General features: G+C 38.2%; 569 protein-coding genes, 5 tRNA genes and 1 riboswitch (1 of these 575 cut by a window edge). Of the genes, 293 read left to right on the top strand and 281 right to left on the bottom strand.

Going from position 1 to position 681,714, the window contains the following annotated elements; genetic code table 11:
* Positions 1-84: 84 nt before the first annotated feature.
* The 3 genes from ACE1ET_RS03370 to ACE1ET_RS03360 all read right to left on the bottom strand — a co-directional run bounded on the left by ACE1ET_RS03370 (position 85) and on the right by ACE1ET_RS03360 (position 2,225).
* Entirely contained in the window at positions 85-1,023 is a 939-nt protein-coding gene (locus ACE1ET_RS03370) for an SPFH domain-containing protein (protein WP_375726951.1), read from the bottom strand.
* Positions 1,024-1,057: 34 nt separating this feature from the next.
* Complete coding sequence (locus tag ACE1ET_RS03365) at positions 1,058-1,507, bottom strand: NfeD family protein (protein ID WP_375726950.1); 450 nt, start codon at positions 1,505-1,507, stop codon at positions 1,058-1,060.
* Between the two features lie 145 nt (positions 1,508-1,652).
* On the bottom strand, positions 1,653-2,225 hold the full coding sequence (locus tag ACE1ET_RS03360) for a DNA-3-methyladenine glycosylase I (protein WP_375726949.1): 573 nt from the start codon (positions 2,223-2,225) through the stop codon (positions 1,653-1,655).
* 135 nt (positions 2,226-2,360) lie between these two features.
* On the opposite strand from ACE1ET_RS03360, the gene ACE1ET_RS03355 reads away from it, so the two are divergent.
* From ACE1ET_RS03355 to speA, 14 genes are all read left to right on the top strand, one after another.
* Complete coding sequence (locus ACE1ET_RS03355) at positions 2,361-2,828, top strand: superoxide dismutase [Ni] (RefSeq protein ID WP_375726948.1); 468 nt, start codon at positions 2,361-2,363, stop codon at positions 2,826-2,828.
* Between the two features lie 47 nt (positions 2,829-2,875).
* A complete protein-coding gene (locus ACE1ET_RS03350; protein WP_375726947.1) occupies positions 2,876-3,532 on the top strand; it encodes a peroxiredoxin in 657 nt (218 codons plus the stop codon).
* 124 nt (positions 3,533-3,656) lie between these two features.
* Positions 3,657-4,550, top strand: a complete 894-nt coding sequence (locus ACE1ET_RS03345; RefSeq protein ID WP_375726946.1) for a hypothetical protein — start codon at positions 3,657-3,659, stop codon at positions 4,548-4,550.
* Between the two features lie 153 nt (positions 4,551-4,703).
* Positions 4,704-5,456, top strand: coding sequence for a YebC/PmpR family DNA-binding transcriptional regulator (locus ACE1ET_RS03340; protein ID WP_375726945.1), 753 nt, complete (start codon positions 4,704-4,706; stop codon positions 5,454-5,456).
* Positions 5,457-5,499: 43 nt separating this feature from the next.
* Entirely contained in the window at positions 5,500-6,531 is a 1,032-nt protein-coding gene (locus tag ACE1ET_RS03335) for a DHH family phosphoesterase (RefSeq protein ID WP_375726944.1), read from the top strand.
* Between the two features lie 153 nt (positions 6,532-6,684).
* A complete protein-coding gene (locus tag ACE1ET_RS03330) occupies positions 6,685-7,179 on the top strand; it encodes a sigma-70 family RNA polymerase sigma factor (RefSeq protein WP_375726943.1) in 495 nt (164 codons plus the stop codon).
* Positions 7,169-8,056, top strand: a complete 888-nt coding sequence (locus ACE1ET_RS03325; protein ID WP_375726942.1) for a FecR family protein — start codon at positions 7,169-7,171, stop codon at positions 8,054-8,056. Before ACE1ET_RS03330 ends, ACE1ET_RS03325 begins: the two co-directional genes overlap by 11 nt.
* Positions 8,046-10,541: a TonB-dependent receptor plug domain-containing protein gene (locus tag ACE1ET_RS03320; protein ID WP_375726941.1), complete on the top strand. Its 2,496-nt coding sequence runs from the start codon at positions 8,046-8,048 to the stop codon at positions 10,539-10,541. The genes ACE1ET_RS03325 and ACE1ET_RS03320 overlap by 11 nt, the downstream gene beginning before the upstream one ends.
* A gap of 110 nt (positions 10,542-10,651) precedes the next feature.
* A complete protein-coding gene (locus tag ACE1ET_RS03315; RefSeq protein ID WP_375726940.1) occupies positions 10,652-11,119 on the top strand; it encodes a hypothetical protein in 468 nt (155 codons plus the stop codon).
* A gap of 94 nt (positions 11,120-11,213) precedes the next feature.
* Positions 11,214-12,122, top strand: coding sequence for a hypothetical protein (locus ACE1ET_RS03310; protein WP_375726939.1), 909 nt, complete (start codon positions 11,214-11,216; stop codon positions 12,120-12,122).
* 9 nt (positions 12,123-12,131) lie between these two features.
* Positions 12,132-13,568, top strand: coding sequence for a T9SS type A sorting domain-containing protein (locus ACE1ET_RS03305; RefSeq protein ID WP_375726938.1), 1,437 nt, complete (start codon positions 12,132-12,134; stop codon positions 13,566-13,568).
* 33 nt (positions 13,569-13,601) lie between these two features.
* Positions 13,602-14,129, top strand: coding sequence for an FKBP-type peptidyl-prolyl cis-trans isomerase (locus ACE1ET_RS03300; protein ID WP_375726937.1), 528 nt, complete (start codon positions 13,602-13,604; stop codon positions 14,127-14,129).
* Positions 14,130-14,226: 97 nt separating this feature from the next.
* Positions 14,227-14,745: an FKBP-type peptidyl-prolyl cis-trans isomerase gene (locus ACE1ET_RS03295; protein ID WP_375726936.1), complete on the top strand. Its 519-nt coding sequence runs from the start codon at positions 14,227-14,229 to the stop codon at positions 14,743-14,745.
* 158 nt (positions 14,746-14,903) lie between these two features.
* Positions 14,904-16,799 (top strand): biosynthetic arginine decarboxylase, encoded by a 1,896-nt coding sequence (gene speA / locus ACE1ET_RS03290; RefSeq protein WP_375726935.1) that lies wholly within the window; start codon positions 14,904-14,906, stop codon positions 16,797-16,799.
* A gap of 2 nt (positions 16,800-16,801) precedes the next feature.
* Here the strand turns inward: speA and ACE1ET_RS03285 are convergent, their stop codons facing one another.
* Positions 16,802-17,692 carry an EamA family transporter gene (locus ACE1ET_RS03285; protein ID WP_375726934.1) on the bottom strand — a complete coding sequence of 297 codons (891 nt, stop codon included), beginning with the start codon at positions 17,690-17,692 and terminating at the stop codon, positions 16,802-16,804.
* 343 nt (positions 17,693-18,035) lie between these two features.
* Between ACE1ET_RS03285 and mce the strand changes: the two genes are divergently transcribed.
* From mce to ACE1ET_RS03255, 6 genes are all read left to right on the top strand, one after another.
* Positions 18,036-18,446, top strand: a complete 411-nt coding sequence (gene mce / locus ACE1ET_RS03280) for a methylmalonyl-CoA epimerase (RefSeq protein WP_375726933.1) — start codon at positions 18,036-18,038, stop codon at positions 18,444-18,446.
* A gap of 18 nt (positions 18,447-18,464) precedes the next feature.
* Positions 18,465-20,024 carry an acyl-CoA carboxylase subunit beta gene (locus ACE1ET_RS03275; protein WP_375726932.1) on the top strand — a complete coding sequence of 520 codons (1,560 nt, stop codon included), beginning with the start codon at positions 18,465-18,467 and terminating at the stop codon, positions 20,022-20,024.
* Between the two features lie 11 nt (positions 20,025-20,035).
* Complete coding sequence (locus ACE1ET_RS03270) at positions 20,036-20,392, top strand: OadG family transporter subunit (protein WP_375726931.1); 357 nt, start codon at positions 20,036-20,038, stop codon at positions 20,390-20,392.
* Positions 20,393-20,401: 9 nt separating this feature from the next.
* Positions 20,402-20,821, top strand: a complete 420-nt coding sequence (locus ACE1ET_RS03265) for a biotin/lipoyl-containing protein (protein WP_375726930.1) — start codon at positions 20,402-20,404, stop codon at positions 20,819-20,821.
* 10 nt (positions 20,822-20,831) lie between these two features.
* A complete protein-coding gene (locus ACE1ET_RS03260) occupies positions 20,832-22,082 on the top strand; it encodes a sodium ion-translocating decarboxylase subunit beta (protein ID WP_473774468.1) in 1,251 nt (416 codons plus the stop codon).
* Between the two features lie 66 nt (positions 22,083-22,148).
* Complete coding sequence (locus tag ACE1ET_RS03255; RefSeq protein ID WP_375726929.1) at positions 22,149-23,930, top strand: MutS-related protein; 1,782 nt, start codon at positions 22,149-22,151, stop codon at positions 23,928-23,930.
* A gap of 58 nt (positions 23,931-23,988) precedes the next feature.
* Here the strand turns inward: ACE1ET_RS03255 and ACE1ET_RS03250 are convergent, their stop codons facing one another.
* The 3 genes from ACE1ET_RS03250 to ACE1ET_RS03240 are packed head-to-tail and all read right to left on the bottom strand — an operon-like array spanning position 23,989 to position 27,057.
* Complete coding sequence (locus ACE1ET_RS03250) at positions 23,989-25,473, bottom strand: outer membrane beta-barrel protein (RefSeq protein WP_375726928.1); 1,485 nt, start codon at positions 25,471-25,473, stop codon at positions 23,989-23,991.
* Between the two features lie 20 nt (positions 25,474-25,493).
* Positions 25,494-26,567: a hypothetical protein gene (locus ACE1ET_RS03245; RefSeq protein WP_375726927.1), complete on the bottom strand. Its 1,074-nt coding sequence runs from the start codon at positions 26,565-26,567 to the stop codon at positions 25,494-25,496.
* A gap of 10 nt (positions 26,568-26,577) precedes the next feature.
* Entirely contained in the window at positions 26,578-27,057 is a 480-nt protein-coding gene (locus ACE1ET_RS03240) for an RNA polymerase sigma factor (RefSeq protein ID WP_375726926.1), read from the bottom strand.
* Between the two features lie 550 nt (positions 27,058-27,607).
* Between ACE1ET_RS03240 and mnmA the strand changes: the two genes are divergently transcribed.
* The 4 genes from mnmA to ACE1ET_RS03220 all read left to right on the top strand — a co-directional run bounded on the left by mnmA (position 27,608) and on the right by ACE1ET_RS03220 (position 32,103).
* Entirely contained in the window at positions 27,608-28,783 is a 1,176-nt protein-coding gene (mnmA, locus tag ACE1ET_RS03235; protein ID WP_375726925.1) for a tRNA 2-thiouridine(34) synthase MnmA, read from the top strand.
* A 256-nt stretch (positions 28,784-29,039) separates the two neighbouring features.
* Positions 29,040-29,312: an HU family DNA-binding protein gene (locus tag ACE1ET_RS03230; RefSeq protein WP_375718977.1), complete on the top strand. Its 273-nt coding sequence runs from the start codon at positions 29,040-29,042 to the stop codon at positions 29,310-29,312.
* Between the two features lie 61 nt (positions 29,313-29,373).
* Positions 29,374-30,057 (top strand): TrmH family RNA methyltransferase, encoded by a 684-nt coding sequence (locus ACE1ET_RS03225; protein WP_375726924.1) that lies wholly within the window; start codon positions 29,374-29,376, stop codon positions 30,055-30,057.
* 36 nt (positions 30,058-30,093) lie between these two features.
* Positions 30,094-32,103 carry a ComEC/Rec2 family competence protein gene (locus ACE1ET_RS03220; RefSeq protein WP_375726923.1) on the top strand — a complete coding sequence of 670 codons (2,010 nt, stop codon included), beginning with the start codon at positions 30,094-30,096 and terminating at the stop codon, positions 32,101-32,103.
* Positions 32,104-32,107: 4 nt separating this feature from the next.
* Here the strand turns inward: ACE1ET_RS03220 and ACE1ET_RS03215 are convergent, their stop codons facing one another.
* The gene (locus tag ACE1ET_RS03215) at positions 32,108-33,022 is read right to left on the bottom strand and encodes an ABC transporter ATP-binding protein (protein WP_375726922.1); all 915 of its coding nucleotides are present in this window, start codon (positions 33,020-33,022) and stop codon (positions 32,108-32,110) included.
* A gap of 171 nt (positions 33,023-33,193) precedes the next feature.
* Here ACE1ET_RS03215 and ACE1ET_RS03210 point away from each other — a divergent pair, with 171 nt between their 5' ends.
* The 10 genes from ACE1ET_RS03210 to ACE1ET_RS03165 all read left to right on the top strand — a co-directional run bounded on the left by ACE1ET_RS03210 (position 33,194) and on the right by ACE1ET_RS03165 (position 43,731).
* Positions 33,194-34,363, top strand: coding sequence for an AIR synthase related protein (locus ACE1ET_RS03210; protein WP_375726921.1), 1,170 nt, complete (start codon positions 33,194-33,196; stop codon positions 34,361-34,363).
* Between the two features lie 6 nt (positions 34,364-34,369).
* Positions 34,370-35,458 (top strand): peptide chain release factor 1, encoded by a 1,089-nt coding sequence (gene prfA / locus ACE1ET_RS03205; protein ID WP_375726920.1) that lies wholly within the window; start codon positions 34,370-34,372, stop codon positions 35,456-35,458.
* A 244-nt stretch (positions 35,459-35,702) separates the two neighbouring features.
* Positions 35,703-36,536, top strand: coding sequence for an orotidine-5'-phosphate decarboxylase (gene pyrF, locus ACE1ET_RS03200; protein WP_375726919.1), 834 nt, complete (start codon positions 35,703-35,705; stop codon positions 36,534-36,536).
* Positions 36,537-36,629: 93 nt separating this feature from the next.
* A complete protein-coding gene (locus ACE1ET_RS03195; RefSeq protein ID WP_375726918.1) occupies positions 36,630-37,601 on the top strand; it encodes a polyprenyl synthetase family protein in 972 nt (323 codons plus the stop codon).
* Between the two features lie 63 nt (positions 37,602-37,664).
* Entirely contained in the window at positions 37,665-39,167 is a 1,503-nt protein-coding gene (gene atpD / locus ACE1ET_RS03190) for a F0F1 ATP synthase subunit beta (RefSeq protein ID WP_375726917.1), read from the top strand.
* A 2-nt stretch (positions 39,168-39,169) separates the two neighbouring features.
* Positions 39,170-39,415: an ATP synthase F1 subunit epsilon gene (gene atpC, locus ACE1ET_RS03185; RefSeq protein WP_375726916.1), complete on the top strand. Its 246-nt coding sequence runs from the start codon at positions 39,170-39,172 to the stop codon at positions 39,413-39,415.
* Positions 39,416-39,439: 24 nt separating this feature from the next.
* On the top strand, positions 39,440-40,468 hold the full coding sequence (locus tag ACE1ET_RS03180) for a glycosyltransferase family 9 protein (RefSeq protein ID WP_375726915.1): 1,029 nt from the start codon (positions 39,440-39,442) through the stop codon (positions 40,466-40,468).
* A 216-nt stretch (positions 40,469-40,684) separates the two neighbouring features.
* Entirely contained in the window at positions 40,685-41,827 is a 1,143-nt protein-coding gene (locus ACE1ET_RS03175) for a glycosyltransferase family 4 protein (RefSeq protein WP_375726914.1), read from the top strand.
* A 55-nt stretch (positions 41,828-41,882) separates the two neighbouring features.
* Positions 41,883-42,737, top strand: a complete 855-nt coding sequence (locus ACE1ET_RS03170) for a polysaccharide pyruvyl transferase family protein (protein ID WP_375726913.1) — start codon at positions 41,883-41,885, stop codon at positions 42,735-42,737.
* A gap of 58 nt (positions 42,738-42,795) precedes the next feature.
* Positions 42,796-43,731, top strand: coding sequence for a glycosyltransferase family protein (locus tag ACE1ET_RS03165; protein ID WP_375726912.1), 936 nt, complete (start codon positions 42,796-42,798; stop codon positions 43,729-43,731).
* Here the strand turns inward: ACE1ET_RS03165 and ACE1ET_RS03160 are convergent.
* Together ACE1ET_RS03160 and ACE1ET_RS03155 are read right to left on the bottom strand one after the other, a co-directional pair.
* Entirely contained in the window at positions 43,726-44,775 is a 1,050-nt protein-coding gene (locus ACE1ET_RS03160) for a glycosyltransferase (RefSeq protein WP_375726911.1), read from the bottom strand. The two genes, ACE1ET_RS03165 and ACE1ET_RS03160, sit on opposite strands and share 6 nt — an antisense overlap.
* The gene (locus tag ACE1ET_RS03155) at positions 44,772-45,866 is read right to left on the bottom strand and encodes a glycosyltransferase family 4 protein (protein ID WP_375726910.1); all 1,095 of its coding nucleotides are present in this window, start codon (positions 45,864-45,866) and stop codon (positions 44,772-44,774) included. Before ACE1ET_RS03155 ends, ACE1ET_RS03160 begins: the two co-directional genes overlap by 4 nt.
* 109 nt (positions 45,867-45,975) lie before the next feature.
* Between ACE1ET_RS03155 and ACE1ET_RS03150 the strand changes: the two genes are divergently transcribed.
* The 5 genes from ACE1ET_RS03150 to ACE1ET_RS03130 all read left to right on the top strand — a co-directional run bounded on the left by ACE1ET_RS03150 (position 45,976) and on the right by ACE1ET_RS03130 (position 50,929).
* Positions 45,976-47,229: a peptidase U32 family protein gene (locus ACE1ET_RS03150; RefSeq protein ID WP_375726909.1), complete on the top strand. Its 1,254-nt coding sequence runs from the start codon at positions 45,976-45,978 to the stop codon at positions 47,227-47,229.
* A 2-nt stretch (positions 47,230-47,231) separates the two neighbouring features.
* Positions 47,232-47,867 (top strand): ribonuclease H1 domain-containing protein, encoded by a 636-nt coding sequence (locus ACE1ET_RS03145; RefSeq protein WP_375726908.1) that lies wholly within the window; start codon positions 47,232-47,234, stop codon positions 47,865-47,867.
* Between the two features lie 82 nt (positions 47,868-47,949).
* Positions 47,950-48,402: a D-aminoacyl-tRNA deacylase gene (gene dtd / locus ACE1ET_RS03140; protein ID WP_375726907.1), complete on the top strand. Its 453-nt coding sequence runs from the start codon at positions 47,950-47,952 to the stop codon at positions 48,400-48,402.
* The gene (locus ACE1ET_RS03135; RefSeq protein WP_375726906.1) at positions 48,402-48,710 is read left to right on the top strand and encodes a PAS domain-containing protein; all 309 of its coding nucleotides are present in this window, start codon (positions 48,402-48,404) and stop codon (positions 48,708-48,710) included. The genes dtd and ACE1ET_RS03135 overlap by 1 nt, the downstream gene beginning before the upstream one ends.
* A gap of 143 nt (positions 48,711-48,853) precedes the next feature.
* On the top strand, positions 48,854-50,929 hold the full coding sequence (locus ACE1ET_RS03130) for an ATP-binding protein (RefSeq protein WP_375726905.1): 2,076 nt from the start codon (positions 48,854-48,856) through the stop codon (positions 50,927-50,929).
* Here the strand turns inward: ACE1ET_RS03130 and truA are convergent.
* Both truA and ACE1ET_RS03120 read right to left on the bottom strand, forming a co-directional pair.
* Positions 50,898-51,665, bottom strand: a complete 768-nt coding sequence (truA, locus tag ACE1ET_RS03125; protein WP_375726904.1) for a tRNA pseudouridine(38-40) synthase TruA — start codon at positions 51,663-51,665, stop codon at positions 50,898-50,900. The two genes, ACE1ET_RS03130 and truA, sit on opposite strands and share 32 nt — an antisense overlap.
* Before the next feature lie 88 nt (positions 51,666-51,753).
* Entirely contained in the window at positions 51,754-52,329 is a 576-nt protein-coding gene (locus ACE1ET_RS03120) for a superoxide dismutase (RefSeq protein ID WP_375726903.1), read from the bottom strand.
* A gap of 335 nt (positions 52,330-52,664) precedes the next feature.
* Here ACE1ET_RS03120 and ACE1ET_RS03115 point away from each other — a divergent pair, with 335 nt between their 5' ends.
* Positions 52,665-54,308, top strand: a complete 1,644-nt coding sequence (locus ACE1ET_RS03115; protein ID WP_375726902.1) for a response regulator — start codon at positions 52,665-52,667, stop codon at positions 54,306-54,308.
* Positions 54,309-54,310: 2 nt separating this feature from the next.
* Here the strand turns inward: ACE1ET_RS03115 and fmt are convergent, their stop codons facing one another.
* Positions 54,311-55,279, bottom strand: a complete 969-nt coding sequence (gene fmt, locus ACE1ET_RS03110) for a methionyl-tRNA formyltransferase (RefSeq protein WP_375726901.1) — start codon at positions 55,277-55,279, stop codon at positions 54,311-54,313.
* A gap of 16 nt (positions 55,280-55,295) precedes the next feature.
* Positions 55,296-56,180 carry an NAD kinase gene (locus tag ACE1ET_RS03105; protein ID WP_375726900.1) on the bottom strand — a complete coding sequence of 295 codons (885 nt, stop codon included), beginning with the start codon at positions 56,178-56,180 and terminating at the stop codon, positions 55,296-55,298.
* A 245-nt stretch (positions 56,181-56,425) separates the two neighbouring features.
* Here ACE1ET_RS03105 and ACE1ET_RS03100 point away from each other — a divergent pair, with 245 nt between their 5' ends.
* The 9 genes from ACE1ET_RS03100 to ACE1ET_RS03060 all read left to right on the top strand — a co-directional run bounded on the left by ACE1ET_RS03100 (position 56,426) and on the right by ACE1ET_RS03060 (position 79,738).
* Complete coding sequence (locus tag ACE1ET_RS03100) at positions 56,426-60,442, top strand: lectin-like domain-containing protein (protein ID WP_375726899.1); 4,017 nt, start codon at positions 56,426-56,428, stop codon at positions 60,440-60,442.
* A gap of 455 nt (positions 60,443-60,897) precedes the next feature.
* Entirely contained in the window at positions 60,898-66,315 is a 5,418-nt protein-coding gene (locus ACE1ET_RS03095) for a lectin-like domain-containing protein (RefSeq protein WP_375726898.1), read from the top strand.
* Between the two features lie 233 nt (positions 66,316-66,548).
* Positions 66,549-67,106 (top strand): DUF4347 domain-containing protein, encoded by a 558-nt coding sequence (locus ACE1ET_RS03090; RefSeq protein ID WP_375726897.1) that lies wholly within the window; start codon positions 66,549-66,551, stop codon positions 67,104-67,106.
* A 12-nt stretch (positions 67,107-67,118) separates the two neighbouring features.
* A complete protein-coding gene (locus tag ACE1ET_RS03085) occupies positions 67,119-73,049 on the top strand; it encodes an Ig-like domain-containing protein (RefSeq protein WP_375726896.1) in 5,931 nt (1,976 codons plus the stop codon).
* 246 nt (positions 73,050-73,295) lie between these two features.
* The gene (locus tag ACE1ET_RS03080; protein ID WP_375726895.1) at positions 73,296-73,853 is read left to right on the top strand and encodes a DUF4347 domain-containing protein; all 558 of its coding nucleotides are present in this window, start codon (positions 73,296-73,298) and stop codon (positions 73,851-73,853) included.
* A gap of 361 nt (positions 73,854-74,214) precedes the next feature.
* On the top strand, positions 74,215-77,523 hold the full coding sequence (gene secA, locus ACE1ET_RS03075) for a preprotein translocase subunit SecA (protein WP_375726894.1): 3,309 nt from the start codon (positions 74,215-74,217) through the stop codon (positions 77,521-77,523).
* Between the two features lie 3 nt (positions 77,524-77,526).
* Entirely contained in the window at positions 77,527-78,627 is a 1,101-nt protein-coding gene (lgt, locus tag ACE1ET_RS03070) for a prolipoprotein diacylglyceryl transferase (protein WP_375726893.1), read from the top strand.
* Positions 78,628-78,633: 6 nt separating this feature from the next.
* Positions 78,634-79,176, top strand: a complete 543-nt coding sequence (locus tag ACE1ET_RS03065) for an STM3941 family protein (RefSeq protein WP_375726892.1) — start codon at positions 78,634-78,636, stop codon at positions 79,174-79,176.
* Positions 79,177-79,456: 280 nt separating this feature from the next.
* Entirely contained in the window at positions 79,457-79,738 is a 282-nt protein-coding gene (locus ACE1ET_RS03060) for a hypothetical protein (protein WP_375726891.1), read from the top strand.
* Here ACE1ET_RS03060 and ACE1ET_RS03055 read toward each other — a convergent pair whose 3' ends face one another.
* The 3 genes from ACE1ET_RS03055 to ACE1ET_RS03045 all read right to left on the bottom strand — a co-directional run bounded on the left by ACE1ET_RS03055 (position 79,739) and on the right by ACE1ET_RS03045 (position 86,904).
* Entirely contained in the window at positions 79,739-80,962 is a 1,224-nt protein-coding gene (locus ACE1ET_RS03055) for a M16 family metallopeptidase (protein WP_375726890.1), read from the bottom strand.
* A 170-nt stretch (positions 80,963-81,132) separates the two neighbouring features.
* Entirely contained in the window at positions 81,133-85,656 is a 4,524-nt protein-coding gene (locus ACE1ET_RS03050) for a hypothetical protein (RefSeq protein WP_375726889.1), read from the bottom strand.
* A 204-nt stretch (positions 85,657-85,860) separates the two neighbouring features.
* A complete protein-coding gene (locus ACE1ET_RS03045) occupies positions 85,861-86,904 on the bottom strand; it encodes an o-succinylbenzoate synthase (protein WP_375726888.1) in 1,044 nt (347 codons plus the stop codon).
* 363 nt (positions 86,905-87,267) lie between these two features.
* Between ACE1ET_RS03045 and ACE1ET_RS03040 the strand changes: the two genes are divergently transcribed.
* The 36 genes from ACE1ET_RS03040 to ACE1ET_RS02865 all read left to right on the top strand — a co-directional run bounded on the left by ACE1ET_RS03040 (position 87,268) and on the right by ACE1ET_RS02865 (position 126,027).
* Positions 87,268-88,068 carry a polysaccharide biosynthesis/export family protein gene (locus ACE1ET_RS03040; RefSeq protein WP_375726887.1) on the top strand — a complete coding sequence of 267 codons (801 nt, stop codon included), beginning with the start codon at positions 87,268-87,270 and terminating at the stop codon, positions 88,066-88,068.
* Between the two features lies 1 nt (position 88,069).
* A complete protein-coding gene (locus ACE1ET_RS03035) occupies positions 88,070-90,538 on the top strand; it encodes a GumC family protein (protein ID WP_375726886.1) in 2,469 nt (822 codons plus the stop codon).
* A 98-nt stretch (positions 90,539-90,636) separates the two neighbouring features.
* Positions 90,637-91,185 (top strand): UpxY family transcription antiterminator, encoded by a 549-nt coding sequence (locus ACE1ET_RS03030; protein WP_375726885.1) that lies wholly within the window; start codon positions 90,637-90,639, stop codon positions 91,183-91,185.
* Positions 91,186-91,211: 26 nt separating this feature from the next.
* Positions 91,212-93,017, top strand: coding sequence for an SLC13 family permease (locus ACE1ET_RS03025; RefSeq protein ID WP_375726884.1), 1,806 nt, complete (start codon positions 91,212-91,214; stop codon positions 93,015-93,017).
* A gap of 36 nt (positions 93,018-93,053) precedes the next feature.
* Positions 93,054-94,343, top strand: coding sequence for a nucleotide sugar dehydrogenase (locus tag ACE1ET_RS03020; protein WP_375726883.1), 1,290 nt, complete (start codon positions 93,054-93,056; stop codon positions 94,341-94,343).
* A 160-nt stretch (positions 94,344-94,503) separates the two neighbouring features.
* Positions 94,504-95,097, top strand: a complete 594-nt coding sequence (gene cysC / locus ACE1ET_RS03015) for an adenylyl-sulfate kinase (protein ID WP_375726882.1) — start codon at positions 94,504-94,506, stop codon at positions 95,095-95,097.
* A 38-nt stretch (positions 95,098-95,135) separates the two neighbouring features.
* Positions 95,136-95,921, top strand: a complete 786-nt coding sequence (gene cysQ / locus ACE1ET_RS03010) for a 3'(2'),5'-bisphosphate nucleotidase CysQ (protein WP_375726881.1) — start codon at positions 95,136-95,138, stop codon at positions 95,919-95,921.
* A 56-nt stretch (positions 95,922-95,977) separates the two neighbouring features.
* The gene (locus tag ACE1ET_RS03005; RefSeq protein WP_375726880.1) at positions 95,978-96,346 is read left to right on the top strand and encodes an endonuclease domain-containing protein; all 369 of its coding nucleotides are present in this window, start codon (positions 95,978-95,980) and stop codon (positions 96,344-96,346) included.
* Between the two features lie 70 nt (positions 96,347-96,416).
* Positions 96,417-97,394 carry a GDP-mannose 4,6-dehydratase gene (locus ACE1ET_RS03000; protein WP_375726879.1) on the top strand — a complete coding sequence of 326 codons (978 nt, stop codon included), beginning with the start codon at positions 96,417-96,419 and terminating at the stop codon, positions 97,392-97,394.
* Positions 97,395-97,408: 14 nt separating this feature from the next.
* The gene (locus tag ACE1ET_RS02995) at positions 97,409-98,371 is read left to right on the top strand and encodes a glycosyltransferase (protein WP_375726878.1); all 963 of its coding nucleotides are present in this window, start codon (positions 97,409-97,411) and stop codon (positions 98,369-98,371) included.
* 136 nt (positions 98,372-98,507) lie between these two features.
* Positions 98,508-99,617, top strand: coding sequence for a DegT/DnrJ/EryC1/StrS family aminotransferase (locus tag ACE1ET_RS02990; protein WP_375726877.1), 1,110 nt, complete (start codon positions 98,508-98,510; stop codon positions 99,615-99,617).
* A gap of 362 nt (positions 99,618-99,979) precedes the next feature.
* A complete protein-coding gene (locus ACE1ET_RS02985; RefSeq protein WP_375726876.1) occupies positions 99,980-101,434 on the top strand; it encodes a lipopolysaccharide biosynthesis protein in 1,455 nt (484 codons plus the stop codon).
* A 233-nt stretch (positions 101,435-101,667) separates the two neighbouring features.
* Complete coding sequence (locus tag ACE1ET_RS02980; protein WP_375726875.1) at positions 101,668-101,829, top strand: DegT/DnrJ/EryC1/StrS family aminotransferase; 162 nt, start codon at positions 101,668-101,670, stop codon at positions 101,827-101,829.
* Positions 101,830-102,043: 214 nt separating this feature from the next.
* Positions 102,044-102,946, top strand: a complete 903-nt coding sequence (locus tag ACE1ET_RS02975; RefSeq protein ID WP_375726874.1) for a sulfotransferase family protein — start codon at positions 102,044-102,046, stop codon at positions 102,944-102,946.
* 80 nt (positions 102,947-103,026) lie between these two features.
* Positions 103,027-103,737, top strand: coding sequence for a WbqC family protein (locus tag ACE1ET_RS02970; protein WP_375726873.1), 711 nt, complete (start codon positions 103,027-103,029; stop codon positions 103,735-103,737).
* A 3-nt stretch (positions 103,738-103,740) separates the two neighbouring features.
* Positions 103,741-104,676 carry a DegT/DnrJ/EryC1/StrS family aminotransferase gene (locus tag ACE1ET_RS02965; RefSeq protein ID WP_375726872.1) on the top strand — a complete coding sequence of 312 codons (936 nt, stop codon included), beginning with the start codon at positions 103,741-103,743 and terminating at the stop codon, positions 104,674-104,676.
* Between the two features lie 11 nt (positions 104,677-104,687).
* Complete coding sequence (locus ACE1ET_RS02960) at positions 104,688-105,692, top strand: NAD-dependent epimerase/dehydratase family protein (RefSeq protein WP_375726871.1); 1,005 nt, start codon at positions 104,688-104,690, stop codon at positions 105,690-105,692.
* Positions 105,685-107,031 carry a DUF7033 domain-containing protein gene (locus ACE1ET_RS02955; RefSeq protein ID WP_375726870.1) on the top strand — a complete coding sequence of 449 codons (1,347 nt, stop codon included), beginning with the start codon at positions 105,685-105,687 and terminating at the stop codon, positions 107,029-107,031. The genes ACE1ET_RS02960 and ACE1ET_RS02955 overlap by 8 nt, the downstream gene beginning before the upstream one ends.
* Positions 107,028-107,963 carry a glycoside hydrolase family protein gene (locus ACE1ET_RS02950; protein WP_375726869.1) on the top strand — a complete coding sequence of 312 codons (936 nt, stop codon included), beginning with the start codon at positions 107,028-107,030 and terminating at the stop codon, positions 107,961-107,963. Before ACE1ET_RS02955 ends, ACE1ET_RS02950 begins: the two co-directional genes overlap by 4 nt.
* 11 nt (positions 107,964-107,974) lie before the next feature.
* Positions 107,975-108,955 (top strand): glycosyltransferase, encoded by a 981-nt coding sequence (locus ACE1ET_RS02945; protein ID WP_375726868.1) that lies wholly within the window; start codon positions 107,975-107,977, stop codon positions 108,953-108,955.
* A 4-nt stretch (positions 108,956-108,959) separates the two neighbouring features.
* A complete protein-coding gene (locus ACE1ET_RS02940) occupies positions 108,960-109,973 on the top strand; it encodes a polysaccharide biosynthesis protein (RefSeq protein WP_375726867.1) in 1,014 nt (337 codons plus the stop codon).
* Positions 109,974-109,976: 3 nt separating this feature from the next.
* A complete protein-coding gene (wecB, locus tag ACE1ET_RS02935) occupies positions 109,977-111,101 on the top strand; it encodes a non-hydrolyzing UDP-N-acetylglucosamine 2-epimerase (protein WP_375726866.1) in 1,125 nt (374 codons plus the stop codon).
* Positions 111,089-111,955 carry a dTDP-4-dehydrorhamnose reductase family protein gene (locus ACE1ET_RS02930; protein ID WP_375726865.1) on the top strand — a complete coding sequence of 289 codons (867 nt, stop codon included), beginning with the start codon at positions 111,089-111,091 and terminating at the stop codon, positions 111,953-111,955. Before wecB (ACE1ET_RS02935) ends, ACE1ET_RS02930 begins: the two co-directional genes overlap by 13 nt.
* Entirely contained in the window at positions 111,952-113,163 is a 1,212-nt protein-coding gene (locus tag ACE1ET_RS02925) for a glycosyltransferase family protein (RefSeq protein WP_375726864.1), read from the top strand. The genes ACE1ET_RS02930 and ACE1ET_RS02925 overlap by 4 nt, the downstream gene beginning before the upstream one ends.
* On the top strand, positions 113,160-114,449 hold the full coding sequence (locus ACE1ET_RS02920) for a hypothetical protein (protein WP_375726863.1): 1,290 nt from the start codon (positions 113,160-113,162) through the stop codon (positions 114,447-114,449). The genes ACE1ET_RS02925 and ACE1ET_RS02920 overlap by 4 nt, the downstream gene beginning before the upstream one ends.
* Positions 114,427-115,482, top strand: coding sequence for a CapA family protein (locus tag ACE1ET_RS02915; RefSeq protein WP_375726862.1), 1,056 nt, complete (start codon positions 114,427-114,429; stop codon positions 115,480-115,482). The genes ACE1ET_RS02920 and ACE1ET_RS02915 overlap by 23 nt, the downstream gene beginning before the upstream one ends.
* A gap of 15 nt (positions 115,483-115,497) precedes the next feature.
* Positions 115,498-117,267 carry an asparagine synthetase B family protein gene (locus tag ACE1ET_RS02910; RefSeq protein ID WP_375726861.1) on the top strand — a complete coding sequence of 590 codons (1,770 nt, stop codon included), beginning with the start codon at positions 115,498-115,500 and terminating at the stop codon, positions 117,265-117,267.
* 6 nt (positions 117,268-117,273) lie between these two features.
* The gene (locus ACE1ET_RS02905) at positions 117,274-118,338 is read left to right on the top strand and encodes an ATP-grasp domain-containing protein (protein WP_375726860.1); all 1,065 of its coding nucleotides are present in this window, start codon (positions 117,274-117,276) and stop codon (positions 118,336-118,338) included.
* Positions 118,338-119,279, top strand: coding sequence for a glycosyltransferase (locus tag ACE1ET_RS02900; RefSeq protein ID WP_375726859.1), 942 nt, complete (start codon positions 118,338-118,340; stop codon positions 119,277-119,279). The genes ACE1ET_RS02905 and ACE1ET_RS02900 overlap by 1 nt, the downstream gene beginning before the upstream one ends.
* Entirely contained in the window at positions 119,279-120,415 is a 1,137-nt protein-coding gene (locus ACE1ET_RS02895; protein ID WP_375726858.1) for a carboxylate--amine ligase, read from the top strand. The genes ACE1ET_RS02900 and ACE1ET_RS02895 overlap by 1 nt, the downstream gene beginning before the upstream one ends.
* A gap of 44 nt (positions 120,416-120,459) precedes the next feature.
* Positions 120,460-121,206, top strand: a complete 747-nt coding sequence (locus tag ACE1ET_RS02890) for a phosphatidylserine decarboxylase (protein ID WP_375726857.1) — start codon at positions 120,460-120,462, stop codon at positions 121,204-121,206.
* Positions 121,203-122,288: a DUF354 domain-containing protein gene (locus ACE1ET_RS02885; RefSeq protein WP_375726856.1), complete on the top strand. Its 1,086-nt coding sequence runs from the start codon at positions 121,203-121,205 to the stop codon at positions 122,286-122,288. Before ACE1ET_RS02890 ends, ACE1ET_RS02885 begins: the two co-directional genes overlap by 4 nt.
* 6 nt (positions 122,289-122,294) lie before the next feature.
* Positions 122,295-123,314 carry an SDR family oxidoreductase gene (locus tag ACE1ET_RS02880; RefSeq protein WP_375726855.1) on the top strand — a complete coding sequence of 340 codons (1,020 nt, stop codon included), beginning with the start codon at positions 122,295-122,297 and terminating at the stop codon, positions 123,312-123,314.
* A 109-nt stretch (positions 123,315-123,423) separates the two neighbouring features.
* Entirely contained in the window at positions 123,424-124,569 is a 1,146-nt protein-coding gene (gene wecB, locus ACE1ET_RS02875; RefSeq protein ID WP_375726854.1) for a non-hydrolyzing UDP-N-acetylglucosamine 2-epimerase, read from the top strand.
* A 119-nt stretch (positions 124,570-124,688) separates the two neighbouring features.
* Positions 124,689-125,501, top strand: a complete 813-nt coding sequence (locus ACE1ET_RS02870) for a hypothetical protein (protein WP_375726853.1) — start codon at positions 124,689-124,691, stop codon at positions 125,499-125,501.
* A gap of 166 nt (positions 125,502-125,667) precedes the next feature.
* The gene (locus ACE1ET_RS02865) at positions 125,668-126,027 is read left to right on the top strand and encodes a four helix bundle protein (protein WP_375726852.1); all 360 of its coding nucleotides are present in this window, start codon (positions 125,668-125,670) and stop codon (positions 126,025-126,027) included.
* 66 nt (positions 126,028-126,093) lie between these two features.
* Here ACE1ET_RS02865 and ACE1ET_RS02860 read toward each other — a convergent pair whose 3' ends face one another.
* The 7 genes from ACE1ET_RS02860 to ACE1ET_RS02830 form a co-directional block, all read right to left on the bottom strand.
* On the bottom strand, positions 126,094-126,849 hold the full coding sequence (locus ACE1ET_RS02860) for a LytR/AlgR family response regulator transcription factor (RefSeq protein WP_375726851.1): 756 nt from the start codon (positions 126,847-126,849) through the stop codon (positions 126,094-126,096).
* A complete protein-coding gene (locus ACE1ET_RS02855; RefSeq protein ID WP_375726850.1) occupies positions 126,846-127,922 on the bottom strand; it encodes a sensor histidine kinase in 1,077 nt (358 codons plus the stop codon). Before ACE1ET_RS02855 ends, ACE1ET_RS02860 begins: the two co-directional genes overlap by 4 nt.
* A gap of 2 nt (positions 127,923-127,924) precedes the next feature.
* Complete coding sequence (locus tag ACE1ET_RS02850; protein WP_375726849.1) at positions 127,925-128,902, bottom strand: NAD-dependent epimerase/dehydratase family protein; 978 nt, start codon at positions 128,900-128,902, stop codon at positions 127,925-127,927.
* Positions 128,903-128,969: 67 nt separating this feature from the next.
* A complete protein-coding gene (locus ACE1ET_RS02845; RefSeq protein WP_375726848.1) occupies positions 128,970-129,776 on the bottom strand; it encodes an SDR family NAD(P)-dependent oxidoreductase in 807 nt (268 codons plus the stop codon).
* Positions 129,760-130,200, bottom strand: a complete 441-nt coding sequence (locus tag ACE1ET_RS02840) for a DUF2062 domain-containing protein (RefSeq protein WP_375726847.1) — start codon at positions 130,198-130,200, stop codon at positions 129,760-129,762. Before ACE1ET_RS02840 ends, ACE1ET_RS02845 begins: the two co-directional genes overlap by 17 nt.
* Positions 130,197-130,820 (bottom strand): SRPBCC family protein, encoded by a 624-nt coding sequence (locus ACE1ET_RS02835; protein ID WP_375726846.1) that lies wholly within the window; start codon positions 130,818-130,820, stop codon positions 130,197-130,199. The genes ACE1ET_RS02840 and ACE1ET_RS02835 overlap by 4 nt, the downstream gene beginning before the upstream one ends.
* A gap of 376 nt (positions 130,821-131,196) precedes the next feature.
* Positions 131,197-132,795: a MutS-related protein gene (locus ACE1ET_RS02830; RefSeq protein WP_375726845.1), complete on the bottom strand. Its 1,599-nt coding sequence runs from the start codon at positions 132,793-132,795 to the stop codon at positions 131,197-131,199.
* 218 nt (positions 132,796-133,013) lie between these two features.
* On the opposite strand from ACE1ET_RS02830, the gene htpG reads away from it, so the two are divergent.
* Positions 133,014-135,065: a molecular chaperone HtpG gene (gene htpG / locus ACE1ET_RS02825; protein WP_375726844.1), complete on the top strand. Its 2,052-nt coding sequence runs from the start codon at positions 133,014-133,016 to the stop codon at positions 135,063-135,065.
* 418 nt (positions 135,066-135,483) lie between these two features.
* Here the strand turns inward: htpG and murA are convergent, their stop codons facing one another.
* Together murA and ACE1ET_RS02815 are read right to left on the bottom strand one after the other, a co-directional pair.
* A complete protein-coding gene (gene murA / locus ACE1ET_RS02820; protein WP_375726843.1) occupies positions 135,484-136,791 on the bottom strand; it encodes a UDP-N-acetylglucosamine 1-carboxyvinyltransferase in 1,308 nt (435 codons plus the stop codon).
* A gap of 17 nt (positions 136,792-136,808) precedes the next feature.
* The gene (locus tag ACE1ET_RS02815; protein WP_375726842.1) at positions 136,809-137,399 is read right to left on the bottom strand and encodes a DUF4290 domain-containing protein; all 591 of its coding nucleotides are present in this window, start codon (positions 137,397-137,399) and stop codon (positions 136,809-136,811) included.
* 221 nt (positions 137,400-137,620) lie between these two features.
* On the opposite strand from ACE1ET_RS02815, the gene ACE1ET_RS02810 reads away from it, so the two are divergent.
* Complete coding sequence (locus tag ACE1ET_RS02810) at positions 137,621-137,833, top strand: hypothetical protein (protein ID WP_375726841.1); 213 nt, start codon at positions 137,621-137,623, stop codon at positions 137,831-137,833.
* 45 nt (positions 137,834-137,878) lie between these two features.
* Here the strand turns inward: ACE1ET_RS02810 and ACE1ET_RS02805 are convergent, their stop codons facing one another.
* The 4 genes from ACE1ET_RS02805 to ACE1ET_RS02790 all read right to left on the bottom strand — a co-directional run bounded on the left by ACE1ET_RS02805 (position 137,879) and on the right by ACE1ET_RS02790 (position 142,757).
* Positions 137,879-138,952 (bottom strand): chorismate-binding protein, encoded by a 1,074-nt coding sequence (locus ACE1ET_RS02805; RefSeq protein ID WP_375726840.1) that lies wholly within the window; start codon positions 138,950-138,952, stop codon positions 137,879-137,881.
* A complete protein-coding gene (locus ACE1ET_RS02800) occupies positions 138,939-139,994 on the bottom strand; it encodes a threonine aldolase family protein (RefSeq protein ID WP_375726839.1) in 1,056 nt (351 codons plus the stop codon). Before ACE1ET_RS02800 ends, ACE1ET_RS02805 begins: the two co-directional genes overlap by 14 nt.
* The gene (locus tag ACE1ET_RS02795; protein WP_375726838.1) at positions 139,978-140,682 is read right to left on the bottom strand and encodes a rhomboid family intramembrane serine protease; all 705 of its coding nucleotides are present in this window, start codon (positions 140,680-140,682) and stop codon (positions 139,978-139,980) included. Before ACE1ET_RS02795 ends, ACE1ET_RS02800 begins: the two co-directional genes overlap by 17 nt.
* Positions 140,683-140,774: 92 nt before the next feature.
* Entirely contained in the window at positions 140,775-142,757 is a 1,983-nt protein-coding gene (locus tag ACE1ET_RS02790) for a LamG-like jellyroll fold domain-containing protein (RefSeq protein WP_375726837.1), read from the bottom strand.
* Positions 142,758-143,027: 270 nt separating this feature from the next.
* On the opposite strand from ACE1ET_RS02790, the gene ACE1ET_RS02785 reads away from it, so the two are divergent.
* The 9 genes from ACE1ET_RS02785 (at position 143,028) to ACE1ET_RS02745 (ending at position 159,157) form a co-directional block, all read left to right on the top strand.
* Positions 143,028-147,545 (top strand): rhamnogalacturonan lyase family protein, encoded by a 4,518-nt coding sequence (locus ACE1ET_RS02785; RefSeq protein WP_375726836.1) that lies wholly within the window; start codon positions 143,028-143,030, stop codon positions 147,543-147,545.
* Positions 147,546-147,676: 131 nt separating this feature from the next.
* The gene (locus ACE1ET_RS02780) at positions 147,677-149,776 is read left to right on the top strand and encodes a tetratricopeptide repeat protein (protein WP_375726835.1); all 2,100 of its coding nucleotides are present in this window, start codon (positions 147,677-147,679) and stop codon (positions 149,774-149,776) included.
* A 24-nt stretch (positions 149,777-149,800) separates the two neighbouring features.
* A complete protein-coding gene (locus ACE1ET_RS02775; protein WP_375726834.1) occupies positions 149,801-150,730 on the top strand; it encodes a DUF368 domain-containing protein in 930 nt (309 codons plus the stop codon).
* A 67-nt stretch (positions 150,731-150,797) separates the two neighbouring features.
* Positions 150,798-151,550, top strand: a complete 753-nt coding sequence (locus ACE1ET_RS02770) for a shikimate dehydrogenase family protein (protein ID WP_375726833.1) — start codon at positions 150,798-150,800, stop codon at positions 151,548-151,550.
* A gap of 63 nt (positions 151,551-151,613) precedes the next feature.
* Positions 151,614-152,288: an ABC transporter ATP-binding protein gene (locus ACE1ET_RS02765; protein ID WP_375726832.1), complete on the top strand. Its 675-nt coding sequence runs from the start codon at positions 151,614-151,616 to the stop codon at positions 152,286-152,288.
* A 1-nt stretch (position 152,289) separates the two neighbouring features.
* A complete protein-coding gene (locus ACE1ET_RS02760) occupies positions 152,290-155,484 on the top strand; it encodes an FtsX-like permease family protein (protein ID WP_375726831.1) in 3,195 nt (1,064 codons plus the stop codon).
* 209 nt (positions 155,485-155,693) lie between these two features.
* The gene (locus tag ACE1ET_RS02755) at positions 155,694-158,120 is read left to right on the top strand and encodes a LysM peptidoglycan-binding domain-containing protein (protein ID WP_375726830.1); all 2,427 of its coding nucleotides are present in this window, start codon (positions 155,694-155,696) and stop codon (positions 158,118-158,120) included.
* A gap of 3 nt (positions 158,121-158,123) precedes the next feature.
* The gene (locus ACE1ET_RS02750; protein WP_375726829.1) at positions 158,124-158,468 is read left to right on the top strand and encodes a phenylpyruvate tautomerase MIF-related protein; all 345 of its coding nucleotides are present in this window, start codon (positions 158,124-158,126) and stop codon (positions 158,466-158,468) included.
* Positions 158,468-159,157 (top strand): DUF5715 family protein, encoded by a 690-nt coding sequence (locus ACE1ET_RS02745; protein WP_375726828.1) that lies wholly within the window; start codon positions 158,468-158,470, stop codon positions 159,155-159,157. The genes ACE1ET_RS02750 and ACE1ET_RS02745 overlap by 1 nt, the downstream gene beginning before the upstream one ends.
* A 2-nt stretch (positions 159,158-159,159) precedes the next feature.
* Here ACE1ET_RS02745 and pdxH read toward each other — a convergent pair whose 3' ends face one another.
* Positions 159,160-159,801 carry a pyridoxamine 5'-phosphate oxidase gene (gene pdxH / locus ACE1ET_RS02740; RefSeq protein WP_375726827.1) on the bottom strand — a complete coding sequence of 214 codons (642 nt, stop codon included), beginning with the start codon at positions 159,799-159,801 and terminating at the stop codon, positions 159,160-159,162.
* 115 nt (positions 159,802-159,916) lie between these two features.
* Here pdxH and ACE1ET_RS02735 point away from each other — a divergent pair, with 115 nt between their 5' ends.
* Entirely contained in the window at positions 159,917-160,522 is a 606-nt protein-coding gene (locus ACE1ET_RS02735; RefSeq protein WP_375726826.1) for a thioredoxin family protein, read from the top strand.
* A gap of 99 nt (positions 160,523-160,621) precedes the next feature.
* Here ACE1ET_RS02735 and ACE1ET_RS02730 read toward each other — a convergent pair whose 3' ends face one another.
* Together ACE1ET_RS02730 and ACE1ET_RS02725 are read right to left on the bottom strand one after the other, a co-directional pair.
* Positions 160,622-161,071 carry a hypothetical protein gene (locus tag ACE1ET_RS02730; protein ID WP_375726825.1) on the bottom strand — a complete coding sequence of 150 codons (450 nt, stop codon included), beginning with the start codon at positions 161,069-161,071 and terminating at the stop codon, positions 160,622-160,624.
* Between the two features lie 21 nt (positions 161,072-161,092).
* Positions 161,093-161,515 carry a DUF2147 domain-containing protein gene (locus tag ACE1ET_RS02725; RefSeq protein WP_375726824.1) on the bottom strand — a complete coding sequence of 141 codons (423 nt, stop codon included), beginning with the start codon at positions 161,513-161,515 and terminating at the stop codon, positions 161,093-161,095.
* 100 nt (positions 161,516-161,615) lie between these two features.
* Here ACE1ET_RS02725 and ACE1ET_RS02720 point away from each other — a divergent pair, with 100 nt between their 5' ends.
* Both ACE1ET_RS02720 and ACE1ET_RS02715 read left to right on the top strand, forming a co-directional pair.
* Complete coding sequence (locus ACE1ET_RS02720) at positions 161,616-162,344, top strand: head GIN domain-containing protein (protein ID WP_375726823.1); 729 nt, start codon at positions 161,616-161,618, stop codon at positions 162,342-162,344.
* Between the two features lie 87 nt (positions 162,345-162,431).
* Complete coding sequence (locus ACE1ET_RS02715) at positions 162,432-162,890, top strand: hypothetical protein (RefSeq protein ID WP_375726822.1); 459 nt, start codon at positions 162,432-162,434, stop codon at positions 162,888-162,890.
* Between the two features lie 13 nt (positions 162,891-162,903).
* On the opposite strand, the gene ACE1ET_RS02710 is transcribed toward ACE1ET_RS02715, so the two are convergent.
* A complete protein-coding gene (locus tag ACE1ET_RS02710) occupies positions 162,904-163,941 on the bottom strand; it encodes an NADP(H)-dependent aldo-keto reductase (protein WP_375726821.1) in 1,038 nt (345 codons plus the stop codon).
* Between the two features lie 288 nt (positions 163,942-164,229).
* Between ACE1ET_RS02710 and rpsA the strand changes: the two genes are divergently transcribed.
* Complete coding sequence (rpsA, locus tag ACE1ET_RS02705; RefSeq protein ID WP_375726820.1) at positions 164,230-166,509, top strand: 30S ribosomal protein S1; 2,280 nt, start codon at positions 164,230-164,232, stop codon at positions 166,507-166,509.
* 72 nt (positions 166,510-166,581) lie between these two features.
* Here rpsA and rfbB read toward each other — a convergent pair whose 3' ends face one another.
* Entirely contained in the window at positions 166,582-167,634 is a 1,053-nt protein-coding gene (rfbB, locus tag ACE1ET_RS02700; protein ID WP_375726819.1) for a dTDP-glucose 4,6-dehydratase, read from the bottom strand.
* 61 nt (positions 167,635-167,695) lie between these two features.
* Positions 167,696-168,724 carry a UDP-glucose 4-epimerase GalE gene (gene galE / locus ACE1ET_RS02695; protein ID WP_375726818.1) on the bottom strand — a complete coding sequence of 343 codons (1,029 nt, stop codon included), beginning with the start codon at positions 168,722-168,724 and terminating at the stop codon, positions 167,696-167,698.
* A gap of 219 nt (positions 168,725-168,943) precedes the next feature.
* On the opposite strand from galE, the gene ACE1ET_RS02690 reads away from it, so the two are divergent.
* From ACE1ET_RS02690 to dprA, 4 genes are read left to right on the top strand one after another with little or no spacing between them, the layout of a single operon-like run.
* Positions 168,944-170,089, top strand: coding sequence for a glycosyltransferase family 4 protein (locus tag ACE1ET_RS02690; RefSeq protein WP_375726817.1), 1,146 nt, complete (start codon positions 168,944-168,946; stop codon positions 170,087-170,089).
* A 3-nt stretch (positions 170,090-170,092) separates the two neighbouring features.
* Positions 170,093-170,794, top strand: a complete 702-nt coding sequence (locus tag ACE1ET_RS02685) for a DNA alkylation repair protein (protein WP_375726816.1) — start codon at positions 170,093-170,095, stop codon at positions 170,792-170,794.
* The gene (locus ACE1ET_RS02680; protein ID WP_375726815.1) at positions 170,772-171,293 is read left to right on the top strand and encodes a hypothetical protein; all 522 of its coding nucleotides are present in this window, start codon (positions 170,772-170,774) and stop codon (positions 171,291-171,293) included. Before ACE1ET_RS02685 ends, ACE1ET_RS02680 begins: the two co-directional genes overlap by 23 nt.
* 12 nt (positions 171,294-171,305) lie before the next feature.
* Positions 171,306-172,412, top strand: a complete 1,107-nt coding sequence (gene dprA, locus ACE1ET_RS02675; RefSeq protein ID WP_375726814.1) for a DNA-processing protein DprA — start codon at positions 171,306-171,308, stop codon at positions 172,410-172,412.
* On the opposite strand, the gene ACE1ET_RS02670 is transcribed toward dprA, so the two are convergent.
* Positions 172,399-173,385 (bottom strand): carbamate kinase, encoded by a 987-nt coding sequence (locus ACE1ET_RS02670; RefSeq protein WP_375726813.1) that lies wholly within the window; start codon positions 173,383-173,385, stop codon positions 172,399-172,401. The two genes, dprA and ACE1ET_RS02670, sit on opposite strands and share 14 nt — an antisense overlap.
* Positions 173,386-173,536: 151 nt before the next feature.
* On the opposite strand from ACE1ET_RS02670, the gene ACE1ET_RS02665 reads away from it, so the two are divergent.
* Positions 173,537-174,034 carry a ferritin-like domain-containing protein gene (locus ACE1ET_RS02665; RefSeq protein WP_375726812.1) on the top strand — a complete coding sequence of 166 codons (498 nt, stop codon included), beginning with the start codon at positions 173,537-173,539 and terminating at the stop codon, positions 174,032-174,034.
* Here the strand turns inward: ACE1ET_RS02665 and cysN are convergent.
* A complete protein-coding gene (gene cysN, locus ACE1ET_RS02660; protein ID WP_375726811.1) occupies positions 174,031-175,305 on the bottom strand; it encodes a sulfate adenylyltransferase subunit CysN in 1,275 nt (424 codons plus the stop codon). The genes ACE1ET_RS02665 and cysN overlap by 4 nt on opposite strands.
* A 34-nt stretch (positions 175,306-175,339) precedes the next feature.
* Positions 175,340-176,245 carry a sulfate adenylyltransferase subunit CysD gene (cysD, locus tag ACE1ET_RS02655; RefSeq protein WP_375726810.1) on the bottom strand — a complete coding sequence of 302 codons (906 nt, stop codon included), beginning with the start codon at positions 176,243-176,245 and terminating at the stop codon, positions 175,340-175,342.
* Between the two features lie 274 nt (positions 176,246-176,519).
* On the opposite strand from cysD, the gene ACE1ET_RS02650 reads away from it, so the two are divergent.
* Both ACE1ET_RS02650 and ACE1ET_RS02645 read left to right on the top strand, forming a co-directional pair.
* Positions 176,520-177,515: a Gfo/Idh/MocA family protein gene (locus ACE1ET_RS02650; RefSeq protein WP_375726809.1), complete on the top strand. Its 996-nt coding sequence runs from the start codon at positions 176,520-176,522 to the stop codon at positions 177,513-177,515.
* A 39-nt stretch (positions 177,516-177,554) separates the two neighbouring features.
* Complete coding sequence (locus tag ACE1ET_RS02645; RefSeq protein WP_375726808.1) at positions 177,555-178,964, top strand: membrane-associated sensor domain-containing protein; 1,410 nt, start codon at positions 177,555-177,557, stop codon at positions 178,962-178,964.
* Between the two features lie 65 nt (positions 178,965-179,029).
* Here ACE1ET_RS02645 and ACE1ET_RS02640 read toward each other — a convergent pair whose 3' ends face one another.
* A complete protein-coding gene (locus ACE1ET_RS02640; RefSeq protein WP_375726807.1) occupies positions 179,030-181,231 on the bottom strand; it encodes a S9 family peptidase in 2,202 nt (733 codons plus the stop codon).
* Between the two features lie 169 nt (positions 181,232-181,400).
* On the opposite strand from ACE1ET_RS02640, the gene ACE1ET_RS02635 reads away from it, so the two are divergent.
* The 4 genes from ACE1ET_RS02635 to ACE1ET_RS02620 all read left to right on the top strand — a co-directional run bounded on the left by ACE1ET_RS02635 (position 181,401) and on the right by ACE1ET_RS02620 (position 186,089).
* Entirely contained in the window at positions 181,401-182,750 is a 1,350-nt protein-coding gene (locus ACE1ET_RS02635) for a glycoside hydrolase family 28 protein (RefSeq protein ID WP_375726806.1), read from the top strand.
* Between the two features lie 95 nt (positions 182,751-182,845).
* Positions 182,846-184,057, top strand: a complete 1,212-nt coding sequence (locus ACE1ET_RS02630) for an outer membrane protein assembly factor BamB family protein (RefSeq protein ID WP_375726805.1) — start codon at positions 182,846-182,848, stop codon at positions 184,055-184,057.
* A gap of 18 nt (positions 184,058-184,075) precedes the next feature.
* Positions 184,076-185,506, top strand: a complete 1,431-nt coding sequence (locus tag ACE1ET_RS02625) for an outer membrane protein assembly factor BamB family protein (RefSeq protein WP_375726804.1) — start codon at positions 184,076-184,078, stop codon at positions 185,504-185,506.
* A gap of 73 nt (positions 185,507-185,579) precedes the next feature.
* Positions 185,580-186,089: a DUF4251 domain-containing protein gene (locus ACE1ET_RS02620; RefSeq protein WP_375726803.1), complete on the top strand. Its 510-nt coding sequence runs from the start codon at positions 185,580-185,582 to the stop codon at positions 186,087-186,089.
* 4 nt (positions 186,090-186,093) lie between these two features.
* Here the strand turns inward: ACE1ET_RS02620 and ACE1ET_RS02615 are convergent, their stop codons facing one another.
* Entirely contained in the window at positions 186,094-188,484 is a 2,391-nt protein-coding gene (locus ACE1ET_RS02615; protein ID WP_375726802.1) for a glycosyl hydrolase family 28 protein, read from the bottom strand.
* A 260-nt stretch (positions 188,485-188,744) separates the two neighbouring features.
* Between ACE1ET_RS02615 and ACE1ET_RS02610 the strand changes: the two genes are divergently transcribed.
* The 14 genes from ACE1ET_RS02610 (at position 188,745) to ACE1ET_RS02545 (ending at position 203,949) form a co-directional block, all read left to right on the top strand.
* Positions 188,745-189,710, top strand: coding sequence for an NHL repeat-containing protein (locus ACE1ET_RS02610; protein ID WP_375726801.1), 966 nt, complete (start codon positions 188,745-188,747; stop codon positions 189,708-189,710).
* Positions 189,710-189,919 carry a hypothetical protein gene (locus ACE1ET_RS02605; protein WP_375726800.1) on the top strand — a complete coding sequence of 70 codons (210 nt, stop codon included), beginning with the start codon at positions 189,710-189,712 and terminating at the stop codon, positions 189,917-189,919. Before ACE1ET_RS02610 ends, ACE1ET_RS02605 begins: the two co-directional genes overlap by 1 nt.
* Positions 189,897-190,466: a 4Fe-4S dicluster domain-containing protein gene (locus ACE1ET_RS02600; RefSeq protein ID WP_375726799.1), complete on the top strand. Its 570-nt coding sequence runs from the start codon at positions 189,897-189,899 to the stop codon at positions 190,464-190,466. The genes ACE1ET_RS02605 and ACE1ET_RS02600 overlap by 23 nt, the downstream gene beginning before the upstream one ends.
* A 1-nt stretch (position 190,467) precedes the next feature.
* Positions 190,468-191,724, top strand: coding sequence for a 4Fe-4S binding protein (locus ACE1ET_RS02595; protein WP_375726798.1), 1,257 nt, complete (start codon positions 190,468-190,470; stop codon positions 191,722-191,724).
* A 3-nt stretch (positions 191,725-191,727) separates the two neighbouring features.
* On the top strand, positions 191,728-193,638 hold the full coding sequence (locus ACE1ET_RS02590; protein WP_375726797.1) for a PQQ-binding-like beta-propeller repeat protein: 1,911 nt from the start codon (positions 191,728-191,730) through the stop codon (positions 193,636-193,638).
* Entirely contained in the window at positions 193,638-195,980 is a 2,343-nt protein-coding gene (locus ACE1ET_RS02585; protein ID WP_375726796.1) for an NAD(P)H-dependent oxidoreductase subunit E, read from the top strand. Before ACE1ET_RS02590 ends, ACE1ET_RS02585 begins: the two co-directional genes overlap by 1 nt.
* A 261-nt stretch (positions 195,981-196,241) precedes the next feature.
* Positions 196,242-197,780: an FAD-dependent oxidoreductase gene (locus tag ACE1ET_RS02580; protein WP_375726795.1), complete on the top strand. Its 1,539-nt coding sequence runs from the start codon at positions 196,242-196,244 to the stop codon at positions 197,778-197,780.
* 280 nt (positions 197,781-198,060) lie between these two features.
* Positions 198,061-198,267 (top strand): hypothetical protein, encoded by a 207-nt coding sequence (locus tag ACE1ET_RS02575; RefSeq protein ID WP_375726794.1) that lies wholly within the window; start codon positions 198,061-198,063, stop codon positions 198,265-198,267.
* Positions 198,268-198,488: 221 nt separating this feature from the next.
* Entirely contained in the window at positions 198,489-200,291 is a 1,803-nt protein-coding gene (gene typA, locus ACE1ET_RS02570; RefSeq protein WP_375726793.1) for a translational GTPase TypA, read from the top strand.
* Positions 200,292-200,297: 6 nt separating this feature from the next.
* Positions 200,298-201,029: a tRNA threonylcarbamoyladenosine dehydratase gene (locus tag ACE1ET_RS02565; RefSeq protein WP_375726792.1), complete on the top strand. Its 732-nt coding sequence runs from the start codon at positions 200,298-200,300 to the stop codon at positions 201,027-201,029.
* 107 nt (positions 201,030-201,136) lie between these two features.
* On the top strand, positions 201,137-201,379 hold the full coding sequence (locus tag ACE1ET_RS02560) for a hypothetical protein (protein ID WP_375726791.1): 243 nt from the start codon (positions 201,137-201,139) through the stop codon (positions 201,377-201,379).
* Between the two features lie 91 nt (positions 201,380-201,470).
* Positions 201,471-202,082, top strand: coding sequence for an OmpH/Skp family outer membrane protein (locus tag ACE1ET_RS02555; protein WP_375726790.1), 612 nt, complete (start codon positions 201,471-201,473; stop codon positions 202,080-202,082).
* Between the two features lie 44 nt (positions 202,083-202,126).
* Entirely contained in the window at positions 202,127-203,377 is a 1,251-nt protein-coding gene (locus ACE1ET_RS02550; RefSeq protein ID WP_375726789.1) for a glycosyltransferase family 2 protein, read from the top strand.
* Between the two features lie 53 nt (positions 203,378-203,430).
* Positions 203,431-203,949, top strand: a complete 519-nt coding sequence (locus tag ACE1ET_RS02545; RefSeq protein ID WP_375726788.1) for a lipocalin family protein — start codon at positions 203,431-203,433, stop codon at positions 203,947-203,949.
* A 47-nt stretch (positions 203,950-203,996) separates the two neighbouring features.
* Here the strand turns inward: ACE1ET_RS02545 and ACE1ET_RS02540 are convergent, their stop codons facing one another.
* On the bottom strand, positions 203,997-204,731 hold the full coding sequence (locus tag ACE1ET_RS02540; RefSeq protein WP_375726787.1) for a hypothetical protein: 735 nt from the start codon (positions 204,729-204,731) through the stop codon (positions 203,997-203,999).
* Positions 204,732-205,018: 287 nt separating this feature from the next.
* Between ACE1ET_RS02540 and ACE1ET_RS02535 the strand changes: the two genes are divergently transcribed.
* Positions 205,019-205,864: an enoyl-ACP reductase FabI gene (locus ACE1ET_RS02535; protein WP_375726786.1), complete on the top strand. Its 846-nt coding sequence runs from the start codon at positions 205,019-205,021 to the stop codon at positions 205,862-205,864.
* A gap of 347 nt (positions 205,865-206,211) precedes the next feature.
* Here ACE1ET_RS02535 and ACE1ET_RS02530 read toward each other — a convergent pair whose 3' ends face one another.
* Positions 206,212-206,670 (bottom strand): Rieske (2Fe-2S) protein, encoded by a 459-nt coding sequence (locus ACE1ET_RS02530; protein WP_375726785.1) that lies wholly within the window; start codon positions 206,668-206,670, stop codon positions 206,212-206,214.
* Positions 206,671-206,714: 44 nt separating this feature from the next.
* On the opposite strand from ACE1ET_RS02530, the gene ACE1ET_RS02525 reads away from it, so the two are divergent.
* From ACE1ET_RS02525 to ACE1ET_RS02515, 3 genes are all read left to right on the top strand, one after another.
* Positions 206,715-207,224 (top strand): hypothetical protein, encoded by a 510-nt coding sequence (locus tag ACE1ET_RS02525; RefSeq protein WP_375726784.1) that lies wholly within the window; start codon positions 206,715-206,717, stop codon positions 207,222-207,224.
* Positions 207,225-207,380: 156 nt separating this feature from the next.
* The gene (gene greA, locus ACE1ET_RS02520; RefSeq protein ID WP_375726783.1) at positions 207,381-207,851 is read left to right on the top strand and encodes a transcription elongation factor GreA; all 471 of its coding nucleotides are present in this window, start codon (positions 207,381-207,383) and stop codon (positions 207,849-207,851) included.
* A gap of 5 nt (positions 207,852-207,856) precedes the next feature.
* Positions 207,857-208,249, top strand: coding sequence for an HIT family protein (locus ACE1ET_RS02515; RefSeq protein WP_375726782.1), 393 nt, complete (start codon positions 207,857-207,859; stop codon positions 208,247-208,249).
* A 285-nt stretch (positions 208,250-208,534) separates the two neighbouring features.
* On the opposite strand, the gene ACE1ET_RS02510 is transcribed toward ACE1ET_RS02515, so the two are convergent.
* The 3 genes from ACE1ET_RS02510 to ACE1ET_RS02500 form a co-directional block, all read right to left on the bottom strand.
* Positions 208,535-208,681 carry a hypothetical protein gene (locus ACE1ET_RS02510; RefSeq protein WP_375726781.1) on the bottom strand — a complete coding sequence of 49 codons (147 nt, stop codon included), beginning with the start codon at positions 208,679-208,681 and terminating at the stop codon, positions 208,535-208,537.
* 140 nt (positions 208,682-208,821) lie between these two features.
* On the bottom strand, positions 208,822-209,514 hold the full coding sequence (locus ACE1ET_RS02505) for a response regulator transcription factor (protein ID WP_375726780.1): 693 nt from the start codon (positions 209,512-209,514) through the stop codon (positions 208,822-208,824).
* Between the two features lie 2 nt (positions 209,515-209,516).
* Complete coding sequence (locus tag ACE1ET_RS02500) at positions 209,517-211,118, bottom strand: sensor histidine kinase (protein ID WP_375726779.1); 1,602 nt, start codon at positions 211,116-211,118, stop codon at positions 209,517-209,519.
* Between the two features lie 134 nt (positions 211,119-211,252).
* On the opposite strand from ACE1ET_RS02500, the gene ACE1ET_RS02495 reads away from it, so the two are divergent.
* Complete coding sequence (locus tag ACE1ET_RS02495) at positions 211,253-211,801, top strand: hypothetical protein (protein ID WP_375726778.1); 549 nt, start codon at positions 211,253-211,255, stop codon at positions 211,799-211,801.
* A gap of 74 nt (positions 211,802-211,875) precedes the next feature.
* Here the strand turns inward: ACE1ET_RS02495 and ACE1ET_RS02490 are convergent, their stop codons facing one another.
* Both ACE1ET_RS02490 and ACE1ET_RS02485 read right to left on the bottom strand, forming a co-directional pair.
* Positions 211,876-213,147 carry an MgtC/SapB family protein gene (locus ACE1ET_RS02490; protein ID WP_375726777.1) on the bottom strand — a complete coding sequence of 424 codons (1,272 nt, stop codon included), beginning with the start codon at positions 213,145-213,147 and terminating at the stop codon, positions 211,876-211,878.
* A 117-nt stretch (positions 213,148-213,264) separates the two neighbouring features.
* Positions 213,265-215,847, bottom strand: coding sequence for an ATP-dependent Clp protease ATP-binding subunit (locus ACE1ET_RS02485; protein WP_375726776.1), 2,583 nt, complete (start codon positions 215,845-215,847; stop codon positions 213,265-213,267).
* A gap of 333 nt (positions 215,848-216,180) precedes the next feature.
* Here ACE1ET_RS02485 and gyrA point away from each other — a divergent pair, with 333 nt between their 5' ends.
* Both gyrA and ACE1ET_RS02475 read left to right on the top strand, forming a co-directional pair.
* Complete coding sequence (gene gyrA, locus ACE1ET_RS02480; RefSeq protein WP_375726775.1) at positions 216,181-218,709, top strand: DNA gyrase subunit A; 2,529 nt, start codon at positions 216,181-216,183, stop codon at positions 218,707-218,709.
* 76 nt (positions 218,710-218,785) lie between these two features.
* Positions 218,786-220,000, top strand: a complete 1,215-nt coding sequence (locus ACE1ET_RS02475; protein WP_375726774.1) for a tetratricopeptide repeat protein — start codon at positions 218,786-218,788, stop codon at positions 219,998-220,000.
* Between the two features lie 403 nt (positions 220,001-220,403).
* On the opposite strand, the gene ACE1ET_RS02470 is transcribed toward ACE1ET_RS02475, so the two are convergent.
* The 6 genes from ACE1ET_RS02470 to ACE1ET_RS02445 form a co-directional block, all read right to left on the bottom strand.
* Positions 220,404-220,664, bottom strand: a complete 261-nt coding sequence (locus ACE1ET_RS02470; protein WP_375726773.1) for a transporter suffix domain-containing protein — start codon at positions 220,662-220,664, stop codon at positions 220,404-220,406.
* Positions 220,661-220,981, bottom strand: a complete 321-nt coding sequence (locus ACE1ET_RS02465; protein WP_375726772.1) for a Fic family protein — start codon at positions 220,979-220,981, stop codon at positions 220,661-220,663. Before ACE1ET_RS02465 ends, ACE1ET_RS02470 begins: the two co-directional genes overlap by 4 nt.
* A gap of 3 nt (positions 220,982-220,984) precedes the next feature.
* Positions 220,985-221,191 carry a hypothetical protein gene (locus tag ACE1ET_RS02460; RefSeq protein WP_375726771.1) on the bottom strand — a complete coding sequence of 69 codons (207 nt, stop codon included), beginning with the start codon at positions 221,189-221,191 and terminating at the stop codon, positions 220,985-220,987.
* A gap of 62 nt (positions 221,192-221,253) precedes the next feature.
* Positions 221,254-222,075: an ImmA/IrrE family metallo-endopeptidase gene (locus ACE1ET_RS02455; protein WP_375726770.1), complete on the bottom strand. Its 822-nt coding sequence runs from the start codon at positions 222,073-222,075 to the stop codon at positions 221,254-221,256.
* A complete protein-coding gene (locus ACE1ET_RS02450) occupies positions 222,056-222,460 on the bottom strand; it encodes a hypothetical protein (protein WP_375726769.1) in 405 nt (134 codons plus the stop codon). Before ACE1ET_RS02450 ends, ACE1ET_RS02455 begins: the two co-directional genes overlap by 20 nt.
* Positions 222,453-223,043: a hypothetical protein gene (locus tag ACE1ET_RS02445; protein ID WP_375726768.1), complete on the bottom strand. Its 591-nt coding sequence runs from the start codon at positions 223,041-223,043 to the stop codon at positions 222,453-222,455. The genes ACE1ET_RS02450 and ACE1ET_RS02445 overlap by 8 nt, the downstream gene beginning before the upstream one ends.
* A 159-nt stretch (positions 223,044-223,202) precedes the next feature.
* Between ACE1ET_RS02445 and ACE1ET_RS02440 the strand changes: the two genes are divergently transcribed.
* The 4 genes from ACE1ET_RS02440 (at position 223,203) to ACE1ET_RS02425 (ending at position 226,029) form a co-directional block, all read left to right on the top strand.
* The gene (locus ACE1ET_RS02440) at positions 223,203-223,490 is read left to right on the top strand and encodes a hypothetical protein (RefSeq protein ID WP_375726767.1); all 288 of its coding nucleotides are present in this window, start codon (positions 223,203-223,205) and stop codon (positions 223,488-223,490) included.
* The gene (locus ACE1ET_RS02435; RefSeq protein ID WP_375726766.1) at positions 223,471-223,851 is read left to right on the top strand and encodes a hypothetical protein; all 381 of its coding nucleotides are present in this window, start codon (positions 223,471-223,473) and stop codon (positions 223,849-223,851) included. Before ACE1ET_RS02440 ends, ACE1ET_RS02435 begins: the two co-directional genes overlap by 20 nt.
* Positions 223,848-225,293: a ThiF family adenylyltransferase gene (locus ACE1ET_RS02430; protein WP_375726765.1), complete on the top strand. Its 1,446-nt coding sequence runs from the start codon at positions 223,848-223,850 to the stop codon at positions 225,291-225,293. Before ACE1ET_RS02435 ends, ACE1ET_RS02430 begins: the two co-directional genes overlap by 4 nt.
* Positions 225,294-225,819: 526 nt before the next feature.
* On the top strand, positions 225,820-226,029 hold the full coding sequence (locus ACE1ET_RS02425; RefSeq protein ID WP_375726764.1) for a dodecin family protein: 210 nt from the start codon (positions 225,820-225,822) through the stop codon (positions 226,027-226,029).
* A gap of 149 nt (positions 226,030-226,178) precedes the next feature.
* On the opposite strand, the gene ACE1ET_RS02420 is transcribed toward ACE1ET_RS02425, so the two are convergent.
* A complete protein-coding gene (locus tag ACE1ET_RS02420; RefSeq protein WP_375726763.1) occupies positions 226,179-227,231 on the bottom strand; it encodes an HU domain-containing protein in 1,053 nt (350 codons plus the stop codon).
* A 1,430-nt stretch (positions 227,232-228,661) separates the two neighbouring features.
* Positions 228,662-229,300, bottom strand: coding sequence for a peroxiredoxin (locus ACE1ET_RS02415; protein ID WP_375726762.1), 639 nt, complete (start codon positions 229,298-229,300; stop codon positions 228,662-228,664).
* A gap of 263 nt (positions 229,301-229,563) precedes the next feature.
* Between ACE1ET_RS02415 and metH the strand changes: the two genes are divergently transcribed.
* Positions 229,564-233,283 carry a methionine synthase gene (metH, locus tag ACE1ET_RS02410; RefSeq protein WP_375726761.1) on the top strand — a complete coding sequence of 1,240 codons (3,720 nt, stop codon included), beginning with the start codon at positions 229,564-229,566 and terminating at the stop codon, positions 233,281-233,283.
* Positions 233,284-233,670: 387 nt separating this feature from the next.
* On the opposite strand, the gene ACE1ET_RS02405 is transcribed toward metH, so the two are convergent.
* Both ACE1ET_RS02405 and ACE1ET_RS02400 read right to left on the bottom strand, forming a co-directional pair.
* Positions 233,671-234,009, bottom strand: a complete 339-nt coding sequence (locus tag ACE1ET_RS02405) for a MerR family transcriptional regulator (protein WP_375726760.1) — start codon at positions 234,007-234,009, stop codon at positions 233,671-233,673.
* A gap of 10 nt (positions 234,010-234,019) precedes the next feature.
* Positions 234,020-234,991, bottom strand: a complete 972-nt coding sequence (locus ACE1ET_RS02400; RefSeq protein ID WP_375726759.1) for a M23 family metallopeptidase — start codon at positions 234,989-234,991, stop codon at positions 234,020-234,022.
* A gap of 149 nt (positions 234,992-235,140) precedes the next feature.
* On the opposite strand from ACE1ET_RS02400, the gene alaS reads away from it, so the two are divergent.
* Both alaS and ACE1ET_RS02390 read left to right on the top strand, forming a co-directional pair.
* Entirely contained in the window at positions 235,141-237,765 is a 2,625-nt protein-coding gene (gene alaS, locus ACE1ET_RS02395) for an alanine--tRNA ligase (protein WP_375726758.1), read from the top strand.
* Positions 237,766-237,813: 48 nt separating this feature from the next.
* A complete protein-coding gene (locus ACE1ET_RS02390) occupies positions 237,814-238,968 on the top strand; it encodes an MFS transporter (RefSeq protein WP_375726757.1) in 1,155 nt (384 codons plus the stop codon).
* Positions 238,969-239,120: 152 nt separating this feature from the next.
* Here ACE1ET_RS02390 and ACE1ET_RS02385 read toward each other — a convergent pair whose 3' ends face one another.
* Positions 239,121-241,115: a fructose-1,6-bisphosphatase gene (locus ACE1ET_RS02385; RefSeq protein WP_375726756.1), complete on the bottom strand. Its 1,995-nt coding sequence runs from the start codon at positions 241,113-241,115 to the stop codon at positions 239,121-239,123.
* Between the two features lie 388 nt (positions 241,116-241,503).
* A tRNA-Arg gene (locus ACE1ET_RS02380) sits at positions 241,504-241,576 on the bottom strand.
* A gap of 215 nt (positions 241,577-241,791) precedes the next feature.
* Here ACE1ET_RS02380 and ACE1ET_RS02375 point away from each other — a divergent pair.
* Positions 241,792-244,212: a DUF748 domain-containing protein gene (locus tag ACE1ET_RS02375; RefSeq protein WP_375726755.1), complete on the top strand. Its 2,421-nt coding sequence runs from the start codon at positions 241,792-241,794 to the stop codon at positions 244,210-244,212.
* Positions 244,213-244,638: 426 nt separating this feature from the next.
* On the opposite strand, the gene ACE1ET_RS02370 is transcribed toward ACE1ET_RS02375, so the two are convergent.
* The 6 genes from ACE1ET_RS02370 to guaA form a co-directional block, all read right to left on the bottom strand.
* Positions 244,639-245,073, bottom strand: a complete 435-nt coding sequence (locus tag ACE1ET_RS02370; RefSeq protein ID WP_375726754.1) for an energy transducer TonB — start codon at positions 245,071-245,073, stop codon at positions 244,639-244,641.
* 9 nt (positions 245,074-245,082) lie between these two features.
* Entirely contained in the window at positions 245,083-247,017 is a 1,935-nt protein-coding gene (locus tag ACE1ET_RS02365) for a YfbK domain-containing protein (RefSeq protein ID WP_375726753.1), read from the bottom strand.
* Positions 247,018-247,256: 239 nt separating this feature from the next.
* Positions 247,257-248,168 carry a dihydroorotate dehydrogenase gene (locus tag ACE1ET_RS02360; RefSeq protein WP_375726752.1) on the bottom strand — a complete coding sequence of 304 codons (912 nt, stop codon included), beginning with the start codon at positions 248,166-248,168 and terminating at the stop codon, positions 247,257-247,259.
* The gene (locus ACE1ET_RS02355) at positions 248,156-248,938 is read right to left on the bottom strand and encodes a dihydroorotate dehydrogenase electron transfer subunit (protein ID WP_375726751.1); all 783 of its coding nucleotides are present in this window, start codon (positions 248,936-248,938) and stop codon (positions 248,156-248,158) included. Before ACE1ET_RS02355 ends, ACE1ET_RS02360 begins: the two co-directional genes overlap by 13 nt.
* Before the next feature lie 53 nt (positions 248,939-248,991).
* Positions 248,992-249,411, bottom strand: a complete 420-nt coding sequence (locus tag ACE1ET_RS02350; RefSeq protein WP_375726750.1) for a helix-turn-helix transcriptional regulator — start codon at positions 249,409-249,411, stop codon at positions 248,992-248,994.
* Between the two features lie 1,134 nt (positions 249,412-250,545).
* Positions 250,546-252,078 (bottom strand): glutamine-hydrolyzing GMP synthase, encoded by a 1,533-nt coding sequence (guaA, locus tag ACE1ET_RS02345; protein WP_375726749.1) that lies wholly within the window; start codon positions 252,076-252,078, stop codon positions 250,546-250,548.
* 158 nt (positions 252,079-252,236) lie between these two features.
* Between guaA and amrB the strand changes: the two genes are divergently transcribed.
* The gene (gene amrB / locus ACE1ET_RS02340) at positions 252,237-253,676 is read left to right on the top strand and encodes an AmmeMemoRadiSam system protein B (RefSeq protein ID WP_375726748.1); all 1,440 of its coding nucleotides are present in this window, start codon (positions 252,237-252,239) and stop codon (positions 253,674-253,676) included.
* Here amrB and ACE1ET_RS02335 read toward each other — a convergent pair.
* The 4 genes from ACE1ET_RS02335 to ACE1ET_RS02320 all read right to left on the bottom strand — a co-directional run bounded on the left by ACE1ET_RS02335 (position 253,666) and on the right by ACE1ET_RS02320 (position 258,588).
* Positions 253,666-254,247: a hypothetical protein gene (locus ACE1ET_RS02335; RefSeq protein ID WP_375726747.1), complete on the bottom strand. Its 582-nt coding sequence runs from the start codon at positions 254,245-254,247 to the stop codon at positions 253,666-253,668. The genes amrB and ACE1ET_RS02335 overlap by 11 nt on opposite strands.
* A gap of 190 nt (positions 254,248-254,437) precedes the next feature.
* Positions 254,438-255,349 (bottom strand): tRNA (adenosine(37)-N6)-dimethylallyltransferase MiaA, encoded by a 912-nt coding sequence (miaA, locus tag ACE1ET_RS02330; protein WP_375726746.1) that lies wholly within the window; start codon positions 255,347-255,349, stop codon positions 254,438-254,440.
* A gap of 3 nt (positions 255,350-255,352) precedes the next feature.
* Positions 255,353-255,889: an IS1096 element passenger TnpR family protein gene (locus ACE1ET_RS02325; RefSeq protein ID WP_375726745.1), complete on the bottom strand. Its 537-nt coding sequence runs from the start codon at positions 255,887-255,889 to the stop codon at positions 255,353-255,355.
* 119 nt (positions 255,890-256,008) lie between these two features.
* Positions 256,009-258,588, bottom strand: a complete 2,580-nt coding sequence (locus ACE1ET_RS02320) for an adenosylcobalamin-dependent ribonucleoside-diphosphate reductase (protein ID WP_375726744.1) — start codon at positions 258,586-258,588, stop codon at positions 256,009-256,011.
* A gap of 398 nt (positions 258,589-258,986) precedes the next feature.
* Between ACE1ET_RS02320 and miaB the strand changes: the two genes are divergently transcribed.
* Genes miaB through metF form a run of 5 tightly spaced genes read left to right on the top strand, consistent with a single transcriptional unit; the run spans position 258,987 to position 264,332 of the window.
* Positions 258,987-260,339, top strand: coding sequence for a tRNA (N6-isopentenyl adenosine(37)-C2)-methylthiotransferase MiaB (gene miaB, locus ACE1ET_RS02315; protein WP_375726743.1), 1,353 nt, complete (start codon positions 258,987-258,989; stop codon positions 260,337-260,339).
* A 46-nt stretch (positions 260,340-260,385) separates the two neighbouring features.
* Positions 260,386-261,210, top strand: coding sequence for a peptidylprolyl isomerase (locus ACE1ET_RS02310; protein ID WP_375726742.1), 825 nt, complete (start codon positions 260,386-260,388; stop codon positions 261,208-261,210).
* A 2-nt stretch (positions 261,211-261,212) separates the two neighbouring features.
* Positions 261,213-262,016 (top strand): peptidylprolyl isomerase, encoded by an 804-nt coding sequence (locus tag ACE1ET_RS02305; RefSeq protein ID WP_375726741.1) that lies wholly within the window; start codon positions 261,213-261,215, stop codon positions 262,014-262,016.
* Positions 262,017-263,312 (top strand): peptidylprolyl isomerase, encoded by a 1,296-nt coding sequence (locus tag ACE1ET_RS02300; RefSeq protein ID WP_375726740.1) that lies wholly within the window; start codon positions 262,017-262,019, stop codon positions 263,310-263,312.
* 57 nt (positions 263,313-263,369) lie between these two features.
* On the top strand, positions 263,370-264,332 hold the full coding sequence (gene metF, locus ACE1ET_RS02295) for a methylenetetrahydrofolate reductase [NAD(P)H] (protein WP_375726739.1): 963 nt from the start codon (positions 263,370-263,372) through the stop codon (positions 264,330-264,332).
* A 60-nt stretch (positions 264,333-264,392) separates the two neighbouring features.
* Here metF and ACE1ET_RS02290 read toward each other — a convergent pair whose 3' ends face one another.
* The 3 genes from ACE1ET_RS02290 to ACE1ET_RS02280 are packed head-to-tail and all read right to left on the bottom strand — an operon-like array spanning position 264,393 to position 267,857.
* Positions 264,393-266,183, bottom strand: a complete 1,791-nt coding sequence (locus ACE1ET_RS02290) for an NADH-dependent [FeFe] hydrogenase, group A6 (protein ID WP_375726738.1) — start codon at positions 266,181-266,183, stop codon at positions 264,393-264,395.
* A gap of 17 nt (positions 266,184-266,200) precedes the next feature.
* Positions 266,201-267,379, bottom strand: a complete 1,179-nt coding sequence (locus ACE1ET_RS02285; RefSeq protein ID WP_375726737.1) for an NADH-ubiquinone oxidoreductase-F iron-sulfur binding region domain-containing protein — start codon at positions 267,377-267,379, stop codon at positions 266,201-266,203.
* Positions 267,380-267,389: 10 nt separating this feature from the next.
* A complete protein-coding gene (locus ACE1ET_RS02280; RefSeq protein WP_375726736.1) occupies positions 267,390-267,857 on the bottom strand; it encodes an NADH-quinone oxidoreductase subunit NuoE family protein in 468 nt (155 codons plus the stop codon).
* 729 nt (positions 267,858-268,586) lie between these two features.
* Between ACE1ET_RS02280 and ACE1ET_RS02275 the strand changes: the two genes are divergently transcribed.
* Positions 268,587-270,125, top strand: coding sequence for a glycine--tRNA ligase (locus tag ACE1ET_RS02275; protein ID WP_375726735.1), 1,539 nt, complete (start codon positions 268,587-268,589; stop codon positions 270,123-270,125).
* A 22-nt stretch (positions 270,126-270,147) separates the two neighbouring features.
* Here ACE1ET_RS02275 and ACE1ET_RS02270 read toward each other — a convergent pair whose 3' ends face one another.
* Positions 270,148-270,648, bottom strand: a complete 501-nt coding sequence (locus ACE1ET_RS02270) for a hypothetical protein (protein ID WP_375726734.1) — start codon at positions 270,646-270,648, stop codon at positions 270,148-270,150.
* 233 nt (positions 270,649-270,881) lie between these two features.
* Between ACE1ET_RS02270 and ACE1ET_RS02265 the strand changes: the two genes are divergently transcribed.
* The 8 genes from ACE1ET_RS02265 to ACE1ET_RS02230 are packed head-to-tail and all read left to right on the top strand — an operon-like array spanning position 270,882 to position 276,789.
* The gene (locus ACE1ET_RS02265; RefSeq protein ID WP_375726733.1) at positions 270,882-271,361 is read left to right on the top strand and encodes a SoxR reducing system RseC family protein; all 480 of its coding nucleotides are present in this window, start codon (positions 270,882-270,884) and stop codon (positions 271,359-271,361) included.
* 11 nt (positions 271,362-271,372) lie between these two features.
* Positions 271,373-272,275 (top strand): Fe-S cluster domain-containing protein, encoded by a 903-nt coding sequence (locus tag ACE1ET_RS02260; RefSeq protein WP_375726732.1) that lies wholly within the window; start codon positions 271,373-271,375, stop codon positions 272,273-272,275.
* 2 nt (positions 272,276-272,277) lie between these two features.
* On the top strand, positions 272,278-273,609 hold the full coding sequence (rsxC, locus tag ACE1ET_RS02255) for an electron transport complex subunit RsxC (protein WP_375726731.1): 1,332 nt from the start codon (positions 272,278-272,280) through the stop codon (positions 273,607-273,609).
* A gap of 10 nt (positions 273,610-273,619) precedes the next feature.
* Positions 273,620-274,615: an RnfABCDGE type electron transport complex subunit D gene (locus tag ACE1ET_RS02250; protein WP_375726730.1), complete on the top strand. Its 996-nt coding sequence runs from the start codon at positions 273,620-273,622 to the stop codon at positions 274,613-274,615.
* Between the two features lie 12 nt (positions 274,616-274,627).
* Positions 274,628-275,233, top strand: a complete 606-nt coding sequence (locus tag ACE1ET_RS02245) for an RnfABCDGE type electron transport complex subunit G (protein WP_375726729.1) — start codon at positions 274,628-274,630, stop codon at positions 275,231-275,233.
* Between the two features lie 11 nt (positions 275,234-275,244).
* Positions 275,245-275,832, top strand: a complete 588-nt coding sequence (locus tag ACE1ET_RS02240; RefSeq protein ID WP_375726728.1) for an RnfABCDGE type electron transport complex subunit E — start codon at positions 275,245-275,247, stop codon at positions 275,830-275,832.
* A 17-nt stretch (positions 275,833-275,849) separates the two neighbouring features.
* Positions 275,850-276,422 (top strand): electron transport complex subunit RsxA, encoded by a 573-nt coding sequence (gene rsxA / locus ACE1ET_RS02235; protein WP_375726727.1) that lies wholly within the window; start codon positions 275,850-275,852, stop codon positions 276,420-276,422.
* A 22-nt stretch (positions 276,423-276,444) separates the two neighbouring features.
* The gene (locus ACE1ET_RS02230; protein ID WP_375726726.1) at positions 276,445-276,789 is read left to right on the top strand and encodes a translation initiation factor; all 345 of its coding nucleotides are present in this window, start codon (positions 276,445-276,447) and stop codon (positions 276,787-276,789) included.
* Between the two features lie 40 nt (positions 276,790-276,829).
* Here the strand turns inward: ACE1ET_RS02230 and ACE1ET_RS02225 are convergent, their stop codons facing one another.
* The 3 genes from ACE1ET_RS02225 to ACE1ET_RS02215 all read right to left on the bottom strand — a co-directional run bounded on the left by ACE1ET_RS02225 (position 276,830) and on the right by ACE1ET_RS02215 (position 278,785).
* Entirely contained in the window at positions 276,830-278,059 is a 1,230-nt protein-coding gene (locus tag ACE1ET_RS02225; protein ID WP_375726725.1) for a M48 family metallopeptidase, read from the bottom strand.
* A 92-nt stretch (positions 278,060-278,151) separates the two neighbouring features.
* On the bottom strand, positions 278,152-278,583 hold the full coding sequence (locus ACE1ET_RS02220; protein ID WP_375726724.1) for an FKBP-type peptidyl-prolyl cis-trans isomerase: 432 nt from the start codon (positions 278,581-278,583) through the stop codon (positions 278,152-278,154).
* On the bottom strand, positions 278,576-278,785 hold the full coding sequence (locus ACE1ET_RS02215) for a (2Fe-2S)-binding protein (protein WP_375726723.1): 210 nt from the start codon (positions 278,783-278,785) through the stop codon (positions 278,576-278,578). The genes ACE1ET_RS02220 and ACE1ET_RS02215 overlap by 8 nt, the downstream gene beginning before the upstream one ends.
* A gap of 131 nt (positions 278,786-278,916) precedes the next feature.
* Here ACE1ET_RS02215 and ACE1ET_RS02210 point away from each other — a divergent pair, with 131 nt between their 5' ends.
* Positions 278,917-279,555 (top strand): hypothetical protein, encoded by a 639-nt coding sequence (locus tag ACE1ET_RS02210; RefSeq protein ID WP_375726722.1) that lies wholly within the window; start codon positions 278,917-278,919, stop codon positions 279,553-279,555.
* Between the two features lie 7 nt (positions 279,556-279,562).
* Here ACE1ET_RS02210 and ACE1ET_RS02205 read toward each other — a convergent pair whose 3' ends face one another.
* The gene (locus tag ACE1ET_RS02205; RefSeq protein ID WP_375726721.1) at positions 279,563-280,369 is read right to left on the bottom strand and encodes an SDR family oxidoreductase; all 807 of its coding nucleotides are present in this window, start codon (positions 280,367-280,369) and stop codon (positions 279,563-279,565) included.
* Positions 280,370-280,502: 133 nt separating this feature from the next.
* On the opposite strand from ACE1ET_RS02205, the gene ACE1ET_RS02200 reads away from it, so the two are divergent.
* Genes ACE1ET_RS02200 through ACE1ET_RS02185 form a run of 4 tightly spaced genes read left to right on the top strand, consistent with a single transcriptional unit; the run spans position 280,503 to position 282,767 of the window.
* Positions 280,503-280,955 (top strand): DUF4293 domain-containing protein, encoded by a 453-nt coding sequence (locus ACE1ET_RS02200; protein WP_375726720.1) that lies wholly within the window; start codon positions 280,503-280,505, stop codon positions 280,953-280,955.
* 37 nt (positions 280,956-280,992) lie between these two features.
* Positions 280,993-281,382 carry a bactofilin family protein gene (locus tag ACE1ET_RS02195; RefSeq protein ID WP_375726719.1) on the top strand — a complete coding sequence of 130 codons (390 nt, stop codon included), beginning with the start codon at positions 280,993-280,995 and terminating at the stop codon, positions 281,380-281,382.
* Between the two features lie 2 nt (positions 281,383-281,384).
* Positions 281,385-281,765: a hypothetical protein gene (locus ACE1ET_RS02190; RefSeq protein ID WP_375726718.1), complete on the top strand. Its 381-nt coding sequence runs from the start codon at positions 281,385-281,387 to the stop codon at positions 281,763-281,765.
* Between the two features lie 12 nt (positions 281,766-281,777).
* Positions 281,778-282,767: a bifunctional heptose 7-phosphate kinase/heptose 1-phosphate adenyltransferase gene (locus ACE1ET_RS02185; RefSeq protein ID WP_375726717.1), complete on the top strand. Its 990-nt coding sequence runs from the start codon at positions 281,778-281,780 to the stop codon at positions 282,765-282,767.
* Positions 282,768-282,798: 31 nt separating this feature from the next.
* Here ACE1ET_RS02185 and ACE1ET_RS02180 read toward each other — a convergent pair whose 3' ends face one another.
* The 8 genes from ACE1ET_RS02180 to ACE1ET_RS02145 all read right to left on the bottom strand — a co-directional run bounded on the left by ACE1ET_RS02180 (position 282,799) and on the right by ACE1ET_RS02145 (position 291,190).
* Positions 282,799-283,401: an IMPACT family protein gene (locus ACE1ET_RS02180; RefSeq protein ID WP_375726716.1), complete on the bottom strand. Its 603-nt coding sequence runs from the start codon at positions 283,399-283,401 to the stop codon at positions 282,799-282,801.
* Positions 283,402-283,833 (bottom strand): hypothetical protein, encoded by a 432-nt coding sequence (locus ACE1ET_RS02175; protein WP_375726715.1) that lies wholly within the window; start codon positions 283,831-283,833, stop codon positions 283,402-283,404.
* Positions 283,826-285,115, bottom strand: a complete 1,290-nt coding sequence (locus ACE1ET_RS02170) for a tetratricopeptide repeat protein (protein WP_375726714.1) — start codon at positions 285,113-285,115, stop codon at positions 283,826-283,828. Before ACE1ET_RS02170 ends, ACE1ET_RS02175 begins: the two co-directional genes overlap by 8 nt.
* A 203-nt stretch (positions 285,116-285,318) precedes the next feature.
* Positions 285,319-286,614: a hypothetical protein gene (locus ACE1ET_RS02165; RefSeq protein WP_375726713.1), complete on the bottom strand. Its 1,296-nt coding sequence runs from the start codon at positions 286,612-286,614 to the stop codon at positions 285,319-285,321.
* 150 nt (positions 286,615-286,764) lie between these two features.
* Positions 286,765-287,505 carry an NADPH-dependent oxidoreductase gene (locus ACE1ET_RS02160; protein ID WP_375726712.1) on the bottom strand — a complete coding sequence of 247 codons (741 nt, stop codon included), beginning with the start codon at positions 287,503-287,505 and terminating at the stop codon, positions 286,765-286,767.
* A gap of 16 nt (positions 287,506-287,521) precedes the next feature.
* Entirely contained in the window at positions 287,522-288,523 is a 1,002-nt protein-coding gene (locus ACE1ET_RS02155) for a GNAT family N-acetyltransferase (protein ID WP_375726711.1), read from the bottom strand.
* Positions 288,516-289,574 carry a DUF354 domain-containing protein gene (locus ACE1ET_RS02150; RefSeq protein ID WP_375726710.1) on the bottom strand — a complete coding sequence of 353 codons (1,059 nt, stop codon included), beginning with the start codon at positions 289,572-289,574 and terminating at the stop codon, positions 288,516-288,518. The genes ACE1ET_RS02155 and ACE1ET_RS02150 overlap by 8 nt, the downstream gene beginning before the upstream one ends.
* On the bottom strand, positions 289,574-291,190 hold the full coding sequence (locus tag ACE1ET_RS02145; RefSeq protein ID WP_375726709.1) for a DUF3078 domain-containing protein: 1,617 nt from the start codon (positions 291,188-291,190) through the stop codon (positions 289,574-289,576). The genes ACE1ET_RS02150 and ACE1ET_RS02145 overlap by 1 nt, the downstream gene beginning before the upstream one ends.
* A gap of 149 nt (positions 291,191-291,339) precedes the next feature.
* Here ACE1ET_RS02145 and ACE1ET_RS02140 point away from each other — a divergent pair, with 149 nt between their 5' ends.
* Both ACE1ET_RS02140 and ACE1ET_RS02135 read left to right on the top strand, forming a co-directional pair.
* Positions 291,340-292,125 (top strand): Rossmann-like and DUF2520 domain-containing protein, encoded by a 786-nt coding sequence (locus tag ACE1ET_RS02140; RefSeq protein WP_375726708.1) that lies wholly within the window; start codon positions 291,340-291,342, stop codon positions 292,123-292,125.
* A complete protein-coding gene (locus ACE1ET_RS02135) occupies positions 292,125-292,652 on the top strand; it encodes a KdsC family phosphatase (RefSeq protein WP_375726707.1) in 528 nt (175 codons plus the stop codon). Before ACE1ET_RS02140 ends, ACE1ET_RS02135 begins: the two co-directional genes overlap by 1 nt.
* A 3-nt stretch (positions 292,653-292,655) precedes the next feature.
* On the opposite strand, the gene ACE1ET_RS02130 is transcribed toward ACE1ET_RS02135, so the two are convergent.
* Positions 292,656-293,069: a gamma-glutamylcyclotransferase family protein gene (locus ACE1ET_RS02130; RefSeq protein WP_375726706.1), complete on the bottom strand. Its 414-nt coding sequence runs from the start codon at positions 293,067-293,069 to the stop codon at positions 292,656-292,658.
* A gap of 138 nt (positions 293,070-293,207) precedes the next feature.
* Between ACE1ET_RS02130 and ACE1ET_RS02125 the strand changes: the two genes are divergently transcribed.
* Positions 293,208-293,573, top strand: a complete 366-nt coding sequence (locus tag ACE1ET_RS02125; protein ID WP_375726705.1) for an iron chaperone — start codon at positions 293,208-293,210, stop codon at positions 293,571-293,573.
* 45 nt (positions 293,574-293,618) lie between these two features.
* Positions 293,619-294,077, top strand: a complete 459-nt coding sequence (locus ACE1ET_RS02120) for a PEGA domain-containing protein (RefSeq protein ID WP_375726704.1) — start codon at positions 293,619-293,621, stop codon at positions 294,075-294,077.
* Between the two features lie 3 nt (positions 294,078-294,080).
* On the opposite strand, the gene acs is transcribed toward ACE1ET_RS02120, so the two are convergent.
* The 19 genes from acs to ACE1ET_RS02025 all read right to left on the bottom strand — a co-directional run bounded on the left by acs (position 294,081) and on the right by ACE1ET_RS02025 (position 312,616).
* A complete protein-coding gene (acs, locus tag ACE1ET_RS02115) occupies positions 294,081-295,994 on the bottom strand; it encodes an acetate--CoA ligase (protein ID WP_375726703.1) in 1,914 nt (637 codons plus the stop codon).
* A gap of 163 nt (positions 295,995-296,157) precedes the next feature.
* The gene (locus ACE1ET_RS02110; RefSeq protein WP_375726702.1) at positions 296,158-298,092 is read right to left on the bottom strand and encodes a fasciclin domain-containing protein; all 1,935 of its coding nucleotides are present in this window, start codon (positions 298,090-298,092) and stop codon (positions 296,158-296,160) included.
* Between the two features lie 223 nt (positions 298,093-298,315).
* Positions 298,316-299,590, bottom strand: coding sequence for a sodium ion-translocating decarboxylase subunit beta (locus ACE1ET_RS02105; protein ID WP_375726701.1), 1,275 nt, complete (start codon positions 299,588-299,590; stop codon positions 298,316-298,318).
* 21 nt (positions 299,591-299,611) lie between these two features.
* Positions 299,612-301,498, bottom strand: a complete 1,887-nt coding sequence (locus ACE1ET_RS02100; RefSeq protein WP_375726700.1) for a biotin/lipoyl-containing protein — start codon at positions 301,496-301,498, stop codon at positions 299,612-299,614.
* 11 nt (positions 301,499-301,509) lie between these two features.
* Entirely contained in the window at positions 301,510-301,764 is a 255-nt protein-coding gene (locus tag ACE1ET_RS02095) for a hypothetical protein (RefSeq protein ID WP_375726699.1), read from the bottom strand.
* 311 nt (positions 301,765-302,075) lie between these two features.
* Positions 302,076-302,558, bottom strand: coding sequence for a hypothetical protein (locus ACE1ET_RS02090; protein ID WP_375726698.1), 483 nt, complete (start codon positions 302,556-302,558; stop codon positions 302,076-302,078).
* The gene (locus ACE1ET_RS02085; protein WP_375726697.1) at positions 302,555-302,836 is read right to left on the bottom strand and encodes a hypothetical protein; all 282 of its coding nucleotides are present in this window, start codon (positions 302,834-302,836) and stop codon (positions 302,555-302,557) included. Before ACE1ET_RS02085 ends, ACE1ET_RS02090 begins: the two co-directional genes overlap by 4 nt.
* A gap of 218 nt (positions 302,837-303,054) precedes the next feature.
* Positions 303,055-304,059: a TolB-like translocation protein gene (locus ACE1ET_RS02080; protein WP_375726696.1), complete on the bottom strand. Its 1,005-nt coding sequence runs from the start codon at positions 304,057-304,059 to the stop codon at positions 303,055-303,057.
* 244 nt (positions 304,060-304,303) lie between these two features.
* On the bottom strand, positions 304,304-305,158 hold the full coding sequence (locus ACE1ET_RS02075; RefSeq protein WP_375726695.1) for a TIGR01777 family oxidoreductase: 855 nt from the start codon (positions 305,156-305,158) through the stop codon (positions 304,304-304,306).
* A 79-nt stretch (positions 305,159-305,237) separates the two neighbouring features.
* The gene (rimO, locus tag ACE1ET_RS02070) at positions 305,238-306,536 is read right to left on the bottom strand and encodes a 30S ribosomal protein S12 methylthiotransferase RimO (protein WP_375726694.1); all 1,299 of its coding nucleotides are present in this window, start codon (positions 306,534-306,536) and stop codon (positions 305,238-305,240) included.
* A 29-nt stretch (positions 306,537-306,565) separates the two neighbouring features.
* The gene (gene ftsY, locus ACE1ET_RS02065; protein WP_375726693.1) at positions 306,566-307,516 is read right to left on the bottom strand and encodes a signal recognition particle-docking protein FtsY; all 951 of its coding nucleotides are present in this window, start codon (positions 307,514-307,516) and stop codon (positions 306,566-306,568) included.
* An 89-nt stretch (positions 307,517-307,605) separates the two neighbouring features.
* The gene (locus tag ACE1ET_RS02060) at positions 307,606-307,758 is read right to left on the bottom strand and encodes a DUF4295 domain-containing protein (RefSeq protein WP_375719208.1); all 153 of its coding nucleotides are present in this window, start codon (positions 307,756-307,758) and stop codon (positions 307,606-307,608) included.
* A gap of 7 nt (positions 307,759-307,765) precedes the next feature.
* The gene (gene rpmG / locus ACE1ET_RS02055) at positions 307,766-307,948 is read right to left on the bottom strand and encodes a 50S ribosomal protein L33 (protein ID WP_375726692.1); all 183 of its coding nucleotides are present in this window, start codon (positions 307,946-307,948) and stop codon (positions 307,766-307,768) included.
* 16 nt (positions 307,949-307,964) lie between these two features.
* Complete coding sequence (rpmB, locus tag ACE1ET_RS02050) at positions 307,965-308,210, bottom strand: 50S ribosomal protein L28 (protein ID WP_375719210.1); 246 nt, start codon at positions 308,208-308,210, stop codon at positions 307,965-307,967.
* A gap of 175 nt (positions 308,211-308,385) precedes the next feature.
* On the bottom strand, positions 308,386-309,120 hold the full coding sequence (locus ACE1ET_RS02045) for an MBL fold metallo-hydrolase (protein ID WP_375726691.1): 735 nt from the start codon (positions 309,118-309,120) through the stop codon (positions 308,386-308,388).
* Entirely contained in the window at positions 309,117-310,055 is a 939-nt protein-coding gene (hflC, locus tag ACE1ET_RS02040) for a protease modulator HflC (RefSeq protein WP_375726690.1), read from the bottom strand. Before hflC ends, ACE1ET_RS02045 begins: the two co-directional genes overlap by 4 nt.
* A 6-nt stretch (positions 310,056-310,061) precedes the next feature.
* Positions 310,062-311,051 carry an FtsH protease activity modulator HflK gene (gene hflK, locus ACE1ET_RS02035; RefSeq protein WP_375726689.1) on the bottom strand — a complete coding sequence of 330 codons (990 nt, stop codon included), beginning with the start codon at positions 311,049-311,051 and terminating at the stop codon, positions 310,062-310,064.
* 56 nt (positions 311,052-311,107) lie between these two features.
* On the bottom strand, positions 311,108-311,497 hold the full coding sequence (locus ACE1ET_RS02030) for a RidA family protein (RefSeq protein WP_375726688.1): 390 nt from the start codon (positions 311,495-311,497) through the stop codon (positions 311,108-311,110).
* Positions 311,498-311,584: 87 nt separating this feature from the next.
* Complete coding sequence (locus ACE1ET_RS02025) at positions 311,585-312,616, bottom strand: zinc-dependent alcohol dehydrogenase family protein (protein WP_375726687.1); 1,032 nt, start codon at positions 312,614-312,616, stop codon at positions 311,585-311,587.
* A 202-nt stretch (positions 312,617-312,818) separates the two neighbouring features.
* Here ACE1ET_RS02025 and ACE1ET_RS02020 point away from each other — a divergent pair, with 202 nt between their 5' ends.
* From ACE1ET_RS02020 to ACE1ET_RS02010, 3 genes are all read left to right on the top strand, one after another.
* Positions 312,819-313,301, top strand: a complete 483-nt coding sequence (locus ACE1ET_RS02020; RefSeq protein WP_375726686.1) for a glutathione peroxidase — start codon at positions 312,819-312,821, stop codon at positions 313,299-313,301.
* Between the two features lie 62 nt (positions 313,302-313,363).
* Complete coding sequence (locus ACE1ET_RS02015; protein WP_375726685.1) at positions 313,364-313,831, top strand: MarR family winged helix-turn-helix transcriptional regulator; 468 nt, start codon at positions 313,364-313,366, stop codon at positions 313,829-313,831.
* A complete protein-coding gene (locus ACE1ET_RS02010; RefSeq protein ID WP_375726684.1) occupies positions 313,818-314,090 on the top strand; it encodes a hypothetical protein in 273 nt (90 codons plus the stop codon). The genes ACE1ET_RS02015 and ACE1ET_RS02010 overlap by 14 nt, the downstream gene beginning before the upstream one ends.
* 13 nt (positions 314,091-314,103) lie before the next feature.
* On the opposite strand, the gene ACE1ET_RS02005 is transcribed toward ACE1ET_RS02010, so the two are convergent.
* Together ACE1ET_RS02005 and ACE1ET_RS02000 are read right to left on the bottom strand one after the other, a co-directional pair.
* Complete coding sequence (locus ACE1ET_RS02005; protein WP_375726683.1) at positions 314,104-314,721, bottom strand: MarC family protein; 618 nt, start codon at positions 314,719-314,721, stop codon at positions 314,104-314,106.
* Positions 314,722-314,848: 127 nt separating this feature from the next.
* Positions 314,849-315,226 (bottom strand): nuclear transport factor 2 family protein, encoded by a 378-nt coding sequence (locus ACE1ET_RS02000; RefSeq protein ID WP_375726682.1) that lies wholly within the window; start codon positions 315,224-315,226, stop codon positions 314,849-314,851.
* A 179-nt stretch (positions 315,227-315,405) separates the two neighbouring features.
* On the opposite strand from ACE1ET_RS02000, the gene ACE1ET_RS01995 reads away from it, so the two are divergent.
* Positions 315,406-316,992: a thiol-activated cytolysin family protein gene (locus tag ACE1ET_RS01995; RefSeq protein WP_375726681.1), complete on the top strand. Its 1,587-nt coding sequence runs from the start codon at positions 315,406-315,408 to the stop codon at positions 316,990-316,992.
* A 78-nt stretch (positions 316,993-317,070) separates the two neighbouring features.
* On the opposite strand, the gene ACE1ET_RS01990 is transcribed toward ACE1ET_RS01995, so the two are convergent.
* The 7 genes from ACE1ET_RS01990 to ACE1ET_RS01960 form a co-directional block, all read right to left on the bottom strand.
* Complete coding sequence (locus ACE1ET_RS01990) at positions 317,071-318,615, bottom strand: hypothetical protein (RefSeq protein WP_375726680.1); 1,545 nt, start codon at positions 318,613-318,615, stop codon at positions 317,071-317,073.
* A 246-nt stretch (positions 318,616-318,861) separates the two neighbouring features.
* Positions 318,862-320,640: a DUF885 domain-containing protein gene (locus ACE1ET_RS01985; protein WP_375726679.1), complete on the bottom strand. Its 1,779-nt coding sequence runs from the start codon at positions 320,638-320,640 to the stop codon at positions 318,862-318,864.
* Between the two features lie 77 nt (positions 320,641-320,717).
* Positions 320,718-321,794, bottom strand: coding sequence for a DUF4185 domain-containing protein (locus ACE1ET_RS01980; protein WP_375726678.1), 1,077 nt, complete (start codon positions 321,792-321,794; stop codon positions 320,718-320,720).
* Between the two features lie 49 nt (positions 321,795-321,843).
* Positions 321,844-322,968 carry an acyltransferase family protein gene (locus ACE1ET_RS01975; protein ID WP_375726677.1) on the bottom strand — a complete coding sequence of 375 codons (1,125 nt, stop codon included), beginning with the start codon at positions 322,966-322,968 and terminating at the stop codon, positions 321,844-321,846.
* A gap of 115 nt (positions 322,969-323,083) precedes the next feature.
* Positions 323,084-323,302, bottom strand: a complete 219-nt coding sequence (locus ACE1ET_RS01970) for a putative signal transducing protein (RefSeq protein ID WP_375726676.1) — start codon at positions 323,300-323,302, stop codon at positions 323,084-323,086.
* An 88-nt stretch (positions 323,303-323,390) separates the two neighbouring features.
* The gene (locus ACE1ET_RS01965; RefSeq protein ID WP_375726675.1) at positions 323,391-324,329 is read right to left on the bottom strand and encodes a PstS family phosphate ABC transporter substrate-binding protein; all 939 of its coding nucleotides are present in this window, start codon (positions 324,327-324,329) and stop codon (positions 323,391-323,393) included.
* A 653-nt stretch (positions 324,330-324,982) separates the two neighbouring features.
* Positions 324,983-326,134, bottom strand: coding sequence for a hypothetical protein (locus ACE1ET_RS01960; protein WP_375726674.1), 1,152 nt, complete (start codon positions 326,132-326,134; stop codon positions 324,983-324,985).
* 92 nt (positions 326,135-326,226) lie between these two features.
* Between ACE1ET_RS01960 and ACE1ET_RS01955 the strand changes: the two genes are divergently transcribed.
* The 5 genes from ACE1ET_RS01955 to ACE1ET_RS01935 all read left to right on the top strand — a co-directional run bounded on the left by ACE1ET_RS01955 (position 326,227) and on the right by ACE1ET_RS01935 (position 334,614).
* On the top strand, positions 326,227-326,814 hold the full coding sequence (locus ACE1ET_RS01955; protein ID WP_375726673.1) for a HupE/UreJ family protein: 588 nt from the start codon (positions 326,227-326,229) through the stop codon (positions 326,812-326,814).
* Positions 326,811-327,323: a DUF6702 family protein gene (locus ACE1ET_RS01950; protein WP_375726672.1), complete on the top strand. Its 513-nt coding sequence runs from the start codon at positions 326,811-326,813 to the stop codon at positions 327,321-327,323. The genes ACE1ET_RS01955 and ACE1ET_RS01950 overlap by 4 nt, the downstream gene beginning before the upstream one ends.
* A gap of 123 nt (positions 327,324-327,446) precedes the next feature.
* Positions 327,447-330,698, top strand: coding sequence for a tetratricopeptide repeat protein (locus ACE1ET_RS01945; RefSeq protein WP_375726671.1), 3,252 nt, complete (start codon positions 327,447-327,449; stop codon positions 330,696-330,698).
* A 78-nt stretch (positions 330,699-330,776) separates the two neighbouring features.
* Positions 330,777-332,654 (top strand): transglutaminase domain-containing protein, encoded by a 1,878-nt coding sequence (locus tag ACE1ET_RS01940; protein ID WP_375719230.1) that lies wholly within the window; start codon positions 330,777-330,779, stop codon positions 332,652-332,654.
* Positions 332,655-332,664: 10 nt separating this feature from the next.
* Positions 332,665-334,614 carry a DUF3857 domain-containing protein gene (locus ACE1ET_RS01935; RefSeq protein ID WP_375726670.1) on the top strand — a complete coding sequence of 650 codons (1,950 nt, stop codon included), beginning with the start codon at positions 332,665-332,667 and terminating at the stop codon, positions 334,612-334,614.
* On the opposite strand, the gene ACE1ET_RS01930 is transcribed toward ACE1ET_RS01935, so the two are convergent.
* Positions 334,611-337,472: a TolB family protein gene (locus tag ACE1ET_RS01930; protein ID WP_375726669.1), complete on the bottom strand. Its 2,862-nt coding sequence runs from the start codon at positions 337,470-337,472 to the stop codon at positions 334,611-334,613. The genes ACE1ET_RS01935 and ACE1ET_RS01930 overlap by 4 nt on opposite strands.
* Before the next feature lie 55 nt (positions 337,473-337,527).
* On the opposite strand from ACE1ET_RS01930, the gene ACE1ET_RS01925 reads away from it, so the two are divergent.
* The gene (locus tag ACE1ET_RS01925) at positions 337,528-339,225 is read left to right on the top strand and encodes an alpha-amylase family protein (protein ID WP_375726668.1); all 1,698 of its coding nucleotides are present in this window, start codon (positions 337,528-337,530) and stop codon (positions 339,223-339,225) included.
* On the opposite strand, the gene ACE1ET_RS01920 is transcribed toward ACE1ET_RS01925, so the two are convergent.
* Both ACE1ET_RS01920 and ACE1ET_RS01915 read right to left on the bottom strand, forming a co-directional pair.
* Positions 339,215-339,634 (bottom strand): RrF2 family transcriptional regulator, encoded by a 420-nt coding sequence (locus tag ACE1ET_RS01920; protein WP_375726667.1) that lies wholly within the window; start codon positions 339,632-339,634, stop codon positions 339,215-339,217. The genes ACE1ET_RS01925 and ACE1ET_RS01920 overlap by 11 nt on opposite strands.
* 131 nt (positions 339,635-339,765) lie before the next feature.
* Entirely contained in the window at positions 339,766-341,511 is a 1,746-nt protein-coding gene (locus tag ACE1ET_RS01915) for a lysophospholipid acyltransferase family protein (RefSeq protein WP_375726666.1), read from the bottom strand.
* A 274-nt stretch (positions 341,512-341,785) separates the two neighbouring features.
* On the opposite strand from ACE1ET_RS01915, the gene pckA reads away from it, so the two are divergent.
* Positions 341,786-343,393 carry a phosphoenolpyruvate carboxykinase (ATP) gene (gene pckA, locus ACE1ET_RS01910; protein WP_375726665.1) on the top strand — a complete coding sequence of 536 codons (1,608 nt, stop codon included), beginning with the start codon at positions 341,786-341,788 and terminating at the stop codon, positions 343,391-343,393.
* 86 nt (positions 343,394-343,479) lie between these two features.
* On the opposite strand, the gene ACE1ET_RS01905 is transcribed toward pckA, so the two are convergent.
* Positions 343,480-345,600 carry an FUSC family membrane protein gene (locus ACE1ET_RS01905; RefSeq protein WP_375726664.1) on the bottom strand — a complete coding sequence of 707 codons (2,121 nt, stop codon included), beginning with the start codon at positions 345,598-345,600 and terminating at the stop codon, positions 343,480-343,482.
* Positions 345,601-345,786: 186 nt separating this feature from the next.
* Between ACE1ET_RS01905 and ACE1ET_RS01900 the strand changes: the two genes are divergently transcribed.
* From ACE1ET_RS01900 to ACE1ET_RS01890, 3 genes are all read left to right on the top strand, one after another.
* Positions 345,787-346,308: a hypothetical protein gene (locus tag ACE1ET_RS01900; RefSeq protein WP_375726663.1), complete on the top strand. Its 522-nt coding sequence runs from the start codon at positions 345,787-345,789 to the stop codon at positions 346,306-346,308.
* A complete protein-coding gene (locus tag ACE1ET_RS01895) occupies positions 346,292-346,840 on the top strand; it encodes a peptidase (protein WP_375726662.1) in 549 nt (182 codons plus the stop codon). Before ACE1ET_RS01900 ends, ACE1ET_RS01895 begins: the two co-directional genes overlap by 17 nt.
* 234 nt (positions 346,841-347,074) lie before the next feature.
* Positions 347,075-347,869, top strand: a complete 795-nt coding sequence (locus tag ACE1ET_RS01890; protein WP_375726661.1) for a dienelactone hydrolase family protein — start codon at positions 347,075-347,077, stop codon at positions 347,867-347,869.
* Positions 347,870-347,878: 9 nt separating this feature from the next.
* On the opposite strand, the gene ACE1ET_RS01885 is transcribed toward ACE1ET_RS01890, so the two are convergent.
* Entirely contained in the window at positions 347,879-348,742 is an 864-nt protein-coding gene (locus ACE1ET_RS01885; RefSeq protein ID WP_375726660.1) for a TraB/GumN family protein, read from the bottom strand.
* Between the two features lie 498 nt (positions 348,743-349,240).
* Here ACE1ET_RS01885 and ACE1ET_RS01880 point away from each other — a divergent pair, with 498 nt between their 5' ends.
* On the top strand, positions 349,241-350,419 hold the full coding sequence (locus ACE1ET_RS01880) for an ATP-binding protein (RefSeq protein ID WP_375726659.1): 1,179 nt from the start codon (positions 349,241-349,243) through the stop codon (positions 350,417-350,419).
* A gap of 41 nt (positions 350,420-350,460) precedes the next feature.
* Positions 350,461-354,015, top strand: coding sequence for a pyruvate:ferredoxin (flavodoxin) oxidoreductase (gene nifJ, locus ACE1ET_RS01875; protein ID WP_375726658.1), 3,555 nt, complete (start codon positions 350,461-350,463; stop codon positions 354,013-354,015).
* Between the two features lie 78 nt (positions 354,016-354,093).
* Here nifJ and ACE1ET_RS01870 read toward each other — a convergent pair whose 3' ends face one another.
* The 17 genes from ACE1ET_RS01870 to porE form a co-directional block, all read right to left on the bottom strand.
* Positions 354,094-354,264 (bottom strand): DUF2059 domain-containing protein, encoded by a 171-nt coding sequence (locus ACE1ET_RS01870; RefSeq protein ID WP_375726657.1) that lies wholly within the window; start codon positions 354,262-354,264, stop codon positions 354,094-354,096.
* Positions 354,265-354,270: 6 nt separating this feature from the next.
* Positions 354,271-354,444 carry a hypothetical protein gene (locus ACE1ET_RS01865; protein ID WP_375726656.1) on the bottom strand — a complete coding sequence of 58 codons (174 nt, stop codon included), beginning with the start codon at positions 354,442-354,444 and terminating at the stop codon, positions 354,271-354,273.
* A 101-nt stretch (positions 354,445-354,545) separates the two neighbouring features.
* Positions 354,546-355,676, bottom strand: coding sequence for an aminotransferase class I/II-fold pyridoxal phosphate-dependent enzyme (locus ACE1ET_RS01860; protein WP_375726655.1), 1,131 nt, complete (start codon positions 355,674-355,676; stop codon positions 354,546-354,548).
* Complete coding sequence (locus tag ACE1ET_RS01855) at positions 355,677-356,258, bottom strand: sugar transferase (RefSeq protein ID WP_375726654.1); 582 nt, start codon at positions 356,256-356,258, stop codon at positions 355,677-355,679.
* Positions 356,258-356,755 (bottom strand): hypothetical protein, encoded by a 498-nt coding sequence (locus ACE1ET_RS01850; protein ID WP_375726653.1) that lies wholly within the window; start codon positions 356,753-356,755, stop codon positions 356,258-356,260. Before ACE1ET_RS01850 ends, ACE1ET_RS01855 begins: the two co-directional genes overlap by 1 nt.
* On the bottom strand, positions 356,748-357,566 hold the full coding sequence (locus tag ACE1ET_RS01845) for a hypothetical protein (protein ID WP_375726652.1): 819 nt from the start codon (positions 357,564-357,566) through the stop codon (positions 356,748-356,750). Before ACE1ET_RS01845 ends, ACE1ET_RS01850 begins: the two co-directional genes overlap by 8 nt.
* Positions 357,567-357,581: 15 nt before the next feature.
* Complete coding sequence (locus ACE1ET_RS01840; protein ID WP_375726651.1) at positions 357,582-358,337, bottom strand: glycosyltransferase family 2 protein; 756 nt, start codon at positions 358,335-358,337, stop codon at positions 357,582-357,584.
* Positions 358,334-360,082 (bottom strand): O-antigen ligase family protein, encoded by a 1,749-nt coding sequence (locus tag ACE1ET_RS01835; RefSeq protein ID WP_375726650.1) that lies wholly within the window; start codon positions 360,080-360,082, stop codon positions 358,334-358,336. Before ACE1ET_RS01835 ends, ACE1ET_RS01840 begins: the two co-directional genes overlap by 4 nt.
* A 36-nt stretch (positions 360,083-360,118) precedes the next feature.
* Complete coding sequence (locus ACE1ET_RS01830) at positions 360,119-361,297, bottom strand: glycosyltransferase family 4 protein (protein ID WP_375726649.1); 1,179 nt, start codon at positions 361,295-361,297, stop codon at positions 360,119-360,121.
* Between the two features lies 1 nt (position 361,298).
* The gene (locus ACE1ET_RS01825) at positions 361,299-362,528 is read right to left on the bottom strand and encodes a DUF6337 family protein (protein ID WP_375726648.1); all 1,230 of its coding nucleotides are present in this window, start codon (positions 362,526-362,528) and stop codon (positions 361,299-361,301) included.
* 1 nt (position 362,529) lies between these two features.
* Entirely contained in the window at positions 362,530-363,567 is a 1,038-nt protein-coding gene (locus ACE1ET_RS01820; RefSeq protein ID WP_375726647.1) for a glycosyltransferase, read from the bottom strand.
* Complete coding sequence (locus tag ACE1ET_RS01815; protein ID WP_375726646.1) at positions 363,564-364,841, bottom strand: flippase; 1,278 nt, start codon at positions 364,839-364,841, stop codon at positions 363,564-363,566. Before ACE1ET_RS01815 ends, ACE1ET_RS01820 begins: the two co-directional genes overlap by 4 nt.
* Positions 364,842-366,080 carry an O-antigen polymerase gene (locus ACE1ET_RS01810; protein WP_375726645.1) on the bottom strand — a complete coding sequence of 413 codons (1,239 nt, stop codon included), beginning with the start codon at positions 366,078-366,080 and terminating at the stop codon, positions 364,842-364,844.
* Between the two features lie 10 nt (positions 366,081-366,090).
* Positions 366,091-367,566 carry a proline--tRNA ligase gene (proS, locus tag ACE1ET_RS01805; protein ID WP_375726644.1) on the bottom strand — a complete coding sequence of 492 codons (1,476 nt, stop codon included), beginning with the start codon at positions 367,564-367,566 and terminating at the stop codon, positions 366,091-366,093.
* Between the two features lie 257 nt (positions 367,567-367,823).
* A complete protein-coding gene (locus tag ACE1ET_RS01800; RefSeq protein ID WP_375726643.1) occupies positions 367,824-368,327 on the bottom strand; it encodes a dihydrofolate reductase in 504 nt (167 codons plus the stop codon).
* Positions 368,328-368,338: 11 nt separating this feature from the next.
* Positions 368,339-369,133: a thymidylate synthase gene (locus ACE1ET_RS01795; RefSeq protein WP_375726642.1), complete on the bottom strand. Its 795-nt coding sequence runs from the start codon at positions 369,131-369,133 to the stop codon at positions 368,339-368,341.
* 6 nt (positions 369,134-369,139) lie between these two features.
* Positions 369,140-371,125 carry a PorE family type IX secretion system protein gene (gene porE, locus ACE1ET_RS01790; protein WP_375726641.1) on the bottom strand — a complete coding sequence of 662 codons (1,986 nt, stop codon included), beginning with the start codon at positions 371,123-371,125 and terminating at the stop codon, positions 369,140-369,142.
* A 112-nt stretch (positions 371,126-371,237) separates the two neighbouring features.
* Between porE and ACE1ET_RS01785 the strand changes: the two genes are divergently transcribed.
* Entirely contained in the window at positions 371,238-371,462 is a 225-nt protein-coding gene (locus tag ACE1ET_RS01785; protein WP_375726640.1) for a hypothetical protein, read from the top strand.
* Here the strand turns inward: ACE1ET_RS01785 and nadB are convergent.
* Positions 371,459-373,030 carry an L-aspartate oxidase gene (gene nadB, locus ACE1ET_RS01780; protein ID WP_375726639.1) on the bottom strand — a complete coding sequence of 524 codons (1,572 nt, stop codon included), beginning with the start codon at positions 373,028-373,030 and terminating at the stop codon, positions 371,459-371,461. The two genes, ACE1ET_RS01785 and nadB, sit on opposite strands and share 4 nt — an antisense overlap.
* Positions 373,031-373,110: 80 nt before the next feature.
* Between nadB and ACE1ET_RS01775 the strand changes: the two genes are divergently transcribed.
* The 3 genes from ACE1ET_RS01775 to ACE1ET_RS01765 all read left to right on the top strand — a co-directional run bounded on the left by ACE1ET_RS01775 (position 373,111) and on the right by ACE1ET_RS01765 (position 374,500).
* On the top strand, positions 373,111-373,635 hold the full coding sequence (locus tag ACE1ET_RS01775; protein WP_375726638.1) for a ribosome maturation factor RimM: 525 nt from the start codon (positions 373,111-373,113) through the stop codon (positions 373,633-373,635).
* Positions 373,636-373,638: 3 nt separating this feature from the next.
* Positions 373,639-374,016: a fluoride efflux transporter CrcB gene (gene crcB / locus ACE1ET_RS01770; RefSeq protein WP_375726637.1), complete on the top strand. Its 378-nt coding sequence runs from the start codon at positions 373,639-373,641 to the stop codon at positions 374,014-374,016.
* Between the two features lie 408 nt (positions 374,017-374,424).
* Positions 374,425-374,500 (top strand) — tRNA-His (locus ACE1ET_RS01765).
* Between the two features lie 469 nt (positions 374,501-374,969).
* On the opposite strand, the gene ACE1ET_RS01760 is transcribed toward ACE1ET_RS01765, so the two are convergent.
* The 3 genes from ACE1ET_RS01760 to ACE1ET_RS01750 form a co-directional block, all read right to left on the bottom strand.
* A complete protein-coding gene (locus tag ACE1ET_RS01760) occupies positions 374,970-375,338 on the bottom strand; it encodes a hypothetical protein (RefSeq protein WP_375726636.1) in 369 nt (122 codons plus the stop codon).
* Between the two features lie 216 nt (positions 375,339-375,554).
* The gene (locus tag ACE1ET_RS01755; protein ID WP_375726635.1) at positions 375,555-376,421 is read right to left on the bottom strand and encodes a DUF4249 domain-containing protein; all 867 of its coding nucleotides are present in this window, start codon (positions 376,419-376,421) and stop codon (positions 375,555-375,557) included.
* 3 nt (positions 376,422-376,424) lie between these two features.
* Entirely contained in the window at positions 376,425-378,773 is a 2,349-nt protein-coding gene (locus ACE1ET_RS01750) for a TonB-dependent receptor (RefSeq protein WP_375726634.1), read from the bottom strand.
* A gap of 517 nt (positions 378,774-379,290) precedes the next feature.
* Between ACE1ET_RS01750 and glyA the strand changes: the two genes are divergently transcribed.
* Entirely contained in the window at positions 379,291-380,571 is a 1,281-nt protein-coding gene (gene glyA, locus ACE1ET_RS01745) for a serine hydroxymethyltransferase (RefSeq protein WP_375726633.1), read from the top strand.
* A 73-nt stretch (positions 380,572-380,644) separates the two neighbouring features.
* On the opposite strand, the gene ACE1ET_RS01740 is transcribed toward glyA, so the two are convergent.
* The 7 genes from ACE1ET_RS01740 to ACE1ET_RS01710 all read right to left on the bottom strand — a co-directional run bounded on the left by ACE1ET_RS01740 (position 380,645) and on the right by ACE1ET_RS01710 (position 386,807).
* Positions 380,645-381,388 carry a lamin tail domain-containing protein gene (locus ACE1ET_RS01740; protein ID WP_375726632.1) on the bottom strand — a complete coding sequence of 248 codons (744 nt, stop codon included), beginning with the start codon at positions 381,386-381,388 and terminating at the stop codon, positions 380,645-380,647.
* A 177-nt stretch (positions 381,389-381,565) separates the two neighbouring features.
* The gene (aroC, locus tag ACE1ET_RS01735; RefSeq protein WP_375726631.1) at positions 381,566-382,642 is read right to left on the bottom strand and encodes a chorismate synthase; all 1,077 of its coding nucleotides are present in this window, start codon (positions 382,640-382,642) and stop codon (positions 381,566-381,568) included.
* Between the two features lie 18 nt (positions 382,643-382,660).
* Positions 382,661-383,266, bottom strand: coding sequence for an FKBP-type peptidyl-prolyl cis-trans isomerase (locus ACE1ET_RS01730; protein ID WP_375726630.1), 606 nt, complete (start codon positions 383,264-383,266; stop codon positions 382,661-382,663).
* 109 nt (positions 383,267-383,375) lie between these two features.
* A complete protein-coding gene (locus tag ACE1ET_RS01725; RefSeq protein ID WP_375726629.1) occupies positions 383,376-384,554 on the bottom strand; it encodes a MalY/PatB family protein in 1,179 nt (392 codons plus the stop codon).
* 237 nt (positions 384,555-384,791) lie between these two features.
* A complete protein-coding gene (locus ACE1ET_RS01720; RefSeq protein WP_375726628.1) occupies positions 384,792-384,977 on the bottom strand; it encodes a hypothetical protein in 186 nt (61 codons plus the stop codon).
* Between the two features lie 201 nt (positions 384,978-385,178).
* Complete coding sequence (locus ACE1ET_RS01715; RefSeq protein WP_375726627.1) at positions 385,179-385,769, bottom strand: RNA polymerase sigma factor; 591 nt, start codon at positions 385,767-385,769, stop codon at positions 385,179-385,181.
* 177 nt (positions 385,770-385,946) lie between these two features.
* Positions 385,947-386,807, bottom strand: coding sequence for a sigma-70 family RNA polymerase sigma factor (locus ACE1ET_RS01710; RefSeq protein WP_375719276.1), 861 nt, complete (start codon positions 386,805-386,807; stop codon positions 385,947-385,949).
* A gap of 470 nt (positions 386,808-387,277) precedes the next feature.
* Here ACE1ET_RS01710 and ACE1ET_RS01705 point away from each other — a divergent pair.
* The 11 genes from ACE1ET_RS01705 to ACE1ET_RS01655 all read left to right on the top strand — a co-directional run bounded on the left by ACE1ET_RS01705 (position 387,278) and on the right by ACE1ET_RS01655 (position 394,387).
* A tRNA-Cys gene (locus ACE1ET_RS01705) sits at positions 387,278-387,348 on the top strand.
* 217 nt (positions 387,349-387,565) lie between these two features.
* Positions 387,566-387,880, top strand: coding sequence for a YbjQ family protein (locus ACE1ET_RS01700; RefSeq protein WP_375726626.1), 315 nt, complete (start codon positions 387,566-387,568; stop codon positions 387,878-387,880).
* A 243-nt stretch (positions 387,881-388,123) separates the two neighbouring features.
* Positions 388,124-388,780: a 30S ribosomal protein S16 gene (locus ACE1ET_RS01695; RefSeq protein ID WP_375726625.1), complete on the top strand. Its 657-nt coding sequence runs from the start codon at positions 388,124-388,126 to the stop codon at positions 388,778-388,780.
* 68 nt (positions 388,781-388,848) lie between these two features.
* On the top strand, positions 388,849-389,856 hold the full coding sequence (gene amrS / locus ACE1ET_RS01690; protein ID WP_375726624.1) for an AmmeMemoRadiSam system radical SAM enzyme: 1,008 nt from the start codon (positions 388,849-388,851) through the stop codon (positions 389,854-389,856).
* 39 nt (positions 389,857-389,895) lie between these two features.
* A complete protein-coding gene (gene yihA / locus ACE1ET_RS01685) occupies positions 389,896-390,498 on the top strand; it encodes a ribosome biogenesis GTP-binding protein YihA/YsxC (RefSeq protein ID WP_375726623.1) in 603 nt (200 codons plus the stop codon).
* A 103-nt stretch (positions 390,499-390,601) separates the two neighbouring features.
* Positions 390,602-391,537, top strand: coding sequence for a ribose-phosphate pyrophosphokinase (locus tag ACE1ET_RS01680; protein WP_375726622.1), 936 nt, complete (start codon positions 390,602-390,604; stop codon positions 391,535-391,537).
* A gap of 168 nt (positions 391,538-391,705) precedes the next feature.
* Entirely contained in the window at positions 391,706-392,284 is a 579-nt protein-coding gene (locus tag ACE1ET_RS01675) for a 50S ribosomal protein L25/general stress protein Ctc (protein WP_375726621.1), read from the top strand.
* 20 nt (positions 392,285-392,304) lie between these two features.
* Positions 392,305-392,913 (top strand): aminoacyl-tRNA hydrolase, encoded by a 609-nt coding sequence (gene pth, locus ACE1ET_RS01670; RefSeq protein ID WP_375726620.1) that lies wholly within the window; start codon positions 392,305-392,307, stop codon positions 392,911-392,913.
* Positions 392,913-393,293: an RNA-binding S4 domain-containing protein gene (locus ACE1ET_RS01665; protein ID WP_375726619.1), complete on the top strand. Its 381-nt coding sequence runs from the start codon at positions 392,913-392,915 to the stop codon at positions 393,291-393,293. Before pth ends, ACE1ET_RS01665 begins: the two co-directional genes overlap by 1 nt.
* 20 nt (positions 393,294-393,313) lie before the next feature.
* Positions 393,314-393,856, top strand: a complete 543-nt coding sequence (locus tag ACE1ET_RS01660) for a DUF4924 family protein (protein WP_375726618.1) — start codon at positions 393,314-393,316, stop codon at positions 393,854-393,856.
* A gap of 69 nt (positions 393,857-393,925) precedes the next feature.
* Positions 393,926-394,387, top strand: coding sequence for a magnesium-dependent phosphatase-1 (locus ACE1ET_RS01655; RefSeq protein WP_375726617.1), 462 nt, complete (start codon positions 393,926-393,928; stop codon positions 394,385-394,387).
* Here ACE1ET_RS01655 and ACE1ET_RS01650 read toward each other — a convergent pair.
* Positions 394,384-395,697: a cysteate synthase gene (locus tag ACE1ET_RS01650; protein WP_375726616.1), complete on the bottom strand. Its 1,314-nt coding sequence runs from the start codon at positions 395,695-395,697 to the stop codon at positions 394,384-394,386. The genes ACE1ET_RS01655 and ACE1ET_RS01650 overlap by 4 nt on opposite strands.
* Positions 395,698-395,862: 165 nt before the next feature.
* On the opposite strand from ACE1ET_RS01650, the gene ACE1ET_RS01645 reads away from it, so the two are divergent.
* The 3 genes from ACE1ET_RS01645 to cydB are packed head-to-tail and all read left to right on the top strand — an operon-like array spanning position 395,863 to position 398,816.
* Positions 395,863-396,075 carry a DUF4492 domain-containing protein gene (locus ACE1ET_RS01645; RefSeq protein WP_375726615.1) on the top strand — a complete coding sequence of 71 codons (213 nt, stop codon included), beginning with the start codon at positions 395,863-395,865 and terminating at the stop codon, positions 396,073-396,075.
* A gap of 6 nt (positions 396,076-396,081) precedes the next feature.
* Entirely contained in the window at positions 396,082-397,668 is a 1,587-nt protein-coding gene (locus ACE1ET_RS01640) for a cytochrome ubiquinol oxidase subunit I (RefSeq protein ID WP_375726614.1), read from the top strand.
* A gap of 11 nt (positions 397,669-397,679) precedes the next feature.
* Positions 397,680-398,816, top strand: a complete 1,137-nt coding sequence (gene cydB / locus ACE1ET_RS01635; RefSeq protein WP_375726613.1) for a cytochrome d ubiquinol oxidase subunit II — start codon at positions 397,680-397,682, stop codon at positions 398,814-398,816.
* 177 nt (positions 398,817-398,993) lie between these two features.
* Here the strand turns inward: cydB and ACE1ET_RS01630 are convergent, their stop codons facing one another.
* From ACE1ET_RS01630 to ACE1ET_RS01620, 3 genes are read right to left on the bottom strand one after another with little or no spacing between them, the layout of a single operon-like run.
* Positions 398,994-401,207 carry a tetratricopeptide repeat protein gene (locus ACE1ET_RS01630; RefSeq protein WP_375726612.1) on the bottom strand — a complete coding sequence of 738 codons (2,214 nt, stop codon included), beginning with the start codon at positions 401,205-401,207 and terminating at the stop codon, positions 398,994-398,996.
* Positions 401,208-401,209: 2 nt separating this feature from the next.
* A complete protein-coding gene (locus tag ACE1ET_RS01625) occupies positions 401,210-401,626 on the bottom strand; it encodes a hypothetical protein (RefSeq protein WP_375726611.1) in 417 nt (138 codons plus the stop codon).
* A 29-nt stretch (positions 401,627-401,655) separates the two neighbouring features.
* On the bottom strand, positions 401,656-402,153 hold the full coding sequence (locus ACE1ET_RS01620; protein ID WP_375726610.1) for a metallophosphoesterase family protein: 498 nt from the start codon (positions 402,151-402,153) through the stop codon (positions 401,656-401,658).
* A gap of 181 nt (positions 402,154-402,334) precedes the next feature.
* Between ACE1ET_RS01620 and ACE1ET_RS01615 the strand changes: the two genes are divergently transcribed.
* The 4 genes from ACE1ET_RS01615 to ACE1ET_RS01600 all read left to right on the top strand — a co-directional run bounded on the left by ACE1ET_RS01615 (position 402,335) and on the right by ACE1ET_RS01600 (position 406,782).
* Complete coding sequence (locus tag ACE1ET_RS01615; protein WP_375726609.1) at positions 402,335-402,832, top strand: SixA phosphatase family protein; 498 nt, start codon at positions 402,335-402,337, stop codon at positions 402,830-402,832.
* Positions 402,833-402,908: 76 nt separating this feature from the next.
* Positions 402,909-403,472, top strand: coding sequence for an elongation factor P (gene efp / locus ACE1ET_RS01610; RefSeq protein ID WP_375726608.1), 564 nt, complete (start codon positions 402,909-402,911; stop codon positions 403,470-403,472).
* Positions 403,473-403,665: 193 nt separating this feature from the next.
* Positions 403,666-404,874 carry a hypothetical protein gene (locus ACE1ET_RS01605; protein ID WP_375726607.1) on the top strand — a complete coding sequence of 403 codons (1,209 nt, stop codon included), beginning with the start codon at positions 403,666-403,668 and terminating at the stop codon, positions 404,872-404,874.
* 84 nt (positions 404,875-404,958) lie between these two features.
* Positions 404,959-406,782 carry a bifunctional metallophosphatase/5'-nucleotidase gene (locus tag ACE1ET_RS01600; RefSeq protein WP_375726606.1) on the top strand — a complete coding sequence of 608 codons (1,824 nt, stop codon included), beginning with the start codon at positions 404,959-404,961 and terminating at the stop codon, positions 406,780-406,782.
* A 15-nt stretch (positions 406,783-406,797) separates the two neighbouring features.
* Here the strand turns inward: ACE1ET_RS01600 and ppk2 are convergent, their stop codons facing one another.
* The 5 genes from ppk2 to panC form a co-directional block, all read right to left on the bottom strand.
* A complete protein-coding gene (ppk2, locus tag ACE1ET_RS01595) occupies positions 406,798-407,634 on the bottom strand; it encodes a polyphosphate kinase 2 (RefSeq protein ID WP_375726605.1) in 837 nt (278 codons plus the stop codon).
* A 111-nt stretch (positions 407,635-407,745) separates the two neighbouring features.
* Entirely contained in the window at positions 407,746-409,110 is a 1,365-nt protein-coding gene (radA, locus tag ACE1ET_RS01590; RefSeq protein ID WP_375726604.1) for a DNA repair protein RadA, read from the bottom strand.
* A gap of 1 nt (position 409,111) precedes the next feature.
* Positions 409,112-409,606 carry a D-glycero-beta-D-manno-heptose 1-phosphate adenylyltransferase gene (gene rfaE2, locus ACE1ET_RS01585; protein ID WP_375726603.1) on the bottom strand — a complete coding sequence of 165 codons (495 nt, stop codon included), beginning with the start codon at positions 409,604-409,606 and terminating at the stop codon, positions 409,112-409,114.
* 99 nt (positions 409,607-409,705) lie between these two features.
* The gene (panD, locus tag ACE1ET_RS01580) at positions 409,706-410,065 is read right to left on the bottom strand and encodes an aspartate 1-decarboxylase (RefSeq protein ID WP_438826943.1); all 360 of its coding nucleotides are present in this window, start codon (positions 410,063-410,065) and stop codon (positions 409,706-409,708) included.
* Between the two features lie 9 nt (positions 410,066-410,074).
* Positions 410,075-410,914 carry a pantoate--beta-alanine ligase gene (gene panC / locus ACE1ET_RS01575; protein WP_375726602.1) on the bottom strand — a complete coding sequence of 280 codons (840 nt, stop codon included), beginning with the start codon at positions 410,912-410,914 and terminating at the stop codon, positions 410,075-410,077.
* 252 nt (positions 410,915-411,166) lie between these two features.
* Between panC and ACE1ET_RS01570 the strand changes: the two genes are divergently transcribed.
* On the top strand, positions 411,167-412,726 hold the full coding sequence (locus ACE1ET_RS01570; protein ID WP_375726601.1) for a sugar transferase: 1,560 nt from the start codon (positions 411,167-411,169) through the stop codon (positions 412,724-412,726).
* Positions 412,727-413,614: 888 nt separating this feature from the next.
* Here the strand turns inward: ACE1ET_RS01570 and ACE1ET_RS01565 are convergent.
* The 3 genes from ACE1ET_RS01565 to ACE1ET_RS01555 form a co-directional block, all read right to left on the bottom strand.
* Complete coding sequence (locus ACE1ET_RS01565) at positions 413,615-414,253, bottom strand: thiamine diphosphokinase (protein ID WP_375726600.1); 639 nt, start codon at positions 414,251-414,253, stop codon at positions 413,615-413,617.
* A complete protein-coding gene (gene pnuC / locus ACE1ET_RS01560; protein WP_375726599.1) occupies positions 414,240-414,872 on the bottom strand; it encodes a nicotinamide riboside transporter PnuC in 633 nt (210 codons plus the stop codon). Before pnuC ends, ACE1ET_RS01565 begins: the two co-directional genes overlap by 14 nt.
* 185 nt (positions 414,873-415,057) lie before the next feature.
* Complete coding sequence (locus ACE1ET_RS01555; protein ID WP_375726598.1) at positions 415,058-417,457, bottom strand: TonB-dependent receptor; 2,400 nt, start codon at positions 417,455-417,457, stop codon at positions 415,058-415,060.
* Positions 417,458-417,497: 40 nt separating this feature from the next.
* Positions 417,498-417,594, bottom strand: a riboswitch (TPP riboswitch).
* Between the two features lie 214 nt (positions 417,595-417,808).
* On the opposite strand from ACE1ET_RS01555, the gene ACE1ET_RS01550 reads away from it, so the two are divergent.
* From ACE1ET_RS01550 to ACE1ET_RS01530, 5 genes are all read left to right on the top strand, one after another.
* Positions 417,809-418,465 (top strand): hypothetical protein, encoded by a 657-nt coding sequence (locus ACE1ET_RS01550; protein WP_375726597.1) that lies wholly within the window; start codon positions 417,809-417,811, stop codon positions 418,463-418,465.
* A 661-nt stretch (positions 418,466-419,126) separates the two neighbouring features.
* Positions 419,127-420,353, top strand: coding sequence for a cellulase family glycosylhydrolase (locus ACE1ET_RS01545; RefSeq protein ID WP_375726596.1), 1,227 nt, complete (start codon positions 419,127-419,129; stop codon positions 420,351-420,353).
* Positions 420,354-420,364: 11 nt separating this feature from the next.
* Entirely contained in the window at positions 420,365-420,922 is a 558-nt protein-coding gene (locus tag ACE1ET_RS01540; RefSeq protein ID WP_375726595.1) for a GNAT family N-acetyltransferase, read from the top strand.
* 786 nt (positions 420,923-421,708) lie between these two features.
* A complete protein-coding gene (locus ACE1ET_RS01535; protein WP_375726594.1) occupies positions 421,709-422,440 on the top strand; it encodes a hypothetical protein in 732 nt (243 codons plus the stop codon).
* Between the two features lie 768 nt (positions 422,441-423,208).
* On the top strand, positions 423,209-423,676 hold the full coding sequence (locus ACE1ET_RS01530) for a toxin-antitoxin system YwqK family antitoxin (protein WP_375719310.1): 468 nt from the start codon (positions 423,209-423,211) through the stop codon (positions 423,674-423,676).
* 200 nt (positions 423,677-423,876) lie between these two features.
* Here the strand turns inward: ACE1ET_RS01530 and ACE1ET_RS01525 are convergent, their stop codons facing one another.
* Positions 423,877-425,814 (bottom strand): cation:proton antiporter domain-containing protein, encoded by a 1,938-nt coding sequence (locus tag ACE1ET_RS01525; RefSeq protein WP_375726593.1) that lies wholly within the window; start codon positions 425,812-425,814, stop codon positions 423,877-423,879.
* Between the two features lie 196 nt (positions 425,815-426,010).
* Here ACE1ET_RS01525 and mtnA point away from each other — a divergent pair, with 196 nt between their 5' ends.
* The 11 genes from mtnA to pelA all read left to right on the top strand — a co-directional run bounded on the left by mtnA (position 426,011) and on the right by pelA (position 438,159).
* Entirely contained in the window at positions 426,011-427,120 is a 1,110-nt protein-coding gene (gene mtnA, locus ACE1ET_RS01520) for an S-methyl-5-thioribose-1-phosphate isomerase (RefSeq protein WP_375726592.1), read from the top strand.
* Entirely contained in the window at positions 427,121-427,708 is a 588-nt protein-coding gene (locus ACE1ET_RS01515; protein ID WP_375726591.1) for a class II aldolase/adducin family protein, read from the top strand.
* 124 nt (positions 427,709-427,832) lie between these two features.
* The gene (locus ACE1ET_RS01510) at positions 427,833-429,224 is read left to right on the top strand and encodes a B12-binding domain-containing radical SAM protein (RefSeq protein WP_375726590.1); all 1,392 of its coding nucleotides are present in this window, start codon (positions 427,833-427,835) and stop codon (positions 429,222-429,224) included.
* 188 nt (positions 429,225-429,412) lie between these two features.
* Positions 429,413-429,928 (top strand): RNA polymerase sigma factor, encoded by a 516-nt coding sequence (locus tag ACE1ET_RS01505; RefSeq protein WP_375726589.1) that lies wholly within the window; start codon positions 429,413-429,415, stop codon positions 429,926-429,928.
* The gene (locus ACE1ET_RS01500; protein WP_375726588.1) at positions 429,912-430,340 is read left to right on the top strand and encodes a hypothetical protein; all 429 of its coding nucleotides are present in this window, start codon (positions 429,912-429,914) and stop codon (positions 430,338-430,340) included. Before ACE1ET_RS01505 ends, ACE1ET_RS01500 begins: the two co-directional genes overlap by 17 nt.
* Positions 430,341-430,444: 104 nt before the next feature.
* Complete coding sequence (locus tag ACE1ET_RS01495) at positions 430,445-430,972, top strand: TonB-dependent receptor plug domain-containing protein (RefSeq protein ID WP_375726587.1); 528 nt, start codon at positions 430,445-430,447, stop codon at positions 430,970-430,972.
* A 681-nt stretch (positions 430,973-431,653) separates the two neighbouring features.
* The gene (locus tag ACE1ET_RS01490) at positions 431,654-432,985 is read left to right on the top strand and encodes a C13 family peptidase (protein ID WP_375726586.1); all 1,332 of its coding nucleotides are present in this window, start codon (positions 431,654-431,656) and stop codon (positions 432,983-432,985) included.
* Positions 432,986-433,127: 142 nt separating this feature from the next.
* Positions 433,128-434,399 carry an oligogalacturonate lyase family protein gene (locus ACE1ET_RS01485; protein WP_375726585.1) on the top strand — a complete coding sequence of 424 codons (1,272 nt, stop codon included), beginning with the start codon at positions 433,128-433,130 and terminating at the stop codon, positions 434,397-434,399.
* 72 nt (positions 434,400-434,471) lie between these two features.
* Positions 434,472-434,750 (top strand): TfoX/Sxy family protein, encoded by a 279-nt coding sequence (locus tag ACE1ET_RS01480; protein WP_375726584.1) that lies wholly within the window; start codon positions 434,472-434,474, stop codon positions 434,748-434,750.
* A 234-nt stretch (positions 434,751-434,984) separates the two neighbouring features.
* Positions 434,985-435,581 carry a dihydrofolate reductase family protein gene (locus ACE1ET_RS01475; RefSeq protein ID WP_375726583.1) on the top strand — a complete coding sequence of 199 codons (597 nt, stop codon included), beginning with the start codon at positions 434,985-434,987 and terminating at the stop codon, positions 435,579-435,581.
* A gap of 244 nt (positions 435,582-435,825) precedes the next feature.
* Positions 435,826-438,159: a pectate lyase gene (pelA, locus tag ACE1ET_RS01470; protein WP_375726582.1), complete on the top strand. Its 2,334-nt coding sequence runs from the start codon at positions 435,826-435,828 to the stop codon at positions 438,157-438,159.
* Between the two features lie 4 nt (positions 438,160-438,163).
* Here pelA and ilvA read toward each other — a convergent pair whose 3' ends face one another.
* Positions 438,164-439,420 carry a threonine ammonia-lyase gene (gene ilvA, locus ACE1ET_RS01465; protein WP_375726581.1) on the bottom strand — a complete coding sequence of 419 codons (1,257 nt, stop codon included), beginning with the start codon at positions 439,418-439,420 and terminating at the stop codon, positions 438,164-438,166.
* A 607-nt stretch (positions 439,421-440,027) separates the two neighbouring features.
* Between ilvA and ACE1ET_RS01460 the strand changes: the two genes are divergently transcribed.
* Positions 440,028-441,764, top strand: a complete 1,737-nt coding sequence (locus tag ACE1ET_RS01460; RefSeq protein ID WP_375726580.1) for a carbon starvation CstA family protein — start codon at positions 440,028-440,030, stop codon at positions 441,762-441,764.
* On the opposite strand, the gene ACE1ET_RS01455 is transcribed toward ACE1ET_RS01460, so the two are convergent.
* From ACE1ET_RS01455 to ACE1ET_RS01425, 7 genes are all read right to left on the bottom strand, one after another.
* Entirely contained in the window at positions 441,761-443,038 is a 1,278-nt protein-coding gene (locus tag ACE1ET_RS01455; protein WP_375726579.1) for an O-antigen ligase family protein, read from the bottom strand. The two genes, ACE1ET_RS01460 and ACE1ET_RS01455, sit on opposite strands and share 4 nt — an antisense overlap.
* Before the next feature lie 49 nt (positions 443,039-443,087).
* On the bottom strand, positions 443,088-444,665 hold the full coding sequence (locus tag ACE1ET_RS01450) for a peptide chain release factor 3 (protein ID WP_375726578.1): 1,578 nt from the start codon (positions 444,663-444,665) through the stop codon (positions 443,088-443,090).
* Between the two features lie 115 nt (positions 444,666-444,780).
* The gene (locus ACE1ET_RS01445; RefSeq protein WP_375726577.1) at positions 444,781-445,374 is read right to left on the bottom strand and encodes a DUF2490 domain-containing protein; all 594 of its coding nucleotides are present in this window, start codon (positions 445,372-445,374) and stop codon (positions 444,781-444,783) included.
* 82 nt (positions 445,375-445,456) lie between these two features.
* Complete coding sequence (locus ACE1ET_RS01440) at positions 445,457-446,116, bottom strand: DUF4956 domain-containing protein (protein ID WP_375726576.1); 660 nt, start codon at positions 446,114-446,116, stop codon at positions 445,457-445,459.
* Positions 446,117-446,124: 8 nt separating this feature from the next.
* A complete protein-coding gene (locus tag ACE1ET_RS01435; RefSeq protein ID WP_375726575.1) occupies positions 446,125-446,895 on the bottom strand; it encodes a polyphosphate polymerase domain-containing protein in 771 nt (256 codons plus the stop codon).
* Complete coding sequence (locus ACE1ET_RS01430; protein ID WP_375726574.1) at positions 446,873-447,292, bottom strand: hypothetical protein; 420 nt, start codon at positions 447,290-447,292, stop codon at positions 446,873-446,875. Before ACE1ET_RS01430 ends, ACE1ET_RS01435 begins: the two co-directional genes overlap by 23 nt.
* Before the next feature lie 2 nt (positions 447,293-447,294).
* On the bottom strand, positions 447,295-448,377 hold the full coding sequence (locus ACE1ET_RS01425) for a hypothetical protein (RefSeq protein ID WP_375726573.1): 1,083 nt from the start codon (positions 448,375-448,377) through the stop codon (positions 447,295-447,297).
* A gap of 400 nt (positions 448,378-448,777) precedes the next feature.
* On the opposite strand from ACE1ET_RS01425, the gene ruvA reads away from it, so the two are divergent.
* Together ruvA and sov are read left to right on the top strand one after the other, a co-directional pair.
* Positions 448,778-449,359 (top strand): Holliday junction branch migration protein RuvA, encoded by a 582-nt coding sequence (gene ruvA / locus ACE1ET_RS01420; RefSeq protein ID WP_375726572.1) that lies wholly within the window; start codon positions 448,778-448,780, stop codon positions 449,357-449,359.
* A gap of 7 nt (positions 449,360-449,366) precedes the next feature.
* Complete coding sequence (gene sov, locus ACE1ET_RS01415; RefSeq protein WP_375726571.1) at positions 449,367-456,680, top strand: T9SS outer membrane translocon Sov/SprA; 7,314 nt, start codon at positions 449,367-449,369, stop codon at positions 456,678-456,680.
* Positions 456,681-456,715: 35 nt separating this feature from the next.
* On the opposite strand, the gene ACE1ET_RS01410 is transcribed toward sov, so the two are convergent.
* The 10 genes from ACE1ET_RS01410 to ACE1ET_RS01365 form a co-directional block, all read right to left on the bottom strand.
* A complete protein-coding gene (locus ACE1ET_RS01410) occupies positions 456,716-457,087 on the bottom strand; it encodes a hypothetical protein (RefSeq protein WP_375726570.1) in 372 nt (123 codons plus the stop codon).
* A gap of 164 nt (positions 457,088-457,251) precedes the next feature.
* Entirely contained in the window at positions 457,252-458,043 is a 792-nt protein-coding gene (locus tag ACE1ET_RS01405; RefSeq protein WP_375726569.1) for a tetratricopeptide repeat protein, read from the bottom strand.
* A gap of 90 nt (positions 458,044-458,133) precedes the next feature.
* Positions 458,134-459,258 (bottom strand): hypothetical protein, encoded by a 1,125-nt coding sequence (locus ACE1ET_RS01400; RefSeq protein ID WP_375726568.1) that lies wholly within the window; start codon positions 459,256-459,258, stop codon positions 458,134-458,136.
* A 240-nt stretch (positions 459,259-459,498) separates the two neighbouring features.
* Positions 459,499-460,443 carry a hypothetical protein gene (gene tolA / locus ACE1ET_RS01395; RefSeq protein ID WP_375726567.1) on the bottom strand — a complete coding sequence of 315 codons (945 nt, stop codon included), beginning with the start codon at positions 460,441-460,443 and terminating at the stop codon, positions 459,499-459,501.
* 6 nt (positions 460,444-460,449) lie between these two features.
* Complete coding sequence (locus ACE1ET_RS01390) at positions 460,450-460,845, bottom strand: ExbD/TolR family protein (RefSeq protein WP_375726566.1); 396 nt, start codon at positions 460,843-460,845, stop codon at positions 460,450-460,452.
* A complete protein-coding gene (locus ACE1ET_RS01385) occupies positions 460,846-461,238 on the bottom strand; it encodes an ExbD/TolR family protein (RefSeq protein WP_375726565.1) in 393 nt (130 codons plus the stop codon).
* Between the two features lie 10 nt (positions 461,239-461,248).
* Complete coding sequence (locus ACE1ET_RS01380) at positions 461,249-461,950, bottom strand: MotA/TolQ/ExbB proton channel family protein (protein WP_375726564.1); 702 nt, start codon at positions 461,948-461,950, stop codon at positions 461,249-461,251.
* 208 nt (positions 461,951-462,158) lie between these two features.
* Complete coding sequence (locus ACE1ET_RS01375; protein ID WP_375726563.1) at positions 462,159-463,451, bottom strand: glycosyltransferase family 4 protein; 1,293 nt, start codon at positions 463,449-463,451, stop codon at positions 462,159-462,161.
* Between the two features lie 40 nt (positions 463,452-463,491).
* A complete protein-coding gene (locus ACE1ET_RS01370) occupies positions 463,492-464,601 on the bottom strand; it encodes a beta-alanine-activating enzyme beta-propeller domain-containing protein (RefSeq protein ID WP_375726562.1) in 1,110 nt (369 codons plus the stop codon).
* Positions 464,602-464,662: 61 nt separating this feature from the next.
* Positions 464,663-465,508, bottom strand: a complete 846-nt coding sequence (locus tag ACE1ET_RS01365) for an MBL fold metallo-hydrolase (protein ID WP_375726561.1) — start codon at positions 465,506-465,508, stop codon at positions 464,663-464,665.
* Positions 465,509-465,729: 221 nt separating this feature from the next.
* Here ACE1ET_RS01365 and ACE1ET_RS01360 point away from each other — a divergent pair, with 221 nt between their 5' ends.
* Positions 465,730-466,002, top strand: coding sequence for a hypothetical protein (locus ACE1ET_RS01360; RefSeq protein ID WP_375726560.1), 273 nt, complete (start codon positions 465,730-465,732; stop codon positions 466,000-466,002).
* A 5-nt stretch (positions 466,003-466,007) separates the two neighbouring features.
* On the opposite strand, the gene namA is transcribed toward ACE1ET_RS01360, so the two are convergent.
* The gene (namA, locus tag ACE1ET_RS01355; RefSeq protein ID WP_375726559.1) at positions 466,008-467,072 is read right to left on the bottom strand and encodes an NADPH dehydrogenase NamA; all 1,065 of its coding nucleotides are present in this window, start codon (positions 467,070-467,072) and stop codon (positions 466,008-466,010) included.
* A 24-nt stretch (positions 467,073-467,096) separates the two neighbouring features.
* Positions 467,097-467,915 carry a hypothetical protein gene (locus tag ACE1ET_RS01350; protein WP_375726558.1) on the bottom strand — a complete coding sequence of 273 codons (819 nt, stop codon included), beginning with the start codon at positions 467,913-467,915 and terminating at the stop codon, positions 467,097-467,099.
* A 160-nt stretch (positions 467,916-468,075) separates the two neighbouring features.
* Here ACE1ET_RS01350 and ACE1ET_RS01345 point away from each other — a divergent pair, with 160 nt between their 5' ends.
* Positions 468,076-468,489 (top strand): DUF1761 domain-containing protein, encoded by a 414-nt coding sequence (locus ACE1ET_RS01345; RefSeq protein WP_375726557.1) that lies wholly within the window; start codon positions 468,076-468,078, stop codon positions 468,487-468,489.
* Here the strand turns inward: ACE1ET_RS01345 and ACE1ET_RS01340 are convergent, their stop codons facing one another.
* Entirely contained in the window at positions 468,490-469,005 is a 516-nt protein-coding gene (locus ACE1ET_RS01340; RefSeq protein WP_375726556.1) for a GNAT family N-acetyltransferase, read from the bottom strand. It lies immediately after the preceding gene.
* A gap of 314 nt (positions 469,006-469,319) precedes the next feature.
* On the opposite strand from ACE1ET_RS01340, the gene ACE1ET_RS01335 reads away from it, so the two are divergent.
* Positions 469,320-471,332 (top strand): transketolase family protein, encoded by a 2,013-nt coding sequence (locus ACE1ET_RS01335; RefSeq protein WP_375726555.1) that lies wholly within the window; start codon positions 469,320-469,322, stop codon positions 471,330-471,332.
* A gap of 67 nt (positions 471,333-471,399) precedes the next feature.
* Here the strand turns inward: ACE1ET_RS01335 and ACE1ET_RS01330 are convergent, their stop codons facing one another.
* From ACE1ET_RS01330 to ACE1ET_RS01305, 6 genes are all read right to left on the bottom strand, one after another.
* Complete coding sequence (locus ACE1ET_RS01330; protein WP_375726554.1) at positions 471,400-475,440, bottom strand: hybrid sensor histidine kinase/response regulator transcription factor; 4,041 nt, start codon at positions 475,438-475,440, stop codon at positions 471,400-471,402.
* Positions 475,441-475,661: 221 nt separating this feature from the next.
* Complete coding sequence (locus ACE1ET_RS01325) at positions 475,662-476,765, bottom strand: glycoside hydrolase 5 family protein (RefSeq protein WP_375726553.1); 1,104 nt, start codon at positions 476,763-476,765, stop codon at positions 475,662-475,664.
* Position 476,766: 1 nt separating this feature from the next.
* On the bottom strand, positions 476,767-478,572 hold the full coding sequence (locus ACE1ET_RS01320; protein WP_375726552.1) for an FG-GAP-like repeat-containing protein: 1,806 nt from the start codon (positions 478,570-478,572) through the stop codon (positions 476,767-476,769).
* 80 nt (positions 478,573-478,652) lie between these two features.
* Complete coding sequence (locus ACE1ET_RS01315) at positions 478,653-479,750, bottom strand: family 43 glycosylhydrolase (RefSeq protein ID WP_375726551.1); 1,098 nt, start codon at positions 479,748-479,750, stop codon at positions 478,653-478,655.
* A gap of 42 nt (positions 479,751-479,792) precedes the next feature.
* Positions 479,793-481,358: a RagB/SusD family nutrient uptake outer membrane protein gene (locus tag ACE1ET_RS01310; protein ID WP_375726550.1), complete on the bottom strand. Its 1,566-nt coding sequence runs from the start codon at positions 481,356-481,358 to the stop codon at positions 479,793-479,795.
* A 27-nt stretch (positions 481,359-481,385) separates the two neighbouring features.
* Positions 481,386-484,472, bottom strand: a complete 3,087-nt coding sequence (locus ACE1ET_RS01305; protein ID WP_375726549.1) for a SusC/RagA family TonB-linked outer membrane protein — start codon at positions 484,470-484,472, stop codon at positions 481,386-481,388.
* Between the two features lie 632 nt (positions 484,473-485,104).
* On the opposite strand from ACE1ET_RS01305, the gene ACE1ET_RS01300 reads away from it, so the two are divergent.
* Positions 485,105-485,494, top strand: coding sequence for a hypothetical protein (locus ACE1ET_RS01300; protein ID WP_375726548.1), 390 nt, complete (start codon positions 485,105-485,107; stop codon positions 485,492-485,494).
* Between the two features lie 140 nt (positions 485,495-485,634).
* Here ACE1ET_RS01300 and ACE1ET_RS01295 read toward each other — a convergent pair.
* A tRNA-Leu gene (locus tag ACE1ET_RS01295) sits at positions 485,635-485,720 on the bottom strand.
* Positions 485,721-485,817: 97 nt separating this feature from the next.
* On the bottom strand, positions 485,818-488,436 hold the full coding sequence (mutS, locus tag ACE1ET_RS01290) for a DNA mismatch repair protein MutS (RefSeq protein WP_375726547.1): 2,619 nt from the start codon (positions 488,434-488,436) through the stop codon (positions 485,818-485,820).
* A gap of 141 nt (positions 488,437-488,577) precedes the next feature.
* Here mutS and ACE1ET_RS01285 point away from each other — a divergent pair, with 141 nt between their 5' ends.
* The 9 genes from ACE1ET_RS01285 to mfd all read left to right on the top strand — a co-directional run bounded on the left by ACE1ET_RS01285 (position 488,578) and on the right by mfd (position 501,507).
* A complete protein-coding gene (locus ACE1ET_RS01285) occupies positions 488,578-489,027 on the top strand; it encodes a DMT family transporter (protein WP_375726546.1) in 450 nt (149 codons plus the stop codon).
* A 1-nt stretch (position 489,028) separates the two neighbouring features.
* A complete protein-coding gene (locus tag ACE1ET_RS01280; protein WP_375726545.1) occupies positions 489,029-490,048 on the top strand; it encodes an FAD:protein FMN transferase in 1,020 nt (339 codons plus the stop codon).
* On the top strand, positions 490,045-490,581 hold the full coding sequence (locus ACE1ET_RS01275; protein WP_375726544.1) for an HDIG domain-containing metalloprotein: 537 nt from the start codon (positions 490,045-490,047) through the stop codon (positions 490,579-490,581). The genes ACE1ET_RS01280 and ACE1ET_RS01275 overlap by 4 nt, the downstream gene beginning before the upstream one ends.
* A 275-nt stretch (positions 490,582-490,856) precedes the next feature.
* The gene (locus tag ACE1ET_RS01270; RefSeq protein WP_375726543.1) at positions 490,857-491,948 is read left to right on the top strand and encodes a DUF262 domain-containing protein; all 1,092 of its coding nucleotides are present in this window, start codon (positions 490,857-490,859) and stop codon (positions 491,946-491,948) included.
* Positions 491,948-492,412 (top strand): HEPN domain-containing protein, encoded by a 465-nt coding sequence (locus ACE1ET_RS01265; protein WP_375726542.1) that lies wholly within the window; start codon positions 491,948-491,950, stop codon positions 492,410-492,412. Before ACE1ET_RS01270 ends, ACE1ET_RS01265 begins: the two co-directional genes overlap by 1 nt.
* Before the next feature lie 433 nt (positions 492,413-492,845).
* Positions 492,846-495,056, top strand: coding sequence for an FISUMP domain-containing protein (locus ACE1ET_RS01260; protein WP_375726541.1), 2,211 nt, complete (start codon positions 492,846-492,848; stop codon positions 495,054-495,056).
* Between the two features lie 110 nt (positions 495,057-495,166).
* A complete protein-coding gene (locus ACE1ET_RS01255) occupies positions 495,167-496,150 on the top strand; it encodes a Gfo/Idh/MocA family protein (RefSeq protein ID WP_375726540.1) in 984 nt (327 codons plus the stop codon).
* Between the two features lie 315 nt (positions 496,151-496,465).
* Positions 496,466-498,184 carry a single-stranded-DNA-specific exonuclease RecJ gene (gene recJ, locus ACE1ET_RS01250; protein ID WP_375726539.1) on the top strand — a complete coding sequence of 573 codons (1,719 nt, stop codon included), beginning with the start codon at positions 496,466-496,468 and terminating at the stop codon, positions 498,182-498,184.
* Positions 498,185-498,189: 5 nt separating this feature from the next.
* On the top strand, positions 498,190-501,507 hold the full coding sequence (gene mfd / locus ACE1ET_RS01245) for a transcription-repair coupling factor (RefSeq protein WP_375726538.1): 3,318 nt from the start codon (positions 498,190-498,192) through the stop codon (positions 501,505-501,507).
* 840 nt (positions 501,508-502,347) lie between these two features.
* Here the strand turns inward: mfd and ACE1ET_RS01240 are convergent.
* Entirely contained in the window at positions 502,348-502,542 is a 195-nt protein-coding gene (locus ACE1ET_RS01240) for a hypothetical protein (RefSeq protein WP_375726537.1), read from the bottom strand.
* A 202-nt stretch (positions 502,543-502,744) separates the two neighbouring features.
* Between ACE1ET_RS01240 and ACE1ET_RS01235 the strand changes: the two genes are divergently transcribed.
* Positions 502,745-503,179, top strand: a complete 435-nt coding sequence (locus ACE1ET_RS01235; RefSeq protein WP_375726536.1) for a hypothetical protein — start codon at positions 502,745-502,747, stop codon at positions 503,177-503,179.
* A gap of 67 nt (positions 503,180-503,246) precedes the next feature.
* Here the strand turns inward: ACE1ET_RS01235 and ACE1ET_RS01230 are convergent, their stop codons facing one another.
* Complete coding sequence (locus tag ACE1ET_RS01230; RefSeq protein WP_375726535.1) at positions 503,247-503,726, bottom strand: hypothetical protein; 480 nt, start codon at positions 503,724-503,726, stop codon at positions 503,247-503,249.
* Positions 503,727-503,992: 266 nt separating this feature from the next.
* Between ACE1ET_RS01230 and ACE1ET_RS01225 the strand changes: the two genes are divergently transcribed.
* Complete coding sequence (locus ACE1ET_RS01225) at positions 503,993-507,181, top strand: UvrD-helicase domain-containing protein (protein WP_375726534.1); 3,189 nt, start codon at positions 503,993-503,995, stop codon at positions 507,179-507,181.
* A gap of 263 nt (positions 507,182-507,444) precedes the next feature.
* On the opposite strand, the gene ACE1ET_RS01220 is transcribed toward ACE1ET_RS01225, so the two are convergent.
* The 3 genes from ACE1ET_RS01220 to serC form a co-directional block, all read right to left on the bottom strand.
* On the bottom strand, positions 507,445-508,701 hold the full coding sequence (locus tag ACE1ET_RS01220) for a DUF1015 domain-containing protein (RefSeq protein WP_375726533.1): 1,257 nt from the start codon (positions 508,699-508,701) through the stop codon (positions 507,445-507,447).
* Between the two features lie 73 nt (positions 508,702-508,774).
* Positions 508,775-509,695 (bottom strand): 3-phosphoglycerate dehydrogenase, encoded by a 921-nt coding sequence (locus ACE1ET_RS01215; protein ID WP_375726532.1) that lies wholly within the window; start codon positions 509,693-509,695, stop codon positions 508,775-508,777.
* 67 nt (positions 509,696-509,762) lie between these two features.
* Entirely contained in the window at positions 509,763-510,833 is a 1,071-nt protein-coding gene (serC, locus tag ACE1ET_RS01210; RefSeq protein WP_375726531.1) for a 3-phosphoserine/phosphohydroxythreonine transaminase, read from the bottom strand.
* 258 nt (positions 510,834-511,091) lie between these two features.
* Here serC and ACE1ET_RS01205 point away from each other — a divergent pair, with 258 nt between their 5' ends.
* Both ACE1ET_RS01205 and ACE1ET_RS01200 read left to right on the top strand, forming a co-directional pair.
* Complete coding sequence (locus tag ACE1ET_RS01205; RefSeq protein ID WP_375726530.1) at positions 511,092-511,709, top strand: bifunctional nuclease domain-containing protein; 618 nt, start codon at positions 511,092-511,094, stop codon at positions 511,707-511,709.
* Between the two features lie 7 nt (positions 511,710-511,716).
* Complete coding sequence (locus tag ACE1ET_RS01200; RefSeq protein WP_375726529.1) at positions 511,717-513,033, top strand: NupC/NupG family nucleoside CNT transporter; 1,317 nt, start codon at positions 511,717-511,719, stop codon at positions 513,031-513,033.
* Between the two features lie 258 nt (positions 513,034-513,291).
* Here ACE1ET_RS01200 and ACE1ET_RS01195 read toward each other — a convergent pair whose 3' ends face one another.
* The 14 genes from ACE1ET_RS01195 to ACE1ET_RS01130 all read right to left on the bottom strand — a co-directional run bounded on the left by ACE1ET_RS01195 (position 513,292) and on the right by ACE1ET_RS01130 (position 527,199).
* Positions 513,292-514,413 (bottom strand): hypothetical protein, encoded by a 1,122-nt coding sequence (locus ACE1ET_RS01195; protein WP_375726528.1) that lies wholly within the window; start codon positions 514,411-514,413, stop codon positions 513,292-513,294.
* A gap of 292 nt (positions 514,414-514,705) precedes the next feature.
* Complete coding sequence (locus ACE1ET_RS01190; RefSeq protein ID WP_375726527.1) at positions 514,706-515,431, bottom strand: NAD(P)H-binding protein; 726 nt, start codon at positions 515,429-515,431, stop codon at positions 514,706-514,708.
* Positions 515,432-515,837: 406 nt separating this feature from the next.
* Positions 515,838-516,434: an NAD(P)H-dependent oxidoreductase gene (locus ACE1ET_RS01185; protein ID WP_375726526.1), complete on the bottom strand. Its 597-nt coding sequence runs from the start codon at positions 516,432-516,434 to the stop codon at positions 515,838-515,840.
* A gap of 121 nt (positions 516,435-516,555) precedes the next feature.
* Entirely contained in the window at positions 516,556-516,780 is a 225-nt protein-coding gene (locus ACE1ET_RS01180; RefSeq protein WP_375726525.1) for a class I SAM-dependent methyltransferase, read from the bottom strand.
* Positions 516,770-517,297, bottom strand: a complete 528-nt coding sequence (locus ACE1ET_RS01175) for a DinB family protein (protein ID WP_375726524.1) — start codon at positions 517,295-517,297, stop codon at positions 516,770-516,772. Before ACE1ET_RS01175 ends, ACE1ET_RS01180 begins: the two co-directional genes overlap by 11 nt.
* 284 nt (positions 517,298-517,581) lie before the next feature.
* Entirely contained in the window at positions 517,582-518,262 is a 681-nt protein-coding gene (locus tag ACE1ET_RS01170) for an RNA polymerase sigma factor (protein WP_375726523.1), read from the bottom strand.
* 188 nt (positions 518,263-518,450) lie between these two features.
* Complete coding sequence (locus tag ACE1ET_RS01165) at positions 518,451-520,013, bottom strand: pectate lyase family protein (RefSeq protein ID WP_375726522.1); 1,563 nt, start codon at positions 520,011-520,013, stop codon at positions 518,451-518,453.
* A 242-nt stretch (positions 520,014-520,255) separates the two neighbouring features.
* Positions 520,256-520,735, bottom strand: a complete 480-nt coding sequence (locus ACE1ET_RS01160) for a hypothetical protein (RefSeq protein WP_375726521.1) — start codon at positions 520,733-520,735, stop codon at positions 520,256-520,258.
* A gap of 154 nt (positions 520,736-520,889) precedes the next feature.
* Positions 520,890-521,363 (bottom strand): hypothetical protein, encoded by a 474-nt coding sequence (locus ACE1ET_RS01155; RefSeq protein WP_375726520.1) that lies wholly within the window; start codon positions 521,361-521,363, stop codon positions 520,890-520,892.
* 150 nt (positions 521,364-521,513) lie between these two features.
* Positions 521,514-522,236, bottom strand: coding sequence for a DUF4348 domain-containing protein (locus ACE1ET_RS01150; protein ID WP_375726519.1), 723 nt, complete (start codon positions 522,234-522,236; stop codon positions 521,514-521,516).
* Positions 522,187-524,145, bottom strand: a complete 1,959-nt coding sequence (locus ACE1ET_RS01145; protein ID WP_375726518.1) for a hypothetical protein — start codon at positions 524,143-524,145, stop codon at positions 522,187-522,189. Before ACE1ET_RS01145 ends, ACE1ET_RS01150 begins: the two co-directional genes overlap by 50 nt.
* 1,228 nt (positions 524,146-525,373) lie before the next feature.
* The gene (locus ACE1ET_RS01140; protein WP_375726517.1) at positions 525,374-525,634 is read right to left on the bottom strand and encodes a hypothetical protein; all 261 of its coding nucleotides are present in this window, start codon (positions 525,632-525,634) and stop codon (positions 525,374-525,376) included.
* A 1-nt stretch (position 525,635) separates the two neighbouring features.
* On the bottom strand, positions 525,636-526,421 hold the full coding sequence (gene mazG, locus ACE1ET_RS01135; protein ID WP_375726516.1) for a nucleoside triphosphate pyrophosphohydrolase: 786 nt from the start codon (positions 526,419-526,421) through the stop codon (positions 525,636-525,638).
* 1 nt (position 526,422) lies between these two features.
* Positions 526,423-527,199 (bottom strand): MBL fold metallo-hydrolase, encoded by a 777-nt coding sequence (locus ACE1ET_RS01130; protein WP_375726515.1) that lies wholly within the window; start codon positions 527,197-527,199, stop codon positions 526,423-526,425.
* 94 nt (positions 527,200-527,293) lie between these two features.
* Here ACE1ET_RS01130 and ACE1ET_RS01125 point away from each other — a divergent pair, with 94 nt between their 5' ends.
* Both ACE1ET_RS01125 and ACE1ET_RS01120 read left to right on the top strand, forming a co-directional pair.
* Positions 527,294-527,782: a DUF456 domain-containing protein gene (locus ACE1ET_RS01125; protein WP_375726514.1), complete on the top strand. Its 489-nt coding sequence runs from the start codon at positions 527,294-527,296 to the stop codon at positions 527,780-527,782.
* 74 nt (positions 527,783-527,856) lie between these two features.
* The gene (locus ACE1ET_RS01120) at positions 527,857-528,531 is read left to right on the top strand and encodes a hypothetical protein (RefSeq protein ID WP_375726513.1); all 675 of its coding nucleotides are present in this window, start codon (positions 527,857-527,859) and stop codon (positions 528,529-528,531) included.
* Positions 528,532-528,563: 32 nt separating this feature from the next.
* Here ACE1ET_RS01120 and ACE1ET_RS01115 read toward each other — a convergent pair whose 3' ends face one another.
* From ACE1ET_RS01115 to ACE1ET_RS01105, 3 genes are read right to left on the bottom strand one after another with little or no spacing between them, the layout of a single operon-like run.
* Positions 528,564-528,977 carry a DUF1801 domain-containing protein gene (locus ACE1ET_RS01115; protein ID WP_375726512.1) on the bottom strand — a complete coding sequence of 138 codons (414 nt, stop codon included), beginning with the start codon at positions 528,975-528,977 and terminating at the stop codon, positions 528,564-528,566.
* A 56-nt stretch (positions 528,978-529,033) separates the two neighbouring features.
* Positions 529,034-530,998, bottom strand: a complete 1,965-nt coding sequence (locus ACE1ET_RS01110) for a GNAT family N-acetyltransferase (RefSeq protein WP_375726511.1) — start codon at positions 530,996-530,998, stop codon at positions 529,034-529,036.
* Between the two features lie 2 nt (positions 530,999-531,000).
* Complete coding sequence (locus ACE1ET_RS01105) at positions 531,001-532,245, bottom strand: radical SAM protein (RefSeq protein ID WP_375726510.1); 1,245 nt, start codon at positions 532,243-532,245, stop codon at positions 531,001-531,003.
* 566 nt (positions 532,246-532,811) lie between these two features.
* On the opposite strand from ACE1ET_RS01105, the gene ACE1ET_RS01100 reads away from it, so the two are divergent.
* Entirely contained in the window at positions 532,812-533,276 is a 465-nt protein-coding gene (locus ACE1ET_RS01100) for a hypothetical protein (RefSeq protein WP_375726509.1), read from the top strand.
* A 328-nt stretch (positions 533,277-533,604) separates the two neighbouring features.
* Here the strand turns inward: ACE1ET_RS01100 and ACE1ET_RS01095 are convergent, their stop codons facing one another.
* Positions 533,605-534,204, bottom strand: a complete 600-nt coding sequence (locus ACE1ET_RS01095) for a short chain dehydrogenase (protein ID WP_375726508.1) — start codon at positions 534,202-534,204, stop codon at positions 533,605-533,607.
* A 293-nt stretch (positions 534,205-534,497) separates the two neighbouring features.
* Here ACE1ET_RS01095 and ACE1ET_RS01090 point away from each other — a divergent pair, with 293 nt between their 5' ends.
* Positions 534,498-534,962, top strand: coding sequence for a hypothetical protein (locus tag ACE1ET_RS01090; protein WP_375726507.1), 465 nt, complete (start codon positions 534,498-534,500; stop codon positions 534,960-534,962).
* Positions 534,963-535,238: 276 nt separating this feature from the next.
* Entirely contained in the window at positions 535,239-535,703 is a 465-nt protein-coding gene (locus ACE1ET_RS01085) for a hypothetical protein (protein ID WP_375726506.1), read from the top strand.
* An 86-nt stretch (positions 535,704-535,789) separates the two neighbouring features.
* Here ACE1ET_RS01085 and ACE1ET_RS01080 read toward each other — a convergent pair whose 3' ends face one another.
* The 6 genes from ACE1ET_RS01080 to ACE1ET_RS01055 all read right to left on the bottom strand — a co-directional run bounded on the left by ACE1ET_RS01080 (position 535,790) and on the right by ACE1ET_RS01055 (position 539,764).
* Positions 535,790-536,719 (bottom strand): 3-oxoacyl-ACP synthase III family protein, encoded by a 930-nt coding sequence (locus tag ACE1ET_RS01080; protein WP_375726505.1) that lies wholly within the window; start codon positions 536,717-536,719, stop codon positions 535,790-535,792.
* 8 nt (positions 536,720-536,727) lie between these two features.
* The gene (locus ACE1ET_RS01075; protein WP_375726504.1) at positions 536,728-537,306 is read right to left on the bottom strand and encodes a TetR/AcrR family transcriptional regulator; all 579 of its coding nucleotides are present in this window, start codon (positions 537,304-537,306) and stop codon (positions 536,728-536,730) included.
* 89 nt (positions 537,307-537,395) lie between these two features.
* The gene (locus ACE1ET_RS01070; RefSeq protein WP_375726952.1) at positions 537,396-538,025 is read right to left on the bottom strand and encodes a phosphopantothenoylcysteine decarboxylase domain-containing protein; all 630 of its coding nucleotides are present in this window, start codon (positions 538,023-538,025) and stop codon (positions 537,396-537,398) included.
* Between the two features lie 14 nt (positions 538,026-538,039).
* Complete coding sequence (locus ACE1ET_RS01065; RefSeq protein WP_375726503.1) at positions 538,040-538,597, bottom strand: flavoprotein; 558 nt, start codon at positions 538,595-538,597, stop codon at positions 538,040-538,042.
* An 11-nt stretch (positions 538,598-538,608) separates the two neighbouring features.
* Positions 538,609-538,941, bottom strand: coding sequence for a DNA-directed RNA polymerase subunit omega (locus ACE1ET_RS01060; protein ID WP_375726502.1), 333 nt, complete (start codon positions 538,939-538,941; stop codon positions 538,609-538,611).
* Positions 538,942-538,951: 10 nt separating this feature from the next.
* The gene (locus tag ACE1ET_RS01055; RefSeq protein WP_375726501.1) at positions 538,952-539,764 is read right to left on the bottom strand and encodes an outer membrane protein assembly factor BamD; all 813 of its coding nucleotides are present in this window, start codon (positions 539,762-539,764) and stop codon (positions 538,952-538,954) included.
* A gap of 322 nt (positions 539,765-540,086) precedes the next feature.
* On the opposite strand from ACE1ET_RS01055, the gene ACE1ET_RS01050 reads away from it, so the two are divergent.
* Both ACE1ET_RS01050 and ACE1ET_RS01045 read left to right on the top strand, forming a co-directional pair.
* Entirely contained in the window at positions 540,087-541,331 is a 1,245-nt protein-coding gene (locus ACE1ET_RS01050) for an aminotransferase class I/II-fold pyridoxal phosphate-dependent enzyme (RefSeq protein ID WP_375726500.1), read from the top strand.
* A 516-nt stretch (positions 541,332-541,847) separates the two neighbouring features.
* Positions 541,848-543,599 (top strand): phospho-sugar mutase, encoded by a 1,752-nt coding sequence (locus tag ACE1ET_RS01045; protein ID WP_375726499.1) that lies wholly within the window; start codon positions 541,848-541,850, stop codon positions 543,597-543,599.
* A 94-nt stretch (positions 543,600-543,693) separates the two neighbouring features.
* Here the strand turns inward: ACE1ET_RS01045 and ACE1ET_RS01040 are convergent, their stop codons facing one another.
* The 3 genes from ACE1ET_RS01040 to ACE1ET_RS01030 form a co-directional block, all read right to left on the bottom strand.
* Positions 543,694-544,449, bottom strand: a complete 756-nt coding sequence (locus ACE1ET_RS01040) for a PRC-barrel domain-containing protein (RefSeq protein ID WP_375726498.1) — start codon at positions 544,447-544,449, stop codon at positions 543,694-543,696.
* Between the two features lie 260 nt (positions 544,450-544,709).
* Positions 544,710-545,303: a DUF1287 domain-containing protein gene (locus tag ACE1ET_RS01035; protein ID WP_375726497.1), complete on the bottom strand. Its 594-nt coding sequence runs from the start codon at positions 545,301-545,303 to the stop codon at positions 544,710-544,712.
* Positions 545,300-546,130 (bottom strand): hypothetical protein, encoded by an 831-nt coding sequence (locus ACE1ET_RS01030; RefSeq protein ID WP_375726496.1) that lies wholly within the window; start codon positions 546,128-546,130, stop codon positions 545,300-545,302. Before ACE1ET_RS01030 ends, ACE1ET_RS01035 begins: the two co-directional genes overlap by 4 nt.
* A 267-nt stretch (positions 546,131-546,397) precedes the next feature.
* Between ACE1ET_RS01030 and carA the strand changes: the two genes are divergently transcribed.
* The 7 genes from carA (at position 546,398) to ACE1ET_RS00995 (ending at position 553,797) form a co-directional block, all read left to right on the top strand.
* On the top strand, positions 546,398-547,489 hold the full coding sequence (carA, locus tag ACE1ET_RS01025; RefSeq protein WP_375726495.1) for a glutamine-hydrolyzing carbamoyl-phosphate synthase small subunit: 1,092 nt from the start codon (positions 546,398-546,400) through the stop codon (positions 547,487-547,489).
* A gap of 108 nt (positions 547,490-547,597) precedes the next feature.
* Positions 547,598-549,010, top strand: coding sequence for a 23S rRNA (uracil(1939)-C(5))-methyltransferase RlmD (gene rlmD / locus ACE1ET_RS01020; RefSeq protein WP_375726494.1), 1,413 nt, complete (start codon positions 547,598-547,600; stop codon positions 549,008-549,010).
* A 30-nt stretch (positions 549,011-549,040) separates the two neighbouring features.
* Positions 549,041-550,498: an aminoacyl-histidine dipeptidase gene (locus ACE1ET_RS01015; protein ID WP_375726493.1), complete on the top strand. Its 1,458-nt coding sequence runs from the start codon at positions 549,041-549,043 to the stop codon at positions 550,496-550,498.
* A 384-nt stretch (positions 550,499-550,882) separates the two neighbouring features.
* Complete coding sequence (locus ACE1ET_RS01010) at positions 550,883-551,488, top strand: YceI family protein (protein ID WP_375726492.1); 606 nt, start codon at positions 550,883-550,885, stop codon at positions 551,486-551,488.
* A 38-nt stretch (positions 551,489-551,526) separates the two neighbouring features.
* Entirely contained in the window at positions 551,527-552,711 is a 1,185-nt protein-coding gene (locus ACE1ET_RS01005) for a hypothetical protein (RefSeq protein ID WP_375726491.1), read from the top strand.
* A 59-nt stretch (positions 552,712-552,770) separates the two neighbouring features.
* A complete protein-coding gene (locus ACE1ET_RS01000) occupies positions 552,771-553,373 on the top strand; it encodes a YceI family protein (RefSeq protein ID WP_375726490.1) in 603 nt (200 codons plus the stop codon).
* Complete coding sequence (locus ACE1ET_RS00995) at positions 553,357-553,797, top strand: RrF2 family transcriptional regulator (RefSeq protein WP_375726489.1); 441 nt, start codon at positions 553,357-553,359, stop codon at positions 553,795-553,797. Before ACE1ET_RS01000 ends, ACE1ET_RS00995 begins: the two co-directional genes overlap by 17 nt.
* Here the strand turns inward: ACE1ET_RS00995 and ACE1ET_RS00990 are convergent.
* Positions 553,781-555,787 carry a protein-disulfide reductase DsbD family protein gene (locus ACE1ET_RS00990; protein ID WP_375726488.1) on the bottom strand — a complete coding sequence of 669 codons (2,007 nt, stop codon included), beginning with the start codon at positions 555,785-555,787 and terminating at the stop codon, positions 553,781-553,783. The genes ACE1ET_RS00995 and ACE1ET_RS00990 overlap by 17 nt on opposite strands.
* Before the next feature lie 201 nt (positions 555,788-555,988).
* On the opposite strand from ACE1ET_RS00990, the gene ACE1ET_RS00985 reads away from it, so the two are divergent.
* The 3 genes from ACE1ET_RS00985 to menB are packed head-to-tail and all read left to right on the top strand — an operon-like array spanning position 555,989 to position 560,273.
* Positions 555,989-557,779, top strand: a complete 1,791-nt coding sequence (locus ACE1ET_RS00985) for a sensor histidine kinase (protein WP_375726487.1) — start codon at positions 555,989-555,991, stop codon at positions 557,777-557,779.
* Positions 557,780-557,787: 8 nt separating this feature from the next.
* Positions 557,788-559,452, top strand: coding sequence for a 2-succinyl-5-enolpyruvyl-6-hydroxy-3-cyclohexene-1-carboxylic-acid synthase (gene menD / locus ACE1ET_RS00980; RefSeq protein WP_375726486.1), 1,665 nt, complete (start codon positions 557,788-557,790; stop codon positions 559,450-559,452).
* Between the two features lie 2 nt (positions 559,453-559,454).
* Positions 559,455-560,273 carry a 1,4-dihydroxy-2-naphthoyl-CoA synthase gene (gene menB, locus ACE1ET_RS00975; RefSeq protein ID WP_375726485.1) on the top strand — a complete coding sequence of 273 codons (819 nt, stop codon included), beginning with the start codon at positions 559,455-559,457 and terminating at the stop codon, positions 560,271-560,273.
* Positions 560,274-560,381: 108 nt separating this feature from the next.
* On the opposite strand, the gene ACE1ET_RS00970 is transcribed toward menB, so the two are convergent.
* From ACE1ET_RS00970 to ACE1ET_RS00945, 6 genes are all read right to left on the bottom strand, one after another.
* Positions 560,382-560,999 (bottom strand): cytochrome b/b6 domain-containing protein, encoded by a 618-nt coding sequence (locus ACE1ET_RS00970; RefSeq protein ID WP_375726484.1) that lies wholly within the window; start codon positions 560,997-560,999, stop codon positions 560,382-560,384.
* Between the two features lies 1 nt (position 561,000).
* Positions 561,001-561,957, bottom strand: a complete 957-nt coding sequence (locus ACE1ET_RS00965) for a hypothetical protein (protein ID WP_375726483.1) — start codon at positions 561,955-561,957, stop codon at positions 561,001-561,003.
* 22 nt (positions 561,958-561,979) lie between these two features.
* Positions 561,980-562,408 (bottom strand): c-type cytochrome, encoded by a 429-nt coding sequence (locus ACE1ET_RS00960; protein ID WP_375726482.1) that lies wholly within the window; start codon positions 562,406-562,408, stop codon positions 561,980-561,982.
* 24 nt (positions 562,409-562,432) lie between these two features.
* Positions 562,433-563,302: a DUF5777 family beta-barrel protein gene (locus ACE1ET_RS00955; protein ID WP_375726481.1), complete on the bottom strand. Its 870-nt coding sequence runs from the start codon at positions 563,300-563,302 to the stop codon at positions 562,433-562,435.
* 13 nt (positions 563,303-563,315) lie between these two features.
* Entirely contained in the window at positions 563,316-563,684 is a 369-nt protein-coding gene (locus ACE1ET_RS00950; RefSeq protein ID WP_375726480.1) for a hypothetical protein, read from the bottom strand.
* A 100-nt stretch (positions 563,685-563,784) separates the two neighbouring features.
* A complete protein-coding gene (locus ACE1ET_RS00945) occupies positions 563,785-564,777 on the bottom strand; it encodes a hypothetical protein (RefSeq protein ID WP_375726479.1) in 993 nt (330 codons plus the stop codon).
* A gap of 214 nt (positions 564,778-564,991) precedes the next feature.
* Between ACE1ET_RS00945 and ACE1ET_RS00940 the strand changes: the two genes are divergently transcribed.
* The gene (locus tag ACE1ET_RS00940; RefSeq protein WP_375726478.1) at positions 564,992-565,684 is read left to right on the top strand and encodes a Crp/Fnr family transcriptional regulator; all 693 of its coding nucleotides are present in this window, start codon (positions 564,992-564,994) and stop codon (positions 565,682-565,684) included.
* Positions 565,685-565,781: 97 nt separating this feature from the next.
* The gene (locus tag ACE1ET_RS00935) at positions 565,782-568,847 is read left to right on the top strand and encodes a cytochrome c biogenesis protein (RefSeq protein WP_375726477.1); all 3,066 of its coding nucleotides are present in this window, start codon (positions 565,782-565,784) and stop codon (positions 568,845-568,847) included.
* Between the two features lie 21 nt (positions 568,848-568,868).
* Here the strand turns inward: ACE1ET_RS00935 and ACE1ET_RS00930 are convergent, their stop codons facing one another.
* The 10 genes from ACE1ET_RS00930 to ACE1ET_RS00885 form a co-directional block, all read right to left on the bottom strand.
* Positions 568,869-569,405, bottom strand: a complete 537-nt coding sequence (locus ACE1ET_RS00930; protein ID WP_375726476.1) for an archaemetzincin family Zn-dependent metalloprotease — start codon at positions 569,403-569,405, stop codon at positions 568,869-568,871.
* 9 nt (positions 569,406-569,414) lie between these two features.
* Positions 569,415-570,758 carry a sigma-54-dependent transcriptional regulator gene (locus ACE1ET_RS00925; RefSeq protein WP_375726475.1) on the bottom strand — a complete coding sequence of 448 codons (1,344 nt, stop codon included), beginning with the start codon at positions 570,756-570,758 and terminating at the stop codon, positions 569,415-569,417.
* Between the two features lie 9 nt (positions 570,759-570,767).
* On the bottom strand, positions 570,768-572,426 hold the full coding sequence (locus ACE1ET_RS00920) for a sensor histidine kinase (protein ID WP_375726474.1): 1,659 nt from the start codon (positions 572,424-572,426) through the stop codon (positions 570,768-570,770).
* Between the two features lie 77 nt (positions 572,427-572,503).
* Positions 572,504-573,223, bottom strand: a complete 720-nt coding sequence (locus ACE1ET_RS00915) for a glycine cleavage system protein H (RefSeq protein ID WP_375726473.1) — start codon at positions 573,221-573,223, stop codon at positions 572,504-572,506.
* Positions 573,224-573,242: 19 nt separating this feature from the next.
* On the bottom strand, positions 573,243-574,457 hold the full coding sequence (nrfD, locus tag ACE1ET_RS00910) for an NrfD/PsrC family molybdoenzyme membrane anchor subunit (RefSeq protein ID WP_375726472.1): 1,215 nt from the start codon (positions 574,455-574,457) through the stop codon (positions 573,243-573,245).
* Positions 574,458-574,469: 12 nt separating this feature from the next.
* On the bottom strand, positions 574,470-575,327 hold the full coding sequence (locus ACE1ET_RS00905) for a 4Fe-4S dicluster domain-containing protein (protein WP_375726471.1): 858 nt from the start codon (positions 575,325-575,327) through the stop codon (positions 574,470-574,472).
* A gap of 38 nt (positions 575,328-575,365) precedes the next feature.
* On the bottom strand, positions 575,366-577,039 hold the full coding sequence (locus tag ACE1ET_RS00900) for a hypothetical protein (protein WP_375726470.1): 1,674 nt from the start codon (positions 577,037-577,039) through the stop codon (positions 575,366-575,368).
* A gap of 458 nt (positions 577,040-577,497) precedes the next feature.
* Entirely contained in the window at positions 577,498-578,253 is a 756-nt protein-coding gene (gene tpiA / locus ACE1ET_RS00895; protein ID WP_375726469.1) for a triose-phosphate isomerase, read from the bottom strand.
* A 13-nt stretch (positions 578,254-578,266) separates the two neighbouring features.
* On the bottom strand, positions 578,267-579,502 hold the full coding sequence (locus tag ACE1ET_RS00890) for a BT_3928 family protein (protein ID WP_375726468.1): 1,236 nt from the start codon (positions 579,500-579,502) through the stop codon (positions 578,267-578,269).
* Positions 579,503-579,506: 4 nt separating this feature from the next.
* Positions 579,507-580,052, bottom strand: a complete 546-nt coding sequence (locus ACE1ET_RS00885) for a DUF1599 domain-containing protein (protein ID WP_375726467.1) — start codon at positions 580,050-580,052, stop codon at positions 579,507-579,509.
* Positions 580,053-580,187: 135 nt separating this feature from the next.
* Here ACE1ET_RS00885 and ACE1ET_RS00880 point away from each other — a divergent pair, with 135 nt between their 5' ends.
* The 5 genes from ACE1ET_RS00880 to ACE1ET_RS00860 all read left to right on the top strand — a co-directional run bounded on the left by ACE1ET_RS00880 (position 580,188) and on the right by ACE1ET_RS00860 (position 583,135).
* Positions 580,188-580,526: a PadR family transcriptional regulator gene (locus ACE1ET_RS00880; protein ID WP_375726466.1), complete on the top strand. Its 339-nt coding sequence runs from the start codon at positions 580,188-580,190 to the stop codon at positions 580,524-580,526.
* A 2-nt stretch (positions 580,527-580,528) separates the two neighbouring features.
* Positions 580,529-582,169, top strand: a complete 1,641-nt coding sequence (locus ACE1ET_RS00875) for a PspC domain-containing protein (protein ID WP_375726465.1) — start codon at positions 580,529-580,531, stop codon at positions 582,167-582,169.
* Positions 582,170-582,175: 6 nt separating this feature from the next.
* Positions 582,176-582,382, top strand: coding sequence for an LITAF-like zinc ribbon domain-containing protein (locus ACE1ET_RS00870; protein WP_375726464.1), 207 nt, complete (start codon positions 582,176-582,178; stop codon positions 582,380-582,382).
* On the top strand, positions 582,382-582,786 hold the full coding sequence (locus ACE1ET_RS00865; RefSeq protein WP_375726463.1) for a DUF2752 domain-containing protein: 405 nt from the start codon (positions 582,382-582,384) through the stop codon (positions 582,784-582,786). The genes ACE1ET_RS00870 and ACE1ET_RS00865 overlap by 1 nt, the downstream gene beginning before the upstream one ends.
* 127 nt (positions 582,787-582,913) lie before the next feature.
* Positions 582,914-583,135 (top strand): DUF6132 family protein, encoded by a 222-nt coding sequence (locus ACE1ET_RS00860; RefSeq protein ID WP_375726462.1) that lies wholly within the window; start codon positions 582,914-582,916, stop codon positions 583,133-583,135.
* Positions 583,136-583,217: 82 nt separating this feature from the next.
* On the opposite strand, the gene ACE1ET_RS00855 is transcribed toward ACE1ET_RS00860, so the two are convergent.
* Together ACE1ET_RS00855 and ACE1ET_RS00850 are read right to left on the bottom strand one after the other, a co-directional pair.
* Positions 583,218-585,596 (bottom strand): TonB-dependent receptor, encoded by a 2,379-nt coding sequence (locus tag ACE1ET_RS00855; protein WP_375726461.1) that lies wholly within the window; start codon positions 585,594-585,596, stop codon positions 583,218-583,220.
* An 8-nt stretch (positions 585,597-585,604) separates the two neighbouring features.
* Positions 585,605-586,342 carry a hypothetical protein gene (locus tag ACE1ET_RS00850; RefSeq protein ID WP_375726460.1) on the bottom strand — a complete coding sequence of 246 codons (738 nt, stop codon included), beginning with the start codon at positions 586,340-586,342 and terminating at the stop codon, positions 585,605-585,607.
* Positions 586,343-586,762: 420 nt separating this feature from the next.
* On the opposite strand from ACE1ET_RS00850, the gene ACE1ET_RS00845 reads away from it, so the two are divergent.
* From ACE1ET_RS00845 to ACE1ET_RS00805, 9 genes are all read left to right on the top strand, one after another.
* Positions 586,763-588,193: a TlpA family protein disulfide reductase gene (locus tag ACE1ET_RS00845; protein ID WP_375726459.1), complete on the top strand. Its 1,431-nt coding sequence runs from the start codon at positions 586,763-586,765 to the stop codon at positions 588,191-588,193.
* A gap of 6 nt (positions 588,194-588,199) precedes the next feature.
* Positions 588,200-588,868 carry an outer membrane beta-barrel protein gene (locus ACE1ET_RS00840; protein ID WP_375726458.1) on the top strand — a complete coding sequence of 223 codons (669 nt, stop codon included), beginning with the start codon at positions 588,200-588,202 and terminating at the stop codon, positions 588,866-588,868.
* 44 nt (positions 588,869-588,912) lie between these two features.
* Positions 588,913-590,562 (top strand): NAD+ synthase, encoded by a 1,650-nt coding sequence (locus ACE1ET_RS00835; RefSeq protein ID WP_375726457.1) that lies wholly within the window; start codon positions 588,913-588,915, stop codon positions 590,560-590,562.
* 150 nt (positions 590,563-590,712) lie between these two features.
* Positions 590,713-591,471, top strand: coding sequence for a glycerophosphodiester phosphodiesterase family protein (locus ACE1ET_RS00830; protein WP_375726456.1), 759 nt, complete (start codon positions 590,713-590,715; stop codon positions 591,469-591,471).
* Positions 591,472-591,839: 368 nt separating this feature from the next.
* Positions 591,840-592,154: a hypothetical protein gene (locus ACE1ET_RS00825; RefSeq protein ID WP_375726455.1), complete on the top strand. Its 315-nt coding sequence runs from the start codon at positions 591,840-591,842 to the stop codon at positions 592,152-592,154.
* A gap of 39 nt (positions 592,155-592,193) precedes the next feature.
* Positions 592,194-594,428, top strand: coding sequence for a TonB-dependent receptor (locus ACE1ET_RS00820; protein WP_375726454.1), 2,235 nt, complete (start codon positions 592,194-592,196; stop codon positions 594,426-594,428).
* 218 nt (positions 594,429-594,646) lie between these two features.
* Positions 594,647-597,955 (top strand): maltose alpha-D-glucosyltransferase, encoded by a 3,309-nt coding sequence (treS, locus tag ACE1ET_RS00815; protein WP_375726453.1) that lies wholly within the window; start codon positions 594,647-594,649, stop codon positions 597,953-597,955.
* Between the two features lie 62 nt (positions 597,956-598,017).
* Positions 598,018-598,530 carry a GNAT family N-acetyltransferase gene (locus tag ACE1ET_RS00810; protein WP_375726452.1) on the top strand — a complete coding sequence of 171 codons (513 nt, stop codon included), beginning with the start codon at positions 598,018-598,020 and terminating at the stop codon, positions 598,528-598,530.
* Between the two features lie 101 nt (positions 598,531-598,631).
* Positions 598,632-598,702 (top strand) — tRNA-Gln (locus tag ACE1ET_RS00805).
* Between the two features lie 315 nt (positions 598,703-599,017).
* Here the strand turns inward: ACE1ET_RS00805 and ACE1ET_RS00800 are convergent.
* From ACE1ET_RS00800 to ACE1ET_RS00780, 5 genes are all read right to left on the bottom strand, one after another.
* Positions 599,018-599,887: a phospholipase D-like domain-containing protein gene (locus tag ACE1ET_RS00800; protein WP_375726451.1), complete on the bottom strand. Its 870-nt coding sequence runs from the start codon at positions 599,885-599,887 to the stop codon at positions 599,018-599,020.
* A complete protein-coding gene (locus ACE1ET_RS00795) occupies positions 599,884-600,636 on the bottom strand; it encodes a hypothetical protein (RefSeq protein ID WP_375726450.1) in 753 nt (250 codons plus the stop codon). Before ACE1ET_RS00795 ends, ACE1ET_RS00800 begins: the two co-directional genes overlap by 4 nt.
* A gap of 201 nt (positions 600,637-600,837) precedes the next feature.
* A complete protein-coding gene (locus tag ACE1ET_RS00790) occupies positions 600,838-601,422 on the bottom strand; it encodes a hypothetical protein (protein WP_375726449.1) in 585 nt (194 codons plus the stop codon).
* 28 nt (positions 601,423-601,450) lie between these two features.
* Positions 601,451-602,008, bottom strand: coding sequence for a hypothetical protein (locus ACE1ET_RS00785; protein ID WP_375726448.1), 558 nt, complete (start codon positions 602,006-602,008; stop codon positions 601,451-601,453).
* A complete protein-coding gene (locus ACE1ET_RS00780; protein WP_375726447.1) occupies positions 602,005-602,871 on the bottom strand; it encodes an NYN domain-containing protein in 867 nt (288 codons plus the stop codon). The genes ACE1ET_RS00785 and ACE1ET_RS00780 overlap by 4 nt, the downstream gene beginning before the upstream one ends.
* 218 nt (positions 602,872-603,089) lie before the next feature.
* Here ACE1ET_RS00780 and ACE1ET_RS00775 point away from each other — a divergent pair, with 218 nt between their 5' ends.
* Positions 603,090-603,416: a TfoX/Sxy family protein gene (locus ACE1ET_RS00775; protein ID WP_375726446.1), complete on the top strand. Its 327-nt coding sequence runs from the start codon at positions 603,090-603,092 to the stop codon at positions 603,414-603,416.
* Between the two features lie 33 nt (positions 603,417-603,449).
* On the opposite strand, the gene ACE1ET_RS00770 is transcribed toward ACE1ET_RS00775, so the two are convergent.
* A complete protein-coding gene (locus tag ACE1ET_RS00770; protein ID WP_375726445.1) occupies positions 603,450-604,010 on the bottom strand; it encodes a transposase in 561 nt (186 codons plus the stop codon).
* A gap of 156 nt (positions 604,011-604,166) precedes the next feature.
* Positions 604,167-607,757, bottom strand: coding sequence for an autotransporter-associated beta strand repeat-containing protein (locus tag ACE1ET_RS00765; RefSeq protein WP_375726444.1), 3,591 nt, complete (start codon positions 607,755-607,757; stop codon positions 604,167-604,169).
* A 287-nt stretch (positions 607,758-608,044) separates the two neighbouring features.
* On the opposite strand from ACE1ET_RS00765, the gene ACE1ET_RS00760 reads away from it, so the two are divergent.
* Positions 608,045-608,542 (top strand): hypothetical protein, encoded by a 498-nt coding sequence (locus ACE1ET_RS00760; RefSeq protein ID WP_375726443.1) that lies wholly within the window; start codon positions 608,045-608,047, stop codon positions 608,540-608,542.
* A gap of 203 nt (positions 608,543-608,745) precedes the next feature.
* Positions 608,746-611,979, top strand: coding sequence for a S41 family peptidase (locus ACE1ET_RS00755; protein ID WP_375726442.1), 3,234 nt, complete (start codon positions 608,746-608,748; stop codon positions 611,977-611,979).
* Positions 611,980-612,200: 221 nt separating this feature from the next.
* Here ACE1ET_RS00755 and ACE1ET_RS00750 read toward each other — a convergent pair whose 3' ends face one another.
* The 6 genes from ACE1ET_RS00750 to ACE1ET_RS00725 all read right to left on the bottom strand — a co-directional run bounded on the left by ACE1ET_RS00750 (position 612,201) and on the right by ACE1ET_RS00725 (position 621,994).
* Complete coding sequence (locus tag ACE1ET_RS00750) at positions 612,201-613,784, bottom strand: PQQ-binding-like beta-propeller repeat protein (RefSeq protein WP_375726441.1); 1,584 nt, start codon at positions 613,782-613,784, stop codon at positions 612,201-612,203.
* Positions 613,785-613,901: 117 nt separating this feature from the next.
* Complete coding sequence (locus ACE1ET_RS00745; protein WP_375726440.1) at positions 613,902-615,278, bottom strand: sulfatase-like hydrolase/transferase; 1,377 nt, start codon at positions 615,276-615,278, stop codon at positions 613,902-613,904.
* Positions 615,279-615,306: 28 nt separating this feature from the next.
* Positions 615,307-617,004 (bottom strand): GH39 family glycosyl hydrolase, encoded by a 1,698-nt coding sequence (locus tag ACE1ET_RS00740; RefSeq protein ID WP_375726439.1) that lies wholly within the window; start codon positions 617,002-617,004, stop codon positions 615,307-615,309.
* Positions 617,005-617,116: 112 nt separating this feature from the next.
* Positions 617,117-618,712, bottom strand: coding sequence for a hypothetical protein (locus ACE1ET_RS00735; protein WP_375726438.1), 1,596 nt, complete (start codon positions 618,710-618,712; stop codon positions 617,117-617,119).
* A gap of 27 nt (positions 618,713-618,739) precedes the next feature.
* Positions 618,740-620,299 (bottom strand): hypothetical protein, encoded by a 1,560-nt coding sequence (locus tag ACE1ET_RS00730; protein ID WP_375726437.1) that lies wholly within the window; start codon positions 620,297-620,299, stop codon positions 618,740-618,742.
* A 207-nt stretch (positions 620,300-620,506) separates the two neighbouring features.
* Positions 620,507-621,994, bottom strand: a complete 1,488-nt coding sequence (locus ACE1ET_RS00725; RefSeq protein ID WP_375726436.1) for an IMP dehydrogenase — start codon at positions 621,992-621,994, stop codon at positions 620,507-620,509.
* 327 nt (positions 621,995-622,321) lie between these two features.
* Here ACE1ET_RS00725 and trpB point away from each other — a divergent pair, with 327 nt between their 5' ends.
* Both trpB and ACE1ET_RS00715 read left to right on the top strand, forming a co-directional pair.
* On the top strand, positions 622,322-623,536 hold the full coding sequence (trpB, locus tag ACE1ET_RS00720; RefSeq protein WP_375726435.1) for a tryptophan synthase subunit beta: 1,215 nt from the start codon (positions 622,322-622,324) through the stop codon (positions 623,534-623,536).
* Positions 623,537-623,640: 104 nt separating this feature from the next.
* Entirely contained in the window at positions 623,641-624,885 is a 1,245-nt protein-coding gene (locus ACE1ET_RS00715) for a hypothetical protein (RefSeq protein ID WP_375726434.1), read from the top strand.
* 41 nt (positions 624,886-624,926) lie between these two features.
* Here ACE1ET_RS00715 and ACE1ET_RS00710 read toward each other — a convergent pair whose 3' ends face one another.
* The gene (locus ACE1ET_RS00710; protein WP_375726433.1) at positions 624,927-625,640 is read right to left on the bottom strand and encodes a L,D-transpeptidase family protein; all 714 of its coding nucleotides are present in this window, start codon (positions 625,638-625,640) and stop codon (positions 624,927-624,929) included.
* Positions 625,641-625,676: 36 nt separating this feature from the next.
* Positions 625,677-626,426 (bottom strand): hypothetical protein, encoded by a 750-nt coding sequence (locus ACE1ET_RS00705; RefSeq protein WP_375726432.1) that lies wholly within the window; start codon positions 626,424-626,426, stop codon positions 625,677-625,679.
* Positions 626,427-626,683: 257 nt separating this feature from the next.
* On the opposite strand from ACE1ET_RS00705, the gene ACE1ET_RS00700 reads away from it, so the two are divergent.
* Positions 626,684-629,149, top strand: a complete 2,466-nt coding sequence (locus tag ACE1ET_RS00700) for a glycosyl hydrolase 115 family protein (protein WP_375726431.1) — start codon at positions 626,684-626,686, stop codon at positions 629,147-629,149.
* A 9-nt stretch (positions 629,150-629,158) separates the two neighbouring features.
* Here ACE1ET_RS00700 and ACE1ET_RS00695 read toward each other — a convergent pair whose 3' ends face one another.
* From ACE1ET_RS00695 to ACE1ET_RS00635, 13 genes are all read right to left on the bottom strand, one after another.
* Positions 629,159-630,217: a serine hydrolase domain-containing protein gene (locus ACE1ET_RS00695; protein WP_375726430.1), complete on the bottom strand. Its 1,059-nt coding sequence runs from the start codon at positions 630,215-630,217 to the stop codon at positions 629,159-629,161.
* Between the two features lie 89 nt (positions 630,218-630,306).
* Positions 630,307-630,675 carry a hypothetical protein gene (locus tag ACE1ET_RS00690; protein ID WP_375726429.1) on the bottom strand — a complete coding sequence of 123 codons (369 nt, stop codon included), beginning with the start codon at positions 630,673-630,675 and terminating at the stop codon, positions 630,307-630,309.
* An 11-nt stretch (positions 630,676-630,686) separates the two neighbouring features.
* Positions 630,687-631,187, bottom strand: coding sequence for a GNAT family N-acetyltransferase (locus ACE1ET_RS00685; RefSeq protein WP_375726428.1), 501 nt, complete (start codon positions 631,185-631,187; stop codon positions 630,687-630,689).
* Between the two features lie 30 nt (positions 631,188-631,217).
* The gene (locus tag ACE1ET_RS00680; RefSeq protein WP_375726427.1) at positions 631,218-633,071 is read right to left on the bottom strand and encodes a PDDEXK family nuclease; all 1,854 of its coding nucleotides are present in this window, start codon (positions 633,069-633,071) and stop codon (positions 631,218-631,220) included.
* The gene (locus ACE1ET_RS00675; RefSeq protein WP_375726426.1) at positions 633,049-633,852 is read right to left on the bottom strand and encodes an ion transporter; all 804 of its coding nucleotides are present in this window, start codon (positions 633,850-633,852) and stop codon (positions 633,049-633,051) included. Before ACE1ET_RS00675 ends, ACE1ET_RS00680 begins: the two co-directional genes overlap by 23 nt.
* A gap of 651 nt (positions 633,853-634,503) precedes the next feature.
* Complete coding sequence (locus ACE1ET_RS00670) at positions 634,504-635,073, bottom strand: hypothetical protein (RefSeq protein ID WP_375726425.1); 570 nt, start codon at positions 635,071-635,073, stop codon at positions 634,504-634,506.
* A complete protein-coding gene (locus ACE1ET_RS00665) occupies positions 635,070-636,170 on the bottom strand; it encodes a T9SS type A sorting domain-containing protein (protein WP_375726424.1) in 1,101 nt (366 codons plus the stop codon). Before ACE1ET_RS00665 ends, ACE1ET_RS00670 begins: the two co-directional genes overlap by 4 nt.
* 587 nt (positions 636,171-636,757) lie before the next feature.
* Positions 636,758-638,050, bottom strand: a complete 1,293-nt coding sequence (locus ACE1ET_RS00660) for a nucleotide disphospho-sugar-binding domain-containing protein (RefSeq protein WP_375726423.1) — start codon at positions 638,048-638,050, stop codon at positions 636,758-636,760.
* Complete coding sequence (locus ACE1ET_RS00655; protein WP_375726422.1) at positions 638,047-638,658, bottom strand: TetR/AcrR family transcriptional regulator; 612 nt, start codon at positions 638,656-638,658, stop codon at positions 638,047-638,049. Before ACE1ET_RS00655 ends, ACE1ET_RS00660 begins: the two co-directional genes overlap by 4 nt.
* 210 nt (positions 638,659-638,868) lie before the next feature.
* Positions 638,869-640,173, bottom strand: a complete 1,305-nt coding sequence (locus tag ACE1ET_RS00650; RefSeq protein ID WP_375726421.1) for a S28 family serine protease — start codon at positions 640,171-640,173, stop codon at positions 638,869-638,871.
* Between the two features lie 37 nt (positions 640,174-640,210).
* Positions 640,211-640,504, bottom strand: coding sequence for a 4Fe-4S dicluster domain-containing protein (locus ACE1ET_RS00645; RefSeq protein WP_375726420.1), 294 nt, complete (start codon positions 640,502-640,504; stop codon positions 640,211-640,213).
* Positions 640,501-642,444 carry an FAD-dependent oxidoreductase gene (locus ACE1ET_RS00640; protein WP_375726419.1) on the bottom strand — a complete coding sequence of 648 codons (1,944 nt, stop codon included), beginning with the start codon at positions 642,442-642,444 and terminating at the stop codon, positions 640,501-640,503. The genes ACE1ET_RS00645 and ACE1ET_RS00640 overlap by 4 nt, the downstream gene beginning before the upstream one ends.
* On the bottom strand, positions 642,431-643,867 hold the full coding sequence (locus ACE1ET_RS00635; protein ID WP_375726418.1) for a sodium:solute symporter family protein: 1,437 nt from the start codon (positions 643,865-643,867) through the stop codon (positions 642,431-642,433). Before ACE1ET_RS00635 ends, ACE1ET_RS00640 begins: the two co-directional genes overlap by 14 nt.
* Positions 643,868-644,105: 238 nt before the next feature.
* Between ACE1ET_RS00635 and ACE1ET_RS00630 the strand changes: the two genes are divergently transcribed.
* Positions 644,106-644,558 (top strand): NanQ anomerase/TabA/YiaL family protein, encoded by a 453-nt coding sequence (locus tag ACE1ET_RS00630; RefSeq protein ID WP_375726417.1) that lies wholly within the window; start codon positions 644,106-644,108, stop codon positions 644,556-644,558.
* Positions 644,559-644,722: 164 nt separating this feature from the next.
* Here ACE1ET_RS00630 and ACE1ET_RS00625 read toward each other — a convergent pair whose 3' ends face one another.
* Positions 644,723-645,817 carry a periplasmic heavy metal sensor gene (locus ACE1ET_RS00625; RefSeq protein ID WP_375726416.1) on the bottom strand — a complete coding sequence of 365 codons (1,095 nt, stop codon included), beginning with the start codon at positions 645,815-645,817 and terminating at the stop codon, positions 644,723-644,725.
* A 254-nt stretch (positions 645,818-646,071) separates the two neighbouring features.
* On the opposite strand from ACE1ET_RS00625, the gene ACE1ET_RS00620 reads away from it, so the two are divergent.
* The 4 genes from ACE1ET_RS00620 to ACE1ET_RS00605 all read left to right on the top strand — a co-directional run bounded on the left by ACE1ET_RS00620 (position 646,072) and on the right by ACE1ET_RS00605 (position 648,731).
* The gene (locus tag ACE1ET_RS00620; RefSeq protein ID WP_375726415.1) at positions 646,072-646,239 is read left to right on the top strand and encodes a DUF362 domain-containing protein; all 168 of its coding nucleotides are present in this window, start codon (positions 646,072-646,074) and stop codon (positions 646,237-646,239) included.
* A 116-nt stretch (positions 646,240-646,355) separates the two neighbouring features.
* Positions 646,356-647,366 (top strand): type IX secretion system protein PorQ, encoded by a 1,011-nt coding sequence (porQ, locus tag ACE1ET_RS00615; RefSeq protein ID WP_375726414.1) that lies wholly within the window; start codon positions 646,356-646,358, stop codon positions 647,364-647,366.
* Between the two features lie 228 nt (positions 647,367-647,594).
* On the top strand, positions 647,595-647,936 hold the full coding sequence (locus ACE1ET_RS00610; protein WP_375726413.1) for a potassium channel family protein: 342 nt from the start codon (positions 647,595-647,597) through the stop codon (positions 647,934-647,936).
* A gap of 57 nt (positions 647,937-647,993) precedes the next feature.
* Positions 647,994-648,731, top strand: a complete 738-nt coding sequence (locus ACE1ET_RS00605; protein ID WP_375726412.1) for an acyl-[acyl-carrier-protein] thioesterase — start codon at positions 647,994-647,996, stop codon at positions 648,729-648,731.
* On the opposite strand, the gene ACE1ET_RS00600 is transcribed toward ACE1ET_RS00605, so the two are convergent.
* From ACE1ET_RS00600 to gltB, 6 genes are all read right to left on the bottom strand, one after another.
* Positions 648,725-650,593, bottom strand: coding sequence for an ABC-F family ATP-binding cassette domain-containing protein (locus ACE1ET_RS00600; RefSeq protein WP_375726411.1), 1,869 nt, complete (start codon positions 650,591-650,593; stop codon positions 648,725-648,727). The genes ACE1ET_RS00605 and ACE1ET_RS00600 overlap by 7 nt on opposite strands.
* A 158-nt stretch (positions 650,594-650,751) precedes the next feature.
* Positions 650,752-652,458, bottom strand: a complete 1,707-nt coding sequence (locus ACE1ET_RS00595) for an acyl-CoA dehydrogenase family protein (protein ID WP_375726410.1) — start codon at positions 652,456-652,458, stop codon at positions 650,752-650,754.
* Between the two features lie 24 nt (positions 652,459-652,482).
* Complete coding sequence (locus ACE1ET_RS00590) at positions 652,483-653,502, bottom strand: electron transfer flavoprotein subunit alpha/FixB family protein (protein WP_375726409.1); 1,020 nt, start codon at positions 653,500-653,502, stop codon at positions 652,483-652,485.
* Between the two features lie 23 nt (positions 653,503-653,525).
* Complete coding sequence (locus ACE1ET_RS00585) at positions 653,526-654,398, bottom strand: electron transfer flavoprotein subunit beta/FixA family protein (protein WP_375726408.1); 873 nt, start codon at positions 654,396-654,398, stop codon at positions 653,526-653,528.
* Between the two features lie 332 nt (positions 654,399-654,730).
* Positions 654,731-656,155: a glutamate synthase subunit beta gene (locus ACE1ET_RS00580; RefSeq protein ID WP_375726407.1), complete on the bottom strand. Its 1,425-nt coding sequence runs from the start codon at positions 656,153-656,155 to the stop codon at positions 654,731-654,733.
* Between the two features lie 58 nt (positions 656,156-656,213).
* On the bottom strand, positions 656,214-660,722 hold the full coding sequence (gene gltB, locus ACE1ET_RS00575; protein WP_375726406.1) for a glutamate synthase large subunit: 4,509 nt from the start codon (positions 660,720-660,722) through the stop codon (positions 656,214-656,216).
* A gap of 347 nt (positions 660,723-661,069) precedes the next feature.
* Here gltB and araA point away from each other — a divergent pair, with 347 nt between their 5' ends.
* The 7 genes from araA to ACE1ET_RS00540 all read left to right on the top strand — a co-directional run bounded on the left by araA (position 661,070) and on the right by ACE1ET_RS00540 (position 673,533).
* Positions 661,070-662,557: an L-arabinose isomerase gene (gene araA / locus ACE1ET_RS00570; protein ID WP_375726405.1), complete on the top strand. Its 1,488-nt coding sequence runs from the start codon at positions 661,070-661,072 to the stop codon at positions 662,555-662,557.
* A gap of 205 nt (positions 662,558-662,762) precedes the next feature.
* Positions 662,763-665,234, top strand: coding sequence for a PAS domain-containing protein (locus ACE1ET_RS00565; RefSeq protein ID WP_375726404.1), 2,472 nt, complete (start codon positions 662,763-662,765; stop codon positions 665,232-665,234).
* On the top strand, positions 665,231-665,632 hold the full coding sequence (gene arfB / locus ACE1ET_RS00560; protein WP_375726403.1) for an alternative ribosome rescue aminoacyl-tRNA hydrolase ArfB: 402 nt from the start codon (positions 665,231-665,233) through the stop codon (positions 665,630-665,632). Before ACE1ET_RS00565 ends, arfB begins: the two co-directional genes overlap by 4 nt.
* A 52-nt stretch (positions 665,633-665,684) precedes the next feature.
* Positions 665,685-666,566, top strand: coding sequence for a tetratricopeptide repeat protein (locus ACE1ET_RS00555; RefSeq protein WP_375726402.1), 882 nt, complete (start codon positions 665,685-665,687; stop codon positions 666,564-666,566).
* A gap of 270 nt (positions 666,567-666,836) precedes the next feature.
* Positions 666,837-670,562: a PAS domain S-box protein gene (locus ACE1ET_RS00550; RefSeq protein WP_375726401.1), complete on the top strand. Its 3,726-nt coding sequence runs from the start codon at positions 666,837-666,839 to the stop codon at positions 670,560-670,562.
* 80 nt (positions 670,563-670,642) lie between these two features.
* Positions 670,643-671,593, top strand: coding sequence for an alpha/beta hydrolase (locus ACE1ET_RS00545; RefSeq protein WP_375726400.1), 951 nt, complete (start codon positions 670,643-670,645; stop codon positions 671,591-671,593).
* The gene (locus ACE1ET_RS00540; RefSeq protein ID WP_375726399.1) at positions 671,590-673,533 is read left to right on the top strand and encodes a peptidylprolyl isomerase; all 1,944 of its coding nucleotides are present in this window, start codon (positions 671,590-671,592) and stop codon (positions 673,531-673,533) included. Before ACE1ET_RS00545 ends, ACE1ET_RS00540 begins: the two co-directional genes overlap by 4 nt.
* Positions 673,534-673,535: 2 nt before the next feature.
* On the opposite strand, the gene ACE1ET_RS00535 is transcribed toward ACE1ET_RS00540, so the two are convergent.
* The 4 genes from ACE1ET_RS00535 to ACE1ET_RS00520 form a co-directional block, all read right to left on the bottom strand.
* The gene (locus ACE1ET_RS00535) at positions 673,536-674,048 is read right to left on the bottom strand and encodes an RDD family protein (RefSeq protein ID WP_375726398.1); all 513 of its coding nucleotides are present in this window, start codon (positions 674,046-674,048) and stop codon (positions 673,536-673,538) included.
* An 80-nt stretch (positions 674,049-674,128) separates the two neighbouring features.
* On the bottom strand, positions 674,129-675,073 hold the full coding sequence (locus tag ACE1ET_RS00530; protein ID WP_375726397.1) for a glycoside hydrolase family 43 protein: 945 nt from the start codon (positions 675,071-675,073) through the stop codon (positions 674,129-674,131).
* A gap of 93 nt (positions 675,074-675,166) precedes the next feature.
* Positions 675,167-676,831: a rhomboid family intramembrane serine protease gene (locus tag ACE1ET_RS00525; protein WP_375726396.1), complete on the bottom strand. Its 1,665-nt coding sequence runs from the start codon at positions 676,829-676,831 to the stop codon at positions 675,167-675,169.
* 104 nt (positions 676,832-676,935) lie between these two features.
* Positions 676,936-677,949, bottom strand: coding sequence for a pirin family protein (locus tag ACE1ET_RS00520; RefSeq protein ID WP_375726395.1), 1,014 nt, complete (start codon positions 677,947-677,949; stop codon positions 676,936-676,938).
* A 225-nt stretch (positions 677,950-678,174) separates the two neighbouring features.
* Between ACE1ET_RS00520 and ACE1ET_RS00515 the strand changes: the two genes are divergently transcribed.
* The gene (locus ACE1ET_RS00515; RefSeq protein WP_375726394.1) at positions 678,175-679,137 is read left to right on the top strand and encodes an endonuclease; all 963 of its coding nucleotides are present in this window, start codon (positions 678,175-678,177) and stop codon (positions 679,135-679,137) included.
* A gap of 18 nt (positions 679,138-679,155) precedes the next feature.
* On the opposite strand, the gene ACE1ET_RS00510 is transcribed toward ACE1ET_RS00515, so the two are convergent.
* Entirely contained in the window at positions 679,156-681,303 is a 2,148-nt protein-coding gene (locus tag ACE1ET_RS00510) for a family 43 glycosylhydrolase (RefSeq protein WP_375726393.1), read from the bottom strand.
* A gap of 213 nt (positions 681,304-681,516) precedes the next feature.
* On the opposite strand from ACE1ET_RS00510, the gene ACE1ET_RS00505 reads away from it, so the two are divergent.
* Positions 681,517-681,714 carry the 5' end (the start) of an aldo/keto reductase gene (locus ACE1ET_RS00505; RefSeq protein WP_375726392.1) on the top strand. Its footprint extends 816 nt past the window's final position, so the window shows 198 of its 1,014 coding nt (coding positions 1-198); the start codon lies at positions 681,517-681,519; its stop codon lies beyond the right edge, outside the window.

The following is a 681,714-nucleotide window of genomic DNA, read 5'->3' as shown; positions in this document are numbered from 1 at the left end:
TTGCAAGAAATACTCACAACTCAATTAATTATTTTAATTTAGTCAATAAACTGTAACGCTTATTTAGGACTAGTCACTTCAGTTTTATTTTTTAGTTACTTTTTCAAGCACCGATGTTGCCGTAGCAACAATTCCTGAAACATCAGTCAGGTTATTAGGAAGAATAATAGTATTACTTTCCTTAGCCAGCTTGCCGAATTCTCCCAGATACTGTTCGGCAATCCTCAGGTTTACAGCATCAATACCATTTTCTGATCCGATGGCATCTGCTATCTGACGAAGTCCCATTGCCGTTGCAACTGCCACTTTTTCAATTTCTGCAGCACGACCTTCAGCTTCGTTAATACGCTTCTGCTTTTCACCTTCAGAACGTTTGATAAGCTCCTGTTTGTCACCTTCTGCCACGTTAATCTTGGCCTGCTTCTGACCTTCGGACTCAGCGATTAATGCGCGTTTTTCACGTTCTGCACGCATTTGTTTTTCCATGGCATCTTTAATACTCTGAGGGGGAACAATATTTTTGAGTTCATATCGCGTAACTTTTACACCCCATGGATCAGATGCTTTATCTACTGCTTCAACAATATTGGTGTTAATGAGATCGCGTTCTTCAAATGTTTTATCCAGTTCCATTTTACCAATTATACTACGCATGGTGGTTTGTGCAATCTGGATTGAAGCAAATCTGTAGTCGTCTATACCATATGAGGCTTTTGAAGGATCGATAACCTGCAGATAGAGAATCCCGTCAACTTCCACAGCAATGTTATCCTTGGTAATACAAATCTGTGATGCCACATCAATGGCTTGTTCTTTTAACGTGTGTTTATAGGCAACTTTATCTATAAATGGAATAAGGACGTTAAAACCTGCCTGTAGGGTTATCCTGAATTTCCCCAGCCTTTCAATAATAAAAGCAGAACGTTGCGGAACAATTTTAATGGTGGAAAAGAAAATAATAATGGCAAGAATGACCAAAGCAATCAGTATGATTGTTGATCCGGAAATTTGAACTAAAAACATGATAAATTGAGTTTAAGGTTAATACTTATGCTGTTTAATTGTTTTTTACAATTAAGGTAATACTGTCCTTGTCTACGATGGTAAGGTTGTCATCTTTTTTTACATCACTGTCGCAGACTGCGGACCAGGATGTTCCTTTAAAAATAACTTTTCCTTTCTGCCCTTTTTTAAAGCTGGTTTCAGCAATTGCTTTTTTCCCTATAAACTCGTCTTCAAGTGTAACATCTTTATCTCCGGCTTTATCAAAGAATTTGCGTTTAAGCCAACGTCTTAATGCAAGCAGAAGAACGACAGAGGAGATGACAAAGACCAGTATCTGAACATTGATATCAATATCAAAAACATAGCTGGCAATTGCCGTAATGATGGCTCCGGCACCAAAAAAAATGACAAAGATTCCCGGAATCGCCAGTTCCAGAAGCAATAAAACAATCCCAATCAGAAACCAGATAATGTGTGGTTGCAATAGTGTTTGTAAATCCATTTTAGTTAAAGGGTTAAAAGATTCTGGATTAAAGATAATTCTTTTTTTAACATTTTGGTTTTTGAAAAGGAAATATTTTGTCTCTTATAGTGTGTTTCCTTACAAAATGTAAACTCAAAAAATAAATTCCGCATGAAAGAGGTAATTAATTAATCTGCTGGCACTCTTTATGCCGGTAACAATCAGTAACATGGTCATTCACCATTCCCGTGGCCTGCATGTGCGCATAAACAACGGTGGAACCTACAAATTTAAACCCACGCTTTTTTAAATCTTTACTTATTTGGTCAGAGAGCTCAGTTTTTGCAGGTATTTCGGATAACGTTTTAAATTGGTTTATAATTGGCTTCCCACCTGTAAATCCCCAGATATAAGTACTGAATGAGCCGAACTCTTCAATCACTTTCAGGTAAGCCTGTGCGTTGGTTACGGCCGCTTTTATTTTAAGTTTATTTCGGATTATTCCGGCATTGTTGATCAGTTCATCTAATTTAGGTTCATCGTACCCGGCAATTTTATAAAAATCAAAATTATCGAATGCTTTTCTAAAGTTATCACGTTTTCTGAGTATTGTTATCCAGCTTAGACCTGCCTGAAACGTTTCCAGTATCAGGAATTCAAATATCTTGTGATCGTCATATATGGGTACACCCCATTCATTATCGTGATATGTAACATATAATTCATCATTTCCGGGCCATGTACAGCGGTTTTTCATTTTGGATCAAATTTTAAATTTCAATGAAACAAAACTACGGAATTTATTGTGGATCAAATAGTATTAATAAATCTTAAATGGCATAAACAAGAATGAGTCTAAATTGTTTTAAAAGCGAACTTATTAATCAGAAATATGATGAAACTAAAACTCTTTTTAACCTCGTTAATTATTCTAGCAGGTTTATCACTTACACAAAAGACTTATGCACACTGTGAAATACCTTGTGGTATTTATGGAGACTCTTTGCGATTTAAAGAGGTTTATGAACACATAACAACGATAGAAAAATCGATGCGTGAAATTGATCGTCTGTCAAAAGAAGACGTCATAAATTATAATCAGATTGTTCGTTGGGTCAATAATAAGGATGACCATGCAAATAAAGTGCAGGATATTGTAGAACAATATTTTTTGCATCAGCGTATCAAAATTAAAGACCCTTCTGAAAGTGAAGCATATCATAAATATACAAATCAATTGGTGTTGCTTCATAAAATGCTGGTTTATGCCATGAAAGCCAAGCAAACCACAGATCTTGCTTATATTAAGCAATTGAATGATACCTGGCATACGTTTGAGCACGCATATTTTGATGAATAAACTATACTCATAAATATTAATAAACTCTCACATTAAATTTTAAAATTATGGAAGAACAATTTTTAAATTCAACAATGATGCCTAGAATCGGCGATGATGCGCCTGATTTTACTGCAGTAACTACTAAAGGTCAGATAAAACTCAGTGATTATGCGAAAGGCAAATGGATTGTGATGTTCTCACACCCGGCCGATTTTACCCCGGTTTGCACAACCGAAATGAGCGGTTTTGCTACGCGTAAAGCCGAGTTTGATGAATTAAATACAGAACTTATAGGTTTAAGTATTGATAGTATTCATGCTCACCTGGCATGGGTTGATAATGTCCGCAAAAATACCGGTGTATATTTCGATTTTCCGATAATTGCAGACCTGGATATGAAAGTATCCAAACTTTATGGCATGTTGCAGCCAAACGAAAGTCAGACAGCTGCCGTACGCGCCGTATTTTTTATTGACCCGAAGAAAAAAATTCGTTTGATCATGTATTATCCGTTGAATGTAGGCCGTAACATGGACGAAATTATCCGTGTATTGAAAGCCCTTCAGACAACAGATAAATTTGGTGTTGCCCTTCCTTTAAACTGGACTCCGGGTGAAAAGGTAATTGTTCCGCCACCAAAAACACTGGATGAAATGGATGCAAGGATTAAAGATGATTCTCTTGAAAAAGTGGATTTCTATCTTGCAAAAAAATCATTGTAAATTATTTCACAATTACATACTTAAAAGCAGTCAGTTTTCTGACTGCTTTTTTTGTCGTTGGTACTTACATGTTTTTTAGGTAACTTAGCAAATGTAATGTAAGACCCCAAAACACCCTGTATTTATGATGAGACGTTTGCCCTCGTTTTCTCTGTTAATAGCTATTTTTTTAACATTAGACGCCTATTGTCAGATTTTAGAGGTTAATTTTAATTCTGTCCCGGATATTATCGCGTCAACGGATTCATCACAAAAGATATTCATTTGCACTACTGAAGAAGATGATATGGCTTCACTTGATCCTGAAACAGGAAACTTTTCTGATTCCGTTGTCGTAAATTATTACAATAATCATTTCATCAATAAAATAGTATACAAAGATTCGGCTTATGCCAATGATACCTATATTGCTGAATTAATGGAAAAGACGAAGGTTTTTCCCGGGTATTATTTTTTAGACAATCTGGGGTACGTCATTTTTAAGGATTATGGAATAAAAAGTTCAGATGAACTTCTTAAAATGGGTGAGGCGGCCAATCAAAGGATTTCAATTGTGTCGCAGGTAAATGCTAAAAAACGTGATTATGAATCCCGTAAAAAAGACAAGATCTTTTTAACGGAACTGATTGAACAGGAAAATGAAATAGGACAAAAGGACAGCGTTGCACTCTATGACCTGCTTTCTTTGACAGGAACGGATGATTATCTGGATATAGAAATAATTAAAGCCATTTTAAATAACGAAGAGAGTATTTATGGCAGCGGTTACCGGTTTATTTCGGAAGCAGATAATAGATTAATGGCCGCAATTATTTGCTGCAGGGAAAAAAATATGAGTATGGATGAAATTATGTATGAAAAAACACTTGAGATCATCCGGATCAATATGGAAATGGCTTTAAATGAAAGAGATGAACAACTGTTTAATGATTGCAAAAATGAACTGAAACGCGTAATGAGCGATAAGGAGAAAGCCGAGAAAATATGTAACAAAGCACATAAAAAGTTCTATCGATAGTTATTTAATTACACATTTTAAAAAAAACGAAAATTTCAAATTATACATATTAAGTACTTTCTCAGTAAAATAAACTATGTTTGACTTTATATTATACGTATTTTTGAAAATTGAATCGATTTTTTATTTTTGCGGAGCTAAAAAAAATAATATATGTCAGGTCATAGTAAATGGTCAACAATTAAGAGGAAGAAAGGCGCATTAGATGCGAAACGTTCCAAAATATTTTCGAGAATATCAAAGGAAATAACCATTGCAGCACGTGAAGGTGGTGGTGCAGATCCTGAAATGAATCCGCGTTTGAGATTAGCAGTACAGAATGCTAAGGCTCAGAATATGCCGAAGGATGTTATTGAAAGGGCCATTAACAAAGCTTCTAAAGATGGAGACTCACTGGTTGAAATGAATTTTGAAGGATACGGACCGGGTGGCGTGGCAATTTTTGTGGAGTGCTTATCCGATAATAACAACCGGACCGTTGGAGCCATCAGGGCTATTTTTACAAAGAAGGGAGGAAGTCTTGGTACAAACGGATCACTCAGCTTTATCTTTGATCGTAAAGGTGTATTTGAATTTCCGAAGCCCGAATCCATAGAAATGGATGATCTGGAGCTGGAAGTAATTGACGCCGGAGCAGAAGATATAGAGAATGAAGGAGATACACTGATAATTACCTGTGCACTTGAAGATTTCGGTCAGTTGAACAAAAAACTGGAAGAACTGGGCATCACTCCTGAAAAGGCTGAACTGCAGAGGATCCCTAACAATACTAAAGAGTTGTCATTGGATGATGCTAAAAAGGTGTTGAGAATGATCGAGGATTTTGAAGACAACGATGATGTTCAAAACGTTTTCCATAATCTTGAGATGACTGATGAACTTGAAAAGGCGTTAAACGAAGAATAAACAAAACCGGGTTTTCCCGGTTTTTTCATATAATTTCAATTTTATGTTCGATAAGAATCAGGTTGGTTTATTAAAAGATCAATTCAGGGAAGGTGAAAAATGGGTTATTATACCGCATCTTAATCCTGATGGGGATGCTATAGGTGCTTCACTGGCCTTTGGTTTATTGCTGGATGATCTTGGAATTGAAAATACGGTCATTGTACCGGATTCTGCACCTGATTTTTTATCTTTTTTGCCCGGAATGGATCGGGTTCTGGTTGGGAAAAAACATCAGGAGCAAGCGGACAGGCTTATTTCGGAAGGAGATGTGGTGTTGTTGCTGGATCATAACGATATTAAACGGAGTGGAAATCTGAGCGAAGCTGTTGTGAAACACTCCGGTCAGAAAATCATGATTGACCATCATCCCGATCCGGTGATTACACCAAACGAAGCTCTCATGTTCTCCCGTGTGAGTGCATCATCTTCCTGTGAACTGTCATATGAAATTATTTGTCAGCTTGGATTTAAGGACAGGATAACCTCTGACATCGCAACAGTACTTATGGCTGGTATGATAACTGATACAGGAGCATTTAGTTACAACTGTTCCAACGACAACTTTTTTATCAATATTGCCGGATTGCTTGAACATGGTGCAGATAAGGATCTGATCATCGATAAAATTTATAACCAGTATTCAGAGGACAGAATGCGGTTGGTGGGTTACCTGATAAACCAAAAAATGGAAGTATTTCCTGAAATAAGAACGGCAATTGTTTCGCTTAACTGGAGCGAAATGCACAAATATAATTTTAAAAAGGGTGATAGTGAGGGTGTTGTAAATATGCCGCTTTCCATTAAAGGTATTGATCTCTCCGTTTTTATTTCGGTTCGCGATGATAAAACCAAATTATCATTCAGATCAAAAGGCAACTTCCCTGCTAATAAAATCGCTTCGACATATTTTTCAGGGGGAGGACATTTAAACGCTGCTGGTGGCAGTAGTGACCTTTCTGTGGAGGACACTGTAAAATACTTTAAATCTCTGTTCTCCGACATCAAAAAACTTATAGATTCAACAGAATTATAATCCGCTTCTACGTATTTCAACATTTGTCCTGAAAATTTTTTATTTTTAGGTAGGGTAAACTGTATGTGTTTCGGTATATAGGTGAAAGTGCCGGAAACAGAAGGGATTAATAGTGATTTCAGCCTTTCAGACGTGTTATAAAAGAAGCTGGTTTTGAGCAGAGAAGAGTTTAAATTAATTTTTGATAAATACTTTGATACGGTAAGGAATTATATTTATTACCGGAGTGGAGATGCGGAACTGGCTACAGATATTGCACAGGATACGTTCTTAAGAGTTTGGGAAAAACAGCTGGAATATATTCCGGGTAAAATTGTAGGGCTGTTGTATAAGATTGCAAGCGATCTGTTTATAAGTCGTTACAGACACGACTCCCTGCAAATCAAATTCAGGAATTCCATCACGATTGATTATGATGAGAATACACCGGAAAATGATATGGCTTACCGGGAATTACAGCAGAAATATGAAACTGCTCTGGCAAATTTATCTGAAAAACAGCGAACTGTTTTTTTGATGAGCCGCAATGAAGGGCTGAAATATCATGAAATAGCCGAAAGGCTTGATCTAAGCGTAAAAGCCGTTGAGAAACGCATGAAAATCGCGCTTGATTATTTAAAAGAAAATTTATTGACACATGCAGGATAATTCTACACATAAAGAAATGAATAACGGAAGTAAACATCCGGAGCTGGAACCGTTTTCCGGTTTAAAACCACCTTATACCAGATCCAAAGAGGATGTCTGGGCAGAACTTTCCAGGGTGACTGAGGAAAAGGATTCGAAAGTCAGAACACTGAACCCGGTTTTTGCACGGTCAATCTTTAAATATGCTGTTGCGGCGGCTGTCGCCATTCTGATCGGTCTGCCAATGTTTATGCGGTTTTATACCAATACTGTATATGTTGGTTATGGTGAGCATGCTGAAATAATACTTCCGGACGATTCAAAAGTTGATCTGAATGCAGATACAAAACTCTCATATCATCCATACTGGTGGAAGTTTAACCGGTTGGTAAATATGGAAGGAGAAGCTTATTTTGAGGTCACAAAAGGAAATTCGTTTACCGTTAAATCCGAAATGGGTGAAACTACAGTGCTGGGTACAAGTTTTAATATTTATACCAGAGATAACGCCTATACTGTTGCCTGTCTTACCGGATCGGTAAAAGTATCGGATTATACTTCCGATGTGATTATTAAACCAAACCAGGAAGCTGAACTTATTCGTAACAATGGCTTAGTGGTTCATAATAATGTGCCGGTTAAGGATGCAGTATCCTGGATCAACAATGAATTTATCTATACGGGAGAACAACTTTCAAAAGTTATTTCAGACATCGAACTCCAGTATAATATACATATTACGTTAAGCAAAGCAGTAAAGACAGATACACTTACCTACACAGGAAGCTTTGATCGCTCGTTATCTGCAGAAAATGTATTATATTTCGTATTCAAACCTTTTGGTCTTAAAACAGTGGAAAAAGGAAAAGGCGAATATGAAATAGCTTATGAAAATTAAACTAAAGGCACTCTTTATACTCCTTTTATTCAGTTGGCTGACTAATCTGAATGCACAGGAAAAAATAGCAGTTGATTATGTTAATATGCCCTTAAACCAGGTTTTTATTGGTTTAAGGGATTCTTTTCATATAAAATTTTCTTTCAATGATGCCAAACTTTCGCAACACACCATTACCCTGAAAAAAGAATTTGTCTCGCTGGATGACTTACTGGAAGGTATTTTGTATGGAACGCCCTGGATGCTTGAAAAGAGAGACAATATTTACATTGTTGTTGATAAGCCGGAAAATTTATTTGATGCAGATGAAAGAGCAATTTTAATTAACGGTCTGGTGGCAGATAAATTCAGTGGGGAAATATTGCCGTATAGTACAGTTTTGATTAACAATGAATTACGAGTGACAGATTTCAGGGGCAGATTTTCCTACATCGCATATTCCGGAGACTTATTGCATATTAAAGCTACACATTTAGGGTATTATGTTTTCGATACCATTATTCCACCACGTAGTCAGGTTGTGTGTGGATTGATTCCCTCTAATATGGAATTAGGTGAAGTTATGGTGGAAGGTAAACCTGTTGATTATGCGGCACAGGCCGGAAATGAGGTTGGTGAGGTAAGGCTGAACCAAAAAATTGCAGGATTTATTCCCGGCGGACTGAATAATTCTGTTTACAATATACTCAGGCTTCAACCTGGCATTAAAGGCAGTGTTGATCACAATCAAAGCTTGTCTATCTGGGGAAGTGCACACGGTCAAAACCAGACAAAGTTCGACGGTATGACCATATATAACCTGAATAGCTATAGTGACTATTTTAACAGCGTAAATCCTTTGCTTATTAAAGATATCAATATTTACAAAGGAGGTTATGGTTCCAATCAGGGGAACAGGGTTGGAGGTATTATTGAGATTAACGGAATAGATGGAAATTATAATAAACCGGGCTTTGAATTATATGCTGATAACTTATCGCTGAATGCAATGGTGAGCATTCCGATGTTGAAACGAAGTTCACTCGTTGTTGGCCATCGTCGGTCGTTGTTTCCTTATTTTAACATGGATATGAGCCGGAAATTCGGTGATTTCTATGCGGATGATTTTTCTGATGTTTATGTACTTCCAGAAAACACATTTCAGGATTTAAATGTAAAGTTCTCTTCATTTCTGAATAATGGTGACCAGTTTTTTGTGTCTGGGTTCAACAGCAGAGCCACTGATCTTTTTAGGTTCGACTATCATCAGGGTGAACCGGACAGGTTAATATATAATCATGACCAGACCATGCGGCAGACCGGTTTGGCCGCATTTTACGGAAAACTGTGGGGAAATGGTATCAACAGTAACTTTAAAATGACTTATTCAGGTTATAACAGTCATGGGCAGAAGGAACTTACCCTGAATCCTGGGGATTTTGTTTTAAATACGGCTGTAAAGGACGATGACAAAAACCGGATCGATGAATTTGGGTTAACCATTGATAACCGGTTCTCTCTGACAACCCAACAGTTTGTTGAAGCCGGGCTGGAATTGAATCATTATGAAACAACTTTGAGTTATACCAGGGGAGATTATCCATACTTTAATCAGGCAAACATTCTGGATAAAGTATCACTATATGCGAGGAATAATATTCAGGCCAGCGACAGGCTTAAAATGGATATAGGGCTCAGATTGGATTATGCTTTAAAACTGAATAAAATGCTTTTTCAGCCTAGGTTAAGAAGTTCTGTGAAACTATGGAATGATCTGAAGCTGAATCTGACGTGGGGCGTATATAATCAGTTTATCTCTGTAATTTCATTGGTTGATTCAGATGATAATTACCACTATTTCTGGAAAGTCCCGGGAGACAGTGATGCTCCGTTTTTACAATCCGATGTGCTGGGAGGAGGGCTTTCCTGGTCAGGGAATGGCTTTTTGTTGAATGCAGAAGGATATGTTCGGCGAACAGAAGGACTGGAAAGGTTTAAAATTTATCAGATGTATTCAGAAGAATCTACAGGATTAAGCAAATCACAGGGGCTTGATTTTTTTGTAAAAAAGGATTTCGGAAAACATACGCTATGGTTTTCATATTCATTCAACGATACCAGGGAACATTTCAGCGACATGCCCGAAGGTGAATATTTACCGGCAAGAAACAGCCTGAAACATGAATATAAGGCAGCATCGATACTTAATTTCAAGCCTTTGTATTTTAGTCTGAATTATGTGTATGGATCGGGATTTAATAAAGAACTACTCCAGAATATTGATAAGGAAATGCCATATTACAGATTAGATGCTTCAGTTTATTACCGGATGGAAGTATTAAAGTCTAAACTAAGGTTTGGAATAAATGCCCTAAATGTTACCAACCGAAAAAATTATCCATATTTATCTCAGACAAATTTATCCCGGGGTTCTGAGCCGAATTTAATTGTCAGTAATGCTCATCAGCCATTTTTTCTAATGTTTTTTGTGGATATATCTTATTGATAATCAATGCTTATATAAAACAGATAAAAATATTATTGTTTTTAGGTAGGGTAAAAAGAGGGGGAGTCGGTATATAAGTGAAAACAAATTAGAAACTAAAATTAATAGTCATGAAAACTTTAGTAAAAAGAATCTCAATTTTTGCATTTATGTTCTTAGCTGTATTTGCTGTATCTGCTCAGACAGAAGGGGAAGAACCGGTAACCGAGGAGCCAACAACTACAGTTGAAGAACCGGCACAGATAAGGGAAAGACTGCGCGAAAACCTTTCTGAAGAACAGAAAACAATGTTGCAGGAACGTAAGCAACTTGCTGTTCAAAATAAGGAAGCATTTAAAGCAACCTTAACAGAAGAACAGTGTGCAATTCTTGAAAATCAGGAAATGACACGTGAAGAAAAACAGGAAGCTTTGCAGGCAACTTTATCAGAAGAACAAAAAGAATTGCTTGCCAACAACCGGGCAGCAATGAAAGCACAGCGTGAAGCATTCAGGGAAACATTAAACGGAGACCAGAAAGCTGCCATGAAAAAACGTATGCTTAGAAAGGGAAACAGTTCACAAGGTGGAAGTGAATAGTGATTGTTCATTAGTTAATTGTTGATGAACTCCTCACAGCCCGTTCCAGGGCTGTGAGTTTCCTTTAATGTTTAATATCCACCACGTGAGCATCATGAAAAGACTATTTATCATATTATTACTTGTAATTTCCGTCCAGTTCATTAAAGCACAGGAAGTAACCCGAAACGACTCTCTCATTAATGCTGCTTTGGATGAATTGCTTTTTGAAGATGATATCGATCTTTACGAATTATTTGATGGAAATACCAACTTCCACTTCCTTTATTTTGGTTCAATGTACAATTCCCGTTCATTTTATGCAGGAAGAGAAATTATTGATCCTTTAACCGAGGGATCTATTCACAATACCAGTGCTCAGCTTTATTATTTTATTTCAAACGGCCTTTATTTTGGAACATCAGGTGCCTGGTACAGTCAGATGGATCCTTCATTCAGAACTGCCGTTTTTACATTGGGATACACCAAAGGACTAAAAAAACATGACTTTTTTCGATACAGAGCATCTTATAACAGGTTCATTTATCTGAACATGGGAACAGATTATAATCCGAACTTTTATAATAATCTAAATCTCGGATTTTCACTGAAACATAAAAATACAGGACTTCGATTTGATTATGCAATGATGACAGGTAGTGATACCATAAGCCATCAGTTTTCAATTGATTTGTATACCCGTATTAAACTAATTAGTCTCGGCAGATTGGACAGGATACAGTTTAAACCTGAAATTTCAACATATTTTGGATCAGAACTTGTTGAAACTCTCCTTAATCCTGAGCAACAACATTCAATCTTTTTTGAGCCGATATACGGTTACAATGAGAAATTCGGTTTGCTAAATACGCAGTTAATATTGCCCATTAATATTTCTTACAAGGACTTTGATTTTGAAATTGCTTATATCCACAATTTTCCCCGGACGTTAGATCCGTTATACTATTATGAAAGTGTGGGTTATGTGCAGTTTTCTTTAGGTTATATTCTTAAAATTAAGTAAAATAAGGCGATGAAAACCAGGCATTATATACTGAGCTGGTTTGCAGTTATTCCCTTGTTCAGTGCTTTAAACTCACAAATCCTTAGGGGAGCTGTAACTGCCGGAATGATCCAGTTGGACAGGACAGAATGGAAAGATTATAATCTATCCTCCGGATCATTTATTAATTCTGATTCAGAAGAATATACCTATTATGATAATGGAAAAGTTAAAACCATTATTAGTTCTGTTTGGGATCCAGTGAATGGCAACTGGACAGAAACTGAAAAAACGTTCAATGTGTATGATGATACCTTGCTTTCGGAAACCGTAAATTCGTATTTGAATTCTTACGGAATTTGGGTGGATACGCTAAAAAAGGTTTATACCTATACCAACGGACTGAAATCTGAAGTCATTATTTATGAACGTTCAGCAAATATATTTCCTTGGAATGAATCAGAACGTGAATTGCGGACGTATGATTCAAACGAAAATCTGATTGAAGGGCGCTACCAGCAGTGGAGTATTTTACTAAAGAACTGGTCAGATTATCTGATTGAAACCATGACCTACGATACGGAAAACAGAATTACAACTTATGTTAGTAGGGTGTGGGATTTTATTTTCGATGAATGGGTGAATTACGATAAAGAAGTATATGCATATTTTACGAATCCGGTCTCGGAAGAATATGTCTATTATGTATGGAATGAAAGTACAAACTTATGGGACAACTATTATAGGGATTATTCAGAATATACTGCTGATATGTTGAATTTAGGATTCTTATCATGGTATTGGGAAAGTGGTGCCTGGCATGAATTATCCAAAGAAGTTCATGAATTTGATGTGAATAAACACCTGGTATATTTTGCTGAATATGATTGGAATAATATGTCAAAACGATGGGATTATTATGATAAGGAAATCTACACGTATGATGGTAGCGGTAGCCTATTAACATTCGTGGATTACGACCGTCAGGCTTCTAAAAATGACTGGATAGAAAACAGCCGGGAACTTTATTCTTATAATACAGCTATTGTCAAAGATATGCTGGTGCTTCCATATTCGGATCAAAGTATAATAGATCTGTATTTTAACAGACAAATAACCACAACTCAAGTGTATTATTGGGATGCAAATTCGGGAACATGGAAAGATGATCAGATGGGGATATTTCAGTATTCTGATTTTTCAGTTACTGATAAATTGGACGGTATTATAAATTCTGGAATTCAGTGTTACCCAAATCCGGCAACAACAAGCTTTACCGTGGTCCCAATTGAAGGACAAAAAATTAATGGAATTGAATTGTATGATATGATCGGTAAAAAGCTTGAAAGCTGGAATTATAAGGAACAATCCTTTTATAATATAGCTCATCTTTCAACCGGCCCTTATGTTGTTGTAGTGCGAATGGAGAATGCGAAAACATTCATTTCAAAATTGGTGAAAAACTAATCTTTACTACCTTTACCTGCTTAACAGAAATTCATGAACAGATCACTGATTTATTTCGTGGTATTGCTTTTGATATTTTCAGGATGTAAAAACAAACCCCGACAGTCTTCCAGAGAGTTGCAACAAATTGAAACTTCCAGAGAACGGTATATGTTGGAATGGAACAAAAAAATGGCAGAGCAACAGGACTCTCTGTTTGTTGCAATTGCTGATACATCGGTTTTAGAGTGGGTAAAATCTGACAATGGATATTATTATTCAATATCAGGTTCTGAAAATGGAGCACAGATTATGACAGACGATGTGGTGAGTATGAACTATATTCTGAAAACAATTTTGAACATCCCCATTGATACTTATAAAGTAAGATATGTGGCTGGAAAAAGCCAGGACATACCTTCCGGAATACAAAACTGTGTGCTTAAAATGCGGGAAAATCAAAAGGCAACATTAATGTTACCCTTTAATCTGGCTTACGGAGTTAAAGGAATTCCGGGAAAAGTTGCCCCTTTTCAGCCTTTACGGGTAGAAATTACAATAGAAAAAGTTGAAAAACGTTAATGGTGTTACATATTGCACTTTTAATCGTTATATCTTGGTGATCAATTATTATATTTGCGGAAATTATTGAAAAACTCAATAATCTAATTTAGAACAAATGAAACTATTCTTAAAACTCTCACTTGTATTACTCGTTGTTACTTTAATTTCATGTGGAACTGATTATTCGGCAGAAAAGGCAGATTCAGAGATGCAATTCGATGAATATATTAAAGACGCAGGAATACCGGATTCAGACAGACTTGAATCAGGATTGTATTTTATATCAAAAGAAGAAGGTGATGGTAAAATGCCCGTGTCTGGTGATGAAGTTTTAATTGAGTACCGTGTTTATACTCTGGACAGTACTTACATACAGGATAATGAGGCTTCAGCAGATAAATATCAGTTTACGCTTTATGGAAGCAGTGAACTGTCAAGCTATGCTATTCCTTATGGTATGGTTGGATTGCATGAAGGACTGACCCATATGAGGGAAGGTGGAAAAGCAACTATGATCATCCCGAATGATTTAGCATTTGCTCATCGAGTAGTAGATAATCTTCCAAGGTTTATGAATTTCAGAATGGAAGTAAATTTAATTAATATTACTGAGGTCCCTTCTATACCTGAATAAATCGGAGCAATTTTGATAAATTCCCTTTAGTGTCTGATATTCAGATTATTAAATATGTATTTTATTTTTGAATTTTCTTAAATTTTTCATAAATTTTCAGTTTGTATTTTTTAATTTCGTAACCTTGTTTTTTAGGTTAAACAGAATATTAATAAAGCATGAGAAAATGGCGCATTGAAGACTCTGCTGAGCTGTATAATATTAATGGCTGGGGAGTTGATCTCTTTTCAATTAACGAAGAAGGTAATGTATATGTAAATCCTAAGAAGGGAATGGCACAGGTTGATCTGAAGGAGTTAATTGATGAATTATCCCTTCGTGATGTTACAACGCCAATCCTGGTTCGTTTTCCAGACATTCTTGATAACCAGATTGTAACAATATCTGAATGTTTTCAGAGGGCTGCTACAGAATACGAATATAAAGCACAAAACCATTTGATCTATCCTATTAAGGTCAATCAGATGCGTCCGGTAGTAGAGGAAATTGTAAGTCACGGAAAGAAATATAATATTGGCCTTGAAGCTGGTTCCAAACCAGAATTACATGCTGTTCTTGCAATTAATACAGACCCCGAGTCGCTTATAATATGTAATGGTTATAAAGATGAAGATTACATTGAGTTGGCATTACTGGCACAAAAAATGGGGAAAAGCATCTTTATTGTCATTGAAAAACTGAATGAGCTTAAGCTGGTTGCAAAAATCTCTAAACGACTGAAAATAAAACCGAATATTGGTATTCGTATAAAACTGGCCAGCACTGGCAGTGGAAAATGGGAAGATTCTGGCGGTGATGTAAGTAAGTTTGGTTTGACATCAAGTGAATTACTGGAAGCGACTGATTATCTGATAAAAAACAATCTGGAGGAATCATTTCGTTTTATTCATTTCCACATCGGAAGCCAGATAACAAAAATACGACGGATCAAAACTGCTCTGAGGGAGGCGTCACAGTTTTATGTGGAACTATGTAAACTGGGCTTCAATATTGAATTTGTGGATATTGGTGGTGGTCTGGGAGTGGATTACGATGGAACAAAATCATCCAACAGCGAAAGCAGCATAAATTACACCATTCAGGAGTATGTAAATGATTCAGTAAGCACATTTGTGGATGCGAGTGATAAAAATGATCTTCCGCATCCTAATATTATTACTGAATCGGGACGTTCATTAACCGCCCATCATTCGGTGCTGATTTTTGAAGTACTTGAAACAGCTACTTTACCATCATGGGATGAAGAAAAGGATAAGTTAGATGATGATGCACATGAATTGGTTGTAGAGCTATACAACCTTTGGGATACTTTAAATCAGACAAAAATACTGGAAACATGGCATGATGCGCAGCAGATAAGAGAGGAATCTTTGGATAGGTTCAGTCTGAGATTAATCGACCTGAAAACCCGCGCACAGATTGAACGCTTATTCTGGAGCATTGCACGAGATGTATATGAACTGGCAGTTGAATTAAAGCATACACCATATGAATTAAGGCAGTTGCCCAAAATGCTGGCGGATAAATATTTCTGCAATTTCTCATTATTTCAGTCGTTGCCTGATTCCTGGGCAATAGATCAGATTTTCCCAATTCTGCCGATACACCGGTTGCATGAAAAACCAACACGTGTAGCAACTATACAGGATATTACCTGCGATTCAGATGGTAAAATTGACAATTTTATTGCCACCAAAAATATTTCATATTACTTACCTGTTCACCGTTTAAGAAGCAACGAATCGTATTATATTGGTGTGTTTTTGGTTGGAGCCTACCAGGAAATCTTAGGTGATTTGCATAATTTGTTTGGTGATACCAATGCTGTACATGTTTCTGTGGATGAAAAGGGATATTACATTGATCAGGTTATTGACGGGGAAACTGTTGCAGAAGTATTGGATTATGTGCAATACAACGCCAAAAAGCTTGTGAGAACTGTTGAAACCTGGGTGGGAAGTTCCATTAAAGCCGGTAAGATAACAATGGAAGAAGGGAAGGAGTTTCTTTCTAATTACAGATCCGGACTTTACGGATACACGTACCTGGAATAATCTTAGCTAAGCATTAAAAGCATTACACCTACTAATATACCCGCCAGATAAATACTTTTCCGGCGGATATTTTTTTCTTTAAATATAAGTGCGCCAAACGTAAATGCTACTACCACACCACTTCTGCGTATGGCTGAAATTACTGATATTAATGAATCGGTATCGCTGAGTGCATAAAAATATGTAAAGTCCGAAATAACCAAAAATAGACCGATCATTGGAATGGTCCAGCGCCACTTAAAGGGTACAGCTTTACGTTTAGGATACCAAAATAAAAGAGTTGTCGGCAAAAGTAATACCACCTGATATACAGAAAACCATGCCTGAATTGCAATTCTGTTATAGTTTTGCATCAGATGTTTGTCATATAATGCGCTGGCTGAACCAAGCAGGGTGGCAAGTAGGACAAACCAGATCCATTTGTTGGTTCTGAACGAAATCCCTTCCGTTTTACCGGCAGTTGAAAACAGGAAAAAAAACGTAATCGTTACACCGAGTCCAGTCCACTGTATAGGAGTCAGTTTCTCCGAAAATATTAATAAGGCACCTATCAGTGTCCATACAGGTGACGTTGCTCTGATAGGAGAGACGATGGTTAAAGGGAGGTTTTTTAGTGCAAAAAATGCGAATGTCCAGGAAGAAACCACAATTATGGATTTGAGGATTACCAGGACGTGCTCGTGTATATTTAAAGTGGGAAGAAATAATCCGGCAGATTTCATAAATTCAGGTTGAGTGGCAGAAAGTATAAAAACAGGAACAAAAAGAAGGGCTGAGCTGGAACAGGAGAACAGTAATACAGGAAAAACAGCATTTTCGTTTACCGAATACTTTTTAAATACATCATAAACCCCTAACAAAACTGCTGAAATCAGCGCCAGTACTAACCACATCTCCTCGAATTTTGAGGCAAAGATAAAATAGCATTAGCAATTTTGGGATTTCTGAACATTAAAATTGATGCATTTTTTTATCTGTGTCATTGTTATGAACTGGTAGGATTATTAAATGTTTGACATTTAAATAAATACATATGTAGAAAATTGTCTATGAGGAATAATTATAAATTACTAATTTAAGTCTGAAAACATTTAAAATTGAGCTATTTTTAATATAATTTTGTGCCTTTAATTTTTCAATTGGATAAATTTTTCTTTAATTAAATTTTGTATAATATTTGGTGATTGAATATTATAGCTTTTCGTTTTAATTGATTATTACAATAAAACAAATTATATGAAACCTTCTTATATTGAACACATTGGGATTGCTGTTAAAAGTTTAGACGAAGCAATACCATTTTATGAAAATGTATTTGGTTTGGAATGTTATGCTGTTGAGGAAGTAGCGGATCAAAAAGTGAAAACGGCTTTCTTCAAAGTGGGTCAGACCAAAATAGAGTTACTTGAATCAACAGATCCGGAAGGACCTATAGGTAAGTTTTTAGAGAAAAAGGGTGAAGGAATTCACCATATGGCATTTGCAGTGGAAGGACTGGCCGGGAAACTTTTAGCTGCTGAAGAAAAAGGTGTAAGGTTAATTGATAAAACACCACGTAAAGGAGCCGAAGGTTTGAATATCGCTTTTTTACATCCTAAATCCACATTTGGTGTACTAACTGAATTGTGTGAACATCCTAACGAATAATACAAAATATTCATACTTATGTCTAATAAAGATAAACTGAAAAAGCTCATTGACCTAAGGGATCAGGCCAAAATGGGTGGTGGTGAAAAGAGAATTGAAAAGCAACATGAGCAGGGGAAAATGACTGCCCGTGAACGTATTGAGATGCTGCTTGATGATGGCAGCTTTGAAGAGCTCGATATGTTTGTAACACATCGATGTACCAACTTTGGAATGGAAAAGAAGAAATTCCTGGGAGATGGTGTGGTCACGGGGCATGGAACCATAGATGGACGCGTAGTTTATGTCTATGCTCAGGATTTTACTGTTTTTGGAGGTTCCTTATCTGAAACTTTGGCACAGAAAATCTGCAAGGTTATGGATATGGCCATGAAGGTAGGTGCTCCTGTAATTGGTATCAACGATTCAGGTGGCGCACGTATTCAGGAAGGTGTTACTTCGCTGGCAGGTTACGCAGAAATTTTTGAGCGTAATATTCTTGCTTCCGGCGTTGTACCTCAGATATCAGCAATCTTTGGTCCTTGTGCTGGAGGTGCTGTTTATTCACCGGCGTTAACCGACTTTATTATGATGACCGAGGAAAACAGCTATATGTTTGTAACTGGCCCTAAGGTTGTTAAAACAGTGACCGGTGAAGATATTTCGGTACAAAATCTTGGTGGTGCTGAGGTTCATTCATCAAAGTCCGGGGTGTCACATTTTATGGTTGAAAACGAAGAGGAAGGACTCTTATTGATACGAAAACTGATTTCTTATCTGCCACAAAACAACCTTGAAGAGCCACCATTAGTGGAGTGCACTGATCCGATAGATCGTCTGGAAGAAGCACTTAACGAAATTGTACCGGACAATCCAAATCAGCCGTATAATGTTAAGGACGTTATACATGCCATAGTTGATGATGGCGAATTTCTTGAAATACACAGAAATTATGCAAAAAACATCGTGACAGGATTTTGTCGCCTGGAAGGTATGAGTGTTGGTGTAATTGCAAATCAACCGAGCTATCTGGCTGGTGTTCTCGATGTGGATGCTTCACGTAAAGCAGCTCGTTTCGTTCGCTTTTGTGATGCATTTAATATTCCTATTCTTACATTGGTTGATGTGCCGGGATTTTTGCCCGGATCAGGCCAGGAATATAACGCCATTATTACGCACGGAGCAAAACTGATGTTTGCTTATGGAGAAGCTACTGTACCAAAAGTTACAGTAACACTACGCAAATCGTATGGTGGAGCGCATGATGTGATGAGCTGTAAACAATTGCGTGGCGATTTTAACTATGCCTGGCCAATGGCTGAAATTGCAGTAATGGGAGCCCAGGGAGCAATTGAAGTGCTTGAAGGCAAAAGTATTGCAGCTATTGAAAATGAAGAGGAAAGAGCAAAATATGTTCAGGATAAAACGGATGAATACAAGGAAAAATTTGCCAATCCTTATCAGGCTGCTTCAATGGGATACATTGATGATGTGATCGAGCCAAGAAATACAAGGTTCAGAATTATCAGGGCTTTCCAGAGTCTTCAGACCAAGAAACTCAGTAACCCGCCTAAAAAACACAGTAACATACCATTATAGGAGGAGAAGATATGATATTTCTATTTAGTTCACAGGTTTGGATTATTACCTTTTTGGGGTACGCGATTGTATTTGCTGCATTAGTAGCTTTGGTTTATGTGTTCTTACTCGTTCCTAAAATTCTCAATATTCAAACCCGCAGAAGGCTTAAGAAATCAGGAAAGCTTCATCCGGAAGAGGTTATTTCAGATAATGACCTTCAGTTAAGTGGTGAAGTAAGTGCAGCTATTGCGATGTCATTACAACTATTTTTTAACGACTTGCGCGAAGAAGAAAGTAATGTAATAACCATCAAAAAAATTGAAAGACGCTATTCCCCCTGGAGTTCTAAGATTTATGGTTTAAACAATGTAAATTTTCCAAAGTAAGAAGATAAAATGAAAAAGCTAGAATTCACGATAAAAGGCAATAAATACAGTGTTCATATCAAAGATGTGGAAGATAATATTGCTCATATTGAAGTCAATGGTACAGAATACGCTGTTGAGATCAATCAGGAAGTAAAAAGAACGAAAACTCCTAAACTGGTTCGTAAGGATGTGGTTAAAAAACCGGGAGAGGGGACCATTAAGAAAACAAGCGGTGGAAGTATTTTAAAAGCTCCGTTACCAGGAAGTATTTTCAAAATATTGGTTTCTGCAGGCGATGAAGTTAAAAAGGGACAGAACCTGCTCATTATGGAAGCTATGAAAATGGAGAATGAAATTCAGTCAGAAAAAGATGGTGTGATCAAAGCACTGAAAGTGAATGTTGGTGACGCTGTACTTCAGGGCGATGTTTTAATTGAATTTGAATAAGCACGGTACTATGAAATTTAACAATAAGAAAAGCATCGTGATGATCGGTATCGTCGGAGTGTTGCTGGCCATAAACTATGTTATTGGCTATGCGCAGAGCGGGGCTAATACCGAAACTACCACAGGTGTAATGAGAGGATTACTCAAACTATGGGATTTTACCGGTTTTGCAAATTTCGATTTGAGAAACCTTATTATGATTGGGGTTGGTATCTTTTTCATTACACTGGCTATCACGAAAAATTATGAACCGTTGTTGCTGATTCCAATCGGTACAGGTATTCTGTTAGGAAATATACCATTCTTAACAGGCTATAAGATTGGAATATATGAGCAGGGTTCTGTGATGAATTATCTATATTATGGTGTCCGTCAGGGGATATATCCACCTTTGATATTTTTGGGAATTGGTGCGATGACGGACTTTTCGTCTCTGATCTCAAATCCAAAACTATTCCTTCTTGGAGCTGCTGCTCAGGTTGGTATTTTTGGAACGTTTCTAGGTGCTGTGGCACTTGGTTTTACCTTGCCTGAGGCCGGTGCAATCGGTATTATCGGTGGTGCGGATGGTCCTACTGCGATCTTTCTTTCATCAAAGCTGGCTCCTCATCTGATAGGTCCAATTGCAATTGCGGCTTATTCCTACATGGCACTTGTCCCTGTAATACAGCCGCCTTTCATGCGTCTTTTGATCACAGAGAAAGAAACTAAAATCAGAATGAAACCTCCAAGAGCTGTATCAAAAACAGAAAAAGTGGTTTTCCCGATTCTCGGTTTGATCCTAACTCTGTTTATTGCCCCAAGTGCTCTGCCTCTTTTAGGTATGTTGTTTTTTGGAAACCTTCTGAAAGAATCCGGCGTTACCAACCGTTTGGCAGAAACTGCAAGAACTTCAATGATTGACATTGTAACAATTTTGTTAGGTGTAACCGTTGGAGCTTCTACTCAGGCGGATGTATTTTTAACCTGGGATTCCATCAAGATCTTTTTCCTTGGTGCTGTTTCTTTCTGTATTGCAACCTCAGGAGGTCTTATTTTTGCTAAAGTTATGAACCTGTTCCTGAAGGGTGACCGCAAAATTAATCCGCTGATTGGTGCAGCCGGTGTTTCTGCTGTTCCGGATAGCGCAAGGGTGGTTCAACATCAGGGTCTTAAGGCTGATCCTACCAACCACCTATTAATGCATGCCATGGCACCTAACGTATCCGGTGTAATTGGTTCTGCTGTTGGAGCCGGTATTTTATTAAGCTTTTTGATGTAATCAAATCATTTGTTCTATATTTAGGGGTGCTTTTCAGCACCCTTTTTTGTTTAATTATTTTGATCTATGAAACCGTTTGATGCGTATAGAAAAAGAATTGAATTACTGGAAGCGGAAATAGCTCAGTTATCCGGCAGACATAATATTTTTTCATTTGTCCGGTTAATCCTGTTTCTCTTATCAGGAGTGTCTGTTTATTTGTTTGCTGTGGGTTATTCATTTTTTATGCCATTAACAGCTATAGCTGCCTTTGTTGCCATATTATTAATCGACGGCAAATTAGTAGCCCGTTTAAAGCTGAAAAGAGCTCTGAAGGCATTAAGCGAAGACGAGATAGCGTCAGACAAGAATCACTCACATCGTATTTTTAGTAATGGTTCAGCCAATATTGATCCGAAACACCCGTATAGCTTTGATATTGATGTTTTTGGAGAAGGTTCGCTGTTTAAGCATATAAACAGAACCGTAACTCCGTTGGGAGAAGCCCGACTCTCTGAAACATTGAAGGTTGTGAATAAGAACACAAATGAAATAAAAGCACGGCAGGCTTCCGTAGGCGAACTGGCTGAAAATACAGAACTAAGACAAGGTTTTATCGTTGAAAAATACCTCAATCCACACGTTCCTGAAGATGATGTAAACAAACTGCTTGAATCAGATGAATTATTAACAATAAATTCTGAGAATATAATTTATCGTCTTTTGCTGATCCTTTTCCCGCTGGTTTTTATTTTAAGTGTTGTGTTAGCATCAGCAGAAAAAGTTTCCAATAATGTACCGTTTACTATGTTCATTCTTCAACTTGCGATTGTAGGGAACTATGTAAAACGTATTAACGGGTACCATCGAATTATCGACAGTATAAGTAAAAACCTGAAAAGGGATGCACGATTACTTAAAACCATTGAAAAATATACATTTCGATCAGAATTAATTGCCAATCTCAAAAGGGAACTTATTGAAAAGGATGGCTCTGCGCTGAGTGCCATTAAGCAATCCGAACTTTTGCTGAATGCATTTGAAAACCGGATGAATATGGTGGTTTCATTTTTATTGAATGGCGTTTACATGAGAGATTTGTGGTTGATTCTCAGGTTTAACCGCTGGCTGAAAAAATATAAAAATGAAGTTCCTCTTTGGATGGCCCATATTGCTGAGTTTGATGAACTGATTAGCATTGCAAATTTTAATTTTAACAATCCTGACTTTATTTTTCCTGATCCTGAAGGGACCTGGTTTTTGAAATCAGAAGAACTTGGTCACCCGTTAATTGATGCAGAAAAGCGGGTTTGTAATAATTTTACAATTACATCAACCGGAGAATTGCATATTGTGACCGGAGCTAATATGTCTGGTAAGAGTACCTTTTTGCGTACTGCTTTAATCAATTTGGTTCTTGCCTCGACAGGATCAGCCGTTTGCGCTAAGGAGTTTAGTTATAAACCAGCATCCATCTTCTCCAGTATTCGAACGTTTGATAATCTTATAGATGATGTGTCGTATTTTCAGGCAGAGCTGATCCGGTTAAAGCAGATGATGGAAGAAGCTGCCAAGGGTGAACCGGTAGTGATAGCCATTGATGAACCGCTGAAAGGCACAAACTCGGAAGATAAGAGAAAAGGATCGATACTCCTGCTTGGGAAAATGGTTGAGTTACCTGTTTGTGGTTTGGTTGCCACGCACGATTTGGAATTGAAAGTATTGGCTGAAAATGACAAACGTTTCCACCTTATATGTTTTGAATTGCGATTTGAAGGGGAGAAGGTAATTTATGATTATACGCTCAGAGAAGGTGTAACGACAACGATGAATGCCACTATTTTAATGAAAAATATGGGGCTGATATAAAAAAAAGACAGGTGCTGAATCCAACACCTGTCTAAAAATGATTAAAACGAATTTAGTATTACATGATACCGATACCTATTGAAAAAGGAGTGGTAACCGGTCCCTTGTTTTCCTGAAATAATTCTGAAACATAGTAAGTGCCGTAAAGGCTTATTCCTTTGTAACCAACTCTGGCTGTAAAACCATATCTGAACGGATTAAGATAGTAATCGCCACGGTCTTTTTGTTTTACGTTTTCAGTTTTGTACTTGGTTCTTGATCCAAGTTTTAAAGCACCAATAGCACCCGCAGAAATAAATGCGTCTCCTCCCGGAAGTGTAATCTCAAGCATAACCGGAACAGTCAGGTAGGAGGTTGTAAGTTTGGTTTTCTTGGCTTGAACCGGAATTGTTGCCAGATCAACCGGTTCTATGCGATTATTTAATTTCGCTATGGTTAGGTTGTTGTCAAAAGTATAATTGTTGAAGCTGAAACCTAAGCCTGTAACGATTCCCATTTTAGCTGAATGCGGGGTTCTGCCGTTAATTATTCCAAGGTTTACGTGGAAAGGATTAATATTAACCTCAATGGATTTATTGTAATTCAGTTCCATAAATTCATTGGTTGGTGAAAAACCGGGATTAGCTCCATACATGCTGTAATCGGGTGACGTAAAAGTATTCAGCCCAAGATCGAGTGTTGACCAGTGACCTTTGAATTTTCCCTTTTTTTCATGATGTTCTGCTACATCATTGTCATCATCATTTTGAATCCTGTCGAAAGTAACATCAGCTTTACCGTTAATGTCAGTTACACGCATCATTTTTTTACCTAACCTGACTTCAACAGTGTCCCCGCCTTTATCTGCAATATAGATGTTATCGTATCCGCCAATGGCAAGTTCCGATGCATCACTTCCGTCAACAACTTTTACAACAGACTTGCCCACAATTTTTACCTCAGTTGTATCGGCATTTGATTTTTTTGTAATTGATGTGGATTTTAATACTGGTTCTGCTATTTCTATGGTGACTTTACCGTTGATATTTTCCAGTTCATCACGGTTCTCTATAATGGCATCCTTAACCTTTTTGTACTGTTCCATTTGTGCCAGCTGTTTACGGTATTCAGCTTCGTTGGCTTTCATTTGTTTTTGCAGATCAGCCTGTTGTTCTTTCATGGCCTGCTTCTGGACTTCCAGATCTTTTTTAATGGTTTCAACCTCTTTTTTTGCCATTTTATTTTGTTCGTCAGCTACCAGTTGCTGTTCAATTAGATCAATGTCATTCTGTTCTTTTATCGCTTTGTCCAGTTCCTTTGACATTTCATCCATGCTTGCAGAAAGCTCTTTTAGCATCATGTTCATGCTTTCTACCAATTCGGATGCAACAGTCTCAATAACCTGGTTCAGACTATCTGCATCAATGGTTATTACCGTTGACGTGCCCTTATTTACAACAGTTACTTCTCCTTTTGCACCTACATCCAATTTTGTAGTGTCCTGTGCGCTTATTGACCAGATAAACACAAGTAATCCCCCTAGTAAAACTGTTAATCGTTTCATAATCTCTGTTTGTTTGTAGTTTATTGTTTATTGTTCTTTCTTATTGGTAACGTAAAAGCCAGTAAATCACTGTTTACGTTAATTTTACTCACTTTTCCATTATTATTTGTTTCGTAGTTTATTCTGTCTTTAGATGCCAGCTTGAGAACGTTCAACACACCTTTTTCAACTTGTTCCCTATCCAGTTTAACTCCCTGATTCAGTATTTTCTCACCGGTTTTGGCAAAACGTTGCATAGCTTTTTCATTATTGGAAGCAATGTAATTATCATTGGCCGCAATTGTAGGCCTGACAATCAAAATATATTTTGCTGGTTTTGCTTTCTTAGGTTTCAGTTCCTTGTATTCTTCTCTGTCTTCAGTTATTTCTTCTACCTGTTCTGAACGGTATGCGGTTTGAACCGGATTTCTATCTGTTACTTTTGGAGGCTGTTCAATTACAGCATTTGAATTCGATTCAGATTTTACATCCGTTTTTTCTTTAAAATTCTGTTTTTCATTATTAGCAGCTTTTAAGATATCTGAATTCTGGACGTAACTCTGGTTTGATATTTCTGCAATTTTTTGTTGTTGCTGTTGTTCAATAGCTTGCTGTGTTCTTATGTGCCATGGTTTGAAGTAAAACAAGGCAATCAGAAATATAGCCGCTACCGAAGCAATTCTGCCAAAACGTATAAATAAGGGAATAAACTTTGTTTTATGGTAAAGCAGATCTTTATCTGGAAATAACACAGAAAGATCGGGCTTCAATTTTGTTAACGAGAATAGACGGAATTCTCTTTTAGCCGAACTGTGTGTATTGATGTATGCTTCAAAATCTGCTTTTTCACCTTCTGTAATATCATTCTCCAGATAAGCTACTGCTGTTTTATTAAAAATTTCTTCGTCTTCGAAGACTGATTGTTTCAATGCTGCTTTTTTCGGATATGAAATATTTTCAGGTTTCAGAAATGTTGTTTCCAATCCCTGAACCTCTTTCCATATATCCGGATTTTCCATCAGGAAATGCTGTAATTCTTTTTTTACATCTTCTGAGATGGTTCCATCCAGCAAATCAACAATGAATAATTCGTAATTTTCTCTGTTAATGTTCATCTCAAACTTTTTAAATAACCACGTCTAATGCGCCTATGTACTCCTTTAAAGCGACTCTTCCACGATAAATGGTTATTTTTACCTGGCCTTCATTTAATTCCATTATTTCTCCAATCTCCTGGTAAGAATAACCTTCGTAATCCCTTAATATAATAGCGGTGCGTTGTCTTTCATTGATTTTCGAGAGCGCTTCATTCAGAATCTCTTTCAAATCGCTATAGTTACGTTCTTCACCTTGTTCCGGAAGTGTATCGGTATATACCTGCCTGTATCCTTTACGTTTGACGTCGATAACAGCGTTATATGATGTTTTAAAGAGCCAGGGGCCGGCTTTTTCAAATTCAACCTTTTCACGGTTTTTCCAAAGCTTTTCAAAACTTTCCTGAACGATATCCATCGATGCATCTGCATCCCTCATGATCTTTAAAACGTAACGGTAAAGTCTGTCGCTATAATCATCCACTATGATATTGTACTCTTTTGTCGTCACTTTCTCATCTTATTTCCATATGCAAGACGTAATGCTATTTAAAAAGTTACATCAGAATTAAAATTAATGATCCAGAAATAAATATGCTGTAAATTTATGATATTGTATGCAGCAAATAAGAACTTTTAACGAAATACCTGTCAGGTAATCCATTAAACTGAATCCTTAAAATGAACGGCCCCACCGCAGAACAGACGAGGTTTCAATAAGGAATTATTCGTTTTATCGCTCCAAGAGGCAGGGATTAAATACCATAAATCCCTCGACAAAAGCTCGTAATCAGTCCGACTTTGTAATTTCAGTTCACTTCATTTCTGAATTCACAGTCTCACTGATTCAATTTTCATTTGTTATCTTTGTGGCTTAATTAGTATCAAGTATCAAGAATCAAGACACAAGATAATTTTGGAGATAATTTATGGGTAGTTGAAGACTGCTGATGGGAAAGTAAATGAAAAGAACTAAAAGTCAACAAAAATTGTAATTCATTATTCCAAATTTGTAATTAAAATGTCCTGATACCTGATACCTGATACCTGATATTTAAAGGATGAAAATAATTGTTGGTTTATCGGGTGGGGTTGATTCCAGTGTGGCAGCATATTTGCTGAAAGCGCAGGGATATGATGTGCATGGATTATTTATGGTAAACTGGCACGACAGAACCGGAACTTTAACCAGTAGCTGTACCTGGGAGGATGATTGGGATCTGGCGCAAATGGTAGCTAAAAAACTTGACATACCCATTGAATTGGTCGACTTGTCTGAAAAATATAAACAGCGGGTTGTGGATTATATGTTTGATGAATATGGTAAAGGCCGCACTCCCAATCCGGATGTATTGTGTAACCGTGAAATAAAATTTGATGAATTTCTGAATGTTGCACTTGAAAAAGGTGCCGATCTTGTTGCTACAGGTCACTATTGCAGAAAGTCAGAACAAAACGGTGTATATTCACTTCTGGCTGGTCTGGATCAAAATAAAGATCAAAGTTATTTTTTATGCCAGCTGAACCAGGAGCAATTGTCCCGTGCGTTATTCCCAGTTGGTGAATTGACAAAACCGGATGTCCGGAAAATTGCAGAAGAGGTCAAATTACCAACGGCTACCAGGAAAGACAGCCAGGGGATCTGTTTTGTAGGAAAAGTTCATTTACCAGACTTTTTAAAGCAAAAACTGGAACCGGAGAAAGGAAATGTTATCGAAGTATTTTCCACACAACGGATCTTTAAGGATCAGCACGATAACAGGGTTTCATCAGATGAAGACTTGATCCGCTTGTCTGCACCTTACGATTTTGCATCCGTTCGGGGGAAAAAGGTGGGCGAACATAACGGGGCACATTATTACACGGTGGGTCAGCGCAAAGGGTTAAATATTGGAGGATTTAAAGAACCGCTGTTTGTACTGGGAACCAATACTGACACCAATATTATATATGTAGGAGAGGGCCAGGATCATCCTGGACTATTCAGAAAAGGATTGTTTATTAAAACCGATGAGGTTCACTGGATCAGAGAAGATTTGAAAATGGGAACCGGAGAGGAGCAAAGATTTGACGTAAGAATAAGATACCGGCAACCGCTTCAACGGGCAACATTATATTACAGAAAGGAGGGAATTTACATAATTTTCGATGAACCTCAACGCGCCATTACACCTGGACAGTTTGCAGCCTGGTATCATAACGATGAGTTGATCGGATCTGGTGTTATTAATGCCTGAATTCTGATTCTGTTCATGGGGTTGTTAATTTATTGTTAATCAAAAATGCTTGTTTTTTGAACAAATTTTCTAAAACGCCTTTCATACGCGATTTTTGGTGCTCTACAGCATATTTTTAGTTCTTAATATTAAATAAAGGTACAAATCATTAAATAAATGTGATTTTTCCCTGAAAACGTTTGGTTAATTGGTAATTTCCTATAAATTTGTGAATGTTTCAAGAAAAACTAATTGTTAACTCTAAAAAAAATTTATTATGAACAAAGCTCAATTAATTGATGCAATTGCTGATAAAGCTGGACTTAGCAAAGCCGATGCCAAAAAAGCCCTCGACGCTGTTGTTGCTTCCGTTACTGATGCACTTAAAGCTGGTGATCGTGTAGGTTTAGTAGGTTTTGGATCTTTCTCAGTATCTGAAAGAGGTGCCAGAACTGGTATCAACCCTCAAACTAAAGCTACTATTCAAATCCCTGCCAAAAAAGTTGTTAAATTTAAAGCAGGTGCTGAATTAGGTGATGCAGTAAATTAATCAGTTTTTCTGGTAAAGATATTTGGGAGTGCACTAGACGTACTCCCATTTTTATTTTATCATGTCTGATCTTAAACTAATACAATACCTTACGCAATTTCTCACGGAAGACCGAAATGCTGCAATCGACAGGGTTCTGACCGAACGAACAAGATATATTACAGTCGTTCTGGAAGATATTTTTCAGTCTCAAAATGCCAGCGCAGTACTCAGAACATGTGACTGTTTTGGTATTCAGGATGTGCATATTATTGAAAATTATAACGATTACGATGTGAATCCTGATGTGGCACTGGGCTCAGACAAGTGGTTGACCATGCACAAATACAATGATCAAACTGAAAATACGTCTGAAGCCCTGAAGCATTTAAAACAGAATGGTTATCGTGTTATAGCCACATCACCCCATACCGACGATATACTACTGAACGATTTTAATCTGGAAGACGGAAAATTTGCACTGGTTTTTGGAACGGAACAATCCGGTATTTCAGAAACTGTTGAAGAATATGCCGATGCCTTTTTGCGCATACCCATGTATGGTTTCACCGAAAGTTACAACATTTCCGTTTCTGCCGCCATTTGTTTGCATGATCTTGTTAAAAGGTTAAAAAACAGTTCTATAGCCTGGCAGCTTTCGAATGAAGAACATAATGCTTTGAGATACGAATGGTTGATGAAATCAATAAAGAAAAGCGAGCTTGTTGTTGAGCGGTATTATAAGGAAAGTATCTGTTTAAAATAAAATCCTTAAATTTGGTTGTTATCCAAATTTAAGACCTTGAACCCTAAGTCTTTCATATATTCTGTTTCTTTTATAAGAATATTGTTGGCATTTATTGCAGGTATTTTTGTATTCCACTTTTTAATTCGTCTTTGGGATTGTAGTAATAACTGGTTTCTGCTGGTCTGGACTATTCTTATCGCTCTGTTTTTGATTTATTATCACAGCCGCAAAGCATTAAGATCCATTGTTTTCGGCATAGCTTTAAACGCATTTCTGCTTATTTCAGGTTTTCTTATTTTTAGTACTCACGAGTCAAATACCATTATTTACCCGGAAACTGGAAAATACACTGTGGTTGCTAAGGTTGAACACAAACGCATTTTGTCCGAAGGCAGATCAATTATAGTAATTAAAACATTACAAGCTGAGAATTCCATTAAAAGCTATAAAGCCAGTTTGTTTTTGCATCATGATGATCCTGAAGTCATTCCCGGAGCAGTTGTTTTGATCCGTGCCACATTCAATGCGATTAAAAATAAAGGGAATCCCGGTGAATATGATTTTGCATCCTACCTGCGACGGCAGCATATTACTTCAAACGGTTTTGTGCAATCAGCAGAAATACTGAAAGTAAAAAAAGATTATTTTTATTTAGTCTGGAACCTGAAAGATAAACTTAAGAAGTTGTATCAGGATGCAGGATTTAAACCGGAAAATGCAGCGTTGCTGTATGCGTTGACTTCAGGTGATAAAAGCCTGATCTCGGACAAGCAAAAAGAGGCTTTCAAAAATTCTGGTGTTATCCACATTTTGGCCGTTAGCGGTCTCCATGTCGGAATATTGTATATGATGATCTTTGTACTTTTAAAGCCTTTGTCTAGAAGGAAATATGGAAGATACGTTTCTTTTTTGGTGATCTCAGTAATTCTTGTGATATATGCGTTATTTACAGGCTTAAGTCCTTCTGTGACAAGAGCAGTAATTATGTTTATACTTATTGATCTGACCCGCTTATTGCGAAAACCTCATCTTATTTATAATGTGATTGCTATCAGTGCTTTTATTATTGTTTTAGCAGATCCACATTACCTGTTTGAACCAGGATTCTGGTTGAGTTACGGTGCAGTTTTGTCGATCTTGTTAATTATGAATAAAGCTGCGCCTTATTTGAGAGAGAAACCTATGGTGTTAAAGCGATTCATTGAAGTTACACTGGTAACTACTGCTGCTCAACCCGGAACTTTACCACTTGTTTTATACTGGTTTAAACAGTTTCCAAAGTATTTCCTGGTCACAAACCTGTTCGTAATCCCTTTCATTGGCATTGCTTTGATTTACAACTTTGTTATTATTATTCTGGGAATAACAGGTGTGCCTTTGGAATTTATCTCCAAACCATTGGACTGGCTTATAACTTACATTAATCTTGTTCCTGAAATAGTATCCGAATGGGATGATGCTGTATTTTCGGGGATCAATATAAGTTTTGTAATGGTATTGTTGCTCTACGGCATATTTATAGTACTTATTACAATGATGTACCGTCAAAATCTGAAATTGTTGAAACATGTTTCTGTTTTGGGAATAGCCTTGATTTTGTTCAGTGGTATTACTGGTTATAAGTCAGAAAAGAGGAGAGAAGTGGTTGTATTTAATTCGAGTTCAACAATAATTGCAGAAAGAGCAGGTAAAACATGTATATTTTATACGTCAACCATGGATGAACCGGATCAATGTATAACCGATTATGTAAATGATGCTGGAATCCAAGGTTCATATGCAGAACGGTTGAAAAATTTTCAGTATGCGGGCGGTGAATTATTTCAGTTAGTTTCGGACCGAAAAGACAGATTGATGGAATTACCGGTTAAACGATATCTGTTGCTGGAAGCTTTTCCTTATAATTTAAGTGTTGCACAGCCTTACATAAAACAGTGTATTATTTTGCGATCATGCAATTATTACGACACGGAAAAGATTGTTGACTGGTGCGATAAAAACAATATTTCTTACTACGATATAAAACAAAAAGGGGCGTTCCTTAAGACACTTGCCAGTTATTGAAATTTCAACTTACCACCTTGATAAAAATATCATTCATGCTGGGGATCAGTTCCTCAAATCCAAGAATGGAATGATCTTTCATCAATACTTTTAGTACGTCATTCGGATTATGTCCTTCTTCAAGTTGGATGATCAATTGAAGGTCCCCCTTTACTTCCTTTTTATCCATCAACCCGGCCCATTTTGGCAGGTTTCCGTTAAGTATATAATTATTCCCTTCTATCAGGAATCTGAACGTATTGGACTTATACGTGTGTTTAATATCCGTTACGTTGCCTTCCAAAATTACCTTCGATTTGTTGATAAGTGCAATATCATCACAGATTTCCTCTACAGAACTCATGTTATGTGTTGAGAAAATAATAGTGGCTCCTTTCTTCTTTAATTCCAGAATTTCATCTTTTAACAACTGGGCATTTACCGGATCAAAGCCGCTGAATGGTTCATCAAAGATGAGCAGTTTGGGTTCGTGCAATACGGTGGTAATGAACTGCACTTTTTGTTGCATTCCCTTGGAGAGTTCTTCCACTTTCTTGTCCCACCAGGGTAAAATATCGAACTTGTCAAACCAGTATTTCAGCTTCTTCATAGCATCATTCCGGCTCAATCCCTTTAACTGTGACAAGTAAAGTGCTTGTTCCCCAACTTTCATTTTACGGTATAAACCTCTTTCTTCCGGTAGGTAGCCGATATGTTCCACATCCAGATTCGACATTCTTTTCCCATCCAGCAACAGTTCACCGCTATCAGGTGCAGTGATCTGATTAATGATCCGGATCAGCGTTGTTTTGCCGGCTCCGTTGGGTCCCAGTAAACCAAAAATATGATTCTCAGGAACAGAGACAGAGACTTTATCCAGCGCTAAATGATTGGAATATGCTTTGACTACGTCGCGGGCTTCGATAAGGGGCTTACTCATAATTTTATTGTTTTAAGCAAAAATACATTTTTTATTTTAGAACCAAGAACCATGATTTAAGACATAAGACGGATTTTTCTTGATTCTTGCGTCTTGTATCTTGTGTCTCAAATAAATTTGCTGCTTTGGTGTTAGTTCGGTATTTTTGCACAAATTTTTTCAACGCTTACAATGGAGAGTAATTCAAGATATGATAAACGTGGCGTTTCAGCCTCAAAAGATGATGTGCATAATGCCATAAAAAACGTAGATAAGGGAATTTTTCCGAAAGCATTTTGCAAGATTGTTCCCGATTATCTTGGAGGTGATCCGGACTACTGCAACATTATGCATGCAGATGGTGCAGGCACAAAATCTTCTCTGGCATACATGTACTGGAAAGAAACCGGCGATTTGTCAGTCTGGAAAGGAATTGCTCAGGATGCATTGATTATGAATGTTGATGATCTTCTGTGCGTTGGAGCTGTTGAAAATATTCTGGTATCATCTACCATAGGACGTAACAAAAACCTTATACCCGGAGAAGTTATTTCTGCTATTATTAATGGTTCGGAAGAATTGATGCAGGAAATGCGGGATATGGGTATTTCGGTATACAGTACTGGTGGTGAGACAGCTGATGTTGGTGACCTTGTAAGAACCATTATCGTGGATTCTACCGTAACTGCGCGATTGCATCGGTCTAAAGTGATATCCAATGATAACATAAAAGCTGGTGATGTGATTGTTGGTTTGTCTTCTTCGGGTAAAACCACTTATGAGAAAGAATATAATGGTGGAATGGGCAGCAACGGACTAACTTCGGCGCGTCACGATGTATTTGCACATTATCTGGCAGACAAATATCCTGAAAGTTATGATGATGCGATCGATAATGATCTGGTGTATTCCGGTTCATACCGATTGACGGATAAAATTGAAGGTTTAGGTCTGAATGCAGGAAAACTGGTGTTATCACCGACACGTACCTATGCACCCGTTATAAAGACTGTACTGGATGAGCTGGGATCCGAAATAAACGGGATGGTGCATTGTTCCGGTGGGGCACAAACCAAGGTGATGCATTTTGTGAATAATTTAAGAGTGATAAAAGATAATATGTTTCCGGTTCCACCGTTGTTTGATATTATTCAGAAGGAATCCGGTACGGATTGGAAAGAAATGTATAAAGTGTTTAACATGGGGCACAGGATGGAAATATATCTGCCTGAATCCCATGCACAAAAAGTGATGGATATTGCAAAATCCTTCAATCTGGAATCGAGGATTGTAGGACATTGTGAGGCGTCTGATGTCAATTCCCTGACCATCAGATCAGAATTTGGGGAGTTTACTTATTAAAACTATATGGCTGAAAAGAATAATCTTTTAAATCGGCTGGAAACCGTAAAAATTAGGTTCGAAGAGGTGTCGCAATTGATTACCGATCCGGAAGTGATTGCGGACATGAACCGTTATGTAAAACTGAATAAGGAATATAAAGATTTAGATAAACTCGTAAAGGTTGCCAGATCCTACGAGCAAACGCTGGATACCATTGCAACTGCTAAAGAAATTTTAGCAGAGGAGAGTGATCCGGAGTTGCGTGAAATGGCTAAAATGGAACTGGAAGAACTGGAACCACAGGTGGCGCCTAAGGAAGAGCAGATAAAACTGATGCTTGTTCCTGCTGATCCCGAGGATTTTAAAAATGCCGTAATGGAGATCAGGGCAGGAACCGGCGGAGATGAAGCGAGTATTTTTGCAGGTGACTTGTTCAGAATGTACACAAAGTATTGCGAAACAAAAGGCTGGAAAGTTGAGGTTACGCATTATAACGAGGGAACATCAGGCGGTTATAAGGAAATTGTGTTCAATGTAACCGGAGAAGGTGTTTACGGTATTCTGAAATACGAGTCGGGAGTACATCGTGTGCAGCGTATTCCGCAAACCGAAACCCAGGGAAGGGTACATACATCCGCATCAACTGTGGCTGTATTGCCCGAAGCCGAGGAATTTGATGTGGAACTGCGAAATGAGGATATCCGTCGTGATGAGTATTGCTCATCCGGACCTGGTGGTCAGTCGGTAAATACGACTTACTCGGCAATTCGTTTAACACATATTCCTTCCGGTATTGTGGTAACCTGTCAGGATCAGAAGTCGAAGCTAAAGAACCTTGATAAGGCTATGGCAGAGTTACGTACACGTTTGTATAACCTGGAATATCAGAAAAGGATGGAGGAACTGTCCGCCAAACGTAAAACAATGGTGTCAACGGGTGACCGTTCTGCTAAAATCCGTACATATAACTACCCTCAGGGACGTGTGACAGATCATAGGATCAACTATACACTATATAATCTATCAGCTATTATGGACGGTGATATTCAGGATATTATTGACAAACTGATGATTGCTGAAAACACAGAAAAGCTGAAAGAAGCAGGATACTGATTGCAGACATAAGATTCAAGACACAAGACTTATTTATATGCCCCTTATTTGCCGTAAGGGGCTTTTTGTTGGTGTTCATTCTTAAAGACAATTATACGTTTAAACATCAAATCCGATTCTTTTATCTTATGTCTTATATCTTGAGTCTTGATATCTGATACCTGACACTATTTTTAACTGTCTTTTAGAATAAAAGAGTTATAAAAAAGATATTGTTTATTACTTTTGCACAAAAACGTACAATATGGATTCTAACGCACTTTTTGGGCAGATAAAACAGAAGAAATCATTCTTGTGTGTCGGTCTTGACACGGATATCAATAAAATTCCTAAGCAACTAAAAGATACCACTGATCCAATTTTTGCTTTTAACAAGGAGATAATTGATACAACACATGAAGTGACCGTTGCATACAAACCTAATCTGGCTTTTTATGAATCCATGGGCGTTAAAGGATGGGAAAGTCTCGAGAAGACGGTGAGCTATATCCGGAGTGTCGACGAAAACATATTTATTATAGCGGATGCCAAGCGCGGGGATATTGGAAATACTTCGGCAATGTATGCACGGGCATTTTTCGATCATATGGATTTTGATGCGGTGACCGTCGCGCCATACATGGGTGAAGATTCCGTAAAACCTTTTATGACTTATTTCGAAAAGTGGGTGATTCTTCTGGCGTTGACTTCGAATAAAGGAGCTTATAATTTTCAGTTTATAGAAGACAAAACAACGGGCAATAAACTGTTTGAGGAGGTTATTAAAACTTCAAAAGATTGGGGAGATAGCAATAATATGATGTATGTGGTGGGAGCCACAAAAGCTGAAATGCTTTCGGATATCAGAAAATTAATTCCGGATCATTTCTTGTTGGTACCCGGTGTTGGTGCACAGGGAGGAAGTCTTCAGGAAGTGGTTAAATATGGCATTAACAGTCAGTGTGGATTGCTGGTAAATTCTTCCCGGGGAATCATTTATGCCGATTCAACTGATAAGTTTGCCGAAGTAGCCGGACAAAAAGCAAAAGAACTTGCCGCTGAAATGGCGGAGTCACTCAAAGCATATAGATTGATTTAAATATAGACGTAAGATAAAAGACACAAAAACTAAGACAAATTATCAATCTTATCTTAAATCTTTTATCTAATGTCTTAAATCTTAAAATAGCCAATGAATTTTACGGATGCGCTGAACCAGGTAGAGCAAAAACTGGAAGACATAAATTTTGACAGGCAACCCAGGGGATTATATGATCCAATTGCTTATGCGCTTGCAAATGGAGGAAAACGCATACGCCCTGCCATGGTTTTAATGGCACATTCTGTATTTGATTCTAAACCGGAAAAAGCACTTATGCCTGCTGTAGGCATTGAAGTGTTTCATAACTTTACCTTATTGCACGACGATATCATGGATAATGCTGATATTCGCCGTGGAAAACAATCGGTACATTTAAAGTGGGATGAAAATACGGCTATCCTGTCCGGTGATGCCATGTTGATTATGGCATATCAATACGTTGCAGGGTGTGACCCGGAATATCTGGCAGCAGTTCAAAACGAGTTTTCGAAAGTGGCGCTTGAAATCTGCGAAGGGCAGCAGTACGATATGGATTTTGAAAACCGGGATGATGTAACAATTGAGGAATACCTCAATATGATCCGGTTAAAGACAGCTGTATTGCTTGGATCAAGTTTAAAAATTGGTGCTATAACTGGTGGAGCATCGGTAGAAAATGCAAACCATCTGTATAATTTTGGTATCAATATAGGCCTGGCATTTCAGTTGATGGATGATATTCTGGATGTATATGCCGATAAGGAAGAATTTGGAAAAGAGCCGGGAGGTGATATCATTTCCAACAAAAAAACATATTTGCTGCTTACTGCATTGAAGGAAGCAAAAGGAAATATACAAGAGGAACTGAATAAGTGGATCAATGCCGTAACTTTTGACCGCGAAGAAAAATACCATGCCGTAAGAAGAATATACGATGAAACTGACGTAAAAAATATGGCTTCACAAAAGATGGAATCCTACTATAACACGGCAATGCATGAATTAGATAAAGTATCAGGTGATCCTGAAGCATTAGGTGAATTGAGAAATCTGGCTGATTCATTGATGAAGCGAACAAAATAAATTAATGAGGGTTCTTTTATTACAAACAATTAATTCATATTTTAGCACACAAAAACCAGAAATATGTCATTAGCAGAAGGTAAAATTTCCCAGGTCATTGGTCCTGTTGTTGATGTTAGTTTTGAAGGTGAGGGCATTGAACTGCCTGCCATTTACGAAGCACTCGAAATTCCAAGAGAATCAGGTTTCCCCCTAATTGTTGAAATTCAACAACATATTGGTGAAAATACGGTTCGTACTATTGCCATGGATTCTACAGACGGACTTAAAAGAGGAATGAAGGTTATCATTACCGGATCGCCAATTAAAGTACCTGTAGGTGATCAGGTTAAAGGTCGTTTGTTAAATGTGGTTGGAGAAACCATCGACGGATTGAGTGAAATATCAAAAGACAACAGTGAACCTATCCATAAAGAACCTCCTGCTTACGAAGACCTTTCTACAAAAACGGAAGTTCTTTATACCGGTATAAAAGTTATTGACCTGATTGAACCTTATGTGAAAGGAGGTAAAATCGGATTGTTTGGTGGAGCTGGTGTGGGAAAGACTGTACTGATTCAGGAAATGATCAACAACATCGCTAAGGGACACTCCGGATTATCGGTTTTTGCCGGTGTGGGCGAGCGTACACGTGAAGGCAATGACCTTTTGCGCGAAATGATTGAATCCAAAATCGTAAAATATGGCGATACATTCCTTAAAAGCATGGAAGAAGGCGGATGGGATTTGTCAAAAGTTGATGAAGAACAGATTAAGGATTCACAGGTGAGCATGATATTCGGACAGATGAACGAACCTCCGGGAGCAAGAGCCAGGGTTGTACTTTCAGCTTTGACTGTTGCTGAAAAATTCCGTGATGGTGATGGCACTGGTGCTGGTCGCGATATTCTACTGTTTATTGATAATATTTTCCGTTTTACACAAGCCGGATCTGAGGTATCTGCACTACTTGGACGTATGCCATCAGCTGTAGGTTATCAGCCTACACTGGCCACTGAAATGGGAAACATGCAGGAGCGAATTACTTCTACCAAAAACGGATCAATTACATCGGTTCAGGCTATATATGTACCGGCGGATGACTTGACAGACCCGGCTCCGGCAACAACATTCTCGCATCTGGATGCAACTACGGTACTGAGCCGTAAAATTTCATCTATGGGTATTTATCCGGCTGTTGACCCGTTAGATTCCACATCAAGGATTCTAACCCCTGACATAGTGGGAGAAGAGCATTATAATTGTGCGCAGCGTGTGAAAGAGATTTTGCAACGGTATAAAGAGTTGCAGGACATCATCGCTATTCTTGGTATGGACGAGTTGTCTGAAGAAGATAAAATGGTGGTACACCGTGCACGTCGTGTTCAACGTTTCCTTTCTCAACCTTTCCATGTGGCTGAACAGTTTACCGGAATTAAGGGTGTTATGGTTCCGATAGAAGATACCATCAAAGGTTTCAATATGATTATGGACGGAGAACTGGACAAGTATCCGGAGCAGGCATTTAACCTTGTTGGTTCCATTGAAGAAGCAATTGCGAACGGAGAAAGACTGTTAAAAGAATAGCTATGTATATAGAGGTGATTACACCAACTAAGGTCCTATATAAGGGCGATGCGGATATGGCCGAATTTCCTGGTGAAGATGGAAGTTTCCAGGTTCTGGAAAACCATGCTCCTTTAATGTCTGTTCTGGCTTTAGGGAAAGTATCTTTAAGTAAAGGGGGACATGTGTATGAAACCTATGACATTAGCAGTGGATATGTTGAAGTGAAAGAAAACAACGTTACGGTTCTTATCAACGAAGCTATATAATTTCTTTTCTGAAAGCATTTCAATTTGAAGATTTTAATTATCCGGTTTAGTTCAATTGGTGACGTCATACAATGTATGTCTGTTACCAGTGGTTTATTTCGAAAATTTGATGATCCACAAATACACTGGATTACCAGGACTGATATGTCATCAATTCTGAAGACAGATCCTCATATTCACCGCGTGTGGGAATTTGATCGGGAAGACGGGCTTTTCGGATTGATAAGAATGGCGAGATCATTGAAAAAGGAAAAGTTCGATTTGATTTATGATGCACATCTTAATATTCGTTCCTTTACTGTTCGTGGGGTGATTAACTCGTTTACTTTAAGGTTATTCAGGTCAAAACCAAAAGTAATTGTCCGTAAAAAATACAGGTTTAACAGGTTTTTGTTTTTCAGGCTGGGCAGGAAAGATGCTATTCCACAACCATTCAGAGGTATGATATCTTTTCAGAAGCCACTTCGTAAACTGGGTATAGATTTTTCCATACAAAAAGATAAGAAATGGTTGTTCCCTCAATCGGTCACTTCCAGTGTAGATCAGCTTTTAAAAATGGAAGATTTTATTATTGATAATAAAACGATAACAATCATTCCTTCGGCTGCATGGGAATTGAAACGCTGGCCATTGGAACATTGGAAGAAGTTGGTTGAGATTATGCCGGATTATAAATTTATTGTGGTTGCCGGACCTGATGATACATTTACTAAGGATATTGCGGATGTTGCTCCTGAACGTGTATTAAATCTGGCAGGCCGAACAAATCTGAATGAAAGTTTTTATCTGATTAAACAGTCTGGTTTTATTGTATCTGCTGATACGGGATTTCTACATGCTGCAGATCTTTTTGGCAAAGACGGAATAGCCTTTATGGGGCCGACCGCCTTTGGCCATACTACCGGGGAAAGCATTAGAGTGCTTGAAATTGATTTGCCGTGCCGCCCGTGTTCAAAAGAAGGGAATTCTGAATGTAAGATAGCAGAAACTAAAAAGTGTCTTTTTGACATTACTCCCGGATGGGTAAAAAGGGAGATCGAAAATACATTATAAGGATGTTCGGTCATTTCTTTTTGTTTAGCAGCCAGTATATTACAATTTTACTGGTAAGTATAATTCATTATCTTTGCGCCCGGTTTAACTATGACAATCCGATTTTTGGAAATTTGATTAATATGTCCCCGACTTTGTAAATGTACCGGATATTTTCTGATAGCTTTCGGGTTAAATATATCTTTTACTTCGTACAAGGGAATATTGTATTTTAAAATGAAGCAACTTAAAATAACTATATGTTCTGAAGATTTTCCACCTGTAGTTGGTGGAATTGCACAATGGGCCAAAGGAATTGCTGACGGGCTAAGTGAGCAGAATACAAAGGTTAATGTACATTGCAGGCATTTTGATAATTATCCTCCTGAATTTGAAAAAGACTTTGGTTATCGGGTTTCGTATCATAAAAGAAAGGATTGGAAGCGAAAAAGGACATTCTACTGGAAAAGTATTCTATCCGAACAGATAGCCAGTGGCGATGTTCCGGATTTTTGCATAGCAACAACCTGGAACGCATCTCGGGGATTGACAGGTATATGTAAAAAGAACAGGATAAAATTGATTACCATTGCGCATGGTCTGGAAGTAACCCGCAAAATGCCGTTTTTGAAAAAGATATGGCTCAGATATACATTTAATCAATGTTTTAAGGTTATTGCCGTTAGCGAGTTTACTCGAAAAAAGATTGTTGAAAACTTTGGTACACCATCATCTAAGCTTGCAGTGCTTCCTAATGGCGTGGATTACAATTATTTTAAACCTGACAACAATACTGATTATCTGCGGGAACGCTACGGGTTGGATGGTAAAAAGATAATTATGACACTGGCGAGGGTAAATCCGAGGAAGGGACATGATGTGGTGATCAAGGCTATAAGTAAGATTAAGGACAATCTGGGAGAGGTGGTTTATCTTGTTTCAGGACCATACAATGAGAATTACATGGCTGATTTAAAGCAACAGGTCGAAGAACTGGAGCTTGAGGATCATGTTTATTTTTCGGGATATGTGGAGAATTCAGAGATGGTTGATCATTATAATTTGTGTGATATTTATGTCATGCAGAGCAGATATTTGGACGGAGACAGTGAAGGATTCGGAATTACTTTTCTGGAGGCTAATGCTTGTGAAAAACCGGTTATTGGTGGTAATTCAGGAGGGGTGCCTGATGCCATTGAAGAAGGATATAGCGGATTTTTGGTTGAACCTGAGGATGCTGAAACTCTTTCACAAAAGCTTTTATATCTTCTGAATAACGAGGATAAAGCTGTTCAGATGGGTAAAAACGGAAGAAAAAGGGTGATAAAGACATATAACTGGTCAGCTATTTCAAAGCAGCTGTTGGATATTATTAAATAGGTGAGGAACATCCCTTCGTGGATGTTTGGAATTGGTATTAGATTGTTGAGGTAACATGTTAAGGAATTACTTGCAAAAAAGGAAATTCCGTCATATTGAGCACGCAGGTGCTGATTATGATGGTGTGATAAATATTCACCGTTTTAATACAAACAATGTGGGAGACAGAGCTTCTGCTCCCTATTTGTACTTTCCCGAATTAAGACGGAAAAGAATTGATATTCTTGGATTTAAAGAAGAATTGGATTACCATGACTGGACCAGTGAGATAGCTCAGAATAATGTAGTTGTGGGCGGTGGAGGCTTTCTGGAACGCAAAGGCTTCAAGCATTCCATTGATTTTTTCCTGCATCTGGCTGAAAAAGGCCGTAAAGTTGTGTTCTGGGGAATCGGGCATAATGATCCCAACATGGGTTCATACGATTATTATCAGCAAAAATACTCTCATGATATGTCCGGTATTAAACTGTTTGGTGCCCGTGATATCAACAAGCATGAATGGGTTCCGTGTGCCAGTTGTATGAGCAATAACCTGGATAGAAAGTACGAGACAAAGCAGGAGATCGGTATTGTAAAACATCACAGCTTTAATAACTTACCGGAATCCAGTTATCCTGTAATTTACAACGATAGTTCATTTGAGGATGTCATAAAGTTTATAGGAGAATCTGAATATGTAGTCACAGATAGTTATCACGCTATGTACTGGAGTATATTGATGCAGAAGAAAGTACTGGTTGTGCCTAATTCTACTAAGATGTTTAATTTAAGGTTTCCTGTTCCTCATACTGATTTTCAGTCATTTAAAGGTCATCTGAACAAGGCGATGATTTATAGCGAAGCTCTTGATGTTTGTCGGGACAGGAATATTGAATTTGCAGGAAAGGTATTTGATTATTTGGGATTATAAGTCATTCAGATCTTTTTACGGTTATTGTATATTTGTAGAAAATAAATTGAATTTATACATGAGATTAGGCCTGTTTTTCCCAAAAAAGACTACAAATTTCAATAAAGCTGCTGCATCACACTGGATCAGAGTGTTGCAGATGGAAAAGTATTATAAAGAACTGGGAATAGAAGTTTATATTAATAAACCATTTAAAACCTACGATTTTGCAATCTTTTTCAGAAAACCCAAACCTAAATACTACAGGTTCATGCAATACCTGCGATTTATCTCGCGCAATATTTATTTTGATACCTGCATTAACATTTTTGACGAACACGAGGAAATCAACAGTAAACGGCTTGAAGCTGCCCATAAGATTGCTGCTATTTGTGACGGTATAATCTGTGCTTCAGATAAGATTGCAGATAAAGCTGCACCGCATGCAAAATCGGTATTTGTGATGGATGATCCGGTCGATTTTGAACACTTTAATAAAGTAAAAGAGAAAATAAATTTTGATAATCCGATTTTTGGATGGTCAGGGGTACCGCATAAAGCCATATATCTGAACAAATATAAGGAAGTAATTGACGGTAGAACAAGATTAATTACAAAGGATTATGTCAAAGATGTTCCCCTGGAATTTAAATACGAATTTATTGACTGGGACTATAATTCATTTCCTGAAGCATTATTAAAATGCGACATTGGTTTTCTGCCACGTGATATTGATGAGGCCTATAATTCGGGTCACAGTTCACATAAAGCGCTCGTATTTGCCAGCCTGGGTATTCCGGTAATTGCGAATAAAATTCCATCCTATGTTAAACTGGCCGGGTATTACAATGGTATAGTCTTTCTTGAAGATTTTAACGACGATGTAGAGGCCTGCATTAACGAACTGAAAAAACGCGATCCGGATATCAGCAGGTTGAAAGACTATTATTCATGTGAGAACCAGGCATCGCGAATGCTGGATTACCTGACGAGCAGAATCAGGTGTTGTTCATGATTTGAATATTTCAAACAGGTTTTTACGAAAGACCTCTTCGGCGAACAATCCCGAAACCGTTTTCTGTCCTGATTTCCCAATATCCCGTAAAATATTATTTGGCATTTGTATCAATTCAATTAGTTTGTTTGCGACAGTTTCAGCATTACGCTCTACAATAAAACCATTTTGACCGGAGTCTAAAAACTCGGTAGAACCCCCTGAATCAGTTGTCAATACAGGAACGCCACATGCCATGGCTTCAAGCAGAGCATTGGAAATCCCTTCATTTTCTGACAACAGCACAAACAGTGAGGCTTTTCTAAGAAATGATGCAGGTTCTTTTTGGAAGCCTGCCAGTTTAATCATTTGGTTCAAACCTGATGAACTGATCTGGTTCTCCAGGTTCTCTTTTTCACGTCCCTGTCCGATATAAACAACTTTAATGTTTTGTTTCAGGTTATCAGGTAAGGCTGCAACGGCTTCTGTAAGAATATGAAATCCTTTTCTTCGGGTGAGCATACCAGTGCAGATAATTGTAAACTTATCAGGCACTTCTTTTTTTATGCTTAATAAACCCGAGAGGCCTGGAATTGCATTATAAAGGATATAAACCGGTTTGTTAGACATAAACGACGTCGATCTTAGGTTCTTTTCAATCCGGAGAGCATTGGCAATAATACCATCATTAAGTTTGTTATAAACAAGATTATGCCATAGCGGGCGATTCATATCCCTGACAATACCAAGCCTTATCAAATGCCTGATTTTCAGAATCCGGGAAATGATGCCAAAAATAAAATATTCCTTTTTTTTGGTACTGACTATGCAGTCAATTTGGTTTGATTTTACAAATCGCCATGCTCTATAGAATGAATATAGGTCCCAGTATGAGAACATAGGCGCAAAACCCTTTTTAAACTCTTTTCCGAAATCATTTCCCAATTTCTTCTTGCGGCCAAAGAAAAGCACATTGTGCTGTCCGGAAAGTGTTTTCATCGCCATGGATGTCCATTTTTCATTTCCTCCCCATGATTTTGCCGAACATACAAACAGGATATTCATGACGTTTTGTTAAGTTGGTTCAGAAACAGCGTTTCCAGCTTTCTACTCATAACTTCGGTTGTAAAATTTTTTTCAATGTGCAGTCTTGCCTGTTTTGCCATTGTCTCACGATCTACAGTGTCAGAAAAAAATATTTCAAGTCTTTCTGCAATTTGTTCCGCTGATTCGGGTTCAATAAGAAAACCGTTCTTTCTGTCTTCTATAAGTTCTTCAGCACCGTTTACACGGGTTGCTATCGCCACTGTACCGTGCGCCATGGATTCCATTACCACATTAGGCATGCCTTCGTGCAAAGAGGGAAGGACAAATACATCTGCAGTACTGTAGTACGCTGACAAATCTTCTATGAATCCGATAAAATGAACATAATTACCCAGGTTAAGTTCTTTTACACGGGATTTCAATTCTGCTTCCAGCTTTCCTGATCCGGCAATGAAAAACCGGTAGTTCAGCTTTTTATCTATACACATTTTTGCAGCATCAATCAGGAAACTGAATCCTTTCTGTTCTGACAATCGTCCGGCTGATAATATAATTTTTTCATCTTTTGTTGTGCCAAAAATCTTTTGCCTGTTTAACGTTTTATCTACTTTGGGCATGGACATTCCATTGTAAATAACATGGATAAAGTCTTTTGTAAACCAGCCAAACGATTCATAAATCTGTTTTATGGATTGTGTATTGGTGATGATTCCATCTATAAGTCGGGTAAACGGGTATTTATATTTTCGCTTTTTTGTAAACAGCTGCAGTCCCTGACGTGAAAATACAGCTTTAATTCCTGCCTGTCGGGCTGCCCGTCCTCCGATTTTGACATCCTTATTCTGACAGCATACAAGTACATCAATATGTTTACTGATGAGGATTCTTTTTAATTTGGGGATGGATAAAAAACTGATATCCGACGGAATTCCAAACTCAATGGTTTCAACACCTTTTTGAACGGCTTTATGTTCTATGAAGGAATTTTTTAAACATCCAACAATGGTATGATGCCCCAGAGCTGATAGCCCCGCAGCGGCTTCCACCATCCATTTTTCACCGCCACCCCAGCGGTTTTTTCTGAGTGAATTTATGAAAAGTATGTTCATAAAAGGTATTTTCACAGCAAATATAACAGCTTTACAGGTTATACCCAATATCTTTACAGGGTTGCAAAGAGCAAAAACAAGTCGTAATTTTGTGCCAGTTTAAAAGAATATGAAGCGGGAAGACATAGAAATAATGGCGCCGGTTGGTTCATTCGAGTCACTCATGGCGGCCATACAGGGAGGTGCAGATTCTGTTTATTTTGGAATTGGCAGTCTGAATATGCGGTCACGGTCGTCTTTGAATTTTACCGTTGACGATCTGCATAAAATTGTATCCATTGCGAAAAAGCATAATATAAAAACATACCTCACACTGAATACGGTCATGTATGATAATGACTTAAACCAGATGCGTGGTTATGTAAATGCGGCAAAAGATGCTGGTGTATCTGCAATTATTGCCTCGGATGTTGCGGTGATGCAATATGCCAACAGTGCAGGTGTTGAGGTTCATTTATCGACACAGCTTAATATTACGAATTATGAATCCTTACAGTTTTATGCGCATTTCGCCGATGTGGCAGTATTAGCACGGGAACTAAACCTTGATCAGGTGGCTCAAATGTACATACAGATTACGCAGAATAATTTATGCGGACCCGGAGGAAAACCAATCCGGCTTGAAATGTTTGTACATGGAGCACTATGTATGGCGGTTTCAGGAAAATGTTATTTGAGTCTGCATGAAATGAATGCCAGTGCGAACCGAGGAAACTGTATGCAGGTTTGCCGTAAAGGCTATAATGTGACAGACAAGGAAACCGGTATTGAACTGGATATTGATAATGAATACATCATGTCGCCCAAGGATCTGAAGACCATTCATTTTTTAAATAAAATTCTGGATTCAGGTGTCAGGGTACTTAAGATAGAGGGTAGGGCTCGTAGTGCTGAATATGTAAAAACTACAGTTTCGTGTTACCGTGAGGCCGTGGAAGCCTGGATCGATGATTCGTTTACAGAGGAGAAAATTGCTGATTGGGACAAACGGTTGAAAATGGTCTTTAATCGCGGCTTCTGGGACGGTTATTATCTTGGGCAACAGCTGGGGGAATGGAGTGCCAATTATGGCTCCGAGGCAACAAAGAGACGAATATACATCGGTAAAGGAACAAATTATTTTTCAAAATTGGGAGTAGCAGAGTTCCAGATGGACGCCATGGATCTTTCTGTCGGGGACGAAATATTAATTACCGGTCCAACAACCGGCGTAATAGAAATGACTGTTGATGAACTTCGCGTTGATCTGGAACCGGTTCAGATAACAAGAAAAGGGGAACGGTTTTCGATTTCGGTTCCGGAAAAAATAAGACGATCCGATAAATTGTATAAAATGGTTGATGCCAAAACCTTACCTCGTTGATTATGGGAAAAAGCAAAAACAACTATTACGTTGTCTGGGTTGGAAACAATCCCGGTATTTATGATTCGTGGGAGAAATGCAACGCTCAGGTTCATGGATTTGAAGGTGCCAGGTATAAAGGATATAAGACGAAGGAGTTAGCGGAAAAAGCTTATCAAAAAGGACCGGAAAATGCTGTTGGTAAAAAAGGGGTAAGCGAAATAAACATTGAGTTGTTTGAAAATCCGGATGGCCCACTAGCCAACAGTATTGCTGTGGATGCAGCATGCAGTGGAAATCCGGGGAAAATGGAATACAGGGGGGTATATACGTATTCCGGTACGGAAATATTCAGGCAGGGACCACACGAGGATGGAACCAATAACATTGGTGAATTTCTTGCACTGGTTCATGCTTTGGCATGGCTCAAACAACAAAAGCTTGACATGCCGGTGTATACAGATAGTAAAAATGCAATGGCCTGGATCAGAAAAAAACGGTGCAATACAAAACTGACTCAGACCAGTAAAAATGCCAGGATTTTTGAACTGATCAAAAGAGCTGAAATATGGCTCAGATCAAATTCGTATGACACAAAAATCCTTAAATGGGACACCAGGAACTGGGGAGAAATACCTGCAGATTTTGGTCGAAAGTAAGTATAAGACACAAGACGTAAGACATAAGAAAAAGACATAAGATAAAACTCATAATTCCTAATTTTTAATTCATAATTTATATATGAGGGCAGTAATCCAACGGGTAAGCAAGGCATCGGTAACAGTAGATGAAAATGTTGTTTCTTCCATAAAACAAGGTGTTCTTATTCTTATTGGAATTGAGAATGCAGATTCCACAGAGGACGTAGAATGGCTGTCGAAGAAGATAACTAACCTCAGAATTTTTCCCGATGATGAGGGTGTTATGAACCGGTCGTTGTTGGATATCGAAGGAGATGCAATTGTGGTAAGTCAGTTTACCCTTCATGCCATGACTAAGAAAGGAAACCGGCCTTCTTATATTAAAGCAGCCGGACCTGATGTTGCAATACCGCTGTATGAGTCTTTTTGTGAAGCAATGTCTGACTTAATGGGGAAGCGTGTAGGAACAGGAATATTTGGTGCAGATATGAAAGTTGAATTACTAAATGACGGACCTGTAACAATACTTATTGATACGAAAAATAAAGCCTGATGTTTGACTGGATAAAAGAGTTCGATGGTGCAGTAACGGTCTGTGATGAAAATTTTACCATCATATATATGAATGATACTTCAATCAGGGACTTTAATAAATACGGAGGGCAAAGCCTGATAGGTCAAAGTTTGCTTGATTGTCATAATGAACATTCTCAGAAAATGATAAGACAGCAGATGAAGACCGGAGAATCGCATACGTATATGAAAAACAAAAAAGACGGTCGCAAAAAGGTCATCCACCAATCCCCATGGCTGGAAAAAGGAAAAATAAAAGGATTGATTGAAATTTCTTTTTACATGTGAAATTCATCTAGTGTATTAGTAATTAATGTGTTTTGAATATTTTTTATATGTTAAGTTATTTAGCGTATAAGTAAATTTTAAATGAATATTTGTTAATTAAAGGTTAAATTAGTAGTTTTGTAAGCAAATCAATCCTACTACTAATGAAGAATTTTAAACTTCTGTCATTATACAGTTTTCTATATATTCTTACAGGAATAGTTTGTTATAATAATATTTTTATTCCAACGGATGGCTATTTCTCGTTATGGGTAGCCGGAGGTTTTGGATTTATTATGCTTGTACGCTATGGGAAAACTGCTTTGCCTTATTTAGTATTTTCAAATCTTATTCTTCAGTTTTTGTTGTTCCAGATTTTCAATCCTCAACCGGTAAATTATGTATTCAGTTCTGCGATACTATTGAGTTCAGTTATAAAAACCACTCAACCTTTAATGGCCTGGGTAATATGGGAAAAACTGGAGCAAAAAAAAGGGAGACCTCTGTTTCGGCAGGGGTTTGATGTATTTCAGTTTTTATTGTATATCGCTATTGTTCCATCTTTACTTACCAGTTGGGGGTTTGTTGTATTGAATGAATTATACCAGGGCAAAGTAATTGTAGAGAACATAGAAGTTTTATACAATATACTTCGCATTTCAGCTGCTGATGCTATGGGACTTTTTTTATTTGGCCCCCTGATTTATAGCATCAACTCCTTAAAATTGTATTCTCCAAAAGAAATACTGATACTGGTAGGTAGTTATCTTATTCCATTTGTTGCTGCAAAAGCCATTAATAATAATTATTTGTTTGTAATAGTAACGCCGGCGGCAATTATTTCAGCTTATTATATTGACATAAAGAAACTCATCCCGTTTCATCTGATTGTTCTGATTCTAGTTATGTGGCTTTCCACACATCAGATGACTGTCTTTTCAAATGAAATGGCAGATAAAGGATTTATGATTTTCATAGTATTTGCTTTTATTGCAACTATTACACTATTTTATACCAGTATTTCTTTTACCGAATTAAAAGAACATAAAAATAATCTGGAGAAAATAGTGTCTGACAGGACAATTGATCTTGAAAATGAAATACATATAAGAAAGAAGACGGAGAATGAGCTTAAAAATAAGGATCGTTTAGTAAATACTATTCTGTCATCGTCTCCAATAGGTATTACTCTCATAAAAGGCCGAAGGGTGGTTTGGGTAAATGAAGCTGCAACAGCTATTTTAGGATATGATGCTGTTGAGATAATTTATCAGGACACATTGAAATATTATTCCGATGAAAAAGAATACCAAAAGATTGGCTCTGAATTATATCCAAAATTACTTCAAAAAGGATTTGGTTCAATTGAAACAAAGCTGAAAAGCAAAGAAGGAAAAATTCTTGAGGTATTGTTACAGGCAGTACCTTTAAACAAGGATGATCTGGCTGATGGTTTGATTTTTGCTATTGTTGATATAACAACACTTAAATGTGCAGAAAGAGAGCTTAAGGAAAGATCTGTGAAACTGGAAGAAATTAACCGGGAGTTGGATGCATTTGCACATTCGGTTGCACATGACCTTAAAAATCCTCTCAACGCCATAATGGGTTTTTCGGAATTGCTGGTTAATGAGGATTATATTTTTGACGATGATGAAAAAACGGAATATCTCCGCAGGATAAATATGCAGTCGGAAAAAATGCTACAGATTATTGATACATTACTGTTGTTATCAGGGGTACGAAAAGAGAAGGTGAAAATGGAATACTGTAGGATGAAGGATGTTGTGAACCGCTCAGTTTCAGGACTGGATGAAATCATATCTACAGAAAAAGCGAAAATAAATATTCCTGAAGTAATGCCAGAGTTGAAGTCTCATTCGCCCTGGCTCGAAGTGGTCTGGGTGAACCTGATATCCAACGCAATAAAGTATGGTGGTAAACCTGCCGAAATTGAGATTGGTTACAGGGAGACAGAATCACATATGTATTTCTGGGTTGATGATAATGGATTTGGAATCCCCGAGGATAAAAAGGACACGCTTTTTAAAGAATATGTTAGAATAAAATACGATAAAAACGGGCATGGACTGGGGCTTTCAATCGTAAAACGTATCATTGAACGCCTGAATGGTGATGTTTTTGTGGAAAGTAAACCCGGATTTGGCAGCAGATTTGGATTCACTTTACCAAAAGTAAATGTTGAGGTTAGTCCGCTTTCCGTTGGAATAAATTCGTAGGAAATACAACATCTGTTAGAAAAAGGGCATTCCCTGGTACAGATGTTCCGGCTTTTCCACGATCTTTTTCTCTAATAACTGATTCAAATTCATCAACAGTTATTTTATGTTTTCCAACCTCCAGTAAGGTTCCGACTACTGCCCTCACCATATTCCGAAGAAAGCGGTCAGCACGAATATGAAAAAACCAGTAATATTCATTTTGCCTGGTCCATTCAGCCCTGATGATTTTGCAATTGTTCGTTTTAACATCTGTATGTAGTTTGCTGAATGACGTAAAATCGGTATGTTCCAGAAGTTTAAGTGCCGCTTCGTTCATATGCTCAAAATCCGGCGTAAATGGCAGAAAAAAGCTTGTATCTTTAAAGAAAGGATTTTTTCGTGTTACAAGATGATATTCATATTCCCGTTCAATAGCACTGAACCGGGCATGAGTTTCTGCATCAACACGTGTAACAGAGTAGATTACAATGTCGAAATTCAGATAACTGTTGAGCTTGTATATTAACTGATCGGCATCTGAAATTTGCTCTTCACAATCAAAATGAGCAACAAAATATTTCGCATGAACGCCTGTGTCAGTTCTGCCACAACCTGTAAGTTGTATATTTTGCCTCAAAATAAGTGAAAAAGCATTTTCAAGGGTTTCCTGAACTGAATTTGCATTTGGCTGTATCTGCCAGCCATGAAATCCTGATCCGTTATAAGCTAGTTCTGTGAAATACCTGAAGCCCATTTAAAATGTTTAATCTGCCAAATATACCAAAAACATGCAAAAAAGGCATCCCAAATAGGAATGCCCTGTTTACAAATCGTAAAACGTTTTAATAGCGCTCTTCAATAATCTTCCAGTCCAATATGTTCCAGAATGCCTGAATGTAGTCAGGTCTTTTGTTTTGATAGTCCAGATAATAAGCATGTTCCCATACGTCACATGTTAACAGAGGCTTCATGTCCTCTTTTAAAGGAATGCCTGCATTGCTGGTTTGAATAATGTCCAGTTTGCCGTCGTTGCCTTCAACCAGCCATGCCCAGCCTGACCCAAATAATGTTGCAGCTGCTTTACTGAACTTTTCTTTGAATTCAGCGAATGAACCGAAATCCTTGTTAATTGCTTCTGCAAGTTTTCCAATCGGTTCTTTGGTTCCGTCAGCTGAAAACTGTGCAAAATAAAATGTGTGATTCCATATTTGCGCTGCGTTGTTAAAAATTCCTCCTTCAGATGATTTAATAATCATTTCAAGATCCATATCTGCATAGCTGGTGCCTTCAATCAGGTTATTTAGATTATTAACATAAGCCTGATGGTGTTTCCCGTGGTGAAATTCCAGTGTTTTCTTGTCAAGATAAGGTGCTAATGCATCTAAAGCATAAGGAAGTGGGGGAAGTTCAAATTTCATGATCTTTTCTTTTTGAGTTTAAATATTTACTATGAATGAGAATAATATAAATACCTGAAAATCAGGTTTAACATTAAGCATGTTCTCAAATAAAAATATATGTACTAATTTAAGGCTTTTTTATGTTGTTTAAGCTTAAATAGTGTTAACATATAATATGTATGTGTTACATTTGAAATGTCTTTTAATGGCTGTTTAAAAGAGATTAAAAAACTTTAATTAGAAAAGATTTTTCTATCTTTAAAAGATATACTTATTTTTATATAGGATGGATGAAATAAGTGCAAAAGCATGCTTTTGTATTTTTATAATGACTAATAACGGACTTGGATATTATGAATATTGAGGATGAATATAATCGAATTTTAGGTTTAAAGACTAAGGTTGAACAGCGGGAATATATATCTAAGCTGGAAACATTGATTAAAAAAGTAATTAATGATGATCATATTGCAGATTCAGTAACATACACAAATTTGTTTTATGAAGCTCCCGTCAGTTTTCTTGTTTTAAATGCACAGTTTGAAATATCAGATATTAATCAAAAAGGAGCAGATACTTTAAATTCTGATAAGGATCAGTTGATGACCCAGCCTTTTTTAAGTTTTGTACTGCCCGAGTATCAGGAAATAATTAGCTATTATTTTGAACAGGTCAGATACCAAACCGATATTGGCTTTTGCGAGGTTAAAATAAAACCAAGGTCAGGTAAAACAGTTTTTGTTAAGATCTTTGCCAGATTTAAAGATAAAAAGGGAACGACGGATCACGAATTTTTGATGAGTATTGTTGATATCAGTTCCCAGAAGGATTACGAATCGAAAATACTCTCAGAACGTGATAAAGCGCGGCAAAATGATTTACATAAATCTAAATTTTTAGCCGATATGAGCCATGAAATCCGAACATCCATGAATTCTATAATAGGCTTTTCCAATTTGTTAGCTGATCGTGGAATATCGGATGAACAGAAAAAAACATATCTGGGGACGATTAAGGAGTCTGGAAATCATCTTCTAAAAATAATTAATGATATTATTGATTTGTCAAAATTAGATGCGGGACAGCTTAAAATAAACCGTTCAGCGTGTAATATGATTGAGATATGCTCTTTTTGTTATAATGTAGTTAGTAACGATCCTGTTAAATTGCAAAAAAAAGATGTTGAACTACGACTACGGTTCACAGATAAAAACAGGGATATCTATGTATTCAGTGATTCTGAGCGCATAAAGCAGATACTTATCTACCTCCTTTCAAATGCAGTAAAATTTACGGATAAGGGATTTGTTGAGTTTGGTTTTAATATTAAGCAATATGACAAGAGGCCTTTTGTTGAGTTTTATGTAAAAGATTCAGGATGCGGTATACCCACTGATAAACTGAAGGAAATATTTAATCGCTTTTATCATTCCGGAAGGACAGAAGAACAGCATGGGGCAGGATTGGGGCTGAGCATAAGTAAGGGACTGGTAGAATTACTTGGTGGTGAGATATATGTAAGTTCAAAATTGGGAGAGGGATCGATATTTTCGTTTACTATACCTTTTGAAACCGGAAATATTAAAAAGACAGAGATGTCTGCTACGTCCAGTACCGAATCTGATATGACAGGTCTCTCAATTATTATTGCTGAAGATGATGAAGCATCTTATTTATATTTGAGAGAATTATTATCTGGTTTCAATGCATCGATTGAGCGTGCGAAAAATGGCAAAGAATTGCTGAAACTTACAGATTCAGAAGAGCCGGACCTGATACTACTCGATATTAATATGCCCGAAATGGATGGATATGAAGCATTGCTGAAACTGAAAAGTAAAAAGATTGCCAGTAAGATTATTGTCCAGACAGCCTATACGTTAAGTGAAGAAAAGCAAAGATTTATCAATGCCGGTGCAGATGGTTATATTTCAAAACCTATCATCAGGAAAAATATTATTGAACTCATTTCCAAGACGATGAGCGGGATTAATTGATTCTACTCAGCTTTTGCATTATCAAACCGGAATCCCCGGAGCAGTTCTTCAATCGACATTCTTTTTTTTCCGGCAAGCTGCAGATCAAGGATGTTTATCCAACCCGTTTTGCATCCAACGTGTAAATAGGATTTATTATCGGTTCTTACATATCCGGGTTTTGCTTGCAGATCAGGAATATCCTCTGCTTTAAATATTTTTGCAGTAATATTTTTTCCGGGATCTGAAAAAACGAATGAAGTCCATGCCGCAGGATAGGGGCACAATCCTCTTATAAGATTATAGATAATATCACCCGACAAGGACCAATCAATTTTGCAATCATCCCTGAAAATTTTAGGCGCAGCATGCAGTTCAGTTATATTTGAAAAATATTTGTTTTGCGGAATTGTTTTTACCGTTCCGTCTATGATGTCCTGTACCGTTTCAACAACAAGTTCTGAACCTGTCTCCATTAAAAGATCATGCAGGTCTCCTGCATTCATATCTTCCGGTATATTAACTTCTTTTTGATGAATTATTTCACCGGTATCAATTTTATCATCTATAAAAAATGTCGTGACCCCTGATTTTTTTTCGCCGTTAATAATAGCCCAGTTTATGGGTGCCGCTCCGCGATATTGTGGTAAAAGTGAAGCGTGAAGGTTAAATGTGCCGTATTTGGGAAGCGACCAAACTACCTTAGGCAGCATCCTGAACGCAACTACTACCTGAAGATCAGGGCTTAGATCGGAAAGCTGTTTGATAAATTCTTCTGATTTGAGTCGATCAGGCTGAAGGACAGGAATGTGGTGTGCCGTAGCATATTTTTTGACAGAAGATTCCATTAATTTCTGACCTCTGCCTGCAGGTTTGTCCGGGGCGGTAACAACGCCAACAATATTATAACCTGAATTGACCAAAGTTTCCAGACTTCCTGTTGCAAAGTCCGGTGTTCCCATAAATATAATTCTAAAATCCTTTTTATCCATAGTAAAATTTACCGTTTTATGACTGATTCCTTTTATCCTGGCCCCAAAGCAATTTATTCCTCAGTGTTTCGTAGAAATCATTGTTATTACGCTTTAAAACATTGATTGTGAAATCAGCTTTAGTAATAATTAATTCTTTATTAATATCAAATGCCATGGAATGTGAATCAACCGATACAAGGTAATTGGTTGAACGCGATTCAATATTAATTTTAATTTTCTGTGCATCAGGAATAACCAATGGCCTCACTGTCAGACTATGGGGGGCCAACGGTGTTAGAACCAAACTGCTTGATTGTGGCAAAACTATAGGACCACCGGCACTCATACTGTAGGCGGTTGATCCGGTTGGCGTGGAGATAATTAAGCCATCTGCCCAGTATGAATTCAGAAACTGGTCATCAATAAAAACATGAATAACGATCAAAGATGACGTATCGCGTCGTAATACAGATATGTCATTTAATGCGTAATTGCAATTCTCAAACGAATTACAATCTGAATGCAGTTTGATCAGGCCTCTTTTTTCAAGTACATAATTCCCTTGTATTATGTCGTCAAGAATGTCATTTATTTCGTCAAGTGTTACATCTGCCAAAAAACCTAAACGCCCGGTATTAATACCTATAATGGGTACTTCAGAATCACCTACAAGCCGGGCAGAACGTAAAAAGGTTCCGTCTCCACCAATACTGAAGACGAAGTCAAAAGATTTCAGATTGGCATGCTGATCCAGTATTTCAACATCCGGTGGTAATTCAATGCCATGTCCTTTTACGTCTTCTATGAGTAGCTCAGAGATTTCATACTCTATATTTGCCTTTTGACACTGTTCAATAAATTTACCAAAGTGGGCTTTGTATTCTTCCGTTATTTCCCGGCCAAATAAAGCTATTCTCATGTTTAAAGTTTTTACAAATGTAGCAAGAATTCAGTTAATCATTAATAACAGGAGGATTCAGTACATAAAATCAATAATCCTGCATAATCTGTCTGAATTCAATACATTAATGTTAAAATAATGTTTTCACTTTAATCGGAATAGTATACTTTTTATCAAAATATTTGGAATATAAGTTAAAATTATGTTAATTTGTACTTATTTGCATTAAATAAAATGAAATATTTAACATAAGCTTTGGGAAAATGAAACGATCCTCACTACTTAGACAAAAAGTTGTTTTCCTGTTAATACTTTGTAATAGTATCATATTCAATGGTGTTTCACAGGTTGAAGATTTGAGGGTTGCCGGCGATGCATCTTTGACAGATACTGATATCGCAACCTTAACGGAAAATTTACAAAATAGTTCAGGTGCTGCCTGGGCTGCGTCACGTGTTAATCTTAATTATAATTTTAAGATAAATGCAAAGATGTACTTTGGTGACAATGACTCTGGTGGGGACGGAGCTGCATTTGTGCTTCAGAAAACCTCGAATCGTGTTTTTGTGCCACAGGCAGGAGGCCTGGGGTACAACGGGATTACGCCTTCACTTGCGGTTGAATTTGATACCGATTATAATTCATCCTATGATCCGGTTTCAGGAGATCACATAGCGATCATAAAACACGGTAACAGTAACATAGTTTCTGCACATGAAGAATTGGTTGCTGTATATGAGGTTGCACAGATGGAAGATGGGGTGTGGCACAACGTAGAATTTTCATGGAAGGCTACACAAAAGGAATTTCAGGTAAAATATGATGCGCAGACGATCAGTTCTGTTAATATTGATTTGATCAATGATGTTTTTGGTGGTGATAATTACGTGTATTTTGGGTTTACAGCATCAACAGGTGCCGTATCAAACCTGCAGCAAGTTGAACTGGTAAATGTTGCAACCTCTCATATAAATAATTCCTTACCCTATATGTCTGATATTGATGATATCAGTACATGTGAGTCAGTTCCGGAATTGGCATTTACATTTACTGCCAGCGATGATGAAACCCTGCCCTCAAAAATATATCTTGAGGCTACCTCATCAAACGATACGCTGGTACGATCAGATCAGATCACATTTTCCGGTGATGATACGGTAAAAACAATTCATATTGTACCTGAGCCGGGTCAGTCCGGAGTTGTGGATATTAATGTAACAGCTTATGATGCTGATGGTGCATCAGTGAGCCGGATTTTTACTTATACACTTATTGATTGTGATTATGACAACGACGGTGTGATCAATGAATTGGATGCTTTTCCTTATGATCCAACTGAAACGGTGGATACGGATGGAGATGGAGTGGGGAATAATGCCGATACTGACGATGATTGTGATGGATTCCTTGATAGTGATGAAGCGGATAATGAAACGGATCCTTTAAATGCCGGATCGGTTCCATCCGATAACGACGGAGATAAAATCAGCGATCTCAATGATCCGGATGATGACAATGATGGGGTTATTGACACGCTAGATGATTTCCCTATGGATGCATCAGAAAGTTTGGATACAGATAATGACGGTATAGGTAACAATGCCGATACAGACGATGATGGTGATGGTTACAGCGACGCAGATGAGATTGCCAATGACACCGATCCACTGGATGCAGAATCTGTACCTTCTGATAATGATGGCGATAAGGTTAGTGATATGAACGATACTGATGATGATAATGATGGCGTAATTGATTTAGAAGATGATTTCCCGATGGATGCATCAGAAAGTGTGGATACAGATAATGATGGTGTAGGGAATAATGCGGATATGGATGATGATGGTGATGGATACACTGATGCTGATGAGGTGGACAATAACACTGATCCATTGGATGCCGGTTCCGTACCTCCTGATAATGATGGAGACAAGGTTAGCGATCTGAATGATCCGGATGATGATAACGATGGAGTTATTGATGCAGAAGACAAATTCCCGATGGATGCGTCTGAATCGGTGGATACAGATAACGATGGTGTAGGAAATAATGCAGATACTGATGACGACGGTGACGGCTATTCTGATGCGGATGAGGTGGCTAATAATACCGATCCTTTGGATGCCGGTTCAATACCTCCTGATAATGATGGAGACAAGGTTAGTGATCTGAATGATCCGGATGATGATAACGATGGTGTAATTGATACAGAAGATAAATTCCCGATGGATGCGTCTGAATCGGTGGATACAGATAATGATGGTGTTGGAAATAATGCAGATACAGATGACGACGGTGACGGCTATTCTGATTTGGATGAGGCGGCCAATAACACCGATCCTTTGGACGCCGGTTCTGTACCTTCTGACAATGATGGAGACAAGGTTAGTGATCTGAATGATGCAGATGATGATAACGATGGTGTTATTGATACAGAAGATGAATTCCCGATGGATGCGTCTGAGTGGATCGATACGGATAATGACGGCACCGGAAACAATGCCGATACTGATGATGATAATGATGGTTATCCCGACGTGGTAGAACTGTCAAATGAAACTGATCCGCTGGATGCAGAATCGGTTCCTGATGATATGGATGGTGATGGAATAAGTGACAAAGATGATCAGGATGACGATAATGACGGTGTGCTGGATGTTGACGATGCATTTCCAAAGGATCCGACAGAAAGTATAGATACAGATAACGATGGTATTGGCAATAATGCTGATTTTGATGATGACGGGGACGGTTATACTGATGCTGATGAGCTGGCAAACGATACTGATCCCCTGGATGCAGGTTCTGTACCGCCGGATAATGATGGTGATAAGGTGAGCGATCTGAACGATCTGGACGATGATAACGACGGTGTTAGTGATGCGGAGGATAAATTTCCGATGGATGCTTCAGAATCAACAGATTTTGATAACGATGGTATTGGTGATAATGCTGATCCTGACGACGATAATGATGGTGTGATTGATGCTGAAGATGCATTCCCGTTAGATGCAGCGGAAAGTGTGGATACGGATAATGATGGTGTAGGAAATAATGCCGATCCGGATGATGACGGTGATGGATATGCCGATACAGATGAGCAGGATAATGGAACAGATCCATTAAATGCGAATTCAACACCGCCGGATAATGATGGGGACAAGGTAAGTGATCTGAATGATACGGATGATGATAACGACGGTGTTATTGATTCAGAAGATGATTTTGCCATGGACCCATCAGAATCAGTGGATACAGATAATGACGGAATCGGCAATAATGCAGATACGGATGATGATGGTGATGGTTACAGTGATGCAGATGAAATTGCCAATGAAACTGATCCGTTGGATGCCGGTTCGGTGCCACCTGATAATGACGGGGATAAAATCAGTGATCTGAATGACAACGATGATGACAACGATGGTATAATTGATTCTGAAGATAAATTCCCGGTGGATGCCACTGAATCGACGGATTTTGATAATGATGGAATTGGTGATAATGCTGATCCTGACGACGATAATGATGGTGTGATTGATACTGAAGATGCTTTCCCCTTAGATGCATCAGAAAGTGCAGATACAGATAATGACGGGGTAGGAAACAATGCGGATACGGATGATGATGGTGATGGTTACAGTGATGCAGATGAAATTGCCAATGAAACTGATACGTTGGATGCCGGTTCTGTGCCACCTGATAATGACGGGGATAAAATCAGTGATCTGAATGACAACGACGACGATAACGATGGTGTGAGTGATAATGAAGATGCATTCCCGCTAGATGCATCAGAAAGTGTGGATACAGATAATGATGGCGTAGGCAATAATGTTGATACAGATGATGACGGCGATGGGTATACCGATGCAGATGAGCTGGATAATGGAACAGATCCATTAGACGCGAATTCAATACCGCCGGATAATGATGGTGACAAGGTAAGTGACATGAATGATACCGATGATGATAATGATGGTATTCCTGATATAAGCGACAGTACACCGCTTGGGTCGGCAGTCAATATTAGACAAGTTAGCGGGACTCCTGCTATTGTTTATCCAACCGTCTGTAAAGGGATTGCAACCATAAAAATGGAGAATAAGATGCCATATGATGTAACAATATTTAATATGAACGGACTTATGGTGGGGCAGAAAATGAAAGTTGCGGGTTCTTGGAAATTGGATATAAGCGAGCAACCGGCAGGCATATTTATTGTTAGAATTGTTCAGGAAAACAAATTGGTTGAAAATGTAAGGTTAATAAAACAGTAATAGCAGAATTCTATCTGTTGGAAGGAGGCTGTCCCTGAAGGGCAGCCTCGTTTTTGTTTTATCCTGGGTAAGTTCATTCAAAACGTGTATTTACCCTGTATGCAATGTTATCAGATACTTTTACTTATTCCATAAAGTTTTGTGCTAATTCATGTAACAGTATTTTGACTTAAGTAGTTTAATGTTATTTGCTGAACCTGATTTTCTGTTAAATCAACAGTAATATGCTGTTGGCGTTTATGGAATTTATTTACAGAAAACATTATATGTTAACGTAATATTAATTTATAAATCAAAAGAATGCATCTATTTACCCATAAATGACCTTAGGTTAATTTAATATTAAATATAGCACGATAAATATTAATTTAATTTGCTTTTATGATTAAATGTATGTTAATTTACAATCATTGAAGTTAAGTTAAGACTAACAAATAATTAAAAATCTCAAGGTTATGAAAAAAGAATTACGTTTTAAAGCACGCATGTTATTAAATGTGTTTTTTATTTTAGTATTGTTTGCAACAAACCTGAAAGCACAGGTTGATATTGCTATTGTTGATCCGGATCTACCTGATGTAGAGGTTTTGGTAAGTAATATTAAGGATGGAGTTAAAATAGAATATTTGAATCCATCAAAAACTATTGTAGAGTCAATCAATGATATATTGATTAGAAATCAACCGATAAAATCATTGCATGTTGTAAGTCATGGCTCTGAATATGGCGTTTTTACTTCTTTTGGAGGTTTTACGTATGATGATTTGATTATTAATGAAAATCTTATCAGTGGGTGGCAGAATTATTTTACAGAAGATGCGTCAATACTAATTTATTCCTGTGATTTAGCAAAAAGCGAAAAAGGAAAACAATTTGTTGACAGATTATATCAGTTAACTGGTGCATCAGTATCAGCTTCGAATGATGCTACTGGTGCAGCTGGTTTGGAAGGGGACTGGGATTTGGAATATTTAGCTGGAACCAGCTTTGATGATATTTGTTTTAAAGAATCTGTTAAAGAGGAATATCAAAGAATACTTGCAAAAATACTTTTGTTTTCCGAAGGTGCTTCTTGGGGTAGTGTTCCGAGTTTAAAAGTTGAATATGAAAATATGGGTCATACTGTTACCCATATTACATCTGGTTCAATACCTGATTTATCTGCTTATGACTTAATTTGGATTATCCAGCCAGGAAGAGCAATAACGTCTGATGAAATTACCAAAATATCAGCATTGCTTGAAAGAGGAGGAAGGTTAGTCTGTATGGGAGAACATGGGAACTACACCCCCAGTCAGAATAACAATATTTCTGCAGCAGTTATTGCCTTAGGGGCGCATTTCTCCATAGTGAATACGACCGCTTGTAGCGGAACAGCATGTGGAGTAGACCAGAAAACAGCCGGAATCATTTCAGATCATCCTATAATGGAAGGTGTTAATACTTTTTATAACAATTATCTCGCTCCAATATCTATGGGGGGAGATGCCGAAGTTTTAATGAAAGCTCAATGTGATAACTCAAAAATATTTATGGCAAGAGAAGTTGTTAGTAATGGAGATATTGTAATGTGGGCTGATCAAAACTGGTTTGATCAAATTACTTCAACATCATGCAATGATAACAGAGTATTTATAAATAACTTGGCAACTAAAGCTGTAGAAAATATTCAAAATGTATCTACTGCCACCATGTCTACTGTTGCGCCTTATTCAATCACGGGATCTACGGCAATGTCAGGAGGTAATATTACAGACGATAAGGGAAATACTATAACTGAAAGAGGAATTTGTTGGAGTTCAACCAATCAAACTCCTACTTTAAGCGATAATGTTGCAACAAATGAATCAGGAGGTTCCGGTTTGTTCCAGGTTCAGGCGTCCGGGTTATCTTTAAATACAAAATATTATATCAGGGCGTATGCAACTACTTCAGAAGGACGTACTGCTTATGGTAATGTCTTAAACTTTACAACTCCCTCAGTGCAAAACACGTCACCAACGGCAGTTGCTGATAATTTTACCTGTGAAATAAGCAAATCAATTTCGGGAAATGTGATTGACAACGATTTTGACGATGATGGTGATGCTATCACGGCAATAATTGTTACGAAGCCAAGTTATCATAGTGGTACATTTACATTGAATTCTAATGGTTCGTTTACATATACGCATAACGGAACGAGTGCTCCTTCTGATTTCTTCTCTTATTATCTGACAGATGGTATTTCAAATTCATCAACCGTGAGTGTTGGTATAACTCTTTTTGTACCTCAAAATGCACCAATCGGTGGAAATGGCTCTGTTGATGCAGTTGCCGATGAAGCATATTCTTTCAAGGCTGCAGATTTTACCTTTAGCGATGCTGACGGGCATACCTTTAATGGAATCAAGGTTGTTTCGTTACCGGGTTCAGGCACGCTAAAATATAATGGATTACCTGTATCTGCCGGAGCAAACTGTAATGTGGTATCAAACCTGTCGTTTACAGGTTTGGCAACAACTACATTTACTTTCAAGGTTATTGACTCTTCGGGAGAAGAAAGTGATGCTACCTATACTATGGCCATTAATGTTGAAACACCTTTGGATTGTTCAGAATTCAATGTGAGCGATCTTACAATAAGTGGTGATGCATCCATTTCTGGCAATGTAGTAACATTGACTGAAGATGCTGGAGGTCAGACCGGTTCAGTATGGGGAATTTCAAGAATTGATTTAACCCAGAACTTCAGAATAACCTCAAAAGTTTTTCTTGGAAATAATGAGAATGGTGCTGATGGGATAGCTTTTGTGATTCAAAAATTATCGTCCAATGCCGGTTCTACAGGTGGTGGATTGGGATATGGTGGAATTGATCCTTCTTTGGCAGTAGAGTTTGATACCTACAATAATGGTAGTGCTGATCCAATATCAAATGATCATATTGCAATCGTTAAAAATGGTCAGGCTGGTATCTCCAGTGCACATAATGAGTATGCATCAGCTTATGATGCAGGTCAATTGGAAGATGGAGCGTGGCATGATTTAGTTGTTGAATGGAATGCATCTGCAAAAGCATTTAAAGTTACATATGAAAATAGTGTATTATTTGATGTTTCAATTGATCTTGTCAATGATATATTCTCAGGTGATACTTATGCTTACTGGGGTTTTACCGGTGCAACAGGTGGTTCTACAAATCTGCAGCAGGTAGAAATTGTTGAGTATTGTATTACCAAGATAGTAAATACCAATCCGGTAATTTCGGAATTGGCAGATGTGAGTGATTGTACATCAGAACCAGGTGTTTCAGTTGATTTTACGGTTACAGATAATGAATCTCTTCCTGAGAAAATGACAATTGAAGTGGGTTCTTCAAATCAGAGCCTGGTTAAGGATTCCAGGTTAATTGTATCAGGTTTAACTTCTTCTAAATCACTGGAAATAACCCCGGAAGAAAACCAGACCGGTGAATCTGTAATCACAATTACAGCAACAGATGGTGATGGAGCTTCAGTCCAAAAAACATTCAAATACATACTTGAGATATGTGATAGTGACAATGACGGCATCGCAGATAATGAAGACGCTTTCCCTAATGATCCTAATGAATGGATTGATTCAGACAATGATGGAACAGGAAATAACGCCGATACAGACGATGATAACGATGGTTACACCGATGCCGACGAAGCCGCTAATGAAACAGATCCGTTAAATGCAGAATCCGTACCGGCCGACAACGACGGAGACAAAGTCAGTGACCTGAATGACAGCGACGACGATAATGACGGTGTTGCAGATGCAGAGGATAAATTCCCGATGGATGCAGCAGAGTCAGCAGACAATGACAATGACGGAATAGGAGACAATTCCGATACCGACGATGATAACGATGGTTACACCGATGTTGATGAGGCAGCCAACGAAACGGATCCGCTTGATGCAGCATCTGTACCGGCCGATAACGACGGTGATAAGGTGAGTGACCTGAACGATAATGATGATGACAACGACGGTGTTGCAGATGCAGAGGATAAGTTTCCGATGGATGCAGCAGAATCAGCAGACAACGACAATGACGGAATTGGTGATAACGCCGATACCGACGATGATAACGATGGTTACACCGATGCTGATGAGGCAGCCAACGAAACAGATCCGCTTGATGCAGCATCTGTACCGGCCGATAACGATGGCGACAAGATCAGTGATCTGAATGACAACGATGATGATAATGATGGTGTTGCCGATGCAGAGGATAAGTTTCCGATGGATACAGCAGAATCAGCAGACAACGACAATGACGGAATAGGAGACAACGCCGATACCGACGATGATAACGATGGTTACACCGATGCCGATGAAGCAGCCAATGATACCGATCCGCTGGATGCAGAATCTGTACCTGCTGATAACGATGGTGACAACATCAGTGACCTGAATGATGACGATGATGATAATGATGGCGTTGCAGACTCAGATGATAAATTCCCGATGGATGCAGCAGAGTCAGCAGACAACGACAATGATGGAATAGGGGACAATGCGGATACAGACGATGATAACGATGGTTACACCGATGCCGACGAAGCCGCTAATGAAACAGATCCGTTAAATGCAGAATCCGTACCGGCCGACAACGACGGAGACAAAGTCAGTGACCTGAATGACAACGACGACGATAATGATGGCGTTGCAGATGCAGATGATAAATTCCCGATGGATGCAGCAGAATCAGCAGACAACGACAATGACGGAATAGGGGACAATGCCGATACCGACGACGACGGAGATGGTTACAGCGATGCAGATGAGATTGCCAACGATACCGATCCACTGGATGTAGTATCTGTACCTGCTGATAATGACGGGGATAAAGTCAGTGACCTGAATGACAACGACGACGATAATGATGGCGTTGCAGATGCAGAGGACAAATTCCCGATGGATGCAGCAGAGTCAGCAGACAACGACAATGACGGAATAGGGGACAATGCAGATAATGATGATGATAACGATGGTTATACTGACCAGGATGAGATAGATAACCGTTCGAATCCATATGATGCAACTGAAATACCACTTGATAATGATGGAGATAAAATCAGTGACTTACATGACGATGATGATGATAATGACGGTGTGAGTGATGCAAATGACAGGTTCCCTATGGATGCTGCAGAATCAGCAGACAACGACAATGACGGAATAGGGGACAATGCAGATAATGATGATGATAACGATGATTATACTGACCAGGATGAGATAGATAACCGTTCGAATCCATATGATGCAACTGAAATACCACTTGATAATGATGGAGATAAAATCAGTGACTTACATGACGATGATGATGACAATGACGGTGTGAGTGATGCAGATGACAAGTTCCCTATGGATGCCGCAGAATCAGCAGACAATGACAATGATGGAATTGGTGACAATGCCGATACCGACGATGATAACGATGGATACACCGATCAGGATGAAGCTGATAATGGAACCAATCCTTTCGATTTGAAATCGACACCTCTGGATAATGATGGTGATAAAATCAGTGATCTTAATGATCCGGACGATGATAATGATGGTATTTTGGATGGTGTAGATCCAACTCCATTTGGATCAGCCGATGCGATTCAATCAGCATCTTTGGTTAATGTAAATCTTTATCCATCAATAGGTCGCGGGACAGCTACAGTGAATGTAGATAATAATCAATCTTTCAGTCTGGTTGTCTATAGCCTGAATGGCAAAATGGTTCAGAGTACAGATGGATGTGTAGGAAAAGAAAGGATTGATATTAGCGATCAACCAACAGGAATATATCTGATCAGGATTATTCAGAATTCTGAAGCAATTGCAAATATGAAACTCATAAAGCAGTAAATATTTTTTACTTACAGTAAAAAGGGAGGTGTTTTGAACACCTCCCTTTTTTATGGAATAATTCAGACTAATTATTCACCTTGAAATTCACATTAGATGCTTTGAATTTAATTAAATGTTAAAAAAATAAGGTATTAAGTTAAATTAAATTAGGATATTAAATAAATGTATCGTAATTTTACATATTGTTTACATTGATATACGATAAATTTATTATATAAAGTCTCAAAGCCATGAAAAATTTTGTATCCTTTTTATTACTTTTTTTAGGAGTAAGTCTGAATGTAGTTTCTCAAACCAGGGATCTGGTTGTAATTGATGAGAGCATTCAGAACATTGATTTGCTTAAAAACTCAACATTGAGAGAGGCAAATATCCTGATTGTTAATCAACAATCTGAGGTCTGGTTTGAAATATATCAGATTTTATCAAAGGAACCCACAATTTCACAAGTACATTTTCTGCTGCCATCTTCTGAGGGAGAACTTGTTATTGGTGGAATTAGCTATGATGTGAATTCAATTGCTAATGTGTTTGATTTAGAACTTCTTAAGAATAAGGACGTTTCTTTGTTGTTTTATGGATCAAATCTTGCGGAAGTTGATGAGGGGAAAGCTCTGATAAATAATATAGCTGAAATTACCAATCTTGATGTCTCAGCTTCAACCACAACTACTGCAGGAAAAGAAGCAGGTGGAGACTGGCTTCTGGAATATCAAACCAATACAGAGGTTTCATACGAACCCATTTTCGATGAAGAAAAATTAAAAGACTATCCCTATAATTTCTAAAATAAATAACTCATGAAAAATATTTACACTTACCTGGTAATTGTATTGGCTCTTATTTATATCCAGTCAGTACAGGCACAAACCGTTAATATGACTGTCACGCAAGGACCGAATATTGACGTTATGATGACCATAGGATTTTCGGATCTTAATATTGATAATTTTGAAACGGATTTAAATACAGCACTGCAAAATAGAGGTATTCCATCCGATAAACTTCGCGTTGAAGCTTTTGAACGTTCAACTACTTCTTCAAATTCAGAAGATGCCAAGGCCATTTTTGATACATGGACAAGGTATGGTTACAATAGTGAAACCTGGGAATTTGTAGATGATTACAAGTATATAAGACGTTTGAATAATGATATGTTAGCAGGGTTTTATGATCCTGAATTTACCTCTTCAAAATATACGCTCGAAGTAGATATGCTAAGTACTGAAGGTAGCGATAACGATGATATGGGGATAACATTTGGAATGGAAAACGGTGCAGTAGGTGCCTATTTGTTTAACTTCTCAGGAGCAGTAAGAGCATTGAATACTTCGGAATTTATTCCAGGCCATGGTTTTGCCTCTGGTTTATATCAAATAACGAAAGATAACGGTGCCAGTGTGGATGAAAGATATTATGTGAAAGGTTTGGTAGATTGCAGAAATACCATCTTTTCGCCTTCCAATCACAGTACCTGGTATCATCTTAAATTGGAAGTTAACGGTAGTAACGCAAAAATATGGATGGATGATGTTCTTGTTGTCGATTACGATGCCCCATCTGATATTACAGGAAGTTATGGTTTCTTCTCCAATAGTCAGCCAGCCGCCACATTTAAAAATATGGAGGTTACAAAACTTACCTTACGTAAATTCAAGGATGTTTTACGTGAACCACAATGGCGCAACAGTGCTTTAAGGTTTAACGTTAACCTTGATGATCTTGAAGTTGAAGATTTCGACTATGATGACGATTTATCAGAAATTCTGATGCGTTGTATCAACGAAGATATTCACTACTTAGGATGGGGAATAGATGCCAATAAGAGTCAATATGAACGTTTTATTGCACAAAACAGTGCAAAAGGAACTTTTATCAACAGGAGTAGCGGATCCTGGAGTACCTGGATCGAGGCTATTGCTCAATATATCTACGATCAGTATGTGACAGAAACTGTAGAAGGGGAGTACTTTATAGCGGGTACATCTGTAGAGATAGAAGTTGATCCGTCCGAGATGAAATCGGGAACTGCCAATTCGGGCTATCCCAGTGGGCGCTGGAAGATCAGTCATGACAATACTTTCTTTTCCAACGATCTGGGTCTGGCCTCCTGGCAGAACATATACCTTGAGGATGTGCCGGAGTATTATGATAAGCCTGGTAAATATACATTTACATTTGAAGATTTACCAACAGATCCTACGACACTTTATTTTCACAGGAAACCGATTGCCAGTTTCAGTTATGTGTCATCAACAGGTGGTTTAACCAATAATTCTTACGATGTTGATGGTGGGTCCGATAATGGAATAGCCGTATCAGAGTGGAAATGGAAAGCGGTTGATGCTGCCTCGACAGATGACTGGACTGTAGGGCAATTTGATAAATCGTCAGTCACTGATGGCGAATACCTTATTATGTTAACTGTTCAGGATCATCAGGGCACCTGGAGTCGTCCATCCTGTAAATATATCGAAGTATCATCTTCAGTGGGAACTGCCGATGAGTTACCGATTTCACAGTTTAATATTCAGCCTGATGTTTTAACGACCTATAGTGGTTCTATGTCAATAGGCATTGATAATACATCGGTTGATCCTTATAGCCGGATCCTCGATGCAGAAGAGTGGATTGTCACACAAAGGACTTATGATTCAAATGGTGATCCGGTAGATACTGAGATTTACAATAGCGGAAGTGCTATGACAGATTTCAGTGCATACAATAATTTAAGTGCAGAATATATAATAAGTTTAAGGGTTCGTACAAATACAGGAGTATGGTCGTTGCCATATTACAGAACCCTTACCGTAATTGATGACGAGACAGCCCCGACTGCAAGCGCGTCAGTTACAGGCGGAAATATTACAACAGACAACAGCATTTTGCTGGCATTTGAAGATGAAGCAGCAGGCAGTGGCTTCGATGTTCAGCGTTATGTAATGGTTCAGTCTTCCACGTCTCCCTCAGACGAAGATGGTTCCTGGGGTTCGTGGAGTAACAGCCAGTCCAAGAGCGTAAGTTTTGCCAATGGAGGTGCTGGCTATTATATACATGCGCAGGTAAAAGATAATGCTGGAAATACCGGTACATATTCATTCGGGCCGTTTGATGTAACCCTTATTGTAAGTGCGGAAAATGATTTGGCATTGACCAATGAAGAAACAGCAACCTCTGCGATAGATGTACTTTATAATGATAAATACAGCGATGGCGGCACACCTGTTGTTACCATTACGGTTCAGGGTAAAAAAGGTACAGGGGTTGTAAATTCGGATAATAAGATTGTTTACACCCCGAATAAAGATGAATTTGGTACCGATAGTTTATTTTATCAGATAGATGATGGAGGCACTACCGATGAAGCCAAAATTACAATTTCTATCCGTAATGTTGATGATGCTCCGGTAGCCGTAGCAGATGAGTTTTCACTGGATGAAAATGCAACACTTGCCGATGATGTATCAGGCAATGATATCGAGGTTGATAATGATCCCCGTGTCTATCATCTTGTCAGTGGTCCTTTACATGCATCAGCATTTACCTTAAATGAAGACGGCACCTTTAGTTATACCAATGATGGAAGTGAGAATGAGAGTGATTCATTTACATATAAATTTGAAGATGCCCATTCCTTTAGTGAAGTAGTTACAGCCACACTAAGTATCGTTTTGCAAAACGATTTACCCATAGGGGAGAATGATACGATTGATGTGACAGAGGATGTTATATATACCTTTAAAGAAGGCGATTTTACCTTCTCCGATGATGATTCAGGAGATAGTTTTAATGGTATAGAGGTTATTACCCCTGCTTCCGCCGGTACATTATTATATGATGGCAGCGCTGTAACTTCAGGAATGGTTTGTTCCGACGTTACATTGTTAACATATAAGACTGCGGTTGATGGATCCGGAGATTCTTACGCTTCGTTTACATTCAAGGTAGCAGATAAACAGGATGCCTTAAGTTCTGAATCATATGTTATGGTGGTTAATGCTTTGGCGGATACAGATGCCGATGGTATTGCCAATATTATTGATACCGATGACGACGGTGATGGTTACAGCGATGCGGATGAAATCGATAATGGCACCGATCCACTGAATGCAGGATCCGTACCGGCTGATAACGATGGTGACAAGATCAGTGACCTGAATGACAATGATGATGATAACGATGGTGTTATTGATTCAGAGGATAAATTCCCGATGGATGCTACAGAAACTGTTGATACCGATAATGATGGAGTAGGCGACAATGCCGATACCGATGACGACGGTGATGGTTACAGTGATGCAGATGAGATTGCCAATGATACAGATCCGCTGGATGCAGAATCCGTACCGGCTGATAACGATGGAGACAAGGTCAGTGACCTTAACGACGATGATGATGATAACGATGGCATTATTGATTCAGAGGATAAATTCCCGACAGATGCAACAGAAACCGTTGATACCGATAATGATGGTATAGGTGATAATGCCGATACTGACGATGACGGTGATGGTTATAGCGACGCAGATGAGATTGCCAATGACACCGATCCGCTGGATGCTGAATCCGTACCGGCTGATAACGATGGTGACAAGGTAAGTGACCTGAATGACAATGATGATGATAACGACGGCATAATCGATACAGAGGATAAATTCCCGACGGATGCCGCAGAAACCGTTGATACCGATAATGATGGTATAGGTGATAATGCCGATACTGACGATGACGGCGATGGTTACAGCGATGCAGATGAGATTGCCAACGACACCGATCCGCTGGATGCAGGATCCGTACCAGCCGACAACGATGGTGACAAGGTCAGTGACCTGAATGACGATGATGATGATAACGATGGCATAATTGATTCAGAGGATAAATTCCCGATGGACGCCACAGAAACCGTTGATACCGATAATGATGGTATAGGCAACAATGCGGATACCGATGATGACGGAGATGGTTACAGCGATGCAGATGAGATTGCCAATGATACCGATCCACTGGATGCCGAATCCGTACCAGCCGACAACGATGGCGATAAGGTAAGTGACCTGAACGACGATGATGATGATAACGACGGTGTTATTGATTCAGAGGATAAATTCCCCATGGACGCCACGGAAACAGTTGATACCGATAATGATGGAATAGGTGATAATGCCGATACTGACGATGACGGTGATGGTTACAGCGATGCGGATGAGATTGCCAACGATACCGATCCGCTGGATGCAGAATCCGTACCGGCCGACAATGATGGTGATAAGGTAAGCGACCTGAATGACGATGATGATGATAACGACGGTGTTATTGATTCAGAGGATAAGTTCCCGATGGATGCTACAGAAACTGTTGATACCGATAATGACGGTATAGGTAACAATACCGATACCGATGACGATGGAGATGGTTACAGCGATGCAGATGAGATTGCCAATGACACCAATCCACTGGATGCCGAATCCGTACCAGCCGACAACGATGGAGATAAGGTCAGTGACCTTAACGACGATGATGATGACAACGATGGTGTTATTGATTCAGAGGATAAATTCCCTATGAACGCCACGGAAACAGTTGATACCGATAATGATGGAATAGGTGATAATGCCGATACTGACGATGACGGTGATGGTTACAGTGATGCGGATGAGATTGCCAATGATACCGATCCGCTGGATGCAGAATCTGTACCTGCTGATAACGATGGTGACAAGGTCAGTGACCTGAATGACGATGATGATGATAACGATGGCATAATCGATAAAGAGGATAAATTCCCGACAGATGCTACAGAAACCGTTGATACCGATAATGATGGTATAGGTGATAATGCCGATACTGACGACGACGGAGATGGTTACAGCGATGCAGATGAGATTGCCAATGATACCGATCCACTGGATGCAGGATCCGTACCAGCCGACAATGATGGTGACAAGGTCAGTGACCTGAATGACGATGATGATGATAACGATGGTATAATTGATATAGAGGATAAATTTCCTATGGATGCTACAGAAACCGTTGATACCGATAATGATGGAGTAGGCGACAATGCTGATACTGACGATGACGGTGATGGTTACAGCGATGCAGATGAGATTGCCAATGACACAGATCCGCTGGATGCTGGATCCGTGCCAGCTGACAATGATGGTGATAAGGTCAGTGACCTTAACGACGATGATGATGATAACGATGGTGTTATTGATTCAGAGGATAAGTTCCCGACAGATGCTACAGAAACCGTTGATACCGATAATGATGGATTAGGTGATAATGCCGATACCGACGATGATAACGATGGTTATTCAGATCAGGATGAAATCGATAATGGAACAGATCCGTTCGATATGAAATCAACACCACTGGATAATGATGGTGATAAAATAAGTGACCTGAACGATCCGGACGACGATAATGATGGTATTTTGGATGATGAAGATCCAACTCCATTTGGATCAGCCGATGCGATTCATTCTGCCTCTTTGGTTAATGTAAACCTTTATCCATCCATTGGTCATGGAACAGCTACAGTAAATGTGGATAATACTCAATCTTTCAGTCTGGCTGTCTATAGCCTGAATGGCAAAATGGTTCAGAGTACAGATGGATGTGTAGGAATAGAAAGGATTGATATCAGTGATCAGCCAGCAGGAATATATCTGATCAGGATTATCCAGAATTCTGAAGTAATTGCAGATATGAAACTCATAAAGCAGTAAATATTGTTGCTTAATTTTGAAGGAGGTGTTCAATGAATACCTCCTTTTTTTATCCCATACAAAGCACATCGTTCGTGTCAGAACATCTGTATTAAAAAAAAACAGAGGATCTCCAATTAGTATAAATTAATTTATTGTTAAATTAAATATAATTAAAGTTAAATAAAATTAGGTTTTTATATTGATATATTGTAAATTTACAGTTTATATAATTAATTAAAGATCAATTCATAAAATTAAGAAGTCATGAAGAATCTAATATCCCTATGGTTACTGCTTATAAGTGCAGGTTTGAGCATAACAGCCCAGACTAAAGATCTTGTGGTCATTGATGAGAGTATTCAGGATATAAATTTATTGAAGCATTCAATACTAAGAGAAGCAGAGGTTCTAATGGTCAATAGTGAAACTGAATTGTGGTTTGAGATATACAGGATTACCAGCACAAATCAGAATATCAAACAGGTTCATCTGTTACTGCCCGTAAAAGAAGGGAAATTAGTTCTTAACGGCACTACATATGATGAAAATTCTATATCTGATTTGTTCGATTTGAAGCTGTTAAAAAACAAAGAAATATCACTACTGTTTTACGGTTCAAATTTTGCCAGTTCTGAAAATGGAAAAGCTATATTAAATAAAATATCAGAACTCACAAATTTAAGTGTGGCTGCTTCTGAGACTGCAACTGCAGGTGAAAATAAAGGTGGAGACTGGGGATTGGAATATCAGACAAATTCTGATTTAGTCTTTGAACCAATTTTTAATGAAGATGCATTAAAGGACTATCCTCAAAACTTTTAGATAGAGGAATAAGATATTGCCTGTTTGAATTTAGAAAGGGGAGGGATTCTGTTGGATTCTTCCTTTTTTCATTTATGACACTCAAAGGTTAATTAATCTGACATTTTGTTAAATGTGACAGGTATGTATTTTATGAAGTGATCATCACATCTTAAGGCTTGAGTTTTGTAATGTTCTGATTCAGTGATATATATATTTATCTTCTTGTGCGGATTTAATTTCGGAGATATTACAGTGATAATTTGTGGAATGGTATTTGTTAAAACAGATGCAAGTATTAAAGGATTTATGAACATTCGGGCAGCGCTCATTCAAATAAAACCGTTAAATTTGCGTCTGTTCAAAAAAATCACAAAAACCAATGGCAATAAATACAGTGCTCTCAAAGTTTTTTGGTAACAAATCCGACAGGGATATTCGTCAGTTAATGCCTTTTGTTACAAAAATAAAAGAGGTATATCCGGAAATCGAAAAACTTAATGATGATGCGTTACGAAATAGAACAACTGAAATAAAACAGAAGCTTAAAGATGTTTCAGAGGAAGAGAGAACTCGAATTGAATCGTTACGGGAACAAATAGATGAAGATTCCGTTGCTTACGAGGAGAGAGAAAAGCTCTATGATGAAATAGACGATCTGGAGAAAAAGATTTGGGAAAAAGAAAAAGAACTGCTTGAAGACATGCTTCCTGAAGTCTTTTCAGTTGTCAAAGAGACCGCCAGGCGGTTTAAAGAAAATGAAACCATAAAAGTTAAAGCTACTCAATTTGATCGTGACTTAGCTGCTAAATTTGATTTTGTAGATATTGAAGGTGATTATGCTATCTGGCACAATTCATGGGTTGCTGGTGGTAATACGATTACCTGGGATATGGTTCACTATGAAGTTCAGTTAATCGGTGGTGTTGTTTTACATCAGGGAAAAATTGCTGAGATGGCAACTGGTGAAGGTAAAACTTTGGTCGCTACGTTACCAGTATTTTTAAATGCGCTTGTTGGCAGGGGTGTTCATGTGGTAACCGTAAACGATTATCTGGCAAAACGTGACTCGGAATGGATGGGACCGCTTTACCAGTTTCATGGTTTAAGCGTGGATTGTATTGACAAACATCAGCCAGGATCAGAAAGCCGAAGAAAAGCTTACCAGGCAGATATCACCTTCGGAACGAATAACGAATTTGGTTTTGATTACCTGCGTGACAATATGGCATTTAATCCGTCTGAACTTGTGCAGCGTAAACATCATTATGCCATAGTGGATGAGGTTGATTCAGTGCTTATTGATGATGCAAGAACACCGCTGATTATTTCAGGGCCTGTTCCTAAAAGTAATGATCAGCAATTCGAGGAACTGAAGCCCCGAGTTGAAAAACTCGTAGCTCAGCAGCGGCAAATGGTGACCCAACTTTTGACAGATGCAAAACAGAAACTTTTATCAGAAGATTCGAAAGTCCAGGATGAAGGATCGTTGCTTTTGTACAGGGCTTATAAAGGATATCCAAAATATAAACCTTTAATTAAGTTCCTGAGTGAACAGGGGATTAAGGCCCGAATGCTGAAGACAGAAAACCTGTATATGCAGGAAAACATGAAGAACATGCATGTTGTTACGGATCCTTTGTTCTTTGTAATAGATGAAAAATTAAATTCCGTTGAGCTTACAGATAAGGGGATAGATATTCTGACAGGTGATTCAGATGATCCTAACTTTTTTATCCTTCCCAATATTGGAGATACCATTGCTGAAATTGAGAAAAACAAGGATCTAAAGGAAGAAGCAAAGGTTGCTCAGAAAGATCAGCTTTTACAGGACTATGCGGTTAAGTCTGAACGTGTTCATACCGTTACCCAGCTCTTAAAGGCTTATTCAATGTTTGAAAGGGATGATCAGTACGTGGTTATCGACAACAAGGTAAAGATTGTTGATGAGCAGACTGGTCGTATTATGGAAGGACGCCGTTATTCTGACGGGCTGCATCAGGCCATAGAAGCAAAAGAACGCGTTAAAGTTGAAGCTGCGACGCAAACGATGGCCACAATCACCCTGCAGAATTATTTCAGAATGTATGAAAAACTGGCCGGTATGACAGGTACGGCTGAAACGGAAGCAGGTGAATTATGGGATATCTATAAACTGGATGTGGTTGTAATTCCAACCAACAAGCCCATTGTAAGGGATGACCGTGAAGATAAAGTTTATAAAACAAAACGTGAAAAATATAATGCAGTAGCCGAAGAAATCGTTGAGCTTACTAAGGCAGGACGTCCTGTTCTTGTAGGTACTACATCGGTAGAGATTTCTGAATTGCTCAGCAGAATGTTAAAGATTCGGGGCATAAATCACAACGTGCTTAATGCAAAACTGCATCAGAAAGAAGCAGATATTGTTGCACATGCCGGTAACGAAGGAATGGTGACGATTGCTACGAATATGGCCGGTCGTGGTACAGATATTAAGTTAAGCCCAAAAGTTAAAGAAGCTGGAGGTTTGGCTATTATTGGCACAGAGCGCCATGAGTCACGTCGTGTTGACAGACAGCTGCGTGGTCGTTCTGGTCGTCAGGGAGATCCGGGATCATCACAATTTTATGTGTCGCTGGAAGATGATTTGATGCGATTATTTTCAAGTGATCGTATCGTAAAGATCATGGACCGTCTGGGACTGGAAGATGGTGAAGTTATTCAGCATTCAATGATCTCGAAATCCATAGAACGTGCTCAGAGAAAAGTAGAAGAAAATAACTTTGGCATTCGTAAACGTCTGTTGGAATATGATGATGTGATGAATTCGCAACGTGAGGTGATTTATACCAAACGTAAACACGCTCTTTTAGGTGAACGTATGGGCGTTGAAATAGCAAATATGCTCTATGACACATCCGAAGGTTTGGTAAATGATTATCATGATGCCACAGACTACGAAGGACTGAGAATGGAACTATTCAGGATCTTTGCAGTTGATCTGCCTGTTAGTGAGGATGAGTTTGTGGGAATGTCAAAAGGTGATCTTTTCGATAAAACTTATGCACAGATCATTGACACCTATAAGCGTAAACAGGATAAAATTGCAACTACTGCCACACCTGTTATCCGGAATGTTTATGAATCAAGGGGAGAGCAGTATACCAACATTATGGTTCCTATTTCTGACGGAAAAAGGATGTTTCAGATAAGTGCAAACCTCGAACGTGCTTATAAAAACGACTGCAAGGAAATTATCAGGAGTCTGGAAAAGAATATTCTTCTGTTGTATATCGATGAAGAGTGGAAAGAACACCTGAGGGAGCTTGATGATTTAAGACAATCGGTTCAGAATGCAACTTACGAGCAGAAAGATCCTTTGCTTATTTATAAGTTTGAATCATTTAACCTCTTTAAAACAATGATTGGTGAAGTTAACAAAAATGCAGTCACCACATTGATGAGGGCACAAATACCTACAAGGGAGCCTGATCAGGTAAGAGAAGCTGTAGAACGCAGAAGTGATATGAGTAAATATAATACCAGAAAGGATGAGGTAGCTTCTGGTGGCCGCTCAGGTGGAAACGATTCAGACCAGCCCAAGCCTAAGGCTCAACCTGTACGGGTAGACAAGAAGGTTGGCAGAAATGATCCGTGTCCTTGTGGAAGTGGTAAAAAATACAAACAATGTCACGGTAAAGAAGCTTAAAATATGCTTGGTTTTATTTTATGGAACGTTGATCCCGAAATTTTTTCTATTGGTCCCTTACATGTCCGGTATTACGGATTAATGTTCGGGATCGGTTTTTATATTGGTTATAAAATTTTTTCAGACATTGTAAAACGTGAAAAATTACCTGAAGAATGGGTCGAAAAACTATTTATTTATACTATAGTCGGCACAGTTGTAGGAGCGCGTTTAGGACATTGTCTTTTTTATCAGCCACATTATTATTTAACTCATCCCATTGAAATCCTAAAAATATGGGAGGGAGGTCTTGCCAGTCACGGAGGTGCGCTCGGTGTATTACTTGCCCTGATCGTATTTTCAAAAAAAGTTTCAAAGCGAAGTGTTTTCTGGGTATTGGATCGAATAGTTTTGGGGGTGGCGCTGACTGCTGCACTCATTCGTTTCGGTAACTTAATGAATAGTGAAATATACGGATATCCAACCGATTCAAAATTTGGGGTTGTATATCTTAAGGATACACGTTTCGCACATATGCTTGAAGATGGAAGTGAATTGGCAAAATTTGTTGATGATTACAACGTTGAAAAAGTTGATGGTGATTCACCTGATGGTGGAGAATCGTGGCCTGTAATGTTTAACGTAACTCTTAAACAGGGCATCTCTGACGAGAAGCAGGCCGATGCTATAGCCAGGTATATCATTAAAAATGCACTGAATAAATATATAAAGGAAGATGGAGCGGAGACAAATGTTTATGTTCAACCTGATGTAATTCCGGAACTTAAAATAGTTAAGGGGCATTGGATGGCTTCTTTTCCGGCATTTGTGATTCCAAAACATCCTACGCAAATTTATGAGTCACTTTGTTATTTATTTGGTTTTGTCCTCTTAATGTTTCTTTATTATAAAACAAACCTCGCAGAAAAGAAAGGATTGCTGTTTGGTATATTCTTGATTATAACATTTTTATCTCGTTTTGTGATTGAATTTGTTAAAGAAAATCAGGTCAATTTTGAAAAAGGTATGTCATTAAATATGGGACAGTGGCTCAGTATACCATTTATCATTGCCGGAATAATACTTGTTATTCGTCCCTTTGTGTCAAAAACCAGAGAAAACTAAAAAAACATGGAACAAAATGCAACACAAAAAGCCATAGAATATACGCGTAACAGATCGTGGTTATTTGCCATCGGATCATTTGTGTTTATTATTGCAGGTGGTTATCTCATATATAATGCGGAGAACCTTGTTCACAATGGTGGCTCAGTTGGCGCTAATGTGGTTATTGGTGCATTTATGATTATGTTCTTCGGATATGGCCTTTTCATGAATCTAAAACGGCTGATCAATAAAACGCCGGCGTATATTTTCACTGATAAGGGGTTGGTTTATAATGTTAAAAATCAGGATTCAGGAACTGTATTATGGAAAGAAATTAAAACCTTTTCAAGGGTAAAGGTTAAAGGGAATTATTTTATCCTTCTTATGGTTAAAAATCCTGAGGAAATCATAGAACGTGAAATGGGGCGTATGAAAAAGAGACTGATGAAAATGAATATGCAGACTTATAAAACGCCACTCAGTATTGCAATGAATGAACTGCAAATATCTGTTGTAGACTTTGAAGAACTTTTGAAAAAACACCTTAAAAATAGCCCGAAAGGATAAAATACTGTATTTGATATTCGCGCTGGTATTAACATATACAGAATAAGTTTAGGGCTTGTATTAATTCTGTATTAAAATCTTGCATCAAAAAGGAAATAATTTATATATTTACACCTGTTATGTAAGTATGCCTTAAACTTGTTTTTTGAAAAAAATCCTACGAATCTTACAAGGAAGGTAACGTATAACTTAAATAAATCTGATTTATTGGCTCTTTAATATTTAAAAGCGCTGTTATGAATTAAACTTAATTTACCTCTAATTACTAATTTTAATGAAAATGTTACCGAATCCTCTACCTTCAAAATTTCTATGGACATTGACCCTTGGGATTATTTTGATATCATCCGTGGGAATATTTGCCAAAATACTGTTTTGGCCTTATGCCGATGTGTTGATTATTATTGGTGTCCTGTTGTTGATCGTCAATCTGATCCTGATAATTCGTGATATTGTTTTAAATGAAATCCCCAATAAATTATTCTGGATTATCACGATGCTGGTATTTCCTCCGGTGTCATCGATATTTTATCTTCTTCAGAGGGATGAACAGTTGAAATAATTATTTTATTATCAGACTGCTGAGATGTTTTTTGTCAAAAATCACATTTGCAGTTTCCTGCAATTTCAGCGAGGTAATGGATTGAATCTTTTCAACTAACTCTGTAAATGAATCGAATTTATTGTAATGCAGAATACTTTTACCAAACGTTAAAAAATGATTTTCCCTGTTTTCTGTTCCAATGGCCAGCTGTCCGGTAAGCTGACGTTTTGCAATATTTAACTGATTAACGGATAACGGGTTTTCCCTGAGCCTTTTTAATTCAGCCTGAATAATACGTTCAGATTTCTTCAGATTTCGTTTGTCTGATCCGAAATATATTGTAATTAATCCATTTGACGTAAATGGGGTATAATTAGATTCGATATTATAAGCAATTCCGTTTTTTTCCCTGAGATTAAGATTTAGTCTGGAATTTAATCCGGGTCCGCCTAAAATATTATTCAGAAGATAAACAGAATGTCTGTTTTCATCATAAATGCCTGGTGCAATATTACCTGTAATATAATGAACCTGATATGTTTCCTGGTTCATGGATGAATGAACCGGCCGGTACGTATAATGACCGTTTCTTAAAGGTTTTCCGCTGTTTGCAGGATATATATCAAAATATTTTGTTGCCGTACCGTATACACGTTTGAAACTATAGTTGCCCATCACAAAATAAACCATTTGATTGGTGTGGTAATTCGTCTTAATAAACCTGCTTAAATCCTGTGATGCAAATGCTTCGAGCGTTTCTTCTGTTCCAAGAATGTTATGTCCCAACGGATGATCCTTGAATATCAGGTCTTCAAAATCATCGTGGATGGATTCATATGGAGAATCCTTATAGGAATTAATCTCGTCCAGAACAACATCCTTTTCTTTATATATCTCAGTTTCAGGAAATGTGGAATTAAACGTGATATCTGCCATTAACTCTGTGGCGCGTGCAAGAAATTCTTTTGGGAATGCTGCATAAATAAACGTCTCTTCTTTTGTGGTATAGGCATTTATTTCACCCCCGATATTTTCCAGCCTGTTTAAAATCTGAAGGTTTTTACGTTTGGCCGTTCCTTTAAACAGCATGTGCTCAATAAAATGAACAATGCCGTATTCTTCCGTTCCTTCGTTTGATGAACCACAGTTGATAACGATGCCGCAGTATGCAACGTTGGACTGGTAGGGCAGATGTGCTACCCTGATTCCGTTAGATAATGTTTCTAAATGATATTCTGACATAAGTGGCGCAAATATACATGATTTTTATGTTTGAATTACTCTGTTGATTAAAACAACCTAATACCCACAATTCATATCTCCCCGTATTATATAAAATCAGAAACCCACCCACCTTTATTGCGGTGAATGGGCTTCAGAATTAATGCAACTAATTTTTAAAATCAATGTATTTATTGTGGTAAAAGAGAGCCGTTATAAACCTCACCATTTACTATCAGTCTATAGAAATATATGCGTGAAGTTTCTTTAAAGAACGGAATTTCTATGTTTCTGATATCATCTGTCTCGATGTATGAATCAAAAAGTACATCCAGCAGATTGCCAAGTGAATCATATACTTCAAGCCTTACGTGTGAACTTTCGGTCAGGTTAATATTGAAATATACTTCTCCTTCCGATGGATTTGGGTAAGTACAGAGATTTACACTCTGATCCGAAATTTCTTCAGCAGTTGAAGTGCTGTTGCGGTCAGTATCATCGCAGTGCCCCGGACCAATAATACCATTATTGTATTTGTCGAGTGTTGAGGCAACGGATAAAAATATTTCCCTTGCTTCTTCTGCAGTTTCTATGTTATAACCCGATAATAATTCCATAGCCTGCGAAATTTCATCTGTAACAGCGGAAGGATCTGAGCCTGCCAGTATATTTAAATATGCAGCGCCAAATGCACGACCCAGTATTATATAACAGCTGCTGACTGTAGGACTGGAGATGACTTCAAGGTAAGTCATGTCACTTGTGTAGAATATTTCTTTTTCATATTCATTGCTTCCATCCTGGTCCAGATCAGGTAAATTGGTCCATTTTATATCATATTTACCCGATTCTGATGAATGCGTTTTCCAGTATCCGGGTGTTAAGGTACAGCCTGCTCCGGTTGGTTTCGGATCAGGATCCGGTTCGGGATCAGTTCCATTATCCGGTTCAACCGTAATTAAAACTTCACAGGTAGAAGTTGTTATAATTGCATCATTATCACCAGATATGGTAACTGTATTTTGTATTGATTCAGTTTCACCTGAGAAGTCCGGTCCTTTTGAAATGACATAATTAAAATATACAGGGAGCTGATCGCTGTATGTCACGTCTCCAAGTGGCGATTCAAGCATGTTGTCAAAAATGGTAACTGTACCGTTTTTAATATCAGTTGGCGCATTAAATGTTACGTTTTGAAGAGAGGTAAAAGAAATTCCGTTCAACTGCGCTATAACACTGTTATATCCATTCTGTGCCTTGTTTAATAAAAGACTCAAACTGATGCTTTTTGTCGATCCCGGATCTATCTGAATGACTGATTGTTCGAGCGGGATCTGTTCATAATTAAATAAATCAGATAATTCCACTGACATCATTTCTGTAGGGTGAGGATTATAGATATTAATTGTTCCGTTCATGCTGTAATTATCATCATTGACTGTCGCGTCTACAGTAACTTCAAACGGAATATCAATGGTTTCACCCTCTATGACCGTGTAATTTGTGGAATCACTTGTCTTTCTCACATTCCAGTTACAGCTTCTTTCGAATGTTCCAAAGGTATTCTGTGAAACAACCGGTGCGTAGCAGTTAATTTTTACACTTGCGGAAGCCGACTTGTTGACTTCAATAATTTTTGCGGTATTAGGCAATGTATAATTGTAAATACCATTCATAAAATCGGACTGAATGAGATCATACGTGTAAACCGGTCTGCTGTATGTAAAAACTGCAGATGTATCCACATTATTCCAAACCATATTGCCATATGAATCTGTCACAGTTACGCTATCATTCTCTATAGCTGTGATGTTATTAATTGTATTAAAACTATATGCAACAGATTTTATCTGATCAGTATACGCATTTGCCATGAATGTAATGGCCATTCCATCAACCGGTTTTTCCTGGGAAGTTAATGTATAGGTGAATTCGTTTGTGCTGGCTGGTGGAATGGTAGCGTAACCATACATGTTAGCACCCTCGAGCATAACCTGGCTTCCATTAACCTGTTCCATCACGGTTACAAACAGATAATCATCAGGATTGGTATTGGTAATATATACGGTACCTTTTATGGCATAATAGGTCATTGATCCGGTTTTATCGACCTCAATCTTATAATCTATAGCTGATTCTTCACCTGCCATCAGGTTTAACTCATCTACCGAAGCTGATTTATTAATCGTCCAGTCATAAGAGAGTATTTTATCAGTCGCAACAGTTTTTGACATGGTAGGAATATAATAATTGACAGTGGTTGTTACTTCACTGGATATGTTATATTCATTCATGGTAAATGTATCTGTGACAGAACTGCTCTGTTTGCCATCAATATAATTTGATTCACTCAAAACAGGAGTGTCAAAGCTACGCGTAACTGTCATCAGAGTACTCTCACTTATAGGTTCTTCTGTTATTGCGCCAAATGTGTCACTGATAGTAACGGAACCGTTTGTCTCAGATATTATTGCATCCTCTTCATTAAGTGTTTGTTTTAAAACATCAGAAATCTTTTGGTCATTAATTTCTATAATTACACTGTTTTGCTGATCGATAGGCTTCTGATCAGATGTATATGTATATGTCAGATCAATGGTTTCTCCTGGTTGTAAAACAATTGTATCTCCAGGTGCAATTTCATTAAATTCAACTTCGGAACCATTAAAAATATCTGATACGATCATAGTCATTGGTTCTGTTTCTGAAGGATTTAAAATGGATACAGTGCCTGTTACCTGAAATTTACTATCCGTATAATTCTTATCAGCTTTAATTGTATATGTAACATCTGTCTGATCCGAAGGGAACTGATTCACCTCAGGATCTGAAGTTACCGTTAAATCCCATTCAGAATCCCTGTTGAACGAAGTTACTGTAGTTTGTTCAACTACAGGAGAATAATAGGTTACATTAACAGTCGCATCGTCGCTCTGTCCTGTTTCTGCAATGGTTGCTGTGTTGTCAACATCAAATGTAAGTATTCCTCTAGAAACCTGAGCATCACCCAGGAGCTCTTCGCTGATAGTACGGGTGTACGTCCATTCAGAATCTTCCGAAACATTGTACCAGGCCATGTTGGCATAACTGTCTGTGACATTTATAATGTCATTAACCTCTGATACCATCAACATGTTTTGCGGTAAGGTTATGGCATTTTCTTTACCATAAGTGATACCACCTGATATTAATCTTACAGATAATATAGGATTATCCGGCTCTTTGTCAAGCCTTAAAGTAAAAGGAAATACTTTCGTCTGATCAGGGTTAACTATAAATGAGTTATTATTGGATATGCCAACTATTTCAGCATCAGTGCCATCAATGGATGCCATAAGTTGTCCTGTCAGGTTACTTTCTTTAAGCGGATTAACAACCGTAATTAAGCCTTCAACAAGATAGCCTAGTGTGGCAGAATCTTTCTTAACAGAAACAGTATAGCTTACTTCTTCAGAGGCACCGGTAATCATTTCGAGTGTATCTTCAGACACTGTTTTTTGGATTGACCAATGATTTGTTCGTTCAAAGGATGTGCTGGTTACAACTTTAATCTCAGGTATGCTTACCAATATTAATACAGAATCAGTATCCGTATCTCCTGTCTCGGAAATAATTGCTGTTGAAGATTTGTAAACTGATGACTCCTGTTCATGATAGGTATAGTTGTCCGAATTTGTCCAGGAGAAACTATCTGAAATGCGTCCAAGAAATTGTCCATTTCTGTAGACCGTAACCGTATCGTTCAGAATCTCAGAATTTTCTGATGGAATAAGCGTGGTTTGTGTTTGCTCCTGATTTACAGGGGCCTGGCCAAAAACTTTGAACCCGATTTCTTCCGGTACGTTTTCTGATACCGATGCAGTATATGTACAATGAATACTTTCATCGGGTTTAAGAATACATGGTACAACCCTGTTATATGTGATACTCGTTATACTTATGCCTTCAGCAATGGGTAATAATGAATCAATTGTTAATGCCATCTGTAAGGTATTGTGCACCAATATCTCTCCTGAAATTTCGCATAATTTACTTGAAATACCTGTTTGAGTGGCAGTTGTAATAAACGCAGGTGCATATGATCCACCGGGAAATGTTAGTATTGTATCCTGTACAGCCTCTTCGTCAATCGTCCATGTCTTTTCACTTACACAACTATAAGTTGCAGTATGCGATACATCAACAGATTGAGACAGTACAAAGTCGATATGACTGATATCGTAATACTTACAATCCGCTTTCATGGGAGCGTGTAATCCGGTATCGGAAGAAATGGATAATCCTGAATAGTCATAAATGTTAGCCGCACTGTTGGCATCAGTTATTTCTGTGGATTTTAAGTTATTCAGAGAACCACCTTTAACAATTACTTTTTCAATAGAAAGTCCGGGTGAAGTCTCAAACGAGAAACTCTGATGTTCGTTATTGCCTGTCTTTTTTACTTTTATCCAGGTATTGTTGAACGAAAATTCATTTTCATCGCTGCAGCTATAGAAAGAAGTGGCAGAATCACTCTGCAGATAGAATATTCCTTCATAGTAACCGTCAATTTTAAAGCCCGGGTTATCTCCTAATGTACAGGCTGTAGGATTCCCTTCAACCACATAAGGTACAATTCCCGACAAAGTTGTTACTGAATCACAGTTCTGGGCATTAGTTGAAAATAATTTTATGAACAACAATATTGAAATTAAAAGAGGTAGTGATGTTTTCATATAATGCAAATTTAACGTTTAACCTGAATGGTTCCCTTAAGTTGGTTAAATATAGTTTAAACAAAATTAATACAAAAATTACAATAAAAGAAAATATTTTATCTAAATATGCATTATAAGTTAACGTTATATGTATTTTTGTTTGGTTTTTTTGTGTTTGTAAGATTAATATTAATCGCAGAGAAGAGAGTCAGAATGTATATGTCACTTAGGCAAATTTAAGGCAGAAACATGGTTAGGGTTAAACCAAAGTTTGTCATTCCGGATATAAAGTGGTGATTCAAAATTATTTTCGTAAAGACTACCAGTTCCAAGTCCCTGATGCATTCTGATACCAAGAGTTGATGTCCATTGGGCAATTGCATTCAAACCAATATTTGACTCAAGTGAGGAGGTAATCCAGTATTTTATTTTTAGAAGATCAGCAATATTCATCCATGTTTCGCAAATTTCAAAACCTCCCTGCAAACCCGGTTTTAATATAATGTATTGTGGTGAAATATATGAAAGCAGTTCCCGCTGTTGTTCAAAATCAAAAATTCCGATCAGTTCTTCATCCAATGCCACAGGCACAGGGGTGTTGGCGCAGATTTTTTGCATCAGTTCGGGTTGTCCGGATCTTACAGGTTGTTCAATGGAATGAATTTTTAAGCCGGCCAGTTTGTCAAGTATAAACATCACTTTTTCTTTCTGGAACGCTCCATTTGCATCTACCCTTAATTCAAGTTTATCAGCAGAATATCGTTTTCTTATATCTTTAAGAATATTCAGTTCTGTATTGATATCAATGGCACCAATTTTCATTTTTAAGCAATGGAAACCTTTTGAAAGTTTATCATCTATTTGCCTTGTCATCCAGGCTTTATCACCCATCCATATCAATCCATTAATTGGGATGCCGTCTGTCCCTTTAGTGAACCAATTGTCAACAAACGCATGATATTCTGATCGTAGATCTTTAAGACCGGTTTCAACAGCAAAATGGATCGAAGGCCAATATATGAGATTATTCAATATGCTCTTTAGGTCTTTGCCTGAGTTAATATCTTCAATAACCCGATAAAGCCTGTTTTCAAATTCAGAATTCTCATCAAAACTTAAGCCCGGCAACCGTGAAATTTCACCAATCCCTTTTTTATTTCCATCTTCAAACAATAAAAGCCAGGCAGGTTTAGTTTTTAGAACACCGCGGGACGTTCCTGCCGGAAAGCGGAAAACAAGTGTATGTTTATGAAGTCTGACTTTCATGGCTGAAATTTAGCTTACAAATAAACAAATAATACGACTCAATAGGAGATTATCTGCTTATAATTTAGTATCGGATTGGTTGATTGGCGGGATTGAAAACTTTGGTATCGGGAGTTTTGGAGTAAATGGATCAATGTATTTGATAAATGGCATAAAGCAGAAATCACATACTTATTAACATACTATGTTGAAAACTTGTTGGATAGATGTTAATCAATTGTTTATCTGTTGTTTAAAAGAGGTTTGCTGATGCTGGGTAAAACTATTGACACAAACCTTTTATTATTCCACAGTAAAACGTGAAATTTTGTTATTTTTGTTGCTTGTATAGCAAGATAAAGCTGTTAGAAAAATAAAGTATAAATGGGAAAGTTTATTTTCAGAAAAGGCCACAGTTTGGTTCTGCTCCTGTTTGCAATGATATCTATTTCCTCTTGCGTCACTAAAAAGCAGATTACCTATCTTCAGGCTCCCAACAAAAAAATTCCATCATATGAAGATTACAAACCGGAAAACTATACTGTTAAGCCCGGTGATGAATTATATATAAATGTTGAGCCATTGATGGAAGAGGAGCAGGGATTTCTTTCCACTTCACGACAAATCTCCGGTGGTTCAATGGTTGGTAGAACATTATCTTTATTGAGTTATCTGGTTTACGATGACGGCACCATTGATTTTCCTTATGTAGGAACAATAAAAGTTGAGGGTATGACAACCCGAGAGATTAGAAAGAAGATTATGGATGTGCTGGATGAATACCTGATGGAACAGCCAAAAGTTACCGTCAAATTGGTGAACAGGTACATCAGCATCATTGGCGATGTTAAATCTCCCGGAAGATACGAGATATATGAAGAACAGATGAATATCTTTCAGGCCATGGCTATGTCTGGAGATGTAGGGACCTATGGTGACAGAGCTCAAATAAAGATTATTCGGAATATTGGCGATGAAACGGTTGTAAGGGAATTTGATCTCAGATCTGAGGATATTATCGGTTCAGAATTTTATTATGTGCTGCCGAATGATGTTATATATGTGGAGAAAATGAGAGGTCAGTTCTTTCGGTTCGATAATTTTGGGAATCTCTTTTCAACGATCACTTCTTCGCTATCCTTTTTAATCTTAGTTTTAAGTTACGCAAACGTACCATTGAATTAGTATGAAGAACAAATCTACCGAAGATAGTTATAATAAGCCATATTATCCGCAGATAGAACAGGATGATGAAGGCATTAATATTAAAAAGTGGATTATTAAAATCCTTGCTAACTGGTATTTGTTTGTTTTAGGTGTGGTTATCGCGGGCGGTATAGCCTATTTTGTCAATAAAAAGATTGTCCCGTCTTATAAAGTGGGATCCACAGTGTTGATTGAAGAGTTTAAAAAATCAAACCTGATTGGTGCACAATCTGTGATGCAGGGATATGGTCTTGGAGGTTACACCAATGTGAATAACCAGGTGGTTATTCTGCAAACGTTCTCACTGATTGAAAAAGCCGTGGACTCACTGGATCTTTCGGTGGACTATTATGCCAAGGATGCATTCAGAGAAGTACCGTTGTATAAAAATTCTCCGGTAGTTATTCATTTTGATTCGGTTCCGGGAACTGCAATAAATCTGATTTACTATTTCAGAAATATTGACAATAACCGCTTTAAAATTGTCTCGGACGGGAATGACTTTTTTGAAGGTTTTTCTATAGAAGGCAGATACGGCATCCCTTTGGTTCATAAGGGGATAAAACTGATTGTTACGAGAGATCCGGTTTATTATTCAGATAAAAATCCTATTGATATTAAGTTTCATTACAGAACGAAACAAAGTATTGTTAAAGAGTTTAACAGCAGAATGTCTATCGACTATGTGATGGATGAATCGACAATTGTGGAGGTTTCACTTACCGGACCAAATCCAAGACGGGATCAGGATTTTCTGGACGGATTAACCGCAGAGTTTCTTGATGATAACCTGACCCGGAAAAATCAGGAAGCGATTCGAACCATTGCGTTTATAGATAAACAATTGCGTGACATTGCTGATTCATTGGCGAAAGCCGAAACCAAGCTTCAAAATTTCCGATCTGAAAATCTGGTAATGGATATTTCGGCTCAGGCTAAATTATTGATTGATCAGGCAAACAAACTAGAGGATCAAAGAGCAAACCTTTTGTTACAGAATAGTTATTATGATTACCTGATTAAATATCTGAGAAGTGAAGAAACAACCGGAAGTATTGTTTCGCCTTCTACAATGGGAATAACTGAACCTCTGCTGACGGAACAGGTAAAACAATTTGCAGAATTGCAAAATAAACGTTTGTTATTAACGGATAAGAACCCGCTTTCCGAGACTACAACAAGGCAGATTGAAACTGTGCGTGAAGCGTTGATTGAGACCACTGATAATGTGATAGAAAAAACAAATATTGCCATAGAAGATGTGGATGAACGTTTGGAAGAGGTTAAAAATAAGGCTAAGATTTTACCTGCTACAGAACGTGCCTTGTTGGGGATTGAACGTACATTTACAGTGAACGACAGTTATTACACTTTTCTGCTCCAGAAACGTTCCGAAGCACAGATACAAAAGGCTTCCAATACACCGGATAACCTGGTGCTGGATAAATCGATGGTACTGGCACGGGTTGATGCCAATAAATCGAGAATCAATTTTTTGATATCTCTCGTATTGGGACTTGGTTTACCCTTTTTGTACATCATTCTGAAGGATTATTTCAATACACGTATTCAAAGCAAGGATGATATTGAAAAGGTCTCAAGTGTTCCTGTGTTAGGAATGATCCCGCATACAAAGAAACAGGCCAGAGTTATTACCGTTAAATATCCTAAGCTGGCTGTTTCTGAGGCATTCAGAACGATCCGGACCAGACTGGAATTTATGGTCCAGGGCGAAGGTAAGATGATGATGCTGGTGACTTCATCCATGCCGGGTGAAGGAAAAACATTTACGTCGCTGAATATGGCCGGTATTTATGGTCTGTCAGGGAAGAAGACGGTTCTTTTAGGATATGACCTCAGAAAGCCCCGGATTGCAAAATATCTTGACATCAATGCTACTCCGGGGATCTCAAATTATCTTATAGGAAAAGTAACCCTTGATGAGATCATTCAGAAACCTGAAGGGTTACCATTTGATGTTATTGTATCAGGAACAGTACCTCCTAATCCGGGAGAATTAATCGGATCAGAAAAGAACAGGGAATTATTGGATGAACTTAAAAAGCATTATGATTATATTATTATTGACTCAAGTCCGGTAGGAATTGTATCAGATGGTTATCTTCTGGCTCATTTTACAGATATCAATTTATTCATTGTTAGACACAATTACACTATTAAGCAGTTGCTCAAAGATAATCTTGAAACTGCTACTGCAGACGGAATTCCAAATCTTGCAGTGATAGCGAATGATATTCTGGTGAAAAAGAGTACTTACCGCTATGGAAGATATGTATATGGCAGAAGATATGGTAGTGGTTATGGCTACGGCTATGGTTATGGCTACGGCTATGGTTACGGTTACGGCTATGGTTACGGTTACGGCTATGGTGAAGGGTATATTGAATCAGAAGAAGATAATAATTCAGGATCGGACGAAAAGGCTTAGCCTGTCAATATAAATTATCAAGGTAATTCATGTTGGGTTGAACCTGAATGAAATACCTTTTTTTTATAAATAGAAAGCCTGCTCAGAAACGGTAAACTGTGACTGAGGAGGCGAAGCTGCGTAAAGATATGAACGGAAAAAACAACAAATATGCATGGTATGCTATCTATACCCGTTCAAGAGCTGAAAAAAAAGCATTTGAATACCTGAATGAGGACGGGATTGAAGCTTATCTGCCTTTAAAGAAAACATTACGGCAATGGAGCGATCGTAAGAAGATGGTTGAAATGCCGTTGGTTCCTTCTTACATTTTTGTTTATGTATCAGAAAAGGAATATTACAAAGCATTGAATACACCTTATACTATACGATATGTTACATTTAACGGCAAGGCTGCACCAATTCCGGAACGGGAAATTAACCTGCTGAAATTGATGTTAAGGGAGCTCCCCAACGACGTAAACCTTATTGTGACAGATATTGAAAAAGGTGACATGGTGGAGATAACTGCAGGTCCTTTGAAAGGGGCAAAAGGAGAGGTAGTGTACAAAAAGGGAAAGCAACATTTTCAGGTGAGGCTCGAACCTTTAGGATATGCGGTTCAGGCAGAAGTAGCCGGGGCATTTTTACAGAAACTGAAAGCTTAAGACTTTTACCGGTTTAATACATCTATATGACAGTTGATGCTTATTTGGTAAGTGCAGTCATTATTCTGATGGTCATAGCTCTATTTAAAGAGTTGTTCAGACCAGGACTTATACTCTTTTCGGGTATATTTCTGTTCATGGCTCTTGGTATCATTGATGTTCAGGAGGCTCTGGCAGGATTTTCCAATAAAGGGATGATTACAATAGCCATTTTATTTTTGGTAAGCGAAGGAATTCGTCAGACCGGTGCACTTAATTATCTGGCTAAAGTGATGTTGCCCAAAAAAGCATTGCCTGTACCCATATTGTACCTTAAAACATTAATCCCTGTATCCGGGTTATCCGCGTTTTTAAATAATACACCGGTTGTCATTATTTTTGCACCAATATTTAAAAAATGGGCGGAAAAAGTAAATTTACCTGCATCAAAATTTTTAATCCCGTTATCATATGCCACAATTTTTGGAGGTGTGTGTACCCTGTTTGGAACGTCGACTAACCTGGTTGTTCATGGTTTAATGCTGGATGCCGGGTTTAAAGGATTTGGTATTTTTGAATTGGGGAAAGTCGGTGGTTTAATTGCCATTGCAGGCTTTATTTACCTGATAGTATTTGGTAACTGGTTGTTGCCCGGGAAAAAGGTACCTAAAACATATTCATTTACAAATTTCAGGGAATATTATTTTGATGTATTAGTTAAACCCGGAGGTCCTTTAATTGGAGAGATGATAGAGAAACGAAAGAATCTGAAACTGAAGGATTTTCTTGTTTCATCCATCCATAGAAATGGCCAGATTATTAAGACTACGCGGGGAAGGTATATCATTGAAGAAGGTGATCATTTGATTTTGGCAGGAAAATCGGAGACCATAGAAATATTGCTTGAAATAGACGGATTGGAACTGGCTTGTCTGAGTAAGGTAAGTGATTCATTCCGTAGGCAGCATCTAAAACAAATCGAAGCAGTAATATCACCACGGTTCCCCGGTATTGGAAGAAAGATCGGTGAATTTGACTTCCTGTCTCACTATGGTGGAATTGTTATGGCTGTGCACAGGAATGGAGAGAGAATATCATCTAACGTAGATGAACTGGTATTAAAAGAGGGGGATAATTTAATACTGCTGACAACTGAAAAGTTTCTTAATGACTGGGGTGATTCCCGTGTGTTTTATACTACATCTTATCTTGGCGATATAAGTAAGCCGGAGAAAAAGGATAAAATGTGGATGTCTCTTATAATTTTGATGGGAATGGTCATTGGGACGACTGCTTTTCAGAATTACAGGATATTCGGTAAAGCTCCTTTGGATATGTTTTTCTTTGCAGCAATGGCGACCGTACTCATGGTCTGGACTAAAATTATTCCTGCTCAGAAATACACCAAGGCAATAAGCTGGGACGTTATTATTACGATTGCCTGCGCATTTGGTATCAGCAAAGCGCTCAATAATTCAGGAGCTGCGGATGTGGTGGCCTCGTTTACAATTAATATTTTTAAACGCTATGGTCCTTATGGTGTGATTGCTGGGATATATCTAATTACAATGATATTTACAGAAGTGATCACTAATAATGCTGCAGCAGCTTTAAGTTTTCCAATTGCATATTCAGCTGCTCAGCAGTTAGGAGTTGATCCAAAGCCATTTTTTGTAGCGATAGCTATGGCTGCTTCTGCATCGTTCAGCACTCCAATAGGATATCAGACAAACCTTATTGTGCAAAGTATAGGGAATTACAGGTTTGCGGATTATTTACGCATTGGTTTACCTCTTAATTTTATCAGTATGGCAGTGTCAATAATTTTTATCCCTTATTTTTGGGAATTTTAATGAAAAATGAAATAAACAGATACAAGACTAATTAATATGAAAGAGATCAGTATTGCTGTAATCGGACTTGGATATGTAGGATTACCACTGGCTGTTGAATTTGGTAAAAAATATAAAACGGTTGGTTTTGATATTAATCCAAAGCGAATCAGTGAATTAAACCAGGGGAAAGACCGTACTTTAGAAGTAGAAGATGAAAACCTGAAAGCAGTTATTGATGCTTCGGATGATAAAAAGGGTATATCCTTTACCACGGATTTAAACAAAATTCGTACATGCAATTATTTTATTGTTACGGTTCCTACACCGATAGACGAAAATAAGGTACCGGATTTAACACCATTAAAAAAGGCTTCCGCTACAGTAGGGCAGGTGCTGAAAAAGGGAGACATAGTTATATATGAATCCACGGTTTATCCGGGCGCAACTGAAGAGGAATGTGTGCCTGTTCTGGAAGAAGTTTCAGGGTTAAAATTTAATGTGGATTTCTTCGCCGGATATTCTCCCGAGCGTATTAACCCGGGTGATAAATTGCATACAGTAACTAAAATTCTTAAAGTAACTTCCGGATCAACACATGAAGTAGCTGATAAAGTTGACAGCTTATATAAATCTGTTATTATTGCAGGTACACATAAAGCATCGTCTATTAAAGTTGCTGAGGCATCTAAAGTGATTGAAAATGCACAGAGGGACCTGAATATATCATTTGTGAATGAATTGGCATTAATTTTTGACAGGATCGGAATCGATACCAATGAAGTAATAGAAGCTGCAGGTACAAAATGGAATTTTCTGAAATTTAAACCAGGTTTGGTGGGCGGTCACTGCATTGGCGTTGATCCTTATTATCTGGCATTTAAAGCAGAGTCTCTTGGATATTATCCCGAAGTCATCAGGTCGGGAAGAAGGGTAAATGACAACATGGGCATTTTTGTTGCAAACAAGGTGCTTAAACTGATGATAAAAAAACAGAAGGCCATTGCTGATGCAAGGATTTTGGTCTTAGGTGTAACTTTCAAGGAAAACTGTCCTGATGTTAGAAATACCAAAGTAGTGGATGTAGTGCACGAATTCAAGGAGTTCAGTAATGAAGTTGTGGTATTGGATCCGTGGGCAGATAAAGAAGAGGTTAGAGAAGAATATGGCATTGATATTGTTAATGATCTGAATACGGTAAACGGTAAAACATTCGATGCCATAGTATTGGCGGTATCACATAATGAATTTTTAGAGATGGATTTTGATGCACTTAAAAACGGAAACGCTGTAATATTCGATATTAAAGGCGTTTTGCCAAAGGAAATCGTTGACGGACGATTATAAGATAGAATCAAGAACCAAGACACAAGAATCAAGAACCAGAATACAAGTATAGTCACGGTTCACGAATTACGGCTTACGATTCACGATTAACGAGTTTAGCATAAAACATCAATATGTCTTAAGAACTTACTACTTATTACCTATCACTTACAACTAAATTATGAACGAGATACATCCGATATTTGACAGAATACTGCAGCGTAAAGATAAAGAGACACTGCTAAACCAGCGTTCTGTATGTGTTTGGTTTACGGGTTTTTCAGGATCAGGAAAATCGACCCTGGCAATTAATCTCGAACAGGAATTACATAACCGCGGATTTTTGACACAAATTTTGGATGGTGACAATATTCGTTCCGGGATTAATAAAAACCTCTCATTTTCAAAAGAGGACAGGGCGGAAAACATCAGAAGAATCGCAGAGGTGACAAAGTTATTTGTAAATGCAGGCGTAATAACCCTGAATACATTCATTAGTCCACGCAACGAAATGAGGGAAACTGCCAAAAATATAATTGGTAAAGAAAACTTTGTCGAGGTTTTTGTGAATGCACCGATTGAGGTGTGTGAAAAAAGAGATACCAAAGGGCTTTATAAAAAAGCCAGAGCAGGAGAAATAAAGAATTTTACAGGCATAGATGCTCCGTTTGAAGCCCCTGTAAATCCTGATGTTGAAGTAAAAACTGATATGCTGTCACTATCAGAATCTACCGAAAAAATTCTTAAATTTGTTTTAGAAAAAATAGCTGTTTAATTATTTTATCCTCATATACCTAACCAAATTATTACACAATGAATTTATTAAACAATGCCATAACGGCCGCAATCCTGGCAGGAGAAGAAATAATTAAGGTTTACAATTCTAACGATTTTGAAGTAGTGACTAAATCAGATAATTCTCCTTTGACAAAAGCAGATAAAAAGGCGCACCTGAAAATTACCCAGGTATTACAAAAAACAGGCATTCCTGTTTTAAGCGAAGAAGGAAAAGATATTTCTTTTGAGGACAGAAATTACTGGGAATTCTTTTGGCTGGTTGATCCGTTAGATGGAACTAAGGAATTTATAAAGCGAAATGGTGAGTTTACAGTAAATATTGCTCTCATAAAAGAAGGTAATCCGGTAATGGGAGTGATCTATACGCCTGTAACATCGACCCTGTTTTATGGAGACCTGAATATTGGAGCCTTTAAGACCAAAGTTGAAGAAATACCTGTTGGTGAAGAAATAAAATTTAAAAGTGTTGACAGGCTGCCATGTCGCAAAACTGAAAAATATACGATTGTGGCAAGCCGTTCCCATTTAAGTATTGAAACGGAAGCCATAATAGAAGAAAAAAGAAAAGCTTTCGGTGACATAAATATCATTTCAAAAGGCAGTTCCTTAAAATTATGCCTGGTAGCAGAGGGAAGCGCCGATTTTTATCCGCGCCTGGGACCAACGATGGAGTGGGACACTGCTGCAGGTCATGCTATTGCAGTAGCTGCAGGATGTACCGTTATCAGACACGATAATAAAGAACCGCTGACATATAACAAGGAAAATCTGCTGAACCCATGGTTTGAAGTTTTTAGGTGATGTTTACAGGTTACAGGTTACGAGTGACGGGTTACAGGTGATAATTTATTGTAAAAATGGAAATAAAAAGGTCATTCTTAAAAAATCCGCAGTATACAAAACAAACAAGGCGTAATCTCAGAAATAATCCAACATCCGAAGAAAAGCTATTGTGGCAATATTTGAAAAGTCGTAATCTGAATGGAAAAAAATTTCGAAGACAATATGGTATTGGTCCATATGTGGTGGACTTTTATTGCCCGGAATATAATTTTATAATAGAATTAGATGGATTGATACATTTAAAAGAAGATAACAAAAAATATGATGAAGAACGATCTTGTTTTCTAAATGAAAATGGTTTTACCCTAATACGATTTACAGATGAAGAGATCAACAAAAATATTGTTGGCGCACTTCAAAAAATAGAATCTTACTTAAAATAAATACCACCCCCAGCCCCCTCCTTGACAAGGAGGGGGAATAAAAAGGGGGAGGTCATTAATTGAAATTGTCATGCAAAAAACTTTTCTTGTAACCGGCGCTGCCGGATTTATAGCTTCGCGAACGGCAGAGATGCTGTTGGAGCAGGGGCATACTGTTGTTGGTCTTGATAATTTGAACGACTACTACGATGTTCGTTTGAAAGAACACAGGCTGGAAAAATTGAAGCAGGATCCGAACTTTATATGGAAATATCTGGATATTGAGGATTTTAATGCGCTTAAAACATTATTCCAGGAATATAGTTTTAGTGTGGTGTTTAATCTTGCGGCAAGGGCCGGCGTAAGGTATAGCCTCGAGAATCCGTTTGTATATAACTCTACAAACTCAACAGGAACGTTGAATTTGCTGGAGCTGATGAAGCAGAATGGTGTAAAGAAAATGGTGCTGGCATCTACCTCTTCATTGTATGCTGGATTACCCATGCCGTTCACCGAAGATCTGGCTGTAAATACACCTCTGACTCCGTATGCTGCATCAAAAAAGGCCGCTGAAATGATGGCGTATTCTTACCACAAGATGCATGATCTGGATATTTCAGTAGTGCGTTACTTCACTGTATTTGGACCGGCAGGACGTCCGGATATGGCTCCACTGCGTTTTGTAAAATGGATTGCAGAGGGAACTCCGATCACTTTGTATGGTGATGGTGAACAGGCGCGCGATTTTACCTTTGTGGATGACATCGCCCGAGGAACCATCGCTGCCGGCAAAGAAGTGGGATATGAGGTGATCAATCTGGGCGGTGGTAATAATCCTGTTAGCATTAACAGTTTTATTGCCATGATTGAAGAGATGACAGGCAAAAAAGCCGTTATTGACCGCAAACCGATGCATAAGGCTGACATGAAGGAAACCTGGGCTGATATATCCAAGGCAGAACGCTTACTTAACTGGAAACCTCAGGTATCCGTTGAAGAGGGTGTAAAACAAACGGTGGACTGGTATTATGCCAACGAGGAGTTTGTGAAAGATCTTCAAGTTATTTAGGGTTACAAAAAACTATGGCAAAACCTTTGGTAACTATAGCATGTGCAACCTATAATCAGGAAAAATACATTGCGCAGGCTATTGAAGGATTTTTGATTCAAAGAACAACGTTTGACGTGGAAATCCTTATCCATGATGATGCATCAACAGATAACACGCCAAACATCATCAGGGAATACCAAAAGAGGGATGAACGGATTAAGGTCATTTTTCAAAACGAAAATCAGTATTCCCAGGGTATAAAACCCTTTGTGGACATATTGAGTCAACAGGCCAAAGGAAAATATATTGCCATTTGTGAGGGTGATGATTACTGGACCGATCCGTTGAAATTACAAAAGCAGGTTGACTTTTTGGAAACACATCCTGAATATGGCATGGTGCATACTGATCATGAAATTTATTCTGAACATCAGAACGAGTTTGTTAAAAGAAAATTTGATGCACCGGAATTCAACGATAATCCAACATTCGAAGAGATACTGTTGAAAAACCCTGTATCCACGTTAACAGTTTTAGTTGATCTCAGTCTGATGAATAATGTTATTAGCGATTTTCCCAAAAATAATACCTGGAAATTGGGAGATTTTCCCATGTGGCTTGGAATCGCTCACTATTCAAAAATCAAATATTTGACAGATAATACAGCCGTATATCGCGTATTGAATAACTCCCTGAGTAATCAGTTGGACTTTAGTAAAAAAATAGCCATGTTCAATTCCGTATTTGAGGTGAAAACATGGTTTATGGAAAATTACGGTTGTTCAGATGTGATCAGAAAAAAAGTTGAGGAGAATTACTTTAGGGAAAAACTAAGATTGGCCTTTGTATTTAGAGAACCCGTAACTGCATTTGAGGCAAAACAAGAACTTAGAACAACTAAAGCATTTAATTTTTTAGATGCTTTATTTGTTTTTGGATCGAGAAACAAAATAAACCAGTTCATTGTAAAAGTATATTTAAAACTCTTCGTTTAGAATATTTAATATGGATTCTGTAACCCATATCCTGGTTAAAATTAACTACAATATGTTAAACTCGTCCTCCTTATTAAATGGAGGTCCCCGATTTATCGGGGGGAGGATTTCCATTGGCTGAAATGAATAATAATTAATGAAAAAAATATTAGTTACACAACCCTTTTTGCCACCTTTAGATGAGGTACAACCATATCTTGAACAGATATGGAAAAATAAATGGCTGACCAATAAAGGGCCGTTTCATCAGGAACTGGAACAAAAACTGGCAGAATATCTTGGAGTAAAACATGTGGCTTTATTCAGTAACGGCACATTAGCGCTTTTAATTGCTTTAAAGGCTTTAGGAATTAAAGGAGAGGTTATTACAACACCTTATACATTTGTGGCAACAGCACATGCGTTGTTATGGAATAATCTGAAGCCCGTATTTGCCGACGTAGATCCGGTATACGGTAACCTCGATCCGAATTCTGTTGAAAAAGCGATAACAAAAAAAACAGAAGCCATTCTTCCGGTGCATGTATATGGTAATCCCTGTGATGTAAATGGATTGCAAGAGGTAGCAGATAAGTATAGTTTAAAAATTATTTACGATGCAGCCCATGCATTTGGAGTTAAAGTAAATGAGAACAGTATCATGCAGTATGGCGACCTCTCTGTAATGAGTTTTCATGCCACCAAGCTGTTTAATACGTTTGAAGGCGGTGCCATTGCCTGCCATACAGATGAGATGAAAAACAAAATCGATCACCTTAAGAATTTTGGCTTCGATGGAGAAACCACCATCATCGGCACAGGGATTAACGCCAAAATGAATGAGTTTTCTGCAGCGATGGGATTAATTCAATTAAAGCATTTTGAGGACATATTAGAAGAAAGGACCGTTTTGGCAAACACTTATCGTAGTTTGCTTAAAGATGTTAAAGGAATTCGTTGTTTGGATTCGATCGACGAGGTAAAGCACAACTATGCCTATTTCCCTATTTTTGTGAATGAACAGCAATATGGCATGAGCCGAGATGCCCTTTACGAAAAACTTAAGGAGCAAAACATCTTCGGTCGGCGTTATTTCTATCCCCTAATATCATGGTTAGCAACCTATAATCATCTTAATTCGGCAAAAGCAGAAAATCTGCCAAATTCAGAAAATTTAGCTGAGCAGGTTATTTGCCTTCCCATTTATCCGGGGCTTGGAACTAAAGTTGTTGAGGAGATTTTTAGCATCATAGAATCCGCTTCTTAATATTTATATACCTAGTAACGGGTAACAGAAAATCGGTCACGCTTAACGTATAACGAAAAACTCCCTACTAACTACTATTTTCTATTCATTGTGGCTTAATAGGTTGTAGAACAAGTGGAGGACAGGCCTTAAAAAAATTGTGGTGCTATATGGTACTTTCTGTGAAAACGAGCAGAGGTGTATGCAGGTTCTTTAACCAAGGTTTGAATATAGAAACTAATTAACAAAAGGTATGTGTAGTGTAAATGAACTCTTCATCCTAATCTATCTTAGTGAAAAAGGATCTCAAATAAATAAAGATTGTGAAGCTACTAACCAACCATACACGATTATTAATTAGAACATTATCGCACAGCAGATAAATGGGTAGTTTAAAAGCCAAAACAATTTCAGGTTTATTGTGGAGTTTCATTGATAATTTCTCCAGATTAGGATTAACCTTTGTTATCGGAATTATCCTTGCTCGTTTGCTAACGCCAAGAGAGTTCGGTTTAATTGGGATGATTACCATTTTTATTGCCCTTTCACAATCTTTGGTGGATAGTGGTTTTACACAGGCTTTGATACGCAAGAAAGATTGTACACAAGCCGACTATTCAACGGTATTTTATTTTAATCTCTTTGTAGGGATTGTTTTATATTTGATATTATTTTTATCAGCAGGGGCTATCAGCCGTTTTTTTGATGAGGCCCAATTGTATTCCATAGTGCAAGTTGTTGGTTTAAGTATTGTCATAAATGCTTTTACCATTGTTCAAAGGGCAAGATTAACCAAAGAAATCAATTTTAAACTTCAAACAAAGATTTCAATTATAGCTTCCATTGTTTCAGGTTTCATTGGAATAGGGATGGCATATGTAGGTTTTGGTGTTTGGAGCTTGGTTTTTAAAACTCTATTAGGCGTTGCAATTACTTCCTTATTGTTATGGTTGTGGAACAAATGGATACCCTCTCCTATATTTAGCAAAAAATCGTTTAAAGAGATGTATTCTTTTGGCTATAAGTTAATGATTAGCGGTTTAATTAATACGTTATATAAGAATATCTATTTGCTAATCATTGGTAAGTATTTTTCAGCTGCTGAATTGGGATTTTATACGCGGGCTGACCAGTTTAGAAATTTACCCTCACAAAACATTACAAGTGTAATTCAGCGCGTAAGTTATCCGGTACTTTCAGAGATCCAAAACGATGTTCCAAGATTAAAAGAGGCTTACCGAAAAATTATAAGAAGCACGATGCTGATTGCTTTTGTCTCAATGTTGATGATGGCAGCTGTTGCAAAACCGCTTGTTTTAACTTTGATTGGAGAGAAATGGTTGCAATCGGTTGTCTATCTTCAATTATTAAGTTTTGTAGGTATGTTATACCCACTATCTGCTATAAATTTAAATATGTTGAACGTACAGGGCAGATCTGATCTTTTTTTGCGACTTGAGATTATTAAAAAAACCATGGCCGTGCCAATAATTATTGTTGGAATATATTTTGGTATACGTGTGATGATTTTTGGAATGATTATCAATTCAATAATAGCTTATCTATTAAATAGTCATTATTCTGGAAAGCTTATTGCTTATTCAAATAAGCAGCAATTAAAAGATATTTTCCCTTCGTTTATTTTAGCATTGTTTATTGGAGGAATTGTGTATCTAATTGGTGTATTATTATTGTTACCAAATTATTTAATTTTAATCATTCAATTGTTAGCCGGTGGAGGATTATTTATTTTATTGGCTGAATTGGCTAAAATGCAAGATTATATATATATAAAAGAGATTTTTTTAGATAAAGTATTAAAACGGAAAAATAACTAAAAAGAGTAAACTCATCCTTGAACCCAAAGGCAATATCACCACTGGTTGAATTTGTAGAATTGTTAAAGTATAAATAGTTCAGAAAATAGCTTCTCAATAATTTTAAATTTCACCAGTAATTAGATGCTGCGTTGGCTAAATATAAAGGTGTAATGAGTGTTTCTCTTCTCAAAAAGGATGTTCTTACAAGTTTTGCAGATTAATGGCGAAGTGATTACGAAGCCCTATATTTTGTGGATGCCACCCATTCGCTCAATTGGAATGGCATCAAACCTGTTCTTGTTAATGTGTATCCTGTCTATAACAATCTTGACCCCGCAAAAATTGAAATGGCCATTACTCGTAAAACTAAGGCCATATATTTATGGATGGAGGGGAATATGACAAAAACATAGATGAGTTGTATGATTATTTAAAAGCTAACAATAATTATGGTCGCCGAAATTTTTACACTTTGGTGAATATATTCCAAATTACAAAGGTCTAGATTCAGAAAAACCAGTCAATTTACTAAATGCTCATAAGATAGCTGAACAATTGATTTGGAGCCTTTATACCTTACTATGGAATTAATGAGATAAATCTAATAATCAAAGTAATTCTTAATAAATGAATATTAATAGATACGCTAAAAAACTTAAGAAAAGAATTTTAAACATTATACTTATTCAGAAGTGGTATATTAAATTTACCAGAAAAAAAGCGCCTGATTTTATGATAATAGGCGCCATGAAGGCTGGAACAACAAGTTTATATCAATATCTGTCCGGGCACCCTGATTTAATTTGTTCTACTATAAAGGAGCCAAGTTTTTTTAGTTGGAAACATGGGAATGGAATAAATGAGTACTTAAGATACTTCCCAGGTAAAAAGAAGATTAAAGAAAAATTAGTATTTGAAGCATCGGCTACATATTTGCATCATCCAAAATCGGCTATAAGAATTAAACAATTAATACCAAATAGCAAATTGATCATCATCCTCAGAGATCCAATAGAAAGGGCAATTTCACATTTTAATTATTATTCAAGTAAGACTTCACTATTTGCGAAAAATAATCCTTTATCCATTGAAAATAGAGAGATTCGTCAAGCTTTTTTAGAAGATATAAATGGTGCTGAAAAAGAATGGAATAAGCAATATTGCAGGTTTAGCCGTTATGGAGAACAAATTCAACGTTTTTACAATTTATTTGAATCAAATAAAATTTTAGTTTTGGATTTTGAAGAGCTTCAAAATTACCCTAAAGAGATATTAAATAAAATTTCTAATTTTTTAGATATTGATCCAACATATTTTGAGACATATAGAAAAACAAGTAATAAAATGACAAGTGCAGAATCTTTTGATCCTAAAAAAAAGAAAGAGTTAAATATTTATAATTCGCAAGAATATTCAATAGAACTCCCATCTGATTTAAAAAAGGAGTTAATAAATTTTTATAAAGAGGACATTTCGTTGCTATTAACTTTGTCAAAAACTAACTTTTCTTGGAGTAAGCTATATAAGTAAAATTGTGCTATTTTGAGATAACTCAGAATGAATGTATAGCTTATAGGTTTTATATCAAAATGTTACAAAAATAATATATTATGAAGATAGCAATAATGCAACCATATTTTATGCCTTATATAGGCTATTTTTCCTTAATCAAAAATGTGGATAAGTTTGTTTTCTTCGACACAGTACAATATATCAATAAAGGTTGGATGAATAGAAACCGAATATTGTCACAGTCTAAAGAAGGAGTTGGCTATATTACTGTACCTGTAAAAAAAGCTTCAAGAGACATGCTTATTAAAGATACTTTTATTGATGCTGATAAAAATTGGAAAGAAAAAATACTTGGACAGCTGCAGTTTTACAAAAAAAAAGCACCTTATTATTTTAGAACATATAAACTGGTTGAGGAAATTTTAAACTATGATACCAATAAAATTTCGGAGTTGAATATTTATACTATAAAACGAATTTGTGCATATCTTGATATTAATACTGAATTTGAAATTTTTTCCACGGGCAAAATCCAAATCGATAAAGTTAATGCACCTGATGAATGGGCTTTAGAAATATCTAAAGCCTTAAAAGCAAAACAATATATTAACCAACCTGGAGGACAGTCATTTTTTGACAAGAAAAAGTATGATAATGCTGGTATTGATTTGAAATTTATTAATGTGAATTTAAAAGCTTATAAAACTTTTTCAGATGTTTTTATACCCGGATTATCTATTGTGGATGTATTGATGTTTAATACTTCTGACGAGATAAATAAACTTCTTGATGATTTCAAATTATTTTAAATTATGATAACAAAGTCACCAGTTAAGGTTTTGAATCACTATGAACAGCTAACATTCACCAATTCTGCTCGAATTGCTTTTAAATTATTATTAAAACACTTGAAATTTAAAAACGAGGAGAAAATTTTACTACCAGCATATATAGGTATAACTGATAGAGAAGGATCAGGAGTTATTGATCCAATCCAATCTTTGTCAATTAAATATGAATTCTATTCAATTAATAATAATTTTAAAATTGATTGTGAAGAGATAGAATCAAGGTTAAAGACAAAACAATATAAGGCTTTATTAATTATACATTATTTTGGTTTTGTACATTGTAATATGCAATTAGTGAAAACGATTTGTGAGAAACATAATGTTGTTTTAATTGAAGATTGTGCTCATAGTTTTAATTCTTACCATAGAGATAGGAAGCTTGGAGATTTCGGAGATTTTAGTTTTTTTTCAATTCATAAGTTTTTTGCTCTCGAAAATGGTGGCTATCTAAAAAATAATACAAATGATTGTATAAACGAAGAATTAGAAAATCATGATAAAATTAAGAGTGAAACATTAGAGTCAGTTTTCAAAGGAAAGCTCAATATGATTTCAGAAATTCGTGTAAAAAACTACAATTATTTAAATGAGAAACTATCTAGTATTTCTGAGGTTGAAGTGTTGTTTCCTAAAATTGAAGATGGTATTGTTCCGATGAATTTTCCAATTCTTTTACCTGAAAATATTCGTGAAAAACTATATTTTTATTTAATGGAAATCCAAATACCTACAATTGCATTATATTATCGGTTAATTGAGGATATTAAAATGGAAGAGTTTGCCTACTCACATTATTTATCACAAAATATTCTGAATCTTCCAATTCATCAAAGCATTAGTTTTGATGATATTGATTTTATTGTAGGGCAAATAGTGTTGTTCTTTAAAAGTAATTAAATTCATTATAAATGAAAAAGATATTAATATTTGGTGCTACAGGGCAGATTGGAGCATATACAGCTCTTGAATTGAAAGAAGCAGGATATAATGTTGTTGCATCAGGTCTCAGAGAAAGTGACAATGGTTTTTTCCAAGATTATAACATTCCATATTATTCGGTTAATATTTCTAATAAAGCGTCATTTGATAAAATAAAAAATAAGGATTTTGATGTTGTAGTTAATGTAGCAGGAAATGCTCCTTCAAAAGTAAAAGGTTATAATCCTGAATTATATATTGATATGTTTGTAACTGGTACTTTAAATATACTACACTTTTGCATTGAAGAAAAAGTACAGAAGATTGTTTCTACACATACTCGTGCAGATTCCAGTTATTTAATGAACTCTAGGGAATTAGTTGAAGCCGATATTGAGAAGAGGTTTCCCTTAACAGGAGATCATTCCATTTATACAATTTGTAAAAATGCTGCGGTTGATTTAATGGAACATTTTTATACGCAGCATGGATTGAAAAGATTTATATTTAGACTGCCAACGATTTATGATTATCATCCTGATAAATTTTATTTTGTTAATGGTAAAAAAAGAATAATGGCATATAGGTATATAATAGATCAAGCCATTCAAGGAAATGAAATTGAGATATGGGGAGATCCATCAAGGGCAAAAGAAATTTGTTATGTTAAAGATTTAACTCAGTGTATTGAAAAAGCAATTGAATCTAACTTAGAAGGAGGAATGTATAATTTTGGTAGGGGAGTTGGAGTAACAATTGAAGAACAAATAAAAGGTATTGTTAAGGTTTTTTCATCAAAGGAAAATCCCTCTAAAATTATCTACAGGCCTGATAAACCTGATTCAAGACAATTTATTCATGATATTTCTAAGACAAGGAATGATTTAGGCTATGAGCCTAAATATGATTATATTTCACTCTTAAATGAGTTTAAAAAAGAGATGGAACTAAACAGGTTTAAAAAACTTTGGGGAAATATTGATGATTATGAATAAAGTAATTGTAATCACAAATGAATTAAACTATGAAGAGAAATCTTATATATTTTCATTTTTATTTTCTGATTATTTCCAGATACCATATAAAATAAAAATTGAAAAGCATTGTGAAACTTATAATTTTATATTTTCGGATAAGAAATTAATCTTTAAGGATGAGTTTTTTAGGTATTTCGCTGAACCTTTATCCTATTTAAGTGAAAAGAATATTCCTACCAATCTTGAAAGAATTTCGTTTAATGATGTAGTCAAAGATATTCCTGTCATTTATGGCGATAATAAAATTTTAACATCTACAGATGAAATTTATTGCGGGCTTGATATTGTTGCTTCCTGTTTTTTTCTGTTAACTCGTTGGGAAGAATATGTAATAGCTAATAGATATAAGGATAATAGACCTGTTGAATCATCTCTACTTTCCATAAAAAACAGTTTTTATGATCAACCAGTTGTAAATGAATATTTAAAACTAGTTGAATCTTTTTTCCAGATACTTAAAATCCCTTATTTTATACCAGAAAGAAAGTTTTCTATTAAATTAAGTCATGATGTAGACTGGTTATATTTAAGTTCTCAAAATCAATTGTGGAAAAATATTTCTAAACGTATTTTTATTAAGAAGCAAACATTACATTCTTTAAAAATAATATATAGATACTATTATTATAGGTTGTCTAGAATTAATCCATTTGATCCATTTGATGAATTATTAGAAATAGGAAATAAATTCAATTTAAATCTGGCTTTTTATTTTAAAGCAGTAGAGGAAGGAGAGAAGGGATTTACATATAGCATTAAACATAATAGAGTTAGTAATATAATCCAAAAAATATCGAAGGCAGGTTTTGAGATTGGTTTTCATCCTTCAGAAAATACTGTTAACAATGATAATCAATTTGAAATTGAAGCTAATCGTTTAAAAGAAATTGCAGGAAGTAATATTAAGGGAGGGCGTAATCATGGGTTATATTATTTTAAAGATACGTTTAATCAATGGGAAAAAAATGACTTTTCTTATGATGCAGGACTTGGATTTCAATTCGTAAATGGTTTTAGGTGTGGAATCTGCCATGACTTCTATATTTTTGATATTTATAATAGAAAGAAATTAAATTTGAAAGAAATACCATTTGTTGCAATGGATACGACAGTATTAAGAAACAAGCTTCAACCGCATGAATTGTTTAGTGATGTAGTGAGAATAATCCAAACAGTAAAAAGGTTTAATGGTAATGTTACTTTTAATTGGCATAGTAATTTAATTAATACTATTGACTTGAAAAAATATAAGGAAGTATATATTAGGATTTTAAATTATATAGGTGGATTGAAATGAAATGGACTAAAAAAGGATTAATATACAAAGCTGAAGGGAAATTTGGATTTGATTTTTCCCATTGTCATAAACCTACACCTTTTCTTTTAGATGAGGAAACAATAAGATTGTATTTTGGTGTTAGAGATAGAAATAATAAAACCAGGACAACTTTTATTGATTTAAATAAGAATAATCTTAAAGACATAAAGTATATTCATAATCGTCCTGTACTGGATTTAGGTAAGATAGGGACTTTTGATGACAGTGGAGCCCAAGTATGTTCTGTTGTTAGAAATTCTAATGAAGTTTATTTGTACTATATTGGATGGAATACTAGTACAACAGTTCCTTCCAGAAATGCTTTAGGTTTAGCCAGAAGTGTTGATAATGGATTTAGTTTTGAAAGAGTATTTGAAGGACCAATTTTAGAAAGATATCAAAATGAACCCTATCATATTGGAGCATCCGATATAATAAAGTTGGGTAGTGAATGGAGAATGTGGTATAATTCTGGACAGGGATTTAAATTCGTAAACGGAAAACCTGAGTATACATTGTATATAAAATATGCTTCATCTCATAATGGAATAGATTGGATTAGGCACAATATTAATTGCATAGTTCCATTAGATGAACATGAAATTATTGGTCGGCCTTCTGTGATTCTTCATAAAGGGAAATATATGATGTGGTATAGTAGACGAAGTATTATGGATTTTAGAACGGATAAAAATGCAAGCTATAGAGCCGGTTATGCTGAATCATCTGATGGAATAGAATGGCAAAGAAAGGATAAAGAGGTCGGAATTAATATTGCTGATACAAATGGAGTATGGGATTCTGAAATGCTAGCATACCCATATGTTATAGAAATTAATGGGACTTTAACAATGTTCTATAATGGCAATGGTTTTGGGGAATCAGGTGTAGGATATGCAATTCTAACTTAAAATTAGACATTATGAATAATCATAATATCCTAGTAAGTATTTGTATTACCACCTATAATCATGGAGACTTTATACAACAAGCGTTAGAAGGTTGTATCATGCAAAAAACAAATTTTGATATTGAAATTTTAATAAATGATGATGCCTCGACTGATAAAACTGTTGAAATACTAAGGAAATATGAGGAAGAATATCCCGATATTATTAAACCAGTTTTTCAAACATCAAACCAATATTCAAAAGGTGTTCATCCTATGGCTGAATTGGTATATCCACGCGCAGGAGGGAAATATATTGCATTATGTGAGGGTGATGATTACTGGACAGACCCTTATAAATTACAAAAGCAGGTAGATTTTCTAGAGAAAAATTCTGATTTTGGTATGGTTTGTACCGACTATAAACGATTTTATCAAGAGAAGAAACGATTTAAAGATCATTGTTTTCGAAAGTCAAAATATAATTCAGAGGTTAAATATGAAGATTATTTATTAGATAGGTCTACAATCGGAACAGCAACTGTTTTATTTAAACAGGAATTACTTAATAAATACTACAAAGAGATACCAGAGAAGGTTCGGTATAGTTGGAATGTTGGTGATACGCCAATGTGGCTCTATTTTAGTATAAAATCAAAGATAGGTGTCCTTAATATCGAAACTGCTGTTTATAGGGTTTTAAAAATATCTGCTTGCCATTTTAAAAACCCTTTGGATCATTATAATTTCGTTTTAAAAGGTTTCGAAATTCCTGATTATTTTATAGCACATTATACAACTAGCGAAAGTATTAAGAAGGAAATTGCTGCGAGAAAGAAAAGAGCTAAATTACATTATGCTTATAAGATAAGGGACAGGAAATTATTTGAAAAAGAACTACGTTCTTATCGAATAGAAGGATATAAATTGAATAAATCTTTTATTTTGAGGAGGATTGGATTATTGAATAATTTTTTTTACCAAGTATCCGAAAAAATTCTAAAGAGAACTTAATAATATGGAAAATTATAATAATAAAACACTTTTAATAACAGGTGGAACCGGTTCTTTTGGAAACGCCGTTCTGAAATCTTATTTAAACAGGGATTTTAAGGAAATAAGAATCTTCAGCAGGGATGAAAAAAAGCAGGAGGATATGCGTATCGCACTGAAAAGTGATAAGGTTAAATTTTTTATTGGTGATGTGCGTGATGAAAAAAGTGTGGACGACGTCATGGTTAATGTGGACTATGTATTCCATGCCGCTGCATTGAAACAGGTACCTTCCTGTGAATTTTATCCCATGCAGGCTATTAAAACAAATGTAATTGGTGCTGAAAATGTATTGGATTCGGCTTACAGGCATAATGTAAATAAAGTTGTAGTTCTGAGTACGGATAAGGCTGTATATCCTATCAATGCCATGGGACTGACTAAGGCAATGATGGAAAAATTAATGATTGCCAAATCCAGAATATTAAAGGAGAACAATGTATTTTGTGCCACACGGTACGGAAATGTGATGGCATCGAGGGGTTCAGTAATCCCATTATTTGTGGATCAGATAAAATCAGGGAAACCGGTTACGATTACAGATCCGAATATGACCCGGTTTATGATGTCACTCACGGAATCGGTTAATTTGGTGGAATTCGCGTTTAATAATGCAATGCCGGGCGATATATTTGTACAGAAAGCACCTGCTACAACCATTGAACTTTTAGCGCTTGCATTAAAAGAGATTTTCAACGCATCAAACCCGGTTAAAATTCTGGGTACACGTCATGGAGAGAAACTTTATGAGACCCTCTTAACCCGGGAAGAAATGGTTAAGGCGGAGGATTTAGGAGATTTTTACAGAATCCCGGCCGATAGCAGGGACCTGAATTATGCCAAGTACTTTGTGGATGGGGAAATAAAAACATCAGAGTTTGATGATTATAATTCTCACAATACACAAAGACTGGATTTGAATGCGACTGTTGAACTTTTATTAAATCTGGATTATATACAGGAACAACTAAAACAATAAACAATGATCAAAGTTCTTACTGTAGTTGGAACACGACCCGAAATAATTAAATTAAGTCGTGTTATTAATGAGTTGGATAAATATACTAATCATGTACTGGTACATACGGGGCAAAATTTTGATTATGAATTAAATGAAATATTTTTCAAGGATTTAAACATCAGGAAACCGGATCATTTTCTGAGTGCTGCAGGAACGAATCCTTCAGAGACGATAGCCAATGTGATAAAAAATATTGATGAAATTCTGGAAAAGGAGAAACCTGATGCATTTTTAATTTATGGTGATACGAACAGTTGTTTGAGCGTTATACCGGCAAAAAGAAGAAAAATTCCGGTTTTCCACATGGAAGCTGGCAACAGATGCTTTGATCAAAGGGTGCCTGAAGAAATAAACAGAAAGATTGTGGATCATTTGAGCGATATTAATATGCCGCTTTCTGAACACGCCAGGAGATACCTGATTGCAGAGGGAATAGGCCAGGAAACTATTATTAAAATTGGTTCTCCCATGCGTGAAGTTTTTAATTTTAATAAAGAAAAGATAGAAAGATCAGATGTGTTGGTCAGAGAAAAATTAAAACCGAACGATTATTTCATATTAAGTATACACAGAGAAGAAAATGTAGATTATGCCGGGAATTTCAAATCGTTATTGGAGGCTATCACATTGCTTGAAAACACTTTTCATAAAAAAATTATTATTTCCACACATCCGCGTACCAGAAAAAAGATGGAGCAAATGAGTTTGGAAAACGATAATGATAATATTCTTTTCATGAAACCCTTTGGATTTAATGATTATGTTAAGTTACAACAAAATGCATTTTGTGTGCTATCTGACAGTGGTACCATAACAGAAGAAGCTTCGTTGTTAAAGATACCTGCTATAACAATCAGACAGGCACATGAGAGACCGGAGGGAATGGATGAAGGGGTTGTTGTTATGTCTGGTACAGAGCCTGACAGAATTATTGAATCGGTAAAATTAGTTACAGGGCAACATAAAGAATGGCGGGAGGCTATAGAAGATGTTGATGATTATAAGGCTGAAAATGTATCGTTAAAGGTTGTGCGTATTATTATATCCTATACCGATTATATTAACAGGACGGTATGGAGAAAATAAAAAGAATTGCCATTTTAGGCGCTTCAGGGATGTTAGGACATATGGTTTACCATGTTTTAAAAAGTGAGACTAACCATAATATAATTCCTGTGGTAAGACAGGGGAAAATATCAGATGAGGCTGTAATTCTGGACGTAATGCAAAAGGATGAACTCATCAATACGCTTAAACATATTAAGCCCGATGTTGTCATCAACTGCATAGGCATTTTAATTAAAGGCAGTAGTGATAACAGCGAAAATGCCATATATATAAATGCTTATTTCCCTCATCAGTTGTCAAATCTGGGCAAGCAATTTGGGTTCAATGTAATACATATCAGTACAGACTGTGTTTTTAATGGCAAAAAGGGGAATTATACTGTAAATGACGATCCGGACGCAAAAGATATGTATGGAAAGAGTAAAGCGTTAGGCGAATTGATTAACGACAGGGACCTCACCATAAGAACATCTATCATAGGACCGGAATTAAAATCGAACGGGGAAGGCTTGTTAAACTGGTTTATTTCTCAGAAAGGTGATGTTTCTGGTTATAGCAGAGCTATTTGGACCGGACTTACCACGCTTGAACTGGCAAGGACCATAAAATTCTTACTACAGGAATCAATTCATGGATTATATCAAATTGTTCCTGATTTACCCATTAATAAATATGAACTATTGAAATTATTCAAAAAGAATTTTTCAAAGGCAAAAGTGGATCATATCAGGATGAATGGTGAGGTGGTCATTGATAAATCGTTAATCAGTAACTATAGCATGTCAGCGATTAAAAGTTATGATCTGCAATTGAAAGATCTGGCTGAATTTATGATGCAACATAAGGAGCTGTATAAACAATATTTTTCATGAAGAAAGTTCTGGTTATTGTCAGATCATTTGGTCTTGAAGCACCGCAACCCATTCGTTTTAAGCACTTAATTTCAAATTGGAGAGAAGATATTGAAATTCATGTGCTGAGGTTCAGAATAAATTCAAAAGAAAATAATATTAGGGATAATATTAAAATTCATGAACTGAACTACGGAAAAATATATAGAAAATTATTTAATCCATATCGTTCCAAAAATAACGTTCCGGCTGCTAATAATAAATTAAAGAAGAAAAAAAATCTGTCTGGCAGAATTAAACGGGAAATAAAAAAACTCTTTTTCCCGGACCCCTTAATACTGGAATATCCCAAAATCAAAAAAAAAGTATCAGCATTAATCAATGAATATAAATATGATACAGTTTTAGTGAGTTGCTTCCCTTTCACACTTCTAATGTTAGGGAAAGTAATAAAGCAACACCATTCTGAAATAAAAATTATGGCTGATTTTGGTGATCCTTTTTATGGGAGTAGCACCATAAGGAATAACTCATTCAGAAATAGACTGGCGTACCTTTATGAAAAAAAATATTTGAAATATGTTGATGAACTCATTGTTGTTTCTGACTTAATGAGAGAGAGTTATATAAAATGCTTTAATAAATCATTACATCCGGATTCCGTTAAAGTAATACAGCAAGGCTTTAATATTAATATCCCAAAATCAAAAAAAAAGGTAACGGACAATGCCGAAAGGACTTCGCTGAAAATGATTTATGCAGGACGGTTTTACAATAAATTACGTGAACCGGGAGCCTTGATTGATGCGCTTTGCAGAAGTGAAAATATTACGCTTGATGTATTTGGACCGGATAGTCCCTTTAATTATCATAAGGGATGTAATAATATTATATATAAGGGAGAAATTTCAAATGACGAACTGAATGATTTGTATGCTGAATATGACATTGTTGTTTTTATAGATAATGCTTTTGGGAAACAGATACCGGGAAAGTTATTTGAACTGATTGCTACGAAATGTCCCATATTATACATCTATAATGAAGCTTCACCTTGTTTAAAAATAATGCATTCGTATAAGGGAGCTGTGTGCGTCCTCAACGAACAAGACATGGTTTATAAGGAAATCAGGGACCTTCTTCAAAAAATTAAAGGTTTAACATTCAGTTATCCGATTGATAAGCTTTCCTGGAAGAATCTGGCTGAAGTTTATAAAAAAAGCCTGTGAATAAATTTAAACGGAACTTTTACAAACTTGTAATTGCAATACCTGTAATTTTTGCAGTTGTTGTGAATACAACGGGATATTTTCCCGGAGGAACACTAAATCCGGGAACGATAAGGGGTTTCGTATTCGCAATTATTTTATTTTATTTTATTCTTAGGTATTATCCCAAACAAAAGCCCAATGGAGTGATTCTGGGATTTACCTTGTACATTGGCGTTTTAAGCCTGATTTCATCCGATACACAAACATCCATATATGCCTATCTGAAATTCTTTATTGGAAATTTGATGTTTCCGCTAGGATTTTATTTCATCAACAATTATCAGAAGTTCATAAGATTATCTTATTCTTTTATAATAAGTCTAGGTGTTTTTGTTGTTTCAATTATTATTTCCAATTTCTTTAAACTTGGAACATCTGATTATTTAAATGATACGGTATACTTTGGTGCCGGAAGGGTAAATATCACAAAAAATATGCTGGTTTTACTGTTCTCTGGTACCATATTGCTGGCACATTTGAAAGATAAACAGTTAAAATGGTATTTACTCTTTTTTATTATTGCAATCTTTTTCACCCTGGTAGGCATTAAGCGGTCGGTATTGCTTTCATTTGTTTTGGGGGCTTTTATTTATGTCATATTCAATAAAAAAAGGTTTATCCTAATGAGATATGTATTAATATCAGCGGTTATGATAATAGTGTTTTTTATTGCATTCCCAAAACCTCTGGAATTGTTTATTTTACGTTATCAGGCCAGAGAGGAAAGAATTCAACTGGAAGAAGAAACTATTGAAGGTGAAGCAAGATACAGCGAAGTAGAAGAGGTCTGGAACAATTTCATTAAAAGTCCTGTTAATGTAAAACTCATAGGTAGTGAAATGTTTAATGACAGATATAAGTATCATCATAAAAGAATGCTACATACGGATTATATGGTACTATTAAGCGGTTCCGGTCTAATTGGTTTGTTTTTATGGTTTTATATTCTTTGGGAAATAATTCGCGTAAAGGAAAAATACTGGAAGTTACTGAATAAGGATGAAAGGTTTATTTATTTTAATCCTACTTTCTATGCCGTTATAGGTGCTCAGCTAATAATGTCCATATCAGGATCTGTTCAAGCCATTGATTTAAGGGCTTACATTATGCTTTTGTTAGGTGCAATGATAGGCACATTAAGAGGTGAGTATTTAATGCAGAAGGAGGAAGGAAACGAAACTCGTATTCCTATGGCAAACGGGGTAAAAAGATATTTAATTAATGCTGTTAAATCTGATAGGTGATATTGCATTTACCGGTTTATTAAGTTTAGACTCAGAACGGAATTATGAACGAACTAAATCTGTTATCCCTGTGAATAAGGTTGCTGATCTGGTTCTTGCAAATCTGGAAGTGCCTTTGCTGTCTGATAAAAATGATAAAAATTCAAACAAAAATTTTATCCATTATTCACTGAAGGAGCCTTCCGAAGAACTTTTAAAATATTTATCCATATCCTGCGTATCTCTGGCGAACAATCACATCTTTGATTGTGGCATGTCCGGTTTAAAAGAAACAGTTAATATGCTTGATCAACTGGGTATTTCGCATACCGGCGCAGGATGGAAAAAAGAGCATCTGGAACCTGTTATTGTAGAGTCAGATGGGATTAAAATTGGCTTTATTGCCTACGTCGACAAATCAACGAATCCGAAAACAGAATCTTTCAGGGAGTTATATATTAATTATTTGGAAGAAGACCGAATAACAGAAACCTTAAAGGTACTAAAACAAAAGGTAGATATAATAATCTGCAGTCTCCACTGGGGGGTGGATTATTCATATTATCCAACCAACGAACAGGTAAAATTTGCGAGAAGAATAATTGATCAGGGTGCAACAATAATAATGGGTCATCACCCGCATACAATCCAACCTTATGAAAAATATGGGAATGGCATTATTTTTTATAGTCTTGGAGGATTAACTTTTGGAGATTTTTACAAGCATGACAAGCTCATTGCATTATATAAAAAGACTAAAAGATCAGTTATTGCTAAGCTTGATGTTTCAAAAAACAGATTAGAGTTTAATTCTGTAAAGGAATTAAAGGGGAATTATTTAAAGTTGGATCAAAGAGATTTTGAAAAATGGTCGAAAAGAAAATGGAAGTATTACAGGGTTAAGAATTCAAATGCATTTCTTAAGAGAATATTTATATTTAAAGAAAATGTATTGGATAGAATTAACGAGTATTTTTTTGGTTACTATCAAAACCCGGTTAAACGATTATTTCAGCTTGGTAACATTAAAAAACTAAAAAGGTTATTCACATAAACAGGCGCTTGCAGGATGAGAGAAGACTTCTTAGTTACATATAAAAGATCAGATTCTCCTGATATCGGTAGGTTAACATTGCAATATGACAGTAATGAAATCAAATTGTATTGTAATAGCGGATCACTTATACAAATTGGTGATATCCAAATTTTTATCGATGGCTATATTTTGCCACGGGACATCATATTTGATGAATACAGTAAGTACGATCCTCATTCACTTGTACACGTTTTATACAAAAAATTTGACGACGATTTCATTCTGAATATTAAAGGGTTCTTCTGTATCATAATTCTTGATTCATATCAGGTAAAAATATTCAATGATCAATTAGGATTGTATCCATGTTATTACACATCCGGACTAAAATCAATTGATAGAATTTCAAATTCAGTTGATTTACTTAAATCTGATGGATTCACTTTGAAACCGGATTATAGTTCCATAGTAATAAAATCGTTAATCCATCGGAATGTGCCCGGTAAAACAACTTTTGAAGGTTTAGAAAAGTTTTTGCCAGCCACCTGCTTAAGGATAAATGATCAATCTGTTTTAAAATCACAATATTGGAAATACACCTCGCTTCTTGAATTAAAGAAAAAGAAAAGAGCTTCATCATTTGAAAATGAAGCAAATTTTATGAATCGCTTATTTTCCCAGTTCCTTCAATATTTAAATCCTGATAAACAGTACATTTCGTTAACCGGGGGAAAGGACAGCAGAACTGGTTTGGCAGCGCTCAAAAGTCTGAGCAAAAATCCTGTTGGATTTACCTATGGGAATCCGATGTCGAGAGATGTTATTTATGCCGGTTTATTAGCTGATAGCGTGAAAATTGATCATTACATTATTGAACCTGAAAGTTCAGTAGATTACTTTGAAGATGCTGTTAGTGATATTGTAAAACTGGGAAATCCGGATATTAATCTGTTTAGGCTACACAGGTTTAACGCATTTAAAAAAGTTTCAGATAAGTCTGATTCCCAAAGTGCATACTTCGCAGGATATATGGCTGGTGAAATCTTAATGGGTATTTATTATGATAACCTTATTTTTACAAATTTTATAACTGATTTCTGGGAAAACGGTAGCTTAAATAGTATTGCTGATATAGCATATAATTACTTTATCAAAGATCAGTGTTTTGATGATAAAGCTGTACTTGATGACCTTCATAAATTAGAGTGCTTAAATCCGGATTTATCCAGGTCAATGAAGCAATTTCATGGATTATTTGAGATTGGAATACCGCACCATGCACAGGATATTTTTATTTCATCTAACTATTTTTCCTATACTTATCCGTTTTTCCTTGATATTGATTTATTGGAAGACCTCTTTTACGGTAATTTTAATCTTTTTCATACAGACAATACCACAAAAAATCCGTTTAAAAGGTATGCGTTGTACGCTTACAATTTAAATATTCAGCATTTATTATTTCCTCAAATGGATCAGGTACCTTTTGGCAAAAGAGGTTCATATAATACCCGGGAATATCTTCGTGGTTCATTTTATTGGTCCGTGATAAAAACGATCAGATTTTTTACAGAGCGCAAAACTTATCCTCCGTCTATTAATTATGACGAAACTTTCAGACAATTTCTCTTGCAGTGGTTGAATCAGATTAATAGTGATAGAAATTCAGAACTTCATATGTCATTTAATATTGAAGAGGCAATCTCGGAATTAAGTCTTATCTCAGGAACAACGCAGGAGGGAATACTACATAAATATTCTAATATTGTTATGCTTTATATGCAATTAAACTATTATAAATAGTTGGTTATGAAACATTCTGACACAGAAAAACATTTTTCGGTTGCCATATTAAAGAATGAAGATCCATATAATCATTTACTATGGATAGAAGCATGTAAAAAAAACAGAAAGATTTCTGATTTTGAGATTATAGATATTTTTTCTGATAACTGGTTAGAAAATGTATTACGGAAAAAATATGATTTATTTCTGTTAAGACCTCCTGGTCAAACAGAGCGGTATAAGCGCTTATACGACGAAAGAGCATATATTTTATCTAATGTTTTAAAACTTCCGGTTTATCCCTCTTTAACAGAGGTGTTGATTTATGAAAATAAGCGCTTCCTGAGAGACTGGATGGTATCAAATAAGATTCCACATCCCAAAACACACATATTTTATCGTAAAACTGATGCACACTCGTTTATAAAGGGTGACTCTAAGGTCCCTATAGTAGCTAAAACAAATATTGGTGCCTCAGGAAATGGAGTTGAAATACTGAATAATACTCAGGACGTTGAAGCATACATTGAAAAAGCTTTCAGTAAAGGTATAAACCGGAAAATAGGCCCTAAAGTCTTTAAAGGATCATTGATTGCAAAGCTTAAAAAGGTGTTCACAAAAAGAGGTTTTCTAAAGAAACGACTAAAGGATTATTCAGATGTAATGCAGGAATTGCAAAGAGGATATGTAATTTTTCAGGAATACATTCCACATGAATTTGAATGGCGTTGTGTAAGAATAGGTGGATCTTTTTTTGCTCATAAAAAGTTGGTAAAGAACAGTAAAGCCAGCGGAACCTTAAAAAAAAATTACGGTTCTATTCCGGAAACATTACTCAATTTTGTAAAAGAAGTTACCGAAAAAAACAAATTGTATTCAGTCGCTATAGATATATTTGAGACTAAAGATTCTTACCTTGTTAACGAGATTCAATGTTTTTTCGGGCAATCGGACCCATATCAAATGAGTGTTGACGGAAGGCCCGGAAGATACCTTTGGACAAAAGATAAATGGGAATTTGAAGAGGGAATGTTTAATACGAACGAGTCCTACGATTTACGTTTGCAACACGCAATAGAAAACCTGTAATGAAAATTCTTTTTGTAGGGAGGGGAATTCAGCCTGGCATTTTTAAAATTATAGTTCAAAATCAATCAGCCAGCTTAAAAAGTATCGGAATTGATGTAGAACATTTTACAATTTTAAAAAAGGGAGTATCCGGTTATTTACAGGCGGTATTTCAATTAAAAAAATATCTTAAGAAAAATAAATTTGATGTTGTTCATGCTCACTATTCATTGTCTGGAATAGTTGCATCTTTAGCTGGAGCCAAACCATTGATAGTTTCATTGATGGGAAGTGACATAAAATCATCAGGTCTCATAAAAAAAATTATTAAAGTTTTTGTTAATAAATTTTGGTCCAAAACAATTGTGAAGTCAGAAGATATGAAAATAAGCCTTGATCTGGATAATATAACTGTTATCCCAAATGGTGTTGACCATAATAGGTTTTTCCCTGAGGATAAAAGAAAGTCTCAGCAAGTACTCAATTGGGATACTTCTAAGATTCACATATTATTTGCAGCAAATCCTGATAGACCAGAAAAAAATTTTAAGTTATTTGATCAATCATTATATTTATTGAAGAGTAAATTTAACTTTAGTAATCTTGAAGTTCATACTTTAATAAATGTTCAACATGATAAAATACCTATAATGATGAATGCTGCAGATGTTGTTGCGTTATCAAGCTTATGGGAGGGAAGTCCAAATGTAATTAAAGAGGCAATGGCTTGTGGAAGACCTATAGTTAGCACAGTAGTTGGTGATGTTGAGGAACTTTTTTGTAATCAAGAGGGACTGTATTTATCAGAAAGCAATAAATCTTGTTATTCTGAAAAATTGAAAGAGGCTGTTGAATATAGTTTAAAAAATAAAATGTCAACTGGTTTGAAAAGAATAAAGGAGTTAGATCTTTCTGCAAATAAGGTAGCATCAAAATTAGTGAGTCTTTATCAATCGATATAATGTCAAATAAAATAGGCATAATAGTTTTAGGAGGTCATATTCAGGGCCTAACCATTATTCGTATACTTGGAAAACTCGGTATCCCATCTGTTTTAATAGACAATACATCGATAAATCTTGCACGCTATTCCCGTTACTGCAAAACATTCTACAAGTGCGAAAATGAAGAAATATTAAGTACACTGGAGGGCTTTAGGAAGGTTAATAAATATAAAGATTGGGCTGTATTTCCTACAAATGACTTCCACGTTGAATTATTAAGTAAAAACCGGGAGAATTTGAATAAATATTTCAAAGTTACTTCGGACGAGTGGAGTATTCTTAAAACTTGGTTTAACAAAAGGGAATCATACAAATTTGTGCAGAGTCTGGATATTACAATTCCTAAAACATGGTATTGTGATACATTAGATGAATTAAATTCAGTAGATATATTTCCCTGTATTATAAAACCAGCCGTTATGCATCGGTTCTATACTCAGGTGAAACAGAAAGTTTTTGTTTGTAAGGATAAATTTGATTTAATAGATTACTTTAATAAAGCCGTTGAAATAATACCAAATGATGAAATAATAATTCAGGAAATTATTCCCGGTTCAAGTGAAAACCAGTATTCTGCCTGTTTTTTAGCTCGTAAAGGTGAAATATTAGTTCAGCTTTCTGCCCGGAGGGCAAGACAACATCCTCCTGACTTTGGGAATGCAACAACTTTTGCTGAAACGACAGAATACCTACCTTTTTTGGATGATGCCAGAAAAATTATTGGAGAAAACGGGTATACCGGCTTATGCGAGGTTGAATTTAAATATGACAGCAGAGACAATACATATAAATTTCTTGAAGTAAATCCCCGAACATGGAAATGGCATGGTATCGCGGTCAAAGCCGAGACGCCATTTTTACCACAATTAATTAATTTCTTGTACGATGAAACAGTTAATAAAGTGTTGGAATGGAAGCCTGCAACATTTTATCATGTTGTAACTGATTTTACCGTAAAATTTAAAATGAAATTAAATCATACATATAGAAGAAAAAATAATATTAATGCATTCAATGCTGTATGGGACTGGAATGATTTAGGACCATCTGTAATGGAATACATTATTTTACCATATTTAATTTTAAAGAGATAATGATAACCATGGTAATATTAAGTTCTTTGATTATTAGCACGATAATGTATTATTATTTACATTATAAAACTAAAATCAGCCTGAAATATCTTTTTATTGATAATCCAATAGTAATTTTAATATCCGTTATTCTTTTTCTTTTATTGCATAAGCTATCAAATAATCTGATTGCATATTTCGTCTCTGCTGCATCTATACCTTTACTGGGCTTTATTATTACCATGATAAGATTTTGGCGAACTCCGGTAAGAAAAGTTGTCGCTAAAAATAATCAACTTGTTTCCCCTGCAGATGGCAATGTCATTTATATTAAGAAAGTCGAAAAAGGAGAGATTCCTGTATCTATTAAACAGGGATTGAAAGCAACGCTTTCTGAATTGTCACAAACAAATCTTTTGGACCATCCTTCATGGTTAATAGGAATTAATATGACGCCTTTTGATGTCCATAAGAATTGCGCACCTGTATCTGGAACCATTCTGTTAAACAAACATATAAGTGGTGAATTCCTGTCCTTAAAGAATCCCGAAGCAATTTTAAGAAATGAAAGGAACACATTGGTTTTGGTGAATGAGAATAAAGAAGTTTTTGGAATTATTCAAACGGCTTCAAAATTAGTCAAAAGAATTGATTCCTACGTTAAGGTTGGTGATGTTATTAAACAAGGTGAATGGTTTGGAATGATACGGTTTGGTTCACAGGTTGACATAATTATTCCCACTATATATTCACCTGAAATTCAACTAGGGCAACAGGTATACGCTGCAAAAACTATTATCGCTTCAAAATGAATATTTTAATTGAAATTGGACATCCTGGGCATGTTCATTTATTCAGAAACGCATATCATAATCTGAAGTCGAAGGGTCATAAAATAACCGTTTTGACACATGATTTGCCGATAGCAATTAAATTATTGGAATACTATAATGTTGGATTTAGAATTATTGGACAAAAAAGGAAGTCGATTACTGGAAAATTGCTGTTTGTTTTAATACACACATTAAAACTTATAGTGATGATAAAAAAGGAAAAAATTGATATATGTATCAGTTCGTCCCCGTCGTCAGTGATTGCTACGTTCATTTCAGGAAAGAGAACAATATTTATGGATGATGATGATGATCCAGTTGAACCTTTTGTGTATAAATATGTGCATCCATTTTGTTCTGTAATACTATCTCCGCAAAATACAGTAAGAAAATCAAAGAAGACAATATATTATCAAGGATATCATGAACTGGCATACCTGCATCCTAATGTATTTATACCGGAACAGGAGATTTTAACGGAACTTGGATTAAAACGAAGTGACACATTTTTTATATTAAGATTTGTAGCGCTTAAAGGTCATCATGATATTAATGCCAAAGGTTTAAGTCTTGAACAGAAACTTGAATTAATTAAAGTTTTAGAAAAAAAAGGGAAGGTTTATATTACTGGTGAACGAAATCTTGAAGAACCATTAAAAAGTTATGGATTAAATTTACCACCTGAAAAATTACACCACTTATTAGCTTTCGCACAAATTTTTATTGGAGATAGTCAAACTATGGCCAGCGAATCTGCAGTTCTTGGAGTCCCTTCATTAAGATGCAATACGTTTGTTGGTAAAATTACGTATCTGGAAGATGAAGAACATAATTATGGGTTAACTTATGGGTTTAGTCCTGACAGATTTGATGATCTTAATAAAAAGTTAATTGAAATTTTGAATAATCCCAGTTCAGTTAAAGACTGGCATCAGAAAAGGGAAAAGTTACTAAACGATAAAATTGATGTCACCGCTTTTATGATTTGGTTTATTGAAAATTATCCGGAAAGTTCCAAAATAATGAAGGAAAATCCGGAATATCAGAATCGATTCAAATAAATATTAATGAGCATTTATAAAATACTGGTTACCGGAGGTGCGGGTTTTATCGGATCCAATCTGTGTGAATATTTTCTGCTGAAAGGTCATAACGTAGTTTGCCTTGATAATCTGTCAACTGGAAAACAGGAAAATATTGATGAACTGAAACAATATAATAAGTTTACCTTTGTAAAGGGTGACATTTCTGATTTTGAGGATTGCAAAAAAGCTGTTAATGGTGTGGATTATGTGTTTCACCAGGCTGCACTGGGAAGTGTACCCCGGTCCATTGCTGATCCCGTAGCAACGAATAATGCCAATATTACCGGTTTTCTGAATATGTTGGTAGCTTCGAGGGACGAAGGCGTAAAGCGTTTCGTCTACGCTGCATCATCATCCACCTACGGTGATTCAGTAGAACTTCCCAAGGTAGAAGATCATATTGGTAAACCGCTGTCTCCATATGCCATTACAAAATATGTAAATGAATTGTATGCACGCAACTTTTCAGATCTGTACGGCATGGAAACCATTGGGTTAAGGTATTTCAATGTGTTTGGAAGAAGGCAGGACACAAAGAGTACATATGCGGCAGTGATACCTCTTTGGGTTAAGGCACTGCTGGAGCATCAGCAACCGGTCATAAACGGAGACGCATCCTATACACGCGATTTTACTTATATTGATAATGTCTTATTAGCCAATGAACTGGCTGCATTCACGCCAACAGAGACCATAGTGGAGCGGGCTAAGTCTTATAATATGAATTTATCCTATGATGTGCATCTGAATCTTGTGTTTAATGTGGCTTGTGGAAATAACACATCTTTAGGCGAACTTTTTTCTGTTTTAAGAAATACTTTAGCCAAACAGGATTCTGAAATCAGGAATATAAAACCATATATCGGTCAGAAGCGTGAAGGAGATATTCCCCATTCTTTAGCGTCAATTGAAAAAGCAAAACGAATTTTAAATTATAAACCACTCTTTACAGCTGAGGAAGGCTTTGTGAAAGCCTGTGAGTGGTATGTGAAAAATCTTTAATCGTTACACGTAACATTGGATATGTTACTAGTGACAAGTGACAGGTTACATTATAGTGCAGTAAAAAGTAAACCCGTCACCCGTAACGCGTAACCAGTAACCATCAAGAATGAAAATTATATCAGTAGTAGGGGCAAGACCCAATTTTATGAAGATAGCACCATTTATTAAAGCTATCGATGCGTATAATAACGAGAATGACGTGAAAGTTGAACATATTCTGGTGCATACCGGACAGCACTATGATGACCGGATGAGCCGGTCCTTTTTTGAAGCACTGGATATTCCGGATGCAGATATCAACCTTGGCATCGGATCGGGGACACATGCTGAACAGGTTGGAAATACCATGATCGCTTTTGAAAAGGTATTGCTGACGGAAAAACCGGATTGGGTAGTTGTGGTGGGAGATGTCAATGCAACGCTTGCCTGTTCGGTAACGGCAAAGAAGGAACACGTCAAGGTTTGCCATATTGAAGCCGGTCTGCGCAGTGGCGATATGCAGATGCCTGAAGAGATCAACCGTTTAGTGACGGACCGTCTATCCGATCTGCTGTTGACTCCTGATAAACTATCCATCGAAAATTTAAAGGCAGAAGGTGTTGAAGATAAAAAGATAGAGTTTGTAGGGAACATCATGATTGATACCCTTGAAGCACAGCGGGAAAAGGCACAGAAGCTGGAGATCCGGAATATTCTGAAAGAAAACCTTCTGGATGAAAACGAGTTGCCTGATCATGATTTTTCAAAGTTTGGCATTGTGACCCTGCATCGTCCTTCGAATGTGGATGATAAGACGGTAATTGGTGCGATCGTGAATTTTTTCATGAATGAAGTAGTTTCTGACTTACCATTGATCTGGCCCATTCACCCGAGGACACAAAAGCAGCTAAAGACTTTTGGCTTATGGGACGCTGTCTGTGAAGCGCCAAACCTGGTGCTGCTGCATCCGCTGGGCTATCATGATCTGTTGCGTCTGAATATGGATGCTGAGATTATGCTGACCGACAGTGGAGGCCTTCAGGAAGAATGCACGATTCTTGGAACACCGTGTCTGACCCTGCGCTGGAATACGGAACGTCCGATCACCCTGAGGGAATATGGCGGCGCCAGTGTACTGGTGGGTAATAACATTGAGCGCATCCGCTCGGAATATTTTGAAACCATTGCCAAAGACCGTAAACCACAGCGCCCTGAGCTTTGGGATGGCAAAACAGCAGAGCGGTGTTTGCGTGCAATTCTGGAATATAAATAGTTACGGGTTACGCGTGACATGTGACAGGTTGTAGTCTTCCAAATGATTTATTTTTCAGTAACGTATAACTTGTAACTCGTAACCTGTCACCAGTAACCTTTATCCCGTCACCTTCAAAAATGGATTTCACACTCAAAATATATCGACAGCTTCTGGAGGCACTACAACAAAAAGGTTATCAGTTCCAGACTTTTGCAGAATATATTAAATCTCCTGAAAATAAGGTTGTGATATTACGGCATGACGTGGATCTTCTGCCTGGTAATTCACAACAGTTAGCGCATATTCAGTCTGACAAGAACATTAAGGGTAGTTATTATTTCAGGGCTGTTCCTGAAAGCTGGAATGAAGACATTATAGAAGATATTAGCAACGCTGGTCACGAAATTGGTTATCATTACGAGACGATGGATACGTCTAAGGGTAATTTACAGCTTGCAGAGCAGCAGTTTGAAGAAAACCTTGAAAAGCTCAGAAAACTGGCTTCTGTTACTACAATTTGTATGCATGGAAGTCCCAGATCTAAATACGACAACCGCTCTTTATGGCAAACCACTACATCGGTCGCCGAAGGCTTGCCGAAGCTGCGACATTACCATGATTTCGGCATTACCGGAGAACCCTATTTTGATGTGGATTTCAGTAAAGTCTTATATCTAACCGATACCGGTCGCCGTTGGGATGGATATAAGGTAAGTGTACGCGATAAGATCCCGGAGCACCAGGAACGATGGGAGAGAGAAGGTCTGGTATTTCATTCCACAAAAGATATCATAAAAGCCATTCAGCAGGACAGACTGCCTGACCGGATTATGTTTACCTTTCATCCGCAGCGCTGGCATTCCTCATTTATTCCCTGGCTAAAAGAATTAATCCTTCAGCGGGCTAAAAATGTTGTAAAACGAGTTCTCGTTTTAGTGAAGAATGAATAAGGAAGAATGAATGATGAACAATGAACAATGAATGATGAACAATGAACAATGAATGATGAACAATGGATGATTAACAATGGATGATTGATTTACCCTATATCACGTTGTTAAAATTCGTTGTATTTTGTAAATTGTACATATTCTGTTGCCCTGAAATATGTATACCATGAAAAAGAATATTTTACGAGAAAGGACCTATGAATTTTCACTTTTGGTCATTTTTACATATCAGAAAATACTTAAAGATCATAAAGAATATAATCTGAGTAAACAGTTTTTAAGATCTGGTACTGCAATTGGGGCACTTTGCAGAGAATCTGAATATGCGCAGTCTTTACCGGATTTCATATCAAAACTCAGTATTTCACTTAAGGAAGCCAATGAAACAGATTACTGGATTTCACTATTATCAGATACAAACTATATTGAAATATCAGATAAAGAGATTTTAACAGATAAATGTAGAGTAATTATCAGATTACTAATTGCTTCAATAAATACATCAAAAAGAAAACTTACCAAATGAAAAGTCTACAATAAATGATAACTAAATATTCATTATTCATTATTCACTATTCATTATTCATTAAAATCATTGGTTCAGCCAGGCTTTAAACGAAGTAACCCGTTCTCTACTCACCAGGATATCCTCATCTAAATTAGCTGATAGTTGCAGTTTAAGCCGGTTATTAAACCACTGCGTTATTTTTTGTATGTGATCAATATTGACGATAAATTTCCGGCTTATCCTGAAGAATTGTGCTTCATCCAGCTGTTTTTCCAGTGTTGAAAGACTTTCATCCACAATAAGGCTTTTGTTATCAGCAGTCATAGCAAAAGAAAGACCATCCTCTGAATAAAAACAAACCAGGTCGCTGCACCTCACCGTTTTAAAATTATCTCCTGTTTTAACCAAAATCCGTTGTCTCGGAATTGGTTTTTTCCCTCTCACAATTTCCCTCAGTAATTTATTTTCAACAGGCGTATGATAGGCCTGTACGGCCTTAAATTTGTCAATCGCTTTTTTAAGATCGCTGTAATCATAAGGTTTCAACAGATAATCAATGTTGTTGACCTTAAACGACTGTATGGCATAGCTGCTGTAAGCCGTCGTGAAGATTACAGGCGTTGGCACCTGAACGGCCTCATAAATACTGAAACAATCACCATCAGAAAGCCTGATATCCTGAAAGATCAGATCGGGGAAGGGATGAGATTTAAACCATTGTATACTTTTCTCAACACTTCCGATAATATCCGCAATCCCGATTTCCGGATCATATTGTTCCAGTAATTTTATCAGCATGTTGGCTGAATGGACTTCATCTTCAAGGATCAGAACATTCATTGTTGTATAGGCTTTTTAAGGCTGGCTGTGCTGTAGTCACTTGTCAGCAAGGGAAGACGTACAATATAACTTACCCCATCGTCTGAGATCTGTATGTCCTTTCCTGCTACAAGTTTAAACCGTTTTGACAGGTTAAGCAGACCGAGGCCTGTTGTATCTTTTTTATCCTTCCGTTTGTTAATGTTATTGCTGACCACCAGGTTTCCATCATCTATCTTAATGGTAATATTCAGAGGATTATCTTCAGAAAATGAGTTGTGGTTTACCGCATTCTCTACCAGCAGCTGAACGGAAACAGGAGGCACTGAATAGATGCGGATCAGTTCCGGAGGGATCCCATAATTAAATACAATGCTTTCTCCGAATCTCACTTTCAGCAAAAAAATATAATCGCTCACAATTTGTAGTTCCTCCTGAAGTTTCACCAATGTATGCTCATTCTTTTCTATCACATACCGAAGCGTGCGCGATAATTTTATAATGAACTTGTTGGCCATATCTGCGTCCTTATAGACTACAGAAGAAAGAACACTCAGACTGTTGAATAAAAAATGAGGTTCAATTTGTGATTTTAACGCTCTGTATTGCGCCACAGCAGCTTCTTTTTCAAGCGATTCCAGACGTATCTGTTTTTCCCTGGCTGCGATATTCGATCTGAAATACTGATTAGTGACGTAGATGAGAAAATAGAAAAGCGTCAGGCTTACCGTTAACTCCGGATTCAGTAAACGGTTCCTTGCCCATTCGTCGCCATTCCCATAAAATGCTGTGTCCCAAATGCGGTATGACATATTAAATACGATACTTGCAAAATAGCCATAAGTCAGGTGCAATACAATCTGAATCAGTCCATTCATATTTCCCCGCTGTAAGGTATTTTCAATTCTGTCGGCTATATGCCAGACCAGATACCAGTACCCCAGAAAAAATGTTGTAAATGTAAGGCCCCGAAATGTAATATCGAAAAAACCGCCAAAAGTAAGATCAAAGGCTTTAATTAAAAGGCATACGGAGTAAATGATAAATAGCCGCAGCCAAACCTTATTAATATGTGTAAAATCGATATTGAGCATCCTCAAATGTAATTATTTTCTGTAAACCAGTCTATTGCATCCTGAACCGAACTGTTAATCTCTGTGTCTTTCAACCCAAGTTCTTTTTTTGCTTTATGGTTCGAAAAGTAATTTGAAAGCATCAATAACCTTATGTTTAATGAATTATAAGAGACATCATTTCCCATACTGATCAGCAAGTCGCCAATTAAGCCTGCAAGCTTTAGTATCAGTCCGGGTACTTTTATTAAAATCTGCTTCTTAGAACTGTTTTTGCCAACAATCCTGAAGAACTCTCCGTATGTCAGGTTGATACCGGCTAACAGATATGCTTCACCCGATTTACCTTTTTTTAATGCGTTAACTGTAGCGTTTGCTACATTCGTCACACTCACAAAACATTTTCCTCCGGGTGGATATAACGCTATACGCTTAAGTCCCTGTAACAGGAGTTTCCCACTGGAAGGTTTTACATCGTATGCCCCAATCATAAAGGTAGGAGCCACAATAACTGCATCAATATTTTTATCATTACAGGCTTTTTGTAACATGTTCTGAGCCATATGTTTACTCATGGCATAACCTGATTTTTGAAGCCACGGCATAAAACCCGAATCTTCTGTTCCCGGATTTATTTTTGTTCCGTTAGTAAAACTATTGGCGCTGCTGATATAAACCAAACGTTTAACATTAAAATGATGGCAGGCTTCAATGATGAGCTGGATGCTGGTTACATTAACCGGAATAAATTCATTTAATTTTCCTGTTTGCGATGTTTTCGCCGCACAATGAATAACATAATGGCATCCTTTTACAGCTTCCGTTACGTCTTGTTTTGAAGTAATATCACCGTAAATAATATGGCAATCCAGTTGAGATAAAAAGGATACATCACTGTGTTTGCGAACAATAGCTTTTACAGCATAACATTGACCTATAGCCTCATTCACAATGTGATATCCTAAAAAACCGGTTCCGCCTGTTACAAGAATCTGTTCCATTAGTTCTGCATTGGATCAGTTAACAATTATCGTCTTTTGTATATAACATAAGGAAAATTTATCAGTTTTATACTATTTGTGGCCTAAGTTCTTTCAACAATGACCGTCTGAAAATATGAAGCCGTAACCAGACCGGACTCATTTTGATAATCAGCCAGCTGACTTTATTCATAAAACCGGGTAAAATCAGTGCGTCTTTTTTTAACAGTTGTCTGATACATATTTGAGCCGTTTTTTCTGAAGATAGTACAGTTGTTCTGATCAACCTGTTGTGTTTCCGGATACGTGCTGCGATTTCAGGAGTGGTAGCCATTGGTCCCGGATGTGCTACACTGACAAAGATATTAGTGTGACGTAATTCGGCATACAATCCGCGCGAAAAAGAGTATATAAAGGCTTTGGATGCCGGATAAACGGTTTTGTAAGGCATGGGGCCAAATGAAGCCATACTGGCGATATTCAGAATGTAGGCCCGTTCATGTTGCTGCAGTAGGGGAATAAGTTTCCGGGTCAACATAACCGTTGCCGTCATATTCAGTTGCATTATAGTGTTAAGGTATTCTGTCTCACTGAGTGTAAAATCGCAACTACCACCGGTTCCTGCATTGTTGATCAGCATATCTATCTTAAAATTAGCCTTGATCCAGGAGCTGAGAACGTTGATGTTTTCAAGATTTGTCAGATCTGTTTCATAATATCTAACATCTATTTTAAAGGATTCCATTAATTCTTCGGCTCTTTCCCTGACGGATTCTCCCGGAAGGGACACGAGGATCAGATTCCTGTTCTGAGCAGCTACAGACTTTGCCAGCTCTAATCCCAGACCTTTGCTGGCTCCTGTTATCACAGCATATGGTTTATTTATTGGTTGCATATTGTTTGACTTTAAAATAATACATGGTGATATAATACACAGAAAATAATGCGATAAGTCCGGTAATAATTCCACCGGTTAGCATACATAGAAACACATCCTTGCCGGATTCCAGAACCGTAAAAATGAATGAGAACCCAATTTTTTCCGGCATGACAAAATGCGGTGAAAGGTTCAGAATGGATTTTCCCAGCCAGTAATTAAAGGCAAACACAAAAGCTCCCGTGGCTACATTGGTATTGAAAACACCGATGCAGGCAGCTTTTTTATTAACCTTGATTACTGCAGCAATTGCAAGGGAAACCAACATCTGAAATCCCGGTATTGGTAACATGCCAATGAACGATCCTAAAGCAAATCCTCTTGCGATGGTTTTGGGTTCACCATTTATAGATAATATTTTTCTGAGTGTTTTACGCATCATAACTCTCCTTCTGCCTGTTTTTTTAATTTTATCATAGAATCGATCATTATTTCCTGTAATATGGGATCCTGAATAAAACGGGGAAACACAGGTTTTGTAAAGGATGTTGTACAAAATTCAACCCTTGTGCTGCCATCCGGTTCAGGAATCAGATCCCAGTGCCCCCGGTAATGTTCCATCCGCTCGGTATCAGCCTTTTCAGGAATATAATCGGGTGTACTTTCAATAAAAATGCGTGTGATTTTATTATGAATCGTTTTACGATATAAAGTAACCAGATCGTTCGATGTGAACGGCCATGGCATATCATAAAGCGTATAGGTAATCCATTCGTCTTCTGAAGATTGCAATACCGAACAGTTTCTACTGCCGGCTGTCCATTTACTGAGCTTTTCATCCGATTTAAACTGCTTCAGAATCGCTTCCGGTGACGCATGTATGTGCAAAGCAGTCTTCATTTCGCGGGTTTTAAGTGTATCACCAACAGTAACCCATCGGTAACTGATACTTATGCCATCCGATGTTTTATCTGTTTTCCATTCCGAAAGAATGGCATAATCCTTTGGGAAAATATTTCCAGAAGAAATTGTGAAAATTGCCAGAATAAGAAAACGTATCATCCTTGTTTTTTATCAAAATTATATACAGCTTTTCATCTACTGAACCAGAAACTGATAAGCCGCATTTTTTTACTGTGAATTGTTAGTAAATGGAGGTGAACTGAGGTTGAAAAAGAACGTGTACATGAATTTGGGATTACTCCGTAATATTCTGCTTTATTGTAAAAGACAATTTTTTTTGTTTGGGGTTGTAAAAAACATGTAGCTATTTTGAGAAATTATAAATGAAGTCCGGATTAAAATCTGCGAAACTTCGCGATCTATTCTGCGATTATCAGCGAGAAATATGAATTAAAGCCAGAAGACGAAAAGGGTAAAATAAAATATTAAGATCGTCTCTAGTAGATAAATTCCAATAATACTTTCACATAAAATGTTAAGACTTTCTGAAAATCTCATCAAAATTCCGGGATAGTGTAACGGCTTCTTTTATAACCGACTCAGGATAACCATTAATTTCGAGAATTCGGATAGCGTTGCGCTGAGTTAGTTTTCCGCGTTTCAAAATATAGTCAAAATCTACATTGGATTGTTCCACACGTTCACTAAAGTGGTACAACTCGTAACTGTCCTGAAGCAAATCTGTCAATTCAATATCGTGTGTGGAGACAAATACCAGGTTACCATTCCGGCTCAGTTCTGATAACACGGCTTTACCTGCAGAAATGCGTTCTACCGTATTGGTTCCCTTAAAAATTTCATCCAGCAAAAAAAAGTTGGATTTTCCGGATACAGATGCATCAATCATGGATTTTATGGTAAGAACCTCTTCAAAATAGTAGCTTTTATCGTTCAGCAGATCATCGCTGATCCGGATGGCAGAGGAAACCGCAAAACGGGATGTGATAAAGGATTTTGCAAAACAGGTATTCAATGTAAGAGCCGTGATCACATTCAGACCAATTGTGCGTATAAAAGTGGTTTTACCTGACATGTTTGAGCCGGTCAGCAGAACGGATTTGTTGCGTGTGTCAATAGAATTTACCACACAATCTTCTATCAGGGGATGATATACCGACTCAGCAATTATTTGTGATTTGTCTGATATTTCAGGAATACAAACCTGATCCGGTTTGCTTCGGAGTGATGCAATGGAAATCAGTGCATCAATTTCACCGGTGAAAGTAAACAGTGTTTCTATTTCGTCGCGACGTGTGTCGAGTAATTTCAGAACATCAAAGAGCAACAGCGGTTCAATCAGAAACAATATTTTAAAAAGTTCCAGTATGCCCCATGTTATGGCCTGTATTTCGCTTTGCAGTCCGGATTCCAGTCTGAAAAACGACATGCGGTTTCTGATTTTATTCAGGACAGAAAGCGCTTGAGGGACTTTATCGTCAATAAATTTAAAATCATTATATTGATAAAGATCTCTGGCAACAGCATTCAGTTTAAGTAATTGTGGTATGGATCCCAGATACTGGTAAAGATTATTTTTATTCCAGTAATGGATTACCGTATTTACCGCAAACAGCGCCAGCAAAATAAACAGGAAATTGATATTAAAAGGCAACAGAATCAATGATGCTACGCTTGTAAATGAAAGAAATTTTATGGCACTAAACCAACGGGGTGGTTCAAGGTGTTCATCCTGAAACAGTGAGGGAATGTAATACCCGTTTTTATGATCTACCTTATTGAGTTTTAACTGAACCGACACCCTGAATTCCGGATCGTCCATAAATTTTTGGATCAGGGCTTCCTTTTTATCCTTATTTGCTGATGAAGAATGAATTGTACGTAACTTATTATACAAAACCTGTTTGCCAATGGGTGAAGTGGTTCTATCCAGATACTGAAACAAGGTATCCAGGCCAAGGTCCAGACAGGTTTTATCTGAAATGACATGATAAGCATCGCTTTTATCTTTTTTATTGAAAAACGCTGCTATTAAGTCAATATCAACTTCATCAGCAGATGGTTTTCCAAAAGATTGCAGAAGTTCTTCCTTGCGTTTTTTCTTTTGTTTGAACATTCAGGTTTGATTTGTCACCGAAGGTAATTATTTTTAGTAGTTAAGAAAACAGGCACTGCTATAAAACCTGTTCTCCTAAATGGAGAATTGTCACATTTGAGATGATCCCATGCAAAAATTGTCACGTTATAAATGTCTATTTGTCAGTTTTGAGCAATGGCACTTTCTTTGATAAAAGAAGCGCAAAATTGAATGTTTAATTTAAAAAATTACTCAATATGCAAAAAGGAAAAATAGGGGTTAGCTCGGACAACCTTTTCCCGATTATCAAAAAGTTTTTATACAGCGATCACGAGATTTTTTTGCGCGAAATCGTTTCTAATGCTGTGGATGCAACACAGAAGTTAAAAACACTTGCTTCTGTAGGTGAATTCAAAGGAGAACTTGGTGATTTGACGATTAGGGTCAGCATTGATAAAAAGAAAAAGACCCTTACTGTTTCTGATGCCGGTGTCGGAATGACTTCTGAAGAAATTGATAAGTATATTAATCAGATCGCATTCTCCGGTGCCAACGAATTTGTTGAAAAATATAAAAATGATGCACAGGCCATCATTGGTCATTTTGGATTGGGATTCTATTCCTCTTTTATGGTCTCTAAAAAAGTGGAAGTCCTTACAAGGTCATTTAAAGATGGTTCAGAGGGCGTAAGATGGGAATGTGACGGAAGTCCGGAATTTGAACTGACCGATGTTAAAAAGGAAAGACGTGGAACAGATATCGTCATGTATATTGATGATGATAATAAGGAATTTCTTGAAGAAAGCAGGGTAGAAGATCTGCTGAAAAAATACTGTAAATTTCTGCCGGTTGAAATTGCTTTTGGTAAGAAAAAAGAATGGAAAGAAGATAAACAGGTGGATACAGATGAGGATAATATCATCAACGATACGAAACCGGCCTGGACAAAAGCACCGGCTGATCTCAAGGATGAGGATTACCTGAAATTCTACAAACAGCTGTATCCGATGGCTGATGATCCGCTGTTCAACATTCACCTGAATGTGGATTATCCGTTTAATCTGACCGGTATTTTATATTTCCCGAAACTGAAAAAGAACATTGAAGTTCAGAAAAATAAAATTCAGCTATACAGCAACCAGGTATTTGTGACGGATTCTGTAGAAGGAGTTGTGCCTGAATTTCTGACGCTTTTGCATGGTGTGATCGATTCACCGGATATCCCGTTAAATGTATCCCGTTCGTATTTGCAGAGTGACAGCAATGTAAAAAAAATAAGCAGCCATATCACCAAAAAGGTAGCTGACCGTTTGAATGAGATCTATAAGAATGACCGTAAACAATTTGAAGAAAAATGGGATGATCTGAAGATCTTTATTGAATACGGCATGATCACGGAAGAGAAATTCTACGAAAGGGCTGAGAAATTTGTGCTCCTGAAAAATACAGAAGGCAAATATTTTACCCTTGAGGAATATCAGAATATTATTAAAGACAACCAGACCGATAAGGACAAACAACTGGTCTATTTGTATGCAACCGATGTGGATGCACAGTTTACGTTTATAGAAGCTGCTAAAAATAAAGGCTACGATGTGTTGCAAATGGACGGCCAACTGGATTCTCACTTTATCAATCATCTTGAAACCAAATTAAAGGACAGCCGTTTTGTGCGTGTAGACGGTGATGTAGTGGAAAAACTGATTCCAAAAGATGAACACCAGGAGATGAAACTCTCTGAAGGGGACCGTCTTGATTTGACACCTATTTTCCATGGACAGTTGCCACAACGTGGTAAGTCCAACTTTCTGGTAACCTTTGAGGCCATGGGAGAGAATGATTCACCGGTTTTGATCACTCAGAATGAATTTATGCGCCGTATGAAGGATATGGCAGAACTTCAGGGAGGAATGAGTTTTTATGGTGATATGCCGGATAATTACAACCTGGTAATAAATGCCAACCATCCGCTTGTATTGCGTATCAACGAGGATAAGGACAAGGATCTTGAAAAAGATCTGAAAGGAATGAAAAGTAAGATTTCTACGCTGGCGAAACGTCAGGAAGAATTGGAAAAAGCAAAAGAAGGGAAGAAAGACGAAGAAGTGCCAAGCGCAGAAAAAGAAGAGTTACACGATGTTGGCAACAAACTGGATGAGTTGAAAAAGAAAAAAGAAACCCTTCTGAATGAATACGGACAGAAGAACAAACTCGTAAAACAACTCATCGACCTTGCATTGTTATCCAATAATATGCTAAAAGGTGAGGACCTGAACAAATTTGTAAAACGAAGTATCGAACTGATATAGAGGAACTCAGTACAGCAAAACCAAAGAGGTCGCCCGCAAAGGTGACCTCTTTTTGTTTTTTATTTCGCTATAACAGAAGATTAATAATTAATAAAAAAGAATCATAGTTGTCCGGCTAAAAATCAATATTACTTAAAGATTCTTCGCTTCATTTTACTACGCTCAGAATGACAGTCTTTTTGGTTCAAATGAGGCTTGAGGATGGGTTGGTTTGGAAATCTGTCGCACGCAAACCAACCCATCCTCAAGCCCAACAGCCAGCAAATGCCTGTCATTCCGAGTGTAGTGAGGAATCTCTGAAGCTTTTACAGGACAACAGTAATAAATAATGAATAATATGTAGTTGGTTAATCATAGATCGCAAAAAAATACTACTATTACGTCTTGCGATTCACAATGGATTATTATACAAGACCAATTAGGGGAGCCGGGTGATATTGGCTCCGATGGCATTCAGGCGCTTGTCAATGTCCTGATATCCACGGTCAATCTGTTCCACGTTATGAATGGTTGACGTTCCTTCGGCTGATAGCGCAGCAATGAGCAATGCCACACCTGCACGTATATCCGGACTTGTCATTATTGATGATCTTAATCGTGCCCTTTTTTCCAGTCCTATAACTGTTGCCCTGTGTGGATCACATAATATAATCTGCGCCCCCATGTCAATCAGTTTATCCACGAAAAACAGGCGGCTTTCAAACATTTTCTGATGGATAAGCACACTCCCTTTAGCCTGGGTGGCAACAACCAGAAATATACTTAATAAGTCAGGAGTTAAGCCGGGCCATGGGGCATCGGCAATAGTCATGATGGAACCGTCGATAAAGGTTTCTATTTCATAGCCTGACTGAGATGGAATATAAATGTCGTCGTCTTTTTGTTCGAAAGTTATTCCCAACCTTTTAAACTGCTGAGGAATGATTCCGAGATTATCAAAAGACACATTTTTAAGTGTAATTTCGGATGCAGTCATCGCAGCAAGTCCAATAAAACTGCCAACTTCAATCATATCGGGTAACATAGTATGCGTACAGCCTCCCATGGAATCTACTCCTTCAATGGTGAGCAGATTGGATCCTACACCGGATATTTTTGCACCCATGTTGTTCAGCATTTTACACAATTGCTGAATGTAGGGTTCACAAGCCGCGTTGTAAATGGTTGTTATGCCCTCAGCCAGAACGGCTGCCATTAATAAATTGGCCGTACCGGTAACAGATGCTTCATCCAGCAGCATGTAAGCTCCTTTCAGGCGATCAGCGCTGACCCTGTAGAAATTATCTTTATACTCAAAATTAAATTTTGCACCCAGTTTCTGAATGCCGATAAAGTGCGTGTCAAGCCTGCGTCTTCCTATTTTATCACCACCGGGTTTCGGAATGTAGGCTTTGCCAAAACGGGCAAGGAGAGGACCTATAATCATAATAGAACCTCGCAGAGAAGCACTTTTCGATCTGAATGTTTCTGACTGAAGATATTGAAGGTCAATATTTTCTGCTTTAAATGAAAATGAACCTTCTCCGAGTTTTTTTACAGTCACTCCAAAATCCTTCAGCAACTGAATAAGATTGTTGACATCGAGAATATCAGGAATATTGTGTATAATGACTTCTTCGGGAGTCAGCAATACGGCACAAATAATTTGCAGGGCTTCATTTTTAGCTCCCTGAGGAATAATTTCGCCTTTCAACTGATTCCCGCCTTCAATTACGAATGTTGACATTCAGAGCAATTTAAGCGTTATTTTTTATTGGGATTCTTCTTTTTACGCTGTTTATTGACAACAATTTTGGGATCCACCAGTTTAAAATCCTTTTCGGAATAAGCCAGTTTACCTTCTGATAACAAATACAAATCATCGAAGATCTTGGCATCAGTAACCACATCCTTGTTCCATTGCAAAAACATTTTTTTCATATGGTTAGTAATCAGCAATACCAACTGATCTTTTTCCTTTGGATCTTCCATCTGTAAGGCATATTCCACCAGCATTTCGATGTTTTTGCCATAATGCCTTATGCGTATATCCTGTTCAAGATATGGAAGTTTTTCATGTTGTTTGTGTAACGTCTCTTCGGTTGGCAACGGGCAGGGACTGTCAATATCAAGATTGAAATCTGACATTATGGATAAATGATCCCATAATTTCTGGTCAAAATCAGATACATCCCTTAAATGCGGAAACATATTTCCCATTACTGATACTATAGCGTATGCACACCGGGTTCTTTCATCCCTGTCCTTTATTGTCATCATATGGTTCACCATATTCTGAACATTTCTTCCGTATTCCGGTAACTTCAATTTTTCTCGTGTTGAATTATAATCCATTTGTCCTGTAATCAATCAGTTGGCAAATTTAGCTGTTTTAAGTCACTATTGCAAAATATAAAAATAAAGAAATTAACATTCTTCCCAACAGTCTTGATACCTTTTTCTTATAAAAAGTGATTTGGATATAATAAAATGAACCTTTAAAAAACTTCACAGCATTGAAATGCCAAATGTTAAATAAAAATACTAAATTGCAAAACATTGTAAACTAAAACATTATGAACGATCACAACTCAAAAAGTCATTCCAGGAATGCGTCACGTAATGCGTCTTCGGGAGCAGTTTACGGACTCGGATTTATTGGTGCCGCTGTATTCTTTATTTCTCATGCAACCAGTTTTGGTATGGGAGTAGTTGGTTTTTTAAAGGCCATGGTATGGCCTGCATTTCTTGTATATGAAGCATTTAAGGCTCTGACTACAGTTGGATAAAACTGACTGGATAAATAAAGACAGCTATTAATATGTTTTGAATTTTTAACCGATGTAAGGCAAAATGGACTCCAGTTTGTTTTCCGTTTCGTCCCATTCAGGTTGCTCCATGGATTGTTTGGTTATTCCACCACCAATAAAAAATTCCATGCCCTGTTTGCAGATTTTAAAACATCTGAGAGTGACGTAAACATCGGTAATGTGTTCTCCATTATTGCTGACAGGACCCAAAAAACCGGCATAATATTCCCGGTCAAAACCTTCGATCTCAGAGATGATTTGTAAACTTTGTCGTTTGGGTAATCCGCATACTGCCGGTGTAGGGTGGAGCGCTTTTAACAAACTGATTGAATTAACCGGATCGATCTCAAAACTATAGTTTGTGCATAGATGTGCCAGGTTACCTGTAAAGACCGATTCCGGACCTGATTTTTTAATGTTTGCGGTAAGCTCATTCAGCTTTTTCTCAATAAATATCTCCACCAGATGCTGTTCCTCATATTCTTTATCAGTCCAGCTAAGGGGAGACATGTCTTCAATTTTTTGTGTTCCGGCTAAAGCAACTGTTTTGCCATTTTGATGCGAAATGGAGAGCAAATTCTCCGGAGTGGCCCCGCACCAGACACCCAGATTTGGATGGTTAACAAAAAACAAGAATGAATTTGGAAACGCTTTATTCAGATTATGCATGATAATGCCAGGATCCGCTATATTTGTGGTTCCCAGGAAAAATTTCCGAGCAAGCACAAGTTTGCGAATACCTGAATCAGAATTAAGGATATCCATAATTCGCTTAAATTTTTTGCCATATTTCTCCCGGGATGTAGAAAGGAAGTCTGAATCAATGGTAAACAGATTTTCAGGGTCAACAGAAAACGACAGATGCGCCGGGAATGTCTTTTCATATTCCGGTTCAAAAAAGCAAACCGGATGTTGGGGAGAGGCTTTAAAGGGAGCAAAAATAAAACCACTTCCGGTAAGACCCGAATACGTATGATCCAGTATCGTTGTTTTGGCAATTCGAAAGTATTGGATCGTTTTTGATTTTGGGAAACGGTACAATACATAAGGATGTTTTTCGGATAATAGGCTGTTAAGTTCCTGATTAATATCCTGCATTTTTACAAAGTTCTTTTAGTTTTAATACAAATCCGTCTATATCTTCTTCTTTGGTGTCAAAAGCTGTCATCCAACGCACTTCATTGGTATTTTCGTTCCAGTAATAAAAGAAGTAAGTATCCATGAGTGGTTGTGTAACTTCTTTTGGAATAATGGCAAAAATACCGTTTGATTCCACTTTTTGTGTTATTCTGACTCCCTTGATATCTTTCACCTTGTCAAACAGCCTTTGTGCCATTTTGTTGGCATGTTTAGCACTTTTTTGCCATAATTCATCTTCGAAATACGCCAGAAACTGTGCAGATACAAATCGCATTTTACTGTACAGTTGTGCGCCTTGCTTGCGGTAGTATTTCGTTAACTGTGCAATTTCCTTATTAAAAATAATAATGGCTTCTCCAATCATCATTCCGTTTTTAGTTCCTCCAAAACTCAGAATATCAATGCCACAATCCACTGTAAACTCATGAAAATCCATATTAAGGGAAACTGCCGCATTAGCCAGTCGGGCACCGTCCATGTGGACGACCATGTTATTATCGTGAGCCAGTTTAGTAATAGCACGGATTTCTTCTGGTTTATATACTGTTCCCATTTCGGTGGATTGTGTGATGGAGATCACCCTGGGCTGAGAATGGTGTTCGAAACCAAAACCGTGTAAATGAGGTTTAATAAGCTCAGGTGTAAGTTTACCGTCCGGCGTTTCAATAGCAACAACTTTGCTTCCTGTGAATTTTTCAGGCGCACCGCATTCATCTACATGAATATGTGCTGTAGCGGTACAAAACACGGCCTCAAACGAATGAGTGGCAGATTGTAATGAAACGATATTTGCTCCGGTTCCGTTAAATACAAAAAATACTTCGCAGTCCGTTTTAAAAATCTCTCTGATTTTTTCTGTTGCCGCTTTCGTGACAGGATCATCGCCATAGCCAACAACATGTCCCTGATTCACTATTTCTAATGCTTTTAATATCTGCGGATGTACGCCTGCATTGTTATCGCTGGCAAATCCACGTTTGAGTTCAACTGGGTTTATCATCTTTATCTTGTGTTATTATGTAGTTTATTGTCGTATTTTGTTCTTCATTTTCATTATCTGATACTTCCTGTTCATCCTCCCAGTTCCATTCTTCACGTTGTGGCCCTTCTTTTCTGAATATAACAGCCAAAGCAGCTCCTGTAAGTGTACCCATCAGGTGACCTTCCCATGAAACCGGATCATTTATTTTTAAAGGGAAAATATGCCAGAACATACTACCGTAAGCAAAAATAATGATAAATGCTACTGCCACCAGACCGATGTGTTTCCTGATTATACCACTAATGATTAAAAAGGCCCCCAGACCGTAAATAATACCACTGGCTCCAATGTGCCACGACGGACGACCTGAGATCCATAACAACGCATTGGCAATAAAAAAAAGATAAATAAACGTTTTGAGTGCAATTTGCCTGTAAAAGTAAAACAAACCTGTTGCCAAAAGCAGAAATGAAATAGAATTGGTCACAATATGCCCTATACTTCCATGAATAAAAGGCATAAAAAGAATTCCCCAAAGACCTTTAATTTCTCGTGGATATACACCAAGATGAGCCAGTGAGGATCCGGTTACCAGTTCCCAGGTTTTTGCCAACCAGCAAAAAAGTAAAAAAACAACCGGGATTATCAGGCTGTGAATAAATTTTCTGCGTTCATAGGGAATATGTTCTCCGAGACCTTTCAACACTTTTTCTGTTAAACAAGCAAAGTAAGTCAACTCTAGTTTATAAAACAAGTACAGATATGCTGATTCTTGTCAGAAATTACGCCAATAAAATCTTAGGGAATAACAACCTTTTGTGTTCTTTGTTGTGATCCGGTTTTTACAGAAACAATACAGACGCCGTGAAAACCATCCGGAATATCTAAAGAGCAATTATCTGCGTTGCCATATACATCTTTGTTAACAATAGTTTTGCCGGTAATATCAAGCAGCTTTACAACCGAATTCAATTCGGCGCTATTTTCAATAGCAATCAACATTTTATTTCCTTCAACACTGATTGCAATCGGATTTGTATTTTTGTTTTGTGGTTGATCCAAACCTGTAGATAAACCTGAGGATATTTCCTCAGCAGTAAACGCACGGTTATAGACACGAACATTATCAAAATAGCCTTTGAAATAAGGATCCGCATAAAATGATTTGCCAAGGTATCCAATCAAATTCGTTCCCAGATCACTGACTGACCTTACAAAGGCATTTGAATCCACCAGGGTATTATCCAGATAAAGAGACATTAAATGATCATCCATGACAATTTTAACGTTGACCCATTTCCCTTTAAAAGAGCCGTTTGTGAGCACCTGGCCTTCCTTAGAGTAACTTTGGGTAGTTATTGCGTTACGTATTTCATTGTCTCTAGTTCTTAGAAACATGTATTTTGATGTATTCAATCCAACAGTAAATGTAAAATGATAATTTGCATCCGATTCAGGTTTAATATCCATATTCACCGTCATTTTACTACGACCATCAAAAAATCCCTGAGGAAAAGCAAGGTAGGTATTGGATGATCCGTCAAGGTAAAGCACCTGACCCTTTTCCGTATCATTAGCGTAAGTCGCATTGCCATAAACTACTGCATTATGCAGATTTCCTGATTTATCCACAACCAGTACATTATTTAAAGTCTCGTTAAAATCATAATTTAAAACCGGATCATCAGCGATTGTCTCATCCGGCGCTTTAACGGCCCATTTGGCAATTAAGGCATCATATTCTTCCTGTGTTATAGGTATTACTGTTCCATGCTTGGCTCCTGTAGGCATCAGATATTCTCCATCGCTCATTAAAGAAAGGCTGTTAGGTGCAGATATATCATCGGAAATAAAAGGAATATAGCCCCTGCGACTGTTTACATATTCATCAACCAGCACACACCATTTATCCTCACCGTTAAACTGAAACATTGTTGGTCCTTCATAACCACCGGTGTAACTTTCCAGTTCGGTGTTTTGAATTTTCACAAATGCATTACCCGAAGCGTAGGTGCTGTTTGGATCCACTAACTCATTACTTGATGATAAACTAACATTGAGCACAACATCATCTTTAATAAGTCGATAAAATGTGTCTCCGATTTTATGAATAGACGCATCTATCGTACCGTTGGGAGTATCAACATATACGAAAGGATCAGAAAAAGTGACAAAATCCGGGGTGTAAGCAGCATAAATTCTGTGTTTGGCATAGTTGTCAGTTGCAACACGGCTTGACCAGAACACCATATATTTGGCTTCAGTTTCATCATAAATTGCCTCCGGGGCCCATGTATTTCCCGCCAGAACCGCACTTGAAACATCAACCATTCGCTGTTCAGACCAGTTTACAAGATCATCAGATTCCCAAACCATGATTGAATTGCTGCCTTCCGTTGCCATGAGTCCCCAATTTCCGTTATATTTACCTGCCCTGATATCCAGATCTGTTGCAATCAGGTAAAAATGATTCCCTTCCGGTGATCTTAAAATGAAAGGATCCCGAACTGACTGGTCACCCAGAACCGATGTCAGAACAGGGTTGTTTTCCTTCAGGTCATCCCAGGTGAGGCCGTCTTTACTGACCGCAAAATAAATCTGCTGGTCATCAAGTCTGGTCTCGTCGCCACTAAAATAAATGTATAAATAGGCCTTATATTCTGATTGTTGCGGCATAATATTTTTTGCTTCCGATAAGGAAACGTGAGTTATAAAACATGCTATCATGAGTAATCTGAATACTTCTTTGCCTAACGTTTTTATCTGAACAGTTTTATGCATAATAACGGTAAATTTAATTGCTTTTGTCCTTCACTTCAAAGAAAGTTTAATTATTGATAATAACCTAAAAAGCATCAAAGATTGTATTTTTAACACTTAATCTTTTCTGTAAACTATTAATTCATTATTTTTGAGGGCTTTTAATAAATGGTATAATGTTTGCTTCTGAAAAGGAATGTACTGATTCTATAGATCAGTTTAATCATTCGATATTTTGGACAAATACTTTTGGAATCAAACATAGAAATCTAACTAATATTATTCCACAACATGTTAAATTTTACAAGAAAGGTTAAGGTTGTTCTCCTTGTTGTTTTATCAATCGTTTTAACAGGTCCGGTCTTTTCTCAAAGACAAATGGAAAATCTGAAACACGGACTGGTAGCAGTGAAAACTAATTCAGGCGTATTTTTAAGCTGGAGAGTACTGGCAAATGAGATGAAAGATGTTGCTTATAATCTTTATAAAGATGGCTCATTATTGAATACTGAACCAATTTCAGACATAAGCAATTATCTTGATGCATCGGGAACAACAAGTAGCGTTTATCAGGTAAGACCTGTGATTAAAGGGGTTGAAAAGAATACGAATGAGTCGGCTTCGGTATGGGCAACAAATTATAAAGATATTCCCGTAAGGAAGATCAACGGAGGATATGGCACATACGAACTGAATGACGCATCTGTTGGAGATCTTGACGGTGATGGGGAATATGAGATCATCGTTAAGCGATTAGCTTTAAACATGGATATATCTTCCACCGATTACCATTATCTTGAAGCGTATAAAATGGACGGTACATTCATGTGGGCTGTCAACATGGGACCAAATATTTACAATGCTGTGGAATTTAATTTTCTTGTTTGGGATCTGGATGGTGACGGGAAAGCAGAAGTAGCCCTACGTACGTCGGAAGGTTTTATTGATGGTGTAGGAAATCAGATGGGTGATGTGGATGGTGACGGAAAAACGAATTACCGCTATTCTATTTCATCGGTGGGATACCGCATGGAAGGGCCTGATTATTTATCGGTATTGGATGGTATGACTGGTGAAGAACTGGCCAGAGCAGAATATATACACCGCGGCCCGATTACTGACTGGGGAAAGGATGACGGTGGTCACAGGTCAACAAAGTGTATGTTTACTGTAGCGTATCAGGACGGCAAAACTCCAAGTATTGTTATAAGCCGCGGTATTTATGAGCGTATTGCAATGGCTTCGTGGAAATACAGCAATGGTTCTCTGACACAAAACTGGTATTTTGATTCAAACAGTCATCCGGACTATGCAGGACAGGGCTATCATAACCTGACACAAGGTGATGTGGATGATGATGGACGTGATGAGGTTATGTACGGTTCGATGTGTATGAATGATAACGGACAGGGATTATATTCAACAAAACTGGGACATGGTGATGCTCAGCATTTAAGTGATATTAATCCGTACAGAAAAGGACTGGAGTTTTTTGGTTGTTTGGAGAATTATGCAGGGGGAGACTATCGTGATGCAGGTACAGGCGAGATTTTATTTTACAAAAACATTGGCAGGGACATGGGACGTGCCGGATGTGCTGATATTACACCAGATTATCCTGGTATGGAAATGTGGGGACCTTCAGGATTCCCATTCCTTAGTTCTACCGGAGATGCAATTACCAATCTTTCACCTCCCGGATCGATGAACTTCTTTATTTGGTGGGATGGTGATTTGTCCAGGGAAATGCTGGATCATGCCTGGTATGATAATTATGGAATCGGAACGATTACAAAATATAATAACGGTGCCAATACGCAGTTGTTAAGAGCTGAAGGAACAAGATCGGATAACTGGACGAAAGGAAATCCGGCATTAAGTGCTGATGTTTTAGGTGACTGGCGGGAAGAAGCAATTTGGAGAACAGCTGATAATTCTGCCTTGAGAATTTATACAACAACCTATCCTACATCAGTTAAGATCTATACCTTGATGAATGACCCGCAGTACCGAGCTGCTATTGGTTGGCAGCCCAACTCATATAACCAGCCACCACATCCGGGATTTTTTATAGGAAACGATATGGATTCGGTTCCACCCGCACCGATCATACTGCCGGGTCAAAAAGTATGGAAGAGTGGGAGCTGGGATGCCGGAACATCTGCATCATGGACATACAATTCTGCTGATGTGAATTTTGCAGATGGCGATAGTGTATTGTTTGACATTTCCGGTGATCATTCAACAGCCATTACCGTTGATGGTGATGTGGCTCCGTCTGATATAAGGGTGATATCTCCAGATGATTATATTTTTAGCGGAACCGGAAGTATTACTGGCAATACTGATTTTACCAAAGCGGGAAGATGTAAATTAACTATCAATACTAGTAATACCTACACAGGTATTACCAGAGTTTGGGATGGATCGTTAATCGTAAATGGTTTGTTGGAAAATAGCCAGGTACTTGTAAAAAGATTTGCAACTGCAGGCGGTAACGGCACATATAATAATGGTTTGAAGCTTGAGCCATATACCAATCTTGTTATTAGCGATGCCAAAGGAGCAACCGACACGCTATTCATTAATAAGGAACTTTCTGTTGCCAAAGAAACAACCTTGTTTTGGGATCTCTCCAACGATGTTGATGGCACAACCAAAACCAATGATATTCTGGTAATAGATGGTGATCTCAATTTTAGCACTACTACCATCAATATTAACCGTCTGGATGGCAAATTATCAGCTGGAGACTATGTGTTGGCAACAGTTTCAGGTTCTATGAATGGAAATCTGTCGGATATTACTGTTACTGGAATTCCGGGCATCCCTCATTCTTTGAGCTTTGATAATAACAAACTTGTACTTACGGTAGATGCTACCCGTGCTCCCGGAAAAGTGGAATGGACGGGGGCCGTAGATAGTGACTGGGATGTATTTAATAAACTGAACTGGTCCAATAATGGTGAAGCAGATTATTTTATTGGTGAAGATTCCGTTATTATTAATGACAATGCAAAAAGTCAGGTAGCCATTATTAATGGTAACTATGCCGTTAGTGACCTGACAATAGATATAAATAAAACTTTTCTTTTATCCGGCACCGGTTCAGTAGCCGGAAATGCAGGATTAACAAAGCGTGGGGCAGGAACTATTCTGATTAAGACAGAAAACAGTTATACAGGACCAACAAAAATTGAAGGTGGCAAAGTAAGTGTGGTGAATATTGCCAATGCCGGTTATGCAAGTTATATTGGTGCATCAAGCAGTGCTGCATCTAACCTACAATTAAACGGAGGAGCTTTAGAAATTACAGGTGGAGGAGAGATAACAACTGATAGAAATGTGACTGTAGGTGTAAACAATGGGGAAATTTCTGTAACAAACGGAACTGTTACTTTTGGAGGTTATTTCACAGGACCCGGAAATCTTATTAAAAACGGTAAAGGAACACTGATTCTGAAAACACGAAATTATCATAATGCTACCATAATAAGGCAAGGGACGATACGCCTCACCGAAGACATTGCAAACATAGATGGATTGGGAGATACGGTTATTTTCCGAAATGGCGGAACCCTGGCAATGAATGATAATTCCTACTCTTACACTGATGGATGTCGCTGGAATATCCTTGTGGAGGAAGGACAGACCGGTTCTCTATTACTTGACAGCCGTAGTTCGTTAACCGGTAAACTGCTTGGATCAGGAATATTAAATTTGTATTCTCCCTGGATAAGAAACGACCTTAACGGAGACTGGTCGGGGTTCACCGGTAAAATTAATATTACTACTGATGGAGACGGAGGAGATTTTCGTATTAACAATACCTATGGTTTTGGTAATGCAGATGTTAATCTTAACGGACAGCTGTATACCTATAATCTGAAAGGAGGAACAACAAGGTTCGGTACACTAAGTGGAACATCCGCTTCTACATTAAGTGGAAATATATGGAGTGTTGGGCATAATGATGGTAATGCTGTTTTTAATGGTTTAATCACAGGATCTGCAGTAATTTATAAATATGGAACTGGTAAATGGACCCTGACGAACGCGAACGACTATACCGGAAGCACTTATGTTAATGGCGGTTCATTGATTGTTTCGAATACTAGCGGAAGCGCGACGGGAACAGGTACCGTAACAGTTAACAATGGTGCTATCCTTTTGGGGACAGGTTCAGTAAAGGGATCAGTCACCGTTAATGCAGGTGGATATTTACAAGCTGGTTCAGGATCGTCAGGTTCATCCTTGACGGTAAACAACCTGGTCAGATTTCAACCCGGTTCATATTTTGCGGTTGCAGTGAATAATACTACAAATAATTCTGATAAACTGGTTTCTTCTTCAGTCGTATATTTAGGAGGTACCTTATACGTAAGCAATAAAGGTGGTGCCTATAAAGTAGGTGATAGTTTTAAGGTTATCGAATCAACCGCCAATACTGGTGATTTTGATGCAGTTTCCCCAGCTTCTCCGGGAACAGGACTTGCATGGGATTTATCAAAAATGCGCTCTGACGGAATCTTAATGGTAACTGTCAGCAACGCAATTGATGAAAACCAGACAGGTTTATTTGAAGTATATCCTAATCCGGGAAATGGATTATTCACGGTTGAATTAGCAAATAACGAAAAGATAAAACAAATTCAGGTAACTGATTTGAACGGTAAAACGGTGTACAATGAAGGTGCGGATGGAGGTATGAAGGAAACACTTAACCTTCAAAGTTTAGCTTCCGGAATTTACATGCTTAAAGTTGAAACCGGTGATAAGGTATATAACAGGAGAATCGCTATTAAATAAACTTTAATATACAGATATAAAAATACCCATCCTAGCCGGTGGGTATTTTTGTATTCCCCTGAAAGCCTTCAATTAACACATTTTAATTAGCAACTCATAAAAATTCTTTTATTTTTGCTCTGGTTTATAAGATGAATAGAATTAAGAAAATATTACTTGTTCTGTTGTTGGGTATTGTCCTCCCTGTCCAGGCTCAATTGAATACAGACAGAATTCTTACGATTGGACGGAATGCCTTGTATTTTGAAGACTATGTTCTTTCCATTCAGTACTTTAATCAGGTTGTAATGGCTAAGCCATATCTGGCTGAACCATATTTCTACAGGGCAGTGGCCAAATTTTATCTGGATGATTACCTTGGTGCAAAACAGGATTGTGATAAAGCACTGGAAAATAATCCTTTCCTAATTGATGCCTACAATGTACGGGGAATATGTTACCAAAGACTAGGTGAGTATGAAAAGGCAAATCAGGATTTTTCCTCAGGTTTAAAATATGATCCGTATAACACGTCCCTCATTATGAACAAGGGTGTAAGTAAAATGGCCCTAAAGGATTACCAGGGAGCGATTGAGGATTATTCGCAGGCTATTAAACTGAAATCCGGATTTGCACGGGCATATCTGAATAGGGGAGCTGCATATCTGGAAGTAAGTGATACGGCAAAAGCTATTCCTGATTTTGATAAAGCCATAGAATTGAATCCATATAATCCTGAAGGATATGTTTACCGGGGACATGTAGATTTTGAACAAAAGCGGTATAAAAAAGCTGAAGAAAATTTTGACATGGCTGTTCGCCTGAATCCTGACGAACCGTTTTTTTATATGAACAGGGGTATTGCACGATATTTTCAGAAAGACTATATGGATGCACTGGGCGATTTTGATAAGGCCATTTCACTTGATCCCAATAATTCAGTTGCATACTTTAACCGCGGTTTAATTCGTGCCGAGATAATGGATAATAACCGTGCCGTTGAAGATTTCTCTATGGTTATAAATATTGAGCCGGATAACTATATTGCCCTTTTTAATAGAGGTTTGATACATAATCAACTGGGTAATGCCTTTAATGCCATAGATGATTTTAACCGGGTCATTAATAAATATCCGGATTTTGCGCCTGCTTATTATGCCAGAGCCAAGGCTCGCCAGATGCTTGGAGACGAGAGTGGCATGCAGAAAGATATTAATATGGCTTACAACATTGAAGCTAAAGCTGATGAACGCAAGAAAAACAGCAAAAAGGAGCTTAAAGATGTTAGTCTGGCACAAAACGATGAATCGCCCGATAAAAGGGATGAAAAAGATACCGATATCAAAAACTTCAAGAAGATCGTCATCTTCAATGAAAACAGCGAAAACGAACAGAATAAATTTGCAAGCAATATTCGCGGTCAGATTCAAAACAGAAACATTGTTATAGACCTTGAAAAAGAATTTGTTTTATCCCTCTATCCGGATGATCCTAAGCTTAAAACCAGGCAAAATTATTATGCCTCACTGATCGAAAGCTTCAACAGAAATTCCGGTCTTAATAAAACTATTTACCTCACAAACGATAATCAGACACTTACCGAAAAACAGGTTGATGAGCATTTTCAGACTATAGAAACCATTTCACAACGCATTGATATGTATCCGAACAGTGCCATCAGTTATATGGAACGTGCATTGAATTATGATATGGTCAAAGATTTCAGTTCTGCCATTAAGGATTTGAATAAAGTCATTGAAATGAAGAGTGACTGGGCTATTGCTTATTTTTACCGGGCAGTGCTCAGATTTAAAACGGTGGAATTTGTCTTGTCCATAGAAAATGAAATAGCACCGGAAGCTAACGTCAATACGAATAAAAGCGGACGACAATTGTTAACAGGTGGTCAGGGAACTGCTGATTTTCAGACGGAAAAGAAAATTCTGGATTATGATCTTATTTTAAGCGATTATAACAAAGTCCTTGAACTGGAACCGAATTTTGCATTTGCATGGTACAACAGGGGTAATGTGCATACTATTTTAAAGGATTATAAAGTTGCATTAAACGATTACACTGAAGCCATACGTCTGGAACCGGAACTGGCCGAAGCGTATTTCAACAGAGGCCTTACAAATATCTATCTTGGAAATCTGGAACAGGGCAACAAGGACTTAAGTAAAGCCGGTGAGCTTGGATTATTTAAAGCTTACAACGTATTGAAACGTTACGGCCTTCAAAACCGTAATTAAAAAACCTAATTAGAGATTAACATTATGAAAACTTATATTTCTTTGTTTTTTAAAGGGCTTGGAATGGGAGCAGCCAATGTAATACCTGGAGTATCCGGAGGTACAATTGCACTCATAACAGGCATCTTTGAACGTTTAATCAATGCAATAAAATCGTTTAATCTTAAAGCACTAAAACTGCTTTTAAAAGGTGATATAAAAGAGCTTATTCGCCACACGGATCTGTATTTTCTAATTGCAGTATTGGCGGGAGTCGCAATCAGTATTTTATCCCTGGCTCATTTACTGGACTTTTTGTTCAAGAATTATCCAGTTTACATATGGTCATTCTTTTTCGGATTAATCCTGGCTTCGGTCTATTTTGTAGGTAGAACGATTGATAAGTGGAATATTCCGGTAATTACATCTTTTATGATAGGAACAGGTATTGCAATAGCCATATCAGTTCTTACTCCTGCTTCCGAAAACACGGGTATGCTATATCTATTTATTTGTGGTATTGTAGCAGCATGTAGTATGATCCTGCCGGGATTGTCTGGTTCTTTTGTCTTAATTCTGATGGGAAACTACCAGCTGGTGATGATAGATGCCGTTAATACTCTTAATTTAAAAGTTCTTCTGCCTGTTGTTGCAGGTGCCGGCGTAGGATTGCTAGGATTCTCATATATTTTATCCTGGGTGTTTGAACGGTTCAGAAATCAGACGATTGCCATACTTACAGGCTTTATTCTGGGATCATTGGGAATATTGTGGCCCTGGAAAAATGAGATATACAAAACCGGCTCAACAGGGGAATTAATATTAAAGAGCAGCGGTGAAAAGATTGTAGAAGGATATCACTGGTTTATTCCCGAAGCATTTAATCATGAAGTGATTCTTGCTATTGCATTTGCTTTAGTTGGCATCGTTATCATATGGCTGCTCGAAAAACTGGCAGCAAAAAGCAATGCGTAACTATTACAGAATTTAAAACTGTATCATGATTCTTGCGTCTTGATACATGATACTAAATAAATAAACAATGAAAACATTTGGCTTGCTTGGATATCCGTTAGGACATTCATTTTCAAAAAAATACTTTACGGAGAAATTTGAAAAGGAAGGGCTTGCGGATCATGAATATGTAAATTTTGAGTTGGATTCCATTGATCGTTTTCCTGAAATACTGGATTACAAACATGAAGTTTATGGCCTGAACTGCACCATTCCCTATAAACAACAGGTTATGCAGTATCTTGATGATATTGATGATGAGGCGTACGAAGTTGGCGCAGTAAATACCATAAAATTTATACGTGAGGAGAGTGGCAGAATTGAACTGGTTGGTTATAATACAGATATCATTGGTTTTGAGAATTCCCTGATACCGATGCTTTCAGAAAAGCATAAAAAAGCCCTGATACTGGGAACCGGCGGCGCTTCTAAAGCAGTGAAACATGTACTGACGAAAAATAATATTACGTTTGTTTCTGCATCAATTGAAGAACTGAAGGAAAATGAGATCAGATATAATGAGATAGACGAAACGGTGATCAAAGACCATCTGATCATCATAAATGCAACCCCGCTTGGCACTTTCCCCAAGGTAGATTCATGTCCGGATATTCCTTATAATGCACTGACTTCGGATCATGTTCTTTTCGATCTGGTATATAATCCTGAAATCACAAAATTCATGAGTAAGGGTATTGAAAGAGGTGCCAGTGTGAAAAACGGACTCGAAATGCTGCATGGTCAGGCAGAAGCTGCCTGGAAAATATGGAACGAGGATTAGAATATCTTCGGTTTGACATACGCCAAAATTTAATTACCTTAGGGGGTTTTAGAAAATAACACAATGTTAAAACTCAATAAGATTCAAAAAGGCTTTGGTACACCTGGTGCCCACGATTATCACCAGGTTTTAAATGAACTTTCACTAGACGTTGAGAAAGGTGAAGCTATAGCGATAACCGGTCCTTCAGGAAGTGGTAAATCAACCCTGCTGAACATTATTGGTTCTCTGGATAAACCGGATAAGGGATCTGTACTTTTCAATGAGCAGAATATTGAAAATTACTCGACCGAACAACTACAGAAATTCAGAAATTCAAACATAGGTTTTGTCTTTCAGTTGCATCATCTTTTTCCACAATGCACATTATTTGAAAATATTCTGATTCCAACTTTACCGGTTAAAGATAAATCAGAAAGTGTTAAAAGGGCAGAAAACCTGATCAAAGATATGGGCTTGTGGGACAGGCGAAATGACAAACCAGGAACCTTATCGGGAGGAGAATGCCAGAGAACAGCAGTTATCCGTGCATTAATTAATGAACCACTGTTGTTATTAGCCGATGAGCCAACCGGAGCCCTGGATGAAGAAAATGCCTCAGCACTGATTGATCTTTTGCTTGAAATCAATAAAAAAACAGGAACAACTCTGATTGTTGTTACTCATTCCATGGAACTGGCCGGCAGAATGCAGAAAGTTTACAGGCTTACCAAAGGCAAACTGGTTCAGGAGAAATAATATGAACTACTTAAAGCTTGCCATAAAAAGTTTCAGATATTACTTCAGGTCACACCTCTCCTTAATGGCCGGAGTGATAGTTAGTACCATGGTCATAACCGGTGCGCTCATCGTCGGTGATTCCGTAAAATACAGCCTGGAGCATATTGCAATGCTCAGATTAGGTAATACCACACAGACTTTAACTTCCGGTGACAGATATTTTACGCAGGAACTGGCTACCAGATTAAAAGGAGTTCCTTTATTAAAACAGGAAGGAACAGCAGTTGGAGAGGGTGGCAGATTCCGTTTAAACAAAGTTCAGGTTCTGGGTATTGACAGCAGCTTTAACCAAATTGCAGGTTTTGATATTCACAAGGTGATTTCCGGACGGAATGTTTCTATTGGTTTCAATACCGCTGAACGTTTAAACCTAAAAATAGGTGATCAGTTTTTACTACGGCTTGAAAAGGCTTCTCTGATACCGGCTAATGCTCCGTTTGTATCTGAAAAAGGTGAAATGACATCAATACGGGTAAAAGTTGCTGAAATTCTCTCAAAAGAAGAATTAGGAGCCTTTAATCTACGTAATTCTCAAACTGCACCGTACAATGTATTAATTGATTTGAGTGAACTGCAAAAGTACGTTGAAACCGAAAAAAGAATTAACGTAACATTATTTCCCGAAGAGAGTCTTACCCCTGATGAGTTGCAGAAGAATCTGACATTACTGGATGCAGGATTAAAAATCAAAAAATCGCAGGAACAAGGGATATATGAATTGTCATCAGATCGGGTATTCATCGACAAACAACTTGTTGATGTCTTTCCAAATGCCAATCCAGGTTTGACATACTTTGTAAATTCTATTCGTTATCATCATAAATCTTCGCCATATTCTTTTGTCAGTTCTATAAGTAATTTAACGCTTGATGATGATGAAATAATTGTAAATCAATGGCTGGCTGATGATCTCAGCCTAAGACCGGGAGATTCACTAACTCTAACGTACTTTGTAGTAGGTCCCTTACGGGAGTTGTCAACCGACTCCGCCAGGTTCGTGGTCAGGCAGATTAAGCCTATGCAGGGAATATTTGCTGATCCTTCATTTATGCCTGATATTCCAGGGCTGTCTGATGTTGGTAATTGCCGGGATTGGGAGACAGGCGTTCCCATTAAACTTGATGCCATCAGAGACAAAGACGAAAAATACTGGGATGATTATAAAGGATCACCAAAGGCCTTTATCAGTTATTCTACGGCTTCAAAACTCTGGGGCAACCGTTTTGGTGTTGCTACTTCCTTGTTTTTAAAAGAATCCCCCGAAGAAATATCACAACAGTTTTCTGTCGGTATTGATCCGGCTCAACTAGGATTTATCCTGACACCGGTTAAAGCCAATGCAGTTTATGCTGCCCGCAACGGTGTTGATTTTGGGCAGTTGTTTATTGGGTTGAGCTTTTTTATTTTGCTGGCCGGATTTATTTTGGTCATTCTTTTGGTATCCTTCCATTTGAACAAGCGGGAAGAGCAGATAGGCACTTTGTCTGCAGTAGGAATACCTGTTAAACAGATTAAGCGGTTGTTATTGCTTGAATCTGGTATCACACTTGTTCTGGGCGTTTTGCTTGGCCTTGTTTTTTCAGTGTTGTATAATCAGCTTATATTTATTGCCCTCAACCGGGTTTGGAACGATATTGTCAGAACCGAAATGCTGGAAGTTTACATAAAACCTCTCACATTGTTTTACGGTGCATTAATATCTGTTCTGACAATCCTGGTTACCATTTATTTCACTTTGACGCATACGTTTAAGAAGAACATTGCACAACAGCAACGGAAGCTTCAAAAATCAAATAAGCCACTAAATACAATATTAAAGTTGCTGGGGTGGATTATTTCTGTTGGTTCTGCTATTTTACTGGTATCGTCGCTAGTTGTAGGGAATACAACTGATACTGGTTTGTATTTTAGCATAGGCGGTGCCATAATGGCCGGTCTTATTCTGCTATTCAGAACGTGGCTGATAGCCCTTGAAAATAAACCCGTTATTCTGCAAAAATATACGCAACTGGGATTTAAAAACATAACACGAAACAGGGGACGAAGCATGTCAGTCATCATTTTGTTTGCCCTGGGAACATTTATTGTTGTTTCTACCGGTTTGAACCGGAAAGACATGTCAGCCAATTCCGATTCTAAATTGAGCGGGACAGGGGGAAGTTTGTTTTTCGCTGAAACAACCCTGCCGATCCTTCAAAATCTGAATTCTAATTCGGTTCAGCAGGAAGAAGGGTTTTCGACACCTGCATCATTTATTCAGTTCAGAAAAGCCGAGGGAGATGATGCGAGTTGTTTGAACCTGAACAGAATATCCAATCCGGCGATATTGGGTGTTGAGCCGGACAAAATGGAAGGAAGATTCAGTTTTATAACGAAAGATCCATTGCTTCAGACAAATAATCCATGGAGTACTTTGAACCGAGATATTGGCGGAGTAATTCCGGCCATTGCTGATCAGACCGTTATTTTGTGGGGACTAGGGATGGAAATTGGCGATACGCTGACCTATCAGACTGAATCCGGTGAAGTACTAAAGCTAAAACTTGTGGGAGGACTGGCTAATTCAGTATTTCAGGGTTATGTCATCATCAGTAATCTGAATTTTCTGAAGTATTTTCCTACCTCGTCCGGTTCAAACATTATGCTGGTGGATGGCAAAAAAGGTAAAGCACCTGCAATTAAAGATGAACTGGAATTAAATTTTCGGGATTATGGTATTGAATTAACATCATCAACAGATAAACTGAATGAGTTTTATTCGATTGAGAACACCTATCTTGCTATATTTCTTATCCTTGGAATTCTGGGTTTGATCCTGGGAATTATCGGACTAGGTATTATTCTTGCGCGAAGTGTCTATGAACGGAAAAAGGAGATTTCATTGTTACAAAGCCTCGGATTTAAATCATTCAGAATTGCCGGGATGCTGGCTTATGAATACTTGATTTTACTTTTTGCAGGTCTTATAACAGGAATGCTTTCAGCTGTAATTGCCACGTTACCGAGCTTGATTTCTTCGGGAACACAGGTCTCATTCTCAACAGTTTATGTTGTTTTAGTAATTCTGATCCTGAGCGGCCTTTCTATTATTTTGATAGCTGCCGGATTACAGGTCAGGAAAGAAGATGTATTGTCGGGATTAAGGTATGAATAATTACTTTATAAAGTATTGGATTAATATGGTAACACCTGAAATTATTGTCAGACAAAGAATACATACCAGTACCAGCTTTATAGCTTTATTTTTCATGATTTCTGTTTTACTTTGAAAACAAAATAGTTACCTGACAGGTTCAGATTTGTGGAGATTTGAATGGAAGTGATTGCACTAAATTTTATTACTTTTGCGTTAATTCAGAAAATATGAAGAAATTAATTATATCAATCATACTGGCATCTGTATATCTGGTATCGTCAGTTGCACAGGATAATTCTCCGAGCGAACGGATTACCAGCAATAAGATCATTGAAAACGGCAAGGAGTTCTATCTTTATAAGGTTAAGGAAAGGGAAGGCTTCTACACCCTTGAACGTAAATTTGGTGTCTCGCGGGTTGAAATAGTCGAGTATAACCCGGAAACAGCACAAGGCCTTAAGTTGGGGCAGATCATTAAAATTCCGGTTTTAAAAGGACGTAACAGTACCGATTCGGAGCTTAAGGAATCCTCTGATTTTATTTTTCATACGGTTGAAAAAGGGCAAACACTGTTTTTTATATCCCGCAAATATGGGGTGACTGAAGAGGAAATTTTTAAATATAATCCGGAAGCCAGAAATATTTTAATTACCGGTACGGAACTTAAAATTCCGGTTCATAAAGAAGACGTAATACCTAAAAAGGATGATGCGTATATTTATCATTCTGTAGAACCCGGTGAAACATTGTATTCTATTGCGCGGAACTACAATAAACCGGTAAAAAGTGTGCTGGATGCAAACCCGGGACTTGAATCAAGCGATATACCGGTGGGAACGGAAATTCGCGTACCCAAAATGGTTATTGAAATAAAGTCTCCTATAGTATTAAATGATGGAAAGGAGAAAAAAGATTCAACCGTTTATGTATTTGAGGATAGCACCTACTATTATCATAAGATTAAACCTAAGGAAACATTTTATTCCATTGTCAGTCAGTATAATGTAGATCGAGATGCAGTGCTGGCGACCAACAATATCAGAAATCCTGAAGACCTGAAAATTGGATATATCATAAAAATTCCTAAAGCTGCTATTCGTAAAATAAGTAATGAACAGCAGCAAATGCAGGATCAGGATCATTTGGTTTACAAAGTCAAGGAACGAAGGGAATCACTCGATGATATTGCATCGAAGTTTTCTGTTACGGTAGATGAACTGAAAGCAGCAAATGATAATATACCAATCTGGGGTAAATACAGAAGAGGCGATTTGGTGAGAATTCCGGTTAAGAATGAATTTGCGAAACCTCTATCTCCGCTCACGAAACCTAAAAAGCCAGGACGGAATCTTCAGTACGTGAGAGACAGTATCCTTCTGGCTGAGGCATTCATAGCAGGTTGTGACACCCAATATTATGACTCACCTGTTAATGTAGCTGTCATCTGGCCGTTTTTCCTTGAAGCCAATGATACATTTAATATTGTAAAAGAGATCACGGAAGAAGGGGATACATTAGTAAAAATAAAGGATCCGCTTGAAGTTTATCCGGCGACAGACAAAAATGGTTTCAGGGAATTTTATGAAGGAATTCTGATAGCTGTGGACTCCCTTAAAAGAAAAGGACAGGATATTAACCTCTACACTTACGATACCGGTAACGATACTAATCAGGTAAAACAGATTCTGGCTAAACCTGAACTCAGATATATGGACATGATAATTGGACCGGTATATACAAACAATGTAAAACTGGTTGCTGAATTTTGCAAAACGAATGAAATTAAGCTGGTTATTCCGTATAATCCTGCCGACGACCTGACCATCAATAATCCATATGTGTACCAGGTAAATCCGTTTTTGTCGGCTTTATTTGAACCCACGGTTAATTATATCGTCGATAATTATAAAGGCAGCAATATTATTGTTGCTTATACCGGAGATAAGACTGAGAGCAATACAATATTTACAAATATGCTGAAAAGGCATTTGTTCAGGGTTGGGCTTGATCATTATCAACCGGTTTCCTTTAAAGAGGTTGATGTCAAGAAATACGGATTTCAGGGGCTTGAAAAACTTATTGACCCGGAAAAACATAATCTGATTGTATTGCCTCCCGAAGCTACAAAAAGTGAAAGGATGGAGCCGTTGAGCAGCGTAGTACCAACGCTGGAGAATCTGGTTTATAAGCGTAAGATGAGTAATATTACGTTATTTGGGTATCCTGATTTTCAGAATTTAGGAGGCACAGATTTAAAAATGATATTCAAGGCAAATACAATATTATATGCTCCCTTTTACGTAGACTTTTCGGATCCGGGAACAGAAGCTGTTATCCAGTTGTTCAGAGATAAATTTTATACTGATCCCACATCATATTTTCCATATTATGGCTTACTAGGTTTTGATGTGGCCTATTATTTTCTGACTGCCGTACATGAATTCGGGCCGGAATTCGATCGTTGCCTGCCATATCTGAACCTTAAGCTTACAACATCCGGATTTAATTTTCAACGGGTGAATAACTGGAGCGGTATGGTAAATACCAAAATTAATTTCATGAACTATCAGAGAAACTTTGATATCGTTAAACTTAATTATAAGCCTGTTGTTAAACCATTGGATTTAATAGAATTTTCAAATTTCGAAAAATAAGCTATGCCATATTTCAAAGTCAATACAAATACCAAGGAATTACCGGACAGAAACACATTTTTGAAGGATTGTTCGGCATTTATCTCAGAGTTACTTCATAAATCCGAAAAATATGTGATGGTAGAATTGAATACAGATAGTTCAATGATTTTTGGTTCAGAGGCAGCGGGGTTGGCTTATATAGAATTGAAAAGTATCGGATTACCGGCAGACCAGACAAAGGTTTTTTCGGAGAAAATATGTGACTTCATAACTAAACATTTTAACATTGAAAAATCGCGTATTTATATTGAGTTTTCCGATGTAGAGCGAAATAAATGGGGGTGGAACGGAACAACTTTTGCGTAATGTCTTTTTCTTTCAGAAACTATTTCATTTTTATCTTTTTATCAACTGCATTTATATTTTTAGCTTGCAACCGCAAACCTAAAGGGAAATCCATAGATTATGTCAGTGTCTCAGTGTTGTCGAGAGATGAATTACGGGCATTAAAAAAACATCCGAATGCGGATCACCTGGAAGCGATAAAGCAAAGCCCAGTAAGGGAAGTTATAAAAAGCCATAAATTTTTTGAAGAACACAAAGATGAAATATGCGATCAGAATGATCTGCAGGAAGTAACGGATAATGATTTTTATATAGTGTCCGTTTTAACTCATTCTTTGCCATATTTAACGGAACATACGGTGGATTTTCTGAATACCCTTGGTGAAAGAATGGAGGCAAGCTTTGAAGAAAATGGTATCATACCTTACCGTTTTGTATTAACTTCTGTTTTAAGGACAGCTGAAGACCAGAAAAAGCTGCGATCATTCAATTACAACGCTACAAAAAACGAATCTGCACATTTTTATGGCATTACCTTCGATATATCGCAAACACGATTTGCATTGTGGGACTCAAGAGAATCCGTTTACACTTACAGGCTTCGCAATCTTTTGGCACGCGAATTAATTCGTTTGCAGGAAGAAGGTAAATGTTATGTACTGCTTGAAAACAGGGAAAAATGTTTTCATGTAACGGTTTTACCTGATTAGGATCAGGGTGCAAGTCTTGATATTTTCCATTTCTCACTCTTTAGTTTGTATAAAATTCTGTCATGCAGTCTGTTAGGTCTCCCCTGCCAGAATTCTACAGATACCGGTGAAACGATATAACCGCCCCAGAAATCAGGACGTTCCGGCTCGGTTGTTTTTAAATTTTCCCTGAGCTGCTCAACTTTATCATCCAGGTAATTTCTTGAAGGTACTTTTTGGCTTTGATCCGAAATAATTGCACTGATTCTACTATCAAAAGGCCTGCTGCTAAAATAATCATCACTTTCTTTTTCTGTTGTTTTTGAGGCCAGGCCTTCTATCCGAACCTGCCGTTCCAGTTCAGGCCAGTAGAATGTAAGTGATACCTTATTATTCTTCTTGATGCCTTTCCCTTTTTGACTGTTATAATTGGTGTAAAAGCTAAATCCTTTATCTGAGTATTCCTTTAGAAGAACGACTCTTGCCTGTGGAAATCCATTTTTCCCTTGTGTTGAAAGTATCATAGCATTAGGCTGTGAGTTATAGGTGGCACTAATCTGCTCGAACCAATTGTGAAAAAGCGTCAGAGGATTGTCAGGCAAATTTTCTTCCAGTAACGGATCACCGTTATAATCAATTTGTATGTCAGAAAGGTTATGTTGCATAATTTTTTATTCAATTTCTTTAACAATTTAGAGATAAACAATCCTACACCGGCTAAGGTTTATATTAATAAGCTAATTAAATACTTAGGCTGTATTAACAATTAAAAATTGAGTTATGAGAAAAAAAGGATTATTTATGTTAGCATTCATGGCTGTGGCTTTAGCGGCTTCAGCGCAGTACACTACGCTCGAAATAGGTGATAAGGCCCCATATACAACCTATAAAATGGAGAATACCAACGGTAAAATGTTATCATTTGATGACGTAAAAAAAGACAACGGTACACTGGTAATATTCTCCTGCAATACCTGTCCGTTCGTTCTGGCATGGGAAAACAGGTATCCTAAAGTAGCCCAGTTGGCCAGTGAGAATAATGTCGGATTAATGCTTGTGAACTCCAATCAGATGAAACGCGATGGAGATGACAGTATGGATGCAATGAAGAAACATGCTTCCGACCACAATTATAACTGGCCTTATCTGGTTGATGTTGACAGTAAACTGGCTAATGCTTACGGAGCAATGACAACTCCCCATGTTTTTCTGTTTGACAAAAACAACAAACTGGTTTACTTAGGTGCTATTGATGACAATTATAAAGATGCATCACAGGTAAAGGATTTTTATTTAAAAGATGCTCTTGAATCTTTAGCATCAGGTAAAGCGATAGCTGAAAACATTACCCGTGCTACAGGTTGTAGCATTAAAAGAATGAAATAAATCAAATTAGCATTTTCGTATTCAACATGATGGTTGAAATAAATTAGTGTTATAAAAAAAGGGCAGTGAACTGCCCTTTTTATTTTTGTGAAAATTTTGCTATTTAAAATTATAACGGACCGTTAGAGCTGTTCCTCCAAACCATCCGTAAAACCTGCCAACAATATCAAATGATGGTTTCCAGTCAACGGATATATCAACAGGAAAGTCCCTGAATGTATATTCCAGTCCGACAATGCCATCAAGACCCGCTACAAAACTACGGGTATAAGGATTGCCAAATCCTGCATGTGCACCACCGCCATAATACCACATCAGGCCTTCGATGTCAAAAGCTTCATTGTGTACTTCATACAATCCGGTTACAGCAATATTATTCCAACGGGTTGAAAAAATACCTTCCAGCGCGGTATGATCATTAACAAAATGTTTCAGTGTAATACCGCTCTCAAATCCCATGCGTAAACCGATGGATGTTTGATAAGGTTGAGCCTTGAGTGCAATGGTAGAAAATACCAACATAAGAGTGATTACTAATGATTTTTTCATGTTTTACTTATTTATATTTGTTTAATATTCTTCTGCCAGATACCAGGTTTGTGTCCTGAAAAAAGGTCCGATATAACCTCGGACATTCAGCTTGTTACCTTCTCTCCAGATTTTAACATCGTAAAGTTTTCCGTTATCCGGATCAAGAATACCGTCATCACCTTTCCAGTATCCTTCATCATTTTTCAAACCTGTAATAATGGTTAACCCAATAATGGGTTTCATGTGCCTGTTTCCAGGACATTTATCACATAACGGATTTTCTTCATCATTATCAAGTAATTTAATGATATCTCCATAAGCTTTGCCATCTTTGATGTATATTTTTACAATAGATTTTGCATTTCCTGTTTTGTCATCAATGGTTTTCCAGTGACCGGTGATATTTTGCGAGAATAACGATGTTGCTGTAAAAAGCAGGGATATAAGCATTAAGTGTTTCATACTAAAAAATTTAAGTTCATAATAAATTATTAACAGTTTTTGTAACTTTTAAACGTTTAGCACGTATTTGTAATAGTACAACAATAATACTTAAAAAATCATGAAAAATACAATCCTTTTAATTGTTGCGGTATTAACGCTTACGCTGGTAGCATTTGATGCACCAAAAGATGATATTGATATACGAGGTAATGGTGATGTAATAATAACTTCAAGAGCGGTATCATCATTCTCAGAATTAAAAATAGATGGAGTATTTAATATATATCTCCTTCAGGGGGACCAGGAAAAAGTAGAGGTGGAAACCGATGAAAACCTTCAGGATGTGGTGATTGTAAGAAATAAAGATAATGAATTAAGGATCAAGACAAAAGATGATATAAATATTAAGCATTCCACAAAAAGTAATATTTATATCACCCTTAGAAACATAAATAAGATGGAAATAAATTCCGTTGGAAAAACTGAATGTAAGGATATACTTAACCTGGACAGATTATCTCTCGAGGTTAACAGCGTTGGAAAAACAATTATGAAAATTGACTGTAATCAGTTAAATGCAGAAGTAAATGCTGTTGGTGCTGTTATTTTGGAAGGTAAAGCTAAAAGTGCAAATATTGAACATACCGGCGTTGGAAGCATGAGCGCTTATCATTTTAATGTGGCCTATCTTTCACTTGAACACTCAGGAATCGGAAGCGTGGAAGCCTATGCAACTAAAGAATTATCAATTTCATCAGACGGTATTGGCAGTGTAAGATACAAAGGACCGGCTGAGGTGACCAAACTGGAAACTTCAGGTATTGGATCTGTGAAAAAAGTAGATTGACCAGATATGTTATCATATCATCCCTAAAAGGAGGTGCATCAGGACGGTGTGCCTCTTTTTTTGTATGTTTGTATCAAAAGATTGAAAATGGAAAAATTTGTCCCCAAAGATCACATCAAAGTTACATTAATGATCTTTACTGCAATGCTTGGTGGTCTGTTCGTTTATGCCATGATCGCTCTGTTTGTTACCTACGGCAAAAAACAGCCTAACAATGATATTGATACGTATCTGTATATTGCTGTTGCAGCAGCTTTTATTGCGATTATAGCAGGTCAGTTAATTGCCGGTTCTATCATTAAAAATGCCTTGAGTAAAGATTTTGAAACAAAACTGAATGCATACAGATCTGCCGTACTTGCAAAGATCTCTCTCATGGAAATTGCAGCCATTTATTCCATAACAATGTACATTCTGACCGCCAATATTTTATTGCTTGTAGTTGCAGCTGTCCTTGTTTTTCTCTACAGGTACACACGTCCAACTCCGTTAAGGGCAGCAAAGCTTATGAAACTTTCACAAAAAGATGCTAAACAACTAATGTAAACTTTAATCGGTACTAAGGGGCCGGATTCGGTATTTCGCGTTGTATACCTTCAATTGCCTGAAGAATATCGTCTGACAAGGTAATATTGATACTTCCTATATCTTCTTTAAGCTGATCCATTGATGTTGCACCTATGATAGTACTGGTAACAAAATCACGGCTGTTTACAAATGCTAGAGCCATTTGTGCTGGTGTTAAACCGTTATCTTTAGCCAGCTTTACATATTTTTCCATCGCTTCCCATGCTTTAGGTTTACTGTAACGCGGTAGCCGGTCACTAAATAGGGTCAGTCTGGCTCCTGGAGGCATCATTCCGCCGGATTTATATTTACCGGATAGTAATCCAAAAGCGAGGGGGGAATATGCCAGTAATCCTGCTTTTTCACGTATTGCAACTTCAGCCAGTCCAACTTCAAATGTCCGGTTCAATAAGCTGTAAGGGTTTTGAATGCTCACAATTCGGGGCAGATTGTACTGTTCAGACAACTTTAAAAAGGACATCAGCCCCCATGGTGTTTCGTTGGATAATCCGACATACCTGATTTTCTTAGATTCTATGAGTTCCTGCAATGATTCCAGAACCACCTTAAAATCTGTTCCGGTATTATCAGTTTTATGATTGTATCCAAGGCGACCAAAAAAGTTAGTTGGACGCTCCGGCCAATGCAACTGATATAAATCGATGTAATCTGTTTGAAGACGTTCAAGACTTTTTTCAAGAGCTTCATTTAAATGAATTCTCGAAAAGGAAGGAGACTTTCTGATGTGTTCCATTCCTGGGCCTGCTATTTTGCTGGCAATAATCAGTTTATTTCTGTCATATCTGTTTTTAAGCCATGAACCAATATACCTTTCGGTTGAACCCTGAGTTTCTGGTCTGGAAGGTACTGAGTACATTTCTGCCGTATCAATAAAATTGATGTCATTATCAATTGCATAATCCAGCTGCTCATGAGCTTCTTGTTCTGTATTCTGTTCACCCCAGGTCATTGTTCCCAGACATATTTTACTGACTTTTAAGCCGGTTTTACCTAATTTATCGTAGATCATAATTTTTTTTTGTATTACATTATTTGAATTCAAATATGGCAAGTAAATTCAGCTGATCCAAAATTATTACCTCCATAATTTATAATAAACCTCATTCCTGTTAATTGGGTTCAGACAGATGAATAATTAACAATAAAAACAAGGCTTAAGTCGGGTGAGATATAACCACGTGAGATTCAATAAAAAAAGTGTGAAATCCTTTAGCATTACTGATAAATAGTGTATCTTTGCGCCGCGATAAGAAAATATAATGTCTAACTTATTAGTTTTTACAGAGTTAATTAATTTATGTCACAAAACGAAGAAAAAAAACTGGAAAACCAGGAACCTCAGGAAGAGGTAAAAGATCAGGTTGAACAGGTTGAAGAAACAAAACAGGAAGAAGCTCCTGTAGAAGAACCCAAAGAAGAAACTGAAGCAGCTCCCGCTGCTGAAGAAATCCCGGAAACAAAAGAGGAAGAAGTAGTTGAAGAGGCACCTGCAGCTGAGGTAAAAGAGGAAGTTGCTGAGCCTGTTGCTAAAAAAGAAGTTGTTAAAGAAGAGAAAACAGCAGCAAAAGCTACTGCTTCAGACGATTTTGACTGGGCCGCTTTTGAAAGGGGTGATGAAGTTCCTGACAAAGAAGCCAGCGAACTTGAAAAAATTTATGATGGAACACTTTCAACAATTGCTGAAAAAGAAGTTGTTGAGGGTACCGTTATTTCAATGAACAAGAGAGAAGTGGTGGTTAACATCGGCTTCAAATCGGATGGTATCGTAAGCTTAAATGAATTCAGGTATAATCCTGATCTTAAAGTTGGCGATACTGTTGAAGTTTACATTGAAAATCAGGAAGACAAAAAAGGTCAGCTGGTTCTTTCACATAAAAAGGCACGTGCAATGCGTTCCTGGGATCGTGTGAATGCTGCGCTTGACAACGATGAAGTTATTAAAGGTTACATCAAATGCCGCACAAAAGGTGGTATGATCGTGGATGTATTTGGAATTGAAGCTTTCCTTCCAGGATCTCAGATTGATGTTAAACCTATCCGTGATTACGATATCTATGTTGGTAAAACTATGGAATTCAAAGTGGTTAAAATCAACCAGGAATTCCGTAACGTAGTTGTATCTCACAAAGCGCTTATCGAAGCTGAACTTGAAGAACAGAAAAAACAGATCATTCAGAAACTTGAAAAAGGTCAGGTTCTTGAAGGTACGGTTAAAAACATTACATCATATGGTGTATTCATCGACCTTGGAGGTGTTGATGGTTTAATTCACATCACTGACCTTTCATGGGGACGTGTTACACATCCGGAAGAAATCGTTCAGCTGGATCAGAAACTGAATGTTGTTATTCTTGATTTTGATGATGACAAAAAACGTATCGCTTTAGGTCTGAAACAATTGACGCCACATCCATGGGATTCATTGGATGAAGAGCTGAAAGTAGGTGATAAAGTTAAAGGTAAGGTTGTTGTATTGGCCGACTACGGTGCATTTGTTGAGATTGCTCCGGGTGTTGAAGGTCTGATCCACGTTTCTGAAATGTCATGGAGCCAGCATTTACGCAGTGCACAGGACTTCCTGAAAGTAGGTGATGATGTGGAAGCTGTAATTCTTACCTTAGACCGTGATGAGCGCAAAATGTCACTTGGTATTAAGCAGCTTAAAGAAGATCCTTGGGCCAGCATTACTGAGAAATACAGCGTTGGAACCAAACATACTGCAACCGTTCGTAATTTCACCAACTTCGGTGTATTTGTAGAAATTGAAGAAGGTGTTGACGGATTAATTCATATTTCTGACCTTTCATGGACCAAGAAAATCAAACATCCTGCTGAATTCACTCAGATTGGTGCTGATATTGAAGTTGTGGTTCTTGAAATCGACATGGAAAACCGTCGTTTGAGTCTTGGACACAAACAACTGGAAGAAAATCCATGGGATGTATTTGAAACAATTTTCAGCGAGGGTTCAATTCACGAAGGTACCATCATCGAATTATTCGATAAAGGTGCTGTAGTATCTCTGCCTTATGGTGTGGAAGGTTTTGCAACTCCAAAACATCTTGTTAAGGAAGACGGCGTACAGGCAAAAATGGACGAGAAACTGGAATTCAAAGTCATTGAATTTAACAAAGATTCAAAACGAATTATTGTTTCCCACAGCCGTGTATTCGAAGATGAGAAACGTGCTGAAGATAAAGCAAAACGTAAATCTCAGGCTTCTTCAAACAAAAAAGGCATGAAGAAAGTTGTGGATAACCTGGAGAAAACAACTCTTGGTGACGTAACTGATCTGGCTGCTTTAAAAGATCAGCTTGAAGCTGCTGCCAAACCAAAGGCAAAGAAAGCGGCTGCTCCTAAAAAAGCTGAAACTGCAGAGCCAAAAGCTGAAGCGAAAACCGAAGTGAAGGAGGAAGCTAAAGAGGCTAAAGAAGAAAAAGCAACTCCTGCTGCTGAAGTGAAAGCTGAAAAGTCTGAAAAAGTGGAAGAGCCAAAGGCTGAAGAAGAAGCTCCAAAAGCTAAAACTAAGGCTAAAGCAAAAGAAGCTGATGAAGATGCAAAAGAAGATAAAGAATAATTGTTCGATATCACATAAAGAGAAAGGCGGCCAAACGGTCGCCTTTCTTATTTGAATATATTTTATATTTAACTATCTGTCAAGGTACTGCTTTTCATAATATTTCTCATACTCACCCGAAACCACGTTGATCAGCCAGTCCTCATTTTTGAGATACCATTCAACAGTTTTCTCAAGGCCTTCTTCAAACTGTAAAGATGGTTTCCAGTTTAATTCATTCTGAAGTTTCGTTGAGTCAATAGCATACCTTAAATCATGTCCGGCACGATCTTTAACATATGTAATTAATTCAGCAGATTCTCCGGCTTTACGTCCAAGTTTCTTGTCCATAATATCGCACAGGAGCTTGATCAGTGCAATGTTAGTCCATTCGTTATGCCCCCCAATGTTATAGGTCTCACCTGTCTTTCCTTCATGGAAGATGACATCAATAGCCCTGGCATGATCCTCAACCCATAACCAATCTCTTACATTTTCGCCTTTGCCATAAACAGGTAGTGGCTTCTTGTTTTTGATATTGTTTATAAACAATGGGATCAGCTTTTCAGGAAACTGATAGGACCCATAATTATTTGAACAGTTTGACACGACAGTTGGCAAGCCAAACGTATCGTTATATGCTCTGACAAAATGATCTGAGCTGGCTTTGGATGCAGAGTAGGGACTATGCGGATCATAAGCCGTAGTTTCGGTAAATAAACCACTTATGCCAAGAGAACCATATACTTCATCGGTTGAAATATGATAAAAGCGTTTATCCTCCATGTTATCTTTCCAGACGGCTTTTGCCGCATTTAAAAGATTTACCGTTCCAATAACATTCGTAAAAACAAATTCCGTAGGATTTGAAATAGATCGATCCACATGCGATTCCGCAGCTAAATGAATCACGCCGTCAAACTGATGTTCCAGGAAGAGTGAGGTGATGAAATTGTCATCCACAATATCACCCTTAATAAATTCATAATTGTCACGATTCTCTATATCACTCAGGTTAGCCAGGTTTCCGGCATAAGTCAGTTTATCCAGGTTAAATACCTTATAATTTGGATATTTGTTAACAAATAGCCTCACAACATGAGAACCAATAAATCCGGCTCCTCCTGTAATTAAAATTTTCTTCATTTGCTTTTATTAAACTGTTTATTGGCAATAATATAAAACCAGTGCTAAAACGCCAAATAGCTTATTTTATTCCCCGATAATTTTTTTCCCAGTTCCATGCAGAAGCCAAGGTTTCAGCCAGAGTTTTCTCAGCAGTCCATCCAAGCTCTTGATTTGCTTTCGTAGTATCAGCATATATTTTTTCAATATCACCGGCACGTCTGCCAACAATACTATATTTCAGGTCAATTTTATTAACGTCACTAAATGTTTTAACCAATTCAAGAACCGACGCTCCATTTCCGGTACCTACATTAAAATACTCATATGCACCATTGTTTTTACCCTCCAATAATCTGTTAATGGCAAATACGTGAGCTTTCGCGAGGTCAACCACATTGATAAAATCCCTGATGCAACTTCCGTCAGGTGTATCATAATCATCACCAAATACTTTTAGTTCGTCCCTCAATCCTGCTGCAGTCTGAGTAATATATGGCAACAGATTATTTGGAATCCCCTGTGGTAGTTCACCAATTAGGCCGCTTTCATGTGCCCCAATCGGATTAAAATACCTTAATGCAATAGCATTGATATTACCATAGGCTTTTGCAGAATCTCTTAAAATATCCTCACATATGGCTTTTGTATTACCATACGGACTCTCTGCTTCTTTTCGGGGAGTTTCTTCTGTAACCGGAAGTTGATCCGGTTGTCCGTAAACCGTACACGATGAACTGAAAACAATGTTTTGAACACCACTTGCTTTCATGCCTTCAATGAGATTTATCAACGATAATACATTGTTTTTATAATACAGTAGTGGTTGCTGAACAGATTCACCAACAGCTTTTGATGCAGCAAAATGAATAATAGCTTTTATATCTTTATTTTCGTCAAACAAAGCCTGAGTTTTTGCCATATCCTGTAGGTTGAACTGATAGAATGCAGGTTTAGTTCCTGTTATTGTTTCAATGCTGTCCAGAACCTCAACTGAAGAATTTGACAGGTCATCCACAATAACCACTTCAAAACCCGAGTTAATTAATTCAACCACAGTGTGTGAACCAATATAGCCGGTTCCTCCTGTTACTAAAATTTTTTGTTTCATTATGATATATTATTCGATTTTCAGGATTAATTGCAATTTTGTTTTCAGGCCTAAAAATACGTAAAAATTAGCGCCGATGAATTGTAATAATCCTTTTTTACCGTCACTTTTATTTTAAAAGTGTACTTATTTACATGTAACATTGATATATAATGGTAATATTTTAAAAATCTGTTTTTATTTGGCACTTTTGTATTTCCAAATTTTTTTGAAATTTACGTGAAGACATTCAACGGACACATATTGCACATTCCCCGATGGTATCCGGGACTAAACGGTCCACAGGGAGGAGTTTTTATTTCCAAACATATAGCATCTTCACAAAACTACAGGCATAGCGTAATAAATGTAAATGTATCAAAAGGAAAGGAGATACCCTTAAAAAGGGTACTTTTTACTTCATCAGAAAACGTTAATACCTATTCCTACTTTTATAGATCCGGAAACAAATTGTTCAGTAGCTTCAATTATTGTATTGGAATTTATAGATGTATACGACAATTACTAAAAGAAAAGGATAAACCAGATCTTATTCATGCACATGTATTGTTAAGAACCTATGTTGTTGCTTATGTTCTGCATATTTTATTTAAAAGACCCTATATAATTACAGAACACTGGTCAGGCTACCATTATGGATTATACCACCAAAAATCTAAAACATACAGGTTTCTGTTGAAACTTATGCTGAAAAAAGCTGAAAAGGTATTGGTTGTTTCAAACAGGTTAAGGAATGATATGCTAGCGTGTATTCCTCTGGATAAAACAAAACTTAAAATACTGCCCAATGTTGCAGAGAATACATCGGAAACAAAACCCCAAAAGCAAGGGAGCACAATTAAAATAGTAACCGTAGCCGATCTGAAAGATAATATTAAACGCGTTTCAGGAGTGATAGAGGCTATAAAAAAGTTTACAAACGAAAATATTGAATACCACATTATTGGGGATGGTCCCGACATAAATACATTAAAGCAGTTGGCCAATCAACTATTGAATGAAAAAATATATTTCTATGGCGAACTATCAAATGAAGATGTGCTAAAGAAGCTGCCTGAATTTGACTTTCTGATACAGAATAGCCAATATGAAACATTTGGTTTGGTACCTGTTGAAGCTCTTTTATCCGGTCTGCCTGTTATTTCAACCACAACCGGATGCCCCGAGGAAGTTCAGCTGCGTGAAGCAGGTATCTTTATTGAACCGGATCAGCAGGAAGAACTTATGAAAGCAATCGACAAAATGATTCATACATTTCGCGAGTATGAAGTGATACCGGTTCAGAAAATAATTAGCCAAAAGTTCTCTGCCGAAACAGTAGGAGCAATGCAGGAACAGATTTATAATGATATATTGAGCAGATAACCAATGGATTTTACTTTTATCAACGATACTACAGAAAAAGATCTTAAGCTGGTATTAAATCAGATTAACCTGCATAAAAATGGTACGGTTAGCCAGTCAATGAAGGATGCTGGTCTGAATTACAGGGTAAATTTTGGCGTTTCCGTTGTTGATCTCCGTAAGATAGCAAAACAATATGCTTATAATAATACACTGGCAAAACTGCTTTGGGAGAAAGGATGGCGGGAATCATATATTCTGGCGACTTTAATTGCAGATCCAGAAACTATTGATATTGAAACCTTGACCAAATGGATGAATGAAATTCTTACCACTGAATTGTCAGAACAGTTGGGTAATAATCTTATAGCTTCACTACCATATTCAAGTATCCTTAAAGACTTATTGAATTCCGGGAATAATCTTATGCGGATAGCGGCTTATAAAGCTTTATCTAAGCAGTTTCTGATGAAGAATTTTGATAATAAAGATGTTTTTGTGAAATCGCTTGAATTTAACCTTTATGATTCGGCTTTGTTCAGACGGGAATTAGCAGTTTCATTAGGTCAGGCTTCTGCATTTTTTATACGATATCATAACAATTTGATAAACTACTTACTCGAAAAAATTAGCTATTTTCAGGTGAAATCAAATGATTTCGAATTAACGCACCAAATCGTTATAACTGAAATAGATTTTTTCTGTGAAAAGGACAATTCTGAATAAAGGATTATTGTTGTTTGTTATATTTTTTATAGCAAATACTATTTCACTCTTCGCCTATATATCAGATCCTGCTTTCGAATCAATACCTGAAGAAAACGATTCTGCTTCGGTTTCAGTTTCAGAAACTGAAACGCTTGAAAATGAAAAGGAATCCTTTTATTTAAAGGCAGAAAAGGCAAATTCAAGTCAACAAAAATTTAAAGTTAAAAGTGGCGAAAGTGATTTTTGGGGTTTAATTGAAGAAGGTGAAATAACTGCTTCAAATAAAGCATACAAACCTGATAAACACCAAAAAGTTCCAATGTGGGGAGAGGCCGATCTTTCTTTTGAACTGGAGGAAATGATACGAAATTACCGGGAACTGTTAAAAGCCTATCAAAGTCATTTAAACTGGGCACAGAGGGTTAATAATCAACAGATTGTTGACTTAATGAATGTTAAAATAACGCAAACAAAAAAGCTGATAAAAGAATGTAAAAGAAATCTAAGGAAATATTAATATTACCCCTAAATGTCTGAAGAATACCTGCTAAACCAAATTGCCGCATCCATGATACCGGGTGCCGGGAGTGTTATGGTAAGAAAACTCATCGGTATAACCGGTTCACCTGAGGCCCTTTTCAGTGAATCAAAAAAGAACCTTTTTAAGATTCCTCAAATTCCACGCCATGTGGTAGATAACATATATAAAAAGGAATTTTGGAATAATGCGGAAAGTGAACTGGAATTTATTAAAGCGGAGGATATTAACACTACATTTTTCCAGGAAAAAGATTTTCCGGTTCGGCTTAACGAATGTTATGACTCACCGGTATTATTATACCATAAAGGAAATATTGATTTTAATAAGCGAAAAATTGTGAGTATTGTTGGAACCCGTAAAAGTTCGCATTACGGATCCGGCATGATTGAAAAGATTGTGAAAGGTCTGGCAGAATCTGATCCTGACACCTGCATTGTCAGTGGATTAGCTTATGGTATTGATATTATGGCACACAAGGCAGCTGTACGCCATAATCTTGATAGTTTAGCTGTTCTGGCTCATGGCCTTGACGATCTTTATCCTCCTAAACATAAAGATACAGCAGTTAAAATGATGGAGCATGGCGGACTGGTGACTGAATATACCAAATCCACTATTCCTGAATCTCATAATTTTGTAAAGCGAAACCGCATTGTTGCAGGCATTTCCGATGTAACTCTTGTGATTGAATCCGGTTTGAAAGGAGGAGCAATGATTACTGCCAATCTTGCATTTTCATATAATCGCGAAGTCATGGCGGTTCCCGGGAATGTAGGGAACTATTATTCGGCGGGATGCAATTATCTGATTAAAACACAAAAGGCATCGGTTATTGAGTCTGCAGACGACCTCTTAAAACTGATGAACTGGGATCTTAAAAATAAAAAGAAAACAGTTCAAAAAAGTCTCTTTGTTCAACTAAAACCTGACGAAGAGAAAATTTATAATCTGCTCAGAGAATACCAGACTATGTCTTTAAATGATATAAAGATACTGAGTGAATTAATGATCAGCCAGGTTTCAATGGCACTGCTAAACCTTGAAATGGAAGGATTAATCAAATCCTTGCCCGGAAATATGTTTACGATTGCCTGAGCTGATGATGAGGTTTATCATTCGGATCATATTCCAGTGTTATCTTAGTACCGTAAGTTTTATCTTCCAGTTTTGTCGCTTCTGTAATGACACTTTTTTGTCCACCATGTTCAATAAAACGTAAGGCTGCCCTTATTTTAGGAGCCATAGTTCCTTCGCCAAACACACCATCTCCCAGCATTTCATTGGCATCCGCATAATTCAGAAACTCAACAAGTTCCTGTCTTTCTGTTCCAAAATGTTTATACACAAATGGCACATCCGTTAAGATGTAAAGCTCATCGGCATGAATATGTGCCGCTAAAAGGGCAGAAGACAAATCCTTATCTACCACAGCTTCTACAGCTTGTAACATGCCCTTAGTGTCTTTATATACCGGTATGCCACCACCACCAGCGGCAATCACAATACGACCGGCTCTTGCAGTAGCCTCTATTACTTTTTCATTGGTTATACATACCGGTTCGGGAGAAGCAACTACGCGGCGTACATAACCGTTTTGCTTCGAATCTTTAAACTGCCATCCTTTGGCTTTTTTCAAAAGTTCAGCTTCTTCCTTAGTAAAAGACTTGCCTATGCGTTTTTGAGGATCCAAGAACGCGTTGTCCTTTGGATCAACAATTACCTGGGAAATAAAAGCAACAACTTCTTTGTTTATTCTGTGTTTCTTTAAAATATTCAGAATACAGCGCTCAATCATATATCCGATACCGCCCTGTGAATCAGCCACACAAATATCCAGTGGCATAGGAGTAATGCCGTAGATCTGTTCTCCTGCATCATTTCGCATCAGAATATTTCCAACCTGTGGCCCGTTTCCATGGGTAATCACAAGGTCGTAGCCATCTCTGAGCAAATAAATCAGATTTTCCAGTGTATCAAGTGTGTTTGCAATCTGCTCTTCAATACTTCCTTTCTGGTCTGCTCTTAACAGAGCGTTCCCGCCTAAAGCCACAACTGCCAGTTTATTCATAACATGATGTCTAATCAATTCAAACTAAAGTAAGGTTTAATTTGAATCGTAGTAATGATCAAAGTCAATCTTTTACTATGTGATTAATCATGATTTTTCAGTTTGCACAGCGAACACTTTTTATTACCTTTATTGGATAAAAATTAACACAATGAGCAAATCAGTTACAGATATTTTAAAAGAGGCTATTTTACTGGAGATGCGCGGACAGTCATTTTATAGCAATGTGTCAGAAAAGAGTGATAATGAAGCTGCAAAAGAGTTCTTTAATATGATGGCCAAAGAGGAAGGTGAACACATTCGTTTTTTGAAAGAGCAGTACGACAATTACGCAAAAAATGCAAAGTTTACCGCACCAAAAGAAATTGACACGGACGATGACACTGTAACTCAAATACTAACCGATAAGATTAAAAAAGAGATTAGTGCTGCCAGTTTTGAAGCTGCAGCTATTTCTGCTGCCATGGATTTCGAGACACGCGCTGTAAAGATTTATGCTGACCGTGCTAAAGAAGCTACCGATCCCGAAGAGCAAAAAACATATGATATGTTAGCTAAATGGGAGGTAGGACATCAAAAATTCCTGCATGAAATAAATAAGGAACTGAAAGAACGGGTATGGTATGACAACCAGTTCTGGGCTTTTTAGATGATCATTCCGGCGGCTACTGTCTCATTGGTCGCCTCATCAATAAAAATTAAGCTACCCGTGATCCTGTTCTTATTGTAAGAATCATAAAACAGTGGTTTTGCTGTTTTAATGGTTATGTTTGCTATATCATTTAATCCTACAGTCAAATCTGAATCATCCTGTTCCAGAGAATTAACATCCATTTTATAATTTACAGAATTTACGATAGCACGTACTTCATTGGTCGTGTGCTTAATGGCGTATTTCCCTCTTGGAACCAATTTTCGTTCGTTAAACCAGCAAACCATCAAATTAATTTCCTGACCAACACGTGGCATATTTTCCTGATCCGTAATCATATCACCACGACTTATATCAATATCATCCTCCAACTCAATTGTTACAGATTGGGGTGGGAATGCCTGACTTAATTCTTCGTTGTATTCAAAAATATTTTTAATTTTTGAATCTATTCCTGATGGCAATACTTTTACCTTGTCACCTTTTTTGAATATTCCACTGGCTATTTTTCCGGCATACCCCCTGAAGTCATGGTATTCATCTCGCATTGGACGAATAACATACTGTACCGGGAAACGTGCATCATCAAGATTTTCATCATGCTTAATTTCAATGGTTTCCATCAGGTGCAGGAAGGTGTCACCTTTATACCAATCCATATTTTTTGAAGGATCAACAACGTTATCACCATTTTTGGCACTTATCGGAACAAACCGCGCATCTTCAAGACCAAGCTTTTTGGTAATGTTATCCGTAAAATCTTTTTTGATAGCTTCAAACGCTTTCTGATCATAGTCAACCAGATCCATTTTATTAACGCAAACAATGATATGCGGAATCTGTAAAAGATTGGCAATATAAGAATGTCTTCGTGTCTGCTCAATCACACCATTACGGGCATCAATCAAAATAACGGCAACATTGGCGGTAGAGGCTCCGGTTACCATATTACGGGTATATTGAATATGACCCGGAGTATCGGCAATAATAAATTTACGTTTTGGTGTTGCAAAATAACGGTAAGCCACATCAATGGTGATTCCCTGTTCGCGCTCAGCACGCAAACCATCCGTCAATAATGCAAGGTTTACTTCTTCTTCTCCTTTACCTACACTGGCACGCTCAATAGCTTCCATCTGATCTTCGAAAATGGCTTTACTGTCATACAACAAACGTCCAATAAGCGTGCTTTTTCCGTCATCCACACTTCCGGCTGTAGTAAACCTCAGAAGTTGCATATCAAGATAACCTGAATCTTTTCCTGCCATGATATATTTATGTGCTGATTGCTAATTTAAGTGATTAAAAATACCCCTCTTTTTTTCGGTCTTCCATTGCTGCCTCTGAACGCTTGTCATCGGCACGACCACCTCGCTCTGTGACGCGTGTTGCGGCAATCTCCTGAATTATATCTTCAAGAGAATTCGCCTGTGACAAGGTTACGCCTGTACAGGTTATATCACCAATGGTCCGGCATCGTACTTTCATATGTTCCACCTTTTCTGATGGCTTAAGTTCCATAAAAGGGGCATAGGCGAGCCATACACCGTCTCTGTTAAAAACGTCTCTTTCGTGCGTATAATACAGCGAAGGTAACGGAATATTTTCCTGATAAATATACTGCCATACATCCATTTCAGTCCAGTTGGAAATAGGGAACACCCTGAAATGTTCTCCTACATTCTTCCTGCCATTGTAAATATGCCATAATTCTGGCCTTTGGTTTTTAGGATCCCATTGACCAAAATCATCTCTGTGCGAAAAGAAACGTTCTTTGGCCCTTGCTTTTTCTTCATCACGCCGTCCACCACCAAGTGCAGCATCGAATTTATACTTTTCTATGGTATCTAACAGTGTTACCGTCTGAAGTTTGTTACGGGAAGCATTAACTCCTTTTTCCTCGACTACACGACCTTCATCAATTGATTCCTGCACTGAACCAACAACCAGTTTTACGCCCAGCTCTTTAATCAGATTGTCTCTGAATTCTATGGTTTCATCAAAATTATGTCCTGTATCAATGTGTACAAATGGGAATGGAATTCTGGCAGGCCAGAATGCTTTTTTTGCCAAATGAGCCATTACAATGGAATCTTTTCCTCCAGAAAAAAGCAAAGCAGGATTTTCAAATTGTGCTGCTACTTCACGCATCACATATATCGCCTCTGATTCCAGTTCTTTTAAATGGTTCAGACTATACTCTTCCATGTTTATTATAAAATTTAAAGCAAATTCACCCCGAAGGAGAGATTTTCCCGTTTTATTAATAAGCTGCAAAATTAATTAATCTTACCACATAAGAAAAAATCGTTACATATTTTAATTCTAAATAATCAGGAGCGGTCTTATCGTTTGTTATCAGGATCCAATTAAATTAATCTGGCTATGAGAGTATTATAGAACTTCGATATCCATAAAAAGATTTTCTTGTGAACAGAGATTAAAGTATATTTAAGTCCTGTTAATTACAATCTTTAAAATTATGTACAAACATAGAACGTTGAAAGAGATAAAATGGGGAATAATTGGTGTCGGGGATGTGTGTGAAGTAAAAAGTGCGCCAGCCATGAACCTTATAAAGCATTCTTCTATCGCAGCTGTAATGCGCAGAAATAAAGCGAAGGCAGAAGATTATGCCAGACGGCATCATGTTCCGTATTACACAAACGATGTGGATGAACTCCTGAACCACCCGGAGGTGAATGCCGTCTATATAGCCACACCTCCTGGTTCTCATGCCGATTTGGCCATGAAGGTCGCAGAAGCAGGCCTGCCATGTTATGTGGAAAAACCCATGGCCAGAAATTTTGACGAGTGCATAACTATGATTGAAGCTTTTGAAAAAGCAGAATTACCGCTTTGGGTGGCTTATTACAGAAGAACCTTACCAAATTTTGTAAAAATAAAAGAACTGGTAGAAACAGGGCATATCGGTGATATCCGTTCTGTTTCCATTGAAATGTTCAAGGCTTTGGATAATGACTTGATAGCCAATTCAGAAGTCAACTGGCGGGTTGATCCCAAAATTGCAGGGGGCGGCTATTTCCATGATCTGGCCTCGCATCAGCTGGATTTTCTGGATTTTCTGTTTGGCCCGGTTAAAGCAGCAAACGGATACTCTTCCAATCAGGCCGGCGTTTATCCCGCTGATGACATTGTTACAGCATCATATGCATTTGAAAACGGGGTTATAGGTAACGGAATCTGGTGTTTTAATGCTGCTAAAAATGCCGAAAAGGAGGTAACAACTATAGTTGGTTCCAAAGGTAAAATTACGTACCAGTCGTTTGGATCGTCCGACGTAAAAATTGACATTGATAGCGGACCAACCCAAACACTTAAATTCGAATATCCAAAACACATACAGCAATATTTGATACAAACTGTTGTGGATGAACTGCGGGGAGTTGGAACATGTCCCAGTACGGCGGAATCGGCAGCCAGAACAAATATGGTTATGGATTGGATACTGAAATAATTTTATTAATTTCGGTATATGAACCTGTTTTGTTGAATTATGACGTTAAAAAAGCAATTTCTTCATCCGGATATTAAAGAAACCGGTCTAACCAAACCGAGGATAATTGCTGGCGTAGTTATTGGTTTCTTATTTGCGTTAAGTTTATACGGATTATTATATGGAAGCAGAGAAGCACTACGCTATTATTCTGTTGGGTGGGATAGCAATATTTGGATATTAAAAGACACTGAAGTATGGTTTTATAACCTGTTTTTTGCATTTTTATCTTTCATTTTCGGGCAATCAGTATGTTTTTTATTTTGGTTTTACAGACCTAAAAGGATTTATGAAAAGAACCGAAAAAGATTATCATTTATTAATGATCAGCTAAACCTGAATACTTTCTTTATGAGTTGGTTTGCAAAGCTGGGATTTGGTTTTGGTCTATATTATGCAACGGAATGCAACTATTTGACATTTAGCCTAATACCAAAATATGAATTTCTTTTTGTTCTTATAATAATTGTATTATTCCTTCATCCGTGGATGAGCATCAGACGATATTTTAAAAATAATTCTTTAAAATGGATGGGGATTTCTTTTCTAATTATTTCCGGTTTATCCTTAGGTCTCTCTTTTATTAATATTTTGAATTATAAGAGTTTAAATAAAACCGTCCTTAAACGAAACATTCCATATACTTACCATTTAGAATTGCCTGAAACATGGTATCATGTTACAGATGAAAAAAACCGCACCTATGTAGATAATATTTATCTTATTAAAGATAGTGTCCAATCTGATAGCCAATTATTTTATAATGAATTGGAAATTGATCTTTCGGAACTTTCTAAAATACTGAAAGAAAAAGCAGAAGCTGACAGGACATTTCAATTCCAATATTTACAACTAAGTATTGATAAGAAAATTTCGATGGGGTACATCACTCAACTAATTGATAATATTACAAAATCAGGTATTTACAGACTTGGATTCAGAATTCTACCCAAAGACAGAATATTCGATGATAAATATTATTTCAAAGAATTTTTCCCATTAAAAGCGATGCCAACGGACTCAATTTATTTACAACATCTACAGACTGAAAAACGCAGTATATCCAATACGATTAATGTTAAAATGATAGATAATGGCGATTATGAAATAAATAATGTTGGTATTCCAGCATCAGGATTGAAATCTTATTTATCAGAAGAGATTCTAAAGAATACTGACTATGTCGTGTCCATTTTAATTAATGACAGGAGTAGCTACAACTCTTTTATGAAAATATATGATTCCGTTTATCAGATCATTTATGAGAAAAGAAATGAAATGTCTAGCCTGAAATATGGTGAAGACTTTCAGTACTTAGACGAAGAGCAGATGGACAGCATCAGAACAGTGTATCCTATACGGATTGATTACCTGACCACTAAAATACAAAATCAGATGGTAGGTCAGTAAGTTATTCACAGGGTGAATATTAACAGTTAATTTATATTCGCCCGGTGAATAATTCAAACAAATTCTTATTTCAGCGTACGTTCCATGAAATTAAACATTCTGTGATACAGGTGATTGCGTGTATTACCACCATTTATGCTATGGTTCCGGTTATTATAAACCTGCATTTCAAATTGTTTGTTGGCCTCTACCAGGGCTTCTGCATATTCTATGGTATTCTGGTAGTGCACATTATCGTCAGCCGTTCCATGACAGATCAGCAGATCGCCCTCCAGCTTATCTGCCAACATTAAAGGAGAATTATTATCAAAACCATTTGGATTTTCACCATAGGTTCGCATAAAGCGTTCGGTATAGATTGAATCGTAAAATTTGTAATGAGTTACCGGTGCTACAGCAATCCCCATCCGGTAAACTCCCGATTCACGTGACATACATAAAGCCGACATAAAACCCCCGTAACTCCAGCCCCAGATACCTATTTTTGCAGGGTCGGTATACGGAAGGGAACCAACATACTTTGCTGCTTCAATCTGATCAATGCTTTCGAGTTTGCCAAGGTTCAGATAGGTACATTTTTTAAATTCCTCTCCTCGGGCGCCTGTACCACGACCATCTACACAGGCTACAAGATAACCCTGTGATGAGAGATACTGTTCCCATCCAAATTTCCACTGGTCCAGAACTTCCTGTGATCCGGGACCGCTGTACTGGATCATTAATACCGGGTATTTTACATTCGGATCAAAATTAACCGGTTTCATCATCCAGCCATTTAAGGAAACACCTTCTGGTGTTTTGAAACTGAAAAACTCTTTTGGCGATGTTTGATATTTTTTAAGTCTGCCAACCAGTACGTCATTATCTTCAAGTACTCTTAATTCACTACCTTTATAATCGCAAACTGAAACGATTCGTGGTGTTTGGGCAGAACTGAATTTTTTAATAAAATAACTGAAGTCTACGCTGAAATCTGCGCAGTTTGTTCCTTTCTGAACAGCAACCGGAATAACTTTTTTAGCTTTCATGTCAACCGCGTAAACTTCGCGTTGTAAAGGAGAAACAGCCGCTGCCTGGTAATAGAAAAGGTTGCGTTTTGAATCGAAACCATAGTATTTTGTCAGGTCCCATTTACCATTGGTAAGTTTTCTGACTTCAGTGCCGTCATTACGATAAAGGTACAAATGGTTCCAACCATCTTTTTCGCTAACAAACACAAAATGTTCGTTATCAGGCAAAAAGTTCAGATAATCCAGATTGATTTCATCAATGTATCTTTCGTTTGTATCTTTCATGATCATTCTGCAAACACCTGATTTGGGATTTGCCAGATACAACTCCAGTTCGTTCTGATGTCGGTTCAGCTTTAAAACCGCGAGATATTCAGAAGTTGCAGTCCAGCGAATGCGCGGGAAATAAATATCTTTTTCTTCTGTAACCTTCATTTCATGCGTTACCCGGTTGGACGTATTGTAAACATGTACGGAAACCACAGAGTTTTTTTCGCCTGTTTTGGGATACTTGTAAACGTATTGTCCCGGATACAGTTCGTACTCATCATGAGCCGGATGCGATCCTTTATAGACGGGGAAACTGTACTCCTTAACGTCTGATTCATCAAATTTAATGTATGCCAAAAACTGTCCGTCCGGGGACCATTCAAAAGCTTTGTTAAATTCGAATTCCTCTTCGTACACCCAATCCGGAATACCATTAATTATTTTATTCCGTTCACCATCATCCGTAATCTGAAGTATAGTTCCAAAACGCAGGTCTTTCATATACAGGTTATTATCCCTGGCAAAAGCAATCCGGTTCCCGTCAGGAGAAAAAGTAGCCATTTGCTGACGTTTTCCCGGCTCAACTGCTTCAATGCGTTTGCGCCGTATATTATATACCCAGTATTCAGCGGTATAGCTTCTTCGGTATATCTGTTTTTTATTGGTATAAACCAAAATCAACTTTTCATCGTGGCTGAATGCATAACCAGAAATTGACCTTAGCCTGGCATCCTGAAGCAATTCAGCATTTACATCAAACACAACTTCTATTTTTTCACCGGTCTTATAACTGTATTTTACAATCTGCTGTCCGTTTTCCAGAACTGTATAATACTGACCGTCATTTAAGCTGTGAATATCTTTAATATCCTTCTGATAGAAGGTATTACGCAAAGTAAAATCTTCGAGTTCGACATGTTGAAGATCAGTTTGAGAATATGTCTTCAAAGCCGTTAAAATGGCAAAAAACAGAATAATATGCTTCATGTGTGTTGTTTTAACGAATAAACGAATGTTTGTGCTTTTAATTATGAAAAACAAAAGTATTTAAAAGATGGCATTCCTCAAACTTAATATTTCAACAGTGCATTTACATGCATTTATGATCAAAGCTATTATCTTTGTTAGTATTCCAGTAAAATTAAATCCGTTAATAATGATGCGTAAAACATCTCTTTTTCTCCTTGTAATTCTTTTAGGCGCATGTGAATCGGGTAATATAACAAAATTCGATTTTGAGACTTATGTTACCAAAAATATTACAGAACCCGAAATACCGGATTTCTCACTAACCATTCTTGATTTTAGTCCCTCCAGGGATTCAGCTGCGGATTGGAAACCGGCATTTGATAGGGCAATTGCAGAAATCCAGCAAAAAGGAGGAGGAACACTAATAGTTCCTGCAGGAAATTACCTTTTAAACGGTCCGATACATCTCGTTAGTCACCTTGAAATAATGCTGAAAAAAGGCGCCAGGTTGTATTTTAGTTCTGATCCTAAATTTTATCTGCCCGTTGTAAAAACAAGCTGGGAGGGAACTTTTCTGTATAACTACAGTCCGTTTATTTATGCATACAATTGTACCAATATTGCCATAACCGGAGAGGGCACCATTGATGGTGAAGCATCAGGAACATGGGCTTCCTGGAAAACGAGACAAAAAGATGACCAGTTGTTGAGCCGGGAAATGAACCACAATAATGTGCCGGTAAAGGACCGGATATTCGGTGCAGGACATTATCTGCGTCCTCAGTTGATTCAGTTTTACGAATGTGAAAATATTAAAGTTGAGGGTGTTACCATCGAAGATAGTCCGTTTTGGTGCGTACATCTGCTAAAATGCGAAAATGCTATTGTACGAGGCGTACATTACAATGCATTTAATTACAACAACGACGGTATTGATCCGGAATATTCTAAAAATGTGCTGATTGAAGATGTTCATTTTAACAATTCTGATGATAATGTAGCTATTAAAGCGGGCCGGGATAATGAAGGAAGGGCAGCTAAATCAGGTTCCGAAAATATTATTATACGTAATTGTCATTTTCAGGGTTTGCATGCAGTTGTTATCGGAAGCGAAATGTCTGCCGGAGTAAAAAATGTGTTGGTGAAAAACTGTGATTTTGCAGGAAAACTAAAACGCGGGATTTATCTTAAATCCAATCCTGACAGGGGAGGATACATCAACAACATTTTTGTGGACCACGTAACATTCGGCGAAGTGGAGGATTGCATATATATCACATCTTTTTATCACAATGAGGGTGAAGGTCATGTAACCGATATTTCTAAAATTTATCTGAATGATATTTCCTGCCATAAAGCAACCGGAAACGGGATTGTTATTCAGGGATATCCTCAACAAAAGGTTAATGAGGTTTACATCAGTAAGCTTCAGATTGATACAGTAGCAAACGCTGTTAGCATGGTGGATGCTGAAAATATCGTAATGTCTGATGTCGTGCTTGGTGGCCTGGCAACTTCACCATCTTATGTTAAGTAAAATTGTTACAAAGAATTATTTTAAACTGATACTATCTATTGTAATCATAAACTTTGAAAACTATATTTGAAACAACAACTAAAAAATCCTTCAATATGAAGTCTATAAAACTGATTGTAATGTTATTTCTGTTGTGTTCGGTTACCGGGCTGGCACAAATAGAATCTGCATGGCGTGGTCCGGATCGTAATGGAATTTATCCTGATAAAGGTCTGCTAACTCAATGGCCGGAAGATGGCCCGGAAATTATCTGGCATTACGACAATCTTGGAGAAGGATATTCTTCAGCTTCATTTTATAATGATAAGATCTATATGTCAGGAAACGAAGATACAACAGGCTATATATATGTATTGGATATGAATGGTAGCCTGCTATGGAAAAAGCCTTACGGTAGAGCTTATACCGGATCATTTCCAAACACCAGAACGACACCGTTGGTAACCGATGGTAAAATATATATGTATACCGGCTATGGTGTTTTGACCTGTATGAATGCAGAAAACGGAGACAAAATCTGGGTTCTGGATACTCAAAAGGAACTTGACGGAAGAAATATTACATGGGGAGTTACAGAAAACCTGCTGATTGATGGTGATAAACTGTTTTGCTCTCCGGGTGGTGAAAAGTACAATGTAATCGCTGTGAATAAAAATACAGGAAAGCTTATCTGGTCATCACCGGGACTTGGAGATCTTTCCGCGTATTGTTCGCCGGTTGTTATACCCAGAAAAGGCAGAAAGATATTGGTAACAATGATGGCCAGTCACATACAGGGACATGACACAGAGACAGGAGAAATGTTATGGTCATACGAACAACCCAATCAGTGGTCGGTTCATGCCAATACGCCTGTTTATGCCGATAATGCCATTGCCTGTGTGAGCGGATATGGCAAGGGAACCGTAAAACTCAATCTGAATGAGGATGGATCTCAGGTTACAAAAGCATGGTTCAACGAGGAGCTGGATAACAGGATTGGTGCGTTTGTTAAATGGGGTGATTATCTTTATGGATCCGGTGATAAAAACCGTGGCTGGCATTGTGTGAACTGGAATACCGGAGAATCAAAGTACTATGACAAATCTTTGGCGAATGGTGTGGTAATTGCGGCTGACGGTATGCTGATCTGCTATTCCGACAGAGGTGAACTTGCATTGGTTAAAGCTGAACCGGATAAATTCAACATTCTCAGTCAAACAAAGGTTAATCTTGGAACCATGCAGCATTGGTCACATCCTGTAATAAAAGATGGGAAGCTGTATTTACGACATGGAAAGTCTTTGATTGTATATAAAATTAAATAATACATTGATTCAGAGCTGATGGGGAAATTGAAATCATCACATCTGTTAATTATTGCTTTAATAATTATTGGTGGTGGCGCAATTATTTGGTGGTTAACCAAAGATCCGGTTTCTGATTTAACCATTAGCATGCCCGGTACCGATAACCGCGGAAGTGATTCCTTGTTTGAAGAAGACATAAAAATCGGGAGCCTTTTTGAATCCTTTTCCAATGACGTCCCTGAATTATCTGAAGTCTGGGCTTGTTTCCGTGGTGTAAACAGGGACAATATCTCCAATACAAAAGCACATCTGAAATCACAACTCGACGAAAATAACCTTCCCATTGTATGGAAAACTGAATTGGGTGAGGGGCATGCTGGCGCTGCCATTTTCAAAGGTCAGGTTTTTGTACTGGACTATATGGAAGAGGAGCATGCCGATATGCTGCGGTGTTTTAATCTGAAAACAGGGAATGAACTCTGGAGAAGAGGATATAAGGTTAAGATCAAGCGGAATCACGGCATGTCAAGAACGGTTCCTGCTGTTAGGGAAGATTATGTTGTAACCATTGGTCCGCGCTGTCAGGTGATGTGCGTGGATCGCAAGTCAGGCGATTTTAAATGGGGCATAGATATTGAAAAAGAATACCAGACTGAGGAACCATTGTGGTATACCGGTCAGTGTCCGTATATTGATAATGGAAAAGTAATTATTGCCACAGGAGGTAAAGCTTTACTGATTGCCGTGGACTGTGAAACCGGCGAAAAACTATGGGAAGTTCCGAACGACAATAACTGGCAAATGTCGCATGCTTCGGTAATGCCTTTTACATTTAAGGGAAAAAGAATGTATGTGTACAGTGCCGTTGGGGGCGTGTGTGGCGTTTCTGCCCAGGGTGTGGATGAAGGAAAAATACTCTGGCAAACTTCAGAATGGAATCATTCCGTGGTAGCACCATCTGCATTATGTTTACCGGATGGGAAGATTTTTCTAACTGCAGGTTATGGAGCCGGAAGTATGGTTATTCAGCTCAATGAAAATGACGGAAAATTCAGTACAAAGGTTCTGGATGAGTTCAAGCCAAAAGACGGTCTTGCATGTGAACAACAAACTCCTGTAGTTTGGAACGGGCATGTGTTTGGGATCATGCCTAAAGAAGGTGGCATGAACCGCAACCAGTTTGTGTGCGTTGATCCGAAAGATTTCAGAACAATGGTATGGACAAGTGGAAAAGATAAACGCTATGGCCTCGGGCCTTATTTTATGGCTGACGATAAATTTTACCTGTTGAATGACGATGCCACACTGACTATTATTGAGCCGAGTGTGACAGGATTTAAAGAACTGGATGAAGTGAAACTGTTTGATGGACAGGATGCCTGGGCACCATTGGCAACAGCGGACGGGTACCTTGTGTTGCGCGATTCAAAAACCATGATTTGTCTGGATATGCACGTTGACCGTTAAAATTGTTTAAGTCTCTGGACTGCCGTAAGCTATTGGTACAGAAATTGATATTACCATAACAAATCAATAAGTCATGAAAAAGTTAATCGTAATCACAATTCTGATACTTGCAGTTGCAGGTATTAAGGCTCAGGACCAGCAAAAACTTAGTCGTAAAGACAGAATCGCACAACGGGAAGCAGAAGCAATTAAAGAAACCAGGGAAATGGTTGACAGCGCCAGTTTTGTTTTTGTCCCAACACAAGCACTACCGTTAAGTATGCGTACACAGAATCTTGACGGAACCTTCAGGGCTAAAATTCAAAATGATTCGATAGATTCTTATCTCCCTTTTTATGGCAGGGCATATAAGGCAGACTACAACAGTTTGGACGGACCATTTTCTTTTGATCTCCCAATTGAAAAATATTCAACTGAAAAGTTGAAAAAGCAATATCTGGTTCAGTTTCAGGTTCAAAACAACGATGATTTAGTGAAATTTATGTTTTACATTGGTGAAACCGGTTACACAACACTTACCATCACAAGTACCAACCGGCAATCCATTTCATTTTACGGAAATATTGAGAAACCTGAAAAATAAGTATTCATTTGATCACAAATAACTTTGATATTGTGTGGTTTGAATACTCTGCACTCATTATATACCAACCGGGTTTCATTGCTTCGGTTGCAATCAACTGAATCATGTTGCCTGGAATATCTGAATTAAAGGATTTGAAATACATTTCTTTTCCGGAGATGTCGCGGATTATTAATTTTTTAATGTCTCCAATATCTCCATTAATGAATATTCCATCCCCAACAGACAACGGATTAGGATAGAGATTCAGGTCACCAGATGAATTGTTTTTGTTTAACTTTTGAATTACTGATTCACCAAACGGCTCTTTAATTTTATGATATTCCGTACTATTAATCACAACGCTGTCAAGACAAAGATTCTGATAATTATTGATGATAAATGGTGTGGAAATTGATTTAAAAGTGCAGTTCGTCAATTTCACATTTCGAATAAGTGAGCGACTGTAACCATCAAACCGGAGTCCTACAGGTGCGTTGTTACATGTCGTATTCCGGATTTCTATGTCTCTGACAATTGGATCAAATGTTGAAATATCACCCTCTCCATAATAAAAATTTATGCGAACTATAGCATCAGAAACTTGTCCTATTTCAATATTTCTCATGTAAATTTTTTCTATTAATCCACCTCTGATTGAGTTCGTTTTAATTCTCAGGGCACGATCCAGATTCGGGCTGTCCATGATACAGTTTTCCGCAAAAATATGATTGGCTCCTCCAGATATTTCACTACCAATCACAACTCCACCATGACCATCTTTCATTGTGCACTCCTGAATAATGATGTTTGAAGATGGAACATTTACTCTTCTGCCATCTGCATTACGACCCGACTTTATTGCAATGCAGTCATCACCGGTGTCAAAATAGCAGTTTTTAATACGCACGTTCGTACAGGATTCCGGATTACAACCGTCATTATTGGGACCATGCCCGACAACGCGCACGTTCGATACCGTAACATTTTCTGATAGTACCGGATGAATGTGCCACATTGGACTGTTCTCTATGGTAACACTATCAATCAGAACATTTGTACACCGATAGGGCTGTATCATGTTAGGGCGGATATAATGACCGCTTCCGAATACTCTGTCTTCAACAGGTACATTATTATCTGCCATAGTACGCAAAGCAGAAACATCTGAACCTCCTGTACTCTTCCATGCCCACCAGTTATTATAACTTCCCATACCGTTAAGTGTTCCGGTACCTGTTACAGCGATATTCGTTTGCTCAAATGCATATATACAAGGTGAATAATTATAACATTCTGTCCCTTCAAAACGTGTATAAACAACCGGCAGATAATCATCCGGATTAGTACTGAATTTAACGACAGCATTAGCCGTGATATGTAAATTGACATTATTTAATAAGTGGATCGCACCTGTTCGGTAAGTACCTTCCGGCACAATCACGCGGCCACCACCTGCACCAGAGCATGCAGATATAGCTGATTTAAAAGCTTCGGTACAATCCGTAGCATCATCACCAGCCGCACCATAATCAAGAATGTTAAAGTCGTTGTCTGGAAACTCAGGAGGAGTTATGGATGCTAAAATTGCAGGGAGTCCGGCCCATCCAGAATCAGGATCATTAAGGGTCCGCACATTAAAATCATAAAACTCATTTCCAATTTTCAATTGTGCAGAACTAACGGAACTGTAATTTGAAGATGAGTTTACTTGTACCTCTACCTGATCATTGTTTTTAATAATCCCCGGGTCAGATGTAAAAGATCCGTTGTTAATAGCATATTTCCCTTTTTCAATACTTATACCAAGGTCAGAGCTTAGTCCTGTAATGACCTCCGGATCAGATTTAATCCGGGTGTTTATTTCAACGTCAAACTTATCATCAAACTCGAACGGATCAGGAGTATTCTGAATAAATTCAGGATTGTAAAGAATAATTGTAAAGTTACTCGCACCGCTTGACTGGTTAACTGAACCAAGCGTAACCCAACTGTTTTTGGCAAAGTTTTTCCTGTAAAGACTAAAACTTATGGGAGTTGATTCATCATTTACTATGTTTTCTCCTGTATCCTCCCAATCTGTCATCCAGGGTAATACGCTAAACCTGTCATCCAGGGCAATGATTACATCAACATTTTCAGTTGTGTAAAACTTCACCAGGGTGTCGTCGGAAAACGACTTGGATCCATTTGCAGTTCTTATCCATTCCGATCCTAAATATGTGGAAGGTATATCGGTCAGTTTAAACGTTCTGTCGCCAAACTGCATATCGCCCTCCTGAAGATTTTCCTGAACGGACCAGTAATCTTTATTGTCAGTATCGTACACCTGAAACTGCTCAATTAGAGAAGCATATGAATTTTCAGTTAAAACAAAAGTGCTTATAGTGAAGATTAATTTAACTAAGTTTTTCACGATGAGAATATGTTCAAAAGTTTTTAATTCAGGTAAAGGTATAAAAACATTAAACTTCACATATAAGGTGAGCTAACTAAAATCGTCTTAAACCTAAATAAGACAACATTATATTCATTTTAATTTTCATGGATAGTAATATTTTGGAATGAGTTCACAGGATTATGGCAAACAAATTCAGACTGATTCTAAATGATGTAAGGTTTTACCTGTGAATGCTTTTGTTTATTATTTTTACACGATTACAGCTTAATTGCGTTATGCAGAAAAAGGGAATTATAGTATTTATTGTTTTACTGGTTGTGGCTTTGATTGCTATAATTGTGGCGGATGTCATAAAGACACGTACTGATAACAGGCCGGACAATCCGTATGCTCTGGAATACGATGATTTAAAAAACGTTGATCCAAATCTGATCAGTCATAAAGAAACCAAAAATTTCAGGTTAACTGGTGATTCGTTGGGAGCTATGACGATTGATTCTGCATTCATTTACGTTTCAGTGGATCGTAATATTCTTGTTTTGGATCTTAACGGAGTTATAAAGCAAGCCATACCGGTTACCGAAACTGCCAAATCACTTGCGTTATGTCCGGATCAAAACCTTATAGTTGGCTATAAGGATTACATTGAAAAGATAGACTGCAAAGGCATTGTTCTGGCTAAAACAGAACCGGTAAACGATAAATCGGTAATCACCAATGTTGCCGTTTATAATAACAGGATTTTATATGCAGATGCCGGCAACCGGGAAATATTTGAAGTGGATAAGGATTTAAAACCAGTTAATTCATTTGAGGGGAAAAGGGAAGAAGGAGCATTGCACGGGTTTATTGTACCAAGTGCCAATTTCGATCTGGCATTTACAAATTCCGGCGAACTATGGGTGGTCAATCCGGGCTTGCATGCTATAGAAAATTACGATGCATCAGGTAAAATGCGTTCGTATTGGGAAGCTACTTCTTTTAAACTGGGTGGGTTTAGTGGATGTTGCAACCCGGCACGTATTGCTATCATGAATGATGATTCATTTGTGACCAGCGAAAAAGGCATTGTACGGATCAAAATTCACGGACCGTCAGGAAAATTTGTTTCAGTGGTTGCGCCTCCGTCAAAATTTAAAGTGGATGGCAAAGCACCCGATGTGGCAGTAAATAAAGAAGGTGTAGTATATGCACTGGATTACGATAAAAAGATGATACGAGTTTTTGAACCTGTAAAATAATGGACAGAAAAGCATTTTTACAACGGTTGGGGCGTTTATCGCTGTTGGGCGGATTAGCTGCAGTATCGGGTGTGATCCTGACAAAAAGGGAGATAAGCGCGGAGAAGTGTGCTATTAACGAGGTGTGTAAAAACTGTAATGAATACCGTTTTTGTTCTAAGGATCAGGCATTAAAACAGAGGGTAAATGAGCGAAAACAAAAAGATTGACCGCAGGAAATTCTTTAATACTACGGCCCGTGCATCGCTTTTAGTAGGACTTGGAGGTGTAGGAGCCCTGGCTTTTAAGAACGAAACAACAGATAAATGGGTGTGGCAAATCGATCCATTCCTATGTACGCAATGTGGCCGTTGTGCCACAGATTGTGTCATGACACCTTCTGCTGTAAAATGCGTGCATGCTTTCGATCTTTGCGGATATTGTGATTTATGCGGCGGATATTTTAAACCGGATTCCCATGCCTTGGAAACAGGAGGGGAGAACCAACTTTGTCCGACTTCAGCTATTCAACGAAAATACATAGAAGAGCCTTATTTTGAATATATTATAAATGAAGACCTTTGTTTTGCCTGCGGAAAATGCGTAAAGGGTTGTACGTCCTTTGGTAATGGTTCCCTTCATTTACAGATAAGGCATGACAGATGTGTGAATTGTAACGAATGTTCTATTGCACGTGTTTGTCCTTCAGATGCTATAAAAAGAGTTCCTGCCAGCAGTCCATATTTAATTAAAGGAGATTTCACCAAAGATAGTTAAGATGAAAAGACTTATTCTGACCATATTGCTTTCTCTGGTTCTCATGCAGACTGTCGTGTTCTCTCAGGCGCAACAACGTTTTCCAAAACCGGAATTTGAAAACGGTTATGAACAACCGGATACTACCACACCCGAACCACGTTCTGTTTCTCTGGAATTTTTTGATGTGGCGGTATTACTGGTTGTATTGGCCCTCGCATCATGGCTTGCCATTCGCAAACGTTCCAGAAGAGGTATTTTATGGCTTTCGGTATTTACCTTGCTGTATTTCGGGTTTTACCGTAATGGTTGTATCTGTGCCATTGGCTCCATACAGAATGTGGCTTTAACGCTGGCTGATCCGGGATATGCCATTTCGCTGACCGTTCTGCTGTTTTTTCTCCTGCCACTTTTGTTTGCTTTGTTTTTTGGGCGAACCTTTTGTGCGGGTGCCTGTCCGCTGGGAGCAATTCAGGATTTAATCATTGTAAAACCAATTTCACTGCCGCTGTGGCTTAGAAAAACGTTAGGATTAATACCTTATCTTTATCTGGGCTTAGCCGTTTTATATGCAGCTACGGGAACAGATTTCATCATTTGCCGGTATGATCCGTTTGTGAGTATTTTCAGAATGGACGGGCCGTTTCTGATGATTGCATTAGGAATTGTTATGCTGCTGATCGGGATGTTTGTGGCAAGGCCTTATTGCCGCTTTTTTTGTCCTTACAGTGTGCCGCTTAACTGGATGTCACGCTTCTCTAAATGGCATTTGAGCATCACACCAAAAGAATGTATTCAATGTAAACTATGTTCCGGTTCCTGTCCCTTTGATGCCATCAATGAACCGGAAGACCGCAAGGAGGATCAGGGTTCTCTGAGACAATTTCTGTTGTATGTTGTTTTGGTACCTTTGATCGCTTTAACATTTGGATTTGCTTTTTCAAAAGCGCACGGATTTCTGGCAAAAGCCCATTCCGATGTTTATCTGGCAGAACTGCTGATCAAACACCCTGAGATGAAGACAAATCCTGACAATTTGGATATTCAGACCTTTATGGCTTCCGGAAGGACCATGGATGATCTGGTTCAGTCGGCAAAAACTATTCAAAATAAATTTTACACCGGAAGCTGGATATTAGGAATTTTTATGGGACTGGTGGTTGCATTTACACTGGTTAATCAGGTAATGTTCAGAAGTCGAAAGGACTATGAACCGGATAAAGGCACCTGCTTCAGTTGCGGACGATGTATGGACTATTGTCCGGTAAAGAAAGATTAATGTATGGATGACAACAAAAAAATAAAACTAGCTTTTAATGTCGCTTTGGTGGCCGGAATTTTCACACTCGTAGTGGCGCTGTTGTTTCTCATTAATTATATCAATATCAAGCAGAATGATCCGGTCGATAATAAGGTTCTCGAAGCCATGGTTCAACGTTTATCAGATGATCCGGGAAACGATGCTTTGATTTCCGAAATCCGCAATCTGGATCTCCTGGCCCGAAAAGCTTATTTTACAGGGCAGTGGCAGATCAACATCGGATCGTGGCTGTTACTTCTTGGCGCAATAATTACCACACTTGCACTTCGCGTTTACTATTCTTTGACCAGTAAAATAGATAAACCTGAATCCGCGGATATTAAACCTTCCACAGCCCGCTTAATGAGCCAAAAATGGATTGCCGGACTGGCCGTGGTCGTTGTTATTCTGGCTCTGCTTTCATCGTTTGGATCACAAAATTACCTTGCCCGTTACGATCAGATGAAGACATCTGCAGCGCGGGATTCTGTGGAACAAAGTGAAATAGTTGTGGTGGATGTTAAACCAGCTCGGGCAACAGAAGAAACAACGGATACATTACAAAAGGCTGAAGAAAAAGTTGAAGAAATTGCAAAGGTAGAACCAGAAAAAAACACAACCAATAAAGAACTGGAGAAAAATGTTGAACCGGAGGCTAACGTAAAGGCAGCGAAGATGGAGACGGAGCAAGAGCCTCAGGAAGATCTAACAGCCGAAAAACCAAAACCTGTAGTACTGCCTACACTGGATGACATTAAAAAGCAAAGTCCTTATTTCAGAGGCTATCTGGGGCAAGGCATATCTTTCGCAAAAAACATTCCCGATAACTGGGATGTCAGCACAGGAGATCACATTAAATGGAAAACAGATATCCCGTTAAAAGGGTACAATTCACCCGTTATCTGGGATGATAAAATATATTTAACCGGTGCAGATCAAACCAAAAGGGTGGTTTATTGTATCAGCAGGGACGATGGCAAAATTCTGTGGCAACATGCGGCAGATAACATTCCTGGCTCACCGGCAAAACCACCTAAAACAACAGATGATACAGGCTTAGCTGCCCCAACAGTAGCTACCGACGGACAGCGTGTTTATGCCATTTTTGGAACCGGAGATATCGTTGCATTAAAGTCGGACGAAACCCGCCTGTGGGCTAAAAACCTTGGTGTACCTGATAATCATTATGGCCACTCGTCATCATTGATATGCTACCAGGATAAGGTATTTGTGCAATACGATACCAGCAAAGGTGGCCGGGTGATGGCTTTAAGTGTCTTTGATGGTTCTGTATTATGGGATACCAATCGTGAAAGCCATATTTCATGGGCATCGCCGGTATTAGCCCAATTAAACGGTAAAATGCAGTTAGTGTTATCGGCTGAACCGATTGTGGCCGGTTACGATATTAACGACGGGAAACAACTCTGGTCCGTAGAATGCATGATGGGAGAGGTTGGTCCTTCTGTTGGCATTGGTGATGGGTTGGTGTTTGCAGCCAATGAATATGCAACCCTGGCTGCTATTGATCCGGGGAAACAGGCAATTGCCTGGGAAGATAACGAATACCTTCCCGAAGTTTCCAGTCCGGTTTCAGCAGACGGTTTATTATTTATTGCCACAACCTACGGTGTATTTGTCTGCTACGATGCAAAAACAGGAGAGAAACAGTGGGAAACAGAGTTTGGCAGCGGGTTTTATTCATCGGCCATGCTTGCTGACGGGAAAATATACATTGCAGATATGCAAGGTACTGTGCACATCATGAAACTGAGCAGACAACACGAAACCATTGCCGATATTTCGATGGACACACCAGTGATGGCAACACCGGCATTTATGGACGGACAACTTTTTATCAGAACGGCAGGAAGTTTATATTGTATCGAATAATGACAGAAGATCAGGCATTCATAGAACGGATTCTGGAGGAGAAAGGGCGTGGGAAAAATGCCGTTATTCCTGTACTGCAAGCTATTCAGGCTCAGTACAAATACCTGCCACAACCTATCCTTGAATATGTGTGTGATCATTCCGAAATAACGCCTTCCCAAATTACAGGTGTGGCGAGTTTTTATTCCCAGTTCAGGATGCAACCTGTTGGGGAACACATGATAAAGGTTTGTGTGGGAACGGCCTGTCATGTAAAAGGTGCCGTTCAGGTGTACGATGCATTCCGGCGCGAGTTTAAGCTGGAAGGAGAAAATGATACCGATATTGATGGCAATTATACAGTTGAAAAAGTAAGTTGTCTTGGTTGTTGTACGCTTGCTCCTGTGGTTCAGATTGATGATGTGACCTATGGTCATGTGAATACGAACCAGATCAAATCGGTTATCAGCGACTTTGAAAAACATAAAAACGATAAAAAACGGAAGAAATTCCGAAAAGGAGACGGAACGGAAATTCAGGGTGAAATCAGGGTAGGTCTTGGTTCATGCTGCGTAGCCAGCGGGAGTGAAGAGGTAAGGGAAGCTGTGGAGAATGTGGTGGAAAACAGCGGAATGAACGTGAAGCTGAAACACGTGGGATGTGTGGGGATGTGTCACCAGGTTCCCTTGCTGGAAGTGGTTCCGGCTGACAAAGAACCTACCTTATATGCCAAAGTAAAGCCCGAAGATGTCAAACAAATCGTGGAATCGCATTTTCAATCCGCAGGATTGATGCAGCGCCTAAAAAGAAGTCTTACCAATTCTGTGGAGAATATTCGTACCGATGCGGCATGGAATGGAGTGGAACGCTATAAAATTGATGTACGCGAAAAACATGTATCCTCATTTTTGGGCAGACAAATTCCCATTGCGACAGAACACCGTGGTGTAATCAATCCTACCGATCTGGAAGAATATCTTTCAAACGGTGGTTTTAAAGCTTTAAAAAGGGCTTTAAACGAGATGAACCCAAATGAGATTATTTCCACCATCAAAGAAAGTGGTTTGCGTGGGCGTGGTGGTGCCGGTTTCATAACAGGTTTAAAATGGGACCTGGTAAGCAAAGAGAAATCTGACACTAAATATCTTATTTGTAACGGCGATGAAGGTGATCCGGGAGCGTTTATGGACCGGATGTTGCTGGAATCTTATCCATACCGTGTGATTGAAGGGATGCTGATTGCAGCTTATGCGGTTGGTGCCACTCATGGCTTTTTTTATATCAGGGCTGAATATCCATTGGCTTTAAAACGAATTCGTGAAGCACTTCATATTTGCAGGACAAACAACTATCTCGGATCAGACATTTTAGGATCGGGGTTTATATTTGATATTAACATTTATGAAGGAGCCGGAGCATTTGTCTGCGGCGAAGAATCGGCATTAATAGCCTCAATAGAAGGTGACCGCGGTTTCCCTCGCTTAAGGCCACCCTTTCCGGCACAGCAGGGATTATGGAACAAACCAACCCTGATCAACAATACAGAAACCTTTGCACAGATTTCGTATATCATCAGGAATCATTCGGTGTCATTCAGCAGAATTGGCACAGAAAAAAGCAAGGGAACCAAAGTATTTGCTTTAGCGGGCAAAGTGGCGAGAGGAGGATTAATAGAGGTGCCCATGGGAATTACCATTCGTCAGGTAATTGAGGAAATAGGTGGTGGAGTGGCCAATGGAAGAACGTTTAAAGCGGTTCAGATTGGTGGTCCGTCAGGAGGTTGTGTGCCGCACTGGTTGGCTGACACACCCATTGATTTTGAATCGCTTAAGGATGTTGGTGCCATGATGGGGTCCGGTGGTCTGGTGGTTCTGGATGATACCGATTGCATGGTGGATATTGCCAAATACTTCCTCACATTTACGCAACAGGAGTCGTGCGGAAAATGTACGTTTTGTCGCGTTGGAACACGTAGGATGCTGGATATTCTGGAACGGATTACAGAAGGCAAAGGGAAGCTGGAAGATCTGGATGAACTGGAAAAACTGGCCGAATGGACGGGGAAAGGGAGTCTGTGTGGTCTTGGCAAAACAGCCCCAAACCCGGTTTTATCCACGTTGAAGTATTTCAGAGAAGAATACGAAGCACATATTAACGGCATTTGCCCCACAGGCAAATGTCAGGATCTGATCACGTATTCCATTACGGATGAGTGTATTGGCTGCACCAAATGTGCACAGGATTGTCCGGTTGACGCCATAGCATTTAAACCGCATGAGGTTCATGTCATTGATACAGAATTGTGCATCAAATGTGATGCCTGCCGTCAGGTATGTCCGGTAGATGCGATTTTAGTGAAATAGTGATAAGTAATAAGTTGTAAATAAAAAGTAAAAAGTAAAAAGTGTAAAGGAACAATTAAAAGTATGATATAACTCATTAAGGTCAAGCTGCAATTCCCTTAAACATCTCTATCCCTTAAAGGAGAAATCCCTCTTAATTTGTGGATTGGTCTCTTTAGAGAATTAAAGGGTTAGCGATGGAATAAAATTTAAATCGATTAATATATAATCTTGATTTTTTAGTCTTATATCTTATGTCTTGGTTCTTATTTCTATAAAAAAATGAAGCTAAAACTAAATCATACAGAAATAGAATTTGAGGAAGGGAAAACCATTTATGAAGTGGCAAAAGCCAATGGTATAGACATTCCCGTAATGTGTTTCAACGACGATCTGGAACATTTTACGTCCTGTATGATTTGTCTGGTAAAAGATGCGAAAACTGGAAAACTGATGCCTTCATGTACCATGAAAGCTGAAAAAGGAATGGATATCATCACCAACGACGAAGAAGTGCAGGAATCCCGTAAAATGGCACTGGAGCTGTTGTTGAGTGAACATGTCGGTGATTGTGAAGCGCCTTGCCGGACAGCCTGTCCGGCATATATGGATATTCCATTGATGAACCGTTTGCTCGCTGCCGGAAAAGTGAAAGAAGCCTGGAAGGTAGTAACTAAAGATATCGCATTACCTTCGGTCCTTGGACGTATTTGTCCGGCGCCATGCGAAGGTGTTTGTCGCCGTAAACCCATTGATGGAGCTGTTTCTATCTGTCTGCTGAAACGTTATGCCGGTGATGTCGGATCAACGCAGGAAAAACCGGATATTAAACAAAGTGGGAAAAAAGTTGCCATTATCGGTTCAGGTATAGCCGGACTGGCAGCAGCCAAACACAGTGCGGAAAAAGGACATGCCGTTACCATATTTGAAAAAGAAGAACAACCCGGCGGAAAACTACGATATGATACAGCAGAGGAACTATTGCCTAAAACTGTTTTAAATAAAGAGATTAATCAGATTAAAAATCTGGGGGTTACCATTAAAACAGGTTCGCTTGTTGATGAGAAAACATTCAAAAAAATCCAAAAGGACTTTAATGCCATTGTCATAGCATCCGGTGGAATTACCGAAGAGCAAAAAAACTGGGAAATTCCCTTTAATGATAAAGGTTTTATTGCAGATCAGAACACATATGCCACCGAGGTTTTGGGAGTTTTTGTTGTGGGTACTGCTATAAAGCTTGGCAGACTTGCCATTAAAATGCTGGCACAGGGAAAAGAAGTGGCCTTTAGTGTGGATCAGTATGTAAACGATAAACCTGTTGTTGGGGAAACCAAACGATTCAATTCCAGGTTTGGAAAACTGAAAGAAATTGAATTTGACGAATACCTGAAAGAATCGCTTCCGGGTAACCGTATTGAACCTAAATCAGGAAAAACAGAGGGTTTTACGCTTCAGGAGATGAAAGTGGAAGCCGCACGCTGTTTACATTGCGACTGTAGAAAACCCGACACCTGTAAGTTGCGATTATATTCCGATGAATTTGACGTAAAACAAAAGGTAGATAATGACCGCAGGCATGTGACAAAAAAGAATGTTCAGCATGATTATGTGATATTTGAAACAGGTAAATGTATTAAATGTGGAATTTGTGTACGCATGACAGCTAAATACCAGGAAGATTTTGGTTTTACATTTATTGGCCGTGGTTTCGATGTGGAGATTGGTATTCCATTTAATAAAATGCTTCATGAGGGATTGAAAAAAGTAGCTGTGGAAGTTGCCGATGCCTGCCCAACAGGTGCAATTGCAAGAAAATAAGTATGCACCTTGGAGGGGTGCCATTATTTTAACCCGGGGTAAATTTGCGAAGCGAATGCCACCCTGGGTAATAGAAATAATGTCAATCAAGGCCGGTATTCTTATCTCATGTTGAAATACAAACGAACCACGGCCGCATTTTTGAACGAACTCATGAAGTACGTACAGAGTTAAAACATATAAACCATTGAAAACCATTTGATTTTCAATTAAATAATCCATTTTTAAATAAAAATCCTCCGTCCTTCGGCCACCTCCTTTTGAAAAAAGGAGGACAAAAATGCAAACATTAGAAAATAAGTATGCACCCTGGAGGGGTGCCATTATTTTAGCCCAGGGTAAATTTGCGAAGCAAATGCCACCCTTGGTAATAAAAGCATGTCAATCAAGGCCGGCAATCATTACACCTGTTGAAATAGAAGCGAAACCCGGCCGCATTTCAGAACGATCTCATGAAATAGGGGCAGAAATATACTATATATGCTAAATCCTTCGTTCCAATGTACATCCCCTCATGTCCTTTTGAGAAAAGGACAACAAAACAAATCTGCTTTCATTAAAAAGATTACCTTTGCAGCGATTTTTCAAAAGGGTACGGTGAACCAATTGTAATTCAAAACATTTTATGAATACAAGGGTTTGAAATCCAGGTTTTTTGAAAGATCATGGATTAGGAATCTTGGACAAACACTGAATAAATTAAAACAATTGAAATCAATACGAAATATCGCAATCATTGCGCATGTTGACCATGGCAAAACCACACTGGTAGATAAAATGTTGTTGGCAGGTCAGTTATTTAAGGATCACGAAAAACCAGGTGATCTTATCATGGACAGCAATGATCTGGAACGGGAGAGGGGCATCACAATTCTATCAAAAAACGTTTCCATCCTCTATAAGGACGTAAAAATCAATATCATAGACACGCCTGGTCACGCCGATTTTGGTGGGGAAGTTGAACGCGTTCTGAACATGGCCGATGGCGTGCTTTTGCTGGTAGATGCCTTTGAGGGACCAATGCCACAGACACGATTCGTGCTTCAAAAGGCACTCGGTTTAGGACTAAAACCAATTGTAGTCATTAACAAAGTGGACAAGCAAAACTGTCGTCCTGATGAGGTACATGAAGAGGTTTTTGACCTGATGTTCAACCTTGATGCAACAGAAGAACAGCTGGATTTTGTTACCATTTACGGTTCTGCCAAAAATGGCTGGATGAGCGAAGATCTGGCTAAACCATCCAGTAACATTGAACCGCTTTTGGACGCTATCATAAAGTATATTCCTGAACCTGAATACAAAAAAGGAACGTCCCAGATGCAGATCACATCTTTGGATTATTCATCGTATGTAGGACGTATTGCTATTGGCAGGGTTTACCGTGGGGAGCTGGAAGAAGGACAAACGGTGGCTTTGGCAAAACGTGATGGTTCGATAGTCCGGACCAAAATCAAGGAGTTGAATGTTTTCAGTGGGTTGGGGCGTACACCGGTAAGAAAAGTATCTTGTGGTGAGATTTGTGCACTTGTAGGCATAGAAAATTTTGAGATTGGCGATACAATTACGGATATCGATAATCCTGATCCATTGGATCCTATTTCTATTGACGAGCCAACCATGAGCATGACGTTCACGATCAATAATTCACCGTTTTTTGGCAAGGAAGGTAAGTATGTAACATCGCGCCATATTCATGACCGCTTGATTCTTGAACTGGATAAAAACCTGGCATTGCGTGTGGAAACATCCAACGAAGCTGATTCATGGACGGTTTACGGTCGTGGTGTGTTGCATTTATCTGTTTTAATAGAAACCATGCGTCGCGAGGGATATGAACTTCAGGTAGGACAACCCAAAGTAATTATCAAGACCATTGCAGGCGAAAAAAACGAGCCTGTTGAAGAACTGACCGTTGATGTACCGGAAGAATTTTCAGGGAAAGTAATAGAACTGGTTACCAGAAAGAAGGGTGAGATGCTGGTTATGGAACGTAAAGGAGACCGCCTGCATCTTGAATTTCATATTCCGTCAAGAGGTATCATAGGACTGCGAAACCAGATTCTGACAGCCACTACCGGTGAAGCCGTTATGACGCACCGGTTCATTGAATATCAGCCTTGGAAAGGTCCTATTGATAAACGTCTGGCAGGTTCATTAATAGCCATGGAAACCGGAACAGCCATTGCCTATGCCCTGGATAAATTGCAGGACAGAGGAAAATTCTTTGTCGCTCCTCAAACTGATGTTTATATGGGGCAGGTCGTTGGAGAGCATACCAAGGAAGGCGATGTAGTGGTTAACATTACAAAAACGAAAAAGCTGACAAACATGCGTGCTTCCGGTTCAGATGATAAAGTTAAGCTGGCTCCACCAATAGTCTTCAGTCTTGAAGAGGCTTTGGAATATATAAAGGATGATGAATACGTGGAAGTGACTCCAAAATCAATTCGACTGCGTAAAATATTACTGAACGAAAACGATCGTAAACGCGCCGGTAAAAAAGAATAAAGCATAATGAGCCATCCTGACTGGACATCACGCACTGAACTTTTATTGGGCAGAGAAAAGCTGGATAAGCTTAAAAAAGCCCACGTTCTTGTTGTGGGACTGGGTGGTGTTGGCGCATACGCTGCTGAATCCATATGCAGAGCCGGTATAGGCAAAATGACTATAGTCGATGGAGATGTGGTTAATCCCAGCAATTTAAATCGTCAGTTAATTGCTTTAAATTCTACCATAGGTGAGTCTAAGTCTGATGTTTTATCCGGAAGACTAAAGGACATTAATCCTGATCTCGAACTTAGCGTTCATAATATTTTTTTAAGAGATGAGGAAACCATAAAACTTTTGGAAGCAGCCCATTACGACTATGTAATAGATGCCATTGACACACTCAGCCCGAAGGTTTATCTTTTGTATCACGCATTGCAAAAAGGTTATAAGGTGGTTTCGTCTATGGGAGCCGGAGGTAAAATGGATCCGACGAAAATTCACATCTCAGATATATCCAAATCTTCGGTATGCAGACTGGCCAGAACGGTTAGAAAACGCCTGGGGAAGATAGGAATACGAAAAGGGATCACCGTAGTTTACTCCACCGAAGAAGCAGCTGAACATGCCATTATTGGAAATAGTGAGGAACAAAACAAAAACTCAACGGTTGGGACCATTGCGTATATGCCTGCTGTTTTCGGCTGTTTTGTAGCTTCAGTTGTAATCAGAGATCTTTCAGAGTGTGAATTGTAAGTCTTGCATCTTGGTTCTTTTGTCTATAATCGTTAAAAAACATCAACCACAGAACATACTTTGAAATTGATACGTTACTTTTGTGAATAGTTTAAGAAAAGAATAAAATGATACTACAAATATTATTAGTCACCATAAGTTTAGTTGCCATAGCATTTCTACTGCTTGGGATCAATGTATTATTTAAAAAGAAAGGAAAATTCCCAAATTTTCATATCGGAGGTAACAAAGAAATGGCAAAACGAGGTATTTACTGCGCCACAACAAACGATAAGCTGGAACGCAAATCGAAGAGCCGTTTTGATTTTACAAAGTTACAGCACGAAGTAGACGACTCCCTTAGTTGTTAATGTTTGTTAATAAGACACTATTTTCCATTCCCTTCATCTGTTGCGTGATGCAAAAAATTATTTTTGTATCTGGTCAATTAAAATGTAAATAATGAAGAAATTAATTCCTATCTCAATTGCAATTCTCTTTATTGCCGTAATTATCTTGTTTGTTATGCAATGTAACGTTTCAAAGGAATGCGCAGCACCTGCAGGTAAAGCTGACACTCCGGCTATACGAGCCGATGGAACGGATCTGACAATTGCATACATTAATACCGATACCTTATTATTAAATTATCAGCTGTCCCGTGATCTCAACGAAGAATTGTTGAAAAAACAGGAAGATGCACGTACAAACCTTAACCAGGAAGCGCGGGCATTCGAAAGTGAAATGCAGGAATTTCAGCGTAAACTTGAAAACAACGGTTTTTTATCCCGCGACAGGGCCGAAAGGGAACAACAGAGACTGATTAACCGTGAACAGGAACTGAAGGATCTGAATGCAAAACTATCCAACGAACTGATGGTTAGACAACAGGAAATCAGTTCACAACTTCTGGATTCAATTACGCTTTATCTTAAAGAAATGAATCTGGATAAAGATTATGATCTGATCCTGAGTACGACAGTTGGTGGAACAATTCTGCATGCAAAAGATGGTTTAAACATTACCGGCGAAGTTCTGGAAGCGTTAAATAACAGATATAAAAAGAAAAAATAACACATATAAAATATTATTTTTAAGGGCTGCAAAGCCCTTTTTTTATGCACATCTACGAACAATACCTTAAAAAGCACAATATTCCCGGACAGTTTGTTTCCGGTTGGCATAAAAGTGTTTCGATCATAATTGTTATTCCATGTTATAATGAACCGGAAATAAAGCACACGTTAGATTCATTACAAAAATGCACACTTCCTGAAACGCATATTGAGGTCATAATATTGATTAATTCGGGAGAGCTGACACCGAATCATATTATTTCTCAAAATCGTGAAACATACAGCATGATCCTGCAGGAATTCCCTTTTGATCCGGATAAAAATCTGAATTTTAAACCCTGGATTATTGAAGGCATCCGTAAAAAACATGCCGGAGCCGGATATGCACGTAAGCTGGCCATGGATATGGCAGTTTCAACGTTCAATGGTATGGGAAACGAAAACGGCCTGATTGTTTCACTCGATGCAGATACGTTGGTAGAACCAAATTATCTCACAGAGTTATTTAATGTTTATTCAGATCCCGAAATACAAGGTGGAACCATACATTTCGAACATCCGGTAACGGATTCTGATGAACCTGAAAACCAGGCCATACTTTTATATGAATTGCATTTACGCTACTATCACAATGCCTTAAAAGAAATCGGATTCCCTTATTTTTATTACACCATTGGTTCTGCATTTTTCATACGCGCCTTAGAATATGCCAGACATGGCGGTATGAACCGGAAACAGGGTGGGGAAGACTTTTATTTCCTGCACAAGGTGTTGCCTCATATTAACAAAAAAATCCTCACTTCAACTAAAGTCATTCCGTCATCCAGAATTTCCGACAGGGTGCCATTTGGTACAGGGCCCAAAATCAGGCAATACCTTGAAACCGGAGAAATGCTGACCTATTGCATGGAAGCCTTTACTTCGCTTCAAAACTTTTTCAGTTTGAAAGAGAAGCTTTTTGAAACCGGTATAAACCAGATACAAGGGTTTATTAACGCTGTTCCCGAACCACTTTATACGTTTTTAATTGAGTTTAATGCAGAGGAAAAACTAATGGAACTCAATCAAAACACTGCCAATATTCAAACATTTACAAAACGTTTTTTTGATCTTTTCAATGCCTTTTTTATTGTAAAATACCTGAATGAGTCCCATCTGCAATATTTTAATATGAAGAATGTCTGGCCTGAAGTTTCTGATTTTTTTAAAAAGCACTTCCATATTGTTTCAGGTTCACCGTATGATTTATTAAACCAAATCAGACAGAGTGATATAAAAACAACTGAAAAGTAAACTCATCCCTAATTCGTTTGTTTTTAAAGTAACAGACAGTCAAACTTTAAAGTATGCGATACCTGACGTTAATACTAATAACCATGCTATTCGGATGTAAAACACAGAAACTTCAGCTTGAAACAGTGGATCATCTTGATCTGAAACAATATACCGGAACCTGGTATGAAATTGCACGGTTACCAAATTCGTTTGAGAAAGGTCTGAAATGTACTACAGCTAATTACAGCCTTAATAAAGACGGATCGGTAAAGGTTGTCAACAGAGGACATAAAATATCTGATCCGGGTAAAATTAAAGAGGCAACAGGTAAGGCACTTGTTCCGGATACGTCTTCACCGGGTAAGTTAAAAGTAAGCTTTCAGTGGCCTTTTTACGGTAAATACTGGGTCATTAAACTTGATCCGGAATACCAACATGTACTGGTGGGCACTCCATCGGGGAAATATTTATGGATACTGAGCCGCGATCCTGATATGAATGACAGGGAAATGATGGAATACGTTGAATTCGCTAAAAAACAAGGTTTTGATATTCAGAAATTAATCTACGTCGATCAGGACTGTAAATAAAAAGCCGCTGAAAATATCAACGGCTTTTCCTTATAAGATTCACTACGTTATAATGTTGGCTTACATTCCGAATATGAGGCAAATCGCCTTAAGATAGTAACCAGTTTAGTTAATTCCTCTGGTTCATTCATATATTCAAATCTTATTTTCTTATAGTAATACTCATCCTCAATGGACACCCATTCTTCTCCGCCATCATTACAATCGGGGCAACCATAAACAGATTCCATGTAATAGAACAATGGTTTACTGACAAAATCAAGCACCATGTTGGTACTGTCAACCGGAAAATTCATCGAACAGTCAATGTCAGGAAGTGTATCTGTATTCAGACTTTCGTACAGAAAATCCAACTGACCACGACTGAGGGTCATTGTTTCAGAACAGTAACCGATACACTCTCCGAACGAAGTTCCATAGGTAACTTTCATGTCCTGTTGTGCACGCTTAGCTGTTTGCAAATGAACGACTTTAATAAGTGCGGTCTTTAATTCATCCGACGCCGTATCTGTATAGGTAAACTGCACAGATTCATCATAAGTTGTTCCGGTAAACAGAATCTGCATTCCATTAACTTTCAGACTATCAGGAAATACATCCGGTTTCAGGAAGACATTATAATTCAAACTATGAATGAGGTACTGAGACGAATCTCCTTTAGGGAAATCATACACTGCTCCGGGGCTTTCATTAAAATAAACCGTTGTATAATTATCACTTTCCTTAAGACATGACGTAAATGCTGTTGCTATAACAATCAACAAAATGATTATCCTTCTCATATTTTTTCTTTTAAAGATATTAAAATTTAAAATTTAGTTGCATCAGACACATGATAAGTGCCAATAAAACTTTTAAAAGTGCAAAAATACACTTTAAAAATATTTAATAAAGAACCCAACAGGTTTTAACTTACCCTACCTTTTTAAATATAAAAATCTGTTATATAATCAGTTTTAGAACTTTTTCACACCAAGCAGTGTTTATTGTTTGATAAAATATAAAGCATAAAAGCCACACTTTTTAACAAAGTAACTACTTTTGTGCCCGTAATCATTAAAACTTTAATATGGCTTATAATTTACTTAAAGGAAAAAGAGGAATTATTTTCGGTGCGCTTAATGATATGTCAATAGCGTGGAAAGTTGCTGAAAAAGCAGTTGAAGAGGGGGCAACCGTAACACTTTCCAATACACCCATGGCAGTAAGAATGGGTGAGGTAAACGAACTGGCTAAAAAGCTGAACACAGAAGTTATTCCCGCCAATGCAACAGATGTGGAAGATCTGGAAAAGGTTTTCGACCGCTCTATGGAAGTTTTAGGTGGTAAAATTGATTTTGTCTTACACTCCATTGGGATGTCACCTAACGTTCGTAAAAAGATACCGTACGATGATCTTAATTATAACTATCTGTCGCAGACCCTTGATGTATCTGCAATCTCTTTTCATAAAATGATACAGGTAGCCAAAAAGAAAAAAGCAATAAATACATGGGGTTCCATTGTAGCCTTGTCTTATGTAGCTGCCCAGAGAACCCTGTATGGATATAACGATATGGCTGATGCCAAATCCCTGCTGGAAAGTATTGCCCGTAGCTTTGGTTATATCTATGGACGTGAAAGTAATGTACGCATCAATACAATTTCCCAATCGCCGACTATTACCACTGCAGGACAGGGCGTAAAAGGAATTGACAAACTGCTTGATTTTTCAGAACGTATGTCTCCGTTGGGAAATGCAACTGCCGAAGAGTGCGCAAACTACTGTGTGGTTATGTTCAGTGACCTGACTAAAAAGGTGACCATGCAGAATCTTTATCATGACGGAGGATTTTCAAGCATGGGTATGAGCCTCAGAGCCATGACCCAATATGAAAAAAGTTTCGATCTTGATGAGACTATTTCTTACGGATAACAGATAAAGAAAATACAGAGAAAGGCTTTCCGGTTTCGGGAGGCCTTTTCTTTTAAGACACAAGAATCAAGACCTTATTACTTATTTCAGCTGTCCGGTTAAATCTTCAGAGATTCCTCCTTCACTCGGAATGACAGGCAGTTGCTGGTTGTTGGGCTGGAGGATAAGTTGGTTTGCTACAGATTCGAAAACCAACTTATCCTCCAGCCCAATATGAACCTAAGAGACTGTCATTCTGAGCGTAATAAGATGAAACGAATAATCTTTAAGTAATATTGATTTTTTAACCGGACAACAATGATCACTTATCACTTATTACTTATTACTTATTACTAATCACTAACCTTCTAATTCGCATACTGATAAACCGAAAGTTCGTTTCCTGATACACTTACATTATACCGGCGGAGAGGGAGAGTGGCAGGTCCCGTTGACGGAATGCCGGAACCATCGATCAGGACGAATACGGAACTATCTACCGGACATACGGCCAGGGCACCGTCAGCATTTACCTGATGTGCTTCGTTAGGGTTATGCGTACAGCATCGGTCAAAAGCATAAAAACCTGAATTTGAAAATGAACTTTTAATTATAACAAGCCCTGCATAACCGGCCCTGCGACCGTAATTATCATAAGTTGGAAGTGTTATCGACTGGCCATCACCAAGTAATGCCGCATATTCCGGCCTGGTAAGATTAATCGTTACATTAAATGATACAGTAGGTATATTAGAGTTTATTTCGTCTTTACAACTGCTTAAAAACATTAAAACAACCATAAATGATATGATCCTGATTTTGAACATCAAAGAATATAGTTTATTTTTGATGTAAAGTTAAAGCAAAAATCATGGATTCCGATAACATTGGCGATTTTCTATATCTTATCCTTCTCGTTGTTTTTGGGATAATCGGCGTTTTTGCAAAAAAGAAAAAGAAGCCTGTAGGAACGACAGGAGCACCACGTCCTTCATCACAAACAAGGGATATCTTTGAAACACTGTTTCCTTCAGACCAGGATGATGAACCTATAAGGGAAACTGTTTTTGAACAGGAAGATGAAACGGATTATGAACCCTTCCCATCTGTAAAATCAAAGCCGGAAGTGGTTACAACAAAACCGGTATCTTCTGATTATACTTCAAAACTCCCCAACGAAGGGACGAGCATTCATGAGGATACTTATTCTCAGAAAATAAGAGGAACAGAGATATCGGATCAGATTAAGGATATGAATCCAATCAAAGAAGGCGAAATAGGTTATGAAGATTCATCTCCGGAATATGATTTGTCTGATCCTGAAGAAATAAAGAAAGCAATTATTTATTCTGAAATATTAAAAGCAAAATACATCCACTGAACGTAATTGTTTTTAAGCATTCTAAATATTGTGGACGTACAATATTTTAAATTCGGAAAAATCTTATTATTTTTGTAGCTGAACTTGAGGATCCTGATGAGGTATCAGGGTTCTTATTTTTTTATGTACTATTGAAAATTATTGGAGGATACCCATATGGCAGTTTCGTATATTTCAAAAGAAGGGCTTGAAAAGCTTAAAAAAGAATTAGAATATCTTGAAAGTGTAGAAAGGCCGTCTATCTCTCATCAGATAGCTGAAGCTCGTGATAAAGGTGATCTCTCTGAAAATGCTGAATATGATGCAGCAAAAGAAGCTCAGGGATTACTGGAGATGCGTATTGCCAAATTACAGGATACAATTGTTAATGCACGAATCATTGATGCATCCATGATTAATACCGATACGGTTCAGTTGATGAATAAGGTTAAAATCAAAAATGTAAAAACCGGTGCGGTTATGAGCTATACCCTGGTTTCTGAATCGGAAGCCGACCTCAAGAATGGTAAATTATCTATAAGTACACCAATTGCTCAGGGTTTGCTGGGGAAAAAAGTTGGTGATGTTACCGATGTTAAAGTACCAACAGGTATTGTTCCGTTTGAGATTCTTGAAATTTCAATATAATTAAAATGGCTTCCATATTTTCAAAAATAGTTGCAGGAGAAATTCCATCTTATAAAATTGCAGAAGACGATAAGTTTTTCGCTTTTTTGGATATTAATCCGCTGGTTGAAGGACACACCCTGGTAATTCCTAAAAAAGAAATTGACTATATATTTGATTTGGATGATGTACTTCTGGCCGACATGATGGTGTTTGCAAAGAAAGTGTCCAAAGGCATTAAAGAGGCTATTCCGTGTAACAGGGTAGGTGTAGTGGTACTTGGTTTGGATGTGCCTCATGCACATATTCACCTTATTCCGCTGAATTCTGCGGACGATATTAATTTTAGCCGTGCAAAGCTGAAATTTACGCCGGAAGAATTTAATGCAACCGTTAAAAAGATTCAAAATAATCTGTAACACAAAGGTTTAAAAAGAGACTCCTAAAGAGTCGGGAATTCACAATATTTTGTTTGCCGTAGCATTTTTGTTACGGCTTTTTTGTGTCAGCAACGAGAATACGATAGTTCTGCATTTGTAATGTTATGGACTTTGATTTCCTGAATAGTTAGATATATATTGGCTTTGTGTAACTAAAGGGATTTAACACCCTCTCCTTCGGATTCACCCAGTTGTTTCTTTTGAAGCATCAAAAGAAACCAAAAATGCTAGCTGTAAAGAACCGCAATAACTTACACGAATGTATTAAACTGTAAGTCTTCCAACGCGCCAATCCGCACCCTTTACAGCGGCAAACGCACGGTCTAAATAAGCTCTGGCTTTTGACACAATAACGATGCCCCAGTTAAGGGTCACCCTAATACTTCGGGGTAGTCTCAGGTCAATGAGCATAGTGAATGTAATTTGGGGTTAGGAAAGTCATGTAAATCAAGGCCGAGGCAATATCCTCAGTTTAAATCAGGAGCAGATCAAGGCCTCATGAATAAACGGATTAATGAAATAAAAAGCAAACAATCTTTGTTGCGGCAATATTATTCCCTGATGGACAGGATATAACCGCTACGTGGAATGGAGTCTATTTTAATATCCGGATCGTGTTGCAGGCGTTTTCTGAGCTTGGTGATGAACACATCCATACTGCGGCCATTAAAATAATCGTCCTCTCCCCAAAGCTTGTTCAGCACTTCAGCACGCGGGATCAATTCATTCCTGCGGGATATAAGTAATTCAAGCAATTCGGCTTCACGGGGCGAAAGACGGATGATTTCTCCGGATAATACCAGGTTTCGTAGTTGCACATTAAACGTATATTTCCCTATCTGGTATTCTTTGGTTTCGGTCTGAACCGGAACTTTATTCCGTTTCAGAATAGCATCAATCTTATAGAGCAACACTTCCGTATCAAAAGGTTTGGTGATGTAATCATCGGCACCCGTCTTATAACCTTTTACAATATCTTCTTTCATTGACTTTGCCGTAAGAAACACGAAAGGAAGCTCCGCATCCTGTTCCCTTATATTTGTGGCAATGGTAAATCCGTCCACATATGGTAACATCACATCAATAATGGCCAGGTCGAATTTAGCTGGTTCAAAGCCTTCCAGGGCAGATTTTCCGTCAGAAAACCAATCCACCCTGTAATTATTCAACTCAAGAAAGGTTTTAAGCACATTCCCGAAGGGCAAATCGTCTTCTACAAAGAATATATGTTTGGTATCAGTCATATTTAAACAGAATAAGGTAAAAACATATTGAACGTACTGCCCTTTCCCGGTTCACTTTCTACGTTAATGGTTCCTTTATGAGCTTCACATACGGCTTTCACATAACTCAGTCCAATACCAAATCCTTTTACATTATGCACATTTCCTGTTGGAATCCGGTAAAATGTATCAAAAATTCGGTGCTGCATTTGTTTACTTAACCCTATGCCGTTATCTGACACGGAAATTATCACCCCATTTGTTGTTCCGCTGGTTTCTATTTTTATTACCGGTGAATGAGGCGTATATTTTTCGGCGTTATCAACCAGATTGGTTATACTGTTATAGATATGCTCATAATCAGCCAGTACCACGGGATTTGCGGCATTCAAACCACAGCTGATTGTTCCGTTCCGGCTTTCCAGTTTAAGCGCAAATTTTGTGCAGATATCTTCCAGTATTTCATGTAAATCCACCGGTTTGAACCGGAATTCCACTTCCTTCCTTTCCATGCGGGCCACGCTAAGAATCTTTTCCACATGCCCGTTCATGCGTTTATTTTCCTGCTTTATCAGATTGGCATACTCAGAAACGGCTTCGGGATTATCCACCACTTTTTTATTAACCAGAGAATCGGCTGCAACAGCAATTGTAGCTATTGGTGTTTTAAATTCATGGGTCATATTATTGATAAAATCCGATTTTACCTCTGATATTTTCTTTTGCAGTAAAATGGAATAAATACTCAGGATAAAGGCAGTGATAATCAGCAGCGTAAAAAGGAGGGAGGCAAACATGAGCCAGTTCACCGATTTCAAAAAATACCGGTTCTCTCCGTCAAATTTCACTGCCACAAACAAATCCTTTCTGATAATATCATTTGGAAAAAGCATGGCCTGATAGCTGTTTTCCCTGAATCCCAGCGTATCTGTAATTTCCTTACTGCTTTCAGTTATTATTCCCGAATCGATCACCGCCAGATTATACGGCAGCTCAATATGACTATTTTTCAGTTCATCATTCACAACCTCCTGCACAGCATCGAAATCAACCGGCAGCTTTTTCTCCATGATTGTCACCTCTGTCTGAAGCTTCTCTCCAATCCAGTTGATCCTTTTTTCCTTGTCTTTTATACGCTGAATAATCACATCCTTTTGATTGTCTCCATGAGTGATCACAATCGTCGTATCCGAATTTACAACTTTTATCGTATAGTCCTTATTATTAATACTGTCATGACCAGTGCTTACAACCACATTATTGTTTTTGAAAGTAAACTGTTTGTTTTTTACTTTTCCTGTGGTAATAAAGCTCATTTTTAACCTGTTCAGGTCTGCTGTATCAAGCTGAGGAATCGTAATATTCTTAGGCAGTTTAACTTCTATTTCCTGCGTTGGAGGAGGAGGAGGCGGAGGAACCGGAATTTCGTTCTTTACAAAATAATTGATGTACGATTTATTTTCAATCCGCTCAGAACTGCTCGTCAATGCATTGATAACTTTGGTTCTGTATTCTTCTTTACGCAGCTTGACAGCATTGTTGATCCAGATAATCTGAATGACAATAATTCCGGGCAATGCCAGAGACATAATGATAATAAGAATTATTAATGTACTGCGTTTCATACCTCAAAATTAGAAATTTAAATCATATACTTAAAAACGTTAACCAACCGTTAACCCGAATTAACCGGTCATTAACCATCTTTCAGAATGACAAGCCATAATTTTGGGATATCAAATTTCAAAATATGGATCAAATGAAAAGAAATCTATTATTCAACAGCCTGGTCGTAACATTCGGTGTAATTTTCGCAATATCGGCACAGGATAAGACCAAAAAGGTTGAGAAAAATGTTCAGGTCGTAGTGAAAGACGGAAAAGTTGTTATGGATACCGTAATATGGACGGATGTTGATAGCGATATGGACTATTCTTTCGCAACCGACAGTACAGTCAATGTTTTTGTGATCAAAAAGGGAGACGGGAAAGAGGAGAAGATCATTAAGATTAACGCGATGCACGGAACTCCCGGAAAGGAGATGAAAATCAAAACCATCGTAGACGGAGATGGAGACACGTCTGTTGTAAAAACCATAATTCTGTCAAATGGCTTTGATCATGATTTAAATTTTACGGTTCCGCCACCGCCGCCGCCACCACTTCCAAAAATCAAATTCAGAACCCAAAACTATGATCCTCTGGAAGCCGTTTTAAACGATCCTGATTACGAAATTCTGGATTACACAAAAAAGGAAAAAAACGGTGTTGAACGAATCGAGATCAAACGAAAAAAAATAGAAGAATAATTTAAATGTTTGATTAATTCCCCAATTAATCATTGTGTTTCCGAAAGAGAAGTTGTATCAGCTTCTCTTTTTTTTTAAACAATGATCACAAACAGAATATTTACGACAATGATAGCCAGAAATCCGACAATTAACCATCGGGTTTGCTTTTTGGCAAACAGGCTAATGGCATAAAACATTTTTAAAAAGTTGTTGCTGACAATTGCCAGTAACGACGAAGAAGCAATGGCACTGAGTGCAATCTCGTATTTTCCCTGAAACATATTCAGCAAAAACGGATCAATATCAGCTACACCAACAATAAGCGCCAGAATATGCAGTCCGTCGGTTCCCCAGGTCTTTATGGCAAAATGGTTCACAAAGGTAAACAGGATGTATAAACCAGTAAATAAGAGCGCTACGTTGAATTCCAGAGGGTTTTTATTTTCCTTCACTTCTGCAACATCACCTTGTTTATGCGATCCTTTTAAATAGTACAGCAATATGCCTGAGGCTGCTGCAATTACAGCAAGAATCAGCAAATACGGAACCATTAACTGCGCAAGTGTTTTGTTAAAAATATAGACCAGTATAATGATCCTAACATACATCATGGATTGAGCCAAAAGTATTCCGGCCGTAATTTCATTGGATTGTTCAGGCATAGACTTACTTTTCCGTGAAAGCACAACCGTCGTAGCAGTGCTTGAATATAAGCCACCTAAGATACCTACCAGTAACAACCCCGCATTTTTAAACACAAATTTTCGAAGCAGGTAGCTCACGTACGAAATGGATGAAATAACCACGACTGCCAGCCATATTTTATACGGCGTTATGGTGAGATACGACACAATGGGCTTGTCCGGCAAAAGAGGCAGAATAATGCCTGCTATCAGAATAAACTTTGCGACTGTAATAAATTCAGTCTTATCAAATTTTTGAGACACAGATGTCAGCTTTTCCTTTAATTCAGAAAAAATGAGGATAATAACAATATAGGTCAGGTACACATATATGGGCTGGGTGATCAGTACTGCTGCCTGAAAATAGGTGAGAAGAGCAACCATCACTGAAGTTAGTCCGGGTTTGTTGTGTTTTCCCCATTTATGATAATAGTGGATGCCAAGAAATAAGGACAGAATTATAGCTCCGGTCATAAAAAACAGCTTGCTGTCCCTGTCAAGAATAAATAACACGAATCCCATGATACCGATAAAGGTAAATGTACGGTCTGTTCCGAAAACATATTCATCTTTGTCGTTATCGCGAAGGTGTTTTTGAGAAAGGCCTATGATCAGTGAAAAAACTGTGATCATAACCAAATGGATCAACACATCGTTGAAGTAGGGAGGTATAGTATTCATCAGCAGGAAAATTTTAAAAATACAAGGTACACAAAAAAGAAATATGTTCCTTATGAGCTGCTAAATAAAAAAGGAGACCAAAATCTGATCTCCTTTCCCTATTTATTTTTATAGCTGTTATTCTTTTTCAGAATCATTTTTTTCAGGAATCTCCTTCGGAGAATCGGGAAGCGCCTTTCTTTTCCTGTTAGGTGGCAATTTCGCTTTTCCCTTTTCAATGCTGGTAACAATTTTGTGTTCTTCTTTATCAAAGTCAACAACAATAGCATCACCCTCGGTCACCGTAGCTTTGATAATAATCTCAGCCATTTCGTCCTCAAGATATTTCTGAATGGCCCTTTTCAGCGGTCGTGCACCAAACTGTACGTCATACCCTTTTGAAGCAATAAACCGCTTTGCCTCATCGGTAAGTTTCAGTTCATATCCAAGATTCTGTACACGGCTGTATAAACCTTTCAGTTCAATATCTATAATTTTGAAAATTGATTCTTCATTAAGCTGTTCAAAGGTAACCACATCATCGATACGGTTCAGAAACTCCGGCGCAAACGCTCTGTTTAAAGCTTTCTGAATGACACTTCGTGCATGTTCCTTGTCATTGCCTGAACCAGTCTGAAATCCGACACCACGACCAAAATCCTTTAACTGACGCGTACCTATGTTGGATGTCATAATGATGATGGTATTTTTAAAGTCGATCCGGCGTCCCAGACTGTCTGTCAAACGACCTTCATCCAGAACCTGAAGCATGATATTAAATACATCCGGATGTGCCTTTTCAATTTCATCAAGCAATACTACAGCATAAGGCTTTCTGCGCACTTTTTCAGTCAGCTGCCCACCTTCTTCATAACCTACATATCCGGGAGGTGCACCAACCAGGCGCGATACGGAGAATTTCTCCATATACTCACTCATATCAATCCTGATCAACGCATCTGTTGTGTCAAACAGGAACTGCGCCAGTATCTTCGCCAGATGGGTTTTACCAACACCGGTAGGTCCCAGGAAGATAAATGATCCAATTGGTTTATTCGGATCCTTTAAACCGACACGGTTACGTTGAATCGCTTTCACGATCTTATCAACCGCTTCATCCTGTCCGATAATCAGTTTTTTCAGTTCCTCTGCCATCAGCATCAGGCGTTTGCTTTCGGCTTGTGCAATGCGTTGAACCGGAATACCTGACATCATGGCAACAACTTCTGCCACTTTTTCTTCATCCACAATTTCGCGATGCTGCTGAATCTCTTCTTCCCACTTATCTTTTGCGGCATCGAGGTTCAGAATATATTCCTTTTCCTTATCCCTGAAACTCGCTGCCAGCTCAAAATTTTGTGATTTCACAGCTTTCAGCTTCTGTTCCTTGGTTTCTTCAATCAGTTCTTCCAGCTTTACAATATGTTCGGGAACCACAATATTTGTAATGTGAACCCTTGAACCGGTTTCGTCAAGCGCATCAATCGCTTTATCCGGCAAATGACGGTCGCTGATATAACGCTCTGTTAAAGAGACACAAGCCTCCAGTGCATCTTCGGTATACGTCACATTATGGTGATCTTCGTACCGGTCTTTAATATTTTTCAGGATCGCCAGTGTTTCTGCAGGTGTGGTCGGATCAACCATAACCTTCTGGAAACGGCGTTCCAAAGCACCATCCTTTTCAATGTTCTGGCGGTATTCATCAAGCGTTGTTGCACCAATACACTGAATCTCACCTCTGGCTAAGGCCGGTTTTAACATGTTGGCCGCATCCAGTGAACCCGCGGCGCTACCTGCACCTACAATGGTATGAATCTCGTCGATGAACAAAATGATATCCGAGTTTTTACTCAGCTCATTCAGAATGGCTTTCATCCTTTCCTCGAACTGCCCACGGTATTTGGTTCCCGCTACAATTGAAGCCATATCGAGAGCTATAACCCGTTTATCAAATAATACACGCGATACCTTACGGCTTACGATCCGCATGGCAAGCCCCTCAACAATGGCAGATTTACCAACACCAGGTTCACCTATAAGTACCGGATTATTTTTCTTACGCCTGCTTAAAATCTGTGCCAGACGTTCAATTTCTTTTTCCCGTCCAATAATCGGATCGAGCCTGTTCTCTTCAGCCGCGCGGGTCATATCCACGCCAAAGTTGTCAAGAACCGGTGTATCGGAATTAGAACGTGGATTTGCTTTACCCTGATCTCCGGAAGGAGAGGAGCCTGACACAGGTATATCCTGGTCATCATCGTCATCATGATATTCAGACCGAGTCTGAACATGCTCATTTTCAAATATTCTTCTCACTGAATCGTAGGTTATATTAAAATCCTGAAGCATACGTGCCACCAGATTATTTTTCTCTTTTAACAATGCTAATAATAAGTGCCCTGTTCCTACAACTTCACTACTTAAAGATCTGGCTTCAAGATAGATCAGCTTCAGAATTTTCTCACTGGTACTCGTGAGCGGAAGATTACCGGATAAACTTTGATGATAATCACCACGAATCTCGTTCTCAAGTGATGTCTTTATATCAATAATATCAATGTTCAGCATTTCCAGTACATCCATCGCTCTTCCTTCTCCTTCGCGTAGTATTCCCAAGAAAAGGTGCTCCGGTCCAATGGATTCATTTCCAAGCCTTTCCGCTTCCTCCTTGCTGTAGGTCAGCACATCTTTAATCCGTTTTGATAATTTGGAATCCATTTATTCGTTATTTAATATGGGTAAAAATAGAAAAGTTAATACATACCAACAAAATTTCTTCACCCATCTTTTCAATAATTTAACAACAAAAATCTCAATGCTGGATACATTTTTAACAATAACTATGCCGATTTTGTTTTCCCTGAATTCCGGGTGCATTTATAAATATTTAACATATTGATTATCAGATGCTTTATAATTTAATTAACTTTTTATCCAATCGTTCTGTTAATTGCCTTTTTTCTATTATTTTCGCTTAGTTGTAACGTTTGGAACATATTATTTTTATTACATCGAAATCAATAAAATTACGATACTAAAAACATATATTAAATGACTGAAGGAGAAAAGGTTATAAAGATTAATATTGAGGAGGAGATGAAATCGGCCTACATCGATTATTCGATGTCGGTAATTGTTTCCCGTGCTTTACCAGATGTCAGGGATGGTCTGAAACCTGTTCACAGGAGAGTTTTGTTTGGTATGAATGAGCTTGGTTTAGCTGCCAACAGATCTTATAAAAAATCCGCAAGAATTGTAGGAGAGGTGCTTGGTAAGTACCACCCGCATGGTGACAGTTCCGTTTATTTCGCAATGGTCAGAATGGCACAGCCATGGTCGTTGCGCTATCCCTTGGTAGATGGTCAGGGTAACTATGGTTCAATTGACGGTGACAGTCCGGCAGCTATGCGTTACACAGAGGCACGTTTGCAAAAGATCGCTGAAGAGACTTTGGCAGACCTGGATAAAAATACAGTAGACTTTAACAATAACTTTGATGATACTTTAAAAGAACCATCAGTTTTACCTACAAAAATTCCGAACCTGCTTGTTAACGGTACATCGGGAATTGCGGTAGGTATGGCCACCAATATGCCGCCTCATAATTTGAGTGAGGTATCGGATGCTGTTGTTGCTTATGTTCAAAATCCGGATATAGACATCGAAGGTCTGATGGAGCATGTAAAAGCGCCTGACTTTCCGACAGGTGGTACCATTTACGGTTACAGTGGAGTTAAAGAAGCCTATGAAACGGGCAGAGGCAGGGTCGTAGTCCGTGCAAAGGCCGAAATCGAGGTCAGTGACAATGGCCGCGAGAAAATTATTGTAACCGAAATACCTTACCTTGTAAATAAGGCAGAACTCATTATGAAGGTGGCTGACCTTGTTAATGACAAAAAGATTGAGGGTATTTCAAACCTGAATGATGAATCGGACCGAAATGGTATGCGCATCGTATTTGAGATTAAAAAAGATGCCATTGCCAATGTGGTTCTTAATAAATTATACAAATACACACAATTACAGAATGCGTTCAGTGTAAACAGCATTGCGCTGGTGAATGGAAGACCTAAAATACTGACGCTGAAAGATCTGATTTCCAACTTTGTGGATCACCGCCATGAGATTATTGTACGTCGTACGCAATATGAACTGGATCAGGCCGAAAAAAGAGCTCATATCCTTGAAGGACTCATTATTGCCAGCGATAACATTGACGAAGTGATCCGGATCATTCGTGGATCTTCAACACCGGATGAAGCAAGGGAATCCTTAATGACCACATTCAGTTTATCTGAGGTTCAGGCACGTGCCATCGTAGAGATGAGGCTTCGTCAGTTAACCGGACTGGAACAGGATAAGTTAAGAGCAGAATATAACGATTTAATAGCGGAAATTGCACGTTTAAAGGAAATTCTGGAAAAACAAGAATTGAGAATGCAGATCATCGTTGATGAAATGCTTGAAATAAAAGCAAAATACGGTGACGAAAGAAGAACAGATATTGTTTATGCCTCGGAAGAATTCAACCCGGAAGATTTCTATGCAGACGAAGAGATGATCATCACCATTTCGCATATGGGATACATCAAAAGAACACCGCTTGCAGAATTCCGTACACAAACCAGAGGTGGAGTTGGGTCTAAAGGAAGCAACACCCGCGATGAGGATTTCCTCGAAGATATTTATCCGGCGTCCATGCATAATACCATTATGTTCTTTACGCAGAAAGGACGTTGTTTCTGGAAGAAGGTATGGGAAGTCCCGGAAGGAAATAAAAACTCCAAAGGCCGGGCTATTCAGAACTTGCTGAATATTGATCCGGATGATAAAGTGAATGCATTCATTAAGGTGAAAAATCTGGATGACGCCGAATTTATCAACAGTCATTACCTGATGTTCTGTACCCAGCAGGGTGTAATCAAGAAAACATTACTCGAAGCATATTCAAGACCACGTGTGAACGGTGTAAACGCCATTTCACTGCGTGATGATGATCGTGTAATTCAGGTAAGACTAACGGATGGTGAAAATGAAATTCTAATCGCCAATAAAAACGGACGCGCCATCAGGTTCAACGAAAAAACCGTCCGCCCAATGGGTAGAACAGCCACCGGAGTCCGGGGAATGACGCTGGATGGAGGAAATGACGAAGTGGTTGGCATGATTTGTGTTAATAACCTGAATGAATCTATTCTTGTGGTAAGCGAAAAAGGATACGGAAAGCGTTCCGATATCGACGACTACCGCATCACCAACAGAGGTGGTAAAGGTGTAAAAACCATTAATATTACTGAAAAGACCGGAAATCTGGTTTCCATAAAGAATGTAACCGATGACCATGATCTGATGATCATTAATAAATCAGGGGTCACTATTCGACTGGCAGTAAGCGAAATGCGCATTATGGGTAGAAATACACAAGGCGTGCGGCTTATCAACCTGGATAAACGGAACGATGAAATTGCCAGCGTTACAAAGGTAATTCATGAAGAGGAAGAACTGATTGAGGACATTCTGGATGAAACATCAGATGTGGAAAATAGTTCAGAAAACGGTGAAAATGGGGATAATGAATAGATTTTGAATTAATTATTATTAAAAAAATTCATAGTTTTGCATTCTCAATTGAACTCAAATAAAAATGAAAAATAACATGAAAAAACTGATTTTAATATTCACAGTTGGTTTGATGAGCACAGGTTTATTCGCTCAGAAAGGTGCTGTTAGTTATGCCGATTACGAATTATCTGCTGACAAGCCCGATTACGATAAGGCTGTTGCCAAAATTGAAGAGGCTGTGAAGAATGAAAAAACAAAAGACTGGCCTAAAACTTACATTGTAAAAGAGCGCGTTTACCGTACTTATTACGAAAAAAAGGACAAAAAAGAAGCGTATATTGACAGTGCTTATAATGCATTGATGAAAGCTGATTATCTGGACAGAAAAGGTAATGAAAAAGGAAAAGGTATTGGTAAATATCAGAAAGATATCCTTTTGGAGATGGTTAACCTTCGTAACGTATTGATTAACGAAGGAGTGTACGCCAATAACGATCTTAAGGATTATGATCGTACACTTAACGCCTTTGAAAAGGTACTGGCCATTGACAAAAATGAAACATACTTACAGGATAAACCATACGTTATGGACACTGTGATTATGTACAATACACTGGCCACTGCTTATTCTGCAAAAAAGTATAATAAAGTAGTTGAACTGGCTCCCGATGTGATTAAAACAGGATATCAGGAAGATCAGCCATATCTGATTTTGTATGATAGCTATAAAAACCTGAATGATACAGTAAAAATGCTGGATGTATTGAAGGAGGCATTACTTAAATTCCCGGATAAAAAGGTATTCCTCGATCAGTTGGTATACCACTATGTTGAAATGGGAGATGCTCAGGAAGGGATTAATTATATTCAGCAGTCACTGGCAAAAGATCCTAACAATGCACAGTTGCTCTTTATTCTAGGTACATTCTACGATGAAGTGGGAGAGAGAGATAAAGCTATTGAAGCTTACAAAAAGGTTAACGAAGTTAAAGATGCACCGGAAAGTTCTATCACCAACGCCAATTATAACCTCGGCGTAATTTATTACAATGTTGCCGTTGAAGCCATGAATGAGGCGAACGAAATCAAAGACTATAAAAAATTCAAAGCAGCTGAAGAAAAGGCTATTAAAGAATTCGACGTTTGTATTCCTTATTTCGAAAAATGTCTGGAGGTTGATCCGAACAATGTTGATGCATTAGAGGCTTTAAAACCGGTTTATTATCGTTTGATAAAATTTGATAGTAAAAAATATCAGCAGAAGTACAACCAGACAATGGATAAACTGAAAGAATTAGGCAAACAATAAAGCATACAATGAACCGGTCAGAATAGGGCCGGTTTATTTTTTACATACTCTATTTAACATAATATTTATTATAAGACAATCAATTATAAAACCGTAACAGGACTGAAAGTCATGTTTAACATAAAATCTGTTATGGTTGACGGAGTCCCATAACTATCGATTTTATGTCAAGGTTTTATGTCTGGTCTTTTTGAACAACATATTATGAATGCCGGAGAAAATATATTTTCCCTACAGGACAATATCATAAATAGAAATATCCTTTTCCCGACTTATAGTTCCTTACGGGACAATTACTGTAATTTATTATGTTAAACTAATAATCCCTCAGATTTAAATATTCCTGTATAAATACCCGGATTATTTCAAATATTGAATTCTCAGAGCCTTTAGCCACAGATAATTATTTTGACTTGCGCTTAAACCAGTTTACGGGATTCAGTTTGTCCCTGTATTTTTTAAACAATTCTTTTCCCACTAAAAATCCTCCGGCATAAAATAAAACTTCCATGCTAATCAATGCAGTTGTTGATCCGATGACCTTGGTTTTATTTTCCAAATCCAAAAACGGAATCAGTAACATAATTGCAAAAGCGACACCTGACAGTAAGATCAGAATAATTCCAAATTTTATTTGCTGGCTCTTTTTCAACTGAAGTTTCATAATGAGGATTTAATAGTATAACTGGTACTGCGGCCACCACCTGGTTCTTTTTCCAGAATTCCTTTATCCATTAAATCCTGTATATCCCTGAGTGCCGTATCCGGTGAACATTTGGCTAGTTTAGCCCACTTGCCCGTTGTCAGCTTACCATAAAAATTATCCAATATCTTATTTAACATAATATATTGACGCTTATTAAAAGATGTGGCTGCATGTTTTTCCCAGAATCTGGCTTTAAACATCACATTTTCAAGCATTTCGTCTGTGTCGTTCAGGGCATCCTGCAGTATTCGCAAGTACCACTGTAACCATTTCATAATTCAATCTGTTTGCGGAATTTTTATACTTTTGTCTGTATTTTCAAGATTTAGTGTTTGTAACGAGATTTCGTAATAATTCCCTGTTTTTGATTTAATTATAAAATCCACTCCCCTTCTCCCACTTTCGTTTTTGAATACATCAAGGCGCGCTTTCATTAATTCTAATTTCAAGAAATGAGAAGCGTATTTAGAGAGTTTATCATTCATATAAAATTATTGTATATTGAACAAAAAATTAACTTCTAATTCTTCTTTACATATTTTTTTAATCATTTTAATTCTTCCCAAACAACACTAAGCGCGGTGTTATATTTTTGTGTGGCAATACAGTATTCATAAAAATTGTAATCTCTATCATCTTCATAATCTCTTAGTTCAAACCAAGTAGATTTCCAAACTTGTTGTTTGGATTCCCTCTTTTTGTATATTTTCCCTTCGTTAAAGAATTCAGCTGCAACTGAATCTTCTGGGGGAGCAAGTCGAGTTCTATCTATTATGTAATGCGGATATCCATCTGGCCATTTCCAATATTTGACAATATTATTATAACAATGAAATAAACAAACGGGATGAGCACCATATTCAAAGTATTTAAAGGTTGTGGCTGTTATACTGGATTTAAAATAATCAGCTAATTCTCTCAAAAGATCAGGTGAAAATTTTTTTCCTTTTTGTTTTTCAATAAAAAGTTCAGTTGGCATTAACAATTCTGAAGCAAACTGATTTGCTTCAAATTCAAGAATACCTTCTTTAGCTTGTTTCTCTATACTATTAAACCATGTCGTTGTTTTCTCAGTATCTTCATGTATTTTGGCCCCTTTATGCATCAATAAATGTCCTAATTCGTGTGCCAATGTAAAATTGATTTTTGATTCTAACTGTATTGAATTATTTATTTCAATTATGTGATTTCTTTTACCAAAAATTATTCTGCCATCACAATTTGATAGATCCTTATAAATTATTGTTCCACCTAGGCCATAAATAAGCATTTCAAGTGTAATATCATCACCGAGTCTCTTAATTCCATAATTGTTTAATAAATTAATTGCCTCTATTTGCCCTCTATTACTACTCAGTTTGTTCATCATCAAGTTCGTCCATTAAATCTACCAGATTTTTACCTTTAATAATTTCTTTTATTTCATCTTCACTTAATTTATCCAAATTTCTATGTTGAACTTCAAGTTCATTACTTTTTATCAATTCTATCAACGTGGCTATTGGCTTCTCAAGATTTTTGTGAATCGCTTGATAAAATCTGCTTGCAAGTTCATCTAGTATTTCCTCAGACTTCTGTTTTCTTACCTGACTTTTATACTTTAATTTGGTTCTATTAAGGAACTGTTGAATTCTCTTTTGACTTTCTGAAATGTCTTGCCCCTCCTCGCCTAGTCTTTTTGACAATTCTTCTTTATCCATTTCAAGATAATATGATTCGATGCCAAGGTCCATATTTTTCTTAATATTACTCATAACGTTTAATTGCTTTAACTTTCCTTGATTTTAGCCGTTTAATTGCATTATAGATTTCATCAATTTCTACTTCTAAAAAGTTTGATATTTCCGAAGGTTTGTACATTCCTTCGCACCAACAATCGAAGATTAATTGTTCTAATACAGTGCATCCCTCCTCTTTCAGCAAACTGATGAATTTGTCTTTTTGTTCATTAAATTCAAGATTTTTAAAGCTAGGATCTTCGCTAATCATTTCGTCGTAATAATCTTGTAACTCAAGAAAAACTGCGTTCGTAGAACCTTCGGTATCATTTAATTCTTTGTACCTTCTTTTGCGTTTTTCTCTAAAATCACTGATTTCACTTTTAAGAACACCAAAAGCAAACTGCTCAAAACTATAGATTGATTTATCCCAGTTCCTTATGCTTTGAATAGCTTTTTCAAATACCACAAAAACAAAATCAATTGGCTCTAATCCTTCATATTGTTTTGGATCACGCCCCAATCTATCTATAGTATAAAGTTCCATTCTCAATATCAAATTATCAAGATCAGAATACTCATTAAGAACCTTAATAATTTCTTCATTTAAATCGGACATGAATTCTTTAATTGATATGCTTACTAAATAATATTTTTCTCCATCAATGGCAAATTTTTCCTAAAAGTAAGCATATACAGGTAGAATTGAAAGTACAACAATTATGTTGTACAAAAACAATTAAAATATTTGATTAATAACAATTTAATAGTTAACAAGATGAACAATGTTAAAGAAGTAAAAAACGGAAAACCTGATATTCAGGTAAAAGTAAACGATGTTGATGTAATTTTTGATGTAACCAAGGCTTCTGGAAGCCAAATTAAGAGCGTCGCAATTAACCAAGGAGTACAGATCGAACAAGATTTTAACCTGTTTGAGAAGGTTGGAGGTAGTAGTAATCTTAAACCGATTAAAGATGAGCAAATAGTTACGCTTCATCCAAATCAAAAATTTAGAGCAGTTGCCCCTGATGATAATTCACAAAATGAAAAAAGAAGTTATTGACGCAATTCATGAATTGCAAGAGGCGTATGGTGAAGATAATATTGAAGTTAAACCAGATGGAAATGGAGGTGCTTTAATAGTTGTCAAAAATATTGATATTGGTGATAAGTTCATTCCATCGAAAATTTGGTGTGGTTTTCATATTAATCATATGTATCCCATGTCTGATGTGTATCCTCACTTTGTTAACTCTGATTTACAGTTTAATGGTGGTAGCGATTTAAAAGGGCCATATCAAAAAAGAGAATGGAATGCGAGAAATTCAATTCAGGTTTCAAGAAGATCTAAAAGATGGAATCCGGCCTTAGATACAGCATTATTAAAACTTGAAAAAGTAATTCAATTTATTAGAGAGTCATGAAAAATCCGATTATTGTTACTATAAGTGAGTTAAATTATAAAATGCTGTATGAGCATTTATTCCCTGGCGATTACGATGAACATGGCGCAATACTATCAGTTGGTATTTCAATATCAAAAAATGGTACACGACTTTTAGTGCGCGATGTATTTCTAGCAAAGGATGGTGTCGATTATGTAGATGGCGAAAGAGGTTATCGTGCTTTAAATGCTGAATTTGTAGCAAGAACTTCGGATTATTGTAAAGAAAATAATCTAGGTTATTTGGCGGTCCATTGTCATGGTGGAGAAAATGAAGTATCATTTTCTGAGGATGATTATTCATCTCATAAAAGAGGGTATCCATCACTACTTCAATTTGTTGGTGAACCTATTGGGGCATTGGTATTTGCCAAAAATGCTGTTGCAGGAGAAATATGGACAAATGACGGCATTTTCAAGTTGAAACAAATGGTTATTGTTGGTACTAAAATTAAAAAGCTCTATCCAGCTCCTTTAAAGAATATGTCAACAGAGCTGAGCCCAGTTTATGATCGCCATGCAAGACTTTTCGGAGATGCAGGACAATCTATTTTGGCCGATTTAAAAATTGGTATCATTGGATTAGGAGGCGGTGGTTCACTTTTAAATGAGTGGCTTTCACGACTTGGAGTTGGAGAAATAATTGCTGTCGATTTTGATAAGGTGGAACCTAGTAATTTACCACGAATTGTTGGATCATGTAAATGGGATTCGCAATATTGGTTAACAAAAAGAAAGTATAAATTTCTACAAAAAATTGGTAGTAGATTTAGTAAATACAAAGTACACGTAGCAAAAAGGGTTGCTAAAAAAGCTAATTCAAAAATAAAATACACAGCTATAGTTGGCAATATACTTAATGAAAAAGTTGCCAAACAGTTAAAAGACGTAGATTTTATTTTTCTAGCAACAGATAATATTGCTAGTCGAAATGTATTTAACTCCTTACTTCATCAATATTTAATACCAGGGGCACAAGTTGGTTCAAAAGTTATAGCGAATAAAAAGTCAAAGAAAATCAATGACATATTTGCAGTTGGCAGAATGGTATTGCCTTACAAATATGGAGGTTGCCTTTATTGTAACGGTTGGATACCGCCTTCGAGACTCCAATCAGAATTATTATCTGATGAAGAAAAGAAAAAGCAAAACTATATTGATAATGAAAATATTGAAGAACCGAGTGTTATTACTTTGAATGTATTATCTGCCGCTCAAATCATAAATGATTTTATGATGATGTTCACTGGATTATATCCATCTAATTTAAAATTGCAACACATATTTAATGATGTTCTTAAACGGGAGTCAAATTCCATGGAGTTAACATCCGAAACTGATTGTTTGCATTGCAGTACACATCCTAAAAGTAATTTAGCAAGAGGAGATAAAGGTGAGTTGTCATGTAGAAAGTCAGAATAATTTTTTTTAACGCCACACCTACTTGCTTCACTTCTCTCCGAAAAGTGTTACGCTGGAAAGTTGTATTTTCCAGAACTTTTTGCCCATGCGCTTTTAAAACGTTTTCCAAAAAATATTTGTAATAAATATTCATAACAAAAGCTATGTTTAATATTAAGCGACACTTTATTGAACAAAATATGAAATTTACAGGATCGCTTTAATGTAATACACGAAATAAATAAAGATTAATAATAAATATCCTCAAATTTTTAAACATAAAATTTAAATGCTAAAAACTAATCCTCTGTTTTTTGCGGAGTTTATAGTTCTTAGAGTATTTATTCTCCGCATTTTTGCGGTAATAAAAACATGTATTCTCCTAAAATAAATTAATTCCTGTAAAATTATACAGTATAGATCTGACGATATTATGTTAAATAAAGCAGTTCTAATATAACAGTATGTCTTTATTTTTTTTGACTTCCCAGCCAAACTGCCGTAACTTTAATAGTCATTTTAGTTCTAACCTCAAAAACATAGTATTATGGCAGAAAGTGTTTACAAAATCATTGAACTGGTCGGAACCAGTACAGAATCATGGGAAAAAGCAGCAGAAGCCGCCATCAACAAAGCTTCAAAGAGTCTGCATGACCTTCGTATTGCCGAAGTTTCCCAACTGGATATGCACATCAAGGACGGTAAAATTGAAAATTATCGTGCTAAAGTGAAAGTATCATTCAAGTATGAAGATTAATAAGGATGCGAGCCTACCCCCCTTTTACCCAATAACTGATTTATATAAAACAGGATTATATCAGCGGATATTTGCGTCATCTTTCTGCGTACATCTGCGAGAACTATTACGCTGTAAATTAAATGATTATATAAAGCCGGGATCTAATATCACACTGTTGCCTTAATGGTCAGCAACCAGGCATCTTTAAATTTAGGGTTCTTTTCCCTGAATGTTTCTAGCACAGGAACCGCATCTTCTTTACTGGTAAATTTTCCGATGCTTACCCTGTATCTTCCGTTACTTTCAATAATGCTGTAATCAGGGGAGTATTTTTTACAATTCTGCTTTACAAATTCCATGGCTTGTTCCTTTGTTGCCAGACTGGCTATAATAATGTGATAGGTCACAGAAGAAACCATCTTAATCTTTTCTTTCACAGGAACTTCAGTCTGCGTTGAAGTTGTATTTTGTACTTCTGATGGCTCAATATCTTCCGTAACAACATTTTCATTCTGGCTTAGCGCAGCCGTTGTTTCATTTGAAATGGTTTCAGATAAACCGGAAATATGCGCTTCATCAGCCATTGTTTCTTCAGATCCAATCTCAGGATTGCTCTTATTCAAAGAATCAAACATTGTCGTAAAATCCGCTCTTTCCACGTTCGGATCCTTCACCTTAGCCGGAAACAGAAAAAAGAAAATTATGAACAGTGCAGCCACTGCCGCAGCAAAATGAGAAACCGGACGTCCGGCAACAGGTTTACCCGATTTAACTACTTTCAGATGCGTGCCCCTCTCCTCTTGTGAAAGCTCATTCATACTGAACGATGCCAGACCATATGACGCTTTAAGCAGTTGATTCTCCTTTTCAGGCTCAAACAATAACAGGCCATCTTCTCTGCGTTCCAGTTTTCCCAGACCGGAAAGTAAAACCATTTCGTTATCAAGCTTTGATTCTGCATGTTGAACGGATGACTGAATGATATCCACAGATTCGGCAAAGCTTCGGTGCTCATGTTTCATGATTTGCTGACACAACAAACCATCGTTATGCGTCAGCTTTGAATTAAATGCAATCTCTTTAGAAGGCGGAAAGAACCGTTTTAAAGTCGGATCAAAATAAGCTGGTTTATAGCTAGATACAAAACCACCAAATTGCGGAATAATTACACAATCGTGCATGAGGAGCAGGTCCTTAATATATCCAGTGAGATTTTGCATCAAACAAAAATAGCAAATGCAAACATCCTCACCAAAGAACAATTATAATTTGGTTACACTTTTTATTAACAATTTTTAGGTTAGGTTCACAATTCGCTAACTATCAGATTGGTGGTTACATCGAAACAATCCCTCAACTTCGAAACAGTAACATAGGAATAAGGAGGTGTCGTGATGTGAATCGCGACGGAGGTTTTAAATTAAAATGGATTATTTAATTGAGCATCGTCTGGTTTTTAAAGGTTTATCTGTTTTAATTCTGTACGTATTTCATGAGTTCGTTCAAAAATGCGGCCCTATCTCTTTAGACATAAGAACCAAGATGTAAGACACAAGACTTCATAATTCTTCATTCTTCATTTTTAATTGATTTAGGGTGGCATTCGCTTCTCTCATTTACCCTGGGCTAAAATAATGGCACCCCTACAGCGTACATACTTAATTTCTAATGTTTGCATTTTTGTCCTCCTTTTTTCAAAAGGAGGTGTCGCGATGTAAATCGTGACGGAGGATTTTAGATTTAAAAATGGATTATTAAATTGAACATCGCCTGGTTTTTAAAGGTTTATCTGTTTTAATTCTGTACGTATTTCATGAGTTCGTTCTGAAATGCGGCCCTATCTTTTTAGACATAAGAACCAAGATGTAAGACACAAGACTTCATAATTCTTCATTCTTCATTTTTAATTGATTCAGGGTGGCATTCGCTTCTCTCATTTACCCTAGGCTAAAATAATGGCACCCCTACAGGGTGCATACTTATTTTCTAGTGTTTGCATTTTTGTCCTCCTTTTTTCAAAAGGAGGTGGCCGAAGGATGGAGGATTTGAATTTTATTAATTTATGCTTTGCATATTTGTTTGTTAAGATGATGTAATGATATGAACACTTGCAATGCTATGATTATTTTATGAAATAGTTTAGACACGCGGCCCTATTTTTTAGACATAAGAACCAAGATATAAGACACAAGACTTAATAATTCTTCATTCTTCATTCTTCATTTTTAATTGATTTAGGGTGGTATTTGCTTCGCAAATTTACCCTGGGCTAAAATAGTGAAACCCTTTCAGGGTATATTAATTCATTAACCTTTGTTTTTTTTTGTCCTCCGTCTTCAGACCTACCGTTCTGAATCCACCTCTTTTCAGTAAAGGAGGACGGTTTACACCATATTTGCGGGCCATGACGGGAGAGTTCCTGTGAAACAGATTACAATTCAAAAACATAAACCTCTCTTTTTCTTCGATTTACTACGAGATGAAGAGGGGAAGTTCATCCCAGCTTGTTGATTCACTTAAAAGTAGTCAACCTATATCAGGGACATATATACATCTTAAATCTTATGTCTTATATCTTGTGTCTTGTCTATATAAACAAAAAAGGTCACCCAAAGGTGACCCTAAAAATAACCAAAAAGAACTATTAACATTAATTTTTATGTTTTCCCAGGAATTCGGCAATGCCTTCCTGAGTCGCTTTCAAACCTTGTTCGCCCTTGTGCCAGTCAGCTGGACAAACTTCTCCGTTTTCTTCGAAAAACTGTAATGCATCAACCATACGCAGGGCTTCAGAAACACTTCGTCCCAATGGCATGTCGTTTACAAGCTGATGACGTACAACGCCTTCCTTATCGATTAAGAAAAGACCGCGGTATGCTCTTGGTTCACCTACAAACACGCTTTCGCCTTCCTCATTAACATCATAATCACCCGCCAGAACGTCATAATTTTCTGCAATTGTTTTAGCTGAATCTGCCACCAATGGAAATTTTACACCTTTGATTCCACCGTCATTTAATGAAGTCTGTAACCATTTCCAGTGCGAAAATTCAGAATCGGTAGAACATCCTACCACTGCCACATTACGGGCTTCAAATTCAGCCATAGCATCCTGAAACGCGATTATTTCTGTTGGACACACAAACGTAAAATCAGCAGGGTAAAAGAAAAATACAACGTATTTATCACCCACATACTGCTCCAGAGAAAAGTTTTCTACTATTTCACCGCCGTTTACGACAGCCGGCTCAGAGAATTTTGGAGCTTTTTTTCCTACTAATACAGCCATAATTGTTTTAAAAGTTAAATTGTTTGTAATAATGGTTTATTTAATTCACTCATTTAAATTCAATAAAAAAGGCCGGACTGATAAAAACCAAAAAATAAAAACACAACGAAATACCCCTAAACAGCAAAACCCATGCAGTCCGGCCTACATACATAACAAAAGGGTATATAAATTGTTTTTCAAATAAAATATTTTTTTGAATCATTCTAAATAAAGACAAGAATCGCTTGAATTTATTACTTTTGCAGCACAAAACTACAGTTATGATACAAAAGCCGGATATCAATAATACAGCCAAAAACAGAGTACTTATTTTAGACGGGGCAATGGGTTCAACCATTCAGCGCTACAAACTTCAGGAAGATGATTTCAGAGGCGAACGATTTAAAGATCACCCCTCTCCTGTTCAGGGAAATAATGATCTGCTCTGCATAACACGGCCTGATATAATTTCAGAAATTCACCGGAATTATTTGCTGGCCGGAGCTGATATTCTCTCGACCAACACCTTCAATGCCAATGCGATTTCGCTGGCAGATTATAACATGAGTGATCTGGCCTACGAGATGAACCGTGAAGCAGCCAGACTGGCACGTGAGGAAGCAGATAAGATGACCTCTGAAACTCCGGATCAGCCAAGATATGTGGCCGGATCTATCGGCCCTACCAACAAAACAGCTTCCATGTCGCCCGATGTAAATAATCCGGCTTACAGGGCTGTATCCTTTGACGATCTGGTCAGGATCTATAAGGAACAGGCATTAGGTCTGATCGATGGTGGTGCTGAACTGATCCTGATAGAAACCATATTCGATACGCTGAATGCCAAAGCCGCTATTTTTGCAGTAGAACAGGCTGAAAAAGAGCGTTCTGTTAAACTTCCGTTGATGATCTCAGTGACCATTACTGATCTGAGTGGAAGGACCTTATCGGGTCAGACGGTGAAGGCATTCTGGATTTCTGTATCACATGCGAAACCGTTTTCAGTTGGTGTAAATTGTTCGTTCGGAGCTAAAGCGCTCAAACCTTATATTGAAGAGCTGGGAGATATGGCGCCATGCCTGATCAGTGCGCATCCTAATGCAGGTCTGCCGAATCAGTTGGGCGATTATGACCAGACGCCGCGCATTATGGCAGAATTGGTACAGGAGTATTTTGATGATGAGCTGGTTAATATTATAGGTGGTTGTTGCGGAACACGTCCCGAGCACATTGCCGAGCTGGCTAAACGCGCTAAAAATGCAACCCCGCGTATTCCTTCTGTAGAGGACAGTTTGATGCGGTTAAGCGGTCTTGAACCCTTGGAGATCAGACCGGATTCCAATTTTGTAAACATCGGGGAACGTTGTAATGTGGCCGGATCCAAAAAATTTGTGCGGCTCATAAAAAACAAGCTGTACGATGAAGCCCTTGAAGTGGCTCGCGATCAGGTTGAAGGTGGCGCTCAAATCCTGGATATTAATATGGATGATGCCCTTCTGGAGGCGAAGGAAGAAATGGTGCAGTTCTTAAATCTGCTTATGTCTGAACCGGACATCTCGAAGCTTCCTGTCATGGTGGATTCATCCAAGTGGCCGGTTATTGAAGCAGGTTTAAAATGCTTGCAGGGAAAATCCATCGTCAATTCCATAAGCCTTAAGGAAGGTGAGGAACAGTTCATTAACCAGGCTTCGCTGATTAAAAGCTATGGTGCTGCGGTAGTGGTTATGGCGTTTGATGAAAAAGGCCAGGCCGACAGTTTTGAACGCCGAAAAGAAATTTGTACCAGGGCATATAATCTGTTGGTGGATAAGATCGGATTTCAACCTCAGGATATCATTTTTGATCCGAATGTGCTGGCGATTGCCACCGGAATTGAGGAACACAATAATTATGTGCTGGACTTTATAAAAACCGTAAAATGGATTAAGGCTAACCTGCCACACGCGAAAATCAGTGGCGGAATCAGTAACCTCTCCTTCTCGTTCAGGGGAAATAATGTGGTTCGTGAGGCTATCCACTCTGTTTTTCTGTACTATGCCATTAAGGAAGGTCTGGATATGGGAATTGTTAATCCGTCGATGTTACAGGTTTACGATGAGATTCCCAAAGATCTGCTTGTATTGGTAGAAGATGTGGTTTTGAACCGCAGACCAGATGCCACAGAGCGTTTGATTGAAGCTGCAGAGCAAATCAAAAACAATGATAGCGGTGAGGGTCCGGCAAAAGCAAAGGATGAATGGCGTAACGGTACGCTGGAAGAACGCCTGAGTCACTGCCTCGTAAAAGGAATTGACAGTTATCTGGATGTGGATATTAATGAAGCACTGGAAAAATATCCTGCTGCCCTCGACATTATCGAGCAACCGCTAATGGCCGGGATGAACGTGGTTGGTGACCTGTTCGGTGATGGTAAAATGTTTCTGCCTCAGGTGGTGAAAACAGCCCGCGTGATGAAAAAGGCCGTGGCCATCCTCCAACCCTACATAGAGATGGATAAAAAAGGTGGCTCTCACTCTGCAGGAAAAATACTGATGGCAACCGTAAAAGGTGATGTGCATGATATTGGAAAAAATATTGTAAATGTGATCCTGGCCTGTAATAACTTTGAAGTCGTCGATCTTGGCGTGATGGTTCCGGCAGAAAAAATTCTGGATACAGCTATCGAGGAAAATGTGGACGCGATTGGTTTAAGCGGTCTGATAACACCTTCGCTGGAAGAGATGGCCAAAATTGCCGAAGAAATGAAGAAACGTGGCATGACACTTCCGCTGATGGTTGGTGGTGCCACTACATCGAAAGTGCATACAGCGGTTAAAATTGCGCCTAAGTATTCACATATTGCGGTTCATGTAAAAGATGCATCGCAAAGTGTACAGGTAGCTGCGGCCATCATCAATCCTAAAACAAAGGACGAATTCAAGTCTAAACTAGACGTGGAATATGGCTTGCTGCGTGATAAGTTTTCAAAAGGCAACACAACCAGCTTTGAGCCAATAGAGTCTGCCAGAAGAAAGGGTGTAAAGCTTGAGTTCAATGAAAATACTATCTATAAGCCTGAATTTTTAGGTGTTAAAGAACCGGGAGAGCTTGATACCAGCAAACTCAGGGCTTTTATCGACTGGACCTTCTTTTTTAAAGCGTGGCGACTACCCGGATCGTACAAGGGTATCCGGCTTTTTGAAGATGAAAAAAGCGAAACAGCGTGGCTGAATACCTTTAAAGAAGGTCTGGAACGTGTCAAGGCCAAAGAAGCGCTTACACTTTACCGCGAAGCCAATGCCATGCTGGATGATGTGCTCGGAAATAAAAAAGTACGTGCAAAAGCTGTTCTGGGTTTCTTCCCTGTGAATTCTGAAAAGGATGATATTATATTCTGGAAAGATGAAAGCCGCAACGAAGTGCTTTTACGATTTCCGTTTCTGAGACAGCAGGCCACCAAGGATGCCGGTATTTATAACTGTCTGAGTGATTATATTGCACCTGTGACACATCCAACGTGTGACTATATTGGGGCATTTGCAGTAACAGCCGGACTGGATATTGAACCGTGGATAGAAAAATATGAGAAAGAAAATGATGATTACAGCGCCTTGTTGTTAAAGTCATTGTCTGACCGTCTGGCAGAAGCTTATGCTGAACTGTTGCATATGGAAGTTCGTCGTGATTACTGGGGATTTGCAAAAGATGAAGACCTGAGTATTAAAGATATGTTGCGGGTTAAATATCAGGGAATTCGTCCGGCCATCGGTTATCCTTCTATGCCGAACCAGGCTGATAACTTTCTTTTGGATAAGCTTATTCCATTGGAGAAAGCCGAAATACAACTCACAGAAAACGGAGCCATGTATCCAAACGCATCTGTAAGCTGTCTGGTATTTGCACATCCTGATTCTGCCTATTTTGCCATCACCAAAATCGATGATGATCAGGCCTCTGACTATGCCAACCGTCTTGGCATCGCACACGAGGAGATTGAAAAGTGGCTGTACGGAATGGTGTAGTTAATTAATAATGAATAATGAAGAATGAATAATGAAGAATGAAAAATTAAGAATTAGGAATTTCAGAAACACAGAATTAAAGTTTTCTTTTTTCATTTAGGTAAGTAATTACATATCTGTTTTATAAAACTTCCCGCAGATTACGCAAACCAGGGCAAATATATGTTGAACTCTCCAGAAGTGCATAGTTTTAGGTTGTTGCATCGCGCGTCGACCTTCCCCTTCAGGGGACTGAGGGGCAAGCGAATGGAAATTATGTCTGATCCATATTAATATTAAAGCGACACCGATCAGGTATTTACCTTTTCCGAGAGCGAAGTTCCCGGTTGCTGAGTAGAAACAAAGTTGCGTATCGAAATAAAGATTCAAGGTAAGGGTCTAACTTAATTAATCCAGATTTTCCAGAATTTGCTTCAGCTGATCCCTGACACTGGAAAGGCGGGTTGCAATTTCAAAGGTTTTAATGGTTTTTTCGGGATTTTCTTCCAGTTTCTTTTTGGCTCCTTTCAGGGTCATCCCCTGCTCTTTCAGCAAAAAATAGATCAGATGAAGGTTCTTTAAATCCTCAGGCCTGAAATACCGTGTGCCTTTTGTATTCTTATAGGGTTTCAGAATATCAAATTCATTTTCCCAAAAACGAATAGTGGATTGCGGGATATCAAACATTTCGGATGTTTCCCGCATGGAATAAAACATTTTTTCGATGACCGGCTTCTTGTATGGCATCTGCAGTCTGTTAATCGAATGTTTGACCTGTATTAGTTGAGATACTGATCATTTCATCGTACTGCTCAGGCGTCAGATCCTGATAATAGAAATCCTTGGGATTGACCGGCCTGTTTTTGTAATGCACTTCGTAATGCAAATGAGGCCCTGTTGAATCACCCGTATTTCCCACATAACCAATTACATGACCACGGGTAATCTTCTGTCCTACTTTTACATTAAAGCCGCTTAGATGTCCGTATAAGGTCTGGTATCCAAACCCATGATCAATGACGATATAATTTCCGTAGCCTCTTCTCGACTTAATCACCTTCACCACGCGACCGTCACCTGTTGCATAAATATCGGTTCCGATTGGTGATGTAAAATCCATGCCGTAATGAAACTTACGTATTTTTTCTATTGGATGAATTCTGTATCCCCAACCTGAAGCTGTCCGTTTTAAATCGCGGTTTGATATGGGCATGATGGCCGGAATGGAATGTAACATTTTTTCTTTGTTACGTGCCAGTTCAACAATCTCATCAAAGGATTTGGTTTGGATATAAAGTTCTTTCGTCAATACATCCAGTTTTTTCCTGGTTGATATCACCAGCTCGGCATTCTGCATGTTTTCAAGATGCTCATAGCGGTTTACCCCACCAAAACCTGCTTTACGAATAGACGAAGGTATCGGATCTGCTTCAAAAATTACACGGTAAATTCCCTCATCACGCTGCTGTACCTCATCAAGTATCTCAGAAAACTGATCCATTTGCTGATTCATCAGATCAATCTGCATGACCAAACGTGAATTTTCCTGCTTAGCTGACTTTAACTGTGGTGAATCTGCATAAGACCAGAGCAGATAGGCAATAACGGATCCAAAGACTAAACTGGGAACCAAATAGACTAAAATTTGTTTTAAACGATACTTGAAACCCTTTTTAACCTTCTTAAAACTAAGGGTCTCCGGATCGTAATGATAATGAGCTTTTGCCATATATCCTCTTTTAAAACAATTTAAGTGCAAAATTAATTATTTCGACTAACTTTGCAAAGCTGAAAAAAATAGGTGTTGTAACACGCTTTCAGCGCTTAAATATAGTAAAATTTTCATTAGTTTAACATTAAATTAGTTTTTTCGTTCATATGAAGACAGCCAAAGAGATACGCCAGGGCTTTAAAGATTTTTTTGAAGAGAAGGAACATCTTATCGTTTCATCTGCCCCGATGGTGGTAAAAGACGACCCTACACTGATGTTCACCAATGCGGGCATGAACCAGTTTAAAGAAATATTTCTGGGGCATGCCAAAGCGAAATCTCCAAGAGTGGCGAATTCACAAAAATGTTTGCGTGTATCCGGAAAACATAATGATCTGGAAGAAGTAGGTCATGATACCTACCACCATACCATGTTCGAAATGCTGGGAAACTGGTCGTTTGGTAACTACTTTAAAAAAGAAGCCATTCATTGGGCATGGGAATTTTTGGTGGAACGAATGAAAATTGATCCGGACAGATTATATGCCACAGTATTTGAAGGCGATGAAGAAGACGGACTTGAACGCGATAATGAAGCTGCAGGCTATTGGAATCAATTTCTGCCGGAAAACCGTATCATCAATGGAAACAAAAAAGATAATTTCTGGGAAATGGGCGATACAGGGCCATGCGGACCTTGTTCTGAAATCCATGTAGATATAAGAAACGACGATGAACGTCAAAAAATAAGTGGCCGTGAGCTGGTCAACAAGGATCATCCGCAGGTGATTGAAATATGGAACCTCGTATTTATTCAGTTCAACCGGATGGCAAGCGGCAAACTGGTTTCATTACCAGAAAAACACGTGGATACAGGAATGGGATTTGAACGCCTTTGCATGGTACTGCAGGGCAAACAGTCGAATTATGATACTGATGTGTTCCAGTCCATCATCAAAGCCATCGGTTCAATGTGTAATACCTCGTATGGCGATGATCCGAAAAAGGATATTGCTATGCGCGTGATTGCCGATCATGTGAGGACCATTGCGTTTTCAATCGCCGACGGACAGCTGCCATCCAATAATAAAGCCGGTTATGTTATCCGCCGGATACTGCGTCGTGCTGTTCGTTACGGGTATACTTTTCTTGGGTTCAGGGAACCGTTTATGTATAACCTTACAACCGTATTAAACCAGGCCATGGGTGAAGCTTATCCGGAACTGATTAAGAACAGCGACCTTATTTCGAATGTTATGCACGAAGAGGAAGAGTCGTTCCTTAGAACCCTTGATACCGGAATTCGTCTGCTGGACAGCGTTATAAAAGAAGTGAAAGCTAAGAACGAAACCGTTGTTTCGGGTAAAAATGCATTTGAATTATACGATACATTTGGATTTCCATTGGATCTGACCGAATTGATATTAAAGGAAAACGGGCTGGTGGTTGACCGCAAGGCTTTCGATGTGGAAATGCAGAAGCAGAAAGAACGGGCCCGTAACGCTGCTGCCATTGAAACAGATGACTGGGTGATCATTAAAGAAGATGACAGAGAGGAGTTTATCGGATATGATTACCTGGAGACTGATCTTTATATCACCCGTTATCGCCAGGTAAAATCAAAAAACAAAACATTTTATCAGTTGGTGTTCAATGTCACGCCGTTTTATGCTGAAAGCGGTGGACAGGTTGGTGATTCGGGATATATAGAAGCTGAAGGTAAAAAATACAGTATTATTGACACTAAAAAGGAAAATAACCTGATTGTACATATTGTAAAGGAGCTTCCCGAAAATATTGAAGCACGATTTAAAGCCACAGTAAATGGCAAAGACAGGCAATTGACTGCCAATAATCATTCGGCTACTCACCTGCTCCACCAGGCACTTCGGATGGTTTTGGGCGAACATGTTGAACAGAAAGGTTCACTGGTATGCCCGGATTATTTACGGTTTGACTTTTCGCATTTTCATAAGGTAAGCGATGATGAAATCAGGCAGGTTGAGCGCATTGTGAACCGGAATATCCGGAAAAATTTCAAACTGGAAGAATTCCGGGAAATTCCGATCAATAAGGCTAAAGAAATGGGTGCTATGGCACTGTTCGGCGAAAAATACGGTGATGTGGTCCGTGCCATTAAATTTGGTTCATCGGTTGAATTATGTGGAGGAACACATGTGTCTGCTACAGGCGAAATCGGCCTGCTTAAAATTACAAGCGAAAGTTCAATATCTGCCGGTGTTCGAAGGATTGAGGCTGTTACAGCCGATAAAGCTGATGAATTTGTGGATAACCTGGCTGATACGCTCAACAATGCAAAGGAAATACTGAACAATCCGCCAAATCTGGAAAAAACACTGGAGAATCTACTGGCAGAAAATAACGATCTTAAAAAACAGTTGGAAGCATTTAAAGGCGATGCGCTTAAATCTGTTAAAGGTGAGCTTAAGCATAAGATTGTGGAACAGAATGGCGTGAAAATCATCAAATCTGTTGTAGATAAGCTGGATGCCGGTGCATTGCGCGATTTATCCTTCCAGTTGAAAGGTGAATTTGCGGATCTGGTCTGTGTGCTTGGAACCGAAAACGATGGAAAAGCCAACCTGTCTGTGATGATATCAGACGACCTGGTAAAATCGAAAGGCTGGCATGCCGGAAACATCATAAGGGAAGCGGCGAAATCCATTCAGGGCGGAGGCGGCGGTCAGCCGTTTTTTGCCACAGCCGGAGGTAAAAATCCCAAAGGACTGGAACAGGCTTTGGACAAAGCCATCGAGTTATTAAACATCTAATATACCGATTGCCACCGTTTAGGTGGCAATTGTTTTTTGAATACTATCATGGTAACAATCAGTAAGGAAGTTCGAAAGGACCCGATGTATCTTTTTCTGTTGATGCTCGTCATCAGTGCTGCAGTATCTTTCCAGGGGTGGCGCACGCTTTACAGTAATTTTGCTGTGGACGTTATTGGTATCAACGGGTTTCAGAACGGTATTGTACAGGCCGTTCGGGAAATTCCCGGTTTTCTGTCGTTTGCAGTTGTATTTTTATTGCTGTTTTTAAAGGAAAACCAGATTGGCTATCTTTCGGTTTTGTTGCTTGCATTAGGGGTTATGATCACCGGATTCTTCCCCTCTTTTACCGGCCTTATAGTTACAACTTTTATTATGTCGGTTGGCTTTCATTACTACGAAACGGTGAATCAGTCCCTGACACTTCAAAGCTTTAACCTGAAGACTGCTCCATTGGTGCTGGCTAAATTGCGCAGCATTATGTCCATAGCCAATGTACTGATTGGCGCTGCAATAATTGGTCTGGCCTATATTCTGCCATTAAAATGGATCTACGTTGTTCTGGGGGGCTCTGTACTTATCCTGGTTGTTTATACCATCTTTAAGTTTCCGGCACGTGAACCGGAAATAAAACAGCATAAACGCATTATTCTCAAGAAACGCTACTGGTTATTTTACCTGCTTAACTTTTTAAGCGGAGCCAGAAGACAAATCTTCGTGGTTTTTGCACTGTTTATGCTGGTAGAAAAATACCATTTTTCTGTACAGCAGATTGCATTGCTTTATGCTGTAAATAACCTTATAACATGGCAGTTAAATCCGTATATCGGCAAATGGATCAATAAGTTTGGTGAACGCAAAGTACTCAGCATGGAATATATGAGCCTGATTTTTGTGTTCATTGGGTATGCGTTTATTGAGGAACCAATTATCGTTGCCCTGCTTTACATTGTGGATCATATCTTTTTCGGATTTTCCATAGGGATTAAAACATTTTTTCAGAAAACGGCTGATCCAAAGGATATTGCACCATCCATGGCAACCGGGTTTACCATTAACCATATCATGGCTGTATTTATGCCTGTGGTTGGTGGTGCTTTATGGATATGGAACTGGCGGTTACCGTTTCTGGTCGGTTCAGGAATTGCCATCACATCGCTGATCTTTGCACAGTATATAAGGGTTCCTGAAGAACAGGAATAGCATATTATTTGCATTTCAAATGCTTAAACCAGAACATCCTCGTTGCAAACGAGGATAAGATACACTTTCCCTAAATATTTGTCTTGCTTCTTATATCTTGTGTCTTACATCTTACATCTTACATCTTACATCTTACATCTTACGTCTTATATCTAAACCTGTTTCACCTTAACCACGCCTTTCCGGTAGGCATCCAGAAGCCGGTGTAAATCCCTTATCTGTTGTTTCAGGTGGACGCCATTGTCCGTGTCCCCTACCCGTATCCTTGTAATAGCATGTTCAATCATATTTCGGGTGGACACAATATCAATCTCATCTTTTATGGCTTTACGTCTGGATTCAAAGGGCCTGTGTTCTGCGAGTATGAGATTATAGGAGTCGAATATCAAAGTATAACCGGCAATCCCTGTCACTTTCTGATAAGGTTTGGACATACCTCCGTCAATCACAAACAGTTTTCCTCCGGCTTTTACAGGACTCTCTCCTTTGGTCACCTTAACCGGCACATGGCCGTTGACGATATGTGATACATCCGGATCAAGGCCAAACTCTTTTAAAATACGGTTACAGGTCTCTTCATCATCCCTGAGTTTATAATAGAGATTGCCTTCTTCATGGTGCGTTTCCTTGTCATCGATAAAATAGCGCTCAAAAGTTGCCATTTTCTTTTTACCGAATAACGGAGACGCAGCGCCGCTCCATAGTGACCACATGTAATCGCGGTCTTTGCTCACCAGTTCCTGATGTTCCCTGTTAAAGTAAGCCCGGCGGCAGATGCGGTCGTACTGATCGCATAAGGCTTTGCCGCTGTATTCCTTACCATGCAGGGCTACCATTTGAAAGTCAGCTTTGTCATCCAGAGGAATACAGCCATGGTACAGCAGGTTAGAATTGTAGATCATATAGGTACTGCCCTTGGTAAAAAGTGTTTTCACGTGCCGTTGAAGCTTTTCACTGTTGAGAAAAGAGAAGCGCAGTTTCTGTGTCAGCTCTTTTTCTTCATCACTCAACTCGTACGGATGCTCCGGATCGATGGTTGGAAAGAGTTTATCGTTCAATTCATATTCCTTCCCATCCAATTTAATGGTTCCTTTTTCATGATCTATTTTATGCAGTAACAGTCTATCTTCCATGCCCAGTTCGGGTGTCCGCTGAATAATCTGTCCGGATAGTTTCATTTCAATAATGGCAATGGCTTTATGCATCTTGCTGATAAGCTGAACATGGGTAGATCCTATATTTTCTTTGGGTGTATTAACGGGTATAAATTGTTGACATGGATCATTTCGGTAAACTTTCATTGCAAATGTGGCCAGCGGTACCAGGTTGATCCCATATGCATCCTCAAGTGTATCCAGATTACTGTAGCGTGCACTTATCCTGATTACCGCAGCAATGCTCGCCTGAATGCCGGTAGCTGCAGCCATCCATACAATATCATGGTTTCCCCACTGAATATCCACTGCGTGATGATTCTGGATCACATCCATCACCTTATCGGCATAAGGTCCCCGATCGAAAATATCACCAATTATATGCAGGTGATCAATCAACAGACGCTGAATGAACTTACTAAGAGCAATGATAAAGGAATCCGCCCTGTCCACATCAATGATGGACCGGATAATACTGTTGAAGTATTCTTCCTTTTTCACATTATGTTCCGTCAGTAATTCCTCTATGATATAGGCAAAATCAGCCGGCATAGCTTTACGAACCTTGGAACGGGTATATTTATCCGCAGAAACGCGGGCAACTTCTATTAACCGGCGTAATGTAATGGCGTACCAGTTGTCCAGATCTTCCTGGTGTTTCACAATCAGTTCCAGCCGCTCCTCAGGATAATAAATAAGCGTGGCTAACTGCCGCTTTTCCTTCTCACTAATGGTGTATTTATACACGTCATTTATCTTTTTACGCACCATTCCTGAAGCATTTCTCAATATGTGACTGAATGTTTCATACTCACCATGAATATCTGTTAAAAAGTGCTCCGTTCCTTTTGGCAGATTAAGGATTGCCTCAAGGTTAATGATTTCAGTACAGGCAGCCTGAACGGTAGGAAACTTTTCAGCCAATAAGTTCAGAAAATTCAACTCATCTTCCCCATAGTTGTTAAGGTATAAACTTTCATCAGTGTAATCCATTGTGGTAGATTTAAATTTTACAGATTATACTAAGATAACATAATTAGGTATCAAAATGCTCAATTAGTACCCATACTTTGGGGTATATTACCTATGAACAGGTGTTTAAATGCTATTACCAATGTGTAATAAATGCATCCTCGTTACAAACAAGGATGAGACCATAGCATCGTTAAGGAGATTTTAAAGTCACCTTCAGGGCCCCGAAATTTCGGGGTTGGGGTAAAAAAAAAACGGACCAACATTTCTGCTGATCCGTCTTAAGTGAACTTGGAGGGACTTCCCGATACGCTTCGCTATCGGGATTACCTTCCTTCGTCAGTCACTTCTCGTCCCTCTGTTTCAGAAATAAAAAAACGAACCAACATTTCTGCTGATTCGTCTTAAGTGAACTTGGAGGGACTCGAACCCCCAACCTTCTGGTCCGTAGCCAGATGCTCTATCCATTAAGCTACAAGTCCTTTTATATGGTGCCTTCCGTTTTGGAATTGCGAGTGCAAAAATACACAATTTTACTTAACTGCAAACCTATAAATCAGATTTTTTATACCAACAATTAATAAACTTATTTTTTACGATTTTCGTTAATAATGTGTAACAGATTTATGCAAATTTGCTAATCTTTATTATTTTAGGCTCTTAGATAGAAAATCTGAAATCAAGATAATTTAAACATATGAAGAAGGTTCTTGGGATCATTGCGATCATCATCACAATTTTAATCATTGCTATTGTTGCCACACCGTTTTTATTTAAAAACCAGATTTCATCTCTGGCTAAAAAAGAGATCAGTAAACAGATGGAAGCCGATGTGGACTACAGCTCTGTTAACATTTCCATATTTAAGCACTTCCCTGATCTGACGCTGTCTCTGAATGACCTTTCCATCGTTCAGGAGGAAACGGATACTTTGATCAGCATGAGACAGATGCTGCTGAACATGGAAACATGGAGTGCCATCACCGGCAATCAACTCAACATTAAAACCATCGTTTTAAATACACCACGAATTAATTATGTTACCGGTGTTGCGGACGCTTCTTCCGCAGAAATGGTGGAAGAAATGCCGGATAAATCAACTCAGGATACCATTACAGAGGAACCTTTTCTTGTAAAGCTACAAAACCTTTCCGTCATTAACGGACGGATAGCATATCTGGATACCACTGAACAGATGCATGCCGTTGTAGATGGCATCAACCTTAATTTAAGCGGTGATTTCTCAGAGGTTAAAACCTTACTGGATATTGATTTCAACGCAGATAACATCTTTTATGCACAGGAAGGCGAAACCTTAATCAAAGGCTTTCCGTCCAGTTTAAAGGCTCAGGTTGACGCCGATTTGCAACACATGGTTTTCACATTGAAAGATAATAATCTAAAGCTTGGCGTGTTAAACCTTGAACTGGATGGGAATGTAAAGGAAAGCGGACCTAATTATACTATTGATTTGCATTTGAATGCACCTGTAACGGATATGAGCGATCTGTTGGGCATGCTTCCGGAAAGCTATGCCAGCATGATGGAAGGCATGAAAACCGACGGAAAAATTACCATAAACGGTAACATCAAAGGCGATTATGTAGATATGGATCATCTACCCGAGTTTGATTTTAAATTCAGTGTGGCGGACGGTATGTTCCAGTATCCTGATCTTCCAAAATCCATAAACAGCATTAATATCAACGCAACGATCACCCACCCCGATCAAACCAGTACCGATGCAATGGTGATCAGGGTCGATAACTTTGCCTGCAACATTGGTGGTAACCCAATCGAATCAAAATGGAATTTTACAACACCGGTTTCGGATCTCAACATCAATGGATTTTTTAAGGGAAACGTGGATCTGGCTACCCTGAAGGACGTTATTCCGATGGAAGATTATGACATCAAAGGTAAAATCAATGCAGATATTCGTCTCAAGGGGCATATGAGTGCTATCGAAAAAGAGGAATATCAGAAATTTGATGCTTCAGGTTATATGAGCCTGAACGGTTTCTGGTTTAAAAGCAATGATGTACCGCAGGGCATATCCATTAATGAAAGCACTCTCTCCTTTTCTCCCAAAGAGATTGATCTGAAATCCTTCAGTGCCAGAATGGGCGAAAGTGATTTTACACTGGATGGTAAATTTTCAAACTACATCAACTATGTGTTCAGTGATGGCACCCTTAAAGGTAAATTCAATCACAAATCGAATTATATCAACGCTAATGAATTTCTGGACCAGGAAGATGATAACATAGCTGAAACCGATACGAGCGCCAGTGAGTTGTTCCTGGTTCCGGATAAACTGGATCTGGTATTCACCAGTAACATCCGGAAAATGTTATTTGATAACCTGAAAATATATAATACAACGGGAAAAATTACTGTGGTGAACCGCAAAGCCATTCTTGACAACCTGAACATGCAGATGCTGGATGGTTCTGTGACCTTAACCGGCGTATATAATACAGAAGATACAACGAAGGTTTTCTCTGATATGCAGATGGTTATAGATAATATTGATGTGGCTCAGACCACGGCTTCATTCAGCACAATCCGGAAACTTGCTCCCATTGCCACGTATGCCGAAGGGCGTATATCTCTAAACTTAAACTACTATTCGCCATTTATGGAGAATGGGGAGATTGACATTGACAAGCTGGCCAGCCAGGGTTACCTGTCCTCTCCCAGTCTGTTGGTAAAAAACAATGCAGCACTGGATGAACTGGCACGTGTCACTCAGAATCCAAAATATAAAGATTTAAAAACAGGACCTTTTAAAGCCAATTATATGATTGAAAACGGCAAGGTGGTCATTAAACCGTTTAAAGTTGTTGTGGATGATAAGCCCATGGAAATCTGGGGTGATCATGCGCTTAAGAATGATATGAATTATCATATTAAAACGACAGTTGCGGCGAACGAACTTGGTAAGGATGTGGCCAACCTGGTAAAAATGATCAGCGATCCGGATAAACAACTCCCGGTTACAGTAAATATAAAAGGCAGCATCAATAAACCGGTTGTATCACTGGATGCCAAAGCAGCAATCAAACAACTTCAGAAAGATGCCTCGAAAGGCATTTTAAACGGATTGTTTAAGTAATGAAAGAGTCCTCCTGTTGGTTGCTGAGTTGTGAAACGTATCGAAGCAAAAAGGAGGTGGTTCCGATGGCCATCGGAATCGGAGGATTTTACTGGATTTAATTCACTTACTATAGAAATCAAACCCTCTCCATAGTACGCTTTCAAAATGAGCCGTAGCTAAATAAGGGATTTATCACCCTACTTCGATAAACTCAGCAACCCTCTCCTTTCGCAAGCTCAGGCTTCACCCAGTTGATACTTTTTGACGCATCAAAAACTATCGAAAACCGCGTGCCGCCATAGCTATAGCGGTGGCGCAAATGCTTGCTGTAAAGAACCGCAATAACTTACCCGAAATCATTAACCAGTTCGTCTTCCAACGCGCCAATCGGCACACTTTACAGCGGCTAACGCACGATTTAAACAAACCAGAGTTTTTAAGGGACTATTGAAGTTGGTAGTTGATGGGCAAAAGATAGTAAACCTTAACCTTTTTGCCCTGGTGCTCCCCTGGTGTCCACTGAGGCATATTGTTAACCAGCCGCAATGCTTCCCGATCAAGTGCAGGATCAACACCCCTGACTATTTGGGGATCTGTAATATACCCGTTTTCATCAACGACAAAACGAATGTAAACCTTTCCCTCAATAGAATTGTCCATGGCAATTTGGGGATACCTTAAGTTTTTCACCAAATAATCAAACAATGCAGTATAACCACCGGGATATTCAGGCATTTTGTCGACCACTTTATTTACTTTGCCTATTGTATTTTTGTGTAAAACAACAGTTGTGTCTGTTTGTCCTAAAATATCATTCCCTATAAAAAAGGTATAGATCAGGATTATTATACTATTAAGGGCATACTTCGCTTTCTTCATTTTGATGTTCTAATTAAGATCTTTTACTGATTTTACAAGTCTTACAAATTCTCTTCTATAGCCGTTTTCATCTTCGCCAAGTCCTTTTTTTGCAAGTTCAATAACATTCTTGTAATCTGCATCTCCTTTATATTCTGAATCCTTTAACAATTGACCAAACATTGCCACAGCCATGATAAAATTCTGATCCTCTGAAGCTATGTTACTATATGATTTTACCAAAACCGGTATTTCCATCTTTTTACTCTTTTCTTCTGAAGGCAATTTATAGCGTAATTTAATGGTTAAAAGCTCATCATCCAGTTCTTTCTTTGTCTCAATTTTTTCTTTTTTCCCGGGTTGATACTTTAAATCATCAACCTTTCCAGATGGCAATTCTATTCCGACAGGTACAATTTCATATAACGCGGTAACGGTATGGCCCATACCAATCTCACCAGCATCCTTTTTATCATCATTAAAATCTTCTTTATTTAAGAGACGACTTTCATAACCAATCAATCTATAACCATTTACGTTCGCAGGATTAAATTCCAGCTGCAGTTTAACATCTTTGGCCACTGTATACATTGTTCCTCCAAATTCTTCTACAATTACTTTATTTGCTTCCAGGAGATTATCAATATAGGCATGATTTCCATTACCTTTTTGAGCCAACACCTGCAGCTTGTTATCCTTGTAGTTTCCCATTCCATAGCCCAGTATTGTCAGATAAACACCTGATTTCCTTTGTTCTTCAATCAGATTTTCGAGTTCTGATGGACTTGAAACACCAACATTAAAATCTCCATCTGTGCACAGGATTATTCGGTTATTTCCATTTTCAATGAAATTCTGTTCTGCCATTTCATATGCACGTTTAATTCCTGCGGCACCGGCAGTTGAGCCACCCGTTTCCAATGCTTCTATGGCATCTAATATCTTTTGTTTATCTTTTCCGTTTGTAGGTTCCAGAACAACGCCAGCAGCTCCTGCATAAACCACAATGGATACCTTGTCTTTTTCTCTCAAATTATTGGTTAAAAATTTCAGGGAGGACTTTACCAGCCCTATTTTATTCATGCTTTGCATAGATCCGGAAACGTCAATAAGAAAAACAAAATTTGAGGCAGGTAATTTTTCCTTTGGGATATCTTTTGCTTTTATTCCAATCCTGAATAACTTATGTTCCGTATTCCATGGACATTCAGTTGTTTCTGTGATGATATTTACCGGATCATCTCCAACCGGTTCAGGATACTGATACTTAAAATAATTTATAAGCTCTTCAATACGAACCGCATCCTTTATCGGCATCATACCCAGATTTATCATACGTCTCATGTTACTGTATGATGCAGCATCCACATCCAGAGAAAATGTTGACAGAGCTTCTTTTTTAACCAGAATAAAATCGTTCTCAACGTATTTCCCATATTCTTCAGCACTAGCACTTAAAACCGGAACTCCATTTCCGGATCCTGATGAAGTCAGATTTGAATTGAACAATGCCTGATTATTTACTCTTGAACCGCCTCTAACTCTTATGCCGCTTGTACGAGTTGCAACAGCCGAAGCAGCACCTATAGTAAAAGACCTGCGTATAGGTTGATCACGTACTATTATCACTTCATTTAATTCCACATAATCCGGCTTCATCGTTATATCCAACTGCTCCTGCTTTACAGGAACTTTGACTGTCACAAAACCCGGATAAGAAAGCACCAGACTGTCGTCCGGATTACATTCAACTTTAAAATATCCGGCCGAATCAGTTCTTGTTTTTGCTGTTTGATCATATGTCACTTTATTGTCCTTCTTTACCGGAACAAGTAAATCCACGTATACACCATGCATTGATTTATTCTGATGATCTTTAACCGTACCTGAAACAGTTAATGTCTGAGCATTGCCGATAGTATAAAAACAGATAATGAGACAGGCAATCAATCCAATTGTTTTCATATTAGTAATTTAAGGTTATAAATAAACCTTCTGAGATGTATTGTTTACATGACAGAATGGTGATCTTAAAATTAATATAATATCCTTAAATATTCCACTAATTCAGCATTTTTTGCCTCAGAGTTCTTACGAATATGTCTAGGATTTTATTGTATATATGCCAAAAAGTTTTAAATCAAACCCAAAAAAAGCCGTAGCGAAAGATACTACGGCTGACCTTTATGTTATAAAATCAATTTCTAAACTTCTAAGGCTCCAACCAACTCAGTCGCTGATTTAAAGCCGTTTTCATCAAGATAGGCATTGATACCTTCCTTGACTTTAATCGATACAGCCGGATCAATAAAATTGGCTGTACCAATCTGTATTGCTGTAGATCCGGCCAGCATAAATTCAATGGCATCGGTGGCATTCATGATACCTCCCATCCCTACCAATGGAATTTTTACAGCATTGTAAACCTGCCAGACCATTCTGAGTGCTACAGGTTTTACCGCCGGTCCCGATAAACCACCAGTAACCGTGGATAGCTTCGGTCGACGGGTTTTGGCATCGATTGCCATGGCTAAAAGCGTATTGATCAGTGACAATGAATCAGCACCTTCAGCTTCCAGCACCCGTGCAATTTCCGTCACATCTGTCACATTGGGCGACAGTTTCACCATCAGGTGCTTCGGATATACTGCCCTTACGGCCTTTGTAACAGCAGCTGCAGAAGGACAGGATGTTCCAAAAGTCATACCACCTTCTTTCACATTTGGACAACTTATATTCAGCTCAATGCCGGCCACATGTTCCAGATCAGCCAGTCTGCGTGAAGTTTCGGCATAATCTTCCACTTTTGATCCGGATACATTAACAAAGAGTTTAGACGAATATTTGGTCAGACGCGGATATATATGGTTTATAAAGTAATCCACTCCCTTATTCTGAAGACCTACCGCATTCAGCATGCCTGAGGCCGTTTCAGCCATTCTAGGATACTTATTACCTTCACGGTGTTCAAGGGTAGTACCTTTCACCACATAGCCTCCCAGAGCGTTTAAATCAATGAAATCCTCAAATTCTTCACCATATCCGAAGGTGCCGGATGCAGCCATTACCGGATTCTCCAGTTCCAGGTTGCCAATATTTACCTTTAAATCTGCCATTCTTTTATATCCTTAACATTGAATATGGGTCCTTCAACACATGTTGTTTTGTGTCCTTCACTGGTATCAACCACACAACATAAACACACACCAAAACCACAGGCCATAAGGTTTTCAAGTGATGCTTCACAATAAATATTATTTTTCTGTGCATACTTGGCCACAACTTTCATCATCGGATCAGGGCCACAGGTGTATATCCTGTCAAATTTCTGATTTTCATCCCATAATACATCATGATGCACAACATACCCTTTCTTACCCACAGATCCATCTTCAGTGGTTATGTGTACCTGGCCAAACGCTTCATATTTATCAATCAGAAAGATACCTTCCGATTTTCTGGCGCCCAGAAGAAACTGAGGCCTGATTCCATTTTTATTCATCTCACGTCCAAGGTACAATAAGGGAGCAATACCGCAACCACCGCCAATCAACAGTACGTTTTCACCCTTTTCCGGCATGCTGAACCAGTTACCCAGGGGAAATATGGCGTTCATGGTATCACCAGGCTTTAATTGAGCCATCTTGTGTGAACCATCACCAACCTCCTGAATCAGCAGACTCATACTATTGGTTTCAGGATCATAATCATGAATGGAAATGGGGCGTCTGAGAAAGGTATTGGGTGAATCTTCAACCAGAATCTGGACAAACTGTCCGGGCATCATTTCAGGTAGTGTATCCTTGTGTGTTACATCAATGACCACATATTCCTTGTTGAGCCTTATATTGCTTACGACCTCCAGGTCGAGTATATGCTTCTTCATTTCAAATCCCTGCATTTTTGAAGTGCAAATATAGAAAAAATGAAGACAAGAGACTATTCCAAATGCTTATCCAGCACAAATTCATCCATGCTGAAATCATCATAAATCACAACAATTTTTTTGATGCGTTTTGATGCATCCTTTTCCATTGCGATTCTATTTTCCCGTAAAGGCTTGTTCTGAGGAGCAGAGGTGTGTTCCTGTGTATTAAACAAGTTTACTCCATTATCTGCTTTATCGGTCTGAACCGAATGAATCGCTTCGTTTTTATACATCGGGCCTGATCCTGACAGCAACCAGTCTCCACTAATATCAGGAAAGGTATTTATAATCTTCTGGAGGAAATCCAGGCTGGGTTTGTTCCTGCCAGCCAAAATATGAGATATATTTGATCGCTGAACCTCAATCATATCAGCGAATTTAGAAGGCGTAAGTCCCTCTTTTTCTATTAATTCTGCTATTCTGTCCTTCATATTAACGTTAAATGCTGACGATATTCAGTTTAAACCGGGACCTTACACGTAAAAAAGACCGGTTTTTGATGTTTACATATTACACTTTTCAAAATTACAAAACTAGTTACATATCTAAAATTCTATTTACTAACATTCAATTCACAAAAGACAACAGGTAACATTTGTAATTCAATCATTGAATTTAAAGTTGTAAACACTATTTACATATTTATTATATTACAAATGTATACACGACTAAATGCCAAAGGTTGTATTACAGGAGGAAACTCCTACTCTTATTTGCAACAGCAAACAATGATTACGACTATTAACCTCAATAAAAGGGATTATATAATGATTTTGTGATATTAAATATCTTGAGTAGGGGCCTGTAAACAATATTTACAACTATAAAATTATGTTTATTTACAGTTATTTATTCAATTAATATCTAATATAACTTTATATAAATTATATAATAATTTGGTAATAAGTACTATAAGTAATGAATTATGTTGGAATAGAAATAGTTTAACTTTGATCTAATATAAATCAATTATAATCGGTATTATAACTTGAATTAAATATATTATATAACTGATTAATTGGTAATTATATTAAATAATGGGATGATTCCTGACAATGTTAAGTGTTTACATATTAGAATTTCATTGCAATTTACTTCTCTAAACGATATTAATTTATATCTGTAATCAAATAAATATAAATGCCATATGTAATAAATTTTATTTGATAATTCACATTAATAAATTCAAATTTACATTTTACATCTGTAATTTTGTCAGATTTGTAATTTTACACATGCTCTCCACTCCTATAAATGCAATAAGTTATAAACCGGCGTAAAATAATCTATCGTATTTGTTTATATCCAAGCTTATTTGATCCTGTTAATAAGAATTGACTAAAAAAATTAAAATCAGCAATCGGGCTTCCTACTCAAACAAACAATATTTTTAAAATTCAGCGCTTTACCCTATCCCTTATTCGGTCGAAAGGCAAATACTGAATTCTCAGAGGCTTAAAATCAGTATTATATGCATATAATAATCTTAATACCAGTGAATTATGCATAAAAAAATGCCTTAGCTATATATGAACAATTAAGGCGTCTTCTGTATTTTTATATGTTTATTCCCACTCAATTGTGGCAGGTGGTTTGGAACTGATATCGTAAACCACCCGGTTTATTCCACGCACTTTATTAATAATGTCATTCGATACTTTTGCAAGAAAATCATATGGAAGATGTACCCAGTCTGCCGTCATACCATCAGTGGAAGAAACAGCACGGAGCGCCACCACATTTTCGTAGGTACGCTCATCTCCCATTACGCCTACCGACTGTACCGGCAATAACATCACACCTGCCTGCCAAACCTCATCATATAAATTCCACTCCCTCAGTCCGTTGATAAAAATTGCATCAGCTTCCTGCAGTATCCTGACCTTCTCCGGTGTTACATCACTTAAAATTCTGATTCCAAGTCCCGGCCCCGGGAACGGATGGCGTCCCAGCAATTCCTGCTTGATGCCCAGTGCTTTACCTACCCGGCGTACTTCATCTTTAAACAGAAGATTCAACGGCTCCACTACTTTCAGCTTCATGAAATCCGGTAATCCACCTACATTATGATGCGACTTGATCGTAGCCGATGGGCCGTTGACAGACACAGACTCAATCACATCAGGATAAATTGTTCCTTGTCCCAGCCATTTTACATCCTTTATTTTATGCGCTTCATCATCGAATACTTCGATGAAATCACGACCGATTATCTTACGTTTTTGTTCCGGCTCAGTCACTCCTGCAAGATCGTCTATAAATTTCGCCGAAGCATCTACGCCAATCACGTTCAGTCCCATACCTTTATAGGTATCCAACACATCATGAAACTCATTTTTGCGCAATAATCCGTTATCCACAAAAATACAGGTCAGATTTTTGCCAATGGCTTTATGCAAAAGCGTTGCAGCAACAGAGGAATCCACACCACCCGATAAGCCCAAAACCACTTTATCATCTCCCAGTTTTTCTTTCAACTCATTTACTGTAGTTTCAATAAACGATGCCGGAGTCCAGTCCTGTTTACATCCACATATATCCACTACATAATTTTTAAGCAGCTTTATGCCTTCTGTTGTATGGTAAACCTCAGGATGAAACTGAATAGCATACGTTTCCTCTCCCTGAATATGGTATGCAGCATTAACCACATCATGCGTACTTGCAATGACCTCAAAGTTTTCAGGTAGCCTTTGAATGGTATCACCGTGAGACATCCAGACCTGTGTATCCGGTGTCATATCTCTCAGCAAATCAGAGTACTGACTAATAAATGACAATCTTGCCCTTCCGTATTCCCGCGAATCAGAGGCTTCAACACTACCACCGGAATTCTGGGCCAGATACTGTGCTCCATAACAAATACCGAGCAAAGGTAAATGTCCTTTAATGCTTGTTAAATCCGGGAAAGGAGCATTTTCATCCCTTACCGAATATGGACTGCCGGAAAGAACCACGCCCTTAACTGTTTCATCCATAAGCTCCTGAGCTTTATGATATGGATGAATCTCACAATACACATTGAGTTCACGAATTCTACGGCCGATCAGCTGCGTGTACTGTGAACCAAAATCCAAAATCAAAATTTTTTCCTGCATACCTCTTTGAAATACTGAAAATTATGGCGCAAAGATAATACAAAGCAACTCTCCTTCAAACCCATTTTTTTAACACCTTTTCATAAATGTTACTTTCTCTGTTTGAAGCATTTTGCGTAAATTTATCAGACTCAATACAATGACTTAAGTTTGAGCCCATGTATAATTTTAAAAAAAATAATCTGCAAATTCTGGAAAACGACAGGAGACCTGTAGTTGCCGGTAAATTTTATCCTTCTTCTGCCAGCGAGTTGAAAAGGGATTTGGAATCGATCTTTTCAGAAAGCCCCTCATATCACATAGAAGAGCCATTACGCGCACTAATTGTACCACATGCAGGCTATATCTTTTCGGGTCATGTGGCCGGATCAGCCTATAAAGCACTTAAAAAATTTGATGCTCCCGTTAATATCTTTCTTATTGGCAGCAGTCATAGCATGAATTTTGGCGGAGCAAGTATCTATAATAAAGGTGATTATGTAACTCCTTTGGGTAAGGTAAAAGTCAATAAGGAACTGGCAAACCAGCTCTTTAAAACGAACGAGAATATTACCTACTTCCCCGATGCGCATAAAAGCGAACATACACTGGAAGTTCAGTTGCCGTTTTTGCAAATGCTTTACGGTGATGACCTGCAAATTGTTCCAATTATTATTGGTACAAAAAATAAATCCATCATCAAATCAATTGCCAATACTTTAAAACATTATCTAAAAAGCGAAAATCTGTTTATTGTTAGCAGTGATTTCAGCCATTATCCATCCTATCACGATGCAACGCTGTCGGATGGATTAATAGCCAAATCAATTATCAGCAATGATCCCGAGGTATTTCTGAAAACAAAGGAAAAAGTTGAGGATATGCAATATGATAACCTGGTTACCACCATTTGCGGTTCAAGCGCAATTTTGACTTTGCTCTATATGACAGAAAAAAGCAATTTTCATTATAAATTATTTGAATATAAAAATTCCGGTGATCATGTATATTTCGGAGATAAAACAAGAGTTGTAGGCTACTGGAGCATTGGGATTACAAAGCCAAGAGAAGTTTTTCATATCAACTCCGATGAGCGGAGTTCTCTATTACGCATTGCACATCGCACACTGGAAAAATACATTGGAAATCATAATATTGATCCGCTTGAAGATATAGATCTTACATCTGCTATGATGGCACCTGTTGGTGCTTTTGTATCCGTTTATTCCAACGGCAAACTTCGCGGTTGCATAGGAAGGTTCAACCCGGATTATCCCTTGTACAAAATTGTTCAGAAAATGTCTGTAGCTGCAGCAACTGCTGATAACCGGTTTTCACCGGTTCACCGGGATGAATTATCAGATTTGGAAATCGAAATTTCTGTGTTGACACCACTGGACAAGGTTCATGATATAAAGGAAATAAAGCTTGGTAAACACGGTATTTATATCAGGCAGGATAATAAAGCCGGAACTTTACTGCCACAGGTTGCTACGAAAAATAACTGGACACTGGAAGAATTTTTAGGCCGTTGCTCCAGAGACAAAGCAGGCATAGGTTGGGACGGATGGAGAAGAGCCGAAATTTTTAAATACGAAGCGATAATTTTTAAGGGCTGATTTTAAACTGCTTCAGATAATTCTTTGCCGGTTCAGAGATCAGACTGAATCCGTATTCATCTGCACTGTAAGCCTTCTGAACCAGCCTGTTGGATTCAAATAATTTTTCTTCAAAATTGTATCCTTTGTATGAATTATGTATATACAGTGTATCCAGCAGTATTTTATCATCCACCAGATTTCCGGTTAAAAAACCTACAATTTCAAAATTATCATATATCAGACGAAGTTCGGAGTCAATATTTTTATAATTAAAATACGGATAATAATGTTCTATATCGGTTTTGAACCTATCCATAAATTTTTGAACTAAGGGATCATGCCAATCTTCCTTTTTAAGATGGAGATGAAGATTTTTGTTATTCAGTTTCACCAGGTACCAGATATTAACTACTACCAGAAAAGCGTTCATCAATAGTACCGGCCATGAATCAATCAATGCGCCATATACCGTAAAAACAAATGCACCGGACATATTAATCCAGCGAAGTTTTTTCACTGAAGACATTAAAAGACTAAGTGCTACCAAAGCAGATGCAAGGTAACCGATCCATTCCTGCCAATTGTTCATCAGGCTGCCTTAACTTTCATAGGTTTACAAACTTTGTCTTCCTTTTTAGCCTGTCGTCCACACTTTTTACACTCGTATTTTGGATTCTCAGGTATCTTTTTCGAATATTCCTTATCAGATAATTTACACCTTTTGTTTCCCATTTTTACTAATTATATTCACAACCAGAACAACTTAATAAACATTCTGTTTAATGCTTTAATATCTTTTGTTGGATATGTTCTGCTATTTCTTTGGTAGTTAGCGGCGAAAACCATGTTGTTTCGTCATCCTTCTTAAACCAGGTTAACTGTTTTTTTGCATATCGTCTGGAATTCCGCTGAATCAGTTCCACTGCCCGTTCAAGGGAAATTTTTTCATCGAGGAATTCAAATATCTCCTTGTATCCAACTGTATTCAGGGCATTCTCATTTCTGTATTTTTCAAGTGATCTTACCTCTTCCACCAGGCCATCATCTATCATTTTATACACTCTTTGATTGATCCGGTTATATAAATCACTGCGTGGTAAATCCAGTCCGATTTTTATCATATTGAACGGCCGGTCCTTGACTTGTTTTGTTCTGAACTCTGAAAATGGTTTTCCGGTAGTTAGACATATTTCAAGTGCATGTATGATCCGAACCGGATTTTTAAGATCTGCCTCTTTATAGTACACTGGATCCAATTTTTTTAGCTGCATACGTAAGCCTTCAATCTCGCCACGTTCGTGTGACGCATACAGTGCTTTACGTATTTCAGGATCAACATCCGGCATCAGGTCAATGCCTTTGGTTACTGCATCTACATATAACATGCTGCCGCCACATAAAATCGCCACGTCAGTTGTTTTGTACAGATCATCCAGTAAAGCCAGAACATCGTGTTCATATGTACTGGCATTGTAATACTGTTCCGGTTCAAGAAACTGTAAAAAATGATGCTTTGCCTGTTGAAGTTCTGCCGCAGTTGGTGCCGCAGTTCCGATGGTCATGTATTTGTAAAACTGCCTTGAATCGGCAGAAATTACATCACATCCAAAATGTTTGGCCAATTCAATACTTACACCTGTTTTTCCAACAGCAGTTGGGCCGGTAAGGATGATAAGGTTTTTATCGGGCATCAACTAAAAATATTCTTCATAGGAATCCGAGTCGAGATCTTCGAAACGAATATCGTTAAATTCATCGTCAAACTCATCGTCTTCCTCTGTCAGACCAAGTAAGGATGATACTTCATCCAAACCAATATCATCCAAAAGAATCTGCTCAGGAGGCTCACCCTCCGACTTTATCAGTGCAGGTTGGGCAATGGTTCTATTTTCACTTATTGAAAGTAATTCAATAAAGAAACCACGGTTTGAGAAAAAATCAAACTGGTAAATCAGTCTGTCTTTTTTGTTCATTAAAATATCCTGAAGTTTTACATCCTGCATAATCAGTTCCTCATCACCACTACGTCTGTCCATTTTAATGAGGGTAATCTCCTGTCCTTTGTCCCACTCATCATCTGACACAAAAAACGATGCAATCTGGCTGGTATCATAACCAACACTTTCCTGAATAGCTTCATGTAAATCAAGAAATGTAGCATCGCTATTGATGAGAATTTCACGAACAAAATCCTCTCTTTCTCCGGATAAAATTAAAAAGTGATATAGCATGTTGTCGTCCCCTGTTTTATAACTTCAAATTTAAAGAAAAACCTATGGACAATCCAAAAAGTTTATAAAAAAGGCACCTCAAAATTGAAGTGCCTTGTAAATATCTGTATCTCAGTTGATCAACCACATTTAGAATTTCCACAGGAAGTACAGATCAGACACCCCTCCTGATAGATCAAAGAATCACTGTTACAGTTCTGGCAATGTTTCCCGTGAGCTTTGGTCCCGTCAGGAATATATTTCTTAAGGGCACGTTCAACACCGTTTTTCCATGTATTGATGGATTCACTATCCAGATCCAGTCCCTGTATAAGTTTGGCGGCCAGATTAATTGGCATACCATAACGCAACACACCTGAAATTAATTTTGCATAGTTCCAGAATTCAGGGTCAAATTTGCAGCTCAGTCCCTCGATGGTTATTTTAAAACCACGACGATGAACATACTGAAAGTCGTAACGCTTATGACCTTCTTCATCCACATTCTTAATAATTTTACCTTTTGTAACCCATTTGGGTAGCAAAATTCCGTCTTCGTCATCTGCAAGACCGGTAAAAATTTCATAGGGTCTTCCGTCCAGTAAACCAACGAAAGCAATCCATTTTTCCTTGTTATTCTGAAAACGAACCACATCAGTTTCCAGTTCTTTCGGACGTTCTTCAATCACCCGTACTGAATCTTCGCCGGCGACAGTGGCATCTTTTTTATCTTTATCTGATACCAAAACACCTGAACGTGATCCGTCTCTGTAAACTGTCACACCCTTACAGCCTGACTTCCAGGCTTCAATGTACAATTCACCAACAAGTTCCTCTTTCACATCTTCTGGCAGATTGATGGTTACACTTATGGAATGATCCACCCACTTCTGTATTCTTCCCTGCATTTTCACTTTCTGAACCCAATCCACATCATTTGAAGTTGCCTTGTAATAAGGTGATTTAGCAACAATCTCATCCAATTCTTCGTTGCTGTACTTTTTTGAAGTGTCATACCCGTTCACCTTCATCCAGTCGAGGAATTTATGATGGTATACAGAAAATTCTTCCCATGAATCTCCCACCTCATCCACAAAGTCCACTTTAATACCGGGATCATTCGGATTAACCTTTCTGCGACGGGTATAATACGGCAGGAATACCGGTTCAATGCCTGATGTTGTCTGAGTCATGAGGCTGGTTGTTCCGGTTGGAGCAATGGTAAGACAAGCGATATTACGACGTCCGTATTGTTGCATCTCTTCCAGCAGAGTTGGATCAGCATCAGCCAATCTGTTTATGAACGGATTATTTTTTTCACGTTTGGCATCAAATATCGGGAACTGACCACGATCCTTTGCCAGATAAACTGATGAACGATAAGCTTCAACCGCAATGGTTCTATGAACTTTTACAGAAAAATCTGTAGCTTCCTCCGTTCCGTAGCGGTATCCTAAACCTGCCAGCATGTCGCCTTCTGCAGTTATGCCAACACCGGTTCTCCTGCCCTGTAATGTTTTATTGCGTATGTTTTCCCACAGATTGCGTTCAACGCGTTTAACCTCAGCTGATTCAGGATCCAGATCAATTTTTTCAATGATTTTATTAATCTTTTCAATCTCCAGATCAATAATATCATCCATCATACGCTGAGCATATGCAACATGTTTTTTGAACAAACCAAAATTAAATGTTGCATTTGGCGTGAATGGATTTTCCACATAAGAAAACAGGTTGATCGCCAACAGACGACAACTGTCATACGGACATAATGGTATCTCGCCACATGGATTCGTGGAAACAGTTCTGTAACCTAAATCAGCGTAACAATCCGGTACAGATTCATTAATCACATTATCCCAAAACAATATTCCCGGTTCTGCTGATTTCCATGCGTTATGAACAATCTTTTTCCACAGTTTCTGTGAATCTATTTCCTTGGTTACTGTTGGATTATTTGTAGCAATTGGATATTGTTGTTTATAGGGATTTCCATTTTCAACAGACTGCATAAAAGCATCATCAATTTTTACGGAAACATTTGCACCCGTTACTTTTCCCTGCTCCATTTTTGCATCAATAAAATCTTCAGCATCAGGATGTTGAATTGACACACTCAACATCAAAGCACCACGTCTGCCATCCTGGGCTACTTCTCTGGTTGAATTAGAAAAGCGTTCCATAAACGGAACCAAACCGGTAGAAGTTAAAGCAGAGTTTTTAACAGGCGAACCTTTTGGACGTATATGAGAAAGATCGTGACCTACACCACCACGTCTTTTCATAAGTTGCACCTGCTCCTGATCAATCTTCATAATACCACCGTATGAGTCAGCATTATCTTCATTTCCGATCACAAAACAGTTGGATAATGATGCAATCTGAAAAGGATTGCCGATGCCTGACATAGGGCTTCCCTGTGGAACAATGTATTTAAATTCTTTTATCAGATCAAACACATCCGTTTCGCTTAACGGATTCGGATATCTTTGTTCTATTCTGGCAATTTCAGATGCCAGCCTTCTATGCATGTCGTTGGGAGTTTTCTCATAGATCTTTCCATGTGAATCTTTTAATGCATATTTATTAACCCATACGCGTGCAGCAAGCTCGTCCCCTTTAAAATAGATTTTAGAAGCTTCAAAGGCTTCTTCAAATGTGTAAGTTTGAGTATCCTGCTGTTTAGCGTCATTTATTAGAACAACATTTTTTACGTCCATCAGTCCTTTTTTTTGCTAAAGATTTATTTTCAATTAGTTATTATACTTCAATTTTTAGAAGAGACAGTCTGCAAGTTAATAACGAATAAAACGCAACAGAAGAATATTGATCCGTAATTATTAACAAAGTTTTTACAGAAAGATTGTTAATTGCAAAACACTTAATACTAATTATTTAAATACCAAACACAGATAGAACTGATAATATTTGTTAATATAATTATGTTTTTTTTAGAAAAGTTTTTTCTGCCCTACAACAGAAAACTTTCCTTATTTAGAATCGTTCTATTGCAAGTACGGTTTATTTTCAAATAAATTTATGAAATATAATGCTTTTTTAAAGCCTTTAATTTTCTTAAACAAAGAGTCCTAGTAATTTTGCAAAAAAAATTGATTTAATGCAGGGACAAGGGAATAAAAAGCTTTTTATTGAAACCTATGGGTGTCAGATGAATCTTGCGGACAGTGAGGTTGTAGCAACCGTAATGAAAATGGATCATTACGATATTACTAAAAATATTAATGAAGCCGATGCTATTTTTATCAACACCTGTTCTATCAGGGATAATGCAGAACAAAAGGTTTTGAACAGGCTCGATTATTTTAATTCGCTCAGAAAATCAAAACCCAATCTTATTGTTGGGGTCTTGGGTTGTATGGCGGAACGAACTAAAGATGAACTTATAAAGGAGAAAGGTGTAAACCTTGTTGTGGGTCCCGATGCCTATCTTGACCTGCCTAATATGGTTGGTGCGGCAGAAACAGGAGAAAAAGCTATAAACGTTACACTTTCTACAAGTGAAACTTATAAAGAAATCATCCCGGAACGTATTGGGCCGTCAAGAATTTCAGGATTCGTTTCAATCATGCGGGGATGTAATAATTTTTGTACATATTGTATCGTACCCTATACAAGAGGACGGGAACGAAGCAGGGACACTCAAAGCATCATCCATGAAATTCAGGATCTGAAAGACAGAGGGTTTAAAGAAGTAACGCTTTTGGGTCAAAACGTAAATTCTTATAAGTTTTCTGACGATGATGAAAATGCAACTGATTTTACGGCACTTCTTGAGCTGATTGCCAATACATTTCCGGATATGAGGATACGTTTTACAACATCGCATCCTAAAGACATGAGTGATGAGACACTAATGGTTATTGCCCGCTACTCAAACATTTGCAACCATATTCATCTGCCAGTCCAGTCAGGAAGCTCAAAGGTTCTGAAGTTTATGAACCGTAAATACGACAGGGAATGGTATCTGCAAAGGATTTCTGCGATAAAAAAAATTATACCGGACTGCGGCATTAGTACCGATATTTTTTGTGGATTTCATAACGAAACGGATGAAGATCATAAAGATACACTTAGTTTAATGAAACAGGTAGAATTTGATGCTGCATTTATGTTCAAATATTCCGAAAGGCCCGGAACCTATGCAGCTAAAAATCTTGAAGACAACGTACCGGAAAAAATAAAAAAGCAGAGACTGGAGGAAATCATAGACCTTCAGACTCAATTATCTTTAAACAGTAATAAAAAAGATATAGGGAAAACTTTTGAAGTATTGGTTGAAGGTGTTTCCAAACGTTCCCGGGAGAAACTCTTTGGAAGAACGCAACAAAATAAAGTTGTGGTCTTTTCAAGGGAACAAAACAGGATTGGTGACCTGGTTCAGGTTACAATAAATGATGCAACTTCCGCAACATTACTGGGCGAACCTGTACATCAACATCATACCATATAATTTGATCAGCTAGGTAATTCTCTTATTTTTGTAAAAAACAAGCAAAATGAAAAAACTTTTAATTGCTTTGTTGACAGCTTTTGTTCTTTTTTATGCCTGTTCTGAAAAAGAAAAGGGTGACGAAAGAATTGCAGTTATAAAGACAGACCTGGGAAATATAAAAATCAAACTTTATAATGAAACGCCCCTCCACAGGGATAATTTTGTTAAACTGGTTAAAGACGGATTTTATAATGATCTTCTTTTTCACCGTGTTGCCAAAGGAATGATTATTCAGGGTGGTGATCCAAAGAGTAAAAATGCACCTGCAAATGTACAACTGGGGTCAGGTGGTCCGGGATATACCATTCCTGCAGAGATTATTTACACAAAATACTTTCATAAACGTGGCGCATTAGCAGCAGCCAGACAGAACGACAGAGTAAATCCTCTCAAGGAATCTTCCGGTTCACAGTTTTATATCGTGCAGGGTTCGGTTTACGATTCCACTCAACTGGTAAATATTGCGGTTAAAAAAAATGATCTTGAACGTAATAAATATTTTAATAAAATTGTTCCTAAATACAGGGATAGCATGAACACATTAATGTATTCTGACATGCCCGACAAACTTCTGGAATTACAGGATTCAATTATGGCAGAGACTAACCGGGCTTTTATAAAGAACAGCGGTATATTTTCATTTACACCGGAACAGGTAAAAACATATTCTACCGTCGGAGGAATTCCTTTTCTTGATAATGACTACACAGTGTTCGGAGAAGTCATTGATGGCATGGATGTTGTTGATTCCATTGCTGCCATGCAAACCAATCCGGCCACTCAGCGCCCTTTAGAAGACATTAAGTTTACCATTAAAATGCTGAATTAGACATGCAAAAAAAACTAATATTAATTCATGTTATATTTTTACTTTCCTTGACTGCCGCAAGTTCTCAGACGCATGAAGTTTTAATAAGTACGAATATGGGAAATATAAAAGTAATGCTGTACGATGGAACTCCCGAACATGCTAAAAACTTTATGCAGTTGGTAAATTCAGGGCACTTTGATGGCACATTGTTTTACAGGGTGATTAAAAATTTTATCATCCAGGGAGGTTCATTGGATTCAAGAAATGCCCCTCCCGGAAAGCACATCGGCTACGGCGTTTCAACGCGAATCATTAATTCAGAATTTAATCCTGAGTATTTTCATAAAAGAGGTGCACTTTGTGCCCCGAGGCAACCGGATGATATTAATGTATTTAAAAAATCGGATGTAAGTCAGTTTTACATTATTTCGGGAAGGAAATACACGAATGAAGAATTGGATATTCTTGAAAATAACCATAACAAACCCATCGAAATTGAATTAAAAAACAAATATTATGTTCCCCGTAAAGAGGAATTAGCCAGGCTTAAAACTACTGATCCAAAAGCTTTTAATGAATTGTTACGGGAAATAAAGAATAAGATCCAGGTAGAATATCTGTCATCAGATTTAAAACGATTTACCAAAGAACAGCGGGAAGTGTATACAACAATTGGTGGTGTTCCGGCTCTTGACGGAGAATACACTGTGTTTGGAGAAGTAATTGAAGGCATGGACGTAGTTGATAAAATTGCCAATTTGAAGACAGATAAAAATGATCGTCCTTTGCAGGATGTAAAAATGGACGTACGCGTATTAAAATAAATGAAGAACCTGCTATATATATTGGTTATAACTTTTCTGTTTTCGTGTGGCAACAGTAAGAAGAAACAGAATGAGCCAAAGAAAAGTAATTCTGCAGATGTTGAACAGTACAAGAAGAATTTTCTGGCTAACACCGAAATCATAACTTACGACCAGTATGCTTCAAAGGATCAGACCGGAAACGGAGTACAGGTAGGTGATAAGATCGTTGCCATCCCCTTTTCTTTATCAAGCAATGCCTATTCTGTCCGGATCATTTATAAAGGTTCAGATATAGAACCAATGGCCCGCGGTTACCTATGGTATGATATAACACAAAATATTTTACTTCTCAGGGTAAGTGGAAAACCGCATAAATTCCCTGAACTGTTATCTACCGATGTCCCAAAAGATCTGTACGGATTAAAGATAATTGACAGCAAACTGCGCAAATTCAACTGCCAGCGTGACTCTGCTGTAATAATTAAGAAGCTGAAAATGTATACGGTTAACAGCCCGTATGCCGATCCTGGAACAGCGCTTTTTACGGCTGATCACAAGCTTGCCGGTGTGATTACGACTGTCAGCAAAGATGGTACTGATCTGAAGGTAATTTATCCGGCTTATCGTCTGAAGGCCGTCACAGATACACTGAGTGACAGTTTTAAGGCCATATCCATACTAAGGTTTAAAACCGATAAAGTATATCCGAAACCGGAAGATGTAAAGAGTTTTATGGTGGAAACAACCATGGGAAATTTTGAAATTAAACTTTCAGATAAATTGCCCGAATATGAAAAGAACTTTATCCGTCTTTCCAGTGACGGTTACTACGACAGCCTTCTTATTCACAGGGTTCTGCATAATTTTCTTATTCAAACCGGAGCAGCCGATACCAGATATGCTAAAAAGGATGATCCGGTTGGATGGAAAGGTCCCGGATATACTTTACCCACGGAAATTATTCCGGGCCTGTATCACAAAAGAGGAGCTGTTGCAGCTTCAAAGTTGCCGGAATATAAAAACAAATACAACAGAACTGACGGATCACAGTTTTTTATTATTTCTGGCCGTGTGTTCACCAATGAGGAACTGAACGATATTGAACAGGCCAAACAGATAACATTTACTCCGGAACAGAGGAAAACCTATACAACTGTTGGAGGTGCACCTATATACGATGGAGATTTTACGGTATTTGGAGAAGTCATTAAAGGCATGAATGTGGTAGATTCCATTGCTGCTGTGGCCACAAATGACAAAGACAGGCCATTAAAAGATATCCGTATTAAAAAAATTCGGATCATTGAAAAATAGCCTGAGTTCCGTTTTTTTACTAATTTCGCGCTTCAAAACGGAACAAATCATTTATATATGAAGGTTATTGATCATATAAGAAAAGCTGAAGCTGAAAAACGAACCGCTTTTTCTTATGAAATTCTTCCTCCACTCAGGGGTAAAAATATTGACCGCTTATTCAAAAACATTGATGCACTGCAGGAATTTAATCCTATTTACATTAATATAACCACACACCGTAGTGAAACTGTATTTAAAGAGACTCCGGATGGTTTGTTTAAAAAGGTTACTGTACGTAGCAGACCCGGAACAATTGCCATTGCAGCGGCCATAAAAAGCCGTTATAATGTTAATGTGGTTCCTCATATGTTGTGTAGCGGTTTTACAAAAGAAGAAACAGAATATGCATTAATAGACCTGCAGTATCTTGGCATTTTCGATCTGCTGGTACTTAGAGGAGATAAAGCCAAACACGAGAAACAGTTTACACCATCTGTAGACGGACACTCACATGCGACAGAACTGCAACAGCAAATTAACGATTTCAATCATGGTATTCTGTGCGATGGATCAAAAACAGAAGCTTATGATCATAAATTTTCTTATGGAGTTGCAGGATATCCGGAAAAACACGAGGAAGCTCCCAATATGGATTCCGACATTCATTTTATGAAACAGAAAGTAGATAATGGTGCGGAATACATTGTGACTCAAATGTTTTTCGACAATACCAAGTATTTTGATTTTGTGGACAGATGCAGAAAAGAAGGAATTAACGTTCCAATTATTCCGGGATTAAAGCCAATTACGTTTAAGAGTCAGCTAACCGTACTACCTAAAATTTTTAAATCAGATATTCCACAGGAACTTGCCAGCGAACTTTTAAAATGTAAAACGGATGAAGAAGCTGCGGTGGTAGGTACAGAATGGACTATTAAGCAGTCCAGAGAACTTATTAAAGCCGGTGTTCCAAACATTCATTATTACACGTTAATGGCTACACAAAGCATAAAACAAATTGCGACCGAATTATTTTGAAATATCGGGATGAATCCATAAAAAAAAGGGAGGCCAAAGCCTCCCTTTTCACTTGTTACTCTAATAGCGCTCCCGCTCTACGTATTTAGTGTGGAGTAAATGATGAGACTTCTCGCCAAGAGGTTGTCCAAGAAAATCATTGTATAATTTTATGACTTCGGGATTATCATGCGATTTTCGCATATCCATTCCCATATCTTCTGCATAAATTGCTTCCATGCGTTTTTGACGTATTTCAGGGCTTGTTGGTATAGGTTGACCACCACCACCAAGACAACCGCCCGGACATGCCATGACCTCAAGAAAATGGAATTCGGCTTCGCCTTTTTTCATGGAATCCATAACCTTTTTAGCATTGATTAAACCATGCGCCACGGCACATTTCAGTTCAACGCCATCAAGAAAAGCCCATTCCTTTAACGGCTTTTCAATTTTTACACTGGCCTCGCGTACGCCTTGTATACCGCGAACCGGAGTAATATTCAAATCTTTAAAGGGCACTTCCCTTCCGGTTACGATTTCATAAGCTGTGCGCAGGGCAGCTTCCATAACTCCACCTGTTGCTCCAAATATCACTGCGGCTCCAGTCGAATCACCCATCAACCGGTCGTAGTGCATATCTTCAAGCTTCATGAATTCAATACCCGCCTGTTTGATCATAATCGCAAGCTCACGGGTTGTAAGAACGTAATCCACATCTTTATAACCACTGTCATGCATTTCCGGTCTGCTGGCTTCAAATTTCTTTGCCGTACACGGCATGATAGAAACGCTTATAATGTCTTCCGGTTCCAGATTTCTTGCTTTGGCATAATACGTTTTAACCAGAGCCCCAAACATCTGTTGAGGAGATTTACAGGTGGACAGGTTTCCAAGGTATTCTGGATACATATGTTCAATATATTTTATCCAGCCGGGAGAACAGGATGTAGCCATCGGAAGTTTTACTGTTTCATCCTTATCAACCAGTGCTCTTTTAAGTCGGGTTAATAACTCTGTACCTTCTTCCAGAATGGTAAGGTCTGCAGTAAAATCCGTATCTAAAACAGAATCGAATCCCAGACGTTTCAAGGCTGCAACAAGTTTACCGGTAACCCTTGTTCCGGGCTCATAGCCCAACTCTTCACCCAAACCAATTCTTACAGCCGGTGCTGTTTGAACCACCACATGTTTTGTAGGATCAGCAATGGCATTCCAAACATCTTCAATGTAATTGCGTTCAACCAAAGCACCTGTAGGACAGTGGTTAACACACTGACCACAGTTAGTACAAACCACATCTGTAATTGGCTTTTCAAAAAAGGTTGAAATTTTCATATTTTCACCTTTATATGCCACAGTTAACGCATTTACTCCCTGAAGCTCTGCACAGGTTCTTACACATCTTTGACACCTAATACAACGACTATTGTCCTTAATGATCGACGGAGAGTACATATCAATCGTACGCGGCTTATCGTGACTAATTTCGATAAAATCCTGTGTCATTATTTTATATTCGGAAGCCAGCGTTTGTAACTCACAGTTACCATTTCTGTAACACTGGGTACAATTGGCATTGTGTTCAGCCAATAGAAGCTCTATCACATGCTTACGTGCATTCCTGACTTTTAAAGTATTTGTTCTAACTTCCATTCCTTCTGCACAGGGTGTTGCACAAGAAGCTGCCAAACGCCTTTGGCCTTCCAACTCTACCACACAAACCCTGCAGTTGCCAGCAACACACAGATCCTTATGATAGCACAGTGTAGGAATCTTTATGTTCAACATTTTTGCAGCATCCAGAATTGTTGTTCCCTGATCTACAGCACATTTTGCACCATTTATAAAAAGATTTATTTTTTTTGCCATAACAGTCGTTTTTTAAATTAGTAAATCATCTCTTCCTTGAAATTCTCAACAATGGCAGCAAATGAATTTGCCACAGACTGACCCAAGCCGCATTTTGCCGTAACCTGCATGGTTTCTGACAATCTCAGAAGAGTATCAAGATACTGAGCATTGCGTTCTCCACGCTTAACGGCCTGAATTCCCTTATAAAGAACCTGACAACCTACCCGACATGGTGTACATTGTCCGCATGATTCTTCCTTGAAGAAATCGAGGTAACTGTTCAATACATTAAACATTGAACGCGTACTGTTATAAAGCATCATAGAGCCACCGGTAGGTAACGAAATTCCAACCAGCTTGCCCTGAAAACCGATAGCAGTTTCCTTAAACTTTTTTCGTGGAACCAAAAATCCGGATGCGCCACCAACCTGAACCGCTTTGGTGTCACCGTCTCCAAATTCCGTTACAAAATCATGCAACGACATACCCAGTTCCAATTCATAAATTCCGGGTATGGGAGTATCGCCTGATATTGAGAAGAGTTTCGTTCCCCTGGAATATTGTACACCCAAATCGTAGAATTTCTTATCACCATATTTAAAAATGGTGAAAGTGTGCGCCAGGGTTTCCACGTTATTTATGACTGTTGGTTTATTCAGATAACCACTATCAGTTGGAAAAGGAGGTTTATTTCTGGGTTCTCCTCTCCGTCCCTGCATGGATTCGAATAATGCAGTTTCTTCACCACATATGTAAGCACCGCTTCCCATAAAGATTTTGATACTAAAATCAAAATTCATCTCTTTACAGAAATACTGAAATTCAGCAATAGCCTCTTCCAATGGTTGTTTCAAAAATGTATATTCACCACGCAGATAAATAAATCCTTTTTGAGCACCTATAACCTTACCACAAATAGCCATTGCGGTGAGAACCTTATATGGAACCTTTGTTAATATTTCTCTGTCTTTAAAGGTACCCGGTTCACCTTCATCTGCATTGCAGATAACGTACTTTTCATCTGCTTTTGCTTCTGAGGCCAGCTTCCATTTGAGTCCGGTAGGAAAACCAGCTCCTCCCCGTCCTTTCAACTCTGAGCTGATAAGGCTGTTAACTATGTCCTGAGTATCTCTAGCCAGGGTATCTGTTAAAATTTTTTCCCAATCATTATCATTTTTAAAGATCAGGTCTACTCTTTTTAATTGATATGCCATAACAAACTGTTTAACCCATTTTTAAATAATCAGAAATAACATCTCTCACTTTTTCAGGTGTCAGTTCTGTATAAACCTCGTCATTAATTAAAATGGCAGGCGCTTTATGACACCATCCCAAACAGTTAGTTTGCAAAAGAGTAAACATACCATCGGGAGTCGTTTCTCCCAGCTTGATCTTTAACATATCCTGTATAGCCAGTAAAATCTGATTCGTTCCTTTCATTGAACAGGATATTGTTTTACACACCCGGATAATGTTTTTACCGGTTTTTTTATTCTCCATAAAAGAATAAAAGGTAGCAGTACCAAATACTTCAGCGGCAGGCAAATCAAGCTCTCGGGCAACTTCTTTCATCGAATATTCCGATAAAAAGCGCTCCTGCTTCACCACGCCCTGTAAGATTGGTAAGAGACTGGTTCTTTCACGACCATGAACTTCGGCCAGTTCGTGAATCAATTCCTTAATAGGATCCATAAGCGATTAGTTTAATTAGAGAATTACAAGTGTTTAGTTTAATAAGAGTACCATGTGGTTTGTTCCTTGCTAATGTGATCAACATCACGACTTTAAATATAGAAATATTTCTTTAATTAAAATGTTGGACAATAATGTTGTTCAACATAATTAGAGAATTTTTTCTTTAATTAAAATGAGATTGAATAAGACATGTAAATATTTCGCTTACAGATAATTAGAAATATCACCAGGAGGATTACGTTCGCATAAGAGCATAAAAAAGCCGCACCCTGGATCTGAATAAACTCCTGTATTACAGGATTTGAGTGCCAGAGCAGTCAAGTATCTGCCGTCCTAAAAAGGAACCCGAAGGTTTGCAGCCCGCTTTCCTACTCTTAAGCTTTCTCGGAAAATTTTGTAGTGTTGAGTTTATCAATCTATTCTGATGCGGCCAATATCTTATATTCAATGAACGTTTTCGTATTTCGAAAATAGGTAAAAAACCCTTTACCGGCAAGGATTTTAATACTTTTTTTCATTAAAAAGACTTAAAATAAACCAGTGTCTGAAGTACACTAAATTATAAATTACTCAGTTCCAGAAAGTCAATACCTCAACAGTTCAAATCAGTTAACTAAACAAATTTGCAGGATTAAAGTATCCTGAAAGCAACAATCGCTGTAATATGTTCCCATTTCACGATTTTTAGTTTATTTTTGTGCCCCGTAAAACAATAAAACTACAATTATGTCAGAGGATATTTTTAAAAAACTGATCTCACATTGTAAAGAATATGGATATGTATTTCCATCCAGTGAAATATATGACGGACTCGGTGCTGTTTATGATTATGGTCAAAATGGTGTTGAGTTAAAAAACAACATAAAAAAGTACTGGTGGGACAGTATGGTTTTATTAAATGAAAACGTAGTAGGAATTGACTCTGCGATATTCATGCATCCCACCATTTGGAAGGCATCAGGACATGTAGATGCTTTCAATGATCCTTTGATTGATAATAAAGATTCAAAAAAGAGATACCGGGCCGATGTCCTGATCGAAGATCTGATGGCAAAGTTCGAAGGGAAAATCGATAAAGAAGTTGAGAAAGCAAAAAAACGGTTTGGTGATACTTTTGACGAAGCACAATTCAGAGCTACCAATCCACGTGTTTTGGCCAATCAGGAAAAAATTGAAGCTGTTCATACTCGATTTGTAAAAGCATTAAACGATAACGATCTGGCTGAATTAAAAGCAATTATTGAAGACTATGATGTGGTATGCCCTGTTTCAGGAACAAAAAACTGGACAGATGTAAGACAGTTTAATCTGATGTTCAGCACTGAAATGGGATCAACTGCAGATGGTGCCATGAAGATATATTTACGACCTGAAACCGCACAGGGAATATTTGTGAATTACCTGAATGTTCAGAAAACAGGACGAATGAAACTACCTTTTGGTATTGCACAAATAGGTAAAGCCTTCAGAAATGAAATTGTGGCCCGTCAGTTTATATTCCGTATGCGCGAATTTGAGCAAATGGAAATGCAGTTTTTCGTGCGTCCGGGCGAAGAGATGGATTGGTTCAATAAGTGGAAGGAAACCCGTATGAAATGGCATAAATCACTTGGTATGGGCGATCAGAAATATCGCTTCCACGACCACGACAAACTGGCTCACTATGCTAATGCTGCCACAGATATTGAATTTGAAATGCCATTTGGATTCAAGGAAGTGGAAGGAATCCATAGTCGTACCGATTTTGACCTGTCTCAACACGAAAAGTATTCCGGTAAAAAAATTCAGTACTTTGATCCGGAACTGAATACATCGTATGTTCCTTACGTCATTGAAACATCTATTGGTGTAGACCGGATGTTTCTGAGTATTCTGGCTGGTTCTTACCACGAAGAGGAAGTTAAAGGAGATACACGTGTGGTTTTAAAATTGCCTCCGGTTCTGGCACCGTTTAAATTGGCAGTATTACCTCTTGTTAAAAAAGACGGTTTACCGGAAAAAGCACGGGAGATTATTGATGAACTGAAATTTGATTTTAACTGCCAGTACGACGAAAAAGATTCAATAGGGAAACGATACCGCAGGCAGGATGCAATAGGAACACCGTTTTGCATTACTCTGGATCATCAAACCCTGGAAGATAATACAGTTACTATACGACACAGAGATACTATGGAGCAGGAACGCGTAAATATTTCTGATCTGCAAAATATTATTTCTGATAAGGTAAGTATGAAGAGTTTGTTCAGGCAGATTGCACAATAATACATTTTTATACTGGTAATCCTTATTGAATTGCCAGTATAAAATTAACCCATATGGAAGCCATTATTACAATACCCATGGCTATTCTGGAATGCCAGAACACGTTAGCAACATATAATCCTGATAATATAAGATTTTCGTCGTGTTTTGAAGCCTCAATCACACCTTTTTCAGATGAACCGTTAAACTTTAGAAGGGTACCATTATAATCCGTCAGTTCCCACTTTGAATTCCAGAAGTTATAATTCCTCAAATCAAATGTCTTATCCACCATTTTAATTTTAGCTGTTGAATTAAAAAGGTTGTAATTGATTTGCCCTAAGACATTGCCATCCCTATCAGATATTTTTGTCTTAACCTGGAAGATTCCCCTGGTATTAAACTGAATCTGTTTACGTTTCAGTTCTGCTTTTGCTTGCCTGTTAAACGTGCTCTGAATCAGGTCCCCAACATGCGACCCCTGATTATAAAGATAATAGGTGTTTTTAAAATATTCCTTTTCCCAAGTATAATCCGAATTCATAACGCAAGTTTTTAGGTTGTTTTGGCATTTTCTCTATTCAAATTTAGTGAATATTAACACTATTACGGATTGTGTAAAAGTTAAGTTTACATCTTTTTAATGCTTTGGCAGTTTCCTGCTATATATGCTATACGACATTATTTTTAATCCGGATGGAGTTTGATGTCAAGATTCTCAGTAACATAACCCCCTTTTAAATCAGCTTTTTAAAACAATTCTAAATAAAATATCTCATGCTGATTTTAGCAAATATATATTACATTTGTTGCCATAAATTGCAAAGTGGAGATTGCAAAATGCACTCAGAAGCAATAACACATTCAGGGAAAGTACAAAAGATATCAGGTGATTGTATCGAGGTTGAAATCCAGACCGGTTCAGCCTGCGGGCATTGTAGTGCCAGCGATCAATGTGTGGCAGCCGATTCCAGCACACGCAGGATCACCGTGGAAAATTATCAGGGGCCTGCTTTGAATATCGGAGATTGGGTCACATTAACCGGAAAAAACCGTGATGGATTAACAGCAGTATTTTTTGCTTACTTTCTTCCGTTTATTTTAGTGATTGTAACGCTGTTTGTATCTAATTCCATAGTTGATAACGAGGCCATATCCGGTCTCATTTCTTTAGGGATACTTATTCCCTACTACACTGTACTCTGGTTATTTAAGAACCGTTTAAAAAGAAAGTTTTCATTTAAAATAAATATTTAGTTTTTACTAATATGAATCTTACGCTAATTGTAATGATAAGTCTTGGAGGCCTTGGAGGTATTTCTGCTGCCATTCTCTATTTTGCGGCACAAAAATTCAAGGTATACGAAGATCCAAGAATTGATCAGGTTGAAGAAGCACTACCTGCTGCCAACTGTGGTGGATGCGGATATCCCGGATGCCGTGGATTTGCAGAAGCATTGGTGAAGGCGGATGATTTGGCTGATTACAACTGCCCGGTTGGTGGTGCCGATGTCATGAAAACCGTTGCATCAATCCTGGGTAAAGAAGCCGCTATTGCCGATCCGTTGATTGCCGTTGTAAGATGTAGCGGGTCGTGTGAAAACCGACCTAAAACAAATACCTACGACGGTGCCACATCATGCGCTATCGCGTCATCTTTATATGGTGGAGAAACCGGCTGTTCATACGGATGTCATGGTTTGGGTGATTGTGTGATTTCATGTGATTTCGACGCTATTCATATGGATGAGGTTACAGGCTTACCCGTTGTTAACGATAATTGTGTGGCATGTGGAGCCTGTGTTAAAGCCTGTCCGAATAACATCATAGAGATGCGCAAAAAGGGTCCTAAAGACAGACGGATCTATGTCTCGTGTGTGAATCAGGATAAGGGAGCTGTTGCCAGAAAGGCATGTAATGTAGCATGTATCGGTTGTAACAAATGTTTTAAAATTTGTCCTTTTGATGCCATCATTATGGAAAACAACCTGGCTTACATTGATTATAATAAATGTAAGCTGTGCAGAAAATGTGTAGATGTTTGCCCGACAAATTCTATTCATGAACTCAACTTTCCACCTAAAAAGATAAAAGTGGATACTGAAGCGGTAAATGCAACCAAACCTGACAAAGATAACCAGAGTACGAACTCAACTAATAAGGAGGCATAATCGTGTTAAAGACGTTTTCATTAGGTGGTGTTCACCCTGCTGAGAATAAATTTTCAGCAGATAAAAAAATTGAAATTCTTCCCGTACCTGAAGAAGTGATAATTCCTCTTGGACAGCATATAGGTGCACCTGCTGCAGCCACGGTTAAAAAAGGAGATACTGTAAAAGTTGGTCAGTTGATTGCCCAGGCAGGAGGTTTTGTTTCGGCAGCGATCCACTCCCCTGTTTCAGGAACAGTTGTTAAAGTTGACGAAGCTATTGATGCAAGCGGTTACAGAAAGCCTGCCGTCTATATAAAAACAGAAGGTGATGAGTGGGATGAAAAAATTGACCGCTCTGAAAAACTGGTTAAGACCTGCAACCTTGACTCAAAGGCAATTATCGAAAAGATAAAGGATGCCGGTATTGTAGGTCTCGGTGGCGCTACTTTCCCTACTCATATCAAGCTCTCCCCGCCTCCGGGTATGAAAGCTGAGGTATTGATCATTAACGGAGTGGAATGTGAACCATATCTGACTTCGGATCATAGGGTAATGCTTGAAAAAAGCGATGAAATTCTGGTTGGAATCGAAATACTGAAAAAAGCGTTGAACGTTGAACGGGCAATAATCGGAATTGAGAATAATAAACAGGATGCAATAAAACTTCTGACTGAAAAAGCAATTGCATATCAGGATATTGAAGTTGTAGCATTAAAAGTTCAATATCCTCAGGGTGGTGAAAAACAGCTGATAAAAGCAACCATCAATAAAGAAGTTCCATCAGGACAATTACCGATTGCCGTTGGAGCTGTGGTTCAGAATGTAGGTACAGCACTGGCCGTTTATGAAGCTGTTCAGAAAAACAAACCATTATTTGAACGCGTAGTAACCGTTACCGGAAAATCTCTGAAGCAACCATCCAATTTTCTGGTGAGACTGGGAACACCAATAAAAACACTGATTGAGGCAGCAGGAGGATTGCCCGAGGATACAGGCAAAATTATTGGTGGTGGACCAATGATGGGAAAAGCACTCGTAAACACTGATATTCCTGTAACGAAAGGTAGTTCGGGAATTCTTATTATGCAGAATGAAGAGGCCGGCAGAAAACCGATGCAGAACTGCATCCGTTGTGGAAAATGCGTGAATGCCTGTCCAATGGGCTTATCACCCTACCTGCTAATGGTACTCGGAGAAAAAGATTTACACGAAAGATCAGAAAAAGAACGCATCATGGACTGTATAGAGTGCGGTTCATGCAGTTTTACCTGCCCTGCAAACCGTCCGTTGCTGGACTACATCAGATTAGAAAAAGGTAAAGTAGGTTCAATAATCAGAAACAGAAAAAATTAAATACTTAACTATGTCAAAGATAACAGTAGCCCCTTCTCCTCATGTGCATAGCGGCGACAGCATTTCAAAAAACATGTATTATGTTTTGCTGGCGTTGATCCCGGCATTTGCGGTCTCGATATTCAATTTTGGATTGGGCAGTATTGTGGTTATGGCTATTTCTGTAGCATCATGCCTGGTATTTGAGTACGTTATTGCAAAATACATCCTTAAAACAGAACCCACCATAACAGACGGTTCAGCTCTTATTACAGGTGTTTTACTTGCTTTTAATGTGCCTTCCAATCTTCCGTTCTGGATCATTATAATAGGTGCCCTGGTTGCAATAGGCGTAGCCAAAATGAGTTTTGGTGGCCTTGGAAACAACCTTTTCAATCCGGCATTGGTTGGACGTGTATTTTTGTTGATTTCCTTCCCTGTTCAGATGACTTCATGGCCGGTTCCTGGAGCTGACAGACTTGCCTATACAGACGTCACTACCGGTGCAACGCCCTTAGCCATTATAAAAGAAGGCCTTGCGAACGGAGACAGTTATACTTCATTACTTGGTAAACTTCCCTCCTACATTGATATGTTGTTTGGATACACCGGTGGCAGCGCCGGTGAGATGGCTGCAGCAGCACTTATACTGGGACTTATTTTTATGCTTTGGAAGAAAGTCATCACATGGCATATTCCGGTAAGCATCATCGGAACAGTAGCAATATTTACATCGCTTCTGTATTATCTGGGTGCTCCCTCCGCTGATCCCATTGTGCATCTGTTGTCCGGTGGTTTAATGCTGGGTGCTATATTTATGGCAACCGATTATGTAACCTCTCCTATGAGTAATAAAGGTATGATAATCTATGGTATTGGCATTGGTGTGATAACAGTAGTCATCAGGGTTTTTGGTGCATATCCGGAGGGAATTTCATTTGCTATTCTGATAATGAATGCATTTGTTCCGATTATCGATATGTATATTAAACCAAAGAGATTTGGCGTGGTAAATGTGAAAAAGTAAAAGCATCTCACAATGAAAAAATTAGAATCTTCATTTCTCAATATGTTCCTGGTTTTGCTGGCAATAGCTTTAATTTCCGGCGGAGCACTCGGAACTGTATATAATATAACAAAGGCACCTATTGCTGAAGCCAAAATGGCAAAACAGGTAAAAGCTATTGAACAGGTTGTTCCGGGATTTACAAACCAACCTTCCAAAGAGGCACTGAATGTAAATATAGATGGAGAAAAAGTTACAATCTATCCCGCTAAAAAGGATAATAAGTTTATTGGTGCAGCAGTTGAAACCTTTTCAAAAAATGGATTCAGCGGGTTAATTAAAGTTATGATCGGGTTTGACAAGGAAGGTAACATCATCAACTACTCGGTTCTTGAACATAAAGAAACACCAGGGCTTGGAAGCAAAATGAATGATTGGTTCCGGGCCGGAAAAGGAGACATCAACGGAAAGAATCCTGCCACCACAAACATGGAAGTATCCAAAGATGGTGGTGATATAGATGCCATAACTGCAGCAACCATTAGTTCAAGAGCATTCCTGGATGCTGTGAACAGAGGGTACAAGATTTATGAAGAAAAAATTGACTCCCTGAAGGGAGCAACTGATATGAATGAATAAACAAGGAGCTTATGAATCAGTGGAAAAATTTTAATAAGGGTTTCTTTAGAGAAAATGCAGTTTTTGTACTGCTTCTTGGTATGTGTCCCACCCTGGGTGTAACCTCATCAGCCATTAACGGTTTGGGAATGGGACTGGCAACCACTTTCGTGCTGACCATGAGTAACCTGGTGGTTTCATTAGTGAAGAACCTGATACCCGACAAGGTGCGAATACCTGCATTTATAGTCATTATAGCATCATTCGTAACCCTGGTAGAACTCTCTATGCAGGCCTATTTACCGTCATTGTTCGAAAGTCTGGGCATTTTTATTCCTTTAATCGTTGTTAACTGTATTGTTTTGGGGCGTGCCGAAGCTTTTGCCTCAAAAAACAGTCTGATGAGCTCAGTAATCGACGGACTGGGAATGGGACTTGGCTTTGCGATGGCCCTTTCAATTTTAGGTTCAGTACGTGAATTTTTAGGAAGCGGGAAAGTATTCGGTGTCACCATATATCCGAATCAGTATGGCATGCTGATTTTCGTTCTGGCTCCTGGTGCTTTTATTGCGCTTGGATACTTAATTGCGTTTATCAACCGAATGCGTAAAGTTGCATAACTCAGAAAATAAGAATCATGGAATATATATTAATATTTATATCGGCAATATTTGTAAACAACATCGTTTTAAGCCAGTTTTTAGGAATTTGTCCATTCCTGGGTGTTTCTAAAAAAATAGATACTGCCGTTGGTATGACCGGTGCTGTAACATTTGTTATGGTTATCGCAACCATTGTTACATATCTGATCCAGAAATATATACTTGATGCTTTTGGTATCGGATTCCTGCAGACGATTACTTTTATTCTGGTAATTGCTGCTTTAGTTCAGCTGGTGGAAATTATTCTTAAGAAAGTAAGCCCCCCTCTATACCAGGCTTTGGGTGTATTTCTTCCGTTAATCACCACAAACTGTGCAATTCTTGGTGTAGCCATTATGACCATTCAAAAGGAATATAATCTGCTGGAAGGTGTGGTGTTTTCCTTTTCTACGGCACTTGGTTTTGGATTAGCGCTTATTCTTTTTGCAGGTTTGCGTGAACAAATGGACCTTGTAAAGATTCCTAAAGGTATGAAAGGCACTCCCATTGCTTTAATTACAGCCGGCTTGCTGGCGATGGCATTTATGGGATTTGCCGGTATCGTATAATTCAAATCAAAAATATTCTGTTATGTCCGAAGACTGGAAAAAGAGATTAGGAATGGTTTATTCCTCTAATCCTGATTATAATTACGAAGCTGATGATGAAAATCTGGAAGAGACTCCCGATAATAATAAACAGGACTTAAGGGTTTTACGGGACAGCAAGAAAAGAAAAGGGAAAACTGTTACGCTGGTTACCGGATTTATTGGACACGATGATGATCTTAAAGAACTAGGGAAATTATTGAAAACCAAATGTGGTGTTGGTGGAACTGTTAAAGATGGCGAAATAATGATACAGGGAGACTTCAGGGACAAAATATATGACATCCTTAAATCTGAAGGATATAAAGTAAAAAAGGCCGGAGGTTGATTAAATGTCAACCTTTTTTGTTAAAATTCCACTAAAGTTGTTATGCTGCCAAAGCATGAATGCGCTGAAGTAATGTTGGATGAGAGTAATAAAAAAACACATACAATTTATGCGGTTTAAGATTACTTAGCGATTTAACAGACAGTTTTTTAAGTCCTTCAGTCAAGGCTAAACCCGAAAAATTTTCCTTTGCAAAACGGTCCGCTTGATATTCATTTTTACGAGAAAGCATATTCATAAAAATATCCAGTATAAAGGATACGGGACTATATAAAATTCCAAATGCCAGCACATTAATATGAAAGCCCGGAACCTTTGCCCCAAGCGCTTCACTTAAGGCGTTGCTTTGCAAAAACAGTGATAGTATAAATAACATAATTCCACTGTTCACTATCGTAATAATAATGCTCTGAAGCGTATGTTTCTTTTTATAATGCCCAATTTCATGTGCCAGTACGGCGGTGACTTCATCTTCTGTCAGATCATTTATTAAAGTATCGTACAACACGATCCTCTTTTTCGGTCCTAAGCCGGAAAAAAAGGCATTGGCCTTTGTACTTCTTTTTGACCCATCCATCACAAAAATATTGTCAAGTTTAAACCCCGTCTTAACACTCAATTTTTCAAGCTTATCGCGTAAAGAACCTTCTTCCAGCGGCTTTTGCTTATTGAATAACGGTAGAATAAGGGATGTATAAAACATAGCGGTAAACAAGGAAAAAACCACGATTATGGCCCAGGCTATCAGCCAGAAATAGTTTTGGGTCAGTGTGTAAACCCAAACAATAAGACTTAAAATGCCCCCACCTACGATAGCAGTGATTAACCAACCCTTCAACGTGTCCAGTACAAATGTTTTGGGAGTGGTTTTATTGAACCCAAATTTTTCTTCAATAACAAAAGTAGAATAAATAGAAAATGGCATGGTCAACAGATCAGATGCCAATCCGATAATTCCAAAGAAAAGTAAAGCTATCAATACTGCACTATCCGTTACTGAACGCACTAAAGTATCCAGCCATCCGAAGCCTCCCATAAATAGCATCAGCATAATTAATACGGTGCTGAATGTACCTGTTATCTGTGAAAATCGCTGTTTTACCTTGTAATAATCCTGAGATTTTTTGTATTCTTCATCACTGTATATACCTTTTAACTCATCCGGCAGAGTATTACTTAACTGTCTTGTATTAAGCCAATCAAGATATAGCTCGAAAAAGTAATCGAAAATAAGAATGAAAATAATGATCCAAAAAACTGTGTTTCCCATTTAAAGAATATAATGCCACGTTAAATCATGAAGCGTTTACAAAGATATTATTATTCTTTAACTCACAAACAGTTATTCGGATAACACTACTTTCATGAGGTAGATATTAAGCGGATATCAAATGAAATGACTGCAAAAGGAGGAATTTTACCCGATGTGCCTTTTCTTCCCCAACCTAATTCCGGGGGAACCCAAAACTTATAGCGACTTCCTTCTTTCATTAAAAGTACACCTTCCTTAAGTCCGTCAATTAATTCTTCGTATTTTACTTCATCCGGTTGATTTTTTCGATAGGTGTCTTCCAGAATTGTTCCGTTTAATAACAGAGCTCGCTGATGAATAACTAATTTACTGTATTCATCCGGGATATTGCCGTTTCCTTCCTCAATTACCTGGTATTGTAAACCTGAATCTGTTTCAATCACATCTTCTTTTTTCCTGTTCTTTTCCAGAAATTCCTCCCCGGTTTTCTTATGAAGTCCTGCACCTCCCCGGTTTTTTAATTTTTGTTCGCGTTTAGCCAAAATTCTCGTTTTTAAACAGATTATTCTGTACATATTTTACAGTCCGGTTCATTTCTATAAACTGAACCAGGCTCCTGTAACACTTTCCACAACTTATAGATGCACCCGTCATCAACCTGATATCTTCAACTGAGGCATCCGGATGCTTCTTAAGTGCTCTTTTTACATCAGCACCACTCACCCTGTTACACGTACAAATCATACCATAAAACTACTGCAAATCAGTATATTCATAAAAAGTCATACTACCTGATTACTAACATTTTTTCCAAATGAATTGTTTTTTCACGTTTGAGGTCATAAATTTGATTAAGCAACCAAAACAATACGAAAATGAAAAAGTCACTGTTTTTAGTTTCAATGAGTATATTATTTGCGGCCTGTGCTCCTGTTTATTTTCCAAATCAGCTACAAACTCCATTACTGCAGGATCAGGGAGAAGCAACAGTTTCAGCGTCCCTTGGCACATCAACTTTCGATATGCAGCTGGCCTATTCTCCCATTAAGCATATTGACTTAACGGGCGATTTCTCCGTCGCCAATGGGAATGATCATGAACATCTGCAGTTTGAAGGAGGCATGGGGGTTTATCAGACCATTAATAATGCATTACATCTGGAACTTCTTGGTGGTGGTGGTGCCGGTTATTCCACCACAACCACGCAGGGAACTTTTGGAGAACATAACGAAGGAGCCTTCTCTAGATTTTATATCCAGCCGAATGTTTTTGTGGTCAGCGATTATGTTGAAGCAGGCCTGGCAACCAGAGCATCCTTTATTTCATTCAGGGAGTTTGGAACAGGAGTTTATGTTGAACCAACTTTTGTCGGCCGCTTCGGCATTGAACATTTGAAATTTCAGTTGCAGGCCGGGTTATCCTTTAACGTTAATGACAATTCCGTTTTGGACTATAATCCTTTTATTTTTAATGTCGGACTGGTTTATACATTTCATCACAGAAGCAATCCCTGATTCAGCTCTATAATGGAGCATCAGGCTCTTTTGCCATGTGATTGTAAGTCAGCTTTATAAGTAGTCCGGGCATAAATTTACTCAGAAAGACGGTTAATTTACCTTCAACAAAGGTAAGAATCAGCGTGCGTTTGCGCTTTATCACAGCCTTGTAAATGTGCCGTGCTACTTCTTCCGCACTCATCATTTTATCTTCTTTTCTGGGCGTTTCACCCTGAGAAGATCCATCAGCTGTCAAGGCAGAAAACCTGACATTTGAAGCCGTAAAGCCTGGTGCAGCAATCAATACGTGAAGCCCCTTTTTAAGATTTTCGGTTCTTACCGTATTTAAAAAACCATGCATGGCAAATTTTGAAGCGGAATAACCGGTCCGCCCGGGCAAACCAACATAACCGGCTATGGATGAAACACCGACCAATGAACCTTTGCTTTTTAAAAGATAAGGTAACGCATACCTGGTACAATATACGGTTCCCCAAAAGTTTACATCCATTAAGCGTTTCAATACAGAAAGTTCCACATCCATGAAATTAGCACGCATGGAAATACCTGCATTATTTATCAAAACATCTACTCTTCCAAATTTTGAAACGGCCCTTTCCACAATATTTTTACAGTCACTTTCAATGCTCACGTCCGTTTTAACCGCTAGCACCTCAACACCGGATTTTTCAAGCTCAACACTCACTTCATTAAGCTTATCCAGCGAACGCGCCGCCAGTACCAAATGGGATCCTTTTGCGGCGTACTGACGAGCCAGTGCAAGACCGATTCCTGAAGATGCCCCAGTTATGATAACAACCTTATCTTTCATCCTTTTTATATTTTTGGATCAACAAAAGTAAGATTTGAAAATTAAATTACATATCGCACATTAAACTTTTATCTGAAACCCTGCAATGACACGATTTTTTTTAACTTTGCTTTAACTTAATAACATGTAAACTATGATACAACGCATACAAACACTTTATCTGTTTTTAGTAGTGGTACTGACCGGAGTAATTTTATCTACCAATATTCTGAGTTTTACCAACACGGGAATTATTTTTTTAAGCCCTTACAGACTTTATAACGAAACCGGAATAACCATAAAAGAGGCCATGCCGTTAGCGACGCTATTTCATCTGAGCTTCATATTAGTTGCAACAGCAATATTTTTTTATAAAAAAAGAGTTATACAAATTCGTATTTCCATATTCAGTCTTGTCTTATATTTAGGATCATATGCTTTGATCGCATATTATTATTTTACGTTCAAAAAAGATTTATCTTTAGAGTTCAATTCTTTCAAAATTGGTGCTGTTCTTCCACTAATAAATGCTATATTGCTTTATTTAGCGGTGAGGAGCATAGGAAAAGATGAAGCATTAGTAAGATCACTGGATAGAATAAGATAAACATTAAAAAGTAGCGGTACTTTTAAAAATTATAAAAATGGCAAAAACAAACTCAATTGAGGAAACAAAACACAATCTGATCACAACCGGAACCAAAATCAAGGGTGAATTATCAGCAGAAGGCGATTTAAGAATCGATGGAATTGTTGAGGGAACAATTAATTGCAAAGGGAAATTGGTTGTTGGTCCGGAAGGTTCACTAAAAGGCGAAATAACCTGCAAAACAGCAGAAGTTATGGGTGCAATTGAAGGAAAGCTTTTAGTCAATGAGCTGCTGTCTATTAAAGCTACTGCCAAAATAAACGGAGACATTAAAACGTCCCGTCTGGCTATAGAACCGAATGCGGTCTTTACCGGCACCTGCGACATGGGAAAACCGGTAGTTCCAAGCCCATCCACCAAAGATTTAACTGATAAGAAAAAATAGAAATGAGTCCCCACAAAATTCGCAGAGCCTACAAATTTATGGGTCTGTACGCGTTAGCCTTATTTGTATTACATAATGTAATCAATGCAATTGTTCCGCATCTTTCCATCCTGAAAGAGCTGGTGATTATACATGTTATCATTTATGCAATGTGCGTACTGGATTATGCTGTTTCTAAATTTCTTATTGATCATAACAGATCATATAAGCTGCTCATTGTTTTGGGAAGCATAACTGCGAAAATGTTTGTTGCCCTGACTGTTATTTTGCTATTTTATTTTTTGAAGGAAAACAATATGAATACCTATATCTTTTCTTTCCTGATTGTTTACTTACTTTACCTACCCGTTATTACTTACTTCTTTGTTAAGGATTTTAAATAAGCGTTTATAAGTATGTTCATTTCAAATTATACTGAATCTTTCAAAACAAAACATATTCTTATTATTGGCGATGTAATGGTGGATTCCTACTTATGGGGAAGCGTCAAACGTATTTCACCGGAAGCACCCGTTCCGATATTAAGTCGTTCCAGAAGAGAACACCGACTGGGTGGTGCTGCCAATGTTGCAAGAAATATTAAACATCTCGGAGCTACTCCATTGATCTGTAGTGTAATTGGAGACGATATAAACGGTTCAGAATTCAGATCATTGTTAGCAGAAAAGAATCAGATAACAGACCGTTATATCGTTAGCGATCCGGACCGTCCCACTACCATAAAAACAAGAATTATCAGTGGTGGACAACAGTTACTGCGACTTGATGATGAGGTTACCGATCCGCTTTCCAGTACAATTGAAGATGAACTGGAAAAGTCCATTGAGCGATGCCTTAACGAAAATAGTGTTGATGCAGTAATTATTGAAGATTATGATAAAGGTATTATTTCTGAACAATTGATTACTAAAATCAACGAACTGTTCGTTCCGCTATCCGTTCCGGTCTTTGTTGATCCGAAACGGAAAAATTTCTTTTCATACAAAAATGTTACGCTGTTCAAACCTAATTTCAATGAATTCTGTGCCGGTATTAACAAAGATCTGGAAAAAGATAATATCACAGAAATTGAAAAACAGGCACATATCTATAAGGAAAAATTCAATATTAAAAACATGCTGATCACGCTCTCTGAACATGGTATGTTGCTCAGTGGAGAAGAAAACCTACACATTCCTGCCCAGAAAAGGGACATCGCTGATGTATCAGGTGCCGGTGATACAGTGATCAGTGTTATTGCTTTGTGCTATGCTGCAGGAATGCCTATGGAAATGGCAGCAAAAGCTGCAAACATAGCGGGTGGACTGGTATGTACAAAATCAGGTGTCGTCCCGGTTGATCTGGATGAATTGCTTAAAGAATGTGACCGGATTTATAATATTTGACACAACTCACTTTTTACGAAGGAGGACTATTTCACAATTTTTCAATCTTTAAGCCATACAGTTGCTGCATTCTGGAGATAACTTTTACCTCTTCACTTAAACGAATGGCAATATCAATAGTACAGGCCAGTTCGAATACCTGGGTCTTAATTTCAGGATTTTCTTCTTTCAATAATCGCATAACATCGTTCATTAAAGGATATTCGAACATTAACCGGTACAAAACTGTAACAATACACTCTTTGATTTCAGCCTGAGCTAAAGCATCCTGCGCAGCAAGTTTGTAAGCATTTATCAAACCACTAACTCCAAGCTTGATACCGCCGAAATAACGAATTACAACGATCAAAACATCTGTTATATCAAAAGAGAGAAGCTGACCATAAATTGGTTTACCTGCGGTTCCCGATGGTTCACCGTCATCATTATGACGATACTGTTCGCCTTCGGGACCTAACCTGTAGGCATAACATACATGACGTGCATCATAAAATGTTTTCCGGTATTGTTCAATTAATTCCTTTATTTCATTCTCAGAATCAACAGGATGAGCATGAGCAATAAATTTGCTACCTTTTTCTTTATACAATCCTTCGGAATGTGTTGCGATCGTTCTGAATGTATCTTTTATCATCTAAAACCGTATTTCTTTAAGTTGCTGTCTACCCATATCCAGCAAATACAGACGATCCGGCTTCAGTACAAAATTGTATTCCAGCAATTGCCGGCGAGTTGATTCATTATAAACCGATGGTGCCGACTGACCTGTCTTAACTTCAATCACACAAAATTTTCCATGCCTGGTTGCCGTAAAATCTGGAATGATCTTAATTACTTTTTGACTACCATCCTCAATCAGTTTATAATTATATTGTTTCTGATACCGAATATTTTTAAACCCTTTACGTGAAAGAACTTTCTGAGCCTTAGCTTCAAGCTTCTTCCCGAGTTTCATCCGCTTTTTCTGCCTCTGGTTCAACCGATACTGATTGAACACAAGCCTGAACAAATAAAACGAAAGTACTACGAGTAATATAATTATTCCGTAAAGCCAGTATTCATTCATCCTCAATGCCTTCCTTAAAAAACAACTCCTCAGTTATTGCCGTGATACGACGTTCAGCTGCACCTTGATACGTTGCGTTATTCTCGGATACTTTCTTACCACTTCGATCCAGGAAATCAATAAACTGTTGATAATACAGCTTTGCCTGCTTTTTATTGTCCAAATCAAAGTCGTACATTGATCCAAGATAAAACAATGCAAGCACAGCCTGCGTTGAATCGGCTTCCAACGCTTTATCAAATTTCTGTTCTGCCAAATCATATAATTTCAATGCCCTGTTACTTATGCCCATTTGCAGATAAAGCTCTGCGATTACCTTATCCTCAGGTGTCAGCAAATCCATAGCCTTTTGCAGATAAGGCAAAGCCAAAACATTATCACCGGTATAACTCAATGCACACCCCAGAAAGAAAGCTACATCGGCTGAATTCTCATTATCACTTATATACCGTTTCAATAAACCGATGGATTTATCATACTGCTCTGTTTTAAAATATGCTATTCCGAGATACTTTTTAATGTTATCATCAGAAGTATTCCTTTTATAAGCTTTTTCAAGAAAATACGCCGCACTCTTAAAATCGCCTCCTTTGTAAAACGTCATTCCATCGAAGTAATAGAAGAAATAATCATAAGGATATTTATCCATACCTTTCTTACATATCTCCTGAACAAACGCCAGATTTCCCAAATTATAATTAATCTTAACCAGACCACGCTGCACTTTTAAATTTTCAGGATCAGCAGTATAAGCTTTTCGGAGTATCTCGTCTGCATTTCTTAAACGCTTGGAGGCGATATAAGCATCAGATAACCGTATCATATACTGCACATTTAAAGAATCCTGCTGATGTGCAAACCTTAAGAGCTTGATTGCATTGTAATTCTTATCGAATGTGAGGTAGAGGCTGGCAAGAGGTAAATATGTTCTGGTCATCGATGAATCTGACCGAATAACCATTTCATAATATTTCAATGACTGATCCAGATAGCCTGCTTCATAACATATATCTGCCAATTGTAAGCCCAGTTCAGTATTAAAACCATTATCGGTAATATATTCTGTCAGCTTCCCGGCAGCTTTTTGCGATGAACCGGTCTTATCAAGAGCATAAGCCAGATAAGAAATTTCTATTCTATTCAGATCAGGTTTCTGATCCAGAAGTTCAATAACGCTTCTGTATTCACCTTTTATCATATACAGGTTCAGCGAATCACGTGACTGAGCAAAACCTGAAAAAACAATAAATGCTAAAAAACTACTGACTACGAGATATTTCATGTGGGTTTGTTTCAAATAATAACGCAGGAAAACTGATTCATGTATGTGAACAGTTAAATTACTATCCTTTCAAAAGTAGCTACAATTAACGAAGTTCAAAAACATAAACTGTATAAAATAAAAAAGGCTACACCGCTGTGTAGCCTTTTTCTCTGTTTGTTGACCTACTGAGCTTAATAATCGCATTAAGCTATATTTTTATATTACTCGAATAATCTTTTTATAATTTTTAATCCGCCCTGTGTTCCTTTTGCCACAAAAATGTATTCATCCTGAACAGTAACATAGTTTGCAGATGCATCTTCAATATCTTCATCCCAAACGTAAAGCGGTTCAACAATAACGGGATCCTCACCATAGGTTATAGTCGGCTTTTTACATACAACCAGTCCGTCAGCACCGTTAGCAAGGTAAATATATTCATCATCCACGCTTATTCCATTGGTATTTCCGTGATTTAACAATTTAGGAGAAGACTGCAATACTACCATTTGTTCAAATATGTCAACAGCCACAAATCCGCTGGCCCCCATTGAAACATAACAATAGCGGGAATCATTTTCCATAAAACAAGTTGCTTTACCCGAATACATGTCAGCCTCGTTAGCAACATTATGGTATAATGAACCTAAAGAAATGACTGTTTCATTCTCAGTATCATTGACACCTATTCTATAAACATGAAGTTTTGCGTCTTTACCACCTTCAAGTGATACATGGAATTTTCCCATGGTATAACCGTTGGTAGCTGAAAATTTAGCGTTTGAGAAATAATCTGTTCCATCATCACGATAGCCTTTCTTAAAATTAAGGGCAAACGTTCCACCACCAGAATTTCCTGCTGTCACCATTAACCAGTCACCTGCTTCTTTAATACCATTTACAGATGCTACATTTTTAATAGTAATAATATCTAATGTAAGGGCACTACCTGAATCTGCAACTACATCACCCTTATTATCAAGTTCAACAGGTATTATCACAGCTCCCTTTTTAAATGAAGATCCACCCAACCACATAAGTTTACCGGCATGATAAACTTCACACACGTTGATATCAATATCATTAAACAAGATTTCATTCACAATTGATGGATTTTCTGAATCAGTCAGATCCAGTACTACTAAAGCACCACCGTGTGCAGATCCACTAAGGTTGTAAGTAACGTAAGCTTTCACTTCAGAGTTAACCTTGAACACCTTAACATAACTTGCACTTAACATTTCACCGTTAATAACCGGAGAGTTCACAGTTGATTCCAGTAAAAAGTTTTCAATTGAAACTTTTACACTTTTCAACTGCACCTGTGTATCGTCATAATACTGTGTAAAAGGAACCTCAACTCCCTGATAATTAATACTTGAAGAAAATTCACCTTCTCCATTTACCACTATATCAGAATATTCACCAAAAGAGACAACCGGATCCTCCTGCTTTTCACAGGATGCTACCAGCACGCCTCCAAAAATTAGTAACAGAAAGTAAATTAAGTTCTTCATCTCTAATGATTTTAACAATATTATAACATAATGTTATCACAAAGATAAACAAACTCTTTTAATTTACAAATTATTTACATTAATTTTTTACTTTGGAAACAATAATGAATAAAACTTTAAGTTAAGTATAATTTTTTCAATAGAAAAGGCTTACATAAACCCTTGTTTCTGAAGCACATCGAGCAGTAAACCAGAAAATAGCTCATTATCGGCTTTTTTGTAACGCACGTCTGTGAATACCTGCGCGAGGGTTTCTTTTTTATTTTCATCCACAAATCTTTTGTTTTCAGAAAGCGATTCTTTAAACACATAAAATTCGTGAATTTGTTCTTCAGAATAGTCATGATAAATTTCTTCATGCACAACTGCTTCCAGTGGCAAACGATCAGTTTGTTCAGGGTTTTCATCGGGCCATCCAATAGTTACAGTCGTAACAGGAACAACACCCTTGGGTAAGTTCAACACTTCAATAATCTGCTGAGCAGTATAAGTTGTTGTTCCCAGATAACAAATACCCAACCCTTTGTCTTCTGCAGCCACACAAACATTCTGTGCCACAAGTAATGCATCAATTGCCGCTGTCATAAACGACAGAAAATTATCATATCCCGGTTCAGCATTATTTATTTTACACCATTTATTGAAGCGGTTAAAATCTGCGCAAAAAGTCAGGACTACCGGTGCATTTTTTATCATCGGCTGATTAAAGTGACAGGGAGACAATTTTTCTTTTACCTCCTGAGATTTTGTTACAACAATGCTGTACACCTGCATATTACCCGTTGTTGATGCCCTGCAACCGGCTTCAAGAATGGTATTGAGTAACTCCTCTCCTATCTGCTTTTCGCTGTATTTCCTGATGGATCTGTGATTCAAAATAGTATTATTCATTTATTATATTTTTGACTCAGAACTTTAAAATCTTAAATATTCGTCTCGCGAGCTTAAGGGCAACCGGATATTTTGTCCATTTCCAGCGGTAGTTAATCTCCTCTTCGCTACCAAACCGCGCTTTGAAGTCCCTTACTCCATATGGAACATCTGGTATTCCACCTCCCATAAAATCAAACCTTTCAGCCTTCAATTCCCCGGCTTTCTGAATTCCTCCCCACGTTGCCATAACACTCGGAAACAAGTGTTTATACGTTTGGTGTAATCCTCCAATGTACCATTCATAATATGTTTTACCGGGGTTTCCGGCCAAAAGAATTCCACCGATCACCATTCTGTCGTATTTAATTGCCAGAGTCTGAATGCAATCATTATGTCTGCCAAGCCGATAAGCAGAAACAAAGAAACTTTTATCCGGTAATGGCTTTCTCACCTTATGCTTATACAATTCCCTGAGGATACCATAAAAGGTGTTTAATTCATAAATATCTGCAAAAGGTTCTACTGTTACACCTGCGTCCAGCCCCTTATTTATCTGTCGCTGCTTCGACTCACTCAGGTTTTGAAATGTATCGAAAGAACCAAAATCTATATATAGATTAATTCTTTCCTGAGGCACAAAATTGAATTCTGACAATGTTCTATCCAGCTTTTCATCCTTTTTACAGTTTCTGAATTCAGTATAAAATACTTTATCGCTATACGCAGATTTAAATTCAACCAGTAAATCCTGTAATACCTCTTCTCTCGCCGATTTTATGACAGGACTTTGCATTACCAATGCCCGTCTTCCAAACTGCCATAAAAAATATGATCTGATAATGACAACCAGCATCAATCCGTCAATTCTGTCATCGGTATAATGTACAAAATACACGGGATTGTATCCTTTTGTCAAAGAATATAAATTGAAGATCAGCGGGTAATGGAACACAGATTCCGGCGATTCGCTTTGCAAAAAAGACAGAATCTCTTTCTCTGCTTCATCAGGAATAATATTTTCGTATTGTTTAACCAATGCCTTTAAATTGTTTAAAGAATTCTTTTTTTAAAAGTACCTCTTTTAAATTTTCCAGATTTGAATTTTCAATAAGCCAGTAAATAAAGGCGCTTAAATTAATATAATCCCTTGAGAAATCTTTGTAATTATTCTGCTCATTTTTAGACTTCAGCAGTTCATCAGCTTTATTTATCACATTACCAAGGGCTGATTCACCGCACCTGAAGTTATAAACAAGTTGATAATCCATTTCCAATCTGTCTGTATAACTTCGTCCCACAGGATCACAATATATGGCAGGAACATTTAAACAGGCTGCTTCACTCGCCATAGTTGCACTTTCACCGATAAATAAATCTACTGTTTGCAATGTTTCATGAATCTTTTCCACCGGCCCATTATATCTATACTTTGTAAGCTCAGATGGCAAGGTCTGTTCGGATGAAATTATGATATCTGCATTATTTTTAAAATGTTCCACAAGTTTTATCTTTTGGTTTACGGACAAACCATTTCGGAAAAAATCGTGCGTGGCATTCCACGAAACAAACCTAAAGAACACAGTTGGTTTGTCTTTCGGTTTGGCATTCGTTATAATATTTCCAGGCAGATACGAAAGCTCATGTAACCCCGGATATTTAACATGTTTATTGCCAAGATGCAGTAGAAATGGTTCAGGCGTAAATATTAGGGTTGACCCCAGCCTGTAAAACATAACCTGCTCTCTGTTTTCCGTATCATCAAAAACAAAGTGTTTCTTACCGGTTATGCCGCATGCTAAAGATGCATACGGAGATGCTCCACTTAAAATAATATCAGGTTTAAACTTCCGGATCACACGGAACAAATGCCAGGAATTTATAAAAAGGCCTGTTAATTTACCCGCCTTTGATGTATAGTGTTTTCCCGTTTCTAAAGAAGGAAGATTAAACACAGCCAGTAATTCATCACACCGGTCTTTATTCCTGTATGAAAACAATACATCGTGTCCTGATGAAATAGCCTGTCGAGCCGGTTTCACAAACAGATGCACAAACGAAGGATGTCCTATATCAAATAATATCCGCATTAAAATCTGTATGAAAAGCCCACACTCGTCAACTGCTTAATCTGTATTCTTTTGGAATATATCTTGTTACCTGAACTATCATCTCCGATGTAAATTTTCTCTTCATCATCGTACTTTAAATTTACGTAGAATCTAAGAGAAAAAACATGGCTAAACTTATATTCATATTCACCTTCCCAGTCAACATCAATATTTTGCGGATTTTTGACATAATTAGAGAAGAGATAAAGGTTTGAATTCACATGCATTTCGCTGTTGATATTCCATTTTAGGTTGGCTTTTATATAGGCACCAGCCTCCGTCTTTGAGCGTTTTCCGGCTTCCACCCCGAATTTCTGTTCATTAATTTTTGCCGTATCACTAACCAGTGTATTTTTCATGGTAAGTGGCGATATCAGCACAGAAAGTAAATTCTTTTTATACTTATAATCCAAACCAATTGAAAGGTATGTTTTAGCCGGAGAAAGGAAACCCGATATCGGATCAGACCTTTCAGAGCCATTGTAATCGTATCCGTAAAGCAGCTGGGTTTGAAAATCAAAATCGAGCGTATAATACCAGCTCTTAAATGCTTTGTAACCAAGTTTAGAGCTTAGTTTTAACCGGTCATCAGTTTTCCTGAACAGTTCATCCTTGTCGAACTGTTTAATGGCTCCAAGTTTTAACTCAAATTCATTCTCCCATTTTACATTCTTTTTATTATAATCCGCTTCAAACCTGCCAATACCAAGGAGTGACACTGAACTCTCATCCCCTTTTGCCCAATATTTGGTAAACGTTTCATTGGCCTGTAAGGCCCCATATCCTTTAACGTTCCACGGATTCTTTATCTGGTCAAAACCAGTAATCTTTCTAACATAATCCCTTTCCTCACCTGAAAAGTTCTTATAGTCCAGTTCCACGTTACGGATAAAAGGCATGTACACCGTATCCGATATATTTGGTGGATCAGGCAGCTGATTCCAATGAAGATCTATATAGGAAGGATTATCATAACTTATGAAAGTTCTCGTCTCGTTCCATATTTTATTTTCAACCTGTACTGTTGTATCAATCATCACGGAATCAAGCTTATATGGAAAGGTATCCACATCAAGCATCAACTGTTTTTTCTTCCACAGATCAGGATATTCAAGATTATGATAGGTAACATAATCCAGTCCGTAATAATTTAATATAAGACCCGGAATGACAGGTTTGTAGCGATATACATTAAAATGTATGTGTTCATCAAATTTTTTCCACGACTTATATATTAATTTCAGCTGTTCATCGTACGTAAGATTACTATGAATATAATTGAAATTATACATATCAGGATACTCCACGAAATGAGGCAAATCCGGAACAATATAACCATCTTTACCCGGAATATATGGTTTAGCATTTTGAATGACCCGTTGAGCTGCAGAATCCTCCATAAGGCTGTCTATCTGACTCAGAATAACCTTTACTGAATCACTTAACAGAAAGGTATCCGGTTTTAATACCAGTGATGTGTCCTGCTGCAAATTATAATTCCGGTAATATTTAGTCATTTCATTACCATATCCGTTTAATGTAATAAACAGATTACAGATTATATAAAGTATCAGGTAGCGATTGTATCGATTCATACCTTAAACAAAGGCGTTTTGAATAAGCCGCAAGTTATAAAAATGTTTGTGCTTACACAATACGAAATATCAATATCTAAAGTCGTTCTTATATCCAAAGCTTACCACAGCATTAATCAATAAATCTTTTTAAATTTGCGGTTCTTAAAATGAAACGGGAAATTGTAAATATTGTTTTATTGGGAAGTGGAAATGTTGCCACTCACCTGGGTTTGCATCTGCAAAATATAGGTTATAATATTATTCAGGTTTACAGCAGAACAGAGAAAAATGCCATGATACTGGCGAACCGATTGAATACCGACTACACTTCTGATCCGGAACAACTTAATCAGCAGGCAGACTTGTATCTGATTGCAGCAAAGGATGATTCCATAGCCACAATTGCCTCATTTAACATCCTGAAAAATAAGTTCCTGGTTCATACTGCAGGGAGTGTAAGATCGGATATTTTTATACCATACACGGATAAGTATGGCGTACTATATCCTTTTCAGACATTCACAAAAACCAGAGAAGTTAATTTTAAAATCGTACCGGTTCTGGTTGAGGCCAACACTCCGGATCTTGAAAATGAATTAATAACTCTGGCGGAAAAACTTTCAGAAAAAGTCTTAAAAGCAAGCTCTGATCAACGGGCTATGTTACATATATCGGCTGTATTTGCCTGTAATTTCACAAATCATATGTATGCCATAGCTGCAGACCTGCTTAAAAATAATGATCTTTCGTTCGATCTTCTGCAACCTCTGATTATGGAAACTGCAGAAAAAGTTATGTCAATCCGTCCTGCTGACGCTCAAACCGGTCCTGCCGTACGATTCGACCGGAATATTATGGACCAGCAAATGACAAAACTGAATGAAGTCCCGGTTTATCAGGAGATTTACAGAATTATGAGTGAAAGTATTCAGAACCTTCAAAATAAGAAGTAATGGCAAAAAAGAATTTTAAAGAACTTTTACCGGATATTAAAGCATTTGTTTTTGATGTGGATGGCGTATTATCCGGTGGTCAGATTGTATTGCATCCCAACGGGGAACCTATGCGGACAGTTAACATCAAGGACGGATATGCCATGCAACTGGCTGTAAAAAAAGGATACCCTATTGCTATTATAACTGGAGGAAATACGCGAAGTGTAAGGATGCGTTACAAAAGACTCGGAGTTAAAGATGTGTATATGAAATCGGCTGAAAAGATTCACGATCTGAATCATTTTCTGGAAAAACATCAGCTGGATGCCAAAGATGTGATGTACATGGGAGATGACATTCCTGATTATCCGGTGATGCAGGCTTGTGGCTTTCCGGTTTGTCCCTCCGATGCAGCGCCTGAAATAAAAGCAATCTCACTGTATATTTCAGATAAAAAAGGCGGTGAAGGCTGTGCCCGTGATATTATCGAGCAGGTAATGAAAGCACAGAATAAATGGATGGATGAACATGCTTTCGGTTGGTAAAAATTATTTATGCGATAAATATGCCCGGTAGTTTCCGGAAGGGATGAACTCCAAATCCTCTGCATCGTAATTATATGCATAAACCCAACAACCATGTATAACAGTTCCGTTATTAAGCTGAACAGGCAGTTTTAATCTATGATATTCCCATGGTTTTGGAAATTCAGGAGAACATTCTTCATATTTGTCCAACTGATAAAACAATTGAATAGCCTCTTTCAGCAAATACACCTCACCACAAACTTTCTCATCCTGATTGTCTGTTGGTATGAAACCGGGATAACCATTAATTTCGTAAAGTCTGCCGGTCATGTAAGCTTCACCAAGAGGCATACCGTATTTTAATACCAGTGCATTCATTTCTTTATTGACGCTGGCAATAAGTGTTCCATATATAAATAAAAATTCTTCTTTCAAGCCTTTGTACTTAAATTTCTATATATTATTTCCACTCCAAAATAACAAAAAAGGATGGCATAATGTTATAAGATTATCTAATTTACATTTCTGATTAAGTATTGATTAAAACCATTAACACACTGATAATACCAGATTATGAAAACAAATATTCCCCAAACCGTAGACGAGTACATTATAAATGCCCCTTTAGACATACAGGAAAAATTACAGCAACTCAGAGAAATCATTAAAGATGTAGCTCCCAACGCTACAGAAAGAATCAGTTATCAAATGCCTGCATTTGCACAAAATGGTATACTGGTTTACTTTGCAGCCAATAAAAATCATATTGGCTTCTATCCTACTGCATCTGGCATAAAATTTGCTGAGCCTGAACTAAAATCCTTTAAATATTCAAAAGGAGCGATACAGTTTCCTCATGATCAGGATTTACCGGTTGATCTTATTCGTAATATTGTCCGATTCAGATTAGAGGAAAACACACATAAAATTAAAAAATGAAGGAATAAACTAAATCAATTATCTTAACGATCTAAATGTAAAAATATGAAAAAGCACACCCCACAATTCAGATTAACTGCATTTTTACTTGCAGTCACAGTTTTATTCTCAGGTTGTGTTAGTTCCACAGTCATCAGAACAATTCCTGAAGGCGCGAAACTTTACATGAATGACGAGATAGTTGGAACAACACCATACAAGCATTCTGACTCTAAAATTCTGATGTCTGAGACCCAAATCAGGATTGAAAAGGAAGGATACGAACCTTTTTTTACTACCCTTACAAAAGACGAAGAGATTGATCCCGGAGCAATTGTGGGGGGCATTTTCCTTACGTTCCCTTTTATTTGGGCATTAAGATACAAACCGGTACATACATATGAACTGATTCCTTTATGGCCTGAAGAAAGTATCATTGAAAATCTGGAACAAAAGGATATTCAACTTACTGAACCCAATGATTCTGTTCCCGTTCAGAACCCGGCTGTAAAGATTGTAAAATAAATTTTACTTCTTTACGTCCACGAGTGCACCTGAAATAATTTTATCCACTACCTCTTCATCCAGCAATGTGGTGGTATCGCCCAGATTTGTGGCATCTCCTTCGGCTATTTTCCTTAGTATCCTGCGCATAATCTTACCACTACGCGTTTTGGGAAGACCGGGAACGAGTTGCACTAAATCGGGGCGTGCGATGGGACCAATTATTTTTGAAACCCCCTGTTTTACACTTTTTCGTATACCTTCCTCGCCTCCTGTAGAAAGTTCTCCACAAACAATATATGCATAAATTCCCTGTCCTTTAATAGGATGGGGATAACCAACCACAGCTGATTCATTTACCAGAGGATGTTCATTAATGGCATTCTCAATTTCAGCAGTCCCTAACCGGTGACCCGAAACGTTGATAACATCATCCACGCGCCCAAGAATTCTGTAATAACCGTCTTCATCGCGCTTTACACCATCACCTGTAAAATACAGATTCTTAAACGTACTGAAGTATGTCTCCCTGAACCTTTCGTGGTCACCCCAAATTGTTCTTGCCATACCCGGCCATGGATATTTAATACAAAGGTTACCCTCTACAGAATTACCTTCAAGTTCATTCCCTTCTCCATCAACAATCATGGGCTGAATTCCCGGTAAAGGCAGAGTTGCAAACGAAGGTTTGGTTGGCGTAATACCGGCAATTGGAGAAATCATCACTCCACCGGTTTCAGTTTGCCACCAAGTATCCACAATGGGGCACTTATTTAATCCCACATGATCATGATACCAGTGCCATGCCAGTTCATTAATCGGCTCCCCTACGGAACCCAAAACCTTCAAAGTACTCAAATCCTTACTTTCCAGATATTCATTTCCTTTTGCCAGCAAGGAGCGAATAGCTGTAGGTGCTGTATAAAACTGATTAACCTTATGTTTTTTTACGATATCCCAGAACCTTCCTGCATCAGGCCATGTGGGAACACCTTCAAACATGAGTGTTTTGGCACCAGATAACAAAGGACCATAAACAATGTATGAATGTCCGGTGATCCAACCAATATCAGCTGTGCAGAAATAAACATCACCGCTGTTATATTGAAATACATTGGTAAAGGTATATGCAGAATAAACCATATAACCACCTGTAGTATGGACAATTCCCTTTGGTTTCCCTGTTGATCCTGACGTATATAAAATAAATAACGGATCTTCCGCATCCATCTCAACCGCTTTACATTCATCAGACTGCCCGTTAACGATATCGTGCCACCATATGTCACGGCCACCCTTCATAACAATGTCAGAACCGGTACGTTTCAGAACCACCACATTTTCAATGGAAGGGCATGTCTCGAGGGCTTCATCCGATATTTCTTTTAATGGCGTTATCTTATTCCCTCTGTAACCACCATCAGCGGTTAGAAGCAACTTAGCATCCGCATCATTAATTCGTTCCTGTAATGCATTGGCGGAAAAACCTGCAAATACGACAGAATGAATAGCTCCAATCCTTGCACAGGCGAGAAGGGCAATTGCAAGTTCAGGTACCATAGGCATATATATAGCAATCCTGTCTCCCTTTTCCACTCCTAGTTGCTGCAATGCATTGGCAAATTTGTTAACCTCAGAAAATAATTCATTATAGGTTAGTGTCTTTGATACTTCCGAAGGGTCGTTGGGTTCCCATATTATTGCAGGTTGATTTCCATACGTAAAAAGATTACGTTCAAAAATATTTTCCGTAATGTTAAGTTTACCGTTAACAAACCAGTTTACATCAGGCTTTTCAAAATTCCAGTCTATAACTTTATCCCAACGTTTTCGCCAGTAGAAACAATCGGCCTGCGCTGCCCAGAATTCATCCGGATTTGCAATACTCTTTTGATACTCATGAATGTATCCTCCCAAACTGTGGATTTTATTAATCATTTTAAATCAGAATAAGGTTAAACATCGATTTATCAATTTAAACTAATTTAAAATAACAATCTGCAAAGTGATACAGTTCAAACTTTTATCATATCGTAATGCTTCGAAAAAAAAGCCTGTGTAAAAAAATACACAGGCTTCACACTATTGTTGATAATTAATATTAATCAATTCCTTCACCTTCAATGGCTTCAACAGGCACAAACTCCAGATAGTCCATTTGAAACTGACCTGTTCTGGATGCTTTAATATGAAATTTATGTTCTTTAACTTCGTTAAAAGTATATATCCCAAGAATTCTTCTTAAAACATTTGAACTTAAACGCACGTTCACTGTAGCATTTGAATAAAAACCCCCATCTGACTTGTAACTGGAGGGCCCTTTCATGTATCCCCTGTTGCGCATGGTTTTGTCATTCTCGTATCCGTTCGGATCAGCCGAATTTGAACCGGGTAATTCATACCCTATTGAAGGATTGGTTGCCAAAATATTAAGATCCAAAGGAATACCCGTAGGCACTCCATCCCAGTACATCTGAACGGCTCCCCTATTACCGTTAGAATGATAGCACATCCGCACTTCGTATGTTCCTTTAGGAATAATAGGCGTTGTTATGGTAAATTCATACAATCCTTCCAGCAGGAATATCTCATCGCCCTGAAAATCGATAAGACGTGAGTCGTAGCAGTAATAAAAAAATACAGTCTGTTCAGAAAATTCTAACCGATCAACATATCCATGAGGAAGAATAAATCTGCTTCTGTTGTTCACTCCGTCTCCAATACCTCTCATGTTATTGTTTGTAAGTTCAGGAAAGAAGGAAGCCAGGTCCAGCCTCAGTCTTTTACTTGAAACTTCAGAAGCTACATTCAGGTCATACTGCAATATACCATCAATCTCATGGTAAACACCATTCAATGCATCATTGTCATAATCATCAGTCAGAGTAATAAATTCACCGGTTGTACTGTTGTAATTAAACACATTCGTTCTGTTACTGCTTCTTAATGTTCTGACTTCCATCAATGTCTTCGGACACATCATTTCCACATATTCATACATATCAAATGATTGAATAGTGTTAGATGTATTATAATAGTCAATAATAAACTTCGTACGACCAATTTGCTTGTTAATGAGATGGTAAGCAACAAATTTATTCAGGCTGTTTCTTGGATCTGTAATGTCTTCTACACCTGCATCTTCCGGGAAAACGGCATCATATACAGTTTTGGCATATGCTTTCATGTCTTCGAGGTTTTCAATTCCATGTGCTCGGTACGTGGAATCGCTTTCCATCAAGGCTGTATAGCCGTATTTTTTAAATTCAGGAACATAAATCGTCGTTCCCAAACGTTCCCTGGGTACATCATCATAATAATTATTCCAATAAGTATAACTATAAGATTCATCTTCAATTAAATTCAGCTTTTCATCAAGATGAGTAGCCTGTAGAACTTCTGAAAAAAGACTGAATTTTGGATCGTCATTTATAGCTTCTACCAGAGTTTTCTCCGTTGGCTTCAATACCTCTCCGATCACATGAATTATTCCATTATGCACTATTATATCAGGATTGAGAATTGGTGACGTCTTATTGACACGAATAGTATGATCCCCTGTTTGAAAACCGGAGAAAGTTACTGAAATATAACGTTTACTCATTGTAAGATATGGAAGTCTCCCTTCAAGAAAGCTTTCCGTTCCCAGTTCCTCATCTTTAATAATGTGATCATATGCAATTTTTTTCAGAGTATCAACTGAAAAATCCTCCAGCGAACTTCTTCCTTTTGATGCATAAAATTCATGCATGGCCTTATTTGTCGGCGCAAAACAAGTATATTGCCCATACGCGTTTAAAAGCCCCATAACCTCTGTCGTATCCAATAATTTTCTGAATTCAGAGAAGGAATCCGGACGGTTCATAAAATAACGTCCCATCATCTCTTCTTTAAACGTGTAATAACTGCTACGCGTTATATTGTCACTGTTGCAGGATACAAACAATACAGAGAAAAATAATGCTATGTATACCAGGGATTTAAACTGATAACCTGATTTCCTAAAATTTTTATTTACAATTTTACCAGTATTCATATTTTGTATTATCAGAAAGGTTTAATAAAAAGATTAATCCTACATATTTCTAAATAAAATACCACAAATTAAATTATAATTAAGCGCAATAATTGGTATAATTTCGAAATATCATGTCATATTTTCACAAAGATAATTCGAATTTCTCTTTATTAATTACATAAATATACAAAAAAAGAGCCGGACTAATATCCGGCTCTTAAAAGCATAGAATTTAAATATTTTAACCAAGGAAGGATATCAAAACTCCTGCTGCAACGGCAGACCCAATCACACCCGATATATTACTTGCCATACAATATTGCAATACATGATTACTGGAATCTTTTGTTAAGGCAATTTCATTGGCAACCCTTGAAGCCATTGGAACCGCACTTAAGCCTGTGGCTCCAACAAGTGGATTAATCTTTTTCTTGCTGAAAAGATTATAAATCTTCACCGCATAGATACCTCCGGCAACGGAGATTGAAAAGGCAATAAAGCCACCTCCTACAATCATCAGTGTCTTCCAGTCCAGAAATACATCAGATGTCATCGTTGCCCCTACCGTTAATCCCAAAAAGATAGTACTACTATTCATAATTGAATTACTGGCAGCATCAAACAAGCGGAACGTATTAGCTCCGATTTCCTTAACCAGGTTACCAAATAACAACATCCCCAGCAAAGGCACGGCAGAAGGGACAAAAATTGAAACCACGATACCCAGAACAATAGGGAAAGCAATCTTCGCTGCCTTCAGATTCTTGATCTGGTATTTGGGCGGAAATTTCTTATCCATCTGCTTCATATTGATTTTTAACTCCTTATCGCCACAGGTTAGTCTCACCACAAAGGGTATAATTACCGGAACCAAAGCCATATACGAATATGCTGCAATAGCGATTGGACCCAATAAATGAGGTGCCAGTTTCAGCGTTGTATATATAGCAGTCGGGCCATCTGCTCCCCCAATAATTCCCAATGAACCTGCTTCTTTGGGCGTAAAACCAACAGCTGTAGCACCAAACAGAACAGCAAAAATACCAATCTGGGCTGCAGCGCCAAAGAAAGCAAGTTTAAGGTTACGCAACATCGGACCAAAATCTGTTAAGGCTCCTACTCCCATAAAAATCAATGGAGGAAGTAGTCCGGTTTTAATCAGCGAGTAGTACAGGAAATTCATAATCCCGTATTCATGCGCTATCTCAAACAGATTCATATAAGATGATTGTTCGGCCATATGAGCTACAACTTTAGGGTCCAGTGCTTTTATCGCTTCAGGATCCATTCCTGAAAAAGCTGTATGAACCCAGTCAGCGGGTACTACTCCCATCGTTCCACCCGGCAGGTTGGCTAAAATAACCCCCATCCCAATAGGAACCAGTAGTAACGGCTCGTACTGCTTCTTTATACCAAGATACAAGAGAAATGCACCTACTGCCAGCATGAGGAGATATCCAGGATTCGCTGCCAGTTCAGACAGCGCCGTCATCTCAAATAAACGTCTTAATATCATAATATTACTATTCGTAAGTCATTAAGCCAGCTTGAAGAGCACATCGTCTTCTTCAACATCTGAACCATTATCAAAACATATTTCAACCACTGTACCTGATACATCAGCTTTAATGGCATTCATAGTTTTCATGGCTTCGATGTAACCAACCAAATCTCCTTCATTTACTTTATCTCCAACCTTTACAGCTTTATCGCCGGCATTTTTCACCAGATAAAATTTACCTTCAAGCGGAGCAATAATTTCCGCACTTCCCTGAGCTGGTTGTGCTGCTACTACAGGAGTTTCATCTTTTTTTGTTTCCTGAACCGGAGCAGAACCGGAACTCTTTCCGTAAGATACAGTGACATTAAATTTTTCACCATCCACAGATACAACCATCTGCTTAGGAGTGGTATCCATTGCCGGTGCAGCTGCCTGAATTGCAGGAGCAGACTCAGCAGTCAACGCTTCTTTTTTAGCTTTTAAATCAGCTTCAAAGTCTTCTTTAGCCTTACCGGACTTATACGCCCTGTATTGTTCCGGATGCATGGCCAGTTCGAACAATTCTTCATCATCCTGTCCGTAATCCCAACCTTTTTCATCCATCTCTTTTTTGAAGTCTTCCAAGGCATCAGGATATTCATTTTGTGGAATTCCTGTAAAAAATTCCTTGCCCTGTTCTTTGGCCAGTGCAATAATTTCCGGCGCAAGTTTACCCGGAACCTGCCCTGTTTTGCCGAGAATCATATCCCAAACCGAATCCGGAATCATGGACCAGCGTTCCTGACCTTTTTCCATTTGCATCACATTCATCAATGCGACATTTTTAACATACTGACTGTAAGGTGTTACTAATGGAGGATATCCTAATTTAGGCCATGCATAAGCAACCTCATCAAACAACTTAATCAGAAGATCATCCTGAGTCAGTTCGGCTTCGTTATGCTTAACTTTCCATTTATTCAAACTTTTCAGGTTATTCTCAAGGTCAGCCATTAAACTACCCATCATACCGCCAGGAAGCCCCGGACCAATAAGCAGTGAATTCATGAAGCGGTTTTTCGGATTGATGTACAGACCAAGAAAATCGTCAATAAATTCCTGCGTCAGTTCACGAACCTTCATATAAGCCTTCATATTAATATCGGGTACTTTGAATCCGGCATCACGCAACATTTCGTGAATGGTTAGAATATCCACATGTCCTGTTCCCCATGAAAGCGGTTCCATGGCTACATCAATGATATCGGCACCGGCCTTGGCAACTTCAAGAATGGAAGCAGGAGCAAAACCAGGTCCAGAATGTGAATGGTACTGAATGATAATATCAGGATGATTTTTCTTAATGCCTTTTACAATTTTACCCAGCCAAACCGGACGTCCGATACCGGCCATATCTTTTACACAGATCTCGTCGGCACCCATTTTAATGAGCTTTTCTGCCAGATCCACATAATATTCAACGGTGTGAACCGGTGAATATGTAATGCTTAATGCTGCCTGAGAGATCATTCCTGCCTCTTTGGCAAACTTAATGGAGTTCTCAAGGTTTCTCGGGTCATTTAAGCCGCAAAAAGAACGCGCAATATCTGTTCCCTGCGCCTTTTTAACCTTAAAAAATAAGCGACGTACATCAGCAGGCACCGGAGTCATTCGGATGCCGTTTAATGCGCGCTCAAGCATATGCGTCTTTATTCCGGCCTCGTGAAACGGTTTGGTCCACTCACGAACCGCTTTATTAGGGTTCTCACCAAATAAAAGATTAATCTGCTCAAAACCACCACCGTTGGTTTCCACCCTGTCAAAACATCCCATTTCAACAATGTGTGGTGCAACTTTGGTTAACTGATCTACCCTGGGTACATATTTACCCGACGACTGCCACATATCTCTGTATAGCAGTGAAAATTTTATTTCCCGGCTCATAGTATAATGTTTTATAATTTTTCGACTTTTTCCACCACACCTTTTCCGTTGGTAACTATGCTGACAGCAGCTGAAATAGCTGCCAGTTTTTTAGGATTAATAGTCTGCCTAACCTCAGCAATTTTTTCTTCTAACGGAAGTTTAATAAATCGGTTGGTGAATAATATGATGGCTTTACCTACGTAAACTACCAGCATAAGAATAATAAACACGGTTATCATTCCTATTGCAAGTAATGAAAATGCCATTTGATAATCTGAGTTCATCTGAAATTAGAATTTAAAAGAAATAGATTGGACATTTTTATAAAAAGATGCAATTTTAATCAAATAACTTATAATCTAAAAGTCAATTTGTCAATCCCGCTCATGAAAAGCTATAAGAATCTCTAGCATAAGTCATTCTATCTGCAATTTATACAGAATCTAAATCATATCTACTTTTCTAAATATTTGTTAAAATGGTATAACAGAGGAAATAAGATTCTGATGAAAAAGACAAACACGCAAATGTAAAAACCAACAAAGACTTATATTAACAGATGTATTTCTACTTCCACATTCTGCCAATATCAGGGTTAATTTCTTGTTGCTTCATTTACAGTAACCTGATCATAATTATCCCAGGGGAAAGCTAAAAGCCAGGCAGTACAAGGATCAGTTATAAACTTAGCCTTATTCTTTTCATCTGCAACTTGGTATTTGAATTTAATTTTATAAACGTACTTTAAACTATAGCGAAATAATACAGGTCCACAATCATTCCCGTTATAATTTGGCGAAAGTATCTCATCGGGAAAAGTAAACAAGCTATCAGGAAAATTAAACGTATAAAAATCCATGGATTTATTTTCGCTTCCTTCAAGCAATATACAATAGCCCCTTGCTGTTTTGTTTCCCGTTGTCTGTCCTTCCTCATTCACTTCATCGCCTACAAAAGAACCAACAATATAGCCTTCAACATAATCTGAACTCTCTTTTTTTTCGCAGCCAAATCCCAATAAGATCACCCCAAACAATAACAGAAAGAAATTCAACTGTTTTATATCTTGGGTTCTCATTTGTCATATTTTTTTAATGATGTTAAAATGTTATCCGTGAATGAGGTTAATCCTCCTATTGAGCTATATCCTTTACATGCTTCAAATACTTCGGCAGAATATGAAATATATATCCCGTTAGATGGTATCTCCCATTCTCTCGCAATTACAGGGAAATTACATATATACCCAATCCCATCTAATATTAATTCTTTATAAGAGTATAAAACTGCATTATTACTCTCCGGGTTATAACAAATGAAACGAGAAACATTTTCGTCTAAAGAAAGTCTCTTCATTTCGGAAACGGTAGTTTTAGTTGTATCGAATAATAATATTTTATTTATACTAAATTTCTTTGATAAAATTCAATTCCGATTCACAAGGACATTTAGTATATTTTAAAGGGACATCATCATAGTCGCTATTATCGCAACTTGACACTATTATCAACATACAAAGCAACAACAGAAAAGTGGCTGGCTGGTATGATTTTTTCATAAAATTATATTTAAGGTTAATTATAAATATTTTCATATACATTTTTGGTAATTTGACATTTATTGTCACCATATTTATCCATAATCCATAGTGCACCAAGTGTTTCATTTACTTCGTAATAACCATAATTTATATAAACAATTTTGCCATTTGGGGACCATGAATAATTATAGCAGTAATCAGTGGTTAATTGTTTAAAATCATGGGTATATAAGTTTACTGTATATAACTGATATCCGTTCCCGTCATTCTTAGTTGCCATGAAACTTAATAAGTTTTTAAATGCTGCAAGATGTTGGATGTCGTAAAATGCAGATGGAATTTTATACAACGTTTTTAAAGTATCATTGCAGTACAATTTAACAGACTCCCCTGTATCAGTATTTCTGCTCAAAAATATTAAAGAATCAGAATTAGAATACCAATATGGGGCATGACTATTATATTCTATTAATTTAGTTTGACATGACTCAATATCCACTATCCATACTCCACACTCAACCGTAGTATTGCAAACCCTTTGTGAATAAACGATCCTTTTCCCATCATGGCTCCAGGTGGGATTAAAATTCTCACCGCTTTCTGTTAATATTCTTACAGAAGTAGCATCAAATTCTTTTCCATTAAAAGGCATAATAGCAATTTGGGCATTTAAAGAAAATGCGATCCATTTCCCATCAGGACTCCAGGAAGGGGTAATGAGCATAAAAGACAATGCACGCCTCATATTGCTTCCATCAGGGTTGATTAACCAATACCCCTCCCGAGCCGTATCATATCTATATTGCTTTGTACCGGGACAATTCCCAATTCCCTGATAATGTATGACTTTAGTCAGGGGGTCATGATTAAATCCAATTAAAGTATCTGATGGATGCCATATAGGGCTGTCGTAGGGTGATTTCGGTATAATTGAATAATCAATACAATCGATATCATTTTTATTGTCACAGCTACAGAATACAATAGTGAAAAGTAAACTATATATAAAAAAAATCCATTTTTTTGGAAAACTATCCATTATTCACTCTTTTAAATCAAATTACCATGATTAACAGGTAAAAGCCAATAAAGCTTGGGCACATACTATTGGGGTTCCAACTTGTTATTAAGCAAATTATTCATTGAATTCGGTATTTACGGCGGGCTGCGTTTCATGTTTCAGGCTTTAATTTAGTTATGTATTAGGATGCTTAAAGCTACAAAAAAGTTGCATATAAATTAAATCCTAAAAACAGAATTTAAGATGATCTCAAACTTTCAGTTTAAAGCAAACCGTCAATAGTCGATTTAATATCGGGATAATTAAATTTAAACCCCAGTCCTTTAAGTTTTGCGGGTATAACTTTTTCGCCACCCACAACCACTTCTGCAGCGCCACCATAAAGTAATTTCAAAGCAAAAACAGGAACAGTAAAGAAAGCCGGTCTGTGCAAAGCCTTTGCCAGCGTTAGAGTGAATTCTTTATTGGTGCAAAATTGGGGAGCCACAAGATTATAAACACCATTGGCTTTTTTATTGGTGAGCAGTTCCTCCATCGCCCTGATAAGATCTTCGATATGAATAAAAGACATGGCCTGTTGCCCATCGCCTATCTTTCCACCTACAAACCACTTAAAGGGTTTCTTCATAACCGGAAATGCACTGCCGTCTTTCCCCAATACTACACCAAACCGGGTAATACAGCTACGTATTTCAAGGTCATTAACTTTTTTTGCTTCTGCTTCCCATTGTTTAACCACATCTGCCAGAAAATTATGGCCGAAATAAGGTGTGGTTTCATCGTTTTCATGTTCATAATCATAAATACCGATGGCAGATGCGTTGATATAAACGTCAGGCTTTCTTTTCGTGACGGTAAGGGCAGCAACAATTTTTCGTGTGGTTTCAACACGGCTTGAGAGGATTTCTTTTTTCCAGGATTCTGTCCAGCGTTTTATCACAGGTGCTCCGGATAAATTGATGATGGCATCACATCCATTGAGATATGCAGCAAAGTCGTCTTGTGATAGTTTAAAATGGTTTCTTTTGACGGGGACAATTTCATGCCCTTTAGACATCAGATACTTACTTAACTTTTTACCAATATACCCGGTAATACCTGCAATGGCTATTTTCATATTCTGTTTAATTCATACTTATATCAATTAAACAAAATAAAGCGGATTCTGTTTGAAAATATATTGAAAGAAAAAGAATTTACGAAATTACCTCACCAATCAGATCGTATGATTCTGCACCGGTAATTTTAATCGTATAAAAAGATCCAACATTCAGATTTTTACCACTAACAAGGACTTCAGGGTCAACTTCGGGGGAATCAAATTCTGTCCGGCCAATATAATAGTCTGCTTCTTTACGGTCTATCATTACCTTTAGCTCCTGTCCCTCTTTCTGAACACTGAGTTCATTGGCAATTTCTTCCTGAACCGCCATCAGTTTTTCAGCACGGTCCAGCTTAACTTCTTCGGAAATATCATCGGTCAAATGATCACCGGCGTAGGTTCCGTCCTCTTCTGAATACGGAAACACCCCTAAACGCTCAAAACGGATATCTTTTACAAACTGCACCAGCTCCTGGAAATCTTCCTCCGTTTCTCCCGGAAAACCGGTCATCAGTGTTGTTCTTAAATGAATGCCCGGCACTTCCGTTCTTATTTTTCGGATCAGGTCATATGTCTGCTGTTTAGATACCTGGCGTTTCATCTTTTTCAGCATGTTATCACTAATATGTTGAAACGCAATATCCAGATAAGTGCAAACTTTAGGATTGGTACGCATCACCTCCAGAATCTCAAAAGGGAAACCAGCGGGATATGCATAATGCAACCGAATCCATTCTATGCCCTGAATTTCAGACAAAGCTGTGACCAGTTCGGCAAGTTTGTGTTTTTTATAAAGATCCAGGCCATAATACGACAGATCCTGCGCAATCACCTGGAGTTCCTTCACACCTTTTGATGCTAGCTGTGTGGCCTCCTCAACAAGCTTGTCAATTGGCACTGATTTATGTTTTCCGGTAATCAGAGGGATAGCACAATAGGCACACGAACGGTTGCAACCTTCTGATATTTTAAGGTAAGCAAAATGCGAAGGCGTAGTTACATACCGGTTGCTACTGGTTGATTCTTTATATTTTTTATTTTCAACTAGTTCATCAATAACTTTATTCCAATTAAACTTGCCAAAATATTTATCTACCTCCGGAATTTCACGGTTCAGATCCTCCATATACCGCTCGGATAAACAGCCCATCACATAGAGCTTTTCTATGTCTCCATTAGTACGGGCATCGGCCAGTTGCAGGATCATGTTCACAGATTCTTCCTTGGCATCACCTATAAAACCACAGGTATTCACCACTACAATATCTCCAGTCACTGTTTCGGGATCATGTTCCACATCAAAACCGTTATCAGAAAATTTTTGCAGTAATACCTCTGAATCCACAAGGTTTTTAGAGCACCCCATTGTAATAACACTTACCTTCTTCCTCATACCGAATGGAGTCTGAAAATGAAATTTGATTAACTGAAAAGAGAATCCACAAACTCACGCTTGCGGAAAACCTGAAGATCATCTATGCCTTCACCGATACCAATATATTTGACAGGTATTTTAAACTGATCCGATACGCCGATCACAACGCCACCTTTTGCAGTACCATCCAGTTTTGTGATGGCCAGTGCATTAACTTCTGTTGCCAGGGTGAATTGTTTGGCCTGTTCAAAGGCATTTTGTCCGGTTGAACCGTCAAGAATGAGCAGAATTTCATGTGGCGCACCCGGAACAATGCGGTCCATCACCTTTTTCACCTTACTCAACTCATTCATCAGGTTTACTTTATTATGCAAACGGCCGGCTGTATCAATAATCACAACATCGGCATTCTGTTGCTTGGCAGACTGCAGGGTATCGAAAGCCACGGATGCCGGATCAGCACCCATATGTTGCTTAACCACAGGAACATCCACCCGCTCACCCCAAATCACCAACTGTTCGATGGCAGCAGCACGGAAGGTATCCGCAGCTCCAAGGATGACTTTCTTACCCTGCTTTTTAAACTGATACGCCAACTTCCCAATAGTGGTGGTTTTTCCGACGCCATTCACTCCAACAACCATTATCACATACGGATTGTCAGATACAGGCAACTCAAATGCTTCGCCATCACCGGTTTCATTTTCTGACAATAACTCAGAAATTTCCTCCCTCAGGATCAGGTTCAGCTCTTCAATACCCAGATATTTATCTTTCTGCACACGCTCCTCTATCCGTTCAATTATTTTCAGAGTAGTTTCAACGCCCACATCAGATGTAATCAATACTTCCTCCAGATTATCAAGTACTTCATCATCCACCTTAGACTTTCCGGCTACAGCACGCGAAAGTTTTTTGAACACACTTTCCTTGGTTTTCTCCAAACCTTTATCCAGTGTTTCTTTCTTTTCCTTAGAGAATAATCCGAATAGAGCCATCCTTAGTTTTTTACTGAATTATTGAAGCGTAAAAGTAAAAAAAAACTTCCCTTTTTGGGGGAAGTTCTTTGTATTATTAAGAATAATAATTATTTCTTAAAAAAATCCTTAACTAAGTCGTTAGGAACAATTTCTTCTTTGAAAGAATAAGCTCCGGTTTTATCGGATTTTACCATTTTAATTACTTTGGCATGACCTTTACCGGCTCCTTTCTGTAACGATGCTACTGCTTTCTTAGCCATAACTCAATTATTTTATTTCTTTATGAACAGTTACTTTTTTAAGGATAGGATTGTACTTTTTCAGTTCCATCCTGTCCGGAGTATTTTTGCGGTTTTTTGTTGTAATGTATCTTGAAGTTCCAGGCATACCGCTTTCTTTATGCTCAGTGCATTCAAGAATAACCTGTACTCTGTTTCCTTTCTTAGCCATTGTTCTATCTCCTCAATTAAATATTTTTAGCTACTAATCCTTTTTCCTTTGCTTCTTTCAGCGCTTTATTCAAACCAATTTTATTGATTGTGCGTAAACCTGAAGTTGAAACCCTTAAAGTGATCCAACGATCTTCTTCCGGGAGATAAAATCTTTTATTGATCAGGTTAATATCGAACCGTCTTTTAGTTCTTCTTTTAGAGTGTGAAACATTGTTCCCCACCTGTGCTTTCTTCCCTGTTATCTGACAAATCTTTGACATTTCGCTATGCTTTTATATACGTTTTTCAAACAGTGCGCAAAATAAGCAATTATTTTCCATATTAGCAAAAATTATTTTCCAGAAAATTTCATGCTTTTACGCTTCATTTCAAGCATGTTAACATTTTAAACCTGTTTTCTGAATACAAATCAGAAATACAAAGCCTCCAAAAAATCTATAATTCACTGACCTTTAAATCTTTAATCAACACATCACAATTACCGTCCAGCAAAGACTTAAACATCTGCGCATCGTCCACTTTTCCTTCATACAGGCCGTAATGAAAAGGAATTGCCACGATGGGACCGATATCATTAATGGCTTCAGCAGCTTCCTTCACGCTACTCATGGTATAAGTTTGACCCAAAGGCATAAAAGCAATATCACAATCAATATCTTGCATCTCCGGAATCCGTTCCGTGTCTCCCGGGTGATATATGGATACGCCATCGTATGAAAGAACATACCCTACCCAGTTATTTGCTTTTGGATGATACCTCACTTTAACCATATTATATGCAGGAACTACCTTAACGGCTATGCCATCCAGATCAAATTCATCACCTGGTTTTACCAGTACCATGTTGTCAAAGCCACCTTCACGGAGTTTACCCTCACACGTTTCCGGCGCTACAATCAGCACGTTATTGCCGTTCAGTTTAGCTATTTCATTTACATCCAGATGATCTCCGTGACTATGCGTGATAAACACTACATCAGGCGTATCATTTCCAGGTAGTTTATACGGATCAACATAAACCGTTTTGTCACTGAAAGGTATTTTGATGGATGCCTGTCCGAACCAATCTATTTTTTTTGCAAAGTCCATTACCTCTTTCGCAGATTTCTGACTAAATCCTGTGGTTGAAATCATTGAAATTAAGACAATCCAAACCGTTTTTTTGTTCATTTCATACCTTTTAAGTATTTGTACAATTCATTATCGGTAGATAATATTACCGAGGTTTCGCTATCAAACGTTTTTTCAAATGTCTCCATAGATTTCATAAAGGCATACAATTCGCGTGAACTACTGTTTTTATTGTAAGCATCAGCATAAATGGCAGCAGCTTTAGCATCGGCTTTACCTTTTATTTCCTCAGCCTCTTTAAAAGCACCTGACTGGATCGTCTGCAACTCTCGCTCTTTTTCTCCGTTGATCCTGGATGCTTCACCCTGTCCTTCTGATCTGAATTTATCCGCTATTCTGTAGCGTTCGCTTTTCATACGCTCATATACCTGAGTACGTACTTCTTCGTTATAATTGATCCGTTTAAACCTGAAATCAAGAATGGCAATCCCCAACTCGCTGGCCAGTTTATTAGCTTCTGCCAGGATCATCTTTTCAATTTTAACACGGCCAACAGATATATCCATCAAAGAATCACCTACCATTTCACCAATTAATCCTGAAGACATCGGTTTACGATTACTGTTCCGAACAGCTTCCTCAATATTGTTCTTAGCGATAAAGTCCCTGGTTTCACCATCCAGAATATCATCCAGACGGGATTGGGCACTACGTTCGTTGTTAAAACGTTTAAAGAACTGCAACGGATCGGTTATCTGCCACCGGGCATAGGTATCCACAAAAATATATTTCTTATCTTTTGTAGGAACAAGATCCGGATCTCCATCCCATTCCAGAAAACGTTTGTCAAAAAAGTTTGCAGTCTGAATAAAGGGTTTCTTGAACTTCAGTCCCGGCGTTAGCACAGCTTCTCCCACGGGTTTACCAAATTGGGTAATTACAACCTGTTCCGATTCATTGACGACGTAAACACTACCGGCAAGCAATATTACTGCGATTAATACAATTACGGATATAAATACTAATTTTTTCATGGCTACTTATTTTGAAGGTTGGGGATTAGACATTTGCATTTGTAACAACGGCAATACATTATTGCCATCATCATCTGTAATAATTTTTTTACCAAGCTTTGGAATTACATTCTGCATGGTTTCAAGATATATCCTTCGTTTTGTAACCTCAGGTGCTTTAATATATTCAGAGTATAAAGCATTAAAACGAGCCACATCACCCTGGGAATTATTCACCCTGGCTGTAGCATATCCTTCTGCCTTCTGAATAGTCTCTTCTGCCTGTCCCTTGGCCTTTGGAATTACTTTATTGTATTCGGATTTCGCCTGGTTAATCAGGGTTTCTTTTTCCTGCTGAGCCTCATTTACCTCATTGAACGCATCTTTTACAGGATCAGGCGGATTCACATCCTGCAGAACTACCTGATCAATTTCAAATCCGAGAGAATATTCCGTACATATTTTCTGAACCAGTTCTTCCACCTTGCTTGCAATTTCAGTCCTACCCACGGTCAGAACTTCATTAACCGTTCTGTCTCCTACAACCTGGCGCATAGCAGCTTCTGAGATATCCCTCAAAGTAGTCTCCGGATTTCGAACCTTAAACAGATAATTGTAAGGATCATTGATCCTGTACTGAACTACCCATTCCACATCGGCAAGGTTAAGGTCACCTGTGAGCATCAGTGCTTCATCCCGCACTCCGGATCGCGTATAGGTTGAGCGCACATCAGCCTTCACTGTTCTGAATCCAAATTCCTGTTTCAACTGACGCTCAACAGGTACTTTGTAAAGCTTATCTATAATCGGGAGCTTTACATTCAATCCCGGTTCCACCGTTCGTTGATATTTTCCAAACCGGACGATCACACCAACCTCCTCTGTGTTGATCTGAAAGAATGTACCTAAAAGCAATATGATTATAACAATCGCTGATATTCCATACTTTATAAGCCTGAGAACGTTTTTTACATCAGGCTTTTGAGAACCTAAATCATTAAAATTAATTTGTGCCATAATTAATAGTTTGTTGTAATAGCGTGAATATATTTTCTTTTGGGATCATTACACTTTTAATCCTTTAAAACAGCAACTGCATCCACTTCCACCAGAACACCCAAAGGAAGCGTTTTAACAGCAACCGTTGCTCTGGCCGGAGCAATTGCCGCATCAAAAAAAGATGCATATACCCCATTAAAAGCTTTAAAATTATCCATATCAGACAGATAACAGGTAGTTTTCACCACATCATTAAATCCGGTTCCTGCAGCTTCCAATACTTCACCAAGATTTGTCATAACCTGTTTTGTCTGGGACTCAATCCCACCTTCAACAACGGTCATTGTTTTTGGATCAAGGCCGATTTGTCCCGACGTAAAAATCATATTTCCGGCTTTAACGGCCTGTGAATAAGGCCCAATTGCCTCAGGGGCTTTTTCAGTTGCGATAATCTGTTTGTTCATAAACATCAATTTGGGTTCCCAAGGTAGTGAATTTTAAGCGATAATGTTTAAATAAATGGCTGAACTTTCAGCTATACATAACTTATATTAATCCGATACAACTAAAACTTTTGCACCTTTAATTTTTTGACGCTTAATATCCAGCAGAGCCTCATTGGCCTTTTCAAAACTGTAGCTTGTAACTTCCGCTTTTAGGGGAATTGTTGCCGCGATTTTAAGAATCTCTTCTATATCTGTTCCCGCCACATTAGCGACAGATTTTATCTCCTTTTCCATCCAGAGATGCTTTTCGTAACTGATTTTACGCATCAGATTAACATCATAATCCTCTTTTCTTATTGCATTGATAACCAACCTCCCTCCCGGCCTCAGTCTTTCCATTGCAGATAATACAGGTCTCCACACTGGTGTGGTATCAATAATTGCATGTAGTTTCTCTGGAGGATTATCATCCGTATCGCCAGCCCATTTACAGCCAAGTTCCATGGCAAATTTTCGTTCATTTGGGTTCCGCGCAAACACATATACATCTGACTCCGGATACTGATTCAGAATCATTTTTAATACAAGATGTGCCGAAGCACCAAACCCCGTAAGACCTATAAGATCACCATTCTTTAGATTACTCAACGCCATCGATCTGAAGCCAATTGCGCCGGCACATAACAAGGGTGCTGCCTCTACATTGGTCAAGTGATCCGGAATCTTATGAACACTCTGTTCCGGTATAGTCACATATTCTGCATAACCGCCATTCCGGTCACGCCCTGTTGCCAGAAATTCTGTACACAGGTTTTCATTTCCGGTTCTGCAAAATTCACAATGACCACAGGCGGAAAAGATCCATCCAACACCGACTCTGTCACCTGTTTTAATGTCCTTTCTTGATCCCAAATGTTTCTCAACAGTTCCAACAATCTGGTGCCCGGGAACAACAGGAAATTCAGGAGGTGCAGTACGCCCCTCAATTTCATCAATCTCTGTATGACAAATTCCACATACCTTTACTTTTAGCAAAACCTCGCCCGGTTTAGGCTCAGGAACCTGCATTTCAATTATTTTCAGTGGTTTATCATCTTTTGTCAGATCAGTAATTCTGTCAATAACCCATGCTTTCATATAATATATATCTTTAAATTCTGAGAATTATGTTGAAAACCAATTCTTTTAAATTTAAGTGTTTTCCTTTTAGGAATCAAATCGTTCAGGGATCCTATAACAACTCTTAAAAGTTTATAAAAAGATTTATTATATCGCACGCGATTTAAAATAACATCATATATTTGAATCGCAAACGACATAATTTAAAACAATCTCAAAAATGGACTCAAAATTTTATGATTTCAAAGCAAAAAGCCTTCAGGGGAAAGAGATTTCAATGGACAGTTACAAAGGCAAGACTGTTTTGGTGGTCAATACAGCCAGCAAATGTGGGTTCACACCTCAGTACGAAGGTCTGGAAAAAATGTATGAAAAATACCGGGAGCAGGGTCTTGTAATCCTTGGATTTCCCTGTAATCAGTTTGCCAACCAGGAACCAGGTGACGAAAAGTCTATTGCCGAAGGTTGTATGGTAAACTATGGGGTAACATTTCCAATGTTTTCAAAAATTGACGTTAATGGGGACAATGCACATCCGTTGTACAAATATCTGAAATCAGAACTGGGAAGCGTTTTGGGCAGTAAAATCAAATGGAACTTTACAAAATTTTTGATTGACAAGGATGGCAAACCTGTGAAACGTTTTGCACCGGTAACGAAGCCGGAAAAGATAGAGCCATACATTGAAAAGATGCTGAAATAGCATATTAAGCTGATTGATTTCAGATTAAACTGATATTTTTGCACGCACAGCGTTATAAATTCATGATGAAATACGAACAACTAAAATTAAGTAACCAGATATGCTTTCCTGTATATGCAGCCTCAAGGCTAATTATAAGGGAATATCAGCCTTATCTGGATAAACTTGGCATTACTTATCCACAATATCTTGTTTTGATGACATTATGGGAACAGGATGGATTAACGGTAAATGAAATCGGATCGAAGCTCATATTGAAAACAAACACTTTAACACCATTATTAAAGCGCATGGAAGTTATGGGTTTACTTACGAGACAAAAAGCAATTCAGGATGAACGGAAAGTCATTGTGAAGCTTACCTCGAAAGGAAAATTTATGATGGAAGAAGCAGCCGAAATTCCTGAAAAACTTGTAGCTGACACCGATATTTCTTTGATCAATATTGAAGAATTGATAGATTTGAAAAATAAACTTTACCAGGTCATTGAAGTACTTTCGAAAAAACAAACATTACATGCAAACAACTAACTATACCGTTCTCTTTTTACTGGCATTAGCCGTATTTATCCTTAATCTTCCATTCGGTTTCTGGCGTAGAAATACAAAAAAATATTCATTTAAATGGTTTCTGTTTATTCATCTGCCAATCCCGGCCATAGTATTGATGCGTATTTATAGCGGTGTGGGGTTTGCGTTTGTCACGTATCCGGTTCTGGTATCGGCATTTTTTATGGGACAGTTCGTGGGAAGGAAATACATTGTAAGCTTAAATCCATTCAGAAAATAAATTAGTACCGGTTTTAGACATTCAGCTGTTCAATAAAGACACCAACTCCGGTTAACACCATTTGTACACCAATCGTAGCGACAATCAGCCCAAAGATTCGAATCAATGAATTCATAAGGTTAAGCCGGTTTAATCCATTACCAATCTTACGTGCATAGTGCATAAAGAAGAAATTTATAACTAACGCTGCAACGATTGAAATTATGGTAACCATATATCCGTAGTGAGCAGGAAAGGTAACGGCAGCTGTTATGGTGGCTGGTCCTGCAATCATAGGTAATGCGATAGGAACCGCGGTAATATCCTTTATAGAAATATTCTTATCCAGTTTGATGAATTCACCACGTTGCAGGCCCTGAATTCCATTATAAAACAAAACAACACCACAGGTAATCTGAAAGGCATACAACTGAATATGAAAAACATAATTGAATACAAACTGCCCCAATGCCAGAAAAAATAACAAGATGATTAGTGCCGTAATTGTTGCCTTTATAGCAATATACTTAATAGATTGATGATCAAACTGGTTTTGCAGTGTATTGATCACAAAAACCTTATGAATAGGATTGACTAAGGCAAAAAATGCGACGAGGCAACTTAAAAAGAGATTAAGGTTAAATACTTCCATCGTAAAATAATTTTACTGGTCTTTAAATGACAATCCACATCCAGCATATGAAATGACATACAAATTTTGCGTTATTTTACCATAATTCCTAAAAAGCAGATGTTATAATTTTTTAAAACCGAAAGAATCAGCACATCCCGTTATTATTTGAAGATTCCTTAGGCATCAGCTGAATAGAGTCCCAATGTTCCACTATCTTTCCCTTTTCATCAAACCTAAAGAAATCCATTGTAATATATTCTTCATTGCCCGGCCACACCTGATGCGTGTGGAGTGCAACGAGGTTACCTTCAACCACACTTCGTAAAAAACTGACTGACTTTTCCGGATATTCCTTCTTCATTCGATTAAAATACCTGATAAAGCCTTCCGGTCCATCTTCCACTACAGGATTGTGCTGAATATACCTTTCACCCACATAGAGTTTAACTGCTGTTTCCGGATCACCATTAAATGCCATCCTGTAAAATGATATAGCATTTGCCTTGTTTTTGTTTTCAATCATACCAGTTTTGTTTAACGTCTTTTTATTAAACAAATCAAACCTGAATAGTTTCAAAGTGGACAGTGGGTACACTTATTTGATTCAAATGCAACATAAGTTTAATGAAATGCAACATGGCATTAATTCTTATTGAGTCTTAATAAGCTATATTTGTATTATCAATTTTTAAATCCAACATCATGAAAAGAGATTTTTCCCTTGGACAAGGCAAAAAGGATTACAACACTTCTAAACAAGTGTACTTACTAATGTATTTGTTGGTTATTCCGTGGCTGTTATTACTGAACGGATGCCAAAAGAATACCGATTTCAGTGCGGAGATCAACGATACCATGTTGAGTTTGCCACCGGTTGAATTTCCTGCAGAGAAGTCTGCAGAGATAGATAGTACTTCATCCGAACAGGATTTGGAATACGACTATACCATCGATTATTATTCGGCGGCAGAAGGATATGATGAGCAGATTGTACTAAACCCGCAGACCGACGTAATTTATCCGGGAGCCCTGATTAAAGGTGAAAGTATTATGGATGGCAGTTACGTACCTATTTCTGTAAAACGGAAACCTATCACTATTTCCACTTCATTGCAAGGTTCCGGTACAGTTTCGGTAAAAGTCGATGATCCGAAGTTAAGTACCGTACGTGAGGCAGTAAACAGTCTGATGAATCAGGAATACGATGTGCCACCGGCCAATCTCGGGTTCACCGTTGAAAATGTATATAACCGTGAACAAATGGATATGGCCCTCCATGCAAGTTATCAGTCAGGGTTAAATGATATTTACGGAAGTTTTGATTTTTCAAATACAAAGATTCGGTCCCGTGTGGTGGCTAAGTTCATCCAGAATTATTATACTCTGGATATGGATTTGCCCTCCTCTCCGTCTGATCTGATTGATGAGGCACCGAACTCCGGCGCATACGGATCTTTAATGCCCATGTACATTTCTACTGTAACCTTTGGTCGTATGGCCATTTACACCGTAGAATCAGAACTGTCAGAAACGGAAGTCCATACCTACCTTGAAGGATCTTACGGCGATGTGGAAGCAGATGCCTCGGCTGATTTTGAAAAACTAAGTTCAAAATCAACCATAAAAGTTTATATACTTGGAGGTTCAGGGGCAGATGCCAGTGCGGCAATCAACAGTTTTGCAGATTTTAAGAAATATATTGTTCAGGGTGGCAATTATTCCAAATCTTCTCCCGGCGCTCCTGTCTCGTATAAACTCCGGTATATCGACGACAACACCATTGCTAAAGTTGTGTTTGCAGCATCTTATCCGGTAAGAACAGCTATTCCAAGAACCGATAACCTTCGATATGATATTTCAGTGCGTTTGTATAAAATGAAACCCCAGTTCAGTGATGGTGCCTCAGACAATAATGAACTGTACGGTACTGTGAAAACATGGGCTAACAGCAATCCTTCCAATTATCATTTTAACTGGAATGTGTCATCCGGAGGAACTTATTTGAGCCTTGGCAAAGACCAAACACATACATTTACAAATAACTCAACCACAAACCGCACGTATTACAACCTAAAAAGCAGCGATAAAATTGTAATCCGGTTGAATGTTAAAGAAAGTGATCTGTGGCCAAATGCAGATGAAGACCTTGGTGTAAGCTATTATTATGTGCCATTGATCAATATTATTGGCCCAGGTTCATACACTTACTTCATAAATAATTACGGTTCCGGCTCAAGCTATATGGATGTGACGTTTATCCTTAGCGTGAAGGCAACAAAGCGAATATAAACATAATATTATCGTGATGTAGTAGAACTCAGGGGCTGAACATAATTAAAAGTGTCAGCCCCTGATATATCTTAGATTTTAGTTTGAATAAACTGCTGACTGTATTAGCCTGCTATGAGGGACAAAATCCAGGCCTCTGTCTATATACGACTCAGCTTTAAATTTATTCCCTTTATAAAAATAATAAACCGCGACTGTTCTGTATGTATTTTCAACAAGCGGAATAAGCATTTTACTCTTTACAGGTTTCTCGCTTTCCTTTTCAAATAATAGGAGGTATTTATTTCCTTCTGTAATTCTTCTTTGTCCAAATGCGTCATTTGCTTTTTGCAAATATGCCCGAAGCTTATGATCATGTAAAATTGGATTAAGTAATTCATTGTCATACCTTTTAATTAACTGGCCTAGAGTATCCAACAGTACATCCGAATTATTAATATTATAAAGTTTTCTGTTTATATAATTTTCCATCATTATTCTTGCGTCACGATGATTCCCTTTAATATCAAGTGCATTAGCTACATATTTTTCTATTTTATCAGAATTTTGAAAACGATAAGCCATTTGCAGATTATATGTGAAACTTAATTCATCTGCCAATTTTTTTTCTGAAATTTGGTTAACTAATCTAACATTTAAAGAATCACATAAAGGCTCTCTACCAGTATATTGCAAATGATTATATATGATATTATTAAAGATACCAACAATAGCATCCTGATCAGTATTTTCAAATCTGGAAAGTTGTGCCAAATAGTCTATATCAGATACTTTATCAAAATTGCATTTCTCGAGATAAAATAACAAACAAGTATTTAGCAATGTTTTCACCTGGTTATCAGGATAAAAGAAGTACGCTTTCTGACATAAATCCAAGGCTTCATTAGTTTCATTATTTTGAAGCTTCATCAAAGCTTTATTATAATACTGAAAACCTGGCAAATTTCTAAACTCAGCATCTCTTACTTCGTTAAATTTTTCCTCAAAGATCTCTTCCACAGATTTATTTTTATACTCTGACTCACTAATCATTTTTGACGTTCTCAAATAATTGACATACTGCTGCTTAAATTCCCCTGTAAATATTTGTTGTTCAAATCCGGGATTAGTAGTTTCTATGACTATTGATTTAGGTCCCGGATTCGCAACAAGATAGACATGATTGGAAGATGCTTTTACACTATATGGGATTCCCATCTGATCAAATATCATTGCATACAACATAGAAGCCGTTACACAATTGTAAACACCGGTATGAAAGATTACAGGGAAAAAGACATTGTCATTATACTTTTTCAGGAATTTATCATGAACATAAGAATATGTGAGTTTAATTTTTTTATTAATCTTTTTTGTATCTACCTTGCTATTGTATAAATCTTCAAAAACACTTGAATAAATATCCCTTCTCCAGGCGGCATCCTCCGGTGTCATTTTTTCATCTATTGCCATAAAAAGGTTAAATGTATCACTGTTAAGCTTTACAAATTCTCGTATTGCATCTTTCTCAAAGTCAGAGTAGTATTTTAGATCAGAGAAACGAATTAAAGAATCAGTTTGGGCATTAACATAACTTATATCTGCTACAACTAAATATAAAATAATCCGAATAATTTTTTTCATTCTTTCCATAATTAGTTCAGTTATCAATTTCAACATAACAATAATAACAACATTCAAGTATCAGGTAAAAGTACACTAAATATTTAAATCATTGACTTTACGTGTCTTTTAAAATAACTAAAATAAATATTTGAGAATAAAATGATGTATTTTAATAATAACACCAAAATAAAAAAATGGCTGAACATTATCCGAATTGTCAGTCCCTGATATATGCGTTATATTGATTCGATCCTTCAATAAACATTAAAAAGAAGCCACCCAGCCATTTATTTTTTGTTCCAGTATCTCAAGGGGGACGCAACCTGTTGACAATACCTGATCATGATACTTCCGGATATCGAACTTATCACCCAGATTCTCTTTTGCCATATCGCGCAATTCCCTGATTTTAATCTCTCCAATCTTATAAGAAAGCGCCTGCCCCGGGTTGGCCATATAACGTTCAACTTCAGCAATTATACTGGCTTCACTTTCCGCCTCGTGATCCAAAGAATAGTGAATAGCCTCATCTCTGGTCCATTTCTTGAAATGAATACCTGTGTCAATAACCAGTCTGATGGCACGGTGCATTTCCATACTGAGCCGTCCAAAGTACTGGTAAGGATCAGTATATAATCCAAGAATTTGCCCCAGTGATTCCGAATAAAGTGCCCATCCTTCTCCATAACCACTATACCAGATTGTCTTCCTGAATTTAGGTAAATTATCATTCTCCTGTGTTAAAGAGACCTGGTAATGATGCCCCGGAACTGCCTCATGTAAGAATAGTGCCTCATCCGAATAAATGTTATACGTGGATGCATCCGGAATGGGAACATAAAAAATTCCCGGTCGTGTACCATCCAGCGAAGCTGAACTGTACTGTGCACTGGCGGATTTTTCTCTGAATTTCTCCGTTTGCCTGATTTCAAATCCGGTTTTGGGTTTGTGATCAAACAATAGATCCAGATTAGGCTGAATGGTGCTGTAGATATTTTCAAAATGATCCAAAACCTGCTGAGGCTTTGTGTATGTCATTAAGGCCTTATCGTGTCTCACAAATTCAAAAAAGGCTTTCAAATCACCTTTGAATCCAACCACCTCCTTCACCTTTTCCATCTCCGCCGTAATTCTTTCAACCTCCTTTAATCCAATCTGATGTATCTCTTCTCCGGTCAGTTTTGTCGTTGTATATTTCTTTATCTGATATGCGTAATATGCTTCCCCGTTTGGAATGTCCCAGATACCACTGGTCTTACGGCCGGCTTTCAAATAGTCATTGACCAGAAAACTGTGCATTTTCGTAAACTCCGGTATCACTTCATTAGCGACCATATTTTTGTATGCTTCCGTCAATTCTTTTTTATCCTGATCCGAAAAAGATGAAGGCATTTGCTTCACCGGCTGATAGAACAGGTGATTTTCGACGTCTGTATTTGCCATTACTGCCATTTGCGGAATGATTTTTTTAATGAGGCTTTCCGGCAACACATATCCTTTTTGAATCCCCTGTTTCATCCGGTAAACAGCTGTATCCATCCAGACCATAAATCCATCTACCCGTTCCAGCCAATTCCTGTAATCCTGAACCGTTTTAAACGGCTGTGCATTTGTACCACTGGCAAACTGCCCCATAGTGAGGTTTACAGTCCACATCTGATCCACAGGAAAATAATCTTCCCTGAACTTCAGCCCCTCAAGGTTAATGTCACACTCCCATTTCAGCACTGCCTTACTCACCCGCTCTTCCGGTGTAAGATCTTTATCATTAAATGCCTGTAATTTATTGAGATATCTTGTGTAATACGCGTGTAAGGTATCTCTGTAAGCCATCGACAGAAAATTTGGAAAGCTGTTATTATACCTTGTATCTCCTTCGTAGGTAGCATCAATCGGGTGTAATCGCAATCCTTCCTCATAATAGTTGTTCAGCATTGTATCGAATGCCTTATTATTCTGAGCTACATTGCTTTGCGTTGATGAATTTTTACAGGAACCAAGGAATAAGATAAAAATGAGGGCAGGAAGAAAAAACTTATACATAACCTGAGCAGTTTAAATATATGTAACTAAAAACAATACGTTTTTCTAAAAGTTTAAGGAAACGATAATTCCATTAGCTAAAACGAAGGTACCTGTTTATCTTCCTCAAATTGTAGCTTTATTATTTTTGGGAAATAAATGTCCTCATTCGCAATAAGTCTGTCAGGATTTCCATTGTTGATATTATAGGTAATGATTACTCCGTCGGACTTAAATTCAGGATGTGCATTGGCAGTGTATACAAATTCTTTATCTTCTTTAAGTGCAGGCGTGTAAACCATTACCGGTTCGGACCACGGACCGTACATATGATCTGCCAAACGGTATCCGACTGATGCTTTCCCCATACCGTAAGTTTGTATCTGGATATATTGCTTTAAACTTTGATCATAATGGACAGAAAACTCTGTTTGTCCAATAAAAAGAGCTGACGATTTGGGTTCTTCATCAACCTTGTCTGTCCAGTCATTATTCACCCACCATTCAAGTTCCGACAAGTTTCCATTTGTTAAATCCTGTTTGTCAATCCTGAATAAATACGTTTCATGCGTGGCAGGTTCCTTTACACCATAAGCATACACATGGTTTACATCCTTAAGAACCGCCGATGAACCAACAATAACGCCAAAGGTATTTATTCCTTTGTGATAAGTTATATCCCATTTCTCAGGACTAACGTCTGGATTATCAATTACTGCAACATACCACCCAACCGCTTCAAATCCAATGCCTTCTTTGGTGGCCGTTTCTTCAAACAAAAAAACGACCAGCTTGTCGCCGACCATGATACCATGTCCTGTCCAGAACCAGTTTTTCCCGGGGAGCTTAAAAAAATCTTCAGGGTTTTGCGGATTACCTTTATAATAAAACGTCAGGTTAGCATTTAATGCGCAGGAGTCCTGTATTGCAATACTGTTTCTAATCATAGTATTGGACCAGGATCTTTTACCCGTTCCTTCTTTATCAATAAAAGTATCACTGAAAAGCCACAGAATTTTACCATTTCCCAATTTAACCGTGGCTGCGCCATCCGCACCACGCCAGTAGTTATCCTTTTTAAAGCATGTATTATCGATTTCTGTTACCGAGAATTTTAGTTCCTGTGCAAAAATAATATTGGGTAGAACAAAAAGTATGAATAATAGGCTTCTCATATTTTTAAATATTACAATCTGTATTTCTCTGGTATAAAATTAGCACATCTTATCCAAGCAACCTGGTTCTTAGCCGCAAAAATGGTTTCTCAATTATAACATGCATTATTACCCCCACCAATATTGCCATCATAACAGAAATCCAGAATGTCCAGGGTTCAACTTTCGGGTTTCCTGATTTATCAATCAGCATCTTAACCAGATAATAAACTTCCTTATGTATAAGATAAACAGCGTATGATAACGTTGCTATTATCAGAGTAAACCTCATTTTTATCTTATACAAAATGCAGGTCGGACTTATTGCTGCTATAACAATTACTCCATATGCCAATGAAATTAATGGAAACCCATAAATCATGGATTGATAGGAGATAAAGTTTTCACATATTTTGTATGCAAAAAGGAAAAGTAGAATACCACATACCAAAACAATATTCCCATGCTTCGTAAGGAATTCCTTAATTCTGGGTTTAAAGTTGAAGATTGCTGCAATGCTCACACCTATTAACAATCCATCCATTCTGTTATAACTTGGATAATAAATTTTTTCCTGCATATTATAAACCATTTGCCTGCGATTACCTGAATCAATGAACGGTTTTACATATTCATTCCAGTTGTACATTCTGATAATAAATCCCAAAATTATGAGTCCAGCAATTACATAAGGAGCGAATTTTTGACCCCGGCTCTTAAAAAACAACGTTATTGTTATTGGTAACAGTAAATAGAATTGTTCCTCTATACACAGGGACCATGCGTGAGAGAATGATTTTTGAGTCTGAACGTCTAATCCAAAATTTTGAGTAAACGTTAGAAATCTCCATAATGGCGGCAGGCCACCCCCTTCGCGCAGATTTGGGAGTAATGAATAATATAAAATTAAAACGGCTAAGTAAACAGGAATAATCCTGAAGAACCTTTTTATGTAAAAACGCTTGAAATTAATTCCGCTGGTATTTTTATATTCCTTTAAAAGCTGATAACCAATCAGGTAACCGCTGAGCACAAAAAACAAATCCACGCCTGTCCAACCAATCCGGTTTAACGGCTCCAGCCATGATGGTATGCCACGCCCATAGTGAAAAATCATGACCATTAGAATAGCTAATGCCCTCAAATGGTCTAATCCGTTTAACCTGTCAGATTTATAATTAAATATCGTGGTCATTTCGTCTTATTTGTAAACCAAACTATTTTTCGTTCTTCAATCAGGTAATTTTTAAACCCTGTAGGTCACTAAAAGTAAAAAATTAAATTTTCTTTTAAAGAAAAGCTGCATAATTTCATTGCTGCGACCAGACGTAATCCTCTTTTATCTTTAATGCTTTCGGCCAATCAGTATCAGCAACAATTACTTTCACCGTACCGCCGGGTTTCAGTCCTACACTCCGTGCACCTACAATTTCATCTTTAAGTACGGATTCTATATCTTCTTTTTCCAACAGGTTTTTAAGCATTTGGCAGTCAAACAGGGTACCATCGAATAATTCAAGGAGTTTCATTAAATATTGTATGAGATAATGTATGAAATTTCATTAAAACTTCGATGTTTCCCGGGTATTATCAGCAATAGCAAAAGTATGCGATCCTTTAATTTAATTTATCCAGGTAACGTTTTATTTTTCCCGGCTCAAGAGGAACATACCCTGTTGCTCTGATAAATTTCTGGCCATCGGTAAGCGACCAGTTAATGAAATCAATAACAACCGGCTTATCAGGTTTATCTCTTGCAACGATGAAGAGTTCCCGGGAAGGTGGTGATGGATAGTTGCCATTTTCAATGGCTTCTAAAATAGCATCAAACGTATCATAAAAATCTTCCTCAGGATCAATGATGCCATTTGCATTAAGATCCAGAGGAATTACTTCTATACCATTTCTTTTCAGTCCGGTATTTATATTGTATATATAAGACGTATTGTTAAAAGCGATTCCCTCCGGATCTTTGATAATCTGTGATAACAAAGCTGAATCACCCTGTATTTTTATTCCCTTCAGGTCTTTTTGTTGTCCACCAAGGTATTTAGCCCAGGTACTTGCAGCTCCGGAAGCATCATTGCGCGTATAAACCCGAATTGGCGCTTCGGCATTAAGATCTAATATTTCGTTCCAGTCAGAAATTGTACCATCAATAAAAATACCTTTAAACTCCTCTTTTTTTAAACCACGTTTTTTAAGTATCGTCAGGTAAGGATTATTCAGATAGACAGTTGGTACAACAGCATTTTTACAAAGACCAACCCACCAAACCCCCTTGTCAATAAATTCCTGTTCTATTACAGAAGAGTATAATCCTAAATCTACTTTCGATTCCAAAGCATCTGCCATACCCTGCCCGGCTCCTACTGCAGAAATATTAAACTGAACATTTTCATGATCCTTTTTATATTCCTCTGCCCATTTAACAACTAAGGGATACAGTGCGTATGCTCCGGAAATATTAATCGTATTTTCCTGCTTTTTTTTCGACGTACAAGCCGATAGTATAAAGGCTACCAGTATCAGGTAAATTAAAGATCTCTTTTTCATACTAAACAGATTTTAAACGTATTATTAAAGTTGTATTTTTCTGAATTTTATAAGGACCTTCTACTGGAGATCAGTAATTATAATGCCAATTATCCCTCTCTACCTAACTGCCATATCGCCAGTCAGTTCTATCATTCAAATTTACAACATTCCCCAAAATATTTCACGGTAATTTGTCATGTTTTAGTGTATATTTTCGTCCTTCGTTTATTCAGTATGTATCCGTTATCAATCTTTATACAGATATCCTGTTTGACCTGTTAATTTTAAGATTGAATTTATTGGCATAACCTTAAAATGTTTTTTATGTCCTCCTGTTTGACCCCGGTTTGACTAAATAGTATTTCTTTTCATGGATACAGGCTATAAAAGTTCAACAGATGCGGGAAAGACAGCTGCAAATATGGAGGATTAGCGGGTAGATTCAGCTTTTGAAATTAAACCGAATTAACAATCTTATCCTGCAGAATAAAAATGAAAGGCAGGTTATACCAGGGTTTTATTTGCAACGAGCATTTTGCGCCACCACTAAAGCTTTTGGCAACACGCGGTTGGTTTCTTTTGATGCATTAAAAGAAACTACTGGGTGAATCCTGAGCTTGTCGAAGGAGAGGGTGTTAAACCCCACGTAATAGAATGTAATTTCAGTGGTATTATTTATTTTTTACCAGCCCCATATCAGTTGAGACATACGGTTTAAGCCTTTTATACGGGATAACAGACCAGCCTGCATCGTCGCATTCTCGACTGGTTATAGGAGATTTGCTTCCGAGGTAGAGTCCCGTTTTAGTGAGGCCCCAGGTTGGAAACTGCCAGACTTTCACATCATCGTAGTTGCAGGCTTCGGCTGATTCCTGTGTCATATTATCCGGATATTGTGCTTTCATCAGTTCCAGTATTTCTGGACCAAAAACCTTATACCGGTACTGGAACCAGGCATATTCGCCATCCCTGAGTTCCGGTTGTGGCTTTTCGCCGAACCAGAAGAGATTCTCCAGCGAAACAGGTCCTGCATCTTTCATATATAAGGTCTTATATGCAATCAGATCCTGAGCAGGACTACCATAACACGCTGCATTCGAAATTACTTTATAGCTTATAAGATCTTTGTTTAAGTATTGTACTTCAAATTCATACCGGTAATCTCCCGGTTTTCCCATGTAAACACAACTATACTTATAATTCAACGCCATCAAAAATTCAGCCTGTAATTTTATATTTACAGAATCCACATCCGGTAAATATTTAGAATTCTGAATCAACCTGAACCATTTCATGCCGGTTTCCGCTTCCATCTCATTCATAATATATGCGCCTTTGCTTATCTTTTCTTTTTTCAGATCGACCAGTTTGATATTTTTAGTCCGGTAAGCCGCAAATGGTGAAACCTTATATTTTTGTATTGCTTTAATAAACGGATGATCCAATTCGTTGACCTCTATCCTGTTCAAATTGACTTCCTGTGCCGTTCCATCCAGCTTTGCCCATACACCCTGCCATATATCCAGCCTTATTTCTTTAAGGGTTAAACGGCCGCCCGGTGCCTTTTCCTTCGTCACCGGATCGTATACACTGGCGTGAAATTCAAAGGTTGTATCCGGTAAAATTTTGCCTTCCAAAACATGATCGTACAAATTATCTGCAGTAAAATAGCGGGCCATACAGTCGTTTCCATATTCATCTATCTGAATGGCAACCTCCTGATTCCCAAAAGTCCCATACAAATAATATGAGTTTTCACGATGCGCAAACAGTTTTGAAACATTCAGAAAAAACAGTAATAAGAAAATATATATGAATCGCATATCGTATTTTAGAGATTTAAACAGTGATTGTAAAACAATAAATATACAATCTTGTTTCAAAAGAAGTATTAATCCTGGATTTTCACAAAATAATGGATCAGTTCTTATTCTATCTCGAACAGGGAATTAACCACATTACGGACCTTAATGGTCTGGATCATATGGTATTCATTATTACTTTATGTGCTGTTTATACGCTTAGGCAGTGGAAACAGATTTTAATTCTCATTACAGCATTTACGCTTGGACATACTTCAACACTGGCATTAGCCGGGTTGAATATTATAACGGTTAACCAAAAACTGGTGGAAACATTGATCCCAGTGACTATTCTTTTAACCAGCATTTACAACATTGTTAAAAAAAGTGCCCCGGATAAAAAGTTTCAGATCAACTACTTTCTGGCCCTGTTTTTCGGATTGATCCATGGCATGGGCTTTTCGAATTTCTTCAGAGCCATGATGATGGGGATTTCGGATGATTCTATTGTATTCCCCTTATTCTCCTTTAACGTGGGTATTGAAGTAGGGCAATTAATTATTGTTAGTTTGTTCCTGATCGCAAATCTTATTTTGTCGACCCTCTTTACCATAAAACACCGCGACTGGAATCTGGTTATTTCAGGTGCTGGCGGTGGTATTGCTGCAACGATGATTATTAAAGCACTGTTTTTAGGGTGAAATCGTTAAAATCCATAGGACTTTTGTTGATCCTGCTGATTCCGGGAGGCTTACTTTATGCACATCCCATAAAAATGACCACAGGAAAATTACAGATTGATACCAAAGACAGAAACTGCACACTCACCCTGAATTTCTTTATTGATGATTTTGAAAGCGCCCTTCGGCAGATCTATCCGCAGCCGACATTTAATTATGATGAACCGGGTGAAACCATGAAGGCAACCATATATGAATACATTACCTCCAATTTTGAACTAAAACTGGATGATACCATAATTAGATTCGATTTGGGATCCATTAAAAAGATTGAAGATAATGTATGTCAGGTAAAGCTGAACGGAAATTTCACTAACCTGTCTGATTTTAATCTCATAACCGTGAAAGACATCCTGCTTTTTTCATCCTTCAGCAAACAGTCCAATATCTTACATGTGTTTATCGACAACGGATCACATAAGATTCTGCAGTTTTATCCCGGTGTTCCGGTAAGGATTGAAAAATTATAGTTAATAAACGTTTCGCTCTTTTTACTTATACTGAGTATGAATTATTAAGCTACTACGAATCCGTTTATTTTTTTCTTATTTTAGTAGCATTGTTGAGATACATTTAACCTAATATTACTTGCTATGTTACGAAGATTATTACTTGTTGTATTCATTTCAACTTGCTTTATGTATAATTTGCTGTCTCAAACCCAGGACAGTATTGTTGATAAGGGTATAAAATTATACGACGAACAAAAATACCCAGAAGCCATTGAAGTATTTAAAACTGTAGATGAAAATGATTCTGCTTACACCCGCATGTTATATGAGCTGGCTATTACTCACCTGGCTGAGGATGATTACAATCAGACCATAGAGACCTGTCAAAAGGGAATGACAGAACCTTCAACCTATGACGGTTTGTTTTTGGCGACTATGGCAACGGCATTTGATAATATGGGTAAAAAAGATTCAGCCATTTCATATTATAGCAAAGCAATTGCTAAAAAGCCATTTAATTATTTGAACCATTATAATCTTGGATATACTTATTATAATATTGGGGATATGGAGAAAGCTACAAAATGTTTCCAGGAAGCACTCAGATGCAATCCCTTTCATGCCACAAGTCACCTGTTCCTGGGAATAATAAGTGCCCGGCAGCATCAGTTAACAAAGGCAATGCTATCTCTGGAAACCTACCTTATGGTTGAACCTAATTCAAGCAGAAGTAACAAATACCTGGTTTATTTGGATAACATTGCGCAAAGCTATGTGGATACAGCACATGGTGAGTATATTGAACCTTTTCTGGATAATACACTGTTCGAAGAAACTGATCATCTTATTGCATCCAGAATAGTAATTACTGACGAATTTGAACCTGTCATAGATTTTAGTGCAGCTACAGTTAAACAGACACAACTTTTATTCGACAAATTACCGTTCGACACCACAGATAAATCATTTTGGGTTGAGATGTATTTCCCGTTTTTTAAAAGTATTAAAGAAAAAGGATATATGGCACCAATGCTTTACACAATACTAACATCAACCAAAAATAATAAAGTACAGGAGTGGAAAGCAAAAAATGAAAACCTACTTAAAGAGTTTTATAAACTGGGATCTGAACTTACCGCTGTGAAAAACTACAGAGATGTCATTACACCAAACGGTATTGTACATAATATAGTTGAATTCGACAATGACGAACCATACAGCATTGGTGCATATAATTCGGATCAAAAGGAAGAAGGTTACTGGCAGTATTTTAATAACAATGGAGGTTTGAAAGCCTGCGGAAATTACATTAATGGGGAAAAGAACGGAACATGGTTATATTATACATCGGAAGGAAACCTGGAATTTAAACAGGATTTGACGGGTGGTAAAGTAAACGGGATGGAATATAAATACTTTCCGAATGGAAAGATCAGATATGAAGTGGCCTACATAGACGATATTCCTGATGGCATAGTAAAATTCTATAACAAGACCGGGCAACTTGATGAAATAAATTATTTCAAGGACGGAACGCGAAACGGACCTGCAATAGGCTTTTACGATAACGGTGATACCTCTTTTATCTACAACTATCTTGATGGTGAAATAAATGGCCTGTATAAAACTTACCATTATGATCAAAAGATTTATTTAATCTCTAGGTATAAAAACGGAAAAGAAGAAGGAGAAGAAACAACCTATCATCCAAACGGAAATGTTAGTTCAAAAGGTAGTTACATAAACGGTAAAGAAACAGGACTCTGGCAATATTTTTCTGATAATAATATATTACTGAGCGAATACCTTTACAATGACACAATTTTAAAATCAATTACCCAGTACTATGAAAATGGGAAGATTCAACAAATTACGCCATATAATGATGCAGGAAACATTGACGGGGAATTAAAATCCTTTGACAGAGAAGGAAATCATTTCTCCACAGAAGTATATGAAGACGGAAGTATATTAAAACTGATTAATGATACAGGTGATAAAGAAAGAGACAGTTATAGTTCTGATGATATGTCATTTGAATTTGCAACCTACTACCCTGATGGTCCGGTCGCCAGAAAGGGAAACATCCGAAATGGAAAACTTGACGGTACCATAAAGGATTTCTGGCGAAATGGTAATCTGAAAACAATATCTTATTATAAGGACGGGACAAAACTTCCCAGGGAAGAAAATTACTACATAAACGGGACTTTAATAGCCAAAACATCAGAAGCAGGCACGTATGGAATAAGCAAATATGAAACCTATTACAACAACAGCAATATTAAAAGTTCAGGGTATTTAAAGGATGGCTCTTTTACCGGCCAATATCTGCAATATAATCCACTGGGCCAAAAATCATTTAAGAGCTATTACGTTAATAACGAACCAAACGGATGGTCAACCTACTTTTTAAATGACACCATAATAACTTCACGCTATCAAAACAAAAAAGGAGATTTGGTAAGGGTTGATTATTATGACGAAGCCGGAAACATATATTGTACTAACAATTATGATAAAAAGCCAATATTTGAATCCTATAGTCTGACTGGCGAATTAAGGGGCTCTGTAAATGTTTATAATTATTGCTTTTACGACACATTAAAATGGTTTTACCCAAATGGAAATATTGAGTCTGAAATGTATTTTTTCAACGATCAAAGACAGGGTGATTATAACAGATATTACTTATCGGGAAAACTGCTGCAAAAAGGGAAATACCGCTATGATAAAAAACACGGATTATGGGTTTCGTTTTACGAGAATGGCTTGCCCGAAGATTCATCATATTATATTGATGATAATAGATTTTACCGTAGGACTTCTTATTATGAGAATGGGAAAATACAAGCTATGTCCATGTATATTAATGATGAGATGGATGGTTATACCACATTATGGGATTACAATGGAAACTTGCAAATCAGGATTTTATACAAGGGAGACGAAATTATTTCATATCAAACACCCTTATCTTCTGGTTGGTCTGAACCTATACAGATAAAAACCGGTAATGAACTGATAAAATCATACTTCCCTAACGGGAAAATTGCATACGAAATGCAACTCAAAGATTTTTGTCCCAATGGCGAACAAATATTGTATGCCGCAAACGGCAAAATAATATCACAGGCAGAATATTCATGCGGTTCATTAAACGGTAAACATACATATTACTACGCCAATGGAAATGTAAAATCAGAGGGAAGTTATATTATGGGTGACAGGTATGGTTTATTTAGTGAATTTTACGAGAATGGAAAACTACGCAATACTACAGAATTCAATCAGGACGATATAAACGGAGAAGATGTTTTTTATGATAACACAGGAAAGCATAACAGAACTGAAATTTATTTCAACAACAGATTTATGAAAATGAAAGAATAATTAAGAAAGCAATTTGATTTGAAAAATATAAAAAAAATATATTGGGTTATTTCAGGAATTATTTTAACTCAGACATGTTTGGCAGCGAAAATAAAAATACCTGACATTAAAGATATGACTGCCAGATACAGCAATCAAAATGCAGTGTTCCTGTATAATAATAAAGATATCACATTTGATATTGTTAACGATTCACTAAAGATTTTTCAGCACAACGAGGAAGCAATAATGCTACTTAACGAACATTCCAAAAACGGTGCTAAGAATCATATCTATTTTGGAAAATTCAATTCAGTAAATAATGTAAATACATATACATATTACCTTTCAAAAGGAAAATACAAAAAAGCTGAGGCTACAAACAAAAAAACTACAAATAACATCGGCAACTCTGTATTTTATGATGATTCCAAGCAAATTGAAATCACCTATCCCATGGTAAATAAAGGTTCAGTTATGATTATGGCTTATGATGAGGTCATAAAAGACGCTCATTTTTCAGACTTGTTTTATTTTCAATCCTCTGTGCCTACGGAACGTACAGTCCTTACCGTTAAAGTACATGATAATATAAAAGTTGAGTTCAAAAAATTTAATTTTGACAGGGTGCACATTGCCTGCGATTCAACGCATAAAGGGAAATACACCATTTATACCTTTACAGGGGACAATATGCCTGCAGCAAAATATGGCAATAATTACACCAGCATTCGCCATCTCTGGCCACATATTCACATGCTCGTTAACGAAGTCAGGCTTTCTGATAGAACCGAACGGTATTTTGAAACGACAGATGATCTTTTTACCTATTACAATGGCTTTATCAAAACAATTGACACCACTTATTCTGAAGAGTTTAAAGTCAAAGTAAAGGAAATTACACAGAACTGCATTTCAGACAATGATAAAGCGAAAGCTATTCTTTATTGGGTTCAGGATAATATTAAATATGTTGCTTTTGAGGATGGATACAGAGGATTTATACCCCATAGTTCTCAAAAAGTTTTTGATCAGAGGTATGGTGACTGCAAGGATATGACCAGTATTATAGTCGGAATGATGAAAGTTGCCGGGTTGCCCTGTTATTACAGTTGGGTTGGTACAAGAGACATACCTTATACCTATGAAGAATTACCAACAATAGCAGCAGATAATCACATGGTAGCAGCCTATTTAACCAGGGATTCTTTAATTATTTTAGATGGCACAATGGATATGTATGAATTTGGATATGTTCCACATCACATTCAGGGAAAAGAAGTGCTTATCCGTTTATCCGACAAAGATTACACCATAAAATATTTACCTGTAACGCCTTTTACTGAAAGCCGGATTATTGATTCCTTAAGTATCCGCATTAAAGGATCTTCAGTTACCGGAGTTGCTCAAAAGCGCTGGGAAGGTTATAACCGTTACGAAATTTCCAGTACGTTGGATGGCGTAAAAAATGATAAACTCAACAAAACATTAAATAAGATTCTGGTTCTTGGGAATAATACGTTTATCGTTAATAATTTTAATATCCCGGATATTAAAGACAGAGACAATCCCATAATTATTGATTATTCATTTAATGTCACTGACTACGTGCAAAATCTGGGTAATGAAATATACATTAATTTAAATCTGGATAAAGAATTTGCTGAATATAAAATTGACACAACCTTCTCATGCAGGCCATTTGCAAACGACTTTAAATTCAATGAAACTACTATATCATCATTAGAGATACCTGACGGTTTTAAAGTCAGTTATGTTCCGGAAAACATTTCATATCAGAATCCGTATTTTAGTTTTAAAATTGAATATTCCCAAAATAATAACCGTATCACTCAACATAAAACAATTATTATGAATTTACTTGATCTTGAGCCGAAGGATTTTTCTGAGTGGGATAAAATGATTCTGGAATTGAATAAAGCATATAATCAGACTGTAGGATTAGAAAAAATTTAAACCAACGACTATGAAAAAATTATTTCTTTTACTGTTTTTGGCATCACAGATAATTGCTCAGGCAAAAGGATTTGAAACCACCGATTGGGAAACTTCACCGGATTACAAAACACTACCGGATTCTTTGATGAACGAAAATGTTATTTGTTTGAACCTGAATATAGCATATGACTTCAGACACGGAGATGATGGAAACCTTTATGCATACGAAACAGAACATAAAGTATATCGCATCCTGAATGAAGAATCCATTCAGAGTTTTAATAAATACTATATGTATGATGAGTCCGTACTTGAATATATAACCATAAAGGCACGGACAATTTCCTCCGATGGTACAATAAAGGAATTTGACAAGTCCAACATAAAAGAAATAACAGATGAGGAAACCGGGAAAAAATATAAGATCTTCGCTGTTGATGGTATAGAAGAAGGTAATACGGTAGAATATTTTACCGTGATGAAAAAAGAAGCAGAATCCTTTGGACGAAATTACTTTCAATTCGGCTTCCCTGTATTAGAGGCGAGCTACAGTCTTACATGCCCAGAAAAGTTGCGATACCTAATAAAACCTTATAATGGTCACATGACGCAAAGTGAACCAGAAATAAAAGATAGTACCGTTTATTATTCCTTAACCGGAGAAAATATTCCGGCAATAAATTCTGAACTCTTTTCGTATTTGAATCCCAATAAAGTTCGGGTAGAATATCGTCTCGACAGAAACCTGTTTAAAGGAAAATATCAGTTAAATACCTGGGATATTGCAGCAAAAATTATTAACAATCAGTTTTCAAACCTGAATAAAAAAGAAGAAGCAGCTCTGGAAAAATTTGTAAAAAAGCTTAAAGTACCCAATGGCGAAAATATAGATAAAATCATTGCCGTGGAAAACATCATAAAAAAGGATTTTCTCATCCAGGAGCAGAACAGCTATATTTATAACGATCTGACCTTTACTATTGGTGAAAAGGTCTCGTCGGATAAAGGTCTTGCCAAATTATATGCTAACATTTTTACAAAGCTCAACATACCTTATAATATTGTACTAACATGTGAAAGAGATAATGTAAAATTTGACAAATCCTTTCCCAGCTGGAATTACCTTACGACCTATCTCATTTATTTCCCGGAATATGATTTATATCTGACCCCATCCATGCCTTTTCTCAGAGTGGGAATGACCAAAGAAGAAGTTATGGCTCAAAATGCTCTATTCATTCGTAAAGTAAGTGTAGGTAATTTTCATTCTGCCGTTGCCGATATTAAATACATTGAAGAGAACTCTTATTTGGATAACCAAAATAATATCATATCTGATATTACACTTGATGTTGAAAATAATAAGGTTAATATTGATCTTACTAAAAATTTAAAAGGGTTATCAGGTGGATATTTTGAACTTATTCTGTCATCGATGGATGAAGACCAAAAGTTAAGCACATTTAAAAATCTCTCAGGTTTGGATGATTTAAATCCTGAATTTTCCGATTTTAAAATAATCGATCAGAATAATAACAAATACCAGAATGAATTCGGACTTAATTGTAAAGTCTCTACTCCCGGATTAATTGAAAATGCCGGAAATAAAATCTTATTTAAAATGGGGATGGTTATAGGGCCTCAGGCGGAATTATACCAGGAAGCAGAACGTACACTTCCCGTTGAAAACCAATTTAACCGCAGCTACGACAGAATCTTAACGTTTAATGTTCCAAAGGGTTATAAAATATCCAATCCTGAAGCAGGCATCATTAATGTGGTAAGTTCCAGAGAAGAAGATCCACCCTATGGATTTATATCTGAAGTGGAATATTCCGGCAATACATATACAATTAAAATCCATGAGTTTTATAAAGACCTGCTGGCTCCCATAGAACAATTTGAAGCTTTCAGAAGAGTTGTAAATGCCGCTGCGGACTTTAATAAAGTTGTTCTCGTTCTTGAAAAAACAGATTAAAATCCAAAGTTAAAAATCCCTTCTATTACATAGTCCTGATGGCTAAAAGAATAGCCGACTTTGGCTCCTACTTTCCATTCAATAGGATAACGGAACAGATTCATATCTATATACATCGTTCCACCCAGAGCATTATATTCATATTCACCACGACTGAATTTAAACTGTCCAAGGTCAGCCCAAACGCCAACATTTAATCGTTTAAGATATGCCAGCCAAAATATTTCTGCATCCGCATTTGCCAGGGTAAACAGGTACTCAAAACCTATGCGGTAATTATCCTTGCCATATCCGGAATTTGTTAGTGTACTCCATCCTATTGGCATGGATAAGGGTTGTGTAAATACCATTCCGTATGGTTGATCCTTACTCAGGTGCAGAAAAGTAAGATTCAGTTGAAGACTATGATTTACTTCAAAACCAGGCAGATAAAAACTGACTTCAGCCCCTGAATATATTTGAGAATCTTCAGAGCCTGACATTTTATAGTGCCTATCAAATTTTTGCAGGATTGCCGTAATTTCATATCCCCAGTTTGTTTTAAGGTTCCGGTAAGCGTTTTGTTTCAACCAGGAATGATACAATCCAATACCATAAAATGTTCTGGTTCCCTGGCCTCTGTCAAATTCTATTGAACCGGTATTCTGAAATGTATACCTGTCTGATGCATAGCTACCGTAGATAAAAGGAGATAATGTAATATACTCTGAAAGATGCCTGAAGACAAACGGGAATTCTACCTTGCCCTCGAACCGCAAGGCATTGATATCTGTACTCACATTATACCCGTATCCTGTTTCATCAATAACTAAAATGTTTTGGTTCCAGGCACCATAATAGGTATTAAAATGAATCACAGGAAGAAAACCGCGATAGATATAGTTAAAGAAATATTTCTCATCCTTATTGGTCGCTGCAAAATTAACTCCAACCGACATTGTTGCATCATTCAGCATGCTTTGAGACAGCAATGACACACCGGGTAAATATGCCTGCCCTCCAAGTTGATAGGCAGCACCAGGTATCCAGCTGTGAAAATTAAACTGATGTGCAAATTTATTGTACCGGCTAATGCTGTATTCTGTTGAATCTTTTTCTTTAAAGTCAACTTTACCTAACTCCATTTCAGTCAGATTTCGGTAAAGGTTAGGGGCATAATTGGGCACCTCTGTAAGGTTTTGATTAAGCATCTGATTGTCATTTTGTTTGACAACCTCGTTTCCTTTCCATGTATAATCAAGGTACACCAGATCACCATCAATAAAAGTAGGTGATATTGCCCCAAACCTTGAATTAGTAATACGTACAGGTTCTCCTCCGATAAGAGGTATCTGGTAGATATTTTCTATTCCGGACCAATCCCCTGAAAAAAATACATATTCGCCTGTCACATAAGGATGCTTGAAATCCATATTATCGGGCCCAAATAAAATCTTCTCCTCTTTAAAATCATTCCGGCACAGTATTTTGCCACCATCTGTGATTTTAATATAAACCAGTGACTTTCCGTCCGGAGTCCATTGAGGCGTAATAATATACCCGTTATTATCATTTTTAAGCCGCTTAATTATGCTGCCATTCTGCGGATTAAGGATTACCAGATTACAACCATTCAGATCATTCATTTCTACTGCAACAATCTGATCCTTTACAGGATTAAATACCGGACTGTAATAGCTGTTGTAATGCGTCAACCTTTTATTCTTGAACTTTTGCATATCATATACATAAACAGCCTGCTGACTTTCCTGCTCCCATCTTGCATTCGGCATTTCAAGAGTATACAACAACTTATGATCCTTAACATCAAAATACTTCCCATTGCTGTACCCCAGCGATAAAACAGGTACCACAAAACCGGATGTGTCAATTTTCACGATCTGAGGCACGCGGCTCAGATTACTTTGATATGCGTAAAGATCGGATCCCTCTTCTGTTATGTATTCCAATCCTGAATAATCCTTTGACGTGTAAATTATTTCCGGCTGATCAGCCTTTACGAGTTGATCCTGTGCTTTCCATAATTCCATAAGGGTATCTGCCGCAAATTTGTAATATTTAAACTTTCGTGTATCCTTTAAACCGTTACTACGCCTTGAAAAGGGCCAGATATACCATGGATACCGGGCAATTTTATCCAGCTTTGTTTTAAATATATCAGGATCACGAAAAACCCTGTTAGCAGCAACTATCTGGTAGCCGGTAGCATAATGGTCAGGTATAAAATCCCGGTACGATCCAAGAATCATCTTATCGTATCCCGGATTTCCTTTTTGCAGAAAATATGCGCGCATTTCCTTTTCAAAGGAAGCTTGTCTTCCCCGTCCGAAGTCTGAAAGCGCTGTTTCAGTAACAACCGCATCACCTTCCATAAACCAGTTTGGGATATATAAGCCAACCGGGAAAGAATATCCCATTTGTCCGGTCAACCAGATGGGAAGTTTCGATGCTCCCCTGTACATGCTGGTAAACTGAACCACATGTCTGCCTTCGTGCAAAATCAGTTGTTCATCCCAGGCCTGCCCGTAACTGTCCTGATAAGGCTTGGTCCACAATTCTACCTTATTAGGAGCCACAGCCGTCATACCATTGGCAACAGCAGAATGTGTACGTAGCACATAAGTAAATTTTTTAGGTTCAAAACCAAGTGAATAATTGACGTATTTATACGCCTTTTCAAGCTTCATTGCGTAGTCAATAGCCTGACTTTCATAATTCTCAGGATAAATTACAATGTAATGCAATGTTTCTATTTTGTTCCAGTCTATCGAGGATCGATCCGTGCCGGCATTCACAAATTGAGCATAAATATTGGGGGCTGAGACACAAAAAAATATCAAAAGCAATATTTTAGTCATGTTTTTAAAAGATTTTTGTAGGTTTATTACCATAACTTTGTATAAAAATTCAGGGATGGAAAAATTTATCATTTACCAGGCATTTACAAGACTATTCGGAAACAAAAATAATACAAATAAACCTTCCGGCACCATTAGGGAGAACGGATGTGGAAAATTTAACGATTTCACATCCGAAGCATTTAATGGAATTAAAGAACTGGGGACAACCCATATCTGGTATACCGGGATTATTGAGCATGCAAGCAAGACCGGATATCCGGAATTCGGGATTCAGGCCTCTCCTGCTGAAATTGTAAAGGGCCAGGCCGGTTCGCCCTATGCCATAAGGGATTACTATGATGTCTGTCCAGACTTAGCAGAAAATATTCCGGAAAGAATGAAAGAATTTGAAAACCTGGTTCAACGCACACATGAAGCGGGATTAAAAGTAATTATCGACTTTGTTCCGAATCATGTTTCGAGAGGTTATAAATCAGATTCAAAACCAGAAAGTGTATTTTGTTTTGGTGAACACGACAACCAGTCCGATGCCTTTAATCCTAACAATAATTTTTATTATATCCCGGGGCAGTTATTACGTCTACCAAATATTCCTGATGCATATCAACCAGATGTCTATTCTGAGTTTCCTGCTAAAGTTACTGGCAATGACTGTTTTTCTGCCAATCCGGGTGATCATGATTGGTACGAAACGGTAAAGCTGAATTACGGCGTGGATTACTTAAACGGACATACAAAACATTTCTCGCCCATTCCGAATACATGGTATAAAATGTTGGAAGTACTTACATTCTGGGCCAGTAAAGAAATTGACGGTTTCAGGTGTGACATGGCAGAAATGGTTCCTGTTGAATTCTGGGAATGGGTCATCCCTGAAATTAAGTCAAGATTCCCGTCGGTTATCTTTATTGCAGAAGTTTATAATCCACAGCTGTACAGGGAATATATCAACAAAGGTAAATTTGACTATTTATACGATAAAGTTGGCCTGTATGATACATTAAAAGGGGTACTGCAGGGAAGACAATCCGCTACCGATATCACAAAGTGTTGGCAGGACATTGATGACATTAAACAACATATGCTCAACTTTTTGGAGAATCATGACGAACAACGCATAGCTTCTGATTTCTTTATTAAAGATCCGTTTACAATCATTCCCGCCCTTGTAATTTCCACCTGTCTGAATCCCGGACCATATATGCATTATTTCGCACAGGAGCTTGGTGAAACTGCTGCAGATGCTGAAGGGTTCAGCGGATTTGACGGCCGGACAACCATATTTGACTATTGGGGTGTTAAATCGCAACAGAATTGGATGAATAACGGAAAATTTGACGGTGGACAGTTAACGGATGAGCAAAAAAGATTGCGCCAATTATATGTCGATATTTTGAATTTTGCCAGAACCGAAAAGTGCGTTTCTGAAGGGATGTTCTATGGTCTTCAATGGGCAAATAAGGACAATCCGGAATATGATAACGACAAAATCTATTCTTTTTTGAGATACACAACAGAAGAGGTTCTGATTTTTATCTGCAATTTCTCGGATGAAATAAAAGTAGTAAATCTTGAAATTCCGGAAGATGCAAAAGAAATGTCCGGCCTGAAAGGTTTATGCCATTGCAAGGGAGAAAAAATCAGTTTTAATTTTGGTTCAACCGATATTGAATTTGCCCAAAAACGATTTTTAAGAATAAATCATGAAGTTGAAGCAAAGGATGTTTTAATTTACAGAATCAGGAAATAGCACGATCATCAAGGATAAAATTATCCAGTGTTGTATTTCTTAAAATTGAAATAAACTGCTTCCGGGCACTGTCGAAAGAAGTATGCAGAACACAATGTGAGCCTTTCTCTACAGGACAGTTTTCAAACCCCATGATACAGCGGTGCACATTGGTGAATCCTTCAAAAGCTTCCACTATTTCCGAAACAAAAATCTCTGCACTTGGTCTCACAAGGACAAATCCTCCCTTACGACCATGGATGCTCCGTAATAAATCTTTATTGGTCAGATCGGTTAAAATACGTCGACAATACTGAAGGGGAATTTTCAGTTCTCTACTTAAAAGCGTTGCTGAGACATTCACATCAGGGTGTTTAGCCATGTGTGTAAGAATCATCAATGCATATGTAGTAGTCTTATTAAAGGTCATTGTTTAAACAATCTTGTACCGGGACTAAATTATCCGAAAGCGGTAACTGTATTTTTCTGATTCACAAAAATAACGATTTGCATGAAATATGCATTTTTTAAGTCCAATATATCTTGTGTCTTGTATATATCTCAAGAATTAAAGATCTCAAGTGATTCAGGAGGCAATTCATTGATATCCAAAATCATCAGACCATCCAGAGAATAATTAAAATCAGGATCAACATTAAAGCCCACCACCCTTGCATTCTGACTCAGATATTTCTTGATCAAAACAGGAATACGCATGCCCTGAATTTCGAGTGTTGAAATGTAATTATCCAGCTTTTTCAAATCATCTTTATGTTGATCCAGAATAGATTCAACCTCATGTTCACGAAAGCCACTGACTTTAAATTCCATTTTGGGATGAATATATGCTGCCAGTTCAGTATTGAAATAATACTTTCTGATAAAGGACATGATCAATTCCTTCGAGAATTGCGAAAAATCGTTACTGATGCTTACTGGTCCCATTAGATAACGGTGGGTATTATGTTTGAGTACAAATTTCAGGATTCCGTTCCATAGGAGAAACAGTGATAAGGGTTTTTTCTGATATTTTGAAACCACAAAAGATCGTCCCATTTCAATGGTTTGGGAAAAAACGGGAATCATCTCGTCATCCACATCAAACAGCGACGTAATGTAAAACCCCTTCTTACCATATTTTTCTATAATTATGTCACCCCTGCCCAATCTGTAACCACCAAGCAATTCCTTTTCTACACGGTTCCACACAAACAACTGATCGTAGTAAGTATCATAGTCATCCAGATCAAACGAACGATTTGTTCCTTCTCCAACTTCGCGAAAGGTAATCTCTCTTAAACGGCCAATCTCCCTTAAGATATTTGGGATAAGATCTTTAGATGCATAGTACACATCAAACTCATTCCGGGACATAAGCTTATGTTCTGCCGGTAGTGCAAATATTTCTTTTTCCAGCACTTCCGGATCAACCGGGAGAATAATTGGCTCCGGCTTTTTAACCCTGAATTTCAGGTTCAGTTTTAATATTCTTTTGTCTTCGGGAGATGAATATTTTAACGCATTGACCGTAGAATGAAGAAAATCGCGCGTTGCCGGTGTATCCGATTTGACATAATCATCGGGTTTTATGGGCATTCCAATTCTAAAAAAGACTTCCTCATCTTTTTTTCTTAGAAATTCCCTGGGAAGTGATATCGATCTGAGAATCGGATTTATCCGTTCTGTAATTTTGTACAGTCGGCTGTTCTTACCACTAAAGTAAACCGGTATTACCGGAACCCCGGCTTTTTCTATCAGTTTTATCGATGCCAGATTCCACTCCGTACTGCTTACAAATTTACGCTTCCGCGACCTTGTGGTAATGTCTCCGGAAGGAAAAATACCAATAGGATGACCATCTTCCAAATGTTGCAATGCACCTTTTACCCCTTTTTTATTGGTGTGCGTGCCCAGAGTAAACGGATCAACCTCAATAAAATAATCGGCAATGGGAGAAAACAATCTTAAAAAATAATTGGCAAGCACCTTAAATCCTTCAAAACGTTCTGCGAAAATTCTGATAAGGATCAATCCATCCAGAAAACCATAGGGGTGATTGGAAATAACAATAAAAGGGCCTGTTTTAGGAATATGTTTCAGATCATTTTCAGGACACACGTATTTAATATTCAGTGTTTCAAAAGAAGCATCTATAAAATTCAATCCGGTTTGGTTCACCATGTATTTTTTATAGATTCTGTTTATTTTAGAAAAACCTGAAGCCTGGTAAGCAATATTGAAAATGAGCGGATTTTTAAGTGGTCCACCCATGTACTTTTGCAAAGCATCCTTATCTATAAGGTTCATATTTATAAGTAATGTTAATTGAACAAATGTAATTATATTTCTATATTAACTATTAAATTAATAGGTTAAGAACTTAAAAATTATATTTTTGTGTGACCTTAAAAAAACTGTTCGAACCATAAGGTCCTCATTATTCATACGAATTTTAAATAAAGCAAAAAGATTAAAGAAATATTTCCATAATTAAAATATTTTCTATTTTTGTAACCGCTCAAACAGGGCGTATTTTATAACCGGATAGAACAATTATTAACATAAAAAACGATTAAGAGCTATGGCAAATTTAGATTTAAGCAAGTACGGCATCCTGGACGTCAAGGAGATCGTCCATAATCCATCGTACGAGCAGTTGTTTGAAGAAGAGATGAAACCGGGTCTGGAAGGATTTGAAAAAGGTCAGCTTACAGAACTGGATGCGGTGAATGTGATGACCGGTATCTTCACCGGACGTTCTCCTAAGGATAAATACATTGTAAAAGATGCAACAACAGAAGATACCATGTGGTGGACTACTCCCGGATCTCCTAACGATAACAAACCTGTTTCTACAGAGGTATGGAACGATCTTAAAAAAACAACTGTTGAGCAGCTCTCCGGTAAGAAATTATTCGTAATGGATACATTCTGTGGAGCAAACGCAGATTCAAGATTAAAAGTACGCTTTATAATGGAAGTTGCATGGCAGGCACACTTCGTAAAAAATATGTTCATTCGTCCTACAGAAGAAGAACTGGCCAACTATGGTGAACCTGATTTTGTATCGATGAATGCCTCTAAAACCACTAATACAAAGTGGAAAGAGCACGGATTAAATTCAGAAGTATATACTGTATTTAACCTTTCGGAAAAAATGCAGGTTATCGGCGGTTCATGGTATGGTGGTGAAATGAAGAAAGGTATGTTTGCCATGATGAACTATTACCTGCCGTTAAACGGTATGGCTTCGATGCACTGTTCTGCCAATAAAGGTAAAGATGGTGACGTAGCTATTTTCTTCGGTTTATCAGGAACCGGAAAAACAACACTTTCCACAGATCCAAAGCGTGAGCTTATCGGTGATGACGAGCATGGTTGGGACGATGACGGTATCTTCAACTTTGAAGGTGGATGTTATGCCAAAACAATTAATCTTGATCCTGAAGCTGAACCGGATATTTATGGTGCAATCAAAAGAAATGCACTGCTTGAGAATGTGACGGTAGATGAAGCTGGTAAGATCGATTTTAACGATGGATCTGTAACACAGAATACACGTGTTTCCTATCCGATTTACCATATCAACAATATTGTTAAGCCGGTATCAAAAGCAGGACACGCCAACAAGGTAATTTTCTTGTCTGCAGATGCATTCGGTGTATTACCTCCAGTTTCAAAACTGACCAAAGAACAGACAAAATACCATTTTCTTTCAGGATTTACAGCTAAACTGGCTGGTACTGAGCGCGGTGTTACATCTCCTCAGCCTACCTTCTCAGCTTGTTTCGGTGCTGCTTTCCTTTCACTTCACCCAACTAAATACGGTGAGGAACTCGTTAAAAAGATGGAAGAACACGGAGCAGAAGCTTACCTGGTAAACACAGGATGGAATGGAACAGGAAAACGTATCTCTATTAAAGATACACGTGGTATCATTGATGCTATTCTTGACGGTTCTATCGAAAAAGCAGAAACAAAAACAATTCCTATTTTCAATCTGGAAGTACCAACGGCATTACACGATGTTGATCCTAATATTCTGGATCCCCGCGATACATATGCTGATCCTAAAGAATGGGAAGAAAAAGCTAAAGATCTTGGCTCACGCTTTATCAAGAACTTTGTTAAATACACAGATAACGAAGAAGGTAAAGCATTGGTTGCTGCAGGTCCTCAACTTGACTAATTCCAAACAACACCATAAGAAAAAACCTTCCGGCTTTCGGGAGGTTTTTTTATGCTCTCAAGTTTAGCAATAAGTTTTTAACCCTACTACGCCTGAATTTCACGGACAATTTTATCGGTGGTGCCTGCAATGTTATACAGCAACCTCAATCGCTGTTTTTGCAGCCCAGACTCAGAAGCAGACAACTGCTCTTGCAAATCGTTTAACAGAACTGTAAGATCAGAAGCAAATCCCAGTTGTTCCGTTTCAGAATAATGGCCTGCCTCCTTTAAACCTTCCATCACCCGGTTACTTACTGTTCTTATTTCATTTAAATCGGGCGTACTGGTCTCTCTGTGTGCTCCGAGTGCTGAAATATGCGATAACAACGCATGATTAAGGTAAGTAAGGGTAAAAGCCTGCTGCATGGACATTTGTTTGCTTTTGGGTTCAAGACGCATGCTGTTCCAGGCCAGTGCCAGCTCATTGTCTGCCAGATGTGCCTCTCGTCGCGCTATTCGGTATTCCAGATCGTCCTCAGTATGTACATTATATTCATTTGTAATTGCCCGAAGGTAATCCATATTTTTCAGCAAGGCTTTGGAAATCAGGCCCGGCATGCGCCTGAATTGCCATCCCGGCCAAAGTAGCCGTATAACGATAAATGCTATAGATGCACCGATTACGGTGTCAATTAAACGTGGAACCATAATATGCAGTCCGGCATCTTTCGAAATCAGGTTAAATGCACTGATCACAAATGTGGTTATGAAAACAACTGCCACAGAATACCTGCTTCTGACCCAATAGAAGAATGCAAAAGCTGAACCAAGCATCATCAGCACCTGTGCGGCTGTATTGGTAAAAACCTGAAGCAATATCACACCCAATACAACACCACTGGCTGTTCCGAGTAAACGCTGAAATAAACGACGGCGCGTTTCACTATAGGTTATCTGGCTTACAAACAAACTGGTCAGCATGACCCAGGCTCCCTTATCCAGTTGAAAATATCGCTCAATAAAAAACCCAATCAGAAAACTCATGCTTAGTCGGATAGCATAACGCATGCGGGGATGTTCAAAAGTCAGAAGCGCTTTAAACCGTTGGAATGGATTCCTTTCATCTTTTCTCAACCGGGGAACCGCACTACCCTCTTCAGCGTTATCGAGGTATTTTAATGCCTGTTGGGAACGATCAAGGTTATGATGCAACAGGAGAAGTGCCTGAGCCTTCTCTGCATCCATTGTTTTTAGTTTTTCATCGATGGCTTTTGAGATCAGTTCCAAGGCAAGCGGATGTTGATAATTCGTGCCGGTGAGCATTTTTTCACCAACCTGCCTTGTAGCATACGACAACTGCCGCAGCATCTCTCCCATGGCACTCATCACCTCCGAACTTCCGGCTTCACCACTTAATTTGTCATGCTTTTCATGGCTTGAGGCAGCACGCTCATGCAGGCTCTGCAACACCATAAAACGCTGGAGATAAGGACGAAGTTGCTCCGGTCTTTTTAGTTCTCTGTCATAACTGTTCAGCACATCCTTGATTTTTTCAAGCGAATTAACCACGTTGATATTCAATAGTGCCAGTTCCTGGTTTATAGGCTGCTGGTCTTTTATATTACTCGGAAATAACCCTGATTTCTTTTCCAGGTAAGCCGAAAGATTAATAAATCCGTTGGACATCTGTTCATCGAGTAGTCGAAAAGGTTTTCGGTACATCAGGATGAGTGTTAACAGGCCATGGAATAATGCTCCTGCTGGAAGCAATACTGCCTGCCAGTACCAGGCGGGACTTATTTCAATTCCCAACATCGCATAAATACCGATAAGTATTGATCCGAATGTGATTGCCCGGTATCGTTCTCCGGTTCCTCCCAGAAGAATAAATAAAATGGTAGACAAAATAAATCCTGCACCTAACCAGAAAGGATGATTGTTCAAAAGACCAACGGCAAAACTTGAAACGAAAAAGCTTATAACGGTCAGAGATAGTGCTTTTATACGTCCCCTCGGATGATCATCCGTTTCTGAAAGACCTGCTGCCAATGCCCCTAAAGCCAGTGTAACACCATAAAATGGCTTCCCTGCAATGATAAAAGGAATTGACAGCAATGCCATGGAAACTGTCATCCTGAGTGCAAACAACCTGCCGGGTGAACTGTTGAAAGCCAGTGTCAGTTTCAAAAGTGCTGAAGATAGTTTGTTTGTTTTGCCTGCTATCATTTCATTATTTAATGTTAGTGCAAATGTAATCCAAACCAGCCTTAATTGTAAATCTCCGGTACAGAGATTAATACTTTCCGAATGTTCAGATTAATGATCTTTTAGTGTCAGGTTTTCAATTGCGGAATATGATGCTGCTATATCAAAAGGTTTTACTATTTTCGTCCCTGAATAAAATTTTACACCATGTACAAAAAGACCTTTATTTTAACCCTTTTGGCTGTTGCTTTGTTTGCGTGCAACACTAAAACCAAAGAATCCAAAGCTGAAGCTGAAGTTAAAACAGTAAATGTAAATGAACTGATTGGTTCACTGGATCAAAATGTCGATAAAGTCGTAATTGTTTCAGGTACTGTTGACCATGTATGCTCACATTCCGGCCGCAGAGCTTTTCTTATTGATTCCACAGGAGAACAATCAATCCGCATAGAAGCTGCAGGTGATATTGAAAGTTTCGGCAAGGAACTGGTGGGATCCAACCTTAAGGTTAAATGTATCATTAAAGAAGACCGCTTAACTGCAGACGATATTCAACAAAAAGAAGCTGCTGTACTGGAAAAACATCCGGAAGATGCAGAAGCTGATGGAGAAAACTGCAGCATTGAGATGCAGAATATCAACCAGATGCGTCAGTGGATGAAAGATAACGGCAAAGATTATTACGCCACCTATTATGCCGAAGGTATTTCGTATGAAGTGGCTGACTAATAAATGGATCAGAAAATGGCTCAGAATCCTTCACCGCGATCTGGGTTATTTTCTGGTCGGAATTACAATTGTTTACAGTGTATCGGGCATTATCCTGAACCATAAAAAGCAGGGCGTTGATCCGGCCTATAAGACCGTTTTAGTACAGGATAAGTTTGAAAACTCATTAACTGTTGACCGTTTTACCGCCAATTTTGGGAAAAGCTATCCTGAATACACAATTAATAAGGTATTACCGCAGGAAACAGGATATCAGTTATTTTTAAAAGGAGGTGTTGGGTTTTACAATTACCAAAGTGGAGAACTCTGGTTTGAATTTTACAAGAAAAAACCTGTTATTTTCTTTTTTAATAAACTGCATTACAATCAAAAAAAATTCTGGACTACACCGTCTGATATTTTTGCCGGCGCCCTTATTTTTCTGGCGCTATCAGGTCTGATTATGGTACGCGGCAAAAATGGATTTGCCAGACGAGGCGCCTGGTTTGCTCTGGCAGGTATTCTGTTTGTGGTCGTTTATATCTGGCTCTGATATGTGTTGAATTTCAATGATGCTTTGATTTTCTGATTATACCTTTTCAATCAACCATTCTGTCTAAATATTTGTTATAAAGTAAATTGAATTGGTATGAAACGAGCATGAACTTTTTTAATCAAAAATTCGACAAATAAGCATGATTAAAATAAGTTCATGTGAGAGCAGAGCGGTTATATCCGTTCTCAAATTTTAAAGTATTATTTTCCCAAACTTGAAAATTTTAAACGGATGAAACGAATATTTCTTCTATTATTGGCGTCATTTTCCTTGTTAACGATACAAGCCCAGGATTTTGCAGTGAAGGAACTGAATGCATCACCAAGGCATCAGGAATGGATAAAGGTCAAATCAGGTGACCGTGACGTGAACTGTTTTGTTGTTTATCCTGAAACATCAAAAAAAGCCACCGTCGTTATTGCCATTCATGAAAACCGTGGTTTAACGGACTGGGTACGTAGCTTTGCAGATCAGCTTGCCGGAAAGGGATTTATTGTGATAGCACCGGATCTGCTGTCTGATTTTGGTCCTTACCTCAGCAGAACGTCTGACTTCAAATCCTCTGATGAAGCCAGGAACGCTATTTATGCACTAACACCTGATCAGGTAATGAATGATCTGAATGCGGTACAAAATTATGCATCACAAATCCCAGCAGGAAACGGAAAGACTTCTGTTATTGGTTTTTGCTGGGGCGGAACTCAGAGCTTCAGAATGGCAACGTACAATCATGATATTAAAGCAGCCCTGGTATTTTACGGAAGTGCACCGGACAAAAAAGGTATTAAACAAATTGCTGCTCCGATTTATGGATTTTATGGTGGAAACGATCAACGCATCAATGCAGGGATTCCTGAAACTGAGAAATTAATGAAGGAAGCTGGAAAAAGCTATGACTATGTGATTTACGAAGGAGCCGGTCATGCCTATATGCGTCAGGGAGATGACCCGAAAGGATCTGCAGAAAACAAAACAGCCAGAGATAAATCGTGGGAACGTCTGCTTAAAATATTAAAAGCAACATAGAAACTCCGCTTACTGAGCTACAGGTTCAACAGTATAGCCCTGTTCTCTTAAAAGGTTTATCACCCCTTCCTTTCCGGGCAAATGAGCTGCACCAACAGCGATAAATGAACAATGCTGACTTATCTGGTAAACAATTTTTGGAATCCAGTCAGCATTACGGTCAACCAGAAACTTTTTCATGAAAGTCTGCATCTCCTTATCCTGTTCGGCTTCTTCTTCCGACTGATCATAAATGGCATCGAGATCCTGCTTCCTGTATAAGTTGATCAGTTCGTATAACTCTGACATTTCTGTAACATCCAGAAAATACTCAACCTGCGTTTCAAAAGGCATATCACTGACAAGGCTTAACTGGAAAGCCATTGTTTCCAGTTCAGTAATTTCCTTTTTATTCTTTTTAGCCAGCTTATAAAACTCCTGCTCATACATTTTATATTTACCAATATATTTTGCTGTAAATAGAGAATTTAAAGCAAAAGGAGTTAACCGGTTATATTTCTTCATAAATTTCCTTTCCTTAATTCTTAACGTGTCCCTGGCAAAATCAACCAATGCTGTAAACTCATCCCTGTTCATAAGTTGTTCCAGGGTAGATCCATTTTTAAGGTACATTTTAGAAGCTAAACTCAGTTTTTCTGAAAATGAAAGATCAAACATATTGACTTCAAATGTTATCACATCGCAGCTCTCAATCAGCTCTTTTGTTTTATTCGAAATATTAAACAGTTTTTTAGGCATTATATGCATAGTGCCAAACAAATAAGACGGTTGCTCCAAACCGTTTCCACTAATTTTCCATAAGGTGCTGTTGTATTCCTGTCCCGAAACACTTATACCTACAAAAACTAAAAGGAGTAAAACTAATTTTTTCATTTATTGGAATTTATAATTTAGCATCATTGTTGTCCTAGTAAAAAATCAATATACATATAAATTCTTCGCTTCATTTTATTACGCTCAGAATGACAGTCTATTAGGTTCAAAAGGGGCTGAAGGATGGGTTGATTTGCGACTGATTCGCAAATCAACCCATCCTTCAGCTCAAAAGCCCTCCAATACCTGTCTTTCCGAGTGAAGCGAGGAATCATAGAAGTGCTACCCGTACAACAGTAATTTAGAATCATGAACAAGGAGCCAAGACATAAGATTTTAATTTATGGACATAAAGATATCAAATATTACATTTCAGGAATACCTGAATACTTTCGATTATTCCTGAATTGTACAGTATAAAACACATTTTAACATATACACCTTCCATATTGTGTTTATTTTTATCAAATATAAATTACAGTTTTGCATAAAAATTGCAATCTCTACTTTACAATTATGCCATTTAAATCCATACTTTTGCAGTGCAATTTTTAAAACGTGGACGCATTTTACAGAACACACCGGTATTTGGTTGAAAATCTTGACTATCATGTCGAGAGGCTTCTCATGCAGGAAATAGATTGGTCGCAACCTTTAATCGGAATTAAAGGAAGTCGTGGCGTTGGAAAAACCTCTTTTTTGCTGGCACATGCCCGCCAATATCTGAACGACGAGCGTTCATGTCTTTATATTAATCTCAACAGTTTTTATTTCACTCAGCGCTCGCTTATTAATTTCGCCGATGAGTTTTACAAAAAAGGCGGACGAATATTATTAATAGATCAGGTTTACAAATATCCGGAATGGTCGCATGAACTTCGGTTCATTAATGAAAACTATCCGAAATTAAAAGTTGTGTTTACCGGTTCAAGTGTCATGCGCCTGAAAGAAGAAAATCCAGACCTGTATGGTAAAGTTGCTTCGTACAATTTACGTGGATTTTCGTTCAGAGAATATATAAATGAAAAAACAGGACTTGGATTTCCGGCATTCGATCTGCAAGCTATTTTAAAGGATCACAAACAGTTATCAAAAGAAATTACTTCAAAAGTAAGGCCTCTCGCCTACTTCCAGGATTATTTACATCATGGTTACTATCCGTTCTACCTTGAAAAAAGCAATTTTTCGGAGAACCTTCTGAAAACTATGAATATGATGCTGGAGATTGATATCACACTTTTGAAGCAGATTGAACTGAAATATCTGCCTAAATTACGGCAGTTACTCTATTTAATATCACAGGATGCACCTGCAACACCCAATGTAAGTAAGCTGAGCACACAGATTAAAACATCCCGAGCAACCGTAAGCAATTACATTAAGTATTTAAAGGATGCACGTATGGTAAACCTTCTCTATCCTATAAATGAGGATTATCCGAAAAAGCCGGATAAGGTTTACCTGCACAATACGAATCTGGCATTTGCAATTGACAGGGATTATTCGAACCCGCAAATCCTGAATGAAACTTTCCTGTACAACATGCTTCACAAGGATCATAAAATCAACAGCGGTACGTTAAAGAATCCATTTATTGTAGATCAGAAAATTAATTTTGATGTATCTCAGGATGCTAAAGGGTCTGGTAAAAACAGTGATATTATTTACGCGGTGGATATGATAGAAAAAGGAAATGAGAATATCGTTCCATTGTGGTTATTTGGATTTTTATACTAATAAAAATAAACAGAACATATAAACTTTTAAAATTTGTAGAAATGGCAAAGAACAAAAAATTCTTAACATGTGACGGTAACCATGCCGCTGCTCACATCGCTTACATGTTCAGCGAGGTAGCTGCTATTTACCCGATCACCCCATCTTCTAACATGGCCGAAAACGTTGACGAATGGGCCGCGAACGGAAGAAAAAACATTTTTGGGGAAACTGTACGTGTCGAAGAAATGCAGTCTGAAGCCGGTGCTGCAGGTGCAGTGCACGGATCTTTACAGGCAGGTGCTTTAACTTCAACTTTTACAGCTTCTCAGGGACTGTTGCTTATGGTTCCTAATATGTACAAAATTGCCGGTGAACTTTTACCGGGCGTATTCCATGTATCAGCCCGTTCATTGGCAGCTCAGGCATTGTCAATTTTTGGTGATCATCAGGATGTTATGGCAACACGCCAGACTGGTTTTGCCATGCTGGCAACCGGTTCGGTACAGGAAGTTATGGATCTGGCCGGTGTGGCTCACTTAGCTTCTATCAAAACCAGAATTCCTTTCCTTCACTTCTTTGATGGATTCCGTACTTCACACGAAATTCAGAAAATTGAAGCCCTGAGTAACGAAGATCTCGCCCCACTCCTTGATCAGAAAGCTCTCCAGGCATTCCGTGACGGTGCTTTAAATCCTGAGAATCCTGTAACAAGAGGTACAGCTGAAAACCCGGATATTTATTTCCAGGCACGTGAAGCTTGTAACCCATTTTACATTGCTGTTCCAGATATCGTTGAAGATTACATGGGAAAAATCAGCAAAATCACGGGACGCGAATACCATTTGTTTGATTATTACGGTGCCAAAGATGCAGAGAATGTAATCGTGGCTATGGGTTCAGTAACAGAAACCATTCGTGAAACAGTTGATTATCTTGTTGCTAAAGGTGAAAAAGTCGGATTGATTGCCGTTCATTTGTACCGTCCGTTCTCAGCCAAACATTTCATGAATGCGTTCCCTAAAAGCTGTAAGCGTATTGCAGTTCTGGATCGTACTAAAGAACCGGGATCAGAAGGTGAGCCATTATACCTTGACATTAAGAATCTGTTCTACGGAAAAGAAAATGCTCCGGTTGTTGTTGGTGGTCGTTACGGTCTTTCTTCAAAAGAAACAACGCCGGCATCTATCTTAGCCGTATACGAAAACCTTAAAATGACTGAACCTAAAAATCAGTTCACTGTAGGTATTGTTGACGACGTAACTTTTACTTCTCTTCCAATGGGAAAAGAAATTTCATTGGCGCCTAAAGGAACATTTGAAGGTAAATTCTACGGTTTAGGTTCAGACGGTACTGTTGGAGCCAACAAAAACTCTATTAAAATTATCGGTAACTCTACTGATAAATTCTGTCAGGCATATTTTGCATATGACTCAAAAAAATCAGGTGGTTTTACAACGTCTCACCTTCGTTTTGGTGATACACCGATCCGTTCAACTTACCTGGTTAATACGCCGGATTTTGTAGCTTGTCACGTTCCTGCCTATTTGGGTCAGTATGATATGCTGAAAGGATTGAAAGATGGAGGAACCTTCCTTTTGAATTCAATCTGGGATGAAGAAGAAACAAAAAAACATCTGCCAAACGACATTAAAAAATATATGGCAGATCATAACATCAGCTTTTATACCATTAATGCAACAGCTCTAGCTGAAGAAATTGGTTTGGGTAACCGTACCAACACTATCATGCAGAGTGCATTCTTTAAAATTGCCAATGTAATTCCTTACGATAAGGCAGTTGAAGAAATGAAGAAAATGATTGTAAAATCATTTGGTAAAAAAGGTGAGGATATTGTGAATATGAACTTTGCTGCAGTTGACGCAGGTGGAACGAACATCACAAAAATTGAGGTTCCTGCCGAATGGTCAAAACTGACTGTAACAAAAGAGAAAGATTCCCGCGATATACCGGATTTCATCAAAAACATTGTTGAGCCCATCAATGCTCAGAATGGTGACGATCTTCCTGTATCAGCGTTCAAAGGCTATGAAGACGGAACTTTCCCTGCCGGAACTGCTGCATATGAAAAACGCGGTATTGCGGTAAATGTTCCTGAATGGCAGATGGATAATTGTATTCAGTGTAACCAATGTGCTTATGTATGTCCTCACGCTGCTATCCGTCCGTTCTTACTGGATGAAAAAGAAATGGCTGATGCACCGGAAGGTCTGGGAGGTAAAAAAGCAAATGGAAAAGCACTGTTAGGATTACAGTACAGAATTCAGGTTACTGTACTTGACTGTACCGGTTGTGGTAACTGTGCTGATGTTTGTCCTTCAAAAGAGAAAGCTTTGATCATGAAGCCGCTTGAATCACAGCGCAAGGAACAGGACAACTGGGATTATCTGGTTAAAAACGTTACGATTAAGGATAACCTGCTTGATAAATATACCAACGTTAAAAACTCACAGTTTGCACAACCATTGTTTGAATTCTCAGGTGCATGTGCCGGTTGTGGTGAAACACCTTATATTAAACTGATCACACAGTTATACGGTGACCGCATGATGGTAGCAAATGCTACAGGTTGTTCTTCAATCTACGGTGGTTCTGCTCCTGCAACACCTTACTGTAAAAATGCTGAAGGTCAGGGACCAGCCTGGGCAAACTCATTGTTCGAAGATAATGCTGAGTATGGTTTAGGTATGGCAAAAGGTGTAAAACAATTGCGTAACCGCATTGAACGCCTGATGACAGAAAACCTTTACAATGTTAGCGAAACAACCAAAGAAGCTTTCAAAGCCTGGATTGAAGCCAAAGAAGACGGTGAAAAAACAAGGCTGGTTTCAAAAGCTGTAATTGATGCTCTGAAAAATGAAAAAGCTGATGTAGCCAAAGAAATTCTCGCTCTGGAGAAATACCTGGTAAAAAAATCAGTATGGATCTTCGGTGGTGACGGTTGGGCATACGATATCGGTTACGGAGGTTTGGATCACGTGATTGCAACCGGTGAAGATGTAAACATTCTTGTCATGGATACAGAAGTTTACTCAAATACAGGTGGTCAGTCATCCAAATCAACTCCTGTTGGTGCTGTAGCCAAATTCGCTGCTTCGGGTAAACGCATCCGTAAAAAAGACCTCGGTCTGATGGCAACAACTTATGGTTATGTTTACGTGGCCCAGGTTGCTATGGGTGCCAACCAGGCTCAGTATTTCAAAGCACTGAAAGAAGCTGAAGCATACCCGGGACCATCTTTGATCATTGCGTACTCACCATGTATCAACCACGGTCTGCGTAAAGGTATGGGTAAATCACAGGATGAAACCAAACTGGCTGTTGAAAGCGGTTACTGGCACTTGTGGCGGTTTAATCCACAGCTGGAAGAAGAAGGCAAGAATCCATTTGTTTTCGATAGCAAAGAACCACAATGGGATAAATTCCAGGACTTCCTGAAAGGTGAAGTTCGTTATACTGCACTACTTAAATCATTCCCTGAAGTTGCTCAGGAATTATTTAAAGCGGCAGAAGATAATGCAAAATGGCGTTACAATACGTATCAGCGTTTTGCAGCCATGGCTTATGCTCCTGAAGCTGAAGCAAAAGAAGAATAAGCTATCCATTTCTACAAATAAGAAAAGCCCTCCGTCAGCTGACGGAGGGCTTTTTATATCGTTAACTTTTTAAACCTGTTAGTAACCTTTTTCCTGTAGTATCGACTGTATCTTTACACCAAGTTTTGAACCCCAGTCAGCTCCAACCTCCATTGATTCCTTCATAATAGCCGGTGTATTTTGGGCATACTTTTTACCTACAGGTGATTTATAAAATCCAATGATACCTTCAAGATCAGAAAGTGTCATATACTTTTAATAAACAGGAACCAGCATTTCTACAAGATCATCCATAGAAGTTTTCAAAAATTCTGTTTCCATTGTCTCCCATACTTCAACAGGAAAAGTTGCACTTTGTTGACGATAAATCGCAATAATCTGATTAATAGCCACTTTAAACGTTTCCTCCGAACCGGAAAGAATCATCATTTCTTTTAAGGTTCCTTTATAACCTTAATTCTTTGCCTGAATAGCAGTAACCGAGAGCGAAATCAACAATAACAAGATAAGTTTTCTCATGATATAAATGTTTATTTAGTTAAGATTTGAATTGATTCTTTTATTCGTACTTTATCGTCACTATCCATATTACTACCTGACGGTAAACAAATTCCATGATTAAACAAATATTCTGAAACACCATTCAAATATGATGGATAATTACAAAATACCGGCTGAAGATGCATCGGCTTCCAGAGTGGTCTGGTTTCAATATTATGCTTATCCATTTCAGAGGCCAGATCATGATGAGAAAAACCTGTCTTTTCAGAATCAATAGTTAAGGTTGTCAGCCAAAAATTAGAAAAAAAACGGTTATCAGGTTCGTCAAGAAATTTGATACCGTTAGTATTCCTAAATAGCTCTTTATAAAAACTCTTATTCTGTCTTCTTTTCTTAACCCAACGATCCAGCACTTCCATCTGACCACGTCCAATGCCCGCCAGCACATTACTCATCCTGTAATTATAACCAATTTCTGAATGTTGGTAATGCGGAGCATTGTCTCTTGCCTGAGTAGCCAGAAACTTAGCCTTTTTAATCACATCAGCGTTGGAAGAGACCAATGCTCCACCTCCTGACGTTGTAATAATTTTATTACCATTGAATGAATATAATCCAACCTGACCAAATGTACCCAGTGCCTTTCCTTTGAATTTACTTCCCAAAGCTTCAGCAGCATCTTCAATCAATGGAATTTCATATAAATCACATATTCTTTTTATTTCATCAATTTTGGCAGGCATTCCATAAAGATGAACCAGTATCACTGCTTTAGGTTTATTCCCTTTTGATATTCTATCTTTAATAGCTGTTTCCAGTAATTCCGGATCCATGTTCCAGGTATCAGGTTCACTGTCAACAAAAACAGGAATGGCCTTAAGATAAATGATTGGATTAACAGACGCAGAAAAGGTAAAGGATGATACAATGACTTCATCATCCTGTTTTACTCCCAGAAGCATCAAGGCCAGATGAATGGCAGCAGTTCCACTGCTTAATACCACACAATTCCCGCATCCAGTGTAATCATTGATAGCCTTTTCAAAACCATCAACATTGGGCCCCAACGGTGCAATATAATTGATATCAAAAGCATCCTGGATATATTTTTGTTCGCTTCCCCCCATGTGAGGTGGAGATAAGAAAATTCGTTTAGTCATCTAATATAATCTGAAAATTGTTTGAAGCAATAATTTTATATCACCTATTACTGTATGATTATGATAGTAGTCCAGATTAATCCTGACCTTATCTGGATATATAACTTCATCATTATATTTAACCGGATCTTTCTGCATTGCTAAAATCTCCTCTTCATTTGAATACTTAATAGAAGCCGGACCTGTAATTCCTGGCCGAAGTTTCAATATCAGACGATCCTTACCTTTTAGTTTATCGGCATAACCAGGCACATCAGGTCTTGGGCCAACCAAACTCATGTCACCTTTTAAAACATTACAAAGTTCAGGTAATTCATCGATCTTATACTTCCTTAGTTTTGAACCTAACGGTGTAATCCGGGCTTCACCGGCAACAGAAATGCTACTATTATTATTATGGACAGACATTGTTCTGAATTTGTACATTACGAATAATTTAGCATTTTCACCTACCCTTTTCTGTTTAAAAATTGGTGATCCATCTGGCATTTTTACTTTAATCAAAATCCAAACACAAATTAAGACCGGCAAAAATATGAATAGTGCTAGAAACGATAGTACTATGTCAAAAAGGCGCTTCATTAAATGTTTGATTTAAAAAAATATCTACCTGTAATTTTTGTTTTAAACACATAACCTATTAAACTAAATCCCGCCTTTTCAATTCCTTTTTGTGACGCAATATTGTTAATCCCTGACATAATATATAATTTAGAGTAAATTCCTGAGAATTCCTTGATTATAAAAATAAGCGTTGCTGGATACAATGCCTTTCCTCTATGATTTGGAGATGTCCAACATGGTCCTATTTCTAAATCATGGGCATTCATAAATGGAAATTTAAAAAATTTTGGCAGGCATACAGAGGAATGTACGATTTCATTTTTATGTTGAACATATACAATAAAATATTTGCCAAATGTAAAGATATACCAAAACAAAAAAACATACTTATTACCTTCATGAAGCTTTAATTGAAATAACCTAGGCCTATAAACGAAATATTCATACCCATTGGGTAAATTAATATTAACTTGAGTATTTAAATCAGCCGCTTTATATAAATAATATTTATTCACAATAACTTCTTCTTATCTCTTCATGTTTTAATAATACTTTAATTTTTCTAGTCAACCTTTCCGGAAAAAGTCTTAAAAGTGTTCTTAATGGATATATTAGTTTTACCAATAAACCAATATCTTTCCTATAAACAATATTAAGCTTACAGTATGCTTTTCTGAATTTAAATTTATCAATCAAAAAATCCTGAATATTGGTATCATGGGAAAGAGAGCGTGCTCCATCACAAACATATTTAAGTTTACAATCATCAAGATAATATCTATTCATTTCATAAAACAATGCTTCACTTGGACGAAGCTTCAGAAATTCCGGATCAAATTTTGTTATCGATAAATTACAATAATCTTCATACAATTCGTTTTGACTATAAGCTATTATTTTCCCATTCAAATTATATACAGCGAAAAAATCATAATTATTCTTTTTTCTTAATGACATTTGAAAAATATCTTTACTCATTGGTTTTAAAAACGTATCGTACTTTTCAAAAGCCTTGATATATACCTGATAACCATTTTGTTCAATTTCTTCAATACTAACTTTTTTAACAATACAATTTTTAAGACCTTTCCGTACCTGATTTCTGGTTTTACTCGATAATTCTTCCAATCCTTTAAAACCATCTTTAATCACGAACCAAAACTCTCCTTTTCCATTATCCCACTCGGAGTAATATCTTAAAAAAAATGGTTTATATAATTTTAATAATCGTTTTTGTTCCCTCTTGTCAGGCAGGATACTGATATGAGGAGCAACTAAAGGAATTAATGTGCCCTGATATTTTATCCATTCCAATTTATCACTCATTTCTAATGAAAAAATTTATTCTTCCTTTAACCTAAATACTTTCAATATAATCCAACCTACCATTAAGTAAAGGCTTTTAATAATACTCAAATTTTCAATCTTACGAAATAAGATCCAGTGATACCTTAACATTGAATACTTGTTTCGGGAAATAGAATTATCCCTTATTCTATATTTAGTTAAAACTATATTAATCCCATAAATTAAGGGAGTTCTTTTTAAAATTTGTAGCCAGAGAGCGAAATCGTTATTCCTTTTGATATCTGGCACAGAAACTCCATTTAACAATTTGACATGGCATATAACTGTTGAATTTCCTATTGGACATGACTGCAATACTTGTTCATAATTTGACTTAGGTCTAACTTTAATAATAACACCTGTTTCCATTCCTAACTCATCAACCTCTTCATATTTAGTACAAGAAAAAGACAACTCATTCTCAATCATGAAGGATAGTTGTTTCTCAAGTTTCAGCGGAAACCAGATATCATCACTATCCAAAAATGCCACATATTCCCCTCTTACTTTTGATAAAGCCACATTCCTGGCGTTGGCTGCACCCTTATTTTGTTTCAACTCAAAAAATCGAATGCGAGAATCTACATCTGCATAACTTTGAATTACCTTAACAGAAGAATCACTAGAACAATCATCTACAATTATGAGTTCCCAATCAGTATAAGTTTGGACGAGCACAGATTTAATGGTTTCTCCAATAAACTTTTCACAGTTATATGATGGAGTAATAATTGAAACTAAATCATTCATTCGCTTTTCAAAAAAGTTATAGTTTGTGGATTAGAAAGATATAATGCATCTGAAATTTCTGATAATTCCTCTTTTTTAATTTCAAAATAATCGATTCGAAGGCCCAAAGTAGCGTTTTTTCTAAGTTCCATATCCTTTATTTCAAGCAATTCCCAATCACCATTATTATTATATTCATCCCAGCGCGTTTCTTCACCAAGTTCATCAACAAACAAACGTACAGAGGACACATTAGTCTTCTTAGGTAATCTTACCCAAACCTTACATGAATAAAGATATTCTTTATCTGGTTTTAATTTCTTGAAAGGTATAGAACCGAAGGCTCCATTACGAATTAAAATGTAATGTATATTTTTTAGTTCAACTTCCACAATACCATCAGGAACTATACATGAATCCTTCTCTTTTAAAACACTGTAGGGAATCTGCATGAATGTCTTTGGATTGTTAGATTCAAACTTTAATGTCTCTGTATAAGTAACAATAGCAATAAAACCAAATAATACAAAAAAGACAATTATAGGCTGAATTTTACAAATTACGGAAAACCGGTTACTTTCACTTTTATTAGATGCAAAAAACAACACTAATAACCAAAAGGCAAATGGAATAGTACCCATGTTTCGAACAAATAAACTTTCAAAAAATAAATTTATTCCAAAAACAATTAAAAGGGCCACTGCATAAGGGCGCTTAGCTCCTTTATAACTCAATAAGGAAAAAAGTATTATTACTAAAGCTATTACCGCAAATAAACCAGCTCCTAACCAGGTTTCCAGATATTGATTATGTGCATTATATTGATTCTCAAATCCCAATGAGAACCCTGAATGTTTAAACTGAAATAATAATTGATCTTTAGCGTCCCCTAAGCCATAACCAAATAACCATGCCCCTTTTAATTTTTCCATTGCAGCAGACCATATTGACAGTCTGGGATCTGCATGGACATCACCGCTCTGTAACGCTAATATTATGATTCGTTGAAAACGAGGTGTATAAACTACAGCCGTTAATGTAACCAACAATACTAAGACAATGATAGTATAAAAAACAGTTGGTTTTAGTCTTTTTTTTAGTAAAACTGATCCCAAAAAAAAATGTAAAACCAGAGTTGATAAAATAACCGCCCTAGCACCTGAAAATAAAATAAAGATACTTGCTAAAAACAGATAACAAATTGCTGTTATTTTTTGCAGTTTGTTCTGCTTACTATCCAAAACTGAATACCAGTATGGGAATGCCATCAAAACAGCAATTCCAATATAAGTACGATGCTCAATTACCTCAAAAAAATTAAGCGTAGAAATACCATAAATGGTTAGAGTACCTCTTAACTGACTAAAGACCAATTGGTAACTGATTCCAATTACAGCGACTAGCAAAAGGATACTTATGCCTAGTGCATAGAATTTACCAATAGCTTGTATGGAAATTTTCCTCTCACGTTTTAAAAATAATACTATAACAATTACAAAAACAAATGGAACAGATTTTTCAAATTGTTTAAAACCCCATGTTAAATTTGTGGAATAGGCAATAGAAAATAGTAATAATCCGATATAAATTAATAATCCCCAAAATGTCGAACCCTTACGAACTTTTATTTCATTTTTTGGAATAAAAAATACCAGAATTCCCAAAATAAAGAAAAGAAAATGGAATTGAGGAAAAGTAATAAATACTCCTATGATTAATAGTGGTATACTATAATTATTATTTAATAATTTAGAAACTAACAGCATTCTTCTATGGAACTAATCATTGAACATTTGTAAATCTTATATCAAATTTTCAATCAGTTTCTCCCCATACAATTTCCAATCGAATTTTGTTTCTATAAAATCATGTGCATTTATAGAAATAAAATTATAAAAATCTTTATTCGTATAAAGCTGAATCAGTTTATCAGCTATTTTCAACGTTAATTGACTCTCATTTTGATCAAAAATAAAACCTGTATACCCATCAAGTACTACAGAATTCACACCACCGGATTTACCAGCAATTACTGGCAATCCCATATATCCTGCCTCAGCATAAACGATACCAAATCCCTCTACTGCAGTTGGTTTATACATTGTTTTACTTAAAAGGGCAAATACATCAGCTGCCCTAAAATACTTCATCAAATCTTCTCCTGACTCAACAAAATCGATAAATTTTACTGAATTTGAAATTCCTAAATCTTTGGCCAATTTCATCAGGTATTGTCTTTCATCACCCCTACCTATAATGATGTGAAGAAATTCGATTTGCTTTTCTTTTATAATTTTTTCTGCCCTTAATATTTCATCTATACCTTTCCTTTTTTTAAGTTCACTAACTGATAAAACAATTTTAATATCTTCGGGAAGTGATAAATATGCTCTGGCTGCTTCTTTAGACAAATTTAATGCCTTATTGCATTTTTCTTTATCTACACCATTATAGTTTAGAACTATTTTATGGTATTCTTTAGGCGGGAGAATTGTCTCCACCAGAAATTTAGTATAATCGCTAACCGGAAAAACATTATCAACTCTTTTTAGCATACGTCTTTTTATAGTTGTTATAAATTTATTTTCCCATAAGCACATCGCATCCTGGCCGTGAACAATCCATCCAATCTTTTTTGAGTTTTTCCGAATTAAATCAAAGTAGAATATATATTCCCATCGGAGAAAAGAAAGAACAATAGCATCACTTTCTCTTTGTTTTAAAATCCGTTTTAATTCTTTCCTGTATTTCAATATTGACTTAAAATATGCGGATCTTGCTTTTCGTTTAAAGCGATAAATTTTTATGCCGTTATACTCATTCTCAGCAATATCACTTTGAATGTGTAAAGCACCCAGATCTACCACTTCCATGTCAATACCTGCATCCTTTAAGGCTTTTGCCATTTCAAAGGTAAATATTACTTTAGGATTATTGATTTCAGGAAAGGCTGTACAAACTATCGTAATCTTTTCCTTCATTTTATTTTTCTTTAATATTATAGTAATGCAATTTGCCTTTTTGATTGTTAAAAGCATCAACAACCATTACAAATACACCTAAAACATATATTTCATAAGCCGGCAACTGATTTAAATATGTTTCAAACCATCCATAAACCAAGGTTGCTGCAATAAATAAATATATAACACCAACTATTAAATTTCGTAAACGAATGGTTAAAACTAATGGTAGATAAACAAAAATACTCCAAATAATGATCGTCAGTATTCCTCCCCAAAGTCCACCATAAACGTATACAGTTCCAAAAAATGTTCTAACATTTGTGCTGGTACTTTCTCCTATCATAATTCTTATATCGCTAATAACATTTTTTGCACTACTTCCTGTTATTACATGAAAAATATTTACTATTGGCTGAAATAATAATTCCAGTGATAAACCTACATCTTGATGTGTTTTTATGTGCTCAGATAAACCAAGAATACCAGAATTAGTATATGTAATAAAATGCTTTTTAATAAACCACCATGGAGCCCAGTGTCCAAAAGATAACGAATAGGACAAATAAAATATTAGAATTCCACCTGCAATTATTATTACTAAATGAATTAGTCGAATTTTTTTATTATAGTACAAATAACGTCCTATTAATCCAGCCATGACAGGAATTAGAATCCACGATTTTGAGTTGTAAAAAAAAGCATATGATGCCCATAAGAAAATAAAAATAAAATTTGGTAAATGATGCCATCTTAATTTACTGATTATCATGAAATAAATTACACAAATTAGTAACAATAAGTTTGCATGTGCATTAATTCCGTGTCCAAGTGTTTCCATAAATTCTTCACTTCTATATTCCATCCCAAATGCTCTAAGACTAATCCAAAGTTTAAAGTACATTATTACTACACAAAACAGACTAATAATTTGAAGTAATTTCATTGTTGAGTCAATGTCTTTACTTATTAAAGTAAATGGTCCTTTTACTTTATCTGTATGTCCAATAAAAAATACTGCCATGAAAAATCCTATTAAACAAAAAATGAAATAGCCAATTACCCAAACCCAAATACTCTTCATGTAAACAGGGAAAAAGCCATAGTCATACCCCCATATAAGATTAACAGACATAACTATAACATATGGAACACCTAAAATACTTGCAGGAGTAAAAATTGTCCCATATATTTTTTTCTCCAATAAACTAAAAAAAACTACTTCAACTATGAATAAAACTAATATCATTTTAAAACTTCATATTCATTATTTCGTCAAAATCCTGCTTCAAAATTTCATTTTTTTCTTCACTATATTTCCATAAACCTATTAGATAGAAAAGATTCCTTTGGATAGAAATATTAATTGTTACTTGAATATAAATCAACAGTCTAACAATATTTATCAATTTGATAAATATTCTAAACAGATAAGGATAAAAATTTTTTTGATTGATAAATCTTGAAGAGTAAAATAAGAATATCCTATTTAATTTGTTACTTGCTTCTTTAAATTTTATACTTTTCCCTACTTTATGATAAACGATGGAGTCAGAAATACATGCCATTTTTTGTTTTTGTTTTTTCATCCGCATGGAAAATTCAAAATCTTCTTCTCCAAAGAAAAATTGTTCTGAAAGTATCCCTGTAATTTGAGGTTTGAACATTAAAGCACAACCAGTAATAAAAGTAATATCAAACGTTTTTTTTAATTTTATGAGATTAATATGTTTTCCGGCAAAATAATACCTTCTATTACCAAACCAGGTAATTCTACCACCGCAGTTCCAAATTTTTGTATTTGGTTCATACCATCTTATCTGAGGAGTAACGGCAACGTACTGTTTATTTTGGTGCATAAAACTAACCAGATTATTCAAAAAATCTGGTTTAACTTCCGTATCATTATTTAATAACAAAGTAAGGGAGTCCGATTTTTGTTTTGTAAGTATATATTTCAGCGCTACATTGTTTCCTACTGCAAATCCTAAATTATCCCCATTATTAATGATAATAAGGTTTTCTGATGAAATATTTGACAATTTTTCCTTTTCAGCTATCAAATCTCCTCCTGACTCTGCCTTAATACGATTATATTCAATTATGTTAAGAAAATTATTTATAGACCACTGAAATAACTTTAAAAAACTTTCCTTTTTCGATCCATTATCAACTAGAATAATTTGAAAATTATTATAGGTTATTTGTTTTAAAGAAGATAAACAGGCAATTGTATCTTCAGTTCCATTCCAGTTCAATACAACTATATATACTTTCTTATTACTCATTTTTGTAAAACGCGAAACCGCTTTTGATAAAGCATTATCTGAACAAATAAAATCAATTCTGCACTTACCATTGCCAACGCAGCTCCATTGGCAAACAATATATTTGAAAGAGAGACACACACAACAATACTTATAACTCCAGCCACCCATACACTACGTGTAAAATATTTCTCTTTTTTCATATTTACTAACCCAATAATGCCATAGTAATAGTTTAATCCTCCTAAAAACACAACAAAGCTTAAAATCTGGATGGTAAGTATAGAATGCTCATAATTACTACCCAAATAATGAACGACGCCCCAAGGGGAAAATAATAATACCAGTACAGTTAGGATTAAAAGTAAAGCTCCAAAATAAATTCCAACCTTATTATAAAGTTTAAATGATTTATCTTCACTGTTATTATCATTTAGTTTCCTACTAAAAAATGGATAGATCGCATTCACAAAAGGTGAGGTGATAGCTTGAACTGCTTTAATAATTTTTTCTGCTGCAGCGTAATATCCCACATACATTTCGTTGGTTAGCAACCCTAAAATAATTGTATTGGATTCGCGATAAAAATTCATACCTAAAGTTGAAATAAATAAATGCCACCCATCTTTAAGCTGAAACCATACTTCTTTTAAATGTGGGAATACAAAACTGAGCTTGAAGAGTTTGATAGCAAGAATAATACTTACCAAACCACCAAAAATGTAACCTACTGACTGAAATCCTAAAGCTACATGAATTTGGTCGGGTGATTTAACCCAAACAAAGATTAATACTGTAGATGAAAGCCGAACCAAAAAATTTATCAATGTCATAAATTTCATATTCTCCATCCCCTGAAAAAACCAAACCGGAATCAAAGCACTACCAACGAAAATTCCTGCGCCATAAAATAACTCCTCTTTAATGGTTGTAAATTTGGGAACCAATAAAATAAGAATATTTAAAATTATAAAAGCAACTCCAATTAAACCAATTCGAGCAAATAAAACCGAATAAAACAACTTATTGAGCTTGTGCTTATCCGAACGTACAATTGCTATTTGGCGGGTTGCAGAAAATTCAAATCCATAACGGGCCAGCAACATACAATAACTTAGTATAGAAAATGAAAAAGCATATACTCCATACCCATCAACACCTAACACCCGTGTCAAATAAGGGATAAGAATAAGAGGAAAAACAAAGTTTAGTCCATTCAGAATAGACAGTGAAAAGAAGTTTTCTGCCACTCGCTTAAAGTTTTTATTACTCCTCAGCTCTTTTAATCTATTCATTTAAAACCTTAATCTAGCTTTGGTAAATTTTTGTAAAATATTTGTAAAGAGAACAACAACGTATAATGTAAACATCGGAGTAGTCATTAGAAGAACATTGCCAAAGGGAGAAAAAAACATCATCGTATTCAACTGCGAAATCAAAGGAATTCCTATCCAAAACATGTTTTTCCTCTTTAAAATAAACAAAGCAAAGAACATAAAAAAACATAACACCAAAAATGTTATTATAACCCCGTTCCAATGAGCATAATAGTAAGCGTCCCTATAAACAGTTCCCACATAATATCCTGGATACTTATAAACAGACTCTCTACTTTCTACTTTAAACAAAGTACCTAATCTTGCGCCAAGAGATCCTGGTAATAGAGCATTTGTTACTAAGCCAATGTAATCATTTTCCTTTCTATTAATACTTTGATCTTCAACCGTATATTCAAACTTTCCTATAGGTGATGAAATATAAAAATAAACCCAAATAAAATCTTTTGGTAACCACTGCGGATAATTCTTCACATCTAATTTATAAAACAAATGTGTATCTTCTTTTTTTATTTTAGCCTGTTCCCGATAATTACCAATAATCCCAAATATAAAGCTAAGAATTATAAAAGAAACAGATAATAAAAATAAAACCTTTTTAAATTTGAAGTTAATATGAAATAAAAAAATAAAAAAAGAAGGAATAATAATATAAGCAGCATATAATCTATTAAATAGTAATAAAACCGGAATAAAACCTAAAAATATGATCCATAAATATCTTTTATCCCTAAAAGTCAGGTAAAAGTGAAAACTAAAAATAAATACAGCCGCATGTATAACTTTTACTATTCTGGTAAAGAATTTAATTCCATTGTAATTTTTGTAATTAATTGGAATATCAGAGAATAAAATTTTACCAAATAAAGTTCCACTATCAATAAATGTAATTATGAATCCTATTGAAGATATAATAAAAAATACCAGTGTTGTTTTGAATAGATAATTTTGATTTATTCCGAAGACAACGGATATATGATTTGGAATCTTAACATACAATCCAATAATAATTGAGATTATTACTGTTGAAATAATAAAAATGTAAACATCAGGCGAAAGTTTTGGGTAATTAATCCATTTTAGTTCATATAAAAATAACGCTCCTAAAAATGCGAAAGCATAAATAAAAAATGGATTTGCTAAAATCTGATTCCATTTTAAATTAAATGCACTTTTTAACATTTTAATTGGTACCATAAGGAAATCTCTAATACGCCTTAGCAAACAATACCCTACCTTTGGATGGCTTTCCTGAGTACACACATACACCTTCCTCATCTTTCATTTCAAGAGGGATGCAGCGCAGGGTTGCTTTAGTTTCTTCTTGTATTTTTTCTTCCGTTTCTGAGGTACCGTCCCAGTGCGCTGAGATAAAACCACCTTTGTTTTCCAGTACTTCTTTGAACTCTTCCCAACTATTGACCTCTGTTGTAGCGGTATCACGATAATCAGATGCTTTCTGGTAAATGCTGGCCTGAATATCGTCCAGTAGTTGTGTAATGTAGTTTTCAATTCCGTCAATATTCACGACTTCCTTAGTCAGGGTATCACGCCTTGCTACTTCTACCGTACCGTTTTCCAGATCGCGTGGTCCCATGGCCAGACGCACAGGCACGCCTTTCAGTTCGTATTCAGCAAATTTCCATCCCGGCTTTTTATTGTCGCTATCATCATAACGAACAGAAATACCTTTAGCCCGTAACGCTTTTACAATTTCATCCACTTTATCGGATATCTGTTCCAGCTGTTCTTCTTTCTTATAAATCGGCACAATCACAACCTGATAAGGAGCCAGTTTAGGTGGCAATACTAATCCGTTATCATCAGAATGAGCCATAATAAGAGCCCCCATCAGTCGGGTTGAAACGCCCCAGGAAGTGGCCCAGACAAAATCCTGTTTACCCTCTTTATTAGTAAATAACACATCAAAAGCTTTGGCAAAATTCTGTCCCAAAAAGTGAGATGTCCCCATCTGTAGTGCTTTACCATCCTGCATCAACCCTTCAATACAATAGGTATCAACAGCCCCGGCAAATTTTTCATTTTCAGATTTCAATCCTTTATGAACCGGAACAGCCATAAACTCTTCAGCAAACCTCGCATAAATATCAAGTATCAGTTTTGTTTCCTTTACCGCTTCATCTGCAGTCGCATGAGCCGTATGCCCTTCCTGCCAAAGAAATTCAGCCGTTCTTAAAAACAAGCGTGTACGCATTTCCCAGCGTACGACATTGGCCCACTGATTCACCAAAATAGGTAGATCGCGATACGACTGGATCCAGTTTTTATAAGTATTCCAGATGATGGTTTCCGAAGTTGGCCTTACAATCAACTCTTCTTCCAGTTTGGCTTCAGGATCAACCACTACTCCACTGCCATCATCTGCATTTTTAAGCCTGTAATGCGTAACTACAGCACATTCTTTGGCAAAACCTTCCACATGGTCCGCTTCCTTGCTGAGAAAAGATTTGGGAATAAATAAGGGGAAATAGGCATTTTCATGTCCGGTTTCCTTAAACATTTTATCCAGCTGAGCCTGCATCTTTTCCCAGATGGCATAACCATAAGGTTTGATTACCATACAGCCCCTAACTGCAGAATTCTCCGCCAAATCGGCCTCTTTAACCAAATCAATATACCATTGTGCAGCATTTTCCGCACGTGGAGTCAATACCTTTGCCATAATATTTTATTAGAATAAAACCTTTAATTTTCGAGGCACAAAGAAATAAAAAATTGGTGAGATTACCTTAAACATAAGAGTCCACCTTAACTCTCTTAATGTTTAATTTATATCTTGTGTCTTGTGTCTTATGTCTTAAAAAAACACAGCTTCGCCACCTCACCCACATTTTGCAGTAATTTTGAAACTCCCAAATACAAGTTATGCTATCCGAAGACAGCATAATCCTTTCCCAAAAAAGCCGGATATAAAGATACTTATTCTGAGGCTATTCTTTCCAATGTTACATACGAAAAACCGAATTCAGCAACTTCTCCCGGTTCAAAATCCTTCCTGTCTATTTCATTCCAGTCTTCCCAATGAATTTCAGGGAAATAAACATCCGCATCATAGCTTTTATTCACAATGGTAAGGTATAGTTTTCCGGCTATCGGATAAAACTGTCTGTAAATCATGCCTCCTCCTATAATAAAAGCCTCATCCTCTTCTCTTACTTTTTCCACGGCCTCATCAATGGAATAGACCATTTCACAACCCTCAAAAGACTCTTCATGATTATCTGTGATCACAATATTCCGCCTGTTTTTCAAAGGACCGTTAGGAAGACTGATTAGTGTATTACGTCCCATGATAACAGGATGACCGGTTGTAATTTCTTTGAACCTTTTCAGGTCACCTGGAATATGCACCAACAGATCATTATTTTTTCCAATAGCAAAATCCCTGGTTATAGCTACTATGATTGACAGGTTATTGTACATGTGCATTTACGTTAAACTGAAATTGGTGCTTTAATATGAGGATGTGGATCATAATCCACCAATTCAAAATCTTCGAACTTAAAGTCAAAAATGGATTTCACATCCGGATTTATCTTCATTTTTGGTAATGGTCTCGGCTCACGCGTAAGTTGCAACTTAGCCTGCTCTATATGATTCAGGTATAAATGTGTATCACCAAGCGTATGAACAAAATCTCCTGGTTTCAAACCTGTCACCTGGGCCATCATCATGGTCAGCAAGGCGTATGAAGCGATATTAAAAGGCACACCTAAGAATGTGTCTGCACTGCGTTGGTAAAGCTGGCAACTCAGCTTCCCGTCTGCCACATAAAACTGAAAGAATGCATGACATGGTGGAAGGTTCATATTTGGCAGGTCTCCTACATTCCAGGCACTCACAATTATTCTTCGCGAATCCGGGTTGCTTTTAATCATATTTACCGCATTCGTAATTTGATCAATATTACCACCCTGATAATCAGGCCATGAACGCCACTGATATCCGTAGATGTGTCCCAGATTTCCATCGTCATCTGCCCATTCATTCCATATTTTCACACCATTATCCTGCAGATATTTCACATTGGTGTCTCCATTCAGAAACCAAAGCAGCTCATATATAATGGACCTGAGGTGCAGTTTCTTTGTGGTCAGGGCCGGAAAACCTTCCTGCAGATTAAACCTCATCTGGTGCCCGAAAACACTGATGGTTCCGGTTCCTGTCCTATCCCCTTTTTCTACCCCTTCTTTTAAAATTCTGTCCAGTAAGTCAAGATATTGCTTCATCTTTTACTATTTCCCGGGTTTATAATTAGTTGAAATCACTTTAAATTCTGTTCTCCTGTTAATCTGGTTACATATGTCCTGTTGCTCCGGCGTCAGCTTTGAAATAAATTCGGGAGACAAAACATCATTCTCCTTAATGAAAGTATACTCTGAAGCCAGAACCTTATCTGCAACAACAGGCTGTGTTTTACCGTAGCCTTGTGCCTGAAGCCGGTCAGCAGCAACTCCCTTGGAAATAAGATAATTCATAACTGAGGATGCCCTTTCCTGCGATAACTTCATATTAAAGGCATCATCACCTATCATATCGGTATGAGCACTCAATTCAATTGCAATATTCGGATTATCATTTAAAACTTCAACCAGTGTATCCAGAGACAACTTGGATTGCTGATTTAATTCTGCACTGTTGAATGCGAAGAAAATGTTGTTCAGGCGGATAGGTTTCTTAATGGAAGAAAGCTGAAAATCAAAATCGAAACTTTTATTTTCTTCAAGCCCGATGGTTGACACATCGCCTTTTTTATTCAGATATCCACGACATGTTACAAGGAACACAAAATCCGCTCCTTTATTCAGTTCCTGCGTAAACGTGCCGTCCTTTTTAGTTCGGATTATTGTATTGGTGCCGTCATTTCCTACAATTTTGATCCTACTTTCAGATAGTGGTGTTCCATCCCGTTCATCCGTTACCTGTCCCTCAAGTAAAAACTGTAATTCCGGTAATTCAAATGAATAAATATGATCATTTCCCCTGTATTCATTTCTATTGGAAGTAAAGAGTCCTTTTTCCCTTTCGCCTTCAAAGGTGATCCCAAAATCATCTCCCTTGCTGTTTATGGGAGCCGGGAGCCTTGTTCTGATCCAGCCACTGTCTGTTTCAACTGCTTTAAAAATGTCGAGACCTCCTAAACCGGGCCATCCATTGGATGAAAAATATAATTCATCATTCACACGATAATAAGGAAATTCCTCGTCTCCCGGTGTATTAATCTCAGGCCCCAGATTCTCTGGCGTACTCCAGTTTTGTCCAATTTTTTTTGTGATCCAGATATCCTTTCCGCCATAACCTCCGTCAAGGTCCGATACGAAATATATGGCAGATCCGGTATTATTTATTGCCGGGTGAGCCAAAACCAACGTATCTGCTGTTGAATCCTGAAAGATGGTTACTACCGATGGAGTCCCCCATTGAGCTCCGGTTCGTGTAGCGCTGAAAATAGAAGCTCCATAGGCTTTTCCTTCTTCATAACGACACATTGTAAAATACAGCGTCTTACCGTCCGGTGTTGCAGATGCCACACCTTCATCTTCCTCTGTATTCAGACTTCCTTCCACCAATTCAGGCTTAATCCATTCGTCCTTACTGTCTTTCCTGGTCATATAAAAATCAGCGGGACGCATTCCGGTAATGTCGCTGTTTTTCATCGAAATTCCGCCTTCACGGGTGGAATTAAAATACACCACATCATAATCAGGTCCTACATATACCGGGCAAAAATCACTTCTTCTTGAATCAAAAGCCCGCTCCCGCTTTACGATATATCTTGAACTTTCCTTGTTCCAGATATCCGTACTATCCAAAGAAAGCAACAGGTTCTTTGCAACTATGTTGGTAGAATCGTATTTCAGATAGGTATTGACAGCATCTACAGCCTGTTTTTTCTGCCCCAGGCCGGCAAGGGTCTGACCGTAATGCAAAAACACGACAGAATCGGGATATTTAAAGTTTATTGCCAGTCTGTAAGAATTTGCTGCAAACTGATTGAAATTGAGTATTCTGTAACACTCACCCTGACGGTAAAATACTGTAGCACGCTGTTCGTTGTTTTTTACTTTTTTTATCGCCTTTCTGTAAAATGATGCGGCTTTCTCATACTCCCCGATTTCATATGTTTTATCCGCTCTTGTAAGAATTTTTTTAGCACTGCAACCACCTAACAGGGTCAGAATTATTGTAAAATATGTTAATGTTCTAAGCTTTCTTCGCATCTTTATGTTTTGCAATTGTTATTGCATTTATATTTGTAAAAAAACCATCTTTTTAGCAAACGCTTTTTAGATCAATTTATTTTTTTGTCAACTATGTTTTAACAAGTCCGGTATGTCTTTAATTAAAGCACTTTTATTAGCACTACTTATATACTTTTTTTATAAAGTACTGGTCTTTTCATTCAGGATCAGAAAAGCATATAAAACAGCACAGCATACAACTGGAAATGACAGCACAAATCACGAAGGAGAAGTAACCATTACCGACAGTCATTCCAAAAAGAAAAAACTTGACAATGATGTAGGAGAATATGTTAATTATGAGGAAGTTGACTAACCCTCATTTTTCTCCGGAAAATCAATTGTATAGTGTAAGCCCCTGCTCTCTTTTCGTTCCTGAGCCATTTTAATAACCAAATACCCAACATTTATTGAATTTCTCAGTTCACAAATATCTTTGAATACAATGGAGCGGTCAAAAAGGTCTTCGGTTTCGCGATAAAGTGTCTCAAGACGGTCAAGTGCTCTTTTCAGACGCAGATTCGAACGCACAATTCCTACATAATTACTCATTACCATTTCCAGTTCCCGTCTGCTTTGTGTAATCAGTACCATTTCTTCGGGCAATCGTGTACCCTCGTCATTCCAGTCTGGCACGCTTGTATTAAAATCGTATTTTTTAAACTGCTTCAATGCATGCAATGCTGCCGAATCAGCATATACAATAGCTTCAAGCAATGAATTTGACGCTAATCTGTTTGCACCATGTAATCCTGTTGAAGAACACTCTCCTACAGCGTAAAGACGGTTAATGGATGATCTTCCGTCCTTGTCCACAGAAATACCTCCACATAAATAATGAGCGGCAGGTACAACCGGAATCATGTCCTTTGTAATATCAATTCCAACTTCAAGGCACTTACGGGTAATATTGGGAAAATGTGTTTTGGTTTCCCCGGGATCCTTATGTGTCACATCCAGATATACAAAATCCTTACCGCTTATTTTTAATTCATTATCCATTGCGCGAGCCACAATATCTCTTGGTGCCAGGGATCCACGTTCATCGTATTTATACATGAACTTTTTTCCTGCATGATTGCGCAATTCAGCACCATACCCCCGCATAGCTTCGGTTATTAAAAAGCTGGGACGTTCTTTGGGATTATATAAAGCTGTTGGATGAAACTGAACAAACTCCATCCCACTGATAATGCCTTTAGCGCGATAAACCATGGCAATTCCGTCACCGGTAGCAATGCCCGGATTTGTGGTGGTTTGGTATATATTCCCGATACCTCCGGTTGCCACAAGAGTAACCCTGGATAAAAAGGTGTGAAGGGTACGCTTTTTAATATTCAGTACATATGCACCGTAGCATTCTATATCCTTATTCCAGCGATGAACCGTTTTTCCGAGATGATGCTGGGTAATCAGATCAACTGCAAAATGGTTTTCAAGCAAAGTAATGTTCTTATGTTCTTTAACCTTTCGAACCAGGCTGTTCTGAATTTCTTTTCCGGTTTTATCTTTTACATGAAGAATGCGATGTTCACTATGTCCGCCTTCCCTGTGCAGATCAAACTTTCCTTCATCGGTTTTGTCAAAATCCACACCCCAGTTCAGTAGTTGCTTTATCTCTGTTGGCGCATCTTCAACCACCTTTCGCACTACGTCCGGATTATTTATCCCATCTCCCGCAATCATGGTATCTTCGATGTGTTTCTCAAAATTATCAGGATCATACATCACCGAAGCAATTCCACCCTGAGCATAACTTGTATTGGTTTCATACAGGTTCGTTTTAGAAATAATACAAACCGATCCGTAATCTGCAACCTTAAGAGCAAAACTCAATCCTCCAATCCCTGAACCAATTACCAGAAAATCGTATGTGTGCTTCATTTTTTGAAAAATTTGGTCAAAGTTATAAAACAATCAACGTATTAAGGTATAAAACTATAACTTTACGAAAAATTCATTATATGATTCGAACCGGGGATTGCATAAGAATCGGGAAACTGGGTAAGGCACATGGCACCAAAGGTGCATTTAACCTCTCACTTTATGATGCTTTTTTTGATGATGAGGATACCCTTGAATATTTACTGGTGATGTTTGAAGGCTACCTGGTTCCGTTTTTTATAGAAGAGCTTATTTTGACAGATAGCAAGAGCGGAATTATAAAATTCGACCATATACATAAGCCGGAAGATACTCGCGAGTTTGTGAATTGTGAAGTTTATGCAGCACACGATCAGGTGGACTCTCACGATGACCGGAAACAGCAATATAATCTTGAGGGATTTTCAGTAACAGACAAACGTTTTGGGAACCTCGGAAAAGTTCAGGAAGTACAGCTCGATACACCTAATCCGTTATTGTTATCAGAATATAATGATAAAATTATCTATATCCCGTTTAACGACTCAATAATATTATCCATTGAGCCGGACACAAAAACCGTTATTACGGAAATACCTGACGGACTTTTAGATATAAACGATTAAAAGATGCTTAGAACATTACTGATTATTGGAACAGGAGGATTTTTAGGAAGTATTTCACGCTACGGTGTAACATTACTGACAACCAAATGGTGGGGAAATGCTTTTCCATGGGGAACACTGACGGTAAACATTATCGGCAGTTTCTTAATTGGCATTATATATGGTCTTGCCGTTCAGAATGACTGGCTTACCGCTGATTTAAGGCTCTTTCTGGCAATAGGTTTTTGCGGAAGTTTTACTACATTTTCCACCTTTTCGTACGATATTATACAAATGATTAATACCGGCCATTTTATCTATACATCACTCTATGTGGCAGGAAGTATACTTATGGGAATGCTGGCTGTTTTTGCCGGTATCGGATTATTTAAATACGCCTGATGTTAATATGAATATTAATTTATTTGGTTCGTATATTCCTTCATTTTGTCAAACAATATAAAAGCATCATATCCTTTTGTAATAAATAACAAACAAATTAAGACAATACGTTTAAAAATGCATATTTATGAAAGTGAAATGTTAAAATCTTCAAACATTCATTTGTGTTATACAACATAATGTTAAAATTTGTAGTTATTTAAAATTTATCCAATTTTGTCCATGTCCAAAGCAATCACCAAGATTCTTTTTACCTTAACATTCTAGTACCATTTTGAGAAAACTCAGAAAAAGAAACCAGCGATGGTTTCTTTTTTTTTGTGCCAATTTGTAAAAAATAGACGAAAATAATTTTGCAATATTAAGACGGAAACCTATATTTGCACCGCGTTTAAAAAATGCAAATATGGTGGATGTAGCTCAGTTGGTTAGAGCGCTGGATTGTGGTTCCAGAGGTCGCCGGTTCGAACCCGGTCTTCCACCCCTAAGAGCTTCCTGATGATTCAGGGAGCTTTTTTATGCAGAAAACTCAGACCGGGTGAGAAGTCTATACCGACCGAACAAAGTGAGCATCGGGAAACCCGGTCTTCCGCCCCTAAAGGAGGTTGTCCCAAAAGTGATAACAGAATTATCTTTACTTACGGATTGTAAGTAGTTTTTACAAAATTACCCCTAAATCCCCTGAAGGGGACTTAAAGCCTTCCGTCAGAGGACGGAGAGGTTTGGAGGGGTAAAAGAAAGATTGCTTACAATTTATAAGCTCAATATTTTTGTTTGTCTTTTTGGACAGCCTCCTATTTATGTTGAATACTCAGACCGGGTGAGAAGTCTATACCAACCGAATAAAGTGAGCGTGTGGAAATATAGCTTTCAGCCGGTAAAAGCTCCACAGAAAATTATTTAAACATTATAAACGGAATATGTATATGAGCTGAAAGAATCAGGAAGATCATTTATTCGTTACACCATTTTAAAGCCTCATTTCTTGTTGTAAACATTTTTACCTGCCAGTTTGTATCTGCCATTATTCTGACATAGTCATCAACAAGATCTTCTAATTGCTTATTTACGCTTACGATTGCCACCTTTACATGATTGTTCCAATGGCTGGCCTTCTTATCAAGAATACCAATTATTTTCATATCTGCAGCATGCATATTGATGTCACAGGTTTTTGAAAAGTCAAACAACTGGAAATGCATATTTTCCAACCTGCTGTCTCCGTAGATAATATCATCAATTTTAATGATCTCCTTACCTTCAACGCTGGCTCCAAAAGTAACGTACACATTAGAATCGCACCATTCCATAGTATAACTCATGCCGCTAATATAGTACTTTATAAGTTAAGCCAAAAGTCCAATAAGAGAAGTAGTATTTGTTCAGAAATTCTGAAAATTATTCATCCTAAAAGGACCAGTAAGAAAACACAAAGATTAAATAACAGATACGATACCTATGGTTCTCCTGATATTTCTTTAAAATAAAACATTCCATCTGGCCTCAGCGTGTTCAGTAATGCTACTGATTTGGCATATCTATTCCGTATCACCCCCTACAGCTGGCAAATTATATTTTGAGCTGGCACGAGAAACGGCCAGACATGAGAAGAAGCCGATTCCATCATTGCTAACATTGCCAACAATGTTTGCCGGAGGCCCGCTAAAAAGAGGTATATTACCAAAAGACTCAATGTTCACCGCCTGAAGAAAATCGTAATATGCCTCCGAAATCTGAATTTGCTGCAGTGTAAATACATCACCGGGCTTCAACATTTCTGTTGAGTCTTCCTGGTTCAGATATTTAACTACAATTCCATTTGTATAATTTCCGTTAAAGAACTCATCATTGTAAAGTCCCCAGTCCGTAACAGATTCGGGCAATGGTTTACCGTTTACTAAAGATTTAAACAGGTAGTTGTTTTTCTCAGGAGGATCAAGCATAAATAACATTACGCCCACAAAATAATGGTCCGGTCCTTCAATATATGTTCTCAACAGGTTAATTGAATCTATTGGCACAGGATAGGTCATTGTATCCATCGCTCTGTACTCCTCAGGTTCCCCGTCTTCGTTTATATCTACACCCTGTATGACCAGCTCATATTCAGTATTAAACTTTGCCGCAAAATCCTTTGGAGTGTAATACATACCGGCCTCCTTTTCGTTCAAATGTACCGTGTCGCTTCCTTCCAGAATAAAAACAGTTGCATCAGTTACATTAGGAGTTTCTGTTCCATCAAAAAAGTCGGCAGATTTGGTCAGGCGTACCAGGTGTTCCATCGGATCATTCGATATACTCCCATCCACGACAATTCTTGTATAGGACTTATCTATCTGTATATCAATACGCTCAGTACATGAGACCAAAACAGCCATAAACAATATGTAAAGTACTCTTTTCAACCTTTAAAATTTAAAATTATACGTTATGGCCGGTAAAACCGGAAACAAATACGTCATTTCAGCATACAGCAGATTCGGATTGTAATCCTCCTGATAAAAATTGATCGTCCATGCATTATGACGGTTATACACGTTATATACCGAAAGGTTCCATTCACTGTGCCAGCGTTTAGCGGAATTCGGTTTTGGTGTATACGTGATCCCAATATCCAGCCTGTGATAATCGGGCATGCGGTAAGAATTTCGATCTGAATAAACAGGCAGTATTTTTCCTTTATACACAAATCTTCCGGTTGGAAAAGTTACTGCGTTACCTGTGGCATAGACCCAATTAGACGAAACTGAAAAATTATCGCTCAGTTTGTAATTAAATACAACCGAAACATCGTGCGTTTTATCGTATGGTGCCAGATACGTCCTACCATCATTGATCTCAGGAATCTTACGTTCTGCACGGGACAGTGTATAGGCTATCCAACCATTCCATTTTTTTTGGTTGAACCTGACCAACAACTCCATCCCATATGCCTGTCCCTCTCCCACACGAACTTCTCCTTCAAGATACTGGTTCAGGAACAGGTTGGCATGGTCTCTGAAGTCAACCGTATTCTTATATTTTTTATAATAACCTTCAAGGCTAAGCTCTATGCTGTTATCCATAAGATTTTTAAAATACCCCAGTGCAAACTGATTCACCTCCTGCGGTTTAATATTTGGACTTGCAGGAAACCATATTTCAAAAGGTGAACCGGAAGTCGCATTGGATGCAATCTGCATGTACTGATAATTGCGATTATAACTACCCTTAAATGAGGTACTCTTATTAATGATATAGGTAAATCCAATTCTTGGCTCTATTCCCCAGTAGGTGTTGTAAATATCCCACTGACCATGAACAACAGAATCTGTTGGATTATAGTTGTCATCGTAATTATATACGATTGATTCACCCATGCTCTGAAAGGCAGAAATACGCAATCCAAGCTTCAGTTTGAGCCGGTTGCCAATATTGGGATTTACAGATGCATAAATTCCATGCTCAAGTGCCTGCGTTCCTTTGATCACAAAATCCTGAAAAAATGCCGAATCCGATTGTGCGTAAAATGCTCCGGGAGAAAACTGGTGCATGGTTGTACTGAATCCGGTCTGAAGATTTATATTTTCCCGTATATGCCAGTTCAGATCATATTTGACACCAAAATCCTTTACACCCGACACCCATTCAAACGAATTAGTCGCTTCTTCCGGATCATTGTTACCCAGAATATAGCGGTATTGTGTTCCCAGTAGTGTCAGGTCGCTCCAAAGGTTATCGTTAAAAATATGATTCCAGCGTAACGACATGATCTGATTCCCAAACCGCATAGCAAAGGTGCTTTGCCCAAATGTATCATCGCCAAGATAAGCACTTAAAAACACCCGGTCCCTTCTTGAAAAAGTCTGGTTAAGTTTCAGGTTCAGATCATAGAAAAAGAGTTTTGTATCTTTAAACCTTTCTTTATCATACAATTTTAATCCCAGATCAGCGTATGTTCTTCTGCCGGAGAGAGCAAATGTTGTGGTTCTTGAAAGTGATCCCTGCAACATTAAACGTGAGGAGATAGATCCTATTCCACCCTGACCACTAATCTTACCCGGTGTACCGTTTATGGATTTAATATCCAGAAAAGAAGACAATCGTCCGCCGACATTTGCCGGAATATCTCCTTTATAAAGCGTAACATCTTGCACAAAATCGTTATTGAAAACCGAGAAGAATCCCATTAAATGAGAGGCATTATAAACCGGAGCATTATCCAGAAGGATCAGGTTCTGATCGGGAGCACCTCCACGCACACTGAATCCACTGCTTCCTTCTGAGGTGGCCTGTACACCAGGCAAGAGCTGAATAGCCTTAATAATATCCACCTCTCCCATAAAAGCAGGAATACTTTTTATGGTATTTTTATCCAGCTTTTGAATCCCCATTTGAACTGAGCGTACATTCTCATCAGGCTGCTTTCCGGACACATTAACTTCAGAGAGTTGCTTATCAACTGGCTTTAACGGAATTACAACAGGTTTATCCAAAGGAACATTTATGGTCACAGTGGTTTTTTGATAGCCCACAAAGGTAACCATCAACACATATTCCCCCTCTGATAACATCAGCTCAAAATTACCATCAAGATCGGTTGCTGTTCCACGGGCTGTATTTTCAACAAATACAGCAGCACCCGGAAGATGGTCATTCGTTTGGGCATCAAGTACAGTCCCTGAAACCTTATAACTCTTATCCACAGGAAGGATATCCGGCTTCAGATTAAATACTGAGAATATGAATATACAAATCCCTAAAACGTATCTGTTCATAAAATGTGTGTTCAATATAGAAACACCATAAGGTTTAAATTGATCATTAAAAGCTGCAAATCTAAATAAAAAAAGCAACCCGGTGGAAATTATTATGAGAAAGCTATTACTAATATTCCGGGCTGCTAATTTCAGATTTTTACTTAACCAAAAAACATCTTTTATGATTACAACCTTATGACGAAACCTAAGTATTTAAGTTACATTCAGATGTTTTATATTAACATCTTTTATAACAGCAACAGTGTTAATCAGAATATATCTTCCTAAAAATACTTCATAATACATCGCATATATTGTTTCTCTATATTTAGGACTAACCGGACTATCTGTATGGTTCAACTTATTTATTTTGAAAACATTTGAGTTCTTCAGCTTTTTTATTGTTCCTCATCTCATTATACATCAGATTAACACCGGTTTATAAAAGTTTAATAAATGTGACAAAAAAAATTTTCAGCTTATTAATAATGGAGTATTTTTGTCGCATAAAACTCAACTCCTTAATAAACGTATAATGAAAAGGGATACAATAATTTTCAATCTTATCCAGAAAGAATATGAACGCCAGTTAAACGGCATCGAACTTATTGCTTCAGAAAACTTTGTGAGCAACCAGGTAATGGAAGCCATGGGTTCTTACCTTACCAATAAATATGCCGAAGGTCTTCCGGGCAAACGCTATTACGGTGGTTGCGAAGTTGTGGATCAAAGCGAGATTATTGCTATCGAAAGGTTAAAAGAACTTTTTGATGCGGAATGGGCAAACGTACAGCCTCACTCAGGTGCACAGGCCAATGCCGCTGTAATGCTGGCAGTATTAAATCCAGGCGACACCTTCCTTGGTCTTGATCTTGCTCATGGCGGCCACCTTTCTCATGGCTCACTGGTTAACAGTTCAGGAATTCTTTACCGTCCTGTGGCTTATTCTGTAAAAGAAGATACAGGATTAGTTGATTATGATCAGATGGAAGAACTTGCTATTAAGGAGAAACCAAAACTGATTATCGGTGGTGCATCGGCTTACAGCCGCGACTGGGACTACGAACGTATGCGTGCCATTGCCGATAAAGTAGGCGCTTTACTGATGATTGACATGGCTCATCCTGCCGGTCTGATTGCTGCCGGTTTGCTGAAGAATCCGGTTAAACATGCACACATTGTGACTTCAACTACGCATAAAACGTTAAGAGGCCCGAGAGGTGGTATCATCCTTATGGGTGAGGATTTTGATAATCCGTTCGGCAAAACAACTCCCAAAGGTGTGATCCGAAAAATGTCTTCACTGCTTGATTCAGCTGTATTTCCAGGAACACAGGGTGGTCCGCTGGAACACGTAATTGCTGCAAAGGCTGTTGCATTTGGCGAAGCGCTTTCTCCTGAATACAAAGCTTACCAGAAACAGGTTCAGGTGAACGCAAAAGCTATGGCTCAAGCCTTTACAGACAAAGGTTATAAAATTGTTTCAGGTGGAACCGATAACCATTCCATGCTAATTGATTTACGCACCAAATATCCTGAAATCACAGGAAAAATGGCAGAGAACATTCTGGTTCAGGCACACATAACACTGAATAAAAATATGGTTCCGTTTGATGATCGTTCTCCGTTCCAGACTTCAGGAATTCGTGTGGGTACACCCGCAATCACCACGCGTGGTTTAAAAGAAGATATGATGCCCAAAATTGTAGATCTGGTTGACGAAGTTCTGGCCAACATCGAAGACGAATCTATAATTGCTAAAGTTTCGGAAAAAGTAAACGCAATGATGAAACCGTATCCTTTATTTGCAGAATAATAGGTTAATCAATACATAAAGTAAAAGCCGGTAAAAATTTTACCGGCTTTTATCTATTCTCAAATTTATCACATCAAAAAACCAATATTTTAATTGTCTTAGAGTGCTTTTCTGTTTCTACATTTAAGAGGTAAATCCCACTTTCAAAACTGCTTAATTCAATTTCCCCGTAGTTGGCATTCAATCTCTCCCTAAATAAAACAACTCCGTTCAATGCATAGATTTTAACTCTGACAGGATCACTAACAAAATCATTAATCACAATATGAAGCAGATTACCCGATATGTTTGTCCTAAAAAATTCTTTATCCTTACCATTGCCATTTAATGCTGTAACGGAGCAATAGTTTTCCGCCGCGGGACTTGGGGTATCAAATATTATCCAGGCAGTATCGCATTTGCCATAACTTAAGTCGGCATTCAGGGGAGGTAGGGTTACAGAATCAATTACAGTGGTTCCATCGGATTTATACAAGCCAAGATATTCTCCGTTAGACGCAGACAATTTAAAATTTGTGTGAAACTTACCTTGTCCTTCTTCATCATCCGCCCACAACAAAAAATAAGTTCCCGGCTGCATAACGGTAAGAGGATCACCCGAAGGAATTTGCCAGGTATCCACATTATCCTTTAAGATAAGGCCTGCAATATCAACTTCAAAATCATTGGGATTGAAAAGCTCTATCCAATCATCATAATCACCGTAATTATCTTTGATTGTTGAATTGTTGGAGCTTTGAACTTCATTTATAATGATCTGTGCCTGACTATTCAAAATGAAGAATAGAAATAAGAGCGAAAGTGTAGTGGTTTTCATTAGAGGTGTATTTTCAGCAAAATAAGCTTTGCAGGCACAAGTTAGGAATAATAAATATATCATTGAAATAATATACTGAATATTAATAAGATGTACCAGAACGATTAAGCTATCCCGATAGTTGGAGACAAAAAAAACCGCCCTGAAAGAGCGGTTTCTCAATATGTTTAATATTTTTTACCGGTAAATCTTATTTATCAACATCATGTCCAGCATTACCATGGCAGCCATCGATTCTACAATTGGAACTGCACGGGGCAAAACACAAGGGTCATGACGACCTTTCGCTTTTAATACAGTTTCTTTACCTTCACTATCCACGGTATTCTGATCGCGTAAAACTGTAGCCACCGGCTTAAATGCCACCCTGAAATACACATCTTCGCCATTAGATATTCCACCCTGAATACCTCCTGAATGGTTTTTCGTTGTTCTTACCTTGCCATCACGAATTTCAAAGGGATCGTTATGCTGAGAACCTCTGAGTTGAGTTCCTGCAAAGCCGGATCCGTATTCAAACCCTTTTACTGCATTTATACTCAACATGGCTTTTCCAAGTTCAGCATGAAGCTTATCAAATACCGGTTCACCAAGACCAACAGGCAATCCCTGAACAACACCTGTAATCACACCACCAATGGTATCTCCTTCTTTCCTTACCTGGTCAACCAGATCAATCATCTTTTCAGCTATTTTCTGATCCGGACAACGGATAATATTATCCTCAATGGTTGAAAGATCAAGTTCAGTGTAAGGCTTTTCCATGTGCAGATCACCAACACTTGAGGTAAACGCTGTTACCTGGATGCCATGGGCTTTTAGTGCCTGTTTTGCTATTGCTCCCGCAACTACACGGGCAATGGTTTCCCGGGCTGAAGAACGCCCGCCACCTCTGTGATCTCGGACTCCGTATTTGGTTTCATACACATAATCAGAATGCGATGGTCTGTAAACACTCTTCATATTATCATAGTCCCCGCTTCGCTGATCTTTATTGTGTATCAAAAAACCGATGGGCGTTCCGGTTGCTATGCCGTTCAGCACACCTGAAAGTATTTCAACCTGATCTTCTTCTTTTCTTGGTGTGGTTATCCTGGACTGACCAGGTCGACGGCGGGATAATTCATTTTGAATGAATTCAATATCAACCGGTGTACCCGGAGGACAACCATCAATAACACCACCAACGCCTAATCCATGTGATTCACCAAAAGAAGATAATCTGTAGATTTTACCCCAGGTATTTCCAGCCATCGACTTATCTGCTATAAATTAGTTACACCCACAACTTCCACTACCACAGCCACAACTTTCTGCTCCGGCACCGGCTTCAGCGCCACAACTGTCATCGCCACAACCGCAACCACCGCTTCCACAGCTACAACCGCCACTCATTATACCGGCTGCCTCAGCTAATTCGTGCTCACTGGCTTCGCGAACTTCAAGAACCTCACCCTTGAAACACAGATCCTGACCCGCCAACGGATGATTGAAATCCATTTTTACATTGTCATCAGAAATTGTAACAACAGTACCATTTAACCTGTTACCCGAAGCGTCCATCATTGGCACAACATTACCTTCAAAAAGGATCTTGTCGTCAATTTTACCATCCACTTCGAAAATACTTTTAGGCAGATCCACAATGCGGTCTTCCATAATCGGACCGTAAGCATCCAAATGATCAATTACAAATTCATAATTGTCACCTTCTTCCAGACCAACTAAATTATCTTCAAATTTCTGGATCATCATACCTGCTCCAAAAACAAAGGTTAAAGGTGTTTCCTTTACTGCTTTTTCTTTAAGCTCACCCTCAACTCCCCCCGATCTTAACTCGTATGTAAGGGAAACAAATTTATTTCTGTCAATTTTCATCCTTTAAATTATTTTTTTGATGAATAAATTATATACTATTTAAATTCAGTCCTGATAAAAATCAGATAACCTGAAAAATTTTCTGCAAAGATATACTAATATTTATAAACTATAAACCCCTGTTATTAACAGCTTTTTCAATCCTTCGAAGTGCATCTTCAATTACTGTCCTTGGTGCTCCCACGTTTAGACGTTGAAATCCTTCTCCGCCCGGCCCGAAATCCGCACCATTATTCATACCTATCTTTCCTTCTTCAATCATTAACTTCCTCAAATCCTTACTATTAAGCCCCATATCAGTAAAATCGAGCCATAATAAAAATGAGGCTTTAGCATCGAAAGGTTTTACCAGAGGAATATTCCTGTTGATATAATCCAAAGCAAGAGCAAAATTTCCCCGCAGGTAAATTTTTAACTGTTTTAACCAATCATCACCATTTTTAAACGCCTCCATTAAACCAATATACGCAAACATATTACTATGAGCGATATGAAGTGCATTCAGTGCGTCGTAAAATTTCTTTCTCAATTTCAGATCAGGAACAACACAAAATGAAACTCCCAAACCTGCAATATTAAATGTTTTACTTGGCGCCATCAGCGTTATAGAGATCTCTCTGGCCTTTTTAGAAACAGTTGCAAAAGGAATATGTTCATGTCCCGGATGCACCAGGTCGCAGTGTATTTCATCAGAAATTACGAGGATATTATACGCATGACAAATCTCTGCAACTTCCTTTAAAGTCTCCCTTTCCCAAACAATTCCGGCAGGATTATGCGGATTGCTCATAATAAAGACTGATGCTCCTTTTTTTGCTTTCTTCCTGAAATCGTCAAGATCCATTTCGTAACTGTTGCCAACCCTTTTTAACTGGTTGAACACCACATTTCGTTTATTCGCTTTGGGAATACTGATAAACGGCGGATAAATTGGTGATTGTATGATAACATTATCACCTTCTGAAGAAAATGTCTGCAGAGCAACAGCAATGGAAGGCAGTACGCCTGACATAAATTTTATCCATGAAGTATGGATCTTCCAGTTATGATTGCGTTCAATCCACTCAGCAATGATATTGTTCATGGTCCTTGAAGGAACCGTATAGCCAAGCACTCTGTGATTTGCCCTTTTAATCACTTCATCCATTATAAAATCAGGTGTTTCAAAGTCCATATCTGCTACCCATAGCGGCAATATATCATCTGAACCAAAATAATACTGACTGAATTCGTGCTTGTAAGTGGATGTACCTCTGCGATCAATCAGCTTGTCAAAATCATATTTCATGTAATACTTTTTAGGGATGCTATATTTACAAACCCGGATGCCAAGTCATACCAATTAGCAATTGTCATCTCAATATATCGCTTAAAGCTGTATTTGAAAAACAATTAGTATTATAAACAATTCATCCGGCTTTTGTTTACAGGGAAACAAATATAACCGTCGTATCTTAAATACCCGAATAAAAATGAAAGAAATAATTAAAACTTTAAGGCATAAAAAAACCCGGTAAACCGGGTTTTAGTTTTTATGAATATCTTTTTCAGAACAGGATTTTAAATCCAGGTACTCATATGACCGTGCAAATCTTTTAATAAAATCTACCTTGTCCTGAGGCGCTTTACGAATAAATCCTTTTTTAATTCCCAAAGGTGATTCATTAAAATTTCTTGACGTCATTAATCGAAAAGTAAAATGTTTCTGCATAGGCAATTATTTTTTTGTTTTCTACCAAAACGCGAAACAGTATTTACTTATTGTATGGATCCAAAAATATTTTATGTGGTGATTTATGTATAAGCGTATACCACATCAAAACTTTATAAACGGGAGAGCGACTCAAAGCCGCATTCCCGCCCAATGAGGTATTAATGAATTATTTTAAAGAAATAATGTGAAAAAAAATTTTTACAGATTAAGGTCAATGTTTTTTTCTTCAACAATTTTACGCAGGTTAATGATCGCATAACGCATTCTGCCCAAAGCTGTGTTAATGCTCACATCTGTCTGATCTGCAATTTCTTTGAAACTTAACCCCTGGTAAAATCTGCGTTTTACCACATCCTTCTGTTCTTCCGGTAATAACTCAAGTAGACTTGTCACATCATCCAGAACTTGTTTAAATACCAGTTCATCTTCAATATGACCTTCACAATAGTTCAGTGAATTGAACTCATCCTTATCAGAGTCTTCATTGAAGTAGGTATTCTGACCTTTACCTTTACGGTAATAATCAATTACCAGATTATGTGCAATGCGGGTCACCCACGAATAGAAACGGCCGTTTTCAATATACTTCCCCTGTTTCAGTGATTTAATAACCTTAATAAAGGTATCCTGAAATAAATCCTCAGCAAGCTCCTGATTTTTAACGGTGAAAAAGATATATGAATACAACCTGTCCTTATACCTGTCAACAAGAATATCCATAGCTTCGAAATTGCCACGTATAAATTCCTGTACAAGCACGTTGTCATCAAGATTCTTTAGCTCAACCATCTTCTTTATGTATTAGTTAGTTAACGATGGTAGAGTTCACTTCGATAGGCAAATAATGTTTAGTTTGACAAATATTATATCTACAAATAAATGAAACAATTTTGAATTATCCAAATTTAACAAAAAAGAGGCTGCTTTTAACAAGCAGCCTCTCCAATTTAAACTTTGAAATATTTTTTAACCCAGATAAGCTTTCAGAAGTTTGCTTCTGGAATTATGACGTAAGCGTCTGATAGCTTTTTCTTTGATCTGACGAACACGTTCCCGGGTCAATCCAAAACGTTCTCCAATTTCTTCGAGGGTCATTTCCTGTGTATTGATTCCGAAGAACATTTTAATGATGTCTCCTTCCCTTTCAGTTAAAGTGGAAAGCGCCCTCTCAATTTCACGGCATAAAGATTCATTAATCAATGTACGGTCGGCAATCGGAGAATCATCATTCACCAGCACATCCAACAGACTATTGTCCTCTCCTTCCACAAAAGGCGCATCAACAGAAATGTGACGGCCTGATACTTTTAATGTATCGGAAACTTTTTCTGCAGGAAGATCCAATGACTCTGCCAGCTCTTCAGGAGAAGGCTTACGTTCGTTTTCCTGCTCGAATTTAGAAAATGCCTTATTTATTTTATTTAATGAACCAACCTGGTTCAATGGTAAACGCACAATACGTGACTGTTCTGCCAAAGCCTGCAATATAGACTGGCGAATCCACCATACAGCGTATGAAATAAATTTAAACCCTCTTGTTTCATCAAATTTTTCAGCAGCTTTGATTAAGCCGAGGTTTCCCTCGTTAATCAGGTCAGGGAGACTCAATCCCTGGTTCTGGTACTGTTTGGCTACGGAAACTACAAATCGGAGGTTTGCCCGTGTCAGTTTTTCCAACGCGATCCTGTCACCCTTCTTTATCCTCTGTGCCAACTCTACTTCTTCTTCCACAGTGATCAGATCTTCACGTCCAATTTCTTGTAAATACTTATCAAGTGAAGCACTCTCCCTGTTTGTAATCGATTTCGTAATCTTTAATTGTCTCATAACACCATATAAAAATTCAAGGCCGCAAAAGTACGTAAATTAAATATTAATGTCAATTATTTTTTCACGCTTACCCAACGCCGTCCTTAGGAAATATAACAATGCGAACAAATTTAAACCTTTTTAGTTTTAAGTGTCAAGTGTTTTTTTGTTAAAACCTGCTATACAAAACCCAAACGGTTAAAAAAACATATTATTATTGTACGATTTACACGTAACATTTTTTAACAAAAAAGTCATATAACACTCTTCATGTCATTGTGTTGCTCTCTTCATAAATTAGAACCCTGTTCTTTTTATTTAGTTTAAATATTTAATTCAATTTATCTTAAACTTTTTAAAAAAACCGGAATATTTACATTTTTTTAAAGAGCTTCCTTTATTGAATGCTTATTTCACTTGCTAAATGTATGCATTACAAAAAAACATTTTTTATATTTGCACCCGCAAATGCAAAAAACAAGCCACAGGGTACCGTGGCCGAGTGGCTAGGCAGCGGTCTGCAAAACCGTCTACGGCGGTTCGAATCCGCCCGGTACCTCAACTTAAGCTCCTCTTTATGAGGGGCTTTTATTTTTTATCACCTATCTTCGCACACAAAAATACTTACAGCTGCCTTCGGGTAATATCAAAAATCTAATATCACCTTTCAAGCTTCCGTCTGAGAAAGATATTTTATTCAGCTTTTACGATTTTTTCATATTTAAAATTCACATGCTTTTACTAACTTCGTACTACAAAACATAAACTAAAAAACCATGTTATACGTATCAACAGAAACAATTCCCGGAAAAGAGATTACAGAAGCTATAGGCATTGTAAGAGGCAGCACGGTTCGTGCCCGTAACATAGGCCGTGACATTTTTGCCGGATTAAAAAACATTGTAGGTGGTGAAGTATCGGAATACACACAACTTATGGCCGATTCACGCGAACAGGCAATTGCCCGCATGCTGAAAGACGCTGAACGGGTTGGCGCTGATGCTGTGGTAAATGTACGCTTTATGACATCGATGATCATGCAGGGAATGGCAGAGATACTGGCGTATGGCACAGCAGTAAAACTAAAATGATATGATCATCTTATGGATTTATGGTGCGTTGGCACTGGCTGCAATAGTTATTATCATCTATCTAATATTCAAACGAATAGAAGACAAGAAAAAAGAGGATTTCGAAAAACGAAGCAATTGAGTTTGTCTTTTTAGGATCATTGCCGGATAAAAAACTAAGTTCAAGGTCTTTAATACAAAAAAAGTTTCTATATTTGCAGCCCGTAAAAAGTAGGTTGTTAATTATTAAATTTTTAAACACACATGCCAACAAAAATTCGTTTAGCAAGACACGGACGTAAAGGTTATGCTTTCTATCACATTGTGATAGCAGATAGCAGGGCGCCACGCGATGGTAAATTTATCGAAAGGATTGGTTCTTACAATCCAAATACAAATCCTGCTACGATAGATTTAAATTTTGACAGAGCTCTTGATTGGGTTCTCAAAGGCGCTCAACCTACTGACACAGCAAGATCTATTTTGTCCAAGGAAGGTGTTATGTACATGAAACACCTGTTAGGCGGCGTTAGAAAAGGTGCATTTGACGAAGCAGAAGCTCAGAAACGTTTTGAAAGCTGGAAAGCAGACAAAACCAAACAACTGGCCAATCAGGCCGATGATCTTTCTGCCAAAGAAAAAGCAGCTGAAAACGCTCGTCTGGAACAAGAAAAGAAAATCAACGAAGAGCGTGCTGCTGCCATTGCTGCTCAACAGTCTGAATTAGCTGCTGAAGAAGCCGCAGAAGAGACTACAGAGGAAGCTGCAGAAGCAGAAGAAGTTGAAACCGCTGAAGCACCGGCTGAAGAGCCTGTAGCAGAAGAGGCCGCAACGGAAGAAGCTCCGGTTGAAGAACCTAAAGCATCAGAAGAAGCTGAAAAGCCTGAAGCATCTGATGAAGAAGAAAAGAAAGAAGCGTAATAACATATTACCTCTTTACACAAGCCATCCGTCGTTTGACAGATGGCTTTTTTTTTGTAAATTTAAATATGAATTTACAAGATGCTTTGTTCTGGACTACTGTAAATGATCATGTCAACTGCCACCTTTGCCCCAACAACTGCAAACTGAAAGACGGTCAGACCGGACCGTGTAATACCCGGATCAACAAAGGGAACAAACTCTATACGCTGGCTTATAATAATCCGTCAGCCATACAGGTTGATCCGATTGAAAAAAAGCCGCTGTACCATTTTATGCCCGGCCATTCCACTTTTTCGCTGGCCACAAACGGATGCGTGTTACACTGTGTGCAGTGCCAGAATAGCTCTATTTCGCAGTGTGAGCCCACACAGAAAAGCAGCGACGCATACAGTCCGGCAAAGATTGTAGAACTGGCAAAAAAGCACAAATGCGAATCCATATCCTTAACTTATACCGATCCGATTGCATACTTTGAGTACAGCTATGATATTTGTCGTGAAGCGCGCTTCAGTGATATTCCGGTCACTCTTATTTCATCGGGTTATATCAATGCTGAACCACTGGCCATGATCAGCCCTTATATTACCGCGGCAAACATCGATATCAAGTCGTTCAATGATAAAACATACAAACTCTTTTTTAAAGGGAAACTCCAACCCGTTCTGGATTCAGTACTTCATTTATACAGCAAACAAATCTGGTTAGAAATAACGATTTTACTAATTCCGGGAGTCAATGACAGTAGAGAAGAAATAAAGGCATTGTGTACCTGGATGGTTCAAAACAATCTGAATAACGTTCCGCTACACTTTTCCAGGTTTCATCCATCGCATAAATTACTTTCCAAATCACCTACACCACTTACGTCTCTTGAAACTGCGAAAAAAATAGCGCAAAAATCAGGTATTATCTACTGTTACATTGGAAATGCAGAGCATAAAGATTATCATACCACATTTTGTCCGAATTGCGGAAAAGCATTAATTGAAAGACACCGCTTAAGTCTTTCCTACATTTTTATGCAGGATGGCAAATGCCCGGAATGCCAGACCCGTATTGCAGGCATTTGGTAAGCAGGTTTCAATTTCTTTTATTTGTACAAAATTGATAAGATGGTCATCAGGGAAGCAAAATTTCTTGTAAGTAACAGCAATGTCAGCAAATGTCCCGAATCGGACATACCGGAATATGCCTTTATAGGCCGTTCAAATGTGGGGAAGTCGAGCCTGATCAATATGCTGACGAATAACAAAAAACTGGCCATGACCTCATCGAAACCGGGAAAAACAAGATTGATCAATCATTTCATCATCAATAAAGAGTGGCACCTGGTAGACCTTCCGGGCTATGGATATACCAGAACAGGAAAAGCCAGCAGGTTGCAATTTTCAAAGCTTATACAGGATTATGTTTTGAAACGTCTGCAGCTCACGTGTATGTTTGTACTGATTGACAGTCGGTTAGACCCCCAAAAAATAGATATAGATTTCATTAACTGGCTGGGAGAAAATGAAATTCCCTTTTCTGTAATTTTCACAAAAGCAGATAAAGTTTCAGGATTAAAAGTGAACAACAATATAGACATGTTCAATGACGAATTGATGAAAAACTGGGAAGAAATACCGCCATATTTTATCTCTTCATCAGTTGAAGGAACAGGCCGCGAAGAAATTTTAAACTATATCGACCAAATAAACAATGAATTAAAAAACTGAGTTACATAATTTTTTCATTTTTGTTTCGTGCGGCTGTGCCTTAACAATAATTGTATTAAATTTGCACACCAAATAAGTTTACTAAAATTCAAAAATCATCCCAATGAGGAAAGCCCCTATTAAGATTTTTTCAGGGACATCAACTGAATATTTAGGCGAGAGAATCTGCAATAGTTTAGGCGTGGAGATGGGAAAAATGAAAATTCAGCATTTTGCTGATGGTGAATTTTCTGTTTCTTACGAAGAATCCATCCGTGGTTCCCATGTTTTTCTGATCCAGTCCACTTTTCCAAATGCTGACAATTTAATGGAGTTATTATTAATGATTGATGCAGCGAAACGTGCATCAGCTAAAATGATTAACGCTATTATACCGTATTTCGGATGGGCACGTCAGGACCGCAAAGACAAACCAAGAGTATCGATCGGAGCCAAACTGGTTGCTGACCTGTTAGGCGTAGCCGGAATTAACAGAGTGGTAACGATGGACCTGCATGCAGATCAGATCCAGGGATTTTTCGATGTGCCGGTAGATCACCTTTATGCCTCCACTATTTTTATTCCGTATATTGAGCAATTAGCTTTAGAAGATCTTGTGATCGCATCGCCGGATGTAGGTGGATCCAAAAGGGCCAACTCGTACGCAAAATTCCTCGGTGTTCCAATGGTTATTTGTCACAAGTCAAGGGTTAAAGCTAACGAAATTCATGAAATGCGCGTTATTGGTGATGTAAAGGATAAAAATGTTATCATCATTGATGACCTTGTGGATACAGCGGGCTCCATTACCAGGGCTGCGGACCTGATGATGGAAGACGGAGCTAAAACAGTCAGAGCCTGTGCCTCACATGGTGTGCTTTCAAATCCGGCCATTCAAAGAATTGAAGATTCGTCGCTTACAGAGATCATCTTCTCTGATTCTATTCCTTTTACAGGCAGTTCGCCTAAAATAAAGGTGTTATCTGTAGCAGATATGTTTGCCGACACCATTCAGAGGGTTTATAATTATCAATCCATAAGCTCTCAGTTTTTACTCTGAAAATAAAGCATTTAAATAATTCTCACCCTGAAAAAATTTAATTTTTCAGGGTGTTTTTTTTCAATCAATAATTATTATCTTTGCAGCCGCATTACAGCATTGGTGTGATGGGGAATTAAGCCCAATACCATTGACTTAATTTTGAGTAGCACATTTAAAAAATTAAAAATGAAAACTTTTGAAATCAACGGTTCTTTAAGAACTGATTTAGGTAAAAAGGCAACTAAAGCCTTAAGAAAAGAAGGTTTAGTACCTTGTGTTCTTTACAATGGAGAAGAAAATGTTCATTTTACGCTTCTAGCGCAGGATTTACATCACTTAATTTATACCGATCAGGTATACATCGTTTCATTAACAATTGGTGACAAAAAATACGAAGCTGTTGTTAAAGAATTGCAGTTCCACCCGGTATCTGACGAAATTTTACACATTGACTTTCTTCCTGTTACTGATGATAAACCAATCAGCATTAACATTCCTGTTAAAGTTGCAGGTTCATCAGAAGGTGTTAAAGCCGGTGGTAAACTACAGTTGCAAATGAGATATCTTAAAGTAAGAGGTGTTAAAGCTAACTTACCTGAATTCCTGAAAGTGGATGTTACCACGCTTGGACTCGGTAAAAGTATTCAGGTTAGTGATCTTTCATTCGAAAACCTGGAATTACTGAATGCCAAAAACGCTGTAGTTGTAACAGTTAAACTGACAAGGGCCGCAAGAGGTGCAGCCGCTGCTACTGCAGAAAAATAAAAATGCTAATAGTTATGCTGATGAATTTTTTTAAAAGATTCAAACGCCATAACGAAATTGACCCTATGAAGTATTTAATTGTTGGCCTTGGAAACATTGGCCCGAAATACGAAAATACAAGACACAACATAGGTTTTGACATATTGGACGCCCTTGCAAAGGCGTCCAATGTTGTTTTTGAGAATAAGCGTTATGGCGATGTTGCCACCCTTAAATTTAAGGGTCGTACGCTTATTTTATTAAAACCTTCCACATACGTGAACCTGAGCGGAAAGGCTGTTAGGTACTGGATGCAGCAGGAAAATATTGACATAAAAAATGTATTAATTGCACTGGACGATATTGCCCTGCCTTTCGGAACCCTTAGAATAAGGTCAAAGGGAGGTGATGCAGGCCATAACGGACTAAAAAACATCCAGGAAATATTAGGGCACACCAATTATGCCCGGCTTAGGTTTGGCATCGGCGACGATTATTCAAAGGGCCAACAGATTGATTTTGTACTCGGAAAGTGGTCAGATGAAGAGCTTAAAACGGTTGAAGAAAAGAAAGAAGTGGCTGCTGAGGCCATTAAGTCCTTTGCTACCATTGGTGTTGAGCGAACCATGAACCTGTTCAATAAGAAATAATGGGTGACGATATCCGCATCGATAAATGGCTATGGGCAGTCCGGTTATTTAAAACCCGGTCAATGGCTTCTGAAGCCTGCAAAAAAGGCCGGATATTAATTAACGGACAGGAATGCAAAGCCTCGAGAACGGTAAATATTGGCGATCAGATAGAGGTAAAAGAACCACCGGTTACCTACCGTTACAAGGTGCTTGATCTGGCAGAAAAACGCATGGGAGCCAAACTGGTTCAGGGATATCTGGAAGATATTACCCCTGAAGATCAAAAGGAAATTCTTGAGATGCAAATTCTTGACCGCAAATACAACCGGAGAAAAGGCTTAGGACGCCCAACCAAAAAAGAACGCCGGGATATTGAAAAATTCAGGGACGAAAATTAAATCCTTTAATTTCATTTATCATGTTAATTGCGCAACAAAAACGCAAAGAAAATATCGCTGAATACCTGATTTACATGTGGCAGATTGAAGATCAGATCAGAGCATTCAATTTTAATATTGAAGCCATACAGCAGCATATTATCAGTAAATATGATCAGCCGGATGAGGTAAAAGCACAAATCAGGGAATGGTACGAAAACCTGATTCTGTTAATGCGGAATGAAGGCATTACAGCTTCTGGCCATTTACAGGTCACAAAAAACCTGATAACGGATTTGTATAACACACACCTTTACTTGCTGAAAACTCCGAATGAAGTCAGATATCAAACCACATTTGCAACAGCAAAACCGGATATTGAACTTCTGAAAGTAAAAACAAAGGAAGAAAATGACATTACGGCTGCTTTCCAGTTTTTATACGGCTCACTGCTTCTCCGCCTACAGGGCAAAGTATTGACCAAAGACACACAGTCCGGTCTGAAGCGGATATCTGCACTTATAAGCCTTCTGGCTTCCAGACATCATAAGTTTGAACGGGGCGACGAGGAGATAGTTCTTTAGTTTGGAGTGACTTGAGTTACAAGTGACTAGAGTTACAAGTGACTAAAATTGTGTTACTTATAAATAGATATGACGAAATCAGTTTTTGTATTTGATCTGGATTTTACGCTTTGGGATGCGGGTGGAACCTGGTGTGACTGCACTACACCACCGTACAAAAATGTAAATAATCATATCGTGGATTATTATGGTTCTGAAATTCATTTATACAAAGACGTACGAATAATACTGGAACAACTCAAAAACGACAACAAAATTATAGCTGCTGCATCGCGTACCTGTGCTCCTGAAATAGCAAGAGAATTACTCGAACGCTTTAATATCAGGCATTTTTTCGATATTGAGGAAATTTATCCCACGTCAAAAACACAACACCTGTCAGAAATTCTGGATCAAACCCAAAAGACTACCGATGACCTTGTATTTTTTGATGATGAGATAAGGAATATTTACGATGTGGGCAATATGGGCATTAAAAGCGTTCACATACAGAACGGTATTACCATGCAGCATATTAAGAAATATATTTAACCCACCAATGTTTCATCCGGCTTAAATAATCCCAATACCTTTTTGATAACCAGATCAGGATCAGGATCAATAGGGAAAATAATTTCCGGTTTCAGATTATATATTTTATGCTCTTTTCTGAAACGCACACCGCCGCCGCCGGTAATATTAAGCATGATAATTTTATCCTTCTCAATCTTACCGCTTTTAACTTCATTTATAAGGGTTGCCAAAGCAATAGCTGCTGCAGGTTCAATATCAGCACCTTCAAACTTTTTAAACAATTGAACAGCTGCTTCTGCTTCCTCATTATCAGCTACAAGAACCTCACCGTCCGTAGCTTTTAATGCATCGTACAAACCTCCGGTAAGACTGTAAGGTGGTTTTCTGTTGGATAAAACCTTGGCATTGATAATCTCAACCTGACGACGGGCTTCATCATCATCGAAAGGAAACAGATCACGGGAATCTGCCACATAGGCATCGGCTATCGGAACAAATGGGTGATTCTGCGAAACCATAAGCTTCATCAAACGATTGCCGTAATTACCGTCTTCAAGAAAACGCAGATTTGCTTCCCATGCCGCAATAGCACCAGTTCCACTTCCAACAGCCTGGAAATAATAATGCGGAATCTCTCCAATAGTGGTCACAGCGGATAAAACTGTTGTTCCCATTCCATCGCGACGTGCAATATTCTTAGCACCGCCCTCTGGCAAAAAATGTGAATGTTTACAAACTATATTAGACAAATGAATGGCATCGAAATAATCGGCACCTTTTTGTGATGCAACCAGTTTTACACACGGATCAATAGGATGATCGAACCACAGCGCATCCAGGTTATCTTCAGGAACACAAAGTAAAAGAGGAATCTTATTCCGGCTGCACACACTGGCAAAAGCCCTTGCAGTATTCCCTGCGGAAGCCACAACCAGAACTTTGTCTCTTATACCATGTAAACGCGCACATACCGAATATGCTTCACATTCCTTAAAAGAGCCGGTTCTCATTTCTGCCCCTTTTTCCGGCCAGTAACCGTTAAACGTAATGTATAAATTTTCGAGTCCCAGTTCTTTGGCTAATCCTGTACTTTTGTATGTAACAGGTGATCCGGAACCTTCAAGAACAGTTTTAATTGGAAGCCAGTCCGCAAACCTGTATAATCCGGGAAGGTCTTCTCTTACGGTTAATTGTTTATTTTCATAATCGGCCCGGATCAACGACGGTGTTTCATCATTAGAATAATCCAGTGTCCACCCTTCATCTTCAAACTCAACAGCACTGCTAACAGATACTAAACTATATTTTGTAGGGGCAAAATTCATCATCCTCCGTTTAATTTCGCGTAAAAATAGCAATATTTATTAGAGAATTCCTAATATGCTACATGGTGGTATTATTTTATTTTATAATTTAGTGCGAAAATTTTATATCTGATAAAATATTGATAATTTTATAATTCTTTAAAATTGATGCTTAACTGAGAACTGTGTATGAATCTACTAAAAAAAGTATTCAGGTTTTATTATGAGGGATTCAATGGCATGACAGTTGGAAAAACCTTGTGGGCACTTATTCTTATTAAATTATTCATCATGTTTGTAATTCTCAGGCTGTTTTTCTTTCCTGATTTTTTAAATACAAATTATAACACCGATAAAGAGCGTGCAGAGCACGTTAGAAATGAACTTATTAATTTAAATTAAACCACTATGCTAGAGAACTTTGACTTGAGCCTTGTTAATTGGTCCAGGGCACAATTTGCACTCACTGCTATCTACCATTGGCTATTTGTCCCGCTTACATTGGGGATTACCTTTATAATAGCCATCATGGAATCAATTTACGTTAAAACGGGGAATGAGCAGTGGAAAAAAATCACAAAATTCTGGATGACACTTTTCGGGATTAACTTTGCTATTGGTGTAGCAACCGGACTTATTATGGAATTCCAGTTTGGAACAAACTGGTCCAACTACTCATGGTTTGTAGGTGACATTTTTGGTGCACCGCTGGCAATTGAAGGTATCATGGCGTTTTTTATGGAGTCAACCTTTATTGCTGTAATGTTTTTCGGATGGAACAAGGTGAGCAAACGTTTTCACTTGTTATCAACATGGCTGACAGCCATCGGGGCCAACCTCTCCGCCTTGTGGATACTTGTAGCCAATGGCTGGATGCAAAATCCCACAGGAATGTGGTTTAATCCGGAAACGGTAAGGAATGAAATGGTCAATTTCTGGGAGGTCCTCTTCTCTCCCATGGCTATCAGTAAGTTTATACATACAACCTCATCAGGCTTTGTGCTTGCCAGCTTTTTTGTTATTGGAATCAGCTCATGGTTTCTCCTGAAGAAAAGACATATTGAAATGGCGAAAAAGAGTATATTGGTAGCCACTGTATTCGGATTATTATCGTCCATTTATCTTGCAAGCACCGGAGATTACAGCGCCAAATCGGTAAGTGAAAATCAACCGATGAAACTGGCTGCTGCCGAAGGACTTTACGAAGGTTCTGAAGAAGCACCACTTGTAGCTTTCGGGATACTGACAAATACGGGAACAGAGAATTTAGATGCTGAAGGAAAATTTCTGGTAAAAATGGATGTTCCTATTCCCGGCTTCCTTTCATTACTGGCATTTGGAGATTTTCAATCATTTGTACCGGGAATTAAAGACCTCGTTAAAGGAAATCCGGAACAGGGGATTTTATCATTCGAAGAAAAAATATCACGCGGTCATGTTGCCAAGGAAGCACTAAAGGAATTCAGTTCCATAAAGGATAAAACTGATCCACGATATCAGGAATTATATGCTCAGTTTAAAAATGAACAATGGCTGAACAACTACTTCAAATATTTCGGATATGGTGATTACTATCATCCGGATAAATCGGTTCGTGAGAAAAACGCGTATAAACTGATACCAAATGTGTCATTAACATTCTATTCATTCCATGTTATGGTAATCCTTGGGTTCATGTTTATCATAGTATTAGGAATATTTGGTTATATGTTATACCGAGGAACACTTGAAAAAAACAAGTGGTTATTATGGCTGGGGATAGTATTTGTTCCACTTACCTACTTAGCTTCCATTGCCGGCTGGAATGTCGCTGAAATTGGAAGACAACCCTGGGTAATTCAGGATTTAATGCCTACGTTAACTGCAGTAACTAAAATAGATAGCGCTTCGGTAATTACAACTTTCTGGATGTTTGCTGCTATTTTTACAGCACTTCTGATTGCCGAACTGCGTATCATGTTTACCCAAATTAAAAAAGGTCCTCAGGAACACTAAAAATGAATATCATGGAACAAAGTACATATAATATATTTCAACACTACTGGTTTTTTGTGGATGCCCTTTTAGGTGGATTACTCGTATTTCTGCTTTTCGTTCAGGGTGGCCAGACATTTATTCTGTCACTGGCCAAAAATAACCAGGAAAAAGCATTGATAGCCAATTCGCTTGGCCGTAAGTGGGAATTTACCTTTACCACGCTGGTAACGTTTGGAGGTGCATTTTTTGCCTCTTTCCCACTCTTTTATTCTACCAGCTTCGGTGGCGCATACTGGGTTTGGATTTTGATACTTTTTGCCTTCATTATTCAGGCCATTTCATATGAATTCCGTTCAAAGCCCAATAATTTTCTTGGTCAAAAGACTTTTGACGTATTCTTATTCCTGAATGGCGCTTTGGGAACCATATTACTGGGAACTGCTGTAGCTACCTTATTCACAGGTTCTGCATTCAGCATCACAGAAACCAAATCTGTGATATGGGAAGGTCCGCTAAGAGGCGTGGAAGCAGCATTTAACATTCATAATCTCTCGCTTGGCTTAGCTGTATTTTTTCTGGCCCGCGTGAATGGGTTACTGTATTTCATTAATTCCATCAGCGATGAAACTTTTATCGCAAGAGCACAAAAACGGATATTGCCTAATACAATTGGCTTTCTTGTAACCTTTCTCACGTTTGTAATCTGGTTATTCCTCAGAGATGGTTATGCGGTAAATCCTGACACGGGTGAAGTATTTATGCAGTCGTTCAAATACTTCAATAACATGATCCAGATGCCATTGGTCGGAATTTTCTTCCTGATCGGCGTTGTCCTGGTTCTGTTTGGATTATTCAGGGCATTATTTACAGATAAAAAGAATGGAGCAATCTGGTTCACAGGAATAGGCACGGTACTGGCTGTTGTAACACTTTTGCTTGATGCAGGATTTAACAATACAGCCTTTTATCCGTCTTTCAGTTCTTTACAGAGCTCACTGACCATTCATAATGCCTCTTCAAGTCCGTTTACATTAAAAGCCATGTCAATTGTTTCAATCCTCGTTCCATTTGTACTGGCTTATATCTGGTATGCGTGGAGAGCCATAAACAAAGAAAAAATCACCACCACAGAGCTTGAAAGCCACGATGGAGGTCATGTATATTAATAACCATAAAAATTAAACACTATGTTAACTGAAGTATTTTGGTTTCTGACCTGGCCCGTTCTGATTGTAGTCAGTTATTATCTGACGACATGGCTGGTTAAGAAATATGAAGAAAAAACTGAAAAATAGTCAATTCTTATAGCATACTCTACCCGTTATGCAGGACAGGTGTTCGATCTAAATCTGATCAAGATCGTAACGCAATCGGTCCAGCATAATGGGTATTTCATTTTGATCCACACCTTTCTCCACCAAAAGCGTTTTATCGACGTTAAACACCTTTATAAACTTTTCCATGTCTCCTCTGAACAGATTCACGCTTTGTTTATACATGTTCAAGGCCCCTTGTCTGTCCTTCGCAACCCACTTAACATGCCCAAGGTTCATGTAATCGTGCATATCGGGTTTGTTGTCAATAATTTTCTGGTAATATTTTGTAGCCTGATCCAGTTTCCCTGTCACAAAGGAGCACCAGGCAATGGGCTTCCAGACCTTTGTATTTTTTGTATCCAGGTATTCCACCCTGAAGTAGTATTTCAAAGCCTCATCAAATTTCTTCTGATCCAGCAAACAATGTCCTACAGACAGCTGCACGCTGAGGTTCTCATCGTCGATTACCTCTGCCTGACGGTAATATTCAAGCGCTTTATCAGGCATATTTAACTGCCGGTAGCAATATGCAATCTTTTTTATAGTCCACAGTTCCTGAGACCGGATAAGGTCCGCCTTGGTATAAAACTTAAGCGCTCCCTGATAATCGCCTGCCAGTTGCATGGAATAACCTGCTTTTTGCAGAATCTCAACATTTTCAGGATCATCCTCAAGCAAAATTTCAAATACTTCCAGCGCTTCCACAAAATAGTTTTTAGCAAAATAATATTCCCCTATATTGCGCCACCGTTTTTTATCTTCAATAATCTTTTCAAAAAACTTCTTGTTGTGAAAATCCAGACGCCAGTTAAAAAGGTCTCCAAAATCGCGCTTTTGTGGATGAAGTTTGACAAAACGGTACAGATCCTGAATATACTGGTTAGAGACTTTTTCTGCATTCAGATCAGGATTAATCACTGATTCGTCCTTATCATTTTCATCAAACTGTCCCAGTTCCGCATTCAGCGCTTTAGACATCATCTCCTTGTAAGACGATGGTACCTGCTGCACACTGAGCACAAACGAATATTTGTCCGAATTGCATAAAAAGCGCGTATCTTTTAAGGCGATAATAAAATCTGATTTAAGGTCATCACCTGCCGATCTGACCAGATCCGGGTGCTGTACTGAGAATGGAATAAACCAGTTGATCAGGCGTTTAAAAAAAGGAAAACTTTTCAGCATGGCAAATGTACTCATGAACACATCTGCGCCTTCCATCTGTAGTTCTGAAAATTCTTCCAGTTTGTTGGTCAGGCCCGGAACATCGTCGAACATATGTTGCCAATCCGGGTTTTTATCTTCCGTCATATCATCTTTCAGCAGGTTATCCAGATTCAGTTTATCCATGATATACGGATTCATTTTAACCATTTCCGGCAAAATCTCCTCCTGCATTTTCTTTGTCAGTTTTTCTGTTTCCTTACTCCGGATCAATTGAATAACGATTTTCTCCACACTTTTCACAAAGCGTTTATCTTCGCTTAACAGCTCCAGCCGGTGATTAATTTCAGGGAAAAACTGCAGTCTGCCATCGTAAAGATAAAGCACAATCAATGCACCGAAAATGGCCCTCTGTCTGATCTCATCATTCGTATGCACCGAATAATCGAACAGCAGTTTTAATTTTTCCGGATCAAAGCAGCGCATGGAGCTCAGTGTTAATGCAGAAATCATCAACGACTTTGAATAAACCGGTCCGTTACCCATTTCCACAAATTCTTTGAAATGCTGAGTTATGTGCTCGCTGTAAAAATCAGTTGTCCAGAAATAATTAAAAAAGAACTGAAGATCTTCCAGAAACCTGTCGCCTTCAACTGAATCATCAGAGGCAGTTTCAACCAGGGCAGACAGTTCCAGTTTATCACAATAGCGTTGCACGGATTCAATTCGGTCTCGTACCAGTTCTGCCTTTGGAGCTGGGAATGAGCGTTTAATAGTAAAAGGTAGTGCTGTAGAATTTTTGGTAAGCATTTGTTGTGTCACCTCATCCAGCAGATGAAAAGCGGATGTAATAAGATCGTGATAAATGGTGTCCCTTTCCGGATCCTTTACCCCGGCCACGGTATATTTCAACATAAACTTGTAGGTAGTCTGATATTGTTCCAGCCTATCCTTCAAATCCACCGTTTGCAATTCTTCCAGCATCTGACCTATAATATCAAAGGTATCCTTTAGCAGACGTTCTTTGAGAAAAGCTTCTGCCTTTTTATGTAACTCGTATATTTTTTTTTCTTCCATTGCTATTTCCTGATAAAATATGCTGTTGCCGTATAACTGCCATTATCCATGCTGTAACTGTAATCCAGACGAAACTGGTCTTTATCGCTGACAACACCACTACTGTTTTTAACTTCAATTACATCTACCTGTTGCGGATCCACAATAAGCCGGTTACCCTCCACCCGTACCTGAAGCATATAATTCTGAATTGTCGTTTCCGGATCATTTGCCGTATTCAGAAAGTTTGCGATCAGAATCCGGCTGGAATTATTGGGGTCAACCGTAACAGTAACCTCATACGCATAACCATCGTAATTTCCGCCAACCTCATTCACAATCCAGCTACCCTCAAGGTCTGTTATCAGGATCTCAGTGTTGTCACATGCTGTAAAAAGCATTGTTGTAAGCAGTAACAGATATAATGTAATTTTATTCATATTTCTTTTAATGTAAAGATACGATTTAATTATCCTCTTCTACACATTTCAATCACCTCCAGGTCTTTGATGTTTTTACCGTCAATTACAAAGCGAATCAGCGTACGAACCTGATGAAGTCCAACATTCCCGGCAGCACCCGGATTAATGTGCAGTAAGTTGAACTTGTCATCATACATGACTTTAAGTATATGTGAATGACCGCTAATAAAAAGATCTACGGGAGATTCGGCAAACATGGTTTTCATTCCGGAAGCATATCTTCCCGGATATCCACCAATGTGCGTCATTAATACATTGACGTCTTCGCATTTGAACCGAAGAATTTCCGGATATTTCTTCCTGTACTCCCAACCATCAATATTTCCATGAACCGCTTTGACAGGAGCTATTGTTTCAAGGTCGCTTATTACCTGCCATGAACCAATATCGCCTGCATGCCAAATCTCATCACAGCCTTTAAAATTTTCATACACATGATTATCGATTTCCCCATGAGTATCTGAAATTAAACCTATCTTCTTCATCTCTTGTCATTAACGGTTTCAGTTTGACAAATTACATGCCACCAATTTTTTTTGTCTAAAATTGCATATTATTTCAAAAAAAAGTGAATATTTGTCATATGAAAAGATACCACATATCCATTTGCTTCTCATGTATATTCTAATTATGTCTAATTAATAAATTCAAGTATTCTTATTAAAAATGAAACGATTGATTTTTGTGCGTCATGCTAAAGCAGAAACCTTTGATGGCCAAAAAAATGATTTCGAAAGGCAATTAGCCTCCAAAGGACAAAACGATGCAGGTATAATGTCCACAGTTTTATTAAAAGCCTACATACGACCTGATCTGATCTATTCAAGTTCCGCTGACAGAGCCTTTCAGACAGCACAAATCTTTGCTGAAAAGCTCAACATTAATCCGGGTAAGGTTAAAAAGAACGACGATCTGTATGAAGATGTGACAACATCTGATATCCTGGAAATTATTTCTACTACAATGGAATCGGTAAAATCACTGATGATCGTAGGTCACAACCCATGGATTTCGGATGTTACGGGTACCATGTCTGACAGTTATGATGACATTATGCCAACCTGTGGTATGGTAGTTCTTGACTTTAAAGTAGACTACTGGGACGAAGTTCTTCCTGGTAACGGCTCCGTAAAACTGGACGATTTTCCTAAAAATTACAGGTAGTTCAGGTATATAATGCTTTCATTTATAAACAAAATATTTATTTTTGCGGACGAAAAATTAAAAAAGAAAAATTAAAATGGCTACAACATCAGACATACGAAACGGACTTTGTATTGATTTTAAAGGAGGATTATACACGGTAGTCCAGTTTCAGCATGTTAAACCCGGTAAAGGACCGGCTTTTGTAAGAACAAAATTAAAGAATGTAATAACCGGAAAAGTAATTGACAATACGTTTTCTGCCGGTCATAACATCAATGACGTAAGAATTGAAAGACGTTCGTATCAGTATCTTTACAAAGATGATTTGGGATACAACTTTATGAACAACGAAACTTTTGACCAGATCAGCATTAATGAAAACCAGATAGAACATCCGGGCTTTCTGAAAGAAGGTGAAAGTGTGGAAATTGTTTTTCATGCTGAAAATGACACACCACTACTGGTTGACCTGCCTCAGCACATTATCTGTGAGATTACGTATACCGAACCGGGCGTAAAAGGAGATACGGCTACCAATACTCTTAAGCCGGCTACAATTGAAACGGGTGCAGAAGTAATGGTTCCGTTGTTTATTGAAATTGGCGAAAAAATTAAAATTGACACGTCAACCGGAGCTTACGTTGAAAGAGCAAAATAATAAGTTAACATAAACTTTTATATGTATCGAAAGCACGTTTAAAACGTGCTTTTTTTGTATCCTAAAATAACTAACAACTTCCCAAAAGCATCAAAATTTAACAATATATTAATATTTTATTTTAAATATTTGATTATTTTAACTTAATATGTTATATTTGTGTTATATATTAACTCAAAGGACATATTCAAGGATGAAATATTTTATTTTTTTGTTAATAATTTTGACTCACTCCGAGTTTACATCCACTTCAGGACAAAACAATTCGATATTAACATTACCTGACACATCAATCACATATGCCTATGATACGAATGGTGATTCATTGGCCTGGACAAAAACTTTGCGAAAAAAAGATAGTGATACAATCCGGATCATAACACAAAAGTTTGACGGAGAAAGATGGAATAATGAGACTCAGGTAAAATATACATCTGATTTTTTTTCAACAACAGAACTGGCATATACATGGTCCGGCTTAGCCTGGATCCCTGACACACGTACAATAAAAATATTTGAACAGGACTATATTGCAAAGGAAAGTCGAGATTTCTACTCTTCAAAAACCACTGATTGGGTTTGTTCAGAAAAGATTGAATATTTCAGGGATGTATATTTTGGCGTAGATTCAGTTTACACGTATAAAATCAATCCTGATTCTTCTGATCTGGAACTGGTAACAAAAGAATACCGGACTAATTGCTATGACAAACCGGTTCAGGCGTTGTTGTACTGTAAAAGTGAAGGTGCTACCTGGCTACTAACGGGAAAAACAGAATACATGTATAATGAAGAAAATCATGATGTGACGGAAACTTACTACAGCCACACTGATGTTTTTGAACCGGACAGAAAAATTTTCACTGATTATGATGAAAATGGGCGCATTGCATTACAACAGGAATTGAACTGGCAAAAGCATAGAATGGATTGGAGTGGCGTTAAAATGTATGTAAAAAAACAAAACGGCAGCAATTTTACGGAAGAGATCAATTATAGATTTAACGATCAAAACTGGGAAAAAGATTCAAAGACCGTCAGATATCCAGATACCGACCGGATCAGGCTAATTACAGAACAATCAACATGGATTGATTCTCTGAACAGATGGTCTTTACAAACAAAAACTTTCGACAAATCATTAACTACTAACACAATCACTATAAATAATACCACAATGGATGAACAAGTCTATCTAACTGACAGGAGCATTATCATTCAGAATGATAAGTACTCCCGATCCAGTTATTCGTTGTACTCATTGGGTGGTTCCCTTCTTCAAAAAGGAACCATAGCACAAAACCATATCGATATTGACCCAAAAATTCAGGAACAGACACTGGTATTGATCCTGATGAGTCATTCGGCTATTTTTTCAAAAAAACTACACTTCATGCAATAACTCAGAGATTTTAGGAAAAAGAAAGATGCTCCTTAAAACGGAGCATCTTTTTTATTATATTCGCATAACGTTTTAACCACTGTTTTGAATATTAGCAAGTTAATATTATTATACCTGTTGTTTGCCGCCCCCATAATGGCGCAGGATCTTGTCATACTGCACACCAACGATCTGCATTCTCGTTTGAATGGATTTTCTCCTGAGTCAGAATATACACCTCTTACCGTTAATGATGATCCTACTATTGGCGGTTTTTCCCGAATAGCTTCTGTTATTGAAAATGAACGCAGGATAAATGAAGACAAGGTTCTGACCGTAGATGCGGGAGATTTTCTCATGGGAACCCTGTTTCATAATCTGGAACCGACAACCGGTTTTCAGTTATCATTAATGAAAAAAATGGGTTACGATGTTGTTGCTTTGGGAAACCATGAATTTGATTTCGGACCTGAAACACTTTCAGAAATCATACATAAAAGCACACAAAACGGTCCCATTCCTTATCTGACTTTATCAAATATTCATTTCTGCAAAGCATTGGACAAGGATAATTCTTTGGAAAAATTATACAAAGAAGATGTAATATCAAAACATAGGATTATTGAAAAAAACGGAGTCAGAATAGGTATATTCTCTCTGCTTGGTAAAGAAGCAGAAAAAGCGTCCGGCGGCGCCTTCCCTGTTACTTTCAAAAATTATATTAGATGTGCAAAACAGGAAGTGAAGTTACTGAAAGCACAAAATGTTGACTACATTATTGCGCTCTCCCACTCAGGCGTTACTCAGGATAAAGCCGGTAACTGGACCGGAGAGGACGTGGAACTGGCTCAAAAGGTTCCTGAAATCAATCTGATAATAAGTGGTCACAGCCACACCAAATTAAGAGAACCTCTATATGTTAACGGAACATATATCGCGCAGGTCGGATCATTTGGTTCAACAGTGGGTAAGATTGAAGTTTTTAATATTAAATCGAACCCGGAATATGTTTTTACTCCGACTGAAATAAATGACAATATCAAAGGAGACAGTGCCATTCAAATGGCAATTAACAAGCAGCAGGAACTCATAAAAAACACCATTTTAAATCCGCTTGGACTAAACTATGACCAGAAAATATTTGAAACTGATTTTCCTTTGTTACTCAATAAGTCCAACAGTCTGGAAGGAGGTAACCTGGGACCATTTGTTGCAGATGCCATACTCAACGAAACAAACCGTCTGAAGGGAGGTAACACGCATATTGCTCTGATTCCTGCAGGTATGATAAGGGGGAATATCTTGCCAGGGAATAAAGGATTGCTCACAACAGCTGATCTATTCAGCACATTATCGCTTGGTAGCGGAAATGACTCTGTTCCGGGCTATCCATTGGCCAGGGTATTTTTAACCGGAAAGGAACTAAAAAGAATTATGGAAGTACTGCTGATAGCCTATCAGTCGGGAGCATCACGGTACATGTACTATTCCGGTTTAAGGGCGACATATAATCCTGAAAAGTTCTATTTAAAACAGATACAAACCCTGGAAGTCAGAAACGAAGAGGGTGTTTTCAAGACCGTTGATTTGAATGACGAAAGGAAATTATATGGCCTTGTCGGCAACTCATATTTGCTAAGCTTTGTAAATATGGTAAAGAAAATGAGCTTTGGAGTGGTACAGATCACACCAAAAAATATTGATGGCACCCCTATTGATCAGATGTATGAAGCAGTTATTGATTTTGATCCTGTAAAACCAGGCATACAGGAAGGTAAAGAGTGGATTTCAGTCATCCATTTTAGCGAAACTTTTTCGGATATTGACAATAACGGTGTTCCCAATGTTCCGATAACCTACAAAGAAAAAATAAATCCTGTTTATACCTTAGAATCATTACCAAACGAACAAACCATAGTTGAGAAATAAGTTTTCAGTCCTTTTTCATGACTTTTCAGCATGCTTTTCATGTGTCTCCCGTTCCAGCATTTCACCAATGTAATCCGGAATAATGGTTTGCTCCTCAATAGGAGGCCTGATATAGGATTTGTTTTGTTGTTTGGGAGGCAGAGTTAGCTCCTCATATTCTATTTTTTTATAAGGAACCATGGTCAGAAGGTGGTGAATGCAATTCAGTCGTGCACGTTTTTTGCTGTCTGAAGGAATCACATACCATGGTGCCTGTTTAATATCAGTATAATCCATCATTTTATCTTTGGCCATGGAATACTCTACCCAGTGCTTACGCGATTCAAAATCCATTTTACTCACCTTCCAGCGCTTGGTTGGATCCTTAATGCGTGCCTGAAACCTTTTTTCCTGCTCTTCATCACTCACAGAGAACCAGTATTTAATAAGAATAATACCTGAACGCACCAGCATTTTTTCAAATTCAGGGCAGCTGCGTAAAAACTCCTGGTATTCATCGTCTGTACAGAAACCCATCACATGCTCCACTCCTGCCCGGTTATACCAACTGCGGTCAAACAGAACCATCTCTCCTTTTGCGGGCAGATGTGGCACATAACGCTGGAAATACCATTGTGTTTTTTCCCGTTCTGTAGGGATACCAAGCGCAATCACACGGCAGACACGGGGATTCAGTTTTTCGGTAATGCGTTTTATGGCACCACCTTTACCGGCAGCATCACGACCTTCGAATATTACCACAATCTTCAGTCCCTCCTGCTTAACCCATTCCTGCAGTTTTACAAGTTCAACCTGCAACTTAGCCAGTTCTCGATCATAAATTTTATGGGTAAGTTTTAATCCGGATTTCATGATACAGCGATTTAAGAGATGTAAGTATTTGTGTTCTATACAAATATACACCAATTATATCAGCATGTAAAGCAGAAAGTTTTGCAGATAAAATTCAGAATTGGCGGTATTCTATTTCTTCAGAATGGTTTTTAAAGCTTCCTCCACCCTTCCGGCTTCATAAACTTCAATACCTGACTTTTTAACAGATACATTTTTCAGGTTGCCTTTAGGAATAATAATCTTAGTAAATCCCAGTTTTTCTGCTTCCAGAATACGTTGCTCTATTCTGCCTACAGGACGGATTTCGCCGGAAAGCCCAATTTCACCTGTCAAACATACATCCGGTTGAATGACCATATCAATATTGGAAGATACAATGGCAGCCAGAATTGCCAGATCAATGGCAGGATCAGCCACTTTAAGACCACCGGCGATGTTCAGAAAAACATCCTTCGCAGCCAGTTTAAAGCCCACCCGTTTCTCCATCACCGCCAGTAGCATATTCAGGCGTCGTGTATCAAAACCGGTGGCCGAACGTTGTGGTGTACCGTAAGCTGCCGTACTCACAAGCCCCTGAACCTCGATCAACAAAGGCCGAATCCCCTCAACTGCAGCGGCAATGGCCACACCACTCAACCCTTTGTGTTCATTCATCAACAAAAATTCTGACGGATTTTCCACCTCACGCAAACCGGTATGCTGCATTTCGTAAATCCCCAGTTCAGATGTGCTTCCAAACCTGTTCTTAACCGAACGTAAAATACGGTACATGTGATTCCTGTCGCCTTCAAACTGCAATACGGTATCCACAATATGCTCCAGAACCTTTGGTCCGGCCAGACTTCCCTCCTTATTAATATGTCCGATAAGGAACACCGGAAGATTCTGTTCCTTGCTGTATCTGAGCAACATGGAAGCACATTCCCTCACCTGGGTCACACTCCCCGGAGAAGATTCCACCCGCTCTGTTGAAATGGTTTGAATGGAATCGATAATAAGCACATCCGGCTGTACATTCTTTATATGTGTGATGGCTTTTTCAAGCGAAGTTTCGCTCACCACATAACAGTTCTCTGTTCCGCCCTTCAGACGCTGTGCCCTTAATTTCAGTTGCTGAGCCGACTCTTCGCCGGATACATACAATATTTTTTTATTCGGAATGTTCAACGCTACCTGCAATACCAGGGTTGACTTGCCTATTCCCGGTTCACCACCAATAAGTACCATAGATCCCGGAACGAGACCTCCTCCCAGCACCCGGTTCAGCTCGCTGCTTCCGGTATCAATACGTGGTGCATCTTCTGCTCTGATATCACTAATTAAAAGTGGTTTTGAGTTGGATTCAACCAACCCGGAATGAACACTACCGGACGTTTTTGTCACAATCTCTTCCACGTAGGTATTCCATTGTCCGCAGGACGGACATTTTCCGATCCATTTTGGCGAATCCACACCACAATTCTGGCAGACATATACGGTTTTGGTTTTGGCCATCTTAAAATGCTTTTTTTATGCGATCTATTAATGCAGTGGTGGAATAGCCCTCAACCAGTTCCACTGTAATCACCTCACCTCCTTTCGCCATCACTACATCGTATCCGGCAATATCTTCTGGTTTATAATCATTTCCTTTCACCAGTATATCCGGCTGTAACAACTTTACCAGTTCATACGGTGTATCTTCATCGAATATCACCACAAGATCGATAAACGAGAACCCTGCCAGTAAAAACGCCCGGCTATCCTGATCCACCACTGGTCTTGCATTACCTTTTAAAAGGCTCACCGAAGCATCACTATTCAGTCCGATCACCAGTTTATCGCCCAAATCACGGGCACGGGCCAGGTAATCCACATGTCCCTTATGTACCAGATCAAAACACCCGTTTGAAAAGACCACTTTCAAACCCTTTTCTTCCCATTCGGAAACGGTTTGCCTTGCCTGATCCCAGGTTTGAATTTTTGAAACGATCTGTTCAGTCTGGTTCATACGACATAAATTTTGGTGGTAAAATGTTTACAACGGGTAAAGATAAAAAAACCGTTCCTTTTGAGAACGGTTCACAATATAATTATGTACTAATAATTTCTAATCGACGAGTTTGTTGGTTGCCGTGTCAGGAAAAATAAAGATTGGCTCATGTGTTTTAGCCTCTTCGAACGGCATTGATGCATAGGTAATAATAATAATTACATCTCCTACAGCCACTTTACGGGCTGCAGCGCCATTCAGACATATTTCACCTGATCCGCGTTCTCCTTTAATCACATATGTTTCAAAACGTTCGCCATTGGTGTTATTCACCACCTGTACTTTCTCGTGTGTAAGGATGTTCGCAGCATCCATCAAATCTTCATCTATCGTAATGCTACCAATGTAGTTCAGGTTTGCACCTGTAACCGATACATTGTGCAATTTTGATTTTACTACTTCGACATTCATTCCCATACCGCAAAGTTAATAGATAATATTATCAATTAAACGAATTTTGCCTGCAAAAACTGCTATACAGCCGATCAGTTGCTCATGTCCGTGCCACGAAGCGACCGGTTGTAAGTTATTTACATCTGATATTTCAAAGTATTCCACTTCCAGTTCCGGATCATCGTTTACATAATCCTTAACCCATTTTTTAACGGAATCAATATCCGTTATACTGGCCATTTGACGGGATTTAAACAATGCCTGCGAAATACGGACAGCGCTTTTTCGTTGTTGCCCTGTCAGTCGCACATTTCTGGAACTCATGGCGAGTCCGTCCGCTTCTCTTACAATAGCACAAGGGACAATCTCCACCTTATAGTTGTACTCACGCACCATAGCCTTAATAACGGCAAGTTGCTGAAAATCCTTTTCACCAAAATAAGCTTTATCAGGTTGAACTACATCAAACAACTTGCTGACTATCTGTGCTACTCCATTAAAATGACCTGGCCGGTGAGCACCTTCCATTACGCTCTCCAAAGATCCGAAGTTGAATTTTCGTGTATCCGGTTCAGGATACATCTCCTCTGCTTCGGGATTAAAAACCAGATCAACCCCTAAAGGTTCCATTAACTTCAGATCGTTTTCCAAAGTGCGGGGATATTTCTTTAAATCTTCGGGATTGTTAAACTGGGTCGGGTTTACAAAGATGCTTACTACTGTAAAACCGCAATCGTTTAAGCTACATTCAACCAATGATAAATGTCCCTTGTGTAAAGCCCCCATGGTAGGCACAAAACCTACACTTTTACCGACGCGTACAGCGCCATCAATAACGGAACGCAGTTCCCTTACCGTTTTTACTAATTTCATGTTCCAAAATATCGCTGCAAAGTAACAAAATTATATAATTACTCTAAAGCAATAAATGTGATATTCTGTTAAACGTACACATATACCCCTATTGTTTAATTAGTTACGTTCAATTAACAACAATTAAAAATAATTAATTATTAATTAAATTTAAACTAAGTAATAACATAAACTTAAATGTCTTCAATAAGCATAAAGAATTTACGTTTGTTAAGGTATAATAATTAATTTTGTGTGATAATTTTCTAAAAAATGGCGAAAGCTAATAGAAAGCAAGTCAGAAGAGGGTGGGCACTTTGGATAATTGACCTTTTAATATTGGTTATTGCATTCCTCTTCATTGCCAAACTAAAACCTGCAACAGTCAGAATCTACCTTCCGCGGTATTCTGATCCGTTTTATGTCTTCCTGGTTATCTGGAGTATAATTTCATTCGTTACAGGTAAATACTTTCTGATCCGAAAACTACGCCGCAAGGACTACCTTGTCATGATCCTGCTATCCAATGCAGTGATAACAGGTATCGTTTCTTTCGCTATTTATTTCCTCGGGTACTATAATTTCAGCCGTTTAATCGTCTACGGAACCATTGGAATGGCTACACTCATGGAGCTGTTCTTTGCCGCCATATACACCTATTATTTAAAGTTGAACCGAAAAGGATTCTACTACGAAGGTGAACCGGAGGGAAGGCTGCTTGAACCATTAAAAAGCAGGAAGGAACGAAAAAGGTTAAAGGAAGAGGCTGAAGCTAAAGAGATTGATGAAGATTCGGAACTGGATCAGACGCTGATAGAGGCCTCATCGCAGGAAGTTCATGATTTTATCGTGAAATATGTGGATCTGAATTCGCCAAAAACAGTACTGTTTTCAACAACCACGCTATTTAACATTCAAAAGCTTAAACGAAACAATGCCGAAGCCATTATTAACCTTAAGCGCATTAATGATGTGCGGCACCTAAATACCTTTTTCAGAACGGTTAATGAACGCCTGATTGAGGGCGGAACTTACATATTGAATGCGGAAACAGCAGAAGAGCGCAGAAGGCGGCTCATAGCCAAATATCCGCCGGTTATTAATTACATTTATTTATCATTGGATTACCTTCTGAAACGCGTTGCTCCCAAAATAAAAGCAACCCGCTGGCTTTACTTCCTGATTACGCGAGGCAATAACCGCGTACTAACGCATGTAGAGATACTTGGCCGTCTTTATTACAGTGGGTTTGAACTGATACGTGAAAAGGAAATTGAGGGCCGTTCCTACCTGATCATGAATAAAAAAGGTGCTCCTAAAAATAATTCCAATCCTTCCTATGGTCCGCTGATCCGTCTTCGCAGGCAGGGGAAAGATGGTAAAACCATTGGGGTATATAAATTTAGAACCATGTATCCCTACTCTGAATTTTTGCAGGAATACATATTTAACCTGAACAACCTGCAGGAAGGTGGCAAGATAAAGGATGATTTCCGTGTGAGCCCGATGGGTAAATTTTTGCGTAAAGTATGGCTGGATGAATTTCCGATGATCCTGAACCTGCTTAGAGGGCAATTAAAAATTGTGGGTGTAAGGCCACTGAGTGCACACTATTTCAGTCTGTATTCCGATGAATTAAAGGAAAAACGCACTACCGTAAAACCAGGACTGATTCCGCCCTTTTACGCCGATATGCCAGAGACCCTGGAAGAAATCCAGCAGTCTGAATTACGCTACATTGAAGCCTACCAAAAGTCTCCTTTAAAAACCGACTGGAGCTATTTCTGGAAAGCCTTGGGAAATATTGTTCTGAACCGGGCAAGATCAGCATAGTCAATTACGAATTAGGAATGAGGAATTTCTGAACAAACGGTATTAAGATTCGGATCATATTGGAATTAGGAGTTTTGTCTGCGTAAATCTGCGAGAAACAATAACCTGACTCACCCCGGTTCTGACAGTCAGAGAGAACGCAATATCCGCCCCTCTCTATCCTAAAGGACAAAGAGGGGATTCCTGAACTACATCGATAGCATAAACAAATAATGAATTAAAGATTTATCAGCTATGGTACAGTGGCCGACAAGTGCCATAGCGGGATATTCAATAATATTGCGCGGCCATGATTTACATTTCATATACATTTTGCTACCATACTGACACTCCTTCGGAGTTTTGTCCGCGGAAATCAGCGTAAACATCAGCGTACATCTGCGAGAAACTTTTAGAATCGTTACTTCGATACATTCTGATTTAATACCGGAACACTCAGTAACCGGGATTCAATAATCTGTGCCATCTGTGGTAAAAATTAGCCTCGGAGAGGCGAAAGTATGTTCGACTAAGAAGACCATAATTAAAACAGAGGGCCGTAGGTCCCGAAACATATTTAATTTCCTTGCATTGATCCACCGTATCCAATAGCCGACAAGAACAACAACCGGAAATTGCTTTATTCTGCGCGGACATGAATTACATTTCATATACATTCTGCTACCATACTGACACTCCTTCGGAGTTGTGTCCGCTGTAATCAGCGTAAACATCAGCGTATATCTGCGAGAAACTTTTTCAAATCGTTAGCCGTGAATAGTTACTTCGATACTTTCCGGTTTGATACCGGAGCACTCAGTAACCGGAAACCCTTTGTCTTATCAACTTGCGGGAAATATTAATATGGTAATTTATCTGCGGTATTCTGCGCAATCAGCGGGAAAAAATTTAAAAAGCCCTGAATACTACTAAAGCACCGCCTGCAAATTCAATCCGAAAAGAGGTTCCAAGTGCTTCGTTTAAGGTGCCTTCCCACAAATTTTTCAGCACATAATCGTTTAATGAATATTTAAGATCGTGCAATGTGATGGCAGGATTACCCATGACAGAGAATAAGGAGACCTGTTGCGCTTTGAAAGAACCAAATATTGTCGTCTCATAAACCGGATTAAAAATGCCGTAATCCGACACCATCTGTAGTTGCAGTTTTTGTCCGTGTTCAGCCAGAAGTCCGATGTTCCCCATTGTATGATCTTCCCGTAAGCCGGTGGCACCCAGTATCACCACCTTGTCCAATCCCAGCTCCAGAGCTTTGTTAACGGCTTTTGTAAGATCGTTGGTCAGTTGATCGGCAGATGATGAGATGATGGATTCAAAGCGGCGTTTGAACTGTTCCGGCAGCGAATCCATGTCGCCCACAATATAATCGGGTTGTAACTCGTGTTCCAGCAACTTTACCGTAGCACCGTCACAACATATAATGGTTGATGCCTGATGTAAATATTCCAGTACCCGTTGTGATTCCGGAAACGATCCGTCCGCCAGAATCACCGGAACACCCGGTTTTAAATCCTCAATCTGCTGCATGTTCAAACTGTTTGTCATAATCCCTACGCCATCTATAATAGCCTACTATGGCGAGCACTGTATAAAAGAAAAAGAGCACCACCGTAGGATATAATCCTTTATAGATATAAAGCCCCAAAGATACAGCATTCACCAGGATCCACACCAGCCATTGCTCCAGAATTTTCCTCGCCAGCATCCAGGTGGCGGTAATGCTCAGCGCTGTGGTAAAGGCATCCCAGTAAGGCACCGGTGAGTCTGTCCAGGAAACCAAAACATAAGCAATCACAATAAAAACAGGAATCGTCACGCCAAGTAATGTTAATGCCAGCCGTGTTGTTATCCGGCTTACCGGCAACTCTTCACTCACTACCTCATTCTCACTCTGTTCCTCACTCTCTTTCCTCTTTCCTCCTTTCATCCAATAATACCACCCGTAAATGCTGATGACCACATAATACACATTCAATCCCATATCCGCATAAAACTTGGCACTGAAAAAGATGAAGATGTAAAAAGCAGACGTAAGAATTCCCAGTGGCCAGAGCAGCTTATTTTGTTTTATCTCAAACCAGAGATAGAGTATCCCAAGCAGTGCACCGGTTATTTCTACATAATTTTTTATGATCCAGTCTAACATAGAATCAATTACGAATTAGGAATTACGAAATATAAATGAACAACGAAAAGTGAAGAATGAACAATTGTTTTAGTGACGCGTGACAAGTTACTTGTAACAATTGTAACCTGTCACCCGTAACCTGTCACTTTAAATCCTCCGGCCTTCTTGCGAAGTCCACCTCCTTTTGAAAAAGGAGGACGTACCTAGAACCTGAGTACCAATTTTGCTGCATAATTCCTGCCTGCCTGTGGGAAATAGTATTTCCAGGTATATTCGGTTCCCTGCTCATACCAGTTTCCACCATAGGCATTATTGCTGTACATGGCATCGTACACATTATTGACCAGAAACTGTGCACTCAGTTTCATCTTCCATACATCAAAAGTACCAACATCCAAACGGACATTCATAAAATGATATGCATCAATAGCGCGGTCCTCGCTCATGGTATTGTCAAAATACTGTTTGCCCACGTATTTATTGATCAGATGCAATGCAATTTTTTGACCTGCATTGATCGTTAAATCACTACCGGCAATTACCGATGGAGAATAGGAAATATCGGTATTACCCAATTGTCTTGTCTGGATAAATTCATTCCAATCCGCATCGTAAGCCTCAGCATACTCCACATAATCAATAATCTTATTCCGGCTGAGCGTTGCATTGGCCTCCCACGACAACTGCTTAACCGGCTGTATCTTCCAGCCCAGTTCCACGCCCAGACGATAGCTCTTATCCACGTTGGTCATAATGGGATACCCCACACTGTTCAGCTCACCGGTATTGACCAGCTGATCCTTGTAATTCATGTAATACAGGTTGACGTTGGCCGCGGCCTTTTCCGACGACCATACCGCTCCAGCCTCTGTATCGTAAAGCCTTTCCGGCGTAGGAATATCGTTACCTCCGGCCTTGGTAGCATCTTTCAGATCGGCTCTTGCCGGTTCACGGTTCGCCGTAGCAAAAGATCCGTAAAACCGGATATCGTTGAGTTTATACGACAATCCGAACTTGGGATTAAAAAAGGTCCAGTTATGCGACTGATCCACCAAAACGAGGTCATCATCCGGTCCTTCCATGTCGTATTTTATGTTGCGCAACTGCAGATCTTCAAAGACCCAAAAATTCTCCAGAAGCTGATATTCAGCTTTGGCAAACACGTTAAAATCCTTTTTAAGACCGGTATTGCGGTACCATTCCATGTTCACATCCTGATCGCCGTCACGCAGCCATTTTATCAGTCCGTAATGGTCGCCATCGTAGTTGGTGTAGGCTGAACCAAAGGTCATGCGCGATTTTTTACCCTGGTAAATCAACGAAGCATTGGCGCCGTAGAAGCTGTTATCGAGCCACTTCTGACGGATCAGATCGGTAGAACTGCTCAGCTCAGAAAAACCGTAATCTGCCAGATCTTCACCAGCCTGATACTGCTGGTAGTATCCTTTGCCTGTCGTCAGATGAACCGCCGCATTCAGACTGAGTTTTTCACTGAAGGCATGGTTGCCCATCAGCTGGTAATGGTTCTGCCAGTAATTATCGGTCTGACCATCGTAATATTGTATGTTGCCGGCATCATCCACGTACTCTCCTGCAGGATTAAAGCGACGGTTGGTAGCCAGCGAATCGGAAGGCACGCCCCACCAGGTAATACCGGTATGCTCCTCTCCGATCAGTACGATGGCTTTTAGCAGCGTCTTGTCATTCCGCCATCCTGCCGATGCAAAAAAAGACTGATGATCTGTAAATCCACGTTCAATATAACCATCGGAATTTAATTTGCTGAAACGCACATCTACATTGAACCCGTTCTTGAGGAGTCCGGTTCCCGCCATAACCGTATTTTTAAATGTATTGAACGAACCGCCCATACCCTGATACTCAAAGTACGGTTTCGGTTCAACCCCTAAGGTGGTAAAGTTGACCGATGCACCAAAGGCAGCGGCACCGTTGGTTGAGGTTCCCACACCGCGTTGCACCTGAATGTTCTGCACAGACGACGCAAAATCCGGCATATTCACCCAGAACACACCCTGCGATTCACTGTCGTTCAGCGGCACACCGTTCACCGTAACGTTGATGCGGGAAATATCGGTTCCGCGAATCCTGAAACTGGAATACCCAAACCCGGTTCCATTTTCCGAAGTAGACACAACGGACGGCAGCATCTGAAGCAAGGTTGGCATATCGGCTGCCACATTCTTCTCCTCCAGTTCCTGCTGATCCACATTGCTGTGCGCAAACGGACTGGAATTACCAGCCTTAATGGCCGTCACCAGCAACTCATCCATGGTCACCAGCGAAGATGTCATGGTAATCATCACCCGGGGATTGTCTCCCTCTTTAAGTGTGACCGTGCCGGTCACTTTTTCGTATCCCACAAAAGATACCAGATAAGTGTAGGTTCCGGGCTCCGAAAGCTTCAGGGAAAACTCGCCCTTTTCGTCTGCTACCGTTCCAAGCCTGCTGTTTTCAATCTGAACAGCCGCACCCAAAACAGGTTCTCCGCTTTGGTCTACTACCTTACCGTTAAACACACTCGTCTGACCATAAACCACCACCGAAGTCAGAAGCAGGATGGCCATTGCCAATAAATTTTTCATGAAAAACACAATTTTTTAGTTAATAAAAAACTATGTGAAATGTGGGTTTACTCCGATTCCCTTCGCCGGCACTACCCGGATCAGGTTCAAAGGGTTTGATCTCAGCCCGTATTATTAAGGCACCCCCATCACACTATCGCCGCAAAAGTAGAAATTAATTAGGAATTACAAATGAGGAATTAGAAATTATTCTTTAATTTAGAATACAAGTATTAATTTAATCACTTGATAATATGAGCTATAAATATAAAAACAATCGATACCATGTACTACTTTTGTAAATTATAAATAATACGTATTTTCGTAAAGTTATTTGACCTAATCAACCATTAAAACCTTAAATATAAATAAATGAACGAATTAAAAATTACCGCACTTTACGTTATTCTGTTGTCTATTATCTCTTGTACTGGTAAGCAAAACTCGAAGAATGAAGTGCAACAAATAAATGATTCAACCACCATAATTAAAAATGATATTCCCGTAGCCTTTGAAGATGAAGGTTTTATTGCGGAAGCAAAATCATTTTCAAGATTTGGGAAATACAATAGTAATATTATAGACAAGTTGTTTGAAGATTACCTTAAGAATGATGAAGAACTTGATCAAATGATTCAAACATTTCAATCTTTACAAACTGAATATGAAAAGCCTGAAGCTCTCATTAATGCTTATATGAGCAATAATAACGACTATTATCAAGCCGTTTTAAATATGTTGGAGTTTGTAAGAGATGAGGACACTGTCATTTGTGATTTGGTGCTTAAAAAGGTCTATAACAGCAAGAAAAATTTTGAGAAACAACGGGATCGATTTAAAAATTTGCAGGATGAAAAAAAACAACTACTGGAATCCTGGGATACTTATCTTACGGTTGTCAAAGCATTAAAAACACTTGAAATGGTTGAGAAATATCAAAAAACTGAGAGCGTTGATCCAAAATCCTTCATTAAAATAATGAACGAACAAAAAGAACAAATAAAACAGATAAAAAGCCAGGTGAAATAGTAAGGTTTATACATTATGAACGACCTCCTCTCCAACAAGCAAGCCCAACGGCTTCAATTCCATCTGAAATGAGGAAGTAGGTTACTGAGTTTATCGAGGCAGGGTGTTAAACCGCTATAGGATGGTTTTAAAACGACTCCCCCCGGTTCATATTAAAACCGAACGTTACCTATACACTGTTCTCATTCACGACTGCATCGTGACAAAGAGGAATAGTCCAAATTAATAAATCTGTCAGTACCGGTTGGACTCCGAATGGAGTCCTATATTTGTAGCAATCAGTGACGTTACAAACGTGTGACTCCGGATGGAGTCAAACATTACGTGCCGGGTTATCACCGAATGAATTTGCCGGTATTGTAAATTTCATATGTCTATTGTACGCAGGATCACTAAGCGTTCAGTATCTGCTTTGATGTTAATAAAATTGATGGCCAAATTTAAAATGTAATTATATCAAGACCCTATAAATAGACGTCTCTAAACCTAGTACATTTTTTTAGTCACCGGGTGATTATTTAAAAACGTATAAGTATTCACCCGGTGACTAAAAACCGATCCTTCATTTTTGTTGTACTGATTAATAAAATTATTTTCTAATTTTATGTCTTATCGGCATACCATCTCTTGACGACTAATATTCATAATTAACCTCAAAAAAATGAAAAAGTATTTTGTTATTGCTTCCGCTTTTCTGCTCTTTATGAGCATCTTATCAGCCAAAGAACCTTTAAAAGATTACAGTTTTATTCGTGGTGTCTGTCACGGGATTTATGGTGATCAGGAAATTCTGGAAAGGGACTTAGGCTTCATGGACAGGCTGCAGTTAAACAGCACACGCGTCTGGTTGAATCAAAGGGGCTACGAAAGAGATCCTGAAGCTTATGTCAACAAACTTGTTAACTATGTGCGTACCTGCAATGAACACGGTGTAAGCGTCATGCCTATTTTATTTAACGGGAACGGATTAAACCCGGATATGTTGAAAAAAGAGGCACGAAAGGGCTGTGAGGAATATGCCACGGCTATTGTTAATGCCTTAAAGGACGAAGAAGGGCTCCTGATGTGGGACATCATGAATGAACCAAACTGTAACGATTACTACCTGAAAAGTACCGGAGAAACCCAAAAGCAGCATGAGGATGAAATAACGGACTTTGTACGCCATTTTATCAGATTTGTCAGGAAAACTGACCCAAAGAACGCAATAACTGTCGGACATATGTATCCGAGATTTTGTGAAAATACAAATGATCTGGTGGATGTCATTTCCTTTCACGATTATCTGGAAACCCGTTCGCGCATTGAAGCCAGCTATGTTCTGGCAGAAGAATATTCAAAAAAATACAACAAACCGCTAATCAACAGCGAAATGGGATGTCTTGGCCGTTCCAATCCCTATGATATGGCTATTGAGATCTGCGAAGAACATAATGTGGGCTGGTATGTCTTTAACCTGGTAATTAACGGGTACTGGGGAGCCATTCATGGCTTGGTATATTCCGACGGAACCATTCGTGATCCCGCCACCATTGCTGCATTATATGGGTTTTACAGAAAAAGAGATTTAAATACCAGCGTTAAGGTAAATCCGAATATGGAAGGACACGCCCAAAAGGCCATTAAACTGGTTCAGGAAATGCTTGGTGGCGAAACCGAAGTATTCCGGTTCTCACAACATTCGGTTGACGACATTCTGGAAGCCGCTGAATATTGCGCCAATATTCTGGAAAGTGCCGAAATGGTTCCGATGTGGGAGCCGCCAACAGCCAAAATTGAAACCTGGCGCGCCATGTCAAAAGAAGACAAGGAGAATGCAAGGGATGAAATTCGCGCTTTCACCTACGATCTTGCACTACAACTCAAAAAATGGTGTGAAATTTTCTAATTAAAATGTGAATGAAATATTTACTTGAAGGTCAGCAAACCGACCGAATAAAATTCAGACTACTGCAGCGCAGCGATTTTGATACCTGGCTTAGCTTTTTTGAGCATCCGGATGCAGCAACATATTTAGGTATGCAGGATATTGGTTCTCCAAAGGAACAATGCGAAGCGTGGTTTAACAAGGTAGAAGGCAGATACAAAAACAATACAGGTGGCTTAAATGTCCTGGTTGAGAAAAGCAGTGGCAGATTTGTTGGTCAGTGTGGCCTGCTGGTGCAGGAAGTTGATGGTAAAGATGAACTTGAGATCGGCTATTCCCTTTTACCAGAATTCTGGAATAAAGGTTATGCCACTGAAGCCGCCCGCTTGTGTAGGGATTATGCCTTTGAACATAACTTCAGGGATTCTCTTATTTCCATTATTCACGTGGATAACATCCGGTCAGAGAAGGTTGCCCTTAAAAATGATATGAGACTTACCAAACAAACCACCTATCGCGGATTACCGGTGAATATTTACCGGATTACACAGGAGGAATGGGAGAAAATGACTCTCCCCGGTTCAAAGTAAATTGAATATTTCATTCATACGGCCCCTCTCTTTCCCAACTGTGTTGTGACAAAAATTGGTTGTCCATATCAATAAATCTATTGAGATGACTGAGGCAATTCGCGTTGACACAATGTGCGCTGGCCGCTGGAAAGGGTGCGGAATTGCGTGTAGGAAATCACCATGCTAAAAGTATCGGTAAATTTATTGCGGTTCTTTTCAGCAAGCATTTTTGAATCCTTTTGATGCATCAAAAGGATTAACTGGGTGAATTTTGAGTGTAACGAGAAAGAGGGTGTTAAATCCCTAAAGACCTGTGCTAAAAATGACTCACCCCGGTTCATTTTAAATTGAACGTCTCATATATACTGCCCCTCTCTATCTACAACTTCGTTGTGACAAATAGGGGTGCCCCACATTAAAAATCTGTTGGTACAGTTGGACTCCGGAAGGAGTCCTATGTTTGTAGAAATCAATTCGATTACAATCGTATGACCCCGGATGGGGTCAAACAGTGCGGAAAGCTATGTCACCGGATGAATATAACCGGTATTGCAAATTTCATCCGGTGAATGTGTGCCAGGTGATCCACCATTAAACATTTGCCGGTTGATATTATTACAAATTGGTGCTTATAACATAACGTAATTTTTCCCAAGACGCTATAAATAGAAGTCTCTATCCAGTTCATGCTTGTTTAACGGTTCAGAATATTTTATATCTTTAGGCTCATGAAATGTGTGTAATTGTCTGTTGAAATTCTTGTAAACATTTTATAATCATAAGTAATAAAACTTAAATTCAACTATGAAAATTATAGTTACTATAATCATACTTATTAATTGTATTACGATTACTTATTCTCAGAATATAGACACTACTAAGCTTTGTGATAATTCGGACTATGAGCTTATTCCCTGTAAAAAGAATCATTATGAACCCACAAGATGCAGAATAACTCTTAATAGCGGCTTTGCATATATTTTTTCAAAAGCCAGTTCTGATATACCCACTGAATATAAAAATTATTACGATGCATTAAGGTCCGGTATTAACTATAGTGGTGATGCTACTTATTATTTGACTAAAAATATAGGGATAGGATTTAAATTATTACGATCTTATTCTCATAATAGAATGGACAATATAGTCTCTATCGATGAAGATGGAAACAGACACTACGGTAACAAAAGTGATAAATTGAGTATTAGTTTTATAGGACCTTCCATTTCTTCCAGATTCTACCACAATGAAAATATAATTTTAGCGAATGTATCAATAGGTTATATAGAGTACTCAAATGAGAGAGTGATAATTGAAAACTACCCTATTACAGGTTATACATTTGGATTAACCTATGATTTAGGGTATGATTTTCATATTTGTCAAAATATTTATTTAGGTTTTCAGCTATCACTTATTTCAGGTTTTTCATATCAGTTTGAATCAGGAAATAGTGAGTTGCTAAATATTATTAATACTGAATTTAAAAGTCCGCTCAGATTTGATATTTCTACTGGATTGAGGTATTATTTTTGAATATTTAATTTGACAACTGACTTTTTCATATAACATAAGAAAATTTTCAAGCAATTTCTTTATATCAACCAACAAACCCAGCGGTTTCAGTTCCATCTGATATAAGGAAGAACGTTCTGAGTTTATCGAAGCAGGGTGTTAAACCCCAATAGGCTGGTTTTAAACATGACGCACCCCGGTTCATATTAAAACCGAATGTTACCAATACACTGCTCTCTTTCACGACTGCATCGTGACAAAGATGATTGTCCAAATTAATAAATCTTTCTGTACCGGTTGGACTCCGGATGGAGTCCTATGTTTGTAGAAATCAATTCGATTACAAACGTGTGACCCCGGAAGGGGTCAAACATTACGCACCGGATTTTCACCGGATGAATATAACCGGTATTGCAAATTTCATCCGGCGAATGTGTGCGGTGTGAACCAGCTATTAAACATTTGCAGGTTGTTATTATTACAAATTGGTGTTTATAGCATAATGTAATTTTTCCCGAGACGCGATAAATCGACGTCTCTATCCAGATTCCTTCGTTACAAAGAGGAAAAAATCCATATTAAATAATCTGTTACTACAGTTGGACACCGAATGGAGTCCTATGTTTGTATAAATCAATTCGATTACAAACGTGTGACCCCGGAAGGGGTCAAACATTGCGACACGGATTGTCACCAAATAAATATAACCGACTTATAGATTTCATTAGGTGAATAATTTGATTCAGGCACATTAATTGCATATGCATTAAAACACAAATACCAGAAGCTATGAACCGAATAACTACACTACTAATGATTGCTCTGTTAGCTTTATCAGGAAGTATTACAGGTCAGATTTTTACGGATAAAGAGGGAAATCCTTTTTCAGGGATATTCAGAACCTATTACAGAAATGGTTCAATTAAAAGCCAGACAAACTATAAAGATGGAATGCCTGTAGGTTTAATGCAGGAATGGCATGAAAACGGTGTGGTCAAAAGTGAGAAACACTATCTTCATTTAATGGGAGAACCGGTTATTAATGGTCCTGTGTATGCCTGGAACTCCGACGGGAAACTTATTTTGGTGAAAAACTATATGTGGGGTAAACTTGACGGGGAATGGATAAGATATGATGCAGCAGGTAAAATTATATTCCATGCTGTTTTTAGAAACGGGAAACATATTTCAGGAGATAAAATAGATATGTATCCTCACCCTCCTCCAAAAATGATACCATATGCTTCCTGCAGATAATTGTTTGAGTAATTTCTTATTGCAATTCCTCCAACTTACTTTATCTCAACTATGTTGTTACAAAGAGGAAAAAATCCATATTAAATAATCTGTTACTACAGTTGGACTCCGGATGTAGTCCAATGTTTGTAGCATACCTGAATGCTACAAACGGGTGACCCCGGATGGGGTCAAACATTGCGCGACAAATAATCACCGGTTTATTCCGTGGAATCATCGGATTCAAATTGCAGGCTCACCTTATTCAGGCTTTCCAAAGATCCGACTACAGTAAGCACATCACCTTTACGTAAACGGGTGTAACCGTGTGTGATAATAATGTTCCCTTTTCGTTTAACAGAAAGGATCAGCACATCAAGCGGAAGTCGAAGGTTACGCAAGGCCATGCCAAACAAGCTTTTATCTGCAACTGTGACATCCAGGGTATCTTTATCAGGTTCCATTCCCATTAATAAGGATGTAGCCAATGGTGACCGTACAAAATGCTGAAGCAGGTTGACAAATGCCGTTGAGGGGTCAATGACCAATGCACCCAAATCATAGAATTTCTTCAGATTTTTTCGGTCCGACAAACGCACGATAACAACTTTCTTTCCGATATTTTCATAGATCCATTCCGTGATCTGATAATTTCCCTTATCGGAATGAAGCAATACCATGGTGTCAAACCTCTTCAAATTCAGTCGTTCCAGTTCTTCAGCCTGAATACCAGGAATATAATGCATATTTACGCCTGGAATTTCATCCACCACGTCTTTCGGTTTACGTGTAGCCACAGACACTTTCCAGTTATTTTTAATTAATTCATAGGATAAGGCAACCGATTGATTTTCATAGCCAAAGATTAAAACACGGTGTGAATTATCATAAGTATCTTTTGCCAGGTTTCGGTTTTCTCCAACCCTCTTTATAGCCCATTTGAATAAAGGCGGACCTATCAACTGATTTACAATAATGACGGCAACAATGATGGTAGCCAGCTCATTTCCCCATTCCGGAAAACTTTCTGCGACCACCATAACCAAAGCCAGACTAACGCCTGCCTGCGTCACATAAGGCATCCAGCCTATCCGTCTGAATAGTTTCGGATCACCAGCAATAATTCCACCCAATAACGACCCTCCTATCATGCCAATTAAACGGATGAAAAAAAACAGCAATGCAATTTTCCATGCATTGGCTAACACATCAATGGACATCATGGATCCTGCCAGCGTAAAAAATGCCGCGTAAATGGCGGGACCAATCTTTTCAACAATAGTCTGGAATTCTATGCGCTGTCTGGAATAATTAACAATAATAAAACTGACTAAAATACAAACCAGTAAAGGCTCTATCAATATCTCAAACGGTAAATAGAGCTGACTTAAATGATGAATATAGCGTGAAAGCGGAAACGTTAGATACCCGAATCCAAGCAGAATTGCAATTTTAATATACTGATGAAGCTTTAAGGAAAAAAGAAATCCCATAACTTTGGCTAGCAAAACACCCATTCCAAATGTGGCCAGAAGTTCAACAAACAGTTCAACCATGAGGAAATAACTAAAACCAACACCTTCTACAAGGGTATTGGCAACAGAAAAACAGATGGCAAAAATAAGAATGACCAGTACATCCTTTATCACTGTAACACTGATAGCCGTTTTTGTGAACCGTCCTTTTGCCCGCATCTCATTCATTATGGCTATTGCAGATGAAGGTGAACGGGCAATAAAAATGGTTGCCGTTAGGATGGCAACAGCCAGCACATTATTATGTGATAAGTCTGAAAGAAAAGGTATAACCGGGGCTAACAAGAGGATCAGAAAAACTGATACAGCAAACGTAACCACCAGCTGTCCAAAGGTATTCCATAAAATACTTTTAATGCTGCTTAGAATTTCTTTCATATACAGCTCAACACCTGCCGCGAAGGCAATATAAGCGAGAGAAAAATCATTAATAATCTGAAGATTTGGAATGGCTTTATTGGAAACAAGTTTTAAAAAAAACGGACCTACGATAACTCCTGAAATTAAAAACCCTGTAATCAAAGGCAATCTGATTTTTTGAAAGTATTTTGCTATTTGCGAGCTTCCGATCACAACCCAGAAGAAAGCCAAAAGAAAAAACAAAAAACTTTCAAACTTTAACATAAGGCACTTTTTCTGTAAGATAGCCTTTACTGGTTAGAAATGCAAAACTATGTGTTGCCATTTTATTAATTAGGAAACATACAGATAATTAAGTTATAAACATGATCATGTAATATTCTCCATAAATTTTAAAATTTACCTTTTAATAAATATCTTGTGGTGTCTGATACCAACAGAAAAATTTAAAAATTAATTAATGAATATTGACGGCAAACATTACCGTACCATTTGGATAAAAGAAGATAATGACAAGGTCATTCAAATCATAGATCAAAGGCAGCTGCCTCATGAATTTGTCATCGAAAATTTAAAGTCGGTGAATGATGTTGCCATAGCTATTAAAGACATGCACGTAAGAGGTGCCGGACTTATTGGAGCAGCAGCCGGGTTTGGTATATATTTAGCAACATTGGAGGCTCCGGACGATAACTCCTTTGAAGGATATATATTCGAGGCTGGTGAGAAATTAAAAGCCACAAGACCTACAGCCGTAAATCTTTCCTGGGCCGTGGAAAAACAATTAAAGGCAATAAAAATTGGAATTTCTATTCCTGAAAAAATTTCCATTGCGTATAAAACCGCCCTGAAAATTGCAGATATGGATTCTGATTATTGCAGAAGAATTGGCGAACATGGCCTTAAACTTATCGAAGAAATAAGCAATTCGAAGGGAGGAAAAACTGTAAATATACTTACCCATTGCAATGCTGGATGGCTGGCGTTTGTTGATTACGGTACGGCCACATCTCCGGTATATGCCGCATTTGATAAGGGAATTGATGTGCACGTGTGGGTAGATGAAACCCGTCCCAGAAATCAGGGTGCAAGTCTCACAGCTTGGGAACTGGGCAATCATGGTGTTCCTCACACCATAATAGCGGATAATGTTGGTGGTCATTTAATGCAGCATGCCCTGGTCGATCTCGTGATTGTAGGGTCAGACAGGACAACCTGTACCGGAGACGTAGCCAATAAAATAGGGACATACCTGAAAGCCTTAGCCGCAAACGACAACGATATACCTTTTTACGTGGCCCTTCCCTCATCAACAATTGACTGGAAAATAGAAGATGGCATCAAAGACATACCAATTGAAGAACGGGGAGCTGAAGAAGTAAAATATATGTCAGGGCTTTGTGAAGGAGAAATAAAAACGATTTTGTTAACTCCGGAAAACAGCAACGCCACAAATTTTGGTTTCGATGTGACCCCTGCACGTTTAATTTCAGGACTTATCACGGAAAGAGGAATATGTGAGCCAAACAAAGAAAGTATTCTTACATTATTTCCCGAAAAAAGACCTTGAATGGACGAAGGATATATTAAATTCAAATGCAACTGGATAAAAGGAGCACCTTGCCCTAAGCATCAGATCGAAAAAATTAATGCATGGAGAGACAGGTTGTATCAGCTTGGTTTAATAGGTGCATACCCAAACGGTATCGGGTTTGGCAATATAAGCATCCGGTCTGATGGGCAGACCTTTGTCATAACAGGTTCAGCAACCGGAAACTTTAAAAGGCTGGATGAATTTCATTATGTTTTGGTCACTGAATACGATTTGATGCAGAACAGCCTGACGTGTTCGGGCCCCATAAAGGCCTCTTCAGAATCCTTATCCCATGCTGTAATATACGAAAGTTCACCGGAAACAAAAGCTGTAATCCATATTCATAGTATGGAAAAGTGGAAGAAATACATCCATAAGTTTCCTACTACAAAAACGGACGTATTGTATGGAACGCCTGAGATGGCTAACGAAATAGAAAGACTTTTCAGGGAAACAGATGTTCCTGAGAAAAAAATTATAATTATGGGCGGTCATGAGGAAGGAATCATAACCTTCGGAAAAACTTTGGATGAAGCAGGGAAGCTCCTTTTGGATTTGCTGTAGAAGGATATCCGTCTCATTCTCATTATTCAGCCCTTATTCATTAAATTATCATAAAGCACTGTCAGCTGGTGTTGATATATCATCCTTTAGTTGTAACTTCTGAGCCTATTTAAAATATACGTTCATGAAAATTCTTCTCATCTCCCCTTGTCCTGAGAATAATCAACGCCGTAATTCGATGGCCATACCACAGCTAACACTTTCCTTAATTGCGGCCATGACTCCTGAAGAGCATGAAGTCGAAATAATTGAAGAGGTTAACAACGAAACAATTGATTTTGATGTTGACGTTGACATAGTTGGGATAACGCTTATGACCCAGACTGCTATCCGGGGTTATGAAATCGCCAATGAGTTTAAAAAACGTGATAAGGTTGTAATTTTCGGAGGAATTCACGCCACAGTTATGCCCCACGAGGCGATCAGATATGCAGATGCTGTTGTTATCGGAGAGGCTGAAAAAGGCCTGTGGAATCAAATTCTGAAGGACATTAAATCTCACAGCTTAAAGGAGTTTTACAAACTGGAAAAATTCCCGGATTTATGTGATTATATCATTCCGCGCAGGGATTTAATAAATACTAAAGCAGGTAAATTTGGTATTTCTCCGATAGAAACCGGACGTGGTTGTCCGTACGGGTGTGACTTTTGTACAGTACCTTCATCGTTTGGAAAGAAACAACGGTTTAAGTCAATTGATCTGATAATTAAAGATATAGAATCGATAACAGACAAAGTATTGTTCTTTCTGGATGATAACATTGCACTCAATAAGAAATATGCTAAAGAGTTATTTACCCGAATGATTCCATACAACAAATACTGGGTAGGTCAGGCATCAATTAATATTGTAAAGGATAAGGAACTGATGAAACTTGCCTATAAGAGTGGGTGCCGTGGTTTACTTATTGGTTTTGAATCGATGACGGAAAAAGGAATTGGCCAGTACAAAAAAACCTTTTCTTCTTTTAATGAAAATGTTGAAGCCATAAAAACCTTACAGCAAAATGGCATTATGACGATGGCTTCTTTTGTTTTTGGCCTGGATATAGATGATAAGCAGGTTTTTGAAAATACCTGGAATTTTATAAAAAGAGCTAAGCCTGCCTTTTTACAGGCGTGTGTATTAACACCATATCCCGGAACTGAAGTTTTTAATCGGATGAAGCAGGAAAACAGAATTCTGACGGATGACTGGCGGCAGTTTGATGCTAAAAAAGTTATTGTATCCCCCAAAAATATGAGTCCCGAAGAACTCCAATATGGTTATACTTCAATTAAAGATCAAACATATAGTTATCAATCGATTTTCAGCAGAGCAATACCTCATATTTTTTCAGGGTTGACTGAAGCAGCCCTTTACTTTTCATTAAATGGTGGAGCGCGGAAATGGCATAAAACAGGTTTAACCGCAGAAATATTCAGAAATAAACCGGAAAAAGCCGTTGATTTTGATGTAAGCAAATATGTTGAACCGATAAAACAGAAAATTACGTCCAAAACATACGTGCGGTAGTTCAAACAATATTTAGCCATTCTTAACATGACAGTCCTCTGATAGATTGCATAACTCATGTATCTTTTTTTCTATTAACCATGATATTTTAAGATTTAGTTTAATGCTACGATGCCTAAAATATTGAACTCAAAAAACAGTTCCGCTTTTTTGTTATGCATGCGTGTTTTTTTCGTTATTTAGATTAGATGAACGCAACAGAATTCAAACAACAGGTGATTTCACTGTCGGACAGGCTCTATCCCATGGTCGCTCGTATGCTGGGGAACACGGAAACTGCAGAAGATGCCATCCAGGAAATTATGATTCGCTTATGGGATAAACGCCGGCAATTGAAACACCATCCGAATGTTCCGGGATTTGTGTTCTTAACGGCACGGAATTATTGTCTGGATCTTTTAAAGAAGAGCAAACCAGTATTTGATGATGCCAGCGAACATCATATAACAAATGTTACTGAAAATAACGGACCGGCTGAGCTTGAGTGGAAAGAGCTGAATATTCTGGTTCAGGATATTATTAAAACCTTACCGGATCAGCAACTGGAAATCATTACACTTCGTGATCTGGACGGACTGGAATACAAAGAGATTGAGGGGATAACAAATCTGAACGTGGGACACATCAGGGTGTTGTTATCCCGTGCAAGAAAACAGGTTGCTTTGGAACTGAAAAAGATTTACAGCTATGAAGGAAAACATTGATAAACTGATTAAGAAATACGAAGCAGGCGAAAGCTCTTTAGCTGAAGAAATGTTTCTAAAGGATCACGCTGAAGAAATAAATCATTCTCATAAGCCCTGGTTTAAATATATTCAACGCAATAAACACACGGCACCCCAACAGTTCAATACATCCATTTGGGAAGCGATTCAGAGAAGGAGAAAAAACAAACAGAGGTTAAGCATTGGCATCCTGTCAGCGGCAGCTTCTGTTGCCATCTTATTGTCGGTTTTTATTATTAATCCGCGAAAAAACAGATTGAGCTACCAGAAAAAGGAAGCCATGCTGAATGAAGCCTTAAGCATGTTCAGTGACTATAATACAACACAGCAGCAGGCTCAAAATATTCTGTACGAAGACGATATGATTGTCATCTATTTGGAGCAGGAATAATGGGTGTCGAATGAAATGGGCGAAAACCCAAATTAAGCTTTGGCTAATAAAACCGGGCGTCAGTCCTATAAAACTAAAAATTAAACAATTAAAACATAACTCACATGAAAAATTTTATTTTAACAGCGTGCCTTATCATTCTTTCAGTGTCTACCCTTTCAGCACAGGATACAACAGTGGTCAGGAAAAGCTTCGGAGAGCAGGAAAAACTACAGATCAAATTAAAGACCGATGCAGATCCTGACTTTTATATCGATGGCGTTAAATACGATGCTAAAATATTTAATTTACTGGATCCCAACAAAATAGAATCTGTGTCTGTTTTAAAAGGTGACCAGGCGCTTGAAAAATACAATGCGCCCAACGGGGTTGTTTTGATTACAACTAAATCAGCAGCCAAAGCTGACTCCGTAAAAGCGGCTGATAAACTTGGCATCAGAGACTATGGCTACTCCAACAAAAAAGACCCCATGGTTATTATTGATGGTGAGGTTTCTTCGCATAAGGTACTTTCGGAGTTAGAACCCGCTACGATTAAATCCATTACGGTATTTAAGCAAAAAGCCGCCATTGAGATGTACAACGCCCCTGAAGGTGTCATAATCGTAGAAACAAAAAAAGGTAAAAAATGACGAACTCCACTGTCATACGCATTTATTGAACGTTTATGACTACACTCCTCTCTTTTTTGATAATATCGTTAAAATAGGGGTAATTCATTTTAAGAATCTCTTGGTACAGTTGGACTCCGGATGGAGTCCTATGTTTGTTGCGATCTGCAGTTCTACAAACGTGTGACCCCGGATGGGGTCATACATTGCTTGCAACTATGTCACCGGATGAATATAACCGATTTTGCAAATTTTATCCGGTGAGTGGATGCAGGGTAACCAGCCATTTATTTTTTGCCTTTGTTGTCTTAAAATTGGTGTCTATAATTTATACGTAATCTTTCGAAACACGATGAATCGACGTCTCTACCAAAACGAACCATGCGCCGGATTGTCACAATGAAAAAATAAGCTGCAATCCCATAAGCCTTTGCACAGCCCAAATTAACCTGATAAACGCCTGCTTTTGAACCTTACCATACATTGATTAACTGCCTCCCTACTTGACTTTCCTGTTTAAAACGTTTACATTTGGCATAAATTCTACCACTTATTTCTGAGAGAATCTTTCCTTATGGCTAATTGACACCTCTCAGATTCTCACTCCCTTTTTACTTACGCAATAAGATTAATACAGAGATTCAACTCAATTATTTGTTTCTCGTAGACTTTAGGAATTTGTCTAATTTAAATATACACCTTATGAAACCAGTACATAAATTTCCAGCAATTAGTATCATATTTTTCCTGCTTTTAACAGGATGTGATGAATTATTGAGTAACCTCGAAAACGTAAAAGACACTACGATTAAAAATGTTAAAACAGGAGATATTGAAACCGGAGATACTGTGAGACTTCAGGGAACCTATGTGGATGCCAATGCAGTATACCTCGTGGATGATGCATCAATACTGATGATAAATACACCCATGAAGGAAGAAAGTTACCTGCGTCTGGATCCAGGATCAGTCGAAAAGTATAGCAACGGGGTAGAAACCGGGCAGATTATTGAAGTAAAAGGTGTTGTTGTAGAATTCGATAGTGAAGAGGACCAGATCAATGCAGAACACCTTGGCAAAGCGTATGTCAGAGGTCTAAAGTTAATCGAATTCCCAAAAATCACAGGGAAAACGGACTATGATCTGACCTACATTACACCGGGTATCAGCATATGTGCATTGAATCCGGTACTGTGTGAAAAAATTGGGGATACCTTTAAAGCGGACGAATATGCCCTGCTGTATAGCGGCGGTGCCAATGCAGCCAATAATCATAGTCGCTATTGGAACGATCTTAAATTTATGTATTTAACACTTATTAATGTTTACGATTATGATCCCGACCACATACGGGTTGTTTATGCCAATGGAACAGCAGAAGACAGCGAAATGCCTGTTGACTTTGCTGCTGATATTGATGGCCTCGACGATGCCATAGATGAACTTAACGCAGACATTGATTTTAACGATAAACTGTTTGTATTTACCACAAATCATGGTGGCGGCTATCTAACTAGTGGTTCTTCAAACAGAGGAGGTGTGAGCGATGCCGATGGCGATGAGAATGATACGCAGTCCATTGATGAAACCTTTTCACGCTATAATGAATCCAGCATCACCGATGATGATTTTGCAGATTTAATCAATTCAGTAAATGCGGCACAAATGATCATCGTATTGGAACCTTGTTTTAGTGGTGGATTTTTGGCTGATCTTAGTGGCGAAAACCGGGTTATCATATCAGCCGCCACGGAAAATGAATTTTCATGGGCCATGAGTGGTGGTGCTTATGATGAATTTTCCTATCACTTTACTTCTGCTGTCAACGGAAATGATCCGGATGGAAATACAATTGATGCGGATACTGACAACGATGGCAGAGTGACCATGCTGGAAGCCTTTATTTATGCTAAAGATAATGATACTACATCAGAGACTCCTCAATATGAAGATGATGGAGATGGCGTATCCACCGCAAGTCCTTCTGAAACGGGAAGTGGAGACGGTCAGTTTGGCAGCACCATTACGCTTTAAAGTATAAACCTGTTTTATAGTCTCCGGGTGAATATTTGAATGCCGTTAATATTCACCCGGCGACTTATCCTTCCGTCCCCTTTTGTTTTCATTTACTTATTTGATACATTTACTGTTTCAAATAACAAAACTGAAAATCACTATGAAAACGGGATACACTTCACCAATACTTTTATTGTTACTGGTTTTAACAGGTTTATTGGTTTTTAACTGTAAACCGAAGGAAGATGTCCCAGTCATGGAAACCGGTTCTCAAAGTCCAATGCCCAATCAGTGGATTGATAAAGATACACATCACAAACTAACTAAACTCACCAGGAATGACGGTGATAACCGCAGTTTCTATTTCCACAATAGTCCCTTTCTGCCTACGGCTGACGGTAAAGGAACCCTGATGGTTTATTATGGCAGTCCTACTGAGGGCGTGTCCGATCACTGGTACCGGGGAAGAGAAGTTCGCCAGCTGCATGTTATGAACATGAAAACACTCGAGACTATACAGTTAACCCACAATACAACGCCGATACACGGAGAAATTGTCGCTAAAAAGCACAGGGAAGTCGTTTATCAAAGTCAGGATACTGTATTTGCTACCAACGTGGATGACAAAGCAACGCGTGTACTTTACATTTTTCCGGATTCGCTGAAGCGGACTGGAATTACAACCTTAAATGCAGACGAAACATTGCTGGCCGGGGTGTTTAGTACCAGTGAAAAGGATTCTATTTTACGCCATCATCCCAGCAAAGGTGAATTCTTCAATTTAATATATGAAGCCAAACTTCCACATACCATCTTTACGGTAAATATTGAAACCAAAGAACTCAAACCGGTAATTAGCGATACGGCCTGGCTGAACCATGTGCAGTTCTCCCCTGCTGAACCTGATGTTCTGATGTTTTGCCACGAAGGTCCATGGCATAAGGTGGACCGCATATGGACTATCCGGATGGGTGAAAGCACACCTAAACTCATGCACAAACGCACCATGTACAGGGAAATAGCAGGACATGAATTTTTTAGTCCCGATGGGCAAACTGTATGGTTCGACCTTCAGAAACCTCGCGGTGAAACGTTTTACCTTGCCGGAACCAATATTAAAACAGGGGAGGAAACAGATTATGAAATGACCCGCGATGAATGGTCTATTCACTTTAACATTTCGCCTGACCAAAAGTTGTTTGCAGGAGATGGCGGTGATGAAGGACAGGTGGCTCATGCTGAAAACGGCCGTTGGATCTACCTTTTCCGTCCTGATACAGATGATCATAAGCTTGTAAGTGAGAAACTGGTGAATATGCAGCACCACAACTACGATCTGGAACCGAATGTACATTTTACACCCGATGGGAAATCCATTATTTTCCGGGCAAATTTCGAAGGTAAAAGCCAGATCTATAAAGTTGATATCTGATCCTAACGAGTCACCCGGTGAATATAGCCATAACTTACAATATTCACGGGGTGACTTAATAATAGCAAATCTATGACTAAGGAAATTGACGTCTTAACGGAATTGCCCAATATTGGGAAGACACTTGCCAACATGTTACACAAGATTGGCATCGACACACCGGGTCAGTTGGTACAGGAAGGGGCTGAAAATACATTTATTAAAATTCTTGCCGTCGATAAAGATGCATGCCTTAGCATGCTGTGTGCCCTTGAAGGAGCAGTACAGGGTATTCGATGGCATAATATAAGTCAATCCCGCAAAGATGAACTTGGCGAATTTCTTCTAAAGGCAAAACAAGGTAAATTATAATAATTTAAAAACGTTAAGTATCTTTAATGATATAGTTTTAAAATTGACATTTTTTCCTGTTTGCAGTACATTTGAAAACAGAATCTTTTCCCATTTATTCTCAAAAATTTAACTTACAGATACTCAATTTACCTTGTTGAACTTTGGACAACAGTACGAGTGTTACTTATCTCTGTTCCGGAGCATTTTATCCGGCATACGAACAAGAATTTATAAAACCAAAATACGAACACGATGAGAAAACTTAAACTACAGGTTCAAATCTCGCTGGACGGTTTTATTGCAGGAAACAATGGAGAATTGGACTGGATGGAATTTAACTGGGATAATGAGCTCAAATTATACATTGAAAAACTGACAAAACCGGTTGATTGTATCATTCTTGGCCGGAAGCTGGCAGAAGGATTTATTCCGCACTGGGCCAACATAGCTGCTGAACATGAACATCCTGAACATGAAGCGGGTAAGAAATTTACAGACACCCATAAAGTTGTATTTTCCAAATCACTAAATCATACGGTTCCTGCTGCTTACGGTTGGGAAAACACCGTTATGGCCAACGGCTATCTAATCGATGAAATTAAAAAACTGAAAGAACAGGATGGTGGCGACATCATTGTTTATGGGGGTGCGGGTTTTGTATCGTCACTCATAAAAGCCGGTCTTATTGATGAATATCACTTATTAGTTAATCCCTCGGCTATTGGTAACGGACTTCCCATTTTCAGGGAAATCGAAAAGAGCTTAAAGCTAAAACTGGTAGAATCGAATGCATTCAGTTGTGGTATAATTGTTTTAAAATATGTGCCGGATGTATCACACACGGATTAAGTGAGTTTGTGATAAGGATAAACAGCCTCATTAGATTATATAATCTATTCTACTCCCCACTATTCAACATAAAACTGAAGGGACGAATTCAAATACGAAATCTGACGTTGCAATATAATTTGTATAAATGTTAGCCATTGAATCTTATTTTTTCATTATCTTGTAAACTAGTTTTCAAGTAATTAACTAAAATAATTACAGGATTAATATGTAATCTTTCAACTTACATCAAACACTTCATGCTATGAATTCCCATAAATCAACACATTACATTTTACAGGTAAAACGGATCTTAACATTTTCTTTGTTATGGATACTTTGCTGGACAGTCGGTAATGCTCAGGCAACAAAAAGCATTAATAATGATGCACTGAAACAAAAGCAGGAAAAACTGGCTGAATTTAAACGCACATTTTACTGGTGGCCGGAAATAAGTCAGAAATCCTACACATGGTACACATCAGACGAAGGGAAACAAATAACCGAAAATATACTATCGTGGCAGGATAACGGAACTGGCTGGCCTTTGATGAATACGGCCAGACGACCATTTACCGGAGATTCAACGCTTGCAGGTCCCTGGGGTATGAAAGCTGCCCTTGTAAAAGCAACATTAAACGAGATCCGGTTCATGGCACGGGCATATACAGCCACAAAAGACGAACGCTGTAAAACAGCATTGGAAGGTGGAATAAACTATATTTTGGATGCACAGCATAAATCAGGTGGCTGGCCACACTCTTATCCTTACCGTATGACGGATTATTCGCATTATGCCACTTACAATGATGATGTTATCCCCGATATCATGACGCTTCTATCGGAAATTATGAGTATGCCGGACTACAGAACAATTGGCGAGGATAAACTAAAACAGGTCAAAGAGGCCTATGGAAAAGGACTGGATTTTATCCTGAAAAGTCAGATAACAGACAATGGCAAACTAACAGCATGGGCGCAGCAATACGATGAAAATACGTATGAACCGAAACCTGCGCGTGCATTTGAGCCGGTCGCCATCAGTGGCGGCGAAGGCGCTTCAGTATTATTGTTTTTAATGGATATCCGAAAACCTTCTAAAGAAGTGAAACAGGCAATTGAGGCCGGTGTAAAGTTTTACAATGACGTTCAGATTAATGGATTTAAAGTGGTTAGGGAAAACGGAGATGTTGTCATTGCAGAGGATAAAAACGCAGGTCCGTTGTGGGCGAGGTACTATGAACTTAAGACGCATAAGCCCATATTTGCAGGAAGAGACGGCATTATAAAATATAATCTTTCCGAAATTGAAAAAGAACGACGAACTGGTTATGCCTGGTACAATCAAAACGGCATAAAAGTTTTGAACCGGTATGCCAAATGGAAAAATGAACGCAAATGGGACAGTCAGCCAGCCACCAACACGGACGAGTCAAAAGTGGTTGAATACTCACTTCCGGATCCGCTTTTATCAAACGGTAAAAAAGTGAAAACCGTTAAAGCATGGGAAAAGAAAAGACGCCCGGAAATAGTTAAGCTGTTTGAAGAATATCAACACGGTAAAACACCGGATCATCCTATCAGAATTAAAAATGAGGTTCTGGAGAAAGACGTTCCCGGCATGAACGGATTATCAAAACGCACCCAGGTTCGCATTACCTTTCCTGATTACCCGGAAGCACATCCGATCCGGGTACTTCTTAATGTACCGGCAAATGCCACAGGTCCTGTCCCCACTCTGCTGCATATCAGCTTTACACCAAATCCCGTCCTGTTTAATGAACCGGGCATAGATGAAGATATGGCCTGGAACACTAGGTTAAAGATCCCCGTTCCGGACAAAGAATCGTGGCGATTACAGGATACTGATCCAAAGCATTTTATCGATCATGGTTATGGTATTGCCACCGTTTTTTATGGCGATATAGAGCCCGATTTCGATTCTGAAGGGAAATATGGTGTACGTTCCTGGTATAAACGGGATAGTATTCAGCATCCTGATGACTGGGGAGCTATTGCCGCCTGGTCATGGGGACTGAGCCGCATTATGGATTATCTTCAGACTGATCCGGATGTGGATGGCTCAAAAATTGCTTTATCCGGCGTATCGCGCCTGGGAAAAACCGTAATATGGGCAGGAGCCAGTGATCAGCGTTTTGCTATGGTCATTCCGATGGTTTCGGGAGAAGGAGGAGCTGCGATAAGCCGCAGAAACTTTGGTGAAACCATTGCTGACCTTACCAATCCTCAGCGATATTATTACTGGTTTGCACCGCGCTACAGCGATTATGCATTTCAACCGGATCAGCTTCCTGTAGATGGCCATATGCTTATTGCCCTGATTGCACCACGCCCGGTATTACTGATTGTCGGACAAAAAGATACCTGGTCTGATCCCAAAGGTGAATGGGTTGCAGCAAAAGCAGCAGAACCGGTATATGAACTTTACGGCCGTAAAGGGCTGGAACAGGAAGAATACCCTGAACCTGAGAAACCGATATTAAATGATATGGGCTTTTACATGCACGAAGAAGGGCATGGTGTTTTTCCAAATGATTACCAGGTTATGACGGATTTTATGGACCTGCATTTCAAATAGACAATCAGATCAGGTAGTGAAAGAGATCCGGTTTTTCATTGATATATTCATATACGAAACCGTTGTCTGACATGCGTTTAATAAGTGCATTAAAGTCGTTTTTATCTGTCAGCTCAATGCCGACAAATGCAGGTCCTTTTTCGCGGTTATTCTTTTTTGAATATTCAAAATGAGTGATATCGTCCTTAGGTCCCAGCACTTTATCCACAAAATCACGCAACGCACCTGCACGCTGCGGAAAGCGGATGATAAAATAATGTTTCAGCCCTTCAAACATCAACGAACGTTCCTTGATCTCTTCTGTCCGGGTAATATCATTATTACTTCCCGAAACAATACAGGCTACATTTTTACCTTTTATCTTATCGGCATAGTAATCGAGAGCAGCGATGGATAGTGCACCAGCCGGTTCCACTACAATGGCTTCACGATTATACAGTTCCAGTATTTTTGTACAAATCTTACCCTCAGGAACAAGCACGATATCATCCACCACTTTTTTACTGATCTCAAAAGGTAAATCCCCTACCCGTTGTACCGCTGCACCATCCACAAACTTATCAATCTGATCAAGCGTTACCACGTTGTTCTGTTTCAGCGATTCATACATGGAAGGCGCGCCGGCAGGTTCCACACCGATGATTTTGGTATTTGGGCTCACCTGTTTAAAATAACTACCAACACCACTTACCAGTCCACCGCCTCCAATAGGCACAAACAGGTAATCCAGCTGGCAGGTCGATTCCTGGATAATCTCAAGTGCAACTGTTGCCTGACCTTCAATAATTAAAGGATCATCAAACGGATGGATAAACGCCATATGGTTTTCCACGCAGTCCTTCATGGCAGCAGTACTGGCCTGATCGTATGTATCACCTTCCAGTACAATATCCACAAACTGTTTTCCGAACATCTGAACCTGTTTTATCTTTTGCTTGGGAGTAGTGGTTGGCATATATATTTTAGCCTTTATACCCAGCTTAAAGCACGAATAGGCCACACCCTGCGCATGGTTACCGGCACTGGCGCAGACAACACCGTTTTGCAGTTGATCCTTACCCAGGCTTTTAATTTTGTTATAAGCACCACGTATCTTATAGGAACGGACAATCTGAAGATCTTCCCTTTTTAAAAATACGTTTGCACCAAACTGCTCCGATAAATTCAGATTTTCTGTAAGCGGTGTGGCACTGATTACTTCGTTTATAGTCAGTTTAGCTTTATTAACAGCCTGTAATGAAGGATAATAGGATTCAGCCATGTTCTGTTGATTAATATTCAGACAAAAGTACAGTAAAGTTTTTTGAAATTACACGTTAAAGGTTTCTAATAAACCAGCTTAAACAGGAACACTCTCTTACTAAGTTAAGTTCAGAAAGCCCTAGGTTTTAATTAAATATTTGCTGTAAACCGTCCTCCTTTTCTAAAATGAATAGGTTCTGATGACCATGGGAATCGAAGGATTTGTTTTTTAAATCAGATAAATTTATCAAATGTAATCCGTTTTTATATTTTTTTAGGTGGGGTTTAACACCCTGCTTTGACAAGTTCATTAACCAACACCCAGTTGGTATTCCAAATAACTATAAGTCTTTGATTTATTTGTTTATGAGAATCCTCGCGAATCAGGACTGAGCGACTTCAATTCTGGGATATCTAAAATATGAATTTCAGTAGAATAATGCAATAGTTATCAAAATCCTCCGTCACACCGACGGCGTGACACCTCCTTTTGAAAAAGGAGGACTTATCATACCTTACTCTGTCTTGTGTCTTGTGTCTTGATTCTTGTGTCTTATATCTATAAATTTCATCTTGCTTTTTTAGCAAATACCGCTAATTTTGAATATTAATTTGAAAAGCGGGTTATGGAAGTTTTATTATTAATGCTTCTCACATTTGGAGGTTACATTGCAGCTTATCATCTGTACGGTAAATTTTTATCGCGTAAAATCTTTAAAATAAATCCGGAATCTACAGTTCCATCGCACAATCTGAAAGACGGTGTGGATTTTGTGCCTTCGAAGAAGAAAGTCGTATTTGGCCACCATTTTACGTCCATTGCAGGAACCGGACCTATTGTAGGACCGGCTGTAGCCATCATCTGGGGTTGGCTTCCGGCTCTCATATGGGTATTTCTTGGCAGCATTTTTATGGGAGCAGTTCACGATTTCGGTTCACTTGTCATTTCTCTGCGAAACCAGGGGAAGTCTATTTCAGATTATACAGCCAAATACATGCACAAACACACCCGTTTTCTGTTTTTCCTGGTTGTGTTTCTGGAACTATGGATTGTGATAGCCATTTTCGGACTGGTAATAGCCATTATCTTTAATATTTTTCCGGCATCGGTATTTCCGGTTTTTATGCAGATCGCCATTGCAGTATGGCTTGGGCGTATGGTAAATATTAAAGGCCGAAACATCAATATTTATACAGCAATTGCTGTCGTTCTGATGTTTGCCACCATTATAGCCGGAGTATATATTCCGTTTAAAATGCCCGAAATCGCAGGAATTCCGGCAACAGGTATCTGGACCATCATATTGCTCATCTACGCATTTATAGCCTCAATCCTTCCTGTTGCAACCTTGTTACAACCACGGGATTATATTAATGCTTATCAGCTGATAGTAGTTATGTTGCTATTGGTTGGCGGTGTTATTGTGACTTCGTTCAGTACAGATTTACATCTGGTAGCACCGTCAGTAAATATTGATCCGAAAGGCGCACCTAATCTGTTTCCATTTCTGTTTATTACCATCGCATGCGGAGCTATTTCAGGATTCCACTCCGTTGTTTCATCCGGCACATCAGCCAAACAACTGGACAACGAAAAAGACGCCTTGTTTGTCGGATACGGGTCCATGTTAATGGAAGGAACACTGGCCCTGCTTGTGCTCATTGCTGTAGCTGCCGGAATAGGTTTGGGATATAAAACCGGCGATCAGACCCTGACCGGTATTTCTGCCTGGAATTCCCATTACGCATCGTGGCAGGCCGTATCAGGTTTGGGATCCAAACTTAATGCTTTTGTAGTTGGATCGTCAAATATGATAGAAACACTGGGAGTACCATACCAATGGGCACTGGCCATTATGGGTGTATTTATTGCTTCTTTTGCCGGAACCACTCTGGATACAGCAACACGATTGCAACGGTATGTAATCAGTGAAGTATTTACGGGCGTTAAACCCATGCAAAACAAATGGCTGGCCACGTTTATTGCGGTTTTTACTGCTGCTATCCTTGCATTTGCCAACGGGGCCAACGGTAATGGAGCCTTGAGTCTGTGGCCATTGTTTGGCGCTGTAAACCAGACGCTTGCCGCACTGGCACTTATTGTTATCACCCTTTATCTGAAGAAAAAAGGAAAGTTTTACTGGATGGTCTCAGGCCTCCCCGCTGTGTTCATGTCTGTTATGACCGTTTGGGCACTTGTGGCAAATGAAGGGGATTTCTGGGGTGATAAAAACTGGCTGTTGGTCGTAGTTAATTTTCTGGTTATTGCTATTGCTTCAATAATCACGCTCGAAGGGTTAGGCCTGTTTATAATGCCATCCCGAAAAATTAAAACGAAAAAGATTTCAGAGCCGTCGGTTTAATTTGTTTCGTTTTCCGGTTCAGGTTCTGAATGGAAATAAAAAACGGTATAAAAAATGGCCAGCATCATAATACCCCAATACCGGTTCATCATCGATTCAAAATACATACTGACACCAAATAACACAGCAAAAACAATCATCAGGAAATTCTTGCGTTTAATTCCAAACCAAATCAGAGTGCCCAATATCCACAACAGAGACAGTAAACCAGGAATACCTGTTTCAGCCCAGGTATGCAAATACTGGTTATGCGGATTGATCCTCAATTCCTTCATTTTCATTAGTCCCTGCTCTTCATACTTTTGCTCCATTGTGCTGTAAAGATCTCCATTACCAATGCCCAATACCTGATGTTCCTTAATGATCTCCAGTGTAACTTCCCGGGCTTTCAAACGCATACTATTTTCGTCTGAACCGGATGATCTGCCTGATAATATCTGAAATTGAGGGTTATAAGCGACGCCGCTCAGCAAAATCATTGCAACCAGGATGAGCCAGTATTTTTTCAAATCCAGGTAATGTCTGTATCTAATGGTCAATACAATAAGTGTAATTGCCAAAATAATTGCAGACATCAATGCACCGTTTGTTGAAAGAAGAATCAGTGTCATACTTTCCACTATGAAAACCGGTATGGCTATGCGTTGAATGAGTATGGATTTATGTTCATGGATCAATGTAAAAACGGCTATTGCAATACTCAATGCAAGAAGAACACCGGTATATGTCGGGTGCATCAGAAACGAAAAATTATCACCCATTAAATGGTTGTTATGTATAACAGTATCCAGCAACATAGTATTGTCACCTGAAAAACCCGGTACAATGCAGAGCATTCCATCTCCAATTTTTGTAGAATGATACAAACCGGAAATAATGTAAAGTAAGGAAACCAGAAGTGTTCCCAGCACAAAAAACCGCAGACCTTTTCGGGCTAGTTTTCTGCTGAATGACGTGAATAACATCAACAGAGGAATAACAAGGAATGAGCTTTTCTGAATGAGCAAATCAAATCCTCTTCCCGGATGTTTGCTGTAAATCAGGCTGATCAACATAATGAGAAAATATGCAAACACGGGAAGAAAGTAAACTATTTTTTCTTTTGAAGGACAGGTCCGTTCCTTTAAAGCTTTCCGGAACATTAATACGCCAAATAGTAATAATGGAATAATAGAAAACTGCCACCCGAACGGAAGGGTCATCATCAGAACAGAAAACACTAATTCATCAACAGTATCAAAGACATCAATAATCCGAACGGCTGTTTTATCCATGAGTTATCATTTAGCAGTAACAAAAATAAAAATAAATTTTTGTCTGCCGCTAAAACTCAGAAGTAAAGAAGAATTCGATGTCTTTAAAGTTATCCTGTGCCATTTGCAACATATACTGTGAATCGGCCAAAAACACATCACGATCATGTTTATCCTTGGCCATGTATTGTGCTTTACGTTTTTTAAAATCCTCAAGGGCTTCTTTGCTTTTACTTCTTATCCAGCATGCCTTGTACAAGTTAATCGGATCATACCGGCACTGTGCGTTGTACTCGTGTAATAAACGATACTGTATGACCTCAAACTGAAGCTGTCCGACCGTACCTATAATTTTGCGATTGTTAAACTGGTTTACGAATAGCTGTGCCACACCTTCATCCATAAGCTGATCAATCCCTTTTGCCAATTGTTTGGACTTCATTGGATCGGCATTTTCAATGTATTTAAACATTTCAGGTGAGAAACTGGGCAATCCTTTGTAGTGGAGATTCTCTCCTTCCGTAAGTGTATCTCCAATTTTAAAGTTACCGGAATCCGGCAAACCAACAATATCGCCCGGCCAGGCCTCTTCCACAATGCTTTTTTTCTGCGCCATAAAAGCGGTCGGACTTGAAAATTTCAGGTTTTTACCTAAACGAACGTGTGTATAATTGGTGTTGCGCTGGAACATACCGGAACAAACCTTAACAAATGCAATCCTGTTTCTGTGATTCGGATCCATATTGGCATGGATCTTAAAAATAAAACCGGTGAATTTTTCTTCGTCAGGCAGAACTTCACGTTCTTCTGCTTTCGATTTACGCGGTGTAGGTGCGATATCTATAAAACAGTCCAGCAATTCTTTTACGCCGAAATTATTGAGTGCACTACCAAAAAAGACCGGGGCCACATTTCCTGCCAGGTATTCATCCAGATCAAATTCAGGATAAACACCTTCCACCAGTTCAGCTTCTTCCCGCAACTTTTCGGCATCGGTTTCCCCCAGCATTTTATCCAGCCTTGGATCGGACAGATCGCTTATTTCATGCATTTCAGTTACGACCTGCTTGCTCGGCGCAAACAAACGTAAATCTCTGCCATATAAATTATATACACCTTTAAATGACGGCCCCATATTTATGGGCCACGAAAGCGGACGAACATTTATCTGTAATTCCTCTTCTATCTCATCCAACAACTCAAAGGCGTCCTTCCCGATACGGTCAAGCTTATTTACAAAAACGATAACAGGTGTTTTACGCATACGACAAACTTCCATAAGCTTACGTGTTTGCGTCTCCACCCCTTTAGCCACGTCAATTACTATGATTACGCTATCTACAGCAGTTAAGGTACGAAAGGTATCTTCGGCAAAATCCTGGTGGCCTGGAGTATCCAGAATATTGATCTTTTTTCCCTTGTATTCAAATCCCATCACCGATGTAGCAACAGAAATTCCACGTTGCTTCTCAATCTCCATCCAGTCGGATGTAGCTGTTTTTTTTATTTTGTTCGATTTTACGGCACCGGCCACATGTATGGCACCACCAAAAAGCAGTAACTTCTCAGTTAATGTTGTTTTTCCCGCATCCGGGTGACTCACAATAGCAAATGTTCTGCGCCGCTTTATCTCTTCGTGTAATCCCATAATTGTTCTAAAAGGCTGCAAAATTATAAATTAAGTTTTGCAATCCATACATTCATACAGATTTTAAGCTAATTATCTGAAAATAAGTTTACGGGAAAAGGTTTCGGTTGCGAAATCAGAATTTATAACCGTACTTAATGCCAATAATATGCGCATCAACAGGCTTTACTACGTTAAATTCATTTTCGAACATGTAATATACATCAATATTCGAATGCTTTGAAAGCAGGTATGATGCTCCGGCTTTCAGTCTCCACTGATTAAGAATGCTGCCGTTAGGGTGGTTCAGGTGGTGAAACAGCTCAAATTTAATACCCGGCTTGATTTTCTTTCCGAACCAGTCGTAATCAACCTGCACTGAATTTCGGTTTATCAGTTTCTGATCCACACTGAAACCGGCATTTGTGATATCATCAAAGCCATATTGTAAAATAGAGCGAAGTTTTAATTTGAAATCAAGGTACGAAACATCATATTTAACAAATGCAGAATAGCGCTGTTCCGAAAACATTTTGTAGCTGTTATTTTCCCTGATTTGAATGCGCCAGATAACACCAGTGCTGAAATGTTTTGATATATTATAGGAAAGGGACGGCTCAATGAAGGTTTTGTCATAACTGGAAATATTATGCATATAGCGCTGCTCCAGTTCAATGTGAGCGTCCAGATTATCAATAATCTCTTTTTCAACCTCCAGCCCTAACCGCATTTTAAAGTCGGTGTATTGTGCCTTCAGTGAAAAAGGGATTATTGAAATTAGTAATAATAAAAAGCTGAAAAGAAAGCGTGATCTAATCATCGTCGTCGTTCGCGAAACCATCTATATCGGCGTCATCGGCCTGATTCTCACTCTCAAAATAATAAATATCAACCCGGGCCGTATCACGCAGAAAGTCAATCTTACCAACTTCTACCCTGTTGATTTTAAGACCGGTGCGTTCTTCGAGATCTCTTTTTAGTTCGGATCTGGTTTCAGGCTTTATTAATTCTATTTTCTCGTAAACGATCGATTTTGTTGACTCATGACGCAGCAACATCATCCTTTCCAGAAAATATGCTGTAATCACAAGAATAATATTAGTCAACAACAACTCGGCATACGATATTTTTTTGTTAGCCAAAGCGTTAATTACTGAAATACCGATTACCAGAAAAAGATACGTCATTTCTTTTATCGGGATTTGCCTGGTTCGGTATCTGATAATACCGAAAATGGCGAACAAGCCAAGTGCAAAACCAATTTCCAGTTTTACGTTTTCCAAAAGGAAACACAATAAAAAGATAACTGTGGAAATAATGATGTATGTAAAAAAGTAATCTTTACGCTTTCTGACTCTGTAATATAAAAACCGTACAATTATGAATACAAAGAAAAAATTTACTAGGAATCTGATAAACAATTCAAGCGTACTGGGACCATCGATAAGATCGATATTAAAAATTTCTACCATTGGGTTTTTTACTTAAAATTTTGGATTTTATTTATTCTGCTTTTAAAGTTATTCTGTTTCAAATTATTTTGTAATAAACTGACGCCCACACAGTATTTACTGAAGCCCATCGGATAAACCCGGTTATTCTTTAATAGTGTGGCAAAAGCTGAATTCTTTTCGTACAGATTCCGTTTAATTTCAATAATACAAATAGATTCGTTTGTGAGCGATTTTTCAGTTTCAATATCAATGAAATTCAGTTTATAGTCAATGGTTACCCTTTCCTGAATTTGTTTATTTACCAGAGTAATCCTTATGAATCTATTCCCGAGTTTTGGTTCAAGTAATTCCGATTCGTAAGGCGTATGCTTTGCAACAAACCATCCGTCACCATTTATAGTCTGCTCGGTATGTTCACCCGAATTTTCAATACGTTTTTTTATGGTCTCACCTTTGTTATTCTTGCGCTTTATTTCAAGGAATTGCTTGTTGGTATATACATATCGTCTGACCCTGATTTTATGCCTGTTCAGTTTGCCATTATGATGCATTTTGTACATGCTGAAATCGTTGGTATCAAAATATGTTGTCTCGTATGCATGTTCACGTTCTTCTTCAATTTCCAGCACATAGTAATCCTTACGGAGCTGTTCCAGAAAGAACGGCAACTGAGACCTGCTGCATACATATTTTGTATCCTTCCGTCTCATCAGTTCAACATTCCCCATTTGATCCAGAGATATCGGATCGAATGAACTGATGACTTTTCTGATATCAGGATCGGAATTCGTACTCATACTTTTTCTTTTTATACAATCTGTCGCGGTCGTCATAATAATGACGTTCAATTTTCAAATCGTCTTTATATATTGTTACAATGCGTTCCTTCTGTTCCCCTTTTTCATTCAGTTCAATTTCCTCAATCAGGTTTGAATTGGTATCATATTTATATTTAATCCACTTCTTCAAATCATCCCCTTTATCTGAATATTCCTTATATTCGATTAAATTTCCCCTGTTGTCGTAATATTCAATTTCATCTATCCAGTATTCTTTGTCCCCGTCGTCAATGCGCATCTCGGAAGTTTTAACCACACTGATACCTTTCTGAACAATTTTCTTACTTGATTGCGCAAAACCTGCGGTCATACAAAATACAAAGATAATAAGACTAAAGACTCTTAATTGATTCATAATTATAGTTTTTCAATGGATATATTACTCAATTCTACATATTGTCCATCCTCTGTAATCGTTGCAAATACTTCCTTAACAATGTTTGCCGTTCCGCCGGTAACATCCTCTGAATATACAAATATCCGATAGGTCCCTTTTATAAGGTTCCGGAATTCAAAGGTACCGTCATCCTGCGTTCTTATCCTGTCATCATAAAAGGTATGATTACCGTATGTGATGTAGATTTCCTGTTCCTGGGCAGGTGTTATATCCTTAATAACCAGGTTGGGATAAGTACTGGAGTTTTTATAATTAGTTACCATTACTTTACCCCGGATGGTTGCAGACCCCTCGTTCCATTCCTTAATTTTATAGGTGTACATTGTATCAAGCTGTACCGTTGTGTTATTCGATAAGGAAAGGGTTTGTTTTATTTCTACATCAGGCTGAGAAATATCTGCTGTATCATCAGACATATAATATATGGTATAGTCACCTCCCCATATATTGTTAAATTCAAACTGACCGTTGTAACTTGTCTCCACTTTATCATTAAATGAAGTATTGTCACCTAACATTATAAATATGTCCTGGGCTTTTGCAGGGCTTTCCGACAGAAGAATGGAAAGATCATCATTATAGATCCTTTCAATCAGTACCCCATTTATAGCACTGCTTCCCTGATCCCAGTCTTTTATTTTATAGGTATACAATGACCCCAGATCCAGTGATTCATTTTTTCCCAATGTCACCTGTTTCATGATTTCCATCTTGGGTTTTGAATTATCTGATGTGTCATCCGATAAATAAAAAATGGTATATTCACCCGGCCACAAATAAGAAAACTTAAAATCACCGGTATAACTGGTTTCGACCTTATCATCTACTACAGTATTATTTCCAAACATAATATATATATCCTCTGCCTTTGCTGGCGTTTCTGACAAAAGCACAGAACGATCTTCATTGTAAACCCTTTCCATCAACTCACCTTTAATCTCGCTGTTTCCACCGAAACCTTCATCCTGAGAACAGGCAGTTAACAAAGTTATTCCCACAACAAGAACAATGTAGAGGAATTTAAACGGAACATTCTTTACCATTTTGTAAAATTAGTGTTAATTATTGAAACAATCACCCTTTAAGCGCGCTAAAATTAATAAAATAATTTTAACATTACAATACACTTGTATCAAATCTGTAATATTATTGTAATAACCAAAATTAAAGCTAAAAAAAATCTATTAACCAAAGGAATCAACAAAACAGGAACATTCTTCTCCGAACTATGATTATTCCAATATGTTTATATAATCGTACTTCAAAACCCTCCTGTTAATTTATAAAACAACACTTATTTTGACTTACCAATTTCAGTTCTTTCCATCCATAAATTTTATTATACATTTATTATCTGCACCGCCAGGTTTTGCAGATTGCGTTTTATTATACCACGGTTTTAATTATATTTGCTTGCCAATTTCTAAGCATAAAAATTGATGTATGATAAGCTATATTAAAGGGGAGATTGCTGATAAATTTCCAACCCATATTGTAATGGATGTACATGGCATTGGATATCATATCAATATTTCCCTTAATACCTTTTCTCAAATTGCGGAGCAAAAACAAATTTTATTGCATATCCATGAAATAATTCGTGAAGATACGCATGAATTATACGGATTTTGGTCGGTTCGTGAACGGGAAGTTTTTCGCCATCTTATTTCTGTTTCAGGTATTGGAGCCAATACGGCCCGAATGATCTTATCTTCCCTGCAGGTTGAAGAACTGGAACAGGTGATTATATCAGGAAATGTAAATGTGCTGAAAAGTATAAAAGGTATTGGATTAAAGACCGCCCAACGGGTAATTGTTGACCTGAAAGACAAAATCGGAAAATCTGCTTCAGCAGCCGAAATATTTACTCCGGCAGACAATACTATAAAGAATGAAGCGTTATCTGCTTTAGTTATGTTGGGCTTTACACGTAATGCTTCAGAAAAGGCCATTGATAAAGTGTTAAAAACTTCAGGAAATTATGCCGTTGAAGAAGTAATAAAACTTGCCCTAAAACAGTTGTAAGTATTTAATGAGGTTGATAAAAAAAGTGCATTGGAATCTGTTCAGGCTTAAATTAGTACTACCCGTTTTGTTCGGTACTTTTTTGTTGTTATCGTCGCATGGTCAAACCAGCGATACTACATTGCTTTATCCGGTTAAAAGTATACAGTCTGATCCTTACACACAGGATGATGCTTCAGGCATAGATTTGAAAAATCCTAAAAACTTCAAACAGGTTACAGAATACGACCCGGAAACGGGAAATTACATAATTCGGAATATGGTGGGTGATGTGGAAGTTGGCTCTCCTACCCTCATGTCGTACGAAGAGTATAAAAAATACGACATGAACCGCTCTCTGAATGACTTCTGGCGCAATAAACAACTGGAGGAAGCAGGAAGGAAACAAGGTGGTCCGCTAGACATCAACATTAACCTGGGGAAAGCCAGTGCCATATTCGGAGAAGGAGGTATAAAACTGAAACCTCAGGGATATGCTGAACTTCAGTTTGGGGTTAAAACCAATAATATAGATAATCCTGCGCTTTCTGAAGACCTCAGAAAAACAACCATTTTTGACTTTGACGAAAAAATTGTACTAAGTGTAGCCGGTTCTGTGGGTGACCGTATAAAAATGAACATGGACTATAACACCGAAGCTACTTTCGATTTTGACAACACCATAAACCTTAATTATGAAGGGAAAGAAGATGACATTGTTAAAAAGGTAGAGGCCGGAAACGTTAGTCTTCCCCTTGGTGGCTCACTGATACGAGGTAGTCAGAGCCTCTTTGGTGTAAAAACAGAACTGCAATTCGGTAAATTAAGTGTGGCTACTGTTTTTTCACAGCAGGAATCGGAAACAGAAACCATGACATTAAAAGGCGGAGCCACGTCCAGCGATTTTGATATCAGGGCGGATGAATATGATGCCAACCGAAACTTTTTTCTGACACACTTTTTCGAAAAGAACTACGATAACTGGATGAAAAATATTCCTGTTATCATGTCTGGTCTCGTCATTAATCGTATTGAAGTTTGGGTGACCAATAAACGTGGCGACTATAACGATTCAAGAAACATTGTAGCCTTTATGGACCTTGCTGAACCTCAAGCAGCAGATATCTATAATGATAGATGGACACCTAGTACTGAAGGGGTAAATCCGGCATATATTGCACCTGCCAATAAATTTAACACCCTTTACAGCCAGCTGAACTCAACCTATAACGGATTCCGTAATATAAGTGAAATTTCCAGTGAATTTAGCGGAGTAATGCAAGGAGGAGTAGATTATGAAAAAATTGAAAATGCCAGACTTTTATCTTCCAATGAATATACACTTAATAAGAATCTGGGGTACATTTCATTAAATACAGCACTTAATTCTGATGAGGTACTTGCTGTTGCCTTTGAATACCAGTACAGAGGTCAGGTGTACCAGGTTGGTGAATTTTCAACCGACAGTATTCGTTCACCTCAGGCGCTGGCGGTAAAATTATTAAAAGGAACAAACCTGAGTCCGAAACTGAAAACATGGGACCTGATGATGAAAAACATCTACTCCCTTGATGCACGTCAGGTTGATCGTGAAGATTTCAGATTTGAGGTAATGTACCGTTCAGACAGCCTGGGAACAAATATTAATTACCTTCCGGAACCAGGATTAAGAGATGAACGTCTGCTGAACCTGATGAAACTCGACCGTTTAAATTCTCAAAACGAACAGGGCTCTGATGGTTTTTTCGACTGGGTTCCGGGTCTGACGATTATTCCTGACAGAGGTAAGATTATCTTCCCGGTTACCAAGCCATTCAGCTCAAAATACCTCAGTACATTTATGAGTCCGACGCTGGCAGATAAGTATGCCTACGATTCACTTTATACACAGACGATCACTGTTGCCACTCAAAATGCTGAAAAAAATAAATTCATTCTGGAAGGTTCCTATAAAGCAGCTTCGGGTTCTGAAATCAAGCTGAATGCCTTTAACATTCCACGAGGCTCAGTGGTTGTTACTGCTGGTGGACGAACACTGACAGAAAATGTGGATTATACGGTGGACTATGCATCGGGATATTTAAAAATATTAAATCAGGCCATTCTTGATTCAGGAACACCGATCCAGGTTTCCATGGAAAACTCAGCGACTTTCAGTCTACAAAAGAAGACCATGATCGGTACGCACCTCGATTACCGGTTCAATGATGATTTTACTCTGGGTGGTACCATCATGCACCTTTATGAAAGGCCTCTAACCCAGAAAGTGTCTATTGGAGAAGATCCTATTTCTAATACAATTTGGGGACTGAATGGTGCATACAAAGCTGAAATGCCATTCCTGACTAAACTTATTGATAAACTGCCGCTCATTCAAACCAAAGCGCCATCATCTATTGCAGTGAACGGTGAATTTGCACAATTAATTCCGGGTCATGCCAAAGTTATTGGTGGTGGTGGCTCCGTATATCTGGATGATTTTGAAGCGACTAAAATAGGCATCGATATCAAACATTATTTCTCATGGAAACTGTCCTCTACGCCAACCGAAATAGTAAATGCCACAAACCCGATCACAAATCTTGATTATGGGAAACACCGGGCACGTATTGCATGGTATACCATTGACAGGCTTTTCCAGTATGACAACAGTAACCTGATGCCCAGCCATATTAAAAATGATCCTGAAATGCGTTCCAATAATTATTCCCGCGCGGTAAGTGAGAATAACCTTTTCCCTAACAAAGATAACGCATACGGAGAATCCACATTGATTCCAATTCTGAACGTCGCATATTATCCAACTGAAAAAGGACCATACAACTTTAGTCTTGACCTGAATCCTCAAACCGGAAAAATGAATAACCCTGATCAAAACTGGGGCGGTGTAATGCGCAGAATGGAGACCACTGATTTTGAACAGGCCAACATTGAATATATAGAATTCTGGGTGATGGACCCGTTTATTGAGGGCGACTCGCCAAATAAAAATAAAACGGGAGGTAAACTTGTTTTTAACCTGGGTGAAATTTCAGAAGATGTATTAAAGGATGGCCGGAAATCATTTGAATATGGTCTGCCGGCAACCAGTGATATAAACGGGCTGGTTGACACAACAAGTTGGGGACGTGTTCCGGTTAAGCAGTCCCTGACCCAGGCATTTGCCAACACCGAAAACAGCAGGATTTACCAGGACGTTGGACTGGATGGTTTGGATGATACGGATGAAAGTACATTTTTTAGTGGATATCTTGATTCGCTTACTCAAATACTTACCCGGGGTTCCAGTACATATGTTGACAGTTTATTCAATGATCCGGCCCAGGATGACTATCATTATTACAGGGGATCAGATTATGATGCTGCTAAAACAAGTATTCTGAATCGCTACAAACTGTATAATAATATGCAGGGCAACTCACCTACTGATGCGCAATCCAATGAAGCCTATTCAACCACCGGATCGAACCTGCCGGATGCCGAAGATATTAACCAGGATAACACATTAAGCGAGAATGATAACTACTACCGGTATGTTGTAGATCTTTATCCTGATCAAATGAAAATTGGCGGGCAAAAGTATATTACGGATGTCAAAACGGAACATGTAAAACTGGCTAACGGAAATGAAGATTCTGTAAAGTGGTACCAGTTCAGAATTCCTGTGTCTGACTATGACAATGTCGTAGGATCAATTTCCGGTTTTAAATCCATTCGTTTTATGAGAATGTTTCTGGAAGATTTCGAAGAACCGGTGATCCTTCGTTTTGCAACGTTGGAACTGGTTCGCGGAGAATGGCGCAAGTATACTGTTCCTTTGGATGAAATAGGAGAAAACAACTACAAAGATGGTGGTGTCATTGATATCGGTTCGGTAAATATTGAAGAAAACAGTGACAGGACTCCGGTCAACTATGTACTTCCTCCTGGTGTAGACCGGGTTATTGATCCGGGTCAGCCACAACTAAGACAACTGAATGAGCAGTCTATGACCTTAAAGGTTCTGAATCTGGCACCTCAGGATGCAAGAGCGGTATATAAAACCTTACAGATGGATATGCGTCAGTATAAACGCCTGCAAATGTGGGTACATGCAGAAGAACTGGTCAATGCTCCCGGTGTTAACACCAATCTTGAAGATGATGACCTCTCCATCTTTATCCGGTTGGGATCCGATTTCAAGAACAACTATTACGAATACGAAATTCCTTTAAAGCTAACGCCTCCGAGGGTTTATAACAATGATAATACGGCACATCGTGAAATGGTATGGCCGGATGAAAACAAGTTTGATATTCCATTCGATCTGCTCACAAGTTTCAAGTTAAAACGTAACCGTGAATCCAGGGCATCAGGTAGCGATGTAAAAATATCGCAGCGTAAAGGCGAACCGGTACCAGATGATCCTACACACTGGGTTTACATTAAAGGTAACCCTTCACTTAGCGATGTCAGAACCATTATGATTGGGGTACGTAATAAACGCCGTCAGACAACGGAATACCGCTCTGGTGAGGTTTGGGTAAATGAACTGCGTTTATCAGAATTTGATGAACAAGGCGGATGGGCAGGCATTGGAAGTATGTCTTTGAAACTGGCGGATCTGGGTACAGTAAACATGTCCGGAAGTATTAGTACTGCTGGTTTTGGCGGACTTGAACAGAATCTTATGGAGCGTCAGATTGATGACCTGAGTAGTTACGATGTCTCTACCAGCTTACAATTGGGTAAATTCTTCCCGCAAAAAGCCCAGATCAGTTTGCCTGTAAATTATTCCTATTCAAAAGATGTTGTCAGTCCTAAATATAACCCGCTTGATGAGGACGTAAAACTTCAGGATGCCATAAACAGCGCCGTAACTCAAACCGAAAAAGATTCTATCAAGAGTATGTCTTTGGATGTAACCACCAGAAAAAGTATAAGTCTGCCGAATGTACGCATTGGATATGGGGGCGAAAAGAAACAGTTCTTTGATCCGAACAATGTGACGATGAACTTTGCATATAACGAAACGGAGCGTACATCCCCCACTATTCAGCGGGATCTTTCCAAAAACTTCCGTGGAGGATTGCAGTACAGCTATGCCACATCTGCAAAGCCGGTTGAGCCGTTCAAAAAAGTGAAGTTTCTCGAATCGGATATACTGGCATTGATTCGTGATTTTAATTTTTACTATCTGCCAACAACGTTCAGTTTCAGAACGGATATGAACAGGGACTATAACGAAATGCTCTACAGGGACATCAGCAATACCGGTGTTGAGTTACCCCTTTCTGTAGGTAAGGACTGGTACTGGAACAGGCAATTCGATATTAAATATAAACTTGCCAACTCCCTGCAGTTAAGCCTTACATCGCAGTCAAACGCGCTTATTGGCGAACCTGATTACCTGAACAATGATTCTGTGACTGTTTCTTTAAATAAAAGGACACAGCGGGCCTATTATGCGGCATGGCAGGATTCAGTGATGCAAAGCATACGTGAATGGGGTCGCTCCGTCATGTACCATCAGGTATTTAGCGCAAGCTATACTGTTCCCTTTTCTAAAATTCCTTTACTGGATTGGATTTCAGCTGACGGTACGTATAATGCCACTTATGACTGGCAACGCGGTGCAAATTCTTTAAACCCAAAATACTCCAATCTGTTTTTGGGTCATACCGTAGAAAACTCACGAAATATCAACATCAATACCACATTAAGTTTTACAGGGCTCTATTCAAAATGGAAGTTTCTGGATGATGCCAATAAAAAGTATGGCAGAGCGGGTTCAAACCGGTCAAGCGGTGCAAAAAAAATGGTTACTGTAAGGTATGAGAATAAGTTTGATTTTCCCGAGGGCCAGAAAGTTGTGATCAATCATAAGTTGGGAAGTAAAACGCCGAATGTCAGGATTTACGATGCTGATAATAAACAGGTGATGGGTAAACGAAATATAGTGGATGAAAACACCATTGACTTTACCGCCAACCAAACCGTTGATGGTGCAAGAGTTGTCATCACCGCCAGAGTTCAGGAAAAGAGTAACCCGGTTATTGAGGTATTGCAACGGACTGCCCGCGTACTTATGGGTGTAAAAAATGTGTCTGCCAATTATACCAGGAATAACAGTCTGATCATTCCGGGATTTGACGGTGAACCCAACATCATTGGTCAGGATAATATTGGTGGTCTGCCTGCACCGGGTTATGCCTTTGCTTTTGGAAGTCAGAGCCTTGACATAATTGATCAGGCGAACCAAAACGGATGGCTGATTAACAATGCACTGATGACCGATCCTTATATCAGCCAGCAAATGGAACAGTTCAGAGGACAGGCGTCCATCGAACCGATTAATGGACTCAGGATTACTTTAAATACAACTTGGGCACAAAACCAGGTTATAGGAGCCAATTATTATTACGATACAGAAAACGGCAACCAGTTTATTCCTGAAGCTAATAAAACCATGACCGGTAATTTCTCCATGTCTTGGATATCCCTTCGTACAGCATTCGAAAAAGTTCATGAAGATGAAAGTTATTCTTATGCACCATATACTGAATTTGTAAAACACAACAGATCCATTATAGCACAAAGGACAGGAAATAATGACCTCAATTCACAGGAAGTGCTTATTCCTGCTTTCCTTGCTGGTTATTCAGGAATTGATGCACACAACATAAAACTTTATTCTAACGGCATGCCGGATATTTTCAGCCAGTTACCAAACTGGAACATCAGGTACGATGGTTTATCAAAAATTCCGTTGCTGCAGAAGTATTTCAGGAACGTAACATTGAACCACAGTTACACAGCCACATATAATATTGCAGGATTCAACACCAATCTTTCCTCGGGGCAACTTGAAATACCAACTGTAAATATTACAGAAGCACTTAATCCGTTGTTAAATGTTGATATGGCGTTCAAAAACAGCCTTACCGGTTCTTTGGAAATGAGCAAAATGAGGAATATCATGCTTAACATCAGCAACAACCAGGTTGTTGAAACCGTCTCAAACGATTTCTCTGTAGGCTTAGGGTACCGTTGGGATAATTTTGATCTGGTCATTAATAGTGGTGGCCGTTCAAAAAATGTAAGCAATGATCTTAACCTCAGGGCAGATTTCACGCTGCGGGATATGAAAACCATCATTCGTAAGATTGAAGAAAACTATAACCAGCCGTCTACGGGACAAAATGCACTGAATATAAAATTAACTGCGGACTATACATTAAGCAGAAGTGTAACCATCCGCTTGTTCTACGACAGACAGGCTATCAATCCTTTGGTATCAACATCATTCTCAACAGCCACATCCAATTTTGGTGTAAGCTTTAAGTTTCAGTTGATTCAGTAACTTTGTCCCGTTAAGCGGTATGAATAAAATAAGACTTATTGTTTCAAAATCCAGTCAATGGCTGCATCATAGGTAGTGAAAGGCTTAATTTGCAAATTCTCTATAAACTCACCCATAGAAGGAAAGATAATTTTTTTCGGATCTTCACAAATCACTGCCAACCTGATGCGTTTAAAAGCAGCCTCTGTCTTCAGATATGCTATCAGATATTGAAAACTGTTGATATCCATTTTAAGATTGCAGGCACAAATGTTATTAATAACACCGAGTACGTTTTCATCAAGCATATTATTAGTCAGTAGAAACTTCCATGATTCTATGATGTCCTGCACTTCTATATTTCCCTCAAAATCTCTTATCAGGACCGTTCCTGAAGGATAATTTTGTTGATCATAATGAATTGACATAATAATATTTTTCTGGTTCAGCTAACATTTACTTCTACGTATTACTTAACTGTATTAGTTTCCAGCGTACTTAATCAGGTGAAAAGATAAAATAACTTTATCATTTTCGGAAATTTTTGGAGTACTCAATTTACGTACTTTTTCGAAAGAAATCAATACAGCTTTTACCAATAACCCTTACACCTCTCTTTTTCGGCAACTTTAAGTACAGTGAATCCTTGTTCTATCGCCTTTTTAAAATCTGCACATCCCTCCTCTTCCTTTCCTGTAGTATATTTTGCCAGACCACGAAGAAAATAAGCATTTTTATTATCCGGCTCAAGTTTTATGGCTTTATTACAATCCACAATTGCCTCATTCAGTCTATCAGGAAACCACGTTCCGGCCCTGTTGATATAAACCCTTGCATTTGCTGAATCAATATCAAGGTAGGTTGAAAAATCGTTTCTGGCCATTTGAGAATTTGCCGTTGCCATATAAATTCTGGCTCTGTCCAGATATAAGTCAGGTTCAGGGGCTTCCTCTGCAAGTTGTTCATTCAAATGCTGCAGCTCTTCTGTAAAATCAGGATATACCCAAAATCCCATAGTTGCCTTTACCCTGCCTCCACAGGTATCGTCAATCAGATCAAAAGACACGTAATAATCATTCTTATACATCTTGTAAATTCCCGGACCCGGACAGGAAAGGCCTTCCTTATCAGTAAATATTATCGTATCTCCCTGAACCGAATACAGACTTGTCACCTCAACTGTACTATCGTTACCAAAATCGACATCCACCGTTCCATCTATATTAAAATTCAAACTTACAGGCCCCTGCATTGACATGCGCAGAACCTGCATATCAAGACCGGTTATAGTTTTGGGATCATGTTTTGTCTCTGACTTTTTGGAAGCATTCTTACATCCGAACATGCTTAATAAAAAGACAAAAAGCAACAGCGGGGTTTTCATGGCGATTTGATTGAAATTAAACGATGTATTGCTTCTACTAATATGTAAAGTTATAACATAAATTACTGAATATGTATATTTTTACTTATCTCAAGATACCACGAAAATTTTCATGGTTATCGGTGTCTTGTTTAGCAGTTGTAAGCTGACAATATAGATTCCCTTTTTTAACGAGGATATATCCACAGGCGAGCAACTTCTTCGCACACATAATTTTCCTGTAGGTTCATATACCGATATCTCAAAATTCTCAATATCCTGAATAATCAACTCCTTTAAAACAGGATCATACAACACATTTTTATTTTGATAATCCAGTCTGGTTTGCGTATTTATATCTGACAAACTTAATCTGAATAATGATGCTTTACCGGTTGGGCTTTCCTCTGAGGTCACCAGATAATTATTTGTTCCGGTTGCTGCAATACCTTCAATTTTTGCTGAATAACCATCAAATACCACCAGCTGGGTTCTGGAAACGGGTTTTAAACTTAAGGGCGTTTGTGTAAATTCATCAATTTCAACCATCAAAGGATATTCATCCGTATACCCGCACAGCAGGATTTTTTGACCTTTACTGTTATATGTTGCATCTGTAATTAAACCATAGGGATTGATGCTGTCGCGAAGGTATGCCGTCTGATCTCCCGGAGTTTTTGCAACTTTATAGATATTGCATTTTGCATCTTTCCAGTTTTTGGTAAAGATCCATAGCGAATCAGAAAAGGCTAAAAGGGTCTCTGCATCATAATTCGAAGCATAAGGCTTTGGTGAAAAATCAGTCTGATCCGAGTAACTGAACCGAATTGTATCAACCATTAACGTATCCGTATCACCCTTCATATAATCATCCAACGATAAACGATATATTCGCAAATCAGTACGCGCTCCGTAGTTATTTCCAAAATCGCCGATATACATGTAATGATCATCGGAACCTACTGCTTCCCAGTCTACATTGGACGCATTTTTCAGAAAAACAGTACGTAAAACTTCACCCGAAATACTGTCCAGCTCAAACAGTTCCGGTTTACCATCAGAATCGTTATGAGAAATTAACCTCCCGTGTACAAAGTTCAGTCCGGAAGACTCAGCAACTCTGGTATTTAAAAAAGTAACAGGATCAAATTGTTGCGCAGAAAGTTGAAGGAAAGAGATCAGAATAAAAAAAGCACATGCAAGCCTGTATTTTCCTGTTAAAGATTTAACAATCATTCCGGATCTCGTTTAATCAGACATATAATAAAAACTTCCGGTTTTAAGTTACCGGAAGTTTTTATTTGTACAACTCAGTAGGTTAATTTCATACTGTTCTGATAATGCAATCAGCCTTGTATGAAAGTCAAACAGAACCTAAATTTACAACTTAAATGCTAAGTCGCCAAGTCATTTTAAATGAAGAATTTAACAAATATGGAAATTACCTACTAATCAGGTTGGATAAAATGCAGTCTGTTAATCTAAACTGAAAGTATACTTTATTTTACCTATTTGCTTAATCGGAGCAGTAGGATCGTCATTAAATCTTGCTTTTAACGCTGCTTCTTTAGCTACCCGCCATAGTTCTGCATTTTGAGTGGTTGATCCTAATAAAATTGGTGTAGCACTTATTACACGTCCGGAACGATCAACCTCAATCTGAACAACAACAATTCCATCTTCCTGAATATTATAAACCGGTAAGGGTAGTGAACCAACATTACTTCTTCCTGTCAACTCAAATCCAACACCTTCTGTGCCAAGTCCTGTACCCGAATAAGTACCGGTATTCGCAGCCCCGTTTGGTGATCCCTGATTACCCGCATCTCCGGTTTGACCTTCGCCTGAAGTATTGGCATTACCGGCTCCACCCCCAAATGCATTCTGTGTCCGCTGACGTATTTCTGCTGCTTTACGTTCGCGTTCCAGGCGCTCGCGCTCAAGCCGTTCCGCTTCTTCCTTTTTCTTCCGTTCAATCTCTTCCAGACGTTTGCGTTCCGCCTCTTCTGCCGCTTTTCGGATGCGTTCCGCTTCTTCTGCTTCTTTTTGTTTTCTAAGTTCTTCCGCTTTACGGGCTATTTCTTCCTCAGTCTCCTGTTTGCGTTTTCCGCTTTCAATAACCGGCGCTTCATCAAAATCCTGAGTCTCTACATCTTCTTTCACATCTTCCGATGTCTGTGGCTGAGCCTTTACAGGTTCTGAAACAGTAGGAGATTTTGGTTTTGAAGCAGGCTTTTCAACTGATGGGGCCGGTTCCTGAAGACCTGTTCCCACGACGGAATTACCAAAATCCACCAATATACCCTCTTCGGAATCCGGCATAATGGCTTTGAATCCGAAAAAAATCAGCAATAATAACATCACCACAACCGATATGATGGTATAAATTGTTGCTTTGGTATTTTCCTTTCTGTGTTCCAAGTCTTTCTATTTTCCCCTTGTTGCCAGGATCAGTTTATACTTATTGCGTCGAGCTATATTCAGTATTTTTCCCACCTCTGAAAACGGCACGCTTTCATCTGTATGTAATGCAATATAAATATCCGGATCCAGTGATAATTTTTCCTGTAAACGTGGCTCTATTTCATTAAAATTCACCTGCTCTCCTTCAATGTAATATTTCATATCCGAAGTTATGGAAACCGTGGTATTCGGTTTTGCCGATGTTTGATGCGCACCAAACGGCAACTTCAGTTTTCTGATGGCTACTGGTGTTACCAGAGTGGAAGTTATCATGAAAAAGATAAGCAAAAGAAACACGATATCAGTCATGGAAGACATGCTGAACCCCGAATCTACCTTATTTCTTCTTCTGAACGCCATCTATTTAATATTTAATGCCACCTGATAATTATTATCCTTTGCAAGGTTCAAAACCGTAACAGCCTGTTTTGTGGTCACACCTTTATCGGTTGTCACGTTAATGTAAGTTTTTGACGGATCTTTAATTACCGTACTGATTTCCTGAAGCAGTCCAGCCTCATCCACCCGTTTACCATTTACAAAATACGAACCTGCATTGCTTACTCTTACCGTAATATAATTGCTGATCTGCTCTGTTTTATGCTCGGCTTTTCGCGGCATTAACAGTTTTAATGCATTCGGATGTACCAAAGTAGAAGTAACCATAAAAAATATAAGCAACAGGAATACAATGTCAGTCATTGACGACATACTAAATGATGCATTTACTTTGGTTCTCCGCTTATAAGCCATAAAACGATAATTACGCCGGTTCGTTTAACAAATCGAGAAACTCCATGGTTGATGATTCCATCTTATGAACCACCTTATCCACACGGGCCACCAGAAAGTTATACGCAAAATAGGCAATGATCCCTACAATAAGACCAGCAACGGTAGTTACCATAGCAGTATAAATACCATTTGAAAGCAATCCCACATCAATGTTATTGCCTGCATTGGCCATATCGTAAAATGCCCTGATCATCCCGATAACTGTTCCAAGGAAACCGATCATCGGCGCTCCACCTGAGATAGTTGCCAGGAATGCAAGACCCTTTTCCATTTTCGCAATCTCAAGGTTTCCTACATTTTCAATGGCAGCATTCACGTCTTCCAGGGGACGTCCTAACCGGGTAATCCCTTTTTCTATCATTCTTGCAACCGGTGTTTTTGTCTGTTCACAAAGATTAATAGCTGAATCAATCTTATTGTCCGAAATATAATCCTTGATGCGGTTCATAAATCCCGGATCAACCTTTGATTTTTGTTTAATTACCAGAAACCGTTCGAAAAAGATGTATAAGGCAAAAATGAATAAAAGCGCGATTGGGATCATGATCCATCCGCCTTTTAATGCCAGATCAAAAAAACTTATACCGGTCTGGGCTGTCTCTTCAGCACTTTCGGTCAGTACCGGCATGTCACCCTGAGCCTGTGCAAGCATTAACACGAGAAAATTCATATAATTTGCTTCTTTTATGGTTTACTTAATAACGCAGTGCTAAATTAATTATTTTCCGGCAAAGAGAAATGGGTTGTTGATTGTGTGTTGAAAGGTTCAAATAAATGAATAACTGACAATGAATAATGAACAATTTAAAATGAAACTTTAAACTGTTTAGATCCCTAAAAAAAGTTGATCGTTAAGGTTAATACTTCATTGTTAGTTATTAATTCTTCTTTCTTATTTTATCGTAAACAGTGATCATTTCACCGGCGTGCTTATCAATTTTAAAATGTTTTTCCACACCTTTTCGGGCACTGATACTTCTTTTAGCATGATGACCAGGATCATCGAGTAAGGTTTTAAGAGCTTTTTCCAGCTCTTCCGGCGTATTGTTTTGGTACACCACACCTCCTTTGGTTTTATTGATAATTTCGGGGAAAGCACCCAAAGCAGGCTGCACCATAGGAATTCCCGATGCCATGGATTCGATCATATACAACCCAAAAGCCTCACCGTTTCTTACCGGTACAGAAATCATAGATACCCTTTCGAAAAAGCTATGTCTTGCCTCTCCTTCAAACTCCTCCAAAACTTCAAAATGGTCTGCTAGTCCGGCCTTTCTAAGTTTGCCCAGGTTCTGCTTAATGAATTTGGTATCTGCCCCGGTTGAACCTCCGGTCAGGATCAGCTTTACATCTGCATAATTTGCATCTTTTTTCAGACGAATAAAGGCATCTACCAGAATATCCATGCCATTTTCATGACACATTCTGGATACATAGCCGATATGTCTGTCACCGGTTCCCCGCTCAAAAAAACGATAATCGTCCGGGTTTACGCCCAAATGTATGGTATGCAGTTTATGATCCGGAATATTCAGTACCGGTTTCATCCGTTCTGCAAAATAACTGCTTACCGAAATGTATGCATCAACCTCCTGTCCTTTGTCGGCCATTAGTTTCCATACGCCTTCCCTGACATCAGGCTCCATCACATCTACCCACACATCTTCATCCTGCAATGAGCATACAATGGGAACATTCAGTTTCTTTTTTATCTGGTGTGCGAGTCCTAGCAACAACGCGTTTGATATATGTATCACATCCGGCTTACAATTTTCGGCCATCCAGTCTGTCATTCGTTCCAGTTCCTCCTTCTGCTTGCCTTCTTCGCCCATTAACATCGAAATGGTCATATCTTCCAAACCGGTTGCATCGGTCGATCCGGACATTTTTGCTGCAAATTTCAGCATCGGACCTGAATTCAACAGGTTATCGAACCATTTGGGCGCTTTTCTGAAGATTGGCATCAATTGCTTCAGGTAAATACTTATCGCACCGTAAAACACCGGTGTATCGCCCAAATCGTGTTCATCGGAAAATAAAGGAAGGTACATCGGAATTTTAACCACGTTGTGCCCCTGTTCGCGTAATGCCTCCACGAACTTACTGTCGCGCAAACAGTTTCCGCAGTAAAACGAACCTCCTGAACCAGGTATGATTTGTATGATATTCATCGCATGTGTTTTTTAGTGTGGAAAGCAAAGATAATTATTTTCATTGTTCCCCAAGGCAATACAGATTTCCATCCTCTGCAGCAATTATAATTTTTCCGTCTACCACGGCTGGCGTGGCACTGATGGCAGATCCAAGCTCATAACTCAGTAACTTTTTCCCGGTGTTAAGATCCAGAATCAGTAAATCGCCCCGCATATTTGCGGCAAGTACTTTTGAACCACTTATTACAGGTGAAGCATCCACCCTGCTACCGGTGTTGTATTTCCAGATGACTGAACCGTCTGATTTATCAAAACAGTAAAGAAACTTGTCTCTACAACCAGCCACAACTTTGCCATCAGACAGAGCCGGAGAAGCAATGAAAGCAAGATTTTTATTGACATCTTCCCATCTCCATTTAATAGTTTTGTGTTCCAGATCAATGGCAGAGAAGCGTCCGTCATAGTCGCCGGTATAAGCCATTTTATTTTCAAGTGCGGATGAACCGGCCACATAGGTAGCCACCTCTACTTTCTCATTCAACTTCCCGTCTAATACACTGATAACGTGCAAAAAACCATCACAACCGCCAAATACCACCTCTCCGTTTAAACAGGCAGGTGCCCCGTTAATATAGTTATCCGACTCGTATTTCCACAACAGTTTTCCGGAATCCGGATCAAGTGCATATAAAAAGTAGTCATAACTGCCAAACATCAGAACATCCTTATTTTGCCAGGAATAAACAACCGGCGATCCCATAATCTGACCATCCGTTTTAAATTGCCATAGTTCTTCTCCGGTCTTCAGACTAAGACAAAAAATCGTTCCGTTCAGGTCACCAACAAATACATAAGCACCATGAATAGTTGCCGGTGCTTCAAAACCGCTTTCTGACTTAAATGACCAGAGTTTTTCTCCTATCATGCTGATGGCATACAATGTTCCATCCATTGCGGCAACCACGATGGTTTTCTTACATACAACAGGACTGCTCTTAAACTGATCTTCCGTTGAAAATGTCCAGAGAATCTCAATCTTATCCGGAAATGTTGATTGTGTGACACCAGTCAGCGCTGCATCACCCCTGAAATTGGGCCAGCATGTTTTAGTCTGCCCCGAAACTATAACGGATAAAAACAGAAATATAAATATTACAAATTGTTTCATGAATTATGGAGCTCTTTTAATAAATTGGGTGGTTAAGATACGAAAATTTAGCGCCTTTATTTTATTCCGTAAATTCTTTTAACAAACCTGTTTTACCTACCTTAAAACCATCCTCTGTTTGTTCAACCAAACAGCATTCGTTATACAAATCGTGTTCCAAAAAAAGGATATAACCGTTTTCTGCTGCTTCCTTTAAAAACGTTTCTTTCTCATGAATTGAGATCAACGGGAAGGTATCGTAAGCCGAGATCCAATCCGGTTGAACCGATGCCGCCATGGGAATTAAATCAGCAGTATAAACCAATGTTTTACCTTTAAAGGTAATAAAAGGCAGTATTTGTCCCGGCGTATGTCCGTTAAATATTCTGACAAAGAAACCGGGAGCAAACTCTTTGTTTTCATCAATGAATTTAAGCTTGTCTGCCTCAAAAACTGGCATCATATCTTCCTTAAAAAAAGCGTCCTGTTCCAGTCTGTTTGGATTCAGAAAGTTATCCCACTGTGCTTTTCCAACCCAGTGTACCGCATTGGGAAACGTAAGTTCCGGTTTAGTTCTGTCCGCATTATAGAAAACACTCCCGCCACAATGGTCAAAATGCAAATGAGTCAGTACCATATCGGTAATATCTTCCGGTTTGTAACCTGCGCTATTCAGTGACCGGATCAGTTCACCGCTCCCGTTCAGGTGATAATCTGCATAAAACGATTCGCTTTGCTTATTGCCCATGCCATTATCTACAAGGAATACCCTGTTTCCGGTATCAACAAGCAGGGAACGCATGGATAAATTACAGTAATTATCTTTGTTACAGGGATAAAGACTACTCCATTGCACTTTGGGTACCGTGCCAAACATGGTCCCTCCGTCTACCATAAAGTTTCCCGTATCAATTACATGAAATTCCATCGCTTTAATTCTATGATACAAATATAGAAGTAATGCGAATCAAGAGTTAAAAAATTACGACTATAAATCAGGATATTAACTTTTCCAAAGTTTAAAACTTTGGAAAAGCTTATCTACTAACCTCTATAATAATGAAAAGGCACTTTACAAATCTGTTTTTATATTGATTTTACTCTGAATAATGCCTAAATTTAGTCTGCAAAATCCTTAAAATTGAAATTATGGAAACCCGGCAATCAGAATCCGTTTCATACTTTGTAGTCTTCAGTGAACGGTTTGATAATCAGAAAGATTTTATTATTCAAAATCTTGAAAACAGGTTTGGAAAGACTGTTCCTAATTTTTCGGAAGACGTGGAAATCAACTTTTTAGATTCCAGTCATTTTGGAGAAGGTTACAGTGTAAAGATTACGGCTCCAGTCATGTTAGAAAATCTTCTTCACGAGCATTTCCTGACCAACAGCAAAGCAATGGCCATCATAAAAATTGAATGACGGGCTTATACTTTAGCTCTTTGATACTGAACCGGCCATTCAATATCTTCACCCATCTCAGAAGCAGCGATTAAGGGAAAGTAAGGATTCCTTAGCGACTCCCGTGCCATAAGAATAAGATCTGCCTTGTTCAGATCCAAAATCTTTTCTGCCTGAGCAGCTTCAGTAATTAATCCCACAGCACCCGTCATAATTCCGGTCTCGTTCTTTATACGATCTGCAAACTGAACCTGGTAACCAGGTTCAACCGGCACTTTTGCATGCGGAACTATACCGGCAGAGGAACAGTCAATCAGGTCCACGCCTTTACTTTTTAATACCGCAGCCAGTTTTACCGATTCATTAATATTCCAACCATCTTCTACCCAATCAGTCGCCGAAATACGTACAAATAACGGCAGGTTCCCAGGCCAAACAGATGATACTGCAGCTACTATTTCGAGTAGCAAGCGGATTCTGTTTTCAAAGCTTCCTCCATATTTATCCACTCTATAATTCGATAGCGGCGATAAAAACTCATGAATCAGATACCCATGCGCTGCATGAATTTCCAGAACCTTATATCCAGCTTTTACAGCTCTTTCGGTTGCTTTTTTAAAATCGTTTATAACTTTCGAAATACCTTCTTCATCCAACATTTCAGGTGCTGCATCCTGATTAAAAAACGGAATAGGTGAAGGCGCTACGGTTTGCCATCTGCCGTTATCATGAGCAAGTTGTTTTCCACCGTCCCAGGGTCTGGCACATCCAGCTTTTCGTCCGGCATGTGCCAGTTGTATTCCGGCAACGGCGCCATGCTGATGAATAAATGAAGTGATGCGTTGCAACATTTCAATATGTTCATCCTTGTACAGCCCCATATCAGCTGGTGTAATTCTCCCCTCAGGTGAAACGGCTGTTGCTTCCTGTATTATCAGGCCCGCACCACCAATAGCCCTGCTTCCAAGATGAACCAGATGCCAGTCGTTGGCAAAACCGTCCTCCGAGGAATACTGACACATGGGTGAAACAGCAACTCTGTTTCTGAATGTTATATCTTTAATTTTTAAAGGTGAAAAAAGTTTTGACATAGTATGAGTTTTCCTAAGGATGTATTACAATTTATATTCTTTCATTTTATCACGATCTGCGTTGGTTCCAAACACATAAATAAGCGTCTGTCCGGGTTTCTCTTTTATATCGAAGGTAACTGCACCTTTCACCTGCCAGTAATCATCCACCGCATATTGCTGTTTTGTTACAGGATCCCACATTTCCGGGGCTCCGGCAAGTGTTCCAAAGGTACCTTTAAATTCAACGTCGCCATCAGAGTGATTAGTGACCACGAAAAAATCAATCCCCTTATAATGATACTGGTTCCATTCCAGATTCAGGTCGGCCGGGTATTTAAACTGTGGTTCAACTTTCATCATATCCAGAACCTTATTGGGTTGTTCGCCACTAACAATACCTCCACCTCCGAATTTTATGGTTCTGAAATCATTCAATGGTAAATTTTCAATCGGACTGTCCGGCACATTGTAAGATATTACGCCGCCATCCTTAACGATTCTCTTATACGTAGTAAAATCTGAAACGGCGTTGGCATATAACAAATGATATACCTGGCTATCAATTGTAATTGTCTGGTTGTCAACTTTTGCGTTAGCAAGATCCACCGAACTAATTTCATGGTAGGCATAACCGTTCATATATAAGCTGTCGAGATAAACTTTTGAAGGAGCCATTGCTGTATCTACCAAAACCGCTACATCATAAACCGGTTTAGAAATGTCAGACATTCTTTGTAAACACACATCCACACTTCCATTGGCAGCGAACGCATTTTGCAGCTCATTACTGTTTTTGCCATGTCGGCAGGCTGAAAAAATAACTACTGCAAAAAACAGGAATAAATAGTTTTTCCTTATCATAACGAATAACTTAACATTTTCATTTCCATCTATTAACCTTTTAACACGCAAAATGTTTGCTGTAAAGCCTTAATTATTCTGAAGGATTACCCGGGTTAAAAATTATTCAGACCAGCACTAAACTTTTTAACAGAATTTAATGTTTTACGAAAAAATAGTTATGGAAATCCTGAATTCATTCTCAGAAATCAATTGGTTATCAGTCATAGTTTCAACCATTATAGCATTTGCTATTGGAGCAGTTTGGTATTCTCCTCTATTGGTTGGCAATGCATGGCAAAAAGAAATTAATCTTTCAAACGATGATTTGAAAAATACCAACATGGCACTGGTATTCGGACCTGCCTTTGTGCTTACATTTATAGGCGCCATTATACTGGAGTTGTTGATTGGACGGCAATCAACATTAGCAGAAGGGCTTATAACCGGATTGATTGTCAGTATCGGTTTTATTACAACGGCATTAGGTATTAACTATCTGTTCGCCAGACACTCATTAAAACTTTTTTTTATTGATTCAGGATATTTTATCATTTTCTTCGCTGTAATGGGAATGATATTAGGCGCCTGGTGATCAAAGCCACTTTTCAAAACAACAAAACAGGTCTTTCTTTTTTCTCAGCACTATATTTCCGGTGTAGCGATACTCCATCTTCTCAAAAATGTGGAGCATGGGTTTATTTTTACAGTTGGTATCCGACCGCAGGGATCTCACGCCATACTCAGACGTTAATTCTTCAGCATACTGCATCATTTTTTGACCAAGTCCCGATCCGGCAAAATTACGGTTAATCACCATACGGTGTATTACCAAACTCTTAGGTGGTGTTTTCCAGTCAGGAGAAAAATATTCCGGCGGTTGATCCAGATTCAGGCAAATAAAACCTGCTATCTGTGAATCAATCACCATTTTATATAACGATCCGCTGTTAATATCCTTTTCAAATGTATCCACCAATGGATATTCATCGTCCCATTGAAAGTTCCCTATAGAATGCATGAATTCTTTCGCATCCCTAACCAAAGTCATTATTTCCGGCAAATCCTTTACATCTGCCTTAAGCATGTTGTAGTTTTGTTCAATTCCCATATCACGTAACTTAAACTGAGTAAAAACTCAAAGTCGCGTTTCACAAATTTTGTTTCGATCCCAAAAATAATGAATTCGTTAAGTTTATGGTGATAATGTATCAGAATATTTAAACCTCTGCTAAAAATTTAATATTTTTGATGTCGGCGATCAAAACCAAATTAAAATGAACGGAGCGTTTTTTATATTTGACTGAAAATGATTAATATTGCATTCGTTAAATTTTTAAGTGTATTTTTTACACAAAAGACCGCACAACATTAAAAGAATAATTATAATCCAAAAATAGAATGTCAGTAAACAGTAATGATTTAATGAAAAAAGCAGCAGATAATATCCGTATATTATCCGCTTCTATGGTTGAAAAAGCGAAATCAGGTCATCCGGGTGGTGCCATGGGTGGAGCAGATTTTGTTAATGTATTATATTCCGAGTTTCTGGAATACGATCCGGATAACCTGTCATGGTTCAACCGCGACCGTTTCTTTCTTGATCCGGGGCACATGTCACCAATGTTATATTCTGCATTAAGCCTTTGTGGAAACTATTCGATGGAAGACCTGAAGAATTTCCGTCAATGGGGAAGCGTAACTCCGGGGCATCCTGAAGTTGACGTTGAACGTGGTGTTGAAAACACATCGGGTCCGTTAGGACAGGGTCACACATATGCAGTTGGTGCCGCCATTGCTTCAAAATTTTTGGCTGCCCGCTTCGGAGACTGGATCAACCACACCATTTATGCTTACATTTCTGACGGTGGTGTTCAGGAAGAAATTTCGCAGGGTGCAGGTCGTTTGGCAGGTCACCTTGGATTAGGAAACCTGATCATGTTTTATGATTCAAATGATATTCAGCTGTCTACCGAAACCAATGCTGTTACCAGCGAGGTTGTCGGACAGAAATATGCAGCATGGGGCTGGAACGTGGTAGAGATTGCTGGTAATGACACTGATGCCATCCGAAAAGCATTAAAAGAAGCTAAAACCGTGACTGACAAACCGACTATTATAATTGGTAAAACAGTTATGGGCAAAGGTGCCTTAACAGAAGATGGTTCAAGTTACGAAAACCAGTGTTCAACGCATGGTATGCCATTGGGTGAAGCCGGTGCATCGTTTGCAAAATCCATTGCAAACCTTGGTGGAAATCCTGAAGATCCATTTGTAATATTTGACGATGTAAAAGCATTGTACGAAAAACGTCAGGCAGAATTACGTGAAATCGTTGCCGCTAAAAAAGCTGCAAAAGCAGAATGGGCAAAAACGAATGCTGAAGCAGCTGCTAAACTGGAATCTTTTATTAAAGGTGAACTTCCAAACGTAGACTGGGCTGCGATTGAGCAAAAAGCAAACGTTGCAACCCGTGCAGCTTCAGGAGCAGTTCTTGGAATATTGGCAAAAGAAGTTGAAAACATGATTGTTGCTTCCGCCGACTTATCAAATTCTGATAAAACGGACGGATTTCTTAAAAATACCAAAGCATTTGTTAAAGGCGATTTCTCAGGAAAATTTCTTCAGGCTGGTGTAAGTGAGCTTACCATGGCAGCTGTAATGAACGGTATAGCCCTCCACGGAGGTGTTATTCCAGCTTGTGCTACCTTCTTCGTATTCTCGGATTACATGAAGCCTGCCGTTCGTATGGCAGCACTTATGGAACTTCCGGTAGTTTACATCTGGACGCACGATGCGTTCCGTGTTGGTGAAGATGGGCCTACACATGAACCGGTTGAACAGGAAGCCCAGATTCGTTTGATGGAAAAACTTCAGAATCATAACGGACATAACAGTATTACCGTACTTCGTCCGGCTGATGCTGATGAAACAACTGTTTCGTGGAAGATGGCTATTGAAAACCGCTCAACCCCAACTGCTTTGATCCTGTCACGCCAGAACATCACAAACCTTCCGGCAAAATCAAGTCGTTACGAAGAAGCATTGCAAACTGATAAAGGAGCTTACATTGTTACAGATTCTGAAGGAACACCTGATGTGGTTCTTATTGCCAGTGGTTCTGAGGTTGCAACATTGGTTGAAGGAGCTGAACTGTTACACAAGGATGGCATTAAAACACGTATTGTTTCTGTACCATCAGAAGGTTTATTCCGCAATCAGTCGAAAGAATACCAGGAATCTGTTATTCCTACAGGCGCCAAAGTATTTGGTCTGACAGCAGGTCTGCCTGTTAACCTTGAAGGTTTAGCCGGTGCCAATGGCAAAGTTTGGGGCTTGAATTCATTCGGCTTTTCTGCACCTTATAAGGTATTGGATGAGAAACTCGGTTTCACCGGTGCCAATGTTTACAACCAGGTTAAAGAATTTCTCAAGTAAAAATTCATCATAAATTATAAAAGGCCGGTCCTGATTTGGGATCGGCCTTTTTTACGCGTTATATCTTTTAGTATTTATTTTCTGTGGTTTCACCTTCTTTTTTATATTCTCCCGGCGTGACACCGGTAAGTTTCTTAAAGATCCTGGAGAAATACGACACATCATTATAGCCAACTTTATACGCTACCTCAGAAAAAATCAAATCCGTTCCCCTTATCAATTCCTTGGCTTTATTAATCTTCACCATGTTTATGAACTCTGTGGTAGACATATTCATGATGGTTTTGATCCGGTTATGCATTCCGGTTCTACTAATATTAAGCTTCTCAACAATAAACTGAATGTCGAGATCCGGATTCTCCATATTCTCATGAATGATACCAAAAAGCTTCTCTATAAAAGCCTGATCTGCGTTAACCTTGGGCATATTAAGACCTTCTATCTTTGCCATTTCAGTCAATTTTTGTTTCATCAGTTCCCTGGATCTGAACATATTTTTAATAACCGTTTCCAGTTCCTTCATCGAAAATGGCTTTTCAATATACATGTCAGCTCCTGCTTCCAGACCCTCAAGCTTGTCTTCCAGTTTATTTTTAGCAGTGAGCATTACAACAGGTATGTGACAATACCTTTCATCTGCACGAATACGCTCACAAAGTTCAATACCATCCATTCCAGGCATCATAAGATCCGTTATCAAAAGATCCGGAACCTTTTCACCTACATATTCCCACGCAGTAAGTCCGTTACTGAACGATTTTATATTATAATACACTTTAAAAGTAGATGTCAGAAAACGGAGCAGGTCAAGATTATCCTCAGCTATTACAACCGTGTATTTTTTATCATCTCTGAATTCTGTATATATCTTATTATCGCCATCGATGGGAATAAGGTCCATTAACTGATCAGTATTCACTTTGCGTTTGTACACCTTCGTTTCGGTTTCTGATTTGGACAACGGCAGTTTAACCGTAAACTTACATCCTTTATCAGGTTCACTGTCTACATGAATTTCGCCCTTCAAAAACTTTACTAGTTCAGCAGTTAGAGCCAATCCAACACCACTGCTTTCCACAATGGTATTTGCTACCTGATCGCTGTAAAATACTTCAAAAATTTTATCAGTCTGACTCTTCGTCATGCCTGATCCGCTGTCTTTAACAGAAAACTCAAATTCATTCTTATCAGCATTCAGATTAAATTCAATATCTCCCGAAGCCGGCGTATATTTAATGGCGTTGGTAAAAAGGTTGGTAAATATCTTTTCAAGTTTATCAAAATCAAAATACACTTCATTCACCTTGGAATTCACCTGCAATTTCAGGTCGATTGATTTCTTTTTAATCAACGGTTGGTAAACGTTAATAATCTGGTGAAAGAAATCTACAAGATTCCCTTTTTGCGATTCCAGGTTGGTATGGTCTGTTTCAATTTTCCGGAAATCCATCAACTGATTGATCAAAGTCATCAAACGGGTTGCAGATCTTTTAATAGTGAGATGCGTCTCTTCCCGTTCCGTAAGATCGGCATTATCACGTTTCATCAATATCTCTGCAGAAGCAATAATTATACTCAGGGGTGTTTTGAATTCATGCGATATATATGTAAAAAAATTCATTTTGTGCTGGTGCAAAAGCTGCAGATTTTGCTTTTCAATTTTCTCAATGGAAAGGGCTACTTTTTCCTTTTGCCTGCGGGTGTAATTTTTATAAAAATACATAACAACCGAGGCTATTAAAAGCAAATAAAATATGTAGGCATACCATGTTGCCCAAATGGGAGGAGCAATAACCAGCAACACGGAACGTTCGGGCCCGGGTTGTTTACTGATCTCGTAAGCTGAACGTATTCTGAAAATATATTCGCCGGGTGAAAGGTTAGTATAATTAGCCTGCGTAGCATGTGATAACGGAGACCAGCGGCTGTCAAAATTCTCAAGATAATATTGAAAGCTGACATCGGCCTCTTCGTAATTGATACTTGTAAAATCAAATGTAACTGAATTCTGATTGTATTTCAGATCTATATCCTGGGTAAAATCAATGTCTTTATTCAGCACTTCACTGGTTTCAGGCGTAATAACATCATTAAAAATTTTAAAATCTGTAAAATGCACTTCCGGTAAAATGTCAGGAATTTTTATTTTATCCGGATCAAACCACGTTAACCCCGAAATGCTTCCAAAATACATCCTGCCCCTGGAATCCTTGAAATAAGATTTATAATTAAACTGATTTCCTGCAAGGCCATGCTGATGGTTAAAGTGTGTAGATTTATTGCTTCTCCAGTCAATTTTGGTAATCCCTTTATTCGTGCTGATCCAGAAATCATTAGTGTTGTCTTCCAGAATTCCATAGATAACATCGTTATTCAGTAAACCACTGTCAGAATAAGAAATGAAAGATTGCTTTTCTTCATTAAAACGGCACAACCCTCCTCCTCTGGTTCCTATCCATATTCTGTTGTTACTATCTACCAAATAGCTGATCACAGAATTATCCGGCAGACCTGAACCATCACCCATCTGGTAGTGAACCATCAATCCTTTATTATCAGGCTTTAATATAAAAATGCCATTATTATAGGTTAATATCCAAATTTTGCCTTCCGGATCATTAAAAATACTGTAGATAAAACAGTCATTCAGTTCATTTATCCTGAACCGTGAAAACCTGTTTTCCTTTTTGTGGAGTATATCAATGCCGTTCATGGTTCCTACAAAAAGTGAATCCGGAGAAAATGGGTATAATGCAAACACAAAATTATTGGACAGTGAGCCCGGATCTTCAGCATGATGAATATATCTGGTTACTTTTCCTGTGCTAATGTCAAGCTTTGAAAGCCCTCCGTTAAAATGGCCAACCCAGCAAATATTCCCTTTATCCAATGATAATGCATGAATGTTATTTGTCGACAGCGTACCAGGATCTTCCTTTTTGCTGGTAAGATGTGTAAAAGAATTCCGGGTTATATTATAAATTGCAAGCCCGGCATCTTCAGTGGCAATCAGTAATTCATTATCATCAACCTGAATAATCTTTCCCAAAGCTTTACCTCTAAGACTTCCCTTACTGTCCCTTGGCAAAACTGCATGAAAACCGATGTCCTGCCTGTTTGCAATATTTACACCACCAAAATAGGTGCCTATAAAATAAACGTTCTGTCTGTTTTTGTAGACTTTATATACGGCATTATCATCAATGGTTTTTAATGACGGATCAAAAAACTGACTATAATTATCAATGCTTTTATTTTTAATATTGATCACAAAAAGTCCTTTTTCCGTACCAATCCAGTATTCGTCAGCAGAATTTCCTTCCTCGATGGAACGGATAAAATACATAGCACCGGGTTCTCCGATTTCAACCTTATCAAAACGATTTAGTTTTGCATTGTAAATAAAAAGCCCGTTTTCAAAAGTTCCCAGCAGGATATTACCGGAACGATCACATTTAATATAAGAAATGGCTGAATTGATCAGATTTGGGGAAACGTGGTAAGCTGCAAGTGTTTGAAGGTTTTTATTGAAACGTGTGATGGTAAATCTTGAAAAAGCCCAATAGGTATTCTCCTGATCTACACACATACCAAAAATACGCTCCTTTAAAAAATCCAGTTTTGTATAGACGTTTAATGAATCATTATAAATAAAAGCACCATTATCCTCCGTACAAATCAACAATTCTTCAGGGAGACCCGTAACCATTGCAATAATTTTACCAACAGCTTTTTCCTTATATTTTACAGGAATAAAAACATCGGATTCTTTATTATATCGTGCCAGCCCTCTTGCCGTACCAATGTAAAGTTTATTTTTGCTCAAATTAGCAACACAAGGTACAGAATTGTCCGGCAGGCTCTTTTCACTCTTATCTGAAAAATATTGTTTTATATTTTTCCCGTCATACCGGTTGAGCCCCTCCTCGGTAGCAAACCACATGTATCCCTGATCATCCTGGCAAATATCATACACCGTGTTATGCGACAATCCGTTTTCGTTTGTCACATACTTAAACGTTAGTTTTTCAGCATCAACATTCGCAACGCCAAAAAGAAAAACCAACCACACAGTATACCTGAATATCAATTTATAAATCGGGATCATTTTTAAACTATACTTTTTGATGATCCATCCAGATTCCGGATCAGAATTTGAAGGTATTAAACATAATCAATTTTCACAAACCGGATCATCTGCTTTTCAAATAAAAAGTAAAAAGCAGGGGTGGACAAAACCCCTGCTTTCTGTTTTTACCTTATTCTAAAATATGAGAACTTCAATCAGTTATTTAAGCAATCACCACAACTGATCAGTGAAATGAAGTCTTATTCCACACCGTTAATTTTTTTAATCAGATCAATTTCCTTCTGATCGAACGGTGTTTTATCCTGACGGTAAATATCGTGAAACCACAGTTTCGGCTCTTTTACATCCGGTTTGGGTTCATCCCAGGCAAAAATAGTGTTGGTTTTACCTGATACAAATCCCCAATTGATGGCACCCACATTATTATCCTTTAGCAACGGCATAATATTTTCGAATCTGCTGTTGTTGCGCCTGGCCATATATTCTGTGCAAATCATTGGTCTTCCGTATATTTTCAGAAAGTCTATCCACAGCTGGTGATTCCATCGATCTGAATAATTATGATACGTAACAATATCAGAATTTGCCAGTTGAAACCGGTTCAGTTCAACAGTTCCGAAGTACCAGATTCCTGCCGATAACGGCTGAGACGGGTTAATCTCCCTTGCCCACTTAAATGCATTTTTCAATAAGGGTAAGGACTCAATCCCGTGACCGCTGTTTCCAGGCTCATTGTACAGATCCCAAAGCAGAATCCGTTCATCATCCTTAAACCTTAGCACAATATCCTGTACATATTTCTTTAATATTGGGAAAAGTGTAACAGTATCTTTCCTTAACGAAACGGAAGGATCCTGAACCCATCCTGAATTATGCACTCCAGGTTTCGGTTCAGGCTGTTTGCCATAGTACGATTCCGGATTCCAACAATCGTCAAAAATCACAAAAATGGTTCGGATACCATGCGATGCAGATATGGTGAGATACTGATCCATGCGTTGCTTCATACCATCCGGATCATTCGTCCAGACTACACTACTGAGGTAAACACGCATAGCATTGAAACCAAGTTCCTGCGCCCAGCCCAGTTCTTTATCAATACGTTCAGCATCAAATGTTTCTCCCATCCACATTTCAATCTGGTTAATGGCAGAGCTGGGTTGAAAATTACAACCACTCACCCACAGATTATTCCCGCCCCAGGTATTGGCTTGTTCAAGACTCCACCGCCGAGCCGGACCTTCCTGATTTACTTTAGACTCTGTTTTACACTGAAGAAACAAGAGACTACCGGCCAGCATCAGCGCACCAGCAGTCAGAAGTTTTCTAAGTTGCTTCGTCATCCTATAATTTTACTTTTCTGTTGATCCTTTCTTTTCCCTGGCTTACCTGAACAATATAAATTCCGTGTTCTAACTGCACGGAAACATTTTGTTCAGCAACCTCCTGATGAATCAGTTTTCCTTCAACAGTATAAACTTTAACATCAATATTTTTGCCACTATTATTCTGCACGTTCAGAACATTCTGCGTTGCGTTAATTCTAATTCCTGTTAAAACCTTCTGTACCGCCACAGATCCAACGGTGAATGTTTTTGTTGCAGCGAAAGCGCCACCTAAATATGATCCGTTTATTGCCTGTACAGTCCATTCATAATTACCGTCAGGAAGATCATACAATTCATAATGTGTATTATTAAATACATTTCCAGCACGTCCGGCTACTTTTCGCCAACCATTTTTTTCACCCCCAATAACAGCCATTGGATTATAAAGCCATTTACCGGTTGTTGTGTTTTTAAGAGAAAGGTTATAGGTTGTACCATATTTTCCGGACTCACTGGTTGGAGCATCCCAGGTAAATGTAATCATCAAACCGTCGCTATTATCGATAGCTGCATTCAAATTGGTAGGAGCTGAAGGAGCTACAGATGCAGTGGCAGATTGATTAAGGGCATATCCCGCCATCCTACGGTTTAATTCCATGGTCCCACCACTGTATCCACATATTAACAAATCAACCTTATTATCGTCGTTCAGGTCTGCAACACGGAATCCCTGCTCAGAAATACCAGGGAAATATGTTTCACTCAAACCACTTTTTATGAATGTGAAATTAGCCGGATCATCACCCAGGTATAATGCTATTTCCTGCTTTGAACCATTCCAGCCACCAATGAAGAAGTCAAGTTTGCCGTCGTTATCCCAATCGACAATCTGGCTTCCGTTACCCACGCCATTCTGACGATACCATTCCAATTCCATTCCAACTGAAGTGGATAAACCGTTTAGATTTTTATATATACGGACCATTCCATCATTGTCCTCTCCGGAATTGAGCCATCCATCACCGTTTAGCATCAGGTCCATATATCCATCCCCGTTAATATCACCCCAGGATGAAGTTCCGTTAGCCTTTTTGCGATAGATATCCACGCCTTCAAATTGTGTGAATACACCAAACCCATCATTTTTATACAGTGCAGAAAAACGGGTATCGGTAATTTTATCGAAAGCAGTGATAAAGATATCCACATATCCATCGCGATCAAAATCCACCAGGGTTACTTCAGGTTCAACAAATTTAGCACCACCAAATGATTCGGTTGAAGCCTCAAAACTTCCATCTGGCTGATGGAAATAGAGAACGCAATTTCCTGAGTCATTCGCAAAATAATAATAATCCAATAAGCCATCGAGATTAAAATCTGCAAAGCCTGCAGAGGTAACTGTTGCGGCTGTATTAATGGGATAATCATCGGTATTTGCAAGTGTATAAACACCTGAGCCATCATTCAATGCCATACCGACTGAATTTTCCGACGTACCCCAGCCTGCAAAAATTACATCCAGATCGCCATCACCGTCAATGTCACCAAACTTGATGTTTCCGCTTTTCCCCATTTTAATTACACGTTCATCAGTCTGAAGTGAAAATGTACCACTACCATCATTAATCATGATAGCGCCTTTCTCCACACCACCATTATTTTCACCACTAAAAATAATGTCAAGATCGCCATCGTCATCAATATCACCTACAGCGAAGTCTCCTTTATGGATATCATAATCTTCTCCAAAATCAACAAATTGTGCGTGCCCTAACGTGAGCACAAACAAAGAACATAATGCGAGTAAAATACGTTTCATAGCAGTTAATTTTAATGTTGATACTAAAAATATTATTTAAAACCCATCCTGATTTTTAAACATAGAATGGGATCATTGATTTATTCTTTTTCAAAATACGGTGCCGGTTTCAGGGTATTGCTTGGAACTCCTCCTTCTATGGTTGGCCAACCATCTACCCAGATAATTTCATCCATCATCAGAGGACGACGCGTTGCACCGTTGGGCAATAACGGATTATCATATTTAATGGCATGATAAAGGATGAAATAGTGTCCTCTGTCATCCACAATGATTTCACCGTTATGTCCGGGTCCGACCCAACCAACGCTCTGATCGCCATGTAAGAAAGGTGTTCCTTCAGTATTGTCATGAATGATATCAACACCATCTTTTCTTAAATACGGGCCTTTTATGTCGGTTGATCTGGCAACACTTAGCCGATATTTACTATTTGCTCCTTCACAGCAGTTTCCGTTTGAACCAAAATAGTAGTAAAAGCCCTCATGTTCAAAAATGTATGAACCTTCAAAACCATTTCCGGCAATTTTAAATTTCGTGCTCAGTTTGGGCGTTTTCATATCAGACATTTCCACACCATAAATTCCTGCAAAGCTTCCCCAAATCAGATATCTCTTTTTATTTCTTCCTGAGCCGGTTTCTATATAAAACTGATCGATGCTATTCCACACACCTGAAGATTGATTATCCAGTATTTTTCCCTGATCCTCGAATGGTCCTTCCGGATTTTTTGAAGTCGCCACTCCGACTCCGGGATTACTGTCTCCCCAGGCCGAAAAACCGTAGTACAAATAATATAAACCGTCAGTGGAATTAAATACGATTTGAGGTGCCCAAATTCCACCGGTACTGTGCCATGTGGGTTTCGTCTGGAATGCGTTAGCCACAAATTCCCAATTCACCATATCCTTTGATTTAATAATTGGAGTTATGCGGTATTCCCCAGGCGCCCATTCATTCTCTGTGCCATAAGCATAAAACCAGCCATCAGCGGTCCTGATAAAACTCGGGTCTGCAAGATCCGGTTCAAACACCGGGTTCTGATATAGCGTATCAGCTGCTGAAGAAGGGTCGTTCCAGATAAGAACTTCTTCTTCGGTATTATGTTGGCATGCAAATAGTATAACAGACATTAATAAGGCTCCTATTGTTGTCATTTTTAATGGTCTTTTATTCATGATGAAAATATTTTTGTATTCTGACTTTCCTAAAAATTGTTCTTATTCGTATCCAGGATTTTGTTCTAAAGAAGGCACCAGGTTTACTTCACGATAAGGTATCGGGAAGCGGTTACTTTTACCAATCACAAAGTTGTTAAACTCGCTGTCGCGTTGCTTCAAAAATGCAATTTTATCTTCGGATTCAAACATACCCCAACGCTCAAGATCAAGCCAGCGCCAGCTTTCACCGGCAAGTTCGCAACTACGTTCATGCATGATCTGATCCCGCATTTTATCCTGATCGTTACCTATTCCGGTAAATACGGTAGAATTCTGAAGGTCAGGTAAATTAACCCTGCTGCGTACTTTATTGATATATTCGTAAGCTTCGGAGGTAAGACCTAATTCATTCAATGCCTCAGCATACATCAGATAAATATCCGCTAAACGTACGACCCGGAAATTAATTCCGTTATTTTCATGATCTTCAGTAGTACGTGTATCATAGTTTGTATATTTCTTCCAGTAAACTTTTGAACGTACAACAGAAGAACCACCATCATTTTCCCATTGCAGCCATGTTTTTCCGTAAAAAAGCTCTGTGGTATTGTTCGGGTCATAATAAAACAATGTATTCTTTAATCGCGGATCAACATTACCATCCACAGTCTTTTCCATCTCAAGATCGGTTTTAACAATATTGCCTGCTGTACCATCATCATACGAGCAGCCATTTGCAGGTAGTCCCAGAAATTTCGCCCTCTCCTGGCTAAGCTGTCCGACGCCGTTTACAGGCCCCGACATGAACTGGACTTCAAACAAAGATTCGGAATTATTTTCATTAACATCCGTAAAATTCTCACGGTAATCAGCAACAAGGCTATACAGAGGAACACCTCCTGCACCTTTCATGTCAAAAATTGTGTCGCAGTAATTCTTTACCGACTGCCACTCGTGCAACTGAGCCGATACTTTAACCAGCATCCCAAGAGCTCCGCCTTTGGTAATGCGCCCTAAATCTGTTGTTTCTTCCCAATAAGCCGGAAGACGTTTTCTGGCTTCATCAAAGTCCTTTTGAGCCTGTAAATAAATCTCATGCTGTTCGTAAATCTTTGGATTATCCTCCACATAGGAAGTAAGTGTTATAGGACCACGGCCATACACACCTGCAATATTAAAATAACCTAACCCACGCAGAAAATATGCCTGCCCCATGATCCTGTCTCTGTAAACTTCATCTTCTATAGGTGCATTCGGGGCATTATCCAACACCTGGTTTGCCCAGAATATTCCCTTATACAGATCCAACCAGGTATAAAGGACAGCTTCAGCTGCATCGTTGTTAAGTGTTTTAAAATTTGAGTACGATTGAAACGTTGGATTCGGAGATGTTGAATACCCTTCATCAGAACGTGATACATATAATATGTGAAGCCAGCGCCGGTATTCTCCATTAAACCGTAAAGGTCTGTAGGCGGCATTTAAACCGTCAATCAAATCCTGCTCGGTCTCCCAGAAATTGGATGTATCCTGTTGATTAGGATTGGTAAGATTAAGCATATCATCGCAGGATACCATTAATGTAATCAAACCAACCATTATAATATATAACCTAATATTTTTCATTTTCCAGACTGTTTTTGAAATAAATTATTAAAATGAAACCTGTAAACCGCCCGATATGGTACGCACAGGCGGGAAATGTCCATCATCATATCCTTTACTAAATACGCTGCCCCCTGAAATTTCAGGATCAAAACCGGAATAACCGGTCAATGTAAACACGTTTTGAGCACTAACATATAGCCTGAATTTCTCAATGTTCCCCATCTTTTTTAATACCCTGTCCGATAAAGAATAGCCCAACTGTATATTTTTCAGACGAAGATAATCGCCGTGTTCAATCCAACGATCGCTGTATGCAATTGTATTATCTGTTTGACCAATGTATGGTCGTGGTGTAGTATTAGAGGTTCCTTCACCTTTCCAGGGTTGCAGGTCTTCCGGGTAATTGGTTGTACCGTTCATGGACTCCAGATGAACTTTTACGTTATTGTAAATTAAGTTGCCATAAACACCGTACAAAAACACATTCAAATCGAAACCTTTATATTCAGAGTTGAAATTTAAACCACCTTCAAATTTTGGGAAAGGGCTGCCAATATACTCACGATCCTCATTGGTTATTACTCCATCCTGGTTTAAATCGAGATACCGAATATCGCCTGGTCTGGCATCAGGCTGAATGACGATTTCCGTTGCCTCACCTGTTGCTTCATCTACCACAGTAGTTGTATGCTGATTTACCTCTGTGGTATTCTGGAAAATACCATCGGTACGAAGCACATAGAATTCACCAATTGAATGTCCTACTTCCGAAGCACTGACACCGTTAATACCAGAATAATAAATATCATCGTTTGCCAGATCCTGAACTTTATTTCGTACCGCTGAAAGGTTTAGAGAAACATCATATTTAAAGTCCCTGGTTCTGTCCCTGAAACCAACCTGAAATTCAAATCCTTTATTGCTCATGGCACCATAATTAGTAATAGGTGACACATCGGTTCCACTTATCCATGCCAGATCTTTGGTTATTAACAGGTTACTTAGTTCTGCATCAAAATACTCCACGGTACCGTATAACCTTTGATTTAAAAGTGTAAAGTCCAATCCGAGATTAAATGTTTTCTTTTCTTCCCATTTCAAATTAGGATTGGAACGTCCTTTTTGAATCTTTCCGGGATAATATGTTTGATCACCTGTTCCAAATATCGCCCCTTCGCTGGTATAAATATAGGTGGCATACGCATAATTACCAACAGCCTGCTGGTCTCCCAATATCCCGTAACTGGCACGCAGTTTCAGGTCGTCGACCCAATCCACTGATTCCATAAAATTCTCCTGACTGATGCGCCAACCAAACGATGCAGACGGGAAGTAACCGAAACGGTTGAATTCGCCAAACCGGGAAGAGCCATCCCGCCGGATATTGATTTGTGTCAGATACCGGTCATTATAATTATAATTTATCCTTCCCAGTATTGAAGTCATTGCATAAGCTCCATCCGATCCGCTTACAGTCTGATCCTCTGTTGTTTGATCAAGCACCCATAAACCTTCAGTAGCAAGATTATATCCGATTGCCGTATTGCCCCGGCTCATTGTTTTTTGTGCAGTATATCCAAGCAGCGCATCAAAATTATGTTTCCCTATCCGCTTTTGATAAAATACTGTATTTTCCCATATCCAGGTCAAAACATCACCGTTATTTTCCTGTAATGAAGTTTCATATTTATCAATTGTCAGATATCTTAACTGCTTGTAAGTGGTTTTGTATCTGTCAAAATAATTGAAATACTCAATACCAATATTTGTCTTTATCTGTAAACCTTTTATGGGTTCCATCTGCAAATAAGCGTTTCCAAGCAGGCGATTATTATATTGTTCATTATCGCGTGTTTCCTGCAAACCAATCGGATTGGAACCATAAGTGGGGTATGATGAATTTCCATATCCGTATTCATCCGGGTTATCCGGATCCCGGACAGGAATAATCGGAGGCATCAATGCCAGATCAACAAACGGAACACCGATCATAGGAACTGAAATGGATCGTCCGAATGTCAGATTCTCTCCTACCGTGAAAATCCCTTTCTTAGCCTCTGTATTACTACGGATGTTGAAGCGTTTATGGGACGGACCTATTACAACGCCATCCTGGTCGTAATAATTAAATGAAAAGAAATAGCGTCCGTTGGTATTACCACCCGAAACATTTAAATTATAATCCTGTGTAACACCGGTTTTAAAAAACTCATTCTGCCAATCTGTGTTCGTGAGTATTTGACCTTGCTGAGGTTCACCCGGCCATTCCAATCCCGCATTTTCGTAGGCAATGCGTTGTGTACGTAAGAATTCGAGACTGTTCATCATTTCAAGCCGTTTGGCAATATTGGAAACACCGTAAGATGCATTGAAATCAATGTTTGTTTTCCCGTCTTTTCCCTTTTTAGTTGTGATAAGAATTACGCCGTTTGCACCACGGGCTCCATACAGCGCAGCAGCAGCAGCATCTTTTAAAATCTGAATGCTTTCAACATCGTTCATACTGAACTCACGTTGTGAACCTTGCATGATTACACCATCAACAACATAAAGGGGAGAAACATTTGAAAAACTACCAATACCCCGGATATTTATATCAGCTCCCGCTCCCGGCAAACCTGATGTGGTTACATTAACACCTGTAGCCATCCCCTGAAGGGCCTGTCCAATATCAGGCGTATTTGTTTTTTTCATTTCATCGGTATTAACTACCCCGATAGCACCCGTTAAGTCCTTTTTACGTTGCCGGCCATAACCAACCACAACAAATTCATCCAATTGTTCCTGACCTTCCTGCAATACAACATCCAACGTTGTTTTACCATTTACACCTATTCTCTGTGTTATAAATCCAACATATCGGAATACCAGTGTAGCTTCTCCACTGACAGATATCTGAAACCGCCCATCCAGATCTGTAATTGTTCCGTTATCAGTCCCTTCTTCCAGAACATTCACGCCAATTAAAGTCTCACCCTGCGAACTTTTTACTACACCATTAACAATGTATGAGTCTGGTGTTGTCTGTGCCTTTAATGCCGGATCGACGAAAAATAAGAAAACCAGTAGTCCGGATTGGAATACTAAAGATTTGAATAAGGATTGCTTCCTTAAATTTGAGATTTTAAACATAGTACATTTAAATTATGTATACAATTACTAAATGCTCTTAAAAGTACGATAGATCAGGATATTTCTTTTTGTACAAATCCTGCAATCTTTTTGACTATTGTTCAAAAGTGAGCCAATTATGTAATTAAAATTATCTTCTGAATATTAATACAATTTTGTAAAACAAAACTCACTATGATAACATGCAGGAAAAAGAGTTTTGAAAAATTCACAGACAGATGGAAAATTTTTAATACTCTTGAAACAATAGCTTTCAAAAAAGTAATAAATGTATCAGACTAATTTAAAAATGTTACATGGAATTGGTTAGTTCATGTATAATTTTACAAACATAAAAAATCGAAAAAGGTCTGAGTAAATAAAATTATCAGGGTGTATTAAGATTAAAGAATACATATTCAGTAATCAGATTATAAGGAATAATTTAAATAGGTTTTTTTCATATACAATCATTAATGTTAGTTAGCACAGCCGTTCCTCCTGGAACGGCTATTTTTATGTCTTATACTAATCACATTTTACAAAATTAGTTGTCCTGAACCTGGTTGACAATTATAAAGTATCATTGGTTTTCCTTGACTTTTTAAAAAATTTCCCTTTTATTTAGTCTACATTAATACAATATCCGACAAATGAAAAAGCAAATATTATTTATTGCAACGATGATAATTTTAGGGAGTTCCTGTGTGAAAAATTCTCAAATTTCACAATTGTTTACTACTTGTTATTTAGACGATTTAAAATCCGCGCAAGACATAGACGATCATTATGATGAAGCAAGAGCTAATTACTTTGAAAATGTTATTGACAGTGATCCAAGTGGTTGTAAATTATACGCTATACATAGAAATCATAAATATTTATATACGACTCTTATATATAAGATTAACAACCTAAACGAATGTAACATGAGAACAACAGAAAAGAAATTGTTATTAAACCGATTAGATGATAATATTGCAGATATTGATTTTCAAATCGAACAACTTGATTTGGCCGAAAATTGTGAAGAAATAGAATGAAATTCATAAAATAAAATTGGTAAGGTGAAAAAATAAGGGCAACTCTAATTACTGAACCAGGCTAAATTACATTTAAGAACGTAATACAATCACTATAAACAAAAAACCCGTACTGCAAAAGCAATACGGGCTTTCTGGTGTACCCGGAGTGGGACTTGAACCCACACAACCATTTCTGGTTACTGGATTTTAAGTCCAGCGCGTCTACCAATTCCGCCATCCGGGCAACAATATCTTTTGGATGACTTATTTCAATGAATCGTGCTCATTTGAGCGGTGCAAATATAATGGTGTTTTCTTTTTTTCCAAAATCGAAATGCCAATTATTTCCCCTTTATCAGCTTTTTTATTTCGTTAAGTTTATTCAATGCCTCCACCGGCGTCAGATTATTGATATCCGTGTTCAGAATTTCATCACGGATTTGCGACAAAACCGGATCATCCAGCTGGAAAAAACTCATTTGAAAGCCTTCCCTTTGCTGGCCTATTTTATCCACCGGTTTTGAAATACCCGACTTACGGTTGTCTGTTTCCAGTTGTTTCAGAATATCCTCCGAACGTTTCACCACACTTTTTGGCATTCCTGCCATAGCTGCCACATGAATACCAAAGCTGTGCTCACTTCCCCCACGCACCAGTTTACGTAAAAACAGAATTTTATCATCCAGCTCTTTTACGGATACATTGAAGTTTCTGATCCTTTTGAAGCTTTTCTCCATTTCGTTCAGCTCGTGGTAATGCGTGGCAAATAAGGTTTTGGCCTTTGCCTTTGGATGTTCATGAATGTGTTCAACAATGGACCAGGCAATGGAGATTCCATCATACGTACTGGTTCCACGCCCCAGTTCATCAAACAAAATCAAACTCCGGTCCGAAATATTATTCAGAATGCTTGCGGCCTCATTCATCTCCACCATAAATGTGGATTCGCCTAATGATATGTTATCGGAGGCACCAACCCGTGTAAAGATTTTGTCCACAACGCCAATCTTAGCACTTTGAACGGGTACAAAAGCACCAACCTGGGCCATGAGTACAATCAGGGCTGTCTGACGCAACAAAGCTGACTTACCGGCCATATTAGGACCGGTAATGATGATGATCTGTTGTGAATCGCTGTCTAGCAGCACGTTATTCGAGATGTACTCCTCTCCTAACGGCAGCTGAGTTTCTATTACCGGATGGCGTCCTTCCACAATATCAATAACAGCTGAATCATTGACCTCTGGTCGCACATATTTATTTTCTTTGGCCACTCTTGCAAACGACAGAAGACAGTCCAGTTTGGCTATCAGGTTAGCGTTCAGCTGAATAGGCGCAACATATTCTACCAGATCATACACCAGCTGGCTGTATAATTTTGCTTCCAATACCTGTATCTTCTCTTCTGCGCCAAGAATTTTGGATTCATACTCCTTCAGCTCTTCGGTGATATAGCGTTCAGCATTCACCAGGGTCTGTTTGCGGATCCACTCTTCCGGAACCTTGTCCTTGTGCGTATTTCTAACTTCGATATAGTAACCAAACACATTATTAAAAGCCACCTTAAGGCTTGGTATTCCTGTCCTTTCTGTTTCCCGCTGCTGAAGTTTCACCAGGTAATCCTTGCCGGAATAAGCCAGATCACGCAGATTATCCAATTCCTCATTCACACCTGATTTTATAACATTTCCTTTCTGAATCAGGGATGGTGGATCGTCATTAATTTCTTTTCTTATCCTTTCACGAATAGTATCACAAGGATTGAGCTGTTCTGCCAACCTCTGTAATCCTTCATGATTCGTAGCAGCACAGGCTTCTTTAACTGGTATTACAGCATCCAGCGCTACGCGCAGCTGAACCACTTCGCGTGGAGTTATACGCGAAACAGAAGCTTTGGAAATAATACGTTCCAGATCACCAATCAGATTGATTTTTTCTTCCAGCAACATTTTAAAATCCGGCGTCTTAAAGAAATGATCCACAATATCGTGCCGCTCCGAAATAGCTTTAATGTCTTTCAACGGAAAAGCAACCCACCTTTTTAGTAATCTGGAGCCCATAGGTGAAATGGTTTTATCCATTACATCAACCAAAGCAGCTCCGCCTTCATTGATAGGATGAAACAACTCCAGATTCCGAATTGTAAACCGGTCAAGCCATACAAAGCGTTCCTCCTCAATTCGTGAAACGGCCGTAATATGTCCCAGTTGCTGATGATGTGTAATATCAAGATAATGGAGAATTGCACCGGCTGCCGTGATCCCGGCTTTCAGCTGCTCAACTCCATACCCTTTTAGGTTTTTTGTTTTAAAATGCTTAATGAGCCTGTCATACGAAGAGCTATATTCAAACACCCAGTCCTCCAGTTCATAGGTAAACAATTTTGAACCAAAAGCCTCCCTGAATTGCTGTTTTTTATTGCGTTCAAACAGTACTTCTTTAGGTGCAAAGCTATTGATGAGTTTATCGATGTATTCTACCGAACCCTCAGCCAGTAAAAACTCACCGGTTGAAATATCCAGAAAAGAAATACCGGCTTTGTTTTTCTCAATATGAACACTGGCCAGAAAATTATTTTCCTTATGATTAAGGATATTATCATTGATTGAAACTCCCGGAGTCACCAACTCTGTGATACCGCGTTTAACAATGTTCTTGGTGGTTTTCGGATCTTCCAGTTGCTCGCAGACCGCCACACGCAAACCGGCCCTGACTAATTTAGGCAGATATGTATCCAACGCATGATGAGGGAATCCGGCCAGCTCCACATACGAAGCGGATCCGTTTGCTCTTCGGGTCAATGTAATACCAAGAACCTGGGAGGTTTTTATGGCATCATCAGAAAAAGTTTCGTAAAAGTCTCCCACCCTAAACAACAGTATCGCATCAGGATGTTTATCCTTAATCTGGTAATACTGCTTCATGAGGGGTGTTTCAACTGCTTTTCTTCCTTGCGCCATAGTGTAATGTTCTGAATATGCAAATATAAAACATCACAGCGGTGAAGCCGAAAAGCCTGTAAAAAGTTTTAAACAAATATTTAAAATTCTGTACTCTTGGTTTTATTCCATTAAATTTGCAGGAATCATAAAAAATTGGTCATGCAAAAAACACTTTTACTAACTGGTATAGCGCTGATTATGGGCGGATTAATTCCGGTTCAAAGCAGCCTTAATGCATTTCTTGGTCAGCAGCTCAAAAGTCCGCTTCAGGCAACCTTCATAAACTTTGCAGCCGGTCTGCTCCTGTCCGTATTCCTGTTATTATTTGTGTTCAGAGTAACCATCCCTTCCATGACTGTACTTAAGGAAATTCCCTGGTATTACTACTTTGGAGGATTCATAGGCGTAAGTTTTGTAACCATGGTGGTTATGCTTACCCCAAAAATAGGTATCACCAATGTGTTAGCCGGAGCACTGGTAGGACAGCTGATTATATCTGCTATAATGGATCATTTTGGTTTACTGAACCTGAATGTGCATCCCATAACATGGAACCGTGTTTTTGGCATTATCTTTTTAATTGTCGGTATTATTTTAACTCAGAAGTAGTATGAAGACCAGACGCTTATCCATCCTGTTGCTAATCATTATAGCAGGTGCATTTCTTGTTATAAATTTCAATAAAGGGGAGTACATTCGTAACCAGGGGCTAATACATGGTACAATTTATCATTTTATTTATAACAGTCCCGATAAAAAGGATTTGCAGTCCATTCTTGAGCAGGAAATGCACCAGTTCGATAATTCCCTTTCCACTTTCGTTCCTTCATCTACAATATCTAAGATCAATAGCAATACCGATATGTCAACCGATTCGTTGTTTGAAGTTTTATACAAGCGTTCTGTTGAGATTTCGGATCAAACCGACGGCGCATTTGATATGACTGTAGCTCCGCTGGTGAACGAATGGGGTTTTGGATATGAAACATCTGGCGACAGTACCGTGAGCAAACAAATCATCGATTCTTTGCTTCAGTTTACCGGTTATGAAATGGTTCATCTTGTGGATCACAAAATAACTAAGGATGACCCCAGAATAAAACTCGATGCCAGTGCTATAGCCAAAGGTTTTTCGGTAGATATGGTTGCAAATCTTCTGGAAAAATATGGTGTGAAGGATTACATGGTGGAAATTGGGGGAGAAATACGGGTAAAGGGTAAAAATCCGAAAGGGCATAAATGGGTCATTGGCATCGATAAACCGATTGATGATCCCACTGTTTCGCATGAAGAATTGTTACAAACCATTGATATAACCAATAAAGCCATTGCCACATCAGGTAATTACCGGAACTTTTACGTAAAAGATGGCGTAAAATACAGCCATACCATCGATCCTGCCACAGGGTATCCGGTTCATCATAACCTGTTAAGTGCCACCGTAATTGCAGATGATTGTATGACTGCCGATGCATTTGCCACGGCCTGCATGGTTTCAGGTGTAGAAAAAAGTCTGACCTTTGCAAAAATGAACAAAAACCTGGATATATTCCTTATATACAGTGATGAAAACGGAGATCTTAAAACAGCCTCCAGCAATAATTTTGATGCATATTTGTCAAAGGAATGAATCCTGAAGAACTCATAAAAAAATATTACGCAGAGAATCCTGACGCTTTTGACAAACTAATGGTACACAGCACCATGGTTAAGAATAAAGCGCTGAAAGTAGTAGACGATCATCCTGAATTAATGGCAGACAGGGAATTTGTGGAATCAGCCGCTATGCTGCATGATATTGGGATTATCTTCACCAATGCACCTTCCATTGGATGCCACGGCAGCTGGCCGTATATAGCACACGGACACCTTGGAGCAGAGCTGTTGCGCAAGGAGGGTTATCCGTTTCATGCCAGGGTATGCGAAAGACATACCGGAACAGGCCTCACCCGCGAAGAAGTGGTCAACCAGAACCTTCCCATTCCCCCGTCGCGGTATGTACCTGAAACCATCGAGGAACTCATCATATGCTATGCTGATAAATTTTATTCCAAGGGAGACCTGACATATGAACATTCCGTAGATGAAGTGCTTCAAAATCTAAGCCGGTACGGAGAAGATAAGAAAGAAACGTTTCTAAAGTGGCATGAAATGTTTAAGTAGTAACTATTTTGAATGATGGATTAATATTATATTAAACAGCGATTAACACCACTATATCTATTTTATAAAATTACTCAGTTAAACCTATAAAGTTTATCAAATTTAATTTAGGTATTATCTTGAATAAATAGAACATAATTTATTCATTTATAAAGGTAGCCAATCTCCATTGAAATATATTTTATATTTTTATATACATTTTGCAAACCTTAAGCATAGAATTTGTAAATCAGTTTAAACAGTTGTAATAATTTAGATTATTTATTTTTACGATTATGGACAATAGAGCAGTTAGTAAAATCAATAAAGAACAGCCATTATTATTTGACTTTATTGATGAAACGGAAGATGAATCAATTGATTTTAGATACATAATAACAAGTTATGGCGCTGATTACCCTATTGACAGTTTAATGAAAAGAATTGAAGAAAAGGTTATTTTTGTGCCTCCCTTCCAAAGAAATTTTGTTTGGAATATCAATGAAGCTTCCAAATTTGTAGAATCTCTTATTTTAGGGCTCCCCGTTCCTGGAATTTTCCTTTCAAAAGAAAAAGAAACAAATAAACTTCTAATTGTTGATGGACAACAAAGATTATTGACACTGTATCAATTTTACCAAGGTTTTTTTGATAAAGTGCCATTTAGATTACAAAATGTTCAGGAAGACTTAGTAGGTAGAACATACAGAACATTAAAGCCTTCAGACAGAATTAGACTTGATGATTCTATACTACACGCGACTATTGTAAGACAAGATGAACCTGATGATAATGATAGTAGTATATATCAAATTTTCGAAAGACTTAACTCAGGAGGAAGAGCACTTAAACCTCAAGAAATTAGAGCATGCATCTATTATGGGGAATTTAATGAACTTCTAAATGAATTAACAAAACATCCCACATGGAGAAATATATTTGGTAAAGTTCCTGACTTTAGACTCAAGGAACAGGAATTAATATTACGCTTCTTCTCACTGCTTTACTATAGAGATGAATATGAAAAACCATTAAAGGGTTTCTTAAATAAAGTTATGAATAGAAATAGAAATTGTAATGAATATTCAAAAAAAGAATTACGTGCAATATTTGAAAGAACATTTGATTTTATTCATCATGCAATTAAAGCTAAACCTTTTAGAATTAAAAGAAATTTAAACCTCGGCGCATTTGATGCAATTTCAACAGGTATTGCTACACGATTAATGACTGGAGATATTGAAGATATAAAAGGTTTTGAAAAAGCATACAATAATCTTATTCATGATGAAGGTTTTATTCATATAGTTCAAGGTGGCACATCTGATGAAAAAAATATAAGAGATAGAGTTCAAATGGCAATTAATGCATTTGTTAAAGTTAGGTAATGAGTTTACAAAGACTTAATCTAATTGAAAAAAATCTGGATAATTTATTTGATGAAATATCCAAATTAGATGAGGGAGACGTAAATAAAGCTCATTTATCTAGATATTTATGCATTAGAACGTCTGGTTATCTCGAAACTGTTATTCGTAGTTTAATTCTAAATTTTTGCGAAGGTACATCTCCTCAACAAATTGAAAATTATCTAACCCAAAAAACAAAATATATAACTAATTTAGAATATAAAAAGATTTTAAGACTACTTGGGGAATTTAGCAAAGATTGGAAAGAAACTTTCGAATCAAATATTACTGATATTCAGAAATCTTCATTAAACTCAGTTGTTTCCAACAGAAATAGTATTGCTCATGGTAATACTGATAGTATTACATTCAGAAATATGAAGGAATATTACTTACACATAAAAGATGTTGTGCTATTGTTAAAAAATACTATAAAAAAATAGCTAACAACAATAATCTCATAATTAACGAAAAAACAATACCAAAAACATTTAAATGGGCAATCATCGGGACAGGGCGTATTGCTAATGAAATGGCGCACGACCTGCTGCTTTAAAAAATATTGAACTGACATGCGTTCACCCTTTTGACTTTTCAGTCATGAAGGACCATGTTACTTTATAATTTCACTATATAATGTTGAAGTATTTGCCCAAAGCTAACTTTACTTTTCCTGTGTATTAAGTTTTATCCAACCCGGATAAAAATGACATATTTAACAATTGTTTGTCATATTTTTTTGTACATTTATATGTCCACCACCTTGTAACTACTTGATTTTAAATACACAAAATAGCTTGTAGTGTATATGCATTTTATGTGAAGTATAAGCAATAAGATGTGAATATGCACAACAAATCAAATAAAAACCGCTTTATGAAAACTTATTTACTCTCTATTATTTTTATTCTTAGTGTAACCGTTTCTATTGCCCAGGATCACAGAGTAATTTTCAGCGCTGTGGGCGATTACAATTCAATTGATTCTATACGTGTAGAAAACATTACCCAGGGAACTTCCGTAAAAATGGGCGGAACCGATACACTTTTATTAATAAGGAGCTATACCCCACTGCAGATTCCCATAAAGTCAGATAATAATATCGCAATATATCCTAATCCTGTTTCAGATAAGTGTAATATCGAATTTACTCTTACTTCCACAGAATCCGTAAAAATCCGTCTGTTTGATAGTTCGGGAAAACTAATTGTTCAAAACAATTGTTCACTGTCAAAAGGAGATCAACGTTTACGAATTGAAAATTTAGACAAAGGAATATATTTCTTAAGTATTAATTCCAGAACATACTACAGTTCCGGTAAAATTATAAGTTATAGTGGAAATGGCCATGCCACTCCTGAAATAAGTATTAAGTCGGGTGGTTTTAATGCTGAATTTATTCATAAGAAAAGTATTAAAGAATCGGGTCTGGTATACCTTCCTTATATTTTTAATGATAATATTATTGCTACAGCGATGTGGACTAATGAAATAACAACCATTCCTTTTAGCAACGTCATACCTTTGAATTTTACGTGTGATACGGTATTGGATAAAGATTTTGAGGTCAATATTGAATTTACAGAATGCATTGACGCTATGGGAAAAAGTTATCCTACAATTGAACTTGGGAACCAGGTATGGATGGCTGAAAATTTTAAAAGTAAATTACAACTTGGTAGCTGGAGCTATGAGGATGATGAAAATAATGCTGAGCTTTATGGACGATTATATGATTGGAAAGCAGCAAAGCAAAATGCACCTGAAGGATGGCATCTGCCCTCCTTTGATGAATGGGTTCAACTTTACGGATATTTAAATTCGGGAAGTTACCAAACCAATGATACAACAATTAGCGGATTAAAATCTGTTTCCCATTGGGAAGATACCGATGAAGGCCAGACTGGTAATGGGACAAACACCAGCGGAATGTCTCTTTTGCCTGGTGGCTATAGAAATGCAAGTGGCTATGACGGATTAGGCCTGACAGGAAATTACTGGACTTCAACAACCTATGAGGCTGATACAAGTTATTCACAGGTCTGGAGGCTTTTTAGATGGAATACGTCAATTGGGATGGGTTATATGACAAAGGCAGACATGAGTCTTTCAGTCAGGTATATCAAAGACTATGCTCCGGAAATAGTAACTATGGCTGCCTCTGACATCAGTTCAACAGAGGCAACAATGAACGGCGTCATAAAAAATGATGGAGGAAATGCAGTAACCGAATGCGGTTTTTACTGGAGCAAAGTGAACCAGGTTCCGGATTCTGACGATAGCGTTTCCTTATGCACAACTCCATCGGATACGTTTGAAATAAAACTCGAAAATCTGGAACCGGATTCCAGATACTTTTATCGGGCATTTGCAACGAACAATTTAGGAACATCCAAAGGTGAAGTGCAGTTTATCACAACAGATCAGGATACCAATAAAATTGAATACGGCAGTTTTACAGATAGCAGAGACGGAACCACATATAAGACCATAAAAATCGGAGACCAAACATGGATGGCAGAAAATCTTGCATATATGCCATTTGTTAATCCTGCAGACAGCGTATCAACAGATGTACCCTTTTACTTTGTATCCGGATATAATGGAAACAACATTAATGAAGCTAAATCCACCTATAATTATGCCACCTATGGCGTCCTGTACAATTGGGTAGCTGCAACTACAGCCTCTCCGAATGGCTGGCATCTGCCATCTTTTGACGAATGGGAAGCTTTAACTGATTATATCAAAGACAATCCTGAATTATTTAACAATTGTACCGTTACATCTTCGCTGGCAGCTACTTCAAACTGGACCTACTCACCCAATACAGGCGCGGCGGGTAACGACTTGCAAAACAATAATAGTTCCGGTTTCTCTGCTCTACCCGGAGGAATGTGTCAGGCTACGATAGGACAGTTTCCGCATATTGAAACAAATGGGTACTGGTGGTTATCAACTGAAAAAGCAAATGTTTATGGTATGTTTACAATGGCATATTGTTTTAACCTGAGTTATAATATGGGATACTATTTTGATTCATACCATAAATCAGATGGATTTAGTGTCAGATGCATAAAGGACTAATTATGATAGTTTACATTCGGATAACGAGTTCAAATTAATCAGGAAAATAAGCTCCATTAATCAGATATGTTAGCTAAATTTAATGCTCGATAAAATTATAATTTCATACGATGGCAAAAACATTTAAATGGGCAATTATCGGGACAGGGCGTATTGCCAACGAAATGGCTCACGACCTTCAGCTTCTGAAAAATGTGGAAATAACAGCAGTTTTGTCACGCACTCAGGAGAATGCCGAAAAGTTTGCAAAAAAATACAGTATCCCGAATATTTTTTTCAACCGGGATGAATTTGCAGCATTTACCGATGTGGATGTGGTATATGTTGCTTCGCCACACAATGCACACTATGTCGATACCATGCTATGTCTGGAGAGCGGTAAAAACGTGTTGTGTGAAAAAGCAATGGCTGTGAATGCCAGGGAAGCAGCAGCCATGATTAACAAAGCCGGAGAAAAGCAATTGTTTTTAATGGAAGCCATGTGGATGGCATTTTTCCCGGCTATTCAAAAGGCTCAGACGCTTATTCAAAAAGGTAAGATTGGTGAAGTTCGCCAGATTGATGCCAATTTCTTCTTTTATAAAACCGACGATCCCAAACACCGCTTACTGAATCCTGATCTGGCCGGGGGAGCCATGCTGGATATCGGAATTTATGTGCTCTATTTTGCAATCCTGATGATGAATGAATTACCGGTCAGCAGTTCTTCTGTGGCATATCTTGGAAAAACCGGTGTGGATGAATCTTCATCATACCTGTTACGGTTTAAAAAAGGAACTGTTGCTACACTGGCCTCCAGTGTTATGGTTGAGGCCGAACGTAATGCCGCCGTTTACGGAACAGCTGGAAAAATTCAGGTTCCTTTATTCTGGAATCCTGATAAATTTTATTGCATTAAAAACGGCAAAAAGAAAACCTATAAATACAAACGTCAAGGCAATGGTTTTACGTTTGAAGCCGAACATGTGATGGATTGTATTAAAAAAGGAAAGATAGAAAGTAACGTTATAACCCATGAGCATTCCTTAAAACTAGCCGAACTTATGGACAGCTTCCGAAGAGAATGGGGACTGAAATATCCGTTTGAGGCATAAAGGACCATAACTTACGAATCAGGTTTAACGAAAATATCTTTTTTACTTTTTACCTTTAACTTGGTACCTGGTACTCACCAGCCACCATTCTTACTAAAACTGAATTATTTTTAAAAAAGATATTTTTATTGTCACCATACCTAATTATATTTTATCTTTACAAATTGTAATCTGCATATGGCATTTTAGATATAAAACTTAACAAAATGCTTAACATGTGATAATTAGATGGCAAAGCAGGGAAGCGATAATTGCAGATTGCAGGGTTGATGAACGGAATCAACCACCGGACAAGCTAAAAAAAAGAAGAATATAATGGAAAAACGATGGAATTTGCGAACTCCATCAGATGAAGAACTAAAATTTATTAACGATTTATCCAAACAATTAAACATCAATCATGTATTAGCACAATTACTGGTACAACGTGGAATCAGATCATTTGAAGAGGCAAAGGATTTTTTCAGGCCGCAGCTTGAAAATCTTCACGACCCTTTTCTGATGAATGACATGAGAGCAGCAGTAGACCGTTTAAATACGGCTCTGGGGCACAAGGAAAGAATTCTGGTTTACGGAGATTATGATGTTGACGGAACTTCATCTGTGGCGTTGATTTATTCATTTTTAAGGCATTACACGTCCGCACTCGATTACTACATTCCTGACCGCTACACCGAAGGTTACGGTATTTCCTACGAAGGCATTGATTACGCAAAAGAAACCGGTGCAACGCTGATAGTTGCGCTTGACTGTGGCATTAAAGCCATTGATAAGGTTGCTTATGCCAAAGAAAAGGGTATCGATTTTATCATTTGTGATCACCATACACCCGACGAAATTTTACCGGATGCTGTGGCTGTACTCGACCCCAAAAGGCCCGACAGCACCTACCCTTTCAAACACCTTTCCGGCTGTGGCGTGGGTTATAAGCTGATTCAGGCTTTTGCACTTGATAACCATATCAATTGCAAGGAAGTAAGGCGTTACCTCGATCTTGTGGTCGTAAGTATTGCTTCGGATATTGTACCAATAACCGGCGAAAACAGGATACTCGCGTATTGGGGTCTGAGAAAACTCAACAGCAATCCACGCATTGGGCTGAAAACCATTATTGACATTTCGGGTCTTGACCGTAAAGAGATTACCATCAGCGATATCGTGTTTAAAATTGGTCCCCGGATCAATGCTTCCGGCAGGATGTACAGCGGTAAAGAAGCTGTGGAACTGATGGTTGCAACCGATCTGGAAGAGGCTCGCGCCAAATGTCTGGAACTGAATGAATACAATCAGGAACGGAAAGATCTGGATAAAGGCATTACAGAAGAAGCACTCCAACACATTGAGGATAATGATAATTTGCAGGAAAAAAAATCCACAGTCCTCTATAATCCCGAATGGCACAAAGGCATTATCGGAATTGTGGCCTCAAGGCTGATAGAAAAATACTACAGACCTACCATTATTCTGACTAAATCGAACAATAAAATAACTGGTTCTGCACGATCTGTAGCAGGATTCAATATCTATAACGCCATTGAACATTGCAAGGACCTTCTGGAGAATTTTGGTGGTCATAAATTTGCCGCCGGTCTGACCATGAAGGAAGAGAACCTTGAAGAATTTAAAAGACGTTTTGAGGAATTTGTAGCTTCGAAAATTCAACCGGTTCAAACCATTCCTCAGATAGATATTGATGCGCGCCTGAACTTTTCGAGCATTACACCAAAGTTTTTCAGGATTTTGTCGCAGTTTGCACCTTTTGGACCGGAAAATATGAAACCCGTGTTTATTACAGAGAATGTGCGGGATTCAGGTGGCACGCGGTTGGTTGGTAAAGATGCTGATCATCTGAAGGTTGAACTTGCCGATCCGGAAGATGGCATTGTTTTGGGCGGCATTGGATTTTCAATGAGCCAGTTCAACGATCATCTCAAAAAATCGCGTCCCGTGGATATTTGTTATACCATAGAAGAAAATTCCTTTAACGGGAATCGCTATATCCAGCTGATGATAAAGGATATCAAAGAGAAGTAGCAGTATTGGAACTGAAAGAGATCATCGGGTTTTACGATTCACTCCCCTTCCATTTTGAATCCGGGAGCGGACAGACACACCTTTTAAAAGGGCTTTCGGGCTCAGCTCAGGCTTTAATGGTGGCCAGAATGTTTTCTGAACACAAAGGTCAGCACGTTATTTTTATCGAAGACAAGGAAGAGGCAGCCTATTTTTATAATGATCTTACAGCATTACTTACTGATAAATCCGTATTCTTTTTCCCATCATCTTACAAACGATCCATTCGTTACGGTCAGACCGAAGCTGCTGATATTATTCTGAGAACCGAAGCACTGAAAGCGCTTCACTCCCGTCGTCAGGCACTCGTGGTAACCTATCCCGAGGCGGTTATTGAAACTGTAATCCGGCCGGATGAGCTGGAAGAAAAAACTCTGGAACTGCATAAAGGCGAACAGGTTGATAAGACCTTCATCCAGCAGTTACTTGACGAACTGCAATTTGAACGGGTTGACTTTGTATATGAACCCGGACAATATGCCGTACGGGGTGGGATTATCGATATTTTTTCGTTTGCACATGAAAACCCGTATCGTATTGACTTCTGGGGAAACGAGGTAGACAGTATCCGAACCTTTGATACTGAGACACAACTTTCCATAGCCGTATGCGAAGAACTGACCATAGTACCGGATATTCGCAGCGGATTGTCCCAACAAAAGAAAATAACGCTGCTTGATTTTATCAAACAAAAAACCACGCTTTGGTTTAATCAGGTTGATGTATTCTGTCAGAGGCTCGAAGAAATAAGGACTTCTGTGAAAGAAGCCAGGGATGCAGCCGAAGGCGCTATGGAAAATGTGATAGATACCGGAAGCTTTAAAACATCTCTTGGTGGTTTCGATCTGTTTATTTTAGGCAACACGCCTTATGGAAAGGATAATATTCAGGTAGAGGGCAATTTTACACCTCAGCCCTTTTTTCACAAAAACTTTGATCTGCTGTTTGATGATCTGAAACAAAAGAAGAATGACGGTTATAAAATCTTTATTCTGAGCAACAGTGACAAGCAGATCGAACGCCTGCGGGCTATTTTTGAGGATCAGGAAAAAAATATTGAGTTTGAAGCCATAAAGCCGACGGTTCACCAGGGATTTATAGACAATGATCATAAACTTTGCTTTTATACGGATCACCAGATCTTTGACCGCTACCACAAATTCAAGCTCAAATCGGACAGGCTACGCACCAATAAAGCCAGTCTGACACTGAAGGAAATTAACCAGCTGAATCCCGGTGATTATGTTGTGCATACCGATCATGGTATCGGCCGTTTTGATGGTCTGACCCGAACGGAAATCAACGGGAAGATGCAGGAGGTCATTAAGATCAGCTATCGCGACAGTGATGTTCTTTTTGTAAGCATTCATTCCCTGCACCGTATTTCGAAGTACAAAAGTAAAGATGCCACACAACCATCCGTTAATAAACTGGGAACCGGTGCATGGCAGCGACTGAAACAAAAAACCAAGTCGAGAGTAAAAGACATTGCCCGTGACCTGATTAAATTGTACGCCAAACGGCGCGAGGAAAGTGGTTTTGCTTTTAGTCCCGATTCGTTCATGCAAAACGAGCTGGAAGCATCATTCATCTACGAAGACACACCGGATCAGTTAAAATCAACACAGGCCATAAAAAGCGATATGGAACAGGCCATTCCAATGGACCGGCTTGTTTGCGGTGATGTGGGATTTGGGAAGACTGAAGTTGCCATACGTGCTGCATTTAAGGCTGCGACAGACAGTAAACAGGTAGCCGTTTTAGTACCGACAACCATACTTGCTTTTCAGCATTACAATACCTTCAAAGAGCGACTGAAGGAATTTCCGGTCCGGGTAGAATATATTTCCAGGTTCAGGACAACGGCAGAGATCAAAAAAATACTGAAAGATACCAGCGAAGGGAAAGTAGATATTCTGATTGGCACACACAGGTTGACCAGTAAAGATGTGCAGTTTAAAGATCTGGGGCTGCTGATTATTGACGAGGAGCAAAAATTCGGGGTCTCCATAAAAGAAAAGCTGAAACAGATGCGTGTGAACGTGGATACACTTACGCTTACAGCCACCCCAATCCCGCGTACGCTACAGTTTTCATTAATGGGCGCCCGGGATTTGTCCATTATCAATACGCCACCCCCCAACCGCTTTCCTATCCTAACGGAAGTTCACACTTTTAACGAAGATATTATTCGCGAAGCAATCACTTATGAACTGGATCGCGATGGCCAGGTATTCTTTATTCATAACCGCATTCAGAACATCAAGGAAGTTGAAATGATGATCCGGAGAGCTGTACCCGATGCACGGACCATTATCGGTCACGGACAGATGGATGGAAAACAACTGGAAAGGGTGATGCTTGATTTTATTGCCGGTGAATATGATGTACTTATTGCTACCACCATCATTGAATCCGGGCTGGATATTCCGAATGCCAATACCATCATCATCAACGATGCTCAGAACTACGGTCTCAGTGATCTGCATCAGTTGCGGGGACGCGTGGGACGTGCCAATAAAAAAGCTTTTGCCTATATTCTGGCTCCACCGGTAACAACTCTGCCACAGGAAGCAAGACGCAGACTGGAAGCCATAGAAAACTTTTCTGAGCTGGGAAGTGGGTTTCAAATTGCTTTACAGGATCTGGATATTCGCGGTGCAGGAAACCTGTTGGGTGCAGAACAAAGTGGATTTATTGAAAATATTGGTCTGGAGACCTACCATAAAATTCTGAATGAGGCCATCAGGGAACTGGCAACGGAAGAATTCAGCGACCTGTTTGCCAACCGGCAGACAGAGCAGTTTACAAGTGGATTCTTTACAGATTGCCAGGTGGAAACGGACATGGCCTTACAGTTCCCAACAGAATACATCGACAATACCGCGGAACGTATCAGCCTGTACCGCCGGCTGGATAACATCAATACCGAAGAGGAACTGGGTAAATTTGAAAAGGAAGTGGAAGACCGCTTTGGAAAATTCCCTGAGGAAGTATTACAACTCATCAATGTAGTACGTTTGCGCTGGATGGCTCAGAAGCTGGGCATAGAAAAACTGGTGTTACGAACCGGCAAGATGCTGGCCTATTTTATTCCTGATCAGGAAGATCCGTACTACAAAAGTGATGCATTCACCGGTTTACTGAAATATCTGCAGGCCCATCCAAAATCCTGTAAAATGAAGGAAAAGAATGAGCGTCTTTCATTGGTATTCCCTGAAGTAAAAAGCGTTGATACGGCTTTGAAAGTTCTTTCGCCAATTATACAATCAATGAATAATTAATAGTGTACAATGAATAATTTTGGGTTGTTGAATTTTGTTCCCGCAGATGGCGCGGATTCACGCAGATAAACAGCTCCGTAGGAGCGACAGAATGGTAGAACACTGTCATAAATGATGTCTATCTGGCCGCGCAATACAAAAGAATTTCCATACTTAGTTCTTGTCGGCTGTTGCACTTCGAAAATAGTGATGATAAATATAAATGCTCCTGTCGGGACCTACGGCCCTCTGATTCAAATATATCAATTGTATTCTACCATACTTTCGCCTCTACGAGGCTTGTTTAATATAAAGATTACAGGTTCCCGGTTACTGAGTGTTCCGGTATCAAACCGGAATGTATCGAAGTAACGATTCACGGCTTACGATTTAAAAAGATTCTCTCTGATTGAAGCATTTACAGCTCCGTAGGAGCGTCAGTATGGTAGAAGATTGAAGAAGAATTATAAACAGGCCGCGCATAATAATAACATTTCCGAAACAGCTCTTGTCGGCCTATCTGATGATGGAAAATGTAGTCTAAAATTTTCTCGCTGATTAGAGCAGATTAAGCCGCAGATTCACGCAGTCCCGATAGTTATCGGGATAACTCCGAAGGAGTGTCAGTATGGTAGAAAAATGTATGTGAAATGTAAATCATGGCCGCGCTGAATAATAGAATTTCCTGAAGCTGCTCTTGTCGGCCGTATCTGATGATCCAGTAAGATGGGAAAACTAATATTAAATTTCTGGCTGATTTACGCGGATGATAGCGCTGATTCCCGCAGAGAACTTCAAATCGTTATTCGGAAATCGTACCTGGTCTCCTGGAACAGGTAATTCCACATTCGTAATTCGTAATTAATTGAGTAACGGTAGTTTTGTGCCTTCGTTCAATGTCAGCTGAAGGTAAAAATCGATATCGCTGTCCAGCTGATCCAGTACAAACCGTTTTTCATCCGGATCCTTGATTTCATCTTCCAACTGGTAAAAGGTCAGCAGGTTCTTGTAATCGAGTAACATGTTGATTTTGTCGTTGATGTTTTCTGGTCTCATGATCACTTGTTTTAAATAGGTCTTTCTTTTACACCATCAAATTTATAACCCAATCTCCAAAACATGATTGTAAATAAATGAAGTTTTAATGACATTAACATTACATAACAGATGACCCAAAATATGGCGGGATGACAACAATCTTTGACATATTAGCTAATATTTCGTAACTTTCTGATTGTCAACCTCAATATCTCACATCATGCAAAAAATACTTTTGTTAATATTTACCTCTGTCCTGTTTATCAGTTGCAAGGAAGCAGAAGAATCATTCAACTATATCCAGGTTACTGTAACAGGAACGGTAACATTGGTTCAAAAAGAAGATAACGTGTATAAAATGGATGAGCCTTATGCTGGAGAACCTGTGAATATGTCTTTGATTAAGGCCGGAGGAGAACGGTTTCAGGAAACCGGGTCAACAGGAAGTGAAGGAGAAACTTCCATAACAACCGTTTTTAATCTTTACAAAGAGCAACCCATTGAATTTATCGCAGTACCGGTCAATTATCCGGAACTTGCTAAATCAGGCACATTAACATGGGAACAGGCTGATAAATTGGCTTATGACAGCGGACAGCCATCAAAATTAAGAACATTAAGCCACGAGATCTGGGTTATAGTGGGGATACCGTAAAATAAAGTTCCAACATATTGATGTTTAAATTATATTCCAAAAAAATTGAAAGCTGCAAGGTTTAATATCACATATTGGTGTCGACAAAATAATTTTTAAAAGCCTGATTAATTATTCTTTTATATACAAATCTGTCCAAAACAATTTGAATATTCAGGTTGAATATTATTACAACCGGTACAATACCTAAAAAAACGAATGTATCAGTCCTTGATATCAGGATTAAAAATAACATCAGAACAAACAATATTGGCATGAAAGTCATAATCACACGATACCATGGCGAAAGCTGGACTTTTCCTTTTATCGTTATTATCTTATTTTGACACGTAATATCACCCTCAAAATTCGTCAGAAAAATTGATAAATACCTGCGATAAGTGAATGCATCCATTAAACTGATCCAGTTTTTTTTAAGGTATATGCTATCTTCAGTCAGTACAACCCTGTAATTTGGTTGCTCTTTGGCAAAAGATTCAATATTCCTTTTAAACAGACTAAAATCGCCTTCTTTATGTATATCGAACCTGGTAACTTTTTCCAACATTTTCAGGTAATTTAATTTTATTCACACTGTCTAAAATTATGTAATTCAGATGTTATATGCAATATTGTTATGCCGTTAAATTAAAATTCCTCGTCCCTCCGCTGGCTTCGGGACACTCCCTTTTAAAAAAGGGAGACATCTCGTAATTCCACTTTCCAGTGCGATCTGAAATTTTACGCAAACGATCAATAATTCGTAATTTCATCTTGTGTCTTAAATCTTAGGTCTTATATCTAAAAAAAAGTATTTTTATAAAAAACAAATTATTGGAAAATCTCACCATCTATAAAGCTTCTGCGGGTTCCGGTAAAACATACCGCTTGGTTCGCGAATACATCTTATTGTTGTTCAAAAACCGGTATAACTTCAGGCACATTCTGGCGGTAACCTTTACCAATAAGGCCACAGCAGAAATGAAAAGCAAGGTGGTGAATGAACTGTTCCTGCTATCAAAACCAGATTCAGAAAACCGGAAAAGCGAACACCGGCAGGCACTCAAAGAGGCCTTCCCTTTTATGAGTGATGCCGAAATAATGAAAACCGCCGGAAATATTCTGAGCCTGATCCTGAATAATTATTCGCACTTTTTCATTTCCACCATCGATAAGTTTTTTCAGTACGTTATTAAATCTTTCTCAAAGGAACTGGGAATTTTTAATAACTATAACCTGCAGCTGGACAACAAGGCTATTCTGACCGAAGCCGTGGAACAACTCTTTATGAACCTGGAAGAATCGGAACAGTCCGAACTTCTGAACTGGCTGACCACCTATGCAGAGAGCCGTGTGGAAGAAGGTGAAAAATACGATATAACCGGAGATATCATACGACTGGGGAATGAACTGTTTAAAGAAGGTTTCAAAACAGAAAAACAAAATCTTTTTGATGCGCTGAAAGATAAGCAAACCATGCTTTCCATATCAAAAGATCTGAAAAAACGGATCAGGTTGCTTGAAAATGAGTTTGTTGGGTTTGGTGAAAAGGGTCTGGGAATGATCGAGAATTTCGGTCTTGAAATTACCGATTTTAAATATGGAAAGTCCGGTGGAATGAACCTGTTCGCCAAACTCTTCAACCGTAATATTGACGATAAGCTTATAACAAATCGGACTCTGGATATGGCGGAAGATGACAATTCCTGGGTCACCAAAACAAGTGATTACGTCAATAAGGTCTCTACCGCCAGGGATAACGGGTTAAGAACTCTTTTACTGGATTACCTGGCATTTCACGATGAAAACTATGAGACACTGCAGTCTTTAAGAGCCGTATCACGGAACTTTTTTACACTGGGAATTTTTGTTGATCTGCACCAGGCCGTCAAAGCGTATACAGAGGAACACAACCTGCTGCTCCTCTCCGATTCCAATGAAATGATCGATGCAATTATTGGCGACAACGATACACCGTTTATTTACGAAAAAGCCGGAAATACGTTTGGTTATTTTATGATCGATGAGTTTCAGGACACATCGAATATGCAATGGAAAAATTTCAGACCACTCATTAACAACAGTCTGGCTTTCGGACATCCAAACCTGCTGGTGGGCGACGTGAAACAATCCATTTACCGGTGGCGAAATTCTGACTGGCAATTGCTGGCCAACACCATTTACTCGGAGTTTACCCAGGAGCAGATTAACGACGAATACCTGGATAAAAACTGGAGAAGTTCAGAAAATATCGTCCGGTTCAATAACTTTATTTTCGATCATGCTCCCGGAATTTTACAGAAAAATTATAACAGCACATTCCCTTCCGAAAACAAGGTTTGGGAGCATATGATCACCAAAGCATACGAAGGGCATAACCAAAACATAACGCACAATGACGGATATGGCTATGTATATTTTAAAAACTTTGGGAAAAAGGATGAATTTGAAACAGATGACGTTTTTAATCATACCATAAAACTGATAGAAGATGCGCAAAAAAGAGGTTATCAGGCGGGTGATATTGCTGTGTTGGTACGCAAAAACCGTGAAGGTGCTGACCTGATCAAATATCTGCTGAATTATAAACAAAGTACACAGGCAAAACCCGGCATATGTTATGATGTGATCTCATCAGATTCACTGATTCTGGGAGCATCGGAGGTGCTCCGGTTTATTGTTGACATACTCAGATTTGAAACCGAACCGGATAACCTTTTGCTAATCTCAGAAATCAACTATTTCGCTTCCGCACCGGATGCTGTAACAACTGAAAAGTTCAATGCGGAAGAAGGGAATCAGGTTGTGCTTCATACCAAAGTTGCAGAAAAACTCACAGGATTAGATAATCTTTCTTTGAAAGAAAAAACGGATGCCATTATTCGTCGGTTCAACCTGGAAACTGATCCGGAACAGATCATCTTTATTGAGGCATTTCGCGATGTGATGAATGAATTTATCAAGCGGTATGCATCTGATGTGTATGGTTTCCTGAATCACTGGGAAGAGATCCGCATGAAAAGTTCGGTTCAGCCGCCTAAAACAGAAAATGCGATACAGGTACTCACCATTCATAAGGCCAAGGGACTGGAATTCCCTGTCGTGATTATTCCGTTTGCCAGCTGGAAAATGGACATTGACAAAAACACCAATGTGGCCTGGTGTAAGGTTCCTGAATCGCTTGGGCTACCACTTCCTATTGTTCCGGTTCAGCTGACCAGTGCCCTGAAAGATACTGTGTTTAAAGATACGTTAATGGAAGAGCAGCTTCTGACCAATGTGGATAACCTGAACCTTTTGTATGTGGCGCTTACGCGGGCAAAAACCGAGTTATATATTTTGGGTTCCCTGATTAACAGCAACAATGTTACTATACTTTTGGAAACATGCCTTCAAAATGCTCCGGATAACCTTAATATAGTGGCACATGATGAAGGCTACACTGATTTTGGTGAACGCAAACCAAAGAAAAAAACAGCGGAAAAACAGGATCAAACCGAAATCATAAACCTGATGAACTTCGCATCGCACAGTCAGGCCAGCCCTGTTATCCGGCAAAATGCACCACGAGTATTCTCTACTTCAGATACAGACCTGATGGAGAAAGCACATATCGGAACGTTTTTGCACGAAGCTTTCAGACAAGGTAAAAATGTGGACGATATAAAACGAAATATTGAAAAGCAGGCACGTGAAGGTAAAATAACCCTGAATGAAAGCGACAAACTAAAAGAAATTATCACGGATAAATTTAAAAAACCGCTTGTACAAAACTGGTTTTCCAATGATAATACCGTTTTAAACGAGATATCCATCTGTCAGGGTGAACGGGAATGGCGCCCCGATAAAGTAATCCTGAAAGACAAAGTGGTACAGGTGATCGATTACAAGTTTGGTGAAATTGATAATCCCAAATATCACCGGCAGGTAGCTTCCTATAAAAGTCTGCTCAACCGTATGGGCTACGCAGATGTAAAAGGGTATTTATGGTATGTGGCAATGGATAAGATAGTGGAAGTATAAAAGTTACAAGTTATAAGTTATAAGTTGCAAGTGATAAGTTGTAAGTGATTTGTTGTAGAATAAAAGTTGGGCGTAGTCTCCCGGCTAAGTCCAGGGAACTAAGAATTTATAGTATTTGAAATTATATCTGCGATAATCAGCGATTTCATCAGCGAATATCTGCGAGAAATAAAACATTAGGTTTTCACTTAATATTTGCCTTATCTGCACGTAAAAAAAGGCGTAGCAAAAAATGCCACGCCTGATCAATATAATAAACTCAGCTAGTCTTCCAGTAAATGAACTACCAGGCCTGAACGCAGTTTAGGTTCAAACCACGTTGTTTTGGGCGGCATAATATTTCCTGAATCTGCAATGTCGATCAACTGTTTCATGGAAACCGCATACAACGCAAAAGCCACTTCCATCTCTCCTGAGTTCACGCGTTTTTCCAGTTCTCCCAGACCACGGATTCCACCCACGAAATCCACCCGCTTGCTGGTCCTCAGATCATCAATTCCAAGAACATCGCGTAAAATAAGATTCGAAGAAATCGTTACATCAAGCACACCGATTGGATCATTATCATCATAAGTACCAGGTTTGGCAGTCAATGAATACCAGGTATTATCCAGGTACATGCCAAAGTTATGCAGCTTTTCAGGTTTATAAATGCTTTCACCTTTCGCCTCTACTTCAAAATTTTCCTGAAGTTTCGCAATGAATTCTTCCTTCGACAAACCATTCAGGTCTTTCACCACACGGTTGTAATCGATAATATTCAATTGGTTGTCCGGAAAGTGAACAGCCATAAAATAGTTATATTCTTCGTCGCCCGTATGATTTGGGTTTTGAGATTCTTTCTCTGCCCCTATTCTTGCAGCAGCAGCAGTCCTGTGATGACCGTCCGCAACATAAGTATACGGAACTTTGGATGCAAATAATTCTTCCAGTCTGGCATTTTTTCCGGCATCATTAATAACCCAGAAAGCATGACCAAATCCATCTTCCTCTGCCACAAAATCGTAATCCGCCACCTGGTTTTCCACCACACCTGCAACAATGTCGTCAATCTCCGGAATGGCCTTATAAGAAAAGAAAACCGGTTCAATATTAGCATTCGTATAGCGTGTAAGTACCATCCTGTCTTCTTCCTTATCAGGACGGGTTAACTCATGCTTCTTAATGATCCCGTCTTCGTAGTCTTTACATGCTGCACAACCTACTATGCCATACTGCGTACGGCCATTCATTGTTTGTGCGTAGATATAATATTTTGCCTCATCATCCTGAATGAGCCAATCCTTTTCTATGAAGTTCTTAAAGTTATCGACAGCTTTTGTATATACCGATTCAGAATGGACGTCAGTACCGTCAGGACAATCAATTTCTGCTTTTGTAATATGCAACAATGAAAATGGTTTTCCTTTTGCCATTTCAGCAGCTTCTGCGCTGTTCATTACGTCATACGGTAAGCAGGACAAATCTTTGGCAATTTCTTTAGGAGGTCTTAAGCCTTTAAAAGGTTTTATTATAGCCATAATAAAAAGTTTTTCAGGCTATGATCCCAAAAGAAAGGATCATAACCCGGAAGATTTAATATTGTGAATACTATTATTTATTGACTTTGAAAGTGGCATCGCCATTATCGAGGAAGCCCACAATTTGTTTTGCAGCTGCCACACCTGCATTAATATTTGCTTCGGCGGTCTGCGCTCCCATTTTTTTAGGGGTAAAGAAATAGCGTCCGCTGTATTTTTCAGCAAACACAGACGTACAATCCGGAGCGATATCAGAGATATATTTAAAATCCTGGCGGTCTTCCATAATTTTCAGAAGGCCATCCTCATCAATCACCTCTTTACGGGCTGTATTAACCAACACACCGCCTTTGGGCATAAAACGGAGTAAATCGTAGTTAATGGATTTCTTTGTATCTGCTGTGGCAGGAATATTGAGAGACACATAATCGCATGTGGAATAGAATGTTTTCAGGTCGGTAATAAGGTTAATACCGTCTGCTTTGATTTTATCCTCGCAATAAGGATCGTAAGCATAAACTTCCATACCAAAACCTTTGGCAATCCGGGCCACATTTTTACCAACGTTTCCGTAAGCATGAATACCTAGCTTTTTGCCCATCAGTTCAGTTCCTGCAGAACCATTGTACTGATTACGTGCCAGGAATACCATCATGCCCAGAGCCAGCTCTGCAACGGCGTTTGAGTTCTGACCCGGAGTATTCATCACACATACATCTTTTGACGTAGCTGCAGCAAGATCCACATTATCATATCCGGCTCCTGCCCTGACAACGATTTTCAGGTTCTTTCCGGCGTTAATAACTTCTGAATCCACAATATCACTTCTGATAATTACTGCATCCACATCAGAAACAGCATCAAGCAACTGTTGCTTTTCTGTGTATTTTTCAAGTAATACCAGTTCATAACCTGCACTGTCTGTAACCTCTTTAATCAGTTTTATAGCGGCTGATGCGAAAGGTTTTTCTGTAGCTACTAATACTTTTGCCATAGTTTTGTACGATTATTTTTAGAAACAAAAAACGCAGGAATTTCCTGCGTCTTAAGATTTTATTTAATTAGATTTTTTTTTCAAATTCTTTCATTGCATCCACAAGTACCTGGACACTTTCGATGGGCATGGCATTATAGATAGATGCCCTGAAACCACCAACACTACGGTGACCCTTTATCCCCACGATACCTTTTTGAGAGGCTAACGCCAGAAAGTCAGCTTCCAGATCTTTATATTCTTCCTTCATCACGAATGTAACGTTCATATCAGAACGATCTTCAGCACTTTTAACAGTTCCTTCAAATAATTTATTGCTGTCAATCTCGCCATAAAGAAGATCTGATTTCTGCTTTTTAATTTTTTCAATGGCAGGAATACCACCCAGCTGTTTGTACCATTTAAGCGTCTGTAAACTTGTATAGATTGGCGCACACGGCGGAGTATTAAACATGGACTCTTTGGAGATATGCGTGCGATAATCCAGGATGGTTGGAATAGCGCGATCCACATGGCCCAGTAAATTTTCATTAACAATTACGAAAGCAGTTCCTGCCGGACCCAGATTTTTCTGAGCGCCACCATAAATTACAGCATATTTTGAAACATCAATGGGACGGGAAAAAATATCGGAAGACATATCTGCAACCAACGGAATTTCAACATCCGGATCTGACTTGATTTCAGTACCGTAAATGGTATTATTGGAAGTATAGTGAAAATAATCAGCATCTTTAGGAACCTCGTACCCTTTGGGGATATAACAGTAGTTTCCATCTTTTGATGAAGCAACAACTTCTGTTTCACCAAAGAACTTTGCTTCTTTAATGGCTTTTGCCGCCCAGGCACCGGTATCAAGATAAGCAGCTTTTTCTTTCAGCAGGTTATAAGGCACCATGCAGAACTGTGTACTGGCTCCTCCACCCAGAAACAAAACCTGGTATCCATAAGGTAAATCCAAAAGCTCTTTCACCAAAGCCTGTGCTTCAGACATCACAGCAATAAATTCTTTACTTCGGTGAGAAATTTCAAGGATTGATAATCCGGATCCTTCAAAATTCAAAACAGCATCTGCAGTGTTTTTAATAGCATATTCCGACAATATAGACGGACCGGCGTAAAAATTGTGCTTTTTCATTCGTAAATTTTTATTTTATGATAACCTTTTCCCAATATTTTTATTATACCCAATACATTAATTTGGAGCCTCAAAATTAACATTTTCTGTCACAATTTAATACGGTAATTGACAAAATTAAAGCGCTTTCCTTCAATATTTATCAACAGTTTTTCATTATCAGTTTTTTAGCGGGGAAACTAAAGGTGAAAATAATTTTCTATATTTGTTGAATTACTTAAGAAACAGAAGGGAGACGCTTTCCCAAATCCGTTATATATGGAGAAAATAAAGTTAAACGTTCTCGGTTTATCATACAACCACTCTAACTCGGGTGCTTATGCCCTTGTTTTAGCCGAAGAAGAAGGCGAACGCAGAATACCGATTATTATTGGGGGAGTTGAAGCACAGGCCATAGCCATTCAACTTGAAGGTCTGACTCCACCCCGTCCCTTAACTCACGATTTATTTGTATCCTTCGCTACGGCATTTAATATTAAAGTTGAAGAAGTATTTATATATAAGCTTAAAGACGGCATTTTCTATTCGGAACTCAGCTGCTTTGATTACACCACAAAAAACAAGGTTCGCATAGATTCCCGCACATCCGATGCCGTTGCGCTGGCCCTGCGTTTTCATGTTCCGATTTACACATCCAAAGAAATTCTTGAAAGGGCCGGTATTATCCTTGATATCGAAAACAGCAGTTCTCCCAAACCTGAAGAAACAGAGTCAACACTGAACGATCTGATTAATTCACCGGAAGATACGGGCAGTATCGATTTCACCGAATTTACGATTGAAGAGTTAAAGAAAGAACTGCAAAATGCCATCGGCGATGAAGATTACGAACTGGCATCCAAAATCAGGGACGAAATTAAAAGACGCGGAAAATAACAAAAAAATGGTAATAGAAAGTCAGGGGATTTCCATGTTAAGTGTGGTAAGAGGTATTATTGGTATAACAACCATTATTGGCATTGCCTGGTTGTTCAGCACCAACCGTAAAAAAGTACATTGGGCAACCATTGGTAAAGGATTATTATTCCAGCTTATTCTGGCACTGGGTGTTTTGTATGTTCCTTTTGTTCAGGCCTTTTTTGAATATGGCGGTAAAGTATTCGTATTAATCCTGGACTTTACAAAACAGGGCTCAGAGTTTTTAATGGGCGACCTGGTAGACCTGAGCAAAACAGGCTATATTTTCATGTTTCAGATATTGCCAACCATCATCTTCTTTTCTGCGCTTACCAGCTTATTGTTTTATCTCGGTGTGATCCAAAAGATTGTGTATGGCCTTGCCTGGATTATGAGCCGCTTTTTAAAGCTGTCGGGTGCCGAGAGTTTGTCCGTGGCCGGAAATATTTTCCTGGGCCAGACCGAATCACCCCTTATGATCAAGGCTTTTCTTGAGAAAATGAACCGGTCCGAGATTTTTCTGGTGATGACCGGAGGTATGGCCACCATTGCTGGTGGTGTAATGGCAGCGTATATCGGTTTTCTGGGAGGCGATGATCCAGCCCTGCGTCAGATGTTTGCCAAACACCTGCTGACGGCTTCTGTAATGGCTGCTCCGGGTGCTGTTGTGTTATCGAAAATACTTTTCCCCCAAACCGAAGACATTGATAAAAATATTGAGATATCAAAAGACAAGGTCGGTACAAATATTCTGGATGCCATCTCAAACGGTACAGTTGAAGGCATAAAGCTGGCAGTGAATGTTGGCGGTATGCTGTTGGTGTTCATTGCATTTATTGCCATGTTTAACTATTTTACCAACAATCTGATTGGAAGATATACCGGATTAAATGAAGTGATTGCCAGAATTACTGATAATCAGTACGATGGCCTGTCCCTGCAATTTATGCTGGGCTACGTCATGTCGCCTTTTATGTGGCTGATTGGCGTGGCAAAAGAAGATATGACCCTGGTTGGCCAGTTGCTGGGCGAAAAGGTCATCATCAACGAATTCATAGGGTATGCCAGTCTTGGTAAAATGCAGGCTGCTGGTGCGTTCGCCTACGAAAAGTCCATCATCATGTCAACCTATATTCTGTGCGGTTTTGCGAATATCAGCTCTATAGGCATACAGATTGGCGGCATCGGTTCCCTTGCTCCCGGTAAAAAAGTCTGGTTGTCTGAATTTGGCTTTCGTGCACTGCTGGCCGGCACACTGGCCTCGGCACTTTCTGCTACCTTTATCGGGATGATAATGGGGTGATTTCAGATACAAGATACAAGAATCAAGTCCAGAAAAATCGAAATCTGCGATTTGTTCTTGGACCAGGGATTCAGATAGCCATAGGAAAATGCAAATTTTATACATTTCCTGGAACTGAAGAGTTCTGACGTAAATGCTATTATTTTTTAGCAGTTCTGGTTGTTCGTACCCTTCAAAACTGAAACAAGCTTTAATTCGATTCAAAAATGCAAATTAAGAACGGTTTGTATTAACAATTGATCACCATATGACCGCTTATTACCAGCTTTGAGTTATCAGTGTTTCATATGTTTCCCTGTCTATTTCATGTATTAACATCGGATATATCATCCTGATATCCTCCTGTCCTTCATACTCTGAATCCTCCTGTTGAAACTTAAGAAATAATTCCTCACTATTCTTTTTACTCTCTTCTTGATATACTGCTCTCAGTTTTGACAATTCCCGTAAATAAGTTTCAAAATCCATCCTGTCATCGAAGTAAACATCTACTATAACCCCCTGAGTAGACATCATCTTTTCTTTTAAAACAGAATCTAACTCTTCTGATTTTATCGGCTTCCCGCTAATTTCTTTACCTGTAGCTGAAATTTTACATATAACAGCATGTTCGTTAATGTCTTCAGGATTTGAAAACAAAGGTGGCGGAAGAGGTGGATATTTTGACAACAGAGAATCCGGGATATTATTTTCAGTATAGGGCAGAACTGATTGTATTCCACAAAGATGATCAGAGCTATCCTGCGTTACGTATATTATTCTGTTTCTACGTGCTTTCTGCAATACGGATTTAAGGTTGTTTAGGACACTAAGTCTTATCCTGCCATCACAAAAAACTAAATTTTGACCTCCTCCAAATAAATAATCATCAATATCCGGCAGTAGTTTCAAGTAGGTTAAGCTATCTAATTTAAACTTTTCGCCATTTAAATAGACTGCATTATCGTTTTCAATGTCAAATACAATAGTGCTACTGTTCTCCTTCCTCTCAATGTCAGTGGCTTTAAGAACTGGAAGCATTATCTCTGTATGCTTTTTAACATTAAAATAATCTATAAAGTTTTTGTAAATGTTTCTTTCGAACTTACCCAACAAAGAATCACTGTTAATATCGTAAAATAATAATTCGTTCTCTGCTACTTTAAATCGTATTTTATCCAGCCCCATGAAATTATCAAACAAGAATGTGTCTTTCTTAATTTTATATAATCTATCCTGGAGAATTGGTCCGTTAAGTGTCCTATAAAAATCCTGTCGAATTTCACAAATTTCAGGATTAACAAAATTATCCTTCTCAATCCAGTTACCCGTAATGTGATTTTTATTGGTGCACGCACTAAGCGTTATAAATAGAAATAGTATAGGAACGACTCTTTTCATCTTTTTCAATGTTTGCTAAATCAAATATCTAAGAAATTTATTATCAAATGACTTAAACCAACATTACAAATGACCATCAGGATAAATGTCAGTGATAGGAATAAAAATCGTAGTGTTTTCATAGTTCGTTATTTCCTGAGTTTGCATTTCAAATATAACATTCTTATTTATTGTCTCTATGGTTGTTGAGATCACATGAAGTGAGGATTGTCGTGCCTAAAACTATAGTTTGGCTGATAATTAAAACCGCATACGATATGACCACATGTTATCGTCAGTTGATTTCATGCCATTAGTTCATTTTATTATATATTACCGGCATCTGCCCTTTCCACTTATTCCACAAATCAGTTTCTACAATTAGTCTGGACATAAAATTCCCAACATTAATCCTGCTGGTTTTACCCGGATTAGAAAGTGCACTCCGTATCGGTGAAGGGTATATCCCGTATTCACTTACATTATCTTCATCAATTAAAGTATCTGGTCGGACAGCTACCCATTCAATTAATTCATTTTTTTGCCCAATGTCAACTCTTAAAAAGTCAGCTGCGGTTTCATTATCTGACTGCGGTGGTACAAAAAAACGAATGAGCCCCATTACCAGTTTTTCTCCAATTGAAACGGGCTCATTTAAATCTCCGTTTCTGTTCGCAGTAGTGTTCATTAACACAAACCGGATTGGTTTATCGGGTGAATTCTTCTGAATTGCAATACAAAGCAATTTAACGGCATCAGTTACTAATTTTCTGGGCTTTCCAAAAATTCCCTTCAAATTAATATTATGGCCAAGACAAGAAGCAACGGACTGGCAATCAGTCAAATGATTCATCATTTCATCAACGCTGATCTCTGAGATATTAGCTTTGATGATTGATATCTTATCGTTTTTCGTCCACGTATCCGTTATGTTTCCCGAAGGACGCACTATCACCTTGACGCTTTGTCCCGTACTCAATAATTGTTCAACCAATTGTTTTCCTGTAGCACCGGTTGCTCCTACTATTAATGTTGCCATATTTTTATTTTTTTAGTCAGGACAGATTTCTTCAATTGCTACAACTATTATATACCGACCTTTATTCCACTAATCCTTGCAAATAAGTCAATAAAGCGAAAAGTGGTTCAACTTTTTTCTCTTTTTATTGTAGGTATTTGTTATTAAATAAGACATGTTATCATCAGGCTAATCCAGACAGGAACGGGGTCATTTCAATTTTATCAACCTAAAAGTAAGCATTTTAAATGAACAATTGAAAATGAAGAATGAAAAGTTGCTCCTATTTATTTTGATTCGATCGAAAGTTGAATGCCAGCGATTTACTTCAAACAGAAAACATTACAACACATTTGCAAATTATGGGCTGTTGGGCATCTCTTGCCTCTTGCCTCTCGCTAATGTGCACAATAATTGGTGAAGCAACCTAAAATTCAGGGAAATACGCATCAATTATTCCTTTTGCCTCATTTAACCATCGACCCCTTTGTTCTTTCGTGCTGGTTACGATAATGCGAAACATCCTTCGCTCAAATTGTTTTACCCCACAAAAATCAAAAATGCAGTTTTTCCAGATTGTTTCCAGTGGATCCTGAAAAATTTCATTTTCCCTTTTTTCACTGGTATTTGACGTATTAAAAACTATCCCGGTTTTTGCTTTCAATAAGCCAATTGGAATTCCTTCTCCGTTATCACCATCCTTAAACTCATAGGCTATCCCGGGCCTTATAACCCTGTCTATCCAACCTTTTAAAACTGCAGGCGGCTGTCCCCACCAATTAGGATGAACTATGATGATTCCATCGCTATTTACCAAATCATCACAATGTTTTCTTATGAGATCGCTAAACTTACCTTCTTTGGGTATTTCTTCGGACGTAATAACAGGATCAAATTTTTCCCTGTGCAAATCATGGAAGATAACACGATGTCCGTTTTCAATAAGTCTCTGTTTACAGGTATCTGCAATGGCGTGATTAAAGCTTCCCTGATCAGGGTGGGCCAGTATGACTAATACATTCATAATTTTCTTGCAATAATAAGGTTAGTGGTAACTCCATGAAAAAAATTCACTGATTCAACGATTTGAAAACTTCCGTTCTCCATCATTTTTTCTAAATCCGCACTTGTTAATAAGTTTAGATTTATGGGAAGAATTCCAAGTTTTTAATAACCAGGAACGCATAAATTTCAAGTCTTTTTTTTAAAGTTATTTTATCTTTTAAACATACGGTGGTTAAAATAAATAAACCGCCTGGTTTCAATAGGTCATGTATTTTTTGTAATACCTTTTCAATATCTTCCAGGAGATGAATTACATGGTAAGAAACAATTGCATCGAAACAAGCATTTTTAAAATCATTCTGCACCTTTTAGCCATTTTATTGGATGTCCCAATGTTCTTTTTATTTCTTCCATCTCGGCTGCATGCCACATTTCATGCTTAAAACACCAGGACAACGCTTCATATTTAGTATCAGCAACCGGATGTTTAAAAGGTATTGGTTCTAATGCATCAAACAGAATATCATCGCTCAGTTTACTTAAATTATCCAAACAAATTTCATGAACCATATTAAATTGTTCTTTTAATTCCTTTGCTGTTATAATATATTTCTCAACAGACCTGTGTAAAGAACCCATTCCATTGAAAATTTTATTAAACTGAACCGGAATCACTTTGTAAACCTGTTCATTCCTACCAGTTATCACTGTCAAAGCATGAAAATTCTGAGCCATCATTAAATGTCCGATTTGCCATGCAAAATTAGAATCTGTATTCTCTGGAATGGTAAACCATAAGTCTTCAGGTATTTCCGAAACTAATCTATTGACAAAATTTCTTGATTCGACAAACTGCTCTTTTAAAAATTCAATTTTACTCATAATTATTTATTTTAAACCATTGTTGTCCGGCTAAAAGTCGATACTCCTAAAAGATTCTTCGCTCCATTTTACTACGCTCAGAATGACAGTCTTTTAGGTTCATATCGGACTGGAGGATGGGTTGGTTTGGGAATCTGTCGCGAACCAACTCATCCTCCGGCCCAAAAGCCAGCAAATGTCTGTTATTCCGAGTGAAGCGAGAAATCTCTGAAGCTTTAACCGGACAACAGCAATTTTAAGCTTATAATATAATTAGTGAGTTAAGCATTCCGATTTGTGACAACTCAGTTTAAAAATTTTTCCCAATAGTTCTTTCTCGGCAATTCCTTTTCAAATTTTTGGTATAAATCAGCCAGACGGACCATTTTTTGTACAGTTGAATATTCCTGTTCAAAATCAATAGATGCAACCTGTTTGCAAATTCTGCATTTGCAGGTTCCTTGCGGATTGTACAGTGGACAGGTATCATTCATAAAATTTTTGATTTTAGACAATGAACGCGAGGATATTTGCCTGATATTATCCTCTTTCATGTCCATAATCTCACTAATCTGTTTGTATGAAAGCCCAATATTTTCGCGAAATATAAATATTAACCGGGCATCATTGTTCAGACAGTGGTTAAGAGCAGTCAAACACCAGTCGCATATTTCTTTAACCCATTCCTGTCTTTTTTCTTCAGTACCTGAATATTCAACCTCCGGCAAAGCTCTGAATTCCTCCAATTCTATAATTGTTGCTGTTTTTTCGTTTTTCGAATACTTAAGAATAGTGCGTTTGGCTATCGTATAAATCCATGTTGACAATTCCGAATTGCCATTGAATGAGTCTATGCTTTTGATCACCTCGAACCAAACCTCCTGGGAAGCTTCTTTTGCAAGTTCTTTATTCTGTATCATTCTGTGAGAGATACCCGAAACCATAGTTCCGAATTTTTCTACAAGTTCTTCTAAATCAATATTCATTAGTCATAATTTGTTTGGGTCATCATTGGGCATAAAAATCCTGTATTATGACCGCGTTTGGCAGCCTGTTTTTATTTCCCTAAATATTCGTCTACGCTTTTCTTAATTAAATATTGGATCGTATATAAATCTGCTTCCGAAATATTATTCAGTTTATTTAATCAATTCCTTTCCGCAATGCGTGCATTTTAAAAACTGATGAGGTCAACATTGTTGCCGAGGTTCCGGTAATTGATTTTTTCCTGTGGATTGGTGCCGTTGAGGTATTCTTCCACATTGGTATAAATATCACCGTCAGTATCCAAAGAGCCGTCTGCAGGATTCGCAGGATCCAGCTTGTATTGACGTTCCCAGTCATCGGGCATGCCGTCGCCGTCAGTATCAACAGGAACTTTTTTAGGATCGTAAGCCAGGTCAGGATAACCACCAACTTCTGAAATGTCCTTAATGATCCCCGTCTCAGTCATTGGTTTGCCGCTAAGAACCATTTCGGTCACACGCTTATCCACCGCATCGCGTTTGGGCAGAGTCGCACCCACATGGGCCAGTACCGATTGATAGGCCGCTTCAGCCTTTTCGTGTGGTGCCACCGGCCAGCCCACGAAAGGTGTATTTACACGGGCCAGACGCTCGTAAGCTGCATTTACCCGTTCCTGGCGTTGAGGTCCGCGCATGCCTGCCCAATTATTATTGTTAAGCTCTTCATTGCCCTCCATGATATTACCGGCGACGTACCATTTTCCCGGACGTTTTTGAGCCCTGGGGAACCAATTTCCTTCAGCCCATGCACTGCCCGGCGAATACATGTCGCGTTGCTCGATACGTGCAAAAGCATCACGCATATCATCGTTGGTTGCCGGACCCGGTTTGTAATAATTATTAATGACATTGACCTGGGATGTTTCGTCACCGCCATCCATGGTTCTGTGTTGCCAGTTAAAAATAACATTGTTGCGAAAGTCGAAAGGACCAGACATCCCAATGGATGGATTGCGCGCTGTATTGCAGGCAAAAAGGTTATGGTGAAAGGTAGAAGGGTTCCCGCCCCAGGTGCCGCCAAAGGCATGACCGCGGGCATTGAGTGCTTCACTGGAAATGGTCCATTGAATGGTAATATTTTTTGCCGGATCCTTAATCCGTGTAGTTCCGTCCAGGGAAGGCCTCATAGACCGGTAAAGCGAAATATTTTCGTCCATGCCCCAACTGGTTGAACAGTGGTCGATGATGATGTGATGGTCGGGACTGCCGCCACCAATATTGTCATCGCCCTGTCCGCCCTGTGGAATACCCCGACGGACACGAACGTGTCGCATAACGACATTGTGCGTATTGATATTGACTGTTCCCATGATGCAGACACCGTCACCAGGTGCAGACTGACCGGCAATAGTGATGTAGGGATGATTGATATTGATGTCGTCCTGAATTTTAATGTTTCCTGCTACGCGGAATACCACAATGCGTGGTCCTTCGGCTTCAAGGGCAGCACGAAGGCTACCTTCGCCGCTATTGTTTAAATTGGAAACAGCAATTACTTTTCCTCCACGCCCGCCTTGCGTAAACATACCGCCACCCCAGGCACCCGGAAATGCCGGAATAACTGCTTCAGGCAATCTTGGTGGATGTGGTGGAATTTGCCCCTGCTCAGGCTGCCGGGTTGAAACAACTTCTTCCTGTGCACTAACTACAAGGCTTGAGCACAGTGCAACAAGGGAAAAAATACGGATAAGAATTCGATGAACAGGTGTCATATTAATTGCAATTTTGTTTGTTAAATTCCGAATCAAAAATCAGGTTTATCCTTGAACCATAGCCTCCTTTCTCAAGCAATTTATTTGTCTTATGTTTTACCGTTATCGTATTAGTTTTGCAAGGATCTATATGCTTGCTGTTAACGGTGAGTGTATGGTGTTGTAAGGGATTGCGGGCTTCGAATCTATCAAGTTACTACCCAATATTGACGGGTAATAACGCCCGAAAACCTCTGAAACCCTTATTCACTAAACACATTATTAGGCTGCGTTTTTAAATCATTAATTATTGATTCAAGTGTATTACTATCCATATCGGTAATATTAAACCATTTTAATATTCCTTTTAATGTCGAATAAATACCAATATTTATTGGCACATCACTTTGTTGAACGATTAAATCAAATAATGTAGTTACAACAACATCATTGGGGGTATTTGTTAGATATGCAGCATTTCTTTTTCCAAAAATTTTGGGAAATCCTTTTAAAAATTCAAGATATCTTTTAAAATCATCCGTGTCAATCATTAATGTCGCATCCCTAAAATCTAATGCTCTATTAAAAGTTGAATCAAATAATGAATTTTCACTTAAAACCTTTTGCATATGAATAATATCATCCATATCAATTTTACCGGAATAATACTCAATTATAAGTTTTGCTTCTGGCAAAATTTTATATTTCCCGACTTTAATCATACTTGCTCTAAAATCGTTCAAACAAATGTAATTAATCAAATTGAAAAATTAAATTATACCATATCTAATCTGGATGAGTTGAGAAATGCAATCCAACGTTCCCACAATATGGTATCGTCTCGATGTACATCGTAATGCACTATGACCACTTGTTGGCACCGGTTTTTATCATTTGCTATTCTATTTTTTCATTAATTATTTTCTCAAATTGAATAAGAGAATTCCGTAGGCTCGTATTCGTTACTTCTGTTTCTATACCTTCCAAAATTATATATACATATGCCCATGTTCCGGTTAATGATGGTTGTTCATAGTCTCCTTTTAGCTCAAACTGATTATTTAATGCATTTTTTAAATTATTAAAAGTAGAATCATTACTTATATTTCTAACAATAATTGTCTCAATAGACGTATCACGAAAATTATACTTAGTAATTATTCCTTTTATATTATCGGTGTTATTAGTCAAGTATAATTTAAAATCAATTTGCCCTCCACCCTGACGTTCAAAACGCATATAATTATTGGAATCAACCGTGTCAGGAATTACTCCTGTTGGATAAGGATTAGAATTCACAGGATATTTTTCGCATGCGGAGCACAGCAATAGCAATATAAAAACTATAAATACAATTGAAAATGATCTCATATGTTAAAGTTTTAATTTTTTAATATTAGAAAATAATTTCAATAAGTTGGTTCTGTATACATTAAACCTGTGGCTAACGCTCCTGCGGTACGATCTTGTACCGAAGTACGTTCGAATGCACTATGACCGTGTTACCAGTGGTATTATTTATTAATCTCCTAATTGTTCTTTTTCTATTAAATACCATTTACCGCCAAATCCTTTGAAGAAATATTTGGCATCTCCTCCGCTTTCAATTCCATACCAATGAAGCAATCTCTCATTTGTTGGTCTAAATTTTAATTCAAAATTGTCATAAACTTGAGTTCTTTCATTTGAGATTTTGATATAAAATGGATCATACTGCCATTTAGCTTTTATTATTTGAATTGTGTCAATATCTCCTCCTACATCTATATCTCCATAAGGTGTTTTCCCCCAGGTGATGTATTTAAGCGGAAACTTAATTCTATTGATTTGAAAAACTGAATCAGTCATAAATTTCCAAAAGAAAGAGTCAAAGTCTTCATTTTCAAAGCATATAATTTCAGGCTTTGAAGCAATTGTATTTGTATGTATAAGTTCAGTTTTTGCTTTTTCTAATTCCGCAGACAAACTGTCAATCTGATGTTTTAATTTATGCCCACTGCCTTGCTTCACGTAGCTACAAGCAACTAATAACATAAATAGTACTGGTATGTATTGGGGTTTCACCTTTTTTAAAATTACTAGTAACGGTTGGTAATAAGAAACGTAGGGCTTTTCGAAGCACCTACCTTTCAAATGACCAAGACGTATTTTAAGTGTTATATCGTTTAAATTTAGTACTTTCTGCCCTATATTTTTATTGCGTCTTGGCGGCTCGTGCTTTCTTTTTTCTGGGTTTGTTTCCATTTTTTTCAAAATAATTATCAATGTCTTTTTTATATTGATTAAGTTGAATCGTATGCGCACCTTTAAAAGCCTTATCAATTTTTAAATCATTGTTGAAATACAATCCTAGCATATCCATTTCATCAATATTTGTCAATCTCTCATCTTCATATAACGGTAACCTTTTGCTTAAATAATCAATGAACATTTCTTCTGAAGTCATTAATTCTGAGAAAGCCATTAAATCGAAAATATTAATTGTCCATGCAAATTCTGAGTTATGATCAATTATTCCCAGCTGTTTAAGTTTACTTAAAGATGCAATCAAGCTACCTACATAAGAGAAGCTAATTGAAATTCTAAATACATTAATTGTATTCAAAGGAAGGACATTCTTTCCCTCTGAGGACTCGAAAATTGGCTCTTGAGATTCAGCAATAAATTGATATGCTCTATAGCTTTGACAAATTGCATCACCTATGACGCTTGTTAAATCTGTTTTTATACTAGAAATAGCACCTCGTTTGGCTTCTTCACTAATCAAACCAGCTTTAACTTCAATTAAATAAGTTGCATGCTCACTTAAGCCAAGTAAATCTAATTCATATCTTCCATCAGTTGCTTTTGTGCACTTAAGATCAAGCAAAGGATTTGTGAACTTATAGTACACCCCTTTATAAAATGTTGTTTTGGGAAGCATCTTTTCAAATAAAGCTAATACCTTTCTTTCAATAAACTCATCTTTTGCCTTTACTATTCTATTACCAAGAAATGAATTTTTATAGTATTCAGGGTTTGCTCTTTGGATCAACGATTGTGCAATTAAAAAGTAATTTCTTGCTGCAAGATTCATCGAAAATAAATAATGGTTTTCGTTTTCATCTTCAATTATTGGATAATTATAAATTTCACTTTTATTTAGAATTTCATATTCAAATTTTTTAGGTTTTGTGAATACTGCATTCTCACCAAATTTTATTGATAGGGCTTTAACAACTTTTTCCTGGATTTCATTGTAATGTCGTATTTTATATAATCCATCATACGTGTCAATGCTGTTTAAAGGATATAAAATTACCCCATTGTTTTCCACTATTATTTCAGGATGTTCTTTGACAAATTCATTCAGATACTCACCAGAATGAATCATTTCGGGGGAGATTTTATTTTGATTTTTCCTCATCCATTTGCTAAGTTTTAAAGTTTGGACAGGATGAGGCATTCCATCTGGCATCAAAAGACGACATCCATATGATTCTTCTAATTTATCAAAGGTGTCAATTAAATCTTTAGAGGTGAAGCCATAATTTTCTTTTAAAAAATCATCATGTAAGGAAAACATTTCAAGAAAAAGTTCTCGGATATGAATCATATAACCTTGTCCTCTAACCCATAATGTTTCGGTTATCATGTCATATCGAAAATGAGATTCCAACTCAGAATACTTTCCAGTAACATTCTCTGCACTAAAAAAAACATTGAACAACCTTCTGATCTCCACTAATGATTCATAAATTTTAAAAAGAGTTTCTCCCGTTGGCACTTTTCCCTTGTTTATATTAGGTGTTGCTGTGGCAATACTCTGGCAATATTCAATGGTAGTTTCTGATAAGCCATCATCTGATTCATCTGTAAGCATTTTATTATAGCCAAATGAGGCTATTCCTCCTACAATTAAAATTTTATCATATGCATTTATTAAAGAAACAGTCTCATCTATCAGTTTCTTTATTTCTTCATAAATTTTAGGTCTATCTTCCTTTAATTGTTTTATAAAGGCTGTATGCTCTTCTTCAGTTCTTTTGTTGGTGTAGAAAATATTTTTACCCTTGCGTATAATTTCTATCCCGTTAACTCTTATTACTTCCTTTTTTGGAGCAATTTTCTTTTTCTTCTTCGGTTTCTTTCTTCGGTTTCTACTTTTCGGCATAGATAGAGTTTATTATGTTTAATAGTCAATTCTCAGCATGGCCGCCAACTAGTATATATACTGGTATTCATTCAGCCTATCTACCAAATCAGGGTTATAAAGCCGAATTCTGTTATGCTTTATTTTCCACTTTTTATGGGGTACGTATATGTTGTAACGTAAATCATATTACTATCAGGCTAATCCAAACAGGAACGGGTTCATTTCATTTTTATCACGCTAAAAGTAAGCATTTTAAATGAAGAATTAATTATTTAAGTGAAAAATGAAGAATGAAGAATGAAGAATTGCTTCTTTGGGTTTCGAATGAAATTGGATGTTCTCGCTGACGTAGCCGGGAGACTTTGTCCTCGTAAGTCGTAAGCCGTAATTCGTGATACGGGAGTTGTGGCGGTTCACAACACATTATTTTCTCGCAGATATACGCCGATTAAATCGCAGATTTTCGCAGATGTTCTTTGGAAGTCATTAATAAGGAGAGGAACACCGCATACTAAGAGTCAAAATGCCCTACAAGGCATGCTCCATTATTCATTTGTAAGTCAGCAGTCGTAACTTGTAACGCGTAACCAGTCACGTTTCTCGTCTTACGATATACACACCAAATTTCTCGCGGATATACGCAGATTAAATCGCGGAGTTTCACAGATGTTCTTTGGAAGTCATTAATAAGGAGAGGAACACCGCATACTAAGAGTCAAAATGCCCTACAAGGCATGCTCCATTATTCATTTGTAAGTCAGGAGTCGTAACTTGTAACTTGTAACTTGTAACTTGTAACTCGTAACTCGTAACCTGTCACGTCTCACGATTTACACACCAAATTTCTCGCGGATATACGCCGATTAAATCGCGGAGTTTCACAGATGTTCTTTGGAAGTCATTAATAAGGAGAGGAACACCGCATACTAAGAGTCAAAATGCCCTACAAGGCATGCTCCATTATTCATTTGTAAGTCAGCAGTCGTAACTTGTAACTCGTAACCTGTCACCTGTAACTTGTAACTTGTAACTCGTAACTTGAAACCCGTCACATTTCACGACTAACGACTGATATACTCCTTCGCTGAAGCTTTGGAGAATGACAAAAAAAGGGAATCCACGCCTGAACTCCCAATTCGTTTAATTGCAATTGTAATGCCAATCCCTTTAATACAGTACAAATGTAACGTGCTGATTTTAAGATGACATTACAGCATTGTGTCATTATCAACACAATTTACCTAAATTATTCTTCAATTTGTATGTCAATATTTTTTTCCTTCAGCAAGGCTTTAGACTTGGAACAGATATTGGATGTACAAACCAGGATGACTTTCTGTCCCGGCTCTTTTTCCTGAATTGTTTCAGCCATAGCCACAATTTTTTCCGCATCCTTTCTAATGATCCGGCTTTTAATCTTCTTCACAATGGCAATAGTACGCTCATCAACCTGTTGTAAATCTGTTCTGCTGTTTAAACCAAACGGTGTGGGGTCGAGTTTTTTCATTTCAATGCGCTTTATGCTTGGCTTCCTCCCAGATTTTATCCATCTCCTCCAGGTTCATGTCTTTCAGTGATTTTCCTTTCTTCAGCGTCTGATCCTCCAGGTAATTAAAGCGCTGAATGAATTTGATGTTGGTTCGTTCCAAAGCCGCTTCAGGATCAATTCCGTACAACCTGGCCGCATTGATCATACTAAAAAACAGGTCGCCGAATTCTTTTTCTGTATCGGTAACATTACCGGCCTTAATCTCAAATTCCAGTTCAGCCAGTTCCTCACGCACCTTATCCCAAACCTGTTCTTTCTGATCCCAGTCAAAACCAACACCGCGTGCCTTATCCTGTATCCGGTGTGCCTTAATCATCGCAGGCAGCGCCGCGGGAACACCTTCCAGTACGCGCCGGTTACCATCCTTTTCCTTGAGTTTCAGCTTTTCCCAGTTCCGCTCCACCTCTGATGCATCTGCCACTTCTGTGTCGGCGAAAATGTGCGGATGGCGGTAAATCAGTTTTTCACAGATGCCGTTAAGCACATCTTTGATATCAAAGGCCTGTTTCTCCTCTCCTATTTTTGCATAAAACACAATATGCAGTAAAATGTCCCCCAATTCCTTTTTTATCTCTTTAAGGTCGCCTTTCAGAATAGCATCCGAAAGTTCGTATGTCTCTTCAATGGTTAAATGACGGAGGCTTTCCAGGGTCTGCTTACTGTCCCACGGACATTTCTCACGCAATTCGTCCATGATGTCCAGCAATTCACCAAATGCATCCATCCGTTCCTGCTTTGTGCTCATATTATAGTATAAGTTTTAATCCGTCATAAGCCGGTTCTACATTTGCCGGCAGTTGTTTCAATACCTCACTGTGTTTTATCATGCCATGACTGATATGTGTCAGATAGGCTTTTCCGGGTTTTAAATGTTCCACCACTTCCAGGGCCTGTTCCAGGTTGTAATGTGAGATATGTGGTTCATGCCGTAAGGCATCAATCACCAGTACTTCCAGGTTTTGCAGTTTTGAAATCTCCCTTTCCGGAATAGAACTCAGGTCTGTGAGATAAGCAAAATTCCGGATTCTGAAACCCAGAACCGGCAGTTTATAGTGCATACAACGAACCGGCATAAACGGTTCACCCTGAAGAACCAGGGGAGTTTTATCATCAATCAGGTGGATATCGAACTTTGGTATGCCCGGATAGCGAAAGTTTTTAAAGGCATAACTGAATTCCGTCTTTACCACCTCACTCACCCGCTCCTCGCAGTATACCTTTACGGCATCACCCGATATCCGGTTAAAAGCACGCACATCATCCATTCCGGCAATGTGGTCCTTATGTTCATGTGTCAGGATCAATGCATCCATATGATCTATCCCGCAGGTGAGCATCTGCTGCCTGAAATCCGGTCCTGCATCAATAACCACATTCGTTTCTCCGTATTGAACCAGAATAGAAGAACGCAGCCGCTTATCTCTTGGATCATCCGAAACACAGACATCACACCGGCATCCAATCACCGGTATTCCCTGCGATGTGCCCGTTCCCAGAAATGTTATTTTCAGTTGATTTGACATAAAAAACAAAAGTAATAAAAGTAAATCCGATGTGTTTATTTAACCGGAATTATTCACAAAGAGTTGTAAATTATTCTATTTTTGTTTGAAAAAAATGGATATTCTACTTAGCAGCCTGGGAGTTATCCTTATCCTGATTGGATTAGCCGGATGCATTTTACCTGGCATTCCGGGACCACCGATAAGTTTTGTTGGCCTTCTCGTACTCCACTTTACCAAATATGTACAGATCAACGAAAATACACTGATTACCTGGGGGATCATAGCCGTAATAGTTACTGTACTGGATAATTTTGTTCCTATCTGGGGCACCAAAAAGTTTGGGGGATCCAAATGGGGAGTCTGGGGAAGCATAATCGGACTGCTTATCGGAATGTTTGTTTTCCCTCCATTCGGGATCATTATCGGGCCATTTGCCGGAGCAGTAATTGGTGAAATGATGGCCGGACAGGAAAGCCATAAAGCCTTAAAAGCAGGATTTGGCGCTTTTGTAGGTTTCTTATTCGGAACCGGCGTAAAGCTGGTGGCTTCTGGCTGGATGACGTGGATATTTTTTCGCGAAATGTTCCATGGAATAAATTAGCGCAGGTATTTAAATGCGCTCCGGGTTTTAATTCTTCCTCATTTTTATTATTTTGCGCATGAGCACGTTTGGAGATGATGCGATTGAAAGGTTACATATTGCTCATAGTTTTACCGTTATTAAGTTTAGTTGCTTTCGGACAAAAAGACAATGTACAACTGATCAGGTACATTGACAGTACTTTGTATGTTCAGAAAATAGACAGCCTGAAAGCAGAATTTCCAAATATAAAGGGGATACCTGAACGTAATGAAATGGCATTATATACTGCCTTATCCTATTATCCCGAATTACAAGAATCACATATCCAGGTCAAAACAGGCAACATAAAAACAACACTTTCTATGCGTCCCACTATTTGGTCTGTGATATTCAAATCGAAACATAACCGGGATTATATTCTGCGAATCAACAAAGACAATAAATTTGGAAACATCATACTCAGAGATGTTAACTACCAGGCAGCTGTTGGTCTGTTTGGCCATGAGCTGGCACACATACTGGACTACAGGAGCGTTGGTGCAGGTGGCATATTAAAACGGGCTGTCTGGTATTTAAGCGAAAACAAGCGAACCTTCTATGAGCACCAGATTGATATGCTGACGATTGATAAAGGTTTGGGCTGGCAGTTGTATGAATGGTCCCGTTTTGTACAACAATCACCTAAAGCAACACCACAATACAAAAAAATAAAAGCAAGACGCTATCTGAAACCACCTCAGATTTTGTCGACAATGAACCAGGACTAAACAACCTCATAATCAGGCTTTGGGATTTAGTGTTATTTATTTCTGTTCAGCATTTTAATGTATGTTTCTGAAATCAAGTTGTGAAGAACATTCATATTAACATCTGACAATCTTTTTACATACAAACAAGCTTTCCCGGTTTTATATTTACCAAGATCTTTTATGCCGTAAAGCTTATCCACGCCGTAAATAAGATAAATTGTAAGGCTCTGTTTTCTCGGAGAAAATCCGGTGATGAACCAGTCTCCTTCCCTTCCCGAATCATATTTATAATGGTAAGAACCAAATCCTATGATGCTTTCACCCCACATGGCAGGCTCTTCTCCCGTTATTTCTTTCATCATGTGCATCAATACCAATGCATCCGCCTTCTTTTCCTGATCATCGATGGTATTAATAAAGTCAATTACATCATTTTCTGTCCGTTTTGTTTTCAGTTCAGCCATATCTTCCTTTTTCATGAAAAAACAAGAAACGGCAATCATTTGTTGATGAAGTTGTACTAAACAGGATCGGCAGCAATAAAACGGGTAATATTTCGCGACAACTCTATGCGATTCAAAAACGATTCCATAACACGGTCGTACAACGTTTTTTTCAGCACAAGATCTTCAATCCCGGAATCTATATTCGGGTTATCATTAATCTCAATCAGGAAGACTTCTCCGTTTACCTCTTTTAAGTCAACGCCATATAATCCGTCCCCCATTAAGGATGCCCCTTTCAGAGCCACTTTTAAGACTTTTTCCGGCACCTCTGAAACGGGTAATGTTTCGGACATACCTTCCATATCATCCTTTTTCCCTTTCCAGTTATATATTTGCCAGTGTCCCTTGGCCATATAATATTTACAGGCATACAAAGGCTGTCCATCCAAAATACCAATACGCCAGTCAAAATCAGATGGCAAAAACTGTTGTGCGATGATTAATTCTGATTTTTTAAACAGGATCCTGAGTGATTCCTGCAGCTCTTCCTTGTTATGAACCTTACTTACTCCCTTTGAAAATGACCCGTCCGGTTGTTTTAACACCAGCGGATATACCAGCGCATCGGCATCCGTTGGTTTAAACTGGCTTTTTGCCAAAACCCTGGAAGCCGGAATGGGAATCCGGTTCAGTACCATGCGTTCGTACAAATATATTTTGTTGGAACACCGCAGAATTGACCACGGATCATCAATTACAACCAAACCTTCGGCATAAGCCGTTCGGGAGAAACGGTAGGTATAATCGTTTACATTGGTAGTCTCGCGGATAAACAGCGCATCGAATTCACTCAAACGGTTGATATCATCTTTTGTGATGTACTCCATATAAAAACCGGCCCTGTCTGCCGCAGCCTTAAATTTTTCCAGGGCCTTTTTATTAGAAGGCGGATTTTTTTCCTCCGGATTGACCAACACAGCAAGATCATATTTATAATTTTTCAGTCGCGGAATATGAAAACGCTTTTTGGAAAAGAAATTTTCCATAAACTGCTCCAGCAATTCTTTGTGCTCAACCGGAAGTTTATTCACGTTTAGCGGTTGAACCCTGTAAATCATCCAGTTGTCTTCCTTCACAAAATGGACCTGAAGCAAAGGCGTTTCGAACAGCATGTAGAGCTTACCGGCCAGTTGTTTCAGTCTCCGGTCTTCCGTTTGACCAAAATATATATTCAAACTGACTTTCTTCTCTGCGATGCCGTTAAATGCTTTTTGGATCAATTCATCAACCTCGGTTGAAATGCTTTTAATGACCGAAGCATTTTTAAAATCACCAATGGTGGTCACACTCGGAACCACACGATGGTCGCGTGCCGATGCCAGCAATGAAACATAATAGCCCGTACTTTGATATTTATAGGAACTGCACAGGTTAAAAATCCTTGCATTCCGAAGTTCCTGATATTTTTTGGTATTGATATATTTTTTAGCAGGAACCACCTGAATATTATCCGGTACAAACTTAAACTGCCCGGGATTATCTACTACAATAATATTCTCCTTAGAACTCTTCTCTGATTGTACCGGAAGCTGGTAAATCATTTTCACAGCATCGTAACCTGCAGCATAATAATCGCTGAGAACACCTGTGACCTTAAAACCAAATTGTTCGTACCACGAAATCAGCGACTTATTTGATGCCATGGCTTCCAGCGAAACTTTTTCGAACTTCATCAGTTCTGCCCTTTCAAAGCAATAGGCCATAAGCTTTTTCCCAAGCTTCAACGATCTGAACTGCGGAAGAATGGCTATGGAATAGAGCCTGAGCGTCCGTTTGTGGTAATGCACCACCATAGCGCCGGCATAGGTTTCTTCTTTCCCGTTCTGAACCGAAATCAGAAATACATCCTGAAACTGGCTTGTAAGGCTCAACCGCAACATCCTGCGCGAACTGCGTTGAATTTCAATAAAGCATGTTTTCTCCAGTTCTTCAAGGAATTGTAATTCATTCAGTGATGCACGGCTAATTTTAACTTCCATCGTTAGTAATCTCTTAAATTCGTTTCAATATATTCATTCTGCCAGATTTTAAACAATACGGGGTCATCGGGAATTTGGTCCGGCTCCTCTGTTGTTAGTTTTACGATATCCGGCTGTTGATGTTCCATAAATTTCACAGCTTGCGTTACCGGTGACCGATACACATGATATGTTTTACCGGCAAGTTTTAATGTCGTATGATCCGAAGCAGACATATCGCTTTTATCTTTAACAAAATAGCTACTGTACTGAACAGCATCAGCACTAATCAGACGTATATTTCCTTTTTCAGTGAGCATATCACCGGTGACACCCATCGCAGTATTTACACGCGTTCTGAAACCGGCTTTCTGAAACCGGTTTTTAAAATAAAACGAGCAGTAATTGATCCCAATATCAATCTGATTATCTCTGGCATAATCAATAATTTCGAGTGCCGCCAGCTCCGATTCCAGTACAACAGGCTTTTCTGCCGGAATGTAAGTGTAATTCCGTTTAAGCAATTTAGCAGCATTGTGATCCGTCAACCGCAACTGATGCAGATTCAGATGTTTGACACCGACCTTCACCAAATCAGGTAAAAGCTCTATTATGAGATTCTTTTCTTCCGGAACTGAAGGAATCTCAATGGTTACCGTTGGTATAATTCCGCTAGCTTTCTTCACATTTTCAAGTGAATAGCGGGTTGCACCTATATCGAACCGTATTTCGTTCAATCCTGCCTCAGCCAGCAACCGGAACTTTTCTTCGCTGGCAAGAATTCCGTTTGTATAAAGCCAGATATAAATATCCGGATCACACATGGAACGTACCGCTTTAAGATATTCCAGCGTCCGTTCAAAATACAACAAAGGTTCGCCTCCGCTGAAACTTACGCCTTTAAAACCGAAATAATTGACGTATTCCGCATAGGCTTCCGGCGTTTCAAATGTTAATCCCTGCGATGTTGGTAGTTCATCGGTCTGCTGAGGTGCCGGACAATAAAAACAGCCGGCATTACATTTTCCGGTTATGAACAGACAGCTCCACATACCTTTACCACACAACGAGCAACCATTGGAAATGCCATTGTGAAATATTTTGGTTCCCTTGAACAAACGGCCCGGATTTTTGCTCAAAAGCTCATCCCGCTTAATCTGGAACACATCGGCTTCATACGGATTTATCCAACGGATATCCTGGTATTTTGAAAAGGCATCTTTTTGTTCAGATACCAGATCATTCAAATAATGAATGAATGCTTTCATTCATAATAAAAATAAAATTGAACGTTTTTGATTATTGCACCCGGAAAGCTATTGGTCAGGAATCAAAATTCAGAGAATACACAGAGACAAATAAGGCATATATCTCTGTTTATAAATCCTTTAACAAGGTGGTATGTCGTTATATTCCTATCCATTTTATGCGTGTAAAAGTATAAAAAGAATTGAATGATTATCATGCGAAGACGTTTTTTCACAAACATATTTTTGATACATATAACATGCTGATTTAATGAGCATTAAGAAATAAAAATTTACAATTGAATTTGTATCAAATCCCGGTTCCTTATACATTGCTGTTCAACCTGTAATTATGCCTGTTTAGGAGCCTTTCCACAATCACCGACGAAATTCGGCATTTCATTTTGGCGATAAACGGCTGCCAAATGGTCGGTAAATGGCGACATCATCTCCGGAAATGATAAAAGCAGCCATATACCGATTTAAAGCCCGGATTCACAGATAAACTGTTCATAGATTTTGTAAACCGCAATACTTTTGGATCAGAATTAAAAACAAAAACATTTAAACAATAAAAAAATAGCATCATGAAAACAATCAACAAATTTTTCGGATTAGCAGTGTTAGCAATTTCAATGTTCTCATTTACAGCCAGTGCTTCTGCCCTTGTTGGCGAAACAAACTCGGACCTCGGTAAATACTGGTTAAAAGAAGCCGTTAACGTTATTGAAGTATCAGGTGAAGCTTTAGAAACTTATGTGATTCATTACGATCACCTGGCTTACCCGGTTTATGTTGGCGTATTGGAAAGTAAAAAAGGAAACACCTATATTGTAAGAACTGATGGGTTTGAAATTGCTTATGTAAACAAAAAAGGTAAGTTTGGTGTAGAATACATGCCTAAAAAACTGGCCACACTGGATGAAGAAGTTGTAATGTCAAAAATTGACCGCGAACATTTTCTGAATCAACGTGTCATTACACCGAATAACCCAAATGACGACAAAGCACTGAAACTGATTGCAGCTTATCTGCCCCAGGTCATGAAATAAGTCTCATAGATATTTTGATTAATAATTATTTACGTAGAAGTTGAGGGGTGTCCGTTTTGGGCACCTCTTTTTTTATAAGACACATGAATCAGGAATCATTGTTGTCCGGCTAAAAATCAATATTACTTAAAGATTCTCCGCTTCATTTTACTACGCTCAGAATGACAATCCTCCAGCCCAACTGCCAACAAATACCTGTCATTCCGGGTGAAGCGAGGAATCTCTGAAGCTTAAACCGGACAACAGTAATTAAGAGTTAAGTATCAAGACTCTCAAAATAAGGTTTAAGACAATTTTTAAATCTTAACTTAATACATAAATTTTCTTTTTAGTATCTTCGGATAATCTGCCCCCTGTCTTTTCCTTCCACACTTCTTGCATAAGCCTGAACAACAACATTCATAGGCACAGGAATATGGCCGGGAAACGCATCTTTTAAGCGTTCATATGCATCTTCAACCAACCCCACAGAAACCGCATTGATACGAATCTCATTCTCTATTTCAAGATCGACAGCTTTTACAAAACTTTGAATACCTCCGTTTGCCATAGCAGCTGCCGTTGTATTTACAACAGGATCATCCCCTAAAATTCCGGTAGTCAGTGTTATCGATCCTTTAGGATTCAGATAATATTTTCCTATCCTTACCAGGTTAATCTGCCCCATCAACTTACTTTTGATGCCAACATAATAATCTTCTTCGGTAAGATCGGCAAAAGCTCCCCACTTGGTAGCACCGGCAATATTCACAATGGCATCGAGCTTCCCTGTTTCATCCAGTGCTTTTTTAATAGAATCGTTACTGGTAATATCAATATGAATATTTCCTCCGGATCTTCCGGCTATTATAACTTCATGCTTTTGCTTAAAATACTCCGAGACTTTGCGACCTATTGTCCCTTCTCCTCCGATTATCAGAATTCTCATAATTCAACTTTTATATGTATCAACGTTTACAGGTGATAACAAGAAAACTTAAAGGCTTGTTGTATGAACCGGAAGAAATTTCCGCCTTTACGTTTTCAGTCATCTGAAAAAGTTACAAAAAAACCTGAATTTTCGGTAAATGGGGAGGTGAATACACCGGTTTCGGCCCAAAACGTTAATTTTCTTCACACACCGACCAGTGGCTGATACTCACAGATTTTCGCTTCATAAACGACATATCCCGCCATACCTTTGAATCAGAAAAATTATTAATCACCATAAAAATTGAAGTCATGAAAACGACAGGTAAACTTTTCGGATTATTAGTGTTAGTGTTCACAATGTTTGCATTTACCACAAATGCAGAGACGATTGTAAACGATTCAAACTCGGAACTCGGCAAGTACTATTTGAAAAAAGCCGCGCATGCTATGGAAGTTAATGATCAGGAAGTCCCAACTTATGTAATCCACTACGACAATCTTTCCAAACCCGTTTATATAGGTGTATATTCTGTACCAAACTGCAAAATTTTTCTGGTAAGAACAGATGATTTTGAGGTGGCATACGCTTGTAGAGACGGAATCTTTGGAATCAATTATATGCCGGAAAGCCTGGCCACTCTCCCTGTTGAGAAATCAAAAGCAAGCATTGACAGAGTTAATTATTTAAGACAAAGAGTGATAACTCAGAAAAAATGCACAGAAAAGACTCAGCTGAATTTAATCGCACAATACCTTCCTGATATTATGCAATAAGGAGAGTTACACTAACAAGCTAAAGAAGGAAAAGGGGATCAGTTTTGATCCCCTTTTTGTTCCAATATACCGGCGATTACTGTAATTCAAAAAAGTTACACCGCATTACAGGTTATCGGTAAATGGTTTGGTAATGAGGCTGAATACAGAAAAAACCCACAAAAACTGTATACACCGACAAACTGCTGTAAATCACAGAATATAGCTTCCATCCTGACGAAATCCGCCTTAATTTTGAACCAGAATTTTGAGCGATAACCAAAAAAAATAAGTGTCATGAAAACAAAGGTTAAATTATTAGGATTGATGGTGATAAGTATCACTTTGTTCTCGTTCTCTACAAAGTTCCCAACCATTGTGAAAGATTCCCATACCGATCTGGGCAGATACTGGTTGAAAAGAGCAGTAAATCTTATTGAGGTAGAAGGTGAAAGTCTTCCAACCTATGTGGTTCATTACGATAATTTAGACAAGCCTGTTTATATCGGCGTTTTGGAAGAAAAAAGGTGCAAAACCTATATTGTACGAACGGATGGATTTGAAGTTGCATATACCTGCAAAAATGGTGTATTAGGAATAAAATACCTCCCAAAACGATTGGCAACCTACACACAACAATACAGTATAGAACATGTAAACAGGGAAAACTATCTGAAGCAAAAAGTAATTACCAGCAAGCCATGTTCGGAAAAAGAACAACTTTGTCTGATTGCCACATTTTTACCCGAAGTCATGAGTTAAACGAAAAACATAGTAGTAAAAAGGGGATCTTTTGGTCCCCTTTTTTGTTCTGCACCTGCGCAGATTACGATTATTAGCAAACAAATTCAGAATTCAATTAACATAGCACCGTACGAATAACCACCGCCAAAGACTGTGATACCAACCAGATCGCCTTTTTTGAATTCCTGCCAGTTTTCCGAAAGACAAATTCCCGTGCTGGCACATCCCGTATTACCCAGTCTGTCGATATTTCTGAATATGCGGTTGTAATCAAATTTCATACGTTGCGACAGGTTTTGAATAATTCTGTCATTGGCCTGATGCGGAATAATATAATCCAGATCTTTTTTGTCCAGATTTCTGTTATCCAGAACCTTCATCAAGCCTGTTTCCATATATTCACAGGCATGAATAAACACGTCTCTACCATTGGGCATCTCCAATCCTTCTCCGGCAGGCCTCAGAAATACTGCATCCGGACCCTGACCGACATCCCCCAAACCTTCGGTAAAAATATTCAGTATTTCAGGTGAACCGGGAACTTCACTACTGTTTAACAAAATTGCTGTTGCCCCATCTCCCCATAAATGTCCGCTTTTCTCATCTGTTTGATTGCTGTATAACCAATTGTGTTCCGATGCAATCACCAAAGCCTTTGATGCTTTCCCCATGGCAAAATAGCCTTCTACAATCTCAACCGCATTAATAAGCGAAGAACAGGCCGAAGAAATAACGACCGCTTTAGCTCCCTTAAGCGCAAACTCTTTCTGAACAACATGTGCAATTGTAGCAACAGTATCATAAGGACTGTAAGAAGCGCCAACAATAAGATCAACACCATCCAGGTATTTTTCAAGACTACGAACAGCTTCTACTGCCATTGTATTTGAATTCTCATGCTCTGCCGCCCTGGACCGGGTCTTAATACCGGTTCTTTGAAATATCCATTCGTCATCCAAACCATTCACATCTTTAAAATAAGAGTTAGGAACGCGTTCCTCAGGGATATAATGTGAAATCTTCTCAATAAACATAACCTTTCCTACTTGTGTATTCCTTTTAATAAAGTTTTATAATATACATCCAACGTTTCCCAACTCCATTCACCAAAAGCATCTTTAATAAAAGGCACTTCCAGGGCTTTTAACGACCGCTGCAAAACAAACGCAAGCCTGTCAGGATCTTTGAGTTCAAAATCTTCAGTTTCAATACCTTCCTTGAGGATATTTCCGATTAACTCAGTTTCTTTAATATCCAGGTTTTTTCTCAGGTTTTCAATACGGTCAATATTGTTCAGAAAATCTTTCCGTAACGATTCATTTTTCATAGATAAATGTTCCACAGCTTTCATGCGGGCGATAAAGATTTCGTTTAATTTAATATACGGTGCATGCTGGGTCCTGGTAACCGCTTTCAGCTTTACAAGAATAGAGTTGATTTCAACATTTACGACTTCAGAATATAACTCTTCTTTTGATCCAAAATAGCTGTAGATGGTACGTCTGCCAATTTTTGAAGCTTTGGCAATATCTTCCATCGTTGTCTTGTAAACACTCAGATTTGCAAATACAATACGGGCAACAGATACAATTTTATCGCGTGTAGTCTTTAGTGATTTCATTACACAATTGCACAAAAAGTGTGTCAATGTGCAAATATATACCTAAGAATAGTTATACCCAAACAAAACAATAATTTTAACGGGAGATATTATTCAGCAATAAATGTAGTCAGGTAATCAATAATATCGGAAGCTACCTGTTGTTTGGTTTTAAGGTCGTACAAAGTTCGTCTGCCCTTCTTGTCAAAAATGGTAATTTTATTGGTATCATGCATAAAACCTGTGTTGGCGTCATTCAAACTGTTCAACACAATTAAATCCAGATTTTTACGCTGTAACTTTCCAAGGGCATTTGTTTCCTCATCGTTGGTTTCAAGGGCAAAACCAACCATAAACTGATTATTCCGCTTAACCTCACCCAGAGAACGGGCAATATCTTTGGTGGGCTTAAGTTTTAATACCAGGTCTTCCTTTCCTCTTTTTACTTTGCTGTTCTGAACCGTTTCCGGCGTAAAATCTGCAACAGCCGCACTCAAAATCGCTACATCTGCATCCTTAAAAGCATTCATGGCAGCTTCATACATTTCCTGAGCCGAAGTAACATTTATGCGTTTAATTTCAGAAGATGGTGTTTCAAGCTGAACCGGACCGGATATAAGCGTAACTTCCGCACCACGGAATGCACATTCCCTGGCAATGGCATATCCCATTTTGCCGGAAGAATAATTTCCAATAAAGCGTACCGGATCAATTTTTTCGAAGGTTGGTCCTGCGGTAATCAGAACCTTTTTATTCAGGCTTTTTTTTTTGAAAAGTGATCTATCACATGCTTCACGATCACTTCCGGTTCCTGCATCCGCCCCTTTCCTTCAAGACCACTTGCAAGTGCACCGCTGTCAGGGTCGAGAATCTCAACACCTCTGTTCTGAAGGATTTTGATATTTTCCTGCGTGGATGCATGCGCAAACATATCCAGATCCATGGCAGGTACCACCATTACGGGACATTTTACCGACATGTATGCTGTTAATAACAGATTGTCGCAAATACCATGCGCCATTTTACCAAGTGTATTGGCAGATGCCGGCGCTACAATCATCAAATCGGCCCATAATCCCATATCTACATGAGAATGCCAGGTACCATCGGCATTGGCAAAAAATTCGCTTTGAACCGGTTTCCCGGATAAAGCTGAAAGGGTAACGGGAGTAATGAACTCCTTGCCGGCAGGTGTCATTAAAACCTGTACTTCTGCCCCTTCTTTGATAAGGCCACGAAGAAGATAAGCCGCTTTATAAGCGGCTATACTTCCTGTGACTCCTAATAATATTTTTTTGCCCTGTAATCTCATCGCAGGGCGAATTAAGCTTCGTTGCTTTCTTTTGCCGGATTACGATAATAGACATTGTCTTCAATGTATTCCTCTGTAGCGATCAGAGCAGGTTTTGGAAGACGTTCATAGAATTTTGAAATTTCAATTTGCTCACGGTTTTCAAATACCTCTTCCAGGTTATCCGTGTAGGAAGCAAACTCCTGTAACTTTCTGTTTAACTCTTCTTTCATTTCCGCACTGATCTGATTCGCACGTTTTGCAATAATCATCACAGTTTCATAAATGTTACCGGTATCGCTACTCAATTCCATTGTGTCTCTAGTAACGGTAGACAAAGGTGCTTTTGATTTTTTATAATCCATATTTGAACTGTTAATTAAAACGCTTTAATACTTTTTGTGAATCTTCAAACATTTTCTCAGCCTCTTTCAAATGGCTGCTTTCAGGAAAATCATTGGAGAACGAATAATACTCATCCACTGTACTGCGGTAGCGTTCTTCCAGTTTTGATTCCACACTATTTAAGGCCTGCATATATTTTGCTTTCAAAATGAGAAAAGATAGATCTTCTCTGTATTTGGTATCAGGATATTCCTTTAATACATTTTCTGCAGTTATAACGGCCGATTTATAATTATTTCCCAGGTAATTGCCCAGATCAAAATATAATTTAGCATTCAGGTAGTCCTTTTGAACAAGCTTTTCCCTCAACTCATCAATATAATTCAATGCTTTTCCGGCATTTTCGCTTTTAGGATACAAATTTACATATAATTCAAAAGCATCAATTGCCTGCTTGGTGGGAGCCTGATCCAAACGGGGTTTCGGTGAATCAAGGTACAGACAATAAGCCGCCATATAATATGCTTCCTGCACATACGGTCCGTTAGGGAACGTTTTAGCCAATGTACCAAAATAATGACCAGCCATCAGGTTGTCCCCCTGCCCATAATAAGCATTTGCCATAAGATACAACGCTTCTTCCGATTTATCCGATCCCCGGATCACCGGATACACCTCACTAAAAAGAGTTACAGCCTTGTTGTAATCTTCGGCCAGATAATACTCTTTCGCCTTGTTATATTTATAACCGGCATCTGTACTTTTTAATACTTTGTTGTATTCTCCGCACCCTGCAAATAACAGGGTCAAAGCAATCAGTATGTATAATGTTCTGTTTCTCATTTTCAAAAGCCCTGCAAAATTATGTTATTCCCACTAATAAAAAAAGTATAACCCGCTATTTTAATGAATTTTTGCTCAACGGATCAACATAATTATTCTTTAACCAATACGTACGAAACATTAAAATGTTATCAAGCTTTTATTATTTTTTCATTTTTTTGTCTGAACCGGACAACTGCCCCCATTCAATATTCAGAAGCAAATGTGACAGATAAAATCAAGGCTACATGGTTATTTAGACTGACTATGAAAAATATATATGTCATTTGGACAGATATTAAAAAACACTACATTTGCATTGCAATTTTAAAACCATAAGAACGTGGATTTATTTGATAAGATACTAGCTGATCAGGGCGATTTAGGTAAATACCGTCAACAGGCCCATGGATATTTTATGTTCCCAAAACTGGAAGGTGAAATCAATCCCCGCATGAAATTCAGGGGCAAAGAAGTTCTCACCTGGAGTTTAAATAACTACCTTGGTTTAGCCAATCATCCAGAGGTAAGAAAAACAGATGCTGAAGCAGCTGCCAAATGGGGACTTGGCTATCCGATGGGTGCACGAATGATGAGCGGACATACCAGTCTGCACGAAAAACTGGAAGCTCAGTTGGCTGATTTTGTAGGTAAAGAAGACAGTTATCTGCTTAACTTTGGCTATCAGGGAATGGTATCCATTATTGATTCAGTGGTGAACCGAAATGACGTAATTGTTTATGATTCAGAATCACATGCCTGTATTCTTGATGGAATGCGCTTACATATGGGAAAACGTTTCGTTTTTCAGCATAATGACATTGAAAATCTGGAACGTCAGCTCACCCGGGCAGTGAAACTTGCAGAAACTCAAAAAGGTGGTGTTCTGGTTATTACTGAAGGTGTTTTTGGAATGGCAGGCGACCTGGGTAGACTGGATGATATTACCGCTTTAAAAGATAAATTCAAATTCAGGTTGCTGGTCGATGACGCACATGGATTCGGAACCATGGGTAAAACAGGTGCAGGAACGGGAGAACACTTTGGTGTTCAGGATAAAATCGATCTGTACTTCTCAACCTTTGCCAAATCGATGGCTTCCATAGGTGCATTTATTGCAGGCGATGAAGTAATCATCAACTATTTACGGTATAATATGCGCTCACAGATTTTTGCCAAATCTTTACCAATGCCACTTGTTGAAGGTGCATTAAAACGTTTGGAAATTCTAAAGAATAATCCTGAACTGAAATCTAATCTATGGAAAGTAGTTAACAAACTACAAAGTGGATTAAAAGCTGAAGGATTTAACCTTGGCCACACACAATCACCCGTAACACCGGTTTATCTTTCAGGTAGTGTTCCTGAAGCAACCAACCTGGTTATGGATTTACGTGAAAACTATAATGTATTTTGTTCTATCGTAGTGTATCCTGTAATTCCAAAAGGACAGTTAATGCTACGTATTATTCCAACTGCAAGTCATACTATAGAAGATGTGGAATATACCATTAAAGCTTTCTCCGAAGTAAGGGCTAATCTTGAAGCCGGAAAATACGATGTGGAAAGCATTCCTGAATGGCAATAAAAACACCATATATCACAATTTAAAAGCCGGTTAAAACCGGCTTTTTTTATCTCCCAGCGCCATTTTACTTCTAAAAATAATACACTTTCAATAAATCAAACAACATATTAATTATCAATAATTTATAATTACGAATAATATTGTAATATATTTATTTTTAAATCATTCGCACACGATATTTACAACGTATCTTAGGGCTGAATACCTGTGTTTTTTATCTTACCGGTTTGTTGCTGATTCATGGTCACAAATCGTTTAAAGATCCCAACAAAAGTTAATAAAACAGCATAAAACATAAACCTATCGTAAAAAAACTAAAAATTCAGCTGGTTTTATATGCATCATGGTACGGACCAGTATAATATTTATATATTTATTTTACAATATTTTATATAATTATAATTTTGATATTTTACAGAAATATACCTGTCAAAATATACTTATTCCTATTATTAAATACTATTACTTTCTTAAACGCAGATTTTGACCTATATTTGCTTATCAAAATTGAGTAAAATGGATAATAAAGACGTATTAAAATCTGTAATTAAGAAAGCCCAGCTATGGCTTGACGGAAATTATGACGAGCAAACAAAAGCAGAGATCAAACGTATGATGGATGCAGAAGATAAGTCAGAACTTATTGATGCATTTTATAAGGACCTTGAATTTGGCACCGGAGGATTACGCGGTATCATGGGAGCCGGATCTAACCGAATGAATATTTACACGGTAGGTGCAGCCACACAAGGTCTGTCAAACTACCTGATCAAGCAGTTTCCTGATGTAAATCCGATAAAAGTGGTTATTGGGCACGACTGTAGAAATAACAGCCGACTGTTTGCCGAGACTTCCGCCAATATATTTTCTGCCAATGGCATTAAAGTATATCTCTTTGAAGACCTGCGCCCTACGCCGGAAATGTCTTTCACAATTCGCGAGTTAGGCTGTCAGAGCGGAATTATCTTAACAGCGTCGCACAATCCTAAGGAATATAACGGGTACAAGGCATATTGGGACGATGGAGCCCAGATGATTGCACCTCACGATAAAAATGTAATTGACGAAGTGAATGCCATCACAGATGTCAAAGACATTAAATTTGAGGGTAAACCGGAACTGATAGAAATTATCGGAGAAGAAATCGACGATATGTATCTCGACAGGGTTGCCACACTTGTTCTTGACCCGGAGGCTATTGAACGTCAAAAAGATTTAAAAATCGTTTATACTCCTATACACGGAACCGGAGTAAAAATTATTCCGGCTGCCTTACGCAGATTTGGTTTTACCAACATCATTAATGTTCCTGAACAGGATGTGGTCAGCGGAGATTTCCCAACGGTAAAATCACCAAACCCGGAAGAACCTGCTGCACTTGAAATGGCTGTGAATAAAGCGGCTGAAATGGATGCCGATTTGGTTATGGCATCAGACCCGGATTCTGACCGTATTGGAATTGCAATTAAAAACGATAAAGGTGAATTTATTCTGGTTAACGGAAACCAGACCGCATTGCTTCTCACCTACTACATCATTACACAATGGAAGGCAAAAGGTAAGCTCAAAGGAAATGAGTTTTTTGTTAAAACCATCGTTACATCAGAAACACTAAAAGAAGTCGCAGTTAAAAACGGAGTTGAATATTTTGATTGTTATACCGGATTTAAATGGATTGCTTCGTTGATCCGTGAGTTTGAAGGTCAGAAACAATACATTTGCGGTGGTGAAGAAAGTTACGGTTTCCTTCCTGAAGATTTCGTGCGTGACAAAGATGCCGTTTCATCCTGTTCTGTAATGGCAGAAGTTGCAGCATGGGCAAAGGATAACGGCAAATCCTTATATGAACTGCTTCAGGATATATATCTGACATATGGTTTCTCTAAAGAAAAACTGATATCGGTAGTGCGTAAAGGAAAAGCGGGAGCGGATGAAATAAAACAGATGATGGAAGATTTCAGACACAACACACCCAAAACATTAGGTGGATCACCTGTAAAAATACTGAAGGATTATAAGTCTCTTGAAGCGAAAGATCTTATTACAGGTGATATTACAAAACTGGATTTCCCTGAAGCGTCTAACGTATTGCAGTTCCTGACTGATGACGGATCAAAAATTTCAGTTCGCCCTTCGGGGACAGAACCAAAAATCAAGTTTTATTTTGAAGTAAAAGGGGAATTAAAATCCAGGGCCGATTTTGATGCTGCCAATGCAAAAGCAGACGAAAAAATTGCACAGATTATAAAAGAGCTTAAATTAAACTAATTAACTTATTCTTTCATTTAAAAAGCCCGGCAATGCCGGGCTTTTTAAATGTAGAAACGTTCAAACCAGTACCCATTTCAATTTTTATGGTCGATTAAACTTTAATTTTTCGTCCATAAAAATCGTATAACACTTTTTCATATTCTTCATTCACAGCCATCGAAGGATCAAATTCAGGAGCTGCTTCGATATCATCTCTGGTCATCTTTATGGTCGCCTTTCTACCAACATAACTTATTTCAGAAATCACTTCAATAGGCAGCATGACCTTTTTACTCCAGGGTAATAAATCCTTCGTATCAATCACAACGTAAAAAACATGCCAGTTTTCATCTTCAATAATCAAATCTTCAATATGCCCAAACCTGTCGTCTGTGGACTCAATCGTATATCCTCTGACCTCATTAAAACTTCTAAGACTTGTATCAATATCGTTTTCATCCACCACTTTTTCAGGATAACGTGACGGAACCGGTCTGTTAGGATCAAGCATAGAAGCAATGCCCGAATATCCTGCATATTGCTGAGCCCAGTAAGGTTGCATGGCATAGTGGTTAAACAACATTTGCTCATATCTTCTCGAAACAGGACTATCAAAATCAATCCCCGGAGATTTTTCTATAACCTCCATATCAAGATTAACCGGAAAATGCTCACTCATCCATTCAGGTTCACCAAGATTCACTCTTGGAATCAGTACTTTTCGGTTTTTAAAGATATTCCCCAGCTTTACCTCCAGGTAACGAATGGTCCATCGTTCCTCATCGAATAAAAAGTCTTTAACACTTCCTTTATCTCCGTCCTTGGCTTTAACTGAAAAGCCTACTAATCTGTTTAAACTTCTTTTCATGGCTTTTTTTAATGTAAACGTTGCAAATAATATTCCATAGAAATATCACTACACATATAAATCACAACAATCTAAATATCAACATATTGAAAAGAAATTTTTATTTCAGACTGTATTGAAGATGTAAGTTTTTGTAGAAGAAATATGAAAACTGTGTAAAATCTCTACACGAATTACGGATATCCGGGACTATTCGAAGTTTTAAATGCGTCTTGAGAATATTTCCTAAACGAATTAAAAAAATTGTAACCGGCAAAGCTTTAATCAGCAACTTTCCTGTATCGGTAATGTCCGATTATTTTGTATTTAAACAAGCAATCTGCCAACTCCTGCCCCTGGCCAATATTATGAACAACCATCAGGTTCGATTTGTCATGATTCAATCTGTTTACAACAATTCCTATATGTGTAACATTGCCACCCAGATTCCAGCACACGATATCTCCGGCGTTATAATCTGATCCAATATCTGTAAGCGGTAATTCCTCACCGAAGCGGCTAAAAAATACCATTAGATTAGGTACTCTGCGGTGATCAATATTTTTGTCGGTGCGTGAAAGTCCCCAGATTTTAGGATACAACCCGAAATTATCTTTCATATCTTCATGAACCTCTTTCTGAAGATCAGTGCCTACTTTCCGGTACGCGCGAATAATAACATCTGTACAAACACCTCTGTCAGAAGGGACATCTCCGTTTGGATAAGGTATGGAAAAGTATGATGGATCATACAACACATCATCTTTTGTAAGTTGTAAAGTGGAATCAGCCAGAGAAGTGTAAAAGGCTGAATCCTGAGCTGATATAATCAAGCAGAATCCTGTAAATACTGAAAATAAAAAGAACTTTCTCATTCTTTGTTCATTATCCTTGATCCAATCTTCTTCCAGTCTTTGGTTTTAATGATAGCGAGTTTTTCGTTTTTAAGGTCAAAAACGGATACATACTTCCGGCTAAGCACATAATGTAAATCCCACTCCACCTGATCTTTATAGAGTAACAATGTACATATGTCCGTCGGATCAATTGCCTCAGAAATAAAATGCTTGTGCAAGGTTGCATTTTGGGTGGTATCCATCCCGGCTTTTGTGCTTAGTTTTACCAATGACTTGTGTATGCGTTCCACGCCACGGTATTTATTATTTTTATCAAAACGTAGCTGGTAGTCATTTCCAAGAATTATTACATCACCCACTTTTGAGCCGGACATAACATATACACAACGTTCATGGTTATTTATTACTGGCAGCAATGTAAACGACACTCCGTCGTAATAGGTATAATAACCATCCTTATTAACTTTAATCTTTTCAATGGCTTTTTCACGCATGGTTATCAGGTCGTCTTCCAATTCAGAAGGAACCAGTTGTCTTGTTTCCGGAATCCCTGCTATTTTATCCGGTTGTGATGCTGCAAAATGGTAGCGGGCTAAAATCCGGGTGGAATCGAAATGATAATAAATAATGGTATTGATCTCATTTCCATTGATGTATGACAGATAGCCATTTGCTTTCTCTGAAAGGACAGGAAATTGTTGCAAGAAGTGTGTTGTTGCCACAACAGATGCTTCCTGGAGAGTATAAAGCATCTTTCCTTCCTTAAGAATTTTATCTGCATCCGGTTTTTTGGCCGCCACTGCTACAGAAAAGAATAATATTACCAGTAAAGCGCTGTATTTCATTTTATAATTTTTGGTTCAGCAAGATACAATATCCTAATCAGGATACATGAAAAAATAATACACATATTTTTTAAAAAGTAATTCACTAACTGATGAACGATAAAAACAATTTTCTGTTACATAAATACGTAATAATTGAGCAGTGCAATCGTATTATTTCGTTTGGATGGAATCAATCCTTTTTTTACTTTTGCACGCGGTTTCGGGGTGACTGACAAACCCCAACATTCATTTCGGGGAAGCCCGTAAATAAAAAAAACAGATAAAATGCAGGAGTTTAAGCCTATCAAACTTGTACTGGAAGACGGAACCGTATTCAAAGGAAAATCATTTGGTTATCATCAATCTGTCGCCGGAGAAGTTGTTTTTAACACCGCCATGACCGGTTACCCCGAGAGTTTAACAGATCCATCTTACAAAGGCCAGTTACTGGTTGCCACCTATCCACTCATAGGAAATTATGGTGTTCCCAGTGATGAAAAAGAAAATGGAATTCCCCAATACTATGAATCGGATCAGATTCATGTGAGTGCTTTTATTATTTCAGAATATTCCACTGAACACAGTCACTGGAATGCGGATAAAAGTCTGGGAGACTGGCTGAAGGAACATAAAGTTCCGGGTATGTTTGGTATTGACACCAGGGCACTGACCAAGATTATACGTGAAAAGGGTGTGATGCTGGGGAAAATCATAGCCGATGATGAAGATGTTGATTTTTACGATCCTAACCAGGATAACCTGGTGGATATGGTGAGCTGCAAAGAAAAAATAGTTTACGGAAATGGTCAGCATAAAATAGTTTTGGTTGATACCGGAGCTAAATATAACATCTTCCGCTGTCTGCTTAGAAGGGATACCACATTAATCAGAGTACCGTGGGATTATGATTTCACACAGGAAGATTATGATGGCATCATGCTTTCGAACGGTCCTGGTGACCCTGAAGTATGTGAAGCTACGGTACAAAATATCCGTAAAGCGTTGGATGATGACAAACCAATCTTCGGTATTTGCTTAGGCAATCAGTTGATGGGGCTGGCTGCAGGCGGAGGAACGCACAAACTTAAATATGGTCACCGCAGCCATAATCAGCCGGTTAGGGAACTCGGAACAAACCGCTGCTACATCACATCACAAAACCACGGATATGTGCTGGATACAGAATCGCTTAAAAAAGACTGGGAACCTTCTTTTGTAAACGTAAACGACGATACAAACGAAGGCATCAAACACAAAAGCAAACCATTCTTTTCCACTCAGTTCCACCCCGAAGCATCAAGTGGTCCTACAGATACAGAATTTTTATTCGATGTATTTATTGACAAGATCGTAGATTACAAAAACAATAAAAAGTAATCTTCTTACAATACCATCATTCGCTAAGAGAATGATCTGAAAGGGGTTTTATCATAAAACTCCTTTTTTAGTCTGGTTACAAACCAAAAATATTAACAACACTCCGGAATGGGAAGAAAAAAGAATCATCCTTTGCTTGAGAACATCGAAATTACAGATGTTGGAACCGAAGGAAAAGCCCTGGCAAGGGTTGACAACATGGTAGTATTTACCAAAAACGTTGTTCCCGGCGACGTGGTTGACATACAGGTCAACAAAAAACGAAAAAAATACATGGAAGGTTTTGTCACGGCTATCCACAAAAAGTCAGCGGTCAGGGCTGAACCCAGATGTGAGCATTTTGGCGTTTGTGGCGGTTGTAAATGGCAAAACCTGCCTTACGAAGAACAACTTCGTTATAAAACCAGACATGTTAAAGATTCCCTTATCAGGATAGGGCATCTGGATATTCCTGAAGTAAAGCCAATCATGGGATCAGAAGATATCTACTATTACCGGAACAAAATGGAATATACCTTTTGCAATAACCGTTGGGTAACTGCCGAGGAACTTCAGGAAGGTCATGAAATCGAAGACTGGCGAGCTGCAGGTTTTTATGTTCCGGGACGATTTGACAAAGTTCTTGATCTTCATACCTGCCATTTGCAGGCTGAACCAAGCAATGCAATCCGGAATGGGCTAAAGAAATTTGCCGTAAAAAAAGGGTATTCATTTTTTGATCTGAAAGAACAAACCGGTTTTTTAAGAACGTTATGGGTCCGGACATCCTCAACCGGAGAGATCATGATTATAGTAGTATTCAATGAGAACCGGAAAAATGAAATTGCAGAAGTCATGGAATACCTGAAAAACACTTTCCCTGAAATTACTTCGCTAACGTACTGCATTAACAGCAAAGGAAATCCTGTAATCAGTGATCTGGATATTAAAACATATTCTGGGAAGGATCATATCATGGAAACCATGGAAAACCTTCAATTTAAGATCAGTCCAAAATCCTTTTATCAGACCAACAGTAAACAGGCTTATACGTTATACAGTGTTACACGTGAATATGCAGAACTTACCGGAAACGAAACAGTTTACGATCTCTATACCGGAACAGGAACCATCGCCAATTTTGTAGCAGCTAACGCCAAAAAGGTCATTGGAGTTGAATATGTAGAAGATGCTATTATCGATGCAAAACAAAATTCAGAACTGAACGGAATAACTAACACCTCCTTTTTCGCAGGCGATATGAAAGACATCCTGAATGATGAATTCATAGCCAGTCACGGCCAGCCTGATGTAATTATTACGGACCCTCCCCGTGCCGGCATGCATCCCGATGTGGTTCAGACCATTATGAATTCAAAGCCGAAACGTATTGTGTATGTGAGTTGTAATCCAACCACGCAGGCGCGTGATCTGGAAATGATATCAGATATGTATAACGTAATAAAAGTACAACCGGTCGACATGTTCCCTCACACAGCCCATGTAGAGAATGTCGTTCAGCTTGAACTAATTAACCCTTAAAGGGTTTTAACATGTGATAAACACACTGCAATGAAAATAACAGATTTAAACCCCACAGTTATCTGGCACTATTTCAATGAAATCTGCCAAATTCCAAGGCCTTCAAAAAAGGAAGAAAAAATTATTGCTTATCTCGTTGAATTTGGTAAATCACATGGTTTAAACACACGCACGGACAAAGCCGGGAATGTGCTTATAAGTAAGCCTGCCACAGCAGGTTTCGAAAACCTGAAAACTGTTATTTTACAGTCGCATGTAGATATGGTATGCGAAAAAAACAGCGATACAGTTCACGATTTCGATAAAGATCCGATTCAGCCTTTTATTGATGGAGATTGGGTCAAAGCAAAAGGAACAACACTTGGCGCAGATGATGGCATTGGTGTTGCGGCGCAGCTTGCAATTTTAGCAGCTGATGATTTAGTACACGGACCTATTGAATGCTTGTTCACAACTGACGAGGAAACAGGTTTATCAGGCGCATTTGCCCTGGAAAAAGATTTTATGACCGGAGAGATTCTGCTGAACCTTGACAGTGAAGACGAAGGAGAATTATACATGGGATGTGCCGGTGGAATTGATACGCTGGCACTGATGGAATTTCTGAAAGAAGAAGTTCCTCAAAACATGCAACCGTATACAGTGACAGTTAAAGGTTTAAAAGGCGGGCATTCAGGCGATGACATCAATAAGGAATTGGCAAATGCGAATAAAATTCTGAACCGATTCCTTTGGGAATGCAACAAAGAATTTGGTATTAAACTATCCTCTTTTAACGGTGGGAACCTCCGCAATGCGATTGCCAGAGAAGCGCAGGCAGTTATTCTGGTTCATAAAGATAAAACTGAACTGATGCAGAAGAAATTACCGGTTTACATTAGCGAAATTAAATCGGTATTTGAAGCAACAGAACCGGATTTTAAAATGGAAATCCTTGAAACCGGCAAACCTGAGTATATTCTTGACAGGGATGCACAGAACAAACTTATGAATGTCATTTATGCATGTCCTCACGGCGTGTTGGGCATGAGCAAGACGATTCCAGGATTAGTTGAAACTTCCACCAATCTTGCTTCTGTTAAGATGAAGGACGATACCCACATTGAAATTGTTACCAGTCAGAGAAGCTCAGTTGAGGCAGCCAGAAAGGGAGCATCACAAATGTTGAGAAGTGTATTCAGCCTTGCCGGAGCAACCGTAAAACATTCCGATGGTTATCCGGGTTGGAAACCGAATCTTAATTCGCCGATTTTAAATATTTCCGAAGAAACCTATATTAATACATTCAACACCAAACCGGACGTTAAAGCAATTCACGCCGGGCTGGAATGCGGGCTGTTCCTTGAAAAATATCCCTATCTGGATATGGTATCATTCGGACCTACCATAAAAGGCGCTCACTCTCCCGATGAACGCATTCATATTGAAAGTGTTAATAAATTCTGGTTGTATCTTACTGAAATACTTAAAAAGATCCCTAAATCCTGATTTTTTTTACTATTCTGTATTTTTTCACTCTAATAGTGAGGAATTTTTCTCTTTTTAGGTTTCATAAATAATTCATTTATTAGTGTTTAACCCAAAGTCAAACACTTTATTGTTTTTATCAGGATCAAGTTAAGATAATGTCAAATTGTTGCTATATTATTTTAACTAATTCCAAATAGCCAGTTTCAAAATACTAATATTAAGATATTTACACACTTCATTAACTATTTTTTTACTTAATAATTTTGTTACAAACAAAACACTTTATAATTTTATCCTAGTTTTCCTATAGGATATATAGTTTATAATTATGGTTATGAGAACAAAACACTTTATAATTTTATCCTAGTTTTCCTATAGGATATATAGTTTATAATTATGGTTATGAGAACAAAACATTTTTTAATAGTATTAAGTCTGATGCTCCCGCTTTTAGTGGCTGCACAGCAAAAGGAGACATTTAAACTTGATAAAAGTAATCTTCTTATTAAAGGTACATCCTCATTGCATGACTGGGAGATGGAAGCAAAAGATGTAAGCTGTTTTACGGCAACGGAATTTGAAAACAACGAATTAAAGACATTCGAATCCATCAATTTTGTTTGCAAAAGCAATTCACTTAAAAGTGACCATTCCATGATGGATGATAAAGCTCATGATGCGCTTAAAGCCAAAAAACACCCCGACATTCTGTTCAAACTTGATGCAAGTTCAATCAAAAACAACAGCAGTGACAAATTCGACGGAACGCTGAATGGAACACTTTCACTTTCAGGTGTCTCTAAAAAAATCAATGTTCCTGTATCCGGAATTATAAACAACAATAATCAGTTTGAAGCCAAAGGATCATTAAAGCTCAAAATGTCCGATTACAATATCGATGCCCCCACTGCCATGTTTGGCACCATAACAACAGGCGATGTCATTACAATTGAATATGATTTTATTTTCACAAAAACCGAATCACAGGTTTTATCGGAGAACAATTAATAATTATAATTTTTTTAACGTTTCTAAAAAATTCAATTATGAGAAATTTAATAGCAGCAGTGCTTATTGTGCTGACCGGAGTTACCGGATTTGCACAGAATTTTGAAGCTCCTAAGCTGGATGCATCGAAATTCGAAAAAGTGAAGGCAAAAGTGGGAGGCGATTTTGCTATTCAGTATCAAGCTCTGAATCATTCAATTAACGGGAGTTCGGATTCATTGGTTGATTTGGAAAATAACATCAACCTACCATCAGCAAACTTTAATATTACCGCTGATTTGGGTCCCGGCGTTCAATTATATATGAATACATTTCTTTCTTCACGTCATCATAATGATGCCTGGGTGGAAGGTGGTTATCTGACAATTGACAATCTTCCTTTTTTACCTGCAGCTGATCCGGTGATGAAATACCTGACAATTAAGGCTGGCGTTTTTAATCCAAACTACGGTGATGCTCATTTCTATAGAAGCACTAATGCTCATGTAGTTGATAACCCGTTCGTAGGTAACTGGATCATGGATTCATACACCACCAACCCGGGAATGGAAATTATGTATCGTAATAATGGCGTTCTGGCTATGGTAGGAACCAACAATGGAAGAATGAACTATGGTCGTGGAAATGATCTTGGCAAAGACCTTGTTTTCCTATGGAAACTTGCTTATGACAAACAGTTTACAGATGATTTCAGAGGACGTGTTTCATTATCCGGCTATCATGTACCGGAAGGACACAGTGGATCTTACCTGTATAATGCAGACCGTGCAGGTGCCCGTTATTATGATGTCATGTTATGGCATACCGAGAGCCTTATGGATCCTGCAAACCGCAGCACCGGACGTTGGGATCCGGGAACAGGACAGACACAAATGAACAGTTACCAGGCTAACATATTTGCACAGTTTAAAGGTCTTAATATTTTTGGTATCTATGAAGATGAGACAGGTGTAAGAAGAGGTGCCGATCAACACTTTACACAAACAGCTCTTCAGGCCATCTACAATATTGGTGCATTTTATGTTGGCACACGCTGGAATAATGTGACAGATAATGCAGGATCAAAAGTTACACGTGTTAATTTTGGTGGCGGCTGGCATATGCTGGATGATGTTCTGGTAAAACTGGATTATGTCAATCAGAAATATGACGGACCTGCTTTCGGTGAAATAAATGGTGGTAAATTTAATGGCGTAGTTGTTGAAGCAGCTATTTCATTCTAGTTTTAATAGTTCTTTTACAAGAAAAAAACCGCACCGTCGTGCGGTTTTTTTTCCTCTATATGTTAAATAGAAAATTCCATATTATCATTTTAACAGTGCTGTTCAGCTGTTTTTGTACCGCACAAGGCAAATCCGGGTACGATACGGGAAATATTGATATATCAGGAACCTCAAACATCAATACCTTTTCATTTCATAATACAATAAAAAGCCATGATGTTAACTCGTTTATTTACGAAGCAGATTCTATGCGATACCCTGGACTGATACACAAATTATCGATTGAAGTTTCTGACTTTAAGAATGATAATGTGACTTTAAGAAAAAATTTTCTAAATCTGCTCAAATACCCTGAATTTCCATATATCTATATCACGGTAATTCAGAACCAGTTGAATCAGGACAAACCTGATACGGAAAAATTATCCGTGGAATTAACCTTAACAGGCATAACCAGAAAATACAAGATTAATTGCTATGTCGTTCCTCTTCCCGATGGTACATATACAATCTCAGGGAAACACTGCATACATTTAAAAGATTTTGGACTGGAACCACCATCAAAATTTTTTGGATTAATCAAAGTAAATAACGATGTTTACGTTAATTTTGTGATCAGGACAAACAGACCTCAAAACTACTACAATGAAATTCAGCACTAAAACACGTTACGGATTAAGAGCAATGATGGAGATCGCTAATTCAGATCAGAAGACAGGGATCTTTCAGAAAGATATTGCTGCCAATCAGGATATTTCCTTGAAATATCTTGATCACATTATCCATGCCCTTAAAGTTGCAGGATTAATTACCAATGTTCGTGGGAAAAAAAGCGGTTATATCTTAACCAAATCACCTTCAAAAATAACTGTCTTCGATATTCACAGTGCCTTTGAACCCGGGATATGTGTCATTGACTGCCTGTCGCGTAATATTAAATGTGAACGCGAAAACATTTGTGCTGCCAAGGGATTCTGGGGCAAACTTAACAACCAGATTGTAACATATTTTAAAACCGTAACACTAAAGGAACTGATTAACGAACAGACTAATCTGGATGATGGTTCCCCTATTCCCTGTTGTTAAATTCGTTTGTTGCTTTATCAAGAAATTCAATAAAATTGTCCACATCCAAATCGTACGCTTTGGGTTGCTCTAAAAGATTCTCATTGTTATCTAACAGTACATAGTAAGGTTGTGAATTGACTTTATACCTGCTAATCTGAAAATCTGCGTACTTCTTCCCCAGCGTTTTTTTCACTTTACCATCAAATGTTGATGTTATCCAATCAGTTTCAGGAAGTTTCGTTTTGTCATCCACATACAATGCCACGATCACAAAATCCTCCTTGAGCCTTTTCAGCACCTTGGGATCCGACCATACCCTGTCTTCCATTTCACGGCAATTCACGCAACCGTGACCTGTAAAATCAATAAATAAGGGCTTATTTTTTTCACGTGCACAAGCCAGGGCCTGATCATAATCAAAATAGCCTTCGAGACCGTGAGGTAAATGTAAAAACTCAGCATATTTGGGTTTCTCGCAAATAGTCTGAGAATCATCCGTTTCGGCCACCGAGATCTTTTCCTGCATAATCCGGGTCAGATCAAAATCGTGTGTTGAACGTGGTGGCAGATATCCGGCAAGTGCTTTTAAAGGTGCTCCAAACATTCCTGGAATAAGATAAACCACAAAGCTAAAGGTTACTATCGCCAAAGCCAGACGTGATACAGTTACATGTTTAACGTCACTGTCATGTGAGAACTTAAGTTTACCCAGAAAATAGAAACCCAGCAACGTAAAGGTTACAATCCAAATCGCCAAATAGATTTCCCTGTCAAGAATCCCCCAATGATAGGTTTGATCCGCCACACTCAGGAATTTCAAACCAAGTGCAACCTCAACAAATCCCAATACAACTTTAACCGTATTCAGCCAACCACCTGATTTTGGCATCTTTTTCAGATACCCCGGGAAGAGTGCAAAAAAGGTGAAAGGGAGCGCAAATGCCAGAGAAAAACCCAACATACCCACGATTGGAGTCAGCACAGCACCACCTGCACTGGCCACCAAAATAGCTCCCACAATAGGCCCGGTACAACTAAAAGATACCAGCACCAGTGTAAAAGCCATAAAAAAGATCCCGATCAGACCACCCTTCTCTTCATTTGCGGTTGATTTGTTGACGATCCATGAAGGCATTGTAATTTCAAATGCGCCAAAAAAGGATGCCGCAAAAACCATAAAAATAATAAAGAACAGAATATTAGGCAGCCAATGCGTACTCAGAAAATTTGCAAAATTTGCACCAAAGGCAAGAGCAACAACGGTTCCAACAATGGTATAAATCGCAATAATGGATATGCCATACACCAATGCATTAAACTTGCCGCGCGCCTTATTTTCGCTTCCCTTTAGAAAAAAGCTCATGGTCATTGGGATCATCGGGAATACACATGGTGTAAAGATTGCAGCCAGTCCCCCTAAAAATGCAAGGAAGAAAAACCCCCATAAACCGGTTTGATCAGTTGCTCCTGACTGAGACAGATCTGTTGCCTGCCCCTGAGTTGTTTCTGTATTTTTTGTTTCAGGCAAAACCTGAGCCTGGGCCTCTCCCACCTCATATTCAAAATCATAGTCATCCGGTGGGATACAGCGTTCATCATCACATGTCATGAATTCAACGTAACCTTTAACCAGTACATGGTCAGGATCAGTCACCTTAAAGGTCTGAATAAAATCTACCTTCCCTTCAAAGTATTGCAGATTCATATTAAAAGACACATCAAATTTTTCAATTGGCTTTTTTGATGTATGAATCTCACCTACCGGTTCCAGTCCGTAAATAGTATCATAATTAAATGAGGTAGCAATCGGGCCGTTATCAGGAATCTTTGTAGAATATAAGTGCCAGCCTTCATCTATATTGGCTGAAAATATAAGATCAATCCTGGAATTCGCCTTTATATCTGTTGAGCTGAGTCGGGATTCCCATTTTACAGGTTTTACAATCTGTGAAAAAACAGAAATTGGGAGTACAATAAATAAAAGTGCAGCTGCAAGTGTTTTTCTCATGATTAATAACTATTTTTAAACTGAAATTTTAGTTTTTAGTAAATTGTAAAAAATATACATAAATAACCATTTTTTTTCGATATGGTTTTTTTTTAAATGTTTTTTAATAAATACACAGACATTTAGATGCCTGAAAAACTTATAAAAATAATACTACTGTGTTGTTTCCTCTGGATTTTCAATCTAATACATGCTGCAGAGATGAAACACGTACTGGTGTTGCATTCATACTTCCCAAACCAGGGGTGGACCAGACTTGCCAACGAAGGAATAATGTCCACGCTCCACAAAGAAAAAGATCTGGCTATAACAGTGGATATCCGGTATCTTGATATGAGAAATGACACCAGTAAAACCCGTTTGACTGATATTAAGAATGATTTGCACGATGAATATCCGGATTCAGGAGATGTGGATTTACTGATTATTGTGGATGATCTTGCATTCCAGTTTGTGAATGAAAAAGGCAACGAATTATTTCCGGATGTTCCCATTGTATTTTGCAGTGCTAAAAACTACAAATCTGTGGATTACGGGAACAGGCCTGTTACCGGAGTAAATGAATCCATAGGTCTTGTTAAAAATATACGTTTGGCAAAACAGTTATTGCCAAAAACAACGACAGCCTTATTACTAAACTCTGAAAACCTTCCAACCGGCAAAGGGCATCTTGCTGAATTTGAAGAATTCCCTAAAGAGGTGGACGGTGTTGAAATAAGGCTTTGGAAGGATCATACAAAAAAGTCGCTTCTGGATGCCTTATATGATCTTCCTGAGAATTCTGTTTTATTTTATGGAATTACCAGTTTTAGGGATGACCGGGAACTTGATCTGATTGTTAATTTACATGATTTTAGTTTCTTTACTGATAACACAGATGCTGCTATTTTTTCGCACAACTACGACCTGATTAATAGTGGAATAATGGGAGGATACACCATAAAAGCGGAAGATATTGGAGAAGAGACTGCCAATATGGCTATCGAATATCTAAAGGGGACCCCCATTGATAAACTTCCGGTTAAACTTGTTACCTCGGATCACCTTACGCTGAACTACAATGCGTTGAAGAAGTATAACATACCGATGAAGAACTTCAACAACAAATCCATTCTGGTAAATTACAGTCCCAGTTTCTGGGATCAGCATAAAAACATTGTAATATCCATTGTTATAATTTTTATTATTCAGCTAATTTTTATCGTTATTCTGTTAGAGCAGCGCCGTGCACTTCAAAAGTCCCATATTGAACTTAAGTTAGCTCAAAAATCAGCTGAGGAAAGTAATCAGATGAAGAAAGTTTTCCTGGCAAACATGAACCATGAAATCAGAACTCCTTTAAATGCGATCATCGGTTTTTCAAATCTGCTGTATGAGGAAAACCTGAATGAAAAGGATAAAACGAAATATTTGAATTTGATCAATGAAAACTCAGAAAACCTGCTCAATATTGTAGGAGATTTACTTGACCTTTCGAAAATTGAATCCGGAGCCCTTGAGTTATTTCCCCGAAAGGTAAATGTGGATCAACTTATTAAAGAAATTTACGACACATCTAACATGCTTAAGTTTGAGCAGGAAAAAACGAGTTTAAAGTTTATACAGGTAGAACCGGATACAGAAGATAAAATTTCAATTTATACGGATCCTTACAGGTTAAAACAAATTCTGTATAATCTGGTTATAAATGCTATAAAAAACACTGAAGAAGGAGAAATAAAACTGGGATATGAATTAAATGGTAAGGATGTGAAATTTTTTGTGGAAAATCCCGGGCTACATTTAAATGCAAAAGAAAAAGAACGGGTATTTGAACCGTTTTACCATCCCTTAAAAGCATATAATATTTTTAATAACAGCCTCGGAACCACCCTTTCATTGATGTACCGTTTAGCAAAATTATTAAATGGCTCGCTCACAGTTGATGACATTCCTGGTGACGGTACAGTTTTTATTCTTTCTTTACCTTTAACGCAAAATGATTCTAATTAATTAAATTAATGCAAAATAACAGTCACCTGTCTAATATTGCATCATTAGTCTCGGATTGTATTGCCGTGGGAATTACAACAATCGTTGTATCACCCGGTTCCCGAAATGCACCATTAACCATACTGTTTTCATCTGTCAAGTCAATAGATATGCATATTGTTGTGGATGAACGATCAGCAGGCTTCTATGCACTGGGAATGGCACAACAATTGAACAAGCCGGTTGCCGTAATCTGTACCTCAGGGACTGCATCTTTGAATTATGCGCCGGCTATTGCCGAGGCCTACTATCTGCAGGTTCCATTACTGGTTCTTACAGCAGACAGACCTTTGAAGTGGTTACACCAATCGGAAGGGCAACAGATCAACCAGACCGGAATTTACGATAACTTCAGCGCTGCCTCCTTTACATATGATACTGAAAAAGATCAGCACGAGCTAAAAATTATAAGCAGAAAAGCATTTGAAGCATTAATTATATCTTCGCGTCCGGTTCATATAAATATCCCATTAGATGAACCCTTGTATAATCTGGATGAGGTATACCCGGTTCACAGCCATGTTTCCAACTGGACAATACCGGAAAAGCACTATGAGTTTAAACTGAGAGAAGAAGAGAAGTTATTCATCCAGAAAAATATATTAGTTGCGGTAGGATGCAAGCAAGCAAATAAGGAATTCATCCAGATAATCAATGCATTAAGTCAACACTCCAATGTGGCCGTACTATGTGAAACCACGGCAAACCTTGCCGGAAGTAAACTGATCAGAAATCCGGACCTGTTGTTTCCTTCACTGAATGAACAGGAAAAAGTCAATTTACAACCGGAGCTTCTGATTACCATAGGAACGCACTTTATATCAAAACACCTGAAGCTGTTTCTGCGAAAATATAAACCACTGGAACACTGGCATATTAATCAGTTTGACTATTATCCTGATACATTTGAGGCGTTAAGTAAAAAACTGAAGCTTCCGCCTGAATTTGTACTTGAAAAAGTTAATACCGGAATAGAAACAACAGATTCCGATTATGCGAACCGCTGGCAAAAACAAAGTAAAAAGATAAGTATCGGCATTTCGGATTACATCATTCTTCAACCCTGGAGTGAATTTCGTGCTTTTAAAAGCATGTACGACGCTATTCCATCCGGTTCTGTATTACACCTTGGCAACAGCATGGCCATACGCTATGCACAGTATATCGAAGCACGTTCTGATATTGAATACTTTTCAAACCGAGGTACCAGTGGCATAGACGGGTCCCTTTCAACCGCTGTGGGTGCAGCCATCGCTTCGGATAAACAACACACGATTATTCTCGGCGACCTGAGCTTTATGTATGATTCAAATGCACTTTGGAAAGAACAACTTCCTGACAATTTAAAAATTATTGTACTCAACAATGGCGGTGGCGGAATCTTCAGATTTATTAACGGACCATCAAAATATGATGGGTTTGAACGTACATTTATTGCAAGACATAGCAGTAACTTTGAACATATTGCAGCTCAGTTCAGCGTACCATATCATCCGGTTCGAACCGAAACTGAACTAAAGAAAGTATTAAATGGTTTTTACAATACAACAGGTATCGAGTTGATTGAAATACAGACAAACGAAGAGGAGAACACTAAAATTCTAAAATCTTATATACATAAAATTATTGATTGATTATGGGATACGACTGGAAAACGATCAAAGAATACAAAGACATTAAGTTTGAATTTTTTGAGGGTATTGCCAAAATAACCATTAACAGGCCGGAGGTTAGAAACGCATTCAGACCTCAGACTGTGATGGAAATGAGTGATGCGATGGTTATCTGTCGCGAAAATCAGGAAATCGGTGTTGTAGTACTTACGGGTGAAGGTGATAAAGCTTTCTGCAGTGGTGGTGATCAGAATGTTAAAGGGAAAGCCGGTTATATTGGCGAAGACGGCGTTCCGCGTCTGAATGTACTGGATCTGCAAAAACAAATACGTTCGTTGCCAAAACCTGTTATTGCCATGGTAAACGGTTATGCCATTGGTGGAGGTCATGTACTGCATGTAATCTGTGATATGTCCATTGCTTCTGAAAATGCCATTTTTGGACAAACAGGTCCAAAAGTCGGAAGTTTTGACGGAGGTTTTGGATCATCTTACCTGGCAAGAATTGTTGGACAAAAAAAGGCACGCGAAATATGGTTCCTTTGCCGTCAGTATTCCGCACAGGAAGCACTGAACATGGGACTGGTAAATAAGGTAGTTCCCTTGGATAAACTGGAAGATGAAGTAGTAGATTGGGCCAGAACCATAATGATGCGTAGTCCGATGGCCATAAGGATGATAAAGGCAGGATTAAATGCTGAGCTTGACGGACAGGCAGGTATTCAGGAACTGGCAGGTAATGCTACCCTGCTGTTTTATATGACCGATGAAGCTCAGGAGGGCAAAAATGCATTTCTCGAAAAACGGAATCCGGACTTCAAAAAATTTCCAAAATTCCCTTAAAGAAATTTCTGCTTAATGGAAAACATAGAAAACGGGTATCTGAAGATTCAGATACCCGTTTTTCAACTCTCTTATTAAACCCTCTATTTAAACTAAATCTCTTTATAACTAATCCTCATGATACCCCGTAATAATGCTTCTGTAATTCCTGAATGGATGTTTACCAACTGAGGCCACATACAAATGAATAAACAGAAAAAGAGAAATCAGAAACCCAAGAGATGCATGGAAAATAGCTGTTAACCTTATTCCACTGGTTTTTAGAAATCTCTCTATAATTACTTCAGGAAACAATAGCGCCAACCCTGTCAGAATAACAAGAGGAACCAAAAGATACATTGCTGTTACATATGCAACTTTCTGTAAGGGATTAAATTTTTCAGTTTTACTGACAGGGAAAGGTTTTGGTTCTCCCTTAAAATATCCGCTCAGATAGTATTGCGATTGCTTAATTAAACGATTTATCAACCCTTTAAAATGCAATTTATACGCTTTTCTGTTGCCTGTAACTGAATTTATGACGATAAATGCTAAATAATTTATCAAAGTTATCACACCAAAAAGGTTATGGAAAGGCACAGCATACTTAAAATTAATGATTGGATAATTAATATTGGAATACTGCATACTGATTCCGGTAGCAATTAGCATAATAATACTCAGAGCATTTATGCCGTGCCACACACGCAACCATTTGGGATACAGATATAATTTATGATCACTCATGCTATTTCTTTCTAATTATTCTGGCAATTATATGAATAAGAATTCCTGTGATGAGCAAAGCAAAAATTGCCACACTGGCATAGTTCAGAAAAGGAACCCTGTTTGCGCCAATCACATAAGCTTCATTTTTAATTGATGATCCCAACCCTTCTTCAGTACGGGATTCAATAGTCATATACTTGTACAATTTAGCCTGAAGCAGATTATTTGAGCTGTGACACTCCACACAGTTCTTAATTGCTTTTTCCTTGGGAAGAATATTGTGGGATACCATCAATGTATCTTCTTTAGCTGTATGGCACTCCAGACATCGCACATTTTTAAAATGTAACGACTGATTGGGCAGCCAGTCATGGGCATCTATTATCTTAGGTCGCTCACTCTCCGTGTATATGTGAAATACACTCGCATCGCTGTGACACTGAAGACACATATTATTATCAACAGCTACAATCTCCTCAATCGGATAATTCTGGGAAGTTGCGACCAATTTGTTTGTATGCGGATCGTGGCACATTTCACATTTGAAGGCATCTCCCAGTTTCTCAGCATGAACACTTTTATTTGCTTCTTCCGCAATCTCATCAAAATGCAGATGTGCATATGTCGGGTCCCCTCCATGGCAATCCATACAGCCATACTTGAATTCAAGCTTCAGCTCAGCACCATGAGGATAGGTTGCATAATCCGGTGAGTGACAGTCATCGCAGGAAAAAGTACCATGAACTCCATGCAGAAACATAGTTGAATCTATCCTTATATAAGGATTCATCCTTTTCTTTTCTGTCAATCCGGTATAATCATTGTAAAAAGAGTAATATTCCTTACTATGACAGTTTAGACAAGTTTGCGATGTTTCTGCGAGTTCCTTTTCCTCTGCGTGTATATTGAACACAGACAGAATCAGACACACCACTCCCTGGAGAATAGCATAACGCAACCTTCCTGAATATTTCATGAAATGATAAATCTTTTAGCTATTATTCTTTTAATGTACGCAGGTACATAACTACCGCCCAACGATCCTCTTCCTCCGGAATCTTAGATTCAAAATTCGGCATCTCATCTCTTCCTATAATTGACTGATAATAAACGGTGCCATCTGACTCTTTTTGAAATGCCTCAGATGCAAAGTCACCAGGAAAAGCCTCAAGATTACGCGCCTTAGGACCATCACCTTTACCAGCATTTCCATGACATGAACGGCAATGCTTCATATAATTCATTTTACCATACTTAACAATATCAGCATCATCAGCATAAGGATTCTTCATCGTTTGATACTTTTCAGGAATATCCCACGCTTTCTTCTCCTTTTTATCATCCTGTGGTTTTGATATGAAGGAAGATAAAACTACGACTGCAAAAAGAGCCGCTACACCTGCAAGTAATAATTTATTTAGTTTCATAATTACAATAATTTATGTTTATAATTAAAAGCTCCAAAGTCTTGTAATGGTAAATCCTATTCTGAATGAACTTACATCAAATTCATTATAATTATTAACCATTATATCCTGCGGAAGAACGCCACCGAACTGTCCTGCATAAATCTGAAATGCATGCGTACTGGTAGAGATCTCGATACCAACTGCTATATTTGGACTTGTATTATTTCCGTTTTTATTTCTCAGAACCAAAAGTCCCAAAGGCTGATCATAGTTAAAAATGAATGATGACTGCGGTGAGAATTTAGCCCTACCGTTGAAATGAACACCGACCTTGTCAAAATCTGACTTTGTTCTGTCAACCATGTTATAGTGTGAAAAACTTCCACCGGCCTGGATGGTTAACCAGTCATTAAACTTTCTGCTGACAATGAATTGTGAAAAATAAGAGAATCGTCCCATGAAAGAATAATCCTTTCCGAAATAATCATCCGCTTGTCCGTTTATTGCCGCAACTCCGTAAAGAGTTAAAGCTACAGGAAACGTATTCTTACGGGTCTGTTCAAATATGGTCCATTTTGCGTTAAAGTCATGTGTCATATTTGATTTAGACAACCCATAACCAATCTCAACATTATTTAATATGACATAATTAAATCCAAGACGAACATTTGCACCCGGTGCGTACAAACCATAAAGATCTGATATACCATTTGCCATGGTACCGAACTTATGCTGAATAACGTACTCAAGCGTATTTTTGTAAGGAATATAAGTTGTTTGATTATCTATCAGATAACCGCTTTGAAAAGGAGGACGAACAGGTTTGTCCTGTTCCTTTTCTTCGTCCTGAGCAAAAAATGATAACGCGCAGAAACAGAAAATCAGTGTGAAAATAATTTTATGTGGTTTCATCGTCTATCTGTTTTTAGTTATTTTTTGCACCTTGTTCAATCCATGCAAGCACGAGCTTAGCCTGGGCACTTGTATACTTCGCACCATGACTACCGTCGGGTGAAGGTTTTGTATACAGTTCGCTTTCTGCTGGATTTGATGTATTAACGAGCCCCAGATCCATAATACTTTCATAAGCATTTCCTGCCGAAAGATCAGGTTTTTTCATTGACGGATGACAATTGGTGCAACTCTGTGTCGTAAAAATAGGTTCAATGTCTGCTGAAAAACTAACGCTTTCAGGGACACTTCCAAAACCATCGTCTTCAATTATATCTTTATATTCGCACGCCACAAAACCTAACATGATAATGAAGCTGAATATGATACTTATTTTTTTCATCCTTTGAATATTCTGAATTAAACGTTCTTAAACTATAGTATCAAATAAAGGCTGCAGGTTAGCAGCCTTTATTTATTTTTATCAAGCTATATTCTTTACGTTATTTAATAGCAGCCAGTGTATTTTTCAGCACGGCAATAATGTATTCAGGATTGTGAACACCCATGCTACGGTCTTCTTCTATACCTATATAGTTGTAGTAAGCTGCTGCAAGTGTACTTGAGTAAGTTCCCGGAACTACATGACCTTCTGCATCCAGAACATTATTTGCTGCTAAAACAGTAGCTATCTCTTCAAGTAATCCTTCAACTTCAGTCTGAACACCACCGATATCGAATGTAGTAGCATCGGTATGACATGCAGTACAGTTTGTAACATTAGCACTGAACGTATGACCACCATGCATTTCACTACCCTCACCGGTTGATTCACCCATGTGACACATTACACAGGCTCCGGCAGAAGCGTGAGTAGAAGATCCCGGTTCAGGATAACTCTCAGAACCTGAAAATTCAACAGCACCTACACCATCAACATATGTAGCCTGTGGTCCGTGGTGAGGTCCCCAGTGAGTACTTGAAATTCTGAAAGTCTCGTCAGCAAGAGAAGGACCTGCTGTTCTTGGTTGATGACAGTTGGCACACAAATTACTTGAAGCTTCAAAATCTACTGTCTCACCATTAATAATAAATGTTACAGGATCTTTGGCTCTTAAGGCAAAATCAGGGCCATCTGCTTCAAAATCAAGTGATTCATGAAAATCATGACATGTTTCACAGGAAATATGTGTCGGAATTGGAATATCAGCAGCAGTAGTATCCCTTCCGGTATGAAGCGTTTCTATGAAACCTTCGTTTGAATGACATCTTGCACAGGATTTTCTTCCTCCGGCATAACCCACATAAGCTCCGGCTGCATGCCCGGAAAGATTATATTCCACAGATTTTAATGTCATGTTCGCGTCGTTATGACATTGCTTACAGGTTGAGTTTGCATCAACGCCATCCATACCCGCAGGACCTTCACAGCTTATAATCAAGGCTGTAGCCATTAGTATTAAAAGTCCTTTTGCACAAATTAATGTTCTTTTCATTACAGTAGATTTTAATAGTTCTTTTACACCATAAAAGTAGATAATAGATTAATTCAATAAATTTTTCTTCATTAATCCTTTTCATTTGTAATGTTGATTGTTTTCCTTAATTTGCAAGACGAACATCATTTCAAACATTGATATATATCAACGAATGTTTAGATGTATATATATATAATTATTTATATTTTGCCGGGTCAAAAAAAAATTTGTAATGCGCGAGGGAAATAACAGGACGTGTCAGTTATGTACACATGGATGGGAGAACTTTAAAAATCTTACAACGGAAGAACTGGAGATTGTAAATGAGCACAGATTTGAAGCAACCTATCTCGCTGGCGAAATCATCATGAAGCAGGGAAGTCCTTGTTCCAATATGATATTTTTAGCAAATGGTATAGGTAAGGCTTATATTGAGGGTATTGATGGCAAGCGTATCGTTATAGGATTTCACAGACCAGGAAACATGTTAGTTGGCCCGGGACTTTACGGCAATAACCGGCACAATTATTCTCTTTCGGCACTAACCGATCTAAGAGCTTGCTTCATTGATTCAGCCATTATAAAGGAAATGGTTTTAAAGAATGGTAAATTTGCCGAAGGCTTGATTAAAGACATTTCATTAAAATCTCATAACACTTTCCAGCAGCTCCTTAATTTAACCCAAAAAAAGATGCATGGAAGACTATCTGACGGAATATTATATCTCTCAAACGAATTATTTAAATCCGACAAGTTTAAATGTATGTTGACAAGACAGGAATTGGGAGAACTTACGAATATGACCAAAGAAAGTGTTGTCAGAATTTTAAATGAGTTTGACAAAGAGGGAATATTAAAGGTTCATGGTGACGAAATTCAAATCATAGATAAAGAAAAATTGGAGCACATTTCAATCTCCGGGTAAACCGGTAGAAAGCCTTCCTGTTTTAGTTTCAAATTAAATTTACTATACATTATATAATAGGTTCTGTTTTTCAGAACAAGATTTTAGATTATTAGAGATGAAAAAATTTTACAATCTGCTTTTTTCTCCCGTTTTAATGGGAATACTTTTGGTAATACTGGGATTCGCTTTAGCCGTTGCAACATTTATTGAAAATGACTTCGGCGCTGAAGTGGCACGAATGAAAGTTTATAACTCGCACTGGCTGGAGATTCTTTTCCTTTTGCTTGCTATAAATATGACAGGCAGAATTTTCAGGTTAAAGCTTTACAAACCTAAAAAGTTCACCATATTCCTGTTTCACATTGCGTTTATCGGGATGATTGCCGGTGCAGCAATTACCCGTTATTTTGGGTATGAAGGAACCATGCATATCAGAGAGGGACAGGCTTCTTCAAGCATTGTCACAGCGGATAAAATTCTTAAAATAAAAACAGATGCCAATGATCCTGTTATTATTAATACTACAGGAAATATTGCAAATAAGGGGAAATTTGATGAAACCGTTGTGCTGGACGGCAAACCGCTGAACATCACCCTGACAAACAGGTATAATAATGCATATGAAAAAGCTGTTGATACAGATAATGGCCATCAAGTTGTTGGTTTTGTATTATCCGGTCCCGGATTCAGAGGATTCCAGTATCTTAAACAGGGAAATACCATTGAACTTGGAAACATGTCTTTGTCATTCGATGGGCAACCAGGAACTGATATTAACTTCAGCTATGAAAATGACACGTTATATTTGCATTCAGACGTGCATATTTTTATAACGGAAATGGGCAAGCATTCAGAGGTTAATATATCAGATAAAAAAGTACCGTTTGAACCTAAAAAACTTTACAAAATTGGACAATACAATCTGGTTTATCAGGACTTTAAGAAAAATGCTGAATTGATACCTGTGCAATCTGAGGTTAAAAACCATATGCTTGGGACGAAGGTTATAGAGTTTCGGCTTCAATACGGAGAAGCTATTAAAAATCTCTATTTATGGGAAAAGGACTGGAATAATTCATATGTTCAGACTGATATAGGCGGACATAATGTAGCACTTTTTTACGGGAACCATACCGTGGATTTACCATTCAGTATTTATTTAAAAGATTTTGTTATTGACAGGTATCCCGGATCAATGAGTCCTTCCTCTTTTTCAAGCTTTGTTACCTTAAGAGATAAAGGCAGTGAACCGATAGAATTTCACATTTATATGAACAATATTTTAAAGCACAATGGATTCAGGTTTTATCAATCATCGTATGACAGTGATGAGCACGGAACCATACTATCTGTAAACAGTGATAGATGGGGCACGACAGTAACTTATTTTAGCTACGCAGTACTCTTTTTGGGAATGATCTTGTCCCTGTTGAACAAAAACTCGTTTTTCAGAAAAACCAAATTGAATGAGAAGCTTGTAACTATATTGGCTTTCATCGTGATCTCAGTTTCTGCGAGTGCCCAAATGGCAAATGACAATATGCCTGACAGCCACCGTTCTATCGATAAAAAGCATGCAGAAAAATTCGGTGAGCTATTAATTCAAAACACACAGGGACGAACAGAACCGGTATATACGTTTGCATCGGAGCTGATGCGAAAAATATCCCGAAAGGAGACCATTATGGGTATGAATCCGGTTCAGTTATTTATGGAAATGAATATGCAGCCATCGCACTGGTCTAAAGCACCTATTATTCGCATTAGTAATGGAGAGTTACAAAATCTGCTGGGCTTAAATGGCAAATACGCTTCTTATTCAAGTTTTATGGACCCTCAGACAGGATATGTTTTGCGTCAAAGGGTACAGGTGGCTTTTGAAAAATCTCCGGGCGAAAGAACAAAACTGGATAAGGCCATCATAAAAACGGATGAAAAAGTAAATATCTGTTATGCTATTTTTAGTGGTGAATACCTTAAAATGTTTCCTGTCCCCAATTCAAGGGACAGTATTTCATGGTTTATTGCGGATGAAGCTGCAAAAAGAGCGACAACCAGCGAAGACTCCGTATTTTTAGCCAGCATTTTAAAAACTTATTATGGTGAGGTTCTTAATGCAAAAAGCACGGGAGATTATTCCCTGGCAAACGAGTTGGTGGAAGGAATCAATACATTTCAGCGCAAACATGCAGGATACAATCTGCCATCAGATTTTAAAATTAATGTGGAGATCCTGTATTACAAACTCAATCCGTTTAAATTTTTATTTCCATTTTATGCCACTTTAGGGGTGATTTATCTGTTCATGCTGATTGCTTTTATCGTAAACGGGAAAAGCGTTCCGGGTATTCTGCGGAAAGGATATTTTTACCTCTTACTGTTGGCCTTTGCTGTTCATGTTCTTGCAATAGCCGCCAGGTGGTATATCTCGGGTCATGCACCGATGAGCAACGGATACGAATCGATGATATTTATCTCGGGAATCACACTGCTTGCAGGGTTTATATTTCATAAATTATCTCCGTTTGCACTGCCGGCAACAACAGTGTTAGGAGGATTAACGTTAATGGTGGCCAATCTGTCATTTATGGATCCGGTCATCACAAATCTTGTTCCGGTATTACAATCTTACTGGTTGACGATTCATGTCTCTGTTATCACTGCCAGCTATGGATTTTTAGGATTAGGTGCCATATTAGGACTTATAAATATGATATTGATGACTTTAAGGACATCACGTAACCAACAGCGCATCATAACTAATCTGGAGTCTTTAACTATTTTAAACCACAAGACTTTAATTGTTGGCCTGTATTTATTAACCATAGGTACATTTTTAGGTGCTGTATGGGCCAACGAATCATGGGGCCGTTACTGGGGATGGGATCCAAAAGAAACCTGGGCATTTATATCTATTCTGGTTTACACCATTGTGACACACTCAAGGCTTATTCCAGGCTTAAAGGGAATTTTTACATTTAACGCATTATCCGTATATGGATTTGCATCTATACTGATGACATATTTTGGGGTGAATTATTACTTATCAGGATTACACTCTTATGCAGCCGGTGACCCGGTACCTGTTCCTTCATTTGTATATTATACAACTGCTGCTATATTATTACTGACGATCGTTGCAGCATTTCAGTATGATAAAATGAAACAGATTAAAAGCTAGCTTAGAAATTGGTTTGTAATTTTACAATCCAAGTTTTGAATTACAGCTTCTGCAAAAGCGAATGGATTTTTGATCAATATCTTCCACATAGGTACTCGACTGCATGACGCAATCAGGCGTAAAACAATGAATTAATCCAAATTCATGACCAAGTTCATGAATGACTTCTTTTTGAAAACGGGTCAGCATTAATTCATTATCCGGCTTTAATCCGTAGCGTTCGTTGTATAGCCTGTAGTTTGAAGAAATTCCGGTACTCCCGTTTAGATAGGCTTGTCCGAAAATATAGGTTAAAATTGGAATAAAAAGGTCCACCTGAAATAAACCCATAATTTTATTTTCACCCGGGTTGCGTAAAGAATCCACCTTTTTAAGCAACAGGTCACCATTATACTGCCGGCGTGAAGGGTTGTAATATTCTATCAGTTCTACATTTCCATTTCTAATTGTCACCTCACGGTGGAATACCATCTTTACAGTATTTGCCACCGTATCAATATATTTCATGTCGAAATTACCACATGTAATAAGCGTGATATTTTGTGTGGAATTAACCAAGTCCTGTATTTATTTTTTGACCTGCTTCAGATTGTATTTTTTTATTTTATTGTATAAGGTGACCCGGTCAATTTTTAGTGCTTTGGCGGTTTGAGAAATATTCCAGTTATATCTGTCCAGAATTTGTATGATGTGTTTTTTTTCGTTTTCATCTAAGCTCTCCGCCGTGCTCACCTCCACTTCGCTTCCCACCGGAAGATCTTTTAAACGGATCTCTTTCCCATTGCCTATTACAATAGCTCTTTCAATCATGTTTTCAAGCTCCCGTACATTTCCTGGAAATTCAAAACTTTCAAGACGCTTTAATGCAGCAGGTTCAATTTTAATTGCATCACGACTCATAGAAGAACAATATTTCGTGATAAAATAATTTACCAGCAGCGGTATATCATCCGTCCGGTCCCGCAATGGAGGCACATGAATATTGACCACATTCAGTCTGTAATAAAGATCTTCTCTGAATGTCCCCATCTCTACCATCTTCTTGAGATCTTTATTCGTTGCACATATTACCCTGAAATCGGATTCAATCTCCTTGGTTCCTCCTACTCTGACAAATCGTTTGGATTCCAGCACCCTTAATAATTCAATCTGCATTTTGAGTGGAATGGTTGCAATCTCATCAAGAAAAATGGTCCCGTTATCAGCCATTTCAAAACGCCCTTTCCTGTTATACATGGCACCTGTAAAAGCACCTTTCTCATGTCCGAACAATTCGCTTTCCAGTAGTGATTCCGATAAGGCACCACAATGCACACTTACCAAGGGGAAGTATTTACGGGGAGAATTAAAATGAATGGCCCTGGCAATCAATTCTTTTCCTGTCCCGCTTTCTCCTGTTATAATTACCGATGAATTGGATTGCGCAACACTTTCCACCTCCCGGAGGACCTTCTTCATCGGTTCACTATTACCTATCAGATCCTCCACATTTTCAAGTGAAATAACTCTTTCCTTTAAAGACTCGTTTTCTTCTGACAGCTTTATTTGTTTGGAAACATTATTTATTAAATGGGATAATTCATCCGGATCGAAGGGTTTTGTCACATAATCATATGCCCCATCCTTAAGCGCCTGAACAGCTGTATTTACAGTGGCGAATGCCGTCATCATAATAACAATTGACTTGTCGTTCAGTGTCTTAATGCGTTTCAACATTTCCATTCCATCCATTCCCGGCATTTTAATATCTGCCAGAACAATATCATAAGGATGGGATTCAAGAATTGAAAGTGCCGTTTTAGCATCCTGTGCGCAGGCAACCTCATAACCATCCTCAATAAACCAGTTATATAATGAATCACGGACAGATTCTTCGTCGTCTACAATCAAAATAGATATTTGCTGTTCCATAAAATTTTATTATTGGTTTATTAATGAGAACTTTATGCTTACTGTAGTACCTTTACCTACAGCAGAAGTAATACTGATTTCCCCGTTATGATTTTGTATTATCCCGTGCACAATAGCAAGTCCCAGCCCTATTCCGCTCGTTTGATGTTTTGTGGAGAAAAAAGGTTCGAAAACATGTTTCAGGTTCTCTTCAGAAATTCCCGCTCCATTATCTGTAATATCCAATACAATACTTTTATCATCTTCATTACGGGTTACCATAACAATCTCACCATTTTCAGTTATCGCTTCTGTAGCATTTACCAGAATAGCAATAAACGCCTGTTTAAGTTGAGCCGCATTACACGAAATCAGATCCTGTGTCGCATCATATTTGGTAATAAGTCTGATGTTGGCAATTTTAACAGAGTGAAGCACAATTTTAGTGGTCTCCTTTAAAATATTATGCAGATTTTTGGTTTCAAAATTATCCTGATCTTTTCTTGAGAAATCCAATAGTCCTTTCACAATATCCCCACAACGTATTATTTCATTCTCAACAAACTGTAAGTGCTTTAAAATACTCTGACGCTTTTCAGTAGAAATATCCTCCTTTCTCAGCTGTCGTGACACAAGTTTGGTATAAACCAACATACCCGAAAGCGGATTATTCAATTCATGGGCAACAGAAGCAGATAATTTACCCAAAGAGGCAATCCGTTCAATATGTATCATCTCATTTTGAGCCGCACTTAATTCTTCGGATTTCTTTTGAACCTTATATTCCAGCTGCTTCGACCAGTTTTCAAGTTCTGTATTTGCAGCCTGTAATTTGTCAAGCATATCATTAAAAGCCACAGAAACCATGTGAATATCGCCAAGTTGATTTGGTTTTAATGCCAGGCGAATTGAATTGTCCCCGTTAGCAACCGCAACACTTGCCCTGGTAAGATCATTTAAAGGCTTTCTGATTTTCTTACCCGTAAAAAATACAAGAAAGGTAGCGAGCAAAAATGTGGTTACCAATGCCATTGCAAAAAAATCCGTCGATGATTTGGCAACGGCTGTATCCAGGTCATCCAACGGAGCTTTAATGATAAGTGAACCAAGTACTTTTTCGTCCGGACCATGTGCATGACATGCAGCAGTATAGCACGAAGGCTGATTCAGTATAGGTGAGCGAATCATTAAATGCCTGTGATTATTATCATTATCCGTCATGGTACAACCACTTTTCATATCAATAATCCGGTACGCTTTCTCTGTAGCCGGAAACATCTCCGATAAATTACTGTGGCATTTTATGCAATCCGGATCGCTATGCTTATGATCGTCGGAAGAAAACGAAGTATAGATAAGATTATTTTCACTGTCGTACATATCAACCTCATCAATTCCTGACATTGTATTGATGAGATCGAGCGTATTTTGAAGTCCGGTCTTATCATTTTCGAGCATGGAAGTATAAAGTGCCCCTTCAACAATTGACCCAACATTATTCCCGTTCTGTCGAATCACTGTTCGCAAATAATCTCCGTAAACAGCCCTGAATATTACGCTGAATGAAAGAAATAAAATCAGCGATAACAGTACAATAATTAAAATAACCCGGCCATATATTGATGACCGGATTTTTATGTAGCTTTCGAGGAGAGGTACAACAAATTTTGTTTTTATTCTGTGGAGCATAGCATCTAATCTCTTGCTTTAATAAGGCGCAAACAAGTTACAAAACATCATTTGAATAAAAAACTGATTAGAACGAATCATTCCGTTTTGTTTAAAAATTCATTTTGAAATTCCTGCCAGACCTGTTCGGGCATATCCGATAACGAATATTCCCTTAACTCGCCTCCATCCTGCATAACAGCTCCCAGTTCATTTTCATATTGTTCGTGCATATTAAAAACAAGAAATTCCTTAAACCGCACCAATTCTGCCTTAAGCCAGTCAAATGCTTCCACACCCAGTCGTATGTTTCTCGTTTCCTCTATCCAGTTGTTCGGCTCAATTTCCAGTAACCAACCTGAACCATACGGATCATTTACAGGAATGTTTTCAGGTTGATTGACCAATGAATTATTATCTCTCACCAATCCTGATATGGGAGAATGGATTTCAAGGTGTTTCTTTTCAGAATATATTTTTGCAATCAAATCTCCTTTTTTTACGCTATCACCACTTTTTAAAAGATATTCTACCTGGATGTTACCTACAATTTTTAACAACATTATATCCATCCCGACTTTAGCTATTCCGGTTCGCTCAAGAAATGTCCACGTATGATTCCTGTTTACAAAAATACCTCCCGGAACATGCATCATTGCAGCTTTAAGTATGCCCTTTGCTGTTTCCACCTGTTCCTTTAGCCTTGGTTTTCTTTTTATTAATAGCCAAAATGGAATTAGAAGCGCAAAAAAGATAATTGTAATAATATATTCAAATCCCTTGGTTTCAAATATATTGTGATATGTGAATTCATTCATTATACTATAATTTTACAGGTTAAATTAAATCCGGAGATTTTCGCAAAACAGGCATTCTTCGTACAATCCATCTGAATACCCATATTTCGATGAATATGATAGTTAACGTCACGACTACTTCCTGCCATGAAGGGACATAATGCGGTGTTTCGTACCATTTAAATGCAATTAATGAAACATTTAAACGATTTAAAAGGATACCAACAAGCGTCATTAATGAAGCAATTTTTACCAACGTAACATTCTGCTTTTTAAAACTTATAAAGAACAGAATCATCGGAGTAAGAACAAAACCTAACATTTCCAGAAGATACCAGTAACCATAGCCTGTATTCAGATATGTCCAGTTTTTCTCGTGTACAAAAACAATAACTGACATAAACAGATAAGCAAACAGAGTTACGGTACAGATTTTAGCAAGACCTATTAGTATCTTGTGGTATGATTCATGGAACTTTTTATCCAATTGGTTTGAAAACACCTTATGGCTTATTGATCCTTCAAAAACAATAAGGGAAAAACCGGCAAAAATACTTGAAACCACGAACATCAGTGGCAGGTAAGGATTATACCAGAGCGGATGAATCTTTTCCTTTGCCATTAAAAACAGTGCACCGATACCACTCTGATGTAATATCGAAAGTGTGATCCCAAACACTACAGCACCAAGAGTCAATCCTGTTAGTATCCGGTGTGCTTTTTTTGCGTTCAGCCATTCTGCAATGGCAGGAGAGAATTCCAGTAATAATGCCAGCATATACAACAAAAAATGCCAACCTACCAAAAACAGTACTGAACTTACGCCATAATTATTTCCAATTATAACATTCACAATATGTAACGGTCGCCCTAAGTCCAGTAAAAGAGCGCAGGAATAAAAAAAGTAAGCAAGGAAGCCATTCAGGACCGTCACTCTCATTATGGGTTTATACAATTTCAGGTTAAGTATATGTACCATGAAAACAAGCACATAAGCTCCTCCTGCGAATGCCACTCCTGTCACAACATCAAAAGCTATCCAAAGTCCCCAGGGGAACTCCTGCGATAAATTTGTTACCGAGCCTAACCCTTCTGAGAATCTTACAAAAATGATGTATAATCCAACCAGAATTACTGGTACGCTTATAAGGTTAAACGGGGTAAAAATATTACCTTTTGGCTTCAGCTCACTTATTAAAAACCGAAATCTGCTTTGTGATTTATTAATGGTTGTTGTTGCGTCTGTAGTTGTCATATTTAGCATTGATTATTCCTCCTTATTTTGGTTTCTGAATTTTACAGCTTCATGTATCCCTAATAGTAATCCCGGTAATAATATATCAACCGGGGCTATGGATGATATAAAACCTTTGGTCAGGGCCGGATAAGAACTATGCTGCAGATTTGTTTTTAGTCCAAGCTCTTCAAAAGGAACGGGTGAAATGTATAGCCATCCTGTTCCTCCTGCTTCGTGTTCACCGTAAATCTGATCAATATAAACATCAGGGCTTTCTGCAATTCGCTTATGTGCTTCAGCCATCAGTTCCCGACGTGTTCCGAATTTCAATGCATCGTAAGGGCAGTTGTAAACACAATTAGGGGCCTCACCCTGCTCTATTAACTCATAGCACATCGTACACTTCTGAATGACAGGATTCGTGCTATTGTATTCAAATTTTGGCATATCAAACGGACATGAAACCATACAGTATCTGCAGCCCATACATTTGTCACCACGCCAGATCACCGGACCTTTTTCTGTTTTATGCATTGCCTCGGTTAAACATGCTGTACAACAAGCCGGATCATTACAGTTCATACATTGTGTTCGAACAAATAGTTTTCCTTTTGAGGTTTGTTTCGCATTGACAACAGTGCGTTGTATTTCACTGGTTTTACGGGTGACACCTAGTTCAGCACCGTCTTCAGGATATGGTAATCCGTTTGCGTCCGCACAGTCAATTTCACAGCCGCAACATCCTTTGCAACGTGATATATCGTATAATATCCCATGCAATTCGTTTGTTTCTTTGGGATTCGTATTTGCAACAAGCTTTTCTCCCGTTGTAACAGCAACACCTGTCACACCCAATACCTTTAAAAAATTTCTCCGATTTAAATTCATGACGATTTTTATTAGATAAATAGTTAGCTGAGTTTGTATTATCTGTCCAAAAACTGACATTGAAACTCTTCCCAAACATCAGGCCCCATTTTACTTAATGTATTTTCCAACAGTTCTCCACCATCCTGAAAAACCAACCCGCTTTCTTTCATTTGGGGATCACGTCTGACAACAGCATTCGTAATAAAATCCTTAAACCGGGAAAATTCCTGTGTTATCCATTCTTTATATTTAAAAGCACTGTTCAGATAAATCCTTTCAATATTCCAGTCATCTGGTGTTATTTCATAAACCCAACCCTCGTCATACGGCACATCATTTAGTTTCGACACATCATAAATCAGATCGCTGTTGAAAGCCTGAACTGTACCAGATACCGGAGAACTTACCTTAATCTGCTTTCCATCCTGAATTAAGGTAAGCATATGTTCACCTTTGGTTATTTTTTCGCCCTCGCTTTTCATGATTACTCTGCTCACAGGACCTGAAACTTGTGCCAGAAAATCATCGAGACCAATCCTGACACTGCCATTTTTTTCCAGAAACGCCCAGGTATGTGTTTTATCAAAATATACGCCCTGTGGAATCGTAAGACTTTTTAATTCCAAAGCCCTGGGAGTTTTGGTTATAAGGCCATTCCGGCTTTTTCTCCTTCTTGAAATAAGTACCAATAATTCAATTCCTGCAATCGTTAATAAAATCAGAACAACGGGTATTAAAATATATCCCGGAATAAAAGGATCCGGTTTAACAGATATTGGAAAAGTAACAGGTTCATTGAGCTTAGATAATTTTGATGGAATCTCTGCATATACCAATTCCTGGTATCCATTTCCTGCAATTAAAGGTTGCCCTTTCGTAATGACCCATTTAATAAAAGTTGAGTTTTCATCTCCAATCGTTTGTTTTAAAGATACGAGGTATATACTGCTGTATAATGCTTTTGGATACTTGCCGATCCAAACACCGCGCTGAAATGAGCCTAAATCAGTATAAATATTTTCAGTATCATCAATAAAACCATTTGCGTTTTTATCGATTGGCAACACATGAACGCTACTTTCAGCAGGTGCTTCCAAAGCATGGATATCAGACAATAGACATAATGCAATAGCATTCTTATTATTTTTGAGTTCGCGTTGAATATTGTCTGTTCCTGAAACAAACTGGACAGCCCATGATGCTTTATCCGTATTAAGTATACCATGAAGACATATCACAACCTCTTCACTATTTTCTACAAAAATCCGGATTGGAGCATCAAAAGATTCGCCGAGCAAATTATGCCAATTCCTGTTTTGAGGATCAAGCAGTAGTCGGGTTAACTCATCAACTGAAATGCCCTGTTTTAAAACTTCTTCATAGAACGGATTGCCTTTATTAATTAAAGGAACAAGAACAGACCGCCCAATGGCCATCTTCCAGCTTTCCTTTAAACTATAATTGGTAAGGTCATAATCGTTTACCAGAATTAACGCATCATCGTTCTGAATGTCGCTCTTTTTTTCCAATGGAGTTGTAGTACTTTTCATGGTATTACTTCCGGCATTGAACGACTCAGAAAGATTTGTTGCAAGTTTCATGAGATCAGGGCTGTATAAAACGGAAACCGTCTGAGCCTTTTCTTCTGAATAGTTCTGCCCGGATGACACATAGCCGAACAACAAACTACCCGTTAACAGTCCAATTGATATAAGCGTTTTTGTTTTCATTATTGAAAGGTTTTAATGATTTATTTCTGCATTATTTTTTCTAAAATCACTACATACTAACCAACAATAATGCCATACATTTTAATCAATTAATTATCAACAAATTACAACACGTTTGCATAATTATTAATCACTTTAAAGTGTTGTAATTTTAAACACCTATAGTCACATTTCACACTAATACACTATACCGCAACTACTTACACCATGTGTTTAAATTATATACATATGTTTATTTTTTCAACATCAAAAAATAACCTACTGATATACTGTGACTTAAACCTAAAAAATATATCACTTCTTTATGAAGGGAAATACAAACTGGAACTGACTGACTGTTGAAAAAGAAGAGAATAAAATAAGGGATAAGGTCAGAAAACGTTGAAGTTAGGTGCAAAAGGGCATAAAAAAACCGGTTAAATAACCGGCTTTTTATTTTATTATTTGAAGGTGTAAAGCTACCAGGCTTCCACTATTCCCATAAAATCATCTACTTTCAGCGATGCACCACCAATAAGACCACCGTCCACATCAGGGTTAGCAAACAACTCCGGTGCATTAGAAGCCTTACAGCTACCACCATATAAAATGGATGTTTCATCGGCTATTTCAGCTCCAAACTGCTCAGCAATAGCATCACGAATTGCTTTATGCATTTCCTGTGCCTGTTCAGATGATGCTGTTTTTCCGGTTCCGATTGCCCAGATTGGCTCATAAGCCAGAATAAGTTTTTTAAAATCTTCCACAGAAAGATTGAAGATTGTTTCCTTCAACTGGTTTATAACATATTCATTCTGTGTTCCTGCCTCGCGAATATCCAAAGCTTCGCCACAACAATAGATTGGGGTCAGACCGTTTTCCAAAGCTAAAGCAACTTTCTCATTTAATATGGCACTGGTTTCTCCGTAATACTCGCGGCGCTCGCTGTGACCTAATATAACATAACCTGCACCGGTTGATTTTACCATTTCAGCAGATACTTCTCCTGTGTATGCACCACTGGCTTTATCAGCACAGTTTTGTGAACCTACACCAAGAACAGATGTATCAACGGCATCAACTACAGAAGCCAGGTGAATGAATGGTGTGCAAATGACCACATCGCAATTAACTTTTTTACCTTTCAAAACTTCATTAAGCCCTTTTGCTGTTTCAATTCCTTCAGCAAGAGACTTGTTCATTTTCCAGTTTCCTGCAACTACTTTTTTTCTCATGATTATTTTATAATTAATATTTCCTATCCAGATTTATATACACCAAAATGATGATGAAAAAAATGAGCCCCAAAGTTAATACATTATATCTATTATCCACCATTCTTTGATGGCTTAAGGTGTATTCCAGAACGTTAAAGAACTCCGGATTAATAGTCGTTCTTTTCAGGTTAAACTTACCAACAATGGTACCTTCCTTCAGCACAAATATGCCAGGATTTGCCCTGATCATAGATTTCAGTAAAATATCATCTGCCTGGTAAATAGGAATGTCTGATTCTGAAAGGTACCTGAGCTGCTGATTTTCATTCATGGTAGCTGAACTGATTATAAAAACAGAATAGGATTTCTCCTTGCCAAACCGGTACATCTGCCTTATTTTTTCAAGATCTTTATCGCTTACAGATTTAAAATCCCTGCAAATGATCATAAACTGATAATCGTTATTCAGAATGATATCCGCTCCAATATCTTCTCCCTCACTGTTCAGTACATTAAAACTTTTTATTGGAGGTTCATAACCTTTGCTTACCAATTCATTTTCCGCATCTACAAATTGCCATGTGCTATCCTGCCACGGATAATTGTCTTCCGAAAACCCAACGACTTTGCCATCCTTACGATAATATAACGTTGTTTTATAAACATCTTCAGGCGCGCCCTCAGGCTTAATCATACTGTTATATATATTAACTCCCAGTTTATATGGGCGAAAATCTATTACCGGCATATAAATAATGCTGTAGGCTGAAATACTAAGAGAAAAGACAATAAAAAATCCCCATAAAACACGCTGGGCCCGCAACTTTAAAAACCGGTTCGGAAATTTTTCATTATTAAGCACTAAAAACACCGCGAGCACAAGCAGAATAAGATTCTTATAGAAAGTGGTCCAGTTATCCAGCTTTATTGCATCCCCAAAGCAACCACAATCTGTCACAGGATTTGTAATGGCTGAAATCAAAGTCAAACCAGTAAAATAAACAATAAAACCACCAAGGACCCAGGTTGTAAATTTTTTTAAAATATTTAAAAGCAATGCAGCTCCTATGGCAAATTCAAGAGCAGGAATAATAAACGCCAGAGCATTTGCCAAAGGATTTAAAAATTCAACATTAAATGCTTCAAAGTAATCCACAAACTTGTAGGCAGATCCAAGAGGGTCCACAGCTTTTACAAAACCTGAAAAAACAAATACCAGGCCAACTATTATCCGGAATATTAATTCTAACGTCCTTTTAAATATCATATATTCAGTTTTCTCCAAATTCCAACTTCACCAAAGCAAATACAGAGTAATTGAGCATATCCAGGTAATTGGCATCAATTCCTTCTGAAATAAGCGTTGCACCAGCGTTATCTTCAATTTGTTTGGTCCGGTAGAGTTTTTGCAATATCAGATCGGTATATGAACTAATGCGCATTGTACGCCAGGCTTCGTCATAATCATGATTTTTTTTCATCATCAGATCTTTTGCAATGGCTGCTTTTTCATCATAATACTTAAGGGCAGCAGCTTCATCTAAATCTGCGTTTTCAGCATAACCATTTTCAAGTTGAACCAGCCCCATAATGGCATAGTTCACAATCGCAACAAACTCTTCCTTAATACCCTCTCCTACCTTGCTGTAACCTTTGGTCTCAAGCGTTCTGATGCGATTCGCTTTAATAAAAATCTGATCTGTAATAGAAACAGGCCTTAAAATGCGCCAGGCCGTACCGTAGTCCCTTGTTTTCTTTTGAAAAATATCTCTGCATAAAGCTATTACGTGATCAAACTGTTTTTCGGTCCTGCTCATTCCTTGATTTTTATTGAGCTGTAAAAATACAAAAAAACAGCTCATTTTAAAATGTTAATAATAGTTAATTAATAGTACTATGTTTTGCAAGGTACTATTTTTATTCCATATCTTTGTTATGCAATTTTAAGCGTTATGAAAGGAGAAAATGCAAAAGCACAAATGAGGAAAGGCGTTCTTGAGTATTGCATTATGCTCATCCTTGCTAATAAACCTTCCTACACGTCAGATATTATTGATGCCTTAAAGGAATCGAAGCTGATAGTGGTTGAAGGAACGTTATACCCTCTTCTCTCACGATTAAAAAACACCGGATTTCTGACATATTCGTGGAAAGAGTCGACCCAGGGTCCGCCCCGTAAATATTATGAGATCACATCCAAAGGCGGTAAGTTATTGGCTGAATTGGAAACAGGATGGAATGAACTCTCTGATGCTGTTGAAAACCTTAAGAAAAATCATATAAAAAACTAACAATGAAGAAAACATTAACAATCAATATTGGTGGTGTTGTATTTCATATCAACGATGACGCCTACGAGCTTTTGAAAGGCTATCTGGATAAACTGCATGCTTATTTTGATAAACAAAGTGATGGCAGTGAGATTATGTCTGACGTTGAGACCAGAATAGCAGAACTATTGAACGAAAAGATAGTAGAGACCAACCAGGTTATAACAACAGCCATGGTTCACTCTGTGATTGATGTGCTGGGTCAACCGGAAGAATTTGCAGATATAGACAACGATTCTTTTGAAGAAGATTTTAAAGATCAGGGAAAATCAGAAGCATCCTCGAATATCCCCTACAAAAAACCTCGTAGAAAGTTTTACAGGGACCCATCCAATAAAGTGTTTGGTGGCGTGTGTTCCGGTTTGTCCGTCTATTTCAATATAGATGTTGTTGCAATGCGGATAATTTTTGTTGTGTTGCTGTTTGCAACTTCTTTTAGCTTTGGATTTATATACCTGGTACTTTGGCTGGCTGTTCCTGAGGCTATTTCTGTTTCTCAGCGGCTTGAGATGCAGGGTGAACCAGTGAATGTAAACAACATTGGCAAGGAATTTAACGATATAAAAAGTAACGCTAAAAACCAGTTCAATAAGTTCCAGGAAAATATGAAAAGTAAATCTTCCAATAAACCTCCCAAACCACCGAGGCCACCAAGACCACCTCGTCCTCCAAGAAACTACAGATATGGCGGTGCATTCGGCGATTTTATTGTAGGTTTACTTAAGGTGTTCGGTATTTTTATTGGGTCCATTCTTTTAGTTGCACTTGCTATAGCCTTATTTGCTTTGATTGGTGTTGCATTCGGAACGGGATTTCCTGAAACTGTAGCAGATATCTGGAATCTGAACCTCAACACATTCCCTACAGAATTGGCAAGAACCAGTGCTACTGCAGCAACAGGACTAATTATTTTAGTGGGTGTTCCGATCTTCCTGCTGGCTTATTTCATCAGTAAACTGGCTTTCAAACACCAGGGAAAAACCGGATGGGTACTTGTACTCTCCTTCCTTTTATGGTTTACGGGTTTTATTCTTGTTGGTTCATCTGTTCTTAAATTCATCGATGAAAACGGATTACCGGAAGAATGGCGTGAAGAACTCCGGGATTCACACATTAACATTGATACGCATCACGGTAGCCGGGTGGATAATGAAAACTATCCATTGAACATTGATACAGATACCTTATATATTGATTTTTCGTATAACGATACCATTATCTCTTTAAATCATAATGATTCCTACACAAAAAACAGTATTCTGTATAAAAGACCGGATGTCGCCGTATTACCATCCAAAGATGGCCAGATACTCTTGTCCATTTCGAAATACCAGTATAAATATAACAGCGAAAATATCAAATTAAACTGGTCCTTAGTGGATGACACATTGCATCTGCCTATTTCATTTACGCAAAAAGCTAAATGGAATGATCAGGCTGAAGTGAAAATAAAAGTGAAAATTCCGGAAAATACAGTAGTATATCTCATTAACGGAAACGGATTCAGTAATTTTAGAACTGTATCTTTCGACAGTGGATATTATCAATTACAGGATATGCACAGTCAATACTGGAAAATGACAAATAAAGGACTTAAAAAATAAAAAACAATGAATACCATGGAAATTAAATGCCCCTATTGCAATTATGAAGGTGCTCCTATAATTGAGGAAAGAATAAAAGTTGAAGGCTGGGTTCTTTTCGTAGTGTTACTAATCTTTTGTATTCCACTTTGCTGGATACCGTTTGTGTCTTCAAGTTTTAAAGAACAGGTGGTAAGATGCCCAAATTGTGGTTTTAATCTGGGGTCACATTAGTGAATAAGAGAAATACATCAAAAATAACAAACAGGGTTATCGGCATTGTCATGATGCTGAGTGCCCTGTTTTATCTTTATTACCCTTTTCTTCCGCAGCATTCAAAAGAAGCATTGTACCTTGATGGCTGTATTTTTAAAACAACAACACATCTTCCATGTCCAGGTTGTGGTTACGACAGGGCAATGAACGAAGTACTACACCATAACTGGTCTGAGGCATTTCATTACCATGCCCTTTTCCCGTTTCTTGTAATGCTCTCTATATTCATTCTCATCGCCGGAATTAAGATTTTGATATCCGGCAAATTATTTTCTGTTTCCAAACCGATATTTTACATTATCGTTGGCCTCGTAATTTTATCCTGGATCATGAAGTTTGTAATGGGACCGGCATATTATTAGCAGTTGTTAAAATACGTCTGTACGCCAAACAAAAAATGTTAAAGTTGCAAAAATATGAACCGCAGTATTTATTTTGCGTTTAATACATATATAAAATATTATATATTTGATCTCAAATTATTCTGAAATGGATTTAAAACGCAAAACTACCATAATAACTGCTGCACTCATAGTATTAGGTGCCATAGCAGGATTTGTGTACTGGAAAACCGTTGGGTGTACGTCCGGAACCTGTCCTATCACATCTAAATGGCACTGGACCACACTTTATGGCGCATTTTTCGGATACGTTATTGGTGACACCATCAAGGGCTATATGAAACGAAAGGAAAAGAAAGCCGAAGAATAGTACCCGTGACGAGTTACACGTAACAGGTTCAAAAACTTCTCATTTTATCTTGATTCTTGTGTCTTATATCTTACGTCTATAATTAAAACTCTACCATGATTCCCACAGTAGGAAGAATAATTCCACTTGTATTGGGAATCCTGTCAAGTACATACTTTGTTCCGTTATCAACAAGCATAAAAGATCCATCGGCATTCCGTTCACGAATAATATAATCCTGGCCTTCCGACTTGAAATTATACACATTCTGAATATCCACATAAAACATAAGGCTCCACTTATCGTAAAAATATTTTTTATCCACCCTGATGTCCAATTGATGAAAAGGACTAAACCGCAACTCATTTAAACGGGAATAATCAAAATAAGGCTGCCCATTGGCGTCCCATGCTTCTTTTATGGCACTTTTCTCAAGCTCGTATGGCGTATAGGGTAAACCTCCTACAAAGCGCCATTTAAAACCTGCAGACCAGTTTTTGTTAAATGTTTTGGTTCCGGTCATGGTTAACAAATGCCGGCTGTCCCACGATGAAGGAATTTCTTCTCCCGCAGCATCTGTAAACAGACTTCTCACGAAGGTATAGGATGCTATAAGGTTGAACGCCTTTTTGTTGATCCGGCTTAAAACCTCAAATCCTGCAGCACGTCCTTTACCTGTCGATTCAACAGGAACTGCTCCTGCTACTGAACTATAGTCTGCACCTACATTTGCAAGACTTACCCCGGTAAATTTATCAATAGGATACTGAAAATACCCTTTATAAAATCCTTCGAGCGAGAAAAGGTACTCCAACCCTATTTTCTGCTCGATACCGGCAACATAATGGTCCACACCAATATACTTTACTTCTGTGTTGGTGAGTTCACTATTATTATTCCTATATCCTAAGGTGGTATAGGCAGGTAATTCATAAAAACGACCGGCTGAAACACTGAACCTTGTTTTATCTGTAAGTGCAAACGAAACCGATGCGCGTGGAGAAAACTGATTTAACGGATTCTGCATCGATTTACTGAACGTGTTGCCGTCAGCTCTTAATCCCAAAGAAACTGAGGTCCGGATGGAGGTAATTTGTTTGGTGAACTGGCCATAAAATCCATATTTAAACAAATCAATATTCGACTTATAATTAATCTCCTGTAACGCACCTTCATTAAAAAACTGTTGCGTAGTTCTGTTGTAATAGCGGGCATACTCTCCGCTAACCCCATAACTGATCTTAAAATTATCCAGTAAATATTCTACCTCATAGCGCCCTTTATTTTCGGCTTCAAACGAATGATAATCAAATGTTTTAGGCCTGGTCTCATCATTCTCAGGATATTTAAAGAATTCATTATTCAGCATGTTACGGCTCAGAACAAAAGTCCTGTAGCCGTTATCCATAAAATGTTTCAAGACAAAACCCAATGTATAACTCCACTGATTATTAACCGGTATTTGCGTCAGAATATATTCCTGGGACGGATCGGGATCTTTTATTCCTGTATTCAGTGTTAAATTATCCAGTGATCCAATGCTGACTACTGTCAGCTCATTTTTAGTATTCAGTTTGGATTTCAGTTTGAGCTGATAATCATTAAATGTTGGCAAAAAGGGTAACCCGATCGCACTGAATAAAAACTGTAAATACGAGCGCCGTGCTGAAAATATATACGTTGTATTTTCACCTATAGGACCATCAATTGTCGCACTTACTTCACTTGCTCCCAGCGTACCTCTGAACTTCATCTTCTCAGGATTGCCGTCAATCTGGGTGAACTCAAAAACACCGCTTAACGCATTGTACCGGTCAGCCGGGAATGCACTGGAATAATAATTTACCGTTCCAATAAAGTCTGCATTGATAATTCCTACCGGACCACCGGATGCACCCTGGGTTGCAAAATGGTTCAAAACAGGAATTTCGACATCATCAAGATAAAACCGGTTCTCACTGGGACCTCCTCCACGGACAATCACATCATTTCTGAAAGCCGGTGTTGAACCAATACCCGGAAACGACTGGATCACACGGGAAATATCCCTGTTACTTCCCGGATTACTTTCAATTTCCTTTACGCCTATTTTCTGCATTGACAAAGGAACCTCGTCTCTTTTCTGAAATGGATCAACTCGTACGACCACCTCATTCAGACTTGTTGACGAAGCATTCAGTCCAATTTCAATGTATGCTGTTTTGGCATTGCTTACTGAAATATCACGGCTTACTTTGGTCTGGTATCCAACAAATGAAACCTGAAGTTTAACAAATCCGGGTTCAACACCTGTAATGGTAAAATTTCCATCCAGATCGGAGGTACTCCCGATTGTTGTACCCATTATAACCACATTGGCAAAAGGGACAGGTTCATTACTGGCCTCATCAAAAATCCTACCTTTAATTACTCCGCTTTGAGCCAGCAATAAATGAGAAAATATGATAAATAAAAAAAGTATTTCAAGTCTAAGTTTCTTCATCTGTAAGGTCATTTTATTTTAACTTCAATTCTGTCGAAAATTTCAAGTGCAGTTGTCATGGTTGACAGATCAGTATAGAGCCTTCCATCTTCGCCGGCATACTGACCATGTCCGATAGGATTCATAATATAAAATGGCATCGGATCATTAATATCAACCGTTACAGCATAAATAACGCTTGGCTGAGCACTGCTTTTATAATCTCTGTTATCAGGATATTTATTGTTCGTCCAGTACCTGTTCCAGTCCCAGGTCTGATTCACCTCAAGTAAAATTCTGTAGTTGCCATCCTTCGGCAACTGCGACTCAATAGAAAAGTCGCCTTTTGGAGTTGCGCCGGTAAATCCGTCCACATAAGGATGTTCCTTTTCAGGTATCAGAAATTTACCATCTATAAGTCCCTTTTTAAAACTCCAATACGGTAGTGACGCCGGACGATACGACTGGCCGGATTTGTTACTCCAGGTAGAATCTGTTAATGCTGCATGCCCGTATATACCACTTGCATAAGATTTTGTTATAAATATAGTTTTCAGAAAATTTCCTTCAAGATCCTCAAGCCAGATTACAAATGTAGGATGATTATGGCCTTTTCCACTGGTAATATCTATTTCAAATGGTGTACCATCCACATAGGTATCTATGTTAAATTGTTGTTGCTCAGACGATGACGTTTTGGAAGATGTCCCGCATCCCTGTATGAGAGCCAGCAAAAACATCAGGGTTAACAGATTGTAATACTTCATAACTGTTGTTTTTATTTTTCTTCATAACAATATTACAAATATTTTGTTTAACTATTTCAATTTTTTATTAAACATTTTTTTTGTGATTATAATATTTACATTACTGTTGTCGGGGTAGAGCTTCAATGTTTTCTCCCTTCACTTGGAATGACAGACATTGGATGGCTTTTGGGCTGTAGGATAGGTTGATTTGCGACTGATTCGCAAATCAACCTATCCTACAGCACCTTATGAACCTAATAGACTGTCATTCTGAGCGTAATAAAATGAAGCGAAGAATCTATATGTATATTGCTTTTTTACCCGGACAACAATGTATTTACATAATAAATGATACCCTCTAACCTCTATATTCTGTTTTTAGTAATCCGTTTAATACACTATTTTTGTTTTTTACGTTAACTACAAAAATGAACCGCGATGAGAAAGTTTGTTCAGTTTATAATATCAACTACATTTCTGATGTTGATTTCATGTCATTCATACGGACAATACGATATTGAAATCAGGACCAATGGTTGGAAAGACACAACCATGATTCTGGGATATTATTATCAGGGGGAAGATATGCTGGTTGCCGACACCTTTAACATTGACAAACACGGAAAAGCAATAATTAAAAGTGATACACTTCTGCCAAATGGTATTTACACAGCATATTTCCCTAACAAAACTTTTTTCGATATTCTGTTAGGTCAGGATCAAACACTTACAATTTCGGTTGATACAGCAGACTTCATCAACAGTCAGGTGATAAAGGGAAGCAGCGAATCTGAAGCATTTGCTGCCTACCATAAATTCATGCAGGGAATGCAGAAAAAAAGAACGGACCTTATTTCACATTACCGGCCGTTGATACAAAACAAAGATTCACTGGCTGTTGCGAAACAGAAATTGCAGGAGCTGAATGATAAAGTGAGTGAAAAATGGGATACCGATTATAAAAAATACCAGGGCACATTTTACGGGACTATCATAAAATCATTTATCCCGGTAAAGTATGAACCGGAACAAACTCCTGAGTACAAGGCATTGAGCGACTCCGTAAAAGCGCTTAAACGATATTATTTTGAGGCAAATCACTATTTTGATAACACCGACCTTACAGAGCCTGGACTTTGGCGTACATCTTTTTATAAGGAAAGAATTACGCATTACCTCGATAAAGTTCTTATTCCGCAACCTGACTCCATTACCCCTTACGCTCTGAGGCTGATACAAGAGTCTAAACCAGATAAAACCTGCTTCAGGTTTATGGCAACAACCGTACTGAATTTTGCGGTCAAAAGTGATATTATGGGAATGGAAAGCCTGAGTGTAGCCGTCTCAAAAAAGTATTATTTAAACGAAGATGCTTACTGGGCTGATTCAACCTTACTGAGCAAACTGGCAGAACTGGTTGCTAAAGAGGAACATACATTACTGGGGAAAACTGCTCCCGATCTGGTTATGGAAGACTGGCAGGAAGGCTACAAGTCCTTACATCAGGTAGATGCCCCCTACACCATTCTCATTTTCTTTGAACCAAACTGTTCGCACTGCAAAGTTATTGTGCCTGAAGTCTACGAAAAAATCTGGAAGAAATACGAAGACAAAGGTTTAGCCGTTTACTGTGTGTATACGCAAACCAATCGTGAGGAATGGGAAAAGTTCATTAACGATAAAGAATTGTATGGATGGACTCATGTATGGGATCCGTATAATCAGACAAACTTCAGGTATTATTACGATGTTTCCGTAACGCCAAGGATATTTCTTTTAGACAAAGACAAGAAAATTATCGGTAAAAAGCTTGGCGTTGAAACACTCGACTTAATGCTTGACAGGTTATATAGAAACGGAAAAATATAACACGAAATGAAATTTTATTGGGTGATTGCTTTTTTGATATTTACAATATTTACAGTTAACGCACAAGATAAAAAGAAGGACTACAAAAAGCTAAAACTGGGCCTTATTGCCTCGCCACAGGTTTCGTGGTTAACATCAGATTTTTCGAAAGTGGAAAACGAAGGCTCTGTTTTGGGCATGTCATACGGCTTGATGGCCGATTTCTTTTTTGACCGCAACTATGCCATTTCGGTTTCTGTTCTCAGAAGCCATACCGGAGGAAAACTTAAATATTCTACAGGAACTGAACCACAAATGAATATTGATCATAGTTATGTAACCATTCAGGACGGTGAAGTTTTAAGGTATAAACTTACATACATTGAAATACCCATCGGACTGAAGCTTAAAACTAAACTTTTCCGCAGGTTGGGTTACTACGGTCAGTTAGGCCTGACCCCGATGATTAATACAAACGCTAAAACGGGCGATGATCTGGCGCTGATTGACGAGATTCAGATTGGGGACCTCGGATTCCATTTTGGAGGTGGCATAGAATACTCCCTTGGTGGTGACACCTACCTGCATGCAGCCGTTTTTTACACGAATGGACTTATTGATATCACAACAAATGACGATATTAGTGATAAAACTAATTTAAACTCTGTAAATTTGCGGCTTGGAATCAACTTTTAAAATCTTGCGTCTTGATTCTTGTGTCTCATGTCTAAGGAAAGAATATGAAAATAGCTTTAGCTCAACTCAATTATATCGTCAGTCACTTTGAATACAACCATAACAAGATGGCCGATGCCATTGAAAAGGCAAAAAACGGAGGTGCTGACCTGATCGTTTTCTCGGAACTCAGTATTTGCGGCTATCCGCCGCATGACCTGCTGGAAAAACGTGAGTTTTTCGATACCTGCATGTTGTGGGTCAACAAACTGGCTGAATTGAGTAAGGATATTGCTATAATTGTAGGATCACCAAGCCTGAATGAAAACCCGCGCGGGAAACGGCTGCATAATTCAGCTTTTTTTCTGAATAATGGTAAAATAGAAAAAGTATTCAATAAAACATTGCTCCCAACCTACGATGTATTTGACGAATACCGCTATTTTGAACCCAACAGCAATTTCGATATTCTTGAATTTAAGGGGAAAAAATTCGCCGTTACCATTTGCGAAGACATCTGGGAAAAACAACCGGTACTGAATCCATTTGCACAGAGCAGACTTTATTCTGTGGTTCCGATGGAACAAATCATCAAACTGGAACCGGATATGCTGATCAACATTGCAGCTTCACCGTTTTCATATGTTCAGGACGGTACCCGTAAACGCGTATTAAAACTCAATGCTGAAAAATATAATATTCCGGCTATTTATGTGAACCAGGTAGGCGCCAATACCGAACTGGTTTTCGACGGAAACAGCATGGCCATTGATGGAAAAGGTAACCTGGCCCTACAGTGCAAACGTTTTGAAGAGGACATTCAGATTATCGACACTGATCATATGGACGTTGAGCCACTGGTTATTCCTGAAAAAACAGATCATATTCCGGTTATTCATGACGCCTTAATTCTTGGGATCAGGGATTATTTCGATAAAATGGGTTTCAAAAAAGCCACACTGGGCTTGTCAGGAGGAATTGATTCTGCTGTAACCTTGGTGTTGGCAGAACGGGCTCTGGGCGCCGAGAACCTCAGGGTATTGCTGATGCCGTCACAATTCTCTACGGATCATTCCATAAAAGATGCTGTTGATTTGGCTGAAAATCTGGGTATTGAGTACGACATTTTATCCATTAAAGATATTTACAAACAGTTTGAAGATACACTGGCCCCTGTTTTCAAGAATCTGCCGTTTAACGTGGCTGAGGAAAACATTCAGGCTCGTATGCGCGGAACACTGGTGATGGCCATTTCCAATAAATTCGGACATATCCTGCTCAACACGTCCAATAAAAGTGAGGCAGCTGTTGGTTATGGAACACTGTATGGAGATATGAACGGCGGTCTGTCTGTTCTGGGCGATGTTTATAAAACCGATGTGTTTAAACTCGCATGGTATATTAATAAAAGTTCAGAGATCATTCCACATAACACTATTGTTAAACCACCTTCGGCAGAGTTACGTCCCGACCAGAAAGATTCTGATTCTCTTCCCGAATACGATATTCTGGACGGCATTTTATTTAACTATATCGAACTTAACCGGTCACCACAGGAAATTGAATCACTGGGCTATGACCGTGCCACCATCGATAAAACTATTCGATTGGTGAACGTAAATGAATATAAACGCTTTCAGACACCACCTATCCTGCGGATCTCATCCAAAGCATTTGGCTTTGGCCGCCGCATGCCGTTAGTAGCCAAATACTGATTGATGAATAGTGAACAATGAATAATTCTTCATTTATTGTTCATTTTTCATTATTCATGACCTATTTACTCAAAAATTGTAACAAACATTTCATATTAGATTAAAGTATTTTGGCTTAAATTGTGTTGCAAAGCGTATGACATGAGAATAATGGCACTCTTCACTTTGATCTCCCTTACTATCAGCACCTTTTCGCAGGTTAAATACATAGCGCACAGGGGAGCTTCGTACAATGCTCCCGAAAATACGATGGCCTCCGTAGATCTTGCCTGGGAGATTGGCGCAGATGCGGTTGAGGTAGATGTTTATAAGTCACTGGACAACCAGATTATGGTTTGTCATGATGACACAACACTTCGAACATCGGGTCTTAAGCTTGTTATTTCCAAATCGAAAGCCAAGCTGCTTCGCAAACTGGATATGGGAAGCTGGAAAGATCATCAATATGCCGGAGAAAAAATGCCGTATCTGACAGAAGTAATCAACTCCGTCCCTCCACATAAGACCCTGGTAATTGAAATAAAATGCGGAAAAGAAATTCTGCCATACCTGAAAGAGATTATGGATACAACACCCAAAGCGAGCCAGATTGTATTTATAAGCTTTGGTTGGGAAACAATTCTGGAAACAAAAAAGACTTTTCCGAACAACAAATGTTACTGGTTAAGTGAGGAAAGTGAAGGATTATCAGAAAAAATAAAAGAAGCGTCACAAAACCAACTGGACGGGATCAACCTGTATTATGGGATCATCAACCAATCTGTAATGAATCTGGCCAAACGCTATAAACTGGATGTGCTTTGCTGGACCGTGGATGATCCTGTCGAAGCCAAAAAACTCATTAAGCTTGGTGTATCAGGTATAACCACCAACCGGCCGGCATGGCTTAAAAGACAGGTAAATAATTAATTACGAATTAGGAATTCAATCTGCATTTATCAATGTTTCCTATAGCTGAATCTGATAACAATTATTTTTTCTCGCAGATTAACGCAAAGGCCTCACGCAGATTTTCGCTGAAATCACAAATGCATTAAATATTATTTTCATTAGCGTAACCGGCGTATTCATCTGCGTATTTCTTCGTGGATCATTTTAATAGTCCATTAGTACGTACAAATTGTATTTGTAACTTAGCATCTGGTTACTGAGTAGAAACGCAGTTTCGTATCGAAGTAACGAATTAAAGTTCACGAATCACACCCCAAACACCACTCGATTATAAAAATTATTAAGCGCTTTTAAACCTAAATTCAGATATCTTTGTTCTTTATTTCATGAATCAACAAAAAAGAACATATAATGCTCTACTGGCCATAGCACTGTTTATGGCGCCGTTCTTTATTCAGCTGGTTCATGCCGATATTCACCACCATGCACCAACCCACGAAACAGGGTTTATTAATCATGGCTCTGAATGTCTTATCAACACCTACGAATTTCAACCACATTTTTTATTTGATTATGATCCGGTTATTCCGGTGAACAGAATATTTCTGGGAGAAATCAGTTCTGGCTATTCTTCCATTTATGTATCGTATACTTCCCAAAACATCAGATTACGCGCCCCTCCGGTTGTTTCACTTATTTAAACGTGAAATAAAAACTTACTAATCTGATAAAAATATTACATGAAATATTTAACAACTACCTGCTTTGTGTGGGTATTATTTATTGTGTCCGTAGTTGGTCAAAATACCATTAGCGGAACCATTTACAATTCAAATGACAAGTCAACGATTCCGGGTGTGAACATCTTTATTCCTGAACTTTCAAAAGGAGTAATCAGTAACGACGATGGCACTTTCACCCTTAAAAACCTTCCGGATGGAGTTTTTAAAGTGCAGTTTTCCTTTGTTGGGTTCAAAACCGTCATAAAGGATATGAACACAAGTACAAAAAACCTGTACACCATTGAAATGACACCATCCGTTTTACAATCCGAAGAAGTAGTAGTGTCCAGCGGAAGCTATTCCTCGCAACATGAAAATGCCATAAAAATTGAGAACTATCATTTGCATAACGAACTGCAGCCGGCAAGCACTAATGTTTTTGCAGCCCTTGCCGAAGTTCCCGGAATTAGTGTGATCACAAAATCTCCCGGTATAAGTTCACCGGTAATCCGCGGCTTATCCACCAATAACATATTAGTTCTTAATAACGGGGTAAAACTTGAAAACTATCAGTTTTCGCAGGATCACCCTTACCTGATTGGTGACAACGGCTATCGTGACGTGGAGATCATTAAAGGCCCTGCCTCTTTGCTTTACGGTTCTGATGCGCTTGGTGGTGTACTTAATTTTATCAAATCCGATCCGGCACCAGCGGGTCAGACTGAAGGTTCGGTTCAGGCCGGATGGCAGAGCAATACCAATGGTTACCAGGCCGATATGGAAGTGAAAAGCAGCCGACAACTGTTAAACTGGGGCATTAGTGGCGGATATAAAAACCATGCAGATTACCTTGACGGTAATGATAATGCCGTTCTGAACAGCAGATTTTCGGCTCAGAATATCGGGGCTTTTGCCGGAACCGGATACAAAAACAGCCGCATAAAACTATTTTACGACTATACATCCCTGAAGGCTGGAATTCCATCGGACGAGGCTCAGACCCTGATCAGTAAACGGGGCCGCAAAAATGAAGTCTGGTATCAGAATCTGGATCACCACATGGCCACACTGCGGTACAATTATTACAAAAACAGCTGGAAATTCAATAACGATCTGAGTTATCAACTGAACCAACGTGAGCTGTTCGGCTCAACCGGAGACCTGGTTCATATGAATTTATCAACCCTTTCGTTGAACACTAAGCTGCGTAAAAAAACCGGTGATGCAGGTGAAGTCATCACAGGTGTTCAGGGACGTTACCAGGTAAACCGCAATTTTGAAGCTCCGGTTCGGGTTCTTCCCGATTACACGCTTGCAGATCTTGCAGCTTTAAGCCTTTATCAATTGAATTTAAACCGGACACTGTTTTTTCAGGTGGGCGCACGCTATGATTTCAGGTATGTGGATGCGCCGGAACAAATCAAAGCAGCACATTCCCATGAAGAAACAACAGTTGATACACCTCATGAAATGATGGAGGCCTTCAAAAAAACGTACAACAATGTTAGCGCCTCGGCAGGAATGACATGGCAGGTTATACCGGATGGATTGATACGATTCAACCTGGCATCGGCCTACAGAACTCCACATGTGTCAGAATTGCTTCAGGATGGGGAACACGGTACACGGTATGAGATTGGTGACCGCAGCCTGAAATCGCAGCGAAACTATGAGGCTGATCTTAGTTTTCACTATCACTCCGGAATTGTGGTGACAGAAATTGCAGGCTATTACAACCAAATTCAGAATTATATCTTCCTTTCACCCACTGGTGAATTTACGGACGAAAATTTTCCGGTCTACCGTTACAGCCAGTCCAATGCTCTGCTCACCGGAATGGAAGGGAGTATTGATGTACATCCCACACATTACCTGATGCTGAGCGGCACCTACGCTTATATTTACGCGGTAAAAGAAAATGGTGATTATCTGCCTTTTATACCACAAAACAAACTTACTCCATCCATTACATTCCATAAGGATGAAAGCTGTAAACTGGCGGACAAGCTGTCGCTGAAAATATCACTTCCCCTTGTGTTTGCTCAAAATCATCCGGCTCAATTTGAGACCAAAACGGCAGGATATACACTTTTGAATGTAATTGCAGGGATAGACTACGACAATCTGAGCATAGATATTAGCGGATCTAATCTGCTAAACACCTTGTATGTGGATCATTTATCGACGTTAAAGCCACTCGGATATTACAATCCGGGTCGAAATATTTCAGTAAAGCTCACTTACAGGTTTTAATATCCTGATTAAACGACACAAATTCAATTCAGGAAACACACTAATGGCTGGTCAGTATTTTTACTGACCGGCTTTTTTATGTCCTATATTAAGTTTTAAGTTTAGATAATTTCATATTTATTGTAAAAAACCTGAACCAAACCGGCCTGAGGCAGTTACACCTATACAGGTATTAATCCTTCAGCAGATTCCTTGTCTGCTCAAACAAAAAAATAATCATGAAAAACCAAACCCGGGAAGCTGCAAGCTGGTATAAAGACGCCGTAATTTATCAATGCCATGTGCGTTCATTCATGGATAGTAATGGCGATGGCATAGGAGACTTTAACGGTTTGATCCAACGGCTGGACTACCTTAAAAGCCTTGGCATCAATGCCATCTGGTTATTACCATTTTATAAATCCCCACTAAAGGACGGCGGCTATGACATTTCGGATTTTACCAGTATTCATGAGGATTATGGGACAATGGCTGACTTTAAACGGTTTATTCGTGAGGCACATAAGCGTAACATCCGGGTCATAACAGAACTGGTACTGAACCATACGTCAAGTTCTCATAAATGGTTTGAACGCTCACGAAGGGCAAAGCCCGGCAGTACATACCGCGATTTTTATGTTTGGAACGACACCAACGATAAATATCCAGAAGCACGTATCATTTTCCAGGATTTTGAATTGTCCAACTGGTCGTGGGACCCTGTGGCAAAAGCCTATTACTGGCATAGATTTTATTCTCATCAACCAGATCTTAACTTCGATAATCCCAGTGTTCACAAGGCTATTCTTAAAGTGCTGGATTTCTGGTTTGGGATTGGTGTGGATGGTCTCAGACTTGATGCTGTTCCATATTTATACGAACGGGAGAACACCAATTGCGAAAATCTGCCCGAGACACATGATTTTCTGAAAAAACTGCGCAAGTACATCGATGATAACTTTGATGATAAAATGTTACTGGCAGAAGCTAATCAATGGCCGGAAGACTCCTCTGCGTATTTCGGTAAAGGTGACGAGTGCCACATGGCCTTTCATTTTCCGCTAATGCCACGATTATATATGTCCATGAAAATGGAAGACCGCTTTCCTCTCATCGATATTCTGGAACAAACGCCGGCTATACCAGACAATTGTCAGTGGGCCATTTTTTTACGGAACCACGATGAGCTGACCCTGGAAATGGTGACAGACGAAGAACGGGATTACATGTATAAATCCTTTGCTAAAAATCCAAAACAACGCATCAATCTTGGGATCAGGCGCAGGCTGGCACCCTTGCTTGAAAATGATCGTAAAAGCATTGAGCTTATGAATGTGCTGTTGTTCTCAATGCCGGGGACACCAATAATTTATTACGGTGATGAAATTGGAATGGGTGATAATTATTACCTCGGCGATCGTGACGGAGTCAGAACCCCGATGCAATGGTCTGCCGATAAAAACGCAGGATTTTCAACGGCGGAGCCGCAGCAGTTATTTTTGCCTGTTGTATTTAACTACGATTACCACTACGAGTCCATTAACGTTGAGAATTTTGAAAAAAACAGCTCTTCCCTGCTATGGTGGATGCGACGTGTCATTAATGTCCGAAAGCAATTTAAAGCCTTCAGCCGTGGCGACATAGAATTTATCGATACCAATAATCCACGTATTCTGGCTTTTACAAGAACGTACAAGGATGAAATTATCCTTGTAATTATCAATCTTTCTCGTTATTCTCAAAATGCTCAGTTGGATTTGCGAAAATATGCCGGATACATTCCCACTGAAGTTTTCAGCCGCAACGAATTTTCACTGATTGAGGATGAACCATACGTTTTCCCGTTACAGTATAAAAATTATTTCTGGTTTGAACTGAAAAAACAGAAAGCTGAAAACGAAATTAAACCAGTGGAACTGGATTACAAGCTGGAAGTAACCATTAGAAAATGGAACCGGATGTCGGAAGCATTAAAATCAGATTTACAGGGTCTTATACTTGAATACATGCAAAAAAACAGGTGGTTCAGGGGACGTTCCAATAAAATCAGAGACATAAGTATTATTGATACCGTGCCATTCCGCGACCATACAATATTCTCCTACCTGCTGATTATTGAAGCGACTTATATTGAAAAAAATGCGGAATATTATGTTATACCTATATCCGTGGCACTGGGAGAAGATGCTGCTGATATCCGATACTACCATCCTGAAGCCATCATCAGTACAATTGATCTGGATGGTAAGGAAGGTTTAATGTATGACGGTTCCTATAAAAAGGAATTTATGGAAGATCTCCTCCGGCTCATGACGCAAAAAGGAAAGCTTAAAACACCGAAAGGAGAACTGCATGGTTTTGCAGCGACCAAAACAATTAAACAAACCACCGATACAGAACCAAGAGTAATTAGCGCCGAGCAGACTAACACCCTGGTTCAGTATGGCAATAAGTTGTTCCTGAAATTATACCGCAGTCCGCAGGAAGGTGTAAATCCGGAGGAAGATATTGTTAAAGTGCTGAGCAACAACCGAAATTTCAAAAATTCTCCTGCCTATGCCGGATCCATTGAATACAAACGCCCCTGGCACGATAATATGCTTATCGGTATATTAACAGACTATATTCCGCACGAAGAAACTGCATGGCAATATACCGAATCGGCCATTGGTAAGTTTTTCGATCATATCATCGCTCAAAAAGATCAGTTGTTACCCAACTATTCCGAAGACGATCCTTCAACATTTATACCGGATAATGCCGAAACCATAACAGCCGTTTTTGATCCTCTGTTTATGGAAATGACCGGGCTGTTGGGACAGCGAACAGCAGAAATGCACCTCGCGCTGTCGGCTGTTAAAAATAACAATCGTTTTACCGAAGAGAAATTTTCATTGCTTTATCAAAAATCATTATACCAGTCTTTCAGAACAAGTGTAAAACGAAGTTTCAGTCAGATAAAATCCTCCCGGAAAGATCTCGATCAATCACAGAAGATCCTGCTTGATGAAATTATGGATAATGAAAATGCCTTACTCTCTGCCGTAAAAACAGCTCTGGAAGCAGGTAAAATGAATGCATCTAAGTTAAAGATCCATGGAAATTATCATTTGGGTCAGGTGCTGTTTACCGGAAAGGACTTTATGATTACCGACTTTGAAGGAGAAAAGGACAGATCCTTGTCTGCAAGAAACCTAAAACACTGTCCGCTAAAGGATGTGGCGTACATGTTACGCTCGTTCCATTATGCCATTTATATGGCACATAAGGCATATAGTTCGCGTATGCCGGAACACGCTGCCTTGCTTGAACCGTGGCTGGACATTTGGCATAATACTGTTAAAGATAAGTTTTTAACGCATTATTTAAAGACAACCGGTGCCGCTTCATTTATACCGGATGACCCGCATCAGACGGATATTTTGCTCACATTATTTACAATTGAAAAAGCGGTGGACGAAGCAGTTTATGAACTGAACAACCGGCCCGAATGGCTACACATGCCATTGAACGGCTTACGAAAAGTGATCCGCACAATTATTGAATAAACCTGAAAGATCATGTATTTAAAAAAAGTATTAGATTTGCTACAGGAAACAATCTGACTTGCATGGATTCCATAACCTATCGCGAAGTTGAACTGTCTGATGCTGTTCAGCTTATAGATTTTATGAAACAGGTCTTAAGCGAGACTCCATTTTTACGGTTTGAGCCGGAAGAACTCACCATGAACGTAAAACAGGAAGAAGATTTTGTTTCTAATTTTATCCTGAACCGGTCGCTAAAAATGATCCTTGCCCTGCACGGGAAAGAAATCATCGGTATTGGATCTATTGAGGGTAGTCATCTGAAAAAATTCCGGCACAACGGTGAATATGGCATCGTCGTAAAAAAGGCCTGGTGGAATAAAGGTATTGCCCGCGATATTACCACGCTACTTCTGGAATGGGCCAGTGAAAATCCGGTGCTCAAAAAGATTAACCTTCATGTTAACGCAGAAAATACCATTGCCATAGAATTTTATAAAAAAGTTGGCTTTAAGGAAGAAGGCCGTATTCTGCGGGATTTTTATTACAACAAATCATATCATGATACATTGTTTATGGGTATGAATGTGGACTAAAAAACTGCATATGATAAAAATTTTTAATCTTTTAAGGATTTCAAGGGCATTACATGCATTGAAATAAATATTTTTTTATATTTGCACTCGCAAAAATTCACTGTCTCGTGGTGTAATGGTAGCACAACAGTTTCTGGCACTGTTTGTGAGGGTTCGAGTCCTTCCGAGACAACTTTAATATTTCACAAACCCCTGTATTTCAATATAATGCAGGGGTTTGTTTTTTTTTACAACACACACTCTAACACACACTTTTAAATTAAAGAAATACTTATAATCTTCAGCCCCCAGTTAGCTTTTTTCATTTTTAAAGATGGAGCTCTGCCTTTAAGCAGTAAGGTTAGATTTAATAAAGAAGCATCCCCCATAAGGAGGCCGCTAATACCCTACACTAGGATTCTAGTTTTTTCGATTAAAAAATTTACTTAAATTAATCAACAAAAAAATCACTAAAATCCAGAAAGTTTTTATCACTGAATACCACTAGTTATGATTTTCTTCTTTTGTGACACTTTTCTTTAAATACATAAACTGAATAAATAAAAATTCCAACTTCATCCAACAACTCTTTCTTCTCATCAATTCTCAAATTGTCCAAAAAATTGGTTGATAATCGTTTAACTGAACTTGCAATTAGAGTATTATAATGTTCATCATCTCCCCTTTTTCCACTTATATCAAAATAGTCCGTTTTAAAATTTTTATTAGCTTCTATTTCATAAAATTTCAACTCATCATGCGAGATAACTCCTGCCAAAACAACAGTATTCTTGACTTTGTCAACATCTAAAAAAAACTTATTTGAGAACGCATTAATGTTCAAAGTTCCATCCTTATAAAATACATTGACTCTTTTACTCCCATTGTTGTAAAGTATGTTTTGAAGTATTTGATTAAACTTCTCTTTTACCAGATAAATGTCATTATCTGAGGGTTTTTCTTTAACTTCATTTGGAGCAATGAAATCCTTCACATATCTCTGTAATTCTTTTAGTTCTTGAATCGAATCTAACTTGGTCCCAATTTCAATAGAATTACTATTTGAACTTGAAAGAAGATTCATTGATGAAATTACACCAGTATTTTCATTTAGATAAAACTTTGCATGAAGATTATTAACTAGTCTTGCATTAATACCAAGACTTTCAACATTCTCCCAGCTTTTTACATTATCCGGCTCATTTCGTACAAAAAAGTCTATTCTGACACCTTTATTCTTTGCACTTTCCAGTTCAGAAGCAAGTCGTTGCCAGTTATTAAAATTTACATAAGGAGATACAATAAGTAAGTATTCTTTCGCTTCAACGATCAAATCAAGTATCTCACTACCAATTTTGTGAGGTGGTAATATTTTCATCTATTTTCATTAATTATTTTCCTTAGTTTTATAGCATCTTGAAACGAATCAGTATATATTTCCCATGCTACATTCAAATTATCCCAAAACAGTAAAATGTTATTTTTTGTAGAGACTCTTTTAATATCTGTATTCAAAAGAAATTCGCAAGAACGTTGAACTATATCCCAATCAAACTTACTTTTGAAATCACTATATATACTTTGACTAAGAACAGTTATCCTATCTTTACTTAATAGAAATAATCTCAATACGTAAGAATCATTAGAAAGTCTCAAATGATTTAGACTATTTTTGGTATCAAAATTTTCTTTAATAGAACCACTCACCCTTAAAATATTAATTTGAAAATTTATTAATTCATTTAATCCTTCAAGTTTTAAAAATTCTTTAAGTTTATAGATAAAATCTGACATATTTAAATGTTCCCTAATGGTAAAACCTTCTAGACGAGCATACTCAGGTTGGTTATTTAAGATTTCACCCATAGAATATAAATTATGGTTTCCAAGTATGATTTTTTCAAGTAAAGAATTTGTTGGCGTGTAAAATTGCTTTATTACATCATTAACTACTGTATCACCAGGATAATTTTTACTATTCCTTTCATATTTATTAAAGGCTTTAGAATAGTTATTTTTAACTATGGTTATTTGCTCTTCAATATTTTCAATCCCCATTAATTGACTTCCAGTCACATAAGCTAACTTATCAAGGATTTTTCCAAAAACAGCATCTAATGTTATCATTTTTAAAACAGGTTAATATTAATACATAGATTCAAACAAACTAAATATAACTCTTGGAACGTTATAAATTTTCGTAGTAAATATAATATCTAATTTTTTATTATGTCCTCTGTTTTTCCCATAATGAATTTTTTAGGTATGGATTCATTCTAAAACGTATAATTCAAAATCTCAGGTTTGGTTTCTTTCAGAATTGATTTGTTAAGATTTTAGCCCCCCTTTAAAGCGTTTAAAGAATTGCTTTAATCCCTTCTTCTCTGTTTCTGCTTCGCTGGTCAAATCAATATCAACTATATCATTATTCTTAAAGTATTTTGAAAAATTAAAATCTTGTGCAAATGATTGCTCCATAAGAGTTAATACCATATTTACATCTTTAACAGTTTCTGCATCATTCCATAAAGCTTGAAGCTTTTTATTCTCACTTATGAATCCGACATTTAGTGATTTATCCTTATGGTACTGCCTTATAGTAACCTCAATATTATTAACTAAATTAACTTCATATGCATTAAACAATAATCTACATTCAGCTTTATAATTTCCATATTCTCTTAGTTTTTCTTCATTTTCAAAACATTGAGATACATATGATATAAATCCTTTAAAAAAATCAAATCGTAGTTTAAAGAAATTGGCTTTTAGTTGATCTTCCTGAATTTGACTTTGCTTTTTATTAATCAAATGCTGAAGTACTGTAAACCAAACTAGAATAGCTGTAAAAATAACTATGATAAAACCTTGATATTCATTAATAGCATCTAACAATTTACATACAAAACACATATTTTATATCTTATTCGTTTAAAGTAAATTAGAACATCCTTTCTTCCTTGATCATTTCCTTGAATTTATCACCTGTAATTAAGATTTTTTTATAGTAGGGATTACCTAATATGTCACAATACTGCAAATGAATATCAAAAGAATAATCCTTCATAGGTTCTTCGCCACAATATTTCAAAATGTAATTAACAGGTTCATTGACTTCCAAGTCAACTTCAGTATATTCTAATTTCATTTGAATGTAATCATCATCAAAACCAAAACCTAAACCAACTTCTTTAGCTTCATTATTAAAAGCCTTAATTGTGACAGTAATTTCATTAGTTGAAACATCCGGCACTACCTTAATACACTTTACTTCTGGTCTTAAAACTGTTTTAAGTTTTAACTGTTCCGCCTTGTTCATTTCATTTAAACTGTCCGCTACAATCGAAAGATTATCAATTTGTTTTTGCTTATCCTTATCCCTTCTGAATAGAAATATAAAAGCACCAAAGGTAGCAGCTGAACCTAATGCTCCTAATACATTAAATACAAAATCCCAAGATTCCATAACATTATTCATTTTATGTAATACCTCAATCATAATAGGCTTCTTACTTTTTCTCCTTCATCATCCTCAATAAACATTATTAATTTATCCAAATCGTTATAACAGTGATTCTTAAAATGTAAGTTTTTATCGTAGTAATATGCCTCAAATTCTTGTGAATCATTATTAAAGTAAACTTCAAATAATGCATCATTTAATAAATCCTTAGAAATTAACTTTTTCCCTTGTGAGTAACTCTTTACTGGATATGGTCTTGAAACAGGAATTTTTAAATCAAGATTACCTCTATACAATAAATCAATCCAATTATATATTTTTCTAATTGTAATTCTTTCCCTCTTGTCAGCAGAGTATAATAATTCATTACTAATACTGAGATTAGAATATTGAAGATTTACAAACATACCTTCAGCAACTAATGCATCCAATAATGGTTTAAAGTCTAAATCACCTGCAAGTAATGTTGCTTCATCCATATTTTTTCTAAATGAATGTTTCATCATATCAACCGCAATCATTATATCAACACCTTTTTGTCGAACATTCTTTCCACCACTTCCAGAAATTAAACCTTCAAATACGTGAAGTTTATCAATCAGCTTTAGCTGATTAAAAAAATCAATTTTCGTTTGTTTTCTTTTATTAAAATCTACATCGGATTCTTGATCTCTTTGACCCGGTAAACAGTGATAATAGAATGCTTTTTTATGACCACCAATTACGGCTTGATAATTAAGTTTTGCTGATTCTTTTAAATTAAAAAACTCATCAGAAACTTTTGCAATTATTCTTTCGAAATAAGCACCATCAATAAATAAATATTTGTCAATCATTTTTTTCTCATTTGAATTATGAAAATTTGAAAAACCTAGACCTAATCCTAATCTTGGACTCATTTTCTAAAAATATCGTTCAATTTACTAAAGATGAACCCATTATGAATCAACTAAAACATAAAAAGTATTAACAAGTTTTGAATGAATTAAAACCCAATATTAATATTCCATCCGGTCCCTGCTGAATTAAAGTGTGAGAAATTTTATAGGTTCTGTTAAATAATAAACTCATATATTACCTAAATTTGAAACAGATATAATCATATAAACTTTAGGAAATGGCATCCAGTCAAAACTTTGTGGATTTTGTGGTAGAGCAGATTGAAAATGCAGGAGAAATAACAGCCCGTAAAATGTTCGGTGAATACGCTGTCTATGCCGATGGGAAACTATTCGGACTTATCTGTGATAATAAGTTATTCATTAAACCCACCGTATCAGGCCGTGAATTTATTGAAAATGTAGTGGAAGCGCCACCCTACCCTGGTGCGAAACACAGTTTTCTGATTGAAGACAAAATTGAAGACCGCGAATGGTTGAGTGAATTGGTCAGGATTTCGCTCAAGGAACTGCCCATGCCAAAGCCGAAGAAGAAAAAGAAGTGAGACCTTGTGATTTATGAAAAATGGGTCACAGATTTATTCTTTTTTCCAGTTTACAGTATTCAGGTTAATATATCGTTTAATTCGTTCAAACGATTGATGTGTCCTGATGATATGTTCATAATACCTGGATTGCCAGGCAAATTCAGGATCAATCTTTCTGGCATTAATTGTAACTGCCCGTTTATACTGATTAATAATAACACCTAATGTGCCCGGCTTCCATTTTTCCATGGCAGCAGCAATTTGTTCAGGATATTCTGAACCAGTGAAAACGCCCGAATCGGACGTTTCCACTGGTTCTTGCATTCTCGACCTGTCTTTTTTATCAATTATAATTATCCCATGCATATGATCGGGCATTATTACAAATTCATCCAGTTTCACAAATGAAAAATGCTCCGGTATTTCAAGCCATAATTTGTTGGCTATTTTACCGGTTTCTGATAATATCATTCTACCATGATCAATATCACCGAAAAAATACTCCCTGTGTTTCGTACAAATAGTTATAAAATATTTGCCATTCCAGCCATAGTCCCACTTTTGCAAACGAAGTGAGGATGTTCTGTATTTGTTAAGAAATTTATCTGACATTGGTTTTGTTTAAGGCACATACATAATTAGGGTAATATCAGATAAATATCAAAAAAAAACCTTGCAAATGTCATGAAAGGACTTTTGCAAGGTTTGTAAGTTAGCTTTAATCAAGTGGAAAGGCCCGATTCGGGCGTTTCCACTTGATATAAATCTTTATTCCTTTATCAGCTTCTGTTTTCCAACAATTCTGTTATCGGCAACTATGTCTATGGTATAACAACCGGATGACAAATCTGACAAACTCATCCTAAAATCTGATCCACCATCAAACTGTTGCTGTTTCACTATCTTTCCGGTCAGACTAACAATTTGGACAGTCACTTTGCCATAGGTTTTATCCATTTTCACTGTTAGCATATCCTTTGCAGGGTTTGGATAGACAGATACAGCGGATGACGTAACATCGTTTATTGCTTCGGGATAAGCTACACTCAGTATACCGTTATTGAAATCCCAGGCAAGGCCTTCACCCGGAGTGGCAGGAACAATGGCATCAAAGCTTCCTGAATGACCGGTACCATTAAACAGCGTAAACTGATCACCAACTGCCAGTTTACCTGTTATATTCAGATTAAGTGTGCCGTTATAAGTTACAGTCCCATAAGAATACACCTTATCACAGGTGTTATTATCTGCATTAATATCAAAATTAGCAGCACTACCGGCGTTCATTACCAAACGCGCAACACGTAAAGTAGCAATACTGTTATCACCTGGTTCTATCGCAGCACCATCGTATATGGTTACTGTACCTTTAAGCCATCCCTTACCTGCCAGAACACCGCCTCTTACATATGTTGAAGCTGTTGCTGAATGTGTGCCGTTTACGATGAGTTTACCGTCATGAATTGTGGTTGTACCCGTATATACATTGCTTGCATTAAGTCTCCATATTCCGGTTCCTTCCTTTTCAATATACGTCACACCGTAATGACCGTTAGCAGAACAATCGTTATTGATAATCCCGTTAAATGTTTCATCTGTACTTGAACCACCAACTATCCAGGTCATTTTTGTCCCATCTGTTTGTTTACTGGCTGCTCCAAGATAAGTTCCGGTTGATCCGGAAAGTCCTCCCAAACGCATGGTTCCGGTGGTTGCCCAGTTAATAATTTTTGTATTACCCGAAAGATTTACACGTGCATAAGGCAGTCCAACTGTATTATTCAGCATCAACTGGCTTCCTCCAGTGTTGGTAGGATTTGCACCATACGCATTCAACACTCCTGTAAATTCTGACCAGTCTCCCTGAATATACTCACGCAAATACGGAATCGTATATTTTAATGTTCCTGAACCTGAAACCTTCGATTTGATGTAACAGTTACGGTAAGGAGCAAAACCACCACTTGTTCCTTCCGGTACAATTAACTCAAAATTATATTCTTCGTAATTGGATGATTGTCCGTTTGTTAATGCCAGTGTTCCGCCATTCAGGTAAATCTTATTGGTTATTCCGAGTACGCCGGAAACATCTGTTTTTTGTTTTAAATCAACATTTACTGTTCCACCTTTAATATATGTGTCACCCTCGTAGTTGTTCCCAATCTCGTTATACAGTTTGAGTGTTCCGTCACCTGATTTCACAAATCCACCGGCACCATTTAATGTTCCGTTCATGGTGACAATAGCACTGGCAGTATTTATACCAAGTTCTGCAGTCTCATCCAGTGTTATGTTTCTGTCAGTAGAAGTACTTCCACCTACATAATGAACAGCTCCTCCTTTCATCACCCAGTTAAAGGCATAATTCTGCGAAGCGCCCAGTCCACTGGCCACACCACCGTTTGCCAGTTTATTAATAATAAGTGTCCCATCCCAAACAACTGTTGCTCCGGTGTAGGTATTAGCTAACTGCATAGTTAACTCACCAGCTCCGATTTTATTTACAGAACCGGATCCGGCAATATTTCCATTACCTGCAAATTGATAACCCCGATCAGTATTAACAAACATTACAGAAGGAGAAACAATCTCGTCTAATGTTATCAATTGTCCACCACCTGATAGGGTATCGCCAAAAAGGACTGATTTATTATCAGAATAAACGACTGATGATAAACCTTCAGACCAATTCAATGTAGTTTTGTCCCAGTTTTTATTTTCATAAGAACCCCAGATCAAATCAGGGGAATAGGTTTCCGGATCAACTACCGGTACTTCCACGGGTCTTGATTTTGCTGTCAGTTCATTTGAATAGTCTGAAACTGAATTTTCATTATAGCCAAAAATGCGGAACACGCCACTCTCTTCAGGCTCAAGACCTTCAAGCGTAAAAGTAGAAGAACCGGCAGCTGCGGTATCAATGTTGACAAATACACCATCAATCTTACGTTGCAAAATATACCCGTCTTCTTTCTCAGTGTAATCCAGCCATTCAAATGTAATAGAATTCTGGGTGGCCGATTTTACGGCGAAGTTCAGTGGAGTACGAATATATTCCTGAGATGATGTGGCATCAATCCCGTTAATATAGTTCTCAATATTGGTATAACCGTTTGCGGCAATTGTCATGGCATCATTCACGGTTTTATTGGTACCGTTGGCATCTTCCCATGTATCCGGCATGCCATCCTTATCGGTATCGGTACGGGCTGTCCCCGGCCACAAATACCAGGATGAGGGTGCACCGATTGGCAACGTACTTTCACTGCTGATCAATTCTCCCTTAATACCAAATGATTTGACCTCATCTATCACATAATAATCTGCTAAATCTCTGTAAGGTAAAGATGCGCCTACTACAGGTAACAGGTTGTCAACCAATGTAGTTGCAGCAACGGTAGGCAGTATCGGATAATCGTACGGTTCAGCCTGAAAATCGGGCCCTCCGCTGTATTCACTGAAAGGAATTTCGTAACCGTTAAGAACACCATCAAGGTTATTATCGTGCCAGTTATCATCGGCATAAATATGAAAATCGGAGTTTCCGTCACTGATAGGTGTTCCTCCCATATCAGGACCTTTGATAAAGTAGTTGCCATTCACATTCACATATGAGCTTCCATCTGAGTCACCACCCATGATATAAGCACCGTTTTTCCAGTTGTAAACGACGTTGTTAACATACTGACTTACCCCTTTTACCTTGTTGTTACGGGTACTGTTATCCACATACAGGTTTCTGTAAAGCGTCACACCACCATTTGTCTGGATTAAACCGCCGGCAGAATGCAGCAATAAACCCTGCGAAATAATGGAGTTCATAATGGTAATATTGGTAGGCTCCGTTCCTTTACCGTCCCAATTAATGGAAAAGGTCTCATCACGTCCCCAGGACACGGAGATGTGATCAAAAATCATATCCTTCCCGTTGGCTATTCCCATGGCATCTTTTCCGCTTGATCCGACAACCCCCATTCTAAACCTGACATATCGGCAAATTGTATTATTTGCAGCACTGAACGTTACCCGGTCTCCATATACAGTTACACCTTCACCCGGTGCTGTCTGACCTGCGATATAAAGGTTCGGTGAAATTGCCAAAGTTGAATTGATCCGAATCACGCCTGCAACATCAAACACGATGATCCGGTTCGACTGACTCACGGCATCTCGAAATGATCCTGCTCCGGTGTCATTCAGGTTGGTTACATGATATACTGAACCTGTGCGTCCTCCTGTAGCGTATTTACCAAACCCTTCGGCACCCGGAAATGCCGGCAACTGTGCTTTAACTGAAAAACCGGCTAAAATAAACAGAATTAATGTACTTAACTTAAAAAATCGTAATGATAATTTCATGATAATATTGTTAGAAATGTTGTGTATTCTGTAAAAAAAGAAATGTAGATCATCCAAATAGTTGCATCACCCAATGCAGCGCTAAATTACGGCAAATTAGCATGTCATAAAATACACAGATTGACTACAGTGTTACACAAAATGACACTGAATATCTCAGCTGACCAAAAACTTGAAAACTCAAGATTTTAGTCATAACTTTAAAATTTAACTTTAAGAGGACAACTTCTGGTATTTTTATCTCAGAAATAAAAACATGAAGACTCACTTACATTAATATTACAGAAATGAGAACCTCAGTTATCCTGATCATATTGATTCTATCTATAAACAGATTAAATGCTCAGCCCGGTAAGCTACTTGTTGCTGATAAAATAGATAAAAAACAGAATACTGTGTATCTGGCACACGATTTCTTTTTGACCATTTCAATGAATTACGAACGACTTTTTCTTCCGGAGAATAAATCAAGCTTTGCCATAAGAGGTGGGCTTGGAAGAGATTACGGCAACAAATGCTTTGCCGCCATTGCAGAAGGCATTTTTCTTTATGGCAAATCCAAACATTTCTTTGAAGCAGGAATAGGTTACCATCAGCCATTTTTATATGCCGAAGAAGGTCCGGATCCTCCGGTTCTATCAATAATGGCCGGATATCGCTATCAAAGCAAAAAAGGATTTATGTTTAAAATTTATCCCGAATTTTTGCCGGCAATCTTTCCTGATCCTGATACCTGGGGTAGCCTGCCATTTATCGGATTTGCATTCGGGTATTCTTTTAAATAAAGTTTAAACTATTGATTGGCAGGCTAAAATTAATTTGATGATAAGGTAACGGATAACATAAATTATTGAGGTTTATGAAACTTTAAATACTGAACTTTTATTAAAATAGCAGGTTCTTAAAATGTACAGAATTTTATTACTAATATAACTTTATTAACCGTTTATCTTCTACATACAATTCACACAACATAAACATATTTACGATGAAAACACGTTTATCTTTCTTTTTACTGGCTATTACTGCAGGATTAACTGTTTATGGTCAGGATCATCCGTTATGGTTGCGCTATCCTGCCATTTCACCTGATGGAAAATCCATTCTGTTTAATTACCAGGGCGACATTTACAAAGTTCCCACATCAGGCGGGCAGGCAGTCCCTTTAACGCTTAGCGACAGTTATGAATACTCTGCTGTCTGGAGCCATGATGGAAAAGAAGTAGCTTTTGCTTCGGACCGTTACGGCGATTTTGACATTTTTGTGATGCCGTCTTTGGGTGGTGACGCCAAACGCCTGACCTTTCATTCCAACAACGAAACACCCAGTGATTTCAGCATTGACAATGCCAGTGTCATCTTTTCTGCTGTCAGACAGGATCTGGCCACCAACGTTCAGTTCCCGAGTGGCGTAATGGCAGAATTGTACTCTGTTCCAGTAAAAGGAGGCCGGGTAGATCAAATCCTTACTTCTCCGGCACACGATGCAAAATACAGTCCCGATGGAAAAAAACTCATTTTTCACGACCGCAAAGGTTATGAAAACGAGTGGCGAAAGCATCATACATCAGCAGTGACACGTGATATTTGGGTATACAACACAGATCCAAATACCTATAAGCAGTTATCTACTTTTAAAGGAGAAAACCGTAATCCTGTTTTTGATAATAACGGAGATGATTACTTTTTTCTCAGTGAGAAAAGCGGCTCATTTAATGTACACAAAAGTTCCATCAGCAATCCTGGATCAGATATACAATTGACACATTTTAAAAACCATCCGGTTCGGTTCCTTAGCAAAAGCGATGATGGAAAACTCTGTTTCAGTTACCATGGAGAGTTATATACCATGAATCCTGACAGTGAACCTGAAAAAGTAAATGTTTCTGTTGCTTATGACGGCAGACAGACAATTCCGGAAAATGTGAAGGTAAACAACAGCTTTACGGAATCCACCGTCTCTCCCAACGGTAAAGAATTTGCATATGTTTTCAGGGGCGAAGTATTTGTAAGCAGCATTGAACACGGAACCACCAAGCGGATCACCAATACACCTTATCAGGAACGAAGCGTGAGTTTCAGTCCCGATGGAAAATCATTGTTGTATGCTGCGGAAGTTGACAGCAGCTGGAACGTGTATAAAACATCCATTGTACGCGAAGACGAACCTTATTTCTTTATGAGTACCGTTTTGAAAGAAGAACCTGTTATTGCCACAAAAGAAGAAGAATTTCAACCGGCCTTTTCACCGGATGGTAAGGAAGTAGCCTATCTTCAAAACAGAACTACGTTAATGGTGGTTAACCTGGAATCAAAAAAAACACGGGTCATCCTGCCTGCTAAATACAACTATTCCTACTCTGATGGTGATATGTGGTATCAATGGTCTCCCGACAGCAAATGGTTCCTTGTAAATTACGGTCCCAAAGACCGGATGTTCTGGCCTGAAGTTGGTTTGATAGAAGCTTCCGGCGAAGGCACACTGCGTAACCTTACCAAAAGCGGTTATGAAGATGTGATTCCGAAATGGGCTATGGATGGTAAGATGATGATCTGGTTATCCACCAGGGAAGGCAATAAGGGAGAAAATGGCTTCACAAACGAAGGTGATGTATATGGCATGTTCTTTACACAAAAAGCATGGGATCGTTTTAACCTGTCCGAAGAAGATTATGAACTACTGAAGGAGAAGGAAGAAAAAGCAAAAAAAGATGAGGAAGATGACAAGAAAAAGGACAAAAAAGACAAAGATAAAGATGAGGTTAAGGACTTAAAATTCGATTGGGATAACATGATCGACCGAAAGAAAAAACTAACCGTTAATACCTCCTCTGCAGCTGACTTTCTTTTATCCAAAGACGGAGACAAATTGTATTACCTCACAAAATTTGAAGGGAAATATAACCTCTGGGAAACGGAACTGAGAACGAAAAAGACGAAGGAAATTGCAAAAATCGGTGGTAGCCGTGTGAGTATGGATCTGTCTAAAGACGGCGATTTCATTCTTGTGCTTTCAGATGGCAAACCCATTAAAGTAGACACAAAAGACGGTAAAACGAAGAGTATCAGCACAAGCAGCGAAATGGTTCTGAGAAAAGACCTGGAGCGTAAATACATTTTTGATCATGCCTGGCGACAGGTCAAAGAAAAATTCTATGTGCCTGATATGCAGGGTGTGGACTGGGTATTCTACAAAAATGCATACGAAGGATTTCTGCCGTATATCAACAATAACTACGACTTTGCAGAGATGCTGAGTGAGATGCTGGGAGAACTGAATGCCTCACATACCGGAAGTGGTTTCAGGCATCAGGATCCTGAGGGAGACAAGACCGCTTCACTTGGTTTATTGTATGATTATGCATGGAACGGGAAGGGTGTTAAAGTGGCTGAAATACTTGAAGAAGGTCCGCTTAATAAAGCAGATTCAAAAGTAAAAGCAGGCAACATTATTGAAAAAATTGATGGTACTGAGATCACTCCTGATATAGATTTTTATATGCTGCTGAACCGGAAAGAGGGACAAAACGTGTTGCTTTCTGTCTTTGATCCGAACAATAAAAAACACTGGGAAGAAGTTGTAAAACCTATTTCACTCGGTGCTGAGAATCAGTTACTTTATAAGCGTTGGGTAGATACCCGTCGTGACGAAACAGTTAAACTTTCCGGCGGGAAACTGGGCTATGTTCACGTTAGAGGCATGAATGATGCCAGTATGCGTACCGTGGTGGATGAATCGTTGGGCAGATTTTTACAGGCGGATGCCCTGATAGTGGATACCAGGTTTAACGGCGGTGGAAACCTCCACGATGTACTATCAGATTTCCTTACCGGGAAAAAATATATGGAGATCATTCCACATGGCCAGAACATTGGCTACCAGCCCTGGAACCGTTGGGTAAAACCGTCTATCGTACTGATGAGCGAGAGCAATTATTCAGATGCACATTTATTTCCTGTAGCGTATAAGATTAAACACGGTGGACAAACACTCGGCATGCCTGTTCCGGGAACAGGAACATTTGTATGGTGGGAAACCCAGATTGACCCAACCCTGTATTTTGGTATTCCTATGGGAGGCTGGAGGCCGGTTGGCGACACACAATTCCTTGAGAATAATCAGCTGGAACCGGATATTAAAGTGAAGAATGAGCCCGGCAAAATGGCTGAAGGTCATGACCAGCAGCTCGAAGAAGCCGTGAAGGTGATGTTGAATAAATAGAAATAAATGCGAAGAAGCTGTCCAAAAAGTAAAATCTGTATAAGTTTTACTTACGGATTGTAGTAGCTTTTTAAAAACTACCCCTAAATCCCCTAAAGGGGACTTAAAGCCTCCCACTTTAGGGGAGGTTTGGAGGGGTAATAGAAGGATCACTATCAATTTATAAGTTCCTTATATTCTTATTTGCCTTTTTGGACAGCCTCTTCGTTTATACTTTATCATCAATAATCAAACGTTCCTCCACTGTTCATATTCAGAATAAAAAAATCCGACATTCCCTCGCTATGGTTATCAACAGCTTCATTGGTATAAGAGTATGTTGAACCAACCACCACCATACCTTTGTCTGTAAGCTGAATCTCACTCGACACATCCATATTGACACCGCCATATGTTTTTTCCCACAGAACAGTTCCTGACTGATCTGTCTTCATGACAAGCAAATCCAGATCGCTCTGTGAACTGGCACCACCATCAGGATCAATTGTTCCACTGATAAAAAAGTTGCCATCCTCAGCCTGCACTATTGACGAAGCACCATCAATTCCATTCTCTCCGTACAAATCATAAGAAATAACTGAACCTGTTTCCGATAGCTTAAGAATCAGTAAATCTGAACTGCTATTTTCAAGATTGTACTTGTTGCCCACAGCCATATAATACCCTTCCTTCGACTGGATAACCTGGGCCATACCATCATCTTTGGTTGAACCTATTGTTCTTTCCCATATAAGCTTTCCCCTTGAATCAGTTTTAAACACCCAGGCATCCTGCAAACCGTAGCCCTCAGCTACATTGCCATTAGATGAATAGGTATTGGCCGCTACAATATAGCCTCCATCCAATGTTTCCTGAACAGAATTACCAATATCAGACAACTTTCCTCCATAACTATTTTGCCAATCAACAGCTCCATCTGCATTAAGTTTTAACAGCCACACATCTTCAGAACCTTTGTTCCCTGTAACATCGCCATCAAAAGATCTTGAATAACCCGCTATAATATAACCGCCATCCTTAGTATTTGTGATATAATTAGCTCCATCGTCATAGGTGCCGCCAAATGTCTGTTGCCATACCACATTACCATCTGAATCAAGTTTGATAACCCATGCATCTGACGAGCCTTTATTAAAAGTTATATCACCATCCACGGATAACGTTTCACCAACCACCAGACAACCGCCATCAGTTGTAAGACAAACACTGTTGAAGGCATCATCATTACTTCCTCCCATATTATGCTGCCAGATCACCTGCGATGTTTTGCTGAGTTTCACAATCCAGCCATCCTTTTTGCCCTTATTATCATATAAATTACCATCGTTTGAAGTTGAAACGCCTGCAATCAGAAAGTCACCGGTAAAGGTCTGTTTTACGGAAAGACCTGTATCAAAATTTATTCCACCAAGACAGGTATAGAATAACTCTTCATTCACTACTTTAAATTCTTTTTGTTCGGAATAATGTATGCCATTGCTGTTTTCCAGAAACGCCCGTACAAAATATGTCTTACGGTGTTCAAGCCGCTCAATTTTGTAACTTTTATCATAATAAATCCGGGTTGTCACATCTTTTCCCTCAACTTCGGGAAACTTTTTTTCCGAATAAACGAACCCTTGCTGTATAACCTCCTGATTACAGGTGGGGGCTGTAATAGTTAAATGCACTCTAGCACTATTTGCTGTAATTTCAGCAATACTGTCAACAGACAGAATCGGAATATCCTTGCAAGGGGTGGCTTGTTCTTTACATGATGATATAATAATCCCAAAAATTAAAAAACAGGTAACATAAATTTTCATATCAGAGTAAATATAAACTTAAAACAAGTAAAAATATGAATTATTCTTTCTCCCGCAAAGCCGGAAAAGTTTTTAACAATTCCTCTCATATAAAAATTACCGGATAAACGTGTAAATTTACTGGTACTCTTTATCAAACTTTTTATACCAACTCAGTAGTTTAACTTTTAGTTCCTCCGTTAACTCAAAATTCTCTGAAGATACATTGACTGACTCATACCTGTCTTCATTCAGATTATACAACTCTACCTGATTTCCCAGGGTATCAGTCAACAGTTTCCAGTTTTGGTGCCGGATTCCTAATTGCGGACTTTTGTCGTTTGGATCACGAGGATAATTATAGGTTGTATTACGACCATATTCAAAAAACAGATCTCTGTTTCGTTCCCTGGTTTTATTACTTTTTAAACAATCACCAATGTCTTCTCCGTCCAGTTCAAAGCCATCAGGCAATTCAGCCCCTGCAATTTCACATAGTGTCGGAAACATATCAACAGAAGCAATGATTGATGTACTATCAGTCTGCCCACCTTTTATGTGCCCGGGCCAATAGGCAATGAATGGCATATTGATCCCCCCTTCGTAAATACTGTTTTTAATGCCCCGTAAATCATTTGTTCTGATGTGCTCAAATGAAGGGGCCGGTCCGTTATCACTTGTAAAAATTATCAGTGTGTTTTCATTTATCCCCAGTTCTGCCAGCCCCTTTAACAGCCTCCCAACCTGTCTGTCGAACTCTGCAACAACAGGTTGAAGATTACGTTTGGAAAAATACCTTTTAGGTTCTTCGTTCTGAAATTGTTCAGAAGCCACCCACGGACTATGCACATCATCAGGCCACAGATTTATAAAACATGATGCATTTTTATTTGCTTTTAAAAATTCCAGGGTTTGGTCCACGAAATAAGCCGTTCTCTCCCATCTTTTGATACTGTCTTCAGGAGACCATATCCAATTGCTTGCAGTAATAACAGGATCCGGGTCAGGGCTTTCCCAGGTTGATTTATAAGTGTCAAAGCCATAAGATTTGATAGACGGTGCATTATCCACATCTCTACCACCTCCCATATGCCATTTACCAAAATGAGCTGTTTTATAACCTGCACCTTGCATTTGTTTCGCTATTGTGGGAGCCGAAGACTTTAAAAAATCAGATTGTTCACAATTACGGTTAAACTTTCTATCATTCAGGAAGGTGTTAATATTCCAACGGATATGATACATTCCGGTTGTCAGTGCTACCCGTGATGGTGAGCAAACAGGAGCAGTGGTATAATACTGTGTAAATACCTTTCCATTATGTGCCAGACTGTCAATATTAGGAGTCGGAGCAATTTTACCGTTTAAATAAGAGACGTCTCCTATACCCATGTCATCAACATAGAGTACGATAATATTCGGTCTCTTTACTTTAGATGCAGTCTTATTTACATTGTTGCAGCCCGTAAGTAAGTACAACAGTGCTAAACCTGATAAATTTCTTAGTTTTCCCATTTCAAATATGCTAATCAAAAGCTAAATACTACCATTTTAAAACCAACAATGATACAGCCTGCCCCGGAAGATCAAGAGGAATTGAAACTTTTCCGTCCTTTATTCTTATTGATTTTACCTTATCCAGTTGCTGAAGTTTTCCTGCCTCTTCCAGCATAGCATATTGTTCTTCAGTCAGATTCTGTGGTGATCCCATTTCCTGCCACAATTCATATGCATTGCTGTGCGTCTTATCCACTCTGTAATGTGTAAGAATTACATTTTTAGCCGGCAAATTTTCCAGGTTGATCTTAACACGTTCCGGGGACGTGATCACATTTAAATCATGATAATTCCAGACCAACACTGTTGCAACGGAATCATTTATGGTTGCCATTGCGTTTATATCTCGTTCTTTCCCCCGTACACTGCTATCTCTAACCGTTAGATAATTGTATGCAAGGTCACCACTTACCTCCACTCTATCTCCCTGCATCATACCAAACATTCGGAAAATATTCAATACGGGCTTATCAATGCCGTTGGTGGCAAGATCGCGATAACCATTGAAATAAGGCTGATTCTCAAATTCAAAGGCCCAGGTAACTATGCCCCGCAGGTTCACATCAAAATGATCCATCAAATCATATATACGACTGAAAGATGCAGCTGTATAGCTGCTGTACATAGTACCGTTGCGATACGCATTAGCCGGATAATCCTGCATGGAACATGCCGCACATCCTTCAGGATCACATTCGCCAATTATGACAGGTGTATTTTTATATTCAGGGTAAGAAGCGACTACTTCAAAACCTTTGGATACATCCCGTAGTTGTGTCCCCATATTCATCAGGATCACACTGTCCTGAAGTCTCGGTCCACCTTTGGCATGAAAAGCGATAAAACCAACGGGCGAGCCTGTGTCACCTGTTTTATAGTTTTTACCTTTTGAGGTGTGATCCAGAAAGGTTCTCAGGAATTTCTCTGCCTTGTCCCACGAAGGTCCGGTAGAATGAGGTCCGCCCATAATAGCAGTTGGAAGAGCCCGTTTAACAGCATCAGAGGTGTAATCATACAGTTTCAGATACTCCTCAGTTGTGCCCTGCCAATAGCCAATGTTGGGTTCATTCCATAATTCCCAGTACCATGTTTCAACTTCCTCTTTTCCATACCGGTCAACACTATGTCTGACCCAGTTATAAACAAGTTCGGCCCATTTCTCATAATTCTTTGGAGGATAGGCCCATCCTGTATATATTTCGTTGTACGGTGCCCCCGGACGCCATTTGTGCTGATAAGGTTCAGGTTTAACAGAAAGTGCTTTAGGCATAAACCCTATTTCCACGAGTGGTTTCATCCCCCGCTCTGTGTAGGTATCAAATATACTATCTATAATGGACCAGTCATAAACAGGATTACCATTTTCATCTTCGTTATAAGCATTGGTAGAGCCCCATTTCAGAGCCGGAGTTCCATCACCTGTAGACAATAGATTATGTGCTCTTACATAAACCGGAACGGGACTGAGTTCTGATAATTCCGACAGTAACTTTCTGCCGTCTTTCATATACGTATAGTTTGGTTCATCGTACCCGAACATAGCCCATGCATTGTTTACCGGTCCACGAACATGATCAGTATTAACAGTAATCGTTACATCAGCAGATGTACCATCAGGATGATTTTTACAAGCGCCGACTACAATAACTAACAGGGCTGCATACAAATAAAAAGGAAGTTTCATAATACCGGATTTTGATTATTAATAAATCACAAGTTCATAAAAATTATGCAACTGCAAAAGTTTTCATGAAACAAGATTGCAAAATAATATACAACTTAAACCTGGTATTTACTTAATTTCCAAAGGTTTTATAATTATCCATGCTCAGAACAATTATATCTGCTGAGCCGCTTCTGTGATTAAAAGCACCATGTTCATCTCCCGAATATGTAGTTCCGGTTACGATATATCCCCGATCTGAAAGAACTATACCTGATGCGGTATCAAAATTTGTACCTCCATAATTATTGCTACGGCGCAAGTCTCCCGATTCACCCACTTCAATCAGCCATATATCACGGTTACCGTACAAATCTCTCACATCCTGATCTTTGTTTGCAGCATTACCGCAAACCATATAATTACCATCTTTATTCTGGACCACCCTTGTTGCTACATCTTCACCACTACTACCAAAACGACTACTCCATTCAACACTACCGGAAGATGCAAATTTTACAACAAAAACATCTGAATTACCAGTCTGTTCCTTCTCATTGTAATCTCTGTATGAAACTCCCACAGCAATATAGCCTCCATCATCTGCGGAAATCACATCATAAAACATATCATTAAAACTTTCCCCCGCTGTATTGCGCCACATAATTTCACCCCCTTCATCTATCTTAATAATCCATCCATCTTTTTCCTGTGGAGTGGTTGTAATGTCACCATTGTCTGACTCGGTAGTTCCGGCAATAATAAAGTACTTATCAGATGTAAGCTTAACTGTATAGGCTTCATCATTTTTACTGCCTCCTATCATTCTTTGCCAAACCATTTCTCCGTTGCTGCTTAAACGAATAATCCAGCAATCGTTTAGACCATGATTCCGGCTTATATCTCCATCTGAAGATGCAGAGTAACCTGCAACAATACAGCCGCCGTCATCAGTAGCAGCAACTGAAGTGGCAATATCATCAGCAGAACCACCAAATAGTTTTTGCCAGATCATCTGTCCGTTAACATCTGTTTTAACGATCCGGTAATCGCTTCCGCCCTTATTGGCTTGCGTAAGGTCATCAGTTGAAATTGAGGAACCCGAAATAAAATATCCTCCATCTGAAGATTGGCAAACGTCAGTGGCAATATCGTCCCCGTTTCCTCCATACGTCTCACTCCAGACAACCATTCCATCCTGGTCAATCTTTACAAACCAAAAATCCTTTTTCCCAAAATTATGAGCGATATCACCATCATCCGATGACGTAACACCGGCTATCACATATCCGCCGTCGTGTGCAACACAGATCTGATTAGCGTCGTCTTCACCGGAACCTCCAAGACAGGTAAAATACAATCCTTTTTTAAATGCTTTGAATGATTTTTCTTCTGAGTAATAAACACCGACTGAGGTTTCACAATACATCCGTACAAAATACTTCCTGTATTTATCGACATAAACAGATGCTGAATCAGCATTTGTTTCAATCTCTTTTACACCGTAACCATTTAATTCAATATCTTTTTCTTCTGAAATTAAAAACCCCCTTTTTCTCAGCTCGGAATTTGTTTCAGGCAAAACCAGGTTACCGTAAAATAAAACTTTCTCAGCCGTCACTGTAACAATGCTATCCAGACTTATTACAGGTGGATCCTTCATAATTGGCTCTCTTCCGTTGCAGGAAAAAAGAACTAAAATGAATATTATCCCTACAAGGATCTTCATTATTAACTGATTGTAATTATAAAGCTACTAATCATTTATCAGAGTACCATCCTCTCTTATACTCAATAATAAAAAATCGGAATTAGCAAATAAGTTATCCCAATGATTATTTATACTAGAATAAAAATCATATGAATATGTTTTCCCGATAATTCCATAACCAAAATCTGTTGCTATAATAGAATAAGGTTCATCAAGACCTGTTCCTCCAAAATTTACTGAACGCAAAATATTTCCATCATTACTGATTTCAAGTAAGCCTATATCTGTTCCTCCAAGTATATTATCAATATTTCCAAGAGGAGAACTTAAACTACAACAAAGAACAACATTCCCAAAACTATTTTGAGTTAAAGAAATACCGCTTTCAAAATAATCACCATATTGTTTTTCCCATACAATTATGCCATCTTCACTCAATTTTACTGCTAAAACAGAGCTATTCGTCTTTTCGTTAGAAGCCGGCATAAAACTTAATGACCTGCCAGTCAATACAATACTACCATTTTTCAGCTGAACTACATCGATCGCCTCTTCAGAATATTCACCGTGAATTTTTTGTTCCCATACAAATGAACCATTTAGGTCAATTTTACTTATATATGCACCATCAATTAAAATACCATTATCATCATAATCATCTGTCTTATAAGAACCTATAATCAAATATCCATTATCTCTTGTTCTAATTACTTTATTTAAATGCCCGGTCAGGTTCATATCAAAATTATCCTTCCAAATTATTTCGCCGAAGTTGTTTATTTTATAAAATATCATTCTTCTTTCATTATTAATAAAATCACCATCGTCTGATGCTGTTCTGGCAAAAATGATATAACCACCATCCTCTTCTGGAATTAATGAAATAGCACCGTCAAAATTACTTCCTCCATAAGAACGTTCCCATTCGATCGTCCCTCCTTCATCAATCTTTACGATCCAGATATCCTCCTCTCCATGATTTTCACTCACATCTCCATCTTCGGACCAAGTTTGTCCCAAAATAACATATCCTCCGTCCTTTCCCTTATACATGCCGGATAGTTTCTCATCACCACTACCACCAAGAGTTTTTTCCCACACTACATCACCAATTCCATCTACTTTTACAATACAAATATCATTATACCCATGATAACCAGAAATATCACCATCGTTTGAATTTGTAATTCCAGCAATGATATAACCACTATCCGGTGTTTCTATAATGAATTCTCCAGTATCTTCATTAGATCCACCATAGCAAGAAAAAAACAATCCCTTGTCAAAAGTTTTAAGCGTTGCCTCCTCCGATCGATAAGATTTATAATTACTATTACCGGTTACATAATATGCATATACATAATACATATTGTAAGATTTTAGACTATCCAGTTTAATAAGATAATTATTTGAACCGAGATCAGTTGTATTTGAGTTAAATTTCCAGTTGCGACTTGATGTTTGGTCCGCATAGTAATCAAGATCTTTATCAATTGTATATGCAATCCCTTTATCCAAACAAATACTATCACAACCCGGAGCTATAAATGTAACATATACATCTGCACTGTTTGTTGTAACATTTACAATACTGTCAACCTGCATTACAGGTGGATCTGCACAAACAAAGGGTTCATCTTTAGAACACGAAATGCATATAAAAGAAATACATAAAAAACAGATAACAATTATTTTCATTGCTTAAACGTGATGGGTATAATAAAAATCTAAATTATATAAAATTATTCTACCATCAAAAAACAAAAAAAGGAGCCCCTTCGGACTCCTTTCCATATCTGAATCAGAATTCTTCTATTCCTTAATAATTACATCATGAGCACCACCTTCTACAATACTGGTAGATGATACCAACGTAATTTTTGCACTTTTCTTAAGTCCACTGATGGATGTTGCGCCACAACTGCACATCGTAGATCGAATTTTACCCAATGTCATCTCCAGGTTATCACGCAACTTACCAGCATACGGCACAAAGCTGTCAACACCTTCTTCAAATTTCAGATTTTCACTGCCACCCATATCATAGCGTTGCCAGTTACGTGCACGGTTTGAACCTTCCCCCCAGTATTCCTTCACATAATTTCCGTTTACCATCATTTTACGAGTCGGGCTTTCATCGAAACGGGCAAAATAGCGGCCCATCATCAGGAAGTCGGCTCCCATTGCCAGTGCCAGAACCATATGGTAATCCTGCACCAGACCACCATCTGAACAGATTGGCACATATACACCGGTTTTCTCAAAATACTCATCACGTGCCTTTGCCACATCAATAATAGAAGTTGCCTGCCCGCGTCCAATTCCTTTCTGTTCACGGGTAATACAAATAGATCCGCCACCAATACCAACCTTTACAAAATCAGCTCCGGCCTCGGCTAAAAACAGGAATCCATCACGATCCACCACATTTCCGGCACCAACTTTAACATCTTCGCCGTACATCTCTTTAATATACTGAATGGTTTCTTTCTGATAATCGGAAAACCCATCCGATGAATCCAGACACATGATATCCACACCTGCTTCTATCAATGCGGGAACACGTTCTTTAAAATCACGGGTATTGATACCTGCACCGACCAAAAGTTTTTTATTCGTATCGCTTAGCTCCAGCGGATATTCCTTATGGCTGTCGTAATCTTTTCTGAACACAAAATACTGCAGGTTCTGATCCTTGTCAATAATCGGAAGGCTGTTTAGCTTGTGTTCCCAAATAATATCGTTGGCTTCAGTTAAAGAAATTCCAAGCTGGCCGGTTACCAGTTTTGAAAACGGTGTCATAAATTCCGCCACTTTCTTGTCCATCGGATCACGGCTTAAGCGGTAATCACGTTCAGTTACCACACCTAATAATTTACCGTTTGGCGTTCCATCGTGTGTGATACCTAAGGTAGAGTGTCCGGTTCTTTGCTTTAACTCAATTACATCTTTCAGTGTATTCTCAGGCGTAAGGTTAGAATCACTCACCACATATCCGGCCTTGTATTTCTTCACGCGTCGAACCATATCAGCCTGATCCTTAATGGGCTGTGACTGGAAAATGAATGATAATCCACCGTTCCGTGCCAGGGCAATGGCCATGTTATGATCACTCACAGACTGCATGATTGCAGATACTACAGGAACATTGAGTTCCAGTTCCGGGTTCTCTCCTTTCTTAAACTTTGTCAACGGAGCTTTTAATGATACCTGATCCGGAACACAAGCTTTTGTTGTTCTGCCCGGAATCAGTAAGTATTCACTGAATGTTCTCGATATTTCTTCTAGGAAAATTGCCATTTTGTACCACCTTTTGAATAAAAATTGCGCAAAGTTAATATAACCTGTATAATTCACCAAGTATTATGAATTATTGGGAAACGAAGTTATGACATTTAGCAACGAAAGTAAAGTCCAATACATCCGGTAAAGCATTAATTTATAAACAAAAGATTAAAAAACAGACCCAAATTCCGGTTCATCCGAAACTTAAGCATCAATGTGGCTATTTATATTCTTACTAAATTAACGCGAAACCTCAATTTTTCAAACAGTTTGCTGCCCATTTAAAAAGGATGGTTTCAAAATTTTGCTATTTTAGCCACAATATATCTAACTCGAAACATCATGCAGGAAAATTATTTTAAAACATATCCCAACGAAGAGGGATATTTCGGAGAGTATGGTGGTGCATTTGTTCCGCCTGAAATAGCAGAAGAAATGAAGAAGATCAATAACGCCTACTTCTCCATCAGCAAATCTCACAAATTTATATCCGAACTAAGAAGCATCAGAAAACATTACCAGGGAAGGCCAACGCCGGTTTACTACTGCAACCGTTTGTCTGAAAAATACGGAGGCCGCATATACCTGAAGCGGGAAGATCTTAACCATTCAGGTGCCCATAAACTCAACCATTGTATGGGTGAAGCGCTTCTTGCAAAATACATGGGTAAAAAGAAACTGATTGCTGAAACGGGAGCCGGACAACATGGTGTAGCACTGGCAACAGCTGCTGCTTATTTTGGTCTGGAATGCGAAATCCACATGGGCGAAGTTGACATCGCCAAGGAACACCCTAATGTAGTAAGAATGGAAATTCTGGGCGCTACAGTCGTTCCGGTTACGCATGGCTTAAAAACCCTTAAGGAAGCGGTGGATTCTGCATTTGTTAAATATCTGGAAGATCCCATTAACTCAATCTATTGTATTGGTTCCGTTGTAGGACCTCACCCATTCCCGATGATGGTACGTGATTTTCAGCGCGTGGTAGGAATTGAAGCCAAAGATCAGTTCATGGATATGACAGGTGAGCTGCCTGATCATGTAGTTGCCTGTGTCGGTGGCGGAAGCAACGCCATGGGATTATTCTCTGCTTTTCTTGATGATGATGACGTAACAATATGGGGCGTTGAACCATCCGGAAGATCATTGGATCCGGGCGAACATGCCGCAACCATGACACTTGGAAAGCCTGGTGTTATTCATGGCTTTAAATGTCTGATGCTGCAGGATGAAAAAGGAGAACCTGCACCTGTATATTCCTGCGCCAGTGGTCTGGACTATCCCGGGGTTGGACCGGAACACAGCATGCTAAAAGAGCTGAAAAAGGTGAACTACGATGTAATCAACGATGCTGAATGTATTGATGCATTTTATGAACTGAGTCGTCTGGAAGGTATCATTCCGGCTCTGGAAAGTTCGCATGCAGTAGCTTATGCCATTAAACTGGCTCAGAAATATCCGCAAAAATCCATTCTGGTTAACCTCAGTGGCCGTGGTGATAAAGATCTCGACTATGTGGTTGACACATATGGTTTACCGGAAAACAGAAAAAAATAAATTGTTCTCAGTCGCGGTCCGTCTTAAAGTCGGACTGTGACTTTTAATTTCCTGTTTTATATACCTGTTTGTTACTTTATTAAAAAATTTAATTATCCATTACCATGAAAAAAAATCTTTTTTTATTTAGTTTACTATCATTTTTGTTAGTGCTTTACAGTTGTGATGAATACCAGGATGAGGTAAAAACACAACATTCTGTTCAGGGATATGCACAAAAAGGACCTTTTATTTCCGGTGGTACAGTTACCATTTATGAATTGGATCAAAACCTTAATCCTACCGGGAATATTTTCAGTACTGACATTTTAGATAACCTGGGAACATTTTCTATTGCAGATATCCCTTTGGATACCACATTTGTAAAACTATCGGCTCAGGGATATTATTTTAATGAATCAAGTGGTAAAATATCCGATAAGCAAATAACCCTTGAAGCGATAGTAAACTTATCTGAATCAACCAGCACTAACATAAATATTATCACTCATTTAGAAGTGCCCAGAGTGCTACAACTTTTTAAAAATGGCAAAACATTTAAGGAAGCTAAATCCCAGGCACAAAACGAAATTCTATCTCTGTTTAATATTAACGCAAGTTCAGTCAATTCAGAACAATTGAACATGTTTGGAAAGTATGATGACAGCGGCAAACTAATGGCCATTAATGCGATATTATTAAGCTACAGAGCTGAAAATGATTTACCCGTATTACTTTCCGACATAAGGGCAGATTTACAAACAGATGGTAAAATCGATAATCCAGCCATAGGTTCAGACCTTTTAAAGTATGTATATTACATCAGCGCCGATGAAATTTCAGCAAATCTCAAAAACACGTTTGCTAAAAAAATAACGCCCCTGGAAATTCCTGATTTTAAACATTATATAAATCAGTTTATAACCGAAACAGAATATTCTTTACTGGATACATTAATCAGCTATCCAAAAACCGGAAGTCACGGATTAAATGTGCTGGATCCTGGTATTGATACAATAGCAGCAAACGGTTACAGGGGAATTCGTCATACTTACTCCCTGTTAGCAGATTTGAAAGAAAATACAGCTTTAAAGATTGTGATTACAAAAATTCCCTATGATACCATTTACAATGACGACGGTACATATACTCTTAAAAGCGTTGGAACGGGTGAATTATTTTGGTTATTTGATCAGGATTCCCATTGGGAATGGGGCTTATTTTCAGATCGTTTCCAGGAATTCTGGGTAACCCAACCCGGTGAATCAGATTGTGAAATTGGTTTTGGACTTGGAAAATATGCCATTGAATATTATGAAATGAATGAGAATTTACTAACCCGTAAAAAAATAATTCGTGCAGTAGGTTAGGTACGTATGTCAGGTCCGGCTTAAAGTCGGGCTATGACTTTTTATTCAAACACATATTTACCCAATTTTACCTCCACATTTGGAGGTATTTTTCTCGTTTCAAAATAGTCATAGCCGGTTTTAAGGTTCAGCCAGAAATCATACCATTTTGATGCCTCATGCTTTTTCAATGCCTTTTCTGTCATCCTGAACGGGGAAATATGAACACGTATAAACGGCTGACCGTTTTTAAACGCAGAATGCAGCATCGTATAAATCTCTTCAATACGCTTATCGGTCATGGCATAGCATCCGATGGATGCACAGGAACCATGCACCATTAAAGACCCGCCGGTGGAGTGATGTGCGCGGTCATACGCGTTAGGATACCCAAGGTTAAACGCCAAATGGTAACTGCTCCAGGGATTCAGGGAAGCCGGTACTACAAAATAAAAACCTTCTGGCGCATAACCATCCCCCTGTTTAGTCTTAGGTCCCAGACCTTTCCAGCCATATGTGCATATTTTGTACGTTTTAAATAATTCAAACAGTGAATCTGTTTTTACCCAGACCTCCAGTTCTTTGCTGGCTTTGAATATGCGGATAAAAAGTTCTGAACCGAAAACCAGACCTTTGGCGTCCATCTCTTTTGTGAGTTTTGGTGTCCACTCCTTTACCACCTTTTTAGACAGATTGCTTTCAGGAAGATCTGTGGCTTCAACAGAAATAAATAAAAATAAAACAAACAACAAAAACAACTGACGAAAATGAACCATGTATCTACATTTTAAGCACAAACCCAAGATATACGATTAGTTAATATAACAATTAATGTGAATAGTATATGGATTAAACATTGGAACAATGTTTTTTTGTTGAAACACAGTTCTCCCATTATGATAAAAATGTATGCATACGTATACCCGTGAACTAATTGATTTGTTATTTTTTATAGCTGGCAGCCATTTTGTTTCTATCCTATTAAGCGAATTCAAGATATCCTTATCAAGTTTTTCATTCAAACCTTTAACAAGATCTACCTTCACCATATCGCCCTTTTTATCTATTGTTAAAGCTGCCATAATAAAATCATTTTTAATCGTCAGAGATTCAAACGGATCAATAATAAGAATTTTCAAAATGTCTGTATTTAAATCTACTAACGCACCTTCAACTATAGCTGGCCTGTCAACTACTTGCAGATCAAAAACATTATCACCCACATCAATAAAAAAAGAATCTATATGCGATAGTACATCACATTCATACACAATGGAGTCATTATCGTAATCATACGAATAATAAACCTCTCCCACAAATCCGTAATAATCCCAGATACCGGTACGTTTACCGGAAACATAGTAACCGGAAACCAGTGTATCCTTAGTTTCAATATTTAACTTTAAATATTTGCCCTGCTTTAATTTTGTTTTTTTATCTACTGAATACTGCTCAATAGTAAATAAATCTCTCGTTGTTTTATGTTTGATTTTTTGTCCTGCAGATTCAAAAAAATTAAAGAAAAAAATTATCAGTAATAAAACAGTAATTTTAGAGTACATAGTTAATTTGAATTCAGATAAATTTACACTAAAGTATAAATTTATCCATACATCAGAATATATTAGTGATCTTTATTTCGTTTTATTTCTCTTTAAAATATTACTAATAGGATTTCAATTCCTTTTACTTACTAATTACTGCGGTTTTCACTTTTAATCTACAAAACTTGTTAAAAAGACATGTGCATGAGTTCAACTAAAATTTTATCTCCCCATGATTTTAGTATCTTTGTGACCACTAAAGAATCCCGTATATTATGAAGCAAATTTTCATTTTCATCTTTGCAATAGTGCTCTTTGGATGCCATTCAAAACAAAATACCACAAGCATACTGGTGGCATCACACGACAAGCCATTAACTATTTATGTTGATCCTAAGGCAGACTCTCTGATTCTATGGGCAGTAAACGATTTTGCGACGGATGTGCATAACATTACCGGTTCTGAGGTCAGTGTTGAAGCAACAACCAACATGCCGACCGGAAAAGGAATTGTCGTCGGACAGGTTTCGGATGATCTGATTAAAACTTTCAAACAAAATCATATCAGCGGCGTTGATGGACGTTGGGAAACATTTCATGTTGATGTACAAAAAAATAACCTGGTAATTGCAGGAAGTGATATCAGGGGAACAGTCTACGGAGTATTTGACGTAGCAGAAAAACTGGGTATCTCACCCTGGAAATGGTGGGCAGATGTGAATTTGACCAAAAAGGATTCGCTGCACCTTTCATTGCCTGAACAAGGCTATACTGAAGGTCCGTCTGTTAAATACAGAGGTATCTTTTTGAATGATGAGGATTGGGGACTACAACCGTGGGCTGCTAAAACATTTGAACCGGAAACCGGTGATATCGGTCCTAAAACCTATGAAAAGATTTTCCAGCTGTTGCTCCGGCTCAAAGCCAATACCCTATGGCCAGCCATGCACTCCTGTACAAAAGCCTTTTACAAAATTCCAGGGAACAACGAGATGGCAAAAAAGTACCATATTGTGGTAGGCACTTCGCATTGCGAACCTATGTTACGCAACAATGTGGATGAATGGGATCATAAGCTTTACGGAGACTATAATTTCTTCACCAATCAGGGAGCTGTTTGTGATTACTGGCAGGATCGTGTTAACGATGTAAGTGGTGCCGAGAATATTTTCACGCTGGGTATGCGGGGCATTCATGATGGAAAAATGCAGGGTGGCAGTTCGGATTCAGCACAGGTTAAAATGCTGGAGCAGATTATAGATACACAGCGTCAAATGCTTAAGGATTCAAAACAAAAAGATATTAAGGATATCCCACAAACCGTGGTACTGTATAAAGAAGTTCTGGATCTGTACAATAAGGGGATGAAAATACCGGATGATGTCACCATTATGTGGTGCGATGACAACTACGGGTATATCAGACGATTAAGCAATGATGAAGAAAATAAACGTTCTGGTTCAAGCGGTGTGTATTACCACCTTAGCTATTGGGGACGTCCTCATGATTATTTGTGGCTCTCCACTACCCAGCCGGCACTCATCTGGCAGGAAATGAAAAAAGCATATGAAAATGGTGCTGACCGCATCTGGATTGCCAATGTGGGTGACCTGAAACCTGCAGAGTACAACATGGAACTGTTTCTCGATCTGGCATGGAATGTAAATGCATATGATAATACCAATCTCAGAAACCACATGTTGCATTGGGCGAACCGTGAATTTGGCAACAAAGTAGCTGAGACAGTTACAGATGTGATGAATGAGTATTACCGTCTTTCATTTCTCAGAAAACCTGAATATATGGGTTGGAGCCAAACGGAACCAAGCACTCCGGTTCATCCGTCAGAATTCAATCCGGAAGAACAAAAACGGCGTTTGAAACTATATGAAGACCTGGTCAAAAAACTGGAGGAAATAAAACCAAATATTCCAGGCAACCGTAAAGATGCCTGGTTTCAACTGGTGGAATACCCTGTAAAAGGAGCGGCACTCATGAACCGCAAATTTATGTATTACCAGCTGGCCATGGAAAGTGATGTTCCTGTTAAACGTCAGGCTTTACTGGAACAAAGCAAGGCATCGTATGATGAAATAAAGACAATTACTTCATTTTACAATAAAGCGATGAGTGGTGGCAAGTGGGACCTGATGATGAGTATGAGTCCCCGGAACCTGAATGTTTATAAAATGCCGGACTGGCCTGAAAGTGAGGTTCAGGAAGCATTTAAAGATACAGACAAAACACCGCAACGCATCTTTATTCAGGCCAGCGATTATGTGAACTACGACAATGAAGAAAACTATCGCTGGGAAAGTATTTCAGGCCTTGGATACAGCAACAGTGCCGTCACACTAATGCCATTTAAAACAACCACGTTTGATGCAGACATGATGCCCTGGATTGAATACAGCTTTAATGCACCTGTAAAAGGAGACTTTGAACTGGAGATCAGATGTCTGCCTACCCACTCGAACACGTACGATCAGAAAATCAGTGTGCGGGTAGATAATTTACCGGTTCAGACTTTTGACCTGAATACATGGGGACGCAGCAAAGAATGGAAAATAAATACGCTTCGTAACAGTCAGATTATTAAAGTGCCATCACATGCCAAACATATTGGCCCGCATATCATTCGTATCTGGGTGAACCAAACCGGTATAATTCTCGATCAGCTGGCAGTTGATTTTACACCGGATCAACCTTATTATGAGATACCGTATAAGGAAACTGAATAGTATAATGTTTTATTCAGGAGATTTATCTTTACTATCATTAGTCAGTTTGGCCATGAAAACCAGCCTGAGCATCTTGTAAATATCATTTGAATTATATTCATAATCCTCTTCTGTATTGACCCGGTGAACCATTACCAGTTTTGATTCCGGATAAACGGCCAGCATATGAATGCCTACTCCGGTATGATAAAAGGCAACTACATCCTTTTCATTTTCGGCTAACCGTAGTTTCCACAGCATACCATATCCAAGCTTGTATTCTTTGTTGTATACGGTGGTTGGTTTTGTACAGCTTTCAGTCCACGATTCCGGTATGATTTGCTGATTATTCCACCGGCCTTTATTCAGATAAAGCTGACCATACAATGCCAGATCACGGGATGACATCCGGAAATGATAAGCCGGAAAGGTTGATTTACTCTTTTCATACTGATAGAAGCCGTCGGTCTTAGGCATTTCCACATCGGTGTCAGATTCACCGTCAATCTCTACATATTCCCCTTTATAATCAACCATACCCAATGGTTTGGCTATCTCTTCATAGAATAAAGAATACAGACTTTTGCCAGTTTGTTGTTCCAGAATAGCACCCAGTGTATTGTAGTCCCAGTTATTGTAATAGTAATGCTCTCCGGGTTTAAACGAATGCCGTTCAGGCAGACTGTTGATCATTCCCTGCGACATGGCGGCTGCCGGATGATACACTCCTGATCTTGATTTTAACAGATCAGCCACCCTGGCACTTAATTCCTGATCTGATAACTCAGGATGCTCATCCTGTATCCCCAGCTCTCTTAAAGTCATGGATGTATCCAGCTTCCCCTGATCCACAGCGATGCCAACAAGCGAATTCAGTAAAGCTTTACGCACTGAATGGATCAGATGCTTTTTTGAAGTACTGCCCCAGTCAAAAATCACATCACCATCTACCAGGATCAACATGGATGATGCACCACTTTGATCCAAAAACTGTTTTAGCGTATCCAGTCTCTCTGATGAAAACCCTTTGGATTCGGGTGACGAATAGGTCATATTTCCGGCTGGCTTGCTCTCGCAGTCAGATAACATTACCAAAAATCCAATTAAAAAAATTAGTGTTTTAAAACTAAACCTCATTTAATAATAATATCAGCATTAAAAAATATGCACCCGTTTATTTAATGTTTACGTCGGTTTAAGTGAAGTTCTAAACTTATTCTCAAATCCATAACAACAAGAGAATCAGTAGTTAATTTTAAAATTAAAAGTTTATCAACATAATTTTCATTAGTTGTTATAATAATCGTGTCTCCACTTAACTCATATTTATTCCATATATCAGGATCCGGATAATATATTGAATCTTCAAATATGCCAAAATAAGCATTTTCTGTTTCTTCATCTCCTCCAAACGCTCCAAAAAGATTCTCTTTAGAAGTATTTAAACGTGTTTCATTATTTTGATCAAAAGCTAAAAATATTATGGCTATACAGCCAATCAAAAATATAATTTTAACCTGCTTAACTAGTCTAGAATTGTGTTTCATATCTATCTTAATCAATTGATTTTCAATCTATAAACAGGAATCATCCTGCCGGGAATAGACGACTTTGAATTATATAAAAACTCTGCGCCCGCTTTATCATAAAATCCGCTGGCATAGGGATCAACAAAAATCAATAACTCCGAAATCCCTAATTTTTTGGAAATGGTTATGGCATGTTGCATTAATAAAGTTCCTATTCCCATATTGTGATATTCCGGAAATATAAACAAATGCTCCAACCAATGCCCTTTTGAAACAAAAACATCACCGGAATAAAAATCAGATTTATTTTCAGAGAGGGAATAAAAGCCAACGACGAACTCTCCTGCCTGTGCCTTATATACTATGCTTTGATTGATATAATCTTTGCTTACTGTCAACTCATCCTGCCATATCCTGTAATACGATTCCGGGTAATTCCAGTGTCTTTTCGCCAAAAATGCAATTTCTGTCAAAACGCTGTAATCTGAGGGTTTTGCCTTTTCAATTTGTATAGCAGGTAATACTAGCATAAGTTTAAACTGATTAAAATTGCATATGGCTCACTTCTTCATGGCTTTAATAATTCGATCCTCATTTATTAAAACATCCTTTAATAGTAATTGATAGGGAAACTGCTTATGTTTAGAGTTTCTAAACGCCTCTAAAACGTTTATCAATGTTTTGGCTGTTATTAAAGAAAGATTTATTTCAAACTCTAAATCGCACTCATTAACAAATTCGTCGCTAAACTCTGGCGCCACTAGCAAAGACTTTACTACATTAAAACCTTTATTCTTAGCTAAATCTACATATGATTTTATTTGTCTGGAAACCGAGCTAAATTTGTTAAATCCACTTTCCTTAACCGTTTTGCACTCGATAATAATTATATTGCTATCTCCCAGGTTAAGTATCAAGTCAATTTTATTTTTTGAATTGTCCAGTTGATTTTTAAGCTTTTCATCAACATTAAGTCCCAACTGTTCAAAAATGGTTTGAGTTAATTCCTCAAACTTAAGACCTAATTCGCTTTCTTTAATTCTAATACCATTATCTTTCAACTCATTTAAATTCCTGAAGCCTATCGCCTCATAGTTTTCAATTAAAAGATTTTCAGAATCCTTGTAGGCATCTAAAATATTTAAAACCAGATCACCTCTAGATTTTAATTCCTTCTCTGCAATGAAATCTTTTAATAAGTCTGCTGGCAGAATATCCAGAGTGTCTCTAGGTTTAATGTTGTAGTCAAGTAAATTAGAACTGTTCAAAACTAAATCTTCAGGCATTTGGAATTCCCTTAAAACGATTTGTCTAAATGATTTTAAAGATTCACTGAGTTCTATTAAAAGTTTTTCAAAACCCTCAATTGATATCCCAACTTTTTCATCTCTCTCCAACTCCTCAAAATAATTTATTATATTCTCAATTTTTTCCTCAACCGTTACTCCTCTCAAGGGAGAATTAATTTTTAAACCGTTATCCCATAAATTGTTAATGAACTTCTTCTTTTCGGTAAGATTTATACCTTCCTTATGCAAATCATTAATTAACAAATTATACAAGGAAATACCTTCGTTAATTAACAGTTTTATTTTGGTTTCAAAGTCAACATCTCTTGTATTGATATTGTGTTTCCTGCAAATCAAATTGATTTGGGATTCTTTCAATGTTTTAAGAATTCTCCTGTAATATTTATCAGCAATCTCCTTTTCTCTTATCCTTCTAAGCACCCGAACCATCTCATCAGCAATAAAAACAGTATTAACTTTTTTAGAATAGAATATTACACCTATGGTTTTTAGAAAATTTACCACAGTATCAATATCTTGCTTTTCAGGAGGAATTGTCATATAATTTAATAATTTGACTTCTTCCTGTGATAATTCCAATTGTTTAGTTAATGTAATCAATATAGACAGTTCATCGTCAGTTATTTTAGCATCACGATTGTTTGCTTCATCATTTGAATATGCAGTATTTACACAGGATCGATAGATTAAATAATCTCTCTTTCTGCAATCTTCAAAGTCAGATTTATCAGATTCCATTTGAGCTTGCATCTCTTTTGCTTTTGAAATTATTTTCTTTAACTCTAGCTCATAAAGTTTAGCAAACCACTCCCTTTTTAAAATACAGTTTCCATCCCTTATTAATATATCAATTAAAATATCCAACTGAGATGTTGTATTAACAAACTCAGATTTTATGGTTAAAGCAAACTCATCTTTAACAAGGTTAAAAACTTTCGCAATATTGATGCTATCAACACTTTTTAAATCAAAACTACCATCCGAAAGGATCTTATCAATTTCCTTACTATTCTTTGGATTACACGATTTTATGTTGTCAATAATCTTTAAGAATGAGTTTTTTTCGAGTGAATTAACATTGTCAAGGATTTTTTCTAGTTTCATTATTTTGGGTTTTAGTTATTAATTCTGCTACTAATCTATTCAGGTTGTCTATCTTTTTTTCTAATTCATCATTGTTATCACTGACCATTGCATCAACAAAAATCGAATTAACGATTGAAAGTCCAAAAACTCCTCCTGTCAATACTACAAATATGAAATAGAAATAAATTAATATTGAATATGCTCTGGGATAATAGGATACTAAACTTTCTGAAATATCTGACCAACCTTCAAGAGTAAATAGTTTAAAGGTCGAATATAACGAGATGAGTGGATTACTGAAACTTTCTGTATCAGAACTATGAAATAAATAATAAGAAAGTATACCAATTACGAATATATAAACAGTAAAGCCAAGAAAAATGAAAATTGAAGCTTTAAATGCACGACGAATGCCATTAAGCAAATTTCCGATTTCAGGGATGAATTTAAAAAATCTGAATGTTTTAAAAACTCTTAGTACTCTGAATACCAATAAAAAACTAAAATCTAATAAATCAACTCCCAATACAAAGGTTATAAAAGATGGTACAGATAAAATGATTAATACAAAATCAAGTTTGTTCCAATTAGATTTAAGGTAGGTCCTGAATCCATACACATCAACTTTTATAACCATTTCAACAATAAATAAAAGGGTTATGAAATGGTCAAAAACATTTATTAAGATATTGTAAAAAGGATCTTCTATATAGCCTTGAATGAATAAAACTAAAGAATTTAATAATATAAGTATTAATATAAACTTATCATTTAAAAATATTTTTTTAATCACAAGCATTAAAAACAGGTTTAGCAAATTAATACTCTAACATTTCAGCATAGTTTAATATTCAGTATTCCAAACAGGAATGGGTTCATTTCACAACAACTCTAAAGGTATATATTTCAGGTGATTAATGCAACAATTATACGATAGGTGTGTAAAACATTATGATTTACAGGGTATATAATATGGTTTGACCCCGAATGGGGTCACATATTTGTAGTGCGTTACAGGCTACAAATATTGGACTCCTATCGGAGTCCTACCGGGTTTTGCCAAAGCATTGAGAATCTGCTATAGCGTAGACGCTACAGCCAACGACCGCACCATAACGTAGTCACCGGGTGAGTAAACACATTTTGTAACTATTCGCCCGGTGACTATGAAAAAATGCTTTTTTTAACACTAAAAATTAAGAATATAAAAAGAGTACAAAATAAAGTCAAAATCGATTAAAGATGATGTTATACATGGTGTATGACCCCGGATGGGGTCACATATTTGTAGCATATTCAAGGCTACAAATATTGGACTCCTATAAGAGTCCCACCGGTTTTTACCAAAACATTGTAAATCTGCCCTAGGCAAACACTTCAGCCAAAGACGTGTAATGACGTAATCACCGGTTGAGTAAAAATATCTTGTAACTATTCACCAGGTGACTTGTTACAAACTATCCAGCCTTATTTCAAAATCCTGCTTTGGCATAAAATCCTGCATCTCCCAGAAATAAAACTGTTTCTTATTGGATATCTGTGAAGAATCCGGCAGGTATGAAAATGACTTAATGCCTATGTCCGCATCTGTAGATAAGGTATAAACGGCGTTTTTTAAAGGTTCACCCCAGGCCTGTGTTGACGTAAGGATATAGGTATTGATATCTGAAGTTTTTTGACGGTAAAAAATATTAACATCAACGGTATCTCCGGCAGGAATAATTAACATAAAACTGACTGCTTTTGTCTGTTTGGCAAACGGAATTAAACCTCCTGTATTCAGATTGATTATCCTGACAGAATCAATTTTATCCATATCCGAAGCAAAAGGAAAGGTAATAGGCTGAAGCTTATCCTGTGGACCGGAATTATAAAATGAATAGATGCCATTAACAGAAAAACAGGCTGCATTTATTTCAAAATCGATATGTTCTTCAAAGAAGGAAACATTGTTCTGAGCCTGCACATAAGGTGAAACTGCAATAAACAAAACAAAAAAGCAAAAAAGGACCTTTATCATCTTGAAATCAATATTTTAGACGTCCCGTAATTCTTCTTATTGATGTATAGTGTGAGAATATACATCCCGTTTTCAACTTCAGAAGGAACTGTGATCAGACCTTTGCTTTCTAATAAAGAAAACTGAGCTATTCGTTGCCCTTTTAGACTTACCAGTTCAAGATAGCATTCTGATGATTTTATGGGTAAGAATATCTCATAGTTGAAAACAGAACCCCTAACCGGATTTGGTGCGATCCGGAGCAATTGTACCTGTTCCGTTTTAACCTCCTGTACAGACGTAATTTTTTGAATATGAATATCTGCCGTACCAACAGAATCGGGTTTTAAGTCAAGATTAATCGGGATTATATCCACTATATACCTGCTTCCAGCAAAGACATAAAATAACTGAGATATTTGATTTTTTGCTGAGAACACCCGAACTGAATATGAACCATCAGATTTGGGGTAAAAATCTGCAATTCCTCTTGCAAATATCCGGCGGTTGAAATTTAGCAATATCTTGTTGTTCTCATCAAATATATTACCCTTTAACGTTGCACACATGCCAGAAGAATCATTTTCAGCGCCAAAATTTGGTAAAAGATCTAAGCTGTAAAAATTTTCATAATTAACATACCAATAATGTAGTTCCAGACTACTAAAAACAGGGTAACATGCAATAGATTCTCCGGTCTTTGGTGCTTTCAGAGTTGCATTTCTGTAATTGCCAAATACAACCGGATTAGTCAGTTTTTTATTATATACGGTATAATCCATACAGTAATATTCAATTTGGATACTGTCGCCAACCGGATTAATATTCAAATCGGACATTAAGCTATCAGTTGTCACCATCATTACACCGGATTCACCCTTAAATGACAGGTTTTTCAATTTGGCTCTGCCGTTTGAAGCACTTATGAAAATACTATCTACTGGCATAAATGTATTTTCATTCCAGATATTATTATAGCCTAATTCAATGGTCCAGATGCCATTGGAATCGAAACCAAGTTCTGATAACCATATATTAGGTGGTGGATTTGGTAACGGATTTGCTCTGCTCATAACAAAGACCGAAAGCGCAAGAACAATGAGTAAATACTTTTTCATAATGTTTTCTTATGGTCAGTTTTCAACACGGATTCCAAACAGGAATGGGGTCATTTTATTACAACCCTAAAGGTATATATTTCAAAGGATTAATACAACTCAAAACAATATTGTATAAAACATTAGAATTTGTCTGGGATATAAACAATTGTATGACCCCGGATGGGGTCACATATTTGTAACATGGTACAAGCTACAAATATTGGACTCCTATCGGAGTCCTACCGTATTTTGCCAAAACATTGAGAATCTGCTATAGCGTAGACGTTACGGCCAACTACCGCGTCATAACGTAGTCACCGGGTGATTAAGCACATTATATAACCATTCACCCGGTGACTATTAAAAAATGTCCATCCTTTTTTTAAAACACTAAAAATTAAGAATATAAATAGAGTACAAAATAAAGTCAAAATCTATTAAAGATGATGTTATACATGGTGTATGACCCCGGATGGGGTCACATATTTGTAGCATGGTACAAGCTACAAATATTGGACTCCTATCGGAGTCCTACCGTATTTTGCCAAGCATTAAAAGTCTGTCGTAGCGTTTTCGCTACGTCAGACCACAGGAAGTATCAGCATTCATTCAACAAGAGCAACTATGTTATGTTCCTTATGTGCCAAAACCTTATTTTCAATTTCAAGTAAAACAGCATCCATTCCCGGATTTTCCAAAATCTCCTTTTGTATTTTGACAGCATTTATTTTAAAATCAGGATCATTTAAAATTCTTTCTATTGCTTTCTTTATTTTATAGGGTTTTGATTCGGATGAAAGTTTGATTCCACAGCCTTTCATTTCAATTTTTATGGCATTGTCCTTTTGATCCCTGCCCATTGGCAAACAGATCAGGGGCACCCCATTTGCCAAAGCTCTCATAACTGTTCCATGTCCGGCATGAGTAATTACGATATCAGCATGTGGGAATACCTGAGAATGTTGCACCGAATTCACCAGTTTTACATTTTCAGGGACGTCAAAGTTAAAATTCTCCATAGCCAGTCCCAATGTTACCAAACCCTTAACCGGCAAATCCTTCAAAGCACTGATGCAATTTTGAACAGCTACCAGCTGATTTTGAAAGGTTGAAGAAAATGAGATAACGATCAATGGGCTCTTTTCCTTTTTGTCCCATGGATATTCCCATTTTTCAGATTGCGTCCAGTCCGGATCATCGAGTACAGGTCCTGCATATCTTACATTCTCAGGTGCCGGATCTATCGGGACATCAAAACTCTTTAACGTCTGGATGATCCTCATATCCGCCATATTCAATAAATCAATCGTATTGTTTAAAAGCGGTAACCCAAGCCCTGATCGGATTTTATTCAATGAAGGTTTGAATTCATTGAATTTTGAGATCATTAGTTTCCCTAAAATCCGATCCCGCATTTTGGTAAGAATTCCGGTACCCGGTTTCAGTCCCATATTTCCAGGCGGTCTGTTCGGACCCGGCATATACTCGGGCATATGAAATATCAACATTTTTGGAATATCAAGGAATTCTCCGGCAATTAAAGCAGGAAAGAGCAGAATATCAACCATCAGCACATTGACAGCCTGCCGCCTGGCAACGGTAATAGTCTGATCAATAACCGTTTCTGCCGGTCCGAATATCACACGCTCGAAAATTGGATTCTTAAACAAGGTTGCACTATGATCCCGCAGAAAATCTTCCTTCCTGTCTTTTTTGATAAAATAATCCGTGAATGGAATGAAATTACATTTCATAGCCTTAACAGCCCGCTCTAAGCATGGTTCAGCCAACACATTAACTGAGTGCCCTCGTTGGATTAATTTTTTGATCACACCAAATGTTGGTGGCACATTACCTCCTCCATCAATCATCACAAAAAGAAAATTCAGTTTTTTCATTTTTTATCGCTTTTAGTATGAAGCGAAATAAGACCTTCAACCATCTTTTTAAAGACAGCCAGCGTTTGTTCCTCGCCCATCTTAAGGTCTTTTCGCATTAATTTCCATAAATATATCTCTGTGCAAGCGATAAATGCGGTAAGGTCTGTTTCATAATGTGAAGTATCCGGTTTGGGTAAGTAAGGAGCAAACATCCGGGCACACCACTCCCTGTGTTTTTTTCTTCCCTCTTCCCCTATTTTTCTGGCAATATCCAGTTCTGGCTCAAGATTTATGGTACGAACAGCTGCTTCTCCCATCGATTCGTAATTCGAAAGTAAGGTCTGTAGGGTCTGATCCACATCTCCCACTATCACCGTTTCTCTTCCGTGCATAATATCAGGTGCATCTAAAGAAACACATTCTTCCAGCAGCATTTCCTTTGAACCAAACTTTCGCAAAATGGTACGGATAGTAACACCTGATTCTTTTGCGATCATTTCAAGCGTAATATCCTTTAAAGAATGTTTGGTCCACAAAAGACCTACAGTTTTTATAATCTTGTTTTTGGTATTTCCTGCTTCCTTAGCCCGGCGAGTATTATTATAGGAACGTTTATCATTATTCATGTCACAAATATAGACATTAATATAATTAATGTCAACGAAAGTGTCATTAATATTGTAAAATTCGAATTTCCAGTGTAATAAAAATGCGTTTAGATAATATTTAAATCTGACTAAAACTCAATCTATAATAGGGATCCAAATGATTTAATTCGCAAATATCTATATAAAAGGACTCCCGAAAAATTTTTGCACATAGTTATTTTTTGGGATCTACCGTATATCTGAATTCACAATTTTAAATCCAAGCCATCTTTCAAGTGTGGATCTGTATTTTTCCTTTTCTTCCGGTGTCATCTCTTTATAACGTGCTGAACCATGGTTTTTACCTTTCATAAAAAACCATACAGCATCTACTTTATCAGAAGGTTGTATAGCAGAACCGGTCCATGTATCGCTGGAACCATACACATACATCAGTCTGTTTCCTTTTGTTTTTGCCCAACTATGAACTGCCTTCAGTACGGAACCATCAAATTTAACCGGAATATTTTGTGGTACAATTGCAGCGTTCGGATGGGGATAAACAGGTAATACCTTCAGGTCCTCTTTAAACCTTTCGGTACGGTAACCGTAATATCCCAGTTGAGTTGCAGACTGGTAATAATGTGGCAAAAAATAATCTATGTCACTATCGCTGAACAACCGAATATTACTAACCTTAATAAAATATTTCACAGCAGACAAAAGTGAACAGGTATCTGCCGGAATTTCATCGCATGGTGAACCATATTGCCAGAATGCAAAAGGATATTCCAACACTGCATATTCAAAAGCGCCTTCCAGTCCAAGATAATTGAATTTCAGCCCGGCACCTTCGCTGTACATTTCAAGTAATGGTAAAATCTCACTACGATGATGAAACATGCGTTTCTGAAACAGGAATATATTTTCCCTGCACTGGTCAGTTCCAACTGTATCCAGAAATGTATAAAGACTCTTTTCTTCCAATTCAGTATTTATCGGCGCCACATAAGGAATTGCTGCATCAACATCATCGGGGAAAAAATACTTATAAAAGATAACAGTTGCTCCGCCCTTACTGATACCTGTACTTACCCATTTTCCTTTGTATATCTGTTTCATCAGTTCATTTATATGATGCAGATCTGCTGTGGCCTGTTCAATGGTCAGATATTTATAATCCATGGAATCAGGCAAGCTTTCACCAAAAAACCTGTGTTCCACAGATAACTGATTAGCATCCAGCAATTGCGTCACTTCACTTACATATACGCTTCTCTGGCTATAACCCGAGATATACATCACCATGGGTTTATCAAATCCCTTATGCGAAAGAAACGCCCGCTGGTAAAAAACACCTTTTTCCGGATGTTCATGATCCAGAAACTGTTTAATATGTAACTCATAGCTTTGGGAAAAATCTCCCCTTGTCGGTATTTCTCTGAACACGACATCAGGTAAATCATATAATGCATATTCCAATGAATTATTCTGTGCTCTTAACGGAGCTGCAAATCCCAACACAACCATCAAGCCAATAAAAATATGTTTCATATATTTTCGTTTTATTACATCAAAATTTCTAATTACGTTATTTATGTTTCCCAAGCTTTTCTTTTTCTATCCAATGAACCCTGTTCATTAACGGATGTTGTAACTTTATTGCTCCTTCCACAGGGCATACTACCACGCAATTACCACAATACCAACATTCGCCGGGGTAAAGAACCAAGGGCGCTTTCTTTAAAGTATCAGGATTGGGCACAAAAATATCTACCTGACATATTTCCATGCATTTTTTACAGCCTATACACAAATCTTCATTAATTATAATTGGCTTAGCTACCGGCATTTCGGGGATCAGATCCAAACGCATATTGCTCATGACTTACTGCTTTTATAATCGGGATTATTTCGTTCGTAATTTTCTTTCAGGTCACCAAAGAAATCCACTGCCAGATCTCTTACATTTACTGTTTCATCCTTTTGTTTAATCACAATCAGCTTTTTATCCCTCTCGGTTTCTTTCTTTTCATTGTCGCCTCTTTCAAAACACAATGGTTTGGAGCTAACACGTCGTTGAAGTGAAGCATGCAGAATCATCTTAGAAACAGTAAGAATATCAAATACCTCCAGTAGTCGTATCAACTCGTGAGGATTATAGGCAAACGTGTTTGGCACGATATGTTTTTCATATTCTTCCAATCTCAATAAACCCGTCTGAATAAGATCATCGTATTTTATACCACCACAATAATTCTGCATTGTTTTGGCGATACCTTCATTCAACTCTTTCCAGCCAATGGCACTATCCGGGTTATTATACACCGGAGCATAAACCCGCTTTTTTTCATCTTCTATCTGGCTGCGCACTGGTTCTGTCAAGTCTGTCTTCATTGCATAATCAGATGCATGACGACCTGCATAATTTCCTGTTGCAGCTGCATGGCCATAACAGTTGGACGCATAAAGTGCATCACCTGCAACATATAAACCTTCAAGACTGGAAGCCAGTTTCCAGTCGTTCAGGAAACCGCCTGGCAACCCAAATAACTGTCTTTCCTGAGGTGAAAAACTAGCTGATGTCCAGCCGGTTCCGTAACACTGTAACACATGTTTTTCAGGATCAAATCCGGCTTTCCTATAATTTTCGTAAACCGGTACCTTTGTTTTACCCTCTTCACCAACCATCATACCCCAAATGATTTTGCGTTCTGTTTCCGGCAGATTTGTTAAATCAGCATAAAAGGGGAGCTTATAACCTTCTTTCAGGAGTTTTGAAAATGGTATTGTTTCTGGTCCTTCAATGCCATAACTGGGTTCATCCACAGAACCTCCTTTCATAAAAAAGTGTTGTCCTTTAGCTGGATAAAAACGTTCTTCCACAGTTTTAAGCAAATTACCATCCCTGTCCACATAAGGTACCTCTTTCCCTGTGGCATCAATCAGGGATGTACCATACCAGGTATTATGATTATTTCCTGCACCATAAGGCGGATAACTTCTACCGGCCGCAGAAAACTCTGCACCAACCGATTTTTCCATCATAGTAAACTCAGCACCTGCTCTCCATCCCATAGCATGCCCATCACCAACACACTGTGTTGGTCTGAATTCAGACAATCCGGTATGCGCAGAAGAGAATAACCAAATACGTGCAGGCCTCGACATACACATAATACTGGCTTTTGCCCGGAACACAAAAAACTTTCCTGTTCGCGTATGGATACCGGTTGCCCCAATGCACCTTGCACCCTGAACACCATTTTCAGTCAACAGCGAAGTAATCATTACGCGATCAACAATTTTTACATTTAGCCTTTTTAGTTCATTGTACATGGCTGGTTTAAACGTTGTACCCCAAATGCGCAACGTAAATTTATTCTGATAATCATATGCAAACATAAATTTTGTACTGTCATCGCGAAAAGCCGCACCAATAAACTCATCTTCCGTATCCCGGATTTTTCCTCCCATCTTTTCAATATCCAGAAGGCGGTCGTAGCCCTCGCGACATTCAATGTAATGGGAAATACCATTGTTATAGCCATCATTATCGTCGAGCATAGCCTGTGTCAGTTCCTCCGGTGTAACTTTAGAACATGGATTGGTAGCAGCGGATTCCCAGTGATCACAACCCGATCCCCCGGCACCGCTCATTTTTGTAGCGCCCTTTTCCACAAGTACTACATTCTGCCCCTTTTTTGCGGCAGCAATGGCAGCCATACATCCGGCTATACCTCCACCCAGGATCAGAATATCAGCGTCAACAGACTCTTCTATGTCCCATTCCAAATCGTAAGGCCAGTTATTATGCATACTCATATTTTTGTTTATCAGTTATACTAACTACAATTAAAACTATTAACGATGCAAAATAGGCGTAAAACAATCCCATATCCGGGTTGACCCAATTTGCAAGAGGTCCCGGAATGCCAGCTAAAAAGGATCCCACACCAATTACACCTCCTGTAAACAATGCTGCAACAGCACCCTTTTTCGTAGCGCCCTTCCATAACACACCTGCCAGCAATGGCACCAGCAGACTTCCCATATAAGGATAGTTGAATATAATAATAGCATCCAGAATATTTGTCACCTTAAAAGACAAAAGTATACCTGCTACTGCACTTAATCCAACCGCAAGCCTTGAAATGAGTTTAGCTTTGGGCAGATCATCGAGTTTAACTTCCGGGTTCAGAAAACGGTTATACAAATCACGTGAAAATGTCGCCCCCATTGCCACCAGTAATCCTGAAGCACTGGACATGGCAGCTCCAAGCATGGCAGCAATTACAACACCAGCAAACACCGGATTCAGTGACTGAATAACCATGGCAGAGAACACTCCCTCTTTGGCATTAGGTACAATATAATGACCGATGGCACCTATCAATGACGCCAGAGTTCCGATAATGATTACTACGATGCCGGCAATTATACAACCCCATTTGGCCGTCCATGCATTTTTAGCCGACTGATACCTTATATAAGCATCGTACGATACAGAAATTGCTATTAAAAAAGGTATGACCAGATAAACAAATTTGGCAAACATTCCCGCAGGGATAAACGGTGTGTTCATAACAGATACCAGTAAGATACCTTTCTCTTTCAACAATAATGCAGATGCAATGGCAAGCACGGGAATACTTACAATAATGACAAAAGTATGAATGGAATCGGCAATGGCCACACCCCACATACCTCCAAGTGTACTGTAAATTAAAATTACAATGGCACAAATAATAACACCGGTATAAAATGGTATGCCAAAAGCTGACAGAATACTTCCGCAAGCCAAAAGCTGAGCTACAAAAATGCCCAGTAAACTTGGCACATTACTGGCCCATGCCCAAACACGTACCCATTTATTTCGCCCATAGCGTAGTTCGTAAAAATCCAATGGTACAAAGCTGTCTTTTTTTCTTAATTTTCCTGCAATAAATATTCCGGCCAGGATCAGACCACCACCACATCCCAGGGCATACCACATTCCGGGCCAGATCCCCATGGTTTCTCCATTGGCTGATCCTCCAAGAATAATTCCGGCACCAATCTGCACTGCTGACAAAGTAGCTATAGTAAAAACAAGATTCAGTTTTTGTCCTGCAATCAGATAATCCGAAGCCCTTTTGTTCTTCCTCGAAGCATATATGCCCGCCAGAATTAAAATAGCAAAATAAATACAACAGATAATTATTACAATAGATGGATCATGCATTCTGTATACAACAATTAAATTCATTCCCTGAAGGAAATGAAACAGCTTTCGGCACAAGATACTAAAAATTAGAGTTGAAAACTTTCCTAACGATTAGAATAATTGTTCAAAAAACTGTCACTTTTTGAACCATATTTTCATATTAAAATTTATACTTAAAAGCCGCTCTTTAAGTCATAAAAATAAATACAGCCAACACTTTTCATTCACATTTTATACTTCATAAAACTAAAACCCTACCTTTGAAAAAAATAAATAAACCATGATTGCAGATAAACTTTCCAACGCCCCCTTATATTACACACTGGGAGAACGCATAAAAAGAGGACTTGAGTACATTCAGAAAACAGATTTCAGCCTGTTCGAAGATGGTAAATATACCATTGATGGTGATACCATTTTTGCAGCGGTGAGTCATTACAGCACCAAACCTATTGAAGAAGCAAAAACAGAGAACCACAGGAATTATATCGACATTCAGTATGTGGTAAAAGGCAATGAAAAAATAGGTTATGCACCGTATAAAGGTCAAAAACCATCTGTGGGATACAATCCTGAAAAAGATGTGAGTTTCTACAATTGTCCGGTATCACTCATCATGATGAATGAAGGCAGTTTCGCCATCTTTTTTCCGGATGATATTCATACACCTGGTGTTGCCATTGATGAACCGGAGAATGTAATGAAAGTTGTTGTAAAAATCAGAGTGGATTAATCCCTTTCCACTAATATAAAAAGGTTGCCTCTCAGCAACCTTTTTCTACGTGTTTATTCATGTGTCTCAGAAATTATCTGAGTTTGGTATAGTATTCGAACAGAATGAAAACATGGAAAGGGGCTCCCGAAAGGAAGTCCCATTTCACCCTATATTATATGAAACTAGATTCTGAATCCACTTCCCCGACCTTGCATAAAAGGTTTTGAAAGCAGAACTTTTTCTTTTTCCTCAGGTGACAGTTGTTTCAATACCTCCACCCGTGCATTTACACGTGTTTTCATGACCTGAGCTTTCAGTTTCGCAATCTCATCAATGTTTTTGTTCACATCTTTCATGTTAACCTGATCCACAGAAAGCAGAGTTCTTTGTTTCACCTGTAACTCATTGATCTGATTTCTCAGATCACGTGTCTGTGCCGAAACTGCAAGCATATTTTTCTGCAGAAGATCTTTGGTTTCTTCTGATAATATTACCCGCGGACTTATCCCTCTTCCCTGACGAACTCCGTTTCCACGTCCGGCGAAACCACGGTTTCCTCCTTTCATGCCACCTCTGAAATTCTGTCCATGAGCCATACCATTGCGCATGCCCATACCGTTTCCATGAAATCCTTCCCCGGTACAACTACCTTTCATTGCCATACCATTGTTAAATCTCTGGCCATTACCACGACCTAAATCATGACCATTGCCGGGACCGGGATGCTGTCCATCAGCACGACCCGCAAACTGGCCGTTGCCACGTCCCTGGCCGTTGCCTTTGCCCATTCTTCCCTGCTGACCGTTCATTTTACCAGGTCCGAATCCCTGACCATTACGTTGACCTCTTGCTGTTGGACAATCACCGGGAAGGATCTTTTTTACCTCAACCCTGAATGATGCATTGGATTTGGCAAGCTGCGCCTGCAGTTTAGCAATCTCGTCAACGTTTTTATCAATGGCTTTGATATCAGGATTTGCTGCTTCAACCATCGTTTTCTGTTTTGCCTTTTTAGCTTCCAGATCTAATCGCAGCTTTTGTACTTCAGTCCTGTGATCTTCCTGTAAAGAATTCAAAGTTGCTTTTTGCTCATCGCTTAAAGCGGGACAATCTGCAAACTGTGCTGCACCAAAATTCTGGCCTCTGCCCTGTCCTGCCTTTGGTCCGTTCTGAACACAAGTGTTTGGTCCGCGCTTATTAAAATTCTGCGCCTGCACCATGAATGTTCCTGTAAGTAATAATCCAAGTGCTAATGGAATAATTTGTTTTGTTTTCATTCTGCAATTCTTTTTAAACGTTTTCGGATTTTTGACATTCGAATTGAAGGAACTATTCCAATTTCCTGCTGAGCGTAAAAACATTTAACATTTATGAGACCTTCTACAACACGCTGTAACGCGCTTATATTAACACATTTAAAATTCTATATATAATGATTCTAAAAAATATATTTTTAACAATTTGAAGTGGAATTTTAAATTAATAAGTCTAAATTTGTCGCTCCGATTATAACTTAAAAATTAGATAAATTATGGCTTACGTAATTAATGATGATTGCATTGCTTGTGGATCATGTCTTGATGAATGTCCTACTGAAGCTATTGCCGAAGGTGATATTTATACTATAGATGCAGATGCCTGTACCGATTGTGGTACATGTGCTGATGTTTGTCCGACTGATGCTATTCATCCTGCATAGTGCAATCTAAAAAATTTATAAGCCGCTTCGAGGAATTGAAGCGGCTTTTTTTATATTTGTTCACGAACATAAAAATAAATACGGAACCATTGCGTTTCAAGATTAAAATAAAACCCATGAGGTTTCTGCTGATTGCTTTATTTACTTTATTCGGTCTTTCAGGCTGGGCTCAGAAAGGTGAAAACACATACGAATTCCTAAACCTGCCGGGTTCTGCACACACCGGTGCACTGGGAGGTACAAATGTGTCCCTTCAGGATGTGGATCCATCTATGGCTTTAGGAAATCCGGCACTTTTACGCGATACAATGCATAACAATCTGGCCGTCAACTATGTCAATTACATTGCGGATATAAATTTTGGCTACGCCACCTATTCCAGAGATTATAACGCTTTCGGAACATTTGCTTTAGGTGTTCAATACATCAACCAGGGAAATTTTGACGGCTATGATGAACTGGGCAATTTTACAGGCAATTTTGTGGCACAGGAAACAGCACTCAGCCTCATATGGAGTTATCCCATCAGTTCCAAATGGAATGGCGGTCTTGCTTTTAAACAGGTGTTCTCTGCTTTTGAACAGTATTCATCCTATGGCATCCTGTTTGATGCAGGTATTAGCTATCTGAATAATAATTTCTCAGCCGGACTGGTGTTTAAGAATTTTGGAACACAGGTAAAAACATATACTGAAGATAATTTTGAGCCCATGCCCTTTGAAATACAGATGGGTTTTACGCAAAAGCTGAATCATGCACCTCTCCGTTTTTCATTGACTGCCAATCATATTCAGATGCCGGATCTGACTTATGAATCAGGACTGGATAAATATTCAAATCCTTTGTTAACAGAAACAGATAACGGACCTACTGTCGGCGCAAAGGTATTACGGCATGTTGTATTTGGAGTTGAATTTGTACCCTCCAAAAATCTTTATGTGGCAGCAGGTTATAACTTTCAACGCCGGCATGAATTAGGCATTGAAAATGCCATGTCAACCGTTGGTTTTTCCTGGGGATTTGGCGTGAAGATCAGTAAGTTTCGAATCAGCTATGGTTCGGCCCGTTATCATCTGGCAGGAACCAGTAACCATATTTCTATTGCAACAAATCTGAGTAGTTTCTAAAACTTTATCTGGTCATATTATTGTAATCTACCCACTTACACTAACAGAATAAGCTATCCTACGCTCAGTTCTTAAAAGCCTGGACCGGTTAATACGCCAAAAGCGATTCCAATTGAAAATGCTTTTCAAAATTGGACGTCAGCGTTAATCTTCGAAAGTATTCTGCACTTATCTGCAATTGCCGGAACAACCCTTTTTTCTATACCTTCGCAACAAAAAGCTAAAATCATGTTTTTTCTGATCCGACATATCATTGACTTCCTGAAAATAAAACCGTACCGGAACCTCACCATTGCCACGTTCACCGTTCTTCTGAACGGAACTTTTATCTATCACTTTGTAGAACACTGGAAATGGTTGGATTCACTTTACTTTTCTGTGATGACACTAACTACGGTCGGCTACGGAGACTTTGTACCACAAACGGCCTTTGGTAAGATCTTTACCATGGTTTATGTATTAACCGGTATCGGCATTATCTTTGGGTTTATCAATTCATTTTACCAACACAGGACCAATAAAATGAAGGAAGTAGCTGAGAAAAGATCGAAAAATAACTTAAAAAAATAAGTTTGATCCGGATGATATACCCTGTATTTGTTAGTTTTAACCTGAAAAAATAAACGCATGGATTCCACACTACAAATTCTTGAAAAACAGTTTACAATTAATCCCAAGGATGTCGATTTTCGTTGCACTTTAAAAGTAAGTTCTCTTATCAATTATTATATTGAGGCTGCATGGAATCATGCAGAGGCTTTAAACCTGGGATTCAGCCATCTGACTCCTTTAGGATTAGCGTGGGTATTAACACGTTTAAAATTTATCATACACTCTGTACCAACCTGGCCCGGTGAATTAGTCCTGGAAACCTGGCCCAAGGGTATGGACAGGATACAATACATAAGAGATGCTGATATAAAAGACGGTAATAATAAAGCTGTTGCATCCATCACAAGTACCTGGATGATCATTGATGCAAAATCCAAAAGACCGAAAGTTCACCTGAAGGATGAGGAGTTATTATATAGACTAAAAGACAAACATGCAGTGAATGAAACAATTCCGGCTTTATCCTTTTCTGGCGAACCGGAATCGGTTACAACCTACACTGTCAGATACTCCGATGTAGATATGAATCATCATTTAACCACTCTACGCTATCTGGAATTTATGTTCGACACCTATTCGGAAGCCTTTATCCTCAAAAACCAGCCAAAAGAAATAACCGTAAATTTTCTAAGAGAAGTAATGTTTGGATCCAGGCTTGAGATGAAACGCTTTATCTCAGATAACTACCATGGATTCGAATTACTGAATGCGGATACAGGAACTGTAAGTTTCCGAGGCGAAATTGTTTACTGATCCTTCTCACTCAGTTCAAGCCAGCGCATCTCTGCCTCATCCAGTTCATCCATGATGGACTGAATCCGGTTCGATTTCTCCATCAACTCGTCATTGCCTAAATTTCCTGAACTCAGGGCCGATTCGATCTCTGTTTTTTCAGTTTCAAGCACACTGATTTTTTGTTCAAGCGCCTCCATTTCCTTACGTTCCTTCCACGTCAGCTTGTTGGTTGCTTTTTTAGGTTCAGGCTTTTTATCCGACTCTTTTTGTTTCTGTTCTTCCAGTTGTTCATGTCGCTGTTCTTCCTTTATTTTCTGACGAAATTCCGTATAGTTCCCGGGGAAGTCTCTGACAACGGCATTCCCTTCAAAAACAAACAGATGATCCACTACACTGTCCATAAAAAAGCGGTCGTGCGACACCACAATCAGTGATCCCTGAAAATCCTGCAGATAGCTCTCCAGAATTCCCAGTGTCATGATATCGAGATCGTTAGTCGGTTCATCCAGAATCAGAAAATTCGGATTCTTCATCAGCACCGTCATCAGGTACAAGCGGCGTTTTTCCCCACCGCTCAGCTTTTCAACCAATACGTGGTGCATAGAGTTTGGAAACAGAAAATGGTTCAGATATTGAGCGGGAGTGACCTTATGCCCGTCACCCAGTTCAATGTGCTCTGATATATCTGTAATCACCTCAATCACCTTTTTACCAGCACTGAAATCCATACCATCCTGCCGGAAATAACCTATATTAATGGTCTCACCGGTATCAATAGTACCGGAATCCGCTTTCAATGCTCCCGTTAGAATATTCAGAAAAGTCGATTTCCCGGTTCCGTTCTCTCCAACGATTCCGAGCTTTTCGAACCGTGAAAATATATATGAGAAATCGTCCAGAATTGTAAGGCTTCCGAATGATTTACTGATATGCTTCAGTTCTATGATCTTCTTACCCATGCGAGAAGATTTCACGCGGATATCCACCTGATCCTCGTTGAACCGCTGCGAAGCTTTATCCTTCAGGTTATAGTAATTATCTATCCTGTATTTGGCTTTATGGCTACGGGCTTTTGGCATCCTGTTCATCCAGTCCTGCTCCGTGCGCAACAGATTCTGGGCTTTCTCCACTTCGGCTTTCATCACCTCTATGCGCTCTTCCCTTTTCTTAAGAAAATAACTGTAGTTGCCCTGGTAGGTATAAATGGTCTGATCCTCCAGTTCAATGATCTGGTTGCAGACACGATCCAGAAAATAGCGGTCGTGCGTCACCATAAACAGCGCTGCAGACATCCGTTGAAGGTATTCCTCCAGCCACTCAATCATATCCAGGTCCAGATGGTTGGTCGGTTCATCCAGGATCATCAGATCAGGTTCACTGATCAGAATTACGGCAAGTGCCAGTCGTTTTTTCTGGCCTCCGGAAAGCTGTCCCACTTTCTGCTCAAAACGTGGTATTTTCAGTTTGGTCAACACCTGTTTTATCCTGACTTCATAGTCCCAGGCTTTGGCCACATCCATGGCATCAACGGCTTTCTGAATACGGTCAGGATCATTGCTTTCAACAGCCTCTTCATAGTCCCTGACAATTGTTGCTGTTTTATTGCTGACATCAAACAACGTATCCACTACAGTCAGTTCCGGATCAAATTCTATATCCTGTTTCAGGTAACCGATGGTCACATCAGGTAACACATTCACAGTGCCACTATCCGCAATGTCAAGACCGGTAAGGATGTTCAGCAATGATGTTTTGCCGGTACCATTACGCGCTATCAGCGCCATTCGGCTGTCATCTGCTAGAGTAAAATTAATGGCATCAAACATTAATATCTCGCCCCAGTACTTGCTTAAATCCTTAACTTCTAACAGTGCTCCCATCTTAAAATTTTATGGTGCAAAGAAACAAAATAAATGTTAGGGACATCCGATTTGGGTGTCCCTAACATTTATTATTTCATTTAATTTAATTCAGTACCTAAGAAAACAAAAAACCCGGCTAAAATTAGCCGGGCTATAGACTTGAAAATTTTTCTCAATTAAGCAAACTTATAATTGCTCATCTGATCGATGCTGAAGTTTTCAATGAAATCAGCATGTTTGTGGTTTTCAGATTTCGCAAACTGCAGGAATACCTGGGCTGACCTTCTGAAACGGTCATCACGGTTGGTATCCAGTACAAGTAAGTAACTCATAATAATATTACCAGCCATTTCAACCAGACGACGCGCCTGGAAATCGAGGTATTCATTATCTTTCAATGCCTGTACCTTGTTGACAGTTTTTTCGTATTCCTCTGTCATTCCAATCAGTGTACGGCGCATCGGGTGCAACTCAGGTACCAGATCCTGCATCTCGTATTCCCGCATCTGAGCCAGCAGACCGTGTGTTGTTACGCCACGGATGGCAGCCACCACCTGCAGCTGTGTCGTTCCCTCGTAAATAGAAGTGATACGGGCATCACGGTAAATTCGCTCCACCGGATAATCTTTCATAAAACCGGATCCACCATGAATCTGCACGGCATCGTAAGCATTCTGGTTACAGAACTCACTGGACAATCCTTTTGCCAGCGGTGTAAACATATCGGCCAGCTTCTGATATTTCTTCATTTCCGCACGCTCATCCTTTTCAAGTGAACGCTCTTCGGCAATGTGCATATATGTTTTATAAATATCCACAAAACGCGATGTTTCATATAACAGTGTTCTGGAGGCATCCAGTTTGGCTTTCATAATGGACAGCATCTCGTATACTGCCGGAAAATCCAGAATCGCCTTATCAAACTGCTGACGTTCCTTGGCATAAGCCAGTGCTTCCTGATATGCGGCTTCTGATACACCTACCGATTGGGCAGCAATACCCAGACGGGCACCATTCATAAGGGCCATTACATATTTTATGAGACCCAGGCGACGTGATCCAACCAGTTCTGCTTTGGCATTTTTAAAGACCAGTTCACAGGTTGGCGACCCTTTAATCCCCATCTTATTTTCGATGCGGCGCACAGAAACACCACCATCATTTTTATCGTATATAAACATAGACAATCCACGACCGTCTGTTGTTCCTTCCTCGGAACGGGCAAGCACAAGTGAAATATCACCATCACCATTTGTGATGAAGCGTTTTACACCATTCAGAATCCACTCGTCTTTCTTTTCATTATAAGTCGCTTTCAGCATTACAGCCTGAAGGTCAGAACCGGCATCCGGCTCTGTCAGGTCCATAGCCATGGTTTCTCCTGCACAAACACGGGGCAGATATCTTTCCTTCTGATCATCAGAAGCAAATTCATTTATGGTTTCAGCACAGTCCTGCAATCCCCAGATATTTACAAAACCGGCATCAGCACGCGATACGATGTCTGCTGCCATTATGTATGGTACTATCGGGAAATTCAGTCCGTTATACTGGCGAGGCAATGTAATCCCCATCAGACCAGCTTTAACCAGGGCGTCAATATTTTCGGCAGTTCCTTTGGCATACTGCACTCCATGATCTACCAGTTTGGGACCTTCAGCATCTACCGATTCTGCATTCTCTGCAATGATATCCGCACTGATCTCTCCTACAATTTTCAGCACCTCATCGTAGCTGTTCATAGCATCCTCGAAATCTATCGGGGCATAATCGAACTTATCTTTTTCAGTAAAATTTCTCTCTTTTAACGCCACAATTTTTTTCATCAGTGGATGGTCGAGATGAAACCTTAAATCGGGGTTATCTGTATAATAATTAGCCATTGTTTCAAAATTTAAGATTAAACCTTACTTGGTGTTTTGTTTGTAGTATTTGATCATTTTCGGGATGATGTTCTCCAGGTTCCCGTGAATGGCATAATCGGCAATGCGATTGATCGGTGCATTCGGATCATTATTAATTGAAATGATCATGGCACTTTCCTCCATTCCGGCAACATGCTGAATCTGCCCCGAAATACCGCAGGCAATATACAGCTTGGGCCTTACGGTAACACCGGTCTGTCCGATCTGACGGTCCTTTTCGCAGAAACCGGCATCAACAGCCGCTCTGGATGCACCGACCTCGGCACCAAGTACAGAAGCCAGTTCAAACAACAGATCGAAGTTTTCCTTTGAACCAACACCATAACCACCAGATACGATAATGGATGAGTTCTTGATATTTACTTTGGATTTCTCCATGTGGCGCTCAATGATTTTCACCACCAGATCTTCCTCTGAAAGCATTTTATCCACATCAATCTTCTGTGTCTTTCCTTTATAAATGTCAGAAACGATTTCTTTTTTCATCACCCCTTCGCGAACTGTAGCCATTTGCGGACGACAGTCAGGATTGATAATGGTTGCCACGATGTTTCCCCCAAAGGCAGGGCGAATCTGATACAGCAGGTTTTCATATGTTTTACCTGCCTTTTTATCCACATGTGGACCAATTTCAAGGGAGGTACAATCTGCTGTTAAACCACTGTGCAAGGCTGAAGAAACACGAGGCCCAAGATCGCGTCCCACACTGGATGCCCCCATAAGGCCAATCTGTGGCTTTTCTTCCTTAAACAGTTCAATCAATATTTTTGAATGCGGTAAAGTGGTGTACGGACTTAAACGTGGATCATCACCTACGTGAAGTACATCCACACCATATTTAAATACATACTTACCTACATTTTCCAGCTTTGATCCCAATGCTACAGCTTCGAGTTTACAGTTCAGCTCATTGGCGAGAGTACGTCCCTTGGTCAGTAATTCAAGGCTGACATCAGCCACGTGACCATCTTCTATTTCCAGATATACAAAAACGTTATTCATAATCCTGTGTTTTCTGATGAGGTTTAACCTATGGTATGATTCAGAATCAGTTCCTTCATCAGATCTTCGATATCTTCATCGTTCGAAGTAAGGATCTTAGATTCTTTAGCCTGAAATACAATGTTCTCAATTGTTTTCACCTTTGTTGGTGATCCGGATAAACCGAGTTGTTCCGATTCGGCTTTGATATCAGCAGCCGTCACTTCCTGAATATTCAGGTATGGTCTTTCGCTGTACATCACCATATAATCTTCATTCTCGTCCACACGTTCGGTAACCGTCTTGGCGTGTTTATATTTCATTAATAAACGGGCATTTCTCGGACGGCATGCAGCAGCTGAACTATTCACTGTAACCACTATTGGTAACGGACCTTCAACGGTTTCAACACCACGCTCCAGTCGGCGTTTAACAACAACCTTGCCCTTTTCGGCAGATAAAATCTCCTCTGAATAGGTTACCTGTGGAATGCCAAGTTTTTCAGCCACCTGCGGACCAACCTGTGCAGTATCACCATCAATTGCCTGACGCCCGGCTACGATCAGATCAAACGGCCCGATTTTTTCTATTGTTCTGGCCAGTGCATAAGAAGTGGCCAATGTATCAGAACCGGCAAAGGCACGGTCTGTCAACAGAAAACCATTGTCCGCACCACGGTATAAACCTTCACGGATAATTTCAGAAGCACGGCCCGGTCCCATCGTCAGGATGGAAACTGTGGCTCCGGCATACTTATCTTTTAATCGTAGCGCCTGTTCGAGTGCATTCAAATCTTCAGGATTGAAGATGGCTGGCAGAGCGGCCCTGTTTACGGTACCATCTGCTTTCATGGCATCTTTCCCAACATTTCTGGTATCGGGAACCTGTTTTGCCAATACGAGAATTTTTAAACCCATAATGTATCAGTTTTTTAAAAACAACACACAAAAATAGTCGCCTACCCATTTCAAGCAAGCTATCATAAGAGCACAAAGGACATGTTCTTTAGCATAAAATCCACACAACCTATATAATTATCTAAATATCTGCCTATTACATAAAACATGTACTTCTCATGGTTGGCCTGCAATACGTAGTTTATATCGATTCTGATTAAAGATAGGCGGCTGATACCGGTCGATACGAAAAAATAATCCGGTAGTTTGTATATCTACCGGATCAACAAAAGCAAAAGAGCTGCTACCGAAAACCGGCAACAGCTCTTTTTATCGTTTGAAAAATCGCTAAATTATGCGTTCAAAAACTGGTGAACCTTTGCAGCCATCTGGCGGGCATCATCTATTGCACGAACAACCAGACTGGCACCCATAGCGGCATCACCCGCTGCAAACACCTTATCATTAGAGATGGATTGTCTGTTTTCGTTCACTTTAATGTTACCTCTACCGTCAAGTTCAAGTCCAAGTTCGTTTACAAGTCCTTCGTGTACACAATGTACAAAACCCATGGAAAGCAAAACCAGGTCACAATCAATCACCTTGTTTGATCCCTGTATTTCAACCATTTCCATGCGTCCGTCTGAATTTTTACGCCATTCCACTGTAACAACTTCAGCCTGTTTTACCTTTCCGTTTTCTCCGATAAAACGTTTGGTAGCCAAAGCCCATTCACGCTCGCAACCTTCCTCGTGTGACGATGAAGTCTTCATCACATTTGGCCAGTAAGGCCATGGATTACCAAATGCACGTTTTGTTGGTGGTTTTGGCATGATCTCGATCTGGCGAACCGCTTTAGCTTTCTGACGGATTGAAGTTCCCACACAGTCGCTACCGGTATCACCACCACCTATTACCAGTACGTTTTTATTTTCTGCCAGAATACGCTCTTTAGCCTCATATTTCTGACCTCTGTTTACTTTGTTCTGCTGTTTCAGAAAGTCCATTGCATAGTGTATTCCATCCAGATCACGTCCTTCCGCAGGCAGATCCCTGGGTTTCATCGCACCGATAGCCAACACTACTGAATCATATTCTTTCAGCAGTTGTTCGCCGGTTATATCCACACCCACGTTGGTATTGGTTTTAAACTCAACACCTTCATCTACCAGAACCTCAAGGCGACGGTCAATAACTTTCTTGCTCAGTTTAAAATCCGGTATACCATAACGCAACAAACCTCCAATGGCATCGTCCTTTTCAAAAACGGTCACCGAGTGTCCCCAGGCATTCAGTCGCTCAGCGGCTGACAGACCTGCCGGTCCGCTACCGATGACGGCCACTTTCTTGCCAGTCCTCACCTTGGGCGGCTTCGGCACTACATACCCAAGTGCAAATGCTTTCTCTGCAACAGAGCACTCATTCTCACGTATGGTCACCGATTCGTTATGAATATTCAATACACATGATTTCTCGCACAAAGCCGGACAAATACGTCCCGTAAATTCAGGAAATGCGTTCGACTCTGTTAATATTTCATATGCTTCTTTATAATTTCCTCTGTAAAGTGCATCCTGCCATTCCGGGATTTTACTTGCTACAGTACAAGCCCAGTGGCAAAAAGGCACACCACAATCCATACATCTGGAAGCCTGAAGTTTGCGATCCTCATCGTTCAGCGTCTGTTCCACTTCACTGAAGTCCTCAATACGCTCCTCAATCGGTCGGTATCCTCCATCTTTTTTGGCAACTTCCATAAAACCTTTTGGATTTCCCATCTTAATATATTTTTATTCGGGTCAAACCCTTGTAATCAATTAAATTTTCTAACACTTTTTAATAATGAACCGAAGGTGTATCTTCTGTCTGTTTCAGTTTCTTATTCAGTTCCCTGATCTTCATCTCTTCCATTACTTTCTTGTATTCGAACGGAATAACCTTAACAAACTTCGGCAGATACTCGTACCAGTTCACCAGAATTTCTCTTGCCTTATCACTGTTGGTATGTAACAGGTGGTTATTGATCATTTCCTGTAGTTCTGTGATATCTGCCCTGTCTTCCAGCGGACCGATTTCAACCAGACCTTTATTACAATAGAAATCAAAATCACCTCTTTCATCCAGCACATAAGCAATACCACCACTCATACCGGCAGCAAAGTTACGTCCGGTTGAACCGAGCACCACCACACGTCCACCAGTCATGTACTCACAACAGTGGTCTCCGGCTCCTTCCACAACGGCGCTTGCTCCCGAGTTACGTACGGCAAAACGCTCACCGGCAACACCACGAATATAAACTTCACCGGCAGTTGCACCATACAACGAGGTATTACCGATAATGATGTTCTCTTCAGGCTTAAATTTAGAACCTGACGGTGGAACAACGGTAATACGCCCTCCGGAAAGGCCTTTGGCTATGTAATCGTTGGTATCACCTTCCAGTCGAAATGAGACACCTTTTACAAGGAAGGCACCGAATGACTGACCGGCTGACCCTGTAAAAGTACAGTTAATGGTATTTGCCGGCAGGCCTTCTTCACCAAAGCGCTTGCTGATTGCTCCCGATAACATGGCACCGACGGTACGGTCAGTATTCTTGATATCTTTTGCAATCCAGACTTTTTCCTTGCTTCTGATGGCTGGATTTGCCAGTTTAATTAATTCTCTGTCAAGCACATCATCAATCTTATGTACCTGATCGTGTGTATTATGAATATCGAATGTTTTTCCTTCTTCAGGGAAATAAAGCAAGGGTTTAAGATCAATTCCCTTGGCTTTCCATCCAATATTTTCTGTATCCAACTCGATCAAATCTGTTCGTCCAATGATTTCATCCATTTTACGGAATCCCATTTCAGCAAGGTTCTCCCTGACTTCCTGGGCAATAAAATGGAAGAAGTTTACCACAAATTCAGACTTACCTATAAAACGTTTTCTCAGTACTTTATTTTGTGTGGCAATACCGGCAGGACAAGTATTCAGGTGACATTTACGCATCATAATACATCCGAGTGTGATAAGTGCAGATGTTGCAAAACCAAATTCTTCAGCACCGAGTAATGCCAGCTTAATGACATCCGTACCGTTTTTTAGCTGTCCGTCGCTCTGAATTTTAACACGACCACGAAGATTGTTCATCACCAGCGTTTGCTGTGTTTCTGCCAGACCAACTTCAACCGGCATACCGGCATGTTTAATAGAACTGATCGGAGAAGCACCGGTTCCGCCATCACCACCAGAGATGATGATAAGGTCGGCATGTGCTTTAGAAACACCGGCAGCAATTGTACCTACGCCATTTTCCGAAACCAGCTTCACTGAGATTTTGGCATCCGGGTTAGTACATTTCAGGTCATAGATCAGCTGAGCCAAATCCTCGATAGAATAAATATCGTGATGCGGCGGAGGTGAAATCAATGTAATACCCGGTGTTGAATTACGGGTCTTTGCAATAATCCGGTTCACCTTATGCCCGGGCAACTGACCACCTTCACCAGGTTTTGCCCCCTGAGCTATTTTAATCTGAATTTCATCGGCATTCACAAGATAGTTGTTGGTCACACCAAAACGACCAGATGCGACCTGCTTGATAGAAGAACGCTTCGGTGTATTGAAACGCAACGGATCTTCACCACCTTCACCAGTGTTACTTCTACCGCCCACTTTATTCATGGCTACAGCCAGAGCTTCGTGCGCTTCTTTGGAAATTGAACCGTATGACATCGCTCCGGTAATAAAGCGCTTCATAATTTCGCTTACCGGCTCAACTTCGGAAATATCAATAGGATTGCGTTTAACCTTGAACGATCCTCTTAAGAATGCATGCCGGTTTTGTTTGTCAATCAGACGTGAATACTCTTTAAATTTTCCGTAATCATTATGGCTGGTAGCCCACTGCAATAAACCAATGGTTTCCGGGTTCCAAGCATGATGCTCTCCGTTACGACGGTAAGCATACGTACCATTCATCTGGAAATTATCAGGTGTCATAACATCATAAGCTTTATTATGACGCATAATGGATTCCTTGGCAATTTCTTCCAATCCCACACCTCCAATACGACTCATGGTTGTTGTAAAGTACTTTTCAACAACATCCCGCGATACGCCAACAGCCTCATACATTTGAGCACCATGGTATGAACGTAACGTAGAAATACCCATTTTAGACATGATCTTCAGAAGCCCTTTACTTATACCCTTGATATAATTTTCACGGGCCTTTGGATAGTCCATCTTAATTTTTCCGGTTTCGCACTGATCACAAATAACGGCGAATGCTACATACGGATTAACTACCGATGCACCATAAGCCAGCAACAATGCAAAATGGTTCACTTCCCTGGCCTCACCAGTCTCAACAATCAAACCGGTCTGCATACGTTTTTTTGCACGTATCAGGTAGTGATGAACCGCTGAAACCGCCAGCAGTGAAGGAATAGCTATATGATCGTGATCAATGGCACGATCAGAAAGTATAATATAATTTTTATTCTCGTCAACTGCTTTCTCAGCATCCTTACACAAATTTTCAAGTGCTTTCTCCAACCCTTTCTCCCCTTCTTTTGCCGGGAACATCATTTTCAGGGTAACATGAGAAAACTCTTCATGCTTCAGATCTTTAATTTTGCCAAGGTCCGTATTTGTAATAATAGGCTGATCAAATTTTATCAGCTTACAAATGTCCGGCGATTCTTCCAGAATATTCTGGTTCACTGAACCAATATAATTGGTTAGAGACATTACCAGTCCTTCACGAATTGAGTCAATTGGTGGATTAGTAACCTGGGCAAATGTCTGTTTAAAATAGTTGAAAAATAATTGTGAATTGGGCGATAATACGGCCAGTGGCGTATCATTACCCATGGAACCTGTTGGTTCCTGACCGTTAATGGCCATAGGTTCAAGAATATCCTTAACATCTTCTTTTGAATAATCAAAAACTTTAAGGTATTCACTGTATTTATCACCGAGCTGAGAAGGCACCCGCTTAATAACCTGAATATCTTCAAGTTCCATTCGGTTCTCTTTCAGCCAGTTCTGATAAGGGTTACGTCTTGTCAATTCGGCCTTAATTTCCTCATCCGGTATTATGATACCAAACTGAGTGTCGACCAGCAAAATTTTACCCGGACGCAAACGACCTTTATATACGATGTCTTCAGCAGGAAATGTCTGAACACCAACTTCCGATCCCATAACAATAAGGTCGTTCTTGGTGATCACATAACGCGATGGTCTTAAACCGTTTCTGTCGAGCGTTCCACCAATATAACGTCCATCGGAAAATACAATGGAAGCTGGACCATCCCATGCTTCCATAATGGTGGAATGATATTCGTAGAATGCTTTCAGGCTATCCGGAATCGGGTTCTTTTCGTTGAAAGATTCCGGGATCAGCATGCTGAGTGCATGCGGTAAAGACCTTCCTGCCATGAACAGAAATTCCATAGCATTGTCAAGCGACGCGGAGTCACTTTTGTTCGGCTCAATGATAGGAAATACTTTCTTAAGGTCATCCCCGAGAAGGTCAGACTTCAGAAGCGCTTCACGAGCCTGCATCCATAAACGGTTACCACGAATGGTGTTAATCTCACCATTGTGTGCAATAAACCTGAATGGCTGCGCCAAATCCCATGTTGGGAATGTATTGGTAGAAAAGCGTGAATGCACCAGTGCAATGGCACTGATAAACTTAGGATGATTAAGGTCTAGATAATACTGCCCCACCTGTTCAGGTGTTAACATCCCTTTGTAAACCAATACTTTTGTTGATAAACTGGGTAAATAAAACTTACCCTTTTCCTGAAACTTGGAATCACGAATCTTCCGTTCTGTGATTTTACGTACCACATAAATCTTGCGCTCGAGCACATCCTGCTCCAGATTTCCTGTAACAAAAACCTGTTTAATCTTTGGTTCTGTGCGCATAGCAATCTCACCTATCGCGGTACTGTCTACCGGTACATCACGATAACCAATGATTTGAAGACCTTCTTCCTTTGCCGTTTCGTTAAATACTCCCATGCAACTATCCGCTTCATACGGATCGTTGGGCAAAAACATTAACCCGGTACCATATCTTCCGGGCGATGGAACTTTTATTCCCTGCGACACGATAAAATCGTGTGGTACCTGCACCAAGATACCTGCTCCGTCTCCTGATTTATTATCAGCACTTTCTGCACCCCTGTGAGTCATATTCACAAGAACCTCTAATCCCCTCTGGATTATTTCCTGGGATTTATGTCCTTTGATATGAGCCACAAAGCCGATGCCACAATTGTCATGCTCATTAGCGGGATGGTACATTCCCTGAGCTTTTGGTAATCCACTCTGCATACTCTAATTTTTTAGGAACTCAGTCAAAAAAATATTTTAAAGAACGTCACCTAACATGGTGTTTTTCAAAAAGATAAAATCTTGTCTCTTGTCAAAATATCAAAATTTAACGGTTTTTGGCCGTTTTTATTGACAGTTTGTCGCAAAAATAGGCTAAATGCTTATAAGTTCCAAATATTAAATTTACAATATATGTTTTATAACAATATTATAGAACAGTTTTAACAATTTTACATGAAACGTAACAAGGAAAAGGAAAAATATTTTTTAAGTGTATTATTTACATTTAACTTTTTACTATCTTTGTTGCTTAATTGAAATCAGTAATCAACATTAAATATACTAAAATGGAAAATCTTAAAAGTCTGGAAGTTTGGTTCATCACAGGTAGTCAGCATTTATATGGACCTAAGACCCTTCAACAGGTTGATGAGCATTCTGCACAGATTGCAAAAGCATTCAATGACAATCCCAAAATTCCCGTTAAAATTGTATTTAAACCAGTTTTAAAAACTCCGGACGAAATTTACACGTGTTGTCTTGAAGCCAATACTAATCCGAACTGTATAGGTTTAATAACCTGGATGCATACCTTCTCTCCTGCAAAAATGTGGATCAATGGATTAAGCGTACTGAACAAGCCATTTGTACATTTACACACACAGTTCAACCGGGATATTCCATGGAATGAAATCGATATGGACTTTATGAACCTGAATCAATCGGCACATGGAGACCGCGAATTTGGTTTCATTTGTACAAGGTTACGTAAGGAACGTAAGGTAATTGTTGGACACTGGCAGGATGAAAAAGTTGTGGATCAGTTAGCTGTATGGACAAGAGCAGCAGTTGGTTATCATGAATCCAAGAATCTTAAAATTTGTCGCTTTGGTGATAACATGCGTTACGTTGCAGTAACTGAAGGTGACAAAGTTGAAGCCAATAAAGTGTTTGGCTGGCAGGTGAATGCACATGGTGTAGGTGAGCTTGTTAAGAGCATGGATAATGTAAAAGATGAAGAAATTGACGCTGTTGTTAAGGAATACAACGAAAAATATAATCTGGAAGACATGTCCAGTAAAAATGTTCGTTACCAGGCTAAAATAGAGCTTGGGATGAAGAAGTTTTTGGACAAATTTGGTTACAAGGCATTTACAACCAACTTTGAAGATCTTCACGGTCTGGAACAACTTCCCGGACTTGCATCACAACGCTTAATGGAGCAGGGATATGGTTTTGGTGCTGAAGGTGACTGGAAACAATCAGCACTGGTGCGCATTATGAAAGTGATGGCAACGGGTCTTGAAGGTGGTTGTTCTTTCATGGAAGACTATACATACCATTTGGATCCTGCTCAACCGGCTATTTTAAGTTCTCACATGCTGGAAATTTGTCCTTCCATCGCTAAAGGGAAACCAAATATTGAGGTTCATCCTTTAGGCATTGGTGGCAAAGATGATCCTGCCCGTCTTGTATTTGACGTACCGGAAGGACCTGGTGTAAATGCCTCCGTTGTGGATATGGGCGGCAGAATGCGTTTGATCGTTAACCCGGTTAACTGTATCAAGTCTAACCCTCTTCCGAAATTACCGGTTGCAAGAGCATTCTGGATTCCGGAACCAAATCTGGAAATCGGAGCTGCAGCGTGGATATTTGCAGGTGGTGCACATCATACCAGCTTCAGTATGGCACTGAACAAAGAATATTTCCAGGACTTCGCTGAAATGGCTGGCCTGGAACTTGTCGTAATAGATAATAATACAACCATTCCTGAATTCAAAAAAGAGTTACGCTGGAATGACATGTACTATCTTTTAGCGAATGGTGTAAAATAAAATACACATACAATAATATTTGTTTATAAAACCCGGTAAGAACCGGGTTTTATTTTTTTTAATTACTCCTTTTTCAAAAGCCTGAACAAAACATTCACCGCTTAATATTTCTAAACCGAAATACTCAACGATATAATAATATAGTTATCAACATTAAATAATTGTTAATTATTTTTTTATTAAATTCGTAGACTGTTTATCGTTTATGAAAAAAGTTGAAAACAAAGGCAATAAAAGGTCCAGGGTTGAATTGAGAATTGTTATTACATTTCTTATTGTAGGTGTACTGTGGATTATTGGTAGTGATTTCCTTGTTAGTTTATTAACTACAGATCCCCGGATACAGACATACAAAGGACTAATATTTGTTATATTGACTACTATTCTTATATACTTTCTGGTCAGAAAGGAATCCGTCAAACAGGATAAAATAAAAGCACAGATAAAATTAAAGGAACTTGAATACGAACACCTTATTGAAAATCAGGATGATTTGCTGGTAAAAGTAGATAAGCAAGGTCGTTTCCTGTATATAAACGAGAAATACTGCTCATTTTTTGGAAAATCAAAAGAGGAACTTCTCAACCAGAGTTTTATGCCACTGGTACATGAAGATGACAGACATTCTACGACCTTAAAAATGGAAGAATTGTATAAACCACCCTACAAAACAGTTGTGCAGCAAAGGGTTTATACACCAGACGGATGGAAATGGCTGGAATGGAAAGATACTGCTATTGTTAATGACAAAGATGAAGTATATGAGATTATTGCCATTGGCCGGGATATAACAGATAAAAAAGAAGTTGAATTTCTGATCAGGGCGGCACATGAAGAACTCGAAACTTTCTTCGCTCTTACTCCAGACCTTTCCTGTATTGTCAAGTCTGACGGAACCTTTCTAAAAGTAAATAAATCGTGGGAGAGAATACTTGGATATTCAATAGATGAACTTCTCAATACCTCATTTACAGAATTAATTCATCCCGAAGACCTCAATGACACCATGCTTCAGATAGATCAGCAAAAGACGGGGAAATCTGTAAAAGGTTTTATAAATAGATACAGGTGTAAGAGCGGAACCTATAGAACATTTGAATGGATGGGCACTCCACCCAATCAGGAAGGAATAATGTACGCAGTTGCCAGAGATATTACAGAACGAATTAAGATGGATCGCGAACTGAAGGAAAGCGAGGAGAAGTACAGAAAGCTTTTTGAGCAATCCAATGATCCGGTACTTTTAATTGAAGGCGAAAAATTTATTGAATGTAATCAGGCAACGGTTAAATTACTGGAATATAACAGCAAAAAAGATATAGTCGGCAAACATCCATGGGATCTGTCCCCTGAATTTCAACCTGATGGGCAACCCTCATATAAAAAAGCCGTCGATCTAATTGAAGAAGCTTTAAAAAGTGGATACAGCAGGTTTGAATGGGTTCATCAGAAGAAAGGCGGAAGGAATTTATGGATTGAAGTTTCACTAACCCCACTGAAAGAAAGAGGAGTTGACATTATTTATACCAATTGGAGAGATATAACCAAACGGAAACAATATGAAAAGGAATTACAAACCAGTCAGAGGAACTTTGAAATTATTGCAGAGAATACCTCTGATTTCATTCTGATTGTTGATCCTAACTTTTTAATTACCTATGTAAGCCCTTCTGTAAATCAGGTATTAGGATATTCACATGAAGAAATTACAAACAAAAACATTCTTCTGTTTGTACATAGCGATGACGTGGCATATGTAAAAAACAGAATTATGGAAGAGAGGCAGAAAAACATATTCTCTTCTACATTTATTAATAAAGCCCGGAAAAAAGACGGCACTGAAATCTGGATTGAATTATCTATAGAACGTATTATAAACAGCAACAATAAACAGGAGTATTCTGTATGTATTGGCAGGGATGTAACTGAGAGAATTAAGCATGAAGAAGAATTGAAGCATGCACTTGCTAAGGCACGCGAAAGTGATAAACTGAAATCTTCATTTCTTGCCAATATGAGCCATGAAATACGGACTCCTCTGAATGGAATTATCGGATTTTCCGAAATTCTTGCTACAGATTCAGAAATGGACGAAGAAACCCGTCATTCATACAGTAATATTATCAGAAAAAGCAGCAATCAGTTATTATCCATTTTGAATGATATACTGGATATTTCAAAAATTGAATCTCAGCAAATTGATTTAACTATTGTAGAAAACGAAATCAATACTCTGCTAAACGATATTTATGATCAATTCAAACCCAATGTAGAAGCAAAGGGACTTGATTTTAAACTCATCATACCTAAAAAAGCGGGCAAATTGAAAGTGATGGGTGACAATCAACGCATTCTCCAGATATTTGGAAATCTTCTTACTAATGCTATCAAATTCACGTCATCCGGTTCAATAGAAATAGGCATTGAACAGTTGAATAATGAATGGGTATTTTTTGTTGCAGATACCGGGAAAGGCATTAAGGATGAATATAAAGAAACTGTTTGGGACCGATTCATACAGGGAGATAGGCTCAGTTCTGATCAACACGGTGGCACAGGGCTTGGATTATCTATATGTAAAAGTCTGACGGAATTGATGCATGGAAAAATATGGTTGACATCTGAATATGGAAAGGGAAGTACTTTTTATTTTACGCTTCCGAAAAAACGGGTATGAAAAGAACGATTATTGAAAACGAATTATATTTTAATTTCACCAGAAGTTCAGGCGCCGGAGGGCAGCACGTCAATAAAGTCAGTACAAGGGTGGAATTAAGATTTAATGTATCCTCTTCTTCAGGCTTGTCTGACAGTGAGAAACAGTTAATTTTTCACAAACTTAGAAATCGAATCAATAATGATGATGAATTTATTGTAACATCACAGGCCTCACGCTCTCAATTTAAAAATAAGGAATCGGCCACAGAACGTTTTTTCAGCCTGATCGAGTCTGCTCTAAAACCGCAAAAAAAGAGAAAACCTACACATCCTTCCCGCCAGTCAGTCGTTAAACGGCTTGAACGTAAGCATCAAAAATCAGAATTAAAGCAATTGCGCCGTAAACCCGATTTGTGAAGTTTTGCCAGTGCCCGATTAGTTGTTACCTTTGCGGCCTATAATGTATGATATGAGTAAATTTCTTTTCCTTCTTATAGTAGTTTTTTTGCTTTCATCGTGTGGAACACCAAAGCAAATTACGGAACTTAACACAGAAGCCTACAAGCTGGCTGCTGAAAGCAATACACAGGGTGCACTTCAAAAGACTGAGGATATAATTGCCTTCTATGAATCAAAACATAAAGTTGCAAGTGATTCAACGTATGCTTTTGCAGGTGAACTGGCTTTAAAATCAGGCAACAATGATAAAGCACTTACCTATCTCAACAAAGCAATTGAGAACGGTAACAGCAGGCCGGAAACCTATTATAATATCACTCAGGCATATAAAAGATCCAATAATCTGTCTTTTGAAATCTCTTCCCTGGAAAAGTTTTTAGAAAAGTTTCCGGACAGTGAATTAAAAATTTCAGCACAAAAAGAACTTATGACTGCATACATAGAAAGTGAAAACTGGACAAAAGCAGAAATCCTTTGGAAAAATATTGATGATACCCAAAAATCTGATACCGGTCTGCTTGAAGACTATGTCATCCTTCAGAACAATCTTGAAAACTCAGAAGAAGCTTATAATTATGCCATTAAACTTTTTGCTGCAGATCAAAAAAACAGTACTGCGCTGTTTACACTCGGATCACATTATTACAACAAGGCCGAAAACCTTTACAATACAGAAATGGCAGCTTATGAAAAACACAAAACACGCCGCCAGTATGCCTATCTTGTTGATCAGCTGAAAATTGCAACAAAAGATTATCAGGCCGCAAAAAAATACTTTGAAAAACTATATAAACTCAATCCTCAAAAAGAATATGCCGGATACCTGGCAAACATAAACGCACGGCTCAACAATAAAAAACAAGCAGATTATTACCGAAATTTGGCTAAGTAACATTTATAGGGATGTGTAATTTACCCATATAAATGTTAAATCTACAAACCCTAGACTACGTGTATTTACCTAATCAGTCAACACAAAATAACAATTTATTATTATTAAGGTAAATTTTAATAAACATAACATTTATTAGATTAACAATCCATTAAACCTTTTCAGCAAAGTCAATCGCTATCCAAATATTCGTATTTTTACATTAACGCTTGGAATGTAGATTTATTAAAGCTACTTGCAATTTTAATTAATAGTTAACCCACGATAGCAATGTCGGATCGAATCTTAATTAAGAAAGGCCTAACTATATTGCATAGCAGAATTCATTCGCCTTTGGCAACCTGGGAATGGAATGCTGCTTTGGGTGTTGTTACTTGCTCTTCCAGGTTTTTCGAAATCCTGAACATTCCACCTGAAAAACACTATCTTTCCGTTGAAGAACAATCCTCATTTTTCACCTATAATGAACTCAAAAAATTAGTTGATGTATTAACGTTGGCTTTTACCGAGGGTGTACCTTTTGAAACAGAATTAAAGGTACGAAGAGAAAATGATGATTTCTTTTACTGCATGGTTTATGGTTATCCGCTACTGAATAAGAATAATGAAGTAATATCCGTTAATGGAACGCTAAAGGATATCACAAAAATCAACGAGGATAAATCGATTCTAAAAGAAGTACTTCAGTATCAGAAGGAGATATTTGATTTCAGTACTGAATCAATTTTCATCCTTGAAACAGAGGGCCACAAAATTGTTGAAATAAACAAAACATGTGAGGAACTCACCGGATATACTCAGGATGAGTTGTCGGGAAAGACCATTTTTGACCTGTGTGGCGAAAAGACTGTAAAAACTCTTGATAAAATATCCTCATATTTCAAAAAAGCTATAATAGACGATGAGCCCCAAACCTTTGACTGTCTTATAAAAAAGAGATCTGGTGATGAAATCTGGTTAGAAGTTTTAGCTAAATATGTTGAGATCAATAACGTTGAAAGAATTATATTATCTGCCAGGGATATTTCACAAAGAAAGCAGACCGAACAGCAAAGTCAAATTAACGAACTCAGACAAAAGTTTCTGATCAACATCTCGCTGTTTAAGGCAAAGGGCATGGAAGATCTGCTTGATTATGTGCTGGGAGAGGTTTTAAAGAATACTAAAAGTATATTTGGGTATCTGCATTATGTGGATGAAGAGAAGAAAGGAATTCTGGTTCTTAAAAATCTGAAAGACAGATTTGAAATACTAAGCAATGAGGAAAAGGAGACGTTTGGTTTACTTGAAGATAAATCGATATGGAATGATCTGGTATTGTTGCGCAGGCCCATTATAGATAATGATTTTAATATTCATCTGCATAAGAAAGATGTATTTACTACCGGCAGTAGTCACACCTTGAAGTTCATGAGTATTCCGATTTTCAAAAATAACCGTATTGTAGCAACTATAGCAGTTACAAATTCTAAAAAGGATTACCGGAATACAGATGTAGAACAGCTGATTTCCTTTATGGAGTCCATCTGGGAAATAATCGATCTGAAAGAATTCTCTGAACGCAACAAAGGAGAAGAAAACATCTATATGTCGGCTATCGACCAGGCGCCGTACATCATAGAACAGTATAACAAGGATGGTTTACAGGTTGCGGCGAATAAGGCCTACGAAAAACTGTGGGGTTTTCCGGCATCAACAACCATAAATTCCTTTAATATTCTGAAAAGCATCGAGATCAGAAATTCGGGTTTATATGAATATGTGCTGAAAGCTTATGACGGAGAATCCGTGATTGTGCCAGAATATCAGTACGATGCATCATACAATACAAGAACGCCACTCTGGTTCAACACGAGGATATATCCTGTAACAGATGATAAGGGATTTGTTAAGGGAATTACAGTTGTACATGAAGATGTTACAGAGCGTAAGCTTACGGAAATCAAAAATGATGGTGAACGGGAAAGCTTGAGAGAAAGATCAAGGTTAATATCAGGAATTATCGATAATATCCCGGCCTGTATATTCTGGAAAGATTCCCAGGGAGTATATAGAGGATGTAATAAACAATTTGCAATTCAGGCAGGATTAAGTACACCTGAAAGTATAGTTGGTAAAACAGATGACAACTTAAACTGGCCGAGACAATTAAGAAAATATCGCAGCAGGGATATTGAAGTTTTAAATTCTGGAGGTCCTGTTCTTAACTCCGAACTTAGCTACACGTCTGAAAACGGGAATACTGTATGGCTGAATACCTCTTTATTTCCGCTTCGTAAATCAGAAAACGGATTTGATGGTATTTTAGGAATCTACGAAGATATTTCTTCATTAAAACAACTGGAACTCTCGCTTGAAGAAAAAATTGAAAAAGCGCAACAACAACGTTTTTCTTTAGCAGAGCTGATTAACATTGAAGATCTTGAATCAATCTATAAATATGTTTCTGATGCGCTTTTCAGTCAATTTCCTGAATCCATACTTGCATTTACAAGCACAAATCAGAGCGAAACAAAACTCACTGTTAAATGTATTCGGGGGGTAGGTAAAGATGAAGAAGATGAGATCAGAACCATTACCAAATACAATATTTTTGGTAAAAATATAAACATCTACCCTACCAACTACGAGATTTACAAACGGAGTAAACTGGTTGAATTTAAAGGAGGACTTGACTTGTATTTCGGGATACAGTTTCCATCGTCAGATGCCCGTAAAATAGAAAATATTCTTAGTATCAATAACATCTATACCATGGGAGTTAACCATGGTGATAAACTACTAGGGGTTGTGCATTTCTTTTCCAAAAAGACATTAACCTCAGAAGAAAAGAGTGATATTGAATCCATTCTCCGTCAGGCTGCTTTTGTTATTGAACGCCGAACCCTGGATTTCAAGGATACTACGAGTCTGGACAGTATTTATCATACAATTGAAAATGCCAGCGATGCTATGTTGGTTTTAGAGACTAAAAATGGTATAGTAGCTGCTACCAATAAAAAATCGGAGGAACTGTTTAACAGGGTTACAGAAGATATGATAGGATTTCATTATTCATCCTTAATTCCTGCACCATTCCGTGATGATTTTAACAAAAAACTCAATGAAGCCATTAAGCAAAATAACCCGATAAACGGTGAATTTTGGGTTGATCATGTGCACGGAGATCATATTCCTGTTATCATTAGCAGTTCATTTATTTCAGCCTCAAATAAAAGTTACGTCCTGTTGGTACTGCATAATATAGATAAACGTAAAGAGGCTGAAACACTAATAGAACAGCAGAATAAGGAGTTACAACAACTTATTTCCACAAAAGATAAGCTTTTTTCAATAATCAGTCACGACTTAAAAAATCCATTAACCGGAATTGTTGGTTTTGCTGAAGTGGTTAAAGAAGAATTACCGGAAGATGAAGATTCAGAACTGACTAAATTTATGGATATCATTATTCGTTCAGCCGATTCCATGGTTTACCTGATCAATAACCTGCTACACTGGTCACGGATCCAACAGGGTGTCATTCAGCCTAAGTTTGCCAAAGTAAATATTTATGATATCGTTGAACGTGAATTTGAACTGTTATACACTGCTGCAACTAATAAAAAAATCGATCTCATAAACCAGGTAGATGCCAATACTCAGGCTTATGCAGATGGGGAAATGATATCCACCGTAATCCGTAACCTTGTTTCCAATTCAATAAAATTCACACAAAACGAAGGCACTATTTCTGTCAAAACTCTCACCAAAGGAAATACGATTGAAGTGACTATTAGCGACACAGGCATAGGTATGGACAATGAGATTGCAGACAACCTGTTTAAAATAAACAACGAAACCCAGCGAAAAGGCACGTCAGGGGAAAAAGGAACGGGCCTTGGATTGGTAATCTGTAAGGATTTTGTAGAACAAAACAATGGAACAATCTGGGTAGACAGCACGATCAATGTAGGTTCAAACTTCCATTTTACCTTGCCAAAATATAACGGCTGATATTTCTTTCATAAATCTTTAGTACTTTTAGAACCAAACCCCTTTTGCAGGGTTAAATAATTACATGAAATTTTTTGACTATGAAACATCGTCACTTTACATGGGTAATTTTCGGATTGCTGTCTATTGCATTTTTAAGCAGCTGTAAAAAATATCCACCTATTGAATCCAAAAATCTCGATAGTAAATCCTTTATGGATTCTTCTTTGATAGTCCCGTCAAAATATCTTATTTCAGCACTTGACTCAACTCCGGACATAACAAAACCTGTTATTATAGCAGCCCATGGCTATACAGCTACACCCTTCGAATGGTTTGAATTTGCACAATACCTTTCTAAACAGGATAGCCCCGTTTATATCTCACGGGTTCTGCTTGGAGGGCATGGCAGAGATTATGACACATTTAATAAAACAACCTGGCAGGACTGGCAGAAACCCATTCTGGATGAGTATGAAAAGCTTTATCATGAAGGATTCAGGAAGATCTCCCTTGCAGGATCATCAACAGGATGTCCGCTTATTCTTGATCTGATAGTCAAAAATGCTTTTGACACACTGGTTGAACCTGAAAATGTATTTTTTATTGATCCCATAATTGAACCTTCCAATAAGTTGTTAAATTATGTAGGTATCCTTGGAAAATTTCTGCCGTATGTGGAAGTGGATGTTACAGATTATGAGGCCAGATACTGGTATAAGTACCGGGGAGAAAAAAGTCTTGTTCAGCTGAATAAATTATTGAAAGTAAGCCGGAAGAATCTGAAAAAAGGAATTACACTACCGTCAGAAACACAACATTTTATGGTCTGGAAGGTTAAACAGGATGACTCTGCTGCCCCCGAAAGCGCCCGCTGGCTGTACGATGGGGTGCATTTTAGCGACGGATCTGCCATTGACACTGTCATGCTTAATTCCAATCTTCATGTGTTTACCCGTTTAAAGGGAAGAGCTGCATATTCGGATCAGGACAAAGAACTACAACAGGAAGCATTTAATACCATTTATCACACAACTACAGACACTAAATGAAGTACTTAATATTACTATCGGGACTTGTACTGACAATATTGGCTTGTCAGCCAAAACCGCGCCCCATAAAGCTGAATAAATTTGAGGATATTCAACTCCAGAAAATATATACCTATCAGTACAACAGGCAACCAGACAGTCTGATAAATTACCTGAAAAGTGAAAATCCAGTCTACCGTGCCGAAGCGGCATTATCCTTCTCATCCATACAGGATAGTGGTTACCTGTCATATTTGTATCCATTGCTGAACGATCCCGACACTTCTGTTCGCATTAATGCTGCCTTTTCCATCGGTCAGTGTGGCGCCATATCGGCGGAACCCATACTAATTGCATCCATTTCATCCGAAAATGATGCAAAAGTTAAAGCCACCAAACTTGAGGCTTTGGGCCGGGTTGCGACTTCCAAAGGATTAGCATTCATTGCCAAATACCCGGAAGCAAATGACACCGTTAAAGGAGGTATAGCCTGGGGAATATACCGTGCAGGACTGAGAAATATTAATAGCGACGAAGCTCTGTCTGTCATGCTGAATGATGCGAATGAAAAAGCACCTTTTGAAGCCAGACTGGCGTCAGGACATTATTTTTACAGAATACGAAAATATCCTGCTGATCTCAAAATAAAAGCTTTGCTCCTTTCTGTTTCTGACGGGAGTCCGGAGATCAGAATGATTTATACCCGTGTTCTTTCGGGTTATGCGGATGCCGATGTTCAAACCCGGCTGTTAAGTATTCTGAATGAGGATTCGGTTTATAATGTCCGTATTTCAGCCATTAATGCATTAAAACCATTTCAAAATCCGCAGGTATACCAGACCATTTGGAATTCACTTCAAAACGATAAACACATTAGTGTAAAGCTTGCTGCGGCTCAATACATTGCAGCATCCGACATTAAACCTGATGATAATCTGATCAATTATGTTCAGACTGAAGAAAATGAAATTATCCGTGCCACATTGCTGGGTGCCTTTATGCAAAACGACATTGCTGAAACTGTTACGTCCATTGCAACTGACTATTTAAAAGCGTCTGATGACAGATTTGAGAAACAGTTACTGATCAAATCACTTTTAATGCGGAAAGAGAACTTCAAACAGGTATTTGATGACATGAAATCGTTTGAGGACCGGGATTTTATTCTTTCTGTGGCCTATACGCTCAACGACATGCTCGATAATGGAAAAATTGCAGCTGGAGAATTTACATCCCTTCTTTCAGGATGGCTTACAACAAACAATCCTTATCTGGTAAGACAAGCCGCATGGTTCACAACAAAACCGGGATTTATTCACAGTACGCTTTTAACCGGTCAGCTAAAGGATGCTTTAAGCAGGTTTGAAAATTTTAAGGACAAAACAGTTCCTGATGCCATAAAAAAGGCAATTGAACGATCTCAAAATGGTGAAGTAACTGATGAAAACTGGGATCCCGAATATTACGAGCAACCCGAAACCTTTGAATCGTTTAACTGGAATAAAATTGTTACCATTCCATCGGATCTCAAAATAGACGTATATACCGAAAAAGGAAAATTTACCATGCAGCTGATGGTGGAAGATGCGCCTTTTTCGGTACGCCACTTTGTTGACCTGATTAAGGAAGATTTTTTTGAAGGAGCACCATTTTACAGGGTCATACCCAATTATGTAAAACAAGCTGGTGGAGCCAAAGAACCAGGTTTTGATGCAATCGCCAATGAGCGCATAAGATCAGAATTCAACCATTACAAATTCAGAAGTAATGTGGTGGTTATGGCCTCTGCCGGCCGTGATACGGAATCCAGTCATTTTGCAATTATGATATCACCTGCTCCGTGGAACGATAACCGGTATACTGTATTTGGAAGAATAACCGGCAATAAGAAAGTAGTTCAGCATTTAATGCCGGGTGATCTGATTTATGGGATGGAAATATTGTGCAAATACAAGATCTGATATTACATCTCATCTAAAGAAAGTACAACTGTGGAAGATACAAAGTCATGTATCCCTCTTCTGTTCCTGTTAAAGGTAATGGTAAAAAACGAGATCCAGCCTAGAAGTACTTTCAACGTAAAACGCACACAGGCAGACCAAAAGCTAATTTTTTTGTCCGGGTCGCTTATTTTTCGCACCCTTATATTGGTTAGCAATTGTCCAAAAGTAGATCCGGTGGTTATTAAAATAGGTTCATAAAAGAAAATTACAAGAAAAAAGGTGATTCCCCTTATGATACCCGGTACGTTTTCAATCACTTCGTATATATAAGATATTGTAAGTGAAATTACAACAATGGCACATGCATCAATTAAAGTAGACACATATCTTCTTTTAATGGTTGGCATGTGATAAACCAATGAATAATCAATATTCTTCGGCTTTTCTTCGTTGGGTTGAATTATTTGGAAATCAGTTTTCTCAAGTCCAAGGACATCCTTTTCAATGACAAAATCTACTCTCTGATCGTTCATAACAACAGGTAATCAATTAATATTTACTTCTGTAAATATTCAGGTTTAAGCCTTAAAGATAACGGTTTTATTTTGAAAAGTTATTCAGCTGCTTCTGATTTTTTGATATTTTCCAGAATACTCTTTTTAACTTTAAATACAGAACCATGTCTGGTACCAGCAGGAAAGCTTAATTTATCAGATATTTCAGTCCAGTTTTTTAAATCATCAGATAAAACAGCACCCATGCTATGACGGGTATATTTATCAAAGTAAACCACCCACCCCATATCTGTTTTGGCTACTGTTGGTCCTTCCACCCAGTTATCGGTAATTGGCTTAGATGGCTCCGAATATCCACCGGTTAAATAATCACTGGTTGCAATTCTGATATTTTTTTCCGCCTTTGGATATTTGGTTTCATTTTTAACAAACATCACGTATTTACCGCCAATCTTCTGAATAGTGGCATCGATGGCGTTAAAGCCTTTATCGTAAAGCAATTTTGTATCAGTAAATGTTTTAAAATCCTTAGTTGTTGTATAGTACATTCTGTGATTATAGCCACTGTCGCCGGTTGAATCCGTTTCCTCAAATCTGCCCGGAATTGTTGTAGCCCAGTAAATCATATACCGGCTGGAATCCTTGTCGTAAAATAACTCTGGTGCCCAGCAGTTTCTGGCCCCCTTTTCATGTTCCATTACCGGTATAAACTTCTGTTCGGACCAGTTAATCAAATCCGGAGAACTGGCATAACCAATCCCCTTATCATTCCAGCTCACTGTCCACACCATGTGAAACAAACCATCGCCGCCCTTAATAATACAAGGATCCCGCATCAGTTTAGCATTTCCAACTTCCGGTGCTAAAAACGACTTATTGTCATTAAGAGCAGTCCAGGACAAACCGTCATAACTATATGCCAGGTGTAAACCATCCTGACCATTATTTTGAAAAAAGGAGAACATGTAGACTTCCTGTTCCGGTTTGGCACAGGATAAAAACAACAAAATAACTGCGAGGGTTGAGAATAGTTTTTTCATCATAATTACAGTAAATCTTAACGGCAACTAAAATATAAAAAAGATAGCTGGAAGCCATCAGATAAGAACAATAAGTTCAGGATTTCTTATAATCTGTTATTTTGTGGTAATTAACACAGCGCCATTCAGTCCTTTTTCACCATAAAACGATTTTGCAACATCAGGTGTGTAATAAGTCATTGTAATAATGGATGATATATCAAAGTTTTCCAAAGTTTCAACAGGATTTCCGTCAATTACATATAAAATATCTTCAAGATCTGCCAGTTTCTGCTCATTAGTCAAATAGTCGTTTTTAAACCTCCAGCTCAATACTGAAGAATTCATAATGCGTTTTACTTCAGGTTTGGAATCTCTGTAATCCAGAAATTCTTCAAGTAATTCAGCCTGACCTAATCCTGAACGAATCCGTGAGATGGTCTCCTCCACCTGATCTCTCTTGCTTTCCTCATATGCAAGCACTTTGGGATCTGTAACCAGTAAACTGTCCGGAGTTTCGTCTCCCTGAAGTCTACCTATAATCTTTTGCATTATTTTATCGTAATAGTAAATTCTGGCTGTGTATCTGGATGTATTTTCATCTATATTCCGCCGGATGTAACTGAAACATTCTATCCTGTAATTCGCATACCGTTCAAATAACGAAGCGATATAATAATGTTCATCCGTTAAACCATCTATCTGATTAATTTTAGCGGCAACCTCAATACATTTTTCAAATTCCGGGATACTTATATCATCTATGTAACTGATAAATTCATTCTGACTTCTGGTTCTGTCAAGCTCATAAAATTTAAGCGCCTTATTCTCGTGTGAATAAAACTCCTGATATAATTCATCCATTTCAGCTAATCTATCAGGAGACCTTAGAACTACTACAACACATGCAACAAATAGCAATATAACCGGAACCGAACCAACAATATATTCATGAAACACGGAATCCTTATGTTTTAAGGACGGATACAACGCATATCCAATCACCAAACCGCTGCATAAGCCTCCGATATGAGCTACATTATCGATACCTTCTTTCATACCTCCCAGCAGATTATATGCCACAAAAACTATCACACTGATTAATAATCCTGACCTGAGTTTCTTTTCAACAAATCCCGTCGTCAGTACAGCAATGTACACACCAAACAATCCGAATATCGCACCGGACGCACCTGCAGTGACCAAAGCACTGTCATGCCAGAGTGCAGTTGTAATTGCAGAAACTATACCGGTAATCATGAATGAAATGAATAATCTGTAATGCCCTATTAAACGTTCCAGATGCATTCCCACAAATATTAAGGCATAGAGATTAAAGAGCAAATGAATAATTCCAAAATGAATAAAATTGCTTGTTATCAGCCTCCAGAATTGGCCACCAAAGGATAATAATTTTGTATTGGCGCCCCATTTTATCATAGACTGGATATCCGGTTCAAAAATATGGGCACCCGATAAAAGCATTACCAAAAATACGATCAAAAGAACGGCAGCAAGAAATGTTGTAACCAGATGTTGTACCAGGAATTTAAAAAAAGGGTTCTCTTTTTTTACTTTCGGTTCAGGATTCAACAGACTTTCCATAGAATCATTCCGCTTTGATTCAGGTAACACAATTTTGCTCCTGTCTCCGGAAAAATTAATACAGTCGACTTCAAAGTCTGCAAGATCATCGGTCAGGCCACAAATAAGCCCCTTTTCTTTACTGAATTTACTGTTGTCACAAACACGGCAAAAACAAACATGTTCTTTTCTGGTCATCACAGGCAATTATAAAATTATCACTGTGGATGAAATTATAAGAAAAAACAGAATAATCCAAATTCCGATGATTACTCTGATGTAGGTCTTCTCCTGCCTTCAGTTTATTTTACCTCCTCCCTACCATCCGCATAAATCGCAAAACGTCCTTTATCACGTGGATGAACCATTTCATAACTTCCCCACGGCCATCCGCCAAACTGTGTTTGTCGGTACTCGCTATAAGCCTGCCGGATTTCCGCTTCGTAGTTCATTACAAACGGACCATACTGTGCTACAGGCTCATTAATTGGTTTCCCTTGTAACAAAACCAAATAGGCTGTTTCTGAACCGTTCAAAACCTGAATTTCTTCATCTGCTTTAAGACTTACAGAATGATATGCTTTGATGTCTTCACCATCAATTTTCAGCGTTGAACCTTTGTAAAAAAACAGGTCCCTGTTTACGCTGGGAGATGTTTCCGGGATCTGCCATTCAGCTTCAGGATCCAACTTTATTAACCATACCGCCACATCATTTTCAGGATCAGCGGCCCAGGAATCCGGTGATGGTTTTAAGGCATCTGTTTCGTTTATCTTCCCTGCTATTACATTAATCTCAATCTGTTTATTTTTTGAATTTTTCAAATTAACCTTGGGAATATCTTCTGCCCAGAACATGGTGTAATACGGATCACACAGTTTGCTTTTCCGGGGCAAATTCAGCCATATCTGAAATAATTCCAACGGATTGTCTTCATTCCTGTTCAACAACGGGAACATTTCAGCATGCTGCAATCCTGAACCGGCAGTCATCCACTGCACGTCGCCATTGCCATAGCGGCAAGCCGCATTGGCGGAATCAGAATGATCGATAAAGCCTTTTAAAACAATGGTAATCGTTTCAAAACCCCTATGCGGATGTGCAGGAAATCCTGGAACCTTTTCGCCATGATACATCCGCCAGCCGTCCTTAACAGTAAAGTCGTTCCCGATGTTCCTTCCGGCAAGAGAAGCATCCGGTCCCATATGCTCATTGCCATGGGGATAATGATCATTATGATGAACACAAAATAAAAACGGATCGCGTGTTTCCCAGTTAAATCCCAAAGGTTTTATACTTTTAATTACATTGCTCATATTTCTGTTTTCTTTATCACTAATAACATAACAACCGGCATATATTGTTTAACCCGAAGGCATATAATAAACCTTAAAATGGCAAAATAGTGTTGAAGCCTACCTAAAACCAAGTGTTAATTAATCTGGTAATTAACTTAAAACCGTTACCTTTGGCTCTAACGGAAATCAGTTAATTACGAACCTGACTACACGTTTGGTTCAAACAGGTTTAAGGATATTATTATGAGGTATGTATTAGCTTTGTTGCTTTTTTCTTTGCAATGCACTATTCAGTTGGCACAAATTCCTTCAGGTTATTACAGCTCTGCTGAAGGAAAAACCGGAGAACAGTTAAAAACAGCGTTATACAACATTATCAAAGGTCATGTGGAATATCCTTATACAGCAAATACAACAGATACATGGGATATTTTAAAAGAGGCTGACCGGGATCCGGAAATCTCAGACAATGTAATCCTTATTTACACCGCCCGGAGTGTTAACGGACCGCAGGAATACAACAATGCACAGGGGTGGACCCGTGAACATGTATGGGCCAAATCACGTGGTGATTTTGGCACAGAAACAGGAACAGGAACGGATGCCCATAACCTTAAACCCTGCGACGTCAGCGTGAATTCTCTGCGCAGCAACCGCAGCTTTGCAGCTTCTGTGAATCCGGTAAATGACGATGGGGTGTTTACCGGCTGTTATATTGGCAATGACTTTACGTTTGAACCAAGGGACGCGGTAAAAGGTGATGTGGCCAGAATTATATTTTATATGGCAACACGATACGAAGGCGAAAATGGGGAACCTGATCTGGAGCCAATTGACGAAGTAATGTCATCCAGCGATAAAAGTCCGTTTCATGGTGTACTTTCTGATCTTTTGAGCTGGAATAGTGCTGATCCGGTAGATGCATTTGAGCAAAACAGGAACAACGTCATTTACAGCTATCAGCAGAACCGCAATCCGTTTATTGATCATCCTGAATGGGTAAATTCCATCTGGGGAACTGCAACAAACCTACAGAACAACAATCTGGTTCCGGAAGATGACAATATTGAAATCTTTGATCTTTCAGGAAGAAGTGTATACAAAGGAAAACGGAACCCGGGTTTTCGCAGCCAGCTCAAACCGAATTCCGTTTATATTATAAAAGACAGTTCAGGAACACATAAAATCATTATTCAGAACAAATAATGAGGTCCTGAACCAATTCTATTTTTCAATTTCTGCCAGGTTCCATACAAAACAGGCACCGCCTTTCCGGTCGGGTCGTGCACCTCTTGCATCGGCTGAACACAAACTGTTTGCGAACGGATCCACAAACAAATACCGGTTCGTGTACAATGACATCAGCATCAGATCACCTTTCAGCATATCGGTCCACTGAAACATGGATGCCTCACCTTTGTCTTCCGGTTCAACTCGAACTTCGGCCAGTCCTCCCAAACCTTTAACTGTAACAAAACCACCGGTTGCAACTGACTGAAGCGCAATTCTGCCCTGTCCGCGATCAAGCACCCTGAATTTTGCCAGGTCACCATTGGCAAAACGGCTGCCCTCCTCCACCGGACGCAGATGATTTCTCCAGTTCACCAACACAGAACCGTCAGCCAGACTGTTTAATGTAATCACCTCATCGTATGGAATTGGCCTTGTCAGACTCTGGCATCTGGGCTCTATAACCCTGAAGCTGTTGAAATCAGCATAACCGCCATCCTTCCCGCCTCTATTGAAGTTAAACAAGGCATACCGCACCCCCTGAAACGTTCGCAGCTGATACGGCATCAGAATTTCTCCTCCCAGATCTGTGAAGTTCTCCCCGTCAAGGCTGTAACTCAGTTTGCCCATATCGGTATCAAAATTACAGTACGCTCGGAACCATATCTTTTTAGCTTTTGTATCCACAGTCAGTGTTTTCTGCTCCTGCTGGTTATAAAACTGAATTTCACGAACCTTTCCTTTCTGAACCACACCAATCCAGGCATACGGCAGATTCAAAAGCGCCAGACCTGCAATGTCTCCATCTTTTAGTCCCTTTAAATCAAGTTCCGTTACGGCAAATGATTCCGGCCCGATGCCTCTCTGAGTCAAAGAATTTCTGGCATGCCAGAAAGTTTCAGCCGGAAGGGAATGAAGTCTCAGATAGCCCTTACGCTCTTTAAGTGACCATTTCGTATCCACCGGTACATGGTTCCATTGCCAGACATTTTTTAATATCGGCCCGCTGAAATCATCATCCCTCTCAAACGGGGCATGCGGTTCGGAAGTAAATCCTGTATTCGGCTTGATCCAGGTTCTTGGTGAACGGGTCAGGTTACCCGTCAGCCCAAAATACGGCCATCCATCCTGCCATGTAACAGGTGACAGGCCTATCACTCTTCCAATGGAATTATAGTCCAGCATGGACCATCCCCACCACTCACCTGATTGAATCTGTACTATTCCTCCCTGATGCATCGGAATGCACCCTACATAATTTTCAGGGAATCTCACAATGTCAAACGGAGGTCCCTGGCGTGTATTGAAAATACGCATGCGCTGACCTTCACCAAAATTTTCTTCAGCACTCATCACGTTTACCTCGTAGGGGCCATAAGGTTTATCTGCCCTCAAACAAACCTGGTAACACAGAGGATCATAATTGGTGTTGGTAATGTAATATTTTCCGTTGATTTTATAAATATGGCTTCCTTCCCCGGCACCACTTCCTGCCTCCACTATTACATGTTCGGTTCCGGGCACCACATCCATTAAATCATCTGTCAGTTGAACCATTTTCACTTCGTTATATCCCCATACCGCATAAATCTTTCCATCATCATCGAATAAAACGGTTACATCATGCAGGCGGGCATTCATGGTGCGTTGCTTCCATGGCCCCTTAGGATCAGCAGACGTAAAGATTTGTGTTCCATGGCCATTTACATTGGAGAATATGTAGAAGGTATCTTTATGGTATCTGAAACAAGGCGCCCAGATTCCCTGTCCGTAAAAATCACGTCCGCCTTCCAAACGCATTTCCGGCCCCATGTCTAAACGTTCCACTGCATAGCTCAACAATTCCCAGTTTACGAGATCCTTTGAATGCAATACAGGCAGTCCGGGCATGGTGTGCATGGTCGTCCCTGTCAGATAATAGTCGTCTCCCACGCGAATCATGTCCGGATCCGAAAACTCCTCATAGAATAAGGGATTTGTAAAAGTACCATTTCCATTATCGGCTGTCCAGGTACAATCAGGAACAGGTTCAACCGGATCAGTAGCTGTAGTTTTAACACTAAATAGTAACAGGATTATCATTAATATCCAGGTAGTTTTAAGGATACCAAATTTGCTTCCCGTAAAAAAATGAGGCTTCATATGTTTCATATTTTTATCGTTAATGTTGCAGGGCTATAAAGATAAGACTTTTTAGTGTTACACTTACACTTTATTGCATTTTTAGACCGATCCAAAACAATATAAATATTAAATTTTTGAACAAACTCCTGCCGGATAAGTTAAAATAAAGTCCTCCCTGTTTTAAACATTCATTTAACCAGACACCAAATATAAACACATAATAAACACGTTATGCAATACAACTTATTAGGAAACACGGGATTAAAAGTATCTGAATTATGTCTCGGCACCATGACATTTGGTGGAAAAGGCATGTGGACCGCTATCGGAACTCTTCCTCAGGATCAGGTAAATGTACTTATTAAACAAGCTGTAGAAGCTGGTATTAACTTTATTGATACCGCAAATGTGTACAGTGAAGGACTAAGT

Origin of the sequence: Quyinboa mangrovi (genome assembly GCF_042219825.1) — a bacterium.
GTDB lineage: Bacteria > Bacteroidota > Bacteroidia > Bacteroidales > UBA5342 > JBHJHP01.
The sequence above is the reverse complement of the archived record's forward strand: the minus strand, read 5'-3'. Positions and strand labels throughout refer to the sequence as shown.

Bases quoted from the DNA above. Each gene is read 5' to 3' on its own strand.
- ACE1ET_RS00940 (WP_375726478.1), top strand. From the start codon at position 564,992: ATGCGCGAGGGAAATAACAGGACGTGTCAGTTATGTACACATGGATGG.
- ACE1ET_RS00715 (WP_375726434.1), top strand. From the start codon at position 623,641: ATGAAAAAAAATCTTTTTTTATTTAGTTTACTATCATTTTTGTTAGTG.
- ACE1ET_RS01455 (WP_375726579.1), bottom strand. From the start codon at position 443,038: ATGGATAAAACAGCCGTTCGGATTATTGATGTCTTTGATACTGTTGAT.
- ACE1ET_RS01995 (WP_375726681.1), top strand. From the start codon at position 315,406: ATGAAAAGAGATTTTTCCCTTGGACAAGGCAAAAAGGATTACAACACT.
- ACE1ET_RS02895 (WP_375726858.1), top strand. From the start codon at position 119,279: ATGTCAAATAAAATAGGCATAATAGTTTTAGGAGGTCATATTCAGGGC.
- ACE1ET_RS01105 (WP_375726510.1), bottom strand. From the start codon at position 532,245: ATGAAAGCATTCATTCATTATTTGAATGATCTGGTATCTGAACAAAAA.
- ACE1ET_RS03135 (WP_375726906.1), top strand. From the start codon at position 48,402: ATGTTTGACTGGATAAAAGAGTTCGATGGTGCAGTAACGGTCTGTGAT.
- ACE1ET_RS01265 (WP_375726542.1), top strand. From the start codon at position 491,948: ATGAGTTTACAAAGACTTAATCTAATTGAAAAAAATCTGGATAATTTA.
- ACE1ET_RS02145 (WP_375726709.1), bottom strand. From the start codon at position 291,190: ATGAATCGATACAATCGCTACCTGATACTTTATATAATCTGTAATCTG.
- ACE1ET_RS02425 (WP_375726764.1), top strand. From the start codon at position 225,820: ATGGCAGAAAGTGTTTACAAAATCATTGAACTGGTCGGAACCAGTACA.
- cysN (WP_375726811.1), bottom strand. From the start codon at position 175,305: ATGGCAGGAAAAGATTCAGGTTATCTTGATATGCAACTTCTGAGGTTT.
- ACE1ET_RS02455 (WP_375726770.1), bottom strand. From the start codon at position 222,075: ATGATGAACAAACTGAGTAGTAATAGAGGGCAAATAGAGGCAATTAAT.
- ACE1ET_RS00990 (WP_375726488.1), bottom strand. From the start codon at position 555,787: ATGAGAAAAACACTTGCAGCTGCACTTTTATTTATTGTACTCCCAATT.
- pth (WP_375726620.1), top strand. From the start codon at position 392,305: ATGAATTTTTTTAAAAGATTCAAACGCCATAACGAAATTGACCCTATG.
- ACE1ET_RS03005 (WP_375726880.1), top strand. From the start codon at position 95,978: ATGGAAATAAAAAGGTCATTCTTAAAAAATCCGCAGTATACAAAACAA.
- ACE1ET_RS01905 (WP_375726664.1), bottom strand. From the start codon at position 345,600: ATGATAGCAGGCAAAACAAACAAACTATCTTCAGCACTTTTGAAACTG.
- ACE1ET_RS01845 (WP_375726652.1), bottom strand. From the start codon at position 357,566: ATGAGTGATAAATTGGAATGGATAAAATATCAGGGCACATTAATTCCT.
- rimO (WP_375726694.1), bottom strand. From the start codon at position 306,536: ATGAGGAAGAAGGTAAGTGTTATTACAATGGGGTGCTCTAAAAACCTT.
- ACE1ET_RS02630 (WP_375726805.1), top strand. From the start codon at position 182,846: ATGAAGTCTATAAAACTGATTGTAATGTTATTTCTGTTGTGTTCGGTT.
- ACE1ET_RS02940 (WP_375726867.1), top strand. From the start codon at position 108,960: ATGGAAAATTATAATAATAAAACACTTTTAATAACAGGTGGAACCGGT.
- ACE1ET_RS00585 (WP_375726408.1), bottom strand. From the start codon at position 654,398: ATGGGTTTAAAAATTCTCGTATTGGCAAAACAGGTTCCCGATACCAGA.
- ACE1ET_RS01895 (WP_375726662.1), top strand. From the start codon at position 346,292: ATGAAGTGGCTGACTAATAAATGGATCAGAAAATGGCTCAGAATCCTT.
- ACE1ET_RS02670 (WP_375726813.1), bottom strand. From the start codon at position 173,385: ATGAATAAACTGGCAGTTGTGGCTTTAGGCGGGAACGCTCTGTTAAGA.
- ACE1ET_RS02930 (WP_375726865.1), top strand. From the start codon at position 111,089: ATGGAGAAAATAAAAAGAATTGCCATTTTAGGCGCTTCAGGGATGTTA.
- ACE1ET_RS02665 (WP_375726812.1), top strand. From the start codon at position 173,537: ATGAGCAAATCAGTTACAGATATTTTAAAAGAGGCTATTTTACTGGAG.
- panD (WP_438826943.1), bottom strand. From the start codon at position 410,065: ATGGGAATGAATGTCGAAGTAGTAAAATCAAAATTGCACAATGTATCG.
- ACE1ET_RS03260 (WP_473774468.1), top strand. From the start codon at position 20,832: ATGAAATTTAACAATAAGAAAAGCATCGTGATGATCGGTATCGTCGGA.
- ACE1ET_RS02835 (WP_375726846.1), bottom strand. From the start codon at position 130,820: ATGATACGTTTTCTTATTCTGGCAATTTTCACAATTTCTTCTGGAAAT.
- ACE1ET_RS03300 (WP_375726937.1), top strand. From the start codon at position 13,602: ATGAACAGATCACTGATTTATTTCGTGGTATTGCTTTTGATATTTTCA.
- ACE1ET_RS00610 (WP_375726413.1), top strand. From the start codon at position 647,595: ATGTTTTTTCTGATCCGACATATCATTGACTTCCTGAAAATAAAACCG.
- ACE1ET_RS02960 (WP_375726871.1), top strand. From the start codon at position 104,688: ATGAAAAAGATATTAATATTTGGTGCTACAGGGCAGATTGGAGCATAT.
- ACE1ET_RS00775 (WP_375726446.1), top strand. From the start codon at position 603,090: ATGGCATCCAGTCAAAACTTTGTGGATTTTGTGGTAGAGCAGATTGAA.
- ACE1ET_RS02970 (WP_375726873.1), top strand. From the start codon at position 103,027: ATGAAGATAGCAATAATGCAACCATATTTTATGCCTTATATAGGCTAT.
- mazG (WP_375726516.1), bottom strand. From the start codon at position 526,421: ATGAGCACAAAGCAGGAACGGATGGATGCATTTGGTGAATTGCTGGAC.
- ACE1ET_RS02780 (WP_375726835.1), top strand. From the start codon at position 147,677: ATGAATAGAATTAAGAAAATATTACTTGTTCTGTTGTTGGGTATTGTC.
- ACE1ET_RS00870 (WP_375726464.1), top strand. From the start codon at position 582,176: ATGAATACCATGGAAATTAAATGCCCCTATTGCAATTATGAAGGTGCT.
- ACE1ET_RS02350 (WP_375726750.1), bottom strand. From the start codon at position 249,411: ATGAAGGACAGAATAGCAGAATTAATAGAAAAAGAGGGACTTACGCCT.
- ACE1ET_RS00545 (WP_375726400.1), top strand. From the start codon at position 670,643: ATGAAACATCGTCACTTTACATGGGTAATTTTCGGATTGCTGTCTATT.
- ACE1ET_RS01400 (WP_375726568.1), bottom strand. From the start codon at position 459,258: ATGATTGTTAAATCTTTAACAGGAAAATACAGGCTTGCATGTGCTTTT.
- ACE1ET_RS00685 (WP_375726428.1), bottom strand. From the start codon at position 631,187: ATGCTAGTATTACCTGCTATACAAATTGAAAAGGCAAAACCCTCAGAT.
- ACE1ET_RS02415 (WP_375726762.1), bottom strand. From the start codon at position 229,300: ATGGCTGTATTAGTAGGAAAAAAAGCTCCAAAATTCTCTGAGCCGGCT.
- dtd (WP_375726907.1), top strand. From the start codon at position 47,950: ATGAGGGCAGTAATCCAACGGGTAAGCAAGGCATCGGTAACAGTAGAT.
- ACE1ET_RS03255 (WP_375726929.1), top strand. From the start codon at position 22,149: ATGAAACCGTTTGATGCGTATAGAAAAAGAATTGAATTACTGGAAGCG.
- ACE1ET_RS02125 (WP_375726705.1), top strand. From the start codon at position 293,208: ATGAAAACAAATATTCCCCAAACCGTAGACGAGTACATTATAAATGCC.
- yihA (WP_375726623.1), top strand. From the start codon at position 389,896: ATGGTCATCAGGGAAGCAAAATTTCTTGTAAGTAACAGCAATGTCAGC.
- ACE1ET_RS01605 (WP_375726607.1), top strand. From the start codon at position 403,666: ATGAAATATTTTATTTTTTTGTTAATAATTTTGACTCACTCCGAGTTT.
- ACE1ET_RS02000 (WP_375726682.1), bottom strand. From the start codon at position 315,226: ATGATTGAAAACAAAAACAAGGCAAATGCTATATCATTTTACAGGATG.
- rfaE2 (WP_375726603.1), bottom strand. From the start codon at position 409,606: ATGAACCAGACTGAACAGATCGTTTCAAAAATTCAAACCTGGGATCAG.
- ACE1ET_RS02045 (WP_375726691.1), bottom strand. From the start codon at position 309,120: ATGAACAAAAAAACGGTTTGGATTGTCTTAATTTCAATGATTTCAACC.
- ACE1ET_RS03100 (WP_375726899.1), top strand. From the start codon at position 56,426: ATGAAACGATCCTCACTACTTAGACAAAAAGTTGTTTTCCTGTTAATA.
- ACE1ET_RS01565 (WP_375726600.1), bottom strand. From the start codon at position 414,253: ATGCAGCAGATTGAGGATTTAAAACCGGGTGTTCCGGTGATTCTGGCG.
- ACE1ET_RS02460 (WP_375726771.1), bottom strand. From the start codon at position 221,191: ATGAATGATAAACTCTCTAAATACGCTTCTCATTTCTTGAAATTAGAA.
- ACE1ET_RS03230 (WP_375718977.1), top strand. From the start codon at position 29,040: ATGAACAAAGCTCAATTAATTGATGCAATTGCTGATAAAGCTGGACTT.
- ACE1ET_RS02545 (WP_375726788.1), top strand. From the start codon at position 203,431: ATGCGATACCTGACGTTAATACTAATAACCATGCTATTCGGATGTAAA.
- ACE1ET_RS01475 (WP_375726583.1), top strand. From the start codon at position 434,985: ATGAGAAAACTTAAACTACAGGTTCAAATCTCGCTGGACGGTTTTATT.
- ACE1ET_RS01035 (WP_375726497.1), bottom strand. From the start codon at position 545,303: ATGAGAAAGTTCTTTTTATTTTCAGTATTTACAGGATTCTGCTTGATT.
- ACE1ET_RS01205 (WP_375726530.1), top strand. From the start codon at position 511,092: ATGGAGAAAATAAAGTTAAACGTTCTCGGTTTATCATACAACCACTCT.
- ACE1ET_RS03350 (WP_375726947.1), top strand. From the start codon at position 2,876: ATGGAAGAACAATTTTTAAATTCAACAATGATGCCTAGAATCGGCGAT.
- ACE1ET_RS00855 (WP_375726461.1), bottom strand. From the start codon at position 585,596: ATGAAGAAACTTAGACTTGAAATACTTTTTTTATTTATCATATTTTCT.
- ACE1ET_RS03160 (WP_375726911.1), bottom strand. From the start codon at position 44,775: ATGAATATCCTGTTTGTATGTTCGGCAAAATCATGGGGAGGAAATGAA.
- carA (WP_375726495.1), top strand. From the start codon at position 546,398: ATGCAGGAGTTTAAGCCTATCAAACTTGTACTGGAAGACGGAACCGTA.
- ACE1ET_RS03340 (WP_375726945.1), top strand. From the start codon at position 4,704: ATGTCAGGTCATAGTAAATGGTCAACAATTAAGAGGAAGAAAGGCGCA.
- ACE1ET_RS01360 (WP_375726560.1), top strand. From the start codon at position 465,730: ATGGAAACCCGGCAATCAGAATCCGTTTCATACTTTGTAGTCTTCAGT.
- ACE1ET_RS01055 (WP_375726501.1), bottom strand. From the start codon at position 539,764: ATGAGAAACAGAACATTATACATACTGATTGCTTTGACCCTGTTATTT.
- ACE1ET_RS02900 (WP_375726859.1), top strand. From the start codon at position 118,338: ATGAAAATTCTTTTTGTAGGGAGGGGAATTCAGCCTGGCATTTTTAAA.
- ACE1ET_RS02170 (WP_375726714.1), bottom strand. From the start codon at position 285,115: ATGAAATATCTCGTAGTCAGTAGTTTTTTAGCATTTATTGTTTTTTCA.
- ACE1ET_RS02685 (WP_375726816.1), top strand. From the start codon at position 170,093: ATGGATTTTACTTTTATCAACGATACTACAGAAAAAGATCTTAAGCTG.
- rpmG (WP_375726692.1), bottom strand. From the start codon at position 307,948: ATGGCTAAGAAAGGAAACAGAGTACAGGTTATTCTTGAATGCACTGAG.
- ACE1ET_RS00550 (WP_375726401.1), top strand. From the start codon at position 666,837: ATGTCGGATCGAATCTTAATTAAGAAAGGCCTAACTATATTGCATAGC.
- ACE1ET_RS00970 (WP_375726484.1), bottom strand. From the start codon at position 560,999: ATGAGTGATCATAAATTATATCTGTATCCCAAATGGTTGCGTGTGTGG.
- miaB (WP_375726743.1), top strand. From the start codon at position 258,987: ATGCAGGGACAAGGGAATAAAAAGCTTTTTATTGAAACCTATGGGTGT.
- ACE1ET_RS01695 (WP_375726625.1), top strand. From the start codon at position 388,124: ATGCCAACAAAAATTCGTTTAGCAAGACACGGACGTAAAGGTTATGCT.
- ACE1ET_RS01000 (WP_375726490.1), top strand. From the start codon at position 552,771: ATGTTAAATAGAAAATTCCATATTATCATTTTAACAGTGCTGTTCAGC.
- glyA (WP_375726633.1), top strand. From the start codon at position 379,291: ATGAAAAGGGATACAATAATTTTCAATCTTATCCAGAAAGAATATGAA.
- ACE1ET_RS01925 (WP_375726668.1), top strand. From the start codon at position 337,528: ATGGAAAAATTTATCATTTACCAGGCATTTACAAGACTATTCGGAAAC.
- ACE1ET_RS01030 (WP_375726496.1), bottom strand. From the start codon at position 546,130: ATGAAATACAGCGCTTTACTGGTAATATTATTCTTTTCTGTAGCAGTG.
- ACE1ET_RS01815 (WP_375726646.1), bottom strand. From the start codon at position 364,841: ATGAATAGATTAAAAGAGCTGAGGAGTAATAAAAACTTTAAGCGAGTG.
- ACE1ET_RS00520 (WP_375726395.1), bottom strand. From the start codon at position 677,949: ATGAGCAATGTAATTAAAAGTATAAAACCTTTGGGATTTAACTGGGAA.
- ACE1ET_RS03225 (WP_375726924.1), top strand. From the start codon at position 29,374: ATGTCTGATCTTAAACTAATACAATACCTTACGCAATTTCTCACGGAA.
- nrfD (WP_375726472.1), bottom strand. From the start codon at position 574,457: ATGACAACTACAGACGCAACAACAACCATTAATAAATCACAAAGCAGA.
- ACE1ET_RS01955 (WP_375726673.1), top strand. From the start codon at position 326,227: ATGGATCAGTTCTTATTCTATCTCGAACAGGGAATTAACCACATTACG.
- ACE1ET_RS03370 (WP_375726951.1), bottom strand. From the start codon at position 1,023: ATGTTTTTAGTTCAAATTTCCGGATCAACAATCATACTGATTGCTTTG.
- panC (WP_375726602.1), bottom strand. From the start codon at position 410,914: ATGAAATTAGTAAAAACGGTAAGGGAACTGCGTTCCGTTATTGATGGC.
- ACE1ET_RS03055 (WP_375726890.1), bottom strand. From the start codon at position 80,962: ATGTCAGAATATCATTTAGAAACATTATCTAACGGAATCAGGGTAGCA.
- ACE1ET_RS01715 (WP_375726627.1), bottom strand. From the start codon at position 385,769: ATGGTTGAGCTAAAGAATCTTGATGACAACGTGCTTGTACAGGAATTT.
- ACE1ET_RS01945 (WP_375726671.1), top strand. From the start codon at position 327,447: ATGTTACGAAGATTATTACTTGTTGTATTCATTTCAACTTGCTTTATG.
- ACE1ET_RS03085 (WP_375726896.1), top strand. From the start codon at position 67,119: ATGAAAAATATTTACACTTACCTGGTAATTGTATTGGCTCTTATTTAT.
- ACE1ET_RS01405 (WP_375726569.1), bottom strand. From the start codon at position 458,043: ATGAAAACCCCGCTGTTGCTTTTTGTCTTTTTATTAAGCATGTTCGGA.
- ACE1ET_RS03040 (WP_375726887.1), top strand. From the start codon at position 87,268: ATGGGAAAGTTTATTTTCAGAAAAGGCCACAGTTTGGTTCTGCTCCTG.
- ACE1ET_RS01145 (WP_375726518.1), bottom strand. From the start codon at position 524,145: ATGCCGAAAAGTAGAAACCGAAGAAAGAAACCGAAGAAGAAAAAGAAA.
- ACE1ET_RS01505 (WP_375726589.1), top strand. From the start codon at position 429,413: ATGAACGCAACAGAATTCAAACAACAGGTGATTTCACTGTCGGACAGG.
- ACE1ET_RS02540 (WP_375726787.1), bottom strand. From the start codon at position 204,731: ATGAGAAGGATAATCATTTTGTTGATTGTTATAGCAACAGCATTTACG.
- ACE1ET_RS02015 (WP_375726685.1), top strand. From the start codon at position 313,364: ATGATGAAATACGAACAACTAAAATTAAGTAACCAGATATGCTTTCCT.
- ACE1ET_RS02595 (WP_375726798.1), top strand. From the start codon at position 190,468: ATGAAAAGACTTATTCTGACCATATTGCTTTCTCTGGTTCTCATGCAG.
- miaA (WP_375726746.1), bottom strand. From the start codon at position 255,349: ATGCCCGATAAAAACCTTATCATCCTTACCGGCCCAACTGCTGTTGGA.
- ACE1ET_RS03315 (WP_375726940.1), top strand. From the start codon at position 10,652: ATGAAAACTTTAGTAAAAAGAATCTCAATTTTTGCATTTATGTTCTTA.
- rpmB (WP_375719210.1), bottom strand. From the start codon at position 308,210: ATGTCAAAGATTTGTCAGATAACAGGGAAGAAAGCACAGGTGGGGAAC.
- ACE1ET_RS02590 (WP_375726797.1), top strand. From the start codon at position 191,728: ATGGATGACAACAAAAAAATAAAACTAGCTTTTAATGTCGCTTTGGTG.
- ACE1ET_RS02625 (WP_375726804.1), top strand. From the start codon at position 184,076: ATGGGGAAATTGAAATCATCACATCTGTTAATTATTGCTTTAATAATT.
- ACE1ET_RS02290 (WP_375726738.1), bottom strand. From the start codon at position 266,183: ATGGCAAAAAAAATAAATCTTTTTATAAATGGTGCAAAATGTGCTGTA.
- ACE1ET_RS00880 (WP_375726466.1), top strand. From the start codon at position 580,188: ATGAAAGGAGAAAATGCAAAAGCACAAATGAGGAAAGGCGTTCTTGAG.
- ACE1ET_RS02005 (WP_375726683.1), bottom strand. From the start codon at position 314,721: ATGGAAGTATTTAACCTTAATCTCTTTTTAAGTTGCCTCGTCGCATTT.
- htpG (WP_375726844.1), top strand. From the start codon at position 133,014: ATGCAAAAAGGAAAAATAGGGGTTAGCTCGGACAACCTTTTCCCGATT.
- rlmD (WP_375726494.1), top strand. From the start codon at position 547,598: ATGGGAAGAAAAAAGAATCATCCTTTGCTTGAGAACATCGAAATTACA.
- ACE1ET_RS02075 (WP_375726695.1), bottom strand. From the start codon at position 305,158: ATGAAAATAGCCATTGCAGGTATTACCGGGTATATTGGTAAAAAGTTA.
- ACE1ET_RS03360 (WP_375726949.1), bottom strand. From the start codon at position 2,225: ATGAAAAACCGCTGTACATGGCCCGGAAATGATGAATTATATGTTACA.
- ACE1ET_RS02750 (WP_375726829.1), top strand. From the start codon at position 158,124: ATGCCATATTTCAAAGTCAATACAAATACCAAGGAATTACCGGACAGA.
- greA (WP_375726783.1), top strand. From the start codon at position 207,381: ATGGCAGTTTCGTATATTTCAAAAGAAGGGCTTGAAAAGCTTAAAAAA.
- ACE1ET_RS01340 (WP_375726556.1), bottom strand. From the start codon at position 469,005: ATGGGAATTGAACAAAACTACAACATGCTTAAGGCAGATGTAAAGGAT.
- ACE1ET_RS00730 (WP_375726437.1), bottom strand. From the start codon at position 620,299: ATGCAGGTTGACAGTATTGTAAATGTTACAACAAACAGTGCAGATGTA.
- ACE1ET_RS03295 (WP_375726936.1), top strand. From the start codon at position 14,227: ATGAAACTATTCTTAAAACTCTCACTTGTATTACTCGTTGTTACTTTA.
- ACE1ET_RS02260 (WP_375726732.1), top strand. From the start codon at position 271,373: ATGAATCTTACGCTAATTGTAATGATAAGTCTTGGAGGCCTTGGAGGT.
- ACE1ET_RS01385 (WP_375726565.1), bottom strand. From the start codon at position 461,238: ATGGCTTATAAGCGGAGAACCAAAGTAAATGCATCATTTAGTATGTCG.
- ACE1ET_RS00945 (WP_375726479.1), bottom strand. From the start codon at position 564,777: ATGAAAAGAACATTAATTTGTGCAAAAGGACTTTTAATACTAATGGCT.
- ACE1ET_RS02305 (WP_375726741.1), top strand. From the start codon at position 261,213: ATGCAAAAAAAACTAATATTAATTCATGTTATATTTTTACTTTCCTTG.
- cysD (WP_375726810.1), bottom strand. From the start codon at position 176,245: ATGGAAGAGTATAGTCTGAACCATTTAAAAGAACTGGAATCAGAGGCG.
- ACE1ET_RS02470 (WP_375726773.1), bottom strand. From the start codon at position 220,664: ATGAAACTTCAGTTGAAAAAGAGCCAGCAAATAAAATTTGGAATTATT.
- cydB (WP_375726613.1), top strand. From the start codon at position 397,680: ATGGAACAAAGTACATATAATATATTTCAACACTACTGGTTTTTTGTG.
- ACE1ET_RS02515 (WP_375726782.1), top strand. From the start codon at position 207,857: ATGGCTTCCATATTTTCAAAAATAGTTGCAGGAGAAATTCCATCTTAT.
- ACE1ET_RS01330 (WP_375726554.1), bottom strand. From the start codon at position 475,440: ATGATCCCGATTTATAAATTGATATTCAGGTATACTGTGTGGTTGGTT.
- araA (WP_375726405.1), top strand. From the start codon at position 661,070: ATGGAAAATCTTAAAAGTCTGGAAGTTTGGTTCATCACAGGTAGTCAG.
- ACE1ET_RS01275 (WP_375726544.1), top strand. From the start codon at position 490,045: ATGAATCCTGAAGAACTCATAAAAAAATATTACGCAGAGAATCCTGAC.
- ACE1ET_RS01325 (WP_375726553.1), bottom strand. From the start codon at position 476,765: ATGACGAAGCAACTTAGAAAACTTCTGACTGCTGGTGCGCTGATGCTG.
- ACE1ET_RS02525 (WP_375726784.1), top strand. From the start codon at position 206,715: ATGGATTCCGATAACATTGGCGATTTTCTATATCTTATCCTTCTCGTT.
- ACE1ET_RS01310 (WP_375726550.1), bottom strand. From the start codon at position 481,358: ATGAAAAATATTAGGTTATATATTATAATGGTTGGTTTGATTACATTA.
- ACE1ET_RS03345 (WP_375726946.1), top strand. From the start codon at position 3,657: ATGATGAGACGTTTGCCCTCGTTTTCTCTGTTAATAGCTATTTTTTTA.
- ACE1ET_RS00565 (WP_375726404.1), top strand. From the start codon at position 662,763: ATGAAAAAAGTTGAAAACAAAGGCAATAAAAGGTCCAGGGTTGAATTG.
- ACE1ET_RS01370 (WP_375726562.1), bottom strand. From the start codon at position 464,601: ATGAAACAATTTGTAATATTTATATTTCTGTTTTTATCCGTTATAGTT.
- ACE1ET_RS01075 (WP_375726504.1), bottom strand. From the start codon at position 537,306: ATGAAATCACTAAAGACTACACGCGATAAAATTGTATCTGTTGCCCGT.
- ACE1ET_RS02805 (WP_375726840.1), bottom strand. From the start codon at position 138,952: ATGCAGGATATTAATCAGGAACTTAACAGCCTATTATCCGAAAAACAT.
- ACE1ET_RS00835 (WP_375726457.1), top strand. From the start codon at position 588,913: ATGAAAATAGCTTTAGCTCAACTCAATTATATCGTCAGTCACTTTGAA.
- ACE1ET_RS02995 (WP_375726878.1), top strand. From the start codon at position 97,409: ATGGCAAAACCTTTGGTAACTATAGCATGTGCAACCTATAATCAGGAA.
- ACE1ET_RS01390 (WP_375726566.1), bottom strand. From the start codon at position 460,845: ATGGCGTTCAGAAGAAGAAATAAGGTAGATTCGGGGTTCAGCATGTCT.
- ACE1ET_RS00595 (WP_375726410.1), bottom strand. From the start codon at position 652,458: ATGGCTAATTATTATACAGATAACCCCGATTTAAGGTTTCATCTCGAC.
- ACE1ET_RS01935 (WP_375726670.1), top strand. From the start codon at position 332,665: ATGAAAAAATTATTTCTTTTACTGTTTTTGGCATCACAGATAATTGCT.
- ACE1ET_RS01825 (WP_375726648.1), bottom strand. From the start codon at position 362,528: ATGATATTAGTTTTATTCATAGTTGAAGTAGTTTTTTTTAGTTTATTG.
- ACE1ET_RS01015 (WP_375726493.1), top strand. From the start codon at position 549,041: ATGAAAATAACAGATTTAAACCCCACAGTTATCTGGCACTATTTCAAT.
- ACE1ET_RS01425 (WP_375726573.1), bottom strand. From the start codon at position 448,377: ATGGTAAAGAATGTTCCGTTTAAATTCCTCTACATTGTTCTTGTTGTG.
- alaS (WP_375726758.1), top strand. From the start codon at position 235,141: ATGAAGACAGCCAAAGAGATACGCCAGGGCTTTAAAGATTTTTTTGAA.
- ACE1ET_RS01155 (WP_375726520.1), bottom strand. From the start codon at position 521,363: ATGAGATCATTTTCAATTGTATTTATAGTTTTTATATTGCTATTGCTG.
- ACE1ET_RS03275 (WP_375726932.1), top strand. From the start codon at position 18,465: ATGTCTAATAAAGATAAACTGAAAAAGCTCATTGACCTAAGGGATCAG.
- ACE1ET_RS03060 (WP_375726891.1), top strand. From the start codon at position 79,457: ATGTTACCGAATCCTCTACCTTCAAAATTTCTATGGACATTGACCCTT.
- ACE1ET_RS02110 (WP_375726702.1), bottom strand. From the start codon at position 298,092: ATGAATACTGGTAAAATTGTAAATAAAAATTTTAGGAAATCAGGTTAT.
- ACE1ET_RS01980 (WP_375726678.1), bottom strand. From the start codon at position 321,794: ATGAGAAGCCTATTATTCATACTTTTTGTTCTACCCAATATTATTTTT.
- pyrF (WP_375726919.1), top strand. From the start codon at position 35,703: ATGGATTCTAACGCACTTTTTGGGCAGATAAAACAGAAGAAATCATTC.
- ACE1ET_RS01170 (WP_375726523.1), bottom strand. From the start codon at position 518,262: ATGAATATTGATTTAGAAGAACTTGTAGAAAAATTCGGAACTATGGTT.
- ACE1ET_RS03210 (WP_375726921.1), top strand. From the start codon at position 33,194: ATGGAGAGTAATTCAAGATATGATAAACGTGGCGTTTCAGCCTCAAAA.
- ACE1ET_RS01960 (WP_375726674.1), bottom strand. From the start codon at position 326,134: ATGCGATTCATATATATTTTCTTATTACTGTTTTTTCTGAATGTTTCA.
- ACE1ET_RS01515 (WP_375726591.1), top strand. From the start codon at position 427,121: ATGGACGAAGGATATATTAAATTCAAATGCAACTGGATAAAAGGAGCA.
- ACE1ET_RS03080 (WP_375726895.1), top strand. From the start codon at position 73,296: ATGAAGAATCTAATATCCCTATGGTTACTGCTTATAAGTGCAGGTTTG.
- ACE1ET_RS02945 (WP_375726868.1), top strand. From the start codon at position 107,975: ATGAATAATCATAATATCCTAGTAAGTATTTGTATTACCACCTATAAT.
- ACE1ET_RS01860 (WP_375726655.1), bottom strand. From the start codon at position 355,676: ATGACTAAACGAATTTTCTTATCTCCACCTCACATGGGGGGAAGCGAA.
- ACE1ET_RS01725 (WP_375726629.1), bottom strand. From the start codon at position 384,554: ATGAAATATGATTTTGACAAGCTGATTGATCGCAGAGGTACATCCACT.
- ACE1ET_RS02760 (WP_375726831.1), top strand. From the start codon at position 152,290: ATGAACTACTTAAAGCTTGCCATAAAAAGTTTCAGATATTACTTCAGG.
- ACE1ET_RS03090 (WP_375726897.1), top strand. From the start codon at position 66,549: ATGAAAAATTTTGTATCCTTTTTATTACTTTTTTTAGGAGTAAGTCTG.
- ACE1ET_RS03215 (WP_375726922.1), bottom strand. From the start codon at position 33,022: ATGAGTAAGCCCCTTATCGAAGCCCGCGACGTAGTCAAAGCATATTCC.
- ACE1ET_RS01640 (WP_375726614.1), top strand. From the start codon at position 396,082: ATGCTAGAGAACTTTGACTTGAGCCTTGTTAATTGGTCCAGGGCACAA.
- ACE1ET_RS01320 (WP_375726552.1), bottom strand. From the start codon at position 478,572: ATGAAACGTATTTTACTCGCATTATGTTCTTTGTTTGTGCTCACGTTA.
- ACE1ET_RS02485 (WP_375726776.1), bottom strand. From the start codon at position 215,847: ATGGATTCCAAATTATCAAAACGGATTAAAGATGTGCTGACCTACAGC.
- ACE1ET_RS01975 (WP_375726677.1), bottom strand. From the start codon at position 322,968: ATGACCACGATATTTAATTATAAATCTGACAGGTTAAACGGATTAGAC.
- ACE1ET_RS02990 (WP_375726877.1), top strand. From the start codon at position 98,508: ATGAAAAAAATATTAGTTACACAACCCTTTTTGCCACCTTTAGATGAG.
- ACE1ET_RS03310 (WP_375726939.1), top strand. From the start codon at position 11,214: ATGAAAAGACTATTTATCATATTATTACTTGTAATTTCCGTCCAGTTC.
- ACE1ET_RS03150 (WP_375726909.1), top strand. From the start codon at position 45,976: ATGAAGCGGGAAGACATAGAAATAATGGCGCCGGTTGGTTCATTCGAG.
- ACE1ET_RS00605 (WP_375726412.1), top strand. From the start codon at position 647,994: ATGGATTCCACACTACAAATTCTTGAAAAACAGTTTACAATTAATCCC.
- ACE1ET_RS00960 (WP_375726482.1), bottom strand. From the start codon at position 562,408: ATGAAACTAAATAAATTATTACTTGCAGGTGTAGCGGCTCTTTTTGCA.
- ACE1ET_RS00900 (WP_375726470.1), bottom strand. From the start codon at position 577,039: ATGAAAACAAAAACGCTTATATCAATTGGACTGTTAACGGGTAGTTTG.
- ACE1ET_RS02440 (WP_375726767.1), top strand. From the start codon at position 223,203: ATGAACAATGTTAAAGAAGTAAAAAACGGAAAACCTGATATTCAGGTA.
- ACE1ET_RS01800 (WP_375726643.1), bottom strand. From the start codon at position 368,327: ATGTACAATAACCTGTCAATCATAGTAGCTATAACCAGGGATTTTGCT.
- ftsY (WP_375726693.1), bottom strand. From the start codon at position 307,516: ATGGCTCTATTCGGATTATTCTCTAAGGAAAAGAAAGAAACACTGGAT.
- ACE1ET_RS02500 (WP_375726779.1), bottom strand. From the start codon at position 211,118: ATGAAACGCAGTACATTAATAATTCTTATTATCATTATGTCTCTGGCA.
- ACE1ET_RS01645 (WP_375726615.1), top strand. From the start codon at position 395,863: ATGAATCTACTAAAAAAAGTATTCAGGTTTTATTATGAGGGATTCAAT.
- ACE1ET_RS01970 (WP_375726676.1), bottom strand. From the start codon at position 323,302: ATGAAACTCCTTGAATTATTCGATGGTACCCTGTTTGACTGCCAAATG.
- ACE1ET_RS01435 (WP_375726575.1), bottom strand. From the start codon at position 446,895: ATGAGTACGAATTCCGATCCTGATATCAGAAAAGTCATCAGTTCATTC.
- ACE1ET_RS02060 (WP_375719208.1), bottom strand. From the start codon at position 307,758: ATGGCTAAGAAAGCAGTAGCATCGTTACAGAAAGGAGCCGGTAAAGGT.
- ACE1ET_RS02250 (WP_375726730.1), top strand. From the start codon at position 273,620: ATGTCAAAGATAACAGTAGCCCCTTCTCCTCATGTGCATAGCGGCGAC.
- ACE1ET_RS01255 (WP_375726540.1), top strand. From the start codon at position 495,167: ATGGCAAAAACATTTAAATGGGCAATTATCGGGACAGGGCGTATTGCC.
- ACE1ET_RS01480 (WP_375726584.1), top strand. From the start codon at position 434,472: ATGACTAAGGAAATTGACGTCTTAACGGAATTGCCCAATATTGGGAAG.
- ACE1ET_RS01140 (WP_375726517.1), bottom strand. From the start codon at position 525,634: ATGAAAAAACTCGACCCCACACCGTTTGGTTTAAACAGCAGAACAGAT.
- ACE1ET_RS02535 (WP_375726786.1), top strand. From the start codon at position 205,019: ATGGCTTATAATTTACTTAAAGGAAAAAGAGGAATTATTTTCGGTGCG.
- ACE1ET_RS01490 (WP_375726586.1), top strand. From the start codon at position 431,654: ATGAAACCAGTACATAAATTTCCAGCAATTAGTATCATATTTTTCCTG.
- ACE1ET_RS02185 (WP_375726717.1), top strand. From the start codon at position 281,778: ATGTTCATTTCAAATTATACTGAATCTTTCAAAACAAAACATATTCTT.
- ACE1ET_RS02210 (WP_375726722.1), top strand. From the start codon at position 278,917: ATGAAAAAGTCACTGTTTTTAGTTTCAATGAGTATATTATTTGCGGCC.
- ACE1ET_RS00905 (WP_375726471.1), bottom strand. From the start codon at position 575,327: ATGAATTTAAATCGGAGAAATTTTTTAAAGGTATTGGGTGTGACAGGT.
- ACE1ET_RS02640 (WP_375726807.1), bottom strand. From the start codon at position 181,231: ATGAAGCATATTATTCTGTTTTTTGCCATTTTAACGGCTTTGAAGACA.
- ACE1ET_RS02205 (WP_375726721.1), bottom strand. From the start codon at position 280,369: ATGAAAGATAAGGTTGTTATCATAACTGGGGCATCTTCAGGAATCGGT.
- ACE1ET_RS01430 (WP_375726574.1), bottom strand. From the start codon at position 447,292: ATGAATCAATTAAGAGTCTTTAGTCTTATTATCTTTGTATTTTGTATG.
- ACE1ET_RS02845 (WP_375726848.1), bottom strand. From the start codon at position 129,776: ATGCAACCAATAAATAAACCATATGCTGTGATAACAGGAGCCAGCAAA.
- ACE1ET_RS00745 (WP_375726440.1), bottom strand. From the start codon at position 615,278: ATGGGAAAACTAAGAAATTTATCAGGTTTAGCACTGTTGTACTTACTT.
- ACE1ET_RS02200 (WP_375726720.1), top strand. From the start codon at position 280,503: ATGATACAACGCATACAAACACTTTATCTGTTTTTAGTAGTGGTACTG.
- ACE1ET_RS02320 (WP_375726744.1), bottom strand. From the start codon at position 258,588: ATGGACGTAAAAAATGTTGTTCTAATAAATGACGCTAAACAGCAGGAT.
- speA (WP_375726935.1), top strand. From the start codon at position 14,904: ATGAGAAAATGGCGCATTGAAGACTCTGCTGAGCTGTATAATATTAAT.
- ACE1ET_RS01195 (WP_375726528.1), bottom strand. From the start codon at position 514,413: ATGAAAAGAGTCGTTCCTATACTATTTCTATTTATAACGCTTAGTGCG.
- ACE1ET_RS03250 (WP_375726928.1), bottom strand. From the start codon at position 25,473: ATGAAACGATTAACAGTTTTACTAGGGGGATTACTTGTGTTTATCTGG.
- ACE1ET_RS02385 (WP_375726756.1), bottom strand. From the start codon at position 241,115: ATGGATTACACTGATGAAAGTTTATACCTTAACAACTATGGGGAAGAT.
- ACE1ET_RS01630 (WP_375726612.1), bottom strand. From the start codon at position 401,207: ATGGAAGAAAAAAAAATATACGAGTTACATAAAAAGGCAGAAGCTTTT.
- ACE1ET_RS02390 (WP_375726757.1), top strand. From the start codon at position 237,814: ATGGTAACAATCAGTAAGGAAGTTCGAAAGGACCCGATGTATCTTTTT.
- ACE1ET_RS01350 (WP_375726558.1), bottom strand. From the start codon at position 467,915: ATGATAAGGAAAAACTATTTATTCCTGTTTTTTGCAGTAGTTATTTTT.
- ACE1ET_RS01865 (WP_375726656.1), bottom strand. From the start codon at position 354,444: ATGATGATTCTTTCCGGTTCGGAGGAAACGTTTAAAGTGGCTATTAAT.
- ACE1ET_RS02620 (WP_375726803.1), top strand. From the start codon at position 185,580: ATGAAAAAGTTAATCGTAATCACAATTCTGATACTTGCAGTTGCAGGT.
- proS (WP_375726644.1), bottom strand. From the start codon at position 367,566: ATGGCAAAGGTATTGACTCCACGTGCGGAAAATGCTGCACAATGGTAT.
- ilvA (WP_375726581.1), bottom strand. From the start codon at position 439,420: ATGGCTGAATCCTATTATCCTTCATTACAGGCTGTTAATAAAGCTAAA.
- ACE1ET_RS01230 (WP_375726535.1), bottom strand. From the start codon at position 503,726: ATGTTGGAAAAAGTTACCAGGTTCGATATACATAAAGAAGGCGATTTT.
- ACE1ET_RS02790 (WP_375726837.1), bottom strand. From the start codon at position 142,757: ATGCATAAAACTGTTCAGATAAAAACGTTAGGCAAAGAAGTATTCAGA.
- ACE1ET_RS02135 (WP_375726707.1), top strand. From the start codon at position 292,125: ATGGCAAAAAAGAATTTTAAAGAACTTTTACCGGATATTAAAGCATTT.
- ACE1ET_RS01280 (WP_375726545.1), top strand. From the start codon at position 489,029: ATGAAGACCAGACGCTTATCCATCCTGTTGCTAATCATTATAGCAGGT.
- arfB (WP_375726403.1), top strand. From the start codon at position 665,231: ATGAAAAGAACGATTATTGAAAACGAATTATATTTTAATTTCACCAGA.
- ACE1ET_RS02175 (WP_375726715.1), bottom strand. From the start codon at position 283,833: ATGAATGAATACTGGCTTTACGGAATAATTATATTACTCGTAGTACTT.
- ACE1ET_RS01775 (WP_375726638.1), top strand. From the start codon at position 373,111: ATGATTCGAACCGGGGATTGCATAAGAATCGGGAAACTGGGTAAGGCA.
- truA (WP_375726904.1), bottom strand. From the start codon at position 51,665: ATGGGCTTCAGGTATTTCACAGAACTAGCTTATAACGGATCAGGATTT.
- gltB (WP_375726406.1), bottom strand. From the start codon at position 660,722: ATGCAGAGTGGATTACCAAAAGCTCAGGGAATGTACCATCCCGCTAAT.
- ACE1ET_RS02465 (WP_375726772.1), bottom strand. From the start codon at position 220,981: ATGAAATGGTTACAGTGGTACTTGCGAATACTGCAGGATGCCCTGAAC.
- ACE1ET_RS00770 (WP_375726445.1), bottom strand. From the start codon at position 604,010: ATGTCAGATAAATTTCTTAACAAATACAGAACATCCTCACTTCGTTTG.
- ACE1ET_RS00795 (WP_375726450.1), bottom strand. From the start codon at position 600,636: ATGATAACATTAGATGCTGTTTTTGGAAAAATCCTTGATAAGTTAGCT.
- ACE1ET_RS02730 (WP_375726825.1), bottom strand. From the start codon at position 161,071: ATGAAAAAATCATTAGTAATCACTCTTATGTTGGTATTTTCTACCATT.
- ACE1ET_RS01305 (WP_375726549.1), bottom strand. From the start codon at position 484,472: ATGTTTAAAATCTCAAATTTAAGGAAGCAATCCTTATTCAAATCTTTA.
- ACE1ET_RS03195 (WP_375726918.1), top strand. From the start codon at position 36,630: ATGAATTTTACGGATGCGCTGAACCAGGTAGAGCAAAAACTGGAAGAC.
- tpiA (WP_375726469.1), bottom strand. From the start codon at position 578,253: ATGAGAAAAAAAGTAGTTGCAGGAAACTGGAAAATGAACAAGTCTCTT.
- metH (WP_375726761.1), top strand. From the start codon at position 229,564: ATGATACAAAAGCCGGATATCAATAATACAGCCAAAAACAGAGTACTT.
- ACE1ET_RS00790 (WP_375726449.1), bottom strand. From the start codon at position 601,422: ATGTGTTTTGTATGTAAATTGTTAGATGCTATTAATGAATATCAAGGT.
- ACE1ET_RS02915 (WP_375726862.1), top strand. From the start codon at position 114,427: ATGCTGTTAAATCTGATAGGTGATATTGCATTTACCGGTTTATTAAGT.
- ACE1ET_RS00810 (WP_375726452.1), top strand. From the start codon at position 598,018: ATGGATTCCATAACCTATCGCGAAGTTGAACTGTCTGATGCTGTTCAG.
- ACE1ET_RS01530 (WP_375719310.1), top strand. From the start codon at position 423,209: ATGAACCGAATAACTACACTACTAATGATTGCTCTGTTAGCTTTATCA.
- ACE1ET_RS00530 (WP_375726397.1), bottom strand. From the start codon at position 675,073: ATGATGAAAAAACTATTCTCAACCCTCGCAGTTATTTTGTTGTTTTTA.
- rsxA (WP_375726727.1), top strand. From the start codon at position 275,850: ATGGAATATATATTAATATTTATATCGGCAATATTTGTAAACAACATC.
- ACE1ET_RS01675 (WP_375726621.1), top strand. From the start codon at position 391,706: ATGAAAACTTTTGAAATCAACGGTTCTTTAAGAACTGATTTAGGTAAA.
- ACE1ET_RS02420 (WP_375726763.1), bottom strand. From the start codon at position 227,231: ATGCAAAATCTCACTGGATATATTAAGGACCTGCTCCTCATGCACGAT.
- metF (WP_375726739.1), top strand. From the start codon at position 263,370: ATGAAGGTTATTGATCATATAAGAAAAGCTGAAGCTGAAAAACGAACC.
- ACE1ET_RS03145 (WP_375726908.1), top strand. From the start codon at position 47,232: ATGGGAAAAAGCAAAAACAACTATTACGTTGTCTGGGTTGGAAACAAT.
- ACE1ET_RS03335 (WP_375726944.1), top strand. From the start codon at position 5,500: ATGTTCGATAAGAATCAGGTTGGTTTATTAAAAGATCAATTCAGGGAA.
- ACE1ET_RS00525 (WP_375726396.1), bottom strand. From the start codon at position 676,831: ATGACCAGAAAAGAACATGTTTGTTTTTGCCGTGTTTGTGACAACAGT.
- ACE1ET_RS02635 (WP_375726806.1), top strand. From the start codon at position 181,401: ATGATGCGTAAAACATCTCTTTTTCTCCTTGTAATTCTTTTAGGCGCA.
- cysC (WP_375726882.1), top strand. From the start codon at position 94,504: ATGAACGAGATACATCCGATATTTGACAGAATACTGCAGCGTAAAGAT.
- ACE1ET_RS00995 (WP_375726489.1), top strand. From the start codon at position 553,357: ATGAAATTCAGCACTAAAACACGTTACGGATTAAGAGCAATGATGGAG.
- pelA (WP_375726582.1), top strand. From the start codon at position 435,826: ATGAATTCCCATAAATCAACACATTACATTTTACAGGTAAAACGGATC.
- ACE1ET_RS02475 (WP_375726774.1), top strand. From the start codon at position 218,786: ATGAAAAAACTGATTTTAATATTCACAGTTGGTTTGATGAGCACAGGT.
- ACE1ET_RS01555 (WP_375726598.1), bottom strand. From the start codon at position 417,457: ATGAAAAATTTATTGGCAATGGCCATCCTGCTTCTGACTTCGGTGGTG.
- ACE1ET_RS01660 (WP_375726618.1), top strand. From the start codon at position 393,314: ATGTTAATTGCGCAACAAAAACGCAAAGAAAATATCGCTGAATACCTG.
- pnuC (WP_375726599.1), bottom strand. From the start codon at position 414,872: ATGTTAGACTGGATCATAAAAAATTATGTAGAAATAACCGGTGCACTG.
- ACE1ET_RS02910 (WP_375726861.1), top strand. From the start codon at position 115,498: ATGAGAGAAGACTTCTTAGTTACATATAAAAGATCAGATTCTCCTGAT.
- ACE1ET_RS02725 (WP_375726824.1), bottom strand. From the start codon at position 161,515: ATGAAACACTTAATGCTTATATCCCTGCTTTTTACAGCAACATCGTTA.
- recJ (WP_375726539.1), top strand. From the start codon at position 496,466: ATGGAAAAACGATGGAATTTGCGAACTCCATCAGATGAAGAACTAAAA.
- ACE1ET_RS01175 (WP_375726524.1), bottom strand. From the start codon at position 517,297: ATGAGTAAAATTGAATTTTTAAAAGAGCAGTTTGTCGAATCAAGAAAT.
- ACE1ET_RS02580 (WP_375726795.1), top strand. From the start codon at position 196,242: ATGAAGCTAAAACTAAATCATACAGAAATAGAATTTGAGGAAGGGAAA.
- ACE1ET_RS02180 (WP_375726716.1), bottom strand. From the start codon at position 283,401: ATGATAAAAGATACATTCAGAACGATCGCAACACATTCCGAAGGATTG.
- menB (WP_375726485.1), top strand. From the start codon at position 559,455: ATGGGATACGACTGGAAAACGATCAAAGAATACAAAGACATTAAGTTT.
- ACE1ET_RS02265 (WP_375726733.1), top strand. From the start codon at position 270,882: ATGCTGATTTTAGCAAATATATATTACATTTGTTGCCATAAATTGCAA.
- sov (WP_375726571.1), top strand. From the start codon at position 449,367: ATGAGGTTGATAAAAAAAGTGCATTGGAATCTGTTCAGGCTTAAATTA.
- ACE1ET_RS00540 (WP_375726399.1), top strand. From the start codon at position 671,590: ATGAAGTACTTAATATTACTATCGGGACTTGTACTGACAATATTGGCT.
- ACE1ET_RS02140 (WP_375726708.1), top strand. From the start codon at position 291,340: ATGAAACGGGAAATTGTAAATATTGTTTTATTGGGAAGTGGAAATGTT.
- ACE1ET_RS00665 (WP_375726424.1), bottom strand. From the start codon at position 636,170: ATGAAAAAGTATTTACTCATTGTTCTTGCGCTTTCGGTCTTTGTTATG.
- ACE1ET_RS02085 (WP_375726697.1), bottom strand. From the start codon at position 302,836: ATGAAGAGACTTTCTTTAGACGAAAATGTTTCTCGTTTCATTTGTTAT.
- lgt (WP_375726893.1), top strand. From the start codon at position 77,527: ATGCTTGGTTTTATTTTATGGAACGTTGATCCCGAAATTTTTTCTATT.
- ACE1ET_RS03025 (WP_375726884.1), top strand. From the start codon at position 91,212: ATGACAGTTGATGCTTATTTGGTAAGTGCAGTCATTATTCTGATGGTC.
- mutS (WP_375726547.1), bottom strand. From the start codon at position 488,436: ATGGCGCAAGGAAGAAAAGCAGTTGAAACACCCCTCATGAAGCAGTAT.
- ACE1ET_RS01300 (WP_375726548.1), top strand. From the start codon at position 485,105: ATGAAAAAGCAAATATTATTTATTGCAACGATGATAATTTTAGGGAGT.
- ACE1ET_RS00645 (WP_375726420.1), bottom strand. From the start codon at position 640,504: ATGAGCAATATGCGTTTGGATCTGATCCCCGAAATGCCGGTAGCTAAG.
- ACE1ET_RS00690 (WP_375726429.1), bottom strand. From the start codon at position 630,675: ATGAAACACAATTCTAGACTAGTTAAGCAGGTTAAAATTATATTTTTG.
- ACE1ET_RS02240 (WP_375726728.1), top strand. From the start codon at position 275,245: ATGAATCAGTGGAAAAATTTTAATAAGGGTTTCTTTAGAGAAAATGCA.
- trpB (WP_375726435.1), top strand. From the start codon at position 622,322: ATGCAGGAAAATTATTTTAAAACATATCCCAACGAAGAGGGATATTTC.
- ACE1ET_RS01185 (WP_375726526.1), bottom strand. From the start codon at position 516,434: ATGAATGTATTAGTCATACTGGCCCACCCTGATCAGGGAAGCTTTAAT.
- ACE1ET_RS00675 (WP_375726426.1), bottom strand. From the start codon at position 633,852: ATGCTTGTGATTAAAAAAATATTTTTAAATGATAAGTTTATATTAATA.
- ACE1ET_RS01485 (WP_375726585.1), top strand. From the start codon at position 433,128: ATGAAAACGGGATACACTTCACCAATACTTTTATTGTTACTGGTTTTA.
- ACE1ET_RS01830 (WP_375726649.1), bottom strand. From the start codon at position 361,297: ATGAAGGAAAAGATTACGATAGTTTGTACAGCCTTTCCTGAAATCAAT.
- ACE1ET_RS01090 (WP_375726507.1), top strand. From the start codon at position 534,498: ATGAAAACGACAGGTAAACTTTTCGGATTATTAGTGTTAGTGTTCACA.
- ACE1ET_RS02495 (WP_375726778.1), top strand. From the start codon at position 211,253: ATGAAAAGAAATCTATTATTCAACAGCCTGGTCGTAACATTCGGTGTA.
- ACE1ET_RS02955 (WP_375726870.1), top strand. From the start codon at position 105,685: ATGAATAAAGTAATTGTAATCACAAATGAATTAAACTATGAAGAGAAA.
- ACE1ET_RS02215 (WP_375726723.1), bottom strand. From the start codon at position 278,785: ATGATTTGTACGTGTAACAGGGTGAGTGGTGCTGATGTAAAAAGAGCA.
- ACE1ET_RS01540 (WP_375726595.1), top strand. From the start codon at position 420,365: ATGAAATATTTACTTGAAGGTCAGCAAACCGACCGAATAAAATTCAGA.
- ACE1ET_RS00885 (WP_375726467.1), bottom strand. From the start codon at position 580,052: ATGAGCAGGACCGAAAAACAGTTTGATCACGTAATAGCTTTATGCAGA.
- ACE1ET_RS01240 (WP_375726537.1), bottom strand. From the start codon at position 502,542: ATGAGACCAGAAAACATCAACGACAAAATCAACATGTTACTCGATTAC.
- ACE1ET_RS00515 (WP_375726394.1), top strand. From the start codon at position 678,175: ATGAGGTATGTATTAGCTTTGTTGCTTTTTTCTTTGCAATGCACTATT.
- ACE1ET_RS01990 (WP_375726680.1), bottom strand. From the start codon at position 318,615: ATGAAAAAAATTATTCGGATTATTTTATATTTAGTTGTAGCAGATATA.
- ACE1ET_RS00860 (WP_375726462.1), top strand. From the start codon at position 582,914: ATGGATTTAAAACGCAAAACTACCATAATAACTGCTGCACTCATAGTA.
- ACE1ET_RS01115 (WP_375726512.1), bottom strand. From the start codon at position 528,977: ATGGCTGAACTGAAAACAAAACGGACAGAAAATGATGTAATTGACTTT.
- ACE1ET_RS01890 (WP_375726661.1), top strand. From the start codon at position 347,075: ATGAAACGAATATTTCTTCTATTATTGGCGTCATTTTCCTTGTTAACG.
- ACE1ET_RS02225 (WP_375726725.1), bottom strand. From the start codon at position 278,059: ATGGGAAACACAGTTTTTTGGATCATTATTTTCATTCTTATTTTCGAT.
- ACE1ET_RS01440 (WP_375726576.1), bottom strand. From the start codon at position 446,116: ATGGTAGAAATTTTTAATATCGATCTTATCGATGGTCCCAGTACGCTT.
- ppk2 (WP_375726605.1), bottom strand. From the start codon at position 407,634: ATGAAATCCGGATTAAAACTTACCCATAAAATTTATGATCGAGAACTG.
- ACE1ET_RS01450 (WP_375726578.1), bottom strand. From the start codon at position 444,665: ATGGGATTACACGAAGAGATAAAGCGGCGCAGAACATTTGCTATTGTG.
- ACE1ET_RS01855 (WP_375726654.1), bottom strand. From the start codon at position 356,258: ATGAAGCGCCTTTTTGACATAGTACTATCGTTTCTAGCACTATTCATA.
- ACE1ET_RS00750 (WP_375726441.1), bottom strand. From the start codon at position 613,784: ATGAAAATTTATGTTACCTGTTTTTTAATTTTTGGGATTATTATATCA.
- menD (WP_375726486.1), top strand. From the start codon at position 557,788: ATGCAAAATAACAGTCACCTGTCTAATATTGCATCATTAGTCTCGGAT.
- ACE1ET_RS02230 (WP_375726726.1), top strand. From the start codon at position 276,445: ATGTCCGAAGACTGGAAAAAGAGATTAGGAATGGTTTATTCCTCTAAT.
- ACE1ET_RS02030 (WP_375726688.1), bottom strand. From the start codon at position 311,497: ATGAACAAACAGATTATCGCAACTGAAAAAGCCCCTGAGGCAATTGGG.
- ACE1ET_RS02335 (WP_375726747.1), bottom strand. From the start codon at position 254,247: ATGAACAATTGGCAGGAATGGATCGGTTACCTTGCATCTGCTTTGGTA.
- ACE1ET_RS00950 (WP_375726480.1), bottom strand. From the start codon at position 563,684: ATGAAAAAAATAAGTATCATATTCAGCTTCATTATCATGTTAGGTTTT.
- ACE1ET_RS01040 (WP_375726498.1), bottom strand. From the start codon at position 544,449: ATGAAAAGAAGTTTAAACAGATTAGTAGGCTTTTCAGTTAAAGCCAAG.
- ACE1ET_RS01215 (WP_375726532.1), bottom strand. From the start codon at position 509,695: ATGGCAAAAGTATTAGTAGCTACAGAAAAACCTTTCGCATCAGCCGCT.
- nifJ (WP_375726658.1), top strand. From the start codon at position 350,461: ATGGCAAAGAACAAAAAATTCTTAACATGTGACGGTAACCATGCCGCT.
- ACE1ET_RS01010 (WP_375726492.1), top strand. From the start codon at position 550,883: ATGAGAACAAAACATTTTTTAATAGTATTAAGTCTGATGCTCCCGCTT.
- ACE1ET_RS00670 (WP_375726425.1), bottom strand. From the start codon at position 635,073: ATGATAAAGGTCCTTTTTTGCTTTTTTGTTTTGTTTATTGCAGTTTCA.
- ACE1ET_RS00845 (WP_375726459.1), top strand. From the start codon at position 586,763: ATGAGAAAGTTTGTTCAGTTTATAATATCAACTACATTTCTGATGTTG.
- ACE1ET_RS02505 (WP_375726780.1), bottom strand. From the start codon at position 209,514: ATGACTGATACCAAACATATATTCTTTGTAGAAGACGATTTGCCCTTC.
- ACE1ET_RS01120 (WP_375726513.1), top strand. From the start codon at position 527,857: ATGATGCGATTGAAAGGTTACATATTGCTCATAGTTTTACCGTTATTA.
- ACE1ET_RS01920 (WP_375726667.1), bottom strand. From the start codon at position 339,634: ATGACCTTTAATAAGACTACTACATATGCATTGATGATTCTTACACAC.
- ACE1ET_RS02400 (WP_375726759.1), bottom strand. From the start codon at position 234,991: ATGGCAAAAGCTCATTATCATTACGATCCGGAGACCCTTAGTTTTAAG.
- ACE1ET_RS02965 (WP_375726872.1), top strand. From the start codon at position 103,741: ATGATAACAAAGTCACCAGTTAAGGTTTTGAATCACTATGAACAGCTA.
- efp (WP_375726608.1), top strand. From the start codon at position 402,909: ATGGCTACAACATCAGACATACGAAACGGACTTTGTATTGATTTTAAA.
- ACE1ET_RS03305 (WP_375726938.1), top strand. From the start codon at position 12,132: ATGAAAACCAGGCATTATATACTGAGCTGGTTTGCAGTTATTCCCTTG.
- ACE1ET_RS00625 (WP_375726416.1), bottom strand. From the start codon at position 645,817: ATGAAAACAAAACAAATTATTCCATTAGCACTTGGATTATTACTTACA.
- rfbB (WP_375726819.1), bottom strand. From the start codon at position 167,634: ATGAAGAAAATTTTAATTACAGGAGGAGCCGGATTTATTGGTTCTCAT.
- ACE1ET_RS00695 (WP_375726430.1), bottom strand. From the start codon at position 630,217: ATGTTATCTGACTGCGAGAGCAAGCCAGCCGGAAATATGACCTATTCG.
- gyrA (WP_375726775.1), top strand. From the start codon at position 216,181: ATGACTGAAGGAGAAAAGGTTATAAAGATTAATATTGAGGAGGAGATG.
- ACE1ET_RS01655 (WP_375726617.1), top strand. From the start codon at position 393,926: ATGACGAAATCAGTTTTTGTATTTGATCTGGATTTTACGCTTTGGGAT.
- ACE1ET_RS02270 (WP_375726734.1), bottom strand. From the start codon at position 270,648: ATGAATTCGGATTATACTTGGGAAAAGGAATATTTTAAAAACACCTAT.
- ACE1ET_RS02300 (WP_375726740.1), top strand. From the start codon at position 262,017: ATGAAGAACCTGCTATATATATTGGTTATAACTTTTCTGTTTTCGTGT.
- ACE1ET_RS02025 (WP_375726687.1), bottom strand. From the start codon at position 312,616: ATGAAAGCATGGGTTATTGACAGAATTACTGATCTGACAAAAGATGAT.
- porE (WP_375726641.1), bottom strand. From the start codon at position 371,125: ATGCGAAGAAAGCTTAGAACATTAACATATTTTACAATAATTCTGACC.
- ACE1ET_RS00680 (WP_375726427.1), bottom strand. From the start codon at position 633,071: ATGAAACTAGAAAAAATCCTTGACAATGTTAATTCACTCGAAAAAAAC.
- ACE1ET_RS01200 (WP_375726529.1), top strand. From the start codon at position 511,717: ATGGTAATAGAAAGTCAGGGGATTTCCATGTTAAGTGTGGTAAGAGGT.
- prfA (WP_375726920.1), top strand. From the start codon at position 34,370: ATGGCTGAAAAGAATAATCTTTTAAATCGGCTGGAAACCGTAAAAATT.
- secA (WP_375726894.1), top strand. From the start codon at position 74,215: ATGGCAATAAATACAGTGCTCTCAAAGTTTTTTGGTAACAAATCCGAC.
- ACE1ET_RS00830 (WP_375726456.1), top strand. From the start codon at position 590,713: ATGGCACTCTTCACTTTGATCTCCCTTACTATCAGCACCTTTTCGCAG.
- ACE1ET_RS02360 (WP_375726752.1), bottom strand. From the start codon at position 248,168: ATGGCAGATTTAAAGGTAAATATTGGCAACCTGGAACTGGAGAATCCG.
- ACE1ET_RS02280 (WP_375726736.1), bottom strand. From the start codon at position 267,857: ATGGATCCTATTAAGGAATTGATTCACGAACTGGCCGAAGTTCATGGT.
- ACE1ET_RS02815 (WP_375726842.1), bottom strand. From the start codon at position 137,399: ATGGATTATAATTCAACACGAGAAAAATTGAAGTTACCGGAATACGGA.
- ACE1ET_RS01460 (WP_375726580.1), top strand. From the start codon at position 440,028: ATGGAAGTTTTATTATTAATGCTTCTCACATTTGGAGGTTACATTGCA.
- ACE1ET_RS00875 (WP_375726465.1), top strand. From the start codon at position 580,529: ATGAAGAAAACATTAACAATCAATATTGGTGGTGTTGTATTTCATATC.
- ACE1ET_RS00620 (WP_375726415.1), top strand. From the start codon at position 646,072: ATGGCTTACGTAATTAATGATGATTGCATTGCTTGTGGATCATGTCTT.
- ACE1ET_RS03355 (WP_375726948.1), top strand. From the start codon at position 2,361: ATGATGAAACTAAAACTCTTTTTAACCTCGTTAATTATTCTAGCAGGT.
- ACE1ET_RS00765 (WP_375726444.1), bottom strand. From the start codon at position 607,757: ATGAAATTATCATTACGATTTTTTAAGTTAAGTACATTAATTCTGTTT.
- acs (WP_375726703.1), bottom strand. From the start codon at position 295,994: ATGATTAATAAAATCCACAGTTTGGGAGGATACATTCATGAGTATCAA.
- ACE1ET_RS02365 (WP_375726753.1), bottom strand. From the start codon at position 247,017: ATGAAAACAATTGGATTGATTGCCTGTCTCATTATCTGTTTTTATACT.
- ACE1ET_RS02325 (WP_375726745.1), bottom strand. From the start codon at position 255,889: ATGCTATATCACTTTTTAATTTTATCCGGAGAAAGAGAGGATTTTGTT.
- ACE1ET_RS02190 (WP_375726718.1), top strand. From the start codon at position 281,385: ATGAGTCCCCACAAAATTCGCAGAGCCTACAAATTTATGGGTCTGTAC.
- ACE1ET_RS01820 (WP_375726647.1), bottom strand. From the start codon at position 363,567: ATGAGTAATAAGAAAGTATATATAGTTGTATTGAACTGGAATGGAACT.
- ACE1ET_RS00700 (WP_375726431.1), top strand. From the start codon at position 626,684: ATGAAGCAAATTTTCATTTTCATCTTTGCAATAGTGCTCTTTGGATGC.
- ACE1ET_RS01750 (WP_375726634.1), bottom strand. From the start codon at position 378,773: ATGAACAGATACGTTTTAGGGATTTGTATATTCATATTCTCAGTATTT.
- ACE1ET_RS02645 (WP_375726808.1), top strand. From the start codon at position 177,555: ATGACGTTAAAAAAGCAATTTCTTCATCCGGATATTAAAGAAACCGGT.
- ACE1ET_RS01220 (WP_375726533.1), bottom strand. From the start codon at position 508,701: ATGGCTATAATAAAACCTTTTAAAGGCTTAAGACCTCCTAAAGAAATT.
- ACE1ET_RS02355 (WP_375726751.1), bottom strand. From the start codon at position 248,938: ATGAAGAAGCATATACTCGACCTGGAGGTCGTAAGCAATATAAGGCTC.
- ACE1ET_RS01900 (WP_375726663.1), top strand. From the start codon at position 345,787: ATGTACAAAAAGACCTTTATTTTAACCCTTTTGGCTGTTGCTTTGTTT.
- ruvA (WP_375726572.1), top strand. From the start codon at position 448,778: ATGATAAGCTATATTAAAGGGGAGATTGCTGATAAATTTCCAACCCAT.
- ACE1ET_RS01615 (WP_375726609.1), top strand. From the start codon at position 402,335: ATGAAACGATTGATTTTTGTGCGTCATGCTAAAGCAGAAACCTTTGAT.
- ACE1ET_RS01885 (WP_375726660.1), bottom strand. From the start codon at position 348,742: ATGAAAAAATTAGTTTTACTCCTTTTAGTTTTTGTAGGTATAAGTGTT.
- ACE1ET_RS00820 (WP_375726454.1), top strand. From the start codon at position 592,194: ATGAAATATTTAACAACTACCTGCTTTGTGTGGGTATTATTTATTGTG.
- ACE1ET_RS02785 (WP_375726836.1), top strand. From the start codon at position 143,028: ATGTTAAATTTTACAAGAAAGGTTAAGGTTGTTCTCCTTGTTGTTTTA.
- ACE1ET_RS01410 (WP_375726570.1), bottom strand. From the start codon at position 457,087: ATGTCAATTCATTATGATCAACAAAATTATCCTTCAGGAACGGTCCTG.
- ACE1ET_RS02745 (WP_375726828.1), top strand. From the start codon at position 158,468: ATGTCTTTTTCTTTCAGAAACTATTTCATTTTTATCTTTTTATCAACT.
- ACE1ET_RS01760 (WP_375726636.1), bottom strand. From the start codon at position 375,338: ATGAGTTATACTATGGAATGGTGCGATTCTAATGTGTACGTTACTTTT.
- ACE1ET_RS01375 (WP_375726563.1), bottom strand. From the start codon at position 463,451: ATGAATATCATACAAATCATACCTGGTTCAGGAGGTTCGTTTTACTGC.
- ACE1ET_RS02405 (WP_375726760.1), bottom strand. From the start codon at position 234,009: ATGCCATACAAGAAGCCGGTCATCGAAAAAATGTTTTATTCCATGCGG.
- ACE1ET_RS01700 (WP_375726626.1), top strand. From the start codon at position 387,566: ATGTTATACGTATCAACAGAAACAATTCCCGGAAAAGAGATTACAGAA.
- ACE1ET_RS01810 (WP_375726645.1), bottom strand. From the start codon at position 366,080: ATGGTACCAATTAAAATGTTAAAAAGTGCATTTAATTTAAAATGGAAT.
- ACE1ET_RS01150 (WP_375726519.1), bottom strand. From the start codon at position 522,236: ATGGAAACAAACCCAGAAAAAAGAAAGCACGAGCCGCCAAGACGCAAT.
- porQ (WP_375726414.1), top strand. From the start codon at position 646,356: ATGAGGTTTCTGCTGATTGCTTTATTTACTTTATTCGGTCTTTCAGGC.
- ACE1ET_RS01190 (WP_375726527.1), bottom strand. From the start codon at position 515,431: ATGGCAACATTAATAGTAGGAGCAACCGGTGCTACAGGAAAACAATTG.
- ACE1ET_RS02090 (WP_375726698.1), bottom strand. From the start codon at position 302,558: ATGAGAACCCAAGATATAAAACAGTTGAATTTCTTTCTGTTATTGTTT.
- ACE1ET_RS02905 (WP_375726860.1), top strand. From the start codon at position 117,274: ATGAAACATTCTGACACAGAAAAACATTTTTCGGTTGCCATATTAAAG.
- ACE1ET_RS02430 (WP_375726765.1), top strand. From the start codon at position 223,848: ATGAAAAATCCGATTATTGTTACTATAAGTGAGTTAAATTATAAAATG.
- ACE1ET_RS03320 (WP_375726941.1), top strand. From the start codon at position 8,046: ATGAAAATTAAACTAAAGGCACTCTTTATACTCCTTTTATTCAGTTGG.
- ACE1ET_RS02855 (WP_375726850.1), bottom strand. From the start codon at position 127,922: ATGCTCAATATCGATTTTACACATATTAATAAGGTTTGGCTGCGGCTA.
- guaA (WP_375726749.1), bottom strand. From the start codon at position 252,078: ATGCAGGAAAAAATTTTGATTTTGGATTTTGGTTCACAGTACACGCAG.
- ACE1ET_RS00705 (WP_375726432.1), bottom strand. From the start codon at position 626,426: ATGTACTCTAAAATTACTGTTTTATTACTGATAATTTTTTTCTTTAAT.
- ACE1ET_RS02150 (WP_375726710.1), bottom strand. From the start codon at position 289,574: ATGCGGATATTATTTGATATAGGACATCCTTCGTTTGTGCATCTGTTT.
- ACE1ET_RS00955 (WP_375726481.1), bottom strand. From the start codon at position 563,302: ATGAAACCACATAAAATTATTTTCACACTGATTTTCTGTTTCTGCGCG.
- ACE1ET_RS02010 (WP_375726684.1), top strand. From the start codon at position 313,818: ATGCAAACAACTAACTATACCGTTCTCTTTTTACTGGCATTAGCCGTA.
- ACE1ET_RS03035 (WP_375726886.1), top strand. From the start codon at position 88,070: ATGAAGAACAAATCTACCGAAGATAGTTATAATAAGCCATATTATCCG.
- ACE1ET_RS02870 (WP_375726853.1), top strand. From the start codon at position 124,689: ATGGATTTCACACTCAAAATATATCGACAGCTTCTGGAGGCACTACAA.
- ACE1ET_RS01500 (WP_375726588.1), top strand. From the start codon at position 429,912: ATGAAGGAAAACATTGATAAACTGATTAAGAAATACGAAGCAGGCGAA.
- ACE1ET_RS01060 (WP_375726502.1), bottom strand. From the start codon at position 538,941: ATGGATTATAAAAAATCAAAAGCACCTTTGTCTACCGTTACTAGAGAC.
- ACE1ET_RS00710 (WP_375726433.1), bottom strand. From the start codon at position 625,640: ATGGTTCATTTTCGTCAGTTGTTTTTGTTGTTTGTTTTATTTTTATTT.
- ACE1ET_RS01260 (WP_375726541.1), top strand. From the start codon at position 492,846: ATGAAAACTTATTTACTCTCTATTATTTTTATTCTTAGTGTAACCGTT.
- ACE1ET_RS01065 (WP_375726503.1), bottom strand. From the start codon at position 538,597: ATGAGATTACAGGGCAAAAAAATATTATTAGGAGTCACAGGAAGTATA.
- ACE1ET_RS02560 (WP_375726791.1), top strand. From the start codon at position 201,137: ATGATACTACAAATATTATTAGTCACCATAAGTTTAGTTGCCATAGCA.
- ACE1ET_RS02120 (WP_375726704.1), top strand. From the start codon at position 293,619: ATGAAAAAGCACACCCCACAATTCAGATTAACTGCATTTTTACTTGCA.
- ACE1ET_RS01625 (WP_375726611.1), bottom strand. From the start codon at position 401,626: ATGAATAAAATTACATTATATCTGTTACTGCTTACAACAATGCTTTTT.
- ACE1ET_RS00655 (WP_375726422.1), bottom strand. From the start codon at position 638,658: ATGAATAATGATAAACGTTCCTATAATAATACTCGCCGGGCTAAGGAA.
- ACE1ET_RS02020 (WP_375726686.1), top strand. From the start codon at position 312,819: ATGGACTCAAAATTTTATGATTTCAAAGCAAAAAGCCTTCAGGGGAAA.
- ACE1ET_RS02720 (WP_375726823.1), top strand. From the start codon at position 161,616: ATGAAAAATACAATCCTTTTAATTGTTGCGGTATTAACGCTTACGCTG.
- ACE1ET_RS01965 (WP_375726675.1), bottom strand. From the start codon at position 324,329: ATGAAAAAGAGATCTTTAATTTACCTGATACTGGTAGCCTTTATACTA.
- ACE1ET_RS00725 (WP_375726436.1), bottom strand. From the start codon at position 621,994: ATGGCAATTTTCCTAGAAGAAATATCGAGAACATTCAGTGAATACTTA.
- ACE1ET_RS00785 (WP_375726448.1), bottom strand. From the start codon at position 602,008: ATGATTGAGGTATTACATAAAATGAATAATGTTATGGAATCTTGGGAT.
- ACE1ET_RS02890 (WP_375726857.1), top strand. From the start codon at position 120,460: ATGTATTATTATTTACATTATAAAACTAAAATCAGCCTGAAATATCTT.
- ACE1ET_RS02095 (WP_375726699.1), bottom strand. From the start codon at position 301,764: ATGAACTCAGATTATCAAATGGCATTTTCATTACTTGCAATAGGAATG.
- ACE1ET_RS01535 (WP_375726594.1), top strand. From the start codon at position 421,709: ATGAAAATTATAGTTACTATAATCATACTTATTAATTGTATTACGATT.
- ACE1ET_RS02160 (WP_375726712.1), bottom strand. From the start codon at position 287,505: ATGAATAATACTATTTTGAATCACAGATCCATCAGGAAATACAGCGAA.
- ACE1ET_RS01315 (WP_375726551.1), bottom strand. From the start codon at position 479,750: ATGAATAAAAGACCATTAAAAATGACAACAATAGGAGCCTTATTAATG.
- ACE1ET_RS03115 (WP_375726902.1), top strand. From the start codon at position 52,665: ATGAATATTGAGGATGAATATAATCGAATTTTAGGTTTAAAGACTAAG.
- ACE1ET_RS00780 (WP_375726447.1), bottom strand. From the start codon at position 602,871: ATGAGTCCAAGATTAGGATTAGGTCTAGGTTTTTCAAATTTTCATAAT.
- ACE1ET_RS00935 (WP_375726477.1), top strand. From the start codon at position 565,782: ATGAAAAAATTTTACAATCTGCTTTTTTCTCCCGTTTTAATGGGAATA.
- ACE1ET_RS00660 (WP_375726423.1), bottom strand. From the start codon at position 638,050: ATGAAAAAACTGAATTTTCTTTTTGTGATGATTGATGGAGGAGGTAAT.
- ACE1ET_RS02860 (WP_375726851.1), bottom strand. From the start codon at position 126,849: ATGAATGTTCTGATCCTTGAAGATGAAGTCCATTCAGCCAACATGCTG.
- ACE1ET_RS02370 (WP_375726754.1), bottom strand. From the start codon at position 245,073: ATGAAGAAAGCGAAGTATGCCCTTAATAGTATAATAATCCTGATCTAT.
- ACE1ET_RS02575 (WP_375726794.1), top strand. From the start codon at position 198,061: ATGCAAACATTAGAAAATAAGTATGCACCCTGGAGGGGTGCCATTATT.
- ACE1ET_RS01095 (WP_375726508.1), bottom strand. From the start codon at position 534,204: ATGAGAATTCTGATAATCGGAGGAGAAGGGACAATAGGTCGCAAAGTC.
- atpC (WP_375726916.1), top strand. From the start codon at position 39,170: ATGTATATAGAGGTGATTACACCAACTAAGGTCCTATATAAGGGCGAT.
- ACE1ET_RS02490 (WP_375726777.1), bottom strand. From the start codon at position 213,147: ATGAATACTATACCTCCCTACTTCAACGATGTGTTGATCCATTTGGTT.
- ACE1ET_RS01335 (WP_375726555.1), top strand. From the start codon at position 469,320: ATGAAAAAAGCAGCAGATAATATCCGTATATTATCCGCTTCTATGGTT.
- namA (WP_375726559.1), bottom strand. From the start codon at position 467,072: ATGTCAAAACTTTTTTCACCTTTAAAAATTAAAGATATAACATTCAGA.
- ACE1ET_RS02080 (WP_375726696.1), bottom strand. From the start codon at position 304,059: ATGGATAGTTTTCCAAAAAAATGGATTTTTTTTATATATAGTTTACTT.
- ACE1ET_RS00740 (WP_375726439.1), bottom strand. From the start codon at position 617,004: ATGAAACTTCCTTTTTATTTGTATGCAGCCCTGTTAGTTATTGTAGTC.
- hflC (WP_375726690.1), bottom strand. From the start codon at position 310,055: ATGAAAAAATTAGTATTTATATCCGTAATTGTATTAATCGCAGTAATA.
- crcB (WP_375726637.1), top strand. From the start codon at position 373,639: ATGCTTAGAACATTACTGATTATTGGAACAGGAGGATTTTTAGGAAGT.
- ACE1ET_RS03285 (WP_375726934.1), bottom strand. From the start codon at position 17,692: ATGTGGTTAGTACTGGCGCTGATTTCAGCAGTTTTGTTAGGGGTTTAT.
- ACE1ET_RS03120 (WP_375726903.1), bottom strand. From the start codon at position 52,329: ATGAAATTTGAACTTCCCCCACTTCCTTATGCTTTAGATGCATTAGCA.
- ACE1ET_RS02530 (WP_375726785.1), bottom strand. From the start codon at position 206,670: ATGTTCAAAATCAGGATCATATCATTTATGGTTGTTTTAATGTTTTTA.
- ACE1ET_RS02275 (WP_375726735.1), top strand. From the start codon at position 268,587: ATGTCAGAGGATATTTTTAAAAAACTGATCTCACATTGTAAAGAATAT.
- ACE1ET_RS03020 (WP_375726883.1), top strand. From the start codon at position 93,054: ATGAAAGAGATCAGTATTGCTGTAATCGGACTTGGATATGTAGGATTA.
- pdxH (WP_375726827.1), bottom strand. From the start codon at position 159,801: ATGCAACATAACCTTTCTGACATACAAATTGATTATAACGGTGATCCG.
- ACE1ET_RS01740 (WP_375726632.1), bottom strand. From the start codon at position 381,388: ATGAAAACCACTACACTTTCGCTCTTATTTCTATTCTTCATTTTGAAT.
- ACE1ET_RS00630 (WP_375726417.1), top strand. From the start codon at position 644,106: ATGATTGCAGATAAACTTTCCAACGCCCCCTTATATTACACACTGGGA.
- mnmA (WP_375726925.1), top strand. From the start codon at position 27,608: ATGAAAATAATTGTTGGTTTATCGGGTGGGGTTGATTCCAGTGTGGCA.
- ACE1ET_RS03045 (WP_375726888.1), bottom strand. From the start codon at position 86,904: ATGAAAGTCAGACTTCATAAACATACACTTGTTTTCCGCTTTCCGGCA.
- galE (WP_375726818.1), bottom strand. From the start codon at position 168,724: ATGAAACAAAAAATTTTAGTAACAGGAGGAACCGGCTATATTGGTTCA.
- ACE1ET_RS02830 (WP_375726845.1), bottom strand. From the start codon at position 132,795: ATGTTCAAACAAAAGAAAAAACGCAAGGAAGAACTTCTGCAATCTTTT.
- ACE1ET_RS03325 (WP_375726942.1), top strand. From the start codon at position 7,169: ATGCAGGATAATTCTACACATAAAGAAATGAATAACGGAAGTAAACAT.
- ACE1ET_RS00735 (WP_375726438.1), bottom strand. From the start codon at position 618,712: ATGAAGATCCTTGTAGGGATAATATTCATTTTAGTTCTTTTTTCCTGC.
- ACE1ET_RS00755 (WP_375726442.1), top strand. From the start codon at position 608,746: ATGAAAACACGTTTATCTTTCTTTTTACTGGCTATTACTGCAGGATTA.
- ACE1ET_RS03155 (WP_375726910.1), bottom strand. From the start codon at position 45,866: ATGAACATACTTTTCATAAATTCACTCAGAAAAAACCGCTGGGGTGGC.
- ACE1ET_RS01085 (WP_375726506.1), top strand. From the start codon at position 535,239: ATGAAAACAAAGGTTAAATTATTAGGATTGATGGTGATAAGTATCACT.
- ACE1ET_RS03245 (WP_375726927.1), bottom strand. From the start codon at position 26,567: ATGAACATTAACAGAGAAAATTACGAATTATTCATTGTTGATTTGCTG.
- ACE1ET_RS02710 (WP_375726821.1), bottom strand. From the start codon at position 163,941: ATGATCTACGATAAATTAGGTAAAACCGGCTTAAAAGTCAGTAAAATA.
- ACE1ET_RS02880 (WP_375726855.1), top strand. From the start codon at position 122,295: ATGAGCATTTATAAAATACTGGTTACCGGAGGTGCGGGTTTTATCGGA.
- ACE1ET_RS00890 (WP_375726468.1), bottom strand. From the start codon at position 579,502: ATGATATTTAAAAGGACGTTAGAATTAATATTCCGGATAATAGTTGGC.
- ACE1ET_RS01345 (WP_375726557.1), top strand. From the start codon at position 468,076: ATGGAAATCCTGAATTCATTCTCAGAAATCAATTGGTTATCAGTCATA.
- ACE1ET_RS02555 (WP_375726790.1), top strand. From the start codon at position 201,471: ATGAAGAAATTAATTCCTATCTCAATTGCAATTCTCTTTATTGCCGTA.
- ACE1ET_RS00800 (WP_375726451.1), bottom strand. From the start codon at position 599,887: ATGAAAATATTACCACCTCACAAAATTGGTAGTGAGATACTTGATTTG.
- ACE1ET_RS02585 (WP_375726796.1), top strand. From the start codon at position 193,638: ATGACAGAAGATCAGGCATTCATAGAACGGATTCTGGAGGAGAAAGGG.
- hflK (WP_375726689.1), bottom strand. From the start codon at position 311,051: ATGGCACAAATTAATTTTAATGATTTAGGTTCTCAAAAGCCTGATGTA.
- ACE1ET_RS01930 (WP_375726669.1), bottom strand. From the start codon at position 337,472: ATGACTAAAATATTGCTTTTGATATTTTTTTGTGTCTCAGCCCCCAAT.
- ACE1ET_RS00925 (WP_375726475.1), bottom strand. From the start codon at position 570,758: ATGGAACAGCAAATATCTATTTTGATTGTAGACGACGAAGAATCTGTC.
- ACE1ET_RS01110 (WP_375726511.1), bottom strand. From the start codon at position 530,998: ATGGAAGTTAAAATTAGCCGTGCATCACTGAATGAATTACAATTCCTT.
- ACE1ET_RS01710 (WP_375719276.1), bottom strand. From the start codon at position 386,807: ATGAGACAATTAAAGATTACGAAATCGATTACAAACAGGGAGAGTGCT.
- ACE1ET_RS02310 (WP_375726742.1), top strand. From the start codon at position 260,386: ATGAAAAAACTTTTAATTGCTTTGTTGACAGCTTTTGTTCTTTTTTAT.
- cysQ (WP_375726881.1), top strand. From the start codon at position 95,136: ATGAATTTATTAAACAATGCCATAACGGCCGCAATCCTGGCAGGAGAA.
- ACE1ET_RS00825 (WP_375726455.1), top strand. From the start codon at position 591,840: ATGAATCAACAAAAAAGAACATATAATGCTCTACTGGCCATAGCACTG.
- ACE1ET_RS01680 (WP_375726622.1), top strand. From the start codon at position 390,602: ATGAGGAAAGCCCCTATTAAGATTTTTTCAGGGACATCAACTGAATAT.
- ACE1ET_RS01985 (WP_375726679.1), bottom strand. From the start codon at position 320,640: ATGTATAAGTTTTTTCTTCCTGCCCTCATTTTTATCTTATTCCTTGGT.
- ACE1ET_RS01570 (WP_375726601.1), top strand. From the start codon at position 411,167: ATGGCGAAAGCTAATAGAAAGCAAGTCAGAAGAGGGTGGGCACTTTGG.
- ACE1ET_RS00915 (WP_375726473.1), bottom strand. From the start codon at position 573,223: ATGAATGAATTCACATATCACAATATATTTGAAACCAAGGGATTTGAA.
- ACE1ET_RS01005 (WP_375726491.1), top strand. From the start codon at position 551,527: ATGAGAAATTTAATAGCAGCAGTGCTTATTGTGCTGACCGGAGTTACC.
- ACE1ET_RS03000 (WP_375726879.1), top strand. From the start codon at position 96,417: ATGCAAAAAACTTTTCTTGTAACCGGCGCTGCCGGATTTATAGCTTCG.
- ACE1ET_RS02755 (WP_375726830.1), top strand. From the start codon at position 155,694: ATGAAGAAATTAATTATATCAATCATACTGGCATCTGTATATCTGGTA.
- ACE1ET_RS02850 (WP_375726849.1), bottom strand. From the start codon at position 128,902: ATGGAACAGATTCTTGTAACAGGCGGAACCGGTTTTTTAGGATATCAC.
- ACE1ET_RS00650 (WP_375726421.1), bottom strand. From the start codon at position 640,173: ATGAAACATATTTTTATTGGCTTGATGGTTGTGTTGGGATTTGCAGCT.
- ACE1ET_RS02245 (WP_375726729.1), top strand. From the start codon at position 274,628: ATGAAAAAATTAGAATCTTCATTTCTCAATATGTTCCTGGTTTTGCTG.
- ACE1ET_RS02810 (WP_375726841.1), top strand. From the start codon at position 137,621: ATGAACGATCACAACTCAAAAAGTCATTCCAGGAATGCGTCACGTAAT.
- ACE1ET_RS02715 (WP_375726822.1), top strand. From the start codon at position 162,432: ATGGAAAAATTTGTCCCCAAAGATCACATCAAAGTTACATTAATGATC.
- ACE1ET_RS02100 (WP_375726700.1), bottom strand. From the start codon at position 301,498: ATGAGCCGGGAAATAAAATTTTCACTGCTATACAGAGATATGTGGCAG.
- ACE1ET_RS01835 (WP_375726650.1), bottom strand. From the start codon at position 360,082: ATGCTGTTAGTTTCTAAATTATTAAATAATAATTATAGTATACCACTA.
- ACE1ET_RS01100 (WP_375726509.1), top strand. From the start codon at position 532,812: ATGAAAACAATCAACAAATTTTTCGGATTAGCAGTGTTAGCAATTTCA.
- ACE1ET_RS03365 (WP_375726950.1), bottom strand. From the start codon at position 1,507: ATGGATTTACAAACACTATTGCAACCACACATTATCTGGTTTCTGATT.
- ACE1ET_RS01125 (WP_375726514.1), top strand. From the start codon at position 527,294: ATGGATATTCTACTTAGCAGCCTGGGAGTTATCCTTATCCTGATTGGA.
- ACE1ET_RS03105 (WP_375726900.1), bottom strand. From the start codon at position 56,180: ATGAGAATAGCTTTATTTGGCCGGGAAATAACGGAAGAATACAAAGCC.
- mtnA (WP_375726592.1), top strand. From the start codon at position 426,011: ATGAATATTGACGGCAAACATTACCGTACCATTTGGATAAAAGAAGAT.
- ACE1ET_RS02610 (WP_375726801.1), top strand. From the start codon at position 188,745: ATGCAGAAAAAGGGAATTATAGTATTTATTGTTTTACTGGTTGTGGCT.
- murA (WP_375726843.1), bottom strand. From the start codon at position 136,791: ATGTCAACATTCGTAATTGAAGGCGGGAATCAGTTGAAAGGCGAAATT.
- ACE1ET_RS02985 (WP_375726876.1), top strand. From the start codon at position 99,980: ATGGGTAGTTTAAAAGCCAAAACAATTTCAGGTTTATTGTGGAGTTTC.
- ACE1ET_RS01915 (WP_375726666.1), bottom strand. From the start codon at position 341,511: ATGAACCTTATAGATAAGGATGCTTTGCAAAAGTACATGGGTGGACCA.
- ACE1ET_RS01525 (WP_375726593.1), bottom strand. From the start codon at position 425,814: ATGTTAAAGTTTGAAAGTTTTTTGTTTTTTCTTTTGGCTTTCTTCTGG.
- ACE1ET_RS01270 (WP_375726543.1), top strand. From the start codon at position 490,857: ATGGACAATAGAGCAGTTAGTAAAATCAATAAAGAACAGCCATTATTA.
- ACE1ET_RS03270 (WP_375726931.1), top strand. From the start codon at position 20,036: ATGATATTTCTATTTAGTTCACAGGTTTGGATTATTACCTTTTTGGGG.
- amrB (WP_375726748.1), top strand. From the start codon at position 252,237: ATGTATAATTTTAAAAAAAATAATCTGCAAATTCTGGAAAACGACAGG.
- ACE1ET_RS02735 (WP_375726826.1), top strand. From the start codon at position 159,917: ATGAGAAAAAAAGGATTATTTATGTTAGCATTCATGGCTGTGGCTTTA.
- ACE1ET_RS02165 (WP_375726713.1), bottom strand. From the start codon at position 286,614: ATGAAGAACTTAATTTACTTTCTGTTACTAATTTTTGGAGGCGTGCTG.
- ACE1ET_RS00555 (WP_375726402.1), top strand. From the start codon at position 665,685: ATGAGTAAATTTCTTTTCCTTCTTATAGTAGTTTTTTTGCTTTCATCG.
- ACE1ET_RS03130 (WP_375726905.1), top strand. From the start codon at position 48,854: ATGAAGAATTTTAAACTTCTGTCATTATACAGTTTTCTATATATTCTT.
- ACE1ET_RS01730 (WP_375726630.1), bottom strand. From the start codon at position 383,266: ATGAAAATTGACAGAAATAAATTTGTTTCCCTTACATACGAGTTAAGA.
- ACE1ET_RS01365 (WP_375726561.1), bottom strand. From the start codon at position 465,508: ATGGAATTTCATGTAATTGATACGGGAAACTTTATGGTAGACGGAGGG.
- ACE1ET_RS00590 (WP_375726409.1), bottom strand. From the start codon at position 653,502: ATGAATAACGTTTTTGTATATCTGGAAATAGAAGATGGTCACGTGGCT.
- ACE1ET_RS02600 (WP_375726799.1), top strand. From the start codon at position 189,897: ATGAGCGAAAACAAAAAGATTGACCGCAGGAAATTCTTTAATACTACG.
- ACE1ET_RS03165 (WP_375726912.1), top strand. From the start codon at position 42,796: ATGAGATTAGGCCTGTTTTTCCCAAAAAAGACTACAAATTTCAATAAA.
- radA (WP_375726604.1), bottom strand. From the start codon at position 409,110: ATGGCCAAAACCAAAACCGTATATGTCTGCCAGAATTGTGGTGTGGAT.
- ACE1ET_RS03265 (WP_375726930.1), top strand. From the start codon at position 20,402: ATGAAAAAGCTAGAATTCACGATAAAAGGCAATAAATACAGTGTTCAT.
- ACE1ET_RS02550 (WP_375726789.1), top strand. From the start codon at position 202,127: ATGCACATCTACGAACAATACCTTAAAAAGCACAATATTCCCGGACAG.
- ACE1ET_RS02435 (WP_375726766.1), top strand. From the start codon at position 223,471: ATGAAAAAAGAAGTTATTGACGCAATTCATGAATTGCAAGAGGCGTAT.
- ACE1ET_RS02775 (WP_375726834.1), top strand. From the start codon at position 149,801: ATGAAAACTTATATTTCTTTGTTTTTTAAAGGGCTTGGAATGGGAGCA.
- ACE1ET_RS01545 (WP_375726596.1), top strand. From the start codon at position 419,127: ATGAAAAAGTATTTTGTTATTGCTTCCGCTTTTCTGCTCTTTATGAGC.
- ACE1ET_RS01285 (WP_375726546.1), top strand. From the start codon at position 488,578: ATGCAAAAAACACTTTTACTAACTGGTATAGCGCTGATTATGGGCGGA.
- pckA (WP_375726665.1), top strand. From the start codon at position 341,786: ATGGCAAATTTAGATTTAAGCAAGTACGGCATCCTGGACGTCAAGGAG.
- ACE1ET_RS02765 (WP_375726832.1), top strand. From the start codon at position 151,614: ATGTTAAAACTCAATAAGATTCAAAAAGGCTTTGGTACACCTGGTGCC.
- ACE1ET_RS01785 (WP_375726640.1), top strand. From the start codon at position 371,238: ATGTCTTTAATTAAAGCACTTTTATTAGCACTACTTATATACTTTTTT.
- ACE1ET_RS01650 (WP_375726616.1), bottom strand. From the start codon at position 395,697: ATGATGAATTTTGCCCCTACAAAATATAGTTTAGTATCTGTTAGCAGT.
- treS (WP_375726453.1), top strand. From the start codon at position 594,647: ATGAAAAACCAAACCCGGGAAGCTGCAAGCTGGTATAAAGACGCCGTA.
- ACE1ET_RS02840 (WP_375726847.1), bottom strand. From the start codon at position 130,200: ATGATGCGTAAAACACTCAGAAAAATATTATCTATAAATGGTGAACCC.
- ACE1ET_RS00985 (WP_375726487.1), top strand. From the start codon at position 555,989: ATGAAACACGTACTGGTGTTGCATTCATACTTCCCAAACCAGGGGTGG.
- ACE1ET_RS00920 (WP_375726474.1), bottom strand. From the start codon at position 572,426: ATGCTCCACAGAATAAAAACAAAATTTGTTGTACCTCTCCTCGAAAGC.
- ACE1ET_RS01510 (WP_375726590.1), top strand. From the start codon at position 427,833: ATGAAAATTCTTCTCATCTCCCCTTGTCCTGAGAATAATCAACGCCGT.
- aroC (WP_375726631.1), bottom strand. From the start codon at position 382,642: ATGGCTGGAAATACCTGGGGTAAAATCTACAGATTATCTTCTTTTGGT.
- ACE1ET_RS02770 (WP_375726833.1), top strand. From the start codon at position 150,798: ATGAAAACATTTGGCTTGCTTGGATATCCGTTAGGACATTCATTTTCA.
- ACE1ET_RS01045 (WP_375726499.1), top strand. From the start codon at position 541,848: ATGGATAATAAAGACGTATTAAAATCTGTAATTAAGAAAGCCCAGCTA.
- dprA (WP_375726814.1), top strand. From the start codon at position 171,306: ATGTCTGAAGAATACCTGCTAAACCAAATTGCCGCATCCATGATACCG.
- ACE1ET_RS00760 (WP_375726443.1), top strand. From the start codon at position 608,045: ATGAGAACCTCAGTTATCCTGATCATATTGATTCTATCTATAAACAGA.
- atpD (WP_375726917.1), top strand. From the start codon at position 37,665: ATGTCATTAGCAGAAGGTAAAATTTCCCAGGTCATTGGTCCTGTTGTT.
- ACE1ET_RS02510 (WP_375726781.1), bottom strand. From the start codon at position 208,681: ATGCTCATTGACCTGAGACTACCCCGAAGTATTAGGGTGACCCTTAAC.
- ACE1ET_RS01870 (WP_375726657.1), bottom strand. From the start codon at position 354,264: ATGACACTTTCTGATCTTGAAGGTATCATTGGATTTTATAAATCACCT.
- ACE1ET_RS02950 (WP_375726869.1), top strand. From the start codon at position 107,028: ATGAAATGGACTAAAAAAGGATTAATATACAAAGCTGAAGGGAAATTT.
- ACE1ET_RS02800 (WP_375726839.1), bottom strand. From the start codon at position 139,994: ATGATAAACCCAGTTGAACTCAAACGTGGATTTGCCAGCGATAACAAT.
- ACE1ET_RS01840 (WP_375726651.1), bottom strand. From the start codon at position 358,337: ATGAATGATTTAGTTTCAATTATTACTCCATCATATAACTGTGAAAAG.
- ACE1ET_RS01445 (WP_375726577.1), bottom strand. From the start codon at position 445,374: ATGCGGTTAGGGCTGGAGGTTGAAAAAGAGATTATTGATAATCTGGAC.
- rpsA (WP_375726820.1), top strand. From the start codon at position 164,230: ATGTCACAAAACGAAGAAAAAAAACTGGAAAACCAGGAACCTCAGGAA.
- ACE1ET_RS03170 (WP_375726913.1), top strand. From the start codon at position 41,883: ATGTTAAGGAATTACTTGCAAAAAAGGAAATTCCGTCATATTGAGCAC.
- ACE1ET_RS00640 (WP_375726419.1), bottom strand. From the start codon at position 642,444: ATGAGTATGCATAATAACTGGCCTTACGATTTGGAATGGGACATAGAA.
- ACE1ET_RS01080 (WP_375726505.1), bottom strand. From the start codon at position 536,719: ATGTTTATTGAGAAGATTTCACATTATATCCCTGAGGAACGCGTTCCT.
- ACE1ET_RS00535 (WP_375726398.1), bottom strand. From the start codon at position 674,048: ATGAACGATCAGAGAGTAGATTTTGTCATTGAAAAGGATGTCCTTGGA.
- ACE1ET_RS02885 (WP_375726856.1), top strand. From the start codon at position 121,203: ATGAATATTTTAATTGAAATTGGACATCCTGGGCATGTTCATTTATTC.
- ACE1ET_RS02865 (WP_375726852.1), top strand. From the start codon at position 125,668: ATGAAAAAGAATATTTTACGAGAAAGGACCTATGAATTTTCACTTTTG.
- ACE1ET_RS01165 (WP_375726522.1), bottom strand. From the start codon at position 520,013: ATGACACCTGTTCATCGAATTCTTATCCGTATTTTTTCCCTTGTTGCA.
- mce (WP_375726933.1), top strand. From the start codon at position 18,036: ATGAAACCTTCTTATATTGAACACATTGGGATTGCTGTTAAAAGTTTA.
- ACE1ET_RS01495 (WP_375726587.1), top strand. From the start codon at position 430,445: ATGAAAAATTTTATTTTAACAGCGTGCCTTATCATTCTTTCAGTGTCT.
- wecB (WP_375726854.1), top strand. From the start codon at position 123,424: ATGAAAATTATATCAGTAGTAGGGGCAAGACCCAATTTTATGAAGATA.
- amrS (WP_375726624.1), top strand. From the start codon at position 388,849: ATGAATTTACAAGATGCTTTGTTCTGGACTACTGTAAATGATCATGTC.
- ACE1ET_RS00510 (WP_375726393.1), bottom strand. From the start codon at position 681,303: ATGAAGCCTCATTTTTTTACGGGAAGCAAATTTGGTATCCTTAAAACT.
- ACE1ET_RS00600 (WP_375726411.1), bottom strand. From the start codon at position 650,593: ATGGGAGCACTGTTAGAAGTTAAGGATTTAAGCAAGTACTGGGGCGAG.
- fmt (WP_375726901.1), bottom strand. From the start codon at position 55,279: ATGGATAAAAAGGATTTTAGAATTATATTTATGGGAACACCGGACTTT.
- ACE1ET_RS02650 (WP_375726809.1), top strand. From the start codon at position 176,520: ATGTACAAACATAGAACGTTGAAAGAGATAAAATGGGGAATAATTGGT.
- ACE1ET_RS03065 (WP_375726892.1), top strand. From the start codon at position 78,634: ATGGAACAAAATGCAACACAAAAAGCCATAGAATATACGCGTAACAGA.
- ACE1ET_RS01665 (WP_375726619.1), top strand. From the start codon at position 392,913: ATGGGTGACGATATCCGCATCGATAAATGGCTATGGGCAGTCCGGTTA.
- ACE1ET_RS00580 (WP_375726407.1), bottom strand. From the start codon at position 656,155: ATGGGAAATCCAAAAGGTTTTATGGAAGTTGCCAAAAAAGATGGAGGA.
- nadB (WP_375726639.1), bottom strand. From the start codon at position 373,030: ATGAAGCACACATACGATTTTCTGGTAATTGGTTCAGGGATTGGAGGA.
- ACE1ET_RS01130 (WP_375726515.1), bottom strand. From the start codon at position 527,199: ATGTCAAATCAACTGAAAATAACATTTCTGGGAACGGGCACATCGCAG.
- ACE1ET_RS02105 (WP_375726701.1), bottom strand. From the start codon at position 299,590: ATGATATTAAGACGTTTATTTGAGATGACGGCGCTGTCTGAACTGGCA.
- ACE1ET_RS01380 (WP_375726564.1), bottom strand. From the start codon at position 461,950: ATGAATTTTCTCGTGTTAATGCTTGCACAGGCTCAGGGTGACATGCCG.
- ACE1ET_RS01795 (WP_375726642.1), bottom strand. From the start codon at position 369,133: ATGAAGCAATATCTTGACTTACTGGACAGAATTTTAAAAGAAGGGGTA.
- ACE1ET_RS02375 (WP_375726755.1), top strand. From the start codon at position 241,792: ATGAAGAAGGTTCTTGGGATCATTGCGATCATCATCACAATTTTAATC.
- ACE1ET_RS01620 (WP_375726610.1), bottom strand. From the start codon at position 402,153: ATGAAGAAGATAGGTTTAATTTCAGATACTCATGGGGAAATCGATAAT.
- ACE1ET_RS02195 (WP_375726719.1), top strand. From the start codon at position 280,993: ATGGCAAAAACAAACTCAATTGAGGAAACAAAACACAATCTGATCACA.
- ACE1ET_RS02925 (WP_375726864.1), top strand. From the start codon at position 111,952: ATGAAGAAAGTTCTGGTTATTGTCAGATCATTTGGTCTTGAAGCACCG.
- ACE1ET_RS02450 (WP_375726769.1), bottom strand. From the start codon at position 222,460: ATGAGTAATATTAAGAAAAATATGGACCTTGGCATCGAATCATATTAT.
- ACE1ET_RS01235 (WP_375726536.1), top strand. From the start codon at position 502,745: ATGCAAAAAATACTTTTGTTAATATTTACCTCTGTCCTGTTTATCAGT.
- ACE1ET_RS02975 (WP_375726874.1), top strand. From the start codon at position 102,044: ATGAATATTAATAGATACGCTAAAAAACTTAAGAAAAGAATTTTAAAC.
- ACE1ET_RS03095 (WP_375726898.1), top strand. From the start codon at position 60,898: ATGAAAAAAGAATTACGTTTTAAAGCACGCATGTTATTAAATGTGTTT.
- ACE1ET_RS02445 (WP_375726768.1), bottom strand. From the start codon at position 223,043: ATGTCCGATTTAAATGAAGAAATTATTAAGGTTCTTAATGAGTATTCT.
- ACE1ET_RS02565 (WP_375726792.1), top strand. From the start codon at position 200,298: ATGAGCCATCCTGACTGGACATCACGCACTGAACTTTTATTGGGCAGA.
- ACE1ET_RS03050 (WP_375726889.1), bottom strand. From the start codon at position 85,656: ATGAAAACATCACTACCTCTTTTAATTTCAATATTGTTGTTCATAAAA.
- ACE1ET_RS00965 (WP_375726483.1), bottom strand. From the start codon at position 561,957: ATGAAATATTCAGGAAGGTTGCGTTATGCTATTCTCCAGGGAGTGGTG.
- ACE1ET_RS00840 (WP_375726458.1), top strand. From the start codon at position 588,200: ATGAAATTTTATTGGGTGATTGCTTTTTTGATATTTACAATATTTACA.
- wecB (WP_375726866.1), top strand. From the start codon at position 109,977: ATGATCAAAGTTCTTACTGTAGTTGGAACACGACCCGAAATAATTAAA.
- ACE1ET_RS00850 (WP_375726460.1), bottom strand. From the start codon at position 586,342: ATGAAGTATTACAATCTGTTAACCCTGATGTTTTTGCTGGCTCTCATA.
- ACE1ET_RS02605 (WP_375726800.1), top strand. From the start codon at position 189,710: ATGGACAGAAAAGCATTTTTACAACGGTTGGGGCGTTTATCGCTGTTG.
- ACE1ET_RS01550 (WP_375726597.1), top strand. From the start codon at position 417,809: ATGAACGAATTAAAAATTACCGCACTTTACGTTATTCTGTTGTCTATT.
- ACE1ET_RS03175 (WP_375726914.1), top strand. From the start codon at position 40,685: ATGAAGCAACTTAAAATAACTATATGTTCTGAAGATTTTCCACCTGTA.
- ACE1ET_RS01720 (WP_375726628.1), bottom strand. From the start codon at position 384,977: ATGCAGAAACATTTTACTTTTCGATTAATGACGTCAAGAAATTTTAAT.
- serC (WP_375726531.1), bottom strand. From the start codon at position 510,833: ATGAAAAAGCACAATTTTTACGCCGGTCCGTCTATATTGTCGGAATAT.
- ACE1ET_RS00635 (WP_375726418.1), bottom strand. From the start codon at position 643,867: ATGAATTTAATTGTTGTATACAGAATGCATGATCCATCTATTGTAATA.
- ACE1ET_RS02285 (WP_375726737.1), bottom strand. From the start codon at position 267,379: ATGGCATATCAATTAAAAAGAGTAGACCTGATCTTTAAAAATGATAAT.